This is a genomic window from Amorphus suaedae, assembly GCF_053629675.1.
Window position 1 is genome coordinate 569955 of the sequence record NZ_JBRJIT010000002.1, and the last position, 903469, is coordinate 1473423.

The window sequence follows — 903469 nt, forward strand, 5'->3', positions numbered from 1 at the left end:
GCTGGAATCGGTCAGCGCCGCGATGCGGATCGCCAGGTCGTAGCCGTCGGCGACGATGTCGACGAACTCGTCGCTGAGGACGAGGTTGATCTGCAGGTCGCGGTGGGCCTCGATGAAGCGGCCGAGATGCGGGGCGATGTGCATCCGCCCGAACGAGGTGGGGGCGCTGACCTTGAGCGTCCCGCGCGCCATGGTGGAGCGGCGGGTGACGAAGGCCTCGGCCTCCTCGATCGACGCCAGGATGGCGACCACGTGCTCGTAGTAGCCCTGGCCGGCCTCGGTGAGGGCGAGCTGTCGCGTGGTGCGCTGGAGCAGGCGCGTGCCGAGCCGGGTTTCCAGCCGGCGGATGCGCTTGGAGATCACCGCGGGCGACAGCCCCATTTCCCGACCGGCGGCCGACATCGACCCGGCGCCCACCACCCGGGCGAATATTTCCATGTCTGTGATGTCGCTCATCGAGTGGTATCAGTAGGCAACAGGAGGGATCGGCCGGGCGAAGGGCGAACATCTGGCTCGGTTGATGGAGCGAGAATCACGCAATTTGAGGTAGATTTGAGACGGTGCGCAGTAGCACGCCCGCAGCGATCTGCCCAACGAATTGCAGGCACCCTCCGGTCGCGGGGGACAGGGAACGGGGCGGGCCGCGCAAGACGGCAACCCCAGGGGAGGAGCCGATGAGTGGTCTGGCCATGCCGCGCCCGAGCGAGGCGACGCTCCAGCGGCGCGCGGCGATCGTCGCGGCGCTCCGGGAGATCGTCCCCGACGAGGGAGTGATCGCCGACGACCTGGAGATGCGCGCCTACGAATCCGACGGGCTCACCGCCTATCGCCAGATGCCGCTGGTGGTGGTGCTGCCGGAGACCGTCGAGCAGGTCAGCCGGATTCTCGCCTATTGCCACGCGCATGACGTGAAAGTGGTGCCGCGCGGCGCCGGCACGTCGCTTTCGGGGGGCGCGCTGCCGCTCGCCGACGGCGTGCTTCTTTCGATGATGAAGTTCAACCGGGTTCTCGACGTCGACTTCGACGCCCGCACCGCGACGGTCCAGCCGGGCGTCACCAACCTCGCGGTGACCCAGGCCGTGCAGCACCGCGGCTTCTACTACGCCCCCGATCCGTCCTCGCAGATCGCCTGCTCGATCGGCGGCAACGTGGCGGAGAACTCCGGCGGCGTGCATTGCCTCAAGTACGGGCTCACCACCAACAACGTGCTGGGCCTGGAGATGGTGCTGATCACCGGCGAGGTGATCCGCCTGGGCGGCAAGCATCTCGACAGCGGCGGCTACGACATGCTCGCCATGATGGTCGGGTCGGAGGGGCTGCTGGCCGTGGTCACCGAGGTGACGGTGCGGATCCTGCGGGCGCCGGAGACGGCCCGCGCGCTGCTCATCGGTTTCCACAGCAGCGAAGCGGCCGGGGCCTGCGTGGCGGAGATCATCGCGGCCGGGATCATCCCGGCGGGAATGGAGATGATGGACCGGCCCGCCATCCTCGCGGCGGAGGATTTCGTCCACGCGGGCTATCCCCGGGAGGCGGAGGCCCTGTTGATCGTCGAGCTTGATGGTCCCGGGGTCGAAGTTGATCATCTCATCTCGGATATAGAAGGCCGTGCCCGAAACAACAGCGCATTCCACATCCGGATTTCATCTTCCGAGGAGGAGCGAGCAAAGTTCTGGGCCGGCCGAAAAGCAGCCTTCCCGGCTGTCGGTCGTGTCTCCCCCGACTACTATTGTATGGATGGAACCATTCCCCGCAAGTCGCTTCCGCTCGTTCTGCGCCGGATGCGCGAGTTATCCGACGAATATGGCCTTCGGGTCGCCAACGTATTTCATGCCGGAGACGGGAATCTTCATCCGCTGATTCTTTACGATGCCAACAAAGAAGGGGAACTAGAGCGCGCCGAAGCATTCGGAAGCGCCATTCTGACCTTGTGCGTCGAGGTCGGCGGATGCCTGACGGGCGAGCACGGCGTCGGCGTTGAAAAGCGCGACCTGATGCCGACGATGTTCACCGAGGACGACCTGAAGCAGCAGCAGCGGGTGAAGTGCGCCTTCGACGAGAAGCATCTTCTCAACCCCGGCAAGGTGTTTCCGGTGCTGCACCGGTGCGCCGAACTCGGACGGATGCACGTCCACGCCGGCGCGCTGCCGTTTCCCGACATTCCCCGGTTCTGAGGACGGCATGAGCGAACGGCTGAAACCTGCGACCGCGGACGAGGTGCGCGACTGCGTCGCCTGGGCGGTGTCGGCGCGCGAGCCGCTGGAGGTGGTGGGCCTCGGCACCAAGCGCGCCATTGGCCGGCCGGTGCAGTCCGGCCACACCCTCGACCTGTCGGGGCTGGACGGGATCGTCGCCTACGAGCCGGAGGAGCTCGTGCTGACGGTGCGGGCGGGGACGTCGCTCGCCACCGTGGAGGCGGCGCTCGCGGACGGCGGGCAGGAATTCGCGTTCGAGCCGATCGACTATTCGGTGCTGCTCGGAACCGGCGCCGGGCCGGGGACCGTGGGCGGCATGCTGGCGGCGAACCTCGCCGGACCGCGCCGGATCAAGGCGGGCGCGGCGCGCGACCATATCCTCGGCCTTCATGCGGTGTCGGGCCGGGGCGAAATCTTCAAGGCCGGCGGGCGGGTGGTGAAGAACGTCACCGGCTACGACCTGGCGCGCGGGCTCGCCGGCTCCTGGGGCACGCTGGCGGTGTCGACGGAGCTGACCTTCAAGGTGCTGCCGCGCGGCGAGACGACGGCCACCGTGTGCGTCGCCGGTCTCGACGACGCCGCCGCCCTCAAGGCGATGGCGGCGGCGCTCGGCTCGTCCTGCGACGTGTCCGGGGCCGCCCATCTGCCGGCGGGCGTCGCCGGGTCGGTCGGCGAGGGAGACACGGCGGGGGCGTCGGTCACCGCCCTGCGGCTGGAGGGCTTCGCGCCCTCGGTCCGGGCGAGGACCGAGGCGCTCCGTGCGCTGCTGGACGGGCTCGGTCCGCTCGAGACGCTTGATCCGGACCGATCGCACGCCTTCTGGCGCGACGTGCGCGACTGCCGGCCCTTCGCCAACGGATCCGCGCAGGCGGTGTGGCGGGTGTCGGTCGCGCCGACCGCCGGCGCCGCCGTCGTCGCGGCGCTGTCGGCGATCCGGCCGCTGAGGGCCTTCTACGACTGGGGCGGCGGGCTGGTGTGGCTCGAGACGGCCGCCGAGGGCGATGCCGGCGCGGCCGAGCTGCGGCGGACGATCGCGGCGCACGGCGGCGGACACGCGACGCTGATCCGGGCGGGGTCGGCGCTGCGCGCGTCGGTGCCGGTGTTCGAGCCGGAGGCGCCGGGCCTGGCCGCGCTGTCGCGGCGCCTGAAGGCGCAGTTCGATCCGGAGGCCGTGCTCAACCCCGGGAGGATGCTCATCGGGCTTTGATCGCGGAGCGAGATGGGCGAAGGTCGGGCGGACGGAACCGGCGGCCGGCTGGAAGCGGCCGCAGAGTGAAGGGGAGCGACTTGATGAGTGATCCTATCGTGTCGGGCGGACCGGCGGAGCCGGGCATCTTCGATCCGGGCCGGGCCAACGTGCAGCTGGTCTATGGCCTGTATCTGGCGAGCTTCGTCACCGGGATCACCGCGGTCATCGGGGTGATCCTTGCCCACATGAATCGCGGCAAGGCCACCGGCTGGGTCGAGAGCCACTACGTCTATGCGATCCGCACCTTCTGGATCGGCATCCTCTACGGGGTGATCGCCGCGGTGCTGGCGATCGTCGTCATCGGCGTGTTCATCGGGCTCGCCGCCGCGGTGTGGTTCATCGTGCGCTGCGTGAAGGGCCTGATCGCCGCGGGCAACCGCGAGGCCATCGCCAACCCCACGACCTGGTGGATCTGAACAGTCCGTAGCCGGCGCCCGGACGGCGGGGGCAGCGTGGAAGAGCCGAGATGCAGACGCATTTTTCCCTGGCCCAGCTCGCCGACCCCGCCACCGCGCACTCCGAGCAGATCCTGCGCAAGTGCGTGCATTGTGGGTTCTGCACCGCCACCTGTCCGACCTTCCTGCTGCTCGGCGACGAACTCGACAGCCCGCGCGGCCGCATCTACCTGATCAAGGACATGCTGGAGGCCGGCCGGCCTGCGACGCAGCAGGTGGTCAAGCACATCGACCGCTGCCTGTCGTGCCTCTCGTGCATGACGACGTGCCCGTCCAGCGTGAACTACATGCACCTGGTCGACCACGCGCGGGCCTACATCGAGGACACCTACGCGCGTCCCTGGCACGACCGGATGCTGCGGCGGATGCTGGCGGCGATCCTGCCCTATCCCGAGCGCTTCCGCTGGGCGATGCGGCTGTCGGCGCTGGGCCGCCCGCTCGCGCCATTGCTGACCAAGGGGCCGGCCGCGCGGCTGGGCGCGATGCTGCGGCTCGCACCCGCCTCGGTACCGCCGGCCGAGCGGCCGGCCCGTCCGCACGTGGTGGCGGCATCGGGACCGCGCCGCAAGCGCGTCGCGCTGATGACCGGCTGCGTCCAGTCGGTGATCGCTCCGGACATCAACGCGGCCGCGATCCGGCTGCTCGCCCGCGCCGGCGTGGAGGTGGTGCTGCCCAAGGGGGAGGGCTGCTGCGGCGCGCTGGTCCACCACATGGGCCGCGAGGACGACGCCCGCGCCGCCGCCCGAGCCAACATCGACGCCTGGTGGCACGAGATCGCGCACGAAGGGCTGGACGCCATCGCGATCACCGCGTCGGGCTGCGGCACCACGGTGAAGGACTACGCCCACCTGCTCGCCGAAGATCCGGACTACGCGGAGCGGGCCAATGAGGTCGCGGCGCGCGCGCGGGACATTTCCGAGGTGCTGGCCGGTCTCGACCTCGGGCCGCCGGAGCGGCGGAGCGGGGCCCTGGTCGCCTACCATTCGGCGTGCTCGATGCAGCACGGCCAGCAGATCAAGACCGAGCCCCGGGCGCTTCTGGCGGGCGCCGGCTTCCAGGTGACGGAGGTGCCGGAGGGGCACATCTGCTGCGGCTCGGCCGGCGTCTACAACATTCTCCAGCCGGACCTCGCCGGCCGGCTCAAGCAGCGCAAGGTGGCCAACATCGACCGCACCGGCGCCGACCTGGTGGCGACCGGCAACATCGGCTGCATCACCCAGATCGCATCGGGCGGCGCGCGGCCGATCCTGCACACGGTGGAACTCCTCGACTGGGTGTATGGCGGTCCGCTGCCCCGCGCGCTCGCCGGGCGGGCCGAGCGCCTGAAGGAAGCGGATCCGACGCCGGGGCTGGTCGAGGGCGCCGATCCGACGCGCCAGGGCGTCGACGTCATCGCCACGCCCTGAAGGCGGGTTAGATCGCGCCAGGGCCCAGCTTCAGGACCATCGACCGACCCATGCGCGCCGCCGTCGTCCTTCTCGTTCTTCTCGCCGTGTCGGCCGCGGCCGGCCGGGCGGCGCCTGCCATCGCCGCGCCGGACGACCGCGACCGGCTGGTGCGGGTCGACGACGGTCTGACGCCGGCTACCGGCGCCGACGAGCCGGAGGCCGCGGCCGCCGAGGACGACGACCCGGCGGCCGAACTCGCGGCCCTGTGCGATCTCCTGGTCACGGCGGCGGACACCCATGCGGTCCCGCCGGAATTCTTCATCCGGCTGATCTGGAAGGAGAGCCGGTTCAATCCCAACGCGCTGAGCCCGAAAGGCGCCCAGGGCATCGCCCAGTTCATGCCGGGCACGGCGCGCGCCCGGGGGCTCAAGAAGCCGTTCGACCCGGCCGAGGCGCTGCCGGCGTCGGCGGCGTTCCTGAAGGCGCTGTTCGACAGGTTCGGCCACTGGGGGCTGGCGGCGATGGCCTACAACGCCGGCGAGACCCGGGTCGACGGCTACCTCGGCGGCGGGTTCCTGCCCTACGAGACCCGCGACTACGTCTACGCCATCACCGGCCGGTCGGCGGAGTTCTGGCGGGCGCGGCGGGCCCGCGAGATCGAGCGCGCGGCGCGCGAGGAGACGCTCAATCCGCATCCGCCGTCCGACCCGGTCGCGCCCGCCGTGGCGAAGCCCGACGACCCGCCGCCGGCGGAAGGCGGGGGGATCGTGCGCGTGGCCTTTGCCGGCGGGGTGGTGCCCCACGCGGGAGCGGCGGCGGAGATCGACGATCTCGAACCCGTGCTGCCGCCGCGTCCGCGCCCGGAGGACCTGGAGGGCCGACCGGTCGATTGCACGGCGCTGGTGACCACCCTCGGCAAGGCCCGCACATCGCCGCGGCCGCCGGGGGGAGGCGGCTGGGCGCCGTGGGGTGCGCAGCTTGCCGGCCACATGAACCCGTCGGTCGCCATGCGCCAGTTCGAGCGCGTCCGGGGGCGCATGCCGGGCGACCTGCGCGGCACGCCGCCGGTGGTGATCGCCAAGCGGATCCCCGGCATGGGGCGTCGGGCGGTGCACGCCGTGCAGCTCGGCGCCTCGTCGCGATCGGGCGCGCAGGCGCTCTGCCGACGCATCGGCGCGGCCGGCGTGCCGTGCGTGGTGGTGCGCAACTGAGCGGCTCCCGGGCGCGCCCGCAGCGGGATTGACACCTCCGGCGCGGGCAAGTAACGATCTCTGCAATCGATTGCATTTCGGGTTGCGAATTGTCGAGAATGGACATCCGCGGCCTTGCGCGCCCCGCTCCCGCGGGTCGACACTCGCCAGATGGGCCGACCAGAGCCCGAGCGTATCGGAGGAGACCATGACCAACATCATCACCCCGGCCCGTGGCGCCGGCATCGATTCCCTCGATCCGCACTGGAACTGGAAGCGGGCGATCCCGTCGCCCGGCCACACGAGCGTGGACTTCGAACGCCGCGTCGACTTCGACCGGCTGCGCGACTACCGGCTGACCCGGGCGCGCCAGGCGCTCAAGGAGTCCGGCTGCGGCGCGCTGCTGCTCTTCGACGTCAACAACATCCGCTACGTGTCGGGCACCAAGATCGGCGAGTGGGAGCGCGACAAGCTCTGCCGCTTCGCGCTGCTGGCCGGCGACAACGACCCGATCGTCTGGGACTTCGGCTCCGCCGCCGTGCATCACAAGATGTATTGCGACTGGTTCCCGGAGGACAACTGGCGCGCCGGCGTGCTCGGCATGCGCGGCACCATCCCGCCGTCGTTCGGCCTGATGAAGATGCACTCGGAGGAGATCATGGATCTCCTGCGCCAGGCGGGCGTGGCCGACCAGCCGGTGGGCGTCGACCTCGCCGAGACGGCGATGATGTTCGCGCTGCAGGAAGCCGGCATGAAGATCGTCGACGGCCAGCAGATCATGCTCGGCGCGCGCGAGATCAAGAACATCGACGAGATCGTGCTCCTGAACCAGGCGGCCGCCATGGTCGATGGCGTCTACCACATGATCTACGAGGAGCTAAAGCCGGGCGTCCGCGAGAACGACATCGTCGCGAAGGCCAACAAGATGCTCTACGAGATGGGTTCGGACGACGTCGAGGCGATCAACGCGATCTCCGGCGAGCGCTGCAACCCGCACCCGCACAACTTCACCGACCGTCTGCTGCGCCCGGGCGACCAGGCCTTCTTCGACATCCTGCAGTCCTACCAGGGCTACCGGACCTGCTACTACCGGACCTTCAACGTGGGCCGGGCGACGGACGTCCAGTACGACGCCTACAAGAAGTGCCGCGAGTGGCTCGACAAGGCCATCGCGATGATCAAGCCGGGCGTGTCGACCGACAAGGTCGCCGAGGTGTGGCCGAAGGCCGAGGAGTTCGGCTTCCCGAGCGAACTCGCCGCGTTCGGCCTGCAGTTCGGCCACGGTCTCGGCCTGGCGCTGCACGAGCGGCCGATCATCTCCCGCCTCGTCTCCCTGGAGAATCCCATGGAGATCAAGACGGGCATGGTGTTCGCGCTGGAGACCTACTGCCCGGCGACCGACGGCTTCTCCGCCGCGCGCATCGAGGAAGAGGTGGTGGTCACCGACACCGGCTGCCGCGTGATCACCCACTTCCCGTCCGAAGAGCTGCCGATCGCCAACCGCTACTGAGCGCGATCATCCGCAAAGAGAGGGAGGATCCGTGGTGAACGCACGGACCAGACGTTCGGCCAAGTCCGCGCCAGCGGCGGCCAGGAACGACGACATCGGCGAGGACGTGCGCCTCGCCCTTTACCGAAGCCAGGTGGAGATCCGCGACTGCGAGCAGCGGGCCTACGATCTCTTCCTGCAGAACCTGGTGAAGGGCACCAGCCATCTGGCGCTCGGCCAGGAGGCGATCGCCGCCGGCTTCGCCACCGCCATGAAGCCGGGCGACAAGAGCCTGTGCACCTACCGCGGCCATCACCACACGCTGGCCCGCGGCGTGCCCATGGAGAAGATGCTCGGCGAGCTGATGCAGCGCGACAACGGGCTGATGCGCGGCAAGGGCGGCTCGATGCACCTCGGCTCCGAGGAGCACGGAGTGCTCGGCTCCTACGCCATCATCGGCGCGCACCTGCCAATCGCCTGCGGCTCGGCGCTCCGCGCCCAGTACAACGGCGACGACGACGTGACCGTCTGCTTCTTCGGTGACGGCACCACCAACATCGGCGCCTTCCACGAGGCGCTGAACTTCGCCGTCGTGTGGAAGCTGCCGGTGGTCTTCGTGTGCGAGAACAATCTCTACATGGAGTACACGCCGATCGGCGACGTGACGGCGGTGGAACACCCCGCCGCCGACCGGGCGGCGGCCTACGGCCTGCCGTCGATCATCGTCGACGGCAACGACGCCGACGCGGTCTACCGGGTGGCCCAGGAGGCGTACGCCAAGGCGCGCGCCGGCGATGGCCCCTCGCTGATCGAGTGCAAGACCTACCGCCACTCCGGCCACTCGCGCGCCGACCCGGCCAAGTACCGGCCGGAAGGCGAGCTGGAGAAGTGGAAGGAGCACGATCCGATCAAGCTCTACCGGAAGCGCCTGCTCGAGTTCGGCGTGTCGGAAGACCAGATCAAGGCGATCGAGGCGGAATCCAAGGCGAAGGTCGAGGAGGCCACGGAGCTCTGCAAGGCGGCGCCGTTGCCGCCGGAAGAGATCCTGTTCACCGATGTATACGCGGATGGGAAGTGGTCATGGCGGAACTGACATATCGCGACGCGGTCGCGCGCGGCATCGCCCAGGAACTCGAACGGGACGACAGCGTCATCTTCTTCGGCGAGGATGTCGCCAAGGCGGGCGGCGTGTTCAAGGCGACCGTCGGGCTCTACGAGAAGTTCGGCCCGAAGCGGGTGCGTGACTGCCCGATCTCCGAGCAGGCCATCCTCGGCGCGGCCATGGGCGCGGCGATGACCGGCATGCGGCCGATCGCCGAGATCATGTTCTCCGACTTCATGGCGGTCTGCTTCGACTACGTGGCGAACGAGTTCCCGAAGGTGCGCTACATGTCGGCCGGCCAGTTCGGTTGCCCGCTGGTGGTGCGCACCGCCAACGGGGCGGGCTCGCGCTTCGGGGCGCAGCATTCCCAGTCGATCGAGAACTGGGCGATGATGATCCCCGGCCTGAAGGTGGTGGCGCCGTCGACGCCGGTGGACGTGGTCGGGCTTCTGGCCGCGGCCGTGCGCGATCCGGACCCGGTGATCTTCTTCGAGCACAAGTCGCTCTACGCCACCAAGGGCGAGGTGCCCGACGGCGAGATCATCGACACGCTCGGAACGGCGAAGATCGTCCGGCCCGGCAAGGACGCGACGATCCTGGCGCTGGCGCTGATGGTGCCGCGGGCGCTCGCCGCGGCCGAGGAGCTGGCCGAGAAGCACGGCATCGACGCGGAGGTCATCGACCTGCGCTCGCTGGTGCCGCTCGACACCCAGACGATCCTCGCCTCGGTGGAGAAGACCGGCCGGCTGTTCACGGTGGAGGAAAATCCGCGGCTGTGCGGATGGGGCGCGGAAATCGCCTCGATCGTCGCCGACGAGGCCTTCTGGGATCTCGACGGCCCGATCGTGCGCATCACCACGCCGCACATTCCGCTGCCGGCGGCCGACAATCTCGAGGACATCGTTCTGCCGACGGTGCCGCGTATCGTCGAGACGGTTCGCACCTCGCTCGGCTGAGCGGGGCGGGGCGACGGGGCAGCAGCATCGGATCCGCCCGGCCATGACCGGCCTTGGGCCGGCACCGGCGGATCGAACAAGGGAGGATATCCCGTGGACAAGAACCTGATGGTCGACGTGCCGACCGACATGTACATCGGCGGCACCTGGCGCGAGGCCTCCGACGGCAACCGCTTCGACGTCTACAACCCGGCCACCGAGACGGTGATCGCGTCGGTCGCCAGCGGCACCGTCGAGGATGCCAAGGCGGCGGTCGACGCCGCCGATGCGGCATTCGCCGACTGGGCCGGCCGCAAGCCGCGCGAGCGCGCCGAGATCCTGCGCCGCGCCTTCGATCTGATCATGGCCGACAAGGACCGGCTCGCCCGGCTGATCACGCTGGAGAACGGCAAGGCGCTGCCGGATTCCCAGAGCGAGATTGCCTACGCCGCGGAGTTCTTCCGCTGGTACGCCGAGGAGGCCGTGCGCAACATCGGCGACGTGATGCGCTCGCCGACCACCGGCGCCCGGATCCTCGTCCACCACAAGCCGGCCGGCATCGGCGTGCTGGTGACGCCGTGGAACTATCCGGCCGCCATGGGCACCCGCAAGATCGGTCCGGCGCTCGCCGCCGGCTGCCCGGTCATCATCAAGCCGGCGTCGGAAACGCCGCTGACGATGCTGGCGCTGATGCCGATCCTGGAGGAGGCGGGCGTTCCCAAGGGCGTCGTCAACGTGCTGCCGTCGCGCCGCTCCGGCGCCGTCGCCGACGCCATGCTGGGCGATCCGCGGGTGCGCGTCGTGTCGTTCACCGGCTCCACCGAGGTCGGCCGCACGCTGCTCGAGAGCGCAGCCCGCAACATCGTCAATCCGGCGATGGAGCTCGGCGGCAACGCGCCGTTCATCGTCCGCCAGGACGCCGACATCGACGCCGCCGTCGAGGGCGCGATCCTCGCCAAGATGCGCAATCTCGGCGAGGCCTGCACCGCGGCCAACCGCTTCCTCGTCCATGACGACGTGTTCGACGAGTTCGCGGAGAAGCTCACCGCGAAGATGGGCGCCATGAAGATGGGCAACGGGCTGGAGGACGGTGTCGTCGTCGGCTCGCTGGTCAACAAGTCGACGCTGGAGAAGGTCGTGTCGCTGGTCGAGGACGCCACCTCGAAGGGCGCCAAGGCGACGACCGGCGGCAAGGCGCTGGGCGGCACGGGATACTTCTATCCGCCGACCGTGCTGACCGACGTCAGCGACGACGCGGACCTGCTGAAGGAAGAGATCTTCGGGCCGGTGGCGGCGCTGCAGCGCTACTCCGACGACGAGGACCTGGTCCGGCGCGCCAACGACACCGAGTACGGCCTCGTCGCCTACCTGTTCACCCGCGACGTGCCCAGGGGCCTTGCGCTCGCCGAGCGGCTGGACTTCGGCATGGTCGGCCTCAACCGCGGCCTGGTCTCCGATCCGGCCGCGCCGTTCGGCGGCATGAAGCAGTCGGGCATCGGCCGCGAGGGCGGCCACGAAGGGCTGATGGAGTTCCTCGAGACCCAGTACGTCTCGCTGGAATGGTGAGCCCAAGAAGACCAAGGACCGGGAGTTCGCCATGGATGTCTTGATGCCCCAGATCGGCGAGACGGTGACCGAGGGCACCATCTCGACCTGGTTCAAATCGGTCGGCGACCAGGTGGCGCCCGGCGACAACCTGTTCGAGATCGAGACCGACAAGGTCGCGATGGAGGTCCAGGCGACCGAGGGCGGCGTGCTGCTGGCGATCCACGTGGGCGACGGCGAGACCGCGCCGGTCGGCGCCGTGCTCGGCGTGATCGGCGAGGCGGGCACCAAGGTGGAGGCGCCGGCCAAGAAGGCCGAGGCTCCCGCCAAGGAGGAGAAGAAGGTCGAGGCGAAGGCCGAACCGGAGGCGAAGCCCGTGCCGGCCGCGGCGAAGTCATCCAACGGCGCGACCCCGCCCAAGCGGAGCGCGCCGACCGGCCCGGCCGAGGAGCGGCTCGATCCGTTCCGCCCGGTGCGGGCGCCGGAGGCCTCCTACGGGCCGGTCGACGGTCCCGACGGCGTGAAGCTCACGCCGCTGGCGCGCCGGCTGATCCAGCAGAACGGCATCGACCTGTCGGCCATCGCCGGCCGTGCCCAGGGCAAGCGCATCTCCAAGAAGGACGTGCTGGCCGCGATGGAGCAGGGCGTCGGCAAGGCGCAGGGCTCGCGCGGCGCGGAGGCGCGCGGACCGGCGCCGGTGCAGGCGCCTCCGGTCTCCCGCCAGGAGGGCGACGAGGTGGTGGCGTTCAACCGCATCCGCCGGACGACCGCCAAGGCGCTGGGTGGGGTGTGGCAGTCGATGCCGCACGTCAGCCAGGGCATCGAGATCGACTTCACCGCCGTCGACAAGGCGCGCAAGGCCGCCAAGGCCTCCTTCACGGAGCGCCATGGCATCTCGCTGACCTTCCTGCCGTTCCTGGCGCGCGCCGTCGCGCTGGCGCTGGCGGACTTCCCGAAGGTGAACGCCGCCTATTCCGACGAAGGGCTGATCGTGCGCCGCTCGATCAATCTCGGCATCGCCATCGATCTGTCCCACGACGGCCTCGTGGTGCCGGTGCTGCGCAACGTCGACGACCTGTCGCTCACCGGGCTGGCGCGCCAGCTCGACCGGCTGGTGAAGCGGGCGCGCGCCGGCGAGCTCGGCGCCGACGACTTCGACGGCGCCACCTACGCCATCACCAACAACGGCTCGTTCGGCACCACCTTCACGACGCCGATCATCAACCCGGGCAACGCGGCCATCCTGTCGATGGACGCGATCGCCAAGAAGCCGGTGGTGATGACGGTCGACGGGTTCGACGTCATCGTGCCGCGGCCGGTTGGCATGCTGGTGCAGAGCTTCGACCACCGGGCCTTCGACGGCGCCTATTCCGCGGCCTACCTGTCGCGGCTGAAGGAGCTTCTCGAAGAGCGCGACTGGTCGGCGGAACTCGGATAGGACCCGCGAGATGGCCGGCACCGGAGAGTTCGACGTCGTCGTCGCGGGTGCCGGCCACAACAGCCTGATCACGGCCGCCTATCTCGCCAAGGCGGGGCTTTCCTGCCTGGTGCTGGAGGGACGCGACGCCGTCGGCGGCAACACCGCCACCGACGAGGTGACGCTGCCCGGCTTCCGCCACGACACCTGCTCCACCGCCCACAACCTGATCCAGTCGAGCCCGATCCTGCGGGATCACGAGCTGCCGCTCGCCGACTACGGGCTCACCTACATCCTGCCCGACCCGGTCGTGCACATGCCGTTTCCCGACGGCAGCTCCATCACCCAGTGGCGCGACATAGAGCGCACCGCGGCGGAGTTCGCGCGGTTCTCCGAAAGCGACGCCGCCGCCTACCGTCGGCTGATCGCCGACTACGCGGAGGTGGCGCCGGTCTTCTCCGCGGCGAGCTACACGCCGATCGGCTTCGGCCCGTCGCTGGCCGAGCGCCTCGCCGACCATCCGGACGGGGCGGTCTGGCAGCGGCGCATCGCGCTGTCGGCCTGGGACATCATCCGGGGCAGTTTCGAGCACGAGCGTTCGCGCGCCTTCCTGCTCTGGATGGCGATGATGACGATGGTGCCGCCCGAGCAGGCGATGTCGGGGCGGCTCGCCTATTCGCTGGTGGCGGGGCGCCAGAAGTGGAGCTGGACGCTGCCGGAGGGCGGGTCCGCGGCGCTGCCCGACGCGCTCGCCCGCTACATCGAGGCGAACGGCGGCGCGATCCGCACCGGGTCGTGGGTGAAGCGGTTGATTGTCGAGGGCGGCCGCTGCGTCGGGGTGGAATGCGCCGACGGGTCGGTGCACCGGGCGCGCAAGGCCGTCGTCTCGACGATCCACGTCAAGGACCTGGTCGGCATGGCGGCCGAGGAGGCCTGGCCGCGCCCCTTCAAGGAGGCGGTCGACAGCTGGCAGAGCGGCATCGCCATGTTCGCCGCGCACTATGCGACCCGCGCGCCGCTCGCGTTCGACGTGCACGGGGAGACCCTCACGCCGTCGGCCGTCGGCATCATGCCGAGCGTCGACCGGGCGCTGCAGGTCGGATCCGACGTGGCGCGGGGGAGGGTGAACCTCGACGACCCGCCGCTGCTGGTGATGTGCTCCACCAGCGTCGATCCTTCGCGCGCGCCGGCGGGCCACCACACGGTCAAGGTCGTCGGCTTCCACCCGTACGACATCGAGGGCGGGGCGGCGCGCTGGGACGGGATCAAGGAAGAGGTGGCGGCCACCAATCTGCGGCAACTGCAGCGGTTCGTGCCGGGACTGACCGACGAGACGATCCTCGCCCACCACGTGAAGAGCCCGCTCGACCTGGAACGCCTCAACCCGCACAACTGGCACGGCTCCTGCCACGGCGGCGCGCAGATCCCGGCGCAGGCGGGCGCGCTCAGGCCAGCGGCGGGCTGGGCCCAGCACCGCATGCCCATCCCGGGCCTCTACCAGACCGGCGCCACCACACATCCCGGCGGCTCGGTCTCCGGCGGCCCGGGCCGCAACGCCGCCATGGTGCTGCTGTCGGATCTGGGGGTCGCGTTCCCGGCCGGGCGCTAAGCGGCCGGTCCGCGCCGGAAAATCCGCGTCCGCCGCGCGGAGATTTGAAAAAATCTGTCGCCTTTTGTTCGAGATGGCCCGATAGCATTCGCATAATCCCGATTTTCGGGATTGGGGCGGTTCGGCCTCGCGCATCATGCGAGGTGGTTCGGGAGATCTCAATGACAGACGGCTTCACCGGCGGGTGTGCCTGCGGCGACGTGCGCTACGCGTGCAGCGAGGCGCCGCGGCTCGTCGGCCACTGCCACTGCGAGGATTGTCGGCGCTCCAGCGGCACTGGCCACACCACCCATGTGATCGTCGATGAAGCCGCGTTTCAGCTCACCGGGGTGGTCTCCACCTTCGAGCGGGTGGGCGACAGCGGCGAGGCGGTGACGCGCAGCTTCTGCCCGCGCTGCGGCTCGCCGATCCATGCGCGCTATGCCGTCCGCGAGGGACTGGTGCACATCCGCGCCTCCAGCGTCGACGACGCGTCGCTGCTGGCGCCGGGCCTGATCGTCTACGCGAGCCGGCAGCTTGAGTGGGACGTGATGGATCCGTCGCTCCCCGCCTTCCCGGAAATGGCCTCCGACAGCGCCCGCGCCCTTCTGGAGGCGTGAGCGGATAGCCGTGGGGCCGTTGCCCCGACCGGCCGCGCCGACCGCAGGACCGTCCTCCCGTCGCGATGTCGGACGGCGAGGCAGCACCCCCGGGCGCCTGGACCTGCTAGCCCTCGATGTCGCTGCTTCTCAGGCCCGCGCCCGTTCCCTCCTCGACGGGAGGCAGGGCGGGACGCGCTCCGCCGCGCGCCACGAAGGCCTCGGTGCGGGGCGTGGCCGGCGGCGCCACGGTGCTGCCGCGCGGCACCAGCTCCACGTCCAGCACCTCGTGCACTGCCGGAAGCGAGGCGCGATCGGCGCCGAGGCGCTCCAGGATGATCTGCCCCGCCCGGCGGCCGGCCTCGTAGGTCTGGATGCGCACGGTGGTGAGCGGCGGCGTCAGGAGATCGGTGAACGGCATGTCGTTGTAGCCGGTGACCGACACGTCCTCCGGCACCCTCAGCCCGCGGCTCGCCAGCGCCCGCATGGCGCCGATCGCCAGCCGGTCGTTGGCGGTGATCACGGCGGTGAAGGGAATGCCGCGGTCGATCAGGTCGAGGCAGGCGTCCTGGCCCTCGTCCTCGTTGAAGGCGCTGGCGAAGGCGATCAGGTCGCGCCAGTGGCGCAGCCGGTGCTTCTTGGCGGCGCGGCAGAAGCCGTAATAGCGGAACAGGCCCGTCGACAGGCGCTGCGGGCCGGCGAGGTGGGCGATGGTGCGGTGGCCGAGGTCGACGACATGCTGGACGGCGAGCGCGATGCCGCCGGTCTCGTCGTTAACAACGTAGGACACCCGCTCGTCGTCGATCATCCGGTTCACGGTGACCACCGGCGCGCCGTCCTGCATGACCTGCACGATGGCGTCGTCCTGGCGCTGGGCGCTGGCGAGGATCAGGCCGTCGACGCCGCGCGCGCGCATCACGTCGATGAGGGCGCGCTCCTTCGCCGGATCGCTGTCGGTGTTGGCGATGATCGCCACGTAGCCCTGCTCGGCGAGGGTGTCCTCGATGCCGCGCAGGATCGGCGGGAAGATCATGTTGGTGATGTCGGGCACCAGCACGCCGATGGTCATCGACTGCTGGGTGCGGAGGCTGGAGGCGATCGAGTTCGGCCGGTACTGGAGCTCGTTGGCAATGCGGGTGATGCGCTCGGCCAGCGAATCGGTGATCAGGTGGCGCGACTTCGGATCGAGCGCGCGCGAGACGGTCGAGGCGTGCACCCCGGCCGCGGCGGCCACATCCTTCAGTTTCACCCTGACTTTCGCCATCGTCCGTCCTCGCCTCCGTCGCGCGGCGACGCATCGTTGACACGACCATCATGAATAGCACGGCGGCCGCCGCTGCGGAATCGCGCGGAAAACGATTTCGGCAAGGGGTTGCCGCGCATGCGAAGGCCATGGGGCGGCCGGATGCGGTTGCAATCCCGCTCCCGATATGGCACCCATATGCAAACGATTGCATAACCGGCCCGCCGACGTTTGCACCCTGCTGCGACGGCAAGCCGGCAAACGGTTTCGGACGTCCGGACAAGCCGGCGGCCGCGCCGGGGCAACGAGGAGGAAACGATGGGGCTGGAGGCGAAGGCGCGGGCGCGCGCCAGGCTTTCGAAGGCGTGGCGGGGCTCGCAGGGCCCGGCCGCTCCCCGCCCGTCGGTGCGCCGCTCCCCGCTGCCCGCAACCCGCACACACCAACATCCCGCGAAAGGACCCGCTCATGATGGACAATAAGCATTCGCTCGGCTGGATCGGCATGGGCCGGATGGGCTACCCGATGGCGGAACGGCTGTTGAAGGCCGGCAATTCCGTCCACATCTGGAACCGCACCCGCTCGAAGGCCGAACCGCTGGCCCAGAAGGGGGCGACCCTCGTCGACCGCCCGGCCGATCTCGCCGGGGTGGATGTGCTGTTCACCATGGTCTCCACCGGCGCCGACCTCGAGCACGTCTATTTCGGCCCGGACGGGGTCGTTTCCGGCGCCAACGGCAAGCTGCCGAAGATCTTCGTCGACTGCTCGTCGATCGCCCTGGAGGAATCGGAAGACATCCGCGCCCGGCTCGCCGAGCACGGCTCCCAGTTCGTCGCGGCACCGGTGTCCGGCAACGGCAAGTGCGTGAAGGCGGGCAAGCTGAGCGTCGTGGCGTCCGGGCCCGAGGACGCCTTCACGGCGGTGAAGCCCTATCTCGACGCGCTGGCCGGCCGCGGCGTCTCCTACGTCGGCGACGGCGAGCTCGCCCGCATCTGCAAGATCGCCCACAACGTCATGCTCGGCGTGGTCATCCAGAACCTCATCGAGATCACGCTGCTGGCCGAGAAGGCCGGCGTGCCGCGCCACGCCTTCCTCGACTTCATGAACAACAGCGTGATGGGGTCGGTGTTCACCCGCTACAAGTCGAACGCGCTGGTCAACCTGGACTGGACGACGACGTTCACGCCCTACCTGCTGCGCAAGGACCTCGACCTGGGCCTGGCTTCGGGCCGCGAGCTGGGCGTGCCGATGCCGGTGACGGTGGCGACCCGCGAGGCGCTGCAGAACCACTTCGGCATGGCGCACCTGAAGGGCGATGCCGAAGCCTATCTCGCCAAGGACTTCACCACGCTGCTCGAAACCCATGCTCAGTACGCGGGCATGACGCTGGAGAGCGAGAACGTTCCGGTGCCGACCGGCCTCGAGGTCGAGGAAGGCAAGGGCTGATACGCCCGTCCGCGCGATTGCGCGCGGGATCCTGAAACGGCCCGGGGCACCGATGGGCGCCCCGGGCTGTCTCGTGATTTGGGGGTGGATCGCGGTTCTCAGCCCTCGATGAAGGCAAGCACGTCCCTGTTGAAGCGGTCGGCCTCGATCTGCGCGAGGCCGTGGGAGCTCCCCTCGTAGATCTTCAGTTCGGCGCCTTCGACGATCCGGGCCGCCTTCAGCGCCGACGCCGCGATGGGGACGATCTGGTCGTCGTCACCATGAACCAGCAGGGTCGGCCGGTCGAACTTCTTCAGATCCTCGGTGTAGTCGACCTCCGAGAACTCGTGGATGCAGTCGTACTGGCCCTTGATGCCGCCCTGCATCCCCATCCGCCAGAAGCTGTGGCGCAGGCCGTCGTTCTCCTCCACGCCGTCCCGGTTGAAGCCGTAGAACGGCGTCGTCAGACCCAGATAGAAGTTCGAGCGGTCGAGGGCGGTGCCCTTGCGGATTCCGTCGAAGGCGTCGATCGGCGTGCCTTCCGGGTTGCCCTCGGTCTTCAGCATCAACGGGGGCACCGCGCCGACGAGCACGACCTTGGCGACGCGCGCCGTTCCGTGCCGGCCGATGTAGCGGGCGACCTCGCCGCCGCCGGTCGAGTGGCCGATCATGATCATGTCGGTGAGGTCGAGATGCTCGATCAGCTCGGCCAGATCGTCGGCGTACTGATCCATCGTGTTGCCGTCCCACGGCTGCGCCGAGCGGCCGTGGCCGCGGCGGTCGTGGGCGATGACCCGGTAGCCGTTCTGGCCGAAGAACAGCATCTGCGCGTCCCAGGCATCGCCGCTCAGCGGCCATCCGTGGGAAAAGACGATCGGCTGACCGGCTCCCCAATCCCGGAAGAAGATTTCTGTGCCGTCGCTGGTGGTGAACGTTGCCATCGAAAGTCTCCATGTCTGGCCGTCCGGGATCATCCCGGGACCGGCGGATCGGTTCGTCCGAAGGGTGCTGTGACGGTGCGAAAGCGGGCCGTGGGCGCCGTTTCGAGCCGTGTTCTGCTCGGTGTCCATTTTGCATCGTGCGCGATTGAATCGAGCACGATTTTCTATATGCGGAGTCCGACGCGGAAGTCAAGCGCTTGCGATCTCATCGTGCACGATCTAAATTAAAGGGGCAAAGTGGAGACGATATCCGGATGACCCAGCCAACAGCCCTTCCGCAGACCCCCGACGTCGGGGACCTGCTCTGCTTCTCGATCTACTCCGCCCAGCACGCCTTCAATCAGGTCTACCGGCCGCTGCTCGAGCGGCTCGGGCTGACCTATCCGCAGTACCTGGTCATGATGGCGCTCTGGTCGGAGGACGGTCGGACCGTGAAGGAGCTGGGGAGCGCGCTTCGTCTGGAATCCAACACGCTCACCCCCCTTCTGAAGAGACTGGAAGGGCAGGGCTACGTCACGCGCACCCGCGACCCGAAGGACGAGCGACAGGTGCGCGTCCGCCTCACCGAAGAGGGGCGGGCGATGAGGGCGCCGGCGGCGGACGTGCCGCCATGCGTGTTCGATGCGGTGGGGATGGACGAGGCGGAGATGGCCGATCTGGTCAGGAAGATCTCGGCCTTGCGCGACCGGCTTGCGGACCGCGCCGGCGGTTAGTGCCCTCTTTCGGTCAGGTGGCATGGCCCGCGCGTTCAGCAACGGCTCCAGATGCAATCCCCTGAGCAACCGCTCTCCGTCCAGATCGCATCGATCCGAACGGGAGCTGTTGTGGCGGATCGCCTGAGCCGCGCGGCTGGTCAACCGTCGACGGGTTGGTCAGGCGCTGCGCTGCCGCTCCTCGCGCAGGCTGGCGAGGTGGGGATATTTCTCGGTGAGCAGCGAGCCCGGATAGTAGGTGACGCGGAACGCCGGATGGGCGCGGATGGCGTCGAGCCAGGTCGCGACATTCGGCCGGTCGGCCCAGTATCCGTGCAGGTTGATGTCGTCCATCCGCACGATCACCGGCATCAGCGAGATGTCGGCGAGGCTGATCTTCTCGCCGAGGAAGAAGGGTCCGCCGCTCTCGGAAATCCAGCTGTCCATGCGGGCGATGGTGCGGGCCAGCCGGTCCATCGCCGAGGCCATTTCCTCTTCCGGGAAGCCCGTCCGGCCCATCTTCAGGAGGAACTCCTTGCGCAGCGGCTTGGAGTTCGCCAGGGCCAGAAAGTCCTCCTCGCTCATCTGCTGGAAGTGCGGCAGGAAGGCGAGGTTGTAGGACGGCACCCGGATCGCCGGCGCCGGGATCTCGTCGATGTAGCGCAGCATCGAGCGCATCTTCGCGCGCTCGACCGGGTCTTCCGGCGTGAAGGCGCGGATGTCCGGCACCACCTCGTCGAGATATTCCATGATCACGGCGGAATCGATCACCGTCCGGCCGTCGTGGACGAGGCTGGGAACGACGCCGTTGGGGTTGATCGCCAGGTACTCGGGCTTCAGCTGGTCGCCGGAGAAGAGGTCGAGCTTGTGCTCCTCGAACGGCGTCTGCTTGGCGTTGAGCACGAACCGGACGCGCTGGCTGCAGGTCGACTGCGGGGCGTTGTAGAGAACGAAGTCGGTCATGCGTGGTCCTCAATCCCAATCCAGGAAGCGGGGCAGCCGGCCCTTCTGGGCAAGCGTGCCGACGACGCCGAGCGGAAAATACAGAAGCACCAGCACCATGATGAGGCCGGTGGCGAGGATGTTGATCTCGCTGGCGCCCATGGTGGCGGCGAAGAACTCGTTGAAGAGGACGATCAGCACGGCGCCGAGGATGGGCCCCGCCACCGTGCCCTTGCCGCCGATGATGCACATGAGGACCATGTAGGCGGCGACGAGGATGATCAGGAAGATGTTGGGCCGGAGGTAGGTGAGGTACTCGCCCCACACCGCGCCCGCCATGCCCACGAAGAAGGCCGACATGGCGAAGGCGGCGACCTTGTAGGCGGCGGTATTGATCCCGGCGCTTTCGGCCTTCACTTCGTCCTGGGAAATGGCGCGCAGGCCCAGCCCGAACTTCGAGTGCTTGATCTTGTAGCTGGCGACGACCGCCAGCACGGCGATCACCAGCATGGCGTAGTAATAGGGGACCTTGGCCCATCGCACGTCGAGGTCGGTGACGGGGAGCGTCACGCCGTTGGCGCCGCCGACGTAGCCCCAGTTGTCGAACAGGATGCGCACGATCATCAGCAGCGCGATCGACGAGATGATGAAGGTCGGCCCCCGCATCCGGAGCGTGATCATGCCGACGAGGACGCCGACCGCGGCCGCGACCAGGCCGGCCAGCGGCGCGGTGATCAGCGTGCTGACGCCCATCTTGGCGAGGATCATGCCGGAGACGTAGCCGCCGATGCAGTAGAACACGTTGTGGCCGAGCGACACGTAGCCCGTGTAGCCGCCGAGGATGTTCCAGCTCGCCGCCATGGCCACGTACATGAGCGTGTAGAGCGCCATGTGGAGATAGTAGTTGTTGTTGCCGACGAGCTGCATCGCGGGGAGCGCGATCAGCACGATGAGGAGGCCCGCGGCGAAGATCCACGACCGCCCCCGCGCGCCCGACCGGGTCAGGCCCGCGTTGTAGGCGCTTCGGGCCGTCAGAACGTCGGCGACGGCATCCGGGTTGCGGTTGGTCGTGTCAGACATGTTCGGGCTTCTCTCCGAAGAGACCTTGCGGCCGGACCAGAAGGATGGCGAAGAGCGCGACGAAGAAGGTCATGGTCGACCAGGTCGCGCCGGCGTAGGCGCCGACGAAGGCCGAGACCACCGCCAGCAGGAAGGCGGCGATCACCGTTCCCTGGACGGACCCCATGCCGCCGAGCACCACCAGCGACATCAGGATGGCGATCCATTCCCAGTGCTTGGCCGGGAAGAACGAGAACACGAATGACACCAGCGAGCCCGCCGCACCGGCGAGCCCCACGCCGATGCCGAACGAGATCAGCGAGACGAAGTTGACGTTGACGCCGAGGAGCTCCGCCGCAGCCCGGTTCTGGGCGGTGGCGCGGATCGCGTAGCCGAGGCGCGTGTAGCGCAGGAAGGCGATGAGCCCGAGGATGATGGCGATGGAGATGATGCCGGCGAAGAGCTGGCCCTTGGGAATGAAGATCTCGCCGAAAAAGAAGGCGTCGGTGGCATAGCCGGGCGAGGTCACCCGCTGGGTGTTGGCGAACATCGTGCCGAGCGCCCCGTCGACCACCATCGCCACCGCGAAGGTGAGCAGCACGGTCATCTCGGAGTACTTGGCGCTGCGCGCCTCCTTCTCGAAGACGAGCTTGTAGAGAATGATGCCGATCACGAAGAGCGCGGCGGCCGAGATCGGCAGCGACAGGATCGGATCGATGCCGAACAGCGTGAAGCACCAGTAGGAGATGAACGCGCCAGCGATGATCAGCGACGGGTGGGCGAGATTGACGATCCGCATGACGCCGAACACCAGCGACAGCCCGCACGCCATCAGCGCGTAGACGCCGCCGAGGCAGAGGCCGAGGATCAGGATCTGGAGAGTGTGTCCCATGTGCTGCTCCTCAGGCCGCCGCCGTGGTGTGGCCGCCGAGATAGAGTTCCTGGATCCGCGGATCGGTGAGGATCTCCCTGGCCGGCCCCTCGAACAGGGTGCGGCCGAGGTCGAGCACCACGCCCCAGTCGGAATTCTTCAGCCCCATCATGGCGTTCTGCTCGACGAGGAGGATCGTGGCGCCCTCGTCGCGCAGCATCTTCATGATGTCGAACATCTCCTGGACGATCTTCGGCGCCAGCCCGAGCGACGGCTCGTCCAGCATCACGATCTTCGGCCGCAGCAGCATCGCGCGGGCCATCGACAGGGTCTGCTGCTGGCCGCCGGACATGGTGCCGGCGTGCTGGTCGGCGCGTTCCTTCAGGATCGGGAAGCGCTCGAGCACCTCGTCGATGCGCCGCTGCAGTTCGGCGCGGTCGTTGAGGATGAAGCCGCCCATGCGCAGGTTCTCGCGCACGCTCATCTTGGGGAACAGTGCGCGCTCCTGGGGCACGAAGGCGATGCCCCGGCGCAGCACCTGGTCGGGCCGCAGGCCGGTGATGGACTCGCCCTCGAAGGTGATCTCGCCCTGGCGCGGCTTCAGGATGCCGACGATCGCCTTCAGGAGCGTCGACTTGCCGGCGCCGTTGGGGCCGATGATGCAGTGGATCTTGCCCGGCTCGACCGTCAGGTCGCTGCCGTTGAGGATGGCGGGGCCGGAGCCGTAGCCGGCAACGACACCGCTGACGCGCAGGAGCTCAGCCATGGGCCGTCTCCACCGTCGCGTCGTCGATCGACGTCGAGGCGCCGAGATAGGCCTCCAGCACCTCCGGGTTCGACTTGATCGCTTCCGGCGGGCCGTCGGCTATTACGCGCCCCTGGGCCATCACCACGATGTGCTCGCACAGGCTCATCACCAGTTCCATGTTGTGTTCGACGATGAGGATCGTCAGCCCGCGGGAATGCAGGGCCCGGATGTGGTCGACGATGTCTTCCAGCAGGCGCGGATTGACGCCGCCGGCCGGCTCGTCGAGGAGGATGATCTTGGGGTCGGACATCAGCAGCGCCGCGAAGTCCATCAGCTTGCGCTGGCCGTAGGAGAGGTTCCGCGCCTGTTCGTAGGCGATGCGGGTGATGCCCAGGAATTCGAGGATCTCTTCGGCCTTGGCGCGCTCGGCGGCGCTGATCGACGGACCGGCGAGACGGCGCAGGCCGTGGCTCGGAACCTGGACGCAGAGATTTTCGAGAACCGTCAGGTCTTCCAGGCTGCGGGTGATCTGGAACGTGCGCGACAGGCCGAGACGGGTGACCTGGTGCGGCTTCAGATGGTCGATGCGTTTGCCTTCCAGCCAGACCTCGCCGGACGTCGGCTGCATGGTCCGGCTGATGCAGTTGAAGGCGGTGGTCTTGCCGGCGCCGTTGGGCCCGATCAGCGCGGAAATCGACCCTTCCGCGATCTCGAAGCTGCATTGGTCGACGGCCCGGATGCCACCGAAATGCTTGCAGAGCCCTTCCACGCGCAACATGAACCTGATCTCTCCCGCTCGATATGCGTGCCTGCGGCCGGGATACGGCCGGGCAGGACGGTGACGGCTCCGTCCGAGCCTGGATGGTGAGGCGGATGCGTCGGCCGGCGTGCGGCTTCGCCACGGGCCTCGCACCCGCATGCGGCGTCTCCGGCGTGGCCGACCCGCCCTGCCACCTTCGCGGAAGGCGGGGCGGGTCGGTGCTGTCAGCCGGCGGTGGCTACCAATTCGGCTTCGGGTAGATGAGGTCGGAGACGCCCTCGAACTCGCCCGTCGGGTAGACGAACTTCAGCGCGCCGTCCTGCCACTGTGCGACCAGCAGCTTGCGGTCGACCGGCAGTCCGTTCTCGTGCCAGGAGAACGGGCCGAGCACCGTGCGCACCGGGTCTTCCTTGGTGCGGGCGTAGAGCCATTCGCCGAGCTTGGCGTTGTCGGTGCTCTCCGCGCCGCGCATAGCCTGCTCCATGCCTTCGCAGACGGCGAACGGGATGGCGGAGTCCTCGTCCGGCTTGTTGCCGTACTTCGCCTCGAACGCGGCCTGGAAGTCCTGGTTGGAGAGCTCCTCGCCGGCCAGCAGGCCGATGAACGGCACGTCCTCGTGCCAGGAGGTGTGCACCATCACGCCGTTGGTGGAGTCGCCGACGCCTTCCTTGAACTCGGCCTGGGTGCCCTGGCTCAGATAGAGCATCTTCGGCTCGGCCCGGACGGTCTTCAGGGCGCGGGTGAGCTGCACGGCCTCTTCCGCCGAGGCGGTCAGGCCGACCACGAGATCCGCATTGGCGTTCTTGATGGAGTTGGCGAGGTTGAGCCAGTCGGAGAAGCCTTCCTCCGGCCACTTCTCGGTGTAGACCACGTCGATGTCGGCATCAGCCAGGTAACCCGGCGCGAGGTCGGCGATGACGCCGCCGCCCGGATCGGTGACCTTCTGGCCGAGCAGGCCGGCCGCGATCGCGTTGGCGAAGAAGTCGTCGGCGTGAACGATTGCAACCGTCTTCGGCCGCTCGCCCTCGGGGATCCGGTCCTCGATGACGCCCTTCATGGCCTCACCGAAATATTCGGCGGCGTTCTGCTGGAAGTAGAACAGGTTCTTGTGGCCCTGGGTGTAGATCCGGAGCGCGCCGCCGGCCGGCACCGGATGAACCATGCCGTTCTTGGCGAGAACCGCCGAGATCGGGAAGGTCAGCTTGGAGGAGAAGGTGCCGAAGACCAGGTCGACGTCGTCGACGTTGATGAAGCGCTCGTATTGGGAGAGCGCGGTGCCGATGTCGGAGCGGTTGTCGGAGATGATCAGCTCGAGCGGCCGGCCGAGAACGCCGCCCTTCTCGTTGATCATGTCGACGCAGAGCATGTAGCCCTTCTCGTGCTTTTCGCCGCTGACCGAGAAGTTTCCGGTCAACGGAAGCGACGCGCCGATCTTGATCGGGTCGGCCGCCTGGGCGGCAACCGAGAATCCGAGCGCCGCCATGGCGCACAGCGTGATCGTTCTAATCACTGGACGTTCCTCCCCTGGGTGTTGGTGGCTTTTGGCTGCCACGCAATCGATTGCATAAATGCTGCGACGTTCGCACCCTGCCGTCAAGACCTAACTGGCTGGACGCTTGATTTACCGCGTTGGCGACGGGGGATCGCAGGTCAACGGCACTAGAGACCGCAGTGAGGATTGCTGGAAACCCTAAAAGTTGTGGGCACTTGACGCGGAACAGGGGCTCGATTACCGGAAATGGGAGATGAGGTGCAAACGTTTGCATACGTAAATCAGGGGCCGCGCCGCATCGACCGGCGCGGGAAAGGGACGATGCAACGCGATCCCGTCGTGCAATCCGCCATCGATCACTGGGCGCCGCGCTTCGTGGCCAACGGCGTGCCGCTCTCCGATTTCGAGGAGGTGGCGGCCGCGGTCGAGCGCTGGGACGACTGGTGCCGGCTGTGGAGCGCGCGCGGCGATCGCCATGCCGCGCTGGGTGCCGCCGCCCTTGCCGACGGCCGCCGCCTTTCCGCCGGCGAGCACCTCTCCACGTCCGCCGCCTGCTATCACTTCGGCAAGTTCCTGTTCGTCCATCGCCCGGACGAGATGCGCGCCGCGCACGCGAAAGCGGTCGCCTGCCGCACCGAGGCGCTGCCGCTGCTGCGCCCGCCCGGCGAGCGCCTGGAGATTCCGTTCGACGGCGGCGTGCTCGCCGGCAACCTGCGCCGGCCGCCGGGGGTGGATCGTCCGCCGCTGGTGCTGATGGCGATGGGGCTCGATTCCGCCAAGGAGGAGATGGATAGCAACGAGGCGGTGTTTCTCGATCGCGGCATGGCGACCTTCGCCTTCGACGGGCCGGGGCAGGGGGAGGCCGAGTACGACCTGCCGATCTGCCCGGACTACGAGCGGCCGGTCGGCGCGATCCTCGACGTCCTCTGCGCACGATCCGACATCGATGCCGGCCGGATCGGCATCTGGGGCGTCAGCTTCGGCGGCTACTACGCGCCGCGCGCCGCCGCCTTCGACGACCGTCTCCGCGCCTGCGTCTCGCTGTCGGGGCCGTTCGACTGGGCGGACATCTTCGACAGCATCCCGGGGCTGACCCGCCGGGCCTTCGTCGCCCGCGCCCATGCGGCGAACGACGAGGAAGCCCGCGCGGTCGCCGCGCGGGTGAGCCTCGCCGAGGCGGCGCCGCGGCTCACCTGTCCGCTTTACATCGTCGTCGGCGGCCAGGACAGGATCGTGCCGCCGGAGCACGGCGAACGGCTCGCCCGGCTGGCCGTTGGGCCGGTCACGCTCAACCGCATCGAGGACGGCAACCACGTCGCCAACAACCGCGCCTTTGCCTACCGCACCCAGGCCGCGGACTGGATGGCGCACCATTTGGGGCTCGCATATGTCTGAGAACTCCGGACGTCTCGTCGAAGTAACCGGCCACTGGCTGCCGCGCATGGAGGTGGCGGGCATTCCCTCCGCCACCGCGCGCGGCGTCATCGAGCGCACGGGCACCTGGGAGCGCTGGTGCGCCACCTGGGTCGCCGAGGGAGATCGCCACCGCGACCTGGGGGCGGCGGCGGAAGCGGCCGGGCACCCCGTGACCGCCGGCGAGGCCTATGCCCGCGCGTCGCTGTTCTACCACTTCGCCAACTTCATGTTCTTCGACGACCTCGACCAGAAGGCGCGCGCCAACGCCGCCAAGGTCGAGGTGTTCCGCCGCGCCGCGCCGCTGCTGGCGCCGCCGTCGGCCAGGGCGGAGATCCCGTTCGAGGGCGGCCACCTGTACGGCTATCTGCGGCGGCCGGGGCTGGGGGAGGTCGGGGCCGTGCTGCTGATCCCGGGCTCGGATTCCACCAAGGAGGAGTTTCCGGCGCTGGAGGAGGCGTTCCTGAAGCGCGGCCTCGCCACCTTCTCGCTCGACGGGCCGGGGCAGGGGGAGGGCCGCTCGGCCGGCCCGCTGCGCGCCGACATCGCGAGTGCGGTCGAGGCGGCGCTTGCCTATCTCGACGGCGTCGGCATCGACCGCGAGAAGGTGGTGCTGGTCGGCATGGCCTTCGGCGGCCATCTGGCGCTCAGGGCCGCCGCCGCGCTCCCGGGTCTGGCGGGCGTCGTCTCCATCAACGGCTTCCACGATCTGGGTGCGATGATCGGGTCGTTCCCCTCGGTCTATCGCGACAACATGGGCTTCGCGCTGGAGGGCGGCAGCGAGGCCGAGACGATCGAACGGGCGCGGGCCTTCACGCTCGACGGCGCCACGCCGCCCGACTGCCCGATGCTGCTGTTCCATGGCGGGCTCGACCGGATCTTCCCGCCGGCGGAAGCGGAGAAGACCAGGGCCTGGGCCGGGGACCGTGCCGAGGTGCGGATCCTCGCGGACGGCAACCACGTGTGCAACAACGTGCCGTGGGCGTATCGGCCGGCCACCGCCGACTGGGCGCGGGCCGCGATCCTGGCGCGATGAGACGGGGCCGGATCGATCAGGGCTCGCGCGACGTGACGGGAGGCGCGCGGCGGCCATTGCCAACGGCGCCGCGCCTTCGTATCTAAGACACAGACATCAAGAGTTGGGGGACGCCCAACGCCAACCTGCCGATCCGGGCAAGGTGGCACCCTGCGAGGGGGATGTGGCCGAGCTGGCAATCAAGCGGATCAGGCCACGAGCGTCGTCCCGCCATGGAGCTGCGACGCACGGTGCCCATCAAGATTCCCGATACCCTTCCCGCACGCAGCACGCTCGAAGCCGAGGGCGTGATGGTCATGAGTGAGGCCGACGCGGTCCGCCAGGACATCCGGCCGATGCGGATCGGACTGCTCAACCTGATGCCCAACAAGGTCTCCACCGAGACCCAGCTCGCCCGGCTCCTCGGCGCGACGCCGCTGCAGATCGAGCTGACCCTGGTGCGCATCACCGACCACATCGCGCAGAACACGCCGGTCGATCACATGGAGGCGTTCTACCGGCCGTGGGCCGACGTCGCCGACGAGCGCTTCGACGGGTTCGTGATCACCGGCGCGCCGGTGGAGCGGCTGGCCTACGAGGAGGTGCGCTACTGGCGCGAGCTGCAGCAGATCTTCGACTGGACGCAGACCAACGTCCACCGGACGCTCAACATCTGCTGGGCGGCGCAGGCGGCGCTGCACCATTTCTACGGCGTGCCGAAGCACGAACTGCCGGCAAAGGCGTTCGGGGTGTTCAGCCAGCGCAACCTGGTGCCGTCGTCGCCGTTCCTGCGCGGCTTCTCCGACGATTTCGCCATCCCCGTGTCGCGCTGGACGGAGGTGCGCAAGAGCGACCTGCCCGAGGGCAAGGGGCTGCGCGTGCTGGCGGAGAGCGAGGAGAGCGGCCTCTGCCTGCTGGAGGATCCCGAGCGGCGGGCCCTGCACATGTTCAACCACGTGGAATACGACACCAACACGCTGGCCGACGAGTACGCGCGCGACGGGCGGGGGACGCTGCCGGTCGCCTATTTCCCGGACGACGACCCGACCCGGCGACCGGAGAACCGCTGGCGCAGCCATGCGCACCTTCTGTTCGGCAACTGGATCAACGTGATCTACCAGACCACCCCGTTCGACATCGCCGCGATCGGCTCGGCCGCGGATTTCGGCCAGACGGGCTGAGCGGAGGCGCCGCCGCTCCAAATGAAAAGGCCGCGCTTCCGGAGAAGCGCGGCCTATCTCAAACCGTTGTCCGCTCGGTCGCCGCCGTCAGGCGACGGCGCGGGCCAGGGCGCAGCGCGACCAGAGGCTTTCCAGCGCGTTGACCAGATGGTCGATGTCGGCATCGGTGTGCAGCGGCGACGGCGTGATGCGCAGGCGCTCGGTGCCCTTGGCGACCGTCGGATAGTTGATCGGCTGCACGTAGACGCCGTAGCTGTCGAGCAGGATGTCGCTGATCCACTTGCACTTGACCGGATCGCCGACCATCACCGGCACGATGTGGCTCTCGTTCGGCATGTAGGGGATGCCGATGGCGTCGAGCCGCTGACGCACCTTGCGGACGTTGGACTGGTGCCGGTCGCGCTCGACCTGGCTCGTCTTCAGGTGACGGATCGACGCCGCGGCGCCCGCCGCCACGTGGGGCGGCAGCGCGGTGGTGAAGATGAAGCCCGAGGCGAACGAGCGGATGAAGTCGCAGAGCGCGGTGGAGCCGGCGATGTAGCCGCCGACGACGCCGAACGCCTTGCCGAGGGTGCCCTCGATCAGCGTCAGCCGGTCCATCAGGCCTTCGCGCTCGGCGATGCCGCCGCCGCGCGGGCCGTAGAGGCCGACCGCGTGAACCTCGTCCAGATAGGTCATGGCGCCGTGGGCGTCGGCCACGTCGCAGATTTCCTTGATCGGCGCGATGTCGCCGTCCATCGAGTAGACGGACTCGAAGGCGACCAGCTTCGGCCGGCCCGGCTCGATCAGCGACAGCCGGCGGTCGAGATCCTCGGGGCTGTTGTGCTTGAAGATCTGGCGGTCGGCGCGGCTGTGGCGGATGCCCTCGATCATCGAGGCATGGTTCTGCTCGTCGGAGAGCACCACGCAGCCGGGAAGCTTGGAGGCAAGCGTCGTGAGGCTCGCCCAGTTCGACACGTAGCCGGAGGTGAACAGCAGCGCCGCTTCCTTGCCGTGCAGATCGGCAAGCTCGCGCTCCAGCAGCACGTGGTAGTGGTTCGTGCCGGAAATGTTGCGGGTGCCGCCGGCGCCGGCGCCGCAGCGATCGATCGCCTCGTGCATGGCGTCGAGAACGGTCGGGTTCTGCCCCATGCCCAGATAGTCGTTGGAGCACCAGACGGTGACGTCCGAGGTGCCCTCGCCATCGTGGCGGGTGGCGCGGGGGAAGCTGCCGTTCTGCCGCTCCAGGTCGGCGAACACGCGGTAGTTGCCTTCACCCATCAGGGCGCCGAGCTGGTCCCGGAAGAAACCTTCGTAATCCATCATTACCTCGATCGGTCGAGCCGGCGCATATCGGCTGCCGGACCCGCTTCGTCCAGAGTGGAGCGCTAGCCCCTCTGTCTTATTGGGAGGCGACGGCCTCCTTCAATTGCGGGCAAACCCCATCCGTAAAGTCCCGGACGCCGCGGGCGTCGGAACGTTCGGCGGACGCGATGGCTGCGCAACCGGCGCGGGCACGCCCGCAGGCATGCTCATGCACCTTTTATTTAGAAGGAATCCAGCGGCGATTTGCAAACCGGAATGTCGCTGCGTCGGTTGGCCACAGCCAACCGACGGCGCCGGGTGCGGCCGATTATTCGCCGGTGAAGCTCGGCCGGCGCTTCTCGAAGAACGCCGCCATTCCCTCATGCTGGTCCTTGCTGGCGAACAGCACCTGCAGCGACTTGCGCTCCAGCGCCAGCCCCGCCTCCAGCGACGCATTCTCCGAATGCAGGATGGCTTCCTTGGTGGCGGCGATCGCCAGCGGCGGCAGGCCGGAGATCAGCCGGGCCATGCCCAGCGCCGTCTCGAACACCTCCGCATCGGCGACCACCTGGCTCACCAGGCCGATCTGGAAGGCCTCCTGGGCGGAGATCGGCTTGCCGAGCAGGCAGATGCGCATCGCGTGATACTTGCCCACGGCGCGGGTGAGGCGCTGGGTGCCGCCGGCGCCCGGCATGATGCCGACGCGCACCTCGGGCTGGCCGAGCTGGGCGCTTTCGCCCGCCACGATGATGTCGGCCATCATCGCGAGCTCCAGCCCGCCGCCGAGCGCGAAGCCGTTGACGGCGGCGATCACCGGCTGCGGCGTGGCCGACACCGCGCCCCACAGGCGCTCGACGCGGCGGCGCGCGATCTCCACCGGATCGGCGTCGATGAATTCCTTCAGGTCGGCGCCGGCGGCGAACGATTCGTCGTTGCCGGTCAGCACGATCGCCCGCACACTGGTATCGTCCGAAAGCGCGGTGAAGGCCTCCGCCAGCGCCCGGCGGGTCGCCATGTTCAGCGCGTTGCGGGCCTTCGGCCGGTTCAGGCGGACGACGGCGACCCCGTCCTCGGGACGTTCGATCAGAACCGGTGCCTCAGTCTCGCTCATCGGGGTCTCCTTCGGTCGCAGGGTCTTGGCTGCGCGCGAAGCTACCCGGTTTGGCCACGGGGTCCAGAGCAAACCGCGCGCGGCGCGCAGTTCGACGCGCGCCCTTCACGTTCGCCGAAAATCGGATAGGAAGGCATCCGCACAGACATCACACGCGAGGAAAGCAAATGCGCGACGTCACGGATCCCGAGTACACCGTCGGCATCGTCGGGGCCGGCGTGATGGGCCAGGGCATCGCCCAGGTGACGCTGGCGGGCGGCATGCGGGCGATCGTCTTCGACGCCAAGGACGGCGCCGCCGAAGCCGGCCGGGCCGAGGTCATCAAGCGCATCGACCGGCTGGTGGAGAAGGGCCAGCTGACCGCCGAGGCCGCCTCGACCCAGAAGGAGCGGCTGTCGGTCGCCGCCAGCCTCTCCGACTTCGCCGGCTGCGACACCGTCGTCGAGGCCGTGGTGGAGAAGCTCGAGGTGAAGCGCCAGATCTTCGGCGACCTGGAGGGCATCGTCGCCGAGGACGCGATCCTCGCCACCAACACCTCCTCGCTGCCGATCGCCTCGATCGCGCGCACCTGCCGCCTTCCCGGCCGGGTCGCCGGCATGCACTTCTTCAACCCGGTACCGCTGATGCGGCTGGTGGAGATCATCGAGGGGCCGGCGACGGACCCGGCGGTGGCGCGCCGGCTGGCGCAGCTCGGCGAGCGCATGGGCCGCACGCCGGTCGCGGTGAAGGATTCGCCCGGCTTCCTGGTGAACCTGGGCGGCCGCGCCTACTACACCGAGGCGCTGCGGCTGGTCGACGAAGGGGTCGCCAGCCCCTCCCAGATCGATGCGATCCTCACCGACTGCTGCGGCTTCCGGATGGGACCGTTCGCGCTCATGGACCTCACCGGCATGGACGTGAACTATCCCGTGTCGATGATCGTCTACGAGGGCTTCCTCAACGACCGGCGGCTGGCGACGACGCCGCGCCACAAGCTGCTCTACGAGGCGGGCCGCCTCGGACGGAAGACCAAGGCCGGTCATTTCGACTACGACGAGGCCGGCAAGATCACCACGCCGAGCGATGCCGACTACGCCCCCTCGGGGGCAGCGGCCACCAAGGTGGTCTGTGCCGAATTCCCCGACGAGCCGGACGTGCTGTCGGCGTTCTGCAAGGCGATCGGGGTGGAGATCCTGGAGGACGACGACGGCGAGAGCCCGATCCTCGGCTATCCGCTCGGCGACGACGCGACGACCTATGCGCTGGAGCTCGGCGTCGATCCGAAGCGGCTGGTGGCGGTGGACCTGTCGGCCGACACCACGAAGCGCGTGACCCTGATGACGGCACCCGGCGCCGAGCCGGCGCATCTCGACGCGGTCGCCGCGGCGGTGGTGGGATCCGGCCGCGTGGTGACGGCGATCAAGGACTCGCCCGGCTTCGTGGCGCTGCGCATGCGGGCCTGTGTCGCCAACCTCGGCTGCGCCATCGCCGAGGCGGGGCTCGCCACGCCGTCGGACATCGACCTCGCCCTCAAGCTCGGCCTCAACTATCCGATGGGGCCGCTGGAAATGGCCGAGGAGCTCGGGCTGGAGACGACGCTCATCGTGATGGAGCTGCTGCAGGAGATCACCGGCGACGACCGCTACCGGCCGTCGCTGTGGCTCCGCCGGCGCGCCCTGCTGGGCCTGCCGATCCACACGCCGGCCTGAGGGGGCCTTTCCCCTCACGCCGAGTTCGCTTGCGCTCACCGGCTCCGGGAGGGCGGCCTGACCGGCCGGCGCCCGGTCGCGCGCTGCTGAAAGGCGTCCTGGCTTCAGTGCTGCACGCGCTCCGGGCGGCGGGCGACCGCCGTCCCGGCCAGATCCAGCAGGATCTCCGCCGCTTCGTCGGCGCCGGTGAGCGCGGGCGGGGCCGGCGGCGTCTCGGCCATCAGGGCGCGGATGGTGCGGGCCGCGTCGTCGGGCCCGGTCGCCTTGGGGATTTCCACTGCCAGCCCGTGGCGGCGCGCCCAGTCGTTGAGGGCCGGCGTCTCCGGCCAGCCCGGCCGCTCCACGTGCACCAGCCGCACCCGGTTGGCGATCGCCTCGACGAAGGTCCCGTAGCCGGGCTTGGCGATGAGGATCGCGCACGAGGCGACGAGGTCGATGTGGGAAATCCCCGCCGCCAGGATTGGCGCGGCATCGAAGATCCAGCCGATCTCCTCCGGCAGCGCGGTCAGGAACTTGGCGTCCACCGACGTCGTCCATCCGCCCCAGGTCACCAGCCCGAGCGGCATGTCCGGCGCGAACCCCAGCACCCTGCGCACCTCGGCGCCGCGCGCGCGGCCGAGCGACCCGATCGGGCCGATGGCGGTCTGGTTGGCATGCGGGCGCATCGGCATCGACGGGGCCGGCATCAGGAAGGCGTCGGCGCCGGCGTAGGCGTCGTCTAGGAGGGCGATGGCGTCCTCGCCGACGGTTCCCTCCGGGACCGCGTCGCGCAGCAAGTCGGCCCAGTTCAGCGAGCAGAGCGCCACCGTCGGCACGCCCTTGCGGCGGCCGGCCACCAGCCCCGGCGCGGCGATGTTGGCGTAGATCAGGTCGGGCCTGACACGGTCGATGGCCGCCTCGCTGTCGGCGACGGAGGCTTCGAAGCGGGCCGGAAAGTCCCGGTAGCCGGCGGCGGTCGCGGCGAAATCGATCCGGTCGGGCGCGGACATGGCCAGCGCCGGATCGAGCGGCCCGGGAAGCCGGGCGCCCGGGCCGTCCCAGAAGCGCGCGAGGTCGTGCGCCGCAATGTCGGTGCGCAGGACAACGTCCAGATCCGCGTCGCGGGCGGCCAGCGCCGCGAGCACGCGGGAGGTCTGCATCATGTGGCCGAACCCATGGCACGACACGTCGGCGAGAAGGCGCATGCATCAATCCTGTGCGGGGGAGAGGCGGCGCTCCCCCTTCTTATCGGTGCGGGGATCGGGTAAGCCTCGGATTCGAAAAGAACGAACGATAAGGCAGACTTCCGTGAGTTTGGACGACCAGCGCCGGGATCAGCTCATCTCCGAGCGCATCCTGGAAAGCATGCGCGACGGGGTCGTGACGATCGACCTGACGGGCCGCATCATCACGTTCAATGCGGCCGCGGGCCGGATCCTCTGCAAACGCCCCGACGAGGTGGTCGGCAAGTCGTTCGGCGAGATCTTCCTCGCCGAGGAGACCTTCGACGACTTCAACGAGGTGGTGTTCAAGGCGGTCTACGAGGCCGAAACGACCCATTCCACCGAAATCGCGCTTTCGGTGGAAGGGCGCAAGCTCAACCTGTTCGTCTCCTCCAGCTTTCTCACCGTCCACGACGAGAGCGGCGAGGAAGAGCGCTACGGCGTCGTGGTGGTGTTCTCCGACATCACCGAGGAGCGCAAGCGGCGCAAGATCAAGCGGCTGTTCGGCGAATACATCGATCCGCGCATCGTCGACCGGATCCTGGCGCGCGGGGAGCTCGACCAGACCGCCAGCCGCCGCGACCGGATGACGATCTCCTTCGTCGACATGCGCGACTTCACCGGCTGGAGCGAGCGCCTCGAGGCCGACTGGCTGATCGACCTTCTGAACCGCTTTCTCGCCGCCATGGCCCAGCCGATCGCCGCCAACGGCGGCATCACCGACAAGTACATCGGCGATGCGGTCATGGCCTGCTGGGGCGCGCCGTTCACCGATGCCGACACCCAGGCGATCGACGCCTGCAACGCGGCGCTCGGCCAGATCGCCGCGCTCTCCGGCCTGCGCAAGGATCTCGCCGAGGCGGGGTTCCCGACCCCGGAGCGCATCAATGCGGTGGTGGGCGTCGCCACCGGCGAGGTCATCGCCGGCGACGTCGGACCCGAGGCGAGCCGGAACTACACGGTAATCGGCAACGCCGTGAATCTCTCCGCCCGCCTGCAGGAGGCGGCGAAGGTCCTCGGCCATCCGATCATCGTCTCCCAGGAGACGGCGATGCGTGCCGGCGACGGCTTCGTGTTCCGCGAACTGGAGCGCATCGTGCCGCGGGGCAGCCGCTCCGCCGAGAACGTCTACGCGCTGCTGGGCCGCGCCGACGCGGTCGACGAGGCAGCGCGGGCGGTGGCGACGCTGCATGAAAAGGGCCTCGCGGCCATGTATGCGCGGGACTGGGCGGCCGCGGCCGCCTGCTTCGCGGACTGCCTCGCCCGCGATCCCGATGATGCCTCCGCCGCGATCCAGGCGCAGCGCGTCGCCCACTACGCCGACTGCCCGCCCCCGGAGGACTGGGACGGGGTCTGGACCAAGCCGGGCATCGTGCCCTCCGTCGACACGCCGAAGTAGCGCAGCGTCAGGCAGGTGATGTCGTCGGCCTGGTCGGCGCCGCGCTCGAAGTCGCGGAGCGCGGCCAGGACGACCGGCCCCAGCCCGTCGACGTCGGTGGTGCTGGCCTTCTGGTCGAGCAGCGGTTCCAGCCGGCCTTCGCCATAGGCCTCGCCGTCGATGTCGAAGGCCTCGGTCACGCCGTCGGTGAACATGAACACCGTGTCGCCGGCCTCCAGCGTGATGGACGCCTCCCGGTAGACGTGATCCTCCACGACGGCGAGCGCCGGATCCCCGGTGCTCTCGAGCGGCGTCAGCCCGCTGCGGCCGCGGTGGATCAGGTAGGGCGGGTTGTGTCCGCAGTTGGCGTAGGTGAAGACGCCGGTCTGCAGGTCGAGCACGCCGTAGAAGAGCGTCACGAACATCATCTGGTCGTTGTCGGCCGCCATGAACTGGTTGACCTGGGTGACCGAGGCGGCGGGCGAGTTGGTGAACAGCGCGGTCGCCTTCACCAGCGTCCGGGTGATCGCCATGAACAGCGCCGCCGGCACGCCCTTGCCCGACACGTCGGCGACCGCGATGCCGAGGCGCCGGTCGTCGATCATGAAGTAGTCGAAGAAGTCGCCGCCGACCTCCTTGGCCGTTTCCATGATGCCGTCGATGGCGAAGGACGAGTGGGGCGGCAGCGGGTGGGGCAGGAAGGACTGCTGCAGCTCGCGCGCGATCTCCAGCTCCTGTTCCAGGCCGGCCAGCCGCGCGCGGGTGATGATCGCTTCCTGCAGTTCCTTGACGAGGCCGGTGAGGCGGGTGTGCTGGTCGGAAATCCGCGCCGACATGCGCTGCAGCACGGTCGACAGCACGTTGAGCTGGTCGTCGGTGGGCTGCTTGCCGGGCAGCGTCGGCTCCTGCTTGCGCCGCACCGCCGCCTGCAGGTCGTCGATGATCTCGGCGCGGCCGTCGGCTTCGAGCGTTTCGGCAAGCCGCTCCAGCTGGCGCCGGATGACGCGCTCCTGCCGCCGGCGCTGGCGCTCGACCTGCTGCTGCTGTTCCTGCAGCGCGATGGTGTTGCGTCGAAACACCGAGACCGCCTCCGAGATCTTCCGGATCTCGCCGCTGCCGGTGTCGTCCAGCATCTCGTTGACGTTGCCCTTCGAGAGTCCGTCGAGCACCGAGATGGCGTGCTCCAGCGGCTTGAAGGCGTGTCGCATGTAGAAGTAGAGCGCGATGATCACCAGGACGGTGAAGCTCGCCACGCCGATCAGGCCGGCCCGCTCCAGCTTCTGACCCGTCTCCAGGATCTCCGTGGAATCCCTGAGCGTCACCAGCGTGCCGATGGTGCCGCCGGCCATGTCGGGCACCGGCACGCCGGTCGCCAGCAGCAGCCGGTCGCCGGAGCGGACCACCTGGGCGTCGGCGGTGCGCGGCGGAATGCGCGGATCGACCTCGCGCCACAGCAGGGGCGCGGTGCCCTCCACCAGCCGGCCGCGCAGCGAGACGAGATAGCTCGGTTCGCCGATGGTGCCGGTGAAGTGGCCGAGCGCCCGGTTGGCGTCGCTGGCGACGACCACGATCGCGGAGATCCTGTCGTCGTGGAACACCGGCGCCGCCGAGGCCACGACATAGCGGTCGGGATCGGCCTGGCGCAGGCCGCCCAGATGCGTGCGGTTGGCGAGGATCGTCCGGATCGCGGTGGCATCCAGCAGCGACCGTTCGTCGATGGTGGGGGCGTTCGAATAGAGCAGCTGGCCGGAGAGCGTGACGACCTGGATGTCGTCGGCCTTCTCGGGCGGGATCTCGACGCCGGCCACCGCGGTCGCGATCTCGTCACGGGTGAGATCGTCGGAGCTGGCAAGGGCCGAGGCGATTTCCATCGCCACCGACCTGAGGTCGTCCGCCTCTTCGGCGACGAGGCTTTCCCATAGCGAGCGCTGGCCCTCGATGGCGATGCGGGCGAGCCGCTCCTGCTCGAACTGGGAGCGGGCGTAGCCGACCGCCACCAGGCCGGCGATGACCAGCAGGAAAGCGATCGAGAGGAAGAGGGTGATGCGGGTGCGCAGCAACATCGCTCAGGCCCCCTTTCCGGGGCTGGAGACACGCTGGGACGGTGGCCGTCGCCCCGACGACCAGACGAACAACGCGACCACCAGCACCGTGGCGCACGATGCCGTCAGGAGGAGAGGTTGGATGCCGGTCAGGTAGCAGATCCCTTCGATCGCTCCCGCCGCCAGCAGCCCGGCGGTCAGCGCGGTTGCCGTCGGCAGCGTGAAGGCGCGGGCGCCGAGGCTCGCCCCGACGAGACCGAAGCCGAGACCGGCGAGCACCGAGACGGCCACCGGCGGCACGCCCGCGACGGTGGCGAGCCAGACGGCCGCGGCCGCCAGGACGGCGCCGGCCAGGACCGGCAGCCGGATCGACAGCCACCAGGGCAGCGCCATCGCCGCCGCGGCGAGGCCGAAGTGCATGGAGAGGCCCACATAGTTCTCGCGCATCATGTGGCCCGACAGGTGCACCTCCAGCCAGGTCGTCAGGGCAAGCACTGCCACCAGCGCCGCCCCGAGCTCGGCGAGCGACGGGGCGCGCCAGGTGAAGGCCGCCCGGCTGGTCGGGCGGACCGGCTGGAACAGGCCGACGGCGGCGAGGAAGGCGATCGCGCCGCCGATCACCAGGAAGCCGTTGCGCCGGCCGAAGATCTCGGCGATCAGGCCGCCGAGGATCGGTCCGACACCCCAGGCGCAGAGGAGAAGCAGCGCGCCCCGCCACGGCAGGCGGCGTACGCCGCCCTCGCGGACCAGCAGGCTCCAGACCGCCAGCGAGAGGCCGAAGCCGACGGCGACGCGGGCGCCGGCGAACGGCAGAGTTTCGTGGATCGTGAACGTCACCGCGGTCCCGGCGGCGGCGATCAGAAGGCCGAGCACGGTGCCGGCCCGCGGCAGGTGGACCGCGACGGCGTAGGCGGCCAGCACCCCGAGCAGCCGGCCCAGCGCGTCGCCGCTCAGCGCCAGGCCGATGGCGACGTCGGCGAGCGGATCGGTGCCGATACGGTCGGCGGCGAAGGCGGCCACGAGGGGGCGGGCCGCCTCGATCAGGCTGACCACCGGCAGGATCAGCCAGCCGCTCCACCCGACCTGCCGCGCCGGCTGGTTGAGGTGGTCGAAGCGATAGGTCGAGAGCGGCTTCAGCGCCGCTTCGACGCGGCTGGTGAAGGCATGGGTGACGTCGACGGCCCGGATCTCCTCTGCCAGGGCGGCGGCGTTGCGCGCCTGCCGGCGGACCGGCGTGGTCAGCCGTGCGGCGGCCCGTCCGAGCGGCAGCAGGGGGCTGTGGTCCGGCGGCGGGCTGTAGTTGCCGAAGCCGCCGCGGCCGACCGCCCGGCTCGATCCGACGAAGCGGGCGCGGGGCAGGTCGAGCATTTCCAGCCGGTAGAGGCGCATCCAGACGGCCGCGAACAGGCCGGCGAGAATACTCGCGGCGATCGCGGCGGAGACCAGCCGCATGCGGACGGTCCGGGCGACGACGTAGGAAGCGTCGATCTCGATCCGTCCGATCGTCGTGTCGTTGAGGTCGATAGGAACGGCCACCGAGCTCTGGAACGGCTGATCCGGCCACCGGCTGCGCTGGAACAGCACCTTGCCGTCCGGATCGGTCACGGCGATGCCGTCGATCTCCGGGTTGGCCATGATCACGTCGTCCAGATAGCCGTCGACCGAATAGAGGTCGGGCAACGGAATCCCCAGCCCGACGGCGCGCGACACCAGCCCGCCGATCGAGTGGCCGATGGACGCGACCACATCGTCGGACGCGTTCTTGAGGCCGGTCCGGTCGAGGCGCGCGCCGGTCGCCAGCATCAGCGTGCCGACGCCTGCCACCATCAGGGCGACGAGGAGGCCGAGCGTTCCCGCCCAGAGAGTCGATTGCCGTGAGCCGCTTGTCGGGCGTGCCATCAGATCTCGCCGTCGATTTGCCGGAGGGTTTCCACGCAGGTGTCGATCTCGTGCCGGGCGTGAGCGACCGTCGACAGGGCGAGGGGTAGGGCCATGGTCGCGGGATCCGCGTCGGCGTTCAGCTCGCCGTGCCTGTCCACCTGTCTGGCGAGGCGGCGGAAGTGCCGGGCCATGCCCGTGCCGGTGGCGATGGCCAGAATCAGGGCGAGCACGAGCCCGCCGAGAAGGTAGGGCGAGGAGCTCAGGAGGATGCCGGGAAGAAGGTGTCCGGCCGGGGGCTGGACCGAATCATCGAGGATCAGGGTGATCCAGCCGGCCGTCTGGCCGAAGTCGTTTTCGATCGACGTGCCGATGACGACCGTTCCGAGATGGTCGACCCGCCATGGCCGGCCGGCCTGCCGATCCTCGATGGCCTGCTCCCAGGCCGGCGGGATCGGCTCGCCGACGGCGCCGCGGTCGGTCGAATAGAGGGCGATCCCGGTCGGGCTCAGGACCTCGATGGCCAGCAGGTCGCTGTTGTTGGCGACCGTCTGCTCGAGGATGCGCTCGATCGGCTGCAACTCGCTGAGCGGCAGGCCCAGGCTGAGATTCCGCTCGATGGTCTGGTCCAGGTCGGCCAGCACGAAGCCGATCTGCGCATCGACGAGATCCGCCTCGCCGCGCTCCAGCACCCGCGTCATCGAGGTCACGAGCAGGATCAGGGCGAGCGCTGACGCCGTCAGCAGGATCACGCTGAAAGGTCTGGAAACGCTCATCGGAGAACCGTGCCTTTTTGGCCTGACGGGCGTGATCGTAGTCGGGTGTGCCTGCCGATGACAGCGACATTCCCCGCCGTCACGCAGTGGTGGCGGCCGGAGAATTGTGGTACCCGACGCGTCAATAGTCGCATTCTGCGAACAGATCTACGCGTACGGGGCGATCACGGGAAGAAGGCCAGCATGCGGCGACTCGCATTCGTCTTGATGGTGGCTTTGACGCCCGTCGTTCTGGCCGCCGTGGCGCTCGGCGCCTATCTCAACTACGGCAGCATTCGCCAGAGCTACCTCGACATGGTCGGATCGCGGCTGGAGACCGTCGCCCGGCGGATCGGCTCCGACGCGGAGGCCGCCCTTTCCATCGGCATTCCCCTTGCCGGACAGGCCACGTTGCCCCGCCTGCTGCAGCGCGAGCGCGAGGCCGATCCGATTCTCCTGTCCATCGACGTCACCGACACCTCGGGGGCGATCCTCTATTCCAGCGATCCCGAGCGGGTGGGCAAGCGGGAGACGGCCGATTCGGCCGTGTCCGAAGACCGCTTCGCGGAGATCGAGAACGCCTTCGCGACCTCCGCCGGCACCGTCGCCGTGCGCGCCTCGCGCGCTGCCCTGAACCAGGAACTCGACACGCTCGCCGAGAGCATCCAGCGCACCGCGCTGATCGCGATGGTGGCCGCGCTGGTTGGATCGTTCGCAGCCGTGCTGCTCGGCCTCCGGGTGCTGTGGACGCGCGTGTCGCGCACCGCCCAGACGACCGATGGCGCGGTCGTCCCGCGCGAGACGGTGGCGACGTTCCGCATGGTCGACGAGGCGCATCGCGCCATCGCCCGGCAACTGGCAGGCGCCGAGCGCGCGCCGGAGACGCTCTCATGATCCGGCGTTTCGACGTCATCATCCTTGGACTGGTGACCGCGGTTCTGATCGCGGCGCTGGGGGCGATTTCCTGGCAGTCGATTCGTGGCGCCGAGCGTCTGCTGCTCCCCGCTCTCGACAGCAAGGCCGACGTGGTGGCCCGGTCGCTCGCCGGTCTCGTCGGCGAGGCGCTGGAACTGGGCATCGGCCTCGACGATCTCGTCGGCGCCGACGAGGTCCTGGGCGACGCGCTGAAGGAGAATCCGCAGTTTGCCTTCGCGGCCATCGCGGCGCCCGACGGGCGCGTGGTGGCGCTCTCCTCGCAGGGCCCCGACAACGTCGCCGGCCGGGCCGACGTGGCGCAGCTTTCGGACGAGATGCGCACCGTCTCGCTGCCGGTGACCGCCGACGGGCGCACGGTCGCGACGATCCTCGTGGGCATTCCGAACGCCGTCGCCGAAACGCTGCTGCAGCGGCTGTGGCTCGACATCGCGGTGCTGCTGCTGGTGTCGCTGCTGGTCACGCTCGAGCTTCTGTCGTTCGCCTTCACGATCTCCTCGGCCACGCTGCTGCGCGGGCTGGCGCGCCGGCTCGATGCCCTCGTCAAGCACGACTTCCGGCCGCACGCCGCGCTCGGCGGGGCCGGGCCACTCGCCGAAGAGGTCGAGAACGTCGATCAGGAGATCGCGCGCGTGCGCGCCGAGCATGCGCGCCTGACCGCCGAGGCGACGGCCAAGGGGGACGAGGATGCCCTGGCCGACCTCGAGGTAATCGCCCGGCGCTACCACCTGGCCACCGAACGCACCGACCCGCCGGTCAGCCTCCTGGCCGTCCGCGCCCCGGTCTTCCTGTTCTTCTTCGCCGAGGAGCTGACGCGGTCGTTCCTGCCCAACTACATCAAGGGCCTGGCCGAGCCGATCGCCGGCCTGTCGATCGAGATGGTGATCTCGCTGCCGATCGTCCTGTTCATGGCGATCGTGGCGATCGCGCAGCCGACCCTCAACGGCGTGACCGAGCGCTACGGGCGCGGGCGCTCGCTGCGCGTCGGCGCGCTGCTGGCGCTGGTCGGGTTCGTCGGCACCGCCTACGCCGGCGACATGCTGCAGCTGATCCTGTTCCGGTCGCTGACCGCGATCGGGCTGGCGACGGTGTTCGTCTCGGCACAGGGCTATATCGTCGACCGCACCGGCGCGGTGAACCGCGCCCGCGGCATCGGCCTGTTCGTGTCCGGCATCATGGTCGCCATGCTCTGCGGTCCGCCCATCGGCGGCATCGTGGCGGCGCGGCTCGGCCCGAGCGCAGCGTTCCTGGTCTCCGCCGGGCTGTGCCTTGCGGCCTATCTCTGCGCCAGCGCGGCGCTGCCGAGCGACCGGCCGCGGCCGGAAAACCTCTCGCCGGCGCTGCGGCTGTCCCAGGTGGGCGCGGTGCTGAGGCGGCCCATCATGCTGCTGCTGCTGGTCGGCTGCGCGCTGCCGGCCAAGATGCTGCTGATCGGCTTCTGCTTCTACTACCTGCCGCTGTCGCTCTCCTCCGCGGGCTTCGATTCGGCCACCATCGGCCGTGTCCTGATGCTCTACGGGCTCGCCATGGTGATCATCATCCCGCTGATCTCCCGCCTCAGCGACGATGTCGGGCGGCGCGGCTTCTTCGTGGTGCTGGGGGCGCTGCTGTCCGGGTTCGCGGTCGCCCAGCTTTATCTGTGGCCCGAGCCGTGGGGCGCCGCCATCGCGGTCCTGCAGATCGGCATCGCCCAGGGCCTGTCGACGACGCCGCAGTCGGCGCTGGTGGGCGAACTCGGCGGGCGCTTCGTGCCGGATCTTTCCCAGGGCGGGCTCTATGGCGTATTCCGGTTGATCGAGCGCGCGGGAACCGCGATCGGGCCGGCGGCGATGGCCTTCGTCTGGGGCGCCTATGGGGCCGAGGCGGCCGTGCTCGGAATGGGGCTGCTGGTCGCGCTTGGCGGGCTTCTGTTCGCGATCGCCGCCATCGCCTCCAGCGGCGGGGCCGAGGCGTCGGCCACCACGAGCTGATTTTGCGTTCTCGCGATGCGGCGTGATCGCCGTGTCGCAAGAATGCGCCATGACCGGCAACGCCGCCGGTCGCGGGTTGACCATGCCGGGCCGACCGTGGCGTGCGGATCGAGACGATCCGGACGCACGCGACTGCTCCAGGAGGGGGACGAGAGCGATGACCAGCCGGGATCTCACGCGGCGCGGCCTTCTGGCGGGCGCCGGGGCCGTGGCGCTGTCCGCCGGCCCGCTCTCCGGGCTTGCCTCGGCGCAGGACGCGGTCAAGCGCGACAAGCCCTTCCGCATCTACCAGATCACCTATCGCGGCCCTACCGACGTCGAGCGCGGCTTCGCCGACTATCTCTCCCAGCGCGGCATTCCGGTGGAGATCATCGCGCGCAACGCCGACCTGGACCCGTCGCGGGTGGCGGGGTTCGTGGAGGAGATCAAGCGGCTGAAGCCTGACCTCGTCTACACCTGGGGCACGCCGGTCACCATCGCCACGTACGGCAAGGACACCGACGTGGACCCGGCCAAGTACATCACCGAGATCCCGGGCGTCTTCACCATGGTGTCGACCCCGGTGGGCGCGGGCGTCGTGCCGAGCCTCGCCTCGTCCGACCGCAACATCACCGGCACCTCGCATGTCGTGCCGCCGGAGCCGCAGATCCGGGCGATGCAGTCCTACCGGCCGTTCAAGAGCCTCGGCGTCCTCTACACGACGACCGAGCAGAACTCGATCGTCATCGTCTCGTCGCTGCGCGAGATCGCGGCGCGGATGGGCTTCCGGCTGGTGGAGCGCACGTTCCCGGTGGGCGATGACGGCAAGCCCCACGCGGACACCGCCGGCGAGCTCGTGCGCCAACTGCACGAAGACGGCGCGGAATGGCTCTACTACCTGCCGGACACGTTCCTCTCCACCAACATCGACAAGGTGGCGCCGGTCGCCACGAGCCTCGGGCTGCCGGGCTTCTCGGCGACCGAGCTGCTCAAGAACGACGCGCTGGTCAGCCTCATCAGCCGCTATTATTCGCTGGGGCAGCTCACCGCCTACAAGGCCGAGCAGATCCTGGTCGAGGGTGTCGCCCCGGAGGCGATCCCCATCGAGACGCTCAAGCGCTTCTCGCTGATCATCAACATGCCGCTGGCACGCGAGCTGAAGCTCTATCCGCCACTGGCGATGCTGAACTACGCCGAAGTCATCACCGGCTGAGGGTCGGATTTCGCACTTTCGGGCACTTCCCGTTCGTCAGGCGCGAACCTGACGGGAAACGCTCCAGCCATTTGAGGATGCCGCATGGCCGCCGTCGCGTCGCTTGACGCCCCCATCGAAACGGTCTCGCTCGGCCTGGACGACATTCCCGCGATCGACGCGCTGTTCCGGGCGACGGTCGCCGCCGTTTCCGATCCGGCCGCCGTCCGGCCCGACGAACCCTCCTTCTTCGAAGGGGTGCTGGAGCATGGCGGAGAGATCATCGGGCTCACCATGGGTGGAGCGCTGATCGCCTACGGCGTGCTGCGGCCGGAGTTCGAGGACCAGCACGACCGCGATGGCCTGGCGCGGTTCGTCAGCCCCGACGCGCCGCTGTTCGTGGTCGACGGCTCGGCCGTCCATCCGTCGTGCTGGTCGCGGTCGCTGCAGCGCGTGCTCATCCGCGAGCGGATCGACCGCGCGGTGCGCCAGGGCGCGCGCACGGTGATCGCCAAGGTCTCGCCGGCCAACCTGCCGAGCACCCGCAATCTCCTGAAGGAGGATTTCCGGATCGTCGCGCGGGTGCGCAAGCCCTATGGCTGGCGCTACGTCCACCAGCGCGCGGCGGTGGACTACCCGCCGACGCCGGACGTGCCGGAGATCTGGCAGATGGCGGCCGATGTCGATGGTGCACAGGCGCTGTTCGACGCCGGCTACGGCGCCGTCCGCTTCCGCATGGGCGTGCAGCCGGAGCCCGAGCTGGGATTCGTCAAGATCGACGCCTGACGCCGGGCCGCCCGGCAGACGCGGCGCGGCACGGGCCCGAAGCACAGACCAGCCGGATCGGAACGACACGTCGACGGCTTCGGAACCGGAGGCAGGGGCCGGAAGCCGATCGGCGAACCCGTAGGTTGGGGGAACGTCTCGAAGCGCCGCGCGGGCGGACCGGGATCAGCCGCGGGTCGCGGCCACGGCCTCTTCGCGGGTGTCGTGGACGGGGAACAGCGAGATGAAGCCGGAGATCTCGAAGACGTCGCGGATGGTCGGGCCGAGCTGGCAGAGCGCCAGGACGCCGCCGGTGGCCTTCACCTTCTTGCCGGCGATCAGCACCACGCGCAGCCCGGCGCTGGAGATGTATTCCAGCTCGCCGAAGTCCAGCACGAGGCGCGTCTTGCCGTCCTGGATCTTCTGAAGAACCTGAGACTCGAACGCCTTGGCGTTGGCGCTGTCGACCCGGCCCACGGGGGCCAGCACGACGACGTCGCCGTCTTCTTCTTCGGTCACGTTGAGGGTGGTCAATGCGTCTCCTCCTTCAGGGGCGGCGTGTCGTCGGCAATGCTGAAGCGCACGACATTGGTGTTCCCGACACGGGTGTAGGTCAATTCGCGGGTGAACTTGCGGCTGAGGAACACCCCGAGGCCGCCGATGTCGCGGTCCTCCAGCGGGGCGTTGACGTCGGGATCGGGCAGGCCGGTGGGATCGAACTCGGGCCCGGAATCGATCACCTCGCCGGTGACGAGATCGTCTTCCCGGGCGAGCCGCAGCGTGATCGGGTCGCCCTCGGCGCCGCCGTAGCCGTGGTTGACGATGTTGGTCAGCAGCTCTTCCAGCACGAGCGTCAGGATGAAGTTCGTGCGCGGCGACAGTTCGTGCGCCTCGCAGAACGCCTCAATGTCGGGCTCGACCGACATGACGGCATCGATCGACGCTTCCAGTCTCACATCGATCGCTTTTGGCATCCGTCCCGAACTCGACGCGGGGCCGTGTCGAGGACACCTGTCGTCCCCGCCGGCACATCTCGAGCGACCGTACCAACAATCAATCGCAACACCAAGCCAATCGGCAAGGGGGCCGCGATCGCGCCGGGGACGACCGCTCGCCGAAACGTGAGTGAACCCCGGGGGATGGATGTGGTTGGGATAGGCGAGCACTTCGCAGCCGGGCCGTCCGGGCGCCTCTCGCTGGACAGGCGGGATGAAGTGCGGTCTCGTTCGTGGAAAGCCAACAGTCGGTCAGGGCGTCATGTCGCAAGCACTCAGGGCGGGCCTCGCGCGGCTCGATACCACCACGCGGATCACCCTCGCCGTGCTGGCGCTGGCCTCCGGCGTCTACACCTATCTGGGGGTCCGCGACCTCCTGGAGGGGGAGGGACTGCCGGTGTTCTTCGCCGCGGTGGTCTATTCCACCGCCGTGTCCGTCGGCATCTACGCGTTCTGGTCCTATCTGCTGTTCTTCCTGCCTCACGTGCGCAGCTGGAAGGATCGGCGGACGCTGTCGGTCGCACTGGTGCTCGGCTGTGCGATGATCGTCGCCATGTCGTCGTGGCTGAACGCGGCGGCGCTCGCCGGCGGCGCCGCGCTGGAGCAGCACCTCGCCACCACCGCGGAGGAATACCAGCACCGTCTCGATGCGGCCCATTCCAACGCGCTCGCCGCGCAGGGGCTGCTGCCGGACATCGAGCTCGCCTCTTCGCGCTTCCGGCGGCTGGCTGAGGAGGAGGAGGCCGGCGGCGCGCTCACCGGCACGTCAGGCTCCGGCACCGTGGTGCAGCTCCTGCGGCAGATGGCGTCGGATCTGGAAAGCCTCGCCAACGAGGTGCGGGCATCCCGCGACGTGGTCGACCAGCTCTACAAGGACGGCGGCGAAAACCTCGCCGCCATGCGCACCATCGTCTCGGCCCAGGGGCCGGTGGAGGAGCGCTCCAACGCGTTCGGCGAGGAAGCGGTGGCGCTCGCCGGCGTGATCGCCAGCCTGCAGCAGACCTCGATCGCCCCGGCGGTGAAGCGCGCCGCCGACGATCTTGCCGCCACCTTCGTCGCGCCCGCCGCTGGGGGCAATTCCGCCGATCTGGCGGCGCGCCAGAGCGAGGTGGTCGGACGCGTCCAGGATGCGGTCGAGGCCCAGGCGAACGCGCTTTCGGCGGCGGCCGAGCAGATTCTCGACCGCGAGCCCGTCCAGCCGCTGCGCTTCACCGCCCTGTCGACGCCGGAGGCCGTCGTCCGCTACGCGCGCGACTTCCTGCCGAGCTGGGCCGGCGCCATTTCCATCGATCTCCTGCCGGCGGTGATGATCCTGATCCTCGCCGGCGTGCAGTCGGCGATCCGTCGCGAGGAGGGCGACGAGCTGGAGGAGCACTCGATGACGGCGCACGAGCTCATGCGCGCCATGCGCATCTACCACCGCATGCGCGACGAGGAACGCGAGATCGAGGCTGGCGTGCCGGAAGACGGGCGGCCCGGGGAGGGCGGTCCTGGCGAGCGCGATCACCCGCCGCACGTGACGCGGCTGGCCGATGCCGGTCCCCGGCGCACCGCCCCGCCCGGAGACTAGGAGATGGCGAAGCGACGTCCGCCCTCCGACACCGAGCTGCCCGCCGAGCGCCCGGAGCGGCCCCGCCGGCTGCAGGCGATCGAGGACGGGGTCCTGAAGCTCGTGTTCGCGGTGCTGCTCGTTGGCACCGCGGTGGTGCTCGGCGCCGACGCGCGCCCGGGCATCGAGGCCGCGCGCGAGAGCCTGCCGGAGACGCTGTCGCCGCTGCGCACCGGGCCGATCCCGATGCCGCCGCCGACGCCGGGCGACCAGGTCCGGCGCTACAGCCCCACCGGCGTTCCGGCGCTGCCCGGAGACGGGCCGGGGGCGCTCCCCGGGCATGTCGGGCCGCCTGGCGCGGACGCGCTGGTGCAGGCGATGGAATTCCGGCGCGGGACCGAAGGCCGGGCGAGCGCCGTCGGCCGCATCGATGTCGGCACGGCGGCCGCCTTCGACGACTTCCTGAACACCCAGGGCGACGAACTGACCGTGCTCGTGCTGCATTCGCCGGGCGGTTCGGTGCGCGACGCGATCGCCATGTCCCGCGCGCTCCGCAAGAAGGGGATCGCCACGGAGGTGCCGACCAACGGCTACTGCGCCTCCTCCTGCCCGCTGGTGTTTGCCGGCGGTGTGCGGCGCACGGTCGGCGAACCGGCATGGCTCGGCGTCCACCAGGTGTTCACCGTGGGCGACGAGACCGGCACGGTCTCCGATGGTCTCGCCGGCGGACAGCGGATCAGCGCGGAAGTGCTGGCGCTGCTCGTCGACATGGACATCGATGCGGCCGCCTGGATCCCGGCCATGCGCACGCGCAAGGATGAGCTCTACGTCTACACGCGGAAGGAGCTGGAGGCGTTCGGGTGGGTGGCGGAGGGGGAGGAGACCGAAGCCGCTGCGGCGGGCGGATGAATCGATCCTCTCGACGTTTCCATGATGCGACAGCTAATCGCCGATCCGGGGTCGATCGCTTCGTATCACAGCGTGAGACTTCGTCCTTGAATCGCAGACGTATCATATTATGATACCTAAGGCGGGACGGCCGCATGATCGCATCGTTCAAGGGCAAGTGGATCGAGGCGGTCGCTGCCGGCAGGTCTCCGAAGGGCTTTCCGGCTGATCTGGTGAGAGCAGCCCAAAGGAAGCTTTTTGTCCTTCAACATGCCGCCAACTTGAATGACCTCCGTTCACCGCCCGGAAATCGGCTCGAAGCCTTGAGCGGGAACAGGGCCGGGCAGCATTCGATACGGATCAATGATCAGTTCCGCATCTGCTTCCGCTGGATCGATGGGGATGCCCATGACGTCGAAATCACGGACTATCATTGAGGAGGAGGCGTCTATGCTTCCGGTTACTCCTCCCATTCACCCGGGCGAAATCCTGCGCGAGGAATTTCTGGCGCCACTCGGGCTCAAGCCCTACACGCTGGCGAAGAAGCTGCATGTCCCTCGCACGCGCATCGAACGTCTGACCGCTGAAAAGACGCCCGTGACGCCAGACACGGCGCTTCGGCTGGCCAGATTCTTCGGGACCACGCCGCGCTTCTGGCTGGGCATGCAGGCGACATACGATCTCGCGATCGCAGGAGAGGCGAAGCGGGCAGAGATCGATGCGATCGATCCGCTGGGCCAGGCGGCCTGAGGCTTCCTACCGCGCCAGGCCCCGCATGGCCTCGTCGAGGCCGTCGAGGGTGAGCGGGTACATCCGGTCGCCGATCAGCTGGCGGATCAGCTGGATCGACATGGTGTACTGCCAGTGGGTCTCAGGCACCGGGTTGATCCAGGCAAGGCCCGGATAGGTGCGCACCAGACGTTCCAGCCAGACCTGGCCGGATTCCTCGTTCCAGTGCTCCACCGAGCCGCCCGGCATGGTCACCTCGTAGGGGCTCATGGAGGCGTCGCCGACCACCACCACCTTGGAATCGGCCGGATAGGTGTGCAGCAGGTCCCATGTCGGGATGCGCTCGGCGTGGCGGCGCCGGTTGTCGGTCCACACGCCCTCGTAGAGGCAGTTGTGGAAGTAGAAGTGGTCGAGCGACTTGAACTCCATGCGCGCCGCCGAGAACAGCTCCTCGCAGACCCGGATGTGGTCGTCCATCGAGCCGCCGACGTCGAGGAACAGCAGCACCTTCACCGCGTTGCGGCGTTCGGGCCGCATCTGGATGTCGAGGAAGCCCTTTTCCGCCGTCGCCCGGATCGTGTCGTCGAGGGCGAGTTCCTCCGCGGCCCCCGTGCGGGCGAAGCGGCGCAGGCGCCGGAGCGCGATCTTGATGGTGCGCGTGCCGATCTCGACGGTGTGGTCGTAGTCCTTGAAGTCGCGCCGGTCCCAGACCTTCACCGCGCGGCGGTGGCGGCTCTTGTCCTGGCCGATGCGCACGCCTTCCGGGTTGTACCCGTAGGCGCCGAACGGCGAGGTGCCGGCGGTGCCGATCCACTTGGACCCGCCCTGGTGACGGCCCTGCTGTTCGGCGAGCCGCTCCTTCAGCGTCTCCATCAGCTTCTCGAAGCCGCCCAGCGCCTCGATCTCGGCCTTCTCCTCTTCGGTGAGGAATTTTTCCGCAAGCTTGCGGATCCACTCCTCCGGGATCTCCGCCTCGACCGCGTCGCCGACCGTCTCGATCCCCTTGAAGGTCTGCGAGAACACCCGGTCGAAGCGGTCGATGTTGGTCTCGTCCTTCACCAGCAGCGCGCGCGACAGATAGTAGAAGTCCTCCACCCGCTTGCAGGCGAGATCCGCCTCCAGCGCCTCCATCAGGGTGAGGTACTCGCGCAGCGACACCGGCACGCCGGCGCGTTTCAGGTCGTGGAAGAAGGTCAGGAACATCGACGCTCTCGACGGATGGGGAGGTGGCGCCAGCCTACACCACCCGGACGCCGATGGCACGAACGGCTGAAAAGGGTCGGGGAGCGGTCGGGGCTCAGGCGAGGGCGAGCTTCATGCCCTCGTGGCTCGCCTCGAAACCGAGCCGTTCGTAGAAGCGGTGGGCGTCGTTGCGCTGCTTGTCGGTGGTGAGCTGGACGAGGCCGCAGCCGCGCTCCCGGCAGCGCTCGATCGCCCACCCGACCAGGGCACCGCCGAGGCCGGTGCCCCGCTCCGACGCGGCGATGCGCACCGCCTCGATCTGGCCACGCCACATGCCGAGGCGCGACAGGCCGGGGATGAAGGTGAGCTGCAGGCAGCCGACGATCGCGCCGTCCCGCTCCGCCACCAGCAGAAGCTGGTTGGGGTCGCGGTCGAGCGCCGCGAAGGCATCGCGATAGCGCGGGTCGAGCGGAAGCCCCGGCTTTTCGCGGCCACGGCCGAGCCCGTCGTCGGCGAGCAGCGCGACGATCGCGGCGATGTCGGCCTCGCGGGCGGGGCGGAAGACCGGGTCGCTCATCGCTTGGCCTTCGCCTCGTCGCCGGAGCCGGAGGATCCGAGCTCGGAGACGATGTCGCTGACGCGCGGCCGGCGGGTGGACACGAACGGCAGGGGCCGGCAGACGTCGATGGCGGCCAGTCCCAGGCGGGCGGTCATCAGGCCGTTGACGACGCCCTCGCCGAGGCGGGTGGACAGGCGGGACACCACCGATCCGCCGACGACCTCGTGCAGAATGGAATCGCCCGCCGCCATGCCGCCGGTAACCGCAAGGTGCTGGATCGTGTGGCGGGCCAGCCGCAGGAAGCCGAGTGTGCCCGGCCGGCCCGAATAAAGGGCGGCCAGCCGGCGCATCAGCCGGAACGCCTCGATCGCGACGTAGAGGATGTCGACGAGCGCGCGCGGCGACAGCGCCGTGACGACGGAGACGCGCTTGGCCGAGGCGATCACCAGGGCGCGGGCCTGGGCGTCGATGGGGCTCAGGATCTCGCGTTCGGCGAGCCCGATCAGGTCGCGGCCGTCGATGATCTCGTCCATGTGGCCGGCGAGGGCGGTGCGGCCGCGTGCCGTCGAGGGACGGGTCGAATAGAGCGTGACCAGGGACCGGCAGACGCGCAGGGCGGTCTCCCGGTCGTCGGTGTCGGCCGCCTTCTGCCCGTCGACCCGCAGATGCTCGATCTTGGTGATGCGGCGGAGCGCGATCGCCTCCTTGATCACCAGGCCGAGCGCACCGACCGCCGCCATCGCCGCGAGCGCGACGGCGACCCAGCCGAGCCAGGGCGCGCGGGCGAACAGATCGGCGATCAGGCGGTCTATCGCGAAGCCGACGCCGAGGCTGACGAGGCCGCCGAGGCCGATGGTGAACAGGCTCCCGAGCGACCAGCCGCGCCGCGGCGCGGCCGCCGGGTCGTCGCGGGGGATCAGGTCGCCCTTGCTGGCGATCTCCTCGAAGCCGGTCTCCGGATCGGCCTCGAACGGCGGCGGGGCGGAGGCGACCTCCACGTCTTCGACGCGGAACGCGGTGGGACGGCGGGGGCCGGTCATGCCAGACGGTCTCCGATGAGGAACTGCAGGACCCGGTCCAGCCGGATGTGGGGAAGCGACAGGGTGGTGCCGCTGGCGGTCGTCTCCAGCCGTGGCGGGCGGAAGCGCAGGAAGGCGAGGGCGCCGGCGCCGCCGGTCTCCGTGCGCAGCACCGAGCGCGGGTCGGAGGGCAGGTCGCCCGGAAACAGCGCGATCTCGGTGTTGCCGTCGTAGACGGTGCCGTCGACGCGCTCGCCGGGCAGCGGCGTGCCGACGATCGCCGGCAACTGCTCCAGGCCCTGGCGGACCCGGCCCTCGCGGGTGGCGCGCACGGCGGCGATGGCCGCCACGTCGACCTCGGCGCCGGCGAAGGCGGCGCGGCTGGTGGCGCTCTCCACCAGGGTCGCCAGGATCGCCTCCAGCTTGTCGTGATCGGTGTGGTGGATGTGGTCGGCCTTGGTGGCGGCGAACATCAGCCGGTCGACGCGGCGGTCGACCAGGCGGGTCAGCCACGACAGCCGGCCGGGCCGGAAGCAGGCGAGCACTTCCGACAGCGTCGACTGCAGGGCGCGGACCGCCTCGGGGCCGGCGTTCAGCGCCGCCAGCACGTCGACGAGGACGATCTGCCGGTCGAGGCGGGCGAAGTGATTGCGGAAGAACGGCCGGACCACATGGGATTTGTAGGCCTCGTAGCGGCGCTCCATCATCGTCCACAGCGCGTCGCGCGCGACCTCGCCCGACGGCGGATCCAGCGGCGCGAAGGTGAGGGCGGGCGAGCCTTCCAGATCGCCCGGCATCAGGAAGCGCCCCGGCGGGAAGGTCAGCGGCGTGGTGGAATCCTCGCGCACCGCTCGCAGGTAACCGGTGAAGGCTTCGGCGAGCGTGCGGGCGGTCGCCTCGTCGGCCGGCTTGCCGGCATCGAGGCCCTGCAGCGCGGCGAGCCAGGGGGCGGCGCTCGCCGCGTGGAACGGCCGGCGCGCCTCGGACAAGGATTCCCGCGCCCAGGTCCGGTAGTCCTTGGCAAGCAGCGGCAGGTCGAGCAGCCATTCGCCCGGATAGTCGACCAGGTCGAGATGCAGGCGTCCCGGCCCGAGATTGCGCGACAGGAACGATGCGGACTCGTATTCGATGGTCACCCGCAGCTCGGCGATCCGATGGGTGGAGTCCGGCCAGATGCGGTCGTCGATGAGGGCACGGACATGGTCCTCGTAGGCGAAGCGCGGCACCGCGTCGTCGGGCTGCGGCTCGAGATGGGCGCGCGACAGCCGTCCCTGCGCATAAGGGGCGAACACCGGCAGCCGGCCGCCGTGGACGAGGTTGTGGACGAGCGACGTCAGGAAGACGGTCTTGCCGGAGCGGGCGAGGCCGGTCACGCCGAGCCGGAGGCTCGGGGACACCAGTCCGCCGGTGCGGCTTGCCAGCGTCTCGATCGCGAGCCGGGCATCGTCGGTCAGGGTGGTGAGCTTCATGCGCGGTGCGGGGCGCCCTCTTGAAGGATGTCGGGTCGGCCGATGGCCGGGCGGGAACGCGGAGCCGGCGGGATGGGAATGCCGCAAGCGCCCGGCGAAACAGTGACCCCAACATGGGCATTCGCGCCGCCGGGTGGAAGATCCTCTCAGACCATGTCTCGCGGCAGCCATTTACAGAACGCACGCAGCGTGTCAGTTGCTCGTCCGCGATCTGTTGTCTAAATCCGGATGAGCGACGTCTTCCGGGGCTTCCGCGCAGCAGGTTCGGATCCGATCATGTCGATGCGCGCCGGGTGGCGCGATTTTGCGGTCGGCAAAGCCGTCAACACTTCAACTCAACCTGTCGCCGAGCGGCGCGCCAGGTCTGGGCCGGCCCGGTTTTCGCTCGCCCGGCAACCCCTTTTCTCTCCCCTACCAGCGTCCGCATTGTCGCCGAAGGCAGTCAAGTAACAGTCCATGGAAGCGCGCACTCATCCACGCCAGAGCGACCGAATCCGGGCGCTGTATTCCTACGAAATTCTCGATACCGACCGGGAGAAGGACTTCGACGACATCGCCAAGCTGGCCGCGGAGACCTGCGGGGTGCCGATCGCGCTCGTCACCTTCGTCGACGTCGACCGGCAGTGGTTCAAGGCGGAGACCGGCCTCGGCGCCAGCGAGACGCCGCTGTCGTCGTCGATCTGCTCCCACGTTCTCCTGGAAGACGAGTTCGTCGAGATCCCCGACACGCTCGAGGATCCACGGACGCGCGACAACCCGCTGTGTTGCGGTGACCCGGGGCTGCGCTTCTACGCGGGCGCGCTTCTGAAGACGGAAGAAGGCCTGCCGCTCGGGACGCTGTGCATCCTCGACTACCAGCCGAACGGCCTCAATCCGCTGCAGCGGGACACGCTGCGCGTGCTCGCCCGCCAGGTGATGGTGCAGCTGGAAATGCGCAAGGCGCTGAGCGCCGCCCGGGTGCTGCGCCAGGAGGTCGATCACCGCGTCAAGAACTCGCTGCACTCGCTGTCGGCGCTGATCCGGCTCCTGGACCGCCAGGCGAAGTCGGAGGAGACCCACACGGCGCTGTCGACCATCCACTCGCGCATCGAGGCCGTCGCCTCCCTGCACGCCGAACTCTACCGCACCGACGCGGGGCCGGTCGTGAACCTCGCCCGCTACTGCGCCAACCTCGGCGAGCACCTGACCACGGTCGCGCCGCCGAACGTGACGCTCGAACTCGACGCGGAGCCCATCGACGTCTCGTCCCGGCAGGCGGTTGCCGTCGGCACGCTGATGAACGAATTCGTCGCCAACTCCTTCAAGCACGCCTTTCCCGACCACCGGGCCGGCATCGTGCGGATCTCCGTATCGGCCGCCGACAAGGGGCGGTCCGTCCGCCTGGTCTGCCGGGACGACGGCGTGGGGCTGAAGGAGGAAGACGCGAGCGAACGGGGCGGTATCGGGATGAAGATCGCCCAGGTGATCTGTTCGGAGCTGCAGTGCGAGCTGAACGTGAATTCCTCGGCAGGCGGACTGGCGGTCTGGCTGCAGTTCGAGAAAGAGCCGACTTACGGATAGCGGCCCGGTTTCCAGCGCCGCCGCTCCCTCGCGCCCGCCTGCGGCAAACCGGATTTCGCTTCGTCCCAAATCGCTCTAGAAGCGGGTGCGAGCCTCGATTTTCCGCTGGAGTTCGGCCGGTGCTTCTCGATTATCTTCCCTATGCGATTGCCCTGGCCATCGCCGCCGCGATCCCGGGTCCCGGCATCGCGGCGACCGTCGGCAAGGCCCTGGGCTCCGGATTTCGCCCGGCGTTCTACTTCATGAATGGCCTGGTGCTCGGCGACCTCACCTACCTGACCTTCGCGGTCCTGGGGCTGGCCGCGATCGCCGATCTCTTCGGCGAGGTGTTCGTCGTGGTCCGGCTCGCGGGCGCGGCCTACCTCGCCTATCTCGCCTGGACGTTCTGGCGGGCGGGGATCGATCCGGAGCGCGTTCACGCGCGCCAGGGGGCCGGCTTCTGGCCGTCGTTTCTGTCGGGCTTCACCATCACACTCGGCAATCCGAAGACGATCATCTTCTACATGGCGCTGCTGCCGACGGTGGTGGACCTGCATTCGGTGACGCCCCAGTCCTATGGCGTGCTGGCGGTGGTCACCGTGCTGGTGCTGTACGTCGTGGTGATTCCCTACATCGTGCTGGCCACCCGGGCCCGGGCGATGCTGCGCAACCCGCGTGCCCTGAAGGTGATGAACCGCAGCGCCGCGGCCGCTATGGCCGGCGCGGCGGCGGTGATCGTCGCGCGGCACTGACGCCCTCGCCACTTTACAGCTCGGGCGATGCGAGCCGCCCGAAGTGAAGGAGGGGCCTACTTCTTGCCGCGCTTGCCGGATTCGCCGTCGAGATCCCGCGGGCGGACGAACGAGACGAGCTGGCCGCTGTCGGGCTCCAGCAGCGCCCAGTCGGCAATGTCGACGTCGATCACCGCCAGCGCGCCGGTGGGGAACTGGGACTCCAGGCCGCCGACGAGGGTGTCGTCGCCATCGCCGACCAGGTCGGCGGCACACTCCTGGATGCCCGGGTTGTGGCCGATTACCAGCAGATTCTCGCCGGCGCCGTGGACGCGGATGATGCCGAGCACGTCCTCCGCCTCGGCGTCGTAGAGCTCGTCGAGCAGCGTGACCCCCAGCGGTTCGGCAAAGTGCGGGACGCAGGCCGCCAGCGTTTCGCGCGTCCGCTGGGCCGTCGAGCAGAGCACGTGGTTCGGGATGCAGCCGTTGCCGGCCATCCACGCGGCCATGATCGGCGCCGCCGCCCGGCCACGCGCATTCAGCGGGCGATCGAAGTCGCGGAGCGCCTGATCGGTCCACGACGACTTGGCGTGGCGCAGAAGCATGAGGCGGCGCATGGCGGGTTCTCCTGTCGACGGGCTCCCTCGGCCCGGCCGAGCTTCGCGCTCCAGAGGCTTTCCGATCAGGCGGTTACACCTGACCGAGACGGCATGGCCCCAGCTCTAGCGCCCCTCGCGCCGGGCCATGAAGGCGAGCCGCTCGAAGAGATGGACGTCCTGCTCGTTCTTGAGGAGGGCGCCGTGAAGCGGCGGAATGAGCTTCTTCTGGTCGCGCTCGCGCAGCACCGTCTCGTCGATGTCCTCGTTGAGCAGCAGCTTCAGCCAGTCGAGGAGCTCGGAGGTGGACGGCTTCTTCTTCAGGCCCGGAAGCTCGCGGACCTGGAAGAAGATCCCCAGCGCCTCGCGGAGCAGCCGCTGCTTGATGCCGGGGAAGTGGACCTCGACGATCTCGGCCATGGTCTCCGGATCGGGGAAGCGGATGTAGTGAAAGAAGCAGCGGCGCAGGAAGGCGTCCGGCAGGTCCTTCTCGTTGTTGGAGGTGATGATGACGATGGGCCGCTGGCTGGCCCTGATGGTCTCGCCGGTCTCGTAGACGAAGAACTCCATGCGATCGAGTTCCTGCAGGAGATCGTTCGGAAACTCGATGTCGGCCTTGTCGATCTCGTCGATCAGCAGGACCGGTCTCTGCTCGGCCGCGAACGCTTCCCACAGCTTGCCGCGCCGGATGTAGTTGGCGATGTCGGAGACCCGCGGATCGCCGAGCTGGCTGTCGCGCAGCCGGGAGACCGCGTCGTACTCGTAGAGGCCCTGGTGTGCCTTGGTGGTCGACTTGATGTGCCACTCCAGCATCGGGACCTTCAGGCCGCGGGCGATCTCGTGGGCCAGCACGGTCTTGCCGGTGCCGGGCTCGCCCTTCACCAGAAGCGGCCGCTCCAGCGTGATGGCGGCGTTGACGGCCACCTGCAGGTCCTCGGTCGCGACATAGTCCGCTGAGCCTTCAAATCGCATGGGGGTCCTCGTGGTCGGTCGGTCGGGAGGGCAATCCGGAAACGGGGTGGCCGGGACGGGGGCATCCGTCCCCGACCTCTTGCCAGGCGCCTTCGGCGGGCGGGAGGTCCCACGAATATACGATCGAACCGGTCCCGCAAAGCAGGCGGAACGGCCTTCCGGGGTTGCCCGGGTAGCTGACTGTGAGTCCTGCACCCTTATGGCGTTGTCCCGCCCGAAGGCCGCCGCTATAAAGGCGCCGCTTTCAACCCGAGTGCCGAGGACCTTTTATGGCGGTTGAGATCGACGCAGACTACCGACCCTCGGAGGACGAGCCGTTCATGAACGAACGGCAGCGGGGGTACTTCCGCAAGAAACTGATGGTCTGGAAGGAGGATATCCTTCGCGAGGCCAAAGAGACGCTCGAGCAACTCCAGGAGGATTCGAGCAACCACCCCGACATTGCCGACCGGGCATCGTCGGAGACCGACCGGGCCATCGAGCTCAGGGCACGGGACAGGCAGCGCAAGCTAATCGCGAAGATCGATTCGGCGCTGCAGCGCATCGACGACGGCAGCTACGGCTACTGCGAGGAGACCGGCGAGCCGATCTCCCTGAAGCGTCTCGATGCACGCCCCATCGCCACCCTGTCCATCGAGGCCCAGGAACAGCACGAACGTCGCGAACGCATCTATCGGGACGACTAGGGCATTTTCCGTTCAGGCCTGTTCCAGCTGAACGAAAAGGAATTGCTCACGGGTTCGGTGTGAAGCCATCAGCCGTCGAGCGGGCGCACTGCCCATCGGAGTGAGAGGGCTCGAACCGACTGGAAGGACCGGGAACCGGGGCCAGGCTGGCCGACAGGGTGATCCGCGTGTCTTCAAAAATGCCGGTACCGCTTCGCGGGAGCCGGCTTTTTTTTTGGCCTGAGCCGCGCGCCCGCGATGGCGCGCAGCACTGATGAAACCCCGGCGCGCGGGCCGGAGGCACCCGGCCGCGCCAGGCTCTATCGGTCGCCGACGCCGCGCAGGAGCCGGGCCATCTCGTCGTCGAGGTCGAGGTTGTCGTCGGCCTTGGCGTCGTCGCCATCCTTGGCGGTGGTGTCGGGTTGCGACGTCGGAGCCGGGGTCGTGTGCGCGTCGGTCGATCCGGCTGCGGGCGGGGTGTCCGTCGCATCCGGTGCCGGCGTCGCATCGGCCGCGGCATCCGCACCCGTGGCAGGGGCGGCGGCTGGCTTCGGCTCGGACGCCGCAGGCGGCTGCGCGGCGAGCGGCTGGGGCACGAAGGGGCGGGTGTTCGGTCGCGCTTCGGCCGGCGGAGCGCTCCGGGCGGGCTGCGGCGCGGCGGATGCCTCGTCCTCGGCGGTCCGCAGCGGCGGCCGCGCGGGCTGGACGGGCCGGGCCGGCTGAGGCGGCTGGCCCGGCGCCGCGGCGGGGCGGACCGGCTGCGCCGTGCGGGCCGCTGGGGAGGCCTCGGTGGCGGTGGAAACGCTGGTCGGGCGCCAGCGGCGGGGTTCGGCGCCCTCTGCCGGTGTTGCCGGGCGGGGACGGGGGGCAGGCTGCTGCACCGGGGTCCGTGCGGCGGGAGCGGGACCCGAGCCGGCCATGGCGCCGCCGTTGCCGGCGGGGCGCGCGACGGGCACGGGGCGTACCGGAGACGGCTGGATCTCCGGTGCGGGCGAGGGCGCCTCGAACTCGGTTGCGGCGATGTCGGCCTCATCCTCGTCGCCGGACGCCTTGCGGACGCGGGTGGACCGTCCTGCAATGTCCGCGGCGGCGTTGCGGATGATGTTCTCCTCGACCACCACGTCCACCGGACCGCCGATCAGCAGCAGATGCTCGACGTGGTCGCGGCGCACCAGCACCAGCTGGCGGCGATGGTCGATGTCGGTGGTGTCCATGACCGCCAGCCGCGGTTGCCGATTGCGCTTGGCGCGGCCGAGGCGGCCGGAGGTGAGGCCGCGCACGAAGGCGATGATGGCCCAGACGATCGCGAAGAAGATCACTGCGGTGAAGACGAAGAGCACGCCACGGGCAAAGCCCGGGTCGATACCGAAGGTCGTCGCGAGCCAGGTCGCCATTCATTCCCCCAAGTTGCAAATCACAGAGCATCCCGGGCCCGCAACCGGCGGTCCGGATCGAAGTGGCTTGTCGCGCGTCGGCGGCCGCAATGCCCGCCGTTGGTGGTCACCGACCATATCCGGACAGACACTATCCGGTTAAGCAAATAAGCGCACGGTCCGACCTCCCGCGACGTTCCGGCAGTCTGGACGCACGGGATTGCGCTCCCGATGCGCGATCCGGGCCCCGCCGCGACCTCAGGCATCCTTCCCTCTGGTTGCCACAATCTCCCGTGAACGCTTCAACGGCAGACTGGCTCAGGTGATTCGCTGCGCAGAGATCCGGTGCGACCGGCCGTGACGCGACATAGAGACTTCGCCCCGAAGCCCTGTCTTGTCATTAGGCGCCAGCGCCTGACGGACCAGGGCTCAGGCGGATTAGGGAGACGAGGGCGCGTGGTGGATATCCGATCGGCCGGGGAACAGGGCGACACCTTTCGCGACGGCGCTGCGCGCGGTGGCGCCACGCTCGTCTTCGCGGCCGCGGTCCTGGCGGTCGCCGCGGCGGTCGGCGGTGGGGTTTTGCTGCTCTCCGACGGCACGGTCGCGGCCGCTCCGCTGGCCGGCGTCGGTGCGCTCGTGGCGGGTGTCGCCATCGCCGCCGTTGCCGGGCTGCGCCAGCGCTCGGTGCGGGCCGGTCATCTTGGCGCCGGCGCGCTGGTCGATGCGCTCGCCGCCCCGGCCCTGCTGACCACCCCCGCCGGCGTGCCGCTGCATGCCAACGCGGCCTATGCCGACCTCAACCGTTCGCTTGGCTTCGCGCGCCTCGCCTCGCCGCTGCGCTGGGCCGCCTCCGACGCTGAGGCGGCGGCAGCGCTCTATGCCGGGCTGAAACGCGCGCGCAGCGGCGAAGCCTCCGGCGCCGCGATCCCGCTCGCCCTGTCCGCAGGCCCCGGCGCCGCCGAGCTGCGCCTCGATCCGGTGCGCGACGGCGACGGTGCGGTAGTGGCCCTTCTCTTCGTGATCGGTGCGCCGCAGGCCGCGGTCGTGGACGCGCCCGTGGCCGCCCCGGCCGCTGCGCCGGCCTCGGCGCCCGTCGATGGCGCGCTGTTCGCCCGGATCTTCGAGACGATGCCCGTCGCCGTCGCCCTGGTCACCGGTGAGGGGGCCGTCGACGAGGCGACGCCGCGCTTCTGGCGGCTTCTGGCGCGGGGCGGCGATGCGCAGTCGCCGCTGGCCGAGATGATTGCCGAGCCCGACCGGGACGCGGTCGCGGACGCGATCGCGCGCGGCGCTTCCGGCGAGGCGCAGCCGGCGCCCATCGACGTGACGCTCGCCGGCGAGCCGCCGCGCGATGTGCGGCTCTATGTGGCGCCCTTCCCCGAGGACCGTGGTCCGGCGGGCCGGGCGATCCTCTACGCCGTCGACACCACCGAACAGCGCGCGCTGGAGATGCAGTTCGCTCAGAGCCAGAAGATGCAGGCCGTCGGACAGCTGGCCGGCGGGGTGGCGCACGACTTCAACAACATCCTCACCGCGATCATCGGATTCTCCGACCTGCTGCTGATGAACCACCGGCCGACCGATCCGTCGTTCGCCGACATCATGAACATCAAGCAGAACGCCAACCGCGCGGCCGGGCTGGTGAAGCAGCTGCTGGCGTTCTCGCGGCGGCAGACGCTGCGCCCGAGCCGGCTGCGGCTGACCGACGTGCTCGCCGACCTCTCGGTGATGCTCGACCGGCTGCTCGGCGAGAAGGTGCCGCTCACCGTCGTGCACGGCCGCGACCTGTGGCCCGTGCTGGCCGACCAGAGCCAGTTCGAGCAGGTGATCACCAACCTTGCCGTCAACGCCCGCGACGCGATGACCGACGGCGGGCAGCTGATCATCCGCACCTCCAACGTGCCGGCGGCGGAGATGGCGCGCCATACCGACGAGGGCACGGCGGGCGCCGATCACGTGCTCATCGAGGTGGTCGACACCGGCACCGGCATTCCGCCGGACGTGCTGGAGAAGATCTTCGAGCCGTTCTTCTCCACCAAGGAGGTCGGGCGCGGGACCGGGCTCGGGCTGTCGACGGTCTACGGCATCGTCAAGCAGACCGGAGGTGCCATCGTCGTCGACAGCCGGGTGGGCGAGGGCACCACCTTCAAGGTGTTCCTGCCGCGCGCCGGCGAGGTCGTGCCGAAGCTCGTCGCGCCGATGCCGGCCGAGGGCGAGGCCGCGACCACGGCCGCCCTCGAGGCGCTGGAGGAGGACGCGCCCGCCGAGGCGCCCGCGCCGCCGGCCAAGCCCGCGCCGGCCGAGGATCTCACCGGCAGCGCGACGATCCTGCTGGTGGAGGACGAGGATACGATCCGCGCCTTCGCCACGCGCGCGCTGTCGGCGCGCGGCTATCGCATCCACGAGGCGGCGACTGGCGAGGACGCGCTGGCGATCGCCCGCGAACTGGATGGCGAGATCGACCTCCTGGTCTCCGACGTGGTGATGCCGGAGATGGACGGCCCGACGCTGGCCATCGAGCTGAGGGCGATGGCGCCGGACATCCCGATCATCTTCATGTCGGGTTACGCGGAGGACGTGTTCTCCCGCGCGCTGCCCGACGAGCTGGAGTTCGCGTTCCTGCCGAAGCCGTTCTCGCTGAAGGCGCTCGCAACGGCCGTGAAGGATGCGCTGGAGCCCGCCGAGGGATCGAAGTCGTAGCGCCTGCCGCGCCGGCGGGTCGGAGGATTCCGACCGCAGATCTCAACGGGCGGGGCGCGCCGAAAGCTGCCGGTTTCCGGGCGGGTCACGCGGTGTTCGGCCGCCTGTACCACTCCCAGCCACCTTTCCGACCGGACTTGCGTCGATAGAGCGCCTCGTCGGCGCGCTTCAGAAGTTCCCGCAACTGGGCGCCATCGTGAGGGTAGAGGCTGGCGCCAATACTCGCGCCGAGCGTGATGGCGTGGCCCTGTATGTCCATTGGCTCGGAGATCGCGGAGAAAATCTGCCGGCAGACATGATCGACGCGATCGATGTCGTGAAGGTCCGGCATGAGAACCACGAACTCGTCGCCGCCGAGACGACAGAGCACTTCTTTGCCCCCCAAGGTCTTTTTGAGACGGCCGGCCGTTGCAACAAGGATATCGTCGCCGACGGCGTGCCCGAAGCGGTCGTTGACCGACTTGAAGCCATCCAGATCGATCAGAAGAAGCACGGTCGTTTGCGCGGAAGCGGGCGGCTCGGCCGTCAGCCGGTCCCAGTGTTGCTGCAGCATGCGCCGGTTCGCCAGGCCGGTGAGGGGGTCTTCCTGCGCGAAGCGCCGCAGGGTGTTCTCGGCAATGATCCGATCGGTGATGTCATGGAACACCGCGATGCCGATGCCCATCTCCTGCAGGATGATGCCTCGGTGCTCGACGGTTCGAATGGTCTGATCCGCGCAAAGGATCTGGACCTCGAAAGCATCGATCTCCGAAATTCCCTCTGCCGACTCCTGCCAGAGCTTGCGCCAGCGGAAGATCGCCTCCTGCCTGTCCCGTTCGCGGGGATAGAACCTGTCGATCCATTCGGTGACGGTTCGAAAGTCGGATTGCGTATGGCCGAACGCCTTCGTGAAGGCGGCGTTCACGAAGCGGATCTCGCCATCGTCCAGCGTCGCCCAGGAAAGCGGAACGGGCAGGGCATCGAGGACGACGCGGAGGCTTTGTTCGTCCAGGTGCGCCGCATTTGCCGCGCGTTCCAAGTATTCCTTCACGCGACCCTCTTCATGCCGGACGTTCCTCGCGGCCGTATCGTCTCTTATCGAGACGCGTTCTTGTGTTCTTAAAATGCCGAAGCGCTCAGCACTTGGGAAATGGGTTCGGAGGCAAAGCGTTCAATTCTTGGAGCGGATCCGCCCAATGTGGCGGTCCGCCCGAGGCGCGCTGGCCTGGTTCGATCATGTCCGGTCGCCGAATGCAGGCGCATGGTCGGACAAGCGGCAGTCGGACGCGCAGATCGTGTCAGTCGGGGTTGGCCCGGGTCCGCGCAGCCGCCATATTCAGTGGTATACAGCCGTTGGCGGCGTCGAGCCGCACGACATCGTTCGCGCCCGCTCGCCTTGCGCCCCGTCCTGCCGACCGGATCAGACGCCGGCGCGGGGCGCGGCATGACAGGCGCGGCTCCGGCACAGGAGAGACAGATGGACGATCCCCTGAAGATTGCAGAGACATGGCGCGAGGAAGGGCATCAGGTTGCGCTGGCGACCGTGATGGACACCTGGGGCTCGGCGCCCCGGCCGACCGGCAGCCACCTTGTCATCGACGACGAGGGCCGGTTCGAGGGATCCGTCTCGGGCGGCTGCGTGGAGGGCGCGGTGGTCGCCGAGGCGATGGACGTGATCGCGACCGGCAAGCCGCAGATGCTGGAGTTCGGCGTGGCCGACGAGACCGCCTGGGAGGTGGGCCTGTCATGCGGCGGCACCATCCGCGTCTACGTCGAGAAGGTGAATTGAGGCCGCAATGGAACTCGCGCTCCTGAAGGAACTGAATGCCGAGCGGGCGGCCCGCCGCGCCGCCATCCTGGTGACCGACCTCGATACCGGCGACCAGCGGCTGGTGAAGGAGGCCGACGACCTGTCGGGCGATCCGCTGGCCGAAACGCTGGCGGCCCGGTTCCGCTCCGGCAAGTCCGGGCGCATCGATGCCGAGAACGGACATTCCGTCTTCCTGACCGTCAGCGTGCCGCCGGCGCGCATCCTGATCATCGGCGCCGTGCACATCTCCCAGGCGCTGGCGCCGATGGCGCAGCTCGCCGGCTTCGACGTGACCATCGTCGATCCGCGCACGGCGTTCGCGACGCCGGAGCGGTTCGAGGGCGTCCGCCTGCTGGCCGAATGGCCCCAGGACGTGCTGCCTGGGATCGCGCTCGACCCTTACACCGCGGTGGCCGCGCTGACCCACGATCCGAAGATCGACGATCCGGCGCTGCAGGCGGCGTTGGAGGCGGGCTGCTTCTACGTGGGGGCGCTCGGCAGCCGCAAGACCCACGGCAAGCGGCGCGACCGCCTGCTGGGGCTCGGCCTCAGCGAGGCGGCGCTCGACCGTGTCGCCGCGCCGATCGGCCTTGCCATCGGCGCGTCGAGCCCGGCGGAGATCGCCGTCGCCGTGCTGGCGCAGATCATCGAGGCGCTCAGGACCCGACCGGCCCGGGAGCAGGCGGGGCTGGCGGCGTGAAGTTCGGCGCGGTCGCGCTCGACGCAGCGGCGGGGGCGGTCCTCGCCCACACGGTGCGGCTTTCCTCCGGCGCCCTCAAGAAGGGAACCGTACTCGACGGGCCGGCGCTCGCCCGCCTGAAGGAGGACGGGCTCACCAAGGTGGTGGCGGCTGTCCTCGACCCCGGCGACATCGGCGAGGACGACGCGGCCGCCCGGCTGGCCGGGCGCATCGCCGGACCGACAGTGCGCGCCGATCCCGCCTTTACCGGACGGGCGAACCTGTTCGCCGAGGTGGCCGGCGTGCTGGTGGTCGACCGGGATGCCGTGAACCGTCTCAACCGGATCGACCCCTCGGTGACGCTGGCCACCCTGCCGGCGTTCGAGGCGGTGGAGGCCGGCCGCATGGTGGCGACTGCGAAGATCATCCCGTTCGCGGTGTCGGCCGAGGTGATGGCGCAGGCGATGGCGGTGCTGGAGGCGGCGCAGGTCATGTCGGTGGCCCCGTTCCAGCCGATGAAGGTGGGGGTGGTCTCGACGCTGCTTCCGGGCCTGAAACCCACCATCGTCGACAAGACACTCGCCGTGCTGGCCGACCGGCTGGCGCCGGCGGGGGCCGAAGTGGTCGCGGAGGAGCGGGTGCCGCACGAGGCGGACGCGCTGGCGGCGGCGCTCGGCCGTGTGTCGGGCGCCGGAGCCGACCTCCTGATCGTGTTCGGTGCCTCGGCGGTCGTCGACCGCCACGACGTGATCCCGGCGGCGGTCGAGGCGGCCGGCGGCACCGTCGAGCATTTCGGGATGCCGGTCGATCCCGGCAACCTGCTGCTGCTCGGCCGGCTCGACGGCAAGCGGGTGATCGGTGCTCCCGGCTGCGCCCGCAGCCCCAAGGAGAACGGCTTCGACTGGATCCTGCACCGGACGCTGGCCGGCCTGGAGGTCACCCGAGACGACATCGTCGACCTCGGCGTCGGCGGCCTTTTGATGGAAATCGTGTCGCGCCCGCAGCCGCGCGCCGAGCCGGTTGTCGAACGCGAGGCCGACAGCGGTCCGGTCGCGGCCGTGGTGCTCGCCGCCGGCCGCTCGTCCCGGATGGGCAGTCCGAAGATGCTCGCCACGGTCGACGGCGTGCCGCTGGTGCGCCGGGCGGCGGAGACGGCGCTCGCCAGCCGTGCCGACCGTGTGGTCGTCGTCACCGGCCATCGGGCCTCCGACGTGGCCGAGGCGCTCGACGGCCTCGACGTCACCTGCGTGAACAATCCGGACTTCGCCGATGGCCTGTCGACATCGCTTTCTGCGGGACTCGCGGCGCTCGACGACGACGTGGCGGCGGCGGTGGTGCTGCTCGGCGACATGCCGATGATCGAGGCCCCGATGATCGACCGCCTGATCGACGCCTTCGATCCGGCCGCCGGCGCGCTGATCGTGGTGCCTACCCATGGCGGCCGGCGCGGCAACCCGGTGCTGTGGTCGCGGCGCTTCTTCCCGGAGCTCATGGCGGTTGCCGGCGACAAGGGCGGCCGGGAGATCCTGGCCGACTATCCGGACGCCATTGCCGAGGTCGAACTCGGCGAGGCAGCCGCGGTCGACATCGACACGCCGGAGGCGCTGCGCGAGATTGGCGGCAGGCAGGCCGAGTAGGCTGACCCGGAAGGGGGCGCCGATCAGGTGAAAGCACCTGATCGGACTCGGTTCCGGCGGTGGGGGACGCGCATGAGCATCGAGGCGGTGACACTGGCGGCGTTCGGCGTGCTGCTGTTCGCCCTGGTGGGAGACAGGCTCGGCCGCTCGCCGCTCAGCCCGCCGATGGTGTTCATCCTGTTTGGCGCGGCCATCGGCCCGCTGCTGCTCGGCGTCGTCGAGATTGATCCGGACAGCGGCTCGGTGCGCCTGGTTGCCGAGCTGACGCTGATCCTGGTGCTGTTCTCCGATGCGTCGCGCATCCGGATCACCGAGTTCGACCGCTATCACGCGCTGCCCGTGCGCACGCTCGGGATCGGCATGCCGCTGACCATCGCGGCCGGCACGCTGGTGGGCGTGCTGCTGTTTCCCGACCTCACGGTGTTCGAGGCGGCGCTGCTGGCGGCCGTGCTGGCGCCCACCGACGCGGCGCTGTCGCAACCGGTGATGACCGATGCCTCGGTGCCGCCGCGCGTCCAGCAGGCGACCAACGTGGAAAGCGGCCTCAACGACGGCCTGGCGCTGCCGGCGGTGCTGTTCTTCATCGCCTGCGTGGGGGCGGAGGGGAACATCCTCAACGGGGACGGGCGCGGGGTCGGCGGCTGGATGATGTTCGCGGCCGGCCAGATCGGCTTCGGTGCCGTCATTGGCGGGGCGGCCGGCTGCGGCGCGGCGATGGCGATGCGCCAGCTGACGGCGCGCGGCATCGAGGCCGAGCCCTACGAGGGGATCGGCGTGCTGGCCACGGCGATCCTCGCCTACGGCGCGGCGGACATGATCGGCGGCAACGGGTTCATCTCGGCGTTCGTGGCGGGGCTGGCTTTCGGCAACACGCTCGGGCGACCGGCGAAGTTTCTCTACGGATTCATGGAGACCGAAGGCCGGCTCCTGATGCTGCTCACGTTCCTCGTGCTGGGGGTGGTGCTGCTGCCTGACGCGGTCGCCCGGTTCCATCCGTCGATGCTGGTCTATGGGCTCCTGAGCCTGACCGCGATCCGCATGGTGCCGGTGGCGATCGCGCTCATCGGCACCGACGTGCGGTGGCCGACGCGGCTGTTCATCGGCTGGTTCGGGCCGCGCGGCATCGCCTCGATCCTGTTCGCGCTGCTGATCGTCGAGCGGGAGGACATCACCCGCGGCTCCACCATCATGGCCGTCACCGTGGTGACGGTGGTGCTCAGCGCCTTCCTGCACGGCATCAGCGCCCCGGTGCTGTCGGCGCGCTATGGGGCGTGGGCGCGGCGGATGGGGGACGCGGCGGAGAGGGAGCCAGTCGCGGAGTTTCGCAAGCCGCAGCGGCTGCGTCGAAGGCGGCTTCGGGCCGGCCGGGACGACGGAAACGGACGCCCGTGATGGCGGACGCACGCTGCGCGGCTCAAGGCGGCGCCGACAAGGGCTGGCGGAGCGAATAATTCGACCTATATATCAAGCGGTTGTGGTGTCCTTTGATGTGCCCTTCCAAGCCCTTATAAGAGGGCTCACTCTTCTCTTGATTCGGACGGCACGCTCTTGGTGACGGAACCCACCCACCCCGATTACCCGAACGATTACGGCGCCGATTCCATCAAGGTCCTCAGGGGCCTGGATGCGGTGCGCAAGCGCCCGGGAATGTACATCGGCGACACCGACGACGGCTCCGGCCTCCACCACATGGTCTACGAGGTCGTGGACAACGCGATCGACGAGGCGCTGGCGGGTTACGCGGACACCGTGTTCGCGCGGCTGAACCCGGACGGATCGGTGACGGTGTCCGACAACGGGCGCGGCATCCCGACGGACCTGCATTCGGAAGAGGGCGTGTCGGCGGCCGAGGTCATCATGACCCAGCTGCATGCCGGCGGTAAATTCGACCAGAATTCCTACAAGGTTTCCGGCGGCCTGCATGGCGTCGGCGTGTCGGTGGTGAACGCGCTGTCGAGCGAGCTCGACCTGCGCATCTGGCGCAACGGCAAAGAGCACTTCATGCGGTTCGCGCACGGCGTCGCCGTGTCGCCGCTCGAGGTGGTCGGCGATTCCGGCGGCCGCACCGGCACCGAGGTCCGCTTCCTGCCGTCGACCGACACCTTCACCCAGGTGGAGTTCGACTTCCAGATCCTGGAGCGGCGCCTGCGCGAGCTCGCCTTCCTGAATTCCGGCGTGAAGATCACCCTCGTCGACGAGCGCGGTGTCGAGCGCAAGGAAGAGGTGATGATGTACGACGGCGGGCTGGAGGCGTTCGTGCGCTGGCTCGACCGCACCAAGCAGCCGATCCTGCCGGTTCCGGTGGCGACCAGCGGCGAGCGCGACGGCGTCGTCGTCGAGGCCGCCATGTGGTGGAACGAGTCCTACCACGAGAACGTCCTCTGCTTCACCAACAACATCCCCCAGCGCGACGGCGGCACCCACCTCGCCGGCTTCCGCGCCGCGCTGACCCGGCAGCTGACGTCCTATGCGGACCGGCACGGCATCGGCAAGCGCGAGAAGGTGACGCTCACCGGCGACGATTGCCGCGAAGGCCTGACCTGCGTTCTGTCGGTGAAGGTGCCGGATCCGAAGTTCTCGTCCCAGACCAAGGACAAGCTGGTGTCCTCCGAGGTGCGCCCGGTGGTGGAGAACGTTCTCAACTCCGCGATCGGCACCTGGCTGGAAGAAAACCCCAACGAAGCCCGCCTGATCGCCTCCAAGGTCGTCGAGGCGGCGTCGGCGCGCGAGGCGGCCCGCAAGGCGCGCGAGCTGACGCGGCGCAAGGGCGCGCTCGACATCGCCTCGCTGCCGGGCAAGCTGGCGGACTGCCAGGAACGCGATCCCGCGAAGTCGGAAATCTTCCTGGTCGAGGGTGACTCCGCAGGCGGCTCGGCCAAGCAGGGCCGGCACCGGAACTACCAGGCGGTGCTGCCGCTGCGCGGCAAGATCCTCAACGTGGAGCGCGCGCGCTTCGACCGGATGCTGTCGTCCAACGAGATCGGCACGCTGATCACGGCGCTCGGCACCGGCATCGGCCGGGAGGAATTCAACCCGGACAAGCTGCGCTACCACAAGATCATCATCATGACGGACGCCGACGTCGACGGCGCCCATATCCGCACGCTGCTGCTGACCTTCTTCTTCCGGCAGATGCCGCAGCTCATCGAGCGCGGGCACATCTACATCGCCCAGCCGCCGCTCTACAAGGTTCGGCGCGGCTCGTCGGAGCAGTACCTGAAGGACGACGAGGCGCTGGAGGACTATCTCACCTCCACCGGTCTCGACGACACCACGCTGACGCTCGCCTCCGGCGAAGTGCGCGCCGGGCCGGACCTGCGCGCGGTGGTGGAGAAGGCCCGCACGGTGCGCACCATCGTCGACGGGCTGAACTCGCGCTATCCCCGCGACATCGTCGAGCAGGCGGCGATCGCCGGCGCGCTCAACGACGCCATCCTCCACGACGCCGAGAAGGCCGCCGAGGCCGCCGCCTACATCGCGCGGCGCCTGGACATCCTGGCGGAGGACTGGGAGCAGGGCTGGGAAGGCCGCGCCGACGAGGACGGCAGCCTGCGCTTCGAGCGGACCGTGCGCGGCGTGCGCGAGAAGGCGGTGATCGATGCCGCCCTGATCGCCTCGTCCGACGCCCGCAAGCTCGACAGCCTGGCCGCCGGCCTGAAGGAAGTCTACGGCAAGGCCGCGACCCTGACCCGCAAGGACAAATCGACGGCCATCCGCGGTCCGCGGGCGCTCATTGAGGCGGTCTACGAGGTCGGACGCAAGGGCATCGCCATGCAGCGCTACAAGGGGCTGGGCGAGATGAACGCCGACCAGCTCTGGGAAACCACCCTCGACCCGGACGCCCGTTCGCTGCTGCAGGTGCGCATTTCCGAGGCCGACGACGCCGACGACGTGTTCTCCCGCCTGATGGGCGACGCGGTCGAACCGCGCCGCGAGTTCATCCAGGACAACGCGCTGCAGGTGGAAAACCTGGACGTTTAGAATGCCGTTCGTTCTGACGGGATCGGAACGGCGATCCAAGTTCGATTGTTAGCATCGGCCCCGAAGCCTCGCTTGGCTTCGGGGCCGATTCTTTGGGCGGGCGGTCTTTAGAGCTGACGTCTTTCAATCAGGTTGCTGTTCTGATCGAGCCAGATTCGTGCCGAGAGCCTCGTTGACGAGGCGGTGGACGGCATCGGGAGCCGGCGGCGTCGGGCTGAACAGGACCCGATAGATGATCGGCGCCACGAGCCGGGTGCCGATGCGGCTTCCCGCTTGAAGTGGGCCGCATCGCTGAGATCAAGGTGTTCCATGGTTCAGTCTCCAACCGAAGCAGGCCACCCGGCTTCAATCGCGTTGCACGCCGCCACGTTGGTAGCCTTTCTGGCCGCGTCGAGCGTCCCGTCTCCGCTGTATCGCCTCTATCAGGATGCCTTTGGCTTCTCGCCGTTGGTTCTCACCCTCGTCTTCGCCATTTACCCGCTTGCGCTGCTGGTGGCGCTGGTCCTGGTCGGGCCGATTTCCGATCACCTCGGCCGGCGGCCGGTGATCCTGGCTGCGCTGGCGCTGAACCTCGTCGCCATGGCGCTGTTCCTCGCGGCGGGAAGCGCGGGCTGGCTGCTGGCCGCGCGCATCGTGCAGGGCGTGGCAACGGGCATCGCGGCGGCGACGATCGGCGCGACCCTGCTCGACATCGATCGGGAGGCGGGAGGGCTCGCCAATTCCGTCGCGCCGATGATGGGAATGGGTATCGGCGCCCTCGTGTCGTCGCTGCTGGTCCGGTATGCGCCGGAGCCTCTCCACCTGGGCTTCGTGCTCCTCACCGCGGTCTTCGTGGTCCAGGCCGTGCGCACGTGGCTTTCACCCGAGACGCTCACGGAACGCCTGCCGGGCCGATTGCGGATCCGGCCACGCATCATCGTGCCCGTCCGAGCGCGGCCGGCGCTTCTCGCCGTGGCCCCGCTTCTTGTCGCGATCTGGGCGCTTGGCGGCTTCTACCTGTCGCTGATGCCCTCTCTCATCGTGACGATCGCGGGCGCCAACGCGGACTGGATGGGGGGTGCCGCGGTGTTCGCGCTCACCTTCAGCGGCGCGGGGGCGGTGATGGTCATGCGCGGCCGCTCGGCGCGTCTGTCGTTGCTCGCGGGAGCCGGGGCGCTGATACTCGGGGTGGGAGCTGTGGTGCTGGGTGTCGACGTTGCCAGTGCGGTGCTGCTTCTGGCGGGCTCGGCGCTTGCCGGCATCGGATTCGGGGTCGGCTTCCTGGGGGCGATCCGCAGCGTGATGCCGCTGGCCGCCGCCGACGAGCGCGCTGGTCTGATGTCGGCGTTCTACGTGATCTGCTACCTTGCGAACTCCCTGCCGGCGCTGGCCGCCGGCTATGCGACCGGCCTCGTCGGCATGGTGCCGACGGCGAACGGATTTGCCGTGGCGATCGTGGTGCTGGCACTCCTCGGGGTCGTGCGGCTGCGCTAAGGCGCCGGACGGTCCGTATGGAATCAGGACCGCGTTTCACGCGCTAGCGGGGCAGCCCCGCACTTTCGGTGCGCACGGACTTTCGTCATCCGGAGGGCCTCCGCGCGGATTGCGCGGGGGCCCTTCTGCATTTGGCGCATGCCCCTTGCGCTCGAGGCTATCTTGTAACATATGAAGTTACATGAAGCTCGACAGTCGCCTCTCCTCCGTCCTGCACGTCCTCCTGCACATGGCGGAGAAGAACACCCCCGCGACGTCGGAGGTGCTTTCCCATCACCTTGGCACCAACCCGGTGGTGGTCCGCCGGACCATGGCGAACCTCCGCGAGGCGGGGCTGGTCGCTTCCGGCAGGGGCAGGGGGGGGGGCTGGACCCTCAGCCGCCCGCTCGCGGAGATCACGCTGAAGGACGTCTACGACGCCCTGGGCGCTCCGCCGCTGTTCGCCTTCGGCAACCGCACCGAGGACCCGCAGTGCCTGGTGGAGCAGGCGGTGAACGCGCAGATCGCCGGCGCCATGAGCGAGGCCGAGGCCCGTCTGCTTGCCCGCCTGTCCGCCGTCACGCTGGCCGACCTCGACCGGGATTTCCGGGCGCGGCTCGATGCCCATCCAGAGTGGAAGACCCACCATGCGAAATCCTGATGTCATCGTCGTCGGCGGCAGCTTCGCCGGCCTGTCGGCAGCCCTCACCCTCGGTCGCGCCCGGCTGGACGTGCTGGTCGTCGATGCCGGCCTTCCGCGCAACCGCTACGCCTCTGCCTCGCACGGCTTTCTCGGGGCCGACGGCGACAACCCGGCGGCGATCCTCGAGCGCGCCCGCGCGCAGCTCGCGCCTTACAGCGGCGTGCGGATGCGCGCCGGCGAGGCGGTATCGGCGCGCCGCGATGGCGCGGAGTTTGTCGTCGAGTTGGCCGACGGCGAAAGCGTGCGGGCCGTGCGGCTGGTGCTGGCCACCGGCGTGACCGACATCCTGCCCGACGTGCCGGGCCTCGCCGCGCGCTGGGGCGAGAGCGTCATTCACTGCCCGTTCTGCCATGGCTACGAGTTCGGCGGCGGGCCGCTCGGCGTGCTGGCTTCGCGACCGGTGTCGCTGATGCAGGCGCGGATCATCCCGCAATGGGGGCCGACGACGCTGTTCGTCAACGGCGCGGTGGAGATCGGCGCCGAAGACCGAGCGGACCTGCAGGCCCGAGGCGTGTCGCTGGAGGAAACGCCGGTCGCCGCGCTGGAGGGCAAGGGGCAGACCGTCGAGGCGGTGCGGCTCGCGGACGGACGCGCGGTTCCGGTGGTCGGGCTCTACGTGGCCCCGGAGCTGGCGATGACCAGTGGGCTCGCCACGGACCTCGGATGCGCGACCGACGAAACGCCGCTCGGCCGGTTCGTGACCGTCGGCGAGGACAGGCAGACCAGTGTCCCGGGCGTCTACGCGGTCGGCGACATGGCGCGCATGCAGCACGCGGTGACGCTCGCCGTGGCCGACGGCTTCATCGCGGCCACCTCGATCGTGCATTCCCGGATGTTCGGCTGAGCGGACACGCACGCTTCGGCGAGCGCCGAAGCGTCGGTCCTCCTTCCGCGCTACACTGTTCCCCAACGCGAACGGGGAACCTGCGGATGTCGACCCATGCCGCCTTTGCGGAAATTGCAGCGCTCGCCGGCGATCCGGCGCGGGCTTCGATGCTGCACGCGCTGATGGACGGCCGGGCGCTGACGGCGAGCGAGCTCGCGAGCGTGGCCGGCGTGACGCCGCAAACGGCCAGCGGACATCTTGCCCGCATGACCGAGGCCGGGCTGCTGTCGGTCGAGAAGCAGGGGCGCCACCGCTATTTCCGGCTCGCCTCGGCAATGGTGGCGCAGATGGTGGAAAGCCTGATGCAGGTCGCCTCGGCGCTCCAGCCACCGCGGCGGGCCGTGGTCACCGGGCCGCGTGATCGGGCGCTCCGGACCGCGCGCACCTGCTACGACCACATCGCCGGTCAGCTGGGGGTGGCGCTGGCCGACGCGCTGGTGGCGGGCGGTTACGCCGAGCTCGGTCCGGACGCTGGCGAGGTGACCGAACGAGGCTTCGCCTTCCTGGCCAGGGTGCGCATCGAACTCGGGGGCAAGCCCGGCGGGCGGACGTCCGGCCGGGTGCTCTGCCGACCGTGCCTCGACTGGAGCGAGCGCCGGCCGCATCTGGCCGGAAAGCTCGGCGCCGCCCTGTGCGCCCGCAGCCTGGAGGCAGGCTGGATCCGACGCGGCGAGACCGCCCGCGTGCTCGCCATCACCCCCACCGGCCGGACCGCCTTCCGGGAGGTTTTCGGCGCCGTGCTGGACTGAGGCGGCGGAGGCTATGCGGGCAGGGGTCCCTACAGCGCCTTCCGCATCCGGTAGTTGGTGAGCCGGACGCCGCGGCGTTCCACGCTCTGCTCGGCAATGAGGCTCCAGCCCTGCCGCTCGAAGAACGGCCGCGCCGCCTTGCTGGCCTGGGTGGTCATCTCCTGCGCACCCAGCGCACGCGCCTTGGCTTCGACCGCCTCGTGCAGTCGCCAGCCGACGCCCGAACCCGCCGCCGACGGCAGCACGAACGCCAGATCCACGTAGCCTTCCGCGTCGATGGTCATGAAGCCGATCGGTTCGCCGTCGCGCTCGGCGACGAAGCCCGTCAGCCCGCCAACGCGATGGCGCCAGGCGTCGAGGTCGACCGTCGGCCCGGCCCAGGCCATCCGCTGGGCGAAGGAGTAGTGGTCCCGGGTCCCTTCATGCACCGCGCAGAAGAAGATCCGGGCGAGGTGGTCGGCATCGCCGGGATCCAGCGGACGGATTGTCGGGTCGCACATCGGCATGGGCCCGCCGGATTGGGACTTCGGCCAAGGTTCGGCCGGCGTCAGCCCTGGAGAAACGGGTTGGACTTGCGCTCGTGCCCGATCGTCGTCGCCTGGCCGTGGCCGGGCAGGACGATGGTCTCGTCGGGCAGCGGCAGCAGCTTCGTCTTGATACCGGAGATCAGCGCGTCATGGTCGCCGTAGGGGAAGTCGGTGCGGCCGATCGAGCCGGCGAACAGCACGTCGCCGCCGATGACGATTTCCTGCGTCGAGAACACGAACGAGACGTGGCCGGGCGAATGGCCGGGGATGTGGAGCACCGAGAAGCGGCAGTCGCCGATGGTGACCTCGTCGCCCTCGTCGAGCCAGCGGCCGGGCGTGACCGGACGACCCGGAATGCCCATCCGCGCGCCGTGGGCCTCCAGGTCGTCGAGCAGGAACTTGTCGGCGACGTGGGGCCCTTCGATGGGAAGGCCGAGATCTTCCGACAGCTCGGCTGCTCCCGCCGCGTGATCGATGTGGCCGTGGGTCAGCAGGATCTTCTCGGGAGTGGCCCCGCTCTCCTCGATGGCCGCCTTGATGCGGTCGAGGTCGCCGCCCGGATCGATGATCGCCGCGCGGTTGGTCGCCGTGCAGCAGGCAATCGAGCAATTCTGTTGAAACGGCGTGACCGGAACGATCAGGAACTTGAGGGGGGAAGCCATGACGGGATGCAGAACCTTTCAAACGGGAGCACGAGATCTTGCTATCGGTTTGCACTCGACAGCACAACGCCGACGGGTGCTCTGATCCCGCTTGAGTCCCTAGCAAAACGGCGGCAATGTAGAGACGTGGCGCCTCGAAATGAAATGTGAGGTGTTCTCGGACGTTTGGTTAAGACGTGTCACCCGGAGGGGGGTGGGCCTGGCTTTCCCGATGTTTCCGAGATCGGACCGGTCTCGGTCCGTTGCATCGCGTTCGGGATTGACCATCGGGAGAGGGACTTCGCATGCGCCAGAATGGCACGATGAAATTCTTCAACACGACGCGCGGGTTTGGCTTCATCACACCTGACCAGGGCGGCAAGGACGTGTTCGTCCACATCACGGCCCTTGAACGCGCCGGGCTTCAGGCCCTCGACGAGGGGACCAAGGTCTCGTTCGAGGTCGAGAACGACCGCCGTGGCCGCGGTCCGCAGGCCGTCAACATCCAGCTGGCCTGATCGACGGGCACACGAGCTGGCAACCGGTGGGCCGTCCAGAAGTCCCGCCGCAGGCTTTGACGCCTGCAATGACCTGACGCCGTCGGCCCACCGGCGGCGTTTTTCGTTGGGCGCCGCTACCTGCCGGCCACCCCGATTTGCCCTTTCGCAGATATCGTTCCTCTTGTGACTGTCGTCACTTCGGTTTGCGGGTGGATCATCCATCTTATCATCATCGGGTCACGCGGAAGATGAGCGGAAGCGGCCCGGTCCAGAGAGAAGAGGGAGATTAGCCATGAATCGGACAGTTCGTAATACTTCGTGCGCCGCCGTCGTTACTGCAACGCTTGCCGCCGCTTTCATCGCCGTTCCGGTGAGCGGGGCCGAGGCCGGGCACAGGCACTATCACGGCGGACATGCCGCGGCCGCGGGCGTGATCGGCTTCGCCACCGGCGCGATCGTCGCCGGCGCGCTCAGCCAGCCGCGCACCGTCACCGTCTACGAGGAGCCGGTCTACTATGGCGGCCGCCCGCGTCCGTGGACGCCGTCCTGGTACGCCTACTGCAGCGACCGCTATCGGTCGTTCAATCCGGAGACCGGCACCTTCGTCGGGTACGATGGACGCGCGCACTTCTGTCGCTGACCGGTGAGCGCGGGCGCAACCCAACGACCGACCACCACATCGACCGACCGTCGTCCGCTTTCCGGAAGCCTCCGGGAGGCGGCGGCGGTCGCGGCGTTTCGGCGCTGCCGGCCCGCTTGATCGGCGAACGAAAGCCGGTCTTCCTTGGGGCTCGATGGATCGGGCGCGAAAGGGACAGGCCGATGGCGGACTATGCGACGCGGCTCGATCGCGTTTCCGGCGGCGACGCGCAACTTGTGTTCCTGGGCGAGATCCGCACGCCGTGGACCGACCGGGCCACGTGCCCGAAGAACGGCGCCGAGAGCACGGCCACCGGCCGGATCGTGCTCAAGCCGCACTATCGCGCGGGGCTCGCGTCGCTGCAGACGGTGAGCCACGTCATCGTTCTGACCTGGCTCGACCGGTCAACCCGCGACGTGATCGCCCTGGTGCCGCCGACCGACGTCGCGCGCCACGGGGTGTTCGCGACCCGCGCGCCGGACCGGCCCAACCCGATCGGACTGACCGTGTCGGAGGTGGTCGAGGTCCACGAGGACGGGCTGACGGTCGCTGGTGTCGACGTCCTGGACGGCACGCCGGTGATCGACATCAAGCCCTATTTCGCCTCCACCGACGCCCGTCCCGAGGCGGTGGTCGGCTGGCACGCCCAGCGGGCGAAGCCGCTGCCGCCGCACAAGGCTTGACCGGCGTCGCCGAACCGTTGCTCTCTTTCGGCACGATCGAACGAAACGATCATGTCCGTGTCGCGGGGGATACATGCACGACATCGAGATCATTGGATTTGCGCCTTCGGTCTACGTGCGCGCGGTCCGGCTGGCCTGTGAGGAAAAGGGCATCTCCTACAGCCTGCGACAGACGCCGCCTCACGAGGGCGAGGCTGTGGAGTTGCATCCGTTCGGCAAGATCCCGGTGTTGCGTCACGGTGACTTCGTGCTGTGCGAGTCGCGGGCGATCGCCGGCTATCTCGACGACGTTTTCGAAGGCCCGCGGCTGTTTCCGGACGATCCGGTGCTGAAAGCGCGCACGGAGGAATGGATTTCGTTCGTCAACACGACGATCGATCCGACGATGATCCGCCGCTACTACGTGGAACTGATGCTGCCGACCGGCGCCGGAGGGGCTCCCAACAGGGCGCTCATCGACTCGCTGCTCCCGGCGATGGAACGGCAGGTCGGCGTGATCGACCGGGCGCTGGATCCCACCGGCTGGCTTGTCGGGGGCCGCATGACGTACGCGGACCTGAACCTCTACCCCGTGCTGGTCTATCTGCGCGCCAGTCCCGACGGCCGGCCGCTCGTGGAGCGGGCCCCGGCGGTCTCGGCGTTCATGAACCGGATGGATGAGCGCGACAGCGTGAAGACCGTCTGCGCCTGACGCCTCCGCTCGCCGCTTCGGCGCCTGAGGATCCCGCGCGGACGACCGGGGACTACCGGACGTCCGCGCAGATGTCACTTCTCACCTGCCGCGCCGGTGCGAATGGCTCCGGCGCGTGGCGTCTCGCGCCGTGACTAGCGCGTGAGGCGCTTGTACTTCACCCGGCGCGGAACGATGGCGTCCGGCCCGAGGCGGCGCTTCTTGTCCTCCTCGTAGTCGGCGAAGTTGCCCTCGAACCACTCGACGTGGCTGTCGCCCTCGAAGGAGAGGATGTGTGTGGCCAGCCGGTCGAGGAAGAAGCGGTCATGCGAGATGACCACGGCGCAGCCGGCGAAATCCTCCAGCGCCTCTTCCAGGGCGGCCAGCGTCTCGGTGTCGAGATCGTTTGTCGGTTCGTCGAGCATCAGCACGTTGGCGCCCGACTTCAGCATCTTGGCCAGATGCACGCGGTTGCGCTGGCCGCCGGACAGGTTTCCGACCTTCTGCTGCTGATCGCCGCCCTTGAAGTTGAAGGCGCCGACATAGGCGCGGCTGTTCACCTCGCGCTTGCCCAGCACGATGATGTCGTGGCCGCCGGAGATTTCCTCCCAGACGTTCTTGTTGGCGTCGAGCGAGTCGCGCGACTGGTCGACGTAGCCGAGCTTGACCGTTTCGCCGATGGAGATGGTGCCCTGATCGGGCTTCTCCTGGCCGGCGATCATCCGGAACAGCGTGGTCTTGCCGGCGCCGTTGGCGCCGATCACGCCGACGATGCCGCCAGGCGGCAGCTTGAAGGTCAGATCGTCGATCAGCAGCCGCTCGCCGTAGCCCTTCGACAGGTGCTCGAAATCGATGACGGTGTCGCCGAGGCGCGGTCCGGGCGGGATGGCGATCTGGGCCGAGCCCATCATCCGGTCCTCGTTGCGCTGCAGCAGTTCGTCATAGGCGCGGATACGGGCCTTCGACTTGGCCTGACGGGCCTTCGGGCTCGACGAAATCCACTCCCGCTCCCGTTCGATCGCGCGCTGGCGGGATTCGTCCTCGCGGCTTTCCTGGGCCATCCGCTTGGATTTCTTTTCCAGGTAGGCCGTGTAGTTGCCCTCGTAGGGAATGCCGCGGCCGCGATCGAGCTCGAGGATCCAGCCAGTCACGTTGTCGAGGAAGTACCTGTCATGGGTGACGATCAGGATCGCGCCCGGATATTCGCGCAGATGGTTTTCCAGCCAGGCGACGGTCTCGGCGTCGAGATGGTTGGTCGGTTCGTCGAGGAGCAGCAGGTCGGGCTGGTCAAGCAGCAGCCGGCAGAGCGCAACGCGGCGCTTCTCGCCGCCCGAGAGCTTGGAGACGTCGGCTTCGTCGGGCGGGCAGCGCAGCGCGTCCATCGCCTGGTCGACCTGGCTGTCGAGGTCCCAGAGGTTCTGGCTGTCGATCTCGTCCTGGAGCTTCGCCATCTCGTCGGCGGTCTCGTCGGTGTAGTTCATGGCGAGTTCGTTGTAGCGGTCGAGGATCGCCTGCTTCGCGGCGACACCGTCCATGACGTTCTCGCGGACCGACCGGTTCTCGTCGAGCTGCGGCTCCTGGGCGAGGTAGCCGACGCGGGCACCTTCCGCGACCCAGCCCTCGCCGGTGTACTCGGTGTCGATGCCGGCCATGACGCGCAGGAGCGTCGACTTGCCCGAACCGTTGGGGCCGAGAACGCCGATCTTGGCGTCCGGGTAGAACGACAGGTGGATGCCGTCCAGAACCTTCTTGCCGCCAGCGTACGACTTCGTAAGGCCCTGCATATGATAGATGAATTGGCGTGCCATGGAGATCCTGTAGGGGAGGTTTCGGCCCGGTCGGGGCGTTGGGACAGATCGACGACGAGCCGCGTCGGCGCATTCCCGTCGAACTGCCCGAAAGGGGCGATTGGCTGACTGGCTCCGTTGCGTGCGGCAGCGGACCGGCTCTTGCAGCGTGTTCTACGCGAGCGGCGGGTTTGCTTCAATTGTGTCGGACGATCCGCATGCGCAAGGTGGGCGAGGTCCGGACCGACGGCGCGTCGCCATCTCCTAGAGCCGGATCGGCACCCCGATCTCCAGCGTGCGCCGGGGCGGCAGGCAGAAGTGGTCGGCGGCGCGTTCGTTGAACCGCGCCAGGATCGCGAACATCGCGGCGAGGACGTCCCCCGGCGTGCGGATCCGGTCGGGCGAGACCGGCCGCTCGAAGCCCACGACGTAGACCACCTCGTCGGTGTCGATCCGCTGGGACTTCAGCGTCGGCCCGAGGATCGCGGGCAGGTTCACCGACTGCATGTAGCCCACGGTGACGGCGAGGCGCAGCACGCCACCGTGCATCACGTCGACCTTCACGCGGTCGTCGCCGGCGACGCGCGGCCGGCCGACCACCGAGACCGAAACCACGATGGCGTGGGTGAAGGTGGTGCCCAGCAGACGGTCGAGGAGGACCAGGGTGGTGGGCGTGACCGAGCCGGCGCGGCGGGTGAGGAAGACGACCGGCTTGGTGAGGTTGGCCTCCTCCTTCTCCTCCTTGATGGCGAACTGGGCGAGCGGCACCGTATTCGGGGTGAGCCACTCCCCGGTGCGCCGCAGGCCGACCCGCCAGGCGGCCATGACCAGCAGTGCGAAGGCGGCCAGCGACAGCGGCAGCCAGCCGCCGCTCTCGATCTTGCCGAGGTTGGCGGCGAAGAACACGAGGTCGACCGTCAGCAGCGCCAGCGCCACGGCCCATGCGACGCGGGCCGGCCACACCTTTCGGCGGATCAGCGCGGCGGCATAAAGCACCGTGGTGGTGATCATCGCCGCGGCGACGGCGAGCCCATAGGCGCCGGCCAGCGCCGAGGACGACCCGAACCCGATCACCACCAGGATGGACAGCGTGCCGAGGACGAAGTTCACCGCCGGAATGTAGATGTGGCTCTCGTGCTCGGCGGCCGTGTGGATCGTTCGGAGCGGTACCAGGTAGCCGATCTCCATCGCCTGGCGGGCGATGCTCATCACGCCGGTGATGACCGCCTGGGAGGCGATCACCGTCGCCGCGGTGGCGAGCAGCACCAGCGGCAGCCGCAGGCCCTCCGGGGCGAGCAGATAGAACGGATTGTCGATGGACGACGGGGTGTCGAGGATCAGCGCGCCCTGGCCGTAATAGTTGAGCAGGAGGCCGGGCATGGCGACGAAGTACCAGGCGCGGGCGATGGCCCGGCGGCCGAACTGCCCGAGGTCGGCGTAGAGCGCCTCGCCGCCGGTGATGGCCAGGAACACGGCCGACAGGACGACGAGGCCGCGCAGCGGATCGGCGAGGATCAGCATCGCACCGTAATGCGGCGAGAGCGCCTTCAGGATGCCCGGGTGCGCGAAGATGCCGATCGCGCCGAGAATGCCGAGCACGACGAACCACACCAGCATCACCGGGCCGAACAGCACCCCGATCCGGTGGGTGCCGGCGCGCTGGGCGATGAACAGGACCGCGAGCACGACGACGGTGATCGGCACCACGTAGGGCTCCAGGGCGGGAGCCGCGAGCTTCAGGCCCTCGAACGCCGAGAGCACCGAGATCGCCGGCGTGATGATGCCGTCGCCGAACAGCATGGCGGCGCCCACAAGGGCCGCGCACAGGAGCGCGATGCCCCATCGGCGTGGATTGGCGTGCACGCCCAGCAGGGTGGCCAGCGCCAGGATCCCGCCTTCGCCCTCGTTGTCGATGCGCAGCACCAGGCCGACATACTTGACCGCGATGGCGAAGATGATCGCCCAGGTGACCAGCGACAGGACGCCGGTGACGGCAAAGTCGGGGGGAAGGTGACCCGCGGCGAGGACCGCTTCGCGGAGCGAATAGAGGGGGCTGGTGCCGATGTCGCCGAAGACGATGCCGAGCGCGCCCACCACCAGCAGCGATGCGCGGGATTTTCCCTCGGCCGGGGCCGCCGTATCCGTCATGCGCCGCGCATCGTCCGCGAGATCTCCGCCCGTGGGGATGAGGATGGCTCGGGCCGAAACGCGCCTATTACGGTACGCCCGCCCCCACCTTCGTTCTTACCGAAACACGGGCGGGTCGCAACGCGAAATGCGGGCGCGCGATACTTATGTCGGAGATGTCACTCGACGATCGCGTCCTGCGCATAGCCCTGCAGATAGAGGAGGGCCGTCAGGTCGCCGTGGTCGATGCGGGCGTCGGCCGCTTCCGCGACCTTCGGCTTGGCGTGGAAGGCGATGCCGAGGCCGGCGCCGTCGAGCATGGCGAGGTCGTTGGCGCCGTCGCCCACGGCAAGCGTGTCGGCCCGGGCGATGCCGCGTTCGGCGATCAGCTCCTCAAGGCGGCTGCGCTTGGCGTCGCGGCCGAGTATCGGCTCCCCGACCGTGCCGGCGAGCAGGCCGTCCGACACGTGGAGGGTGTTCGACCGGTCCTCATCCATGCCGAGCCGCTCGCGCACGGCGCCGGTGAAGGCGGTGAAGCCGCCGGAGACGAGGGCGGCATAGGCGCCGTTGGCCTTCATGGTCTGCACCAGCGCGCGCGCACCCGGGGTCAGGGTGATGCGTTCGGCCAGAACCTTGTCGATGACCGATTCCGGCAGACCCTTCAGCAGGCCGACGCGCTCCTTCAGGGCCGGCTCGAAGTCGATCTCGCCCCGCATGGCGCGTTCGGTGATCGCCGCGATCTTCGGTTTCAGTCCAAGCTCGTCGGCCAGTTCGTCGATGCACTCCTGACCGATCAGGGTCGAGTCCATGTCGGCGATCAGCAGCTTCTTGCGGCGGGCGAGCGGCGCCTGCACCACCACGTCGATGGGTCGGCCTTCGAGCGCGGCGCGCAGCCGCTCCTGCCAGACGCGGGCGCCGTCACTGGACGAGTCGACAAACGCGAGGTCGACCGCCACGTTGTCGGCGAGCACGGCCAGGTCCGCATGGGGAACCAGCCGATGGGCCGCGGCGATCGCGGCGGTGTCGACGGCAGGTTCGGCCGGGGCGGCAATGAGGGTTGCGACGAGGTCCATCGTGAAGCGGATCACAGATCTGGCAGGGGAAGGGCGGGCGATCTTGATAGCCGGGCCGACCGCCAGCGGCAAGTCGGCGCTGGCGCTGGCGCTGGCCGAGGAGACCGGCGGGGCGGTGGTGAATGCCGATTCCATGCAGGTCTACCGGGAGCTTGAGATCCTGTCGGCACGCCCCGGGCCGGAGGAGACGGCGCGCGCCCCGCACCTGCTCTATGGCCACGTTCCGATGGTGGAGCCCTATTCCGTCGCCCGCTGGCTCGCCGAGGTGACCGAGGTGCTGGCCGACCTCGACCGCACCGGCCGTATGCCGATCGTGGTCGGCGGAACGGGGCTCTATTTCACCGCGCTGACGGAAGGGCTGTCGGAGGTGCCGGAGATCCCCGAGGACATCCGGACGCACTGGCGGGCGCGTGGGCGGGAGGAAGGTGGCGCGGCGATGCACGCCGAGCTGCGCGAGCGTGATCCGGTGATGGCGGAGCGGCTCCGGCCGTCGGATGCACAGCGGATCGTGCGGGCGCTCGAGGTGCGGGAGGCGACGGGCCGGTCGCTGGCCGACTGGCAGGCCGACACCCCTCCGCCGATTCTGCCGGCGGCCGATTGCCGGCGGCTGGTGCTGGCGCCGGAGCGCGGCCGGCTGAGGGAGCGGATCGCCCGCCGCTTCGAGGCGATGCTGGACGTAGGCGCGCGCGCCGAGGCGCAGCGGATCGCGGCGCTGCGCCTCGACGCAGCGTTGCCGGCCATGAAGGCCATCGGGCTGGCGCCGCTGATTGCCCACACCATCGGGCTCGTCACGCTGGAAGATGCCAGGGCACGCGCCTTTGCCGATACCGCGCGCTACGCCAAGCGCCAGGAGACCTGGTTCCGCAACCGGTTCCCCGACTGGGAGCGGCTGGACCCGGACGAAACTTTCGCAAAGCCTGCCGGCTGATGGCTTCCTGAAACTTTCCGCTTGACCGCGCCCCGGACCCTTTCTACCGTGCCGCCCAACGCAATCTCCGGGGTTTCCATGAAACGCTCGCTTCTCGTAATTCGCACGCGCATCGCCAGGACGGGGTAACTCCCCGGCCGCGATTGGTGGTGCGCGTGATCCAAGGGCCCTCGGGGCCCTTTTTTATTTTCCGGCAATGGCCGTGGTCGGCGGCCCTCGACAAGCCCGACCGAAGACACTTGGAGGATGACATGCAGCGGGAGATGACGGGCGCCGAGATGGTCGTTCAGGCGATGATCGATCACGGGGTCGACAAGATCTTCGGCTATCCGGGCGGCGCCGTGTTGCCGATCTACGACGAGATCTTTCAGCAGTCGGAGGTCGACCACATCCTGGTGCGCCACGAGCAGGGCGCCGGCCATGCGGCGGAGGGCTATGCGCGCTCCACCGGCAAGCCGGGCGTCTGCCTGGTGACCTCCGGTCCCGGCGCGACCAACGCGGTTACCCCGCTCACCGACGCGCTGATGGATTCCATCCCGATGGTCTGCATCAGCGGCCAGGTCGCGACGCACCTGATCGGCAACGACGCCTTCCAGGAGTGCGACACCGTCGGCATCACCCGGCCGTGCACCAAGCACAACTGGCTGGTGAAGCGGATCGAGGACCTGCCGCGCATCCTGCACGAAGCCTTCTACGTCGCCACCACGGGCCGTCCGGGCCCGGTGGTCGTCGACATCCCGAAGGACATCCAGCTGGCGCGCGGCACCTACACCGGCCCGCACAACATCGTCCACAAGACCTACCAGCCGCGGATCAAGGGCGACCTCGATCACATCCGCGCGGCGGTCGACCTGATGGCGACGGCCCGCCGGCCGATCTTCTACACCGGCGGCGGCGTCATCAACTCCGGTCCGCAGGCGAGCCAGCTGTTGCGCGAACTGGTCAAGCTGACGGGCTTCCCGGTCACCTCGACGCTGATGGGGCTGGGTGCGTTCCCGGCCAGCCATCCGAACTGGCTCGGCATGCTGGGCATGCACGGCACCTACGAGGCGAACTTCGCCATGCACGGGTGCGACGTGATGATCTGCGTCGGCGCGCGCTTCGACGACCGGATCACCGGCCGCATCGACGCGTTCGCTCCGACCGCCAAGATCATCCACATCGACATCGACCCGTCGTCGATCAACAAGATCGTCCAGGCCGACATTCCGATCGTCGGCGACGTCGCGCACGTGCTGGAGGACATGATCCGGCTGTGGAAGGCCGCGGCCGTGACGCCCGACAAGAAGGCCGAGAAGGCCTGGTGGGACCAGATCGCGGAATGGCGGGCGAAGGACTGCCTGGCCTATCGGACGCGGCCGGACGTGATCATGCCGCAGCAGGCGATCCATGCCCTCTACGACGCGACCCACGACAAGGACGTCTACATCACCACCGAGGTCGGCCAGCACCAGATGTGGGCGGCGCAGCTCTTCAAGTTCGAGGAGCCGAACCGCTGGATGACGTCTGGCGGCCTCGGCACGATGGGCTACGGCCTGCCGGCCGCCGTCGGCGTCCAGGTCGCGCATCCCGACAGCCTGGTCATCGACATCGCCGGCGACGCCTCGGTGCTGATGACCATTCAGGAGATGTCGACGGCGGTCCAGCACGACCTGCCGATCAAGATCTTCATCCTGAACAACCAGTACATGGGCATGGTGCGCCAGTGGCAGCAGCTGCTGCACGGCAACCGGCTGTCGCACTCCTACACCGACGCGCTGCCGGACTTCGTCAAGCTCGCCGAGGCCTATGGCTGCGTCGGGCTGAGGGCGGAGAAGCCGGGCGACCTCGACGGCGCGATCCAGGAGATGATCAACGTGAAGCGGCCGGTGCTGTTCGACTGCCGCGTGGCCAACCTCGCCAACTGCTTCCCGATGATCCCGTCGGGCCGTGCCCACAACGAGATCCTGCTGGGGGCCGAGTCCGACGACGTGGAGGCGGAAGCGCTGGAAAACGCCATCGATGCGGAGGGCGCCGCGCTCGTCTGAGGACGGGCGCCGCCCAGAGTGGGGATTGGAGCCCGCGCTCCAGATCGAGAAGTCGAGCAGTGCCAGCCGTTCAGGTCGCGTCGATCCGGACGGCGGATGCTCCAGACGACGGACAATCGAGATGCTTATGAAACCGATCCAGCCTGCCCGTGCCCCCGATCCGGTCGAGCGCCACACGCTGTCGATCCTCGTCGACAACGAGCCCGGCGTCCTTGCCCGGGTCATCGGCCTGTTCTCCGGCCGCGGCTACAACATCGACACGCTGACGGTCTCGGAGACCGAGCACGAGCGCCAGGTGTCGCGGATCACCATCGTGACCACCGGCACTCCCAACGTGATCGACCAGATCAAGCACCAGCTGGAGCGGCTGGTGCCGGTCCACCGGGTCGCCGACCTGACGGTCGAGGGCGAGGCCATCGAGTGCGAGCTGGCGCTGGTCAAGGTGGCCGGCCGCGGCGAGGCGCGGGTGGAGGCGCTGCGGCTCGCCCAGGCGTTCGACGCGCGCACCGTGGACGCGACGCTGGAGTCGTTCATCTTCCAGCTCACCGGCTCCACCGCCGAGATCGACCGCTTCATCGGCCTGATGACGTCGATCGGCCTGGTGGAAGTCTCGCGCACCGGCATCGCCGCCATCAGCCGCGGCCCCAAGGGGATGTGAGGGGGAGCCTGAGGGCTCCCCTTTTTCCCGGCAGCCGGCGATCCCCGTGGGGGCTATTCCGGCACCCACGCCGCCGCGATCTCGCGGATCGGATCGTCGGCGTAGCGCGCCGCTGCGTCGGCCACGCGCTCGCCCGCGACCTCCAGGTCCGAGCGGATGGCCGCGAGCGGAACCAGCACGAAGGCGCGGTTCAGAAGTTCCTTGTGGGGGATGATCAAGTCGGGCTCGCCGATCTCGCGATCGCCGTAGGTCAGGATGTCGATGTCGATCACCCGCGGCCCCCAGCGGAAGGTCCGGGTGCGGCCGAGTTCGGTCTCGATGGCCTTGCAGGCGTCCAGCAGCGCGTGCGGCGACAGGGTCGTGGTGCCGGCGGCGCACGCGTTGACGAACCAGTCCTGCGCCTCGAACCCCCAAGGCGGCGTCGTGAAGAACGGCGAGGCGACCTCCAGCCGGATGCCGTCGGCCCGGTGCAGGAGGTCGAGGGCGGCCCGCACGGTCGCCAGCGCGTCGCCGACGTTGGCGCCGAGCCCGAAGGTGACGGCGACCGCGCTCATCGGGCGGCGCGGGCGCGCCGGATCGACAGGCCGATGGTGTCGAAGATGCCGGCCACCGGCGCCGACGGCTTTCGGATCTCGATCTCGACCGCATGAAGGCGCGGATAGTCCGCCAGCAGACGCTCCGCGATGGTTTCCCCGAGCGCCTCGATCAGCTTGAAGCGCTGGTTCTCGGCGATGTCGCGGACGGTCTGGAAGACCGAGCCGTAGCAGACGGTGCGGGAGTAGTCGTCGGTTCGGCCCGCCTCGCTGGTGTCGAGTTCGAGCACCAGGTCGATGTCGAAGCGCTGGCCGAGCTCGGCCTCCGCCGCGTGCAGGCCGTGGCGGGCGAACACGGCGATGCCGCGGATGAACAGTCGGTCGGAACGGTCAGACACGGGCGATCGCCTCCACGAGGGTGCGGGCGGCGACGTGTTCGGCGACGTCGTGGACCCGGATGATGTCGGCGCCGGCGGCAAGCGCCAGCGTGTCGAGAACCACGCTGCCGATCAACCGGTCGCCGACCTCGGTGCCGAGGAGCTTGCCGATCATCGACTTGCGCGACAGGCCGATGAGAACCGGATAGCCGAGCGCCTTGATCCGATCGACCCCCTTGATGAGGGCGAGGTTCTGCTCGAGCGTCTTGCCGAAGCCGATGCCCGGGTCGAGCACGATGCGCGTGTCGGAGAGCCCGGCGCGGCGGGCGATCTCGATGCTCTTGCCGAAGAAGCGCTCCAGGTCGGCGAAGATGTCGATGGACCCGTCGGCGGCGTCGCGGTTGTGCATGATGATGGTCTCGACGTCGAAGGCGGCGGCGACGGCGGCGATCTCGGGATCGAGCTGCAGCCCCCAGACGTCGTTGACGATCGAGGCGCCGGCGGCAAGCGCCCGTTCGGCGACGACCGCCTTTGAGGTGTCGATCGACAGCGGCAGCTCCAGCCGCGACCTGAGCGCGCGGATCGCCGGAATGACGCGGGCGAGTTCGGTTTCCGCGTCGATCCTGGCGTGGCCCGGACGGGTGGATTCGCCCCCGATGTCGATGATGTCGGCGCCTTCGTCGGCCATCGTGACGGCATGCTCGACCGCGTCGTTCAGGCGGTCGTACTGGCCGCCGTCGGAGAAGGAGTCCGGGGTGACGTTCAGGATGCCCATGATGCGGGGGCGAACGCGCAGGGGCGCCTGGGACGCGCCGAAGAGGGTCGTGACGGTCATGGACGGTTCATGGGTGAGAGCATGGGGGTCTGGCAGCCTCCCTCGGCGAAAAGGGATGGCTGGACGTACAATCGCCCCGCGTCAAGAAAGTTCGGCGCCGGCTCCCTCCCGGGTGGCCGCGCGGGGCCAATCGTGCAAACTCGCAGCGAATTTCAGATAGGGCACGAATCGCGAAGTCTCATGGAGTGGTCGCAACAACAGGAAGCTGCGCTGGCGGCCGTGAGCCGATGGATGAAGCGCGGTGATACCCAGGTCTTCCGCCTGTTCGGCTATGCCGGCACGGGCAAGACGACGCTTGCGAAGGAGCTGGCGGAGGGCGTCGACGGCGACGTCCTGTTCGCCGCCTTCACCGGCAAGGCGGCGCAGGTGCTGCGCGAGAAGGGCTGCGAGAGCGCCCGCACGATCCATTCGCTCATCTATCGTCCACGCGGCGAGAGCACCGAAGATGATGACGGCCAGCGCTCGCCGACCTTCTCGCTGAACCGGCAGAGCGCGGTCGCCAAGGCGGCGCTGGTGGTCATCGACGAATGCTCGATGGTGGACGAGGCCCTCGGCAAGGACCTTCTGTCCTTCAACACGCCGATCCTGGTGCTCGGCGATCCGGGCCAGTTGCCGCCGGTGGCCGGCGGCGGCTTCTTCACCGATGCCGAGCCCGACTTCATGCTGACCGAGGTGCACCGCCAGGCGCGCGACAACCCGATCATCGACCTCGCCATGCGGGTGCGCGAAGGCAGCCCGATAGAGTTCGGGCGCTATGGCGAGAGCTCGGTGATCGGCCGCGCCGACGTGGACCAGGAGATGGTGCTGGCGGCCGATCAGGTGCTGGTCGGCACCAACCGGACCCGGCGCCTCTACAACGGCCGCCTGCGGCAGCTCAAGGGCTTCACGGACGTGCTGCCGGAGACCGGCGACAAGCTCGTCTGCCTGCGCAACAACACCGAGAAGGGCCTGCTCAACGGCGGCCTCTGGTCGGTTTCGTCGGTATCGCGCAAGCCGGGCCAGTCGGTACAGATGCTGGTGAAGGCCGAGGACGCGGGGCCGCGACCGCCGGTCGCGAAGATCAAGGTGCTGAAGCAGGCGTTCCAGGAAGGGCCGGAATCGATCCCCTGGCAGCTTCGCAGGGGCACCGACATGTTCGACTACGGCTACGCGCTGACCGTGCACAAGTCGCAGGGCTCCCAGTGGGATGACGTCGTGCTGTTCGACGAGAGTTTCGCCTTCAAGGAGCATCGCGATCGATGGCTCTATACGGCGATCACCCGTGCGGCGAAGCGCCTGACCCTCGTGAAGTCCTGATTCCGGGGATTTTCCCCTCTACGCACCATTTGCATTCGCCCGCAGGAGCGCTACAACGCCCACGCTGTCGTTCGGCCGACGGTCGTCAGAAGGGCCGGGCCATTCGCTGCCCACCCGGTTCGACAGGCACATTCAAGGAGAACACTACGGTCATGCGCGTGTATTATGATCGGGATGCCGACCTCAATCTCATCAAGGGCAAGAAGATTGCCATCGTCGGTTACGGCAGCCAGGGTCACGCCCATGCGCTGAACCTGCGGGATTCCGGCTGCGGCGAAGTAGCCGTTGCGCTGCGCGAAGGCTCGTCCTCCGCGCGCAAGGCCGAAGCCGAAGGCTTCAAGGTGATGTCCGTTGCCGACGCGGCCAAGTGGGCCGACGTGGTGATGATGCTGACGCCGGACGAGCTCCAGGCCGACATCTACAACGAGCACCTCGCGCCCAACATGAAGGAGGGCGCCGCCCTTCTGTTCGCGCACGGTCTCAACGTGCACTTCAACCTGATCGAGCCGCGCGCCGACCTCGACGTCCTGATGGTCGCGCCGAAGGGCCCGGGCCATACGGTGCGCTCGGAGTATCAGCGCGGCGGCGGCGTGCCCTGCCTGATCGCCATCGCCCAGGACGCGTCGGGCAACGCTCACGACATCGGCCTGTCCTACGCCTCGGGCGTCGGCGGCGGCCGCGCCGGCATCATCGAGACCTCGTTCCGCGAGGAATGCGAGACCGACCTGTTCGGCGAGCAGGTGGTGCTGTGCGGTGGACTGGTCGAGCTGATCCGAGCCGGTTTCGAGACGCTCGTCGAGGCGGGCTACGCCCCCGAGATGGCGTATTTCGAGTGCCTGCACGAAGTGAAGCTGATCGTTGACCTCATCTACGAGGGCGGCATCGCCAACATGAACTACTCCATCTCCAACACGGCCGAGTACGGCGAGTACGTGACCGGCCCGCGCATCGTGACGCCTGAGACGAAGGCGGAGATGAAGCGCGTCCTGGAGGACATCCAGTCGGGCACCTTCACCCGCAACTGGATGCTGGAGAACAAGGTCAACCAGACCTCGTTCAAGGCGACCCGCGCCCGCAACAACGCCCACCAGATCGAAGAGGTCGGTGCGAAGCTCCGCGACATGATGCCGTGGATCCGCGAAAAGGCGCTGGTGGACAAGGAAAAGAACTAGACCGCTTCCGGTCTGGTCCGAACCTTCGACATCGACGACGATCGCTGCCCCGGGGTGAAACCGCTCCGGGGCAGTTCCATGTCTGGCTGACGAATGATCGGGATCGGGCTCGGCGAGGGACACCATGGACGGCGGTGACGACGGCCTTGCGCTCCGGCCGCTTCGAAGGATCGCGATCGGCTACCGCGAGCAGACCCCGTCGTTCGCGAGCGAGCGGCGGCCCGAGATCGAAGCGCGGTGGCGGACCGCGGTGGCCGGCAATCCGGCGCTGTTCAACGGGACGGTCCTGCTCTTCGAAGACGTCGCGGTCGACGGCGATACGCTGACGGGCACCGGGGTTCCCATCGACTACGCGGGCTTCTCCGCGTTCAAGGCATGGGGCGGCCCGGAACCGCGCCTGATGAACCTCTTCGGCGCCGCCGCGATCGTTTCGGCCGACGGGCACCTGCTGCTCGGCCAGATGGCGTCGTCGACCGACGATCCCGGCATGGTGAAGCTTGCGGGCGGGACACCGGATCGCTCCGACGTCGTCGCCGGGCGTGTGGACATTCTGGGCTCGATTGCGCGCGAGCTGGCTGAGGAAACCGGTTTGAGCGCCGACGAAGCGCGCGCCGACGAGGTGCTGCTGGCCCACTTCGACTTTCCCTCCTGTGCGATCATGCAGGTGCTGCGGTTCCCCGCATCGACCGATGACCTGCTGACGCGGATCGCTGCGCATCTCGCGGCATTCGAAGATCCCGAACTCTCCGCCATTGCCGTGGCGAGGACACGATCGGATGACGTTGTGCTAGGCTCGCCCGGCTACACACGCGCGATTGCCCGTTACCTGCTGCCGGCCTGACCGGACGGCTCCCAGACATCGAGAGAGGCTTCGATGGATCGACGTTACGCCGTCCTGGACGTCTTCACCGACACGCAGCTGGCCGGCAATCCGCTCGCCATCGTGCGGGACGCCGAGGGGCTGGACGACGCCGCGATGCAGGCGATCGCCCGTGAGTTCAACCTGTCGGAGACGGTGTTCGTTCTTCCGCCAGACAATCCGGCGCATACGGCGAAGGTCCGCATCTTCACGCCGGGCCGGGAACTGCCGTTCGCGGGACACCCGACCGTGGGCACCGCGATCCATCTCGGTGCCGAGCGGTTCGACAAGGAGCACTCCGACGACGTCGATGTGATGGTCGTCCTGGAGGAAAAGGTGGGGCCCGTGCGCTGCGGCGTGATGATGCGCGCCAACGGAATCCCCTATGCCGAGTTCGATCTGCCGGTGCTGCCGAAGGTCGCCGACTCGGTGCCCGACGTGGCTGCCGTCGCGGAGGCGCTCGGACTGGCCCAGCACGAAATCGGCTTCGGTCATTATCCGCTGGCGATCGCCGATGCCGGCGTCCCGTTCGTGATCGTGCCGGTGAACGGGCTGGACGCGGCGCGACGCGCGGCGCCGAGCCCGGAACGCTGGTCGCGGGTGTTTCCCAATGGCGGCGGTCTCGACATCTACGTCTTCACCGCCGAGGTCGAGCGCCCGGACGCGACGTTCCATGCACGGATGTTCGCGCCGACCATGGGGATCGCCGAAGACCCGGCGACCGGTGCGGCCGCGGCCGCCTTTGCCGGTGTCCTGCACCGGTATGGCCAGCTGAGCGACGGCAGCCATTCCTACCGGATCGAACAGGGTGTCGAGATGGGGCGGCCGTCGCTTATCGATCTCGAGATCGATGTCGCCGGTGGTGACCTCCACGCCGCCCGGATCGGCGGCAGCGCGGTGGTGGTCGCCGAGGGGACGCTGAAGGTCTGAGCGGAAGCGGGCCGCGGCCGGTCGCCGCGGCGGGCGGGTACGGGTTCCGGATCGCGGAAATGCTACTCGGCTGGCGCCTGTGCGGTGGACGACGGGACCGGAAACACCTGATCGTAGGCCCAGTTGAACAAGAACGCGTAGACCAGGTAGAACGCCGCGAACGACACGTCCATCACGAAGGCCTGGACCAGCGAGATCGCCAGATACCAGGCGATGAACGGCAGAAGCACGACCAGCAGGCCGCCTTCGAACAGGAGCGCGTGGACGATCCGCACGCCGAGCGTCTTGTGGACGCCGCCGCGCAGCCGCAGCATCGCGTGGTCGAAGATCAGATTGTAGACGTAGTTCCAGGCCGTCGCGATGGTGGCGCTGATCAGGCTGACCATGCCGATGTCGGTGATCGGCTTGTCGAATAGCACGGCTCCGGCGGGGATCACGATCGCAAGCGCGATCACCTCGAAGCTGATGGCGTGGCGGATGCGGTCGAACGTGGTGCGCATGGGGCTCCCCATCACATTTCGGGTCGTCCCGAACAGAATGCCGGTTGGGGGAGGTCGTCCTCGCCGTCCGGGCCAGACATGGGTATCCGACCAAGAATAATTGACAGTCAATCGACGGCGGAGCAGCACCCCGCGGGTCGGTTCAGGGGCGAGCGCGGTGCATGGCGTCTTGAACCGTACGCGGACGGGACGCTCGATGACCAAGCGCGCGCCGACGTGTCTGGAGACGCCGCATCGCGCGGACGCGTGCGGAGTGCTCCAGACAACGGCGCGAGAGCGGTTCCGTGTCGCCCGGAACCGATGCTCGCTTAAGACTGGCGTAGAAAGCAGCCGGGCACCCGGCGGGCAAGCGACATCCGCTTTTCCGGGGATGCCGGGAGCACTTCCCGTTCAGACCGACACGATCCGAACCGCGCGGAATTGCTCGAGGGCCTGAAGCCGCAACCCGGTCCTGTCGACCAGGTGGACCACCTGGTCGGCAAAAGGGATTTAGCGGCGGGCCGTCGCGGCCACCTTGGCACGCGGCTTGGCGATCAGGCCTTCGCGCTGCGCCTGCTTGCGGGCGAGCTTGCGGGACCGGCGCACGGCTTCGTTTTCCTTGCGGACCCTCTTCTCCGAGGGCTTCTCGTAGGCCCGGCGACGCTTCAGCTCGCGGAAGATACCTTCACGCTGCAGCTTCCGCTTCAGAACCTTGAGGGCCTGGTCGACATTGTTCTCACGGACTTCGACTTGCAGGGGAACTCTCCTTTCAGGCGTTCGGATGGGTGCTGGTTCGGCGCCCTGCGAGCAATTTCTACGGAGCGGGTGATTCACCCGATCGGAAAAAGCCCCAGGTGGGCGTCAGACGCGACACGTCCGGTGGCAAACAAAAAAAGGCCCGGCCGGCTGGCCGGGCCTTTCAAAACCCGACAGCCGTATTAGGCGTTCGAGAGGTTCGTCGCGGCAGACTTGCCCGAGCGACGGTCCGGCTCGACGTCGTAGTTGACGCGCTGGCCTTCTTCGAGCGGCGGCATGCCGGCGCGCTCAACGGCAGTGGCGTGAACGAACACGTCCGGGCCACCTTCGGCCGGCGTGATGAAGCCGAAGCCACGAGTGTGATTGAAAAACTTAACGGTACCAGTAGCCATGTCGGCCTCCATTAGACAAAACGCAAAGATGCGTTCCCCTGCGCAACCATCGCGCAGGAACTTACCCGAATTCAGCTTTAACTTGGGTAGGCCGTTTTGAGCCAACACAGCAAGGCAGCGTGAAATCGCGACAAACGGTATATGAGCCTGTTCCGGCCGCTGGTCAATGCCGAAGGGCCATCAGATGGCGTTCTAGTGCAGCCATAGGCTGTCGAGGCGCACTCAATACGCCAGAACAGGGCCCGTAGAGATTGTCAGGGATCGGGCGCGCGGAGCGATTTGCTCCGCCGACATTTGACGAAAGCCCGCGGGTGCGGGAAGGTCCAGAACGGGTACAGTGTACAGGGCGATCGATGGGACCGGAACTGGATTTTGCGAGTTTCGCCAAGGCCGGTTCGGCAATCGCGCAGATGGCTGAAAAGCTGGAACTGTCGACCTCCGAGACGAGCCGCGCGCTGACGGCGCTGATGCCGGCCTTCGCCGTCGCCTACCAGCGCGCTTCGGCCGATCCGGAACGCTTCAAGACCGCCATCCAGAACGCCATGCCCGTCGGCAGTTTCGACGACGATCGCGAACAGCTGACCCGGGCCTTCTTCGGGCAGGACGAACTGGCGCGTGCCGTGATCGATCAGGCAGCCCGGTCGAGCGGCCTCGGATCCGACGTCGTGCGGACTTTGTTTCCGGCGGTGGCCGCCGATTTCGCAACCTCCCTGTCGCGCCGCAACGACCTCGGCACGGCGGGCGACCTGCTGATCGCGTTCTTCCGAGGCTATGCCCGGGGGCGATCGGGGGGCAACGGGCCGGTCACTTTCAATCCCTGGCTCGACGCGATGGCGGCATTCACCGACGGCTTCATGCGGGCCCAGGACGATTCGGGGCCGACGGTCGCCGCCAACACGGGCGCCATGCTCGAGGCACAGGCGAACGCGGCCTCCGCGATGGGCTTCCCCGACGTGACGACGTACCAGCGGATGTTCGATCAGTTCGCGGGCGCGGCCCTCAATGGTGACAAGCGCGGTCGGACCTAGCTGGAGCACGTCGCCTGCTCGGGGTTCGAAACAGGTTCCCGCATTGGCATCGCCCGGAGACGTCTCAAGCGACGATCCGGCGGCCGAGGACAGCGACGCAAGCGGCCTCCGTGACGGTGCCGAGGGAGCCTGAAAGCGCATCACGGCCGACGCGCAGGCATCGGCCGTGATGGCAGTGTTCGTGCGGGAGAGCCCTGACCCTCAGGCAAGGGTCCTGGATCTGCTCAGGCGCAGGCCGCGTAGTCCGAGGCGGTGTCGTCTTCCTTCACCGCGGCCGCACGCGCGGCCGCCTTGGCGTGAAGTTCGGAGCGCTCGGCCGCACGGCGCGAGACTGCCCGTATCCGCAGGAGCGAGCTCGGATCCTGGCCAGCCGGCGCCTGGAGTGCCCAGCGCACGTCGTCGCGGGTGACGCCGATGTCGCGCAGCATCCGGTCGTCGGCATCGATGAGAGTTCGCAGCGAACGGCGGCCGCGATACGCCCGTACCATCGCGGAGAGGGTTTTGCCGACGCGTGCGGCCATGCCCATCCGGTGATCGTTCCGCGCTTCGATTTCTGCGCTTATGCTGCTCTCACTCGACATTGTCCTTTTCCTTTTCGTCCCCTGTCGCTGCCCGTGATGAACCTCATCCGACGGCGACCCCGCGGTCCCGGCACACTCGCCCGGATACCGCCAAAACTGCTTCGGGCGTTTCCGAAGCATGCCAACTGCAACTCAGGGTGTTCTTGAAATGATCCGATTGCATGCATCAGTCCAGCGAATATATGTTATGCAATGGATCAATTACTTTGATGGTAGCGCCTATGAGCGGTCTCCTCGATCTCGACCAGCTGCGCACCTTCCTGGCGATCGCCGAAACCGGCAGTTTCACGCGCGCCGCGGAGGTCGTTCACAAGACCCAGTCCGCGGTGTCCATGCAGATGCGCCGGCTGGAGGAGCGGATCGGCAAGCCGATCTTCAGCCGTGACGGCCGTCAGTCGCGCCTGACCGAGGAGGGCGAGCGGCTGCTGCATTACGCCCATCGCCTGATCAAGCTGAACGACGAGACGCTGTCGTCCTTCGACGACACCGAGCTTGCCGGCCGCGTCCGGCTCGGAACCCCCGACGACTATGCCGATCGGTTCCTCCCGGAGATCCTGGCGCGGTTCTCCCGCTCCAATCCCCGCTCGGAAGTGACCGTCGTCTGCGCGCCCACGCCGATCCTCGTCGAAGCGATGCGGACGCGGGAACTCGACGTGGCGATCGTCACCCACGTCCCCGACCGCCGGCCGGGGCTTGGCGAGATCATCCGCCGCGAACCGCTCTTGTGGGTGTCTTCGGCCCGCCACAGCATCCACGAGGAGGATCCGCTCCCCCTGGCGCTGGGCCGTCCCACCTGCGACTGGCGCGGGGCGGCGATCGCCGCGCTGGAGAGCGTGGGCCGACATCACAAGGTGCTGTTTGCCAGCTGGAACTCGGCCGGCGTCGGCGCGGCGGTGATCGCCGGTCTTGCGGTGTCGGTCCTGCCGGAATCAGCCGTGCGACCAGGCATGCGGGTCCTCTCGGACGCCGAAGGCTTCCCGCGCCTACCGATGTGCGAGATTGCGCTGGCGCGCTCCTGGCACGACCGCTCGCCGCTGATCGATGCCCTGGCGGGCCACATCGTTTCATCCCTCGACAACCTTGCCGTGCCGGAAGTGGCGATGGCGTAGTCGGCCTCCCGCCGCTCCGCCGTCAGTTTCGCCAGCGCGCGCGCCGGGTCGCCGCTGAAACGCGGGTCGCGCACGGCGTCGATATCGGCCCGCGCGAGACCCAGGTCCTGCAGGAGGTGGTCGGGCAGGTCGCCGAGCCGCAGGGCACCGGAGCGATGCCGGCGGCGGCTGAGCCACTTCAAGGGACGCGTCACCCGCGCCCATGCATCACGCACCGCCCACAACTTCGCGGCGCTGTCTTCCACGCTCATCTCGATCGAAAGTCGCATGACGATTCTCCATGCGTTTTCTGTTTCTCATCGTGATTGAGCATGTGACATTTGCTATTGATCGCACAAACGAATGTTTTTAATATAACGCATCGTGAAACGCGATTGATTGAAGAGGGCGATATGCGAAGCCTCGATCCCGATCTCCTGCGGACCTTCATGGCGGTGGCCGATGCGCCCAGCTTCGCCGAAGCCGGCCTGCGCCTGAACAAGACCCAGTCGACCGTCAGCGTGCAGATGCGCCGACTGGAAGAAATTCTGGAAACGAACCTGTTCGAGAAGCGCGGTCGCCGAAGCGTGCTGACCAGCGCCGGCCAGGAACTCCTCGACTATGCGGTGCGCATCGTCCGGCTGAACGACGAGGCGGTGGGCCGCTTCGTGCGCCCGGAAATGAGCGGACGGATCCGCATCGGTTGCCCCGACGACTACGCCGAGTGCTATCTGCCGGAGATTTTCGGGCGGTTCGCCCGATCCTATCCGACCGTCGAGATCTCGCTGGAGTGCCAGTCCAGCGAGACGCTGATCGGGCGGGTGGAGGAGGGGTCCCTCGACATCGCTCTGCTGACGCTCGCCAAGCCCAACATCCGGGCGCGCGTGGTCTATCGCGAGCAGTTGCAGTGGATCACGGGGACCTGCTGCGAGCCGGAAAGTCAGTCTCCGCTGCCGCTGGCCGTCTTCGAGCCGGGCTGTGCCTGGCGCATGCTGACGCTGCAGGCGGTGGACGGGGCGGGGATCGACTATCGCATCGCCTATTCCGGGACAAACGCCGCGGCGCTGACGATGGTGGTCCGCGAGGGGCTCGCCGTGGCGGCGATCCCGCTCAGGATGGTGGGCGAAGAAGGCTTCCGGGTGCTGGGGCGCGCGGATGGAATGCCGCCGCTGGGATCGTTCGACATCGGGCTGATGAAGGGGGCGGAAGGCAACCCCATCGTCGATGCCTTCTACGACCATGTCCTCGAATGCTTCGGGCGCATGGAGACGATGGCGGCGGCCTGATCTCGTCCAGTTGCCGCCCGAGCGACGGACCCATCAATCAGGGCAGGGTGAAACGGCGCCATCGAGGAGGTCCTCGATGAACAGGCTGAGCAGCTGCGCCCGGCTCGAGACCTCGGCCTTGGCGTAGACCCGCGTCAGCTGGGCGCGCACCGTGCCGCTCGCCGCGTTCCGGATTGCGGCGATCTCCGCGACGTCGAATCCCTTGAGGGCGAGCATGGCGACCTCGGCTTCGCCCGGGGTAAGGCCCCACCGGTCGAAACGTGTTGCGATCAGTTCGGCAAAGGCGCCCGAGGCCGCCGATGCGGCAGCCTCGGCACGCCGGTTGCGTTCCAGGGTGCGCCGCATCTCCAACCCGCCGAACACGACCCCGACCGCGAGCGCGAGTGACACGGCCGCTTCGAAGACGGAATGGATATCCAGGCCCGCCCGGCCGAAGTCGCCGGCAACGTCGGCGATGAAGAACACCGCGCAGAGGGACTGCAGGACGATCAGTCCGGCGAGAACGGAGACGCGTCCCCCGCCGGACCCTGGTGGCGCGGCCACGCTCACGCGTCGTGTCGGGCGGGACGGCGGCCGGTGACCATCTGACGTGCCAGATTGGTGCGCGAAAGATAGGATTCCACCGCAACCCCGCCGATGTGAAGCGCGGCGAGAATGAGGATCAGGTTGGCGGCGATCTCGTGGATCTCCGCCACGAGGCTCTCCTCTTTCGCGCCGCGCTCGCCCTCGCCGTCGTCGTCGTCATCCCGGTCGCCGTCGCTGTCGGCGGTCGTCGCCTGGGAGAGGGTCTGCTCCTGGGAGGGCGCTTCGGCCGGCGGCAGCGGCGGTGGCCCCGCCATGACGATGCCGGTGACGATGATGACGGCGAGCATGCTCCACAGGGCATATACCATCAGCGATCCAAGCGGATTGTGGGAACGGTAGGAACGCACCCGGCCGGCGGCAAGATCGGCGGCATGGGAGCGGGCCCCCGACGCCGACGGCAGGAAGGACGAAAAGCGCGCTTCGGCGGGGCCGACGAAGCCCCAGACGACGCGCAGCAGCAGCATCGCCAGCGCGATGTAACCGATCCAGATGTGCAGCACCGAGCCGCCGTCGTCGATCAGTCCGTTCAGCAGAATGGCCAGCGCGACCACCCAATGGGTGATGCGGACGATGGGGTCCCAGATCCGTTCGGAATGCAGCTCGGCTTCGGCCATGGCAGACTTCCTCGGTTTCCGCCGGCCTCGGACAATCGCGATATCCGAGCGGCGTGGTTGCAGCCGGGCAGGGCTATTCCCCACCTCGGGCCACCACCTGCGCATCTACGCCGGCACGCTGCGATGCGAGCGCGGCTTATCAGCCCCCGAATGAGCGCGCGCTTACGAGGGTATGGCGCGTGAAGACCGGGGTCAGTAGATTGGAACGGCTATAAGGAGTATGCCCTACGCGGTGGGTTTTGCCACTGCGGGATTGGCCGAGCCATGCCAGGCCGGGGCGTATCCGGCGGCGAGCACGGCGATGGTCGAGGGCGGCGTCAGGGCATAGGCAAGCCCCGCGCCCGGACGCGGTCGTTCCGCGGCGTACCCGCTCCCGGACCACTTCAGGAGCCGGTCGCCCCTGACCGCCCACGCCTGCCAGATCGCGCCGGGATCGTCGGGGTCCGCTTCCGGCTTCGGAAGCGCGATCATCGTCCCGTCGGGGAGATCCGGAATGGGCTCCAGGAAATGGGGGCGCATGCCCAGGGGCGTTCGCTCGCGGTGGAGAATGCGGTCGATGTCGCCGGCCCGGGGCAAGCGGGGCAGCTCGTGCGCGCGCGCCCAAAGGTCCGCGAAGGAACGGGCGGCATCCCGCCGGCACTGGTAGCAGGGGCGATGGCCCGCAGTGAGCGCCGTCACCTCGTCGAGGAAGAACAGCTCGGTGTAGCCACGTCCCATCACCTCGCGCCTGCGGTCGCCGTAATGGAGATCGCACGTGATCCAGGCGCGAGAGGCCCATCGGCGCCCAGAGAGCAGCTTCGTCTCGGGATCGTGAAGCCGTCCGCCGCGGTTCCCCATCAGAAGCCCGCGCGCGGAAATCGCAACGATTTCGCCAAAGGGCGTGACGCGGTTCTGAAGGGGCATGGCGAGATGTCTCATAGTGCACACAATGCGCACTATGAGCTTAACAATATCCTAAGAATGCTGCCGTTTGGCGGGGTAACCCCTTGAAAACAAGGGATAGCCTGCCGCGGGTCAGATCGTCGAGGCCATGCGGGGCTGCTGGTTCTGGAGCACCACGACCTTCGTCCCGTTGGGGACCCGTTCGTAGAGGTCGATGATGTCCTCGTTCATGAGGCGGATGCAGCCCGACGACACGGCCCGGCCAATCGAGCTCTCCTGCGACGTGCCGTGCAGGCGGAACAGCGTGTCGCGGTTGCCCTGGTAGAGGTAGAGCGCGCGGGCGCCCAGCGGGTTGGTCGGTCCACCCGGCATCCCGCCCGCATATTTCGCGGCTTCCGGCTGGCGCGCGATCATCTCGGCGGGCGGCGTCCACGTCGGCCACCTCGCCTTGCGCTTGATCGTGGCGGTTCCGGACCAGGCCATCCCCTCACGACCGACGCCGATGCCGTAGCGGATCGCCGTGCCATCGTTGCCGACGAGATAGAGGAAACGGTTGGTGGTATCGACGACGATCGTTCCCGGCTCGTAGCCCACGGGCGCGCGCGTCAGCTGGCGGCGGTAGGCGACGGGAATGGCGTTGATGTCGGTGGGCGCAACGGCGAATGGCTCTGGCTTGGAGGGCGTCAGCGCCGGAACCGGCTGGTATCCGAGTGGCCGAGCCGTCGGCGCGGACATGCAGCCGGACAGGGACGCGGCACCCGCAAGGGCCCCGAGCGCAAACATTCGCCGTGTGAGCATTCACCAACCTCCAGAACGCGAAAACGATTATCGTCAATGGCATAATGGTTGGTGAGGCGAAAGGTTCGGTCCGATCACCGAATGCTGATCGGCGATCGTCCGCAGGTGCGCGTTCGACGCGAGGGGCTCCGGTCAGCGGCGGGCGGTGACGCGCTCGCCGATGGTGCACAGATCGCCCCCGTCGTTGGCGCCGGGCGCCGACGCCGTCGTGACAAGGGAGCCCGGCTCCGGCTCGGTGCCGACGACTTCGAGAACCATCTTGCGGCGGATGGCGGCCGCAAAGTCCTGGCGCGTCCGGATCGGGATCTGGAAGGACCCGACCCCGCCGATGACGCACTCGCTGTAATAGGCTTCCAGGTCCTCGACCACGGACCAGCGCTTGCCGTGTTCGTCGAGGATGATGGGCAGGCCGTTGATGGTGACACCGCGCGCAATGGCGAGCTCCCGCGCCTGGGTCACCGGACGGCCATGGTCGTTTGGCCCGTCCCCGGACACGTCGATGACGCGTCGCAATCCGTCGAAGGCGTTGCTGTCGATGCGGTCGACCGCGAACATCACCGCCTCGGAGATCGAGGTGCGCGTTTCGCCCCGGATCGGGGCGTCGTCGAGGGCCTTGGCGAAGGCTTCGGCGGACGCTTCGTCATGGATCAGCTGCCAGTCGATCAGCACCCGCTCGTCGCCGGCGGTGCCCCATTCCACATAGGTGAGTGCGATGCGGCCGATGAAACCGGACTGGACCGCCATCAGAAACTCCGGCGATCGGATCGCCTCTACATAGCCCCGGCGCTGAATGACCTGCTCCGCCATCGCCATGGACCGCGACACGTCTACGGCGAGCACCAGCTCGACATCGACCTCCTCGCCGGCATGGGCAGGCAGCGCGAAGGCGAGCGAGGAGAGGATGCAGGCGAGGGATAGCCCCGCGCAGCGGCGTCGCAGATTGCACCTCATACCCATCCCCTCTCAGGTCATGCGCACTCAATGCGCTAGATGAGCATGATTCGGTGGTCTTGCCAAAGGATAAGCGCACGCTGTGCGTTCACATGCGCGTGCGCACCTGGTGCGTATTCCGTTCCTGACGGTCGCGCGCGCAAAGGTGCCCGCGCGGGCACATGCCTTGGCTGGAAAGGTTGACTGCGCGCAGGAGGCGGGCCGGCGCTTGGGGGAGGTCGGGCGTCAGCCGACGACGATCACGTGCAGCGCGCGGGGACCATGGGCGCCGAGGAGCAGCGTCTGCTCGATGTCGGCGGACCGCGACGGCCCGGTGATGAAGTTCACCGTGCGCGGAAGCGCGTTGCCGAAGCGGCCTCGCATGGCCGCGAGCACCGCTTCCATGTCGCCGGCGATGCTGTCGGCGTCGACGAGGATGATCGCTTCTTCGGGGAGAAACGACACGGTGGTTGGGTTGTCGGCGCCGGAGAGCGCCACCGAGGTGCCGGTCTCGGCAATGCCGGCAAAGGCGTAGACGACGCCTGCGGTGTCGCCGTCCTCCGAGGGGCCGAGGCGCACCTGCAGCGACGGCGCGCGATCCCAGTCCATCTCGTCGAAGCGCTGATCGTTGCCGCGGCGGATCGCCGGGGGGAGGTCGCGGGACTGCAGTCGGCGTGCGAGGGCGGCGGGAACGTCGGCCCGGGACGCAACGCGATCGGTGGAGCCGGAGACGGCTTCGACCATGCTGCGGAAGAGGGCGATCCGTTCCTCGCCACCGAGCTGGCCGCGAGCCGGGATGGTGTGGTGGCCATGGGACGACAGGCGCTCGGCAACCGCCCGTCGCCGCGCCTCGTCGTGATTGGGATCGACGTCGAGCGCGCGCTGGATCTTGCCGATGATGTGCTCGCGCGCCTTCACGTGCGGGTCCTCGCCTTCCATTCGGCCATGAACGTCCGGGGAGCCGGAGCGGGCAGATCGCGGTGTCGGGTCCAGCCGCCGGCAAACGGCAGGCGGGAGAGGCGCCCGCGCGTTCCCCCGGCGAGGGACAGCGTGCGGGCGGCGAGGCGGGTGAGCAACCGGTACGCCTTCGGGCGACGGGCGAAGAACGCCCATGCGCCGAGCCCGTATCGCGCGGCGCGGGGCTGCAGGTGGCGGGCGAACTCGTCCTCGCGCCAGTGGCGCATCAGTTTGGGCAGGGGGATGCGGACCGGGCACACGCTTTCGCAGCGGCCGCAGAAGGTCGAGGCATTGGGCAGTTGCCCGGCCTCCTCGACGCCGACGAGGGAGGGGGTGAGCACCGCCCCCATCGGTCCCGGATAGACCCAGCCGTACGTGTGACCGCCGACCGCCTGATAGACCGGGCAATGGTTCATGCAGGCGCCGCAGCGGATGCAGCGCAGCATCTCCTGGAAGTCGGTGCCGATCATGCCCGAGCGGCCGTTGTCGACGAGGACGACGTGGAAGCCTTCGGGGCCGTCCGGGTCGCCCTCCCGGCGCGGGCCGGTGGCGAGCGTCGTGTAGACCGACATGTCCTGGCCGGTTGCGGAGCGCGCCAGTACCCGCAGCAGCGTGGCCGCATCCTCGAGCGTCGGCACGATCTTTTCGATGGAGGCCACGACGACGTGCGCGCGGGGCAGCGTCATCGTCAGGTCGCCGTTGCCCTCGTTGGTGACGACGACGATCGATCCGGTCTCCGCCACCAGGAAGTTCGCGCCGGTCACGCCGACATCGGCCGACAGGAACTTCTGCCGCAGGATCGTCCGCGCCTCGCCAAGCAGCGCCGACGGCTCCAGAAGGTCCCGCTCCTGCGGCAGATGCTTGTGGACGCGGCGGAAGTCGGCCTCGATCTGGTCGCGGTTGAGATGGATCGCCGGCGCGATGATATGGCTCGGCGCCTCGTCGCGGATCTGCAGGATGTATTCGCCGAGATCGGTCTCGAAGGGCTCGATGCCCTTCTTCTTCAGATAGCGGTTGAGCTCGATCTCCTCGCTCACCATGGACTTGCCCTTGGTGACCGTCTTCGCCTCGTACTCGCGGCAGATGTCGAGGACGGCGCGGCGCGCGTCGTAGGCGGTCTCGGCAAAGTGCACCGTGCCGCCCAGCGCCTCGACCTTTTCGCAGAACGCCTCGAGATAGAGGTCGAGGTGCGCGATCGTGTGGTCCTTGATGGCGCGCGCCTCGTCGCGCAGCGCGTCGAACTCCGGCAGGGCATCGGCGGCGCGCCGCCGCTTCTGGACGAAGCCATCGCTGATGTTGCCCAGCGCGCGCTGCAACTGCGCGTCGTTCAGGGCGCGGGTGGCGTTTTCCTTGAAGGCCGGGGAGGTGACGTCCATGTGCTACCCCTTCCTGGCCGCGGCGATCGCCGGTGCGTCGGCCATCCCCGCCAGCACCTCGGCGACATGGCGGACGGCGACCGGCGATCCCTCGCGCGCCAGCTTGCCGGCGATGTTCATCAGGCAGCCGAGATCGCCGGCCAGAACCGTCTGCGCCCCCGAGGCGGCGATGGCGGCGCACTTGCGGCCGGCCATCTCGTTGGAAATGTCGGGATACTTGACGCAGAAGGTGCCGCCGAAGCCGCAGCAGACTTCGGCGTCCTCCATCTCGGTGAGGCCGAGACCGGCGACCGAGGCGAGCAGCTTGCGCGGCTGGGCCTTGATGGAAAGCTCGCGCAGGCCCGAACAGGAGTCGTGATAGGTGACGGCCCCGTCGAAGCGGGCATCAACCGTTTCCACGCCGAGCACGTCGACGAGGAAGCTCACCAGTTCGAAGGTGCGCGCCGACAGCGCCTCGGCGCGGCCGTGCCACTCCGGGTCCTGGGCGAACAGGTCGGTGTAGTGCCGGGAGATCATGCCGCCGCACGAGCCGGACGGGGCCACCACGTAGTCGAAGCCCTCGAACGCGGCGATGACCTGGCGGGCGATCGCCGCCGTCGAGGCCCGGTCGCCGGAATTGAAGGCCGGCTGACCACAGCAGGTCTGGACGTCCGGCACCTCGACGATGCAGCCGGCGTCTTCGAGCAGCTTCACCGTGGCAAAGCCCACGGTCGGCCGGAAAAGGTCGACGAGGCAGGTGACGAACAGGCCGACCCGAAGCGGCTCGGGCGAGTTCTGGGTCGTGACGGGGTCGGTCATTCCGAGTGTCCACCGGCGGGAGTTGAGTCGGTCTTCGCGATTTCCGGGCCGCGGCGCCGGGCGGGTTCGGACTTGCCCCGGCCGCCTAGCGCGGCTTTCCGGGCAGCGGGTTTCGGGTTGAGCCGCGACAGCCGGCGCTCGGCGACCTCTTCCCAGGCGCCGACGCGCTGGATTTCGCGCAGGGTTCCCTCAACGTAGCTGATGTGGCCGCGCGCCGCGAGACGGGCGGCGTCCGGGTCGCCGGACATGATGGCGGAGTAGATGGCGCGGTGCTGCTCGAGCAGCCGGTCGCGCGCCTCGGCGCTCTGGTAAAGGCGCGCGCGGCTGAAGAACACGCCGTCGGCCAGCAGCCGGTAACAGCCGCGCAGCGTGTGCAGCAGCACGATGTTGTGGGCGGCTTCGCCGATGGCGTGATGAAACTCGACGTCGATTTCCGCCTCTTGCTCGAAGGCGCCGTTCTCGTGGGCGGCCTGCATGCTTTCGATGAGGTGGGTGAGGATCTCGCGGTCCGCGGTGGTGGCGCGTGCGGCGGCGAGCGCCGAGGTCACCTGCTCGATCTCGCAGCGAAAGTCGAGATAGTCGAACACGGCGGACGGATGGCGTCCGAACAGCCGCACGATCGGCTCGGAGAACACCGTCCCGATGACGTCGGCCACGAAGGTCCCGCCGCCATGGCGCGCGATGATCAGGTCGCGCTCCTCCAGCGTCTTCAGGGCCTGGCGGAGGATCGGCCGGGAAACGTCGAGCGTCTTGGCGAGGTCGCGCTCGGACGGCAGCCGGTCTCCGGTCCTCAGCACGCCCTGGAGGATCAGCTCTTCGATCTGGTGAACGATCGCGTCCGCGGTGCGGTTGTGCACGATCCGGTCGAATACCATGGCCGTTTGCGGTTCTTGTTCTTGGGCCGGCGCACGCGGACGATCCGCTCCAGCCCGGGCTCCCTCAGACCCCGAAGTATGCGGTCCGGACGAGAGAGGTCAACGATCTTGTCCATTGAAACGCAGCGACCCTTGGCATTTCGGGGGCGCGCCTCAAGCGCTGCGGCGGGAACTGCCACACGCAGGAGGCGCGGTTGGAAAACCGGCGCTTCCGCACAAAACGTTCGTGATTTCCGCTGGTTGGCGAGGCGGCCGATGCAAGGCGCTTCCTGGAGTTCGGCGGGGTTCCGGAATGCGCGTGTCCCGCTTCCCGATACAGCGCTTGACTCCGGTGGTCGGTCCGGCGAACCATTCCAGCCAGGGTTGCGATGGGGGTGATACACCCTTGCGTTGCTCCGGGGGAGACGGCGGCACGAGGCGGGACCAACCTGCCCGGCAGTCACGTCGGCGGCCCCCAAAGAAAAGCAAAAAAGACATTCCAAGGGAGAGAAGCAGCATGCACGTTGCAAAGAGAGTTCGAGGTGCGGGCGCATTTGCGTTCGCCGCCGCCGTCGGGGTTGGCGGGGTTCTCGCCGCCGCGACCGCAGCCGATGCGGCAGAGCGGGTCCGCTGGCCGATGCCCATGTCGTTCGCATCGACGCTGACGGCGCTCGGCGACACGGCGCCGTGGGTCGCCGACCAGATCGACAAGATGAGCGACGGCAAGATCAAGCTTGAGGTGTTCGAGCCGGGCAAGCTGGTGCCGGCGCTCGAGATCTTCGACGCCGTCTCGGAAGGCAAGGTGGAGTCCGGCTACGCCTGGATGGGCTACGAGCAGGGCAAGGTCCCGGCCTCGGCGCTGTTCGGCGCGCGGCCGTTCGGGCTGGAGCCAGACCAGTACGCCGCCTGGATGTATTTCGGCGGCGGCGATGAGCTCGTGAAGGAGCTCTACAAGCCCCACAACGTCTATCCGATCTTCTGCGGCACCATCGCACCGGAGGCGGCCGGCTGGTTCACCTTCGAGATCAAGAGTCTCGATCAGGTGAAGGGGCTGAAGTTCCGCGCCGCCGGCCTCGGCGGCAAGGTGATGGAGAAAGTCGGCGCCTCGGTCACGGTGCTGCCCGGCGGCGAGCTCTACCAGGCGCTCGAAAAGGGCGTTCTCGACGGCACCGAGTTCTCGCTGCCGACCGTCGACGAGCAGCTCGGCTTCTACAAGGTCGCCAAGTTCTACCACCTGCCCGGCTGGCATCAGCCGTCGACGAGCCAGTACCTCTACGTGAACCTCGACGCCTGGAACGGGCTCGACGGGACACAGCAGGCGATCATCGAGACGGCCTGCGTGGCCGGCGTTGCGCACGCGATCGCCAAGGCCGAGGCGCTGCAGGGCGCGGTGCTCAACCGCTTCCAGAGCGAACTCGGCGTGACCGCCGTGCGGCTTCCGGACGACGTGCTCGAGGCCCTGCAGGTCGCGTCCGAGGAGGTCTTCGCGGAAGAGTCGGCCAAGGACGAGATGTTCAAGAAGGTCTACGAGTCCCAGCTTGCCTTCCAGAAGGAAAACAAGGGCTGGCATGAGATGGGCTACCTGCCGCGCGACTGGCCGGTCGAGCCGGCGGCCAACTAGCGCCTCACAGCTCCGGGCCTCCTGCGCCCGCACGGGTGCGGGAGGCTCTCCCCTTCTTGTCGATCAACGTTCTGCCGCCGGGTGACCTGCCTGTCGGCCGGTTGATCTCGCCGGGATACGCCTCGTGAGCGACGAACACGACCGCATTCTCCAGGCGGTGGCGGCTGCCGAGCACGGCTCGGTGGCCATCCCGCTGCCCGAAACCCGCCTCTCGCGGGTTCTCGACGCCGCCGTCAACTTCATCGGCCGCACGATCTCGTGGCTTTGGGTGATCCTGATCGCGATCATCCTGGTCAACGTCATCCTGCGCTACGTCTTCAACGAAGGCTTGATCATCTTCGAGGAGCTGCAATGGCACGTCTACGCCATCGGCTTCATGATCGGGCTGTCGTTCGCGGTCGTCGCGGACCGCCACGTCCGTGTCGACGTGCTCGCCGAGCGGAGGAGCGTCCGCTGGCGCGCCTGGGTCGAGCTTTTCGGACTGCTCCTGTTCCTGCTGCCGTTCTCGATCCTCATGGCCATCGAGGCGGTGCCGTTCGTCATGCGAGCCTGGGACATGAGCGAGGTGTCGGTCGCGCCGGGTGGGCTCAGTCACCGCTGGGCGCTCAAGTCCGTCATCGTCATCGCCTTCGCGCTGATCGCCGTTGCCGCGTTTTCCCGGCTGTCGCGGGTCACGTCGTACCTGTTCCGCTTTCCACGCCCGCTGGACCCGCGCGATCCCTAGCCCCTGGCTGGAGACGCGCCGCCCGAGGCACGAGAGGCGCCATGGAATCCTACGAAATCATCGTTGTCTGCCTGCTGGGGTCGTTCATCGTCCTGCTCATGACGGGGTTTCCGATCGCGTGGATCCTGGCGGGCCTCGCGCTCACCTTCACTCTGATCGGCATTGCCGGCCCCGAATATTTCGACATCGACACCTACTTCCTCGACTCCTGGTCCGACTTCGCGATCGTCGTGAACCGAACCTGGAACCTGATGGAAAACTGGGTGCTCACGGCGCTGCCCATGTTCATCTTCATGGGGCTGATGCTGGAGCGGTCGGGGCTCGCGGAATCCCTGATGAAGAACTTCGTGCAGGTGTTTGGCCGGTTCCGCGGCGGTCTCGCCATCGCGGCGATCCTGATCGGCATCCTGTTCGCCGCTTCCACCGGTATCGTGGGCGCATCGGTGGTGCTGCTCACCGTGCTGGCCATGCCGATCATGCTGGAGCAGGGCTATTCCAAGAGCCTGGCGGCCGGTGTGCTGGCCTCGTCCGGCACGCTGGGAATCCTCATTCCGCCCTCGATTATGCTGGTGATCATGGCCGACCAGCTGTCGCTGTCGGTGGGCGATCTGTTCCTCGGCGCGGTGATGCCGGGGCTGATCCTCGGCATCCTCTACATCGTCTACGTGCTGATCGTCGCCGCGGTGAACCCGAAGGCGGCGCCGGCGCCGACCCATCTGGAGCCGCTCACCTTCTCCGTCATCATCCGCACGCTCGTCTCGGTGCTGCCGCCGCTGATCCTGATCTTCGCGGTCCTGGGGACGATCTTCTTCGGCGTCGCCACTCCGACGGAGGCGGCCGGCATCGGTGCCTTCGGGGCGATCGTCCTGGCGCTGGTCAACGGGCGGCTGACGATGAAGGTGCTGCGCGAGGTGAGCACCGAGACGACCTACACCACCGCGTTCATCTTCGGCATATTCCTGGGGGCCACCGCCTTCGCCCTGGTCATGCGCTCGCTCGGCGGCGACCAGTTCATCGAGCACATCCTGTCGTCGCTGCCGTTCGGCGCCAACGGCATCGTCATCTTCGTGCTCGTGCTGGCGTTCCTGATGGGCTTCTTCCTGGACTGGCTGGAGATCACGCTGATCTTCCTGCCGCTGATGGCGCCGGTCATCATCGGCCTTGGCTTCGATCCGGTCTGGTTCACGGTGATGTTCGCCGTCGCGTTGCAGACGTCGTTCCTGACACCGCCGGTCGGCTTCTCGCTGTTCTACCTGAAGGGCGCGGCGCCGCCGGAGGTGACGACGATCGACGTCTACAAGGGCGTGATCCCGTTCGTGATCCTGCAGCTCGTTGCGCTGGGGCTGGTGTTCGCGTTCCCGCAGATCGTGCTGTGGCTGCCGGCCCAGGCCTACTGACCGGTCGGCTTCGGCCGCACGCCCATCCGCAGCCGGACCTCCGCCGGCACGCCGTACTCGTCCATGAAGGACTTGGTGCGCCGCAGGCCCATCAGTTCGCGCTGGACCACGATGTGCCAGAGCGCCTCGCCGGCCGCGGCGACGATCGGATCGCGTTCGGAGGGGACCGCATCCGGGGTCCGCTCGTCGAACGCCGCCAGCGCCGCGAGGCGCTTTTCCAAGACCTGCAGAAGGCGGCCATGGGTGCCCGCCATCTCGCCCCGGATCTCGTGGTCGAGCGCCTCCTCGAATGCCGTCATCTGCGGCTTGGGGGCGAACGCCTTGGGCGGACGGACGGACATTGGCGGGCTTTCGGCTGACGGACTTTGGATCTCGTGCCCAAAGTGTGGGACCGCCCGGCGCCGCGCAAGGGTGCCGCATCGCCGCGCACGTGGCGAGGGGGGGTGCCGTTGATGGATTTCTCATTCTTCGACCCTATGCTTCTGCGCGGACGTCATGGAATGCGGCGCACCGACAGGGGAATTTCAAATGCGGACCTATCTGCCGGCCTTTCTCGGCCTCGTCGGCGCACTGACGCTGACCGCGGAACCCGTCCAGGCGAGCTTCGCCTCGTGCGTGTCGGGCCTGAAACAGGCCGCCGTGCGCGCCGGCATCAGCCCGCAGCTGGCCGCGCGCGCCCTCGACGGGGCGAAGCCGGACGAAAAGGTCGTGCGCTTTTCCGGGTCTCAGCCGGAATTCCAGACGCCGATCTGGGACTACATGGCCTTCCTCGTCGACGAGCAGCGGGTGCGCGACGGCCAGGAGATGCTGCGCAAGTACGACCGCGTCCTGCGCCAGGTCGAGAAGACCTACGGCGTCGACCGTCACGTCGTGGTCGCGGTGTGGGGCGTGGAAACCGACTACGGCCAGACGGTGGGCGAGTTCTTCCTGCCCCATGCGCTAGCCAATCTCTCCTGCCAGGGGGGGCGGCGCGCCGACTTCTGGCGCGGCGAGATGATCGCCGCCCTGTCGCTGGTGCAGAGCGGCGACCTGGAGCTGGACGAACTGGTGGGCTCGTGGGCGGGCGCCTTCGGCCAGACGCAGTTCATTCCGTCGACCTACAAGCGTCTGGCGGTCGATTTCGATGGTGATGGGAGGCGCGACCTCGTCCGCTCGGTGCCCGACGCGCTGGGATCGACGGCGAACTTCCTGCGCAGTGCCGGCTGGCAGCCGGGCGAACCGTGGATGATCGAGGTGAAGGTCCCGGCCAGCTACTCCGGTCCTTCGGGACGCACGCGCACGGCATCGCTGTCCACCTGGGCGTCGCGCGGTGTGGTGCGCGCCGACGGATCGGCGATCTCCGGCGGCGGCTCGGCGGGGTTGCTGCTTCCGGCCGGCCCCACCGGGCCGGGGTTCCTGGTGTTCCGGAACTTCAACGCGATCTACTCCTACAATCTCGCCGAATCCTATGCGCTGGCCATCTCCCATCTGGCCGACCGCATCGCCGGCTATCCGGCGTTCCGGACGCCATGGCCGACCGACGATCCGGGACTGTCGCGCGCCGAACGCCTGCAGCTTCAGAAACTTCTGAACGCCAAGGGTTTCAACGCCGGCACGCCGGACGGTAAGGTCGGGCCCTCGACGCAGGCGGCGATCGCCCGGGCCGAGGCGCATTACGGGATGGAACAGACCGGGCGGGCCGGACGCAAGATCTACCAGGCGCTCGGAGGCCAGGGAAAGACCGGCTCCGGCTTCAGGATGCCCGCGTTCCTCCGGCCGCTCACAGGACAAAAGGATTGACGATGAAGATCAAACGCGCGGGCTCGGAACCGTCCAAGGTGCCGTCGGCCGATTATTTCACCGGCACCGTCTGGCAGGATCCGATCGCCAACGTTCCCGAGCCGGGGCGTGTCCGGGCGTTGCTCGTCACGTTTGCGCCGGGTGCGCGCACCAACTGGCATACGCATCCTTACGGGCAGACCCTGTTCGTTGCCTCCGGCGTGGGCCGCTGCCAGTCCGATGGAGGACCGGTGCGGGTCATCCGGCCGGGCGATTCCATCTTCTTCGAGCCCGGAGAGCGGCACTGGCATGGTGCCGCTCCGGACGCCGGCATGAGCCACATCGCCATCCAGGAGGCAAAGGACGGCGAGACGGCGTACTGGGAAGAGCCGGTCTCTGACGCCGACTATGGCGCCGCGCCGCAGGACTGACCTCAGCCTGGCCCGCGCGTGGTGATCCCTGCGCGGGCGGGGAGGATGCCTTTCGGGTATCCATCGGGCGTCGGCCGGGCGCCACGTCCGGATCTGAAGTGTGACGGGGGCTGAAGATATGGCGACGGCGACGGTGACGCCGCGTGAGCGCAACCGCGCGCTGGCGCTGGGCAGCCTCGGGGGCGGCCTCGAATTCTACGACTTCGTCATCTACGCGGTGTTCGCGGATACGATCGGCCTGGTGTTCTTTCCCGGTGGCGATGCCCGGGCGCGGCTGCTGGCGGCCTTCGCGGTGTTTGCCGCCGGCTATCTCGTTCGGCCGATCGGGGGCATCCTGTTTTCCCACTACGGGGATCGCTATGGCCGCAAGGCGATGTTGCGGCTGTCGATCTTCGGCATGGCGGGCGCCACCATCCTGATGGCGCTGCTGCCCGGCCACGCGGCGTGGGGCGTGACCGCCACGGCGATCTTCGTGGGTCTGCGGCTGGTCCAGGGGCTCTGCCTCGGGGGAGAGATTCCCGGCGCGATGACGCTGATCACCGAGACGATGCCGCATCGGCGGGGCCTCGCGTGCGGGATCCTGTTCCTGATGATCAATGTCGGGTTGGTGCTGGCCCAGGCGGTCCAATGGACCGTCCTGCAGACCATGTCGCCCGGCGAGGTCACCTCGGTCGGCTGGCGTATCGCCTTCCTCGTCGGCGGCGGCATCGCCCTTGCCGGCTTCTTCCTGCGGCAACTGCTCGTGGAAAGCCCTGCCTTCGCGGCGCTGGACAAGCAAATCCACGCGCTGCCGATCGCCACCCTCGTCAGGGACCATCCGCGCGCGATCCTGAGCGGGCTCCTGGTCACGAGCCTCGGCGCGGCGACCGTGTCGCTCCTCTATCTGTTCATGAACAGCTATCTGACCCAGTTCCTCAAATACGGAACGACCACGGCCGCGAGCGCCGGGCTGGTCGGCATCGTGCTGTTCTCGCTCCCGATGCCGCTGGCGGGCCATGTCGCCGACCGCTTTGGCCTGAAATGGCCGAGCGTCGTTGCCGCACTGCTGCTCGCCGCGGCCGCCATCCCGATCTACCAGTGGATTGCGTCCGGCGAGACCGGCGCACTGCCCGCGCTGGCGGTGATCTCCGTCATCGCCGCGTTCGCCTGGGGCATGGGGCCGGCGGTGCTCACGGCGATCTTCCCCACCGACGTGCGCTATACGGGGATCGCGTTCGTCTACAATCTCGGCTTTGCCGTCATCGGCGGGCTGACCCCGGTGACCGCGACCTACCTCATCGGATCGACCGGCAGCGTGATGCCGCCCGCCTATCTCCTGGCAGCCTTTTCCGTGCTCGGTGCGATCGGTGCGCTGACAGCCCGCATTCTGGCGGTGCCTGTCGGCCGGCGCTGAGGCGCGTTGCGGCTCCAGTCGCATACGCCCGTGGTCCGGTCCATCTGGTCGTCTGGAGATTCAGCTTGCACTGCGCTTCTCGTTTCACTTTCGTGAACGATGGATCAGGCGAGCACAGGAGAAACGGGTTGGATACGCTGTCTCGGATGTCTGCCTACGTGTCGGTGGTCGATGCGGGGGGCTTCTCGGCCGCCGGCCGCAAGGAGGGGCGCTCCAAGGCGATCCTCTCAAAGTACGTGGCGGAGCTTGAGGACCGGCTGGGGGCGCGGCTGCTCAACCGGACGACGCGCACGTTGTCGCTGACGGAGGCCGGGCAGGCCTACTACCGCGAGGCGGTGGAGATCCTGCAGCGCATCGCCGAGCTGGAGGCCTCGGTCCAGGACACGCACCTGGAGGTGCGCGGCGTGTTGCGGGTGGCGGGGCCGCGCACGCTGGGCGAGGGACCGATCATGTCCGCGATCATGGCCTTCGTGCGTGATTCCTCGCAGATCAAGCTGGACCTTCATCTGGAGGACCGGTTCGTCGACCTGGTCGAGGAGGGGTTCGACGTCGCGGTGCGGGTGTCCGAACTTGCCGATTCCAGCCTGATCGCGCGCCGGCTGGCCCCGTTGCGCATGGTGGTCGCGGCGAGCCCGGGCCGGATCGCCGCGAGCGGGCGCCCGGCTCATCCAGGCGAACTGTCGGACCTTCCGTGCGTCATCGACAGCAACGCCCGCTGGCGGGCGAACTGGGGTTTCGTGGTCGACGGCGCGCGCCAGACCGTGCCGGTGAAGGGCAGGGTGGAGGCCAACAGCCCGATGGCGGTGAAGATGGCCGCGCTGGAAGGGATCGGCTACGCGATGCTGCCCTATGCGGTGGCCCGCGAAGACATTCTGAGCGGAGCGCTGGAAATCGTGCTGGACGATTTCGCGTGCGACGGGGCGGCGATCTATGCCGTCTATCCGCACCGCCGGCATCTTTCCGCCAAGGTCCGGGCGTTCGTCGATCACCTCGCGACCTGGTTCGCGGAACCCGCGAACCTCGAGGCAATCGGCGGGTAGCAGCTGTCCCGACGGCGCGCGTCAGGCGGCCTTGCGCGCCGACGCCCGGTCGAGGCGCGTCCGCGCCATGTCGTCGGCGATCTCCCCGGTCGGCCGCTTCTCGCGGTCTGCGCGGGCAAAGATCGCGCTGAGCGTCTTTCCGATCGCAGCGACGTGGTCGAGCACGATGTCGTCGGACCCACCCGGCCGGGCCAGCGCGATCGAGATCACCCCGCCGGCATTGATGGCGTAATCCGGCGCATAGAGGATGCCGCGCTCGACGAGACGGCGGCCGTCCTCCTCAGTTGCCAGCTGGTTGTTCGCGGCACCGGCGACGATCGGCGCGCCAAGGGCGGGGATCGTCGTCTCGTTCAGCCCGGCGCCGAGCGCACACGGGGCGAAGACGTCGGCCTCGATCCGATAGGCCTCGTCCGGATCGACTGCGCGCGCGCTGAACGCTTCCTGCGCCTTTCGGACGGTGTCCGCGTTGAGATCGGCGACGACAAGCTCGGCGCCGTCGCCGGACAGGCGTCTCGCGAGATCCCATCCGACGTGGCCGAGGCCCTGGATGACCACGCGTCGCCCGGCCAGATCACTCGAACCTGTGCGATGGGCCAGGGCCGCCCTGATGCCGTGATAAATGCCCAGCGCCGTATACGGGGACGGGTCGCCTAGGCCGGTCGCGGCGGTGCCGCGCGCATGGGCCGTCTCCCGGGCGGCCTGCTCGATGTCGTCGGTCGAGATGCCGACATCCTCCGCCGTGATGTAGCGGCCGCCGAGCGCCTCGACGTAACGGCCGAACGCCCGCATGAGCGCCGGTGTCTTGCCGCTTCGGGAGTCCCCGATGATGACGGCCTTGCCTCCGCCGAGGTCCAGGCCGGCGAGCGCGTTCTTGTAGGTCATCCCGCGCGACAGGCGCAGGGCATCGGTCAACGCCTCGGCTGGACTGGCGTAGTCCCACATCCGGCAGCCGCCCAGCGCCGGGCCGAGCCGCGTGTCGTGGATCGCGATGATGGCCTTCAGCCCGCTCGCCGCGTCCCGGCAGAACACCACCTGTTCGTGATCGTCGAAGGCCGGGTCGTCGAATACCGCGCCGGTTGTCTCGTGCGCGCCCATACCGTTTACTCCCTGTTCTGGTGCGGGCTTCTCCAATGCGGATTATTTTGGTTCGGGAAGGCGGGATTTCATGATCGATTCCCCGTTCCCTCGGGCCAACTTCGAGAAAATGGTCCGCACTTTGCCTCTATTGAGGAAGACAATTCCCCCTTTCCATCCCCGCACCCCGGCGGGGTCTTTCTCCCGCCACGGTCCGCGCTAGAAAGAGGGCAGATTGCGAGACCCCGCCCGAGGACAACGCCGCATGCGTATGGCCGTTCCCCGTCTGATTGCAGGACTGCTGATGGTCGTCGCCTTCGCAGAGCGCGCCGACGCGCACCCGCATGTCTTCGTGGAGGCCAAGAGCGAGCTCGATTTCGACGACACGGGAAAGCTGACCGGCGTGCAGCACGCCTGGCGTTTCGATGGCCCGTTCTCGGCCTTTGCCGTGCAGGGTCTCGACGCCAACGGCGATGGCGAGCTGTCCCATGACGAGCTCCGTGAGCTCGCGCAGGTCAACGTCGACTCGCTCAAGGAGTACAGCAACTTTACCTGGCTCACCCGCGACGGGGTGCAATTGCCGTTCGGAGAGGCCAAGGACTACTGGCTGGACTATAGCGGCGGCCGGCTGACCCTGTTCTTCGTGCTGCCGCTGATGGAGCCGGTCGCTGTCGCCGGCACGAGCGTCACCGTCGATGTCTACGACCCGGAATATTTCGTAGCCTTCGAGATGGTGAAGGACGAACCGTTCGGGCTGGTAAACGCACCTGCGGGCTGCACGATGGCCGTCCAGCTTGCCGGCGAACTCGATCCGCTCACGGCGGCGCAGCTCGCGACCATTCCGGCCGACCAGCGTCAGGTGCCCGACACCTTCCAGCAGGCGATCGACGACCTCGCCAACACGGCGCTGGTGACATGCCCGTGAGCGTTGGTGGACGTCGCGCGGCCGAAGCCACGCTGGTCGCAGGCCTCGTGCTGGTGGCTTTGCTGGGCCCCGCCATGGCGGCCGGCGGCCCCTTTGGCGTCGGCGCGCCTGAGCCGACCGCTGCTCCGATGTCCGGTCCGCTCGGCCCGGTCTTTGCCTGGATCGCCGCGTGGCAGACGAGCTTCTACCGGCTGCTGACGGACTCGATCGCCGAAATGAAGGCGAGCGGCGCGGCGCCGTGGCTGCTCATCGCGCTCTCCTTCGGCTACGGCGTCTTTCATGCTGTCGGGCCGGGCCACGGCAAGGCGGTGATCTCCTCCTACATGATGGCCAACGAGGCAACGGCGAAACGCGCGCTCGGACTGTCGTTCGCAGCCTCCGCCGTGCAGGCGACCACCGCCGTCGTGCTGGTCCTGGTGGGGGCGCTGGTGCTCAACGTGTCGAGCATCGCCCTGTCGCGATCGGTCGAGACCATCGAAGTCGTCGCCTACGCCCTCGTCACCCTGCTCGGCGCCGTCCTGGTCTGGCGCAAGGTCATCGGGCCGCTCGTCGGTCGCCGTCGCAGGGCAGGCCCTGCCGCGGTATCAGGGCCGCTGTCGGCGGCGGTGGCGGCCGAGATGCCGGCTGACGTGCCGCACCGGGGACACGATCATTCTCATTCTCATTCGCACCACCACCACCACGGCGATGCGGAAGCCTGCGGCTGCGGCCATGTGCACGCGCTCGATCCGGCCACGGTCGCGCAGGCCGGCACGGTGCGCGAGATGGTCGCGGCCGTGCTCTCCATCGGGCTGCGCCCCTGTACCGGTGCGGTGATCGTGCTGGTCTTCGCGCTTGCCCAGGAGCTTCCCATGGCCGGCATCGTATCGGCCTATGCGATGGGGCTCGGCACCGCGGTGACGGTATCGGTGCTGGCGCTGGCCGCGGTCGGCGCCAAGGGGCTCGCCATCCGGCTTTCCGGGCCGGACTCGCGGCTTGCCGCGCGCGTGCACGCCGGGATCGAGGGGGTGGCGGCGGTCATGGTGCTGGCGCTCGGCGCGCTGCTTCTTGGGGCCACCCTTTCCGCGGCCTGATCCGGTGCGGCCGCGACCGCGTTAGGGCCGGGTTAACCAGCCCTCTTAGGCGGATGTTTGCCCGCGCGCGGTCTCCTGCGGGCATGAGCACATGTATCCCGATCAACTGGAAGACCTGCGCCCGGGCCGTTGTCGTGCTCGCGGCCGTCGCCGCGATCGCCGCCGGCTGCTCGCGCGGACCCCAATACGGTGAGAAGCGGGAGGCGTGGCGGTCCATCGCCGAGCGCAACTGCATCAAGGCCGGCCGGGTCACCCCGTCGGCCTATGTGGAAGAGCGCCCGCGCATCCGCGTCGGTGCCTGCGGGGCCGACCATCCGTTCAAGGTGTCGGCCGCCGAGGACGGAACGGTGGGCCTGTCGCCGTCGGCGACCCTTGCCTGTCCGATGATCCCGGCCGTCGACAACTGGCTCGCGAAGTCCGTCCAGCCGATGGCCAACGCGCTGTTCGGCTCGCCCGTCACCGAGGTGCGCGTGGCGGCGTCCTACGGATGCCGCACGCGCAACAGCAAGCGCGGCGCCCGGCTGTCGGAGCACTCCTTCGCGAATGCCCTCGACATCTCCTCGTTCCAACTCGCCGACGGGCGGACCATCACGGTGAAGGACGGCTGGAAGAGCGACAGCTCCGACGCGATCTTCCTGCGCACGGTGCACGGCGACGCCTGCAAGGAGTTCACGACGGTGATCGGGCCGGACGGCGACCGCCACCACACCGATCATCTCCATCTGGACCTGGCCCGGCACAACAAGGACGGCAGCTACCACTACTGTGAGTAGCCAGGCCTGTGCGAGGTCCGGCCGGTCGCCGGGGCTGCCGGCCTGTGGTCAGGCGGCGGCCTGGAGCAGCGGGTAGCCTTCCTCGACCAGGTAGGGGCCACCGCCCATCGAGGCGCGCGACGAGAACAGCACGAAGCGCGATGCGGTGAACGTCGGGACCTGGAAGTCGCCCCTCAGCGACAGCCAGGTGGCGACCTCGCGTGCCGAGGAGCCTTTCACCCGCGCGATGGTGACGTGCGGGGTGAACTTGCGCCCTTCGGGCGGCAGGCCGATGCGCTGCAGCAGCCGCTCCTGTTCCGCCTGAAGCTCCAGCAGGGCCGGGTTCGGCTCGACGCGCGCCCAGATCGAATGCGGCTTGCGGGAGCCGAAGGCGCCGAGGCCGGAGAGGCGGATGTTGACCTCGGTGCGCCGGACGTTGTCGAGCATCGCCGCGACCTCGTCGGCCGTGCGGTCGTCGATGTCGCCGATGAAGCGGAGGGTGATGTGGTAGTTCGCGGCGTCGATCCAGCGCGCGGATCGTAGACCCCCGCGCAGCTGCGAAAGCCTCATGCGGACGTCCGGCGGGATTTCAAGCCCCGTGAACAAGCGTGGCATGGGTGAAAATCTCCCCCGCTTGTGGTCGCGGCGCCGACTGATTCGACGCCTGCACCAAGTGTTGAGGACAGTGCGTCCGAGCGCAAGACGTGCGGGCGTTCCCGCACAGCAGCGTGCGGAAGATGCGGGACCTATGCATCACGGGCGACGAAGGCGTCCACCGATCTGTGGTGACGGTGGTGGGTGCCTGCACGCGCTGGTCGCGGGGGCAGGTCGCGCACAAAAAAGGCGCGGCCGTTGGGCCGCGCCTTTCGCATGAAGTGTCAGGTCGGAAATTGCGGGATCAGTTCCGGTTTCCGAACAGCTGCAGCAGCATCATGAACAGGTTGATGAAGTCGAGGTACAGGCGCAGCGCGCCCATGATCGCCTTCTTGCCGGAGACGGAGCTGTCGTCGCCCGCGTAGTACATCTCCTTGATCTGCTGCGTGTCGTAGGCGGTGAGGCCCGCGAACACGAGCACGCCGATCACCGAGATGGCGAACTGCATGGCGCTCGAGGCGATGAAGATGTTCACCACCGAGGCGATGATGATGCCGATCAGGCCCATGAACAGGAAGGAGCCCCAACCGGAGAGGTCCTTCTTGGTCGTATAGCCATAGAGGCTGAGGGCGCCGAACGACGCGGCGGTGATGAAGAACACCCGCGCGACCGACTGGCCGGTGAAGACCAGGAAGATCGAGGAGAGCGACAGGCCCATCAGGGCGGCAAACACCCAGAACGCCAGCTGCGCCGACGCAACGCTCATGTGCTGGACGCGGAAGCTCAGGAAGAACACCATCCCGAGCGGCGCGAGCATAACCAGCCATTTCAGCGGTGAGGCGTAAAGCGCGACGCCGAAGCTCGTCAGGTACATGCCCTGGCCGATCTGTGCGACCTGGCCCCCGGTCATCTGAGCAGCGGACCCGGCATCGCCGGTGATCGCGAGGTAAGCGGTTCCCAGTGCCACGAGACCAGTCACGAGCAGGCCTACAGCCATCAGGTTGTAGACTTTGAGCATGTAGGCCCGAAGGCCCTGGTCAATGACGCCGGCCTCGGCGCGGCCGGCGGCGTAGCCCTGAGACCGCGCGTAAGCATTCCGGTCGAAGGTCGACATCCAATTCCTCTCCACGTCTTCGAATACGAGGGGAGGGCAGCGGCCCGTCATCGGAACACTCCCCCCCTCCATGGCGAATATGGTTGGCGGGCATTCCGACGACAAGACGCAAAACGTCACGCCAGAAGGTTATTCGGGGCCGATTGGGCCCCGAATGACGCGGTCGTGATCAGGCGGCCCGCGCGAGGTTGCGCAGGACGTAGTGCAGGATGCCGCCGTTGACGAAGTAGTCGAGCTCGTCGGCCGTATCGATCCGGCACAGCAGCGGCACCTCGATGGTCTCGCCGCTGGACTTGGTGATGTGGGCCGTCAGCACCGCGCGCGGCTTCAGACCGCCGGCCAGGCCGGTGATCGAAACGGTCTCGTCGCCTGTCAGCCCCAGGCTCTTCCAGCCGTCGCCCTCCTTGTTGAAGACCAGCGGGAGGACGCCCATGCCGACCAGGTTCGAGCGGTGGATGCGCTCGAAGGATTCGGCGATGACGGCGCGCACGCCCAGGAGGCGCGTGCCCTTTGCCGCCCAGTCGCGCGACGAGCCGGTGCCGTATTCCTTGCCGGCGAGCACGACCAGCGGCACATCCTCCTCGGCGTAGCGCATCGCGGCGTCGTAGATCGCCAGCTGGTCGCCCGACGGATGGTGGATCGTCACGCCGCCTTCGACGCCCGGCACCATCTGGTTCTTGATGCGGATGTTGGCGAAGGTGCCGCGCATCATGACTTCGTGGTTGCCGCGGCGCGAGCCGTAGGAGTTGAAGTCGATGGTCTCGACGCCGTGCTCCGACAGGTAGCGACCGGCGGGCGAGTCCTTCTTGATCGAACCGGCCGGCGAGATGTGGTCGGTGGTGATGGAATCGCCGAACAGGCCCAGCACGCGGGCGTTCTCGATGTCCTTGACCGCATCCGGGGTCATCGACATGCCCTCGAAGTAGGGCGGGTTCTGAACGTAGGTGGACTTGCCGTTCCAGGCGTAGGTGAGCGATCCGCCCTCCACCTTGATCGACTGCCAGTGCTCGTCGCCCTTGAAGACGTCGCCGTAGCGATCGGCGAACATCTCGGCGTTGATGTCGGTGCGGACGATGTCGGCGATCTCCTTGGAGGACGGCCAGATGTCCTTCAGGTAGACCGGGTTGCCGTTCTTGTCGGTGCCGAGCGCGTCCTTGGTGATGTCGACGAGCAGCGAGCCGGCGATGGCATAGGCCACCACAAGCGGCGGGGAGGCGAGGTAGTTCGCCCGCACGTCCGGGTTCACGCGGCCTTCGAAGTTGCGGTTGCCCGACAGCACCGAGCAGGCCACCAGGTCGCCGTCGGCGACGGCCTTGGAGATTTCCTCCGGCAGCGGACCGGAGTTGCCGATGCAGGTCGTGCAGCCGTAGCCGACGAGGTTGAAGCCGAGCTTGTCGAGGTCGTCCTGCAGGTTCGCCTTGGCGAGGTAGTCGGTGACGATCTTCGACCCCGGGGCGAGGGAGGTCTTCACCCACGGCTTCACCGTCAGGCCCTTGGCGACCGCGTTGCGGGCGACCAGGCCGGCGGCGACCATCACGCTCGGGTTCGAGGTGTTGGTGCACGAGGTGATGGCGGCGATGACAACGTCGCCGTGGCCGAGATCATGGTCGCGGCCCGGAACCGGCACGCGCTTGCCGATCTCCTCGGCCTTGTTCCATTCGGTACCCATGGCGGTGCCGAAGGCGGACTTGGCGTCGGTCAGCGTGACGCGGTCCTGCGGACGCTTCGGTCCGGCGATCGACGGCACGACGTCGCCGAGGTCGAGGCCGAGCGTGTCGGTGAACACCGGATCCGGGGTGTCGTTGGTGCGGAACATGCCCTGGGCCTTGGCGTAGGCCTCGACGAGCTCGACGCGGCCCGGATCGCGACCGGTGGAGCGCAGGTAGTTCAGGGTCTCGTCGTCGATCGGGAAGAAGCCGCAGGTCGCGCCGTATTCCGGCGCCATGTTGGCGATGGTGGCGCGGTCCTCGAGGCTCATGGAGGAGAGGCCCGGGCCGTAGAACTCCACGAACTTGCCGACGACGCCCTTCTTGCGAAGCATCTGGGTGACCGTGAGCACCAGGTCGGTGGCGGTCACGCCCTCGTTGAGGGTGCCGGTCAGCTTGAAGCCGATGACTTCGGGGATGAGCATGGAGATCGGCTGGCCGAGCATGGCGGCCTCGGCCTCGATGCCGCCCACGCCCCAGCCGAGAACGGCGAGGCCGTTGATCATCGTGGTGTGCGAATCGGTACCGACAAGCGAGTCCGGATAGGCGATCTCTTCGTCACCGTCCTTGCGCGACCAGACCGTCTGGCCGAGATATTCCAGGTTCACCTGGTGGCAGATGCCGGTTCCGGGCGGGACCACGCGGAAATTGTCGAAGCCGCCCTGGCCCCACTTCAGGAACTCGTAGCGCTCGTTGTTGCGCTCGTATTCGCGGTCGACGTTGGTCTCGAAGGCCATCGCGTTGCCGAAGGCGTCGACCATGACGGAGTGGTCGATGACCAGATCGACCGGCACCAGCGGGTTGATCTTCGTCGGGTCGGTGCCGAGGGCCTTGGCGGCGTCGCGCATGGCGGCGAGGTCGACCACCGCGGGCACGCCGGTGAAGTCCTGCATCAGCACGCGGGTCGGGCGGAAGGCGATCTCGCGGGACGACCGCTTTTCCTTCAGCCAGCCGGGCATCGCCTTGATGTCGTCGGCGCTGACGGTCCGGCCGTCCTCATAGCGCAGCAGGTTCTCGAGAAGCACCTTCAGCGAGAAGGGCAGCTTCTCGACGTCGTCCAGCCCGCCCTTCGCGGCGTCCGGCAGGCTGTAATAGACGTAGCTGCGGTTGCCGACCTTGAGGTCTTTGCGGGATTTGAAGCTGTCGAGAGAGGAAGCGGTCACTGGACTTACCTTCGGTTTGCGGTTTGTCGGTCGCGGTCGCATCACATGACGCGCGCTGCCGTCGCGGAAAGAAAAAGCGCCGACCGATGGACCGGCCCGGAGGGGCGATCGGAGGCGCACTCGGGTCGGCAGCGCCGAAGTTGGGAAGGCGCCGACCGCCAGTTGCCTGCCGTATAACCAATTTTGTAGACCGGTTCTAGATCGCCAAGCGTTGCAGACGCCGCCACGACGGGGGCATTGTCCGTCCACGATGGCCTCCTGACCCTCTGACCGGGACTTCAGACATTTCCGCGAGCCCCACATTTGCGCCGATCGAGCGGCTCGAAATCCGCGACCTCGCCGTCGATCGCGGCGGCAGGCGGGTGCTGTCCGATGTGTCCGGTTCGGTCGCGGCGGGAACCGGCATCGCGGTCACCGGCCCCAACGGCACCGGCAAGTCGACGCTGCTGCGCGTGCTCGCCGGGCTGTTGAAGCCGGCCGAGGGATCGGTCGAGCTGGTCGGCGCAGACCCGGAGGTGCCGGCCACTGCGCACGTCCACTATGTCGGTCACCTGGACGCGGTGAAGACCCAGGAGACCGTGGGCGCCAACATGGCGTTCTGGGCCCGCTGGCTCGGCGGCGATGCCGATCCCGATCTTCTCGAGGATGCGCTCGCCGCCTTCGGTCTCGATCATCTCTTCGATCTGCCGGCCCTCTTCCTCTCCGCCGGCCAGCGCCGACGCCTGGCGCTTGCGCGCCTCCTGTCCGCGCCGCGCGCCGTCTGGCTGCTCGACGAGCCGACGGTTGCCCTCGACGCCCGCTCCGAAAGCCGGTTCGCCAGCGTGATGGAGACGCATCTGGACGCCGGAGGCATCATCGTGGCGGCGACCCACAGCCCGCTCGCCGTGGCACGGCTGGCGCCGTTTCCGATCGCCGCGGAGAGGCCGTGATGCGCGCGCTCGCCGCCCTGTTCGCCCGCGACGTCCGGCTGTCGGTGAAGGCCGGCGGTGGCGCGCCGATGGGCGTGCTCTTCTTCCTCGCCGTGGTCACCCTGATGCCGTTCTCGATCGGCCCGGACCTGCCGCTGCTCGCCCGCATCGGACCGGCCGTCCTGTGGATCGGCGCCCTGCTGGCGACGCTTCTCGGACTCGACCGGATGTTCCAGGTCGATCAGGAGGACGGCACCATCGACGTGCTGCTGACCGGCGGCCATGCGCTGGAACTCGTCGTGCTGGTGAAGGCGGCGGCTCATTGGGTCGCCACCAGCCTGCCGCTGGTGATCGCCGCCCCGTTCATGGGGCTGCTCCTGAACATGGATGCGACCGCGATAGGCGCCGTGACGCTGACGCTGATGATCGGCACGCCGGCGCTCACCCTGATCGGTACCATCGGCGCCGCGCTGACCGTCTCGCTCCGGCGCGGCGGGGTGCTGATCGCGATCCTGGTGCTGCCGCTGGCGGTGCCGACGCTGGTGTTCGGGGTCGGGACGGTGCTTGGCGCGGTCACCGACCCGGCGCCGTTCCTGTCGCCGCTCCTGATCCTCGCGGCCATCTCGCTGGTGGCCGGGGTGATCGGCCCGATCGCCGCGGCGGCGGCGTTGCGCCAGTCGGAGGGCTGATAGGTGTGTCCCGCGGCAAGCCACGCTGGCGAAAGATCGCAAGCATGTGACGGTACGGCGCTTGCGCCGCGATCCGGCACCGGCAAAGTGTCATCCGTGTTTCGGCGGACTTGACGCCAACCGGGCAAAGTCGCACCTGCTGCGCTGAATCTAACCGAGAGATGAAGTTGGCCAACGTTTCCGCCACCTCCCAGTCGACCCTGCAGTCGCTCGCCAATCCGACCCGGTTCGTGGCGATCGTCGACGGCGTCCTGCCGTGGCTCCTGGGTGTCACCCTCGTCCTCTTCGCCGTCGGCCTTCCGCTGGCCTTCTTCATGGCGCCGGCAGACTACCAGCAGGGCCAGACCATCCGGATCATGTTCGTGCACGTGCCGGCCGCCTGGATCGGCATGTTCTGCTACGTCGTGATGGCGTCGGCGGCGCTGGGCAGCCTCGTCTGGAAGCATCCGTTGGGCGACGTTGCGGCGCGCGCGGCCGCTCCGATCGGCGCGGCGTTCACGCTCATCTGCCTGGTCACCGGCTCGCTGTGGGGCCGGCCAATGTGGGGCGCGTGGTGGGTGTGGGATGCTCGGCTGACGTCGATGCTCGTGCTGTTCCTCATGTATCTCGGCCTGATCGCGCTCTGGCACACCATCGAGGACCCGATCCGCGCCGGCCGCGTCGCCGCCATCCTGATCCTGGTGGGGGTGATCAACATCCCGATCATCAAGTTCTCGGTCGACTGGTGGTACACGCTCCATCAGCCGGCAAGCGTCTTCCGCTTCGACGGTCCGACGATCTACGTCACCATGCTGATCCCGCTTCTGGTCATGGCGGTGGCGTTCATGGGGCTGTTCGGCGTGCTGCACCTCATCGCCATGAAGAACGAGATCCTGCGCCGGCGCATTCGTGCGATCGGCATGCGCGCGGCCTACGAGGGCCGTCGGGGAGAGGGCTGATGGCCGGCGTCGATCATCTCGGCTTCATCGTCGCGGCCTACGCGGTGACCATCATCGTTCTGGCGGTCCTGATCGTCTGGATCGTCTGGGACGGCCGCCGCCTCAGGCGCCAGCTTGCCCGCCTCGAAGAACGCGGCTATGGCGGCCGCCGCCGCAAGCCGGAGACGTCGTCATGACATCGGTGGAAGAGAACGGCGGGACGCCCGCCGGGCGGGTGGAGACGCGCGATGAACCCGGCGCGCCCAAGCCGACGCGGCTGTGGGTGGTGCTGTTGCCGCTGGTGCTGTTTCTGGCCCTGGCGGGCGTGTTCCTGATGCAGCTCGTCTCGGGCGGCGACCCTTCCAGGATACCCTCGGCCCTGATCGACAAGCCGGCGCCGCAGACGGCGCTGCCGCCGCTGGCCGGCCTCGCGGTCGACGGTGCGCCGGTCCCCGGCCTCGACCCCGCCGACTTCGCCGGCAAGGTCACGATCGTCAACGTCTTCGCATCCTGGTGCGCCCCCTGCCGGGTCGAGCACCCGCTCCTGATGCAGCTCAAGGCGGAAAGCGGCGCCCGCATGGTGGGCATCGACTACAAGGACCAGCCGGAGAACGCGCTGCGCTTTCTCGGTACCTTCGGCCTGCCTTTTGATGCCGTCGGGGTGGACGCCGACGGCCGAGCGGCCATCGAATGGGGTGTCTACGGCGTGCCGGAGACCTTCATCGTCGGGCCGGATGGCCGGATCCGCTACAAGTTCGTCGGCCCGTTGACCGAGGAGGCGATCGCCGGCCCGTTCGGCGAGGCGCTCGCCGCGGCCCGCGCGGACGCATCCTGACGGGGCGGATGCCACGGCCGGTTGATCTTTTGCCGCGTCCGCCGTCATTCTGCGCGCCATGAGCGATACCGAGCCGAAGCCCGATTTCCGCTACCTCACGCCCCACGGGGAAGACCGCGAGCGCGCGGTCTGCACCCATTGCGGGTTCGTGTCCTACGAGAACCCGAAGATCGTGGCCGGTTCGGTGGTGCGCGCCGAAGGCAAGATCCTGCTGTGCCGTCGCGCGATCCATCCGCGCAAGGGCTTCTGGACGATCCCGGCGGGCTATCTCGAACTCAACGAGTCGCCCGAGGAAGGCGCCCGCCGCGAGGCCAGCGAAGAAGCCTGCGCCGACATCCGGCTCACCTCGCTGCTCGCCGTCTATACGATCCACCGTCTGTCGCAGGTGCAGATCATCTACCGGGCGGACTTGGAGGGCTCGTTCGCGGCCGGTCCGGAAAGCCTGGAGGTCGCGCTGGTCGACTGGGATGACATTCCCTGGAGCGAGATCGCCTTCCCCTCGGTGACCTGGGCGCTGCATCACGACCGGCACGTCCTGCAGGGCGCGGCGCAGCCCCCGTTCGCCAACCCGGACGGGGCGACCGGAGACCTCGCGTCGTTCGTCGCCAGCCTCGGCGGATCGGATGCGGGAGCTTAAGCCTTGTTGGAAAAGGACCTTTTGTTTCAGACGGATAACGTATGTGCGGTCGGATATGAAATCCGGACGTGGTCGGTGTGATTTGACCTCGCGTCACCCGACCGTGACTCGCTATTGAGCGGCTCCATCCGTAGGCTGCCGGGATCGAAGCGGCTGCGGTGATGCCCTTCCGGCAAGCAGACCCAGACGGGAAACCAACTCACATGGTCGGACGCAAAGCGGTGCTGTTCCTCGGCCTCGCCCTGATGGCCTTCGGCCTTCCGGCAAAGGCCGACGATGGGGCTTCGAAAGGGCCGGCCGTGGTGGAGCTGTTCACCAGCCAGGGCTGCGCCTCCTGCCCGCCTGCCGACAAGCTCCTGGGTCGGCTGCTCGCCGACAGGAACGTGATCGCGCTCACCTATCCGGTGACCCTGTGGGATTATCTCGGCTGGCCCGACACGCTCGCGAGCCGTGAAAACACCGAGCGTCAGTTCGCCTATGCGCAGGCGCGCGGCGACAGCGCCGTCTACACGCCGCAGGTGGTCGTGAATGGCCGCGAGGACGTGGTTGGAAACAACGAAAGGGCCGTGCGCCACGAGATTGACGGCCAGACCGCGCAAGGGCTGGCACCGTCCGTCCGGGTTGGCCTGGAGCGCAACGGCTCTGTGCTGGAACTGCGGATCGGCGCGGCAAAGCCGGGTGCGCCGAAAGCCTCGGCGACCATCTGGCTCGGGTCGATCACGCCCGAGGTCAAGGTCGACATCGGCCGTGGCGAGAACTCCGGCCGCTCCATCGTCTACCACAATGTCGTGCGCTCGCTGCGGGCGGTCGGCATGTGGAAGGGCGATCCGGTGTCGATCGACATGCCCGTCGACGAGATCAGCCGGGATGGCGGATCGGCGTGCGTGGTGCTGGTCCAGCTCAACGCACCGGCCGGGCCGGGCGCCATCATCGGCGCGGCGACCGCGAGCTGGCCGGCGCCGGTCGCCAACGCGAGGGTCACGCGCTGATCCTGCTCCGTTCGAGGCTCGATCAGGCGGAGAAGCCACCGCTCGCGAGATAGGCCTTCTCGGCCTCAGTCGTCTCGCGTCCCAGCACATCGTTGCGGTGAGGGAAGCGGCCGAACCGGCGCACCGCGTCGAAGTGGATCAGCGCGTAGTAGTAGGTGTCCTGGACGCCGGCCGCCCGATAGAGGTCGAGCGAGCGTTCCTGCATTTCCAAGTCCTCCGAGTGCATGAACGGCAGGTAGAAGAACCCCCGAGCCGGCATCGGGTAGGCCTTGTCGCAGCCGCGCGCCAACGCGCGCTGCGCCACCGCCAGGGCCTTGGCATCGGTCGCAAACGCGCGTGCCGAGCCACGGTGCAGGTTGCGCGGGAGCTGATCGAGCAGCAGAAGCAGGGCGAGGGTGGTGACGGTGGTCGCCTCCCATCCATCGAGCTCGCCGCGTGCGGCGCGTTCGTGCAGGTCGCGGAACTGCTCGCAGGCGGCGTCGAAAGACGCTTCGCCGCTGTACCAGGACGAAGGTCCGGCCGCCCACCAGAAATCCAGGAGCGTGAGCGCCTCCTGCGGCAGGTCTTCTTCCGTCATCGGCAGATCTCCATGGGTATGCGTTCATTCGGGAGCCGGCCGCCCAGGTGGACGATCCCGATCGGCGACGCGCGATCCTGAATGAGGTCGTAGATTCGGCCCCGTCCGGAGCGGAGTGCCCGGACGAAACGCGGCCTGGTCAGAGGCGCAGGGCGCCCGTCTGGACGCGACTATAGAGGTCGGGGTCGATGCGCACAAAGCCGCGTGTGGCCGGGTCGGCGACGAACAGCGGATCGTCGACGCGCGACGGGTCGTAGCCGTCGTCGACCAGATCGATCTTCCGCTGCTTCAGAGTGCTGGTGGTCTCCAGCGTCTGGCGGAATCGCAGGAACAGCGGCCGCGCATAGTCCGGCAGCAGGTCGGCCAGCCGCGCGGGCAGGCTGGCGAGGGCGAAGGTATCGTCGACGACCAGGGCGGCCATCCCGGCACGGCCGTCCCGCCCCGGGATCTCCACGCCGTAGACGGTGGCCTCCTGCACGCCCGGGATCGAGCCGAGGATCTGCGCGACCTCCGTCGTGGACACGTTCTCGCCCTTCCAGCGGAAGGTGTCGCCCACCCGGTCGACGAAATAGAAGTAGCCGAGCGCGTCGCGGCGAACGAGATCGCCGGTTCGGAACCAGCGGTCGCCCCGGCGGAACACGTCGCTGGCGATCTTGCGGGAGGTCTCCGCGGCGTCGGCGTAGCCGTCGAACCGCTGGCTCGGCTTGTTGGGATCGTCGAGGATCTCGCCGATCATCTCGCCGGCCTCGTCCGGCTCGCATCGAATGCAGAAGCCGTCCGGACCCCGCTCCGGACGTCGGGTGAGGGGATCGAAACGGACGACTTCGATGGAGAAGATCGATTTCGCCCAGCCGGGAATGCGGCCGATCGCGCCCACCTTGCCGTCGAAGTTGAAGAGCACCGCATTGCCCTCGGTGGCGGCGTACCATTCGAGGATTCGCGGGATCGCGAACCGTGCCTGGAAGGCTTCCCAGATGTCCGCGCCGAGGCCGTTGCCGTCGACGATGCGCAGCCGGTGCGCGCGCTCCTTCGGGTGCGCCGGCGCGTTGAGCAGGTAGCGGCAGAGTTCGCCGATATACTGGAAAACGGTGCAGCCGTTGTCGGTCACGTCGTCCCAGAAGTGGGCGTTGGAGAACCGCTCCGCGATGAACACCGAGCCGCCGACTGTCAGGGTAATGCCGACGCCCAGCACCCCGCCGGCCGAGTGATAGAGCGGCAGGCAGATGTAGATCCGGTCGCTCGGGCGCGCATCCACGGCGGCGGAGAACCCGTTCATGATCGCCTGGACGCGGTAGTGGTTGAGGTTGGCCGCCTTCGGCAGGCCGGTGGTGCCACTCGTGTAGATGTAGAGACAGCGATCGTTGATGGTCAGCGGCGTGTGCTCGGCGGGCTCGAGCGGGGCTCCGGAGAGGGCGTCAAGGGCCGTGCCGAGCGGCTTGCCGGCGGCCTCGTCCACCGAGCCGTCGGCCAGGATCCAGACGTCCGGCGGGCTCTCGACGAGACCGTCGGCGGTCCGGTAGGCCTCCAGCAGCGCCTCGTCGACGATGGCCAGCTTCGGCTCGACGATCGCCAGCGAGTGGGCGAGCGCATCGTGGCGCAGATGGGTGTTGATGAGCGCCGTGACGCCGCCGGCCCTGGCGACGCCCAGCCAGACCGCGAGGTACTCGGGGCGATTGGGCATGAATAGCGCGACGCAGTCGCCCTTGGTGATCCCCCGGGCCCGCGCCCAGCGGGCGTATCGGTTGGCGCGCGCGTCGAAGGCCGCAAAGGTGTAGCTCTCGGCATTCGACAGGAGGGCCGGACGATCGGGGAAGCGCCGTGCAAGCTCCTCGACATGGTCGCACCATGTCCTGTCCGGCGTGCGGGCGATCGGCTTCACGCGCCGCAGCGCCCTGAGCGCGCCCGTGAGATAGGCCCATTCGCTGCGCAGTCGAGCGAGCATTGGCGTTTCCTGCCGCCGGCTGCGCTTTCGAGCGCGCTTGGTATGCCGTGCGGTCGTTCCCTCGAGCCCCTCTCGACCGGACGGTGACATCCGGACGATCGCGACAGGCTCTATCCCTGCCGCCGACTATGGCAGACGATCAGGATGTGGGAAGGCGAATTCGGTTTGACGCCGGGCACGTCCTCGTGTGGTGGTGGGGCCATGAGCACGCACGCACCTATCTCCGACGCAGCCGGAATGCCGCCCGCTTCGGGCGAAACCGCGCTCGACCTCAGAGGCCTGAACTGCCCGCTGCCGGTGCTCCGCCTTGCCAAGGCGCTGAGGGGAGCCGGGCAGGGCGCGCGCTTCCGGGTGGCCGCGACCGATCCGCTTTCAAAGCTCGACATCCCGCACTTCTGCCGCAGCAATGGCCACGCCGTGCTGGAGAGCCGCGAGAGTGACGGGGTGTTCCATTTTCTGATCGAGGCGGGAGCCGAAGCGGCCAGGGCCGACCCCATCTGACCGCTACCGTCCCCGAACGCCCGGGATCGAGAGGGGATTGTCGAGGAGCGCGGCGGCGTCCGGCGTGTCGATCGCCGGCTTGCCGGTGAAGGCGTCGAACAGCGACCGCACGAAGCCTTCGGGCAATCCGTCGACGATGAAGACCAGGCGGGAGGTGCGGCTCGCGTCCGGCCATTCCGGCAGCCGCACCGGCGGGTGCAGCACGTGCTGGACCGCGTGCAGCACAAGGGGCCGCTCCGGATCGTCGGCAAGCTGCACGATGCCCTTCACCCGCAGCAGGCTCGGCCCGTGGCTCGCCACCAGCAGGTCGAGGAACATGTCGAGGGCGCGCACCTCGATCGGCCGATCGGTCTCCAGCGTGAACGCGCGCACCCTGTCGGAATGTCGGTTCACCGGGTGCGCATGCGCGTGGTGGTGATCGGCATGGCCCTCGTCGTGCGCGTGATCAGCGGGCTCCTCGGCCTCGCCGAACCACCTGGCCACGTTCACCGCGCGGGTTTGCTCGTCGTAGAGCCCAGCGCCCAGCAGCGCCGGCACCGCGGCCTCTCCCTTGGCGGCATCCAGAATGCGCGCCAGCGGGTTGATGGCGCGGAGGCGCGCGCGCAGCGCATCCACGGCCGGATCGCCATCCGGCACGAGGTCGGTCTTGGTGAGCACGATCCGATCGGCGACGCCGACCTGGGCGAGGGCCTCCTCGTGCGCGTCCAGGGTGGCCATGCCGTTGACGGCGTCCACGAGGGTGACGACGCCATCGAGCCGGAACCGCTGGACGAGATAGGGGTGCAGCATCACGGCGTGGAGGATCGGGCCGGGGTGGGCCAGCCCCGTCGTTTCGATCACCACCCGCGACAGCTTCTCCAGCCGTCCGTTGTCGAGACGGCGCAGGAAATCCTCCAGCGTCGAGACCAGTTCGCCGCGAACCGTGCAGCACAGGCAGCCGGACGACAGCTCGATCACGTCGTCGGCGATGTTGGCCACCAGCAGGTGATCGAGGGGAATGTCCCCGAACTCGTTGACGATCACGCCGGCCTGCGCGAGCTCCGGGGCAGCCAGAAGGCGGTTGAGCAGTGTGGTCTTGCCGGCTCCGAGAAAGCCTGTGATCACGGTCAGCGGAATGGGCTGCAGGCGCTCTGATCTGGGGGCCGGCGTGGTCACCGCGAAACTGTCCTTCAGGGGCGAAGCGCTCTGGTCCGCGCGGGTGATGCGGGTTGGCTCTGGCACGGACGTCGGAGGCCGCCTCCTGGCGAGGCGGCGGCTCGCGGGCCGGGTCGCTAGTCGGCCGGCTTCGGCCGCGGGAACCAGGACACGGCCAGCTCGCCCGGCTGGGCGGGGACCGGATCGGAAAGACGCTCCGGTCCATTGTCCGCGGCGGACGCTCTGGAAACCAGCGCCAGCGAGTTGGACGCAGGCGGGGTCTCGGCGGTCTCGGTGGTCTCGACCGGCGCGCTGTCGGAACGCCGGATGCTGGCCGCGATCGCCATCACCTCGGCCGGGTCGATCCGGTCGGCGGAGACCATCACTGAGAACAGCGGCCGAGGCCGGGGAACCGGGATCGATGCGGCGGAGACGGTTTCCAGCTCGCCGCTCTCCTCGTCCAGGGCGACCTGCGGGCCGGTGGCGCCGCCCATGAAGATCTCCGTCGGCGGCGCAACGGTCAGGTCGTTGCGCAGATAGGAGATCACTTGGCCGCCCGAACTGCTCAGCAGCACCGGCTGCTTGCCGCCGGGCAGAAGCTTGGCGAACGGGTCGCGGCTGTTGGCGGCGTAGGCGTTCGCCACCTCGTCCTCGTCGAGTTCGTCGTAGGCGACGATATTGGAGCGGTCCGAATAAGCCGTCTTCGGGCGCTTCCCGCCACAGACGATCGGCCTCAGGTCGACGGGCGTTCCGGCGGTCACTGAGGCCTTGCGCAGGTCGTCGAGGCTCTTGCGGTTGCCCGACAGGAAGCCGGTGCGGGTGCGGAAGCCGACTTCCAGCAGCTTGGCGGTTTCCTCGTTGCGTTCGCGCGACGTGTAGCCGCCCAGCACGATGGCCGCGATCTCCCGCCCGCCGCGCTTCGCCGTGGCCGCAAGGTTGAAGCCGGACGCGCAGATGAAGCCGGTCTTCATGCCGGTCGTGCCGGGGAAGTGGGCAACGAGATAGTTGTGGTTCTTGTAGATGTGGCTGCCGAGCTTCAGCGCGGTGATCTGGAAGAGATCGTCGTACTGGGGAAACTCCTTGCGGATCTGGGTGACCAGGATCGCCAGGTCGCGCGCCGACGACACGTGGTTCTTGTCCGGCAGGCCGTGGGGATTGGAGTAGTTCGACTGGGTCATGCCGATCCGGCGCGCTTCCCGATTCATGGCGCGCACGAAGTCGGCTTCGGACCCGGAAACGGCTTCGCCGAGGGCCACGGCGACGTCGTTGGCCGACTTGACCATCAGGATCTTCAGCGCGGTGTCGACGGTGATGACGCTGCCGACCGGAAAGCCCATCTTGCTCGGCGGCGCGCGCAGCGATTCCGCCGAGATCACCACCGGCGACTTCAGCGTGATCCGGCCTTCCTTGATCGCCCTGAAGGTCACGTACACCGTCATCAGCTTGGTCAGCGAGGCGGGATACCAGGGCTTGGTGGAATTGTGCTCGTCGAGGATCGCGCCGGTGTTCACGTCGAAGACGAGGTAGGATCCGATATCTGCGCGCGCGGGTCCGGCAACGGCGGCGCTGACGAGAAACACCAGCGCGGCGAGCTTGCGAATCCGGCTCAACAAAGCTACGCGGTCAGGCAAGAGTCTGCTCCTCGAGCATGAGGGGTCGCGAGCGTGCGCAAGGCCAAGGCCGTCATAGCCGATGACGCTTCTGGACGCAAAGTATCCATCAAGTCTGCGGAAAACGGCAGCCCAACCCGAGCCATGAATTCCGCGCCGATATGGCAAAAGGAGGGCGGGCCATGACCGCGACCCGCGAAACGATCGAGACGAAACTGACCGCGGCGCTTCAGCCGAGCGAGATCGAGATCGTCGACGAGTCGCATCTGCATGCCGGCCACAGCGGCTGGCGCGAGGGCGGCGAGACCCATTTCCGGGTGCGCGTGGTGTCGGAGGCGTTCGCCGGAAAGAGCCGTGTCGAGCGCCACCGGATGGTCAACGCCCTGCTGGCCGACGAGCTTGCCGGCGGCGTCCACGCGCTTGCCTTGAAGACCCTCGCTCCCGGCGAATAGGGAGCGGCTCGAGGGACGGTTCCGGCGCATTCGGGTGCGTCTCGGCTAGCCTGAGCGGTGCCGGCGGCGGTCGCGTACATGGTCCGCGAGCAGGCGCGGAAGCGTCACGATGATGCGGCCGTAGCGCGGCGCCAGACGGCGTGGCTCCTGCAGGGTCCGCCACGCCCATTCCAGTCCCGACACCTGCATCCAGCGCGGTGCGCGCTGGACATCGCCGGAGAGGAAGTCGAGGCCGGCGCCGATGCAGATGGCCACGCCGCAGTCGAGCCTGTCCCGGAAATTCGCCGACCAGATCTCCTGGGTGGGAGGGCCGAGCGCGACGAACAGGATGTCGGGGCGAGCCCGCGCCACGATATGCGCTGCCTCTGCCTGGGCCTCCGGGTTGGATCGGAACCCGAAGGGAGGGGAGTGGCGTCCGGCGACCCGAAGCCCCGGCGCGATTTCCGCGAGGGAGGCTTCGGCACGCGCGAGCCGGTCCTCCGTGGAGCCGAGCAGGAAGACGCTCAGCCCCTCCCGAACCGCGGCGTGGCACAGCGGGACGATCAGTTCGGAACCGGAAATGCGACCGGGCAGCGGGTCGCCCGACAGCTTGGCGAGCCAGACGAACGGCATGCCGTCCCCGACGACCAGGTCCGCGTCGGCATAGGCCCTCCGGAAGGCCGCGTCCGACCTGAGCTTCATCACGTGGTCGAGGTTGCAGGTGAAGACGAGCCGGGCCGGCCGCTCGCGCGCCCATCCGGCGATGCGCGCGATTGCGGCGTCGAAGTCGATCGCGGCGACGTCGATCCCGAACAGTCGGACGGTCCTGGCCTGATGCATGTCGATCCGGGGCGAATGTGAAGTCCGGGGATGGCGATCGGTCTTGTGCCGGATATCCGCCCGAAATGTATAGTTAATACATTGCTGTCATGAACGGGAATGTGCCGCGTCGGCCGCCGTTCGGAAGGGCGGCCAGAGTGTTCCGTCCCGAGGTGCGCGGGACCCGCAGGATCGCAGATGGACGAAACATCCGACATCCGGCGAGGATCTCGCCCGGCTGCCGAGCGTTCGAGTGAGAACGAGGGGGTGCTCACCAACCCCTTGCTCTGGTTCGCCCGCATCCTGCGTCAGCGGCTCTGGCTCATCGTTGCCATCGTCATCCTCGGCACCGGCGCCAGCGTGGCGCTTGCGCTGTCGCTTGCGCCGAAGTTCCAGGCGTCGGCGATCGTCGAGATCGACCCGCGCTCCGAGCAGGTGCTTGCGGCATCCGACCAGAACCGGAACGCCGTTCCCTCCGACATCGTCACCGAGACGGAAGTCCAGGTGATCGGCTCGCAGGCGATCCTGTCGCAGACGATCTCCAACCTGAATCTGGAATATTACCCGGCGATCAATCCCGCGCTGGGGACGCGCACCGGCCTGCTGTCGCGCATTCTCTCGACGGCGGACGAGACGGAGCCGACGGACCGCGACGAGCTCGCCACGCTGATGGTCCGCGCGCTCCGCGAGAACCTGACGGTGTCGCGCGTCGGCCAGTCGAACGTGATCCGCGTGACGTTCGAATCGAAATCGCCGAAGCTGTCCGCCGAGGTCGCGAACGGCATCGTCGACGTCTACCTCCAGGACGAGATCGCGCGGTCGCGCGATCTGTCCCGCGACGCGCTCGGCCTCTTGGGCGAACGGGTCGCGAACCTGAGGCTTGAGGTCGATCGCCGCGAGCAGGCGGTGGAAGACTGGCGGCGCGAGTCAGGCATCGCCGACGGCGTCTCCTCCACCGTGCTGCGCGAGCGCATCACCCAGCTCGGCGCCGAGCTGAGCCGCGCGCAGGGTGCCCTGGCCGAAGCGCGTGCCGTAAGCCAGAACGCCAACCGGAACGTCAGCGGCGACGGCAGCGATCCGGAGGTCGTCGCCTCGCCCCTGATCCAGAGCCTGTCGGAGCGCGCGGCGAACCAGGAACAGGAGCTGTCGCGCCTCAATGCGCTCTACCAGCCCTCGCACCCGAGGGTGATCGCGGCGCGCGCCGCGCTGGACTCGCTGCAGTCGGCCATCGCGACCGAGACGCGGAAGATCTCCTCCAGCCTCGGACGCAGCGAGGAGATCCAGTCGGAGCGCGTGAAGGAGCTCGAAGCCAATGCCGAGGGCCTGCGCGACGAGCTGTCGCGCCAGCGCGAGGCGGAAATCCGCCTGCGAGGCCTGGAGCAGGAGGCGGAGGCCTCGCGCGGCGTCTACGAATCGTTCCTGGAGCGCCAGAGCCAGTTGCAGAACCAGATGGGGCTGGAGCGCGCCCGGGCGCGCATTGTCGCAAGGGCGACGCCGCCGCTGGAACCGAGCGGGCCGAACCGCAAGCTGATCGTCGCCGGCGGGCTGGTGGCGTCGTCGTTCCTGGCGGTGGCGCTGGCCGTGCTACTGGCCCAGTTCCAGCCGAGCCTTGTCGTTGCGGAAGACGTCGAGGATGTGCTCGGCGTGCCGCCGCTTGCCGAGGTGCCGAAGCTCACCGGGGTCGATCACGAGCCGTTCGCGCTGGTCGAGCGGGTGGTGGAGGCCCCAGACGGCATGCTGGCCGAGGCGATCCGAGCGTTGCGGGTCTCGCTGCTGATCGGGCGCGGGCAGGAGCGGGCGACCACGGTGATGGTCGCCTCCGGCGAGGACGGCGACGGCAAGACCACCATCGCGGCCTCGCTCGCCCGGGCAGCCGCTCTGTCGGGCGATCGCGTCCTGCTGATCGACTGCGATCTCGACCGGCCGACCGTCCACACCCTGTTCGGTGGCCATGACAACGTCGGCATCGCCAACGTGCTCCTCGACAAGGCCGACAGCGAGCGCGCGATCCAGATCGACCGCGCATCGCCGGCGCTGTACCTGGCCTGCGGGCTCACCGCCTCCGGCACCAAGGAGATCTACCGGTCGCTGAACTGGGAAGACCTGCTGTCGCTGCTCTCCGACCACCTGGACCTGATCATCCTGGACACGCCCTCGCTGGCGCGCGTTCCGGACGCGCGGTTCCTGGCGGGCGTGGTCGATGCGACGCTGGTGGTGGCGCGCGCGCGGAAGACCACCCGTGAAGGCCTGCGGGAGACGGTCCGCCTCTGCCAGATCCCGGGCGGAACGGCGGAGACGGCCATCATCCTGAACGCCGTCGAGACGAGCGAGCGGTTCCGCCTGGGCGGCCGCGAGGCGTGATCGGAGCGGCATTGCCCCGACCCGGACGTATCTGACCGTCGTCAATTCCCTCCAGCCGGCCGCATCCCGCCACCGGGGCCCAGAAGGGTCGCCGGGGTCGGTGTTTACCCGGCGCTAACGTTAATGCGCGATAGATCGCAGTCGTGCCACCAGCGCGCTGGACTGCCCCGAATGGGGTGGCCGCGGCGCGCGGCGGGCGCGGGAGCGGCCATTGCGGCGACCACGGCGTGGGCGGCGACACGCGGTGCGCTCCGAGTGGAGTGAGTTCGGTTCGTTGAAGAAACTTGCCCTGGCGATGATCGGCGTGCTTGCGGTGAGCGGCTGCGGACAGATGTCTGCGAGCCGGCAATCCGCCACGGGCTGCGTCCAGCCGACGGCGAGCCACTCGCCCCGGGTCATGCCGTGCTCCGGATCGCTCGCGCCGGTCGCCAGCCAGCCCGTCCCCATCGTTCCCAACGCCTATGTCGACCCCGGGATCGTGACCGGCTTTCGCCCCTGGAACGAGGGTGTGGCCGCGGACTTCCGGTTCGTCATCGGCGACGAGGTCACCATCAATCTGCCCTTCTACGAGGAAGAGAGCGCGACCACCCAGGTGGCGCCCGACGGCCGCATCTATCTCAGCCTGATCGGCAGCGTCATCGCGCAGGGCCGGACACCGAAGGAGCTCGAGCAGGAGCTTGAGGAGCGCTACCGCAAGTATCTGCGCTTCCCGACCGTCGGCGTCGTGCCGAAGAGCTTCGGATCGCGCCAGGTGTTCGTCGGAGGCGAGGTGGAACGCCCGGGCGCGCTCTCCCTTCCAGGGCCGCTCGGCGTCATGGAATCCGTCATCATGGCGGGTGGCCTGAAGGACACGGCCGGCCTGCGCAAGATCGTGCTGATCCGCCGCAGCCCCGAGGGTCCGCCGATGATGCGGATCGTCGACCTCGACCAGTTCACCGACAGCGCGGCCCCGGCCGAAAACGTGATACTGCAGCCGTATGACATCGTATTCGTGCCGCGCTCGACGATTGCCGAAGTGAACCTCTGGGTCGACCAGTTCATCAACAAGACCGTGCCGTTCAGCCGAGGCTTCAGCTACACGATCCAGAAGACGATCTACTGATGACGCCGCCAGGAACGCCCGCCGATCCTCATGCAGCCGACCACGTCAGGGCCGGCGAAGAGGCGTCGGCCGCGGAGGTTGGCGCGAACACTCCGGAGACGCGGGCCGAAGAGACCAGCACCGCGGAAGCGGAGCTGGACCGCGTCCGCCAGGAACTCGAGGCGATCGATGCCTCGCGCGGCTCCGGGTTCATCGGATCGCTGATGGGCGCCCTGGGCGCGCGGTCAGGGGCCAGATCGCCACGCGAGCCGGGCACCGCCACGCGACCGGATCCAGCTCCTCCCACGCCGGCCGCAAACGCCGCGCCGGAAGATCTGGCGCCTCCTCCTCCCACGGACCCTGGGCGTGGCGTCGATCCCGTGTCGCCCGTTCCTGAGCGGTCGGCCTGGGCCGGCTCGCCGCGCGTCGAGGATGCCGCCAGCCGCAGGCTCGCCTACCGGCTTGCAACCCCCGCCCGCTTCGAGACGGAGGGCGAGAGCTTCCGCACGCTCGACTGGTCGCTCGGCGGCTTCGCCCTTCCCGCCGGGTCTGGCGGCTTCAGGCCGGGCCAGCGCGCCAGCGGAACCTTCACCGTCTTCCTCGACCAGTTCGTGGTCTCCACCGAAGTCAGGGCCGAGGTGGTCTATGCGGACGCCCGGCGGCTCGGCTTCCGCTTCACCGATCTGAGCAACGCGCAGATCCGCATGCTCCGCTCGCTCGCCGGCGCCCTGCTGTCCGGGCAGGTGCCGCTGACGATCGGCATCGGGGAAGGCGCCCGCAGGCACCGGACCCATCAGGCGCGTGGCCTGGGACGCGGCCGCCCGCCCCGCTTCGTGCGGCTGTTCTCCAGCCTGCTGAACGGTGCGATGGTGCTCGTGGTGCTGGGGATCGGCATGTTCATGTTCTTCACCCCGATCGAGCCTAGCTTCACGGCGGAGACCGGTGCGGTGGCGGCACCACAGATCACGGTGGCCGCGCCGGCCGGAGGGGCCGTCGCGGGCGTCGTGTCGAAGAAGGGGGACGAGGTGGTGCCCGGCACACGGCTCGCGTCGATCGAGTCCACCGCCGGGGACCGCATTGCGCTCGAAAGCCCCTGCTACTGCGTCATCTACGCGATCGCGGAGGCTGGCAGCAGCGTTGCCGCCGGCGCGCCGGTGGTCCAGCTCTACGCGTCGACGGTCGTCCCGACGGTGCAGGCGGTGTTTTCCAGCGAGCGGGCGGATGAGCTCGGTCCCGGACGGATGGTCGAGATCCGGCTTCCCTACTCGGGACGAACGGTCACCGGGCGCATCGAGCGGGTGACGACCGGCCTTGAAGCGAACTGGATCGGCGTGCCGGTGACGCTCGCCAATGGGCCGGGGCGCCTCGTCGCCTGGATCGAGCCCACTCCGCCGCTGCCGCCAACCGCGATCGGCGAACCTGTCGTCGTCACCTTCCAGCCGTCGACCGGCCTGTGAGGGACGTCGTGCGAGCGGCCGCTGGCCCCGGCCGCGGGAACCGTCCATGACCGGCTGGTTCATCGACAGCAGCTTGAACTTCCTGCCGCACATCGTCTGCGGCATCGCGGCCCTTCTGACGATTGTGGCTTTGGTGCTGCGCCGACGGTCGCCGCTGGTCGTGGCCGCGGCGCTCGTCGTCTGCCTGGGCGTCGGGCTCGCCCTCTACAAGGCAACGCTCACGGCGCCGGGCACGACCGGTGGGCTAAGGGTGATGACGGCGAACCTGCTGTTCTCCAACACCGACGTGCCTGCCTTCGTGCTGAGCGTGCGCGCGAACGATCCCGACCTGCTGGTGGTGCAGGAGCGCGTGCCCTTCTGGACGGATGCCATCGACCGGACGCTGGGGGCCGAGTATGCGCTCATCGCATCCAGCCCCGCGAACACCACCAACATGTATCTGCGCAAGGCGCGCCAGACATGTCCGGTGCCCGAGCTGCGCACGCCGATTGCGGAGAATGCCGCGCTCGGCTGCGTGGTGATCGATGGCCTGGCGGTGCTGGTGCTCGGCGTGCATGCGCCGCGGGCGAAAGACGAACAGGCGGGGGTCGAGCGCAGCACCTCGCTTGCGGCCTATCGGGCGACGCTGGGCGAGGCCCAGATGCCACGCATCGTGGCCGGCGACTTCAATGCCTCTCCGCTCGCGCCCAGCATGGCCGACTTCATGCGGCAGACCGCCGTCGCCATGCCGGCCGAAGGTGGCGTATGGTTTTCAGCGTCCTGGCCGGCGGTGGCGCCGGCGGTTGGCGTGCGGATCGATCATGTCCTGGTCAGCCGCGAAATGGCGGCCCAGCTCGTCGCTGTCGGGCCGCCGATCGGGTCGGATCATCTGCCGGTGACGGTGGACGTGTCGCTGCGACCGCGCTGAGGCGATAGGACAGGGTCTGGAGGCCGTCTTTCGGGGCCGTGGGAAGAGCGGTTCTCTAGAGCCGCCAGCGGCGGTGCAACCAGAGCCATTGCTCGGGGTGTTCGCGCACCCAGCCCTCCACGACGTCGTTCACGAAGGCCATGGTGCCCTCGACGTCGATCTCTCCCTCGCCGTCGCGGGGCAGGTCGAGCGGGCCCTTCAGCTCCATGTAGAACCGCCCGTTCGGCTTGCGCACCGAGCGGGCCGCGTAGACGTTGCATTCGTGGCGGCGGACGAGCTTGGCGAGCAGCGGGTTGGTCTTCGCCGGCCGGCCGAAGAAGGGCAGCGTCAGGCCGCGCCCGAAGCGCTGGTCGACGAGGATGCCCACGTGTCCGCCCCGGGCCAGGATGCCGTCCAGCGCGGCCACCGCCCCCGGCTGCGAGGGAACCAGCCCGCCCATGGTTCCGCCGCGCACCACGTCCAGCTCGCGGGCGAGCCGGGCGTTGTTCAGCGGCCGGAAAAGCACGGAGACATCCAGACCAAAGGTCGCCGCGCAGACCGGCAGCAGCTCCCAGTTCGCCAGATGCGCGGTGAAGACCACGCACGGCGTCTTGGAATCGCGGATCTCGAGGAACTGCTCGATGCCGCTGACCTCGAAGTGGCCGGCCGTCGGGTTGTGGAAGTCGAAGTCGAAGATCTTGTCGAGGAACATGAACTCGGTGGCGGTGCGGCCGAGATTGTCCCACACGCCGTTGAGGATCTGCCGCCGTTCCCGGGCCGACTTCTCCGGATAGGCCGCTTCCAGGTTCTCGCGGCCAACCTTGTCGACGGGCAACAGCGGGCCGATGGTGCGCGACGCCCAGCCGCCGAAATTGACGGCGGCGCGCGCCGGCAGCAGCCGGATGAGGCGCACGAACGCCACGACGATCTTGGCGAAGATCCAGTCCGCGGCTTGCAGGGCGCGGGCCGTGAGGACGCGCTTGGAAATCACCGCCTCAGCCCAGCGTCATGACGATCTTGCCGAACACCTTTCGGCTCTCGAGGCGGGCAAGGCCCTCCTCGATCTGGTCCAGGGTGATCGACGTGTCGATCACCGGCAGGATGCCTTCGGACATCTTGGCCAGTCCCTCGGCGACGTTCTGGATGGTGCATCCGAACGATCCGAAGATCCGGTACTGCTGCTGGAACAGCTGCATCAGATTGATCTCGGCGGTGATGCCGGTGGTCGAGCCGCAGGTGACGAGCCGGCCGCCGCGCTTCAGCGAGAACAGGCTGCCCTGCCAGGTGTCGACGCCGGTGTGCTCGAACACCACGTCGACGCCGCGCTTGCGGGTGAGCTTGCGCACCACGCCCTCGAAGCGCTCGGTGTTGTAGTTGATGACGTGGTCGGCGCCGAGTTCGCGGGCCTTCTCGGCCTTCTCGTCGCTGCCCACCGTGGTGATGACGGTTGCGCCTATCGCCTTGGCCATGCGGATCGCCGCGGTGCCGATGCCGGAGCCGCCGGCCTGGATCAGCACGGTCTCGCCCTCCTCCAGCTTGGCGTTGTCGAACAGCATGTGCTGCACGGTGCCAAAGGTGATGGAGGCGCAGGCGGCGTCGACCATGGTGACGTTGTCGGGCACCGGCACGCACAGGCGCGCCTTGGTGACCATGCGCTCGCGGGCGAAGCCGTCGAGGTGGAAGCCGTGGATGCCGCCGACGTTTTCGCACAGGTTGTCGCGGCCCGCGCGGCAGGCCTTGCATTCGCCGCAGGTCTGCGCGCCGTAGATGGCGACCTTCTGGCCGGGCGCGAGGTCGGTGACGCCCGGGCCGACCTGGACCACGGTTCCGGCCGCCTCGGCGCCGACGACCAGCGGCAGCTTGCGGCGCGCGAACGCCATGCCGCGCCAGCCCCAGACGTCGATGTGGTTCAGCGCCACCGCGCCGATCTCGATCAGGACCTCGCCTTCGCCCGGCGCGTCCGGCTCGGGCATGTCGACGATCTTGAGATTGCGGTCGCTGACGAGCTGAAGGGCGCGCATCGTGGGCATGTATCCGTTTGGTCTTGGGACGGTGGTCAGGGCCGCCGGTTGATCAGGTTCGCCGACAGCCCGCCGTCGATGGTCAGGACAGAGCCGGTCATGTAACCGGCAAGCGGCGAAAGCACAAACCGGACGAGATGGGCGATCTCTTCCGGCTGGGCGAGACGGCCCGCGGGGATCTGCCGCTCCATCTTCTCCCGGTAGGGGAGATAGGGCTCGATCAGCCGCGTCTCGACGAAGCCGGGGGCGATGTAGTTCACCGTCACGCCCTTGCGGGCAATCTCCACGGCGAGCGTGCGCACGTAGCCTAGGAGGGCGCCCTTGGTGGCGGCGTAGGTGGCGTTGCCGGACACGCCGTAGGTGGCGGTGATCGATCCGGTGGCGACGATCCGGCCCTGCTTCGCCCGCACCATCGGTCGCATCGCGGCGGCGGCGAGCCGCATGAAGCCGAGCGCGTTGATCTCCATCAGCTCCGCGGCGCGGTCGGGATCGATGCTCGCGGCCAGTCGGTCGTAGGACTGGCCGGCGTTGTAGACGAGGCCGTAGGTCGCCTCGTTCTCCTCGATGACCGCGGCCAGCGCCGCCACCGATGTGCGGTTGCCGGTGTCGACTTCGCGCACTTCGAAATCCGCGGACGGATGGGCGGCGCGCAGCTCGGCGAGAACGTCGGCGACTTCGCCGTCGGGCGTGCGCGAGGTCAGCGTGATGTCGAAGCCGTCGGCGGCCAGTGCCCGGGCGATCGCCGCTCCGATGCCGCGGCTCGCACCGATGACGTAGACCCGCTTGCCCGCCCCCGGAGACGCTGCGTCGGTCATCGCGCGCCGGCCCGTCAGAACGGCTCGGCCGCCAGCAGCAGCGAGACGTTCTGTCCGCCGAACCCGAACGAGTTCGACATCACCGTGCGGATCGGCACGTCGCGGGCGACGTTCGGGACCAGGTCGAGGGGGATCGTCGGATCGGGCTCTTCCAGGTTGATGGTCGGCGGCAGCCGGCCGGTCTTCAGCGACAGCACCGAGAACACCGCCTCGACGGCGCCGGCGGCGGTGATGGTGTGGCCGATCATCGACTTGTTGGACGACACCGGGATGGACGGCAGCGCATCCTCGAACACGGCTGCAAGCGCCAGATACTCCATCTTGTCGTTCTCCGGCGTGGCCGTGCCGTGAGCGTTGACGTAGTCGATGTCCTCGATGGTCATGTCCGCGTCCTTGAGGGCCTCGCGGAACACGCCGATGATCGACGAACCGTCGGGCTTGGAGCGGGTGCGGTGGAAGTCGTCGGCGCGCTCGCCGATGCCCGAGACGATCGCCAGCACCTCGGCGCCGCGGGCGCGCGCGCTCTCCAGGCTCTCCAGCACGAACGCGCCGCCGCCTTCGGCCACGACGAAGCCGTCGCGGTTCTTGGCGAACGGCTTGGAGGCCTTCTCCGGCGGATCGTTCTGGGTGGAGAGCGCCGACAGCAGCGAGAAGCGCACCACCGTTTCCGGATGCACCGATCCGTCGGCGGCCAGGCACAGGGCCGCATCGCAGTCGCCGCGGCGGATCGCCTCGACGCCGAGCTGGATCGCGGTGGCGCCCGAGGCGCAGGCGGTCGTCAGCGAGATCGGGGCGCCCTGGGTGCCGAAGCGGTCGGCGACGCGCTCCTCCACGCCGGCGAAGGAAAAGGCGCGGTGCATGCCGACCCAGTCGCCGTGGCGCACGCCGTCCAGCATGCGCTTCCAGCCTTCGCCGCTCTGGCCGGCCTCGTAGAGCGCCAGACGGTGCTTCCATTCCAGCTCGACCGGCGGCACGGCGATGAACAGCGGCCCGGGAAAGCTGCCCGAGGTCGGCAGGCCGGCCTGGGCAAGCGCTTCCTCGCCCGCCAGCACGGCGAGCTTCTCCGTCAGCGCCGGGGCGCAGAGGTCGTCGAGGTCGAGAAAGTCGATGGTGCCGGCGACGGTGGTCCGCAGGCCCTCGGTGGGGAAGCGGGTGATGCGCTTGAGGCCGGACTTACCGCCGGTCAGCGCGGCCCAGTTGTCGTCCTTGCCCTGGCCGAGCGAGGTGACGACGCCGAGGCCCGTGACGGCGACGATCGGGCGGCCCTTGTGATCGCGAGTGGCGCTGCTCATGGTCTCATTCCGATCTGGATCATGTCCGGGTCGGTCGGGAGCGGTCCGGACCGGCCATGATCGAGCGAGTGATCCGTCGTCTTCTCCGGCTCGCCGGACGTCGCTGCCCGGCCGGAAAAGACTGTAGCGGGTTCCTGCGGCGAAGGACGGCCGGTCAGGACTCCGAACCCAGAATGGTCAGGCTCTCGCCGCGCCAGGAGCCCCATCCGGTGACGGCGACGGTGGCCGGAGCCTCGGTTGCCGCCGTCTCGACGTCGCTGTCTGCGAACGGCGGATAGAACGTCCCGGCCGCGAGGGCGGCGGCGGCCAGCGCGACGCCGGCCGGCATCTGCGCTTCCATGCCGTGGCCCATCAGCGAGCCGATGCCGCGCACGTAGGTCGGCCGCGCGGCCGACATCGTGTCGATCATCTGCCGCTCCAGCTGCAGCGCATCGGGCACGCCGCTGGTTCCGGAGAGCAGCCCGAGCGGGGCGCTGCCAACGGCCGTATTCAGTCGCTCGACCTGGCGGGCGATGCGCGCCTCGTAGCGCTCCGAGCCGTCGCGGGCGCCGCGGTCGGTGACGATGTCGTCGATGCGGGCATAGATCCTGGCGCCACGCGCCTCGGCGTGCTCCCGGCTCTCGATCACCAGGAAGGCGCCCATCGAGCCTGGAACCATGCCGCCGTCCTGGCCGGTACGGTGCCAGACGTCCGGCACGTCGTCGCCCGTCCAAAGCCCGCCCGACATGGCGAGGAAGACCATCATGTCGTAACGCGCCGCGTTGTAGGCGCCGCCGACGAGGAAGAGATCGTTCTGGCCGGCGCGGATCTGCCGCCAGGCCGTCTCGATGGCCATCGCGCCGCCGAGCTCCTCGCCCATGAAGGTGCGGGACGAACCGGTGACGTGGTGGACGATGGAAATGTTGCCGGCCAGCAGATTGGACAGCTGCGCCAGGAACAGGGTCGGCCGCAGGTCGGACATCAGCCGGTCGTTCACGAAGGCGCCCGGATCCGCCGCCTGGCGCCAGCCCTCGACGATGTCACCGTCGACGGTGGCATCGCGCTCGCCGCCGCCGGCGGCGACGATGAGGTTCATGCGCTCGAGAAACTCGGTCTCGCCCGCAAGCCCGGCGTCGGTGAGCGCCAGCCCGGCCGCATAGGTGCCGTAGCGCTGCCAGTTTTCCATCTGGCGCTGGTCGCCGCGGCGGGGGATCTGGGTCGACAGGTCGACTTCGACCAGCGGATGGACCGGATAGGGGGCATAGGTCTCGGTGTCGAGCTGCGGCTTCGGCCGCTCGGAGCCGCTCAGAATTTGGGTGTGTGCCTCGATCCCGTCGGCGAGGGGCGAGACGAGTCCGATGCCCGTGATGACGGCGTCGCGCGGATCCCCGGCCATGGTCAGCTCACGCTCCCGGTCAGTCCGATCGCCTCGGCCTGGCTCCGCATCATCGCCTCGAACGCGGGCGTCGGAAACGCCATCGTCTTGAAGGTCAGCGTGGCGTCGCACACCCGCTTGCCGTCGACGGCGATCTGCGCGGTGGTCACCGAAAAGCCCGACCCGTCGTGGGCGAGCGTGGCGGTGATCGTCAGGGCTGTTCCCGGCTCGATGAAGGTCCTGAGCTTGCCCTGCTTCACTCCGGCGAGGAAGGGCATGCGCGTGAACCCGTTGTGAGCCAGGACGAGATAGCCGGACGCTTGGGCCATCGTCTCGATCAGCAGCACGCCGGGCACCAGCGGGTAGCCCGGGAAGTGCCCTTCGAAGACCGTGCTTTCCATCGGCACGGTCGACCGGGCTTCGATCTGATTCGCAGCCCCGTCATAGGCGGTGACCGCGTCGATCATCTGGAAATATTCGAGGCGCATGAACCTGGCTCAGCCCTTGGCTGCGACCAGCTCGTCGATGCGTGCGCAGAGGTTCTTCAGGACGAAGTAGTCCTCGGCGGCGGCGTTGCCGCTGTTGACCTCTTCGGTCCAGGATTCGAGCGGAATCTTGATGCCGAACTGCTTGTCGATCGCGAACACGATGTCGAGAAAATCGAGGCTGTCGATGCCCAGATCGTCGATGGCATGACTTTCCGGCGTGATGGTCTCGCGCGGCAGCTCGCACGTCTCGGAAATGATGTCCGCGACTTTGTCGAAGGTCGAATCCATCGAACGCACAACTCCTTGCTGTGATCAGGCGGGGTAGGCCGCCCGGACGAAACCGATCGACCGGAGGCACCCGCTGCCTCTCGCGGCCACTTCAGCGGGGTCGAGCGGCGGATCGGCGGGAAACGGATCGCAATGGGCAATCACGGCCGAACCGGGACGGGGGACTGGAGGCCCACGTACGGCGCGACCGGGACGCGTCATTATTGGTCGCGTTCCATAGCACAAGTCACGTGCGATGGAACACCATATGCGGCCGGCTGGTGCACCGTCTGCGATGCGCCCGCCGGCAGGTGCTTCTAATGCTGGCTCAGGCCGGCGAACAGCGTCGGCATGTCGAGCGGCCTGAAGCCGTAGTGGGAAAGCCAGCGCACGTCCGCCTCGAAGAAGGCGCGCAGGTCCGGCATTCCGTATTTCAGCATCGCGAGACGGTCGATTCCCATGCCCCAGGCGAAACCCTGGTAGCGGTCGGGATCGAGCCCGCAGTTCCTCAGGACGTTCGGGTGGACCATGCCGCAGCCCAGGATCTCCAGCCAGTCGTCGCCCTCGCCGAAGCGGATCTCGCTGCCGGTGCGGCGGCAGCGGATGTCCACCTCCATCGACGGCTCGGTGAACGGGAAGAACGACGGGCGGAAGCGCATCTGGGCGTTGTCGACCTCGAAGAACGCCTTGCAGAATTCTTCCAGGATCCACTTCAGCTGGCCGATGTTGGCATTCTCGTCGATCACCAGCCCCTCGACCTGATGGAACATCGGGGTGTGGGTCTGGTCCGAATCGCAGCGATAGGTCCGCCCCGGTACGATGATGCGGATCGGCGGCTCCACCGATTCCATCGTGCGGATCTGCACCGGCGAGGTGTGGGTGCGCAGCACCAGCCGGGAGCCGTCCTGCTTCTCGTTGAAGAAGAAGGTGTCGTGCATGTCCCGGGCGGGGTGGCCCTCGGGGAAGTTGAGGGCGGTGAAGTTGTAATAGTCGGTCTCGATGTCCGGACCTTCGGCGACCGCGAAGCCGAGGTCCGCGAAGATCGCGGTCAGCTCGTCCATCACCTGGGTCACTGGATGGATCCGGCCGGTCTCGATCGGCGCCGGGCGCACCGGCAGCGTCACATCGACGGTCTCGGCGGCGAGGCGCGCGGTGAGGGCGGCGTCCTGCAGGTGGGCGCGTCGCAGGCCGACCGCCTCGGCGATGCGGGTCTTGAGCCCGTTGACCGCCGGGCCGACCACGCGGCGGGTGTCGGGATCGAGCTTGCCGAGCTCCTTCAGCCGTTCGGAGACCACCCCCTTCTTGCCGAGGGCATGGATCCGGACCTCCTCTAGGTCCGCGTCGGTCTCGCTCGCCGCGATGCGGGCCGTGAGATCGGCTTCGAGCGCGACCAGGTCCTCGGGCATTGTCTCGGGTGCGGTATCGGTCATCGTCAGTCCTTGTCGGCGCCGAATCGGGCAGGCGTGCGGCACGGTCGCAGGTGGGTGCGCGGGCATGCGGAAACCAGGCTTCCGACCTCGCTCATCCCGACCATGGGCCCGAGCTATAGAAATCGCGGACGCATTCTGCAATGCGAACGCGCGCGAAACCGTCGGCGGCCCTATCGTGTCGGCAGTCTGGACCCGCCGGATCCAAGCCTCTTCGCCCCTGGAGTGACCATGCCGTCATCGACGCCATCCGACCCTCCGGCAGCCGTGGGCTCGCCCATCGCGCGGGGACGCCGGCTCAGGCTCTGGGTGGAACTCGTGCTTCTTTTCGTCGTCGCGCCGCCGCTGGTCTTCCTCGTCGCCCGCGCGCTGGAGGTCCGCGTCTTCGTGGTCATGGCCGCGGTGCTGCCGATTTTCGTCGTGCTGCTGATCGGAGACCGCACATTCTCCTGGCGGGCGACGTTCGCCGGCCGGCTGCGGGCGCGCGACTTCGCCGAGGTGGTGGTGCTGTTCGTGCCGGTGGCGGCGCTGACCGCCTTGTTCGTGCACTGGTTTCTGCCGGGGCGCTTCCTGGCGTTGCCGCGCTACCGGCCGGACCTGTGGCTCACCATCATGATCTTCTATCCGCTGGCGTCCGCCGCCAGCCAGGAGCTGATCTACCGGGTGCTCTTCTTTCACCGCTACGGCGTGCTCTTCGCCGGCCACGGCGGTGCGATGATCGCCACCAACGCGGTGCTGTTCGGCGCGGCGCACATCCTGTTCGGCAACTGGATCGCCATCGTGCTGACCAGCATCGGCGGCGTCCTGTTCGCCTGGCGGTACGCGCGGACGCGGTCCTTCTGGCCGGTCTGGCTGGAGCACAGCCTCTACGGGAATCTCATCTTCACGGTCGGCCTTGGCCGCTATCTCTATTCCGGTGCGTGAGGGGAGGGCCGGCGAGGAACTTTCCCGATGCTTGTGCGTCCTTCACCCAGCAACAACCTCTGCAACCGGTCCCCGACCTCAAGGGGATGGGTCGGCGACACGGGAAGGGTCATGCGGCCGGAAATCCAGGGAATCGTCGAAACCGTCCTCTACACCGATGACATCGAGACCACGGCCCAGTTCTACGCCGACGTACTGGGGCTGGAACTGGTGGCCGAGCATGAGGGAATGCGGGTCTTCAAGGCCGGCACGGCCCAGAACCTCCTGCTGTTCGACCGTCGTGGCGCGGAGACGGACAAGGACATGCCCGGAGGGCTCGTTCCGGGCCACCGGTGCGACGGACCGGGCCACATCGCCTTTCACATCACCATCGCCGACTACGACGGCTGGGTGGAGGCGCTCACCGCGAACGGGGTGCTCATCGCCAGCGAGGTCAAATGGCCGGGCGGCGGGCGCAGCCTCTATCTCGATGATCCCGCCGACAACGTCGTGGAACTCGCCACCCCGGGCCTCTGGCCGAATTTCTAGATCGCGCCGGCCCTTAGCTGAAGGGACGCGGCGCAGCCGCGCAGAACGCGAAAAGCCCGGCCGCGGTGGCGGCCAGGCTCGGGAGAGATCGCGTCGTCTGATGGAGAGCGAGAAGGGCCGGAGCCCTACTGCACCTCGGCCGGGAGCGCGGCGCGGGCCTTGTCCAGGATGGCCTTGAAGGCCTCCGGCTCGCTGTAGGCGAGGTGGGCGAGCACCTTGCGGTCGATCTCGATACCGGCCTTGTTCAGCCCGTCGATCAGCCGGCCGTAGGTCAGGCCATGCTCGCGGGACGCAGCGTTGATGCGCTGGATCCAGAGCGAGCGGAACTCCCGCTTGCGGACCTTGCGGTCGCGGTAGGCGTACTGGGCGGCCTTCTCGACCGCGGCGCGCGCCGTGCGGATCGTGTTCTTGCGCCGGCCGTAATAGCCTTTGGCGGCCTTCAGAACCTTTTTGTGCCGGGCGTGGGCAACCACGCCACGCTTAACGCGTGCCATCGTTCGATCTCCAAATGTCGTCGGACCGGAGCCGGGGCGTCTATGCGCCCGCGGACGAGGGGCCGATCCGTGTCGTCTAGCGTCTTAACCGTCCGTCGCCCCGTAAGGCGCCGGTGAATCCCGTCGAGGGTCAGCCGTAGGGCATGAACTTCTTGACGACCTTCGCATCCTGATCGCAGAGCACCGTGGTGCCACGCGCATTGCGGATGAACTTCTTCGTCCGCTTGATCATGCCGTGGCGCTTGCCGGCCTGCGCAACCTTCACCCGACCGGTGGCGGTGAGCTTGAAGCGCTTCTTGGCGCCCGACTTGGTCTTCAGCTTGGGCATCTTCGGTGACCCTTGAGTTCAGCGGTTCAAAACAGGTCTGGGAGCGTCCCAGGAAACTTGTGACTGCATGCGGCGGCCGGATCGATCGGCGATCCCCCGTCTCATGCGCTTGGCCCGGACCGACGGTTGGCCATCCCCCTGCCGATTGCCCCGGCAGCGGATGGACGGCACCGAAATCCAGGCCGATGTATCCTCCGAACGCGGGCAGTGCGACGGCCGGTTCGTCCAGGACCTGCAGGCAGAGCCTGCGTCGAGCACACCCATGTGTCGGGCACGCTGATACCGAGCGCTGACGTGCCCTCCATTCCGCGGAAAATCAAGGTCCCATGGAAGGCGGGCAATCTGCCGTCGCGCTCAGGCGAGGATCCCGGGACGGGCCGGTCCGCCCGTTCGGAAGCCGCACGATATAGCCGCGCCTGCGATGGATTGCAAGGAAGGCCGATGCAGGAATTCGGCGGCCTTTCCGGAATTCTCCGCGCGCGATCGCGCGCCGGGGCCCGATGTGCGCCTGCACTTCTTATAAGGGCGGCGTTGAGCGAAGGCACGCGGAGATTTAGGCTGATAGCGCAATCGTTATGAAGGTCATCAGGTTCCGTGCTTCCGAACGCCATCAAGCTCCGTCATCTCCAGTGCTTCATCGAGGTGGCGCGCGAACGCAGCGTCACGCGGGCGGCGGAGAACCTGGCCACGGTCCAGCCGGCCCTGTCGCGCACCCTGCGCGAGCTGGAGGACGAACTCGGCAAGAAGCTCTTCGAGCGCACGCGCGACGGGCTGATTCTCACCGAAGCCGGCGAGACGCTCTATCGCTATGCCTTCGGCGGCATGCAGCAGGTGTCCGAGGGGCTGGCCCGTGCGGCGGGCGCCGGGCCGGGCGAGGTCATCACCATCGGCGTGCTGCCGAACGTGAGCAGGCGCGTGCTGCCGGAAAGCGTGGCGCGCTTCAAGGATCAGCACCCCGATACGGTGGTTCGCGTGGTGACCGGCACCAACATCGACCTTCTGACCAAGCTGCAGGCCGGACGGCTCGATTTCGTGCTCGGGCGCATGTCGGATCCGGACACCATGAAGGGGCTCACGTTCGAGCACCTGTTCTACGAATCGATCGTCTTCAGTGCCCGCGCCGGCCACCCGCTCGCGGGCGCAAAGGTCGTCTCCCTGGCCGAGGTCGACGCCTTCCCCGTCATCATCCCGATTCCGGAAACGATCATCCGCTCCGAGCTCGACCGGTTCATGGTGTCGAACGGCTTTCCGGAGTTCTCCAACGTCATCGAGACGGTCTCGTTCGAGTTCGCGCGGCCCTATCTGCTGGCCAACGAGGCGGTGGCGGCGCTGCCGCGCGGGGCCGTGCGCCCCGAGCTCGAAAGCGGGCAGCTGGTCGAACTCGCGGTGCCCTGCGACGATCTGAAGGGGCCGGTCGGGATGACCTTCCTGCCGGGACATCCGCTCGGATCGCGCACCGAGCGGTTGCTGGGCATCATCCGGGACGGCGCACTGCGCCGCGGGGCCATATAGCGAAATTGGTATAGTGCCAGCAGCTTCGTCATTTTACTGGCCGGCGGACCGCTCCTACTCTTCCCCAAACACCAACTCAAAAAAGTGAGGGAGAGAGACATGCACGGATTGGTTCGAATGGCCCTGGCCGCGGCCTGCGTCGCGGCGGTTTCGGGACCGGCGCTGGCGGAGACCTACAGCATCGAAGGCGCGGGGGCCTCGTCCCTCACCGGCATCGTGCCGCAGACGCTTGCCCAGTACACCGCCAAGGAAGGCATCGACCTCCAGGTCGTGCTCGGCCAGACGCTGACCAAGTCGGCCCTCAAGACGGCCGCCAAGCAACTGGATCTTGCCGTCGTTCCTCCGCCGGCCTTCGCCGCCATGAAGAAAGGCGTCGGCCCGTATGCCGGCCAGGCCGACCAGGCCAAGAAGCTATCGGAGAACGTCCGCGTCCTGTTCGGCTTTCCCGGCGGCACCTTCCACACCATCGTGTGGGCCGACAGCGGCATCGAGGGCTGGGACGGCATCAAGGGCAAGCGCGTCTACATCGGCCCGCCGGCCGGCGCCGCCGGTCCGCAGATCGTCAACATGGTCAAGGTCGCTTCGGGCCTTGAAGAGGGCAAGGACTACGAGGGCATCAAGGCGCCTTGGGGCGCGGCCCAGCAGTCCTTCCAGGACGGCCAGTTCGACGTCTACATCGCCGCCGCCGCCGTCGGCCAGCAGTCCCTCAACGAGCTGAGCCTGCAGCGCGAGATCCGGATCCTCGGCATCCCCAAGGATATCGTCGCCTCCGACGCCTGGACGACCTACCTGGAGAATTACGCGGTGGATACCGCGGACATTCCGGCCGGCACCTATTCCGGCCAGGCGAACGGCACCCAAGATCTGCAGACCGCCGTCACGACCATGATGGTTGCCACCAACACCGACCTCCCCGACGAGGCCGCCTACAAGATCACCAAGGCCTACTGGGACAATCTGGCGGAGATGAAGGCCGGCAACGCGCTGCTGCGGTCCATCGATGCGTCGCGTCCGTTCGCCGGGGTGAATGCGCCACTGCATCCGGGCGCGCTTCGCTACTACCGCGAAGCCGGCGTCGAGGTTCCCGACCGGCTGATCGCGAAATAGGCGGATCCCGTCGATCGGGCCGCCTCGCGCCTGATCGCGATCCTACAGCGCCACAGGGCCGCGCCGCGCGCGCGGCCCCTTTCCCGACATCGGACCGGAGATACGGATGACCGGATCGCGTGTTTCGGCGACGAGCCGGACCCTCGACGCGGCGCTCGTGGCGGGCGGGCTGTTCATCGCCCTCATCGGCATGGCCAACGTGCTGCCCAGCTACGGCATGCTGCCGCGCATCGGACCGTTCCCCGTCGAATGGTTCCGCCCGCTGTTCTTCTTCGCCTGCATCGCGGGCGTGGTCATCGCGCATCTGGCCGGCCGGACCCGGGACGGACGGGCGCGCGTCCCGGAGCTCCTTTTCTATGCGGCGTTCCTCGCCGCGACCGCCTGGGTTTCCTACGAGTATTTCGTGCTCGGCCAGATCATGGCCGACTCGGTCGTCTTCTTCACCACCCGCGAGGCGGTGATCGCCACAGTTGCCGCCGCACTGGCGCTGTGGGCCTGCCTCATCGTCTGGGGCGGGCCGATCGCCGCGCTCGGCCTGGTGGCCTTCGCCTATCTCGCCACCGGCCAGTACTGGCCGGGCTTCCTGCAGACGGTCCCCGCCAACATCGCCGAGCTGATCGCTCAGAACATCTGGTTCGATTCCGATCAGGGCATCCTCGGCTCGATCATGGGCATCGTGCTGTCCACGGTGCTGCCCTTCATCATCCTCGGTGCCATTCTCGAGGGCTGCGGTGCTGGCCAGTCGATGATCCGCATCTCGTTCTCGCTGATGCGCAAGTTCCGCGGCGGCCCGGCCTACGCGGCGATCGCCGCCTCGGCACTGTTCGGAACGGTGTCCGGCAGCGCCGTCGCCAACGTGGTTGGCACCGGGGTCGTCACCATCCCGATGATCCGCAAACGCGGCTTCAACCCCAACTTCGCCGGTGCGGTCGAGGCGGCGGCGTCCACCGGCGGGCAGATCCTGCCGCCGATCATGGGAGCCGCAGCGCTGGTCATGGCCGACTATGTCGGCGTCAGCTACCTGACCGTCGTCATCGCCGTGCTGGTGCCGGCGATCGCCTACTACGCCAGCCTCTGCCTCTCGGTCTATTTCGAGGCGAACCGGGCAGGCGTGGAAGCCGGCGAGGAAGAGGAGATCCCGGTCGCCGGCCAGGACTGGCTCAACCTGATCCTGGTGTTCGCGCCGATCGGAATGATCGTCTGGCTGCTGGTCGGCGCTCTGTCGCCCGCCGGCGCGTCGATCGCGGCCATCTTCCTGCTGATCCCGCTCAGCTTCATCAACCCGGATATCCGGCGCAGGCCCTGGCGGCTGCTCGGCGCGCTGAGCCGGGGCGGCATCACCGTCGCCCAGCTGGTGACCGCCATCGCGGTGGTCGGCATCGTCGTCTCGACGCTGTCCGCGACGGGCATTCCGACGAAGTTCGCGGTGCTGCTGGCCGGGGCGAGTGAAACCTCGCTCCTCGCCGCGCTGCTGATCGCGGCGTCGGGCTGCATCGTGCTCGGCATGGGCATGCCGACCCTGCCGGCCTACATCGCCATCGTCGCCATCATGGGTCCGACGCTGCAGCGGTTCGGGCTGGAGCCGCTGACGGTCCACATGTTCGTCTTCTTCTTCGGGGTAGCCTCGGTGATCACCCCGCCGGTGGCGATCGCGGCCTACGCGGCGGCGGCCATATCCGGCGGCAAGCCCATCGCGACGGCCATCGAAAGCTCCCGCATCGGGGCGATGATCTTCATCATCCCGTTCGCCTTCGCCTTCAATCCGATCCTCCTGGTGGTCGATCCGGCGGGGGCCAACTTCGCGGTTGTGCCGTTCCTGCTCGCCATCGGCCGGCTGGCGATTGCGCTCTATCTCTGTTCCAGCGGCTTCGGCGGCTTCGACCGGGCGCGGCTTGGCGTTCTCGACCGTGCGGCCCGCCTCGCCGCGGCCTTCCTGCTGCTCGCGCCGGATCCCTACTGGAACCTCGTCGGCCTCGTCGTCGGGTGCGCCGCGGTCGCCCGGCATTTCTGGCTCGCCCGAGCCCACCCCCGAAAGGACATGTCAAAACCCATGAAGCAGGCCGAGGTCTCCTGATGCCCCAGATCAAGAACATCCTCTTCATCATGTTCGATCAGCTGCGGTTCGACTATCTCGGCTGCGCGGGCCACCCGCATCTGAAGACGCCCCACATCGACCGCTTCGCCGAGAAGGCGGTCCGCTTCGACCGCGCCTACGTGCAGTCGCCGATCTGCGGCTCGTCGCGGATGAGCTTCTACACCGGCCGCTACGTCCACAGTCACGGCGCCCAGCGGAACAACTTTCCCCTCAAGGTCGGCGAGCACACGCTCGGCGATCACCTGCGGTCCAACGGCATGGACGCCTGGCTCGTCGGCAAGACCCACATGCAGGCCGATGCGAAGGGGCTGGAGCGGCTGGGGATCGCGCCCGATTCGGTGATCGGCGCGCGGCTGTCGGAATGCGGGTTCGACGTGGTGGTGCGCGACGACGGCCTGTGGGGGGAGGGGCCGGACGGCTTCTACGATTCCCGCCGCTCGCCCTACAACGAGTACCTGAAGCAGAAGGGGTATCCGGCCGAGAACCCGTGGAACGTCTTCGCCAACGCCGGCATCGACGCGGAGGGCGACATCGCGTCCGGCTGGCTGATGCAGAATGCCGACATGCCGGCCAACGTGCGCGAGGAGGATTCCGAGACGCCGTGGCTCACCTCCGAGTGCATCCGCTTCCTGGAGGAGCGCAAGGACGACGAGCGGCCGTGGCTCTGCCACCTTTCCTACATCAAGCCGCACTGGCCCTACATCGTGCCGGCGCCCTACCACGACATGTACGGGCCGGAGCACGTGCCGGGCGTGGTCAAGGATGCCCGGGAGAAGGCCGATCCGCACCCCGTCTACGGCGCCTACATGGACACGCTGATCGCGAAGAGCTTCTCGCGCGACGAGGTCCGCGAAAAGGTGATTCCCGCCTACATGGGCCTGATCGCCCAGTGCGACGACCAGATGGGACGGCTGTTCGCCTACCTGGAGGAGAGCGGGCGGATGGAGGACACGATGATCGTGCTCACCTCTGACCACGGCGACTATCTCGGCGACCACTGGCTGGGCGAAAAGAACTTCTTCCACGAGTGCGCGGTGAAGATCCCGATGATCGTCTACGATCCCTCGGCCGCCGCTGATGCCACCCGCGGCACCACCTCCGATGCGCTCGTCGAGGCGATCGACCTCGCCGCCACGTTCGTCGAGGCGACCGGCGCGGAGGTGCCGAACCACATCATTGAGGGGCGGTCGCTCCTGCCGATCCTGCACGGCGAGACGCCGGACGACTGGCGCGAGGCGGTGATCTGCGAGTTCGACTATTCGACGACGCCGATGGCCGCGAAGCTCGGCGTCGCCCACGAGGACGCACGGCTCTTCATGGTCTTCGACGGGCACTACAAGCTCGTGCATGCCGAGGGCGGCTTCCGGCCGATGCTGTTCGATCTGAAGACCGATCCGAACGAGTTCACCGACCTCGGCACGAGCGCGGAGCATCGGCCCATCATCGACGGTCTCTACGTGCGGCTCGGCGCCTGGGCCCGGCGGCTCTCCCAGCGCACGGCGCTGTCGGACTGCGAGGTCGCGGCGATGTCCGGCAAGACCGCGCGCCTCGGCGTGCTGCTCGGCGTCTACGACGGATCCGAGGTCCCCGACGAGTTGCTGGCGCCACTGCGCGGTCAGGCCCCGGCAAGCTACGTCGGCGACTGATGGGACGGCCACAGTCACTTGGATACGCAAAGTGAAGGGTGTGCATCGAAGACGAATTGACGTGCCCGTGGCAGTGGCAGAAACGTAGGGGTGCTGGCTCGCTCCGTCGGCACGCACGTGCCCCGGAGCCTACTCCGGGCAGGTGGAAACACCCGGCCCACGGAAGTCGGCACCGGATTCGAACTGGTCGAGCTCATCCTTGTCGTTCAGGTCGATGCGATCTGACGGGGAACGCTCTTGGAGCTTGAGGTCAAATCATGTCGCGTATCGCAGCCGTCTCCGCCGTTTTCCTGAGCTTCGCCCTTCTGAGCACCAGCGCCCTGGCCCTCGATCCCGGCCCGGGCGTGGGTCGTCCGGGACCGGGCGTGCGCCCCGGCGTGGGTGCCCCGGGCGCCGGTGCGCCGGGCGTTGGCGTCCGTCCTGGCGTGGGCGTTGGTGCGCCCGGTGTGGGCGTTGCCCCCGGCACGCCGGTGACCCGCTCGATCGCTCGCCTTCCCGGCGGGTGTGCCAGCGTCCGCTACCGCGGCTACAACGCCTATCATTGCGGCGGCGTCTATTACCGTCCGGTGGTCCAGAACAACACCACCGTCTACGTCGTCATCGACTGATCCGCCTGAGCGCACCCCGTCCGGATCGGTCCGGTCCGGACGGGAGATGCGCGCTCACTCCTTCGGCAGGCGAAAGGCGACCAGCGCGTCGCCGAGCCGCTTGCGCAGCAGCGAACTGCCGCCCGCCGCGATCACCAGATACTGCCGGCCGTCGCGCTCGGAGACGAAGGTCATCGGCGTGGCGGCGCCGTCGAACGGGATCTCGTGCTCCCAGACGAGCTCTCCCGTCCAGGCGTTGAACGCGCGGATCTTTGAATCCATCGTCGCGGCGATGAAGACGAGCCCGGTCGCCGTGGCGATGGGCCCGCCGATGTTCGGGCTGCCCCATTTCGCCGGTCCCGTCAGGCCGAACGCCAGCGGCACCTCGCCGAGCGGCACCTGCCAGCGCGTCGCGCCGGTGTCGATGTCGACGGCGGTAAGCTGGCCCCACGGCGGCGCGTTGCAGGGGATGCCGAGCGGCGACAGCAGCACGCCCCGGCGCATCATGTAGGGCGCCCCCTTCTGGCGGCCGAGCTCGCCGGTCCCCGCCGGATCGCCGTCCGCCGGAATCAGCCGCACCCACTGGACGAGATTCATCACGTTGCCGATCACCAGCCGCCGGACCGGGTCGAATGCGACGCCGCCCCAGTTCGAGCCGCCGCCGTAGAACGGCATCTGGATCGAGCCGCGCACGCTCGGCGGGGTGAACAGGCCGTCGGCGCGGTAACGCTCGGCCTCCCGCCGGCACCATTCCCGGTCGATGGGGGTGATGCCCCAGGCATCGCGCGGGGCGAAGCCCTGCGTGGCGATCGGCTTCGGCAGCACCGGCACCGGCTGGGTCGGCGAAGTGTGTTCGCCGGGAACGTCGGTCTGCGGCACCGCCTGCTCGCGGGTCTCGAACCGGAAGGCGCCGCTGTCGCGGTCGAGCATGAACAGCTGGCCGGTCTTGGTCGCCTGCACGATGGTCGGATAGCGCGTGCCGTCCTCGATCTGGTCGGCGACGACCGGCTGCGCGGGAAGGTCCGTGTCGAACAGGTCGTGGTGGGTGAGCTGGCGCACCCACAGCTCGGAGCCGGAGCGGGCGTCCAGCGCCACCACCGCGTTGGTGCCGGCGAGGTTCGGCGACCGGTCGCCGCCCCAGTAGTCCGGGCTCGGCGATGTGGTCGGCACGAACAGCGTCGCCAATTCCGGATCGAGCGACAGCGGCGCCCAGGCGTTCGCGGCTCCCGATTTCGCGCGGTAGAGGTCCGGGATCGGATTCCACGCCCACTTCTGTTCGCCGGTCCGCACGTCGAAGGCGCGCACCACGCCATCCGGCATGTCGACGGCCTGGTTGTCGCCGATGGCGGTGCCGACGATCGCCAGATCCTGGAAGATCGCCGGCGGGGAGGTGACGTTGACCACGCCGGTCCCCAGCCGCGGATAGTCCTCGTTCAGGTTGATGACGCCGCCGGTGCCGAAATCCGGGCAGAGCGTGCCGGTGGCCGCGTCGAGCGCCAGCAGGCGGCCGTCGAGCACCGGGGCGATGATACGCCGCTCGCAGGGGCCGTCGGCGCCGCTCGCCCAGTAGCTGACTCCGCGGCAGATCAGCGAGTGCTGCTGATCGTAGTCGCGCGGCAGCGGCGGATCCGGCTCGAACGACCAGAGCGCGCGCCCGGTCTCCGCCTCCACCGCGATGACGCGGTTGTAGGGCGTGCAGACGTAGAGCCGGCCATCCGCATATATCGGGTTGGCCTCGAAGGTGGTGGCGCGGGTGCCGTCGCCGCCCTGGGAGAAGTCGCCGGTGCGGAAGGTCCAGGCGACCTCGAGACGCCCCACGTTGTCGGGGGTGATCTGGGTCGCCGCGGAATACTGCCCGCCGCCGGGGGCGCCGCCATAGGTCGACCAGTCCTGGGCCGGCGCCTGCGGTGCTGCAATCAGCCCGCCTGCCAGCGACACCGCGAAGAGGTGGCGGACCGGGCTCACCGGAACCGGTCCCGTCGCGCGCGCCGCGCGGCGGCGGCAGCGGCCAGCGCCGTCACGAAGCCGATGAAGGCCGTGCCGGTGGCCAGCACCGCCGCCATCACGGCCGGTCCCATCGCCACGTTGTCGAACACGCCGTAGACCATCATCGACGTCATCGCGACGCCAAACACGAACCAGAGAAGGAAGCCGATCGCGCAGACGACGAGCATCATCGCCCCCGCGCGCCGGTCGCTTGTGATCCGCCCATCGTTTCCCCCACGTGGTCATGTCCGGTCGGCCCGGACCCATAGTGACAGGTCCGGCGGTGGAGGTGTCAACGCCGGCCATCTCGCTATCGGGGGAGGTCCGCGCCCGTCGCGGCCTCGGCGATGCCCGCGAACACAGCGTCCAGTTCCGCGGCGAGTGCCGCAAGGTCCGCTCCGCCTTCGTCGGCATAGGGGGCGAACACGAAGCTCGGCGTCTTGTAGGAGAGGGTCGCCGTGCCGTCGGCGTTCTCGGTCAGGTAGAAGCGGATCGGCGCCTCGATGCCGGCGGCGACGTTCGCCGCCAGCATGCGCCGGGCGTAGTCGTTGCGGTAGACGCCGATCACTCGATTGCCGGGAATGGTGATGCCCTGGCCCTTCGCGCCGTCCGACGCGCTGGCCTGCGTGACCAGCCCCATCTTGGCATCGGTCACGGCGGTTCGGGTGCGCTCCACAAGGTCGTCGAAGCGCCTGTCGGTGTCGATCACCACCCAGCCCTGGCGCGGGGCGATGCCGGGGTCGGCGGCGTTGGCGGCAAGCGCCGTGGCGATCATCGCGGCAACGGCGAGGCCGCAGGCGGCAGCGAAGGGTCGGGTCATGGTGCTCTTCTTGTCGGTCGGGCCGGCACCGGCGGGTCGATGCCGAGGCCGGCGCGCGCGTAGGTTCCGGCGGTGGAGCCGAGGAAGCCGAAGACCAGCCATCCCCAGCCGTGCAGGCTGCCCGAGACGATGCCGCCGACGAGGCCGCCGATGTTGCAGCCGAAGGCGAGGCGGGCGCCGTAGCCCATCATCAGGCCGCCGGCGAGCGCGGTGGCGATGTCGCGCGGCGCGATCCTGAGCGTCGGCGCGAACCGTCCGGCAAGGCCCGCCGCCAGCATCGCGCCGGCGATGACCGCGAAATCCATCACCGAGGTCGCGTCGGCGAACACCGAACGCTCCACCGCGTCCATCTGGCCCGACCAGTAGGGCCACGTCTCGATGGGCACGCCGAGTGCGTGGGCGATCTTGCCGCCCCACAGGGTGAAGCCCGAGGTGATGCCCCACGGCCGGCCCAGAACGAGGAAGGTCGAGATGCCGACGCCGGCGAGCGCCAGCGCTCCGACGGTCGTGGACCACGGCCCGGACAGCACGAACCCCATGGGGCGCGACGGGTGCTTGGGGCCGGGCCGTTCCCGCAGCAGGGTCGCGCCGGAGATCGCCGCGAGCGCCGCCGCGGTCGCAAGGAAGGCCGGAAGCGGCCCCCACAGGGTCACCAGGCTGATGGCGGGAAACGCCGGCAGCGCGTGCCAGGCGGACAGGTGGGCGGTCGCCAGAAACGAGCCGGCGACGAAGGCCGCCAGCGTGATCAGCATCCGCGTGGAGCCGCCGCCGACGGCAAACAGCGTGCCGGACCCGCAGCCCGCGCCGAACTGCATGCCGAGGCCGAACAGGAAGGCGCCGATGGCGGTCGCCACGCCGAACGGGAACACGTAGCCCGACGCCGGCAGGCCGACGGCGGTGCCGTAAGCGAGCAGCGGAAACGACACCGCGGCGGTGGCGACGATCATGAGCGCCTGGGCGCGAACGCCCTCGCCGCGCCGGTCGCGGACGACGAAGCGCCATGAGGACGCGAACCCGAAGGCTGCGTGATAGAGCGCAACGCCGGCTGCGCCTCCAATGGCGGCCGCGGCGGCAAGCCGCCATCCGCCCGCGAGCGCGCCGGCCACTGCGATGAGACACAGGGCCGCCAAGGCCGCGAGCACCGCGGGGCCGCGGCCGGCATCCCGGGTGAGCGTGGTGCTGGGTGTCACGGCGATGTCCCCCGCACGCAGGCGCGAAGAGATGCCTGCGGTTGCGTCGCCCACGGTGATACCAGCCCGACCGCGTTCGCGGTGCTCAACAGCGCGTGACGGCCACGCGAGGGGAGGAGGCGCTGCGGCGCGCCTGGGTGCTCGCCCGGCGCGCGCTCCCACGGCTGAAAATGTTGCCGATGACAACGATCTTGCTTGCCGCGAAAGAGGTCGTTCGGTAAACTTCTGATTGCGCCGACCCGCCGTTGACGGGTGCGATGCCCGCCGGGTCACCGAAGACCGCGGCGCGCGTTCGGGCAGCTTCAGTTCACAACCACATTGACGCCGGCCAACCGGGGAGGGGGCTTCCATGGCAAAATATCGCGATCGCCTGCCGCAGCTGGAGGGCGGGCTGTTTCTGACCGACGGCGGGATCGAGACGACGCTTATCTTTCACGATGGCTTCGATCTGCCCTTTTTCGCAGTGTTTCCGCTGCTGACGGAGGAGGCCGGCAGGGCGGCCGTCGCCGACTATTTCCGCAGGCATGCGTCCATCGCGAAGCAGTCGGGAACGGGTTTCATCCTCGAAAGCGCGACCTGGCGTGCCAGCCCCGACTGGGCGGCGAAGCTTGGCTGGACCATCGGCGATCTGGAGGCTGCCAACCGTGCGGCGATCGGGATGCTGCAGGATCTGCGCGCGGAGTTCGAGGCCGAGGACACCCCCGTCGTGGTCAGCGGCTGCATCGGTCCCCGCGGCGACGGCTACGATCCGGGACGGATCATGCAGCCGGCGGACGCCGAGGCCTATCACGCCCCGCAGATCATGACCTATGCCGAGGCGGGGGCCGACATGGTGACGGCCATCACCATGACGAACGTCAACGAGGCGATCGGTGTGGCCAATGCCGCGCGGTCGGCCGGGATGCCGGTGGCGATTTCCTTCACGGTGGAGACCGACGGTACGCTTCCTTCCGGCGAGCCGCTGGGAGACGCGATCGCGGCCGTCGACGCGGCGACCGGCAATGCGCCCGCCTACTACATGATCAACTGCGCCCATCCCGATCATTTCGCCGACGTGCTCGATGGCGCATGGGTGGAGCGCATCAGGGGCATCCGCGCCAATGCCTCCCGCATGAGCCACGCCGAACTCGACGAGGCGGAGGCGCTCGACGCGGGCGACCCGGCCGAACTCGGCGCCCTCTACCGGCAGCTGCGCGAGCGGTTTCCCCAGATCAACGTCCTCGGAGGCTGCTGCGGAACCGACCATCGCCACATCCGGGCGATCTCCGACGCCTGCCATCGCGCGGCCTGATCGGAGCGTCCGGCGCGCGGTCTCCTGAAGGGCTCGCCGTATTCGCAGCCTGCGCCGCCCGCCGCGCAGGCTGCAGCCGTGCGCGCCGGGCCGCGCCTGGCGGGCCATCACCGATCTTCAGTTGAGCGTCTGGCCATCTGCGCGCAAAGCGGAGTGGACAGGGGACGCTCATCTCGGCGCTTGTTGTGAGGCGGCGCGATTACGGTCCTGCCGCCCGGATTGCAGCGATGCGGCGCCAATGCTAGCATTTCTGCGAACATAAAGTTCAAATTCGAACAGGAGGCGGGTTGATGGATTTCACCAGGCGCAGTTTCATGCAGTCGGCCGTTGGCGGGGCCGTGCTTCTGTCGTTCCCGCTCGGCGCGCGGGCGGCGACGACGTTCAACTTCATCACCCCGTTCTCGTTCTCGCTGGCCTTCGCGCCGGTGCTCTATGCCGCCGCTGCCGGCTACTACAAGGCGGAAGGGCTGGAGATGAACATCCAGTCCGGCAAGGGCGCCGCGCTCGCCGCCCAGATGACCATCGCCAAGCAGATGGATTCCGGCCGCACCGGCGGCACCAACTACATCGTCTCCCGGGTCAACAACGACGCCCCGCTGACGGCGATCGCCACCATCGCCCAGCTGTCGCCCTTCTTCCTCATCTCGTCGAGCGCCGATCCTGTGAAGGCGGTCGCCGACGTCGAGGGCCGCACCGTCGGCATGGCGAGCCTCGGCGGATCGATGGAAGCCACCCTCGACCTGATGCTGACCGGCGCCGACGTCTCGCCCGACACCGTGAACAAGGTGAAGGTCGCGGATTCGGCCGCCTCCTACGCCCTGATCGAGGCGGGCCGCGCGGGTGCCTTCATCGGCAACACCTCCTCGATGGTCACCGCCAGCTCGAGCCGCGACGACGTCGTGGCGATCCCGATGGACGACGGGATGCCCGGTCAGGTCTACGTGGCGCGCCCCGACGAGGTCGAGGCCCATCCCGACAAGTTCGTCGCCTTCCTCAAGGCGACCCACAAGTCGGCGCTGGAGATCGTCGAGGCCGACGACTTGACGCCGATCCTCAAGACCATCGGCGACGCATTTGACGTCAACGGCCTGTCGAACATCGAAACGGCCCAGAAGGACCTGCGCGCCAATTCCGAGAACTGGGCCTCCAAGGGCAACGACAACATCCTGCGCAACGTGCCTTCGGTCTGGGAGCACGCCGCCGCGACGCTGTTCAAGACCGGGCTGATCGACAAGGAGGTCGCGGCCACGGACCTCTACACCAACGACCTGCTCGATCAGGCCCTGAAGGGATGATCCAGGAGGACGTTGCCGACATTCGCCTGCTGGGTGTCGGCAAGACGTTCGGCGAAGGCGAGGGGGCGGTCCAGGCGATCGGACACGCCACCCTCGACATGCCGCGCGGCGACTTCGTATCGCTGCTCGGGCCCTCGGGCTGCGGCAAGACCACGCTGCTGCGCATCATCGCCGGGCTGGAAAGCCCGTCCGAGGGCGAGGTCATCGTGCGCGGCCGCCCGGTCTGGACCGACGGCCGGCGCTCCGCCGAGGCGACCCGGCCGGTGGCGATGATGTTCCAGGAAGCGCGCCTGTTTCCCTGGTTCACCGTCGCCGAGAACGTCGCCCTGCCGTTGCGTCTGCAGGGCGTCGGCAAGGCCGAGCGCCTGGAGCGAGCCCACGTCCTCTGCGAAACCGTCGGCCTCAAGGGCTTCGAGGGCGTGCGGCCGTCGTCGCTGTCGGGCGGCATGCGCCAGCGCGCCTCGCTGGCCCGTGCGCTGGTCACCCAGCCGCAGGTGCTGCTCCTCGACGAGCCGTTCGGCGCGCTCGACGCCATGACCCGCGACACCCTCAACCTCGAGCTGATGTCGGTCTGCGCGAAGGCGCAGGTGACGACCATCCTCGTCACCCATTCCATCAACGAGGCGGCGTTCCTGTCCGACCGCGTCGTGGTGCTGGCCGCCCGCCCGGCGCGCATCACCGAGGTTGTCGAAATCCCCTTCGCGCGGCCGCGCACGCTCGACCTGCAGCAGACGCCGGAGTTCCAGGACATGCTGACCCATCTCAGGTCCGGCCTGACGGGGGCGCACTGATGCGCAACGAACGCTTTCTGAAGATCGCGCTGCCGACCGCCACCGTCGTCGGGTTCCTGGTCCTCTGGACGCTCTACGTGCGGATGGCGGACGTGTCGGCGTTCATCCTCCCCACCCCGCTCGAGATCGTCACGGCGTTCGTCGCGCTGGTCGGCGAGGCGAAGGTCTGGCACCACGCCTGGGTCACCGTCATCGAGGCCGTGTCCGGGTTCGTCATCGCGGTGACGCTGGGGATCGTCCTCGGCCTGGCGCTGGCGCGCCTGCGCATGCTGGAGTGGGCGGTGAAGCCGTTCATCGTCTGCTTCCAACTTATCCCGAAGATCGCGCTCGCGCCGCTGTTCATCCTATGGTTCGGCTTCGGCCTGGAATCCAAGATCGTGATCGCGGCGGCGCTGTCCTTCTTTCCGGTGTTCTCCAATGCGCTGATCGCGTTCCGCTCGATCGAGCCGGGCGACCTCGACGTCTTCACCATGCTGCAGGCGCGGCCGGCGCAACGGTTCCTGTTCCTGGACCTGCCAACGGCCCTGCCGGTCATTCTCGCGGGCTGCGAGGTCGCGGTGGTGATGTCGATGATCGGGGCGATCGTCGGCGAGTTCATCGGCGGCAACGAGGGCCTCGGCTACCTGGCGGTCGCCATGCTGCAGGAGCTCCGGGTGCCCGATCTCTTCGCGGTGATCGTGCTGCTCACGCTGATCGGACTGTCGCTCTACACGGTCATCTCCAGCCTGCGCGGTTGGCTGACGCCGTGGCACGCCTCGGTCGCCAAGCCGGGCTGAACCGGCCCCGGCCGCGCGTCTTTTGCCCGCCGGGCGGCGGTGGTAGATTCCGCCGTCGGCACAAGGGGGCAGGCATGCGCGCGACCGGTTTCGTGTCCCGGGTTCTCGCGGGGATCATCGTGGCTTCTGGTCCGGCCGCGGCGGCGGCCGACGGCTGTGACGTCGCTGCCCTGTCGCGCGCGATGGAGGCGACGACCGCGGCGTCGTTCGGGATGAGCCACCAGACCGCGAGCAAGGAAGAGATCCTCGCGGGCATCGAGAAATTCGAGAACAGCCAGGAGCAGCCGGCGACGTTCGTCCGGAATTTCCAGACGAAGTTTCCCCAGTGCTCGGACGCCGAGTCCCTCTAGGTGATGGACGCCGCCTTCGACGGGATCCGGCGCGAACTCCAGTAGATTGCGCAGGTCCGGAAAGACCGGCAGAGGCGGACCGGCAAGGGCCGCGACCGATCGCATTACAGGTGCTGACCCAGAATGTCGCGCAGGCGTCGGCGCTCCCACGGCGAGGAAATCTGGCGTGTCTCGACGGTGGCGGGGTAGATGCGGTCGCCCTCGGGGGACGCATCGAAGTGAAAGACGCGCTTCGCGCCGATCACCAGCGAGTCCGAGCTGTGCGCCGCCACGACGATCAGCTCGAACGACGTGAAGACCTCGGCGGGATGATCGTCCCGGTTTGGCAGGTCGGTCGTCTCGCGCGTGCGGCGGACGAGGTCGCCAAGGGTGCCGATATCCTTGTAGTCGCCCTGACAGAGCGGCCCCTGGTTCGTTGCGCCGGCCCCGCTGGGCTGGTCGGCGTCCTCGTCGAGGTCTTCCACGTCGGTGACGGCCATCATCCAGCTTCGGTCCCGGGTCTTCAGCACCGCGAGAATGCTCTGCAGGTAGATCGGCTCCTTGCTCATGTTGCTGATAAGGCAGTGAGCCTTCATGCCGACGCCGGCCGCGCGGTTGATCAGGATGCGCGGCTTTCGCTGACGCAGATAGGCCATCAGGATCAGGTGCAGGTAGACGAACCACACCAGCAGCATCGTCAGGTTGGTGATGACGTTCAGGGCCGTGCTGTGTGCTGCGATCCACTCGAGCATGAAGGTCTCGTCGCTCCTTGGGCGGTGTTCCGAGGCCGACGTAACGCGCGTTCCGCGCAATGGTTCGCCGGCTGATCTGCGCGGACCCCGCCCTATTCCGGCCGGATCAGCGCCGTGACCAGCACCAGCGCGATACCGACGAGGACGAGCTTCCAGGCGTCGGCGCGTTTGCGGAAGCCGGGGAGACCGAACGGACGGATCGCCTGGGCGATCATCGCCAGCACGATCAGGACGGTGACGATCTTCGTCATGAGGACGGTCGTCCCGGCGCGTCGAAGCGCCCCGAGGGGCGGGCGCAACTGCGGATTGCGTCGGCGGGTTCAACCGGACACCATGGGCCGGCGACCCCCGATCTCCGTTCCGTCTTCCCGGGAGCTTCCATGCTGTTCGACACCTCGCTTGCTGAGACAGATCCGTTGCGCCAGCGCCTGCGCGCGGACATTCGCGCGGACGAGACGAAGATCGCCCGCCGTCTGATCGATGCCGCGACCCTCCCGGCGGATCAGGTCGACCGCATCTCCGAGCAGGCGCGCGCGCTGGTGCGCGGCGTGCGGTCCGGCCGGGTGGGACGCGGCGGCATCGATGCCTTCATGCACGAATACGAGCTGTCCTCAAAGGAGGGCGTCGTTCTGATGTGCCTCGCCGAGGCGATGCTGCGGGTGCCGGACTCCCACACGCTGGACCGGCTGATCGAGGACAAGATCGGCACGGCGGAGTGGGAGAACCACCTCGGCAAGTCGGATTCCTTCTTCGTCAACGCCTCCACCTGGGGGCTGATGCTGACGGGCCGGGTCGCCCGGCTCGACGACAACGAGGGCCGCGACGCGCGCGCCGTCCTCGGCCGGCTGATCCACCGCGCCGGCGAGCCCGTCATCCGCCGCGCGGTGCGCGAGGCGATGCGCATTCTCGGCCGGCAGTTCGTCATGGGCCGCACCATCAAGGAGGCGCTGTCCAACGCCCGCGAGGCGGAGGAGGACGGCTACCGCCACTCCTACGACATGCTCGGCGAGGCGGCGCGCACCATGGCCGACGCCGACCGCTACTGCGAGGCCTACGCCAACGCCATCCGCGCCATCGGCAAGGCGAGCAAGGGCCGCTCCGGGACCGAGGCGCCGGGGATCTCGGTCAAGCTGTCGGCGCTGCACCCGCGCTACGAGTTCGCCAAGCGCGACCGGGTGATGGCCGAGCTGGTGCCGCGGCTGGCCGACCTCGCCGTGATGGCGAAGGAGGCCGACATCGGCTTCACCGTGGATGCCGAGGAGGCCGACCGGCTCGACCTCTCCCTCGACGTCGTCGAGGCGGTGGCCATGGACGCCCGGCTGAAGGGCTGGGACGGCTACGGGCTCGCCATCCAGGCCTACCAGAAGCGCTGCCTGGCGCTCATCGACTGGCTGGAGGGCCTCGCCAAACGCGCCGACCGCCGGCTCTGCGTGCGCCTGGTCAAGGGCGCCTACTGGGACAGCGAGATCAAGTGGGCCCAGGAGCGCGGGCTCGACGGCTACCCGGTGTTCACCCGCAAGGTGCTGACCGACGTCTCCTACATCGCCTGCGCCCGCAAGCTGCTGGCGGCGGGGAGCGCCTTCTACCCGCAGTTCGCCACCCACAACGCCCACACCGTGGCGACCATCCTGGAGCTTGCCGGCAACCGCACCGACTTCGAGTTCCAGCGGCTGCACGGCATGGGCGGCGCGCTCTACGAGCAGATCGTCGGCAAGGACGCGATGGACCGGCCGTGCCGTATCTACGCGCCCGTCGGCACCCACGAGGACCTGCTCGCCTACCTCGTCCGCCGGCTCCTGGAAAACGGCGCCAACTCCTCGTTCGTCAACCGCATCCAGGACGAGAAGCTGCCGATCGACGCCATCGTCGCCGATCCCGTCGCCCAGGCCCGCGGGCTGGTTTCCTACCCGAACCCCAACATTCCGCTGCCGGCGAACCTCTACGGCGAGACCCGGCGCAACTCGCGGGGCCTCGACCTGACCGATCCCGCCACGCTGGCGCCGGTGGCCGAGGCGATGGAGGCGCACGCCGCCACGCCGTGGCACGGCCGGCCGTGCATCGGCGGCGTGCTGGAAGAGGGCGAGGCGCGCGACGTGGTCGACCCCGCCGACCACAGCCGGGTGATCGGAACCGTGGTGGACGCCACGCCGGAGCTCGCCGAGAACGCGCTGGAGCGGGCGCACCGCGCCTTCCCGGCGTGGAACGCGACACCGGCCGGGCGCCGCGCCGAGGTGCTCGAGAAGGCGGCCGACCTCTACGAGGCCAACCTTGCCGACCTGTGCGCGCTCTGCGTGCGCGAGGCCGGCAAGACGATGGCCGACGCGCTGGCGGAAGTGCGCGAGGCGGTGGATTTCCTGCGCTACTACGCGCACCGCGCGCGCCTCGACTTTGCCGAGGCCGAGGCGCTGCCCGGACCGACCGGCGAACGCGACGAATACTGGCTCGCCGGCCGCGGGGTCTTCCTGTGCATCTCGCCGTGGAATTTCCCCTTGGCGATTTTCACCGGCCAGGTGTCGGCGGCGCTCGCCGCCGGCAACGCCGTGCTCGCCAAGCCGGCCGAACAGACGCCGCTGGTCGCCGCCCGCGCGGTGGAACTGCTCCACCTGGCCGGCATCCCGGTGGAGGCGCTGCACCTGCTGCCGGGCGACGGGGCTGCGATCGGCGGCGCGCTGCTGCCCGACACCCGCGTCTCCGGCGTGGCCTTCACCGGCTCGGTCGACACCGCCCACATCATCAATCGGGCGTTGGCGGCCCGCGACGGGGCGATCGTGCCGCTGATCGCCGAGACCGGCGGCCAGAACGCCATGATCGTCGATTCCACCGCGCTGCCCGAGCAGGTGGTGGTCGACCTCTGCGCTTCCGCCTTCCAGTCGGCCGGACAGCGCTGCTCGGCCGCCCGCGTGCTGTTCGTGCAGGAGGACGTGGCCGAGCGCACCATCCGCATGCTGAAGGGCGCCATGGCGGAGCTCTCCGTCGGCGATCCGTCGGAGCTCGCCACCGACATCGGCCCGGTGATCGACCGTGAGGCCAAGGACGCCCTCGACGCCCACATCGCCCGCATGGAGGCCGAGGCGAAGCTGATCGCCCGCGCCCCCGCCACGCCGGCCATGGAGCGCGGCACCTTCGTCGCCCCCGTCGCCTTCGAGATCGCCTCGCTGGACATGCTGAAGAAGGAGGTGTTCGGGCCGGTGCTGCACGTGATCCGCTACAAGGCCGAGCGGCTCGACCAGGTGATGGACGCCATCAACGCCACCGGCTTCGGCCTCACCATGGGCCTGCACACCCGCATCGACACCACGGTGGAATGGCTGCGCCGGCGCAGCCACGCCGGCAATCTCTACGTCAACCGCAACATGATCGGCGCGGTGGTCGGCGTGCAGCCGTTCGGCGGCGAGGGGCTGTCGGGCACCGGGCCGAAGGCCGGCGGGCCGCGCTACCTCCCCCGCTTCGCTGCGGAACGGGTGATCTCCATCAACACCACGGCCGCCGGCGGCAACGCCTCGCTGATGAGCGTCGGCGACGACCTGCCGGGGTAGATCGTCCCGCCCTCACGCGGGTCGGTGCGCGTACCGCTTCGCGGGCCGCCTCAGCGCGCCACGATTTCCGGCCCCATCAGGGCGTTCGGGATCGCCGTGGACAGGAACGGCGCGTAGGTGACGATGATCAGGAACACGAAGAGCACGGCGACGAACGGGGCCGCGGCCCTGACCACCTGGACCAGGCTCATCCCCGTGATGCCGGAGGTCACGAACAGGTTCAGCCCGATCGGCGGGGTGATCATGCCGATCTCCATGTTCACCACCATGATGATGCCGAGATGGATCGGGTCGATGCCCAGCTCCATGGCGATCGGGAACACCACCGGTGCGACGATCAGGAGCAGGCCCGACGGCTCCATGAACTGGCCGCCGATCAGAAGCAGGATGTTGATGGCGATCAGGAAGGTAAACCAGTTGAAGCCGTAGCTCAGCAGAAGCTCGGTGATCGCATCGGGAATGCGCTCCGACGTCAGGGTATGGGCGAACAGGAGCGCGTTGACGATGATGAACATCAGCATCACCGTTGTCTTCGAAGCATCGACCATCACCTTGCGCGTGTCCTGATGGACCAGCGCCGGGAAGAAGCCGAGGCCGATGGCCTTCAGGTTGCGCCCCCAGATCGAAAGCCCCCGGACGAGTGAGCCCGGCACGGCCGCGATCCCGCCTTCGCCGCGCCAGAGCGGGTAGGCGATCAGGATCAGGACGACGCCCGCGAGGCCCACCACGGCGCGAAGGCCGATCGTCGTCTCTCCAGCCTCGCCCATGGCGAAGAAGGAGAGAATGAGCCACACGAACAGGAAGCCCACCGCGTAGACCATGGCCTTGAATCCGATGCGCTCGCGTCGGTCGCGGTGCGGCAGGATCCACGGGACGCCCTTGAGCGGGCCCATGTCGCGGTAGACGAAGAGGGCAATGAAGGCGGAGTAGACGGCGGCGACTGCGGCGGCCTCGGTGGGAGTGAACACGCCTCCATAGATGCCGCCGAGGATGATGACGATGAGGAAGACGCCCCATCCGGCCTCCTTGCCGCCCTCGATGATCTCGCGAAAGCCCTTCCACTCCTCCGCCGGCAGGTTGCGCCAGCGCGCAACGATGTAGATGGCGATCATCAGCATCAGTCCCGCGACGAGGCCGGGCAGAATCCCCGCCAGGAACATGCGCCCGACGGAGACGTTCACGGCGGCGGCGTAGACCACCATCACGATCGACGGCGGGATCAGGATGCCGAGCGTGCCGGCGTTTGCGATCACGCCGGCGGCGAACTCCTTCGAGTAGCCGACCTGGCGCATCCCGGCGATGGCGATCGTGCCGATCGCAACGACCGTGGCCGGCGACGAGCCGGACAGGGCGGCAAACAGCATGCAGGCCAGCACCGAAGCCATCGCCAGGCCGCCCCGCAAATGGCCGATGGTGGCGATCGCCAGGCGTATGATGCGGCGCGCGACCCCGCCGGTCGACATGAAGGCCGACGCCAGGATGAAGAAGGGGATGGCGAGCAGCGTGTAGTTCTGGCTGGCGGTGAAGAGCTGCAGCGCCACCGAACTCATCGAATCGTTGGAGTGGAGCGCGATGGTCAGAACCGACGCCAGCCCGAGCGAGATCGCCACAGGCACGCCCAGGAACAGGAGCGCGAAGAGAACGATGAAGAGAAAGAGCGTTTCCATGGCCGGCTCAGTCCCGGACCGCGTTGCGGTTTTCCGCGACGAGGTCTTCCGCCTCGTGCCCGGCGACGATCAGCTCGCGCCGGCCCTGGGCGATCTGCACCATGGCCTGGAGCGAGCGGAACGCGAGCAGCGCCAGCCCGACCGGCAGCATCAGATAGGCGACCCAGCGCTGGACGCGGTCCTGCAGCCCGAAGGCCTCCTGCATCCAGAGCGGATAGCGCAGCTCGTCGAGGCCGGTGCCGCGATCGTACATGAAGGTCCAGTAGCCGATGGCGCCGCTCTGGCGCCAGTTGGTCGAGACGTCGGCGCCGAGCCACGCGAGCCAGCCGGAATACAGCAGCAGCATCGCGTAGACGAAGGTCGCGAACGCGCCGAACAGCGCGGCGGCCTTGAACAGGCGGCGGGGAAAGCTCCGGATGATGGCGTCGACCCCGAGGTGGATACCGGTCTTCACGCCATAGGACATGCCGAACAGGATCAGCCAGGCAAACAGGATGCGCGTGGCCTCCAGGGCGCCCTGCCAGCCGGAGTTGAAGCCGTAGCGGGCGATCACCTGGACGAAGGAAATCAAGGTGATCGCCGCCATCAGGATGGCGATGACGTTTTCCTCGAAGCGGTCGACGGAAACGGGGAACCTTCGTTCGGCCAGGAACAGAACGACCACGATCACCAGCAGCGTGATCGTCATGCCCATCAGTTCCATCGGGTCTCTCCCAGCTTCCCCGGTACGATGTGAAGGTCGCGGCCGGCCCGATCGGACGGGCCGGCCGCTGAAGCGGCCTCTGCCGCCTGTCTAGTTGGTCGCGCTGTAGGACGCCGCCGTCTTGATGACGTCGGCGCCGATGTCGCCTTCGAACTGCTGCCAAACCGGCTTCATCACCGAGACCCAGGCTTCACGCTGCTCCGGCGAGAGCTCGCGGATGGTCGACTTGGCGTCGACGATCGACTGGCGGCAGCCGGTCTCCTGCTCGGCGACCTGCTGGTTGGCCTGCTTCAGCGTGTCGGTCAGGATCTGGAGGAACTGGCTGCGCGTCTCGTCGTCCAGCGAGTCTAGGAACTCCTGGCTGGTGATCACGCCGTAGGCCAGCAGCTGGTGGTTGGTCTCGGTGATGCCGTCCTGCACCTCGAAGAACTTCTGGGTGTAGATGTTGCACCAGGAGTTCTCCTGTCCGTCGACGACGCCGGTCTGCAGCGCGCCGTAGACCTCCTTGAATGCGAGCTTCTGGGCGGAGGCGTGCAGCGCCTCGATCATGGCGACGGCGACGTCGGAGGTCTGCACGCGGAACTTCAGGCCGGAGGCGTCCTCGGGCTTGATCAGCGGCTTGTTGGCGGAGAATTGCTTGAGCCCCGACGCGATGTAGCCGAGCCCGACATAGCCCTCGTTCTCGAGCGAGGCGAGCAGGCCGCGGGCGTCCTCCGAGGCCATGTAGGCGTTGGCCGCGTCGATGGAGGAGAACAGGAACGGCAGGTCGAACAGGCGGAGCTTCTTGGTGTAGGCCTCGAACTTGGACAGCGACGGCGCCGCGAGCTGGACGTCGCCGAGCAGCATGGCCTCCATGACTTTGTCGTCGTCGTAGAGGGTGGAGTTCGGGAACACCTCCATGCAGGCCTTGCCCTCCATCTGCTCGTTGATGTTCTTGGCGAGCAGGCGGGCGGCGTCGCCCTTCGGATGGCCGCTGTCGGCCACCACGTGGCTGAACTTGATGACGGTCTCGCCGCTGTCGCAGCCGGCCGGATCGGCATGGGCCGCACCGAACGAAAGCGCGAGCGCCACGACGTAGGCGGATGCAGCCAGGATCGTCTTCTTCATGAGTATCTCTCCCTCTGTCTGACGGCCCGCGTGCGGACCGTCCGGTGATGGCATTCGGCCGGCCAGCCGGCCGGCGCGTCGACATCGATTTTGGGACCGTTGGCCGCTGGCTCGCCCGCAGAGCTTCATCGTCTCTTTTGCCGGCGTCGCGGCGCGATGTCTCCCGCCATCGCGATGGTCGAGTGTGCGCGAGGGACGGTCCGGTGGCAACCGGAGATAAGGAGCCGCCGCGGAGCCTTGTTTCCGCTCGCGCGAACTCCCTTGGGCCCGCGTTGTTTCCATCCTCCGCTCATCCCCGGACCAGATCGATGAGCCGGGCGCCGGGCGTCCAGTGGGCGGCGCGCCAGCCGGCCTTGCGGGCGCCCTCGACGTTCTCCGGCGTGTCGTCGACCAGCAGCAGGGCGCTGGGTGCGGTGCCGGCGCGAAGCGCGGCGGCGTCGAAGAAGGCGCGGTCGGGCTTGCGGGCGCCGACGGCGGCCGAATGGACCATCCCGTCGACGTGGTCGGCGAGCGCCAGCCGGGTCATCAGGTGCTCGGCGCGCAGGTTCTCCTGGTTGGTGGCGAGCAGCACGCGCACGCCGTCGCGCCTGAGCGCCGCGCAGTCGGCCAGCACGGCCGCGTCCACGTGGCTCTCGCGGCTGAGCCAGTAGTCGACGAAGCGCTGGGGGGTGACGTCGGGGGCGAGCTCCGGCAGGCACGCGGCGAGCGCCTCCATCAGCGGCCGGCGGCCGGTCACCACGTCGTCCCAGTGCGGCACGAAGAAGCGGGCGCGCAGCGCCTCCAGCCGGATGCCGAGATCCTGCTCGATGTCGGCGGCCCACGTCCGCCCGCCTGAGGGCCGGTCGTGCACCACCACCCCGTCGACGTCCAGCATCAGGCACTCGATCACGTCCCGGCTCCCCGTTTGGCGCGCTGTTTCCCCGGCCCCCCTTCTAGAGGCCCCGGGACGCGCGGGGAACCGGGGAGGCGGGCGTCGGGCGGCGCCGGCCGGCCCCCGGCGGTTGTCTCCAGAAAAGCCGGGTGCGATGCTGGGCGCGGGGCATCGGGGCGCGTCTGGCGGGAGTTTCGGCCGGGCCGCTCCGATCGAATGCCGGGCGGCGTCCGGGGAGGGGTTGCCGATGCTGCGTCATGTCATCCTGCTGGCCGCGCTCTGCCTGCCGGTCTCCGCCGGGGCGGCGGAACCGGCGTGCACCGGGTCCGAGAGCGTCGCCGACAGCTTCACCTGCCTCTATTCGATCTTTCCGCGCGGGGCCGGGACGGACTCCATCGGCGCCGCGCTCGCCGACCAGTTCTCCGCCACCGAGACCAGCTTCGACGGGCCGCTGGTGATCGTGAACGGCTACGGCATCTTCGTCTACGACGGCGCGGGCGCCGACGCCGGCACGCTGCTCGACCACGTGCTGACGCGGAGCAACCAGGACAGCGGCTTCGTACAGATGACCGCGCTCTCCCATGTCGGCCCGGCGATCGCCTACCTGGCGGCGCTGTCGGAGGAGGGCGCCGCCAGCTACCCGGCGCTGCGCGACACGCTGCTGGCGCGCGTGCGGGCGACCCGCACGGCGATCGCCGACGATCCCGGCTGGCTCGCCGCCCTCGACGTGCCGGCCTGGACGCCCCACGCCGACGCCATCGCCGCGATGGTCGACTACGGCCTGTGGATGGCCGGCGACTACCTGGTCAAGGTGCGCGACGGCACGGTGGCGTTCACCCAGGCCTCCGTCGGCAGCGACTTCTACGACGGCGGCCTCGACGGCTACGCGGTGCCCTTCGACAACGTCATGATCGCCACCTTCATGCTGGTCGACCTGGACAGCTCCGCCGAGGTCCGGGACCTGGTGGCGAGGCTGGACGACACCGTGGATTTCTCGAAGGCACGCGTGGTGGTGCACATGGAGATCGGCACCAACTACGGCGCCGGCCTGACGCCCGCCACCAACCAGCTCGTGCACGCGCTCCAGGTGCTGAGCGACGGCGCGATCGGCCCGGCGAACGTCCTGATCGCGCCCTACGCGAGCGCCCCCTGCCAGCCGGCCGGAGCCGGCGAATGCCCGCTGGAGACCTTCACCGCCGCAGCACTTCCGCCGGCCGTCTACGCCTACTATTCGACCCGCGTCTGGTCCGGCATCTACGACCGCACCCAGATCGCCCGCGCCGCCTTCACCGGCATCGCCGCGATCCCGCAGCTGGCGCCGGCGCCGATCCCCGGCGACTACGGGGTGACGGCGGCCGACGACATCGACGGCTTCATGCAGCGGCTGCGCAACTCGCTCCTGGAGAAGACCGAGCTGCTCTCCAACGCGGTCGGCTTCTGGATGCCCGACGAGCTGCGCGCCAAGGGCTGGGACGCCGCCGGCGTCGACATCCCCGGCCTCACCACCGGCTTCCCCGCCGGCGTCGACGCCTACCCGACCGACCTGCCGGCGATCCCGGAGTAGGGGGGAGGGTTGGGTTTTGGTTCGCTCACGTCGAGTGTGAGGGGTTTGATTCGCTTACGCCGAGTGCGCTGCAGTTTTGGTTCGCTCACGCCGAGCGAGCTTTGCTCGCCGGCTGCGCGGGCGCGCCCTGACCGGGCGGCGCGCGGTCGCGCGCTGGTGGGAGATGTCCGGCTGGGCTTTGGCTGTTGGCCCGGGTGCCAGCCTCAATCTCCGCTCACTCCCGCGGAGGCGGGAGTCCAGGGCGGATAACGCGGCGGCTGCGGTCGCGCCCTCGGCTTGGTCCCCTCACGCCGAATGCGCTTGCGCGCATCGGCTCCGGGTGGGCGCCCTGACCGGGCGGCGCGCAGTCGCGCGCTGGTGGGAGGGATGCGGAGAGGTTGAGGGACGGCTCCCGCCGCCGGCTCCTTGCTCCGTCCTGATCTTCGGAGACGGCGCCCGCTTCATTCTCCGCTCATTCCAGCGAAGGCTGGAATCCAGATACGGCGGACGTTCGGGGCGACAGCACAGGAGGATGCGCGCAGCAACCCGCCGCGCGCCTCATCCCACATCTCCGCCTGCAGCAGCCTCTGCAACTGGATTCCAGCCTTCGCTGGAATGAGCGGAGTGTGGGTTATCCCGGACACCCGCCTCAATCTCCGCTCACTCCCGCGGAGGCGGGAGTCCAGGGCGAAATACTCGTCGGCTGCGGCCTGTGGCCCTGGATTCCCGCCTTCGCGGGAATGAGCGGAGTGTGGGGTTGGCTTGGAGGGCAACATGCGGGGTCCATCCGGACCGCACCCACCAGCGCGCGGATTGGTCCCCTCACGCCGAGTGCGCTGGCGCGCACCGGCTCCGGGAGGGCGGCCTCCGGCCGGCCGACGGTCGTCGGCTGGTTGGTGTGGTCCGGATGGGCCGGAGGCTGTCCGGCGAAAACGTCGCCGAGGCCTCCCCGTATCATTCCCACCAGCGCGCGACCGCGCGCCGGCTGAGCAAAGCCAGGAAAAGTGCGAACCGGTTTTCCGTCCGGCTTTGCGCTGGAAACAGTCAGGCCGCCCACCCGGAGCCGGTGCGCGCAAGCGCACTCGGCGTGAGGGGCATAAACCACCCCCAACCACAAACACCTTCATCCCCGCGCCGTCTCCGGCCGGGCGTGTTCGGAAAGGGGATCGGTGGGGCGCGAAACGGCGGCCATCCGATTGGTATTTGTTGCGGTCGCCTTTCGGCGCCCCACCCTGGCGTTTGCACCGATGCAGCCACCCTTCTCCCAAGGGCGGAAAGGAGTAGGACCTTCCCACCCCTCCACCGGGTGGCGGACGCGCGCGCAGTCGCGTGCACCTCTACTAAGGGGGTTCGCGAGAACCGCGTCTTCGAGGCCATGCGCGGCGTTTGTCGCCTCCTGTCCCGGCGGACACCACTCGCCATCGGCACACCGAGCCTGCCCGTTCGTTACACGCGCGCGCGCCCGGCCGTCAGGCCCTCAACCCACGTGGCGGTCGGTCCGGCACGGCTCCCAGCGGGTCAAGCGACAAGGGGAGGATACGGGAGGATTGGAAGGCGGGGATAAGGTGGGTGAGGACGCAGCGGCAAAAGCCGTAAATTTAATTTACGATTGTATTAAGATTTCAGAATCCTCTAATAATTTCTTCGCTTTGTCGAAGTATATTTTTGTAAAAGCTTGTTCGTTTTGAAGCCAACTTGCAACTGTGTAGCGAATAACAGGATGGGGGCTCCCCTGGGTCCGTTTTTGAAAGTGGCCACTCGAATCCTTTCTTTTTTCCCTTTCGAATATTTCTCGGAACCGAAATGGTGAAATGCCGATAAACGGAGAAAACTGAACCTTTTTTGAACAGGATTTCTGAGACCCAATGGATATTGCATCTCTATGCAATTCCTCTGTGTAGCTTTTTGGGTATGGCTCAATATATATTACACGCTTTATACCAGCCGAAATTATGTGTTTGGCGCATATGTGGCACGGAAATGTTGTGCAATATAGTGTGCATCCGTCGGTGCTGCGGCCGAGTCTCGCGGAATCAGAGATCGCCGACATCTCAGCATGTACGACTCTACCGAACTCAATTAAGTCCATTAAATGCGCTTCGCGTAAAGACGTGCCCTTTTTTGCTGCTTCACTAAGGACATAAGACACTAAATCTTCTTCAGACTTCTCTGATTCAATGAATTTGCCAGACTTAAGTCGACGCACTATGTCAGCAAGTATCGCTCTCTTTATTCGCTCATTTTCGTCTCTGCCATTTTTGTAGTCTCGCGCGTCGCCTTCATCAGATTCCCAGTACGCCCCGCCTCCTGCTGCCGGAACCTCATTGCAGCCAAGGCTTACAATATCATTCTGTTCTGTAAAAATTGCCGCACCTACTTGGCGGGAAAGATCAAGAGAGCGAAGCGCAGCCGACTTGGCGATATACATTCCATATTCGTCACGTGTGGGGCTGACTTCATTTGATCCGAAAAGTGCAGAAAGAAAACGATGCAAATTTCGTTTTGCCCCCTCGATGTCATCAATATTTATAAATAAATCGGCCAGAGGAAAGGCGTCTCTAAGGCGCTGACCGGACGGTATGCCTTCTTCGTCTTCATCACGCTTTAATAAGTCATGCGCGGCCTGCTCGTGTTCCGTGCCGGGTCTAGAGATAGCATTATCAGAAGAGATTCTCTCTGTAAGCTGTCGTATGCGCTTGTCTTTTTCAGAATATATTGATATCAATACAAATAATCGCCCATATACCTGCCTAAGGGCAACTATTTCTTCTGTCCGTTTAAATTGATCGAATATATATGCATGTCTTGGTAAATATGAGTCGGCAGATTGCTTTGCTGACCGGCGAAAAGATCTAACCGCAGCGCAGCACATCATTGATAGTACGCTGGGCTCATCAAAAAGCCTTCGAAGTTCGTTCGCGTATTTAATATAGCTGTCGTATCTCTTGTCGAGGGGCTTCTCTACTAATTTGAGGGTGGGGATTTCAACTGCCTGCATCAACTGAGTCACTTTAAAATACTCAGTTCGGTAGCCGAAACCCATAAGGGTATTTTTAAGGAGATCGGCGACAATTGGGTTGTCTGTTCCAATGGGAGAACAGAGGCCGAACACGAGTTCAGGGGCTTCAAGGGTCTTCAGCATCGACGATCAACTTTTAGAAAAGGGGATCTCGGAGGCTCCGTCCACGTTTGGACACATGGTATGATTCGCCCCAGAATCAGATGGGAGAGAGACCATGAATTCGCTGCATCGAAACTGGCTTGCAGTTGAACTCGAGTCCATCGACGAGGAGATTGAAGACTGGGGGGATGGATTGAAAGAGTCATTTCGCTCGCTGTTCCCCCAGCAGGAACGTTTGGTCGGCCAGCGGCAGGAATGTGATTCCGCAGGTGCTCAAAAAACTGGACATAGGCCGCAATCTTAAAGCAACCGCGACCGGAGCGCCAACGCCCCAAGTTGCCATTTGGCGTCGCCTTTTTAAAGCGGGCGACTGGCGTCGGCCTGACCGTATGTGCTGAGCGAGTGCAGACCGCAGAGACTAGGTCTGCCTTTCTTCGCCGTTGGATGCATTTCCCCCTACCGCTCCCGCTTCGGCAGAGGCCCCCGGCGCTTCGGCTTCTCCGTCCGGCCCACCGTCATCTCGTCCAGCGTGTTCTTGCGCGCGCGGGTCTTCGGCTCGCCGTCGCCGCTCGATCCCGCCGAGCCTGAGCCGGCGCGGCCGGCGGAGCCGGGGCGGGACTTGATGGTGCCGGGGTCGTCGGCGTAGGCGAGGGCTGCCTCGTTCAGCCGCTTGATCTCGTCGCGGATGCGGGCGGCCTCCTCGAACTCCAGGTTCGCGGCGGCGTCGCGCATGCGCTTTTCCAGGTCCTGGACGGTGGCTTCCAGGTTGTGGCCGATGCGCGCGCCGTCCTCGGCCATGCCGGTGTCGATGCGGACGTGGTCGCGCTCGTAGACCGAATCCAGAATGTCGCCGATGGAGCGCTTCACCGATTCCGGCGTGATGCCGTGCTCGGCGTTGTAGGCGAGCTGCTTCTCGCGCCGGCGCCCGGTCTCCGACAGCGCCCGCTCCATGGAGCCGGTGGTGCGGTCGGCGTAGAGCACGACGCGGCCGTCGACGTTGCGCGCGGCGCGGCCGATGGTCTGGATCAGCGAGGTTTCCGAGCGCAGGAAGCCTTCCTTGTCGGCGTCCAGGATGGCGACCAGCGCGCATTCGGGGATGTCGAGGCCCTCGCGCAACAGGTTGATGCCCACCAGCACGTCGAAGGCGCCCAGCCGCAGGTCGCGGATGATCTCGATGCGCTCCAGCGTGTCGATGTCGGAGTGCATGTAGCGCACCCGCACGCCGTGCTCGTGGAGGTATTCGGTCAGGTCCTCGGCCATCCGCTTGGTGAGCACGGTGACCAGCGAGCGATAACCCTTCAGCGCCACCTCGCGCACCTCGCCGAGCAGGTCGTCGACCTGGTGGCGGGCCGGGCGGATCTCCACCGGCGGATCGATCAGCCCGGTGGGGCGGATGACCTGCTCGACGAAGACGCCGCCGGACTGGTCCATCTCCCACGAGCCGGGGGTGGCGGAGACGGCCACCGACTGCGGCCGCATGGCGTCCCACTCCTCGAAGCGCAGCGGCCGGTTGTCCATGCACGACGGCAGCCGGAAGCCGAACTCGGCCAGCGTCGCCTTGCGCCGAAAGTCGCCCCGGTACATGCCGCCGATCTGCGGAATGGTGACGTGGCTCTCGTCGACGAAGACGAGGGCGTTGTCGGGGAGATACTCGAACAGCGTCGGCGGCGGCTCGCCCGGCTGGCGGCCGGTGAGGTAGCGCGAATAGTTCTCGATGCCCGGGCAGGAGCCGGTGGCCTCCATCATCTCCAGGTCGAAGCGGGTGCGCTGCTCCAGCCGCTGGGCCTCCAGCAGGCGGCCGGCGTCGTTGAGCTCGGCCAGGCGGGCGCGCAGCTCGGCCTTGATGGCCTTGGTGGCCTGGTTGAGGGTCGGCTTCGGCGTCACGTAGTGGGAGTTGGCGTAGACCTTCACGAACTCCAGCTCGTCGGTCTTGTGGCCGGTGAGCGGGTCGAACTCGGTGATCGATTCCACCTCGTCGCCGAACAGCGAGACGCGCCAGCCGCGGTCCTCGTAATGGGCGGGGAAGATCTCGATGGTGTCGCCGCGCACCCGGAAGGTGCCGCGGATGAAGTTGACGTCCGAGCGCTTGTACTGCAGCGCCACCAGGTCGGCGAGGAGCTGGCGCTGGTCGACGCGGTCGCCCACCTGGATGGCGAAGGTCATCGCCGTGTAGGTCTCCACCGAGCCGATGCCGTAGATGCAGGACACGCTGGCGACGATGATGACGTCGTCGCGCTCCAGGAGGGCGCGGGTGGCGGAGTGGCGCATCCGGTCGATCTGCTCGTTGATCGACGATTCCTTCTCGATGTAGGTGTCGGTACGGGCGACGTAGGCCTCCGGCTGGTAGTAGTCGTAGTAGGAGACGAAATACTCGACCGCGTTCTCCGGGAAGAAGCTCTTGAACTCGCCGTAGAGCTGCGCCGCCAGCGTCTTGTTGGGGGCGAGGATGAGGGCCGGGCGCTGGGTCGCCTCGATCACCTTGGCGGCGGTGTAGGTCTTGCCCGAGCCGGTGACGCCGAGCAGCACCTGCATGCGCTCCTGGTCGTTGACGCCGGCCACCAGCTCGGCGATGGCGGTGGGCTGGTCGCCCTTCGGCTCGTACTCGGAATGGATGACGAACGGCCGGCCGCCCTCCGACTTCTCCGGCCGGGGCGGGCGATGCGGCACCCAGGTGCCGTCGCGGAACTCCGGCCGGCCCTCCTGGATGAGCTGCTCCAGCGCCGCCACGGTCTTGGTCACGGCGGAATCCGGCAGCGCCTCGGCGTCCTCCAGGTCGATGTCCAGCCCGGCGACGGGGTTGAGCCCGCCGGCGGCGCGCTCCTTGGCCGTGGCCCGGCCGCCGGTGGAGGTGCCGCGCGCCGTCTTGCCGCCGGTGTCGGGCTTCTTCGGCGCCGGCTTCTTCGGTTTCGCCTTGGCGGTGTCGCGGGCCTTCGCCTTGGCGGGCGCCGGCTCGGGCGCGTCGGCGAATGGCGGGGCCTCGCTGTCGGCCTGGTCCTCGATCTGGCGGGCCCAGTCGCTCACCGGACCGGTGAGCGGGGTGCCCGAATCGAAGCCGGCCTGCGGCGCCTCGCCGAAGCCGGGGGCGCGCGCGTCGTCGTCGCGCGGGCCGGTGTCTGCGGGGCGCGGGGCGGATCGTCGGGAAGGCGGGGAGCTGTCGGCCATGGCCCGAATATGGGCCGGACGGCGCGGCGAGGAAAGGGGTGAATCGTGAACGTGGCGCGACGCGGGCCGGGCGGCCCGGTCGGGTGGGGGCCGGACGCTATTTGACCGGCAGCGTCTCGCGCACCTGGGTGCCGCAGGCGTCGACGATGGCGTTGACGCGGTCCTGGTCGGTGGAGTTGAGGCTCTGGGTGATGGTGCGCTCCCACAGCCCCGCCTGGTCGATGTTGTCGGCCGCGCACGAGCAGATCGCCTGGCATTCCTGCTGGGCGCCGAGCAGCGGCGCGCACTGGCGCTCGCAGGCGTCGAGGAAGCTGGCGCGGTCGGCCGGGTTCACCGTGTGCTGGGGCGGGAAGCCGAGGGCGAGGAGCCCCAGCAGGCCGAGCAGGATCGGCTGGTGGGCGAGGTAGATCCACAGCGACTGGCGGCCCGACCAGGCGACCCCGCGGCTCACCCGGTCGCGGGCATGCCAGCCGGCCCACGCCTCGCGGGAGCGCAGCATCAGCGCGATGCGCGCCAGCGCCACGCCGGCATTGGCGCAGCCGACCCACGGGAACACCGGCACGTAGTCGTTGGCGGGCGGCGGCGGCAGGGTGCCGAGGCCCACCCACGCCAGCCAGGCGGCGTTGAAGACGTCGGCGCGGAAGACGTGGGGCAGGGCGAAGAACGCCGCCGAGAGCACGATCGGCACGACCAGCGGCGCGCGCACCGTCGGCAGTGCCAGCAGGCTCGCCGCCGCGATGCAGTGCAGGATGCCGAAATAGATCCACGCCTCGGGGAACAGCAGGTAGGTGCCGACCGACACCGCGATGGCGGCGACGACGACCAGCGCCAGGCGGTTGAGGAAGCCGCGCCAGCGGATGCCGTTCCGGTGGGCGAGCACCAGGCTGACCCCGACCAGCACGATGAAGCTGCCGGCGATCAGGTGGGCGAACCAGCGCCAGCCGGTGCCGGTTTCCACCGGCCAGTCGACGAAGGTGTAGAAGCTGAGGTCCCACGAGAAGTGATAGACGACCATCGCAGCGATGGCGATGCCGCGCAGGACATCGACGAGATCGATGCGGGACGACGGACGGGCGGGCACGGAACTCATGGGGTCCTGATACGCCCGCGACACGGGTGGCGTCCAGATGCAATGGCGCCACGGTGGCCGGCGGGCGGGCTACAGGCGTTCGCCGGGCAGTTCGCTGGCCTGCTTCATCCAGCGCGAGAGCTGCGCCTCGTCGATCTCGTCCTCCTCGCGGATGTCGAGATAGCGCACGCTCTCCTGTTTCGACGCGCCGGGCGGCACGGGATCGAGCGACGTGCCCCGGAAAAACGTCACCTTCACGTACCTGTCGAAGCAGTGGAAGGCGGTGAACCAGCCCTCGCCGGGAAGGCCGTAGAAGGGCGTGTTCCACTTGACCGCCTTGACGACGCCCGGGACGGCGGCGGCGATGACCCGGTCCAGGACGACGCCGACCCGGTTCTTCCATCCGGGCATGGCGGCGATATAGGCCTGCACCGGCGCGTCGCCGTCGCCCTTCGGGATCTGCGGGTTGCCGCCCGCGAGGAGTTTCGGTGTGGGCATGGCGAGGCCTCTGCCGCGGCCCTGCCGGAGGGCCGCCGCGTCCGGGGACGCTAGTAGGTCCAGGCGTCGGCCTTGGCGACCAGGAAGTCGCGGAAGGCGCGGACGCGGGCGGTGGTCTTCAGCTCGGCCGGGTATACGAAATAGGTCTGGTAGCTCGGCAGCGTCTCCTCGGGCAGCAGCCGCACCAGGCCGGAATCCGGCTCGATCAGGTAGTCCGGCAGCAGCGCCACGCCGACGCCGCGGTTCACCGCGCGCTTGATGGCGACGACGTTGTCGATCTTCAGGATCGGCTTGCGCGGCTGGTCGGAGCCGCGGCCGGCCGTCTCCAGCCAGTTCAGCTCGCGCAGATAGGTCGGGCCGGTCTCGCCGAAGGTGACGATCCGGTGCTTGTCCAGATCCTCCAGCGATTCCAGCGCGCCGAAGCGCTTGATGTAGCTGGGCGCGGCGTAGAGGTGGAGGTGGACGGTGAACAGCCGGCGCTGGATGAGGTCCGGCTGCACGGGCTGGCGCAGCCGGATGGCGACGTCCGCCTCGCGCATGTTCAGGTTCAGCTCGTCGTCCTGCAGGATGAGGTGCAGCTGCACCTCCGGATAGAGGTCGACGAACTCGTTGATGCGCGCCGCCAGCCACGACGAGCCGAGGCCGACGGTGGTGGTCACGCGCAGCACGCCGGTGGGCAGGTCGCGGGAATCGGTCAGCCGCGCCTGCACGGCGTCGAGCTTCATCACCACCTCGCGGGCGGTGCGGAACAGGTGCTCGCCCTGCTCGGTGAGGACGAGGCCGCGCGCGTGGCGGTGGAACAGCGGAACGCCGAGCTCCTGCTCCAGCGCCGACACCTGCCGGCTCACCGCCGACTGGCTCATGTTGAGCGCTTCACCCGCGTGGGTGAAGCTGCCCGCCTGGGCCGCCGCGTGAAAGACCTTGAGCTTGTCCCAGTCCATCCAACCCTGCTGCCGCCGCCCCTGGCGATCGTCCCCGGATCACGCCGGCGCGGATCCGTCCGGACCCGGCCAGTCATCGTGATCGTCCATTCAGCCTGCGCGGGACAGGGACGGAAACGGTGCGCCGCCTTTCCCCATGCCGCTCGGGTCAACGCGACCCGTTCGTGGCGCAGCCGGCTGTCGCCGGCCTTGCATCAGGCGGCCTCGGCCGCGTCCGTCGCGTGTTCCGCCAGGAAGCGCTCCGCCTCGAGCGCCGCCATGCAGCCCATTCCGGCGGCGGTCACCGCCTGCCGGTAGATGTCGTCGGTCACGTCGCCGGCCGCGAAGACGCCGGCGATGTTGGTCTCGGTGGAATCCGGCGCGGTCCAGATGTAGCCGGACGGCTTCAGCTTGAGCTGGTCCTTGAACACCTCGGTCGCCGGCTGGTGGCCGATGGCGACGAAGATGCCGTCGACGGACAGCTCGCGCGTCTCGCCGGTCTTGACGTTCTTCAGGCGCGCGCCGGTGACCGTCGGCGGCGTGCCGCCGCCCAGCACCTCGTCGAGCGCGGTGTCCCAGATCACCTCGATCTTCGGATGGGCGAACAGCCGGTCCTGCAGGATCTTCTCGGCGCGCAGGTGGTCGCGACGGTGGATCAGCGTCACCTTGCTGGCGTGGTTGGTGAGGTAGAGCGCCTCCTCGACCGCGGTGTTGCCGCCGCCGATCACCAGCACTTCCTTGCCGCGGTAGAAGAAGCCGTCGCAGGTGGCGCAGGCCGAAACGCCGAAGCCCTTGAACAGGGTCTCGGAGTCCAGCCCCAGCCACTTCGCCTGGGCGCCGGTGGCCACCACCAGCGCGTCGCAGGTGTAGACCGTGCCGGAATCGCTCTGCAGCGTGAACGGGCGCTTGGAGAGGTCGGCCGAGGTGATCAGGTCGTGGACGATGCGGGTGCCGACGTGCTCGGCCTGCTCGCGCATCTGCTCCATCAGCCAGGGTCCCTGGATTACGTCGGCGAAGCCCGGATAGTTTTCCACGTCGGTCGTGATGGTCATCTGGCCGCCGGGCTGGATGCCCGCGACGATCACCGGCTCGAGCATCGCCCGCGCCGCGTAGATGGCGGCGGTGTAGCCGGCCGGGCCGGACCCGACGATCAGAAGCTTCGTGTGGAGCGCGTCACCCATCGCCCAGTCTCCCTGTCAAAAGCGGAAGGCGCGTCGCAAGCGTCCCTCTGAACGCCGTTCGCCTCCCTGCCGCGGCTCCCATATGGGGGTCGCGGTGCAAAACCGCCCGAACGATGGCGGCTGGAATGGCCGTCGCCGCATCCGACCGTGCCGGAGGCACGGAGCGGCTCCAAGCCGTTGTCGCGTCGCGCGTCCGCGCGGCGGGCCGGTGTGGCTCCGCCCGGAAGCGCCCTGGAGCATCTCCAGCCCGGACCGAGGCGATCCGGGCGAGACGAGCGTGCCCGAGGCATCGACCCCGGAGCCGTTTCCTGTCGATCCGGTGATGCCACCTGATCGGCCGGAAAAGGCTTCCATGTCAAGGCGCCGCGGGCCGGCGCGCCGGCCCCGTACACCCTCATGTCGCCATCCCCGCGCGAACCGCCTCGGCGACCATCCCGGTCGCGTCGAGGGGCGCGTAGTCGGCGCCGGGAAGCGTGCCGTCGAACCAGCGCATCGCGCCGTGCGCGACCATCGCCTCGTGAAAGCGGCGGAACTTGGCCCGTCCGCCCGGCAGCGGCCAGGCCAGGATCGGCTTCCCCGTGAACGCGGCTTCGCCGATCATGTTCACCGAATCACACGTCACGATGAACGCGTCGGCACAACCGTAAATGCCCATCAGCGGATTGTCGCCATCGCCGCGCCACAAGAAATGAGGGGTTGCGGCGAGCGCCGCGGCGAGCGCCGCGACGTTGGCCTCGCCGGTGCGGCGCGACGGGGTGATGACGAGGCTGACGCCGTGGCGGGCGGCGAAGGCGGCCAGCGCCGCGCCGAGGGCGGCGGCGTCCGGTTCGTCGAGCCGGTAGCTGCCGCTGGTGCCGCCGACCAGCACGCCGACCCAGGGCCGGGGCAGGTCGGGCAGGCGGGCCCGAAGCGCGCTCGCGGCGGCCGCCAGCCCGTCGGCGGTGAGGCGGTTGGGGCTGGTGACCGACCGGATCACGTTGGGGCCGGAGATGCGGTCGTGGCTGTTGGCCCAGACCAGATCGAACGCGCCGGCGTCGGTGCGCGGCGCCTGCAGCACGGCGACGAACGGGCGCGGCGCGGGGCGGGCGGCGATGGCGCGGGCGAGCGGGATCGCCTGCCGGCCCGAGGCCAGCACCAGCTCGGCGTCGGTGGCGACGAGGGCGCTGAGGTGCGGCGCGACCGGGCCGTGGGGCGCCAGCCAGGACCAGGGCGGACGCAGGGTGACGCGCTCGATGACGGGGGTGGCGCCGAGGCGTTCGGCGACGCCGATGCACTGGACCTCGTGGCCCATCTTGCCGGCGGGGACGATGACGAGGGTCCGCGGCGCGCTCATCGGGCGGGACCACGCGCCGAGGCGTCTTGCGGTGGCGCGCTCTGTCGGGTTGATGGGTGTGGGACACACAACGGAATCGAAGGCGAAACGGGATGAACGTGCGGCTCGACGCGGTCGACTGGAAAATCCTGAGGGAGCTTCAGGACGACGGCCGCATGACCAACGTGGAACTGGCCCGCCGGGTCGGCATCACCGCGCCGCCCTGCCTGCGCCGGGTCAGGGCGCTGGAGGAGGCCGGCGTCATCCGCGCCTACCGGGCAGTGCTCGACGAGCACACGCTGGGGTTCGACGTCTCCGCCTTCGCGATGGTCAGCCTGCACCACCAGGGAGAGGCCGACCTGCGCGCCTTCGAGGCGCAGATCGCCGGCTGGGACATCGTCCGCACCGCCTGGCTGATGTCCGGCGACATCGACTTCATCCTGGAGTGCGTGGCGCCGACCCTGTCCGCCTTTCACGTTTTCGTGCTCGATCATCTGGTGGCTGTGGAAAACGTCGACACGGTGCGCACGGCGCTCACCATCCGGGAAGCCAAGCGCGCGCCGCGCATTCCCATCGACTGACCGGGCCGCGCCGGCCCGGACGGCCTACTGCTCCTTGGTGCTGTTGGGCACCAGCAGGACGCGGACGCGGGAATTGGACAGCACCTTGGCGTTGCCGGTGTCCAGGTTCACGATCAGCTTGTCGCCGTTCACCACGTTGGGCCCCTGGGTCAGGGTGACGTTGCCGACCAGCTCCATGATGTTGGTCTTCATGTCGACGTTGCCGGTGTCGCCGGTCGCCGTCTGGTCGTCGCTGGTGACGACCACGCCGCCGATGGCCTCCAGGCTCGAGATCTGCTGGCCGCCGCCGCCCAGGCCCGAGCTCTTCGGCTGGTCCGCCGGCGCCGGCTTGGCGGCGCCCTCGGCCTTCTGGCCGGCCTGCCCGCCGCCGTCGTAGTGGACGATCAGCTTGGCGGCGCGCAGCTTCGAGGCTCCCTGGATGACGATCACGTTGCCGTCGAAGATGGCGATGCCTTCCTGGTCGCGGACCTCCAGCTGGTCGGACTCGATGTTGATCGGGTCGTCGGACTCGCCGCCGAGGCCGGAAAAGCCGGTCTCGAAGGTCTGCGCGCCGGCCGTTGCCGTGGCGGCCGCGAAGAGCAGGGCGGAGAGCAGAAAGGTCATGCGGGGAAAGGTCATCACTGGCTTTCTGGTTTCCCGTGGATCGTCGTGTGCACGTTGCCGACGAAGCGGACGACCTTGCCCTCGTCCAGGATCTTCACGGCGTCGGCGGTGAGATCGAAGGTCTTCGAGACGATCTTAACCGCGTCGTCGCTGACCATCGAGCTGTTCTTGAAGTCGATGCGCGCGGTGGAGAGATCCGCCCGGTAGCCGTCGGTGGTGGTCAGCACGATGCCGTCGGAGAGGGTCATCCACTCCTCGTCGGTGTCGAAGACGCCGCTCCTGCTGTTCACCTCGACGGTCTGGTCGTCGCCGAGGTTGAGCGTCGCCAGCAGGTCGGTGAGGGAGATCCGCGAGGTGTCGGAGAAGCTCTGCACCGCCTTGGCGGCGCTCACCTTGTAGGCGCGGCCGTCGTTCAGCCGGCCGGCGAGGTTGGGGTCGTTCATGACCAGCCCCTCGCTGGTGACGTCGATGTTGCCGATGGAGTTGAGCGGCACCAGCGACTTCAGGAGTGCCGACCCGAACAGCACGATGACGATGGCCACCCCGCTCAGCGGCAGCAGCACGCGCAGCGTCTTCACGAGCCGCGTGTGACGGCGCGCCGACGACCGTGCCCGCCGCTGGTGCGCGGCGGTGCTCGGCTCCCCGACGGCTCCCGTTCCGGTGTGGCTGAGGCTCATCGTCTCTTTCGGCGTTGTGGTCCCCGTGGCGGCAGGACGGGACGGACGGTCGCTCCCGGCGGCGCGGGCCGTCAGGAGTGGGCGAAGATATCGTCGTCGGCAAACCCGGCAAGGTCGAGGCGGACCCGGGTCGGCAGGAAATCGAAGCACTTCTGCGCGATCTCAGTGCGGCCCTCGCGGGCGAGCATGGTGTCGAGGCGCTCGCGCAGCCGGTGCAGGTAGAGCACGTCGGAGGCGGCATAGGCCATCTGCGCCTCAGACAGCGTCGCCGCGCCCCAGTCCGAACTCTGCTGCTGCTTGGAGATGTCGACCTCCGCGAGCTCGCGCGCAAGGTCCTTCAGGCCGTGGCGGTCGGTATAGGTGCGCACCAGCCGCGAGGCGATCTTGGTGCAGTACACCGGCTCCGGCATCACCCCGAAGGTCTTGTAGAGGATGCCGAGGTCGAAGCGGGCGAAGTGGAACAGCTTCACCACCGACGGGTCGGCGAGCAGCGCGGTGAGGTTGGGCGCGCTGTCCTGTCCCTGGGCGATCTTCACCAGCTCGGCGTTGCCGTCGCCGGTGGAGAGCTGGACGACGCACAGGCGGTCGCGGAACGGGTTCAGGCCCATCGTCTCGGTGTCGATCGCGACGCTGCGGATGTCGCCCATCGGCTCGGGAAGATCGCGGTCGTGGAGGCGGACGGTCATGACGTGCAACGGGTCCTTCGGATGTGATCCGCCGGGGCCGCGGGGCGGCCGGACGGCGGGGGCCCGCACGGGGCGGGGGAAACGTCCGTCTTGGTTAGTCTACCGGTCGGTCCGGATCAATCCGGACGCCGGATCCGGGCGCCCGACCGGGCGCCGGGGCGAGGGCCGGATGGAGGGGACGGCGGGTTCCTCGTTTCCTCCGCCCGCCCGGGCCTGTATCAAGGCATCAGACGCCCCCCGCCGGATGCCCGGCCGATCTGACGAGGACCCATGCCCGAGACGTCTGCGACCCGAACCCGCCTGCGCGCGCTCTATGCCGACGCCGTGACCATGGTGCGCGCCCGCGTGGGCTGGACCGAGTTCGTCCTGCTCGGGGCGCTGTTCGTGGCGGCCGCCGGCCTGTGGGGCTTCGCGGCGATCGTCGACGAGGTGCTGGAGGGCGACGTCCACGAGTTCGACCAGACGATCATGCTGGCGCTGCGCTCGCCCCTCGACACCGCCGACCCGATCGGGCCGCCGGCGCTCGAAATGGCGATGCGCGACATCACCGCGCTCGGCGGCTTCACGGTGATCACCCTGATCGGGATGATCGTCGTCGGTTATCTCGTCATCCTGCGGCGCTGGCCCTCGGTGATCCTGGTGCTGGTCTCGCTGATCGGCGGCACGATCCTCAACACGGTGCTGAAGAACGCCTTCGCCCGGCCGCGCCCGGACCTGGTGGCGCACCTGGTCGACGTCCACACCGCCAGCATGCCGAGCGGCCACGCGATGATCTCCGCCGTGACCTACCTGACCATCGGCGCGCTTCTGGCGCGCGTCCAGCCGAGCCGGGTGCTCAAGGTCTACACGGTGCTGGTGTCGGTCACGCTGGTGCTGGTCATCGGCCTCAGCCGCGTCTATCTCGGCGTCCACTGGCCCACCGACGTGCTGTCCGGCTGGTGCCTCGGGGCGGCGTGGGCGATGACCTGCTGGCTGGCCGCCCAGGGGGCGAGCCTTTATCTCGGCGGCGCCCAGCGCCTCCCGTTCTCCGCCGAGACACCGGTCGGGCGGACCGATACCGCCGACCGCCGCGTGCCGGACGCGCCCGCCACGGCCGACCGCTGAGGGATCCGGCGGCCGCGCCGCCGGACCAGAAGACGGGCAGCCGCGCCCGTTTTATTTGCACCGCAATCGATTGCAGGCGCGGCGCCGAGATGGGATGCTGGCGGCGTTGCGCGGCGTCGCGCGCGGATTTTCAACGGAGTTGCCATCGATGTCAGAGAGAGCCCCGGCGTATCGCCGTTCGCCCACCAATCCCTCGATCGGAGAGATCCACACCGAGCCGGACCGCGTCGCCGACATGCCGTACGCGCCGGCGATCCGCGTGGAATCGCCGGGCGATCTCCTGTTCATCTCCGGGGCGACGCCGTCGCCGCTCTATCACAAGCATCCGCACGACTGGAGCGAGCACGACCACCCCAACGACATCCGCGAGCAGACCCGGCTCGCCATGTCGACGATCCAGATGCTGCTCGAGCATCAGGGGCTGACGTGGACCGACGTGGTCAAGTTCACCAAGTACCTGACCGACATGCGCGAGATCGAGGTGATGAGCAAGACGATGGCGGAGTTCCTGGGCGACTGGTCGCCGGCGAGCACCACCGTCTGCGTCAACCAGCTGTCGACGCCGGGCGCCCGCATCGAGATCGACGCCATCGCGGTGTTCCCGAAGAAGTAGCGCGCGATCCGGGCCGCGCGGTTCCCCGGGAACGGCGCGGCCCCGCCTCTCGACCCGGCCGGCCCGCTCAGAGCAGCGCGAGGCTGATCGCCGGGAACGCCATCAGCACGATGGTCACCAGGATCATGGCGACGACGAACGGGATGCAGCCGGCGAAGATCTCCGTCAGCGAGGCGGTGCCCGGTGGCAGCGTCCCGCGCACCACGTAGGCCGCGAGCCCGAAGGGCGGTGTCAGCAGCCCGATCTCCACCGCGATCGTCGTGACCACGCCGAACCAGACCAGATCTCCGTCGAGCGCGACGACGACCGGCAGCATCAGCGGCAGCACCACCAGCATGATGGACACGGAGTCCAGGAACATGCCCAGCACGATCAGGATCAGCAGGTAGATCGCCAGGAAGGCCGTCAGGCTGAGGTCGGCGGCGACGATCCACCCGGCGACGCTCTGGGGGATGGTGGTGAGCGTCAGCATGCGGCTGTAGAGGTTCGCCGCGATGATCAGGAACAGAATGGCGGCGGAGATCTCGGCGGCCTCCAGCAGCACCTGGCGCAGCTTCCGCCAACTGAGTTCGCGCCGCGCCAGCGCGATCAGGAAGCCGCCGGCAGCCCCCACCGCGCCCGATTCCGTCGGCGTGAAATAGCCGGCGTAGATGCCGCCGACGACCACCACGATCAGCGACAGGATCGGCAGCAGCTTCAGCGTGAAGTCGCGCAGCGACACGCCTTCCAGGTCGTCGGCCGGCCGCGTGCGCCCGACCTGTCCGGGCATCAGCCAGGCCATCGCCAGGATGGTGAGGCTGAAGGTGCCGGCGAGCAGCAGGCCGGGCAGGATCGCCGCGGTGAACAGCTTGCCGACCGACACCTCGGCGATCAGGCCGTAGACGATCAGCAGCAGGCTGGGCGGGATCAGCATGCCCAGCACCGACGAACCGGCGACGACGCCGACGGAGAAGCGGCGGGTGTAGCCGTGGGCGATCATCTGGGGCGTGGCCACCCGGGTGAACACGGCGGCCGAGGCGATCGACGAGCCGGTGATGGCGGCGAAGATGGCGTTGGCGAACACGGTGGCGACCCCCAGCCCGCCGCGGATCCGGCGCAGCAGCCCGGCCGCCACCGCGAAGGCGTCGCGGCCGACGTTGGCGATGTCGACGAACAGCCCCATCAGGATGAACAGGGGGATCACCCCGAACCCGTAGGAGTTGATCGAGCCGGTGGAGGCGAGCGCCAGCGAGCGGTCGGCGACCAGCAGGTTGTGGCGCACCAGCCAGATGCCGAGGAAGGAGAGCAGGATGAGGGCGGTGGCGATGTGCAGCCCGGTCAGCACCAGGAACAGCATGCCGGCGAGCGCCACGAAGCCGAGCTGGATGGGCGGCAGGTCGCCGGTGATGGCGAACGCCGCGCCGCCGCCGACGATGACCATAAAGCCGAGCACCAGCAGCGTGCCCGTGACCGGCTCGGGCGTGCGCCTCCGGCCGGCCGCGCTGGCGGCGGCGACCAGCGTCAGCACCGCGAACTGCAGCGTCGCCAGGCACGCGCCGAGGAAGATGGTGCCGAAAAACGGCCAGGTGGGCGCCGTGAAGGTGCCGACGGAGCCGAAGAAGTCGTCGTTGACCCACGAGCGCACGACCCGCGGCCAGAGCCCTTCGGCGACCTTGTAGAAGACCCAGGTGCCGGCGAAGTTGAACAGCGTGTCGAACAGCGCGCCGGCGCGCGGATAGCGCTGCTCGATCTTCTCGAAGATGAAGTCGGCGCGCAGGAACCGGCCGGTGCGGATCGACAGCGAGATCGCCAGGAAGACGCAGCTCGGCACCGAATAGGCGACGATCTCGGCGACGCCCATGATCGGGCGGTTGGCGAAGCTGCGCGACAGGACGTCGGCGCACACCAGGATCATCATGGCGAAGATCCACAGCGAGCTTACCGTGGCGAAGACCATGGCCGCGGCGCCGACCAGGCGCTGGCACCGGCCGAGCAGGCGCCCGGCAAGGGTGTCGGGCAGCGGCTCGCCGGCCGGGCTCGAAGCGCCGGGGACCGGGGCCTCTTGGGTACTGGACACGTGGCTGGGCTCCGTTTGCCGTCCGGTCGATGGGCGGAGGGAAGGCGGGGCGCGCGGGCCGGTGGCCCGGCGGCGGCCGTTTCCCTTTCGGGCTCGGGCGACCGCGCGCGAACGCGGGGTCGGGGGCGAAAGCGGCCCCGGAGGCAAGTGCTCCGGGGCCGTTTCCGGTCAGGCCGATGGCCCGACCGGCGCGGGTGTCGGAACCGCTCCGCTCTAGAGTTCCTTGTCCCAGTCGCGCAGCGGCGTGGCGCCGCCGGCGCGCATGGCGTCCATGTAGGTGGTCAGGATCTCGGTGCCCGGCAGGCCCTTCTCCTCGACGGTGGCGACCCAGGTCTTGGACAGGTCGCCGAGGCTGTCCACCCACTGCTTGCGGTCCTCCGCCGGCAGTTCGACGATGATCGCGCCCTGTTCCGCCATCTTCTTCATCGACCCCTCGTAGCGTGCCGCCACCTGTTCGGCGTGGACGGTGCTGTACTCGCGGCCGAGCTCGGCGAGCACGGTCTTCACGTCCTCGGGCAGGCTCTCCCAGGTGTCCTTGTTGACGGCGAGGCCGCCGATGGTGGTGACCCCCATGTCGACGAGGGTGATGTGCGGGGCCACCTCATGCAGCTTCAGCGAGAAGGCGCCGGTCGGGATGATGATCGCGCCGTCGGCGACGCCGGTCTGGATCTGCTGGTAGAAGGTCGGCAGTCCGCCGGCCACCGGCACCGCGCCGGTGCCCTCCAGCCACGGCCCGAGCGACGAGGCGCCGACGATGCGCTTGCCCTCGAGGTCCGAGAGGCTCTCGATCGGGAACTTGGTGAACAGGTGATAGGTGTCCGACACCGTGGCGCCGAGGAAGACGAGGTTGTAGCGGTCCCACTCCTCCTTCATCTCCGGGATGGTGTCGTTGAGCTCGTTCATCACGTTCACGGAAAGCACCGTGTCGCTGGTGACGAACGGCGTGGCGAACATGATGTTCTGGAGCGGCATCTTTGCCGGCTCCCACAACGACCCCACCCAGCCCATGTCGGTGAGCCCGTCCTGGACGGCCTCGAGCGTGTCGTTGAAGTCGTAAAGCGCCCCCCCGAACGCCTCCGTCCACTCGATCCGGTAGTCCGAGCCCATCTGCTCGAGGCGCGCGTTGGCGTTGTCGACGACGTGCGTCTTCAACGCGCCGACCCACGCGACGGCGGTCGGATGACTGGACGACATGGTGAGCCGAACGGTTTCCGTGGCGGACGCCTGGCCCGCGAAGGCGAGACCGGCGGCCAGTGCGACTGAGGCGCAGAATGTCTTCATGTATCCCCTCCATGCGATGACGGAGGGAAGCCTATGCAAACGATTGCGTGTGCGCAAGATGTGCAGCTTGGGCAGATGCCCAGTTATGCGCCATCGACACTGTGGGAAACGGAAGGGAGGGGAGGGAAGGGGGATCGGCTGATCCGGCAGGCCTGAGCGCGCCGGGAGGGGGCGCCGCGATTCGCCCGCCGCGGTCGCCGGCCGAGACGGTGGGCCGGGCGCCGGGAATTGGCTGGTCGCGGGCGGCGGACGCCGGGAAGGCGTCCGCCGCGCCGTGAGGCGTTCTAGAGGATGAACCGGCTGAGGTCGGTGTTCTTGGCCAGTTCGCCGAGGTTGGTGTTCACGTAGTCCGCGTCGATGGTCACCGTGTCGCCGGCCCGGTCGGAGGCGGTGAACGAGATGTCGTCCAGCACCCGCTCGATCACGGTCTGCAGGCGGCGGGCGCCGATGTTCTCCACCGTCGCGTTGATGTCCACCGCGATTGCGGCGATCGCGTCGATGGCGTCGTCGGTGAACACCAGGTTCACGTCCTCGGTCTTCATCAGCGCGATCGACTGGCGGATCAGGCTCGCCTCGGTCTCCGTCAGGATGGCGCGGAAGTCTTCCTTGGTGAGCGGCTTCAGCTCGACGCGGATCGGCAGGCGGCCCTGCAGCTCGGGCAGCAGATCCGACGGGCTCGACACGTGGAACGCGCCGGAGGCGACGAACAGCACGTGGTCGGACTTCACCGGCCCGTGCTTGGTCTGCACCGTGGTGCCTTCCACCAGCGGCAGCAGGTCGCGCTGCACGCCTTCGCGGGAGACGTCGCCGGAGCGGCCGCCGCGGGCGGTGATCTTGTCGATCTCGTCGAGGAAGACGATGCCGTTGTTCTGGACCTGGGAGATCGCCTCCTGGACCAGGCTTTCGTCGTCGATCAGCCGGTCGGACTCCTCGTTGATGAGGACCTCGTAGGATTCCTTGACCGTCGTCTTGCGGGTCTTCTTGACGTTGCCGAACGCCTTGCCGAGCACGTCGGAGAGGTTCATCACGCCGATGTTGCCCTGCATGCCCGGCACGTCGAAGTTCGGCATCGACGGGGCCTGCACCACCTCGATCTCGATCTCCTTGTCGTCGAGCTCGCCGGCCCGGAGCCGCTTGCGGAAGCTGTCGCGGGTGGCGGGGCTGGCGTTCTTGCCGACGAGCGAATCGAGCACGCGCTCCTCCGCCGCCAGATGCGCGGTCGCCCGCACGTCCTTGCGGCGCCGCTCGCGCACCTGGGTGATGCCGATCTCCACGAGGTCGCGGATGATCGATTCCACGTCACGGCCGACGTAGCCGACCTCGGTGAACTTGGTGGCCTCGACCTTGATGAACGGCGCGTTGGCGAGCTTGGCGAGCCGGCGGGCGATTTCCGTCTTGCCGACGCCCGTGGGGCCGATCATCAGGATGTTCTTCGGCATCACCTCGTCGCGGATGTCGTCGTCGAGCTGCTGCCGGCGCCAGCGGTTGCGCAGCGCGATGGAGACCGCGCGCTTGGCCGCGTGCTGGCCGATGATGAAGCGGTCCAGCTCCGACACGATCTCGCGCGGCGAGAAGTTGGTGAGGGGCGTGAACTCGCGGCGTTCGGAGCCCCACTGCCGGTCGGGCTCGGACGGTTCCTTGACGTCGGAAGAGGAAAATTCGGTCATGGCGGACTTTCGAAAAGTCGGGGAAGGGCGCGGGGGCGTTGCGGTCCGGCCGTGCGGCCGTCGCGATCAGGCGCCCTTGGTGAGCCGCTCCACGGTGAGATGGCCGTTGGTGTAGACGCAGATGTCGCCGGCGATGCCCATGGCGCGGCGGGCGATCTCCTCGGCGTCCATGTCGGTGTCCATCAGGGCGCGGGCCGCGGCGAGCGCGTAGAGGCCGCCGGACCCGATGCCGACGACGCCGTGCTCGGGCTCCAGCACGTCACCGTTGCCGGTGAGCACCAGGGTGGTGTCGCGGTCGGCGACGATCATCATCGCTTCGAGGCGGCGCAGGTAGCGGTCGGTGCGCCAGTCCTTGGCGAGCTCGACGCAGGCGCGCATCAGCTGGCCGCGATACTGCTCGAGCTTCTGCTCGAGGCGTTCCAGCAGGGTGAAGGCATCGGCGGTGGCACCCGCGAAGCCGGCGATCACGGCGCCGTCGCCGAGGGGGCGGACCTTGCGGGCGTTGTTCTTCATCACGGTCTGGCCGAACGAGACCTGGCCGTCGCCGGCAATCACCACCGCATCGCCCTTGCGCACGCCGAGAATGGTCGTGCCATGCCAGCCAATGGGATCGGGGGAGGACGTCATAAGCACCTCGATTGAACGAACACGCGGCGCCTGACGGGCCGCGGAGGGTCGGTGGGTCGAGGGAGATGTAAGTTTCCGGACGCCGATTGCAATTCCGCTCGACCGCGGGGCTCAGGCGGCGAGCGTGGAGGCGGCGCCGTTGGCGTCGACGACGCGGCGGTATAGCCAGACGCGGGCCGGCGGCACGTTGCGCACGACCCAGGAGGTGCGGGTGACGCCGTAGCGGCCGTGCACCTCGGGAACCGGCGGCACCAGCGCGTAGGAGAACTGGATGAACGGCGCGCCGGGGCTCATCAGCTCCAGCGCGTCCTCGATCAGCTTCTGGCGCATTTCGAGCGGCCGGGTGAACAGCGGCAGGCTCGAGACGACGCCAGCCAGCGAACCGGCGATCGGCTGGCCGATGGCCTCGGCCATGGCGTAAGCGTCGCCCTGGATCACGGTGGCGCGCGGAAAGCGCTCCTCCAGCAGCTTGCAGAAGTCGGCGCTGTACTCGATGAGCACCAGCCGCGACTCGTCGATGCCGCGCTTGACCAGCGCGTCGGTGACGACGCCGGTGCCGGGTCCGAGCTCGACGATCGGGCCCGGGCAGTCCGCGTCGACGAAGCTCGCCATCAGCCGCGACAGGGCGGCGCCCGACGGCGCCACCGCGCCGGTGGTCAAAGGTCGCTCGACCCAGGCGCGCAGGAAGCGGACTTCATCGACGAAGCGGTCGGAGAACCTGCGGGCGTGGGTTCGGGCAATGGCGAGCATGAGAAGCCTTCACGTTACAGTCGGCGGGGCCGGACAGACGCCTGATCCGAGGCGATTTTGCGGCAGACGCGTCTGAGCCTCGCGGCCAGACCCTAGCTTCCCAGGCCTTCGAGGAAATCCTTCACCCGGGAAAAGAAACCATGCGATTCAGGATGATTATCCTGAGATGCTTCTTCTTCAAAGGCCTCCAGGAGCTCCCGCTGCCTTTTCGTCAGATTGCGTGGCGTCTCGACGACAACCTGAATGTACATGTCGCCGTACTGGGAACTGCGGATGACCGGCATGCCCTTCGACTTCAGGCGGAACTGGCGGCCGGTCTGGGTGCCTTCCGGCACCTTCACCCGCGTCTTCTCGCCCGACACCGTCGGCACCTCGAAGTCGCCGCCCAGCGCCGCCTTGGTCAGCGAGATCGGCACCCGGCAGAAGATGTCGGCGCCCTCGCGCTGGAAGAAGGCGTGCGGCTTGATCGACAGGAAGATGTAGAGGTCGCCCGAGGGACCGCCCATCACGCCGGCCTCGCCCTCGCCGGCGAGCCGGATGCGGGTGCCGTCCTCGATGCCGGCCGGAATGTTGACCGACAGGTTGCGGTCCTGGGAGATGCGGCCCTCGCCGGAGCAGACCTCGCAGGGGTCGGTGATGATCGAGCCGCGGCCCTGGCAGGTCGGGCAGGCGCGCTCCAGGGTGAAGAAGCCCTGGGTCGCCCGGACGCGGCCGGCGCCCTTGCAGGTCTGGCAGGTGGTGGGGGAGGTGCCGGGCTTGGCGCCGGAGCCGGCGCAGGTCACGCAGCTCACCGAGGTGGGAACCTCGATCTCGACGGTCTTGCCGGTGAACGATTCCTCCAGCGAGATTTCCAGGTTGTAGCGCAGGTCGGCGCCGCGCTCGCGCCCGCCGCCGCTCGGCCGGCGCTGGCCCATCCCGAAGAACTCGTCGAAGATGTCGGACATGGCGGAGGCGAAGTCGCCGCCGAAACCGGCCGGTCCGCCGCCACCACCCATGCCGTTCTCGAAGGCGGCGTGGCCGAAGCGGTCGTAGGCGGCGCGCCGCTGCTGGTCCTTCAGGACCTCGTAGGCCTCGCTGACTTCCTTGAACTTGGCCTCAGCTTCGGCATTTCCCGGATTGCGGTCGGGATGAAACTGCATCGCGAGCTTGCGATAGGCGCCCTTCAACTCGGTATCGGTCACCTGGGCGTGGACGCCAAGAACCTCGTAGTAGTCGCGCTTGGACATCGGATGCGGCGCTCTGCTTGCAATAATCCGAGCGTCCCTGGTCGGCGCCTTGCCGGCGATCTCCCGCGCGATGGCGGATCGTCCGGCATGTGCGTCGCCTCACGACCGCCTTCGGGTCAGGGCGAAAACCAGGGGCAGGCTCGTTTGAAACACGGTTCATACGAAAGATGCGGCGCACATGGTGCGCCGCATCTGGTTGCCTCGGGCGGGCGCCGTTACGCGCTCCGCTTCTGATCGTCGTCCTTGACCTCTTCGAAGTCGGCGTCGACCACGTCGTCCTGCGCCTGGCCGGTCTCGGCGTCGTCGGCCGGGGCTTCCGCCTGCTCCTTGTAGAGGCTCTCGCCGAGCTTCATGGAGGCCTGGGCGAGCGACTGGCTCTTCGCCTCGATCGCCGACAGGTCGTCACCGGCAAGCGCGGTCTTCAGATCCTCGATGGCCGCCTCGACGGTCGACTTGTCGGCGTCGGCGAGCTTGTCGCCGTTCTCCGACAGCATCTTCTCCGTCGAGTGGACGAGGGCTTCGCCCTGGTTGCGGGCTTCCACGAGGGCGCGACGCTTCTTGTCGTCCTCGGCGTGGCTTTCCGCGTCCTTGACCATGTTCTGGATCTCGTCGTCGGAGAGACCACCGGAGGCCTGGATGCGGATCTGCTGTTCCTTGCCGGTGCCCTTGTCCTTCGCCGAGACGTTGACGATGCCGTTGGCGTCGATGTCGAAGGCGACCTCGACCTGCGGCACGCCGCGCGGCGCCGGAGGAATGCCGACGAGGTCGAACTGGCCGAGCATCTTGTTGTCGGCGGCCATTTCGCGCTCGCCCTGGAAGACGCGGATGGTCACCGCGGTCTGTCCGTCCTCGGCGGTCGAGAAGGTCTGCGACTTCTTGGTCGGGATCGTCGTGTTGCGGTCGATCAGGCGAGTGAACACGCCACCCAGCGTCTCGATGCCCAGCGACAGCGGGGTCACGTCGAGCAGCAGCACGTCCTTCACGTCGCCCTGCAGCACGCCGGCCTGGATCGCGGCGCCGATGGCGACGACCTCGTCCGGGTTCACGCCCTTGTGGGGCTCCTTGCCGAAGAACTGCTTCACGACTTCCTGGATCTTCGGCATGCGGGTCATGCCGCCGACGAGAACCACCTCGTCGATCTGGCCGGCCTGCATCTCGGCGTCCTTGAGGGCGGCGCGGCAGGGCTCGATCGTGCGCTGCACGAGATCGTCGACCAGGCTCTCGAACTTGGAGCGCGACAGCTTCATCGTCATGTGCTTCGGCCCGGAGGCGTCGGCGGTGATGAACGGCAGGTTGATCTCGGTCTGCTGGGCGGACGACAGCTCGATCTTGGCCTTCTCGGCGGCCTCTTTCAGGCGCTGCAGGGCCAGCTTGTCCTTGCGCAGGTCGATGCCCTGTTCCTTCTGGAACTCGGCCGCGAAGTAGTCGACCAGGCGCATGTCGAAGTCTTCGCCGCCGAGGAAGGTGTCACCGTTGGTGGCCTTCACCTCGAAGACGCCGTCGCCGATCTCCAGCACCGACACGTCGAAGGTGCCGCCGCCGAGGTCGTACACGGCGATCGTCTTGCCCTCGGTCTTGTCGAGGCCGTAGGAGAGCGCCGCCGCGGTCGGCTCGTTGATGATGCGCAGCACTTCCAGGCCGGCGATCTTGCCGGCGTCCTTGGTGGCCTGACGCTGGGAATCGTTGAAGTAGGCGGGAACCGTGATGACCGCCTGCGTGACCTCGGCGCCGAGATACGACTCGGCCGTCTCCTTCATCTTCTGCAGGATGAAGGCGGAGATCTGCGACGGGGAATATTCCTTGCCGTCCACCTCGACCCAGGCATCGCCGTTGTCGGCGCGCACGATCTTGTAGGGGACGAGGCCCTTGTCCTTCGACACCATCGGATCGTCGAAGCGCCGTCCGATGAGGCGCTTTACGGCGAAGAGGGTGCGCTCGGGGTTGGTCACTGCCTGGCGCTTCGCCGGCTGGCCGACAAGGCGTTCGCCCTCGTCGGTGAATGCGACCATCGACGGGGTCGTCCGCACGCCCTCGGCGTTCTCGATGACCTTCGCCTGCTTGCCTTCCATCACCGCGACACACGAGTTGGTGGTGCCGAGGTCGATGCCGATGACCTTGCTCATTCTCTCAATCTCTCCTTCTGGCAGACCGTTCGGACCCGGGGACGGCGTCCGACGAAGCCGACGTGAAGCCGGCCGGCCCCCTAACGTTACGAACGCATACGGATTCATCCTGGCGCCGATGGGCCAGGACGCTGCGAGCTATATAAGAAGGGCTCAAATAGCCCGCAAGCCGCCGGCGGTAGAACAAGAGGTATGAACGGCCCCTTGTTCGCAGACAATGTGCGCGGACAAACGGGATCGCGACGCCTGGTTCCACCCGACATCCTGCCCCTGTTCGCAGGCGGCAGGATCGGTGTAGGGAAGGGCGATGGCAATAGACCTTCTTCCCGAACGCTTCGACGCCGCCGCCCAGCGCGCGCTGCTCGGCGAGATCGAGACCGTCGTGCGCGCCGCGCCGTGGTACGTGCCGCGCATGCCGCGCACCGGCAAGGCGTTTTCGGTGCGCATGACCAACTGCGGACCGCTGGGCTGGGTGTCCGACGTCGACGGCTACCGCTACCAGCCGCTGCATCCGGCGACCGGCCGGCCGTGGCCGCCGATCCCGCAGGCGCTGCTGGACCTGTGGGAGGCCGTCGCCGGCGTCGACGCGCCGCCGGAGGCCTGCCTCGTCAACCTCTACGACGCCAAGGCGCGGATGGGCCTGCACCAGGACCGCGACGAGCAGACGTTCGACGCGCCGGTGGTGTCGGTGTCGCTGGGCGACACCGCCGTCTTCCGCATCGGCGGCACGACGCGCAAGGGCCCGACCCGCTCGGTGCGCCTCGCCTCCGGCGACGTCGTCGTGTTCGGCGGCGACGACCGGCTGGCCTTTCACGGCATCGACCGGATCATCGGCGGCTCGTCGACGCTGATGCCCGACGGCGGCCGCATCAACCTGACGCTCCGCCGGGTCACCCCCGTCGCACCGCCTCCGGCCGCGTCCTAGCCCATCAGCCTCGGGAGCCCGAGGGCGATGATCGGGAAGGCCAGCAGCAGGATCATCCGCACGACATCGGCGAGGATGAACGGCATCACGCCCTTGAAGATCGTGCCGATGGGCACGTCGGGCAGCACCGTCTTGAGGACGAACACGTTGAGCCCGACCGGCGGCGTGATCAGCGAGATCTCCGTCATGATCACCACGACGATGCCGAACCAGATCAGGTCGTAGCCGAGCGCATCCATCATCGGCGCGAAGATCGGCACCGTGAGGAGGACCATCGACAGGCTCTCCAGCACCATGCCGAGCAGCAGGTAGACGACCAGCACGCCGATCAGGACCACGAAGGGCGCGACGTCCTGGCGGGCGGCGAACGAGGTGAGGTCGTCCGGCAGGCCGGCGATGTTCACGTAGTTGGCGAACACGATCGCGCCGATCAGCAGCGCGAACATCATGGTGGTGGTAGACGCGGTCTCCGCCAGGATGTCGCGCATGACGCGCAGCGTCAGCGTGCGCCGGAAGAGGGCGATCAGGAAGGCGCCGAAGGCGCCGACGCCGGCCGCCTCGGTGGCGGTGAAGATGCCGACGTAGATGCCGCCGATCACCAGCACGAACAGGCCGAGGATGCCGAGCACGCCGCGCGTCGCGCGCAGCTTCTCCGCCATGTCGACCTTCGGGCCGGGCGGGCCCTTCTCTGGATGGATGGCGCAGACCACCCGCACCGCGGCCATGTAGCTGAGGATGCCGATCACGCCCGGCACGATGCCGGCGATGAACAGCTTGCCGATGTCCTGCTGGGTGGTGACGCCGTAGATCACCAGGATGACGCTCGGCGGGATCAGGATGCCAAGGGTGCCGCCGGCGGCGATGACGCCCGAGGCGAGGCTGTCGTCGTAGTTGTACTTGCGCATCTGGGGCAGCGCGACCTTGCCCATGGTGGCGGCGGTGGCGAGCGACGAGCCGCAGACGGCGGAAAAGCCGCCGCAGGCGACCGCGGTCGCCATGGCGAGGCCGCCGGGTCTGGCGCCCAGCCAGGCATGACAGGCCGCGTAGAGCTCGTCCGACAGCCCGGCGCGGGTGACGAAGTTGCCCATCAGGATGAACAGCGGCACCACCGACAGCGAGTAGGAGAGGCTGGTGTCGTAGAGCGACTGCCCGACGATCGCCATGCCGCCCTGGACGCCGATGATCAGCGACAGGCCGACGGCGCCCACGAGGCCCATGGCGACCGCGATCGGCACGCCCGCGAACAGGAGGACGAGAAGGGCGACGAGCCCCGGTACCCAGGCATCCATCGGGACTATGTCTCCGCTTCGCTGCTGCGTTCGAACACCGCGATCACCGCCACGACGGTTGCCGCGGCGGACAGCGCGGCCGCAGCGAAGGCGACCGGCGCAAGGGGAATTCTGAGGAGGACGGTGGTGTCACCGTAGGCGGAGAGTTCCACCGCCTTGCCGTAGAGCAGCCAGGTGGCGAAGCCCATGGAGATCGCGGTCAGGATGCGTGCGAACAGGCGAAGGATCGGCGTCAGGAAGGGCGGCGCGCGGTCGTAGAACAGCAGCACGCTCACGTGCTCGCCGCGCGCGGTGACGATCGGCAGGCCGACGAAGACGATGAGCATCAGCATGATTTCCGTCGCCTCGAAGGCGCCGGGAACCGGGGCGGTGAAGACGTAGCGGCCGATGACGTCGACGGTGGTGAGGATCATCATCGTGAACAGCAGGACGCCCGCGATGACGTGGAGGAGGGCCGCGCAGGCGGCGGGCAAGCGCGCCGCCCAGGGGCGGCGCGCTGCAGGGGAATGAAGCGAGGTCTTCGCGTTCACTTGCTTTCCTTGGCGACTTCTTCCTTGAGCATCTTCAAGGCGGCTTCGCCGTCGACGTTCTTCGCCTTGGCGGCGTCGAGGAAGATGGAGTCGACCCCGTCGAGCTTCTCGTGCAGCGAGCTCATGAAGGCGTCGTCGGCCTTGATGATCTTGATGCCTTCCGATTCCATCTTCTTGGTGCCGGCGGTGTCGGCGTTGTCCCAGGCCTGGCCCGCGATGCGCGCCAGCGCCTCGCCGGAGACGCCGTCGATGGCCTTCTGGTCCTCGGCCGACAGGCTGTCCCACGTCTTCTGGTTCATGATGATGAAGAAGCTCGTGGCGTAGAGGCCGCCGTCGACGGAGGTGCCGTTCTTGATGACCGAGTCGATCTTGAAGAAGGGCACGGATTCCGCCGGGAACAGGATGCCGTCGGCGACGCCGTTGGACAGGATCTCGTAGACCTGCGGCGACGGCGCGGAGACCGGCACGATGCCGAGGCGCTCGGCCACGACGTTGGCGAGGCCGCCGCCGACGCGGTACTTGGAGCCCTCGAGCTGGGCAGCCGAGGTGACCGGGTCCTTGGTGGTGAAGATCATGCCCGGGCCGTGGGTGAACAGCGTGACGAGATGCACGCCCTCGTGCTCGTTTGCGGCCTTCAGGTACTTCTCGTAGACGCGCCAGTAGGCGACCGACAGCGCTTCGGCGGTGTTCGACTGGAACGGCAGCTCGACGATGGTCGTCAGCCCGAAGCGATTCGGCGTGTAGCCGTGCACGCCGTAGGCGACGTCGGCGGCGCCGTTGCGGATGAGGTCGTACTGGGCCGGCGGCTTGCCGATCGGCGCCTGCATCACCTCGACGGTCACGCGGCCGTCGGTGACCTCGCTCACCTTCTCGCCCCACGGCTTGATGATGTCGGTGACCAGCGGGTGTCCCGGCGGGAGCCAGTTCGATACGCGCAGCACGGTTTCAGCGTGCGCCTGGCCGATCACGGCGGTCAGGCACAGGGTAGCCGCGACGGCGCCAACCTTCAGTCGGGTGGCAAAGACGGACATTCTGGAAGTCTCCTCTGGCCGGTTGCGTCTCGTGTTTGCGTGTGCCGCTTGCAATGCCTGCGCCAGTTTCGAGGAACCTCGACCGGTCCCCGCTCCTCACGATGGCGCGCCAGCATGGGGCTTCACAACGGAGATATTTCAAACCTAAAATGTTCTCCGTGTCGACCGGCGCACGCACTCTGTGGCAAATTGTTTGAGCAGATGCGGCAGCGCACAAAAAATAAACAGGCACGCTTCCGGCTGCGACGAGGGGAACTGAGCGACATGAAACGATTGACCGGGCGCCCGCCGGGCGCCGCCACGCCGCATGGCCCGTGCGCCGCGCACTCCGTCCCTGGATGGCAAGCGCCGCGCGTCGCGCGCCACCGGATGTGAGGGGTGGCGCCAGCCGTCCCTAGATCCGTCCCGGATCCGGAGGCCTTCCCGAAACGGCCCGGTTCTTGGATGGATGCGGCCGGTCCGCCGGATGCCCGCAGCTTACTCCGTACCAGCGAGGTCTGCCTTTCGTGTCGATGACTCTTTTCGCCGTTCAGCTGCTGAACGGTCTGCAGCTCGGCGTGTTGCTGTTCCTGATCGCGGCGGGGCTCACGCTCGTGTTCGGCGTGATGGACTTCGTCAACCTCGCCCACGGCGTCCAGTACATGGTCGGTGCCTACCTGGCTGTGGTGTTCACCGGCCTGGTGGGCAACTTCTTCCTGGCGCTGGTGCTGGCCATGGGAGCGGCCCTGCTGATCGGGCTGCTGCTCGAGGTGGTGATCTACAGACGGCTCTATGATCGGGACCACCTCGACCAGGTGCTCGCCACCTTCGGCGTCATCCTGTTCCTCAACGAGCTGGCGCGGGTGCTGTTCGGCCCGTCGCCGCTGACGGTGGCCGTGCCGGAATCGCTCTCCGGCGCCATCGTGCTGATGGACGGGCTGCTCTATCCGGTCTACCGGATCGCCCTCATCGTCGCCGGCCTGCTGGTCGCCATCGGGCTCTGGCTTCTGGTCACCCGCACCCGCATCGGCATGCTGGTGCGCGCCGGCGCCACCAACGCCCGGATGGTCTCGGCGCTGGGCGTCAACATCCGCCAGCTGTTCATGATGGTGTTCGGCTTCGGCGTGATGCTGGCGGGCTTCGCCGGCTTCATGGCGGCGCCGATCCTGTCGGTCGAGCCGGGCATGGGCGACAGCCTGCTCATCCTGGCCTTCGTGGTCATCGTCATCGGCGGCATCGGCTCCATCCGCGGCGCCTTCTTCGCGGCGCTGATCGTCGGCCTCGTCGACACCCTCGGCCGCAGCTTCATGACCGACATCGCCAAGCTGGTGATGCCGCCGGCGGCGGCGACCGACGCCGGACCGGCGGTCGCGTCGATGCTGATCTACATCCTGATGGCTGCGGTCCTGTTCTTCCGGCCGACCGGCCTGTTTCCGGCGAAAGGACAGTAGGCGAGATGGCCGAAACCGCCCCCGCTTCCGCCCCCGCGCCGGCCGCCACCGCCGCGGCGCCGCCCCGACCGAGCCGCCTTCTCGGCGGCGTCTGGATCCCGATCGTCGTGTTCGCCGCGCTGGCGGCGCTGCCGGCGCTGTCGATCGCGCTGGACGATTCCTTCCTCACCCTCTTCGTCATCCGGGTGATGATCTTCGCCATCGCCGCGGTCAGCCTCGACCTGATCCTCGGCTACGGCGCGCTGATCAGCTTCGGCCACGCCGCCTTCCTGGGGATCGGCGCCTACGGCGTGGGCATCCTGGCCGCCGAAGGGACCTACAACGGCTTCATCGCGGTGCCGGTGGCGCTGCTCGCCGCCGGGCTGTTCGCGCTGGTCACCGGCGCCATCTCGCTGAAGACCCGCGGCGTCTACTTCATCATGATCACGCTCGCCTTCGCCCAGATGGCCTACTACACCACCACCAGCCTGTCGGCCTACGGCGGCGACGACGGCCTGACCATCTGGCGGCGGACCGAGTTCTTCGGCGTCGGCGTCCTCGACGACCGCACGACCTTCTACTACGTCACCTTCGGCTGCCTGCTCGGCGCCTACCTGCTCTGCCGGATGGTCGTCGCCTCGCGGTTCGGCCGGGTGCTGACGGGGGCGAAGCAGAGTGAGATCCGGCTGCAGGCCGTCGGCATCGATCCCTACCGCTACCGGCTCGTCGCCTACGTGATCTCCGCCATGCTGTGCGCGCTGGCCGGCGTGCTGCTCGCCAACCAGACCGAGTTCGTCAGCCCCGCCTACATGGGCTGGCACCGCTCGGGCGACCTGATCGTCATGGTGGTGCTCGGCGGCATCGGCACGCTGCACGGCGCCATCATCGGCGCCGCCGCCTACCTCCTGCTGGAGGAGTTCCTGCAGGACTTCACCGAGCACTGGCGGCTGATCTTCGGACCGATCCTGGTGCTGGTGGTGCTGTTCGGCCACGGCGGCATCGTCCGCCTGCTGACGGGAGGGCGCAAGGATGGCTGAACCTCTCCTGCGGCTGGAGCGGCTGTCGAAGAACTTCGGCGCGCTCCGGGTCACCAACGAGCTGTCGCTCGACATCCTCCCCGGCGAGGTGCACGCGATCATCGGCCCGAACGGCGCCGGCAAGACCACGCTGATCAGCCAGATCTCCGGCGGGCTCGCCCCCGATGCCGGCCGCATCGTCTTCGACGGACGCGACGTCACCGCGCTGTCGATGGCCGAGCGGGCCCGGCGCGGCCTGGCGCGCTCGTTCCAGATCACCACCATCCTCCCGGACTTCACGGTGCTCGACAACGTCGCGCTCGCCGTGCAGGCCCGGGAGAGCCACTCGTTCCGCTTCATCCGCTCGGTCGCCCGCGACCGGGCGCTGGCGGAGAAGGCCTACGCCCACCTGCAGACCGTCGGCCTCGCCGACCGGGCGGGCCTGCGGTCGGGCAGCCTGTCCCACGGCGAGAAGCGCAGCCTGGAGCTCGCCATCGCGCTGGCGACCGGACCCAAGCTGCTGCTCCTCGACGAGCCGATGGCGGGCACCGGGCGGGAGGAGACCGAACGGCTGGTGGAGGTGCTGAGGCGCCTCTCGGCCGACTACACGATGATCCTCGTGGAGCACGACATGGACGCCGTCTTCGCGCTCGCCGACCGGATCTCGGTGCTGGTCTATGGCGAGGTGATCGCCACCGACGTGCCGGAGGCGATCCGCGTCAACGACAAGGTCCGCCAGGCCTATCTCGGCGAGGAGGCGTGATGGACGCGGCGGTGACCACTCCGATGCTGGCCGTGGAGGGGCTCGAAGCCTCCTACGGCGACAGCCAGGTGCTGTTCGGCATCGACTTCGGGCTCGATGCCGGCGAGGCGGTGACGCTGCTCGGTCGCAACGGCATGGGCAAGACCACCACCATCAACACGATCATGGGGCTGGTGCCGACGCGCGCCGGGCGCGTCGCCTTCGCCGGCGCCGATCTCACCGGCCAGCCGGCCTACCGGATCGCCCAGGCGGGCCTCGGGCTGGTGCCGGAGGGCCGTCAGATCTTCCCGACACTGTCGGTGGAGGAGAACCTGATCGCCACTGCGGCCAACCGCTTCGGCGGCACGCCGCGCTGGACGCTGAAGGAGGTCTACGCCTTCTTCCCGCGCCTCGCCGAGCGCCGGTCCAACTCGGGCAAGCAGCTCTCGGGCGGCGAGCAGCAGATGCTGGCCATCGGCCGCGCGCTGATGACCAACCCGAAGCTGGTGATCCTCGACGAGGCGACCGAGGGGCTGGCGCCGCTGATCCGCGAGGAGATCTGGACGGTGCTGGTCAAGCTCAAGGCGGAAGGCCAGTCGATCCTCATCGTCGACAAGAACATCGACGCGCTGTCGCGCTTCGCCGACCGCCACGTGGTCATCGAGAAGGGCAAGGTCGTGTGGACCGGCACCTCCGCCGAACTCGCCGCCGACCCCACCGTCAAGCAGCGCTACCTCTCGGTCTAGCCACGTCCCGGCCTGGCCGGAGCGTCACAACCGATCGAGGCCGGCGCGCTCGTGTCCTGATCCGGCGATCCAATCGGCCGGGCGCGGCCGCCCCGTGGCGGACCTCCGGGCGCGACGTCCGCTGGAGGGCAGGGCGCGGCCAGGATGCGACGGGCGGGGTCCCGTTTCCCGGCCCCGCCGCCTCATGCCCTCCGAGCTCATGCCGACCGTCGCAGCAAAGGTGTTGCCAGCGGGCCGTTCCGATGCCTAATGTGACGTATGATTCATGTCTCATGTCATCGGCTGGAAACGTGATCGTGGCGGCGAAGCCCAGACCCAAGACGGCCCGCGGCGAGGCGACCCGGCGCGCGATCCTCGTCGCCGCCGAGAAGGTCATCGGCACGATCGGCTACAACGACGCCTCGATCGCCGAGATCACCCGGCTCGCCGGCGTCGCCCAAGGCACATTCTACATCTACTTCAAGGGCAAGGAGGAGGTGTTCCGCTCCCTCGTGCTGGAGATGGGGCGACGGCTGCGCGGCGTCCTCAGCGAGGCGATCGAGGCGAGCCCCGACCGGCTGGCGGCGGAGCGCGAGGGCCTGCGCGCCTTCCTCACCTTCGTGTCCGCCCATCCGGAACTCTACCGCATCGTCCAGGAGGCGCTGTTCGTCGATCCCGATGCCTACCGCACCTATTTCCAGACCTTCGCCGACGCCTACCGCGAGGGCCTGCAGGCGGCGGAAGCGGCGGGCGAGATCCGGCCGGGCGACACCGACGTCCGCGCCTGGGCGCTGATGGGCATGGCCAAGACGCTCGGCGAGCGCGCGGTGATCTGGGGCAACGACCAGCCCATCGACGAGGTGGTCGCCGCCGCCCACGACCTGATCGTCAACGGGCTGGGGCGGGACTGACATGGCGCTGGTCCGCACCCACTGGCAGGAGAGGGTCGCGACCGTCGTTCTCGACCGGCCGGACCGCCACAACGCGCTGACGCCGGGGCTGCTCGACGACCTCTGCGCGGCGCTCGGCGAGGTGGCGGAGGGCGCCGCCCGGGCCGTGGTCCTGACCGGCGCCGGCCGGAGCTTCTCCACCGGCGGCGACGTGGCCGGGTTTCTCGGCGTCGCCGACGATCCCGACGCGCTGGCCGACTACGCCGGCCGCACCGTCGGCGCGCTGCATGCCGCGATCCTGGCGCTGCTTTCGCTGCCGATGCCGGTGATCGCGCGGGTGAACGGGCCGGTGACCGGCGGATCGGTCGGGCTGGTGCTCGCCGCCGATCTGGTGGCGATGGCCGACGAGGCCTTCCTGCAGCCCTTCTACTCCGAGGTGGGGTTCTCGCCGGACGGTGGCTGGACGGCGCTGCTGCCCGACCGGATCGGGGCTGCGAAGGCGCTGGAGATCCAGTTCCTCAACCGCCGGATCGGCGCGGCCGACGCGCGGGCGCTCGGGCTCGCGACCGCCATCGCGCCGGCCGAAGGCCTGGACGCCATCGTCGCCGATTGGATCGCGGCGCTCGCGGACAAGTCTGAGGCGAGCCTCTCCGCCACCCGCGGCCTCGTCTGGGATGCGGCGCGCCGCGCCCGCGTCGCCGACCGGCTGGCGGCGGAGGAGCGGTCGTTCGGCAACCTGATCGCGTCGGCGGAGACGTCGGCGCGCATGACCGCATTCACGAACCGGCGGCGAAGCACCGCCGGTCGCGCCTGAGGGAACCGCTTTCGGAGCGAGGGGGAGGACCTTGGATTTCGTCACCGACATGTCGGCCAAGCGGGCCGAGCTCACCCCCGACCGGTTCGCGTTCGTCGACGCGCACCACGGCGGCGCCATCAGCTTCGCCGGCCTCAACGCCCGCGCCGACCGGCTCGGCGAGGCGCTGGCGGGGCTTGGCATGGCGCCGGGCGACCGCATCGCCGTGGTCTGTCTCAACCGCGCCGACTTCTTCGTCCTGCTGTTCGCCTGCCTGAAGGCGGAGCTGATCCTGGTGCCGCTGAACTGGCGCCAGCCGCCGGCCGAGGCCGGCCCGGTGCTGCGCCGCTCGGGCGCGCGGCTCCTGTTTCACGACGCCGCCTCCGCGCCGCTCGCCGAGGCCATCGCCGCGGACGTCGGCGTCGCGCGGGTCGCCATGGATCCCGGCGGCGGCGCCGACCACGACATGAAGGCGCTGGTCTGCGGCGCCTCCGGCCGTCCGTACGGCCCTGGCCGCCGGCGCGCCGGCGACGTCTGGTACCTGCTGTTCACCTCGGGCACGACCGGCGAGCCGAAGGCGGTCATCTACACCTTCGGCATGGCCTGGGCGAACGCCGTCAACTACGGCCAGCCGTCGGAGCTGTCGGCCGACGACATCTCCATCAACTTCCTGCCGCTCTTCCACACCGCCGGCATCAACCTGCCGACGCTGCCGCTGTTCCTCGCCGGCGGGCTCAGCCACGTGCTGCCGAAGTTCGAGCCGGACGCGGTGCTCGACCTGATCGATGCCGGCGCGCTCACCCACTTCTTCGGCGTCCCGGCGATCTACCAGGCGATCAGCCTGTCGCCGCGCTTCGAAACGCTGTCGTTCGACAAGGTCCGCTTCTGGGGCTGCGGCGGCGCGCCGCTGTCGGCCGCCCTCATCCGCCACTTCGCCGATCGCGGCGTCGCGGTCTGCAACGGCATGGGCATGACGGAGACCGGCCCGACCCTGTTCCTGATGGACCGCGCCCACGCCGCCTCCAAGATCGGCTCGGTCGGCAAGGCGCAGATCCTCGCCGAGGCGCGCATCGTCGATCAGCGCGAAAACCCGATCGTCGGCGAGGGCGAGGGGGAGCTGCAGGTGCGCGGGCCCGGCGTCACGCCCGGCTACTTCGAGGACCGCGAGGCCACCGCGCGGGCCTTCACCGAGGACGGCTGGCTGCGCAGCGGCGACGTCGCCCGGCGCGACGCCGACGGCTACGTCTACATCGTCGACCGCATCAAGGACATGTACATCTCCGGCGGTGAGAACGTCTATCCGGCCGAGGTCGAGCGGGTCCTCTCGTGCCACGCGGACGTGCTGGAAGCCATCGTCGTCGGCGTCGAGGATGCCACCTGGGGCGAGGTCGGCCATGCCTTCCTGCTGCCGCGTCCGGGCCGCGCCATCGAGCCCGACGCGCTCAGGGCGTGGTGCCGCGAGCGGCTCGCCGCCTACAAGGTCCCGAAGCACGTCAGCGTCGTCGACGAGTTCCCCCGGACCGCCGCCGGCAAGGTCCAGAAGCACATCCTCAGGAAGGGATCGGCATGAGCGCGGCCGCGACATCAGATGGCGTGGTGGCGGGCTGGACGCCCACCCAGGACGCATTCGACCGGTTCGCGTCGCTGTCGGGCGACGACAACCCCATCCACGTCGATCCGGCCTTCTCCGCCCGCACCCGCTTCGGCCGAACGGTGTCGCACGGGATGCTGATCTACTCCCGCGTCTGGGCGCTGATCCGCGGCCGCTGGCCCGACGCCCGCCACGCCGGCCAGACGCTGATGTTTCCCAACCCCGCCTTCGCCGGCGAGCCGCTGACGATCCGGATCGTGCCGGAGGCCGACGGCCTTGCCGTGACGGTTGCCCGCGACGCCGACGGCGAGATCGTCCTGCAGGGTACCTGCGCGCTCGCCCCGGAGGCCGCATGATCGAGATCGGCCAGACCGCGACCACCAGCCGGACCTACCGGCGCGCCGACGGCGTGGCGTTCGCGCGGCTGTCGGGAGCGGAGGACATGGTCGTCGACGCGGTGCCCGAGCCGCTGATCGGCGCGCTGTTCTCCTATCTCCTCGGGGTCGAATTGCCGGGCTCCGGCACCAATTACCTCAAGCAGGAGATGACGTTCCTGCGGCCCGCCCCGTTCGACGAGGCGCTCACGGCCTCCGTCGAGGTCACCCGGGTGCGGCCCGACAAGCACCTGGTCGACCTCGCCACCGTCTGCCGGGACGCGTCCGGCGCGGAGGTCTGCCGGGGCCGCGCGCTGGTTCTGGTGAAGGATGTCGGCGCCTGAGGCAAAGCGTTTCCAGGCGAAGTGGGCACCGGTTCGCCGTCCGGAAACGCGGTCAGGACAACGGGAGGTCGGCCCGGGTCGGCCTTCAGCCGTCGGAGGCGAACCGCCGCAGCATCGCCGCGAACGCCTCCGGCTCCTCCAGGTGCGGCGAATGGCCGGAGGCGGCGAACGTCTCGATGCGGGCGTCCGGGATGGCGTCGGCCTGGAAGCGGGCGACGTCGGCACCGTAGATCCGGCTCTTCGCCCCGTGGGCGATCACCGTCGGCATCGTCAGGGTGGCGAGCAGCGGCCGGAAGTCCTGGGCGGCGAGCGACGTCCACATGGCGGTCATCGCGGCCGGGTCGTCGCGGCGGATGTCGGCGAGGAGCGCCGCGATCGCCGGGTCCTTCGGCGTCACCCCGTCGGCGAACATGTTGCGCGTCAGGGCGGCGGCGTAGGCCGACCAGTCGGTGCGCATCAGGCGCAGCGCGAGCGCGTTGCGGGCGGCGTCGAAGCCGCCCGAGATGCCGAGCCGCCAGCCGTCGTCGTTGAGGATCTTCGCCGTCATGTCGAGGACCACGAGGCCGCCGATGCGCGCCGCCCCGTGGCGCTCGAGCATCGAATAGGCGACGTGCGCCCCCATCGACCAGCCGACCAGGACGACGTCGGAGAGGCCGCGCGCGGCGAGCAGGCCGGCGCAGGCGTCGGCCGCCGCCTCGATGGTGAGCGCCGGGCCGGCCATCCCCGTTCCGCCGTGCCCCGGCAGGTCCGGGGCGAGGCCGTGGAAGGCGTCGGAAAGCGCCGCCATCTGGGCGTCGAAGAAGCCGCCGTGGCAGCTCCAGCCGTGCAGGAACAGGATCGGCCGCCCGCTCCCCGCTTCGCGCACGTGCAGGCCGTCGGACCGGTTGCTCACCCGGCGCGCCCGCGCAGGCGGCCGACGATGCCGGTCGGGAAGAAGTAGACCGAGAGGATGAACAGCACGCCGAGCCACAGCAGCCAGCGGGCCGGATCGAGCAGGTCGGGCACCAGCGGCAGCGCGGCGGTGGCGTCCGAGGCCGCCCCCATCAGCGTCTGCAGATAGGTCTGGGCGAGGATGAACAGCGTCGCGCCGATCACCGCGCCGTACATGGTCCCCATGCCGCCGATCACCACCATCAGCAGGATGTCGATCATGATCTCGAACGACAGCGTCGTCGCCGGCCCGGTGTAGCGCAGCCACACCGCGATCAGCACGCCGGCGAGCGCCGCCATGGCGGCCGACAGCACGGTGGCGGCGGTGCGGTAGAAGACCACGCGGTAGCCGATCGCCTCGGCGCGGAAGGCGTTCTCGCGGACCGCCTGGAGGACGCGCCCGAACGGCGAGTTCACCATCCTGAGCATGACCAGGAACAGCACCGTGGAGGAGACGAAGACGAAGTAGTAGAGCAGCAGCTTGCCGTCGAGGCGCACGCCGAACAGCCGTCCGTCCATCAGCTTGGTGGCCGGCTTGAAGATGGAAGGGATGGCGTAGTTGAGCCCATCCTCGCCGCCGGTGAGGCCCGAGGTCTGGGAGACCAGCACGGCGAAGGCGCTCGCCACCGCCAGCGTCACCATGGCGAAGAAAATCGCCTTCACCCGGAGCGAGAACAGCCCGATCAGCAGCGCCAGCAGCATCGCGACCGCGACGCCCGCCAGCCCGCCGAGGAGGATCGCGCCGAAGCTCGGGCCCATGGCGGAGATGGCGATCGCCACCCCGTAGGCGCCGATGCCGAAGAACATCGTGTGGGCGAACGAGACGATGCCGGTGTAGCCCAGCAGCAGGTCGTAGCTCGCCACCAGCACGATGAAGATGCAGATGCGCGCCGCCGTCTCCACCGAGCGCGTGCCGGGGAACAGGAACGGCGCGAAGGCGAGGCAGAGGAAGATCGCCAGCAGTACGATCGAGAGCACGATGTTGCCGGGTTTGTCGCCGGACAGAAGCCGCGTGATCATCGGGCGCCCCTCACTTCGCCTTCACCACGGGGAACAGCCCCTGCGGACGCCACATCAGGACCGCCATCATCAGGACGATCGTCGAGACCAGCGCGAACTTCGGCACCAGGAACGCCGCGTAGTTGGAGAGCAGCCCCACCAGCATGGCGCCGATGAAGCAGCCGCCCACCGACCCGAGGCCGCCGATGATCACCACGATGAACACCAGCACCATGATCTCCGAGCCCATGTGGGCGGTGATGGTCTGCTGGTAGAGCCCCCACATCACGCCGCCGAGGCCGGCGAGCGCCGAGCCGACCATGAACACGCCGAGGAAGAGCCGGCGGATCCGGTAGCCGAGCGCCTCCACCATCTCGCCGTTCTCCACGCCGGCGCGCACCAGAAGGCCGATCTTGGTGCGGTTGAGCACGAAGGTCATCGCAAGGAACAGCGCGACGCCGATCACCACGGCCAGCAGCCGGTACTTCTCGATCAGCGCGTTGCCGAGGATGAACGACCCCTGCAGCGATTCCGGCCGCGAGATGTGCAGCGCGTCGGGGCCCCACACCACGTAGATGAGCTGCTGGGCGATGATCAGCCCGCCCATGGTCACCAGGATCTGCTTCAGGTGGCTGCCGTAGACGGGCTTCACGATGACCCGCTCGAAGCCGTAGCCGATCAGCGCGGTGGCGGCCATGGCGATCAGGATGGCGATCAGCACGGCGGCCAGGTTGAGCAGCACCGAGGGGTCTGAGGTCCAGCCGGCGAGCCAGCCGAGCACCGAGAAGCCGACGAAGGCGCCGACGGTGACGAACGCGCCGTGGCCGAAGTTGATGACGTCCATCAGCCCGAACACCAGCGTCAGGCCGGAGGCCATGATGAAGATCATCATGCCCATGGCGAGGCCGGCGACGGTGAGCGTCAGCCAGGTCGACGGGCTGCCCATGGCGACGAGGCCGAGGAGGGCGAGCACCGGCACCAGCGCCAGCGGCGCGTGCTTCCTCGCCCGGTCCCGCAGGCTCGGTCGCTCGATGGTGGGGCGGATCGCGGCGTCGCTCACTGGTGCGCCTCCAGGCTGAGACCCATCAGGCGCTCCTGCAGCACGCGGTCGGCGGCGAGGCCCGCCATCTCGCCGGTGTGCAGGATGCGGCCGTCGTCCATGACCGACACGGTGTCGCCGACCCGGCTGGCGAGCGAGAAGTTCTGCTCCACCAGCAGGATCGTCGTGTCGGTCTCCTTCAGGTCGGTGAGCGCCTTGCGCACCGAGCGGATGATCGCCGGCGCCAGCCCCTTGGTCGGCTCGTCGATGAGGATCAGCCGGCGCGGCTCGATGATCGCCCGGCCGATCGACAGCATCTGCTTCTGGCCGCCGGAGAGATTGCCGGCCGGCATGTCCCAGAAGGTCTTCAGCGGCGGGAACAGTTCGAACAGCCAGTCCAGGCGGGCGGCGTCCATCGGCCCGGAGGTGGCGGCGAGGTAGACGTTCTCGCGCACCGTCAGGTCGGAGAAGATGCCCATGCTTTCCGGCACGTAGGCGATGCCCAGCCGGGCGATGTCGGGGGTGGCGAGCGCGGTGATGTCGCGGCCGTCGAAGCGAATGGTGCCGGCCGAGGCCCGCCACAGCCCCATGATGGTGCGCAGCGTGGTCGTCTTGCCGGCGCCGTTGCGGCCGAGCAGCATGGAGACGCCGCCGGCCGGCACCTGGAAGGTGACGCCCTGGAGGATGTGGTACTGGGCGATGTGGGTGTGGACGCCGTCGAGCGTCAGCAGGGCCTCAGGCATCCTCCTCCTCCACGCCCAGATAGGCCTGCTGGACGATCGGCGAGGCGATCACCTCGGCCGGGTCGCCGTCGGCGACGAGCTGGCCGTTGTGCAGCACCAGGATGCGGTCGGCGAGCGAGCGGATGACGTCCATCTTGTGCTCCACCAGCAGGATGGTGCGGCGGGCGTCGGCCTTCATGGCGGTGATCAGGTCGAGGATCACCGGCACCTCGTCGACGCTCATGCCGGCGGTCGGCTCGTCGAACATCATCACGTCCGGGTCGAGCGCGATCAAAAGCGCCACCTCCAGCTTGCGCTGGTTGCCGTGGGAGAGGGTGGCGACGGTCTGATCGGCGACGGTGTCGAGCCGCACCTGGGCGAGCACGTGGTCGGCCTTCTCCAGAAGCTCGGTGTGGCTGTCGGCCATGGAAAACAGGTCGAAGCCGCGGTTCGCCTTCGCCTGGATGACGAGGCGGACGTTCTCGCGCACGGTGAGATCGGGAAACAGGTTCGTCAGCTGGAAGGCGCGGCCGATGCCGCGCCGCGTCCGGGCGGCGACGCCGAGGCGGGTGATGTCCTCGCCGTTCAGCAGCACCTGGCCGCGGGTGGCGGCGAGCTGGCCGGAAATCAGGTTGAAGTAGGTCGTCTTGCCGGCGCCGTTCGGGCCGACGATCGCCGTCAGCGTGCCGCGCGCGAAGGCGGCCGAAACGGCGTTGACGGCGACGTGGCCGCCGAAGCGGATCGTCAGGTCGCGGGTCTCGAGGACCGGGTGTTCGCTCATCTCGGGGGCGCCGATCGACGGAGGGATGGAGCGGTCACCGGGCGATGCGGACACCGCCCGGTGACGTCGGATGGACCGGACCTCAGTTGCGGACCGGAATGTCCATGTCCTCGATCTTCAGCTCCTTCACGAGCACCGGGATGCCCCAGGCGACGTCGTCCTTCACCTCGATCTTGAAGTGGTACATGGACTGCAGCGCCTGGTGGTCCTCCTTGCGGAAGATCATCGTGCCCTTGGGCGTGTCGAACTCCATGCCCTCCATCGCCGCGATCAGGTCGTCGGATTCGGTGGAGCCGCCGGAGGCCTTGATGGCCGCCACGATGGCCATGCCGGCCGCCATGCCGCCGGCGGTGAAGAAGTCCGGCGGCTGGCCGTAGCGCGCCTGATGTTCCTTCACGAGCCAGTCGTTCATCGGGTTCTTCGGGATCTCGTAGTAATAGTAGGTGGCGCCTTCCATCCCCGGCAGGTCCTTGTAGGCCGCCATCGCTGCCAGGATGTTGCCGCCGGTGGCGATCTCGATGTCGAAGCGCTCCGGCGCCATCGCCTTGATCTTGCCGATCGGGTTGTTGCCGCCGGCCCAGATGACGAACAGGAACTTGCGGCCCTCCTCGTCCTTCATCGCGTCGAAGATGCGCTGGGCCGAGGCCGTGAAATCCTGGGTGTCGGTGGGCACGTATTCCTCGAACACCAGCTCGGCGCCGGTGCCCTCGAGCGCGTCCTTGAACGCGGCGACGCCGTCGCGGCCGAAGGCGTAGTCCTGGGCCAGCGTCGCGATCTTGACGTTCTCGCCGCCCAGCGCGACGGCGTTGGCGATCGCGTCCTGGGAGGAGTTGCGGCCGGTGCGGAAGATGTAGCGGTTCCAGTTGGCGCCGGTGATGGAGTCGGCGACCGCCGGCTCGACGATCAGCACCTTCTCGTATTCCTGGGCGACCGGCAGCATGGCGAGCGCCACGCCGGAGGAGACCGGCCCGACGGCGATGTCGGCGTCGTCGTCGCCGTAGGCCTCGGCCAGCGCGGCCTTGCCGACGTCCGGCTTGCCCTGGGTGTCCTTCTCGATGACCTCGATCTTGCGGCCGTCGATCTCCATGGAGCCGTCGGTGGCGTATTCGAGGCCCATCATCAGGCCGATGTGGGACTGCTTGCCGTAGGCCTCGAGCGCGCCGGTCTTGCCGTAGACGTGGGCGATCGTCACGGGATCGGACTGCGCCGAGACCTGTGCCGTGGTGAAGACCAGTGCTGCCGCGGCGGCGGCTGCGATCAGGCGTTTCATCTGGAACCCTCCCTGGTGACTGTCCTTCGGCGTCCCGATCCTTGAAGCACGGGACACCCGGTAACGGACCAACCGGTCGGGCAGGACACACGTCATATCCGCGTCGCCGGTTTTCTCATTATGACGCATGATTCATGTTTCATGTCAATCGACGCGCGGCGCCCGGTCAGGCGCGTCCGGGCGCATCATGGGGCGCGGTGACGGCAGTCCGATGAAGGCCGTTCGGGCCGGGCCATCGGCCGGGTCGCGGGCTCATGCGGGGAGGCCGGGGCACGAGCTGCGCCGGAACGAAAAACGGCGGCGCAAGAGGCGCCGCCGTCGGGTCGGAGAGGGGCCGGCCGCCTGGGGCCGGGCCGATCGGTCGCGTGCTAGAGGTCGGCGTCCGGCTGCTTCGACGGATGCGCGTCGGCGAAGGCCGGCAGCGCCTCGCACGCCGCGTGCACGTCGCGCACCCGCGGCATGTTGGCGAGGTCGACGCCGAAGCGCTCGGCCGAGAACACCTGCGGCACGAGGCAGATGTCGGCGAGCGTCGGCGTGTCGCCGAAGCAGAACGGGCCGTCGTTGTCCTCGCGGGCGAGCAGCGCCTCGCAGGCCGCGAGGCCGTCGCCGATCCAGCGCTGGCACCAGGCGTCCGCACCCGCCTGGTCCTGGCCGAGCTCGCTCTTCAGGTAGGCGAGCACGCGCAGGTTCTGCAGCGGGTGGATCTCGCAGGCGATCACCTGGGAGAAGGCGCGGATCTTGGCGCGCATCTCCGCGTCGCCGGGCAGCAGCTTCGGCTCGGGCCGGGTCTCGTCCAGCCACTCGATGATGGCGAGCGACTGGGTGAGCACCGTGTCGCCGTCGACCAGCGTCGGCACCAGCCCCTGCGGGTTGAGCGTGCGGTAGTCGTCCGCCTTCTGCTCGCCCTTGCGCAGGTGGACGGGACGGAAGTCCACCTCGACGCCCTTCAGGTTGAAGGCGATGCGGCAGCGGTAGGCCGACGAACTGCGGAAATATCCGTAGAACGTCATCATTCGGCGTCACCGATCGTCAGGCTGATCGGGGCGAGGCCGTCGATGCCGCCGTTCAGCACGTCGCCCGCCACCACCGGGCCGACGCCGGCCGGCGTGCCGGTGTAGATCAGGTCGCCCGGGATCAGGTGATAGTAGCCCGACAGGTGGCTGATGATCTCCGGCACGTTCCAGATCAGCTCGGTCAGCTTGGCGTCCTGCTTGGTCTCGTCGTTGACCGTCAGCCAGATGCGCTGGCGGCCGATCTCGCCGAAATCGGCGGCCTTGGTCATCTCGCCGATGATGGCCGACTTCTCGAACGCCTTGCCGAAGTCCCACGGGCGGCCCTTCTCGCGGGCGGCGAGCTGCAGGTCGCGGCGGGTCATGTCGAGGCCGGCGGCGTAGCCGTAGACGGCGTCAATGGCAGCCTTGGTGTCGACCTTGAACACCGGCTTCCCGATCGCCACCACCAGCTCCATCTCGTAGTGGAAGTTCTCGGTGCCGGGCGGGTAGGGGATGGTCGCGCCGGTGTGGACGATCGCGCTCGCCGGCTTGGTGAAATAGAAGGGCGCCTCGCGGTCGACCTCGAAGCCCATCTCGGCGGCGTGGGCGGCGTAGTTGCGGCCGACGCAGAAGATCCGGTGGACGGGGTAGGCCGAGGCCTCGCCCTTGACGGGGACAGCCGGGGTGGTCGGGACGTCGAACAGCATTGCGGTCTCCTCGTTTGCCGCCCGGGTCCGGATCTCGGCGGAGCCGGGTGCGGGCCGGGCGGCTTGAACACGTGAACAGATGGGCGGTTCGTCCTCGCCTAAATGCGTCATTTCGGCGGAAACGGAAACCGGGAACGTGATCCCCGGTCGCGGGCGGGCAGGGCGTGGCCGGTGGCAGGGGCCGTCAGGGGCGGGCGAGCGCCTGCCGGTCGATCTTGCCGGTGCCGGTCTTCGGCAGCTCGGCGACATACTCGACGATGCGCGGGTACTTGTAGGCGATCAGCACCTGCTTGACGTGGTCCTGCAGCAGGCGCGTCTCCTCCGGGGTGCCCGCGTAACCGTCGCGCAGCGCCACCACGGCGCGCAGCGTCATCCGCCGGTCCTCCAGCTCGTGCGCCAGCACCGCGCATTCCTGCACGTGCGGATGCTCGTTCAGGCAGCGCTCCACCTCCAGCGGCCACACCCACTGTCCGGACACCTTGATCAGGTCGTCGGCGCGGCCCTGGAAGAAGTAGAAGCCGTCCTCCTCCACGAAGCGGTCGCCGGTGTAGATCCAGTCGCCGCGCATGGTGGTCTCGGTGGTCTCGGGCCGGTTCCAGTAGAGCGGCGCGGAGGAATTGCCGCGCACCCACATGACGCCCTCCTGGCCCGGTCCGACATCGTTTCCGTCGGGATCGCGCAGCACCACCTCGTAGCCCGGCACGCGCTTGCCGGCCGAGCCGAGGCGCTGCTCCTCCGCGGTGTTGGAGAGGTAGACGTGCAGCATCTCGGTGGAGCCGAGGCCTTCCACCGGCCCCTTGCCGGTGAGCCCCTTCCAGGTGTTGAACACGTCGGCCGACAGGATCTCGGCGGCCGACACCGACAGCCGGATCGACGACAGGTCGCGCCTGGCGATGCTGTCGGCGCGCGCCAGCGCCGTGTAGAGCGTCGGCAGCCCGAACAGCACGGTGGGCCTGAACGCCTCGACCACGTCCAGCACCCGCTCCGCCTCCGGCCGGCCGGGCATCAGCACCGCCGTTGCGCCGACCGAGAAGGGGAAGGTGAAGGCGTTGCCGAAGCCGTAGGCGAAGAACACCTTGGGGATGGAGAAGCAGACGTCGCCGGGCGCGAGCTTCAGGATCGCCTCGGCGTAGGAGGCCTGGGTGTAGGCCATGTCGTGGTGGAGATGGACGATCCCCTTCGGCCGCCCGGTGGAGCCGGACGAGTACATCCAGAACGCCATGTCGTCCGGCCCGGTGTCGGCGGCGGCGAGCGTCTCCGGCTGGCCGGCGAGGAACGCGTCGGCGTGCTCGAAGCCGTCGGCGAGCGCCCCCGATCCGTTGACGACGACGGTGCGCTCCAGCCCGTTTGCCCGCATCTCCGGGTCGTCGAACAGCGCGCCGAGCGCCGCCTCGCAGAGCGCGATGCGGGCGCCAGTGTCGGCGACGAAGAAGCGCAGCAGGTCGGGCGTCGCCTGGGTGTTCAGGAGCACCGGCACGAAGCCGGCGCGCACCGCGCCGAAGAAGGCCGCCGGATAGGCCGGCGTGTCGTCGAGGAAGAACACGATGCGCTCGCCGCGCGCGAGCCCGGCCGCCGCGAACGCGTTGCCCCAGCGCGCCGCCTCGGCGCAGAGCGCCCGATAGGTCAGCGTGCCGGCCGGCCCGGTGACGGCGACGGCATCGGGCTTGCGGTCGAGGTTGTCGAACAGGGTGGCGCTGCAGTTCGGGTGGTCGGCGCGCACAAAGCCGATCTCGCGGTCGCCGTCGGTCTCGCCGACCGGATCGACGATCGCCGCCTCCGCCCTGCCGGCCGGTCCGGACGCGCGGCCGGCATCGATGGCCGCCATGAAGCCCGGCGAGGCCTTGCGCAGCCGCTCCAGGTCCACCCGGCCGGAGCGGGTGATGTAGGAGAACGCGAAGTCGAGGGGATCGAGTTGCATCCACTCCGGGAAGCGGTCGTACCAGAGCGCCGAGGTGTTGGCGGCGTCGACGATCTTTTTGGCGATCGGCGGCCGGGTCGCCTGGTAGGCGGAGAGCGCCGCGTCGACGCTCTCTTCCTCGCGCAGCGCGCGGACCAGCGCGATGGCGTCCTCCATGGCGAGCCGGGTGCCGGAGCCGATGGAATAGTGCGCGGTGTGGACCGCATCGCCCATGAGCGCCCGGTTGCCCGACACCCAGTTTTCGCACCAGAGCCGCGGAAAGCGCCGCCAGATGGAGTTGTTGGCGACCAGCTTGTGGCCCTTCAGCGTCTCGGCGAACACCTCTTCGCAGATCTGCGCGGTGGCCGCCTCGTCGAGATCGGCGAAGCCGTAGGCGTCGAAGGTCGCCGCGTCGCATTCGACGATGAACGTGCTCATGCCGGGCGCGTAGCGATAGTGGTGGGCGTTCATCGTGCCGCGTTCGGTGGCGCGGAAGGTCTGGGTCAGCGTCTCGAAGGGCAGCGTCGTCCCGAACCACGCAAACCGGTTGCTGAAATGCTCGATCGACGGCTTGAACGCCGCCTCGTCGGACGCGCGCACCAGCGAATTCAGCCCGTCGGCGCCGATGATCAGGTCCGCCTGCAGGTCGTCGACATTCTCGAGCCGATGGCCGAAGCCGAGGTCGACGCCCGCGTCGCGGGCGCGCGCCTGCAGGAGCTTCAGCAGCTCCAGCCGGCCGATCGCGGAAAAGCCGACGCCGTCGATGACGACCGTCTCGCCCTTGTGGACGAGGGTCATGTTCTGCCAGCGCTCCATCTCGGGCGTGATCAGCGCATGGGTCTCGGGATCGTCGGCCTTCAGGAAGTCGAGCGCCTGGGCGGAGAACACCACGCCGAAGCCGAACGTCGCATCGGCCGGGTTCTGCTCGGTGACCCGGACGCGGGCCTCCGGAAAGGCTTGCTTGAGCAGGATGCCGACATAGAGTCCGGCCGGCCCGCCACCCAGAATTTCCACGTGCCCAAGCGATGTCACCCTGATCCTCCCCGATGCCTTGTTGTCCCGCGGCATTCGGGTGGACCATAGTTTCCAGTTGCATATGATGCAATTGGTTCCGATAGATGAAATTTGCAGGAAGAGACCGTCGATGTTCCAGACGTCCCACACCATCCGCTTCGGGGACTGCGATCCGGCCGGAATCGTCTACTACCCCAACTATCTGCGCTGGTTCGACGGCACCTTCCACGCGCTCGTCCGCAGCCGCGGGCGCGGCCACGGCGATCTCTGCGCCGAGCTCGGCGTGGTCGGCATGGGGCTGATGGAGGTGGGCGCCAAGTTCCGCTCGCCGGCCACCGACGGCGACGCGCTGACCATCACGGTGGAGCCCGCCGAGTGGACCGACCGCGCGGTCCGCTTCGCCTATCAGGGCCACGTGGACGACCGGCTGGTGCTCGACGGCTTCGAGGTGCGCGGCCTGTTCGTGCGCAACGGCGACCGGCTGAAGCTGGCGTCGGTGGCGCCGCTGAAGGCCTATCTCGCCCTTCCGGCGGTGGCGTGAGGGCAGGGGCGGCGATGGCAAGGTCCGTTCAGGGACGCGACGCGACCGGCGACGGCGCAGGGGAGGCCTCCGGCGGCATCCAGTCGCTGGACGCCGCGCTCCGGGTGCTCGTCGCCATGGGCCGCCTCGACGGCCCGGTCGGCCTGACCGAGCTCGCCCGCGCCTGCGACATGCCGGTGCCCAAGGTGCACCGCTACCTGGCCTCCTTCCTCCACGCCGGCCTGGTCCGCCAGACGGGGCGGTCGGGCAAGTACGACCTCGGCGCCACCGCCATCGAGCTCGGGCTTGCCGCCCTGCACCGGCACGACTTCTTCAACTGGGCCGCCGACGATCTCGCCGGGCTCGCCGCCGAAACCGGCCGCACCGCGCTGCTGGTGGTCTGGGGCAACGCCGGGCCGACGGTTGTGCGCTGGGAGCGGGCGACCACCTTCATCGTCACGGCGCTCGGGCTCGGCACCACCATGCCGCTGCTGTCGTCGGCGAGCGGGCGCATCTTCCTTGCCTACCTGCCCGACACGGTGCTGGCGGCCCAGCTGCGGCGCGAGCTGCGCCGGGTGCAGGGCCGGCCCGAGCTGGTCCCCGACATGACCCCCGACGCCAAAGGCGCGAAGGCGCTGGCGGAAAAGGTGCGGGCGGCCGGCCACGCCACCATCGACGGGCGCTACATTCCCGGCCTCGTCGCCTCCGCCGCGCCGATCCTGGACTGGCAGGGCCAGGCGCAGGCCGCCGTCACCCTCATCGGCACCAACCCCGACGACATCGCGCCCGGCTCGCCGGTGATCGAGGCGCTGACGGCGTTCTGCCGCCGCCATTCGGTGGACAGGGCGCCGTAGCGCGCGGGCGTCGCCCGTACCTGGGATGTCGCGGCCGCGATGGATCGTCCGGGAATGGCGCTGCCCCTTTAACGTGTTAAGAGGCAGGGGTCCGGATCCGGCGCCTTCGGGTCGCCGCCCCGCGCCTGCGTCCTTCATGGGAAACCGCCGATGTCCGCTCCCCAACGGCCCAGCGTCAACGTCAAGCTCCGCAGCTTCTCGCGCTCGCTGCCCATGTCGCTGCTGCTCGCCCGCGAGGCGGTGATGAACCGGTTCCGCTCGTCGCTGCATCTCTTCAACATCACCGAGCAGCAGTGGCGGGTGCTGCGGGCCCTCAACGCCGTGTCGGAGATCGAGGTCACCGATCTCGCCAACGCCACCTCCCTGCTGGCGCCGTCGCTGTCGCGCATCCTGCGCGACCTGGAGGCCCGCAAGCTGGTCATCCGCCGGCGCGCCCCCGACGACCAGCGCCGCGCGCTGATCTCCATCAGCCCCTCCGGCCTGACGCTCATCGACGCGGTCGCGCCCTATTCCGAGGAGATCTACGCCGAGGTCACCAACGCCTTCGGGCCGGAGAAGATGGAGACGCTGCAGGCGCTGCTGAAGGACCTGACGGAAACCCTGAACGCGCTGCCGCCAACGACCTACCAGGGCGGCGAGCTCACCGACGCCCTCAGCGAGATCGTCGGCGAGCCCCACCGCCGGCGGCCGCGCGCGCCGCGCTGATCGCCTGCCGCCGACCGCGTCGGTGCTGGGCGGTTGACAGGGCGGGGGCATGTAGTTCACACGTTAATTAATCACCGGAAGAGGCGCCGCATGCCCCATATCTCGTTCGAATATTCCGCCAATCTCGATGGCGACCTCGACATGCCGGGCTTCTGCGAGACGCTGCGCGCCGCGGCGGTGGCCACCGGCGTGTTCGAGCCCGCCGGCATCCGCGTCCGCGCCGTGCGCTGTGCCGACTACCTCATCGCCGACGGCCATCCGGACAACGCCTTCATCGACCTCTCCGTGCGGCTGCGCGGCGGCCGGCCGCTCGACATGCGCAAGGCCGCGACCCAGGCGATCTTCGACGCGGCGGAGGCCTTCCTCGCCGATCTCTTCGTCCGCCGGCCGTTCGCCCTGTCCATGGAGATGCGCGACATCGACCCGGACCTGGCTCCGAAGGCGAGCTCGATCCGCGATCACATGAAACGGCGCCAGGACAGCCAGGCCGCCGGCTAGGCCGGGCCGGGCCGCGGCGCATCGGAAACATCGGGAATCCCATGGCAACTCTGAACGACAACCTGGCGAAGGCCGAAACCTACCTCGCCCGCTTCCGGGACGGCGTCGTCCTGAACCAGATCGGCGGCGAGGCGGTTGCGGCCGCCGATGGCGCCACCTTCGACGTGATCTCGCCGGTCGACCTCAAGACCATCGCAACCGTCGCCCGCGGCGGCGCCGCCGACGTGGACCGCGCCGCGAAGGCCGCGAAGGCCGCGTTCCCCGAATGGGCGGCGATGCCCGGCAAGGAGCGCAAGAAGCTCCTGCACAAGGTGGCCGACGCCATCGTCGCGCGCGCCGAGGAGATCGCCCTCGTCGAGTGCATGGACACCGGCCAGGCCCACCGCTTCATGTCGAAGGCGGCGCTGCGCGGGGCGGAGAACTTCCGCTTCTATGCCGACCGGGCGCCGGAGGCGCGCGACGGCCAGGCGCTCACCACCGAGGGCCAGTTCAACTACACCACCCGCGTTCCGCTCGGCCCCGTCGGGGTCATCACCCCGTGGAACACGCCGTTCATGCTGTCGACCTGGAAGATCGCCCCGGCGCTCGCCGCCGGCTGCACGGTCGTCCACAAGCCGGCGGAGCTGTCGCCGCTCAGCGCGCGCCTGCTGGTCGAGATCGCGGAGGAGGCCGGCCTGCCGAAGGGCGTGTGGAACACCGTCAACGGCTTCGGCGAGGACGCCGGCCGCGCGCTCACCGAGCATCCCGCCATCCGGGCGATCGCCTTCGTCGGCGAATCCGCCACCGGTTCGGCGATCATGGCCCAGGCGGCGCCGACCCTGAAGCGCGTGCACTTCGAGCTCGGCGGCAAGAACCCGGTGATCGTGTTCAAGGACGCCGATCTCGACCGCGCGGCGGAAGCCGCCGTCTTCATGATCTATTCGCTGAACGGCGAGCGCTGCACGTCCTCCAGCCGGCTCCTGGTGGAGGCGGACATCTACGACGCCTTCACGGCGAAGATCGCGGAGAAGGCGCGCGGCATCAAGATCGGCCACCCGCTCGATCCGGAGACGGTCGTGGGCCCGCTCATCCACCCCGAGCACCAGAAGAAGGTCGTCTCCTATCTGGAGCTGGCGCGCGAGGAGGGCGCCACGGTGGCGCTCGGCGGCGGCACCGCCGACGGGCCGGGCGGTGGCTGCTACGTCGCGCCGACGCTGTTCACCGGCGCCCGCCCCGAGATGCGCATCGCCCAGGAGGAGATCTTCGGGCCGGTGCTCACCGCCATCCCGTTCAGGGACGAGGCCGAGGCGCTGGAGATCGCCAACGGCGTCGCCTACGGCCTCGCCGGCTACGTCTGGACCAGCGATGTCGGCCGCGCCTTCCGCGTCTCCAACGCGCTGGACGCCGGCATGATCTGGGTGAACTCGGAAAACGTGCGCCATCTGCCGTCGCCGTTCGGCGGCATGAAGGCCTCCGGCATCGGCCGCGACGGCGGCGACTACTCGTTCGACTTCTACATGGAGACGAAGAACATCGCCTTCGCCACCACCGAGCACCGGATCCCGAAGCTCGGCGGCTAGAGCATCGGACCCGAAAGTGGGATCCGGTTTGCGGAAAGGTCCGATGCTGACTTAAGGCGCCCGCGCCCGCCGATTGCGCTGGGTCAAATCCCGCGCCGGCCGCGGCTGCACAGTGGCGGATCCAACAGGGGGAGCGGCCGGCCGGAGAGGGCGGCCGCCTCCAGCAAGAGACAAGGATGCCGACCCCGCGAAGGCCCAGGCCGCGCGGGAGGCATGGGAGGGACTGAGATGCCGATACCTGCCCCGAACCTCTATCCGCCGTTCAACATCGTGCGGCTCAGCCACGTGGAACTGGCGGTCACCGATCTGGAGGCCTCGCGCGCCTTCTACGTCGACACGCTCGGTCTCCAGGTGACCGACGAGGACGACGAGACGCTCTACCTGCGCGCCATGGAAGAGCGCGGCCACCACTGCCTGGTGCTGCGCAAGGGGCCGGAGCCGGTGGCCAACGCGCTCGGCTTCAAGCTGTTCGACGAGCCGGACCTCGACAAGGCCGAGCGCTTCTTCATCGAGCGTGGCCGGCCGCTGGAATGGATCGATCGCCCGTTCCAGTCGCGCACCATGCGCACCAGCTGCCCGCAGGGCATCCCGCTGGAATTCTACACCCGCATGGACCGGCTGCCGCCGATCCACCAGCAGTACAAGCTCTATCGCGGCGTGAAGCCGCTGCGCATCGACCACTTCAACTGCTTCTCGCCGGACGTCGACGAGGCGGTCGAATTCTACAACGACATCGGCTTCCGGGTGACCGAGTACACCGAGGACGAGGTCACCAAGCGCCTGTGGGCCGCCTGGACCCACCGCAAGGGCGGCGTCCACGACATCGCGTTCACCAACGGCAGCGGCCCGCGCCTCCACCACATCGCCTTCTGGGTGCCGACGCCGCTCAACATCATCGATCTCCTCGACCTGATGTCGACCACCGGCTACGTGAAGAACATCGAGCGCGGCCCCGGCCGGCACGGCATCTCCAACGCCTTCTTCCTCTATGTCCGCGACCCCGACGGCCACCGGGTGGAGATCTACTGTTCCGACTACCAGACCGTCGATCCGGATCTGGAACCGATCAGGTGGGACCTCAAGGACCCGCAGCGCCAGACGCTGTGGGGCGCCGCCGCGCCCCGGTCGTGGTTCGAGGAGGGAACCGTGTTCGCCGATACCCCCGTGGTCCCCGCGCGCCTCGACGCCCAGCCGATCATCGCCCCATGAGCGAGATCCAGCCCAGGCTCGCGGCCTTCTCCGCGGACGGCAAGGAGCGCTTCGGGCTCGTCCGCGCCGACGGTGTCGTCGACCTCTCGTCGCGCACCACGTTGCCGACGCTGCGCGAGGCGATCGAGGTCGGTGCGCTTGCCGCGCTCGCCGAGGACGGCGCCGGCCTGCCGGTCGACTTCGCCGAGGCGGACATCGTCTACCGGATCCCGATCCCGGCGCCGGAGAAGATCATCTGCGTCGGCGTGAACTTTCCCGACCGCAACGCCGAGTACAAGGACGGCCAGGAGGCGCCGCCGAACCCGTCGCTGTTCCCGCGCTTCCCGCGCAGCTTCGTCGGCCACGGCCAGCCGATCGTCCGGCCCACCGTCTCGAAGCAGCTCGACTACGAGGGCGAGATCGTCGTGGTCATCGGCAAGGCCGGGCGCCACATCGCCGAGCGGGATGCCCTCGACCACATCGCGGCGCTGTCGCTCTGCAACGAGGGCAGCGTCCGCGACTGGCTGCGCCACGCCAAGTTCAACGTCACCCAGGGCAAGAACTTCGACGCCTCGGGCGCCATCGGCCCGTGGCTGGTGCCCTACACCGACGAGAGCCAGATCGCCGACATCTCCCTCACCACCCGGGTGAACGGCGAGGTCCGCCAGCAGGACCGCACCAGCCGGATGATCTTCTCGTTCCGCCGGCTGATCTCCTACATCTCCACCTTCACCACCCTGGTCCCCGGCGACGTCCTCGTCACCGGCACGCCGACCGGCGCCGGCGCCCGCTTCGACCCGCCGCGCTGGCTGGTGCCGGGCGACGTCATCGAGGTGGAGGCCGACGGCATCGGGATCCTGCGCAACGGCGTCGTCGACGAGGCGGTGGCCGGCTGAGGCCCGCCCCGTCGCCGGTCGATCCGACGACCCTCGCCGGCGTCCCGGACCGCGACCGAGCGGCAAAGAGAGATCATCCTCTCCGCATCGCGGCCGCCCCCGCCGGGCGGCCGGCAAACAGAGGATTCTCCGGGCCTTCCGCGTTGACCTCGCCCGGCCGGGCGGCGATCCTCGACCGGTGCCGTCGCCCGGGCCACCGCCCGCGCCGGCCACGCCGGGCGGTGTCGCGCCGCACGGCGGACGCATCCATCGCCCCCAGGCCCGGAGACCCGATTTGAGCCTGTCGCTCGCCGACATCCTGGCCGCGCGCCACCGCATCGCCGGCACCGCCGTGCGCACGCCGCTGGTGCCGTCGCCGCACCTGTCGGCGCTCGCCGGCCACGATTTTCTCCTGAAGCTGGAGATCGGTCAGCCCACCGGCGCCTTCAAGCTGCGGGGCGCCGCCAACGCCGTCTTCGGCCTGCCGGCCGACACCCCGGGCGTCACCTGCTGCTCCACCGGCAACCACGGCCGCGGCGTCGCGTTCGCGGCGCGCGAGCGCGGCCTGCGCGCCGTCGTCTGCATGTCGTCGCTGGTGCCGCAGGCGAAGATCGACGGCATCAAGGCGCTCGGCGCCGAGGTGCGCATCGTCGGCCGCAGCCAGGACGAGGCCCAGGTCGAAAGCCGCCGCCTGTGCGCCGAAGAGGGGCTGGTGGAGATCCCGCCCTTCGACGACGCCCGCGTCGTCGCCGGCCAGGGCACCATCGGGCTCGAACTGATGGAGGACCGGCCGGACCTCGACATGGTGCTGGTGCCGCTGTCGGGCGGCGGGCTTGCCGCCGGCATCGCCTTCGCCGTCAAGACGATCAGCCCGGCCACCCGCGTGATCGGCATCTCCATGGACCGCGGCGCGGCCATGCACGCGTCGCTCCGCGCCGGCCGTCCGGTGGCGGTGGAGGAGGTGGCGAGCCTCGCCGACTCGCTCGGCGGCGGCATCGGGCTCGACAACGCCCTCACCTTCGACCTCTGCCGCGCCCACCTCGACGATACGATCCTCGTCACCGAGGCCGAGATCTACCGCGCCATGCAGACGCTCTATTACGAGGACCGGCTTGTCGCCGAGGGCGCCTGCGTGGTCGGCATCGCCGCGCTCCAGTCCGGCCGGCTGCCGACGCCCGCCGGCCCGCTCGCCACCATCATCACCGGCCGCAGCGTCGACATGGACGTCTTCACCCGCATCGTGACCGGCCAGGACGTGGCGCTCGGCGACCTGACGATCGAGGGAACCCCCTATGCCCCATGACATCGCGATCGTCACCGAGGCGGAGCTGCGCGCCGCCGTCGGCCTCGACATGACCGCCGTGGAGACCGTCGAGGCGGCGTTCGCGGCCCTTGCCTCCGGCACCGTGATCATGCCGCCGATCCTGTCGATGGCGATCCCGGAGGCGAACGGCGAGGTCGACGTGAAGACCGCCTACATCCCCGGCTTCGACGGCTTCGCCATCAAGGTCAGCCCCGGCTTCTTCGACAATCCGAAGCTCGGCCTGCCCAGCCTCAACGGGCTGATGATCCTGTTCTCGGCCAAGACCGGCCTCGTCGAGGCGCTGTTCCTCGACAACGGCTACCTGACCGACGTGCGCACCGCCGCCGCCGGCGCGGTCGCCGCCAGGCACCTCGCCCCGAAGACGGTGACCACCGCCGGGGTGATGGGCACCGGCGTCCAGGCCCGCCTGCAGGTGGAAGCGGCGCATCTGGTCCGCCCGTTCACGGAGGTGCTGGTCTGGGGCCGCGATCAGGCCAGGGCCGAGGCGTGCGCCGCCGACATCGCGGCAAAGCTCGGCGTCGCGGCGCGCGCCGAGACGGACCCCGAGCGACTGGTCGCCGAAAGCCAGCTGGTGATCACCACCACGCCGGCCCGCGAGCCGGTGCTCAAGGCCGCGTGGCTGCACCCCGGCCTGCACGTCACCGCCATGGGCTCCGACCAGCACGAGAAGAACGAGATCGACCCGAAGGCGCTCGCCGCCGCCGACCTCTACGTCTGCGACCGGGTCAGCCAGTGCGCGGCGCTGGGCGAGCTGCGCTCGGCGCTTGCGGCCGGCGTCTGGCGCGGCGGCACCCCGCCGGAGCTCGGCGCGGTGGTGGCCCGCCAGGTCCCGGGCCGGATGGGCGACGACGACGTCACCATCTGCGACCTCACCGGCACCGGCGCCCAGGACACCGCCATCGCGACGCTGGCCCGAAAGGTGTGCGCCGCGCGCGGCGCCGGATCCAGCATGACCGTCTGAGCCCGTGGCGGCCGTCTTTCGGTAAGTGGCGCTTCCGTCCGGATCCGCGCCGCCCTATGGTGCCGGCATGTTGCTGATCGTTGGAACCGTCCGTCTTCCCGCCGAGAACCTCGCCGATGCGCGCCCCGTCATGAAACGGATGGTCGACGCGAGCCGGGCCGAGGAGGGCTGCGTGGATTACGGCTACGCCGAGGATCTCTTCGAGCCGGGCCTCATCCACATCAAGGAGCTGTGGACCGACCAGGCCGCCCTCGATCGTCATTTCGCCTCCGACCACATCGCCCAGTGGCGCGCCACGTGGCCGACGCTCGGGATCGGCGATCGCAACCTCCGGGTCTACGACGTCGGCGAGCCGCGCCAGACCTGAGCGTCGCGCGCGGCGCCCGGCTCAGGCCGCGAGCTTGCGGCCCAGCCGCTCCAGCATGTCCAGGCAGAGCTGAAGCTGGTCGAGGGCGACGAACTCGTCGGGCTTGTGGGCCTGCTCGATGGAGCCCGGGCCGCACACCACGGTGGGGATGCCCGCCTTCTGGAACAGCCCCGCCTCGGTGCCGAACGACACCACGTCGACCGAGTTTCCGCCGGTCAGCTCGCGCACCAGCCGCAGCGCCTCCGAATGGGGCACCGGCTCCAGCCCGTCGACCTCGCCGATGGTGTGGGTGACGACGCCCGCCTCCGGGTGCCGGCCGCGCATCTCCGGCACGATCTCGCCGTCCACGTAGGCGTGGATCCGCTCGAGGGCGAAGGCCGCGTCGCCGCCGGTCACCGGCCGCATCTCCCATTCCACCTCGCAGGCGTCGGGGATCACGTTGCGCGCGGTGCCGCCGCGGATCACCCCCGGCTGCAGCGTCGTCCAGGGCGGCACGAAGACGCTGCCCGCCGGCGCCCGCGCCCGCAGCGCCTCGCCGGTCTCGGCGAGCTTGGCCAGAAAGCGCGCGGCGTATTCGATGGCGTTGACGCCCCGGTCGGGCTCCGAGGCGTGGCCGGGGATGCCGGTGAAGGCGGTGGTGTACTCGTAGCAGCCCTTGTGGCCCTCGATGATCCGCATCGAGGTCGGCTCGCCGATGATGCAGGTGGCGGGCTTCACGTCCCAGTCGGCCAGCGCTGCCATCAGCGCCCGCGCCCCGAAGCAGCCGACCTCCTCGTCGTAGGTGAAGGCGAGGTGCACCGGCCGGGCGAGCCGCGCCCCGGCGAAGGCCGGCGCCATCGCCAGCGCGCAGGCGATGAAGCCCTTCATGTCGCAGGTGCCGCGGCCGTAGATCAGCCCGTCGCGCTCCACCGCGGTGAACGGGTCGTCGGTCCACTCGCCGTCGGCCGGCACCACGTCCGTGTGCCCCGACAGCACCACGCCGCCGGGCACGTCCGGGCCGATGGTGGCGAACAGGTTCGCCTTGGTGCCGGTCTCGTCGAGGGTGGTCCGGGTGTGGATCCCGAGCGCGTCCAGCGCCGCCCCCGCGTAGGCGATCAGCTCCAGGTTCCCGGCCGCCGAAACGGTCGGGAACGCGATCAGGTCGGAGAGGATGCGGCGGGTGTCGTCCAGCATCGGCGGGTCAATCCTTGACGAAGATCTCGCGGGGGTAGCTGGCGAGGCATTCCGCCGGGCCATCCTCCTTGATGAGGATGCTCTCCGTGATCTCCAGGCCCCAGTCGTCCATCCACAGCCCCGGCATGAAGTGGAAGGTCATGCCGGGCTCCAGGATCGTCTCGTCGCTGTCGCGGAACGAGATCGTCCGCTCGCCCCAGTCGGGCGGATAGGAGAGGCCGATCGGGTAGCCGCAGCGCGCGGTGCGCTCGATGTCGTGGCGTTTCAGCACGCCGGCCAGCGCGTTCGCCACGTCGCAGGCCCGGTTGCCGGCGCGCGCCTTCTCGATGCCGGCTTCCAGCCCCTCGATCAGCGCGGACTCGGCGTCGCGGATGTTCGGCGGCGGCGTGCCCAGGAACACCGTCCGGCACAGCGGCGCGTGGTAGCGCCAGTAGCAGCCGGCGATCTCGAAGAAGGTGCCTTCGCCGGCCTTGAAGGGTCGGTCGTCCCAGGTCAGGTGCGGGGCGGCGGCATCGGTGCCCGACGGCAGCAGCGGCGCGATCGCCGGATAGTCGCCGCCGAACTTGGCGCCGTCGGCCTCGGCCGCGCCCTCGATGCCGACCCGGTAGATCTCGGCGACGAGCTCGTTCTTCGGCAGCCCCACCTCGATCTTGTCCATGGCGGCGCGCATCATGCGCTCCACGATGCGCGCCGCGCGGCGCATGAAGACGATCTCGGCCGGCGACTTGCGGCCGCGCTTCCAGTTGACCAGCCCGGTGGCGTCGACACCCTTGGCGTCGGGCAGGATCTTGTTGAGCGCCAGGTAGGCGGCGGCGGAGAAGTAGTAGTTCTCCAGCTCCAGCCCGATCCGCCCGCGGGAGAGGCCCCGCTCGGCCAGCACGCCGCCCAGGTGGTCCATCGGATGGCGGTCGTTCGACTGAATGTAGATCTCCGGATAGCCGATGATGCGGTCGTCGCTCATGTAGACGCGGCGCCGGGCCCCGTTGGCGTCCTGCTTGCGGCCCCACCAGATGGGATCCTGGTCGTGGAAGACCAGCACCGCCTGGTGCACGTAGAAGCTCCAGCCGTCGTAGCCGGTCAGCCACGCCATGTTCGACGGGTCGACGACGACGAGCACGTCGATGCCGAGCTCGGCCATCGCGTCGCGCGTCTTCTGCAGGCGGTTGGAATATTCCTCGCGGCTGAACGGAAGCGTCACGCCATCAGGCATTCTTCGAAGCTCCTCTGGTGCCCGATCTGGGCAATCGGGGGTGCGAAATCGCGGTCCACGGGTTGGCGGCGCGCCGCCGTCGCGCTGCGCGGTGTTTGGTGGCAGGCATGCCGTCCGGCCGGAGCGGGCGCTAGCCGGGTGACAGCGCGAACAGTCCGCCGGCCCCGCCCGGATCGGCCGTCAGGCCGGCGAGGTGGCGCATCATCCAGAAGCCCGCCTGATTGGCGGTGACCACCGGCTTGCCGAGGCGCGCCTCGATCTCGGCGACGACGTCCAGGGCGGGCAGGGCGGTGCAGGAGAGGAACACCGCGTCGGCCGCCGACACGTCGGCCTGCAGCGTCGCGTCGATCAGGCTCTCCGGCGACATGCGCGCCATCACCCGGTCGTCCTCCAGCCCGAAGCAGAGGGCGCTGGTGATCTCGATGCCGTGGGAGCCGAAATAGGAGATCATCGGCAGCGCGGTCGCCTCGATGTAGGGCGTCACCAGCGCGACCCGGCGCGCCGACATCGCGGCGAAGGCGAGGCGCGCGGCGCGGGTCGGCGTGACCACCGGAACGCCGGGCTGGGCCAGGCCGATGGTCCGGTCCAGCGTCTCGTCGCCCATCACCGCCGATGCCGAGGTGCAGGCGTAGTAGATCGCGGCGAGCGGCGTCCCCGGCGTCAGCAGCGCCGCCCCGGTGGCGAGCCGCGGCTCCATGTCCCGCAGGTTCTCCGGCGTGGTCGGGTTGTCGAAGGCGACCCGGGCGGCGTGCACCGCCACCTCGCCGGCCGGCAGCAGGCGGGCCGCGTCGATCTCGCTCCGGAGGTCGGTCGCCAGCAGCAGCAGGCCCACCCGCGTCAGCGCGGTGGCCGGCAGCAGGGTGACGCTGTCGCTGGGCAGGATCCTCGGGGTGACGCCGCGGGCAAGCATGTGGAAGCCTCCGATCCCGTCCGCGTCAGACCACCATGACCGGACAACTCGCCAGTCCGGTCACCTTGTGGGAAACGCTGCCCAGGAGATACCCCTCGATGGAGCCGAGGCCGCGGCTGCCCATCACGATCAGGTCGACCTCGTGCTCGGCCGCGAAGGCGACGATGCCGCGGGCGGGCTGTCCTGCCTTCACGAAGGCGCGCGGGGTGATACCCGCATCCACGGCAAGCCGCTTTGCGTAGTCGGCGACGTCGCTCGCATGGCCGCGCATGATGTCGTCCATGTTGCCGGGGGTCTCCGGACGGACCATCGAGAACGACGCCTCCAGCAGGCTGTGATGGCGGTAGATCGTCAGCAGGATCAATTCCGCGCTGCACAGCTTGGCCAGCTCGATCGCCTTGTAGAGGGCCCGCTCGCCGCCCTTCGAGCCGTCGTAGGGAACCAGGATACGTCGGAACATCGTCGTCCCCGTCACTTGTTGAAGGCGAGATCGCGCAGGAAGAGGGCGATCTGCGGGAAGAAGATGAGCGCGACGGACACGCCGAGCAGGATGATGATGAACGGCGGCGTGCCGCGGATGACCTCGATGTAGGGCCGCTTGAACACCGCGATCGCCGTGAAGATGTCGCAGCCGAACGGCGGCGTTGCCGAACCGATCGCCACCTGCAGCGTGATGACGATGCCGACGAGGACCGGGTCGAGGCCGACCGACTGCACCACCGGAGTGAAGATCGGCACCAGCACCAGGATCACGACGATCGGGTCGACGAACATGCAGCCGATGAAGAAGGCGATCGAGATGACGAACAGCACGCCGATCGGGCCCATGTCGGCCACGCCCACCGACGACAGGATCTCCTGGGGGATCTGCGCGAACGAGATGACCCACGAGAACGCGGCACCCGCCGCCACCAGGATGAACACCACGGCGGTGATCAGCCCGGTCGACTTGGCGGTCTCGTAGAGCGCCTTCATGTCGATGGAGCGGAAGACGACCATCTCCAGCAGCAGCGCGTAGAACACGCACGCGGCGGCCGCCTCGGTCGGCGAGAAGATGCCGCCGTAGATGCCGCCGATGATGATCGCCGGGAAGCCCAGCGGCCAGAGCGCGCGCTGGGTTGCCCGGGCGCGCTCGCCCCAGGTGGCCTTCGGCTCGGTCGGCACGTTGTTGCGGTAGGCGTAGATGACGCTGTAGGCGGAGAACAGCACCAGGATCAGCAGGCCCGGGCCGACGCCGGCGATGAACAGCTCGGAGATCGAGGTGTTGGAGACGACGCCGTAGATGATCATGCCGATGGACGGCGGGATCAGGAAGGCGATGTCGGAGGCGTTGACGATCAGCGCCAGCACGAAGCTGTCCTTGTAGCCGGCCTTCAGCATGCGCGGGCGCAGCGGCGAGCCGATTGCCACCACGGTCGCCTGGGTGGAGCCGGAGACGGCGCCGAACATGGTGCAGGCGGCGGCGGTGGAGACCGCCAGCCCGCCCTTCACGTGGCCGACGAAGGTCATCACCAGGTCGATCAGCCGGTTGGCCGACTGGCCGCGCGTCATGATGTCGGCGGCGAAGATGAACATCGGCACGGCGATCAGCGAGGCGGGCCGGATGCCGGCGAGCATCTGCTGGATCATCGTCTCCATCTGCCCCATCCCGCCGAACAGCGTGAAGAAGCCGATGAAGGCGCCGATGATGAGGGGGATCATCATCGGGAAGCCGAGCAGCAGGAGCACGATCATCACGGAGAAGATGGTGGTGGCCATGGCGGTTCTCCTCAGACCTCGACTTCGTCGTCGTCGTACCCTTCCAGGACATTCGTGGAGAGGTAGATGTCGCGTTCGAGGAGGTTCTTGGCCGCGGTCAGCGCGTACTGCGCGCCGGTCATGAAGAAGCCGACCGGCACCCAAAGGTAGATCCACCACACCGGTATCTGCAGCGCCGGCAGCAGCCGGCCGCGCCCGGCCTGGGTGAGGATGTAGCCGATGGCGTAGTAGCAGAGCCCGAACATGAACACGGCGGTGACCAGCGAGATCACCACCATCAGCGCCTTGCGCAGGTGCGGGGGCAGCTCGTCGTAGATCGCCGACATGCGGATGTGGCGGCCGTGCCGCGCCGCGTAGCTGATGCCCGCGAAGGTGATCAGGATGATGAGGATGCGGTTGAGCTCCTCGGAGAAGAAGATGCTCTGCTGGAAGACGAAGCGGCCGATCACGTTGGAGATCGTGTTGGCCGCCATCAGCAGCACGCCGCCGGCCAGCACCACCGCCTCGACGCGGCTGATGGTGAAGTCGATGGTTCCGAGAAAGCCCGGCAGCGACGACTTGTAGTCGCCGAATTCGGCCTGGTCGGTCGAGCTCGTGGCGGTCTTGCCGCGCTCGTCGGGTGTCGCGTCTGGGGTCTCGGTCACCGCATCGATCCCGGGCTGTGCAGGAAAAGGGAGGTCCGGCCGCCCGCCGCCACCGCGTGCCGCCCGGCTCGTGGCGAGCCGGGCGAGGAGGGGTGCGGGCGGCCGGGAGAATGCGGGACTACTGGTCCTGGCCGGCGGCCTTCAGGTCCGCCTTCATCTGCTCCAGGATCTTCTTGCCGCTGTCGCCGGTCATGTTGACGAACGCGGCTTCCACGTCGTCCGAGGTCTCCATGAACGGCTTGCGCTCGTCGTCGGAGAGGATGTTGATCTCCATCGACGGCTTGGCTTCCTTGATCTTCTTCAGCGCTTCTTCCTGCAGGTCCTTCTGGTAGTCCAGGATGTAGCTGAAGGCCGCTTCGGTGGCGTTGTTGATGACCGTCTGGTCCTCCTCCGGCAGGCCGTCGAAGAAGTCCTTGTTGGCCATGACGGCGGTGGTGAAGTTGTTGTGGCCGATGCAGGTGACGACGTCGGTCACCTCATACATCTTGGTCGATTCCAGGAAGAACCCCGGGTTCTCCTGGCCCTGGATGATGCCGGTCTGCAGCGCGCCGTAGACCTCGCCCCACGGCAGCGGCGTCGGCGTTGCGCCGAACGCCTTGTAGCTCTCCACCAGAAGCGGGTTGGTCATCACCCGGAACTTGACGTCCTGCAGGTCCTTCGGGCTGTGCACCGGCTTCTGGGTGGTCATGCAGACCTCGCCCTCCGGGAACATCGTCAAAAGCTCCAGGCCCTGCTCGGCGTAGAGCGGCGGGAACATCTCGTGGATGGCCTTGGAGTTGCGGAAGAACGCCTCCAGCGTGGCCTCGTCCTGGGGCAGCAGGTAGGGGACGAAGAACACCTGCGCTTCCGGGATCAGCGCGCCGGTGAAGCCCGGCGACTGGTCGACGAACTGCAGGATGCCGGCCTGGGCCTGCTCCATGATGTCGGCCGATTCGCCGAGCGTGCCGAACGGGAACAGCTGGATGGTGTGGTCGGAGTTGGCCTCGACCTCCTCCTTGAACTTCTGGGCGAACTTGCCCTGCACCTCGTCCATCGCCTCCTCGAAGGCGTAGCGCCAGGTGGCGGCGTTGGCGGTTCCGGCCGCGCCGATCAACAGGGCGCCGGCGGCAACCGCCGCAATGGTTCGTGTCCGTCGCATGGTCATGTCGCTTCTTCCTTCCGCGGTTGGGAGGTCGTGTTCGTTGCTCGGATCGGTGCAGCCTCCCGCCGCCGCGATCCGCGCCGGCAGGCGCGGTGCACGCGGCGGATCCGGGGGCTGGTCGCCATCGTCGATGGTCCGGCACGGGCGCCGGTCGAGACGCGCCCCCGCGCCGTCAGACCCAACGCCCCTAGAGTTGAACCATGACAAAGCCACGTCAATCTATTTCTTACTCATGACAATGAATTGCCTCAAATCTCGTCATTGACCCGCGCGCGCGGGTCGGCGTCGCCCACCGATTGACCGGTTGCGGATCGTTCGAGCGGCAGTTGCGGAAATCAGAGGGTGAGGAGCGCCGGCTCGGGCCTGGTGCGCACCAGCCGGGCGATCACTTCCAGGCCGCGCGCCATGCCGGCCTCGCTGGAGCAGCCGAGGCAGATGCGGATGCCCGGCGCATGGGCCGGCCGGTCCACGGCGAACGCCGCGCCGGCCGCCACCGCCACGCCCTCGCTGCGGGCGTGGGCGACGAAGGCGTCCTCGTTCCACGGCTCCGGCAGCGGCAGCCAGACGTGCATGCCGTTGGGGCTGCTGCGCGGCGAAAACGGCCCCAGCGCCTCGGCGACCATCCGGTTGCGCCGCGACAGCGCGTCCATCTGCCAGGCGAGCAGCTCGTCGGCGGTGCCGTCCTTCAGCCAGCGGGTGCCGATCTCCGCCATCAGCGGCGTTGCCATCCAGCTGGTCACCATGTGCCGGTTGGCGCTGGCCGACACCTGCGTCTCCGGCGACACCAGCCAGCCGTAGCGCAGCCCCGGCAGCAGCGGCTTCGTCAGGCTGGTGAAGTAGAAGGTGCGCTCCGGTGCCAGCGCCGCGATGGGGGCGGGCCGCTGCGGCTGGATCGGCCCCCACGCGTCGTCCTCGACGATCGCCACGTCGTGGCGGCGGGCGATCTCCACCAGCGCGCGGCGGCGGGCGAGCCCCATGGTCGTCGCCTGCGGGTTCAGCCCCGTCGGCATGACGAACAGCACCCGCGCCCGGCGCGTCCGGCAGGCCGCCTCGAACGCCTCCGGCACGATGCCCTGGTCGTCGGTTGCAAGGCCCGCGAGCCCGAGCTCGAGATAGCTGCACAGCGCCTTCAGCGTGTGGTGGGTCAGGTCCTCCGACACCACCAGGTCGCCGGGCCGGGCGGCGGTCATCAGCGCCACCGTCATCGCCGAGGTGTTGCCGTTGGTGGGCAGCACCTGGGCGCGGTGCGCCTCGACGCCGCAGCGCTTCAGCCAGTCCAGCGCCGCCTCGCTGTGGGACATGAGCGTGGCGCGCGGCCGGAACGAGAACAGCACGTCGGAGGACACGTCCTTCGACATCTGCGCCAGCGTCGCGCGCATGCGCTTTTCGTGGATCTCGCCGGTCACCGGCGTCAGCATGGAAAAGTCGATGACCTCGTCGCCGTCGCCGATTCGGTGCCACGGCGTGCGCGTGTCGGTGGCCGCGGCGCGCACGAAGGTGCCCCGTCCGACCATGCCGGCGATGGCGCCCAGCCGGTCCAGCTCCTCGTAGGCGCGGCTCACCGTCTGCACGCTGATCCCCAGCGTTTCGGCCAGATCGCGGTGGGTGGGCAGCCGGTCGCCCTGCTGGACCTCGCCGGACTTGATGGCCTCGATCAGGCTCTCGGCGAGCGACCGGTAGACCGGCCGCTTGAGGGTCGCGGGGTTGGGAGGCCACATTGTCATGAGACTATCCTGCATGACATGGCTAGATTGACAAGATTTCCTGCCTTCCAGAGCGGTGCCGAATGAGCGCGATCCCCCTCGACGACCGAGACCTGCAGATCCTGTCGATCCTCAGCCGCGAAGGCCGGATCTCCAAGGTGGACCTGGCGCGCCGGGTCAATCTCTCGGCGACGCCGTGCTGGGAGCGCCTGCGCCGGCTGGAGAAATCGGGCTTCATCCGCGGCTACCGGGCCGACGTGGTGCTCGCCAAGGTGGCGCCGCACGTGGTGGTGTTCGTCGTCGCCGAGCTGGAAAACCATCGGGCGGAGAGCTTCCAGTCGTTCGAGCGGGCGGTCGGGCGCTACGACGAGATCGTCTTCTGCTGGGCGATCGGCGGCGGCTTCGACTACCTCCTGCAGATCGTCACCCGCGACATCGACAGCTACCAGCGCCTGGTCGACGCGCTGCTGGCCGCCGAGCTCGGGCTGAAGCGTTATTTCACCTACATCGTCACCAAGGAGGTGAAGGCCGGCCCCGCGCCGCTGGCCGAGCTGCTGGAGGCCCATCGCCAGGCGATCTGACGGCGCGCCGGGCAAACTTCAGACGATTCCTCTGCCAGCGCCGTCCCGAACAGAAATTCCCTCCGCGCCGGTTCGCTACCCTCGGGCTCTCGACTTGACCGGGAACCGCTCCAGGGAGGCGTCCGATGATTGCGACCGACACCATCCGCGACACCGTCATGGGCGACCTCGCCGACCGGGTGCTGGCGCGCAGCTTCTCCTACGTCGACGGCCGCTGGGTCGGCGCCCGCACCGGCGACACGCTGGAGGTGACCAACCCCGCCGACGGCCGCATCGTCGCCGAGGTGGCGCGGCTGTCGGCCGACGACGCGCGCGCCGCCGTCGCCGCCGCCGACAAGTGCTTCCGCGACTGGTCGCATTCGCTGCCCCAGGCGCGCACCCGGCTGCTGCGGCGCTGGTTCGACCTGATCGTCGCCCACCGCGAAGACCTCGCCCGCATCATGACCGTCGAGCAGGGCAAGCCGATCTCCGAGGCGCGCGGCGAGATCGACTACGCCGCCGCGTTCGTGGAGTTCTACGCCGAGGAGGCGAAACGCCCCAACATCGAGGGCGTCACCTCGCATCTGGCCGACGCCGAGGTGGAGCTGTGGCGCGAGCCGGTCGGCGTCGCCGCCCTGGTGACGCCGTGGAACTTTCCCTGCGCGATGATCACCCGCAAGGCCGCCGCGGCGATCGCCGCCGGCTGCACGGTGGTCGTCCATCCCTCCGCCGAAACGCCGCTGTCGGCGCTGGCGCTCGCCGAGCTCGCCGACCGCGCTGGCTTCCCGGCCGGCCTGTTCAACGTGGTGACCGGCCACGCCCCGGAGATCGTTGGCGCCTGGACGGCGGATGCCCGCGTGCGGGCGCTGTCGTTCACCGGCTCCACCGAGATCGGCCGGCTTCTCTACCGCCAGTCGGCCGACACGGTGAAGCGCCTGGTGCTCGAACTCGGCGGCCACGCGCCGTTCATCGTGTTCGCCGATGCCGATCTCGACCTCGCCGTCGACGAGGCCATCAAGGCGAAGTTCGCCACCACCGGCCAGGACTGCCTCGGCGCCAACCGCTTCCTGGTGGAACGGCCGGTCTACGACGCATTCTGCCGGCGCTTCGCCGAGCGCACCGCAGCGCTGACCCTCGGTCCGGGGCTGGACGATCCCGATCTCGGGCCGCTGATGAACGCCCGCGCCGTCGCCAAGCAGGAGGAGCACGTCGCCGACGCCCTGGCGCGCGGCGCGACGCTGCTCGCCGGCGGCAAACGCTCGCCCCTCGGCGATCTCTTTTACGAGCCGACGGTGCTCACCGACGTGCCGCTGGATGCGCGGATCTTCCATGAGGAGACGTTCGGCCCGGTCGCGGCGATCGCGCCGTTCACCGGCGAGGCCGAGGCGATCCGTATCGCCAACGACACCGAGTACGGCCTCGTCGCCTACCTGCACACCCAGGATCCGCGCCGCATCTACCGCGCCAGCCGGGCGCTGCAGTTCGGCATGGTCGCCGTCAACCGCACCAAGGTCACCGGCGCGCCGATCCCGTTCGGCGGGATGAAGCAGTCCGGCATCGGCCGCGAGGGCGCCCGCCACGGCCTCGAGGCCTTCACCGACATCAAGTACGTCTGCCGCAACTGGGCCTGAACCGGGAAGGGAGACCGCCATGAACGTCCTGTTCGTCTACTGCCACCCCGAGCGGAAATCGTACAACGGGGGCCTGGTGGACGTCGGGGTCGAGCTCTTCCAGGGGCGCGGCGACACCGTCGAGGTCTCCGATCTCTACGGCGAAGGCTTCGATCCGGTCGAGAAGCGGGAGAACTATGCCCATCCGCTCGACGCCGAGGTGTTCATGCCGCTTGCCGAACAGCGCAACGCGTTCAAGACGAAGACGCTGCCTGCGGACGTCGAGCGCGAGATCGCCCGGCTGGAACGCGCCGACCTGGTGATCTTCCAGTTCCCGGTCTGGTGGCATTCGGTGCCGGCCATGCTGAAGGGATGGTTCGACCGGGTGTTCGTCAGCGGCGGGCTCTACTCCAGCAGGATGCGCTACGACCAGGGCTATTTCCGCGGCAAGCGGGCGCTTTGCTCGGTGACGTCGGGCGCGCCGGGGGAGAGTTTCGTGGAAGGCGGGCGCGGCGGTTCCCTCGACCAGATCCTCTGGTCGACGAACTATTCGCTTCACTACATGGGCTTCTCCGTGCTCCGCCCCCACGCGAGCTTCGGCATCCAGGGCCACGGCTATTCCTATGCGAGCCCGGACGATTTCCGCCGCCAGCTCGAAGCCTCCAAGACCGACTTCGCCACCCGCCTGGCCGGCCTCGACCGGGAGGCGCCGATGCGCTTCCCCGGCTGGGACGATTGGGACAGCGCGGGCCGGCCGCTTCCGGACACATCTCACGCGAAAAGGGACATGCCATGCTGACCAACGACAAGCTCGCCGAATGGGATCGCGAGACCTTCTTCCACCCCTCGACCCATCTCGCCCAGCACGCGCGCGGCGAAACCCCGACGCGCATCATCACCGGCGGCAAGGGCGTCTACATCGAGGATCGTGACGGCCGGAAGCTGCTCGACGCCTTCGCCGGGCTCTACTGCGTCAACGTCGGCTACGGGCGGCCGGAAATCGCCGAGGCGATCGCCGAGCAGGCGCGCGAGCTCGCCTACTACCACGCCTATGTCGGCCACGGCACGGAAGCCTCCATCACGCTCGCCAAGATGGTGCTCGACCGGGCGCCGTCGCACATGTCGAAGGTCTATTTCGGCCTCTCCGGCTCCGACGCCAACGAGACCAACGTCAAGCTCGTCTGGTACTACAACAACGTGCTTGGCCGGCCGGAGAAGAAGAAGATCATCTCGCGCTGGCGCGGCTATCACGGCTCGGGCCTGATGACCGGCTCGCTCACCGGGCTGGAGCTCTTCCACAAGAAGTTCGACCTGCCGCTCTCCCAGGTGATCCACACCGAGGCGCCGTATTATTTCCGCCGCGCCGACACCTCCATGAGCGAGGCGCAGTTCGTCGCCTACTGCGCGTCCGAGCTGGAGGCGCTGATCGCCCGCGAGGGCGCCGACACCATCGCCGCCTTCATCGGCGAGCCGGCGCTCGGCACCGGCGGGCTGGTGCCGCCGCCGGCCGGCTACTGGGAGGCGATCCAGGCCGTGCTGAACAAGCACGACATCCTGCTGATCGCCGACGAGGTCGTGACCGGCTTCGGGCGTCTGGGCTCGATGTTCGGCTCCGAGCACTACGGCATCAAGCCGGACATCATCACCATCGCCAAGGGCCTCACCTCGGCCTACGCGCCGCTGTCGGGCTCCATCGTCTCCGACAAGGTGTGGAAGGTTCTGGAGAAGGGCACCGACGAGTTCGGCGTGATCGGCCACGGCTGGACCTATTCCGCCCATCCGATCGGGGCGGCGGCCGGCGTCGCCAACCTGAACCTCATCGACGAGCTGGGGCTGGTGAAGAACGCCGGCGAGACCGGCGCCTACCTGAAGAAGGTGCTGACGGAGGCCGTCGGCGACCACGTCCACGTCGGCGAGGTCCGGGGCGAGGGGCTGCTGATCGCGGTCGAGTTCGTGAAGGACCGCGACAGCCGCACCTACTTCGACGCCGCGGAAAAAGTCTCCGCCCGCATCACCCAGGCGCTGCTCGGCGAGAACGTGATCGCCCGCGCCATGCCCCAGGGCGACATCATCGGCTTCGCGCCGCCGCTCTGCCTCAGCCGCGACGAGGCCGACCTGATCGCCGCCAAGCTGAAGACCGCCGTCGACGCCGTCTTCCCCTGAACGACGGCCTCGCCAGCCAGACAAAGCCCCCCGGCCAGGCCCGCGACTGGCCGGGGGGGCGCGTGGCGGCCCGATGGAGCCGGTGGGTGATCTCGGTCGGCGGCTGGCCGGCGCGGTTGAAGCCGTCCCCCTCCGCAGAGGTCAGTCGGGGTCTGCCGGCCCATTCGGCGCGCCCGCGGTCAGGTCATCCGCGAACCTGCGCATGAGGCGTACGAGGTCGTCGATGTCCTGCTGGTCCCAACTGGCGAAGATCGCGCGGCCCATCCGTTCCCGCGCGCCATCGACCAGGTCGGTCATGGCTTTTCCCTTCGGTGTGATGGCCGCCTCGCGAACCCGGCGGTCGGCGGAACTCCCGTGGCGCTCGACCAGCCCGAGGCTTTCCAGCTTCGCGACCTGGCGGCTCACCGTGGTGTAGTCGCGCCCGACGCGATCGGCCATCTCCACCACGCCGATCGGCCCGAACCTCTCGATACCCACCAGCAGCGGAAACAGGGCGCGGTCGAGCGAAATGCCCGCTTCGCGAACCATGCCCTCATCGCGCTGCGGGCGGTTCATGACGCTGACGATGTCGATCAGCGCGCCGTGCAGCTGGCGAATCTGATCGCCAATATGTGTATTTTGCACTTTCTTTCTTGACGCCATTCGTCCCTCCTATTATGTGCATATTACACATATGGAGATGGAAGATGACAGAGCAAATTGCAGCCGACGTGCTGATTTGCGGTGCGGGAGCGGCTGGCCTGACGCTGGCGATCGACCTGGCGCGCCGGGGTGTTTCCTTCCGGCTGATCGAGAAGATGGATCAGCCTTTCCGGGGGTCGCGCGGCAAGGGTATCCAGCCACGCACGCAGGAGGTCTTCGAGGATCTCGGCATTCTCGACCGCATCGTCGCGGCAGGTGGGACCTATCCCAGGCAGCGTGAGTATCTCGACGACGGGCGTTTTACCGATACCGATGTCGTGGAGCACGAAGAGCCGACGCCCGCGGAACCGTATCATCTGCCTCTGATGGTCCCTCAGTTCCTGACCGAAGCGGCGATGCGCGAGCGCTTGCTGGAACTCGGGCATCGGCCGGAATTCGGCTGTGAACTGGTCGGCTTCGAGGAGAATGATGACGGTGTGGTCGCGCAGGTGGCCGGCAAGGGCAGCGAGGAGGCCATCCGCGTGCGGTGGCTCGTTGGCGCCGATGGCGGGCGCAGCTTCGTCCGCCACGTGCTCGATATCGGCTTTCCGGGCAAGACGCTCGGCGTCCGCGCCATCGTTGCCGATGCAACGCTGACCGGCCTCGGTCGGGACGTCTGGCATCGTTTCGCCGAAGGCGAGATGGACCGGCAGATCTCATTTTGCCCGCTTGCCGGAACGGACATGTTCCAGATTCAGGGGGCGGTCCCGCTCGAAGGCGATGTCGACCTCTCCGCTGAGGGACTGACCGCGCTGGTGGCGGAGCGCACCGGACGCGACGACATCCGCATCCAGTCTGTGTCCTGGGCGTCCGCCTTCGCCATGAATGCCCGGCTTGCCGAACGCTATCGTGTCGGACGCGTGTTCCTCGTGGGCGATGCCGCGCACACGCATCCGCCGACCGGGGGGCAGGGCCTCAACACCAGCGTGCAGGACGCATACAATCTGGGCTGGAAGCTGGCGGCTGTCTCCACCGGTGCCCCCGACGCGTTGCTCGACAGCTACGAGGAAGAGCGCCGTCCCGTCGCCGCCGCCATGCTCGGTCTCGCCACCAGGCTGCTCGATGCTCATAAGCGTGGCGAGATGCGGCGCGGTCGCGAAGTGCATCAGCTCGATGTCGGTTATCCAGAGTCCTCGCTTGCGCTGGAAAAGCCCGCGCAACAGGGACTGCTCGCGGGCGACCGTGCTCCCGACGCACCGGTCCTCGGCGCCGCCGGTCAGCCCACACGGCTGTTCGAGCTCTTCAGAGGTCCCCATTGGACCCTCATCGGCTTCGACGTGGATCGCGCAAGCGTGTCGCCGAGACCGGGATTGCACATCCACACGTTCGGCCGGCGCGGCGACATCATCGACGCTGATGAACACTTCGGTGCGGCCTACGCCTTGCCGCCGGGCAACTGGGTGCTGGTGCGGCCTGACGGCTATGTCGGGGCCATCGTCTCGTCAGACCATGTCGATGAGCTCGACCGCTATCTCGAAGGTGTCGGCCTTGGCGCGGAGCACGCGGACCATGGCTAGATCTCTCTCCCTGCGGACCTGGTCGACACCGCTGACGATCGGCGCCTTCATCCTGATGGCCGTCACCGGCGTCCTCATGTTCTTCGAATGGAACCCCGGCCTCGTCACCGTGGTCCATCAATGGTTCTCATGGATTTTCCTGCTCGGGACCGGTGGGCACATCGCCGCCAACTTTCGCCCGTTCAGGAAGCATCTCGGCTCAACCTGGGGCAGATCCAGTGTGACGGTGTGCGCGCTCGTCTTGGTCGGATCCGTCTTCTCATGGGGGCTGATCACAGGACCTCAGCTCGAACGGCCCATCGAGGAAGCTCTGGTCGATGCCCCGCTGGTCGCATTGGCGGGCACGATCCGTACCGATCCCGACGCCCTCCTGGGGCGACTGAAGGCCCGCGGCATTCCCGCGACCAGTCAGCAATCCATTCGCGAACTGTCGATCGCGCACGGTGTGGGCGAAAATGAGCTTCTCGGCATGGTTTTCCTGCCGGAATGAGGCGGCAGCGAATGGCGTGCGGGATCAGGCGCTCTTAGCCCAGCCGGTCCCGCAGCGCCCCGCCGTCCTTTCGGGAGTCCGAAACCCGGACCAGCAGCCCCGGGTCGGGGGAGAAGCGGCCGTGCAGCGGCAGCACCGCCGCGCCGAGCACGCGGGCCATCGGCCCGATGGAGCCGGTGGTGATCTCGGTCGGCGCCAGGCCGGCGCGGTTGAAGCCGTCCAGCGCCGCGGTCAGCCGGTCGACCATCGCGTCGCGCCACGGCGGCGGCAGCAGCCCGTCGATCACCACCCGCTGGAAGTCGATGATGCTCAGCGCCGAGACCACGCCGCGCGACAGGTCCGGGATCGCCGCGTCGGCCCAGGCCTCGAAGACGGCGCGGGCGCCCTCGGTCGCGTCCTGGGTCAGCGCCAGCGACGGCTCGATGCCCGCCGCGCTCAGTGCCCGCTCCAGCTTGATGACGGAGGCGCTGTGGATGAGCTGTTCCGGCGGCGCGCCGCCGCCCGAGGGGCCGACCGGCATGGAGCCGACGGCGCCGGCGTTGAGCTGGGCGCCCGGATAGAGCTTGCCGTCGATCACCACGCCGCCGCCGATGAAGGTGCCGAGATAGATGTAGAGCGCGCTTGGCCGGTCGATCGCCCGCCCGCAGATCATTTCGGCGGCGCAGGCGGCGGTGGCGTCGTTGTGCAGCGAGGTTTCGAGCCCGGTGGCCTCTGCGAGCGCGCCGGCCACGTCCGCGCCGCGCCAGCCGTCGAGCGCGCCGGGGGCGAGGCCCAGCTCCTTCGACCAGGCGTAGATCTCGCCGGGCATGGCGATGCCGAGCCCGACCACCCGGGCGCGCACCGACGCCGGCGCCCGCTCCATCAGGCGCCTCGCCTGGGAGATCGCCGAGGAGATCGTGCGCTCGGGCAGGGGGGCGTCGTAGCTTTCGCTGCTGGAGCCGATCACCTCGCCGAGCAGGTTGACGAGGATCGCCTCGGTGCTGCGGCGGCCGATCTTCACGCCGAGCGAGAACGCACCCTGCGGGTTCGGCGCGATCGGGGTCGAGGGCTGGCCGACCTGGCCACGCACCTTGTCCCGCTTCACCAGCAGGCCTTCGGTCAGCAGCTTGTTGACGATGACGGAGGCGGCCTGGCCGCTGAGGCCGGTCTCGCGCGCGATCTCGGCCTTGGAGAGCGCGCCGGCGCGCAGCAGCGCATCCATGATGAGCCGCTCGTTGTAGGCACGAAGGCCGCTGGTGTCCCCACCCCGCATGCGCGTTTGCCCCTGGACCGCGTTGCCATCCGACGTTGCGTTCGGACGGCGAAAGAGCGAGCCTGTTCTCTCCTCGGCGCCTTGTCGTCTCATCGAAAGGGTCGACGACCGTATGCACCACCGGTTCCGGCACCGCAACCTGGGCCGCCGCCGCGGGGCGGCGCCGGTCGAGGCAGTCAGGGGCCGGCCCCGCGGGAACCGTTTGGCGAAGTCTAGCGGAAAGGGAGTTATAAAACCAATCTGATTTAATTATTGACGATCGGTCCGGGCTGTGGCTGGCTTCGCGCTCGTGCGCAGCGGCGCGCGGGCGGCAGCGCTGTCGAAGCGCAGGTTGACGCGCACGGTTCGCGCAAGTTGCGCGCACGGATCGCGCAGCCGGTGCGCACCGCGGGGCGCGCCATCCGCGCCGCGCGTCGCGCGCGGATTCGCGCAGGAACGCGCAAAATCGCGCAAAATCGCGCAGCGAAAAACGCGCAGAATCGCGCGCAGGAACGACACCGAACGCGCGCACCAGACGCGCGCCAACGACATAAGAAGAGAGAGTGCACGTGGGAGGAATGTTCGTCGTCTGCGGCGAGGCGCTGTGGGATCTGTTCGCGCGGGAGGGCGGGGCCAGCCTCTCCTTCGACGCGCGCGTCGGCGGTTCGCCCTTCAACGTGGCCGTCGGCCTGGCCCGGCTCGACCAGCCCGCTGGGCTGCTGACCGGCCTCTCCACCGACCGGCTCGGCGAGCGGCTTTTCCGGGCGCTCGAGGCCGAGGGCGTCGACACCTCCTTCCTGGTTCGGGTGGGGCGGCCGACCACCCTCAGCCTGGTCGACCTCGGCCCGGACGGGTCGCCGGCCTATGCCTTCTACGGCGATCACGCCGCCGACCGGACCATCGCCCCGGCCGATCTTCCGGCGCTCGGCGACGACGTCTGGGGCCTGCACGTCGGCTCCTTCTCGCTGGTCGCCGAGCCCGTCGGCTCTAGCTTTCTTGAGCTCGTGGGCGGCGCGGCGGGCCGGCGGCTGGTCACGCTCGACCCCAACGTGCGCCTGACGGCGGAGCCGGATCTCGACCTGTGGCGGGAGCGGATTGCCGCCTTCGTCCGCCTCGCCGACCTCGTCAAGGTCAGCCAGGAAGACCTCGATCTTCTCTATCCCGGCCGCGCCGCCGAGGCGGTCGCCGGCGACTGGCGGGCGGCGGGCGCCGCCCTCGTCATCGTCACCCGCGGCCGCGAGGGCGCCGACGCCTACGGCCCGTTCGGCCGCGTCTCCGAGCCCGGCCGCCCCGTCGCCGTGGCCGACACCGTCGGCGCCGGCGACAGCTTCATGGCCGCCGCGATCGCCCGCCTCGCCGAGACCGGCACCCGCTCGCGCGCGGCGCTTTCGGCCCTCGGCTCGGACGAGGTCCGCGCGCTCCTCGGCTTCGCCTCGGACGCGGCGGCGATCACCTGCGGCCGCCGTGGCGCCGACCTCCCGCGCCGGCCCGAGCTCAGCCCCCTCGGCGCCGTCACCTGATGCTCCGCGAGGCCGGGGATTACTTCAGGCCGGAGGCTTCCGGAGCGAGGGGGCGGGGATAAAGGCAGCGGGGTTCCCCGGCTGGTCGGGGGTGCTCAGGCGGCAAAGTTATTCCCGTTCGGCGGCGCTTCGGCCGGCGCGTGGCCGGGCGGAGAGGGGAGAGCTGCGCCTAATTGAAAAATCAAAGTGATTTAATTATTGACAGCCCTCGGGGCGGATGATGTAGTTTTCGGACGCATCGGTTTCGAACCGGAGTTGAACGGCCGACCGCGCTGGCGGGGCCGTGTTGCGCTCAGGACGAAGCGCCGGCATCCTTGGGTTGTCCGGCCGAGAACAACAGCGTGGCGCCCATGACAGCCGCGCGGCATTGGGAGGAAAGCATGAGCTATCCAGCATGGCTGGTCGGCGCCGCATCCGTGTTGGCCCTGACCGCGGCAGCGAACGCCGAGACGATCACGATCGCCACCGTGAACAACGGCGACATGATCCGGATGCAGAAGCTGACCGACGACTTCACCAAGGATCATCCCGACATCGACCTGGAGTGGGTGACGCTCGAGGAGAACACCCTGCGCCAGCGGGTGACCCAGGACATCGCCACCAAGGGCGGCCAGTTCGACGTCATCACCATCGGCAACTACGAGGTGCCGATCTGGGCCAAGCAGGACTGGCTGACGGCGCTGAAGGACATGCCGGAAGGCTATGACGCCCCGGACATCCTGCCGGCGATCGCGGGCGGCCTGTCGGTCGACGGCACGCTCTACGCCGCGCCGTTCTACGGCGAGTCGGCGATGGTGATGTACCGCACCGATCTCGCCGAGAAGGCCGGCGTGACCATTTCGGACCAGCCGACCTGGACCGACATCATGGCGGCCGCCAAGGCGATGACCGACAAGGACAACGAGATCTACGGCATCTGCCTGCGCGGCAAGGCCGGCTGGGGCGAGAACATGGCCTTCATCACGGCCATGTCGAACTCCTACGGCGCGCGCTGGTTCGACATGGACTGGAAGCCGCAGTTCGACAGCCCGGAATGGAAGGCGGCGCTCACCGACTATCTGGACATGATGAACAATTACGGGCCTCCGGGCGCGTCCTCCAACGGCTTCAACGAGAACTTGGCGCTGTTCCAGCAGGGCAAGTGCGGCATGTGGATCGACGCCACGGTCGCCGCCTCCTTCGTCACCGACAAGGACGACTCCACCGTCGCCGACAAGGTCGGCTTCGCGCAGTTCCCGAACAAGGACGGCGTCGACAACCACGGCAACTGGCTGTGGTCGTGGAACCTCGCCATCCCGACCTCGACGGACTCCCCGGAAGCGGCGAAGGAGTTCGTGGCCTGGGCCACCTCCAAGCACTACACCGACCTGGTCGCCGCGAAGGAAGGCTGGGCCGCGGCGCCTCCCGGCACGCGCACCTCGCTCTACGAGAACCCCAAGTACCAGGAAGCCGCGCCGTTCGCGAAGATGACGCTGGAATCCATCAACGCCGTCGACACCCAGAAGCCGTCGGTGCAGGAGATTCCGTACACGGGCGCCCAGTTCGTCGCGATCCCCGAGTTCCAGGGCATCGGAACCGCCGTGGGCCAGATGTTCTCCGCCGCGCTGGCGGGCCAGATGAACGCCGACCAGGCGCTCCAGAACGCCCAGAACGTGACCAGTCGCGAGATGATGAAGGCCGGCTACCCGAAATAGGGTAGGTCTTCCTCCCACCGGGCGCTCTCTCCGCGGGGGCGCCCGGACCCCTTTTCCCCATTCCGCGCGCAGGCCGCTCGCCTGCCCAAGCTGGAGTGTCGGCCATGGCAACGGCTCATTCGCGTTCCGCCGCGCGGTTGATGATTTCGCCGGCCGTGCTCCTGCTTCTCGGATGGATGGCGATCCCGCTGTCCATGACGATCTACTTCTCGTTCCAGCGCTACAACCTGCTGATGCCGGGCACGAACGCGTGGATCGGCTTCCTCAACTACCGCTACTTCCTCACTGATCCGGCCTTCTTCGGCGCCCTGACGAACACGCTGCTGCTCGTCGGTGGCGTGCTGGCGATCACCATCGTCGGCGGCATCCTGCTGGCGATCCTGCTCGACCAGCCGATGTGGGGGCAGGGGATCGTCCGGATCCTGGTGATTGCGCCGTTCTTCGTCATGCCGACCGTTTCGGCGCTGGTCTGGAAGAACATGTTCATGAACCCCGTCAACGGGCTGTTCGCGAACATCGCCAAGGCGCTCGGCCTGCAGCCGTTCGATTTCCTCGCGGAGGCGCCGCTCGCCTCGATCATCCTGATCGTCGCCTGGCAGTGGCTGCCGTTCGCGACCCTGATTCTGCTGACGGCGCTGCAGTCCCTCGACAGCGAACAGCTGGAGGCGGCGGAGATGGACGGCGCGAGCCCGGTCAGCCGCTTCTTCCACATCATGCTGCCGCACCTCGCCCGGGCGATCACCGTGGTGGTGCTGATCCAGACGATCTTCCTGCTGTCGATCTTCGCGGAAATCCTGGTGACCACCAACGGCGGCCCGGGCTACGCGACCACCAACATCACCTATCTCGTCTACGCCCAGTCGCTCCTTCAGTTCGACGTGGGCGGCGGGTCGGCCGGCGGCGTCGTGGCCGTCATCCTCGCCAACATCGTCGCGATCTTCCTGATGCGGATGATCGGCAAGAACCTCGACATCTAGAGGCAGGGGAGAACGACCATGGCCAGGACCGTCTCGTCGCGCCGCAAGCTGGGGGTGACGATCGTCGCGTGGGCGATCGGCTTCCTGATCTTCTTCCCCGTTCTCTGGACGGTGCTGACCAGCTTCAAGACCGAGGCGGAGGCGATCGCGTCGCCGCCGTCGTTCCTGTTCTTCAACTGGACACTGGAGAACTACGCCGAGGTTCAGCAGCGCTCCGACTATTTCCGCCACTTCTGGAATTCGGTGGTGATCTCGCTCGGCTCGACGGTGCTCGGGCTGGCCATCGCGATCCCGGCCGCCTGGTCGATGGCCTTCGTGCCGGGCCGGCGGACCAAGGACGTGCTGATGTGGATGCTGTCCACCAAGATGCTGCCGCCGGTGGGCGTGCTGATCCCGATCTACCTGATCTTCCGCGACCTCGGGCTTCTCGACACCGTCTTCGGCCTGGTGATCGTGCTGATGCTGATCAACCTGCCGATCATCATCTGGATGCTGTTCACCTATTTCCGCGAGATCCCCGGCGAGATCCTGGAGGCGGCGCGCATGGACGGCGCCGGCCTCAAGGCCGAGATCATTCACGTGCTGACGCCGATGGCGGTGCCGGGCATCGCCTCGACGCTGCTGCTCAACATCATCCTCGCCTGGAACGAGGCGTTCTGGACGCTGAACCTGACGGCGGCCAAGGCCGCGCCGCTGACCGCCTTCATCGCCAGCTACTCCAGTCCGGAGGGGCTCTTCTACGCCAAGCTCTCCGCCGCCTCGACCATGGCCATCGCGCCGATCCTGATCCTCGGCTGGTTCAGCCAGAAGCAGCTCGTGCGCGGCCTGACCTTCGGCGCCGTCAAATAAGGGACCTCGAACAATGGGGCACATCTCGCTCAGGCAGATCACCAAGAGCTTCGGCGAGACCGAGGTCATCCGGCCGCTGGATCTGGAGATCGAGGACGGGGAGTTCATCGTCTTCGTCGGGCCGTCCGGCTGCGGCAAGTCCACCCTGCTGCGTCTGATCGCCGGGCTCGAGGACGTCACCTCCGGCACCATCGAGATCGACGGCCGCAACGCGACCGAGGTGCCGCCGGCCAAGCGCGGACTGGCGATGGTGTTCCAGTCCTACGCGCTCTATCCGCACATGAGCGTGCGCAAGAACATCGCGTTTCCGCTGAAGATGGCCGGCATCGAGAAAGCGGAGATCGACCGCAAGGTCGAGGACGCCGCGCGGATCCTCAACCTCACCGACTACCTCCACCGCCGGCCGGGGCAGCTTTCGGGCGGCCAGCGCCAGCGCGTCGCCATCGGCCGCGCCATCGTGCGCGAACCCGCCGCGTTCCTGTTCGACGAGCCGCTGTCGAACCTCGACGCGGCGCTGCGGGTCAACATGCGCCTGGAGATCTCCGAGCTGCACAACAGCCTTGAGACGACGATGATCTACGTCACCCACGACCAGATCGAGGCGATGACCATGGCCGACCGGATCGTCGTCCTGCACGCCGGCCGGATCGAGCAGGTGGGCACGCCGCTGGAGCTCTACTCCTCGCCGCGCAACGTCTTCGTCGCGGGCTTCATCGGTTCGCCGAAGATGAACTTCATCGAGGGGCCGGAAGCGGCCAGGCACGATGCCCACACGCTCGGCATCCGTCCCGAGCACATGGCGCTGTCCACCACCGACGGCGCCTGGAAGGGCAGGGTGAGCGTATCCGAACATCTCGGCTCCGACACCTTCCTCCATGTGCAGACGGAGAGCGTCGGCACCCTGACGGCCCGGGCCGACGGCGAGTTTCCCGTCCGGCATGGCGACACGGTCTGGCTGACCCCCCAGGAGGACAAGCTGCACCGGTTCGACGCGAAGGGGCTGACGCTCGCATGAGACGGCTGGACGGAAAGTCCGCGATGATCACCGGGGCGGCGCGCGGCATCGGCCGGGCGTTCGCCGAGGCCTACGTGCGCGAGGGAGCGACCGTCGCCATCGCCGACATCGACCTGGACCGGGCGCGTGCGACGGCGCGCGAGATCGGCGAGGCCGCCTACGCCGTTTCCCTCGACGTGACCGACCAGGGCTCCATCGATGCGGCGGTCGCGGCCGTCGTCGCCCATGCCGGCCGCATCGACATCCTCATCAACAACGCGGCGCTGTTCGATCTCGCGCCGATCGTCGAGATCACCCGTGAGAGCTTCGACCGCCTGTTCGCCATCAACGTTGCCGGCACGCTCTTCACCCTGCAGGCGGTGGCGCGGCAGATGATCGAGCAGGGCGAGGGCGGGCGCATCATCAACATGGCGAGCCAGGCCGGCCGGCGCGGCGAGGCCCTCGTCGGGGTCTACTGCGCCACCAAGGCGGCGGTGATCAGCCTGACCCAGTCGGCCGGCCTCGACCTCATCCGGCACGGCATCAACGTCAACGCGATTGCCCCTGGCGTCGTCGACGGCGAGCACTGGGACGGCGTCGATGCGCACTTCGCCAGATACGAGAACCGGCCCCTCGGCGAGAAGAAGCGGCTCGTCGGCGAGGCGGTGCCGTACGGACGCATGGGCCGCGCCGAAGACCTGACCGGCATGGCGGTCTTCCTCGCCTCCGCCGAGGCGGACTATATCGTCGCCCAGACCTACAACGTCGATGGCGGCAACTGGATGAGCTGAGGCACGCGCGTGCCCGGCGACCACAAGGACCGAAGATGACCACACGGCTTTCCGCCGCAGCACTTCCCTCGCTCGCCGGGGCGGTCGCCGTTCCGGCCTATGACCGGGCGGCGCTTTCCGCCGGAATCGTGCATTTCGGCGTCGGTAACTTCCATCGGGCGCACCAGGCGGTCTATCTCGACGCGCTGTTCGCCACCGGCCGCGACCATGACTGGGCCATCTGCGGCGCCGGCGTGATGCCGGGCGACGCGGCGATGCGCGGGGCGCTGGAGGGGCAGGACTGGCTCACCACGGTGGTGGAGCAGTCCGCGGAGACGAGCAGCGCCCGCGTGACCGGCCCGATGATCGACATGCTGCCCGTCGGCGACGCCGAGGCGATCGTCGCGAAGCTCGCCGATCCGGCGATCCGCATCGTGTCGCTGACCGTCACCGAAGGCGGCTACTTCGTCGATGCCGCCGGCCGCTTCGATCCGGTCCATCCCGCCATCGTTGCCGACGGGGCCGCCCCGGACGCGCCGAAGACGGTGTTCGGGCTGATCGCCGCCGGCCTGAAGCGCCGCAAGGCGGCTGGCCTTGCGCCCTTCACCGTCATGTCCTGCGACAACATCCCCCACAACGGCATCGTCGCCCGCAACGCGGTGGCGGGCGTGGCGCGGCTGTCGGATCCCGCCTTCGCCGACTGGATCGCGGCGACCGTCGCCTTCCCCAACGGGATGGTCGACCGCATCACCCCGGCCACCGGCGAGCGCGAGCGCGAGATGCTGGCGCGCGACTTCGGCATCGACGATGCCTGGCCCGTCTTCTGCGAGGACTTCTCCCAATGGGTGCTGGAGGACCGGTTTCCGGCCGGCCGGCCCGCGCTCGAGGACGTCGGGGTCCAGTTCGTGCCGGACGTGACCCCGTTCGAGATCATGAAGATCCGCATCCTCAATGGCGGCCACGCGGTGATCGCCTACCCGGCGGGTCTCCTCGACATCCATTTCGTGCACGAGGCGATGGAGCATCCGCTGGTCGCGGCCTTTCTGGAGACGATCGAGCGCGACGAGATCATGCCCGTCGTGCCGCCGGTGCCGGACACCGATCTCGACTGGTATTTCGGCGAGATCAAGCGGCGCTTCGCCAATCCGAAGATCGGCGACACCGTGCGCCGGCTCTGCCTCGACGGCTCCAACCGGCAGCCGAAGTTCATCGTCCCCACCATCGCCGACCGCCTGAAGGCGGGTGGGACCGTGACCGGGCTCGCGCTGGAATCGGCGCTCTGGTGCCGCTACTGCTTTGGCGAGACCGAAAGCGGCGCCGTGATCGAGCCCAACGACCCGAACTGGGACCGGCTGGTGGCGCTCGCCCGCCTCGCGAAGACCGATCCCGACGCGTGGCTCGCCATGGAGGACGTCTACGGCGAGGTCGGCCGGGCGGAGCCGTTCCGCAAGGCCTTCGCCCATGCGCTCGGCGCGCTCTGGGCGGACGGGACGGAAGCGGTCCTCACGCGCTATATCGACGGACGCCTCTAGATCTCAGGGTCAATCATGTTTCTCGGGATCGATCTCGGCACGTCGGGGGTGAAGGCGCTCCTGATCGACGACCGCCAGGCCGTCGTCGCCTCGGCGCAGGCGCCGCTTGCCGTGTCGCGGCCGCATCCGGGCTGGAGCGAGCAGGATCCGGCCGACTGGATCGCCGCCACGGAAACCGCCATCGAGGCGCTGCTCGCCTCCCATGGCGACCGGCTGGCGGCGGTGCGCGGCATCGGCCTGTCGGGCCAGATGCACGGCGCGACGCTGCTCGATGCGGCGGGCCGGCCGCTCCGGCCGTGCATCCTTTGGAACGACACCCGCAGCCACGCCGAGGCGGCGCGCCTCGATGCCGATCCGCGCTTTCGCGCCCTCTCCGGCAACATCGTCTTTCCGGGTTTCACCGCGCCGAAGCTCGTCTGGGTGCGCGCCCACGAGCCCGAGGTCTTCGCGGCGACGGCGAAGGTGCTCCTGCCCAAGGATTTCCTGCGGCTCTGGCTCACCGGCGACCATGTCGGCGAGATGTCGGACGCGGCGGGCACAAGCTGGCTCGACACCGGGGCGCGGGCCTGGTCGCCCGACCTGCTTGAGGCGAGCGGGATGCGCCTGGACCAGATGCCGCGGCTGGTGGAGGGCACCGAGCCGTCGGGCACCCTCAGGGCCGAGCTGGCGGCGCGCTGGGGGATGACGCGCTCGGTGGTGGTGGCCGGCGGCGCCGGCGACAACGCCGCCTCCGCCGTGGGCGTCGGGACGGTCGAGGCCGGATCGGCCTTCGTGTCGCTGGGCACGTCCGGCGTGCTGTTCGCGGCCACCGAATCCTACCTGCCGAGCCCGGAGACGGCCGTGCACAGCTTCTGCCACGCGCTGCCCGGCAAGTGGCACCAGATGGGCGTGATCCTCTCGGCCACCGCCTCGCTCGACTGGTTCGCCGGCATCTCCGGCACCACCTCGGCGGCGCTGCTCGGCGAGATCGACGACAAGCCCGCCGGGCCGGGCAGCCTCACCTTCCTGCCGTATCTGTCGGGCGAGCGTACGCCCCACAACGACGCCGCCATCCGCGGCGCCTTCGTCGGGCTTGCCCACGAGCACGACCGGCCGGCGATGACCCGCGCCGTGCTGGAAGGCGTGGTGTTCGCGCTGCGCGATTGCCTGGAGGCTATGCGGGCGGCCGGCGCGCGGCCCGAGCGGGTGACCGCCGTCGGCGGCGGCACGCGCGCGCCCGCCTGGACGAACCTCATCGCCACCGTGCTCGGCATTCCGGTCGACATTCCGGCCGAGGGCGATTTCGGCGCGGCCTTCGGTGCCGCCCGCCTCGGCCTCATCGCCGCGACCGGCGCCGATCCGGCGGCCGTCTGCACGCCGCCCCGGATCGCCCACACCGCCGAACCGCGCCTGCCGCTGGCCGCCGCCTACGACGAGGCCTACGCCCGCTACCGGGCGCTTTACCCGGCGATCGCCGCCCTCGCCTGAAGGTGCCGCCAGCCGACCAGGATCGTTCCGAGCACGGCGCCGAAGACATCGACCATCACGGCCCCCTCGAAGGCGCCGCCCGGGATCAGCAGGCAGATGCCGGCGACGACGAAGGCGAGCCGCAGGGCGAGCGGCAGCGGGCCCCCGAAATGGCCGATGACGCCGGCCGACACCAGCCAGACGCCGGCCAGCGCCGTCGTCGCGGCGAGCGCCACCTGCAGCGGCGAGCCGATCAGGAGCAGGCTGGGGGCGGCGACGAACAGGAACGGCACCAGGAACGCCGGCCAGGCGAGCTTGGTCGCCTCCAGCGCGGTGCGCATGGGGTTGGAGCCAGCGAGCCCGGCGGCCGCGAAGGCCGCGATCGCCACCGGCGGGGTGACCATCGACATCATGCCGAAGTAGAGCACGAACAGGTGCGCGGCGATCGGCTGGATCCCGAGCTTCACCAGCGCCGGCGCGACCAGCGTGGCGAGCAGCACGTAGACGCCGACGGTGGGCATGCCCATGCCCAGCACGATGGAGACTACGGCGGCGATCAGCAGCAGGAGGACGATGCTGTTCTGGCCCACCTGGGTCAGGAGCAGCGTCAGGTTGAAGCTGAGCCCCGACTGGTTCAGCACGCCGATGATGATGCCGGCCGCGGCCGAGATCAGCACCACGCCGAGCGAGACCACGCCGGTTTCCGCCAAGCCCTTCAGGATGGCGCTCGGGTGCATCCGCGCGCCGGCATAGCCCACCGCGAAGGCGAGCAGGATCAGCACGGCGGTCGACCAGAGGGCGGCCTCCTCGACCCGCACGTGCAGCCAGAACAGCCCGCCGAGCAGGACCGCGAACGGGATCGGGAAGAACCAGCCGGAGCGGAAGGCCGGACCGGCGGCCGGGATCTCGGATGCCGGCAGCGCGGTGATGCCGAGGCGGGCGGCGAACAGGTCGGCCTGGATGAACAGCGCCGCGTAATAGAGGACGGCCGGCAGCAGCGCGGCGAGCGCCACGTCGGCGTAGGGCACCTGCAGGAACTCCGCCATCAGGAAGGCCGCGGCGCCCATGATCGGCGGCATCAGCTGGCCGCCGGTGGAGGCGACGGCCTCGACCGCGCCCGCCGTCTGGGAGGAATAGCCGCCGCGCCGCATCAGCGGGATCGTGACCACGCCCGTCGAGACGACGTTGGAGACGGCGCTTCCCGAGATCGAGCCCATCAGCCCCGAGGCGACGATGGCGATCTTCGACGAGCCGCCGCGGAAACGGCCCATCAGCGCCATGGAAAGCTTGGTGAAATAGGTCGAGCCGCCGGCATGGGTCAGCATCATGCCGAAGAACACGAAGGCGACCACCACGGTCGCCGCGATCATCAGCGGAGTGCCCAGGATGCCGTTCGGGTCGAGGGAGACCTGCGAGACCAGCCGTTCCGGCGAGATGGCGCGGCCCTGGAGGGGCGCCGGAATGAAGTTGCCCCAGAGCCCGTAGGCGACGAACGCGACGGTGATGCCGGTGAGCACCCCGCCCGCCGTGCGCCGCAGCCCTTCCAGCAGCAGGATCACGAACAGCGCGCCGGGAACGAGCGCGACGCTCGGGTCGTAGGCCGCTTCGTCGACGAGCCAGGCGTATCGGACCGCGATGTAGAGGGGCACGGCGAAGCCCAGCGCGGCGATGACCAGGTCGTACCAGCGCGGCAGGGGCGCGGATGTGCCCGCGTCCTTAGGCGATGCCTTCAGGGGGTGGGTCAGGAAGGCCAGCGCCAGCGCGATCGCCAGGATCGCCGCCAGGAACTGCTCGTCGTAGAGCGAAAGGCCGAGTTCGCGCTGCAGCCCCAGGATGAAGGCGAACGACAACGCCGGCAGCGCCAGCGACAGGGTCGTCCGGAGAACCGTGATCGCGCGGGCGTAGAGGGGGCTGGCCATGGTCGTGTCGCGCTCGCCGGGGGCTGGTCGGGCTGGTGGGTCAGTGGGCCGTGCGCCCGAAGGCGAGGCGGGAAGGCGGCGCTCCTCGGCCGCCTTCCCTTCCGTCGTGTCCGGGCCGCCGGTGGCCTAGTTCATCAGGCCGGCTTCCTTGAAGAACTTCTCCGCGCCGGGATGGTAGGGCGCGTCGAGGGGCACGTAGATCCGCTTGGGATCCCAGCGCTTGAAGATGCCGTGGGCCTCCCCCAGCGCGTCGGGATGCTCGTAGAGCGCCTTCACGGCCTCGTAGACGGTCTCGTCGGGCACGTCCTTGCCGACCAGCAGGGTGTACTCGTAGCCGAGCAGCGTCACCGGCTCCTTCACGCCGGCGTTGGCGGGCGAGGGCTTCACGACGGTGAAGTATGAGCCGGGGGCGACCTTCTGCATGGCCTTTTCGCCGTCCGGGATCGGCTTGATGCCGAGGAAGCGCACGCCGACGTCGGCGTCGGCCTGGCGGATGACGCCGGAGCCCGGCGCGGCGTAGGCACCGGCCACGCGGTCGGCGGTCAGGAGGTCGACGGCCTTGGCGAAGTTCGGCACGGACACGGCCTCGAAGTCGGCCACCGTCATGCCTTCCGCGGCGAGCGACGCTTTCAGGCACATCTCGACGAACTTCTGGGCGCTGTAGTCGGTCGGGAAGGGCTTGCCCTTCATGTCGGAGGCCGACTGGTAGGGCGAGTCCTCGCGCACCAGCGTGCCGACGCTGAACGGCATCAGCACCGCCGCGACGCGGAGGTTCTCGAGCGGCCGTCCCTCGAAGTTGCCGGTGCCGGTGACGGCGTAGACCGTTTCCACCGTGTTGGAGGTGGCGAACTCCATCTCGCCGTTGTTCACCTGGGGCAGCACCACGTTCGAGCCGCCGGTCGGGACCGCGGTCGCGGCCACGGCCGAGTTCTGGGTGATGACGTTGGCGGTGGCCGCGGCGATCGCATAGCCGAGGGCGCCTTGGGGAAGCGTGCCGATGGCCACCTGCTGGGCCTGGGCGGAGACGCCGAGTGTCAGCGACAGCGCCGCCGTGGCAAGTCCGGTGATGAGCGTTCTGCGCATTGTGTGCTCCGTTCCTCTGGTCTGGTTGGTGTGGTTCTTATTGGTTGGTCTCGTCTGTTTCGCCGCTCGGGGCCGCGTCAGGTGCCGTGTGCCCGCGCGGGCCGCTGTGCGCTTTCGCGCGCGGTCGTGCGCGCAAGCGCGTCGAGGATCGCGGCGTGGACGGGGCTGTGCGCGTCGGCGATGGCCGCGCACATCTCGAAATGGTTCAGCCCGGGCACCAGGCGCGCGCCTGCCAACCGGCCGGCGGCCTCGAGCGCGGCGGCGAAGGACTCGCCCTGGCGGATGAAATCGGGCGACTCGTGTTCTCCCCAGAGTACCCAGGTCGGGCAGGGGATGCGCGCGGCGTGGCGCGGCGCGCTGAGCCGGTCCGCTTCCTCGGAGTCGAGCTCAATGTAGGTCCGCCGCGCGCTGACAAGGACGGCCTCCAGATCGTAGGCGCCGCTGATGCAGACCAGCGCCTTCACCACGTCCGCCGGCAGGCCGTAGGCCGACCAGTCGAGCGTCGCGAGCACCGCCGCCAGGTGCGCCCCGGAGGAGTGGCCCGACAGGATGATCTTGTCTGGATCGCCGCCGAAGCCTTCGGCGTGCGCATGGACGAAGGCGACGGCCCGCGCCAGCTGGTCAACCATCCGGGGCATACGGACGGCGGGCAGGAGGTCGAAGTCGGGCACCACGAACTGCATGCCGGAGGCGACCATGGAGCGGGCGAGCAGCGCGCCGTCGTCCTTCGACTGGCTGCGCCAGGCGCCGCCGTGGACGTGGATGTGGACGGGGCAGCCGGTCCCGGTGCCGGCGTAGACATCGAGGCGCTCCGAGGGGGAGTCGCCATAGGCGCGTTCGGCATAATGGGGAACGCCGGCACGCGCGGGGGCGACGGCGTCGCGCCAGACGGCGAGAAGGTCTTCCACGTTCCGAGCCCAGACCCGTTGGTCATAGGCGCGGTCGAGTTCTTCCTGGGTGTAGTCGAGGAAGACGGTCTTCCGCACGATGCACTGCCTCCCGGCCGGCTCCGAGCGACGCCGATTTCGGCCATCGCATCGATCGATGCGGGAAAGGCTAGAGCAGGTGGCCGGAGCCGGCCATTGCATTAGGGGCCCTTTGTTATAACTTTTCGGAATGGAGCTGAACCACAGAGAGCTTGCCGTCTTCTTGAGCATCCTGCGTCTCGGCAGCATCAACTCGGCTGCCCAGTCGCTGGGGATGACCCAGCCGGCGCTGAGCCGGTCGCTGAAGCGGCTGGAGACGCGGCTGGGCGTGCCGCTGTTCGTCCGCCATTCGCAGGGGATGCAGCCGACCCGCTTCGGCGAGGTGCTGCGGGGCTATTCGGAGCAGCTGGAGTTCGAGACGGAGCGGGTGGTCGAGGAAATCCGGCTCCTCGCCGGCGCCGCGACAGGGCTGGTGCGCATCGGCGTGGTGCCGAGCGCGGCGGTGAGCATCCTCCCGCGGGCCCTCGGCCGGGCGCTCTCGGTCTCGCCGGGAATCCAGGTGCGGGTGATGGAGGGGCTCGGCGAGCAGATGATGGCGGCGGTGATGCGCGGTGAGGTCGATTTCGCCGTCGTCGGCCAGCCCCAGGAGCTCTCGGACGGATCGCTGCTGGTCACGCCGCTGGGCGAGGAGGAGGTCTGCGCGGCGGCCCGGAGCGGCCACCCGCTGCTGGCGCGCAACAACGTCACCGTCGCCGAACTGGCGGAGTGGCGCTGGGTGCTGCCGGAGAAGGGGAACGTCAACCGCCACGGGTTCCGGGCCATGTTCCAGAGCGCCGGGCTGGAACCGCCGAAGGAGACGATGGCGAGCAATTCCGCCCAGGCGCTCAAGGCCGTGCTGCTGTCGGGCGACTACCTCACCATGCTGACGCGGTCGCTGTTCGCGCTGGAGGAGGCCCAGGGCCTGATCCGCGCTTTGCCCATGCGGGAGGCCCGGTGGCGCCGGCGGCTGGCGATCGTCCGCCGGCCGAGCGGGCAGATGCTGCCGGCCACCCGGCTGCTGCTGCGCGAACTCATCGCCGATGCCGAGGAGGCGGGCGCCGCCTGACCGGTGCGGCGATCTGCTGCGGGTGGATCGGCCAGCCTCGAGACTTTGTCGCATGTCGTGCCGGCGTTCGCTCGCCTAGATCGATGCCCAGCCTGCGGCCGCCCCGGGGCGGCCGGCTCCTGCGACGATATCGAGGGAATGCCTCATGCTGCGTCTCGCCTACTCCGTCCCCCTTTTCGGCTGGCTGCTGCGCGATGCCGTCCAGGGGCCGCCGTCGTCGCGCGGATGGTTCGTCGCCAACCTCGCGATGATCTGGTTCCTGGCGATCGTGTTTCTCGGCTATCCGGCGTTCATCTGGCCGGTCCTATTCGCGGCCGCCGCCATGCTGACGGGCATCGTCGCGCTGACCACCCTGCGCTAGCCGGCCCCATCCGGCCGTATTTGGCGCCTGACGCGCAGGGATGGACGCGGCCTCCCATCATGCCTCACAATCGCAAGTGCGGTTTCGCATCACGACGGGAGATGGGGGAGGCGCGGGTCCGATGGAAATTCGGCAGATGCACTACTTCGTGGCGCTCTATGAGGAGCGCTCGGTCACGCGCGCCGCGCGCCGCCTGAACGTCGTGCAGCCCGCCGTCTCGATGCAGCTCTCGAAGCTCGAGGAGGAATTCGGCCAGCCGCTGTTCCGCCGGCTGCCGAAGGGGATGACGCCGACCCATGCCGGCGACCAGGCCTACCGGCTGTTCGTCCCCATCCTGCGCGACATCCAGAACGCCACCCAGCAGCTGACCGGCGGGGCGGGGGAGATTTCCGGCTCGCTGGCCGTGGGGGTCATCGCCTCGGTGAGCAGCAGCGCCCTGTCGGCGTGCATCGCGAGCTTCCACGCGCGCCACCCGAAGGTGAACGTGCGGGCCACCGGCGGGTTCACCGTCGAGCTGCTCGACATGGTCACCCGCGGTCAGCTCGATTTCGCGCTGATCAACCTCACCGACCGGCGCACGCACCTGCCCTCCATCGACATGCTGGAGGAGGAGCTGTTCCTGATCGCCGGGCCGGATACGCCGGTGCCGAACGGCGGGCCGGTCGCAGCCTCCGACATCGCCGCGATGGACCTGGTGATCCCATCGCGCCGCCACGGACTACGGGTAATCATCGACGATGCCGTGGGGAGCGCGGGGGTCGAGCTCCTGCCGCGCATGGAGTTCGACGAACTGAACACGATCGAGGACTTCGTCATCGGGACGCGGTTCGTCACGATCCTGCCGCGCATCGCGGTGCAGCGGTCCCTGCGCGCCGGAACGCTGGTCAGCTACCCGATCCGGCCGGCGATCACCCGCAAGATCGTCTGCGCCTATTCGCCCCGCCGTCCGCTGAGCCAGACGGCGGAGCTGCTGATCGAGGAGTTTCGCCGGGAGATGACGAAGCTCCCTCTGGCCCCGGACGGACACGCGTGACCGCCAAGCGGTCACGCGCCCGTTCCGGTGGTTCCCGGCCGCACCCGCCTGTCAGATCAGCTTCTCGAGCGTGATCGGCAGGTCGCGCACGCGCTTTCCGGTCGCGTGGTAGACCGCGTTGGCGATGGCCGCCGCGACGCCGACGATGGAGAGTTCGCCCACCGCCTTGCCGCCGAGCGGCGTCGCGTCGTAGTCCGGCTCGCCGACCGAGATCGTCCGGATCTCCGGGATGTCGGCGTTGGTCGGGATCAGGTAGTCGCCGAAGTTGGCGTTGAGGATCCGGCCGTTGCGCGGGTCGGTCAGGCCCTCCTCGAGCAACGCCATGCCGATCCCCATGATGATGCCGCCCTTGAACTGGCTGTCGGCCAGCTTCGGGTTGTAGAGCCGGCCGGCATCGACCGCCGTCACCACCCTCGACACCCGCACCGTCCCGAAGTCCTCGTCCACCTTCACCTCGAAGAAGTGGGCGCAGAAGGAATGGCGCGAGTGCTTCAGGTTGTCGCCGCGCTCCATCCCGGCCATCGTCGTGAAGAACTGCAGGCGTTCCTCCGGCGTGCGCTCGCCTTCCGGCAGCGTGTCCCGGTTCACCTCCAGCACGTCGCGGCCGACGGCGGCGAGCAGCTCCGAGATCGGGATCGCCTCGCCGCGCGACGCGCCGATCCGCCCGTCGGCGATCTCCAGGGTGTTCGCCGCGTTGTTGAGCGGCGAGGCGGGATGGGTGAGGCCGAGCGCGATCAGCTCGTCGCGGGTCGCCAGCGCCGCCTTGTGCACGGCGGCGGTCATCAGGTTCGCCAGCTGCGATCCGCCGGCCACCGGCGCCCGGGGCAGGCTGGAATCGCCGAGCTTCACCTCGACGCTCTCCATCGGCACGCCGAGCGCGTCGGCCGCCGTCTGGGCGAGGATGGTGTAGGTGCCGGTGCCCATGTCGATGGAGCTCGACAGCACCTCCACCTTGCCGTCGGCCCGCACTCGGATCGTCGCCTCGCCGGGGCTCGAGTAGACCGGATGGGTGCCGACCGCCATGCCCCACCCGACGAGATGCCGGCCGTCGCGCATGGAGCGGGGCGTCGGATCGCGGCGGGACCAGCCGAACGCCTCGGCGCCGGCGTCGTAGCAGGCGAGCAGGCGGCGCGACGACCAGGGCTTGCCGGTCTCGAAGTCGTGGTCGGGCTCGTTGCGCCGCCGGAGCTCGAGCGGGTCCATGTCGAGGGCGACGGCCAGCTCGTCCATGGCGCTTTCCAGCGCGAAGGCGCTCGGGTTCTTGCCCGGAGCCCGGAAGGCGCCCGGCATGACCGTGTGCACCGGCGCGATCCGCTGGGTGGAGCGGAAGTTCGGCGCGGCGTACATCATCGAGGTGACGACGCCGAGGGTCTCCACGAACGCCTTCTCCAGCGCCGTCTCGTTGGTGCCGTCATGGTCGATGCCGATGATGGTGCCGTCCGCTTCGGCGGCGATCCGGACCGTCTGGCTGGTCGCCGGCCGGGCGCCGAAGGCGGTGAAGTGCTGGGAGCGGCCGATGGTGAGCTTCACCGGACGGCCGGTCATCTTGGCGGCCGCCGCGGCGGCGATGGAATGCGGCAGCACGAAGCCCTTGGAGCCGAAGCCGCCGCCCACGTAGGGCGACACCACCCGGACGTTCTCGAACGGGATCTCGAAGGCGCGGGCGAACCAGTTCGCGGTGCCGTCCACCCACTGGGTCGCCTCGTAGATGGTCACCCGGTCGTCGGCCTCCCAGTCGATGATCAGGCCGTGCGGCTCGATGGCCATATGGTATTCGCGCGGCGTCTCGTAGGTCGCCTCCACGGTGACGGGGGCGTCGGCCATGGCCTGGTCGGGATCGCCCCAGCCCTTCGCCATCATGTCGATGACGTGGGTCTCGGTGCCCTCGGCGGCGAAGGTCGCCCGCACGGGGGCCTCTTCGTAGGTGACGCGCAGAAGCGCGGCCGCGGCGCGCGCCTGCTCCAGGGTCTCGGCGACGACGGCAGCGACCAGCTCGCCGTTGTGGGTGATGCGGGTGGAGAACGGCGACTCGTACTCCGTCTTGGGCTGGTTGCCCCAGTAGTCGGCGAGGGCTTTGACCTTTGGCGCATTGTCGGCGTCGATCACCAGCCGCACGCCGGGGCTCGCCTCCGCCGCGCCGCGATCGATCGCCACCACCCGTCCGGCGCCGATCGTCGACTGGACCAGCACGCAGTGGAGGGTGCCGGCCAGCCGGTGCTCCAGCGCGTAGGTGGCCTTGCCGCTGACCTTGGCGGTGCCGTCGGTGCGGGCATGGGTCCGCCCCAGCGGGCCGGACTTGGCTGCGCCGTCGGAGGCGTCGCCGTATTTCTCTCGGGGTTCGTGAAGGGTCATGCCAGGCCTCCCGCTTGCAGGATGGCACGCGCGACGACGCGCGGTGCGAGGTCGATCTTGTACTTGTTGCCATCGTGGGCGACCGCGTCGTCGACGCAGCGCCGGCTTGCCGCCACGATGCGGTCTTCCTCGAAGGGCTGGCCGCGCAGGGCGTCCTCGACGGCGCGGGCGCGCCATGGCCGGGTGGCCACGCCGCCGAGCGCGATGCGGATGTCCTCGATGGTGCGGCCGTCCGCCTCAAGGGTGACGCCGACGGCGGCGCTCGCGGCGGCGAACTCGTAGGACTGGCGGTCGCGGACCTTCAGGTAGGTCGAGGTCCGCGCGGCGCGCGAGGCCGGCAGGGTGATCCGCGTGATCACCTCGCCCGGCGCCAGCACGGTCTCCCGCTCGGGCGTCGTGCCCGGGACGAGAAAGAAGTCCTCGGCCGCGATGCTGCGCTCCGTGGTGTGGATCTCGGCGTCGAAGGCGACGAGCGCCACGGCAAGGTCGCCCGGGTAGGTGGCGATGCACGCCTCGCTGGTGCCGAGGATCGCGTGGTTGCGGGCGAGCCCCTCGATCGCCGAGCATCCGGAGCCGGGCGCGCGCTTGTTGCAGGCGGGGAAGGCCGCCGGATCGCGGAAATAGGAGCAGCGGGTGCGCTGCATCAGGTTGCCGCCGATGGTCGCCATGTTGCGGAGCTGCGGCGAGGCGGCGAGCGCGAGCGACTGGGCGACCGCGGGGAAATATTCGCGGATGCCGGCATCCTCGGCGACCCGGCCCATCCGGGCGAGCGCCCCGATGGAGGCGCCGGTCTCGTCGACACGGATCTCGTCGAGGCCGGAAAGGCCGGTGATGTCGACCACCGCCTCGGGCGCCACGACGTCGATCTTGGCGAGGTCGAGGAGGGTCGTCCCGCCGGCGAGCAGGGCATGGCCGGGCAGGGCGGCCGCGGCGCGGGCGGCGTCCAGCGACGGGGCGCGGGAATAGGTGAACGGGGTCATCGGGATCCCTCCGCGGCCTGGCGCACGGCGCTGACGATGTGGGGGTAGGCGCCGCAGCGGCAGAGGTTTCCGGACATGTACTCGCGGATCTCGTCGTCGCTGCCGGCGTGGCCTTCCTTGATGCAGGAGACGGCGGACATGATCTGCCCCGGGGTGCAGTAGCCGCACTGGAAGGCGTCCTGCTCGATGAAGGCCGCCTGGACGGGGTGAAGCCGACCGTCGGTGCCCGACAGGCCCTCGATGGTGGTGATGTCGCGGCCTTCGGCCTGGGCGGCGAGCGTCATGCAGGCGAGCACGCGCTCGCCGTCGACATGGACCGTGCAGGCGCCGCACTGGCCCTGGTCGCAGCCCTTCTTGGTTCCTGTGAGGCCGATCCGCTCGCGCAGCGCGTCCAGCAGGGTGACGCGCGGATCGATGTCGAGGGTGTGCATGTTGCCGTTGACGTGGAGGTCGATGCGAAGTGTGGGGTCGGTCATCTTCGATCCTCATAGGGGAGGTCTGCGCGTCCGGGCGGGTCCGGGGGAAGGGGAGGCGGTCGGACGTGACAGCGCGGGCGCGCGATGCGATAAGCTGACTGGAGGCGGACTTTAAACGGAGGCGCCTCCGCTTACATATCTGGAAAGCCGACCGCCGCGTTTCAAGACCGCGCGGCCGACGGAGTGTGGAATTGTTCGAGAAGCCCAACGGTCCGTCCCGCGGAGCCAGCGGACCGGCCAAGCCGAAGGGCATGCGGGCCGACGCCCGCCGCAACCGCGAAAAGCTGGTGGAAGTGGCCGCGGCCGCCTTCTCCGAGCACGGCGTGCAGACGTCGCTGGAGGACATCGCCCGCACGGCCGGGGTCGGCATCGGCACGCTGTACCGTCATTTTCCGACGCGCGAACACCTGGTCGAGGCGGTCTACCGGCGCGAGGTCGACGGGCTCTGCCAGGCGGCCGACGTGCTCGCCACCGAACTCGCGCCCGACAAGGCGCTTGAGGAGTGGCTGCGCCAGATGGTTGCCTACGCCGCGACCAAGCGCGGGATGATGGACAGCCTGCGCATCCTGTTCGACACGGGCTCGGAGATCTTCAAGGACTCGCCCAGCCGGATTTCCGGCGCGCTGCAGCGCCTGTTGGCGTCCGCCTCGGAGGCGGGCCTGATCCGCCGGGACGTGGAGAGCGCCGACATCCTGCAGGCGATGTCCGGCATCTATTCCGCGCCCGACACGCCCGACTGGAAGGCGCGGTCGCTGCGGCTGGTCTCGCTGCTGATGGACGGGCTGCGCAGCGGCGCCCCGAACGCCGGCGACCGCAAGGCCTGAACCGGTCCCCTGACATTCCAAAGAAAATCCCGCCGTCGGGGACGGCGGGATGGGTTCGAACCATCCGGGTGTCGCCACCCGGCAGGCGCGGGACCTACTCTTCCTTCAGGCCGATCGACATCGCGCCGTCTTCGGCCCCGTGATACTTGTAGGGCAGGAACTTGCCCGACATGGTGATGCGCACGCGGTCGCCCTTGGCGTCCGGCTGGCGCTCCATCTCCAGGTCGAAGTCGATCGCCGACATGATGCCGTCGCCGAACTCCTCGTGGATGTACTCCTTCATGGTCGGGCCGAAGACGAGCATCGCCTCGTAGAAGCGGTAGAGCGTCGGATCGGTCGGAGGCGTCACGCTGCCCTCGCCGCGCATCGGCACCTCGTTCAGGAGCTTCTCCTCCGACTTCGTGAGCCCGAACAGCTTGGCGGCCTTGGCGGCCTGGGGCTTCGGCAGCTTCATGTTGCCGAGCAGCGCGCACATGATGAACAGCTGGGTGTAGCCGCCGATCTCGTCGGCGATGGCCTTCCAGCTGAGGTCGTTGTCGCGCTTGTAGTCCAGGATCTTCTCGGTCAGGTCGGCACGTTTCATCTGGGTCTGCTTCCTCGGTTGGGCTTCGGATCGTCCCCGGGCGGGCGCGGGGCCGGGCCGTTGGGGGAGGTGGCTGTGGTCAACGGTGCCGCAGCGCCCGCGGGCGCTGCGGTTTCACTTGCCCGCCGTCGCGGAGCGGCTGGCGGACGGGTGAAAGGGGGTGGCGAGCGGCGGTTCGGCGGCGGCGAGCGGATCGACGACCGGCACCGACCGGGGGTCCCAGTCGAGGCCGGCGGCGATCTCGTCGCGGAACGTCGCGGAACGGCTCACCAGGAAGTCCATCAGATGGTTGCGCAGCGGGTAGTAGCCCGGCAGGCGGTGCATCTGGTTGCGGTCGCGGTCGCGCGGCAGGGAGTTCTGGACGATCTCGGCGATCTTCGCCTCCGGGCCGTTGGTCATCAGCACGATCTTGTCGGCGAGGTAGATGGCCTCGTCGACGTCGTGGGTGATCATCAGGACCGTCTGGTCGGTGGTGAGGCAGATCCGCCGCACCTCGTCCTGGAGCGTGCCGCGCGTCAGCGCGTCGAGGGCCGAGAACGGCTCGTCCATCAGCAGCGTCTTCGGCTCGATGGAGAGCGCCCGGGCGATGCCCACCCGCTGCTTCATGCCGCCCGACAGCTGGGCCGGCCGCTTGTGCTCGGCGCCCGACAGGCCGACGAGCTCGATGAAGCGCATGGCGTGCTCGCGCACCTTCGCCTTCGGCCAGTCGCGGTGACGCGCCGCCACCGCGTAGGCGACGTTGCCGAGGACGGTGAGCCACGGCAGCAGCGCGTGGCCCTGGAAGATCACGGCGCGGTCGAGGGACGGGCCGTCGATCTCCTTGCCGGCGGCGATGACGACGCCTTCGCTCGGGGCGTCGAGGCCGGCGAGGATGTTGAGGACGGTCGTCTTGCCGCAGCCGGAATGGCCGATGATGCAGACGAACTCGCCCTGGTCGATGGGCAGCCAGAAGTCTTCGAAGATGGTGACCGGGGCGCCGCCCTTCTGGGGGTAGCGCTTGGCGATGCCTTCGATCGAGATGAGTCTTGTGGTCATGGAGGGCCTGGGCTCCGGCGACGGCGCTGTGCGCCTCGTTTCAAGGGTCAGGAGCGCGCTCATTCGGGGAACGTCACCATGCGGGTGGCGGCCGCCAGCATCTGGTCGAGGGCCATGCCCACGACGCCGATGCTGAGGATCGCCACGATCACGTTCACGATCGACAGGTTGTTCCACTCGTTCCAGACGAAGTAGCCGATGCCGGTTCCGCCCACGAGCATCTCGGCCGCGACGATCACCAGCCAGGCGATGCCGATGGAGATGCGCATTCCGGTCAGGATGGTGGGGGCGGCTGCGGGCAGGATGACCGTGAAGGCCCGCTTCCATGCCGGCACCTCGAGGGTGCGGGCGACATTCAGCCATTCACGCCGGACGTTGGCGACGCCGAACGCGGTGTTCAGCAGCATCGGCCAGATCGAGCAGATGAAGATCACGAAGATGGCGGACGAGTTGGAGTCCTTGATCGTGTAGAGGGCAAGCGGCATCCAGGCGAGCGGCGAGATCGGCTTCAGGATCTGGATGAACGGGTCGAGGGCTCGCGAGATGAGCTCCGACATGCCGATCAGGAAGCCGAGCGGGATCGCGATGAGCACCGCCAGGCCGTAGCCCAGCAGCACGCGCGCGATGGAGTAGCCGAGCTGGATGCCGATCCCCTTGTCGTTGGGCCCGGCGTCGTAGAACGGATTGGTGATGTGCTTCCACAGCTCCTCGCCGACCTCGACGGGCCCCGGCATCGCCGAGGCCCCCTGGGTGACCTGCGCACCCATCAGGGCGGCATATTCCGGATCGAGCCCGGTGGCGCCTTCGCCCGAGCGGGTGGCAGCGTGCCACCCGACCAGGAAGACGACGAGGATCGCGATCGACAGGAGCAGCGGCTTGAGCCGTTCGGCGCGGGCCATGGCGTCAGGTCCGCTTGATGGCGAAGGACTGGATGTAGCCCTCCGGATCGCTCGGATCGAACGGCTTGCCCATCACCGAGAACGTCTCGGTGTTCGACGCCGGCGGCGTCATGCCGACTTCCTTCATCAGCTTCGCCGCGTCGGTCGCCAGATAGACCTTCTGGGCGATCGCCGGGTAGTCGATGTCGCCGGACACCTGACCCCAGCGCTTCATCTGGCTCATGATCCAGATGGCGAAGGACTCGTAGGGGAACGGCTGGAAGTCGATTCGCTCGGGATCCTTCTTCACGTTGCCGAGGCCGTCGGCGTAGGTGCCGGTCAGCACCTGCTCCACCACCGTGACCGGCTGGTTGAGGTAGTTGGCCGGCGCGATCGCCGCGGCGATCTCCTTGCGGTTGGCCTGGTTGCTGGCATAGGCGGTCGCGTCGATGATCGCCTTCAGGAGCGCCGCGTAGGTGTTCGGCATCTCGGTGACGAACTTCTCCGACGCGGCGAAGGCGCAGCACGGGTGGCCGTCCCAGATCTCCTTTGACAGAAGGTGGATGAAGCCGACGCCGTCATAGACCGCGCGCTGGTTCACCGGATCGGGCGCCAGGAAGCCGTCGAGGTTGTCGGCGCGCAGGTTGGCGACCATCTCCGGCGGCGGCACGACGCGGATCTGCACGTCGGTGTCGGGGTCGATGCCGTGCTCGGCCAGGTAGTAGCGCAGCAGGTAGGCGTGCATGGAGTATTCGAACGGGACGGCGAACTTGAAGCCCTTCCAGTCCTTCGGGTCGCGCCGGTCCTTGTGCTTCATGGCCAGCGTGATCGCCTGGCCGTTGATGTTCTCCACCGCCGGCATCGTGTAGGGGATCGGGTTGGAGCCGACGCCCATGGTGATGGCGATCGGCATCGGCGACAGCATGTGGGCGGCGTCGTATTCGCCGTTCAGCGTCTTGTCGCGCACCACCGCCCAGCCGGCGGTCTTCACCACGTCCACGTCGAGGCCGTACTTCTCGTAGAAGCCCATCGGCTTGGCCATGATGATCGGTGTCGCGCAGGTGATCGGGATGAAGCCGACCGAGAGCTTCGACTTCTCCAGCGGCCCCGACGCGGCGAGCGCCTCGGTGATCTGACCGATCGGGAGGAACTGGGAGAGGGCGGCGGCGGCGGTGGAAGCGCCGACGGTGCGCAGGAAGGCGCGGCGCGAGTGCTCCTGCGGGAACAGTGCGTGCATCAGACCGCCCTCGACGGCCCGGCGCAGGCGCCGCTCCTCGTCGGCCGCGACCTCGCTCGCCTCGGCCCTGAGGTCGGCGTCGTGCGCGCTCTGGCTGGTGTGTTTGCCGCAGGAGCACGCGGCGGACCGCGTGCGAGGATCAAACGGGTTGTCGAACGTGCTCATTCAGGTCCCTCCGCTCAGCGTTCGTGCTGCAACTGCGAAGGACATTGCACCCGCTGTGCCAGTTGCGCTGCGATTGCGAAAAGGCCCGGAAACCGGTGTTTTCCGGCGTAATGTCCGCGTGAATTTGCTACGAAGTTTCGTGGATAACGAATTTTCGTAGGAACTCTCTACGAAGTTTCGTAGGCTGCGCCGATGACCATGCGCGACGACGTCCGTTTCGAGTTTGCACCGGCCGAATGGTGGCAGCGGGCCTCGCTGCCGATGCTGGTGATCGACCCCTCCACCGATGCGACGGTGTGGGCGAACGGCCAGGCCGCGCGCTTCTTCGGCCTTGACCTGGGCGCGCTCCTCGATCAGCGGTTCAGCCGGCTGCATCCGGGCCAGCTGCCGGCGCTGATCGTGTTTTCCGAGGCGGTGATGACGCTCGGGAGCTACTGGACGCGCGAGCTCACGCCCCAGCACGCCGCCGACCAGAAGCTGCGGGTGGAGTACCGCGGCGACCGGATCGACGCGGAGGGCGGCAAGCGGCTGCTGCTCCTGACGGTCATCGACCTGGTCGAGCAGGAGCGCCACACCACCGACGCCGAGGCGAACCGCTTCTGGACCAGTGGCATCGCCGAGTGGCAGCGGGTGGAGCGGCTGTTCCGCGACATCGAGCGCGAGAACCAGCTCATCCTCAAGGCGGCCGGCGAGGGGATCTACGGCGTTAACGCCGACGGGGTCACGACGTTCGTCAATCCGGCCGCCGAGGCGATGCTGGGCTGGACGTCGGAGGAGCTGGTCGGGCGCGACATGCATGCCCTCGTCCATCACCACCACGCCGACGGCCGCCCCTATCTCAACAAGGACTGCCCGATCTACGCGGCGTTCCGCGACGGCGCGGTGCACACGGTCGGCGACGAGGTGTTCTGGCGCAAGGACGGGCGGCCGATCCCGATCGAGTACACCTCGACGCCGATCCGCGACCGCGGCGTCGTCATCGGCGCGGTGATCGTGTTCCGCGACGTGACCACCCGCAAGGAGGCCGAGGAGAAGCTGCGCAAGGCGCTGGTCGAGGTGGAGCGGCTGCGCGAGCGGCTGGAGCGCGAGAACGCCTACCTGCAGGAAGAGATCAAGATCGGCGTCAACGACCGCGGCATCATCGGCCGCAGCCAGGCGGTGGAGACGCTGCGCCGCCAGATCGAGCTGGTCGCCGACACCGACGCGACGGTCCTGGTGGTGGGCGAGTCGGGCACCGGCAAGGAGCTGATCGCCCGCGCCATCCACGATGCCGGCGCGCGCAGCGGTCGCCCGCTGATCCGCGTCAACTGCGCCGCGATCCCGCGCGACCTGTTCGAGAGCGAGTTCTTCGGCCATGTGCGCGGGGCCTTCACCGGCGCGCTGCGCGACCGGGTCGGCCGCTTCGAACTCGCCGACGGCGGCACGCTGTTCCTCGACGAGGTGGGCGAGATCCCGCTGGAGCTGCAGGGCAAGCTGCTGCGGGTCCTGCAGGAAAGCCAGTTCGAGCGGGTCGGCGAGGAGCGCACGCGCAACGTCGACGTCCGCATCATCGCCGCCACCAACCGCGACCTGCGCGCCGAGATCGCCGCCGGCCGCTTCCGCGAGGACCTCTATTTCCGGCTGAACGTGTTCCCGATCCAGTCGGCGCCGCTGCGCGAGCGAAAGGAGGACATCCCGCTGCTGGTCAACCACTTCCTCACCGATCCTGGCCGCAAGGGGCGGGCGAAGGAGGTCCGGGTCAGCAAGGCCGACATCGAGCGCCTGCAGACCTACGACTGGCCCGGCAACGTGCGCGAGCTGCAGAACATCCTGGAGCGCGCGGTGATCCTGGCCCGCGGCGACCGGCTGTCCATCGATCTTCCGGTCCACCGGAACGCCGAGGCGCAGCCGGTATCGGCGCCGCGCCTCATCCGCACCGAGGAGGACCGCCGCCGCGCCGAGCGCGACGACATCTCGGCGGCGCTGCGGATCGCCAAGGGCCGGGTGTTCGGGGCCGGCGGCGCGGCGGAGATCCTCGGCGTCAAGCCGACGACGCTCGCCTCCCGCCTGAAGAAGCTCGGGATCTCGCTGGACGCCTTCAAGTAGGTCGCGCATCGCGGCCGTTCCCCGCGCCGATCAGGAGGCCGCGGCCAGAGGCAGGCCGTCGCCGGCGGCGAGCGCGCGGCGGGCCAGCATGTGGGCGCGCGGCTGGTTCACCGCGTCGACGCAGACGGGGCTGCCGTGCCGCAGGTAGGTGACCGCGAAGCCCGCGTACGTCGGCGCGCCGTCGATGACCACGTCGGTGTAGCCGGCCGACAGCCCGACGATCTGCAGTTTCACGTGATACTGGTCCGACCAGAACCACGGCAGCGGATCGTAGGCGACCGGCTGGCCGAGCATCGCCTGCGCGGCGGCCTTGCCCTGGTCGATGGCGTTCTGGACGCTCTCCAGCCGGATCAGCCGGCCGTAGCGCTCCGACGGAAACGCCGCGCAGTCGCCGGCCGCGAAGACGTCCGGCGCCGACGTGCGGCAGGCCGTGTCCACCAGGATCCCGTTGTCGACGGCGAGGCCCGCCGCCTCAGCCAGTTCGGTGACCGGTTCGGCACCGACCGCGATCAGCACCGCGTCGCAGGCAATCCGCGAGCCGTCGCCGAGCTCCACCGCCTCGACCCGGTCGGTGCCGGCGATGCGGGTCGGCATCGTCGGGGCGCGGATGTCGACGCCGTGGTCGCGGTGGAGGGCCTCGAAGAAGGTCGAGATCTCCCGGCAGACCACCCGCCGCAGGATGCGCTCGGCGCACTCCAGGACGGTGATCTCGTAGCCAGCCACGCGCAGCGCGGCGGCCACCTCCAGCCCGATGTAGCCGGCGCCGATAATGGAGATGCGCATGCCGGGCGACAGGTTCGACGCGATCCACTCCACGTCGGCGAGTTCGCGCAGGGTGAACACGCCGGGAAGGTCGATGCCGGGGAGCGGGATGCGCTTGGCGCGAGTGCCGGTGGCGAGCAACAGCCGGTCGTAGGCAAGCGTCTCGCCGTCCGCGAGCGCGATCCGGTGGCCGGCCGGATCGAGGGCGGCGACGGTCTGGCCGAAGCGCGTTTCGATCCGCTGCTCCTCGAAGAACCGGTCGGGCTTCAGCATCAGCCGGTCGCGGCTCATCTCGCCCTTCAGGAAGGCCTTCGACAGCGGCGGGCGCTGGTAGGGCGCGTGCGGCTCGGCGCCGACCAGCACGAGGTCGCCGTCGTAGCCGGAGGTGCGCAGGGTCTCGACGGCCTTGAGGCCGCACTGGCCGGCACCGACCACGACGATGGGGGCGTCTGTCATCGGAGTCCTATCCGTTGGCGGTTTGATGGAGGCGCCAGGCAAGGGCTTCGAGCCGGTCCTGGCCGAAGAAGATCTCGTCGCCGACGAGGTAGCTGGGCGACCCGAACACGCCGGCCTCGATGGCCTCCCGGGTGCAGGCCGCGAAGGCGTCGGCGATGTCGGGTTCGGCGGCGCGCGCCAGAAGGGCGTCCGCGTCCAGATCCAGGCCGGCCGCGATGTCGCGAAGCGTCGCCGGATCGGAGATGTCGCGCTCCTCGGCGTAGATGGCCCGGAGAATGGCGAAGGAGAGCGGGTGAGGCGCGGGCCCCATCGCCTCCGCCGCCAGGATCAGGCGGGCTGCCGGCTCGGACGGGACCGGCCAGTGCCGGGGCCGGGGATTGATCGGCAGTCCGGCGCGCTCGGCCTCGCGGGCAAGGTCGTGGAGCCGGTAGGCTAGGCGCGCGGGATGCTGGGCCGCGGGCGGCGTTGTGCCGCCCGCCTTGAACACCTTCGCAATGTCCATCGGCCGGAAGCGGACGACCGCCCCGGCCCGGTCCGCGATCTCCATGAGCCGGGGCTCGCCGAGGTAGGCGAACCCCGAAATGGGCGCATAGAAATAGCGGATCTCGAGGGTCATGCCGCCGGCTTCACTCGGCCGCCGCGGTGAGCGCCGGCTCGAAGGGCAGGCCCTCCTCGATCGGCAGGGCCGGATCGCGCGACCACTCGTTCCACGAGCCGAAGTAGATCGACACGTCGGTGATGCCGGCTTCGGCGAGCGCCACGAAGGTGTTGGAGGCCCGCGCGCCCTTGAAGCAGTAGACGATCACCTTGTCGCCCGGCTTGATGCCGACGGTGGCGAACTCGGCCTTCAGCTCGTCCGGCGACTTGAACACCTGGCCGGCCGGCGAGGGTTTCATCACCCGGTACCACTCGATCCACACGGCGCCCGGAAGCCGGCCCTTGCGGGGGCAGAAGTCCTTGCCGTAGGGCGACGAGCTCTCGCCGATCCACTCGTCGACGTCTCGCACGTCGAGCAGCACCACGCCGGGATCGCCGAGGGCGGCCTTCACGTCGTTGACGTCGGCGATCAGCGAGAAGGACGCCTCGTCGACGGGGAAGGCGGCCGGGGCGACGGAGGGCACCTCGGTCGTCATCGGCAGGCCGGCGGCCTCCCAGGCGGAGACGCCGCCGTGCAGGATCGCGGCCTCCGGGTAGCCCAGATATTTCAGCAGGAAGTAGCCGCGGCACGACTGGCCGAAGCCGGAGGCCATGGACTGTTCGCACAGCACGGCGGTTTCCTTGCCGGACAGCCCGGCGCCGCCGAAGGCCGCCGCGAACTTGTCGGTCAGCTCCTTCATGCCTTCCGGCGTGGAGGTGGCGAGGTAGGTGAAGATGTCATGCAGGTTGACGGCACCGGGGATGTGCCCGGCGGCATAGGCGTCAGGGCTGCGCGTGTCGATCACGACGACCCCGCCGGCGGCCTGCATGGCCTGGAGTTCTTCTGGAGAAACAAGCGTCTTGGACATGGTCGGTTTCCTTGCAAGAGCGTTTCTGGCTTCGTCCACTCGCAGGCGTTCGGTCCCTGTCGTCCGGCCCTTTCCTTGGGCGAAGGGCCTGGACATCCGCCGCTCCCGTGGCGCGGGCCGGCGGATGGCAAAAACGCACAGGCAACAGGGCGTCGGCCGGAGCCGGCGCCGCAAAGCGGGGTCAGGCCGCGCCGAGGTCGGCGAGCATCTTGCGGAGCTGCTTGGTGGCGGGCGTGACGATGGCGCAGAAGTAGGCCTCGCGCAGGCGCCGCTGGGCCGCCCCGTCGGCGACGTAGCCGCGGGCGCCGCAATGGAGCATCGCGTTGTGGGCGGCGGCCACCGCGAGGTCGCCGGCTTGGAGCCGCGCGCGGATGACGGAGATCAGGTAGTCCTTGCCCGTGTCGTACGGCGTCGCGCAGAGCTCGGCGATCGCCGCTTCCATGGCCGCGAGCTTCTCCAGGAAGTCCTCCGGCTGGTCGGGCAGGTAGGCGTTCACGTGGCCGAGCGGCGCGCGCACCTGGAGCATCAGGTCGGCGCACGAGCGGATCATGCCCGTGGTCATGCCCGACTGGAGCAGGATGAACCCGGCGCGGATCCTCGGCAGGTAGTCGTCGATGGGGTCGGCGAGCACCCGGGCGTCAGGGATGAAGGCCTTGCGGAACTGCACGCCGAAGGTGCGGGTGCCCTCCAGCGCGACGAAGTGGTCGTTCTGGACGATCTTCACGCCCTCGTCGGCGCAGCCGGCCACCGCCATCACGCGCTTGTCGCCCTCGCCCGGCACGGCGAACACGATGCCGAGGAAATGGTCGGGGCCGAGGTTGGAGACCCAGGGAAGGGCGCCGGTGACCAGGTAGCCGCCGTCGACGCGCTCGGCCCTGAGCTTCAGCTTCTCGATCCCGTAGAAGCTCTTCATCGGGTTCGACAGGCCGGTGCCGCCGAGGATCGCGCCGGACGCGACGCCCTCGCCGAGCTCGGCCTTCAGCGCCGCGTTGCCGGAGTTGTAGATGTACCAGCCGAGCGCGTCCTGGCACCACATGCAGAACGAGGTGGAGAGGCACTGCTCGCCGGCGATCGCCATCGCCTCGATGGAGGACAGGAGGTCCGGCTCGGGGCCGTCGAGGCCGGGAAGGTGGCTGCGGTAGGCGCCGGCCGCCCCGAGCGCCCGCATCACGCCTTCCGGATAGAGCCCGTCCCGGTCGATCGCCTGGACGAGGGGCGACAGCTCGGTGCGGGCGATGTCGCGCACCGATGCCGGGACGCCGGCGTCGTCCGTCATGACCGGCGTTTCCAGGATGGCCGTCGAAACCTGCTGTAGGGACATGGGTGAGCCTCCGGCTTGTCGGAACGGGCGCCGCGCCGGACGATCCGGCGCGGCGGTCCTCATCGGGATCAGGCGGACGTCGCCACCATGTTCACCGGCCGCTTGAAGGTGTTGAACACCGGCGACCAGTTGCAGACGTGCTCGATCAGCGCGTCGATCTCGTCCTGCGGGCAATCGGCGTCCATGTGGACGGTGATGCGCACGTCGGTGAAGCCGACCGGCTTCTCGGTGACGTCGCCCGTGCCCCACACGGCGGTGATGTTGAGGTCGCCCTCCAGCTCGACTTCCAGCGAGTTGATGGTGATGCCGCGATGGATGGCGTTGGCGTGCAGGCCGACGGCGACGCACGAGCCGAGCGCGGCGAGCGAGGCCTCCGACGGGTTCGGCGCGGTGTCGTCGCCCAGCAGGCCCGGCGGCTCGTCGACGATGTAGGGCTCCAGGTCGCGGATGTAGTTGGCGTGACGGAAGCGGCCCTCGGCCACCGTCTTGCACTTCAGCGTCTTGACGGCCTTGGGGTCGGCCTTGCCCTTGGCGATGAGGTCCTCCAGCCCGGTCTTGTCGATCGGGGCGAGGCAGCCGGTGAGGGCGGTTGCGGGCTGTGACATGGTCGTCTCCTTTTCTGGGTTGGTTGGCCGGGGTCGTCTCAGCGCGCCCGCACCCAGTTCAGCCGGCGGATGGCGAGCTGAAGCAGGCTGTCGAGCGTGAATCCGATGATCCCGATGACGATGACGGTGGCGGCGAGACGGTCGTATTCGAGCGTGTCGCGGGCGTCGTTGATGGCGTAGCCGAGGCCGGAGGTGACGCCGAGATATTCGGCCGGCACCAGCACGATCCAGGCGACGCCGAGGGCGAGGCGGATGCCGGTCAGGATGTCCTGGGAGATGGCCGGCAGGATGATGGTGAACAGCATGTGCCAGGGCCGCGCGCCGAGGTTGCGGGCGACCTTGAACCAGGCCGGGTCGATCCGCTTCAGGCCGGCGGCCGTGGAGAACAGGATCGGCCAGACGGCGGCGACGGAGATCAGGAACACGATGGCGCCGTCCCAGGTGGCGTAGGCCATGATGGCGATCGGCATCCACGACAGCGGGCTGATCATGCGCAGGAACTGGAACGGCACGTTGGTGAGCTTGCGCACGGGTTCGAACCAGCCCACCGCCAGCCCCATCGGCACGCCCAGGCAGATTGCCCAGGCGAGCCCGCCGCCGACCCGGTAGAGGCTCGGGACGCTCATGTCCCGGACCTCGCCGTCGCCGATCATCTGCACCAGCCGGGCGAAGGCCGGGCCGGGGGCGAAGTCGGCGAAGGCGAACAGCCGCGGATCGTTGCGCACGAGCCAGGCGCCCACCCACCACAGCGCGAGCAGCAGCACGATGCCGGCAAGCGCGTAGGCGATGCCTTCGCCGGCCTTCGCCAACCGCTCGGCCGATGCGGGCTCGCGCATCGACAGGGGAACGGCATTCTCCGCCATGTCGCCTGAGATCGTCACAGCTGAAGGACCTCCTCGCGGACGAACGGGTCGGCCTTGTTCACTGACGGGTCGTTCAGCCATTCCGGATGGGCGTTCAGGGCGGCCTTCACGTAGTCGTAGTTGACCAGGTCGTTGGACACGAACTCGGGGTCGAGATTGGCCAGGAAGGTGGTGTCGCCGCCGACCAGCGTGTCGTTCATGGCGTCGACGATCAGCTTGGTCGCCGACGGATAGGGATAGCCGTTGAAGTCGATGCGGTTGATGTCCCAGTCGGCGTGCTTGATCGCGCCGCTGTCGATGTAGGCGGGATCCTCGGCGTAGTGGGTCATCGCCCGCTCGACGATCGGCGCCGGCATCGGCAGGTAGCCCTCGCCGTCCTTCGACATCAGCAGCGCCGCCTCGGCGCGGTTCTGGGAGGCGTAGATCTGGGCGCGCACCAGCGCGTTCATCACCTTCTGGGTCCACTCCGGCTTTTCCGTCGTGGCCGCCTCGTGCATGCAGATCACGCAGCACGGGTGGTTCTTCCAGATGTCGCCGGTGAAGCGCAGCACCCGGCCGCCGGCCTTCATCTCGCCCATGGCGTTGAACGGCTCGGCGACGATGTAGGCGTCGATCTTGCGCGACGCGAGGGCGGCCGGCATCTCCGGCGGCGGCAGGATCTGCAGGTTGCACTCGTTGTCGGCGAGCGGATCGGTGGCCGAGCGGATGACCGGCGTCACCCCGGACTGCTTCAGCGCGTACTGGAGCACGATGTTGTGCATCGAGTACCAGAACGGCACCGCCACCTGCTTGCCGCCGAGCTGGGAGAAGTCCTGGATGCCGGTGTGGCCGCCGACCACCAGCGCCGAGCCGTTGGTGTGGGCCCAGGCCATCAGCTTGACCGGGAAGTTGTTGTTGTAGCGCATCCACACCGGGATGGGCTTCAGGAGGTGGACGACGTTGAACTTGTTGGCGGCGAAGCCTTCCACCAGCGGCGACCAGCCACGGATGAGCGTCGGGCGCTCCGCCTTCAGGCCCTCGTCCTCGAAGTAGCCCATGCCGTGGGCGACCAGCAGCGCGGTGGCGTCGGTGATCGGCAGGTAGCCGATCCGCACCACGTCGTCGTCCTGGGCGAAGGCCGGCCGGCTCATCCCGGCGGTGAGCGAGCCCATCAGGGCGGCGAGGCCGCCGGCGGCCAGCATGTCCAGCGTCTGGCGCCGGGTGACGCCGCCGCTGACGTGGTCGTGGTGGCAGCCGCAGGCCCGGTGCGTGTCGTCCTCGTGGTCGCCCATAAATGTCCCCTCTCGTTGCATGTGATCGCCGGTCAGACCCGGGCTCGGTTGCCGTGCGCCGCGTGGTCGGGGCGCAGGATGTCCGGGTCGCCGCCGAGGCGTTCCACGTCGGCCATGGCGAGCCCGGCGGCGTCCTCGTAGGCGCGCACCAGCTCGGCCCGCGCGCTGGCGAACTCGGCGGTGTTGGGAAGGCGTTCGCCCGGGATCGGGATGGCGATCTCGGCGGAGATCTCGCCGGGGTGCGCGGTCAGCACCAGCGCCCGGTCGGCCATCATCACCGCCTCCTGGATGTCGTGGGACACCAGGATCAGCGTGATGCCCATTTCCGAGGCGATGCGGCGGATGTCGCGCTGCAGCGAGTGGCGGGTGAAGGCATCCAGCGCCGACAGCGGCTCGTCGAGCAGGAGCACGTGCGGATTGGGGGCCAGCGAGCGGGCCAGCGCCACGCGCTGCTGCTGGCCGCCGGACAGGTCCTGGACGTTGCGCTTGGCGAGCCCGCCGAGCTCGACCAGCTCCAGCATCTCCGGCACGCGGGTGGGGATTTCGCTGGAGCGGCCGGAGAAGCGCAGGCCGAGCGAGACGTTCTGCTCCACCGTCATCCACGGATAGAGGCTCGGCGCCTGGAACATCATCACCCAGTCGGGCGACGGAGCGGCCACGGTCTTCCCGTCGATGAGCACGCGGCCCTGGCCCGGGGCGATCAGGCCGCAAAGGATCTGCAGGAGGGTGGACTTGCCGCAGCCCGACCGGCCGACCAGCACCAGCGCCTCGCCCGGCTCCACCTCGAAGGCGATGTCGCGGATGGCGAGCGGCCCGCCCCGCTTGTAGGCGTGGCTGACGTGGTCGACCTGGATGTGTGCGCCGCGCAGCGACATGCCGCTCACTCCCCGAATGCAGCCCGCCGTGTGGCCTGGCTGGTGTTAGAAACAAACCGGTCTGTTTCCAAAAGGGCAATATCAAAAATTGTGCCACTCTGCCCAAGAAGCGGCCTGCGCGTTGATTCAAAAACGGAATTTCTGGTTTATCCCGTCGCTGCGTGGTTCGGCGGAGGTCCTCCGATGTGCACAAAGAATGCGCGTTCGCCCAATCGCGCGCCTCTTGATGCGCTGTCAGGGCGGCTGGCGTGCCGCCCTGACAGCGGGCACGCCCCGCCCGGATTGCCGAATCTGCGCCGGGGGCGTATGAGGAAACAGATCGTTCCGTAGCGGGTGGACGTCGAGCGGCCGCGTGTCCGGTGCCTCGCGCGTCCCCCTTAGCGGTCCTTCGAGCGAAGGTCGCCTGCCGGTGCGGCGGGCTGGATCAGGGGAATTGCGTCGTGAAGTGCCACCATCTGCCGGGGCGGCGAGGCCGGAATGTCTGAGGCGGGCGGCTTCGAGCCGCGCTTCGGCACCACCCCCAGGGACAAGCTCCTGGAGGCCGCCTCCGTCCTGTTCTGCCGCGACGGCATCACCGCCACCGGCGTCGACCGCATCGTCGAGGCGGCGGGCACGGCGAAAACCACCCTCTACAAGTGCTTCGGCTCCAAGGAAAAGCTGGTCGAGGCGGTGCTGGAGATCGAGGGCGAGGCGTGGCGCGGCTGGTTCGTCGCCGAGGTGAACCGCGCCCGCGGCGGGCCCCGGCGCAAGCTGGAGCGCATCTTCAAGGTGCTGGAGACCTGGTTCGCCGCGCCGCGCTTCTACGGCTGCCCGTTCATCAACGCCGTCGGCGAGGGCGCCAAGACCGACGACCGGATGCGCGAGATGGCGCTCGCCCACAAGACCGTCGTCCTCGACGAGATCCGGCGGCTGGCCCGCGAGGCGGGGGCCGCCGACCCGGAGGGCCTGACCCACCAGGCGGCCATGCTCATCGACGGGGCCATCGTCACGGCGATGATCACCAAGGATCCGACGGTGGCGCGGGTGGCGGGCAAGGCGTTCGCGACGCTGCTCGCCGAATCGCTGTCGGATGCGGCTTCGGCGGCCGCCTGAGGCCCTGGATCGGCCGCCATCGGCCCCGTATCCGGCGGTGGCGGGCATCCGGTCAAGAGGGCCTGACGCCGTCGCGTCATGATTGACAATTCGTTAGCTTTCTGCGTTCTGATCCGGTTGAAATTTAACGAATATTTGCCAAACTCCCATTACGATTTTTATATTGGAACCATCTTGGTTCTGACGCGTTGCCGCTGCAGTGCCGCTGTTGCTGCTTGGCGTAAAACAATTGAGTGGCAACGAATTTTTGAGGTAGGTGACTCTGGAGCCAGCGCTGGCCGGTCGGCGAGTTTTGCCGAGCGGTAGGGCGGTTCCCCGACAGATCGCAATCGATCCGGACGGGACCATATGCTCACGGCGTTGAAGATGGGCTTTGATCGGCCGTCGATACTTGTCGGCGACGGCGGGGTTCCAGGCTTCCGGTGGAGGTTTGTATGCGGGTTCTGATTGTCGAGGACGAATGGCTTGTCGCCGAGGATCTCGAGTACGAGATCTCCGAGGCGGGCTATGAGGTCACTGGTATTGCCCGGACGATGGCCGAGGCACTTTCAGAGGCAAATGCTTCCCGACCCGACATCGCCGTCATGGACGTGCGCCTCGCCGGCGGCGACTGCGGCGTGGACGTCGCCCGCAAGCTCAAGACGGAGTTCGACGTCCGCTGCATCTTCGCCAGCGGCACCCTTTCCGACAAGATCGAGACGATCCGCGAGTTCGATCCCGAGCCGCTCGGCCTGCTCACCAAGCCGGTCCAGCGCAACGACCTCCTGAAGGCGCTCAGCAAGGCGGAAATGTCTCTCGGCAACGACAATGCCGAGCCGATGGTGCCCATGCGCGCCACCGCCGAGCCGCAGGTCGACTGATCCCGCTCCGGCGTCCCGTCGCCGCGACCCGTCACATCAGGCCATAGGCCAAGAACGGGGTGGGTTCCTGCCATCCCGTCCACAAACTCTCGCTGCCCGGTGCGCACCGGGCGCGACCGGCCTAAGCCCACCCCCTCACCGATAGACGTAGATCGGGCTCGTCCAGGCACGGGTGCCGTCTTCCTGCGTCACCCGCACGTAGATCGGGTTGTCGCCGGCGGGCTCCAGCGCGATCGTGCGCGAGGTCGCGAAGCTCCGGTGCGGGTTCGTCTGCGGCAGCCGGAACGCCGTGACGAACCGCGGCAGGTCCCCCGACGCATCGAAGACCGTGTCCTCCAGGCCGATGTCGGCGACCGGAAGCTCGAAGGAGACGAGCGGCGTCTGGACCTTCAGCACGCCGGCCGAGGCATTCTCCAGCACCACGTCGAACCCGCCGAAGTTGCCCGTCGTGAGCGCCTTCCAGGACAGGCCGTCGGTGCCGTCGCGGTCGAGCGTCTTGTCGCGGTTGAGGAAATTCACCGGGCGCGCCGAGACGATGGCGTTGCCGTCGAAGCGGGCGTTCCCGTCCCAGATGACCTCGCGGAAGCGGCCGCGATACTCCGCGCCCTCCCAAAGCACCCGGATCCGCGGGCCGAGATCGGCCTTATCGTAGGGCCGCACCGTCTCCACCAGCGTGCGGCCGTTGAAGATGTCGATCCGCTCGATCGGCGAGTTGGACGAGACGGCGACGTCGAGCTCGAACGCGCCTTCCGGCAGATGAACGATGTCGCCCATCAGCGCGTCGGTGGCCGGGCGTCCCTCGGAGGCAGTGAACAGCTTCGGATCGTCGTGGTAGAGCGTGCCGCCCGCCGGGAATCGCCCCTTCAGATCGACGATGATGCGCCCGCCGGACCCGCCCGTCGTGCCGTAGTGGTGACGCTTGCGCAGCGCGTCCAGAAGTGCGGGCCGCGACAGCTCCTCCATCAGGTAGCAGGAGAGCCCGCCGATGGCGCCGAACTTGCCCGCACCCGGATAGCTCGCCCCCGGGCGGCCCTTGTGGCCGTCGGAGTTGGTGACGACGCCGACCCGGTAGCCGAGGTCGAGCGCGTCGTGCAGCAGCCATTCGAACGTGCCCCAGGAGGAATGCACCTCCACGGAGCGCTCGAACCGCCCGTCGTGGGCATAGCCGATGTCGGCGTAGCGGCCGCCACAGTGGGCGAAGCACACCACGTCGCTCTCGCCCTCGCGGGCGAACGCCTCGAACAGGTCGTTGGCCGTCAGACAGTCGGTGTCGGCGGTCGAGCGGTCCTCGATCAGCGCATGGGACGAGCGGCGGATGGTCCGGCCTTCGGTCGGGAAATAGACGTTGCGGTCGCCGCCCAGCGAGGTGTTGCCCGACCACTCGTAGCCGGGCAGGGCGACGAACCGGCCGGGCTCGTCGAAGCGCTCGGTGATGCGGTTGAGCTCGGCCCAGAAGGCGTCGGAGATCTGGAAGTCGTTGCCCTGGTGGCCGCAGGCGTCGACGAAGGCGCGGTCGCGGGCGAATGCGAAATAGGCCTCGGCGCTGCCGGTGCCGATGGTTTCCTCCGACTGGCCGTGCAGGTCGGCCCAGAAGTGGACGAGCGGCGTGTCCTCGACGATCAGCGGGTTGGTCTCGGCGACGACCGCGCCGGCGGCGTCGCGCAGCACGACGGAGACCTCGGCCGGGGCCGCAACCGACAGGCCGTCGATCTCGGTGGCGAAGGCGCCCGGGGTCAGCTCGACGGTAGCCGGAAGTCCCTCGATCGGCCCGGTGGCCTCGATCGACAGGGTGGTCGCGCACTGGTCGGACGGGTTGCCCCAGCGGTCCTCGCCCTTCACCTTCAGCGCGAACGTTTCGCCGGGCCGCCGCCGCGTCGGCAGCACCGCCACGTAGCGCTCCGGCTTGCCGGGCACGATGGCGATCATCGGCTGTTCCGGCAGCGGCTGGAAGTTGAAGGTCGCGATCGGGTCGGCCAGCACCCGGAACTCGAACGTGTCCTCGCAGAAGGTCTGCAGGCGCATGCCCGGGCCGCCGTGGTCGGTGACGCCGAAGCGGACGGTGATGGTCTCGCCCTCCTTCAGGTAGCCGCGCACGACCTTGATCCACAGGGTGCGATCCCAGGGGCGCACGTTGGCCTTGGGGTCCCAGCGGACCTGCAGGACGGCGCCGTTGGAGGCCTCCACCGTGCAGTAGTTGGCGCCGGCCGGATCGTCGAACTGGGGCGTGCTCTGGTCGGAGGCGAAGCGGAAGCAGATGCGCAGGCTGCCGGAATCGTCGATCCCGAAGATGCCGGCCGTGTAGGTGAGCGTGAACGAGGCGTGCGAGCCGGCTTCGAAGCGCCCGGTCGGCGAGATCTCGGCGCGGCCGAGCTGGCTGGTCGGGATGGCGTGGCGGATGACGCCGCTGTCCATGTCTTCCCAGGGACGGGCGGCCTGCGGCCCGGATGCGCAGCGGTCGGTCATACGGTCAATCCTCGGAGTTTCACGCGGTAAAGGGGTGGCGCGCGCGGCGCGGGCCGCGCGGCGTCGGTCAGCCGATCAGGCGCACCAGGAAGGTGGAGATCGGCGGCACGAAGGTGATCAGCAGCAGGTCGATCACCAGCACCAGGATGTACGGCCAGATCGCCACGACGATCCGCTCGATGGACACCTTGGTGATGGCGGAGGCGATGAACAGGTCGACGCCCAGCGGCGGGGTGACGGTGCCGATCGACAGGTTCACCGCCACGATGATCCCGAACAGGACGGGGTCGACGCCGAAGCTCATGGCCGCCGGGTAGAGGATCGAGGTGAAGATGACGATCGCCGCCGCCGCGTTCATCAGGCAGCCGACGAACAGCAGGAACAGGTTCACGAACAGCAGGTAGACGAACTGGCTGCCGGCGGTGTCGGCCAGCATCGCCGAGATCGACTGGGGAATCTGGTTGATGGTGATCAACCAGGCGAACACGCCGGCGGCGTTCATGATGAACATCACCACCGCCGACGAGATCACCGCGCGCCCGAAGGCGCGGTAGAGGCCGGAAAGCGTCAGCTCCCCGAACATCAGGCCGACGATGAGCCCGTAGGCGACGGCGACGACGGCCGCCTCGGTGGGGGTGAACACGCCGCCGTAGATGCCCGACAGAATGATCACCGGCATCAGCAGCGGCCGGAAGGCGGCCTTGAAGGTGCGGCCGATCTCGCCGATGCCCTTGAAGGGCTCCGTGTCGATGGCCTCGCGGCGGGCCAGCACGTAGTTGAGCAGCAGCAGGCTGATGCAGATCAGGATGCCCGGCCCGATGCCGGCGATGAACAGGTCGGCGATGGAGACGCCGGTGACGACGCCGTAGAGGATCAGCAGGATCGACGGCGGGATGATCATGCCGGTGACGCCGGCCGCCGCGATGGTCGCCGCGGTGTAGGAGGGCCGGTAGCCCTTCTCCGCCATCGGCTCGTTCATGACGCCGCCGATCGCCGCCACCGTGGCGGCGTTGGAGCCCGACAGCGCCGCGAAGAAGCTGGAGGAGAGCACGGCGACGGCGCCGAGCCCGCCGCGGAAATGGCCCACCAGCGCGCCGGCGAACTCCACCAGCCGCCGCGACATCCCCCCGGTCGACATGATCTCGCCCGCCAGGATGAAGAACGGGATCGCAAGCAACGGGAACGAGTTGTTGGTCGACACCATCCGCTGGACGACGATCTCCAGGCTGATGCCGCTCAGCCACAGCCCGACCAGGCTGGCGAGCCCGAGCGCCACGGCGATGGACGTGCGGATGGCCATCAGTCCCAAAAGCACGAGAAACACGGCGGCGGTGGTCATAGGCGGGGTGTCCTTGCGAAGCGGCGGGCCGGGCTGACGTCAGTTGCCGATGGTGCTCAGCTCGTCGGCCGGCGCGGTGCGCTGCCAGACGAGGACCTCGAGCGAATAGACCAGCAGGAAGACGGCGCTGACGGGCACGGCGGCGTAGACCCACGCCATGGAGACCTCCAGCGCCGGCGAGATCTGCGGCCCGACGCGCATGGTCAGCTCGGTGCCCTTGACGATCAGCACGACGAAGAAGAACGCGCTGGCGAGCGTCGCCAGCATCACGAGGCCCCGCTTCACCAGCGCCGGCGTGTACTCGACCAGCACGCCGATGGCGGCGTGGGCGTTTCTGCGCAGCGCCACCGCCGACCCCAGGAAGATCAGCCAGATGAACAGGTAGCGGATCAGCTCGTCGGGGAAGGCGAGCGAGCTGTCGAGCAGGAAGCGGAACACCACGGTGGCGATGCCCAGCACGACCATCACGGCGAACATGGCGATGCACACCGCCATCAGGACGGTCTCGCTGACGTCGAGACACTTGCGGACCATCGTCATCGCTCACCTCGGCTGGGAAGGGTGGGGGCCGAGGCCCCCCGTTCGCTGCTCATGTCTTGCCGGTTCCCTCGTCGCCCGCGGTCGCCTCGGCCGGCGTGTTGGCGCGGATCTGGTCGGTCACGACCTCGATCAGCGACGGGAAGGAGGCGCGGTCCGGATAGGTCTCGGCGCGCCAGATGCCCGAGCGTTTCAGCGACTTGGAGCAGTGGAAGTAGACCTCGCGCACGGTGATGCGCACGACGGCGGAGGCCGGGCGGCCGCGGTCGGCGAACGAGGCGCAGAGCTCGGCGTCGTGGACGATCTCGGCGGTGCCGTTCACCCGCAGCGTCTCCTCGAAGCCGGGGACGAAGAAGATCGTGCCCACGCCGGGCGAGGCCAGGATGTTGGTCAGCGTGTCGAGCCGGTTGTTGCCCGGCAGGTCGGGGATCAGCAGCGTCTCGTCGTCGGCCACCCGCACGAAGCCCGGCTCGCCGCCGCGCGGCGACACGTCGACGTGGGTGCCGCCGTCGGTCGAGGCCAGCACGATGAACGGCGACAGGGCGATCCAGCGGCGGCAGTAGTCGTCGAGGCGCGGAATGCACTTCTGGCGCACGAACTCGCGCGGCTCTTCGTAGACCTCGCGGAGCTCCGCGGGCGTGGCGATGGTCGTGCGGGGCGGCTGTGTCGTCATGAGACCCGTGTCCTTGTCAGAGATTCGTCGATCTCCGCCACAATCGGTCTGGATGCGTCGTCGGGAAAGCGGGTTCTGGTCCGATCGGGGTGCGGCAAGGGTGTCATCGTCGATCGGGAAGACCGCCGCCGGGGATCGCCCGGCGGCGGGTTGTCCCGGAGGGCCTGGCCTACTTGGCGTCGACGGCGCTCTGGATCAGCTCGGCGCCGAGCTTCTCCTGATAGGTCTCCCAGACCGGCTTCATGGCGTCCTGGAAGGCCTTGCTCTGGTCGGGCGTCAGCCGGGTCACGACCATGCCGCCGGCTTCCATCTCGGCCAGGAACTCGCCCTCCTGGTCGTTCAGCGCCTTGCGCTCCCAGTCCTGGGTCTCGATCGCGGTCTCGGCGAAGAGCTCCTTCACGTTGTCCGGCAGCTCCTTCCACATCTTGTCGTCGGCGAGGAACATGATGCCGGCCCACTGGTGGTGGGAGAGCGTGATGTTCTTCTGCACCTTGTCGAAGCCGAACGCCTTCACGTTGCCGACCGGGTTGTCCTGGCCGTCGACGGTGCCCTGCTGGAGCGCGGTGAACACCTCCGACAGCGCCATCGGCGTCGGGTTGGCGCCGAGCGCCTTGAAGGTCGCGACGTTGAGCGGGTTGTTCACCACGCGGAACTTGATGCCCTTCATGTCGTCGGGCATCTCCACCTTGGTGTCGCGGGTGGTGATGGTGCGGAAGCCGCTCTCGTACATGGCGAGCGTGCGGATGCCGATCTTGTCGAGCATGTCGGCGTAGAGCTTCTGACCGACCGGGCCGTCGGCGACCGCGTAGGCGTGCTCCTTGTCGCGGAACAGGAACGGCAGATAGAAGATGTCGAGCGGCTCGTAGAAGCTGGCGACGTTGGTGGTCGGCACCAGCGCGAAGTCGACGGCGCCGATCTGCATCGCCTCGACCAGGTCGCGCGACGAGCCGATGGTCGAGTTCGGGAACACCGCGATCTTGATCTTGCCGCCGCTCTTCTCGGCGATGATGTCGGCGAACTTCTGCGCGCCCTTCGCCAGCGGATGCTCCTCGTTGTAGGGATGGCCGAACTTCAGATCGAGCTCCGGCATGTCCTGGGCGAGGGCGGGCGGCACGGCGGCCGAGGCGATCAGGGCCGCGGCCGCGAGGCCGGCGGCCTTCAGGCCGATGCCGCGCAGCGGGCGAAGGGGGGATGCGAATGCCATGGTGCGATCCTTGTCTCTGGTGGTGGAGCCCCCGGTGATCCGGGGGCCGTCGGTCCGGCGGGTTCGGTGGCGCCCGCTCTCGTGAGGCTGTGCCAGGCGGAAGATCCGCCTGATCGGGTCGAGGGCCGCCGTGTCGGTCATCGGCCGCGCTTCTGGGCGGCGTCGGCGAACGGCGCGGAGCCCAGGTCGAGCACCCGGTCGCTCGGCGGCACGAACACGCGCTGCCAGCTGAGCGGCGTGTCGCGGTAGCTGAGGCCGCAGATCGTCCAGACCATGCCGTACTGGCCGGCCGGCTGGTGGATCAGCCGGGTCACCCGGGGCGGCAGCGGCTCGCAGACGATGGTCTGGCGGATGTTGAGGGTGGGGGCGTTGAAGCGCTCGGCCAGCATGTCGCGGATCGACACCCCGTCGAGCGTCGGCTTCTTCATCGCCGCCAGCTCCGCGAAGCGGTGCTCCTGCAGGTAGACCTCGCTGAAGACCTCGAATTCCTTGTTCACCGACACCAGCCGGTGGATGCGCACGAAGGTGTCGGTGGGGTCCTGCAGGAAGTCCTTCCAGGGACCCGTGTCCCGCGTCACCTCGACGCCGATGATGTTGAAGTAGACCGGCAGGATCTGCGTGCCGCCCTCGGCCATGAAGCGGAAGTGGCGCAGGTGCCGCTCGGGCGCGCGGGCGCCGGAGACGAACGTCCCGCGCCCGTGGTGGCGTTCGACGACCCCCATCTCCACCAGGTTCCTGAGCGCCCGCTGCACGGTTCCGAGGCTCGTGGCGGTCTCGCCGGCCAGCTGTTCCTCGGAGGGAAGCTGTTCGCCGGGCCGCCAGCGGCCGCTCTCGATGTCGCTGAGAAGCTGCTCGGCGATCAGCCGATGCTTGGACTTGCGGCCGGCGTGGGCGCCCGCCGTGCGGCCGTCACCGTGCGTCTCGCTCACGAGATCCCGTCTCCCATCCGCAAAGTCCTCCAATGGACTGTCGGGGGAGAGCGTATTTAGCCCGGAAACGCGCGTCAACTCCTATAGAGGACACTGTGCACAATCCGCGCACATCGCCTAAAAGGCGTGCAGGCGCGCGCCGCCGGCCGGTCGATTCTGATGACGGGGTGGGCAGGCCGGGGATGACCGGGGCAGGGCCGGACGGGACCGGCGGGCGGTCAGGCCTGGCCGGCCATCCGGCCGGGCGCCAGGTCGCCGGCGGTCTGGGCGTCGGCGGCCTGGGCGTCGGCCTCCCGCGCGGCGGCCCGCCAGTCGGCGCCCGCCACGCAGACCCGGTTGCGCCCGGTCCGCTTGGATTCGTAGAGCGCCCCGTCGGCGGCGGACACGAGCTCGTCGATGGACACCGGGAAGTCGTCGCTGGAGCTCACGCCCAGGCTGACCGTCACCGCCACCGTCTGCTCCCCGTTTCGCACCGGTGCCTTCTCGATCATCTGCCGGATGCGGTCGGCCAGCGCCCTGGCGGCCTCCGGCTCGGTGTGGGGCATCAGCACGGCGAATTCCTCGCCGCCGATCCGCGCCGGCAGGTCGGACAGCCGGCAGCTGTCGTTCAGGATCCTGCCGATGCCGGCGATCACCATGTCGCCGACCTTGTGGCCGTAGCGGTCGTTGATCGACTTGAAGTGGTCGATGTCGACCAAGAGGATGCAGAAGGGAACCTTGTAGCGGTCCTGGCGCTGCCATTCCTCGGCAAGCCGCGCGTAGAAGGCGCGCCGGTTCGGCAGTCCGCTGAGTTCGTCGGTCACCGCCTGCCGCTTCACCTCCGCCTCGAACGCCACGCGTTCGTTCTCCTGCAGCATGATGAGCCCGAGCATGAGCACGCCGATGATCTGGGCAAGGCTGATCGGCAGCATCACCGCGCCGACGTAGACCTCCAGGATGGCTGGCGGCAGCAGCAGCGCGCCGATGGAGGTGAAGGGCGAAAGAGCCGCCATCAGCACAAGCGAGCGGAAGGTGGCCGGCTTCCCCTTGTGGCGAAACAGGAGGTAGCCGAGCAGGCCGAGGATGCCGCTGATCAGGATCATCGCCACGCCCGGAATGGCACCGGCGCCTCCGAGCGTGAGCCGCGTCGCCGCGGCGATGACCACCGCGATCAGCACCGAGACCGGACCGCCGAACAGCCCGGAGAGCAGGATCATCGTCGCGCGGGAATCGATGATGAAGCCGTTGGCGAAGTGGATCGGATTGAGCATCGTCAGCATCGCGCCGATGCCGCACAGCAGCCCGACGAAGAGCGCGTGGGGAATACCGGGAAACTGGCGCGGGACGAGGCCGTAGAGAACCGCGAGGAAGGCAAGCAGGCCCACATTCTCGAACAGAACGACGCTGATTTCGAGCAAGGGCTGCTCCTTCCGTCCGGTATCGCAGTTGATGACGTGTTCTTTGCTGCGATCAGGCGGTCACGTGAAAGTAGGACCCCGTTGCAATCTCAAGTCAACCGGAGGTCTGCTGGCGATGGAGGGCTCGACGCGACGTGGCGGGAGCCCGTGAGGCACGCTGCGTCACCATCCTTGCGCGAGCCTTGCCTGCGGGGAGCGATCTCACGTAGCGGCCGGGCCGCCGTCGGATCGATGCGTCCGCAGACTGCGGCGCGCTCCAGTCTTTTCCCCCGCCGCGCCATGCTCTAGGAAACCCGCATGACAAACGACGCCGTGATCATCGTGGGCGCCGGCCATGCCGGCGCGGAACTGGCCCACGCCCTCCGCAAGGAGGGGTTCGAGGGGCGCGTCGTGCTGGTTTCCGACGAGCCGCACGTGCCCTACCAGAAGCCGCCGCTGTCGAAGGATTTCCTGAAGGGCGACGGCGTCAACCCGCTGCTCCTGAAGGCCGAGGCGCTGTACGGCAAGCTCGGCATCGAGCTGCTGCTCGGCCGCAGTGTCACCGACATCGACCGGGAGGCCCGGGCCGTCCACCTCGACGACGGCACACGGCTCGACTACGGCCACCTCGTGCTGGCCACCGGCGCGCGCAACCGCCGCCTGCCGCTGCCCGGCCTCGACGACCCGGCGGTGATGGAACTGCGCGGGCTCGACCACTGCCGCGCGATCCTGTCGCGCGCGCCCGGCCTGGAGCACGTGGCGGTCGTCGGCGCCGGCTTCATCGGGTTGGAGATCGCCGCCTTCCTCCGCGAGAAGGGCAAGGCCGTCGACGTGATCGAACTCGCCGACCGGGTGATGGCGCGCGCCGTGTCGGAGCCGGTCTCGGCCTGGTTCCGGGCGCTGCACGAGGGCATGGGCACGACCATCCACCTGAAGACCGGCGTCACCGCCATCGTCCACGAGGCGGGCGGCGTGCGCGTCGAGCTGTCGGACGGGCGCAGCCTGGCCGCCGGCGCCGTCCTGCTGGCGGCGGGCGTGGTGCCGAACGTCGAGCTCGCCCAGGCCGCGGGCCTGGAGATCGCCGACGGCATCGTCGTCGACGAGATGCTGCTCACCTCCGACCCGTCGATCTCGGCGCTGGGCGACTGCGCGGCCTTCCCGTGCGTCCACGGCGAGGGGCGGGTGCGGCTGGAATCGGTGCAGAACGCCAACGACCAGGCCCGCGCCATCGCCCGGCGGCTGACCGGCCATCCCGCGCCCTACACGAACCTGCCGTGGTTCTGGAGCCATCAGGGCCCGGCGCGGCTGCAGATTGCCGGGCTGTCGTCGGGTTACGATCAGACGGTGCTGCGCGGCGACCCGGCGGCGGACAAGTTCTCGGTGTTCCTCTACCGCAAGGGCCGGCTGATCGCGGTGGAATCGGTCAACGCGCCGGCCGATCACCTCGCCGCCCGCCGGCTTCTCGACAAGGGCATCACCGTGCCGCCCGACGTCGCCGCCGACCCGGAAGCCGACCTCAAGGCGCTGGCCGTCTAGGACCGCGCGTGGACGGCGCCGACTCCGCTGGCGAAGGGGCCCCCGGCGTCCCGCCAGCCAGCGCGCCGCACAGCCGTATTACGGTAGTACGGTGATCGACAGCGACGGACGATCGCGGTAGTCTTCCTCCCGCGAGGCGTCCGGCCGGCGATCGGAAACGAGAGCGCCCGCGGAGGAAACACGCCCGGCCCGGCCGGGCGGGCGCGGTTGCCCGGCGCCGCGCCCCGAGAGGGGACCGCCATGCTCGAGCTTTACAATTTCTCCCAGTCGACCTGCAGCCTGAAGGTGCGCATCGCGCTGGAGGAGAAGGGTCTCGACTGGGTCGACAAGCGCCTCGTCTCCAAGGACCACGACCATCTCTCCGACTGGTACCTGAAGCTCAATCCCAACGGCGTCGTCCCGACGCTGCTGCATGACGGGCGCCCGGTGATCGAGTCCTCGGTCATCATGCAGTACATCGACCAGATCGCCCCCGAGCCGCCGCTGATGCCCGCCGACCCGTACGATCAGGCGACGGTGCGCGCCTGGCTCGTCTACGTGGATCTCGTCACCACGCCGGCGTCGCGCTTTCCGTCGTTCCAGTACGGCGGGCTGCGCATCAAGTTCCAGGCGCTGAGCCAGGAGGAGTTCGACGAGAAGACCAACAAGCGGCCGGTGAAGTCGGGCTTCTACAAGAAGATGAGCAAGGAGGACGGCTTCCCGCCCGACGTGATGGACGCGGCGTTCCGCGACCTGCGCGCCACCGTGGAGCGGATGGAGGCCATGCTGGCTGCCTCCGGCGGACCCTGGCTGATGGGAAAGCAGTTCACCATCGCCGACATCGCGGTCGCGCCGCTCATCGACCGCAACGAGGACATCGGCTTCGAGGTGCTGTGGGAGGACGGGTGCCCGCGCGTCACCGAGTGGCTCGCCGGGGTGCAGGCGCGGCCGGCGTTCCGGCGCGCCTACTATCACGGCTGCCGGCTGTCGGAGATCTATCCGGAGCTGAAGCTCGGCCGCGGCGCCCATCGCCACGTGCTCGATCCGGCGGCGGGCGTTCCGGCCTGAGACGGGCGGGCCTCAGCCGGCCCACGCCAGCCACAGGAAGTTCGCGCCGCCGATCAACGCGAACAGGTCGATGAGGACGCTGTGGGTGCCGGGCGCCATCCGGCGCAGGAAGGTCCGGCCGATCCAGTTGCCCGGGATCATGACGACCCCCACGGCCAGCCCCAGCAGCACGTAGTCGCTGGTCAGGAGGTCGGCGCCGCCGAAGGCGGTGATCCGGGCCATGTTCGTCGTCAGCGAGATGACCGCCATCGTCGCGACGAAGGCTTCCTTGGTGAGCCCGGCGCCCAGCATGAACGGGGTGAGCAGCATCGCCGAGCCGATCGAGGCGCCGGCGAGCGTCCCGTAGGCCGCCCCGACGCCGGCGAGCGTGCGGCGGGACGCCTCGATCTTGCGCGCCCGCGCCCAGTGGCGCAGCGGGATGGAGCTCAGGATGATGATGCCCAGCACCAGCGCGACGTAGTCGACCGGCAATACGGCGTAGATCACGCCGCCGATCAGGATCATCGGGATCGCCGGCAGCATGATCGCCAGGAACACGCGCCGGTCGAAGTCGGAGACGTTCATCAGGCTGCGCGCGCCGTGGCTGACGACGAGGGCGATGCTCATCACCGGCACCACCGGACGGACGCCGATCAGCAGCGACAGCGCGGCGGTCATCAGGAACCCGCCGGCCACGCCCACGGTGCCGTGGATCGTCGAGGTCACCAGCGCCGCCAGCGCGATCGCCGCCAGCGTCCAGGGGCCGAACTCGTGGGCCATTGCCACAAACGCGTTCATGACATCGTGTCCGTTCCGACAGAGGGCAGGGGCCAAAAAAGAGGCCGCCTCCGAAGAGGCGGCCGCAGGCACGCGTGTCCGTTGCGGTCTTGCGCCGCTACTGGATCTTCGACACCGCGTCCTTGAACATCGGCGTCAGGTCCTTGCCGGCCGCGAACACGCGGTCGACGTTTTCCTTCTGGGCTGCGGCCGAGTTGTAGCCGACCGGCAGGCCCTTCTCCTTCATCTCCGTCAGCGTCGCCGGGTCGGTCAGGGTCTTCTCGATGGCGGCGCGCAGTTCCTTGGCGGCTTCCGGGTCCATGTCCGGCGGGCCGAAGAAGCCGCGTCCCAGCACCAGGATCGAGCTGATGGCCTCCATCTTGGCCTTCAGCGCCGGATCCTCGATCAGCTCCAGCGCGGTGGGCACGTCCGGGGCGCCGTCGAATCGCTCGAAGGTGGTGGTCAGCACGGCGTACTTGTCGCCCGCCTCGACGGCCGGGGCCGACTGGGTCCAGGTGGTCATGTGCCCGTCGGCGTCGCCCCGGATGACGGCCAGCGAGGTGTCGGCGTCGCCCTCGTAGCCGGTGACGATCTTGAGGTCGTAGCCGAGCGCATCGGCGAGCACGACCATCGTGTAGAAGTCCTCGTCGGTGCCCTGGGAGGCGAACACGAACGGCCGGTCGAGCTTGCGCACGTCCTCGATCGTCTTCAGCCCCGACGGCTTGCCGGTGAACATCAGCCGCGCGTCGGCCTGCAGGCGGCCGAGATAGGTGAAGTCGGTGGCGTTGAACTGCACGCCCGGGCTTTCCGCCAGCTGGGCGACCAGCAGCGTCGGCACGTTGGTGAGCGCGAAGGTCATGCCGTCCGGCTTCGACTCCCACAGGATGTTCGAGCCCTTCAGGCCGCCGCCGCCCTGGTGGTTGACCACGCGGACGTTGCGGGCGCCGAGGTTCTCCGCGATGTGCGGCGCCAGCGTGTGGGCGTACTGGGACATCAGGCCGGCCGGCGAGTTCGGCACGATCAGGGTGACGTCCTTGCCCTCGTAGACCGGTCCGGCGAGCGCGCCGGTGATCGAGGTCCCGATCACGAGCGCTGCCGCGGCGAGGCCCGCCACGGCGGATTTGGCTTTCATAGGCATGTTTCCCTCCCGATTTTTCATGGTTTTCTCCCTTCAGTGCGCGTTCTGCGTCTTGGGTCCCGGCGCGGGGGGGCGGGCGGCGCGGGCCGGCCGCGGTCCCCGGATCACCAGAGGCCGAAACCGAGGTCGAAGAGGCCCTGCTTCATGTCGATCCGCAGCCAGGCGTAGAACAGCCCGTACACGAACAGCGTGAACAGGGCCGACACCGCGAAGGCGCGGAGGACGCCGAAGTGGCCGGTAATGGTCAGGTAGCCGAAGGTGAAGACGAACATCGTCGGGATCGGGCCGATCAGGAAGAACAGCCCGATCGCGCAGGCCACGACGGCGAGCGAGAGCAGCTCGCGGGCGAAGCTGCCCGGCCGCGGCCCCCGGGTCTCTCCGGGCTCGACGTACTGCTTGCGCTTGGCCTCCGCCAGGTCGGTGCGCAGGTGGTCTGGCAGGCCCTCCTCGTCGCCGGTCGCCCGCCGCGAGATCAGCTCCATCAGGTCGACCTGCATCGTCGCCTCCGAGCGGACGTTCTGCAGGATGATCTGGGCCGCCATCAGCACGAAGCCGATGCCGGCGATGATGGTCGGCACCATGCGGGCCCGCGCGCCGTAGGTCGAGGTCTCGACCAGGATCGCGGCGAACAGCAGCAGGATCAGGCCCGCGACGATGTTCTCCTGGGTGCGGCGGCTCATGACGCGCTCCCGTGGCTGGCGTGCGCGATCTTCTTCAGCTCCTTGTCGCGTTTCCAGTTCTTGTAGAAGGGCCAGACGGTCGTCAGGATGATCAGGAACAGCATCGCCAGCGCGACCGGGCGCTTGAAGATGAACCAGTCGCCGTAGAGCGAGACGGAGATGTGCAGGTTGCGCTCGATGAGGACGGCGAGAACCATGCCGATGACGAAGTTGGCCCGCGAGTAGCGGTACTTGTCCATCACGTAGCCGACGATGCCGAACACCCCGGCGACGATGACGTCGGAGACCTCGCGGCGGTCGGAGTAGGCGCCGATCACGCACACCGCCAGCACCAGCGGGATGATGACGTTGGGGTTGAGGGTGGGGACCCGGGCGAGCAGCGGCGTCAGCGCGATGGCGAAGATGCCGGTGACGATGCTGGCGATCGCGACGATCCACACCAGCGTGTAGACGAGGTCGAGGTTCTGGGTGAGCATCTGCGGCCCGGGCACGACGCCGAGGCCGACGAAGGCGATCAGCAGGATCGCCATGCCCTCGCCGCCGGGAATGCCGAGCGCCAGCGTCGGCAGCAGGCCGCCGCCCTCGTTGGCGCCGAGCGAGGCGTCCGGCGCGATCACCCCCTCCACGTTGCCCTTGCCGAAGGTCTCCGGATGCTTGGAGGTGCGCAGCGCCTGGGCGTAGGTGGCGATCGAGCCGACGCTCTGGCCGATGCCCGGCAGCACGCCGATCCACAGCCCGAGCAGGCTGGAGCGGATCACCAGCCCCCAGTGGCGGCAGGCGTCGCCGACGCCCTGCCAGACGCTGCTGTTCTCCGCGGTCACCGTCCGCTCGATCAGCGCGCCGCCCTTCACCATCAGCTTCATCATCTCGGAGATCGCGAACAGGCCGATCATGGCGACCGGGAACGAGATCCCGTCCATCAGCGTGACGCTGCCGAAGGTGAAGCGCGGGGTGGCGGTAACGACGTCCATGCCGATGAAGGCGGTCAGCACGCCGAGGCAGGCGGCCGTCATGCCCTTCAGCAGCGAGCCTTCCGAGAAGGTCGCGATGATGGTGAGCCCCCACAGCGCCAGCATCAGGTACTCGGCCGGGCCGAGGGCCATCATCACCGGACGGGTGATCGGGATGGAAATGGCGAGGAACACCGCGCCGAAGACGCCGCCCAGCAGCGCCGCCATGGCGGAGGCGCCGAGCGCGCGGCTCGCCTCGCCGCGCTGGGTCATCGGGTAGCCGTCGAAGATCAGCGCGACGCTCTTGGCGGCGCCGGGCACCCGGAACAGGATGCTGGTGGCCGAGGAGCCCCAGATCGTGGCGATGTGCGCCCCGATCAGCAGCGACATGGCGGCCGCGAAGTCCATCCCCCAGGTGAACGGCAGCAGCAGGGCCATGGCGACGATCCCGCCCAGTCCGGGCAGCAGACCGATGACAATGCCGTAGACGATGCCCACTATGGTGAACAGCACCACGGTCGGCGTGCCGAGCGCAACGAGACCGGCCCATGCGGCATCGAGCATTCTGTACCCTCCCCTGCACCGCGCGGTGCTGCGCGGTCGAACGCTTGGTTTGGTCCGGTCGGCGATGCGGCCGGGGGCCCTTTTACGGGCTTCATTCTGCAAACGTTCGCAGTACCGTATTACGGTAGTACGTTCCAAGTCAATCAACGCCGCGCGGCGGCCGTCCTGCCCGGATTCCCTGATGTTTCCGGGCTTTCGCGGCAGCGCGCAAACCAAAACGCCCGCCGGAGGTGTCCGGCGGGCGCTGCTTTCAGGGCTGGCTGGGAGGAGGGGGAAGGCGTCAGTCCAGGCAGGTGGCCAGGTTGTCGGCGAGCCGGGTCAGCAGCGCCGGATAGAGCCCCGGTCCGGGCTCCAGATCGAGGCCAAGCGGGTCGAGCGTCGCCACCCGCGCGTCGGTGCCCTCGACGATGGTGGCGACCAGCGTCGGCTGGAACTGCGGCTCGGTGAACACGCACACCGCGCCCAGCCGTCGGATGGTGTCGCGGATCTCGGAGACGCGCGCCGGTCCGGGCTTGGAGGCGTCGCTCAGCGACACCGCGCCGGCCGCCTCGATGTCGAAGCGGTTCTCGAAGTAGTGGTAGCCGTCGTGGAACACCACGAACGGCGCGCCGCGCACCGGCGCGAGCTTGGTCTCGAGGTGGGTCTTCAGCTCGTCGAGCTCGCGGGCGCCGTCGGCGGCGTTGCGGCGGTAGGCGTCGGCGTTGGCCGGGTCGGCCTTCGCCAGCTCCCCGGCGATCGCGGCGAGCCAGACCTTGCCGTTGTCGGGGTCGAGCCAGGCGTGCGGGTCGGTGCCGTGGTGGTCGTGCTCCTCCGCCGCATCGTGATGATCTTCGCCTTCGGCCTCCGCGTGGCCCTCCTCGGCGTGGTCATCGTGGCCTTCCTCGGCATGGGCGTCGTGCGCGTCCCCGTCGTGGTGATGCGCCTCGAAGGTCGCGCCTTCGCGGAACGCCAGATGGGTCGTGCCGGGCGTCTCCAGCAGCTCCACCACCTCCGCCTTGGTGCCCAGCGTGTCGATCGCCCGGTCGAGCCAGGGCGTCAGCTCCGGCCCCACCCAGAACACCACGTCGGCGTCGGCGAGGGCGGCGGCCTCGGACGGGCGCATGGCGTAGCCGTGCGGCGAGGCGCCCGGCGGCAGGATCTGGGTCGGCTCGCCGACGCCCGCCATCACGCGGGCGACGAGGGATTGCACCGGCGAGATGTCGGTGACCACGTTGGGCTCGGCCAAGGCGGGCGCGCTCAGGGCTGCGGTCGCCACGGCGCCGACCACGGCCGCCTGGATGCCCAGTCGTGAAAGTCGCATGCGTCGGTCCTCTCTTGATGGCGGTCGACCGCCGGCTTGCCGGTCCCGCCGATCGAATGTAACAATATAACATAACGTATGCCTCCGCCCTCCCGCCCTTGTCCAGTCCCCTCCCGCACATTTCGATCGCCTCCGCGTGGACCGTTTGCCCGCAATGTGGGATCAGAGGCGGCCAGGAGGTGACGGACGCGGGTGCGGCCGGCCGACAGACGGAGAGTGCATGGGCCTGATCGAGGCGATCGGAATGGGTATCGATCTCGGCGGCAGGGAGATCCTGCGGTCGATCGATTTCTCCATCGAGCCGGGCGAGATCGTCACCGTGGTCGGCCCCAACGGGTCGGGCAAGTCGACGTTCGTGCGGGCGCTGGTGGGCGCGATCGCGCCGACGCGCGGCATCGTCCGGCGCCAGCCCGGTCTGGTGGTCGGCTACGTGCCGCAGCGCCTCTCCCTCGACGCGACGATGCCGATCACCGTCGCCCGGTTCCTCAATCTCCCGGTCCGCCGGCGCGCCGCCGATGTCGCCCACATGCTGGAGCACGTGGGCGTCACCGGGCTGGAAGGGCGGCAGATGAGCGCGCTTTCCGGCGGCCAGTTCCAGCGGGTGCTGCTCGCCCGCGCGCTTCTGTCGAAGCCGCAGATCCTGATTCTCGACGAACCCACCCAGAGCCTCGACCAGCCGGGCACCGCCGCCTTCTACCGGCTCGTGGAGATGGTCCGCCAGGAGATCGGCTGCGCGGTGCTGATGGTCAGCCACGACCTGCACGTGGTGATGAGCGCCTCCGACCGCGTGCTGTGCATCAACGGCCACATCTGCTGCGAGGGCACGCCGCTGGTGGTGTCGGCGGCGCCGGAGTACCGGGCGCTGTTCGGCACCGGCACCCACGGGGCGTTCGCCCTCTATCAGCACCAGCACGACCACGACCACACCCACACCCACGCCGACAGCGAGGAAACGGGCACCCATGCTGGATGATTTCCTGGTGCGCGCGGGGCTTGCCGGCGTCGGGCTGGCCGTGGCGGCGGGGCCGCTCGGCTGCTTCGTGGTCTGGCGGCGGATGGCCTATTTCGGCGATGCCACGGCCCACGCGGCGATCCTCGGCGTGGCGCTCTCCTTCGCCTTCTCTGTCTCGGTCTTCGCGGGGGTGCTGGTCGTCGCGATCGCCATGGCGCTGGCGGTCTCCGGGCTCGCCGGCCGCACCTTCCAGATGGATACGCTGCTCGGCGTGGCCGCCCACGGCGCGCTCGCCGTCGGCCTCGTCGCCTTCGCGCTCACGGCGCGTCCCGGCCTCGACCTCGAAGCCTATCTCTTCGGCGAGATCCTGGCGGTGGGAAAGGCGGACCTGGCGGTGATCTGGGCGGGGTCGCTGGCGGTGCTGGCGCTGGTCGGCTGGCGCTGGTCGGCGCTGCTCACCTCCACCCTCGACCAGGACCTCGCCTCGGCGAGCGGGCTCAACCCGCGCCGCGAGCAGCTGATCCTGACGGTGGCGCTGGCGCTGCTGGTGGCGGTGGCGATCAAGGTGGTGGGCGCGCTGCTGATCACCGCGATGCTGATCATTCCGGCCGCCGCCGCCCGACCCTTTTCCCGCACGCCCGAGGTGATGGCGGTGCTGGCCGGCGCCATCGGCGGGCTCGCGGCGCTCGGCGGGCTCTACGCCTCCTACGTCTGGGATACGCCCACCGGCCCGACCATCGTCACGGCGGCGCTGGCGATGTTCTTCGTCTCCGGCATGGCGACGCTCGTGCGCGGCCGGGATCACTCGTGACACCCGTTGCGGGCGGCGCCGGGGGTTCCGCGCGCCTGCCGTCGTTCTTTGAAAAACCGGTCGCGGCGCACCGTGACCCGACCTGAAAGGTGAGGGACCTGGAATGACCCGGATTGCCATCCTCGACGACTATCAGCGCGTTGCCCTCGACCTTGCCGACTGGTCCTGCCTGTCGGAGGCGGAGATCACCGTCTTCGACCGCCACATCGAGGACGAGGCCGCGCTCGCCGCCGCGCTGCAGCCCTTCGAGGTGATCGCCATCATGCGCGAACGCACGCCGTTTCCGCGCTCGCTGTTCGCCCGTCTGCCGGCGCTGAAGCTGCTGGTCACGTCGGGCATGAAGAACGCCGCGGTCGACCTGGAGGCGGCGCGCGAGCACGGCGTCGCCGTCTGCGGAACCGCGTCGTCCGGCCATGCGACGGCCGAACTCTCCTTCCTGATGATCCTGTCGCTCGCCCGGAAGCTCCCCGAGCAGATGGCGTCGATGCGCGAGGGCGGCTGGCAGGTGGGGCTCGGCCGCGACCTGCGCGGGACCCGGCTCGGGCTGCTCGGCATGGGCCGGCTCGGCACCGAGATGGCGAAGTTCGGTACCGCGTTCGGGATGGACGTGGTGGGGTGGAGCCAGAACCTGACGCCCGCGGCGGCCGAGGCAGCTGGCGCGCGCTACGTGGAAAAGGCCGAGCTCTTCGAGACGTCCGATTTCGTCAGCGTGCACCTGCGCCTCTCGGATCGCACGCAGGGGATCGTCGGGCGCGACGACATCGCCCGCATGAAGCCGGATGCCTGCCTGATCAACACCTCGCGCGGCGGCCTCGTCGACAACGACGCGCTGGTGGCCGCGTTGCGGGAGGGCCGTCTCGGCGGAGCGGCGCTCGACGTCTACGACCACGAACCGCTGCCGGCCGACGACCCGCTCCGCTCGGTGCCGGGACTGCTGCTGACGCCGCACATCGGCTACGTCACCCGCGAATCCTACGAGGTCTTCTATCCCGAGACCGTCGAGGCGATCCGCGCCTGGCTCGACGGCACGCCGGTGCGCGTGCTGGCCTGACCCCGTCGGGTCGATTTTCAACCCGATTTTTTCGGACTGGGTGATGGGATCGCCGATCGGTGGACCGATCTGATGCGGCCGGCAACGAGTTGCCTAGGCTCGCTCCGGCAAATGCGTGGCGCACCCTCACTGCTGCCCATGATCATTGTGACCGGCGATCGATCGTAGATTAGATCGGCTGGCTAGCGACAAGGAACGGGGTCAGTCCATGTGCCAGCCTGCTGCGAGAATAAGCACAGTCGCCGAGCTCGCATTTGGGGCGTTCCGTAGACTTGATAGTTCTGGCTGCTACCTCCCGTCATGAAGAGGTGCCAAGCGGTGAGAATGGCATAAGGCGGAGCATAGGTTGCGGCAAACCGATCAGCGTCTCTTTCGTTTATCGCAGGATGAACCCCGTGCTGAAATGGATGGCCCAGAGCAACGTGGCCATGCTCGTGGAATTTAAAGAAGACACACGCCGCTCCTATCTGGCTGCAAATAAACGGGTTGAAGATGATGACCGCGCCTGTCGGCGACGCCGAGTTGGGGAAAACTGCGGCGATATCATTAATCCCGAGATTTGGAATCTCGGGCGTAGCGGTCTGCGCGGACGCGGAGATCGAAAAAAGACAAGCGAAAAAGCCGATAAGAATTCTCATTTCCCTTCCCCCAAAACTGCCCGTTCGGAGTACATCGCAAAGCAATCAATAATGCAAACTTAAGTTGCAGAATGTCCGAGGGGGTTGTGGGATGGCAAACAAGAGGCCGAAGGCGGGGGATATAAGTTGCCTGAGGCAAGGTTCATTGCCTTGGCCAATTTGAGCGACTTAGCGAACAAGGGATACTCGCTTGCAGCTCATCAGGATCACAGTCCACGCCAAAAAGGGCGTTTGGCCGAGCCCTTCAAATGCCCCTCAAGGGGGTCTTGAGGCCTGAGAAGTTGCTTCCAATCAATCTTCCAGGCCTCTGCCAATCAAGCTTGCGCGCTACAGGTAGCCTGGCCTGATCATCGGGGCTTGCTTTAGCCCGGCTGGTCGGTCTTCCGCGCTTCCCACTTGAGGGTCGCGCAGGGGGCCGTCATCGTCCACTCCAGCCCGTCGGGCAGATAGTCGAGGGTGACGGTCGCGGCGAAGGCCGCCATCAGTTGGCGTTCGATCACCGTGGTGCCGAACCCCTTGCGGCTCGGCGCCACGACCGGCGGGCCGCCGCTCTCGCGCCAGCGGATGGTCAGCCACGGGTCGCCGGTGGTGGGCGAGGGCGCCTCGCTCCACTCCACCAGCACCTTGCCGTGCGGCACCGACCAGGCGCCGTACTTCACCGCGTTGGTCGCCAGTTCGTGCAGCGCCATGCCGACGTTCTGGACCGCTTCCGGGCGCAGCGGGAAGTTGTCGCCGCGCGCCTCGAGCCGGTCTTCGGTGTCGATGAAGTTCTCCAGGTGGCTGTTGACCAGCTGCGGTATCGACACCCGCGTCCAGTTCTCCGCCGTCAGCAGGTCGATCGACCGCGCGAGGCCCTGCAGCCGTCCGCTGACGGCGACCTGGAATTCCTGCAGCGTGTCGCTCTGGCGCGCCGTCTGGCGCAGCATCGCCTGGATCACGCTGAGGAGGTTCTTGGTCCTGTGGGCCAGCTCGCGCATCACGAAGTGGATGCGGTCTTCCGCCTCGGCCCGGTCGAACGAGGCCTCCGACAGTGCGATCGAGACCATGTCCGCCTCGGTGATGCGGGTGGAGATCGGCGAGACGATCTCGCCCTTGCCGAGCTGCTCGGCCATGTCGGCGATCGAGACGATCGAATTGCGCATCTGGCGGCCCAGGAAGAAGGCCGCCCCGATGGCGATCATCACCAGGATGAGGCCGCCGAGGATCAGCAGCCGCCAGGTGGAGACCAGCGATGCCTGGGCGGTGTTGACCGGGCCGGCGATCACCACGCTCCACGACCACCCCGGCACGCGGGCATAGCCGGCCATCATGCCGGTGTCGGTGGCCTCGGACCCGATTATGCCGCTGTAGCCGGTGATCTGCGAGACGAGGCGCGGGTCGTACGTCTCGCCGGAGGCGGTGCCGTCGCTCGACAGGATGATCCGGCCGGCCCCGTCGATGAGCGTCGCCGACCAGCCGGGCGGCAGGCCCTCCGGCTTGATGAGCCGGCTGAGCGTTTCCACGTTCTGCGTCAGGATCAGCGCCGCGCCGCGTTCGGCCAGTTCCTCCGGCAGCGGCATCGTGACGTTGAACACCCAGTGCCCGCCGGTCCTGCCGAAGAAGACGTCGGACACCTCGATGGTGTTGGAATTGAGCGCCGACTTGAGCGAGTCGATGTCGGACATCCGTCCAAGCTCGGTCCCGTAGGGAACCCGCGTGTTCAACCGCTGCTGGCCGTCGCTGTCGGCGAGGATGAGGAACATGGAGCTCGACCGGAGCACCGACTGGGTCCGGTTGTGGAATGTCTCCAGATCGCCGCCGGCGAGCTCCTGGGCGGTCGCCAGCAGGCGCAGCGTGACCGACATGTCATGGAGCTGGCGATCGACGGCCGCCGACAGCGCCTGGGAGTCCCGCACGGTCCGCCGTTCCAGCGCCACCCGCTCGCTGCCCTCCAGCTGGTCGAGCAGGATCACCACGAAGGCGAGCATCGGGAGGGCGACGGCCACGACCATGGCGATCAGGTAGAAACCGATCGTTGCCGTCGGCATTCTGCGGAATACGCGCTTCACGTCAGTTCCGCTCTGCTTAGAGTGCCGAAAGGGCCGGGTGAATAGGATTGGAAACGTCCCCAGTTCCGACGCGCAGACGATGCTCGAAGCGGGCTGGCGCAAGGTCCGAGCAGGCGTCGCCGCGGATCGGAACGTCGACGGCAGGCGAGCGCAACTCTATCATCTGCGACAAGGTCGGATACCTCGGATTTCGTGCAATAAACTATGACATAGACGCGGGATGGGGCTCGGATGTGGCGGCCGCGTCCCGTCGCGCGAGATGCGCCACGAGCCGGTCCACCTCGCCCCGCCGGTCGGCTCCCGCGGTGAAGATCGCGGTCAGGGTTCCGCCGCCGTCCGAGGCCGCCGGAGGCGCCACGTCGCGCACCCGCCGGGCGATCGCCGGCGCCGGATCGATCCAGCTCACCGGCCACGGCGCCACCTCCGCGAAGGGCGCAAGAAGCAGGGGATAATGGGTGCAGCCGAGCACGACGGTGTCGGTGCGTCGGCCGGCGACGTCGACGAAGCAGCCGCCGATCTCCGCCAGCACCGCCGCCGGATCGATCTCGGCGCCGCGGCCGTAGGCCTCGGCGATCGCGGCCAGGCCCGGCGAGCCGACCAGCGTCACCTGGGCGTTGCCGGCGAAGCGGGCGATCAGGTCGCGGGTGTACTCCCGCCGCACCGTGCCCGGGGTGGCGAGCACGCTGACGAGGCCCGTCGTGGTCCGTTCGGCGGCCGGCTTGATGGCCGGCACGGTGCCGACCACCGGGATCGAGAGCCTGGCCCTCAGCGCCGGCAGCGCGGCGGTGGAGGCGGTGTTGCAGGCGATGACGGCGCAGCGGGCGCCGCATTGCGCGGCCGCGTCGGCGACCAGCCCGGCGATCCGGTCGGCCAGCGCCGCCTCGTCGTCCCAGTCGCCGTAGGGAAAGCCGGCGTCGTCGACCAGGTAGACGATGTCCTCGCCCGGCATCAGGTCGGTGATGGCGGTCAGCACGGTGGTGCCGCCGAGCCCGGAATCGAAGACGAGGATCGGCGCGCTCATCCCCGGTCCGCCGGCTTGTCGGCCGAGGGCGTGGCGTCGGTCGCCTCGCGCTCCGGCCCGTGGCCCTCGACGACGGCCGGGATCGGGCGGCCGCGCCGGCCTTCCAGGTGGCCGATAACGCCGCGCAGCAGCCGCACCTGGGTGACGCCGAGGCGGGCGTCCTGCAAGAGCGTGCGGATGTTGCGCACCATGACGGGCCGCATCTCCGGCGGCCGGAAGTAGCCGGTCGGCTCCAGCGCCGCCTCCAGGTGCTCGAACAGGCCGATCAGGTCGGCCTTCGACGCCTGCGGCGCGGTCTCCGGCGTGGCGAACGGCAGCGAGCCCTTGGTCTCCTGGCGCCGCCATTCGTAGGAGAACAGCAGCACCGCCTGGGCGATGTTGAGCGAGGCGAAGCGCGGATCGACGGGGTAGGTCAGGATGGCGTCGGCCAGCGCCACCTCCTCGTTGTTGAGGCCCCAGCGCTCGCGCCCGAACAGCACGCCCGAGGTCGTGCCGGCGGGGGAGCCGAGCAGCCGGCCGGCGGCCTCCTCCGGCCCCAGCACCTCCTTCGGGAAGCCGCGCGCCCGCGCCGTGGTGGCGAGCACGAAGGTCAGGTCGGCGATCGCCGCCTCGGTGGTCTCGAACACCCGCACCTTCTCGATCACGTGCACCGCGCCGGACGCCGCCGCCACCGCCTTCTCGCTCGGCCAGCCGTCGCGCGGCGCCACCAGGCGGAGGTCGTCTAGGCCGAAGTTCGCCATGGCGCGGGCGGCCGTGCCGATGTTCTCGCCGAGCTGCGGCTCGACGAGGATGATGGCGGGCGCGGGGTTCGTCGAGGCGGGCAGGGTCATATCGGAAACCGGTCGTGGGCAGCGGATCGAAGGTCAATGCGCATGCGTGTGATGGATCGAGACGATGGCGCGGGAGAGGCGCCGGCGGCGATTCGAGGGGGATTTGCGTGCTGCTATGCACCTAACGGGGCGGCGGCGGAAGCACCCGGTTGCGCGCGTCATCCTGCCCGAAAGGGGGGCTTCGGAGGCTCAAAACTCCAGCTTTTCTGCCGATTGATGAATACCGATGCAGGCAATGCATGTCTGTTATGCACCCTTGCGACTTGTTTGTGCAGCGCGAGGGAGCCACTTTCAGGCTCAGCTGATGGATGAAACGGGCCGCGTTCTCCTCCCTGTGGCCCGCCGATGATGGCAGCTGTTTCCCCTCTGGAAGGTGACGCGCGATTTCTTGTCGCGCGGAACTGCCGGGCTCCCTCGGGAGCCCGGCGTTTCTTTTTTCGGGGGTGCGAAACGGCGATGCGCCGGCCCGCTTTGGGCTCAGAGCGCCGCCCAGGCCACCAGCAGGATCACGCAGACGATCGCCGTCATCTCCATGCGCAGCCGCGCGTACCAGTTCGGCGCGTGGTCCCGCAGCGCCATCCAGATGTCGAACAGCCCCTGCAGCAGGAACGCGATGGCCAGCACCATCAGCGCGACCTTCGACGCGAACAGGATGGCGATCCAGCCCACCACCGCCGGGACGATCGAGAACAGCAGCTCCCGGTCGCGCGCGCGCGCGTCGTGCGCCGACAGGGCGAGGCCCCAGTGCACGCCGCCCAGGAACGACAGGATGACGGCCGAGTAGCCCTTCAGCGCGCCGGAGACGAAGTCGCCCGACAGCCCGCCGACGTTGCCGACCCACAGAAGGACGGCGCCGGCGATGAACGGGATGGCGCCCGCCAGCGACAGCGTCCTGGCGAGGTTCGGGACCCCGCGCGGCGCCGGCACGCGGCCGGTGTTCGGTGATGTCGCCATGCGCTCCTCCCCGTTCGCTCCCGGCGCGGCCGTCCGCCGCCGCCGTCAGTCCCTCCGGAAAACGACCCCGCCCAGCCAGCCGGCGAAGATGGCGATCAGCACCACCACGACGCCGTAAAGCAGCGAATCCTCCTGGGCGAACACGTACATGCGCTGCTCGAAGCCGCTCTTCGCCACCACCAGGTCCAGCGACGTGGAGGCAAGATACGCCTGATCGGCGAACAGGTAGACCTGCACGGTGTAGAGCCCGTCGGGCACCGCCGCCGGGAAGCTCGCCGTGGTGCGGAAGAAGTTCGGCGTCAGGAAGGTGACGGCGTCCTCGCGCTCCACGTAGAGGCCCTGCTGCCGCTTCAGCTCGACCAGCGCCTCGCGGAACGGCTCGCGGGCGCCGATGCTGCCGCGCGGCTTGCCGCCGTGCCCGACGTAGAGCAGGCCCAGCTTGAGGGCGCGCGCCAGCACGGGCGGGGCGATCTCGTGGAGGTTCTCCGTCGACTGCACGGCGTAGAAGGAGGGCACGTCGGTGAAGCGCTGGGCGTTGCCGGAGATCCAGATGCCGGCCACGCGCTCCTTCTTGCGCAGCACCACGTCGTCGGCCGGGCCGGCGATGGTCACGGCCACCTGGTAGCCGCCGCGGCGCGCGATCGTCTGGGCGTCGCGCTCGATGACGCCGAACACGCTGATCTCCGCGCCGGCGAAGTTCGAGCTGATCTCCACCCGCGGCGCCGACAGCGAGGCGACCAGCGTCTCCGCCGCCGCCGGCTTGTTGCAGAGGCAGGCGAGCAGCAGCGTCAGCCCCAGTCCGGCGATGTGCCGGATCCGCTCTGCCGTTTGCCCGATCTGTCCTGCCGCTTCCATTCCGGCCTCACCCGCCTGAAAGGATCGTCATGGAGTAGAGATGATCCGGCGTGACCGCGAGGTTGACAAGGAACCGGATGCCGACGCCGAGGACCAGCAGGCCGAGCAGGGCGCGCAGGTGCTCGCCGCGCAGCTTCAGCCCGAACGAGGCGCCGAACTGGGCGCCGATGACGCCGCCCACCATCAGGAACAGCGCCAGCACGATGTCCACCGACTTGGTGTTGGTCGCGTGCAGCACCGTCGCCACCGCCATGGTGCCGAGGATCTGCAGCAGCGAGGTGCCGATGACGATGTTGGTCGGCACGCGCAGGATGTAGATCAGCGCCGGCACCATGATGAAGCCGCCGCCGATGCCGAGCAGCGTGCCCAGGAAGCCGATGCTGCCGCCGATGACGATCACCGGGATGATGCTGATGTAGAGCCGCGACGCCCGGAACCGGACCTTCAATGGCAGCTTGTGGACCCAGTTGTGGTGGCCCGAGCGCCGCCCGGTCGGCAGCGTGCGTCCCAGCTTCCGCGCCTTGCGCGCCTTCAGGATGGCGCCCACCGCCTCGGTCAGCATCAGCGTGCCGATGGAGCCCAGGAAGATCGTGTAGGAAAGGCTGATCACCAGGTCGAGCTGGCCGAGCCGCTCGAGGATCGCGAACAGCCAGGCGCCCACCGCCGCGCCCACCGAGCCGGCGCCGAACAGACACAAGGCCAGCTTCACGTCGATCAGGCGTTTTCGCCAGTACGACAGTGCGCCGGACGCCGACGATGCCACGATCTGCGGCGTCACGGTGGCCACCGCAACGGGATGGGGAATTCCGGAGAAGATCAGCAGCGGCGTCAGCAGAAAACCGCCTCCGACGCCGAACAGTCCCGAGATGAAGCCGACGGCCGCGCCCATCCCGAGCACCGTGAACACGTTCACGGGCAATTCCGCGATGGGGAGGTAAATCTCCATAGATTTCGCAGCGTTAACCGTTGGGACGGTAAATTAGGAAGGGCTAATGGACGTCGACGTGTGCAGTTAAGCCCCCGGCGTGCAAGCGTTGTCAATGCCTGACGGGCAGTTTTGCGCGAACCGCCGCGATTCGAAAGGGCGAAGCCGCGACGGAGGCGGCTTTAGCCCTGGTTTTCGCCGCGGTGGCGCGACTGCCGGCGGTAGCGCTCGAGGATCGCCTCGCGCTCCGACATGGCGTGTCCCTGCGACGGCTGCTGGTCCGGTGCGACCGGTCCGCGCGGGGCGGACGGCACCGCATGGACCGCCGGCCGGGGCACGGCGTCGGCGGCCGGATGCCGTGGGGCGGTCGGAACGCTGACTGCGGGCGCCTGCGGCCGCGGCGCGCCGAGGCGGGCCTCCAGCCGGTCGAGGGCCCCGGTCAGCGCCGTCATGGCGCGCAGGTTGCCCTCGTGGGTTTCCACCCGTCGCGCCAGCTCCTGGATGTGGTGCTCGATGGCGGCCAGGCGCTTGTTGGTGTCCGCGCCGCCGGCAACGCGGTGCGCGACGGTGGAGATCATCGCGCAGAGCGAGGCGTACTGGTCGGCGGTGGTGGCCTCCAGCCGCGCGATCCGGGCCTCGATGGCCTCCATCGGCGCGGTGACCGGGCCAAGGTCCGCCTGCGGCGCCTGCGCCGCGATGTCGGCGAGCCGCCCGTCGATGCGGTCGAACCGCTCCGCCAGCGTGGCGAACCGGCTGGGAAGATCCTGGTCTTCCAGGCGGCCGAGGCGGTCGACCAGCGCGTCGATGCGTCGACCGGTGGCGGTGGCGAGCTCTTCGGCCCGGTTGGCCGCGTCCACCGCAAGCCGGCGGTCGGCCTCCGCTTCCATCCGGGCGCGCAGGGCGTCTTCGTCGGCAGGGGCGGCCAATGTGGCGTCGGTCGCGTCGCTCGTGTCGGAGGCGTCGGCGGGGGTCGCGGTGTCGGCCTCGAAGGGATCTTCGGCTGCGAGATGCGCGTCGAGGGCGGCCAGAAGGCTTTCGTTCGACACGTCCCGGGCGGCGGCATCGTCCGCGGCCCACGTCTCGATTTCTTCCTCGACCTCGATCTCGTCGATGGAGACGGGCTCGGGGTCCGGTGCCACCTCGGCCAGCTCGATGTCCGGGCCGTACGCGCTGGCGTCCGGCGTGTCCGTCTCGTCGTCGGTCAGCCAGTCACCGTTCTCGAACTGCGCCAGCATCGCCTTCGCGAAGGCATCGGAGCTGTCGAGCGGCTTGCGCGCAGGGGCGGGCGCCTCGGCAGGCGTCTCCGCGGGCACGGCCTCGGCCATCGACCGGGCGCGCAGGGCGGCGAGCCGCTGGCGCAGCGAGGCGGTGCCGGACGCGGGGGCCTCCGCCGGCTGGGCGGCTTCGGCCGTCTCCCGGGCAGCCGGCGCCTTCGGCCAGTCGTCATGGGTCATCGGGCGCGTGCGCAGCGGCGCGGCCGTCTCATCCCCGTCGAAGGCGTCCGACGGCGCTTCGGCGTCAGCGGGCGCGCTGTCGACGCTGAAGTCGCGCCAGTCGGCATCCCATTTGGACTGTCCCCGATCGGTGGTCCGTGGCGGCGCGGCGTTCGGCTGGGGAACGGGCCGGGCCTGCGGCCGCGCGGCCTCGGAGGCCGGCGCCGGCCTCGAGCCGGTGGCGGGATCGGGACGGGCCTGCCGGAACTCCGCGATGCGACGGGCAACCTCGCGGAAATCGGCCCCTTCGGCGAACGAGAGGTCGTCGGAAGGGCGCGCGCCGGCGGGATCGGTCGGGCGCGTGGCCGCGCGAGCCGGTTTGGAAGGAGAATTGGGGGAGGTCATCCAGTCCCGCGAATCGAGGGCCGACACAAGACGATCGACCGTGGCCGCGATGTCATCGGAGTCACGATCGAGCGAACCCGCCGCAAGCCACTTGCGGGCGTTCTCGCTTCGGAGGCGGTTGTCGCCCTTCGGGGCGGGTCCGGTCAAGCGCTCGTCTTCGCCTCGGGGCAGCGGCGCGCGACGCGGCGGCGCGTCCGTCTTCGAACCCGCCTTGGGGCGCAATTCGGACGCCAGGCGGGTGAGTTTCGGAACGCGGCTGAGTGCGGACATCGGGTGCGGCTCCGGCGAAACGGGACCGCCAGACGCGGCGCAAATGCGTCGCCGGGCGGCCATCGGGCTTTCACCGAATTTCGGCGCGTCATGGTTAACACCCGGTGAAGGCGGTCCATCAAATCGTGCCGATCCTCTCCCGCCGCGTGCAGTCGGGGCTTGACGCCGCGCCCAGCGGGTCCAACCTCCTCCGCAAGAATGTCGCCGGTCACAGGCGGCAGAGGGAGAACCGCCCATGCCGATCTACAAAGCGCCCGTCGCGGACGCGCTGTTCCTGGCGACCGACGTCTTCCGCCTTGGCGATCACGCCGACCTGTCCGGTTTCGAGGATGTCGGCGGCGACACGCTGGAAGCGATCCTGGACGAGGCGGCGAAGCTCGCCGAGGAGGTGCTCGCGCCCCTCAACCGCACCGGCGACGTGGAAGGGTGCACCCGCCATCAGGACGGGTCGGTCGAGACGCCGGACGGCTTCAAGGACGCATACGCCAGGTTCGCGGACGGGGGATGGATCGGCGTTGCCGGCGATCCCGCCTACGGCGGCCAGGGCCTGCCGTTCGTGGTGGCCGCGCTCGCCAACGAGTTCTTCTCCTCCGCCAACATGGCGCTCGCCATGTATCCGGGCCTGACCCAGGGCGCCATCACGGCGATCACCCTGCACGGGTCCGACGCCCAAAAGGACCTCTATCTGCCGAAGCTTATGTCCGGCGAATGGTCGGGGACGATGAACCTGACCGAGCCCCAGTGCGGCACCGACCTCGGCCTGGTGCGCACCAAGGCGGTCCCCGCCGGCGACGGCAGCTACCGGATTTCCGGCACCAAGATCTTCATTTCCGCCGGCGAGCACGACCTGACCGACAACATCGTGCACCTGGTGCTTGCCCGCATCGAGGGCGCGCCGGAAGGCACCAAGGGCATCTCGCTGTTCGTGGTGCCGAAGGTGCTGCCGGAGGGCGAGGGGCTCGGCGCGCGCAACGGCGTCACCTGCGGGTCCATCGAGAGCAAGATGGGCATCCACGGCAACGCCACCTGCACGATGATCTACGAGGACGCCGTCGGCTGGCTGGTGTCGGAGGAGAACAAGGGCCTGCGCGCCATGTTCACGATGATGAACGAGGCGCGCGTCGGGGTCGGCGTGCAGGGGCTGGCGCTCGGCGAAGTCGCCGCCCAGGCCGCCGGGGCCTATGCCCGCGACCGCCGCCAGGGCCGGGCGCTGAGCGGCGCGGCCGAGCCCGGGGCGCCGGCCGATCCGATCATCGTCCACCCCGACATCCGGCGCACGCTGATGCGCGCGCGGGCGTTCACCGAGGGCGCGCGCGCCTTCGTCATGTGGGTGGCGCTCGCCAGCGACATCGCCCACCGCTCCGCCGACGCGGCCGCCCGGCAGGCGGCCGACGACCGGCTCGCGCTGCTCACCCCGATCCTGAAGGCGGTGCTCACCGATCAGGGCTTCGAGACGGCGGTGGCGAGCCAGCAGGTCTACGGCGGCCACGGCTACATCGCCGAGAACGGCGTCGAGCAGTTCGTGCGCGATGCGCGGATCGCGATGATCTACGAGGGCGCGAACGGCATCCAGGCGCTGGATCTCGTCGGGCGCAAGCTGCCGCGCGATGGCGGCCGGGCGGTGACCGCGTTCCTCGGCGAGGCGCGCCAGCTGGTGGCCGAGTGCGAGGGCGAGGCGGACCTGGCCGCGCTCGCCGCCGGTCTGTCGAAGGGGCTCGACGACCTGCAGGGCGCCACCATGTGGTTCGTCGGCAACGCCATGGCGAAGCCCGACAACGCCGGCGCCGGCGCCACCGACTACCTGCACCTGTTCGGGCTGGTGGTGTTCGGCACGCTGTGGCTGAGGATGGCGCGGGCGGCGTTGGCGCGCCGCGCCGACGGCACGGCGACGCCCGCCACCGACGCGAAGCTCGTCACCGCCCGCTTCTTCATGGAGCACATGCTGCCGGAGACCGCCCTGCGCCGGGCGCGGGTGGAGGCGGGCGCCGACACCGTGATGGCGTTGCCGGCCGACGCGTTCTGACGCATCGTTGGCAAAACCCGCCGGCGCATCCGTGCCTGAGAACGGGTGGCGCAGGGTTCGGGACACGCGCTTTGGGAGCGGGACATGAGTGATGCGTTCATCTACGACCACGTCCGCACGCCACGCGGCAAGGGCAAGGTCGACGGCTCCCTGCACGAGGTGCCCGCGGTCCGGCTGGCCGCCGGCACGCTGACGGCGCTGCGCGAGCGCAACGGGCTCGACACGGCGCTGGTCGAGGATGTCATCCTCGGCTGCGTGGATCCGATCGGCGAGGCGGGCGGCGACATCGCCCGTGCCGCCGTGTTCGTCGCCGGCTACGGCGAGAGCGTGCCCGGCGTGCAGATCAACCGCTTCTGCGCCTCCGGCCTCGACGCGGTGAACTTCGGCGCCGCCCAGGTGATGAGCGGCCAGCACCGGATGGTGGTCGCCGGCGGCGTGGAATCCATGAGCCGGATCGGCATCGGCGCCTCCGGCGGCGCCTGGCCGGTCGATCCGCAGGTGGCGCTGCCCTCCTACTTCATGCCCCAGGGCGTCTCCGCCGATCTCATCGCCACCAAGTACGGCTTCTCCCGCGACGACGTCGACGCCTACGCGGTGGAGAGCCAGAAGCGCGCGGCGCGGGCCTGGGAGGAGGGCCGGTTCGCGCGCTCCGTCGTGCCGGTCGTCGACGTCAACGGCCTGCCGATCCTGGAGCGCGACGAGCACATGCGGCCGGGGACCGACATGCAGGCGCTGGCGGCGCTGCAGCCGTCCTTCGAGATGATGGGCGAGCTCGGCGGCTTCGATGCGGTCGGCATCCAGGCCCACCCCGAGGTCGAGGCGATCCGCCACGTCCACCACGCCGGCAACTCGTCCGGCATCGTCGACGGCGCCGCGGCCGTCCTCATCGGCGACGCGGAGACCGGTGCCGCGGCGGGCCTCACGCCGCGCGCCCGCATCCGCGCCTTCGCCTCCATCGGCTCCGATCCGGCGCTGATGCTGACGGGCCCGGAGAAGGTCACCGCCAAGCTGCTGGCACGCGCCGGCATGGCGATCTCCGACATCGACCTCGTGGAGATCAACGAGGCGTTCTCCTCCGTCGTGCTGCGCTTCCAGCAGGTATTCGACCTCGATCCCGACATCGTCAACGTCAACGGCGGCGCCATCGCCATGGGCCATCCGCTGGGCGCCACCGGCGCGATGCTGCTCGGCACCGTGCTCGACGAGCTGGAGCGGCGCGACCTTTCAACGGCCCTCGTCACCCTGTGCATCGGTGCCGGCATGGGCACCGCCGCCGTGATCGAGAGGGTCTGACCATGAGCGACGCAACGCTTCCCGAAGCCGCCGGCTTTTCCCTCACCGTCGAGGACGGCATCGCGGTCCTGGTCTGGGACATGCCCGGCCGGTCGATGAACGTCTTCACCATGGAGGCGCTGGATGCGCTCGGCGCCCTCGTCGACGATCTCGCGGCGCGCGACGACGTCACCGGCGTCGTCGTCACCTCGGGCAAGGCCTCCTTCTCCGGCGGCGCCGACCTGACGGTGCTGCAGACGCTGCTCGGCGGCTATCACGCCCTCGTCGCCGAGGGCGATGCCGGCCAGGCGAACGCGCGGCTCCTGGAGGAGTCCAGCCGGATGTCGCGGATCTACCGGCGGCTGGAGACCTGCGGCAAGCCGTGGGTCTGCGCCCTCAACGGCACCGCGGCCGGCGGCGCCACCGAGCTGGCGCTCGCCTGCCACCGGCGCATCGCCGCCGACGACGAGGCGATCCGCATCTCGCTGCCGGAGGTGAAGGTCGGCCTGTTCCCGGGCGCCGGCGGCACCCAGCGCGTCATGCGGCTGGCCGAGCCCCAGGGCGGCCTCCAGTTCCTGCTGCAGGGCCGCGAGCTGTCGCCGCGCCAGGCCAAGGGCCTCGGCCTGATCGACGAGATCGTGCCCGCCGGCGAGCTCCTGGCGCGCGCTAAGGCGGCGCTCGCCGAGGGCGTCGACCCGAAGAAGCCGTGGGACAGGTCCGGCTTCAGGCCGCCCCTCGGCCGCATCTACTCGCCCCAGGGCATGCAGCTCTTCTCCGCCGCCAACGCCATCTATCGCCGCGAGACCTACGACAACTACCCGGCGGCCCGCGCCATCCTGCAGTCGGTCTACGAGGGGCTGCTGTTGCCCATCGACCAGGCGCTCAGGGTCGAATCCCGCTGGTTCGCCCACGTGCTGACGACGCGCGAGGCGGCGGTGATGATCCGCTCGCTTTTCGTCTCCATGCAGGAACTGAAGAAGGGCGCCCGCCGGCCCGACGTGGCGAAGAGCCGGCTCTCCACCGTCGGCGTCGTCGGCGCCGGCTTCATGGGCGCTGGCATCGCCTCCGTCGCCGCCCAGGCAGGGCTCTCGGTGGTGCTGATCGACCAGGATCTCGCCGCCGCCGAACGCGCCAGGGCGAAGATCGGCGAGGGGCTGGCCGACCGCGTGAAGAAGGGCCGCATGACCCAGGCGGAGGCCGAGGCGGTGCTGGCGCGGATCGCGCCGTCGGCCGACATGGCGGCGCTCGCGCCGGCCGATCTCGTCGTCGAGGCGGTGTTCGAGGACCGCGGCGTCAAGCGCCAGGTGATCGAGGCGGCGGGGGCGGTGCTCTCCGAGACCGCGGTGCTGGCCTCCAACACCTCGACGCTGCCGATCACGTCGCTGGCCAAGGACGCGGCGCGCCCCGACCGCTTCATCGGCCTGCACTTCTTCTCGCCGGTGGAGCGGATGATGCTGGTCGAGGTGATCGTCGGCGAGGAGACCGGGCCGGAGGCGCTCGCCGTCGCCCTCGACTTCGTCAAGGCGATCCGCAAGACGCCCATCGTCGTCAACGATTCCCGCGGCTTCTACGTCAACCGCTGCGTCATCCGCTATCTGACCGAAGCCCACCTGATGCTGATGGAGGGGGTGCCGGCGCCGATGATCGAGACGGTCGCCCGCATGGCCGGCATGCCGGTCGGGCCGCTGGCGCTCACCGACGAGGTGGCGATCGATCTCGTCCACCGCATCCTCAAGGCGTCGAAGGCGGACCTCGGCGACGGCGCCGTCGATCCCGCCCAGGACCGGCTGATCTCGGCGATGGTGGAGACCCACGGCCGGCTCGGCCGCAAGAACGGCAAGGGCTTCTACGACTATCTGGACGGCGGCAAGAAGCGGCTCTGGCCCGACCTCGGCACCATCACGGGGCCGTCCGTCCCCGCCGACGACATCTCCGTCGAGACGCTGAAGACGCGGCTGCTGGCGATCCAGGCGCTGGAGGCGATCCGCTGCCTGGAGGAGGGAGTGGTCACCGACGTGCGCGAGGCCGACGTCGGCTCGATCCTCGGCTACGGCTTCGCGCCGTTCACCGGCGGCACGCTGTCCTACGTGGACGGGATTGGCGCGGGGGCGTTTCTTGAGGAGTGCCGCGACCTGGAGGCGACGTTCGGGGAGCGTTTCGCGGCGCCGGCCCTTCTGGTGGAAATGGCCGAGAAGGGCGAGACCTTCTACGGACGCTTCGCCCCGCCGGCCGACCGCGCCGCCTGAGCAGGCGTTCGGAGCCGGTCCGTCTGGACGACGCCCGTCAGCCGGCGATCGCGTCGGCCGGCTCGAGCCCGAGCAGGATGCGGATCGGCCGGAACGAGCGCCGGTGATGGATGGTCGGGCCGAACGAGGCGAGCGCCTCCTGGTGGTGCCGGGTGCCGTAGCCCTTGTGCCGCTCGAAGCCGTAGTCCGGGAAGGACAGCGCCATGTGCTGCATGAGCCGGTCGCGGGTCACCTTGGCGACGATCGAGGCGGCGGCGATGGCGGCGGACTTGGCGTCCCCGTCGACGATCGCCTCGCCCTCGCAGGCAAGCCCCTTCGGCACGTCCTTGCCGTCGATGAGGGCGAGCCGCGGCCGCTCGCACAGCCCCGCCACCGCGCGGGTCATCGCCCACAGGGTGGCGCCGCGGATGTTCATGGCGTCGATGCGGCTGCAGGAGGCCACCACCACCGACACGTCGGCGCGGGCGACGATCTGGGCGTAGAGCTCGTGGCGCGCCTCGGCCGACAGCACCTTGGAATCGGCGACGCCCGCGACGCTCACGCCGCTCGGAAAGGTCACCGCGGCGGCGACGACCGGCCCGGCCCACGGGCCGCGCCCGGCCTCGTCGACGCCGCACACCGGGCCGCCGGCGCGCCTGCGGGCGGCGCGGTCGAAGGCGGGGTTCGGATAGATCGACGGGGTCCTGGACGGGGCGGCGGCGGGCATCGCTTCCAACGGGGCTGATTCGCGGGTGACCCCTATCCTGCCCGTCTTGGCCGGCGGCGAAAACCCGCCCCCGCCTTATCGCAATCCGCCCCTCGACAGGCGGCGCGCCCGTGCCCGCCGATCGCGGCTGCCCGTCAGAACAGGCTGAGCTGGCGTCCGTCGCCGAGCGGCCGCACGAACAGGTCGGTGCGCAGCCGCGCCTTCGAGGTGTTCAGCCTGTTGCGCTTCGCCGCGAGCTCGAAGCGGCGGCCGAGGGTCCAGGCGTAGGGGCCTTCGCCCTTCATCCGCTTGCCGAAGGTGGCGTCGTAGTCCTTGCCGCCGCGCATCGCCCGCAGGATCGACAGCACCCGCCGGTAGCGGTCGGGATAGTGCCGCAGCAGCCAGTCCTTGAAGACGTCGGACACCTCCAGCGGCAGGCGCAGCAGCACGTAGCCGGCCTCCCGGGCGCCGGCCGCCGACACGCGCTCCAGGATCGTCTCGATCTCCGCGTCGTTGAGGGCGGGGATCACCGGGGCGACCATCACGCTGGTCGGGATGCCGGCGGCGGCGAGCTGCTCGATGGTGTCGAGGCGCTTCTGGGGCGTGGCGGCGCGGGGCTCCATCGCCCGCGCCAGCTTGCGGTCGAGCGTGGTGACCGAGATCGCCACCTTGACCAGCCCGCGCTCGGCCATCCGCTGCAGGATGTCGATGTCGCGCAGCACCAGCGCCGACTTGGTGACGATGCCGACGGGATGGTTGGTGCGCTCCAGCACCTCCAGGATTTCCCGGGTGATCTTGTAGTCGCGCTCGATCGGCTGGTACGGGTCGGTGTTGGTGCCGAGCGCGATGGTCTTCGGCTGATAGCGCGGGTTGGACAGCTCGCGTTCCAGCACGGCCGCGGCCCCCGGCTTGGCGGTCAGCCGCGTCTCGAAGTCCAGCCCCGGCGACAGCCCCATGTAGGCGTGGGAGGGCCGGGCGAAGCAGTAGACGCAGCCGTGCTCGCAGCCCCGGTAGGGGTTGATGGAGCGGTCGAAGCCGATGTCGGGCGACTCGTTGCGGGTGATCACGGTGCGCGGCGTCTCCAGCCGGACCTCGGTCTTCAGGGCCGGCAGCTCGCCGAGCCCTTCCCAGCCGTCGTCGACCGTCTCGATCGCCGTCCTTTCGAACCGGCCGGCCGGATTGACCGCCGCTCCGCGGCCGCGCCGGCGATGTTCGTCGAGGCGCGCGCCGAACGGCGCCGGCTGGCCGGTCTCGTCGATGAGCGGCGGCGGCGCCGCGCGGTCCGAGGTCAGAGGCTGTCGCAAAGGGGCATTCATGACGCCACCTCTCCGGTTGGGTCGCGGCGGCTCGGAAGACCGGGTGAGGCGGCCGAGGCGCGGCGCGACTGTGTTTGATCTCGTTTTGTTCTCATGTTCCGTTCGGCCCGTCACGCACATGCCGGGCAGGGGGAACGTGGGAGCCGGTCAGGAACAATACAAGAACAAACGCGCCGCGCAAGGCAAATGTTCCGCCTCAGGCGCCAGGGGCCACGCGTCGCTGGCCGTCTCTTCGGCAATGTGCGCGACGTGAATGCAGGCATGCGCAATTTTTGGACGCAACGCGCTCGCCTTGTGCGCCGCAACATGCTATGCACTAGGAATGCTGAGCGTCATTGTTCCGACACATAATAACGAATTCGCGCTCGCCCGCTGCCTTGCGGCCCTCGTTCCCGGCGCCGTCGAAGGCGTGGTTGCCGAGGTGATCGTCGCTGACCGGCAGTCCGAAGACGGCACCGGCAAGGTCGCCGACGCGGCGGGGTGCCGCCTGATCAGCCTCGACGAACCACGGGACGAGCGGGTCGCCGCGGCGCTGGCCGCCGTCGAGCGCGGCCGCTGGGTTCTCGTGCTGGAGCCGACCGTGGCGCTGGAGCCGGGCTGGCAGCGCGAGGTGTCGGCGTTCGTCGATGCTGCGGAGCGCTCGGGCAGCGCGAGCGAGCGCACCGCGGTCTTCCGCTTCGCCTTCGACGAGTTCGTCCGCCCGCGCCGCATCTCCCAGGCCGTGGTCTCGCTGCGGTCGCACATTCTCGGCCTGCCGGTGCCGGAGCAGGGGCTGCTCGCCACCCGCACCGCCCTGGCGAAGGCGCTCGACGACGAGCGCCATGCGCCGTCGCTGGACGCGGCCATCTCCTGGCGCCGCCTCTGCGTGCTCCGCTCCCGGGCCCTCGTTCACCCCTGAGCGGCCTTCCTCCCGCCTGACCTCCTCCTGCCGCACCATCCGCCGCCGGCGCGCCCGCGCGCGATGCGCCGGCGTGGCTCGTCCGCAACCGGCGATCCTCAGGCCGAGCGGCCCGCGCCCTCCCGGGCGCCGCGGCGCATGGTCTCCGACAGGCGCGGCATGATCTCCACGAAGTTGCAGGGCGTGTGGCGATAGTCGAACTGGGCCTTCAGGATGTGGTCCCAGGCATCCCGGCATGCCCCCGGCGATCCCGGCAGCACGAACACGAAGGTCGCGTTGATCAGGCCGGCGGTGGCGCGCGACTGGATCGTCGAGGTGCCGATGGTGTCGGCGGAGATCCGGTGAAACAGCGCCGAGAATCCATCCATGTGCTTGTCGAACATGGGGCTCACGGCTTCCGGCGTGACGTCGCGCCCGGTGAAGCCCGTGCCGCCGGTCGTGATCACCGCGTCGATCGCCGGATCGGTCGTCCATTTGCGCACGTGCCCCCGGATGGCGGCGATGTCGTCGCTGCAGATCGCGCGGTCGGCGAGCCAGTGGCCCGAATCCGCGATGCGCCCGGCCAGCGTGTCGCCGGACCGATCGTTTTCGGCCGTCCGCGTGTCGGAAACCGTGAGAACGGCGATGGACACGGGGATGAAGGTTCGTGTCTCGTCGAGATGGGGCATGGTCGGATCTCCAAACGAAGAACTATCATGGCGACCATGACGATTGGCGTGGCTGTCCACAAGCGCGCCGGGGTGGGGGAAAGTGCGTCGTGACTGATGCGTTGGATTTGTACTGTGAGCGCACCGGCACCAGCTTCTGGGCGGAACCGCTCAACGCCGTCAGCAACGTCGTTTTCATCTTCGCCGCGATTCTCATCGTCCGCGAATGGAGCCGCAACCGGCACGACTGGCCGATTCTGGGCCTCGCCCTTCTGACGGCGGCGATCGGAATCGGCTCGTTTCTCTTCCACACGGTGGCCACCCAATGGGCCGCGATCGCCGACACCGCCCCGATCGCGCTGTTTATCCTCTGCTATTTCTTCCTGGCCATGCGCCGCTTCGTGCGGCTGTCCATCGTCCGTGCCCTGGCGGCGACGGCGGTCTATGTGGCCGCCAGCGTCGCCGTGGTTCCGTTCCTCTCCCTCATCTTCGGCGGATCGGCCGCCTACCTTCCGGCGCTGTTCGCGCTGGTGGGCGTCGGGGCGTTTCTGGCGAGCCGCGGCGATCCCCATGCCCCGGGCCTGCTGGTGGCCGGTGCGCTGTTCGCCGCGTCGGTGTCGTTCCGGGTGATCGACGAGCCGATTTGCGCCGCCTTCCCGATCGGCACGCATTTCATCTGGCACTTTCTCAACGCGACCGTGCTCTATGTCGTCATGGACACGGCCCTCGACCGACCCACCCTCCGCCGTTCCGTTTGAACAGGCCGCGTCATTTGGGCTAGGTCAGTCGCGACGGGCGATCACGCGGGTCCGCCGCCGGGCAGGGCCCGAGGCCGTATGGAGCACACATGTCGCAGATGAAGCCGACGAGCGAGACACTGGACGAGGCGGCGCTGAAGTATCACCGCCTGCCGCGCCCGGGAAAGTTCGAGATCCAGCCGATCAAGCCGCTCGGCACCCAGCGCGACCTGTCGCTCGCCTATTCGCCCGGCGTGGCGGCCCCGTGCCTGGAGATCGCCAAGGACCCGACGGCGGCGCTCGACTACACCTCGCGCGGCAACCTCGTCGCCGTCATCTCCAACGGCACCGCCGTGCTCGGGCTCGGCGCCATCGGCGCGCTCGCCGGCAAGCCGGTGATGGAGGGCAAGGCGGTCCTCTTCAAGAAGTTCGCCAACATCGACGTCTTCGACATCGAGGTCGAAGAGCGCGACATCGACAAGTTCTGCGACGTGGTCGCCGCCATCGAGCCGACCTTCGGCGGCATCAACCTCGAGGACATCCGCGGCCCGGACTGCTTCGAGATCGAGGACAAGCTGAAGGCCCGGATGAAGATCCCGGTCTTCCACGACGACCAGCACGGCACCGCCATCATCGTCGCCGCCGCCACGACCAACGGCCTGGCGCTGGCCGGCAAGAAGATCGAGGACGTGAAGATCGTCTGCTCGGGCGCCGGCGCCGCGGCGCTCGCCTGCCTCAACCTCCTGGTCTCGCTCGGCGCCGACCGGCGCAACATCTGGGTCTGCGACATCGACGGCGTCGTCTACGAGGGCCGCGAGGCGAGCATGGACCGCTGGAAGGCCGTCTATGCCCAGCCGACGGACAAGCGCACCCTCGACGAGGTCATCGACGGCGCCGACATGTTCCTCGGCCTGTCGGTCGGCGGCATCCTGAAGCCGGAGATGGTGGCGCGCATGGGCGACCAGCCGCTGGTGCTGGCGCTCGCCAACCCGACCCCGGAGATCATGCCGGAGCTCGCCCGCGCGGCGCGGCCCGACGCGATGATCTGCACCGGCCGGTCCGATTTCCCGAACCAGGTCAACAACGTCCTCTGCTTCCCCTACCTCTTCCGTGGCGCCCTCGACGTGGGCGCGACGGCCATCAACGAGGAGATGAAGCGCGCCGCCGTGCGTGCCATCGCCGACCTCGCCAAGGAGGAGCCGTCGGAAGTCGTCGCCAAGGCCTATGGCGGCGAGACCCGCATCTTCGGGCGCGACTACCTGATCCCGTCGCCGTTCGATCCGCGGCTGATCCTGCGGATCGCGCCGGCGGTCGCCCGGGCGGCCATGGAAACGGGCGTCGCGGTGCGGCCGATCGAGGACTTCGATGCCTACAACGACCGGCTGACGCGCTTCGTCTTCAAGACCGGCGTTCTCATGAAGCCGCTGTTCGCCGAGGCGAAGACGCGCAAGCAGCGCATCATCTACGCCGAGGGCGAGGACGAGCGGGTGCTGCGCGCCGCCCAGATCATCAAGGAGGAGGGGCTCGCCGAGCCGATCCTCATCGGCCGGCCGAAGGTGATCGAATCCCGCGCCGAGCGGCACGGCCTGAAGCTGCGCCCGGGCGAGACCATCGAGGTCATCAATCCCGAGGACGATCCGCGCTTCCGCGACTATTCCGATCTCTACTTCAGCCTGGTCGGCCGCCACGGGGTGACGCCGGACGCCGCCCGCACCGCGGTGCGCTCCAACACCACGGTCATCGGCGCGCTCGCGGTGAAGCGGGGCGAGGCCGACGCGCTGATCTGCGGCCTGGAGGGGCGCTTCGACGACTATCTCACCCACGTCCAGGGCATCATCGGCTGCTCGCCGGGCGTCCACGCCTTCGCGGCGCTGTCGATCCTGATCGGCCAGACCGGCACCTATTTCCTGGTCGACACTGCCGTCACCGACGATCCGAGCGCGGCGGAGATCGCCGAGATGACCCGGCTGGCCGCACGCCAGGTCCGCCGCTTCGGCACGACGCCGAAGGCGGCGCTGCTGTCCCACTCCAACTTCGGCTCCCGCGACAGCGCCTCCGCCCGCAAGATGCGCGAGGCCGCCGAGATCCTCTGGCGCACGGTGCCGGATCTCGAGGTCGACGGCGAAATGAACGGCGAGGACGCGCTGTCCGAACTGGTGCGGGGCCGCTCCATGCCCACCAGCAAGCTCACCGGCGAGGCGAACCTCCTGGTATTCCCGAACCTCGATTCGGCGAACATCGCCATGACGCTCCTGAAGGAGATGACCCAGGCGCTGCACATCGGCCCGCTGCTGCTGGGCGCCGCCCAGCCGGCCTACATCGTCTCGCGCTCGACGACGGCGCGGGGCGTCGTCAACATGACGGCGGTGGCGGCGGTGGAAGCGGCCAGCCGGTCGGAGACCGTCGTCGCGGCGACGGCGGCGACGTGAGAGCCGCGCGCCGCACGGACTGACCTGCGCGCGCCACGCTGGTCGCGCGCAGAATCGCGCAGAAAAGCGCAGCAACGCGCAGGCCTATCGGGCGCTGCGCGCGCTCAGGCGACGCCGGAGCGCAGCAGGTCGTGCAGGTGGATGATGCCCACCGGGCGCGCGCCCTCGACCACGAAAAGCGCGGTGATCTGCGAGGCGTTGAGGCGCTCCAGGACGGTGCCCGCGAGCTCGCCCGGCTCGGCCGTCTTCGGGCCGCGGCTCATGACGTCGTCGACGCTCTTTTCCAGCAAATCCGGGCCGAGATTGCGGCGCAGGTCGCCGTCGGTGATGATGCCGATCAGGTGGCCGACGTCGTTGGTGATGCCCAGCGTGCCGAAGCCCTTGCCGGTCATCAGCACGATCGCCTCGCTCATCGTCGTTCCCGACGCCGCCAGCGGCACGTTGGCGCCCTGGTGCATGACGTCGCGCACGTGCTGCAGCCGGGCCCCCAGCTTGCCGCCCGGGTGGAACACCTTGAAGTCCTGGGCGGTGAAGCCGCGCGCCTCCAGCAGCGCCACGGCGAGTGCGTCGCCGAGCGCCAGCATGAGCAGCGTCGAGGTGGTCGGCGCGAGGCCGTGCGGGCAGGCCTCGGCCACCTTCGGCAGTTCCAGCGACACGGTGGCGGCGCGGCCGAGCGCCGAGCGCCGGCTCGACGTCATCGCGATGATCGGCACGCGGAAGCGCCGCGCGTAGGCGACGATGGTCGCGAATTCCTTGGTCTCGCCGGACCACGACAGCGCGATGATGACGTCTTCCTCGGTGATCATCCCGAGGTCGCCGTGGCTCGCCTCCGCCGCATGGACGAAATGGGCGGGCGTGCCGGTCGAGGCGAGGGTGGCGGAGATCTTCGAGCCGATGTGGCCGCTCTTGCCGACGCCGGTGACGATGACGCGGCCCTTGCCGGCGCGGATCGTCTCGATCGCCTTCACGAAGTCGGCGCCGAGGCCGTTGCCGATCGCGGCCTTGAGGCTGGCCAGCCCCTCGATCTCCGTGTCCAGCGTGCGCGTCGCCGAAGCAAGCCAGTCGGTGGCATTCGTGCTCGACGGGGCGGTCGTGGAGGATGCGGGAGCCGGGGTCGTCATGGGCCTGTCGGTATCTTTCGCAAAGGGTGGCTGCCGATGGCCACTCATAGTCCCGCCAGCGGCGCGAATAAAGGGCACTTGCCCGATGGTCCCCGCCAAAGCCGGCGACACGATGTCGGCCGCCGGTCGTCCCGAAGCGGCGGAGGCCACGCTTTCTTAACCCTGTTGTGGTTACCAGATCACTGGCTCTATCCGGCGCGACACCCCTGGTCCGCGACGGTTCGGGCCCCACTTACCAGCCCCGGGAGCGTTTCGCGGCCGGAGCGGAGTGGAACGCGACAGAGCGGTTCCCGTTGAGATCGCAGCGATCCGGATGGGAGGGCGCGCTTGAGGGTTTGACTCCGAAGCCGTTTCGCATCGGTCGGTGGACCGTCCGGAAACGGGCTTTCAATACGTATCCCGCTGCATTTGCCGCAAGGAGCGAGGATCGCTCGTCGCGGCGGATGCGACAGACAGCAGCAAGCCGGTTCGACGAGGAAACGCCATGGCGATCAGATCCGCTCGATTTTCTGGACACCCGGTCCTGGCCGCGGCCGGCACGCTGCTGCTGGCCAGCCTGACGCTGGCCGCGCCCGCCGCCGCGTCCTTCCAGTCCTGCGTCCAGTCGATGTGGCCGGCGGCCCGCTCGGCCGGCGTGTCGCAGGCGACCTTCACCCAGGCCACCTCCCGGCTGACGGCGGATCCGGACACCGTCCGGCTGATGAGCAAGCAGTCGGAATTCGTGAAGCCGATCTGGGACTATCTCGATTCCGCCGTCTCCTCCTCGCGCATCTCCACCGGCCGGGAGATGCGCCAGAAGTACGCCACCCAGCTTGCCGCCATCGAGCGGCGCTACGGCGTGGAGTCGCAGGTGGTGCTGTCCGTCTGGGGCGTGGAGACCAGCTACGGCAGCTACATGGGCAAGCACAACGCGATCCGCGCGCTGGCGACGCTCGCCTGCGATGCGCCCGACCGGCGCGACTACTGGCGCACGGAGTTCGTGACGGCGCTGCAGATCGTGCAGGCGGGCCACGTGTCGGCGGCGAACATGGAAAGCTCCTGGGCCGGCGCCATGGGCCACACCCAGTTCATGCCGTCGAGCTGGCGCCAGCATTCCGCCGACTACGAAGGCGACGGCAAGAACGACATCTGGACGAACGTGCCCGACGCGCTGGCGTCGACCGCCAAGTATCTCCACGACTTCGGCTGGGAGACCGGCAAGACCTGGGGCTATGAGGTCGACCTGCCGCGCGGCTTCGACTATTCGCTCGCCGACGAGGAAACCTGGCGCACGCTGTCGCAGTGGCGCCGGATGGGCATCACGCGCACGCGCGGCCGCGAGTTTCCGCGCGGCAGCGACAAGGCGTTCCTGCTGCTGCCGGCGGGCGCCAACGGCCCGGCCTTCCTGATGCTGAAGAACTTCGAGGTCATCAAGCGCTACAACAACGCGACGTCGTACGCGCTCGCCGTCGGCCATCTCGCCGACCGCATCATCGGCGCCGGGCCGATCGAGAAGTCGTGGCCGCGCAACGATCCGCCGCTGTCGCGCGACCAGGTCCGCCAGATGCAGACGCTGCTGTCGTCCAAGGGCTTCTCCACCGGCGGCGTCGACGGCAAGATCGGTCCGATGACCCGCTCCGCCATCCGCGACTACCAGAAGCGGAACCGCCAGGTCGCCGACGGCTACGCCTCCGCCAGCCTGCTGCAGGAACTGCAGCGGTAGGGGGTGCGGCGGGGCAGTCGGCGAGGGCGCTCGTCAGCAGATGCTTGCGCCCTGGCTTTCAGGCAGCGCTTCGATGGGCGTCATCGCGGCCATCAGTTGACGCTCGGCGTCGTCCAGCTGTCGATCGACCGGGCCGGGGCCCTCGGCCAGGACCTTCTTTCTGAACGTGTCCCAGTCGAAGTGATGCCCGGGGTCCGACCGTCGCTGGGGGTCGAGCTTGGCGTGTGAGACAACGTCGATCAGGTTCGGATATTTCGCCCAGCAGTAGCGTACGATCTCGGCGGTCATATCCAGCTGCCACATCGAAAAGGCATCGGTCGGCTTGATCGAATTGACGACCTCGATGCCGAGCGACCAGTGGTTCACATGGGTCTGCCCGCCGTTGATGTCGTCGTGCGAGACGGCATTCCGCACATGCCATGCCGCCTTCGTCTCCGGAATGCAGGCCCAGCAGAACTTGCCGTGGGCAGCTTCGTCCTCATCCGGGACGAGCCAATGGAAACTCGCCGCGCCATCCCTGATGACGGACACAGCGCCTTCGGATGACGAGCCGGCAGTGGCATGGATCACGATCGCGCGGATCCCCTCGATCGGATCGACGGACCGGATCGTGCTCGTTCCCCAATAATCCCGAATGCCGGGGTACCATCGCTCGTTGAGCGGGAAGGGGTCCGGACGTCGGTTGCGCGGGAGCTTGAAGTGGTAGGTCTTGGGCTCGGCCATCTGACATTCTCCTGGGCGGGAACGAATGGGCGCGGCCGAGGAGGCCCCTCAACCGCTCGCGACACGCGATCAGGAAAACACAACCAAAAGAAAAACGAAATAATTAAATGCTCGCAAAAAGTGCATAAGCAGTCGAGCGGAACGTACCCTGTCCACACCGTGCGGGGTGAATCGCGGGGTCGGAATCCCAGGTCGGAAATGTCGGATGCCCGCAGTGCTCGCGGACGACTGTGCGATGCCTGTCTACCTCTCCGCCAGCGCGAGCTTCGCGCCCAGCCCGACGAAGGCGGCGGCGAAGGTTCGGCGCATCCAGGTCATGACGCGCGGACGGCTGATGACATGGTTTCGGAGTGCTGCGGCGAACACGCCGTAGACGACGAAGACCGCAAAGGTCAGGCCCATGAAGACGCCGCTCATCTCCAGCATGCGGGCAAGCGCGTGCGGCTCGCCGGGCGTCACGAACTGGGGCAGGAACGCGAAGAAGAAGATCGAGAGCTTCGGGTTCAGCACGTTGATCAGGATCGCCTGGACGATGGTGCGCCGGGCCGAGCGCGGTGCGACCTCGGTCTCCACCCTGAGCGCACCCGTCTCCTTCAGCGTCTGCCACGCCATGAACAGCAGATAGGCGACGCCTAGATATTTCAGCGTCTGGAAGGCGAGCGCGCTGGTGTGGAGGAGGGCGGCCAGCCCCGTAATCGCGGCCGCCATGTGGGGGATGATCCCGAGCGTGCAGCCAAACGCCGCAATGATGCTGGCCTTGGTCCCGCGCGACAGCCCGGCGGCCAGCGTGAACAGAACGCCGGTGCCCGGGGCCACGACGACGATGAGGGTGGTGATCAGGAAATCGAGGCTCATCCCGGTCGGCTCCAAAGCACGTTGCAGGCAGAAGGGGACTCGGGTCCCCAACGGGAAACGCGACAACACGAAAGCCCGCAGCCGGCCTCTCGGACGCGAGGCGGGAGCGGTTGCCGCGGCGGCGCGGTTCGCGATCCGCGTGGCTGATCGGCGGATCATTCCACCGGGACGCCGTCCGGTCCAGCGCCTGGCGGCACATCGCGCGTCCGTCTGCTAGCTTTCAGCAGGGCAGGACGCGGAGGGACCCATGCCGACGGCGCATTACGATGGAACGGACGTCTCCTACCGGGTCGACGGATCGGGCCCCGGGCTGGTGCTGGTCCACGGCACCGGCGGCAACGGAGAGCTGAATTTCGGCCAGCTGGTGCCCCGGCTCGCGCAGCGCTTCACGGTGGTCCGACCGGACTATTCCGGCTCCGGAGAGACGGCCGATCCCGGCGGCGCCCTGACCACGGGGCGGCTGGCGGCGGACGTGATGGCGGCCGCGGATGCCGCCGGGCTGGAGCGCTTCGACATCGCCGGGTTCTCGCTCGGAGCCCCGGTCGCCATCGAACTCGCCGCCCGGCATCCTGAGCGCGTCCGTCGGATGGTGCTGCTGGCGGGGTTCGCCCGGGCGGACGACGCGCGCATGCAGCTCCAGTTCCGCCTCTGGCGCGATCTGGCGAGCCGCGACCCGGGCCTTCAGACCCGGCTTCAATGGTTGACCGGATACAGCCCCGCCTTCGTCGCCGGGCTAGCGCCCGAGGCGGTGGAGGAGGCGATCGCGACGGCGGTGCGCATCCGCCGCTGGGACGGCTTCGTCCGCCAGGTGGAGCTCGATCTCGTCCTCGACGTGCGCGAAGCGGCGCGGGCGATCCGCTGTCCGACGCTCTCCATCGGCTGCCGGCTCGACCACATCGTGCCGCCGGCACATGCCCGGGAACTGGTGGACCTCATTCCCGGCGCGCGCTATGCGGAGATCGAGAGCGGTCACGTTGCCCCGGTCGAGCAGCCCGACGCGGTCCTCGAACTGCTGGAAGCGTTCCTCGACGGATGACGGTTGCAGCCGCTCCCCCGCATACGAAAACGGCGCCCCGACCGTCTGGCCGGGGCGCCGCATCGTCGAGGCCGGATGCGCCGGGTCAGAGCTTGACGCAGACGTTCCGGAGCTCGGTGTAGAATTCCAGGGAGTGGACGCCACCCTCGCGGCCGATGCCGGAGCTCTTGGAGCCGCCGAAAGCCGTGCGCAGGTCGCGCAGGAACCAGCAGTTCACCCAGGTGATGCCGGCATCCACCTGCTTGGCGACGCGGTGGGCGCGCGACAGATCCTGGGTCCAGATGGAGGTGGCGAGCCCGTAGGGGCTGGCGTTGGCGAGCGCGATCGCCTCCTCCTCGGTGTCGAACGGGGTGAGGTGGGCGCACGGGCCGAAGATCTCGTCGGTGATCACGGCAGAGGATTCCGGCAGGCCGGTCCAGACCGTCGGCTCGACCCAGTAGCCGTTCTCGAAGCCCGGAACGGTCGGCTTGCCGCCGCCGGCCAGCACCGTCGCCCCCTCGGCCTTCGCCTTCTCGTAGTAGGAGAGCACCTTGCGCTGGTGTTCGGCGGAGATGGTCGGGCCCATGTTCGTCGTCTTGGCGAACGGATCGCCGAACGCGTAGCCCCTGGCGGTCTCGGCGAGCGCTTCCGCAACCCTGTCGAAGATGCCGCGCTGGACGTAGACACGTTCGGTGCCGAGGCAGACCTGGCCGGTGTTGGCGAAGCAGGAGCGGCCGAGGCCCTCGATGGTCTTGGCGAGATCGGCGTCGTCGAAGACGAGGGCCGGGTTCTTGCCGCCGAGTTCCAGCGACACCGGGCGCACGCCCCTGGAGGCCGCCGCCATGATCGCCTCGCCGGTCTTCGTCTCGCCGGTGAAGGTGATGGCGTCGACACCCGGGTGGGTGGTCAGGAACTCGCCGGCGCTGCCGGGGCCGAAGCCGTGCACCACGTTGTAGACGCCTTCCGGAATGCCGACGGCGTTCATGACCTCGCCCAGCAGCGTCGCAGTCGATGGCGTCTCTTCCGACGGCTTCACCACGACGGTGTTGCCGCAAGCGAGCGCCGGGGCGACCTTCCAGGTCATCAGAAGCAGCGGCAGGTTCCACGGGCAGACGACGCCGATGACGCCGCGCGGCATCCGGAGCGCGTAGTTGAGCGCGCCGGCGCCGTCGGGCGTCGCCATCTCGAAGGTCTCGGTGCCGATGGTGGTGATCTGGTCGGCGAAGACCGCGAAGTTGGCCGCGCCGCGCGGAATGTCGACGTGGCTGGCCAGCGAGGCCGGCTTGCCAGTGTCGCGGATCTCGGCGGCCAGGAACTCGTCGAAGCGGGCGGTGATGCCATCCACGAGCTTGCGCAGCAGCGTCACCCGCTCCGGCACGCTCATCCGGCCCCACGGACCGTTGAGCGCCTTGCGGGCGGCGCCGACGGCGCGGTCCACGTCGTCGGCGGTCGCTTCCGTGACCAGCGAGACGACCTCGCCGGTGGCCGGATAGCGGTTCTCGAAGGTGCTGCCGCCGCCGTCGACGAACTGGCCGCCGATGAAGTTGGGCACGCGGGGCAGGCTGGCGGTCGCCGTTCCGGCGGCAGGGCGGGGGGCTTCGTTCATCAGGTCAGCTCCGGGTCGGCGAAGGTGAGGTGTTCCCACATGCGTTCGAAGATCAGGCCGGCCTTGGTGGCGCGGGCCCTGGCGGCCTCAAGCGTGATGGTGGGGGCGGTGTCGGCGAGCCCGGCCTTCAGGGCCTCCAGCTCGACGCGGCAGCAGTCTTCCAGGTACCAGGCGAGGACGACGGCCTCGATCAGGCTCTCGCCCGCGGTGACGGCACCGTTGCCGCGCATGAGCACGCCGGCGTTGGTGCCCATCGTCTCGACGACGCCGCGGGCCTTCTCGTCGTCGCGGATGAGTTGGATGTCGTTCCACAGCGGCGCGCCGGGCGCGAAGTAGGTGCCGAAGCCGTGCCGTGGCTTCGGCGAGCGGGCAAGCGCCGCCAGCGCCATCACGTTCGGCCCCATGAAGCGCACGACGCCGCCGGCCTCCGGCCGGTTGCGGTAGATGTGCTGATGGATGCGCACCTCGCCGAGCACGCCCTCCGGCAGCGGCCCGTCGACCGGCACGCGGGTGCACGCCTCGCCGACCTCTATAAGGCCCATCGGCCGTGCCGGGCAGACCAGGAAGCTGTCTGCGTCGAGCCGCGCGGAGCAGTGGCCGTAGGCATGGACGAGGCCGTGGCGGCCCAGCGCGCGGGAAGCGACGCGGACGAGCCGGGCCGCTTCGGTTTCGGTTGTCATCGTGTGCTGTCTCACCTGTCGTTCGGAACAATCAGTCGCCGAAGGCGGCGATGCGCGGCTTGGCGCCCCACTGGCAGAAGCCGACGGGCTCGAAGGCGAACTGCCGGTCGCGCCACATGGGCTCGTCGTGGATCTCGCAGACGCCGGTGGAATATTCGAAGGTCATCCCGTCGGGGCCGGAGAAGTAGAGGAACTGGGCCGACGAGGTCGGATGCCGGCCGGGACCGAAGGTGATGTTGATCTGGCGGTCCCGCAGCAAGTTGAGGGAGCGCTGGATGTCGTCGGTCGCTTCCACCTGGTGGTTGATGTGCTGGATGCCGGGCTTGTGGAACGGGAACAGCGCGATCGAGTGGTGGATCGCGCCGAGCCGCATCAGCGGCGCATCGCCGATCCGGTCGGAGACGCGGGCGTTGCAGACGGTGGTCCAGAACTTCTCGTCGCGGGCGGCGTCCGTGGTGCACAGCCCGACGTGGCTGAAGCCGGTGATGCCGGCGTCGCGGGTGCCGTGATAGCGCTGGGCCGACTGGTCCGGCCGCACCACCAGCTCGATCCCGTTGCCGGTCGGGTCGGTGAAGCGGATGAACTCGCGGACGTGGCGGACCGCGCATTCCTCCGCCGTGCCGGCGTGGACCGGGTGGCCGAGCCGTTCCAGGGTCGCGGCTGCGGCCTGCAGCTCGGAGGTGCCCGCCACTTCGAAGGCGGTGACCTGCTCGTCGGGATCGCCGTCGAAATAGCAGAGCGTGTGGGAGCGGCTGTCCGACTTGAAGTGGACCGACCCGCGCTGGCGCTCGGCCACTTCGAGGCCGAGGATGTTCACGGCAAACCACTCCGCGCCTTCGATGTCGCGGGTGCCGAGGCGGCAGTAGACGACGTCCTTGAGCTCGATCATCGGAAATCCTCCTTGGATCTCTGCATCGGCCGCGCCGTTGGGGCCGCGGTTCGATCGGTTGCTTGCGTCCGGCACTCCGCCGCCGGCGGAGCCGTCCGGGCGGCGGACCTAAAGGTTGTCTCCCAGAAACTCCGGCTGGGTGGTCGGGGATCCCCAGGCGCAATGGGACGACGGCGCGGCGGGGAACTGCCGGGGAACGCGGCCGTCCAGCGCGGCGCCGCGATCCATCTCGGTCGAATATGAGAACAGGAGCCCGGCGGGGCCACGGGTGGTGACGAACTTCTTGCCCGAGGTCGGCTGGCGGCCGGGGCCGTGCACGATCGGCAGCTGCAGGCCCTGGAAGAAGTAGAAGTTCTGCATCACGTTGTTCATGCCCTCCACGGCGAAGTCGATGCCGAGGAGGCCGTCGTTAGCGGAGGGATAGAGAACGATGCGGTGGTGGGCATCGTCGAGGCGCAGGAAGGCCGCGTCGCCGGCCCAGTCGGAAACCGCAAGCCCGACGGCGCGGGTCCAGAAGGCTTCGTTGGCGGCGATGTCGCGGCAGGCGAGGGACACCGACGACAGCTCGACGATGCCGGCATCGCGCGGTCCGTGGTACCGCCATCCCGAGGTCAGCGGCCGCCAGACGAACTCCACGACGGTGCCGTTCGGGGCGCGGGTGGCGATGCCGCGCTTGATCTTGCGGGCGGCGCAGTCGGCGTCGTCGAGAGAGTGGACCGGGAAACCGGCGCCCTCCAGGCGACCGGCGACGGTCGCGAGATCCGCCTCGTTGGCGACGGTCAGGGCGATGGCGTTTTCGTCGCCGGCCTCGGTGAAGCAGACGGAATAGCCGCGGGCATCGGAGCGGAAATAGGCGCGGCCGTTGTCGGCGCCCGCCGGCTCAAGCCCGAGGGTGTCGCGCGCGAAGGCAGCCGGCGCGGCCAGCCCGTCGACCGCGACGCGGACATAGCGCAGGTCCCGAAAAGTCACCGTCTCCGACATCCCCGTCCTCCCGAGATTGCTTGGCATTGGGCGGCCGCACACCGGGTGCGCGGCCGCCGGTCGACCGATCAGTTCTTGATCTTGTCCGCTTCCGCCTCGAGCTCGACGAGCATCGGGGACTTCTCGCGCCACGTCACGTACCACTCGTCGATGGCAGGTCCGAAGAAGGCGCGGTCGACGGTGATCACCGGCACGTCGGTGCCCTTCAGCTTCGCCAGGTAGTCCGCATCGATGCCTTCGTAGGAGGCGACCAGCTCGTCGAGGTACTTGTCGAAGGCGGCTTCGATCTTGGCACGGTCACCGGCCTCGATCTGCTGCCAGCTCCGCCCGGAGGCAACCGCGATCATCGGGAACATCATGTGGTTGGATTCGATGATGGTGCCAGCGTGATCGTAGTACTTGGAGTTCCAGGTGCCTTCGAAGTCGATCTGCATGCCGTCCACCTGGCCGTTGGCGAAGGCGTCGTAGAGCGCCGGCAGCGGCATCGGGGTCGGCGCGGCGCCGAGCTTCTTCCAGAAGTCGAGTTCCGGGGCGAACGGGATGGTGCGGATCTTCTTGCCGACCAGGTCGTCGACCGTCTCGACCTTGTCGGCCATGACGATCTCGCGCATGCCGGCCATGCCGTAGCCGAGGCCCACCAGGCCGAACTGGTCCACCTGGTCGAGGAGCTTGTTGGCCGTCTCGCCCTGCAGCAGCTTCCGCGCACCGGCGACGTCGTCGACGATGTAGGGGGCGAGGAAGATGCCGTAGTTCGGGTCGCGGTTGGCGAACTCGCCGAGCGTCAGGAAGGCGAAGTCGAGTGCGCCGGTCTGCATCTGCTGCAGCATCTGCGCCTCGTTGCCGAGCTGCCCGCTCGGGAAGATCAGGATGTTGACGCGGCCGTCGGTCTCTTCGTTCAGAGCCTTCGACATCTCCGTCGCGGTGATGGTCCACTGGTGCGACGGCGGCGTGATCAGGCCGAGCCGGTAATCCTTGGCCGAGGCCGGCACGCCGGCCGCGAGAAGGGCGGCGGCCGCGACGACGGGCGCGAGGGTGAGACGACGCTTCATGAGTTTCCTCCGTTGGGGCAGGGTCGCGAAGACGGACCCTTGTTGGTTTTCAGGCAGTCGATCAGGTCGAGCATGACGCGGTCGCGCTCGGCGCCGATGTCGGCGGGGCTGCGTCCGGCGGCCACCTCGGTCATTCCCTCGACCAGGATCGCGCGGGTGCGGGCGTCCAGGGTCGGCGTGCCAAGGCTCGCCCACCAGCGCTCCACGTCGTCGCCGAGGTCGTCGAGAAATTTCGGCAATCCGGCGGGGCCGCCGGCGAGGTGGAAGATCGTCGTGGGGCCGACCACGGCCCAGCGCGCGCCCAGGCCGTCGGTCACCGCCCGCTCCACGTCCTGCACCGAGGCGATTCCCTCGCTGGCGATGTGGACGGCCTCGCGCCACAGCGCCGCCTGCAGCCGGTTGACGAGATGGCCGGGCGCCTCGCGGCGCACGGTGAGCACCACCTTGCCGAGGTTGTCGTAGAAGGCGGCCACGCTGCCGAGCACGTGCGGGGCGGTCTGTGCGCCGGCGCAGATCTCCACGGTCGGCATCAGATAGGGCGGGTTGCACGGATGCCCGAGCACCATGCGCTCGGGGTGGACCATGCCGTCCTGAAGCTCGGAGACCGACAGGCCGGAGGAGCTCGTGGCGATGATCGTGTCGGCCCCGATGCAGGCTTCCAGCTCGGCCAGCGCGGTGCGCTTGAGCGCCATCCGTTCCGGCAGCGCCTCCTGCACGAAGTCGGGCTGGAACGGCAGCGCGGCGCAGGTCGCGACCCGGGTCGGCGGGGAAGCCCCGGCGACGTGCTGGCCCAGGCGGTCGAGCACCGGGAGGGCCGCTGACCACGTCGCGGCGAGGCGTTCGCTCACGGCGGCGTCGGGATCGATCACGACCGTCTCGTGGCCCGCCGCGGCGAACATCACCGCCCATCCGCAGCCGATGGTGCCGCCGCCGAGCACGGCGATGCGCTGGGTCGCGGTCATCCGAGCAGCGCCTTCAGTCCGATGGTGAGCGGGGGAAACAGCGACAGCAGGACGATGACGACGGCGGAGGCGAGGAAGAACGGGATGATCAGCCAGGCGATCCGTTCCGCCCGGACCCCGCCCATCAAGGCGGCGGTGAACAGCCCGGTGCCGACAGGCGGCGTCAGAAGCCCGAGGGTGAGGTTGAGGCAGACGATGACGCCGAACTGGAACGGGTCGATGCCGTAAGTGTCGATCGCCACCGGAAGCAGGACCGGCACCACGAGGATGATCGCCGGGATCGGGTCGGTGATCATGCCGAGGAGCAGCAGCAGCACGTTGAGGAGCAGGAGGAAGACCAGAGGCGACTGGGTGAGGGAGGCCAGCCAGGCCGCGACCAGCGCCGGCAGGTTCTCGAACGTGATGACCCAGGAGAACACCTGGGCCGCGGCGATCAGGAACAGCACGATCGCCGAGCTGCGCGCGGCGCGCACGAAGCTCGGGAACAGGTCCCTCACGCTCATGTCGCGGTAGATGAACAGCCCGATCAGCATCGCCATCAGGGTGGCGATCGCGGCGGCCTCGGTGGGCGTCGCGATGCCGCCGAGGATCGTGCCGATGATGATGGCGGGGATGAGCAGCGCCGGAAGCGCGTCGCGCAGCGCCAGCACGCGGCCCTTCAGGCTCATCGCCTCGGTCGTCGGGAAGGCGTGCTTGTGGCCGAGCCAGGCGATGACGACGATGAAGGCGCCGAACAGCAGGAAGCCGGGCACCACACCGGCGATGAAGAGGTCGCCGATCGGGATCTGGGCGATCACCCCGAAGATGATGAACATCATCGAGGGCGGGATGATCGGCGCGAGCACGCTGCTGGCGGCGGTGATGGCGACCGAGACGTCGCGCGGGTAGCCGGCGCGCTCCATCTCCGGCACGGCCATCTTCGACATGATGGTGATCTGGGCGACGGCGGAGCCGAGGATCGACGCCATGAACATGTTGGCGACGAGGTTCACGTAGGCGAGGCCGCCCTTGATGCGGCCGAGCAGCGCCAGCGACAGCATCATCAGCCGCCGGCCGATGCCGCCGGAGTTCATGATCTCGCCCAGCAGGATGAAGAGCGGCAGCGCGAGCAGGCCGTAGTTCTCCAGCCCGCCGAACATCTGCTGGGCGTAGGACTGCAGCAGCACCGTGTTGCCGCTGGCCATGATGTAGATCATCGCAGTTGCGGCCAGCGCGAAGGCGATCGGAAAGCCGATGCCGATGAGGGTGACGAAGGAGCCGGCGACGAACATCAGGCGGTCTCCTGCAGGACGGTGATGCTGTTGGCCAGGTTGCGCGCCGCATGGATGAGCATGGTCACGCACGCGTAGGGCATCACCAGCCAGAACCAGACCTTGCGCATGCCGATGGTCGTGGTCGGCTCGGTGTAGATGAAGTTGAAGGTCGCCTTGGAGAAGGCGCGCAGCGTCTCCGAGGCCATCACCGTCAGCGGGTCGAACCAGCGCCAGACGATGAGCCCGAGAGCGACGACGAAGGCGAGGACGAGCGTGTCGACGACGATCTGCAGGATGGCGCGCCGCTTCGGCGGCAGCGCATCGGGCAGGAGGCTCACCGCGATGTGCTCGCGCCGCGGAAGCCCCGCCGAGCTGCCGAGGAAGGCCGCCCAGATCATCGCGTAGATGGCGAGTTCGTCGATCCAGATGACCGGCGTTCCGAAGGCGCGGGTGCCCGCGTTGACGATCAGCAGGCAGAAGATGATGGCGACCAGCAGGCCCGCCAGCCAGGAATCGATCGCGGCGATCGCATCGCTGACGCGTGTGAGCCAGCCGGTCCGCACCGGCGAAAGCGTGGCCTTGTGGCCGGCGTCGACGTCACTCAAAGCGTCGGCCATGCCATCGCACCCGCAACCCCGTTCATCCCCATGCCGCGTTCTCCCTGTTCGTCTTCGCGCCTTCAGCGAGCGGCTTCGTTGTGAAAAATATCAAAATTATTCGACTGTCAATTTGATTATCGAGATTGCGGGTGCTCGTTCGTCTCTCTAGAAATATCGTAGAATGTGGGATCTGATTGCTGGATGTCGGCTCACAAGGCGCTGCGCTCGGCGCTCCCGGGAGCCGACTGGGATCGCGCCGGCACATGGCTGAGCGGCGCGCGAGAACGGACGCAGAATGATCGATACGCTGGCCAACGGCCGCTACGAAGGGCCTGAGAAGACGCTGGCCGAACGGGCGTATCGGCGCATTCGCGAAGACATCGTCGCCGGCGATCTGCAGCCGGGCCTGAAGCTCAAGATACAGATGCTGCAGGAGCGCTACGGCCTCGGGGCCGGTCCGTTGCGTGAGGCGCTGGCGAAGCTGTCGAGCGACCAGCTTGTCGAGCTGGAAGGCCAGCGCGGCTGCCGCGTAGCGATGATGTCGGTGAAGGATGCGCGCGAGATCGGAGACCTCCGGAAGGTGCTGGAGGCCCAGGCGCTTGCGCTGTCGATTCCGGCCGGCAACGAGGCGTGGGAAACCAACCTGATCACGGCATATCACCGACTCGAACAGATCGAGCGTCGGTTGAACCAGGGCATCGACGAGCTTCCCGAGTGGGAACTTCGAAACAACCAGTTCCATACCGCGCTGGTCGCGGCGTGCGACTCACGCTGGCTGCAATGGATGCGCCAGCTGATGTTCGACCAGCACGAGCGCTACCGGCGTCTGTCGCGGATGAAGACGATGATGACCCGGGACATCAACGAGGAGCACAAGGCGCTCTTCGAGGCGGCGATGGACCGCGACGTGGACAAGGCCGTTGCCGTGATCGGTGTGCACGTGCAGCGCACGACGGACGCGGTTCTCAGGGCGCTGGCGGATCAGCCCGCCTGAGCGGCAGGGCGGGCGTGAGGCCCGCGCGGCGGAGGGCTCGCGGCGCCTTGCCGGACTGTCGAGGTTCCCGTGGACCCGATCGGAAAGGCTCTAGACCGAGCGGATATCCACCGTGGCATTCGCGTCCTGGCGAACCCCGAACAGATCGGCATCGATCTCTTCCTGGGTGATCTCGATGCTGAAGTTGTTCAGTTCGGCCATGGTCGCCTTGAAGGACGCGATCTCGCTCTTCACCGCGGCGATGAGTGTGGTCATGAACACCAGACCGGCCGTGCTGCGCAGCGACTTGTTCTCCACCGTCGTGATGTACGCGCCGCTTTTCACAACTGCGGCGGTCGATGCGCTGACGGCGTTCTTGGTTTCCTGGCCGCGCAGCTTGATCGCCCAGGTGTCGAAGGACGGATAGACGCCGATCGGAACGTCCAGCAGCGAGCCGAGCACGACGGTGTTGGCGTTGCCGTTGGACTTTTCCTGGTTGCCCCAGATCTCCTCGAAGCCGGTCGAGATGTTCTTCTTGTAGCCGGAGGCCGGGCAGATGATGTTGATGTTTCCCGTGGCGGAGTCGGTGAGGAATTCGAACGCCGTGTCGATTTTCGCCTGACCTGCGGGGACGGTGGGAACGGCGGAGTTCTCCTCGATCAGCTTGCCGGACTGAAGATAGAGGCTCCTGGAGGTGATGCTCAGCGCATCCGCCGCCTCGATCGAAAAGGCGCCTTTCTTCACCGTGATGTCGACGCTCTTGTCCGTCTCGACGTAACCGTCCTTGCCGGCCGTGAGGGTGAAGCTGCCCGTCGTCGTCATCAGGACGCCGTGGCTCGTCTTCTTGTCGCCGGTGAAATTGCCGGGGAAGACGGTCTCGTCGGACACGTAGGACCCGAGCCGCAGATAGCCGGCGGATTTGCCCTTGCCCGCCGCAACGTCCACGCGAAGCGTCTTGCCCATGTTCCAACCTTCCTGACGATCCGCGCGCCGTCCGGCGGCGCCGTTGTCACCTTGAGCCCGTCCGTTCGAAGCGACCCGAACAGGCCCGCTCGGGAGCCTCACCCTGGCCCACGTCTCGCCGGCCGGGGTGCGGACCTGGTCGCAAGCCCTATGTCGAGTTGCGGACGCCCATGCTTGAGGACAGCGTTTTCGATTTCACGCCCGCCATCCGCAGGCGCACGGAGCCACCCTCCGACTTATTGCCGAGGGTCTGCTGGGAAGTCTTCGTCATGCTCTTGTACTGGAAGATCGCGCCGACTCCGGCGGTGCACCCGATGAGGAAGCCTTTCATCCCCGTGTTTTCCTTCTTGTAGAGGACGATTTCGTTCTTGCCGTAACAGAACGTCGCGTCGTTCACCGTGATCTTCGAGTCGTGAAGGCGAAACGCGCTGCGCAGTCCGACCATCGCACCGGTGTTCAGGCCGGTGACGATCTTTCCCTGCATCCCGATGACGATGGAATTCACGAAGCCGAGATTGAACTGGAGGACGTTGGAGCCGAACGTCGAGGTCGTCTTGTTCTTGACGGCGACGTCCACCCCGGCGGTGAACCTGCTCATTCCGTCCGAGTTCACGATGATCTTGTCCGAGGCATTGAGCACCAGCGTCCCGGTCGGGGCCGTCTTGCCGCTCGTCGCGTCGGTGACGGCGTTCAGCGCAACACTCGAGCCCTTGAGGGTGCCGGACTCGCCGCTGAAGGTGGTGGTGGTGTGGGTGAAGCCGTTCGCGTCGGTGTACCTGCTGACGGTCTTGTCGCCTTCCAGCACATCGATCTTCAGGTGCTTGTCCGTGTCGGTCGCGAAATCGCCGATGTGAAGGGTGGCGTCGCCCTGGAGCTCGACCTCGATCGCCTTGTCGGTCTTGAGATACCAGTCGCCGGACGTCGCCATGAGGATGCCGTCCGATGCGCTGAAGGTGCCGGTGTATTGCGATGGCTTCAGCGTGTCTTCGTCGGGCAGGTAGTTGCCGAGGCGCAGATAGGCGGTCGTCTTGCCGCCGTCCTCGGTCCACTTCCGCATGCTGCTCATCGTCGGTCTCCGTGCGGGCGCCTGCGTGGGGGGATCAGTTGGACGAGATGGGGGCGGATTCGACAGACACGACGTTGTTCTCGCTGACCGCCCCGCTTTGCGAGGAGTTCAGCACCGACTGGTCGACCACGACCATGTCTTCCTCGTCTTCCGCCACGATCGTGTTCGCCGCGGAGGCCTTGAAGGGCAGGAACAGCGCGGTCATGAAGGCCCGCACGCCGAAGTTCTCGGTCTTGTTGAGGGCGCCGGCGCCCCGCACGACGACGGCCGCGAAGTCGCCGATCGTGAACTTGTGGTCGAAGATGCCGGGTTCCCACCGGAGGAACGCCGTGATCTCGCTGTTGTTGATCAGGCTGATCGCGTTCTTCCCGCCCATCGTGAACAGGGTCTGGGTCGCGTAGTTGGCCGAACCCTTGTCCTGGGTACTGATCTTGAGATTCTGGTTCACGACGTAGACCAGCCGCTGGCAGGTGACCTCGATGCCTGTGACGGCTTCCAGCGTGACGTCGCCGCTGGCGGCAAGCGAGATGTTGTTGTCGCCGGTCTTCGGCGACTTCGATGCGGCGACCCCGACTGTCATCGCGCGCAGGCTGGTCTCGCCGGCGTCGGTGATGGTGATGGTCTTGTTGCCCTTCACCGACATGCCGTTGCCCGCCTCGATGTAGACCGCCCCGGCCACGTCGGTGACGTAGTTGGCGGACGTCGTCAGGTAGACGCCGTCGCCGGCGGTGAGCGAGCCGGTCTTTTCCGCGGCCTCGGTGGCCTGGTAGCCGCCGAGCCGCAGATAGCCGAGAGGTGCTGCGCCTGAACCTGGTACCGAGGCGACATGGGCGGGAAGGGGCATCGGGCAACTCCTGGTCGTGGCAGAGTCCGGTCGGTCGACTGTTTCAGGCCATGGATTCCGGAGTGCGGAAGGCGGTCTGTACCAGGTGGGCGTCGTGCAGGTCCGCTCCGACGAGCTTAGCGAGAGAGAAGTCCGCCTGATAGGCGTTGGCATTCCGCAGGCAGGCAAACGACAGGTTCGCCTTGCGGAACTGAACCCCCATCAGGTTTGCGCCGGAGAAGTCGCTTTCCCGGAAGTCGGCGCGCATCAACAGCGAGTCGCGCAGCGACGCGAGCCGGAAATCGCTGTGGCGGACCTCGGACATCATGAAGTTGCAGGACCTGAGATCGGCGCGCAGGAAACAGCTGCGGAACAGGTCGGCCGTCATCCAGCTCGACTTTAAGGCGTGGACCGCGAAGAAGCTGGCGTGCTGCATCGACGGCTCGCCGATGAAGCCGCTCTCGCGGATGGTCGCCTTGTCGAAGATGGCCTCGTCGAGCGGCAGCTTGATGAAGCCGACCTTGAGCAGGTGGGCGCCCTTGAAGCGAACGCCCACGGCACTGCCCTCGAGGAACGAGGTCTTGAAGAGGTGCGCCTTCTTGAAGCGCGCCCTGTCGAAGATGCATCGCATGAAGGTGCATTCGGACAGATGGGCGCCGTTGAACGAGACGCCCGCGAAGCTCTGGTTGGCCACCGTCCAGCGCACCAGCGTGGTGCCCTCCAGGTCCACGTCGTCCAGGGTGGCCAGCATCAGGTGCGGACGCTCGATCCGGGCCTTGGCGAAGTTCGCGCCGTTCATCCTGGCCGAGGCGAGGTTCGCATCGATCAGCTCGGCGCCGTGGAAGTCCGCGCCCTTCAGATTGGCGCCGGTGAACGCCGTGCGATGGGCCTTCACGCCGGCAAGCTTCGCGCCCTCGAGGTTGGCGGCGTCGAGCATCGTCCCGGTGAGATCGGCGCCCGACAGGTCGGCGCCGGCCAGGTCGGCTCCGGCCAGGTCGCGGCCGGCCAGGTCGTGGATGCCGATCTCGTCCAGGATCAGCCTTCCGAGACGCCTGGCGCTGTCCGCATCCAGCGGCGGCTGCGGCTCGATCGGCTCCAGCGACACGAGCCGGAGCTTTCGGTTCCCCTCGATGGCGAGGGGCTCCATCAGATCGAACATCGCCGTGAACTCGCGCACCATCGCCTCCGGATCGGCGGGCGCGCTCGAGGCCGCGTGGGCCGAGATTTCCGACAGGAGGGCGTCGAAGCCTTCGCCCGGGACGTCCGACTTGAGGATCGGCAGGATCTCACCGAGCTTCGCCTCCGAGGTGGCGAGCTGCTGGCGCGCGGCGCTGACCGTCGCCGGGTCGCTGCCTTCGGCTTCCATCATTGCCAGCATGCCGGAGATCGTTTCCGGCCCGACGACTTCGCGGACCTCCGACAGCATGTCCGACAGGTCTGCCGCGTCCAGTCGCGCGGCGGCCTCCTGAACCTGCTTGCGGGCCTCGAAGAAGGGCTTCGCCTCCGGCAGGTCGAGCGCCCGGGCGCGGGCCCGCGCGAACCGGTCCTCGGACGACCCGCCGAGCGCGTCGGCGTTGTCGTAGATCTTGCCGGAGAGCAGGTCCCTGGCGGCCGCCGCCGCGGCGTGGACTTCGGCCTGCTGCTCGGCAGGGCGATCGGCGAGGGTCGGCATCTGCTCGATCAACTGGTCGAGCTGGCTCATCACCGCGGCACGGTCGACCTCCTCGATCTGGATGTCGCCCAGGGCGCCGGCGTAAGCGGGGTCGGCCTTGATGTCCGGCGCGATGTCGGCGAGCGAGGGCAGGGCGTCGAGAGCGGCCATCCCGCTCTTGGCGATCATGTCGCGGCGGAGTTCCTCCATCTCCACCATCACCGTGTCCGCGAACTTCTTCTGCTCGGCGAGGTCGTCGAGCATTTCGGCGAAGTCGGCCTCGCCGCGTTCGATCTCATCCTTGGTCGGGATCGCGACGGGAGGGATCTTGGGAAGCGGAAGCGTCGGGATCATCGCCTCCGGCAATCCCTGCTCCTCGAGCTGCTTGCGGATCTGGAAAGCCTGGGCTTCCGAGAAGGCCTGCATCCTCCGTTCGAAATCCTGCAGCTTGCGGACCCGCCGCGCCTCCCGGATGGCCGGGTCGATCGGCGGCGAGAGCTGGTGGTCGGCCAGCAGGTACTTGGCTTTCTCGGTGGGGTGGCGGCGCAGGCGATAGACTTCGGCGTAGTGGTCCGCTTCGCGGGGCGGATCCTCCAGGCGCTCGTAAGCGATCATCACGTCCGCGACGTCGTCGCCCTCGATGTCCTCGACCAGGCAGGAGCCGCGAAAGGCGACGAGCCCCTTGTTGACGGACCCGAAGATCCACACCGTGTCGAGCTTCATCGCCAGTTCCTGCAGGCCCCGGGGCTCCGAGGTGCGCTGGATGAAGGCCCGGGCGCGGATGCCGGGAAGCCGCGAGGTCACCTTCGGATGAGTGGACGACATGCCCGACACGCGGATCGGCTCGTCGCCACGGAAGTAGCCGTCGAGCTGCTGGTCCGCCGGCGCCGTCAGGAAGTAGCGCGTATCGAAATCCGCGGGGTAGCCGGGGAAGTGCGTCTTCATGTAGGCGCGATTGTAGGTGCCGAGATGCCGCTTCCGCCGCGGCGCGTCGGGCGGGTAGGGGCCGAACCAGGCCGGCGGCGGCGCGTCGTCGATGTCCAGGATGGGGCGTGACGGATCCTCGAGATTGGGAAGCGACGCCTTGTGGCCGGCTTCGAAGAGCTGGCGCGCGCCCGACCCGCGGCCGACCGGGTTCGCCTCGACATCCTCGCCGCCGAACGCAAGCTGCGGCACCAGCGGGATGGCCTTGAACTTCATCGGGTCGGAGAACACCGGTCCATGGTCGCCCCGCACCCAGGCCCTGTTGCCGATGGCCAGAACGGTCTTGGTGATCGGGCCGACGGTGACGCTGACGAGCTGCTTGTCGACCGGGTGACCACCTGGCGGAATGGCGCTGCCGCCGACGATGACTTCGCCGTTCGGCTTGGGTGTTCCGAGGTCGAGGATCGAACCGGGCGGAAGCTGCGCGGCTGCGGTCGGCCAGAGGCCCATTTCGGTGAGGAGGTAGTCGGGCTCGAGGAGGTCGAAGAATCCCAGCGCGGTGACGGTGAAGATCGCGCCGCCTTCGTGGGGCGTGCACCGGGTGAGAATGCCAAGCCGCATGGGCTTGATGATGCCGGGCACGGCGTCAGGCTCGCGAGGTCAAGACTGACGCGCACGGTGCCGCCGGCATCATCCGGAAGCCCGTCAGTCCTGTTTCGTCCATCCTTCTGCCCCCCGGTCAGAATTGTCGGCTTGCGCCTTCTAAGCCTAGGCGTGCAGGGACGACAAGGGAATGACACAAGGTGGGAAACGGCGATGACACCGCGGAATCTCGTTCCGGGGCGCACTGCAGCCGGTGCGGCATGCGGACCGGCTGCCTGCCCTGGCCGTCGTCATTGCGCATCCGGCGCATTGCCAGAAGGCATCGAGACTTGCGGTGAGGGCAACATGGGGGGTGCCGTTTCGGCGGTTTGTTGGGTTCGCGTTTATCATTTTCACGTTTCCCCTTCGATGGCCCCTCGCAATGCCTGATGCGACGCCCTACGACTGAGCCGAGGCTGGGAGGGAATGGATCGATGCTTGTCTTGAACCCACGCGCAGCTCGCGGCCACATCCTTGCCGGTGCGGCCGCGCTCGGGGCGGTGCTCCTGTCGGCGACGCCATCGCTCGCGGACTGGTCGCTGACGTCCGATGGGAATGGCGGCTACACGCTGACGGGCGCGGCGGATCGCGCGGACACCCTCCAGGCCCAGTGTGGCCCCGGCGGAAAGCTGTCGTTCTCGTATATTCAGTCGGGAAACTGGGAAGCGGTGCTCGGCACGATCCCGATGACGCTGTGGACCAGCACCGACAGCGGCCCCAAGCACACGATGAACGTGACCGCTCGCCAGTTCGGTGAGAAGGGTGTCGCCTACACCAACGACAGCGATATCGCCGCGATCTACATCGCGCTCCAGGACATGCGCAACGCGCTCGTGACCATCCATCTGGGCGTCGATGCGCAGAGCTACGGGGTTTCCTGGACCGACACCGCCTCGGCCAAGGATTCCACCGAGACCACGCGCACCTTCGCGCGCAAGTGCGGGATCAACATCGACAAGCCACCGGCCGCCGCCCCCGCCACTGCGGCGGCGCCCGCAGCATCCGGACCCGGCGGGGCAAAGTTGCCGCCGCCGGATCTTTCGCCTGCAAACCTGCGCTGATGGTTTCGTAAATGAAAAGTTGCGGTTCCGAAGCGTTTTGGAAGGTTACATTTCGCTAATTTGTCACGGCAGTCGGTTTTAACGATACTTGAGTTAAAAGGGGCTGCCGCCTCGCCGGCCTGGCGGCAATCGTATTGGGGAGCTGATCGTGTCTGCTTGGCGCGACCAATTTGAAGACCCGCGCGTCGCGATCGGCGTCGACGCGATATCCCCTGACGCTCCTGCCGGAGCGCCGGTGCGGGACGGGGAATCCTTTGCCGCGCTCGAGGACGAGTTCCGCAAGCTCGAGACCGAGGGGCCGTCCGCGGTCCATTGGCCGGCGGTGCGGGACCGGGCGCTGGCGGTTCTCCGGCAGGAGGGCAAGGACCTGCTGCCCGCCTGCTGGCTCGCCTATGCGCTGTTCCGCTCCGAGGGGTTTTCCGGCCTGGCCACGGGTCTGCTGATCCTCGACGGGATGTGCACGACCTATTGGGACGAGATGCAGCCGCCGCCGGCCCGTGCCCGCGGACGCGCCGGGGTGTTCGACTGGCTGGCGGAGCGCCTCGGTCCGCTTGTCGAGAAGGAGACGCCGGGTCCGTCGGACGATGTCGCGGTGGTGACGGCGTTCGAGGCGGCTGAGTCCATCGCGCAAACGCTCGACGAGAAGCTCGCTCTCGAAACCACCATCGCGGTTCTGGTGCGCGCGCTTCGCACTCTGGCGACGACGGCGCGCGGCCGGCTCGAGGCAGCGGCCGCCGAACGGGAACGTGCGTCGGCCGCGGCGGAGCAGGCCGCCAGCGCGAGCGATGGCGGCACCGATGCCGGCGCGCCCGGCACGGACGCCGCCGCGCAGACGCCGCCCGCAGGCAGCCCGTCCACGGCTCCGGCGCAGGCGAGCGCCCCGCCGGCATCGACGCCGGCTCCTGCCGCCCCCTCGGGAGGCAGCGCTGGCGCCGTACCGTCCGTCGATTTTTCCTCCGGCGACATCGGCCGGGCGGTTTCGCAGCTCGCGGACGCCATGCGCCAGGTCGCGCGGATGCTGCGCCAGGCGAGCATCGCCGACGCGCGGTCCTATTCGCTGGCACGCACGGCGATCTGGAGCCGCGTCGCGGAGCTGCCCGAAGTCGAGAACGGCCGGACGGGCCTGCCGGCGCCGGACGGCGACTCCATCTCGTTTCTGGAGCAGACGTTTGCTGCCGGAGGTTACGCGGCGGTGGTGGAGCAGGCCGAGGAGATGCAGTCCGACAGCCCGTTCTGGCTGACCGCGAGCCGCTGGTCGGCAACCGCGCTGCGCAAGCTCGGCCCCGACCACGAGGCGGCCGCCGCCGCGGTGGAGGGGCAGACGGCGGTGTTCATCAGCCGGTTCGCCGACCTCTCGTCCATGAGCTTTTCGGACGGGACGCCGTTCGTCGACGCCGACACGCTGAACTGGCTGCAGGCCACCCGATCGGGCGGCTCCGGCGGGGGCGACCCGACCGCCGAGGGCGTGTCGCGCGCCCGGGCCCTGCTGGCGGGCGGCAAGGGCGGCGAGGCGATGGGCCTGCTGGCGAGCGAAGCCAGCAAGGCCCCGTCGGGCCGGGACCGGTTCTCCTGGCAGCTCGCCCAGGCGACGCTTTGCCTGGACGCGGGGCGCATCGCCGATGCGGTGGCCCTGACCGATCACCTCATTGCGCGGTCTCGCGCGGTTGATCTCGCCGACTGGGATCCGGGCCTGGTGGCGATGGCGGCGGAAACGCGGCTCAGGGCGCTCCAGCACGAGGGCGCGACGACAATCTTCGCCGAGGATGACCTCGCCCGGCGGAGGGGGCAGGCGCGCGTCGATCTCGTTCAGGTCGACGCGGCCCGGGCATTCGGGGTCGGAGTTTGATTTCTGTAGGACTTGAAGCAGGATAGCAGGCTAGACAGGTCGGGAAGCCGTGGCGCCCGGCGAGAAGGGGAAGCTGAGAAATGTCTAAGGAATCTTCGGTTGCACCTAAGGAACGCGTCAACATCCGCTACAAGCCGGCAACCGGCAATGCGCGGGAGGAGATCGAGCTGCCGCTCAAGCTCCTCATGCTCGGCGACTACACGCTGAAGGCGGACGAGACCGCGATCGAGGATCGGAAGCTGTCCGACATCAACAAGGACAACTTCAACGACGTCATGCGCAGCCATGACCTGAACCTCGACATGAACGTCGACAACAAGCTGGAGGACCCGGCCGAAGGCGCCGAGCCGGAGCAGATGCCCGTCTCGCTGAAGTTCGAGACGCTGAAGGATTTCGAGCCCGAGAACGTCGCCCGCCAGGTGCCGGAGCTCAACCGCCTGCTGGAACTTCGCGAGGCGCTGGTCGCGCTGAAGGGGCCGCTCGGCAACGTGCCGGCCTTCCGCAAGATGATCCAGGGGATGCTCGACGATTCCGACCAGCGCGAGAAGCTGCTGTCGGAACTCACGGCGGTGACCGAGGCGAAGCGCGGAGACGGTGGCGGGTCGCAGGACTGACCGTACGGCGGGCCATGCGGCAGGCCCGACGGCCTGCTGCCTTCCCGTTCAACGCCTCGGCGCCGGCCGCCTGACGCCGGCTCGTGACAGACCGGACCCACGGTCCGCGACAAGTAACATCGCCCGATGGGCGTAACCAGGTAATCGAGGGCTTCAAGCCATGGCCGAATCCGAACTCCAGAAGTCGCAGGGCGCGACAACCGAAGAGACGACCGACGGATCTCTGCTGGACCAGATCCTGCAAGAGACCCGGATGGCGCCCGAGGACGACGGTTACGACGTCGCCAAGCAGGGCGTTGCCGCGCTCATCGCCGAGCTGATGAAGCCGAGCCGCGCCGACGAGAAGGTCAACAACTCAGCCGTCGACCAGATGATCGCGGAAATCGACCGCAAGATGTCGGCCCAGCTGAACGCCATCATGCACGAGGAGAATTTCCAGAAGCTGGAATCGGCGTGGCGCGGGCTGAAGTTCGTCGTCGACCGGACCGACTTCCGCCAGAACATCAAGATCGAGATGCTGAATGCCTCGAAGGAGGACCTCCTCACCGACTTCGAGGACGCCCCCGAGACGGTGAAGGCCGGTCTCTACAAGCATGTCTACACGGCCGAATACGGCCAGTTCGGCGGACAGCCGTTCGGTGCGGTCATCACCAACTACGACTTCGGTCCTGGTCCGCAGGACGTGAAGCTGATGCAGTACACCGCGGCCGTCGGCGCCATGTCGCATGCCCCGGTGATCGGTGCGGTCGCGCCGCAGATGTTCGGCGTCGACAAGTTCGAGGAACTGCCGAACCTGAAGGACCTGGAATCGATCTTCGAGGGTCCGAAGTACGCCAAGTGGAAGAGCTTCCGGGAATCGGAGGACTCGCGCTACTTCGGCCTGACCCTGCCGCGCTTCCTGCTGCGTCTTCCCTACGGCCGCGAGACGGTGCCGGTGAAGAGCTTCGACTTCGAGGAGGATCCGGCCGGCGAGACCGAGAACTACCTGTGGGGCAACACGTCCTACGCGTTCGCCACCCGTCTCACCGACTCCTTCGCCAAGTACCGCTGGTGCCCGAACATCATCGGCCCGCAGTCCGGTGGCGCCGTCGAGGATCTGCCGCTCCACAACTTCGAATCCATGGGGCAGCTGCAGACCAAGATCCCGACCGAGGTGCTTGTCTCCGACCGGCGCGAGTACGAGCTCGCCGAGCAGGGCTTCATCTCGCTCACCATGCGCAAGGGCAGCGACAACGCCGCCTTCTTCTCCGCGAACTCGGTGCAGAAGCCGAAATACTTCGGAACGACCTCCGAGGGCCGCGACGCTGAGACCAACTACAAGCTCGGCACGCAGCTTCCCTACATGTTCGTGGTGTCGCGCCTCGCGCACTACGTGAAGGTGCTCCAGCGCGAGAACATCGGCAGCTGGAAGGACCGCAACGAGCTGCAGCAGGAGCTGTCGACGTGGCTCCGCCAGTACGTGTCGGACCAGGAGAACCCGTCGGCCGAAGTCCGCTCGCGGCGTCCGCTGAAGAAGGCCGACATCGTGGTGGAGGACGTCGAGGGCGAGCCGGGCTGGTACCGGGTGAACATGGCGATCCAGCCGCACTTCAAGTACATGGGCGCCGACTTCACCCTCTCGCTGCACGGCAAGCTCGACAAGAGCTGACCGGACGCCGGATCGGACCGGACGGCCGCCTTTCGGCGGGCGGGTCCCGGGCCGATCCAGCGCATGACACCAGCGCCGTCGGGGAGATCCGGCGGCGCGCTTCGCCGGACGGGTCAGAGTAATGCGTTATGAACTCACCCTTCTCGAACGTTTGGACGCCGCCCAGGCCGGGCGGGCGATTTCGCGCGGCAATCCCGACCCGTCCGCCGTCGCCGAAAGCGTGATGTCGAACCTGCTCCGCGTGCTGAACGCCCGCGAAGGCTGCTGCGAGACGCGGCCGGACTTCGGCGTTCCGGACTTCAACTCCTTCATCGGCCTCTATCCCGATGCACTTCCCGCCATTGCGCGTACCGTGCGCGAACAGATCGAGATGTTCGAGCCGCGCCTGACCGACGTGGACGTCAATTTCGTGCCGAACCCCGATCAGCCGCTGGCGCTGAACTTCCACATCGAGGCGCAGCTCGTGATCGACGGGTCGCGGCGGAAGGTGTCGTTCGAGACGGTGTTCTCCGACGACGGCCGCGTCGTGGTGCGCCGATGAACGGGAGCCGCGTCCGATGAGCATCAACCGCTATTACGAGGACGAGCTCAGCTATCTGCGGGAGCTCGGCGAGCAGTTCGCGCGGGCCAACCCGAAGCTTGCGTCCTTCCTGGGCCGGGAATCCGACGACCCGGACGTGGAGCGGATGCTGGAGGCGTTCGCCTTCCTGACCGGTCGGCTGCGGCAGCGGCTCGACGACGAACTGCCCGAACTGGCGACCAACCTCCTGCAGCTCGTCAATCCGCAGCTGCTGAAGCCGATCCCGCCGATGACGATGATCAGCTTCCGGCCGAAGCCGGGTGCGGGGACGGAACGGCTGGAGGTGCCGCGCAACACGACGATCGCCTCGCAGTCGGTCAAGGGCAGCGAATGCCTGTTCACCACCCGCTATCCGGTGTCGGTGGTGCCGCTCGAGGTCGAGGACGTCGGGCTCGAGAACCGGACGACCTCCGCAACCCTCTCCGCGACGCTGAAGTTCACCGATGCGATCCCGGCCGAGGAACTGGCCAGGGCGCCGCTGCGGCTGCATTTCGCCAGCGAGCGCGAGCCGATCGTCGGGCGCACCCTGCTGCTGTGGATGCTGCAGTATCTGCGCGAGGTGCGCGTGCAGGTGGGCAGCCGCGCGGCGGTGAAGCTGACGCCCGACGTCGTGAAGCCGGTCGGGTTCGGGCAGGGCGACGACGTCATTCCGTATTCCCTGAACACCTTCTGGGGCTTCCGGGTGCTGCAGGAATATCTGCTGTTCCCCTCGAAGTTCCTCTTCGTCGACCTGGACTGGGCCCGCGCGCTGCCCGAGGAATTCTCCGAAGACAGCGACGAGAAGATCGTCGTGACCTTCTTGTTCGCCCGGCCGCTCCCCGACCAGGTGCGCGTCACGTCCCGGCATCTGGAGCTCAACGCCACGCCGGCGGTGAACCTGTTCCGCACCGATGCCATGCCGATCCTCGTCGATCCGCGGCGCACCGAATACCGGGTGCGCCCGCCGCGCCCCGACCAGTCGGTGCACGGCATCTGCCAGGTGTCGGGCTATGTGCAGGGTCAGAGCGGACGGGTGATCTACCATCCCTTCGAGAGCTTCCGGCACGACCACGGCAATCGGGACGACTCCCGCTACTACTATCGGGCCTTCCCGCAGCCTTCGACGCTCTCCAACGGCATCGATCTCAGCATCTCGTTCGTCAACGGGCGCGAGGAGTTCGTCAGCCCGAGGGCGGAGACGATCACGCTGCGCATCGATGCGACCAACGGCGGTGTCGCCCACCTGCTGCCGATCGGGTCTGTCACCCAGGCGACGTCCGATACGCCGGGCAGCGTCAGCTTCCGCAACATCTCCACCGTCACCCACGAGGTCGCGCCGCCGCTGACCGACGGGATCCAGTGGCGGCTGGTGTCCAGCCTCGCGCGCAACTTCGGATCGCTCCTGTCGGTGGAAGCGCTGCGCGCGGTCATCGACGCCTATGATTTCCGCGCGGCCTACGACGTGGCCGAGCGCCAGCAACTCGACAATCTCCTCTCCGCCATCTCCGCGGTGGATGTGGAGCCGTTCGACCTGTTCCTCGACGGGCGTCCGGTGCGCAGCCGCCGGATCGTCCTGAAGATCAGCGAGAACGCAATCGGCGGAGAAGGCGAACTCTTTCTGTTCGGATCGGTGATGAACGTGCTGTTCGCGGCCTACTCGGCCGTCAACAGCCATCACCAGCTCCGGGTCGTCGGCATAGACAGCAACGCGGTGTACGAATGGGCGCCCAGGATCGGGGAAGCGAGTCCGCAGTGAGCGGCGCCGCTCTCGCGGCGCTGGCGGACTACGGATTCAACAATGCTGTGTCCCGGCTGCAGTCGCAGCTGGACGTGGAAGGCATCGGCGGCGTCGCGCAGCGGCCCGACGCCGAACGCTTGCGTTTCCGCGCCGCCCGCTCGCTCGGCTTTCCCGCCCGCGAGGTCGCGGAAGTGCGCGAGGCGCCGGACGGCAGCGGCCTCGTGGAATTGAGGGTGAACTTTCTCGGGCTCTACGGCCCGTCGTCGCCGCTGCCGCCGATCTATACCGAACGGATCGTCCAGTCCGACGTCGACGATTCCGTCCTCGAGGACTTCCTCGACTTCTTCAACCATCGCCTGATCTCGCTCTACCGCCGCATCTGGGCACGCTGGCGCTATCATCTGCGCTATCGGCACGGTGGCGGTGATCCGATTTCGGCCCGGCTGCTCAGCCTCTATGGCGCCCCCACGGTCAAGGGCCAGCGGCGCGCCGATCCGGAATCGGCCCTCTTGCTGCCGCAGCTCGGGCTGCTGGCGCTCTACAGCCGCTCTTCCGACGTGGTCGCCAGCATCCTGACGCATCACTTCAAGGTGCCCATCGAGGTGCGCGAATTCGCGACGCGCGAAGTGCGGATCTCGCCCCAGGACCGCGGCCGCCTCGGGGCGTCCATGACGCTGGGCAAGAACATGATCGTCGGATCGTCGGTGCGCGACAGCCTGGGCAAGTTCCGCGTGCGCGTCGGGCCGCTGTCGATGCCGCTCTTCAAGCAGTTCCTGCCGAGCGGCGAAAACCATGCGCGCCTGCGGCGTCTGATTGAGCTGACGCTGAAGGATCCCCTGGAGTGGGACGTCGAACTGCTGCTCGAGGACAACCAGGCTTCCGGTTCCAGGCTCGGGCGCGCGCAGCTCGGATGGACGGGCTGGCTCGGCAGTGTCGAGGGCGCGCCTGAACCCGTTCTGGTGGCGGGCGAGCACCATTCTCTGGTCGCCAACGCGCCACAGCCGGGGGACGCTGAACCGCAAGGCGGGAGGCAAGCCGCATGAAACTCACCCTCTCCATCCGGTCCGGCCAGGTCGGCGGGCTGAAGCGCGGCCTCGAGCACACATTCGACGAAGCGGGCGGCGTGATCGGCCGGAACGCCGCGTGCGACTGGCAGATCGAGGACGCGACCCGGACGCTGTCCGGCCGTCACGCCACGATCAGCTTCCGCGACGGGCATTTCTACATCACCGACACCAGCACGAATGGCGTGTTCGTCGGCGGGGCTTCCGAACCGCTCGGGCGGAACCGGTCCGCCGAGATCACCCCCGGGATGAGGCTGAACTTCGGGGACTACGGCGTGGTCGCCACACTCCAGGACGACGGCCGGGCGGCGGACAGCCGGGTGGCGCCGCGGATGTCGATCGCGCCCGAGGTCTCGCCCCGCGGACTGAGCACGGATCCGCTCGACATGCTGGGGACGGGGACCGAGCACGAGGCGCTTTCGCTCACCGAACGCTCCCGCTCGACCGCCTTCCAGCCAACGCCCAGGCGCGCAGGCGGAGGCAGCCGCACCGGCAGGGACGACACGCTCGGATCCTTCTTCCGGTCGACCGCACCGCAGCGCAAGGACGACCCGTTCGCGGACCTCGGCACGTCCTCCACGACCACTTCGCGCGGCTCCGGCGGCGGGCGGGTCGGAACCGACTGGCTGGGTGCGGACACCGCCTACGACCGCGCCGACAGCGCCACGCACGTGCCGGTGCAGCCGCCGGTGGCGCCGGAGCGGCCGGTTCCGCCGGCGCGCGACATCGGCAGCCAGCTCAGTGATGCCCTGGCAAGCGAACTGGACGAACCCTTCCAGGAGCCCGTCCGTCCGTCGGTGCGGCAGAGGCCGCGGGATGCAACCGAGATCACCTCCTACGCGAATCAACCACTGCCCCAGCCCGTGCCCGGCGGCGACGAGGCAGGAGAGGCCGCGCTCCCCCACGACCTGTCGTGGGAGGATCTTCTCGGGTCGGGCGGGGCTTCGCCGGCTCCCTCATCGGGCGACTTCATCGCTCCGATGAGCCCGGCCGGCCCGGGCCAGACGGCCGTGCCGCCGCTGCCGCCGATGGAGGACCTGCTCGGGCCGCCGGGGGCGTCGTCGGCTGCCACATCGGTGCCTCCCCAGCCGGTTGCGCGCGACCGGACGACCGTGCCGTCCGCCCGCACGACCGTGCCGCCGGAGCCGGACGCCGGCGCGGGCCGTCGCTCGCGGCGCGCGCCGGGCAACAATCTGCTGTCCGATCTGGTGACCCCGGCAACCGGCGCGGGCGTCGGCCTCGGCTCGTCACCCCCGGCCGGGGGCTCCCTCGATCCGGTGTCTGTGCTGCGCGAGCGCGCAAGCCATCGGGCGGCCGTGACCCAGTACGCCGCCGAGCCTGCTGCGCCCGCCCCGGCACCAGCAGCCTCTGCGCCTGCGGCCCCTGCCGCCAGCGGAGCGTCCTACGATGCCGTCCTTGCGGCCGCCGGGATCGATCCGGCGTCGGTGCCGGAGGGCGATCGCGAGGCGGTGGCCTGCGAGATCGGGCGAACCGCCAGGGCGGCCGCATCGGGGCTGGTCGACGTGCTGGCGGCCCGGCGCCTCTTCAAGGAGGAGTTCCGGCTCGACCGCACCCGCATCCAGCCGGAGAAGAACAACCCGTTCAAGTTCTACAAGACTGGCGAGGAAGCGCTCGGCAAGGCGGCTGCCAGCGGCGAGGCCGGCTTCCAGTCGCTCAGCGCGGGCATGAAGGAGGGGTTCACCGAACTCAAGGCGCACGAACTCGCCTCCGTCACCGCGATGCAGGAAGCGATCGCTACGGTGCTCGCCAAGCTGGACCCCGCCTCGATCCAGGCCGAGGACGCCGCCGGCGGTTTCTTTGGACGCGGTGACGGAAAAGCGCTCTGGGAGCGGTATAAGGACCTTCATGCGGGGCTCGCCCAGGATCCGGAGGCGACGTCGCGAAAGATCGTTTCCGAGCAGTTCCTGCGTGCCTACGAAAAGACGCTTGCCACACTACGAGCCAAGGATCGGCCCTGATGACTGAGACGTTGCTAGCCCGCCCATTTTCTTCCGTCGTCGCGGCGCTCGCTCTGGCGCTCGTCGTTTCGGGCTGCGGCGGAGGCGGGCTCTTCAAGAAGGCTCCGACGGCCCTCGACATTACGATTTCGGCCAATGCGTCGCTGAATCCGAACGCCGATGACGAGTCGTCCCCGGTCGTCGTCCGGGTCTACGAGCTCAAGTCCGTTTCCGCCTTCAACCAGGCCGAGTTCTTCCAGCTCTACGACGACGACACCAAGACGATCGGTGCCGATCTGGTTGCCAAGGAGGAGTACGAGATCGCGCCGGGCACGACGAAGAAGATCAAGAAGACGACGCCGGACGAGACCGCCTACATCGCCGTGCTCGCCGGGTTCCGCGACATCGACTCCGCGACATGGCGTGCCTCGGCCCCGCTGGTGAAGAACAAGGAGAACATCGTCACCATCGAGCTCACCAGCTTGGCCGTCACCCTGACGGCCAAGGAGAAGAAGGCGCTCGGGGTATTCTGATGAACCTACGACCGCCCCATGGAGTTGAATGCCGGCCGCCGGCCGGTGGTGCACGCAGGCATTCCCAAACCGTCGTACACGACGAGGCACGCTGTTAGATGTCACTGACGAGCAGAACGCTTTGGTTCGAGGGGATGTTCATGTCCCCGCAGCACTTCCAGCAGCATGACCGCTGGGTGGAGCGGCTCGTGGACGAGCGGGCCTCCGGGCTGTCGCCCGCCGGCTGGGGGCTCAGGAACATCGCCATCGACAAGCAGGCCCTCGCCATGGGCCGCATCGTCGTGACGAGCCTGCGCGCGATCCTCCCGGACGGCACCGTCCTCAGGGCGCCGGAAGACGTGGCGCTGCCGCCGGCCAAGAAGGTCTCCACCGGCGACGCGGGCATGCCGGTCAAGCTGGTGCTGCCGCTGCGGGCGGGGGATGGCGTCGAACTTGGCCGGTCGACCGAGTTCGAGCGGATGGTCGCGAGCGAAGTCGAGACGCGCGACGCGACCGGCCCGGACCGGCCCGCCGTCCGCATCACCGTCGGGGTGCCGAACGTGCGGATTGCCATCGGCAGTGCCGCCGTCGAGGACTGTTGCGAACTGCCGGTCGCGCGGATCCACAGCGTCGAGCCCGGCGGGGCGGTCGAACTCGACCGGTCGTTCATGGGGCCGTGCCTCGACATCCACGCCGTGCCGGCGATCCTGGAAGCGGCGCGCGAGACGCACCGGCTGCTGAGCCAGCGCGGCTCCTATCTGGCGGAGCGCGCGGGCCCTACCCAGAGCGATGCCGATACCGCCGGGCTGCTCGACATCATCCTCCTCAGCGTCATCAACCGGCAGGAGCTGCTGTTCCAGCACCTCGCCCAGATGCCGGGAACGCATCCCGAGGCGCTCTACCGCGCGATGATCTCGGTGGTGGCGGAACTGACGGCGTTCCTCGGCCAGGTGCGCCGGCCGGACGAGATCCCGCCGTACATTCACGAGACCCCCGAGGCGGTCTTCCCGCCGCTGCTGGCGCGGGTGCAGCAGCTGCTCGCCAGCGTGACGGAGCGCAAGGCGATCCGCATCCCGCTGGAGCAGAAGAACTACGGCATCTGGATCGGCCAGATCGGCGACCGGTCGATTTTCACCGGCTGCCGGCTCATCCTCGTCGCCACGGCGAGCGTGCAGAGCGAGAACATGAGCCGCGAATTCCCGGTGCGCACCAAGGTCGGGCCGGTCGAACAGATCCGCGATCTCGTCAACCTGCAGCTTCCGGGCATCTCGCTCCGGCCGGTCAACGTGGTCCCGCGCGAGCTGCCGGTGCTGCGCAACGGCTTCTACTTTGAGCTCGACCAGTCCGCGGAGCTGTGGGCCCGACTGAAGAATTCGGCGGCTTTCGCCTTCCACGTCAGCGGCGACTATCCGGACCTGCACATGGAATTCTGGGCGGTGAGGACTTCGTGAGGGCGGCGGGACCGACCGCGTGAGGCATGAGGGGGGCAGCGGCGGCTGACCCGGACGGGAGAAGCCGCCAGGCTGCGGGAGCGATGACAGACACGAGCGACGACGATCCGACGATCCTCCAGCCGGGCGGCCATGGCAGCGCGAAGGTGAGCCCGCGCGCGCGCACCAGCCTGAAGGACCTGGTCGACGGCGAGGACGACGACGACGCGACGCTGCGCAGCGACCGCGCGGGAGACGACGACTCCACCGTTGCCATGCCCCGTCCGCGCGAGACCGGCGCCGAGCTATCGTCCGGCACCGACGGAACCTCCGACGGCGCCGGCTATGACATGCTCCTTCGACGGCAGCCGCAGCGGCCGGACGAGATCCTGCTGGTCTGCGCCGAACCGCTGCTGGTGCTCGCGGCCGAACTCCGCAACGCCGTCGAGTTCGCCGACATCGATGCGCTGCGGCGCCGCATCTCGCTTGAGATCGCGCGGTTCGAGGAGCGTTCCGCCAAGGCGGGCGCCTCGGCGGGCGAGATCACCGCGGGGCGCTATGTCCTGTGCTCGCTGCTCGACGAAACGGTGCTGACCACGCCATGGGGCAGCCGCTCGACCTGGAGCAAGCAGAGCCTGCTCAGCGAGTATCACGGCGAGACCTGGGGCGGCGAGAAGGTGTTCCAGCTCCTGGAGCGCATCCTCGACCAGCCGAAGAAGTACATCGCGGTGCTGCGCCTGATCGATGCCTGCCTGCTGCTCGGCTTCGAGGGGCGCTACAGGGTCATCGAGGGCGGGCGCGATCAGCTGGAGAACGTGCGCACCCGGCTGGGCCGGCAGCTGCGCGAGTATCTCCCGGCGCCGCCGTCCGAACTCGCCTCGACGGTGCAGGCGAAGAAGAAGAAGCGCTCGATCCGCTCGTTCGTGCCGCTCTGGGTCGCGTTCACGGCGAGCGGCGTGCTGCTCGTCCTTCTCTATGTGTTTTTCCAGCTCCGGCTGCACGAGGATCTCGATCCGACGCTGAGTGCAATCCAGGCTTTGCAGAATTCGGTGAGGTAGGGCTGCGATGCTGGGTGCGCTAATCCGCGAACTGTTCAAGCTGCGAACGCTCGTCTTCCTGTTCGGGCTGGTGGCGCTTTCGCTCGTCATCTGGTTCTTCGGGCCGCAGTTCTCGCTGATGGGCGGGCATCCGCTCGCCTCGCGCGGCGCGCGCCTCGGCGTGATCGTCGGCCTGATCCTCGTTCTCCTGCTGATCGCGTTCGTCCGGTTCCTGCTGATCCGGCGGGCCAACTCCCGGCTGATCAAGAACCTCATCGAATCCGACGAGCTGGCCTCGCTCGCAACCTCCGACCGCGACGAGGAACTGGAGATCATCCGCGAGCGCTTCCAGCACGCCCTGGAGGTGCTGAAGGAATCGACCATCGGCCGCCACAAGGGCGGCAGCTTCCTCTACGAGCTTCCCTGGTACGTGCTGGTCGGCGCGCCCGGCACCGGCAAGACGACGATCCTGAGCAACTCCGGCCTGGAATTCCCCCTGTCCGACCGGTTCGGATCGGAAGCGGTTCAGGGGTTCGGCGGCACCCGCCACTGCGACTGGTGGTTCACCGACAAGGCGGTGCTGATCGATACCGCCGGCCGGTACACCACCCAGGACGTGAACCGCGACACCGACCGGGCGGCCTGGCTCGGCTTCCTCGACATCCTGCGGTCGCATCGCCGCCGTCGGCCCATCAACGGCGCGCTGCTGCTGGTGAGCGCGGCGGACCTCCTCAATCGCAACGAAACCGAACGTCGGATGTTCGCCGACACGCTGCGGCGCCGCCTGCAGGAACTGGTCAAGGCGTTCGAGGTCAGCGTTCCGGTCTACCTGCTGATCACCAAGGCCGACCTGATCTCGGGTTTCAGCGAGTTCTTCGAGGACTTCCGCGAAGACGAGCGCGAGCAGGTGTTCGGCGTGACGCTGCCGGCCGACACCTCGCCGGTGCAGGTGCCGCTCGAGGTGGATCACCGGCTGACCGAGCTGTTCGCCCGGGTCGAGGCGCTGGCTCCGGACCGGCTGCACGCGGAGCGCGACGTCGAGCGCCGGGCGCGCATCTTCCTGTTCCCGCGCGAGCTTGCGGCCTTCCAGGGCCTGATGACGTCGTTCGTGCGCGATGTCTTCCGCACGAGCCGCTACGAGAAGACGCCGCTGCTGCGCGGCGTGTATCTGACCAGCGGCACCCAGGAAGGCACGCCGATCGACCGCCTGCTCGGCGCCTTCAGCCGCCGGTTCGGCCTGGCGCCCGGGCAGATCGTTCCCTATTCCGGGCGCGGCAAGGCCTTCTTCATCCACCGGCTCCTGACCGACATCGTCTTCCAGGAATCCGACCTGATCGGCACCAACCGCCGGCTGGAGACGTCGCTCGCGCTGCGCTACGGCTTCGGCTACGCCGCCGCCATCCTGCTGTTCGTCCTGTTCGCCGGCCTGTGGGCCAAGGTGATGGACCACAGCAACGACCAGATCGCCGCCGTCGCGAACGAGCTGAAGACGACGGAAGCGGTGATCAAGGGGGTGGGGCCTAAGCCCACCTACGACCAGATCCTGCCGACCCTGAATTCCATCTCGCGGCTGGAGGACGCCGCCGAGGAGCCGGGCGCGCTGCCCCTCGTCGGTGGCTTTGGCCTCGACGCCAACGCCACGCTCGGGCCGGCCACCACCAAGCTCTACGATACGGTGCTGTCCAAGTTCCTGCTGCCGGTGGTCGCCGATCGTCTCGCCGCGCGCGTCGCGATCCTGACCCAGAGCGAGAACGAGGCCGACATGCCGGCGCTGCGCCAGTCGCTGCAGGCCTACATGATGCTCAACGATCCGAAGCGGTTCGACGCCAACTACCTTCTCGACACGCTGAAGACGGAGTCCCAACGCCTCTATCCGTTGCAGCCCGACCAGCAGGCGGCGCTCAATTCGCAATTCTCCGCGCTCGTGGCGGAGCTTCCGCAGCCGGTCAGCTTCAACCAGGGCATCGTCAGCGCGGCCCAACGCCGGCTGGCCACCGTGCCGCAGACCGACGAGATCTACGCCTCCCTCCTGCGCAAGGCCGATGCCGACCCGACGCTGCAGCCGGTGGTTCTCACCAGCATCATCGGCACGACCGCGCTGACCACGGATCCGTCCAGGATCAGGGCCAAGCAGCCGATCCTGCAGATCCCGGGGCTCTACACCCGCGACGGCTTCTACAAGTTCTTCCTCGCCCAGGCGCCGAACATCGTGAACGACTCGCTGAGCCAGGACTGGATCGCCGGCCGGGCGCAGCCCCAGAGCCCGACCTACCAGTCGGTGATGCAGAATCTGGTGAAGCAGTACGTCGCCAACTACATCTCGATCTGGCAGGACGCCATCGACCAGGTGGCCGTCGTCGACTTCGATTCCGTCCAGCGGGCGCAGCAGGTCCTGAAGGTGCTCGCGGCCCCCGACACGCCGCTGATCGCCCTCGCCAAGGCCGTCGAGACGAACACCCAGCTGCCGATTCCCGGAAGTTCCTCCAGCGCCAACGCCAGTGGCGATGCGGCCGGCGGAGCGGCAGCGGGCGCGGCGGGGACGTCGGCGGGTGGCACCGGCGGTGGCAATGCGGTGGCATCGGCGGCCAAGGGTGTCGCCGGCAAGGCGGTCGGCGCGGCGGCCCAGCAGGCGTTCGGCAATATGGCCTGGCCGGGCGACCAGATCGCCCTGCCGTTCCAGCCCGTGGTGGCCCTGCTCGGAACGCCCTCGGCCAGCGGCGCCGCTCCGGCGGCGCCCGCGGGCGGGACGACGCTTCCGCAGGTGCAGCAGCTGATCGGCTCCGTCTTCGGCGACATCGACTCGATCGCCGCGGCGCCGGACCCGGGCGCGGCGGCGCTGCAGTACGTCTCCAAGCGCGCCAGCAGTCCGTCCCAGGACGCGCTCAGCCAGCTCAGGACAACGTCGGCGACGCTGCCGGCCCCGTTCGGCTCGATCATGGGCGACATTTCCGTCCAGTCCTGGCGGGTCCTGATCGGGCTCGCCTACCAGAACGTCAACGCGAACTGGCAGCAGCAGGTGATCCCGTCCTGCAATTCGCTGCTCGACAACCGGTTCCCGATGACCAACTCGACGAACGAGGTCACGCTGGCCGACTTCACCGAGATGTTCCGTCAGGGCGGCACGATCGACCAGTTCTTCACCAAGTTCGTGCAGCCGTTCGTCAAGCAGCAGGGGACACAGCTGGTCGCGGCGAGCTTCGACGGTCAGACGATGGGCTTCTCCGACCAGACCCTCGACATGTTCCAGCGGGCGGCGCAGATCCGGAGCGCCTTCTTCAGCGGTGGGGCGACCCTCGGCGTGAAGTTCTCCATCACCCCGTCGTTCCTCTCTCCCGACACGCTGCGTTCGGTGTTCACCCTCGACGGTACGTCGGTCACCTATCGGCACGGGCCTCCCCGCACCACCGACCTGACATGGCCGAACCGGGGCGATGCCAGCACGGCCTCGGTGATCATCACGCTGGTCGAAGGCGGGACCGTGAAGGAGGAGCGTTCGGGCGCCTGGGCGCTGTTCCGGCTGCTCTACACCACGGGCATGCAGCGCACCGGGTCGTCGGGCCAGTACACCTTCTCCGTCGCCAACAAGAGCGGCGCGCGGGCTGACTACACGGTCCAGGCGAGCTCGGTGGTCAATCCGCTGGCGCCCAGCGTGATCCAGGGTTTCCAGTGCCCGGGGCAACTATGACGGGCGGGATTTACGGCAAGTTGCCGTCCGCCGCCGATTTCTGCCGGCAGCGGCTCCCGAACACCTTCGTGGAGCCGTGGGACAAGTGGCTCCAGCAGTCTCTCTCGAGCGCGCGGGACAAGCTCGGCGATGGCTGGGCACGCTCGTATCTCTCGAGCCCGGTCTGGTGCTTCGCCATCGATCCCGGCGTCATCTCGGAGGTCGGCTGGACCGGGGTGATCGCGACCTCGGTGGATTCCACCGGGCGGTACTATCCGCTGACGCTGGCGGTGTCGGTGGAACAGCTTCTGCCCTGCCAGACCTTGGCGCTGCATCTGCAGGTGCCACTGCGCGAGCTCGAGGCGACCGCCCTGTCGATGATCGAAGGCACCTCGTCGATGCACGACGCCCTGATGCTGATCGACCGGATCTCTTCCGGGCTCGAAGCCCTCGACATGCTGGGGGAGGAGCCGTCCGTGTTCCTCAACACCTACGGCGGCGAACTCGGCACCATGCAGACCAATCCGCTGTTTCCGCCGGTGAGCGAACTGCGGCGGTCGGGGTTCAGCGGCTACTCGCCGGCGCCGCGCCCGGCCAATGCCAGCGTCTGGTGGCACTACGGCTGGCCGGGCCGCTCCCCCGAGGCGGTAAAGACCAGGGGGCTGCCGGCCGCGGCCATGTTCGGCTCGTTCCTTGACGGGCGCTGGAAAGAGCATGGCTGGAGCCGGTGACGTTCCCGCGATCCCCGCGATGGTGGTGGCCGCCGCGAGCCGCTGTGGCGCCCGCCGGGACGTCAACGAGGACGCCTTCCTGGCGTTGACCGAGCGCGGCCTGTTCTGTGTCGCCGACGGCATGGGCGGCCACGCCGACGGCCAGCTCGCCAGCCTGTCCGTCGCCCGGATCCTGGACCGGATGGTCGCGGTGGGCCCGCTCGAGGACCGGGTGGCGAGCGTCGAGCGCAGCCTGCACCGCATCAACAAGGCGCTCCGCAACGAGGCCGCGAAAGGCGGGCTCGCCTCCATCATCGGTGCGACCGTCGTCGCGCTGGTGCTCGATGCGGACTATGCCGTGTGCGTGTGGGCGGGCGATTCCCGGTGCTATCTCCTGCGCGACGGCCACCTGTTCCAGATGACACGGGACCACGGCGGGGCGTACGCCCCCGACCAGCGGCGGACCAACGTCGTCACCCGCGCCATCGGCAGCGGCGAGGTCCTCGAGCTCGACCGCGTGGTCGTCGAAGTGGAGGCCGGGGACAGCTTCCTGTTGTGTTCCGACGGGGTAAGCGACTATCTCAGCGCGGACGACATTCTCGCCCACCTGACGGGCCCGGTGCAGACCGCGGCGGACGACCTGGTTGCCGCGGCGGCCGCGGCGGGCTCGCGCGACGACGTGACGGCGGTGCTGGTGCGGGTGGACGGGGCGATGTGATCGGATGGGGAAGCATGACGGGCGACGATCCATGGCAGGGCAGGGCGCATGCGGAGGAGGCGAAGGCCGGCCGCGATGAGGCCGCGTGCCGGTGCGTGGGACGGACTGTCCTGGCGCCCCGCGGGCTCGGATGAGCGACAAGAGCCCCCCGGCCAAACCACTGCCGCTGCCTCTCGGAACGATGCTGCGCGAGCGCTATGAGCTGATCTCGGTGCTTGGCCGCGGTGGAATGAGCACGGTCTACAGCGCACTGGACCACTTCCGTCTGCGCGCCGCCTCCCAGGTGCCGTTGGTGGCGATCAAGCTGCTCAACGACGATCCGACGATCAACGCGGAGATGCGCGAGCTGATGCACCGCGAGGCGCGGCGGATGCAGGAGTTCGTGCATCCGGCCATCGCCCGGGTCTACGACTGGGACGAGGATGCCGGCCGCTCGTTCATCATCATGGAGCAGCTGGAGGGCCAGACGCTCAGCCGCATGCTGCGCAAGCGCGGCACCGATCCGGTCTCCCGGGTGACCCGCAACCGCATCATCGCCGACATCGGGTCCGCGCTCGACTACGCCCACGAGCGGGGCGTGGTCCACACCGACGTGAAGCCCGGCAACATCTTCGTCACGACGTCGGGGGCGGCGAAACTGCTCGATTTCGGGGTGTCCTATGCCAACGAGGCGGTCGATCTCAGCGACGAGGACGACCGGCCGACGATTGCCTATTTCGGTCACGTGGGCGCACTGACGCCGTCCTACGCGTCGCTCGAGATGCTGCTCGGAATGGTGCCGGCCCCGGCCGACGACGTCTATTCGCTGGCGGTGGTCGCCTACATGCTCGTCGCCGGAAAGCACCCGTTCGATCACAAGTCGGTCCGCTGGGCCATCGCCAACGGCAAGGTGCCCGAACGGCCGGCCGGTCTCGGCGCCCGGCAATGGCGCGCGCTCAGCCAGGCCCTCGCCTTCGAGCGCAACGAACGGACCCCCGAGGTCCGGGAGTTCGTCGATGCGTTCACCGCCGTGACCTGGTGGGAGCGGTTGCGCGGCTAGGGTGCGGCGTGCCCGGGGGCAAGCGCGACCGCCCCCCACGCTGACACTGCAGAAGGACCGCCGCTGTTTTCGCTGCTGTCATCCAAAACCGGGTACAATGCCCGACGATCGCCGCGCCCGTTGCCAGGACTGGAAACCATGAAGGACCTTTCGGAAAGCCTCGGTCGTCTGCGCGAGCTCTCCCAGAAGGTCGCCCATGGCGACTACGACGTCTTCGAGGACATCGCCGCGCTCACCACCACGGACGGAGCGCCGGAGGTCCAGGAGCTCGCCGAGGCGTTCGGCATGATGGTCGTGCGGATCGAGGCGCGCGAGTTCCACCTCTCCGGTGTCATCGACGACCTCACCGAAGCGCGGCGGAGGCTCGAGGATGCCCGCCAGCGGCTGGAACGGGAGAACGGGACGCTGCGCGCGGAAGTCAGCGAACTGCGCATCCATGTCGACCGCGAGAAAAAGGATCGCGAAGTCGAAACGATCGCCGAAAGCGATTATTTCAAGGATCTTCAGAAACGGGCACGGTCCATGCGTGCCCGGCACTCGAACGATTGAAACCACCCGGGTTGCCGCCGGAGGTCGCCACGCGCGCCCGCCCGACGCGGACCGCCCCGAAGGGTCCACAGGGGACAGCGAAGGCCGTGCACACACGGACAGTCTCGATCCACTCCTACCGGGGTGGCACCGGCAAATCCAACATCACCGCCAACGTCGCCGCCGGGCTGGCGCGGCGCGGCAAGCGCGTCTGCATCGTCGATACCGACATCCAGTCGCCGGGGATCCACGCCCTCTTCGATGTCGATCCGCGGACCCTGCGCTACACCCTGAACGACTATCTCTGGGGACGCTGCAAGGTGGAGGAGGCGGCGGTGGACGTGACCGCCGCGATCGACGAGGAGGCCGAGATCGGTGGCCGGCCGCCGGTCTCCGGATCGGTCTATCTGATCCCTTCCAGCCTGCGGGCGGGCGAGATCGCGCGTATCATCCGCGAAGGCTACGACGTCAACGCGCTGAACGACGGGTTCCGCGACATCTGCGGCGCGCTCGATCTCGACTATCTGCTGATCGACACGCATCCGGGCGTGAACGAGGAGACGCTGCTCTCCATCGCGATCTCGGACTGCCTGTTCATCGTGCTCAGGCCGGACGTGCAGGACTATCAGGGAACCGCCGTGGCGCTGGAGCTGGCCCGCCGGCTGGAAGTGCCGCAGCTCTTCCTGGTCGTGAACAAGGCGATCTCCTCGCTGGACTTCAACGAGGTCGCCAACCGGGTGTTCGCCACCTACAAGTCCCCGGTCGCGGCCGTCCTGCCGTTGTCGGAGGATCTGATCCTGCTGGGCAGCGACGGCATTGTCTGCGAACGCCATCCGCAGAACGCTTTCTCCCTCGGCGTCGAGAAGATCCTCGACCGGATCGAAGAGATGGAAGCGGTCGACTAGGGCAGCCGGGGGCAGCCGCCCCGCGGTCCCGCGCCGTCGCGTTCAGCAGCGGCATCAGGCCGGGCGGGATATGGCCGGCGGTGGGCCCGCCGTCCTCAGCGTCGGAACCAGCCGCGGCGGCCGCCATCGAGCCGCTCGACGAAATCGGGGACGGTCGCGATCCGCTCGGTGGGCTCGAACGCCAGTCCGCGGAGGATGGTGTCCATCACGCGACGGTCGACGTTCGGGATCGGTTGTGGCGTGCGGCCCCGGTCGCGCATCTCCAGCGCCGTGCCGTCGTCGAAGGGGTGGTGACCCGCCAGCGTCTCGTAGAGCACGCAGGCCATCGAGAAGACATCCGCCGAGGTCGATCGGAGGAGGCGCTCCATGACCTCGGGTGCCGCATAGCGCCCAGTGAACGAGGAGAGCTGGTCCACGTCGAAGACCGGCAGCGTCGAGGCGGAGGCAATCCCGAAGTCGACGAGCTTGGTGGTCCCGTCCTCCATCACGAAGATGTTCGAGGGCTTCACGTCGCAGTGGAGGATGCTCTTCTCGTGCGCGAACGCGAGCCCGGTGAACGCTCCGTCGAGCACCTTGCGGGCTTCGGCAAAGCCCATCGGGATCGGGCGGTCGTCGATCACCGCATCCAGCGCCTGCCCGCGGAGCAGTTCCATGACGATGAAGGCATCCGATCCGTCGCGGTCGAAGTCGTGGACCTGGACGATGTTCGGGTGGGCCAGCGTCTGCGCCTTGCGGGCCTCCGCCTCCAGGGTGCGGAAGGCCCGGGAGTCCTGGCTGAAGGTCCGGTCCAGCACCTTGATCGCGACGTAGGGGCGTCCTTCGCCGGCCTCGAGCCGGCGCCTGTCGACCGCCGCGTAGACGGTGCCCATGGCGCCGCCGCCGATCTCGCGGTCGAGCACGAAGCGGTCCTTGAGGAGGGTTCCGACGCCCGCGCGGGCCGCGGCAGCGGCGCGGAACCGACCGCCTCTGCCGGTTCCGGTGCCGCTCGTTTCGGAGACGAAGGCCGTCTTGCGCATGCGGGCGCCGACGAAGGCGGACATGAAGTGATCGAGGTCGGTGTCGTCCTTGCGCTCGCTGGCACGATCGCTCCCGCGCAGGGATTTGTACTCCTCCACCAGCGCCTGCAGGACGACATCGTCCACGCGGTCGTCGATGGCGGAGCGGGAGGCCGGTGTCCCGGGCACGACGGTGTCGCTGCGGCGGACGGTATCCTCGTCGTCGCTGTACGACGCGTCGTCCGGGTCCGCTGTCCGGCCGTTGCTCGCCACCTCGTCCATGATCATCGAGACGAGATCGTTGGGGAGCCGACCGACCGCCTGGTATTCGCCGAGGACCGCGCCGAGCGACGTCCGGTCGGCCTCTCCCGCCGCGATTGCCGAGCGCAGGCCCGACACGAGGCGCGCGTAGGAAAGGCGTCCGGCAAGGAACGCGTCGACATGCGTGCGATGCGACCCGTCTTTTCCCGCGGTCATGTTCCTGCCGACCCCCACTCGCCCGGTCGATCCGGCGCGATCACGTACGCCGTATTGTTAGGCGATTAGAAGGGTGAAGTCAGTTCGGCCTTGTGGCTCGTCTTGTCGTAGATGCAGATCATGGAATCGGTGCCGGCATCCGTCTTCACCTCGACGATCGCCGCGCCGTAGCTCTCCGACCCGAACGGATTGACCTTCACCGAGACCTTGCCCGGGTCCTGGACGAGGTCGGTACAGGTCTCCTCGACATCCTTGCGGAACTCGGCCCACGCATCGTCGCTCGACGCGAGGGCGGGGGACGCAACCGCGACGAGGGCAAGAAGTCCGATCAGGGCGCGCATCGTTGGTGCTCCTCTTTCCGCAGCCGCCTTCATCTGGTGGGAGAACGCCGCTCCGTCCAGATCCGTTCGATGCGAGCCGGGAAAGAGGTTACGACCGCCCGCTGCGGGCAAAGCGGTTCTTCAGCGCCATGACCCGGCCGTACGATGCGGCGATCGAGCGGAGGAAGTCCGGATCCCTGGCGGCTTCCGCCGCGACGGCCGCCGCGACCTTTTGCGGGAAGTCCGGGCCGGTCGAGGAGTCGCCGGAGACGACGATCAGGTCGCTGTCGGCCTTCAGGGCGGCGATCACGGCGTCCGTCGCCGACATGCGGTTGCGGATCGCGTGCATGATCAGGTCGTCGGTCATCACCACGCCGTTGAAGCACAGCTCCGAGCGCAGCATCCCCTCGATGATGTCCGGCGAGATTGACGCGGGCAGGGTTGTGCCGGTGCCGTGGCGGTCGAGGCGCAGATGGCCGACCATGATGATGTCGACGAGGCCCGCATCGATCAGCTCGCGGTAGGGCACGAGCTCGGCCTCACTCCAGGTGCGCGTGATGTCGACGGCGCCGTCGTGGCTGTCGCTCGCCGACGACCCGTGCCCGGGAAAGTGCTTGAGCGTCGGAGCGACGCCTGCGGCCCGGTGGGCGGTGACGAAGGCCTCGTCGTAGGCCGCGACCGTGCGCGGATCGGACGCGTAGGCGCGTCCGGCCTTGGCGATCACCGGGTTGTTCGGGTTGACGGCAACGTCGGCGATCGGCGCCAGGTTGACGTTGAAGCCCCAGGCCTTCAGCGCCTGCGCCATCTTGGCGTAGATCGCGTGGGCCTTTTCGGGGCTGTTGTCGCGGGCGACGGCTTCGGCGGACGGGGTCGCCGGGAAACCGATCTTGGCGGGCAGGCGCGAGACAAGCCCGCCTTCCTGGTCGATCATGATGAGCGGCGGCGGGGTGCCCGCCGAGGCAAAGCTGGCCGTCAGGGCCTTCACGTCGGCGGCGGAGCCGATGTTGTGGCGCAGGAACAGGACGCCTCCGACGCGGCCTTCGGCGATCTCGGTCCGCACTGCCGTTGCCGACGCGCTGGCCGGCGTCTTGCCGGTGAACCCGACCACCAGCAGCTGGCCGACCATCTCCTCGACGGACACACCGGCCGGCGCGGGCGTGCTCCGGGGCGCGCAGCTCCGGTCGGCGGCCGCCGCTGTCTGGACAGGGGCGGGCTCGCTGCTTGCGGCGACGCAGGCTCCGGTGGCAAGGGCAAAAAACGCCACGCAGGCGGAACGGAAAAACGGCATGGAGGCTCCCTGGCAAACGGGTCGGGATACGTCTGCCGCAGGGATTCCGCCGTCTCGGATCGGGCGATTGCAGCCGGATCGATCCGGCGGCCAAGAACGAATCAAGGCGCGTGCAGACGGGCGCTGCCCCCGTTCCTGCCCGTTTCGCCGGGCAGGATCAACTTCGGTGCACCGGGCGGATGCGCGTTGTCCGCCGCCCGGATGAGCTCCTGGGGGCCTATTCCGCCGCCTGCCGCTTCTCGCTCGTGTAGTCGTGCTTCGGCCGGGCCTTCAGCTTCAGCTCCTTCAACTCCTCGCGCTCGCGCTGCGCGTTGCGCAGGTCCGCCTCGTAGCCGGGGAAGTACTGCCGCGGGCAGAAGGTGCCGGTGAAGCCGTAGTCCGCCGACGCCTGCATGGCGATGGACGGATGGGTGAGGTGCGGGCGGCCAATGGCCACCAGGTCGGCGCGTCCAGCCGCCAGGATCGTGTTCACCTGGTCGGCCGAGGTGATGTTGCCGACAGCGATGGTCTTCACCTTCGCCTCGTTGCGGATCTGCTCGGCGAACGGCGTCTGGAACATGCGGCCGAAGATCGGCTTGGCGTCCGGCACCGTCTGGCCGGTGGAGACGTCCATCAGGTCGGCGCCGTGCTCGCTGAAGGCCCGGGCAATCTCGACGGAATCGTCGCCGGTGATGCCGCCTTCCTTCCAGTCGGTCGCCGACAGGCGCACCGACATCGGCTTCTCGGCCGGCCAAGCCTCGCGGACGGCGTCGAACACTTCCAGCGGATAGCGCAGCCGGTTCTCCAGCGACCCGCCGTACTCGTCGGTGCGGGTGTTGGTCAGCGGCGACAGGAAGGTCGCCAGCAGGTAGCCGTGGGCGCAGTGCAGCTCCAGCATGTCAAATCCGGCGCGGCTGACCCGTTCGGCCGCCGCCACGAACTGCGCCTTGATCGCGTCCATGTCGTCCCGCGTCATCTCGCGCGGAACCGGGCTGTGCTTGAAATAGGGGATCGGGGAGGGGGCGATGACGTCCCATCCGCCGTGTTCCAGCGGCTGGTCCATGCCTTCCCACATCAGCCGGGTCGAGCCCTTGCGGCCCGAGTGGCCGATCTGCATGGCGATCTTCGAGCCGGAGTTCTTGTGCACGAAATCGACGATGCGGGCCCAGGCGGCCTCCTGCTCGTCGGTGTAGATGCCGGCGCACCCCGGCGTGATCCGGCCGGTGTCCGACACGCAGGTCATCTCGGTGTAGACGAGGCCGGCACCCCCCATGGCGCGCGCGCCGTAGTGGACCAGGTGGAAGTCCTGCGGCATGCCGTCGACGGCGGAGTAGGTGTCCATCGGCGAGACCACCAGCCGGTTCGGGACGACCATGTCGCGCACCTTGAGCGGGTGGAACATCGGGGGCGGCGGGTTGTCGAGGTCGACATCGAACCCTTCGGCCGCCACCTGTTCCGCGAACATCTTGTCGACGGCCCGGACGAACGCTTCCTCGCGCAGTTCCAGGTTGTCGTAGGTGATCGCCTTCGACCGCGTCATCAGTCCGAACGCGAACTGCACGGGGTCCATGTCCCAGAACCGCTCCAGGTGCTCGAACCAGACCAGCGACACGTCGGCGGAGTGCTGGATCTTCTCGACGGCTTCGCGACGCCCGGTCTCGAACGCGGCCAGCGCCGCATCCACCGACTTGTGCGCGCGGAACGCCTCGTAGAGCGCGACGGCATCCTCCATGGCGAGCTTGGTGCCCGAGCCGATGGAGAAGTGCGCGGTCGACTTGGCGTCGCCGACCAGGACGACGTTGTCCTTGGTCCAGCGCTTGTTGCGGATCATCGGGAAGTTGCGCCACATGGAGCGGTTGATGATCAGCGGATGCCCGTCGAGCGCCTTGGCGAACACGCCCTCCAGGAAGCGGGCCGACTGGGTCTCGTCCATCTTGTCGAGACCGGCGCGCACGAAGGTCTCCGGATCGGTCTCCATCACCCAGGTCGAGAGGCCCGGCTCGTACTGGTAGGCGTGGGCGATGAAGATGCCCGCGTCGGTTTCCTCGAAGAAGAAGGTGAAGGCGTCGAGCGGCTTGGTGGATCCCATCCACGAGAACTTGTTCGGCCGCAGGTCCACCTCGGGCTGGAAGTGGTCGCGCCATTTCTCGCGCACGATGGAGTTGATGCCGTCGGCGGCGACCACCAGGTCCGATTCGCGCATCAGCGCCTCGACGTCGGTCACCTCGGTCTGGAACAGGATCTCGACGCCGAGCTGCTCGGCGCGCTCGTGCAGCAGCATGAGCAGCTGCTTGCGCGAACATCCGCAGAAACCGTTGCCGCCAATGGTGAACACCGTCCCCTTGAAGTGGGTCTCGATGTCGTCCCAGTAGGCGAAATGGTCGGTGATCGAGCGGTAGCTCTCGAAATCGTACTTCTGGAAGGTCTGCAGCGTTTCGTCGGAAAAGACGACGCCGAAGCCAAACGTGTCATCGGGCCGGTTGCGCTCGAAGACGGTGATCTGCGTCGACGGGTCGGCCTTTTTCATCAGGATCGAAAAATAAAGGCCGGCGGGACCGCCGCCCATCACTGAAATCTTCATGTCTCAACTCCCGGACAGGGGTGGCGGGGGGCGCCCGACGCGTCCCTTGTGCGTCTGTAGGAGATATTTTAAGCTTGAAACAAATTCCGCTGCAAGCGATGAAAAGACGCAGCCTTCCTGACATTCCTTCCTCGGCGCGGGCGAGCGCCACGGGTTTCCCGACGGACGGTAACAGGTAGCGCCGCTGAGAAAAGGACGAGGCAGAGCGTGGACGAGGCTTCAGGCGGGCGGCACGTCATGATTACGGGCGGCGGAACGGGCATCGGCGCGGCCATCGCCTCGCTGCTGAAGTCCGACGGGTCGCGGATCTCGCTTCTCGGCCGCCGCAGGGACGCGCTGGACGAAACCGCGGAGGCCATTGGCGGCGCCACGGTCGTGCCCGCCGACGTCACCGATTCTGAGGCCGTCGACGTGGCCTTCGCCGCCGCGGTCGAGGCCAACGGCCCGGTCGACATTCTCGTCAACTCCGCCGGTATCGCCATCACGGCGCCCTTCCTGAAGACGGACATCGACGTCCTGCGCAAGATCTGGCGGGTGAACGTCGAGGGCGCCTTCACCTGCACCCAGGCGGCGCTGCCGCCGATGCTGAAGGCCGGGTTCGGCCGCGTGGTCAACGTCGCGTCGACGGCCGGTCTCAAGGGCTATGCGTACACCTCCGCCTACACCATGTCGAAGCACGCGGTGATCGGGATGACCCGGTCGCTGGCGCTGGAGACGGCCGGGCGGGGCGTGACCGTCAACGCCGTGTGCCCGGGCTTCACCGACACCGACCTGACGGCCGACAGCGTCGACAAGATCATGGCCACGACCGGCCGCAGCGCCGACGAGGCGCGCGCGGCGCTGGCCCAGACCAATCCGCTGAAGCGCCTGATCCGCCCGGAAGAGGTCGCCGATGCCGTGCGCTGGCTCGTCGGGCCGGCGGCCGGCGCGATCACCGGCCAGTCGATCATCGTTGCCGGCGGAGAGATCATGTGATGCCGGAGGGATCGGCGATCGCCCTGGATGCCGAAACGCGCGCGCTCGAGCGCCCGCGCGACCACACCCGCGAACTGCGGCTGTGGCTGCGGCTGCTCACCTGCACCAACATGATCGAGAGCGAGATCCGCCGCCGGCTGCGCGAGCGCTTCGACGTCACCCTGCCGCGCTTCGATCTGATGGCCCAGCTCGACAAGGCGCCCGACGGGCTCAGCCTCGGCGAGATCTCGCGGCGGATGATGGTCTCCAACGGCAACGTCACCGGGCTCGTGGAACGCCTCGCGGAGGACGGGCTCGTGGAGCGCCGCGCCTCCGACACCGACCGCCGGTCGACGTTCGTCCGGCTGACCGATGCCGGCCATGCCGCCTTCGCGGAAATGGCCGCCGAACACGCCGAATGGATCGGCGACCTCTTCACCGACCTGTCGCCGGAGCACATCGAAGGGCTCCTGGACCACCTGGCAAAGACCAAGGCTTCGGTCGACAGCCATTCGAACAAGGGAGAACCGAGCCGGTGAGCGACCGTTTCCAGATCACGCTGCCGCTGTCGGACTTTACGCCGCAGCATTTCCTTCTGTCGGTCGACGGCCCCGTTGCCACGATCACGCTCAACCGTCCGGAGCGGAAGAACCCGCTCACCTTCGAAAGCTACGCCGAGCTGCGCGACACCTTCCGCGCGCTTGCCCACGAAACCCAGGTGAAGACCATCGTCGTCACCGGCGCCGGGGGCAACTTCTGCTCGGGCGGCGACGTGTTCGAGATCATCGAGCCGCTCTTGTCGCGCGACATGGTGGGCCTGCTCGACTTCACCCAGATGACCGGCGACCTCGTCAAGGCGATGCGCGCCTGCCCGCAGCCGATCGTCGCCGCCATCGACGGTGTCTGCGTCGGCGCCGGCGCGATCATCGCCATGGCCTCCGACGTGCGCTTCGGCACCGAGAATTCGAAGGTGGCGTTCCTGTTCACCAAGGTAGGGCTCGCCGGCTGCGACATGGGCGCCTGCGGGATCCTGCCCCGCATCATCGGCTTCGGCCGTGCCGCGGAGCTCCTCTACACCGGCCGCGTCATGCGCGGTCCGGAGGCCGAGCGATGGGGCTTCTTCAACCGGCTGGTCGCCTCCGAGGATGTGCTCACCGAGGCCCAGGCCTTCGCGGCCGAGCTCACGCGCGGCCCGACGTTCGCCCACGGCATCACCAAGAAGATGATGCACATGGAGTGGGACATGTCGGTGGACCAGGCGATCGATTCCGAAGCGATGGCCCAGGCCGTCTGCATGCAGACCGAGGACTACCGGCGCGCCTTCGAGGCCTTCGCGGCCAAGAAGACGCCCGTGTTCGAGGGGAACTGATCCGTGGCGGACACCTCCTTTCTCGACTGGCCGTTCTTCGAGGACTCCCACCGCGCGTTCGCGCAGGAGCTCGACCGCTGGGCGGGGCAGCACGTCTCCGGCCTCGTCGACCACCACGACGTGGACGGCTCCTGCCGTCGGCTGGTGAAGGCACTGGGCGAGGCGGGGTTCCTGCGCCACGTCGTTGTGGCACCCCACGGCGGGGCCGCCGACAAGATCGACGTCCGCACCCTGTGCATCGCCCGCGAGACCCTCGGCCGCCACCACGCGCTGGCCGATTTCGCCTTCGCCATGCAGGGGCTCGGCACCGGCTCCATCAGCCTGTTCGGCAGCGACGAGCAGAAGGCGCGCTTCCTGCCGAAGGTCGCGGCCGGCGAGGCGATCGCCGCCTTCGCGCTGACTGAACCCGAGGCGGGCTCGGACGTGGCGTCGCTCGTCACCGTCGCCGAGCCGGACGGGGAGGGCAACTTCCGCATTTCCGGCGAGAAGACCTGGATCTCCAACGGCGGGATCGCCGATCAGTACGTGGTGTTCGCGCGTACCGGCGAGGCGCCCGGCGCCCGGGGCCTCTCGGCCTTCGTGGTCGAGGCCGACCGGCCCGGCTTCTCCGTCGCCGAGCGCATCGACGTGATCGCGCCCCACCCGCTGGGCCGGCTCGCGTTCGACAACGTGGTCGTGCCGGCGTCCCACCGGCTGGGCAATGGCGGCGAGGGCTTCAAGATCGCCATGGCGACGCTGGACGTCTTCCGCTCCACCGTGGGGGCGGCGGCACTCGGCTTCGCCCGCTCCGCCCTGGACGAGGGACTCGATCGGGCCCGCAAGCGCCACCTGTTCGGGGCGCCGCTGTCGGAGCTGCAGATGACGCAAGGCGCGCTCGCCGACATGGCGCTCGACGTCGATGCGGCGGCGCTGCTCGTCTACCGGGCGGCGTGGACCAAGGACCGGGGGGCCGCGCGCATCACCCGCGAGGCATCGATGGCGAAGCTCTATGCCACCGAGGCCGCCCAGCGGGTGATCGACGCCGCGGTGCAGATCCATGGCGGCGACGGCGTCCGGGTGGGCACGCGCGTCGAAGAGCTCTACCGCGACATCCGCGCGCTCCGGATCTACGAGGGCGCCAGCGAAGTCCAGAAAGTGATCATCGCCCGGCAGGCGCTGGCGGCCCGCGAGGCCGAGGAGGCCGCGGGCGCCTGACGCCGGTGCGCCGGCACGCTTCAAGGGCGGCTCCAGATCGCCCGGATCAACAGGGAAAACCAAGACCTTCAGAGACAGAGGACTTGATCGATGGGTACCGAATCCGCGCACGTTGACACGTTCGCCGCAGACAATCTCCCGCCCCGCGACCTCTGGCCGGAGTTCCCGAACCTCGAGAAGCTCGGCTATCCGGAGCGGATGAACTGTGCCGTCGAGCTGATCGACAAGCATGTGAGCGAGGGCAGGGGCGACCGCGTGGCCCTGATCGGCTCCGGCGTGACGTGGACCTATGCCGAGCTGCAGAAGGTGGTCGACAAGATCGCCCACGTGCTCGTCGACCGCTACGGCCTGGTGCCGGGCAACCGGGTGCTGCTCCGCTCGGCCAACAACCCGATGATGACGGCGGTCTACTTCGCCATCATCAAGGCCGGCGGGATCGTCGTCGCGTCCATGCCGCTGCTGCGCGCCAAGGAGCTCTCCTATCTGGTCGAGAAGCCGGAACTGAGCCTGGCGGTCTGCGACAGCAAGCTCTCCGAGGAGATGGAGAAGACCCGGAAGGTCGCTCCGCGCCTCACCGACATCGTCTACTTCGGCACCGACGCGCCGGACGGGCTCGAGGCGCAGATGGCCGCCTACGACGCACCGTTCACGGCCTGCGACACGGCGACCGACGACGTGTGCCTGATCGGCTTTACGTCCGGAACGACGGGCCAGCCCAAGGGCACCATGCACTTCCATCGCGACATGCTCGCGATCTGCGACTGCTATTCGCGCGAGGTGCTGCGGCCGGAGCCGGACGATCGCTTCGTCGGGTCGCCGCCGCTGGCCTTCACCTTCGGCCTCGGCGGGCTGGTGCTGTTCCCGTTCCGCGTCGGCGCGGCGGCGATCCTGCTGGAGCGCGCCGGTCCCGACGACCTCCTGGAGGCGATCGCGAAGCAGCGGGCGACGATCGTCTTCACCGCACCGACCGCCTACCGGGCGATGCTGTCGAAGCTCGATCACGCCGACATCTCCAGCCTGCGCAAGTGCGTGTCGGCCGGCGAGGCGCTTCCGAAGCCCACCTGGGACGCCTGGTACGAGAAGACCGGCATCAAGATCCTCGACGGCATCGGCGGCACCGAGATGCTGCACATCTTCATCGCCGCCCGCGAGGAGGAGATCCGTCCCGGCGCCACCGGCAAGCCGGTGCCGCTCTACGAGGCGATGGTGATCGATGAAGCCGGCAATCCGTGCCCTCCCGGCGTCGCCGGCCGTCTGGCGGTGCGCGGCCCGACCGGCTGCCGCTACCTCGCCGACGACCGCCAGACCGTCTACGTGCAGAACGGCTGGAACATCACCGGCGACACCTACGAGGTCGATGAGGACGGCTACTTCTGGTACAAGGCGCGCTCCGACGACATGATCATCTCGGCCGGCTACAACATCGCCGGGCCGGAAGTGGAGAGCACGCTGCTCGCCCATCCGGCGGTGGCCGAATGCGGCGTTGTCGGCGCTCCGGATCCCGACCGGGGCCACATCGTGAAGGCCTACGTGGTGCTGGCTCCCGGCGTGACCGGCGATGCGGCGCTGGTCAAGGAACTGCAGGACTACGTGAAGGCCGAGAACGCTCCCTACAAGTATCCGAGGGCGATCGAATTTGTCGCCACCCTGCCGCGGACCGAAACGGGCAAGCTGCAGCGGTTCCAGCTGCGGCAGATCGCCGAAGCCGCTCCCACGTCCGCGACCACCTGAAGAGACGGAGGTTTTCCGTGAGTCATCTCGATGTCGACGGCGACCGGCCGAAGATGCCGTCGCCCCGCCTGCCGTCCCCGCTTTCCGCCGTCCAGCCGAAGGGATGGGCCGAGCCGCGAGGCTACGCCAACGGCATGATCGGCGAGGGCAGGGTGCTGTTCGTCGGCGGCCAGATCGGCTGGGACGTGGACGGGACCTTCCCGGCGGACTTCCTCGGGCAGGTGCGTCAGGCGCTCGCCAACATCGTCGCGGTGCTGGAAGCGGCCGGTGGCGGCCCCGAGCATGTCGGCCGGCTGACCTGGTACGTCACCGACATCGAGGCCTATCGCGCGTCGCTGAAGGAACTGGGGCCGGTGTACCGCGCCGTCATGGGCAAGCACTTCCCGGCGATGGCGCTGGTGCAGGTGGTCTCGCTGGTCGAGGAACAGGCCATGGTGGAGATCGAGGCCACCGCGGTTCTTCCCGCCGCCGGCGCATAGATCCGGGACCGACACGCCGGCGACGCCGCATCGGCCTGGAGGTCGAAGGGCGCGCCGGCGGCGATCGAGCAGACCGCGGCTCCAGATCGCGACACAAAAAAAGACCGCCCCATCAAGGGGCGGCTTGAAGGTGTCAGACTTGGAGGCGTCAAAGACAAAGTGGTCGAAACCAATGTAGTCCAGCAGGCTGGATGTCGGTAGTTATCGTTTGTTAACCTTAATACAGGGTTAACGGCCGGGGCTGCCTGCCGGTCAAGACGATGGGGAGGGGCCTTGGGCACCTACGTTCTGGTTCACGGAGCATGGCACACCGGCGATCTGTTCGAGGACGTTGCCGCTCCCATTCGCGCCGCCGGCCACGAGGTGCACACGCCGACCATCGCCGGAAACCGGCCGGGCGACAGCAAGGCGATCGGGCTCGCCGAAGCCATCGGATCCATCGTTGACTATCTCGCCGAGAACGATCTGACCGATGTGGTGCTGATGGGGCATTCCTACGGGGGGATGGTCATCACCGGTGTCGCCGACGCCGTGCCGGAGCGCCTGCGCCGGCTGGTCTACTGGAACGCGTTCGTGCCGAACGACGGCGAGTGCCTCAACGACCTGGTGCCGCCCCACTACGTGGCGCTGTTCGACGCCATCAGCGGGCAGAGCGCCGACAACAGCGTCATGCTGTCGTATCCGATCTGGCGGGAAGCGTTCATCAACGATGCCGACGAGGCGCTGGCGAAGTCGTCCTATGCGCAGCTCAACGCGCATCCCTATGCGACCTTCACCGACAAGATCTCCCTGAAGTCCAATCCCGCCGAGATGCAGGTGGCGAAGTCCTACATCAACTGCCAGGAGGACGCCGCGCTTCCCCAGAGCCTCGGCTGGCATCCGCGCCTGTCGGAAAAGCTCGGGCTCTTCCGTCTCGTCCTGTCGCCGGGCAGCCACGAGCTGTGCTTCACCAACCCGGCGCTGCTGGCCGAGAAGATCATGATCGCCGGGCGCGACTGAGGCTGGCTGCTGTGACCGCGGCGGCGCGCGTCAGCTCTTGAACAGGCTGTCGGCGGCGGCGCGGGTGGCCGTCTTCGCCGCAACGACGCGGTCGATCCGGAGGATCTCCTCCTCCAGCGCGGCGCGCCGTTCGGCGAGGTCCTCCAGCGACTGCGCGGAGAGGTCCTCACCGACCACGATCAGAGTGCTCGGCGTCAGGCGGTCGTCATCGCTGTGGATTGTCATGCTTCGCCCCTCCCTCCGTCGGTGTCAGGCCCGCGGCGGAACGCGGCGCCCGACGATCCGCGGCGGCCGACATCCTGCGGTCGGGCTGTGTCCCATCTCCGCTCAGGCTAGATCAAAATGATCTGTGGGGAAATCCTGCGCGGGCGAAAGCCTTTGTCCGCCAATGTGCTGGCATCCCGCACAGGCCGGATTCCGGGCGTCGTGGCGGACCGGCGCGGGTGGACGATGCGTTGTCAGTCGCGGGCCCGAAGCTGTATGAAGTGCCGGTCCCGTGGCGCCACGAAAGCGAGCATGAGCATGAACGTTCCCGAGAGAATGACGGCGATCGCGATCCCGGAGCCAGGCGGTCCGGAGGTGCTGGTTCCCGAGATCGTGCCGGTGATCGGGCCAGCGGCCGACGAGGTTCTGATCCGTGTCGAGGCCGCCGGCGTCAACCGGCCGGACGTGTTTCAGCGCATGGGCAGCTATCCGCCCCCGAAGGGCGTGACGCCAATCCCGGGGCTGGAGGTCGCCGGGACCATCGCGGCGGTCGGACCCGACGTGACCGGCCACGAGGTCGGCGATCGCGTGATGGCGCTGGTGCCGGGCGGCGGCTACGCCGAATACTGCCTTGCGGCGGCGCCCAACGTCCTGCCGATTCCGGTGGGCCTGTCGATGGTCGAAGCCGGCGCCATCCCGGAAACCTACTTCACCGTCTGGTCGAACGTCTTCGATCGGGGCGGCCTCAAGTCCGGCGAGCGCTTCCTGGTCCACGGCGGAACCTCGGGCATCGGCACGACGGCGATCCAGCTCGCCAAGGCGTTCGGCGCGTTCGTCATCACCACGGCCGGCTCCGACGACAAGCTCGCTGCCTGCCGATCGCTCGGCGCGGATGCGACGATCAACTATCGCACCACCGACTTCGTGACCGTGGTGAAGGAGGTGACCGACGGCCATGGCGCCGATCTGATCCTCGACATGGTCGGCGGCAGCTATGTGGAGCGCAACTGGGCGGCCGCCGCCATCGAGGGCCGGATCGTCCAGATCGCGGTCCTGGAGGGGGTGAGCGAACAGGTCGATTTCCGGCGCCTGATGATGAAGCGGCTGACCCACACGGGCTCGACGCTTCGCGCCCGGGACGTGGCCTTCAAGGCCGACGTCGCCGCTTCGCTGAGGGCCAACGTCTGGCCGCTCCTGTCGGAAGGCAAGGCGAAGCCGGTGATCGATTCCACCTTCCCCCTCGCCGACGCCGCCGCGGCGCACCGGCGGATGGAAAGCTCCGGCCATGTGGGCAAGATCGTGCTCACCGTCGGCGACGCCCACAAGGCCTAGGCGCGGCACGCCCAGGCGGCCCGGGACCGCACGGTCCCGGCCGCGTCCGGTTGCAGCGCGTCCGCACGCACGGTTTGCGTTGGGCGGCGTGGAGGGCTATATCTCCACCCACACTCCCCTACATTCGGTGGAAGAGGGCTTTCGCGGCGCAGGCCGGGGGAGCGAACAGGAGGATATTATATGGCGTTCGGGCAAAATGCTCCGCTCATGCCCAAGGCGACCGCGGTCTGGCTGGTCGACAACACGTCGCTGTCCTTCGAGCAGATCGCCGCGTTCTGCAAGCTGCACCCGCTTGAAGTAAAGGCGATCGCCGACGGCGACGCGGCACAGGGCATCAAGGGCCTCGATCCGATCCAGACCGGCCAGCTCACGCGCGAAGAGATCGACCGCGCCGAGAAGGATCCGGCCCACAAGCTGGACCTTGCCATCTCGAAGGTTCGGGTTCCGGAGACCAAGAAGCGTGCGCCGCGCTACACGCCGGTGTCCAAGCGCCAGGATCGGCCGAATGCCATCCTCTGGCTGCTGCGCAATCATCCGGAAGTGAAGGATGCCCAGATCATCCGGCTGGTCGGCACGACGAAGTCGACCATCCAGGCGATCCGTGACCGCTCCCACTGGAACTCCCAGAACCTGCAGCCGGCCGATCCGGTGACCCTTGGCCTGTGCACCCAGATCGAACTCGATCTGGAAGTCGACAAGGCGTCCGTCGGCCTCGCCCCTGCGGCCGACGACCAGGTCGAGCCGGCCACGCTGCTGTCGGTCGACGATTCGCTGTCGGCATCGCCCTACGAGGCCGAACGCGCGGAGCGCGCGGAGAACGCCAAGGTCGATCCGGAGTCCCTCTTCGCGGGCCTGCGCGCCTGGAAGAAGGGCGAGCGGCACGACGAGGACGAGGATGACGTGGTCGTGCCGCCGGCACCGGCCGCCGCCGAGACGGTCATCGAGACCGCCGAAGCCGAAGACACGCCGATCGTGGACGATGTCTCCGAGGACGTGGCCGAGGATGCGTCGGAAGACGAGGTCGCCGACGAGGCGATGGACGAGACCGACGACGAAAGCGCCGAGAAGCGCTGAGCCCTGCTGCGGCGGCGCGGATCGCGCCGCCGCCCTTGGACGACCGGCCGGAGGCAAACGCCCGGCCGATGCGCCGGCATCAGCGTGCCGGCAGGACCGCACGATCTTTCATCAGGGATGTCGAAGCCTGAAGGTGTCCGGAGCTGTTCCGCGTCTGTCGGAATGGGGACGAGACTCCGTGGGGCAGCTCCGTCGCGTCAAAGGGCGGCGAAGCGGCAACCGCCTCGCCGGAAGCGCGTCAGTCGAACAGGCTCGATACGGATTCCTCGAGCGCGGTCCGGCTGATCGCCTCGCCGATCAGCGGTGCGATGGAGACGGCGCGGATGTTGCCGGCGGCCTTCACGGCCTCGGTCGGCTCGATGGAGTCGCTGATCACCAGCTCCTTCAGCTGCGAGCCCGCGATCCGCGCGACGGCCCCGCCGGACAGCACGCCGTGGGTGATGTAGGCGGCGACGCTGGTCGCCCCCTGGGCCAGCAGCGCATCGGCGGCGTTGCACAGCGTGCCGCCGGAATCGACGATATCGTCGACCAGGATGCAGTCACGGCCCTCCGGCGAGCCGATCACGTTCATCACCTCGGACTCGCCCGGCCGTTCGCGCCGCTTGTCGACGATGGCCAGCGGCGCATCGATGCGCTTGGCGAGCGCGCGGGCGCGCACGACGCCGCCCACGTCCGGCGACACCACCATGATGTTGCCGAGCTCGTAGCGCTCCTTGATGTCGCGGGTCATCACCGGCGCCGCGAACAGGTTGTCGGTCGGGATGTCGAAGAAGCCCTGGATCTGGCCGGCGTGCAGGTCGAGGGTCAGCACCCGGTCGGCGCCGGCCTGGACGATCATGTTGGCGACGAGCTTCGCGGAGATCGGGGTGCGCGGCCCGGCTTTGCGGTCCTGGCGGGCATAGCCGTAGTAGGGAAGCACCGCCGTGATCCGCCGGGCGGACGCGCGCCGCAGCGCGTCGGTGAGGATCAGCAGTTCCATCAGATGGTCGTTGGCGGGATAGCTCGTCGACTGGATGACGAACACGTCCTCGCCGCGGACGTTCTCCTGGATCTCGACGAAGACTTCCTGGTCCGCGAACCGGCGAACCAGGCACTTGGTGAGGGGAACGTCGAGGTAAACGCCTATCTGCTCGGCGAGCGAGCGATTCGAGTTCCCCGTCACGAGCTTCATGATGCCTGGCCCTTGTTGCGGTCGAGAATGCCGCCGGGTGCGTCTTGGTCGTCCGGCCCGCCGATCGACGGACTAACTAGCAATGCGGCCGACGCGCGGCAACACGCCCGCGCGAGAGTCCGGTGCGTCGCGGTCCGGTGGCGCATGAGGTGCGCCCCGTTTGCAACAGAAGCAGGGCGCAGAGGGGGCTTCCCGCCGGCCGGTCCGGTCCCGCGCGCGTCGCGAGCGGCCACTGGCGCCGAATCGGCTTCGCCTACTGACCGCCGCCGCCCAGCCACACATCCAGCTGGAAGATGACGTCGGTGGCGATCTGCGTGAGCTGCGCGGTGGCGATGCCCGACCACGGATCGCCCGAGGAGATGCCGGCCTGACGTTCGCCGGAGATGCGGTGCAGACGCTTGCCCGAGGCGTTGAATACATCGAACACGTAGACGACGTTGGCGCCGTTGTCGGAGCTGACGGCGGAAAGGAAGCCCTTCACGCGGTAGGTCGCGGGCGCGCCGACGCGCTGCACGAGCTTGATCCCGTTGGCTTCCGCCTGCACCGCGATTTCCTGGGCGAGGGAATCGGCGATGTTGCCCGGCATGCCCGTGAACGGCTCGAATGCGACCGTGGTGGTGGCCTTGGAGATCGGCGCGATGCCCGTCTTGTTGGCGCCGCCGAGATTGGCCACCCCGGACAGTCCCGAAGAGCCGCAGCCCGCCACCGCGAGGCCCAGCGCGGCGACCGCGCAGAACGTCAGCAAGCGAAAGCGGTTCGGGTGGGCGCGCGCGGGGTCTGCCATGGAATCGGGCTCCTCGGTCGACGGGATCGTTGCCTGCAGCCGTCCCGGTCCGGATCGCGGCAATCCGGACGACGGGAGGCGGCTCGGGGATATGGTCGGGCGTCCTTTCTGGATCGGCCGCATGAGCCAATCGGCCGGAAAGGGCTCCCCGTTGTCTAGCGGCGGCGCCGGCGGAGGTCCAGCGCCGCCACGTGGATATTGCGGCCGGAGCGCCCGGAACCCGCCGGCGTCAGCATTATTTGGAGACCAGTTCGATGGGCATCTTGGAAAGCGGCTCCGGCGAGTCGTCGGTGGTGATGTAGCTGCGGCCGAGGGTCATCGCGGTGCCCGTCTCGCTGTCCATCAGGATCATGTGGGCGAACAGCACCATGTTGGGCCGGATCGCCGTCATGTTGCCGCGATAGAACATCGGCGGGTCCATCCACGACGGCGCGAACTTGGCGCCCAGCGAATAGCCGCAGGCGTTCATGCGCGCCGACTGGAGCCCGGCGCCGTCGAGCACTTTGGCGTGGGCGTCGAACACGTCGCTGAAGGTGCTGCCGGGCTGCATCGCGCCCTCGACGCGGGCGAGCGCGGACGAAGCCGCGTCGTAGAGTTCAAGGTGGCGGTCGGTGGGCTGTCCGATGGTGACGGTCGCCATCATCGCCGAGTGATAGTGGCGAAAGGCGCCGGCGAACTCGAGCGTCAGCTGGTCGCGGTCCGAAAGCGTCCTCCGGCCCGACTTGTAGCGGCAGAGCAGCGCGTCCTCGCCGGATCCGATGACGAAGCCGTTGCCGGGATAGTCGCCGCCGCCTTCCAGCACCGCCGACTGCATCGCCGCCAGGATCTTGCCCTCGTCGGCGCCCGGCCGGATTTCCGCGAGCCCGGCCTCCCACGCCGCGTCGCAGAGCTTCGCCGCGGTGCGGACATAGGCGATTTCCGCGGGGCTCTTGATCGAGCGCAGCGTCGGCACGAGGTCGGAGGCGTCCTGCGCGGTGGCGAACGACTGCAGCGCCTCGTCCAGCACCTTGCCGTGGGCGGCGGTCAGTCCGTGGGTGTTGGTCTCCACGCCGATCTTCGAACCCAGCAGGTCAAGGTCGAACAAGATCTCCTTCACCCGCCGGGTCCGGTTCACGCCGCTTTCGTCGGCCCAGATGCGGATGTCCTCGATCAGCGAGGTGTGCTGGGCCTGGCGCAGGTCGGGCAGTCGCGTCAGCAGGACGAAATCGCCGTTCTTGGTCAGCACCAGGCACTGGAAGAAGCAGAATCCGAAGGTGTCGTATCCCGTCAGCCAGTAGTGGCTCTCCGGCGCGAACAGAAGCAGCGCGTCGAGGCCACGCTGCTTCATTTCAGCAAGCACGCTCTCCTTGCGCCGGGCGTACTCTTCGCGGTCGAAGGCCAATGCCATGGGGTCTGTCCGTCGTTGTGGCGGGAAGGGTGGCAAACTCAGCGCTGGGCAATCGCGATGGCGGAAATCAGCCGGCCGTAGTCCGGCTCGTTGTGGTGCTGCGAGCGCCGGTACGAGTAGAAGCGCCGCGGATCGCGATAGGTGCAGTGGTCGAGCCGCGCAGCGGTCCCCACGCCGGCGGCGGCCAGACGCTCTTCAATGTAGCGGGGAAGATCGAACATTGCATGCCCTGGAGTGGCCGACGGCTCGAAGTAGGTCCGGTTGTCGAGCGACTGGTCCAGGAAGCGCTCGATGAAGTCCGGTCCGACCTCGTAGGAGCGCTGGGAAATCGTCGGGCCGACGACGGCGACGACCCTGCCGCGCTCGGCGCCGAGGGCCTCCATCGCCTCGAGCGTCGCCTCCAGCACGCCGCCGAAGGCGCCGCGCCACCCGGCATGGGTCGCGCCGATCACCTGCGCTTGCGGGTCGGCCAGCAGCACCGGGCCGCAGTCCGCCGTGGCGACGCCGATGGCGAGCCCGGGCGTGGCGGTGACCACCGCATCGCCTTTCGGCCGTTCCCCCTCCGCCCAGGGGCCGTCGACGGTGAGCGCGGTGGCCGAATGGATCTGGTAGGGCGTCACCAGCCGGTCGGCGTCGACGCCGAGCTGCTCGGCCACGCGGTTGCGGTTTTCCACCACGCTGGCGCGGTCGTCGCGCGAACCGAGGCCGACATTGAGGCTCGCATAGATGCCTTCCGACACGCCGCCCTCGCGGGTGAAGAAGCCGTGGCGGATGCCGTCGATGTCTGCGAGCTCGCGGGCGGTGATCATGGGGTGACGGCTGTCCTCGATGTGTCGACCGGTGCCGCCTGACGATGTCCGGGGGCGCGGGTCCGGGTGCGATTTCGCAGCATATGTCGGGTGGCGTAAAGAGGCTTTGGCGGGCCTCAGGCGGAGTGGGGAGACGAGGGAACCGGTTTTCTGCCCGCATCCCGCTCCAGCCAAAACCGGATCTAGGCCGATCCGGAAGCGAACGGAGGCGGTAGCAGTCCCGGCGGGGTGACCGCCAGCACCTTGAAGAGCTCGCCCATCTGGTCCGCGCCGGCGAGCCGCCCGACGTCTGCCTCGATCGATCGGAATGCCGCCTCGTCCTTGCCCGCCGCGAGCCGTTGGGCGCGTTCCACCAGGCCGAGGCCGAGCAGGAAGGCGCCCTGGGTAATCGGGCCGTGGATTGCGGCACCCGCCCGTTTCGCCGCCGCCGCGAGCGCCGCGAAATTGACGTGCGCCGTCAGGTCCGCCGCTCCCGGCTCGGCGAGCGGGTCGGCGAACGCATGGGCCCGCATCGCCTGCAGCGTGTCGCCGGTCCCGGCTGCCGCATACCCGTAGTCGATCGCCAGCAAGGCGCCGCCGTCCCGCGCTATCCGCGATGCGAGGCCCGTCATGATGGCGTCGCCGACGGGCTGCACCTCCAGGATCGTTCCTTCCGGTTGTGTCTCGAAGGCCGCGAGGGCGGCGGCCGGCAGTGTCCCCGGTCCGACCCCGAAGGCGAGGCGGCCGTCGGCGTCGATGCCGACCATCCGTTCGCCCCATCCTGCGCGCGTCCGGACGAACTGCCGGATCGGCAGTGCGTCGAAGAACTCGTTGGCGATCACCAGCGCCGGCCCTTCCGGAACGTCCTCGACACGGTCGTGCCAGGCGAGCGGGCAGGGAGCGTCGGCGAGCCGCTCGGCCTGCGCCGCCCGCAGCACGGGGCTCGTCTCCACCAGATCGACGCGGATGGCCGAGAGGAACGCCGGACGGAGGGCGGCGACCCTGAGGATGTCTGCCATCAGGGTCCCGAGTCCCGGCCCGAGCTCAACCAGGCGGACCGGGGCGGGGGCGCCCGCCGCGTCCCAGACCGCGAGCAGCCAGGCGCCGATCAGCTCCCCGAAGATCTGCGAGACCTCCGGCGCGGTCACGAAGTCGCCGGCAGATCCGAACGGAATACGGGTGGTGTAGTAGCCGTCGTGAGGATCGCCCAGGCATCGCGCCATGTAGTCGGCCACGGTGATCGGGCCGGTTTCGGCGATCTCGGCGGTAAGCCGGGCGGCGAGCGGCGTGGTCATCGCGGCGGCGTGGGCGCCTCGTCGCCGGCGCGGGGGCGGGACAGCGCGCGCCAGATCGCCCAGGCGCCCACGACGATCATCGGGATCGAAAGCGCCATGCCCATGGTCAGGCCGCCGGGCAGGAAGCCGATCTGGGCGTCCGGCATGCGGAACTGTTCGCCGAACGTCCGGGCGATGCCGTAGCCGACCGCGAAGAGACCGGCGTTGAGGCCGGGGCGTCTCAGCGAGCGGAACGCCGAGGTGGCCACCAGCAGGACCAGGAACAGCACGATGCCTTCCAGGCACGCCTCGTAAAGCTGGCTCGGATGGCGCGGCTCGGGACCGGCGCCAGGAAAGACCATCGCCCACGCGGCGTCTGACGGGCGACCCCACAGCTCGCCGTTGATGAAGTTGGCGATGCGTCCGAAGAACAGCCCGATGGGGGTGGCCGCGGCCACGATGTCGAACAGCGTCCAGATGGCGAGGCCCCGGCGCCAGGCAAACAGTAGCATGGCTACGACCACGCCGAGGAAGCCGCCGTGGAACGACATGCCGCCCTGCCAGATCTCGAAGATCTCGGCCGGATGCGCGGAATAATAGGGGAAATTGTAGAACAGCACGAAGCCGAGGCGGCCGCCGAGCACGATGCCGATCGTTGCCCACAGGACGAAGTCGTCGATCTCGACGGTGATCGGGCGCGGCAGCCCGCCCCACAGCCGGTCGGTGGTCACCAGCCGGCGGATGTACCACCAGCCCAGCAGGATCCCGGCGATGTAGGCGAGCGCGTACCAGCGGAGCGCGAACGGGCCGAACTCTACGAGGACCGGGTCGATCGCCGGATACGGGATCACGAAGACGGGCATGGCGATCGTCCGTGTCGAAGGGCGAGGGGCGGGCCGGCGCCGACGCGGCGCGGCTGTTGTCCGCGCGGACCTTGGCCAGAGGCCCGCACGCGCGTCAAGACGGCGGTCCGACCTTGTTCCTTTTCCGTCGCGTCCCCATAGTCAGATGATTCCGACACGCGTTTCAGGCAACAAGGTGCGCCATGACCCAGGGATCCAATCGGTTCTTCGACGACTTTTCCAAGCTGGCCACCGACGCGGGCGCCGTGGCCCAATCGTTCCGACGCGAGGCGGAAACCGCGGTGCGGGCCCAGGCGGAACGCTTTCTCTCCGACATGGACATCGTCCAGCGGGACGAGCACGAAGCGGTGAAGCACATGGCGGCCGCTGCGCGCGACGAGGTCGATGCGCTGCACACGAAGATCGCCGCGCTGGAAGCCCGCATCGCGACGCTGGAGGCGAGAGCGGGATCGGCCACGTCCTCTCCCGACACTGGTGCCGACGGTCCCTCCACACCCGACGCGTGAGCGGGTCGCCGGGCGGCGTTTGCGTCGATATACTCGGATGCGAAAGAGATTCGCGTGTCGCGCGCTTGCGCCTTGAACGACGCGAGCTGACCGCACCGCCGCCGACGAACCCTGTTTGCGCCCCTGCCGGGAGGCTGCATCTGCCTTCGTCTCCCCCGCCACGGCACCCGCGAGGATCGGTCATGACGTTCATGGACATTGAGTTGGAGCGCGCAAGCAATCCGGTCGACCAGATCGAGCACATCGCCGTCTCCAACGACTGGCTGTTCGACCGCTCCGGCGACGATGAAATCACCATCTCCATCGCCGGTCACTGGTGCGACTACCACGTCTCCTTCACCTGGATGGACGAGTTCGAGGCGCTGCACCTGGCGGCGGCCTTCGACCTCAAGGTCAACGAGCCGCGCTACACCGAGGTCGTCCGCCTGCTGGCGCTGGTCAACGAGCGCATGTGGATGGGGCACTTCGACCTGTGGAGCAAGGAAGGGGTGGTGATCTTCCGCCACGCCCAGCTGCTCGCCGGCGACGCCATGCCGACCTCCGCGCAGATCGAGGGCCTGCTCGCCCATGCGATCGAGATGTGCGAGCGCCACTACCAGGCGTTCCAGTTCGTGGTCTGGGCCGGCAAGTCGGCCGGCGAGGCCCTGGACACGGCGCTGTTCGAGACCGCGGGCGAGGCATGACCGACACGAAGCTGCGGCCGATCGTTCTGGTCGGCGCGGGCAAGATGGGCGGCGCGATGCTCGCCGGCTGGTCCCGCACGCCCCCTGAAGCGCCCGTCATCGTCGTCGATCCGGCCGTCTCCGACGAGGTCGCCGCCATCGCCGCGCAGATGGGGGCGACGCTTGCCTCCACGCCACCCGCAGAGACCCTGGCCGGCGTGCTCATCGTCGCGGTCAAGCCGCAGATGATGGGCGATGTGCTGCCGGCCCTGGCCGCCATGCGCGACGGCGAGACCGCCGTCGTGTCGGTGGCCGCCGGCATCACCATCGCGACGCTGGAGGCGGCCCTTGGCGCCGGCCCGGTGGTCCGCACCATCCCCAACACCCCCGCCCAGATCGGTCGTGGCGTCACCGTCGCCGTCGCCAACAGCGCCGTCACCGAGGCCCAGAAGCAGGCGGCGACCGAGCTTCTCGGTGCGATCGGAATGGTCGAGTGGGTCGACGACGAGGCGCTGATCGACGCTGCCACCGCCGTCTCGGGCTCCGGTCCGGCCTATGTGTTCCATGTGGTCGAGTGCATGGCGGAAGCCGGCCGGCGCGTCGGCCTTCCCGACGATCTCGCCATGCGGATCGCCCGGGGCACCGTAGCCGGCGCCGGGGCACTCTTGGATTCCACAGAGACCGATGCCGGAACCCTGCGGCAGAACGTCACCTCTCCGGGTGGCACGACGGCGGCGGCGCTTGCCGTGCTGATGGAAGACGAGGCGATGCAGTCGCTGTTCGCCGATGCCATCGCGGCCGCCAACAAGCGGGCCCGCGAACTGGGGAGCTGACGCGGGGCGAGGGAAGGGCGCAGCGGATTTCCGCGCGCATCCGGTCTGAACCTGCGCGGGCGCTGCGGCCTTCCGCCCGAGGCCCGAGTTGGATTTTCCGGCGCGCTCCCTATGTCAGGAAAGCGGCGCCCTTCCTGCGCATTCGTTTGCGACTTTCCCCGCGCCGCGATTGATCGGAGCCGTCCCATGGTCACCAAACGCCAGCGTCAGTCCGTCATCTCCGCCTTCCTCGGCCTGCTGTCGGAAAAGAGCTTTGCCGAGATCGGGCTGGACGAGATCGCGGAACGGTCCTCCATGTCGCTCGCCGACCTGCGGGGCGCGTTCGACGGCAAGCTTGCCATCTACGAGGCGTTCGTCCGCGACGTCGACGAGGCGGTTCTCGCCGCCGACGTGTCGGACATGTCCGACGAACCGCCGCGCGAGCGTCTGTTCGATGTGCTCATGCGCCGGCTCGACGCGCTGGCGCCCCACCGCGCGGCGCTGCGCGGCATCGCCCGGTCGGCACGCCAGGACCCGCTTCTTGCGGCCAATCTCAACCGCATCGCCCTGACCTCCCAGCGCTGGATGCTCACGGCTGCGGGTATCCGCTTCGAAGGGCTTCTCGGCGCCGCCGTGACCCAGGGGCTGGTGGTGTCGTTCACCCGGGTGCTGCGGGTCTTCCTCGCCGAGGAGGATCCCGGCATGCCGCGCACCATGGCGGCGCTGGATCGCGAGTTGCGGCGGGCCCAGAGCTCCTTCGAGCGGCTGGAGCGCGTGGGCCGGCTGTTCCGCCGCCCCGGCAGGCAGTCGCGGCCGCAGCCGCGCCCGGCGGCGCATCCCGTCGATGCCGCCGAAGAGGCCGCCTGACGCGCAGAACTTTGCGCCGGTGCCATGATCGGTTAGGGGAGGGCGTCTGAGGTTCCGGCCGGTCGCCGGAACGATCCACCGGAGAACCCCATGAGCGCACCCGAGGCCCCGGCCGACACCATCGGCATTGAGGATTTCCTGAAGGTCGACATCCGCGTCGGCACCATCGTCGAGGCGGGTCCGTTTCCCGAGGCCCGCAAGCCGGCGCTGAAGCTGATGATCGATTTCGGTGAAGAGATCGGGATCAAGAAGTCGTCCGCCCAGATCACCGAGCATTACGCGCCGGCCGACCTCGTCGGCAGGCAGGTGATGGCGGTGGTGAACTTCCCGCCCCGCCAGATCGGGCCCCTCCGCTCGGAAGTGCTGACGCTCGGCTTTCCCGATTCGGCCGGCTACGTGGTGCTCGCCGCGGTGGACAAGATCGTCCCCAACGGCAGCCGTCTGTTCTGAGCCACCTGCCGGCGCTTACGCCGGCAGGTGCACCCGGGCCCTGAGGCCGCCGAGCGGCGCCTGGGTCAGGAGCACGTCTCCGCCATGCCCGCGGATGGCGTCGCGGGCAATCGACAGGCCGAGCCCCGTGCCGCCCAGATCCTGGTTGCGCGCGGTGTCGAGCCGGAAGAACGGCCGGAACACCTCCTCGCGCGATTCCAGGGGAATGCCCGGTCCGTCATCGTCGATGGTGATCGTCACCCAGCCTTCGTTGTTGCGGGTGGAGATCTCGACGGTCTTGCCGTAGCGCGCCGCGTTGACGATCAGGTTGTGCAGGCCGCGCCGCAGCGTGTTGGGCTTCGCCTCGATCTCGCGGTCGCCGCTGAAGGTCACCTCCGTGGCCGCGCCGCGGCGGCGCGCCTCGCTGGCCAGGTTCTCCATCATGTCGGCGAGGTCGATGGTCTCCGACGCCTCCTCGATGTCGGTGCGGGCGAAGGCCATGTAGTCCTCCAGCATCGCCTGCATCGCATCGACGTCCTTCTTCAGCGCTTCGGTCTCCGGCCCCTCGCCGAAGAAGGCGAGTTCCAGCTTGAAGCGGGTGAGGATCGTCCTGAGGTCGTGCGAGACGCCGGCCAGCATGGCCGTGCGCTGCTCCATCTGCCGCTCGATGCGCCGTCGCATCTCGATGAAGGCGCGCGAGGCCTGACGCACCTCCGTCGCGCCGCGCGGCCGGAAGCCCTCGATGGGCCGGCCGCGGCCGAAGCTCTCGGCGGCATCCGCAAGCCGCTGGATGGGCCGGATCTGGTTGCGCAGGAAGAGCGCCGCGATGGAGAGCAGCACCACCGAGGTTCCTGCCATCCACACCAGGGTGATGTGGGAGTTGGTGGCATAGGCCTGGCTGCGCCGCACGATCGCCTTGAACACCCCGGCGCTCAGCTTGATCTGGATCTCGACGAACTTCTCCTGGTCGACGATGTCGAGGGAGAACGGCTTGCCGACCCGGTCGCGGATCGAGCCGGAGAGGGTGCGGTCGAGCAGCGAGAAGAACGGCTTGGGCATCGGCGGCGGCAGCTTGCCGTCCGGATCGAGGGTGGCGGAGACGAACAGCGAGCGGGCGGCCGTCGCGACGATCGACTGGGCGTCGGCGGGCGTCGGTGCCCGGTCGATCAGCTGCACGATGGTGGCGATTTCCGCGGCGGTCGTGTCGGACAGCCGGCTGGTGACGTTCTGCCAGTGCCGGTCCATGAACACGAACGCCACCACCGACTGCAGCAGCACCATCGGAATGATGATGATGAGCAGCGAGCGCGGAAACAGCCGGCGCGGCATCTGGCGGCGCAGCCAGCGGCCGACCGGTGGCGGCAGGCCCCCGGATCGGAGCACCCTCTGCCAGAGCGGCCGCTCCGGAGCGGGCGATGTGTCGTCGAGCGTGGCCATATCGGCGGTTCGGAACTCCCTGCGGTCGACCTGCATCATGCGCAACTAATATAGGCGAATTGAAAGCGCAATTTCTGCGCCCCGCCGGCCCCGGTCAGTCGCGGGGATCGGCCATCAGCCGGTAGCCGATGCCGCGGATCGTCTGCAGATAGCGCGGGTTGGCCGGATCTTCCTCGATCTTCCGGCGCAGCCGGTTGATCTGCACGTCGACGGTGCGCTCGCTCATCTTCGTTTCGTCGGTGATCAGCAGATGCCGCGCGATGGTCTCGCCGGGCTGCTCGGAAAACGTCTTGAGCAGCGTGCGCTCGCGGTCGGTGAGGCGGACGACGGCCGGCCCGTTGCGGAGCTCCTCCCGCTCGATGTCGAACACGAAGGCGCCAAAGCTCACGGCCGAATGCCACTGGGTCTTGGTGCCGCCACGCCGCTTGAGCGCCCGGGCGATGCGCAGCGCCAGCTCGCGCGGCTCGAACGGCTTGGTGAGATAGTCGTCGGCCCCGAGCTCAAAGCCGTTGATACGGTCGTCGCTCTCGCCGCGCGCCGTCAGCATGATCACCGGCAGTTCGGTGGCGCCCAGCGTCGTGCGCATCAGGTCGAAGCCGGTCTCGCCGGGCATCATGACGTCGAGGATGACGAGATCGAAGGCGAAGGTCTGCAGCTTGCGGCGCGCCTCCGCGGCGTCGGCGGCCTCGCTCACCCGGTAGCCCTCGCCGGCCAGGTAGCGGTGCAGCAGGCTGCGGATGCGGTTGTCGTCGTCGACGATGAGAAGGTGGGCGGCGTCGTCCTTGGGCGTGACCGGAGTGTTCATCGATCGTCTCGCTTGCCGGTCAGGTGGGCGACCGCGCTGCGCTCGTCCGCGTCGACGAGCCCGGAGAGGAACCGCCGCGCGAAATCCGCCGCGTCGGGTCCGAGGTCGGCCAGCGCGCCGCGGATGCGCTGGTCCTGGATCGTCGCCAGCCGGGTTGCGAGCGCCTGGCCCTTGTCGGTCGTGTAGAGCAGCCGCTGGCGCTTGTCGGCGGAGCCCTGGCGCTGCTCGATGAAGTCCTTGTCCACCAGCTCCTTCAGCACGCGCCCGAGGCTCTGCTTGGTGATCTTCAGGATAGCCAGAAGTTCGGCGACGCGGATGCCCGGATTGCGGTCGACGAAATGGACCACACGGTGATGCGCGCGCCAGAAGCCGAACTCCGCCAGCACGGAGTCGGCCTCGCCCACAAAGTCGCGGTAGGCGAAGAACAGCAGCTCGATGAGCTCGTAGCGGATTTCGTCCGATACGGGCGGATCGTCGGCCGAAGCGGCCGCTGCGCGGTTGCGATCGAAGGAATGCGAAATTATGTCAGCCATATTGACATATCGGGTTTGCGATTGTTACGAGAAGAGGTGTCTTGACGAAACAATCCTTCATGCGTCCCATCCTTGTCGATGGATGCCCGAAGGCGTTCAATCCCGCCCTGAATGGCGGCGACCATAGCGAGGTTCGCTTCGTCAGGCAAAACCGACACATCTCGGCCCACTTGTGGGCGAAGATACCGTGCCGGATGGCAAAAGAACCAGAAGCAAGAAGGAGATGTCCGTCATGGCCGGCATCGCATTCGATCAGCGCGACGGTCTGATCTGGTACAACGGCGAATTCATTCCCTGGGCCGATGCGAAGATCCACGTGCTCACCCACGGGCTCCACTACGGCAGCTGCGTGTTCGAGGGCGTGCGCGCCTACGGCGGCGAGATCTTCCGTCTGGAAGACCACACCGACCGGCTGATCCGCTCGGGCGACATGCTCGGCTTCAAGATTCCCTATTCGGCCGAGCAGCTCAACGAAGCTCAGCGCGACCTCCTGCGCCGCATGAACCTCGTGGACGCCTATCTCCGCCCGGTCGCCTGGCGCGGCAGCGAGATGATGGGCGTCTCCGCCCAGTCGAACTCGATCAACGTGGCGGTCGCCGCCTGGGAGTGGCCGAGCTACTTCGACCCGGCCGAGCGCCTGCGCGGGATCCGTCTCGATCATGCCATCTACCGCCGGCCCGATCCGAAGACGGCTCCGTCGAAGGCCAAGGCCGCCGGCCTCTACATGATCTGCACGCTCTCCAAGCACGCGGCCGAAGCCAAGGGCTACGCCGACGCGCTGATGCTCGACTGGCGTGGGCACGTCGCCGAGACGACCGGCGCCAACGTGTTCTTCGTGAAGGACGGCGTCATCCACACGCCGGACCCGGACTGCTTCCTCGCCGGCATCACCCGTGACACCGTCATCGGGCTCGCCAAGAAGCGCGGCATCGAGGTGGTCGAGCGGACGATCCTGCCGGAGGAACTGGACGGCTTCGAGCAGTGCTTCCTCACCGGCACGGCCGCTGAGGTCACCCCGGTGTCGGAGATCGGCGAGCACCGCTTCGTGGTCGGCGACATCACCCGCCAGCTGATGAACGACTACCTGGCCGAGGTGCAGCCCAAGGCCGTCGCGGCGCCCCTCGCCGCCGCCGGCTGAGCACAGGCCGGCTGGCCGGCCTGCCTCCGAAACACGAAAGCCCGCGGCCATCCGGCCGCGGGCTTTTTCGTATGTGCTCGGGGAGGGCGGCTTGCCGCCCTTTCAGCGCGTCAGCCGGCGATGACGGGGGGCTTGCCGGTGTCGAGGCGGCGGATGCCGGCCTTCGCCGTTTCCATGCCCGGCTCGATCGTGAGCGCCCGGCTGAAGGCGGCGCGCGCCTTGTTGCGGTCGCCCTTGGCTTCCAGCGCCAGGCCCCGGTTGGCCCACGCCTCGGCGTAGTTCCGGTTGAGGGCGAGCGCCTGGTTGAAGTCGTCCAGCGCGGAGTCGATGTCGTTGACGGCGAGGTAGGAGACGCCGCGGCCGTTGTAGGGCTCGGGATTGTTGGGCCCCAGGCCGATCGCGGTGGCGAAGTCCTCGATGGCGCGCTGGTGCTGCCCCTGCGCCTGAAAGATCAGGCCGCGGTTGTGGAAGGCGCGGGCATCGAAGGAATCGACGCGGATCGCGGTATTGAAGTCCTGCAGGGCGCGGTCGTAGTTGCCGTTCTGGCGGAACAGGTTGCCGCGGCCGATCAGGGCAACGTCGTAGTTCGGCTCGATCGCCAGCGCGGAATCGTAGTCGGCGAGGGCGTTGTTGAGCTCGCCCATGCGCCGGTAGACGAGTGCCCGGTTGGCGTAGGCCTGATAATAGCGCGGGTTCAGCTGGATCGCGGCGTTGAAGTCTTCCAGCGCCGCGCGGTTGTCGCCGGCCTGACCGTGGGCCGTTCCTCGGATGTTGTAGGCGGTCGGGTCCTGCGGGTTGGCTTGCACGACCGTCGTCAGCGACTGGATGTTGACCGCCGAGCCGGCACGCGGATCGATCACGCCCGTGGAACTGCCGCCGCCGGACGACTGGCACGCGGCCAGGCCGAGGGCCGCTCCGGCCAGGATAAGTCCCCGTCCGGCGAGGCCAACACTCCTAAGAGTGGATGACGCGGTGGCGCGTCTTGTCCATCCCATTGCCGAAACGCCTTGTCACGTGAGAAGGCGGAGGAAACCCTCCGCCGGGTCCGGCCGCTGCTGGACGGCCGGGGGTCCTGAAAGGACTATCGCTTCGCGCCGGGAAGCAGACCTTCGCGCTGGGCCTGCTTGCGGGCCAGCTTGCGGGAGCGGCGGATGGCCTCGGCCTTCTCGCGCGCACGTTTTTCCGACGGCTTTTCGTAGTGGTCGCGCATCTTCATCTCGCGGAAGATGCCCTCGCGCTGCATCTTCTTCTTGAGAACCTTGAGCGCTTGTTCGACGTTGTTGTCACGAACGATAATCTGCACGTATCTGCCCTGTTTCCGTCTACGCTGACCCTCCCGACTGGCCGTTCAGGCTGCGTGCGGGCAGGGTGATCGTCTTCCAAATACGTGAGCAACGGCCGCGCAGGAGCACGGATTTGCTCTCGGGTCGGACGCATTGGCCCGTCCACGGCCGCGTGCCCCGTTGTCCGAGGCACAAAAAACAAGATCGCGAACCCCGTATCGGAATCGCGACCGACGTCGGCGTCCAGCCGACAGGATGGGTTTGGTATCAGATCGCCGGTCCGCTGTCCACGCTCCCGGGCGGGCGGATCACCCGCGCGGGGGCGATTTCAGCCGGTTCACGTGGCCCATCTTGCGACCGGGGCGCGCCTCGTGCTTGCCGTAGAGATGCAGCCGCGCGCCGGGCTCGGCGAGAAGCTCCGCCCAGCGGTCGGCGTCGGCCCCGATCAGGTTCTCCATCTCCACGTCGGCGTGGCGGACCGGGTCGGCGACCGGCCACCCGGCGACCGCGCGCACGTGGTTGTCGAACTGGGAGGCGGCGGTGGCGTCCTCGCTCCAGTGGCCCGAGTTGTGCACCCGCGGCGCGATCTCGTTGGCGATCAGGGTCTCATCCGCGCCGTCGCCGATGACGAACAATTCAACGGTCAGCACGCCCACGTGGTCGAGCGCCTCGGCGACGCGCAGGCCCAGCGCGCGGGCGGCTTCCGCGGTCCTCGCCGAAATGCCGGCCGGTACCCGGCTGAACTTCAGGATGTGGTTCTCGTGGGCGTTCTCGGCGATGTCGTAGGTCACCGCGTCGCCGGCCGCGCCGCGTGCCACGATCACCGAGCACTCGATCCGGAACGGCACCCGCGCCTCCAGAACGGCCGGCGCACCGCCGATCTCCCGCCAGGCCCGCGCCGCGTCGGAGGCGTCGGACACCGTGGTCTGGCCCTTGCCGTCGTAGCCGAAGCGGCGGGTCTTCAGGATCGCGGGCGCGCCGAGTTCTGCCAGCGCCGGCGCGATGTCGGCCTCCGCATCGATGCGGCGGAAATCGGCGATCGGCACGCCGGCCTCCGCCAGGAACGTCTTCTCGCTCAGCCGGTCCTGGGAGACCGAGAGCGAGCGCGTGCCGGGCCGGATTTGCACCAGGGGCGACAGCACCGCCAGCGTCTCCGCCGGAACGTTCTCGAATTCGTAGGTGACCACGTCCACGGCGGCGCCGAATGCCTCCAGGGCGTCGACATCGGCGTAGTCGGCGATGGTCGCGGCCTTCGCCACCCGGAAGGCCGGGCTGTCGGGGTCGGGGCAGAAGATGTGGCAGTCGAGGCCGAAGCGGGCGGCCGCCAGCGCGATCATGCGGCCAAGCTGGCCGCCGCCGAGAATGCCGATGGTGTCGCCCGGGGCGAGCGTGCGCGCCGCGTGTGCCTCACTCATCGCGGGTCGGGACCTCGGCGACCGCGGCGCTCTGGTCGGCGCGCCATTCTTCCAGCCGTTCGTCCAGCTCGGGATCCGACAGCGCCAGCACCGAGGCGGCGAGCAGGGCGGCGTTGACCGCGCCGGCCCGGCCGATCGCCAGCGTGCCGACGGGAACCCCGGCCGGCATCTGCACGATCGACAGCAGGCTGTCCTCGCCGGAGAGCGCGCGGCTTTCCACCGGCACGCCGAAGACCGGCAGGGTGGTCAGCGCGGCCGTCATGCCCGGCAGGTGCGCGGCGCCGCCCGCACCGGCGATGATCACCTTCACGCCGCGGCCCTTGGCGTCCCGGGCGAAGGCGAACATCCGCTCCGGGGTACGGTGGGCGGAGACGATGCGCGCGTCGTAGCCGACGCCCAGCGCCTCCAGCGTCTCGACGCAATGGCGCATCGTGGCCCAGTCGGATTGACTGCCCATGATGATCGCGACCGGCGGCGTTGCGGATGCCATGGAGGACGGGCTCCTCTGGTGTGGTCGAGCGGGCGGCGGAGGCGCCGTCACGAAAAGGCGGCAGGAGCATCATGCCCTGCGGGAAGCGCGCGATTTAGCGAAGGCGGGCGTCATAAGCAAGGTGCGCGGCCCACCCGAACCATTCCGACCAAAGACCGAAAGCGGGTGCGGGGCGCGGAGTCCGGGGTTCGTGATCGGGTATCCGGACCGACCCGTGAGGGCGATCGGAGGGGAAACGATCAGGCGATGATGTCGGGGTAGAGCATGTCCTCGATCTGGTAGATCCGGTCCTTGAGCTGCAGCTTGCGCTTCTTCAGGCGCTGGATCTGGATCTGGTCGCCGATGCCCTGCAGGTTCATCGCCGCGATCGCCGCGTCGAGGTCCTGATGCTCGATCTTCAGGCGCATCAGTTCCTGCCGTGCAGCCTCGGCTTCCTCGTCACTCATGGTCGACAAACTCCCGCCGACGGCCCCCACATTCAAACGCCCGTGCGGCAAGGCCGCGCGGGCGCTGGCCTCGCTTGTACCACGAAAAACCCCCGTCTTGGGAGCCGTCGCGGTGCCCCGCCGGGGATGCATGTCAGTTTGGAGCAGATTCTTCTCCGGCTACCCTTCCATCGCCCGATTTGGTGCCCAAGTCTAAGAGACAGGCCACGCTGGTCTGTGTCACACTTCGACAGTCGACAACGCTCTTTCGGGAGGCAAACGATGACGATGGAATCGCATGTGGCCGAACTCGAACGCCGCCATGCCGCGCTGGAATCCGAATTGCACACCGCAATGATGCAGCCCGCCACCGACGACCTCACAGTCGCATCCATCAAGCGTCGCAAACTTGCTCTCAAGGACGAGATCAACCGGCTCCGAGCGGGCGACGGCCCCGTCTACGCCCAGGCGTAGGCGCGCGGCCTTCCACCCAAACGGAGCTTGCGGTCGATCCGCCTGTTCACGACAGATCGGACCAATCCCCGCACCACCGGCCCATCGGTGTCGCCGTCGACGACGGCGGCGCCGTGGCGAGTAGCACGTGCCAGACCGGCAAGGGTCCCTGCTCGGGATCTCCGCGGCGGTCGCTCCCGCCTGCATTGCCGATCGGCCGGTGATCGTGCGTCAAACCCGTGCGATGGCGTCCCAGCGGGGCGCGGCCTGAGCCGTTCGCTCAGGTGAGTCCAACGATGCCGTCGCCCATCAGCTTCAGCCCCACCAGGAACACCACCACGTAGAGGATCTTGTAGAAGGTTTCCTGCGGGACGATCTTCACGAGCCAGACGCCGAACAGCGTCGCCAGCACGGCGACCGGCAGCAGCGCTGCCGAGGTCCACAGGTTGGCCGCGGAAAACTGCCCGAGCAGGAAGTAGGGCACGAGCTTCACGGTGTTGAGCGTGAAGAAGAAGATCACTCCGGTGCCCGCGAAGATGCGTTTATCCAGCCCCAGCGGGATCGTGTACATCTGGTACGGCGGTCCGCCGGCGTGGCTGATGAAGCTGGTGAAGCCGGCCGCGAGCCCCCACACCGATCCCTTGACGAAGCTGTGCTCGGCCTTGCGCGGCGCGGCGCGGACCAGGAACCGCTTGCGCCAGTGGTCGAGCGAGAACGCCACCGCGACCACGCCGATGATCAGCAGCACCAGCGCCTCGTCGACGGTGGTGGCCATCAGGTAGCCGACGGCGAGCCCGGCCAGCGCCCCCGGCAGCGTCATCAGCAGCACCTTGCGGTCGTAGACGCCCCAGTAGGAGGCGACCGCGATGAAATCCATCAGGATCAGGATCGGCAGCATGATCCCGGCCGCCTGGATCGGCGAGATCGCCAGCGCCATGAGCGGCACGCCGAGGATCGCGATGGACCCGCCGAAGCCGCCCTTGGAAATGCCCACGAAGATGACCGCCGGAATGGCGGCGAGATAGAAGAAGGGATCGGTGATCATCGGGCCTGCGACGCGGGCGTGAGGGAAGCGGCGGGCCGGAAACGCCGCCGCAATTGATCTGTGGCAAGGCGGACCGGCAACGAACCGTGTCACCGGCGAGTGGGATGCACTGGAGCGACCGGCGAATGTCCGGAAGTCCTTGTCAGCGGGACAAGGTCTAACCCATTCTCCGAGGTCGCGGAACGTTTCCGGGGAGGAAAAGCCATGACAAAAAACGGCTATCGCGACGTCTACGAAAGCTGGCGCGCCGACCCCGAAGGGTTCTGGCTCCGGGCGGCCGACGCCATCGACTGGATCCGGCCGCCGGAGACCGCATTCGACGCGTCGCTCGGCACCTACGGCCGCTGGTTCCCCGACGGCACCTGCAACACCTGCTACAACTGCGTCGACCGCCACGTGACGCGCGGGCGCCCCGGCCAGGCGGCGATCATCTACGATTCCCCGGTCACCGGCAGCAAGCGCACCATCACCTACGCCGAGCTGCTGCGCGACATCGAGGCGACCGCCGCGGTGCTGATGGACCAGGGCGTGGAGAAGGGCGACCGGGTCATCATCTACATGCCGATGATCCCCGAGGCGGTGGTGGCGATGCTCGCCTGCGCCCGCCTCGGCGCCATCCACTCGGTGGTGTTCGGTGGATTCGCGGCCCACGAACTGGCCACCCGCATCAACGACTGCACGCCGAAGCTGATCGTCTGCGCCTCGTGCGGCATCGAGCCCGGGCGGGTGGTCGAGTACAAGCCGCTCGTCGATGCGGCGATCGCCGAGGCGCGCCACAAGCCCGAGCGCGTCCTCGTGCACCAGCGCGAGGTCCATCGCGCCACCCTCGACAAGCCGGGCGACCTCGACCTCACCGCGCTGGTCGAGGCGGCGGAGACCGCCGGGCGCACCGTCCCCTGCGTGGCGGTCGCCGCAACCGATCCGCTCTACATCCTCTACACCTCCGGCACGACCGGCCAGCCGAAGGGCGTGGTCCGCGACACCGGCGGCCACATGGTGGCGCTCGCCTGGTCGATGAAGAACGTCTACGGCGTCGAGCCGGGCGAGGTGTACTGGGCCGCCTCGGACGTCGGCTGGGTGGTCGGCCATTCCTACATCGTCTACGCGCCGCTGCTGTTCGGCTGCACCACCGTGATCTACGAGGGCAAGCCCGTGGGCACCCCCGATGCCGGCGCCTTCTGGCGGGTCATCTCCGACCACCGGGTGGCGGTGCTGTTCACCGCGCCAACGGCGCTCCGGGCCATCAAGAAGGAGGACCCGGAAGCGAAGCTGGTGGCCGACTACGATCTGTCGGGCTTCCGCACGCTGTTTCTCGCCGGCGAGCGCGCCGACCCCGACACCATCCAGTGGGCCGGCCAGGCGCTCGGCGTGCCGGTGATCGATCACTGGTGGCAGACGGAAACCGGCTGGGCGGTTGCGGCCAACCCGATGGGCATCGAGCCGCTGCCGGTCAAGCTCGGCTCTCCAACGGTGGCCATGCCCGGCTACGATGTGAAGGTCGTCGATACCGACGGCCAGCCGGTGCCGGCCGGCACGCTCGGCAACATCGTGGTCACGCTGCCGCTGCCGCCCGGCTGCCTGGTGACGCTGTGGGGCGACGAGGCGCGCTTCCGCCGCGCCTACTTCGAGGCCTTCCCCGGCAGCTACCAGACCTCCGACGCCGGCTATGTCGACGAGGACGGCTACGTCTTCATCATGTCGCGCACCGACGACATCATCAACGTCGCCGGCCACCGCCTGTCGACCGGGGCGATGGAGGAGGTGCTGTCCGGCCATCCCGCCGTCGCCGAGTGCGCGGTCATCGGCGTCACCGACAGCCTGAAGGGTCAGGTGCCCTGCGGCTTCGTCGTGCTGAAGTCGGGGATCACCCAGAGCCGCGAGGAGATCGAGCGCGAACTGGTCCAGCGGGTGCGCGACCAGATCGGCCCGGTCGCCGCCCTGAAGCTGGTCATCACGGTGGAGCGGTTGCCGAAGACGCGGTCGGGCAAGATCCTGCGCGCCACCATGCGCTCGCTGGCGGAAGGCGCCGACTACAAGATGCCGGCCACCATCGACGATCCGGCGATCCTCGACGAAATCGAGGCGGCGATCCGGGGGCGGGGCGTCGGACGCGCGTCCGGCGGCTGACGCGGCCGCGGCGGCCATTGAACATGGTGCGGGCATGAGGCACCGTGCGGGCTCGCACAGCCGCCCGGACCGGGGAACACGGGACGGGTCAGCTGGCTTGTAGCAATCGGCCGGCTCGCTCTGCCGCGGGATCTCCCGCGCACGCGCACCGGTCCCGCGTCAGAGCGACTTCCCGCCGGGCGGATACCGCCCTGCGGCCGGAGGCGCTCCAGATCAAACAGGGACGGCTCCAGCCATGCTGCTCGACAAGAAGGTCGCGATCGTCACCGGCGGCGCGCGCGGGATCGGCTACGCCGTCGCGCGCAGGTTTCTCGCCGAAGGGGCCCGTGTCGTTCTGGCCGACGTGGAGGACGAGGCGGCGGATGCCGCCGCCGCCGAGCTGAAGTCCATGGGCGAGGTCGTGGCGGTTGCCTGCGACGTCGGCGAGCGCCTCGACGTGCGCAACCTGATCGCCGAGACGATCGATGCCTTCGGGCGGATCGACGTGCTGGTGAACAACGCTGGCATCGTCTTCGGAGCCGATTTCCTAGACGTCGAGGAGGAGGATTTCGACCGGGTGCTGCGGGTCAACCTGAAGGGCTCGTTCCTGGTCGCCCAGGCGGTGGCCCGCCAGATGGTCGAGCAGATCGAGGCGGGTGGGCCTCCCGGCTCTATCGTCAACATGTCCAGCATCAACGCCGTCGTGGCACTGCCCGACCAGGTCCCCTATTCGATCTCGAAGGGCGGCATCAACCAGCTCACGAAGGTCGCCGCGCTGGCGCTCGCGCCCTACGGCATCCGCGTCAACGCCGTCGGTCCCGGCTCGATCATGACCGAGATGCTGGAGAAAGTCGTCGACCAGGACGACGCCCGCGACCGCATCCTGGCGCGCACTCCCCTCGGCCGCATCGGCGATCCGTCGGAAATCGCCGCGGTGGTGGCCTTCCTCGCCTCCGACCAGGCCAGCTACATCACCGGCCAGACCGTCTACGCCGACGGCGGCCGCCTGCCGCTCGCCTATACCGTGCCGACGGAGGAATAGGCCCGCCTACTTCTTGTCGAGGTCGTGGATGCCGGTCCAGCCCGCGGGCGCCGGTCGCCCGGCGTGGTCGGCAAGCCGGGTGCGGTAGATGTGGATGATCGTGGCGAACACGCCGGCGCTGTCGGCGCTTTCCAGGTCGCCAAGGGCTGCGGCCGCGTCGCCGAACGCTCCCGCCCGATAGGCTTCGGTCAGCCGGCCGGCCGCCGCCTTCAGGCCCAGGAACCCCGGCGCGCGGGCGACCTCCGCATCTCCGAGCACGGCGAACAGGCTGAGCGGCACGGTCTTGCCCTTCACCCGCACCCGGTCGAACTCGATCAGCGCGAAGTCGGGCACCGCCTGAGCGGTCCGCTCGCCGACGATGATGGGCACGCCGTAGGCCTTTGTCTGTCCCTCGAGGCGCGAGGCGACGTTCACGTCGTCGCCGATCACCGAATAGTCGAAGCGCCGTTCCGAGCCGAGATTGCCGACGCAGCAGGCACCCGTGTTGAGCCCGATGCCGATCGCCACCGGCGGATAGCCGTGCTCCGCGGCGTTGAAGCCGTCGATCGCCCGCAGCATGGCAAGGGCGGCCTGGCAGGCGTGGCGGGCATGGTCGGCGTCGTCCAGCGGGGCGTTCCAGAACGCCATCACCGCGTCGCCGATATATTTGTCGATGGTGCCGCGGTTGGCGAGGATCGTGTCGGTGAGCGGCGTCAGGAACGCGTTGACGAAGGCCGTCAGCCGCTCCGCGTCCATGCCTTCCGACACGGTGGTGAAGCCGCGCATGTCGGTGAACAGGATCGTCATGTCCTTGATCTCGCCGCCGAGCCGCAGCCGGTCCGGGTCGCGGGCGAGTTCCTCGACAAGGCCCGGCGCCACGTAGCGGCCGAAGGCGGAGCGGATCTCGCGGCGGCCGCGCTCCTCGCGGAAGGCGACATAGCCGACCGTGGCGAACAGTACCGCCGCGGCCGAGATCGCGGGGAACGTCGGGTCGAGGAGCAACCCGTCGGCACTGTAGGCGAACCAGCTCGCGCCGCACCAGCCGGCGATGCCCAGCACGCCGACGGAAGAGCTCACCCGCACGGGCAGGTAGGCCGCCGACAGCGCGATGACGACGGCGAGAAGGACGAAGGCCACCGTCTCCAGCCCGCTCGCCCAGTCGGGCCGCTGCAGCCGCGTGCCCGACAGGATGTGCTCCAGCAGCTGGGCATGAATCTCGACGCCTGGCACGGCCGCTTCGAGGGGCGTCGCGCGCAGGTCGAGAAGGCCCGGGGCGGTGGCGCCTACGAGCACGATGCGGCCGGCCACGGCGGCCGGGTCGAAGCTGCCGTCGACGATGGCGCCGGCCGACAGGTAGCGCGCGTCGGTCGATGCCGAATAATGGATCCGGACCGCGCCGGCCGCGTCGGTGGGGACGGTGAGGGCGCCGATCCGCACGGCGTTGACGCCCGTCGGCTCGCCGAACGCCGTTTCGCCGCTGGCGTTGGAAGCCCGCACGACATAGGTCGAGGCGCCTTGCGCCACGCGGAGCGCCTCGGCCGCCAGCCCAGGCACCATGGTCTCGCCCATGACGAACAGCAGCGGCACCGAGCGGATGATCTGGTCGCGGTCCGGGATCCAGTTCATCGCGCCAAGTCCTGAAGCGCTCGCCTCAAGCGCGGCCAGCGGCGCGGTGACCGCCGGGAAATGCGGCAGGAAGGGTTTCGGGTCGTCGCCGGCGCTGGCGAAGCCGCTCTTCGCCGGAACGTCCGCTTCCTTCGGCGCGGCATTGGTCAGGATGAGGCCCAGCACCGCCGGCACCCCGGCCAGCGTCTCCGCGAGCACGCGGTCGCTGTCGCCTTCGGCCGGTAGACCCCGCAGCAGCTGGTCGCGCGCGGCGCTCTCCGGCATCCGCTTCAGCACGGTGGCGGCGCTCGTCCGGTCCGGTTCCGAGAGCGCCAGGTCGAACGCCACGGCGGCGGCGCCGGCCTCGGTCAGCCGCGCCGCGATCTCGGCCAGGCGGGTGCGCGGCCACGGCCACTGGCCGATGGAATCGAGCGAGGCCTCGTCGATGGCAACGATGCGCACCGGCAGGTCCGGATCGTAGGGGCGGGGGGCGAGGCGCTGGTACTCGTCGAACGCGAGGTTGCGCAGGTGGGAGAGCAGCGACGGATCGGCGACGCGGACCGATAGCGCGCCGGCCATGATCGCCAATGCTACCAGCGCGACCGCGATCCGCGCGCGCCGGTCCGTTCGCCTCAGGCGTCTGCGCCGGGGCGCGCTCTCCATGAGCTAGAACCGCCCGACCAGCCGGCCCATCACGAGGTGCGCGTCGAACTCGCGCGCGGCGTCGTTGGAGGTCTGGACCTGATAGACGTAGTCCACCTGCAGGTCGACGCTGTCGGTCAGGAGGTTCGTGAAAGCGATGTTGGCGCCCGGCGCGAAATAGGTGTCCTCCCGATCGTCGCCACCCGCCGTCGGCGCGTCGGAGAACCAGCGCTGGTAGAGCCCCATGCCGACGCCCACCGTCGCCCAGTCGGTCACCGAGACGCGGTAATCGACGCGGCCGCCGATCTCCCAGTAGCGTCCGGCCTCGAACCGCGTCGGCAGGAACGGCGTCGGCACCGAGCCGACATCCGACCAGCGCACCCGCGGCCGCACGAACAGCGCATCTGAGCCGAACAGCAGGGCGGGGAACGAGAAGCGTCCCTCCAGGTCCACCACCGGGCCGGTGTCCGACGACCAGTCCTCGCCGTAGTCGCGGTAGACGGCTGCGAGCCTGAGCGCCTGCACCGCGCCCTGGAAGCGGCCCTCGAGCTCCAGTCCGCCGCCGATCTCCCCGTAGAGGTCGGTGCCGTCGAGCCAGCGATAGCCGGCGATGGCGATCGGCCGCGCGGCGAAGCGGCTCGCGACCGGGATCAGCGGGCCGACGGAGCCCAGCACGTAGCCGGTGTTCATGGAGCTGGTGCGATCGTAGAGCACGCCGCCGGCGGCGAATTCGGAGCGCCAGCGCCACCAGCCGAGCGGCCGCTCGTCGCGGAAGCGGGCGTCGATCAGGCCGAACACGCTGTCCGGTCGGCTGGTGGTGTCGGGCCGCTGCAGCGGATTGGAGTTGTAACCGACGCCCGTCGACAGGGTGATGTTGGTCCAGGACGGCTCGATCGCCCGGCGGATGCGGACGAGCCCCTCGCGGGCCGCCTGGTTGCCCGGATCGTTGAGCAGCACGCGCTCGTAGGTGGCCAGCGCCTTGCGCTTTTCGCCCCGCCGCTCGGCGGCGCGCGCGTAGGCAAGGTTCGCTTCGGTGTCGGTGGGGTTGGCGAGGATCTGCCGGAACAGGGCGCCCATCTCGTCCGGCTCGCCGGCCGGTGCCGCCGCGAGCGCCGGGCCGAGGCCGCCGAGGAACGCCAGCGCCAAAGCAACGCGACCGACTATCTCACCAAATCGACGCTGCATCGGCGTTTCTGTTCCCCATGGACGAGACCGGTAAGATCGTCGCTTTCACGGAACGGGTTGAACGCGGAAAGATTACTGACTTTCCGGCTGCCGCACACCCCGCAACGAAGCAGCGCGGGCAAAAAAAGACTCAACGCGTGACGATAATCACACGACTTTCGCATGCGACGTTGCAATATTGGACCAGATCGAGGCCGGTCGAGGCCATCGGCGGCCGTGAACCGCCTGCCCGCCGGGTCTTCGCCACGACGAGGAGCGCTGCCGCGATGCGTGATCCCAGCCGACTGTCGGGACGACTGCACGGATGTGCCCTGGCGCTGGCCATGTCGTTGGCGGCATCGGGGGCCGGACGGGCGCTTGCCGACGACGGGATCGGCGTCGCCTCCACGGTGGTGCGCGACGTCAGCGGCAACGCTGGCGGCCGCAACCGAACGCTGGCGGTGGGTGACGGCGTCTTTCGCGACGAGACCATCACCACCGGCAGCAAGTCCAACACCCAGGTCCTGTTCCTCGACGAGACCAGCCTCAACATCGGCCCGAGCTCGGCGGTCGTGCTCGACCGCTTCGTCTATGCCGGCGGCGGGCGCGCCAGCGAGGTCACCGTCGAGATCGCCCGCGGCGCGCTGCGCTTCGTGTCCGGCTCGTCGCGGCCGCAGTCCTACACCATCAAGACCCCCGTCGCGACGATCGGCGTGCGCGGGACCATCCTCGATATCTTCGTGCGGCCGCGCTACGTCGTGGTCCTCTTGGAGGAGGGCGCCACCGACGTCTGCTCGTCGCAGGGATGCGTCGGCATCGTGCGCCCCGGCACCTATCTGCTGATCCAGGCCGGCGGTCGGATCGACGGTCCGCGGCGCTGGGACGGCAGCCTGCGGCGCATCATCGGGCCGGTGTCGTTCCCGCTTTACGGCTGGCACCTGCAGCTCGACGACCTGCCGCGCTACGTCCAGGACCCGTCGCGTGACAACGTCGACCAGCTCAACCGGCGCGACGCGATCGAGAGCTACGAGCCGCCGCAGCCCGCGCCCGAACCGGTCGTGGAGCCGACGCCCGAGCCCACGCCGGAACCGACCCCGGAGCCCACGCCGGAGCCCACCCCGACGCCGCCGCCGGTGATCGACGTCCAGCCGGTTCCTGCGCCGACGCCGACGCCGACCGTGCCGGAAACGCCGATCAATCCGAACACGCCCGGCACGCCGCCGACCACGCCGGGGACGGCGCCCACCACCGGCATCTGACGGCCGCGCCCGCGGCGGCCGAAGGTCGCTGCGGCGGTCGTCAGATGCCCGACTGGATTGCTCTTTCCGCATCCGGGCGCCATGTTCTGGTGACAACATGGGTTGGCGGACGGTGCGCACGCCTCGATGGGAGCGGTCCGGTCGAGGCTGCGGGGTTCGCCGGCCATCCAGGAAACGTCGAGGGCCTTGTCCGTTCGGGTGGCCACACCGTCCGCTCGGGCAGGCTGTCAGTATCAGCAGGTGAGCATCCTCCCGCGCCGGTTCGCTGCGGGGGCGGGGCTCCAGGAGTGACGTGCATGTGTTCAGCAATCGTGGGCTGGGCCCACTCGAAGTTCGGCAAGCTCGAGGGCGAGACCGTCGAAAGCCTCGTGGTCCAGGTCGCCACCCAGGCGATGGCGGATGCGGGGGTCGAGCCCCGTGACGTGGACGAGATCGTGCTCGGCCATTTCAACGCCGGCTTCTCGCCCCAGGATTTCACCGCCTCGCTGGTGCTTCAGGCCCATCCCGATCTGCGCTTCAAGCCGACCACCCGCGTCGAGAATGCCTGCGCCACCGGCTCCGGCGCCGTCCATCAGGGGCTGAAGTCGATCGCCGCGAAGGCGGCGCGCATCGTGCTCGTCGTCGGCGTCGAGCAGATGACCAGGACGCCCGGCCCGGAGATCGGCCAGAACCTGCTGAAGGCCTCCTACCTGCCGGAGGACGGCGATACGCCGGCCGGCTTCGCCGGCGTGTTCGGCAAGATTGCTGACCTCTATTTCCAGCGCTACGGCGACCAGTCGGACGCGCTGGCGAAGATCGCTTCCAAGAACCACAAGAACGGCGTCGCCAATCCCTTTGCCCAGATGCGCAAGGATCTCGGCTACGACTTCTGCCGCGCCGAGAGCGAGAAGAACCCGTTCGTCGCCGGCCCGCTGAAGCGCACCGACTGCTCGCTCGTCTCCGACGGCGCGGCGGCGCTGGTGCTCGCCGATTCGACCACCGCGCTCGGCATGAAGAAGGCCGTCGCCTTCCGCGGCGGCGCCCACGTGCAGGACTTCCTGCCCATGTCGAAGCGCGACATCGTCAAGTTCGAGGGTTGCGCGGAGGCCTGGAAGCGGGCGCTCGGCGGCGCCAACCTCACCCTCGACGATCTCTCCTTCGTGGAGACCCACGACTGCTTCACCATCGCCGAGCTGATCGAGTACGAGGCGATGGGGCTGGCGCCGGAAGGCCAGGGCGCGCGCGTCCTGGAAGAGGGCACCACCTACATGGACGGCCGGCTGCCGGTGAACCCGTCGGGCGGCCTCAAGGCAAAGGGTCATCCGATCGGCGCCACCGGCGTGTCGATGCACGTGGTCACCGCCATGCAGCTCGCCGGCGAGGCCGGCGACATGCAGGTGAAGGGCGCCGAGACCGCCGGCATCTTCAACATGGGCGGCGCGGCGGTCGCCAACTACGTGTCTATTCTTCAGGCCCTGAAGTAGGCGCCTCGGGCTCCGGGGGCCGGGCGGCGGGTGCCGTCGTCAGCCCCCGCGCCCGGTAGGCCTCCGGCAGCCGGGCTGAAAGCTCGGCCCGCGTCAGCGCGTGATCCAGCCGCTGGCGCCAGTTCGGCCACTCGCGGTCGGTGCCGGGCACGTTGACCGGATCGGTCTCGGTGGCCAGGTCGGTGGTCTGCAGCAGCACCAGGTCGGACGGGCATTCCTCCAGGAACGTGTGCACCGCATCCACCAGCGCCGTGAGGGCCGCCGCGGCGGGGGCGGTGTCGTCGGCGTCCGGCAGGCCGGCCGTCGCGATGCCGGCGTGGGCAAGGGCGGTCAGCAGGGCCTCCCGCTCGCCACGGCGCCCGGTGTGCGCCGCTTCCGGGTCGGAAATCCGCCCGAGCCCGGTCGCGATGTCGAGGTCCCGCCCGCACCACCAGCCGGCGATGGTCGGCAGATCGTGGGTCGCGGCGCACGTCGCCGCCCGCGCCTTGTAGCCGGCCGGCGGGCTGAAGCCGCCGCCGATCTCGCGCTCGAAGAACACCACCCGCGTCGACAGCACCTCCGCCTCGGCCAGGCGTTCGCTCAGTCCCTCCTGGACGGTTCCCAGGTCCTCGCCGACCACGCCGCAGCGGTGCCGGTGGCTCGCCAGCGACAGCGCCGCGAGCTGCTCGTCGAGCGGGTAGCCGACATAGGCGCCGTCGGCGGCCGGGGCTCCCTCCGGCACGCAGTAGAGCCGGGACAGTCCCATCACGTGGTCGAGCCGCAGCAGGCCGGCGTGCAGCATGTTCGCCGAAAGCAGCGCCGAGAACGGCCGGTGGCCGACGTCGCGCATCCGGTGGGGGATCGGCGGGCGGGCCGCCCAGACCTGGCCTTCGGCCGAGAACGGATCCGGCGGCGCGCCGATCGACACCCGGTCGGCGAAATGGTCCTGCTCCGCCCATGTCTCGGCGCCGTCGGGCGCGCTTCCCACCGCGAGATCCCGGTAGATACCGATCGACAGCCCGGCGTCCGACGCGTGCCGGGCGGCGGCCTCGAACTGGCGTTCGGCCTGCCATTGCAGCCAGCAGTGGAACAGCACGCGGCCGGGATTTTGCGACTGGATCTCGCCGATGCCGGCGGCGTTCGGCCGCCGCAGGTGCGATGGCCAGCGCATCCATGGCACGCCGGCCCGGTCCTCCGCGATCACCTGGTAGGTGGCAAACGAGATCAGGGGCCGCCCGCGCCGGGTCAGGAACGCCTCGAAGGCGCGCCGCTGCTCGTCGTCCGTCGGGCGGTGGCGGAAGCGGTCGAATGCGGCTTCCAGCGCGGTGCGCTTTGCTGCCCACACGGCCGGGTAGTCGATCAGCCGGGTGTGCGGCCGCTCTGGCCGCGCCTCGGAGGGCAGGTCGGCCAGGGCGTCGAGGTCCAGGTAGATCGGATCCAGGAAGCGCCGGTCGGACGGGTGATAGGGGCTCGCCCGTTCGCGGTCGCCGGGAAACAGCATGTGCAGCGGGTTGATGCCGACGGCCGCCGCCCCCAGCGCGCCGGCGTCGGCGCCGAGCCGGGCAAGGGTGGTGAAGTCGCCGACACCCTGGTCGCCGTCGCGGCGCAGGCTGTAGAGGTTCGCCTGCAGCCCGAACCGACGTCCTCCTTCCAGCGCCGGCGGCCGGTAGCACGCGCGCGGCGTCACGATCAGGCGGGCAGTGGCTTCCCGCTCCTCGCGCTCGTCGAGGCGGATCCGGTGGTCGCCGAAGGGCAGCTTCGGCAGCCGCACCAGCGTGCGCCGCACGGTGCCGCCGTCGGGCGCGGTGATCTCGTCCTGGGGCGCGTCGAGGGGGATCGGCACGATCTCCTCGGCCCCGTCTTCCAGCCGCAGGTGCAGCGCGCGGGGCGGCCGTCCGCTCGCGTCGCGGGGAATGGCGACGATCCCCCGCGTGCCTGGTTCGGCCACCACCAGTGGCGGCAGCGGGCGCCGTGCGCCGGCGCGTGACAGCACGGCGAGGCTGGCGTGGGCCGCCTCGTTGGTGGAGGCCGGCAGTCCCATGGCGTCGAGCAGCGCCAGGCGTGTTTCCGGGCTCACCACGTGGCGGTCGCCGACGACGCCGAACCATTCCGGCGCGATGCCGGCCGCTTCGGACAGCCGGTCGAGAACCCGGGGTTCCGCCGCCCGCGCGCCCGAGGAGAGCGTCCGCCCGCCGCGTTCGGCGGCCTCGACCACGATCGCCGCGCTCCGGCCGGAAAGGGTGAAGCTGACGCCCTCCAGATCGCGGGCCGCGATCCGGTCGGCGGCGTCGGTGTCGACCACCAGGCGCCAGCCGTGGCCGTCGCGGGGCGGCGGCAGGGTGGCGGTCAGTGCCGCGTCCCCGGCGTTGAAGGCGATCGCCACGCGGTCGCCGCCGCTGGCGCCGCCGGTCGCGGCATAGGCGATCGCCACGAGGCTGCGGGTCGCCGGGTTCTCCCAGTCGCCCTGTTCCATGGCGTGGCCGGCGACGGTGCGCCATTCGATGTCGGGCAGGCCGCGCTCGTCGACCGCATGGCCGCTCAGATAGGCGTCGGTCCTCAGCGCCGGATGGCGACGTCGCAGGTCGGAGAGCTTGCTCACGAGGGCGATCCGGGCCGCGTCGGCGTCTGTCCAGTCGATCCATGCGGTCTCGTTGTCCTGGGCGTAGGCGTTGTTGTTGCCGTGCTGGGTCCGGCCCAGCTCGTCGCCCATCGACAGCATCGGAAGCCCGCGCGAAACGAACAGCGTCACCAGCAGGTTGGCGACGTCGCGGTCGCGCGCGGCGATCACGTCGGGGTCGTCGCTCGGCCCTTCGATGCCGTGGTTCCAGGAGTAGTTGGCGCCGTGGCCGTCCCGGTTGCCCTCGCCGTTGGCGTGGTTGTGCTTGTGGGCATAGGCAGCGATGTCGGCCAGCGGGAAGCCGTCGTGGGCGGCGATGAAGTTGACGCTCGCCGATGGCGGCCGCCGGGCGTCGGCGAAGATGTCGGCCGAACCGGTCAAGCGGGTGGCCAGGTCGCCGACGATGCCGTCCTCGCCGCGCCAGAAGCGCCGCACGGTGTCGCGGTATCGGTCGTTCCACTCCGACCAGCGCGGCGGCATCGCACCCAGCCGGTGGCCGCCCGGGCCGATGTCCCATGGCTCGGCGATCATCTTCAGGCCGCGCAGGATGGGGTCCTGCTCGATCGCCTGGAACAGCGGTGCCTCGGGGTCGAAGCCGCTCATGCGGCGGCCGAGCGTGGTGGCGAGATCGAAGCGGAAGCCGTCGACGCCCGCCGCGATCGCCCAGTAGCGCATGGCGTCCATGGCGAGCCGCAGCGGCGCCGGCCGGTCCAGAGCCACGGTGTTGCCGCAGCCGGTGTCGTTGACGTAGAGCGCCTGGTCGTGCGGATCGAGGCGGTAGAAGCCTGCGTTATCGAGGCCGCGGAACGACAGCGTGGCGCCCCGCTCGTCGCTCTCGCCGGTGTGGTTCAGCACGATGTCGAGGATGACCTCGATGCCGGCGGCGTGCAGCGCCGCAACTGCCTTGCGCACGTCGTCGATGCCGCCGGGCGCCAGTCGCGGGTCCGGCGCCATGAACGCCATGGTGTTGTAACCCCAGTAGTCGGTCAGCCCGAGCGCCGGCAGGTGGCGCTCGTCGATCCACGCCATGATGGGCATCAGTTCCACGGTGGTGACGCCGAGCCCGGTGAGGTGGTCGATGGCAGCCGGGTGGGCAAGTGCGGCGATGGTGCCGCGCTGCGCCTCGGGGATCGCCGGGTGGGTGCGGGTGAAGCCCTTCACGTGCAGTTCGTAGACGAGCGGCGGCTTCTCCAGACGGTTCACGGCGAACGGACGCGGCGTCGCGCGGATCGGCGCCGTGGCGATCGCCTTCGGTACGAGGTCGGCGGTGTCGCGCGGATCGAGGCTGCCGTCCTCCGCCGTCCCGCACAGCGAGGGATCGTGGACGAAGGGCCGGTCGAGGGCGCGCGCATAGGGGTCGACCAGCAGCTTCGCGGGATTGAAGCGCAGGCCGCGTTCCGGCGCGTAGGGGCCGTAGGCGCGCAGGCCGTAGCGGGTACCGGCGCCGGGGCCTTTCAGGAAGCCGTGGTGGATGCCGGCCCGGCGCGCCGGCAGGATGGCGGACCCCACCTGCGCCTGTCCGTCGGCATCGAACAGCACGATCTCGATGGCCTCCGCGTCCGGCGCGACGACCGCCACGTTCAGTCCGCCGGGCTCGACGGTGACGCCCAGCGGCTCGGGCTTGCCGGGATGCACGGTGAAGGAAACGGTCATGTCGATGGGGCTGCCGAGGAGGAAAGGAGTGTGCGGTAGAGGTCGGCGTAGGCGCGTGCGGGCGCGCCCCAGCCGACATCGGTGCGGATGGCGTTCGACTGCATCCTGCGCCACACATGGGGCAGACGATACAGCTCGCAAGTGCGCGCAAGGGCCTGCTCGAACGTCTCCCGGCCGACCGGGGAGAACAGCACGCCGGTGCCGATGCCGGCCTGGCGCGCCATTTCGTTGGTGTCGATGATGGTGTCGCTCAGGCCGCCGACGCGCGCCGCGACCGGGATCGCCCCGTAGCGTAGCGCGCAGAGCTGGGTGAGCCCGCACGGCTCGAACCGCGACGGGATCAGCAGGGCGTCGGCGCCCGCCTGGATCTGGTGGGCGAGCGCCTCGTCGTAGCCGAGCTGGACGCCGATGCGGTCGGGGTGGCGTTCGGCGGCGGCGCGGAACGCCTGCTCGATCGCCGGATCGCCGGAGCCGAGCACCACGAGGTCGGCGTCGAGGGCCAGGAGCGTCGGCAGCGCCTCGGCGAGAAGGTCGAGGCCCTTCTGCCAGGTCAGCCGGCTGACCACCCCGAACAGCGGCCTCCGGCTCTCCGGATCCAGTCCGAAGCGCGTCAGCAGCTCCGGCTTGTTCGGTGCCCTTCGGGCGAGCGTCGTCCTTCCGAAGCGCGAGGCGAGCGTGGCGTCGGTCTCCGGATTCCAGACCGTCAGGTCGATGCCGTTGAGGATGCCGGTCACGTCGCGGCCGCGGGCCTGGATCAGCCCTTCCAGCCCCATCCCGAACTCCGCCGTGCGGATCTCGCGGGCATAGGTCGGCGACACCGTGGTCACCCGGTCGGCGAGCCGCACCGCCGACTTCAGGTAGCCGATCGAGCCGTAGTACTCGACGCCCTCCATGCCGTAGGCCTCCGGCGGAAGCGCCAGGGCGCCGAGGATCTCGCGCGGCATCTGGCCCTGGAAGGCGATGTTGTGGATCGTGGCGACCGACGGCGGCGACGGCCGATCTGAAAAGTGCAGGTAGGCCGGCACCAGTCCCGCCTGCCAGTCGTGGCAGTGGACGACATCGGGCCGGTATCCCTCGATGGCGCCGTGTGCGATCAGCGCGGCCGCGCGCGCAAGCGCGCCGAAGCGCACGCCGTTGTCGGGCCAGTCGCCGCCGCCGGGCTGCGCGTAGGGTCCGCCGGGCCGGTCGAAGAACTGCGGCACGTCGAGCACCAGCAGGTCGAGCCCGCTCGCGGTGGCGGACAGGACCCGCGCGCCGGCGCCGAAGGTGGCCGCGAGGTCGAGCACCGTCTCGGCGCCGTCGAGCGCATCCATCACCGCCCTGTAGCCGGGCACCAGGGTGCGCGCCGCCACGTTCTCTTCCGCCAGCGCCGCCGGAAGGGCGCCGACCACGTCGGCGAGCCCGCCGGTCTTGATCAGCGGAAAGATCTCCGAGGCCACCGCCAGCAGCCGCAGCGGCGGGCCGGCGGGAGCGTCGTCCGGACGTGCGCCCTCCTGCGCAACCTTCCGGGTGGAGGCTGGCTTGCGGGAGCGGGCCGGGGCGGGGCGGGGCGCCTTAGCTGCCGAGGGCATCGATCATCGGCTGTGTGATCAGGCAGATACCGCGATCGGTGCGGCGAAAGCGGCGGGCGTCCGCTTCCGGGTCTTCGCCGACGATGAGCCCGTCGGGGATCTTCACCCCGCGGTCGACCACGCACCGGTCGATGCGGGCGCCTTCGCCGACGTCGACCTCCGGCAGCACCACGGAGAACGAGACGCTGGCGAAGGAGTGGACGTGGCAGTGGGACGACAGCAGCGAGCGCTGCACCATGCCGCCGGAGACGATGCAGCCGCCGGCCACCAGCGAGGAGATCGCGGTGCCCCGGCGCTCGCCGGCGTCGTGCACGAACTTGGCCGGCGCGGTGAGCTCCGAATAGGTCCAGATCGGCCAGTCGCGGTCGAACAGGTCGAGCTCTGGCACGATCTCGGTCAGGTCGATGTTGGCTTCCCAGTAGGCGTCGATGGTGCCGACGTCGCGCCAGTAGGCCGAGCGTTCGGCGCCCGAGCGCACGCAGCTCGCCTCGAAGCGGTGGGCCCAGGTGTTTCCGTCGGCGACCAGCTTGGGGATGATGTCCTTGCCGAAGTCGTGACCCGAGGTCGGGTCGGCCGCGTCGGCCCTGAGCTGCTCGAACAGGAACTCGCGGGTGAACACGTAGATGCCCATCGAGGCGAGCGACCGCCCGGGCTGCCCCGGGATCTCCGGCGGGTCGGCCGGCTTCTCCACGAACGACACCACCCGGTCCTTGTCGTCGACGTGCATGATGCCGAACGCCGAGCCCTCGGTGGTCGGGATCTCGACGCAGCCGACGGTCACGTCGGCGCCGAGGTCGACGTGCTGGGCGAGCATCAGCTCGTAGTCCATCTTGTAGACGTGATCGCCGGCCAGGATGATCAGGTATTCGGGCGCATAGGACTCGATGATGTCGAGGTTCTGGTAGACCGCGTCGGCGGTGCCGGCGTACCAGCGATCCTCGGCGACGCGCTGGCTGGCGGGCAGGATGTCGAAGCCCTCGTTGCGCTCCGGCCGGAAGAAGTTCCAGCCGCGGTTCATGTGGCGGATCAGGCTGTGGGCCTTGTACTGGGTGGCCACCGCGATGCGGCGCACGCCGGAATTCACCGCGTTGGAGAGCGCGAAGTCGATGATGCGGGTCTTGCCGCCGAAATAGACAGCCGGCTTCGCCCGCCGGTCGGTCAGTTCGAGCAGGCGACTGCCGCGACCGCCGGCCAGCACATATGCCATTGCGGAACGCGCGAGGGGCGCATTGTCGCGCTGAGAGGCCATCGTCGGATCCTTCAAGACTGGCCGTCCGCGTCTGTTGCGCGGGCGGCGCGATTCGCTGGCATCCTCGCGCCGGCGGCGCGTCCCCGAAAGTAAAAATGATGGCAGCCCGGCAGGTTGCGCGCAAACGGCATGCCGGGTTCGGATCAAATACCGCAGCTGTGTCGTCGCGGTGACAGCCCCGCCGGGCCGCCGCCTCAGTCGGTGATGACGGGCTTGGCGTTCCAGATCTCGCTGGCGTACTCGCGGATGGTCCGGTCGGCCGAGAACCACGCCATGTGCGCGGTGTTGAGCACCGACTTGCGCCACCAGAGCGCCGGGTCCTTCCACTCGTTGCCGACGTGGACCTGCATCGCACGGTAGGCCTCGAAGTCGGCGTTGACCATGAAGTAATCGTGGTGGGTCAGCGCGTTGACCAGCTCGCGGTAGCGGTCCGGCTGGTCCGGCGAGAAGACGCCCGTGTTGATCTGGTCGAGGGCCTCCTGCAGGTGGCGGGAGGCGGCGATGGTGTCCACCATGCTCAGGCCCTGGGTGCGGCGCTCGGCCACCTCCTCGGCGGTCATGCCGAAGATGTAGATGTTCTCCGGCCCCACGTGATCGCGGATTTCCACGTTGGCGCCGTCCAGGGTGCCGATGGTCAGCGCGCCGTTGAGGGCGAACTTCATGTTGCCCGTGCCGGACGCCTCCATGCCCGCCGTCGAGATCTGCTCGGAGAGGTCGGTGGCGGGGATGATCGTCTCCGCCAGGCTGACGTTGTAGTTCTCCAGGAACACGATCTTCAGCTTGCCGCGCACGGTCGGATCGGCATTGACCATCTTCGCCACGTCGCAGGCGAGCTTGATGACCAGCTTGGCGACGTCGTAGCTGGCGGCGGCCTTGCCGGCGAAGATCTTCACCCGCGGACGCCAGTCGTGCATCGGGTTCGAGCGGATCGCGTCGTAGAGCGCCACCGCGTCGAGGATGTTCATCAGCTGGCGCTTGTACTCGTGGATGCGCTTGATGTGCACGTCGAACAGCGCGTCCGGATCGAGGGTGATGCCGACCCGCTCCTTCACCAGCGCCGACAGCGCCACCTTGTTCTGGCGCCGGATCAGGGCCGCCTGTTCGCGGAAGCCCGCGTCGTCGGCGAACGGCACCAGGTCGATGAGGGCTTCGTGCTCGTCGAGGAAGCGGTCGCCGATGGCGTCGCGGATCAGCCGGGTGAGGCCCGGGTTCGACTGGAACAGCCAGCGCCGGAAGGTGATGCCGTTGGTCTTGTTGACGATGCGATCCGGGTAGAGCCGGTTGAGCCCGTGGAAGATCGTCTTGCCGACGAGGTCGGTGTGCAGGGCCGAAACGCCGTTGATCTTGTGGGATCCGACGAACGCCAGGTTGCCCATGCGCACGGCCCGCCCGTTGGCCTCGGAAATCAGCGAGGCCTCGCCCAGCAGCGCGCCGTCGTCGCCGAAGGTCGCCCGAATGTGGTCGAGCTCGAAGGCGTTGATCAGGTAGATGATCTGCATGTGCCGGGGCAGCATCCGCTCCATGAGCGGCACGGGCCAGGTCTCGAGCGCCTCCGGCAGCAGGGTGTGGTTGGTGTAGGAGAGCGTCGCGCGGGTGATGTCCCAGGCCTCGGCCCACGGGACCTGGTGGACGTCGACGAGCAGCCGCATCAGTTCGACCACGGCGATTGCCGGGTGGGTGTCGTTCATCTGGATCGCCGCGTGGTCGGCGAGCTTGTCCAGCGGCAGGCCCTGCTGGACGTGGCGCCGGATGAGGTCCTGCAGCGAGGCGGAGGTGAAGAAGAACTCCTGGCGCAGCCGCAGTTCCTGGCCGGCCGGTGTTGAGTCGGAGGGGTAGAGGACCTTGGAGATCGATTCCGCCTTGGCGCGCGCCGACAGGGCGCCCACGTGGTCGCCGCGGTTGAACTCCTCCAGGCTGATCGGGTCGACCGAGCGGGCCGCCCACAGGCGCAGGGTGGCCACGTAGTCGCCGCGCCATCCGACGATCGGGTTGTCGTAGGCGACGGCGCGCACCGTCTCCGCCGGCTTCCAGGTCCGGGCGCCCAGGTGATGGGCGTCGTGCGGCGCCTCCACCGTGCCGCCGAAGCCGATCTCGTAAGTCACCTCGGGCCGCTTGAACTCCCACGGCGATCCATTGGCGAGCCAGTCCTCGGGCAGCTCGCGCTGGAACCCGTCGGGCAGCGCCTGGCGGAACAGGCCGTGGTCGTAGCGGATGCCGTAGCCGAAGCCTGCGATGCCCAGCGAGGCCATGCTCTCCACGAAACACGCGGCGAGGCGGCCGAGACCGCCGTTGCCCAGCGCCGCATCCGGTTCGAGCTTGCGAACGGTATCCAGATTGGTGCCGAGGGTTTCGAGCGCGCCAGCGATCGCGTCGGCGTAGCCGAGATTGTAGGCCGCCTCGTAGAGCTGGCGGCCGATCAGGAACTCGAGCGACAGATAGTAGACGCGCTTCGCCGACTGCTTGTAGGTCGCCCGGGTGGCCGGGATCCAGCTGTCGACGATCCGGTCGCGCACGGCCAGCGCGGTGGCCATGTACCAGTCGTGCGGCTCGGCGTGCTCCGGGTCCTTGCCGACCTGGTAGACGAGCTTGGCGATGATGCGGATCTGCCAGAATTCCGCGCGGTGCGGATCGTCGCCGGCGCGGCGCTGCGGCGGCGTTTCGGTCTCCGTGCCGGAAGCGGCGGACGGGGTGGTGTCGGTCGAAAGGTCTGTCATGGGGACTCGAATGATTGCATCCGCGGGGCGCGGAGTCTTCGAAGCGGTCAGGGTCGGACGTGGCGGTGTACCGGCGCCCGTCGCGAACGAGCAAACCCGGTCGCGCCCGGCGTCCGGGTCGGTTTCGAAGGAATCTATTGTGACCGCAAGCCGCGCCGGAAGCTAGTTCGCTGGCTCGATTTCCCGAAGAGATGCCTCCGGAATGGCGGATATCGCGCGGGATGGCCGATCCAGGGGCGGGGGTGTCGGCCTGGAATGGTCCACGGCCGCGCTTCGTCGGCGATCCGGCGGGAACGGACGTGCGTACTTCCGGGATCACCAAAGCGGCGTGAGGACGCGCCGCCAGCAAGGAGGACGCTCATGCGCTTTCGCCCCTTCGCACTCGCCTGCGCCATCCTGTTGGCGGCGACCGCCGTCGGCGCTGCCAGCGAAGAGGCGGCCTGGCGCGCCTTGCGGAACGATGGTGTCGCGGTGATGCGCCACGCCCGCGCGCCGGGAACCGGCGACCCCGCGACCTTCCAGCTCTCGGTGTGCGCCACCCAGCGCAATCTCTCCGCCGAGGGGCGCGCCCAGGCGGAGGCCATCGGCGCCCGCTTCCGGGCGGAGAACATCGAGGTCGGCGCGGTTTTGCATTCGCGCTGGTGCCGTGCCCGGGACACCGCAGAGCTGGCCTTTCCGGGGCAGGCCGAACCGGAGCCGGCGCTGGATTCCTTCTTTCAGGATCGCGCCTCGAAAGATGCGCAGACCGCGGCGCTCCGCCGGATCGTGGCCCAGTGGCGCGGGCCAGGGGCACTCGTTCTCGTCTCCCATCAGGTCAACGTGACGGCGCTCACCGGGGTCTTCCCGCGCGAGGGCGAGGCGGTGGTGTTGAAGCCGGAACCCGGCGGGTTCGAAGTGGTCGGCCGGCTGCGTCTCTGAGCGTTTGGCGCGCGCCACCCGGGCGGTGCAGGCCATGAGCCGGGGCCGGCTCGACCGGTCGGGCCGACCGTCGTTGTTGGCCCGAAGAGCAGCCTCGAGGGGGTCGGCGCGATTTTAACGAGCGATGGTCGTGATTTTGCCAGATGCGCGCACTACCTATCCAAGAGTCGAACGTGGAGCTCACCGACGGGTCGCACAGGGAAGCGGCCCGGAACCCTTGAGGGAGGGACGTCATGGTGGATCATCTGGAACGGCAGACATCCGTCGGCGCCGAGGCGGCCAACGCCTGGCCGGTGAAGGCGAGCTACCTGCGCGCGCTCACCGATCTCGGGATGTCCGATGCCCAGATCGCGCGCTACTTCAAGGTATCCGCAGCGAAGGTCTCAACGCTTCGAAGCTCTCTGCAGGACAGGTCCTGATCCCGGTGGGGTTTGGGCGTATCCGGATGCGGACACGTCGCTTGCGGCGGACGGCAGCGTCCCGGTGCGGGTCTCTGACAGCCCGATTTTGATTTTTTCGCTTGATTTGGAAACGATCATTTCCTAATTGAGCGCCATGCAGGTTGCAAAGTCCTCCGATAACCGCCGTGGTCCCGGCCGCCCCCGCGCCTTCGATGTCGACGCCGCGCTGGATGCCGCGTTGCTCGTCTTTCGCGAGCGCGGCTACCACGGCACGTCGATGGCCGAACTCTGCGGGGCGATGAAGCTCACGCCGGGCAGCATCTACAAGGCCTTCGCCGACAAGCGCGCGGTCTTTCTTGCCGCGTTCGACCGCTACAAGGCGGTGCGCGACAAGGAGATCCGCGCTGCCATCGCGGCGGAGGGGTCGGGCTTTGCCAAGCTGCGAGGCCTGCTGCACTCGTATGCCGACCTGTCCCACGACGCGGAAGGTCGGCGCGGCTGCCTGGTGACGGGCAGCGCCGTCGAGATTGCCGCGTTCGATCCGCAGATGGCCGAAAAGGTCGCCGCCGCACTGGCGCGGATCGAGACGCTTCTGAGGGAACTGATCCGGGAAGGGGTTGCTGACGGGTCGATCGGCTCTTCCGTCGACGTGGACGCCGCCGCCGCGCATCTGCTGTGCGTGCTGCAGGGGTTCCGCGTCGTCGGCAAGGTCGGCCGGGACCGTGCCCGCATGATGGCCGCGGCGGACCAGGCGTTGCTGGCGCTGCCCCGGCCGTGAGCTGACCGGACTGCCGATTTTCTCGAGCCATGGCTTTCCGAGGTGGGAAAGCTGCGGTCTTCCGACTGGAGATTCCCTTGGAACACGCCACGCATCCGTCTGCCGCCGGGCAGGAAACCCCTGCCTTTCCGGGCTGGCTGACGCTCCTGCTCGCCGCGACCTGCGGCCTCGTCGCCGCCAACATCTACTATTCGCAGCCGCTGGTCGGCGTGATCAGTTCGTCGCTGGGCATGCGGCCGGAGCTTGCCGGCCTGATCGTGTCGCTGACCCAGGTCGGTTACGGTATCGGCCTGTTCTTCGTCGTGCCGCTCGCCGACCTCCTGGAAAACCGACGGCTGGTGGTGACGCTGCTGCTTGCGGCGATCGCCGCGCTGGTCGCCGCCGCAGTGTCGACGGCCGCCGCGCCGTTCCTGGTCTCGGCGCTGCTGATCGGCATCGCCTCCGTCTCGGTGCAGGTGCTGGTGCCCTATTCGGCCCACCTGGCGCCGGCAGCGCAGCAGGGGCGCGTCGTCGGCACCATCATGAGCGGCCTGATGTTCGGCATCATGCTTGCCCGGCCGGTCGCGAGCTTCATCACCAGCGTGATCTCCTGGCACGCCGTCTTCCTGTTCTCCGCGATCGTGCTTGCGTGTCTCGTCGTCGTGCTGCGGATCGTCCTGCCCCCGCGCCACCCGGAGGCGAAGATCGGCTACGGCCGGCTTCTGGCCTCCATGGGCGGGCTGATCCTGCGCACACCCGAACTGCAGCGCCGCGCCCTCTACCAGGCGTGCATGTTCGGGGCGTTCAGCCTGTTCTGGACGACTGTTCCGCTGCTCCTGACCGATGTCTTCCACCTGACCCAGGCGGGCATCGCCCTGTTCGCGCTGGCGGGCGTGGCCGGTGTCGTCGCGGCGCCGATCGCCGGGCGGGTTGCCGACCACGGCCTCGTCCGCGCCGCGACCTGCGTGGCGCTCGTCCTGGGCATTGCGGCGGCTTTCCTGGCCTACGAAGGCGCCACCGGCACCACCCTCGGGCTCGCCGTCCTCGTCGCCGCCGCGATCCTGATCGACTTCGGCATGACCGCGACCATGGTGCTCGGCCAGCGGGTGATCTTTTCGCTGCGACCGGAAATCCGGGGTCGGCTCAACGGCCTCTACATGACGGCCTTTTTCCTCAGCGGCGCGGTGTTCGCGGGGCTGGGCGCCTGGACCTATGCGGTGGGCGGGTGGGGGCTCGCCATGCTGGTGGCCGGCATCCTGCCGGCCGTGGCGCTGGCCGGGCTCGCCCTCCTGGAAGGGCGCACCGCCAGGGCGGCGGCCGCGACGGAGCCCTGCTGACACGTGCTGACCGGCCGGATCCGGCCGGTCAGGCACTTCCGATGAGAATGCCCACCGCGAACACCAGCGCGCCGCCCAGCACGATCTGCACGGAGGCGCGCATGAACGGCGTTTCCATGTACTTCCAGCGGATCCACGCGATCGCCCACAGCTCGAAGAACACCACGACGATCGCGATCGCGGTGGCGGTCCAGAAGTGGGGGATCAGGTAGGGCAGCGCGTGGCCGAGGCCGCCGAGGGTGGTCATCAGGCCGCAGGCGATGCCCCGCTGCACCGGCGCGCCGCGCCCGGTGATCACGCCGTCGTCGGACAGCGCCTCCGTCAGCCCCATCGAGATCCCGGAACCGACTGCCGCCGCCAGTCCCACCAGGAAGGTGGAGAAGGGGTCCTGGGTGGCGAACGCCGCGGCGAACACCGGCGCCAGCGTCGACACCGATCCGTCCATCAGGCCGGCGAGGCCGGGCTGCACGTAGGTCAGCACGAACCGGCGGTGGGCGACGGCGTTCTCGGTGTCGCGGGCGGACGGGGTGAGGTTCTTCTCGGCGAGCTGGCCCGCCCGACCGACGTGATCGGTCTCGGCTGCGGCGAGCTCGGTCAGGAGCGCCTTCACGTCCGGATCGGTCGCCCGTCCGGCGGCGGCGATGTAGAAGTTGCGGGCATCCACCTCCATCATCTCGGCTTCGGCACGGACCCGCTCCAAGCCGAGATTTTCCACCAGCCAAACCGGCCGGCGCGCGTAGTAGCCCGCCACGTCGGAGCGCCGGATCGGCAGGATCACGTCGCCGAAGCGCTTGTGATAGAGCTCGACGAGGCGCCGGTGATGCTCCTTTTCCTCCGCCGCCATGCCGTCGAACACCGCGGCCGAGGCGGCGAACTCGTCGCGCAGATGCTCCGCGAACGTCTGGTAGATCTGCCGGTCCTCCTCCTCGGAGGAAATCGCCAGCGCGAGGATCTCGCGCTCCGAAAGCTCGCTGAAACGGCGGCGGTTGGAAAAGCCGGGGATCATGGTCGGATCGGTCCTGTCTGGTGGAACAGCTGACGCGGCCGTTCCGGCGTCGCCTCATAGTCTGGAATAATTCTGAACTATGAAGCTAACGCAACAGAACCGGCGCGCAAGGGCAGTTCCGGCGGAAACCGATCCCGAGCGCGGACGGATCAGCGCTGGGCGAGCGTCGTCGGCCGGGCCCGCCAGGGCGGCGAGACCCGGTGGCCGAGCCAAAGGATCGTGCAGTCGCCGGCCTTTTCGATGAGGCCGGTGCCCGACACCACCGTGTTGCCGTAGAAGCGGGCCTGGGCGTCCATGAAGTCGGTGGGGGAGTAGGCGACCCGGGGCACGTCGGCGCAGTAGCCGCCGATGAAGAAGCCGCTGTCGGAGCCCGTGACCACGGTGTCGCAGCTGTCGTCGAACTGACGGCACTCGCTCTGGGCGGCGGCTCGCGCCTCGGCCTCCGAGCGGGCCGCGATCATCCAGCTGCGCCCCTTGGCGCCGACGGCCATGGCCGAATAGCCCCACGGCGTCTCGTTCTGGACCTGGCCCGGAGCGTTGGTGGGATACATCGCCCGGGGCTCAGGAATCGCCGGTTTCTGGGAATACTGGGCCGCGACGTTGTCCAGCCCGCCGCCCAGCAACAGGGCAGCGCAGATCATCACCACACGCTTCATGAGAGTCTCCAGTCGTCGTCCCCCAGCCATCGGGGCCGCCCGCCTGGCGGCAGCCCCGTCCCGCGCCGCCGATCCGGCCGCGCGGGCGGCGGATACTAGCGATCCCTTAGCCGGCTCGGCAAGAATTTGTTAACCACTTGCGGGGTTGTGCGCTGCGCGTAAGGCTGCGCGCGGGCGCTCTGAGGGGTGCGCGTTTTTGCGCTTTCCTGCGCGTTTTTGCGCGAAAGCGGTGCGCGCGCCGCGCGCGGCCGCCCGGTCAGGTGCCGGCGGCGGGATCGGACCTTTTGAACCGGTGCCGAAGCGGTGCGAGCACCATGATCAGGCTCAGGACGAGGATGCCGATGCAGATCGGACGTTCCAGCAGGATCATCGGGCTGCCGTCGCCGAGGCTGAGGGTCTCGCGCAACCGGTTCTCGATGATCGGGCCGATGACGACGCCCATCACCAGCGCCACCAGCGGCCAACCGAGCCGCAGCAGGATGTAGCCGGCGACGCCGGCCGCCAGCGCCACGCCGCAGTCGAAGAAGCGGGTGTTGACCGCGTAGATGCCGACCATGGAGAGGGCGATGACGCCGACCGCGATGATCTCCTTGGGCACCTTCACGATGAGGGCGAAGGGGCGGAGCCAGATGGCCAGCACGGCGAAGGATACGAGGTTGATGAGCAGCATCGACCAGTAGAGCGTCGAGATCAGCACCGGCTCCTTGATGAGGAGGAGCGGGCCTGGGTAGATGCCGTTGAGGGTGAAGACCCCGAGCAGCAGGGCGCTCAGCGCCTCGCCGGGGATGCCGAGCGTCAGCAGCGGGATGAGGGCGCCGGCGGGCACGGCGTTGTTGCCGGCCTCCGCGGCGATGCAGCCCTCCGGCGTGCCCCGGCCGAACTCCTCCGGGTGCGGCGAGCGGCGCTTGGCGACGTCGTAGGCGACGAACGAGGCGAGCACCGAGCCCGGGCCCGGCAGCAGGCCGATGAAGGTGCCGATGACGCCGGAGCGGATGAGGGTGCGCCAGTAGCGCATGACCTTGACGATCTGGCTGAAGTCGAGGCTGCCGCGGCTGAGGTTGAGCCGGTCGGTCTTGAGGATGCCCTGTTCGAGCAGCAGCAGCGCCTGGCCGACGCCGAACAGGCCGAGGACCACGGCGACGAGGTCGAGGCCGTTCTGCATTTCCCAGATGCCGAAGGTGAAGCGCGGGCTGAGGGTCGGCCCGTCGATGCCCACCGTCGACAGCCAGAAGCCGAGACCGATCAGCAGCACCGCCTGGCCGAGCTTCTCCCGAAACGAGACGGTGACGAGCAGGATGCCGAACACCGCGACGGCCAGGAATTCCGGCGGGCCGAAGCTGGCGGCGACCCGGGAGAGCAGCGGCGCCAGCAGCACCAGGATGACGATGGAGACGAGCCCGCCGCCGAGCGATCCGACCAGGGCGGCCGACAGCGCGGTCTGCGCCTCGCCGCGCTCCGTCAGCGGAAATCCGTCGAAGCTGGTGACGATGGAGGAGGGGACGCCCGGCACCCGGATCAGTACGGCCGGCACCGCGCCGCCGAAATAGCCGCCGCAGAACACGCCGAGCAGCAGCGACAGCGCCACGTCGGGGGCGAGCTGGAAGGTGAACGGCAGCAGCACCACCATGCCGACCAGCGGCCCAAGGCCCGGCAGCACGCCGACGATGATGCCGATCACCGAGCCGATCACCAGCGCGACGAGGTTGTCCGGCGTGAAGGCGGCGAGGAAGCCTGCGGAAATGATGTCCACGCGTCAGCCTCCGGCGAGCGCCGACCACAGGGCCGGGGTCGGGAACCAGATGTCGAGGGCCGTCACGAAGGCGAGGTGGAGGACCGCGGTGGTGCCGACCGCCGCGACCACGGCGCGCAGCGGCCGCCGGGGATTGGTGACGAGCAGCCCCGCCAGCATGAAGGCGAAGGTCGCCGCGTCGAGCCCGGCCCAGGCGATCGCCGGGGTGTAGAGGCAGGCGAGCGCGAACAGCGCGATCGCCCGGCCCGGCACGCCGCGCCCGTCGACGTGCCAGCTCCGCCCGTGGGCGGTGACGAGGCGGACCATCGACGGCAGCGCGCCGGCGACGGTGATCGCCAGCGCGATCAGCGGAAAGATCAGCGGCCCCTTGTAGAACGGGTCGGGGCCGGAGCTGTCGACCAGCGAGGGCGCCGCGGCCAGCACGCCGGCCGCGGCCACTCCCACGACGGCGGCAACCATGTCGGACGTGCGGGAGGGGCGGGCGCCGGCGGCGTCCGCTTCCGTGTCTGCGGTGTCGGTCATGGCTGCCGGTCTCGTGGCGCTACTGGATGATGCCGAGGTTCTTCATGATCCCGCCGAACTCGGCGAGCTCCTGGTCCATGCGGGTGCGGGCCTCTTCCGGGCCGGTCTTCATGCCGACGACGCCGACGTTCTCGATCACCGTCTGCACCGTCGGGTTCTGCATGGCGGTGAAGAAGGCGTCGGAGAGCCTGGCGACGATGTCCGGATCGGTGCCCTTCGGCACGAAGGCGCCGAACCAGATGGAGTAGGCATCGCCGAAGCCCTGCTCGGCCACCGTCGGCACGTCCGGGTAGTTCGGCAGGCGCTCCGGCAGCATGGCGGCCAGAAGCTTCATCTTGCCGGCGTCGAGATAGTCCTTCAGGCCCGGCGTGGAGAGGGTGATGACGTCGGCGTCGCCCTGCACGACCAGCAGCGCGTTGAGTTTGTCGTAAGCCGTTTCCTTCCACTTGAAGCCACCCACGTCGGCGGCCTTCATGGCGATCAGCGTCGGCACCGCGCCGAGGCCCCAGTGGGCGAGGCGGACGTCGTGGTCCTTGGCGTATTCGGCCAGTTCCTCAAGGCTGTCGTAGGGGGCGTCGGCGCGCGCGGCGAGGGTGAACGGGCTCGCCCAGACCAGCCCGAGGGGCTGCAGGTCCTGGTTCTTGTAGGGCGTCTTGCCGCGGATCACCTGGGTGATCATCGGGCCGATGGAGATGAGGCCGATGGTGTAGCCGTCGGGCCGCGAGCGTGCGAGCTCGGCGGTCGCCAGCACGGCGCCGCCGCCGGGCTTGTTGACCACCTTCACCGGCACGCCCAGCTCCTCCGACATCACCGGGGCGATGGCGGTGGCGACCAGCGTCGACGGATCGTTCGGCGCCGGCCACGGGATCATGATCTGGATCGGCTTGTCGGGCCATTCGGCGGCGGCCGCACCGGTCATCAGGGCGAGGGCGGCAAGCGCGCCCAGAACGGTTCTGGCTTTCATGGTCGGTGTCCTCCCGTTGGTCAGGTGCCCCTCTTCGGGGACTTTCTCTTGGCGGTGGTGGTGTCTGGCGCCTCCGCCTCGGCGCGGCGGATCATGTGCGGCTGCAGCTTGTCGAGGAGGCGGATGAAGGTCTCGGTCTCCGCCGCCGTCAGCGCGGCGAGGATGCGGTCGTTGCCCCTCAGCGCCTTGTCCAGCAGCACGTCGTGCAGCTCACGGCCGGACGGCGTCAGGCTGAGGCGGCTGACCCGCTGGTCGCCGACGTCGCCCTGGCTCTCCACGAAGCCGCGGTCGACCAGCGCTTTCACGAGGCGGCTGAGCTGTCCCTTGTCGAGCTGGAGGCCGTGCACCACGTCGCCGAACTTCACCGGCTCGAGCGCCGCGATGATGCCCAGCACACGCCATTCGCGCAGGCTCACACCGTGCTCCGCCTTGAGCCAGCCCTGGCCCACCCGGTCGTTGGCGGCGGCCAGCATGGCGACGCGAAAGGCCAGCAGATCCCGGATGTCCGAAATCTCCGGATGGTTTCCCCCCGCCCGTGCGAGGCGCTTTCCGGCGGCCGCGTCCAACGCTATTCCTCTCCCGACCCCGCGGGCCTCGATGACCCTGCTTGTTGCGAGCATGCTTGACGAGCTTGTTGTCTTTGTCAACTAATCGGGGGAAGTCTGCGGCACCAAGGAGGATGCATGACCGGTCGACGCAACGTGCTCTGGATCATGTGCGACCAGCTGCGCCACGACTATCTGGGCTGCGCCGGTCATCCGACCATCAAGACGCCGAACATCGATGCGCTTGCGGCGCGCGGCGTGCGGTTCGCCAACACGTTCGTGCAGTCGCCGATCTGCGGCCCGTCGCGGATGAGCTTCTACACCGGCCGCTACGTCCACTCCCACGGCTCGACCTGGAACGGCGTGCCGCTTCGGGCCGGCGAGCCGACGCTGGGCGACCACCTGCGCGCGGAGGGCGTGCAGACGGTGCTGGTCGGCAAGACCCACATGAAGGCCGACCTGGAAGGCATGATGCGGCTCGGCATCGACCCGAAGACCGAGATCGGCGTGCGGATCTCCGAATGCGGCTTCGAGCCCTACGAGCGCGACGACGGCCTGCACCCCTACGGCCCCTACGACCCGGAGCCGCGCTACGACAGCTACCTGCGCGACAAGGGCTACGAGGGCGAGAACCCCTGGGAGGACTGGGCGAACTCGGCCGAGGACGCCGACGGAACCATCCTGTCGGGCTGGCTGCTCTCCCACGCCGACAAGCCGGCGCGCATCGAGGAGCCGGATTCCGAGACGCCCTACATGACCGACCGGGCGATGGACTTCATCCGCGAGGCGAAGTCCGACGACCGGCCGTGGTGCCTGCACCTCTCCTACATCAAGCCGCACTGGCCCTACATCGCGCCGGCGCCCTATCACGACATGTACGGGCCGGACGACGTGGTGCCGCCGATCCGCTCGGAGGAGGAGCGCCGGGACCCCCATCCGGTCTACGGGTCATACATGCAGGAGCGCGTCAGCCGGGCGTTCTCCCGCGACGAGGTGCGCGCGCGCGTGATCCCCGCCTACATGGGCCTGATCACCCAGATCGACGACCATGTCGGTCGGCTGATGGCCTTCCTGGAGGAGGAGGGGCTGGCCGACGACACCCTGATCGTCTTCACCGCCGACCATGGCGACTATCTCGGCGACCACTGGCTCGGCGAGAAGGAGCTCTTCCACGACATGTCGGTGAAGATCCCGCTGATCGTGGTGGACCCGTCGCCAGCGGCCGACGCGACCCGGGGCACCGTCAGCGAGGCGATCGTCGAGGCGATCGACCTGGCGCCGACCTTCCTGGAGCTGTTCGGCGGCAAGCCGAAGCCGCACGTGCTGGAGGGCCGCTCGCTGATGCCGCTGCTGCACGGCGAGACGCCGGCCTGGCGCGGCCACGCCATCAGCGAATGCGACTACGCCATGCGCCGCGCCCGCACCGACCACGGCCAGTCCGTCGCCGATTCGCGCATGTTCATGGTGTTCGACGGGCGCTGGAAATACGTCCACGCCGACGGCTTCCGGCCGATGCTCCACGACCTTGAGACGGATCCGGAGGAGTTCGTCGACCTGGGCGCCGATCCGGCCTTCGAGGCGGAGCGGGCGCGGCTAGAAGAGGCGCTCGGCAAGTGGAGCCGGCGGCTGCACGGCCGCATCACCATGGCCGACGACGCCATCGCCGCCCGCACCGGCGGCGAACTGCGGGCCGGCATCCTGATCGGCTACTGGGACGAGGAGGAGGTGGCGGCCGCCAAGCTGGAGCAGGGCGACGGCCCGCCGATGAGCTGAGCGGAACCGCTCAGTCGGGCGTGACCTTGCCCGAGCGCAGCTTCTTCACGGCGCCGCGCTTGGTCTTGGTGTCGACCCGGCGCCGCTTGGCCGCCTTCGACGGCTTGGTCTTCACCCGGAACGCCTGGCGCACCGAGGCCTCGCGCAGCAGCTCGACCAGCCGTTCGACGGCGTCGGCGCGGTTGAGCTCCTGGGTGCGGTGGCGCATCGCCTGGATGACGATGACGCCGTCCTTGGTGAGCCGGCTGCCGGCCAGCCGCTCGGCCTTGGCGCGCACGTAGCCCGGCAGCGACGGCGAGTGGCGGATGTCGAAGCGCAGCTGCACGGCGCTCGACACCTTGTTGACGTTCTGCCCGCCAGGGCCGGCCGCGCGCACGAACGCCACCTCGATTTCCGCCGGGTCGATGGCGATGTGGTCGGTGATTGCGATCATCGTGCCGATACGCTGCTGGTGTCGCCGGCGAGGCCGGCAACGGGACCCCCACGGCTATCAGGCCGGGGGCCGGGGTCAAGATGCGCGGGGGCCTGCGCCTGGGGCCGGACGCAGAACGACCCGCCGGGTGGCCCCGGCGGGTCGTGGATTTCTGAAGCCGCGAGCGGCGCTATTCGGCGGCGCGGGTGTCCGACAGGTCGCCGCCATCGTCCGGGGTGTCCGGGCCGGACGGCGGGGCAAGGAAGTCGGCGCCGATCGGGCCCTCGTCGGACGCATCCGCGCCGACGGCGGGCACCTGGTTCTCCGCCGGGGCACCGAAGGTGATGACGAAGGCGGAGTCCGGTCCCACGTCGATCGCCATGTGGTCGAGGTTCTCCTCGTCGGTCATCCGGTTGAGGATTTCCGTGGCGATCGCCGGCCGGAGCGTGCGGTTGATGATGTGGTCGATGTTGCGGGCGCCGGTCTCCACCTCGGTGCAGCGGGCCGCGATCAGGTTGGCCACGGCGTCGGTGTAGCTGAGGTCGATCTTCTGGCTCTCGCGCAGCTGGCGCACCAGCTTGTTGAGCTTGAGCCGGACGATGCCGACCAGCGGCGAGCCGACGAGCGGATAGAACGGCACGATCTGCATGCGGGCGAGCAGCGCCGGCTTGAAGTGGCGCGACAGCTCCGGCCGGATCGCCTCCACCAGCTCGTCCACCGACGGCTTCACCTCGGCGACGCCCATCTGGGTGAGGGTGTCGGTGGCGAGGTTGGAGGTCAGGATGACGATGGTGTTCTTGAAGTCGATGACGCGGCCTTCGCCGTCCGACAGCGTGCCCTTGTCGAACACCTGGTAGAACAGGTTCATCACCTCCAGGTCGGCCTTCTCCACCTCGTCGAGGAGCACCACCGAGTAGGGGCGCTGGCGCACCGCCTCGGTGAGGATGCCGCCCTCGCCGTAGCCGACGTAGCCGGGGGGCGAGCCGACGAGCTTGGAGAGCGTGTGCTTCTCCTGGAACTCCGACATGTTGATGGAGGTGAGGAAGCGCTCGCCGCCGAACAGCACGTCGGCAACCGCGGTCGCGAGCTCGGTCTTGCCGACGCCCGACGGGCCGACCAGCAGGAACACGCCCATCGGCTGGCCGGGGTTGTTGAGGCCGGCCTTGGCGGCGCGGACGCCCTCGTCGATGGCGCCGATCGCCTGGTCCTGGCCGATGACGCGCTCCTTGAGGCGGTCGGCGAGGGTGAGGATCGCGGCGGACTCGTCGCGCACCATCCGGCCGACCGGGATGCCGGTCCAGTCGGAGATGACCTGGCCGACGACGTCCGGGGAGACCTCGTAGGTGAGCAGCGGGTCGTGGCCCTGGACCGCGGCGAGGTCGGCGATGCGCGCCTTCAGTCGCTCGATGTGCTCGCGGCGCTCGTCGGCGGAGAGCGGCGCATCGGCATCGGCCGGGGCGGCGGCGTCGGTTGCTGCCTCCGGCGGGGTGTCGCCGGTCGACTCGGTCGCCTTGGTCTCTTCCAGCAGCTTCTTCTCAGCCTCCTCGACGGAACCGCCGATGCCCAGCGATTCGCGCAGCGACAGGATCTCCTCGATGAGGCCGCGCTCCTTTTCCCAGCGCTCGGTCAGCGCGGCCGCCTCGTCGCGCAGGCGGGCGATGTCGGCCTCCAGCTCGGGGACCAGCTCGGCGTCAGTGCCGATGTAGGACGCCTCGTCGCGCTGCACGGCGGAGAGGGCGCGGGTGAGCTCCTCGATGCGCCGCTCGGTGCCGTCGAGGCGGGCGGGCTTGGAGGAGATCGACAGCTTCACCCGGGCCGAGGCGGTGTCGAGCACGTCGACGGCCTTGTCGGGGAGCTGGCGGCCGGAGAGGTAGCGCGCCGACAGCCGGGCTGCGGCGACGACGGCGTCGTCGCGCACGTACACGCCGTGGCTCTTCTCGTAGATGTTGCGCAGGCCGCGGATGATGGTGACGGCCTGGTCGGGGGTCGGCTCGTCGAGCTTGACCAGCTGGAAGCGGCGGGCGAGCGCCGCGTCCTTCTCGAAGTATTTCTTGTATTCGCTCCAGGTGGTGGCGGCGATCGTCTTCAGCTCGCCGCGCGCCAAGGCGGGCTTGAGCAGGTTCGCCGCGTCGGAGCCGCCGGCCGAACCGCCGGCGCCGATCATCATGTGCGCCTCGTCGATGAACAGCACGATCGGCTTGGTGGAGGCCTTCACCTCGTCGATGATGCCCTTCAGGCGGTTCTCGAACTCGCCCTTCACGCCGGCGCCGGCCTGCAGCATGCCGAGGTCGAGGCCGACCAGCTCGACGTCCTTCAAAAAGGCGGGCACGTCGCCGTTGGCGATCTTCAGGGCGAGGCCCTCGACGACGGCGGTCTTGCCGACGCCGGGCTCGCCGACGCAGATCGGGTTGTTCTTCCGCCGGCGGCCGAGGATGTCGATCATCTGCTGGATCTCGCGATCGCGGCAGAAGACCGGGTCGATGCGGCCGGCGCGGGCCTGGTCGGTGAAGTTGATGGCGAAGCGGCCGAGGGCGCTGTCCTCGGAGATGCCGGACTTGGCGGCGGCGGCCGCGCTGGCGGGGGTGCTGCCGGGCTGGGAGGAGGCCTGGGTCGACAGGCTGCCGGCGGTCTCCTCGGAGGCGCCGGTGAGCTCGTGGAAGCGGCGCTTGGCCTCGCGGGCGGCGATCGGCTCGATCAGCGGATACCAGTCGGCGCCGCCGTAGCGGCCGGGGGTCTGCAGCAGCGCGATCAGCAGCGCGCCGGAGCGGATCTCGCCGAGATTGAGCTCGACGGAGGAGACCAGCCAGCCGTCGGTGAGGAGCTCGATGAGCAGCGGGGCGAACACCGGCCGGCCCGAATTGCCGCTGCGCAGCTGCTCGACGGAGCGCTGCAGCGCGCGGCGCAGGGTGGCGGGATCGATGTCGAAGCCGCGCAGCATCGCCTGCACGTCGCGATTCTCGTCGTCGACCATGACCAGCAGCAGGTGATCGATGGTGACTTCGTAGTGGGAACTGGAAACGCACAGGCCGGAGGCCGTCTCGAGACTGCGCTTCGTGTACGGGTTGAGCCGCGCGAAGAGCGCTTTCAGATCGAGCTGCATGGTGATGGTCCTCCCCCGAAGGTACGAAAGCCTAACATGAAAACCGCCCGCGCGATGGCTCGCGCGAGCGGATTGTCGTCTCGGTCACTGATGATCCGCGAGAGACAGGATCAGGAACCCTGGTTCTTGTTCACGCTCGCCTGGACCGAAGACTTCAGGGCCTCGTGGTCGGCGGTCTCGAAGGTGAACTGGATCAGGAGGATTTCCTGGACCTCACGCTGCATGCCCGGGGTCGTGCCGGTCATCAGGTCTTCCGGCGTGGAGCCGAACATGGACTTGAAGCCGGTGATGACGCCGTTCTTGTAGGTGTGCTTGTAGTGGTTGTCCTTGCCACCTTCCTTCTTGAGGCGGTAGCGCTCGATGGTGACCTCGCTCAGCTGCTCGCCGGTGTCGAAGAGGTCGCGGACCGAGGACTCCAGGGCGGTGCCGCCGAGGACCGCGACTTCCACCGGGATGTAGACCGGGGTACCGGTCACCTGGCCGGACGTGCCGCGCTCGATCTGGGCCTCTTCCTTGTACCACAGGACGGTGGCCTTGCCCTTGTAAGCGTCGACGGCATGCGTCTCGTCGCTGTCCGAGGTATTGGCCTTGCTCGTGACGTCCCCCTTGGAGGAGCCCTTCATCGTCATGAAGAAATTCTGTTGCATTTTAGTTCTCCATTCCAACCATGATCGCCAGCAGGTGATCGTCACTTAGTATAGGAGATCGACTGTGACAACGCGCCAACAGGGTTCCGGATTCTAAAATTTTTGCAATGAAGGTTCATTCGAAATGAACTTCATTACATTAACGGGAGCCGGGGCTGGGGCAGCGGGTACTTTCGCGGTCTCTAATGCTTAGCGTAAAAGTCCGGTTTTGCTGGCCGTCCGCGAAGACGTGCGGGGCCAATGGGCAGATATGGAGGGGGCGATGAAATACGCCGTCACGGAAATGCAGCTCGACGTCAAAGGTCTGGAGCTGGCAGACCTTGAGATCCTGTCGTTCGTCGGCGCTGAAAAAATCTCGGCGCCCTTCCAGTATACCGTCAAGTTCCTGACGAGTACGGACCCGATCAAGCAGACGCTGGCCGGCAAGCAGGTGAGCTTCCAGTACGGGGTGGATGGGCTGCTGGACCGCATGGAGCCGGCCTACGTGCACGGCTTCATCAGCAGCTACAACGTCCTCGGGCTCTCGCTGTCGCGCAAGTACATCGTCCAGATCGTCATCGTGCCGCGGCTGTCGCGTCTCTCCTACAGCGGCCAGCGCCAGGTGTCCGGCACCACCTCGCCGATCAAGCTGCACGAGCTCGCCAAGGCGATGCTCGATCCGGCGACGTTCAAGAAGAACACCTCGACCGCGGCCCAGTTCGCCGACGAGCAGCCGATCGACTGCGACGTGCCGAGCGACATCGTCTCGACGGAGAGCAACTTCGTCCTCCAGTATTACGAGAGCGATCTCGACTTCTTCCGGCGGATCCTGGAGCAGGAAGGCATCTTCTTCTTCATCACCAACGACGATACCAAGGACACGGTCAACTTCGGAGACAAGAACCAGGTCTTCAAGAAGATCGACGGGAAGATCCCGTTCGTGCCGGACAACGTGCCGAACGCCCCGCAGACCGAACACATCCGCAGCATCAACATGCAGAGTTCCTTCGTCGAGAAGGAAGCCTACGTGCGCGACTACAACTACGACAAGGCGGACCAGAGCAGCCAGTTCCTGCGCAGCCACGCGGTCGATTCCAACGGCGAAGGGGCGACGGTCACCTACGACGTTCACTTCGAGACGACGTCGGACGGCGACCGCTACGCGCAGATCAGCGCCGAGCGGACGCTGACCTGGCAGATCCAGTACAACATGGGCAGCAACTCGACGCGGCTGCGGCCGGGCATCCTGTTCGATATCGACACCGACGAGCGCAAGCTGTCGGGCTACAACCAGCGCTTTCTCGTGGTGAAGTCGAACACCAACTTCTCGCAGGCGTCGGAGGACGTCCCGGGATCGTCGGCCGCGCCGTTCACCAATTCACTCATCTGCCTGGCACTTCCGGCGGACGCCCCGACGGTGCGCCCGTTCATCTCCCAGCAGAAGCCGCGCGTGCAGGGCGTGCTGAACGCGGTCATCGACAACGACTCCAGCGGCTCCGTCGCCAAGGTCGGCGCCAACGGCACCTACCGCATCCGGCTGATCGAGGAAGAAAGCACGACGACGCGCCTGCCGGCCGGCAAGGCCAGCGCCGACGTGCGGCAGAACCAGCCGTTCGGCGGCGGTGGCGGCACCGGCCTGCAGTTCCCGCTCTATAAGGGGACGGAAGTGCTGCTCGCCTTCGTGGAGGGCGACCCGGACCGGCCGGTGATCGTCGGCACGGTGGCGAACTCGGAGAACAAGTCGGTGCTCGAGGGCATCGACAGCTCCCTGAGCATCAACAAGACGAACGTGATCCGCACCAGCTCGGGCATCACCATCGAGCTGATCGACGGCTAGACCGGACGCTCCGGGCGGGCTTGATTTCGAGCCCGTCCCGGGGAGACTGCCTTCACAGTTACGGCCCCTCCGGCAGCGCGCCGGCGGGCCGCCGCAAGCAAGGAAAGAGCCGCCGATGGTCCAGTCCGTCTGGCATCCGCCGGAACAGGAAACCGACGCGTTCACCGCGGCCGTCCTCGACGCCATCCGCTACCGGCTTCCCCACCATTTCGCCGCGCGCAGCACCGAAGCGATCCAGCTTGGCGAGGACCGCAGCACGCTGCCCGACGGCACGCCGGTGGTGGTGCGGGCGGCGGCGCAGTATTCCCAGGGCGACGAATGGTACGGCCGCCCGACGCTGCGCTACGAGATCGGCGGAAACGCCGCGCGGCGGGAGGCGGCGCGCGCCTTCACCGGCCACGCGATCGTCGATGTGGAGACCCAGGCGTTCCTGGAGCTGACCATCGAGTTCCGCTCCACCGGCGACGTGCGCCGCTGAGCGCCGACGCTCAGCCGGCCGCCGTCGCGTCTGCGGACGCCGCCAGCACCCCCGACAGCGCCTGCTCGACGCTGTCGGCCGAGGTCTCCCACGCGGTGCCTGGCGCCCGCTCCACCGGACGGATCGAGTTGTACCAGATCGAGGACCCGGCCTCGTCGGTGCGCCAGTACCAGAGCTGACGCTTCGGGATCACCGCGACGCCCGGCTTGCCGAGCGCCCCGGCCACGTGGATGGGAAGGCCGTCGATGCCGACCACCGCATCGAGGGCCGAGACCGCCGCGATGAGATCGTCGAGGGCCTGGATGTGCAGGCCGGCGTCGATCGCCTCGGGCATCACCGAGAGCTGCACGCGGTTCTGGTCCCAGACGAGCGAGATGGGCGTGCCGCCGGTGCGGGCGAGCAGGGCGCGCATTTCCTCCACCCGCGGCCCGGGCCTGTAGGCCGCCCAGGTGAACCCGATCCACGGCTTCGGCATCGCCTCCAGGGCCTGCCGCCACATGGCAGCCTTCTCGGGGGCGGGGACGAGGTAGGGCGGGCTGCCGAGGAGATCGGCATCGGACAGGCCCGCGCGCGCCGGGAGCGCCAGCAGCGGCACCTTCTCGGCCGCCTCCAGCCACGCCTGCGTGTCCTTCTCGGTCCGCCGTCCCCCGTCGCCGGCGGTCTCGGGATGGGTGATGCAGGTGGCGAGCGGGGCGAGGAACGACGGCGCCAGCACGCGGACCGTCGCGCCCCGGGCCCGCGCCAGCGGGATGGCGCGCAGCAGCGTCACGGCCTCCAGGACCGGCAGCGAATCGGTGAGCTGGACGAGGATCTGCGCCCCCGCGACATCGGTGGACTCCGTGGCCGGCCAGACCTCGGCGTGACGGCCGAGCGTCATCAGGGCATGGCGCTCGATCCGCCGGCCGTGCGCCGCGCCGGGGACGTTGCGCAGCAGCTCGCGCGCCGCGGCGAGGGCCTGCTCGGGCCGGCCGGCCCGGTGCAGCAGCAGCGTCATGGTCTCCAGCAGGGCCGGGTCGTCGCGCCGCTCCTTGAGCATCCGCGCCAGGCCGGCGAGCGCCTGGTCGGCGGCGCCGCCCGCCAGCTCCAGCGAGGCGAGGCGGCAGTGAAGCAGGACCGCGTGCGGGTGCAGGATGAGGGAGTGCCTCACGAGGCCGAGGGCGCGCGCGATGTCGCCGGTCTCCTCCAGGGCGCCGGCCAGCACCGAGACGAAGCCCGGGTTGACCGGCTCGGCGAGCTGCGCCCGCTCGGCGTGCTCCAGCGCCTCCTTCGGCCGGCCGGTGGTGCCGTAGAGGGTGGCCAGGTTGGCGTGCGCCTCGGGGGAGTCCGGGGCCAGCTCGGCGGCCCGGTGATAGCAGGAAATCGCCTTGGGCAGATCGCCGCGCAGGGTGTGGAGGCCGCCGAGCGCGATCAGGACCGGCACGGAGTCGGGTTCCAGCGCGTGCGCCTTCTCGATCAGCGGCACGCTCTCGTCGTGGCGGTCGAGGGCGACCAGCGTCTCGGCCATGCCGAGCAGCGTATCGACGCGGTCCGGCTCCAGAGCGTTGGCCGCCTCCAGGCAGGCGAGGGCATTGGCCGGCTCGCCGCGCGCCCGGTAGACGACCGACAGGTTGCGGTAGGGATCGGCGTTCTTCGGGTCGAGGGTCGTTGCCCGCCCCAGGAATTCGAAGGCCTCGTCGACGAGGCCGCGCTGGAGCAGCACCGCGCCGAGACCCGCCATGGCCCGCGCGCTGCGCGGATCCTGCTGCAGCACGTCGCGGAAGATCGCCTCCGCCGCTTCCGGCCGGTTCTGGGCAAGATGGCTGCTGGCGGCGGCAAGGCGGTCGTCGACCGTCGGCATCATGATGGCTCTTCCCGCCGAGGGCGGTTCCCGGTTGCGTGGCGCGGTCGACCGCGGCTCGTGTGCGATGTGAGGGCGACGCCGGAGGCCGGGGCCGGCAGGAGGCCGGCCGCCTATCCGACGGTGACGCGCTTGCCGTCCATGCGCAGGTCCTCCTCGGCGACCAGCACGGTGGTGTAGGACGACTGGGTAAGCACCCCGGTGACCTTCAGCGACATGGTGCCGACGAACTGGTTGTCGGTGTTGTCGATGATCTCGATGCGCTCGAGCGCCTTGGTGACGATGCGCTCGGCCATGGTCTCCTGGGAGCGCGTGTTGGTCTGGGTGCGGCCATAGACCTGGCGCAGCGTCTCGCCGGTCATGGTCAGCGTTCCGGCCATCAGATCGGCGGTGGTCGCGCTCACGGCGACGCTGCCGGCCGACACCGCGTAGGCGCCGGGCGTCTCCACCGCGACGCTCTGGCCGCGCAGGCGCAGCGCGCCGTCGGGATTGGAGACGACGGTGTCGGGGGCCGCGCCCTCGGCCCGCGAGAGGATGTGCAGGATCGTGCCCCGGCCGTCTTCCTCCACGAGATAGAGCACCCGGTCGCCGGCCTGCGGCTCGACCAGGCAGCTTACCGCGCGCCTGGCCAGGATCGGGCCGCGATCGGTCTCAAGCCGGAACCGCGCCTTGTGGATCGCGCCGACTTCGCCATGAGCCATCACCGCCTCGCCGCGCGCGGCCTGGATCTCGGTGGTCGCCTCGCTGACTTCGGCGACGAGGGTGGTTCCGGGGCTGCTGGTCTGCATGGTCTGCTTCCTGAAGGCTGGGCCACCGGTCGGACCGGTGGGCGGATCTCAGTACCGCCCTGTCGCGACAGGCGTCTGTCGGCGGCGGCGCCTCACTACGTGTTGAGCTGCGGGGAGGCGTTCATCTCGTTCGACGCGCCGAAGAGATCGGACATGATATCCTCCTCGGTGATATCGAAGGAGATATTGCTGAAGTCGATGGCGAAGGTGTCGGTCACGAGATTGCTGAGCCGGGTCTTGAGCGCGCTCGCGCCCGTCTTGATGGCATGCAGCTTCGTCTTGATCTGGTGCATCTCGAGTTCGGCGCCCGTCGAGCTCGACGAGATCACCGCCGCGGTCGAGGCGTTTCCCGTAAAGACTGTCAGGGATCCGCGTATAAAACAGTAATACGTGTCATAGTTGAAGTTAAAGATCATCGGAATTTCGATGGTCTCCAGCGTCTTGATCGCCATTTCGGTCTGGCTTTCTTCTTTCTGGTCTCCGTATATCTCGTGCCAGCCGCCGCGCATCGTGCAGGAATAACCGCCTTCTTCACAGTAGACCTTCACGTCCGCGCCGTAAGAGTGGACCTGGACGTCGGCCGTCGTCGTCATCGTCGCGCCGGCGGATTCGACGTCGGGGACATCGGAGTTCGCGGTCACGGGCGACCCGGCCTGCAGGAAGAGCGAATGCGCGGTGAGGGTGAAATTGCTGGTCGCCTCCATGGTCAGGTTGCCGGAGGAGACGTTGATGTCCACCGTCTTCTGGGCCTGGGCGAACAACGGCTTGCCGGAGACGAGCGCGAATTCGCCCTTGGTGGTCATGAGGACGCCGGTCGAGGTCGTCTTGTCGCCCGTATAGTTCAACGGAAACCCGTCGTCGCCGGACATGTACGAGCCAAGGCGCAGTTCCGCCTGCTGGGAAGCGGTCTGCCCCGGAACCGTCATGCGATAGGTGCTGGCCATTGCGCGTCTCCGATGAGGATGGTGTCCGCGATCGCGGGCGGCTACATGGTGTTGCTGACGCCGACGCTGGACCCGACCGAATTGGACTGGACGCCGACCATCTTGTTGACGAGCTTGCCGCCGGTGACGCCGTTTCGCAGGCTTTCCTGTTTGACCTCGGCGAGCTCCTCCTCCTGCATCAGGACGCCGATCAGACCGAACACGTTCTTCATGTACGCCCCGAAGCCCTTGTTCTCGTTCGCGGCAAAGGCGATTTCGTTCGTCATCAGGCTGTATCCGGTTTTCAGGATGGACGTTTCGGAGGTGTAGATCGCGACCGAGGACCTGAGGCCGACCATCACGAAGATGTCGAAGCCTGCCGTGATGTCCAGGGACATGTACAGGACGATCGACTGGGACATGCCGTGGGTGATGGTCTTGCTCTGGGTCTGTGTGGTCGATTCCGTCTCGTTCGAGATGTAGACGTCGCCATCCGATTCAAACCTGGTGTCGCCACCGGAATAGATGGTGATCATTTCGCCGGCATAGAGCATGAGCTCTCCGTCGGCGGGTGCCTGCGCCTCGTCCGCCGTCGCAACCGCGTTGAGGGCGACGCCCGCCCCCTTGACCGTCGCGTAGGCGCCGCTGCCGGTCACATCCATCTTGAGGTTGACGTCGGTGTCCTTGTCGAACGCACCGATGACGACGGCCGCCGTGTCCTTCGGCTCGATCTGGATGGCCTGATCGGCGTTCAGATAGTGGTCGCCGGTCGTGGTCATGAAGAAGCCGGCCGACGAGGAGAACGACCCCGGATACTGGGACGGCTTGAGCCCGGCCTCGGGCGGCTCATAGGCACCGAGTCTCAGGTGCGCGACGAGTTTGCCGTCGGTATCGTAGGTCGTTGCGTTCCAGCTCGACATGGTGGCACCCGTCCTTCGCAGAATCCTCTGCAGCCGCTCCGGTCAAATACTGCTGCTCATCGTGCGGGCACGGACCCGGACGGCGTTGGCGTGGTTCACGGCGCCGTCCTCGTTGGCGTTGATGTCGGTATCGTTCGCGACGACGACCGCGTTCTGGTTCGAGGTCGCCTGCACGTTCGCCTTCGCCTCGGAGAACGGAACGAGGAGGCCGACGAGGAACGCGCGCATTCCGTGGTTCTCGTTCTTGTACAGCTCCCCCGTGAACTCGATGCCCGTGGCCTCGATGGAGAAGACCGCAAAGGTGTGGTCTGCAACGAGCGGCTCCAGCCCCACCGTTGCGATGTTGATGTCGGCCATCGCATTGATCTCGACGGTGCCGTTCATGATCACGCTGATCTCGCCCTGAGCGATTTCGACGCCACCTTTTTCGGTTGCCGCGCTGAAGTGCTCGTGCACGACGTAGACGAGATTGTTGCAGTTGATGGAGAAGTCGCCGTCGGACTTGAGGGTCACGTCACCCGGCGCCTCCAGGTTGATCCCGTTGCCCGATGTGATCGGCGTCTCCTGGGCGGCGAACGAGACCGTCGCGGCGCGCACGCTGGTCTCGCCCGCGTCGATGATCGATATCGTCTTGCCGCCCTGGACGTTCATCCCGTCGCCGGCATGGATGTAGGTGCCGCCGTCGACGTTCGTCGTCGCGCAGGAGCTGGTCATCAGATAGATGCCGTCGCTCACCGGGATCGACTTGGAGATCCAGGCGTCTTCCAGCGACTGATAGGCGCCAAGCCGCAGCGCGCCGGTCGCGCTCGTCGCATCGGCGGCGGTCGGCACGACGATCTGCAGCACCGATGGGGTCGAAGAGTCGGTCATGACGGTCTCGCGTGGGCCTGGGCTGGTTCCGTCAAAGCGGCATCAGCAGCATCTGCTTGATCTGGCTCGGCGCCAGCTCGGCACCGATGCCGCTCGGCGGCGTGCCGTTCGGCAGGCTGACGTTGAGCATCGAGTTGGCGGGCATGAAGTCGAGGAAGTAGGTGACCTTGAAGGTCGCGTGCCGGTTCATCATCAGCATCTGGCCGTTGGTGACGCCCGGGCCGATGTCGCCGACGCTGATGGTGGTGGTGCCGAGCTCGTTCTTCGCCGGCATGCAGCAGACGAAGTTGGTGACCTGGGTCGGCACGTCGGTCGCCGCGGTGCCGGTGTTCACCGTCGGCAGCACGACGATGCCGACGAGGTCGACGGACGCGTTGATGTTCATGCCCGTCGGGCTGGTCGCGCAGGTGAAGATCATGTCAGCCCCTCATGTCGTCTCGCCGCCGACGGTCAGTCGGCGAGCTTGACCTTAAACGGATTGTAGCGCTCGGCGACCGCGCGATGCGGATCCGTGCCTTTGACCGTTCCCGTCGAGCCCGTGCTGAATGTGCTGTCGAGCTCCACCATGTGCAACGAAGTTTGCTGAAATTTAACCTGGCGCAGCGAGGCGCCCTCGACGCGCGCGTTGGCGAAGTTGGCGTTGGAAAGGTCGGCGCCGTCGAAGGCGGCGGCGCGGATGTCGGCCCCCTCGAACTGGGCGATCGGCAGCTGGCAGTCCTGGAACGAGGCGCGGTGCAGGACCGCGCCGGAGAAGTTCGCCATGTCGAGCCTGCTGCCGGTGAAGTCCGCCTCGCGCAGGTCGGCGCCGTTGAAGATCGCCTTGGAACCCTGGATGCTGCCGAGGTTGGCCTTGCGCAGGCTGGACTCCATGAAGATCGAGTTGGCGAGGTTGGCGCCGCGCAGGTCGACCCCGTCGAGGTTGGCCTTCATGATCGTGCAGTTTTCCAGCGTCTGCCCGGCGAAGGTGTGGCCACGGAAGTCGCCGTCGATGATCAGCACCTGCTGGAAGCGGGTGTGGGTGAGGTCGGCGGTGCGCAGGTCCGCCTCGGTCAGGAACACCATGTGCAGGACGGCGGTCTTGAAGATCACCTCCGACAGGTCCGACTGCAGCATCGCGACGGTTTCGAGCTGCGCCGCCTCGAAGCTGGCGCCGGTCAGCGGCGAGCGGGCGAAGGCGCAGCGCAGCATCTCGGTCTCGCCGAAGTCGGCCCGCATGAAGGTGGTGCCGGCGGACTGGCAGTCGGTGAGCGTGGCGCCCCGGAAGTCGGCCTCGTTCATGTCCGAGCTCACCTGCGTGAAGCGGGTCAGCTTCATGCCCTCGAACCGGCTGCGCGGCGCGTCGCACATGGTGAACCCGGCCTCGTCGAGCCGGGCGTCCCGGAAGTCGGCCTCGCTCAGGTCGCAGTCGATGAACTTCGCCCCGGTCAGGTCCTGACCCGCGAAGTCGGTGCCGCCGAGATCCTTGGTGACGATGGGGAGGTCGTGCGCGAGATATTCGCGCATCTCCTCAAGAGACAGTTTCTGGCGCGCGAAAGGCGGTCTGGACGAGGTGGGCATGGTGCAGGTCCGTTCCCAGGAGCTTGGCGAGGGAGAAATCGGCGGCATAGGCGTTGGCATGGCGCAGCGAGGCGAACGACAGGTCGGCCTTGCGCAGCATCGCGCCGGTCAGGTCGACGCCGAAGAAGTCGCATTCGCGAAAGTCGGCGCGCAGCATCAGGGTGTTGTGAAGCACCGCGAGCCGGAAGTCGCAGCGGCGCGCGTCGGCCATCATCAGGTTGCACTCCTTCAGGCTGGCCTTAAGGAAGCAGGCTTCCTGGATGTTCGCGGCCATCCAGCTCGACTTGACGGCCGTGACGCCGGCGAAGTTGGACCGCTCCATCGCGATGTCGCCGATGAAGCCGCTGCTCAGCATCCTCGCGCCCTCGAAGCTGACGCGATCGAGCGGAACCTTGATGAAGCCGGTCTTTTCCAGATCGGCGCCGTCGAAATGCGCGCCGCGCGCCGAGCCCTCGATGAAGATGCTCTTGAACAGCCGCGCCGAGCGGAAACTAGCGCGGTCGAGATCACAGCGGATGAACGTCGACAGGCTCACCGTCGCCTGATCGAAGACGACACCGCGCAGCGACACGTTGGCGATCGTCCAGCGGGCAAGCTCGGCAGACGCGAGGATGGCGCCCGACAGCGACGTCTCCATCAGGTTCGGCTTTTCGATCCGCGCGCCGGTGAAGTCGGCGCGGTCGAGGATCGCCCCGGCGAAGTTGGTGTCCTTGATGTCGGCGCCCGCCAAACGCGCGCCCTCGAGGTTTGCGCCGCAAAGCACGGTGCCATGGGCGCGCACACCGGAGAGGTTCGCACCCTTCAGATTGGCTCCGTCCAGCATGGTGCCGCTGAGATCGACCCCCGACAGGTCGGCGCCCGCAAGGTCGGCACCGGCAAGGTCGCGTCCGGCAAGATTGGCAACCCCGATCTCGTCCAGGATGAGGGCGCCGAGCCGCTTCGCCGTGGCGGCGTTCAAAGGCGGCATCGGTTCAATCGCCTTCGGCAGGGCGAGCCGTGCCTTGCGCCCGCCCTCGATGACCATCGGCTCCATCAGGTCGAAGATGGCTTCGATCTGACGAAGGATCTCCTTTGGGTCGCCGTTCGGCCGGTCGTTGGCGAAATCGGCCATGGAACTGATGAAGGCATCGAACCCTTCGCCGGGTGTGTCTGTGGCCAGTGACGGCAGCATCTTCGCGAGCTTTTGCTCGGCGTCGGCCAGCTTCTCACGTCCCGCCGCGGCCTCATCGGGGTCAATGACGCTGCTGTCCACATTGTCGAGCGCGCTCGAGAGCTTACCGGGCCCGACCATCGCCTGGGCCTGTTCCAGCATCGCCGACAGCCCCATGGAATCCATGCGTGCGGCGGCATCCGCCATCTGCCTGCGCGCGTCGGCGAAGGGTTTCGCCTCGGGCAGGTCGAGGGCGCGGGCGCGGGCCTTCGTAAACTGCTCCTCGTCGGTGACCGCCAGAAAGGAGAGATCCTCGAACGCCTCGCCGGACAGGAGGGCTTTTGCCTTGGAGACCGCGTCGCGAGATGCCTGCTGCTTCTCGGGCGGGGTGCCGGCCATCGCCGCCATCTCGTCGGGCAGGGCCTCCATCCTGGCGGCGATGGCGTCGCGGTCGATCGGCGGGAGATCGAGGTGGCCAAGCGCTCCGGCGTAGGCGGGGTCGGCGACGATGTCCGGCTTGAAGTCGTAGATGGTCGGGAGGCCTTTCGGCGCCTTGAAGCCGCCGGCTGCCTCCTGCGCCTGCCGCAGCTCTTCGAGCTCGACCAGCAGCGTGTCGGCGAACTTCTTCTGCTCCTCAAGATCGTCGAGCATCTCGGCGAAGTCCGCTTCGCCGCGTTCCACCTCCTCCTCGGTCGGGATGGCGATCGGCGGGAGCTTCGGCATCTCGATCTTCGGAAGCAGCGCCGGCGGCAGGTCGTGATCCTCGAACTGCTTGCGGATGCTGAATGCCTGGGCGGCCTCGAATTTCGCGATCCGGGCGTTGAAGGCGTCGATCTTGCTGGCGCGCCGCCTTGCCTTGATGGCCGGATCGATCGCCGGCGAAAGCTGGTAGTCGGCGAGCAGATACTTGATCTTCTCGTCCGGGTCGCGGCGCAGGCGGTAGACCTCGGCGTAGTGGGCCACGTCGCGCGGCGGATCGGAGAGGCGCTCGTAGGCGATCATCACGTAGGAGATGTCGTCGCCCTCGATGTCCTCGGACTGGATCGAGCCGCGGAACGCCACCAGCCCCTTGGTCACCGACCCGAAGATCCAGACGGTGTCGAGGTGCATGTGCAGCTCGTGGAAGCCCTGGGGCGCCGACTTGCGGTGGACGAAGGCGCGCGCGCGGATGCCCGGCAGGCGCGAGTCCACCCTCGGATGGCTGGACGACATCCCCGACACGTGGATCGGCTCGTCGCCCCGGAAGAAGCCCTTGATCTGCTGGTTGGCCGGCGCGGTCAGGAAGTAGCGCGTGTCGAAGTCGGCCGGGTACCCGGGGAAATGGGTCTTCATGTACTTGCGGTCGTAGGTCCCGATGTACCGCTGGCGCCACGGGGCGTCGGGCGGGTAGGGGCCGAACCACGCCGGATGCGGCGTGTCGTCGATCTCCAGGATCGGGTGGGCCGGGTCCTCCAGGTTGGGGAGCGGCGCCTTGTAGCCGCCCTCGTAGAGCCCGCGCGCGCCGACGCCGCGTCCGACCGGGTTCTCCGCGAAGCCCGCGCCGCCGAAGGCAAGCTGAGGCACCAGCGGCATGTGGGTGAACGGCACGGGATCGCTGTAGACGGGGCCGTGGTCGCCGCGCGTCCACACCCGGTTGCCGATGGCCACGACGCGCTTGGCGACGGGTCCGACGCGGACCTCGACGAGCTGCTTGTCGACGGCGTGGCCGCCGGGCGGGATGGCGCTGCCGGCGACGATGACCTCGCCGTTGGGCTTGGGTGCCCCGAGGTCCAGCACCGAGCCGGGCGGCAGCTGGTCGGCGGCGGTCGGCCAGAGGCCGGTTTCCATCAGCAGGTAGTCGGGTTCGAGCAGGTCGAACAGGCCGAGCGCCGTGACGGTGAAGATCGAACCGCCTTCGTGCGGGGTGCACTTCGTCAGGATGCCGAGCCGCATCGGCTTGATGATCCCGGCCATCCGGTCAGCTCCCAGGGCGGGACGGGCGCCGGCGACTCCCGCCACGGGACAGGCCCGGAAGCAGGACAGTCGGGCGGGCCGTTCCGCGTCGTTGCAGTCGATGCGAACCGTACGGGGCACGCTCCGGCAGCGGGCAATGCGTCGCTACATCCTGCCATCTCGCCATCGACTTAGCCCATTTTCAACTGGATCAGGATGAAGGTTTGGACAGGTTGGCCGGCGGCGGCGTCGACGCGCCGGCGGACGAGGGTCCCGTCGTGGCGGCCTTCTTCGGCGCCGGACCTGTCGCCTCGGTGCCGTACTGGCCGGATTCCAGGCCCTGGATGGAGATCGGCGCGCCGGTGGCGATCGGATCGCCGTCGGCGTCCTTCGGGGCCGGCTGGGGAAGGCCGGGGCCGGTGGTGTCGGTCGCCACCGTCACCGGCAGCTTTCCGGCGACCATGAACTCCAGCACGATCGGGAAGGTGCCGCCGTCCTTGAAGGTTTCGCTGACGCGCTCGAAGCGCAGGAAGTAGCCGCTGGTGGACATTTCGACCGAGCCGCCGGCCGGGATGTCGATGCCCTGCACGGTCCGCTGGATCGGGTTGCCCTCGATCACGTAGGTCCGCTGCATCTGGACGGGTCCGGATTTGGGCGAGGAGACGCGCAGCAGCCGGTCGGCGGTGCCGCCCTTGTTGCGGATGCGCATGAGCGCGAACGCCGTCCGGGAGCCCTTGGGGGCCTTGGCGCTCCTGGATGCCCTGGTGCTCGTGGAGGCCTTGGCCGGCGGGGTGCCGGTGGCCGGCGTGGCGGCCTTCGGGGCCGTCGAGGACGTCGACGGGGCGGCCTTTGCCGGCGCGGGCTCGGGATAGATGTAGGGACGGTCGACTTCGATGGAGGCGGGCTTGAAGCTGTCCTTCTTGCTGCCGCAGCCGGTCAGGAGCAGCGCGGCCAGGCAGGCCGCCATGCAGGCCGTCATCGACGTGCGGTTCATCCTGCCCTCCCGTGCCGGCGGCGCCCGTCGACCGAGACCTGTGCCCGGATCGCGACGGACGCACCCCCTCGTCGCCCGCCTCCCTTCTACACGGCGCCGGGGCCGGCTCAACAGTCCGCAATGCGGATGAGAGGTCCCGGACGCCGAAAAAAAAGTGGGGCGGCCGCGCAAGCCGCAACCGCCGCGATGCGGGTCGGCGTCACTCCCCAGGCGTGGCCGCCTCGATCTTGCGGGTGAGGGCATCGCGCCATTCGATCGCGGTGTCGCGGCTCATGGCGAGGTCGACCAGATTGCCCTGCCGGTCGGTCAGCTCCATGTGCACCGTGCCGGCTGGCGAGGTGGCGGCTTCGACCGCGGCGACCTGGAACTTGCCCTCGAGGGCGGCGGGGACGCCGAAGGAGACGCGCAGGTCCTGGGATTCCAGGAGGGCGGCCTGCAGCAGGTTGGCGAGCGCGTCGACCTTGCCCGGCGTCATCATGAAGCCGTGCTGGCTGTCGTCCGACAGCTTGATGATCGCCACGAAGCGGCCGTCGGGCGTGTGGCCGCCCCCCAGGATGTCGGCGATCTCGAACGCGTCGACGCTCATCTCTTCGTCTTCGGCCATGAAGTCCTCCCTGATGTCTGAACGGTGTTCGGCGGTCGGTTGGCGCTCGGCGGGCGCCGGAACGCGCAGCGACAACGCCAGGCCGGGCGCCGGACGCGCGTGTGTCGCCTCCGAGGGGGCGGCGACGTCGGCCGTGTCGGCTGCGTCGGCAGCGTCGGTCGTCGCCTCCATGTGGACGCGGCCGTCGGGGCCGCGCGTGCGGCAGGTGCCGGGCCGGTCGGGGTCTGCGGCGACGGTCAGCGACGGGCCGGCGATCGCCGGCGACAGGCCGCGATAGGCGAAGCGGGCGGGCGGTCGTCCGGCCCGCGCGGCGGCGAAGTTCAACAGCAGCGTCGCCTGGATCGGGCCATGCACGACGAGGCCGTCGTAGCCCTCCACCCGGGTCGCGTAGGGCAGGTCGTAGTGGATGCGATGGCCGTTGAAGGTGAGGGCGGAGTAGCGGAACAGGAGCGTCGGCGAGGTCTCCACCGTCCATGCCGCAGGGTCGTCCGCCGGCGGCGTGGCCGGGGCGGGGCGCGGTGCGGCAGCCGGGCGGTCGCCCAGATAGACGATGTCGTGGCGTTCCCGCACGGCGAGGCCGCGGTCGGTCAGGTAGACGTGGTCGACGGCGACGAACCAGAGCTCGCCGGAGCGGCCCTCCTTGCGGGTGACGTCGGCGATGGTGGTGACGCGGCGCACCCGGTCGCCGATGCGCAGGTGATCGACCGTCTCGACGGTGCCGCCGGCCCACATGCGCCGGGGCTGAGGCACCGGCGGCAGGTCGCGCGACAGGGCCGGGTGGCCGTCACGGCCCAGCGCGTCCATCGGCGCGATGGCGGGCGACAGGCACCAGTGGATGCCGAGCGGCGCCGCGCCGTCGGGCACGTCGGCCAGGTGCGGCGCGAAGACCGCCCGGAAGCTGGCATCGAGGCGGTCGGTGACGACGTCCTCGCTCTCGCTCGTCCGGCCGATCCAGTCGGCGAAGGGCCTGTCGCCGGGTCCGGTCACGCGGCGCTCCGGGCGGCGCCGGTCGGGGCCGCCGCGAACAGGCCGAGGCCAGCGACCGGGCGGTCGTCCGGCAGCGCCAGGATGGCGGCGACGAGGCTGTCGGCGGCCGCGGGGGCCATGCCGCCGTCGACCATCAGGGCGCGGGCCTTGGCGGCGATCTCGGCGGGCGAGAGCGGGTTGCCGGGGTCGCCCTTCGCGTCGTGGCGCACGGCGGACAGCGTGCGGCCGTCGGTGGTGGTGAGGCGGAGCTCGGCGCCCCAGGCGTCGGGGTAGGCGGCGTCGATCTCGGGGGAGAGGGCGACGGTGACGGCGGCGCGGGTGTCGGCGAGCCGGGCGCGGGCCGGGCCGTCGAAGCTTGCCGGCGTCACGGCGCCGTCGGCGAGCGCCGCGGCGACGCAGTGCTGGAGCGAGAAGCGGGCGCCGTAGGGCTCGGTCGGATCCGGACGGTCGCAGACGTCGAGGGCGGCCTGGTAGGTGGCGACGGCGACCGAGGCGACGGCGGCGCCGGCGAGCTGGTCGTGGAGCGCGAGGGCGGCGTCGATGGCCGGATGGGTGTGGCGGCAGCAGGGCCAGGGCTTGATGGAGGTGGCGGTCAGCGCCCACGGGCGGCCGGGATCGGCGGTGACGGCGGTGGGCACCGGATCGGCGCAGAGGCCGGCGAAGAAGCCCTTCTCGCCCTCCAGGATCGCCTCGGGCCCGGTGAAGCCCTCCCGGGCCAGCAGGGCCGCGAGGACGCCGGATTCCGCGGCGCGGGCGGTGTGCAGGTGCTTGCTCATGGCGCCGGTGGCAAGGAACTCCCAGAGGCCCGACGACTGGGTGCCGGCGTTGCCGAGCGCCCAGACCATCCGGTCCTCGTCGAGGCAGAGAAGCCGGCCGGCGGCCATGGCGGCGCCGAACGGGCCGCAGGTGGAGGTGTTGTGCCAGACCCGGTAGTGGGCGCGGCCGACCGCCATGCCGACCCGGCAGCAGGCCTCGTAGCCGGCGAGCACCGCGGCGAGGAAGGCGCGGCCGCCGAGGCCGTCGCGCTCGGCGATCGCCCAGGCGGCGGGGATGACCACCGAGCCCGGATGGGTGACGGACTCGCGGTGGAGGTCGTCCATCTCGAGGATGTGGGCGAGGCCGCCGAAGTGGAAGGCGCGGCGGGCGGTGTCGGCGGTCCCGGGCGGCGCGACGGCGGTCAGCATGCGGGCGGGGTCGGAGGTGCTGGCGCCGAGCGCGCAGGCGGCGGTGTCGAGCACGAACAGGGCGGCGGATGCGAGGTCGGCGTCGGTGACCGGCTTCGCATCGATCAGGCGGACGAGATCCCGTGTGAGGCTCATGACGCGTCCCTACCTCTGCCGCGGGCGGCGGGGTGACTGCGTGCGATCCTCGCGCCTCGGGCGGGGCGCCGCAACCCCCTCGGCGCCGGCGTGGGGATCGACGTCATCGCAGCGGCCGGAATCCACCGGCAGGGTGCGCCCCGAGGGCAAGGCTCAGGCGCGCTGGCCGTAATAGAGGCCGACGACGTGCTGGGCCTCGGCGAAGAACAGCCAGCGCGAGGCGGCGATGCCGACGAGGTGCGCCAGGACGGCGACGAGCAGCAGCGGCCAGACGCCCGGCACGGCGAGCGCCAGCGCCAGCGCGCCGAGCGGCACGACGAAGCCGAGGGCGAGCGCCAGCTTGCGCAGCGCGTTGGCGCGCTTGCGGCCGATCCGGAACACCATCTCCTTCATCAGGTAGTTGGGCGAGGTGTGCGGCGCCTCCAGCAGGCGGACCCGGCCGATGCCGGGCAGGCCGATGGCGGTTTCCGGGGTGGAGCCGTCGGCGTCGAGACGGGTGTCGCGCGCCTTGCGGCTCCAGAAGAGCCAGACGACGGCGGCGACGAGCACCGCGACGGCGGCGAGCCAGACCGGGAGGGGGCCGGCGGGGCCGGAGAGCGGGGCGAGAGCGGCGGCCATCAGCGCGCCGCCGGCGAGCCCGACCGCCACGAACATGTGCGGGGTGGGCGGCTTCGACCAGCGCGGCACCGCCTTCAGCGAGCCGTAGATCATCGAGGTGCAGACGATGCAGATGATGGCGAGCACCGTGGACGCGACGCCGAGCAGCGGCGAGCGGATGCCGAAGACCACCCACAGCAGCGCGTAGAGGCCGAACAGGGTGAGCGTCGCGATCGAGGCGACGCCTTCCCGCGACAGCCACGACGACCGCCACTGGGAGAGCGCCCGCCAGGCGCGCTGGGGATTGCCGAGGTGCCAGAGCGAGGCGAGGAGGCCGACGCAGGCGAAGCCCAGCGCGAAGCCGCAGCCCAACAGCGCGAACCAGAAGCCGTCCGGCCCGATGCCGAGGCCGAGCCAGGCCATCAGCCCGAAGCCGATGCCGGACAGCGTGGTGAAGACGATGATCGAGGGGGCGGGATGCATCTAGTTCAAACGCTCCAGCGCGCGGTCGAGCCAGCCGAGGAAGCCGGTCGTCTCCGGCTCGGCGAGCGCGATCAGGTCGATGGATTCCGGCGCGTCGATGTCGGCCTTGGGGCGCGGCGGCAGATAGCGGTTGACCGGCTTGGTGCCCTGCTCGGGCATCAGCTCGACGCCGCCGCGCGCCGCCACCAGCAGCGACACCTCGGAGGTCGGGTCGGCGAGGTCGCCGAAGTGGCGGGCGTTGGCCGGGCAGGTGCGCACGCAGGACGGCACGCGGTCGATCTCGGGGATGTTGTCGTTGTAGATGCGGTCGACGCAGAGCGTGCACTTCTTCATGACGCCGGCGTCGGCGTCCATCTCGCGGGCGCCGTAGGGGCAGGCCCAGGCGCACAGCCCGCAGCCGATGCAGGCGTCCTCGTTGACCAGCACGATGCCGTCGGCGGCGCGCTTGTAGCTGGCGCCTGTCGGGCAGACGGTCACGCAGGGGGCGTCGTCGCAGTGCAGGCACGACTTCGGGAAATGCACGATCTGGGCGTTCGCGGCGCCGCCACCATGCCCGCCGCAGCCGCGGCTTTCCGCCGGAGTCACCTCGAAGGTGTGGATGCGGTTGAGGAAGGTGCCGGAGGGCGCTGCGCCGTAAGGGTCCTGATCGGACAGCGCGGCACCGTAGCCGCCGGTGTTCCATTCCTTGCAGGCGACCACGCAGGCGTGGCAGCCGACGCAGGTGTCGAGATCGATGACGAGGCCGAGCTTCTTCTCGGTGGTCTCAGGAAGCGTGGTCATGACCATTCCTCCCCGTAGGCGAGATCGTCCGGGCCGACGCCGACGGGCGACTCCTGGGCGGGCAGATGCGGCTCGGACCAGGGACCCGGCTCGGCCTTCTCGATCTTCACGCGCAGGTCGTACCAGGCGGCCTGGCCGGTGATCGGATCGGAGTTCGACCAGCGCTGGCCGTCGCCGCGCGGCGGCAGCAGCTCGTGGATCAGGTGGTTGAGCAGGAAGCCCTTGGTGGCCTCCGGCGCGTCCTTGTCGAGGGCCCAGGCGCCGGAGCGCTTGCCGATGGCGTTCCAGGTCCACACGGTGTGGGAATTGACGGCGTCCATGCGCATGACGGGCACCTTGATGCGGCCGTGGTGGGACGTGAGCCACGCCCAGTCGCCGTCGTGGAGATCGTGGGCCTCGCAGATGGGACCGGGCACGTAGAGCGGGTTGTGGCCGTGGATCTGCCGCAGCCAGGCGTTCTGCGAGCCCCAGGAGTGATACATCGCCGCCGGCCGCTGGGTCAGCGCGTGGATCGGGAAGCCGTCGACGAGGGCGCCCTCGAACGGCGGATACCAGTGGGGCAGCGGATCGAAGGTCTCGCGGATCTGGGCGCGCAGGTGCTCCGGCGGCTGGCGGTCGCCGAAGCCGTTGGCGGCCAGGCGGAACTTGGCTAGCGGCTCGGAATAGATCTGGAAGACGTAAGGCTGGGGCGCGTCGAACAGGCCCATGCCGACCGCCCAGTCCTGGTAAGCCTTGTTGAACGGCTTGAAGAACTGCGCCTCCTCGGGAATGTGCGCGGTGTAGAAGCCGCCGTTCTCGATGTAGCGCTGCAGTTGCTCCGGGTTGGGCGCGCCGCGGCCGGGCCGGTCGTCGTCGTTGCGCCAGCCGGCGAGCGGGCCGATGCCCGGACGGCGCTGGTGGTTGACGATGTAGTCGGCGTAGTCGCGGTAGGCGGCGGTGCCGTCGTCCTTGACGAAGCCCGGCAGCTTGAGGCGCGCGCCGAGATCGATCAGCGCCGACTGGAAGCCGCGGACGTCGCGGTCGGGCTCGACCACCGGCCAGCGGATCGCGTCGGCGGCGGCGTCCGGCTCGGAGATCGGCCGGTCGAGCAGCGAGATGCAGTCGTGGCGCTCCAGGTAGGTCGTATCCGGCAGGATCAGGTCGGCATAGGCGACCATCTCGGAGGAGTAGGCGTCCGAGTAGATGATCTTCGGGATGACGTAGGAGCCGTCCTCGTTCTGGGCCGACAGCATCTCCATGGTGCCGCGGGTGTTCATCGACGAGTTCCAGGCCATGTTGGCCATGTACATGAACAAGACGTCGATGCCGTAGGGATCGCGCGCGTGGGCGTTGGCGATCACCATGTGCATCATGCCGTGGGCCGACATCGGCGCGTCCCAGGTGAACGCCTTGTCGATGCGGATCGGGTTGCCGTCGTCGTCGATGGCCAGGTGCTCCGGCCCCATCGGATAGCCGAGATGCGGGCCGTCGAGGGGCGCGCCGGGGGTGACCTTCGAATGCGGCTTGGGGTGGGATTCCACCGGCTTCGGGTAGGGCGGCTTGAAGCGGAAGCCGCCGGGCGTCTCCACCGAGCCGATGATGAGCTGCAGCACGTGCAGCGCCCGGCAGGTCTGGAAGCCGTTGGAGTGGGCCGAGATGCCGCGCATGGCGTGGAAGGAGACCGGCCGGCCGACCATGGTCTCGTGGCGGACGCCGCGCATGTCGGTCCACGGCTGGTCGATCACCACCTCTTCCTTGAAGGCCGCGTGGGCGATCTCGGCGGCAAGCCGGCGGATGGTGTCGCCGCTGATGCCGCAGGCCTCGGCCACCGCGTCCGGGGCACTGTCCGCGCTCATGGCCTTCTCGGCGAGGAGCTCGAACACCGGGCGGGCGGTGCGACCGTCGGGGAGCGTCACCAGGCCCTTCAGCTCGGGCGCCACGTCGGCGTCGCTGGAGGGACGCACGGCGCCGGTCTTGCGGTCGAGGACGAGGGGCGTGCCGTCGGCGTCGCGGGCGAACAGGCCCTCGGTCTCCGTGCCCTTGTCGACGATCACCAGCCAGGGGGCGTTGGTGTAGCGGATCAGGTAGTCGACATCGACGTTGCCGGTGCGGATCAGCTCGTGGGTCAGCGCCTGGATGAACAGGCCGTCGGTGCCCGGCGTGATGCCGACCCATTCGTCGGCGATGGCGTTGTAGCCGGTGCGGACCGGGTTCACGCCGACGATCTTGGCGCCGTTGCGCTTGAGTTCGGCGAGGCCGAGCTTGATGGGGTTGGAATCATGGTCCTCGGCGACGCCGAAGATCATGAAATAGCGCGAGCGCTGCCAGTCCGGGGAGCCGAACTCCCAGAACGCGCCGCCCAGCGTGTAGATGCCGGCGGCCGCCATGTTGACCGAGCAGAAGCCGCCGTGGGCGGCGTAGTTGGGGGTGCCGAACTGCTGCGCCCACCAGGAGGTGAGCGACTGGCTCTGGTCGCGGCCGGTGAAGAAGGCGAGCTTCTTCGGGTCGGTGTCGCGGATCGGGCCGAGCCACTCGACCGCCGTCGACATCGCCTCTTCCCAGGAGATTTCCTTGAACTGGCCGGAGCCGCGCGGGCCGGAGCGGATCATCGGGGCGCGCAGGCGGGCCGGCGAATAGTGCTGCATGATGCCGGCGGAGCCCTTGGCGCACAGCACGCCGCGGTTGACCGGATGGTCCCGGTTGCCCTCGATGTAGCGGACCTTGTCGTCGCGCATGTGCACGTTGATGCCGCACCGGCAGGCGCACATGTAGCAGGTGGTCTTGCGGATCTCGTCGGAGACCTTGGGCGACAGGGCAATCTTCGGTTCGACCGACATGGAACTCCATTCGGCTGGGCCGGCGGGGAGGCGCCCGGAAGCGGTCCCACGATGCGGCCAGCCACCTGATGACTCCGGCGCGTTCTAGAATATGTCCAGACAGAACCGTTCGATCCAACGCATAATCCTTGTCTGTTTGATCGATTTTGTTTCTATAGGACCATGACCCTCGACCAGCTGAAGATCTTCGTCGCCGTCGCCGAGCGCGGCCACGTGACCCGCGCGGCGGAGAGCCTGCGGATGACCCAGTCGGCGGTGTCGGCGGCGATCGCGGCGCTGGAGCGGCGCTACGGCACGGCGCTGTTCGACCGGCTGGGGCGGCGCATCGAGCTCACCGAGGCGGGCAGCCGGTTCCTCCCCGAGGCGCGGGCGGTGCTGGAGCGGGCGGCGACGGCGCGGGCCGTTCTGGAGGACCTGTCCGGGCTGACGGTGGGATCGCTGTCGGTGGCGGCGAGCCAGACCATCGCCACCCACTGGCTGCCGCGCCGGCTGGCGAGCTTCCACACGGCCTATCCGGGCGTGCGGCTCGACGTGCGGATCGGCAACACGCGGCAGGTGGAGACGGCGGTGGCGGAGGGGGCGGTCGACCTCGGCCTCGTCGAGGGCGAGACCCGCCACCGGACGCTGGTGCGGATGCCGGTGGACGTCGACCGGCTGGTGCTGGTGGTAGCGGCCGGACAGCCGGCGCCGCCGCGGCTGGCCAACGGGCGGCTCGACCTTGAGGCAATCCCCTGGGTGATCCGCGAGGCGGGTTCCGGCACCCGCGAGATCTTCGAGGCGTTCGCCCGCGACGAGGGCTTCGACCCGGACCGGCTCAGGGTGTTCCTGGTGCTGCCGTCGAACGAGGCGGTGCGCGAGGCCGTGGAGGCAGGCGCCGGGGCGACGATCATCTCCGGCCACGTGGTCGCCCGCGACATCGCCGAAGGGCGGCTGACGGCGATCCCCGTGGATCTGCCGGCGCGCGAATTCGCGCTGGTGCGCCACCGCGACCGCTACCAGAGCGCGGCCCAGTCGGCGCTGATCGCCGAGCTGTCGGCGGGCGAGGGGGAGGAGGGGGCGGACGCCGCCGCCGGGCCTACTGGAGCAGGCGCGGCAGGAACAACGTGATCGCCGGGAAGGCGATCAGCAGCGCCACGCGGACGATCTCCGAGGCGAAGAACGGCATCACGCCCTTGAACGTCTCGCGCATGGGCACCTCGCGGGCGAGCGAGTTGATGATGAAGACGTTCAGCCCCACAGGTGGTGTTATCAGCCCCAGCTCCACCGTCACCAGGATGATCACGCCGAACCAGATCTTCGTCTCCTCCGGGCCGAGGCCGAAGTCGAGGCCGGCGACCACCGGCCAGAAGAACGGGATCGCCAGGATCACCATGGAGAGCGAATCCATCAGGCAGCCGAAGATCAGGAAGACGACGATGATCAGGAGCAGGATGGAGAGCGGCGCCAGCCCGCTGGTCTGCAGGAACTCGGCCGCCGCCTGGGGCACGCCGGCCCGCGCCATGAAGATCTTCAGGAGCTCCGCGCCGAGCAGGATCAGGAAGATCATGCCGCTCATGCGCGCGGTTTCCAGCAGCGAGGCGACGAAGCCGCTCCAGTTGAGCTTGCCGCGCACCACGCCGTAGATCGCCACCAGGAACACGCCGATCGCGGCGGCGGGCGTCGGGTTGTAGATGCCGGCGTAGATGCCGCCGATGACGATGCCGAAGATCACCAGCACCGGCAGCAGGCCGAGCGTCGCCGACCAGAGTTCGGCGCGGCTGACGCGTTCGCCCTCCGGCCCGGCGTCGGGCACCAGGCGCACGTAGACGGCGATGGTGAGGATGAACATCAGCATCGCCAGGATGCCCGGGATCAGGGCGGCGGCGAACATCGTGACGATGTTGGTCTCGACGATGATGGCGTAGACGATGAGTACCACCGACGGCGGGATCAGGATGCCGAGGGTGCCGCCGGCGGCGATGGTGCCGGTGGCCAGTGACGGCTTGTACTTGTAGCGCTTGAGTTCGGGCAGGGCGACGGTGCCCATGGTGGACGCGGTCGCGGTGGACGAGCCGCTGAGCGCGCCGAAGCCGGCGCAGGCGGCGACCGCCGACATCGCCACGCCGCCGCGAAAGCGGCCGAGCCAGGCGTTGGCGCCGCGGAACAGGTCGCGCGACAGCCCGGTGCGCCCGGCCAGTCCACCCATCAGGATGAACATCGGCAGCACGGAGAGGTCGTAGTTGGAGAACTGCGAGTAGGCGAGGTCCTTCAGCTGGTTGAGAAGGATCGCGTGGCCGGACTGCATGATGATCCCGCCGATGCCCACCAGGATCATGGTGTAGGCGATCGGAACGCGGATCGCGATCAGGCCGAGAAGGACGACAAGGCCGAGGAGGCCGAGGGCGAGGCTATCCATTGTCTCTCCGGCAAGCCTACTCGGCCGTCTCCAGGGGGTGGGGCTCGACGAACTGCGGACGGCCGCGCATGACGCGGATGCCGTCGATCGTGGTCACGAGCGCGGCGAGGAAGAGCAGCCCAAGGGAGACGAGGATGGGCGGAAACGCGGTCCACAGCGGCAGCTTGAGGACCGGCGTGGTTTCCACGTAGCGCATGTAGCTGCCCATCCCGAGCCACATCTGGCGGAACAGGAGCACCGCGAAGGCGAGCGCGAACAGGGAGGAGAAGACGCTCATCGCGGCCTTCTTTCCGTCGCTCATGCCCTCGGTGAAGATGTCGACCGTCACGTTGGCGCCAACTAGCTGGCAGTAGGGCAGGAACATGAAGATCACCACGGCGATCACATGCTTCATCAGCTCGTAGTCGGCCGGGAACGGGACGCCGAGGAAGAGGTTCGACAGCGCGCTGAACGCCGTCATCACGGCCAGCGCCGAGGCGACCAGGCCGCCGAGCACGGCCCAGACCGTGATGACGCCGGCAAGGCCGCGCACGGCCTTCGCCGCCGGGGTGTCGGGACGCGGCCCGGAGGCCGCGTCCATCTGGGTGTCGTTCGGGCTCAAGCGGCCAGGCTCACGACTTGTTCTCGGCCATCGAGGCCCGGGCGGCCTCGACGAGCGCCTTGGAATCGAAGTCGGTGTGCTCGGCCGCCCACTGGTCGACCACCGGGCCGAGCGCGTCGTTGAACGTCGCCATCTGCTCCTCGGTGAGGACGATGTGCTCGTTGCCGGCATCAATGGCGATCTGGATGCCCTTGTCGTCGGAGTTGCGCCAGATCTCGGCGACCTTCTTCAGCCACGCCTCGTCGGAGTTCTTGTCGAACACCGCCTTGATGTCGTCGGGCAGTGCGTCCCACTTGTCGCGGTTCATCGACACCTGGAAGGTCGTGGTGCCGAAGCGGTTCCTGTCCGGCCCCTCGATCTGGTACTTGGTGACGTCCTGCAGCTTGAGCGCCGGGATGATCTCCCACGGGATCAGCGCGCCGTCGACGGCGCTGGTGGCGAGCGCCTGGGGCAGGTCGGGCACCGGCATGGTCACCGGGGTGGCGCCCATCGCCTTGACGACGGCGTTGCCGGTCGGGCCGGGCACGCGGAGCTTCTTGCCCTGGGTGTCGGCGACCGAGTGCACCGGCTCGTTGGCCATGTGGATCGCCTGGCCGGCGTGCACGTGGTTGAACAGCACGTGGACCGGCTCGTACTCGGGCGCCAGGTACTCGTCGAACATCTCGCGCATGGCGAGGTTCGTCGCGGCGATGTCGTTGGTGAAGACGGTCGGCAGCTCGAACACCTCCGAGCGCGGGAAGAGGCCCGGCGTGTAGCCGTTCACCGTCCAGACGATGTCGACGACGCCGTCGGCGACCTGGCGGAACAGCTGCGGCGGCGCGCCGCCCAGCGACATCGACGGATAGATCTCGATCTTCACCCGGCCGCCGGAGTCCGTCTCGATGGCCTGCGCCCAGGGCTCCAGCATCTGGGTCTGGGCCGGCGATTTCGGGCCGAGGAAGTGGTGCAGCTTCAGGGTGTACTCGGCGTCGGCCGCAAAGGCGGTGCCGCGCAGCACCGCCGGCGCGGCCAGGACGCCCGCCGAAGCGAGCAGAAACTCACGTCTTCCGATGGTCATTGTCGCGTTCCTCCGTGGCGTCGCCCCGCTTCGTTGTCGGGACCGGTGCCGGCGTGTTGCAGGCCCGCCGGCGGTTGTCTGGTATCGTCTGGTTGTCTCGGCCCGATCCTAGGCATTCTGCCGGATGAGGTCCAGATTAGTTTTAGTCCCAACGAGTTTGTCGGTCCCTCCCTGTCCGGCGAGAGCAGCCGGACAGGGAGGAGTGTGCGCCGTTTCGATCAGAACGGGTAGTGCTGGCCGGCGTCCTCGACGGTGATCCAGCGCAGCTCGGTGAACTCGGCGACGCCCGCCTTGCCGCCGAAGCGGCCGTAGCCGCTGGCCTTGACGCCGCCGAACGGCATCTGCGCCTCGTCGCCGACGGTCGGGCCGTTGATGTGGCAGATGCCGGACTCGATGCGCCGGGCGACGCCCATGGCGCGCTGGACGTCCTTGCCGAACACCGCGGCCGACAGGCCGTACTCGGTGTCGTTGGCGACCTTCACCGCCTCGTCGACGCCGCTCACCCGGATGACGCAGACCACCGGGCCGAACGACTCCTCGCCGTAGAGGCGCATGTCGGGGGTGACCTTGTCGACGACGGTCGCCGGCATGATGGTGCTGTCCGTCGCGCCGCCGGTGACGACCTCGGCGCCCTTCGCCACCGCGTCCTTGATCAGCGCGTCGACCTTCTCGATGGTGTCGCGGTTGACCACCGAGCCGAGCACCACGTGGCCGCTCGGATCGCCGTAGGGCAGTGCGCCGGCCTTGGCGGCGAAGCGCTGGACGAACTCGTCGGCCACCTTGTCGTCGACGACGATCTTCTCGGTCGACATGCAGATCTGGCCCTGGTTCATGAACGCGCCGAAGGCGGCCGCGTTGACCGCGCCCTCGATGTCGGCGTCGTCGAGGATGACCAGCGGCGCCTTGCCGCCGAGCTCCAGCAGCACCGGCTTCAGGTACTTGGCGGCCTCGCCGGCGATGATCTTGCCGACGCGGGTGGAGCCGGTGAAGTTGATGCGCTTCACCTTCGGGTGGGCGATCAGCGCGGAGACGACTTCCGGCGCGTCCTCGGCGGAATGGGTGACGACGTTCACCACGCCCTTGGGAAGGCCGGAGTCGGTGAGGACCTTGCCGATGAGCCGGTGGGTGGCCGGGCACATCTCGGAGGCCTTGAGGACGACGGTGTTGCCGCAGGCGATCGGCAGCGCCAGCGCGCGCACGGCCAGGATCACCGGGGCGTTCCAGGGGGCCATGCCGACGAGCACGCCGACCGGCTGGCGGATCGCCATGGACAGCGTGCCGGGCTTGTCGGAGGGGATGATCTCGCCGGTGATCTGGGTGGTCATGGACGCCGCCTCGCGCAGCATGTTGGCCGCGAGCATGACGTTGAAGCCGATCCACGGGCCGGTGGCGCCGGTCTCCGCCATGGCGACCTTGATGAACTCCTCGGTGTGGGCGTCCATCGCGTCGGCCGCCTTGTTGAGGATCTTGCGGCGCGCGCCCGGACCCATCTCCGACCACTCGGGGAAGGCGGCGGCGGCGGCCTCGACGGCCTTGTCCACGTCGGCCGGCTTGGCCGCCGGCGCGCGGGTCGCCACGTCGCCCGACACCGGGTTGCGGCGCTCGAACAGGGCGTCGTCGGTGGCGGGCGTGTCGGCGCCGCCGATGAGCATGGTGATGTCCATGGGGTTTGCTCCTTCTTGAACGATGCGCCTGTGTCCGGCGCGGGAGTAGGTGATGTCTGTGGATGCGGGCTTGGCGCGGGATCGGGACGCGGGGACGACCGGTCGTTCGACCGCCCTCCGCGCGCGCCCGGGGACTAGGCGCTCATGCAGCCGTCGGCCGTCAGCCTCGAGCCGGTCGTGACGCGCGACAGCTCCGAGGCGCGGCATGGGAGGGAACGGGTCACTTCCCCGGCCGTTCCATGGCGGCCGGGCGGACGCATTGCGCCGGGCCGGACGCCGCGCGGCCCGCGGGCTCTGGCGATGCCGCGCATCCGGCCGATCGGGGAATGCAGGAAACGGCGCGCGGCGGAGGGCCCGACGCTCCCCGCTCCGCCGGTGATCGGGCAGGCCCTGTCGGTCAGCAGTGGCACGATGGTCGATCCTCCCGACGTCACCCGGGAACCGTTCAACCGGTCCTCCGGCAGGCGCGCCACAGCGGTCGAGGGCGCCCAATTCTAGTTTGCACTCAAACATTATCCGGGCATAAACTCAAGGTCGAAAGCGGACCGGACACTGCCCGCGCCGAACGGCGGGCCGGTAGATAGCGCGCCCGGAATGCAAGGAAATGCCGCCGGGCTCGGCGTCCTGTGCGTGGGGCAGGACAGCGCCCGGTGCCGGGTATTGGCCGCCCGGCTGCGGGGTCAACCGCCGCCGTGTCCGCTGCGACGGATCGCCGGTGGAGCCGCGGCTTCTCGAAGATACCTACCTGGCTGCATCGGCCTGACACCCTTTCGCCGCACGCCCATGCGTGAGAAAGGCATGGAGCCGGTCCGCCGACGCGCGCGTCGCGTCCGGGGCCAGCCTCGTCGTGCAAAGGGAAGGGTCGTTCAGTGATCGGATCGAAAACCAGGACGCGTCGGCGATGCGCGAACGCGCGGGCGGCGCTGGCGTGCGCCGTGCTGGTCGGCTTCGCGTCGTCCGCCGCCGCGCAGGACCAGGACCTCGGCTTCCTCGGGCGCTACACGCTGGAGCCCGACTGCGGGGGCGAGGCGGTCCGCATCCAGGACGACCGGCTGGTGGTGGCCGACCTGGTCTGCAAGGTGGAGGACATCGACACCGAGACCAACGGCACGTTCGAGCTGTCGCTGTCGGGCTGCATCCAGGACGGCACGCCGAGCAAGGGCAACTCGGTGTTCGGCTACCAGCAGGGCGGCAACGCCGTCGCCCTGTCGTTCTGGGGACCGATCATCCCGGTCTTCCGCTGCGAGCGGTAGATCGCTTCCCGTTCAGATCGACGCGGCCTGAACGGCGCAAGTGCTCAAGCCTGGACGGGAGCGCTCCGGACGGCTGACCGACCGGAGGCCCGGCGGGCCGGCTCAGACGGGCGCGAGCCAGACGTCGAGGACGGCGGAGCGCTTCTCGTCACGCACCACGGCGAGGGCCTCGGCGACGGCGGCGTCGAGGTCTTCCGGACGGTCCACCTTGCGCGCCCAGGCGCCGCCCGAGGCGGCGGCGATGTCGGCATAGGCCGGCGGCGGGTCGAACGACAGGTCAAGGTCGTTGGCCCTGGACACGTAGCCGTCCGGATGGACCGAGAGCGCGGAGAAGCGCGGCGCCTTCCAGCCCCCGTTGTTGTAGACGACCTGCAGGAAGGGCGTCTGGTACTTGCCAGCCATCCAGTGGACCGTCGAGGGGATGGAGAACATGTAGCAGCCGTCGCCGGACAGGGCGACGACGGTCTTCTCCGGCGCGGCGAGCTTGGTGCCGATCGCCGCGCCGCCGTTCCAGCCGAGCGAGCCGCCGCCGCTGGCGAAATAGGACCCCGGCCGCGTCATCCGCATGTGGTTGGCGATCACCGTGTAGTTGGTGATGCCCTCCGAGAGCACGATGGTGTTGTCCGGATCGATGTGGCGGCGCACCGTCGCGGTCAGGAATTCCGGCGTGATCAGGCCTTCCGACTGGACCTCGAGCGCCTCGATCCCGGCCCGGCGCTTCTCGCTGGCCGCCGCATAGTGCTTGCTGCGCGCCCTGACCGCCTTCGCGTCCGGGGCGCGCGCGTCGAGCGCCGCGTTCAGCTGGGCGAGCGCCGTCTGCGCGTCGGCGCGCACGGATTCCTCCGCGCCGATGTACCAGAGCGGCATGTTCTCCTTCAGCGGATCCACGTCGATGTGGACCACCGGCGTGCCGGGGGCGGGCTTGTTGTGCGACGGGATCCACGGCACGTCGCTGTCGACCACCAGCACGAAGTCGGCCTCGGCCAGCGCCTCGTCCTGGTACGGCTCGTTCCACTGATTGCCCAGATAGAGCGGGTGGTCGTGCGGAATGTTGAGGGCGCTCGGCACGGATTCGTGCACGCCCATGCCGACGCGCTCGCAGAAGCGCACGAGCTCGGGCACGGCGTCCGGGTTACGGCCGGCGTATGAGGTCACCAGCAGCGGGCGCTTCGCCTTCTCGACGTGGTCAAGGATGCGGTCGATGGCGCCGGCGGTGAGCGCGCCCGGATCGACCGGACGCCAGTGCCGGGGCTCGATGGTCACCGGGTTGGCGATGTCGGCCTCCATCACCTCGCGGGCGCCCATCAGGTAGACAGGGCCCTTCGGGTCGGTGGAGGTGAACTGCAGGGCGCGGTGCACGACCTGCTTGATGTTCTCGCCGGTGCGGATCTCGGCGTCGTACTTGGTGTAGCCGCGGATGATCCCGCGCTGGTCGTGGACGTCCTGGATCCACTGGATGAACTCGTTGCGGCTGCCCTTCATCTCGCCGTCCTGGGTGAAGGGCGAGGCGCCGGCGAAGATCAGCATCGGCACGTGGCCGCGCGCGGCGTTGTGGACGGCGCCGGCCAGCGCCTGGGTGCCGCATTCCACGTGCACCAGCACGAGCTGCGGCTGGCCGGTCACCTGGGCGAAGCCGTGGGCGGCGCTCATGCCGACCATCTCGTTCGGCGCGGTGACCACCTGCGGGATCTTCCGGCCGTTGGCGCGCGCCTCGGCGATCGCCTCCAGCAGCGCCGGGTGGTCGCTGCCGAAGTTGGCGAAGATGTAGGTGATCCCGGCCTCGTTCAGGGCCTCGAGGAAGGCTGTGCTTGTCGTGTACATGATGAAATCCGGCGTTCCTCAGTCGAGCACGGTTACAATCCGGCGCAACAGCCGGATGAGCTCGTCTTTCTTGTCCCCGACGATCGCGTCGAGTTCCTTGTCGTGGGCCGCCGCGCAGGCCGCCAGGTGCGACAGCCGTTCCTCGCCCTCCTCCGTGAGGAAGAGGGCGTAGCTGCGCTTGTCGGTCGGAATGGTGCCGCGGCGGATGAGCCCGTCGCGCAGCAGGTCGCGCAGCACGGGGGTGATGGTGGACTTGTCCCGTCCGCAGCCGCGGCTGAGCGCGATCGGCGTGATTCCGGGATTGTGATGGATGATGTTGAGGACGGCAAACCAGCCCGGCCGCAGGTCGGCCTCGCCGGTGTGGCGCTTGAACGCCTTGAACGAGGCGTTCTGGGCAAGGCGCAGGTGAAAGCCGGTGGCGTGTTCGAGCGGACCCAGATTGGGGCGCCCGTCGTCGTCGGGCTCCGGCGCGGTCCCGGCGGTCGGCTTTGACTTTGCCCGGTTTTCCATCGTCTTTTTGTTCTCCCGAGCGCCGTTTGCAGAAAGCCTGCAGCCTCCGTGAGGCGCTTCAAGTGCGCGTTCAAGCTATAGGCCAAGCTCTCGAGGGCTGCAACTAGTTTTAGATCAAACTATCAGTGGGCCGGGCCGCGCCGCGGGAGGATGTGGTCAGCCTGGCGCAAGCTTCGGGGAAGACGATACCTGCGGTCGGCGCATATCCTGCCCATCGAGCCATTTATGGATTTCCATTTGCCGGAGCAGGACGAAGTAACGGGGATGCCGGCTTTCCGCCCTCATTCCGGGTCAGGCTGCCGGACACGATCACGCCGACGCCAGGCCGAATCTGTCTGACGTCGTCGCGATCCGGCGCGGGTCGTGACCGGCCCGTGCATTCGTCGGCGCGCGCGGCGATGATCGCCGCCGGGGAGGCGAGGGGATGCAGTTTTCGTTTTCGACGCTGCCGCGCGAGGCAGCGGGCGATTTCCTGATGATGGCGCAGCGGGCGGAGGCGGCGGGGATCGACCGTCTCTGGATCCCCGACGGCGCGCAGACTCCGGAACCGTTCGTGCTGACCGGCGCGATCGCGGCCGCGACCTCGTGCATCGGGATCGGCATCGGCGTCGCGGATCCGGCCGTGCGCCATCCGCTGCAGATCGCCCGCAGCGCGGCCGCGCTCGCCGATCTCCGCCAGGACGGCATCATGGTGGGGCTGGGCTCGGGCTCCGCCCGCGCCCGCTCGGCCATCGGCGCCTCGCACGACGACCCGGCGCTGACCATGCGCAGCGCGGTGCTGGCGATCAAGGCGCTCGTCGCCGGCGAGACCGTCAGCATGGAGGCGCCGACGTTCCGCCTCGACCGGGCCCGGCTGCGCCGGCTGCCGCCGCACCCCGTCGAGCTGTTCGTCACCGCCCGGGACACCGACACGATCCGGCTGGCGGGGGAGGTTGCCGACGGCGTGATCGTCGACGGCGCGGCGACGGCCGACGCGATCTCGGCCATTCGCGCGCTGATCGGCGAGGCCCGTCCGGCGGGCGCTCCCCGACCGCGCATCGTCGCCTGGAACCTGGTCATCTGCGCCGACGACACGCCCGCCGTCTACGCCTCGCTCCGCCGCAACCTGGGCCGAACCATCGCCGACCTGAGCGACGACTTCGCGGCGCTCCACGGGCTCGACCCCGAGCTGGTGGCGGCCGTGCGCGTCGCCGTCGCGGCGGAGGATCGGGCGCGGCTGGCCGACCTCCTCACCGAAGCCGTGATCAACCGGCTGGTCATCGTCGGAGGACCGGAGGACTGCGCCGCGCGGCTCTTGGCGCTGGAGGCGGCCGGCCTCGACATGCTCGCCGTCCGGCCGTGCCTCGACATGGCGGCGTGGCTCGACTTCGACGACATGGTGCATCGGATCTGGGGAACGCTGTCGGCGCGCCGCGGCGCGCGCCGTCCGATGGCGGCGCCCGAGACGGAGGACTGACCGCCGCGGACGGCCTGCATGGGCCGGGGGCTAGCGGATCGAGAAGGTCATCGGCACGGTAAACGACATGCTGCTCGTGCCGATCTCCTTGGGGATCGGCGGGACCCGCGCCCGCCTGACCGCGTCCATCGCCGCCTGGTCGAGAGCCTGATTGCCCGAGCTGCGGGCGAGCCGGGCTCCGGTGATGCCGCCGCCGGCGCCGATGGTGAAGCTGACGCGGACGGTGCCTTCGGCGGGGCGCGCGCGCGCCGGATAGCGCTTCTGGCGTTCGATCGCCCGCCGCACCTGCACCTGGTAGGTGTTGTTCGCCGCCGCGGCCGCCGCGCGCGAGGTCGCCTGGCGCGCCTGGGGGGCGGGCTTGCCCTGGCGGCTTTCGGTCGGCCGGGCCGTCTCCTTGCGCGCCGCCGTCCGGCGCTCGGCGCGCTCGCGCGCCTCTTCCTGCCTCTTCTCCTCGGCCTGCCGGCGCGCTTCCGCCCGCCGCGCCTCGGCACGACGCTCGGCCTCCCGCTCCTCGGCGGCGATCCGCGCGCGCTCCTTCTCGAGCACCGCGCGCATCTCCTCGGTGGGCTCGGGACGCGGCGCGGGGAGCTCGAACGCCTGCGCCTGCTTCTGCTCGAAGACCTCGGCGGTCGCCAGCGGTTCCGGCCCGGGCTTCGGCTCCGGCGCCGGCGGGACGGTGGCCACCACGGTGTCGCTCGGCTCGTCGGCGGGCGCCGCCTCGACCGGTGCCTCGGGGGCGGCGGCCGCCTCGGAGAGTTCCGGTTCGATCTCGGGGTCGGCGACCGGCTGCGAGGGCGCCTCGGCCACTTCGGGCTCGACCGGGCTGGGCGTCTCGACGGTTTCGGGCTCGGGCGGGTCCGGCTCGACAGGGGTCTCCGGAGGCGCTGCCTGCTCGACCGGCTTCTGCGGCTCGGGGGCCGGTTCGGCGACAGGCTCGGCCACCTGCTCCTCGACGGGCTCTTCGACAGCCTCAGGCTCGGGCTGGACCGGCTCGGCGACCTCTTCGGGTTCGGGCTCGGGAAGCGGGTCCGCGACCTCTTCCGGGGCGGGCTCGGGCTCGGGGAGCGGCTCGGCAACCGCCTCCTCGACGGGGTCCTCGATCTCCTCCGGCTCGACCGGCTGCGGGGTCTCGACGCGTTCCTCGGCCTCCGGATCCGGCTCCGCCTCGACCGGCGGGTCGACCGCCAGCGTCTCGTCCGTTGCCTCTTCCGCGCCCGGCTCCTCGATCGTCTCCGGCGGAACCTCGAGCGGCGTCGCGGCGGAGGCGCCCGCGGTGGAGACGACGTCGGAGGCGTCCGGGGCCGGCTCGTCGAGGGATTCGATCGGCGGCAGGTCGACGAGGATCGCCGGCTCCATCGCCGCCACCTCGGGCGCGTCGAGGCGGGTCGACAGCGCGGCGAGCGCCAGCGCGGAGGTCGCCGTGAGCACGACCGCGAAGCAGGTCACCCAACCGAGCGCGCGCGCGGCCGAGTGGCTGCCGGTGTCGTGCGCCGGAGGACGGGGAGGGCCGGCCCGCGCCATGTCACTCCTGCCCGGCGGCCGCCGGCGGGGCGTCGCCCGGCCTGTCGCCCGGTTCGATGGAATCGAGGCCGACGAGCGCGATCTTCAGGTAGCCGGCGCTCCGCAACGTGTTCATCGCGCCGATCACGTCCTCGTAGCGCAGCATCCGGTCGGCGCGCAGGAAGATGCGGACCTCGCGGTCGCCCTCGGTGGCGGCGTCGAGACGGGTCGCCAGCGCGTCCGCGGAGATCGGGTCGTTGCCGAGATAGAGCGAGCGGTCCTCGCGCAGGGTGAGGATGACCGGCTTGTCGGGGCGCGGCGTCTTCTCGGCGTTGGAGGTCGGCAGGTCGACGCCCACGTCGACCGTGGAAAGCGGCGCCGCCACCATGAAGATGATGAGCAGCACCAGCATCACGTCGATGAACGGCGTGACGTTGATCTCGTGGCTTTCCTGCAGCTCGTCGCCGTCGGTCGGGCGGATCGCCATGGCGCGTGCCTCCTATTCGGCCGCGACGGCGAAGGCGCTCGACGGCGCGCGATCGAGATCGCGGCCGAGCAGCCGGAGAATGGCGGCCGACGCATCGCCGAGGAGGGCGCGATAGGCGGCGATCCGGCGCGAGAAGTGGTTGTAGATCACCACCGCCGGAATGGCGGCCACCAGGCCGAGGGCGGTGGCGAGCAGCGCCTCGGCGATGCCGGGCGCGACGACGGCGAGGTTCGTGGTCTGCGCCTCTGAGATGCCGATGAAGGCGTTCATGATGCCCCAGACGGTGCCGAACAGGCCGACGAAGGGGGCCGTCGAGCCGATCGTGGCGAGCACGCCGGTGCCCTGGGTGATGCGCCGGGCGGCGGCGGCCTCCAGTCGCACGAGCCGGCTCTCCGCCCGCTCCTTGATACCGGGGGCGGCCAGGCCCTCCGACTGGTGCAGTTCTTCCTCGGCGGCGGCGAGCAGGCGGGCCACGGTGCCGCGTTCGCCGACCTGCCGGCGGGCGTCCGCGAGCGTGCGGGCGGCGGCGACATGCCCGAGCGCGCGGCGCGTGCGGGCGAGGGCGCCGGCGAGCTCCAGCGTCTTGAAGAGGCAGACGGTCCACGTGACGAGAAAGGCGACAACCAGCCCGACCATCACGGCCTTCACCACGATGTCGGCCGCCAGGAACATGCCGATGGGGCTCAGATCGTGCGGCAGCTCTCCGCCGGAGAACAGCCCTTCCGCCTGAGATAGCAGTGTCGCGTCCATGAGCCTTCAGACCTTGTGCGTGTCGAAACCGGAGCCGGCCGCCGGCGGGCAGGGGCGTCCCTGACCGGGGCGGCCGGATCATTGGAAAAAAAGCGGCGCCGGCGGAGGGTCAGGGTCTCCGCCGGCACACGTCCGCCCCCGCCGGCCCGGATCGTGGAGGCGATCCGGCGGCCGGCGAAAGCAAGGGAACGACGGTCAGGCGCCGACGCGCGGCGCCACCGTCTGCAGGACCTCGAAGCCCTCGAACTCGGGATGCCCGAGATAGAGGGACTTGCGGTCGCCGGCGGTCTTGTGGGCGTCCCGGAACGACTGGGAGCGCGTCCAGGCCTCGAAGGCCTCGCGGGATTCCCAGACCGTATGCGAGGAGTAGAGCACGTGATCCTCGCGCTCGGGGCCCTTCAGGAGGTGAAACTCGACGAAGCCCGGCTCCTGGTCGAGATGGACTTCGCGTCCGAGCCAGACCTGTTCGAAGGCGGCCGCCTCCTCCGGCAAGACCTTGAAGCGGTTCATCGCGATAAACATTATTTAAGAATCCTTCTAATAAGTCCGGGATGACTTGTTGAGGTTGCCGCCGAGGCGCAAGTCAAGGGTAAGCTTAGCGTTCAGGCCCGGAGCAGCTTCCGCATCCAGGAACGGCTGATAATACGTGTCGAAGACGTTGTCGATATTGAGACCGACCGAGAGGCGGTCGTCCACATCGTATTTGGCGTAGAGGTCGAGCACCGCGTAGGCGTCCGACTCGAGGCCGGGCGAGACGTCCTCCTGGTCGGAGACGAGGCTGAGGCGGCCGCCGGCGGTCAGCTTCTGCGACAGCGCGCGGAAGCCGCCCGACAGGATCAGTCGGTCCGGCGGGATGGTGTCGAGGTCGTTGCCCGTCTCCGCGTCGGTGCCGCGCGAGATGGTTCCGGACAGGCCGGCGAACCAGCGCCCGGCGTCGTAGTCGATGCCGGCCTCGAAGCCCCAGAGATTGGCCTGGCTGATGTTCTCGTACTGGTAGCAGAAGGGCGGGCTGGAGCACGCGGCGCCCGGCCGACGGGAGTACGGCACCACCACCGCGCCGATGTAGTCGTCGACCTGGTTGTAGTAGCCGAGCACCCGGGCGCGGATGCGGTCGCCGTCGCGGATCACGTCGTCGAAGCGGAAGTTCACGCCGCCTTCCAGGTTGTGGGCCGTCTCGGCCCGCAGGTCGGCGTTGGGCAGGAACTCGAACGGCGGGGCGCCGCCGACGGGCGGGTGGGTGCCGGTCCAGGTGGTCTCGGTGAGCGACGGAGCGCGGTAGGCCTCGGCGAACGTTCCGAAGACGGTGATCCACTCGACCGGGGTCAGGCCGACCGTGATGCGCGGCGAGAGATGGTCGCCGGAGCTCGTGGTGCCCTGTCCGTCGAGGTCGTAGGCGTCGTAGCGCAGCGCCCCGATGATATCGAGGATGCCGACGGTCATCTGGTCCTGGATGTAGGTGCCGTAGACGTTGCGCTCGCCGGGCGGGGTGAACTCGTCGCCGCTGGAGAACGGATCCGGGTCGCCGGTCTTCACCTGGTCGCGGAAGGCGTCGGCACCGTAGGTGATGGCGTGGTGGGTCTGGCCGAGAACGACGCGCGAGGTGTTGAAGACGTCGACGCCGGTCGTCTCGATCTTGAACTCGCGCTCCGACCCGAGGCTCGGCCGCGGGAAGTAGTTGGCCACGTCGACGATGGTCTGATCGGTGGTGGTGGAGGTGTAGTAGACCTGGGCCGACAGGTCGAAGAACCGGTCCTCCGGCCGCTGGTAGCGGTACTTCAGGCGGTAGGTCTCGGTGGTCGTGTCGGTGTCGTAGACCGTGTCGTCGCCCTGGTCGTAGGTGGCGTTGTAGAGGATGCCGGTGGCGGTGATCTCGTGGCCGTCGGCGGGCCGGGCGCGCGCCTCGAACAGGCCGCTCTTGAGGTCGTAGCCGGAGTTGACGATCTCGTTGCCGGCGCCGTCGGTGTAGTCGCCGTAGCTGGCCCAGGTGCCGGCGGCGACGGCGTCGAAGGCCTGGCCGACGCGGGCGGCCACCTCGGCATGGCCGTTCACGCCGGTGCTGTTGGTCTCGTAGCGGCCCTTCAGGCGACCGGCGACGGTCTCGCCCGGCTTGAGCACGTCGTCGGCGGTGAGGGTGCGGAAGTCGACGACGCCGCCGATGGCGCCCGACCCGTAGATGGTCGACACCGGGCCCCGGGTCACGTCCACCGCGCGGATCATCTCCGGGTCGATGTAGAACATGCCGTTGGCGTTGTGGCCCGAACGCTGGAAGTTCTGCCGGGCGCCGTCGATCATCACGTTGACGCGGCCGAAGTCCTGCAGGCCGCGGATGTTGATGGCGGTCGCCGGATCGTCGGCGTTCTCGTCGGTCCATACGCCCGGAAGCGTGTCGAGGACATCGGACACGCGGCTCGGCGCGAATTCGGTTTCAAGCGTATCCCGGTCGACCACGGTCGAGCCGGACAGGGCGTCGTACGGCGCCGTCTCGGTCCGGGTCGCCGTGGTGGTGGTGACGGTGATCGTATCCAGGACGATCGCGTCCTGCGCATGCGCAAGTCCCGTCATCACGAATACGGATGCGGAGGCAAGGAGCGCGCTCCTCGTAAGCCCGAGTGCCATCGGCCAGCCCTTCTGCTGAAGTGGTCTTTTTTCCATCCGGCTGGCTGGCTTGAGCGCTGGTTCGCGATTGCTGGCTTGCCCGTCTGCAGTTGCAAATCGTTCCGAACTGCAACGCGTTGCGGACCGTATGAATATGGACTAAGTGAGTCAACAATTAGCCCGCGCACAGATTGCGGTTGTGGCAAAATGTGTCGAAGAAGCAACAACTTGGAAGGGTTCCATAGTGCCAGATCGGTGGTCCAGCGACAGCGGCGACGAAGCGGTGCGCCCCATGGCCGGGTCCGCGCCCGCGAGCCGGGGTGCACCGCCGAAGTGGCGCGTCGAGGAGCTCTGCGGAGAGGGCGGCGAGGCGCTCATCGAGCTCGATGGCGACGTCTACCGGCTGCGGATCACCGCGCGCCGGCGCCTGATCCTGACGAAGTAGCGAGTGCGGTGAAGCGATGACCGAACGACCGAGGACTTCCGCCAAGACCATCTCCCGGCGTGGCGCGATGCCGGCAGCCGTCGCTGGGCTCGCCGCGCTGGCGATGCTCGCGGGTCAGGCGCCCGCCCGGGCCGGGGAGGTGACGACGCTTCCCGCCTGCGCGGCCCCCGGGGACGGCGCGCTCGACACCGGCCGGATCGTCGCCATCGGCGGCGCGATCACCGAAATCCTCTACGATCTCGGCCTGGACGGGAAGATCGTCGCGGTCGACACCACCAGCACGTTCCCGCCGGCCGCGCTGGCCGAGAAGCCCAACGTCGGCTACATGCGCGCGCTCTCCGCCGAGGGGGTGCTGTCGATGTCGCCGAGCCTGCTGCTGGTCTCGGAGGCGGCCGGCCCCCAGGACGCGATCGACGTCCTGAAGCGGGCATCGGTGCCATTCGTCACGGTGTCGGACGAGGCCTCGGCCGCCGCCGTGTCCGACCGCATCCGCTTCCTGGGGCAGGTCGTCTGCCGCGAGGCGGAGGCCGGGCGCCTGGCCGCCTCGGTCGACGCGGGCTTCGACGACCTCGCGCGCCTGAGGGAGCAGATCCGCACGCCGAAGCGCGTGCTGTTCGTGATGTCGATGCAGAGCGGGCGCCCGCTGGTCGCCGGCGCCGACACGGCGGCCGACGCCATCATCGCGCTCGCCGGCGCCGAGAACGCCGCGGGCGGGATCGAGGGCTACAAGCCGATCAGCGACGAGGCGGTGCTGGAAGCGGCGCCCGACGCGCTGCTGATGATGGAAAGCACGGCCGCGCACAGCGCCGACATTCTCTCCGAGCCGGCGTTCCGCCTGACGCCCGCCGCCGAGGCGGGCAACGTCATCCGCATGGAAGGCCAGTTCCTGCTCGGGTTCGGGCCGCGCACGCCGGTGGCGGCGATGGAGCTGGCGCGGACGCTCTATCCCGATCTCGCCGGCGACGCGGCGGGACCTCGTCCGTGACGGCCGTGGCGACGGAGCGCCTGCCGGCCGCGCTCCCGCGCCGGCGGCGTCCGTCGGGCGGGCTGGTGATCGGCGGCGCGGCGGTGGTGCTGGCCGCCACCGTCGTGCTGTCGCTCTCGCTCGGCGCCACCGGGATTTCGCTGGATGCCCTGCCACGGGTGCTGGCCGCAGTTTGGAACGGCCACGAAGCGGCGACGCCGGCCGAGATCCGCGAGCGGCTGGTGCTGCTGGAGATCCGCCTGCCGCGCACCGTGCTGGGGCTGCTGGTCGGCGGCGCGCTGGCGGTGTCGGGGGCGGTGATGCAGGGCCTGTTCCGCAACCCGCTCGCCGATCCCGGCCTGATCGGCGTTTCCAGCGCCGCGGCTCTGGCGGCGGTCTCGGTGATCGCGCTGGGCAACGGGCTGCTGGCGCCGGTGGTGGCACTGCTGGGCGACTTCGCGGTTCCCGCCTGCGCCTTCGTCGGCGGCCTGCTGGCGACCGCTGTGCTCTACCGGCTGGCGACGCGGGGCGGCTACACGTCGATCGCGACGCTGCTGCTCGCCGGAATCGCGGTGGGCGCGCTGACCCAGGCGCTCGTCGGCATCATCATCTTCGGCAGCGACGACCGGGCGCTGCGCGACCTGAACTTCTGGATGCTGGGCAGCATCGGCGGGGCCTCGTGGCCGAAGATCGCCGCGACGCTGCCGTTCCTGCTGGCGACGACCCTGGCGATCCCCTACCTGACCCGCGTCCTCAACGCCTTCCTGCTCGGCGAGGAGGAGGCCGGCCACCTGGGCGTGTCGACCGAGACGGCGAAGCGCATCGCCATGGTGGCGGTCGCCTGCGCGGTGGGGGCGGCGGTGGCCGTCTCCGGCGTGATCGGCTTCGTCGGCATCGTGGTGCCCCACGTCATCCGCCTCGTCATCGGACCGGACCACCGCTACGTGCTGCCGGGAAGCGCGCTGCTGGGCGGGGCGCTGCTGCTCCTGGCCGATTCGGTGGCGCGGGTGATCGTGGCGCCGGCGGAACTGCCCATCGGCATCCTCACGGCGCTCATCGGCGCGCCGTTCTTCATCTGGCTGCTGGTGCGCCGGCGGGGCGGGCTCGGGTGACGCCATGCTGAAGGCAGAGACGATCGGCGTCCGCCGCGGCGGCCGCTGGCTGGTGGAGAACGTCTCGCTCGACGTTGCGCCGGGCGACCGGATCGCGATCCTCGGGCCGAACGGTGCCGGCAAGTCGACGCTACTGAAGGTGCTCACGGGCGAGACCGCGGCCGATACCGGCCGCGTGCTGCTCGACGGCGCCGACCTGGCGTCGATCCCGAGGTCGGCCCTGGCGCGCCGGCGGGCGGTGCTGCCCCAGGCCTCGGTGCTGACGTTTCCGTTCATGGTGCGCGAGGTGGCGGCGCTGGGCCTCACGGTGCCGGCGTTTCCGCTCGATCGCGGCGCGCAGGCACGCCTCGTCGACCGCGCCCTGTCGGCGGTGGGGCTCTCCGACCTCGCCGAGGCGACCTTCGACACGCTGTCGGGCGGCGAGAAGCAACGCGCCCAGCTGGCGCGGGTGCTGTGCCAGCTGTGGGCCTGCGAGATCCAGGGGCCGATGCCGATCCTGTTCCTCGATGAGCCGACGGCGAGCCAGGACCTGGCCCAGCAGCTGGCGATCCTGCAGGTGGCCTCCGATCACGCGCGGCGCGGCGGCGCGGTGGTGGCGATCCTGCACGACATCAACCTGGCCGCCGCCTGGGCGGACCGGCTCCTGGTGCTTTCGAGGGGACACCTCTACGCCGAGGGGGCGCCGCAGGACGTCGTGACGGCGAGGATGCTGGCGGACGTGTTCCGGGTGGGGTTGTCGCCGGGGGCGCTGCCCGATGGGAAGGTGCCGTTCGTGCTGCCTCAGACGGCGGTGCGCTTGGACGACGCGGAAGTGGTGGCGTCGTCGGTCTGAGGCTGCACCAGCGAGACGGACTGGCCGTCGATGAAATCGGTGAGCAGGTGACTGTCGAGGTGGGTGAGGAAGGCCTCCCACGCGCCGTCCATCAGCGGCATGATTCCGTCGGTGGTGGTGTCGCGGGTCTCGAACGATTCGAGGGCGCGCACCGCCGCGCCGATCGAGATCTCGGATGGCTCGCATGCCAGACGCACGCCGCCGCTCCGCCCGCGCACCGTGGCGACGAGGTTGGTCTTCGTCAGAAGGTTGACGAGCTTGAAGGCATAGGCCTCGGGAATCCCGGCGAGCCTTGCGATCTCGGTGATCGGCGTCAGGTCGGGATGATGGCGGCCGCACCAGACGAGAATGCGAATGGCGTTGTTGGTCTGTTGTGAAAGTCGCATGAGGGCCTTCGCGCGTGTCGCAGCCATGAGTCTAGTCGATCAAAGGCGTCCGGTCGACAACGCAGCCGAAAGACTTTGCATTGGAGCCGGGGAATATCCGGCCGCGGCCCCGATGGGCAGCGGCCGGACACCCGTCCGGCACGGCGCGCGTCAGCTCTCGAGGGTGGCGTCGAGGCTGATGTCGGCCTTGATGACCTTGGAAAGTGGGCAATTTTCCTTCGCCGCCTTCGCAAGCTTCTGGAAGGTGGCGTCGTCCGCGCCGGGAATTTTCGCCTTCAGGGTCAGCTGCACCGCGGTGATGGCGAAGCCGCCGTCGACCTGGTCGAGGGATACCTTGGCGGTCGTCTGCATCTCGTCGGCGGTGAGCCCGGCCTCGCCGAGGACGAGGGAAAGCGCCATCGTGAAGCAGCCGGCATGGGCGGCGCCCAGGAGTTCCTCCGGATTCGTGCCCGGCTCGCCTTCGAATCGCGTCTTGAAGCCGTAGGGCTGGTCCTTCAGCGCGCCACTCTGGGTGGAGATCGACCCGCGGCCGTCCTTGAGGCCGCCGGACCACTTGGCTGAAGCCGTGCGATTGATCGTCATGGAGATGCCTTTCGTGTCGGGGGGCGGATTTGCCACCCATTGAGGCTAGATGTCGTCTCCGCCGCCACCTTCAATGGCGGCCGGTCAGGAACGGTGGTCAGCGCATCTCGAGGTCGTAGTGGAACCCGTCGGTGGCGCAGAGGCTCATGCGCCACTCCACCGGGTCGCCGAGCACCGAGAATGCCAGCCGCTCGATGGCCAGCACCGGCGCGCCTTCGGCCAGGTGCAGCCGGGCCGCGGCGTCCCGGTCGACGGAGACGGCCTTCAGCCTTTCCGAAGCCCGGGCGATGCTCACCCCGTAGTCGTGGGCGAACAGGCCGTAGAGGTTGTTCGGCAGGTCCTTGCGCGTCTCCAGGCCCGGAAAGCGGGCGGCCGGCAGGCTGAGGCGCTCGGCGATGACTGGGCGGCCGCCGAGGCTGCGGGTGCGCTGGATGCGGACGACACCGTCGCCGGCCGCAAGCGCCAGGCGCTCGGTCTCCTCCGCGCTCGCCTTCTCGATGCGGACCGATTCGACCTCGCTTTCGGGAAACACGTGGCTGCCGTCGTCGCCGGTGAGGCGGAAGAAGTGGAACAGCACGCGTTCGTCGTCCTGCTGGGCGACGAAGGTGCCGCGACCCTGGCGCCGGACGATGAGGTTTTCCGCCGCCATGGCATCCAGCGCCTTGCGGACGGTGCCCTGGCTGACGGCCAGCGAGCCGGCCAGCTCCTGTTCGCTCGGCAGCATCGCGCCGGGCGCCCAGACGCCCTCCGAGAGCCGGCGCGTCAGGATATCGCGCACCTGCTTGTAGAGCGGGCGGAAGCCCGGCGGGTCCTCGGAAACCGGCAGTTCCGCGACGGCCGATCCGGCTTTCGCAGCCCCCTTCATGAATCTCTCTCCGGACGCCATTGACAACCGCTCTCGTATCTTATGTCTTATATAAGACCTGCTGAAGCAGGCTATACCATATTACGGGGAGTTGAAACGGGATGAGCGTTCCGCACCTCCTGGTGCATGACAAGGCCGACAACGTCGGCGTTGTGGTCATCGAGGATCTCAAAGCCGGGACCGACATGCTGTGTGTCGTGACCGAGGACAATTCGGACTTCCACCTCACGGCGAAACACGACGTGCCGATCGGCCACAAGATCGCGCTCAAGGCGCTCAAGGCCGGCGACACGGCGACCAAATATGGTCAGGACATCGGGAAGATCGTGCAGGACGTCGAAGAAGGCGGTCACGTCCACGTGCACAATCTGAAGACGAAGCGCTGGTAGGGAGGCGAGTTCGATGGCAACCGCATACGACGAGCTTACCTTTCAGGGCTACCGCCGCGAGAACGGCCGCGTCGGCGTCCGCAATCACGTGGTCATCCTGCCGGTGGACGACATCTCGAACGCCGCCTGCGAGGCGGTGGCGAACAACATCAAGGGCACGCTGGCGCTGCCGCACGCCTACGGGCGGCTGCAGTTCGGCGAGGACCTGGACCTGCATTTCCGCACGATGATCGGCACCGGCGCCAACCCGAACGTGGCCGCCGTGGTGGTCATCGGCATCGAGCCGGGCTGGACCCAGGTGATCGCCGACGGCATCGCCAAGACCGGCAAGCCGGTGGCGGCGTTCTCGATCGAGCAGAACGGCGACCTGAAGACGATCATGAACGCCTCCCGCGCGGCGAAGGACTTCGTCCACTGGGCGACCGAGCTGCAGCGTGAGACGTGCTCCGTTTCCGATCTGTGGATCTCGACCAAGTGCGGCGAGTCCGACACGACGACCGGTCTCGGCTCCTGCCCGACGGTCGGCAACATGTACGACAAGCTGATGCCGCACGGCATCTACGGCTGCTTCGGCGAGACCTCGGAGCTGACCGGCGCGGAGCATCTGTGCGAGGCGCGCGCGGCAAATCCTGAAGCGGCGAAGAAGTTCAAGGCCACCTGGCAGGCCTACATGGACGACGTGATCGAGCCGTTCAAGACGAGCGACCTGTCGGAATCCCAGCCGACCAAGGGCAACATCGAGGGTGGCCTGACCACCATCGAGGAGAAGGCCCTCGGCAATCTGGAGAAGATCGGCCGGGAGTGCAGCTACATCGACGTCCTGGAGCCGGCCGAGGCGCCGGCCAAGGGTCCCGGCCTCTACTTCATGGACACCTCCTCGGCCGCCGCCGAGTGCGTGACCCTGATGGGGGCGGCCGGCTACGTGGTGCACACCTTCCCGACCGGGCAGGGCAACGTCATCGGCAACCCGATCGTGCCGGTGATCAAGATCACCGCCAACCCGCGTACCATCCGCACCATGTCCGAGCACGTCGACGTCGACGTGTCGGGGGTCCTGCGCCGCGAGATGACCATCTCCGACGCCGGCGACTCGCTCATCGACATGGTCGTGCGGACGTCCAACGGACGCTCGACGGCGGCGGAGGCCCTCGGCCACCGCGAGTTCGTCATGACCAAGCTCTATCGGAGCGCCTGATCGACCATCACGCCCGGGCCGGCAACGGCCCGGGCGCTTTGCTGTTGCCGTACGGCAATCCTGTTGCCACCCTAGCGGGTAGCCGCGATAGGCATATTCCCCAAAAAGGGGCAACAAAGGCACACCCTTCGGCGAACCGCCGCGAGGGGCACGCTAAGAACACGTCCACATCAATCGTCTCTGGGAGGAGCTATCATGAAGAATTCACGTCGCCTGCTCGGGGCCGGCCTCGCGCTGGCCTTCCTTGCCGGTGCCTCGGGCATGGCCCAGGCCCAGGATTTCCCCGACAAGGCCGTCGACTACGTCATCCCGTTCGGTCCGGGCGGTGAGTCCGACATTTCGGCGCGCCTGCAGCAGCCCTTCTTCAAGGACATGTTCGGCCAGGATCTGGTCGTCTCCTACAAGCCCGGCGGCGGCGGCGCCGTGGGCTGGTCGCAGCTCAACTCCTACAACGGCGACGGCTACACGATCATGGGTATCAACCTGCCGCATATCGTGATCCAGCCGGCCCAGAAGGACGTCGGCTACACCACCGACGACGTCGTCGGCATCTACTGGTTCCACTACACGCCGGACGCGATCGTCGTGCCCGCCGACAGCGACTTCAAGACGCTGCAGGACCTGATCGACTACGCCAAGGAAAACCCCGGCCAGGTCACCTTCTCCGGCTCCGGCAAGGGCACCGCGAACCATCTCGCGTCCGTGCGCTTCGACGACATGGCGGGTATCAAGACCACCTACGTGCCGTTCAAGGGCACCGGCGCCGCGGTGACCGCGATGCTCGGCGACCAGGTCAAGGCCGAATGGGGCTACACCACCGTGGGCGCCCAGCAGGGCGACAAGGTGCGCATGCTGGCGGTTGCCATGGACAAGCGCCACCCGTCGTTCCCGGACGTGCCGACTTTCAAGGAACTCGGCTTCGACCTCGTCGGCGGCGCCTATCGCGGCATCGCCGTGCCGAAGTCCACGCCGGAAGAGCTGCGCCAGAAGTGGTCGGACATGATCGGCGAGATCAACGCCGATCCCAAGTTCCAGCAGCAGATGCTCGACGGCGGCTTCGCGCTGATGGACGTGCCCTACAAGGACGTGCCCGCCTTCATGAAGGCGCGCGAGGACGAGTACGTGAAGGCCGGCAAGTCGGCCGGCATTCTCAACTAGGTACCCGCTCGACCCTGTAAGGGCCTCCCGGCGGCGGCTCGCCGCTGCCGGGAGGATCCGGTCCCCAACCCGACCGGGTCCCGCGACCGGCCCGGGCATCCGTGCCCCCGCCCTGACGCTTCCGCTTTTCAGATCGATCATCGTCGCCGCGCCGGGCACCGCCCGCAGCGCCGGCACGATCCAGGAACGAGGCCGCGATGCTCGGAGAGCACCTGGCGCAGGCGCTGACGCTGACCAACGTGCTGCTGGCACTGGGCGGCGTTGCAGCCGGGACGATCATCGGGTCGATCCCGGGACTGACCGCGACGATGGCGGTCGCGGTCCTGGTACCGCTGACGTTCACCATGCCCCCCGCATCCGCGCTCATCCTGCTGGGCGCGATCTATACCGGCGCCATCTACGGCGGCGCCTATTCGGCGATCCTGCTGAACACCCCCGGCACGCCGTCGGCGATCGGCACCACCTTCGACGGGTACCCGATGGCCAAGCGCGGCGACGGCGACCTGGCGGTCACGCTCGCGTGCCTGGCCAGCGTGGTCGGCGGCCTGGTCGGCGCGCTGTTCCTGCTGACGCTGTCGCCGCCGCTGTCGGAAGTGGCGCTCGCCTTCGGGCCGGTGGAGTATTTCTGGCTGGCGATCTTCGGGCTGTCGCTGATCGCGGCGCTGTCGGAGGGGGCGCTCGCCAAGGGGCTCATCGGCGCCTGCTTCGGGCTGCTGCTTTCCTGCGTCGGCGTCGCCGAGATCAGCGCCGACGTGCGGCTGACCTTCGGCAGCCAGACGATGATCGGCGGCATCGAGGTGGTCTCGGCGCTGATCGGCCTCTACTGCATTCCCGTGCTGATCGATCTCGTCGCCACCCCCGACCGCCACCTGAAGGTCGAGGCGGAGCAGCGCGGCTTCCGGCTGACGGACGCCATGCCGATCGTCTGGCGCGAGAAGATCAACCTGGTGCGCAGCTCCATCATCGGCACCGTCGTCGGCATCCTTCCAGGTGCCGGCGGATCGGTCGCCGGCCTGGTCGCTTACGCCGAGGCCCGCCGGTCGGCGAGGCCCGGCCAGAAGTACGGCAGCGGCGAGCCGGGCGGCATCATCGCAACGGAATCGGCCAACAACGCCACCGTCGGCGGCGGTCTGATCCCGACCCTGGTGCTCGGCATTCCCGGCACGCCGCCGGACGCGGTCATCCTCGGCGCGCTGCTGGTGCAGGGCGTGCGCACCGGCCCGCAGCTGTTCGAGACCCAGAGCTCGATCGTCTACACCTTCATCTACGGCCTGTTCCTGGCGACGCTTCTGATGCTGCCCGTCGGGCTGTTGATCGGCCGCTACGCCTACAAGACCGTGGTGACGCTGCCGAAGGCGCTGCTGGTGCCGTCGGTCGCCTTCATGACGATCATCGGCTCCTACGCGATCCGCAACTCCGTCTCCGACGTGATCGTCATGATCTCGCTCGGCTCGATCGGCTGGGTGCTGGGCCGGGTGGGCATCGCCGCCTCGCCGATCGTGCTGGGCATCATCCTGGGGCCGATCGCGGAGCAGGGCTTCGTGCAGGCGTGGACGATCGGATCGGCGACCGGCGACCTGTGGAGCATGTTCTTCGGCCGACCGATCTCGCTCGGCATCATCCTGTTCACGCTGTTCTCGCTGTTCCTGCCGCTGCTGCAGGGCCGGGCCGCGCGCCGGAGGGCGAAAAATGCAGACTGACGCACCCCAGACCAATTCCCGCGACATCGGCGGCATGGCCGCCGCCGCGGTGTTCATCGTGGTCGGTGTCATCGCGCTCTACGACACCACCGGCTACGCCGACATCGATTCCGCGGTGTTTCCGCGGGCGGTGGCGAGCGGCCTGGTGCTCTCCTCGCTCGGCTACCTGATCTACGCGCTGGTGCGGGGGCCGCGCACGCTGCGGGAGAAGGGCGGCTCGACCCCGCGCCGGGTGGCGCTCGTCGCCGTCATGCTGCTCTCGGTGATCGCCATGCCATGGATCGGCTTCCTGGCATCGGGGATCATCGCCTTCCTCTGCCTGATTGTCGTCGCCATGCACGATCCGTGGACGCCGCGGACGATGATCCTCTATCCGGTCATCGGCATCGTCATCGTCGGCGGCTTCTTCGCGCTCTTCCGCTACGGCCTGCAGGTGCCGCTGCCGGAAGCACGCCTCTTCTGAACCAGCAACTCATCGGGCAGGCTTATGCGTATTGTGGACATCCGCGAGCGGACGGCGTCGATCGAATCGGCGATCTCCAACGCGTACATCAGCTTCGACAAGATGACCGTCAGCGTGGTCGCGGTGATCACCGACCAGATGCTGGACGGCAAGCCGCTCGTCGGCTTCGGCTTCTCCTCCAACGGCCGCTACGCCCAGGGCGGCATCCTGCGCGAGCGGTTCATTCCGCGCATCATGGAGGCGGCGCCGGAGAGCCTGCTCGACGAGACCGGTTCGAACCTCGACGCGATCAAGGTGTCCCGCACGGCGCTGACCAACGAGAAGCCGGGCGGCCACGGTGACCGGGCGGTTGCCGCCGGTGCCCTCGACATGGCCGTGTGGGACGTGGTGGCCAAGCAGGCCGGGCAGCCGCTGTGGCGCCTGCTCGCCGACCGCTACTCTGGCGGCAAGGCCGACGAGACGGTGATGGTCTATCCGGGCGGCGGCTACTACTACCCCGGCAAGGGGCTGGACGCGCTGCAGGACGAGATGCGTGGCTACCAGGATGCCGGCTATTCGATCGTCAAGATGAAGATCGGCGGCGCGCCGCTCGCCGACGACCTGAAGCGGATCGAGGCGGTGCTCGAGGTGGTCGGCGGCGGCCACAACCTGGCGGTCGACGCCAACGGCCGGTTCGACCTGGAGACGGCGCTCGCCTACGGCAAGGGCGTCGCCCCCTATGGCCTGTTCTGGTACGAGGAGGCCGGCGATCCGCTCGACTTCGCGCTGAACGCCGCGCTTTCCGAGCACTATCCGGGCCCCATCGCCACCGGCGAGAACCTGTTCTCCCACCAGGACCTGCGCAACCTGCTGCGCTACGGCGGCATGCGGCCGGACCGCGACTGGATCCAGCTCGACCCGGCGCTCTCCTACGGCCTGTCGGAGTATCTGAACGTGCTCGACGTGGTCGACCAGATGGGCTGGTCGCGGCGGCGCTTCATCCCACACGGCGGCCACCAGTTCGCCCTCAACATGGCCGCCGGCCTCGGGCTCGGCGGATCGGAGTCCTATCCCGGCGTGTTCCATCCGTTCGGCGGCTTCGCCGACGACAGCGAGATCCGCGACGGCCGCGCCACCCTGCACGACACGCCGGGCATCGGCATCGAGCTGAAGCGCGTCCTCCATGCCCATCTGCGCGACATTCTGGAGATCGACTGATCATGGCCGACGTCGTCATTACCGAGTTCATGGACACGCCCGCCGTGGACCTTCTGCGCAAGCGCGTGTCCGTCCATCACGACCCGTCGCTGGCCGACCGGCAGGCGGAGATCCCCGCACTGCTCGCCGATGCGCGGGCGATCATCGTGCGCAACCGCACCCAGGTGACGGCGGAGATGCTGGCCGCAGCGCCGAAGCTGGAGGCGGTCGGCCGCCTCGGCGTCGGCCTCGACAACATCGACACCGAAGCCTGCAAGGCGCGCGGCGTGAAGGTGTTCCCGGCGACCGGGGCCAACGCGGTCGCGGTGGCCGAATACGTGATGGCCACGGCGCTCGTGCTGGTGCGCGGCTCCTACACCTCGACCGAGCGCCTCGTCGCCGGGGAATGGCCGCGGGCTGAGCTCGTCGGCGGCGAACTCTACGGACGCACGATGGGGCTGGTCGGCTTCGGCGGCATCGCCCGCGAAGTGGCGGTCCGCGCCAAGGCGTTCGGCATGGTGGTCGCCGCATTCGACCCGTTCGTGGCGGAGAGCGACCCGGCCTGGCAGGGGACCGAGCGGGTGGCGGCGCTCGACGAGCTGGCGGCGCGCGCCGACGTCGTCAGCCTGCACATCCCGCTCTCCGATGCGACGCGCAACCTGTTCGGGGAAAAGACCATCACGGCGATGAAGGACACGGCGATCCTGATCAACACCGCCCGTGGCGGCGTCGTCGACGAGCCGGCCCTGGCCGCCGCCCTGAAGGACGGCCGGCTTGCCGGCGCGGCGCTGGACGTGTTCGCCGGCGAGCCACTCGACGCGGCCAAGGGCGGCGTCTTCGCCGGCTGCCCGAACCTGATCCTGACGCCGCACATCGCCGGCGTCACCGACGAGGCGAACGTGCGGGTGAGCTGGATGACCGCCGAAAGCGTGCTGAAGGCACTGGAGACCGGCCGATGAGCGACACCACCGTCAGCCTCGAAGTGGCCCGCGCCTACGTCGCCCGCGTCCTCGAGGCGCATCGCACCAGCGCGGACAACGCCGCCCTGGTGGCGGATGCGCTGGTGATGGCGGAAGCCGACGGGCTGAAGGGCCACGGCCTTTCGCGCCTCGACAGCTATTCCGCCCAGGCGGCATCCGGCAAGGTCGACGGCCAGGCGACGCCGACGGTAGATCACCGGGCGGCCGCGGCGATCGCCGTCGACGGCGCCAACGGCTTCGCCTATCCGGCGATCGACGTGGCGCTGACCGAACTCGAGGCGCTGACGCCGAAGACCGGCGTGGCGGCCGCCGGCATTCGCCGCTCGCACCACTGCGGCGCGGCGGGGCACCACGTGGAGCGGCTCGCCCGCTACGGGCTGGTCGGGCTGATGTTCGCCAACACGCCCGAGGCGATCGCGCCATGGGGCGGGTCGAAGCCGCTGTTCGGCACCAACCCGATCGCCTTCGCGGTGCCGGTCGAGGGCGCCGAGCCGCTGGTGGTCGACCTGTCGCTGTCGAAGGTGGCGCGCGGCAACATCATGAAGGCGAAGCAGGAGGGCAAGCCGATCCCGGAGGGCTGGGCGCTCGGCCCGGACGGCGCGCCGACCACCGATCCGGAGGCGGCGCTGAAGGGCACCATGGTCGCCATGGGCGATGCCAAGGGCGCGGCGCTGGCGCTGGTCGTGGAAATCCTCGCCGCCGGCCTCACCGGCGCGAACTTCGCGAGCGAGGCGACCAACTTCTTCGATGCGGAGGGCGCGCCTCCCGGCACCGGGCAGCTGATCCTGGCGTTCTCGCCGCCGGCGTTCGGCGGCGACGGGTTTGCCCGGCGCATGGCCGCGCTCGCCGGCATGATCGAGGGCCAGGAGGGCGCCCGGCTTCCCGGCCGCCGCCGCTTCGCCAACCGCGAAAAGGCCCGGCGCGACGGGATCGCGCTGCCGGCCGCGATGATCGCCAAGTTCGGCGCCGTCTGACGCCGGACGGCGCGCCAAGCGGTTCCGCCGCAGTGGCGGAGCGCAGGGCGTCTCGTGGTCCGATCGGCTGTGGCCACCCGATCGAACGCGCCTCTAGTGCGCCATGAACACCGGCATCGGCGATTCGGCGATCAGGTAGCGCGTGGCGCCGCCGAAGATCATCTGCCGCAGCCGGCTCTGGGTGTAGGCCCCCTTGACGAGCAGGTCGCAGCCGAAGGCCTTCGCCTCGGCCAGGATCGTCTCGCCGGAGCGGATCTTGCCGTCGGGCAGGAGCTTCAGCTCGGAGGCGATGCCGTTCTCCGCCAGCCGCCGCTGGATCCGCTCTCCGCCGGGGCGATGGCCGAGCCCGCCGTCGTCGGCGAACACCACCGCGCGGCTCGCGAGCCGCATCAGCGGCTTGGCGAAGGCGATGGTGCGGGCGGTCTCGCTCGATCCGTTCCAGACGATCCCGACCGTCGCGCCGAACGCCTCCACCGGCGCCTGCGGCACCACCATGATGGGTCCGCCGCTGTCGAACAGGGCGGCCTCCAGCGAGGTGATCGAACTGCCCGCCGCCTTGGCGCTGGGCTGGCCGACGAGGGTGAGATCGAAGGCCCGGCCGAACGACCCGAGAAATTCGTCGCCGCTCGCCGGTTCCGTGTGCCAGCGGAAGCGCGCGCCGCTGCCGACCGGGGCGCCGGGCATCTCGGCCCGGGCGAGGCCGGCCTCGGCCATCACCCGGTCGAACAGCGCATGGGCCTCGGTTTCCGACCGCTGGTCGTCCCAGTCCGGATCGGTGACGATGGCGACGCTCGCCGGGTCCCATCCGATCGCGGCGATGTGCGGCCGGCGCAGCGCGAAGCCGGTGACCACCGCATCGAACTTCACCGCCATCTTGGCCGCGAGTGAGAGAAGCCGGCCGCTGGCATCGTGCGGCTCGACGGGTACCAGGATGGTTTTCATGCGCTCTCCCCGAAACTGGATGCCCGACTGGCGCATTTCGGAGCCGAATGGAACTGCGGGACGTTCCCAATCTGCAAAATCGTCATAGAGTTGGACCCATGTTGGGCGGCGTGGTGGAACAATCCGCTCCACCCGTGCTCTAAAGCGCCTCTCTTCGTCGACCCTGCCTGCATTTTTCCCCTCAGAATTTTTCGAAAGTCCCGCCTGCGATGTCCACGTCCGAGCACGAATCCCCCTCCGAAGCCGGACCCCCGCAGCGTAGCGGCTTTTTGACGGTGTTTCCCTCGATCATTCTGCCGATCTTTCTCGCGGTGGTCGATCAGACAATCGTGGCGACCGCGCTGCCGGCCATCGCGACCTCGTTCGGCGAGGTCGACCGGCTGTCCTGGGTGGTGGTTTCCTATCTGGTGGCGGCGACGATCGCCGCGCCGGTCTACGGCCGCCTCGGCGACGTTCTCGGCCGCCGGCGCCTGATGTTCGTGGCGCTGGCGGTCTACATCGTCGCCTCCATCGTCTGTGCGCTATCCATCTCCATCGAGATGCTGACCTTCGGCCGCATCCTGCAGGGGATCGGTGGCGGCGGCCTGATGACGCTGTCGCAGGCGCTCGTCGGCGAGACGGTCACGCCGCGCGAGCGCGCCCGCTACCAGGGCTACATCGCCACCGTCGCGGTGACGTCGAGCACCTTCGGGCCGGTCGCGGGCGGCGTCCTGACCGAGCATTTCGGCTGGCAGTCGGTGTTCCTGATCAACCTGCCGCTCGGCGCGCTCGCGGTTCTGCTGGCGCTGAAGCTGCCGAAACGTCCGGGGTCCGGCGAATCGTTCCGCTTCGACGGGATGGGGCTGTTCTGGTTCGCCGCCTTCATCAGCTGCGTGCTGATCATGCTGGAACAGGTGCAGGGCCTGTTCGTCGGCCAGTGGTTCTGGCAGGCGGTGCTTCTGGCCGCCGCCATCGCCTCGGTGGTGTTCCTGTTCCGGCGCGAGCGGCGCGCCTCCTCGCCGCTGCTGCCGCTGCCGCTGATGGGCAACCCGGCGGTCTGGCGCTGCGACGCGCTGGCGGCGTGCCATGGCGGCATGCTGGTGGCGCTGATCACCTACCTGCCGTTCTTCTACCGGGTCGCCCACGGCGCGTCGGCGGCGGAGACGGGCCTGCTGCTGCTGCCGCTGACCGCCGGCATCGGCCTCGGCTCGCTGGTCACCGGACGGATCGTCGGCCGCACGGGCATGACCGCGATCTTCCCGTCCTGCGGGCTGACGGTGGCCGTCGCGATCCTGATCTTCATCTCCTTCGCCGCGCCGCATCTCGGCACCAACCAGATCGCCGTGGTGTTCGGCTTCCTGGCCCTCAGCATGGGCACGGTGATGGGCGTGGTGCAGCTGACGGTGCAGCTCGGCGCCGGCGCCAAGCAGCTCGGCGCGGGGGCGGCGACCGTGCAGTTCTCGCGCTCGCTGGGGGCGGCGGTGGGCACGGCGCTGGTGGGCGTCGTGCTGTTCACCTCCCTCGCCCTGACCAATGCGGAGGCGGCGGCGGCGTTCGCGAGCCTCGTCCAGGCGGGCCCCGAGGCGCTGGCGAACCTGCCGGGGCCGCAGCAGGCGGCGATCCGCGACGGGCTGGACCTGGCCTTCCGCAACGCCTTCCTGTGCATCGCCTGCTTCGGGACGATCGCCATGTACCTCGCCTGGACGCTGCCGCTGCGCCGGATCTGAGGCGCGCGCCGGACAGGGGGGACTGCCGGGCAGGCCTATCCACGACCGAGGCGGAAGAGCCGATGCGCCAGCGACCGCAGCGCCCGCCCGTGCAGGCCGTGGGCGCGATGGACGACGGCGCGGTGTCGGGGATCGTGAAGCCAGAAGTAGCCGAGCATGACCGCCTCCGGCGGGTCGACCGTGGACGTCGTTATCCCGTGTTGCGCTCGAAGCGCTGGATGCGCCGCGTGCCGGTCCACGGATCTGCATCGGTTTCGGAGACCAGGCGGAAGCCGTGCCGCTCATAGAGGGCGCGCGCGGCGTCCAGCCCGGCGAAGGTGGTCAGATAGGTCCGGGCGTAGCCACGGTCGTCGACGAAGCGCATCGCGCGCTCCATCAGCCGTTTGCCGAGTCCGCTGCCGCGCGCCGGGGACGCGACGACGAACCACCGCACCCGCGCGCCCTCGCCGGCGGCGTCCAGCCCGTCCACGGTGATCGTGCCGATGAGCGTTCCCGAGGCGTCGAAAGCGGTGAGGAAGAGGTCGCGGCCGGCGTCGAACCGGGCGATGAACGCGCCGAGCTCGCAGGCAAGCGTCGCCTCGAATGGAGCCCCGAAGGTCCAGTGCGGACCGTAGTAGTCCATGTGGAGGGCGAGGGCGGCGCCGATCGCCCCCGGGCGGTAGCCGTCGAAAACGACCGCGTCGGTCATATCGGATCCTCCGGGTGCGAATCGGCCTCCGCTGCCGCGATCGCGATGGCGGCGAGCCGGCCGGCAAAGGCGTCGGTCAGGCTGTCCGGGTCCATCGCCAGCCGCTTCCAGACCACCGCCACGACGATTTCGTTGGCAACCGCGGCGGAGCCCCGGATCTCTCCGTGCGCGACGGCCGTCTCGACGATCGCGCCCACCAGGTCGGCGCGGCCGAGCACCAGCCCCTCGGCCACCGCCTCGCGCGTCGTCGGGTCCGCCGGCGAGGCGCCGACGAGGCCGGCGAGGATCGCGCCGGCCGGCGTCTCCCGGTAGAGGCGGAACAGCTGCCGCAGCATCGCCGTCAGCCGGTCGATAGCCGGGCCGGCGGCGGGGGCCGTCAGCGCCTCGCGGCTGACGATGTCCGTGTAGACCTCGACGTAGAGGGCCGCCTTGGTGGGCCACCAGCGATAGATCGTCTGCTTGCCGGCGCCCGCGGCGGCCGCAACGGCCTCGATGGTGGTCGCGGCGTAGCCGTCGCGGACGACGCACGCCGTCGCCGCATCGAGGATCCTGCGGTGTCTGGCCGTCGAGCGGCGGGGACGGGGGGCGGCGGCTTCGCTCATGCCAGCGATCTTAAACGAGACGATACGTCTCGTCTAGATTCGCTAGGGTGAGCAGTACCTCTTGCTGGGACTGGCTCAGTGGCGGGCCTAAGGAGGGGAGGTCGGGATTGGCGGCGCCGGGCGAATGGGCCGGCCGGAAGATTTCCCCAATCGAGCCTTTGAACGCGCCCATTTTGTTGCGAGTGTACCGGCATGGACGACAAAGAGGCCAAACGGGTGAAATCCTCGGGGCGCGCCAGGCGCGCATTGATCTGGACGGTGATCGCCTGGCCGCTGGTGGTGGGGCTGATGGTGCTCGCCGACCAGGGCGCGGACTGGAACAACCCGGTCGTGCGGGTGGTCGCGATCCTGGCGCTGCCGGCGATCTTCCTGCTGCGGCTGGGCTTGGATCCGCTGTTCCGCAGGCGCGAGCCGGAGGTCCCCGAAGACCGGTTTCCGCCGGCCGATCCCCTGCCGTGACGGGAGCCGGCGGCCGGCCGCGTTCACACGATGCGGGGTGAATTTCGATTTATCGCGCCTCTGTCGCGGGCCGTGCGCTGGGAAGATTCGTCCGTCGTGGGACCGGGACGCGCGGCTCCGCCGCCTGCAAATGCGTCACCTTCTGTCTAGATTTCAGGCTTGGCGATCCAAGCGTGCGCAGCCCCGCCATTCCGATGTGGCAGGGGCCGAATTTTCGTTGCAATATCGAAATTCGCCGACCTATCCTCCCGCGCTGATCCGTCGGTGCGTGCCGACATTTGAGGGAGACGGACATGGCTAGACTTGCTGCGACGCTTTTGGCCACGGCGCTTCTGGCCGGGAGCGCGGCCGCTGCCGAGCCCCTGAAGCTGGGCTTCGTGGCGCCGATGTCGGGCGCCCAGGCCGAGTACGGCCTGCAGATGATGAACGGCATGAAGACCTACATGGCGCAGCACGGCGACACGGTCGACGGCCGCAAGGTCGAGATCGTCGTCAAGGACAGTGGCGGACCGAACCCCGACGTCGCCAAGCGCCTGACCCAGGAGCTCATCGTCCGCGACAAGGTCGACTTCCTCGTCGGCTACGGGTTCAGCCCGAACGCCTTCGCCGCGGCGCCGCTGGCGACGGAATCGAAGACGCCGATGATCATCTTCAACGCGGCGACGTCGAGCATCCCGACCAAGTCGCCCTACATCGCGCGGGTCTCCATGACCCTGGCGCAGCATGCCTTCGGCATCGCCAAGTGGGCGAACCAGCAGGACATCAAGACCGTCTACACCCTCTACGCCGACTACGCGCCGGGCCGCGACGCCAACACCCAGTTCACCAAGATCTTCAAGGCCGGCGGCGGCGAGATCGTCGGCGAGATCGCCGTGCCGCTCTCCAGCCCGGACTTCGGGCCCTACATGCAGCGCATCAAGGACGCCAAGCCGGATGCGATCTTCATGTGGTTCCCGTCCGGCGAACTGGCCAACACGATGCTGAAGGCCTACCGGGCCCGCGGCCTCGACACCGACGGCATCAAGGCGCTCGGCACCAGCGACCTCGTCGACGACAACTCGCTGGATTCGATGGGCGACGACGCGGTCGGGCTGGTCACGGCGGCGCACTACTCGGCCGCCCACGACAGCGAGCTCAACAAGCAGTTCGTCGACACCTACAACGAGGTGTCCGGCGGCAAGCCGCGCCCGAACTTCATGGCGGTGGCGGCCTATGACGGCCTCGCGGCGATCTACAAGGCGACCGAGGAGCTGGGCGGCGACGTCTCCGACGGCGAGAAGGTGATGAAGCTGCTGACCGGCATGAAGTTCGAGAGCCCGCGCGGGCCGATCGAGATCAGCGCCGACGACCGCGACATCGTCCAGAACATCTACATCCGCGAGACCAAGAACACGCCCGACGGCCTCTACAACGTCGAGTTCGAGACGATGCCGATGGTGGTCGATCCCGGCAAGGAATAGGCGAGGGGGAGCGACGCGGACCGTCCCTCCGGCGAGGGGCGGCCCGCGTCGCCCGAACTGCGAAGAAGAAGCGCGACAGCGAAGCGGCTATGGTTGGCCGCCTCCAACGGCTCGGATCTGAGAAAGGCCGCACGTAATGGGAATTGTCGTCTTTGACGGCCTGGCATTCGGCGCGCTCCTGTTCCTGATCAGCGTCGGCCTGTCGGTGACGATGGGCCTGATGAACTTCGTCAATCTCGCCCATGGCACGTTCGCGATGGTCGGCGGCTATACGGCCGCCGTGGTGATGAACACCTACGGCTTCGGGTTTCCGGCGGGCCTCGCGGTGGGCTTCCTCGCGGGGGCTGCGACCGGTGCGGTGATCGAGTTCCTGTTCGTGCGGCGGCTCTACCGGGCCCACCCGCTGGAGCAGGTGCTGTTCACCATCGGGCTCGTCTTCGCCTCGATCGCGGCCACGACCTACGTCTTCGGCCCGACGATGCAGGCCTTCCAGATGCCGGACTATCTCGCCGGCAACTTCACCGCCTTCGGCGCCGAGCTCAGTCGCTACCGGCTGTTCCTGATTGTCGTGGGCGGCATCGTCGTCCTCGGGCTGGTGGCCGGGCTGAACCGCACCCGCTTCGGCGCCATGATCCGCGCCGCTGTGGACAACCAGCGGGTCGCCCAGGGCAGCGGCATCAACGTGGATCGCCTGTTCCTGTTGACCTTCACGCTCGGCTGCGGGCTGGCCGGCTTCGGCGGCGCGCTCAGCCTCGGCATGCTGACGCTCAACCCGGTCTTTCCGCTGAAGTACATGGTCTACTTCCTGATGGTCGTCTGCGTCGGCGGCGCCGGCACGATCACCGGCCCGTTCCTGGCGGCCCTGCTGGTGGGCGTTGGCGACGTGGCGGGCAAGTACTACGTGCCCCAGACCGGCGGCTTCCTCATCTACCTGTTGATGCTGGCGCTGCTGCTCGCGCGCCCGAACGGCATCATCGCGAAGAAGGGCGCGCGCTGATGGCCGTCCATATTCCCCGCCGCGGTCTGGTCGCGCTCGAAGTCCTGTTCTGGCTGGCGCTGGCGGCGACGTTCTTCGTGTTTCCCGACCGGCTCTATCTGCTGACCCAGATCCTCATCGCCGCGCTGTTCGCGCTCTCGCTCGACATCGCGCTCGGCTACGCCGGCATTCTGACGCTGGGCCACGCCGTCTTCTTCGGAATGGGGGCCTACGGGGCGGGCATCCTCGCCAAGTCCGGCTGGGCCGAGCCGGTCAGCGGGCTGGCGCTGGCGTTCGTCGTGTGCGGCCTGGTCGCCTACGTGCTGAGCTACCTGATCGTGCGCGCGGCGGAGCTGACCCAGCTGATGGTGACCATCGCGGTCGGCGCCATCTTCGCCGAGGTGGCCAACCAGGCGACCTCCATCACCGGTGGCTCCGACGGCCTGCAGGGAATCTCCATGTGGCCGATCTTCGGCGTGTTCCACTTCGATCTCTGGGGCAAGACGGCGTTCATCTACGCCTTCGCGGTGGTGGTGCTGCTGTTCCTCGTCGTGCGGCGGCTGCTGCAGTCGCCCTACGGGCTGGCGCTGAAGGGCATCCACGGCAACCGCAAGCGCATGTACGCGCTCGGCTCGCCCGTCGAGGGTCGGCTGCGGTTCGCCTATGCGGCCTCCGCGGCGCTGGCCGGCGTCGCCGGCGCGCTGCTCACCCAGACCACCGAGTTCGTCGGTCTCGACACCCTGAGCATCGACCGCTCCGCCATGGTGCTCATCATCCTGGTGCTCGGCGGCACCGGCCGGCTCTACGGCGGCATCGTCGGCGCGCTGGTCTACATGGTCGTCCACGACTTCTTCGCCGACCTCAGCCCCGCCTACTGGATGTTCTGGCTCGGCCTGTTCCTGATGGCCGTCGTCATGACCGGCGCGGGCGGCATCCTCGGCGGCCTGTCGCGCCTCGTTCGGACGGACCGGTCATGAGCAGCGTTGCGGCCCTTTCCGTTTCCGGCCTGACCGTCGCCTTCGGCGGCATCGTCGCGGTCAACGGCGTGACGCTCGACCTGCCGGTCGGCGCCCGCCATGCGCTGATCGGCCCGAACGGCGCCGGCAAGACCACCTTCGTCAATCTGTTGACGGGCACCCTGAAGCCGACCGCAGGTACGATCCGCATCGGCGCGAAGGACGTGACCCGGCTCGACACGCGCGCCCGCACGAAGCTCGGGCTGACGCGCACCTTCCAGATCAACACGCTGTTTCCCCACCTGACGCCGCTGGAAGCGGTGTCGCTGGCGATCGCCGAGCGCGACGATCTCGCCGGCATCTGGTGGAAGCGGCTCGGCGGGTTCGGCGAGGTCGCCGACGAGGCGGAAGCGCTGCTGGCGCGGCTCCGGCTCATCGAGCATGCGCGGGTGCCGACCGGAGAACTCGCCTACGGCAAGCAGCGCCTGCTGGAGATCGCGCTGGCGCTGGCCGCCAAGCCCCGCATCCTGCTGCTCGACGAACCGGCGGCCGGCATCCCGGCCGGCGAGAGCCGCGAGGTGTTCGAGGTGGTGGACGCGCTGCCGGACGACATCAGCGTGCTGTTCATCGAGCACGACATGCAGCTCGTCTTCCGCTTCGCCCGCCGCATCGTCGTGCTGACCTCCGGCGCGGTCCTCGCCGAGGGCACGCCTGACGAGATCCGGCGCAACGACGACGTCCGTGCCGCCTACCTCGGAGGCACCCATGTCTGATCTCCTGCGCCTCGACGGCGTTACCGCCGGCTACGGCGACGGCATCGTCCTCGACGAGGTCTCCCTGACGATCCGGCCGGGCGAGAGCCTTGCCGTGCTCGGCCGCAACGGCGTCGGCAAGTCGACGCTGCTCGAGACGATCATGGGCAACACCCGCCTGCGCGGCGGCAGCCTGCACCTCGACGGCGTGGACATCACGCGCCTGCCGCCGCACGCCCGCGTGCGCGCCGGCCTCGGCTGGGTGCCCCAGGAGCGCGAGGTGTTCCCGTCGCTGACGGTGGAAGAGCACATGACGGTGATCGCCACCCGTGGCCCGTGGACGCTGAAGCGGGTCTACGGGCTGTTCCCGCGCCTCGAGGAGCGCCGGCGCAACTACGGCAACCAGCTTTCCGGCGGCGAGCAGCAGATGCTGGCGATCGCCCGGGCGCTGATGACCAATCCCCGGCTGCTGCTTCTCGACGAGCCGATGGAGGGCCTGGCACCCATCGTGGTCGATGAACTCTCCCAGCGCGTCGTGGCGCTGTCGCGGGACGAGGGCCTGACCTGCGTGGTGGTCGAGCAGCACCCGATCGTCGCGCTGGCGCTGAGCCACGACGCGGTGATCCTGGAGCGCGGGCAGATCGTCCACAGCGCGCGCTCGCGCGACCTCGCCGAAGACCACGAGACGCTCGACCGGCTGCTCGGCGTCGGAAACGAACCCGCCGATCCGGCGCCGGTTGAGGGAGCCGGCGCGGGGACGGCGCGAAGCTGACCGAAGCTGCCGGATCGCAGGCACGCGCCCGGCATCGGAACACGACAACACAAGGGGAAGAGGAACCAGCGATGAAGCACATGAGAAGACTGATCGCGACCACCGCCGCCATGGTGCTGCTCGGCACCGGCGCGGGCCTTGCCGCGGACACCGTGAAGGTCGGTCTCGTCGGCGAGATGTCCGGCCCGTTCGCCGAGTTCGGCGCCCAGTTCAAGGGCGGCGTGGAGGCCTTTCAGGCGATCAACGGCACCGAGGCCGGCGGCAAGCAGGTCGAAGTCATCATCAAGGACGTCGGCGGCCCGAACCCGGACGTGGCCAAGCGCATGGCCCAGGAGTTCGTGGTGCGCGACAAGATCGACGTGCTCACCGGCTTCGGCTTCACGCCCAACGCCGCCGCCGTCGCCCCGATCGCCACCGAGGCGAAGGTGCCGATGGTCGTGATGAACGCCGCCGCCGGCGGCCTCACCAAGGCATCGGACTACATGGTGCGGGTGTCCTTCAGCCTGCCCACCCTGGTGCCGCCGATGGCCCAGTGGCTCGTCGACAACGACTTCAAGAAGGCCTACGTCATCGTCGGCGACTACCGGCCCGGCCACGACACCGAGGCGGCCTTCCTCGAGGCGTTCCCGAAGGCCGGCGGCGAGGTGGTCGGCAACGTCCGCACGCCGCTGATGACGGTCGACTTCGCCCCCTACATGCAGAAGATCAAGGACGCCAAGCCTGACGTCATCTTCGCCTTCGTCAACGCCGGCGACGTGATGGCCGGTCTCATGAAGGCGTACCGGGAGAAGGGGCTGGAGGAAGCCGGCATCAAGCTCGTCGGCACCGGCGACATCACCTTCGAGCCGTCGATGCCGGCGGTGGGCGACGCGGCCGACGGTGTGGTCACGTCCTACCCGTATTCCATGGAGCACCCGTCCGACCTCAACAAGGAGTTCGTCGCGGCCTTCAAGAAGGCGGCCGGCGCCGATGCCATGCCGTCGATCATGGCCGTCAGCGGCTACGACGCGATGGCGCTGATCTACGCCGCCCTCGACAAGACCGGCGGCGACGCCGACGGCACGGCGCTGGTCGAGGCGATGAAGGGGATGGAATGGGAGAGCCCGCGCGGCCCGATCTCCATCGATCCGGAGACCCGCGACATCGTCCAGAACATCTATCTGCGCAAGGTCGAGAAGGTCGGCGACCACTACGGCAACGTCGAGTTCGAGACCTTCGAGCCTGCGAAATAACGCAGTCCCGATCCCAGGCGACGGCCCGGGTGCGTTCGCGCCCGGGCACGGAGGAAGAGATGCCCAAAGAGATCATCCAGTCGAAGAACGCGCCGGTCACCGGCTTCACCGACCAGACCAAGCCGTCGCCGCTCGCCCAGGCGATCCGCGCCGGCGACTTCATCTACGTGTCGGGGCAGGGGCCGCTGGACCCGGAGACCAAGCAGGTCGTGTCCGCCGACATTCGCGAGCAGACGCTGCGCACCCTCGACAACCTGAAGAGCGTCCTCGAGGCGGGTGGCGCGACCATGGCGCAGGTCATCAACATGCGCGTCTGCCTGCGCGACGTCGCCGATTTCCCAGCCTTCAACGAGGTGTTCCGCGACTTCATGGACGGCGAGAAGGTGACCCGCACCTGCATCGGCGGCACGCCGCACCGTACCGGGGTCAACGTCGAGATCGACTGCGTCGCCTATCTGGGCTGACGCTCAACTGATTGAATCCTGAGCCGTTGCTTGTCGATCAGACGATTTCGCCTGATCGGAGAAGGCTCTAAGCGGCGCCGCGAAGGGCCCGCGCAACAGGGAAGAGAGACCGATGTACTACCAGCGCTCATTGTCCGTCGCGCCGGTCGTCCAGCTCGAGGACGCGGTGAAGGAGCTGTCGGAAACCGGCAAGCGCGTGAAGGTGCTGTGGCAGGAGCCCGACGCGCTGACCTTCGTCGCCCGCGGCCGCGAATACCGCAGCGAATTCCACATCAATCCGTCCGACGAGATCATGTACATGATCCGCGGCCAGATGAACCTGCACATCCGCAAGGAGGACGGCAGCGAGGAGATCGTGGTGGTGCCGGAAGGCGGGCTGAATTTCACCCCCGCCGGCATGCCGCACTCCCCGCGCTTTCCCCCGGACGCCTTCCTGCTGGTCTCCGAGCGCATCCGCCGTGAGGGCGAGGCCGATCGCTTCCAGTGGTACTGCCCGAGCTGCGACGCGCTGCTGCACGAGGAGACCTTCACCGTCTCCGACTACCGCGCGGACCCGGTCTCCAAGGCCTATGCGAACTTCTTCGACAGCGAGGAAAACCGCACCTGCGACAAGTGCGGCAACACCATGCCGCGTCCCGACGGCGTCTGACGCCTCCGTTCCGCGCGGCGCCGTCCGCCGGCGCCGCGCCGCTATTCTGTTTGCGTTTCCAGCCGAGGCCCGTCCATGCGTCAATCCGGACCGCTCGAACCCGACCGGATCCTCCACAACGCGAAGATCGTGACGGCCGATGCCACCTTCACGATCGTCTCCGCGCTCGCCATCAAGGGGGAGCGGATCGTCGCGACCGGCGCGGATGACGAGGTGCTGGCGCTGGCCGGGCCGGAGACGATCGTCGAGGATCTCGGCGGCGCCACCGTGCTGCCCGGCCTGATCGACACCCACGTGCACGTCGAGGAGGCCGGTCTCCTCAAGCACACGGTCGACTTCCGGGGCGTCCACACCGTCGACGAGGCGCTGGCGCGGCTGAAGGCGTTCGTCGATGGCCGCGCGCCCGGCGAATGGGTGATGGGCCAGCTCTGGCACCCGCAGTCGCAGCTTGCCGAGAAGCGGTTTCTCACCCGTGCCGAGCTCGACGCCGTCGCCCCAGACAACCCGCTCTACCTGCCGGTCGGCCACTTCTCGATGCTGAACTCGCTGTCGCTGGCCGCCGCCGGCGTCACCCGCGACACGCCCGATCCCGAAGGCGGCACCATCCACCGCGACGCCGACGGCGAGCCGTCCGGCGTGCTGGAGGAGGCGGCCGAGCGCATGGTGATCGCCGCGTTCCCGGGATGGAGCCCGGAGGCGCGCCGCCAGCAGCTGGTCGACGCCCAGGAGCATCTCAATTCCTGCGGCCTGACGTCGGCCATCAGCGCCGCCGTCAATCCGCAGGACGTGCGCCACTACAATTCCATCCGGCTTGCCGGCGAGCAGACGCTGCGCCTGAGCCTGATGTTCGCGCCGACCGGCGACCTCAATCCCGCCATGACGGCCGAGGAGTGGGAGCGCTTCTTCGCGCTCACCGGCGCCACCTCCGACTTCGGCGACACGTGGCTCAGCCTCTCCGGCGTCAAGCTGCAGGTCGACGGCGGCATGACGCTGCGCACCGCGGCCATGCGCGATCCCTATCCGGACGATCCGAACTATCACGGCACCTGGGTGATCGAGCCGCGCCGCCTGGACCACCTGGTCGCCGTCGCCAACCGCAACGACTGGCGCGTCGGCATCCACGCCGTGGGCGATGCGGCCATCGACGCCGTGCTCGACGCCTACGAGGCCGCCGACGCCGAGCGCTCCATCCTGGAGCGCCGCTTCATCGTCATCCACGGCAGCCTGATGCAGCCCGACCAGATGGACCGGGCGAAGCGGCTGGGCGTGCGCGTCGACGCGCAGCCCACCTTCCTGTGGACCAAGGCGGCCGCCGTCGCGCGCTTCCTCGGCAAGGAAACCGCCGACCGGGCGGTGCCTATGCGCAGCCTCATCGACCGGATGGGCCTGGATCTGCTGGGCGCCGGCACCGACTACGGCATCAACGACCTCGACCCCTTCATCAACATCGCCTTCATGGTGACCCGGCGGGATGCGGGCGGCGACGTCTACGGGGCGGGGGAGGCGATCACCCGCGAGGAGGCGATCCGGCTCTATACGAGTGCTGCCGCCCGCTACGCCTTCCAGGAGCACCGCACGGGCTCGCTGGAGCCTGGCAAGCTCGCCGATCTGGTGGTGCTTTCCGACGACATCCTCACGGTGCCGGACGCGGCGCTTCACACGGTCCGGGCCGTGCGCACCATGGTCGGCGGCCGCACGGTGTTCGAGGGCTGAGGCCGACCGCCGGGGCGTTCGCTGCCGGCCGGCCGCTCCGTCAGGCCTTCCGGGGGGCGAGCACGAAGTCCGCCTCGATCTCCCAGAAGTCGTCGCCGCGGAATTCGTATTCCCTGGCGCGGTCGGGATCGTGGACCCGCTGGAAGTCGGCGAGCAGGCTCTGCTTCACCCCGAACACCGCGTCGGACTCGATGTACTGGTCGTCCGGGTCGAAGATGTGGGTCGTCAGCGTCTGGAAGCCGTCGGCCTTGATGATGTAGTGCAGGTGCGCCGGCCGGTAGGGGTGGCGGCCGAGCGCGCCGAGCAGCTGGCCCACCGGCCCGTCGTCCGGGATCGGGTAGTAGCGCGGCTTCACCGCGCGGAACCAGTAGCGGCCGTCGGCGCCGGTGCGGAACACGCCGCGCAGGTTGAAATCCGGCTGCAGGCCCTTCTGCTGGACGTCGTAGAAGCCCTCGTCGTTGGCCTGCCAGACGTCGAGCACCGCGCCCTCCACCGGCTTTCCCTCCAGGTCGAGGATGCGGCCGGAGACGACCATGTCCTCGCCCTTGGCGTCGAGGCAGATGTTGGCGCCCATCGGCAGCTGGGGCGCGTCGGCGACGTGGAACGGCCCCAGCACGGTGCTTTCGGACGCCCCCGACGGCTTGCGGTTGTCGATGGCGTCGACCAGCATCGAGACGCCGAGCACGTCCGACAGCAGGATGAACTCCTGCCGCCACTCGTTGCACATCTGGCCGGTGCGGGTGAGGAACATGATCGCCTCGAACCACTCCTCCTGGGTCGGCTCGATCTCCTTCACCGCCTCGTGCAGCTTGCGCGTGACGACCTCCATGATCTCCTTCAGCCGCGCGTCCTTCGCGTTGGCGTTGCGGCCGGTCACGACCTCGACGGAATCCTCTTCCGTGAAGAAGCCCTTCTCGTGTGCGTCCATGACGGTTCTCCCCAAGCTCACGTGTTCTGTCAGGTCTGCGGACGGGTGCCGTTCCAGGCATCCTGTAGCAGGACGCGGATGGACTGGCGGTCGATCGGCCGCGGGTTCCAGTAGGCGTTGCGGACGGCGATGTCGGCGGCGCGGTCGAGATCGGCCTCGCTGAGCCCGAGATCGCGCAGCTTCAGCGGCGCGCCGATCGCCTTGGCGAAGTCGTAGAGCGCCTGGCCGGGCGAGCCGCCGAACACGTCCGACACGGGCTGTAGCTGGTCCGGCACCGCGGCGGAGTTGAAGCCCACCGTGTGCGGCAGCATGATCGCGTGGGTGGCGGCATGGGGCGTGTCGAAGGAGCCGCCGAGCGTGTGGCAGATCTTGTGGTGCAGCGCCATGCCGACGGCGCCGAGCACCGTGCCGCACAGCCAGGCGCCGTAGAGGGCGTCGCCGCGCGCCTCGACGTCGGCGGGCGCGCGCACCAGCACCGGCAGGGCCGCCTGCATCGCCCGCAGGCCTTCGGCCGCCATCATCGTGGTGATCGGATTGCGGTCGCGGGCGTAGAGGCCCTCGGCGGCATGGGCCATGGCGTTGAGGGCGCTGGTCACGCTCATGTCGACCGGCAGGCCGAGCGTCAGCAGCGGGTCGTAGATCACCACCTCCGGCAGCACGCGCGGATCCTTCAGCGTGGTCTTCTCGCCATGCTCGGTCTGGCCGAGGATCGGCGTCACCTCCGAGCCGGCGTAGGTGGTGGGCACGACGATCTGCGGCAGGTTGGTGCGGTAGGCGATGGCCTTGCCGAGCCCGGTGGTGGAGCCGCCGCCGAGCGCGACCAGACAGTCGGCGCCGACATCGTCCACGGCAGCCAGCGCCCGCTCAGTCACCTCCACCGGGGTGTGCATGGCCGCGCCGTCGAACACGCCGACGGCCTGGCGGCCCAGGCGCTCGGCGAGTGCCGCGCCGTCGGCCGCCTGGGCCGGCGTCACGAGCACCAGCGCCCGGCTGCAGCCGAGTGTCTCGATCCATTCGCCGACGGTGGCGCTCGCGCCCTCGCCGAAGACGATCCGGTTGGGCGTGCCGCTGTAGCGGAAACTGGGGGTCACGGTCGCTCCTTGGTCGCTCGGGGTTCGGCGGGTGGGCACGGGGCGGGTCGGCCCCGCGCCTGAATCCAGCCGGATCGGCCCGCCGCGCCGCCGGACACTGGCACGGTCGGCGGCATCCTAACAGCCGCCGCCTTGCGATTGATGATTTCAGCGCGGATCAATATACCGGATCGTTATGAAACTAGACGAACGTCATCTCGTCCAGCTGGCGGCGGTGATCCAGGCCGGCGGCGTCACCGAGGGCGCAGCGCTGCTCGGCCTGTCCCAGCCGGCGGTCTCGCGCACGCTGTCGATGCTGGAGAAGCGCATCGGCGAGCCGCTGTTCGTGAAGGGCAGGCGGCCGCTGCTGCCGACGCCGCTCGGCCGGGCGCTGGCCGAGCACGGCCAGACCATGCTGACGGCGTCGCGCAAGGCGTCGGAGATGGTGGAGAGCTTCCGGAAGGGCGGCTCGGGGGTGGTGCGCGTCGCCGGCACCCCGTTCTTCATGGACGGGCTGATCTCCGGCCTCATCGCCGACTTCCAGAACGCCCATCCGGACGTGCGGATCGACCAGACCTACGGCTATTTCCCGGCGCTCCGGGCGGCGCTCTCGGCCGACCGGATCGACCTCGCCATCTGCCCCATCGACCTGCTCGACGAGGGCTCCGGGCTGGAGTTCGGCGCGCTGCTGCCGGGCCGCAACGTGGTGGCGTGCGGCGCCACGCATCCGCTTCTCATGAAGCGCAGGCCGGACCCGCGCGCGCTCCTCGACTATCCGTGGATCGCGCCGCCGCCCGACAGCCCGCTGCTCGCCGACCTCACCAGCCTGATCCTGTCGTTGGGCGAGGCCGAGCCGAAGATCCGCTACACCGGCAGCTCGCTGATCGGCGTCCTCAACGTCATGAAGGCGACCAACGCGCTGACGATCCTGCCCCGCAGCGTGGTGTTCGCACTCCGGGGGGACCGCGCGGTGACGGCGCTGCCGGTCACCGTGCCGCATCCGGAGCGCGCGCTCGGCCTGCTGCGCGGCGCGGGGGCGGCGTCGTCGCCGGCCGTGGAGCGCTTCGCCCGCCACATCCACGCCCGCACCGCCGCCCTCCGCGACGAAATGGACCGCCACGACAAGGCGGCCGCGCGGGGACGCTGAGCATCGATGGCCCTGGCGGGTGGCGCCGGGCGAAAATCAGTCATTGCGAAAAGCAGGGTCTCAGCATCGATGCGATCGCCGCCACGGCGGCGGCCGCTCCATTTTCGGGTCCGTTGGATTTCGAAGGAAATGTCCGGAGAAAATGGAGCGGGCGATGGGATTCGAACCCACGACCCCAACCTTGGCAAGGTTGTGCTCTACCCCTGAGCTACGCCCGCAAACGCCGCCCGCCCGAAGGCGTTGGCGTCACTGAGGCTGTCGATATGGCGGATTGGGCGGTGGAATGCAACACCCTTTCAATCGCCTGTGGGAAATTCGTCGGGGAGAACCCGGAGCGGCCACGCCGCTCGCCGCTCCGGCCGATGACCGGGCGCAAACCCCCAGAGAATTCGGGGGCTAGGCAGGATTTTCACCGTGTTGTTATCTGCAATCGATAGCAAAACCTTCGGTCGCTGAAAGGGGCGGCCGGGGCTGGACGAGGGTCCTTGCGCGCCGCCGCGTCCGGTGGGCGCCGCGAGGCCGGATCAGGGCGGGACGGGCATGGGCGTGGGGTGGAACGGGGTCTCTCGCGCGGCGGTCCTCGCCGCGGGTCTCGGTCTTGCGGCGGGCAACGCGGCCCTCGCCCAGAGCGATGCGTCCGACGGCGGCTTCTTCGGTTGCGGCGGACAAGCCAATCCCTGCGGCTACCAGAACCTGCTGTCGCAGTTCACGGCCTACAAGAACGGCCCGGTCAGCCAGGGCAGCGTGCTGCAGGAAAACCTCAGCCTCGTCGAGAACGTCTTCCTGACGCCGAGTTTCGGAGCCGTCGCCACCAGCATGACGGCGGGCGAGTTCCGCGACCTTGCCGCGATCAATTCCCAGCTGCCCTACGGACCTGCTGTGCCGGGGACGCCGGACACGAATTCAACGTACTTCTACGTGCCGGTGTTCAACGTCTGGAACATGGCCGACTGGACCATCTCCGCGTCGGGCGGGGGCACGCCCAGCGAGAGCTTCAACGTCGGCGACCTGATCACGCCCGGAGCCGGCGCCGGACCCGACAGCTACTACGTCCTCCTTAACAGCCTGGATGCCATCAGCGCAGGCGCGGCGAAGACCTACTATGCTAACGTGTCGAACGCCTATTCCAATTACCCGCGCCCCGGCGGGGGCTCCTGGCCGGACACAATCGCCGACCCGCGGCCGTTCCTCACCTCCATGACCATCCACAACAACCGCTGGACCCAGTTGACCGGAGCCAATGCGGTGCCATCGCCCTATGCGATCTCGATCCAGCGCGACAGCTATCCGAGCTTTTCCGACACTTCGACGCAGCACGGAACCCTGCAGTCCGGGCCGGAGGCTCAGGATTGGGGCGCCTATGTCCACAGCGCGGCCTTTCCGAGCGGCCACAGCACGTTGGGAACCCAGATCGGGGTGGGCTCCGCGGTCGTGGCGCCACGCTACTTCAAGGACGTGGTGATGGCCGGCGCCGAGTTCGGACGCAGCCGAAACATCTTCGGAGTTCACTATCCGCTCGACGTCATCGGCGGCCGGATGATCGGAACCTTCAACGTTGCCTATGCCATCGCGACGCTCGGCGGGGCGTCCGGCGTCGGCGGCGCCAACGGCTTCGGGCTGCTGCCGACCCAGTTCCAGCAGGCGAACGCCGATCTGGGGGTGACGCTCGGCGGCGATGCGGGCTTCCTCAACGAATCCCCCTATGCGGATGCGTGCAGCGGCGATCTCGCCGGCTGCATCACCTCCGGCGCCATCCCGTCGGCCCAGACCTTCCGCGATCTGCGCACCCAGTACGTGAACCTCGCGACCTACAGCGACGTGCCCAACGGCAACGGCGGCACCGGCTTCACGCCCGGCGCGACCGCCGGCCGCGTAATGGGGTCGACGGCCGCCGAGCAGGCGACACTGGCCGTGGCCGCGCCGCTGCTGGCCACCCGCTTCCCCTATCTCGACGCGGGCCAGCGGGCGGAGGTGCTGCGCACCACGGCGCTCGCCTCGGGCGGCCCGCTTGACAACGGCTCCGGATGGGACCGGATCAACCTCTTCGCCGCCGCCGACGGCTACGGCAGCTTCGCCTCCACGGTTTCCGTGACGATGGATGCCTCCCAGGGGGGCTTCAACGCGTTCGACGTGTGGGCGAACGACATCTCGGGCGCGGGCGGCCTCGCCAAGCTCGGCTCGGGCACGCTGGTGCTCGCCGGCGACAGCACCTACTCGGGCGGCACCACGGTCTCCGGCGGCACGCTCGGGCTGTCGGGAAGCCTGACGGGCGCGGTGACGGTCGCCGCCGGCGCGACCTTCTACAACGCCGGAACCGTGACGGCGCTTGCCGGCACAGAGGTCTCCAACGCCGGCACGCTCACCAACGACGGGACGATCGCCAGCGCCGTCGTCAACACCGGCCTCGTCTCCGGCAACGGCACGATCACCGGCGCGCTCACCAACTCCGGCACGCTCTCGCCGGGCCATTCGGTCGGCACCCTCACGGTCAACGGTCCGGTCTCCTTCCTTCCCGGATCCACCTACGTGGCCGAGATGGAGCCCGGCGGCGTCAGCGACCTGATCGCCGCGACGGGCAAGGTGACGATTTCCGGCGGCACGCTTCAGCTGGTCGCCGCGCCCGGTCTCGCCTTCGGCTTCGACACCATGACGCTGCTGACGGCCGGGGGAGGGGTGACGGGCGCCTTCGACAGCGTCTCCGATCCGTTCGCCGACGAGTATCCCTATCTGGACGTGACGCTCGTCTACACGCCGTCGGGCGTGACGGTGGAGAGCGTCCGCAGCAGCGTCGACTTCCGTACCTATGCGCTGACCCCCAACCAGGTCGCGGTCGCCACCGCGCTCGATTCGCTGCCGGCGACGGCGCCCATCGTGGAGGAGGTCGCCGCGCTCAACGCCGCGACGACGCCGGCGGCCCTGGACCAGCTTTCCGGCGAGGCCTACGCCACGACCGCGTCCTGGATGATCGAGGACAGCAAGTTCGTGCGCGATGCGGCGCTGGCCCGTATCCGCGGCGCCTTCGACCGGGTCGCCCCGCCCGCCATGAGCGTGCTGGCTTACGGCGAGACGGGTGCGGCGGCGGTGGCCACCGCGGCACAGGCGCCGTTCGCCGCCTGGGGACAGGGCTTCGGCTCGTGGGCGAACGAGGACGGCGACAGCAACGTGGCGTCCGCCGACCGCACCATCGGCGGCTTCGCGGTCGGCATCGATCGCGCCGTCGGCGGTGCCTCGCGTCTCGGCGTGCTTGCCGGCTACTCCCAGTCGAGCGTCGAGGTCGGTGGGCGCAATTCGTCCGCCGACGTGGAGACCGCGTCGGTCGGCGCGTACGGCGCGACACGGCTGGGCGGCTTCACCCTCTCCGGCGGCGGTGCCTACGCCTGGCACGCCACCGACATGGACCGCTCGGTCGCCTTCACCGGTTTCACCGATTCGCTGTCGTCGGACTATGACGCCTACAGCGTCCAGCTGTTCGCCGAGGCGGCCTACGGCATCGGCCTTGGCCGGGTGCGGCTGGAGCCGTTCGCCGGCGTCGCGTACGTCCACCTCGACACCGACGGCTTCACCGAGACGGGCGGCGCGGCGGCGCTCACCAGCCCGGGCTGGACCGACGACACCACCTTCACCACCGTCGGCCTGCGCGGCGCGACGGATGTGCGGATCTCGTCGCTGGCCGCACGGCTGTCGGGCGGCATCGGCTGGCGCCACGCCTTCGGCGACGTCGACACGCAGGTGCCGCTGGCGTTCGCGAGCGGCGGCTCGGTGTTCGGCGTCGCGGGGCAGGCGATCGCCGAGGACGCGCTGGTGCTGGACGCCGGGCTGGATGTCGCCGTGGGCACGCGCGCGACCCTCGGCCTCAGCTATGCCGGCCAGATCGCCGACGGCGTCAGCGACCAGGGTCTGCGCGGCAGCTTCACGCTGCGCTTCTAGAGCGAGCCCCGGCTACCGTGGCTTGAAGCGGCGGCCCTGCAGCGACATGGCGAATCGCGTCGGTGTGCGCGCGAAGGCGGCGAGCCCCTCCAGCGCCGGCCGGTCGTGGGTGACCAGCCAGGTCGGGATGGTCCGCATGATGGCCTCGTGCGGCGCCTTCGCCTCGAACGCCGAGCGGAAATGGCCGTCGGACAGGAAGCGCATGATCTTCGGGCCGATGCCGCCGGCGATATAGACGCCGCCGTGGGCGAGGAAGATGAGCGCGAGGTCGCCGGAGAAGCGGCCGAGATAGGTGCAGAACAGGCGCATCGCCTGCAGCGCGGCCGGATCGCCGGCGAGCGCCAGTTCGCTCACGTGTTCCGGGGTGGCGTGATCCGGCGTCAGGCCGCCGGCCGCGCAGACCCCCCGGTAGAGACGCACGATGCCGGCGCCGGAGAGCAGCGTCTCAGTGGTGATGCGCCCGTGGAAGCGCTCGAAGTGCGGCCACAGCGCGAAGTCCTCGTCGGTCTCCGGGCCGAGCGCCACGTGGCCGCCTTCGCCGGGGATCGGCGTCAGCCGTCCGGCGGCCGAAACCAGCGAGGCGACGCCGAGCCCGGTGCCGGGCCCGATCACCACCCGCGGCGCGTGCTCGCGCGGTTCGCCGCCGCCGAGCCGGACCAGGTTCGACTCGTCGAGCGACGGGAGGGCGAGCGCCAGCGCCTCGAAGTCGTTGATGACGACGACGTCGCGGAAGCCGAACGTCTCGATCATCGCTTCTGGCTCGATGGTCCATTCGGCGTTGGTGAGCTTGATCGGCGGCAGGTCCACCGGCCCCGCGATGGCCATCACGATGGACTTGGGCAGCAGCGAGGTGTGGGCGAGAACGGCCTGCTCGATCGCCGCGACCGGGGTCGGATAGTCCGACGTCGTGACGGTCGGGAAGTGCTTCAGGTCCCCGTAGGCGTCCGGAATCATGGCGAACCGGGCGTTGGTCCCGCCGATGTCGGCAATCAGGATGGGGAAGGCGAGCGGCTCGTTGTCACCGTGCTGTCGCGCCATGTGCATTCCTTGAATCTGCGTGGGTCGATCGAAGGGACAACGCACGAGGGCAGGACCGGGTCGCGCGAAAGGGCGAGATTTCGAGGCCGTCGTGCCGCACGGGTTGCGACCCGCCCCATTTGGCCGTGCCCGGGCGCCCCGGTCAACGTGCTTGAACAAAAGAGAAGATTGGCGTTGGCGTGGCGCGGGGGAGACCACGATATGTAAGCGGTGGCAACCTTTCCAGGAATGTTCAGTCCCTCATGGCCATCCCGTCGAATCGCGCGTCCCACATCCGGCTGACCTCCCATCCCGGCGCCGGCGCGCCCGTGCGCTTTCCCATCCGCTGGGGCGCGCCGACCGCGGCCGAGCGCGGCCCGGTCGTCGGATCGGTCACCCGGCCGTCCGACCGCAATGTCATCGGCGCCCACGGCGGCGCCTATTCGCTCTACCGCGCGCTGGCGGTGTCGGCCGGTGCGCTGAATCCGCTCCAGCGGCCGGATCTCGCCAACACGTCGCCGGTGGCCGACATCCCGGTCAACGACGCCTGGCGCGACCCGGCGGCGATCGTGGCGCTCGATCCGTGGGGCCATCTGGTCGGCGAGGCGTTCGGCGACCTGATCGCCGAGGGGGTGGACATCCGCCCGACCATCGCCGTCACCCGCTCCAGGCTGCACATGGCGGAAATCGCCAACGCCATCGCCGCCGGCCGGCTGACGCCCGACGGCACGGTCCTGCGCGCCGGAGGCGAGGTGGCGGTCACCAAGATCGCCATCGACCCCGTCTGGTATCTCCCGGGCATCGCGTCGCGCTTCGACGTGGCCGAGAGCGCGCTCCGCCGCGTGCTCTTCGAGCAGACCGGCGGCATGTACCCGGAACTGGTCACCCGGCCGGACCTGCACGTCTTCCTGCCGCCGATCGGCGGGGCGACGGTCTACATCTTCGGCGATCCGGCGGGGCTCGGCGATCCGCGGCGCGCCGTCACCTGCCGGGTGCACGACGAGTGCAACGGATCCGACGTGTTCGGCTCCGACATCTGCACCTGCCGGCCCTATCTCCTGCACGGCATCGAGGAATGCATCCTCGGCGCCCAGGCCGGCGGGACCGGCCTCGTCGTCTACAACCGCAAGGAGGGGCGGGCGCTCGGCGAGGTCACCAAGTTCCTCGTCTACAACGCCCGCAAGCGCACCGGCGACACCGCGGAAGCCTACTTCGAGCGGACCGAATGCGTGGCCGGCGTCCAGGACGCGCGCTTCCAGGAACTTATGCCCGATGTTTTCCACTGGCTGGGCGTCACCCGCATCGACCGGTTCGTCTCGATGTCGAATATGAAGTACGACGCGATGATCAAGGCCGGCGTAGCGATCGGCGAGCGGGTGCCCATCCCGGAGGATCGGGTGCCCGCCGATGCCCACGTCGAGATCGAGGCGAAGAAGGCGGCCGGCTACTACACGCCGGAGCCTGCGAAGGCGGACGGCGGGCTCGCCGCGGTTCGCGGACGGGGGATCGATGACGTCTGAACGAGAGGCCTACGCCGCGCTCATGCGCGCCGATGCGGTGCGCGCCGGAGCGGCCCGGATCTTCGCGCTGGCGGAAGAGGGCGCGCTGCCGGGGTTCACCCTGCATCTCGATCGGCTCGGCGAGGCGGCGGACCGGGTCGTGGCGGTTACGAAGGCGCGCTATCCGGATCTCTCGGTGCCGCTGCATTCCCGCTGGCGCCATTTCGAGACCGGCGGCCTTGACCGCTGGGGCATGCTGGCCGCCGCCCGCGAGTTCGCTGATCCGCGGCAGGCGGCGCGCGCCGCCGGCGATCTGGCGGTGGTGAGCGTGCTGCTGGATGCGGGCGCCGGGCCCGCCTGGCGTTACCGGGAAGAGCTCACCGGGGAGACGCACGCCCGCTCGGAGGGCCTCGCCATCGCGTCGCTGGCGATGTTTGCCGCCGGCCTGTTCTCCGGCGTGCCGGCCGACCCGCTGCGCGCCGACGCCGTCGTGCTGGCGCGGCTGACCGAGGAGGAGCTGGCGAGCGGCATGCAGGCGGGGCCGGACAATCCCATCGTCGGGCTTGCGGGCCGCACCCAGCTTCTGGCGCGGCTCGCCCACGTCATGGAGAACCGGCGCGATCTCTTCGCCATCGAGGACGATCCCCGGCCCGGCGGTCTGATCGACGCCCTCGTCGCCGAGGCGCGCGACGAGATGCTGCCGGCCGCGACCATCCTCGACGTCATCCTCGATGCGCTGACCCCGGTGTTTCCCGGCCGGCTCGAGCTCATGGGGATGCCGCTCGGAGACACCTGGCCGCATCCGTCGCTGGCCGACGGGACGGTGGGGTCCGACCTCGTGGCTTTCCACAAGCTGTCCACATGGCTGGCGCTGTCGCTGATCGAACCGCTCGACCTCGCCGGCGTCACGGTGACCGACCTCGACGGGCTTCCCGGCCTGGCGGAATACCGCAACGGGGGCCTGTTTCTCGACACCGGCGTGCTGCAGCTGAAGGACCCGGCCGACGCGGAGCGCGAGCACGCCGTCGACAGCCCGCTCGTCGTCGGCTGGCGGGGGATGACGGTGGCGCTGCTGGACCGGCTGGCGGATGCGGTGCGCGAGCGGCTCGACATCGGCGCGGCGGCGTTCCCGCTTGCCTGCTTGCTGGAGGGCGGGAGCTGGGCGGCCGGCCGTGCGATCGCCTACGAGCGGCGCGCCGACGGCAGCCCACCGTTGCGGGTCGCAAGCGACGGCACCGTCTTCTGATCCATCTTCCTCAACGCGCGGCGGGAGCAAGGGCAACATGCAGGGCGTGACGGTGGTCGACCATCCGCTGGTGCGGCACAAGCTGACCCTTCTGCGCCGGAAGGAAACCTCGACCGCGGGCTTCCGCCGGCTGGTGCGCGAGCTCGCCATGCTGCTCTGCTACGAGACCACCCGCGACCTGCCGCTGGAGGATGTGGAGATCGAGACGCCGGTGACCACGATGATGTCGCCGGTGCTGGCGGGAAAGAAGCTGGTGTTCGCGCCCATCCTGCGCGCCGGGACCGGCCTCCTCGATGGCATGCTCGAACTGGTGCCGTCGGCGCGCGTCGCCCACATCGGGCTCTACCGCGATCCCGATACGCGCCAGGCGGTCGAGTATTATTTCAAGGCGCCCGAGGGCATCGCAGAGCGCCTGACCATCGTCATCGACCCGATGCTGGCGACCGGTCATTCGGCCATCGCCGCCGTCGACCGACTGAAGGAAGCCGGTGCCGGCGAGATCCGGTTCGTCTGCCTGCTGGCGGCGCCGGAGGGGGTGACGGCGCTGCGCGATCACCATCCCGACGTGCCCATCTTCACGGCGGCCATCGACGACGGCCTGAACGCCGAGGCCTTCATCTATCCCGGTCTCGGCGATGCCGGCGACCGGCTGTTCGGCACGAAATAGACGGCAGCCCGACGCACGATCGGGGCGTCCCGCGATTCCCCTCCGTTCGAAAATGCTCTAGAGCATGGGGCGTCCGGATCGTGACGATCCGAACGCCAAGGAATTGCTCAGGTATCTGGATCTGGAACCAGGTCTTGTCGTCCGGGTGCACACCCGGCCGGAAAAGGTCCCAGACCGGTCGAGAGGAAATGCTCGAAGTATCGTCCGGCCCGGTCCCGTCTCTCGGACGCGGGATCGTCGGGCCCGGACCGATGATGTTCAGGCATCCGCAAGGCGCCGGCCGGCGCGACCGGGTGCTTCAGGAGGACCCACCGCATGTTTCCCACGCCGAAGCCGCAGCTGACGCCGAACACCTACGCCTATGAATCCGAACCGATGGTCAAGGCGACCGGCTTTCGCGAGTACGACGCCCGCTGGATCTTCGGCGAGGAGATCAATGTCATGGGCGTCCAGGCGCTCGGCATGGGCATCGGCACGCTCCTGAAGGAGATGGGCAAGCCCCAGGAGATCGTCACCGGCCACGATTTCCGGTCCTATTCGTCCTCCATCAAGATGGCGCTGGTGTCCGGCCTGATGGCCGCCGGCTGCAAGGTCCACGACATCGGCCTGGCCGTCACCCCGATGGCCTATTTCGCCCAGTTCGAACTCGACGTGCCGGCGGTCGCCATGGTGACCGCGTCCCACAACGAGAACGGCTGGACGGGCGTGAAGATGGGCGCCGACCGCCCGCGCACCTTCGGCCCCGACGAGATGGGGCGCCTGAAGGAGATCGTGCTGTCGGCCGCGTTCGACCTGTCGGGGGGCGGCTCCTACGAGTTCGTCGAGGGCTTCGCCCAGCGCTACATGGACGACCTCGTCCAGAACCGGAAGATCAAGCGTCCGCTGAAGGTGGTCGCCGCCTGCGGGAACGGCACCGCCGGCGCGTTCGCGCCGGACGTGCTGGCGCGCCTCGGCGTGGAGGTGGTCCCGCTCGACACCGAGCTCGACTTCACCTTCCCGAAATACAACCCGAATCCGGAAGACCTGGAGATGCTCCACGCCATCCGCGACGCGGTGCTGGAGCACAAGGCCGATGTCGGCTTCGGCTTCGACGGCGACGGGGACCGCTGCGGCGTCATCGACGAGAAGGGCCAGGAGATCTACGCCGACGTGGTCGGCGTGATGCTCGCCCGCGACCTCTCCAAGCTGCATCCGAACGCGACCTTCGTGGCCGACGTGAAGTCGACCGGCCTCTATCAGACCGATCCGGTGCTGAAGGAGAACGGCGCCCACATCGACTACTGGAAGACGGGCCACTCGCACATCAAGCGCCGCGTCACCGAGCTGAAGGCGATCGCCGGCTTCGAGAAGTCCGGCCACTTCTTCTTCAATCCGCCGGTCGGGCGCGGCTACGACGACGGCCTGATCTCGGCCATCGCCATCATGGAAATGCTCGACCGCAATCCGTCGAAGTCCATGTCGGACCTGCGCGGCGAGCTTCAGAAGACCTGGCAGACGCCGACCATGTCGCCGCACTGCGACGACGAAACCAAGTACGGCGTCGTCGACAAGGTGGTGAAGCGCTTCAAGGACATGAAGGCGGCGGGCGAGACCGTTGCCGGGCACGGGATCGAGGACCTGATCACCGTCAACGGCGTCCGCGTCGTCTCCGACGACGGCACCTGGGGCCTGGTCCGCGCGTCCTCCAACAAGCCGGAACTCGTGGTCGTCATCGAGAGCCCGGTGTCGGAAGCGCGGATGCGCGAGATGTTCAAGGCCGTCGACGGCGTGCTGCGGGAAAACCCGGAAGTCGGCGCCTACAACCAGACGATCTGAACCGGCATTGAGGCAGTGCCGGCAGATGCCCGGCGCTGCCTGACGGATCTGGCGGGGGAGGCGCGGGGCCGCGCCGCTCGGGGTGTGCCCGCCGAAGGTGTCAGCCGGTTGGCCGGCTGGCGATCAGGTAGCGGTAGGCGAAGTCGGCGACGATCACGCCGTCCTGATTGCGGATGCGGCAGTTGAGGCGCGCGAAGCCGCGGCCGGGCTTCGAGGCCGAGCGCTTGAGATCGCTCCACCAGGCGTCGATGGTCAGCCGGTCGCCGGCCATCACCGGGTTCGAGAACGACACGGAATCGAGCCCCAGTCCCGACACCACCACCAGACCCTTCTGACCGTCCACCACCAGCCGCGTGCAGGCCGCGAGCGTGTGGATGCCCGAGGCCACGAGGCCGCCGAAGATCGAGGCCTTCGCCGCGTCGGGATCGATGTGGAAGGGCTGCGGATCGTAGGCGGTGCCGAAGGCGATGATGTCGGCCTCGCTCAGCGTGACCGAAAGCGACGGCAGGTGCTCGCCTTCTTCGAGGTCCTCGAAGTAGCGCCGGGCGGCGTGCTCACGATCTGCCGCGTCGTCCAAGCGCGTGGACGCTTCGCCTGCCGCCATCTGGAACTCCCTGAACGCATTGTCGCCCGCGACCGGAAACGGCGGGTGGTTCATCAAGTCGTAGCATTACCGGCAAAAGGCGATCCACTCTTTCGTCGGATGGGCCGGCAAGACGCGGGGATCGTTGGCCTTTCCGGACTGTCCCGTCCGATCGGACGGCGCCGGCGGCGCGGTTCCCCACAAACGATGCGGCCCCGCGCCCGGTTCGTCGGGCAGCGGGGCCGCAATGCTTACGGAGACATCCCGAACGACGAAAAGCGCGGCTCTCGGGGAGCCGCGCCTTTCAGTCGCGTCTTAGGAGCGGGCCGTCAGCCAGTGCCAGGCACCACGGGTGGTGCTGACGATGCGGCTGGGGCTCCGGGGCTCATCGTGCTTCTGCGACCGGACATAGAGAGCGCGGCCGAGGACGAGTTCATTCAACATGGTGGCCTCCGTTTATTGTCTGTTGTGCCTGAGCACTAATATGCACCTTGTGCGCCCGATTTCAAGAAAAAAGTGCAACGGGTGCGTTTCTGAGGCGCGCGCGGCGGGATTCCTGAGAAAATACAGGCAATGAGTGCATCTTCGCCCTCCGGGAGAGCCGAGAAGCCGCTCCCATTCAAGGCTGTATCGGCCGCCGGGCTTGCACCGGGCTCACCCCCCGTTGAACCGCGGTTCGTCTGGCTCCCCGATAATTCGCCGCAATTCACTTAGAAGAAATTAACCCTGCAGCCTGATTCGCCGGGTCCGGATGCAGTCTCGGGGGTCGGGTTAACGCTTGCGCAAGGGGCCGATCCCCATGGTCCTGCTTGTGAGGCAGTCGTCACGAGTGAGCCAGAAGAGATCGGCGTGGCGGAATACAAGCGAACAAGCGGGAGTAGGGTCATGCGGACCCAAGTCAAACAGTTGAACCCGATGGGACGGGTTGGAAGTTCCGGAGAGCTTGGGCTCGTCGCGGCACTTCTGGCTTCGGCCATCGCCGTCGCGCTGATGGCGGTCGGCGGTCCGATCGTGGGTCTGGTGGGCTGGATATTCGGGGCGGGAATCTGACCGCTCCGTGAGAATTGACGGCGGCGGGCCTTCCGCCGCCGGTTGCGAAAGGGCTCTCCCTTTCGGTCGTCCGACAAGCTGCTAAAAGGACTCCGGATGACCTGCCGCCCGCACCGGGCGCGCCAGGTGCCCGGATCGCCAGGGAGTGCAGAAGTTGGACGCGTGTCTCGTCGAGACCTCGGCTGAAGCCGGGGCTATTCCCATCTACGCCGCCACCGCCGCCAATGCCGACAGCATCGTCGAGGGCCTTGCCCCGCCGATGAAGGACTGGGCGCGCGCCAACGGCTTTGCCGGCAAGGCCGCCAGCGTGCTGGCGCTTCCCGGCCCGGACGGGGGAATCGGCGCGGCCCTTCTGGGCCTCGGGGCCGGCGAGGCGGATCCGTTCGCCGCCGCGGCCCTCCACAAGCTTCCCGCCGGGACCTACCGCCTCGAGAGCGGCTTCGACGATCCGGCCCAGGCCGTGCTCGGCTTCGCGCTGTCGGCCTATCGCTACGAGCGCTATGTCGCCTCGAAGGAGAAGCCCGTCCGCCTCGTCGTGCCCGCGTCGGTTGATGGGGCCGATGTCGACCGCATGGTCGCCGCCGCGCGGCTGACCCGCGACCTGGTCAACGCGCCCGCCAACGAGCTCGGACCGGCCGAGGTCGCCGCGGCGGTGCGCCGGGTCGGCGAACGCTACGGCGCTACCGTGACCGTCATCGAGGGCAAGGCGCTGGAGGAGGGCTTCCCGCTGATCCACGCGGTGGGTGCCGCGAGCCCGCGCGCGCCGCGCCTGGTCGACCTCAAGTGGGGGCCGGAGGACGCGCCGAAGGTGACGCTGGTGGGCAAGGGCGTGGTGTTCGACACCGGCGGGCTCGACATCAAGCCTGCGAGCGCCATGCTGCTCATGAAGAAGGACATGGGCGGCGCGGCGCATGCCCTCGGCCTTGCCCAGATGATTATGGATGCCGCGCTGCCGGTCCGGCTGCGGCTGCTGATCCCGACGGTGGAGAACGCCATTTCCGGCAACGCCTTCCGTCCGGGCGACGTGTTCAAGAGCCGCAAGGGCCTCTCCGTCGAGATCGGCAACACCGACGCCGAGGGCCGCCTGATCCTCGCCGATGCGCTGGCGCTCGCCGACGAGGAGGCGCCGGAGCTGATGATCGACTTCGCCACGCTGACCGGCGCCGCTCGCGTCGCGCTCGGGCCGGAGCTGCCGGCGCTGTTCACCGCCGACGACGCGCTGGCGGAGGCGATCGCCCGCCACGGCGCGGCGGTCAACGATCCGAGCTGGCGGCTGCCGCTGTGGCCCGGCTACCGGTCGTGGCTGAAGTCGGACATCGCCGACATCAACCACATCACCACCCAGCCGCTCGCCGGCGCGATCACCGCCGCGCTGTTCCTGGAGCGCTTCGTGGAGAAGGCCGGCTCCTGGGCCCACCTCGACATCTACGCCTGGTCCCAGAGCGACCGGCCCGGCCATCCGAAGGGGGCGGCGGCCCAGGTCATCCGGGCGCTCTATGCGCTTCTCAAGGAGCGGGCCGGAGCCACCCGATGAGCACCGAAACCCTGGACCGCCGCCTGAACGCCACCCGCCCGGACCTCGCCGACGCCCGCCTTCGGGACCAGGTGAGCGCCGAGCGGTTCGTGGACGGCACGCTGCGCCGGGTAAGCGCGGCGATCGCCCCGATGCGGCGCGAACCACGCGCCGACGGACCTCTCGACACCGAGGCGCTGGCGGGCGACCTGGTGCGCGTCTTCGAGGAGACCGCCGAGGGCTGGGCCTGGTGCCAGCGGGAGGAGGACGGCTACGTCGGCTACATGCCGGTGGAGGATCTGGGGGACCCCGATCCCGCGCCGACCCATCGGGTCACCGTCCCGTCGACCTTCCTGTTCCCGGGGCCGGACCTGAAGCTGCCGCCGCGCGCGACGCTGCCGATGGGCGCGTCGGTCGCGGTCGGCGGCCCCGAGATCCGCGGCGGCCTGACCTACGCCAAGCTCGCCACCGGCGGGGCGGTCGTCGCCAAGCACCTGGCGCCGCTCGGCGAGACCGCGCCCGACTGGGTCGCGGTCGCCGAAACCTTCCTCGGAACGCCCTATCTCTGGGGCGGCACGACGCGGGCCGGCATCGACTGTTCGGGGCTGATGCAGATCGCCTGCCGGATGGCGGGCATCGCCGCGCCCCGGGATTCCGACATGCAGGAGGCCGGGCTCGGCACGGCCGTGGAGGACAAGGGGCTGGCGCGTGGCGACCTTCTGTTCTGGCCCGGCCACGTCGGCGTCATGATCGACGGCGGCCAGCTGCTGCACGCCAACGGCTTCCACATGATGACGGTCATCGAGCCGGTGGACGAGGCGCGTGAGCGCATCGCCACCAGCGTGGGCCCGGTCCGCACCGTCCGGCGCATCCTGCCGGCTTCCTAGCTCGCAGGGGGCTGCAGGCGCCGACGTTTGGCGTTCCGCTCAGTAGCCCCGGACGCGGTCGACGACGTTCTGGAGCGGCTCGCCGCGCTCGAACGCCGCGATCTGGGCCCGGACGCCCCGGCAGATGGCGGCCGGATTGCTCTCGGCTGCGACGTGCGGGGTGATCACCACGTCCGGACGGTCCCAGAGCGGGCTCGTCGCCGGGAGCGGTTCGGTCTCGAACACATCGAGGGAGGCGCCCTTCAGGGTGCCGTCCTCCAGCGCCGCCAGGATGTCGGTCTCGACCTGCAGGCCGCCCCGCCCGGCGTTGATCAGCACCGGTCCGCCGAGCGCGCCGTCGCGGGCGAGCCGGGCAAACAGCGCGGCGTCGAGAAGGCCGCGCGTTTCCGGCGTCAGCGGCAGCAGCACAACCAGGATGTCGGTGCGCGCCAGGAAGCCGTCGAGCGCCGCGGCGCCGGAGACGACCTCGATCCCCTCGACGCTCTTCGCCGAGCGATTCCAGCCGGTGACCTGGTAGCCGAGCCGCTGCAGCACGGCGGCGGCGTCGGAGCCGAGCACCCCCATGCCCATCACGCCGACCCGGAGCTCGGTCGCCGCCGGGAAGTTCTCCGACCGCCATTCGTGCGCCCGTTGACGCGCCTGGAAGCGCAGCGCGCCGCGATGGTGGGTCAGCACCTGCAGCACCACCCATTCCGTCATCCGCCCCGTCATGTCGGGATCGACGGCGCGCACGATCGGCCGGTCGGGCAGCGAGCTGTCGGCCAGCAGCGCGTCGACGCCGGCGCCGAGGTTGAAGATGACGTCGAGATTGGGAAGCCCGGCCAGCAGGTCGCGTGGCGGCTGCCAGACGACCGCGTACCGGATGTCCGCCGGGTCGTAGGGGTCGGTGCCGTGAACGACGACCCGGCGACCGTCCGCGACGGCTTCCAGGTGGCGGCGCCACGGTTCGGGCGTGAAGCCCCGGGCTGCGAAGAGAATGCTCATGGCGATCAGGTGCCCGAGCCGGGCGCCGAGATCAAGCGCGCGTACGGAGGAGTGGCCGCCGGTCAGGCCTCGCCGGCCATCGGCATGGGGGAGGCGGGCCGGCCGGCGGCGTCCGGCTCGATGTCCAGCGCCTCGATCCGGCCGCCGCGCTTGGCCACCTTCTCCGCGGAGATGACGATCTGCTCGACGTCCCGCTGGGCCTGGCCGAAGTGCTGCTGCAGCTTCATCACCCGCTCGGTCATGCGGTCCACGTCGTCCATCAGGTGGCCGACCTCGGCACGGATCACGTGCGCCTCCTCGCGGATGCGGGCGTCGCGGATGACGGTGACAACCACCTGGATCGCAAGCTGCAGCAGCGTCGGCGACAGGATCACCACCCGGGCCCGGTAGGCGCGCTGGATGACGTCGGGAAAGCGGTCGTGGATCTGGCCGAACAGCGATTCCGACGGCACGAACACGAAGGCGATGTCCTGGGTTTCGCCCGGCACCAGATACTTCTTCCGCACGTCGTCGATGTGCTTGATGAGGTCGCGGCGCGCGCCCTGCTGGGCTTCCTTCAGGGCGGCATCGGTGTCGGCCGCCTCGATCCGCGCGAACGCCTCGAGCGGAAACTTCGCGTCGATGCACAGCACCGGCGCGCCGTTCGGCAGCCGGATCGTGCAGTCGGGGCGCACCCCGGTCGACAGCGTCGGCTGGAACGAGAAGGCGCCCTCCGGCAGTCCGTCGCGGATGATCGCCTCCATCCGCGCCTGGCCGAAGGCGCCGCGGCTCTGCTTGTCGGCGAAGATCCGCTCCAGCTGCGATACCTGGTCGGAAAGCCCCGACATGGTGCGCTGGGCGCGGTCGATGACGGCCAGCCGTTCGTGCAGCTGGCGCAGCGTCTCGTGGGTCGCGTTCGACGACTGCGACATCGAGGTGCCGAGCCGGTGGCCCATGCCGTCGAGGCGCTCCGACACGGCCCGCGTCAGCTCCGACTGGCGGCTGCCGAACACTTCCGCCACGGTCTGCAGCCGGCCCGACGTTTCCGCCTGCATGCGGACGATCTGGGCCATCTGGGCTTCCATCGCGCGTGCCGCCTCGGTGTCGCCGGAGCCCCCCTTGCGGGCGGAAAGGCGGAGGACCGCGACCAGCAGGATGACGATCACCACCGCCGCGGCGCCCAGCAGCGCCTCGGTCTGGGTCACCGCGTGGCCTTGAAACACGAAGATCGGATCCGACATTCCCGGAGGATAGCTGATTCGCGGTTTGTTCCGCCGATGCTTGCCCGGGGCGTGCAGGCAGTCGGGGAATGCGGCCGTGCGAGCCGCCGATCCGTTGACCGAAAGCGTTGCAGACAATAAATCGGCATGATGTCCAAACGATCGATCCTTCTGATACCGGACCCCACCCTCCGCAAGGTCGCCGCTCCGGTCGGCGCGGTGGATGACGGCGTGCGCGCCCTCATCGACGACATGCTGGAGACCATGTACGCCGCGCCGGGCATCGGCCTGGCGGCGCCGCAGATCGGCGTGCTCGACCGCGTCATCGTCTGCGACGTGGGGGGCGAAGACGACGAGGAGGAGCGGCGGCCGATGGCGCTGGTCAACCCGGAGATCGTCTGGAGCTCCGATGAGCTGCGCGTTCATCAGGAAGGCTGCCTCTCGATCCCGGAATACTACGAGGACGTGGAGCGGCCGGCCGAGGTCGCCGTGCGCTTCCTCGATCGCAACGGCGATCCTCGGGAGATTAAGGCGGGCGGTATCCTCGCCACCTGTCTCCAGCACGAGATCGACCACCTGAACGGCGTTCTGTTCATCGACTATCTGTCGCGCCTGAAGCGTGACCGGGTGACCAAGAAGTTCGTCAAGCAGGCCCGCCAGGCCGCCACCGAGAAAGCCTGATCCTTGCCGCCGCGCCCCGCGGCGGCGGTCACAGCACGGGATATCCGATGCCGCTCAGGCTCGTCTTCATGGGCACGCCCGATTTCGCCGTGCCGGCGCTCACCGAGATCGTCGGCCAGGGCCACGACGTGGCTGCGGTCTACACCCGCGCGCCGGCCCGCGCCGGCCGGGGCATGGAGGCGCGCAAGTCGCCGGTGCACGAGACGGCCGAGCGCTTCGGCCTGCCGGTGCTCACGCCCTCGACCCTGAAGGGCGAGGAAGCGGCGGCGGCGTTCGCGAGCCACGGCGCCGACGCGGCGATCGTGATCGCCTACGGGATGATCCTGCCGCGCTCGATCCTGGAGATCCCCGAAGCCGGCTGCTTCAACGTCCACGCCTCGATCCTGCCGCGCTGGCGCGGTGCGGCCCCCATCCAGCGCGCGATCATGGCCGGCGACAGGGAGACCGGCGTTGCCGTCATGCGGATGGAAGCCGGCCTCGACACCGGCCCGGTCTGCATGATCGAGAAGGTGGCGATCGGCGACGACATGACGGCTTCCGACCTGCACGACGTGCTGGCCCGCCTGGGCGCGGACCTGATGGTGCGCGCGCTGGGCGCCATCGAGCGCGGGACGCTCGACGCGGTGCCCCAGAGCGAGGAGGGCGTCACCTACGCCGACAAGATCGCCAAGGAAGAAGCCCGCATCCACTGGTCGCGACCGGCGTCCGAGGTCCACAATCACATCCGCGGCCTGTCGCCGTTTCCAGGGGCGTGGTGCGAGGTCGACGTGGGCGGAAAGACCGAGCGCATGAAGGTCCTGCGCAGCCGCCGCGAGGAGGGGACCGGTGCCCCCGGATCGGTGCTCGATGCCGAAGGGCTGGTGGCCTGCGGCGAGGGCGCGGTGCGGCTGGTGCAGGTGCAGCGTGCCGGCAAGGCGCCGATGGCCGCCGACGAGGTCTTCCGCGGCCTGCGGCTGGCGCCCGGGGCCGCGCTTCTCTGAGCAATTTCGGGGCGCAGGAAAGCGCCCTTTCGGTTGTCCGTCCGACACCGGATCGCAAGAATGGCCGGCCATGCCACTCTAGGCTGATTGCCCGGGAGTGGCGTCATGCGCCGGTCGCCCGCAGTTGAAAGCACGTGTCGGATGCCCCGCTACAAGCTGACCATCGAATATGACGGCGGCCCCTTCGTTGGCTGGCAGCGCCAGGCCGAGGGGCTCTCCGTTCAGGGCCGGCTGGAGGAGGCGATAAGCGCGTTCGCTAGCGAAACCGTCACCATCGGCGGGGCGGGCCGCACGGATTCTGGCGTCCATGCCCTCGGCCAGGTCGCCCACGTGGACCTCGCGAAGGAATGGCCCGGCGACACCGTCCGCGACGCCACCAACGCGCACCTGCGTCCGGATCCGGTTGCGGTGGTCGCGGCCGAGCGGGTGGCCGACGACTTCGATGCCCGCTTCTCGGCGACGGCCCGGCACTATCTCTACCGCATCGTCAACCGCCGGGCGCCGCTCACCGTGGATGCCGGGCTTGCCTGGCAGGTGTCGGCTCCCCTCGACGCCGAGGCCATGCACGCTGGCGCCCAGCGCCTCCTCGGCCATCACGACTTCACCACCTTCCGCTCCACCCACTGCCAGTCGGCCAGCCCGGTCAAGACTCTGGACCGGCTCGACGTCATGCGGGCCGCCGACGAGATCACCGTGATGGCGTCGGCCCGGTCGTTCCTGCACAACCAGGTGCGGTCGCTGGTGGGCTCGCTGGTTCAGGTGGGGACGGGCAAATGGCGGCCGGCCGACCTGGAAGCCGCGCTCAAGGCCGCCGACCGCACCCGCTGCGGCCCCGTCGCGCCGCCCGACGGGCTGTATCTGATGCGCGTGGATTATTGAGGGCTTCGTCGCGCGCGCCGCGGCGCTTGCTTCCGGCTCCGCGCTGAGAGCGGTGGGTGGAGACGGCCAGGCGGGCGGCCGGAACAGCTCGGCTTGGCCGGACTACTCCCGGTCGTAGTCGCCGAGCATGTGGCCGTTCATGCCGCAATAGTCCTGCTCGATCGCCCGGTTCGCCTCGGTGTCGTCGACGGTCGCAATGTCCTTGGCGAAGGTCACGGTCATATTCTCGTCGCCGACGGAAAAACGGTGCGCGCCGATCGGCTTCGCGACGCCCGAGTACGTACACACCCAGCGCACGTTGCCGCCCGAAACCGCCACGATGCGCAGCTTGGGGCCCAGGTCGCGCACGAAGAGCGCAACGTCGCCCATCGCGTAGTCGCCGTCCTCGGGGCTCGAGCGACCCTCGATCTCGGCGATCCGGGACCGGTAGGCCGACGCCATGCACGCCGCGTCCGCGCAGGCATCGCGCGTCTTGATCCAGTCGCGCTGGCTCTTCTTGAGGAGCGCAACCAGCGCGTCGTCGAAGTCGATGCGGCCCATCAGGTCGCGATAGGCGGTGCCGAGGTCGCCGTCGAGCCCGGAGAGGGTGGCATCACCGCAGATCGTCTTTTCCGTGCGGCTAGCGGCCTTGGCGCAGTCGAAGCTCGCGGCCTGGACCGCGGCAGGCATCGTCGCCATCAGGGCGGCGGCGAGCAATCCGATGCGAAACAAGTGACCCATCTGGGGTGTTTCCCGTTCATTGGACCGTGCCGGTCCCGGGCCGGCGGTCCTTGTCACAACCTGGAAAGCATCCTATCCGGTCGGTGAAGCGGCGGGCTATGTCATATGCTGCCCGCGCACCCCGTGGGGGGCTCATTTTCTGCAGGAGGAACGGCACCTCGATGTCCGGCTACGAGAAACCTGCGCTCTACGATCTGGTGCGCACCATCCCCGACTATCCGAAGCCCGGGATCCAGTTCCGCGACATCACCACGCTGATCGCCGATCCGATCGGACTGCGGACCGCCGTGGACGGGCTGCTCTGGCCCTATCTGCGCGAGCCGGTGGACATCGTCGTGGGGATCGAGGCGCGGGGCTTCATCCTCGGCGGCGCGGTGGCCCACGAACTCGGTCGCGGCTTCGTGCCGATCCGCAAGAAGGGCAAGCTGCCTGGCAAGACGATCGGTCAGGACTACACGTTGGAATACGGCGTCGACACCATCGAGATCCATGCCGACGCGATCGCACCCGGACAGCGGGTGCTGGTCATCGACGACCTGATCGCCACTGGTGGCACGGCCGACGCGGCGATCGAGCTGTTACGGCGCTCCGGCGCGGAGATCGTCGGCGCGGCCTTCGTCATCGACCTGCCGGCGCTCGGCGGCTCGCAGAAGCTCCGCGAGAAGGGGCTCGTCGTCCACACGCTGATGTCGTTCGAGGGAGACTGAGGGAGGCGGCCCACCCGCCGGACCCCGCCCCGAAAATGGGGCGGCCGGCACGGCCCCCCAGCCTCATGTGCCGGCCGCCGGCCCCGCCGCGTCACTGACACCGACTGGAGCCGGTATCGGTCGCGCGGGACACGGTGCGCCTGCGGCCCGATCCGCCAGCCGAGTGGCTGTCAGCGGGAGCCCGCAGGGCGGCGCGACCTTAGCCGCCAACCGTTGACGAAAGCACCCCCGGAAACCCGCAGAGCGCCCGCGCCGTCGGTGCCTCACGTGGCGAGGTGGTGCAGCACGATGCCCGACGTCGTTGCCACATTCAGCGAATCGAAGCGTTCGGACATCGGGATGCGCACGGTGGTCATGCGGCCGAGCACGTCGGCCGGCAGCCCGGGGCCTTCCGCACCGAGGAACACCGCCGCCCTCGCCGGCGCGGGCAGGGCGGACAGCGTCCTATCGCCGGCGGGTGTGAGCGCCAGCGGCTCGATGTCGGCGTTCCGCAGCCCGTCGAGCAGTTCCGACGTGTCGGCGAAGCGGGCGAACGGCACCATCAGGCTGCCACCGACGGAGACGCGGATGGCCTTGCGGTAGAACGGATCGCAAGAGGTGGGGTCGAGCAGCACGGCATCGGCACCGAAGGCAGCCGCGTTGCGGAAGATGCCGCCGACGTTGTCGTGGTTGGCCAGCCCGACCAGCACCGCGATCCGTGCCTTCTGTCCGGCCAGCGGCAGCAACGCGCGCCAGTCGGGAAGGGGACCCCGGTGGCCGTGGGCCAGCATCCCCCGATGCAGCGGAAAGCCGGCGACGGCGTCCATCACGGTCCGGTTCGCTGTGTAGACCGGAAAGTCGGGGGCGGTGCCGGCAAGCAGCCGCCGCGCCGCGTCTATCCGGTTTTCGGCGACGAGCATCGAGCGGGGGCGGTAGGGCGAGCGCTTGAGGAGGACATCCAGCACAACCGCGCCTTCGGCTATGAAGCTCTCCTCGCGGCCGACGAGATCTCGCTCGCGGATGTCGCGATAGGCCGCGATCCGCGGATCCTCCGGATCCTCGATCCGGAGGAAGTCCGGAAAGGAGTCGGCCCCTGCCGCCACGTCGGTCATCACCGCGCCGTTTCGAGCTCTTCCTTCAGGATCTCGAGCTCCAGCCAGCGCTCCTCGGCGGCGTTGCGATCCGCCGCCTTGGCAGCCAGCTCGTCGGTCGCCTTCTGGAAGGCGTCCGGGTTCTTGGTGAACAGCGCGGGATCGGCGAGCTTCGCCTGCAGGGCCGCCATCTCGGCATCCAGCGCGTCGATCTTGCCCGGCAGCGTTTCCAGGTCGTGCTTGTCGCGGAAAGAGAGCTTGCCGCGCTTTTCGGCGCGCGCGCCCTTGCCCTTGTCGGCGCCCCCGCGCTTCGAGCTGCCCGTCGTCTCGTCTGAGGCCTCGCCCGAGCGTGCGCCGCGCTGGGACAGCATGTCGGTGTAGCCGCCCGCATACTCGACCCATTTGCCGTCGCCTTCGGAGGCCAGCACCGAGGTCACAGTGCGGTCGAGGAAGTCGCGGTCATGGCTGACCAGCAGCACGGTGCCGGAATAGTCGGCGATCAGCTCCGCCAGCAGGTCGAGGGTTTCCAGGTCCAGATCGTTGGTCGGCTCGTCGAGGATCATGACGTTGGACGGCCGGGCGAAGGCGAGCGCCAGCATCAGGCGGCCCCGCTCGCCGCCGGAGAGCGCCGAAACCGGCGAGCGCGCCTGCTCGGGGAGGAACAGGAAGTCCTTCAGGTAGCCGGCGACATGGCGGGGCGTGCCGCCCACCATGATGGTGTCGCTGGAGCCGCCGGTCAGCGTCTTCCACAGGGTCTCGGTGGGATCGAGGGCCGCCCGGCGCTGGTCGAGCGAGACGAGCTCGATCTGGGTGCCGATGCGCACCTCTCCCTCGTCGGGGGCGAGGTTGCCGGTGAGCAGGTTGATCAGCGTGGTCTTGCCGGCGCCGTTGGGGCCGACGATGCCGAGCCGGTCGCCGCGATTGATCTTGATGGTGAGGTCGCTGACGATCGGCCGGCCGCCATAGGCCTTGGAGATCCCTTCCGCCGCGACGACACGCTTGCCCGAGGAGCCCGCCTCGCTGGCCGCCATGGTGACGTTGCCGACGGCGCGGCGCAGGTTCTGCCGCTCCTCGCGCATGGAATGCAGCGCGCGCAGGCGGCCCATGTTGCGCTTGCGCCGGGCGGTCACGCCGTAGCGCAGCCATTCGTTTTCCTGGGCGATCCGCTGGTCCAGGCGGGAGCGTTCCTTCTCCTCCGCCGCGATCACCTCGTCGCGCCAGTCCTCGAAGTGCGCGAAGCCTCGATCGAGATGGCGGGTGGTGCCGCGGTCGAGCCAGGTGGTCGAGCCGGACAGCGCTTCCAGAAACCGCCGGTCATGGCTGATCAGCACCAGCGCGCCGCGGCGCGCCTTCAGGGTGGCCTCCAGCCATTCGATGGCAGGAAGGTCCAGATGGTTGGTGGGCTCGTCGAGGAGCAGCACGTCGGGTTCCGGCGCCAGCGCGCGGGCGAGCGCGGCCCGGCGCGCCTCGCCGCCGGACAGCCGGCCGGGCTCCTCGTCACCGGTCAGGCCGAGCGCCTCCAGCAGGATCTGGCCGGAATGGCTCGCATCGCCGGGCGCCAGGCCGTCGTCGACGTAGTCGCGCACGGTGGCGAACCCGCTGAGGTCGGGCTCCTGGACGAGGTAGCGGATGGTGGCGCCCGGCTGCACGAAGCGCCGGCCGGAATCGGCTTCGACGATGCCTGCCGCGATCTTCAGGAGCGTCGACTTGCCCGAGCCGTTTCGGCCGACCAGGCACAGCCGCTCCTGTGGCCCGAGCGTCATTTCGGCGCCGTCGAGCAGGGTCGTGCGACCGAAGGTCAGGTGGATGTCCTGAAGCGTCAGGATCGGAGGCTGGGCCATAAATCGGAAACTCGGGATCTGACGGCGTGGTTCGGACGGCAGAGATAAACGCCGGGCAGGCCGGAAACAACGGGGCGTGGCGAAATGAGACGGTTCGCTCGTCGCGATCGAACGTTTCAGCCACGCGCCATCTTCGTCCGGGTTAACCGGCCATTAACCATGTTGGCGCGACCCTGTCAGTCGAGTTGAGCCGGATCCCGGGTCGGCACCGGGGTACAACTGGAGGGACGGGGCATGACGGTCTACGCGGTCTACTACGGATCGAACGCGGCGCGATCGAGCGCCTTCGACGCCGAGCTCGGCGAGCGCTTCGGCGACACCTACCGGGTCAGCGACGACTTCTGGCTCATCGACACCGCGCGCGAATCCGACACCATCTACGGCAGCCTGCGCGCCTCGGTCGGCCAGGGCGACCGGCTGTTCATCGCCGAGATCACCCGCGATTTCTTCCCCTGGCTGTCCCAGAGCGCGCTCGGCTGGCTGTTCTCGCCCCAGCGGTCCTGGAAGGGGCGCTACGTGGCGCGCGACGTCGCCGAACGGATCTACGCCGCCGCAGCCTGAGCGCGTCGGCCCACGCCCCATCTGACGGTCTTCGAACGGCCCCGGCGGATCCCGTCGGGGCCGTTCTGCGTTCGGGCGCGACGCAGGCCGGAGGAGGGGGTAAGTTTCCGCACCAACAAGCAGAACAAGGGAGGAGCAAGCATGGCCGGACTGGTGATGAGCCTGATCGAGACCACGCTCGACGACGCGGGCGGCGAAGCGGTACTGCCCGCCGTCGCGCACCGCATGATCTACGTTGCCTCGGGGGAGGTCACCGCCACAGATCGTCGCGACATCCGCCGCCTGGGCGAGAATGCGGGTGCCTATGCGCAGGGTGAGCTGACGCTGCGCGCCGAGGCGCCGTCGCGGGTCTGGTCCTGGCAGTTGTCGCCGCAGGCGGCCGATCCTTCCGCGCTTGCCGGCTCCCATCTGAAGCTCGAGCGTCCGCTGGACGACATCGCGGTGCCTGGGCGCTACGTCATGCGCCTCGACCGCGTCGACTTCCCGCCGGGCGCGGTGGCCCACACCCATGTCCATCCCGGCCCGGGCATCCGCGTCGTGAAGAGCGGCGAGATCGAGATCCGCCAGACCGGCGAGAGCCACCGCTACGGGGCCGACGAGGCCTGGTTCGAGCGCGGGCCCGATCCCGTCCTTGCTCCGACGACCGAGCGCGAGCCGACCACCTTCATCCGCTGCATGGTGCTGCCGACCGACTGCCGGGGGCGCAACACCATCACCTACGTCGATCCGGCCGATGCGGACCGCCCCAAGCTGCAGCGCTACTTCCGCTTCATCGACACGCTGATCGAAGTGTGAGCAAGCCCGGAGCGCGCGGCTCTCCGGGTTCGGCGATCTACGCCAGGTAGCCGATGATGATGCTCGATTCCACCAGCACCCGGCCGCCGCGCACCAGGTCCAGCTCGACCGAGGTCCACGGCAGGCCCGTCTCGTGCATCACGAGACGGGCCTTGATGGAACGGACCGACGTCCCCGCGTGAGAGAGCGTCAGCATGGCGGTCTCCGGGTGTCTTGCGGAGCGACGGGTCCGAAGATCAGAAGTCGACGCGATCTCCGCCCTTCAGCGCCAGCATCTCGCGGGCCTCGTCGGGCGTCGCGATTTCGTGGCCGAGGTCCTCGATGATGCGGCGGATCTTGGTGACCTGCTCGGCGTTGGAGGCGGCCATCTGGCCGCGCCCGAGGAACAGCGAGTCCTCCAGTCCGACCCTGACGTTGCCGCCGAGCTGCACGGCGGTGGTCGCGAGCGGCATCTGCGCCGCACCCGCGCCCAGCACCGACCATTGGTAGTTGTCGCCGAACAGCCGGTCGGCGGTGCGCTTCATGAACACCAGATTGTCCACCTCCGCACCGATGCCGCCGAGGATGCCGAGCACGAACTGCAGGAAGATCGGCGCCTGGAACAGGCCCGTGTCCATGCCGAATTTCAGATTGTAGAGGTGGCCGACGTCGTAGCACTCGTGCTCGAACTTGATGCCTTTCGGTCCGAGCGTGTTCGCCACCTGGGCAATGTCGCGGAAGGTGTTGCGGAAGATGTAGGTGTCGGATTCGGCGACGTAGTCCTTCTCCCAGTCGAACTTCCAGCTGTCGTAGCGCTTGGCCAGCGGATGGAAGGAGAAGTTGATCGAGCCCATGTTGAGCGAGCACATCTCCGGCGAGAAGCGGTTGGCCGGCGCGATTCGCTCCTCGATGGTGGTCTTCAGGCTGCCGCCGGTAGAGATGTTGATGACCGCGTCGGTGGACTGCTTGATCACCGGCAGGAAGCGCTCGAAGTCCTCGGTGCTGATGGAGACGGCGCCGTTCGCCGGGTTTCGGGCGTGCAGGTGCAGGATCGCCGCGCCGGCCTCGGCGGCGTCGATCGCCTGCCGCGCGATGTCCTCGGCGGTGTAGGGCAAGGCATCCGACATGGTCGGCGTGTGGATCGCGCCGGTGATGGCGCAGGTGATGATCGTCTTCGGACGCCCGCGGGCCATGAAAGTCTCCTGGGTTAGGATTGTCGGGTGATGACGCGGCGCCGGAGCGGGAAGATCTCCAGGCCGAAGCGGTCGGCGAGATAGCCCCACACGCCGCGCCGCGCGAACAGCATGATGAGAATGGCGAGAGCGCCGAGAGCAATCAGGTAGACCGCACCATAGTCGGCGAGCGTCTCGCGCAAAACGAAGAAGATGAGCGTGCCGACGATCGGCCCCTCGATGCGGCCGACGCCGCCGATGACCGCGATGAAGATGACGAACGCCGTCCAGTCGTTCACCGAGAACGCCGCCTCCGGCGAGATGCGCAGCTTGGTGAGGAAGACCAGCGCGCCGATCATCGCGGCCCCGGCGGCGGCCACCACGTAGACCAGCAGCTTCACCCGCCCGATGCGCACGCCGAGGCTGGCCGAGGCCCGTTCGCTGTCGCGGATCGCGGTCAGCGCCAGTCCCAGCCGCGAGCGCAGCAGCAGGTAGATCAGACCCACGATCGCGGTGACGAGCGCCAGCGCCGCCCAGTAGGTGACGGCCTCGCGCGCGTCGCGGCCGTCGGCGATGGAGCGCACCACGTCCACCGGCAGCGACGATCCCGATCCGCCGCCCAGCGCGGAGATCTGGGCGAATCCGAGCCGGGCCACCTCGGCCAGCACCCAGGACCCGATGGCGAAGTAGGCGCCGCGCAGCCGGAACAGCAGGAAGGCCGCCGGCACCGCGGCGATCGCCGCGACCACGCCGGCAAGCGGGATCGCCAGCAGCGGATTGACGCCGACGAAGATCGCCAGCGCGAACAGGACGTAGCCGCCGAGGCCGACGAAGGCATGCTGGCCCACCGACACCAGCCCCGCATAGCCGGCCAGCAGGTTCCAAAGGCTGGCGAGCCCGATATAGGCGTAGATCTCGATCAGCAGCCGCAGGTCGGCGCGGCCGGCCCACCACGGCGCGGCCGCCAGCGCGGCGAGCGCCAGCAGAAGGACGAGGCCGGCACCCTGGCTGAAGCGGCTGGCGCGCTGGACGGTGATCGCCATGTCAGTCGTCCATCCGCGGCATCAGGCCCTGGGGCCGGAGCGCCAGGATCACGAGGAAGGTGAGATGGCCGGCGAGCAGCTGCCAGCCGGGGTCGATCTGGGCGCCGATCGTCTGGGCGACGCCGAGGATGATGCCGCCGAGCAGCGTGCCCCAGATGTTGCCGAGCCCGCCGATGATCACCGCCTCGAAGCCGTAGATGAGGCGCGCCGGACCACTCGCCGGATCGAAGTTCGCCCGCATCGCCAGGAACACGCCGGCGACCGCCACCACGGCCAGCGACAGGGCCATGGCGCCGGCATAGACCTTGCGGTTGTCGAGCCCCATGACCTGGGCGATCTCGGCGTCGTCGGAGACCGCCCGGAAGGCCCGGCCAAGCGCGGTCCTGTAGAAGACGACCTGCAGCCCACCGACGGCGGCCACGGCGGTCGCGAACATCAGCAGCGGCAGCACGCCCAGCGAGATGTCCGGGGTGAGGTGGATCGAGGCGGTCTCCAGGGCGCCGGCATAGAGCTTCTGGCTGTCCGCCGAGTAGACGGTCAGCAGCACGTTCTGGAGGATGACGGAGAGCCCGAACGTCACCATCAGCGGCGGTAGGATGTCGCGGCCGAGCGTGCGGTTGAGCACGTAGCGCTGCAGGGCGTAGCCGAACGCCGCCATCAGCGGGATGGTGACGACCAGGCTCAGCAGCGGGTGGATCCCCAGCACATCCACCACGCTCAGCGCCAGGAACGCCGCCAGCACGATCAGGTCGCCGTGGGCGATGTTGACGAGGCGCATGACGCCGAAGATCAGGCTCAGCCCCGCCGCGAACAGGCCGTAGAGCCCGCCCAGCATGATGCCCTGGAGAATGGCGTTGGCCCACTCCATCAGGCCGTCTCCAGCCCGAAGTAGGCGGCGTTGATCGCCTCGCGCCCGAGTGCTCCGGGGGCGCCTTCCAGTGCCACGCGGCCTTCCTGCAGGCAGTAGACCCGGTCGGCGACCGCCATGGCTTGGGAGATGTCCTGCTCCACCAGGATGATCGCCGTCTCGGCCTCCCGCACGGCGCCGAGGCTCTGGTAGATGTCCTTGACGATGACCGGCGCGAGGCCCAGCGACGCCTCGTCGATGAGCAGGATGTCGGGGTTGGCCATCAGCGCGCGGCCGATCGCCACCATCTGGCGCTGGCCGCCGGAGAGCTGTTCGGCCGGGTTGGCACGGCGCTCCTTCAGCACCGGAAACAGCGCGGTGACGGTCTCCAGCGTCCACCGCCCGGGGCGGTTCAACCGGCCGCCGATGACCAGATTCTCCTCCACCGACAGCGAGCGGAACAGGCGCCGGCCCTCGGGAACCAGCACGACGCCCTTTGCCGCCATCTCGTAGGCCGGCCGGTCGCCGACCGACTCGCCGCGCAGGTGGATCGCGTCGGCGCGGTTCGGCATCAGGCCCATGATCGACTTCATCAGGGTCGACTTGCCGGCCCCGTTGGCGCCGATGATGGCGACCGTCTCACCGGCGGCGAGTCGGAAATCGACGCCGAACAGCGCCTGGAAGTCGCCGTAGAATGCGTCGAGCGCGTGGGTCTCCAGAAGCTCAGGCATCGGGGTCGGCGCCCATGTAGATCTCCTGCACCGTCTTCGACGCCATCACGGCCCGTGGCTCGCCCTCGCCGACGAGGCGGCCCTGGTCGAGCACGATCAGCCGGTCGACGACCGCCAGCAGCGCGTGCACGACGTGTTCGATCCAGACGATGGAGACGCCCGAGGCGCGGATCTCGCCGATGGCGGCGATCAGCGCCCGGCACTCGCCTTCGGTCAGCCCGCCGGCGATCTCGTCGAGCAGCAGCAGCCGCGGCTTGGCGGCGAGCGCCCGGGCAAGCTCCAGCCGCTTGCGCTCCAGAAGCGTCAGCGATCCGGCGAGCGCGTTGACCTTGGCGTCCAGCCCGGCGAGCACAAGCGCCTCCCAGGCCTGGGTCTCCGGATCGGCGCTGACCGTCTCCGACCCGAAGAAGGCGCCCACCAGCAGGTTTTCGAACACCGTCATGCCCTCGAAGGGCTGCGGCACCTGGAAGGTGCGGACGATGCCTCGTCGGCAGCGCGCCGTCGCCGGCAGCGCGGTCACGTCGCGGCCCTCGAACGACACCCGTCCGGAATCGGCGGGCAGGGCGCCGGCGACCAGGTTGAACATGGTCGTCTTGCCGGCGCCGTTGGGCCCGATCACGCCCAGCGCCTCGCCGTCGGCGACCTCGAACGTGAGGTCTTCCGCGACGACGAGCGCGCCGAAGCGCTTGCATACGCCCTGAACCTCGAGAAGCGCCATGGACCGGTGCCTTCGCCTGCGCGGCCGCCTACGACAGCAGCTTCAGCTTGCCGCCGGTGGGGATCTCCGGCGCGGTCTCGTTCGTGGTGATGACGAGGTCGGCCTTGTCGCCGTCCTTGCGCCACTGGCCGGCGACCAGCGGGGTCTTGGAGACGTTCCGGACCGGCTGGCCGCTCCAGTTCACCGGGCCGACGATGGTGGCGAGGTCGGTGGAGGTGATCGCCTCGAGGATCGCGTCCGGGGAGGTGTCCTCCGACCGCTTCAGGACGTCGAAGGCCACCTCGAACAGCGCGTGCTTGAAGCCGATCGGCTGGGTCCAGGGCCGGCCGGTGCCGTCGGTATAGGCGGCGCAGAGCTCTCCGGCGGTCTGGTTGGTGAGCGAGGAGGAGAACGGATGGTGCGGCGACCACCAGATCTCCGAGGACAGTCCGTCGCCGCGGGCGCCGAGGCTGTCGATCACCGAGGGAAACAGCAGTGCCTTGCCAACGGTCACGACCTTCGGCTGGAAGCCCTGCTGCGCCGCCTGCGACCAGAAGGTCGCGAAGTCAGGCGGGATCATGTTGCCGGTGATGATCTGGCAGTCGGCCTCCTTGAAGGCGGAGATCTGCGCCGTGAAGTCGTCGGAGAGCGGCTGATAGCGGCCCGGATCGGTGAGGGTGTAGCCGGCCTCCTTCAGCGCTGGGGGAAACCCGAACACCGGGTCGGCCCAGGCGTTGCCGTCGGCGTCATTGGGGAACAGCCCGCCGATCCGCTTCTCCACACCCGATCCGTTCCACAGGTCCAGGAAGGCGGCGATCACGTCCTCCAGCCCCCAGAAGAAATGGTAGGTCCAGTCGAAGCCGGTCTTCGGGTCGCCGTTGCGGCCGAAGAAATAGGGCTGCCACGGGCAGTCGGTGGTGATGCAGGGCACCTCGTTGATCTCCGCCTGGTCGGCCACCGGGTTGGTGGTGTCCGGCGTCGAGGCGGCCATGATCAGGTCGACCTCGTCGGAGAGGATCAGGTCGGCCGCCACTTCGGCCGCGCGGTTCGGGTTGGACTGGCTGTCCTTGACGATGATCTCGATGGCGACCTTCTCGCCGCCCCGGTCGAGCATGCCGCCGGTCGTCTTCCTGATGCCGTCGAGCACGAACTGGTCGGCCTCGGCGAACGCGGCGAGGGGACCGGTCTGCGGGCTCACGAGCCCGATCTTGATCGGCCTGCCGGCCGCGAAGGCGCGGCCCGGCCGCCAGATGGCCGGCATGGCGAGGGCCGAGGCGCCGGCGCCGATGAAATGGCGACGGTTGATCTGGAATTTGCGGGTCATGGCGTTCCTCCCTGAGATCGTTGTCTCTGGCCCCGGCGTCTTGGCGCGCCTCGGGGCCCCGGTCAGTCGTCGAGGATCGTGTCGAGCCTCTTCAGGTGCGTGGCGACGCGGGCACGCACGGCGTCCGCCTCCTCCTTCGTCCAGCGACGGAAGCCTTCGCCGGACTTCATGCCGAGCTTGCCCTCGGCCACGAGCTTTTGCAGGTAGGGTGACGGCCCGGGCCGGCTGTCGATGTCCGGCAGCACGATCTCGTGGACGGCGAGCGCCAGGTCGGTGCCGACGAGATCGGCGTTCTCCAGGGGGCCGAGCACCGCGAGCCTCCGCCCGAAGCTCTCCTTGATGACCGTGTCGACCGCCTCGGCGTCGCAGATGCCGTTCTCCACGAGGCTGACCGCCTCGCGCCACAGCGCGTGCTGCAGCCGGTTGCCGATGAAGCCCGGAACATCCTTCTCGACCCGCACCGGCCGCTTGCCGACCTCGGTGAGAAGCTCCATCACGGCATCCATGGCCGTCTCGTCGGCCCACTCGGTGCGGATCACCTCGACGAGCGGGATCATGTGCGGCGGGTTCCACCAGTGGGTGCCGAGCGCACGGCCCTTGCGGGAAAGCCCGCCCATGATGGTGGTGATCGGGATGACGGACGTGTTGGAGCAGAACAGGCAGTCCGGCCGGGCCACCGCCTCGACGTCCGCGAAGATCGCCTGCTTGAGGGCCGGCTTCTCCGGCGCCGCCTCGAACACGCAATCGGCGTCGGCCACGGCCTCGGCGAGGTCGGCGGTCGCCGAGAGGCGCGACAGCGCCGCCTCGATCTCGCCGGCCTCGCAACCGAGCGCCGCCATGGAGGCGCGCACCCGGTCGGGCAGGCTGTCCCGCGTCGCCGCATCGGGATCCTGGACGACGACGCTCCGTCCCGACTTCGCAAAGGTCAGCGCGATGCCGTGGCCCATGAGGCCGGCACCGATGACCGCCATCCTGTCCAGCATCTTGCTATCCTGCCGTGTAGCCGCCGTCGGCGTAGAGGATGTGCCCGGTATAGAAGTCGGACGCCTTGGAGGCCAGGAACAGCAGCGGCCCGGCCAGATCCTCCGGCTCGCCGAGCCGGCCCTTCGGCACGCGGCTGAGGAAGCCGCTGCGCACCGTTTCGGCGGCCGGCGTATCCTCGAACATCCAGGCCGTCAGCGGCGACCGGAAGACCGTCGGGGCGATCGCGTTGACCGTGATGCCGGTGGGGCCGAGCTCGCAGCCGAGCGCCTTGGTCATGCCGTCGACGGCCGCCTTGGAGGCGCAGTAGGCGGTGTAGCCGGCCGGGTGGCCGAGCAGACCGCGCGCCGACGACACCAGCACGATCTTGCCGCCCGTCCCCTGCGCCTTCATCTGCTTCGTCGCGGCGCGCGCCAGCAGCCACGACTGGGTGACGTTGGCGTCCATCACGTCGGTGAACGTCGACGGATCCATCTCGTCGATCTTGGCGACCTTGTTCATGCCCGAGGCCACCACGAGGATGTCGAGGGCTCCGTGGGCGTCGACCGCCGCCTTCACCATCGCCTCCGCGGCGGCCTCGTCGTTCGGCCGCGCATTGGCGGTGGCGACGTCGGCGCCGAGGTCGCGACAGATGCAGGCGATCTCGTCGAGCGCCTCGGCGTTTCCGGCCGCCAGCGTCAACTTGCAGCCGGCGCCGGCCAAAACCCGTGCGGCCACCTGGCCGAACGCACCGGAGGCGCCCGCGATCAGGGCCGACTTGCCGGCGACGTCGAACAGCGACAGCGGCGTATCGATCGCGCTCATCGTTTGCCCCCGGGGTAGGGCATCACCACCAGCATGGTGCAGGTGTCGTTGGAGTTGTTGACGATGCGCCGCTCGACGTTCGGGCCGATGGTGATGGAATCCATCGATCCCAGCACCACCGTTTCGCCCTCCGCCTCGACGGTCATCTCGCCGTCCAGCACCACATAGACCTTCTCCAGCGGCGTGGCGTCCGGCCCGGCGCCGCCGCCGGGCAGGAAGTGCGAGCAGCCGACCCAGAAATTCTCCGGGCCGCCGTCCTCGAAACCCTGCAGCCGCAGCCCGCGCATGTCGAAGTGGTTCGGGGCCTCGTAGGGCTTGGTGTCGTGGAAGCGCTTGACGAGCATCAGAAGCTCTCCCCGGCTTCGATGCGGTAGCCCTGACCCTTGTCGATCATCGCCACCAGCCGGATGATGCAGCCGTCGCCGCGATCCCAGTTCCACGGGAAGAAGGCGAAGGTCACGCGCTTGCCGGTCACCGCGTCGAGGTCGCCGCCGACATTCTCGATGCCCAGGATGCCGGCCCGGAACAGCTTGCCGTGCACCGGCTCCCATTCGGGGAAGGCCTCGTCCCAAGCGATGCCGCCGGACCACTCCTTGTATTCCTCCGCGAGGTGCGGAAGCAGCGGGCCGTTGCGGTGCGGGCCGATTGCGGTCGCCAGCGGATGGTCGTTGGCCTGGGTGTCGTGGCCGACCACCTTCACGCCCTTCTCGATCATCCAGTCGGCGGCCGACGGCACGAGGCCCGGGCAGTAGGCGAAGTAGTCGCCGTCCTCGTAGACCTTGTGCCAGCCGGTGTTGATGATCAGCACGTCGTTCTTGCGGATGGCGTGGCCGCAGGCCTTTTCCAGGTCGTCGGCGGTGATCTGCTCCCACTTCTTCTTCGGGATCGAGACCACCAGGCCGGAGCCGAAGAAGTGCGGCAGCGGCACCTCGTCGATGAACGGGGTGCCCTGGACGACGTGGGCCGGCGCATCGATGTGGGTGGTCACGTGCATGGTGGTCGTCAGCGTCTGGGAGAGGACGCCCGACTTCGCCATGTAGTGCATCCGTTCGATCTGGACGTCGCGGAAATAGGGCCAGTTGGGGCACTGGAAACCGTAGCGGTGGCTGAGGTTGTAGAACTCCAGCCCCATGTCGTTGTCGGTGTTCGCCTGGAACTCGATTCCGCGCACGGTGATCGACATGGACAACCCTCCCTGTATGTATCGTTATTTGAGACAGAAAGGTGCGGCTGGCAGTCGGGGGTGTCAATATGATCGACGCCGGCTCTGCCGGTGAGGTTGCTGGCTTTTCCTAACCGATTGAAAAGATTAAGGTGGGGAAGCGGCCGTTCGGAGATTGGCGTCCTCCCCACGACAGCCGCCCCAAGATTCAATGTATTGCATCACGATACACAGGTGCCCGGTGCTTGATCCCGACTCCCCGTCTTCCCCCCGCGAGGCGGGCATCCAGTCCATCGCCCGGGCGGCCGCCGTGCTGCGCGCGCTGGAGCGCTCGCCGACGGGCATGAGCCTCGGCGAGATCGCCGCGGCGCTCGATCTTCCGCGCTCGACCATCCAGCGCATCGTCGACGCCCTGAAGGACGAGGGATTTCTCATCCGGGCCTCGCCGCGCGGCGGTGTCCGGCTCGGTCCGATGCTGCTGCGTCTCGCCGGTCTCGCCGAGCACGCCTCGGCCAAGCGCATCCGCCCGCTGATCGCCGATCTTTCCCACCGGCTGCGCGAGACGGTCGACGTCTCGACGCTGCAGGGCGGGGCGGCGGTGTTCGTCGACCAGGCGACCGGGCGCCAGCGCCTCGTCGCCCAGTCGGCGATCGGCGAGCGCTTTCCGCTGTCGGTGACGGCGCCGGGGAAGGCGCTGCTGGCGCTCCTCGATCCGGCCCATGCCCGGGCGGCGCTGGGGCGTAGCCTGAAGGAATTTCCGTCCTGGCCGCTCGACGACGCCGAGGCCTTCTGGGCGGAAATCGAGACCTGCCGCGCCCGCGGGTATGCCTATGACGAGGAAAGCCATTCGCCCGGCATTGCAGCGGTTGGCGTTGCGTTCATGGATCCCGACGGGCTGCCGCTGATGATCTCGGTGCCGAGCCCGGCCCAGCGCTTCCGCAACAACCGCGAGCGCTTCGCCCGCGACCTGCTGCGCACCAAGCGCGAGGCGGAACGGTTGCTGAAGCGCGACCGCGAGGGGTAGGGGCGCCGCCACGGGCCCACGCCCGCCCGCCCTCCCGCCAACGTCGCGCCAGCCGCACATTCTTCATCGCGCCAAGAAGCCACCTCCGTCGGTCCGTTTGAACGACCCGCGAAAATCCGCTTGCGCACCGATCAAAACGATATATCTTTCGATGCATCGAAAGGAGATATCTTATGCATCAGTATTACGACATGGACGACGCCTGCTCCTGGGGACCCGGATGGGCCCGTGGCATGGCGGGCGGACGCGGCCACGGCGAGCGGGACGGCCGTCGCGGCCCACGCGGGCGCCACGCGTCCGATGACGAGCGTGGCTTCTTCGGGCGCGGCATGGGGCGCGGTGGCCGTGGCGGCGGGCGGGTGTTCGGTCCGGGCGAATTGCGCCTGGTGCTGCTCGCCCTTCTCGCCAAGACGCCGACCAACGGCTACGGCCTGATCTCGGAGATCGAGGGCCGGTTCGGCGGTGCCTATGCGCCGAGCCCGGGGGCCGTCTACCCGACCCTCACGCTTCTCGAGGAAAGCGGCCAGATCCGCGCCGTCGACGATGTCGGCCAGAAGCGGATCTACGAGGTCACCGAGGAGGGCGCCGCCTACCTGGACGAGAACCGCGATACCGTCGACGCGGTGATGACCCGCATGGCGGTCTCCGCCAGGGCCATGGCCGGCGGCAAGGCGCCGCGCTCGGTGCACGAGGCGGTCCACACGCTGATGGCGGCTGTCCGCTTCCACAGCCGCGGCTGGGACGGCGCCGAAGCCGATCGGGTCCGCCTGATCCTCGAGCGCGCCGCCCGCGACATCAGCGAGGGGTGAGCGCCGCGCTCATCCCTCCGTCAGCGCGGCGACGGCCAGGATCCACCCGGCGGTGACCACGACGGAGACGATCCCGATCGGGAGCACCGCCCGGGTGAACTCGGTGAACGTCAGCGACGGGCCGCCCAGCCGGTCCGCATGCTGCACGACGATGACGTTGCTGGCGGCAGAGATGATGAAGACGTTGCCGGCCAGCGTCGAGATCGCCGCCAGCATGATCAGGGTGGCGGTCTCCCCCGTCGGCGACAGCTTCAGGTACATGTCGACCAGCGGCACGTTGGAGAACGCCTGGCTTCCGAGGAAGCTGACCGCGGCGGCGACCAGCGGCTCGCCGAGCTCCGCGCGAACCCCGCCGAGGAGCGCCTGCAGCGCGCCGGACTCCACCAGCGCGCCGGTGACCACGAACATCGCCACGAAGAAGACGAGCGTCGGCCAGTCGGCGTCGAGCAGCACCGTCAGCCGGTGCCGGCAGAACAGATAGGTCGGCACCGCCGACACGCAGGCGATCAGCCCGAGCGGCAGCGACGGTCCGGCGCCGAGGGCGCCGACGAGGCTGTCGAGCACCACCAGCGCCGCAAGCAGGATCGCCGAGGCGACCGCCGGCCACGTCCGTTCGTCGCTGGCCATGCGGGTCGCCGCCGCGGCCGCGGCCGTGTCCGTCGACGGCTTCACCCTCCGCGCGAGCCACCACACCGACAGCGCCAGCAGCGCCAGTGTCGGCACGGCCAGCCAGGCGATGAAGGTGAAGAGCGGCGCCTCCAGCCGGCCGCTCGTCGCCACCAGCAGGTTCTGCGGATTGCCGATGGGCGTTGCCATCGAGCCGATGGTGACGGCGACGCACAGGCCGATGAGCAGGGGCTTGGCGTCGATGCGCGCGTTCGCGGCAAGGACGAAGGCGATGGGGGTGCCGATGATCGCCGCGGCGTCGTTGGTCAGCACCATCGAGATGCCGGCGAAGGTGAAGACGAACGCCGCGATCAGGCGGGCGGGGGAGCGGTGGCGGGCGAGCCGGCCGGCGATCGCGTGCGACACCCCGGAATGATAGAGCCCCGCGCCGATGGAGAAGACGGCGAACAGATAGGCGATGACGTTCCAGTCGATGGCGGCGAGCGCGGCCTTCGGGGCGATCTCCCCGGTGACGAGGAGCACAAGCGCGCCGGCCAGCATGATGTGCCAGATCTTCAGCCAGCCGGGCAGCCACTCGCGCGCGGCGATCAGCGCGAAGATGGCGGCGGATACGGGAAGGCTGAGCGACATGCGGGCCTCGGAAGGCGGGGCGGGCGGGGTGCGCCCCGACGCGTCCCGGTGGCGCGATGACCCGGCGGGGGCTGGAGCATCCTTGCCGATTGAATCGAAACTGTCACACAGAGTTGCTAGGCGTCAGTGTCCCTTTCCACCTCTGTGACCGAACCGGAATCGACCGCCATGAAGAAGCTTCTCCTCGCGGCTGCCGTGCTGGCCGCCGTTGCCGGCCCCGCGCTTGCCCAGGACGTGTCCGGCAAGCTGGTGCTTTACACCTCGCAGCCGAACGAGGACGCCCAGGCGACCGTCGACGCCTTCAAGGCGAAGTATCCGGACGTCGACGTCGAGTGGTATCGCGACGGCACCACCAAGGTGATGGCCAAGCTCGCCGCCGAGTTCGAGGCTGGCCAGCCACAGCCTGACCTGCTGCTCATCGCCGACACCGTGACGATGGAGAGCCTGAAGCAGGAGGACCGCCTGCTCGCCGCGCCGGAGATCGACGTCTCCGCCTACGACCCGGCGATCATGGACAAGGACCACACCTACTTCTCGACCAAGCTCATCACCACCGGCATCGTCTACAACACCGGCGCGGAGATGAAGCCCCAGTCCTGGAAGGACCTGCTGAAGCCGGAGGCGAAGGACAAGATCGCCATGCCGTCGCCGCTCACCTCGGGCGCCGCGACCATCCACATGGTGGCGCTCACCAGCAATCCGGACCTCGGCTGGGACTACTATCGCGGTCTCGCCGAGCAGGGCGCCAACCCCCAGGGCGGCAACGGCGGCGTCTACAAGGCGGTCGCCGGCGGCGAGAAGCTGTACGGCTTCGTGGTCGACTACCTGCCCATCCGCGCAAAGAAGGACGGCGCGCCGGTGGCCTTCGTGTTCCCGACCGAGGGCGTGTCCGCGGTGACCGAGCCGGTGGCCATCCTGAAGACGGCGAAGAACCCGGAAGCCGCCAAGGCGTTCGTGTCGTTCCTGCTGTCGGAAGAGGGTCAGGAACTCGCCGCAAAGCAGGGCTATCTGCCGGCGCTCGACACCGTCGAGGCTCCCGAGGGCTTCCCGTCCCGCGACGCCATCAAGCTGATGGACTTCGATCCGGCCCAGGCGCTCAAGGACGACACGGCGAACAAGATGAAGTTCGAAGAGATCTTCGGAGGCTGACCCCGTCTTGACGGCCGCACGCATCACCCGCTTCCGGAGCGGCGAGGGGACGACCCTCGCCGCTCTGGCGTTTCTGGTCACCGTGGTGTGCGGGGTGCCGCTGCTCCTCCTGTTCAAGGTGGGGCTGGCGCCCGAAGGCGTCCCGTCGCTGGCGCCGCTGGTCGAGGCGCTTCAAAGCCGCTCCGTCCTGTCCGCGCTGTGGAACTCGCTGGAATCGAGCCTTCTGTCGGCGGCGCTCGCCACGGTGGTCGGCACCGCGCTGGCGCTGGTGATCGGTCTCACCAACGTGCGCCGGAAGGGTCCGCTGGTCTTCCTCATCCTGCTGCCGATGATGATCCCGCCCCACGTGACCGCCATCGCTTGGATCCAGGCGCTCGGCCCGGCGAGCCCGGTGCTGCGCTGGATCGGGCTGGCGCCCGAGCTCGGCTCCACCCATCCGATTTATTCGCGCGGCGGGCTCGTCTCGCTGCTGGCGATCCAGCACATGCCGCTGGTGTTCCTGGTGGTGCGCGCCAGCCTCCGGAGCTTCCCGCGCGAGCTTTCCGATGCCGCGCGCATCTGCGGGTCCGGGGCGTTCCGGCTGCTCGCCCGGATCACCCTGCCGCTGCTGGCGCCGGCGCTGGTCGCCGGCTTCTCGCTCGCCTTCGTCGCGGCCTTGGGCAACTTCGGCATCAACGCGCTGATCGGCATCCCCGCCCGCTACACGACGCTGCCGGTGCTGATCTGGCGGCGGCTGTCGAGCTACGGGCCGGACGTGCTGGCAAGCGTCGCGGTGATCTCGGTCATCCTCGCGGTCGTGGCGCTGGCCGTCGGCGGGCTGCAGCTCCTGGTCCAGCGGCGGATGCGCTCGGCCCTCGTCGGCCCACCACAGGCGCCGCTGGCGATCGACCTCGGCCGCGGCCGTCTCGTCGCCGAGGCCGGACTTTGGGCGGTGGTCGCGGCGACGCTGGTGCTGCCGTCGGTGTCGCTGGTCGCCACCGCGCTGGTGAAGACCTACGGCCTGCCGCTGTCGCTTGCCACCTTCACCCTCGACAACTTCGCCGAGGTGCTGCTGCGCCAGGAGGTCACGCTCCGGGCGTTCGCCAACTCTACCGGCATCGCCACGGCGGCCGCCCTGCTGATTTCCCTTATCGCCATCGGCCTCGGCTACTTCCTGTCGCTGCGCAAGGGGCGCGCGCGCAAGGTGGCCGGCGTGCTCGCCAACCAGGCCAACATCGCCTTCGCCGTGCCGGGCCTCGTCATCTCCATCGCCTTCATCCTGGCGTTCATCCGCCCGGTGCCCGGCCTGGGCGTCAGCCTCTACGGCACCCTGTGGATCATCCTGATCGCCTATCTGGCGGCGTTCCTGGCGATCGGGCTGAACCCGGTGGCGGCCGCCTACGGCCAGATCGACGGCAGCCTCGACGATGCCGCGCGGGTCAGCGGCGCCCGCTTCGGGCGGCGGCTGGCGACCATCTTCACGCCGCTGGTGGCGCCGGCGGCCGCGTCGGGCGCGATCCTCGTCTTTCTCACCGCCTACAACGAGGTGACGGTGTCGGCGCTGCTCTGGTCCGCCGGCCACGAGACCATCGGGACGGTGATCTTCAACTACGAGGACGGCGGCTACACCACGCTCGCCGCCGCCATGGCCGCCATCACCGTGGTGGCGACGATCCTCATCATGACGGCCATGAACGCGCTCGGGCGTTTCGCGCCGCGCGGCACCATCCCCTGGCGCGACTAGGCCGCGAGCAGGCCGCCCGCTCCGGTCGCCGGAAGCAGCCAGGCATTGGCGATGCGCACATGGATGCGCTCGCCCGGCGCGGCCTTGTGGGAGAGGTTGAGGATCAGCGGCTCGTCGAGGCCGGCGACCGCGGCGTGGGTTTCCCAGAAGCCGCCGCGGTAGGTCGCGCGCTCCACCGTCGCTTCCAGGCCGTCCTCGGCGGAAGCGGCCACCGCGTCGTCCGGGCGCACCATCAGCCGGACCGCTCCCTCGACCGTACCGGCAGCGGCCGGGATGTCGAGCGTCCTGCCGGCGATCTCGGCACGGGCGCGTCCGCCTGAAAGTCCCGTCACCCTGGCATCGACGATGGCGCTGCGCCCGATGAAGCGGGCGACCCGCTCGTCGGCCGGCCGGCGGTACACCGTCTCCGGGCTCGCCGCCTGCAGGATGCGGCCCTGCCACATGATCGCGAGCCGGTCGGCCAGCGCCATCGCTTCGCGCTGGTCGTGGGTGATGTAGAGGGTGGTGGCGTCGCTGGAGGCGTGAAAGCGGGCGAGCTCTTCCTCCATCGCGTGACGCAGATGGGGATCGAGGTTCGCCAGCGGCTCGTCCATCAGGATCGTGTCGGCGCGCTGGGCAAGGCAGCGGGCGAGCGCCACCCGCTGGCGCTGGCCGCCGGAGAGTTCCGCCGGCCGGCGGTCGGCGAACGGCAGCAGTTCCACGGTGGCGAGGCATGCTTCCGTGCGTCGCTCGCGGGTCGCCCGATCGACGCCCTCGGTGCGGATCGGGAAGGCGACGTTCTCGGCCACGGTCATGTGCGGCCACAGGGCGTACGACTGGAACACGACGCCGACGCTGCGATCCTCGGGGGGCAGGTTCAGCCCGGGGCCGGCCACCGGCCGCCCGGCGATGGCGACCTCTCCGGCATCGAGCGTCTCCAGCCCGGCGATGAGCCGCAGCAGCGTCGATTTTCCGCAGCCCGACGGGCCGAGGACGACGAAGAACTCGCCAGGGGCGATGTCCAGGGTGACGCCGTTCACCGCGGTGTCGGCGCCGAAGGATTTGCGGATGTCTCTGAGCGTGATCGACATGGGCGGACACAGCCTCGGGCGGGCGCGTTCGTCAAGCGTCAAGACGCATCCGGGCGTGCGGCGGAGCGCCACCGTGGCGGCGTGATGCTCCAGAGCAACGCGGGACGGGATGCGCGGCGGCCCGGTGCCGCCCGCATCCCGTCCGTCAGCTCCGATGCCTCAGAGGATCTGGCCCAGGTTGGCCTCGACCGCCTTGGGATCGGAGGCGAGGCCCGCCGCGATCTCCTTGGCGAAGTCGCCCGGATAGAGGTCGTCCTTCTCGCCCGCCTCGACGTCGTCGAGGATCTCCTTCACCGCGTCGAGCGGCGCCGTCTTCGGCGGCGGGAAGTCGGCGGTCATGCGGGTGTCGATGGTGCCGGGCATGACGCCGATGACGCGGGTGCCCTGGCCCTTCAACTCGGCGCGCAGCGCCTGGGTCAGCGACAGCGCGGCGGCCTTGGAGGCGCAGAGCGACCCCATCAGCGGCAGGCTCACGCGGGACAGGATCGACAGCATGTTGACCAGCACCCCGCCGCCGTTCGCCGCCAGCACGGGCGCGAAGGCGCGCGCCATGGAGAGCGTGCCGAAATAGTTCACCTCCATCTCCTCCCGCGCGATCAGCAGGTCCGGCGCGCGGAAATAGGACGTGTTGTGGTTCACGCCGGCGTTGTTGATGAGGAGCGTCACGTCGCTCGCCTGCTTCGCGGCCGCTTCGACCGCCGCCGGATCGGTCACGTCGAGCGCGATCGGCACCACCGGCCCGTCGAAGGCGGGCAGCGCATCGGGATTGCGCGCCGCCGCGTAGACCTTCGCCGCCCCCCGGGCGACCAGCTCGTTGACGTAGCAGGCGCCGATGCCGCCGTTGGCACCGGTAACGAGGGCGACTTGCCCCTTGATCGAGTAGCTCATCGGAAGGTCCTCTTGGTGTGGGTGCGGGGGAATGGCTGCGGGAGTATCGGCGCTCGGCGCGGTGGTGCCCAGCCAGTCGGGATCGATCTCCGGCAGCGGCACGGCGTCGAGGAGGGCGCGGGTGTAGTCGGCCTCGGGCGCGGCGAAGACATCGGCGCACGGGCCTTCCTCGACGACCTTGCCCCGGTAAAGCACCACCAGCCGGTCGCAGAGCGCGCGCACCACCGACAGGTCGTGGCTGATGAACACCAGCGTCAGCCCCATCCGGGCCCGAAGCTCCTTGAGGAGGATCAGGATCTGCGCCTGGGTCGACACGTCGAGGCCCGACACGATCTCGTCGGCGACGATGAAATCGGGCTCCAGCGCGATCGCCCGGGCGATGCCGACCCGCTGGCGCTGCCCGCCGGACAGCTCGTGCGGAAAGCGGTCGACGAACGCCTGGGGCAGGCCGACGAGGTCCAGCAGTCGCGCCGCGGTGTCCCGTCGAGTCCGCTCGGGGAAGGGGACGCCGAACGCCTCGAACGGCCGCGTCAGGATGGTCGACAGCCGGAGCCGCGGATTGAGCGACGACATCGGGTCCTGGAAGATCATCTGCATCTTCGGCCGGAGCGGCCGCAGCGTGTCTTCGCCGGCCCGGGCGATGTCTGTCCCGGCGAAGCTCAGCGTGCCGGCCGACACCGGCAGCAGCCGGATCAGGGCGCGTCCGAGCGTCGTCTTGCCGGATCCGGATTCGCCGACCAGCCCGACGGCATCCCCCTTCGCCACGTTGAGGTCGACGCCGTCGACGATGGTGGTGGTGGGCGGCGGGCCGAAGACCCGGGCGCGGCTGCGGTCAGGCAGCGCGACGGTCAGGCCGCGCGCGGCGACGAGCGCCGGGGGCTTCAGCGGAACGACGGTCATCGCACGCCTCCCGCCCGGCGCGCGTCCCAGGCCGCGGCCTCCTGCCAGAGCGAGCCGGCGAGCTCCGCCGGCACCGGCGACAGCACGTCGGCCGGCCGGTCGAAGCGGGGCGTCGCGGCCAGCAGCGCCCGGGTGTAGGGGTGGATGGGGCGCTCGATCACGTCGGCGCAGGCACCCTGTTCCAGAACCCGCCCGGCGTGCAGCACCGTGACCCGGTCGCAGACCTTGGCGACGACGCCCAGATCGTGGGTCACGAACAGCACGGCCGCCTTGTGGCGGGTCTGCAGGTCGCGCAGCAGCGCCAGGATCTGCCGCTGCACGGTCACGTCGAGGGCGGTGGTGGGCTCGTCGGCGATGATCAGCCGCGGCGTCGTGGAGAAGGCCATGGCGATCAGCACCCGCTGGCGCATGCCACCGGAGAGCTCGTGCGGATAGCGCTCCAGAACCGCCGCCGCGTCGCGGATGGCGACCTCCTCCAGACCCGCCAGGGCCCGTGCCCGCGCCTCGGTGCGCGACAGGCCGAGGTGGCGCGTCAGCGGCGCCGTCATCTGCACGCCGATCCGCCGGACCGGGTTCAGCGCCGTCATCGGATCCTGGGGGATGAGCGCGATCTTCTCCGCCAGCAGGCGGCGGCGCTGCGCCTCCGCCATGGTGGGCAGGTCGACGCCGTCGAACATAACGTACCCCTGGGCGATCCGCGCGGCGCGCGGCAGCAGCCCCAGCACCGCCTTGCCGATGGTCGACTTGCCGGCGCCGGATTCGCCCACCAGGCCGTGCACCTCGCCCGGAGCCACCGTCAGCGACACGTCGCGCAGCACCGGCTGCCGCGCGATGGTGACGACGAGGTTCTCGACCCTGAGAAGTGGGGCACTCATCGGCGGTTCACCGGGTCGATGGTCTGGCGCAGGCCGTCGCCCATCAGGTTGAAGCCCAGCACCGCGACGACGATGCAGCAGATCGGCACGCCCAGCAGCCACGGGGTCTGGTAGACGACCTGCCGGCCCTCGGCGATCATGCCGCCCCAGGTCGGGAAATCGGTCGACACCGAAAGCCCGACGAAGGACAGGATCGCCTCGACGACGATGGCGATGCCCATCTCCACCGAGAGCAGCGTGATGACCAGCGGCATCACGTTCGGCAGCACCTCCTTCCAGAGGATGTTGGGGCCGGACAGGCCGAGCGTCTTCGCCGAGGCCACGTACTCCATCTCGCGCTCGACCATGGTCTCGGAGCGCACCACCCGGGCGAACCGCGTCCAGTCGACGACGACGATGGCGACGATCACCGACGACAGCCCGGCGCCCAGCACGGCCGCCAGCACGATCGCCAGCAGCACCGGCGGAAACGCCATCCACACCTCGATCAGCCGGGAGACGAGCTGGTCGACCCAGCCGCCGAAGTAGCCGGCGAGGAGGCCGAGCAGCGAGCCGATCGCCGCCGCGAGCATCGCCGCGACGAAGGCGACGGTGAGCGCGATGCGCGTGGCGAAGATCAGCCGCGAGAGGATGTCGCGGCCGAGGCTGTCGGTACCCAGCAGGTAACCGGGCTCGCCGCCCGACAGCCACGACGGCGGCAGCATGGACAGCATCAGGTCCTGTTCGAGCGGGTTGTGGGGCGCCAGCAGGGGCGCGAAAACGGCGACCAGGATCAGCGCGGCAATGACGACCGCCCCGACCACCAGCCGGGGATCAAGCGGATGGGAGGGCCGGCGCTCCGCGGCGCCGGCGGCGGGGTTTGCCGGATCAGCCACGACGCAGCCTCGGGTTCAGGAAGGTGACGAGGATGTCGATCGCGAGGTTGATCGCGATGAACAGGACCGCGAACGTCAGCACGATCCCCTGGATGAGCGGCAGGTCGCGGTTGATGACCGCGTCGACGGCCATGTTGCCGATCCCCTCGTAGGAGAAGATCCGCTCGATGAGGACGGTGCCGCCGACCAGGAAGGTGAACTGAACGCCGGTCAGCGTGACGGTCGGGATCGCGGCGTTGGGCAGCGCCTCGTCAAGCAGCACGGTGCGCCGCGAAAAGCCGCGCGCCCGCGCCATCTGGGCGTAGTCGGCGCTTTCGGCCACGGCCAGCGAGGCCTTGAGCACCCGCGCGATGATCGCCGCCAGCGGCAGCGCCAGCGCCACCGCCGGCATCAGCATGTGGGACAGGAGCACGACGGCGATGGTGAACTGGCCGGTGACGAGCGCCTCGATCAGGTAGAACTGGGTGGCGAAGTCCGTCGACAGGCGCGGGTCTATGCGGCCGGAGATCGGCAGCACCGGATAGACGACGCCGAGCAGCAGGATGAAGATCAGCCCCCACAGGAAGTCGGGGATCGCGACCACCACGCCGATGATCCCGTCGACGATCCACTCGCCGGGCCCGCGCCGATAGAAGGCGCCGGTGAGCGCCAGCGCGGCGCCGAGGGCGACGGCGATCAGGGTGGCGAGGGCGACGAGTTCCAGCGTCGCGGGCAGCCGGCCGAGGATCAGCGTGCCGACGTTCTGGCGCAGGCTGATCGAGGTGCCGAGGTGACCGGTGACGAGGTCGCCGAACCACGCGGCCAGCTGCACCACGATCGACTTGTCGAGGCCGTAGGCGGCGCGCAGCCGGTCGATGTCGTCGGCGCTGGCGCCCGGCGGGATCATCATGGCGATGGGATCGCCGGGAACCACGCGCAGGAGCACGAACACGACGATGGCGACACCGACGAGGGTCGGCGGCACCAGCAGCAGGCGGCGAAGGAGGGCGGTGCGGCCCATGCGTCAGGAACCCCCAGGCGTACTGATGGAGCCGAGAGCCTTTCCCGTCCGGGACCGGTCGACCGGAACCGGACGGGACTGCTCAAGGATTTGAAGCGCCGGCCGCTTCCCGCCGACCCGGTGTCGCCACCCGATCCGAAACGGAGACCGGCGCGCGTGCCCGCCCGCCGGCCGACCGCCGAAGGCACGAGGGTGACCGCGGCCGGCGTCGGGCGCGCCGCGAGAACCGGCCCCCCGCATCATCTGCGCGGGGCTGCCGGCCGTGGTTTTCCCCGCCGTCAGCCTTCCGGCGTCATCTTCTGCGGCAGCAGCATGCCGTTCGCCTGGGGAACCACCGCCACCTTGTCGGTGTGGATGATCGGCTGGACGTACTGCAGGAGCGGGATGACGGCGCCTTGGTCGGCGATCAGCTTGTCGACCTTCTTCCACCCCTCGATGCGCTTGGCCTCGTCCTTCTCCGCCCACAGCGGCGCGATGGCGTCGAACACCTCCTGGCCGTCCCAGACCGAGTGCGGCGAGGGGCCGAACATGGCGTGGCCGGTCGACGTCGCCGGATCGCCGATGGCATTGCCCCAGTTGTAGAAGGCCGCCTCGGCCAGCTCGTCGCGGGCCCGCAGCTCGTAGTGCTTGGCGATCTCGTAGACCTCGATGGTGGCCTCGATGCCGACCTTGCGCCACATGCCGACGATGGCCTGGACCATCTCGTAGTCCTTCGGCTTGAAGCCGCGGGTCGTCTGGATGGTGAACTTGACCGGCTTGTCCGGCGAGTAGCCGCTCTTGGCCAGCAGTTCCTTGGCCTGCTCCGGGTCGTACGGCACCTTGATGGAGGGGTCGTAGGCGTCGTACTCGGGCGTCTGAAGCGTGTCGAGCGGCACGCCATAGCCGCGCAGCAGCCGGTCGACGATCGCCTTCTTGTCGATCGACATGGCGGCGGCCCGGCGGACGTTCTCGTCGAGCATCACACCGGTATCGTTGATGAAGATCATCGCGATATCGGAGATCGGGATGGTCTCGCCGACGATGCCGGGCTTGTCCTTCAGCCGGTCGAACTCCTCATAGGGAATTTCCAGCGTCACGTCGGCGGCACCGGACTCGATCTCCGCCACGCGGCTGGTCGCATCCGGCACGAACTTGAAGATGACCGTCTCGAAGGCCGGCTTGCCGCCCCAGTAGTCGGGGTTCGCCTTGAGGCGCAGGAAGGCGTTGCGCTCGAAGGTGTCGACCATGTACGGGCCGGAGCCGATCGGCTTCGCCTCGAAGCCGTCGGCGCCGACTTCCTCGTAGTACTTCTTCGGCAGCACGTATCCGGTCAGGAACGCCATCCACTTGACGAGGTCCGGCTGATACTCCTTCACGTCGGCGGTGATGGTGTTGCCGTCGATCTGGAAGTTGCCGATCTTCGACCAGACGAACTGGATCGGGTTGCCGGTGTCGGGATTGCCCGCGCGCTCAAGCGACCAGACCACGTCCTCGGGGGTGACCTTGTCGCCGTTGTGCCAGACCGCGCCGTCGCGGACGGTCAGCATGATCTTCGTCTTGTCGTCGTTGTATTCCCACTTCGTCAGCAGACCCGGCTCGAAGGAGAGGTCCGGCGCCTGGGCGATGTAGGGATCGAACACCGCCTGGTAGATGGTCTGGATCGTCGGGTTCACCGCCGACGCGCCGACGGTCGGGTCGAACGACGGCAGGTTCACGTTGTAGGCGATGGTGACGGTCTTGCCGGCCTCCTGGGCCACCACGCGGGCGATGCCGTGCGGCAGGACGAGGGTGGCGGCACCCGCACCTGTCAACTGCAGGAGAGTGCGGCGGGAGAAGGATGGTCCGTTCATGGCGGCCTCGCGTCGATGAAGGCGATCTGGATGGATTATGCTTGGCAGTCCGGATGCGGTCGTTGCCGCATCCGGGTCGTGTCGAAGCGCCGGCGTTCCCCGTGCCGGCGCCCTGGAACGGCGATCAGGCCGGGGCGCTGGAGGCCCAGTTCTTCATGAGCGTGTTCGACGGCAGGCTCTCGTGGACCAGCTTGTCGGCGGTCTCCTTGCCGGCGACCGGCAGCCCGGTCGGATCGAGCACGCCGATCTGCACCAGCACCGAAGCCTGGTCCCAGTAGATGTGCTCGTTGTAGAGCTTGTCGCCGCGGAAGCGGATGATCCCGACCAGCGGGATTTCCACGTATTTGCCGGTCGGCGGAATGCCAGGCAGCATCCAGTCGATCTCGATGTCGTGGGTGAAGCAGAACAGCATCTCGTCCACGACCCGGTCGGCGCCGACGGTGCGCGAGATCGGGATCAGCTTGGTGTCGGCCGGCGTCTTCGGGATGAAGTGGTTCTTGTAGAACCGGTGCAGGTCCTTGTAGCCGACGCCGCCGGTCATCGTCGGGATGTGGTTGACGTAGGGCTCGGCCACCATCGTCGACATGGTGAGATCCACGTCGCGGGTCGCGAACTCGTATTCGGTGTGCTTGTCCCACAGGGTCGACAGGTCGTAGTGCGGACCCATCACCTTGCGGAACAGCGCGATCGAGCGCGAGTGCGCCATCAGCGAGGCGGGCTTGTTGAAGGACTCCCGCTCCACCGCGGCGAACGCGTGGTCGCAACCCGGATAGACGTAGAACTCGACGTCGTCGCGGTCGGCGAAGGTGGCCATGATCTGGTTGCGGGCTTCCTCCGGCGCGAACTTGTCGAGTTCGGCGAAGTGGAACACCATCGGGCAGGTGGCGTCCTTCGCCTCGTCCAGCGCCTGCTCGAGGCCGACGCCGTAGTAGCAGACGGCGCAGTCCACATCGGTGCGCGCCGCCGTCAGGTAGGCGAGCTTGCCGCCCAGGCAGAAGCCCAGCGCGCCGACCTTGCCGGCCTGCTCGGGGCGCTCCCGCAGCACCTTGAGCGCGTCGGCGGTGTCGCGGATCGACTGGTCGACGTCGAATTTCTGGAAGTAACCAAAGGCCTTGCCGAAATCTTCCTCGCCGTAGCCGAGCTCGATGTGCGGCTCGAAGCGCCAGAAGAGGTCGGGCACGAGGACCACGTAGCCTTCCTCGGCGTAGTAGTCGGCGACGTCGCGCATGGTGCTGTTGACGCCGAAAATCTCCTGCAGAAGGATGATTCCCGGGCCGAAACCGGCCTCGGGCACGGCGAGATATCCCTGAAAGCTCTTTCCGTCCGAAGACGGAATGTCGATCCACGTGCCGGCCATGTTTCCCCTCGATGTCTGGCGGTGACGATCCCGGTGCGAGAGACGCGGGACTTTTGATCGAATTCAAAATAGAATTTGCCGTTAAAAATCACATATGGCAATGGGTGAGACGCGTCGGAGTTGGACAATGGTCGCTACCAGGAAGAAAGTCGGGGGGCATGAGGATGCAGGCGGCGAGCCCGGGGGCTGGCATCTCGCCCGCACGCCGGAAGAACGCCGTCTCGCCGACCTCGAGTTCGCGCTCGAGCGGGTGGCCCAGGCCTACTATCGCTGGAAGGGCGTGTGCTTTGCCGAGGTCGCGGAGCTTGCCATCTCCGGCGACGACGTGGCCGTCCTGAACATGGTGCGCTTCGAGGACCGGCCGAAACGGCTGTCGGAGATCGGTCGCCTGCTCAACCGCACCGACGTGCCGAACCTGCAGTACGCCATGCGAAAGTTCGTGAAGGCGGAACTGGTCGAGACGGTCGGCGGCGGCTCCCGGCGCGACATGCGTTATCAGGTGACCGATGCGGGCCTTGAGGTGACCGAGGCCTACGCGGCGTTGCGCCGCGACGTGCTGCTGCCGCTGGTGGGCGCGCTCGGCGCCGACGGGCAGGATTCGGTGGCACTGGCCGGCGCGCTCGACAGCCTCACGCTCACCTACGGCAGCGCCGCCCAGCTCGCGCCCATCAAGAAATAGCCGGCTTCTCCGGCGAGCATGGCGCGCGATGGATGAGGATCTCCTGGTCCGGATCAGCCGAGCGATTGCCGCGCGCGCTCCGGGACCGTTTCATTTCTCGGAAGTCTACGGCCCGGGCTGGGATCGGCTCTATGTCGGCGACAAGGTGAAGCTGGGCAGGGACTTCATGCGCGCCGTGGACAACGGCCGATTTCCGCGCGTCGTCGATACCGGCCGCAAGGCAGGCGGCGGCCGGCTTTATCTTCTGAAGGGCGCGTAGAGCCACTTCCGATCAGAAAAGTCCTATGTCAGATCGGCGCGTCCAGGAACGCGCGGACAACGGCGACCGTGGCGTCGGGCTGCTCTTCCATGAGCCAGTGGCCGGAGTTCGGGATCACCGCCTCCTGGACGTTTGTCGCGGCGTATCGCATGACCACCGCCATCGTCGGACCGAACGACTGCTCTCCGCCGATGGCCAGCACGGGCATGGTCAGCTTGCCGCGCGCTTCGAGAACGGCGGCGTCGTCGAGCGCGTCCTGATCGAACGCGGCGAACTGGGCAAAGCCGGAGTGCATCGCGCCGGGGAGTGCGTAGAGGGCGGCGTAGTGCTCTCTCGACGCTTCGTCGAACTTGGCCGGGTCGGCGGAGAATTCGTTCCAGAAGCGGTCGAGGTAGATCCGCTCCCGGCCGGCGACCAGTCGCTCCATGTCGGGCCCTCCGAACCGGAAATGCCACAGCAGCGGGTTCTTCAGGATCTCCTCCCACGGGCCGACGCCAGGGAGCGGCGCGTCCATCACGACGAACCGGATCACTCGGTCGGGATGGTTGGCGGCGAAGGCGAAGCCGACCATGTTGCCGATGTCGTGGGTGACCAGATCGGCCTGCTGGATCCCGAGGGCGTCCATGATCGCCGCCACGTCCTCGCCCTGGGTCTTCTTGTCGTAGCCGCCGGCGGGGTGGGACGACAGGCCGAGGCCCCGCAGGTCCGGCACCACCACCGTGTGGTCGCGCGCCAGATCCGCCGCCAGCGGCCCCCACATGTCGCCGGTTTCTCCGTAGCCGTGCAGCAGCACGACCGCGGGTCCGCTACCGCCGACACGGACATGGAAGGTGGCGCCGTTGGCGGGAATCTCCTGCACGGCGAACGTGGAGGGAAACGGGACCACGGCCGCCCGAGCCGGCGCAGCGGTGGCCGACAGCGTCAAGGCGAATGCTATGGCGGAGGCGGAAAGGAAGCGTGGAATGGATGTCACGGCGTCGATCCTTCGTACGGGGAAAGCGCGGGGAGACACATCACCCACGGCGACCACCGTGACGCGGTGAACGGCTGTTGGAGTCCGGGAATACGCCAAGTGCGAGGGCCGTAGGCACTCCGCGCCGGACCCTAAACAGGGGCCGGTTCTGGAGCAGATCTTCTGGATCGCGCATTGGTAGAGCGGGATGGTGAGCTCAACTAAATGGCGGAATTGTGCCGACGGCGGGCGAGCCGGCAGAGCGACGCGACCAGCGCGATGTTGACGAGCGGGGCGAGGCTGGCTGCCCACGGAGCCCAGGCCTCCGGCAGCCCGTCCAGGAGCAGGTTCCAGGGCAGTCCCAGCAGGATCACGTAGATCCCGGAGAGCGCGTCGGGCGGGTTTCCGAACAGGCCGAACGTTCCGACGGCGAGAAACGCGAGCGCGAACGCGTAGAGGATCGCCAGCCCGCCGACCGTCAGCCTGCACACTACCCGCCCGGCCGTCGTCCTGCCGGTCATTGTGCGCCTCTCCGGGCGTACCCGGTTCTCAAGCCGCGATCGCTGCCCGGGTGCTGGTGATCGCCAGCGCCGCCCGGCCGGCTTCGCGGCCCTTTTCCACGAAGTGGGCCTTGAAGATGCCGACGTGGTGGGGCGTTTCCTGGAAGTGGTGCGGGGTGAGCGACACCGAGAGGACGGGCACGCCCGTCTCCAGCCCCGCCTGCATCAGCCCGGTGACGACGGCCTGGGCGACGAAGTCGTGCCGGTAGATGCCGCCGTCGACGACGAGGGCGGCGCAGGCAACCGCCGCGTAGCGGCCGGTGCGGGCGAGGTCGCGGGCGAGCAGCGGCATCTCGAACGCGCCCGGCACGTCGAAGACGTCCACGTCGGCGGCCGGTACCACCTCGCGGAACCCTTCCAGGGCCTGGTCGACGATGTCGGAATGCCAGTTGGCTTTGATGAAGGCGTAGCGGGTGGGCGTCATGTGAACTCCTTTCGCGACGACACGTCACCCAAGGCGATCACATGCGGACCTGGCCGGTGGAAGCGCTCTCGAAACCCGCGCGGCGCGCGGACATCGTGAACGGTCCCGGGCTTCGGGGCCGCATCCGCGACGCGGGATGGGGGCGACCCGACCGGCAGACCACACGTTCTCTTCCATCCGGACTATGACCGTCGGTTCAGGAATCGCACCTGATCTGCTGACCCCTGCGGGGGACCGGAACCGGCAGGTGGAAGCCCGTCGTCGCGGTCCTCGCAGGGCGCTCGCGGACTTGCATCGCTGCTTACCGCCGGTGGGGAGTTTCACCCCGCCCTGAGAACGGCGCGAGTATTGCCGGTCCGGCGCCGTTCGGCAATCGCTTTGCGCGTGACGCGGCGATCGTCACGCCGCCGGGCGCCGCAGCTCCACGTCCCAGGCGTGATAGCCGTAGACCCAGTCGGCGTTGCCCTGCTTCTTCATCCATTCGTTGGCGAGCGACGAGCGCTGGATCTCCGCGGTCCGTGCCATCCGCGCCTGCTCGTAGGTGACGAGCGCGGCCGGAACGCCCTCGGAGGAGACCCCGTCGAGGCTGCGGGCGAGCACGATCGCGTCCTCGATGGCCATGCAGGCGCCCTGGGCCATGAACGGCACCATCGGGTGGGCGGCGTCGCCGAGCAGCGTGATCGCGCCGGACGACCAGTGGGCCAGCGGCTCGCGGATGTGCAGCGCCGAGCTGGTCACCTCGTCGAGGGCGGAAAGCAGTCCCTGCGCCTCCGGATGGAAGTCCTTGTAGGCGGTGCGCAGCGCCGCCAGGTCGCCGGGGATCGTCCAGCCTTCCTCGGTCCAGTCGGTGCGCGGCGTGGTGGAGAACACGAAGATCTCCTCGCCGCGGGTAAGCGGGAAGGTGACGATCTGGTATTCGGGCGAGGGGCCCCACCACTTGGTGAAGGCGTCGAGGTTGGGCAGGTCGCCGGCGCGGGAGCGGGGGAACACGCCGCGGTGGGAGACCAGGCCCGTGAAGGCCGGGTCGTCGGCGCCGAACAGCGCGTGGCGCACCACCGAATGGATGCCGTCGGCGCCGATCACCACGTCGAAGTCGCGGCTGCTGCCGTCGGCGAAGGCGATCGTGGCGCCCTGGCCGGTGCGGGTCACGGCGGCCACCTTGCTGGCGAAGGTGATGACGTCGGCGCCGAGCTGTTCGGTGAGGAGGGTCAGAAGGTCGGCCCGGTGCATGGTGAGCTGCGGGGCGCCGTAGCGCTCCTCGGCGGCGGAGCTCAGCGGCAGCCGGGAGGTTTCCTCGCCGGTGTCCCACATGCGGCTGATGCGGAAAGTGGGGCGCGCCGCCGTCACCCGGGCCGCGTCGCCGACACCCAGCCCGTCGAGGGCGTGGACGGCGTTGGGCGTCAGGTTGATGTCGGCGCCGACGCGGCCGAAGCGCGCCGTCTGCTCGAAGATCGAAACGTCGTGGCCGAGGCGCCTGAGCGCGATGCCGGCGCACAATCCGCCGACGCCGCCGCCGCAAATCCCGATGCGAAGCCCCGCCATGCCCGTCCCCTTTGCGGTAGATCAATATTGAACACTATGTTCATTTTGCCACTCCCGCCAGGACGGGTCAACCGCTCCCCGCGAACCAGGGGCGCATGCCCGGCCGTCGCCCTTCAAGCCCGCATCCGCCGTTCCGACGCGCCTCGGTCAGTCCCTGCGACTTGTTCGGCTGTTCACAAAATGACATAGTGTTCAGTATATGAACGATCGGAGGGCCCCTTCCGGTCGATCCCGCGTTCGGGAATCGCGCCGCATGCGCCGGCCACTCCCGGTTCTTCGATTTCCTTATCCGGCCGCGTCCGCCGCCGGTCTCTGGGCGAACCCGATGGACACTTCCGACGACCGGCACGCGCACGAGGCAACCGGCGCCGCGACCTATTCGGTCCCGCCGGTCCAGCGCGCGCTGGCGCTGCTTCGCTACGTCGCCGCCGGCAACCGCTGCCGCAATGTTTCCAAGGCGGCCAAGGAACTGGGGATCAACCGCACCACCTTCATCCGGCTCATCGCGACGCTGCAGGCGGAACGGCTGGTGGAGGAGATCGACGACGGCGGCGGCTACCGCCTCGGTCCAGGCTTCCTGGCGCTCGCCGCCGACGCGCTGAACGCGCGCGACGTGGTCCAGCTCGCCCGTCCGGTGCTGGCCGGCCTCGTCCGCGATCTCGGCCTGTCGGCCCATTTTGCCGTGCTGGACGGCCGCGAGATCGTCTATCTCGCCCGCCAGTCGCCCAACGCCCAGCTCGTCTCCAACGTCCGCGAGGGCACCCGGCTGCCGGCTCATGCCACCACCATGGGCCGCATCCTGCTCGCGCAGCTGTCCCCGGCCGAGCTGGCCGCGCTTTATTCCGAGGCCGATCTGGCCTCCTTCACATCGAAGACCGCGACCACGCTGGAGGCCCTCACGGCCCAGCTCGACAGCGACCGGGCGCTCGGCATCGCCCGCAGCGTCGCCAATTTCGAACTCGGGATCGGATCGTGCGCCTGCGCGGTGTTCGACCATCACGGCCGGCCGGCCGGCGCCGTCAACGTCAGCGGTCCGGACGCGGCCTTCGCGCCCCGCAACGGTCGGGTCGCCGAGATCGAGGCGGGGCTGCGTGCCGCGGCGGAGGCGATCAGCGCCTCGCTCGGCTACCGTCCCGACCGACCGGTGACTGGAGCTGCCTCCGCCCCGACGAGGACGCAGGATCGGCAACGGGTCGCGACTGACTCGCTGCGTTGAGCGGTTGAGAGACTGCCCCGCGCGGAAGACCCTCCAGGCTGATAATCGTCCCGTGCTTCCGGGCGGCGTCAGGCCGTGCGGGCCGCGCGCTTGGCGTGGGGATCGGCGTGCCAGCCGAGCAGGGTGGAGACCCGCTCCGCCGTCCGCGTGATGGCCGCGGCGAGGCCCCCGTCCAGTTCGGCGACGTTCTCGGGCGTGGCCGCCGCCGAGAGGTTGATCGCCGCCACCACCCGTCCCGTCATGTCGCGCACCGGTGCGGCGATGCTGGCGATGCCCGCCTCGAAGTCGCCGACGTGGGACACGTGCGCGCGGCCGCGGTCGTCGCGCCACTGGGCGAGCACCCCCGAGAGGGTCTGCGGGCTGGCGTTGCCGGTCTCCTTCGCCTCCGAGCGGTAGAGCGAGACCAGCGTCGGCTCGTCGAGGTCGGCCAGCAGCACGCGCCCCATGGTGGTGCTGCGGGCGGGCAGCCGCGAGCCCACCTGGACGATGCTCGACAGCCGGTGCGGGGCGGGCAGGCGCAGCACGTACAGCACCGAGGTGCCGTCGAGCACGCCCATGTGCGCCGACCATTCGGTCTCCGCGCGCAGGCGCTCCAGCTCGGGGAAGGCCACCTCCACCAGCTCCCGGGTCGCCAGGTAGCCATAGCCAAGCCGCAGCACCGCCGGTCCGAGCGCGTAGGTCTGGGTGCGCTTGTCGTGCAGCAGGCAGCCCATGTGGGAGAGCGTGTAGACGGTGCGGAAGGCGGCCGACCGGCTGGTGCCCAGCAGCTCCGCGATCTCGCTGAGACTGAGGTTCGGCCGTTCCGGGGTGAACGCCTTCAGCGCCTGCAGGCCGCGGACCAGTCCCGGCACGATGTAGCGGTCCTTTGCCTCGTCGATGTCGGTCGGGTCGCCGAGGGTGGGTTGGGCGTCGTCCACGGTTTCGTCGGCTGAGGCGGGAGCGGAGCTTTCGGAGCGGGTCATCACGGTCTCATGTTTTGCATGTAAAACACGATATGGCATGCAAAACGCACCGGCGCTAGTCTCTCCTCAAGTCATCGAGGTCAGGACCGAGGAGGATCCCCATGAACATCCAGACCGTCACCCCGTCGTCGGATCTCAAGGCGCGGATGCACGCCCAGGTCGGCCGCTTCGTCGACAAGTCGTTCGACTGGGACGCCTTTCCCAGCAACCGCGGCTTCGCGGATCTCGCCCGCGCCCAGATGCGCTACATCGGCGCTGGCGGTTCGCCGAAGGTCGGCGACACCACGACCCTGAAGCCCGACCACTTCACCGTCAGCCTGATCTACAAGGAGCCGGGCAAGTACGCGGCCTGCCACTCCCACGAGATCGAGGAATCCTTCCTGATCATCGACGGCGCGCTGATCGTCGGCTGGGAGAAGGATGGCGAGGTCGTCGAGGTCCGCCTCGGCCCGAAGGACATGATCCTGAACGCCCGCGAGATCGGCCATGGCTTCCGCAACGACGGCGTCGAGCCGGTCCTGATGTCGATCTCCGTCGACGTCGGCAAGCCGCTGCCGCCGGTCTACCACTACCACCCGAAGGAGCACCCGGCGGAGCTCGCCCGCTCGTTCGGCGCCGAGCCCGGCAAGACGCTGCCGTTCGACCGCAACGGCGCCCATCCGCTGCAGCAGCTGATGGCCCAGTACGTGGTGCGCCACAACGAGCTGGAGACCCACTGGGAAGACGCCGGCTTCACCCGCAAGGTCTACGTCGGGCCGGGCGGCGTCGATCACGACACCTGCCGCAAGGAAATGCTGGGCGTGCCGTCCGGTGTCGGCGTCAAGCCGTTCACCCGGGAGGTCGAGGACGCCTTCCTGGTGCTTGAGGGCTCGCTGACGGTGGGCTGGGAAGAGAACGGCAAGACCGTCGAGGTCGAACTCGGCCCGCGCGATCTCCTGAAGACGCCGGCCGGCCAGCCCCACTGGTTCCGCAACAACAGCGCCGGCGCGGCCACCGTCTGGTACATCGTCGGCGACGCCAAGCCGGAGACGGTCGTCTACGAGAAGGCCTGATCGGCCCGACAGCCCGCCGCGCATTCCGCCGGCCGCGTTGCCCCGAGCCCTCAGCCTCCCGATCCAGTCACCTTGATTGGGTCGGGAGCGGGTCCGTGGCGGCGCGGCCGGCGGCGTTTCCGGTGATGCTCAGGGCGCGTAGCCCAGCCGGTCGGAGATGTCGCGCGCCGTCGCCTTGACCGCCTCGCCGATGCGCTCGCGGGCCTCGTCGCCCTGCTTGAAGATCCGGTCCGGCCCGGACACGTTGATCGCCGCCACGGGCCGGCCGCGGTGGTCGAAAACGGCGCACGCGCACGAGCCGATCCCTTCCTCGAAGTTGGCAGCACTCCAGGCGATGCCGGCGGCGCGGTCGGCCGCGATCTGCGCCGTGAGCGCCTCGAAGCTGGTGGCCGTCTTGTCGGAGTAGCCGGGCATCGGCTCGCCCTCGTAGAGTGCGCGCACTTCGGCCTCGGGCAGGTGGGCGAGCAGGATACGGCCCATGGTGGTCGCGTGGGCGGGCAGGCGGGTGCCCTGGCGCACGTTCGACACCAGCTGCGCGTTCGGCGATTCCCGCACCAGGTAGACCACGTCGTGGCCGTCGAGCACGCCCAGGTGCGCCGACAGGCCGGTCTTTTCGGCAAGGGCGGCAAGGCGCGGCCGGCCGATCTGGATCACGTCGCGGCCGTTCATGGATTCGGTTGCCAGCCCGATCAGCCCGAGCCCCAGCCGGAAGCCGGTGTTCTCGTCGCGCTCCTCGATCATCCGCTCTTCCCGCAGGGTGTGCAGGAGCCGGATCAGGGTGGTCCGGTTGATGCCGAGTTCCTTGGCGGATTTGGAGATGTTCGCGCAGGTGTTGCCGGCGCCGATGTACTTCAGCACGGCGATGGCGCGGCGCACCGGCGGCACCTCGTAGGCGGTCACCTTCTCTTGCTCCATCGATCCCCTCTTGCGCCGTCACCAACCCCGAGGTGTAGCGTCCCCGCTGGTCGAGGAAAAGTGGGGAGAGGAGCGGGCCCGCGAAGGTCGCCGGGCCGCGGCAGGGTGAGCGCCGGTTGCCTCAGGCGTCGGAACCGGCGAACAACGCCTCCGCCTCGGCGATCCGCGCGTCGGCCCAGTCCATCGCCACGTCCTCGGCGAGGTCCGGCCCGGAGGCGTCGTGGGTGATGCGCTCGCCCACCTTGGTCGCGCCGTACGAGGCGAGCAGTTCCTCCATCCGCTTGGAGCCGTGGTTGAAGGTGTCCGCGTATTCGCTGTCGCCCATGCCGAACACGGCGAACCGGATGGCGGAAAGGTCGGGGCTCGCCGCCTCGATTGCCTCGGCGAACGGCTGGGCGGAGGCGGGCAGCTCGCCGTCGCCATAGGTCGAGCAGACGACGATGTAGAAGCGGCCGGCGTCGAACGAGGACGGGTCGAAGTCCGACAGGTTGGACAGCTCCACGTCGTGGCTGCCCTCCAGATGCGACTGGATGTCCTCGGAGAGCATCTCCGCGTTGCCGGTCTCGGTGCCGTAGAGGATGGTGATGTCCATCGTCATGTCTCCAGTTGTCTCTTGGCGGCTGCGAGCATGTCCTCCACCCGCGTCAGCTTGCGCCGGGTGCGACCTTCGGGAGTGCCCGCGGTCTCGGCGGCGTCGATGCGCAGCCAGCCTTCATAGTCGGTGACGGTGTCGAAGCGCGCGCGCAACGCGGTCGCACCCGGCTTGCCGCCGGCCGGCGGTGCCGCGTCCAGGTCGGCGGCGATACGCTTGGCAAGTGCCTGGGCGTCGGCGCGGTTTTCCGGGATGGTGCCGCGCGGTCCGCGCTTGAACCAGCCGGCAAGGTAGAGGCCCGGCTCGATGGCGCCGGCTTCGGCGTCCGCGGCGCGGGCGATCAGTCCGTCGCGGTCCATGGCGCGGTCGTCGGCAAAGCCGATGGCGGTGATCAGGCTGTCGCAGGCGAGCACCAGTTCGCCGCTGCCGCCGGCCCGGTGGAAGTGCGCTTCGCGCACGCGTCCGTCGTTGCCGGTGGCCTGCTCGGGCACCCAGCCGAAGCGGAACGTCACCGTCTTCGCGGCGTCCGCCGCGCCGTGGCCGTCGATTTCGCGCAGCGCGGCGAGGCGCTTGTCCTCGCCCTCGGCCGGCGCGTCCAGGTCCTCCACGACGATCCGCACGCCGGCGAGCTTGCCGAGCTCGCGGATCATCACCGGATCGAACTTCGCCTCGGCCGCCGGGGAGCGGCCGATGATGTCGATGGTCCGGATGCCGCAGTCGGCAAGCCGCGCCGTGTGATGGTCGGCGAAGTCGGAGCCGTGGAACTCGTCCGCCTGCTTGGCCAGGATGCGCAGGATGTCGATGGCGACGTTGCCGTTGCCGACGATCACGACCTTCTCGCCAAGCGCCGGCACGACGCCGGCATCGTCGGGATGGTCGTTCCAGTGACGGGTGAGGGTGCCGGCGCGGTGGACGCCTTCCAGCTCCTCGCCGGGGATGCCGAGGGTCCGGTCGGCGGAGAGGCCGGTGGCGAGCACCACGACGTCGTAGAGCGCGCGCAGCTCCGCCAGCGTCAGGTCGGCGCCGTGCTCCGGATCGCCGATCCGGAGATTGCCGACGAAGCCGACGCCCTCGCGCTCGAACAGCCGCGCGAACTGGCGCACCACCGCCTTGGTGCCCTGGTGGTCGGGCGCCACGCCGTAGCGCACCAGCCCGTAGGGCACCGGCAGGCGGTCGATCAGGTCGATCGTGAGATCGTCGCGCAGCTTGCCGAGCGCCTGGGCGAGATAGCACCCGGACGGTCCGGCGCCGACGATGGCGATCTGCAGTGTCACGAACGCATCCTTTCCGCCGAAGTGAAACGGCTCAGTTGAAGACGAACCCGTTGTTCACCGGCAGCGTCTGGCCGGTCAGCGTCAGCGCCTCGGTCGACAGCAGGAACGAGATCGTGCCCGTCACGTCCTCGGCCGACTGCGGCCCCGGCACAGCGCGGCCATCCTGGTAAAGCTTGTGGCGCTGCTCCGGCACGTACTCAGTCGAGGGCGTCGTCAGGATCCCCGGCGCCACCACGGTCACGCCGATCCGGTCGGGGCCGAGTTCGCGCGCCATGGAGCGGGTCATGGAGATCACCGCCCCCTTGCTCGCGGTGTAGGGCATCAGGTTCGGGGCGCCCCACAGCGCCGTGTCGGAGGCGAGGTTGACCACCCGACCGCTGCCGGAGGCCGCCAGCAACGGCGTCAGCGCGCGGGTCATCAGCCATGTGCCGCGCACGTTCACCCGCATCACCGCGTCCCAGGTGTCGATGGTGACGTCGCGGAAGCCGACGCCGCCGATGCCGGTGGCGATGGCGCCGTTGTTGACGAGCCCGTGGATGTGGTCGCGCGCGCCGGCGAGCGTCGCCGCGAAGCGGTCGATGGAGGCGGGGTCGCCCAGATCGAGGGCGTGGACCTCGCAGGAATGTCCGCCCTCCGCGACCGCGTCGGCCGTCTGGGCGCAGCGCGCCTCGTCCAGGTCGGCGAGGATCAGGGTGGCGCCCTTGCGCGCGCAGTCGAGCGAGACCGCGCGGCCAAGCCCGCCGCCCGCGCCGGTCACCACGATGATGCGTCCTTCCAGGATCATGCGTGCTCCGCTTCCGTCTGCCAGTTCGCTGTCCGTCACCATGGTCAGGCGAGCCTCGCCCAGGGCAGGGGCTCGTTGCCCAGCCCGTGATAGACCGCCTTCTGGCGCTGGTAGGCGCGCAGGCCCTGCCGGCCCTTCTCGCGCCCGATGCCGCTCGCGTCGTCGCCGCCGAACGGCGTCGAGATCGAGAACTGCTTGTAGGTGTTGATCCAGACCGTGCCGGCGTCGATGGCGCGCGCCAGCCGCCACGCCCGGGGGAAATCCTTCGTCCAGATGCCGCAGGCCAGCCCATAGTCGTTGTCGTTCGACTGGGCGATCACGTCGGCCTCGTCCTCGAACGGCAGCACCACCAGCACCGGTCCGAAGATCTCCTCCCGGCAGGTGCGGCTCTGGTTGCTGAGCCCGGCGATGATCGTCGGCTTCAGGTAGGCGCCGGCGTCGTAGTCCGCACCCGTCGGCCGCTCGCCGCCGGTGAGGACCGTCCCGCCTTCCTCGCGGGCGAGCGCGATGTAGGCCTCCACCGCCTCGCGGTGCTCGAAGCCCACCAGGGGGGCGACCTGCGTCGCCGGATCGAAGGGCGAGCCCACCACCAGCCGCTCGGTGGCGGCCACCAGCCGTTTCACGAAGCCATCGTAGATCGCGCGTTCGACGAACAGACGGGAGCCGGCGATGCACGACTGCCCGCTGGAGGAGAAGATGCCGAACAGCACGCCCGCCACCGCCTGGTCGATGTCGGCGTCGGAGAACACGATGGTCGGCGACTTGCCGCCCAGCTCCAGCGAGATCGGCATCAGCTTGCGGCCGGCCTGCTCGCCGATACGGCGGCCGGTGTCGGTGCCGCCGGTGAACGAGATGCGGCCGATCGCCGGGTGCTCCACCAGCAGGTTGCCGATCTCCCGGCCGGAGCCCGGAAGCACGGAGAACAGGCCTTCCGGCAGGCCCGCTTCTTCCACGATGCGCGCCAGTTCCAGCGACACCAGCGGCGACCAGCTGGAGGGCTTCAGCAGCACGGCGTTGCCCGCGGCGAGCGCCGGGGCGACCTTCTGGGCGTCCGAGGCGATCGGCGAGTTCCACGGCGTGATCGCGCCGACCAGCCCGATCGGCTCATGCACCGACATGGTCAGGTAGGCGCCGCGCCGGGTCGTCAGGTCCTCGTCGGAGGTCTCCAGAACGGCGGCGAAATAGCGGAACGTGCCGGCCGCCGACATCGCCAGCGCGGTGGTCTCGCCGCGCGTCTTGCCAGTGTCGCGGGTCTGGACGAACGAGATCCGGTCGATGTTCTTCTCGATGCCGTCGGCGATCCGCGTCAGGTAGCGTGCCCGCTCGTGGGGCAGCAGGTCGCGCCACGCCGGGTCGGCCTGGGCCGCCTTGGCGCGCGCGATGGCGCGCTCGCCGTCCTCGCGCGAGGCGCCGGCCAGGCGGCGGTTCAGGGAGCCGTCGTGGGAGAAGGTCGAGACGATCTCCGCGCCGGAACCGGTCTCCCATTTGCCGCCGACGAACAGGCGGCCGTCGGGCAGGTCGTAGGTCGCGTCAGACATCGTCATTCCTCAAATCGCGATCGGCGCGACGCGGTTCAGCACCTCGCGCGCCACGCTGTAGACGGTCGAGACCGACGTCTTCGGATTGTCCGGCGAAGCCTTGCCCTCGAGCCGGATGGTGAAGTTCACCGACGCCGAACGCACTTCGTATTCGTGGATGTTGCCGGTCGCGGCCGGGTCGGCGATCAGCCGCACCCGGGTCTGCTCGAAGCCGACGCCGGCGAGCGCCAGCGTGGCCGCGACGTTGGCGTTCTTCGGATAGTCGGTGGCTGCCTTGCGGGCGTTGCCGGTGAAGAACACGGTCTCGGTCGCGAGCCCGTCGAGATCGACCAGGGTTTCGGCCGGGGTCCCGCGCCATGCCTCGGGCGGCTTGCGACCGGTGTAGATCACCTCCTCGATGCCGGCGATCTTCGCCGCCGCAAGCGCGTCGATGCCGCCGATCGCGCCGGGGATGAGCACCGCCCGGCACTTGCCGGTCGCCGCCGCATCGGCGATCGCGTCAGAGGTCGCCGCGTCGGCGAGCGCGCCGATGGACACGATCACCGTCTCGCAGCCGGCGCGCAGCACCTGCGGCACCACCTCGCGCACGACTTCGTGGACGGCGCACTCGATGGTCAGGTCGGGATCGGTGGCGAGGAAGCCCTCCACCGTGTCGTGGAAGCTGACGGCGTCGGCCAGCACCGAGGCCTTTGCGCCGAGGGCGGCTTCGGCGGCGCCCGCCGCCCCCGCCTGCGTCAGGATGGCCACCGCCTCGAAACGGGCCCGCCCGTCACGGGCGAGCACGTCGAGGAGGGCGGCGGCGATGTTGCCGTAGCCGATGATGCCGAGGCGTTGCATGGCCATGGGTCAGTTCGCCTTTCCGGCGGCACCCGCCGGCGGTCCCGCGAAGGCCTCGGCGAACGGGCCGATGGCGACCATGTCGACTTCCAGCACCACTGGCCCGGCGACCTTCATCGCCGCGTCGAAGGCGTCCGGGAACGCCTCGATGGTGTCGATGCGGACATGCGGCATGTCGATGGCGTCGCACAGCTTGGCGAAGTTCGGGGTCTTCAGCGCCGAATAGTGCCGGCGGCCGCCATACTGAGCGTCCTGGATGTTCTGGATCACCCCGTAGGCGGCGTCGTTCATCAGCAGGTAGACGACGTTCGCGCTTTCGTCGACGGCGGTGATCAGCTCGGCCATGCCGAGCATCGCGCCGCCGTCGCCGAGCAGCGTCACGGCCTTGGCGTCGGGCGAGGCGAGTGCCGCGCCAATGCCCATGGCGATGCCCTGGCCGATGCCGCCGCCGGCGGCGTGGACGCCGAGGTTGGGGGCGGCCACGGTCACGTAGCGGTTGCCGAAGGTCGAGTTGGAGATCGTCACGTCGCGCACCCAGGGATGGCGGCCGGCCTGCACCCGACCGAGCAGGTGGTCGGCGACGATCTGGTAGGGGCCCAGCCGCTCGCGCAGCGCGCCTTCCGCGCGGGCCCGCGCCGAGGCGATGTCGTGGGGCATTGTCGGGTCGGTGTCGAGCTTCGCCGGCAGACGCTCCAGGAGGCGCGCCAGCGTGTCGGCGGCGTCGCCGTGCAGGAACTGCTCGACGGGGTAGTTCTTGCCGCAGCGCTCCGCGTCGGCGTCGATCTGGACGAGCTGGCGCGGCAACGGCAGCTTGTTGTCGCGGGTCTCGTTGCCGCGCAGCTTGGAGCCGACGACGATCATCAGGTCGGAGCTGGCGTAGATCTCCTCCGCCTCGCGCGTCATGTTGAAGGCGCCGAGGCTGGCGGCGTTGTCCTCGGGCACGACGCCGCGGCCGGTGGTGCTGGTCACCGCGCCGAAGCCGCGGGCGACGAGCTCGGTGGCCTCTGCCTCCGCGCCGCGCGCGCCGCCGCCGAGCCACAGCAGCGGCCGCCGGGCGGTCTTCACCCGCTCGGCCAGCTCGTCGAGGGCAGCGTCGGAGGCGAGCGGCCGCACGATCACCGGCGGATAGGCCCGCGCGGTGGTCGCCGGCGCCATGCGCTGCACGTCCACCGGCACCTCGATGCTCACCGGCCCGGTCGGCGCGCTCAGCGCCGCGGAGCAGGCAGCCGACAGCGTGCCGATCACCGAGGCCGCGTCCCAGATGCGGAAATAGTCCTTGGAGATGCCCTTCAGCATCTCCGGCTGCTTCGGCACGTCGTGGATCGGCGCGCGGTCGCGGTCGGCGTGGGAAAGATCGACCTGGGTGGTGATGTGCAGGATCGGCGATCCCGCCGTCAGCGCTTCCGCCTGGCCGCCGGCCGCGTTGCCGGCCGCCGTTCCGGTCGACGTGAGCACCACGCCCAGCCCGCCGGACACGCGCGCATAGGCGTCCGCCATGTTCATGGCGCCGGCCTCGCCGCGCGCCGGCACGAAGCGGATCCGCCCCTGCTCGGCAATGCCGTCGAGGATCGGCATGTTGTGGATGGAGATGACACCGAACACCGTGGTGACGCCCATCTCGGCGAGCGCGCGCGCGATCTGGCCACCGACGGTGTCCGGAAGGGTGTCGAGCGCCGGCTCGTCAAACGAAACGCGAGATGCCGCCTGAGATCTCAAGGTGTGCTCCTGTGATGTACGAGGCGGCGGGCGAGGCGAGGAAGGCGAGCGCACGCGCGGCCTCCTGCGCCTGGCCGAGCCGGCCGAGCGGGATGTTCTTCTTGGTGGCGAGGTCGGCGAACCACGCTTCGCGGGACTGGGACTGGTCGTCCCGGGCCTCGAAGCGGCGCTGCCACTGGTTGGAATCGACGAGGCCGACGAGGATCGAGTTCACCCGGATCTTGGGGGCGAGCTCGACGCTGAGCGACTTCAGGAGGTTCTGGATGCCGGCCCGTGCCGAGGAGGTGCAGACCATGTGCGGCTCGGGCTGGTGGGCCAGCAGCGAGTTGACCGCCACGATGGCGCCGTGGCCGTTCGCCTTCAGCGGCTCGGTGAAGGCGCGGATCGGATGGATCTGGCTGAAATATTTCAGCTCCAGCTCTTCCCGCCACGCCTCGTCGGTGGTCGAAGCAAAGGTTGAGGTCCGTCCCTGGCCGGCGTTGTTGATCAGGATGTCGACCCCGCCGAAGCGCGCCAGCACGCGGCCCGCGAAGCCGCCGAAGGCCTCAGGATCGAGCACCGACACCGCCTCGGCGAGGATGCGTTCCTCGCCGAAGGAGGCAACGAGGTCGGCCTTCGCCGCCTCCAGCCGCTCCGCGCCGCGCGCGCAGAAGGCCACGTTGCAGCCTTCCTCCAGAAGCAGCCGCACGGTGGCGAGCCCGATGCCGGAGCTGCCGCCGGTGACCACGGCGGTCTTGCCGTTGAGGCCGAGATCCATGCCCTCAGCCCTGCTTCAGCGCGCGGAAACCCGGGTCTGGGCGGCCCATCATCACGGCGCGCTGGGCAGGCGTCGGCGGTCCGGCGGTCATCCAGCGGTCCATGGAATCCGGATCGCTGCGCGACCACACCTTCGGCTCGTGGGTGGCCTCGTCGATCTGCTCCAGCTCGGAGGTGAACTCGATGACGAAGCCCGACGGCGAGACGAAATAGGCGAACGGGTTGTTGCCCGGGCCGTGGCGGCCGGGGCCCCAGCTCGGCACCTGGCCCTTCTGCTTCATCCGGCCGATGCCGCGCATGAAGGAGTCGATGTTCGGCATCTCGAAGGCGACGTGGTTGACGCTCGCATAGGGCGCCCGCACCAGCGCGATCGAGTGGTGGTCCTTGCTGCAGCGCAGGAACACCATCTGGTCGGCCGAATAGTCGCTGACCCGGAAGCCCAGCGTCTCGCAGTACCAGTCGCGCACGCCCTCCATGTCGGGCGTGTTGAGGACCACGTGGGACACCTTGCGGGGCAGGGCGAACTGGTCCTCGGAGGCCTTCATCTCCAGATCGGTGGTGAAGCGCAGGCGGCGGAAGTCGGGGTCCAGGATCTCGAACCCGTAACCGCCGATCGCGTCCTCGAACGGCGCCGGAGCGGCGACCGCGGTGGCGCCGCGCTCGACGGCCTGCAGGTAGAAGGCGTCCATCGCGGCGCGGTCGGGCATGCCGAAGTGGATGTACTCGATGCCGAAGGTGTCGCTGTCCTTGAGGCCGTAGAGGAAGGGCTCCGAGCCGGTGCCCGCCATGTAGGCGACGCCGTCGCCGCGCTTGGCGAGCGACAGTCCCCAGGAGTCCACGTAGAAGTCCACCGTCGCGGTCATCGCCGGCGCGCGCATCATGATCCCGCGCAGGTGTCCGGCTCTCAATGGCTCAGTCATCGTCACCTCCTGTGTCCCCCGCGGCTGGCGCAAGGGCCTGTCCGTCCGGGCGCGGGCACCCGGTCGATACGTTTCAGCTCGTTACCCGGACCCGGGTTTCCGCGGCGGCAAGCGCGCTCGCGATCACGGATGCGAACGCCGCCGGCTGCTCCAGATAGACCGCGTGCCCCGCGTCGGCGATCTGGTGATAGTCGACCTCGTCGGCGCCGTTCGACGACCGTGCCTCGATCGCCGCCAGCGTCTGCGCTTCCGGCGTCACGACGTCGCCCTCGGCCCAGATGAACGTCGTCGGAACGCTGACCTCCGCCAGGCTCTCGGCGAGCCGCCCGGACGAAAGCATCCGCACCGCCTGGCCGTAGCCGGGCATCGTGACGGCGCCCATCGCCGCCTCGACGGCCGCGACCGCCTCCGGCCGCCCCTTCGGGTCGTGGACCAGCCGCGCCGCCCGGGTCCGAGCGAACTCCGGTCCGCCCAGCTCCTCCAGGGCGTCGATACGCGCCTGGGTCTTCTCCGGCAGCGTGTCGCCGACGCGCACGCCGTAGCCGGCGGCGCATTCCGACAGCACCAGTCCGCTCAGCCGGTCGCCGTGGCGCATGGCGAAGCGCGCCGCGATCAGTGTGCCCAGCGAGTGGCCGACCAGCAGCACCTGGTCCAGCCCGAGGGCGTCGAAGAGGCGGAGCAGGGCGGTGGCGTAGGCTTCCTCGGTGGGCCATTCCTCGGCGAGAGGGGCGGAGGCGTCGTAGCCGGGCGCGTTCCAGAAGATCAGGTCGAGGTCGGCGTGAAGATGCGGGATCAGCGGCAGGAACGATGCGCCCCGCGAGCCGATGCCGTGCAGGAACACCACCGCGGCGCCGGCCGCCGACCGGCGCAGGAAGGAAATCCCGGCTGACGTCGCCAGCGCGACGCCCGGAGTGTCGATGTTCGCGTTCTGCTCGGCCATCACGACATCCTCCCGTCTGGCGCTCGGCGAAGTGTTCGTTATTGAACGTTATGTTCAAAAACAGATTACGCTTGGCCGCCTGGCGTGTCAACGAAATGCAGGCGCATGTCCTCATCGATCGTCGGAACCGACCGCGGCCCCAAGGGACCGCGGCGACCGGTCAGCCGTCGTCGCGGTCGAGGTAGTGGAGAACCCGCTTCTCGATGCCCGCCACGGCGAAGTAGAGGATGATGCCGATCACCGTCAGCAGTCCGATGGCGTTGAACACCATGGCGGTGTTCGCCTGGCCTTCGCCGTAGGTGATCAGGAAGCCGAGACCGGTGTTGCCGCCGACCAGTTCGCCGACGGTCACGCCGATCACGGCCAGCGTCGCACCGATGCGGAGGCCGGCGAACAGCGACGGCATCGACGACGGGAACTCGATCTTCCAGAAGATCTTCAGCCGCGACATGTTGTAGACGCGCGCCAGGTTGATGAGGTCGCGATCGACCGTCTTCATCGACTGCAGCACGTTGACCAGGATCGGGAAGAACACGATCAGCACGGTCACCAGCAGCTTCGGCAGCGCGTTGTAGCCGAACCACATGATGAACAGCGGCGCAAACGCCACCTTCGGCGCGATCTGCAGCGCCAGGATGTAGGGCGACAGCACCCGTTCCCACAGCTTCGACAGGCCCAGCAGGTAGCCGAAGGCCGCGCCGAGCGCGCTGCCGAGCACGAAGCCGATGATCGACGTCACGGTCGTCGACAGGAAATTCTTGCCCAGCTCCTCCTGCTGCACCATGCGGAAGAATTCGCTGAGGCACTCCGAGAAGGTCGGGATGATGTATTTCGGGACGTCGAACAGCGGCGGGAGGAACTCCCACGCGGCGATGACCACGATCCCCACGGCGATCATGATGGCGAGCTCGGGCCCGGCCGTGGATGACCTGGGAACGGCGCGTCGCAGGAGGCTTGCCATCTTGAACCTTCCGTGTCCGGACGCGCCCCCGAAGCCGGGGGCGCGCGTTGCATCGATGGTGGAGTGGTCGGTCAATCGACGAACTCGTTGGTGTAGAGGTCGTCGAGCGGCGGCGCGGTGGTGATGATGCCGGCCTGGAGGTAGAAGTCCTCGACGGCCTTCACGCGCTCCGGATCGAACTTGCCCAGGTCCTTCATGTCGTCGACCGAGTAGACGAGGTCCGTGTAGCGCTTCATGACTTCGGTCAGGAACGCTTCCTTGCCGGAGAACTGCGGGACCTTCTCGGCCAGCAGCTTGGCGGAACCTTCCGGATCCTCCATCACGTCACGCAGGCCGTGCAGGGTCGCCTGCACGAAGCCGCGCACCAGCTCCGGCTTGTTCTTGATGGTGTCGTCGGACGACAGGATCGCCTGGGCCATCGCCGGGAACATGTCGTTGATCGGCAGGATGGTCAGGTCGACGCCGGCGCCTTCGATCGAGGCGGCCCAGTCGGGCGTGCCGGAGATCGCGTCGAGGTCGCCGGAGATCATCAGCTGGACCATGCCGGCCGGGCCGACGGCCTGGATGTCGACGTCTTCCTTGGACAGGCCGGCCGACTGCAGCGCCGCGAGCAGGTTGTAGTAGGTGGTGTCCTGGAAGGCCATGACACCGATCTTCTTGCCCTTCAGCGAGGCCATGTCGGTGGCGCCCGCATCATTCCGGATGACGATCTGCGTCAGCGCCTTGCCGCCCAGCAGCGCCACGCCCTTCACCGGCAGGCCGTTGGCGCGCACGATGATCGGCGTGTCGCCGATGCCGCCGCCGAGGTCGGCGTTGCCCACCGCAACCTGCTTGGCGACGTCCGCGCCGCCCTTGCCGATGCGGAAGTCGACGTCGAGGCCGGCGTCGGCGTAGTAGCCCTTCGCCTTGGCCACCTGGAACGGCGTGAACGCCGGCAGGAAGTCGGGGGCCGGGAACAGGTAGACCATCTTCTCGGCCGCCATGGCGCCGCTGGTCATCATCGCGGACACGGCCGCGACGGTGACGGCCCGCCGCATGGTCCGGGCAAAGCGTTCGAATGTCATGTCAATCGTCCTTCCTCTGGGGCCGCTTCACGCGGCTTGATCTTCCAAGTGCAGGGTATCGAACAGGCGTTTGACGTAGTCGCGCGTCCCGCTCTCCATCGAGCGGGCCATCGGGTCGTCCCGATGCGGCAGTTCGATCGCGAACTCGTCGACCACGGTGCCCGGCCGGCCGGACAGCACCACGACGCGGTCCGACATGATGACGGCCTCCTGCAGGTCGTGGGTGATGAGCAGGCAGGTGACGCCGGTCTCCGCGATGGTCGTCGAGAAGCTCTTCTGCAGGACCACCTTGGTCTGCGCGTCGAGGGCGGAGAACGGCTCGTCGAGCAGCACGATCTCCGGGTCGATCGCCAGCGTCCGGGCGAGCGCGGCGCGCTGGCGCATGCCGCCGGAAAGCTGGTGGGGATAGTGGAAGGCGAAGTCGGCCAGCCGCACGCGCTGCAGCTCCGACAGCGCCCGCTCGCGGCGTTCCTTGCGCGTCATCGGCTTCTCCTCAAGGCCGAACTCGACGTTGGAGACGATGTTGCGCCAGGGCAGAAGCAGGTCCTTCTGCAGCATGAAGCCGACGTCGGACCGGGTGGAGCGCACCGGCTCGTTGTTGATCAGCACCTGTCCTTCGGTCGGGCCGTAGAGGCCGGACACCATGTTGAGGATGGTGCTCTTGCCGCAGCCCGAAGGCCCGACGACCGCGACCAGCTCTCCGGGCTTCACGGAGAACGACATGCCGGTCACCGCGGTGACCTGGTGGCCGGTCTTCCGGTCCGGGAAGACCTTGGTGATGTCTCTGAGCTCGAGGCTTGATGTCATCGCGAACCGTTGGGGTTGGAGGCCAAGGGGAGGCGTGGGGCGGGCATCAGCTCCACAGGTATCCGTAGGAGTGAATCTGTCCGATCAGCGAGGTCAGTCCGTCGCCGCCGGTGGCGGCTTCGGCGATGCGGGTGCCGCGCAGCCAGGTGCGTCCGTGCACTTCCATGCCGGCGGCGTTGCAGCGCCCCTTGAAGCGGGTCGCGTTGCACCAGAAGCCGCCCATGATCTCCGCGCCCTCCAGCGAGGCGGGGCCGTTCAGCGTCGTGCGGTCCATCGACAGGTTGCTGAGCACCTGGATGCGGTCCAGGAACGCCGCCTGCTCGAAGACCGCCCGGTCGAGCACCAGCGTGCCGCGGAACTCGGAGCGGGAGAAGCTGGCGTCCCGGCCGAAGCTGCTGCCGTCGAAGCGCGCGTCGTGCCAGAACTCCGCTCCCGAGAAGTCCGCTCCCGCCTCGAACGTGCAGTTTCGGAACCAGGCCAGTCCCCGAAAGCGCGCGCCGCTGGCGTTCACCGGGCCGCGGAAAACCGAGCCGGTGAAGTCGACGCTGGTGACGTCCAGGCCCGCCAGGCTCAGCGGCTCGTCGATGACGCGGCCGGTCAGGTCCTCGGCGGCGCCCGCCACGAACGGCGCGCGCAGCAGGTCGATGATGCTGTCGGTGGCTGCGAGCGTCATCGCGGCTGCATCGGCTCCCGCTCAGGCCGACTTCTGGTCGATGGCGGCGTCCTGCGCCTTCAGGTGTTCCTTGGCCTTGCGCACCATCATCTGGCGCAGCCGGGAGACGCCGATGTCGTGCTGGTAGAGCATCTCGCGCTTGCGGGCGTCTTCCGGGATCGATTCCAGCATGACCCGGTCCTGCTCCAGCACGAACCAGTGCCGTTCCTCCAGGAAGGCGCGATACAGGAACCGCCAGGATTCCGCGGCCAGACCCTGCACCTGGCGGCAGCGCCAGAAGAACGAGTGGTGGGTGTGCTCGTCGATGGCGACGGCGAATCCGATGATGCGGAACGGACCGCCCGGGCCGGCGCCGTTCGGGTAGGGGATGTCGAGACGGAAGAACATCGAGCCCGGCTCGACCACGACCTCGGTGGCATCGAGGTTCACGCCCTTCTGGGCGACGCGCTCGATGACGAAGCCGGTGTCGGTGCGCTCCAGGCGCATGGTGTCCTGCTTGGCGCCGTAGGCCAGCGTGAAGCTGTCGGTGTGCAGGTAGCTGGCGTGCATCGGATCGGCGGCGTTGTCGAGGGACAGCCGGTAGCTGCAGTCCCAGCGCACCATGCACGGGAAGGCTTCCCACTCGCCGTTGACGAACTCTTCCGGCGGGTTGAAGGCCGGGGCCTCCGGCTGGTCGGCGCTTGGCAGGTAGATGAACACCGCGTCGGCGCACTCGGCGGTCTCGTAGCTCTTCAGCGGGCGGCGGCCTTCCAGCGCGCACTCGGGCATCGCCGGAACGCGGACGATGGTGCCGCTGCCGTCGACCGACACGCCGTGATAGCGGCAGGCGACGTTGCCGTCCTGGACGACGCCGAGCGACAGCTTGGCCCCCCGGTGGGGGCAGAAATCCTCGATGCAGTGCACCTTGCCGTCGCCGTCACGCCAGAGAACCAGGTTCTCGCCGGCGATCTTGGTGCCGAACGGCTTGCCCGCCTTTACCTGCACCGACTTGCAGATCGGAGCCCAGAGGCCGCGAAGGCCCCGGTTGATGTAGTCGTCGACGGCGTCGCGGCCTGAAACGGTGGCAGTCATGGCTCTCATCCCCGGTTCGTGGGTGCGGGTGTCAGGCGCCGATCCCGTGCTCGGCGTGGGCGGCATCGTGGGACGCGTTGATCGCCTTCAGTTCCGCTTCGAACGAGGCGAGGGTCCAGGCGCCGCTGTCGCCGGAGGGACGCTTGGTGCCCTTTTCGTTGAGTTCGGCGACGACGGCTTCGAAATCGTGGACGCCGCGCGCATAGATGTCTTCGAGGTCGGCGGCGAGGGCGGATTCCGCTTCGGTCATCGGCCGTCCGCGTGACTGGTGGCTGAGGGCGGGATCTTGCATCGGATGCCTCCGGACACGGTGTTCGCGAGTGTGTTCATATAAGAACGATGCGTTCGTCATTTGCCATAGTGGCGCAAGATTGGTATCCAGGCAACATCTTTTCCAAACAAGCCGATCGGCGGAAAGTGGGACTTTATGGGCGGACAGATCATGCTCACCGTCTTCCTCAGGCACGACCAGTCGCAAAATCTCGAGGAGATCCAGGATCACCTCGGCGACCAGGAGTGGTGGACGGGCTTTCCCCCCGAAGGCGTCGAGATCCTCTCATGGAACGTGGTGATGGGCATCGGCCAGATCGTCACGCTGCGGATGCCGCCGGACCTGCTGCCCAAGGTGAACGTGGAACTGGAACGCCGGGCCTGGGGCGTGTTCTCCACCGAGTTCTTCCCGACCTACGACTTCGTGCCGGTCCGCGAGCGCCTGACGCGCGAGTGGAAGGCGAAGACGGGGAAGTAGCGCCCATGGCCGCCGACTTCCGATACGTGAGCGCGCCGGACGTTCCGCCGCCGCCGCCGGGGGTGTTCTCCAACGCGGTCGTGGCCGACAACGTCGTCTACGTCTCCGGCATGCACGCCGGCGGCCCCGACGGCATCGTCGGCGGCGCGTCGATGCTGGAGCAGACCCGAGAGGCGTTGCGCCGTGCCGTGTCGCTGGTCACCGCCGCCGGCGGTTCGGCCGATCGCATCGTCAAGCTGACGATCTACGTCACCGACATGGGCCGGCGCGCCGAGGTGAGCGTCGCGCGCAAGGAGGTCTTCACCACCCACCTCCCGGCCTCGACGTTCCTGCAGGTGTCCGGCTTCATCCAGGACGGCCTGCTTGTCGAGGTGGACGCCATCGCGCATCTCTGATCGGAGCCCTCGGCCACTGAGCCGAGGCCTTGCCCGGCGCCGCTGAAATGCGCGCCGGGCGGGCGCTTCCGCGTTGCCTGGCCCCGTCATTCCTGCTTTCCTCCCCGCGTCGATCCCGTCGACCGCAGGGCGCCGGCCTCGACCCACCGTTTGCCATCGCCCCAGGCGCGCACAGCGAGGTTCCCCCATGCGCAGCGAGATCACCGGTTCGACGCTCCCCGTCCTGACCATCACCCTGGAGGGCGGCGAGACGATCCTCGCCGAGCCCGATCGGCTGTCGTGGATGACGGCCAACATCGCCATGCACACCACCACCGCGACCGGCGGGGCCGGCGGCCTGTTCGGCGCGCTCGGCCGGGCGGTGGCCGGCGGCGGCCTGTTCATGACCGAATTCACGGCCGAGCGGAGCGAGGGCTTCGTTGCATTCGCCGCCACCGTCCCCGGCAACATCGTCCAGACCCAGGTCCGCGAGGGCCATGGCTACCTGATCCACCGCCACGGCTTCCTGGCCGGCAGCCAGAGCCTGTCGCTGTCGATCGGCGTGCAGCAGTCGCTCGGGTCCGGCCTGTTCGGCGGCAACGGCTTCATCCTGCAGAAGCTGTCGGGCTCCGGCGCGGCCTTCGTCGAACTCGGTGGCGAGATCGTCAGCTACGACCTTGAGGCGGGGCAGGAGCTTCTCGTCCATCCGGCTCACGTCGGCATGTTCGAGGAGAACGTCTCCTTCGAGATCACCACCGTGCGCGGCGTGAAGAACATGCTGTTCGGCGGCGACGGGCTGTTTCTCGTCCGACTGCGGGGACCGGGCAAGGTCTGGCTGCAGTCGCTCACGCCGGTGAAGCTCGCCCACGCGCTGCGTCCCTATCTGCCGTCGGGGGAGCATCACTGACGGCGCGGAGCCCGCGCGCTCAGGCCTTCATCTTGGCGAGCACCCAGGCGACGGCGCCGAGGCCGATGCTGCCGATCCCGAAGCCGATCCCGAGCCCCCACGGGATGCCCGGATAGCCGGCGTACCAGTGGCCGATAAGGCCACCGGCCACGCCCAGGATCAGCGGCGCGAGACATCCGATGGCGATCATCAGGCTGTCCCGCCGAGCGGGGCGGGCCGGCCGAGATGGTAGCCCTGGGCGGCGCCGACACGAAGCCGGCGCAGGCAGGCGAGCTCCGCCGCGGTCTCCACGCCTTCGGCGATGATGGAGCTTCCCGTCTCCGCCGCGAAGCCGACCAGGGCCCCGATCATCGCCTGGCGCACCGGGTCGGTGTCGATGTCGCGGGTCAGGCTCATGTCGAACTTGATCATGTCCGGCTCGAGCCGGAAAATGTGCCGCAGGCTGGAGTAGCCGGCGCCCGCGTCGTCGACCGCGATGCGCATCCCGCGCGCGCGGAGCGGCGCCAGGGCGGCGCGGATGGCGTCGTAGTCGGAGATCAGGATGTGCTCGGTGATCTCCACCACGATCCGGTCGGCCGGCAGGTCCCGCAGGACCGCGTCGAGCTGTGGCGAAAGCACCGTCGTTGGCGAGACGTTGATGGCCAGGAAGGCCCCGTCCGGCAGCGCCGGCAACATGGCCGTCGCGGCGCCGATCGCGGCCATCTCGAACGCCTCGCGGCGGTCCACCTCCTCGGCCTCGGCGAACCACAGGTCGGGCGTGCGCAGCGGTTCCGCCGAAATCCGGCACAGCGCCTCGTAGCCGACCGTGCGGTCGTTCTGGATGTCGACCACCGGCTGGTAGACCATGGTGAACAGGCCGTCCTCCAGAACGGCCTCGATCCGCGCCAGCTTCTCGCGCGTCTTCTGCTCGGCCCCGACCTCGCGCTCGATCTCGAAGGCGGCGAGTTCGGCGAACGCGGTCATCATCTTGTGGTCGCGCGCGTTCAGCGACGGGTCGGGATGGAAGCTCAGGCAGCAGAACATGCCGTAGCAGGTGCCGTCGGACAGGCGGATCGGCACGCTCAGGTGCGCGCCGATGGGCACCGCCCCGGTGATCGGCAGGGTCGCCGCGAACGCGTTGGCCGACGTGTCGGGAATGAGTTCGGGCAGGGTGCCCGCCAGGATGTGGCGGCAGTAGACGTCATCGAGCGACTTGGAATCGCCGACCTTGATCAGGTCGTCCAGGCCGGGCGCGTCCACCTCGCGGAACACCGAACGGTCGCCGACGAATTCCGAAACGTAGGCGACATCCATCCCGAGGTGCTTGCGGATCACCTCCAGCGAGCGGCCAACGGACTCGCTGCGGGGGACCGTCCTGTCCGCATCGGCGGTGAACAGGTTGACCATGCTCCGGGCGAGCGGCGTTTGGGTTGCGCCAGCTTCTGCCAAACTCGTCCCTCGTCGTTAAGGCTGCCAGGCCGCCAGGATTCCGGGGCTGACCGCATTTCGGTGCATGTGGCCGCGGACCCGCGGTCCCTTCCGCCGGGTCATCGGGAAGGGTGGGCAATGTCCCCACCTTCAGCGAAAGGTCGTCCCGGTCGACCGGGGCCCCGCATTCCCGCCGTCTCCCACATTGTGGGGTTTGGAGCGGTGAAAGCCAATGACCGAAACGCTGAGCTGCGCCACCGGCTGTCGCCCGCGATTCCCGGATGGTGCGGACGCATTCGGGGATCCGCCTCTTATCTTTCGGCCCACGCACGTCCATATACCGAACACCGATATAAGGGATCCGGATGTCTGCCCGGCGTGTATCTTCCACGCCTTTCGTCGCCCCCGCGCGGTCACGCGGATGAACGCGCGGCAGACCGGCATGGACCGCATCGTTCCGCGCCCTTGCGTACCCGGACCAGAACCGTCCGGACTTCCGAGTGAACGTCGAGCAGGGTCTCATCGTCCGGGTCGATCCGACCGGCACGCGAAATGCTCTGGCCTGTCCCGGGGAGGGACCCATGGCTGACCCAAGGTCCAGACCGCCCACCGTCGCTGCCCCGCCACCCCTATGGTCTGCCGAGCGCGTCTCGCGGGAGCACCTCAGGTTCGCGGCGCCGTTTCCCGTCGAGGGTCCGCTGCGCCAGTGCCCGGCCGGAACCTACGAGGTGGAGACCGTGGAAGAGCTGATAGACGGACTGTCGTTCCCGGCCTACCGCGTGGTGTCGACCGCGCTCGTCCTGCCGGTCGCGAACGGATCGGCCCGCTCCTGCCAGATGATGCCGGTGGACCCCGCGATCGTGCGCGCTGCCCGCGAAGGCGCCCCCGACGCCGGCGCGATCTGAACCGGCAGCCCCTTATGGCGCCGATGCACGGCGCTGCATCTGCCGGCCAATGACACAGACGACGCGATGATCGGCCTGCCCGTCCGCCCCCGCTGACGCCTGCGGCAACCGGCACCGCCAACAACAAAGAGAACCGATATGGCCCTGAATTTCGTGAACCCCAGCCGCAACTACGACGAGCGACGCCGGCTCATCTGCTTCGTCGGACACGACGGCATGATGGAGATCCCGTTCCTGCTCGAGGTGAACGCGCTGCCGTCCATCGAGCCCGTGGCGTCGACCTCCGAGGAGGATCTCCTGCAGGCGTTCGACACGGCGCGCAGCACCATCGAGTCGGTGGCGCGCGAATGCTATTCGCATCGCCGCCAGCGCGAATACGTTCTCACCCCCAAGGACTTCCGCTAGATCGCTTCGCTGCGAAGCGGGGTCCGGTTCTTCACAGCGTCCCGACCGGCTAGAGGCGCTTCTGGAGTTCGGAGAAGCCCATCTGCCCGAGCATGGTCGCCTGGCGCTCGCCATCGACGCCTTCGGCGGTGATTTCGATGTCCATCTCGCGGCCCATGTGCAGGATCGCCCGAACGATGGCGGCCGATCTTGGATCCGTGCTCAGGCTCGCGATGAAGCTTTCGTCGATCTTGAGCCGGTCGAACGCAAAGGCACGCAACCGCGCAATCGATGAGGTGCCTGCGCCGAAGTGGTCGAGGGCAAGGCGCGCGCCGAGGCTCTTGAGCTCGCCAAGGACGCTGCCCACGTCCCGTTCGTCGCCGACGAGGGCGGTCTCGGGAATCTCCAGCTCCAGCCGCCCTCCGGGAAAGCCGCTCTTCTCCAGCGCGGCCGCCACTGTCTCCGCCAGACTGCCGTAGGCGAACTGCACCGGCGAGACGTTCACGCAAAGGCGCAGGTTCGAATCCCAGGTCGTGGCAGTCGTGCAGGCCGCGTCGAACATCCAGGCGCTGATCTCCTGGATCAGCCCTTTCTGCTCCGCCATCGGCATGAGTTCGTCGAACGTGATCGCCCCGCGACGCGGGTGATTCCATGTAGCCAGCGCCTCGTAGGCCCGGATGCTGCCGTCCGCCCCCTGCAGCGGCGCATAGGTGAGCGAGAACTGATCCCCCGCCAGCGCTTCCGGCAGGTCGTTGGATAGATCCGCAGCCGTCGATTCCGGAGTGCCGCGCCCAGGCCGGTCGCCGGCCCCCGTCCCCAAAAATCCGTGGCCGCCGGTCCCCTTCACGCGGTAGAGCGCGGCATCGGCTTGGGCGAACAGGGCCTCGCCATCCTTCCCGTCCTCCGGAAACATCGCGAAGCCGATCGAGGCGGACACGGCGAATATGTCGGTTCCCCGCACGATCGGCTGTTCGAGCGCGTGCAGCAGCCTCTGCGCGAGCGCGGCGGGCCCGCCGGGTTGCGCCGCTCCCGCCTGGACGACGCAGAACTCGTCTCCGCCCAGGCGCGCAATGGTGTCGACGACCCGCACGTGGCTCTTGAGGCGCTGGGCCACCACCCGCAGGACATCGTCGCCTGCGGCATGGCCATGGGTGTCGTTGATGGTCTTGAAGCCGTCCAGATCGAGCAGCATCAGGCCGACGTGGCCGCCCGTCCGGCGGCCGAGGTCGATCGCCTCCGCCAGTCGCTCGTTGAACTCGGCCCGGTTGGATATTCCGGTGAGGGTGTCATGCGACGCGAGATATCGGGCCCGCGCCTCCGCTTCACGGATGCGCGTCACGTCGGAAACGCTGGCGATGATGAAGGGCTTCTCGCCGTCCTCTGTCCGCAGGTGAAGCAGTCTCTTGCGGGTGATGACGATGTGCTGCGCCCCGGCGGCGTCGGTCACCACTTCCTCGTTCTCGTTCGGCTCGCCGGTCTCGAACACCTGGTTGTCGATCTTCTGGAAGACCGCCATCTGCTCCTCGGGCAGGTCGCCGATGGTGTTGAGCACCTCTTCGCGGGTGACGCGTGCGAAGTCGCAGAAGGCGTCGTTGGCCATGACGAGGCGGTGGTCGCGACCGATGAGAAACACCGGAGCGGGAACCCCGTTCAGGATCGTCTGCAGGGTCTCGATGGTCGGCAGGATGGGGGATCTGGACAGCATCGCGATTTATACTCTTGGGCCATTCGTCTGTGCCGATCCCCAGTTAGATGGGACGGTCGGAAGCCTTCTGGCACATAAAATGGGTGGCAGGGGCACGTGGCGCTCGCGGTGGGCAGCGCCGGCTGCAGATCAGCGAGAACGGCCGAACAATCGCCGCTGCTGGGGACCCGTTCCATTGGCGGCTTGACCCGGTCCACAGCCGGAGTCACCTCTCGGGGACTGCTCCCCCTGGTCGGGCCCGCCGGCGCGATGCGCATGCCCCCAAGAACGATGCCGAACGGCACAGCCAAGAGCAATTCCCATTGATCGACGCTCTCCCGGACTTGCTGCCTCTGCTGATCGTGATCGCGGGTGCCTTCGCGGCCGGGTTCATTTCTGGCCTGGCCGGGTTTGGCACCGCGCTGATCGCCTCGGGGTTCTGGTTCCACGCCCTGCCGGCGTCCATGGTGCCGCCGCTGGTCGTGCTGGTCGCGGTCGCGTCCCAGCTGATGAGTTTCAGCAGCGTGCGGAAGTCGTTCGACTGGCGGCGTGTCACGCCCTTCCTGATCGGTGGCGCGGTCGGGGTGCCGCTTGGCGTGCTGGCGCTCTCCTACACGTCTCCCGCGGTCCTGCGGCCTTCCGTCGGCATCTTTCTCTGCGTCTATGCGCTGCTCCAGCTGCTGGGCCTTTCCAGGCTCCGCATTTCGCCGACGGTGAACCGGCTCCATGACGGCGTGGTGGGTGTCGGCGGCGGCATGCTCGGCGGCTTTGCCGGGCTTTCGGGGCCGCTGCCGCTGATCTGGCTCCAGCTGAAGGGCGGCCGCAGCGACATGCAGCGCGCCATCTATCAGCCCTTCAACCTGGTGGTGCTCGCCTTCGCGGGCGTCGCCATGACCGTCGCCGGCCAGCTCACCGGCGACGTCTGGATGATCGCCGCCGTTTGCCTGCCGGCCGTCCTCCTCGGAACGTACATCGGGACGCGCGTCTACCATGGCGTGAGCGAGCAGCGCTTCCGTGTCGTGGTGCTGGTCCTGCTCCTGGTGTCGGGGCTGGTGCTGGTGGGCCAGGCCGCCCTGGAATAGCGACCGATCCCCGCGAGGCGCGTCGGGCGGTCGATGGCGCGGGCGGCTCGCCAAATTGCTTGGTCAGCGACCGGGCCGCGGAACGCGCGCGGACGCAGAAACTCCAGACAACCTCAGGTAATCGACCCTCTTTGTGCCCTTAGGCAAAATATCGTCCAACCGAAAGATTTTCGGTATGCGAAAAAACTTTCTACTTGCGAAAGCTCTGTTCCTTGTCAGAGACTAGGGGCAAGCGCCGGGCAGGGGAGCCATCCCCGCGGGCGCATCGAGACGCGGACTGCCCCCGGGCGGGCCTCGAACCTCGAACAACAAGAAGCGGCGACTGGTTCGAAACGGGCCGGTGAGTCGACGACGCATTTGTCCCACCCCTCGTCCGTCCGGGACGCGAGGCGGCGGCAGTCAGCAACGGGAGAGAAATGTGAACACCTCAGCACAACATGTGGGTCGCGGACTTCGGCTTGCCGGCGCGGCGCTCCTCGTCGGAGCGACCGTGGGCTTCGGCGCAACCGCCGCGTTCGCCCAGGACACCGTCCAGATCGGTCTCGCCACCAAGACGTGGTTCCCGACCGTCGTCGCCCAGACGGCCGCCGACCAGGGCTTCTTCAAGGACGAAGGCATCGACGCCGAGCTCACCGTCTACCAGAGCGGCGCGGAGACGGTGACGGCCATGGTCGCCGGCGCGGCCGACGTGATCGGTTCGTCGTCGAGCGTGACCGCCTCCAGCCAGGCGAAGGGCGTCGACACCAAGCTCATCGGCCTGCTCGGCGCCGGCAACTATGGCTGGCAGCTGCTGGTCACGCCGGATTCGCCGATCAAGGATGCCAAGGATCTCGAGGGCAAGAAGGTCGGCATCACCACCGCCGGCTCGCTGTCCGACATGCTGGCCCGCTGGACCAAGTCCGAGAAGGGCGTGAATTTCGAGAGCATCCCGCTCGGCGGCGGCGGCCTTGTGCCGAACCTTCTGTCCGGCAACGTCGACGCGGCGGTGGTCTATTCGCCGCTCAGCTACGACGTGGTGATGAAGGGTGACGCCAAGTCGCTGCTCGACTACGGCACGGCGATCCCGGAACACCTGAACTCGGGCTGGGCCGCGCTCAACTCCTTCATCAAGGACGATCCGGAGCTGACCCAGAAGACGATGAACGCGCTCTATCGCGGCGTCGCCTACCTGCAGGACAACAAGGACGCGGCGGTCAAGATCATCGCCGACCTGAACAACATCCCGCCGGAAGTGGCCGAGATGGAGTGGGAAAACGTCTTCCTGAAGCTCTCGCGCACCGGCGAGATGACCCAGCAGGAAGCCGACACCGCCATGGAGATCAACCAGCTCACCGGCATCGAGAACCTGCCGGAAGCGAGCAAGATCTGGGTGGGTGACTTCACCCCGGTGAAGGTGACCGAGAAGAAATGACCGCGGCCTCCGCTGGCGGCAAAGGGGCGGGCGCGTTGCCCGCCCCCGTTGCCCGTCTCCTCATCGTGGTGGCCATCGTGGCGCTGTGGCAGTTCGCCCCCGCGCTCGGCCTGGTCGATCCCCGCCTGCTGCCGCCGCCGGTCGACGTCGTCACGATGCTCGTCCAGCTCCTCGGCGAATCCGATTTCCGCGTCCACATCGCCACGACGCTGAGCGAGACCGCCGTCGCCTTCCTGATCGCGGTGCCGGTCGGCTTCATGCTGTCGGTGCTGATCGGCGAGAGCCCCTATCTGTCGGCCGTGTTCAAGCCGCTGGTGTTCTTCATCTTCAGCATTCCGAAGTCGATCTTCCTGCCGCTGTTCATCTTCGGCTTCGGCATCTCCTTCCAGCAGAAGGTGGCCTTCGGTGTCTTCTCGACGATCTTCATCGTCATGATGATCGCCTTCGCCGCGCTGGAGAGCGTGCGCGCCGACTTGATCCGCGTGGCGCGCTCCTACGGGGCGACGCGCTCGCAGATGATCGTCCGCGTCTACCTGCCCTGCATGACCCCGGTGCTGCTCGAGGCCATCCGCGTGGCCATGATCTTCAACTTCACCGGCGTCCTGCTCGCGGAGATGTACGCGTCGCGCAAGGGGCTCGGAAACGTCATCGAACAATGGGGACAGGGCTTCCAGCTCGACCGCCTGCTGGCGACCATCGTCCTCGTCGCCGTGATCGCCATTGCCTTCAACGAGGCGATCCGCGCGCTCGAAGCAAGGAGCGAACATTGGAGGGTGTAGCCATGGCCGCTCAGGCTGCTCATGCCGGGTCCGCCGCCGCGGCGGACGAGAGCGGCGTCGTCGAGGTGTCCGGCGTCAGCCACGTCTACGAGACGGCCAAGGGCCCGACCGAGGCGCTGCGCGACATCTCGTTCCGCGTCGAGACCGGGCGCTTCGTCTCCATCGTGGGTCCGAGCGGCTGCGGAAAGTCGTCGCTCTTGATGATGGTGGCCGGCCTCATCCGCCCGACCCAGGGCGAGATCAAGGCCGGTGGTCGCCCGCTCACCGAGCCCGACCCGAGCCGCATCGGCGTCGTCTTCCAGGATGCCAGCCTCTACCCGTGGCTGACGGCCCGGCAGAACGTCGAGTTCCCGCTGTCGCTGCGCCACGTCGATAAGAAGATCCGGCGCGAGCGCTCCGACGAGGCGCTCGATCTCGTCGGCCTGAAGGGGTTCGAGGACCGCCACCCCCACGAGCTGTCGGGCGGCATGAAGCAGCGCGTCGCGCTCGCCCGCGGCCTGGTGCAGGATCCGCCGATCCTGCTGATGGACGAGCCGTTCGCGGCGCTGGACGAGCAGACCCGTCTCTCCATGGGCGACGAGGTCCTGCGCATCTGGGAGCGCACCCACAAGACGATCCTGTTCGTCACCCACGGCCTGAGCGAGGCGATCCACCTCTCCGACGAGGTGCTGGTGATGACCTCGCGCCCCGGCCAGCTCGTCGACCGCGTCGACGTCGACCTGCCGCGTCCGCGCACCTTCGAGACCCTCGGCGGGCGGCGCTTCGAGGAGCTGCGCGACCGCATCTGGCAGAGGATCAAGTCGTGAGCGCCGCCTCCCGGTCCCTGCCGTCGCCCGCCCTGGTGCGCGGCGCGATCGTCGTCGCCTTCCTCCTCGTCTGGGAGATACTGCCGCGCGCCGGGCTGGTGCCCGCGCTGTTCCTGCCGCCGCTCACCGTCACGCTCTGGACGCTGGTCACCGAGGCGCCGATCTTTGCCTCGGCCCTCCTGGTCACCCTGCAGGAGGTGGCGATCGCCATGATCTTCGCCTGCGGCGGCGGCGTGCTGGTCGGCCTCGCGGTCGGCAGCGCCGCGTCGGCGCGGCAGATCGCCCTGCCGATCTTCTCGGGCCTGTTCGCCGTGCCGCTCGTCATTCTCTATCCGCTGTTCACGGCGTGGTTCGGCATCGGCACGGAATCTAAGATCGTCTTCGCCAGCGTCTACGGCTTCCTGCCGACGATGCTCGGGGCCGCCGCCGGAGCCCAGACCGTCGACCGCCAGTTCCTCGTGGTGGCCCGCTCCATGGGCGCGACGACGGCCCAGCGCCTGCTGCGCGTCTACCTGCCGGCCACCATGCCCACCGTGCTGGCGGCCTTCCGGCTCGGCGGCGCGCTCGCCATCGTCGGCGTCGTGGTAGCGGAGATGCTCACCTCCACCGCCGGCATCGGCTTCCTGATCTCCATGTACCGCACGATGCTCGACAGCCCCCGCGTCTATGCCGCGGTGATTCTGGTGCTGCTGCTCGCCATCGCCTTCGACGGGCTGGTGCAGCTTCTGGAGCGGCGCCTCGGCATCACCGAGACGGCGCCGCGCAGGGCGCCCGGCGGCGGCGCGCCGGTGCGCGGCTGATCGGCGGCGGCATGGCGAAACGCATCACCCTCAGCTTCGACAACGGCCCGGATCCGGAGACGACGCCGGTCGTCCTCGACATCCTCGCCCGCCGGGGCATCAGGACGACCTTCTTCGTGATCGGCGAGAAGCTGCGCGACCCGGCCCGCCACGCCCTGGCCGCGCGCGCCCACGCCGAGGGCCACTGGATCGGCAACCACACCTTCCACCATCTCGCCCCGCTCGGCGCCAGCCAGTTCTCCCGGGCGGCGGAATGGGAGATCGGGCGGACCCAGGAGCTGATCGGCGAACTCGCCCATCCCGACCGGGTGTTCCGGCCGTTCGGCTCCGGCGGCGTCCTCGACGACGCGCTGCTCAGCCCCGCCGCCGTCGACTATCTCTGCCGCGAGGGCTTCAGCTGCGTCCTGTGGAACGTCATCCCTCGCGACTGGGAGGATCCGGAAGGCTGGGTGCCGCGCGCCCTGGAGATGTGCGCCGCGGAAGACTGGCCGCTGGTGGTCATCCACGATCTCGCGACGACCGCCATGGACCGGCTGGAGGCGTTCCTCGACGGCCTGGAGGCCGCTGGCTACGCGATCGTGCAGGAGTTTCCGCCCGACTGCGTGCCCATCGTGCGCGGCAAGGTCGTCGCCGACATCTCCGCCATCGTCCGCACCCAGCCGGCCGCCTGACGCCTCAGGCAAGCCCGCGCAGGAAGTCCGCCAGGTCGGCGTCGAAGCGCTCCGGCGCCTCCCAGAACGGGGCGTGGCCGATCCCCTCGTAGACCAGGTGGCGCGCGCCCTTCACCGTTCGCGCGGTGTAGGCGCCGGTCGCCGCGGTGACCACCTCGTCGCGCTCTCCGTGCAGCACCAGCGTCGGCACCCGGATCGTCTCCAGCGTGGCCTCGTACTCGGCCGGCCGGCCGCCGAGCCCGACGCGCACCTCCAGCGGCGTCGCGGCGGAGACGGCGAGCATGACGTCCAGCTCGTCCTGCGGCGGCGGCGCGGCGAAGCACTGCCGCACGAAATCGCGGGTCGCCAGGGCATGGATGCCGAGTTCCGGCGCGGCCATCGCCCGCATCGCCGGGCCAGCCGCACCGGGCACCCAGGGCGCCATGGTGGTCGTCGCGCAGACGAACGCGAGGCCGGAGATGCGGTCGTCGCCGAAGGCGGTCAGGTAGTCGAGGGCGATACGTCCCGCGTACGACCATGCCACGATCGCCGGACGGTCGAGCCCGAGTTGCCGGATCACGGCGTCGACCTCGTCGGCCCAGCGCCGCGGATCGCGGTAGAAGGCGGGGTCGAGCGGCTTGTCGGAGCCGCCATGGCCGCGGTTGTCGTAGGTGACGAGGCGGAACGCGTCGGCCAGCGGGCCGCTGACCTGCTTCAGCCAGGAAAGGTGCGCCTGGGCGAAGCCGTGGATGAACAGCACGTCGCGCCCGGAGCCCTCGCGCCGCCAGTCCTGGGCGGCGATCCGGACGCCGTCCGGGGTGGTGACGGTGACCGCCCGGTAGCGCAGCTCCCGTCCGAGCAGTTCGTACCGCGTTTCGCCTTCCGCCATCGCCTTACTCACCTTATCTGGCCGGTTGATGATCGTCCGCGTCGATGGCGTGCAGCACATCGCGCACCGTCGCGCGGCCGATCCCGCGCGATCCGACGGCCTCGCCGACGTCCATCTCCGCAGTACCACGAGACGCTGCCCGGCAGACCGCTGTTTCGATGCCCAGGTGCCCGCGACGGGGAGGGCAGCACGGGCGAGGCCCATGCACCGCTCGCGCTCGAGTCGGAAGGACTTGGCGTCCGAAGACGAAGCGCGCCCCGACAAGCATGATCTGCCTGTCATGATGTATCCGGAATTCCGGCGCATTTCTGCCAAAACTCAGCGAAGGATTAAAGGCGTTTACTTGAAGAGACCGAAAGTCCCTGCGCGGGAATTCTTCTGACAAATCGGTGAGAGCGAAGGGATGGACGGTCCGCGACGGATCGGATAGCAGTTCTCTCATGTCGAATCGAGGAATCATGACAGGGTCCACCGCCAGGCTGCTTGCCGCAGCGCTGGTGTGCCTCTCTGTCCTGTTCTCGCATTCCGCCAGCGCCGGGCGAATGGATGGGCCCGCTGTGGCCGCCGAAGCGATTTCGGGCGCTTCCGAAGTGATGTCGGACCATCACGGACATGCCCCGCAGGCGAATTTCCAGCTTCCTTCCGATCATGAACACTCCTCCAAGATGATGGATGGAAAGTGTTCGATGGACTGTCACTCGGTCTTTGTCAGTTCCAGCGGCAATCGAGTGACCCATCCGGCGCCGGCATGGAAAACCCTGCCGGCTGAAACGCCTGTTCTGACAGGCGGATTGACCCCCTCCGACTATAGACCTCCCAGGGCCTGATGCTCTTGGCTGCCCACGGGTAGCCAAAAGGGGAAGCGGCGCGATCACGCGCGCGCATTCCGTGAGAGAGCTCCGCTCGTCGCGCGCCTTTGCGCGATGAAAGAGCGGACCCGGCATCTCTGCACCTTCGACGGGCGTTGGCACGCAACCCGTGTCGCCGTCGGGTGCCATCATCGGGCTTCGGATGCTTCGTATCTTCAACGTCGGCATGTTCGGCGTGCTGGTAGCAGGTTGCGCTGCCACCACGCCCTGGGGACTTCCCCAGACCTCACTCGCAGAGACCCCCGACAACCCGGCGGTTGGTGTGCGGACGGCCGCATACCAGTCGGTCATCGGCGGTTACACGGCACGCGTTCCAGAAAGTCCGCGCAGCTTCAAGGACACCGCTGTCGATCTCAGTCCGCCGGCTTCTTCGTCGGCGTCGCCGGATAGCCACCGGGCGGGTCAGCCGCCTTCGGTGGAAGAAGGCGGTTCGCGATGAAGCGGGCGTTTCGTTCGGTCGGAGCGGCCGTATTCCTTCCGCTGTTCATCGCCGGGTGCGTCGGCGCCCGCGACTTCAGCGATACGAAGTCCGGCTTCTCCGCGGTTGGCGAGAAGGCAGGCCAGACGCTCGGCAAGAGGACGGTGTGGATCCAGGATCGAGCCGAGGCCGCGCAGGTCAGCGGGCAGGTGCGGGATCTGCTCTCGGCGAAATACGTGGATGCCGACGCGGCCGTTCAGGTCGCGCTCCTCAACAACAAGAGCCTTCAGGCGGCGTATGCCGAAATCGGGATGTCGGTCGCCGATCTCTGGCAGGAGAGCATCCCCGAAAACCCCACCCTCGCGGTGAGCTATATGGGGATCGGCGGCCTCCGGACGTTGGAGGGCGTGATCGCGTCGAACCTCGTTTGGCTGCTCACGCGCGAGCGCCGGCTCGAGATCGCGGAGGTCCGGCTTCTTCAGGCCCGTCTGAGAGCCTACGAGGCGACCTTGGCGCTCGCGACCGAGGCGCGGGTTGCCTGGATCGAGGCCGTCTCCGCCTGGGAGAAGGTCGCCTACCTGAACCGCGCCAGGATCGCGGCGGATGCCGCGGCGGAGCTGGCGGCCGAGCTGGGTCGCACGGGGGCCTATCCGAAGATAGAGCAGGCCCGCGAGCAGGCGTTCTACTCGGAACTGACAGCCCAGGCCGCGGAGGCGCGGCTCGAAGCCCAGCTGGCGAAAGAAAAGCTCGTGCGCGTCATGGGCCTGTGGGGCCCTCAGCTCGACTTCGAGGTGCCCAATTCGCTGCCCGCGATGCCGGGAAAGCCTGTCCGAAGAGATGCCATCGAGGCGGAGGCTCTGCGCAACCGCGTGGATCTCCAGGTGGCCCGGCTCGAGCTAGACGGTCTGGCCAAGTCATACGGCCTCACCAGGGCGACACGCTATGTATCCGACCTCGAACTCGCGGCCGGCCCTGAAATAGAACAGGAAGTTGAGGAAGGTGAGGACGGCGTCGAGAAGCGCTCCAACGAGCTGACCGCGATCGTCGAAGTCAGCCTCGAAATTCCGATCTTCGACAGCGGCCAGGCGCGCCTGAGAAAGGCGGAGTTCGCCTACCTCAAGGCGGCGAATATCTACGCGGCCAAGTCGGTGGAAGTGAGGTCCGAGGCCCGTTCTGCTTACAGGGCATATCGGTCCAGATACGACATCGCCAGGCACTATAGATCAAGCGTCGTGCCGCTGCGCGTGAACATAGAAAAAGAAGCACTGCTTACTTACAACGGAATGATCACGTCGACATTCGATCTTCTCGCGGACACGCGTTCGAAGCTGAACGCCATCATTCTTTCGGTCAACGCGAAGAGAGAATTCTACCTGGCGGAAGCGGGACTGACCGCCGCGGTCTACGGCGGTGGAGAAGTCGAGTCCGGAGGCGGGGCCGATCAGGCCGCTGCCGGTGGCGATGATGACTGACCTCAAGGGAGTCTCTGGAATGTTTTCAAGACGACAGTTCATGGGGGCCGGGCTGGTTCTGGCTGGCAGCACCGCCTGGTCCAGGTCATCGACCGCGGCCCTTCCCGAGGCGCCGGTCATGGAGAGCGCGGCCACGCAGCCTCCCCTCCGGCCGTCGTCCGGGCCGGACTACAATCCGGTCGTCACGCTGAACGGGTGGTCGCTGCCGTTCCGGATGAACAACGGCGTGAAGGAGTTCCACCTCATCGCCGAGCCCGTCGAGCGTGAGATGGGGGAGGGCATGACGGCCTACCTCTGGGGATACAACGGGCAGGCGCCCGGGCCGACCATCGAGTGCGTCGAAGGCGACAGGCTCCGCATCTTCGTCTCGAACCGGTTGCGCGAGCATACGACGGTCCATTGGCACGGGCTGATCCTTCCGAACGGAATGGATGGGGTCACCGGGCTCACGCAGCCCGGCATTCCGCCCGGCAAGACCTTTGTCTACGAGTTCGACGCCGTGAAGAGCGGTACTTTCATGTACCACCCGCACGGTGACGAGATGGTTCAGATGGCGATGGGGATGATGGGGATGTTCATCATCCATCCGAAGGATCCGAACTTCATGCCCGTCGACCGTGATTTCGTGTTCCTTCTCTCCGCCTATGACATCGACCCCGGCTCGTACATGCCGAAAGTCATGGAGATGACGGACTTTAATCTTTGGGCGATCAACAGCCGCGTGTTCCCGGACGTCGCGCCGCTGGTTGCCGCAAAGGATGACCGCGTCAGGGTGCGGGTGGGCAATCTGACGATGACCAATCACCCGATCCACATGCACGGCTATGACTTCGAGGTGACCTGCACCGACGGGGGATGGGTGAGGCCGGAGGCCCGCTGGCCGGAGGTGACCATCGATATCCCGGTCGGCGCAATGCGCGCCTACGAGTTCGACGCCGTCCACCCGGGCGATTGGGCGCTGCACTGCCACAAGTCCCATCACACCATGAATGCCATGGGGCACGACATTCCCACTCCGATGGGGGCGGACAAGGCCAAGGTCGCCCGGATGATCCGGCTCGTGCAGCCCGACTACATGCCGATGGGCGAGACGGGGATGGCGGAGATGGCGGAGATGTCCATGCCTCTGCCCGACAACACGATCCCCATGATGGCCGGTTGGGGTCAGTTCGGCGCGCTGGAAATGGGTGGGATGTTCACGGTGATGAAGGTCCGGGAAGGGCTCGCCGCGGACGACTATTCCGATCCGGGCGACTATCAGCACCCGCCGGGTACCGTCGCCTACGAATGGACGGGCCAGCTCCCCGATGCCGCACGGGCACCCGATCCGGCCGGCCCGCAGGATCCCATCCAATCTACCTCCGGTAGCGCGCACGACAGCGCCACCGGGGAAGGTCACTCCGGACGCTGATTGCCGGAGTTCGACGCACCAGCAATGCAAACCAAATGAGGAATTCTATGACAATCAAAGTCTTGGCAGTTTGCGCAATGGCCGTGGCGATCGCTTCCACTCCAGCCCTGGCGGCCGGGAAGCATGCCGGAGGCCATGACGATGAGATGGCGATCGGAAAGCCGGGCGCCGCCGCCGACGCCACGCGGACGATCCGTGTCCGCATGGACGAAACGGATAGCGGCATGATGATCTTCGAGCCTTCGAAGATCGAGATTCAGAAGGGCGAAACGATCCGCTTCGAAGTGACGAACGCGGGCGAGCTCGAGCACGAGTTCGTCATGGACGCGCCGGATGCGAACGAGAAGCACAAGGCGGTCATGGCGCGATTTCCCGAAATGGAGCACGCCGATCCCAACGCCATCAGGCTGACGCCCGGAGCGGACGGAGAGATCGTGTGGACGTTCACCGAGGCGGGCACGTTCGAATTCGCCTGCCTCATCCCCGGTCACTACGAGAGCGGGATGCACGGCCCGCTCGTCGTGACCACTCCGTGAGAAAGGGCGCTGAAATGAAAACCATCGGGCGCATGATTGCCGTCGCCGCGTTTCTCGGACTGACGGTCTCTGCCGGCGTTGCGGCGGAGTACACGAAAGGTGTCGTCCAGAAGGTCGACGCCAAGCTCAACAAGCTCACCATAAAGCACGAGGAGCTCAAGAACCTCGACATGCCGGCGATGACGATGGTCTTCGTGGTCGCTGACCCCGGCATGATCGCCGAAGTCCAGGAGGGCGACGCCGTCGAATTCGTCGTGGAGCGCCTCCGGGGCAAGCTGACCATCGTTGAACTCAAGTAACCGCGCGCTGTCCGGCCCCACCGGCCGGGCAGCCCGCTTGCCGCGCGGGCGACGGCCATACGCGCCGGCAGATGCCGAACCTGCGGCGACGGTGAACCGATGGGCAAGCTGTGCGGGGGAGGGCAGGGCGGGAACCTGCTGTGTAATGGTCGGAGTGGCAGGATTTGAACCTGCGACCCCCTCGTCCCGAACGAGGTGCGCTACCAGGCTGCGCTACACTCCGACAGTGGGCGGTCTTATAACCACCACACCCGGACGCCGCAAGCCATCAGACGCCGCTCGCCCACCACTTTCCAACAGGGTTTCGAAACCGGCCGCCGCCGGCCGCGCCGGGCGGGCATTCCCGCCCCCTGCGGCGCCCCGGCCGCGACATCGTGGACTGGCTTTTTGGCGGCGGGCGATCTATCCCGCCCGGGTGAGGCCGTTCGCAGTCCGGCCGGCGAACGGAACGGGGAATGGCCGGAACCGGTTTTTCGTCGGCAATCCGCTCGATCGGCGGGATGAGGAAAAGTGGGGACCGGTTTTCCGCCCGCATCCCGCTCGATGAATGAGCGCTCGAGGAGCATGCCCGTGCCAGCCCTGACCCATGACCGACGCTTCGATCCGCGCCACGGCGAGCCGGTCGAGGTCGCGCCCGGCATCGTGCGGATCACCGCGGCCAACGCCAGCCTGATGACCTTCCACGGCACCAACACATACCTGATCGGCGACGACACCGTCGCGGTCGTCGATCCGGGCCCGGCGCTGGACGCCCACGTGGACGCCATCGTGAGCGCGATCGCCGGCCGGCCGGTCAGCCACATCCTGGTGACCCACACCCACGGCGACCATTCGCTGGCGGTGCCGGCGCTCAAGCGCGCCACCGGCGCGCCGACCGTGGGCGAGGGGCCGCACCGCGCCTCGCGCGTGCTCCGGGCCGGCGAGGTGAACCCGCTCGACGCCGCCGGCGACACTGCCTTCCGCCCCGACATCGCGGTCGCCCACGGCGACGTCCTCACCGCCGGCGGCCGGCCGGTCGAGGTGGTCGCCACCCCCGGCCACACCGCCAACCACGTGGCGTTCGCGCTGCCCGATTCGGGCCTGCTGTTCTCCGGCGACCACGTGATGGTCTGGGCGACCTCGGTGGTGGCGCCGCCCGATGGCGCCATGGCCGACTACATGGCCTCCCTCGACGTGCTGCTGGGGCGCGCCGACACCCGCTACCTGCCGGGCCATGGCGGCGCGGTGGAGGATCCGGCGGCCTATGTCTCGGCGCTCAAGGGCCATCGCCTGCGCCGGGAGGAGGCGATCGTGCGGGCGCTCGGCGAAGGCCCGCGCACCATCCCGCAGATGGTCCGGCAGATCTACGTGGCGCTGGACCCGGCGCTGCACACCGCCGCCGGCCTGTCGCTGCTCGCCCACCTGGAGGACCTGGTCGCCCGCGGCACAGTCAGCGCCGATCCCCAGCTGTCCTTCGACGCCACCTACACCCTGGTCGGCCCCTGGAGCCCGGAGGATCACCTGCGGGATTGAGGGTGTCTGGTGTCCCTCACGCCGCTGCGCTGGCGCGCATCGGCTCCGCGAGGGCGGCCTCCGGCCGGCGCGCGGTCGCGCGCTGGCGGGAGGCGTCCCGCATGGCCATGTGGGTTTGCTCCGGTGCCAACCCCAGCCTCCGCTCATCCCCGCGAAGGCGGGGATCCAGGGCCCAGATCGCAGCCCCTACCGTTCCGCGCCCTCCGTCACCCCCGGCAGGCGGTAGCCGGCGAACTGCTCGCGCAGCGTCGTCTTCTTGATCTTGCCGGTGGCGGTGTGGGGGATTTCCTCCACCACCACCATGTCGTCGGGCAGCCAGAACCGCGCCACCTTGTCGCGCATGAACGCGGTGAGCGAGTCCTTGTCCGGCGTCCGCCCCGGCTTCGGCACGACCACCAGCAGCGGCCGCTCGCCCCAGGTCGGGTGGGCGACGCCGATCACCGCCGCCTCCGCCACGTCCGGGTGGCCGACTGCGATGTTCTCCAGCTCGATGGAGGAGATCCATTCGCCGCCCGACTTGATCACGTCCTTGGAGCGGTCGGTGATCTGCATGTAGCCGTCGGGGTCGATGTGGGCGACGTCGCCGGTGTCGAAGAACCCCTCCTCGTCGAGGATGTCGCCCCCGGCGCCCTTGTAGTATTCCCGCGCCACCGCCGGCCCGCGCACCTTCAGCCGGCCGAAGGTCTTGCCGTCCCAGGGCAGTTCGCGGCCGGCGTCGTCGGTGATCTTCATCTCCACGGTGACCGGCGGGTAGCCCTGCTTCTCCTGCAGGTCGAGCCTCTCCTCACCCGACAGGTGGTCGGTCTCCGGCTTCAGCGAGCAGACGGTGCCGAGCGGGCTCATCTCGGTCATCCCCCAGGCGTGCACCACGGTGACGCCGTAGCGCTCCTGGAACGCCTCCGTCATGGCGCGCGGGCAGGCCGAGCCGCCGATCACCACGCGGTTGAGGTCGGGGAGCCGGGTGCCGGTCTCGTCCAGATGGTGCAGCAGCATCAGCCAGACGGTCGGCACCGCCGCCGTCATGCTGACCCTGTAGGTGGTGAGCAGCTCGGCGATCGACCTGCCGTCCATCAGCGCGCCCGGCATCACCATGCCGGTGCCGTTCAGCGGCCCGGAGAAGGCCAGCGACCAGCCGTTGGCGTGGAACATCGGGACCACCGGCATCACCACGTCCCGGCAGCCGACGTTCAGCATGTCCACCGCCGACATGGAGAAGGCGTGCAGCATGTTGGAGCGGTGGGAGTAGAGCACCCCCTTCGGGTCGCCCGTCGTCCCCGACGTGTAGCAGAGCCCCGCCGCCGTCCCTTCCTCGAAGTCGGCCCAGGCGAAGTCGTCGTCCGCCTCCGCCAGCCACTCCTCGTAAGCGACCGCGTTCTTCAGCGACGTCTCCGGCATGTGCGCCGCGTCGGTCAGCACGATCACCCGCTCGATGGTGGCGAGCTCGTGGGCGATCGCCTCCAGGATCGGCACGAAGGTGAGGTCGACGAAGATCAGCCGGTCCCCGGCGTCGTTGATCAGCCAGGCGATCTGCTCGCGGAACAGACGCGGGTTGACGGTGTGGTAGATGGCGCCGATGCCGAGCAGCCCGTACCAGACCTCCAGGTGCCGGTCGGTGTTCCAGGCCATGGTCGCCACCCGGTCGCCGAGCCGGATGCCGGCGCGGTCGAGCCGCTTGGCCAGCCGCAGCGCGCGGGTGCGCAGGTCCCGGTAGGTGGTGGTGCGCATCGGCCCCTCGATGGAGCGCGTCACGATCTCGCGGCCGCCGTGGATGGTGGCGGCGTAGTCGATGATCTTGTGGCAGAGGAGCGGCCACTCCTGCATCAGGCCCTGCATGCGGTTCCTCCCGGGAAGCGACTGGTTACGCGGCGCTCTGCGGCGCCTTTTCCCCGAGTAAGGGCCATGCGGAAGGGGGTGTAAAGTGGGGGGTCTCTGTGTCGCACACGCCGAATGCGCTGTCGCGCATCGGCTCCGCGAGGGCGGCCTCCGGCCGGCCCGCGGTCGCGGGCTGGTTGGCGGGATGGGAAAGGCCGGCGGGAGTTTGACCGCGGCCCTACCCACAACTCCGCTCATTCCCGCGAAGGCGGGAATCCAGGGCGGCAGCCTCCGGAGTCTGCTCCACCCACACCGCAGAAGCCTCAAAGGACACCCCCACCAGCGCGCGACCGCGCGCCGCCCGGTCAGGGCGCCCTCGCGGAGCCGATGCGCGCAGCGCATTCGGCGTGAGGGGCAAACAAACCCGCGCGGACCACACCCAACCCCAGGCTGTACAGCGCGCGGCCCCGCGCTATGCTTCGGACAATGCGCGGGAATCGCGCGCGCATGCATCACCTGGGGGGAACCGCATGCCGACAGAGACGTCCGCCACCGACGCGCCGCCGGCGGACCGCCCGCCGGCGATCCGCACCATCGCCATGCCGGCCGACACCAACCCGGCGGGCGACATCTTCGGCGGCTGGCTGATGTCGCAGATGGATCTGGCGGCCGGCAACGTCGCCGCCCGGCGGGCGCAGGGGCGCTGCGCCACCATTTCCGTCGACGCGCTGACCTTCCTGTCGCCGGTGCACGTGGGCGACGAGGTCAGCCTCTACGCCGACATCGTCCACGAGGGCCGCTCGTCGCTGGGCATCCACGTCGAAGCCTGGCGCCGCCCCCGCGACGGCGAAGGCTGCGTGAAGGTCACGGAGGCGAAGTTCACCTTCGTGGCGATCGGCGCGGACGGGAAGTCCCGGCCGCTGCCGTGAGGGCGAACCCAGGAACTCTAAACTCCAGCGTCCGTTGTTCCGACAAAGGGCTTGCTAGCTCCTATAAGCCAGTTCTATCTTTGTTCCTTGGAGGTGCCTCGCTGATTGATTCAGCGCGGCCCAATCGAGATGCGCAATGTTGATATATAGACGAACTAGCATCCTAGAGTCGAATGCCCAAACACTGGTAAATACGGTTAATTGTGTTGGGGTAATGGGGAAGGGGTTAGCTCGATCGTTCAAAAAGCGAGAGCCTCGGATGTTTGCTGCTTATCAGCGCATCTGTGAAAACAAGCTTCTCGAGCCAGGTAAATTGTGGCTTTGGAGAGAGTCGCCGAATTGGGTTCTCAATTTTCCAACGAAGGTACACTGGCGCAACCCATCACGCCTCGAGTGGATTGAAGCGGGGTTGAAGAAATTTGCGTCCGCTTATGAGGGGCAGGGAATCACCGAAATTTCCTTTCCTCGGCTCGGATGCGGGAATGGGAATCTTGAGTGGAACGATGTTCGCCCGTTAATGGAGGAATATCTCGGGTCACTCCCGATAAAGGTCTATATTCATGATTTTTCAAAAGACATAGGTCTTCCTGAGCATCTTGAGAATATTGCCCATGGTATTCTCAGTGAGAGGACTCGTGAAAATTCCTTTGGAGGGTTTCTTCGTGTATTGAAGGATGTCGTGAGCTTGGCGGGGGGGCAATTAATTGAGATCGACAGTAAGAAGCCTTTTTCAGCTTCGATTACTCCGTCACAAGGGTTGAAGATTGAGGTCGGCTCGCGAAAGTGGGATTTCGACGAGGAGGCGCTTCGCGGGGTTTGGCTGCAGCTTCAGTCTGGAATCGTTACTTGTGAGCGAGCCGGCTGGACCGAACGTGAGGTCGGTCCACAATTGCTTTCGATTCTAAGTCTGATGCCTAATATTCGTCCCATAGAAATTCAAAGGCGTGGCTCTGCGAACCCAGAAATTGCTGTAGAGCTTAGGCCAGACCGGTACGATGCGTCACTGGTCTCCTCTCATTCGCCGCAGAGTGGCCTAGGATGGCATTAAGTGCCAAATTTGTCACAGAGCACATTGCGCACTGGCAAGACGAGCTTGACCAGCCGGCATATCCCTATCGCAGACAGTGGCCAAGTCGCCTGTTTCATCACGCCCCTTTGGAGAATGCAGTTTCCATTCTCAATTCGGGAATGCTTCGCTCTCGCAATGATCCGAGCAACATACGTCAGATTGATGTGGCGGCGCAGGAGGTAATTAATTCCCGGGACCATGCACATGATCGTGTGCGGCTTTACTTTCGTCCAAAAACGCCGACCCAATTTCATATTGAGGGTATTCGGAAACAGGGCGAATCTCACTTTGGAGAAACGGCGCATGCGCCGATTCTTGTAATGTTGATTCTTGATGCCCAAAGTGTTCTGACGCTTCCTGACGTAAAATTCTGTGACCGAAATATGCAGAGCTACGGTTCTGTTCCTGGAGGTGATGAAGCCTATTTCAAGAATATTCCATTTGATAAGGTGTATCATGAAGGCCCAACGGGCGGAGACCAGTCCATCACGGCGCACCGATGTGCGGAGGTTCTTCCAAGTTCACCTCTTGATCTCTCGCAGTGCCTAGAGGCTGTCTGGTTGCGATCTGAGCCCGAGCGAGAAACGCTTCTGCATCAACTCGGCGGTGCTGGCCGTAAATGGGCATCAAAGTGCCAAGTATCGGAGGCTTTAAAGGTCTTTGAGAAGCGATATAGCTTTGTCACTTATATCGGAATTAGGTCTAACGGGATTGTTTTTTCTTTAAATCCAAGATTTGATAATAAAAAAGTTTCATTTTCCGTTGAGGTGTTTACAGTGGAAGGGGTCAGGGTGGTCCGTTTTTTGAATTCAAGTATTTCAGCAACTCCAAAAAATAAGCGCCGATGGATCTTTAGACATGAATTTTCTGAAGGTCGTTATCGGGTTATAGCTCGAATAGAGGGGCATTTAGCATTCGACTCGACGCTGACATTGGGGCCGGAGCTGTTTTAGCCAGCCAGTACATTTTTGTTCCCTCAACCCATCCTTAACCCTTCTCGGCTATCCGGGAGTATCGGGCTCATGCACGGGCGTGGGGCCGGTGGGATCCGGCGGGTCCGGGGGTGTAACAAAGCGATGCCATTCGTGAGGTGGCAAAGCGTGCCTCGCGAAAGCTTCGACCCGGATGCTGCCGCAATTGGACACGAAGCCGGGGTCAGCGCGCGGTTGTTCCTTAAGGCCCAGAGGGGGCCGGACGCGCGGACATCGTTGAGGATGAGAGACGGACAGATGGCCAGCACCCAAAGCGCCCACAAAGGCGCCGCCAAGCCGAACCTTTGCGACCACTACAAGCCGGTTGGCATCCAGGCGATCTCCGCCGCCACCGTCTGCCGCGCCCCGAAGCCCGCGCCGAAGAGCAGCTGGGTAAAATAGGGTAGGTTTTTTGCGCTCACGCCGCGTGCGCTGACGCGCACCGGCTGCGCGGTTTTTTGGCCCTCACGCCGAATGCGCTGACGCGCATCGGCTCCGGGAGGGCGGCCTCCGGCCGGCCCGCGGTCGCGGGCTGGTTGGTGCGGTCCGGATGGGCCTTGCATGTTGCCCTCCGCGTCAGCCCCTTTACTCCGCTCATCCCCGCGAAAGCGGGGATCCATAGGGCTTCAGACTGTAGAGTTGTTTTTTGCCCCTCACGCCGCGTGCGCTGGCGCGCACCGGCTCCGGGAGGGCGGCCTGACCGGCCGGCCCGCGGTCGCGGGCTGGTTGATGCAGTCCGGATGGGCCTTGCATGTTGCCCTCCGCGCCAGCCCCCTTACTCCGCTCATCCCCGCGAAAGCGGGGATCCATAGGGCCCATCTGCAGGCGCTGGCGGTATGACGTGTTCCGCCAACCGTCCGCAAATCTCCGCTCATTCCAGCGAAGGCTGGAATCCAGCTGCGGCGGCCGCCCCATGCCTCGGGGTGGGAGGCGGCGCTTCACCTGTCCCACCGGCTGATCTGAACCCGGCCGCCGCCCGTCGTGTGGCCCTGGATCCCCGCTTTCGCGGGGATGAGCGGAGGTTGGGGTTGGGCCGGGATAAACCCCACACCCCACAAACTCACACCTAACAGGACACCTCTCACCAGCGCGCGACCGCGCGCCGGCCGGAGGCCGCCCTCGCGGAGCCGATGCGCGCAGCGCATTCGGCGTGAGCGGACCCTAAACAGCCCGCGCAGCGCATTCGGCGTGAGGGGAATACAAACAAGGCTGAGCTCTGAAGCCCCGGATCCCCGCCTTCGCGGGGATGAGCGGAGGTTGGGGCTGGCTCCCGGGATAAACCCCAAACCATCAAACCTTCACACTTCTCCCGCTTGACCCCGCGCCCCGTGCGCCGTTCACTCCGCCGGCCCGGACCTCCCGCCGCAGGGGGCGGTGGAGGGGGGCGCGTCGGGAGTGGATCTTGCTCAGCTATTTCGTACCGGAGGCCTCGGCGCTCACCCGCCACGACGGCCAGGAGCACAAGGGCCCGCTGCCGCGCGGCGCCACCTGGGTCGATCTGGAGAACCCGACGGTGGCCGACATCGCGCGGGTGGAGGCGATGGTCGGCGTGGCGCTGCCGACGCGCCAGCAGATGGAGGAGATCGAGAGCTCCAGCCGCTTCTACCAGGAGGACGAGGCGCTGTTCATGACGGCGATGCTGGTGCGCGTGGTGGAGAGCGGCCAGCCGGCGATTTCGCCGGTCACCTTCATCCTGCGCAAGAACCGGCTGGTCACCATCCGCTTCGAGGGGCCGCGCGCCTTCGGCATCGTCGCCGCCAAGGTGCAGCGCGCCCATGCCTCGTGCCAGTCGGGCGGCGACGTGCTGTTCGAGCTTCTGAACACCGCCGTCGACCGCACCGCCGACATCCAGGAGGTGGTGGCCTCCAGGCTGGAGGAGATCGCCCGCACGATCTTCGAGACCGGGGTGCGCGACCGGCGCGGCGACCCGGACGTCAACGACGCCATCAAGTCCATCGGCCGGCTCGGCATTCTCACCCTGCGCATCCAGGACAGCCTGATGAGCCTGGAGCGGATGACCGCCTTCCTCAGCCACCATCTCACCGTCGGCGGGCTCAACGCCGAGGTCGACGGCGCCAAGATCGACACGCTGCAGCGCGACGTGCGGTCGCTGACGGAGCACGCCGACGCGCTGGATTCCAAGGCGAACTTCCTGCTCGACGCGACGCTCGGCCTGGTCAGCCTGCACCAGAACCAGATCGCCAAGATCTTCTCGGTGATGGCGGTGCTGTTCCTGCCGCCGACGCTGATCGCCTCGGCCTACGGCATGAACTTCGTCGACATGCCGGCCCTCAACTGGTCGCTCGGCTTCCCCCTCTCGCTGCTCCTCATGGTCTCCTCCGCGCTCGCCTCCTGGGCGGTCTTCCGCTGGCGAAGGTGGCTGTAGGGTTCGGGTGGGCGGCCTGTAGTTTGGTCCGCTCACGCGAGCTCGCTTCGCTCGCCGCTGCGCGGGCGCGGCCTGACCGGCCGGCGCGCGGTCGCGCGCTGGTTGGCGGGATGCGGTGAGGCTGAGGGTGTTTGGTGTAAGGTAGGCGCCCCATCCTCCGCTCATTCCAGCGAAGGCTGGAATCCAGTCTTTCTTCTTGGCAGAGCAAAGGAGATCGAGGGGTGGAGGAGGTGATCCGAAGATGGCCTTCTACGTCTATCTGCTGGCGAGCCGCCGCAACGGAACGCTCTATCTCGGCATGACAGACGACCTCGCCCGCCGCATCAGCGAGCACCGCGAAAAGCTGAAGCCAGGCTTCAGCCAGCGCTACGGCGTCAGCCATCTTGTCTGGTACGAAAGTCACGACAGCCGAGAGGCAGCCTTCGTGCGGGAACGCCAGATGAAGGCCTGGAAGCGTGAGTGGAAGATCCGTCTGGTCGAAGAGCAGAATCCGGATTGGATCGATCTCTACGAGACGCTGTTCTAGCGGCGGACCACTCCGCCTTTCCGAGCATTCTCGCCGACGTTGACATCCATGGGACCTCGGCGGTCCGCTCCGTGCTTTCCCTTCACTCCGCTCATTCCAGCGAAGGCTGGAATCCAGTTGCTGAGGCTGCCGCAGGCGGCGATGTGGGATGAGGTGCGCGGTGCGTTGCTGCGCGCATCCTCCTGCGCTGCGGGTCCGATCTTTCGCTGTATCTGGATTCCAGCCTTCGCTGGAATGAGCGGAGTTTGAAGCAGGCTCCGCGGAGCCACAGCCCGGTCGCCCCACGCACCCACCCAAACCCTCTCAGCACACCTCCCACCAGCGGGCGACCGCCCGCCGGCCGGTCAGGCCGCCCACCCGGAGCCGGTGCGCGCAAGCGCACTCGGCGTGAGGGAAATAAAATATTCAGCGCACTCGGCGTGAGCGGTAAACAACCATCCCCTCAGGGATAAAGCCTTGCCTTCTCCCAGGCGTCCCCGGGCCCCGACCGTCGGTAGACGATGCGCTCGTGCAGGCGGAACGGGCGGTCGTGCCAGAACTCGATGGCGAGCGGGCTGACGCGGAAGCCCGACCAGTAGGGCGGGCGGGGGATCTCGCCGACGCCGAAGCGGGCGGTGGCGCGCGCCACGGCGGTTTCCAGCGCGAAGCGGCCGTCCATCTCGCGCGACTGCTGGGAGGCCCAGGCGCCGATGCGGCTGCCGCGCGGGCGGGAGGCGAAGTAGGCGTCGGCCTCGGCGTCCGACACGGTGGTCACGGTGCCGCGGATGCGCACCTGGCGGCGCAGGCTCTTCCAGTGGAACAGCAGCGCGGCGCGGCCGGAGGCGGTGAGCTCGGTGCCCTTGGCGCTCTCGAAGTTGGTGTAGAAGACGAACCCGTCGGCGTCGTGGCCCTTCAGCAGCACCATGCGCACGTTGGGCATGCCGTCGGGGTCGACGCTCGCCACCGCCATCGCGGTGGGGTCGTTGGGTTCGCGGGCGGTGGCGTCGGCCAGCCAGTCGGCGAACAGGGCGAACGGATCCTCGGCCTCGGAGAAGTCACCCGCCGTTAACGGTTGGGTGGGCACAGTGTCGAAATCGGTCATGAGGACGGCTCCGTGTACGCTCGGGACAACTGCCCCCGTTATATCGCGCCGCCGCGCAGGCGCCATCCGGCCTGGATGGCGTTGCTCGCCTCCTGCGTCGTGCTTGGCGGCTGCGGGATCATGGGTCCGCGCGGCGAGGCGATGTTCGCGGCCAACGAGCCCACCGGCTCGGCCGAGGCCACCGAGGCGCTCGCCGAATCGTCGGGGCTGAAGCGGGGCGATCTCGCGGCCCTCGCGATGGCGCTCGGGCGCGATGCCGCCGGACCGGACGATGCCGAGGCGCGCGTCTGGGACAACCCGGCCCAGGGCACCGGCGGCCGGCTCATCGACGTCGCCGACGTGCCGGGCCCGGACGGCCATCTCTGCCGCACCTTCAAGACCACCGTGAACGCGCCGGGCGGGCTGTCGCTGCTCACCGGCATCGGCTGCCGCCGTCCCGACGGCGAATGGGCCATCGACGGCGTCGCCACCGGCCCGGGCGCCTCGCAGGGCTGAGCGGTCGGCTGGCGGAGAGCGGGGATATCGCCTATATCTGGCGTGACTTGCGGAGCGGCCGGCAGGCGGCGCGCTCTTTGCATCGACCCATTCAGTTCCGAACAGATCCGACGCACCGATGAAAGATCCGTATCACGTCTTGGGGCTGTCCAAGACGGCGAGCGAGGCCGAAATCAAGGCGGCCTATCGCCGGCTTGCGAAGACCTATCATCCCGATCACAACGCCGATGATCCGCGCGCCAAGGAGCGGTTCGCCGAGGTGGGCTCGGCCTACGAGATCCTCGGCGACAAGGACAAGCGCGCCCGCTACGACCGCGGCGAGATCGATGCCGACGGGCGGCCGAAGGGCCATGCCTTCTCCGGCGCCGGCGGCGGCTTCGACCCGTTCGGCGGCGGGGGCGGCGGCTTTGGCGGCCGGGCCCGCAGCGCCCGCTTCGGCGGCGGCGGCCCGGACATCGACGACATCCTGCGCGACTTCATGGGCGGTTTCGGCGGTGCCCGTGGCGCCGGGCCCGGGGCGGGTCCCGGTGCCGGCGCGGGCGCGGGGCGCACGTGGAAGTCGCCCCAGGAGCCAGGCCGCGACGCCGAGGCGACGGTGGTCGTCAACCTGGAAGACCTGGTGCGCGGCGACAAGGTCCGCGCCGACCTGCCGACCGGCAAGAGCGTGGCGATCTCGGTGCCGCCGGGGGTGACCTCGGGCCAGCAGGTGCGCCTGCGCGGCCAGGGTTTCCCGAACCCGACCGGCTCGGCCGCCGGCGACGCCATCGTCACCATCAAGCTCGCCGCCCATCCGCTGTTCACGGTGGCGGGCAGCGATCTCCGGCTCGACCTGCCGGTGGCGCTCTACGAGGCGGTGCTGGGGGCCAAGGTCCGGGCGCCGACGCTGGAGGCCGCGGTCGACCTCACCATCCCGCCCAACACCAGCGGCGGCAAGGTGCTGCGGCTGCGCGGCAAGGGCCTGCCGAAGGCGCTCGGCGGGCGCGGCGATCTCCTCATCACCATCCGCATCGCGCTGCCGGAAGAGGGCGATTCCGACCTGGAAGACCTGATGCGCAAGTGGCGCGAGTGGTCGCCCTACGATCCCCGCCGCGACCTGAAGTAGAGCTCCTGCCCGCTCGCCGGTACGGGCGGGCGACGGGCCTCCGTGTCGCCCGCAAGCGTCCGGGGCCGCACCGCCCCGCGCCGGTGGGCGTGGCGGGCGAGCGCCTCGGCGGTCTCCACGACCAGATCCACCAGGTGGGACGGACGGACGCCGGGCGCGAGCCTCGGCGGCGGCACGTGGACGAACACCACCGGCGGTCGGGGTGCCTGCCGGGCCGCCCAGTCGAGCGCGGTGAGGTAGCCCGCGTTGCACAGGTAGCGTCCCGGATCGTCGGACAGCGAAACGCGCAGATTCGCGCGATTTAGCGCAGATTTGAGGCGCTGCGCGTCCACTTCCGTCCTGCGCACCGACCCGTGCGGATAAGCCGTTGATCCCGTTTTCAGTTTCGCCCCTGCCGCGTCGCGGAGGGCAGCGTCGGCGTGCGGGTGCGCGATGCGCTCGATGCGCGCGCCGCGCGCGCGTCCCGCAACCCCGGTCATGACCACCACGTCCGGTCGGTGAGCGGCGAGGATCTCCGGCAGGCGCGCCAGCATCGCCCATTCGGTCGGCAGGATCTCGGTGGCGACGGTCAGCGGCATGCGCCCCCGCTTGAGCCGCCTCGCGGCCGCGGCAACGAGCGTGCTCGTGGGGTTCACCGGCATGCCCGGGAACGGCCCGAAGCCGGTCAGCAGCACCCGCACGGGTCGGGCCGGCCGGGCGTGCGCGATCGGCTTGTTCTGGCCGAGGGCGTTTCTGGGTTGCTTCATCTCACCTGGGCGGTCGGCGGTCTCGTGGGCGCGCCGCGACGTCCGGACCGCTCAGCGATCGGAAACATCCACCGGTCGGGACGTGGCCCCGGCGGCGCTCTTGCCGACGATGTAGCCGAAGGTCAGCGCCGGGCCAAGCGTGATGCCTGCGCCCGGGTAGGATCCCGCCATGATCGAGTTCATGTCGTTGCCGCAGGCGTAGAGGCCCGGGATCGCCTCGCCAGCGGTCGACAGGACACGGCCTTGCGGGTCGGTGGCGAGGCCCATGGTCGTGCCGATGTCGCCCGGAAACAGCTGGATCGCATAATAGGGCCCCTGGTCGAGGGGCCTGAGGCACGGGTTCGGCCGGTTGTCCGGGTCGCCCAGATAGGCCTGGTAGGCGGTGGAGCCCTTGCCGAAGGCGCTGTCCACGCCTGTGGCGGCCTCGCTGTTGAACCGGTCGATTGTCTCGACGAACGTCGCCTCCGGCACGCCGATGGCGCTGGCCAGTGCCGCGGGCGTGCGGCCGGTCTTGAGATAGCCGGAGCGGACGTGCGCCTTGAACGGCGCCGGGAACGGCCGCACGGCGCCCAGGCCGTATCGCCGCAGCGCGCGGTGATCGCAGATCAGCCAGACGGTCTTGAGGTCGCCCGCGATCATCGCCGAGACGAAGTCGTGATAGGAGACCGCCTCGCTCACGAAGCGCCTGCCTTCGGGCGTCACCGCGATCACGCCGGGCTTGGCGCGGTCGAGGAAGAGGTGCGGGAAGGGGCGGGGTCTGTCCTTACCCGGGATGAGCGACACGGGCGCCCAGAAGGCGGCGTGCTTGTTGGATGTCTCGAACCTCGCCCCGATCGCCTGTGCCGCGGCGATGGCGCCGCCGGTGGCCGGCTCCGGCGACATGGAGTAGTGCGCCGAGCCGTTGGCGACGTGGGGCATCACCTCCGGACGCAGGCTGGCATTGGCGGGGAAGCCGCCGGTCGCCAGCACCACGCCGGTCCGCGCGCTGACCTGGCGGCCGTCGCCGAGGACCGCGCCGACGACCCGCCCGTCCTCGGTGACGAGCCGCTCCAGCGGGGAGGAGGTGAAGATCGGGATGCCGGCCCGGATCGTCGACGCGGCCATGCGCCCGGCGATCGCCTGTCCGAGCACCAGCCGCGTCCCGCGGTCGTGGGAGAGGCGATCCTTCAGATGCCGCGCCAGCAGTCGCGCCGCGTGCACGGCGGACTTCGGGCTCCGGGTCATCTTCATGAAGTGGCCGATGTCGAAGCGGTTCAGCATCATCCCGCCGAAGACGGTGAACTCGGGGATCGGCCGCTTGAGGCGGGCGAACTCCGGTCCCAGCTCGTCGCCGTCGAAGGTCAGGGCGTCGAGCACGCGCCCGCCCAGCGCGGCGCCCGGCTGGTCGGAGTGATAGTCGGGCGAGAAGGCGCGGTGCTCGAACTGCAGCTCCGTGTTGGCCTCCATGAAGCTGACCATTTCCGGCCCGGCCTCGAGGAAGGCGTTCACCAGATCCGCATTGAGCAGATTGCCCGTCTCGCCGGCGATGTAGCGCAGCGCGTCGTCGCGGCTGTCCGTCATGCCCGCTTCGCGCATCTTGGGATTGTCGGGGATCCAGATCGCGCCGCCGGAGACCGCGGTCGATCCGCCGAAATGGCTGTCCTTCTCGAAGATCGCCACCGACAGGCCGGCGTGCTGTGCCGTCAGTGCGGCCGCCATGCCGGCGGCGCCGGAGCCGAAGACGATCAGGTCGTAGGTCGCGGCGGGCTGGTTTGCCGAGGACGTCACAGGGAGGTCTCCTCACGGGGATAGCGGCCCATGGCCCAGCCGCCGTCGATGCGCAGCGTCTCGCCGGTGATGAAGCCGGCCTCGTCGCCGGCCAGGAAGGCGATGGCGCGCGCCACGTCTTCGGGCTTGCCGACACGGCGCAGCGGCGCCTGCTCGATAAAGATCTGGTGCCGCCATTTCTCCGTGCGGATCCGCTCCGCCGTCAGCGGCGTCTCGATCAGGCCCGGCGCCACCGCGTTCACGCGGATGCCGTACGGGCCGTAGTCGGTCGCGAGCTGGCGGGTGAGCGAGGCGACGGCACCCTTCGACGCCGAATAGCCGGGACTCTTGGTGGCGCCGATCTCGGCGAAGATCGAGGCGACGTTGACGATCGCCCCGCCGGTGGTCCGCATCCGTCCAACTGCGAACCGCGACAGCCGGAACAGCGAGATCACGTTGATCTCGAAGAACCGTCGCAGCGCCGCGTCGTCCGTCCGCTCGATGACGTCGCCGCCGCCCACGCCGGCGTTGTTCACGAGCACGTCGAGGCCCAGACCACGGTCGTCGAGGAAGCCGGACACGGTTGTCTCAAGGCCGGGATCGGTCACGTCCTGGACGAGGGAGAATACGTCTCCGGCGGCATCGCCGGCGAGACGCTCCAGACCGTCGCCGTCCTGGTCGACGGCCACCACGCGCATCCCGCGCGCCGCCAGGAGCAGGGCCGTCGCTCGGCCGATGCCGGAGGCGGCGCCGGTGACCAACGCAGTCGTGTCTTGCACTGTCATCGGGGGGTCAGATTCCGAGTGAGCCGCCAAGCGACCGCCCGCCGTCGACGAGGAGCACCTGGCCGGTGATGAAGCGGGCCTTGCCGGACGCGAGGAAGCCAACGGCCTCGGCGATGTCCTCCGGCGTGCCGAGCGTGCCGCCGGGCTGCATGGATCGGAGGGCGTCGAGATTGGTGTCGGAGCGGGCGCGCAGCATCTCCGTCTCGATCACGCCGGGCGCGACCGCGTTGACCGTGATGCCACGGTCCGCGAGCTCCAGCGCGAGGGACCTGGTGAACCCGGCAACGGCCGCCTTCGACGAGGCGTAGTGGATGTACTGCTTCGCACCGAGCATGGCGCGCGAGGCGATGTTCACGATGGCGCCGCCCGGCTGCATGCGCATCGCCGCGAGCTGGCAGAGCCGGAACATGGCGATGAGGTTGACCTCGTACATGCGGCGGAAGTCGTCGGCCGTCAGTGTGTCGAACGGCTTCACGTCGAAGATGCCGGCGTTGTTGACGAGCCGCCGGATCGCGCCTGCGCGCTCCACAAGCGCTGCGATCGCCGCCTCGTCGGTGATGTCGACGACCTCGGGTTCGGCACTGCCGCCGCCGCTGCGGATCAGCGCGGCCGTCTCCCCGGCGCGCTCGGCGGAAAGGTCCGCGACGACAACGTGATCGCCGCGCGCCGCCAGGCACTGGCAGATGGCGCGGCCGATGCCGGCGCCGCCGCCGGTGACGATGGAGAGAGGTGCGTCCGTCATGAAGGGGCTCGCAAAAGAGGCGAGGGGGCGGTGGCCCGCCCCCTCGGGATGACGATCAGTCGCCGAAGCTCTTGAGATCGAGCTTGCCGTAGATGTCGGAGCGGATGAGCTCGGCCACGGCTTCCGGGTCGGTCCGGTCGATCTTCGTGAGCTTCTCCTTCCAGGCCTTCTGAGCGGCGAGGAAGGCATCGATCACCGCGCTCGGATCCTTGATGCTGCGGGTCTCGACCGACTTCTGCGGCAGATCCTCGATGAAGTTCGACTGGAACGTCTCGAGCGCCTTTGTCAGCTCCGGCGATGGCTCAATGATCTCCAGGCCGCGCTCGCGCGAGCCCTTGATGGCGGCGTCCACATCCGCGGCATAGGTGATCTGGCCACGGGCGATGCCGAGTGCCATGTGGTCGAGCAGCGTCTGGCGCCGCTCTTCCGAGAGGCCCTGCCAGAAGCTGGGATTCATGACGTAGGTCGCGCCCATCACGACGCCCATCGGCAGCGTGGTGACGCTCTTGGCCACTTCCCAGAACTTGTTGCCCTTATCGAGGTTGGTCGGGTCGGACATGGTGCAGTCGAGCGAGCCGCGGCTCAGGCCCGAATAGACGTCGCCGATCGGCACGGAGACCGGTACGCCGCCGAGGCTTTCCACCCACTGGGTCTGGGCGCCGCCGGCGGTGCGGATCTTCTTGCCCTTGGCGTCTTCCGGCACACGGATCGGCTGCATGCAGATGAAGTTGTAAACCGGCGTGGCGTAGCCGCCGATGAAAATGCCGCCGTTCTCGTTCCATTCGCCATGGACCGCCTCGTTCTCGATCCCGATCTCGGTGTAGGCCAGCGCCGCGGCGAGCGCGTCGTCGGAGGTGAAGACGAGGTCGTTCAGGACGTTGTTGAGCGGCAGCTCGGACGGCGAGTAGCCGGGATAGACGATGCCGAGCTGGGCGACGTTGTCGCGGATACCCTGCATGGTCGACTTGGCCGGCACCAGCGAGCCGCTCGAGTAGACCTCGAAGGCGATGTCGCCGTTGGTGTCCTTTGCGATGTCTTCGGCGAAGCGCTGATAGGGCTGCTCGTTGATGATGTGCACCGGCGTGAGCCAGTTGGTGGCGATGAAGGTCTCCGCTGCTGCGGGCGCTATGGTCAGGCTGGTCAGTGCCAGGCCTGTGAGAAGTCGTTTCATTTCAAATCCTCCCTTTGTTTTTTCCGCCGGTTCCCGACGGATTCGTTGGCGGCTGCTAGTTCGCGATGCCGGGCAGCCAGAGCGTGATCACCGGAAAGGCGACCAGAAGGGTGATGGTGAAGGCGTCCGCCAGGATGAACCACGACACCCCGCGGAAGATGGTGCCGAGCGGCATGCTGGGGCCAAGGCTGGAGCGGATGACGTAGACGTTCATGCCCACCGGCGGCGTGATCAGCCCCGTTTCGAGCAGCTTGATCGCCAGCACGCCGAACCAGATCAGGTTGATGTTCAGCTCGTGCAGCAGCGGCGACAGGACCGGCATGGTCAGCAGAATGATGGAGATGCTTTCCAGGAAGCACCCGAGCACGATGAAGAGCAGGCAGATCAGGATGATCACCAAGGTGGTATCCAGCCCGGCGAGTTGCCCGGTGATCCAGACCGGCAGCGTGGAGAGCGCAATGAAGCGCGAGAACAGCGCGGCCGACACGACAATGATGAAGATCGCGGATGTGCTGATCGCGGTGTCGATCAACGCAGCGCGGAGCATCCGGACGCTCAGCGTGCGGCGGGCGAGCGCAATGAAGCAGGCAAGAAACGCGCCCACCGCGCCGGCTTCGGTCGCGGTGAATATGCCGGAAAAGATGCCGCCCAGGACGCCTGCGATGAGGATCGGAAGCGGCCAGGTCTTCTTGAGGAGCTCAAGCTTCTCGCGCCCGCTCGTCTTGGTGGTGTCGGTCGGGGCAAGCGCGGGATTGACCGTGCAGCGCACCGTGATCATCAGGGCGAAGACGATGCCGGAGAGGATGCCGGGAACGAGGGCCGCGATGAACAGCGTGTTGATCGACACGTCCATCATCAGCCCGTAGATGATCAGGAGCACGCTCGGCGGAATGAGGGAGCCCAGGGTTCCCGCGGCAGCCACCGAGCCCGAGGCGAGCGAGGGCGCATAGCCCGCCTTCAACATCTCCGGGATGGCGATCCGCGAGAACGCCGCAGCCGTCGCCACGCTCGATCCGCTCGCCGAGGCAAACAGCGCGCTCGACGCGACGCTCGCCGTGGCGAGCCCGCCGGGCAGGCGGTTGAGGAACACGCGGGCGGCGTTGAACAGGCCGGAGCTCAGGCCGGCGCCGGAGGCGATGTAGCCCATCAGCAGGAACATCGGCACGGCGGACAGATTCCAGTCGCCGATCATCTCGTAGGGGATGGCCTTGGCGATGCCGATCGCCGGCATCGCACCCATCATCAGGTAGATTCCGGCAAAGGACGTGAGCCCCATGGCGATGCCGATGGGGATGCGGAAGCCGATCGCCACCAGCGTGACGACGATCCCCAGCATGCCGATATCGAGACGATCCATCGGTGATCTCCTCAGGCCGGATCGGCAGGGACGTCGTCGGGAACGTAGGCCCCCTTCGCAATCTCGATGAGACGGAGCAGCATCACCACGCCGGCCAGCGCAAGCCCGATGGGCAGGAGGAACTTCGTCGGCCACACGACGACGCGCCAGGTGCCTTCCACGACCTCGCCGATCTGCCACGCCTTGATCGCCGGCGCCCACGACAACCAGGCGAGCCCGCCATAGAAGACGGCGGACAGCGCGGTCGCGATGAACAGGCAGATCCGCCGGCCGAGTCCCGGGAGCAGGTCGTAGAGGATCTCGACCATGATCGAGCCTTCGCGGATCTCGACCCAGGCGAGCGGCAGGAACACCGCGGACACCATGTAGTAGCTGGCGACGACCTCGGCGGTGCCGGGGATGGGGCTGTTGAACACGTACTTGCCGATCACGTCGGCGGTGACGTGCAGCATCATCAGTCCCAGCGCGAGCGCCGCGATGATGGCCAGCAGATGCGATACGTGCTGCGCGAACCGGCTCATCACTGCATCCTGTAGCCGCCGTTCACGTCGATGACGGCGCCGGTGACGTAGGCGCTGTCGGGGCCGGCGAGATAGGACACGGCGCCGGCCACGTCCTCCGGCGTTCCGATCCGCGCCAGCGGGATCGACTTCGCGATCTCCCCGTCGTCGGCCGGGTCGAGCGACATTCGCAGCATCGGCGCGTCGATGAGCCCCGGAGCGACGGCGTTGACCGCCACGCCGAGGGGAGCTCCCTCGCGCGCGGCCGCCTTGGTGAGGCCGAGGATGGCGCTCTTGCTGGCGATGTAGGCAGAGCTGGAGCGGTAGCCGCCGAGCTGGGCGGCGACCGAGCCGAAGGTGATGAAGCGGGCGCCGGGAAGCGGGGTCCGCCGGCGGGCGCGGAAATACTCGCGGATCAGGAGGAAGGTGCCGGTGCTGTTGACGCGCTGGGTCGTCTCCCACTCCAGCGCGGACGTCTCGGTGATCGGGCGGCGGGATCCGGTCTCGTCGAGGATGAGCACGCCGGCGGCCGCGACGACGACGGCGATCGGGCCGTGATCGGCCTCGGCCGCGGCGAACACCGTCGCGACGGCCGTCTCGTCGGCGACGTCGAGGGCCATCGCGGCATGCGGTTCACCGGCGAGGCCTTCCGTCACCGCGTTCGCCGTGTCGGCGGAAAGGTCGGTCGCGACAACCTTGAAACCGTCGCGGGCGAGCCGCTCGCAGACCGCCTTTCCGATGCCGCCACCGGCGCCGGTCACGAGCGCAACCTTGGTCGTCATGCGTTTCCCCACGTCTGTTCTTGTGTAAATTTTGGATCCAATAACCGGCGAATGTCAACTATGATGACCTTATTATAGGGATTATGGATACATTGTTGGCCGATCGCCCTTGTGCAGCGGATTGCGCATGGGCATGGTCCGCGTCCAGTGGCGGGGAGGATCCGATGACAGAGAAGGGGGGAACCGTCGCGGAATCGGCGACAGCGATTCTGCGCGAGATGATCCGGTCCGGCGAATTGCACCCGGGGGCGCGCGTGCACCAGGATCAATTGTCGGAACTGCTGGGGCTGTCGCGCACGCCGCTGCGCACGGCCATGGCGACCCTCGCGCGCGACGGGCTGCTCGATTACGAGACCAACCGCGGCTACCGCGTGAAGCAGTTCTCGGTCGAGAACATCCGCAGCGTGTTCGAGATCCGCTCGGTGCTGGAGGCGCAGGGGTGCCGGGCCGCCGCCCGCAACGGCATGCCGCCGGCCCTGCTCGACCGGATGGACGCGCTGGTACGCCAGGGCGACGAGTTGCTGTCGGTCGGCGCGCTGGAGCCGGACCGCCTGCCGCCGTACCGGAAGATGAACGTCGACTTCCACAACTGCATCCTGGAGGCGGCGCAGAACCCGTTCCTCAAGGACTTCGTGGACCGGACCCACAACGTGCCGATGGTCTCCGACCGGGTGATCCTGTGGGACGACTTCGAGGTTATCCACCGCTCCCATGACGACCATCACCGGATGGCGCGGGCGCTGCGGCGCGGCGACGGCGAGCGCGCCGCCCTGGTGATGTACGAGCACGTCGCCTACGCGGGCGAACTGCTCATCGCGCGCCTGGAGGCCGATCCCGATGCGGCCTTCAAGCTGCTCGCCACCGGGACGGCCTCGTCCCTGTGAACCCTTGCCACCACAAGACCGCGATCGATCAGAGGAAACGACCATGACGCTTCGCCTGTACTTCTCCCCGGCCTCGCCGTTCGTCCGCAAGGTGATGGTCTGCGCGCACGAGAAGAAGGTCGCTGACCGGGTCGAGAAGCTGCCGTCGCAGGCCTGGCCGGTGAAACGCGACCAGACCATCGTGCGGGACAATCCGTCGGGCCAGGTCCCGACCGCGCTGCTGGACGACGGCACCCCGCTCTTCGACAGCCGCGTCATCTGCGCCTACGTCGACACGATGTCGGAGGAGGGGTGCCTCTATCCGGCTTCCGGGGACGAGCGCTTCCGCGTCATGACCCTCGAGGCGCTGGCGGACTCCATCCTCGGCGCGGCGCTGCTCTGCCGCTACGAGACCGTGCTCAGGCCCGAGGAACTGCGCTGGAACCTCTGGTCCGACAGCCAGATGGAAAAGATCGACAGCGGCCTGGACGACCTGGAGACGCGCCGGATCGGACAGCTCGCGACCGGCGCCGCCGATGCCGGCAGCATCGCGGTCGCCTGCGCGCTGGGCTATCTGGACTTCCGCTTCGCCAACAAGGACTGGCGGTCCGGACACCCCCGCCTCGCGGCCTGGTTCGCCGAGTTCGCGGAGCGACCGTCGATGCGGGACACCATGCCGAGCTGAGATCGGCCCGGGGGCGTCGCAGCCCCGGTCGCGTCAGGCGGACAGCGCCTCCTGCACGAAGCACACCGACGTGGTGGCGCTGCCGCCGATGTTGAGGGTGGCGGCGCGCCGGGCGCCGTCCACCTGGCAAGCGCCGGCGGCCCCGGTCACCTGCCGGTGCGCGTCGAGCAGCATGCGGACGCCGGTGGCGCCGACGGGATGACCGAGCCCGATCAGTCCACCACTCGGGTTGACCGGCAGTGATCCCGTGGCCGCGATGGTGCCGTCCTCGACCGCGCGCCACGCCTCTCCCGGCGCGGTGATGCCGAAATGGTCGATCGCCATGTACTCGGTGATGGTGAAGCAGTCGTGGGTCTCGATGAGGTCCAGCTCCCGCGGCGAGGAAATGCCGGCGCGCCGGTAGGCATCCTCGATCGCCGCGCGCAGGTGCGGGAAGACGTGCCCCCGTCCATCGGCCTCGGCGAACTTGTCCTGGAGCCGCATGGTCGCGGTGCGGTGCCCCCAGCCGGCGATGCGCGACAGCGCGCCGTCGCCGCCGGTGCGTCGCGCGTGGGCCTCGGCGGCACGCCGGGAGGCGAGGAAGACCACGGCCGCGCCGTCGCTCACCTGGCCGCAGTCCTGCCGCCGGACCGGCCCCTCGATGACCGGGTTCTCCTGGTCGTCGGCGCGGAACGCGTTCTCGCCGAAGCGCCAGTTGCGCGTCTGCGCGTCCGGGTTGCGGCTGGCGTTGGCGTAGTTGATCTCGGCGATCCGCATCAGGTGGGCATAGTCGAGCCCGTAGCGCTCGGCGTAGGTCTCCATCAGCTGGCCGAACATGTAGGGCCAGACGAATCGCGCCGCCTGCGCCTCGCGGCCGCGCCAGCAAGCGGCGCCAAGGTGCCCGGCCGCCATGTCGCCGGGAACGTTGCGCATGCACTCCACGCCGACCACGCAGGCGATGTCGTAGCGCCCGGCCTCGATCTCGGCGGCAGCGGCCAGCAGCGCGATGCTGCCCGAAGCGCAGGCGGCTTCGTGGCGGGAGGCGGGGAGGCCGGAAAAGGCCGGATCGAGGGAGGCGAAGATGCCGCCTAGCTGCCCCTGGCCGCAGAAGAGTTCGGCGGCGAAGTTGCCGACGTGGGCGGTGTCCACCATGTCGGGCGCCAGCTCGGTGCGCTCCAGCGCGCCGCCGACGGCATCGGCCATCATGTCGGCGATGTCGAGCCCTTCCCGCGACCAGCTGCGGGCGAAGTCGGTCTGGTAGCCACCAAGAACATAGACGTCGCTCGAACCCATGGTGACCTCTCCTTGCGCCGTCAGGCGGACCGTTGCGTCTGTTTGCCGAGCTCCGCCTCGACCACCTCACGCAGGATCGCGCGCTGCACCTTGGCGAGCGGGTTGCGGGGCAGCGCATCCACGATGACGAGCCGCTCCGGCCACTTGAACGCCGCGAGCCCCTCACGCTCGCAGTACGCCACGATCGAGGCGAGCGTCACCGTCCGGCCGGGCATCGGCACCACGACGGCGCAGACGCGTTCGCCGAGCCGGTCGTCGAAGTAGGCGGTGGCCGCCCCTTCGGCGACGTCCGGGTGGGCGGCCAGGAGGGCATCGATCTCCGCCGGGGCGATCTTCATCCCGCCCCGCACGATCAGTTCCTTGGAGCGGCCGACGAAACGGATGTAGCGGGCGTCCGCCCCGTCGCCGACGATCTCGAAGAGGTCGCCCGTCCGGAAGAAGCCGTCCGCGTCGAACATCGACCGGTCGTAACCGTCCGGCGAATAGTAGCCCGGAAACACCGACGGGCCGGCGATCCGCATCTCGCCGGCCTTGCCGGCCGCGGTGACGGGCTCGCCCGTTTCCGGGTCCACGAGCTTGAAACGGCATCCGTTGGCGCTGCGTTCGTGGTCGTTCCAGGACGTGTCGCCGCTGCGCGGAAACAGCCGGGAACGGATCACCGGATCGGGGACGGCGGCCCGGCTGGATGCCAGCTGGATGCCTTCGTTCGATCCGAAGATGTTGGTGACCGAGATGTCGAAGCGCTGCTCGAAGGCGGCGACGTGGGACGGGTCCGGCGGGGCCGAGCCGGTGCCCACCGCCCGCACAAGCGCCAGCGCCCGGGCGACCCGGTCGTCGGTGTCGCGCTGCAGGATGCTGGCGAGCAGGGCGGGAGCGACGATGGTGAAGCGGACCCGCTCGGCGACGATCTGGTCGAGAAAGACATCGAAATCGAACGGATGGTGCAGCACCAGCGTCCCGCCGATGCGGATCCACGGCATCATCAGCCCGCCGATCGAGGCGGCGTTGACGAAGGGGAAGGGCACCAGGAGCGCATCGCCCTCTTCGAGCCTGGACGCCTCGGATGCGCTCGCCGAGCTGCACAGCCAGTTGCTGTGGGTCTTGGGCACCGCCTTCGGCTGCCCCTCGGTGCCGGAGGTCCAGCAGATCGAGAAGAGGCTGTCGGGGTCGCCGTTGCGGCCGGCCAGCGGCGTTCCGGTGCCGGCCATCGCGGTGGCGAGGTCCCGGGCACCGTCCGGCAGTCCGGCGCCGGAGGCATACAGGATGCCGTCGAAGTCCGTGCCGGACAGGAACTGCTCCGCCAGCCGGGTCTTGCCGAACCGGGTGACGGTGCAGAAGGCGCGCGGCGCCACCAGGCGGACGATCGCGGCCAGCTCGCGCGACCGGTACTGCACCGGAACCGGGCTGACGATCGCGCCGATGCTCGCCGCCGCGAGATAGACCACCGTGAGCTCGTGGATGTTGGGCATCTGCGCGAGGACGATGTCGCCGCTGCCGATCCCGTCGGCGCGAAATGTCTCGGCGAGCCCGTCCACCGCGCGCAGCATTTCGGCGTAGGTGAGGCGTTGCTGCTGCCCGTCGGTCAGCGCCGACCGGTTGGCCGGGTCGACCACGGCGGTCCGGTCCGGGGTCGCCAGCGCGTTCCGCTCGAACAGCACCGGGATCGAGTCGGCGCCCCACAGGCCGGCCTTGCGATAGTCCGAGATGGTTTGCGCGGAGTAAGGCCCCATCAGCCGGCGCTCGCGGCGACGCCACCGGCGAAATGGGTGGTGCGGACGGTGTCCTGGTATTCCCGTTCGAGACGTTCGACGACCGTCGCGGTGGGCTCGATGGCGGCGATCGAACCGATGCCCTGTCCGGCCGCCCAGATGCCCTTCCACGGCTTCACCTCGGCGCCTTCCAGGCCGGTGAAGTTCATGCGCGCGGTCTGGGTGGCGATCACCGCCGGGTCGAGCCCCTGGGCGATGATGCTGGGTTTCAGCATGCTTGCGCGGGCGCCGGTGAAGGCCTTGGTGACCATGAGGTCGTCGGCGGTCGAGGCGACGATCATCTGCTGGTGGCCTTCGTCGGCGCGGCTTTCGGTGGTGGGGATGAAGCGCGTCCCGATATAGGCGAAGTCGGCGCCCATGACCTCGGCGGCCGCCACAGCGCGACCGGTGCCGATGCCGCCGGCAAGCGCGATGTAGCCGTCGAAGAAGGCGCGGACCTCCTCGACGAAGACGTAGTTGCAGAGTTCACCGGTGTGACCGCCCGCGCCCGCGCAGACCAGCACGAGGCCGTCGGCGCCGGCGGCGGCCGCCTTGCGGGCGTAGAACAGGTTGTTGACGTCGGCGAACACCAGCCCGCCGTAGGAGTGCACGACCTCGATCGCCGGGGCGGGGCTGCCGAGCGCGGTGATGACGATGGGCGGCCGGTACTTCTCCACCAGTGCGAGGTCCAGTGGCAGGCGCGGATTGGTGCTGTGGGTGACGAGGTTGAGCGCCCAGGGCGCGACCGGCCACGCACCGTCCGACGATGCATCGCCAAGTTCCGTGGTGATGGTGGCGAGCCAGTCGTCGAGTTCCTCGACGGTGCGCACGTTCGGCGCGGGAAACGAGCCGACGATGCCGGCCCGGCAGGCGGCGATGACGAGTTCCGGCCCCGACACGAGGAACATGGGGGCCGCGAAGACCGGCAGCCGCAGGTCGCGCAGCCGCGCGCGGGGTTCGGTGTCACTCAGCATGAACTTCCACTCCGCTGCGGCAGGTCACGGTGCTCAGGATCGAGGTGATCGCGTCCGCCAGCAAGGCGGGGGCCTCAAGCGGCAGCATGTGGCCGGCTTCGGGCGCGATCGTGAGGGGGGCGCCGCGGACGAGGTCGGCCATCTCCCGCGCCTTGTCCGGCGAAATCACCTTGTCGGCTGCTCCGGCCACCACGGCGACTGGGCAGGAGAGGCGCGCAAGAACGTCGCGGTTGTCGCTCCGGGCGGCGGTGGCCGCCTGGTGCCGGGCGAAGGTGTCCAGACCGACCTCTTCGGCCATCGCCACGATGCGCGCGACCATGGAGGGGTCTTCGCTTGCGGACGGGCCGAGCAGATAGCGCGCCAGCCCCTTGGCGAAGCGCGTCATGCCGGCCGATCGGGCCTGTTCCACGGCTGACTGCCGGCCGATCTTCTGCTGGTCGGTATCGGCGGCAGCGCTCGTCGCGGCGAGGACCAGCCCGGCGACGCGCTGCGGTGCCGCACTGAGGATCTCCAGCGCCACGTAGCCGCCCATGGAGAACCCGACGAGGACGAACCTGTCGGGAAATCCGGGGAGCAGGGTGGCAGCGATCCGCTCGATGCTGTCGAGGTCCGGAAGGTCGGGTGCGACCATCGGAACGTCGACATGCCGAGCCACGGGACCCCAGACATCCGGGGTGCACAGCAGGCCGGGAAGGCAAACCAGGCCGACGGTCATCAGGTCTCCTTGGGCCGTTTTCGGCGGGCCGTGCGGGCGCCTGGCGCCGGCCGGGGATTATTGTTGCTAAACTAGACCAATAAAAAATCTGCTTCAAGCTGGCACGATCGACGGCCGGCAATTTCCCTCTAAGTGCATGAAATGACGGAGGAGAGGCGCCCGAATCCGCGCCCGTTCGCCGATTTCCTTGGATTGATGTCTGGCCAGTCACAACCAAAAGGCGCCGCGGCGGGCAGGCGCGATCGCCGATATTCGGGGGTGGTTTGGTCTGCGTGGACCACAATTAGCCGATTGACACCCGCGTCAAACGAATTAAGTCTAGTTACGAAACTTATGGAGGCGGGAATGCTGAAGGGTGAATGGGCTCACGCGGGCCACGACAATCACGATCTCCCGATCTCGAAGCTCAACGTGCGTCTGATGGCGCCCGATGGCGCGCCGCCGCCGGACGCGCCGGACTGGATCTGGGGCTACGATCATCCGTATCTCCACGGCCTGTTCGCGCCCACCGACCGCGAGTACGACGCCGACGATCTCGAGGTCGAGGGGGAGCTCCCCGCGGATCTCTACGGCGCCTACGTGATGAACGGCCCGTCCCAGCGCTTCACCCCGGCCAACCGCTACCACTACTACGATGGCGACGCGCAGCTCCGCGCCATCTACTTCCGCGACGGCAAGGCGTCGTTCCGCCAGCGCTACATTCGGAACGAGGCCTTCGTGGTCGAGGACATCGCCGGCAAGGCGATCTGGCCCGGCATCGCGGGTCCCTACAATTTCCGGCTGCCGGGCTCGCCCATCAAGGACGTCTCCAACACTGACGTGATCTTCTACGCGGGCCGGCTGCTGTCGCTCTGGCACATGGCGGGCGATCCGTACGAGATCGATCCGCTGACGCTCGAAACGCGCGGCAAGGAGACCTTCGGCGGCCAGCTTGCCCACACGCTGTCGGCCCACTCCAAGGTCGATCCGTGGACCGGCGAGCTCTACTTTTTCAGCTACGGCGACAAGCCCCCCTACATGCGCTACGGCGTCGGCGACGCGAACGGCAACCTGATCCACGACGTGCCGATCGACATTCCCGGCCCCCGGTCGCCGCACGATCTCGGCCTGACCGAGAACTACGCGATCCTGCACGACCTGCCGTTCTTCCATGACGTCGAGATCCTGCGGCAGCACGGCAAGCGGATGGTCCGCTTCCACCCGGACATCCCGGCGCGCTTCGGCATCATTCCCCGCCGGGGCCAGTCGTCCGAGATCCGCTGGTTCGAGGCGGAGCCCTGCTACATCCTGCACCTCGTCAACTGCTGGGAAGAGGGCGAGTGGGTGCATCAGGTCGGCTGCCGCCAGGCCGATCCGGGCTACGAGCGCGACCAGAAGGACGGCAAGCTCGGCTCGATGATGGCCCAGCGCCGCCGCATCCACGTGCTCTATCGCTGGTCGTTCAACATGCGCACCGGCGAGGTCCGCGAGGGACCGATCGACGACCTGAACACCGAGTTCCCGACGGCGAACCACAACTTCCTGGGCCGCAAGTCGCGCATCTCCTTCAACCAGGTCATCCCGCTGGCGCAGGATGGATCGACCGTCGGCCAGTGCCAGACCTTCGACGGCATCGTCCGCTACGATCTCGACACCGGGGCCAGCCAGCGCTTCGACTACGGCGACGGCGTCTACGGCAACGAGGCGCCGATCGCACCGCGCAAGGGCGCGACGAAGGACACGCCGGAGGAGGCGGCCTACGCGGTCACCTTCACCACCGACACCAACGACTGGAGCTCCGAGTGCCTGGTCTTCGACGCCGCTGACATCAGCGACGGCCCCATCGCGCGGGTGAAGATCCCGCACCGGATCTCCGCCGGCTTCCACACGACCTGGGTGCCGGGCGAAGACATCTTCGAGTGACGGTGACCGGGGCGGACGATCGGGGCGGGGAGCCGGCCGGCGGGCCGCTCGCCGGCATCCGGGTGCTCGATTTCGGCCAGTTCATCGCCGGGCCGCTGTGCGTGGCGCTGCTCGGCGATCTCGGCGCCGACGTCGTCCGCATCGAGCGGCCGCAGGGATCGGCCGACCGCACGGTGCAGCCGCTGGCGGCCGATCTGCCGGGCGGGGCGGTCTATCTCCACGTCAACCGCAACAAGCGCTCGCTGGCGCTGGATCCGTTCGACCCGGCATCCCGTCCCGCGCTCGATGCGCTGATCGCCGGAGCCGACGTGGTGGTGGCCAACCTGCCGCCGCCGACGCGCGCCGCGATGGGGCTCGACTTCGAGCGCCTGAACGCCCTCAATCCGCGTCTGGTGCTGGTCACCTGCAGCGCGTTCGGAACTGGCACCGGGCTCGCCGACTTGCCGGGCTTCGACGGCATCGGGCAGGCCGTCTCCGGCGCCATGCACATGAGCGGCGAGGACGGTAACCCCCGGAAATCCTACGTGCATTTCGTCGATCACATGACCGCGGCGATGTCGGCGTTTTCCACGCTGGCGGCGCTGCGGGAGCGCGACCGGACGGGCGAGGGCGCCCACGTGGAGACCTCGCTCGCCGGCAATGCGCTGTTCATGATGGCGGGCAATCTCATCGAGGAATCGCACCTGGCGCTGGGCCGGGAAGGGACCGGAAACCGGGCCCAGCTGGCCGCGCCCGCCAACACCTACGCCACCCTCGACGGCCACATCCTGGTGCAGGTGATCGGCAACGGGATGTTCCGCCGCTCCGCCCGCCTGCTGGGGCGCGAGGCGTGGATCGACGACCCGCGCTACGGCAGCGACGAGGCGCGCGGCGATGCCTATCCCGAGCTCGATGCGGCCATGGCCGCGTGGTGCGCGGCGCACACGACGGCCGCGTGCGTCGACCTCCTGCGCGCAGCGCTGATCCCCGTGGCGCCTGTACTTTCGCCCCGTGAGGCGCTGGAAAGCGCAGACATCGCGGGCGAGTGCGTCTGGGGTGCGCACGACTGCGCGAATCTGCGCGATTCTGCGCGTTTGAGCCTCCAGCAGCCGGTGACCTACTCCGGCCGCCCCGTTCAGGTGCGCAGCGCCGCGCCGCAGCTCGGAGCGCACAGCATCGCGGTGCTGGAAGAGGCCGGTCTTGATCGCGGGACGATCGACCGGCTATTGAGCGACGGCCTGCTCTTCGACGGTTCCGCCGAAGCCGGGTGAGGAGATACGGCAACAGGCGATGAGCGACAGCGGTCAGATCCAGGCAAGCTCGCTGGTCCGCGCGCTCAATGTCGTCGGCGACGCCTGGACGGTGCTTCTCCTGAAGGAGGCGTTCCTCGGCGTCCGACGCTTCAACGAGTTCCAGGAGAGCCTCGGCATCCCGCGCCAGACCCTGGCGATCCGGCTGGCGGCGCTTGCCGACCACCACATCCTCTACAAGAAGCCGGTGCTGCACCGGACCATCGTCCAGGAATACCGGCTGACCCCGAAGGGGCTGGATCTCTACGACTTCATCATCTCCGTCTGGGCCTGGCACAAGCGCTGGGACATCGGCACCCATTTCCTGCCCGGCGACCTGCTGCACAAGCCGTGCGGGCACCTGCTGGACGTGCGGCTGGTCTGCCGCGAGTGCGGCGACCCGGTCACCCGCGCCGAGATCCGGACGGAGCCGGGCGAGGGCAGCGGCTTCGATCCGAAGCCGGCCGCCCGCCACTCGCGGATGAACGACGCGGCGTTCTCGAAATCCACCGGCGTCGAGCCCTCCCGCATGGTGGCCACCACGGTGGTGGGGGACCGCTGGAGCAACCTGGTGCTCGACGCGATCTTCCGGGGCGTCAACTCGTTCCAGGCGATCAAGAACGAGCTGGAGATCGCCTCCAACATCCTGTCGTCGCGCCTGAAGAAGCTGACCGAGCTCGGGCTGATCGATTCCTCCAGCGAGGGCCGGCGGATCGACTACCACGTGACGGAACGGGGCGAGGGGCTGTTCGACGTCTTCCTCAGCCTGACCGGCTGGGGCGACCGGTGGCTGTCGGGCAGCAGCGGCGTGCCGCAGGTGCTGGTGCACCGCTGCGAGAACGTGCTGGACGCCCGCTACGTCTGCGCCCACTGCGGCATGACGGTCCGCGCCTGGGAGGTCGACCTGCCACGGAAGGCCGAGGGCGAGCCGCGGGCCTGACCGACCTGCCGACCCCTAAGGGAAGCGGCCGATCGATCGGAAGCCCCGCCGGGCTGAGGGCGGGGCTTGGTCGTGCGGTCAGGAGGCCGCCTTGAGGGCCTTGGCGGGGGTGGAGGTCGCCCGGTACTCGTCGGCCGGCATCAGCGTGCGGCCGAGCGCCTCGGCCATCTGGCGCACGGTGCGGAACGTCTCGGCGTTGCTTTCGATGAGGTCGTCGCGGTGCGGCCACTTCCAGACCGTGTCCTCCATGCCGACCCGCACGTGCAGCCCCATGATCAGCGCCAGGTTGGCGAGATAGAGCCCGCCACGGCCGCCGGCGCACACGACGATCCGCGCCTCGGGGTCGACGTGGCGGATCAGGCGGACCATGCGCTGCAGGCCGTCGATCATCGTCTCGGTGCTCCACATGGGCGAGCAGCCGGGCAGGCCCGGCAGCACCAGCCAGGTGAGGCCGCCGCCGAGCAGGCCGGGCTCGATGAGGAAGCGGCGGGCATTGTCGACGTCGCCGTCGGTGTAGACGGCGAGCTGCGGCGTCATGCCGGCCTCCAGCACCAGCCGGGTCTTCTCGATGATGGCGTGGGGCGGCTTCACGAACAGGTTGTCGCCGAGGATCACGGCGGTGGTGTTGACCGGAACGGCATCGACGAGGCGCGTCTTCAGCATCGCCTCGAGCTCGGCGCTCTCGGCGTCGTTGACGGCGACCAGGCAGGCATCGAACGCCACGTGCGGATGGCGGGCGCGCAGCTCGCCGAGGATCTCTGAGAACAGCCCGGTGTCGAGCACGTTGAAGCCGCGCTGGTCGCGGGCGTGCACGTGGATGATCTGGGCGCCCTCGGCGATGCACTCCTCGGCCGAGGCGATGATCTCCCCGGCGGTGATCGGCTGGGCGGGGTTCTCCGCCTTGGTGAAGAAGGCGCCGTTGATGGCGGTGGAGATGATGGCCTTTTCCGGCACGTCCCAGCGCGGCATCTGGTGCGCCGAGGTGAACGCCGAGCGGTCGGCGCTCATCACCTGGGGAAAGCCGTAAGGCCGCCAGTATGTGTTGAGCTTCTCCCGCTCGGTCCATTTGGCCACGCGGTCCATGTTGATGCCGGACGTGTCGCTCTTGGGCATGGTTTCACCTCTGTTTCGCGCGCCAATGAAAGGGGGAAAGCCGTTCCCGACGGCCTGTCCGGAGCCTAGCATCGGCGCATTGGTTTCACAACTAGACTATCTATTGCGACCGTTCAGATGCACCGGATTTCCGCCGTCCTGTCGGGCATTCGGGGCGGTGAGCGTGGGTTTTACGGATGCATCGGCCGGCCGTCCCCGATCTCTGAATCATGCAGCGTTGCCCAATCGAACCGCTGACTGGCTCGCAGCCGGTGCGTGCCGGTTGGGTGTGTCGGCCGGGTCGGCGACCGTCTCAGCGCGCCAGATCGAGCACGTTGGGCAGCCACAGCGCGATGATCGGGAACAGGATCAGGATCAGCAGGCGGACGAGATCGGCGGCCAGGAACGGCATGATTCCGCGGAAGATCGTCGACAGGCTGACGTTGGGCACCATGGCCTTCATGACGAAGACGTTCATGCCGATGGGCGGCGTGATCATGCCGATCTCGATCACCATCACGTTGATGACGCCCCACCAGATCGGGTCGTAGCCGAGGCTGAGGATCAGCGGGAAGACGAACGGCAGCGTGATGATCATCGACGAGATGGTGTCGAAGATGGAGCCGAGGATCAGGTAGAGGACCATCAGCAGGAAAATGATCAGCAGCGGCGAGAGGCCGGAGTGGCTGATGCCGGAGACCAGCATTTCCGGGAGCTGCGAGAGGGTGATGGCGTAGGTGAAGATCGAGGCGCCGATGACGATGATGTAGATCATCGAGGTGGTGGCGGCGGTCTCGCTGAGGACGTTCCAGAACTCCTGCAGGCTGAGCTTGCGGCGCGCCAGCGCGATGACGAAGGCGAGTGCCGCGCCGACGGCCGCCGATTCGGTGACCGAGAACACGCCGGCGTAGATGCCGCCGGTGACGGTGACCATGAGGGCGATCGCCGCCCATCCGTCGAGCACGATCTTCAGCCGGTCGCGCATGCTGGTGCGGTCGCCGGCCGGCCCGGCTTCGGGATAGACGAGGACGTAGAGGCGCACGGCGACGGCGTGCAGCGTCACCGCCAGCACGGCCGGCAGCAGGGCGGCGACGAACAGCGTCAGCACGAACTGCTCGGTGAGCACCGCGTAGAGCACGAAGATGATCGACGGCGGGATCAGCATCCCGAGGGTTCCGCCGGCGGCGATCGAGCCGGTGGCCAGCGTTTCGGCGTAGCGGCGCTTGATCATTTCGCCCAGCGCGACCCGGGTCATCGTGGCGGTGGTGGCGACCGAGGATCCGCAGATGGCACCGAAGCCGGCGCAGCCGCCGATGGTGGCCATGGCGAGGCCGCCGCGCACGTGGCCGACGAACGCGTAGGCGATCCGGTAGAGATCGGCAGACAGGCCGCCCGCCGTCGCGAACCCTCCCATCAGCAGGAAGAGCGGCACGATGGCGAGGTCGGCGCTGGCGAGCTTGCCGACCGTTTCGGTGCCGAACAGGGACACGGCGGCGCTGAAATTGCGCAGCAGCCCGAAGGTGACGAGGCCCGAGAGGCCCATCGACACGCCGATCGGCACATGCAGCGCGATCAGCACGAACATCAGACCGAGGCCGAGCAGCCCGATCACTTCGCTATCCATGATCGTGGCCCTGGCTGGTCGGTCGCGCGGCGCCGGACGGGATGCGCGCGATGTCGCTGAGGGTCACGACCGCCTGGAGCGGTACGCACAACGCGAAGAAGACGGTGGCGGCCCACCAGATGGGGCCGACGGGAATGCGCAGCAGGAAGGTGGTTTCGCCAGACTGGGTCACCTCGCCGGCGTAGACGCCCATCTGCCAGGTGATCAGCACGAACATGAGGGTGGTGGCGAGGGCGGCGAAGGCATCGAGGGCAGCCGAGGCATGGGGCCCGAGCAGCGCGCCGAGAAAGCGGATCTGGATCTGCCGGCGCTCGAACAGGCCGGCGGAGAAGCAGGCGGAAATCACCACGATGATGGCGAGCTTGCTGACATCGTCGATGCCGGCCAGCGGCGCGCCGAGCAGCCAGCGGGCCAGGATGTCGGCAACGGTGAGGACCGCGACCAGAAGCAGCCCGCCGATCCCGACGATGCCGCTGGCCCGCGACACGCGCGAAAGCCGACTTTCAAGTTCATCGAACATGTGGGGCCACTGATCTGGGACACACTCGGGACCGGAACCACGCCGGCGTGGCGCGATTCCGGCCGGTTGTCAGACGCGCTGTCAGTTGGCGCGCATCTTGGTGAGGATGGCCTCGTAGGATTCCAGCCCGTCCGGGCCGTTCTTGGCGACGATCTCGTCGCGAACGGGCTTGGTGAGTTCGCGGATCTTGGCGATCTCCTCGTCGCTCGGCTCGATGACGGTCTGGCCCGGCTTCGCCTCGGTGCGGGCAATGGCCTCCGCCTCGAACTTGGCGAAGCTGTCGCCCTGGAGTTTCACCAGCCGGTCGCCGCTCTCGTCGATGGCCTTCTTGGCCTCCGGCGGGAGCTGTTCGTAGACGTCCTTGTTGATGGCGACGACGAACGGCAGCACGCCGAGGCGGGCGTTGTAGTGGTTGTCGGTGACTTCCATGACCTTGAAGGAATCGGCCACGGACCAGTCGGCGACCGCGCCGTCGAGCAGGCCGCGGTTGATGTTTTCCGCCATCTCCGTCGGGCTCATCGCCTGGGGCACGGCGCCGAGCGAGGTGAGCACCGCGGTCTGCACCGGGCCGGCGGCGCGGATCTTGAGGCCTTTCAGGTCGTCCACCGTCTTCACGTCGGCGGTGGAATGCACGGCGTAGGGCGCGGAGGTGTAGATCGACACGACCTTGAAGTCGTCGAGGCCCTTGATCTTGCCGTCCTGGAAGAGCTGCCAGGCGGCGCCGCTCGCCTCGGCGGAGCTGCGCGCCAGGCCCGGAAGCTCGAACATGTCGAAGTCGGCGTAGACGCCCGGATAGTAGCTGGGGACCATGATCGTCAGGTCGGCGACGCCGTCCTTCAGGAGCTTCGGCTGGGCGGCCGGGCTGCGGCCGAGCGTGCCGCCGGCGTAGAGCTTGATGGTGGTGTCGCCGCCGGCGTTCTGGTTGAACCACTCGATCCAGGGCTCGAGCACTTCCTTGACCGTGGTCGAGGTGGGCGACACGAATGTCGCGAAGGCGAGCTCCTTGGCGTGGGCCGCGGCGGTGCTGCAGGCGAGCGCCAGGGCGACGAAGGCGGTGTGCCGAAGTTTCATATGGGGTCTCCCTCCCGAGCTTTTGGCCGCGTGTTGGTCCGGGCGGCTGACGCGCCCGGAGCGGCATTCGTTTTATAATCAGACCTTAGATCTGGCCGTCTAGTTATGCAAGTGGATGTCGGCGCGCGGCGCCCCTTCGCATAGGTGAGGCCTTGCGCGGCGGGCAAGTCGCTGCGCGAACGGCGACTTTCCGGCCGGCGAGGGGGCGGTGGCGCGTCGGCGCCTCCTCCGTGGCCCGGCCGGCTTGACGCCCAACCGTCATATTCCTAATATCGGAAAAAACCGATAATCGGAATAAGAGGGGAAATGCCGGAAGCAAAGAACCAGCTTCAGACGCTGCAGCGCGCGTTCGACGTCGTCCGGGCCGTCTCGGATGCCGGGCGGCCGCTGTCGACGTCGGAGATCGCCGAGGCGATCGGCACCGGCACGACCATCGCCCACCGGATCGTGCGGTCGCTGGAAGCGAACGGCTACCTCGAACGTGACGCGGAAAAGCGCTACCGGCGCCCGTCCAGCGGCGGCATGACCCGCACGCTGCACGAGGGCCTGCGGCTGTTGCAGGAGGTATCCGCGTCGGGCGCCACCGGCATCGGCACGGCGGCGCTCGCCGCCCGCATGGGGCTCACCGAGGGGCAGGCCGCCTCGGCGCTGACGGAGCTGTCCGAGGCCGGCATGGTCGAGGCGCGCAGCGATGGCGCGTGGGCGATCTCGCCCGGCATCCTCGCCTATGCACGCCCAGTGCTCAGCCAGAACGCCCAGCTCGCCGCGCTCAGGCCGCTGATGCGCGACCTCGCCGACCGCTACGAGGAGACGGTGACCTGGTTCCGCCGCTCCGGCTGGAACCAGGTGGTGGTCGACGTACTGCCGTGCACCCGCCCGGTCCGCTACGTGCTCGATCCCGGCGTCCGCTTTCCGCTCTATGTCGGCGCGGCCGGCAAGGCGCAGCTGGCGCAGCTGCCGGGCGACGAGGTCGACGCCTACCTCTCCAATCTCTCGCCGAAGCTGTTCACCCGCTTCGAGGTCGACCTGCAGGCGCTGCGGCAGGAGCTGGTGACCATCCGCTCGCGCGGCTACGCGCTCTCCATCGGCGAGCGCGTCGAGGGTGCTGCGGCGGTCGCGGTTCCCGTCTTCACGCTGGAGGGCGAGGTCGCCGGCGTGCTCGGCGTGATGATGCCCATCTTCCGCACCTCGCCGGCGCAGCTGGCCGCGATCGGCGACGACCTGGTCGCCCGCACGCGCGGCATCCTCTCCGGCGGAGACACATCCTCGATGACAGGCAGGACTGCATGATCCGGGACACCGAGAAACTCGACTCGCTTCTGGCCGACGTGCACGCCTGGGTGCGCGAGGTCGCCCATCCGAACGAGGACCGGGTGGCAAAGGACGACCGGATCCCGGACGAGATCGTCGCCGACATGGCGGCGCGCGGCTTCTTCGGCTGGTCGATCCCGGAGGAATATGGCGGGCTGGGCCTGACCACCGAGGAGCTGATCCTCGGCGCGCTGGAGCTCTCCCAGTGCGCGGTCGCCTACCGGGCGCGCGTCGGCACCAACACCGGCATCGGCTCCGAGGCGCTGGTGGCCGATGGCACCGAGGAGCAGAAGCGCCGCTTCCTGCCGCGGCTGGCGAGCGGGGCGGCGACGGGCTGCCTGGCGCTGACGGAGCCGAACGCCGGCTCGGACGCCTCGGCCATCGAGACCACGGCGCGCCGCGACGGCGACGCCTACGTGCTCGACGGCATGAAGTGCTACATCACCAATGCGCCGATCGCCGACCTCTTCACCGTCTTCGCCCGCACCGACCCGGCAAGCACCGGGGCGCGGGGCGTCAGCGCCTTCATCGTCGAGCGCGGCACGCCGGGGCTCGCCACCAGCGACGGCTACCAGATGATGGGCCAGTCGGGCTCGCCGGTGGGCGAGGTGACGTTCGAGGGATGCCGGGTGCCGGCGGAGAACCTCATCGGCGGCGTCGAGGGGCTCGGCTTCAAGACCGCCATGAAGGTGCTCAACAAGCAGCGCATCCACCTGGCGGCGCTGTGCACCGGGCCGGCGATCCGCATGTTCGACCTGGCGATGGAACATGCCCGGACGCGCAAGCAGTCGGGCCAGCCGATCATCGACTTCCAGCTCGTCAGCGCGCTGCTCGCCGACTGCCAGACCGAGATCCATGCGGCGCGGGCGCTGATCCTGGAGACGGCGCGGGCCCGCGACGCGGGCCGCGACATCGCGCTGGAGGCCTCCATCTGCAAGTACTTCGCCTCGGAGATGTGCGGCCGGGTCGCCGACCGCGCCGTGCAGGTGTTCGGCGGCGCCGGCTACGTCGCCAACCACAGCCCCATCGAGCGCTACTACCGCGACGTGCGGCTGTTCCGGATCTACGAGGGCACCAGCCAGATCCACCAGATGAACATCGTCAAGCAGACGCTGCGGCGGGCCGGCGCATGAGCGCGGAGGCGGTCGCCATGGAAGCGGACGCGGGGACCGGCGCGGAGCGGGGCTTCGACCTCGACCGCCTGTTCCGGCCGCGTGCCATCGCGGTGGTCGGCGCGACGGAGACGCCGGGCGCGGTCGGCAGCCAGGTGATCGAGAACCTGATCCATCACGGCTTCGGCGGCACGGTGCTGCCCATCAACCCGAAGTACGAGACCGTGCACGGCTTCGCCTGCTATCCGGACATCGCGGCGCTGCCGGAGGTGCCGGATCTCGTCGCCATCGCGGTGCCGGCGGCGCACGTGGCGGGCGTCGTCGCGGCGGCCGGGCGCAGGGGCATCCCGTTCGCGGTGGTGTTCGCGTCGGGGTTCGCGGAGACGGGGGAGGCGGGCATCCGGCTGCAGGCCGAGCTCGCGGCGGCGGCGCGGGACGCCGGCATCCGGCTGATCGGGCCGAACTGCCAGGGCATCATGAACATCGCCGACCGCATCCACGTCGGCTTCGGTCCGCCCTACCGGCTCACCTACAAGCCCGGCGCCGTCGGCGTCGTCTCCCAGTCCGGCGCGTTCGGCAACTCGCTGGTGATGGGCATGAGCGACGAGGGCATCGGCATGCGCCGCTACGCCTCGACGGGCAACGAGGTAGACACCAACGCGCTCGATCTGATTGACGGCATGCTCGACGACCCCGAGATCCGCGTCATCGCCGGCTACATCGAAGGGTTCCGGGACGCGGTGCCGCTGCGCCGGATCGCCGCCAAGGCGGTGGCGCGCAACGTGCCGGTCGTGGTGTGGAAGGTCGGGAACTCCAAGGCGGGCGCCCACGCGGCCGCCTCCCACACCGCCAACCTCGCCGGCGACCCCCGCTTCTACCGCGCCGCCTTCGATCAGCTCGGCATCGTCAGCGCCGGCGACGTGGGCGACATGGCCGACTGCATCCGCGCGCTCGCGCCGAAGCGCTGGGCGAGCGGGCCGCGCGTCGGCATCGTGACGATTTCCGGCGGCGCCGGCGTCGCCATGGCCGATCGGGCCGAGGAGCTGGGGCTCTCCATCGAGCCGTTCGCCGAGGCGACGCTCGCCGACCTGCGCACCCGGCTGCCGGCCTTTGCCTCGGTCGCCAATCCCCTCGACGTCACCGCCGGCGCGCTCACCGACCCGGACTCGGTGCGCGAGGCGCTGGAGGCGGTGGTGGCCGATCCGGGCGTCGACATGCTGGCGGTGGCGCTCGCCGCGACGGCGGGGCAGGCGGCGGTGACGATGACGGCGGCGCTCGCGGCGCTCGCCAAGCGGGTGTCGACGCCGATCGTCGTCGCCTGGAATGCCGCGCGCGCCGACAACCAGGCCGCCTTCGACACCCTGGCGGCGGCCGACATCCCGGTGTTCGCGACGCCCGGCCGGGCGATCCGCGGGCTGTCGGCCATCGCCCGCTTCGGCGCCGCCGTGACCGCGGAGGGGCTGGATCTGGCGCTGCCGGAGGGGGTGCGTGGCCCGGCCGGCGCGGCGCGCACGCTCAACGAGATGGACTCCAAGGCCGAGCTCGCCGGGACCGGCATCGTCGCGCCGGGGGAGGCGGTGGCGGAAACCGCCGACGCGGCCGTTGCGGCGGCGCGCGCGCTGGGCATGCCGGTGGTGATGAAGCTCCTGTCGGAGACCATCGTCCACAAGTCCGACATCGGCGGCGTGCGGCTCAACCTTTCCTCCGACGACGCCGTCCGCGACGCCTTCGCGGCGATCGCCGCAGCGGGCCGAACGGCCGAGCCCGGCGTGGAACCGCGGGTGCTGGTGCAGCAGCAGGTCGCCGCCGGGGTCGAGGTGATCCTCGGCGCCCGGGTCGACGACGTCTTCGGGCCGATGGTGATGGTCGGCGCCGGCGGCATCCTCGCCGAGGTGATCTCCGACGTGTCGTTCCGGCTCGCGCCGATCGACACGGACGAGGCGCGCCGGATGATCGCGGAGACAAAGGTGGCGCGCATCCTCGCCGGCATCCGGGGGCGCCCGCGCGGCGACGTCGACGCGCTCGCCGAGGCCATCGCCGGGCTGTCGCGCCGGATCGCGGCGGCGGACGGGCGGCTGCGCGAGATCGAGATCAATCCGCTTTTCGTCCAGGCGGATAGGGAGGGCGTCGTCGCCGGCGACTGCGTGGCGCACGTCGCCGCGCCGGCCCCGGCGTCCTCGCCGGACCGTCCATGACGACCGCACACGACACCAAGCCTGAAGAAGGCGGGACGACAACCCGCCGGACGAACGAACCTGAAATGGGAAGGAGACACCCCGTGAAGCATCTATCCAGCCGCCTTGCCGCCGTCGTCCTGTCGGCGACCATCCTCGCTCCGGCCGCCGTGTTCGCGGCCGAGTATCCGGCGCGCCCGGTGACGGTCATCGTGCCGTTCCCGGCCGGCGGCAGCACCGACACCATGGCGCGCGCGGCCGCCCGCGAGTTCGAGGAGATCCTCGGCACCAACATGCCGGTGACCAACGTCGGCGGTGGCGCCGGCACGGTGGGGACGGCCCAGCTCGCCCGCTCGCGGCCCGACGGCTACACCATCGGGGTGGTCCCGGCGGCGCCGCTGATCAACCAGCCGCACATGCGCGAGACGCCGTATTCGATCGAGGACTTCGACTACATCTGCCAGCTGTTCTACAGCCCGCAGGCGCTGGCGGTGAAGCCGGACTCGCCGTTCAAGAGCCTGAAGGACGTCGTCGACTACGCCCGCGCCCATCCGGGCGAGCTGAGCTACGGTTCGCCGGGACCGGGATCGCTGCCGCACCTGGCGATGGAGAAGTTCCTCCAGGACACCGACATCCAGATCAAGCACGTGCCGTTCCAGGGTGACGGCCCGGGCGTGACGGCGCTGCTGGGCGGTCACGTCGACCTCTACATGGCGATCATCTCCAACGTCTCGAAGAACGACCTCGACGCCGTCGCCGTCTTCGCCGACGAGCGCGTGGACGCGGCGCCGGACGTGCCGACGTCGGTCGAGCAGGGCTTCCCGACCACCGCTTCCTGGTGGGGCGGCGTGTTCGCGCCGAAGGGCATTCCGACGGACGCCAAGGCGAAGCTGGTCGACGCCTGCAAGCAGACCTCGGAGAACGAGCGCTTCATCGAGACGCTCGCCAGCCTCGGCACGCTCGTGCAGTTCCGCGACAGCGAAGGCGTCAAGCAGGCCGTCGAGGAGGGCAGCGCCACCAACGGCGAGATCATCCAGCGGGTCCTGAAGTAGCGGCCCGCCGGCGAGGATGAAGCCCATGCCCATGCCACGGTGCATGTCGGATCTGGTTGGCGGAGGCGTCCTTCTCGGCGCTTCCGCCGTCCTCTACGCCCAGACCGTGGGCAAGGGCTTCGCGCACGCCGAAATCGCCCGCGATCCCGTCTGGTACCCGCGGCTGATCCTGGTCCTGCTGGCGGCGGCCTCGATCGGGCTGATCGTGCGGGGGCTGGCCGGACGCGCGGACAACGGAGGCAGTACCCCCGTCTGGGGGCGCTTCCTCGCGGTGGCGGCGGTGGTGTCGGCCTATTTCCTGCTGTTCGACGTGGCGGGGTTCCTGATTGCCAGCGTCGTCTTCCTGCCGGCGATGACGGTGCTGCTCGGCTACCGGCGACCGCTGGTCATCGGGCTGGTCACCGTCATCTTCGTCGGCCTGGTCTGGTATTGTTTCGCGGAGATCTTCGTCATCCGGCCGCCCGGTTTCGGCCTCGACGAACTCTTCGCCTGGTTGTGAGGCGGGCCTGACATGGACAGCATCCTCCAGGCGCTCCAGACCATCGCCACCCCGTCGATCCTGTTCTTCATGATCGCGGGCACGGGTGCCGGCATCGTCATCGGCGCCATGCCCGGCCTCGGCTCGGTGCTGGCGATCACGCTGGCGCTGCCGCTCACCTTCGTGCTCGGGCCGGAGGCCAGCATCATGCTGCTGCTCGGCCTCTACTGCGGGTCGGTCTACGGCGGCTCGATCTCGGCGATCCTGATCAACACGCCGGGTACGCCCCAGGCGGCGGCGACGCTGTTCGACGGCTACCCGATGATGAAGAAGGGCAGAGGCGGGCTGGCGCTCGGCTGGTCGACGACCGCCTCCCTCATCGGCGGGCTCCTGTCCACCGTCGTGCTGATCGCCGCGGCACCGCTGCTGGCGCGCCTCGGGCTGAAGTTCGGTCCTGTGGAGTATTTCGCGCTCGGCCTGTTCGCGCTCACCTGCGTCATCTCGGTCGCCAACGAGGACCTGCTCAGGGGCGGAGCCGCCTGCTTCCTCGGCCTGATCGCCGCCACCATCGGCCAGGATCCGCTGACCGGCGACCTGCGCCTGCATTTCCAGTCGTTCGAGCTGTCGGCCGGCATCGGGCTGGTGCCGTTCCTAGTCGGGCTGTTCGCGCTGTCGGAGGTGTTCTGGCGGGTGTCGGAGCGCCACGACGGGGTTGCCGCCGACCTGCCGCGCAGCGGCTTCGAGTTTCCGGCGGTGCGCGAGCTCGGCCAGCGCTGGAAGGTGCTGTTCAAGTCGTCGATGATCGGCACCTGGACGGGGATCCTGCCCGGTATCGGCGCCACCGCGGCGTCGATGATCAGCTACGCCGAGGCCAAGCGCACCTCGCCCAACCGCGACAAGTTCGGCACCGGCGAGCCCGACGGGATCATCGCCTCGGAAGCCGCCAACAACGCGGTCACCTCCGGGGCGCTGGTGCCGACCCTGTCGCTGGGCATCCCGGGCGACCCGATCACCGCGGTGATGCTCGGCGCGCTGGTCATCCAGGGCGTCACGCCGGGGCCGCGGCTGTTCGTCGAGAACGCCGACCTGGTCACCTTCATCTTCGTGGCGCTGTTCTTCGTGAACGTCGCCATGTACGTGCTCGGCGTGCTGCTCTGCCCGGTGTTCTCGCGCATCCTCAGGATGCCGGAGCCGCTGCTTCTGTCGGCGGTGGTGGTGCTGATCGCCATCGGCACCTTCACGGTCAACTACAACCCGTTCGACCTGGTGGTGGCGCTGGCGGCGGGCCTCGCCGGCTTCCTGTTGCGGCTCGGGCGGTTTCCGCTCGCCCCCATCGTCATCGGCTTCGTGCTGGGGCCGATGATCGAGCAGAGCTTCCGGCAGGGCATGATCCTGCAGGACGGCAATTTCCTGTCCTTCTTCACCCAGCCGATCGCCCTCGTCCTCTTCGTCATGACCGCGCTGTTCGTCGGATGGCCGATCTATCGCGGCATGCGGGACCGGCGGGCGCGCGCGCAGATCGAGAATTCCTGAGCCGTTCCGCTTGTCCGGGTCGCGTCGATCCGGGCGGGACGGGCTCCAGCAACGGATGAAAGCCATGAAGGCATACCGCATCGAGGAAACGGCCGAGGGGCCGCGCGGCAGCATCGTCGATCTGTCGCTCGACGACATCGACCAGGGCGACGTGGTCATCCGCACCCGCTACGCCGGCATCAACTACAAGGACGCGCTGGCCGGCACTGGCAAGGCGCCGATCATCCGCCGCTATCCGTGCGTCGGCGGCATCGAGGCGGTGGGCCAGGTGGAGACGAGCGCCAGCCCGGCCTACAAGGCGGGCGACTGGGTGATCGCCCATGGACGCGGCGTCGGCGTCAGCCACGACGGCGGATTCGCGGAGAAGGTGCGCGTGCCGGCCAACTGGCTGGTGCGCCTGCCGGACGGCCTGTCGCCCCGCGAGGCGGCGGTGCTGGGCGTTGCCGGCCACTCCGCGGCCCTCGCCGTCCACAAGATGGAGGCCGCCGGCCTGACCCCCGACCTCGGCCCGGTCGCCGTGACCGGCGCCACCGGCGGCGTCGGCTCGCTGGCGGTCGCGATGCTGGCGAAGCGCGGCTTCACCGTTACCGCCGTTACCTCCAAGACCGACCAGGAGGGCTTCCTGCGCGGCCTCGGCGCCTCCGACGTCCGCTCGCCGCCACGCGAGCCGAGCCGCAAGCCGCTGGAGGGGGCCGAATGGGCCGGCGCCGTGGACACCGCCGGCGGGCCGCAGCTGGAATGGCTGCTGCGCACGGCGGCGGTGCAGGGCATCGTCACCAGCATCGGCAACGCCGCCGGCATCGCGCTCAACACCACCGTGCTGCCGTTCATCCTGCGCGGCGTCACGCTGATCGGCATCAACTCCGACACGCCGATGCCGCTGCGCCAGACGATCTGGGACCGGCTTGCCGGCGACCTGAAGCCGGCCGACCTCGACGGCCTCGGCCGCGAGATCGGGCTGGAGGACCTGCCGGGCTACATGGACGAGATGATCGCCTCGAAGATCCACGGGCGGACCCTCGTCGCCTTCCCGGAGTAGGCGGGTGCGCGCGACCAACCCGTCGGACAGCGCCGACAGCCCCGTGGTGCGGCGCGAGCGGCGCGGCGGCATCCTCGTCGTGACGCTCGACGATGCCGGCTCCCGCAACGCGATCGGGCCGGACGTCAATCCGACCCTCACGCATGTCCTCGCCCGTGCCGGGAACGACCCGGCGGTGCGGGTGGTCGTGCTCACCGGGGCCAACGGCTATTTCTCGGCCGGCGGCAACATGCGGGCGCTCAGGCGCACGGTGGAGATGAGCCCGGCGGAGCGGGTCGAGGTAACCGACCGGCTGGCGGCGATGATCCGCACCGTGGTGGGGTTGCCGAAGCCGGTCATCGCGGCGGTGGAGGGCGGGGCGGCCGGCATCGGCTTCGCGCTGGCGCTCGCCTGCGACCTGGTCGTGGCGACCCGCGATGCCCGCTTCGCCGCGGCGCAAGTCCGTCTGGGCCTGACCCCGGACGGAGGCATCACGCGGTTCCTGCACGACGCGATGCCACGCCAGCTGGCGAACGAAGTCTGCATGCTGGGCCAGCCGATCGCGGCGGAGCGGCTCCACGCCTTCGGCCTCGTCACGCGGCTGGTCGACGGCGGCGAGGCGCTCGCCACCGCCTTCGACATGGCCGAGACGCTGGCCGCCGGCCCGACGCGGGCGATCGGGCGGATCAAGCGGCTCATGGCGGCCACCGCATCGGCGAGCCTGGAAGACTGCCTGGAGCTGGAGGCGGACGCCATCAACGCCGCGCGCGCCGATCCGGAAGCCGCCGAGGGCATCGCCGCCTTCATGGAGAAGCGCCGGCCGGCGTTCTGAGGAACCCCGTCGCCCTCAGGCGACCTGCAGGTCGATCCCGGCCTGGCCCAGGGCCTCGCCCAGCGAACCGCCCGGACGCTGGTCGCAGACGATGCCGGCGAAGGCGTCGAGCGGCGCGACGGTCGCCACCAGATGGCGGTCGAACTTGGAGTGGTCGATCAGCAGGAAGGTCTCGCGGGACTGGGCGATCATCCGGCGCTTGATGGCGACGGCCGCGCGGTTGGCGTCCGAGATGCCCTGGGGGGCGAGGCCGCTGGCGCCGATGAAGGCGCGGTTGGCGTTGTAGCGCGACAGGAAATCCAGCGTTTCCGGGCCGTAGACCGCGGCCTCCAGGTGCAGGAAGTCGCCGGGGCAGAGGATGATCTGGATCGAGGCGTTGGAGCCCAGCGTGGCGGCGATGGCGACGCTGTTGGTGAGCACCGTGAGGTCCTCGCCGATGGCCGCCAGCGCGTGCGCGAACTGGTGGGTCGTCGACCCGGCGTCGATCATCAGCACCTCGCCCGGCCGCACCATGGCGGCGGCGCGCTGGCCGATGCGGGTTCGCTCGTCGATGTAGGCCTGGTTGCGCTCGCTGAAGGGCGCCTGCGCGCCCATGGGGATGGCCGAGGCGCCGCCGTAGGCCCGGCTGATCAGGCCTTCGCTGCTGAGCGCCTCCACGTCGCGGCGCACCGTCTCGGTGGAGACGCCGAAGCTTGCCGCCAGCTCGGAGATGCGGACGTGGGGGTGGCGTTCGAGCTCGCGGAGGATGCGCTCGCGGCGCGCCGCCTTGCCGAGGCGCGGCATCAGGCCCCCTTCGCCCGCAGGATCGCCGCCGCCACCGCCGCGAAGCCCTGCCCACCGGCCTCCGCGGTCAGCCATTTGGGCTGCGCCGGCGAGCGGTGGGCGAAGTCGGCGAAGTTGGCGACCGCGATGCTGTTGGCGAAATAGCCGAACATCGGCGCATCGTTCGGGCTGTCGCCGACGAAGGCGATGCGGTCTCCCGCGCTATCCATGTCGACGCCATATCGCTCCGCCAGCAGCCGGCGGGTCATCACCAGCTTGTCGTAGTGGCCGAACCAGCCATTGACATGGATGGATGACACTTTCGCGACCGCGCCGGCGGCCTCGAAGCAGGCCACGATGGCGTCGATTTCCGCCTCGTCGAGGCGGGCGCCGTCCTCGGCGAAGTCGATGGCGAGGTCGGCCTCGCGGAACGGCTGGTCGGCGGAGATGCGGGCGCGCGGGACGCGCGCCAGGATGGTGGCGGCGAGGCCGTCGAGCCGGGCGCGGTCGGAGCGCCGCTCCGCGTCGGGCTTGTGGAACACCCGGGTCATGCCGCCGGCGGGCTCGCAGGCGAAATAGAAGGCGCCGTTCTCGCCGACGACCGCGTCCACCGGCCAGAGCCGGGCGATCAGGTCGCACCAGCCGGCCGGGCGGCCGGTGATCGGGATGACCCTGAGGCCGGCCCGCTGCAGCGTCTCCAGCGCTTCGTAGGCCACCGCCGGCAGCCGGCCGTCGGTGGTCAGCGTGTCGTCGATGTCGGTGAGCACGAAGTCGAGGGCGCGGAGCCGCGCGGCGTCCATCTCGGCGAAGGGGCGGGGGGCGAGGCTCGCCGCCACCGCCGCGGCGGCAGGAATGTCGCGTGTCGTCACGTGTCTCTCCCGTGCGTCGTTCTTGTCGTTGTGTGAGTAATCCCACAAACTTGGAGGAAGTCGCAACTTTTTTGCGCAAAATATGTTGCGAAGTCCCACAAACATTCGCTACGGTTGCACCAGCTGACGGGCGGGCAACGTCCACGATGGAAAACAGGCCGAGCAACGGCCTGGAGCGGAGGAAACCGATGAAAGCCGAGACACTCGACACCCGAATTGCGCGCGCGCTCGCCGGCACGGCCCTTGGCCTTGCGACCGCGTTCGCCATCGCCGCCCCGGCGGCTGCCCAGGACGCGGCCTGCGCCCAGCGCGGCGACCTCGACCAGATGTACTGCGACGCCAACGGCGACCTGGTCGCCGACACGCCGACCGATCCGAGCAAGCTGCTCGACCCCGACACGCTGGTGTTCGCCTACACCCCGGTCGAGGATCCGGCGATCTACGCCGACATCTGGGAGCCGTTCATCGAGCATCTGGAGGAGGTGACGGGCAAGAAGGTGCAGTTCTTCGCCGTGCAGTCGAATTCGGCCGAGGTCGAGGCGATGCGCTCCGGCCGCCTGCACATCGCCGGCTTCTCGACCGGCCCGACGCCGTTCGCCGTCAACCTCGCCGGCGCCGTGCCGTTCGCCATCATGGGCTCCGAGGACGGCACCTTCGGCTACAAGCTGCAGGTCTACACCCGCAAGGATTCCGGCATCAACGAGATGACCGACCTGAAGGGCAAGCGCGTCGCGCACACCTCGCCGACGTCGAACTCCGGCAACCTGGCGCCGCGCGCGCTGTTCCCGAAGCTCGGCGTGACGCCGGACAAGGACTACGAGGTGACCTACTCGGGCTCCCACGACCAGTCGATGCTGGGCGTGGTGGCGGGCGACTATGACGCCGCGCCGGTGGCCTCCGAGGTGGTCGACCGCATGGCCGAGCGCGATCTCTACGATCCGGAAGAGGTGAAGATCGTCTGGGAATCCCAGCCGTTCCCGACGACGTCCTACACCTACGCCTACAACCTCGACCCGGCGCTGGCGGAGAAGATCAAGGAAGCCTTCTTCAGCTTCGACTTCAAGGGCACCGCGCTCGGCGAGGAGTTCGACGGCGTCAGCAAGTTCGTGCCGGTGACCTACCAGAAGGACTGGTCGGTGATCCGCGACATCCAGGAAGCCAACGGCGTCGAGTACACGCCGCAGGGCCTGGCCAAGGAATAATCAAGAACAGCCCGACGGACGCGGCGTGAGCGCCGCGTCCGCACGGCCTCGGAGTGCTTGCCGATGTTGAAGATCTCGAAGCTCGTGAAGCGCTACGGGAACGGGGACCCCGTCCTCAAGGAACTCGATCTCGAAGTGCCGGGCGAAAGCGTGGTCTCCATCATCGGGGCCTCCGGCGCCGGCAAGAGCACGCTTCTGCGCTGCATCAACCGCCTCGTCGAGCCGACGTCCGGCACCATCGAGCTGAACGGCGTCGAACTCACCAGCCTGCGCGGCCGCGACCTGCGCATGGCGCGCCGCCGCATCGGCATGATCTTCCAGAGCTTCAACCTCGTCGACCGGCTGACGGTGATGGAGAACGTCCAGTCGGGCCGCCTCGGCTACCTGCCGCTGTGGCGCGCCGCGTTCCGCCGCTATCCGCGCGAGGACATCCGCCGCGCCTACGAGCTGATGGAACGCGTCGGCATCGCCCACTACGCCAACAAGCGCGCCGACGAGCTCTCCGGCGGCGAGCGCCAGCGCGTCGGCGTGGTGCGCGCGCTGATGCAGAACCCGGAAATCCTGCTCGCCGACGAGCCGACCGCGTCGCTCGACCCGAAGACGTCGGAGCAGATCATGGAGCTGCTGCGGGCGCTGTCGCGCGAGTACGCGCTGCCCGTGCTGATCAACATCCACAACGTGGCCGAGGCCAAGCAGTATACCGACCGCATCGTCGGCATGCGCTACGGTCGCATCATGTTCGACGACGTGCCCGCCGCCCTCGACGCCGACGCCATGGAGCAGATCTATGCCGGCGTGCCGGCGGAGGAGCGCGGCGAGGGCGCCGGTCCCGCGCCGGCGATGGCGGCCGCGCTATGAGCGCCACCCCCGACACCTGGCGCAAGCCGCCGCTGATCGCCAACCCGGTGCTGCGCTACGGGCTGCTGCTGGCGGTCGTCATCTACGTCGCCTGGGCGGTCTCGATCATGCCGTTCGACTGGGACCGCGTGGCGCAGGGCCTGACCCGCGCGCAGCGCATCTTCGCCGGTGCCTTCCCGCCCAGCTTCGCGCGCAGCGGCCTGCTCATCGACGGCTTCCTGGAAAGCCTGAAGATCGCCATCCTCTCCACCGTCGGCGGCGTGCTGATGTCGATCCCGATCGCCTTCATGGCGGCGAAGAATCTGGCGCCCTGGCCGATCTTCATGCTCGGGCGCGGCATCATCATCGTGTCGCGCAGCTTCCACCCGGTGATCGTCGCCATCATCTTCGTGAAGGCGGTGGGCTTCGGTCCGTTCGCCGGCGTGCTGACGCTGATCGTCTACTCCATCGGCTTCGTGGCGAAGATGCTCGCCGAGCGGATCGAGGAGATCGACCGTGGCCAGGTCGAGGCGATGCGCTCGGTGGGCGCGCGCTACCTGCCGACGCTGATCTACGGGGTGTTTCCCCAGATCATGCCGCGGCTGATCGGCCTGGCGATCTACCAGCTCGACAGCAACCTGCGCGCCTCCGCCGTGGTCGGCATCGTCGGCGCGGGCGGCATCGGCGCGACGCTCGCCAACGCGTTCGGCCGCTACGACTACGATTTCGCGCTCGCCATCACCATCGTCATCGTCGCGGTCATCCTCGTCAGCGAGGGCATCAGCGGCCAGATCAGGAAACGGGTATGGTAAGCCTCGACACCACTCCCGAGGACTGGGCCCGCTACACGCCGCGCCAGCGGATGCAGCGCTTCGCCATCTTCCTGTTCTGCGTGGCCGCCGTCGTCTGGTCGCTCGCCTCGATCGACGTGATCTGGGCGTGGGTCTGGGGCGCGCCCGCGCAGATGGGCGACCTGCTCGGCCGGATGATCCCGCCCGACACGCGCAACCTCGGCACCATCCTGTGGGTGCTGGTGGAGACGGTGAACATCGCGACGCTCGCCACCGCCGTCGCGGTCATCCTGTCGCTGCCGGTGGCCTACATCGCCGCCCAGAACACGACGCCCAACGCCGCCACGCTTTGGCTCGGCCGGTTCATCCTGGTCTCCAGCCGCTCGGTGAACACAATCATCTGGGCGCTGCTGTTCGTGGCGATCTTCGGCCCGGGCATCGTCGCCGGCATCGTGGCCATCATGTTCCGCTCGATCGGCTTCATCGGGAAGCTGCTCGGCGAGGCCATCGAGGAGATCGACCGCCGCCCGGTGGAGGCGCTGGAAGCCACGGGCGCGTCACGTTTCAAGGTTATCCTCTACGCCATCGTGCCCCAGGTGATGCCGACCTTCTGGGCGGTCAGCATCCTGCGCTGGGACATCAACCTGCGTGAATCGACCGTTCTCGGCCTCGTCGGCGCAGGCGGCATCGGCATCATCCTCCAGGGCGCGATCGACACCTTCAACTGGCCCGAGGCCGCCACGGTTCTGCTCGCCATCCTGGCCCTCGTCGTCCTTGGCGAAATCATCTCCGCGTTCCTGCGCAAGCGCATCATCTGACGATATCCGGCAGTCATGACGGCCTCACCCCCACGCCCGAACGCTGACTTCGACATCCTCGTCATCGGCGGAGGCATCAACGGCTGCGGCATCGCGCGCGACGCCGCCGGCCGCGGCTGGAAGGTGCTGCTGTGCGAGATGAACGATCTCGCCAGCGGGACCTCGTCCTGGTCGACCAAGCTGATCCACGGCGGGCTGCGCTATCTCGAGTACTACGAGTTCCGGCTGGTCCGCGAAGCGCTGATGGAGCGCGAGGTGCTGTGGTCGATGGCGCCGCACATCATCCGGCCGCTGCGCTTCGTGCTGCCCCACCACGACGGGCTGCGGCCGAGCTGGCTGCTGCGCCTTGGCCTGTTCCTCTACGACCATCTGGGTGGCCGGAAGAAGCTGCCGGCGACGCGGACGCTCGACCTTCGCCAGGATGCCGCCGGCCGTCCGCTGAAGGGCGACTACGCCAAGGGCTTCGAGTATTCCGACTGCTGGGTGGACGACGCCCGGCTCGTGGTGCTGAACGCGCGCTCGGCGCAGGAGAAGGGCGCCGACATCCGCACGCGCACCCGGGTGACCGGGCTGGAACGGCGGGACGGGGTCTGGGCGGTCGAGCTCCTGAACGCCGCCGGCGCGACGGAAACCGTCACCGCGCGGCTGGTGGTGAATGCCGGCGGGCCGTGGGTGGACCGGGTGATCGCGTCGGCTTCCCACGCGGAATCCCACAACGTCCGCCTCGTGCAGGGCAGCCACATCGTCGTGCCGAAGCTCTACGGCCACGACCGCTGCTACATCTTCCAGAACGCCGACGGGCGGATCATCTTCGCCATCCCCTACGAGGGGGAATTCACGCTGATCGGCACCACCGACCGCGACTATTCGGGCGATCCGTCGAAGGTTGCGATCACGCCCGAGGAAACCGCCTACCTCTGCGCGGCGGCGAGCGAGTACTTCACCCGTACCATCACCCCGGACGACGTGGTCTGGACCTACTCCGGCGTGCGGCCGCTGTTCGACGACGGGGCAAGCGAGGCGCAGGCGGCGACCCGCGACTACGTGCTGAAGGTGGACGGCGGCGACGGCACCCCGCCGCTGATCAACATCTTCGGCGGCAAGATCACCACCTACCGCCGGCTGGCGGAATCGGCGCTGGAGAAGGTCGACGAGGCGCTGGGCGAGGCGCGCGGCAAGCCGTGGACGGCGGGCGCCACGCTTCCCGGCGGCGATTTCCCGGTCGAGGGGTACGAGGCGCTGGTCGACGCGATCCACCAGGCGCACGTAGCACTGCCGCGTCCGCTCGTGGCGCGGCTGGTGCGCGCCTACGGCACCGACACCCGCGAGATCCTGCAGGGCGTGCAGACGCCGGCCGATCTCGGCCGCGACTTCGGCGCCGGCCTGACCGAGCGCGAGGTCGACTGGCTGCGCGCTAAGGAATGGGCCGTCACCGCCGACGACATCGCGTGGCGCCGCTCCAAGCTCGGGCTGCACATGACGGCGGACGAGCTCTCCGGCCTCAGGGCGGCCCTCGGCGAGGACGTGCCCGTCCAGGCCGCCTCCGCCCCCTGAGCCGATACCCCGCGGACGACCGACGGACGCGATGCTCGAGGCGACGCGATCGCGTCCCGCTCGGGATGCTTCTGTCCGGACCGGATTTGCTTTAGTCACGGAGATGGCGGCGGCCGTGCCGCTCCCGACCAGCCGGCGCGCGGGCTCACGAGAGATCCGCAGAAGACCGGCGGCGGGGATCCGGGAGGACCTTCATGGATTTCACGATTCCGTCCGACGTCGAGGACCTGAGGCGCCGCATCGCCGACTTCGTCGCCGAGGAGCTGCTTCCGCTGGAAGCGCAGCCCGACGCCTACGACGCGCACGGCAACATCGCCCACGGCCCCCTGGAAGCGTGCCGCGCCAAGGCGCGCGCGGCGGGGCTCTGGACGCTGCAGCTCAGCCGGGAGGAGGGCGGCCACGGCCTCAACCGGCAGGCGATGGCGGTCTGCTACGAGGAGATGAACCGGTCGATCTTCGGCCCCGTGGTGTTCAACTCCGCCGCGCCCGACGACGGCAACATGATGATGCTGGACCGGCTCGGCACCCCCGAGCAGAAGGCGACCTGGCTGCGGCCGATCGCCGACGGCTCGGTGCGCTCGGCCTTCGCCATGACCGAACCGCACCCGGGCGGCGGATCCGATCCCGCGATGATCCGCACCCGCGCCGAACGGGTCGGCGACCGCTACGTGGTGACCGGCCGCAAATGGTTCATCACGGGGGCCGAGGAGGCCGCCCACTTCACCCTGATCGCCCGCACCTCCGACGATCCGCGCCACGGCCTGACGGCGTTCCTGTTCCACCGCGACCAGCCGGGCTGGCACATCGTCCGGCGCATCGGGATCATGGGCCCGGAGGAGCACGGCGGCCATTGCGAGATCGTGTTCGACAGGCTGGAGATCCCGTCCGAGAACGTGCTCGTCGGCGAGGGCAAGGGCCTGAAGGTCACCCAGACCCGGCTGGGACCGGCCCGGCTCACCCACTGCATGCGCTGGCTCGGCCTGTCGAAGCGCTGCGTGGAGATCGCCCGCGACTACGCCGGCCGCCGCGAGGGCTTCGGGGTGCGGCTCGCCGACCGGGAATCGGTGCAGCTGATGCTCGGCGATCTCGCGATGCAGATCGAGGTCGGCCGCCTGCTGGTGATGAAGGCCGCCTGGGAGCTGGACCAGGGCCGCTTCGCCCGCAAGCAGATCTCCATGGCGAAGGTCCATGTCGCCAACCTGCTGCACAAGGCGGCCGACACGGGCATCCAGATCAACGGCGCGCGCGGCTATTCCACCGACACGCCGCTGGAGTGGATCTACCGCTACGCGCGCCAGGCCCGGCTGGTCGACGGCGCCGACGAGGTGCACAAGATGGTCCTCAACCGGAACCTCGAGGCCGAGGAGACCGGCTTCTGGGCGTGGGACGTGCAGGAATGACGCAACCACCCATGGCACCGGCGGACGGCGCGCCGGAGTTCGACCAAGCGGTGCTGAAGGCGTTCCTCGATGCCCGCCTCGGCGCGGCCGACACGATGCGGCTGGAGCGGATCGGCGGCGGCCAGTCCAACCCGACCTTCTTCCTCGACCACGGCGCGCGGCGGATGGTGCTGCGCAAGAAGCCGGCCGGCGAGATCCTCAAGGGCGCGCACGCGATCGAGCGGGAATACCGGGTCCTGCAGGCACTGTTTCCGACCGACGTTCCGGTTCCCGAGCCGATCCTGATCCACGAGGATCCGGACCTCATCGGCACGCCGTTCTACCTGATGGCGCGCGTCGACGGCCGGGTGTTCTCCGACTGCGCGCTCCCCGGGCTGGAGCCGGCCGAGCGGCAGGCGATCTACATGGCGATGGCGCGGACCATGGCCCGCATGCACGCCCTCGATCCGGAGGCCGTGGGGCTCGGCGACTTCGGCCGGCCGGGCAACTATTTCGCGCGCCAGGTGTCGCGCTGGACGCGGCAGCTCGACGGCTCCTCGCAGGCGAAGAGCCCGGAGTTCGAGCGGCTGGCCGACTGGCTCGCCGACAACATGCCGGCCGACGACGGCCGCGCGTCGCTGGCGCACGGCGACTATCGCCTCGGCAACCTTTTGTTCCACGAGACCGAGCCGCGGGTCGTCGCGATCCTCGACTGGGAGCTGTCGACCATCGGCCATCCGCTCGCCGATCTCGGCTTCTGCTGCATCCCGTGGGTGACGTCGCCCGACGAGTACGGCGGCCTGCTCGGCCTCGACATCGCGGCGCTGGGCATCCCGTCGCTGGATGCCTTCGTCGCCGGCTACATGGACGAGGCCGGCGACATGCCGCCGCTGGAGCCGTTCCACGTGGCGTTCGCGCTGTTCCGTTTCGCGGTGATCTTCGTGGGCATCGCCGACCGGGCGCTGGCGGGCACTGCGGCGGGCGCCAACGCCGCGGCGCTGGCGCCGCTGGCGCAGCGCTTCGCGGTGCGCGCGCTGGAGGTCATCGGCCAGGACGGCGGACCCGTCCTCAGCCGGCGCGGCGGCTGAAGGCCGACCAGGCGCGCTCCAGCCGGTCGAGGTTGTCGGCGGTGTAGGCGGCGAAGTCGAAGTCCACCTCCGAGCGCAGCTCCGACACCATGCTCCACAGCGTCTCGCGCAACAGCGAGGCGGTCTTCATGGCGGCGAAGCTCCGCCGCAGGGCGTCGTCCGGCGCTGCCTCGAAATAGAGTCCCAGCAGCTCGTCGTCCCGGGCGTCGTCGAACTGGCTGTTGGAGGAGAGGCCGCCGAGATCGAACAGCGGCGAGTTGAAGCCCGCGTAGTCCCAGTCGATCAGCCAGAGCCGCTCGCCGTCGTCGATGAGGTTCGCCGGCAGCAGGTCGTTGTGGCCGAAGCCCATCTCGATGGCGCCGACGGCGGCCTCCAGCACGTCGCATCGCTCCAACAGGTCGGGGAGGAGGGCCGCGTGGCGGCTGCCGCCGTCGCTGAGGACGCGGGCGTAGTGGCGGCAGATGTGGAAGACCCAGAACACCAGCGCGGGGGCCGCCACCTGGCGCGCCATGTCGCGGTGGCAGCGCCGCAGCAGCGGCACGATGCGGCGCAGCATGGCGGGGTCGCGGATGTCGGCCTCGCCCAGCGTCCGGCCCTCGATGAAATCGAGCACCAGCACGCCCGGTTCCGCGTGCACCACCGCCGGCGAGATGCCGAGTTCGGCCGCGGCGCGGGACGCCGCCAGCTCGTTGAAGCGCATGACGCCGTGGACGGGAATGTCCTCGCCGACGCGCACGAAGCAGCGGCGGCCGGCGTCCTCGACCAGGAAGTTGGTGTTGGTGATCCCGCCGGTAACCGGCTGGGGATCGACGGGCCCTCTCCAGATGTCGAGCCGTGCGGCGCGCGCCGATGCGCTCGGTGCGTCAGCCATGGGTCCTCCTCATGCCTTGTCGCGGTTCCGGGCGGCGAACCGGGGGATCCCGCCCGGAAACCCTAGTCGATCTGAAGCTGGCGCTTGCGCGCTTCCGCCCAGGCGCCGATCAGCCGGTCGGCGATCATCGCGATGAACGCCACGCACAGGCCCGCCACCACGCCCTGGCCGATGTCGGCGCGGGTGAGCGCGATGTAGACCTCCTGGCCGAGATCGTTGGTGCCGACGAGGGCGGTGATCACCAGCATCGACAGCGCCATCATGATGGTCTGGTTGAGGCCCAGCATCAGCTCCGGCATGGCGAGCGGCAGCTGCACCTTCCAGAGCAGCTGCGACGGCGTGCAGCCGGACATGGTGCCGGCCTCGATGATGCTGGGCCGCACCTTGCGGATGCCGTGGTCGGCGTAGCGCACCGCCGGGGCCAGCGCGTAGAGCACGATGGCGATCATCGCGGAGAAGTCGCCGACGGCGAACAGCATCACCACCGGGATCAGGTAGACGAAGCTCGGCAGCGTTTGCAGCGTGTCGATGGTGTTGCGGGCGATCCGCCGGATGCCGGGATGGCGGGCCGACAGGATGCCGACCGGGATGCCGATGGCGCTGGCGATGATCACCGACAGGCCGCAGAGATAGACGGAGATCATCGCCTTCTCCCAGTTGCCGGTGAGCGCGATGAAGGCGGCCATCAGCGAGACGGTGAGGGCGAGGCGGAGGCCGCCGAGGCGCAGGCCGGCGACCGCCAGGATGCCCATGACGCCGAGCCAAGGGGCGTCCACCAGGAACCGCTTCAGCGGCACCAGCACGTAGATCAGCAGGAACGACTTGATGGCGTCCAGGTAGTCGTAGAGGTGGACGTTGATCAGCCGGACGACCTCGTCCCAGAACGGGCCGGTGTCGATGACCATCGACGTCGGATAGAGCGCGATCGACGGCGCCAGCGCGGCGGTGAGGAAGCCGGCGAACACCAGCCCGAAGAAGACCACCGCGGTGGCGTGGCGGACGAAGAAGTTCTTGTCCATCTCCACGTGCAGCGGCTGCTTCTGGCGGGTGACGAAGGCCTGGCTCAGCCGGTCCAGCGAGATGGCGAGCAGGGTGATGGCGAGGCCCGCCTCCAGCCCGTCGCCGATGGCGAGCCGGCGCAGCGAGGTGAGCACGTCGCGGCCGAGGCCGCCGGCGCCGATCATCGAGGCGATGATCACCATGTTGAGGGAGAGCATGATGACCTGGTTGACGCCCACCATCAGGCTGGGGCGCGCCGTCGGCAGCAGGATGCGCCACAGCATCTGCCGCGCCGTGCAGCCGGTCATGTTGCCGAACTCGACGATCTCCGGCGCCACGCCGCGCAGCGCCAGCATGGTGACCCGCACCATCGGCGGCATCGCGTAGATGATCGTCGCGATCATCGCCGAGACAGGGCCGAAGCCGAACAGGAACAGCACCGGCACCAGGTAGGCGAACACCGGCACCGTCTGCATCAGGTCCAGCACGGGCCGGATGATCCGGGCGAAGCGCTCGTGGCGGTGGGCGAGGATGCCGAGCGAGGTGCCGATGACGACGCCGAGCGGCACCGCCACCAGGATCGACGACAGGGTGATCATCGCACTCGCCCACTGCCCGAAGACGGCGAGGTAGAGGAAGCAGAGGAAGGTGAGGATCGCCAGCGGGCGTCCGCCGAAACGCCAGCCGAGCCAGGTGACGGCGGCGACGACGGCGAACCACGGCACCGGCGGGAACAGGATCTTGCCGTCGCCGATCGGCAGGTGCCAGCCCTTCGACAGCACCGCGATGCAGGCCTGCAGCGGCAGGCCCAGCACCCAGGCGATGCCCCGGGTCAGCTCCTTGAAGGTGAACAGGCCGAAGGAGAGATCGTTGACCAGCCAGTCCATGGCCGACGAGATCCAGCCCTTCAGCGGCAGCACGAAGAAGTCGGCCGGGTCGCCGAGCCAGGCGACGTGGGGGGCGGCCAGCCACAGGACCACCAGCAGGGCGATCGCCCCGCTCCAGATCAGCCAGCCGGGCACCGCCCGCGCGGTGGGCTGGTCGTGCGCGGTTGCCAGGCTCATGCCGATTCCGCCAGCAGGGTGATGACGGCGTCCCGCTCGACCTGGCCGACCCTCTCGCCGCGCCGGTTGACCACGGCGAACGGCTTGCCGGTCTCGATCAGCCGGGCGGCGAAGCTGGAGATGCGGTCGCCGGGCCTGATCTCGCCGCCGTAGTCGGCGCCGTCGGAGGGGGCGGTCATGATGGCGCGCGCCGACAGCACCTTGGAGCGCGCCACGTCGCGGGTGAACTCCTCCACGTACGGCGTCGCCGGCCGCACGACGAGATCCTCGGGCGTGCCGACCTGGACGATCTCGCCCTGGTTCATGATGGCGATGCGGTCGGCGAGGCGGATCGCCTCGTCGAAATCGTGGGTGATGAAGACGATGGACTTGTGCAGCAGCCGCTGCAGCCGCAGGAACTCGTCCTGCATCTCGCGGCGGATCAGCGGGTCCAGCGCCGAGAACGGCTCGTCGAGGAACCACAGCTCCGGCTCGGTGGCGAGCGAGCGGGCGATGCCGACGCGCTGCTGCTGGCCGCCCGACAGGCCGCGCGGAAAGTCCAGCTCGCGGCCGCCGAGGCCGACGAGCTCGATGACCTCCATCGCGCGCTTCTCGCGCGTCGCGCGGTCGATCCCCTGGATCTCCAGCGGGAAGGTCACGTTGCCGAGCACGGTGAGATGGGGCAGCAGCGCGAAGTGCTGGAACACCATCCCCATCTTGTGCCGGCGGATGTCGATGAGCTCCTTCTGGGAGCAGGCGAGGAGGTCGCGGCCCTCGAAGACGAGTTCCCCGGCCGTCGGCTGCAAGAGCAGCGACAGGCAGCGGATGATCGTCGACTTGCCCGACCCGGACAGTCCCATGATGACGAAGATCTCGCCGTCGTTGACGTCGAGGGTGGCGTCGCGAACGGCGGGGGTGAGGCCTGCGGCGTCGAGGTCCTTGGTGGTCGGCCGGCCGCCGGTGCGTTCGAGCAGACGCTTGCCCTCGCGGTTGCCGTCTTCCCCGAAGATCTTCCAGAGCCCCCGGCAGGAGAGCTTGACGCTGCGCTCGTCGTCGGAATCCGACGCCAGCGGCTGCGGTGCGGAACCGGAAGGCGGGGTGGCGATGGCTTCGGACATAGATCCTGATGCGATTTGTGGACGGGAGGAACCGGTGGTCAGGCGGCACGCGCCGGGCGCGAAGCGGTGGCGGGCCTGGCCCGATACGTCAGATCAGGCCGCCGGCATGGTGCCCGGGCCTGATCTGGAAGCGCTCTGGCGGGCGGGGCGCACCTGCGTCCCGCCCGGTGGAAGGGGATCAGTTCTTGGGGATCCAGCTCTTCCAGGTGTCCTGATGGTTCTCGAGCCACTCGGAGACCACCATGTCGAGGGGCATGCCTTCGACGTCGACCTTGCCGATCATGTCACCCATGTCGTCGTTGGTCATGGTGAAGTTGCGGATGGCCTCGTAGGCGGCCGGCCACTCCTTCTCACCGCCGGCCCAGCCGACAGCCTTGATCCAGCCGTGCGGCTTGCCGCAGTCGTAGGCCTTGTCCGGATTGGTGCCCCACTTCGGATCGTTGTAGCAGGCGTCCTCGTATTCCGGGAACTGGATCCACTCGCCCTCGAACTCGATCGGGGCCCAGTGCGGGGCGTAGATCCAGGTCAGGATCGGCTTCTTGCGCTGGTAAGCGGACTTCAGCTCGGCGAGCAGCGCCGCGTCGGTGCCGGCGTGAATGACCTCGTAGTTGAGGCCGAGCGCCTCGATGCGCTCCTCGTCATGGCCGCCCCAGGTCACCGGGCCACCCAGATACCGGCCCTTCGGGCTCGTCTCGGGTGACGCGAACAGCTCGGCGCAGTCGTTCAGCGCCTTCCAGTCCGGCAGGCCCGGGCAGTCTTCCTTGAGATAGGCCGGGAACCACCATTCTTCCTTGGCTTCCATGCCGGTCTCGCCGAGGTCGACCGTGTTGCCGGTCTTCAGCGAGGCTTCCAGCGCGTCCTTGCCGGTCGTCTCCCAGATCTCCATGGCAACGTCGAGGTCGCCGCTTTCGAGACCCGCGAACTGGGCAAGGTAGTCGGCCTGCACGTACTCGACGTTGTAGCCCATCTCCTCCAGGACGCTGCCCATCACCTTCGTGGTGATCTCCTGGCCGGTCCAGTCGTTGATGGTCATCTTGATGGGTTCGTCGGATTCCGGAACGCCCTGGGCGAAGGCGCCCCCGGCAGCGGTGGCGAGCATGGTCGCCCCGAGCAGAAGGCGGGCGCTGGTCTTCGTGACGGCGTGTTGGCTGATCATCGCATGTTTCCCCTTGCGGTGTGGTGTCCAGGGTGGCCGCCGGAGCAGAGGCACCGGCGTCCTTGGGCGCTCCACGGCCACCGCCCGATGTGCGCGGGGCGGCCAGAAACGAACCCGAGGCGCGTTCGGACCGGCCCCCGAGAGGACCTGCCCGTACCCGCCAAACTCGAAATTCCCCATCATCTTGCGGCGCAAAAACCACAACTGTCAACCGAAAGGCCACAAAAAGCCACAAATGTGCCGTTCAAGCAGACTGGGGAACGTGACAATTGCTGGGGTTTGGCCGATGTCCGATCGCACTGTGGACGACCAGGTTGGGTGGACGTCGGGAGACAGCCACGCGAGGAGCAGATCGTTGCACAAGACCGCTCGCTACAGCGCGATCATGCGCGCGCTCGAGGGTTCGGGTTCCTGCACCGTTGCCGACCTGACGCGCCGGCTCGGGGTGTCGGACGAGACCGTGCGCCGGGACATCAAGGCGCTGGCGGCGCGCGGGCTGGTGGAGCGCGTTCACGGCGCGGTGCTGCTGCCGGAACGCAGCGGCGAGGCCGAATTCGACAAGCGGATGGCGCTGAACGCCGCCGCCAAGACGGCGATCGCCCAGCGGGTGCTCGACGAGATCGAGGACGGCGACGCGCTGATGATCGACAACGGCGCCACCACCGCCTACGTGGCCCGCGCGCTGCTCGCCCGTCGCGACCTGTTCGTCATCACCAACGGAACCGACATCGCCCGCACGCTGGTGCGCGGCAAGGGCAACCGGGTGCATCTGGCCGGCGGCGAGATTCGCGCCAGCGACAACGCGGCGTTCGGCGAGACGACCATCCAGTTCATCCGCAACTTCCGGGCCCGCTACGCGATCCTGTCGATCGGCGCCGTCCACCCCGAGGGCGGTTTCATGGACTTCCATCTCCAGGAGGCGGAACTGGCGCGGGCGATGATCGCCCAGTCGTCGCAGTCGATGGTGGTCGCCGACCACACCAAGTTCCGCAACCAGGCTCCGGTCAGCGTCTGCGGGCTCGACGGAATCGGCACGCTGGTCTGCGACCTGCCGCCGCCGGAGCCGCTCGCCCAGGCGCTTGCCCACCACGAAACCCGCGTGCTCAGCGTCGAGAGCGAGCCGCAGGAAGACCCCTCGGACGCCGAATTCGCGTGATGTCGGTCCGGTTGCCGCACGCCTGCCGGCGCGCGGCGATGCGATGCCTCAGCCCTTGCGGACGGCTTCCAGGTGCCGGGCGAAGTCGTCGCTGGCCATGAGCGCCTTGCAGCGGTCGAAGCGGCCCACGGAATAGGCCCAGAAGTCCTCGGCCGGGTTGTCGTCGGCGTGCTGGATCAGCCCCCACAGCGTCCACAACAGGTCGCACATGGCCTTGTAGACGACCATCCGGCCGAAGGTCGCGGCATCGACCGGCCCGCCGCAGTAGGCCTCCATCATCTCCCGGTCGTGCTCGGGCGTGAACCCGGCCTCGACGGAGAGGTCGCCCAGGTCCCACAGCGGATCGTTCATGCCGGAATATTCCCAGTCGACGATCCACATGCGCTCGCCGGTGTCGAGGAAGTTCTCGCACAGCGGGTCGCAGTGGCAGGGGGCGAGATCGGCCGGATGGGCATCCAGCGCCGTGCGCACCGCCTCGGCCTCCTTCACCACGTCGTGGTAGCCGTCGGGCAGCTGCGCCTTCTTCTCCTCCAGGATCTTCAGGTAGCCGTCGATCATCGAGAACAGCTCGAAGCGGAACTCGAAGGTCTGGCCGCTGGTGTGCAGCTTTCGGAAGGCATGGGCGGCGCGGGCCGGGGCGCCGGGCGTGGTGACGAACCGCTCCGGCGACATGGTGGGCGCGTCGATGTAGTCGGCGAGCATCAGCCCGGTGTCGGCATCGAAGTGGACCACCTCCGGCGACACGCCGGCGCGGGCCGCGGCGACCGCGTTGTGCGCCTCGACCTTGCGGTCGATGTAGCTCTCGGTCCCGGCGCCGGGAATCCGGAGCAGGTAGGTGCTGTCGCCGCGGGTGACCTTGAAGACGACGTTCGTCAGGCCGCCAAGACGCTCGATCGCGACATCGTCGTCCGCGATGGTCTCGAAGCCCGGAACCTGCCGGAGGCGGGCAAGGGCGTTCTGGGTGTCCATTCGCGCATCTCCATGATTGCGGGCCGGCGCGGAGCCGGCCCCGGATGGTCATCAGACTGTTGGAATTGGTTGGATATCTGTCTATTAGGACGTGGATATCCGTCAAACTTCCAAAAATACCCACAAAGAGGTATCATCGCCGCAACCCACCTTTCAAGCGCATGTCCGGCGGGCGCCATGGCGTGCCCGCAGACCGCGCACCATCCGGAGCGTCAAGAAGAGAGTTTTCATGAGCAACGATCCCGCCAAGAGCCTCGACGTCGTCTATTCCGCCGAAAGCACCGCGGACGTGGCCAAGAAGTACGACGACTGGGCCAAGCGCTACGACACGGAGATGGCGACGCTGGGCTACCGCCATCCCAACATCTGCCTGGCCATGCTGACCCGCCACCTGCCGCGCGGCGAGGGGCCGATCCTGGACGCTGGCGCCGGCACCGGCCTGCTCGGCGAGTGGATGGACATCGTCGGCTACAAGCAGGCCGAGGCCCTGGATATCTCCGAGGGCATGCTGGAGGTGGCGCGCGCCAAGAACGTCTATTCGGCGTTCCATGTCGCCGCGCTGGGCGAGACCCTTCCGATGGCCGACGACACCTATGCGGCGATCGTCGCGGCCGGCGTGTTCACCGTCGGGCATGTGGGCGAGGAGGGCTTCCCCGAGCTCATCCGCATCACCCGGCCCGGCGGGCTGATCATCGTGACCATCAAGGACACGCTCTACAACGAGGGCCTCGGCGACTATCTGAAGGCGCAGCAGTCCAAGGGCGTCTGGACGATCGTCGAGGAGACCCCGTCCTACGTGTCGATGCCGGGCCGTCCGGACACGGTGCCGAGCCGTGCGGTCGTGCTGAGGGTTCTCTGAGCGCCGCGCCGCGCGCGCCGATTTCGATCTCGGACTGCCCATGAAAGTCCCGGGACGGCGGCCGCGCCGTCCCGGGACTTTTTGCGTCCGGATCATGGCTCAAGGGTCTGAGCCGGAAGGCAGTTCCGATCGATCAGGTGTTTCCACCTGAGGCGTCGGGCCACGCATCGAGCCGGTCGAGCAGGGCTTCGAGCCGGTCGATGCCGGGGATGACGTAGTCGGCCTCGGCGGCGAGTTCATCTTCGCTTGCCGTGCCGGTGAGCACGCCGATGCACAGGCCGCAGCCGGCCGCCCGGCCCATGTGGATGTCGTGCAGGTTGTCGCCGACGACCGCGACCTCGGCGGGCTGGATCCCCGCGCGCTCGCAGAACGCCAGCACCATGCCCGGCTGGGGCTTGCCGCCGTGGCCGCTGTCGTAGCCGGCGACGAAGAAGTCCTGTCCGCCGAGCCCGACCGACTGCAGCGTCGCCCGCGCGCCCGCCGCGCTGTCGCTCGTGGCGACGCCCAGCGTGATCCCGCGCGCCACCAGCCGGGCGAACAGGGCGGCGAGGTCGGTGACGGGCACCGAGCCTTCGGCGCCTTCCGTGAAGATCGCGTCGAGGCCCGTCACCAGCGCCGGGTGGGCGTGGGGCGCGCCGGCCGCGACCCATGCCTCGGCGATCTCGCCGGTGTGGCCGGCCGCCAGCAGGCTTCCGCCGCCGACGACGTTGGCGTCGGGGTCGTGCCCGCCGAGGGCGAGCAGCCGGCGGGCGAGCTCCGGATCGCCGGCCGCGGCATACTCGGCGGCGCGGATGTTGATGGGCACCCAGGTGCGGGCATAGTCGATGAGCGTTCCGTCCTTGTCGAAGACGATTCCCTTGATCTGCACGGTTCTCCTCGCGTTTGCGGCGATCCGGGACCGGGCCGCCGCCCGGGGTTTGGGCCGCCGGGCGCGCCGTTGCAAGGGCCGCCGGGGCATTTGACGGCCGCGCCGGCCGGCCGATGGGCGCGGTTGCGTCAGGTCGGGCCCATGCGGGCGTGGACGGAATGGGGCACCTGGTATTGGGAGCGGAAGTAGTCTCGGAACAGCCGCATCGCCGGCGTGAGCTGGGCGCCCTTGCGCCAGCCGAGGCCCACGTCCATCGACGGCACCGGCTGGTTCGGGATGATCGTCTCGATGCGCTTACCCTCCAGCGACCACGGCCGGTAGACCATGTCGGAGAGGATGGCGATGCCCTGGCCGTTGGCGACGATGGAGCGCACCGCCTCAATGGACGAGGTGCGCAGCCGGATCTGCGGCTGGTGCTCGGTGGCGCTCCAGTAGCGCAGCGCCGTATGGGCCGCCTCGTCGACGGTGAGCATGATGTAGGATTCCTCGGCGATCTCCCGGAAGCCGACGGTCTCCATCTGCAGGAAGCGGTGGCCCGACGGCACCCAGAGCCGCCGCTGCGAGCTGATCAGCTGCTCGGTTGCCACCTCCGGGTTGTCGACGTTGGAGGTGAGCAGCACCGCCATGTCGAAGCGGTTGGTGATGAGCCCGTCCTCGACCATTTCGCGGGTCAGCTCGTAGAGGCGGATGGTCAGGTTCGGGTAGCGGCGCTCCAGCCGTTCCAGGTGCTGGGGCAGGAAGTAGCCGATCACCGTGTAGGTGGCGGCGACCGAGATGGTGCCGGAAATCTCCTCGTGCTCGCTGCCGGAATGCAGCGCCTCCTCGACGGTGGCGAGCAGCCGGTAGGCGGCGTCCAGGAAGCGGCGCCCGGCCTGGGTCAGCTCCATGCCCTGGGCGGTGCGCACGAACAGGCGGGTGTCCATCTCCGCCTCCAGTTCCTTGATCGCCGTGGTGATCGTCGACTGGGAGATCGACAGCTCCATCGCGGCCCGGGACACCTGGCCGAGTTCGGCCGTCGCCACGAAATACTTCACCTGCCGAAAGTTCATGCGCGCCTGCCCTGTCTTCGATCACCGATAATGCATGTTCGGAAATGCCGATAATGCATTTGGCCATTCCGTCGGAGATACCCGGGCATTCTGAAAGGTTCGCGCCGCCGCTGCAACGGATGTGCACTGCAAAAATCGAAGATGTAGATGATCGTATTTCGAAAAAACGAATTTGATAACGGCTTCGGCATGCGAAACCATTGGGCAATCGTTCAAAGGCCAGACCGGTCCTCAAGGGCGGGAGCAGGGAGGCTCAGACGTGCCACGAAGTGTCGTCGACCTGAATTGCGATCTCGGAGAGTCCTTCGGCCAATGGGCCAACGCGGAGGCCTCCGACGAAGAGCTGATGGACCTGATCACCTCGGCGAACATCGCCACGGGCTTCCACGCCGGTGATCCCACCATCATGAACGCCGTCGTGCAGGGCGCCGTCGCCCGCGGCATCGGCATCGGGGCGCACCCGGCCTATCACGACCTGCAGGGCTTCGGCCGGCGCCGGATCGACGCCAAGCCGGAGGAGCTCGTCAACGACGTGCTCTACCAGATGGGCGCGCTGCGCGAGTTCACCCGCCGCCACGGCGGCAGCCTGCAGCACGTGAAGCCGCACGGCGCGCTCTACATGGAAGCCGCCCGCAACGCCGAGCTGTCGGGGCTGCTGGTTGAGGCGCTGCAGCGCTCCAGCCCCAACACCGCGATCTTCTGCATGGGCGCCGCCGAGACCTACCGGGTCGCCAAGGCCGCCGGCCACCCCGTCGTCCGCGAGTTCTATTCCGACCGCGACTACGACGAGACCGGCACCATCGTGTTCACCCGCCGCATGCGCGTCCTCGACCCGAAGGAAGTGGCCGAGCGCTGCGTCCGCGCCTGCCAGACCGGCAAGGTGAAGACCGCGTCGGGCACCGACATCGACATCGAGTTCGAGTCCATCTGCTTCCATTCCGACACGCCGGGGGCGCTCGCCATCGGCACCGCGATCCGCGACGCCCTCATCGACAACGGAATCCGGATCATGCCGGCCGCGGAGGTTATGGCCGCCGCCGCCTGAACCGTGCCCCGTCGCAACCCTTTCGGAGGACATTCCATGGCTGACATTCGTTCCCCCATTCCCGGCACCTTCTACCGCCGTCCGTCGCCCGACGAGCCGGCCTACAAGGAGGTCGGCGACACGGTTGCGGCGGGCGACGTGGTCGGCCTCGTGGAGGTGATGAAGTCCTTCATCGAGGTGAAGGCGGAAACCGCCGGCACCATCACCGCCTTCAAGGCGGAGAACGAAGAGCCGATCACGGCCGGGGCCGTGGTGGCCGAGCTGGACGGCTGATCCGATGGCCATCCGGCGGCTGTTCGTGGCCAATCGCGGCGAGATCGCGGTCCGCATCGTGCGCGCGGCCCAGGCGCTCGGGATCGAGGCCGTCCAGGCCTATTCCGAGGCCGACGCCGACATGCTGGCGGTCCGGATCGCCGACAAGTCGGTCTGCGTCGGGCCGCCCCAGGCCGCGAAGTCCTACCTGAACGGCGAGGCGCTGATCGCCGCCGCGAAGGAGGCCGGCTGCGATGCCGTCCATCCGGGCTACGGGTTCCTCTCCGAAAACGCCGCCTTCGCCGACGCGGTCGAGGCCGCCGGGCTGATCTTCGTCGGGCCGTCCGGCAAGACCATCGCGCGGATGGGCGACAAGGCGGCGGCGCGCGAAGCCGCGAAGGCGGCGGGCGTGCCGGTGGTGCCGGGATCCGACGGGCTGGTCGCCGACGAGGCGGCGGCCATCGCGGCGGCCGCAACGGTCGGCTACCCGGTGATGGTCAAGGCTGCCGCCGGTGGTGGCGGCCGCGGCATCCGCATCGCCGCCGACGAGGACGAGCTCAAGCGCATCGCGCCCCAGGCGCGGGCCGAGGCCAAGGCGGCCTTCGGCGACGGAAGTCTCTACCTGGAACGCGTCGTCACCGCACCGCGCCACATCGAGGTGCAGATCCTCGGCGACGGCAGCAACGCGGTCCACTGCTTCGAGCGCGAATGCTCGCTGCAGCGCCGGCGCCAGAAAGTCTGGGAGGAGGCGCCCGCCGCCTGCCTCGACGCGGAGACCCGCGCGCGCATCTGCGAGGCGGCCGCCGAGCTCGCCCGCAGCGTCGGCTACCGGGGCGCCGGCACGGTGGAGTTTCTCTACGACGAGGCGGCCGGCGAGTTCTTCTTCATCGAGATGAACACCCGCATCCAGGTCGAGCATCCCGTCACCGAGATGGTCACCGGCCTCGATCTGGTCGCCTGGATGCTTCGGATCGCCGGCGGCGAGCCGCTGACGCTCTCCCAGGACGACATCAAGCTCGACGGCCACGCCATCGAGGTGCGGATCAACGCCGAGGACCCGTCGATGCAGTTCATGCCGTCGCCGGGCGTGGTGGAGGCGCTGAAGGTGCCGGCCTCCGACGCGGTGCGCTTCGACACCATGCTCTACGAGGGCTACGCGATCCCGCCCTTCTACGACTCGCTGCTGGGCAAGCTGATCGTCCACGCGCCGACGCGCGACGCCGCGATCGACGCGATGGCGGCCGCCCTCGACGAACTGACCATCGTCGGACCGAAGACCACTATCGCCCTGCACAAGGCGCTGGCGCGCGACCCGGAGGTTCGGGCGGGCAAGGTGCACACCCAGTTCCTCGAGCCCTGGCTCGAAGCCGCGCCGCTTGCGGCCGAATGACCGAGACGCACGTGGAGGACCTATGAAGACACGCTATTCGTTTGGAGGGGACGAGCACATCTTCGTCGAAATGGACGAGGAAATGTCGCTCGCGGCCTTCTTCATGGCCCTGTCGATCTGCAACGCGATCCGCGATGCCGACATTGACGGCGTCACCGAGATCTGTCCGGCCAACGCCGGCTTCCAGGTCAAGTTCGACCCGGACCGCATCAAGCCCGAGGCGATGATGGCGGAGATCAAGGCGCTGGAATCCCATGCGGAATCCGCTGAGAAGCGGATCGCCACGCGCATCGTCGAGTTCCCGGTCTACTATCAGGATCCGTGGACACACGAGACGCTGATGCGCTTCCGCGACCGGCATCAGGACCCGTCGGGCACGGATCTCGAGTACGCCGCCCGCATCAACGGCTTCGACAGCGTCGAGGCGTTCATCGAGGCCCATCACGCCGCGCCCTGGTTCGTCACCATGGTCGGCTTCGTCTCGGGCCTGCCGTTCCTCTTCCAGCTGGTGGAGCGCGAGAAGCAGCTCGAGGTGCCGAAGTACGTGCGGCCCCGGACGGACACGCCGAAGCAGACGGTCGGTTACGGCGGCTGCTTCTCCGCCATCTACTCGGTGCGCGGCGCCGGCGGCTACCAGATGTTCGGCATCACGCCGCTCCCGATCTTCGATCCGAAGCAGGAGACCAGCTACCTCAAGGACTTCATGGTCTTCTTCAAGCCGGGCGACATCGTGAAGTTCTCGCCGATCGGCCGCGAGGAATACGACAGCATCCTGGCCGACGTGCAGGCGAACCGCTTCACCCCGAAGATCCGCGAAGTCGAGTTCGATCTTGCCGCGTTCGAGGCCGACCCCGAAGGAACCAACGCCAAGCTGATGGGGGCGCTCAATGTCGGTTAAAGTCGTCAACCCGGGCCTGTTCACCACCATCCAGGACCTCGGCCGGCCGGGCTATTTCCATCTCGGCATCCCGATGTCCGGCGGCATGGACCGCTACGCGCTCAGCGCCGCCAATCTGCTGGTCGGCAACGACGAGGGTGCGGCGGTTCTCGAAAGCGCCTTCATGGGCCCGACGCTGGAGTTCGAGTCCGATGCGACGGTCGCCGTCACCGGCGGCGAGATCCCGCCGAAGGTCGACGGCGAGGAGCGCGAGTGCTGGACCTCCTTCAAGGTGAAGGCCGGGCAGGTGGTCTCCTTCGACTATCTGCGCCGGGGCGCGCGCGCCTACATCGCGATTTCCGGCGGCATCGCCACGCCGACCTACCTGGGCAGCCGGTCCACCTACCTGATCGGTGCGCTCGGCGGCGTCGAAGGCCGGGCCGTGGGCATCGGCGACATGCTGCCGCTGGGCGAGGGGAAAACCGTCGCCGAAGGCCGTTCGGTGCCCGAACACCTGCGCCGCCTGCCGGGCAATCCGGCCGAGCTCAGGGCGCTGCCCGGCCTCTACTGGCGTCTGATCACCGAGGAGGCCGGCCGCAACTTCTTCGAGGACGAGTGGAAGGTCGCGCCCGAGGCCGACCGCATGGGCGTGCGCTTCCGCGGCGGCCGCCCGCTCTCCTTCAAGGAGCGCAAGCAGCCCTTCGGGGCGGGCTCCGACCCCTCCAACATCGTCGACGGCTGCTACAGCTACGGCTCCATCCAGGTGCCCGGCGGCACCGAGCCGATCGTGCTCCACCGCGACGCCGTCTCGGGCGGTGGCTACTTCACCCTCGGCGCGGTGATCTCGGCCGACATGGACCTGATCGGCCAGCTGCAGCCGCACACCCCGACGCGCTTCGTCAGCGTAACCATGGACGAAGCCTTGGCGGCGCGCGCCGACCGCGCCCGTCTGTACCAGGAGCTGAAGACCCAGCTCGCCTGACCCAAAGAAGAGCAATCAAGCCGACCGGAGAACCGACATGATGATGAAACGGATGACTTCCGTCCTGCTGCTCGGAGCCGCCTTCGCGACCCCGGCACTCGCAGCGGACAGCTGGTACCCCTACGATGCCCAGGAGGTCGTGCCGGCCTTCTCGACCGACGGGACGACGAAGGACGTCACCTACGAGGCGCTCGACAAGGCCGAGAAGCCTTGGAACATCTGCGTTTCCTTCCCGCACATGAAGGATGCCTACTGGCTCGGCGTCGACTACGGCGTGGTGGAAGAGGCCAAGCGGCTGGGCGTGAAGCTCAACGTGGTGGAAGCCGGCGGCTACACCGAGCTCAACAACCAGATCAACCAGATCGAGGACTGCGCGTCCGGCGGCGCCCAGGCGGTGATCATCGGCGCGATCTCCTACGACGGCCTCAACAACGTCGTCGGCGAGCTGAAGAGCAAGAACATCCCGGTGGTCGACGTGATCAACGGCATGTCGTCGCCCGACCTGGCGGCCAAGTCGCTGGTGTCGTTCTACACGATGGGTTCGGAGGCGGGTAAGTACCTCGCCGCCAAGCACCCGAAGGGCAGCGACCCGGTGAAGGTCGGCTGGTTCCCCGGACCGGCAGGCGCCGGCTGGGTCGAAGCGGCCAACACGGGCTTCACCGAGGCCGTGAAGGACTCGGCGATCGAGATGCTCGAGCCGCGCTACGGCGACACCGGCAAGGAAGCCCAGCAGCGCCTCGTCGAGGACGTGCTGCAGGCCGACCCGGACGTGAAGTACATCGCCGGCACGGCGGTGACCGCCGAAGCCGCCCAGGGGCTCCTGCGCGAGCGCGGCCTGATGGGCAAGGTCGGGATCGTGTCCTTCTACATGACTCCGGGCGTCTACGAGGGCATCAAGCGCGGCTTCATCGAGGCGGCTCCGGCCGACTCCATGGTCATCCAGGGCCGCATCGCGGTCGACCAGGCCGTCCGCATCCTCGAGGGCAAGGACTACATCAAGCACGTCGGTCCGAAGATCTTCGTGGTCGACCAGAAGAACATCGGCGACGTGCCGCGGGAGAACATCCTGCCGCCCGAGGGCTTCAGCCCGGTGTTCTCGGTCGACTAGCACCGACCGCATCCGGCCGGGGGCGGGCGCTCCGCCCCCGGTCTCTCCCGACTGCCTTCCTTGACCGGCCTCCCTCTCAAGCGGGATCGTGGACGATGACCGAGGCTTCCGACGGGGTTCTGATCAGGGCGCGCGGGCTGACCAAGCGCTATCCCGGCGTGGTCGCCCTGGACGCGGTCGACTTCGAGCTGCGCGCCGGCGAGGTGCACGTCCTGTTCGGCGAGAACGGCGCCGGCAAGTCCACCCTCATTTCCATCGTCGCCGGGGCCTCCACGCCGAGCGACGGCGTTCTCGAGGTGCGCGGCGAGCCCGTGCAGTTCCGCAGCGTCGCCGACGCGCGCGACAAGGGCATCTCCGCCGTATTCCAGGAATTCTCGCTGGTGCCGACCATGTCGGTGGCCGAGAACATCTTCCTCGGCGACGAGCCCGGCCGCGGCCCGTTCACCGACATCGGCGCCATGCGCCGCCGGGCCAGGGAGATCTTCGCCGAGCTGGACTTCCATATCGACCCGCGCGCCATGGTGGCGCGCCTCAGCCGCGCCCAGCAGCAGATGGTCGAGATCGCCAAGGCGGTCCATTCCGACCTGTCGATCCTGATCCTGGACGAGCCCACCGCCTCGCTCACCAATCACGAGGTCGACCACCTGTTCCGGGTGATCGCCAAGATGAAGGCGCGCGGCGTCGGCATCATCTACATCTCCCACCGCATCCAGGAATTCGCCCGCATCGCCGAGCGGGTCACGGTGCTGCGCGACGGCGCCAAGATCGGCACCGTGGACATCGCCGACTCCACCGAGGACCAGCTCGTGGAGATGATGACGGGCCGCGCCATTGCCGAGATCTATCCGGTCATCCCGCACCGGCCGGCCGCCCCCGTGCTCCAGGTGCGCGACCTGCGCGCCGTCGGCCTCGCGGGCGTCAGCTTCGACGTCCGCCCCGGCGAGGTGCTGGGCGTCGCCGGCCTCGTGGGCTCGGGCAAGTCGCGCTGCTTCCGCGCGCTGATGGGGCTGGCACCGGTGCTGGGCGGCTCGGTGCATCTCAACGGTGAGGACGTGACCGGCCACAGCACCCGCCGGATGATGCGCGCCGGCGTCTACTACCTGACGGCCGACCGCAAGGCCGAGGGCCTGCAGATGGCGTTCACGGTGCGCAACAACCTCGCCGAGGGCGTGCTGCCGGGCACGCGGTCCGCGTTCGGCCTGCTGCCGTGGGGGCGGATCGGCAAGCGGGTGGAGACGATCGCCGACCAGGTCGGGCTGCCCGAGGCCTATCGCGGCCGGCTCGCGGCACAGCTTTCCGGCGGCAACCAGCAGAAGACGCTGTTCGGACGCGGCCTCGGCCAGGACTACGACATCTACATTCTCGACGAGCCGACGGTCGGCGTCGACATGGGCGCGCGCTCGGAGATCTACCGGCTGATGCGCGACCTCACCGACGCCGGCAAGGCGGTCATCGCCATTTCGTCCGACCTGCCGGAAGCCATGAACCTCGCCCACCGCCTGCTGGTGTTCTCCAAGGGGCGGATCGCGGCGGAGCTGAGCGGCGACGACATCAACGAAGCGAGCGTGCTCGCGCACTTCTTCGACGACGAGGGGAAAGCCGCATGAGCGATACCGTATCTGCCGAGACGCCGGGGACGGGCCGGTCCGGGATCATGGCGTTCCTGCGCTCGGTCTTCCTGCGGCTGGGCGTGCTGCCCTTCTTCCTGGTCATCGCCATCGTGACCTTCTCGCTGCTGTCGGACCGCTTCCTGGCGGTCGGCAACTTCATGAACGTGTTCCGCCAGTCGGTGTATCTGCTGCTGGTTTCCATGGGCCAGATGCTGGTGCTGCTGACCGGCGGCTTCGACCTCTCCGTCGGTGCGGTGATCGCGCTCACCTCGGTCACCGCCGCCATGGCGATGGTGGCGGTCGCCGGCATGTTTCCGGACGCGGTCTGGCTGGTGATCCTGATCGGCTGCCTGGTCGGGTTCGCGGCGGCCGGCGTGGTCGGGCTGGTCAACGGCATCGGCGTCGCCCACTTCGGCGTCTCGCCGTTCATCATGACGCTGGGCGTCGGCTCGGTGGTCACCGGCATCTCGCTGTTCCTCACCGGCGGCGTGCCGGTCTCGGGCATCCCCTACGCCTTCGGCAACTTCTTCGGCTTCGGCCGCGTGTTCGGGATCCCGGTGCCGGTGCTCGTCGCCATCGTCGTCATCGCGGCCATGTGGGTGCTGATGGCCCGCACCCGCGTCGGCGCCCACATCTACGCCGTCGGCGGCAACGAGAAGGCCGCGAAGCTGTCGGCCATCAACACCCGCGGCACGCTGATCATGGCCTACGGCACGTGCGCGCTGATCGCCTCGCTGACGGGGCTCCTGCTGACGGCGCGGGTGGAAAGCGGCGAGGCCAACCTCGGCGGCTCCACGGCGCTGGAATCCATCGCCGCCTGCGTCATCGCCGGCGTGTCGCTGCGCGGCGGCATCGGCCGGGTGGAGAACGTCGTGCTCGGCGCGATCTTCATCACGCTCGCCCAGAACGGCATGAACCTCGCCCAGGTCAGCTCCTACATGCAGATGGTGCTGCTCGGCGGCGTGCTGATCCTGGCGGTCGTCTTCGACCAGATCCGCTACCGGATGATGATGGGCCGGACCTGATGCCCGCCCTGGAGGACGTCCGCCTGCACGTCGCGACCTCGCTGGACGACGCCGTGGCGGTGCTGGCCGCCAACGGCGGGGACGCGGTGCCCATGGCGGGGGCGACGTGGATCATGCGGGCGCCGCTGCGCGCCGAGGCGCTCCATCCGCTCTACGTGGCGCTCGGACGGGTCGCGGACCTGCGCGGCGTGGCGGTCGGCGAGGCGGAGATCGCCATCGGCGCCTGCGTGACCCACGCCGAACTGGCCGCTGCCCTTGCCCCGCTCGCCGACTGCCGCGGGCTGGCGAAGGCCGCCGGCGCGTCCGCCAATCCGGCGGTCCGCTCCGTCGCCACCGTTGGCGGCAACCTCGCTTCGGCCGACTTCGCCGCCGCCGACCTGGTGCCCGCGCTGCTCGCCGCCGATGCGGCCGTGGAGATCGCCGGTCCCTCCGGCCGCGAACGCATGCCGCTGGCGCGGTATCTGGAGGCGCGCGCCGGGCTTGAAGCCGGCCGGATCGTGGCCAAGGTGATCGTGCCGCGCGCCGAGCGCCGGAGCGCCCATGCGCGCCTGCCGCTGCGGGTGGCCGGCGACTATCCGGTCGCCATCGTCAGCCTGTCGGTGGCGCTGGGCGCGGACGGCACCATCGCCGATGCCCGCGTGGCGGTCGGTTCGGTCGAGCCGGTCGCCCGCCGCTGGGGCGCGCTGGAGGCCGCGCTCGCCGGCCAACCGCTCGATGCGGAGGCCGCGGGGCGGCTTGCAGCCGGATGCACCGATGGCTTCGAAGGGCGCGACGGCGTCGAGGCCTCCGGCGCCTACCGCGTGCGCGTGCTGCCGGCGCTGGTGCGCCGGGCGGTCGCCGCGCTGAAAGACCCGATCTGAACCCGTCCCTCGCCAACGGAGGCAGAACCGTGCGTATCGTCGTCAATGGAGAGGAACGGCCGGTGGCGGTGCCGCCGATGACCCCGCTCGCCGATGTGCTCAGGGACACGTTGTTCCTGACCGGCGCCAAGGTCGCGTGCGGGGAGGGCTTCTGCGGCGCCTGCACGGTGCTGGTGGACGACACGCCGATGGTGTCCTGCCTGGTGCCCGTCGGACTGATGGAGGGGCGGTCGATCCGCACGGTGGAGTCGCTCGCCGGACCGGCCGGGGACCTGTCGCCGCTGCAGGCGGCGATGGAGAGCCACGACGCGGTCCAGTGCGGCATGTGCTTTCCCGGCATCCTGATGAGCCTGACGGGCCTGTTCGAGGAGCGGCCCGAGGCGTCGCGCGACGAGATCCGCTCGGCGCTTGCCGGCAACATCTGCCGCTGCACCGGCTACGAGCGCATCGTCGAGGCGGCGCTGTCGGTGGTCCAGGCGCCGGACGCGGCAGGGGAGATCGCCCGATGAACGCACCGGTGATCGGATCCGACCTGCCGCGCCGCGACGCGCGCGACAAGCTGCGCGGCCGCACGCGCTACACCATCGACCGGGCCGGCGCCGGCATGCTGCACGCGAGCGTCCGCCGCGCCGATGTCGCCTCGGCGCGCATCGTCTCCATCGATGTCAGCGCCGCCCGCGCCATGCCCGGGGTCCGCGCGATCGTCACCGCCGAGGACGCGCCCGGCCGCTACGGGCTGGGCATTGCCGACCATCCCCTGTTCGCCGTCGACCGGGTGCGCTTCCACGGCGAGCCGCTGGCCGCCGTCGCCGCCGACACGCTGGCCCAGGCCCGCGCCGCGGCGGCGGCGATCGTGGTGGAGCTGGAGCCGCTGCCGGCGGCGATCACCATGGCCGAGGCGCTGGCGCCGGGCGCCCCCGAGGTGCACCCGGACTGGCGGGACTACGAGATCCTGTTTCCCGGCGGCAAGCGGGCCGGCAACGTCGCCTGGGAGGCGACCGTGGTGCGCGGCGACACCGAGGCGGCGTTCGCCCGCGACGACGTCACCGTGGTGGAGAGCACGTTCCGCATCGGCCGGCAGAACCAGACGCCGCTGGAGCCGCGCGCCTGCGTCGCCTCCTTCGAGGACGGCCGCTTCCACATCGAAACGTCCACCCAGGTCCCGTGGGCGGTGCGCGATACCACCGCGCGGCTGCTCGGGATCCGACCGTCCGACGTGCGGGTGACGGTACCGGCCGTCGGCGGCGGCTTCGGGCTGAAGTTCGAGTTCGCGCTGGAGCCGTTCGCGGCGCTGCTCAGCCGCGCGGCCGGGCGTCCGGTCCGGCTGGTCAACACGCGGCAGGAGGAAATGCAGACGGCACTCTGCCGCGAGAACGCCGAGATCCTGATCCGATCGGCGATCACCCCGGACGGCGAGATCGCCGGCCGCGAGGCCGTCGTGCTGATGGACTGCGGCGCCTATGGCGGCGAGACGCCGTTCCTGACCACCATGACCGCTCATACGCTGGGCGGAAACTACCGGCTCGGCTCGGTCAAGCTGCTCTCCAGCGCCGTCTACACCAACACGGCCCCGACCGGCGCCTTCCGCGCCTGCAACGGCACGTACAACACCTTCGCGCTGGAGCGGCACACCGACGAGATCTGCGCCGCCATCGGCATGGACCCGATGGAGTTCCGCCGCCGGAACGTCATCGGCGACCGCTCGCTCGGCTCGACCGGCCAGGTGTTCGAGGGCGACGTGCTGGGGCCGATGCTCGATCGGATGGCCGAGCTGAAGGCCTCGAAGCCGTCGCGCATGGAGGCGGCGGACGGGCGCCTCTACGGCCGCGCGACGGTGGTCGGTACCTGGTTCGTCTTCGTCGGGCCGTCGGCCGCGACCGTCAACCTCAACCCAGACGGCACCGCGACGCTGGTTACCTCCGGCGTCGAGATCGGGTCGGGATCGATGATGCAGTCGCTTCCGCAGATCATCGCCGACCAGCTCGGGCTGCAGCCTGGCGACGTCACCATCCGCGCAGCGGACACCGACGCTGCCGGCTACGACGTGGGCGTCGGCGGCGGCCGGCAGACGGTCTCGCTGGGGGTGGCCGGCACGGCCGCCAGCGCGGAGGTGAAGAAGAAGATGCTGCAGGTCGCCGCGGACATGCTGGAAGCGGACCCGTCGGACCTGGAGCTCGCCGACGGTCACGTCTCCATTGTCGGTGTGCCCGACCAGAAGGTCACCATCGCCGACGTCGCGGCGCGTGCCCAAGTGACGACCGGACCGATTTCCGGCAGCGGGGCGTTCACCAGCCCCGGCACTGCGGCCATGCCGGGCTGCGCCGCCGGCCACATGATCGAGGCGCTCGACATGCCGGTGTTCGCCGTCCACGACTGCGAACTCGCCGTGGACCCGGACACCGGGCACGTGGAGATCCTCAGCTACACGGTGGTCCAGGACGTCGGAAAGGCGATCAATCCGCGCGCCATCTTCGGCCAGATCCAGGGCGGCGTGGTCCAGGGGCTGGGCTACGCGCTCCACGAGGACGTCACCATCGATGCCGACGGGCGGATCCTTCAGCAGGGCTTCGAGACCTACCGGGTGCCGCTAGCCCAGGACGTCGTGCCGGTGGATATCTGCCTGCACGAGGGGGCGCCGTCGATCGGCCCGCTGGGCGCCAAGGGGGCCGGCGAGGTACCGATCCTCAACGTCGCGGCGGCTGTTGCCTGCGCCGTCGCCAACGCGACCGGACGCACCGTGCGGCAGATTCCGTTGACGCCGCCGCGGGTGCTCGATCTTGTCGACGGGGTGGGGGTGTCGGAGCCGCCGCTCGAGCACATCGCCCGGCGCTGGTCCGACAACCTGCTCCCGGCTTCTGCCTGATCGCGAAAGGCTCTAGCGTAGGCGATATCGCCCGATCCCCAGTCGCTCCAGGAGCGCTGCATGCAAGACGATCTCCAGGCCGTTGCGTCCGTACTGGCCCCCTTCGGCCGGTTGCGGGCGGCGATCAACTTCGGAAATCCGGTGCTGGCCCAGCGGAATGCGGACACCGGCGAGGCGGGCGGGGTGTCGGTGGCGCTCGCGCAGGAACTGGCGCGTCGGCTCGACCTGTCGCTTGACCTGGTGCCGTTCGAGCGGGCCGGCGAGGTCGCCACGACCGCGACCGCCGACCTCTGGGACGTGTGCTTTCTGGCCATCGATCCGAAGCGGGCGGACACCATCGCGTTCGCCGCGCCCTACGTGATCATCGAGGGCGTCTACGTGGTCCCGGACGCATCGACGTTGCGCGAGGTCGAGGACGTCGACAGGCCGGGCGTGCGGGTGCTGGTTGGCAAAGACAGCGCCTACGATCTGTTCCTGACCCGGCATCTGCAAGCCGCGACGATCCTGCGCGAGGTTGGCCAAACCGCCCTCGTGGCGGCGTTCGAGCGGGGCGACGCGGAGGTGCTCGCCGGAGTGCGCCAGCCGATGCAGCAGCTCGTCGACCGGTCTCAAGGCCTGCGGATGCTTCCCGACCGCTTCATGGCCATTGAACAGGCGATGGGCACGCCGACGGGCCGAACCATCGCGACCGCCTATCTGCGCGGTTTCGTGCGGGAGATGATCGTCTCCGGCTTCGTGGCGGATGCGCTGGCGGCCACCGGCAAGGCCGATGTCAGCGTGGCACCCGCGCCGATCTAGACGCGGTTCCGGAATCGGAGAGGCACCAGCAGGATCGGAAACCCGCGCGACCCGTCGTGCCGCAGAGCAGGACCCGTACGGGTCTCAGTCCAGGCGGACCACGGTAAGCCGGTAGCAGGGGTGCTGGTAGTCGTGCTTGGGCTGCACCGCGCGGTGGCGGCGGAGTTCGGAGAAGAACGTCTCGCCCGCCTGCGCGCCGGTGAGCGGGGTGTCCGTCTCGCCATGCCAGTTCACCACCACGCAGTCGCCGCCCGGCACGGTGTCGCGCGCCACGAAGACCGCCAGTTCGGCGATTTCCGCAGCCGAGAGGAAATAGAGGATCTCGGAGAGCACCACGAGGTCGTAGCGGCCGTCGGGCCAGTCGTGCGGCACCTCGCCGGCAACCGCGCTCGCCCCTGGCAGGCCACCCAGGCGCTCCGTGGCTGCCTCGACCGCGGTCGTGGACACGTCCAGGCCGAGATAGCGGGTGGTCCGGCCCGCCAGCTTCTCGCCGAGCACGGCGATGGAACAGCCGATTTCCACGATGCTCCGGTAACGCTCGCGCGGCAGCGCGGCGAGCGTCATGCGGTACTTGTCCTGCTCGTAGAAGCTGGTCTCGTAGTCCCAGGGGTCGAGGTTGGTGCGGTAGAGCGTTTCGAAGACCTCCTTGCGCTCGCTCATGATGCCTTCTCCCGGATGAAGAGTTCCGCCGCCTCGACGAAATGGTGCTGCAGGGCGGGGTCCATGGTGAACCCGTCGGGATCGTCGTCGATCATGTCGGTCATCTGGGACCGGTGGGCCGCCACCGCGCGCGCCTTCGCCGGCCGCTGGGCGACGGTGTCGATCCGCAGCAGCTCGCCGTCGGTCGGCAGGTCGCCGGGCGCGACCGCGGCGAAGCGTCCCCAGATCGGATAGCTGAACAGGGCGAGCCCCGGCCGTGCCGCCGCCAGCGCCCGCGCGATGCGGGCGGTCGCCTCGTGGTCGCAATGGGGGTCGTGGACCCAGGCGGACCAGACGGCGGTGGCGCCGATGTCGTCGACGATCCGGGCGAGTTGCTCGACCAGCGACGCCGCGCCGGCACCGTCTCCGGGCAGTTCGCAGTCGGGCACCCCGAGCCAGACCATCGCATCGGCCGAACCCGTGAGGGTCTCGACGCTGCTGGCGGCCTCGTCCCGGCGCAGGGAGGCCAGGCGGTCCGGGCCGAAGCTCGCCGAATTGGGGTGCGAACGGCGGCCGTCGGTCATCACCGCCACCACAACCCGGTGCCCGGCATCGAGGGCACGCTGGATTGCCCCGCCGCAGCCGAGCGCCTCGTCGTCCGGGTGCGGGGCAAGCACCAGGACCGCGCCGGAGCCGGTCAGGTCCTCGATGTCGGCCCACGGCGCCGTGGCGGCGAGGTCGAGAAGGGGGCCACGCACGACCGTCACCACATCTCTCCGAGGGGCATGGTGCTGCCCGCGACGGCCTCGGCGGCCTTGGCGCGCTTGCCGTCCAGGTTCGCCTGCCGGAGGAAGAAGGTCAGGTCGCGGCGGATGCGCTCCACCGGATGTCCCGCAAAGAACGAGGCCGCGCCGATCAGCCGGTCGACGGTCTCTATGGCAGAGAGGCAGGCCCGCTCGATGGCCTCGCGGGCGAGCAGGACGTAGCCAACCTCGTGCGCTCCCGCGCCCTTCGCCTCGACGCGGGCGGCCGCGGACTCCACCCAGAGCCGGCCGGTTTCGCAGGCGGTCGCCAGTTCGGCGAGCCGGGTCGCGGTGAGCGGATCGCCGGCGAACCCGCCGTCGACGGCGTGCCGGCGTGCCGTCTCGGCAAGCGCCTCCATGCCGCCGACGTGGAGCGCCGCGTAGCGCCAGACACCGCCCTCGAAGTGCGGTTCGCGGGCATAGTCGCCGGGACGGCCGAGCAGCGCGTCGGCGTCGACAACCATCCCCTCGAAGCGGAACGTCCCGGACAGGGTGGCCTTCATGCCGCTGGTCGTCCAGGACGCGGCGTCCATGCGCTCCGCGCCGGAGGCCTCCACCAGCAGCAACTGCGCCCCGTCGCGGGTGCGCGCCGAAACGATGACCGGAGAGACGAGGCCGAGCCCGGAGGCAAACCGCTTGGTGCCCCGAAGCACGAGCCTGTCGCCGTGGGAGGAAAACGAGAAGGGCGGATCCCCGTCGGCGCCCCAGACGCCGAGGAGGGCACCAGCGGAGATCGCGGCTTCCACCGACGCGCGCTGCTCCGGCGTGGCGTAGAGCGCGATCAGACGGTGCGCGTTCAGATGCCCCTCCACCAGCCGGCCGACGGCAAGGTTGGCGCGACCGATCCGGCGCAGCAGCGTCACGATCTGGCCGACCACCGCCGGACCGGGTGAAGGGTCCGCATAGGCCGCGAGCGTCTCGAACAGGCCGGCGCCGCGCAGCGCCGCGATCGACCGACCGAGATCCTCGTCGCCGGCATCGGCCGCCGCGGCGCGGCGGGCTACCTCCGCGAGCGCGTCCGCCAGTGCTCCCTCGTCGGGGCGGGGCGGCGGGGGGGCGCGTTTCACGAGCGCGATCATGTCACCCATTGGCCACCACCTGGTCGCATGTCCGCGTGATCCACCGCTCCGCGTCGCCGGCGGTCAGCGGGATTTCGCCGCCGGCCCGCAGCGAGGCGACGAGGGCGCGCATCGCCGGAAGTTCGTCCGCCACCTGGGCCAGGCTGAGACGCCTGCGGGCAAGGCGCGGGCTCTCCGCCTCGACGATCGCCCACGCCTCGCCGAAGAAGCGCGTGCGGCCGAACGGATCGTCGGCAGGGTCAAGGTCGAGGGCGGACAGGATGTCCGCGCGCAGGTGCGCGGGGCCGTCGGCCACCGCGCGCAGCCGGCCGCGCGCCCAGGCCCGCAGCGCCGCCCGGGCGGCGGGCTCGACCAGATCGTCGGAGGGCGCGTCGTCACCGCGCAGCCGCTCCGCCAGGGTTTCCGCCATGCCGCCGGTCGCGCGCCCGGTCAGCCGGAACGACGTGGTGACCCGGGCCGCGGCGGAGCAGACGACGCGCCAGTCGCGGGCGTCGGCGGCGGCGACGAAGGCGCGATCCTCGCCGTTGGGCAGCGCCGGCATGCCGCCGGTGTCACGGTAGACGGCCTGCCGGAAGGCGAGGCTGGCGCCGCCGGCGCACCGGTGGGGGGGGAACGGATCGTGGGGGCGTGTGTCGAGCCGGGCACCGAGTTCGATGGTGTGGGTGACGTATTCGCTCTCCGAGAGGTAGCCCCGGCCCATCCGCGCCAGGATCGGGGCGGCCTCGTCGGGATCCACGTCGATGGCGCCGCAGACGACGTCTGCCCCGACATCGATGGCGGCAAGCGTCGCGCCGACCCAGTCGAGGCCCACAAGGGTGTCGGCATCGGTGGTCAGCAGCGCGCCGTGCGGATCCACATGTGCGGCGGCGAGGTCCAGCGCGAGGCGCCGGGCGGTGCCGGCGTTGGCCATGGTGTCCGGCAGGGCGACCTCGAGCACCAGGTGGGCGACGCCGCTGTCGGCGAGCATGGCGGTGGCACGCGCTGCGGTCTTGTCGGTGGAATTGTTGACGAGAACGACGATCCCGCCCGGCCGGCCGCTCGCCCGCATGGAGGCAAGGACCGAGGCGAGGCAGGCGCCGATCCGGCGTTCCTCCTGGCGCGCCGGGATGGCGATCGCGTAGCCGCAGCTCTCCGACCACGCGGAACTCGCCGGCGGGCCGAGCGTCCGCGAGCCGACGAAGATCGGATGGTCGAGAAGCGCGATCGCCTCGGGATACGGGGTGGGACGGCAGACCGCGTTCATGCGGAGTGGTGCCGGGTATCGAGGACGGGGAAAGGGTCGCCGGACGGGTCCGCGAGGCGGACGTCCGGGCGAGCGGGTAGGGGTCTCGGGGTAAGCATGCGCGATCAGGTGTCCGCCGGGATGGTGGCCCGCCGCCGGCCGCGCGATGCGGCCGTCCGGCTGGGTCTGCGGCGATACAACTTCGGCTGGGTCGCTTTGTTCCGGACCCCGTCAGGTGGTCCTGGGCCGGCGCACGGGGTGACGGAATTGCACATCGTCCCCGGGGGATGGGGTGACAGCCGGCGGATGCCTTCGGGCGCCCCGCTCAGAACAGCGAGAAATACTCGCTCTGCTCCCATTCCGAGACGGTCATCAGATAGCGGTCCCACTCGGCGCGCTTGATGGTGGCGAGATAGCGCACGACGTCGTCGCCCAGCGCGCCGCGGTAGAAGGCGCTCGCCTCGAACCGCTCGATGGCGGCGATCAGGCTCTTCGGTAGCGCCCGGGCATCGCTGGTGTAGGGGTTCTCGACCGGGGCGGGCGCGGCGAGCCCGCCCGTCACCCCGTCCAGGCCACAGAGGATCTGGGAGGCGAAGAACAGGTAGGGATTGGCAGTGGGCTCCGCGACGCGGTTCTCGATCCGGCTGGCCTTGTCGCCGGGCGCCATCAGCGCGCGGATCATCGCGCCCTTGTTGTCGCGGCCCCACTGCACCCGGTCCGGCGCCAAAAGGTTCGGCTGGTAGCGCTTGTAGCCGTTCACGGTCGGCGTGGTGAGCAGGCAGGTCTCCTCGGCGTGGGCGAGAAGCCCTGCGATCCAGCCGCTGGCGGTGGGCGACAGGGTGCCGTCGTCGGCCGGGACGAACAGGTTGTCGCCGGTCGCCGTGTCGACGACGGACTGGTGGAGATGCCAGCCGCTGGGGACGGCGTTGTCGAGCTTCGGCCGGCACATGAAGGTGGCGTGCAGCCCCTTGCGGCGGCAGACCTCCTTCACCATCGAGCGGAAGGTGACCATGGCGTCGGCGTGGGCGAGCGGCGCGGCCGGCTCGAAGGTGAACTCGAACTGGCTCGGCCCGAACTCCGCCTCCATGGAGCGCACCGGCAGGTCGAGGCCCTGGGCGGCACGGCGGAGGTCGTCCATGACGTCCTCCAGGATGTCGTAGCGGGATTCCGTCAGGTACTGGTAGCCGTGGGACAGCAGGCTGGTGGCCGGCGGCGCCGCCGGGATGCCGCTGTCGGAGTGGGCGAGGCGGGGATCCTCGAGCTTGAGGACGTAGAACTCCACCTCCAGCCCGCAGACGAGGGCCTTGCCGGTATCGGCCAGCTTCGCCACCGCCTTCTTCAGGATCGAGCGCGAGCAGAACGGCAGCGGCGCGCCGTCCTTGTAGACCACGTCGCAGAGGATCGAGGCGGAGTGGGGCGACCAGGGCAGCACCCGGAAGGTGGTCGGATCGGGCACCATCGTCACGTCGCCGGCGCCGGTCAGCGTGCCGGCCCCGAAGCCGATGTCGTCGGCCCACACCGGGAAGACCGTGCGGTGGGAGGTGTCCTTGAGGAGCAGGGTGGAGGTGATCGGCACGCCGTTGCGGAAGGCGGAGGCGAGCCCGGAGGCGACGATCGCCTTGCCGCGCAGCACGCCGTGCTGGTCGACGAAGGCGAAGCGGATGGTTTCCAGCCCGCGCCGCTCGACCTCGTCGAGGACGTGGCGCGCGGCGTCGAAGCCGGCCGCGTCGAGGAGGCCGCACCGTCCCACCAGTCCGTCTTCCAGCGTGACCTTGCCGGACTTCGACATGCGCATTCCTCAATGATTGGCGTGGGCGATAGCTGATCGCGGTCGGGGACCGGCGGACGTCCGGACCTGCACCGCACCGATCCGGGTACCGAGGGACGGGGATTGCGGACGACCTGTGCTGGCCGCCCGCATCCCGTTCAGCATGGTGACTAGAGCGCCGCGCTCCAGTCGCAGGCGGCGCGGCGGCTGGCCTCGGCCTGCAGCCACACTTCCTCCCACTCGTCGGTGAGGCCGATGGCGTCGATGGAGGCCGGCCCCCGGATCGCCTCGATGTCGCCCTCGCCGTACATGGGCAGGCCGGAGAGCTCGCCCGCCTTCACCTTCTTGATGGCGTCGAGGAGGCGGCGCCGGTTGCGGCTGATGCCCACGTCGGTGCGGCCGAGATGCTCCTGGGTCCGGTCCTGCAGGCGGCCCATGGATTCCACCGCCCACTGGTCGTGGACGTTGATGTCGAGGCCCATGCCAGTATAGGTCAGGCTCTCCTGCTCGTCAGGGTTGTAGCCGTAGTTGTTGCGCTTGTTCTTCAGCGGCGCGTAGTCCGGCAGCCGGTGTTCCTTGAGCCGCTGCTCGCGCATCAGGTGCTTGTCCACCGGTTTCCCGAAGCTGGTGAACATGGCGTACCAGTAACAGGTCTCGTCATCGATCGGCACGTGCCACTGGGTGATGGTCATCTCGTTGGACATCGGGATGCAGATCGTCTCGGGGAAGATCTGGTTGGTCACCCGCACGTGGCTGCGGCCGCCGTCCATGTGGCGCAGCGCGATGAGACGAAGGCCGAACTCGGTCTCCTCCACCTTGATCTCCGGGCGCGGATATTCGCGCAGGAGCTGGGTCATCGGGATGTCGGTGTTGGCCGCCTTGTCGCGGAACTGCTTGCCGTAACCCTCGTTCGGGTCCTCGTCCTGGAGGAAGCGGTGCAGGAACGAGGCGTGGGCGGGATCGATGCCGACCTCCATCGCCTGCAGCCAGTTGCACTCCCACAGGCCCTTGAAGGCAAAGACGTGGGTGTCGGGGGCGGCGAAACAGTCGAACTGCGGGAACGCCGGCGGCTCGCCTTCGCCCATGAAGGCGAAGATGATGCCGTTCTTCTCCACCACCGGATACGAAACGGTGCGGATGTTCTTGTACATCTGGCTGCCTTCCGGCTCGCCCGGCTGCTCGACGCACTGGCCGGTCTTGTCGAAGTGCCAGCCGTGGAAGGGGCAGCGCAGCCCGTTGTCCTCGCGCCGGCCGAAGCACAGGTCGACGCCCCGGTGGGGGCAGCGGCGTCCGATGAGGCCGAGCTCGCCGGAGTTGTCGCGGAAGAGGACCAGTTCCTCGCCGAGCAGCGTCACCGGCACGACCGGACGGGCCGACACCAGCTCCTCGGCGAGCGCCGCCGGCTGCCAGTACTGCCGCAGCACCGCGCCCGCGCCGGTGCCGGGGCCGACATGGCTCAGCAACTCGTTCTGCTCTTGGCTCATCATGGCGCGGCACTCCCTTTCAACGCATCACGGCGGCCCGGCGGGTGGGCCGTCCGCATTCCTCGACCCCGGTCCGGCGCGTCCGGTGCCGCGCCCACTCTGGGACCATTCCGAAGAATGCAAACTACGCCGGGATGGAGGGCCGGCGAAACCGATTTTGCAAGGGATCGTGGATTTTTTGATGACGCGCGCCAGCACTCCGCTGTTCCAGAAAAGGCTTCTGTTACAGGCGTTTAAACCCCGTCTGGCGCGCGGATCGGCAGAGCTTGCCTGCAACTTCATCTGCACAATCGAAGCGGATGAGGGAGTCATAGCTCTTTCCGCACATTCCGGGCGACGGGTTCCGGTCCGGTTCCGGCGTTCTCCGTGTGCCAATCCTTCCTACACAGCATCACGCCGAGGGGCTTTCGTCGCGCCTGGTTGTACCGGAAGAGCTTTTCCATCCGAGCGCGCCGGAAGCGGTGCGGGTCTCAATCTTCTGATCGATCTACCGGCTGCCTGTGCAGCCTTTATTTGCACGCTATCGAAGGCAGTCGGAACCGGATAGCGTGACTGCAAATGCGCGGGGCCGATCCGCGCCGATAATGCGCGATCATTTCGCGCCAACCACGGGCGGAACGCATGAAAATCAGGTCGACTTCGCGGGCAGCGTCCCGCACGCGGCGCGGCACGCTCGTAGCCGTCGGCGTCGGTCTCGGCGTCGGGGCACCCGCGGTTCAGGCCGCCGACGTGATCGTCTCGGTGCCGACGTCCTTCCAGACCCTGAATTTCGGAACCAACGGCACGTTCCTCACCGGCATCCGCGGCGACAACATCGTCGGCAACTACACCATTCCGTCGAGCGGCCAGACCGGCGGTCTCCTGTACAACATGACGAGCCAGACCTGGTCGCCCTTTCCGCAGGCAACCGATAACGGCTCGAACTTCCCCGGCGCCGTGGGCTCCTCGCCCTACGGGCCGAATTTCGGCAACCCGGACGGCATCCTGCGGGTGGTCGGCAGCTACAAGACGGCGGCTTCCAACCCCTACGACCTCAGCTACCTGTACGACGGCGCGGCGGCACCGGGACAGCAACTGACGACGCTGGTCTATCCGACCTCCGGCACGCTCTTCACCATCGCGCACTCGACGTTCGGCAACCAGCTGGTCGGCAACTACGACACCCGCCTCGCGACCGGTAACGCCTTCATCTACAACATCGATACCGGCACCTACACGACCAACAACGTTCCCGGCGCCATCAGCACCACGGCCTATGGCATCTACGGCGACAAGATCGCCGGCGGCTACGGCGAGCTGAACGTCGACGGCGTGCTTCATGCCGCCCACGGCTACATCTACGACCAGACCACCGGCACCTACACGACCTACGACCACCCGGGCGCCGTCGCGACCCACTTCGAGGGGATCACCGGCGCCGGCCGCTCCGGCGAGTACAACCTGGTCGCCAACTGGGTGACCGCCAACGGCGTGGTGCATCCGGCGGTGATGCATGTCGATGCCCTGGGCATCGCGACCTGGTACGAGATCAACATTCCGGGCGCGGTCGTGTCGTCCAATTCCGCCTATGGCGACAACGTCGTCGGCATCTATATCGATTCGACGGGCATCAACGGTTACCTCGCCACGATCCCGGGCATCTACAACCCGATCCGCAATGCCGCCACGCTGACCTCCAGCGCCACCGACACGGCGGTCCTCAGCGGCCGCAAGGGCGACGACATCATCAACACCGGAACCGTCCAGGTGAGCGGCAACGGCGGCATCGGCATCCGCGGCGAAACCTACGGCGTGCTGATCAACAAGGGCACCGTCACGGCGTCGGGCATCGCCGGCGCGGCGGTGGACATGCACGGCCTGTACGGCACCCTCCTGAACTACGGAACGCTGCAGGCGACCCCGGTCGCCGATGCCCTGCGCACCGGCGCCGACGCCGTCGGCTCGGTGATCGTCAACACCGGCGTCATCGACGGCCGGATCGCGGCGACGGCCGGGCCGCGCAAGCGGTTCGAGAACAGCGGCTGGATCGGCGTGACCGGTACGGGCGTTCCGATCACGCACCTCTTCAGCGGCACCTTCGTTCAGACGGCGGCCGGCACCTACGCGGCGCGCGTGACCGACGCGGGCCACGATGCGTTCGAGATCACCGGCACGGCGCGGCTTGCCGGTACGATGGAGGCCAACTTCCAGACCTCGAACATCGCGCCGAGCTACACCGTCCTGAAGGCGACCCAGGGGGTCAGCGGCGCGTTCGACACGCTGGCGGTCAGCGGCCTGCCGGCCCTCTACGGCACGACGCTCGCCTACGCGCCGACCCAGGTGAGCCTGAACGTCGCCGCCAACCTCGCCGGCCAGCCCGGCACCACGCCGAACCAGCAGGCGGTCGGCGCGGTGATCGACAACGTCGTCAACACCACAAGCGGGCCTTATCTAACCAGCCTTCCGGGGGATCTTTCCGCCTTCTACGACCTGACCTCCGGCGAGCTCTCGGGCGCGCTCAACGCGCTGACGGGCGAGGCCCATGCCAGCACCCAGTCGGTGATGATCGGCGACAGCCAGTACAGCCGCCAGTCGCTGCTGTCGCGGCTGCGGCAGGGCGCCTATGCGAACCGGGCGGGTCCGACGAGCGCGCTCGCCTATGGCGGTCCGGCCCTGGCGTACGCCGCCCCGGCCACCCCGTCCGCATCGGCCGCGCCGTTCCCGACCGACACGCCGGTCGCGTCCCCTTCGGCCTTCAACGGCACGGTCTGGGCCCAGGCCTACGGCGGCTGGGCCAGCTATGACGGCGGCTCCACCAACGCCGACGTCGACTCCAGCATCGGCGGCTTCATCGCCGGCGTGGACATGAGCGTCGCCAACTGGATCTTCGGCGCGGCGGGCGGCTACAGCCAGTCGAACTCCGACATCGACTCGCTGGCGAGCTCCGCCGACGTGAACAGCGCCCTCATCGCCCTCTATGCCGGCACCAGCGCCGGCCCGGTGAACCTGCGCTTCGGTGCCAGCTACGCCTTCAACCAGATCGAGACCTCGCGCTCGCTGGCCTTCCGCGGACACTCCGGCCAGGCCGACGCCAGCTACGACGGCGGCACCGCGCAGGTGTTCGCCGAGGCGGGCTACGGCTTCGCCATGCAGCAGGTGGCGCTCGAGCCCTTCGTCGGGCTCTCCTACGTCAACGTGAACACCGACGGCTTCACCGAGACCGGGGCGGCCAACGGCCTGTCTGGCGCGTCGAGCTCGTCCGGCGTCGGCTACTCGTCGGTCGGCCTGCGCGTGGCGACGACGATGGCGCTGTCGGGCGGCATGGCCCTGAAGCCGCACGCCTCGGTGGCCTGGCAGTATGCCTTCGGCGACACCACGCCGGAGACGCAGATGGCGCTCCTGAGCGTCCCCGGCTCGAACTTCACGGTGGCCGGCGTGCCGCTGGCGGAGAACACCGCGCTCATCGAGGTCGGCACCGATCTCGCCATCAACGAGCGCGCGAGCCTCGGCGCCTCCTATGTCGGCCAGTTCGGCGACAGCGTGGCCGTCAACGCGGTGCAGGCGAAGTTCTCCTGGCGCTTCTAAGCGTCCGCTTCGCAGAAACAGACCCTTCCGGTCGGTTGCAGAGCAGCCGACCGGAGGTCACACGAAATGCGGGGAACATCCGGCACGGCAAGCGCGGTGGGACGGCGGAAGCCCGTCGACCATCCGTGCTTCCGTCCAGGCCATTCGGCCTCGCGCTGGTCCCGCAATTCCGCTTGCGGGCCGATCAGGCGGCGCCGTCCTTGCGGGCAGGATCGAAGAACGCCGCAATCCGGGCCGCGGCGGCGTCCGGGTCGGCGGCGATGGCGCGGTAGAGGTCGGCGATGCCGTTGTAGATGGCGGTGCCAGCCTCCGACGTGCCGGTGAAGGCGCCGATCTCCCGCATCTCCGCATCCCACCGGTAGGCCTTGGGCGGCATCTGCGGCACCTGACGGGCGAGCCAGGCGAGGAGCTCCGGCTGGCTGTCGGCGAATTCCGCCTGCAAGGCGTCGGCGACGCCGCCGCGCTCCGCCGCCAGGATCATCGCGGTGCCGATGGCGGTCAGTCCCTTGGTGACGCCGGCATAGGACATCTTCATGGCCGACGCGGTGCCGATGCCGCCGTCCATGGGCGTGATGCGCAGGCCGAACGCCGTGAGCCGCGCGAAGGCCTCCACATCTGCCGGTTCACCGGAGGCGTAGAAGACCGGGCCTTTGCCGCCCGGCTTCGGCGGGCCGCCGATGATCCCGGCATCGACCACGCGCACGCCGGCAGCCGTCACGATCTCCGCGATCTCGCCCATGGTGGCGGGCGACACGGCGTTGCAGTCGACGAACAGGGGTCTGCGCGGGTTGGCGCCGAGCGCCGGCGCGAGCTTGCTGGCGAGCGCGACGGCGTCTCCCGGCGGCAGGATCGACAGCACGAGATCGGCGTCGGTGAGGGCGTCCCAGGCGACGGCGGTCATTCCGGCGGCTTCGGCCCGCCGGGCGGTCGCCTCGGAGCGTCCGTCGAGGCAGGTGGTCACGCGGGCGCCGTTGTCGACGAGCCGGCGCGCGACGCCGCTGCCCATCATGCCGGGCGCGACGATGGCGATGTCGGGGGCGGTCATGGTCACCTCATCGGGTTGGGGGCGCGCGTCCGGCCGTTGCCGGTCGCGGCGGGCACCCGCGGAGCTGTCTACCACATCCGGCCGCGTTCGACCGCCGTCCGACCGGGAACGGCCGCGGGATTTGCGTCAGCCGGCCCGGCGGGCCTCGAGGCGCTCGTGCTCGATGTCGGGCAGCAGCGCCGCGAGGATGCCGATCGCGGGCAGGAACGCGCAGACCTCGTAGACGAACTGGATGCTGGTGCGATCGGCCAGCACGCCCATCAGGGCGGCGCCGATGCCGCCGATACCAAAGGCGAGGCCGAAGAACAGGCCCGACACCATGCCGACCCGGCCCGGCATCAGCTCCTGGGCGTAGACCACCATGGCGGAGAAGGCCGAGGCGATCACCATGCCGATGACGACGCTGAGGCCGATGGTCAGCGGCAGGCCGGCGTAGGGCAGGACCAGCGTGAACGGCAGCACGCCGAAGATGGAGACGCGGATCACCGTCTTGCGGCCGATCCTGTCGCCCACCGGACCGCCGATCAGCGTGCCGACCGCCACCGAGGCGAGGAAGACGAACAGGTAGATCTGGGCCTGTCCCTCGGCGAGCTGGAAGCGCTGCATGAGGAAGAAGACGTAGTAGCTGGTGAAGCTCGCCAGATAGAACCACTTCGACACCAGCAGGCTGATGAGGATGGTCATCGCACGGCGCACCTCGCGCGGCGGCAGATGGCTGCGGTCGACGGGGGTGCCGCGCGGCCGGCGCCGGGCATGGCCGGTGCGGGAATACCAGCGCCCGAGGCCGGTGAGCACGACCATGCCGGCAAGCGCCGCGAGCGCGAACCAGGCGATGCTGCGCTGGCCGTGCGGCAGCACGAAGAAGGCGACCATCAGCGGCCCGAGCGACGTGCCGACGTTGCCGCCGACCTGGAACAGCGACTGGGCGAGCCCGTGGGCGCCGCCGGAGGCGAGGCGGGCCAGCCGCGAGGCTTCCGGATGGAAGATCGACGAGCCGATGCCGAGCAGCACCGCCCCGGCCAGAAGCATCGCGTAGGAATGGGCGTAGGCCAGCATCATCAGTCCGGCGAACGACGACCCCATGCCGAAGGGCAGGGAATAGGGCATCGGCCGGCGGTCGGTGTAGAGCCCGACCAGCGGCTGCAGCATCGACCCGGTCGCCTGGTAGGTGAGCGTCAGCAGGCCGATCTGCCCGAAGCTCAGGTCGAAATTGCCCTTGAAGATGGGGTAGGCGGCCAGAAAGACCGACTGCATCGTGTCGTTGAGCATGTGGCAGAAGCCGGCGGCGGTGAGAACCGCAAACGCCGTCGGCGTGGTCGCGGGCCGATCGATGGTGATTTCGCTCATGAGGGCGTCTTCCCTGTCCCGCCGGCGTTGGCCGCCGCGTGGCGCATTGTTCGTCCGGCCGGGGCGCGATTCCACGCCGCGGAACCGGCGTCCCGGTGACGCCATCATGCGATCTGGACGGCGGCCCGCCACCCGCATAGGGTCAATCTCTTACGAGAGTGGGCCATGATGATCGAAGGCGAGCTGCGCCAGTCCTATCGGGAAGTGCCGCGACCGGTGGTGGCGCTCGGGGTCGACTATCCGGACGGCAACGTGATCGCGGCGCACTACCACAACCGCGACCAGCTCCTCTACGGGTCGACGGGCGCGGTGATGGTGGCGACGCCGGAGGGCGCCTGGATGATGCCGCCCCAGCGCGGCATGTGGATCCCGGCCGGCACCGTCCACGAGGTGCAGATGCTCGGCGACGTGCGCATGCGCAGCCTCTATCTGGAGCCGGGCGCGGTGGCGGGGATGCCGGATCGCTGCCAGGTGGTGGGGATTTCGGCGCTGATGCGCGGGCTTCTCGCCGATGCCGTGACGATCCCCGACATCTATGACGTGGACGGCCGCGACGGGGCGCTGATGGCGCTGATCCTGCACGAGATCCGCCTGCTGCCGCCGCTGCCGCTGTCGTTGCCGCTGCCGTTGGACGGCGCGCTGGCGCGCCGATGCCGGGCGTTCCTGGCCGATCCGACGCCCCACGACACCATCGACGACTGGAGCGACGCGCTCGGCGTCTCGCGTCGCACGTTCACCCGCCAGTTCCGGCGCGAGACGGGGCTGAGCTTCGTCGTCTGGCGCCAGCAGGCGTGCCTGATGGCGGCGCTGCCGAGGCTGGCGGCGGGACAGCCGGTGACCACCGTGGCGCTCGACCTGGGTTACGACAACCCGGCGGCGTTCACCGCGATGTTCCGGCGGATGTTGGGCGCCTCGCCCCGCGCCTATTTCGAGCGTCGCTGATCGGGAAGGGGGAGCCGATGCGATCGTTCGGAGAGACGCCATGAGGATCGCGGTCATCGCCGACATCCACGGCAACCTGCCGGCGCTGGAGGCGGTGCTCGCCGATCTCGCCGGCCGCGGCGCGGCGGATCTGCTCGTCAATCTCGGCGACTGCGCCTCGGGTCCGCTGTGGCCGCGCGAGACGATGGACCGGCTCGCCACCCTCGACGCGGTCACCGTGCGCGGAAATCATGATCGGCAGGTGGCGACGCTGGCGCCGGACCGCATGAACGCCTCCGATCGCTTCACCGTCGAGGCCATCTCGTCCCGGCAGCGATCCTGGCTCGGGGCGCTGCCGCCTCAGGCCACGATCGCCGACGGGATCGTGGCCATGCATGCGTCTCCCGCGTCCGACACCCTCTACCTGCTGGAGCGGATCGAGCATGGTGAGCTGGTGCGCGACCGGCATGACGCGATCGCGGCGCGCCTGGGCGCGGCTGGCGCGGCCCGCATCGTGCTGACCGGGCACAGCCATCGGCCGGACCTGGTGGCGATCGAGGGCGGGGCGACCATCGTCAATCCGGGGTCGGTCGGCTGCCCGGCCTATGACGATGACGACCCGCCGCATGTCTCCGAAAGCGGATCGCCCCACGCGCGCTACGTGATCGTCACGCCGGATGCGGGTGGTGGTCTTCCATCGGTGCTTTTTTTGGCCGTCGCCTACGACCACGAAGAGGCGGCACGACGCGCCGGGGCGTCCGGGCGACCCGAGTGGGCGGTTGCGCTCAGGACAGGGTTTGCCGTTCGGCCGCAGCCCGAAGCGGGCAGGTCGTGACCCGTTTCCCGGCCGAGCCCTGATCCGCGTTCCGGGAGACGGCATGAGGGGCTGGCATCGACGGGGCTTCTGTCGAACTCAGGGGGAGACGTGTTGCCCGTTGCCGTCGCCGCCGGGACGCGCGGCCGTCATCGGACAACGCACGAAGCCGGTGCCGGACCGGGAGAGGAGAGATCCGATCGGCGCCGGGAGCTCCGCCTCGCAGAAGACGGTGGTGACCTGGTCGATGCGGCCGCCGTGCACGTGGGCGGCGCGGCCGAACTTGGAGGCGTCGAGCACCAGGAAGGAGCGGCGGCAGTTCTCCAGCATGGTCTGACGGGCCCGCACCTCGTCCTGGGTGAAGTCCAGCAGCGAGCCGTCCTCGTCGACGCCGCCGACGCCGAACACCGCCACATCGACCTTGTAGGCGGCGAAGAACGCCTCCGAGCCGCCGCACACGTCGAGGTCGTTGGTGCGGACGGTGCCCCCGGCGATCGCCACCTCGAAGCTGGTGTTGCGGGCGATGGTGAGCGCGATCGGCAGGTTGTTGGTGACGATCTTCATGCGCTGGCGGGTCAGAAGCGCCTCGGCCACCAGCTGGGGCGTCGTTCCGATCCCGAACGAGATCGAGCTGCCGTCGGGAATGTGGCGGGCGACCTCACGGGCGATGGCAAGCTTGGCGTGCCTGTTCTGCACCTGGCGGTCGTGGAAGGTGGCGTTGCCCCTCAGTGCCGCTGGCACGACGCCGCCGTGGCGCCGGCGCGCCGCCCCCTGTTCGCACAGGCCGTTGATGTCGCGACGGATCGTCTGGGTGGTGACGTCGAACCGGGCGGCCAGTTCCTCGACGCTGACGAAGTCGCGTTCCTTCAGCATTTCGGTGATCGCTGACTGCCGGGCTTCGGCGTTGCCGGTGATGCTCATACGAAAATAGCCCCTCCGTTCGCAAAAACGGCAATAGCCCCGGGATATGACACCTGAGCGACACGCCCTCCATGGCCATACGCGCCATGGGCGGGTATCGTCTGCGCGTGCTCAGCATTTCGCAAAATGAAAATGCAAGGCCGGGGAGGGCGACATGAATGTTCATATGAACGTCATGCAGACGACACGAGACCGTTACTGAACGCCTCTACTCAGCCGGCTATTGGAGAGGAGGCGTCGATGACGCGTGAGCGTGAAGAGCGGAACTCGTTGCGGGCCTGGACGGGTGCGAATGCGCCGCGGTCCGCCCATGCCGCTGTTCGATGCGCGGACGCCCTCGGTCTTGTGGACGGGCGGGCATGACCGCAGCCGCTCCGTTCATCCGCCTAACCGGGCTGACCCGCGCCTTCACGGCCAAGTCGGGCGTGCACGATCTCTCCGTCGATATCGCCAGGGGCGCCTTCGTCGTGCTGCTCGGCCCGTCGGGTTGCGGCAAGTCGACGACGCTGCGGCTCATCGCCGGGCTCGAGGCCCCCGATGCGGGCCGCGTCGAGATCGACGGGCGCGACGTGACCGACCTGCCGCCATCCGAGCGTGGCCTGTCGATGGTGTTCCAGTCCTATGCGCTGTTTCCCCATCTGACGGTGGCCGAGAACATCGTCTTCGGACTGAAGGTGCGCGGCGTCTCGCGAACCGAGCGCGCCGCGCAGCTTGCCGAAGCGCTGCGTCTGGTCGGACTGGAAGGCCTGGAGGATCGCAAGCCGTCGCGCCTGTCGGGCGGCCAGCGCCAGCGAGTGGCGCTCGCCCGCGCCGTGGTCGCCGGCCATCCGCTGTGCCTGATGGACGAGCCGCTCTCCAACCTCGACGCCAAGCTTCGCCATTCGGTGCGCCAGGAAATCCGCGATCTGCAGCAGCGGCTCGGGATCACCGTCGTCTACGTCACCCACGACCAGACCGAGGCCATGAGCATGGCCGACGTGGTGATCCTGATGCGCGACGGGAAGATCGAGCAGATGGCGAGCCCGGCGGAGATCTATGCGCGCCCGGCGACCGCGTTCACGGCGAGCTTCGTGGGCTCCCCGCCCATGTCGATCCTGCCAATCGCGATCCTGCCCGAGGCCGAACGCCCCGCCGCCCACCGGTCCGGCGACGCGATGTTCGGGGTGCGCGGCGAGGACATCGCGTTCGTGGCGCCCGGAGAAGGCCGTCTCGATGCCGAAGTGGTGTCCCACGAGTTCCTGGGCGCGGAGACGTTCGTGACCGTGCGCACCGGCGCCGGCGACACGCTCACCGCCCGCATTCCCCGACGCTGCGAGCTGGCAGCCGGCGCCGCCGTCGGGCTTACCTGGCCCGCCGAGGCCATGCACTGTTTCGACCGCGCGACCGGCCGACGGCTCGCCGACGCGCGTCCCCCCAGATCGCCCGGCATCGACGCACCGACCGCCGGTCGAGATCGCCTGCCATCCCAGCAAGGAGAGCCTTCCCGATGAACAAGCTCCTGACCAGTCTCATGGTCGCCACTGCGCTCACCGCCACCGCCCTTCCGGCGTCGGCCGAGCAGACCAAGCTGACCATGTACTATCCGATCGCCGTGGGCGGTGCGCTCACCAAGGTCGTCGACGGCATGATCGAAGGGTTCGAGAAGGAGAACCCGGACATCGACGTCGAGGCGATCTACGCCGGCAACTACGACGACACCCGCATCCGCGCCCTGTCGGCGATCAAGAGCGGCGACGCCCCGCAGCTCTCGGTGCTGTTCTCCATCGATGCCTACGACCTGATCGAGCAGGACCTGATCGTCCCGTTCGACGACGTGGTGAAGGGCGAAGAGGGCCAGAAGTGGCTCAACAGCTTCTATCCGGCGCTGATGAAGAACGGCCAGATCGACGGCAAAACCTGGGGCATCCCGTTCCAGCGCTCGACCATCGTGATGTACTACAACAAGGACATGTTCAAGGAGGCCGGCCTCGATCCGAACGCGCCGCCGAAGACCTGGGACGAACTGGTGACCGACGCCAAGGCGCTCACCAAGGACGGCCGCTGGGGCATCATGGTGCCGTCGACCGGCTACCCCTACTGGATGTTCCAGTGCTTCGCGATCCAGAACGGCAAGGAGCTCATGAACTCCGAGGGCACCGAGACCTACTTCACCGATCCGAAGGTGGTCGAGGCGCTTGAGTTCTGGCGCGGGCTCGCCACCGACGCCAAGGTGATGCCGGAAGGCACCGTCGAGTGGGGCACGCTGCGCCAGGCCTTCCTGCAGGGCCAGACGGCGATGATGTGGCACTCCACCGGCAACCTGAGCGCCGTGAAGAACGAAGCGACCTTCGACTTCGGCGTCGCCATGCTGCCGGCCAACGTGCAGCCGGGATCGCCGACCGGCGGCGGCAACTTCTACCTCTTCAAGGGCTCCGACGAGGCCGAGCAGCAGGCTGCCCTGAAGCTGGTGCAGTACATGACCGCGCCTGACCGCGCCGCCGAATGGTCGATCGCCACCGGCTACGTGGGCGTCAGCCCGGCCTCCTACGAGACCGAAGCGCTGAAGACCTACACCAAGGACTTCCCGGCGGCGCTGGTCGCCCGCGACCAGCTCGAAGTCGCGATCCCGGAGTTCTCGACCTACGAGACCGCCCGGGTCCGCGAAGCGCTGAACAACGCCATCCAGGCGACCCTCACCGGCTCCAAGAGCGCCGAAGAGGCCCTGGGCGAGGCGCAGGCGACCTCGGAACGGCTGCTGAAGCCCTTCCAGTAAGCCTCGACAGGCACCCGACACAACCGGCCGGAGGCGGTACGCGCCCCCGGCCGGCCTTTTCGTTTCAACAGCGCGGCGGATTGCGACCATGGCGAGCGACGAACGACGGCGGATATCGCTCTACGCGCTGATGCTGCTGTCGCCGGCGCTCATCCTCCTGACGATGTTCGCGTTCGCGCCGACGGTGATGACGCTCTGGTCGAGCCTGTTCTCGCGCGGCACCACGCGGCGCCCCTCCGTCTTCGTCGACGTCCAGAACTATGCCGATCTCGCCGCCGACCCGGTGTTCTGGCAGGTGGTCGGCAACAATCTCCTCTACGCGGGCGTCACCGTCCCGGTGTCGATCGCCATCGCGCTCGGCATGGCGCTGTGGGCGGACGCGAAGATGCCGGCCCGCGGCTTCGTGCGCGTCGCATATTTCACGCCGACCATGCTTCCGATGATCGCCGCGGCGAACCTTTGGCTGTTCTTCTACACGCCTGGCTTCGGACTTCTGGACCGGATCGGTGGGCTGTTTGGCTTTGGCTCTGTCAACTGGCTCGGCCAACCCGAGACCGCGCTGTGGGCGATCATGGCGGTGACGATCTGGAAGGAGGCCGGCTTCTTCATGATCTTCTATCTCGCCGCCCTGCAGACCATCCCGCCGGAGCTGAAGGAGGCGGCGCGCATCGAGGGCGCCAGCCGGTGGACCTACACCCGCCGGATCGTGCTGCCGCTTCTGATGCCGACGACGCTCTTCGTGCTCGTCAACGCGCTGATCAACTCGGTGCGGCTCATCGATCACCTGTTCATCCTCACCAAGGGCGGGCCGGACAACGCCTCCAAGCTCATCCTCTACTGGATCTGGGAGATGGCGTTCTCGTATTTCGACGCGCCCCACGCGGCCGCGATGACCGTCCTCGTGCTGGTGGTGCTGGGCATCGTCGCGTCCATCCAGTTCGGCGTGATCGACCGGAGGGCGCACTACCGATGATGACTCTGCCCCCCATGCGCGAAACCGGCGCCGCCCACGCAGGCGGCGCCGATCGTTGTCCTCGCGCGAATGGCTCAGTCGGAACCGAACGCCACGAAGGAGAACCCGCCATCGGTCGGGTTGCCGTGCACGTCCGTGACCAGCACCTCGCAGGTGTTTGCGGCCATGATGTTGAGGCCGATCGTGTGGCCGGGCCCCCACGGCGTCGCCTGGGCGCCGGAAGACGCCGAGAAGCCGGGCGCGTAGTTCACGAGGTACATGCCTTTTCCCTTGTGGTCGCAGGAGGCGATGTTCTGCGGGCCGTTCAGGGATCCGTTCTCGCTAACCGTTGCGGAGGCAATTGCCTGTCCCATGGTGATCTCCTTTCAATCCAACCGATTGCCAGAGGAAATTTCGAACGCCAAAGACGCAACTCATACGAGATTAACATTAGTAATAATCAACCAATAATTGCAAACACAATGACGTGCAACGGCTCGCGGTCGTGGGGACGGGAGGGCGAAGGCCGATGAGCGCTTCCGCAGATGCAGCGTTGCTCACCGATCGGAAGCGGACGCGGGCACGGCCCCGCATCAGCCTCGATGCCGTCGGCGCCATCGTCCTGGCGGTGGTCTGGATCTCGCCGCTGCTGTTCGCCGCCTGGGCGGCTTTTCATTCCGCCACGGCGGCCGTATCGCTCGATCCCACGGCGCCGTGGACGCTGCAGAATTTTCGCACCGTGTGGGCGAGCGCACCGTGGCTCGGCTACTTCCTCAACACGGTGCAGCTCGTGAGCCTGGTGCTGGCCGGGCAGTTCCTGCTGTGCACGCTGGCCGGCTTCGCGTTTGCCCGGTTCGAGTTCCCGGGCCGCGACATCCTGTTCGTGCTCGTGCTGCTGCAGCTGTTCATCCTGCCCGAGGTGCTGATCGTCGAGAACTACGCCATCGTCTCCAGCCTGGGACTGTTCGACACCACGCTCGGCATGGGCCTGCCCTACATGGCGAGCGCCTTCGGCATCTTCCTGCTGCGCCAGGCGTTCAAGTCGGTCCCGCGCGAGCTCGAGGATGCGGCGCGCGTGGAAGGATGCTCGTGGATGGGCGTGCTGTGGCGGGTCTACGTGCCGGTCGCCCGGCCGACCTATCTGGCCTACGGGCTGGTGTCGGTGGCGACCCACTGGAACAACTTCCTGTGGCCGCTGATCATCACCAACTCGGCCGAGGTCCGGCCGCTCACGGTGGGGCTGTCGCTGTTCGGGGCGCCGGAAAGCGGCGTCGACATCTCCGTCATCAGCGCCGCGACCCTGATGGTGATCGCGCCGCTGCTGGTGGCCTTCCTGATCTTCCAGCGCCAGTTCCTGCAGGCGTTCCTCACCGCCGGCATCAAGTGACGCGGCTGTCCGCCGAGGCCGGCAGCGTCTACCGCTTGCAGAACCGGTAGAGCGTGCAGGGCTGGCGCAGCTCGAAGCCGCCGTCGACGGACGTCGAGACCCGGGCGAAGCGATCGGCCACCGCCGCCACCACCTCGGGCTGCCGGGCGCGCTCGGCACGGGCGGCGTCAACCTCCACCGCGTCGCGGATCATTGCGTCGTGGGAGGCGTGGATGCGGGCGATCTCGTAGGACACGGTTTCCTCCAGCACGAACGGGGCCGGCGGCGCGGCCAGCAGCGCCTGGGACCGGGTCCGGACCTCCGTCTCGTCCTCGATGGGGGCGAGGACCTCGCTCATCGGTCCGGTCGGCAGCGGTTCGATGGCGATCAGCGTTCCGTCCGGGGCGAGGACGCGGGCTGCCTCGGCGAGGACGGCCGTCTGCAGGCCGGCCGGCACGTGGTGGAAGCTGAACACGAAGCACGCGCAGTCGAACGATCCGTCGGCGAACGGCAGCGTCCGTCCGTCGCCGAGCGCCAGGCGTTTGCGATCGATGCCGGCGGCGGCGGCGCGATTGAGGGTCTCCTGGGTGACCTCCATGCCGGTCGCGTCGGCGCCGCCCGCGAGCAGCTGCTTCAGGAACGCGCCGGATCCGCAGCCGATGTCGAGGATCTTGCGGCCGGCCACCGGAACCAGGCTGGCGAGCCTGGCGAAATGGGTTTCGGCCGGTGACGGCGGGGTGGCGGCTGCGTCCATCTGGTCTCTCCCGGGTGTGACCGAAGTTCCTGTCGGTGGCCCGTTTCTGAACGATGGCGTGGAGGTCGGCAATGCCCGCGTGGTTACCGGGATGACGAACCGGCACGGGTGCGTCATGCTTCGGCCCAGGCGGCCAGGCCGCCGGTACCCCGACGCAGAAGCAGGGCGGCACAATGGATTTTACCTACAGCGAGGAACAGGCGGCGATCCGCGACATGGCGGCGGGTTTCGCCGCCGACGAACTGGCGCCGCACGCGGTCGGCTGGGACCGCGACAAGATCTTCCCCGTCGAGACCCTGCGCAAGGCCGCGGCCCTCGGCATGGGAGGGATCTACGTGGGCGAGGACGTCGGCGGGTCCGGCCTGTCGCGCCTGGAGGCCGCGCTGATCTTCGAGGCGCTGTCGACGGGATGTCCGTCGGTGGCCGCCTACCTGTCGATCCACAACATGTCGGCCTGGATGATCGACCGTTTCGGCTCGGACGCCCAGCGTCACGCCTTCCTGCCCGATCTCTGCACAATGACGACGATGGCGAGCTACTGCCTGACGGAGCCCGGCTCCGGCTCGGATGCGGCGGCGTTGAAGACGCGCGCGGTCCGCGATGGCGATGCCTACGTGCTCGAGGGCCAGAAGCAGTTCATCTCGGGGGCGGGAGCGAGCGACGTCTACGTGGTCATGGTGCGCACTGGCGCCGACGGGCCGAAGGGGATCTCCACCCTGGTCGTTCCGCGCGACACGCCCGGCATGAGCTTCGGCGCCAACGAGGCGAAGATGGGCTGGAACGCCCAGCCGACGCGCGCGGTGATCTTCGAGGGAGCGCGGGTGCCGGTCGAAAACCGGCTCGGCGAGGAGGGCGACGGCTTCAAGATCGCCATGGCCGGCCTCGACGGAGGACGCCTCAACATCGCCGCCTGCTCGCTGGGCGGGGCCCAGGCGGCGCTCGACAGGACGGTCGGCTACATGGCCGAGCGCTCGGCCTTCGGCAAGGAACTCCGGGATTTCCAGGCGTTGCAGTTCAAGGTGGCCGACATGGCGACCGAGCTGGAGGCGGCGCGGACCTTCCTGTGGCGCGCGGCGGCGGCGCTCGATGCGAAGGCGCCGGACGCGACAAGGCTGTGCGCCATGGCCAAGCGCTTCGTCACCGACGTCGGCTTCGAGGTGGCGAACCAGGCGCTGCAGCTCCACGGCGGCTACGGCTACCTGTCGGAATACGGGCTGGAGAAGATCGTCCGCGACCTGCGGGTCCACCAGATCCTGGAAGGCACCAACGAGATCATGCGGATGATCGTCGCGCGCGACATCCTCGGCGTGCGCTGACGCGCCTGGCGCGTGCGCGGGGACGCCGCCTCAGAGCGTGAGGTCGGCGATTGCCGTCATCTCGATCCGCATGCCCGGCGCGACCAGCCCGGCAACGACGAGGCTGGCGCGATTGGGGTAGGGCGGCGCGAAGAAGCGCGCGTAGACCCGGTCGACGGGCGCCATGTCGGCCACATCGAGCAGGAAGATCTGCACCTGGACCACCTGGTCGAGCCGGCCGCCGACCTCCGCGAGCGTCTTCTCAAGATTGGCGATGGTGAGCTCCGCCTGCTCCTCGATCGAGCCCTGGAGAATGGTGCCGTCGTCCTGCACCGGGCCATGGGTCGCGTAGAGCATGTCGCGGGCGCGGATCGCCCAGGAGAACGGCTGGCCGGGGGTCGGCAGGCCGCCGGTCACGTGGTGCTTCATCGCGTTTCCTCCCTCATCCGGGCGAGATCCCGGTACCAGCCGTGCGCCGGATCGATGAGCGCCAGGTGGGTGCCGAAGTGGTCGGTGTCTTCGAGGCGGGTCCGGTGCGGGAGTCCGAGGGCCGTCAGGCGTTCCGCGGCCTCGGCGTTCGACCGTCGCACCCGCTCGCTGTCGCGCAGGCCCCAGGTGAGGAGCAGCGGCATGGCGAGCCGGTCGAGCCACAGGAGCGGGCTTGCCTCCGCATCCTGGTCCGGCGAGGCGAGCACCATCTCGTAGACCCGAGCCTCGAGACTGTCCGGAGCAGGGGCCTCGGACCTCAGGTCGAGGATGCCGCTGATCGGCAGGCAGCCATGAAACGCGCTGTCGGGCAGGTCGTGGGGCGCCCGGAGGTCGGGACGAAGCGCGATCTGGGTGGCGACGTGGCCGCCGGCCGAGTGCCCGGCGAGGAACAGCCGGTCCGGGTCGCCGCCGAACGCCGCAATCCGCCGCCGGATGGCGGCGAGCGCCGTCATGGCGTCGTGGATGAACTGCGGATAGCGGACGCCCGGCGCCAGCCGGTGGGTCGGTGCGACCAGGATGGCGCCCTGCGCGGTGATCCCGGGGGCCATCAGCCCGTTGAACTCCCGGTAGCCGTTGGTCCAGCCGCCCCCGTGGAAGACCACGATCACGTCGCGGCCGCTGCCCGGTTCGGCGGGCGTGAACACGTCGAAGAGCTGCCAGGAGGCCGGGCCGAAGCGCTGGTTGCGGTGGGCGACCACCCCCGGCCAGTCGCCGGCGGACGCGGCGAGGGCCTGGGCGGCGTAGAGCTTTGCCGCATGGAACGGCAGCTCCGGCTGCGGCTCCAGCGTGAAGAAGGGATGGGTCATGACGGGTACTGGATGCTGTGACGGCGGGGCGACCTGTCACCATCGACAAGGCGCCACCGACCGGCGATGAACCCCGCGTCCGGCGACGCGGGGCAGGCGATGGTGCAGCGGCTGCGCCCGCCGGTGCCGGTCGCGAAGGCGGCTTTGGTGTCCGTCATCGCACGCTCAGGAATAGCCGAAGAGGCGGGGGAGGAAGAGCGTGATGCCGGGGAAGATCACCAGCAGCGCCAGCAGGACGATGAGCGCGAGGAAGAAGGGCACGATGGCGCGGAAGATGCGCTGGAGGGGCACGCCGGTGAGGGAGGCAAGCACGAACAGCACGAGCCCGTAGGGAGGCGTGATCAGCCCGATCATGAAGTTGATGATCAGCACGACCCCGAAATAGGTGAGGTCGATCCCCAGGGCCTTTGCCGTCGGCAGCAGGAGGGGAACGATCACCAGCAGGATGACGGAGCCGTCGAGGAAACAGCCGACGATCAGCAGCAGCGCATTCACCGCCAGCATGAACTGGAGATGCCCAAGCTGCATGTGGTTGATCAGGCTCGCGAGGGCCTCGGCGAGCCCCTCGTTGGCAATCGCGTAGTTGACCACGAAGGCGCTGGCGATGAGCAGCATGGTCGACGCCGTCTGGCGGACCGAGTCCCGAAACGAGGTGCCGACCTGTCCGAGCGAGAGGCTGCGTAGCAACAGGCTGCCCATGATGATCGCCCAGAGCGCCGCGACGGCCGCGGCCTCGGTGGGCGAGAACCAGCCCGACCAGATGCCGCCGAGCAAGAGCACGGGCAGGGTCATGGGCAGCCCGGCGCGTCCAAGCCGGGGAAGCGCCTCGGCCAGCGGAACCGCCTTGCCCGGGGGCAGGTCGTGGCGGCTGGCGACGGCCCAGACCGTCAGCATGACGGTGATGCCCATCAGCAGGCCGGGCACGATGCCGGCGAGGAAGAGGGCGCCGACCGAGGCTCCCGACAGCATCGCGTAGATCACCAGCGGGATGGACGGCGGGATGACCGAGGCGGTGACCGACGCGGCCGCCGCCACGGCCACGGCGAGCTCGCCGGGGAAGCGGCCGATCTGGCGCATCATACGGATCGACACGATGCCGGGGCCGGCGGCGTCGGTGACGGCGGAGCCGCTCATCGACGAGAAGATGAGGCTGACGAGGACGGTGACGTGGCCGGTGCCGCCCCTGAGCCGCCCCATCAGCGTGTCGGCCGCGTCCCACAGCCGTTCGGAGATGCCTGATGCGTTCATGACGTTGGCGGCGAGGATGAACATCGGGATCGCCACCAGCACGTAGAGGCCGGTCATCTGCCCCATCACCTGGCCGGCGAGCAGGCCCACGTCCTGGCCGGTGGCGAGGAAGTAGGCGGCGCCGGCGGCAAACATCGCCAGCGCCAGCGGTAGCCGCAGGACGGCGCCGGCGACGAAGACGGCGAGCAGGACGTAGAGGCCGGGCGTCATAGGCTTTCCTCGGACCGGCCGTCGAGCTCGGCAAGGGCGCGCCGCCAGTCGCCGAACAGCAGGCGCGCGATCAGCACCAGAAGCCGCAGCGATATGGCGATCAGGAAGACGACGAAGATCGAATAGACCCGGTCGAGCGGGATCGTCAGCATGTCGGTGGTGGAGATGTGCATGAACAGCACGTAGTCGACGATGCCGTAGATCGAGGCGCCGATCACGCCGACGAAGCCGATCGCGCCCAGCAGCACCATGAGGCGCCGGCCGGCGGGCGGGACCAGTCGGTAGACGACGTCGAAGGAAATGAACTCTGACCAGTCGAGCACGAAGGCGCCGGCCCAGAACACAAGCCAGGTGGTCAGCAGCGTGACCGCCTCGTCGACCCAGCGGACGGGCTGGTCGGCCAGATAGCGCATGCCCACGCCATAGATGAACAGCGCGAACGTCGCGATCATTGCTGCGGTGGCAAGCAGGCTGGCGGCCTGCCTGAGCCGGCTGGCGACGCGTGGCAGGGGGGAAAGGATCATGGGCTGGGCCTTCCGGCGGCCGGGATGCGGGACATGTCGGGGCCGGCCGGTTCCGATCCCGCGGATCCGAACCGGCCGGGCGTCACGCACGTCCCGCCATCGGGGGATGACGAGCCGCTAGTTCGCGGCTTCGATCTTGTCGGCGAGGCCGGGCTTCCACTTCTCGGTGATGCCCTTGCTGTTGTATTCGGCCCAGACGGCCTTGCGGAACAGCTCGGTGTCGACCGGGGTGATGGTCATGCCCGCGGCCTTGAAGGCATCGACGGCGTCCTTCTCGGAAGCCAGCGTCTCGGCGATCTCGGTATCGGCGGCCTCGCGCGTCAGCGTGCGCAGCGTCTTCTGCTGCTCTGGCGTCAGCCCGTCGTAGGCCTTCTTGGAAATCGCGAAGAAGACCGGCTGGACGAGGTGGTCGGTCTGCACGAGTTGCTTGGTCACCTCGTCGAACTTCCAGTCGCGGGTCAGGTTGGTCGGATTGTCCTGGCCGTCGATCGCGCCGGTCTTCAGCGCCAGGTAGACCTCGGTGATCGGCATCGACACCGGATTGGCGCCGAGCGCGTCGGCGAGCAGCTGGAAGGCGGGTCCGGGCGGCATCCGCAGCTTCACGCCGGCCAGGTCCTCGGGCTTGGCGACCTCGTGGACGCTGGCGAGGTTGAGGGTGCGGGTGCCGAGATAGCCGGTGTCGAGAATGATGACGCTCGTCTTGTCCTCGACGTCCTTGGCGAATTCCGCGCCGATGTCGCCGCGGAAGACCTCGATCATCTGGGCCGCGTCCTTGAACAGGTAAGCGGCGCCAAACACACCGTACTCGGGCAGCTGCTGCTCGATCTCGAAGGTGATCGGCGAGGACATCTCGAGGTTGCCGCGCTGCAGGGCGGGGAACTCGGTGCCCTGCTTGAACAGCGAGCCGGAGTGGTGAACCGTGAACTTCACGTCGTCCGGATAGGTCTCGTTCATCCCATCGGCGATGTGCTGGAAGGCGCGGGTCAGCGGGGAGTCGCCCGGCCCGGCGGTGGAGATGCGGACTTCGCTGGCGGCTTGGCCGGGCAGTACGGCGCCGAGGCTGCAGGCCAGGGCGAGTGCTGGAAGGAGGAGGCGGCGGGTCATCAGATGTTTCTCCGTGTCGGGTGGGCCTGCTGGGTCCGGAGGCCAGGCGGCGCCTGCGACATCCGGGCTGGGCCACGCCGTCGCGGGTCGGTTATCGTTTACATAGAATGAGTGTTGTTTTATAAAATCTGCAAGTCAATATGAAATGGGCCGATGACGACCGAACCCCTCACAGCCTACGAACTCCTGCGTCGCGAGATCCTGAGCAGCGCGCTCGCGCCCGGCGAGCGGCTGCGCGTCTCGGAGCTGAGCGCGCGCTATGACCTGGGCCTGACGCCGGTGCGCGAAGCGCTCATGCGGCTCGCCTCGGAGGGGCTCGTGCAGAACGAGGCCAACCGGGGGGCGCGGGTGAGCGCCACCACGGTGGAGGAACTGCACGACCTGATGCGGACCCGCCGCGAAATCGAGCGCTGCTGCCTGGAACGCGCGATCGCGCGCGGCGATGCGGAGTGGGAGGCGGAGATCCTGCGGAGCTTCCACCTCTTGAGCCGGGCGGCACTGCCGGCCGACCGGGAGGACCATGCGGCGGCCACCAAATGGGAGGTGCTTCACCGCAAGTTCCACCTGGCGTTGGTGTCGGCCTGCGATTCGCCCTGGCTGCTCAAGTTCTGGCAGACGCTGACCGACCATTCGGAGCGCTATCGGAACCTGAGGGTGCTCACCTACCGCCAGATCGGCTTCGACGCGCGCAGCATGAACGGCGAGCACGAGGCCATCGCGCAGGCCGTTCTTGCCCGCGATACCGAGCAGGCGGTCGCGCTGATGAACGCGCACCTGACCCATACGGAGCTGGCGGTGGAGAAATTGCTTTCGGCGCAGGACGCTCAGTCGGAAGCAGTGAGCTGACGCCCAGCCCGGTCACATGATGCCCGTTGCGCCCTTCGGACCGTGCGCGTGAACGCGTCGTGTGCGCGCGATCACTGGGCGGTGCGGGTGCGCAGCAGCATGGCGGCGAGCTCGGTGCGGTTGCGGGCACCGGCGCGGCGGCACAGGTTGGTGACGTGTTCCTTCACCGTCTGGTCGGAGATGCCCATTTCCCGGGCGATCGTCTTGTTGGTCTGTCCCATGCACAGGAGCCGCGCCACCTGCGCCGAGCGCGGCGGCAGATCCATGGAGAGACAGGTGTCGCGGCACACGGCCGGCAGCGCGCCGGACGCGTAGGTCCGCGGCGCGGACCGATCGTCGGTGACGACCGGATGGTCGTCGAGGTCGCCGCTGCGCGCCAGCGCGGTCAGCGCGATCGACGAGGCCCGGCACAGGAGCGCCATCTGCTGCTTCATGCGGTCGGAGTAGGGGGCGTCCCGGTCGCCGTTCGCCGTGTAGAAGACGCCGACGATGGCGTCCTCGCAGCGCAGCGGCCCGCACATGTTGTGGCCGAACCCCCACGAATGCAGAAGCTCGTACGACTCGCTTCTCGACCAGGACAGCGGCCCGAAGAACGAGGCGCCGTCCACGACCTGCCCGGTGCTGCGAATGCAGTCGATGATGGGATCCGACTTCGCCATGCCGCGGCTGTAGTCGTCCAGGAAGCCCCTTGGCGTGTGGTAGCTGTAGAGAAGCCGTGGCTCGTCGGCGACCAGATAAAGCCCGACCGTGGGGGAGCCGCTCAAACGCACGATCGCGCGCCGGCACGCTTCGCCCAGCCCCTCCAGGGAGCGGCTTTCGGCGATCGTCATGAGGCTGTCCGCGAGCAGGCCCGCAGTCGCCGTGTCACGATAGTCTCGAACCCCCGGCATCATCCCCTCCCGAGTAGCAGTCCGAACAGGCCTCCCCTCGCTCCCCAGCGCGCGAAAGTCTGAGTTGAGCGTCCCCCGGAAGGTTTCTTGGATCAGGCGGCGACACCTGATCGACAATCGATGCGCCGGAAGAACTTCATCCTGCGGCCGACATGAAAGTCTGGCCAAGCGATCTTTGCGGTCAAGCCCGAATTGTTCGCAGACCTAGCTCATGGAATGAACTGGGCGCAGTTCCCATCAGATTAGTCGGCTTTCCGCAAGCGCCGCAGCCCCCCATGCGGGGGGATTGCCGATCCGGGCGCGGCCGCCCGAGCATTCCCGGCACTGGAGACCTGGAAAGCGCCGCCGCCTTACTTGGCCGAAGCGCTGGACAGGCGGGCAAAAAACAGCGCGCCGCGCCGGATTGCACCGTTTTCCGCCTTCCGAGCCGCGCGCGGCCACGCCGACCGCGCGGTCGGCGCACGATCCGATTGTTCTGGAGGACCCCACGCGATGAGTTTGTCCCTGGCCACCGCCATTCCGCACGCAGCGCCCGATGCGGCCGAGCTGCACGCGCGCCTCGACGCCCTGCTGCCGCTGATCGAGGCCAAGGCCGACGAGGCGGAAAAGCTCGGCCACATGACCGACGAGGTGGTCGCGGCGCTGCGCGAGGCCGGCATCTACACGATGCTGTTCCCGAAGGAGGTTGGCGGTTCCGAACTCTCGCACTTCGAGGCCATGAAGATCGTGGAGCGGCTCTCCTATGCCCATGCTTCGGCGGGGTGGTGCTCCATCGTCAACAACATGGAGGGCACCACCATGGCCCTCTACATCGAGGACGCGGGCATCGCCGAGGTCTTCAAGGACGGCGTCGACATCACCATCGCGGGCAACGGCGTGCCGCGCGGGTTCGCCCGCCCGGTGGACGGCGGCTACATGATCAAGGGCAAGTGGGCCTACGCCAGCGCGGTCCAGCACGCCGAATGGATCCATACCGGCTGCTTCATCACCGACGATGAAGGCCAGATGGTCATGCAGCCCAACGGCCAGCCGAAGATCGTCATCTGCCATCATCCGCGCTCGACGATCGAGCTGCTCGGCAACTGGGACGTGCTCGGGCTCCGGGCGACCGGCAGCTACGACTACAAGCCGGCCGACGCCGAAGAGATCTTCGTGCCGACGCACATGACCTACGACTTCGACATCGGTGCGCCCCGCCGCGGCGGTTCGCAGGGGGTGCTCGGGCTCGCCGGCTACAGCGCCTGGGCGCACACGAGCTGGGCGATCGGAGTGGGCCGGCGCGTTCTCGACGAGCTGGTGAAGGTGATCGTCCAGCGCTCCGATCCGTTCGGCAAGTCGGCCGAGAGCGCCAGCTTCAAGTTCCAGTTCGCCCAGGCCGAGGCCCGCTTCCGGGCGGCGCGCGCGCTGACCTACGAGACGTGGCGCGGCATTTCGGAGACCTGCGCGGGAGGCGACGCGCCCTCCCAGGAACAGATGACCATGGCGAAGCTGACGCTGCGCCACGTCCACGACGTGATCTCCGAGGTCGGCACCTTCGCCCATCGCGCGGCGCGCGGCGCGTCGCTGCACAACACGCCGATGCAGCGCTTCTACCGCGACATCCACGCCGGCACGCAGCACATCCTGCTGGCCGACCAGATCGTCGAGGAATGCGGTCGGGCGCTGATGGGCATCCCCGATCCGGACGCCCAGTGGACCGTCTTCGGCGTCGCCGGGTGATCCCGATGGGCGGGCGCGAGCAGTCGGTCGGCGGTGCGGGTCGGGTGGTCGCGTTCTGCGGCACGAGCTGGCGGCCGGCCAAGGCGCGGCTGCTGGTCGAGGCGGTGGCACAGGAGCTCTTAAGTCGCCACGCGGTGGAAACGGCGACGCTCGATCTGGTCGACGTGGGACCGGGCATCGCCACCTTCACCCGCGCGGGTCTCAGCGCGGACGCGCTTCGGGTGATCGAGGCGATCGAATGCGCCGATGCGCTGATCATCGGCAGCCCGGTCTTCCAGGGCTCCTATCCGGGCCTGTTCAAGCACGTGTTCGACCTGATCGCCCCGGGGGCGCTCAAGACCCGCCCGGTACTGCTCACCGCGCGCGGCGGCGGGCTCCGCCACTCGCTGATGGTCGAGCACCAGCTCCGCCCGCTGTTCGGCTTCTTCGAGGGCTCCACGGTCTCGACCGCCGTCTACGCCGGCGCGGTCGACTTCGTCGACGGTCGGCTGGAGACGCCGGCCGTGCATGCGCGCATCGCCGATGCCGTCGACCAGTTCGCCGCGCTGCTGACCCGCCGCCACGCGGCGGCCGCCTGAGCCGGGCGCGGCACCCGCCGCGGCCGCCGCCATCACCGGACCGATCCACGACAGGGGGACTTTCCAGGCATGACCGCCACCGCAACGCGACCCGGCCTCGACCTGACCGGCTTCACCCAGGCCGAGCACGACATCAACGGCGTCAGGACGGTGGTCCTGTCGATCGGCGAGGGGCCGGTGCTGGTCTTTCTCCACGGCACCGGCACCTTCACCGGCTTCGAGGCGGCGCGGGAGTGGGCGACCTCGCACACGGTGCTGATTCCCTTCCATCCCGGTTTCGGACTTTCCGGTGACGGCGAGGGCCTCGACACCATCGAGGACTACGTCCTGCACTACATGGACCTGTTCGACCGGCTTGGCCTCGATACGCTCGATCTGGCGGGATTTTCGCTGGGGGCCTGGATCGCGGCCGAGTTCGCCGTGCGCCAGCCGGAGCGGGTGCGTCGCCTGGTGCTGATCGGGCCGGCGGGTCTCGTCGACGAGGAAGTGCCGGCGCCGGATCTGTTCCAGATCGCGCCGCCGGAACTGCCTTCCTATCTCGCCCACGATCCGGCGGCGGCGCTGCGCTATTTCCCGTCCGAACCGGACCCCGACTTCGATGCCGCGCTCGGCCGCGAGATCGGGTCGCTCGCCAAGCTCGTCGCCGCCAATCCCCAGGGCAACCCCAAGCTCTCCCGCTGGCTCCATCGCCTGACGATGCCGGCGCTCCTGCTGTGGGGGGCGGCAGACCGGCTGCGGCCGACTGGCCAGAGCAAGACGTGGCTGCGGCTTCTCCCCGATGTCCGCCTCGAGCTGGTGGAGGCGACGGGCCACCTCGTCCTGGAGGAGACGCCCGCCTCCGCCTCCATCGTCACAGATTTCCTTGCCGGCTGACCCGACCTTCTTCCCTGAAAGGACCACCCACAATGATCGACATGCCACCCGGCATCACCGACGCGGCGAACGCCTACGACGAGGCCGTCTGGGACATCCTCGGCCAGACCTACACGCTGAAGCAGGTCTCCACGTCGTCGATGGCCTGGCACGCCAAGTTCCCGCCCGGAACCTTCGTCCCGCCGCATGTCCATCCGACCCAGGACGAATTCATCTACGTGCTGAGCGGTCGCTACGACCTGTGGCTGGACGGCAAGGACTTCACGGCGACGGCGGGCGATCTCGTGCGCATGCCGATGGGCATCCCGCACGGCATCTTCAACAAGTCCGACGCGGACGCGACCAGCCTGTTCTGGGTCGCCCCGACCCGCTCGCTGCGGGAACTCTTCGAGCGCATCCACAACGTCCCCGATCCGGCCGAAGTCGTGCGCATCGCCGCCGAGCACGAGGTGGATTTCCTGCCGCCGCCGGCCTGAGGCGGCGAGGGGAGCCGGACGTCAACCAGACAATGATGAGGGGTCATACGATGAACTGGGAAAGCCTTTCCGACGCCGACAGGGCGCGGATCAAACGCTGGCAGGTAGGGATGCTCTTGCTCGCCCTCGTCTGCGAAATCTTCCTCGCGGCCGACTGGTACGCCTTTGCCGCGGTCGTGCCGTTCATTTCCGAGACGCTGTCGCTCGATCCGGCACAGGCGGGGCTCGCCCAGGGCATCTTCGCGCTCACCTACGGCATCGGAATGGTGGTCTGGGCGCCGTTCAGCCGGACCGTCTCGGCGCGCACCCTGCTGCTGATCGGTCTCGCCGGCACGGGGCTGGGGATGGTCCTGCAGGTGTTCGTGCAGAACTACACGCAGTTGCTGCTCCTACGCCTCGCCATCGGTTTCTTCGACGCGGCGATCTTCCTCGGCAACATGAAGCTGATCTTCGACTGGTTTCCGCAGCGCCGGCGCGGCGCCATCGTCGGCATGATCCTGGCCGCCTACAGCCTCGCGATCACGCTGGACTTCGCGCTCGGCATCCCGCTGACGATCGCGGTGGGCTGGCGCACTTTCTTCGCGGTGCTGGCGATCGGAACGCTGATCGTGGCGGTGATCGACATGATCGCGGTCAGGGCAGGGCCGGCGGCCATCGGGTACACCGGCTTCCGCTGGGAGGATGAACCGCCCGTCGCGCACCTGCCGGTACGCGAAGTGTTCCGCTCCAAGTGGATCGCGGTCGGCGGCTTCGGCATCGCCGCCTGCACCTTCGCCATCGCCGGCACCGCCACCTGGGTGGTGCCGACCTTCATCACAGTGCAGAACATGCCCGTCGAGTCGGCGGCGCTGATCGGCACGCTGATGGGGCTCTCGCAGGTGGTGTTCCTGGTGATCGGCGGCTACATGGCCGACAATCTCGGCAAGACCTTCATGATCAAGCTCACGGCGTTCCTGGCTCTGCTGACGGCGATCATGTTCCTGTCGAGCACGCTCTATCCGCTGCCGTTCGGCGCTCTTGTGCTCTACGCGGCCCTGAGCGGACTGGCGGTGCTGGGCGGCGGCGCGATCTTCTCCCTGATGAGCGAGAAGTACCACGACAGCCTGGCGACGGCGGCCGTGGGCTACGCGGAGGTGTTCGGCATCCTGTCGAGCTTCGCCTCGCCCTGGCTGATGGGCGCCCTTATCAAGAGCTCGAGCGGGTTCACCGGCGCTTTCATCGCGTTCGCGGTGATCGAGGCGCTGTTCCTGGTGGTGCTGCTGGTGCTGGCCCGGGAAACCCGGTCCAACGCGTTCGCCGCACAGCCGGCCGAGTAGGCGACCTCCGACAGGGGCCGTCCCGGAGCGCCAAGCGCCCCGGGGCGGCCCGGCATGTTCTTCCCGCGTGGCCTTGCGCCGTCGCGCGTCAGACTGTCCGGTCGGCCGCCCGGACCGGCTCGCGGAAGCCGAGGTTGGCCGAGATCTTCCGGGCTGCCTCGCGCAGATGCTGGAGCTGTTCGTTGGTGGGCGTCTCGCCGATGAACTGGATCGAATCGGTCATCGCGATCGAGCCGGCATATTTGCCGAACGCATCGAAGATCGGGGCGGCGAGGGCGTTGAGCCCGATCATCGCCTCGTTCGGCGCAACCGCCCAGCCGTGGCTGCGCACGGCGGCGATCTCCTCGCGGAAGCGGACGGGATCGGTGATCGTGTAGGGCGTGATCATGCCGAGCCCTTCCGCGGTGACCTGCTCCAGCAGTTCCGGCGCCCCGAAGGCGAGGGTGATCTTGCCCTGGGCGCTGCCGTTGAAGGTCAAGAGCGAGCCCGGCTTGACCGCGATCTCGATGTTGGAGCGGCTGGGCATGATCAGCAGGATGCGGTTGCCCTCCTTCTCCGGCAGGCTGATCGCCACCGCGTGCCCGAGCGCGTCGCGCAGCTCGCGCGCGATGTCCCGGGCGGCGGTGGCCAGCTCGAAGCTTTCGCTGACCGCCTGGCCGAGCGCCATCAGGCGCGCGCTGATGCCGTAGCGCTCGGTGTCGTCATTGCGGATCAGGTAGCCCGCGGAAACCAGCGTCTGGAGATGGCGGTGGATGCGGCTCTTGTTGGTGTCGAAGTGGCGGGCAAGCTCCGTCACGCCGACCGAGGTCTGGCACTGGGCGACGTACTCCAGGATGTGAAGGGCGAATTCGACTGCCTGGATGCCTGATGGTCGCGTCATCTCTCACTTCCGACTGGGCGGTCCGCCCGATCGCGGTGATCCCGGTCCTGGCGACCGGAAATCATCGCGATCAATCTTCCTGTGTCCGAGCCGGATACGGGCGGCTCAGTTCGCGGTGCTTTCGCCCGGCATGGGATACTCGTCGGCATTCAGCACCCACCCCGGCTGCCGCGAGAAGTCGTCACGCGGCGGGGAGAAGATGTCGACAAGCTGGTTGAGCCCCTGGTCCATGCCGCGGGAGGTGTGGATGGCCGGCGGAGGGATGACCGTCAGCGAGGGCGACCCGCACCGGGCGTGCTGGTCCTCGCGCCATGTGCTGAGATCGGTCGTCCACGGCCAGCGCAGATGATGCGTATACGACCCCTCCAGCGCAAGCGAGCCCTGTTCGAAGTCGTCGTGGTGGTGGGGTGACAGCTTCGTCGTGTCGCGCGGGCCGTCCTGGGGATCGAGGTAGTTCACCATCAGCGTCGTGCAGCGGAAGATCCGCCCGAACCGACCCTTCGTCTGCGGCACGTCGAGGCTGTAGACCCGGACCTTGTAGCCGCCGCGCGGCTCGGGCCACGGCTCGAAGGGCGGAATGTTCGGATGCGGCTCGGCATAGGAGGCGGCGTTCGAGCACAGCGCGTTCAGGTCCTCCGACTGGGTCGAGAAGATCCGCACCGCGCGGCCGCCATCCGGCAGCTCGATCCGGCTGTCGCCGGGCGGCAGGATAACCAGCGAGAAGCCCGGAACGTCGTGGGTCGTTCCGCCGGCCGACACGTACGCCGAGGTGCCCCGGTCGGGCAGCAGGAGGACGTACTCGTCGATCTGGTCGTGCCGCTCCAGTACGGCTCCCGCCTGCGCTTCCGTGTGCGCCACCAGGAAGTTCTGGCCGCGGGTGATCCACGTCTTCGTCGCCCCGTCCTCAAGCTGCGGCGCGGTCTCGTAGAAGAGGCCGAAGTCCGCGCCCACGAAGGCTTTCGGGGCCGGTTTGGCCGCGCTGGCGGCAAGGCGCGCGCGCGGGTCCGTTTGGTCGTACATCGAAAGACCTCCCTTTCGTGATGTGATGCCAGTGTTCTGTCAGAGAGAACGTATGCGCTAAAAATGAGATGCGATGGGCGGTGCCTGTCAAGCGCAATCTGGAAGGTTTTTGTTCGGGAATGGCGCTTGACAGCCGAGATGTCCCGTCAAACAATCGATAAATAATAATACTGTTCTGCAGAACAAAACACAGGGAGGGTGCCAATGCCAACTCGTCGAGAGGTTCTCGCCGCCTCGGGTGCGGCCGCCTTTGCACTGGCGATGCCGAGCATCGCCAAGGCGTCGCCGATCAAGATGCGCCTCGCGCATGCGGCCAATGAAATCCACCCCGGCCACATCGCGGCCGTGGAGTTCAAGAAGGCCCTGGAAGGGCTTCTGCCGGGTCAGGTCGAGGTCACGATCTTCCCCAACCGCCAGCTGGGCGACGACAAGCAGAATCTCGAGTCCGCGATGACGGGGACCAACGAGCTGGTGGGCGCGAGCGGCGTTCTCTATCCGCTCGTCACCGGACGTCCGGCGCTCGACGCCTATCAGCTTCCGTTCCTGATCAAGGACTACGAACAGTTCGGGAAGCTCGCCACGGGCGAGATCGGCCAGAAGATCCTCGACGACCTGGCGCCGGCCGGCCTGATCGGCCTGCAGACGACCGACATCGGACAGCGCAACTTCGCCAGCGTCTCCAAGCCGGTCCGCAAGGTCGACGACTTCGCCGGCCTGAAGACCCGCATCGTACCGGTTCCGTTGCACAAGCAGATCTGGGAGACGATCGGCGTCGCGCCGGTCGGGTTGCCTTACGGCGAGGTGTACGGCGCGCTGGAGACCGGCGTCATCGACGCCTGCGAGATCAACGTCTCCTCGATGCTCGGCGAGAATCTCTGGGAGGTCGCCAAGCATTTCACGCTGACCGGCCACTACCCCTGGCACAACGTCATCGCCGCCAACAAGGCGTTCTTCGACGGGCTGCCGCCGGAGGTGCAGGAGGCCATGCGCAAGGCCGGGCGCGACTCCATCATCCCGACGCTGAACTACACCAAGACCCAGGACTACGAGGGTCGCGACGAGCTGCGGGCGAAGGGCGTCGAGATCTACGAGCTCGAGGACCTGCCGGCAATGAAGGAGCGGGTGGCGCCGCTGATCGCCCAGTGGAGCGAGAAGTCACCGCTGATCGCCGAGTTCGTGGTCGCCGCACGGGCCAACTCCTGATCGTCGTCCGGCGGGCGCAGGCTGCTGCGCCCGCCATGTCCACGGCAACGCCTCTCTCAGGGATCAAGGTCGCATGAACGCGATGCCGGCCCGGATCGGGCCTCTGGCACGGATCTACGGCGCCTACGCGCGCCTGATCAATGTCCTCGCGGGCACGTCGATGGCGGTGGTGGTCGTCATCATGGCCGTCCAGGTCGTCGCCCGCTACGTGTTCAATGCGTCGCTGATCTGGGCCGAGGAACTCTGCCGCTACATCCTGGTCTGGCAGACCTTCCTGTTCATCGGCATGGCCTATCAGCGGGGCGAACTGATCGCGGTCGACGTCGTGCCTCTGATGCTCAGGCCGAGCTGGCGCCTGGCGCTGAAGATCGTGGTGAGCATCCCGATCCTGATCTTCCTCTGGCTGATGATGGTCAACGGCTACATCTACGCCGCGCGGTTCCAGAACCAGGGACTGCCGGCCATCGACTTCATCTGGATGTCGATCACCGGCCACGGCATCCACATCTCGGTCTTCTGGGTCTACGTGTCGGTGGCGGTTGGCAGCGCGCTTCTGGGGCTGCACATCATCGGTGCGATCGTGGTGGATGCGCTGACGCTGCGGGGCGACCGGAGCGACCAGAGTGACCAGAGCGACCAAACTGCGCCGACGGTGACCGGGGGAGCTCTGTAGCGCGATGGGCGGTTTCTTCGGCGTCTTCTTCGTGCTGCTCGCCACCGGTGTGCCGATCGCGCTGGCGCTCGGCGTCGGCGGAATGGGGTACCTGTTCCTCAGCGGCAATGGCGCGGTCCTGCTGGCGCTTCCGCAGCGGATGATGGCCGGCGTCGACCAGTTCATCCTGCTGACGATCCCGCTGTTTCTCCTCGCCGGCATGCTGATGAACGTCGGCGGCATCACCGACCGCATCGTCGAGTTCGCCCGCGCCATGGTCGGCCATCGGCGCGGCGGCCTCTCGTCGGTCACGGTGCTGTCGGCCGGCTTCTTCGCCGGCATCTCCGGCAGCGCGACTGCCGAGGCGTCGGCGCTGGGGTCGATCCTCATTCCGACCATGGCCCGCCAGGGCATTCCGAAGGCCTATGCGGCGGCGCTCGTCGGCGTGAGCTCCATCATGGGACCGATCATCCCGCCGAGCATCACCATGATCATCTTCGGGGTGCTGTCGGGGGTGTCGATCGGCCAGCTCTTCATCGCGGGCGTCATGCCGGGGATCCTGCTGGCGCTCGGCCTTCTGATCTACGCCGGCTGGCGGGCCCGCCGCGACGGCTTCCCGATCACCGACAAGATGGGCTGGGCCGACCGGCGCCGGGCGACGGTGCGCACGCTGCCGGCGCTGATCCTGCCGCTCATCATCGTGGTCGGCATCAAGGCCGGCGTATTCACCCCCACCGAGGCGGCCGCCGTCGCCGTGGTCTACGCCCTGATCATCGGCTTCGCGTATCGCGACCTGACGATCCCGCGCGTCTGGCAGTCGCTGGTCGCGACCTGCTTCGTCAGCGCGTCGATCCTGTTCATCACCGCGATGGCCAGCATCGTCTCGTTCGTCTTCACGCTGGAACAGGTGCCGTCCGAGATCGCCTCGCTGGTGCTGAGCATCACCGACGAGCCGCTGCTCGTGCTGCTGCTCCTGAACCTTGTCCTTCTCGTCCTCGGCATGTTCCTCGAGCCGATCTCGATCCTGATCCTGACCATGCCGATCCTCATGAAGTTCATGACAATCATCGGCATGGAGCCGGTCCAGTTCGGCACCATGGTCGTCCTCAACGTGGTGATCGGCATGGCGACGCCGCCCGTCGGCATCCTGCTGTTCATCGTCTGCGCCACGTCCGGGGAATCGCTGTCGGCGGTGTCCCGGGAGGCGATCCCGCTCATCCTGATCTGCCTGGCGGTGCTGGCTCTCGTCGCGCTGGTTCCGCAGATCTCGCTGTTCCTGCCGCACGCGTTCATGCCGATGCACTGACGCGCCCGGGACCTCACGACGCACACCAACGGAAGGCTTTCGATGACGACCCAGACCACACGCCCGCGCAGCGGCTTTCGCGAGCTCTTCGGCTCCCGCCAGCATCTCGTCGGCACCTTCGTGAAGACGCCGGACGCGCATCCGGTGGAAATCCTCGGCGACGTGGGATTCGATTTCGTCGTGATCGACGAGGAGCACGCGCCCTGGGACCGCGTCACCATCGATCATGCCCTGCTCGCCGCGCGTGCAAGCGGCACCGCCGGCGTCGTTCGGATCTCCGAGCCGACGGCGGCGCGGGTGCTTTCCGTCCTGGATGACGGGGCCTCGGGCATCCTGGTGCCCCACGTCTCGTCCGCCGCGAAGGCGCGCGACATGGCGGCGGCCTGCCGCTACCGCGGCGGCAAGCGCGGGTTCTCCAACACCAACCGCGCCGGCCGCTACGGCCAGACGGGGATGAAGGAGCACATCGCGGCGTCCGACGCGTCCGTCGCCTTCATCGCGATGATCGAGGATCCGGAGGCGCTCGACGAGATCGACGCGATTTTGGCGGTGGACGGTCTCGACGGCGTGTTCATCGGGCGCGGCGATCTCACCGTCGCCTACGGCGCGGAATCCATGGCAGCCCCCGAGGTGGAAAACGCCTGCACCCGCATCTGCGAGGCGGCGGGCAGGGCCGGCAAGGCGGTCGCCGTCATGGTGCCGGGTGCCGACGAGGCCCGGCGGTTTCAGGCGATGGGCGCCTCGGCGTTCATCGTGAGTTCCGACCAGGGCTTCATGCACCAGGCGGCGAGCCGGGCCTATGCGGATCTGGCGGCCGTCGGCGCGCCCAAGGACAAATAGAGGATCAACGGTCATGGCCGATACCACCACCGAGTACCCCACCATCGTGCCGCTTGCGGACATGTCCGACGATCGCGCCGCCGAAGTCGCCGACCTGCTGGTCGGAGCGGTCGATCTGCACTGTCACTCCGGCCCGGCGGCGATGCCGCGCATCCTCGACCACGTCGACGCGTTTCGCCAGGCGGAGGAGGCGGGCTTCCGGGCGCTTCTCTACAAGGACCACTATTATTTGGGCATGCCCCACTGCGCCGTGCTGAAGGCCATCTATCCGGAGTCCAGGGTCGAGCTGTTCTCCGGCGTCGCCCTCAACAGTGCCTCCGGCGGCCTCAATCCGCATGCCGTCGACCACGCCATCAAGCTCGGAGGAAAGATCGTCTGGATGCCGACCTTCGCGGCCCAGAACCACATCCGCTCCTATCAGTCCCAGAGCTTCCCGAAGACGGCGCGGACCATGCTGCCGCCGATTCCGCTGACGGTGCTCGACGCCAACGGCGAGCTGGTGGACGAGGCGAAGCAGATCCTCGACCTGATCGCCGAGGCCGACATCATTCTGGCCGGCGGCCACCTCCACGCCAGCGAACTGGTGGTGCTGTTCGAGGAGGCGGGCCGGCGCGGGGTCCGCAAGATGATGGTGAACCATCCGACCTACGTGATCGGCTGTTCCGACGACGACATCCGCCAGCTGGTTGCGCTGGGGGCCTACATGGAACACTCGATCTGCATGTTCGTGCCGGGCCGGGCGAAGATCCACGAACCCCAGGATCTGGTGCATCTGGTGGAGGTGGCCGGGGTAGACCGGACGGTGCTCGGCTCCGACCTCGGGCTCACCCAGGCGCCGCTGCCGGTCGACGGCTACCGGTGGATCGTCTCCGAACTCCTGGATCTGCAGGTGTCGAAGGCCGACATCCGCAAGTTGGTGTCGACAAACGCCTCGAAGCTGCTGAACCTCGATTCCTGAACGGGAACACCCGGAGCTTGGAAGGGAGACGCGCCTTGTCGCGAAAAGTCATCATCACCTGCGCCGTCACCGGCTCGATCCACACGCCGTCGATGTCGCCGCACCTGCCGGTCACCGCCGAGGAGATCGCCGATGCGGCGATCGGGGCGGCGGAGGCGGGGGCCGCGGTCGTGCACCTGCACGCGCGCGATCCGGAGACGGGCATGCCGGATCAGTCGCCGGAACGGTTCGAGCCGTTCCTGCGGGTGATCAAGCAGCGATCCGACGTCGTCGTGAACATCACCACCGGCGGCGCGCCGACCATGTCGGTGGAAGAGCGGCTGCGGCCGGTGGCGATGTTCAAGCCGGAGATCGCGTCCCTGAACATGGGATCGATGAATTTCGGGCTGTATCCGATGCTCGCCCGCTTCAAGGACTTCAAGACCGAATGGGAGCGGCCGTACCTGGAAGGCTCGAAGGACCGGATCTTCAAGAACACCTTCCAGGACATCGAGAACATCCTGACGACCTGCGCCGACAACGGCACCCGCTTCGAGATCGAGTGCTACGACATCGGCCATCTCTATACGCTCGCCCACTTCGTCGAGCGGGGCCTGGTGAAGCCGCCCTTCTTCGTGCAGAGCGTGTTCGGGATCCTGGGCGGCATCGGCACCCATCCGGAAGACGTGATGCACATGCGGCGCACCGCCGACCGGCTGTTCGGCGACGGCTACCGCTGGTCGGTGCTCGGCGCCGGGCGCCAGCAGATGTCCATCGCCGCCATGGCCGCCTCGATGGGCGGCAACGTGCGCGTCGGGCTTGAGGACAATCTCTGGATCGGCCCGGGCAAGCTCGCCACCTCCAACGCCGAGCAGGTGACCAAGGCGCGCGGCATCATCGAGGGCCTCGGCCTGGAGATCGCGACGCCCGAGGAGGCCCGGGAGATCCTCCAGCTCAAGGGCGCCGACAAGGTGGCGTTCTGATGGAGGCGCCCGGCCCGCAGCAGCGGAACGTCCTGATCGTCCATGCCCATCCGGAGCCGACGTCGTTCAACGCCGCGCTGACGGATCGGGCACGGCGGACGCTCGAGCGGGCCGGCCACGAGGTGACCGTGTCGGACCTCTACGCCGAGGGCTTCGATCCGGTCGCCGGCCGGCACGACTTCACCTCCGTCGCCGACCCGGCGCGCTTCCACTACCAGGGCGAGCAGGCCCATGCCGCGCGGCTGAACGCGTTTTCGCCCGAGCTCGCGCGCGAGCAGGCGCGCGTGGCCGCCGCGGATCTGGTGATTCTGCAGTTCCCGCTGTGGTGGGGCGGGGTGCCGGCCATCCTGAAGGGCTGGTTCGAGCGGGTCCTGGCGTATGGGTTCGCCTATGTGGACGGCGCCCGCTTCGACGCCGGACTGTTCCGGGGCCGGCGTGCCATGTGCTCGCTCACCACGGGCGGAACCGCCGCGCGGTTCGGCCCGGACGCCGTCTACGGCGAGGTCGACCGGGTGCTGTGGCAGGTCCAGCACCTGACGCTGGAATACATGGGCTACGAGGTGGAGGAGCCGTTCATCGCCTACGGCACGCCGCGCGCCGGCGATGCGGAACGGGCGGGCTATCTCGACGCCCTGGAAGCCCGGGTGCTGGAGATGGCGGCGAAGCCGATCGACCGCGGCCTCAAGGTGGACAATCCGCTGGATCTCGTCCCCGACAACGCATGGGCCAAGGCCCGCTAGATCGTCTTTGAAGGTGGGAGCGACGATGGACGGCAACAGACAGTTCAGCGGCAAGGCCGTGCTGGTGACCGGCGGTTCGCGCGGGATCGGGGCGGCGATCGCCCGCCGGTTCGGCGCGCTCGGGGCGGATGTGGCGGTGATCTACCGCTCGAACGCGGACGAGGCGGGGAAGGTCGTGGACGACCTCACGTCCGCCGGCGGACGCGCCGTCGCGATCCAGGCCGACGTCGCAAAGCCCGCCGATGTCGCGCGAATGGTCGAGGAGGCGACGGCCTTCCTCGGTCGGCTCGACATCGTCGTGAACGCGGCCGGTGTGAGCCCGTACCTGCCGCTCGGCGAGATCGACGAGCAGCACTACAGGGACATCTTCGACGTTCACGTGCTGGGCTCGATCATGGTGACGCAGGAAGCCGCGCGGGTGCTGCCCGAGGGCGGCAGCATCGTGCACTTCTCGTCGCGCCTCGCGACGGCGCCGCTGCCGAAGGGCGTGGTTTACTCCGCCTCCAAGGCCGCCGTGTCGACACTGGTGCACGGGTTCGCCAAGGAACTCGGGCCGAAGCGGATCACCATCAACGCGGTGGCGCCCGGCGTGATCGAGACCGACATGACCGAAGCCGCGATCCGCGAGCGGGGCGAGGCGATCGTCGCCGGCACGCCGCTCGGCCGGATCGGTCAGCCCGACGACATCGTCGGCATCGTGACCTTCCTCGCCTCCGACGAAGCCCGCTGGATCACCGGGCGCACGATCCTCGCCGACGGCGGCTTCAACTGAGCCACGCCGCCGGTTGCGCGGAGGATGATCAGGATTTGGCTGGATAGTCGGTGGCGACCCCGACGTCCGCCCAGCGGTCGACCTCGTCGAGGACCGCCGCGAGCTTGGCGCGGACCCGCTCGGTGCCGTTCGCGCCGAGCACGAAATGCAGCGGCGGATCGTCCGACAGCACGGCGTCGATGATGGCCGCCGCCGCGCGCTGCGGGTCACCCGGCTGGTTGCCGGCGCGGCCGGTGACCATGGCGATGCGCGCACCCGCCGTCTCTTCGTAATCCGAGATGCGGTTGGCGGATCGGACGCTGGAGCGCCCCGCCCAGTCGGTGCGGAAGGGGCCGGGTGCCACCGCCGTTACCCGGATGCCGAGCGGTGTCACCTCCTGTGCAAGGGCCTCCGAGAAGCCTTCGACGGCGAACTTGGTGGCATTGTAGTAGCCGACACCGGCCGAGCCGATCATTCCGCCCACCGAGGTGATGTTCACGATCCGCCCGCTCCGGCGGGCCCGCATGCCCGGCAGGACCGCGCGCGTCAGGTCGAAGAGGCCGAACACGTTCGCCTCGAACATGGCGCGGACGGCGTCGTCCTCGCCTTCCTCGATGGCCGAGAAGTATCCGTAGCCGGCGTTGTTCACCAGAACGTCGATGTCACCGAAGCGCTCGTTCGCGGCGGCGAGCGCGGCGCGGACCTCAACCGGATCCGTGACGTCGAGGCGGAGGGTGAGGGCGGACTGCGGAAAGTCGGTGGTGAACGCCGACAGGGTCTCCGGATCGCGGGCGGTGGCGACAACCCGATGGCCGCCCACGAGCGCCTCGGTGGCGATCGCACGGCCGAGGCCGGTCGAGCAGCCGGTGATGAACCAGGTTCGGGAGTCCTTGGTCGATGTCATGGCGGTCCGGGCCTCCTTCTGAGGGCGCCCAGGGGGCGCGGATGGAGCCGGATCGGGCACGGCTCGTGGGCATTGGGCGGCATCTCCTGTCGCGGGGCCGATGCCACCCGACAGGAGAAATCGTCTAGGCGCGCAGGGTTCCCTCGGCGATCAGCCGGTCGAGATGCGTGGTCACGTCGCCGGCGATGCGGGCACGACTCCGCTCGCTGCCGCCGCCGGCGATGTGGCTGGAGATCAGCACGTTCGGGCAGCGCCAGAGCGGATCGTCGCCGGGCAATGGTTCCGGGGTGGTCACGTCCAGCGCCGCGCCGCCGATCGTGCCGGCCTGCAGCGCTTCAACGAGCGCGGTCTGGTCCACCACCCCGCCACGCGCCACGTTGACGAGGATCGCGTCGGACCGCATGGCGGCGAACTCGGCCGCGCCGAACAGGTGCTCGGTCTCCGCCGTCTGCGGCATTGCGAGCACCACCACCCCGGCGCCGGGCAGGATCTCGTGCAGCCGGTCGGGGGTGACGATCCTGTCGGCGAGTGGATCGGCGGTGCCCGACCTGCGGACGCCGACGATCTCGGCTCCGAACGGCCTGAGCCGGGCGGCGATCTCCCGGCCGACGTTGCCGAAGCCGACGATCGCGACGGTCTCGCCTTCCAGGGTGGCGAGCCGCTGCATGACGCTGCGGTCCCAGCGCGCTTCGCGGGTGGAGGCGAGCATGTCCGGCACCCGGCGCAGCAGCGCGAGGATCAGCGTCAGGGCGTGTTCGGCAACGGTGGGCGACACGCCGAGGCTCGGGCCGGTCACGACGACGCCCTCCGGCAGCCCGGCGGCGTCGAAGCCTTCCTTGCCGGCGGTCACGAAATGCATCCAGCGCACGGTGCCACCCCGGGCGATGGCATCGGCAACCTGCCGGGCCTCGGCTTCCGGCGCGTCCGCCAGCACCAGCGCCGACGCGCCGGGCAGCGCGGCGAGGAAGTCATCGAGGCTCTCCGCAACGGTGAGCTCGACGTCCGGCCGCGCCGTCAAGCCGTCGGTGATCAGCTTGCGGGCAAGCGGGATCCGGGCCCAGTAGACAATCCGCATGATGTTCTCCCTTTCCCTCGCCCCGGCGGGTCAGTCGGCGGTCCAGCCGCCGTCGACCACGATGGATGTGCCGGTCACTAATCCCGAGGCGTCGCTCGCCAGATAGACGAGGGCGCCCATGACGTCTTCCAGACGGCCGATGCGGCCGAGCTTGATCCTTGCGAGGACGTCGGCCTTGAACGCCGCATTCTCGAAGAACGGCCTGGTCATCGGCGTCTCGATGAAGGTCGGGCCGATCGTGTTGATGCGGATGCCGTGGGGCGCCAGGTCAACGGCGGCGGCCTTGGTGAAGCCCTCGATGCCGTGCTTGGTCGCGCAATAGAGGGTCCGGTTGGCGCCGCCGACATGACCCATCTGCGAGGATATGGTGACGATCGAGCCACGGCGGCTCTCGGCGATCATCCGCCGGACGACCGCCTGGGTGGTGAAGATCGCGGCCTTGAGGTTGAGCCCCTCGATCGCGTCGTAGTCGTCCTCGGTGATTTCCGTCAATGGCTTCGGCCGGTTGGTGCCGGCATTGTTCACGAGCACGTCGAAGGCGGGCAGGGCATCGACGGCCGCGCGGGTTGCGGCGATGTCGGTGACGTCCAGAACGAGCGCCTCGGCCGATCCGCCTTCGGCGCGCACGCGGTCCGCCGCCGCCTCAATCTCGTCCCGCGAGCGCGCGGCCAGCACGACGTGCGCGCCCGCCTGGGCGAGGGCCGCCGAGAACGCCAGTCCCAGCCCGCGACCCGCTCCCGTCACCAGCGCCCGGCGTCCGTCGAGACGGAACGAGGGCGTGCGCGGCAGCGCGGATCCGGCGTCGTCGCTCATTCCGCCGCCCCGGCATAGGGCACGTTCCTGCCGCCGTACCGGCGCACCCGGACGTTCGCCTGCTCGGCGTGCCCGGAGAAGCCTTCCAGCATGCAGAGGCGCGAGCACACTTCGCCGATGCGGGCGGAGGCCTCGTCGGTGAGCACCTTCTGGTAGGTGCAGGTCTTCATGAACTTGCCGACCCACAGTCCGCCGGTGTAGCGCGCCGCACCGAGCGTCGGCAGGGTGTGGTTGGTGCCGATCACCTTGTCGCCGTAGGCGACGTTGGTGCGGGGCCCGAGGAACAGGGCGCCGTAGTTGCGCATGCGGGCGAGGAAGACGTCCGGATCCCGGGTCATCACCTGCACGTGCTCGGACGCGATGCGGTCGGCCTCCGACACCATCTCGTCGACCGTGTCGCAGACGATTACCTGGCCGTAGTCCTCCCACGCCTTGCGGGCGATCTCGCGGGTCGGGAGGATGTCCAGGAGGCGTTCGACCTCGTCCATGGTCGCGCGGGCGAGCCGCTCGCTGTCGGTGAGGAGCACGGCCGGTGAGTTGGGCCCATGCTCGGCCTGGCCAAGGAGGTCAGTCGCGCAGATTTCGGCGTCGACGCTCTCGTCGGCGATGATCAGGGTCTCGGTGGGGCCGGCCAGCAGGTCGATCCCGACGCGGCCGAAGAGCTGGCGTTTGGCCTCCGCGACGAAGGCGTTGCCGGGACCCACGAGGAAGTCGACGGGGGCGATCGTTTCGGTGCCGAGCGCCATCGCCGCGATCGCCTGGATGCCCCCGAGCAGGTAGATCTCGTCGGCGCCGGCCATGGCCATCGCCGCGACGACGGCCGGTGCTGGCTTGCCCTGGAACGGTGGCGTCATGGCGATCACCCGCTCGACGCCGGCCACCTTTGCCGTGAGCACGCCCATGTGGGCGGAGGCGACGAGCGGATATTTGCCGCCCGGCACGTAGCAGCCGACGCTCTGCATCGGGATGTTCTTGTGGCCGAGGATGACGCCCGGGAGGGTTTCCACCTCCACGTCCTGAAGCGCGCCCTTCTGGATCTCGGCGAAATTCCGGATCTGCGCCTGGGCGAACTTCAGGTCTTCGAGATCGCGCGGCGGGACCGCGGCGATGCATGCCTCGATCTCCTCGGCGCTCAGCCGGAACGTCTCCGGCGACCAGGAATCGAACTTTTCCGACAGCTCCCGGACCGCCGCGTCGCCGCGCTCTGCGATGTCGGCGAGGATCGTCTCGACCGTCGCCTTGGTGCGCGCAGCATCGGCGGCGGAGGCCTCCGGCGTCCGGCCGGACTTGAGGACGCGGATCATCGGGCCGCCCCCTCGCGTGCCGAAGCCGGGGCAACTTCGCCATCGGGCTGCGCCTCGTCCGGAATGTAGTTGCGCCAGTTGCCCGGGATGCGCGGCATCTGCATGAACGTCTTGTGCTGGTCGGCGGCGCGGCCGATCAGGTCGCGCGCATCGAGGCCCTTGTCCTCGAGGAAGGCGGTGAGTTCGGCGAGCGCGCGCTCCAGCAGCTCGAAGCCGTAAACCATCACGGGCGAGGCGATCTCCACGGCGCTCGCCCCCGACAGCATCATCCGCGCCACGTCGCGCCCCGACTGGGCGCCGTTGATGCCGATCAGCGGCTTGTCCGGTCCGATGGCCTTGCGGGTCATCGCCAGCCAGTGGCAGGTGATCGGCAGGTTCCAGTAGCCGCCGATGCCGAGGCTGGTGCCGAACAGCGGCTCCATCGTCTCCAGGTCCGGGATGAAGCCGAGCAGGCGGCCGGCCATGATGGTCGCGCTGCCGCCGGCGTCGAAGGCCGACTGCGCCAGCATGGGGACGCGCTCGCTCTGGCCCGTCGTCTTCACCCAGACGGGGATCGAGACCGCGCCGGCAACCGCGGCAACCTGCTCGGCGAGCCGGTCGGGAGACAGCTCCGTCGACACGTTGCCCTTCGCGGTCTGGCTGGCATAGGGCGTCCCGACGTTGAATTCCATGACGCGCAGGCCGGCCGCCTCGATCGCCTTGGCCATCTCGACGGCCGCGTCGAGCTGGCCGAGGATGATGCTGGGAACCACGTAGGCATCCATCGCCTTCGCCTCGGCATCCAGGCGACGCGTCTGATCCAGCCATTCCTCGAAGGAGAACGGCGACAGCCCCGACCGGCACGCGACCGTCGCGGTGCGCGGCGCCGAGGGATTCCACGGCACGCGCTCCCAGTTCTCGTCGAGCAGCGTGTATTCCGCGCGCTCCATCTGGTCCTTGCCGGCCTCGACCTCGTTGACCGACTTGACGACGACCGCACCGACCCCGCTTTGGAGCGCCCGGCGGACGCCGGTCTCGAAGGTCAGGTGCTCGGCCGATCCTGCGATGATCGGGTTCTTCAGCTCTACGTTGCCGATGCGCGTCGACAGATCGATCGCCATGTCTGCTTCCACCCCAAGTGATTGTTGTTTTGCTGTGTCGTCTCGAAGCGACCGGCTGTTGCGGGCGCTTCGCGGTGGCCCGGGCAGGATCCGCGCCGATGTTGCGCCGCGTGTCCGGGCGGCCAGCCGGTCGCCCTATCCGGCTTGCGCCTTCCGGCTCCAGGGCACGATGCCGCGCCCGAGGTTGTGGGAGATCGCCTGCGCCATCTCGCGCGCGGCGTCGATGAGGTCCTGCGGCGGGTCGCGGGGCAGGAACTGGATCGATCCGACGAGCGCGACCGCGGCGACGAATTCGTCGTGGAGGCCGAAGACCGGGGCGGCCAGCGCATTGATGCCCAGCAGAGCCTCTTCCGGCGCCACGGCGTAGCCGTTCTCGAAGGCCGCCTGGACTTCCGCCCGCAACTGCTCGGGATCGGTGATGGTGAACGGGGTCAGCGGCTTCAGCTCTTCGCGCAGGATGCGCGGGAGCAGCGGGGAGGGGCCGTGGGCGAGCATGACCTTGCCCTGCGCGGAGGAATGGAAGGCGAGCTCGCTGCCGCGCCGGACCCCGATCTCGATCTTGTGGGAGGCGATCGATGTGGAGAGCACCAGCGCGCCGTTCGCCGTCGGCGTGGTCAGCACGGTGGTGATGGAGGTGGCGTCGCGGAACTCCCGCATCGGCCCGTCGGCGGCGCCGGCGAGATCGTTGAGGGGCGGCGCCAGGCGTCCGATGAGCGACGCCTTCACGCCCAGATGATAGCGGGCGCTCACCGGCTCCTGCGCGATGTAGCCGCGCGCGACCAGACCCTGCAGGTGGCGGAAGATCGCGCCCTTCGACAGGCCGACCCGCGCCGCGATCTGCGTCACGCCGAGCGGCTCCTCCGCGAAGGCGATGGTTTCGAGAACGAGCAGCGTCGTCTGTGCCGCGCGGACACCCTGCTCACCCTGGTCGTCTCCCATGAACCTGCAATCCCTGTTGTTCGCGATGACGGTACGAGGTTTCAAAAATTCAGTCAAACGCCATGTCGATGTCTGGATGGCGCATCACAAAGGATGCGGTGAGTGCCCATGGTTCTCCCGGAAAGCTTGCCGAATGCCGCACTGCGGGATGGCGTCGCGGTGCTGCCCACCTGGGCAATTGACAGGATCGTGAACCGTCCATACGCTGATTGAAAACAAGGTTCTCGACAATGGAACACTAGGGAGGGTTCACCATGAAGATCCTGTTGAAGACGGCGCTCGTCTGCGGGGCGGTCGCCGTCGCGCTGACTTCGGCGCAGGCCGCCGACGTTTCGCTCCGGCTGGGGCTGTCGTCGTTCAAGCCGCACCCGTTCAACGACGCCGCCGATCGCTTCGCCGCGAAGGTCGACGAGCTGTCGAACGGCTCGATGGAGATCCAGATCTTCCCCGACCGCCAGCTCGGCGGCGTCAAGGAACTGACGGAGGGTGTTCGCTTCGGGACCGTCGACATGACGATCAATTCGTCGTCGGCGATGGCGGATCAGATCCCCGGCATCAACGCGCTGCAGTTCCCCTTCCTGGTGAACGGCTACTCCGAGTTCGCCGATCTGGTGGTGACGCCGGAGGCGCAGGCGCTCTACGAGGGCCTCGGCAAGAGCGGCGCGATCGCGCTGACGATCTACGAAGGCGGCCAGCGCCACTTCCTCACGATCGACAAGCCGGTCACCACCATGGACGATTTCAAGGGCCTCAAGACGCGGGTGGCGCCGGTCCGGCTGCACCTCGACGTGTTCAAGGCACTCGGCACCAACCCGACCCCGATGGCGTACGGCGAGGTCTATACCGGCCTCGAGACCCACGCCCTCGATGCGGTGGAGACCAACATCTCGTCCATCGCGGCTGAGAAGTACTCCGAAGTCGCGAAGAACGTGCTCCTCACCGGCCACTACTTCTGGCCGGGTCTGCTGATGATCAACAAGGTCAAGTACGACAGCCTGACGCCGGAACAGCAGGAGATCCTGCACAAGGCGGCGCTGGAGACGGTCAAGCCGCAGATCCAGGCGCTCGACGAGTACGACAATGAACTGATGAAGAAGCTCGAGGACGAAGCCGGCGTGAAGTTCGTCGAGCCGAGCCCGGAGATGCGTCAGCAGATGATCGATGCCGTGCAGCCGGTCTACGAGGCCTACATGGGCGCCGATCCGACCATCGCGCCGTTCGTCGCGAAGGCGAAGGCGATCGGCCAGAAGGCCGACTGAACTCAGGCCGTCCGGGCGCGCCGTTCTTCCTTGGCGCGCCCGCCCTTTTTCCGATTTCCCTCCGCCGTCGAGAAGCCGCCAGTCGCGGCGCTTCCGCGGCTCGTCCCGGAGATGGTCCGATGGGTACGGCGAGGCGCATTGCCGCCCTCTACATCGCGCTGATGGAAGCGCTCGGGATGTTCGTCATCGCGGCGATCTCCGTCGTGGCGATCCTGCAGGTGTTCTTCCGATACGTGGTCGGGGCGTCGCTGTTCTGGTCCGAGGAACTGATGCTCTTCATGATGGCCTGGAGCGCATTCGCGCTGGCGGGCCTCGCCTATTCCCGGGGCGAAATGCTCGGCCTGACCCTCGTCGTGGATGCGCTGCCGCGCTGGCCGCGGCTGATCGCCACCGGGTTCGTCCGCCTCGTCATCATCGGCTTCCTGCTGGTCGTCGCCTGGTATGGCTTCGACTTCGCCTGGCGCACCCGCTTCGACTACGCCACCGCGCTGCGCGTGCCGATGGTCTGGATCCACCTGTGCGTGCCGGTCGGCTGCGTGCTGATGGCGCTCCACGTGGTCGCGTCCTTCTTCGTCGGCGAGGGCGATGCCCCCCACGAAGGCATCAATGAGGGCATGATTTGACCGCGCTTCTCATCACCTTCGTGGTGCTCCTCATCCTCGGAGCACCGATCGTCTTCGTCATCGGCGTCTCGATGTTCGCCTATTTCATCGCCACCGGGCAGTTCCAGTTCCTGCTCGTGCTGCCCCAGCGCATGTTCGCCGGAACCGACCAGTTCGTGCTCCTGGCGATCCCGCTGTTCATCCTCGCCGGCAACCTGATGGAGGTCGGCGGGCTGACCACCCGGCTGCTGAACTTCGCGAACGTGCTGGTCGGTCGGTTCCGGGGCGGCGTCTCGCTGACCGCGATCTGGTCGAGCCTGCTGTTCGGCGGCGTCAGCGGATCGGCGGCGGCGGACGCGGCCGCCCTCGGCTCGGTGCTGATCCCCGAGATGAAGCGCCAGGGCTACCAGACCAGCTACGCGGCGGCGCTGATGAGCATGAGCTCGATCATGGCGCCGCTGATCCCGCCTTCGATCGCGATGGTCATCTTCGGGGCGCTGTCGAGCACGTCGATCGCCAGGCTGTTCGTCGGCGGCATCGTGCCGGGGTTCCTGCTCGCCATCGGGCTGACGGTCTACGCGTCGTGGATCGCCCGGCGGCGCAACTACCCGCGCTTTCCCGCCCCGACCTTCGGCGCCTTCGTCAAGGCGTCGGTCGATGTGCTGCCGGTCCTGGTGCTGCCGCTGATCATCGTGGTCGGCATTCGCGGCGGCGTCTTCACGCCGACGGAGGCGGCCGCCGTCGCGGTGATGTACGCGCTGCTGGCCGCCGGGATCTTCTACCGCGACCTCGGCTGGCGGCACGTCCGCAAGGCGCTCCTCAACACGGCGGTACTGTCGTCGGCGATCTTCATGCTGGTCGCCATGGCCAACATCGCCTCGTTCATCTTCGCGATGGAGAGGGTGCCCCAGCACGTCGTCGAGGGGCTGTTCGCCATCAGCGAGAACCCGATCGTCGTGATCATCATGGTCAACATCGTGCTCCTGTTCCTGGGCATGGTGCTCGACGCGGCCGCGATCCTGATCCTCACGGTGCCGGCTCTCGTCGGCATCGGCCAGGTGCTGGGCATGGACCCGGTCCATCTCGGCGTGATGGTGGTCTTCAACGTGCTGATCGGCTTCGTCACGCCGCCGGTGGGCCTCTGCCTCTTCATCGTGTCCAGCATCGCCAAGATCGGCGTCGACAAGGTCTCGATCCAGGCGCTGCCGATGCTGCTGATCGCCGTCGGCGTCCTGATGCTCATCACCTTCGTTCCCGAAATCGTCCTGTTCCTGCCCAACCTCATCGTCGAGTAGCGGGCGGAGCTGTCACGCCGCGGCGCGCCGTGGAGCGCCACAGTTGAGAGTCTGTGCACATGTCTGACACCGAGAGTTCCGCCGCCACCGACCGCGAGGCGCTGATCACCGAACTGCTGAAGGGCGCCGTCGACCTGCACTGCCACAGCGGGCCGTCCGTCATGCCGCGCGGCATCGATCACATCGAGGCCATGAAGGAGGCCGCCGAGGCCGGCATGAAGGCTGTCCTCGTCAAGGACCACTTCTATTCCGCGACGCCGGTGACGGAGCTCCTCAACCGGCAGTTCGGCCATCTCGGCGTGCAGATGCTCTCCGGGGTTCCGCTCAACAACACCACCGGCGACTTCAATCCCCACGCGGTCGACCACGGCATCAAGCTCGGCGCGCGGCTGGTCTGGATGCCGACCTTCTCCTCCGCCAACCACATCCGCCATCACCACGGCGATGACCACTTCGACACGAAGTTTCCCCAGACCGTCCAGGATGTGCTGGCCCCGCGACCGCTCACCGTGCTGGACGACGCCGGCGCGGTGAAGGACGAGGTGAAGGTCATCCTCGACATGATCGCCGCCTACGATCTGGTCCTGTCGGGCGGCCACCTGCACGTCACCGAGATCCTCAAGCTGTTCGAGGTGGCCAAGGCGCACGGCGTGAAGCGGCTGCTCGTCAATCACCCGACTTTCGTCGTCGACGCGACGCTGGAAGACGTGGCGACGCTCGCCGGCATGGGCGCCTACATCGAGCATTCGGTCTGCATGTGGGCGCCGGGCTCGTGCTTCCTCTTCTACGAGCCGGAGTTTCTCGACCAGCTCATCAAGGCGGCCGGAGTCGACAGGACGATCCTCGGTTCCGACCTCGGCCAGGAAGGCAATCCGAGCCCGGTTGTCGGCTTCCGCTCGGTGATCGGCATCTGTCTCGATCTCGGCTACAGCCCCGAGGATGTGCGCAAGATGATCGCGACCAATCCCTGCGATCTCGCCGGCATCGTGTAGGCTGGCGAGGGGCCGGTCCCGGACGCTGGCTCGATGGGGAGAGGCGCATGACGAGACTTCAGGGAAACGCGCCGGCCATCGTCTACCACCGCTTTGGCGGACCGGATGTCCTCGAACACGCGATGTTCCCCATCCCCGTGCCGGCGCGGGGCGAGGTCCTGCTGCGCCACACGGCCATCAGCGTCAACTTCTCCGACGTGAACGCGCGCCGCGGTGGCTTCTACCGAAGCGGCCCGGAGGCGATGCCGGTCATTCCGGGCAACGAGGCGGTGGGCGAGGTCGTCGCGCTCGGCGACGGGGTGAACGGGTTCCGCCGCGGCGACAAGGTCGCCTATGTCGGGATGGGCGGCGCTTTCTTCGCCGATACGGGCGCCTACGCGTGCTATCGCGCCGTACCGGCTGGCCGGCTGATTCCGCTGCCGGCGGGGCTGAGCGACGTCGACGTGGCAGCCATCCTCATGAAGGGCCTCACGGCGTCGTCGGCGATCCACCGCTTTCATCGGCCCGCCCCGGGGGAAACCGTCCTCGTCCACGCAGCGGCAAGCGGCGTCGGGCTCATCCTGTGCCAGTGGGCGAAGCACTGCGGCGCGCGGGTGCTCGGCACCGTCGGCACGCCGGAGAAGGCACGGATCGCGGTGGCGCACGGCTGCGACGAGACGATCCTTTACCGCGAAACCGACTTCGTCGCCGAAGTACGCCGGATCTGTCCGGACGGGGTAGCGGCGGTCTATGACGGGGTCGGTAAGGACACCGTCCTCGGCTCGCTGGATTGCCTGAGGCCATTCGGCAAGCTGGTGAGCTACGGCAACGCCTCGGGCCCGCCGCCGGCGGTGGACTTGCTGGCCCTCGCCGCGAAGGGGTCGCTTTCGGTGGGACGGCTGGCGATGGGTGATCACATCCGCGCGCCCCAGGACTATCAGGGGATGGCGTCGGAGCTGCTGGGGCTGTGCCTTCGGGGCGTGATCCGGCCCCATGTGGACGCGGTGATGCCGCTCTCCGCGGCGGCAGACGCCCACCGGCGTCTGGAAAGCGGCGCGCACGCCGGCGCGATCGTGCTGGTGCCCGATCCTGCCTCCGAATGAGCGGGCCCTGGACGTTCCGATTGAACGCGGCCATCCAATGCGGCCAAGCTGTATCCGTTCCCGCCGGTCGATTGGACGAGGGTTTCCCGACGATGATGTCCGCGTTTCTTTCCCTGTTCGGTCGCCGGCCGGTGGCAGCACCCGCACAGGCTTCGCCGGTCGACAGTGTCGTCGGCACCTGGGTGGTGACGGCGCCGGACGCGCCGTTCCCGCATCACGTGTTCGTCTTCAACGGGGACGGCACCATGCAGCAGGCCAACCCCGATGCCGGAAACGCCCTGACCAGCGACAGCGACGGCAAGGGCATCTGGGCCCGCCGGGGCGACGGGGTCGTCGGGAAATTCGTGGAGTTCACGGCCGACCGCGCAACCCACCGGCTGGTCAGCCGCGGCGAGGTGTCGTTCGAGATCGAGGTCGCGGGCGACACGTTGAGCGGGACCGCGACGGCCCGTTTCTACGATGAAGATGGCGCGCTGCTCAAAGGGCCGCTGCCGACCTCGCTCAAGGGAACGCGCCTGACGCTTCCCTGAGGAGGGGACGCTTTCGCGTCACGCCCCGATCTCGAGCACCGTCTTGCCGCGCGCATGGCCGCCTTCGGAATGGACCTGTGCCGCGGCGAAATCCGAGAACGGCATGACGTGTTCGACAACGGTGCGGATCCGTCCCTCCGCGACGAGGGCGACCAGGGCGGCGAGGGCCTCCGGATCGGGCTGCACCATCGGCTTGACCACGCGCACACCGAATTCCGCGCCGCGATCCTCGTAGGGTTCGGCGCTGAGGCAGACCATCGTGCCGCCCTTCTTCATGACCGAATAGCTGCGGCGGTGGACGTCGCCACCCACCGTGTCGAAGACGACGTCGATGTCGGTGAGCTGGTCTTCGAAGGCGCCCTGGTCGTAGGCGATCGCTTCGCTGGCGCCGAGGGCGCGCACGAAGTCGGCGTTGCGAGCCGAGCAGGTACCCGCCACCCAGGCGCCGCGCGCGTGGGCGATCTGGACGCCGAGGGATCCCACGCCGCCCGCCGCCGCGTGTACGAGCACCCGCATGTCCGGCCCGACCTCTGCGGTGGCCACCAGCGGGATCCAGGCGCTCAGTCCGGCAAGCGGCAGGGAGGCGGCGTCGGCGAACGACAGCGAATCCGGGATCGGCACCGCGAATTCTGCCGGCAGCACGATCTGCTCCGCCCAGGTGCCGACGCCGCGACCGGCCAGGAAGCAGACGCGCTCACCGACGCGCCCGGCATCGACGCCGTCGCCCACGGCGGCGATCACGCCGGCACCGTCGCGCCCGGTGATGGCCGGAAACGCGGTCGGCATCACGGCGCTCATCGCGCCGGAGCGGACCTTCCAGTCGATCGGGTTCACGCTGACCGCCCGCACGCCGACGACGACCTCGCCGGGCCCGGGCGTGGGCGCCTCGATGCGGTCGGCGGAGAGGACGTCGGCGGAGCCGTACTCGGCGAAGCGGATGGCGGTGATCTCGGTCATCGGTGTCCCGTGCTTTCCTTGCTGCGAGAGCGGTCCTGGTTCAGGCCCTTGCGATCTGAACGAAGACCGGCTCCAGGTCCTCGGCGGTCTGCGGGCTCGGCAACGTCGCGCCCTGTGGTCGCCAGACCGTTAGTCACCTCGTGGCGGCATCCCGCAGATGCGCGATCAGCGCCTGGACCGCAATGGGGTAGCCTTCCGGTCCGAGACCGATCACGCAACCGGTCACGACCGCGGCGAGCGGCGCATGATGGCGAAAGGGCTCGCGCTTGAACACGTTGCTGACGTGCACCTGGATGGCCGGTTTGCCGACCGCTGCCAGCGCGTCGAGGATGCCGATGGAGGTGTAGGACAGGCTGCCGGCGTTGATGACGATGCCGTCGGCGCTCGTCCGCGCGTCCTGGATCCAGTCGATCAGGGCGCCTTCGTGATTGGACTGGTGAAAGTCGAGGCTGGCGCCGAGCCCGGCCGCGGTCTCGCGGCACCGCTCGGCGATGTCGGCGAGGGTGAGCGTGCCGTAGGGGCCAGCCGGGTCGAGCCCGTAGAGGTTGGTATTGGGACCGTTCAGAACGGTGATGCGCAGCGGCGTTGAATCCATCGGCACTCTTTCGGGGGTCGGTGCGCTCATGCGGCCCGTTCGAACGGGCGGGTGGCGGCCATGGACGGGCGTTCGTCGAAGGCGGAGAACCAGTCGGCCGCGCGCGGCCGTCCGTCGCGCCAGGAAAGCTCGGGGTAGCGGAAGTCCAGGTAGCCGAGGGCGCATCCGATGGTGATGACGCCGATCGTCGGCTCCACCGGCAGGCTCGGCACGAGCGCTTCGATGCGGTCCAGCGCGCCACGGATCTTCGCAAGCTGGGCGTCGGTCCAGCCGGCCCAGCGGGCCTCTTCGGGCCGCATCAGCTTCTCGTAGCGCGCCGCGATGGCGGCATCGAGCAGCCCGTCGCCGAGCGCCTGCTGGGTCAGCGCCGTCCAGCGGGCGTCGCCCGATGGAAACAGGTTGGGCGCGTTGCCGCGGGCGGCCAGATACTCGCAGATCACCCGGCTGTCGTAGAGCACGGTCCCGTCGTCGAGGATGAGCGCCGGGATCTTGCCGAGAGGGTTGTGATCGACGAGCGCAGGATCGCGCTGCAGCGGGCTGGCGGCGTTGAACTCGATCTCGATTGCGTCCTCTAGGCCGGCCTCATGGGCGACGGCCATGACCTTGCGGACGAACGGCGAGGTCGGCGCGTGCAGCAGTCTCATGGCTGCTGGTCCTCCGCGCCGATGGCCGCGAGACCGGCCCGGGCGACTTCCACATCCTGCGCCCCGGTGCCCGAGCCCACGCCAATGCCGCCGACGCACACGCCGTCGAGGACGATCGGCAGGCCGCCTTCCAGGTTGGTCAGGCGCTGGCCGGCGGCCAGCGAGAGCTTGATCTCGTCGGCCGGATTCAGCCGGGAGGTCGGCTGGCTGTGGGAGGCGGCGGTGACCGCCTTCGACATCGAGGTTTCGCGGGACAGCAGGCGGGCGCCATCCATGCGGACGAACGCCAGAAGGTTGCCGCCGTCGTCCACGATGGAGATGTTCTGGGGCACGCCGAGTGCTTCCGCCTTGGCGACGGCGCCGGCGAGCATCCGAAGCGCGCCGACGTGGGTGAGCTTGAGAAAGGAACGGGTCACGGACATCGCCTGCCTCACGCGTCGCCGGGAACGCCGTAGGACGGCGCGGTGGAGGGATCGAGCGCGCGCGTCACGTACGCGTCCATCTGATCCTTCCAGAGGGTCCAGAGCGCTTCCAGTTCCGCCATGACGTCGCCGTCCGACCAGTCGATCCGCAGGTCCGCCACCGGCCAGGCGACGGTATCGACGATCAGCATGCCGACCGAATGGACCGGACCTTCCTCGCCGCCGGCCGCGACCGCCGCCTGCATGGCGGCCACCAGACGGTCGCCGATATGGGCATCGGGCATCGAGCGGAAGCGGTCGACCATCGCCCGGGGCACCTCGGGCGAGGCGAGCAGGTTGCCGGCCGCCGCCACGTCGGGTTCGACGACGATGCGGTGGACGCCGAGCGTCTTCGCGCCGGAATGCTGGGCGGCGGTGCCGCCGGCGCCGAGGATCACCACCTGCCGATAGTCGAAATGCGGCGCCTCGGCTTCGAAGCGGGCGAGCACCTCGGCCGGGGCAAGGCCCTCTGCCAGCAGGTCCAACCCCTTCGGACCAAGCGTCGGGTCGGTGATGTTCTGGGTCGCCACCACGCCGACTCCGGCGCGGGCATGGGCACAGCGCGCGGCAACCGCCGGCGACGACGATGACACCGCGATGCCGAACATGCCGGTGCGCGCGCAGCGGGCGGAGATGGAAAAGGTCACGTCGGCCTCCTGATCAGGCGTCGGGGATGACGGCCGTCACCTCGATCTCGACGACCCATTCCGGGCGGGCGAGGGCTTCCACGACGAGGCCCGTGGAGCACGGGAAGACACCCGCCAGCCACTTGCCCATCTCCTGGTAGACGGCCTCGCGGTAGCGGATGTCCGTCAGGTAAACGACGATGCGGCAGATGTGGGCGAGCTCGCTGCCCGCCTCTTCCAGCAGCATCTTGATGTTCTCCATCGCCTTGGCGGTCTGCAGCCCCGCGTCGCCCGGATGCAGGCTTTCGCGGGTGTCGAGATCCTGCGCCACCTGTCCGCGCAGGAACACCGTCGTGCCGCGGGCGACGACCGCCTGGGAGAGGTCGTTGTTCAGCTTCTGCTCCGGATAGGTGTCCTTCGTGTTGAAGGGGCGGATGCGGGTGTGCGTCGGCATGGAAGACGTGTCTCCTGAGGGCGTGTGGATCAGTTTGCGGGCAACGGGTCGGCCAGACGGGCGGCAAGGCGGGTCATCATCGCTCCGGCCTCGGCGAGCTCGTCGAGGCCGATCCATTCGTCGGCCTTGTGGGCGCGGCCGATGTCGCCGGGACCGCAGACGACGGTCGGGATGCCTGCCTCGGAATAGAGGCCGGCCTCGGTGCCGAACGACAGCGTGATCGGGGCATCGCTCCGCCCGCACAGCTGCGAAACGAGACGCACGGCGGGGCTGTCGGCCGGCGTGTCCAGGCCGGGATAGCGGCTGAGATGATCGACCGCGATGCCCGTGCCGTCCGTGTTGGCGGCAAGGGCGGTCCGCGCCGCGTCGATCAGCGCCTCGATCCGCGCATCCAGGGCGCTCGCGTCGGTGCCGGGCAGGATGCGTGCCTCGAACTCCATCACCGCATGATCGGGGACGAAGTTGAGGGCGTTGCCGCCGTGGAGCGAGCCGACGTGGACACTGGTCCAGGGCGGCGTGAACGCATCGTCGGTTTCGGCGCGCAGGTCGCGGCCGAGTGCCGCCAGCGCCGCCGCGAGTTCGGCGGCCGACTGCACCGCGTTCGCCGCAAGATGGGGGAGGGCGGAATGACCGCCGCGCCCGGTGAACGTCAGCCGCTGGGCGAGCTTGCCCTTGTGGGAGCGCGCGACGCGCAGGCCCGTGGGCTCGCCGACGATGCAGAGCGCCGGCGGCACCGGCAGGGCCGCCGTCGCGGCGACGAGGTCGGGGGCGCCGAGGCAGCCGAGCTCCTCGTCATAGGACAGGCAGATGTGGACGGGGGTGGCCGATGCGGAGGCCTTGAACAGCGGGACGTGGGCCAGCACCGAGGCCACGAAGCCCTTCATGTCGGTGGCGCCGCGGCCGTAGATGCGCCCGTCGCGGATCTCGGCCCGGAACGGATCGCTCGACCAGGCCTGGCCGTCGACCGGAACCACGTCGGTGTGGGCGGAGAGCGCGACGCCCGGCCGGTCCGCCGGGCCGATGGTGGCGAGGATGGACGCCTTGTCGCCGGCCGCGTTGGCGATCCGGCGGACCTCGACGCCTTCCGCCTCGAGCAGCGCAGCGATGTGGTCGACGACATCGAGGTTCGACCGCGCGCTCACGGTCGGGAAGGCGATGAGATCGCGCAGGATCGAGACCGTGCGGTCCGGCGACGGCGCCCCCGCATCATCGGGGCCGGCGGACGGGGCAGGCGTCGTCGCGGCGGGGCTGCGCACGCTCATCGGGTCACGCGACCTCCAGCCGGCGGTAGTCGCCGTCCGAGTAGAGCAGCGGCTCCTCGCCCTGGATCTCCACCGCAACCACTTCGCCCGCAATGATGCGGTGCGAGCCGAAATCGAAGACCTCGGCAAGCCGGCAGTCGAGGCAGCACAGGGCGCCCGCCAGGTGCGGGGAGCCGGTGACGAGGGCGCTCCATTCGCCGGCGGCGAAGCGATCCTCCCGCAGCTCCGGGATCAGTCCGGCGAAGCTGCTGGCCACCCGTTGCTGGCCCTGGGCCAGGATGTTCGCCGCGAACACGCCATTGGCGATCAGGGTCGGCAGCGATCGGTTTTCCCGATGCAGGCAGAACAGGACGGATGGCGGCTCCAGCGACAGCGAGCACAGGCTGGAGACGGTGACGCCGACGCGGCCATGCGCCCCGTCGCTGGTGACCACCGTGACGCCGGAGGCGATCCGGCGCATCGCCCCGCGAAACCGCTCCGGCAGGACGGTGCTCATCCGGCCGATCCCGTCACCTTGTCGGAAAGGCCTGCCACCTTGCGCACGAAGTCCAGCGGCCCCGCGAAGTCGAAGGCGTTGTAGACGGCGTTCAGGTGGTTGAAGTGCGGGGCCTGGGCGAACTGCACGAAGGTGAGCCGGTGGCCGGCGTAGTCGGAGTTCAGCAGGTCGCGGGCGAACGCCAGCAGCTTGCGGCGGTCCTCCGCCTCCCACTCCTTGTTGAGCGAGTAGAACTTCTCGAGCCAGGGGCCGGTCTCCGTGCCCTCGAACGACGCGGCGTTCGGCGTCACGCAGATCTGGCCGCCGCAGAGCTCGCGGGCGATGTGCATCATCGCCGGCAGGTTGGCGCAGGCATGGACGCGGCCGGCGTAGAGCAGCGACTGGTTCGGCATCAGCAGCCCGCCGGGGCTGGTTTCGGCGGTGGCGATGGAGGCGGTGAGGTGGGCGTTGATGCCCTCCCGGTAGCAGACCAGGTCGGCGAGCTTCTCGCGGACCGCCTGCAGCTTGTCTAGGCCGGTCTGGCGGGCGTTCCACATGGCCGCGCCGATCATCATGTCGGCCACGTACAGGAGCCGGTGCACGTACGGGAACGCGGAGTAGCGGTGCAGCGTGGCGCGCACGAACTGGGCCGCCTTGGTGTGCTGGTAGAAGAACACGTTCTCCCAGGGGATCAGCACGTTGTCGAAGATCACCAGCGATTCGATCTCGTCGAACCGGTTGGCGAGGGGATAGTCGCGCGGGTCGGTGCGCCCGGCGAAGGACGATCGGCAGATCTGCTTCACGCCCGGCGCGCCCATGTCGACGATGCCGCCGACGGCGTAGTCGGAGAGCTTCTCGTTGGTCCACGCGCCAACGGTCGGCTTCAGGAAGGCCTGGTCGGCATAGGCGGCGGCCGTCTCGTACTTGGCGCCGCGGATGACGATGCCGGCATCGGTCTCCTTCACGACGTGGACCATCATGTCGGGGTCCTGGTCCTGGGGCGGCAGCGAGCGGTCGCCCTTCGGATCGGTGTTGGCCGAAATGTGGAAGATGTCGTTGTCGAGGATCGACTGGACGTGCCGGTCGACGTTGTCGGCGAAGCGGGGATCGAACTCGGCCAGCACGTCGCGCCCGTCGATGAGCGACCAGACCTCGCCGATGGTCTCGTCGCCGACGCGGGTGACCACGCCGCCGATGTCCTTCATCACCAGGTCGACGGCATCGATCTTGTCGGTCCAGTCGCGCTTCTCGCGCGGCGGCTTGTGGAAGATCGTGTTGCGCCGGTTGTCGTCCAGATAGGTGAGCTGGTCCTGATAGCGAGCCTCGTGGGCCATGTCGTACATGCGGGCACGGACGTCCACGATCGGCTTGAATGCCGGATGCGTGGTGACATCCTTCACCCGCTCGCCGTCCATCCAGATCTCGCGACCGTCCTGAAGTCCCGCTCGATAGTCTTCGCCCGTACGGATCATGCGCCTACCTCTTCGCTGTCCGCTGATATTGCGTTGCGAAGATGGATCGTTAAAACATTTTCATACGTTGCTTTGGACCGGAAAAACCGATGCATATCTCGCTCCGCACCCTGCGCTACGTCGTGGCCGCCGCCGATTTCGGCAATCAGACCGATGCGGCGAAGCATCTGAACGTGTCCCAGTCCTCGATCTCTGCGGCCATCGCCCAGTTCGAGGCAGAGTGCGGGGTACAGCTCTTCGTGCGCCATCACGCCAAGGGGGTGTCGACGACGATCGCCGGCACGCGCATCGTCAACGAAGCGCGCATGCTGCTGAGCCACGCGCGCAATTTCGCGCAGAACGCGCGGGCGATGGCCGACGAGGTGCGCGGCGAGATCGCGGTGGGCTGCTTCTGGACGATCGCGACCCATTTCATGCCGGGCCTGCTGTCCACCTTCGCCGAGACCCACCCCGGCGTGACCGTGGGGCTCGACGAGGGCGACCACCAGCAGATCCTCGATGGCATCATCTCCGGCCGCACCGAACTCGCGATCTCCTACGAGCTGTCGCGGCCGGAGGAGATCGTGGCCGAGCAGCTGGCCGAGCTGCCGCCGTGCGCGGTGCTCCATTGCGACCATCCGCTCGCGCAGCGCGACAGCATCAGCCTGTCGGAGCTGCGCAACGAGCCCTTCATCCTGCTCGATCTGCCCCATTCGCGGGACTACTTCATGCGGCTGTTCCGGTCGGTCGGGGTCACGCCGCACATTGCCTTCCGCTCCAAGGCGTACGAGCTGACGCGCGGGCTGGTCGGGCACGGGCGCGGCTACACCATCCAGAACATCCAGCCGAAGACCCAGGTGACCCACGACGGCGGCCGCGTCGCCGTGCTGCCGATCACCGACGTGCTCGAGCCGGTGCGCGTGGTGAGCCTGAAGCTGCGCCGGCAGGCGCCGCGACCGGTCGTGGATGTCTTCGAACGCCATCTCAAGGCGTGCTTCTCGCCCGGCGGCATCCTCGCCCCCGGAACGCTGACGCCCAACGCGCCGCTGCGCTGACGCGGTGTCCGACGGCCCTTTCGGGCCGCGGCGAAGGCGCCCGGTACGCCAGTATCTCGGCTCTTGGGCTGCATTGGGAAAGCCGATCCTAGACGCCAGTTAAAACTATTTTTCCTGTCAACGACACTCATGCCAAATTTTGGGCCATGAGTATTATTTCATCATCCGCTTGTGGCATGGTGCGTCGCACAACGGCGGCCCGAACGGACGTTCGTGTCGGATCCGCCAGCGTTTCTGCGAGGACCGATACGCCATGAGCGGAGATGCGCTCGTCTTCTACAGTCTTGTCGACGATGCGGCCGCCTGGCGCGACGCGCTGCACAAAGAGCTTCCCGATCTGGACGTGCGGGTCGATCCCGACGTGGGGGATCCGACGGACATTGGCTACGCGCTGGTGTGGTTGCCGCCGAAAGGCTTCTTCCAGCGGTTTCCCAACCTGAAGCTCGTCACCAATCTCGGCGCAGGCGTCGATGCGCTTGTGCGGCGCGACGACCTGGTCCCGGTGAAATTCTCGCGGCTGTCGGACACCGGCATGGTCGAGATGATGTCGAGCTACGTCGTCTACGCCGTCACCCGCTATGCCCGCGACATGCACGTCTTCGAGCGCGCCAAGCTCCGGGGCGAGTGGGAGTACGTGCATCCGCGCCCGCTGTCGGAGATCAAGGTGGGGGTCCTCGGCCTCGGCGAACTCGGCGCGCCCGCGGCCGCCGCGCTGGCTCGGATGGGCTATGCGGTCTCGGGCTGGTCGCGGACGGAAAAGTCGATCGACGGCGTTCGCTCGCTCACCGGCCGGACAGGCCTGGAGACGATCCTCTCGGAGAGCGAGATCCTCGTCAGCCTGCTGCCCCTGACGACCGACTCGCGCGCCCTGCTGGGCGCCGCGGAACTGGCGCTGATGCCGAAGGGGGCGAAGTTCATCAACGTGTCGCGCGCGGCCGTGGTCGACGAGGACGCGCTGATCGCGGCGCTGACCAGCGGCGCCATCGCCGAAGCGACGCTGGACGTCTTCAACGTCGAGCCGCTGCCGTCGGACCATCCGTTCTGGACGATGGGCAACGTGTTCATCACGCCGCACATGGCCAGCATCACCGTTCCGGCGCTCGCCGCGCACGACGTCGCGGAAAGCATCCGGCGCGTGCGGGCGGGCCGGCCGCCGTTGCACGAGATCGATCCCGTCCGCGGCTACTGACGCGGGCCGGAAGATGAGGACCGGGCGGTGGTGGGCCGTCCGGAAGAGGAGGTGGACTCATGAAGAAGTTGGCATTCGCCATCGGCGCCCTGGCGCTGATGGCCACGACGGCGCACGCCCAGGATCCCCTGGTGATCAGCACCTGGGGCGGCAACTGGAAGGAAGGGGTGAAGATCGTCGGTGACGAATTCACCAAGCGGACCGGCGTCGAGGTCGAATACATCACCGGCGGTACTCTGGACCGCCTGGCAAAGGCGAAGGTCGCCCGGGACAATCCCGAGTCCGACCTGATCAACACCACGGCCCACGTCGGTTATCTCTACTACGCCGACGGGCTGATGGAGAAGCTCGACTACGAAAAGATCCCGAACGCCGCCAAGCTGTATCCGATGGCCAAGCGCTCGGACTACACGGTCGCCGACTATGTCTACGTCTACACCCCGGCGTTCCTTCCCGAAGCGATGCCCGAGGGTTTCGAGCTCGATTCCTGGGAAGTGCTCTGGGACGAGTCCATGAAGGGCAAGCTCGGCCTTCCTGACTTCGACCCCAGCCACATCATCATCGCGGCGACCAAGCTCGCCGGCGTGAAGCCGGAGGAATGGGACAAGGTGAAGGACAAGCTCCTCGCCCTGAAGCCGAACATCAAGGCGTTCTACCAGTCCGACGCGACCAGCCAGAACCTGATGCGCACCGGCGAAACGCCGGTCCAGGTCCTGCTTAACATCAACGGCTACCACCTCGAGAAGCTCGGTGTGCCGGTGAAGATCGTGGTGCCGAAGGAAGGCGCCGTGGTCGGCATCGACGTGTGGGGCATCAATGCCGGGTCGAAGAAGAAGGAGCTTGCGCAGAAGTTCCTCGACATCGCCCTGGAGCCGGAGATGCTCGCCAAGCTGTGCAACTTCCACAAGTGCTCGCCGATGAGCCCGGACGCCAAGCTTGATCCGGAAATCGCGAGCCTTCCCGGCATCTTCACCAGCGCCGATCAGATCGAGAAGGAAGCCATCGTTCTCGACGACAAGACCTACGCCACGCTGCTCCCGCAGTGGAAGGTGTGGTTCACCGAGAACATGATGAACTAGACGGCACTTCCCGCTCAAACTCCCGGCCGGCCGCGTCCCGCGCGCCGGCCGGCCTTGCGAAGAGACCGATGACCAGCACGCGACGCCCCTTCTTCGTCACCTTTCTCGCACCCGCGGTGCTCACGGCCGTCATCCTGGTCGCGGCGCTGTTCGAGGTGATGCAGTACAGCGTGCGCGAATACATCCCGGGTTCGCTGAACGTCGGTGGCCTGACGCTCGACAATTTCGTGCGCATCAACAAGCCCATCTACTGGGGCGCCTTGATCAACACCTTCTACATGAGCCTGCTCACGGCGCTTTACTCGCTCGTGCTGAGCTATCCGGTCGCCTTCGCCCTGGTGCGCACCGAGCGGGACTGGGTGCGCTCGATCCTGATCGCGCTGTCCATCACGCCGCTCTTCACGGGCGAAATCGTGCGGACCTACTCGTGGATGCTGATGCTCGGCTCCGATGGCTTCGTGAACAGCCTGCTGCAGGGGCTGTCGCTGACCGATGCGCCGCTGCAGATCATGTACACGCGCTTCGGCGTGGTCATCGCGCTGGTCCAGTTCTCCATGCCGGTGATGATCATCCTGCTCGCCACGGCGATTTCCCATGTGGACCGCGACCTGGAAAAGGCGGCCGCCAACCTCGGCGCGCCGCCGCTGACGGTGTTCTGGAAGGTCACGCTGCCGCTGACGGCGCCGGGTGTGCTGTCCGGCGTGGTGGTGGTCTTCGCCTGGACGATGAGCGCGTTCTCCACGCCCCAGTTCATCGGTGGGGGCAAGATCCTGATGATCTCCAATCTCGCCTACCTGCAGGGGTTTTCGACCCTCAACCTGCCGTTCGCGGCAACCCTCAGCCTGATTGCGCTGGTGGCGGCGCTGGGCAGCCTGGCGCTGGTGAAATCCATGACCGGGCGGCTCGAGAAGCGCCTGGCGATCAACTGAGAGGCTCCTGATGAGATCGTTCGCCTTCTGGAGCCTGGTCGTCGCCATCCTCGTCTACATGACGCTGCCGACGATCGTCGTCCTGATGACCTCGGTCAATCCGACCGAGATCCTGGCCTTTCCGCCGGAGGGCGTCTCGTTCCGCTGGTACGAGAAGGCGCTCACCTACCGGGACTTCCAGATGGCGTTCAAGAACGGCCTGATCGTCACGGGCTGCGCCTCCACGCTGGCGCTGCTCGTTGGCTCCGCTTTCGCCTGGCTCGTTCATCGCTACACGTTCAGCGGACGGGGCCTGCTGGAGGCGGTGCTCTGGTCGCCGCTCATCATTCCGCACTTCACGCTCGGCTTCGGCTTCCTGCTGCTCGGCGGCGTCCTCGGCCTGACCCAGGGCTACGTGATGATCGTGCTCGCCCACATGATGCTGGTGATGCCGTTCGTCACCCGCGCGGTCTACGTGAGCCTGGCCAACGTCGACCCGAACCTCGCCCGCGCCGCCGCCAGTCTCGGGGCTTCTCCCTTCAAGGTCCTGACCCGCATCGAGCTGCCGCTGGTGCTGCCGGGCATGGCCGGCGGCTGGCTGATCGCGGCGGTGATCTCGCTCACCGAGTTCACCGCGTCGCTGTACGTGACGGGCAGCCGGACACAGACGCTGCCGGTGGCGATGTACAACTACATCCGCGAGTACGCCGATCCGACGGTGTCGGCCATCTCGGCGATGCTCATCATCGCGACCACGCTCATCATGTTCTTCGCCGACAGGGTGTTCGGCCTGCGCCGCGTCCTGGCCATCGACAGCCACTGAGGCTGTGACCGATGCCGCCGCTTTCCCGTTTCAGCCCCATTCGCCGCGAGCCATGATGTCGCAAGATCTGCCGGACACTCCGACCACCCCGCGCGAGCCGCATGCGGTCCAGCTCTATCGTGTCCGCAAGGACTACGGCGGGGCGATCGGCGTCCATGACCTGTCGCTGACCATCGAGAAGGGGGAGTTCGTGACCCTCCTCGGTCCGTCCGGCTGCGGGAAGTCCACGCTGCTTGGCATGATCGCAGGCTTCATCACGCCGACGGCCGGCAAGATCGTCGTCGGCGGCGTCGATCTGACCGACGTGGAGCCCTACAAGCGGGACATCGGCATGGTGTTCCAGAACTACGCCCTGTTTCCGCACGTCAACGTCTTCGACAACATCGCCTTCGGCCTGCGAATGCGCAAACTGCCAAAGGCGGAGATCGAGCAGCGAACCCGGCGCGGCATCGAGATGATGAAGCTCGACGGGCTGGAGCATCGCCGGGTGCGGGAGCTTTCCGGCGGCCAGCAGCAGCGTGTGGCGCTGGCCCGCGCGGTGGTGATCCAGCCGAAAGTGCTGCTGCTCGACGAGCCGCTGTCGGCCCTCGACAAGAACCTGCGCGCCCAGATGCAGATCGAACTGTCCGAACTGCACCGCAACACCGGTCTCACCACGATCTTCGTCACCCACGACCAGGGCGAGGCGCTCAGCCTCTCCGACCGCATCGTGGTGATGAACAAGGGCGAGGTGCAGCAGGTGGCATCGCCGATCGACCTCTACAACACGCCTGCGAACGGCTTCGTGGCGTCGTTCATCGGCGAGATCAACGCGTTGCCAGATGCGCGCTACGAGATCGACGGCGCCGAGGCCGCGCTGTCGTTCCCCGGCATCGGCCGGCTCGGCGCCTCACGCCGCGCGGAATGGACATTCGCGCATGGAGCGGCAGTCCGGACGTTCCTGCGGCCCGAACAGGTGCTGCCGGTCACGGCCGCGACGCCGGCCGGCAACCGGGTGGACGGCGTGGTGACGAACCACATCTACCAGGGCTCGCACACCATCACCCGGGTCGAGGTTCCGGGCATCGGCCTGGTGCAGACGCGCGTCACCGGCTCGGAGATCGTCTCCACCCACCCGGTCGGCGCGCCGATCACGCTGCACTTCGACCTGGACGAGGCGATCCTGCTGCCTGCCGGCTGACGGATCTTCCGGTCCGTCGATCAGCTTCCGAGTTTCGGGCGCGGCGCCTTGCGGAATTGGGCGAGCGCGTCGGTCGTGGCGAGCCGCAGCGCTTCCGCGTCGCTGGCGAGGATGGTGAACTGCGCCCCGAGCGCCCGCCATTTTGCGCCGACGGTCTCGTTGATCGAGAAGGCCCCGCCGGCGCATTCGGCCGACCTGGCATCCGACAGGATCTTCGCGACGGCCTCGGTGTGGCGCGCTCCGACGTTCGGGAATTCGCCGAGGGAGAGGGCGAGATCGCCGGTCCCGATGAAGATCAGGTCGACGCCGTCGACCGCGGCGATCTCGGCCGCGGCTTCCAGGCCCGCGACCGTTTCGATCATCACGCCCACGAACGGCGGATCCTTCTGGTCGGCCGCAAAGTGCGCCGGGAAGTCGAAGAGGGGGCGGATGCCGCCGGCCGAGCGGATGCCGTGGGGCGGGTAGCGCGTGGCCGCGACGGCGGCGCGGGCCGTCTCGACGTCGTCCACCATGGGGACGATGACGCCCGCCGCGCCCGCCTCCAGCGCCACCGCGATGTCCTCCGTGCGGGACGACAGCGTTCGCACCAGCGGGATGGTTCGCGGGGAGACCGCGATGATCGCGCTTTCCAGCCGGTCCCGGGTCCACAGGCCGTGCTGGAGGTCGAAGACGGCTGCGTCCGGGCGACTGTGGGTCATCGCCTCGGCCGCCGCGGGCGAACCGAGTGCCAGCCACACGGCTCCGATGGGATCGCCGGCGTCGAGGCGGGCCCGGAGGCCCGCCGCAGCGGTGGGTTCTGTCCTGGCTCGTTTCATGGGGCTCGCTTCTTCTTGGCCGTCGTGTCCGGGGGGCCGGCGGAACGAGGCCGGCTCCGGTTCGGGAATGGTGCGGGACCGGCGTGACGCGCGTCGCGCGGGAAAGCGGGCGTCGCGTCGAAATGGTCGATGAACGAGGTCAGCGCTGAGGCGATGAAGGCTTCCATCGCGGCGGCCGCGGCCGGACCGGCGTTCGCCTGCAGCGCGTCGGCGAGCCTGCGGAGCCCCAGGAGGGCATCGCGGCGCGCCTCCGCGTCGTTCAGGGTCGTGCGGCGTACCAGCGCCACCTGATCGTCGAAGCGCCGGAGCGTTTCGCGCAGGCGCCGGTTCGGAACGCGTTCCAGCCAGGCCGCGCGGAAGTCGACGTTGGCGCCGGCGAAGGCGGCAAAGTCCCCGGTTTCGGCGGCAGCCTCGACCTGCGCCAGCGCGGCGGCGATGGCCTTCCGCCCGTCGGCGTCGAGGGACACGGCCACATCCCGGACAGCGGCCGGCTCCAGCAGGCGGCGGATGGCGAAGATCTCCTCCACATCGTCCACCGAAAGGCGGGGGACGGTGAAGCCGCCCTCGTGGGTCTCGACCAGCCCGTCGGCGGCGAGCCGCAGCAGCGCCTCGCGCACCGGCGTGCGGGACACCGTCAGCAGCGGCGCCAGGGACGCATCGATCAGCCGCTCGCCCGGCTCGAAGCTGCGCGCGCGCAGCATCGAGCGCAGGCGGAGATAGACCTGCTCTCCGAGCGGAACGGCGCGCTCTACCGGCGCCACCGTCCGCATCTGGCGACCCTGGTTGCCCGCGACCATCGCAATCCCCTGACGGCGCCTCCGACCACTTCCAGCCGCGCCGTACACTGTATACGGTGTTTGGTATGGTTGGCTTCGTCAAGGAGTTTTCATGACCGGCAGCGCGGCAATGATTCCCGACGCACCCGGACGCGGCGGAGTTCATCCACCGTTGCCTGAGGCGGATTTCGACGTCTTGTGCGCGGACATCGCGGCCGCCATCGGGGCGGACGGCATCGGCCGCGATCCCGATCTCCTGCAGAAGCACGCGTCGGACTGGAGCGGCGTCGTCCTGTCGCAACCGCGCGCGGTGGTCCGTCCGCGCACGACGGAGGCGGTTGCCGCGGTGCTGCGCCTCTGCAACGCCGCCGGCCAGACGGTGGTCGTCCAGGGTGGCCTGACGGGGCTTGCCGGGGGCGCGACGGCGGGGCGCGGCGAACTGGCGCTGTCGCTGGAGCGGATGGCGGCGATCTCGGCCGTCGACCGGACGGCCGGCACCATCACCGCGGAGGCCGGTGCGACGCTCGGAAACGTCCAGGAGGCGGCCGTTGCCGAAGACCTCTTCTACGCGGTCGACCTAGGGGCGCGGGGAACCGCGGCGATCGGCGGCACCATCGCCACCAATGCCGGCGGCATCCGCGTCCTGCGCTATGGGATGACCCGCGAGCAGGTGCTGGGCCTGGAGGTGGTGCTGGCCGACGGCACGGTGCTCTCGGACATGAGCGGCATCGTGAAGAACAACACCGGCATCGACCTCAAGCAGCTCTTCATCGGCAGCGAGGGCACGCTCGGCGTGGTGACGCGCGCCGTCCTGAAGCTGCACCCCCTGTTCAAGGCCAGGGCGACGGCCTGGGCGAATGTCGCGGACGCCGCCGCGCTGCCGCTGCTGCTCGCCGAGGCGCGCGACCGGCTGGGCGGATCGCTGGGCGCGTTCGAGCCGATGTGGCTGGACTATCTGCAGACCGTGGAGCGCCGGATGCCGCGATTCCGGCTGCCGCTGCCGGCGGAGGGCGCGGCGCTGATCGTCGAATGCCTCGGCGCCGACCAGGCCACCGAGCGGGAGCGGCTGGAGGCGTTCCTCGCCGACATGATCGAGGCGGGTCATCTGACCGACGCCGTGCTGGCCGACACCATCGACCAGGAACGGCGGATCTGGGCGGTCCGCGACGAGGTGCCGGCGGACTATCCGGTGGCCTTCGCCCAGATCGTTCCCTTCGACGTCTCGATCCCGACCGCCCGCATGAGCGCTGCGGTGGACGAGATCCGCAGCGGCATCAAGGCGATGCTGCCGGACGCCGATCTCCTGTTCTACGGCCATCTTGGCGATGCGAACCTGCACGTCGTCATCGGTCTGCAGGCCGCGCTGCCGTCGCAGGAAAAGCTGGCCGCCGAGCGCGTCGTCTACGACCTCGTGCGCGCGCTGGGCGGCTCGGTCTCGGCGGAACACGGCATCGGCCGGCTCAAGCGCCCGTGGCTTGGCCACACCCGCTCGGCCGCGGAGATCGCGACGATGCGGCGCCTGAAGGCGGCGCTCGACCCGAACGGCATCCTCAATCCCGGACGCGCCTTCGCCGAGTGACGGCGGTTCAGCGCTTCAGCACGATCCCCGCAGCCTCGCGGTCCCAGGTGCCTTCGCCGTGGCCCTGTTCGCGCAGCTTGTACTTCTGGATCTTGCCGCTCTCGGTCCGTGGCAGTTCGTCGGCGAACGCGATGAACCGCGGGATCGCGAAGTAGGACATCTTGCCCTCGCAGAAATGCACGATCTCTGCCTCGCTGACGTGGGCGCCTTCCTTCAGGACGAGGGTGGCCATCACCTCGTCCTCGGCGAGATCGGATTTCACCGGAAACACCGCCGCCAGCGAGACCGCGGGGTGGCTGGTGAGCACCTGCTCGACCTCGTAGGAGGAAATGTTCTCGCCGCGTCGTCGGATGGCGTCCTTCATGCGATCGACGAAGCGATAGAAACCGTCGGCGTCGCGCACGACGCGGTCGCCGGTGTGGAGCCAGAGGTTGCGCCAGGTCTCCACGGTCTTGTCCGGCATGCCGAAATAGCCTGTGGCGATCGAGAATGGTTCGTCGCCCCGAAGAATCAGTTCGCCGGGTTCGCCGTCCGGAAGCTCGTTGTCGTCGTCATCGACCACCCGCGCCTGGAAGCCGTCGATCAGCCGCCCCATCCAGCCGGGCTTGCGGCTGTCTGGCGTCGAGGCGATCACGGCGTTCGATTCCGTCGTGCCGAAGCCGTCGAGCAGCACGATCTTGGTGCGCTCCGTGAACGGCGCGTGGAAGTTCTCCGGCACGCCGGGCGCCAGCGCCACACGCACGGAGTGGGCACTTTCGACCGCCGACGCCGCGCGCGACAGCAGCATCGGCACCATCGCGCCGAGAAGATAGGTGACCGTCGCCCCCGAACGCGCCAGTGCCGGCCAGAACTCGGTCACGGAGAAGCGGCGCTCCACCACCTGCGTCGCGCCGTGCAGCAGCGCCTGGAAGAAGCAGTTCAGCGCGTTGGTGTGAAACAGCGGCAGAGGGGTGTGCAGGACGTCGCCCTCGACCACCCGGAGCTGCCTCCCGGTGTAGAGCGCCCACCAGAAGAACTGCGCGTGCGGGCAGCAGACCCCCTTCGACAGGCCGGTCGTGCCGGAGGTGTAGAGGATCGTCAGGAGGTCGCCCGGTTTGCTCTCCGCGGCCTCGACCTCGCCGGTCGGTTCGGGCAGTGGCTCCAGGGGCGGTGCGCCTTCGAGGGGGCTCGGAGGGGCACCCGGACCGACCGCCCAGATGCGCTCGACGGGCAGATCGGAGAAGTCGACCGTTTCCAGCGCGCCGAAGAAGGTGTCCTGGACCACCAGGATCTTCGCGCCGCTGTTGGCCAGGATGTGGTGCAGCTGGAACCCGCGCGAAGCGGTGTTGATGGGCACGGACACCGCGCCCAGCCAGGCAAGGCCCAGAAACAGTCGGACGAATTCTGGACAGTTGCCGCAGATCAGCGCCACGCGGTCGCCGCGTCCGACGCCGGCGGAGGCGAACAGCGCGGCAAACCGTCTGGCCTCGGTGAGCGCTTCGCCGAATGCGATCGTGTCGTCGTCGCATTTGAACAGGGAGCGGGTGCCGTAGCGCTCGGCCTGGCGGCGCAGCATCTGCGGCACCGTCCGCGTCTCAGGCGGGAAGGCGGCGGCCAGATCGAGCGACGGAGCGGAGTTCGTCATGGGTGAGGGCACTCACTGGTTGGCGACGAGCGCAAGGACGCGGAGCGGGCTGCCGGATCCCTGCTTGATCTTCAGGGGCGCGGCGAAGACCACGGCACCGGTTGGCGGAAGCTGGTCGAGATGGGCGAGGCACTGGAGCCCGTAGCGGCCCGCGCCGTGGAGGTAGAAATGGGCCGGGAAGGGCGGCACGAAATGCTGGCCCTGGCCGGCGTCGGTCCCGATCGTCTCGGTGCCGAAGCCGCGGATGCCCCGCTCTTCCACCAGCCACTTCATGACCGCTGCGTCCGGCCCGGGCGTGTGGGCGCCGTCTTCCCGGAGGTTGGCATAGGCCCGCCCGCGGCGCTTCGACCAGTCGGTGCGCAGGAAGACCCACTGACCGGCTTCGATGCGGCCATGGTCGGCCTCCCAGGCCTCGACGCGCGGGATGGTCAGCAGGAAGTCCGGGTCTTCGGCCGTTTCCGACGAGCAGTCGATCACGCAGACTGGCGCCATGAAGTGGGCCGGCGGAATGGTGTCGACCGAATTGTTGGGGAGGTCGCGGCCGGAGATCCAATGGATCGGGGCATCGAAATGGGTGCCGCAGTGCTCGCCCATGGAGAAGTTGTTCCAGTAGCACATGGCGCCCCGGTCGTCGTACCGGGAGATCTCCTCGAGCCGGAACGGGGTGCACTGGCCGAGCTCCGGAGGCAGCACGATGGTGGGGAAGTCGGGGGACAGCGTTTCGGTGAGGTCGACGACGCGGATCGCGCCGGACGCGATCGCGGCGGCGAACGAGAGGAGATCCGGAGCGCTCATGTCGGTGGTCCCGCTCATTCCTGTCCAAGCTCCCGTTCCAGCGCCTTCGGATCGGCGGCCAGCCGGTCCCGGATGTCCATCGCCACGTCGCCGACGAAGACGTCCTCGAGCCCCCGTCCGAGGGCGTCGATGACGGCCCGCGCGATCGCAGCAGGCGCCACCTTGGGCGGCGGAACGGTCTGGAACCATTCGGTGTCGGTCGGGCCGGTGAAGACGTTGAGGACCTTCACCCCGCCCGGGCGCAGCTCGGCGCGCAGGCTCTGGGAGGCGGACAGGCAGGCTGCCTCGACCGCCGAGAACGCGCCGTAGGCGGGCCAGTTGGTCAGCGCATAGGCGGAGAGGATGTTGACGAAGGCAGTGGCCGATTTCACGCCGTCGGCGCCGCGAGCCCGCATCACCGGGCCGAAGGCCTGGGCAAGGCGCAGGAGGCCGAGATAGCGCGTTTCCAGCTCCTCGCGCGCCATGGTCAGGTCCGGCCGGTCGAGAAGGCCGCCCGGGCGGGTGTGCTCGGCGGTGTTGATGAGGATGTCGACCCGGTGGGCGTCCTGCTTGGCCCATTCTTCGACGGACTCGGACTCCGCCACATCCAGCGGGACGATGGCCACCCGTTCGATCGCGCGCAGGGCATCCTCGCCGGCATAGGGCTTCCACGGTGCGGTGATCCCGACGAACACGATTTCTGCGCCGGCTTCCGCGCACGCCTTCGCCACCGCCTGGCCGATCGGGTTGCGGCCGTCGGTCACGAGCACGCGGCGGAACTTGGGATGGCAGGTCATTTCCCGGAGCGCGGGATCGTCCTCCATGTTCGGGGTCTCCTGTTCCGGCATCGCCATCATCACGGCGGCGCCGCTGCGGTCGAGCTTGAGGTCGAGGCGCGTCCGCGCGCCCTCGGCAAGGTCGCCGTGCAGGTGCGCCACCACCATCGGGCCGGCGTCGAGGGCGACGATCCCGGTGCGCCAGGGCGCGCGCTCGCGGAAATAGACGTCGGCGGGAACGCGGATCGTGGTCTCCGCCAGCAGCGTGCCCATCGGGTCCGCGTCGCGATACGGCAGGCGGGCCGACAGGCACTTCGGACACGCGTCCCGGGGCGGATAGACGGTCGCACCGCAGTCCGTGCATGTCTGCAGTGCGAAGCGGCCCTGGGCGGCGGCCGAGACGAGGCCGAGGGCGGTGCGGCTGCGCAACCCTTGCGGCGAGGTGGGCGCGCGCGTGCGATCGAGCGGGCTCTTGCGTCCGGGGCGCTGCAGTGGCTCGGTCATGACGCCCTCGCCAGCAGGGCCGCGCCAGAGGCGAGCCCGCGGTCGTAGTTGATGATGCCGAAGCCCGAGACGAGGCCCACCCGCGCGTTGGGAACGGGCACGCCCAACGCCTCGCCGGTCAGTTGGCGCAGCGCTTCGACGAGGCCGAGATAGCCACCCGCCGCTCCGGCCTGGCCGACCGAGAGCTGGCCGCCCGACGTGTTGTGCGGAAAGCTCCCGTCGTTGGTCAGGCCGTGATCGCGGACGAAGGCCGGCCCCTCTCCCTTCGCGCAGAAGCCGAGATCCTCGAACTGCATCATCGAGATGACCGGGTAGTCGTCGTAGGTCTCGAGGAAGTCGACGGCGTCGGGCCCAATGCCCGCCATGGCCCAGAAATCGTCGATGTCCGCTGCCCAGCCGCCGCGGATCTGGATGGGGTCGTCCGGGAAGGAATTGTGGCGTTCGATCGTGGAGAGGAGCCGAACGGTCTTCAGGCCGAGGGCCGCGGCCGTCTCGGTTCGCATCACGAGAAAGGCGTCTGCCCCGGCGCACGGCATCACGCAGTCGAACAGATGGATGGGGTCGGAGATCGGACGCGCCCTCATGTAGGCGTCGAGGGTGAGCGGCTTCTTCATGAGGGCGTGGGGAAAGGAGAGGGCGTTGTCGCGCTGAGCGACGCAGATCTTGCCGAAGTCCTCCCGGGTCGCTCCGAAGCGGTTCATGTAGTTCCGGGTGATCAGGGCGAAACTGGCGTTCGCCCCGCCCGCGCCATAGGGATAGACGGCGTCCTGAGCGAAGCGCGAAAAGCGCTCCAGCGTCTCGCGGTGGGAATCCACCGTATTGGTGTCCCCGGCCACGCAGGCGACGATGTCGGCGTCTCCGGCCTGGACCGCCCGCGCGGCGCGACGGAGCGCCACGACGCCGGACGCCCCGCCGAGCGGCACGTGGTCGAGCCAGCGGGGGGAAAGGCCGAAATGCTGGGTCAGCCCGACCGCCGTGTCGGGGCCGACGGTGAAGCTCGATACGGACAGGCCGTCGATGTCACCGGGCTCGAGTCCGGCGCGGCCGACGAGGGCGTGCAGCGCGCGGCCGATCCACCATTGGGCACTTTCGATCGAATAGCGCTCGTAGGGCACGGTCACTGGAACGCAGACGGCGACATCATCGTATCCCGTGCGCGTGCCGGCGCTGCGGCGGGGTATCCGGCTGCTCATGGGCGCGGTCCGGCCGGAAATGCGGTCATGCGCATGCGTCCTTCACCCGGCACCCTTCCAGTTCATCGAACCGGCCGTCCACATAGACGAGCGGATTGACGTCGCCCCGCCAGAGCTCGATCGCCTTCACACGGCCGACGAAGATCGTGTGGGACTCCACGTCAAGCGTCTCCCTGATCTCGCAGTCGAAGCTCGCCAGCGCGTCGACCAGGGCGGGCGCACCGGTCGCAAGTGTCGTCCACTCGCGGCCCTCGAACCGGGAGTCGCGGTCGATCGGTGTGCTGAACCGGCGGGCCAGCGCGGCGTCGGAGCTGGCCAGCAGATTGACGCAGAAGAAGCCTGCCGTGCGGATCGCGGCGTGGCAGGAGGCGGAGCGGTTCACGCAGACGAGGAGGGCCGGCGGATCGGCCGAGACCGAGCAGACCGACGTGGCGACCATGCCGTGGCGCGCGTGGGCGTCGTGGGTGGTCACGATGGACACGCCCGCCGCGAGGCGCCGCATGCCGTGTTTGAAGAGCTCGGTTTCGGGCGTCACTGGTAGCTGCCCCGAAAGAACAGGAGCGGGTCCCCGTCGCGGCCCGCATAGTCGACCAGACGACCGATGGCGATGACGGCGCCGTGGCGCTCGATGGTTTCCTCCAGGGTGCAGTCGAAGACGCCGACGGCATCGGCGAGGACGGGCGCTCCCGTGGCCATGGTCGCCCAGCGGCCGGCCTCGAAACGGTCGGCGCCATGCACATCGGTCCTGCCGCCGAAGGTGTCCGCCAGCGCCGCGTCGCCCTTCTTCAGGTAGTTCACCGCGAAGTGGCCCGCGTCGCGAATGGCCGCAAGCGTCGAGGTTCGCAGGTCGATGCCGACCGTGAGGGTGGGCGGGTCGGCGGCGAGATGGGCCACCGACAGGGCGAGGAAGCCGCTCGGACCGTCGGCGCCCTGCGCCGTCACCACTGCAACGGCCGACGGCTTTACCCCCAGCGCCTTCCAGAAGGTCCTGGCGTCGATGGCCTGCCCGCCCAGTCCTGGCCCTTGATCCGTCACAGCCGAGCCTCGTCCATGCGTCTGGTTTGGGTTCCGAACCGTGCCGGACGGCTGCTTGACGCGCCGCCGCCAGCCGGTAATATCCCAAAAAGTATACTGTCGACAGTCGACGGTGCAACCACTATCGGATCGGCCCGACCATGGCTTCCCCAGCTCTTGCGGAACTGCGGCGCGCACCCGCCCTTGCGGATCAGATCTATCTGCGGGTGCGGTTCCAGCTGCGGGCGGGGACCTTTGCGCCAGGCGAGCGGCTCGTGGAGTCGGCGCTGGCCCAGGAATTGTCGGTTTCGCGGTCGCCGGTGCGCGAGGCGCTGTCCCGGCTGACGGCCGACGGGCTGCTCGAAAGCGGCGGCAACGGCTTCCAGGTCGTCATGCCGACGCTGCAGGACATGGCCGAGATCTTCGACATGCGCCGGCTGCTCGAGCCCACCGCCGCGCGCAGGGTCGCGCGCACCACCGATCGCGCACTCACGGCTGCGCTTTTTCGCGCGTTTTTGCGCACGCGCACTGCGCACGCCGACGGTGACTTCCCCGAGTTCCTCGCGGCCAACTACGACTTCCGCGCGGCCTGGGTGGAGCGGGTTCCGAACCAGCGCCTCGCCGGTTCGATCCTCCGCTTCGACGACCAGGCCGGATTCGTCCGCCGCAGCACGCTCGTTCATGCGCATGCCCGCGACGAGGTGATCGCGCTCCTCGAGCGCTACCTCGATGCCTTCGAGCGGCGGGACGAGGACGCGGCGGCGGAGGTCACCGAGGCCTTCATCGAGGGCGCCGAACGCCACTACCGCGACGTCTGCGGTCCAACCGACTGACCCCCACCGGCAAGCGCAGGTACCACCATGACCCCGACCAATCCGATGCACGGGCCGAACAAGTTCAAGCTCGGCGTCTTCTCCATGAACGCCGATGGCGGGCTGGCGCTCACCAAGGTGCCCGAGCGGTGGCCCGCCAAGTGGTCCGAGATCGTCGAGGCCACCCAGATGGCGGACCGGGCGGGGCTGGAGTTCGTGCTGCCGATCGCCCGCTGGAAGGGGTTCGGGGGCGAGCTCAACAGCCGCGAGTGGAGCTTCGAGACCTTCACCTTCGCGGCCGGGCTGGCGGCCGCGACCGAGAACATCGCGGTGTTCTCGACGGTGCACGTGCCGATGGTGCACCCGGTCTTCGCCGCCAAGGCGCTGACGACCGTCGACCACATCTCCAACGGCCGGGCCGGGCTCAACATCGTCTGCGGCTGGAACCCGGAGGAGTTCGGCATGTTCGGCCTGCCGATGATCGACAACCGCTACGACCAGGGGCTCGAATGGTTCGAAATCGTGCGGCGGATCTACACGTCGGAGGAGCCGTTCGACTATGACGGGGAATTCTACAAGCTGACGGGCGTCTCCGGAAAGCCGCGGCCGATCCAGATGCCGCGCCCGGTGACCCTCAACGCCGCCTTCTCGCCGCCCGGGCGCGAGTTCGCCGCCAAGGCGGCCGACTTCCTGTTCACGACGTTCACCGAGATCGAGCAGGGCCGCGGCCACGTCGAGGACATGACGAAGCGCGGGGCGGCGGAAGGCCGCGAGGTCGGCGTCTTCACCACCTGCGCGGTGGTCTGCCGGCCGAGCCAGGCCGAGGCGGAGGACTATTTCGAGCACTACGCCGTGACGATGGAGGATACCGCCAGCGTCGACCACTACATGGCGCAGAAGCAGAAATTCTCCGGGTCCCACGACGAAGAGGCCTACCGGCTGCACCGCAAGCGCTTCGTCGGCGGCGGCGGCGGATACCCGCTGGTCGGCACCCCCGAGCACATCGCCTCGGAAATGGCGAAGATGAGCGAGGTCGGCTTCGCCGGCACCGCCCTGTCGTTCGTCAACTACAAGGACGAGCTGCCGTACTTCAACGAGACGGTGCTTCCGCTGCTGCGCGAGGCGGGCCTCCGGGTGACCTGACGACGTCACGCCCCGATCCCGATCCTGTCCGCCGCGCGGTCCCCGGTCTCGGCCTGGGGTGTCCAGACGGCGGTCGGGTCGTCCGGTGGCACGGCGGCGAGCAGCGTGCGGGTGTAGGGATGGGCGGGGGCGCTGAAGACCTCCTCCGTCACGCCGCTCTCGACGGCCTCGCCCCGGTACATGACCAGGACCCGGTCGCAGAGGTAGCGGACCACCGACAGGTCGTGGGAGATCAGCAGCATCGAGAAGCCGCGCTGACGCCGGAGCGCCAGCAGCAGGTTCAGGAGCTGGGCCTGCACCGACACGTCCAGGCCTGACACGATCTCGTCGGCGACCAGGATGTTCGGCGCGACGCAGAGCGCCCGGGCGATGTTCACGCGCTGGCGCTGGCCGCCGGAAAGCTGGGTCGGAAAGCGTGTCGCCGCCTCCGGCGGCAGGCCGATCTCCAGGAGGAGCGCTTCGGCCCGCGCGAGGCGCGTCTTCCAGTCGCGCTCGCCGGCCGCTTCCATGGCCTGGGTGACGATGCTGCCGACCCGTCGCCGCGGATTGAGCGCCGACTGCGGATCCTGGAACACCATCTGCACGTGGCCGCGCTGGTGGGCCCGGGAGGCGGTTGTGAAGTCGGCGACCTCGCGCCCCTCGATGACCAGCGAGCCGTCGCTCGGACGCTCCAGCCCGCACAGCATCCGGGCGACGGTGCTCTTGCCGCTGCCGCTCTCGCCGACGATGCCGATGAACTCGTTGCGGTGCAGGGCGAAGCTCATCTCCTTGACGGCGTCGACCGTGCTGCGCCGAAACAGGCCGCCGTTGGTGACGAACGTCTTGGAGAGGCCCGTCGCGGTGAGCAGCGGCGTGCCGAACTCCGGCGTCTCCACCGGCGCGGGCGGCGGCGGGGCGATCGCGGCGGTGGTCTCGCTGCGGATGCAGGCGGCGACCTGACGCTCGGCGACGGTCACGAACGGCGGCATCGCCTCCAGGCAGGCATCGACGACGCTGGGGCAGCGCGGCGCGAACAGGCAGCCGGAAATGTCCTTGAGGGTGCTGAGGCCGGGCATCCGCTCGGGCAGCGAATAGAGGCCGCGACGGGGACCGCTCATGGCCGGATTGGAGAGCTGGAGGCAGCGCGTGTAGGGGTGCGCGGGCTGCGCGAACACCTGGCGCGCCGGCCCGTATTCCGCCGGCCGTCCGGCATACAGCACCATGATGTCGTCGCAGATCTGGGCGGCGAGCTGCAGGTCGTGGGTGATGAAGATGACCGCCGTGCCGTCGCGCTCCTGCATCTCGGCGATGAGCTTGACCACGCGGGCCTGGATCGTCACGTCGAGGGCGGTGGTCGGCTCGTCGGCGACCAGCAGCTTCGGCCGGCTGGCGAAGGCCATGGCGATCAGGACGCGCTGGCACATGCCGCCGGAGAGCTGGTGCGGGTACTTGCCCAGAAGCTCCGCCGGCCGGTCCAGGTGGACTTCGTCGAGCATATGTATGGCGCGTTCGCGCCTGACCCGGGCGTTGCCGACCTTCAGGCGGGCGAGGTGCTCGTCGATCTGCCGGCCGATGGTGAGCACCGGGTTGAGACCCGACAGCGGCTCCTGCGGCACGAAGGCGATCTCGCGCCCGAGCATCTGGCGGCGGTTCGCCTCGGGCATGCGCACGAGGTCCTGGCCGTCGAACTGAAGCTCGCCGCGGGTGCAGGAGAAGCCGTTGGGCAGGAGCTGCGCCACGGCGCGGCCGATCATCGACTTGCCGGCGCCGGATTCGCCGACGAGGCCGAGGATCTTTCCGGCCGGCAGCGAGAAGTTCAGCTCCTGGATGACCGGGACGTGCGCACCGGAAATGGTGGCGCTCACGGCGAGGTCCCTGGCGATCAGCATGTCCATGAGGTCAGACCCGCTGGGTGACGGCGACGCGCACGTCGAGCGTCCGGCGCAGGCCGTCGCCGAGCATGTTGAAGCCGAACACCGCGAAGAAGATGGCGAGGATGGGGAAAAACAGACCCCATGGGGAATCGTAGATGTACTGGCGGGCGTCGGCGATCATCTGGCCCCAGGCCGGCGTCTCGGCGCTGACCGACAGGCCGACGAACGAGAGGATCGCCTCGACGATGACGGCGATGCCCATTTCCAGGCTGATCAGGGTGATCAGCAGGGGCAGGCTCGCCGGAATGATCTCGCGGGTGATGGTGCGCCAGTGGGAGAAGCCGACGAGGCGCGCCGCCGAGACGTAGTCGCGCTGGGCCGTCACCAGCACCTCGCTGCGAATGACCCGGCAGAAACGGGTCCAGTCGACCACGATGATGGCCAGGATGACGTTGCGCAGGCCGACGCCGAGCCCGACCATCAGGATGAGCGAGAGGATGACCGGCGGAAACGACATCCAGACGTCCACCGCGCGCCCGATCACGGAGTCGACGCGACCGCCGAAATAGCCGGCGATGTAGGCGAGCGTCGCGCCGATCACCATCGCCCCGAAGGACGCCAGGACCGCCACAAGCATGGCGACGCGGGCCCCGTAGATGAGGCGCGAAAGCACGTCGCGCCCGAGGCTGTCGGTGCCGAGCAGGTGCGCCGGATCACCGCCCGGCAGCCACGCCGGCGGCAGGAACATGGCGATGAGGTCCTGATGGTTGGGATCGTAGGGGGCGAGCACCGGCGCGAAGATCGCGCAGATCAGGATGACCAAGACGATCGACAGGCCGGTCAGCACGCGCGCCGACCGCATCCAGCGGGGGAGGATCCTGAGCATCAGCGGACCCTCAGCTTCGGGTTGAGCACGAGGTAGAGGCTGTCCACCACCGTGTTGATCACCAGCACCACCACGCAGTAGGCGAGCCCGACCGCCTGGATGATCGGCAGGTCGGCGTTGCGCACCGCATCGACCATCAGGTTGCCGAGGCCGGGGTAGGAGTAGATCACCTCCACCAGCAGCGTGCCGCCGAACAGGAAGCCGAACTGCACGCCCATCAGGCTGAGGGTGGGCAGGATGGCGTTCTTCAGGGCGTGCCGCACCAGGATCCGGCGCTCCGACAGGCCGCGCAGCCGGGCCAGGTGGATGTAGTCCTCCTGGTAGACGTCGAGCAGGCTGGAGCGCAGCACCCGCATGATCGGCGGCGCGAATGCGATGCCCAGCGCGAAGCAGGGCAGGATCATGTGCCGGATCGCGCTCCAGAAGATGTCGAGGCGGCCGTGCAGCAGCGCATCGATCAGCAGGAAGCCGGTACCGCCCGGCAACTGCATGCTGGAGTCGATGCGGCCGGTGAATGGCAGCACGTTGAGGGCGACGCCAAAGATCAGAATGAAGAACAGCGCCCAGAGGAACTCGGGGATCGACAGCAGCATGATCGATCCGACGTCGGCCACCGGCTCGGCATAGGTGCCGCGCACGTGAAACAGGAACAGGCCGCCGGTGATGCCGAGCACCGAGGCGATGATCATCGAGAAGACGGCGAGCTCGAGGGTCGCGGGAAGGGTGCTGCCGATGAGGCCGACCACCCCGCGCCGGAAATGGATCGAGGTGCCGAAGTCGCCGTGGATCACGTGATCGAGCCAGATCAGGTATTGCTGGGGCAGCGGCAGGTCGAGGCCCATTTCCCGCCGCATGTCCTCGATTTCCGCGAGCGTCGCGTTCGGCGGCAGCGACATGGCCGCCGGGTCGACCGGCAGCACATGCAGCACGAAGAACAGGAGCACGGAGACGATCAGCAGGATCAGCACCGACAGAGCAAGGCGTCGGCCGATCAGCGGAAGAATGGATGCGATCATTGGGACTTACCCGCCATCGCGGCGGCTCCGGACGACCGGGGTCGAACGGGGCACATGCGCCGCGACGGCTACGAGGACACCGGTGGGCGGAGCGACCCTGGGGGTCAGCTCCATTTCATCGTGTTGGCGAGCACCCAGCCGTTGGCGTACTTGAGGTAGCTGAGGTCCTTCTTGCGGACGAGCGTCTGGACGCTCTGCAGGACGGGGATCGTCGCACCGGTCTCGACCGCGAACACCTCGAACTCCTGGTAGCCCTTGATGCGCTTGTCGTAGTTCGTCTCGGTGAAGAGCTTGTCGATCTTCTCGCCGAGTTCCGGCTTCTTGAAGGCGGAGAACGGCATGTTCGGGTTCAGCAGATAACCCGCGAAGATCTCCGGATCGCCGGTGGCGTTGTCCCAGCTGTAGAGCGTCGCGTCGGGCAGCTTGCCGCCGCGGTTGAGCTCGAAATACTTGGAGTACTCGATGGTCTCCAGCTCGGCGTCGATGCCGACGGCCTTCCACATCTGCTGGATGGCGCGGGCGACGTCGTAGTCGCTGGGGAAGTGGCCGTTGGTGGTGCCGAAGGTGATCTTCGCCGGCTTGTCCGGGCCGTAGCCGGATTTCGCCAGGAGTTCCTTGGCCTTCTCCGGATCGAAGGGGAAGGTGAAGTCCTCCACGTAGCCCGGGGTGCCGGGCGGGACCGGAAGTGCCAGCGGAACCGCGGCGCCGCCATAGAAGGCCTTCGAGAGCGCCTCCTTGTTGATGGCGTGGTTGGCGGCCAGGCGCACGTTGTCGTCGGCGAAGCCCTGGTCGGCGCGGCACTGGACGAGGATGACGCGGGTGATCGGATTGATCTCGCCGGTAAGGCCGGCCTCGCTCTCGTAGCGTTTGATGTCGCGGACCGGCACGTTGACGGTCAGGTCGACCTGGCCCGACTGGATCGCCGCGCCGCGGGCCGACGGGTCCTTGATGACCTCGAAGATCACCCGCTTGATGGCCGGCTTCGGGCCCCAGAACTCGTCGAAGCGCTCCATCACGCTGCGGGCGTTGAGCTGATAGTCCACCAGCTTGTAGGGGCCGGTGCCGATCGGCTTCTTGGCGAACTCGTCCTCGCCGACTTTCTCCATGTAGGCCTTCGGCACGACGTAGCTGCCGAGGAAGGCGAGCCACTGGGGGGCTGTCGTGGACGGCTTGGCGAACTTCATCACCGCCTTGGTGGGAGATTCGATCTCCACGTCGGTGAGGTTGCGCCAGGAATTCTTGATGTCGAGCGGGAGCTTGGTGATCTCCTTGCGCTCGAGGAAGGTAAATCGGAAGTCCGCCGTCGTCATCTTGTCGCCGTTGTGGAACAGGACGTCGTCGCGGAGTTCGATCGCGAGGCTGAGGCCGTCCTCGGCCATCTCCCACTTGGAGATGAGGTTGGGGATCAGCTTCAGGTCGGGTGCCTGGGTGAGCGGCTGGCTGAAGACCTGCTTGAAGAGCGGCTGCGCATCCGGCGAGAAGCGCAGGTTCGGGTCCCAGCTCGGGACATCGCTCGGCCAGCCGATGGTGACGGAGTCGGTCTCGGCGGCGAGGACCTTGAGGCTGCTGCCGAGCATGCTCGCGCCGGCAGCGCCGATCCCCATCATCTGCAGCAGCGTGCGGCGTTGGATCTCGAAAGCCATCTGAACCCCTCTAGATGTGATTGTCGAGTTGCATCGGGTGGTTGCGGTGCCCGCCAGCCACCAAGCCCAAAGCGCGATCCGGAGCCGCGCAGCCTCCCTGCGACGCGGCGGACCGAAACCGGGTCCGACCGGTGTCCCGCAATTGCCGGACGGTGCCCAAAAAACTCCCCCGGAGCGGCCGTTCGACGATTGAAGCGTAAACAGTATACTGTTTACGCGCAACTGCCTTAAGTGCCTCCGAATGAAGAATTTTCATGCACCGGCTGCCTGCTGCTGCGGCAGCCGTGCTCAACCGAAATAGCGTTTGCGCTCCATGGGATAGTGGGTGTTGGCGCCGCTGAAGCTGGGGAAGGTCCGGTAGTGATCGCGCAATTCCTCGCGCACCGGCGAGGCCATGGCGCCGTTGAAGGCGTCGATGTCGTCGAAGGCGACCTCGTTGCCGACGAGGTAGTCGGGGTCGGCGAGGCCGCCCGCGCCGCGCAGGCCGGCGACCGGCAGGTAGCAGAGGATCGCGCGGATGCCCGGCAGGCGCGCCTGCGTGGAGGGGTGGGTGGCGATGTAGTTGTCGATGAAGGCGGCCTCGTCCTCGGCCGGGCGGTGGTAGCGCACGACGTAGGAGAAGGGGGCGGCGAGCGGGGCGGGCTCGGGGTCGTCGCCGACCGGGTAGAGGCGCTGCTCGAAGGCGGCTCCGGAGGCGGCGATGCCGGCCGGGAGCGGGGAGAGCGCCGCGGCGATGGCGCCGCTTCGAAGCGCTTCGGCGAGGGCCTCCTGGCTCTCGAAGGCGAGCATCAGCAGCATCGCCGGCCCGTGGACGTCGTTGTTGTAGGGATCGCGGGAGGAGCCGGAGGCGGGGGTGTAGACGTCCAGATGCCGGAGCCCGGGCAGGGCTGCGATGGCGCCGGAGGGGCCCGACGCGAGCCAGCTTGCCAGCTGCCCGCCGGCTTCGGTTGCGCCGGTCAGCGCGACCTCGTATGTCCAACTCATCGATGTTTCTCCAGGTTTCGGATTCTCAGCCGGACGCTTCCGGCGCGACTTCCATCGATCGACGTCTGTCTCCGGGAGCGCCGAAAGACGGCGCGCCGGCTTGGCGCCCGGACCAGACGGGGTAGTATTGGTGCGCTGCACGCGGGAGATTGAGGGTGACGACTGAGGACAGGACGGAGCGCGGACCGCTGCCGCCACGGCAGACCAGCCTGCGGCAGCAGATCCGCGAATCGATCCGGCGCCGCATCCAGCATGGCGAGATCGGGTCCGACGAGCGGCTGGTCGACGTGGACATCGCCAACCGTCTCGGCGTGTCGCGCATGCCGGTGCGCGAGGCGCTGCTGGAGCTGGTGAGCGAGGGCTACCTGGTCGGCACCACCCGCGGCTTCGTGCTGCCGAAGCTGTCGCTGAAGGACGTCGCCGACATCTTCGAGATCCGCAAGCTCCTGGAGCCCCGGGCGGCCGCCAACGCGGCGCGGCACCTGTCGCCGGAGGCCGAGGCGACGCTGTGCGAGGCGTTCGAGCGCGCCAAGACCGCCTACGCGGTGCGCGACGCCGACGAGCTCGGCCTCGCCAACATGCAGTTCCGCCAGACCTGGCTGGACGCGGAGCCGAACTGGCGGCTGGCCTCGACGATCTCGCGCTTCGCCGACCAGGTGCAGACGGTCCGCCTCGGCACGCTCTATCTGCCGGTCACCCAGGACACCGTGATCGCCGGGCTTGCCAAGCTGACCGACGGCTTCGTCAACCGCGATCCGGAGGCGGTGGGGGCCGTGATGACGGTCTTCATCCACGATGCGGAGAAGCTCTATTTCTCCGAGCGGGCGAAGGAAACGGCCACCCGCGAGACCGGCAAGGCGCGCCTGGCCACCTGAGCGCATCACCGCCGCCGCGGCTCTCGCGGCCCGGTCGCGGGCGTCTCGGCAGGGACGGCGCTGCGCATGCTCGGGCTCCAACTCCGCACGTGGGCGGGGCGACGGATGGGGAAAGCCAATCCGTATACTGTTTCATGATGCAAATTGGATTTTGAAAAACAAGCGGGTTTGCGGGCTGCCCTCGCGCGCCCCGAAAGCCCGTCCTGATCCCCGCGTGCGACCGCGGGTTGCGCCAGGGTGCGATTGTCCACACTGACAACGATCTCGTGACGCGTTACAACCATATCGTCCGGCCGGCGCTTTGGCGGTAGGATGGCGGGCTACTGGCTGGAACGAGGGGTTTTGGCGTATGGACGATTCGCGCCCGAAGGACGGGATCGGCGGTGTCGACGGAGATATCCGCGACCTGTTCTCCTACAACCTGCAACGGCTGGCGGGCGTGTCGACCCGCATCGCGCTGCTGGCGATCAAGCCGCGCTTCGATCTCAACATGCACGACTGGCGGGCGATCGCGGTGCTGGATTTCCTCGGCGCCGCACCCCTGCAGGTGCTGGCCCAGCGGGCCGGCGTCCAGAAAAGCCAGATGAGCCGCACCGCCGCGGCGCTGGAGGCGCGCGGGCTGATCACCCGCAAGGACAACCCGCGCGACAAGCGTTCGACGCTGCTCACGCTGACCGAGGACGGCAAGCGGATCGCGGCGGAGGTGCTGGCCGTCTCCCACGAGCGCAACCGGCGGATGCTCGCCTACCTGGACCAGTCGGAGCGCGAGCAGCTGATGGCGCTGATGGAGAAGGTGACGCTCGGCTCGCTGGAATTCCTCTCCGAACTCAAGGGCGTGTCCGACGAGGACGACGTGCAGACGCCCGAGCCGCGCACCCTGTTCGAGACCGAGGTGCTGTGAGCGCCCGGGCCGCCGTCCAAATGACCCGATACCGGCGCCACCGAGTTCGTTGACATCGTTACCTTTATTGGTAGCATGATCATCAATAATGATCCTGTGACAATAAAAGGGGGAGACGATGAACCATCCGAACAGGCGGACTCTCGTTCGTGGCGCGGCGCTGGCCGCCGCGGGCGTTCTTCTGGCGGTCGCCGCGATCGGCACGGCCGGCACCGCGGCCGCCCAGGCGACCTATCCCGACAAGCCGATCGAGCTCCTGATCCCGTTCTCCGCCGGCGGCGCCAACGACCAGGTGGCGCGTGCGCTCGCCGCCCGGCTGGAGCCGGTGCTGGGGCAGCCGGTGGTGCCGATCAACCGCACCGGCGCGGGCGGCTACGTCGCCGCCCAGTCGATCGTCTCCGGCCGGCCCGACGGCTACACGCTGGCGCACGAGTCGCTCGGCACCTTCATCCTGACGTCGCTGTTCAAGAAGCAGGCGATCGATCCGCAGACCGACGTGCGCTACGTCGCCCAGATGGCGCAGCTGGCGTCGGCGATCGCGGTGTCCTCCAAGAGCCCCTACAAGACCCTGGACGACCTTTTGACGGCGATGCGCGAACGCCCGGGCGAGCTGAGCTGGGGCCACACCGGGCGCGGCGGCTTTCACCACGTCAACGGCACCAGCCTGATGCAGGCGACGGGCGTCGAGGCGGTGGACATTCCGTTCCAGGGTTCCTCGGCGTCGGTTGCGGCGCTGCTCGGCGGCCACATCGACATGGCCGTGCTGTCGACCTCGAACTATCTCGGCTTCAAGGACGAGCTGCGCTTCCTCGCCTTCATCAGCGAGGACCGCGACGCGGTGCTTCCCGACGTGCCGACGGTCGGCGACCTGGGCATCGACATGGTGATGGTCGAGACGCCATCGGTGATCATCGTCAACAAGGACACGCCCGACGACGTCGTCGCGACGCTGCAGGACGCGATCGAGAAGGTGGTGGCCGAGCCGGACTATCAGGAGGCGCTGCGCAAGATGGGTGTGACCCCGCAGTTCGCCACCGGCGAGCAGGTGGTCCAGCGCATCAGCAAGAACATCGACGGCTGGCGGAAGATCATCGAGGCGACCAAGGAGACCGCGCAGTAGCGGAGGCGGTCGCCTCGCGGGGGCGGGCCACATGACCCTGCCGGCATCGATCGCGGCCCTCGAGGTCTTCGAGGTCACGCTCGCCTATCGCGCCCCGGTGGTCTGGACCACCGGCGGCGCCGAGGCGTCGGCGGACTATCTCGTCCTGCGCGTTGTCGGCGACGACGGCGTTGCGGGAGCGGCGGAGGTGGTCTGCAAGCCGGCCTGGAACGGGATGACACCCGGCGTCCTCGCCAAGGCCATTGTCGAGATCGCGTGGCCGGCGATCCGCGCCAAGGGGTTTCCGGACGCCGGCGCCGGCGCGCGCCTCGGCCGGTCGATCCGCGATGTCGGCGCGCTGGCGACGGTGCTCGACAACGCCTGCCGGGACCTGTTCGCGGCGCGCGGCGGCGCGGCCCGCACGACGCCGTTGCGGCCGGTACCTACGGCCGCGCTTTTGACGCGTGACGCCCCGGCGCGGATGGCGGAGGCGGCGCGCGAGGCGGTGGACGGGCAGGGCCATCGCAGCCTGAAGGTCAAGCTGGGCCAGGGGCTCGACGAAGATGCCGGGGTCCTGGGCGCGGTGCGGTCCGCTGTCGGCCCGGACGTCCTCCTGACCGGCGACGCGAACGGTGCCTATGGCGAGGAATCGCTCGATGCGCTGATGGCGATCGCCGCCGACACGGGGCTCGCGTTCCTGGAGGACCCGTGCCCGATCCAGCCGCTGGCGCGCTGGCGGGACCGGCTTTCCGGCGCGCCCGTGCCGATCCTGCTTGACCGCCATTGCACCTCGTCCGTCGGGGCGGAGGCGTGGTTCGAACTGGGGGCGACCCACGTGGCGGCAAAGCCGGGACGGATCGGCCTGAGCGAGGCGGAAGGCGTGGTCGGTGCGGCCGCGCGGGCCGCCGGGCACGTCTGCCTCGGCATGTTCGGCGAGAGCGCGGCGGGCGTCGTCACCCAGATGCGGTTGGCGGCGGACTGGGTGGACGGGCCCGTGCTGGCGACCGCCGAGCTCGGCTTCCACCAGGGTCTCGCCGACACCTATCTCGCCCGGCCGATCGCCTTTTCCGACGGCTGCTTCCTGCCGCCGGAAGCGGCTTCCCTGGCGGAGCTGGTCGACTGGGAAAAGCTCGCGGCGCTTTCGGCCCGGCGGCACGTGGTGACGGAGTAGGGCATGGATCTCTGTGAGTGGGACGCGAAGGGGCTGCTTCGCGCGCATGGTCTGCCGGTGCTCCCTGGCCGGCTGATGCGCTTCGATGGTGCGTCGCCCGCCGTGCCGGACCGGCCGCTCGTCGCCAAGGCGCAGGTGCTGTCCGGCGGGCGCGGCAAGGCCGGCCTCGTCCGGATGGCGGAGGCCGGGGACATCGGCCCGGCGCTGGCCATCGCCGCGGCGCTCGAAGAGCGGGGCCTGCCGGCCGCGGTGATGCTGGAGGAGCGCGCCGACATCGCCGCCGAACTTTACCTCGCGCTGGCGATCGACGACGTGCTGGGCGGGCCGGTGCTGCTGTTCTCCTGCGACGGCGGCGTCGACGTGGAGGCGGGCGGTGGCGTGTCGCGGCTGCCGCTTCCGCCCGGCCGGCCCCTGCGGGCGCACGAGACGGTGCCGTTCCTGCGCGCGGCCGGGGCGCCCGCCGGCGCGCTCGGGCGCATCGCGCAGGTCGCCGCCGACCTCCATCGCCTGATGGTGTCGGAGGATTGCACCCTCGTGGAGATCAACCCGCTGGCCGTCACGCCGCACGACCGGCTGATCGCCCTCGACGCGAAGATCGTGCTGGACGACAGCGCGCTTCACCGGCACCCGGCCGACCGCTTCGCGCTGTCGCAGAGCCTCGCCGACGCGGCGCTGACCGCCGACGAGCGGCGCGCCCGCGACCAGGGGTTCGCGTACGTGGAGATGCCGGGCGACGTGGTGCTGATCTCGGCCGGGGCCGGGCTCGGGATGATGTGCGCCGACCTGCTCGCCGACGCCGGCTTCCGGGCCGCGACCTTCTTCGAGAATGCCGCGGGCGCGCGCGGCGACACCACAGAGGCGCGCCTCGACCTCGCGTGGCGCCGCGCCGAAGCGCCGGACATCGCTGCGATCGTCTTCTACCAGGTGCTGTCGACCCGCGACCTTGCCCCGCGCGTCGAGGCGCTGCTCTCCCGGCTGGCGGCCTCGCCGCCGCCGAAACCGTTCTATTTCGGTCTCAGCGCCAGCTTCGTCGCCGAGCGGACCATGACGGCGGCGGAGGCGCGGCGACGGATCCGCGAGGCCGGCTATCCGGCCGAGGAAGACCCCGAGGCGCTGATCGCGGTGATGGCGGCCGACCGGGCCGCAGGCCGCCTTGCGGAGGCGGTCTGATGGCGATCCTGCTTCAGCGCGACAGCCGCGTGATCGTCCAGAACGCCCATTCGGCCTATGCCCGCGGGATGATCCCGCTGATGCGCGACGCGGGGACGCGGATCGTCGGCGGCGTGGCGCCCGGCCACGGCGGGACCGTGGCGCACGGCATGACGCTGTTCGACACCGTCGCCGAGGCGCGGGCAGCCACCGGGGCGGACGTCTCGGTCATCTATTCGCCGCCGTTCGCCGTCGCCGACGCCATCGTCGAGGCGGCCGAGGCCGGCCTGTCGCTCGCGGTCGCGGCGGCGGAATACGCCCCGGTGCACGATGTCGCCGCGGCGCTGGCGCGCGCCCGCGACGCCGGGCTGTGGGTCGTCGGTCCCAATTCGCTCGGGCTGCTGTCGCCCGGCATCGGCATGCTCTGCGGGCTTCCGCCGGCGTTTGGCCGGCCGGGCCGGGTGGGCCTGGTGTCGCGCAGCGGCACCCTGTCGCTCCTGATGCTGCGGACGCTGAGTGCGGCCGGCATCGGCCAGAGCACGGCCGTTTCGATGGGCGGGGACAGCATCATCGGGCGCCGGCCGGCCGAGTACGTCCGGGCCTTCGAGGCCGATCCGGATACCGACGCCGTGGTGGTGATCGGCGAGATCGGCGGGGGCAAGGAGGCGGAGCTCGCCGACGCCCTGGCGGATATCTCCAAGCCGGTCGTCGTCCTGATCGCCGGCCGCAGCGCGCCCGAGGGGCGCCGGCTTGGTCACGCGGGGGCGCTGGTCGGCGGCGCGACGGAGACGGCGGCCGCGAAGATGGCGCGCCTCGAGGCGGCCGGCGCGCGCGTCTGCCGCTCGCCCTCCGAGGTGGTGGCGGCGCTCGCCGCGCTGCCCGTCGGGATGACGGCGTGAAGGGATACGGGGAGGGGGCATGACCCGGGACTGGCAGGATATCCTGGGCGGCGGGTTGCTCGTCGCCGGCGGCGTCTTCGTCGCGCTCTACGCCTTCGGCCACTACGACATCGGAACGGTCCGGCGGATGGGGCCGGGCATGTTTCCCATGGGCGCGGGCGTGCTGCTGGCGATCCTCGGCGCCGTGGTCGGCGGGCCCGCCGTGTTCCGGGCCTCCAGCGGCCCGAGCGAACTGCACCTGCGCGCCGCCTTCCCGGTGGTGGCGGGCATCGCCGCCTTCGCGCTCGCCATCGATCCGCTCGGCCTGATCCCGGCGGTGGTCCTGCTGGTCGCCGTCGCGTCGTTCGCCGTGCCGCAGCCGCGGCTCTGGCAGATCCCGCTGGTGGCCGCGGTGCTCTGCGCCGTCGCCTACCTCCTGTTCGTGGTGGCGCTGAACCTGCCGCTCACCCTCATCGGGTGGCCACTCTGATGGACATTCTCGCCAACCTCGCCATCGGCATCGAGACCGCCTTCGAGCCGGCGAACCTGTTCTACTGCTTCGTCGGCGTGTTCCTCGGCACGCTGATCGGCGTGCTGCCCGGCATCGGCCCGCTGACGGCGATCTCGATGCTCCTGCCGCTGACCTTCCATTTCGGCCCGACGACGGCGCTGATCATGCTCGCCGGCATCTGGTACGGCACCGCCTACGGCGGCAGCACGGCGGCGATCCTGCTCAACATCCCGGGCACCACGTCCAGCGCGGTCACCTGCCTCGACGGCCATCCGATGTCGCGCCAGGGCAGGGGCGGCGTGGCGCTGCTGATGACCACGGTGGCGTCGTTCGTCGGCGGCTCGATCTCGATCGTCATCCTGATGATCTTCGCTCCGGCGATCGCCCGCTACGCGCTGCAGTTCGGCTCGGCGGAGTATTTCTCGCTGATGGTTCTGGGGCTGGTCGCCGCCTCCGCCGTCACCGACGGGTCGGCCGCCAAGGGGCTGGCGATGGTGGTGCTCGGCATCGTCTTCGGCACCGTCGGCATCGACATCTACAGCGGCGAGACGCGGTTCGACTTCGGCTTCCTGGAGCTCGCCAACGGCATCAGCCTGATCGCGCTGGCGATGGGCATGTTCGGCGTTTCCGAGGTGATCGTCAGCGCCCGGACGATCGGCGGGCGGTCCATCGACCGGTCCAGCGTGACCTTTCGGGCGATGCGACCGACGCGCGACGATCTCGCCCGCTCGTGGCGGCCGATCCTGCGCGGCACCGGCATCGGCTCGTTCTTCGGGACGCTGCCCGGCACCGGGCCGTCGATCGCCTCCTTCATGTCGTACGCGCTGGAAAAGCGGATCTCCCGCGAGCCCGGGCGCTTCGGCAACGGCGCGATCGAGGGCGTGGTGGCGCCGGAAGCCGCCAACAACGCCGCCGACCAGACGGCGTTCATCCCGACGCTGGCGCTGGGCATTCCCGGCAGCGCGACGATGGCGCTGATGCTGGGGGCACTCACCATCAACGGCATCGCGCCGGGGCCGACGCTGATGACCGACCAGCCGGAGCTGTTCTGGGGGCTGGTGATGAGCTTCTGGGTCGGCAACATCCTGCTGCTGGTGCTCAACATCCCGATGATCGGGCTGTGGGTGCGGCTGCTGCTGGTGCCCTACCGGCTGCTGGTGCCGGCGATCCTGATGTTCATCTGCATCGGGACGTACAGCGTGAACTCCAGCGCCTTCGACGTGTGGGTGGTGCTGGCCTTCGGGCTGCTGGGCTACCTGATGCGGCTGCTGCGCTTTCCGGCGGCGCCGCTGCTCCTGGGCTTCGTGCTCGGCCCGATGATGGAGGAGCACTTCCGCCGCGCCATGCTGCTCTCGCGCGGCGATTTCCTCACCTTCTTCGAGCGCCCGATCAGCGCGGTGGTGATGACGCTGGCGCTGCTGCTGCTGGTCTGGGGGCTGGTCTCGGCGCTCAGGGTGCGCCGCCGCGGCGCCGTCGAGGACGTGTGAACGGGGCTGCGCGAATTTGTCACGATGGCGACTAGATCGTTGACTATGTGAACTAAGATCTGCATAGCTGCAACCAACGAGCGCCGGCCGGTCCACCGTGCCGAGCGGCGACGGACCAGGGAGAGGACATGGGCCCGGACGTGATCCTGTGCGAATGCTTCGCCCGCGACGGCCTGCAGCACGAGACCGTGTTCGTGCCGACGGCGGAGAAGGTCGCGCTGATCGAGGGCTTCGCCGAGGCGGGCTTTCCGCGCGTCGAGGCCACCAGCTACAGCCATCCGGAGCGGGTGCCCGCCTTCCGCGACGCGAGCGAGGTGCTGGCGCGGCTCACCCGCAGGCAAGGCGTCTGGTACAAGGCGACCTGCCCGAACGAGCGGGCCGTCGTGCGCGCCGCCGCCGACTTCGACGCCGGGCGCGGGGCCAACGAGGTCAGCCTGCTGGTCTCGGCCACCGAATCCCACACCCAGCGCAACCTGCGCGCCAGCCGCGACGAGCAGTGGCGCCGCGTCGAGGCGATGGTCGCCGCCGCCGGCGACCGGTTCCGGCTGGTGGGCGTGATCTCGGTGGCGCTCGGCTGCCCGTTCGAGGGGCCGGTCGATCCCGGCCGGGTGGCCGAGGACGCCGCCCGCTTCCGGGCGCTGGGCGTCAAGCTGATCACCGTCGGCGACACCATCGGGACGGGCACGCCGAAGACGACCCGGCGGCTCTTCGACCGCCTCGTCTCCGATTTCTCCGACATGATCTTCGTCGGTCATTTCCACAACACCCGGGGCACCGCGCTCCTCAACTGCATGGCCGCGCTCGACGCCGGCGCGACCCACCTCGACAGCGCCATCGGCGGCGTCGGCGGGCACCCGGCGGAGATCGAATACGGCACCGGCATCACCGGCAACGTCGCGACGGAGGACCTGGTCGCGCTGCTGGAGGCCGAGGGGGTTTCGACCGGCATCGACCTCGACCGGATGATGCGGCTTTCGGAGCGCTGCGAGGCGCTTCTCGGACGCCGGCTCTACAGCATGGTGGCACGGGCCGGCCTGGAAGCCGCCCCGCAGGAAAAGGTGGTGAATGTCTGACGCCCACGCCGACGATCTCGTCCTGGTCGAGGACCGCGGCGCCGTCCGCATCCTGACGCTCAACCGGCCGGACAAGCTGAACGCGCTGAACACCGCGCTGACCCAGGCGCTGGTGGACGCGTTCCATGCGGCCGACGCGGACGACCGCGTGCGGGCGATCGTGCTGGCCGGGGCGGGCAGGGGCTTCTGCGCCGGCGCCGACCTCGCCGAGTTCAAGGACCTGACGCCGGCCAACCAGCACCTGGTGCTGAAGCGCGCCGACCTCACCTGCCGCCTGCAGTCGATGATGCAGGGGCTCGGCAAGCCGGTGGTCTCCGCCGCTCATGGGGCGACGGTGGGCGGCGGCGCCGGGCTCGCCATCGGCTGCGACATGATGGTGGCGGGCGAGACGCTGAAGTTCGGCTACCCGGAGCTGAAGCACTCCATCGTGCCGGCGCTGGTGATGACGGGCCTGCAGCGCAGCCTTGGCCGCAAGGCGGCGTTCGAGATGGTGAGCCTCGGCCGGCTGATCGGGGCGCAGGAGGCGGTCGCGATGGGGCTCGCCAACCGCGTCGCCGCCGATCCGCTGGCGGCCGCGCTGGAGATCGCCGAGGCGTGGGCGAAGGCGAGCCCGCTGGCGATGGCGGCGGTGAAGCAGCTCTTCTACCGCGTCGCCGACCTTCCCTACGACGCGGCGATGGCGGCGGGCCGCGACGTGAACGCGATCATGCGCGGCTTCCGGGAGGCGCCGGAATGAAGCCGCTGGCGGGCACCCGCGTCCTCGACTTCTCCCGCGTCCTGGCCGGACCGATGGCGACCCAGATCCTGGCCGAGCTCGGCGCCGAGGTGATCAAGGTCGAGCGGCCGGGCTCGGGCGACGAGAGCCGCTCCTACGAGCCGAAGTTTCCGGGCGGGGAGAGCGGCTACTACTTCGCCTTCAACCGCGCCAAGCGCTCGATCACCCTCGATCTGAAGAACGCCCGGGGCCGCGACATTGCGCGGAGGCTGGCCGGCAAGGCGGACGTGCTGGTGGAGAATTTCCTGCCCGGCGCGATGGACCGGATGGGGCTCGGCTACGCGGCGCTGTCGGCCGAGAACCCGCGGCTCGTTTACGTGTCGAACACCGGCTTCGGCCAGTCCGGCCCGTACCGCGACCGCAACGGCTACGACACGATCTTCCAGGCGCTCTCCGGCGTGATGGACCTGACCGGCCATCCAGACGGGCCGCCGGCCAAGGTCGGGGTCCCGTTCGCCGACCTGACCTCGGGCCTGTGGATCGCGATGGCCGCGATGACCGGGCTCCTCGGCCGGGCGAACACCGGCAAGGGCGCCCACGTCGACGTCGCCATGATGGACGTGCAGGTGAGCCTGCTCACCATCGCCGCCGCCCGCTATTTCGCGCTGGGCGAGACGCCGCACCGCACCGGCACCGAGCATCCCGGGCGGGTGCCGAGCGCCGCGTTCCAGTGCCGCGACGGCGGCTGGCTGCACATTTCCGGCAGCGACCAGCACTGGGCGCGCATCTGCAAGGTGCTCGGTCTCGATGACCTCGCCGCCGACCGGGCGCTCGACGACAACGCCGTTCGCGTCGCCCAGCGCGAACGGGTGATGGCCGCCATGCGCTCCGCCGTCGCCGCCCAGGACAGGACCCCGCTCGCCGAGGCGCTGCGCGCGGCGGGCGTTCCGGCCGGCGAGGTGAACAGCGTCTCCGAAAGCATCGAGGACCCGCACATCCAGGCGCGCGGCGTGGTCGGCAGTTTCGACCATCCGGTGGAGGGCAGCGTGCGCGCGCTGCGCACGCCGCTGCGTTTCGAGGGGCTCGACGATCCCGAGATCGGGACGCCGCCCGGCCTCGGCGCCGACACCGACGCGATCCTCAGCGAAGAGCTCGGCCTCGGCGCCGGCGAGATCGCCGAACTCCGGCAAGAGGGAGCGATCTGATGGCCGACAGCACCTTCGTCCGCGTCGAGCGCGACGGCGCCGTCGCAAGCGTCGTCCTCGCCCGTGCCGAGGCGCGCAACGCGCTCAATCTCGCCATGTGCCACGGCCTGACCGAAGCCTTCGAGGCGCTGTCGGCCGATCCCGAGGTGCGCGTCGTGCTGATGCGGGCGGAAGGCCCGGTCTTCTGCGCCGGCGCCGACCTGAAGGAGCGCACCGGCCGCGACGAAGCGTGGGTGCTGAGCCGGCGGCACGCGTCCTTCCACGCCTACGAGACGATCGGGCGCTGCGCCAAGCCGGTGGTGGCGGTGGTGCAGGGACCCGTCGTCGGGTCGGGCGGCGAAATCGCCATGAGCTGCGACTTCGTGGTGGCCTCGACCGCCGCGACGTTCCGGTTTCCCGAACCGCAGTGGGGCACCGTCGGCGCGACCCAGCGCCTGCAGCGGGTGATCGGTCGCAGCCGCGCCAAGGAACTCCTGTTCACCGGGCGCACCATGGGCGTCGACGAGGCGTACGGGCTCGGCCTCGTGGCGCGGGTGGTGGAGCCGGACGCGCTGGAGGCGACGGCCCGCGAGATCGCCGCGCAGATCGCCGCCGCGCCGCCGCTCGCGATGGCACTGACCAAGGAGTGCGTGGATCTCGGATCGGAAACCGATCTGGAGAGCGGCATCCGGATCGAGCTCAAGGCCATCGAGCGCAACCTCGCCGAAAGCGACTGGCGGAGCGGCATCGCCGACTTCGCCGACAGCATCGGCAAGAAGGCGGCCGGGGAGTAGGGCGATGGACATCGACCGCGCCTGTCCCACCACCGTTGCCGCCGCGCTGGCCCGTGCCGCCGCGATCGTGCCGGACGTCGAAGCGATCGTGGCGCCGGACGGCCGGATGACCTACCGCGACCTCGCCGACGAGGTGGCGCGCCTGAGCGGCGCCATGACGGCGCTCGGCATCCGAAAGGGCGACCACGTCGGCCTGTGCCTCGGCAACAGCTGCCGCTGGGTGGCGCTGTTCCTGGCGGCGGGCACCATCGGCGCCGTCACCGTGCCGATGAACACCCGCTTCCGCGCGCCGGAAATGGCGTACGCGCTGAAGCAGTCGCGGGTCTCGACGCTGTTTCTGGCCGACCGGTTCCTGAAGGTGGACTTCGTGGCGATGCTGCGCGAGATCGCGCCGGCGATCGATGCGGGACTGCCCGGCGACGACCTGCCGGACCTGAAGCGGCTGGTGGTGATCGGCGACGACGTGCCGGCGGCCGGCATCGGCTTCGAGGCGTTCCGCGACCTACGCAGCGAGGAGGATCCGGCGCCGGTCGGCCCCGACGACCTGCTGCTGATCCAGTACACCTCGGGCACCACGTCCTTCCCGAAGGGGGTGATGCTGACCCACCGCAACATGCTGGGGAACGCGTTCGTCTCCGGCGGCCGGATGGGCTTCCGGCTCGCCGACCGCTTCCACAGCGCCCGGCCGTTCTTCCACGTCGCCGGGTCGACGCTGTCGGTGCTCTCGGCGCTCCAGCACGGCGTCACCCTCGTCTCCATGGAGCGGTTCGAGCCGGCCGAGGCGCTGAGGTTGCTGGAGGAGGAGCGCTGTACGCACTTCTCCGGCAACGACACCATGGCGCTGATGCTGCTGAACCATCCGGACCGCCGGCAGCGCAAGCTGGTGCTCCGCGGCGCCTGGGTGGCGGCCTCGGCCGAGATCGTCCGCCGGGTGATCTCCGAGCTGGGGGCGGCCGAGGCGGTGGTCGGGTACGGCCTGTCGGAGGCCTCGCCCAACATCGCCCAGTCGTGCTGGTGGGAGAGCGAGGAGATCCGCGCGTCGGGCCGGATGCGCCCGCAGCCCGGCCTGGAGGTCGAGATCCGCGACCCGGAGACGGGCGAGACCCTGCCGGCGGATGCCCGCGGCGAGATCCGGGTGCGCGGCTGGAGCGTCATGCGCGGCTATTTCGACAAGCCCGACGAGACGGCGGCGGCGCTTGCCGCCGACGGCTGGCTCTCCACCGGCGATCTCGGCCGCATCGGCGCCGACGGGCGGCTGGAGTTCCTCGGACGGGTCAAGGACATCATCCGTGTCGGCGGCGAGAACGTCTCGCCGGCGGAGGTCGAGGACATCCTGCACAAGCACCCGAAGGTGCGCCTCGCGCAGGTGGTGGGCGTGGCCGACCCGCGGCTGATCGAGGTGCCGGTGGCCTTCCTGGTCGCCAACGAGGGCTGCGAGATCGAGGAAGGCGAGATGATCGCCTGGGCGCGCCGCGAGATGGCCGGCTTCAAGGTGCCCCGCCGGATCTGGGTCGTGCCGGATTTCGAGGCGATCGGCATGACGGCGAGTTCCAAGGTTCAGAAGTCGAAGCTGGCGCAGCACGCAGCAAGCCTCCTCGAGGCAGAGCAGGCGGTGGCGTCATGAGGATCGAAACGGCCCTTACCAGGCGCCTGGGGATCGACCTGCCCATCGTACAGGCCGGGATGTCGTGGGCGTCGTCCTGCGCGGCGCTGCCGCTGGCCGTCTCCAGGGCCGGCGGCCTCGGGGTGATCGCGGCCGGGCCCATGTACGAGGACGCGCTCGTCCGGGCGATCGACGACGTGCGCGCCGGGACCGACCGACCGTTCGCCGTGAACATGCCGCTCTATCGGCAGGGGGCGGAGCGGGTGCTCGACCTTCTCGCGGAGGCGCGGGTGCCGGTGCTAGTCGCCTCCCAGGGCGGGCCGAAGAAATATCTCGATCGCTTCAAGGCGCTAGGCACGGTGTGCATCCATGTCGTCGCCAGCGTCGAGCACGCCGTCAAGGCGGCGGCCGCCGGGGTCGACGCCCTGGTTGTCGTCGGCGGCGAGGCGGGGGGGCATCCGCCGCCGGATCTCGTGTCGACCCTGGTGCTAGCGCGCGCCGTGGTGAAGGCGGTCGCCGACGTTCCGGTGATCGCCTCCGGCGGGTTCGCCGATGGCGCCGGACTTGCCGCCGCGCTCTCGCTGGGGGCGGGGGCGGCCAACTTCGGCACCCGCTTCATCGCGACGCCGGAAGCGACCGTCAGCGACGCCTACAAGCGGATGATCGTGGAGGCCGGTCCGTCGGCGACCCGCACCGTCGGCCGCGACGTCGGCATGATCCGGGCGCTCGCCAACGAGTTCACCGACGCCATGCAGGCGCTGGAACTCTCCGGCGCGGACGTCGCCACCCGCAAGGACCGATTCCAGCAGAGCTCGCTGAAGATGGCTGCGCTGGATGGCGACGTCGCCACCGGCAAGGTCGAGGCGGGCCAGTCGGCCGGCCTCGTCGACGAGATCGCGCCGGCGGGGGAGGTCGTGCGGCGGATCGCCGAGGAATACCTCGCCGTCGTCCGCGGCCTGCCGCTGCCCGTCGACGCGCACGTGTGAGTTTGCGCCGGACGGCTCTGTCCGCCCGGCGAACTACGGTGACCCCGGCCCACCCAGAACTGGCCAGGCCCCAAGAATCCGTCGGGAGGACACACAATGTCATTGAAGCTTGATCGCAGAACCTTTCTGGGAGCGTCAGCAGCCCTTGCGGGCACGTCGATCGTTCCGTTCCGGGCGTTCGCCGATGTCCCGAAAACCATGCAGTGGACGGCGGCCGACGTCGGCTCGAGCGGCTACATCGAGGCGACCGCCATCGCCAACGCGCTGATCGAGAAGTTCGGCACGCGCATCCGCATCGTTCCGTCGGGAACCTCGATCGGCCGCATGATGCAGCTCAAGCAGGGCCGCGTGAACATGGGCTTCCTCGCCAACGAGTGCTTCTTCGCGACGGAGGCGATCTACGACTTCTCCACCCGCGAATGGGGACCGCAGGACCTGCGCGCCCTGATGGGCCGCGAGGCGCTGTTCGGCATCGTCACGGCCAAGGACGCCGGCATCAAGACGATCGCCGACCTCAAGGGGCGGCGCGTCGCCAAGATCCAGGCGCACCCCTCCACCAACTTCAAGATCGAGGGTGAGCTGGCCTTTGCCGGCCTGACCTGGGACGACGTCGACGCGATCGAGGTGCCCGGCTACAGCGCCGGCATCCAGGCGGTGATCGACGGCAACGTGGACGCCGCCGGCGCGGTGGTGGGCGCGAGCCTGCTGCGCGAACTGGAGGCGAGCCCGCGCGGCATCCACTGGCCGCCGGTGCCGGCCGACGACGCCGAGGGCTGGGACCGGATGAACGCGGTGGCCCCGCTGTTCGCCCCGTCGACCATGACGAACGGGCCCGGCGCGTCGCCTGAGAACCCGGTGCCGATGGTCGCCTACCGCTACCCGATCCTGTCGGTCTACGCCGACCGCAGCGCCGACGAGGTCTACGAGCTGACCAAGGCGATCGCCTCGACCTACGACCTCTACAAGAAGTCGGCGCCGGTGATGGCGGGATACGACGTCAACCAGGCCGGGCACCCGCCCTTCGACGCGCCGGTCCACGAGGGCGCCCAGCGCTACTACGAGGAAATCGGCATCTGGACCGACAAGGACCAGGCCTGGAACGAGAAGCGGCTCGCCCGCCTGGAGAAGGTCAAGAAGGCCTGGGAGACGGCGACCGAAGAGGCCGACGAGAAGAACGTCCCCGACGCCAAGTGGCCGGAGTTCTGGGACGCGTACCGCAAGGCCAACCTCGGCTGATCGATCCGACGGGTGGGCGGCAGCCTCCGCCGCCCGCCCGTCATCCTGCCGTCCCGTCCCCGCCGCCCGCCGATCGGCCGCCGCGCGGGGACTTTCCCCCTGTCGCGGAACGCGTGTCATGACCGGCGCTGTCGAAATGGATCCCGTTGCCACCTCCAACCGCGGCCGCGCCGCCCGGTGGGCGGTGGGCATCCTGACGCTCGCCTCGCTGGCGCTGGTGGTGAACCAGGTGTTCCTGATCCGCGCGTTCGGCTTCCAGCTGATCTCGACCGGGTACTATTACGCGCTGATCGGCTCGTTCCTGTGCATCGTGTTCCTGCTGTTTCCCGCAAGGGAGGCGGACGCCAACCGGATGCCGTTCTACGACGTCGTCCTCGCGGTGGCGGTGCTGGCGTGCGGTCTCTACTTCGCCAGCCAGGCGGAATCGATCATCAGCCGGGGCTGGGACTTCGTCGCGCCGCCGCTGCCGACCGCCATGGCCTGCGTGCTGTTCATCCTCGTGCTGGAGGCGCTGCGGCGCACCAGCGGGCTGACGCTGTTCATCCTCTGCACCTTCTTCGGAGTCTTCCCGATCTTCGCCGACCACATGCCCGGCATCCTCTGGGGCACCCAGTATTCGGTGCTTGAGGCGGTCCGCGCCCACGTGATGGGGGTGGGATCGATCGTCGGCATCCCGATCGGCGTCGTCAGCGACCTGCTCATCGGCTACCTGGTGTTCGGGGCGACGCTGACGGCGACCGGCGGCGGACGCTTCTTCATGGACTTCGCCAGCGCGCTGCTCGGCGGCGCGCGCGGCGGCCCGGCGAAGGTGTCGATCATCTCGTCGGCGCTGTTCGGCAGCCTGTCCGGCAGCGTGATCTCGAACGTCATCTCGACGGGCTCGTTCACCATCCCGACCATGCGGCGCTGCGGCTATCCGGCCTCCTATGCCGCCGCGATCGAGAGCTGCGCCTCCACCGGCGGGACGATCATGCCGCCGGTGATGGGGGCGGCCGGCTTCATCATGGCGTCGTTCCTGAACATTCCCTACTCGACGGTCGTCTCGGCGGCGCTGGTCCCCGCGGTGCTGTTCTATGCGGCGCTGCTGCTGCAGGTGGACGCCTACGCCGCCAAGAAAGGCCTTGCCGGGCTGCCGAAGGACCAGCTGCCGTCGCTCTGGCCGACGCTTCGGGACGGCTGGCCGCACCTGGGCGGGCTCATCCTGCTGGTGGTGCTGATCCTGTTCTTCCACATGGAGCGCACCGCGCCGTTCATCTCGGCGGGGCTGATGGCGCTGGTGGCGATCCTCAAGGAGCCGCGGCAGGTGTTCGCCACCCTGGAGCGGATCGTCTTCGAGAGCGGGCGCAGCGCGGCCTACCTGTTCGGCATCCTCGCCGGTATCGGGCTGATCGTCGGTGCGCTGTCGATCACCGGCGTCGGGTCGTCGGTCTCGCGCGAGCTGATCTTCCACGCCGGCGGAAACACCGCCCTGCTGCTGATCTTCGGGGCGATCACCAGCTTCGTCCTCGGCATGGGGATGACGGCGTCGGCCTGCTACATCTTCCTCGCGATCATCCTCGGCCCGGCGCTGACCGGCCAGGGGCTCGACGAGATCGGCAGCCACCTGTTCATCCTCTACTGGGGGATGCTCTCCTACATCACCCCGCCGGTGGCGCTTGCCGCCGTGACGGCGGCGGTGATCGCCGGCTCCAACAGCCTGGAGACGGGCATCAAGGCGATGCGGCTGGGCAGCATCCTGTTCGTCCTGCCGTTCGCCTTCGTCCTGAACCCGGCGCTGATCCTGCGCGGCGAGCCGGTGGAGGTGGTGATGGCGGTCGCCACCGCGACCTTGGCGATCTGGCTGATCTCCTGCGCCTTCGAGGGGTACCTGCACTATTTCGGCCGGCTGACCGCGGTGCTGCGCATCGCGGTCGGCGTTGCCGGCGCGCTGATGCTGATCCCGGAGGGGCGCAGCGACGTGGTCGGGCTGGTGATCGCGCTGGCGGTGTTCGGGTACGGCTACGGGTTCAAGGCGGCGCCGCGGCTGGCCGGCCAGGCCAGGCCGGAATGAAGATCGCGGCCTTTTCGGTCGAGCCTTCGGCGTTCGACAACCTGGACCCGGACTGGCGCTACGGCACCGCCCATGTGCCGCGCCTGGAAGGCGTGTTCGTGGCGCTCCGGGCCGAGGACGGCACGGTGGGGGAGGGCTACTCGCCGGTGCTCGGCCACCTCGGCGTGAACCGCGACGCGCTCGCCGCGTCGTGCGGGCGCCTCGCTGCGGCCTGCCTCGGTCGCGAAGCCGTCGCCTACCGGGTGACCGCGACGCTGCTCGCGCGCGAGCGCGGCGTGTCCGGTCCGGCGCTCGCCGCCGTGGAGATGGCGCTCATCGACCTCGCCGCGCGGATGCACGGCGTGCCGGTGGCGGTGCTCCTGGGCGGGCGCTTCCGCGACCGCGTGCCGGTGGTCCGCATCGTGCCGATCAAGGCGCCGGCGGCGATGGCCGATACCGCCGGGGCGCTGGTTGCGGAGGGCTACCGGGCGGTGAAGCTGAAGGCGGCGGGGCGGCTCGACGAGGACATCGAGCGGGTGGCGGCGGTGCGGGAGCGCGTCGGGGCGGCCGTGGAGATCTACATCGATCCGAACCAGGCCTACGATCTCGACGGCGCCGTCCGTTTCTGCGCGGCCGCCGCCGACCTCGGGGTCGCGCGCGTCGAGCAGCCGGTGCCCGCGTCCGACCGGGAGACGATGGCGCGGCTCGCGGCCGCCGTGCGGCTGCCGCTGGTGGAGGCCGACGAGAGGCTGTTCGGGGTGGGCGATCTCGCCGATGTTTTGGCGCGCAAGGCGGCGCACGGCATCTGCCTGAAGTTCGCGCGCTCGGGCGGCATCCTGCCGACGCTCGCGATGGTGGAGATGGCGCGCGCCCACGGCGTCGCCGTGCGGATGGGCACGGCCTTCGGCGGACCTCTGGTGTCGCTCGCCGGCGCGCAGGTGGCGGCCAGCATCGCGACCCTCGATGGCTTCGCCGAGATCGCCGAGTTCGCGCACTTTTCCGACACGGCCCATGCGCCGCCGAGCGTCGAGGACGGGTGCCTGGTGCTCGACGATGCGCCCGGGTTCGGGCATGTGCGCCGCACCCGATGGCAGGCGGACTGGCGGTCGGCCTGAACCCTGCCGGCCTACCTTCGTTGGGAATTCGGCAGCCGCGCCCTCTGGAAATGCGGATGGCAAAACTCTAAAGTTCGGTTGAACGACCTTTTGTTCAGCCGGCCCCTGTGGCGGCCGGGTCTACGCGGGAGAAATCATGTCGGTGACGGATGCGGTGCGCCACGACGGCCTGACGTTCAGGTGCCAGGTGGATGGAGAGGCCGGGGAGTGGATCGTCTTCTCCAATTCGATCGTCACCGATTTCTCGATCTGGGACAGCCAGGTCGAGGCGCTGAAGGACCGGTACCGCATCCTGCGCTACGACCAGCGCGGCCATGGCGGCACCGACGTGCCGCCGGGGCCGTGCACCTTCGACCAGCTGGGCGGTGACGCGCGCGCGCTGATGGACCATTTCGGCGTCGACCGCTGCACCTTCGTCGGGCTGTCGATGGGCGTGCCGACGACGCTCAGCGTCTATGCCAGCCAGCCGGAGCGGATCCGGCGCCTCGTCCTTTGCGACGGGCAGGCGGCGACCGCGGCAACGGGCGCGGCGACCTGGGAAGAGCGGATCGTCCACGCCGAGACCGAGGGCATGGAAGCCGTGGCCGACGCCACCGTGGCGCGCTGGTTCGCCCCGGCCTTCGCCGAGAAGGGCGGCGCGGACCGCGTCCGGCGCGGCATCGCGGCGATGCAGGCGGCAGGCTTCGTCGCCTGCGCGCGCGCACTTCAGAACTATCAGTTCGCCCATGTGCTGGAGACGATCGCGGTGCCGACGCTGCTGATCGCCGGCGCCAACGACGGGGGGATGCCGGCCGGGATGCGGAAGCTGTCGGAGCGGATCGCGGGATCGCGGTTCGTGGAGATCCCGGATGCCGGACACATCCCGAACGTCGAGAACGCCGCCGCCTTCAACCGCGCGCTGATGGCGTTTCTGGCGGAGACGGCGGACGCGAAATAGGCGTCCCAACGCACGAGGCGGTTTGCAAAGGTTATTAGTCTAGCCTATAAGCGGAAATGGCCGGAAAGAAGGGACCCGAACATCCCCACGGCCGAACGACGTACCGGTGAATGGCGGAAGCTGTCCGGCTCCGTCGAAGGAGGAAGCACCATGAGACGTTTCGCAGCCGCTGCCGTCGGGCTGGCCCTTGTCGGTTCCCTCGGAGCCGCCCAAGCCCAGACGTTTCCGGATCATCCGATCACCATCGTGAACCCGTATTCCGCGGGCGGCCCGGCCGACCTGATCGCCCGCACCGTGGGCGAGAAGGTGTCGCAGATCCTCGGCCAGCCGGTGGTGGTGGAAAACCGCCCGGGCGCGGCCACGGCGATTGCGGCCAGCACCGTCGCGCAGGCCGATCCGGATGGCTACACGCTGCTGATCGCGGGCTCGCCGACCCATGTCGTGACCCCGGCGATCCAGAAGGTGAACTACAAGGGCATCGAGGACTTCGAGCCGGTCGCCATGGTGGCGATCGTTCCGAACGTACTTGTCGTGTCCGCCAAGTCCGACACCAAGACCCTCGACGATCTCGTCAAGAAGGCGAAGAGCGGCGACGGCGTGGTGAGCTTCGCCTCGGTCGGCGTCGGCAGCCTGCCGCATCTGGCGGCCGTCTTCTTCCAGCAGTCCAGCGATGCGACGCTCACGCACATTCCCTACGGGGGTGCGGCGCCGGCCGTCGTCGACGTGCTGGCCGGCAACGTCGACATGGCGTTCCTGAACGCGCCGCCGCTGATGCCCTACATCGAGGACGGCGAACTGATCCCGCTGGGCGTCGCCTCGTCGAAGCGCAGCGCCAAGCTTCCCGACCTGCCGACCATGGAGGAGCAGGGCTTCCAGGGGTTCGAGATGAGCACCTGGTACGGCATCTCCGCGCCGGCCGGCACGCCGAAGGACGTGGTCGCCAAGCTCGACGCGGCCATCAAGGAAGCCGTCACCTCGCCGGACGTCGCCGAGAAGCTGACGAGCCGCGGCGCGGAGGTCTTCTACATGCCGTCCGACGAGTTCGCGGCCTACCTCGCCAAGGACTCCGAGCGCATGCTGGGCCTGATCGACAAGGCCGGTCTCAAGTCGAACTGAGCAGCAGCGCGGCGCCGCCCAAGGCGCCGCGCCCCCTTCCTTGTTCAGGACAGTCCGCCATGAAGCAGACGATCGCACAGAAGATCGTCGCGCGCGCAGCCGGCCGCGACAGCGTCGAGCCGGGCGAGTACGTCGACGTCACCCCCGACTGCACCGTCTGCCAGGAAATCGCCTGGCCCGCCCGCAAGGCGGTGATCGACAGGTCCGGCGCCACCAGCCTGGCCCGGCCGGACAAGGTGGTGATGGTCGTGGACCACACCACGTCTGCCGGAATGGGCACGGCCTACTACAAGGCCCACAGGGAAATGCGTGACTTCGCCGCGAAGCACGGGGCCCATTTCTACGGTCCGGGCAGCGGCCTGCGCCACCAGGTACTGATCGAAGACGGGTTCGCGCGTCCGGGCACGCTCGTTTTCTCCGACGAGCCGAACATCGCGTCGATCGGGGTGGTGGGCGCCCTCAACATCCCGATGTCCTCGGAGGTGGTGGTCACCCAGATCTTCGAGACGAACTGGATGATGGTGCCGCGCTCCGTGCGATTCACGCTAACCGGGCGGCTCCGCGACGGGGTGCTCGCCCGCGATCTCGCCCAGACTATCATCCGCGACTTCGCCGAGACCGACACGCTCACCCAGTCCTGCATCGAGTATGCGGGCGAGGGGGTCGCGAGCCTCTCCCTCGACGAGCGGCAGTCGATCCTCGCCTGCTCGTACCATGCCGGCGCCGACACGGCGCTGATGCCGGTCGATGCGCTCGCCCTGGAATATGCCCGGGGCCGGGCCAACGGACAGCCGTTCGAGGTCTTCGAGAGCGACGAGGGCGCCGAGTACGCCTTCGAGGCCAGCTACGACCTCGGCGCGCTGTCGCCGATGGTGACGTTGCCGCCGGAGCTGCACAACGTGGTGCCGGTGGAGGATGCCGCGGGCGTGAAGGTCGACCAGGCGGCGATCGGTTCCTGCGCCAACGGCCGCCTCGACGACCTGCGCGTCGCGGCCTCGCTGCTGCGCGGCCACCGGATCGCGCCCCACGTGACCTTCTACATCACGCCCGGCAGCCGGGAGATCTATGCGGCGGCCGCGCGCGAAGGGCTGCTGGAGATCTTCGCGGAAGCGGGGGCGACGGTGCTGGCGCCGGGCTGCACCACCTGCTGGGGCTACGAGGGCTTCCTCAACCCCGGCGAGGTCCAGATTTCGACGCACCAGATGAACTATCACGGCCGCAACGGCAGCCGTGAGTCGTCCTCCTACCTCTCAAGTCCCTACGTGGTCACCGCATCGGCGCTTGCCGGGCGGATCGCCGATCCGCGGCCGATGCTGGCGGAGGTGGCGGCATGAGCCGGATCGAGGGACGCGTCTGGAAGTTCGGCGACAACATCAGCGCCGACGACGGGATCATCCAGTATTCGCAGGTGCCCGACCTCGGCACCTTCGACATTCCGGCGCTGAAGGCGATGTGCTTCACGACGCTGATGCCGGACTTCCCCGAGCGGGTACAGAAGGGCGACGTGATCGTGGCCGGCCGCAACTTCGGCCACCACAGCCACCCGCACGCCTGCGTCGCCATGCGCGAATCCGGCATTGCGGCGGTGCTGGCCGAAAGCACCGATTCCGCGTTCATCCGCAAGGCACTGAATGTCGGCCTGCCGCTGATCACCTGCCCGGGCGTGAGCGGCCTTGCTGCGACCGGCGACCGGGTGGAGGCCGACCTGACGGCGGGCACGGTCAGGAACGTCGACACCGGCGAGACGCTTGCCTTCCGGCCCTGGGCGCCGCGCATGATCGATATCTGGCGCGCCGGCGGCCTGGGGCCCGCCCTGAAGGAACGGCTGCACACGGAGGCTTCGGCGTGAAGGTCGGCGACGTCGATGCGAGCGTGCGGACCAACGTGCTGGAGACGATCTTCGTCGTCGCCATGTTCGCGTTCGGGGCCTACATGGCGCTGGAGGGCGTGGAGTACGGGGTCGGGGCCATCAACCGCATGGGCCCCGGCTTCTTCCCGGCGGCGCTCGGCGTCCTCCTGATGGTCTTCGCAGTCCTGCTGGCGCCGGAGGCGCTGCGCTCGGGATCCCAACCGATCTCCTTCCCCATGCGGCCGCTCGTCATGATCGGCCTGGGGCTCGTCGCCTTCGCCGTTCTCGTCGTGTCGGCCGGGCTGGTCCCGGCAACGCTCGTCCTGGTGTTCGTCAGCGCCTTCGCCGAGGTCGGGATGCGGCCGCGCCGGGCGCTGCTGACGGCGCTGGGCGCGGCGATCCTCGGCTATCTCGTCTTCATCGTCGGCCTCAGGCTGACCATCGACCCGTTCTGGTGGTGACCCCGTGGATTTCTTCTCCAACGTCGTTCTCGGTTTCGAACGGGCGGTGTCGCTGGACGCGCTGTTCTTCTGCTTCGTCGGGGTGACGATCGGCACCTTCGTCGGCGTGCTGCCGGGCGTCGGCGCCATCGCGGCGGTGGCGCTGTGCCTGCCGATGACCTTCTACCTCGACCCGACGGTCGCGCTGATCATGCTGGCCGGCATCTTCTACGGCGCCCAGTACGGCAGCTCGACCGCGTCGATCCTGCTCAACGTGCCGGGGACGGTGACGGCGGCGGTCACCTGCCTCGACGGCTATCCGATGACCAAGCAGGGCAAGGCGGGCATCGCGCTGTTCGTGACCACCATCACCTCGTTCGTCGGCGGCTCGCTGGCGATCATCGGGATGATGCTGTTCACGCCGCTGATCGCGAGCTTCGCGCTGCGCTTTTCCTCCGCCGAGTACTTCATGATCATGCTCCTGGGGCTGATCGTGGCGTCGACGATCTCGCGCGGCTCGCCGCTCAAGGGGCTGGCGATGGTGGTGGTCGGGCTCGGCCTCGGCATGATCGGGACCGACATCAACACCGGCACCTACCGCTTCACCTTCGGCAGCATGGAGATGGCCGACGGGCTGAGCCTGGTGGCGGTCGCCATGGGGCTGTTCGGCGTCGCCGAGATCCTCGGCAGCGTGAACGGCCGGCCGGCCGAGCACTTCGATGCCAAGAGCGTCAGCCTGCGGTCGATGATTCCGTCGCGCAAGGACATGAAGATGGTGGTCATGCCGACCCTGCGCGGCACCGCCATCGGCGCGGTGATCGGCGCGCTGCCGGGCTCGGGCGCGACGATCGCGACCTTCATGTCCTATGCGGTGGAGAAGCGGGTGGCGAAGGATCCCTCGCGCTTCGGCAAGGGCGCCATCGAGGGCATCGCCGCGCCGGAGGCCGCCAACAACGCGGCGGTGCAGGCGGCGTTCATCCCGACGCTGAGCCTGGGCATTCCCGGCGACGCGCTGATGGCCTTCCTGCTCGGCGCCATGATGATCCACGGCATCGTGCCGGGCCCGCGCTTCATCATCGAGCAGCCGGAGATGTTCTGGGGGCTGATCGCCAGCTTCTGGATCGGCAACATCATGCTGCTGGTCCTCAACATTCCGCTGATCGGGGTGTGGGTGCGTCTGCTGGCGATCCCCTACAACGTGCTCTATCCGCTGATGCTGTTCTTCGTCTGCATCGGCGTCTACTCGATCAGCTACAAGATCCTCGACGTCTACACGGTCATCGTCTTCGGCTTCGTCGGCTACGTGATGCAGCGCCTGTCCTACCCGGCGGCGCCGCTGCTGCTGGGCTTCATCCTCGGCCCGATGATGGAGCAGCATTTCAAGCGCGCGCTGCTGATGTCGCGGGGGAGTTTCTCGATCTTCTGGGAGCGGCCGATCAGCGCCGTGCTGCTGGCGATGACGGTGGCCGTGCTGATCCTCTCGATCCGCGTCATCGTGCGCGAAATGCGGGCGGCTCCCGCCATCAAGGAGCAGGACGCGACATGAGCAAGCCCCCGGTTCTCGTCGTCGCGCCGATCCCGCCGGAGCTGGAGCGGCGCCTCTCGGCGAGCTTCACGCTCGATCGCGCCTCGGGCACGGCGGACCGGAGCCACCGGGTCGCGGTGACGACCAGCGTCGCCGGCGCCGACGCCGCGCTGATGGCATCGCTGCCGAACCTGGAGCTGATCGCCTGCAACGGCGCCGGGCTGGAGCAGATCGACGTGGAGGAGGCGGCGCGCCGCGGGATCGAGGTGTGCAACACCCCCGACGCGGTGACCGAGGACACGGCGGACTTCGCGCTCGGCCTCATGTATGCGACCTCGCGCCGGATCGCCGAGGGAGACCGGTTCGTGCGGGCCGGCCGCTGGGGCAAGGAGCGGATGTCGCCGTCCCGGCGGCTCTACTCGCGCCGGCTCGGCATCGTCGGGCTCGGCCGCATCGGCTCGGCGATCGCCCGGCGCGCGGCCGCGATCGGCATGGACGTCTCCTACACCGCCACCGGTGCGAAGGACGTTCCGTACGCCTTCGCGCCGACGGTGAAGGAACTGGCCACCCGGGTGGACGTGCTGGTGCTGAGCTGCAGCGGCGGGCCGTCCACCTACCGGATCGTCGACCGCGAGGTGCTCGAGGCGCTCGGCCCTGACGGCATCCTCATCAACGTGTCGCGCGGCAGCGTCGTCGACGAGGAGGCGCTGCTGGACGCGCTTGCCGCCGGCACGATCGCCGCGGCGGGACTCGACGTCTTCGAGACCGAGCCGGCGATCGACCCGCGGTTCCTGGAGCTGTCGAACGTGGTGCTGCAGCCCCACTACGCGGCGGTGACGCAGGAAACCCGCGAGGACATCGCCACCACGCTGCACGATGCGATCCAGCGCGTCCTCAACGACCGCTGAGCGGTCGCCGGACGGCGGACGGCCCGGCCGGCGGGAGGGGCGCCCGGCGGCCTCAGCCCGGCAGGCCGAGCACCGCCTTGGCGACGACGTTGCGCATGATCTCGCTCGATCCGCCGAAGATCGTCGTCGGCCGCGCCATGATGTAGGTGCCCGCCGCGTGCAGGCGCGGATCGCCGTCCAGCGGGTCGATGTCGCCGGACGTCTCGCCGGCGATCTCCAGCATCTCCTCGGAGATCCGCTGGTAGAGCTCGCTCTGGAAGATCTTCATGGTCGACACGTCGGCGCCGATCTCCTCGCCGCGCCGGAGCTTCTCGACGTAGGTCTCGAAGAGGGCGGTGAGGTCGTGGAGATCCAGCGCGAGGCGGGTGTAGCGGTCGCGGAAGGCGGCATCCTCCCAGACCCCCATGCGCTCCGCGAGCAGGCGCAGGCGGGTGAGGGCGTTGCCGGAAAGGCGGGGCGCGCCGATGAAGACGCGCTCGTGCCCGAGCAGCGCCTTGGCGAGCGACCAGCCGCCGTTCACCTCGCCGACCAGATGGTCCTTCGGGACGCGCACGTCGTCGAAGAAGACCTCGCTGAACTCGTCGTGGCGGTCGAGGTTCTCGATCGGGCGGACGGAGACGCCCTTGGCGTCCATCGGCACCAGCAGGAACGAGATGCCGGCCTGCTTCTTCACCGTCCGGTCGGTACGGGCGAGGATGAAGATCCAGTTGGCGTCGCCGCCGAGCGTCGTCCAGGTCTTCTGGCCGTTGATCACCCAGTCGTCGCCTTCCAGCACGGCCTCGGTGCGCACGGCGGCCAGGTCCGAGCCGGCGTTGGGCTCGCTGTAGCCCTGCGCCCAGATGTGCTCGCCGGAGAGGATCTTCGGCAGGAAGAAGGCCTTCTGGGCGTCGCTGCCGTAGCGGATGAGCAGCGGGCCCAGCATGGCGATGCCGAGATCGTTGACCCGCGCGCAGCCGTGGCGCTCGAACTCCTCGATCATGATGAGCTGCTTCGTCGCCGACAGCCCGAGCCCACCGTAGGCGCGCGGCCACGCGGGGCACAGCCAGCCCTTCTTCGACAGCGCCAGATACCAGGGCTTGCTCTCGACGAAATGCAGGCGCCGCTGGGAGTAGCGCGGGATGTCGGGGTAGCTCTCCTCGGCGAACCGGCGCACCCGGGCGCGAAAGTCGTCGTCGGAGAGCGCGTTCAGGTCCTCGCGCTCGTTGGGCTCGATGAAGACGTCCATGGCGCGTTCCTCGCTCTCTCAGCCGGCCATCTGTGGGGAGGCGGCCGAAAAGCGGCTGCGGTGCACGGCGGCGGAGCCGAAGAGGTTGCCGGCCGTCATCGCCTTGCGGACGTAGAGGCTGATGTCGCTCTCGTCGGTGTAGCCGATGGCGCCGTGCATCTGGACGGCTTCCTTGACCGCGAGGAAGGCGGTGTCCGTCACCCGGGCCTTGGCGGCGGAGACCGCCGCGGCCCTGGCAGGGGCCTCGGCGCCGCCGTCGATGGCGCTGGCCGCCGCCGCCACGGAAGCGCGGGCGAGCTCGATCTGGATCTTCAGGTCGACGGCGCGGTGCTGGAGCGCCTGGAAGCTGCCGATGGGCCGGTCGAACTGCTTGCGGATCTTCAGGTAGTCGACGGTCATGGCGAACACCCGCTCGGCGAGGCCGAAGAGATAGGCGGCGCTTGCGAGGCAGGCCTCGTCGAGGGCCGCGTCGACATCGGGACGGGCGACCGGCTCGGCGGGCACGCCGTCGAGGTGAAGGGTGCCGATGGTGCCGCCGTCCTGGCCGCGTTGCGCCTCGATCCGGACGCCGTCGGCCCCCGCCTCGACGAGGCAGATGCCGTCGGCGGTGGCGACCGCGAAGAGGTCGGCCGCGTCGGCGCCCGCGATGAAGCGCTTGCAGCCGGAGAGCCGGCCATCGGTGCGGGTGACGCCGGAGCGCCAGTCCAGGCGCGACGGGGCGTCCTGCCAGGCCGCGAGCAGCAGCCGTTCGCCCGACGCGACATCTGCGGGCAGCGCGTCGCCGAGCAGCCGCCAGCCGAGGGCGGCCGGGATCAGCGGTTCGGGCACCAGGCCGGCGCCCAGCGTCTCGGCCAGCGCGCAGTAGTCCGCCATCGCGAGCCCCAGCCCGCCCGCGTCCTCGGGCAGCCGCAGGGCGAGCCACCCCATCTCGACCATGGTGGCGTAGACCGACCTGTCGAAGCCCGGGCCATCGAACCGCGCGCGCCGGATCCGCGTCAGCGAGCCATCCTCGCGGACGACCGCGCCGGCGCTTTCCCGGATCATCCGGATGGTATCGGAGAGAGTGTCCAAGGGGTTGCCCGACTTGATAAAATCAAAAGGCTAGACTAATGATGTAATGCGGCGTGTCAATCGGCGTCGGGGCGGTTACGAGGGGCGCCGCGCGCCTTTTCGCCGTCGCCCGCAGGCCCGTGAACGCATCAATCGGAACACGTGAGGACGAAGCGCAGCCCATGGCCCTGACCGTCGAGAAAAGCGACCGGATCGCCCGCGTCACCCTGGACCGTCCGCCGGTCAACGCGATCACCCTCGATATCTATGCGGAGATCGGCGACGTCTTCGAGAGCGCCGCCGAGTGGACCGACGTGAACTGCATCGTGTTCACCGGTGCCGGCAGCCGCGCCTTCTGCGCCGGGCTCGACCTGCACGAATTCCTCGCCGCGACGGTCGACGAGGACCCGAAGCGGGCTGCGGTCATCCGCCGGACGTTCACCGCCGTGCGCACCGCGGCCGTCCCGGTGATCGCCGCCGTGAACGGCCCGGCGCTCGGGGCGGGATGCGTGCTCGCCTCGCTCTGCGACGTCCGGATCGCGGCGGAGAACGCCACCTTCGGGCTGCCGGAGATCAACGTCGGCCGGTGCGGCGGCGCCGCCCATCTCGGCCGGCTCATTCCCCAGGGTGCGCTGCGGCGCATGTTCTTCACCGGCAAGCCCATCGACGCGGCCGAAGCGTTCCGCATCGGGCTCGTCGACGAGGTGGTGCCGCTGGACGGACTGATGGACGCGGCCGAGCGCCTCGCCGGCGTCATCGCCGCGAAGGCGCCGCTCGGGCTCCGGCTCGGCAAGCAGGCGATGAACGAGGTCGAATTCATGCCCGTCGACGAGGGCTATGCGCGCGAGCAGCAGTACAGCACGCGGCTGATGGCGACCGAGGATGCGCGCGAGGCGACCCGCGCGGTGGTCGAGAAGCGCCCGCCGGTTTTCCAGGGGCGCTGACACGGATTTGGGCCGGCCGGGATGGCCGATAGCTGGCGGGACCGGGCATGAGCGCTGACGCAAGCCTTTCCTGGACTGAACCCCCGAAGAAGCGGTCGGTCTTCTCCGGCCTGCGGCGGGATGCGCGCACCCCGCTGTCGCTGGCGATCCTCGCCATCCTGCTGCTGCTGGTGCTGCCGCCGATCGTCATGCTGGCGCGCAGCTCGATCGCCGAGCTGGGGCCGGGCGGCGTCGTCACCGGCTGGACGCTCGACCACTTCCAGAAGCTGCTGGCGGACCGGCACCTGGCCGCGTCATTCCTGAATTCGGTCATCTTCGCGGCCGGCAGCGCGGTCGTGTCGTTCCTGGTCGGCGGCGTCATCGCCTGGGTCGTGGAGCGCACCAACGCGCCGTGCAAGATGCTCGCCTACGTGACGGCGATCGTCTCCATGGGGACGCCGTACATTCTCTACGTGGTGGCGTGGCTGTTCCTGCTCGGCAACGTCGGGCCCTTCAACACGGTCTACCGGCAGCTCACCGGCGCGACGGAGCCGCTGATCAACGCCAACTCGATGGTGGGCATGGTGCTGATCGAGGGGTTCCTCTGGTCGCCGCTGGTCTTCCTGATGCTGTCGTCGACCTTCCGCGCGGCCAACGCCGACATGGAGGAGGCGGCCCGGATGAGCGGGGCGAGCGTCTTCCAGACGGTGCGCCGGGTGTCTCTGCCGCTCGCCATGCCAGCGGTGCTGGCGCTCGGCATGTTCGTCTTCATCCGCGCCATCGAAGCCTTCGAGGTGCCGCTGCTGGTGGGCATGCCGGGCGGGATCGACGTGCTCACCACCGACGTCTACGAGAGCACCCAGCAGATGCCGCCGGATCTCGGCCACTCGTCGGCCTTCGCGATGATCCTGCTGGTGCTTGTGGCGATCCTGTTCACCTTCTACGGGCGGCTGGCCCGGAACGCCGACCGCTACCAGAGCATCACCGGCAAGGCGTATCGCCCGCGCCTGTTCGATCTCGGCGCCTACAAGTACCTGGCCGGCGCGCTGATCGTGGCGGAGTTCGTCATCGTGCTGCTGCTGCCGATCCTGGCGCTCGTCTGGCTGTCGCTGCTGCCGTACATGAGCGGCATCGCGCTGCGGATGGTGCCGTTCCTCAACCTCGACAACTACCGGGTCGTTCTCGGCGAGACCTACTATCTCAACCTGGCGATCAACACCGTGCTGGTTTCGGCGGGTGCGGCCACGTTCGTCGTGCTCCTGAGCGCGCTGTCGGGATGGATCGCGGCGCGGCGGGGGCCGTTCTCGTGGGCCATCGACCAGCTGTCGACGATCCCGCTGATCTTCCCGGGCATCGTCATGAGCGTGGCGATGATGCAGATCTATCTGCGGCTGCCGCTGCCGATCTACGGATCGCTGTGGGCCATCATGATCGCGTACCTCATCCGCTACATGCCGTACGGCATGCGCTATTCCTACTCGGGCGTCCTGCAGATCCACCGCGAGCTGGAGGAGGCGGCCACGGTCTCCGGCGCGCCGCTGTCGGCGATGCTGCGCCGGGTGATCGCGCCGCTGCTGTCGCCGGCGCTGCTGTCGGCGTGGATCTTCATCTTCCTCATCTGCTCCAAGGAGCTGTCCGTCGCCGTCCTGCTGGCGGGACCGCGCTCCCAGGTGATCGCGGTCGCGATGCTGGACCTCTGGGTCAACGGCCAGGGCGGCGAGCTCGCGGCCTTCGGTCTGGTCTGGACCATGGTGATGATGACGCTCGCCTTTGGCTTCTTCCTGCTCGCCCGCAACCGCGGGGCCGAGGCTTTCGGATGAGCAGGCGAGTACCTATCATGTCGGTGGACACAGACGACCGGAGAACGGAAAGCAACAGCCCCTAATGGACGCCCAGGACAAGAAATCGGCCGTCGACTTCAGCCGGAGTGCGATCTCCCGCTACATCCAGCTCGCGACCCTGTTCCGCCGCCGCATCGAATCGGGCCAGTGGCCGCTGGGCAGCCAGATCCCGACGGTGGAGGAACTGGCGGCGGAGTGCGGGGTGGCGCGGGCGACCATCCGGCAGGCGCTCGACCAGCTCGAGGACGAACGCCTGATCGAGCGCTTCCGGGCGAAGGGGACGTTCGTGCGGGCGCGCCCGCAGGAGGAGCTCTGGTGCGCCGTCGGCACCGACTGGTCGGGCCTGCTGCGACCGAGCCAGGGAGCGACGATCGAGGTTCTGTTCGACCGCCCTGAGGTCGTCCTGAAGAACGTGGCCTACCAGCTCGGCGAACTCGCGCCCAGCTACCGCCAGCTCCATCGTCGCCACTGGCGCCACGACAGTCCGTTCCTGCTCACGGACGTCTACATCGACGAGCGGCTGCGCGACCGGATCACCCAGGAAGACATCGAGACCAAGACCGCGCTGCGGCTGATCCACGACGTCATGGGGACGGGCATCGTCGATGCCCAGCAGACGCTGACCATCGGGACGGCCGACGTCGAGACGGCCCAGACGCTGATGATGCCGCTGAACGGCCCGGTCGCCTTCGTGCACCGCCGGGCCGTGGACGCGAACGGGACGCTCGTCTTCATCGCCGAGGGCATCTACCGCGGCGACGTCGTGCGGTTCGACATCAAGCTCAAGTAGCGCCTGCTGTCCCGCCCGCAGCTCTGTCAACACGGGAAGACGCGGGGCAGGGCGGGCCTGCCCCGGTCGTCGCTCAGTCCTTGAGGGTGCCGGCCCACTTGGCGATCGCGTCGGCGACCTCCTTAGGCTTCTCCGCCGGCAGGGCGTGGCTCGCCCCTTCGATCACCACCACGGTGACGCGGTCGCCGAACTCCTCGGCCAGCTCGTTCCGGGAGGCGGCCGGACGGAACGGATCCTCCCCCGCCTGGAGATCGAGGATCGGCTTGCCGCCAGCATCCCACCAGCTGCTCTGCTCGGTCTGCTTGCGAGCGGCGCGCTGGCTGCGGGTGACGTCGGCATGCCAGCCTTCCAGCCATGGGCGCGGGTCGCTGCCCGGCGCGAAGAATGCCGTACGCAGGCCCTGCAGCCGCTGCTCCTCCGTCGAGGCCGGATCGTTGATCATGGTGATGGCGTCGGAGAGTTCCTTCGGCCATTTCCGCGCGCCGGCGGCGACCAGGACCACGCCGCGCACCATCTCGGGGTGGTCGGCGGCGACGGTGCGGGCGATCCAGTTGCCGTAGGCGTGGCCGGCGACGATGGCGGGACCGCCGCCCTCGTTGTGGATGACGGCGGCGACGTCGTTGCCGAAGTCGTGGAAGCTGACGTCCTCCATCGGCCCGACGCTCTCGCCGATGCCGCGCGGCTCCGGACGCAGGACGCGGAAGCCCCGGCCGGCGAGGTCCGATGCGAGATCGTCGAACTCCGCGTTGCCGCGTCCCGTCGAGGCGATGAACAGGACAATGGGCCCTTCGCCCTGGGCGTAGTAGGCGATGGTGGCGTCGCCGTTGGCGACCGTTTTCAACTCCGCGTCCTGGGCGACCGCGGCGGCCATCATGGCGGCCCCGGCGGCGAGACCGGAGAGAAGCCCGAGCGTCGTCTTCCTTGACATGAAATTCATCCTCCCTGTTTCCCACCACCGCCAACAGCGGATAGTATGGATCATTAGCTTTTTGATTGGGGAGCGCCGGGATCGGCGTGCGGCCGCGCTCGGTCTCCCTTATAAGTGATAAGACTAGGTTATAGACATTTTTGGGCCGGGCGGCTACTGTCGCCATCGCCCGGCCAATGCGAAAAAAGATGTCCGCAAACAATGAAACTCCACTGGTCGCCCCGCTCTCCCTTCGTCCGCAAGGTGATGATCGTCCTGCACGAGACGGGGCTTGCCGACCGGGTGGAGTGCGTTCGCAACGTGGTCGCCTTCTCCGCCCCGCCGAATGAGGAGGTGCTGAAGGACAACCCGCTGGGCAAGATCCCGACGCTGGTGCTCGACGACGGAACGGCGCTCTTCGATTCCCGCGTGATCTGCGAATATCTCGACACGCTGCACGACGGCGCCAGGCTGTTTCCGGCCGGCGGCAACGAGCGGTTCCGGCAGCTTCGCTGGCTGTCGCTCGGGGACGGGCTGACCGACGTGCTGCTGCTCTCGCGCACCGAGCGCACCCGGCCGGACGGGGCGTGGGACGTGCACCTGTCCGCCTTCGAGCGGAAGATCCGCGCCTGTTTCGCCCAGCTCGAAAAGGAGGCGGATGCGCTTGCGTCCGTTCCGCTCGGCATCGGCCAGATCGCGGTCGAATGCGCGCTCGGCCAGATGGATTTCCGCTACCGGGGCAGCGGATGGGAAGCCGCCCATCCGAAGCTCGCCGCGTGGCACCGGACGATGCTGGACCGGCCTTCCGTGGCGGCGACGGCCGTTCGGGACGACCCGAACCCCGTTCCCGGCTTCGGGGCCGGCGAGAACTCCGACTCCCCCTTCGTGTTCGAGGCGGCCTGAGATGGCCGGCCCGCTTTCCCATGTCCGCGTGCTCGACCTCTCCCGCATCATGGCGGGGCCGTGGTCTGGCCAGATCCTGGCGGACCTCGGCGCCGACGTCATCAAGGTGGAGCGAGCCGGCGTCGGCGATGACACGCGTGGGTGGGGTCCGCCCTATCTCAAGGGCGAGGACGGCGCCGACACGGCGGAGTCCGGCTATTACCTGTCGGTCAACCGCGGCAAGCGCTCGATCGAACTCGACCTCGCGTCGCCGGAAGGCCAGGCGGTGGTGCGCGACATCGCGGCGCGCTCCGACATCGTGCTGGAGAACTTCAAGGCCGGCACGCTGGCCCGCTACGGCCTCGCCTTCGAGGACCTGAAGGCCGTCAATCCGGGCATCATCTACTGCTCCATCACTGGCTTCGGCTCCACCGGCCCGCGCCGCGACCAGGCCGCCTACGACTTCATGATCCAGGCGATGGGCGGGCTGATGAGCGTCACCGGCGAGCGCGACGACGCGCCGGGCGGCGGGCCGCAGAAGGTCGGCGTGCCGATCGTCGACATCATGACCGGCATGTACGCGACGATCGCCGTGCTGGCGGCGCTGGCGCGCCGGAACGAGACCGGCGAGGGCGAGCAGATCGACATCGCCATGCTCGACGTCTCGGTCGGCTTTCTCGCCAACCAGGCGATGAACTACCTGGTTTCCGGGACGACGCCGACGCGCAAGGGCAACAAGCACCCGAACATCCAGCCGCAGGACGTCTTCCCGGTGAAGGACGGCCACATCGTGCTCGCTGTCGGCAACGACGATCAGTTTCGCCGCTTCTGTGAGGCGATCGGCCGGACCGACTGGGCCGACGATCCGCGCTTTGCGACCAACAAGGACCGGGTGCGCAACCTCGACACGCTGCACCCGATGATCGGCGAACGGCTGGCGGAGGAACCCCTCGACCACTGGATCGAGGCGTTCGGCAGCCGCGGCGTGCCGTGCGGGCCGATCAACACGATTCCCCGGGTGCTCGACGACCCGCAGGTGAAGCATCGCGAGATGCTGCGGATGCTGCCGCATCCGCTGGCCGGCGAGGTGCCGCAGATCGTGAGCCCGATGAAATTCGCCAACGCGGCGCTCGCCTTCGACCGGCCGCCGCCGCTGCTGGGCGAGCACACCAAGGCAATCCTCGCCGAGCTCTACGGACCCGAAGACGCCGGACCCTCCGATGCGTAGAGGCGATGCCCGACCCGAGACGATGAACGGATGGAGACCTGAACGGTGAGCACGCCGCGTATCCCGTTTCCAACACCCGAGAGCATGTCGGACGCGCAGCGCGCCGTCTTCGACGCGGTCGTCAGCGGCCCGCGCGGCACCGTGGTGGGGCCGCTGCGCGCGGCCCTGCACAGCCCGGAGCTGGCCGACCGCTGGTCGAAGCTTGGCGAGTTCATCCGCTACAAGACGATGCTGCCGGCCAAGCTGAACGAGCTGGCGATCCTGGTCACGGCACGGCGCTGGAACAGCGAGCTGGAGTGGGTCGTTCATTCCGAAGCGGCGCGCGCCGCGGGGCTGGAGGAGGAGCTGATCCAGGACCTGCTGCACGGTCGCCCGCCGCACATCGCGGACGGCGACACGGCGGCGATCTACGAGTTCGCCCGCCAGATCCAGCTGAACGGCCAGGTGGATGACGCAGCGTACGAGGCGGTCCGCTCCCGCTGGCAGGAGCGCGGCGTGGTCGAGCTGACCGCGGTCATCGGCTACTACACGATGGTGTCGATGACGCTGAACGCCCACCGGATCCCGCTGCCGGACGGGATGCAGCCGGACCTGCACGCCGAGGGCGAGACGAGCACGACGCTGACGGCGATCCCCATGGCCAGGACGCAGGGCGTCCAGTAACGGATGGGGGCGGCCTGCCGCGCGGGCGGGCCGGACCGACAGCGGACACATCAAGGCGGACGGGAGACGCAGCTTTTGCACTACGACCCAAGGACCGGCGAGCACGGTCTTGCCCACAATCCCTTCACGTCCCTGGTCGTGCCGCGGCCGATCGGCTGGATCTCGACCGTCAGCCGCAAGGGCGTGGTGAACATCGCGCCCTACAGCTTCTTCAACGCGGTGTCGGGCAAGCCGCCGATGATCATGTTCTCCAGCGACTCCCGCAAGCATTCGCAGACGAATGCCGAGGAGACCGGCGAGTTCGTGTTCAATCTGGCGACCTACGACCTGCGCACCGAGATGAACCAGACGTCGGCGGTGGTGCCGGAGGATGTCAGCGAGGCCGAACTCGCCGGGCTCGAGCTCGCCCCATCGCTCGCCGTGACGCCGCCGCGTGTGAAGCGGTCGCCGGTGGCGCTGGAATGCAAGTACGTCCAGACGATCCGCCTGAAGGGGATCGACGGCGAGGAGTTCCCGGGCTCGATGGTGCTGGGCCAGGTGGTCAGCATCTACATCGACGATGCGGTGATCGAGGACGGCATGGTCGACATCACCCGGATCCGGCCGCTCGCCCGCATGGGCTACCTCGACTACGCCTGCGTGGACGAGGTGTTCGAGATGCGGCGGCCCGGTTGACCTTAGACAGAGGGGGCTGGCAGGTGTTTGGGAGGCACTGGCCATGACCATTGATCACGAGCAGATCAGCCGGCTGAGCCGCGATCTCTATTCGTGGGCGCTGCGCAAGGTTCCCGACGACACCAAGGCCGCGCTGGAGCGGGCGCGGGACGCGGAGACCGAGGACACGCCACGGCAGACGCTCGGCCTGATGCTGGCGAGCGCCCGCAAGGCGGAGTCGGGCGACACGTTCGTCTGCTCCGATTCCGGCGTGCCGGTGTACTTCGTGCGGATCGGCACCAAGGCCGACTGGGACGTCGACATCAAGGCGGCGATCCGCGAGGGGTTCGACATCCTCGTCGACACCATCGATCCGCCGCTCCTCAAGCACGTCACCAATCCGCTGACGCTGGAGCGCGGCTACGCCGGCAAGGACATGCCGATCGTCACCTTCGACCTGATCGGCGGGGCGGACTACATCGAGATCGTCTGCTCGCCGAAGGCGCTCGGCTCCGGACGCTGGGCGGCGATGGAGCTGTTCACGCTGCCGACGCTGGAGACCATCGAGGCGTACATTCTCGACGTGGCGATCAAGGCCGGCTCCCAGCACTGCCCGCCGGTGGTGATGGGCGTCGGCATCGGCGGCACCTTCGACTACTGCGCCAAGATGGCGAAGGAGGCGACGCTGCGCCCGATCGGGTCGGTGAACCCGGATCCGGCGGTTGCGGCCATGGAGGAACGCCTGCGCGACGCCGTCAACGCGCTGGGCTTCGGGCCGATGGGCACGGGCGGCGACACCACGGTGCTGGCGGTGCACGCCAACTACGCCGCCGGCCATGGCTTCACGCCGGTCGCCGTCTGCTTCAACTGCTGGATCAACCGGCGGAGCCGGGCGCGCATCTACAGCGACGGCACCGTCGAACGGCTGGAATAGGGGAGGCGGACGATGGCGTCGCCGAAGTCCTACCGACTGCCGCTGAGCGCCGAGGATGCGCTGTCGCTGAAGCTGGGCGACATGATCACCCTGGACGGGCAGATCGTCGTGACGGCCGGCCTGCCCACCCATCACCGGATCCTGGACACCATCCGGGCCGGCGACGAGCCGCCCGCCGACATGCACGAGGCGGCCTTCTTCCATCTCGGAAGCTACAGCCGGGAGACGGAGGACGGGTTCGAGATCCTCTACATGAACCCGACCACCAGCACCCGCTTCAGCCCGATCATGCCGGAGATCATCCGGCACTTCCGCCTGCGCTGCGTCGGCGGCAAGGGTGGCCTGGACTCCGCGTGCGCGCAGGCGCTGAAGGAGGTCGGCGGGGTCTACCTGTCCTTCCTTGGCGGCGGCGCGCCGCTGATCTCCCAGGCGGTCGGAAAGGTGGTCTCCGTGGGCTGGGGCGACCTGATCTCGCACTACCGGCTGGTGACGCTGGAGGTCACCTCGCTCGGGCCGCTGACGGTCGCGATCGATGCGCACGGAAACAGCCTCTACGACACGCTGGCGGACGCCGCCACCTCGCGCAGGGCCGGGATTCTGGAGCAGTTGGCGAAGGCCCGGAAGGCCGCGGCGGACGCCGGCGACGGGGCCTGATCCGGCGATCGAGATGAATTGACACGCCGAAACAAAGGATAATAAGCTAGCCTATAAGGTCAAATTGGCAGAACAAGGCCGGCGTCCAAGGGGCGACCGGTCGGCGGAACTCCGGGAGGACACTTCACCATGCGATTTGCACCCCTATTGCGCGCGGCCGTACTCGGTGCGGCACTCGGCGCGGTTTCCACGCAGGCGTTCGCCATCGATCCCGCCGTCGTCGAGGCGGCGAAGAAGGAGGGCGAGGTCGTCTGGTACTCGGGCATGATCGTGAACCAGATCGTGCGCCCGATCTCCGAGGCTTTCGAGAAGAAATACCCGGGCATCAAGGTCAACGCGGCGCGGCACGTGCCGTCCGAAGTCGTGCTGAAGGTGCAGAGCGAGGCCCAGGCGGGACGGGCGCAGGCCGACGTCTTCGACGGATCGACGGCGGTCTTTCCGCTGATGGAGGCGGGGCTCGTCGAGCCTTACAAGCCCGAGGCGGCCGCCGACTTCTCCGCCGACAACAAGGATCCGGACGGCTACTGGACCGCGGCGAACCTCTATTTCCTCGTTCCGGCCGTCAACACGACGCTGGTCGACAAGGCCGACTATCCCGATACGCTGGACAAGCTTCTCGACCCGCGCTGGAAGGGCAAGATCGCCTGGACGTCGGATCCGACCATGCTGGGCGGGCCGGGGTTCATCTACATGGTCCTGCAGACCATGGGCGAGGAGAAGGGCAAGGCCTATCTGGAGAAGCTCGCCGCCCAGGACATCGTCAACGTGCCGGCCAGCCAGCGCGTCGTTCTCGACAAGGTGATCTCGGGCGAGTTCCCGATCGGCCTGATGACCTTCAACCACCACAGCGTCATCAGCCAGAAGAAGGGCGCACCCGTCGAATGGGTGAAGCTCGAGCCGGTGATCGAGGCGATCAACCCGCTCGGCATCGTCAAGGACGCGCCCCATCCGAACGCCGCCAAGCTGCTCGTCGAGTTCATCCTCTCCGAGGAGGGGCAGAAGGTGATGCAGGAGGCGCTCTATATTCCGGCCAATCCGAACGTGACGGCTGCCGAGCCGACGCTGAAGCCGGAGCAGGGCGGCTTCAAGGCCTTCGTGATCTCGCCGAGCGCGACGGCCAAGGATCTGAAGCCGATGGTCGCCATCTACGACGAGCTCTTCAAGTAGCTCGCGCCGCGCATTCCCGGCCCGTGCCGATGGCGGCACGGGCCACGTCTCCTGACCTGCGGTGCCGCCCGATGTCCGATTCCACTGCGCTGCGCATCGACTCGCTGACGAAGGTGTTCCAGGAAACCCACGGCGGTCCCGCCGGCGGCATCCGCGACGCGACGTTCGATCTGCCGGACGGCACCTTCTTCACCCTTCTGGGACCCAGCGGCTGCGGCAAGACGACGACGCTGCGCTGCATCGCGGGGCTCGAGTTTCCGGACTCCGGCGCGATCCGGGTGGGCGACCGCACCTTCTACGATTCCGCCACCGGGACCTGGCTGCCGATGAACCGGCGCGCCATCGGGATGGTCTTCCAGTCCTACGCCATCTGGCCGCACATGACGGTCTTCGAGAACGTGGCGTTTCCGCTGCGGGTGTCGAAAGACCGAAAGTTCACCCGCGCCGAGATCGACGAACTGGTGCACGCCGCCCTGCGCACCGTCAGCCTCGACGGCTTTGCCTCGCGGCCGTCGACCCGGCTGTCCGGCGGCCAGCAGCAGCGCGTCGCGCTCGCCCGCGCCATCGTGCGCAAGCCGCGCCTGCTGCTCCTCGACGAGCCGCTCAGCAACCTCGACGCCTCGCTGCGCGAGGAAATGCGCAACGAGCTGAAGAACCTGCAGCAGCAGATCGGCGTGACCACCATCTACGTGACGCACGATCAGGCCGAGGCCCTGGAGATGTCGGACCAGATCGCGATCATCGACAAGGGCCGGGTCGTGCAGTTGGGCGATCCCCGGGAGATCTACTTCCGGCCGAAGAACGCCTTCGTCGCCGGGTTCGTGGGATCCACGAACCTGCTCGAGGCGACGCCGGTTTCGGGCGCCGCGAACGGGCCAGGGATCACGGTGCGGATCGCGAGCGGCGAAACGATCCGGTGCGCGGCGGATACGACGCTCGCGCCGGGCGGACCGATCGCCGTGTCGGTGCGCCCCGAGATCATCATGCTCAATCCGGCCACCGCCCCGCTCGCGGACGGGCACAACCGCATCACCGGTGCGGTCGCCGTCGCCGGCTTCCTGGGCAGCCTCAACCGCTACACCGTCCAGGCCGGCGACGCGAAGCTGCAGGCGAGCACCAGTCCGGACGTGCGCTACCCGATTGGCGAGGCGGTCGCGCTGGACTTCCCCGTCGAGAGCACGCTCGCCATCCCGCTCTAGCTGTCCCGAACCCAGGAGGGCCTGATGCCGGGCTGTCTCTCGCATGTGCGCGTTCTCGACCTGAGCCGCGTGTTCGCCGGGCCATGGGCCACGCAGATCCTCGCCGACTTCGGGGCCGAGGTGATCAAGGTCGAACACCCGAAGGGCGGCGACGACATCCGGCACATGGGCCTTCATCGCACCGACGAGGCCGGCGCGGACGTCGGGGAGACGTCCTCGTTCCTCGCCATGAACCGGGGCAAGCGCTCGGTCGCCATCGACCTCAAGTCGGAGGCGGGACAGGACCTCGTGCGCCGGCTCGCCGCCGAGGCGGACGTGGTGGTGGAGAACTTCAAGACCGGCACGCTGGAGCGCTACGGGCTCGGCTACGACGATCTGAAGGCGGTCAATCCGGGCCTCGTCTACTGCTCCATCACGGGGTTCGGGCAGACGGGACCGCGAAAGGAGCTGCCGGGCTACGATCCGCTGTTCCAGGCGATGAGCGGGCTGATGAGCATCACCGGCGTGGCCGACGGCGAGCCCGGCGCGGGTCCGAACCTCGTCGGCTTCAGCGTCTCCGACATCATCGCTGGATTCTACGCGACGATCGCCATCCTGGGCGCGCTGGCCCACCGCGACCACGGCGGCGAGGGGCAGCATATCGACCTCGCGCTGTTCGATGCCCAGGTCGCGGCCCTCTCTCACGTCGGGATGAACTACCTGGTGTCCGGCAAGATGCCGATCCGCGCCGGCGCCGCCTCCCAGGTTACCTGCCCGTGGCAGGCGTTCGGCTGCGCCGACATGGACCTGATGATCGCGGTGGGCAACGACCGCCAGTTCGCCAAGCTTTGCGACGCGCTGGGGCTCGAAGGGGTCGCGGAGGATCCGCGCTTCCGCACCAACCGCGACCGGATGGCCCACAAGTCCGAGCTCATTCCCATGCTCGCCGAGCGGTTCGCGGCGAGAACCGCGGCGGAGTGGGAAGCGCTCCTCACCACGGCCGGCATTCCCAACGCCCCGATCAACAACTTCGAGCAGGCGCTCGCCGATCCGCAGCTCCGATACCGGGAGATGCTGGTCGAGATGGACCATCCGCGCACCGGGTCGGTGACCCTGTTCGCGAACCCGATCAAGTTCTCCGCGACGCCGGTGTCCTACCAGCGCATTCCGCCGCGGCTCGGCGCCGATACCGCTGAGGTGCTCGAAGCCGTGCTGGGGATGGAGCCCGGTCAGGTCGAGGAGCTCACCCGGGATGGGGTCGTGAGCGTCGGGACCGCGGATCGAGCGCCCGGCGGCGACTGACGGCGCGCCGATGCGGTGGCGTCACCGGCCGGGCTCTGATGCTTCGGCGGCGATGCGCTCGCGGATGGCGCCGCCGCCCACGACGATGTCGCGCTGGATCGCCTCCGCGGCGGCCTTGCCGTCCTTCTTCTTCAGCGCGTCCAGCACGTCATAGTGGGTGTCGATCATGGTGCGGCCCCCGCTTTCGTAGACCGCGGCGATGATCGGCCCCATGCGCAGCCAGAGGCGGTTCAGCACGCTCTTCAGCGTCGGCATCGCGGCGATGTCGGTGAGGGCGAAATGGAAGATCTGGTTGCACTCGGTCGCCTGAGCGAACCGCCCGTCGCGGATCGCCGCCTCGTTCTCAGCAAGCAGGCGGGTGACGTGCTCGATGTCCGCGGCGGTCGCCTTCTCCGCCGCCTTCATGGCGGCGAGCGCCTCGAGGCTGAGGCGGATTTCGCGGATTTCCTGGTACTCGTCCGACGTCAGCATCGGCACGCGGATGTCGCGGGCGCTCTTCATGACGAGGGCGCGGTCGTGGACGAGGCGCAGCACGGCGTCGCGGACGGGCGTCACGCTCGTGCCGAGGAGGTCCGCCAGGGCGCGGATGCGGACCGGGTCGCCCGGCTTGAAGTGGCCCTTCGTCAGGCCGTCGCAGATGGCGAGGTAGACCGTGTTGCCGAGGGTTTCATGCGACCGCACGCGGTCGATCGCGTCGGCTCCCCCGTCGAGGCCGGTTCTGGAGGCGTCGCTCGTGCTCCACATGGATCCCTACTGTTCCTCCCTGCGACGGTCCGGGCGCCGTTTCGCCGCATATCGGTCGAAGTTGCCTCGCGGCGAAACGGCGAAGCGGCCGCCGCACGCATCGTGGCAATGCCGATGCCCGGCGTCGACCACCGAATGCGCCGTGCCGGAGACGGCGGTCGTGCCGCCGCACCGGAGTAACTCTTTTCCGCCCCCACAAGGTGCGACCTAAACGGTCCGGTGATCCGATCGAGGTAGACAACACCGACCGCGAACAACGTATCATGCCCGCGCAAGGGCCGGCGCCGGCCGGACCATCGTCATCGCCTGCACCATGCGCACCGGTCCGCAGCGGACGGCCGCCGGAGGTGGAGGGGTGCCGGTTCGCACTGATCGCGGGTCGTCACGCCGCCGCCTGATGGATGGCGGTATCCGATTCGCATTCGAGGAACACCGAGGTCGACATGGCCGATACCGATACCCCACGCACGCTGCTTCTGACGGGAGCAAGCCGCGGCATTGGGCATGCCACGGTTCAGTATTTCTCCATGCGCGGGTGGCGCGTCATCACCTGCTCGCGTCATCCCTTCCCCGAGGGCTGTCCCTGGCCCGGCGGCCGCGAAAACCACATCCAGCTCGACCTCGCGGATCCGAAGAGCACGATCGCCGCCGTGGCGCAGATCCGGGAGCAGCTGGCCGACGGCAAGCTGCAGGCGCTCGTCAACAATGCGGGCATTTCGCCCAAGGGACCGGCGGGCGAGCGGATGAACACGTTCACCACCGACCTCGCCGACTGGGGGCGGGTGTTCCACGTCAACTTCTTCGCGACGGTGGTGCTGGCGCGCGAACTGAAGGACGAGCTCATCGCCGCGAAGGGCTCCATCGTCAACGTGACGTCGATCGCGGGAAGCCGGGTGCACCCGTTCGCGGGGGCGGCCTACTCGACCTCGAAGGCGGCGCTCGCGGCGCTCACCCGGGAGCTCGCCCATGACTTCGGTCCGTATGGCGTGCGCGTGAACGCGATCGCGCCGGGCGAGGTGGAAACCGGCATCCTGAGCCCGGGGACGGACAAGATCGTCGAGACGCTGCCGATGCGCCGTCTCGGGCTTCCGAAGGAAGTCGCTTCGACGATCTACTTCCTCTGCTCCGGCGAGAGCAGCTATGTCACCGGCACGGAAATCGAGATCAACGGCGGCCAGCACGTCTAGCGGCCCGCCGATCGTGCCGGTCGGATCTCGCTGCGTCCGAGGGCAGGCGGAAGAGGAGACGTTCGGTTGCTTGCACTGGTAATCGGCGGTGGCGTCGTCGGGCTCGCGGTCGCCCGCGCCCTGGCATTGCGGGGCCACGAGGTGCTCGTTGCCGAAGCGACGGGCGGGATCGGCAACGGCATCTCGTCGCGCAACAGCGAAGTGGTGCATGGCGGCATGTACTACCCGGAAGGGTCGCTCAAGGCGGTCCACTGCGTGCGCGGTCGCAGCCTGCTGAAAGCTTATTGCGGCGAACGCCGGCTGCCGTATGCGCAGCCTGGCAAGCTGATCGTCGCGAGCGGGTCGGCCGACGTCCAGCGGCTCCGGGATCTCCAGGAACTGGGGACACGCAACGGCGTCGAGGGGCTGCGCCTCTTATCCGGCGCGGAGGCGCGGGCGATGGAACCGGAGCTTGCCGGCGAGGCGGCGCTCTGGTCGCCGGAGACGGGCATCCTCGACACCCATGCGCTCATGCTGTCGTTCCTCGGCGACATCGAGGATGCCGGCGGCGCGATCGCGTTCCAGACGTCGGTGGAGCGGCTCGAGCCGGATCCGGCCGGCGGCTGGCGCGTGCATCTCGCCGGCGAGGCCGATGGACCGCTGGCGTTCGATGCGGTCGTCAATGCGGCCGGGCTGGGCGCGATGGCGCTCGCCGGTGCGACGGAGGGCTATCCGCATGAGCGGGTGCCGGAGCTTCGCTACGCCAAGGGCAACTATTTCGCCTACCCGGGACGGCCGGTGTTTTCCAGGCTGATCTATCCGGTGCCCGTCGATGGCGGCCTCGGCATCCATCTGACGCTCGACCTCGCCGGGCGCATGCGCTTCGGCCCCGACGTCGAATGGGTGGATCGGCCGGGATACGACGTGGATCCGACCCGGGCCGAGAGCTTCTACGCGTCGATCCGCCAGTACTGGCCGCGGCTGCCCGACGGCGGGCTGGTGCCGGACTACGCCGGGGTGAGGCCGAAGCTGACGGGACCCGGAGGCGGCTTCACCGACTTCCTCATCGACGGGCCAGCCGACCACGGGATGGCGGGCCTCGTCCACCTGTTCGGCATCGAGAGCCCCGGCATCACGTCGTCGATGTCGCTGGCGGAGGACGTCGCTGTCCGCATCGAGGTGGCCTGAGGCCACGGCGCGGAAATCTGATCGACGAAAATCATAATTCAGTATTTTTATCGATGGAATGTTGACAGCGGGTGGGCAAGGTTTGACACTCCCCAAAAATCGGGGAGGACAACATGCAGAAGCTTTTCACATCCGCTCTCGTCGCCGGCGCGCTCGCGCTGGGGGCGTTCGGCCAGCCGGCGCAGGCCCAGGAAGAACTGCGCATCGGCACCGCCAGCCTGGGCGGCGCCTTCTATCCGGTCGGGCAGGGCATCGCGAACCTGGTGACCGAGCACGTCGACGGCGTTTCGATGGTACCGGTGGTGACCCAGGGCGCGGTGGAGAACCCGCGCCTCGTCGCCAGCGGCGAAGCCGATCTCGGCATCACCAACGCCAATCTCCTGTATCTCGCCACCAAGGGAGAGGCTCCCTACCGCGAGACGCTGGAGATCGCGCCGCTCGGCGCGCTGCACCCGAGCATCCTGCACATCGTCACGCTCGACGGATCGCCGATCGAGACGTTCGCCGACCTGAAGGGAAAGCGGCTTGCGGTCGGGCCGGCCGGGGGAGGGACGCTCAGCTTTCTCACCCGCCTGCTGGAAGTCTACGGCATGTCCACAGGCGACATCACGCCGAGCTTCCTGTCCTATGCCGACGGCTTCAGCCAGCTCTCGGACGGCAACGTCGATGCGGCGCTCGCGCTGTCGGGCTATCCGACGTCCGCCGTCATGCAGACGCAGGCGACGAACAAGCTGAAGTTCGTCAAGATCGCCGACGACAAGCTCGCCGAGATGCTCGAGAAGTACCCGTACTACTCGCAGGTCGACCTGCCGAAGGACGTCTACAACCTCGACGAGGACGCCGTCGTGCTGGGCGTGAACAACGTCCTGATCGCGCCGCTGTCGATGCACGATGACCGCGCCTATGCCATCACCAAGGCGGTCTACGGCCACCTCGACGCGTTCGGCGAGGAGAACGCCAACGCCAAGCAGATCAAAGCGTCGGACTCCCTGAAGCTGGCGGTGCCGCTGCACCCCGGCGCGCAGCGCTACTTCGACGAGAGCAAATAGTCTCCCTCCGGCATCGGGGTTTTCGATGGGGTCTGCGTTCCTGCGCGCGAACGCGATGGCGGTCCGATGGGTCGCCATCGCGCTGGGCGTCTTCCACCTGCTCAACGTCGGCGGCGTCCTCGTGCTTTCGACGATGCAGATCCGTCTCGTTCACCTGGGTGCGGTGCTGGTGCTGCTCTACGCCACCACTCCGGCGTTCGAGCCGCGCGATCCTCGAGCGCGGGGGGCAGGCGTCTGGATCGACGTCGCGGTCCGGGCGCTCTTCGTCGCCGCCGCCATCGGCTGTAGCGCCTACCTGCTGTCGCGCTGGCAAGCGATCGCCTTTTCAGGCGGCATGACGACCACCCTCGACGCCTGGGTGGGGCTCGCCGTCATCCTGCTGGTCCTGGAGGGCGCGCGCCGGCGGGTGGGGCTGGCGCTCGCGCTGATCACGGCGGTCTTCTTCGTCTATCCCTTCGTCAGCCCCTATCTGCCCGGACTCCTGCACGGTCGCGGCTACGGCGTCGACCGCGTGGCCACCTTCCTGACCACCACGACGGAAGGCGTCTACGGCATCCCGCTCGGGGTTTCGGCCACCTACATCGTGATGTTCACGATCTTCGGCGCCTTCCTCTCGGTGTTCGGGGCGGGGGACTTCTTCTTTGCGCTCTCCCACCGCTTCACACGGTCGATGCGCGCCGCCTCCGCCAAGACGGCGGTCATCTTCTCCGCGCTGCTGGGCATGATCTCCGGCTCGGCCGCCGGCAACGTCGCGGTGACCGGCACGCTGACCATCCCGATGATGAAGCGGGAGGGCTATCTTCCCCATCAGGCGGGCGCGATCGAGGCGGTGGTCTCCACCGGCGGCCAGATCATGCCGCCGGTCATGGGGGCGGCGGCCTTCATCATGGCCGAGATTATCGGCATGCCGTATGCGGACGTGATGCAGGCAGCGCTCATCCCGGCGCTGCTGTTCTTCCTGTCCATCCTGCTCATCGTGCATCTGCAGGCGATGAAGCTCGGCATCGGCCGCGCCTCCGACGGCGGCGGCGAGGTGTCGGTGGAGACGGGCCGGTCGCTGTTCGTCTCCGGCATTCCCTATGTCGTGCCGTTCGCCACGCTGGTGGGGCTGATGGTCAACGGCTACTCGCCGTTCAAGGCGTCGTTCGCCGCGCTGGGCCTCCTCCTGGTGCTCTGCGCCATCATGCATCGGCCGTCGCCGGGCGACTTTCTGCGACGGACGCTGAGCGCCCTCGAGCAGGGCGTCATCGCCGTTGTTCCGATCGCCGTCGCCTGTGCGGCCGCCGGCATCATCTCCGGCACGCTCGCCATGTCAGGCCTGGGGTCGAAGATCTCCTCGCTCATCGTCGCCGCCTCGGCGGGCGTTCCGGTCCTTGCCCTGGTGCTGACCATGCTGGTCGCCGTGGTTCTCGGCATGGGGCTGCCGACCACCGCCGCCTATCTGATCCTGGCGACTGTGGTCGCGCCGGCGCTGGTGAAAATGGGTGTGCCGCTTTTGACCGCGCACATGTTCGTCTTCTTCTATGGGTGCATCTCGACGATCACGCCACCCGTGGCGCTCGCGTCATACGTTGCCGCGAGCATCGCCAACTCGAGCATCTCGAAGGTCAGCTGGACGGCCTTCCGCTACGGGCTGACGAGCTACATCCTGCCGTTCATGTTCTTCTTCGGTCCGGCGCTCCTGATGCAGGGTACGGCCGGACAGATCGCCCTGGCGGTGGCGAGCGGCGTCATCAGCGTGTTCTGCTTTGCCGCCGGCATCGTCGGATGGCTGCGGCGTCCGCTCGGACCCGCGCCGCGTGGCTTGCTGATGGTGGCCGGGCTGCTGCTGCTCTACCAGACGCTGGCGACGGATCTCATCGGTCTGGCGATGCTCGCGGGACTCTGGGTCTTCCTGCGGCCTACGCCAGCGGTCGCCCGGGTCTGAGCGGTCGCTCCATGCAGCTGTCGGAACGGAGGGCAGCCAACCGGTCAGCGGGGCTGGTCGGGACGGTGGGGCGGCGTCATTCCGCCGGAGGAAGGCGGTCCCGCACGTAGTCGGCCGTTGCCGAATAGTGCTCGTGGAGCAGCTTCACCGCCTTGTCGGTGTCGCGGGCGAGCGCCGCCTTGGCGATGGCGTCGTGCTCGTCGCCGACGTTGCGACCGGGATAGGCGAACGGCCCGGCGATGTTCCGGTAGCGGATGTTCTGGTCGTAGAGCTGGTCGCAGATGCGGAGGGCGATGGGCGACTGGCAGCCCTGGATCAGCGCCATGTGGAAGAGCTTGTGCTTCTCCTCCCACTCCACGTTGGGTTCGAAGCTGTCGGCCCGCGTCGATCGGGGCGACTGGCCCAGCCGGAAGTTGGTGCTGAGCACAGCGTCTTCCCAGGCCGGATCGGCGATGGCGATGGATTCCGCGAGCGCGCGACCCTCGACCCAGAGGCGCACCCGCAGGAGATCGAGGAATTCCTCCCGGCTGACGCGGGAGACGCGGAAGCCGCGCCCTTCGATCCGGTTGACCAGCCGGTCCGACGCAAGGTGGCTGAGCGCCTCGCGGATCGGGCTGGCCCCCGTGTTGTAGGCCTTGGTGAGCTCCTGGATCTTCAGCTTCAATCCCGGAGGCAACGTGCCCTCGATGATGTCCTGCCGGAGCTGCGCGTAGGCCCGCCGGGTCAAGGATTCGGCGGTTGATTCCACCTGCGCCATCAAGTCTCTCCGTTGGTCGAACTCGGACCGCCATCCTAGATCACCATGGTTTCAGGTCGAGCGGCCTGAAACCATAGGGCGATCGGTTCAGATCATTCCGACGGCGCTTCCGTTCGGCAATACGGGCTGGGGCCCGGCCGGAATGCTCTAGCCGCGCTTCGCCACCGCATCCACCAGAATGAACGCGATCGTGCACGTCTCCGTCCCGCGATTGGACCATGCATGGTTGGTGCCGCGCTGGATTAGGACGTCGCCCGCCTTCAGGTGGACCTCTCCCTCGTCGAGCAGCATGGTGATCTCGCCGGTGAGAATGATGGCGTAGTCGACGGAATCGGTCCGGTGCATGAAGGGATGGCGCGCATTCTCCACGATGTTGTGGGAAGCGCCCATCTCGCCGAATGCCGCACGTCCGTCGAGGGTCTTCAGAACCTCCGGATCCTCCGGCTCGAACACGCCGATCCGGCAGATCGTCCCGTTCTTCGGCGGATGCAGCACGAAGTTGCCCGTCAGCGATTCCTCGGCGCCGTCGTATTCGGCGGGGGCGTCGTCGGTCTGCCAGAGATTGACGAGCGCGACACCGGGGCGGTTCGGACGCTGCAGGATTTCCGTTGCCTCCTCGTCGGAGATCACGACGGCCTTGCCGCTCTCGTCGTGACCCGTGACGACCCGCCGAATGCCCTTCATGCCAGTTCCTCCAAATGTCGTGTTCGTATCGATCGCGATGGGCGGCGGGGCGGCTAAACCCAGCCTCGGATCAATTCTGTCGATAAAAATAGATCAGTCAACATAACATCGATTGACTGACGGGCTTTGCCAACTTTATCGTTCGGCGACTGAAGTTGCCAAGCCATAAGGAACGCGTGCGCATGCGATGGACGGTTATCAGGAAGAGCGACGGGACCACGGGCGTCGCCGTGGTGGAGGGCGATGCGATCGTCGATCTGTCCGCTGCAGACGCCATGTTCGCGGGCGATCTCATGCCGGTGATCGAGGCCGGTGCTTCCGCGGTCGATGTTGCCCGCAAGGCGATGGGAAGCGCGCCGCGTCTCCCCCTCGATGCGGAGCGCGCGCTCCCCGTCGCGCGTCCGTCGAAGATCTTCTGCCTGGGGCTGAACTACGTCGATCACGCCAAGGAGGGCGGCTACGACGTTCCGGACTATCCGGCGCTGTTCACGCGCACCATCGGCTCGGTCGTGCCGCATGCCATTCCGCTGGTGCGTCCCCTGTGTTCGGAGCGCTTCGACTACGAGGCCGAGTTCATGGCGGTGATCGGCAAGGGTGGCCGGCACATCTCCGAGGCTGACGCGCTGGACCACGTCTTCGGCTACACGCTGTTCAACGACGGCTCCATTCGCGACTACCAGCGCAAGACCACCCAGTGGACGCCGGGCAAGAATTTCGACCGGTCGGGCTCGGTCGGGCCCGATGTGCTGACGCCCGACGAGCTTCCGGCGGGCTGTGTCGGGCTGCGCATCCAGTCGCGCCTGAACGGCGGGATCCTGCAGGACGCAAACACCGACGACATGATCTTCAGCGTCGCCCAGACGATCGCGGCCATTTCCGAATTCTGCGAACTCGAACCGGGCGACCTGATCGCGATGGGGACGCCGCCAGGCGTCGGCCACGCCCGCACGCCGCCCGTCTGGATGAAGGCGGGCGACACCATCGAGATCGAGGTCGAGAAGCTCGGCGTGCTGTCCAACGCCATCGTCGACGAGGTGCGCTGACGGGCGAAGCGACGCGCGCGAGATCTGCCCGCCCTGCGGCATCGCTGACCCGGACCCGGTCCGGCGGGGTTGCGGCAGGAGCGGTTGCCTATCGGTGAGGAAAAGCCGGCAGACCAAGACCGGCAGAGCATGTCCCGATCCCCGGAGCGATCCCGGACGGAACGGCTCAAGGTGTTGAATCCGGAGCCATTTCTCGATCGGGCGTCGTCGTCCGGTCGACCTGGCTCCAGGGCGATAGACCATCAGAACAACGCAAGGGAGGACGTCATGAAATACGTTGGATTGGGGAGCGCCATCTGCGCCGCCGCCATGCTCGCGTCGGTGCAGGCGAGGGCGCAGACGGACGAGGCCACGCTGGACGAGGTCCGCGCCAGCATGCAGACCGCCATGGACTGGCGGGATCTCAAGCTCGACAACTACAATGCCCCCGAGATCACCTACGACGGCGATCCCATCACCATCAACTTCTCCAGCCACCTGCCCGAACTGTCGGCCCAGGCGAAGTTCCTGAAGAGCTCGTTCGTGGTCCTAGAGAAGATGTCCGACGGCAAGCTGAAGGTATCGCCGCGCTGGTCGGCGACGGTCCATTCGGTGAGCGAGGGCTTTGACGCGAACCGGTCGGGCATCACCGACATGGCTGCCTGCTTCACCTTTCTCAACATCACCAGCTTTCCGCTGACCAAGGCGCTGTCGCTGCCGGGCCTGTTCCCCAACGCGGGGACGCTGTCGCTGGTGGGCGAGGAACTGGCCGACAAGTATTTCCGGCCCGAGTTCGAGCGCCAGGGCGTCTACATCCAGGGCATCACGGGCAGCGCGCGCTTCAACATCTTCTCCAACAAGCCGATCAAGACCCTGGAGGACCTGCAGGGCCTGAAGATCCGCTCCGGCACCGGCGTGAACCAGGACGTGTTCGAGGCGCTTGGCGCGACGCCGGTCTCCCTGAGCTCGGCGGACTTCTTCTCCGCCCTGCAGCGCGGCCTGATCGATGCCGTGTTCACCTCGGACGCGGCCGCCAAGGCGTTCCGCATCAACGAGGCAGCCTCGCAGCACACCGACACGCCGATCAACCACATGCCGCTGGAATTCTGCATGAACCAGCGCAAGTACGCGTCCCTGCCGGCGGACCTGAAGGAGGTATTCTACCGCTGGTCGCGCCAGAAGAGCCAGGCGGACAGCCAGATCTCGTTCACGCTCGCCTCCGCCGAGGCGCGCAAGTACTTCCTCGACGAGGGGATGACCTACAACGAGATCGACCCTGCCGAATTCAAGCGCTGGCAGGAGAAGTACGATCCGGTCATCAAGGCCTACATCGAGGAAGGCGAGGCGAAGGGCCTGCCGACGCGCCAGCTCGTCGCGGACATCCGCGCCGCGGTGGAGAAGTACGGCAAGATGAACCGGTCGCAGTTGATGATGGAAACCATCAACAACCCGGCCTCCGGCGTGGCGCCCCAGTAGCGCGCCCCGAACGGTCGACGCGTACCGATGCCGGCGCCCCGAGCGGCGCCGGCAACCTCTCTTTCCAACGATAGCGGGAACGAAGATGTCAGCGGTTGCCCGTGCCCTCCGGGTGCTTGCCACGCTTCTGCATGGGATCGGCGCCTATCTCCTGCTGCCAGCGCTGGTCTGCCTGGTGACCCTCGATGTGGTGTTGCGCTACGTCTTCAATGCGCCGCTGATCGGCGGGCTGGAAGGCGCGCAGTACCTGCTGCTGCTCTTCTTCGTCTGCGGGATGCTGGAGTCGTTCCGCACGGGCGCCCACATCCGCGCCGACATCCTCGCGGGCGTCCTGCCGCCGGCCGCCAAGCGGGCGGTCGCCCTGGTGATGTGCGCCTCGCTGGTGCTGGTGTTCGGGCTGCTCGCCAAGAAGGCGGTCGACGAGATCCCCTTCCTCTATTCGCTGCCGCAGATGACCCCCGAGCTGCACCTGCGCGTCTGGGTCTTCTACGCCGTGATCGCCGTGATCGCGGTCCTGGTGGCGCTCTATGCGGTCGTCGCCGCGACCGAGATCGTGCGCGGCCGCCGCGCCGAGGTCGCCGAAGAAGGCGAAGGGGAGTGGGGCTGATGCTCGCCGGACCGCTCGCCATCGGCCTCGTCGCGATCGCGGCGCTTCTGGGCCTCATCATCCTCGGCCTGCCGATCGCGGTGGCGCTGCTCCTGATCGGAACCGTGGGGCTGCTCGCCGTCGGCGGCACGATCTACGCCGAGACGCAGCTTCTCCTCAATCTGCTCGACCAGGGCACCAACTTCTCGCTGCTGGCGATCCCGCTCTACATCCTGATGGGCAACCTGGTGTTCCGCACGGGGCTCGCGGGCGACCTCTACGGCTGCGTCTATCGCTGGATCGGCCGGCTGCCCGGCGGTCTGGCCGTCGCCTCGGTCATCGCGGCGGCCGGCTTCGGCGCGGTCTCCGGCGGCAGCGCGGGGGCCGTCGCCACGCTGGGCCCCATGTGCATGCCGGAAATGCGGGCGTTCCGCTACCAGGGCGGCCTCTCCGCCGCCTCGATCGCGGCGGCCGGCACGCTCGGGATCCTGATCCCGCCGAGCATCTTCATGATCGCCTACGGCATCTGGACCGAGACCTCCATCGGCGCGCTGTTCATGGCCGGCATCGTCCCCGGCCTGCTGATCGCGGGCGCCTTCTCGCTGATGATCGTGGTGCGCTGCTGGCTGAAGCCGGAGCTGGGGCCCGTCGGCGAGGCGTTCACGCTGCGCGAAAAACTGGCGAGCCTCGTCAGGCTGCTGCCGGTGCTGCTGATCTTCGGCCTGATCATCGGCGGCATCTACGGGGGCGTGTTCGATCCGACGGAATCGGCGGCGATCGGCGTCGTCGGCACGCTGGTGATCGCGCTGGTGATGGGGCGCCTGTCGCTGCCGGTGCTGAAGTCGGCGCTGTCGGGCGCCATGCACACCTCGATGATGATCTTCATGATCCTGCTCGGCGGGCATGTGATCAGCCGCTTCCTGGTGCTGACCAACATCACCACCAGCCTGGTCGACTGGATCGCCGGCATGGGCCTCGGGGTCTACGGCCTGCTGCTGATGTTCACCCTCATGTACATCGTGCTGGGCATGATGCTCGACATCTGGGCGATGCTGATCCTGACGATCCCGTTCGTGTTCCCGGTGGCGATGGCCGCCGGCATCGATCCGGTCTGGTTCGGCGTCTACATCATCATCATGTGCGAGCTGGCGGCCATCACCCCGCCGGTCGGGCTCAACGTCTACATCATCTCGCGCTCGGCGCCGGAAGTTCCGCTGGGCGCGATCTTCCGAGGCATCGTCCCCTTCTTCCTGGTGACGCTCGCCTGTCTCGTCCTGTTCACCGTGGTGCCGGATCTCGTCCTCTGGCTGCCCGAGCAGGCCTTCGGCCGATGAGGAGGGGATGACCATGTCCGGCACCCGTTCGAGCCTGTCCGTCTGCATCTTCGCCAACGCCGGAACGGTGCCGCTGGAGATCGCCGCGCGCCGCGGCTTCTTCGCGGAAGAGGGGCTTTCGGTGGAGATCGTCTCGACGCCGAGCTCGGTCCATCAGATGACCGGGCTGGTCGAGGGGCGGTACGACATCGCTGCCACGGCCGTGGACAACGTCGTCGCCTACGCCGAGGGCGTCTCGCCGGTGGAGGGACTGGCGCCGGTCGATCTCGTCGTCTTCCTCGGCAGCGCCACCTACCGGCTGCCGTTCGTCGCGCGCCCCGAGGTCGGCGGCTTCGCGGAGCTCCGCGGCAAGACGATCGCCGTCGACGCCCTCTCCACCGGCTTCGCCTTCCTGCTGCGCGGGATGCTGGAGGACAACGGGCTGCCGCCGGGCAGCTACGATTTCCAGTCGTTCGGAGCGCCGCAGCAGCGCTGGGAGGCGATCCGGGACGGGAAGGCGGTCGCCGCCCTGCTCAACGATCATTTCGCGGCGATCGCCCGGGAGCACGGCTTCCACGTTCTGGAGTCCGAGCCGGATCCCTGGGTGGGTTATCAGGGAAACGCCTTCTGCGCCCGTCGCGATCGCTTCGACGGCGACCCGGAGACGATCGGCGCCTTCACCCGCGCCTTCCTGCGCGGGGTGGCCGCCACGCTGGACCCGGCGAACCGGCACGAGGTGGCCGACGCCCTGGTGGCGCATCTGCCCGGCCTGACGGCCGAGCGCGCGGCAGGCGTTGCGGCGGCCCTCCAGGCGCCCGGCTCGATCATCAGCCCCGACATGCCGGTCAGCGTGTCTGGACTTGCCAAGGTGCTCGACCTGCGCAGCCGCTACGGCGACGTCTGCCTGCCAACCGACCCGCGCAAATACCTGGATCTCCGCTTCGGGACCGAGATCGCCTGACGGACAAGAAGGATCACAACGAGATGGACGTGAAGGAAACGGTCGAGGAAACGCCGGCGCTGGTCTTCCACAAGGACGTGCCGATCGGCATGCGCGACGGCATCGTGCTGCGCGCCAACGTCTACCGGCCGCGCGAGCCGGGCCGCTACCCGGTGGTGCTGGCGCACGGCGTCTACGGCAAGGACGTGCATTTCCGGGACGGCTTCAAGCCGCAGTGGGAGATCCTGAACCGGATCTACCCGGGCCTGACCAAGGACGGCTCCACCGGCCGCTTCCTGCGCTGGGAGACCGCGGATCCCGAGCGCTGGGTGCCGGACGGCTACGTGCTGGTCTCCGTCGACGGGCGCGGCAGCGGCAAGTCGGAGGGCTATCTCGATCCGTTCTCCGCCGTCGAGACGATGGACCACTACGAGCTGATCGAGTGGGCCGGCGTGCAGGACTGGTCGACCGGCAAGGTCGGCCTGCTCGGCGTGTCCTACTTCGCCATGAAGCAATGGCAGGTGGCGGCGCTGCGTCCGCCGCATCTGGCCGCCATCGTGCCGTGGGAGGGCTCCTCCGACCTCTACCGCGAGATGGCCCGGCACGGCGGCATTCTGAGCAACTCCTTCACGGAAGGGTGGCTGCCCCGCCAGGTGCTGGTGAACCAGCACGGCAACGGCGACAGCCCGCTGCGCGACCCCGACACGGGCGAGCGCACCACGGGTCCGACGCGCGAGCCGGGCATCCTGGCGGGCAGCATCGCGCCGTTCATGGAGGAGCTCAGGGCGCACGCGCTCGACGATGCCTGGTACGAGCAGCGCTGCGGCCGCCTGGAGGCCATCGACGTGCCGATCCTCTCGGCCGGCAACTGGGGCGGGCCGGCGCTGCATCTGCGCGGCAACGTCGAGGGCTTCCTGCGCGCCGGGTCGACGCGGAAGTGGCTCTCCATGCACATCGGCACCCACTACGAGAGCTTCTACCTTCCCGAGTACGTCGCCATGCAGAAGCGGTTCTTCGACCGCTTCCTGAAGGACATCGACAACGGCTTCGACAAGGAGCCGCCGATCCGCGTGGTGATCCGGCGACCGGACGACAAGCGGGAGGTGCGCACCGACACGGCCTGGCCGCTGCCGGCGACCGACTGGACGCGGCTTCACCTCGATGCGGGCAGCGAGAGGCTGTCGTTCGAGGCGGCATCGGGCGAAGCGTCGGCTGCCTTCGACGCCGGCGACGGCGAGGTGACCTTCCGCACCGCGCCCTTCGAGACGGAGACCGAGTTCACCGGACCCGTGGCGCTCAAGCTGTTCGCCGCGTCGACCACCACCGACCTCGACCTGTTCGTCACGATCCGGCTGTTCGATCCGGAGGGCAGGGAGGTCCGCTTCGTCGGTGCCCACGAGGAGGTGCCCATGGCGCGCGGCTGGCTGCGCGCGTCGCAGCGCCGCCTCGATACCGGGAAGAGCCTACCCTACCGGCCGTATCTGACGCACGACCGGGTTGAGAAGCTGACGCCGGGCGAGGTCACCGAGCTCGACGTGGAGATCTGGCCGACCAGCATCGTCTGTCCGCCCGGCTACGTGCTCGCGCTGACCGTCGCGGGCCGCGACTTCCAGTACGAGACCAAGAGCCGGCTGTCGCACGACGACCCGTCGGATCGGCCGGCCGGCGAGTTCACCGGACGCACCACGCTCCACACGGGCGGCGACCGCGAGTCCTACCTGCTGATGCCGCTGCAGCCTCGTTAGGCGTTTCCGACCCCGCGGCTGGCGCGGACTTCGCGCCGGCCAGACTCCGGATCCGATGGGCGCGACAGCGCCGGTCGTTTCATCGGGAGGATCCGCCAGACAGGGCGGGCAGGCTCGATTTTCTGTCGCAACAGAGGCGGTATCCCGACCCACGATCCCTTGCGATCGGGCGGGAGCCTGTTGACACTTCAGATTTCGTGAAATATTTCACGAAATGGAAATCTGGAGCATCTGAATGACGCACCTCGAGCCTGCCCGGCGCCTGCGTATCGCCGTCGACATCGGTGGCACCTTCACCGACCTCGCCGCCTTCGACGAAGTGGGGAAGGCCCTCTATTTCGGAAAGTCGCTGTCGACCTACGGGGACCTCGTCCGGGGAATTGCGTCGACAATTGCCGAGGCAGGCATCGATCCGAGCCAGGGGACGCTGTTCCTGCATGGCTCGACGATCGTCATCAACGCGCTGCTGGAACGAACCGGCGCCAAGACGGCCCTGCTGATCACGGAAGGGTTCCGGGACATCTACGAGATCGGGCGCATCAACCGCCCGGACGCCTACAATCTCTACTTCAAGAAGCATCAGCCGCTCGTCGAACGCGTCGACCGGCACGAGATCTCCGAGCGGCTTCTGTCCGACGGTTCCGAGCGGAGGCCGCTGGACGAAGCGCAGGTGCGCGCGCTGGCCGAGCGCCTGAACGCGGAGGGCATCGAGTCTGTCGCGATCATCCTCCTTCATTCCTATGCGAACGATGCGCACGAGCGGCGGGTGGCCGAGATCGTCCGCGAGGCGATGCCCGACGCGTTCGTCTCGGTGTCGACCGAGCTCAGCCAGGAATACAGGGAGTTCGAGCGGGCCTCGACCGTGGTCGCGAACGCCTACGTGGGTCCGAAGGTCGCGAGCTATCTGGGCGAGCTCGAGGACCACCTTTCCGGCAGCGGATTCGGTGGCAAGTTCTTCGCCGTTCAGTCGACGGGCGGTCTGTTTCCGGTCGCCGACGCGCGCAAGCGCTGCGTCAACATGCTGGAGTCCGGGCCGGCCTCGGGAGTGATCGGCGTCAAGGCCGTGGCGCGGCATCTGCAGCTCGACAATGCCATCGCCTTCGACATGGGCGGCACCACGGCGAAGGCCGGTCTCATCCGTAACGGCGAGCCGCTGACGACGAGCGCCGCCCGCATCGGTGCCTACGGGAGCGACCTTCCGATCCAGTTGCCGACCATCGACATCTTCGAGGTGGGCACCGGCGGGGGATCGATCGCCCGGCTGGAGACGATGAACGCGCTCCGCGTCGGACCGCGCAGCGCGGGATCCATGCCAGGTCCGGCGTGCTACGGGCGAGGGGGCGAGGAGCCGACGGTCACCGACGCCAACCTCGTGCTGGGCCGGCTCGATGCCGACCACTTCCTCGGCGGTGACATGCGCCTTGATCCGGGCGCGGCGGTCGAGGCGATCCGCAGCCGCATCGCCGAGCCGCTCGGCATCGGCGTCGAGGAGGCCGCGGAAGGCATCCTCCAGATCGCCGCGACGTCCATGTCCTACGCAGTGAAGGGCGTCACCACCGAACGCGGGCTCGACGCGGGCGACTTCGCCATGTTGGTCTATGGCGGCGCGGGGCCGCTTCACGCTTCGGCGGTCGCCCGCGAACTCGGCACGCGGCGGGTCATCATCCCCTATTCGCCGGGCCATTTCTCTGCCTACGGCATGCTCTTCGGCGACCTGCGATACGATTTCGTCCGCTCCGTGTTCACGGCGTTGACGCCGGAGACCATCGCGACGCTGAGCGACAGGTTCCGCGAGCTCGAGGCCCAGGGCCGGGAGGCCATCGAGAAGGCGGGCAGCGGGGCCGTCGAGATCACCCTCAAGCGGTCGGCCGACATGCGCTACCGCGGCCAGGAACATGCCGTCACCGTCGACCTGCCGATGGCGGAGGCCGGCAACGGTCAGGGGTTCGACATGGCAGCGATCAAGGCCGCCTTCGACGAGGAACACTTCCAGCGCTACGGCACCAGCGCGCCGCGCGAGAAGGCCGAAATCGTCTCTCTCCGGGTGACCGCCCACGGCAAGATGCTGGAGCCGGAGATGCGCTGGATCGATCCGGCCGACCGGGTGAAGCCGGAACCTGACCGGATGAAGGAGGTCCATTTCGGGGCGGCGGGCTTCCTCGATACCGCAGTCTACAAGCGCGACGCGCTACGCCCCGGCTTCGAGACGATGGGGCCCGCGCTGGTTGAGGAACACGCGTCGACGACGGTCATTTGGCCGGGCGATCGGCTGCGGGTCGACGGATACGGCAATCTCGACATCGACGTGGGAGCGATCCGATGAACGTTCAGACCCGGACCACCGCCGCCGACATCGATCCCGTTCTGGTCGAGATCGTCCGCAACGGGATCCTCTCCTTGACCGAGGAGATGAAGATCAACCTGATGCGGACCGCCTACAACATGATCATCTACGAGGCCCTCGACTTCACGGTCGGCCTCTATTCGGTGACCGGCGAGACCATCTCGATCGGGCTGGGGCTGCCCAGCTTCGTGCGCGGCATGTCGGAGACGGTGAAGGCCAAGATCGCTCACTTCGGCCTGGAGAACATCCATCCGGGCGACGTGCTGGTGACGAACGATGCCTACATCACCGGCAGCCATCTCAACCACATCACCCTGACCAAGCCGGTCTACAGCGGCGGTCGGATCGTCGCCTTCACCTGCTGCATGGCCCACTGGATCGACATCGGGGGCACCAAGGGCGACATCACCAGCGACATCTTCTCCGAGGGCATCCAGGTCCCGATCACCAAGTACATCTCGGGCGGCGAGGTGAACCAGCTGCTGGTGGATTTCCTGCGCATGAACGTGCGCATGCCGGACCTCTCGATCGGCGACCTGCGCGCCGGCCTGTCGGCCGTCGAGACCGGCGAGAAGCGCATGAACGAAATGATCGCGCGCTACGGCGAGACCGAAGTTCTCGCGGCCATCGACGCCATCATGGATCACAGCGACCAGACGGCGCGCGCCCGCGCGGCGCTGATCCCGGACGGGGTCTACGAGGCGGAAAGCTTCATGGACGACGACGGGCTTTCCAAGGGCAAGCCGATCCCGATCCGGGTCAAGGTTATCGTCAAGAGCGGCAAGGTGACCGTGGACCTGTCGGGTGTCAGCCCGCAGGTGCAGGGCTACTACAATTCCGCCGGCGGGACCGGCATCGCCTGCGCCCAGGTGGCCTACAAGTGCCTGACCACGCCCGACGTCTATCCGGTCAACGACGGAGCGTTCCGCAGCCTCGAGGTCATCTGCCCGGAAGGCACGGTGGTGAGCGCCAGGCGGCCCGCCGCCATGCGCTGGTGGATGGCCATTCCGATGACGGTGGTCGACACGATCATCAAGGCGCTCGCGCCGGCCCTGCCGCTGCAGGCGGCCGGTGGTCACCATGCGGATCTGGCGGTGATCGAGGTGCGTGGGATCAATCCGGCGACCGGAGAGTTCTTCGTCGCCGCCATCGGTCCGACCGGAGGCGGGTGGGGAGCGAAGGCGACGGAGGACGGACATCCGGTCACCGTCTGCAGCAACGATGGCGACACCCACAACAGCCCCTCCGAACGGATCGAGGCGAAGTATCCGCTCCTGGTGGAACGCTACTGCCTGCGCGAGGACAGCGGCGGGGCGGGGACGTTCCGGGGCGGACTGGGTGCTGAAATCGTGGTCGAGGCGCTCGCTCCGGTGGAGGTCAGCACGCCCGTCGAACGGACCCGCTGCCGGCCCTGGGGCATCGAGGGCGGGTTCGACGGAATGGCGAACAACGTCGCGCTCTACCGCAACGGCGTATGGGAGAAGCTCGACAGCGGCAAGGTGGCCAACGTGCGCCTGGAGGCCGGCGACAAGATCAAGGTCGAAACCGGGGGAGGCGGCGGCTACGGCCCCCCTGAGGCGCGCGATCCGGCGGCCATCGAGCGCGATCTCAGGAACGGTTACATGAGTCTCGACCATGCACGCGCCGCTTACGGCTATCGGGGGTAGGGCTTTGGAATCCCCGGGCTATCCAGCTAGTCTCGGCCGCATGAGCGAGACCACATCTTCACTTGCCCCCGTTCGCGGCAGGCCGCGCGCCACCCGAAGCGAGCCGGAAGGCATCGTCGCGCTCGAGGTCGGCCTGGATATCCTACGGGCGGTCTACGAGGGGGGCGGCTCGGTCAGCCTGTCCGACCTTTCACGGATTTCGGGCGAGAAGCCGAACAAGCTGCATCGCTACCTGGTCAGCCTCCGCGAGCGGGGCTATCTCGTCCAGTCGGAGGAAACCGGACACTACGATCTCGGCCCGGAATCGCATCGGCTGGGGATGGCCGCGCTGCGCCGCTACGACCCGATCATCGGCGTTCGCAATGCGCTGGCGAACATCCGAAACGCGACCGGCAACCAGATCCATCTCTACGTGTGGACGCCCGTCGGACCGACGCTGGTCGCCTCCGAGCAGGGAACCCACTATTTCCCGTTCACCGTGAAGCTCGGGTCGGCCCTGCCGCTCCTGTCGTCGGCGACCGGCCGGGTGTTCCTGGCCTTCATGCCGCGGGCGAAATGCGAGCGCCTGCTTCGGGAGGAGATCCGCGTCAACGAGGTCGAGGGCATCAAGATCGACATGGAGGCGATCGAGGCCGAGCTCGCGACCATTCGCGCCTCCGAGATCTACTGGAGTACGCAGGCCATCGTTTCAAGCACGGCCGCGATGATGCCGCTCTTCGACGAAAGTGGAGAATTGGCCTGCTGCGTGACCTCGATCATTCCTCGCGGCATCCGCAGGCCGGAGGTCGAACAGGCCGTGACGAAAGCATTCCTTTCGGCGCGCGAGCGCCTGCCTCTGCATGGCCCGCCGGGCTAACTCACTTCCACTGCTGCACATCCTCCGGGTTTGACCCCCATTTCGGCTGCCAAAGCTTGAGAGATCGTTGACTAGAAACAATGCGTGAAATATTTCACGAAAAATCGCCCAGCAACGCAGAATAGGCTCTTCGATGAAGTTGGTCTCGATACGACAAGGCGATCAGGCGGAAGCGGGTCTTCTCCTGGGCGATGAGGTGCTTTCGCTCGGCAGGGCGCAATCCGACTGCGAGGAAATCAGAGGGCTTCCCGCGACAGTCATGGGGATCGTCCAGGCCGGCAAGGACGCGCTCGCAAGCCTCGGAAAGCTGATTTCGCGATTGGAGAGCGACGGGGAGCTCAAGGATCGGCTGCGCCGGTCAGGAGCGCTGGTGCCTTCGGATCAATGCCGCCTGGCGGCGCCCATTCCCGTTCCTGGCACGCTCTACGCGGCGGGAATGAACTACCGCGACCATCTGGTGGAGATGAAGACGCCGGTCCCGACGGAACCGTTCGTCTTCATCAAGGGTGTGGCTTCGGTGGCGGGGCCCGGCGACGACATCGTGCGTCCCGAAGGCCACGGGGACATGGTGGACTGGGAAGGCGAGCTCGCCGTCGTGATCGGCAGGGAGTGCCACAAGGTCGCCGAGGGCGATGCGCTCGACTGCGTGGCCGGCTACATGGCCTCCAACGACGTTTCGGCGCGGGACTGGGTCGCCGCCGTCCAGGCCACGCCGGGCGTGTTCGAGCCGATCATGAACTGGGACAGGAACGTGCTGGGGAAGGGGTTCCCGACCTTCTGTCCGCTCGGGCCGGCGCTGGTGACAGCGGACGAGATTCCCGATCCGCAGGACCTGAAGCTGGAAACGCGCATCGACGGCGAGACCGTCCAGTCCAGCCACACCGGCAACATGGTGTTCCCGATCGCGCGCCTGATCGCCCATCTCTCCTACTGGCTGGTCCTGCGCCCTGGCGACGTCATCCTGACCGGCACCCCCGCCGGGGTCGGCGTCGGGCGCAACCCGAAGCGGTTCCTGCAGCCGGGCCAGATCGTCGAGGTCGAAATCGAACGCATCGGGAAGATCGTCAACACCGTCGTCTGAGTGCAGCGACGGCGGAAACAGCCGTACCCAAAAAACAAAACCGGGAGGAATACCAATCATGTCGAACGGATTGTCCAGGAACCGCGCCGCCCTGCGTGGCGGTCTCCTTGCCCTTGCCACCGGTCTCGCACTTGCCGGCCTCGCCGCCGCGGCCCAGGCCGAACCGGTGAAGCTCGTCTTCGCGACGGGCATTCCGCCGCAGAGCCCGATCGTCAAGGACGTGATGGAACCGTGGGCGGCCGAAGCCAATGCGGCCAGCGAGGGCGAGTACGAGATCGAGGTCGTCAACGGCTTCGCGCTCGCCAACAACACGAACATGATCGACCGCGTCAAAGCGGGCGTCGTGGACATCGGATTTGCCCTGCACGGGGCGAGCGGGCTGCCGTTCGACAAGACCATGGTCGTCAGCCTGCCGCTGATCGTCACCGATCCCGTGCAGGCCTCGAACGCGCTGTGGAAGCTTTACGCGGACGGCGTGATTTCCGACGAGTATCCCGGCGTGAAGGTCATCGGGCTCGTCGCCCTGCCGATCCAGGGGATCAGCTCGAGCAAGCCCATTGAAAGCCTCGACGACATCGCCGGGATGAAGATCCGGGCCGTGGACAAGGTCGCCGCCGACGCCGTGTCGGCGCTGGGGGCGTCGCCGATCGCGCTGCCGACCAACGAGGTCTACCAGTCGCTGGACCGAGGGGTGGTGGATGGCGCCGTCGTCAACTGGCTGATGGTCGGCGCGTTCAACGTGGGCGAGGTGGCCCAGTACCACCAGCGCGGCGTGCCGCTGGGCGCAGTGCCCTCCTTCTTCATCATGAACGAAGCCTCCTACGCGAAGCTGTCGCCCAAGGGCCGGGAGATCTTCGACAAGCACATCGGCGCGTATCTCTCCAGATATGCCGGCGAGGGGCAGGCCGCGCTCGCCGGGAAGATCGAGAAGGGGCTGGAGTCGAAGAGCGATCAGCACATCGTCGAGCTCAGCGCCGACCAGCGGAAGAAGTGGGAGGAAAAGCTGCAGCCGGTCATCGACCAGTGGGTCGAGCGCACGCCGAACGGCGCCGAGGTCCTCGCCGATTTCCAGCAGGCCTCCGGCTCCAAGTGACGTGAGCGGCGCCCACGAGGGACAGCATCGGACCATGACCGCGCAAAGCACCTTCATCGAACGCGGACCGTCGGTTCAGCTTGATGCGTTCTCTCGTCGGGCGACCCAGTACATGGCGATGGCCGGCGTCCTCGGGATGCTGGCCATCGCCATCCTCACGACGGTCGACATCGTCGTGTTCCGTTATCTTCTGAACGCGCCGATCCCAGGGTCGAACGAGATCCTCAGCACCGTCTTCGCCGTCGCCGTGGCGGCCGTACTGCCCTCCGGTCTTGCCCAGAAGGGGATGCTGGAGGTCGACATCCTCGCCGGCTCCCTCGGCGACCGGCGTTCCGCCTGGCTGCGCGTCGTCACCGGCGCCGTGTTCGCGGTGGCGCTCGCCGTGGTCGCCTGGCAGGTGGTCGTCTACGCTCAGGAGGCGTATGCCAGCGGTCGCCAGACGGTCATCCTGCAGTGGAAGACCTGGCCCTTCCTGGCCGTCATCGCCGCCATCTTCGTCGTCTGCGTGCCGGTCCAGGTCGTGTCGGTCTCGCGCTCCGTCGCGCGGCTCATGAGCGGGGCCGACGAGGGGGCCGCCGGCCTGCGTCTCGCCGCATTCTGGGCGGCGATGGCGGTGGCCGTCGGGATCGGCTGGTATCTGCTGGATCACTACGGCGGCAGCATGCGCGCATCGGCCGCGATGCTGTCCATCGTGATCTTCGTTGCCCTGTGGCTGCTCGTCGCCGGGCTCACCCCGGTCGCACTGGCGCTGCTGTTCAGCGGTTTCGTCGGAACGGCGCTCGTCATGGGCATCCCGATCGCCCTCAACATCGTCGGTTCGGAGACCACGGCGCTCGTCACCAGCGGCGAGCTGGCCGTTCTGCCCCTCTTCCTGATCATGGGGGGCCTGGCGACGGCCAGCGGCATGGCGAACGACCTCTTTCGCCTTGCCGCCGCGATCTTCGGGTTTCAGCGGGGCGGCCTGGCGCTGGCGACGATCGGCGGCGCCGCGGGTTTCGGCGCGCTCACCGGTTCGTCACTGGCAACGGTCGCGACCATTGGCCGGGCGGCACTGCCCGAGATGGAGGCGCGCGGCTATTCCAGGAGCCTCTCGACAGGATGCATTGCGGCCGGCGGTTGCCTGGGCCAGATCATTCCGCCGTCGACGGCGGCGGTCCTCTACGCGATCCTCGTCGAGCAGTCGATCGGCATGCTCTACATAGCCCTGCTGGTTCCGGCGCTTCTGTCGATCGTCTTCTATCTCGGCTCCACGTGGGCGATCATCCGGCTGCGCCCGGACTCCGCGCCCGGCCGCGTGCCCTTCGATTCACGGGAACTGGTGCACGCGCTCTGGCGCAGCGTCAGCGCCTTCATCATGTTCGGCGCGGTCATCGGCGGCATCTTCACCGGGGTGTTCACCGCGACGGAAGCGGCGGCCGTCGGCGTGCTGATCGCGTTTCTGGTCGCGCTCTTCCGCGGCAAGCTGCGCGCCAGCACGATCCAGGAGCTGATCGTCGAGACGACGCAGGCGACCGCCATGCTCTATTTCGTGCTGATCGGCGCGAACGTCTTTTCGTTCTTCATCGGGGCCGCCGGTCTGCCCGGGATGCTGACCCAGTCGCTTCTCGATTCCGGGCTGGCGCCGCTTGCCATCATCGCGCTGCTGGCGATCGCCTACCTGCTTCTCGGCAGCGTCATGGACGCCTTCACCATCCTGTTGGTCACCGCACCGATCGTCTCCGGCATGATCGCGACGCTCGGCTACGATCTTCTGTGGTGGGGGGTGGTCATGGTGGTGGTCATCGAGATCGGGGTGATCTCGCCGCCGTTCGGCATGAATCTCTTCGTGATGAAGAGTGTCGCCAAGGACATCTCCCTGATGACGATCTACCGCGGAGTGCTTCCGTTCGTCTTCGCGGACATCGTCAAGCTGGCGCTGCTGGTGCTTTTTCCGGCCCTCAGCCTCTGGCTCCCGCTCATGGCCATGCGCAACTGACGCAGCCGCGGCGAGGGCGGGTGGAATCGGGCTGCCGGCGGTGCCACGCGTCCGCATCGTGACGGGCGGCAGGCAAGCCCCCAAATGCGTGCCGGCGAACGCTTCCCTGGCGTTCAGATCGACCGGGCGCTGGCCCGGTCTTCGGCTGCGTCGCGCTGCAGCGCCTCCCGGAGTGCATCGCTTTCCGGCTCCATGCCGGTGAACAGCCTGAAGGCGTCGATCCCCTGGTGGAAGAACAGCTCGTAGCCGCTCAGAACCGCGAGGCCGGACGACTTCGCCGAGCAGAGGAACTCGGTGTCGAGGGGCGTGTAGACCGCATCGAAGGCCCACCCCGACCGGGGCATGAGGGCCCTCGGCATCGCGCTGCCCGGATGGCCGGTCATGCCGAGAGGCGTGCAATTGACCAGTCCGTCGGCGCCGTCCATGGCCTCTTCCATGGTGGCGACGGCCTCCAGCGGGGTGCCCGGTGCCGCGGCCGAGAAGAGGCGCACCAGCCGCTCCGCCTTCGCCGTGTCGCGATCGAAGACGGCGATTGCCGAGGCGCCGAGTTCCGCGAGCGCGAACGCGATGGCCTTGCCAACGCCGCCAGCGCCCGCCATCGCCACCCGTCCGGGAGGGCGGCGGCCGAATGCGGCAGCAAAGGCGCTCTGAAACCCGCTGTAATCCGTGTTATGGCCGATTGGCGGCTCCGCGAAGAGGACGGTGTTGCAGGCGCCGAGGCGGCGCACCGCCGGCTCTTCCACGACGACCCGGTCGAAGGCGCGTTCCTTGTACGGATAGGTGACGTTGACGCCGCGGTAGCCCGTGTCGCGGCACCGCTCGAACAGCTCGTCGAACGTCGCTCCCTGCTCGGCAGGGACCAGCAGATCGTAGCTCACGTCGAGCCCGCAGATCGCGCCCGCAAGGCGATGCAACGCCGGCGACCGCGATTGGCGGATGTTGTCGCCGATCAGACCGAGCCTGATCCTCTGCATTCTCACTGCCTCTGTGTCGACGATCGCCCGGACGAACGGGGCCAAGCGTCCGCATCTCCCCGAACCATATAGGTCAGGGCGTTCACTTCAACCGTTATACGAAGAATCATATGAGGAAATTTAGTTCGTAGGAGTTTGCTTCTCATCCCGGCGGCGAAACCGAGCCGAGCGGGATGCCGCTAAGTCGGGCGCGCATTGGCGCGAAGTGGCGCACGGGACGGGCCCGGGCCCCTCGGTGTCCGAGCACGGTGGACCGTCCAAACATTGGGGGATCAGGCGATTGGGCGAGGGGGCCGCGCGGTGGGCCAACCGGTAAGGGGGCTAGCCGGGGCGTTCAGCTGATCGCTGTGTTGGCCAGGGCGTGGTCGACGCCGCCGTTGATATGCCGCTCCAGCACCTGCCGGGCCTTTGCCGCATCGCGGGCCAGGGCGGACTCCAGCAGCGTCTTGTGTTCCTCGGCGGCGATGTCGCCGCGGTAGCTGAGCGCGATCATCTGGTAGCGCAGATACTTGTCGAAGACGCCGGCATGGGTGTCCATGAGCACGGCCGAGCCGCAGGCCGAAATCAAAGCCTGATGGAACTCCCAGTCGTAACGCTTCCAGGTCTCCGTCTGGCTCATGTCGCCCGCCTTCATGCGCGCCTCCATGCTGGCCAGCTTGTGGTGGGCGGACACGAGGCGTCCCTCCCACTCCATGTCGCCGGCGGCGATGGACTGTTCGAGGGCGTGGGATTCCAGCAGCAGCCGCAGCCCGGCTATCTCCTTCAGGTTTTCAGCGGAGACCGGCGTTACCTCGAACCCGCGTTGTCCCTCGGCGAGGACGAGGCCCTCGGAGCTCAGCCGGTTGAGAATTTCGCGGAGGGTGCTGACGCTGGCGCCGTACTCCTGCTTGAGCCGGTCGAGCCGCAGACGCTGACCCGCGGCGAGGCGTCCGAAGATGATGTCGGTGCGGATCCGATGATACGCACTTTCTCCGATGGACGACGCTGTTCCGACCTGATCAAGCAATGGAGTGAACCTCTGACGGAAGCCATTTTATCGGTTGGCATCTTTACCGAGATCGCCCTCATTTCTCAAGCCGCGTGCGTCCTGCGCCGTCGGGCGCGGGGGCAGCCTCGCATGTCTGTCGCGCCCATCAACGGCTAGCCGAGAGGGCCCCGAAGTCGATCATACGAAATCATAAATCTCATAGGAAATCAGATTCACCTATTGATGGCCGATCCATCCAGTGCGATGGTTCCCCATGCGGTGCATGCCCATCCGCACGCGCTCAAGAACACATTGCCAGAGGGAGAACCCCATGACGCGTCACTTCACCCGTCGCTCCGCGTTGGCCGCCGGCATTGCCGCCGCCGTCACCGCGACTGCGTTTTCGAGCTTCTCGGTGCAGGCTCAGGACAAGCCGAACCTGCGCTTTTCCGCCGTCTTCTCCGAGAACGACATTCGCGCCGACATGATGAAGAAGTTCGGGGAGAGCATCTCCGACGGCTTCGTCCTGCAGCCGTATTACGGCGGCACGCTCTTCAAGCAGGGCACCGAGCTGGTGGCCCTCCAGCGCGGCAACCTGGAGATGGGCAACGTCGCTCCCCAGGACATCGCCAAGCAGATCCCCGAATGGTCGATCCTCACCTCGGCCTACCTGTTCCGCGACGCCGACCATCTGAAGACGTTCTTCGCCAGCGATGCCGGCAAGGAAATGAAGGGGATGGCCGAGGACAAGCTCGGCATCCATATTCTCGGCCCGACCTATTTCGGCACGCGCCAGGTCGGCCTGAAGGTCGACAAGCAGATCGAGACGCCGGAGGACATGTCCGGCATCAAGCTGCGCATGCCGGGCGGCGAGGCGTGGCAGTTCCTCGGCTCGGCGCTTGGGGCGAACCCCACCCCGATGGCCTATGCGGAGGTCTACACCGGCCTTCAGACCGGCGCGATCGACGGTCAGGACAACCCGCTGCCGAACGTCAAGAACATGAAGTTCTACGAGGTCATGTCGCAGATCGTGCTGACCTCGCACCTGGTCGGATACGACCTCCTCGTCGTCTCCAAGAAGGTGTGGGACGCGATGTCGCCTGAGGAGCAGGAGAAGTTCCAGGCCGCCGCCGACGAGGCGATCGGGTGGAGCACCGAGCAGCACCTGAACCAGGAGAAGGAGCTGGCCTCCTTCATGGAAGAGCAGGGCCTCAAGCTCTACAAGCCGAACGTCGACGCCTTCCGCACCTACGCGCAGGACAAGTACAAGAACTCCGACCTCGCGAAGGACTGGCCCGAGGGCATGCTCGACAAGATCAACGCCCTTTAGGACTGTTTCGGCGGGGCGGTCGCAGGACCAGCCCCGCCGATCCTCATGCTTGCGGGCGCGCCACGCGTCCTTCGTCCATGACGTGACAGCTTGAGACCGCCGGTGAGATCCACACGCACAACAGCTCTCGCGGAATGGCTGCGTCGCAGGGCCGAGAACGTCGCCGTCTGCCTGCTGGCGGTCATGTTCCTGGCCTTCATCGCACAGATCGTCTTCCGCTACGTCCTCAACTGGCCGATCGGCTGGCCCTCCGAGGTCACCGTGGCGACCTGGCTCTGGCTGGTGCTGTGGGGGGCGGCCTTCGTCGTGCGCGAGGACGAGGAGATCCGGTTCGATCTCGTCTATGGCGCGGTGCCGGGCATGATCCGCAGCATCATGACGGTCGTTTCCGGTCTCGCCCTGCTGGTTCTCTACATCGTCTCGCTGCCGGCGGTGATCGACTACGTGACGTTCATGAAAGTGGAGAGCACGACCTATCTCCACATCCGGCTCGACTGGCTCTACTTCATCTACGTGATCTTCGCTGCGGCGATCATCGTTCGCTACGCCTGGATCGTCGGCGACACGCTCCTCAACGGTGACCGGACGACGCGGCAGCGAGAGCGCGACGCGGGGAGCTCGGGGCTGTGATGATCGACCCGTTCGTCGCGGCTGTCCTCGCGATCGTCCTGCTCAGCCTGCTCGGCCTGCCGATCGGGCACGCGATGATCGCCGCCTCCATTCTCTATCTCTATCTGGCGGGGCTGGATCTCGGCACGGTGGCCGAACAGATCCTCAACGGCATGTACTCGAGCTACATCCTGCTTGCCGTGCCGCTGTTCATCCTGGCCGCCGAGCTGATGAACACCGGCTCGATGACCGAGCGGCTGCTCAATTTCTGCAACGCGCTCGTCGGCCGCTTCCGTGGCGGGCTCGCCCAGGTCAACATCGTCCAGAGCATCATCTTCGCCGGAATGTCGGGGTCGGCCATCGCCGATGCCGCCGGAACCGGCCGGATGATGCAGAAGATGATGACCCACGAGGGACGCTACACGCCGAGCTTCGCCGCCGCCCTGACGGCGGCCTCGGCGGTCATCGGCCCGATCATCCCGCCGTCGATCCCGGTCATCCTCTACGCGCTCGTGAGCGACGTCTCGATCGGCTACCTGTTCCTTGGCGGGGTCGTGCCGGGGCTTCTGATGGGGCTCGCGCAGATGGGCATCGTCGCGGTGATCGCGCGCCGTCGCGCGTTTCCCGTCGAAGCGCCGGTTCCCATGCGCGAGCTCCCGAAGATCACGTTTCGGGCTTTCCCCGCCCTGATGATGCCGGCCGTTCTCCTCGGCGGGATCTACAGCGGCGTGACAACGCCCACCGAGGCGGCGGCGGTGGCCGCGGCGTACGCCTATCTGATCTCGGTCTTCTTCTATCGCACGGTCACGCTGGAGAGCACCTACCGGTCGCTCCTGTCGAGTGCGCGGATCACCGCCTCGATCGGCATGCTCATCGCCGGCGCCCTGGTCTTCAACTACGTCGTCACCATCGAGAACATCCCGCGCACGATCAGCCAGGCGCTCACCGCCTACGAGCTGTCGCCGTGGATGTTCCTGCTGCTGGTCAACGTGATCCTGCTTGCGCTCGGCTGCCTGCTGGAGGGGACGACGATCCTGCTGGTCATCGTGCCGGTGTTCCTCCCCACCGCGCAGGCGCTCGGCATCGACCCCGTCCACTTCGGCATCGTCGCCGTCGTCAACATCATGATCGGGCTGATCACGCCGCCCTATGGCCTGCTCCTGTTCGTCATGACGACCATCGCGCGACAACCGCTCAAAGCCATCGTGCGCGACATCACACCCTTCCTGCTGGCGATGCTGGTGATGCTGATGGTGATCACGTTCGTGCCCGACCTCGTGCTCTGGCTGCCGCGCCTGTTCGGCTACCAGGGCTGAGGCGCCACCCCAACCGCATCGCGCCTGAAACCGAGAGAGACCGATGAAGCCGATTTACGTCCTCAACGGACCCAACCTGAACCGGCTCGGTCTGCGCGAGCCGGAGATCTACGGCACCACGACGCTGGCCGAGGTCGAGGCGATGTGCCGCGAGGCGGCCGGCGAGACCGGCCTCGTCTTCCGCCAGTCGAACCGCGAGTACGAACTCATCGAGTGGATCCACGAGGCGATCGACGAGGGATCGGCCATCGTCATCAATCCGGCGGCGTTCACCTTCACCTCGATCGCGCTGCTCGATGCTCTCAAGATGTTTCCCGGCCCGCTGATCGAACTGCACATCTCCAACATCCACCGGCGCGAGGCGATCTATCACAACTCGCTCGTCTCGACCGTCGCCACGGCGGTGATCGCCGGTCTCGGTGCCCGGGGCTATCCGGCGGCCGTCCGCGAGGCGCTGGCGCTGGCGGCGAGCCGCGCCGGATCCTGATGCCGGGCGCCCAGGAGGGGACACCCCGATGAAGACATCGATCGCCACCGTCTCGATCAGCGGCGACCTGCGCGAGAAGCTCGCCGCGATTGCCGCGGCGCGGTTCGACGGCGTCGAGATCTTCGAGGCCGACTTTCTCGCGTTCGACGGGTCGCCGGCGGAAGTGGGACGGATGGTCCGCGACCACGGCCTCGAGATCACCATGTTCCAGCCCTTCCGCGACTTCGAGGGGATGCCGGAGCCGCAGCGTGCGCGCAGCTTCGAGCGGGCCGAACGCAAGTTCGATCTGATGCAGGAGCTTGGCACCGACCTCATGCTGGTCTGCTCCAACGTGTCGGCCCAGTCGCTCGGGGGCATCGACCGGCTCGCCGACGACTTCCGCGAACTGGGCGCGCGCGCCGCGCGTCGCGGGCTGCGCATCGGTTACGAGGCGCTCGCCTGGGGCCGGCACATCAACGACCACCGCGATGCCTGGGAGGTGGTGCGCCGAGCCGACCACCCCAGCGTCGGCCTCGTGCTCGATTCCTTCCACACGCTGGCCCGCAAGCTCGACGTGGACTCCATCCGCGCCATTCCGGGCGACCGGATCTTCATCGTCCAGCTGGCCGATGCACCGCTGATCGACATGGACCTGCTCTACTGGAGCCGGCATTTCCGCAACATGCCGGGCGAGGGCGACCTCGACGTCACCGGCTTCATGCGTGCCGTGGCCGCCACCGGCTACTCCGGCCCGTTGTCGCTGGAGATCTTCAACGACCAGTTCCGGGGAGGCTCGCCGAAATCCATCGCGATCGACGGCCACCGCTCGCTGATCGCCCTGATGGATCAGGTGAAGCGCAGCGAGCCGCAGGTCGCGATCGACGTGCCGGACATGCCCGACCGCGTCGCCGTCGACGGCGTGGCGTTCGTGGAATTCGCGGTGTCCGACCGGGAGAGCGACGAGCTGGACCGGCTGCTGCGCGCCATGGGCTTCTCGGCTGCCGGCAGGCACCGGAGCAAGGAGGTGACGCTTTACCGGCAGGGCGACATCAACATTCTCGTCAACACGGAGAAGGAGGGGCTCGCCCACTCGTCCTATGTCGTGCATGGCGCCAGTGCCTACGCGGTGTGCCTGCGGGTCGAGGACGCGCAGGCCACTCTGGAGCGCGCCCGTGCGCTCGGGGCGACGCCGTTCGAGCAGCAGGGCGAGCCGGAGGAACTGAATATCCCGGCGATCCGGGGCGTCGGCGGCGGGGTGATCTTCTTCATCGACGGCAAGAGCGATCTCGGCCGGATCTGGGAGATCGATTTCGACCTCTCCGACGATGCGACACGCGCGGGTGTGGGGCTGGCCGCCATCGATCACATCGCCCAGACCATGACCTACGAGGAGATGCTCACCTGGATTCTCTTCTACACGTCGATCTTCCGGACGCGGAAGCTTCCGATGGTCGACGTGGTCGATCCCGGCGGCCTGGTGCGCAGCCAGGTGATCGAGAGCGGTGACGGCTGCCTGCGGCTGACGTTGAACGGCGCGGAGAACCGCAAGACGCTCGCCGGCCGCTTCATCGCCGAAAGCTTCGGCTCGAGCGTCCAGCATCTCGCCTTCTCGACCCCTGACATCTTCGCAACCGCAGAGGCCCTGGAGGCGTCGGGCTTCCGGACGCTGCCGATCTCCGCCAACTACTACGACGACCTGGTTGCCCGCTTCGCGCTCGATCCGTCGCTGATGGAGCGCCTGCGTGCCCTGAACATCCTCTACGACCGCGACGACAACGGTGAGTTCTTCCAGCTCTACAGCCCGAACTACGGCGAGGGCTTCTTCTTCGAGATCGTCGAGCGGCGGGGCGGCTATGCCGGGTACGGCGCGCCCAATGCCCCCTTCCGGATCGCCGCCCAGAAGCGGTCCATGGACCGCCACGCCCGCGACGGCCTTGCGATCTAGGGCGCTCACGCCGGCGGGGTCGCTGGCCCGGCCCCAACGCCTGCTTCGATCAGCGCTCGGCTGAAGGATCCAGCGCGATCAGGTGGCGGACTTCAGGCGCTACCGCGCCGCGGTGGAACACCGTCGCCTCGGCCTGGAGATCGGCGGCGGCGCGCGAGACACGGCGGTGCTGGCGAAGGTGTTCGGCCCAGGACGACACGAAGAACCATTCGACCACCTTCCCGGGGGCTGCCGGATCCTCCGATACGCCCCAGGCATAGGCCCCGTCGCGGCGGCGCTGGGACGACAGCCGTGTCAGCGCCCGCACGAAGTCAGCGACGTCGTCCGGGGCAATCTCGTATGTGATCGTGATCAGCACCGGTCCCCGATCGTCGGACGGCGCTGTGACGACGGACGGTTCCGGCCAGTGGCTCGACGGAGACAGGTCGTCCTCGCCGGATGGGAGCGCCGCCCGATAGACGATCAGGGCGGTGACCGCGAGCCCCGCTGCCGCGATCAGCAATGCGACCGGGACGCTGCTTGCCTCACCGACGAGGCCCCAGCCGAGCGATCCGGCTGCCATCGCGCCATTGAACACCGTGAGATACACGGCGAGGCCGCGCCCGCGCACCCAGTCCGGAAGGATCGACTGCATGGTGGCGTTGAGGGTCACGAGGACCGTGATCCAGGCCATGCCCAGCACGAACGTCGCCGCCAGCGCCACGGCCTTGGCGCCGGTGAGGGCGAGCAGCATGCAGCACAGGGCGGTGACCAGCGACGCGGCCAGCACCAGCCGGTCCTGACCGAGGCGCGCGCGCAGGCGGGGCAACAGCAGCGCACCGGCGATGGCGCCGAGCCCGATCGAGCCGAGCATGACGCCGTAGAAGCCCGGGCCGCCGGCGAGTTCCCGCCGCGCGACGAGGGGCAGAAGCGCCCACACGGCACTGCCGAACAGGAAGAACACCGCGGCACGCCAGAGGAGCCGGTGCATCTCGCGGCTGGCGATGGTGTAGCGCAGTCCGGCCCTGAGGGCCCCGTGGAACCGCTCGTGGAGCGTGTCGTCCTTCTGCGCCGGTCGTTTCCACCAGAGGAGGGCGCCGATAACGACGAAGTAGGTCAGAACGTCGATCCCGTAGGTCGCGGCGGCTCCCAGCATGGCGAGCGCGAAGCCGCCGAGCGCGGGGCCGAGCGCGCGCGCGATGTTGATCCCCAGCGAGTTCAGCGCCACGGCGCTCTTCAGGTCCGGCCGCGGCACCAGTTCCGGCACGACCGCCTGCCAGGCGGGCATGGTGAGCGCGGCTCCGACGCCGCCGAGAAAGGTCAGCAGCACGAGGCTGGAGACAGACAGCGCCGACAGCGAGGCCAGGGTGGCGAGCGAGAACGAGACGCAGGCGAGCCCAATCTGGACGGCGATCAGGAAACGCCGGCGGTCGAGGATGTCGGAGAGAACGCCCGACGGAATGGCGAGCAGAAAGATCGGCAGCGTCCCGGCCGCCTGTATCAGGCCGACGGCCGCCGGAGACGGAGTGAGCCCGCTGACGATCCACTGGCTCGCCACGTCACGGACAAAGGTTCCCATGTTGCCGAGGACGGTAGCCGTCCACAGGATGGCGAAGACCTGATGCCGGAATGGCGCGAAGGCGCCCGGGACTGGAGCACCGGCGGGCTTTGGCGGCTGGTCAGCGGGGCTCGTGTTCATCGATCGCGACCCCGGCTCGTGTGGATCGCCGCCAGCGCCAGCCCACCGACGATCGCCACATGTTCGAAAAAGGTTGCGGCCTGGCGCACGCGGTCGGGTCCCGCTGCGGCCCAGAACGGATGGGCGAGCAGGGTCGCGAGGATCGTGAACACGGACAGGATGCCAGCCCCCAGCCAGCACCAGCGCCGTGTCAGGAGTAGAGCTGCGCCGCCGAGTTGGGTGACGATGACGGCGGCGGCGAAGAGCGGGGCGGGCTGCAGCCCGAAGTGGCTCATTTCGGCAGCGGCGCCGGGAAGATCGAAGAGCTTGATCAGGCCGCTGACGAGAAAGGGCGAGGCGAGGGCCAGTCTGACCGCCGTCGAAATGCCCGGCAGGTCGGCGAGCCGTTCAAGGGCGCGCGGTGCGGCAAGGCTCGTCATCTGACGATACTCCTGTTTCAGAATGCCCAGCACGAGCAGCCGAGCGCTCCCCAGAACGCCGTCTCGTCGGACGCGGGAATGTCGCTCGCCCATGCCCCGGCGTGGGCATGGCCGTGGACGCCGCAGGCGCTGGCGCATCCGCAGTCCGCGGACGACAGGATGGCGTGCTGCGCGGGGTTGCCGGCTTCGCGCGCCTGATATCCGCCGTAGCTGCGGACCGGCGACCAGTCGGGCATGGGCGGGGGAAGGTCGGGGGCGAGGGGCTTGAACTCGGCGTCGCCATGGACCGGCCGGCCGCCGAGAAGTGTCAGCACCGAGGTGATGTCCTGGATGCCCTCTTCAGGCACCGCGAAATAGTCGGACGACAGCACGGCCAGATCGGCGAGCTGGCCAGTCTTGATCTGTCCCTTCTTTCCGATCTCGGACGAGAACCATGTGTTGGCCTCGGTCCAGAGGCGGAGCGCGTCCTCGCGGTCGAGGCGGTTGGCCGCGGGATAAAGCGTCATGCCGCCGAGCGTCTTGCCGGTGACCAGCCAGGAGAGCGAGACCCACGGATTGAAGGACGCCACGCGGGTGGCATCGGTGCCGGCGCCGACGGGCAGGCCGGCCTCCATCATGCGGCGGACGGGAGGCGTGTGCTCCGCGGCGCGGCTGCCGTAGCGCGCGGCGAAATATTCGCCCTGATAGGCCATGCGGTGCTGGATCGCGATGCCGCCGCCGAGCGCCGCGATGCGATCGATATTGCGCGCGTCGATCGTCTCCGCATGGTCGATGAACCAGTGCAGGCCATCGAAGGGGATATCGCGATTGACCGCCTCAAAGACGTCGAGCGCGCGGGTGATCGTCTCGTTGTAGGTCGCGTGCAGACGCCAGGGCCAGCGGTGTTCGGCGAGGAGCCGGACCACCGGCTCGAGGTCGCCTTCCATGGACGGCGGCATGTCCGGCCGCTCGACGCGGAAGTCCTCGAAGTCGGCGGCGGTGTAGACGAGCATTTCGCCGGCGCCGTTGTGCCGGTAGGTATCGTCGCCCTGGCCCGGCGCGACCTGGCCGGCCCAGCTTGCGAAGTCGGCGAGCTCCTCCTTCGGCTTCTGGGTGAACAGGTTGTAGGCGATGCGCACGGTGAGGTGTCCCGCCGCGTGCAGCTCCTCGATGATGGCGTAGTCGTCCGGGTAGTTCTGGAAGCCTCCGCCGGCGTCGATCACGCTCGTGACGCCGAGGCGGTTCACCTCGCGCATGAAGTGCCGGGACGAGTTCTTCTGGTAGTCGGGCGGCAGCTTCGGACCCTTGGCGAGCGTCGCGTAGAGGATGGTCGCGTTCGGCTTGGCGACCAGCATTCCCAGCGGGTTGCCGCGCCCGTCGCGGACGATCTCGCCGCCGACCGGGTCCGGCGTGTCCTTGGTGTAGCCGACGGCGCGAAGCGCTGCGGCGTTGAGGAGCGCCCGGTCGTAGAGATGCAGGATGAAGACCGGCGTGTCGGCGGCGGCCGCGTTGATTTCCTCGAGGGTCGGCAGCCGCTTCTCCGCGAACTGATGCTCGGTGAACCCGCCCACGACGCGCACCCACTGCGGCGGGGGCGTGCGGGCCACCTGGTCCTTCAGCATGCGCATCGCGTCAGCGAGCGATCGCACCCCGTCCCAGCGGAGCTCCATGTTGAAGTTCAGCCCGCCCCGGATGATGTGCATGTGGCTGTCGATCAGCCCGGGGATCACGCGTCGCCCGCCGAGATCGACGATCTCGGCATCCGCTCCGGCGAGCTCGCGCACCGCGCGTTCGGACCCGACGGCGAGAAAGCGACCCTCCCGGATCGCCACGGCCTCCGCCTTGGGACATTGGCGGTCCAGCGTGGTGACCTTGCCGTTGAGGAGGATCATGTCTGCAGAGGTCATTTGCAGGTTCCGGGAAATGAGGATCAGGACAGGGAGGGCAGGGTGGCGCGTGACCGGCGCCACCCAAGGTCAAGCCGGGTCGCTCTTCTGGCTTCTGTCGCCGGGCAGCCGGCCCATCACGTGGTCGGCGCAGCCGGTCCGGACGTAGTCGATGACCGGAACGCCTTCCCAAAGCCGCTTGGCGATCGGCAACGCCTGTTCGCCCAGCAGGATGCCCAGGAGGCCGATCAGCGCGATGGCCGGCGGCGCGGGAGACCGCACCCCCATGAGGCTGTAGACGAGGCCGACAACGAGGCCCGCGCCGAGGGAAAGGAGGTACGGCTTCACGAGGCCTCTCCGCCGTTCGGGTCTCTATTCGGCGGCAACGTTCGTCTCGTGGCCGCCCTCGGACGCCCCGAACATCGAGCGGGCGTAAAGGATGCCGAGCCCGTAGGCGCCGGCGTTGGTCTTCGCGATGCCCGTGGTCAGGTCGTAGGTGTCTGCACGGCCCCAGTCGCGCTGAAGCTCCAGCAGGTACTGGACCGAGGTCATCGGCTGGGCGCCTGCCTGCACCATCCGGTCCACCGCGCGTTCGTGGGCCTCCGCCGAGACATCTCCGCATGCGTCGGCGATCACGAAGACCTCGAAGCCCTGGTCGATCGCGGAGAGCGCCGGGCCGACGATGCAGACGGAGGTCCACAGGCCGGCCAGAACGATGCGGCTGTTGCCGATCTCGTTGACCGCCGCGATCACCGCTTCGTCCTCCCAGCAGTTCATCGTGGTGCGGTCGAGCATCGCCTGGTTGGGGAACGGCCGGGTCACCTCGTCGAACATCGGGCCCGAGAAGCTCTTCTCGGCAACGGTGGTGAGGATCGTCGGGACACCGAAGCCGGCAGCTGCCTGGGAGACGAGACCGGCATTGTTGCGCAGGAGCACCGGATCGATCGACTTGGTGGCGAATGCCATCTGCGACTGGAAGTCGATCATGACGAGCGTGTGGTCGCCCGGGGTTAGCAAGAGGGCGCCGGGGGTGGTGTTCGCGGTCGGCATGGAGCGGCTCCTAGGAGTGTTGGATGGGGGTTGAACGTGATGCGGTGAGGCGGTCGCCCGGCTGCGGGAGGCGGGGCGTTATCGCGTGGGCCGCTCGAAGGTCTCGAGCAGCTTCACCAGCGCGCCCGCGGTCAGCGGCTTGGGCAGATAGGCGCGGACGCCGGCGGCCAGAGCCTGCGCCCGCATCCCGTCGCTCGGGAACGCGGTGACGATGATGGTCGGCACGACAATGCCGCCGGCCAAGAGTTCGCGGTGCAGGTCCAGCCCGGTCAGGACGGGCATGCGCATGTCGGTGATGAGGCAATCGATCTGCCGCAGCAGCACGTGCTCGTGAAGAAGGTCCGATGCACATTGGAACTCCAGAGGCTCGTGGCCCAACGCTCTCAGCAGCCCGGTGATGGCTTCTCTGGCAAAGCCGTCATTGTCGACCACCGCGATCAGCAACCTGCGACCCTCCCGTTCCGCCGCGCCGGCTCCCAAGTCGGGCCGGGCGATCGGCAGGACGGATCCACCTGTCATCGGCAAGGGTGCGGAAGAAGGGGGGCTGGAGGCAATTGGACCTTGGCCCAGTGGAGCTACGCCCCGGGGCTATTCCGCGATATCGCGTCGGCGGTCCGGATCAGCTCGGCGATCGAGCGCGCGCGCATCTTGCGCATGACCTGGGCACGATGGACCTTGACGGTCACCACGCTCAGTTCCAGCCGCGCGGCGATCTCCTTGTTGAGGCGCCCTTCGGCCACGTAGGCCAGGACGTCGCGTTCGCGGGGCGTGAGGGACTCGTACCTGTCCACCAGTTCGCGGAGCCGCCCCGTCTCCTCGCGACGCTTGCTGTCGATGAGAAGCCCCCGGCACACGGCGTCCAGCAGGTCCTGGTCGCGGAACGGCTTCGTCAGGAACTCGATCGCGCCGCGCTTCATCGCCTCGACCGACATGGGAATGTCGCCATGGCCGGTGATGAAGACGATCGGGGGCAAGCCGGCTCTGGACGAAAGCACGCGCTGCAGTTCCAGCCCGCTCTGGCCCGGCAATCGTACGTCGAGAACCAGGCACGTGGGGACGTCGGGCAGGTCGGCTTCCAGGAACGCCGTTGCGGAGGAGAAGGCACGGAGCGGCTGGTCTACCGAGCGGAACAGGTTCGACAGCGACTCCTGCACCGCAAGATCGTCGTCGACGAGAACGACGAGGGTCTCCTCTGGGGTCATGGGTGCCGCTGCTCCGTCTGGTTTTGCCCCTCTGCGGGTAGACTGAACTTGAAGATGGCGCCGCCCGCAATGCCCGGCTCGGTCCAGATGCGCCCGCCGTGCGACTCCACGATCGACCGGCACAGCATCAACCCCATACCGAGCCCGTCCGACTTGCTCGTGACGAAGGCCTCGAAGATATCGCGGGACTCGCCGATACCGGGCCCGGAATCCGCGACGGCAACCAGAACCTGCCCGGGTTCGAGCGGTCCTGTCGTCACGCTGACGACGCGCCGGCGCTCGACCCTGGCCATGGCCTCGATCGCATTCGTCAGCAGGTTGGCGAGCACCTGCTCGAGCTGAAGCCTGTTGGCGGGAACCAGGGGTAGGTCCGGATCGAGATCGAGCTCCAGATGGGCGGCGGCAAGCTTCACGTCGCGCTGCAGGTCCCGTGCCACTCCCGCCACGACGGAATTGAGGTCGACAGGTCGGCGTTCGTCCGCGCCTTTTCGAAAGATCGAGCAGATGGCCGCCACGATGTGACCCGCCCTGTGGCCCTCGCGGACGATGCGTTCGAACGATGCGATCGCCTCGCCGAGATCCGGGCGATCGCGCTCGAGCCAGCGCAGGCCGGCATCGGCGTTCGTCACCATGCTCGCCAGGGGCTGGTTCACCTCGTGAGCGATGGACGCCGACAGCGCCTCCATGCTGGCGAGACGCGCCTCGCGGGCCCGGCGCTCCGTCGCGGTGGCGCGCACCAGCCGCGCATAGAGGGCCGTCATCTCCGACAGCAGCACGAAGAGGACGACGCTCGCGGAAACGAGCCCGAAGATCCGTCCCGCCCACCAGCCGAGGCTGAGGCGGCTGCCGGCGCTGACGTAGGACAGCATCACCACCTCGAGCAGAACGGTGGCGATGGCAACCGCGAGCCAGAGGTCGAGGACGGAGTCGCCCCGTCGCCAGAGAAGATAGAGCGCTGCGGCATAGAGGACGACCGCCGCGAGCGGGATGTACCGCCAGGCGGGAGAGGGTTGCCGGGCGTCCTGCATGAGGTGCGGCAGCAGGCTGTCGGCCGTGGTCGCGAGGAGGCCGAGCGCGCACGCTGCCAGCACCGATCCGGCCACGCTGGCGATGATCGCGGGGCCGGTGCGCCGGACGGAGACGCCGCCCGACCGGTCGTGCAGAAGAAGGTAGACGATGACGAAGGACGGCCACGCGAGCCGGCGTACGGCCGCGATCGTCGCCGTGCCCTGCAGGCCGGCGTCGAAGAGGCCGTCGGGCGCAAGGGCGCCGGGGAAGGTGAGCGCCCACGGGATGATGGTGAGCGAGAGGACCAGATACCCCGTCGCGAGCGACAGGATGCCGGCCGAGGCGGTGACCGAAAACAGGGCGAACAGCAGCACCGCCGTGATCAGGTCGTTGACGAACATCGCCGTCGCGTACGCCGCCAGGAACGGCGCTGATCCCGGCAGTGCTACTTGCGAGACCGGGGCGACGACCGCCGCCGCCAACGCCAGGCCGACGACAAGCGCCAGCGCGAAGGCCTTCTGCCTCCGGCCCGGCGGCGAGCGCGATACCAGGAACGCCTGGTCGCGGTCGTTCGACGGCGTGGTCCGCCAGTTCGCCATGCCTGCTCACCAGATGCGGCCTTCGTCGGCCGGATTATACCGAAGGCTAGACTGCACCCTGCCGAAGTCTTGCGCGCCGATGCCAAGGGGCAGGATGCAGGGAGGTTGCTCCTGACTTAGACCGGAAGGGACTGCAACGGAGCGTCGACGATGACCGATCACATCACGTTCAGCAACGTCAACCGCCGGACGGTTCTGGCGGCAACGGGGATCGCCTTCGCGGGGCTGGCCATCGGCGGCGCCGCAGTTGCCCAGCCCGCGCCCGCCACACCAGGAGACAGTTCAATGGACACCGTGACCACCAAGGACGGCGTGACCCTGTTCTACAAGGACTGGGGCCCGCGCGACGCGCAGCCTCTCGTGTTCAGCCACGGCTGGCCACTCTCGTCCGACGACTGGGACGCCCAGATGATGTTCTTCCTGAACAACGGCTTCCGCGTCATCGCACACGACCGCCGCGGTCACGGCCGGTCGACCCAGGTGGCGGACGGCCACGACATGGACCATTACGCCGACGACCTGGCCGCGCTGACCGAAGCGCTTGATCTGAGGAACGCCGTTCACATCGGTCACTCGACCGGCGGCGGCGAAGTGATCCACTACATCGCCCGCCACGGTGAAGCTCGCGTGTCGAAGGCGGTCATCATTTCCGCCGTCCCTCCGATCATGGTGAAGACCGAGGCCAATCCGGGCGGACTGCCGATCGAGGTGTTCGACGGCTTCCGCGCGCAGGTCGCGTTGAACCGTGCCCAGTTCTACCAGGATATCGCCGCCGGACCCTTCTATGGGTTCAATCGGCCCGATCGGGCGCCCCAGCCGGGCGTCATCGCGAACTGGTGGCGGCAGGGCATGATGGGCGGCGCCAAGGCCCACTACGACGGCATCGCGGCGTTCTCGCAAACCGACTTCACCGAGGACCTGAAAAAGATCCAGGTCCCGGTTCTCGTGATGCACGGGGACGACGACCAGATCGTGCCCTATGCCGATTCCGCGCCGCTTTCGGCGAAGCTTCTCCCCAACGGGACGCTGAAGACCTACGAGGGCTTCCCGCACGGGATGCCGACGACGGAAGCGGAGACGATCAACGCGGACATCCTTGCCTTCCTGAAGGGCTAGCGCTCCCTTCGCCGGTCGCGCGCGGGTTCACGCCGCGCGCGACCTCGTCGAGGTTCGCCGACGCCGTGCGGATCACCCCATCCGCCCCATCAGGTTGACCATGACCCAGATCCCGGGCATCCCGTCCAGCGCGTCCCTTCCGTGCTCAGGCGACGATCCGCACCGGCGTGCCCTTGTAGGCGGGGGTCTGGGAATTCTTCTCGTGATAGCCGAGCGGCACCAGAGGATTGAGCTCGGGATAGTAACCGGCGACGCAGCGCGGCGGCAGGTCGTAGGGCGTGACGGTCAACCCGTCGACCCGTCGGTCGACTCCATCCTCGACCGCGCAGACGAGCGCGACCTTCTGGCCTTTCGCAAGACCGAGCCGCTCCATCTCGTCGGTATTGATCAGCAGGATCTCCCGGCTTCCCTCCAGGCCGCGCAGGCGGTCCGAGAACGCGTAGATCGTGGTGTTGAACTGATCGTTCGAGCGCAGCGTGACGAGGGTCATCACGCCCTCGCCGGACGGTTCCTGTCCCAGCGCCGACAGCGTCGTGGGCGTGGTGAACTGCGCCTTGCCGCTCTCGGTGTTCCACGTCCGGTCGCGCGCCGGATTGCCGCGATAGAAGCCGCCTGGCTCGAACATCCGCGCGTTGAAGTCCGCGAAGTCGTCCGGGTAGGTGGCCGCGATCAGGTCGCGGATCAGGCCGTAGTCGCCCGTCCAGTCGTCCCATTTCAGCCTGGGATTGGCGGGCAGGGTGGCCTTCGCGATGGCCGCCACGATCGCCACCTCCGACCGGACGTTCTCGCCTGGCGGATCGGCAGGTCCGATCGAGCCGGAGACGTGGGAAAGGGAATCCTCCATCGAGACCGCCTGCTGGCCGCTCGACTGCATGTCCTTGTCGGTCCGGCCGAGGCAGGGAAGGAGGAAGGCCCGCTGCCCCGGCGTCAGGTGCGAGCGGTTCGGCTTGGTCGCGATGTTCACGGTCAGGCGCAGGCTGGGCCAGGCCTTTTCCATGCGCTCGCGATCGGGGAGGGCGCGAACGAGATTGCCGCCGAGCGAGATCAGCGCCTTGACCCGGCCGTCCAGGATGGCCTCGCATGCGTGAACCGCGTTCAGTCCGTCCTCGGTCGGCGGGTCGATGTCGAACAGCTCCCGCAGCTTGTCGGCCGGCATGTGCGCGCTCTTCTCGCCGACACCGACCGTCCGCTGCCCCTGCACGTTGGAATGACCGCGCACCGGGGAAATCCCGGCTCCCGGCCGGCCCATGTTGCCGCGCATCAGCAGGAGGTTGCACAGCATGCCGAGGTTGAGCCAGCCGTTGACGTGCTGGGTCAGCCCCATGCCGTAGATCCCGATGGCCTTGTCCGCCGCCAGATAGATCTCTCCGGCTTCCTCGATCATGGCGCGCGTCAGTCCGGAGTGGGCCTCGATGTCCGACCACGAAACGTTGCGGACGGCCTCCACCATCTCTTCGTAGCCAGTGGTCTCGCTCGCGATGAAGCCGCGGTCGATCACCGTTCCAGGGGCCGCGTCTTCCGCCGCCAGCACGCACTTGATGAGCCCCGCCAGCACCGCGATGTCGCCGCCGGGGCGAACCTGGAAATAGCGGTGCGAGATGCTGGTCGGGCTTCCGACCGTCATCTGGACGATGTCCTGGGGGTCGACGAACTCGATCAATCCGCGTTCGCGCAGCGGGTTGAAGGTGACGATCCGGCAGCCGCGATCGACGGCGGATTTCAGCACATGCAGGAAGCGGGGGCTGTTGGTGCCGGTGTTCTGGCCGAAGAAGAAAATCGTGTCGCAGTGCTCGAAGTCTTCGAGCGTGCAGGTGCCGACCGGCGTTCCGATGAACGACTTCAGGTTCACCGAGGTCGTTTCGTGGCACATGTTGGACGACTGCGGCAGGTTCTGGTGCCCGAAGGCCCGGGCGAACAGCGCATAGAGGTACGAGGCCTCCAGCCCAGCGTGTCCGGAGGCGTAGAACACCGATTGCTCCGGCGGCAGCGCGCGCAGTTCGCTCGCGATTTCCGAGATGGCGTCGTCCCAGGACACGGGCAGGTAGCGGTCGCTCTCGGGGTCGTAGCGCAGCGGGTCGGTCAGGCGGCCGCTCTTCTCCAGATCGTGGTCGTGGAGGGTCCGCAGTTCGGACACGGTGTGCGCCTGGAAGAACTCGGCGTCGGCGCGGCGGGAGTCCACCTCCCAGAACGTCGCCTTGGCGCCGTTCTCGCAGAACTCCGCGGTGTGTGGCTTGGCGGGCTTGGCCCAGGCGCAGGCGCTGCACATCATCCCGCCCGGCTTGTTCTGCTTGGCGAGAATGCGCAGCGCGACCGAGGAACTGGCCTCCCCGAAGATCCGGGAGACGCCCTTCAGCGATCCCCATCCGCCGGCGGCGCTGTCATAGAACGGCGTGTCTGGATCCTGATCGGTCGGGCTGTGAGCGGGGCGGCGGGGTTCTTCGCTCATCATAACCTCCATGCGGACGGGTTGGGGAACGCCGCCTATACGTGCGGGTTCCGGCAAGTTCGCCGATAGGGAGGCTCTGCGACGTTTCGCCCGGGACGGCCCTGTTGTCGCCGGTGGCGCCCCCGCGGATTACCGCCGCGGGGGCAAATCATGGCTTGAAGCGCGTCGACGATATCCACCTGCCGACCGGAGCCGAAGTCGCCGGGGCGCGATCGACACCCCTCCGGGGTGAGGCGAAGAGGCCGGTCCGTGTCGTCGCCCAGGCGCTTGCAATGCAGGCGCTGCCAGATCGACCTCGTGGAGGGACAGGAAGACGTACGTGGTGAGACCGCTAAAGCGGGGCCGGACGCTGCCGACGAGCTCGATCGCGCGAAACGAAACGGCGTCGAGAAAGTTGGAGGCCACCGAAACCTTGCGCACCGTTCGACGGCGGTCGGTGGCGGATGGGGTGGGATTCGAACCCACGAGACAGTTTCCCGCCTACACGCTTTCCAAGCGTGCGCCTTCGACCACTCGGCCACCCATCCAGCGCTCTCGCGACGCGGCGGAAGACGTCGGCGCATTCCACGCCGGATCCCGGATCCGCATCTCGTTCGATCGACGTGTCCCAAGGCGCCGCAATGGCGGCCAACACCATCCTCGATCGAAGGAGAGTGCAGGGTCTAGCCGATCCGCAGGCGGGCGTTCAAGAGCAAAGACGCGTGAAATGCACGTTCGCCCACGAGAACCGCGTCGAAGGTGCCCGCCGGTGATCCGATCCGCCGTCCCGCGCGTGAAAGAAAGGCGTCCAGCTGGTCGCCCGGACGCGCCGGCCCATGTGTGTTTGCCGGTTGCCCGGTGGAAGGTGCTGTCAGCGGGCCACGAGCAGTGCGCGCAGACCCGGAGCCATCGTCGGAACGCGTCTCCCGATAAGGGCGACGCTGGACGGGCCTGGTCCGATCGGCGACAACACGCCTCGCATCGCGGCGATGCGCGTGGCCCGCGGCCAATGGCGCGGAGGTGGGGCGATGGGGCAGACCCCTCTCGCGCCGACGGCCGGGGAGGCGCGGGGGCCCTTGGAAAGGGCACGCGGTGGAAAGGATCCGATGCGCACGCTTCTGTGGATAGTCAGCCTGCCGCTGCGGCTTCTCGGCTGGGGGCTCTTCCTCGCCGGCCTCGCCGCCGGTGCCTACGATGTCTTCCACAGCGTCCAGATCGGCCACAACGACTCCACGTCGCTCGGAGAGTGGTGGTATGCCCTGAGCCCGGGGAGCCTGAACCTCTCCCAGGCGGTTGTTCAGCGTTATATCAGCCCGGCGCTGTGGGATCCGTACATCCAGGGCCTGCTGATTGCCCCGGGCTGGGCGGTGCTCAGCGTGCTCGGCATCGTGGTACTGGTGCTTGCGCGGGTGCTCTGGCGCCCCAGATAGGAAGTGAGATTCGGGGGATGCCGGTCCGACCGGCGATCCCCACCTTCGCGGGCCGCATCGCCATCGCTTCAACGAACGAGGTCAATCCATGTCGCTCCTGAACATGCTGTCGAAGAAGCTGTCGCTGCCCTCCAGCTCCGAGGCCATCCCCGGCCGTCCGGATCCGATACCGACGGCGAAGCTGCATGCCGTCAACGGCAATCCTCTCAAGGGGCCGTATCCCGACGGCACCGAGACGGCGGTGTTCGCGCTCGGCTGCTTCTGGGGCGCCGAGCGCCTGTTCTGGCAGCTCGAGGGCGTCTGGGTGACCGCGGTCGGCTACATCGGCGGCCCGACGCCGAACCCGACCTACAACGAGGTGTGCAGCGGACAGACCGGCCACACCGAAGGGGTGAAGGTCGTCTACGACCCGGCGGTGATCTCGTTCGAGGAGCTGCTGAAGGCCTTCTGGGAAGGCCACGACCCGACCCAGGGCATGCGCCAGGGCAACGACGTCGGCACCCAGTACCGGTCGGCGATCTTCACCAGCACCGAGGCCCAGCTCGCCGCCGCCGAGGCTTCGAAGGCCGCCTACGGCAAGGCGCTGGCGGCCCGCGGGTTCCCCCCGGTCACCACCGAGATCAACGCCGACGCACCGTTCTATTTCGCCGAGGACTATCATCAGCAATATCTGCACAAGGTCCCGCATGGCTATTGCGGTCTTGGTGGAACCGGTGTGAGTTGCCCGACGGGGCTCGGCCTCGGCGCGCCGGCCTCCTGACCGCCGGGGCGCGCCGTCCGGGCCGGGGAAGGGCGCGTACCGTATGCCGGGAGTACTGGTGAAGTCGGACGATGTGGGGCGCGACCTCAAGCGTCTCCTGGTGGCGGATCTCGCGGACGCCATCGCCGCCCTCTGCGACGATCGTCTCGCGCGCGAGGCGCGGGTTCATACCGCCCGGAGGAAGCTCAAGCACGCCCGCTCGGTCCTGCGCATCCTGAAGCCGCATCTCGGCGGCGACTACGACCGACGTCGCGGCGAACTGCGCGATGCCGCGGCGGCGCTCTCCGGAACACGTGATCTCGACGTCATGGCCGCCACCGCCACCGGCCTGTCGGAGCATGCTCCGGGCAAGCTGAAGCCGGTCATCGGAGACATCGCCCTCGGCGTCGCGCGCGAGGCGGAGGCGGCCCACTCCACGGAAACGCCGGTCGATCACGTCGTCGAACGCCTGCGCTCGGCCCAGGCCGAAGCGGAAGCGCTCGGCGACCCCGAAGACGGAGCGGCGCTGTTCCGGGGCGAACTGGAACGGGCCTACAAGGCCGCCCGGAAGGCGATGGCGGCGGCGCGCGCGGGGGAAGGCGAGCACCCGTTCCACGAGTGGCGCAAGCGCGTGAAGCACCATTTCCATCTGAGCCGCATGGCGAAGGGGGCCGGCAAGGCGACGACGAAGAAGGTTGTCGCGGATCTCGATGCCCTCGGCGAGCTTCTCGGGCTCGAGCACGACCATGCGGTGCTTGCCGCGCGCCTGCTCGACGACCCGCTGCTCGCCGGCGACGGACGCTCGGCCGACCGCATCCACGAGGTCATCGACGCGCGCCGGGCCAAGCTGCAGAAGAAGGCATTCCGGCTCGGCGCGAAGCTCTATGCCGACAAGCCGAAGGCCTTCCGCGACCGCATCCGTCTGGATTGAGTGGGGGCGCCGGCTCAGCCGGTGAGGCGGGCCCGGGCCTCGCTGCGGTTGCCGGTGGCCGGAATCAGCGCGCCGACCTTTCCCAGGCCGAACGGGGGCATGCCGGAATACAGCGTCTCATACTGGCCGGCCCGGACCACAAACGTCTCGTGCCAGATGCCGACGTCGCCGCGGCTGGTCTTCATGCGACGGTTGAAGGCCGTCCAGGCCGGAAAATGTGCGGCATCGGTCGCGCGGGCATAGGCCTCCAGATGGTCGAAGCTTCGCCAATACTGGACGATCGTGCCGGGGCCGGCACCGGATCGCCCGAGGAAGCCCGTTTCCGCGGCGGGAAGGCGGTGGAGTTCGGCCATCATCCGCATCATGGCTCGGACCACGGGCAACCATTTGTGGATCTTCCACGGCTTGTTGACGCGCAGGCCGATCAGGAAGACGACGAAATCGCCATCGATCTGGGCGGTCATGCGTTCATCGATCACGGTGCCCACAGGTCTTGTCCCAACGGGAGCCGGATCCGCCCGGGCGCGATGCCATGGTCGGAAGAGCGGCTCCAGGCTTCGCTCCACATGTCTACGTCCGGCGCGGTCGACCGGTTCACGGCCCGGGACCCTCTGGTCGTCTCAGGGAGCGTCCTTCGCGAAGCCTCGCCTAGTCGGCCAGCAGCACGGCGCGGCAGGCGGCGGGCAGGTCGGCCAGCATCGTTTCCTTCGGCTCCGCGGGGGTGCCCGGCTTCGGCTTGTAGGGCGCGTCGGTGAACCACCAGGCGAGCTCGGAGCCGCAACCGGAGCCGGCGGGCGGCGGGGACTGGTCGCGGCAGCTCTTGTCGCCGGCCGGGCAGGTCAGCCGGACGTGCAGGTGATCCTTGTGTCCGTACCAGGGCCGAATGCGCCGCAGCCAGGTTTCCGCGCCGCGATCGGTCGCCGCCCACTCGCAGAGCGCCCGCTTGATGCCGGGACTGACGAAGATGCGCGCGACGTCGGGGTCGGACGCGGCACGCTTGAGCAGGCGGTTGTGGGCGTCGGTCCAGATGGCGGGGTCGACCTCGAAGGCGCCCGCCATGGTCACCTCGATCGCGCTGATTTCCTCGCGTTCGTCGGCCGAAAGCGCGTGGTCGGGCATCGGCAGGAACCAGATGTCGGCGTCGAGGCCGATCTGGTGGCTGGCGTGGCCGGTTATCATCGGGCCGCCGCGCGGTTGCGACATGTCGCCGACCAGCAGGCCGTTCCAGCCAAGTGCCGGCGCGTCGCCGGCAAGCCGCTCCAGATAGTCGACGAGCTTCGGGTGACCCCAGTTGCGGTTGCGCGACAGCCGCATCACCTGCCAGTCGGGACCGTCGACCGGCAGCGTGACGGCGCCGGCCAGGCAGCCGCGCGCATAGGATCCGATGGACCGGGTCGGCGCCGGGGAGGGGGCGGTCCGCGCGCCGAACAGGAAGCGCGCCGGCTGGGAGAGGTCGGGCGGGGGCGCCGCGTAATCCTCGGGCACGGCGGGCTTCGCCTCTGGCGTCGGGATCGCGACGGCCGCCGGATCGGCGATCGCCGCCGCTGGCGAAGCATCTGGCTCAGCCGCGGAGGGCTGGGCCTCGGTCGCGCTGGCCGCGACGGTGCTCACCAGGAGCAGGAGGCCGGCTGCACACAGGCGGCGTATCGCGGGCGTGGCCATCGTCCGGTCTCCGGCGGGATTGCGGTTCGCGCGAGCGACTATGGCCGAGTCGCCCTTCGGCGGTCGAGGCGGTGCCATGGCGCAGGCCGGGTGCGCCTGCGTGCCCGACGAAGCCGAGCCCGGACGGGAAACACATCTACTCAAGAGATGTTATAAAGTTACGGTATGGGTTTCGATTAAGATTTGCTTTGCGCATCCACGCATTTGCCGGATTTTTTGTGATGTTCTGAGCGCGCGCGCAATAAAAATCGGGTATCCGGCCTTGAGATCGGCGCGGCGATCCCGTAGAGCATGGCGCATCGGGCACGGGCCCGCCGCAAGGGCAGCGGAAGTCTCGGGCCGATTGCCCCGGAGCCTTGCCGGACCGGACGGTACCAGCAACTTTGAAGCGGCTCCCGAAAGGGGCAGAAGCGCCGAAAGGATACCATGGCAGCGCACGATCACGGTCACGGCCATTCCCACGGCCACTCGCACAGCCATGCGTCGGAAAACGAGCGCGCCACGCTGATCGCGGCGGTGCTCACGGGCGGCTTCATGATTGCCGAGGCGGCGGGCGGCATCATCGCCAACTCGCTGACGCTGCTGGCCGACGCCGCCCACATGATGACGGATTCCGTCGCGCTGTTCCTGGCGTGGTGGGCGTTCCGCCAGCTGCGCAAGCCGGCGACGCCGGAGCTCACCTTCGGCCATCACCGGATGCCGGTGCTGATCGCCTTCGCCAACGCCATCGTCCTGCTGCTGCTGACCGTCTGGATCTTCATCGAGGCCGTCGGGCGCATCGCCGCCCCGGAACCGGTGGCTTCAATTCCGCTGCTCATCGTCGCCTGGCTCGGCCTTCTGGTGAACATCGCCGCCTTCCTCGTGCTCTCGGGCGGCAACAAGGAGAGCCTCAACATCCGGGCCGCCGTCCTGCACGTGCTGTCGGACCTGCTCGGATCGGTGGCGGCGATCATCGCCGGCGGCGTCATCCTGTTCTACGGCTGGACGATGATCGACCCGATCCTGTCGATCCTGGTCGGACTGCTGATCCTGCGCACGACGATCCGGCTGATGCGCGAATCCGCCCACATCCTGCTCGAAGGGGCGCCGCGCGGCGTCGAGCCCGCCGCCATCGCCGCCGATCTCACGGCCAGCGTGCCGGGGGTGGAGAAGATCCACCACGTGCATCTGTGGTCGCTGTCGGAGGAGAAGGTGCTGGTCACGCTGCACGCGGTCGTGTCCCAGGATACCGACGCCGCGATGGCCGCGGCGGGGATCCGTGCGCGCCTGGCGGACGAGTTCGGCGTCGGCCACGCCACCGTCGAGCTGGAAGCGCCGGGGCGCGAGACCGTCGCCGAGGCGGCGGTCTGCACCGCCGACCCCGTTCCCGGACACGGCCACGCCCACTGACCCGATCGGTCGGCTGCTCCGGACGGGCCGCGTCCGCAGGATCAGGCGAAGCTGGCGGTCGGCGCGTTCGCCCGGAAGTCCGAGACGATGCGGCGGCCGGACGCGATGAGGCGCTCAGCGGTCTCGCCGAGGCCGTCGACGAGCAGCTTGCCGTCGCGCTTCATCACCTGCCCGTTCACCAGCACCGTGTCGACGTTGCCGGGGTTCGCGTAGCAGACGACCGCGTTGGCCGGGTCCTGCACGCCGATCATGTTCATGTCGTCGGCGCGCAGCAGGACGATGTCCGCCTTCTTGCCCGGCGACAGCGAGCCGACCCTGTCCTCCAGCCGGAAGGCGCGGGCGCCGCCCATGGTCGCCCATCCGAGCGCCTGCTTCACCGTAACCGGGATCGGATGCGGGCGCTCGCCGCTGACCGCCTTCATGCGGAGGCTGGTCAGGTGCCGTTCGGTCTGCAGCGAAATCCGGGTGACGGCGAACATGTCGGCGGCGAAAGCGCTCTCGACGTCCGACCCCAGCGCGATCGGCCCGCCCATGGCCAGCAGCCGCCCCGACAGCGGGTCCGTGTAGCACATCTGCATTTCGACCTCGGCCGTGACCGCGAAGCTGGCGCCGTTGTCGACGAGCCGCGTCAGGTCGGCATCGGTCATCTCGTTGCCGTGGACGACGTTGAAGCGGCGGTCGATCAGGCCCTCGGCCTCGGCGCGCTTGTAGCCGTCCGGCGCGTTCATCAGCGCCTGGGAGTGGTGCATGGAGGTGACGAGATCGAACTCGCGCCCGAGCCGCAGGTCCTCCAAAAGCACCTCCTCGGTGCCGATCTGCGGTCCCAGGATCGCCAGCCCCATGGTGACCAGCGCGTCGTCGCTGGCGAGGCGGCCCTTGCGCAGACGCTCCACCTCGCCGCGGGGCATGGGGATCTCGGTATAGGGCCGCTGGCCTGGCTTCGGATCCGGCTTCGGCGAGCCGTGCAGGAACACGGCGCGGATCCCGGCTTCCAGGAGCCCGTCGACGGCGGCGTCGGTGTGATCGGGGGTGGGGTTGTTGTGGTGCCAGTCGACGAGGGTGGTGACGCCCGCGTTGAGCTGGTTCAGCGCGCCCATAAAATTGGCGAGATAGATGTCCTCGGGCGTGAAGAAGCCGGCGAGCCCGGCATGCATGGCGCGGAAGTAGTTGGTGCCCGTCCAGTCGCTGCCGAGCCCGCGCAGGCCCGTCTGCCAGGTGTGGATGTGGGCGTTGACGAAGCCCGGCATGACGATGCGGTCGTGCGCCTCGATGACGGTGGCGCCCGCCGGCGCGTCGAGGTCCGGCCCCACCGCGCTGATGACGTCGTCCTCGATGAGGATGTCGGCCCGGGTGAAGTCGCCGAGCTCGGTATCCATGGTGACCACCTGGCCACCCTTGATGAGTGTGAAGGCCATCGTGCCTGCCTCGTCGGTCGAAAGGGTTACAGGAACACGGTGCTGATCGCCGGAACCAGCACCAGGAGAATGGTCACCAGCACCATGGTGATGACGAACGGGGCCGCGCCCGTGAAGATGTCGGACAGCGACACGAACCCCGGTGGAAGCGAGCCCTTCACCACGAACACGCTCAGGCCGAATGGCGGTGTCAGCAGCCCGATCTCGATGGCGATCACGGTGACGATGCCGAACCAGATGAGGTCGCCGCCGAGCGCGGCCACCACCGGCAGGGCCATCGGCAGCATGATCAGCATGATCGACACGGAATCGAGGATCATGCCGAGCAGCACCACGACGGCCAGATAGAGCAGCATGAAACCCAGGAGGCTGACGTCGAGCGAGGCGATGAATTCCGTCATCTGCATCGGGATCGTCGTGAGCGTCAGCATCCGGCCGTAGAGGTTGGCCGCGATGATCAGGAACAGCAGCCCCGCGGTGATGTAGCCGGTCTCCAGCGCCAGCGACCTCAACACCTTCCAGTTCAGTTTGCGGCGGGCGAGGCCCACGACCACCGCCCCGAAGGCGCCGGCGGCGCCGGCTTCCGTCGGTGCGAACACGCCGCCGTAGATGCCGCCCATCACCACGAACACGATGAACACCACCGGCAGCAGCCGGCCGGCGATCCCGGACGCGGACATCGCCTCGTATTCCGCCAGCGGCGCCGCCTCTCCGGTGAACTCGGGGAAGAAGCGCGCGAGCACCAGGATGAGCGCCGAGAACGCGCAGGCGAGCAGGATGCCCGGCACGATCGCCGCGATGAACAGCGAGCCGATCGAGACCTCCGCCAGAAGGCCGTAGATGATCAGCAGCAGGCTCGGCGGGATCAGCATGCCGAGCACCGACGACCCGGCGACGGTGCCGACGGCGAAGCGGCGGGTGTGGCCGGTCTCCAGCATCGGCGGCACGGCGATCCGGCTGAACACCGCGGCCGACGCGATCGAGGAGCCGGTGATCGAGGCGAACACCGCGTTGGCGGCGACGGTGGCGATGCCGAGGCCGCCACGCACCCGCCGCAGCGCCAGCACGGCCACCTGGAAGGCGTCGCGGCCGACGTCGGCCTTGTCGAGGATCAGCCCCATCAGCACGAACAGCGGCACCACGCCGAACTCGAACGACTTGATGGCGCCACTGGCGGCGATCCCCAGGGCGTTGTCGGCCACGACGATGTTGTTGCGCGCCAGCCAGACGCCAATGAACGACATGGCCAGAAGCGCGAAGGCGATCGGCATGCCGCAGGTGACCAGCAGCAGAAGCCCGAGGAAGCAGGCGATGCCCAGCGTCACCCGGTCGAGCCCGCCGTAGCCGAACAGCAAGACCGCGCCCAGGACGAACGCGAACACGATGATCAGCGGAATGACGTTGGGGCCAATGTCGTCGCGGCCGAGCCGGATCGCGTCGCGCAGCGACAGCCCCATGCGTCGCACCACCTCGAACAGGGCAACCGCGGCGCCGAGCGCCACCGCCGCCTTGAACGGCCACAGCGCCATCTGGTAGGCGCCCACCGCCCCGTCGAACTCGCCGGACACGTAGGCGTCGATGAAGTCCTCCAGCAGGTAGGCGAACATCCGGTAGAACAGGAAGGCGGCCGTGGCGAAGAACAGCGTGTTGAGGACGGCGGCCACCATCGGCCGGTAGGTCGTCAGCGGTGCCAGGATGAATTCCACCCCGATCAGCCGTTCGTTCCGGATCGTGGCGCCGAGCTGCAGGAAGACGCAGGCGACGATGCCGTTCGCAACGAAGTCGGTGACCCCGTAGACTGGCCGGTTGAACAGGAACCGCAGCGCGATGTCGGCGCAGATGGCCAGCATCATCACCACGATGGTGGTGGACGCGACGACCGAGAGGGCAAGCGGAACGTAACCCGTCAGCCGGTCGAGCCGGGACGTGGTCGGGGTGGTCTCCGGATGGCCGGCAGCGGGCATGGACGACTCACGTGATGGGAGGGAGCAGGGGGCGGACTTCGCCGAGGCCGAAAGTCGGTCGCCCCTGCCACCGGGCAGGGGCGGGTCGGGCTCAGACGTTGGCGGACCAGTCGCGCAGCGGTTCGCCGCCGACGGAGCGCAGCGTTTCCATGAACTCGATCATGATCCGCCGGGCGGGCACGCCCTTCGCCTCGTTGGTGTCCACCCAGATCTTGCCCAGGTCGGGCAGGCGGTTGACCCATTCGACGCGCTGTTCCTCGGGCATCACCGAAACGGTGGCGCCTTCCGCCGCGAACTTCTGGAAGACCTGGCCTTCGCGCTCCTCGATCAGGCGAGCGTTCTCCAGCGAGTATTCCCGGCCGAGCTCGGCGATCACCTGCTGGACGTCATCCGGCAGGGCATCGAAGGTGTCGGCGTTGACGCCGAAGCCGCCGAAGGTGAGGGGGCCGGTGTCGACGCGCGTCACGAAGGGCGCCACCTCATGCAGCTTCAGCGGATAGGCGCCGGTGGCGATCAGGATGGTGCCGTCGCCCACGCCGGTCTGCAACTGCGAGTACATCGCGGGAATGCCGGTGTTGATCAGGGTCGCGCCGAGCGGCTCGACCCACGGCGCGCACACGGGCACGCCCAGCAGCTTCATGCCTTCCAGGTCGGCCAGCGTGTTGACCGGCTTCTTGGTGAACAGGTGATAGCCGTCGGAGACGCAGGAACCGAAGTAGGCGACGTTCTGGTCCTTCCACTCCTTCTTCATGGCGTCTTCGGTGTCGTTGAGCGTGTTCATCACCTCGATCGCCTGGCTCACCTTCGATGTGGCGAACGGGGTCGAGTACATGATGTTCTGCAGCGGCAGGGTGGAGGGCTCCCAGAGCGCGCCGATCCAGCCCATGTCGGTCAGCTGCTGGCTGACCGCCTCCAGCGTGTCGTTGAAGTTGTAGAGGGTGCCGCCGAACGCCTCGGTCCAGTCGATCCGGTAGTTGCTGCCGCGCTCCTCGAGCAGCGCGTTCGACTTGTCGACGACGATCGTCTTCAGCGGCGTCACCCACGGGATCACAGTGGGGTGACTCGACGAGATGGTCAGCTGGATGGTTTCCGTCGCCGCCAGCGCCCTGCGACCGAAGGTCAGCGGGGCGGCGGCCGTTGCGGTGATCATGCCGGCGAGCATGGTCCGCCGATCGATTGTCAGCATGGCGCGTTCTCCCTGGAGCCGCCGTTGCCCGGATCACCGCGATCGGAGGTCAGGCGACGGCTCGACTTGTTGATTCCGGAGCCGTGATCTCTCGTCCCGGCGTTTGCCGGCATGCGAGGGAGGTTCCGGGTTCGGGCGGGTCATGCGATGGCCCGCCGCTGCGCCCTCTTCCGGGGCTGCAAGGCTATCGAGCGGACAAGCTAGCGGGGTCGCACTCGAAATGCAATCGATTGCAGCGGCGCTGCGTCGTTCTGTTTCGGCGCCTTTTTCCCGCTCGTCCAACAAGGCCCATTGCGACCTGCGAAGGGTACCGGAGCACCCCCGGCGGGCGATCAGACCATGGTGCTGATGCTCTTGCGGAACTGAGTCAGCGAGATCGCGAACAGGATCGCGCCGATCGCCGCCAGCGACAGCAACTGCGGCCAGACGACACTGAAGCCGGCGCCGCGGAACAGGACCGCCTGGGCCAATAGAACGAAATGGGTGTTGGGCGACGCCAGCATGATGACCTGGACGAACTCCGGCATGCTTTCCCGCGGCGTCATGGCGCCGGAGAGCATCTGCATCGGCAACAGGACCAGCACGAACAGGAGCCCGAACTGCGGCATCGAGCGGGCAATCGTTCCAAGCAGGATCCCGAGTGCCGTGGTGGCGAAGATCTCCAGCGCCGCGCCGAACAGGAACAGCATGATGGACCCGTGCAGCGGGACCTTGAGGAGCGTGTGGATCACCAGGGCGAGCGACAAGCCGGTCGCGACCAGCACGACCAGACCCATCGACCAGATCTTGCTCGTCATGATCTCCAGTGGCGTCACCGGCATGACCAGAAGATGCTCGATGGTGCCGTGCTCGCGCTCGCGAATGAGGGCGGCTCCGGTAAGCACGATGGCAAGCAGCGTGACGTTGTTGATCAGCTCCATGACGGAGCCGAACCAGGTCTTGTTCAGTTCGGGATTGAAGCGCGAGCGCGGCACCAGCGCGATCGAGACCTCGGATCCGTCGCGGTAGCGGTTCACGAACTCCGCCACTTCGTCGGAGATGATCTGGTTGACGTAGCTGGTCCCGGTGAAGGCCTGGCTCATTCGGGTGGCGTCCACGTTGAGCTGTACCGCCGGCTGCCGGCCGGCGAGCACGTCGGCCTGGAAGTCCACCGGAATATCGAGCGCGAAGGTGTCGAGCCCGGCGTCCATGCGCGCGTCCATCTCGCGGTGGTCGATCAGTTTGGGCTGCACGAAGTAGGGCGGATAGAACGCATCAACGAGGCGCTGGGAGAGGGCGGAGCGGTCCTCGTCGACGATCGCGATCGGGGCACGGTTCAGGCTGTCCGGCTCGGCGCTCGCTCCGGCATATACGGCCAGCGTGAAGGCATAGAGGATCAGGATCATCATGGTCCGGTCGCGCGCCAGCGACCGGATTTCCTTGATGCCGAGCTGGATGACGTTGGAAAGCCGCATGGCGTCAGCGCTCCTGCTTCTTCAGGAGGACGGAGGTCAGGAGAAGGAGCACCGGCACCGACGCGGAGAGGATGGCGAACGACGTGTGAAGGTCGGAGAAGCCGAGCGCCTTGGAGAAGGTGCCGCGCGCGATCGTCAGGAAATGGGCGGTCGGGTAGACCTCGCCGACCACGCGCCCGAAGCCCTCAAGCGACGAAACCGGGTCGGTCAGTCCGGAGAAGCTGATTGCCGGCAGCGTGGTGAGGATCGCGGTACCGAAGATCGCCGCGATCTGGCTGCTGGTGAAGGTGGAGATGAACAGACCGACGGAGGTGGATGAGAAGCAGTAGATCAGCGCGCCGAGCAGGAGCGTGAGGAAGCTGCCCTTGAGCGGCACGTCGAAGACCGTCACGGCGGCTGCCACCAGGATCAGGAAGCTCAGCATCGATACCGCGACATAGGGGATCTGCTTGCCGATCAGGAATTCCAGCCGCGTCGTCGGCGTCACGTAGAAGTTGACGATCGAGCCGAGCTCCTTCTCGCGCACCACGCTCAGGGCGGCGAGCATCGCCGGGATCATCATCAGCAGGATGGGGATCACCGCCGGCACCATCGCGACCAGGCTCTTGACGTCCGGGTTGTAGCGGTAGCGGATTTCAACGCTCGCCGGCTGGGCGACAGCGGCGGCCTGTCCCCGCTCGCGGGCCTTCTTCAAAAGCCAGGTGGCGTGCATGCCCTCGACATAGCCGAGGATCGTCTCCGCCCGCGTCGGCATCGCGCCGTCGATCCAGGCGCCGATCTCGACCGGTCGTCCGCGCGCGAGGTCGCGAGCGAAGCCGGGCGGAATCTCGATGGCCACGCCGAGCTCGCCCTCGCGCATGCGCCGGTCGAGCTCCTCGTAGCTCGTCAGCGGATCCTGCTCGACGAAATAGCGCGAGCCGGTGAGGTTCTGGGCGTAGTCTCGGCTGAGCGTGGTGTCGTCGCGATCGATCACCGCGACCGTGAGATTCTCCACGTCGAGGCTGATGCCGTAGCCCATCACGAACATCAGGATCAGACTACCGAGGAGCGCCAGCGTCAGTCGGACCGGATCGCGCCGGAGCTCCAGCGCCTCCCGTGCGGAGTAGCTCAACATGCGCCGGGGATCGAACCAGCGCCGCCATCCAGCGCCACCCGCGCTCTGCTGGGGGCTCGTTTCCAGCGGCTCGCCTATGACCGACTGGGCCTCCTCCACCTCGCCGCCCTCCACGGCCTCCATCAGGTAGTCGATGAAGGCGTCTTCCAGGCTCGCCGCGCCGCGGTGCTCAACGATTGCGGCCGGCGTGTCGGACACCAGGACGTGGCCGGCATGCATGAGCGAGATGCGGTCGCAGCGCTCCGCCTCGTTCATGAAATGGGTGGAGATGAAGATCGTCACCCGGTCGTTGCGTGACAGGTCGGACAGCAGTTGCCAGAAGCTGTCGCGCGCGATGGGATCGACGCCGGAGGTCGGCTCGTCGAGGATCAGCATCTCCGGCTTGTGGATCATCGCAACCGCGAGCGACAGGCGCTGGCGCAGGCCGAGCGGCAGCGAGTCCGGAAGCGCGTCTGCGACGTTGATGAGATCGAAGCGCTCGCTCATCTCCCTGACGCGCGGAGCGATCTCGTCGCGGGAGACCTGGAACAGGCGCGCGTGCAGCTCCAGGTTCTGCCGTACGGTCAGCTCGGTGTAGAGCGAGAAGGCCTGCGACATGTAGCCGACGCGCCTGCGGGTCTCCAGGTCGTTCGGGTCTACCTCGTGCCCGAACAGCCGCGCCCAGCCTTCGCTCGGCGGCAGCAGGCCGGTCAGCATCTTCATGGTGGTGGTCTTGCCGCAGCCGTTCGATCCGAGGAACCCGAAGATCTCGCCGCGCTCGATCGCAAGGCTTACATGATCCACCGCGGTGAAGGCGCCGAAGCGCTTGGTCAGTCCCGCCGCCTCGATCGCCAGCCCGTCGCCGTCGGCGCGCGGCGGGATCGTCACCTCCCGATGCGCGGCCTGGATCTCGGCCGGAAGCAGCGCGATGAAGGCCGCCTCCAGGGTGGCGCGGCCGGTGCGCGCCAGCAGCTCCCCGGTGGTTCCGGTCGCCAGAACCCGCCCGGCGTCCATGGCGACCAGCCAGTCGAACGACGCCGCCTCTTCCATGTAGGCCGTCGCGACGATGACGCTCATCCCCGGCCGCCCGGTGCGCAGTGTCCGGATGAGATCCCAGAATTGCCGGCGCGACAGCGGGTCGACGCCGGTGGTCGGCTCGTCGAGGATGAGCAGGTCCGGATCGTGGATCAGCGCACAGCAGAGCCCCAGCTTCTGCTTCATGCCGCCCGAAAGCTTGCCCGCCGGCCGGTCGATGAAGGGCCGCAGCCCCGTCGCCCGGGTGAGCTCGTCGATCCGACGGTCGCGTTCGGCCCGAGCGTGACCGAACAGCCGCCCGAAGAACTCCAGGTTCTCGCGCACCGACAGCGTCGGATACAGGTTCTTGCCCAGCCCCTGGGGCATGTAGGCGATGCGCGGAATCACCGCGTCGCGCGCGGCGGTCCGGCCCATGTCCGCGCCCAGCACCATGACGGTTCCGGCCTGGATCGCGCGCGCGCCGGCGATCAGCGACAGGAGGCTGGATTTGCCGACCCCGTCGGGGCCGATGAAGCCGACCATCCGGCCGGCGGGGATGTCGAGGCTGACGGCGTCGAGCGCCAGCGTCTTTCCGTAGCGCTGCGACACGTCGGAAAGCCGCGCCACCGACCCGGCGGCCGGACCGTCGTCTCCGTCACGGGCCGCCGTCGGGGTCATTGCGGCAGCTTCACCTGCAGGTCGTCCGGCCATTCGGCGCCGGAGTCGATCTTCACGTAGGCGACGCCAGGCACACCGGTCTTGACGATGTTCAGGTACCTGCGCAGCAGCTCCGGCGCGATCCGCGCCTTCACCCGGAACATCAGCTTCAGCCGTTCTTCCTGGGTCTCGACGGTCTTCGGCGTGAACTGGGCGACATCGGCGACGTAGGAGATCGTGGCCGGCACGACATATTCCGGCGCGGCGTCGAAGATCAGCCGTGCCTCCGAGCCCACGTGCAGGCGGCCCGCGGCGGCCGTCGGCAGGAAGAAGTTCATGTAGACGTCGGTCAGGTCGACCATGTTCAGCACGGTGCCGCCGGCGGCGACCACCTCGCCGGGCTGGGCGACGCGGTACTGCACCCGTCCGTCGCGCGGCGAGCGCAGGGCGGAATCCTCGATTTCGGTGTCGATGCGCTCGATCTGCGCCTTGATCGCCTCCACGGCGGCCTCGGCCGACACGATCTGCGACTTCGACTGGGAGATGGCGGCCTCCGACGCGGCGACCTGAGCGTTAGCGGCGGCCAGCGCCGCGCGGGCGCCCTCGAAGTCCGCCTGGTCGTCGTCGAGCGTCTGCAGCGAGGTGGTGCCGCGCTCGGTCAGCCGCTCGGTCCGGTCGAGGCGCTTGCGGGCGGCGTTGACCTCCGCCGTGCGCTGGGCGACGACGGCATCGGCGGCTTCCCGCTCCGACGTGCGCTGCTTGACCAATTCCGTGGCCGTCTCGATGGCGATGTTGGCGCGCCGGAGCTCGGCTTCCGCCTCGCGCCGCTGGGCGCGCAGCGTCGCCGTGTCCATCTGCACGAGCAACTGGCCGGCCGTGACCGGATCGCCCTCGTCGACGAGCACGCTCTCGATGCGCCCGGCGACCTTGCTGGCGATGTCGATGGAGACCGCCTCGATCCGGCCGTTGCTGGACGCGAAGCCCGGCGGCAGCGTCTCGTTGCGCAACGACATCCAGACGAAGGCCGCTGCTCCCGCCAGCACCGCGACGACGAGGAGCCGGAGCCACCATGCGCGGGCGCTGTTCTGCATGATCGGGTCAATCCTCTCCGGGGGGGCAGGCGGGAGGGCGGTGTGAAGCGCCATCCGCCTTCTGAAGTCTCCTCCCGCAGGGCGCTTGCCACATTGCGCTGCATCAAAGCCTCGCCCGCTGGCTGGCTCTGCGCCCTCCCAAGGCCGTGAGCCGCGCCGTCGATATGGTCGAAAGACGGCGCGCGTCCACTGAATGATCTTGTTCGGCGCAAATTCGCGACAGAATTCAAGAATACCAAAGAATAATCGAAGAACGAGGCGCTTTGTAAGCCGCCTTTTGGAGGTTTGTATGAAAGTTATCTTGGCTTCCGCCGCTGCTCTGGCGCTGTCGACATCGTTTGGTCTGGCGCAGACGGCCGCGCCACAGGACGGAGCGGCCCGTTCGACCCCGACGTGTCAGCAGGCGCTGCCGCAGATCGAGAGTCTGATCGGCCAGGCGGACAACGCCGGTCTGGAGACGACCACCGCGAAGTCCCACCTCGACCAGGCCCGCGAGGCCAGGAGCGCCGGACAGGAGCAGCAGTGCATCGAGGCGCTGGTGATGGCGCAGAACGACGTGCTGGAGAAAGCCAACAGCCAGCGCCAGACGCCGCCGACCCCCAACTGACCGGTCTCGCCGGTCGAGGCTGCCTCGTTCGGACTGCTTCGGTCTGGACGGGGAGCCTGGCCGGCCTCGGGGCTCCCGGCGGCAATCGGTGCCGGATTCGATGCGGGCCGTCTCCGCGGTGTCAGGCTATGCCCCGGTATATGCGCCGGCCCGCCTCAGCAGGGACCGACGATCCGGCTGACGGAAAGTTGCGGAATGCCGGTCTTCGGGTGCGGGCCGAAGGAGCCCTCGACGACGAGGCACGATCCGTCGCGCCAGGCGGCGTCGACCGCTGCGCGGTCGGCCGGCGATCCGAGCAGGTTGGGCAGGTCGACCGATCCGTCCTCGTCGGCGAACAGCAGCGTGTGACGGATCTTGGCGGGGGTCTCGTCCTTGCCGTGCGGGATCCAGATCCCGCGGCGCGGGCAGGGCGATGACGCGCACTCGATGCCGGTCGTGCCCACCGCGTAGCGCGCCGCCTCGCCGTCGGTCTTGTCGGTCGCCTGCGCCGCAAGCGGCACCAGTCCGATCCCCGTCGCCAGAACGGCTGCAAATACGACCGATGTCCGGATCGCCGCCTGGCGATCCGCGCAGGTCCCCCACCCACTCATGATCTCACCCTTGTCTCCGTCAGCAGCGCGTCGTCGCCGCAGCAGCGTAGCCGGCTTCGACCGGAATCCGCTGCGGCGACGACAACCTAGAGCCTTTACCGGCCGGGTGGCTACCCCGTCGGTGCTGCGCCGCACACCCTGAGCATCAGGCCGGCCGGGTCGGCGGGGGCCGCGTTGCCGGCCCACGCGACGAACTCGTCGGGTCGCACCAGCACGAGCTTCGCCTCGTACCGGTCTGGCTCGCCCCCCGCTACGTCACGGACCACCTTCAGCGGAACGCCGGCGGCACGCGCGGCCGACTCCATCGAGGCGACCGACGCATCGTCGGCTCCGAAGGCGAGCAGCGTGAAGCCGTCGCCCAGTGCCTCCGAAACGTTGCCTCCGGTGGACAGCGCGGCCGGGGCCAGATGATGGCCTGGCCGCGCGGTGAAGGTGTGCTTGCCCACTGACGAGGTGTCGTCGCCGTCCGCCCCTGTGACCACGGGAGAGGCGCCGTAGTGGGGTTCGAACGCGTTCACCTCGCTCTGGGCGCCCGAGCCGCGCTTGGTCCACTCCCGCTCGAAGGCCTCCCGGTCGACCGCCGGATCGTAGGTGTCCAGGAAGTCGCGGTCCGTGAAGATGGCCTTCTCGATGAAGTCACCCGCGGTGGACGCAAACGTCGGCCGCCGCTCCAGGTCGTAGGAACCGAGCAGCGCGTCGCCGCCCCATCCCTGCAGCACGGCGGCCAGCTTCCAGCCGAGGTTGCGCGCGTCTTCCAGTCCGGAGTTCACGCCGTAGCCGCCATAGGGCGGGTGGCTGTGGGCCGCGTCGCCGGCCACGAAGATGCGGCCGTTGCGGTAGCTGTCCGCCAGCGAGAAGCGCAGGTCCCAGAAGCCAATGTGGTCGTACTCGACAGCAAACTCCGCCCCCGCCGCCCGGTGCAGATAGGCGGTGAAGTCGAAGTTGTCCTTGGTGGTGTCGGCAGGCACCGGCGCGTGGAAGAACCACGTGGTCCCCAGGTCCACCCGGCCGAAGAACAGCCAGTAGCCCTTCAGGTCCGGGTGCAGGACGTTGTAGAACGACTTGCCCGGATAGCGCTTCAGGAGCTCGTGCAGCTCTGTCGAGCGGAACACCAGCAGCACCATCAGCCGGTCGTGGTCCGACCGGGTCTGGGTGATGCCGCCGGTTTCCCGCACCACCGACTTGGCGCCGTCGCAGCCGACCGCATAGCGGGCGCGGATGGTCCGCGTCCCGTCGCCCTGGCGCTCGGTCAGCGACACCTCGACGCCGTCGGCGTCCTGGCGCACGTCGTCGGCCCGGTAGCCGTAGATGACCTCGACGCTCGGTAGTTCCGCCACCCGTTTCCGGAGCACCGCCTCGGTCTGGTACTGGGGCAGGCGCTCGTTGTCGGCGTGGTAGAACGGCCGCACCAGCTCCCGCTGCAGCCAGTCGTGGGTGTAGTCGGAGATCAGCGTGCGGTAGGTGGTCAGTCCGCCGATCCCGTAGTCGGACCGCACGGTGCGTGCGGCCCTGACTTCGTCCTCGATGCCCCAGGCCTGGAAATGCTCCATGGTCCGTTGGGTCAGGTTCTGTCCCTTCGGCACCGGCTGCAGCTCGGGGTAGCGCTCCACCACGATGGTGCGAACGCCCCGCTGGCCGAGGTCGATGGCGAGCCCGATTCCCACCGGGCCGCCTCCGACGATGACGACGTCTGCGTCGAACGTCTCCGTGCTCACGCCGGCGCCTTCAGACCGAGGAGCCGTACGGCGTTGTCCTGGTAGATCTTCCGCTTCAGCGCTTCGTCTTCCAGGCTGTCGATGATGGCGATGGTCTGGCGGATGTAGAGCGGGCCGCCTTCCGGATCGAACGGCGCGTCGGAGGCGAACAGCACGTGCTCGTCGCCGAAGAACTCGACCGCATGTTCGATGGCCTTCTTGGAGCCGAACGTCGCCGTGTCGGCGTAGAAGTCCTTGAAGTACTCGAGGTGCGGCCGTTCCAGCGTCTTCAGCACGGCGCCGAGGTCACGGTCGGTCGTGCGCTTGCCCATCTGGTCCCAGCCGGCGCCGACACGGCCCTCGAAGAACGGGATCATGCCGCCGGCATGGTGGGTGATCAGCTTCAGGCCCGGGCAGCGGTCGAACAGACCCGAGAACACCATCCGCGCCATCGCCGCGGAGGTCTCGTAGGGCCAGCCGAACGTCCACCAGATTTCGTATTCCGAGCGGTCCTCGGTCTTGTAGTCCGGGAAATCCTGGGCGCGCAGCGGATGCATCCACACCGGCTTCCCGACCTCGGCCATGTAGGCGAAGAACGGCTCGAACTCCGGCAGGTCGAGCGGCTTGCCGTTGACGTTGGTGTAGATCTGCATGCCGACGGCGCCGAGATCCTCGACGGCGCGGCGGCACTCGTCGACGCAGGCCTGGCCGCTGGTCAGCGAGGCGGTGCCGATGAAGCCCGGGAAGCGGTCCGGATGATCGCGGCAGAGCTCGGCCATGGAATCGGAGCCGATCTTGGTCAGCTCGAGTGCCTTCGCCGGGTCGGCGATCGCCTCGGGGGCGGGGGCGGCCAGCGACAGGATCTGCTGGTAGTCCTCGCCGAACATGTCCATCACCTCGAAGCGGCGGTCGAGGTTGGTCATCATCGGGACGCGGCCGGAACGGGCGGTGATCGCCTGCATCTCGCCGGTCGCCTTGATCAGCTCGTCGAAATAGCGCTTCGGCCAGATGTGGTTGTAGACGTCGATCTTCTTCACGCGATGGGTCCTTCTTACTCGGAAAGGGATGAGGAGGGGAAAGGGTCTATTCGGCCGCCTCGAGGTGGCGGCGGGAGGCGAGCCGGGCGCCGATGCGGGCCGCGGTCAGGGCGATCTCGCGTCCCATGGCGGCGGGCTCGTGCGGGGCGAACTGGCGGTCGGAGAGCGTCAGGCACAGGCTGCCGATAGGCGTCGGCCCGGCCCCGAAGATCGGTGCCGCCGTGCCCACCACGCCGGGCTGCACCTCGCCGCGCGAGACGATGTAGCCGTCCTTGCGGATGGCCCGGTAGCGCGCCAACACGGCCTCCAGGTCTGCGCCGAAGCCGATCTGCCGGTAGTCGTCGAGGCGCGGCTCGATCAGCGGCAGGAGTTGGCGACGGGGCAGGTGGGCGAGGATCACGTGGGAGGTGGCGCCGCGCCCGACCGGCATCGGCCGGCCGCGCGGAAAGCTCGACACCACGTCCTCCGACAGGCTCACGGAATTGATGCAGAGCACGCGGTCGCGGTACCAGCGCGAGACGAACGCGGTGCCGGGAAAGCGGGTGGCCAGCGCCTGGATCTCGGCGTCGCTTTCCGGCACCAGCGGGTCGGCGCGGCGCAGCAGGTAGTCGAGCTCCACCACCCGCGGCCCCACCGTGTAGGTCGACTGGTCGACGCTGGCGATCAGGCCGGCGCCCTTCAGCGTCTTCAGGTAGCGGTAGAGCGTCGGGCGCGAGTAGCCGAGCTGGGCGGCGAGCTCCGCCGGCGTCCATTCCGGACGGGCCTCGTCGAACAGGCCGAGGATGTCGAGCATCCGCTCCAGGCTGCTGCTTTCGCTCATCCGGCCGCCTCCGGCGCCGACCGGACCCGCGCGCCGTAAAGCGAGAACGCCATCAGCGCGAGGCCGATCACGACGCCGACGATGTCGGTGTAGAGCGCCCCGTCGAACGCGCCGGACGGCACCAGCGCCAGCAGGCCGGACGCGGCGAACAGCAGCCGCATGCCGGCCGACAGCCGCGCCATGAAGTAGCCGGCCAGCGCCGCCGAGACCAGCCAGACGCCGAGCGCGGCGGTGACCACGGCGAGCACGACTTCGGCCGGGCTGCCGATCAGGATCAGGGCGGGCGAGAAGACGAACAGGAACGGCACCACGTAGGCCGCCCAGCCGAATTTCACCGCCGCGACGCCCGTGCGCATCGGATCGGCCTCGGCGATGGACGCCGCTGCGAACGCGGCGAGCGCGATCGGCGGCGTGATCATCGACATCATGCCGAAGTAGAGCACGAACAGGTGCGCCGCGATCGGCTCGATGCCCACCTCGACCATCGCCGGGGCCACCAGCGCCGCCAGCAGCACGTAGACGCCCAGCGTCGGCAGGCCCATCCCCAGCACGATGCAGATGAGCGCCGAGAGCACCAGCAGCAGGATCGCGCTGCCGCCGCCGATCTGGACCAGCCCGTAGGTCAGGTTGAACGACAGCCCGGAGATGTTGAGGACGCCGATCACCATGCCGGCCGCGGCCGAGATGACGATGATCTCCACAACGCTCTCGCCGGTGGTGACGAACGCCCGGGCAATGGCGCCGATGGAGGCCCGCGACCCGTCGTAGCCGAACAGGAACGCGGTCAGGATCACCGCGCCTGAGCCGAGGATTGCCGCCCGCTCGGGCTGCCAGTTCATGCCGAAGAGGGCGTAGATCAGAAGCGCGAACGCGAAGGCAAAGTGCAGGCCGCCGATCACGGTGCGCCGTGTCGGCATCTCGTCGTCGGGGGCTGCCTCGATGCCCAGACGCGCGGCTTCCAGGTCGGCCTGGATGAACAGCGCGCCGTAATAGAGCAGCGCCGGGATCAGCGCGGCGAGCACGACGTCGGAGTAGGGGATCTGCAGGAACTCGGCCATCAGGAAGGCCGCAGCGCCCATCACCGGTGGCATCAACTGGCCGCCGGTGGAGGCGACTGACTCGATGGCGGCGGCCTTGTGGCCGGGATAGCCGCTGCGTTTGATCATCGGGATGGTGACGACGCCGGTGGCCACGACGTTGGCGACGGCCGAGCCCGAAATCGACCCGAACAGCGCCGACGCGGCGACGGCGATCTTCATCGGTCCGCCGCGCAGCTTGCCCATCGACAGCAGCGCGGCATCGGTGAAGAAGCGCGAGCCGCCGGTCACGTTCAGCAGGCTGCCGAAGAAGATGAACGCGGTGACGACGGTCGCCGCGACGGCGATCGGGATGCCGAGGATGCCGTTGGAATCGTAGCCCATGTATCCCGACAGCTTCTGCCAGTCGGAGGCGCGCCCGGCGAGCCGCCCCGGCAGGGCGTCGCCCCACAGCGCGTAGGCCAGGAAGACCGCGATGATGATGACCAGCGCCCAGCCGGTGGTGCGGCGCACGGCCTCCAGCGACAGCAGGATGAGGATGGCGCCGGGCACGTAGGCCTCCGGCGGCCGGAAGAAGATCTGGTTGACGATCTGCGGGTAGACGACCGCGACGTAGAGGCCGGCGCCGAGGCCCAGGAGCGCCAGCAGCGCGTCATACCAGGCCAGGCCACCGGTGCGCTTCTGGCGCTTCGGGGTCGTCAGGAGAATGGCGAGCGACAGCGCCAGCGCCAGGATCAGCGCCAGGAACTGCTGCGGATAGAATGACATGCCGACCATGCGCGGCACGCCCAGCGACCAGGCGCCGGCGATCAGCGTGACGGCGGCGGCGAGGGCCGTGGCGACCGGTCGCCACAGTCCAAACGGGAGCCCGGAATCGGGCTCCCGAACCAGGGTTTCGGACATCCGGTGCTACTCTTTCCAGATGCCGACTTCTTTGTAGAACTTGATCGCGCCCGGATGGTACTGGCCCGGCGCAACGTCGCCGACCATGTGCTTGGCCGGGTCGAACCGCTTGAACGGCGGGAACGTCTCGCCGAGCAGCTTCTGGCTCTCGTAGATCGCCTTGGTCATCTTGTAGACGGCGTCGTCGGAGACTTCCGCGTTGGTGAAGATCGCCTGCGGGTACTCCATGTAGGTGCCCGGCTCGAGCACGCCCGGATAGGCCGGTCCGGGATTGATGGTCACGATGCTGGCGGTCTTCCAGTGCTTGCGGATCTCCGCCAGCGCTTCCGGCGTGTCGGGGACCGTCAGCGCCCGGATGCCGCCGACCGAGGCGTCGGCCTCGCGCACCTTGCCGGCGCCGTGGGAGAAGATGAAGCCGACCGCGTCACCCGCCATGAAGGCGTCGGCACCGCCGACCACGCTCGGCACCTGCACCGGCTGTACGTCGTCCCGGGTCATGCCGGCGGTCGCGTACATGGCGTCCAGGTGCGGCAGGATGGTATTCTGGGCGGTGTAGCCGTCGACCATCGGCTTGCCCTTGAGGTCGGCGATCGTCTTGATGTCGGAGTCCTTGCGGACGAAGATCGCTTCCTCGAGCGGCATGATCAGCCCGACGATGCGCAGGTCGGGATTGGCGCGGCCGTTGAACCACTCCGTGCCCTGGTAGGCGTAGAGGAATTCCTCCAGGTTGCAGACGCCGAACTCCATCTCGTTGGCGCCCACCAGAGGCAGGTACTGGTTCGGGCTGGTGGCCGGCTGGATGGTGGTGTTGAGGCCCGCCTCGTTGGCGGCCTTGGCCACGGCGGAGCCGATGCCGTGGTAGAGCGACCCCGGATTGGAGGTCGCCATGCCCACCGTCTGGGCGCTGGCCGCGCCGGTGAACGCCAGTCCGGCCGACAGGGCGACGGACGCAATTATCCTGTTGATCATGTTGGTGTTTCCTCCCGTGTGCGTCGGTTCGTGCCGACGATCTCGTGGTTTGGCAGTGAGTCACTTTATCACAGTGTGAGATTTCGGCCAGAGTTTGGCAACGATTTTCCGTCGGCGAGGCGCAGCATCGCGCGTTGCACGACGGTTGCCTTGGATCTCAGGAACTCTCCCGGGCGCGCCTTCGCCAGGCCGCAGCGGTCAGAAAGGCCGCATGGCTCCACGCGAGGTCCTTCGCCGAGGCCGGCCGTCCGTCGGTGCGGTCGAACTGTTCCGCCAGCGCCCCGTCGGCCGGCGCAAACGCCCTTGCCGTTGCAAGGAAGGCATCGCCCCGCGCCAGGAAGGCGGCGGCCAGGGCGGCCGGGTCTTCATCGCATCCACCGTCCGCCGCGACGGAGGCCGGCCGTCCCAACACGCCCGCGACGAAGCCCCGGTTCGCCTGGATCACCTCCAGCCGGGCGCCGGTGCGAATCGTAGCCGCGATCCGGAAGTGGAACTCGGCCGCGGCGAAGGTCGAGAAATAGAACGCGCCGCCGGACACGTAGACGTCGCCAGGATAGCGGCCCATGGCCGGGGCGACGGCGCCCGGTCCGGTGCGGTTGATGGCGTAGGTGGCCGCGAAATGCGCCTCCAGCCGGGCGAGCGTGCCGTGCATGGCGGGATCGAGCAGCGAGGCCGGCCCCTCCGTGCGCCCGGCGTGGAGCACGCCCAGCACGGTCGCGATGTCCAGCGCCTTTTCCTCGCTGATGCCGCGGCCCGGCAGGCGCCCGCGCAGCCACTCGCCACCGTCGGCGCGATAGGCCGGCAGCCGCGCCTCCACGGTGGCCGCCGCGGCCGCGCAGCGCGCCGCCAGCGGTCCATCGTCCAGGCGCGTCGGACCCTCCGCCAGGGCGGCCGCGATGACGAGGTCGTTGTAGAGATGGCGCCCGAACTCCTCCTCCCAGATGTCGAAGCTCTCCTCGGCCGCGCCGTCCGCCAGCAGCGCGAGGTCGGACGCGATCAGCCGCCGCATGGCAGGCCGGTCGTCGGGATCGGCGCCGTCCCACCAGCGCGACAGGGCGAGCACGCGCAGCGCCGGCCCGTCCCACTGGGGCCGACTCCAGCGGGTCACGTCGAGCCGCCCGTCCGCCTCGACGCGGGCCTCCAGCACCACGGTCCGGCCGTCGACGGCATCGAGTTCGGTGCGTGGCCGCAGATAGCGCCGGAACGCGGGCTCCACGTCGGGCGGCAGCGCCGTCGTCCGTCCGTCAATCCCGGAAAGGTCGGTGTTGAAGCGCACGAAGGCCGAGACGGCGGTCCTGGCGGCCGTGAGCGCGCCGGTGTCCTCGGCGTCGATCCGGAGCGCCTCCATCACCGTCGCGGAATCCCGGAACCAGTGGAAGAAGTAGTCCGGGTCCGGGTCGTAGTGGGCGGAGAGGGGGCAGGCGAGCACGGAGCCCGGCTTCGGCCGGACCGCGAACCCGAAGCCGACGCGTTCGTGGACCAGATCGGTGCGCGAGAGCGCCGCGGCCATCCGCATCCGCGACGCTTCCGTCTGGCGGTCGATCCAGGCGTCGAGGCCGTCGTCCATGCTCGGGTCTCCTCCGTCCGGCCCGTCAGGCGCCCGGCGCGAGATGCGGGCTCCGGAAGCCGAGGCGGCCGAGCCCGGCGCGCACGTCGGGATCGGCCATCAACAGCCGCCACAGCAGGCCGCTCCGATGGTTCTCGATCATCGCCACGATCGGTCCCTGGTCGATGGCGAGATAGGTGTCGGCCACCCAGCCCCGATCCTCGCAGAAGGCGTCGACGAAGCCGTAGCGGCCCCAGGTCTCGGGCTTCTCGCGCAGGAAATGCCGCGCGGCCTTCATCCCCAGGTCCGGGGTGTACGGCATGCTCGACAGCGCCGCTGTCGGCGAGATGGTGCCCGTGTCGACGTCTGGCGCATGCGCGACATATCCGTCCGGGTCGTCGCTCGCCGTCAGCCCCCAGCACGCGTCGCTGTAGCCCTTGTGGCCGCCCGGGTTCTCCCGGCACCATGCGTGATTGATGCGGGTGTGGGCGACGTTCTCGGCGAAGTAGTCGGCATGGCGGTCGGCGAGCCCGTGCGGGTCGAGGCCGCAGAAGGAATAGTGGGCGAAGAACAGCGGCCCGCCATAGGATGGGCCCAGCGGCAGTTCGATGTCGAAGTAGGTCTGTCCGTTCCGGAAGGCGGGGCCGCTCGCGAAGCCCTGGTGATAGGCCTCCGGCGGGATGGGATGGGTGGGCGAGGCGGCGGCCAGCACGTAGGCGATCAGGCATTCGTTCCAGCCGCGGATCTCGTGGCGGATCTGAAATCCGTGGTTCGGGCTCCAGTGCCAAAGCAGCACGTTGCCGCCGTCGAGGTGCCAGTCCCACTCGACCGCCTCCCAGATCGCGGTGATGCGCGCGCGCAGGCGCACCTCGGCAGCATCAGCCCGGTCGAAGTAGGCGCGCGCGATCAGCAGGCCCTGCACCAGCAGCGCCGTCTCGACCAGATCGCCGCCGTCGTCGAGCTCGGAGAAGGGGATCGTCGCGCCGCTCCGCCCATGCATGAAATGCGGATACATGCCGTGGTGGCGGGTGCCTCGTTCCAGCGCCTCCAGCATCGTCGACAGCCGGTCGCGCGCCTGGTCGCGGCTGATCCAGCCGCGTTCCGCGGCAACGACGATCGCCATGGCGGCAAAGCCGGAGCCGCCGATGGCGACGAGATCGTCGTCGGCGTCCGGCTCGCGGCTGTTGCGGCAACGGTCCCGGGCAAGCCCGCTCGACGACTCCGCGCCCTCCCAGAAGAAGCCGAAGGTCGCCCGCTGGATGGCGTCCAGCAGCGCCTCGTCGGGCAGGGCCGGATCGGGGCGAGGGGTGGTCGCGGTTCCGCTCATCGGGCGGCCGCGATCGCGCCGCCTTTCGGCGCGGCCTTGGCGAGCGTTTCCGGGCTGGTGGAGAAGCGCTTGCCGGCCGGGTCGTGGACCAGCCGAAGGGTGCGCTGGAAGAAGCCCTCCGCGTCGGTGCGTCCGATGTTGAGGATGCCGGCGTCGGGCAGGTCGGACTGGATCGCGTCGAGGATCTGCTTGCTGCCGCGCTCCTGCAGGCCGCCGAGCGCCTGGTCGATGACGATCCATTTCGGCCGGTGCAGCAGCATTCTCGCAAACGCGATGCATTGCAGCTCCTCGTGGGGCAGCTCCCGGTCCCAGCGCGACCGTCGGTCGAGCTGGGAGGCCATCCGCTCCAGCCCCACCTTCTCGAGCGCGGCCGCCATCTTGGCGTCGTCGTAGGCGCTCGTCGCCGCCGGATAGGCGAGGACGGCACGCAGGGTGTCGGGCGGCATGTAGGGATGGCGCGGCATGAAGGCGATCTCGTCGCCGGCCGGCAGCGCGATCTGGCCGGAGCCGATCGGCCACAGCCCTGCCAGCGCGCGGAACAGGAAATGACCGCCGAAACCGGAGTCGCCGGTCACCTGGACATGGTCGCCCGGCCGCAACTCCAGGCGGGGCGGATCGAGCATGATGGCGCCGGCGGGCGTCGCCACCTTCAGGTTCTCGATCACCATCATCGGCTGCTCGGTGACGACGAACTGGATCCGCTCCACGTCGGCCGTCTCGACCACGTCCATGGTCATCACCGCCTCGCGGAACACGGCGACGCGGCCGAAGGTCGCCCGCCAGTCGGCGATGGTGGAGAAGTTGTCGACCGACCAGCGCAGCGCCTGCTGCACCTGGTTGAAGGCGCCCACCACCATCATCAGCTGGCCGAACGACAGGTCGCCGCCGAAGTAGCCCGGCGCGGCCACCAGGATCGGCGCGATCAGCGTGAACCAGCCGTAGCCGGCGGTGACCCAGGTCAGGTTGGTCTGCGCCGTCACGATCCGCCGCATCATCCGCAGCACGTCGGCGAGCTCGCTGTTGAGGCGAACCCGCTCGTCGCTCTCGCCGCGCGACAGCGTCACGTCGTCGATGTTCTCGTTGAGGCGCACCAGCCCGAACCGCAGTTCCGCCTCCTGGGCGTAGCGCTCGGCGTTGAGCGAAAACAGCGGCCGGCCGACGAGGTAGCTCACCAGCGAGGCGGTGCCGGCATAGAACAGCGCGCACCAGACCATGTAGCCGGGGACGCCGAACGTCTCGCCGCGCACGGTGAACATGACGTCGGCCGAGAGCACCCACAGCACCCCGATGAAGCTCAGCAGCAGGATCGTCGCCTGGAACAGGCCGACACCGAGGTCCGTCGACAGCTCCGTCAGGTGCCGCGCGTCCTCGTGGATGCGCTGGTCGGGATTCTCGCCGATCCGTCCGGCGCCGGACAGGCGGAAGGCGCGACCGGGCTTCAGCCACTGGTCGAGCAGTTCGTGGACGAGGCCCTCGCGCAGCTTCAGCTTCATCATCTGGTTCAGCCAGTTCTGCGACACGTTGAGCACCAGCAGCGCGCTTACGATCACCGCGAACACGATCAGCTGCTGCAGGAACTCGCTGAGGTCGCGGCGCTGCAGGGCGTCGTAGAAGGGCTGGTTCCAGGCGTTGAGCCGAACCTGGCCGTAGGCCGTCAACAGGACCACGCCGACCAGCCCGCCGGTGATCCACAGCACGCTGTTACGCGTCGGCGAGGCGCGGAACGAGGTGTACATCGACCGGACCAGCGCCATGACGCCAGGCAGGGCGGGTTCGGGTTCGCCGTCGTGCGATGGGGGCTGCTCCAGGCTGGCGGGGGCGTCTGTCATCGATCCGGGTTCCGACGTGTCGTGGTTGCGCAAGCGGGATCGGGAAAAACGGGGGGCACCGGCTTTCCGCCTGCATTCCGCTCCAACGTGTCGCGATCTAGACCCGAGCGGCCGATGGCTCGCAAGCGGTTTGACACCGGCCCCGGCGCGGCCGAAGGCTTGGCGTGCCGAGTGGCTTCCCGGGAGTGAAACGTGGCCCGCATCGACGCGCTGATGTCCGAGATGACGCTGACCGAGAAGATCGGCCAGCTGGTGATGGTGACGGCGGGCACTCCCGTGACCGGCCCGGTCGCCGCCGGCGATCCGACCTCGGGCGTGCGCGACGGGCGCATCGGCAGCCTGCTCAATCTTTGGGGCGCCGACGAGACGGCCGCCATGCAGAGAATCGCCGTCGAGGAAAGCCGTCTCGGCATCCCGCTGTTCTTCGGCTTCGACGTCGTCCACGGCCATCGCACGGTGTTTCCGATCCCGCTTGGCGAGGCGGCTGCGTTCGACCCGGACCTGTGGGAGGCGACCGCCCGCACCGCCGCCGAGGAGGCGGCCGCCGACGGAATCGATCTCACCTTCGCGCCGATGATCGACGTGGCGCGCGACCCCCGCTGGGGGCGGATCGCCGAAGGGCCGGGCGAGGATCCGCTGGTCGCCTCCCGCATGGCCGTTGCCAAGGTGCGCGGCTTCCAGGGGGCCGCGCTTGCCGATCCGCGCAGCATCGCCGCGACGGCCAAGCACTTCGCCGCCTACGGCGCTCCCGCCGCCGGCCGCGACTATGCTTCCGTCGACATCTCCGAGCGCACCCTGCGCGACGTCTACCTGCCGCCGTTCGCGGCGGCCGTCCGGGCCGGCGCCGCCGCGATCATGCCGGCCTTCAACGACATCGCCGGCATGCCCATGACCGCCCACGTGCCGCTGCTGCGCGACTGGCTGCGCGGCGAGCTCGGCTTCGAGGGCGTGCTGATCAGCGACTACAACGCCATCGCCGAACTCCTGAACCATGGCATTGCGGCGGACCTTGCCGAGGCGGCGGCGCTCGCCCTCGCCGCAGGCGTCGACATCGACATGATGAGCCCGGCCTTCGAGCAGGGCCTGCCGGAGGCATTGGAGCGCGGCCTCGCCGCCCTCGCCGACATCGACGCCGCCGTCCGCCGGGTGCTGACGCTGAAGGAACGGCTCGGCCTGTTCGAGGCTCCGACCGGCCGCCAGCAGGCCGCCGGGGCCGGCGTCGCCTCGGCGCGCCGGGAGCGCGCCCGCGAGGCGGCCCGCCGCTCCATCGTGCTGTTGAAGAACGACGGCGGCGTGCTGCCGGTGCCGCCCGGCTTAACCCGGATCGTGGTCGCAGGGCCGCTGGCCGAGGCGCGCGCCGAGATGGTCGGCCCCTGGTGGGGTGCCGGCGACCGAGCCACCCCCGTCACCATCGTCGAGGGCCTGCGCGCGGCGCTGCCGCAGGCGCGCATCGACACCGTCGCGACCGACACGGACGCGATCGCGAATTTCACCTCCCTCGACCTCCAGGCGGCCGACCTCGTGGTGCTCTGCCTCGGCGAGACGGCAGCGATGAGCGGCGAGGCGGCCAGCCGCGCCGACCCCGGCATTCCCGAAGCCCAACGGGCGTTGGCCGAGGCGGTGCTCGCCTCTGGGCGGCCGGTGGTGGTGCTGCTCTCCTCCGGCCGGCCGCTGATTGCGCCATGGCTGTTCGAACGGGCGCCCTGCGTGCTGGCGACGTGGTTCCTCGGCCATCAGGCGGGCCACGCCATCGCCGATGTCCTCACCGGCCACGCCGACGCGACGGGTCGGCTGCCGGTGACGTGGCCACGCGCGGTCGGCCAGATCCCGATCCATGCCGGCGAACGCCCCTCGGGCCGGCCCTTCAACGCCGACGACCATTACACCAGCAAGTATCTGGATCTCCCGGTGACGCCGCAGTTCGCCTTCGGCCACGGCCTGTCGTTCGCGGCGATCGAGATCGCCGCGGTCGAGGTGGGAGACCCGGGACGTGCCGGCGGCGACTCCTGGACCTTCCGGCCGGGGGAGGCGGTCGACATCCTGGTGCGGCTGGAAAACCGCGGCGCGCGCGGCGGCGAGGAGACGGTGTTCGTGTTCCTGCGCGATCCGGTTGCGAGCGTCGCGCGGCCGTTGCTGGAGCTGAAGGATTTCGCCAGGATCGGGCTGGCGCCGGGAGATCGCGGCGTCCTGCGCTTCCGGCTGGAGGCCGACGCCTTCGCCTTCCTGGGCCAGGACCTCACGCCACGGACCGAGCCGGGCTCCTTCGAGATCGCGGTCGGTCGTTCGGCCGATCCGGCCAGCCTCCACCGCACCAGGATCGAGCTGATCGGGTAGGGCGTTGTAGGCGGACTACCGCGTCCCGGCGAGCCGCGCCTTGATCGCCTCGGCGATGGCGCGGGCGTCGCGGATCAGATCGGCCCGGCCGCGCGTGGCGTCGGCAGAGGCGGGATCGCCCAGATAGCCGTCGGGCGTCACCCGCCTGGCGTGGTCGTGGCCCTTGCGCCATTCGGCGAGGTCGTCGGCCGTCAGGTTGGTCGGCGGCAGCGCCGCGATCTTCTCGTCGCGCACGACCTCCGGGTTGAGCGCCAGCATCAGGGAGGTTTCCCAGTCGCCGGCATGGACGTCGGCGTACGGGCCGGCTGGTGCGGGCGCCGGCTCGGGCAGGGTCGCCAGCGCGTGCGGGTCCCCGGGATCCGCCCCGATGCGCGCGAACAGGCCGGGGTCGGCGACGAACGCGGCCTGGATGCCGTCGGCGCGGGAGCTCCTGGTCACCCCCTCCAGCACCGCCTTGTTGTGCAGGGCGTCGCCATGACCGGAAACGCAGAAGAGGCGGCGGATTCCATCGCCGCCGAGGCTGTCGATCACGTCGCACATGAGCCCGACCATGATCTCCGGCCGCACCCGGAAGGACGCCGGGAAGCTCGCCGAGACGTGATTCACGCCCCAGTAGAACGGCGGCACGATCAGCGCCTCGATCCCGTCCGCGGCGAGCAGGGCCTTCACCAGGCGCAGCCGGGCGGAGGGGATGTAGATGTCGGTGCCGGTCGGCAGATGCGGGCCGTGCTGCTCGACGACGCCGAAGGCCCACAGCGCGATGGCGCCGCGCCCGATCGCGTCCACCACCTCGCCGGAGGTCATTTCGGCGATGGTGTCCTTCAGGATCGGCTCGCCGGGTGCGAATGACGGATCGATGGCGGAGGAAGGGTCGGACATGGAGAAGGTCTCTGAAGGATGCCTGGTCGGCTCGAGCGGACCTCGAACGTGATCCGCTCGGTGAAATCGCGATCCGTGCGAGTCTCGCACCGGCTCGGCCGCTCGGGAGACGGAAAAGGTCTGGGCGCTCGCCCGCAACGGTGTGGCGACCGTGCCCAGAAATCCATATTTTCACAAGCCGGAAGGCGAATTCTGCACGGTTTGCGTGTAGAAAAATGTCGTTCTTTGCGCCAAAATCGATATCTTGGAGGCTGGACGGCCGGAGCCGGTCCGATTTTCGGGGTTCACCGCCGCGCCGGGGCGCCATCGGCCGGCGTCCTTATGGGCATTCTGGAGCAATACCGATTCTTGCAGTATGGTCCGGCCGATGGTGGCCGGATCGAGTGACATCGACCGGTGGAGGATTGCGCGCGTCGGGATCGGCGCAGAGCTGTCCCCGATGGTCGGTGGCGATCAGGTGACCCTCCTTTCCGCATGGCCGCGGGGGCAGGATCCATGGACGCGCACCGTCCGACACTGCTGATGACGGAGGATCCGCTGAGCGAGACGCAGAAACTGAGGGCGCGGCCGGATCTCGGGTCCGGCGCCGATGCCTTCGCCACCCAGTCCGAAGCCGCGCACGCGATGATCCGCGAGGACATCCTGTCGGGCAAGTTCGAGCCCGGCCGCAAGCTGCTGCTCGACCACCTGCGGACCACCTACGGCTTCGGGTCGAGCCCGCTGCGCGAGGCGCTGTCGCGGCTGGCCGCCGACCGGCTCGTCACCGCCAAGGGCCAGAAGGGCTACTGGGTGGCGGCGATCTCGCCGGACGAATTCAACGACATCACCGACATGCGGCTGTTCCTGGAGCCGCAAGCGCTGGAGCGCTCCATCGAGCGGGCGACGCTGGACTGGGAAAGCGGCGTGGTGGCGGCGTTCCACCGCCTGTCGCGGGTCGAGGTCACCCTCGACGTCAACCCGATGGAGCTGTCGGGCGAATGGGAGCGCGAGAACCGCGCCTTCCACCTGGCGCTCATCGAGAACTGCGGGTCGCCCTGGCTCTTGCGCTTCGTGATGGTGCTGGCCGAGCAGTCGGAGCGCTACCGCCGCCAGGCCGTCGCCCGCCAGGCGGTGCCGAAGGAGACGCTCCTGCGCGAGCACAAGGCGATCTTCGACGCCGCTATCGAGCGCAACGCCGGCCTCGCCTCGGAACTCCTCAAGGTCCACATCAAGAACTCCGGGCGCAGTCTCGCCAGGGCGCTGTTCCCCTCCGCCGAGGGCTGAGGGGCGTCTTCCGGCCGGTTTGTCCCCGGGGTACAGGCACGGGGATAAATGCGCCGTTGGAATCTGGTAGATTTTGCAAATATCGATTTTCTGAAATAAATTGGACGGAGTGAACGGCGGCGTGCCGCGATCCGTCCGCGAGTCGCGCGTGGATCCGACGCCGCCAAAAATTGGCAAACGGGACATGAACCGGTGACGGATCCGCATCGCATCGACGTCCAGCATCACATCCTGCCGCCGGACTACGTGCGGGCGGTCGGCGCGCCGGCCATCGCCGGCATGATCGTTTCCGGCCGCTGCCCGGAGTGGTCGCCGTCGGTCTCGATCGACGCGATGGACCGCAACGGCATCGCCACCGCGGTCACCTCGCTGTCCGCGCCTGGCCTGCCGTTCGCGGCGGAGGCGGACGTCGTCGCCATGGCGCGCGCCTGCAACGAGTACGTCGCCCGCATGCAGCAGGACTTCCCCGGCCGCTTCGGCAACTTCGCCACGCTGCCGCTGCCCTATGTCGACGCGACGCTTGCCGAGATCGCTTACGCCTTCGACACGCTCCACGCCGACGGCGTCTGCATCCTGACGAGCTACGGCACCACCTATCCGGGCGATGCGGCGCTGGCGCCGGTGCTGGACGAACTCAACCGCCGCAAGGCGGTGGTCCACGTGCACCCGACGGAATCGGTCGACGCGAACCTCCTGGGACTTCCCGCCGCGACGCTGGAATTTCCGTTCGAGACGACCCGCGCGGTGGCCAACCTGCTTTTCACCGGCAGCTTCACGCGCTGCCGGGACATCCGCTTCATCTTCTCGCACGCCGGCGGCGCGGTGCCGTTCCTGGCGGAGCGGATGGGGCGGCTGGAGCGCCGGCCCGACTACCGCAAGTTCGTGCCCGACGGGGTGATCGCCGAGCTGCAGCGCCACTATTACGACGTGGCGCTGTCGGCGAACCGCTTCGCCTTCTCCGCGCTGCTGGAGCTGGTCGGCACCGACCACGTGCTGTTCGCGAGCGACTTTCCCTTCGCCGCCGAGGACACCATGACGAGCACCATCGCCGGCCTCGCCGGCCTCGAACTCGGCGCCGCCGACCTTGCCGCCATCGAGCGCGACAACGCGCTGGCGCTGATGCCGGGTCTGCAGGCCGCCCGCGAACTGATCTAGACCCCGTCGCTCCCGGCCGGCTCCGGCCGGCGCCGCAACCGCCAACCCGCAGGAGGCCCCAAATGTCGGACGTTCTGGAGAGTGTCGAGGCGCGGCTCGCGCCCACCCGGTCGGCGGTGATCGTCATCGACATGCAGAACGATTTCTGCGCCGAGGGCGGCTACGTGGAAACGGTGGTCGGCCGCGACGCCGGCCCGTGCCGGGCGGTGGCCGAACCCATCGCGGCGCTGGTCGCCGATGCCCGCGCGGCGGGCGTGCCCGTCATCTGGGTGCGGGCCGACTACGAGCCCTCCAAGCTTCCGTCCGGAATGCTCGCCAAGCAGCGCGAGCGGTCCACCAGCGTGTGCTGCGCGCCGGGCAGCTGGGGCTACGAGTTCTACGGTCTCGCGCCCGGTCCCGAAGACCCGCTGTTCGACAAGCACTGCTATTCCGCCTTCGTGGGCACCGAGCTGGAGGCCTACCTGCGCAACCGGGGGATCGAGACGCTGGTGTTCGCCGGCGTGCAGACCAACGTCTGCGTGGAGACGAGCTTCCGCGATGCGGTCTGCCGGGGCTTCTACGGCGTGCTCGCCGTCGACTGCGTCGCCTCTCACGCGCCGCCGCTGCACGATGCCACCATCGCCAACATCGGCTTCCTGTTCGGCGACGTGCTGCCCCGCGAGGCGATCGCCGGGCACTGGAAGGGCTGAGGCGGGAAGACTCAGCGCGGAGGTGCGGGAAAGCTACGGTCAGGAAGGACGAAGACGGGTGATGACGGCGACGGTCGCCGCTTGTCGGGCCCGGATGTCTTTCCGTATCCCGTTCTCCGCTCATCCCCGCGAAAGCGGGGATCCATAGGGCGGGACCAAGGGGCGCTTTTCGTTCAGATGGGCACGGTCTCCGGCCTGGTCGGGCGCCCCGGAGAGCAGCGCGTCCGCACCGGATTTCATCCTGCCGTGTCTGCTGCAGCTCCCCATGGATCCCCGCTTTCGCGGGGATGAGCGGAGCAAAAATATCTGCCGCGGAGCAAGTTCAGACGGGTGGGGGGCGTTGAGCGGCTTGTCGCGGGGCTATCTCCGGAGAGGGCAAGCTTGTTGGGCCTCGGGCTTGAGCCAAACACGCCGTTCATTCCCGCGAAAGCGGGAATCCATGGGGCCTAGACTGGGGGCCCATGTGGTGCTGATGGACATGGTGTCGGGTCTGGCCGGGCGCCACGGAGAGCAGCGCGTCCACGCTCTGGTTTCATGCCGCCGCTTCTGGCGCTTCTTCCTTTGAATTTCCGCTTTCGCAGAAGCTTCATCGTCGCGGCGCGCCGCATGCACGCGAAAATGGTGAACTTTACTTCCTAGAAGTGCGGCGCCCCGTTCATCGGGGAAATGTGGTGATATTATAGGGGTTTATTGGTGTAACGAAAATTTCTAAGCTCCCGCAGAGATTGTCAGCAATGCGTTGGTGGGGGGTGATATGGGGCCTTTGGAGATTGGTCTGTTAATTTGGATGCTGTTGCCGGTACTGTTTTTTGTGCTCCTTCTCTTTCTGCGCAGGCGGCTCAAGCGTGTCAGAGCTGATCTGGCAAATGTTAGCCAAGAGGCTGAGGCCATGAAGGCTCGGTTCTCACCGGTAATTTCATTGGAAGATGAAATATCACGACTGCTCATTGAAGAAGCTGAGGCGCAAGCGAATATTTTAAGTATTCAGTCAATATATTCAGAGAAGAGAGCAGTTCTAAGCAATTTGGAGCGCCGGGTAGCTATCTACGACGAGCGACTTTCCTTTGCGGAACTCGGCCTTTATGAGCCGCATTTCGATTTCGGAGACAGTGAGGCCTACAAGAGAAGAATTGCGGAAGGTCGCGACCGACAGAAGGCAATGGTCGCTGCAAAAACGGCTACGCTTTGTCCGAGTGATTGGACTGTCGACGGAAGCCGCTCAAAAGGCCAAACAATGGTGAACCGCCAGATGCGGCTGACGATGAGGGCATTCAACAACGAGTGTGATGCAGCCATTGCCAATGCGCGTTGGAATAATGTGGTCGCTATGGAAAAGCGGATTCTTAATGCTGCCAAGGCGATCGACAGCAGCAACTCCTCGATGAAGCTGACGATTAATGAAGAGTACGTGGCGCTTAAGCTAGACGAACTTCATCTCACACACGAATACCGTGAGCAGCAGAAGATCGAGAAGGAGGAACGTGCCGAGCTTGCTCGAGCCGAGCGAGAGGAGAAGAAGCTTCTCGCGGAGGCGGAAGCCGCTGAAAGAGAGGAGCAAAAGTACCAGGCGCTTCTTGATAAAGCCCGCAATGAGGTTGTCGGTGGGAATGTAACTTCCTCGATGCAAGCTAGGATCGCCGAACTGGAGGCCGCCCTGGCTGCGGCGCACGATGCGAGCGAGAGGGCCCGATCGATGGCGGAGATGACCAGATGCGGGTATGTCTACATCATCTCAAATATTGGTTCATTTGGTGAAGATGTAGTCAAAATTGGCCTGACAAGGAGGCTTGATCCCGATGATCGCGTTAGGGAGCTTGGAGATGCAAGCGTACCATTCTCTTTTGATACTCACGCGATGATATATTCAGATGAAGCGCCCGCCTTGGAGGCCGCTTTGCATAGAAATTTTGCTGATAGAAGAATTAATATTGCGAATATGCGGAAAGAATTTTTTCGAGTTTCTCTTGAGGAAGTTGAGGAAGCCGTTGCGCGGTTGGCGCCACAAGCTTCATTCTTTAAGGATAGGGAAGCGCAGGAATGGCAAGAAACACTGGCGCGGCGGAATACTCTTCTGCAGGGTCTGCAGTTGAAACCTGAGGCGTTTCCCCACGCGATTTGACCGGATACGGAAAAGCCCGCGCAGCGTTGCGCGGGCTTTTCTGTTTGGCACAGGGAAGGGGACTTCCGAGCGGGCAGGGGCTCAGGCGAACTGTTCCCAGACGGCGGCGCCGACGCCGCAGCGCATTTCGGCGCTGGGGACGTAGAAGGTGGGGCGGCCCCGGGCGCCGCCGGCGGCGGCCATCGCCACCATCCAGGCCAGCAGTTCCGTGGTGCCGCCGCCGCCGGCGGCGTTCATCCGCTCGACCGTCGCCTCGCGGCAGATCCTGTCGGCATCGCTCTCGGAGATCAGGTCGAGGAACCAGCGGTCGAAGGTGTCGTCCATGGTGAAGTAGCGCGGGCCGCCCGGCTCGTGGGAGAGGCCGCCGGTGGCGATCAGCGCCACGCGGAGGTCGGCGGGGAGTTCCTCGCGCACGATGCGGCGCAGCGTCCGCCCGAAGGCGACGCATTCCTCCGGCGTCGGCACCGGCGGGTTGATGCAGTTCATGTGGATCGGGACGATCGGCACGTCGTAGCCGAGGTACCAGAGCGGCACCGACCAGTTGTCGTCGAACAGCAGGCCGGAGCCCTTGTCGATGTTGTGGCCCTCGGCGCTGGCAATCGCATGGATCTTGGCGGCGACGTCGGGGCGGCCCTTCACGTGGTAGCCGGGCTGCTTCAGCCAGGCCTTGAAGAACTCGGCCGGGCCGTTCCACTCCGCCGCCTCGTCGACGCGCCAGTGGGGCGGGTTCTTGAGCGGCAGGTTGAGGAGGTGGTCGTTGGCCACCCCGATGATCACGTCGGGCCTGGCGTCCTTCATGATCTGGCCGAGCTCGCCGTAGCCGGCCTGGATCGCGTCCTGCTCCTCCTGGGGGCAGGAGTCCAGCCAGCCGGTCACGCCGGGGGCGTGGGCCATGCCCATGATCGAGACGAATTCGGCCATGTCGTTTCCTCCTCAAACGGTCCCGGACAGGCCGCGCCCGCCCGTGCGGGCAGGCGGCAATGGCGCCGGGAGCCTCGGCCGGCCGGCCCGGCGGAAACCGGGCGGCGGGCTCAGGGGTGCTATTTCTTCTGGTGCTCGACGATCTGGTCGCCGAACGACTTCCGGTAGGCCTCGGCGGCGGCGCTCTTGCTGGTGTTGCGCGCCCCGCCGTGGAACAGCCGGGTGATCTGCGGCAGGAAATAGGGGTGCACACCGAGTTCGCCGAGGCGGCGGACGTCGATGTCGCGGAACGCCTGCTTCTCCGGCTCGCTGAGGCCGTACGCCTCCATCAGCTCCTCGCAGCGCTCCGGGAAGTGCGGCCAGACCGCATTGTCCCGGCGGACCTCGAAGACCATCCGGTTGGAAGGCAGGTCGGGATCGAATTCGTTGGCCATGACGGTACCTCCTTGCCTGCAGGGATCATGTCACCAGAAATTCGATTGTCAAAGAGAAAAACGATTTTTTGAAGCGTTCGACGGTGCGCGCGGATGCTGCGCGCGCGCAGCCGAAAGCCCTGCGCGATTCTGCGCGTTTCCGCGCGAATTTGCGCGCGGCCGAAAAACGCGCGCGCATCGGCCCGCGCGCACCCGTGCGCAGCGGGGATAGCGCTCGAAAAGGCGGTCGCGGGCGCGGGGATTACTCCGCGCGCACGCCCATGATGCGGTCGAGCCGGGACTCGTCCTCGAGCAGCACCCGCGAGGGGCCGTCGTAGACGATCTCGCCGTTGCGCAGGCCGACGGCGCGGGCGGCGAAGGAGAGGGCGCGGTGGACGTTCTGCTCCACCAGCAGGAGCGTCAGGCCCTGCTCGGCGACGATCCGGCGGAGCGCCACATAGAGCTCGTCGACGATGACGGGGGCGAGGCCCTCGGAGGGCTCGTCCATCAGCAGCAGCGACGGGTCGCACATGAGCGCCCGGGCGATCGACAGCATCTGCTGTTCGCCGCCGGACAGCCGGGCGCCGAGGTTCTGCCGCCGCTCCTTCAGGCGCGGGAAGAGGGCGTAGGCCTTCTCCACGCTCCAGCCGCCGTCGCGGGCGGCGACCCGGAGGTTCTCCTCCACCGTGAGGGTGGGGAACACCTCGCGCTCCTGGGGCACCAGGCCGATGCCGAGGCGGCTGCGGGCGACGCGGCTCTCGCCGGTGATCGGGCGCCCGGACAGGCTGACCTCGCCGGCGTGAACGCGGGTGCGGCCGGCGATGGTGGAGATGAGCGTGGTCTTGCCCATGCCGTTGCGGCCGATGATGCCGACGGTCTCGCCGGGGGCGACCTCCAGGGTCAGGTCGACGAGGATCTTCAGCTCGCCGTAGCCGGCGGTGACGGAGGCGAGCGCCAGCGACGCGGCGGTGCGGGCCGGGGCGCGGGTCTCTGCGGCGGCGGCGGTCATTCGGCGCTCCCGAGATAGATGCGCTTCACCTCCGGGTCGGCGGCGATCTCGTCGGGCGTGCCGCGGCGCAGGACGGCGCCCTCGACCAGCACCAGGATCTCGCGGGCGAAGCGGAACACCAGGTCCATGTCGTGCTCCACCAGGATGATGGCGATGTCGTCGGGCAACTGGTCGACGGTGCGCTGGACGACCTCGGCCTCGCGGTGGGGGATGCCGGCGGCCGGCTCGTCGAGGAGCAGCACCTTCGGCTCCAGCGCCAGCGCCAGGCCGAGCTCCACCAGGCGCTGGCGGCCGTAGGGCAGGTCGGAGATCCGTTCGCCGGCGACGTCGGTGAGCGACACGATCTCCAGGATCCGGTCGACCTCGGCGCAGACGTCGGCGCGCGACCACGCCGGCCGCCAGAGGACGGCGGCGCCGCCCATCCGCTCCGACACGGCGACGAAGATGTTCTCGAACACCGTCATCGCCCGGAACAGCGAGGTGATCTGGTAGGTGCGGCCGAGGCCGGCGCGGACCCGCTGGTGCGGCTTCAGCGCGAGCAGGTTGCGGCCGCCGAGGGTGGCGGCGCCGCTGTCGGGCTTCAGGACCCCGGTGAGCAGGTTGATGAGGGTGGTCTTGCCGGCGCCATTGGGGCCGATCAGCGCCAGCCGCTCGCCGCGGGCGAGATCGAAGGAGATGTTGCGGGCCACCCGGATGGCGCCGAACGACAGGCAGAGGTCGCGGACCTGGAGGACCGGCGGCTCGGCGGCGGCGGCGGGCGCGGGGGCGGCGGGGTGCGCGAGCGTCGTCATTTGCCGCGCCTCCCCGCTAGGCCGAGCCGGGCGGCGGTCCGGTCGATCAGGCTGACGGCGCCGCCCTGGGCGAACAGCGCCACCAGCACCAGCAGCAGGCCGAGCCAGAAGTACCAGTATTGCGGGGCGAGCTTGGCGAACACGTCCTGGAAGACGACGTAGACGATGGCGCCGATGAAGGCGCCGTAGAGCCGGCCGAGCCCGCCGATGATGACCACGGTGAGGGCGGTGGCCGACACGTGGAAGGCGAACACCTCCATGGACACGAACTCGCTGGTCTGGGTCTGCAGGCCGCCGGCGACGCCGGCGACGAAGCCGCCGATGGCGTAGATGGCGAGCAGCCGCTGGAACACCGGCGTGCCGAGCGCCCGCATCCGCACCGCATTCTCGCGCAGGCCGCGCATCATCACCCCGAACGGCGAGGTGACGATGAGGCGGAGCGCCAGGTGGATGACGAACAGCACGCAGACGGAATAGACGAAGCCGGTGCGGCCCCACAGGTCGAACTTGTAGATGCCGAGGAGCTTGTCCATGTCGATGCCGCGCAGGCCATCGAAGCCGCCGGTGACGCCCTGGAAGGTGTTGGCGAGTTTGTAGAGGATGGCGGCGACGATGATGGTCATGGCGAGCACGGTGAGCTCGCCGCCGCGCAGCGCGATGAAGCCGGTGACGTAGGCCATGGCGGCGCCGACGAGGCCGGCGACGATCAGCCCGGTGATGGGCTCCGCCCAGCCGAAATAGACCGGCAGGAAGCCCGCCATGTAGGCGCCGGCGCCCGACAGCGCCGCCTGGCCGAGCGAGTTGATGCCGGCGAAGCCGAGGATGAAGTCGATCGACAGGGCGAGGATGATCATGTTGACCACCGCCATGCCGAGATGCAGCTGCTTGCCCATCAGGAGATAGAAGGCGATCGCCGCCAGGTAGACGGGGATCAAGAGCCAGATCGGGCCTTCGACCTGGGTGAACTTCGCGCGCGGGGCGGATCCGGTCGCCATCGTCAATGCTCCACGGTCGAGAACAGCCCGGACGGGCGCCAGAACAGCACGGCGAAGGCCACCAGGTAGATCAGGAAGGCGCCCGACTGGGGCAGCAGGAACTTGCCGGCGTTGTCGATGATGCCGATCAGCAGCGAGGCGGCGAAGGCGCCGCGGATCGAGCCCATGCCGCCGACGATGACGACGAGCAGCACCAGCACCAGGTAGTCGAGGGCGTAGGTGGGCGAGAGGCCGAAGATCTCGATGGAGAGCGCCCCGCCGACGGCGGCGAGCGCCGAGCCGACGCCGAACAGCGCAGAGAACAGCAGCGGCACGTTGATGCCGATGTTTTCCGCCATGGCGCGGTTCGACACCGCGGCGCGGACCCGGGCGCCGACCAGCGTGCGGTCGAGGACGAACCACAGCATCAGCGCCAGCGCGACGCCGAAGCCGACCACCATGGTGCGGTAGACCGGGAAGCTCATCGAGCCGACGGCGAAGCGGCCCTGCAGCCAGTCCGGGATGCGGATGCCGGCGCTGAGCGGGCCGAAGGCGTATGTCGCCGCGGCGATGGAGATGAACACGATGCCGATGGTGAGCAGCACCTGGAGCAGCGGGCTCGCGCCGTAGAAGCGGCGGAACAGCACCGCCTCCATGCCGGCGCCGAGCACCAGGAAGACGAGCGCGATCAGCGCCAGCGCGGGCAGGAAGGGGATGCCGAGATCGCCGGCGAGCACCACCAGCAGGTAGCCGCCGCCCATGGCGAAGGCGCCGTGGGCGAGGTTCACGAAGTTCATCACCCCCATCGTGATCGACAGGCCGATGGTGATCGTGAACAGCAGCATCCCGTAGGCGATGCCGTCGAAGGCGATGGAGAGGAAGAGGTTCGTCATGAACCGGTCGCCGCCTGAAGTCTGCCGCGGCCGGGCGAGGGCCGGACCGGCGCGAGAGGAAAACGCTGACCTGGACGCGGACGCGGCCCCGGCATCGGCGGCGACGGCCGCCGGGCGGGACCCGCATCGCGGGACGGGCGGCGGGCGCGGACGATCCCGCCCGCCGCCGCGCCGGTCACTTCGTGGAGTGAAGTTCCTTCCAGGGATCCTTCACGTCCGGCAGGGTGTCGACGAGCTTCTCCACCAGCTTGCCGTCGTCGTTCTTGACGATGGTGAGGATGTACTGGTTCTCGATGATGTCGCGGGTTTCGGGATCGATGGTGATCGGGCCGCGGGCGCTGTCGTAGGTCCAGCCCTTCAGCGCCTCGACGAAGCTTTCGCCGTCGAAGTCGCCGTCGGTCTTCTCGATGGCGGCGGCGATCGCCGCCATGCCGTCATAGGCCTGCACGGCGAAGGCATCGACCGGCGTGTCCGGATAGGCGGCGGTCCAGGCCTTCAGGAACTTGGCGTTGGCGTCGCCGGGCACGGCGGCGGAGTAGTGGAAGGCGATGATCGCGTCCTCGATGCCCTCGCCCATCTTGTCGAGTTCCGACGGCGGCGCGATGTCGCCGGGGCCGATCAGCTTCACGGAGTCCTTCAGGCCGAGGTTCACGTAGGTTTTCACGAACGACGTGGAGTAGGGGCCCGACGGCATGAAGGCGTAGACGCCGTCGGCGCCCGACGCCTTGATGCGCTGCAGGAAGGGCGTGAAGTCCGGCGTCTGCGGGAACGGCAGCGGGATCTGGTCGACGATCTCGCCGCCGGCCTTCTCGAACCCCTCGGCGAACGCCTGGTTGGCGTCCTTGCCGGGCGCGTAGTCGGCGAACACGGTGGCGATCTTGCGCAGGCCGAGCTTGTCGTAGGCGTAGGCGCCGAGCGGGTAGGACGACTGCCACATGGTGCGGCTGACGCGCACCGCGTAGGGCGAGGCCTCGGTGATGGAGGCGGTGGCGGCGTTGAAGATCACCACCGGCACCTCGGCCTCGTTGGCGACGTCGAGCACCGCGAAGGCGTTGTTGGACCACTGGATCCCCATGATCACGTCGACGCCGTCCTGGACAACCAGCTCCTGGGCCAGGCGCTTGGCGACTTCCGGGTTCGGGCCGGTGTCGTCGCGCTCGATGATCTCGACCTCGTGGTCGCCGAAGGCGTCCGGGTTTTCCTTGAGGAACAGGTCGACGCCCTTCTTGGCGTAGTCGCCGGAAAACGCGGCGGGACCGGAAAAGGTGGAGATGAAGCCGATCTTGATGGGATCGGCCTGGGCGGCGCTGGCAACGAGCACGGCGCCGAGCGCGGCCGCGACTGGGGAAATCTTCATGGTGGTCCTCCGGAATGCGGCGTCTTCGCCTGCAAAGATGGCTGGACCAGAAAAAAGCAGAAAAACGAATTTGTCAAAGAAATCCATTTTCGGGATTTGCGGTAGTCCCGTGGTTTTTGCGGCGATGGCGCGGGGGAGGGTTTCGGATTTTCGATTTTTTGGGGGTGCTGGTGGGTGCGGCGGTTTCATTGTCCGCTCGTGCTGGATCGCTCGCGTTGGGGGTTGTGCATACCCGGCCGGAGCTCCATCGAGCACCGTCACGGCCGGCAGCCCGTTTCCGGGTGTTGTCCGGAGAGTGAGCATTTGGGTCCCGCGGGGCGGTCAAACACTCCGCTCATTCCCGCGAAAGCGGGAATCCAGGGCCGTGGGACTCAGAGCAGGCTGTCGTTGAGATCGCGCCAGGTGGGATTGATCGCCTCGATCAACTCGAGTTTCCAGCGGCGGCGCCACTTCTTGATCTGTCGTTCGCGGAGGAACGCCGCCTCGCGGGTATCGTGAACCTCGTACCAGACAAGCCCGGCGATCCCGTAGGTGCTGGTGAAGCCGGGCCGGACCTTCTCGCGGTGCTCGTAGATGCGGCGGGCGAGGTCGTCGGTCATGCCGGTATAGAGCGTCCCGTTCGGCCCGCTGGCGAGGATGTAGACGTAGAAGGCCATCGGGATGGGTCCGCTGCCGCACCGGTGCATGGCATTCTACAACGGGTCCCGGAGCGGGTGGCCCTGGATTCCCGCTTACGCGGGAATGAGCGGAGGATGGGGAGAGGCCGGAGCAACACCGACCTGCGCCTCGCCCGCTACTTCGGAATGTCGGAGGGGTTCTTCCTCGGCCTGCAGACCGACTTCGACCCGATGCAGCGGCGGCGGGCGATCGAGGCGGAGCTGGCGGGGATCACGCCGAGGGCGGCGTGAGGAAATTGATCCTAGGAAAAAAATCCTTGACAGCGTGACGCTGGTTCGGTAGGGTTCAGGCATCGTCGGAGAGTTGCGGCCGGGGGACGGCGGCGCGGGACCGGCGTTTCAGGACATTTGGGTGAGGCCGGATTTACGGCCCTGGATTCCCGCCTTCGCGGGAATGAGCGGCGTTTTGGCATGCGTTTGCATGCCCGGCGGGCTCCCTATGGATCCCCGCTTTCGCGGGGATGAGCGGAGGTTAGGGCCGGCACTTCCGATTGCTCGACGGGCGCGCTTCGGCGCGCCTTTTTTGGTTTCGCAGGCACGGGACAGGACGCGATGGACGAGCGCTCTCGCCGTTTCGGTCAGGACTGGACGGCGGCGCGCGCCGCGTTCGAGGCGGGCGAGGGGTCGCTGCGCGAGATCGGCGACCGCTTCGGCATGACGGAGTCCGGCATCCGCGGCCGCGCGCTGCGGGAGGGCTGGGACCGGCGGCTTCGGCCGGCGAGGGCGGTTGGGGTGCCCGGCCACCAGGACGCCGGCGGGGCTCAGGTTTGCGTGCCGCAGATGCCGCGGTCCGGGGCACTGGATTCCAGCCTCCGCTGGAATGAGCGGAGTTTGGGAGAGGCGTCGGGGACATACCTGGACGCTGCCGATGAGCACCCATCAGCGCGCGACGGCGCGCCGGCCGGAGGCCGCCCACCCGGAGGCGTCGAGCGCAGCGAGATCGGCGTGATGGGCGAGAGTGAGCACCCGCCAGCGCGCGACGGCGCGCCGGCCGGAGGCCGCCCGCCCGGAGCCGTCGAGCGCAGCGAGATCGGCGGGAGGGGAGAGAGACCCGCCCTGGATCCCCGCTTTCGCGGAGATGAGCGGAGTTTGGGGGAGGCGCCGGGAACATACCCGGACTCTGCCGATGTGCACCCACCAGCGCGCGACGGCGCGCCGGCCGGAGGCCGCCCGCCCGGAGCCGTCGAGCGCAGCGAGATCGGCGTGAGGGGAGAGAGTGAGCACCCGCCAGCGGGCGACGGCGCGCCGGCCGGAGGCCGCCCTCCCGGAGCCGGTGCGCGAAGCGCATCCGGCGTGAGGGGATCCAAACCCCCGCTCGCGACCCGTCCGCGTGGACGGGAGCTGAGGCGGACGCCGTCGGATCGGGCGGCGATGATCGCGCGGCTGTACCGGGTGTTCGAGGCCCGGATCGCCGCCATCGAGGCGCGGTTCGACCCGGACGCCACCGACGACGCGGAACGCGACACCAAGGTGCTGGCGGCGCTGGCGCGCACCCTGGACATCCTGCTTGCCCTCGACCGAAAGGCGCAGGCCGACGGCGGAGAGGCGGCGCATGCCGAACGGATCGACATCGATACCCTCAGACAGGACCTTGCGGGCCGCCTTGATCGCCTCGCTCGACGGGCTCGACCCTGAGGGGCGGGCCGAGTTTCTGGCCGAACTGCCCCACGAGACGCTGGCGTGGCTGGCGCGCGAGTGGACGTTCGTCGCCCGCGACGAGCAGCTGCCGCCGGAGGGCGACTGGACCGTCTGGCTGATCCTCGGCGGCCGCGGCGCGGGGAAGACGCGGGCCGGGGCCGAATGGGTGAAGGGCATGGCGCTGGGCAAGGACGGCTTCGCCCGTGCCCCCGTCGGCCGCATCGCGCTGGTGGGCGAGAACCTGATCGACGCGCGCGCCGTGATGATCGAGGGCGTGTCGGGGCTGCTGTCGGTGCATTCGGCCGACGAACGGCCGCTCTGGCAGCCCTCGCGGCGGCGGCTGGAATGGAAGAACGGCGCGGTGGCGGAGCTGTTTTCTGCCGACGATCCGGAGAGCCTGCGCGGGCCGCAGTTCGGCGCCGCCTGGGCCGACGAGCTGGCCAAGTGGCGGCAGGCGGAGGAGGCGTGGGACATGCTGCAGTTCGCGCTGCGCCTCGGCGAGCGGCCGCGCCAGGCGGTCACCACGACGCCGCGGCCGATCCCGCTTCTGACCCGGCTGATGGAGGCGCCGGCGACCGCCGTGGCGCGGATGCCGACCCGCGACAACGCCGCCAACCTGGCGCCCGGCTTTCTCGACCGGGTGGTCGGGCGCTACCGTGGCACGCGGCTCGGCCGGCAGGAGCTGGAAGGCGAGATCCTGGCCGACCGGGAGGACGCGCTGTGGAGCCGGGCGACGGTGGAGCGGGCGCGGGTCGACGCCGCGCCGGCGCTCACCCGCATCGTGGTGGCGGTGGACCCGCCGGCCTCGGGCGGGCGGGCCTCGGTGTGCGGCATCGTCGCGGCCGGGATCGGCGCCGACGGCATCGGCTACGTGCTGGCCGACGACACGCTGTCGGCGGCGGCGCCCGACGTGTGGGCGGCGCGGGCGATCGCCACCTACCGGCGCTTCAAGGCCGACGCGCTGGTGGCCGAGGTGAACCAGGGCGGCGACATGGTGGCGGCGGTGCTGCGCCAGGTCGACGGCTCGGTGCCGGTGACTAACGTGCGGGCGCACCGGGGCAAGTGGCTGCGCGCCGAGCCGGTGGCGACGCTCTACGCCCAGGGCCGGGTGCGCCATGCCGGCGCGTTCCCCGAGCTGGAGGACGAGCTCTGCGGCTTCGGGCCCGACGGCACCGCGAACGGCCGCTCGCCGGACCGGCTCGACGCGCTGGTCTGGGCAATCACCGCGCTGATGCTTGCGCCCCAGAGCCGGCCGGCGATCCGGCGGGTGTGAGGGGGATGGGTTTGGTTTTGTCCGCTCACGCGAGCGAGCTTCGCTCGCCGCTGCGCCGGCCGGTCAGGCCGCGCCCCGTGCAGCGGCGAGCGAAGCTCGCTCGCGTGAACGGACCGAAATCAGGCCGCCCTCCCGGAGCCGGTGAGCGGAGCGCATCCGGCGTGAGGGGATCAACAACACAATGACAGGCGCTGCGGTCCGCCGCCCTGGATCCCCGCTTTCGCGGGGATGAGCGGGGATTCGGGCGGGGGGGCGGAGAACCCTGCGTCACGACCATTCCTCGTTTCAACACAGGACCCTCACATGCTGATCGATCGCTTCTTCAGGCGGGCGGGCGGAGCGGCCGCGCCCGAGGCGAAGGCCTCGCGGACCGGGCCGGTGATCGCCGTGTCGACCCTCGGCCGGCCGGTGTGGACGCCGCGCGATTACGGGGCGCTTGCCCGGGAGGGCTTCGGGCGCAACCCAGTGGTCTACCGCTGCGTGCGAATGATCGCGGAGGCGGCCGCCAGCGTGCCGATCCTGCTTTATCGCGGCGAGGCCGAGATCGAGCGCCACCCGCTCACCGACCTGCTGGCCCGGCCGAACGGAGGCCAGGCGGGGACGGGGCTGCTGGAGGCCGTTTACGGGCACCTGCTGGTGGCCGGCAACGCCTATCTGGAGGCCGTCAGCGTGGAGGGGCGGGTGCGCGAGCTGTTCGCGCTGCGGCCCGACCGGATGCGCGTGCTGCCGGGGCCCTCGGGCTGGCCGGAGGCGTTCGAGTACACCGTCGGCGGCCGCTCGGTGCGGTTTGCCCAGGGCGGCGAGGGGCTGCCGCCGATCCTGCACCTGACGCTGTTCCATCCGCTCAACGACCACTACGGCTTCGCGCCCATCGAGGCGGCGCAGACGAGCCTCGACATCCACAACGCCGCCGGCGCCTGGAACAAGGCGCTGCTCGACAACGCGGCGCGGCCCTCCGGCGCGCTGGTCTATTCCGGCGGCGACGGCACGCTGACGGCCGACCAGTTCGAGCGGCTGAAGAACGAGCTGGAGGAGGGCTACCAGGGCGCGCGCAACGCCGGGCGGCCGCTGCTGCTGGAGGGCGGGCTCGACTGGCGGGCGATGGCGCTCACCCCGAAGGACATGGACTTCATCGAGGCGAAGAACCAGGCGGCGCGGGAGATCGCGCTCGCCTTCGGGGTGCCGCCGATGCTGCTGGGCATCCCCGGCGACAACACCTACGCGAACTACCAGGAGGCCAACCGGGCGCTCTGGCGCCAGACGGTGCTGCCGCTGGTGGGGCGCACGCTGGAGGCGCTGGGCGGCTGGCTCGGCCCGGCGTTCGGCGATGGGCTGATGCTTGCCTGCGACGCCGACCGGATCGAGGCGCTGGCCTCCGAGCGCGAGGCGCTGTGGCGGCGGCTGGAGGCGGCGTCGTTCCTGAGCGAGGACGAGAAGCGGGCGGCGGTCGGCTACTCGCCCCGGGCGGATGCCGCGCCTCCGGAGGGATGAGGTGGACCCGGTCACCCAGTCGGTCGTCGAGCGCGGCGACCTCGCGCACCTGGCGCTGTTCCTGTGGGCGAGCTCGGCGAGCGCGCTGGCGGTGTGGGCGCTGCGCGAGCTGGCGGCGTCGAACCGGCGGTTCAACGACTTCGTCAACGAGATCGCCCGGCTGACGTCGATCTTCCGGGAGCGGGGTTAGGGGAGGGTTTTGGTCGGCTCACGCCGGATGCGCTCACGCGCATCGGCTCCGCGAGGGCGGCCTCCGGCCGGCGCGCGGTCGCGCGCTGGTGGGAGAGATGCGGCGTGGCGGAGGTTGGTCAGTTCCGGACCACCTATCACCCGCTCATTCCAGCGAAGGCTGGAATCCAGATACGGCGGAAAACCGGGGCGACCTGGTGAGAGGATGGATGGGGTGGCGGCAACGGGCCTTTTCCCGCTCCCGGCTCGCGGCAGACTCAGCAACTGGATTCCAGCCTTCGCTGGAATGAGCGGAGTTTTGGGGGTCGGCTTTTTGTATCCGTCATCCCGCTGAGGTTTGCCGACAGGCCCCATGGATCCCCGCTTTCGCGGGGATGAACGGAGACTGGGGCCGGCGCAGGTGCGCGTGGGCTAGGCCTCGCCGGACTGCACCCACCAGCGCGCGACCGCGCGCCGGCCGGTCAGGCCGCCCACCCGGAGCCGGTGCGCGGAGCGCATCCGGCGTGAGGGGACCAATAAAACTGCAACAGGCGCTGCGGTTTGCCGCCCTGGATCCCCGCTTCCGCGGGGATGAGCGGAGTTTGAGGGCGCTCCGCGCGACACACGCGAGCCCTGTCCGGACTGCACCCACCAGCGCGCGACCGCGCGCCGGCCGGTCAGGCCGCGCCCCGTGCAGCGGCGCGCGAAGCGCGCTCGCGTGAGCGGACCAAACCAGGCCGCCCTCCCGGAGCCGGTGCGCGCAGCGCACTCGGCGCGAGGGGAACAGAAAAACCGACACAGCCTCCGAGGCTGCGGCCTGCGGCCCTGGATCCCCGCTTTCGCGGGGATGAGCGGAGATTTGGGCTCTTCTGGAGACAGCACATGCAGAGGCACAGCAAGGGTTCGGCGGGTCTCACCGCCGACCACAGGGGTGTGTTTGCCGAGTTCGTGGCGGAGGTGGCGCGGCTGATCGGGCGGTCGTCCGGAAGCCGGTCCGGCCGGGGGCCGCGCATCGTGGAGGTGGGCCGATGAAAAAGGCCTGGGATCGGGCGGACGGGGTCGACCGCGATGCGCTGGGTGACCGCGAGGCGGCCGAGACGAAGGCGGCAACGACGGTGGACAGGGGCGCCTTCGCTGCGCCGTCCGGTACCGCGCTGGAGGTGAAATTTTCCCCGGCGCCGCAACCGACGGTGTCCATGGACGGGTCGTTCTCCGGCTACGCGACGCTGTTCGGCCGGGCCGATCTGTCGGGCGACGTGGTGGCGCCGGGGGCGTTTGCGGCGGCGCTTTCGGCCAAGGGGGCGGGGGCGGTGAAGCTGCTCTACCAGCACGACCCGGCGGAGCCCATCGGCCGCTGGCTGACGATCGCCGAGGACGCGCGCGGCCTGTTCGTGCGCGGCCGGCTGACCACCGAGACGACCCGGGCCCGCGAAGTGCGCGCGCTGATGCGAGAGGGCGTGCTGGACGGGCTCTCCATCGGCTTCAGGACGGTGCGCGCCCGCACCGACCGGGCGACCGGCCACCGGATCCTCATGGAGGTCGACCTCTGGGAGATCTCCATCGTGACCTTCCCGATGCTGCCCGAGGCGCGGGCCCGGGCGGCGAAGGCCGCGGCGGTCTCCATCGCCACCGACCGGGCGCGGCTCGCCGCCGGCTTCCGGCAGGCCGCCCGCCTCATCCGCTCCGGCTGACCGCCGGGCGCCCCAATCGACCCTTGCGCGCACGCCCCCTGCGGCCGGATCCGGGCCGCGGCCGGGCGGACGCGCCCCTTTCGTCATCCCGTTCCATCCAAGCGAGGACAGCAGAATGACCGGATTGCATGATCACGCCGTCGAGACCAAGGCGGCCGCCACCGACGGGGAACTCGGCGCCGCGTTCTCCGACTTCATGGGGGCGTTCGAGGTCTTCAAGGAGACCAACGACCGCCGCCTCGGTGACCTGGAGAAGCGCTCCAGCGCCGACGTGGTGACGCTGGAGAAGCTCGACCGGGTCGACCAGGCGCTGGACGCCCACAAGGCCCGCGTCGACGAGCTCGTGCTGAAGGCGCGCCGCCCGGCGATCGGCGGCGACGCTTCGGCGTTCCGCAACGGCGTGACGCTGGAGCACAAGGCGGCGTTCGAGGCCTATGTGCGGGGCGGCCGCGACCACGACCTGAAGGCGCTGGAGACGAAGGCGCTGACGGCCGCCTCCGACGACGCCGGCTACCTGGTGCCGGAGGAGGTGGACCGCGAGATCGGCCGCCGGTTGGCGCAGATCTCGCCGATCCGCGCCATCTCCGGCGTGCGGCAGATCTCCGGCACCGGCTACAAGAAGCCGTTCGCCACCTCCGGCCCGGCGGCGGGCTGGGTCGGCGAGACCGACGCCCGGCCGGAGACGGCGGCGCCGGTACTGAAGGAACTCGTGTTCCCGACCATGGAGCTCTACGCCATGCCGGCGGCCACCGCGACGCTGCTCGACGACGCGGCGATCGACATCGGCCAGTGGCTGGCGGAGGAGATCGACCAGGCGTTCGCCGAGCAGGAGGGGGCGGCCTTCGTGGCCGGCGACGGCGACAAGAAGCCGACCGGGTTCCTGAGCTATCCCACCGTCTCCGAGAGCGCCTGGGCCTGGGAGAAGATCGGCTACCTCGCCACCGGCGTCGACGCGGCGTTCCCGGCCGCCGACCCGGGCGACGTGCTCATCGACCTCGTCTACGCGCTGAAGGCCGGCTACCGCCAGAACGCCAGCTTCGTCATGAACCGGCGGACCCAGGCGGCGGTGCGGCGGATGAAGGACGGCGACGACACCTATCTGTGGCAGCCGCCGGCGGTGCCGGGCGGGACGGCCTCGCTGATGAACTTCGCCGTGGTCGAGGCGGAGGACATGCCGGACATGGCGGCCGATGCCATGGCGATCGCCTTCGGCGACTTCCGCCGCGGCTACCTGATCGTCGACCGGATGGGGGTGCGGGTGCTGCGCGATCCCTATTCCGCCAAGCCCTACATCCTCTTCTACACCACCAAGCGCGTCGGCGGCGGCGTCCAGGACTTCGACGCCATCAAGCTGCTGAAGTTCGGCGCGAGCTGAGCCGCGCTCAGGAATGTCCACCGCACTCCGCTCACTCCCGCGAAGGCGGGAGTCCAAGGCGGCACGCTCCGAAGCTGCGGCCCCTGGCCCTGGATCCCCGCCTTCGCGGGGATGAGCGGAGTTGGGGGGCGCTTTGGAGACCCACGGCAGGCCTGTCCGTACCTCACCCACCAGCGCGCGACCGCGCGCCGGCCGGAGGCCGCCCTCCCGGAGCCGTCGAGCGCAGCGAGATCGGCGTGAGGGGACCAAACCAGGCCGCCCTCGCGGAGCCGCGAGCGGACCAAACCGGCGTGAGCGTCAAAAACTCAACCGATCTCCCCCGCGCCACCTGGCCCGGCTTCACCCGAAGCCGGGCCTTCTTTTTCCGGAGGGACCATGACAGCCATCCTGACCGAGCCGCCCGCGCTGGAGCCGGTGACGCTGGCCGCCGCCCGAGCGCATCTGCGCGTCGACGGGGCCGAGGAGGACGCGACGATCGTCGACCTGATCGCCGCCGCCCGCCGGCACGTGGAGGCGGCCACCGGCCGGGCGCTGCTGGAACAGGGCTGGCGGATCGTCCGCGACGACGTGCGGCCGGCCGGCATCGTGCGGCTGGAACCGGCGCCGGTGATGTCCGTCGACGCGGTGAGCCTGCGCGGCGCCGACGGCACCGCGAGCGTGCTGCCGCCCGACGCCTACATGGTCGACCTCGTCTCGTCGCGGCTGCGCATCCTGCCGGGGGCGCGGCCGGCGCTGTCGGCCTCTCAGGTGGAGATCGACATCACCGCCGGCTACGGCACCGAGCCCGCCCACGTGCCCGAGCCGCTGCGCCAGGCGGTGCTGATGCTGGTGGCGCACTGGTTCGCCCACCGGGAGGCGGCGCTCGCCGCCGTGCCGGAGCCGCTGGGACTGGGCGTCGACAGCCTGATCCGGCCGTACCGGCTGACGAGGGTGTCATGAGCGCGGACCTGCCCATCGGCGCGCTCGACCGGCGCGTCCGGATCGAGGCGCCGCTCAGCACGGCCGACGGCGCCGGCGGGGCGACGGTGGTGTGGGCGGCGGTTGCCACCGTGTGGGCGAAGGTGGAGGCGCTTGCGGCGGCCGAGCGCGACCGCTCCGGCCGCCTCGATGGCGTCGCCACGCACCGGGTGACGATCCGCGCGCGGGACGGGGTCGCGAGCGGCCAGCGGCTGGTGCTCGGCGGGCGGTCGCTCGCCGTGCTGGCGACGCGGCCGGCCGGGCGGGGCGACCGCTATCTGGTGCTCGAGGCCGAAGAGGAGGGACGCTGATGGACGCGGGGATTGCGCTGCAGGCGGCCATTCATGCCGCCCTCGTCGGCGACGCGGAGCTGGTGGGGCTGCTCGGCGGGGCGCGCGTGCACGACCGCGCGCCGCGCGGCGCCGCGCATCCGTTCGCGGCGTTCGGCGAGGCGAGCGAGCGGCCGATCGACGGCGACCTGCCGCCGCTCAAGGAGCACCGGCTGGCGTTGGAGATCCATTCCACGGCGCAGGGCCGCGCCGAGGCGGCGGCGATCGCCGCGCGCATCGAGGCGGTATTGTCCGGGGCGGCGCTGTCGCTGGAGGGGCACCGGCTGGTGTCGCTGCGCCTTACCGACCGCGCGGTGCGCGAGGCGCGCGACCGGAAGTCGGTGGTGGCGACGTTGCGGTTCCGGGCGGTGACGGAGGTGGCGCAGTAGGGGCTTTCCGGTCCGGTGCTTTGGGTGACGGGGAGGCCTAGTTGGGTTTCGCTGGTGCTCGTCGTGCGGCCCTGGACTCCCGCCTTCGCGGGAGTGAGCGGAGTTTGTGGCAGAGGCGGGAGAGCCATACACCCGCTCATTCCAGCGAAGGCTGGAATCCAGGTGCTGAGCTTGCTGCGGGCCGCAGGGCTGGATGTGGTGCGGGGCGGCGGGCCGCGCGCGTCCTCTGGCGTCCTGGCCCGGTTCGACGGTCGGATCTGGATTCCAGCCTTCGCTGGAATGAGCGGAGGTTGGGGCCGGGTTTGGGGACACGTCATTCCGTCTGGACCTGCGGGCAGGCCCTATGGATCCCCGCTTTCGCGGGGATGAGCGGAGTTTGGGGCGCGGCGCTTCGCACCCATCATCCTGTCGTGACGGTGGGAGATTCACCCTCTATCGTGCGGGCAGAGACGGTGATTGCCCGAGGGAGCGAGACGGATGAAGACGAGGACGATGCTGGCTGCGCTGGTGGCCTGTGGGCTGGCGCAGGGGGCTGCGGCGGCGGATTTCGACGGCGAGTGGGACGCGCTCAGCAACACGGCGACGTCGATCACCGGCAACATCGAGATCTCCGCGAAGACCATCCAGTTCCAGAACGGCACCAAGCTGGGCATCGCGCCGGCCGGTTCGGCCAAGGGCAACTGGGGCGGCCAGAGCGCCTCGGTGGAGGGCGAGATCTTCAAGCTCGCGCCGCCGGCCGATCCGGAGCTCCTGAACGGCAACAAGTTCTGCGGCATGCCGGGCAACCCGGCGACCTTCGTCGTGCTGACGCCGCTGGACGGCGGGCTGAGCCTGATCGTCTACACCGGCAACGAGACGCCGACGCCGAACTCCGACCTCTGCGCGATCTACAACTACGCCAGGTAGGGGCGTGACGGCCTGAAGGCTGGGGCGGGCGGGCTACGCGCGTCCGCTCGCGTCCTGGTCTGGATCGACGGCCATAGCTGGATTCCAGCCGTCGCTGGAATGAGCGGAGTTTGGGGTAGGTCGGCGGATTCCGTCATCCCGCTGAGGTTTGCCGAGAGGCCCTATGGATCCCCGCTTTCGCGGGGATGAGCGGAGATAAAGGCGGGCGCCGCGTGACACACGGCGTGCCTGTCCGGACCCACCCACCAGCGCGCGACCGCGCGCCGGCCGGTCAGGCCGCGCCCGGTGCAGCGGCGAGCGGACCAAACCAGGCCGCCTCCCGGAGCCGGGGCGCGTGAGCGCATCCGGCGTGAGGGAAACAAAGAAACTGCAACAGGCTCTGCGGTTTGTGGCCCTGGATCCCCGCTTTCGCGGGGATGAGCGGAGATTGGGCGGGGGCCGGGTGACACATGCGGACCCTATCCGGACCGCACCCGCCAGCGCGCGACCGCGCGCCGGCCGGAGGCCGCGCCCGCGCAGCGGCGCGCAAAGCGCGCTCGCGTGAGCGGACCAAACCAGGCCCGGGGCTGAGGCCGGGGCAGACGTGACCGACCAGGGATCGACGCGATCGCCGGGTGCCCGAGGGCGCCGGGGCGGTCGCGCGCGTCCGGACCCCCGGACGAACCGACGCATTCACCAGACAGGGAGGCGCAGATGGGCGCACAGCGGGGCAGGGACCTCGTGCTCCGGCTCGACGAGAGCGGGGCGGGGTCGTTCGTGACGGTCGCGGGGCTGCGCGCCCGGCGGCTGTCGTTCAACGCCGACACGGTGGACGTCACCGACACAGAGTCGGCCGGGCGCTGGCGCGAGCTCCTCGACGGGGCCGGCGTGCGGCGCGCCAGCCTGTCGGGATCCGGCATCTTCAAGGACGCTGCCTCGGACGCCGCGGCGCGCGCCATCTTCTTCGCCGGCGCGATCCGCAGCTGGCAGCTGGTGATTCCCGATTTCGGCACCGTCTCCGGGCTGTTCCAGCTGACCGGGCTCGACTACGCCGGCAACCACGACGGCGAGGTCACCTACGAGATCTCGCTGGAATCGGCCGGCGAGCTCGCGTTCCAGGCGGCATGAGCATGGCGAACCGGCATCGCGGCGAGATCGCCGCCGTCCTCGACGGGCGGCGCTTCACCCTCTGCCTGACGCTCGGCGCGCTGGCGGAACTGGAGGCGGCGTTCCAGGCCGACGACCTGGTCGGGCTGGCGGAACGGTTCGGCTCGGGCCGGCTGAAGGCCCGGGACGCGGTCAAGGTGATCGGGGCGGGGCTGCGCGGCGCCGGCCATCCGGTCGAGGACGACGAGGTGGCATCGATGACCACCCACGGCGGGGCGGCGGGCTTCGCCGCCATCGTCACCGATCTGCTGACCGCCACCTTCGGCGGGGAGGCGGAGGGGGACGACGCGGACCCTGGCTAGAGCCGTTCGGCCTTCCAGAAGAAGGCGGAACGGCTCAGAGCCGTTGTCTTGTCGCGTTTCCGGACGGCGAACCGGTTCCCACTTCGCCTGGAAACGCTTCGGCGCCGTTCGGCCTTCGCGCGGAAGGCGGAACGGCTGAAGACCCTCGTCCGGTGGCGTTTCCCTGGACCGAGGCGATGCGCTTCGGGCTGGGCCGGCTCGGGCTCGCGCCGGCCGCCTTCTGGGCCATGAGCCTGCCGGAACTGATGGCGGCGCTGCCGCCTGCCGGCGCGGCGGCGGGCGAGACCCGCCGGCTGCGCGCCCTGATCATCCGCGACGACCAACGCTGAAGGAGCGACCATGGCGACCGATCCCAACGATCCCGGCGCGGGCTTCGACGCGGCCGCGCTGGAGGCGGCGGTGGCGCGCACCTCCGCTGACCTGGAGCGCGCCGCGGAGCGCTTCTCCACCACCGTCGTCGGCGGGCTGAAGCAGGCTGTGCTCGAGGGCAAGCGCCTCGACGGCGTGCTGGCGGCGGCGGCGCGCAGCATTTCCGCCTCGGTGCTGAAGGCGGCGCTGAAGCCGCTGGGCGAGACGCTGCTCGGCGATCTCGGCGGGCTCGGCACGTCGCTGCTGTCGGGGGCGGCCGCCGGTGCGGTGAAGACGGCGGGCAACCTGCTGCCGTTCGCCGACGGCGGGGTGATCGGCGCGCCGACGACGTTTCCGCTGGCCGGCGGCCGGACCGGGCTTGCCGGCGAGGCGGGGCCGGAGGCGATCCTGCCGCTTTCGCGCGGACCGGACGGACGGCTCGGCGTGTCGGCAGGCGGCGGTGCGCCGGTGCAGGTGACGATGACGGTGACGACGCCCGACGCCGAGAGCTTCCGGCGGTCGGAGGCGCAGGTGACGGCGATGCTGGCCCGCGCGGTGGGGCGCGGGCGGCGGGGGAGCTGAGGGGGCTTCCGTCTCCGATGCTGCGGCATGGGGCCCTGGATCCCCGCCTTCGCGGGAATGAGCGGAGATTGGGGCGGGGGCGGAGAGAACCGGCCTCCGGCCGGTCCGGCGCACACCCGCCAGCGCGCGACCGCGCGCCGGCCGGAGGCCGCCCACCCGGAGCCGGGGCGCGCGAGCGCATCCGGCGTGAGGGGACCAAGAACCGCGACAGGCTCCGGGGATTGCCGCCCTGGATTCCCGCTTTCGCGGGAATGAGCGGAGTTTGGGGTGGGGGGCGGGGAGAACCGGCCTCCGTCTCGTCCGGACAGCACCAGCCAGCGCGCGACCGCGCGCCGGCCGGAGGCCGCGCCCGCGCAGCGGCGCGCGAAGCGCGCTCGCGTGAGCGGACCAGCAACCTGCGCTCGCGTGAGCGAAAAACAGGATCAGAGCCAATGACAACGGCCTTTCACGAGGTGCTGTTTCCGCTTGCCGTGGCATTCGGGGCGAGCGCGGGGCCGGAGCGGCGGACCGAGATCGTCGTGCTCGGTTCCGGTCACGAGGAGCGCAACGCGCGCTGGGCGGATTCCCGGCGGCGCTACGATGCGGGCTCGGGCGTGCGCTCCCTCGACGACCTGCACGCGGTGGCGGCCTTCTTCGAGGAGCGGCGCGGCCGGCTGACCGGGTTTCGCTACCGCGATCCGGTCGATCATCGGTCCGGGCCGCCGAGCGCCGCGCCGACGCCGCTGGACCAGCATATCGGCACCGGGGACGGAGCGACGGCCACGTTCCAGCTGACCAAGACCTATGGCGGCGCGCACGCGCCCTGGGTGCGGCGGATCGACAAGCCGGTGGCCGACAGCGTGCGGGTGGCCGTCGGCGGGGTCGAGCAGGCGGTCGGCGCGCAGGTCATCGTGGACGGCGCGACGGGGGTGGTGACGTTCCAGCCCGGACATGTGCCGGGCATCGGGGCGGCGGTGACGGCGGGCTTCCTGTTCGACGTGCCGGTGCGGTTCGACACCGACCGGCTGGAGATCTCGCTGACGGCGTTTGCCGCCGGCGCGCTGCCGTCCGTTCCGATCGTGGAGATCCGGCTGTGAAGACGCTTCCCGAAGGACTCGCGGCGCATCTCGCCGGCGGCACCACCACGCTCTGCCGCTGCTGGCGGCTGACGCGGGGCGACGGCGCGGTGCTGGGCTTCACCGACCACGACCGGGACCTCGTCTTCGACGGCGTGGTGCATTCGGCCGAGGGCGGGCTGGCGGCGAGTTCCGACGTTGCCGCCAGCGGGCTCGCCGTCGGCGGCTTCGAGATCGAGGGGGCGCTGACCGACACGCGGCTGGCGGCCGGCGACCTGGAGGGCGGCGTCTACGACGGCGCGGCGGTGGAGCTGTGGCTGGTCAACTGGGCGGCGTCGGACGAGCGGGTGCGGCTGCGCCGGGGCACCATCGGCGAGGTGACGCGGGCGGACGGGGCGTTCCGGGCGGAGGTGCGCGGGCCGACCGTCGACCTCGATATCGTGTCCGGCCGGCTGTTCCAGCCGCGCTGCGACGCGGATCTGGGCGACGGCCGCTGCGGCGTCGACCTCGGCGATCCGGCGTACCGGCTGGAGGCGGAGGTGACCAGCGTGCACGGCCGCGCGGCGCTCTCGGTGAGCGGGCTCGAGGGCTTCGCCGACGGCTGGTTCGCCCATGGGCGGCTCGCCTTCACCAGCGGCGCCAACGCGGGGCGGGCGGCGGAGATCAAGGCGCACAGCAACGCGACGTGGCGGATAGAGCTGTGGCAGCCGATGGCGGCCGACATCGCGACCGGCGACCACGTCGTGCTGACGGCCGGCTGCGACAAGCGCTTTGCCACCTGCACCGAGCGGTTCGCCAACGCGCTGAACTTCCGCGGCTTCCCGCACATGCCGGGCAACGACGCGGCGCTGTCGTCGGCCTCGGCCGGCGGCGACAACGACGGCGGGAGGCTGGCGTGAGCGTGACGCGCGCGGAGATCGTGGCGGCGGCGGAAGGCTGGCGCGGCACGTCCTATCGCCATCAGGGCTCGCTCAAGGGCGTGGGGTGCGACTGCCTGGGCCTGGTGCGCGGCGTCTGGCGGGAAACCATCGGGCCGGAGCCCGAGCCGGTGCCGGTCTACACGCCCGACTGGGCCGAGGCCGGCGGCGAGGAGGCGCTGGCGGCGGCGGGCTTCCGGCACCTGGTGCCGGTGGCGCCCGAGGCACGGCGGCCGGGCGACCTGCTGCTGTTTCGCTGGCGCATGGGGGTGCCGGCCAAGCACGTGGGCATCCTGGCGACGCCCGACCGCTTCCTGCACGCCTACGACGCGGCCGGCGGGGTGGTGGCGAGCCCGCTGTCGCCCTGGTGGACGCGCCGGCTCGCCTTCGTCTTCGCCTTTCCGGGAGTGCGCGACTGATGGGAACGCTGGTCCTCTCCACCGCCGGCCAGGCCGTCGGCGGCCTGTTCGGGCCGGTCGGCGCGCTCGTCGGCCGCGCCGCGGGCGCGCTCGCCGGCGCGGTTGCCGACGACGCGCTGTTCGGCGGCTCGAAGGCGTCGACGCCGACGGGAAAGCTCGACGACCTGGGCGTTCAGGCCTCGACGGAAGGCACGCCGATCCCGCGCGTCTACGGCCGGATGCGGCTGTCGGGCACGGTGATCTGGGCCACCCGCTTCGAGGAGACGGTGGTGGTGGAGGAGAGCGCCGGCGGCAAGGGCGGGGCGCAGCCGGAAAATTCGTCGTACGCCTATTTCGCCAGCTTCGCCGTCGGGGTCTGCGAGGGGCCGGTCGCCCGCATCGGCCGGATCTGGGCCGACGGCAAGCTCATCGACCGGGAGGCGGTGACGCACCGCGTCCATCTCGGCGCCGCGGACCAGATGCCCGATCCGCTGATCGAGGCGAAGCAGGGCACCGCGCCGGCCTATCGCGGCCTCGCCTACGTGGTGTTCGAGCGGATGCCGGTCGGGCCCTACGGCAACCGGCTGCCGCAGCTCTCCTTCGAGGTGATCCGCGTGGTCGACCGGCTGGAGGGGATGCTGCGGGCGGTGACGCTGATCCCCGGCGCGACCGAGTTCGGCTATGCGCCCGACGAGGTGCGGCGCACCCTCGGCCCGGGACGCGGCGTCAGCGACAACCGGCACGTGACGACGGCGGGCTCCGACCTGGAGGCGTCGCTGGACGAGCTGCAGGCACTGTGCCCGCGGCTGGAGCGGGTGTCGCTGGTGGTGGCGTGGTTCGGCGACGACCTGCGCGCCGGCCACTGCCGCATCGAGCCGAAGGTGGAGGACGCCACCCGCGAGACCACCGGCGCGACCTGGCGGGTGAGCGGGCTGGAGCGCGGCGAGGCGCGGCTGACCTCGCGCATCGAGGACCGGCCGGCCTACGGCGGCACGCCGTCGGACGCGAGCGTTATCGCGGCGATCCAGCACCTCAGGGCGCGCGGGCTGAAGGTCGTGTTCTACCCGTTCGTGCTGATGGACATTCCGGCCGGCAACGGCCTGCCGGACCCCTACGGCGAGGCGGAGCAGGCGCCGCACCCCTGGCGCGGGCGGATCAGCGTGCACCCGGCGCCGGGCCAGCCGGGCTCGCCGGACAAGACGGGGGCAGCGGCCGAGCAGGCGGCGGCGATCCTGGGCGCGGCGGGGCCGGGCGACTTTACGGCGGCGGACGGCGGGATCGCCTATTCAGGGCCGGACGAGTGGTCGCTGCGCCGGATGATCCTGCATTACGCGCACCTGTGCGAAGCAGCCGGCGGCGTCGATGCGTTCCTGATCGGGTCGGAGCTGCGCGGGCTCACCTGGACGCGCTCGGATCCGGGCACCTATCCGTTCGTGGCTGGCCTCTGCGACCTCGCCGACGACGTGCGCGGCGTGCTCCGGGCGGAGACGAAGATCTCCTACGCGGCGGACTGGTCGGAATATTTCGGGCATCAGCCGGCCGACGGCACCGGCGACGTCCACTTCCACCTCGATCCGCTGTGGGCGCGGTCGGCGATCGATTTCGTCGGCATCGACGTCTACTGGCCGCTGTCGGACTGGCGCGACGGCGACCACCTGGACGCCGCCGACGCGGCCGGGCCGACCGATCTCGCCTATCTCGCCGGCAACCTGGCGGGCGGCGAGGGCTTCGACTGGTTTTATGCGAACGCCGCGGACCGGACGGCCCAGACGCGCACGCCGATCACCGACGGCGCCGCGGGCAAGCCCTGGGTGTTCCGCTACAAGGACCTGGCCGGCTGGTGGGGCAACGCCCACCACGACCGGCCGGGGGGCGTCGAGGCCGGCGCGCCGACCGCCTGGAGCGCGGGCATGAAGCCGGTGTGGTTCACCGAGGTGGGCTGCCCGGCGATCGACCGCGGCGCCAACCAGCCGAACGTCTTCTACGATCCGAAGTCGTCGGAATCCTTCTTTCCATACTTCTCCTCCGGCGGCCGCGACGATGCCGTCCAGCGGCGCTATCTGGAGGCGATCGCGGCCGGCTTCGATCCGGAGTTCGGATCGGACGCGACGGTGAACCCGCCGCACCCGGGCGAGGGCTGGCGGATGGTGGCGGCCGACGGGATCCACGCCTGGACCTGGGACGCGCGGCCGTTCCCGGCCTTTCCCCAGCGCGAGGACGCCTGGTCGGACGGGCCGAACTGGCAGCGCGGCCACTGGCTGAACGGCCGGCTGGGCGGGACCAGCCTCGCCGGCCTGGTGCGGGCGCTGTTTTCCGACTGGGGCCTTCCCGATCCCGAGATCGTCGGGCTGGACACGGTGATCGACGGGATCGCCATCGAGGCGCCGGCGACGCTGCGCACGGTGCTGTCGCCGCTTGGCGAGGCGTTCGGCTTCGTCGGCATCGACGCCGGGACGCACGTGCGCTTCGCCGACCGGGGCGGGCGGCTCACCGCCACCATCGCCGAGGACGATCTGGTCGACACCTTCGGCGCCGAGGGCGTGCTTGCCTCGGTGGTGCGCGAGCAGGCGAGCGAGCTGCCCATCGAGCTGCGGCTCTCCTACCGCGACACGCTGAAGGACTTTTCCGCCTCCACCGCCTTCTCCCGGCGGCTGGTGGGCGCGAGCCGGCAGGTGGCCGACCTCGCGCTGCCGGCCGCGCTCTGGGACGGGCTGGCGGGGCAGGCGGCGGAGCGGCGGCTGCACGCGCGCTGGGCGGAGCGGACGCGGCTGTCGTTCGGGCTGCCGCCGAGCCGGGTGGCGCTGGAGCCTGGCGACGTGGTCGAACTCGCCACCCGCGCCGGGCCGCGCACGGTCACGCTGGAGGAAATCGAGGACGCCGGCCACCGGCAGGTGGAGGCGCGCAGCCACGAGGCGGCCGTGTTCCGGCCGGCTGCCGCCGTCGGCGTCGGCCGGACGCCAGCGCCGGCGGCGAGCTACGGCCCGCCGCACGTGGTGTTCCTGGACCTGCCGCGCCTCGTCGACGGCGACGACCATCGGCCCAGGGTGGCGGTGTTCGCGGCACCGTGGCCGGGGGCGGAGACGGTGTGGCGGACCGCCAGCGGGGCGAGCTTCGAGGCGGTCGCGACGGTGGCGGCGCCGGCGACGATGGGCACGCTGGCGGCGCCGCTGGGCGCGGGACCCCTCGGCCGCTGGGACCGGGGAAACACGGTGCTCGTCGACCTGGCGGGCGGCAGCCTGGCGAGCCGGGCCGAGGCCGACGTGTTCGCCGGTGCCAACGCGCTGGCGGTGCGCTCGGCGGCCGGGACCTGGGAGGTGCTGCAGTTCGCGGTGGCCGAGCTGGTGGCGGAGCGGCGCTACCGGCTGAGCCGGCTGCTGCGCGGCCAGCTCGGCACCGAGGACGCGATGGCGGCGGGCCATGCGGCCGGAACCGCGGCGGTGCTGCTGACGCCGGCGGTGACGACGGTGCCGCTGGACCGCAGCGCCGTCGGGCTGGCGCGGACCTACCGCATCGGCCCTCCGTCCGGCGGGATCGCGGGAGCGGCGGTGGTGGAGACCGTCTTCGCCGGCACGGGCAGGGGCCTCGCGCCGCTGAGCCCGGTGCATCCCCGCGCGCGGCGGACGGAGGACGGACGGGTCGTCCTGTCGTGGATCCGCCGGACGCGGGTGGGCGGCGACGACTGGACCGGCGAGGACGTGCCGCTGGGCGAGACGGTGGAGCGCTACCGGCTGGAGATCCTGGCGGGCGGGGCGGCGGTGCGGACCGTGGAGGTCGGCACGCCGGGCTTCGTCTACGAGGTGGCGGACCAGATGGCCGATTTCGGCGGGTTGCCGGCGGCGCTGGAGGTGCGCATCGCCCAGGTGGCGATCGGGACGGGAGCGGGGATCGCCCGCACGGCGACGTTCAATTTCTGATTGACGGGGCGCTGTGAGGCCGGCAGGCCGAAGAGGCGATCGGGCGGCGCTGTATCGCCGCGCCGGGCGATGTCACGCCGTCATTAGGCCAGGCCGAATACCGGTGGATTGTCTTGATGAAGCGCCCATCTGGGCGGAAGCGCCGAGGCGATATCTTGAGATCAAGTGGGTGAAGTCTCGATTTCGCGTTCGCAGTCCGAGTGTCCAAGATCTTCTAGTGGTAGATTTTCTTGGCGCGACCCTTGTGCTTCTTCTCGAGGCTCAGCCACATGAAGTCCTGGTTGGAAATCCAGATGAAATACCAGCGCCCCAGCCTCACCATCGGGACTTCGCGCTTGCGCTCATAGCTCTGCAGCCACCCGCGCGTCTTGATCTTCAGCGTGCCGCCAATAAGTCCGACCTGATAATGTGGCAAAGTCGTCCCCCGCCTTGTCGTCCGATAATCGTCGCACGCAGAAACATACAAGATCGAATCGATCAGGTTTTACCAAGTTGCATGGTGCGGCGCAAACTGTTTGCACGCCCCAGTAGTCCCCCCGACGGCATCGGCATCGCGTGAAACCCCAGGGTTTCCGGTGCGGACCGTCCGTCGGCGCCACCCACCGCACCAGCGACACGCTGTCGCGGCCGATGCCGTGGATTGCAACGATGCGAGGGCTCAGAGCCGAGGTGCGCTCGGCAACGCCCGCCGACGAGGCTTGTGCCTGATCATCGTCATCGTTCGCGGTTTCGGGACTGCGAAGTCCAGAATGGAATCGCCGACCTAAAATTGCAACGGCTAACTATGCCGCGCGCGACACCGACGGGGCCTTTCGCCGGAATCAGGCTGGAAACCGGCCGATTCCGGATCCCGGCCCGAACCGCATTTCTCCACACATTCAGGACACTGCGATGACAATGACCCTGAAGTCGCGCGACCGCGCGGCGCTTGCGGGCGTGCACCCGGATCTCGTACGGATCGTCGAGCGGGCGGCCGAGCTCTCACCCGTTCCGTTTCGTGTGTTCGAGGGGGTGCGGAGCGTCGAGCGGCAGCGCGAGAACGTTCGCCGCGGCGTTTCGAAGACCATGAACTCCCGGCACATCCGGGCGGCGAACGACGTCGGCCACGCGGTCGACCTGGTGCTGGCCTTCGACGTGGACCGCGACGGCGACATCGACGGCGCGGATCTGTGGGCAAGCCCGGCGTCTCCGCAGGGCGCTGATGCTTGGCGGCGGCTGGAAACGGCGGTGAAGGCGGCCGCGCGGGAGCTGGGCGTGCCGGTCGAATGGGGCGGCGACTGGCGCTCCTTCAAGGACTATCCGCACTGGCAGCTGCCCTGGGGCGCCTATCCGCCCGACCGGCCGGTGGCGGCCGCGCCGCCCCGCCCCGACACCGGCGCTGGGGACGGGGACGACGCGGCGGTGCTCAGGGCCTATCAGGCGAAGCTGCGCCGGCTCGGCTACGCGGTGCCCGTCAACGGACGCCTCGACGACCGCACCGGCTTCGTGCTGCGTGTCGCCCAGCGCCAGAACGGGCTGGCGGCCGACGGCATCCTCGGACCGCGCACCCGCACCGCCATCGACGCGATGATCGCCGCCCGCGCCCGCGGGGAGGCGGCGGGCGCCGGCCTTGCCGTGGCCGACACGGAGGAGGTGGCGGCCGCCGGGCCGGCCACCGAGGAGAGCGACCAGCAGGCCGCCGCGAAGCAGGCGCTGGCTGTGGGCGGCGGCGGGGCGCTGGCGGGCGCGGGGCTCGCCGGCCAGGGGATCGAGCAGGCGGTGGAGGCGGCGCGCCAGGGGCAGGCGATCTTCACCCCGGGCACGCTGGTGCATGCCGCGTTCGGTCTCGCCGTCGCCGGGCTGCTGGGGTTGCAGGCCTACCGCACGATGAAGCGGGCGGGCGCGCTGCCGCGCTGGCTGGGAGGGGCGGCGTGATCGCCGCCGCGATGGCGGCCGCGGCCCTGGCGGGCCGGATCCCATGGAAGGTGTGTGCCGCCACCGCGCTGCTGCTCGCCGGCTGGTGGGCGGTGGACCGCGCCTACGACCGGGGCCGGGCCGACTGCGCGGCCGCCGCGAGCCGGGCCATCGCCGCGGAGCGGATGCGCCAGGCCCTGGCCAACGCCGAGGCGCTGCGGGCGGGGGCCGAGATCGCCACCGCGCTCGCCGACGAGAACGACCGGCTGAAGAGCCTTGTTGCGGAGATTGCCGATGAAAGCCGTGACCTGCCTGACGGCGGTGCTTGCGGGATCGATCCTGACCGGCTGCGCCTCCTCGACCGGATCGGCGGTGAGGCCGAGCCTCGCGGAGCCGCCGGCGAGCCTCACCCGTGAGTGCGACGACCCGGTGCGCCTGTCCGCCGCGACCGATGCGGGGGCGGCCGCCTCGCAGGCCGCCGTCGTGGAACTGTGGGCGCGGGACCGGGCCGCGCTGGTGACCTGCAAGCGGCGGCACCAGGGGCTGCGGACGTTCTATGGCGTGCGGGATGCGGGGCTGCGCGGCTAGTGGCGAAAAGGCCCCGGGCAGGCCCTGCCTCTCGCCAACGCAAAACGGGCGGGGAAGACCCCGCCCGTTCCGTCGTTCGTCCGGATCGGCGTGCGCTACTGCGCCGGACCCAGGTTGATGAGCTGCACCCGGCGATTGACCTCGCTGTACGGGTTGGCCGGATCGCGGAGATCCTCTTCGCCGAGCCCGACGGGGATCAGCATGTTCGCCGGGACGTAGAAGGTGGTGGTCAGCGCCTCGACGATGGCGTTGGCGCGGCGCTGGCTGAGGTCGAGGTTGTACTCGCGCTTGCCCTTGGCATCGGTGTGACCGATCACGAGGAACTGGTCGCCGCCGAGAAAGACGGTGTGCAGGGCGTCGGCGATGAGACCCAGCGACTCGTAGGATTCCGGACGAATGCGGTCGGAATCGAAGTCGAAGGTAATCTCGACGATGAACTGCCGCAGCTTGGCGAGCTGGGACTCGATCGGCAGATCGGTCGTCGAATCGTCGCCGGGATGCAGGCGGATGTTGTCGAGGGCCTGCTGGCGGATCTCGTCGGCGGTGATCTGAAGCCGGGCCCGCTCGACGTTCTGCAGGTTGTTGATGATTTCATTGCGCGTGAGCGCGGTCTGGGCGGACGCGGGCAGCGACAGAAGCGCCAGGGCGGCCGCAGCGAGGATCAGTCTCTTCATGGGATCTACTCGGCTCGTTGTCGGGTCTGGCGGGCTCAGCGATAGCCGGCGTCGGTGATGGCCTGGTTGCACGCCTTGCCGACGGAGCGTTCCGCCTTCAGAAGGCAGCGAAGCTCGGGCACCTTGCCGGCCAGCGTCTGCGTCGGGGTGCTCCCGTGGACGTTGCAGAGCTGGGCGGAATCCCGGGCGCAGACCTGGAAGACGACCTGCTGGGCCTCGTGGCGCTTCCGGATGAGCTCGTAGACGCGGACGTAGTCCGCCTTGCACTGGGGCGAGACCTTGGCGGCGTTGGCGTCCAGGCACTTCTGGATGCCGAAGTTGCCGATGTTCGCCTTCGGGCAGAACTTGTTGATGTCGGCGCCGCAGCTGTCGGCGAGGATCTTAATGGCACCGGCATAACCGATGGTCTGCGCGGACGCCTGGTGGGCGGACGCAAACAGGCCGACGAACGCGGTCAGGGCCGCTGCGGCAAGCAGTCTCGAAATGGACATTCTGTCCTCCCGGTCGAAATGATTACGAACGAGGCCGGGCCGACGCTTTCAGCCAGCCCCCCATCGGCCAAGAAACCGATTTGGGGCCACGATTTCAACAAAAACCGGCGCGGGTTTGCCTAATTCGTCATGTTCTCGACGAAGAATGGCCAGATTTCATTCCCCGGGACACGCCGTTGCACCGTCCGGCCCGCACAAACGCGGTCCGAACGTCTCTTCCGGGAGGGCATGGGGGTCGGTTGGCGGGCCTATCGGGGCCGACGCGGGCGGGGCGAGCGACGGCCTGTCGACGCCCAGAAGGCAAGGCGGGGAGGAGGCCTCACCGCTCCGGTTCGTCGCCGCGCATGCTGAGGAACTCGTTCAGGCCGGACAGCGATTCGATGCGGCTGGCGAACACCTTCATCACCACCAGCAGCGGCACCGCGATCAGCACCCCGATGAAGCCCCAGATGAAGCCCCAGAAGGCCACGGCCAGCAGCACCGCCACCGTGTTGATCTGCAGCCTGCGGCCGACCAGCAGCGGCGTGATGAACTGACCCTCGACGCTGGTGCAGATGAGATAGATCAGCGGCGCCAGGATCGCGTGGCCGAGCGTCGGGAACGAGATCAGCGCGATGAGCGCCGTGACGCCGATGCCGATGATCGCGCCCAGGTAGGGCACGAAGTTGAGCAGCATCGCGGCGACGCCCCAGAGGATCGGGTTGGGCATGCCGATGGCGAACATGCCGGCGGCGATCACCGCGCCGAGGCCGGCGTTGATGATGGAGATGGTGAACAGGTAGGTGGAGATCGACCGCTCGATCTCCTTGGCAATCGCGAGCCCGTGCTTCTTGTCGGTGAGCGTTGGCAGCACCCGGACCAGCTTTTCCTGCAGCATGTCCCCCGACGACAGCAAGAACATCAGCAGGATGAGGGTGAGGCCGGCGCCGGCGAACACCTGCGAGGCGCTGCTGGCGGCGGTGTCGAGCAGGCCCGGATCGCGGATCACGACCTCCTGGGCGCCCCCGGATGCGGGCTGCTTGATGGCGTCATTGATCTGTTCCTGCGCCTTCTGGACGTCCTCGACGGACTTGCGCAGGTTGCGGAGCTTGAAGCTGATCTCCGAGCGCATCTGCGGCACCGCGCTGATCCACTCCGACACCGGTGCGCTGAGCGTGTAGGCGGCGCCGCCCAGGCCGATCGCCAGAACCAGCCCCAGCGTCACCGCCGTCACGCCCTCCGGGATGCCGCGTCGCCTGAGCGCGCGGACGATCGGCAGCAGCACCAGCGCGAACAGGAAGGCGAGGGTGACGGGCAGGATCAGTCCCTTACCGAAGTAAAGGACACCCACGATCATGATCAGGAAGATCCCGATGACGGAGGTCTTCATGCGCTCACACTGATTTGGGCGGTCAGGCTGGCGCCCGCGCCGTCAACTTGTTGACTCCGGGGCGCTTCTTGTCGATCCGCTCGCGCGGACAGATCGGAGGCGGCTCCGGCTCGAAAAGCCGATCTCGTCAGTGGGCCGGGGGCGCTCATCAAGATCTGCATATGCCAAACGCACAGACGCGCTCGAAGATGCAGAAAATCTTCGCGGCCACCAAGAAATATCGCGGCGGGCGCGCTAAGCGGCGAACGGTTTGCCGGCGTCAGATCTCGTCGGTGGTCTTGCGGGAGGCGCGCGGCTTGGCGGCGGACTTGCCCGCGCTCGCCGCCGGCCGTTTCGCGGGGGCCGGTTTTTTGGCGGCGGCGGCCTTGCCGGCCGGCTTGCCCTTGGCGGCCGGGGCCGGCCTGGAGGCGGGAGCGGCCTTGCGGGAGGGGACTGGGTTCGGCATGTCCGCCGGTTCGGTCTCGCCGGGCTTCTCCGCATCCGGATCCACGGTCCAGTCGGCCTCCGGCTCCTCGGCG

At 68.8% G+C, this 903469-nt stretch carries 842 protein-coding genes, 3 tRNA genes, 3 pseudogenes and 2 riboswitches (2 of these 850 only partly in view); of the genes and pseudogenes, 432 read left to right on the forward strand and 416 right to left on the reverse strand.

The features are described 5' to 3' along the window. Nucleotides 1–456, reverse strand: partial view of a LysR family transcriptional regulator gene (locus AB7M35_RS16355; protein WP_453961427.1) — the 5' end (the start) only. It extends 489 nt beyond the left edge of the window; the window shows 456 of its 945 coding nt (coding positions 1–456); it begins with the start codon at nt 454–456; its stop codon lies beyond the left edge, outside the window. A 218-nt stretch (nt 457–674) separates the two neighbouring features. Between AB7M35_RS16355 and AB7M35_RS16360 the strand changes: the two genes are divergently transcribed. The 12 genes from AB7M35_RS16360 to AB7M35_RS16415 all read left to right on the forward strand — a co-directional run bounded on the left by AB7M35_RS16360 (nt 675) and on the right by AB7M35_RS16415 (nt 15170). Then, nucleotides 675–2171, forward strand: a complete 1497-nt coding sequence (locus AB7M35_RS16360) for an FAD-linked oxidase C-terminal domain-containing protein (RefSeq protein WP_453961428.1) — start codon at nt 675–677, stop codon at nt 2169–2171. A gap of 7 nt (nt 2172–2178) precedes the next feature. Then, nucleotides 2179–3399 (forward strand): glycolate oxidase subunit GlcE, encoded by a 1221-nt coding sequence (gene glcE / locus AB7M35_RS16365; protein ID WP_453961429.1) that lies wholly within the window; start codon nt 2179–2181, stop codon nt 3397–3399. A gap of 83 nt (nt 3400–3482) precedes the next feature. After that, complete coding sequence (locus tag AB7M35_RS16370) at nt 3483–3857, forward strand: DUF4870 family protein (protein WP_453961430.1); 375 nt, start codon at nt 3483–3485, stop codon at nt 3855–3857. A 50-nt stretch (nt 3858–3907) separates the two neighbouring features. Next, entirely contained in the window at nt 3908–5302 is a 1395-nt protein-coding gene (gene glcF, locus AB7M35_RS16375; protein WP_453961431.1) for a glycolate oxidase subunit GlcF, read from the forward strand. Nucleotides 5303–5352: 50 nt separating this feature from the next. After that, nucleotides 5353–6495: a lytic transglycosylase domain-containing protein gene (locus AB7M35_RS16380; protein ID WP_453961432.1), complete on the forward strand. Its 1143-nt coding sequence runs from the start codon at nt 5353–5355 to the stop codon at nt 6493–6495. A gap of 187 nt (nt 6496–6682) precedes the next feature. Beyond that, nucleotides 6683–7984, forward strand: coding sequence for a M24 family metallopeptidase (locus tag AB7M35_RS16385; protein ID WP_453961433.1), 1302 nt, complete (start codon nt 6683–6685; stop codon nt 7982–7984). A 34-nt stretch (nt 7985–8018) separates the two neighbouring features. Next, on the forward strand, nt 8019–9056 hold the full coding sequence (locus AB7M35_RS16390; protein WP_453961434.1) for a thiamine pyrophosphate-dependent dehydrogenase E1 component subunit alpha: 1038 nt from the start codon (nt 8019–8021) through the stop codon (nt 9054–9056). Further along, a complete protein-coding gene (locus tag AB7M35_RS16395) occupies nt 9044–10021 on the forward strand; it encodes an alpha-ketoacid dehydrogenase subunit beta (protein WP_453961435.1) in 978 nt (325 codons plus the stop codon). The genes AB7M35_RS16390 and AB7M35_RS16395 overlap by 13 nt, the downstream gene beginning before the upstream one ends. Before the next feature lie 93 nt (nt 10022–10114). Then, the gene (locus AB7M35_RS16400) at nt 10115–11566 is read left to right on the forward strand and encodes an NAD-dependent succinate-semialdehyde dehydrogenase (RefSeq protein ID WP_453961436.1); all 1452 of its coding nucleotides are present in this window, start codon (nt 10115–10117) and stop codon (nt 11564–11566) included. A 31-nt stretch (nt 11567–11597) separates the two neighbouring features. Further along, nucleotides 11598–12983, forward strand: coding sequence for a dihydrolipoamide acetyltransferase family protein (locus AB7M35_RS16405; RefSeq protein WP_453961437.1), 1386 nt, complete (start codon nt 11598–11600; stop codon nt 12981–12983). Nucleotides 12984–12993: 10 nt separating this feature from the next. Continuing rightward, a complete protein-coding gene (locus AB7M35_RS16410; protein ID WP_453961438.1) occupies nt 12994–14571 on the forward strand; it encodes a phytoene desaturase family protein in 1578 nt (525 codons plus the stop codon). 161 nt (nt 14572–14732) lie between these two features. Further along, nucleotides 14733–15170: a GFA family protein gene (locus AB7M35_RS16415; RefSeq protein ID WP_453961439.1), complete on the forward strand. Its 438-nt coding sequence runs from the start codon at nt 14733–14735 to the stop codon at nt 15168–15170. Between the two features lie 106 nt (nt 15171–15276). Here the strand turns inward: AB7M35_RS16415 and AB7M35_RS16420 are convergent, their stop codons facing one another. Beyond that, nucleotides 15277–16413, reverse strand: coding sequence for a LacI family DNA-binding transcriptional regulator (locus AB7M35_RS16420; protein WP_453961440.1), 1137 nt, complete (start codon nt 16411–16413; stop codon nt 15277–15279). A 448-nt stretch (nt 16414–16861) separates the two neighbouring features. On the opposite strand from AB7M35_RS16420, the gene AB7M35_RS16425 reads away from it, so the two are divergent. After that, nucleotides 16862–17836 (forward strand): NAD(P)-dependent oxidoreductase, encoded by a 975-nt coding sequence (locus AB7M35_RS16425; protein WP_453962555.1) that lies wholly within the window; start codon nt 16862–16864, stop codon nt 17834–17836. Between the two features lie 98 nt (nt 17837–17934). Here the strand turns inward: AB7M35_RS16425 and AB7M35_RS16430 are convergent, their stop codons facing one another. After that, nucleotides 17935–18756, reverse strand: a complete 822-nt coding sequence (locus AB7M35_RS16430; RefSeq protein WP_453961441.1) for an alpha/beta fold hydrolase — start codon at nt 18754–18756, stop codon at nt 17935–17937. Nucleotides 18757–19010: 254 nt separating this feature from the next. Between AB7M35_RS16430 and AB7M35_RS16435 the strand changes: the two genes are divergently transcribed. Further along, on the forward strand, nt 19011–19469 hold the full coding sequence (locus tag AB7M35_RS16435) for a MarR family winged helix-turn-helix transcriptional regulator (protein WP_453961442.1): 459 nt from the start codon (nt 19011–19013) through the stop codon (nt 19467–19469). Between the two features lie 159 nt (nt 19470–19628). Here the strand turns inward: AB7M35_RS16435 and AB7M35_RS16440 are convergent, their stop codons facing one another. From AB7M35_RS16440 to AB7M35_RS16465, 6 genes are all read right to left on the reverse strand, one after another. Continuing rightward, a complete protein-coding gene (locus tag AB7M35_RS16440; RefSeq protein WP_453961443.1) occupies nt 19629–20411 on the reverse strand; it encodes a glutathione S-transferase family protein in 783 nt (260 codons plus the stop codon). A gap of 9 nt (nt 20412–20420) precedes the next feature. Continuing rightward, complete coding sequence (locus tag AB7M35_RS16445; protein WP_453961444.1) at nt 20421–21470, reverse strand: branched-chain amino acid ABC transporter permease; 1050 nt, start codon at nt 21468–21470, stop codon at nt 20421–20423. Beyond that, nucleotides 21463–22341: a branched-chain amino acid ABC transporter permease gene (locus AB7M35_RS16450; protein ID WP_453961445.1), complete on the reverse strand. Its 879-nt coding sequence runs from the start codon at nt 22339–22341 to the stop codon at nt 21463–21465. Before AB7M35_RS16450 ends, AB7M35_RS16445 begins: the two co-directional genes overlap by 8 nt. A 10-nt stretch (nt 22342–22351) precedes the next feature. Beyond that, nucleotides 22352–23086: an ABC transporter ATP-binding protein gene (locus AB7M35_RS16455; RefSeq protein ID WP_453961446.1), complete on the reverse strand. Its 735-nt coding sequence runs from the start codon at nt 23084–23086 to the stop codon at nt 22352–22354. Continuing rightward, nucleotides 23079–23846 carry an ABC transporter ATP-binding protein gene (locus tag AB7M35_RS16460; RefSeq protein WP_453961447.1) on the reverse strand — a complete coding sequence of 256 codons (768 nt, stop codon included), beginning with the start codon at nt 23844–23846 and terminating at the stop codon, nt 23079–23081. Before AB7M35_RS16460 ends, AB7M35_RS16455 begins: the two co-directional genes overlap by 8 nt. Nucleotides 23847–24066: 220 nt before the next feature. Beyond that, nucleotides 24067–25338, reverse strand: a complete 1272-nt coding sequence (locus AB7M35_RS16465) for an amino acid ABC transporter substrate-binding protein (protein ID WP_453961448.1) — start codon at nt 25336–25338, stop codon at nt 24067–24069. A gap of 303 nt (nt 25339–25641) precedes the next feature. On the opposite strand from AB7M35_RS16465, the gene AB7M35_RS16470 reads away from it, so the two are divergent. The 3 genes from AB7M35_RS16470 (at nt 25642) to AB7M35_RS16480 (ending at nt 28929) form a co-directional block, all read left to right on the forward strand. Then, nucleotides 25642–26715, forward strand: a complete 1074-nt coding sequence (locus tag AB7M35_RS16470; RefSeq protein ID WP_453961449.1) for an alpha/beta hydrolase family protein — start codon at nt 25642–25644, stop codon at nt 26713–26715. Then, nucleotides 26708–27769 carry an alpha/beta hydrolase family protein gene (locus AB7M35_RS16475; RefSeq protein WP_453961450.1) on the forward strand — a complete coding sequence of 354 codons (1062 nt, stop codon included), beginning with the start codon at nt 26708–26710 and terminating at the stop codon, nt 27767–27769. Before AB7M35_RS16470 ends, AB7M35_RS16475 begins: the two co-directional genes overlap by 8 nt. A gap of 88 nt (nt 27770–27857) precedes the next feature. Next, nucleotides 27858–27962, forward strand: a riboswitch (SAM-I-IV-variant riboswitch). A gap of 37 nt (nt 27963–27999) precedes the next feature. Continuing rightward, entirely contained in the window at nt 28000–28929 is a 930-nt protein-coding gene (locus AB7M35_RS16480) for a homoserine O-succinyltransferase (protein WP_453962556.1), read from the forward strand. An 87-nt stretch (nt 28930–29016) separates the two neighbouring features. On the opposite strand, the gene hemA is transcribed toward AB7M35_RS16480, so the two are convergent. Further along, entirely contained in the window at nt 29017–30231 is a 1215-nt protein-coding gene (hemA, locus tag AB7M35_RS16485) for a 5-aminolevulinate synthase (RefSeq protein WP_453961451.1), read from the reverse strand. A gap of 310 nt (nt 30232–30541) precedes the next feature. Continuing rightward, the gene (locus AB7M35_RS16490; protein WP_453961452.1) at nt 30542–31324 is read right to left on the reverse strand and encodes an enoyl-CoA hydratase-related protein; all 783 of its coding nucleotides are present in this window, start codon (nt 31322–31324) and stop codon (nt 30542–30544) included. A gap of 167 nt (nt 31325–31491) precedes the next feature. Between AB7M35_RS16490 and AB7M35_RS16495 the strand changes: the two genes are divergently transcribed. Continuing rightward, nucleotides 31492–33012: a 3-hydroxyacyl-CoA dehydrogenase gene (locus AB7M35_RS16495; protein ID WP_453961453.1), complete on the forward strand. Its 1521-nt coding sequence runs from the start codon at nt 31492–31494 to the stop codon at nt 33010–33012. Between the two features lie 104 nt (nt 33013–33116). Here the strand turns inward: AB7M35_RS16495 and AB7M35_RS16500 are convergent, their stop codons facing one another. Continuing rightward, complete coding sequence (locus tag AB7M35_RS16500) at nt 33117–34196, reverse strand: hypothetical protein (protein ID WP_453961454.1); 1080 nt, start codon at nt 34194–34196, stop codon at nt 33117–33119. A 103-nt stretch (nt 34197–34299) separates the two neighbouring features. On the opposite strand from AB7M35_RS16500, the gene AB7M35_RS16505 reads away from it, so the two are divergent. Then, the gene (locus AB7M35_RS16505; RefSeq protein ID WP_453961455.1) at nt 34300–35613 is read left to right on the forward strand and encodes an adenylate/guanylate cyclase domain-containing protein; all 1314 of its coding nucleotides are present in this window, start codon (nt 34300–34302) and stop codon (nt 35611–35613) included. Here the strand turns inward: AB7M35_RS16505 and AB7M35_RS16510 are convergent. From AB7M35_RS16510 to AB7M35_RS16520, 3 genes are read right to left on the reverse strand one after another with little or no spacing between them, the layout of a single operon-like run. Next, on the reverse strand, nt 35529–37655 hold the full coding sequence (locus AB7M35_RS16510; RefSeq protein ID WP_453961456.1) for a PP2C family protein-serine/threonine phosphatase: 2127 nt from the start codon (nt 37653–37655) through the stop codon (nt 35529–35531). The genes AB7M35_RS16505 and AB7M35_RS16510 overlap by 85 nt on opposite strands. A 3-nt stretch (nt 37656–37658) precedes the next feature. After that, complete coding sequence (locus AB7M35_RS16515; protein ID WP_453961457.1) at nt 37659–39533, reverse strand: hypothetical protein; 1875 nt, start codon at nt 39531–39533, stop codon at nt 37659–37661. Further along, on the reverse strand, nt 39533–40288 hold the full coding sequence (locus AB7M35_RS16520; protein ID WP_453961458.1) for a hypothetical protein: 756 nt from the start codon (nt 40286–40288) through the stop codon (nt 39533–39535). Before AB7M35_RS16520 ends, AB7M35_RS16515 begins: the two co-directional genes overlap by 1 nt. Before the next feature lie 183 nt (nt 40289–40471). Here AB7M35_RS16520 and AB7M35_RS16525 point away from each other — a divergent pair, with 183 nt between their 5' ends. From AB7M35_RS16525 to AB7M35_RS16540, 4 genes are all read left to right on the forward strand, one after another. After that, entirely contained in the window at nt 40472–41161 is a 690-nt protein-coding gene (locus AB7M35_RS16525) for a hypothetical protein (RefSeq protein WP_453961459.1), read from the forward strand. Beyond that, a complete protein-coding gene (locus AB7M35_RS16530) occupies nt 41158–43170 on the forward strand; it encodes an MFS transporter (protein ID WP_453961460.1) in 2013 nt (670 codons plus the stop codon). The genes AB7M35_RS16525 and AB7M35_RS16530 overlap by 4 nt, the downstream gene beginning before the upstream one ends. 157 nt (nt 43171–43327) lie before the next feature. Next, nucleotides 43328–44362, forward strand: a complete 1035-nt coding sequence (locus tag AB7M35_RS16535; RefSeq protein WP_453961461.1) for an ABC transporter substrate-binding protein — start codon at nt 43328–43330, stop codon at nt 44360–44362. Between the two features lie 84 nt (nt 44363–44446). Next, nucleotides 44447–45127, forward strand: a complete 681-nt coding sequence (locus AB7M35_RS16540; protein WP_453961462.1) for an N-acetyltransferase family protein — start codon at nt 44447–44449, stop codon at nt 45125–45127. 165 nt (nt 45128–45292) lie between these two features. Here AB7M35_RS16540 and AB7M35_RS16545 read toward each other — a convergent pair whose 3' ends face one another. Both AB7M35_RS16545 and AB7M35_RS16550 read right to left on the reverse strand, forming a co-directional pair. Beyond that, nucleotides 45293–45640 carry an STAS domain-containing protein gene (locus tag AB7M35_RS16545; protein ID WP_453961463.1) on the reverse strand — a complete coding sequence of 116 codons (348 nt, stop codon included), beginning with the start codon at nt 45638–45640 and terminating at the stop codon, nt 45293–45295. Then, nucleotides 45637–46080 carry an ATP-binding protein gene (locus AB7M35_RS16550; RefSeq protein ID WP_453961464.1) on the reverse strand — a complete coding sequence of 148 codons (444 nt, stop codon included), beginning with the start codon at nt 46078–46080 and terminating at the stop codon, nt 45637–45639. The genes AB7M35_RS16545 and AB7M35_RS16550 overlap by 4 nt, the downstream gene beginning before the upstream one ends. A gap of 283 nt (nt 46081–46363) precedes the next feature. Here AB7M35_RS16550 and AB7M35_RS16555 point away from each other — a divergent pair, with 283 nt between their 5' ends. From AB7M35_RS16555 to AB7M35_RS16570, 4 genes are all read left to right on the forward strand, one after another. After that, entirely contained in the window at nt 46364–47671 is a 1308-nt protein-coding gene (locus AB7M35_RS16555; RefSeq protein ID WP_453961465.1) for a hypothetical protein, read from the forward strand. 3 nt (nt 47672–47674) lie between these two features. After that, complete coding sequence (locus AB7M35_RS16560; protein ID WP_453961466.1) at nt 47675–48559, forward strand: hypothetical protein; 885 nt, start codon at nt 47675–47677, stop codon at nt 48557–48559. Between the two features lie 134 nt (nt 48560–48693). After that, nucleotides 48694–48975 carry a type II toxin-antitoxin system RelE/ParE family toxin gene (locus AB7M35_RS16565; protein ID WP_453961467.1) on the forward strand — a complete coding sequence of 94 codons (282 nt, stop codon included), beginning with the start codon at nt 48694–48696 and terminating at the stop codon, nt 48973–48975. A 13-nt stretch (nt 48976–48988) separates the two neighbouring features. Beyond that, entirely contained in the window at nt 48989–49288 is a 300-nt protein-coding gene (locus AB7M35_RS16570) for a HigA family addiction module antitoxin (protein WP_453961468.1), read from the forward strand. A 6-nt stretch (nt 49289–49294) separates the two neighbouring features. Here AB7M35_RS16570 and AB7M35_RS16575 read toward each other — a convergent pair whose 3' ends face one another. From AB7M35_RS16575 to AB7M35_RS16590, 4 genes are all read right to left on the reverse strand, one after another. After that, the gene (locus AB7M35_RS16575) at nt 49295–50470 is read right to left on the reverse strand and encodes a vWA domain-containing protein (RefSeq protein WP_453961469.1); all 1176 of its coding nucleotides are present in this window, start codon (nt 50468–50470) and stop codon (nt 49295–49297) included. 94 nt (nt 50471–50564) lie between these two features. Then, the gene (locus tag AB7M35_RS16580; protein WP_453961470.1) at nt 50565–51026 is read right to left on the reverse strand and encodes an N-acetyltransferase family protein; all 462 of its coding nucleotides are present in this window, start codon (nt 51024–51026) and stop codon (nt 50565–50567) included. After that, nucleotides 51023–52048 (reverse strand): YcjF family protein, encoded by a 1026-nt coding sequence (locus AB7M35_RS16585; protein WP_453961471.1) that lies wholly within the window; start codon nt 52046–52048, stop codon nt 51023–51025. Before AB7M35_RS16585 ends, AB7M35_RS16580 begins: the two co-directional genes overlap by 4 nt. Next, on the reverse strand, nt 52045–53496 hold the full coding sequence (locus tag AB7M35_RS16590; protein ID WP_453961472.1) for a YcjX family protein: 1452 nt from the start codon (nt 53494–53496) through the stop codon (nt 52045–52047). Before AB7M35_RS16590 ends, AB7M35_RS16585 begins: the two co-directional genes overlap by 4 nt. Nucleotides 53497–53952: 456 nt before the next feature. Here AB7M35_RS16590 and AB7M35_RS16595 point away from each other — a divergent pair, with 456 nt between their 5' ends. After that, the gene (locus AB7M35_RS16595; protein ID WP_453961473.1) at nt 53953–55056 is read left to right on the forward strand and encodes a histidine kinase dimerization/phosphoacceptor domain -containing protein; all 1104 of its coding nucleotides are present in this window, start codon (nt 53953–53955) and stop codon (nt 55054–55056) included. Nucleotides 55057–55175: 119 nt separating this feature from the next. Beyond that, nucleotides 55176–55787, forward strand: coding sequence for a LysE family translocator (locus AB7M35_RS16600; RefSeq protein ID WP_453961474.1), 612 nt, complete (start codon nt 55176–55178; stop codon nt 55785–55787). Between the two features lie 56 nt (nt 55788–55843). Here AB7M35_RS16600 and AB7M35_RS16605 read toward each other — a convergent pair whose 3' ends face one another. Both AB7M35_RS16605 and AB7M35_RS16610 read right to left on the reverse strand, forming a co-directional pair. Continuing rightward, nucleotides 55844–56383 (reverse strand): SixA phosphatase family protein, encoded by a 540-nt coding sequence (locus AB7M35_RS16605; RefSeq protein WP_453961475.1) that lies wholly within the window; start codon nt 56381–56383, stop codon nt 55844–55846. Between the two features lie 105 nt (nt 56384–56488). Then, nucleotides 56489–57334, reverse strand: coding sequence for an AAA family ATPase (locus AB7M35_RS16610; RefSeq protein WP_453961476.1), 846 nt, complete (start codon nt 57332–57334; stop codon nt 56489–56491). A 269-nt stretch (nt 57335–57603) separates the two neighbouring features. Between AB7M35_RS16610 and dksA the strand changes: the two genes are divergently transcribed. Next, on the forward strand, nt 57604–58020 hold the full coding sequence (dksA, locus tag AB7M35_RS16615; RefSeq protein ID WP_453961477.1) for an RNA polymerase-binding protein DksA: 417 nt from the start codon (nt 57604–57606) through the stop codon (nt 58018–58020). Between the two features lie 299 nt (nt 58021–58319). Here the strand turns inward: dksA and AB7M35_RS16620 are convergent, their stop codons facing one another. After that, nucleotides 58320–59393, reverse strand: coding sequence for a hypothetical protein (locus AB7M35_RS16620; RefSeq protein WP_453961478.1), 1074 nt, complete (start codon nt 59391–59393; stop codon nt 58320–58322). A 1089-nt stretch (nt 59394–60482) separates the two neighbouring features. Between AB7M35_RS16620 and AB7M35_RS16625 the strand changes: the two are divergent. After that, nucleotides 60483–62075, forward strand: a pseudogene (locus AB7M35_RS16625) (ATP-binding protein); the annotation flags it as partial. An 85-nt stretch (nt 62076–62160) separates the two neighbouring features. Here AB7M35_RS16625 and AB7M35_RS16630 read toward each other — a convergent pair. Then, entirely contained in the window at nt 62161–63105 is a 945-nt protein-coding gene (locus tag AB7M35_RS16630; protein ID WP_453961479.1) for a diguanylate cyclase domain-containing protein, read from the reverse strand. 426 nt (nt 63106–63531) lie between these two features. On the opposite strand from AB7M35_RS16630, the gene AB7M35_RS16635 reads away from it, so the two are divergent. The 9 genes from AB7M35_RS16635 (at nt 63532) to AB7M35_RS16675 (ending at nt 73951) form a co-directional block, all read left to right on the forward strand. Then, complete coding sequence (locus AB7M35_RS16635) at nt 63532–63843, forward strand: XdhC family protein (protein ID WP_453961480.1); 312 nt, start codon at nt 63532–63534, stop codon at nt 63841–63843. 7 nt (nt 63844–63850) lie between these two features. Continuing rightward, nucleotides 63851–64564, forward strand: a complete 714-nt coding sequence (locus AB7M35_RS16640) for an XdhC family protein (protein ID WP_453961481.1) — start codon at nt 63851–63853, stop codon at nt 64562–64564. Then, nucleotides 64561–66180 carry an NTP transferase domain-containing protein gene (locus AB7M35_RS16645; protein WP_453961482.1) on the forward strand — a complete coding sequence of 540 codons (1620 nt, stop codon included), beginning with the start codon at nt 64561–64563 and terminating at the stop codon, nt 66178–66180. Before AB7M35_RS16640 ends, AB7M35_RS16645 begins: the two co-directional genes overlap by 4 nt. A gap of 72 nt (nt 66181–66252) precedes the next feature. Then, the gene (locus tag AB7M35_RS16650) at nt 66253–67572 is read left to right on the forward strand and encodes a cation:proton antiporter (protein WP_453961483.1); all 1320 of its coding nucleotides are present in this window, start codon (nt 66253–66255) and stop codon (nt 67570–67572) included. Between the two features lie 159 nt (nt 67573–67731). Continuing rightward, nucleotides 67732–70161, forward strand: coding sequence for a DNA topoisomerase (ATP-hydrolyzing) subunit B (gene gyrB / locus AB7M35_RS16655; protein ID WP_453962557.1), 2430 nt, complete (start codon nt 67732–67734; stop codon nt 70159–70161). Nucleotides 70162–70470: 309 nt separating this feature from the next. Further along, a complete protein-coding gene (locus tag AB7M35_RS16660; protein ID WP_453962558.1) occupies nt 70471–71634 on the forward strand; it encodes an MFS transporter in 1164 nt (387 codons plus the stop codon). Nucleotides 71635–71815: 181 nt separating this feature from the next. After that, a complete protein-coding gene (locus tag AB7M35_RS16665; protein ID WP_453961484.1) occupies nt 71816–72274 on the forward strand; it encodes an Rrf2 family transcriptional regulator in 459 nt (152 codons plus the stop codon). After that, the gene (locus AB7M35_RS16670; protein ID WP_453961485.1) at nt 72261–73160 is read left to right on the forward strand and encodes an NAD(P)/FAD-dependent oxidoreductase; all 900 of its coding nucleotides are present in this window, start codon (nt 72261–72263) and stop codon (nt 73158–73160) included. The genes AB7M35_RS16665 and AB7M35_RS16670 overlap by 14 nt, the downstream gene beginning before the upstream one ends. Nucleotides 73161–73246: 86 nt before the next feature. Next, nucleotides 73247–73951: an ArsR/SmtB family transcription factor gene (locus AB7M35_RS16675; RefSeq protein ID WP_453961486.1), complete on the forward strand. Its 705-nt coding sequence runs from the start codon at nt 73247–73249 to the stop codon at nt 73949–73951. A 29-nt stretch (nt 73952–73980) separates the two neighbouring features. Here the strand turns inward: AB7M35_RS16675 and AB7M35_RS16680 are convergent, their stop codons facing one another. Further along, nucleotides 73981–74451 carry a GNAT family N-acetyltransferase gene (locus AB7M35_RS16680; protein ID WP_453961487.1) on the reverse strand — a complete coding sequence of 157 codons (471 nt, stop codon included), beginning with the start codon at nt 74449–74451 and terminating at the stop codon, nt 73981–73983. A 47-nt stretch (nt 74452–74498) separates the two neighbouring features. After that, complete coding sequence (locus AB7M35_RS16685; protein ID WP_453961488.1) at nt 74499–75140, reverse strand: MBL fold metallo-hydrolase; 642 nt, start codon at nt 75138–75140, stop codon at nt 74499–74501. A 284-nt stretch (nt 75141–75424) separates the two neighbouring features. On the opposite strand from AB7M35_RS16685, the gene AB7M35_RS16690 reads away from it, so the two are divergent. From AB7M35_RS16690 to AB7M35_RS16705, 4 genes are all read left to right on the forward strand, one after another. Then, a complete protein-coding gene (locus AB7M35_RS16690; RefSeq protein WP_453961489.1) occupies nt 75425–75637 on the forward strand; it encodes a cold-shock protein in 213 nt (70 codons plus the stop codon). Nucleotides 75638–75911: 274 nt separating this feature from the next. Further along, nucleotides 75912–76259 carry a BA14K family protein gene (locus AB7M35_RS16695; RefSeq protein ID WP_453961490.1) on the forward strand — a complete coding sequence of 116 codons (348 nt, stop codon included), beginning with the start codon at nt 75912–75914 and terminating at the stop codon, nt 76257–76259. 182 nt (nt 76260–76441) lie between these two features. Beyond that, nucleotides 76442–76942 carry a tRNA (N6-threonylcarbamoyladenosine(37)-N6)-methyltransferase TrmO gene (gene tsaA / locus AB7M35_RS16700; RefSeq protein WP_453961491.1) on the forward strand — a complete coding sequence of 167 codons (501 nt, stop codon included), beginning with the start codon at nt 76442–76444 and terminating at the stop codon, nt 76940–76942. A 73-nt stretch (nt 76943–77015) separates the two neighbouring features. Further along, nucleotides 77016–77633: a glutathione S-transferase family protein gene (locus AB7M35_RS16705; protein WP_453961492.1), complete on the forward strand. Its 618-nt coding sequence runs from the start codon at nt 77016–77018 to the stop codon at nt 77631–77633. Between the two features lie 134 nt (nt 77634–77767). Here the strand turns inward: AB7M35_RS16705 and ettA are convergent, their stop codons facing one another. The 3 genes from ettA to serB form a co-directional block, all read right to left on the reverse strand. Continuing rightward, nucleotides 77768–79420, reverse strand: coding sequence for an energy-dependent translational throttle protein EttA (gene ettA / locus AB7M35_RS16710; protein WP_453961493.1), 1653 nt, complete (start codon nt 79418–79420; stop codon nt 77768–77770). A gap of 243 nt (nt 79421–79663) precedes the next feature. After that, a complete protein-coding gene (locus AB7M35_RS16715) occupies nt 79664–81547 on the reverse strand; it encodes a KUP/HAK/KT family potassium transporter (protein WP_453961494.1) in 1884 nt (627 codons plus the stop codon). A gap of 158 nt (nt 81548–81705) precedes the next feature. Continuing rightward, nucleotides 81706–82599, reverse strand: a complete 894-nt coding sequence (gene serB, locus AB7M35_RS16720) for a phosphoserine phosphatase SerB (RefSeq protein ID WP_453961495.1) — start codon at nt 82597–82599, stop codon at nt 81706–81708. Between the two features lies 1 nt (nt 82600). Here serB and miaA point away from each other — a divergent pair, with 1 nt between their 5' ends. From miaA to ilvN, 3 genes are all read left to right on the forward strand, one after another. Next, nucleotides 82601–83527: a tRNA (adenosine(37)-N6)-dimethylallyltransferase MiaA gene (gene miaA / locus AB7M35_RS16725; protein WP_453961496.1), complete on the forward strand. Its 927-nt coding sequence runs from the start codon at nt 82601–82603 to the stop codon at nt 83525–83527. 251 nt (nt 83528–83778) lie between these two features. Next, entirely contained in the window at nt 83779–85554 is a 1776-nt protein-coding gene (locus AB7M35_RS16730; protein WP_453961497.1) for an acetolactate synthase 3 large subunit, read from the forward strand. Between the two features lie 121 nt (nt 85555–85675). After that, the gene (gene ilvN, locus AB7M35_RS16735; RefSeq protein WP_453961498.1) at nt 85676–86212 is read left to right on the forward strand and encodes an acetolactate synthase small subunit; all 537 of its coding nucleotides are present in this window, start codon (nt 85676–85678) and stop codon (nt 86210–86212) included. A 53-nt stretch (nt 86213–86265) separates the two neighbouring features. On the opposite strand, the gene folK is transcribed toward ilvN, so the two are convergent. The 3 genes from folK to folP are packed head-to-tail and all read right to left on the reverse strand — an operon-like array spanning nt 86266 to nt 87957. Further along, nucleotides 86266–86766, reverse strand: coding sequence for a 2-amino-4-hydroxy-6-hydroxymethyldihydropteridine diphosphokinase (gene folK, locus AB7M35_RS16740; protein ID WP_453961499.1), 501 nt, complete (start codon nt 86764–86766; stop codon nt 86266–86268). Then, a complete protein-coding gene (folB, locus tag AB7M35_RS16745) occupies nt 86763–87143 on the reverse strand; it encodes a dihydroneopterin aldolase (RefSeq protein ID WP_453961500.1) in 381 nt (126 codons plus the stop codon). Before folB ends, folK begins: the two co-directional genes overlap by 4 nt. Next, nucleotides 87136–87957, reverse strand: coding sequence for a dihydropteroate synthase (folP, locus tag AB7M35_RS16750; protein WP_453961501.1), 822 nt, complete (start codon nt 87955–87957; stop codon nt 87136–87138). Before folP ends, folB begins: the two co-directional genes overlap by 8 nt. A 180-nt stretch (nt 87958–88137) precedes the next feature. On the opposite strand from folP, the gene AB7M35_RS16755 reads away from it, so the two are divergent. From AB7M35_RS16755 to AB7M35_RS16770, 4 genes are all read left to right on the forward strand, one after another. Next, the gene (locus AB7M35_RS16755) at nt 88138–89253 is read left to right on the forward strand and encodes an ATP-dependent DNA helicase (RefSeq protein ID WP_453961502.1); all 1116 of its coding nucleotides are present in this window, start codon (nt 88138–88140) and stop codon (nt 89251–89253) included. 152 nt (nt 89254–89405) lie between these two features. Further along, on the forward strand, nt 89406–90425 hold the full coding sequence (ilvC, locus tag AB7M35_RS16760; protein WP_453961503.1) for a ketol-acid reductoisomerase: 1020 nt from the start codon (nt 89406–89408) through the stop codon (nt 90423–90425). Between the two features lie 124 nt (nt 90426–90549). Next, complete coding sequence (locus AB7M35_RS16765; protein WP_453961504.1) at nt 90550–91266, forward strand: NUDIX hydrolase; 717 nt, start codon at nt 90550–90552, stop codon at nt 91264–91266. 33 nt (nt 91267–91299) lie between these two features. Continuing rightward, complete coding sequence (locus AB7M35_RS16770; RefSeq protein WP_453961505.1) at nt 91300–92214, forward strand: PhzF family phenazine biosynthesis protein; 915 nt, start codon at nt 91300–91302, stop codon at nt 92212–92214. A 62-nt stretch (nt 92215–92276) separates the two neighbouring features. Here AB7M35_RS16770 and AB7M35_RS16775 read toward each other — a convergent pair whose 3' ends face one another. From AB7M35_RS16775 to AB7M35_RS16785, 3 genes and pseudogenes are all read right to left on the reverse strand, one after another. Next, entirely contained in the window at nt 92277–92714 is a 438-nt protein-coding gene (locus AB7M35_RS16775) for a PACE efflux transporter (protein WP_453961506.1), read from the reverse strand. Nucleotides 92715–93341: 627 nt separating this feature from the next. Further along, nucleotides 93342–93527: pseudogene (gene rpsU, locus AB7M35_RS16780) on the reverse strand (30S ribosomal protein S21); the annotation flags it as partial. Between the two features lie 104 nt (nt 93528–93631). Next, the gene (locus tag AB7M35_RS16785; protein WP_453961507.1) at nt 93632–93841 is read right to left on the reverse strand and encodes a cold-shock protein; all 210 of its coding nucleotides are present in this window, start codon (nt 93839–93841) and stop codon (nt 93632–93634) included. Nucleotides 93842–94092: 251 nt separating this feature from the next. Here AB7M35_RS16785 and AB7M35_RS16790 point away from each other — a divergent pair, with 251 nt between their 5' ends. Further along, complete coding sequence (locus tag AB7M35_RS16790) at nt 94093–94869, forward strand: hypothetical protein (RefSeq protein WP_453961508.1); 777 nt, start codon at nt 94093–94095, stop codon at nt 94867–94869. A 224-nt stretch (nt 94870–95093) separates the two neighbouring features. On the opposite strand, the gene AB7M35_RS16795 is transcribed toward AB7M35_RS16790, so the two are convergent. Further along, the gene (locus AB7M35_RS16795; protein ID WP_453961509.1) at nt 95094–95396 is read right to left on the reverse strand and encodes a DUF1127 domain-containing protein; all 303 of its coding nucleotides are present in this window, start codon (nt 95394–95396) and stop codon (nt 95094–95096) included. A 275-nt stretch (nt 95397–95671) separates the two neighbouring features. Between AB7M35_RS16795 and AB7M35_RS16800 the strand changes: the two genes are divergently transcribed. Beyond that, a complete protein-coding gene (locus AB7M35_RS16800; protein WP_453961510.1) occupies nt 95672–96559 on the forward strand; it encodes a LysR substrate-binding domain-containing protein in 888 nt (295 codons plus the stop codon). 392 nt (nt 96560–96951) lie between these two features. Then, nucleotides 96952–97824 (forward strand): LysR substrate-binding domain-containing protein, encoded by an 873-nt coding sequence (locus AB7M35_RS16805; protein ID WP_453961511.1) that lies wholly within the window; start codon nt 96952–96954, stop codon nt 97822–97824. Between the two features lie 33 nt (nt 97825–97857). Here AB7M35_RS16805 and AB7M35_RS16810 read toward each other — a convergent pair whose 3' ends face one another. The 9 genes from AB7M35_RS16810 to AB7M35_RS16850 all read right to left on the reverse strand — a co-directional run bounded on the left by AB7M35_RS16810 (nt 97858) and on the right by AB7M35_RS16850 (nt 105639). Next, nucleotides 97858–98373: a helix-turn-helix transcriptional regulator gene (locus AB7M35_RS16810; protein ID WP_453961512.1), complete on the reverse strand. Its 516-nt coding sequence runs from the start codon at nt 98371–98373 to the stop codon at nt 97858–97860. Further along, the gene (locus AB7M35_RS16815) at nt 98370–99023 is read right to left on the reverse strand and encodes a cytochrome b/b6 domain-containing protein (protein WP_453961513.1); all 654 of its coding nucleotides are present in this window, start codon (nt 99021–99023) and stop codon (nt 98370–98372) included. The genes AB7M35_RS16810 and AB7M35_RS16815 overlap by 4 nt, the downstream gene beginning before the upstream one ends. Before the next feature lie 225 nt (nt 99024–99248). Then, nucleotides 99249–99740 (reverse strand): hypothetical protein, encoded by a 492-nt coding sequence (locus tag AB7M35_RS16820; protein ID WP_453961514.1) that lies wholly within the window; start codon nt 99738–99740, stop codon nt 99249–99251. A gap of 297 nt (nt 99741–100037) precedes the next feature. Then, complete coding sequence (locus tag AB7M35_RS16825; protein ID WP_453961515.1) at nt 100038–100703, reverse strand: L,D-transpeptidase; 666 nt, start codon at nt 100701–100703, stop codon at nt 100038–100040. A gap of 132 nt (nt 100704–100835) precedes the next feature. Next, nucleotides 100836–101654: a DUF1194 domain-containing protein gene (locus AB7M35_RS16830; RefSeq protein ID WP_453961516.1), complete on the reverse strand. Its 819-nt coding sequence runs from the start codon at nt 101652–101654 to the stop codon at nt 100836–100838. A 225-nt stretch (nt 101655–101879) separates the two neighbouring features. Further along, nucleotides 101880–102572, reverse strand: a complete 693-nt coding sequence (locus tag AB7M35_RS16835) for a LutC/YkgG family protein (RefSeq protein WP_453961517.1) — start codon at nt 102570–102572, stop codon at nt 101880–101882. Further along, entirely contained in the window at nt 102548–103966 is a 1419-nt protein-coding gene (locus AB7M35_RS16840; RefSeq protein WP_453961518.1) for a LutB/LldF family L-lactate oxidation iron-sulfur protein, read from the reverse strand. Before AB7M35_RS16840 ends, AB7M35_RS16835 begins: the two co-directional genes overlap by 25 nt. A gap of 3 nt (nt 103967–103969) precedes the next feature. After that, complete coding sequence (locus AB7M35_RS16845) at nt 103970–104764, reverse strand: (Fe-S)-binding protein (RefSeq protein WP_453961519.1); 795 nt, start codon at nt 104762–104764, stop codon at nt 103970–103972. Further along, the gene (locus AB7M35_RS16850) at nt 104761–105639 is read right to left on the reverse strand and encodes an FCD domain-containing protein (RefSeq protein WP_453961520.1); all 879 of its coding nucleotides are present in this window, start codon (nt 105637–105639) and stop codon (nt 104761–104763) included. Before AB7M35_RS16850 ends, AB7M35_RS16845 begins: the two co-directional genes overlap by 4 nt. A 496-nt stretch (nt 105640–106135) precedes the next feature. On the opposite strand from AB7M35_RS16850, the gene AB7M35_RS16855 reads away from it, so the two are divergent. The 3 genes from AB7M35_RS16855 to AB7M35_RS16865 all read left to right on the forward strand — a co-directional run bounded on the left by AB7M35_RS16855 (nt 106136) and on the right by AB7M35_RS16865 (nt 109360). After that, nucleotides 106136–107239, forward strand: coding sequence for a TRAP transporter substrate-binding protein (locus AB7M35_RS16855; RefSeq protein ID WP_453961521.1), 1104 nt, complete (start codon nt 106136–106138; stop codon nt 107237–107239). 124 nt (nt 107240–107363) lie between these two features. After that, nucleotides 107364–107963 (forward strand): TRAP transporter small permease subunit, encoded by a 600-nt coding sequence (locus tag AB7M35_RS16860; RefSeq protein ID WP_453961522.1) that lies wholly within the window; start codon nt 107364–107366, stop codon nt 107961–107963. Between the two features lie 41 nt (nt 107964–108004). Next, a complete protein-coding gene (locus AB7M35_RS16865) occupies nt 108005–109360 on the forward strand; it encodes a TRAP transporter large permease (RefSeq protein WP_453961523.1) in 1356 nt (451 codons plus the stop codon). On the opposite strand, the gene AB7M35_RS16870 is transcribed toward AB7M35_RS16865, so the two are convergent. Then, the gene (locus AB7M35_RS16870; RefSeq protein ID WP_453961524.1) at nt 109354–109701 is read right to left on the reverse strand and encodes a DUF6665 family protein; all 348 of its coding nucleotides are present in this window, start codon (nt 109699–109701) and stop codon (nt 109354–109356) included. The genes AB7M35_RS16865 and AB7M35_RS16870 overlap by 7 nt on opposite strands. 187 nt (nt 109702–109888) lie before the next feature. On the opposite strand from AB7M35_RS16870, the gene AB7M35_RS16875 reads away from it, so the two are divergent. The 4 genes from AB7M35_RS16875 (at nt 109889) to AB7M35_RS16890 (ending at nt 113982) form a co-directional block, all read left to right on the forward strand. Next, nucleotides 109889–111139, forward strand: a complete 1251-nt coding sequence (locus AB7M35_RS16875) for a lytic murein transglycosylase (protein ID WP_453961525.1) — start codon at nt 109889–109891, stop codon at nt 111137–111139. A gap of 2 nt (nt 111140–111141) precedes the next feature. Further along, complete coding sequence (locus tag AB7M35_RS16880) at nt 111142–111549, forward strand: (R)-mandelonitrile lyase (RefSeq protein ID WP_453961526.1); 408 nt, start codon at nt 111142–111144, stop codon at nt 111547–111549. A 118-nt stretch (nt 111550–111667) separates the two neighbouring features. Continuing rightward, nucleotides 111668–112942, forward strand: a complete 1275-nt coding sequence (locus AB7M35_RS16885) for an MFS transporter (protein ID WP_453961527.1) — start codon at nt 111668–111670, stop codon at nt 112940–112942. Between the two features lie 128 nt (nt 112943–113070). Further along, a complete protein-coding gene (locus AB7M35_RS16890) occupies nt 113071–113982 on the forward strand; it encodes a LysR family transcriptional regulator (protein WP_453961528.1) in 912 nt (303 codons plus the stop codon). Between the two features lie 21 nt (nt 113983–114003). On the opposite strand, the gene AB7M35_RS16895 is transcribed toward AB7M35_RS16890, so the two are convergent. Further along, nucleotides 114004–115077, reverse strand: coding sequence for a Glu/Leu/Phe/Val family dehydrogenase (locus AB7M35_RS16895; RefSeq protein ID WP_453961529.1), 1074 nt, complete (start codon nt 115075–115077; stop codon nt 114004–114006). A gap of 244 nt (nt 115078–115321) precedes the next feature. Here AB7M35_RS16895 and AB7M35_RS16900 point away from each other — a divergent pair, with 244 nt between their 5' ends. The 3 genes from AB7M35_RS16900 (at nt 115322) to AB7M35_RS16910 (ending at nt 117827) form a co-directional block, all read left to right on the forward strand. Further along, entirely contained in the window at nt 115322–115981 is a 660-nt protein-coding gene (locus AB7M35_RS16900; RefSeq protein WP_453961530.1) for a DUF1007 family protein, read from the forward strand. Beyond that, nucleotides 115978–117054 carry a nickel/cobalt transporter gene (locus AB7M35_RS16905; RefSeq protein ID WP_453961531.1) on the forward strand — a complete coding sequence of 359 codons (1077 nt, stop codon included), beginning with the start codon at nt 115978–115980 and terminating at the stop codon, nt 117052–117054. The genes AB7M35_RS16900 and AB7M35_RS16905 overlap by 4 nt, the downstream gene beginning before the upstream one ends. 83 nt (nt 117055–117137) lie before the next feature. Beyond that, on the forward strand, nt 117138–117827 hold the full coding sequence (locus tag AB7M35_RS16910) for an extensin-like domain-containing protein (protein ID WP_453961532.1): 690 nt from the start codon (nt 117138–117140) through the stop codon (nt 117825–117827). 48 nt (nt 117828–117875) lie between these two features. Here AB7M35_RS16910 and thpR read toward each other — a convergent pair whose 3' ends face one another. The 3 genes from thpR to acnA form a co-directional block, all read right to left on the reverse strand. Next, complete coding sequence (thpR, locus tag AB7M35_RS16915; protein ID WP_453961533.1) at nt 117876–118421, reverse strand: RNA 2',3'-cyclic phosphodiesterase; 546 nt, start codon at nt 118419–118421, stop codon at nt 117876–117878. A 283-nt stretch (nt 118422–118704) separates the two neighbouring features. Then, complete coding sequence (locus AB7M35_RS16920) at nt 118705–119514, reverse strand: Bax inhibitor-1/YccA family protein (protein WP_453961534.1); 810 nt, start codon at nt 119512–119514, stop codon at nt 118705–118707. Nucleotides 119515–119683: 169 nt separating this feature from the next. Beyond that, nucleotides 119684–122383, reverse strand: a complete 2700-nt coding sequence (gene acnA / locus AB7M35_RS16925; RefSeq protein WP_453961535.1) for an aconitate hydratase AcnA — start codon at nt 122381–122383, stop codon at nt 119684–119686. Between the two features lie 326 nt (nt 122384–122709). Here acnA and ccmA point away from each other — a divergent pair, with 326 nt between their 5' ends. From ccmA to AB7M35_RS16960, 7 genes are all read left to right on the forward strand, one after another. Next, on the forward strand, nt 122710–123312 hold the full coding sequence (gene ccmA, locus AB7M35_RS16930) for a heme ABC exporter ATP-binding protein CcmA (RefSeq protein ID WP_453962559.1): 603 nt from the start codon (nt 122710–122712) through the stop codon (nt 123310–123312). Next, nucleotides 123312–123980 (forward strand): heme exporter protein CcmB, encoded by a 669-nt coding sequence (gene ccmB, locus AB7M35_RS16935; protein WP_453961536.1) that lies wholly within the window; start codon nt 123312–123314, stop codon nt 123978–123980. Before ccmA ends, ccmB begins: the two co-directional genes overlap by 1 nt. A 167-nt stretch (nt 123981–124147) precedes the next feature. Beyond that, nucleotides 124148–124918: a heme ABC transporter permease gene (locus AB7M35_RS16940; protein WP_453961537.1), complete on the forward strand. Its 771-nt coding sequence runs from the start codon at nt 124148–124150 to the stop codon at nt 124916–124918. Next, a complete protein-coding gene (gene ccmD, locus AB7M35_RS16945) occupies nt 124918–125094 on the forward strand; it encodes a heme exporter protein CcmD (RefSeq protein WP_453961538.1) in 177 nt (58 codons plus the stop codon). The genes AB7M35_RS16940 and ccmD overlap by 1 nt, the downstream gene beginning before the upstream one ends. Next, the gene (locus AB7M35_RS16950) at nt 125091–125732 is read left to right on the forward strand and encodes a DsbE family thiol:disulfide interchange protein (protein ID WP_453961539.1); all 642 of its coding nucleotides are present in this window, start codon (nt 125091–125093) and stop codon (nt 125730–125732) included. The genes ccmD and AB7M35_RS16950 overlap by 4 nt, the downstream gene beginning before the upstream one ends. 58 nt (nt 125733–125790) lie before the next feature. Continuing rightward, nucleotides 125791–126369 carry an NUDIX domain-containing protein gene (locus AB7M35_RS16955; protein WP_453961540.1) on the forward strand — a complete coding sequence of 193 codons (579 nt, stop codon included), beginning with the start codon at nt 125791–125793 and terminating at the stop codon, nt 126367–126369. Nucleotides 126370–126590: 221 nt separating this feature from the next. Then, nucleotides 126591–127358 (forward strand): DUF1223 domain-containing protein, encoded by a 768-nt coding sequence (locus AB7M35_RS16960; protein WP_453961541.1) that lies wholly within the window; start codon nt 126591–126593, stop codon nt 127356–127358. A gap of 22 nt (nt 127359–127380) precedes the next feature. Here AB7M35_RS16960 and AB7M35_RS16965 read toward each other — a convergent pair whose 3' ends face one another. Beyond that, a complete protein-coding gene (locus AB7M35_RS16965) occupies nt 127381–127935 on the reverse strand; it encodes a DUF924 family protein (RefSeq protein ID WP_453961542.1) in 555 nt (184 codons plus the stop codon). A gap of 139 nt (nt 127936–128074) precedes the next feature. Then, nucleotides 128075–129967 carry a long-chain-acyl-CoA synthetase gene (locus tag AB7M35_RS16970; protein ID WP_453961543.1) on the reverse strand — a complete coding sequence of 631 codons (1893 nt, stop codon included), beginning with the start codon at nt 129965–129967 and terminating at the stop codon, nt 128075–128077. 111 nt (nt 129968–130078) lie between these two features. Between AB7M35_RS16970 and AB7M35_RS16975 the strand changes: the two genes are divergently transcribed. Beyond that, on the forward strand, nt 130079–130378 hold the full coding sequence (locus tag AB7M35_RS16975; protein WP_453961544.1) for a sulfurtransferase TusA family protein: 300 nt from the start codon (nt 130079–130081) through the stop codon (nt 130376–130378). A gap of 3 nt (nt 130379–130381) precedes the next feature. Here AB7M35_RS16975 and AB7M35_RS16980 read toward each other — a convergent pair whose 3' ends face one another. Further along, nucleotides 130382–131533 (reverse strand): CobW family GTP-binding protein, encoded by a 1152-nt coding sequence (locus tag AB7M35_RS16980; protein ID WP_453961545.1) that lies wholly within the window; start codon nt 131531–131533, stop codon nt 130382–130384. A gap of 116 nt (nt 131534–131649) precedes the next feature. Further along, on the reverse strand, nt 131650–133143 hold the full coding sequence (locus AB7M35_RS16985) for a D-alanyl-D-alanine carboxypeptidase family protein (RefSeq protein ID WP_453961546.1): 1494 nt from the start codon (nt 133141–133143) through the stop codon (nt 131650–131652). 161 nt (nt 133144–133304) lie between these two features. Here AB7M35_RS16985 and AB7M35_RS16990 point away from each other — a divergent pair, with 161 nt between their 5' ends. Continuing rightward, entirely contained in the window at nt 133305–133574 is a 270-nt protein-coding gene (locus tag AB7M35_RS16990; protein WP_453961547.1) for a BolA family protein, read from the forward strand. A 45-nt stretch (nt 133575–133619) separates the two neighbouring features. Here the strand turns inward: AB7M35_RS16990 and AB7M35_RS16995 are convergent, their stop codons facing one another. Continuing rightward, nucleotides 133620–134393 (reverse strand): WecB/TagA/CpsF family glycosyltransferase, encoded by a 774-nt coding sequence (locus AB7M35_RS16995; RefSeq protein ID WP_453961548.1) that lies wholly within the window; start codon nt 134391–134393, stop codon nt 133620–133622. A 177-nt stretch (nt 134394–134570) separates the two neighbouring features. Between AB7M35_RS16995 and AB7M35_RS17000 the strand changes: the two genes are divergently transcribed. From AB7M35_RS17000 to AB7M35_RS17015, 4 genes are all read left to right on the forward strand, one after another. After that, the gene (locus AB7M35_RS17000; RefSeq protein ID WP_453961549.1) at nt 134571–136733 is read left to right on the forward strand and encodes a GumC family protein; all 2163 of its coding nucleotides are present in this window, start codon (nt 134571–134573) and stop codon (nt 136731–136733) included. Nucleotides 136734–137007: 274 nt separating this feature from the next. After that, complete coding sequence (locus AB7M35_RS17005) at nt 137008–137835, forward strand: polysaccharide biosynthesis/export family protein (protein ID WP_453961550.1); 828 nt, start codon at nt 137008–137010, stop codon at nt 137833–137835. A 359-nt stretch (nt 137836–138194) separates the two neighbouring features. After that, nucleotides 138195–139271 (forward strand): PilZ domain-containing protein, encoded by a 1077-nt coding sequence (locus AB7M35_RS17010; RefSeq protein ID WP_453961551.1) that lies wholly within the window; start codon nt 138195–138197, stop codon nt 139269–139271. 46 nt (nt 139272–139317) lie between these two features. Next, the gene (locus tag AB7M35_RS17015) at nt 139318–140178 is read left to right on the forward strand and encodes an endonuclease/exonuclease/phosphatase family protein (RefSeq protein ID WP_453961552.1); all 861 of its coding nucleotides are present in this window, start codon (nt 139318–139320) and stop codon (nt 140176–140178) included. Nucleotides 140179–140233: 55 nt separating this feature from the next. Here the strand turns inward: AB7M35_RS17015 and AB7M35_RS17020 are convergent, their stop codons facing one another. The 8 genes from AB7M35_RS17020 to pheS all read right to left on the reverse strand — a co-directional run bounded on the left by AB7M35_RS17020 (nt 140234) and on the right by pheS (nt 147824). Next, nucleotides 140234–141148: a lipid A biosynthesis lauroyl acyltransferase gene (locus AB7M35_RS17020; protein WP_453961553.1), complete on the reverse strand. Its 915-nt coding sequence runs from the start codon at nt 141146–141148 to the stop codon at nt 140234–140236. 4 nt (nt 141149–141152) lie between these two features. Continuing rightward, nucleotides 141153–142178, reverse strand: a complete 1026-nt coding sequence (locus AB7M35_RS17025) for a zinc-binding dehydrogenase (RefSeq protein WP_453961554.1) — start codon at nt 142176–142178, stop codon at nt 141153–141155. 35 nt (nt 142179–142213) lie between these two features. Further along, on the reverse strand, nt 142214–142993 hold the full coding sequence (locus tag AB7M35_RS17030) for an SDR family NAD(P)-dependent oxidoreductase (RefSeq protein ID WP_453961555.1): 780 nt from the start codon (nt 142991–142993) through the stop codon (nt 142214–142216). Between the two features lie 14 nt (nt 142994–143007). Beyond that, nucleotides 143008–144285 (reverse strand): beta-ketoacyl-ACP synthase, encoded by a 1278-nt coding sequence (locus AB7M35_RS17035; protein WP_453961556.1) that lies wholly within the window; start codon nt 144283–144285, stop codon nt 143008–143010. 154 nt (nt 144286–144439) lie between these two features. Next, nucleotides 144440–145660 (reverse strand): beta-ketoacyl-ACP synthase, encoded by a 1221-nt coding sequence (locus AB7M35_RS17040; protein WP_453961557.1) that lies wholly within the window; start codon nt 145658–145660, stop codon nt 144440–144442. 2 nt (nt 145661–145662) lie between these two features. Then, complete coding sequence (locus tag AB7M35_RS17045; RefSeq protein ID WP_453961558.1) at nt 145663–146127, reverse strand: 3-hydroxyacyl-ACP dehydratase FabZ family protein; 465 nt, start codon at nt 146125–146127, stop codon at nt 145663–145665. Nucleotides 146128–146136: 9 nt separating this feature from the next. Beyond that, nucleotides 146137–146415, reverse strand: coding sequence for an acyl carrier protein (locus AB7M35_RS17050; protein WP_453961559.1), 279 nt, complete (start codon nt 146413–146415; stop codon nt 146137–146139). 296 nt (nt 146416–146711) lie between these two features. Then, nucleotides 146712–147824 (reverse strand): phenylalanine--tRNA ligase subunit alpha, encoded by a 1113-nt coding sequence (gene pheS, locus AB7M35_RS17055; protein ID WP_453961560.1) that lies wholly within the window; start codon nt 147822–147824, stop codon nt 146712–146714. Nucleotides 147825–148139: 315 nt separating this feature from the next. On the opposite strand from pheS, the gene AB7M35_RS17060 reads away from it, so the two are divergent. Continuing rightward, a complete protein-coding gene (locus AB7M35_RS17060) occupies nt 148140–148745 on the forward strand; it encodes a CPBP family intramembrane glutamic endopeptidase (RefSeq protein ID WP_453961561.1) in 606 nt (201 codons plus the stop codon). A 111-nt stretch (nt 148746–148856) separates the two neighbouring features. Next, complete coding sequence (locus tag AB7M35_RS17065) at nt 148857–149273, forward strand: VOC family protein (RefSeq protein ID WP_453961562.1); 417 nt, start codon at nt 148857–148859, stop codon at nt 149271–149273. Between the two features lie 125 nt (nt 149274–149398). Here the strand turns inward: AB7M35_RS17065 and rplT are convergent, their stop codons facing one another. Continuing rightward, complete coding sequence (rplT, locus tag AB7M35_RS17070; protein ID WP_453961563.1) at nt 149399–149767, reverse strand: 50S ribosomal protein L20; 369 nt, start codon at nt 149765–149767, stop codon at nt 149399–149401. A 130-nt stretch (nt 149768–149897) separates the two neighbouring features. Then, complete coding sequence (rpmI, locus tag AB7M35_RS17075) at nt 149898–150095, reverse strand: 50S ribosomal protein L35 (RefSeq protein WP_453961564.1); 198 nt, start codon at nt 150093–150095, stop codon at nt 149898–149900. A gap of 594 nt (nt 150096–150689) precedes the next feature. Here rpmI and AB7M35_RS17080 point away from each other — a divergent pair. The 5 genes from AB7M35_RS17080 (at nt 150690) to AB7M35_RS17100 (ending at nt 157063) form a co-directional block, all read left to right on the forward strand. Next, a complete protein-coding gene (locus AB7M35_RS17080) occupies nt 150690–151607 on the forward strand; it encodes a LysR substrate-binding domain-containing protein (RefSeq protein ID WP_453961565.1) in 918 nt (305 codons plus the stop codon). 117 nt (nt 151608–151724) lie between these two features. After that, nucleotides 151725–152714: a TAXI family TRAP transporter solute-binding subunit gene (locus AB7M35_RS17085; RefSeq protein ID WP_453961566.1), complete on the forward strand. Its 990-nt coding sequence runs from the start codon at nt 151725–151727 to the stop codon at nt 152712–152714. Between the two features lie 106 nt (nt 152715–152820). Continuing rightward, nucleotides 152821–154788: a TRAP transporter permease gene (locus AB7M35_RS17090; protein WP_453961567.1), complete on the forward strand. Its 1968-nt coding sequence runs from the start codon at nt 152821–152823 to the stop codon at nt 154786–154788. Continuing rightward, entirely contained in the window at nt 154788–156455 is a 1668-nt protein-coding gene (locus AB7M35_RS17095; RefSeq protein WP_453961568.1) for a sulfatase-like hydrolase/transferase, read from the forward strand. The genes AB7M35_RS17090 and AB7M35_RS17095 overlap by 1 nt, the downstream gene beginning before the upstream one ends. A gap of 257 nt (nt 156456–156712) precedes the next feature. Next, nucleotides 156713–157063 (forward strand): hypothetical protein, encoded by a 351-nt coding sequence (locus AB7M35_RS17100; RefSeq protein ID WP_453961569.1) that lies wholly within the window; start codon nt 156713–156715, stop codon nt 157061–157063. Nucleotides 157064–157117: 54 nt separating this feature from the next. Here AB7M35_RS17100 and AB7M35_RS17105 read toward each other — a convergent pair whose 3' ends face one another. The 4 genes from AB7M35_RS17105 to AB7M35_RS17120 form a co-directional block, all read right to left on the reverse strand. Continuing rightward, nucleotides 157118–159007 (reverse strand): pyrroloquinoline quinone-dependent dehydrogenase, encoded by a 1890-nt coding sequence (locus tag AB7M35_RS17105; protein ID WP_453961570.1) that lies wholly within the window; start codon nt 159005–159007, stop codon nt 157118–157120. Beyond that, entirely contained in the window at nt 159004–159216 is a 213-nt protein-coding gene (locus tag AB7M35_RS17110; RefSeq protein WP_453961571.1) for a hypothetical protein, read from the reverse strand. The genes AB7M35_RS17105 and AB7M35_RS17110 overlap by 4 nt, the downstream gene beginning before the upstream one ends. Before the next feature lie 122 nt (nt 159217–159338). Then, complete coding sequence (locus AB7M35_RS17115; RefSeq protein ID WP_453961572.1) at nt 159339–159848, reverse strand: DUF302 domain-containing protein; 510 nt, start codon at nt 159846–159848, stop codon at nt 159339–159341. Continuing rightward, complete coding sequence (locus AB7M35_RS17120; RefSeq protein ID WP_453961573.1) at nt 159845–161038, reverse strand: YeeE/YedE family protein; 1194 nt, start codon at nt 161036–161038, stop codon at nt 159845–159847. The genes AB7M35_RS17115 and AB7M35_RS17120 overlap by 4 nt, the downstream gene beginning before the upstream one ends. Nucleotides 161039–161387: 349 nt before the next feature. On the opposite strand from AB7M35_RS17120, the gene AB7M35_RS17125 reads away from it, so the two are divergent. The 5 genes from AB7M35_RS17125 to AB7M35_RS17145 all read left to right on the forward strand — a co-directional run bounded on the left by AB7M35_RS17125 (nt 161388) and on the right by AB7M35_RS17145 (nt 165541). Continuing rightward, a complete protein-coding gene (locus tag AB7M35_RS17125) occupies nt 161388–162329 on the forward strand; it encodes a homocysteine S-methyltransferase family protein (RefSeq protein WP_453961574.1) in 942 nt (313 codons plus the stop codon). 290 nt (nt 162330–162619) lie between these two features. Next, complete coding sequence (locus tag AB7M35_RS17130; protein WP_453961575.1) at nt 162620–163624, forward strand: ABC transporter substrate-binding protein; 1005 nt, start codon at nt 162620–162622, stop codon at nt 163622–163624. Continuing rightward, nucleotides 163621–164415: an ABC transporter ATP-binding protein gene (locus tag AB7M35_RS17135; protein WP_453961576.1), complete on the forward strand. Its 795-nt coding sequence runs from the start codon at nt 163621–163623 to the stop codon at nt 164413–164415. The genes AB7M35_RS17130 and AB7M35_RS17135 overlap by 4 nt, the downstream gene beginning before the upstream one ends. After that, nucleotides 164415–165191, forward strand: coding sequence for an ABC transporter permease (locus AB7M35_RS17140; RefSeq protein WP_453961577.1), 777 nt, complete (start codon nt 164415–164417; stop codon nt 165189–165191). The genes AB7M35_RS17135 and AB7M35_RS17140 overlap by 1 nt, the downstream gene beginning before the upstream one ends. A 74-nt stretch (nt 165192–165265) precedes the next feature. Then, complete coding sequence (locus tag AB7M35_RS17145) at nt 165266–165541, forward strand: hypothetical protein (RefSeq protein ID WP_453961578.1); 276 nt, start codon at nt 165266–165268, stop codon at nt 165539–165541. A gap of 104 nt (nt 165542–165645) precedes the next feature. On the opposite strand, the gene AB7M35_RS17150 is transcribed toward AB7M35_RS17145, so the two are convergent. Both AB7M35_RS17150 and AB7M35_RS17155 read right to left on the reverse strand, forming a co-directional pair. Next, entirely contained in the window at nt 165646–166272 is a 627-nt protein-coding gene (locus AB7M35_RS17150; RefSeq protein ID WP_453961579.1) for a hypothetical protein, read from the reverse strand. Nucleotides 166273–166364: 92 nt separating this feature from the next. Continuing rightward, nucleotides 166365–166523: a hypothetical protein gene (locus AB7M35_RS17155; protein WP_453961580.1), complete on the reverse strand. Its 159-nt coding sequence runs from the start codon at nt 166521–166523 to the stop codon at nt 166365–166367. Nucleotides 166524–166652: 129 nt separating this feature from the next. Between AB7M35_RS17155 and putA the strand changes: the two genes are divergently transcribed. Then, nucleotides 166653–169808 (forward strand): bifunctional proline dehydrogenase/L-glutamate gamma-semialdehyde dehydrogenase PutA, encoded by a 3156-nt coding sequence (gene putA, locus AB7M35_RS17160; protein WP_453961581.1) that lies wholly within the window; start codon nt 166653–166655, stop codon nt 169806–169808. A 50-nt stretch (nt 169809–169858) separates the two neighbouring features. Here putA and AB7M35_RS17165 read toward each other — a convergent pair whose 3' ends face one another. The 4 genes from AB7M35_RS17165 to AB7M35_RS17180 all read right to left on the reverse strand — a co-directional run bounded on the left by AB7M35_RS17165 (nt 169859) and on the right by AB7M35_RS17180 (nt 174174). Then, nucleotides 169859–171475 (reverse strand): TRAP transporter large permease, encoded by a 1617-nt coding sequence (locus AB7M35_RS17165; protein ID WP_453961582.1) that lies wholly within the window; start codon nt 171473–171475, stop codon nt 169859–169861. Nucleotides 171476–171482: 7 nt separating this feature from the next. Next, complete coding sequence (locus tag AB7M35_RS17170) at nt 171483–172178, reverse strand: TRAP transporter small permease (protein ID WP_453961583.1); 696 nt, start codon at nt 172176–172178, stop codon at nt 171483–171485. Nucleotides 172179–172268: 90 nt separating this feature from the next. After that, nucleotides 172269–173285: a DctP family TRAP transporter solute-binding subunit gene (locus AB7M35_RS17175; RefSeq protein WP_453961584.1), complete on the reverse strand. Its 1017-nt coding sequence runs from the start codon at nt 173283–173285 to the stop codon at nt 172269–172271. Between the two features lie 289 nt (nt 173286–173574). After that, nucleotides 173575–174174, reverse strand: coding sequence for an HAD-IA family hydrolase (locus AB7M35_RS17180; protein ID WP_453961585.1), 600 nt, complete (start codon nt 174172–174174; stop codon nt 173575–173577). Nucleotides 174175–174403: 229 nt separating this feature from the next. Here AB7M35_RS17180 and AB7M35_RS17185 point away from each other — a divergent pair, with 229 nt between their 5' ends. Beyond that, nucleotides 174404–175720, forward strand: a complete 1317-nt coding sequence (locus tag AB7M35_RS17185) for a DUF5624 domain-containing protein (RefSeq protein ID WP_453961586.1) — start codon at nt 174404–174406, stop codon at nt 175718–175720. Nucleotides 175721–177302: 1582 nt separating this feature from the next. Here AB7M35_RS17185 and AB7M35_RS17190 read toward each other — a convergent pair. Beyond that, the gene (locus tag AB7M35_RS17190) at nt 177303–178841 is read right to left on the reverse strand and encodes an anti-phage dCTP deaminase (RefSeq protein ID WP_453961587.1); all 1539 of its coding nucleotides are present in this window, start codon (nt 178839–178841) and stop codon (nt 177303–177305) included. A 94-nt stretch (nt 178842–178935) separates the two neighbouring features. Here AB7M35_RS17190 and AB7M35_RS17195 point away from each other — a divergent pair, with 94 nt between their 5' ends. Beyond that, complete coding sequence (locus AB7M35_RS17195; RefSeq protein WP_453961588.1) at nt 178936–179124, forward strand: hypothetical protein; 189 nt, start codon at nt 178936–178938, stop codon at nt 179122–179124. 152 nt (nt 179125–179276) lie between these two features. Here AB7M35_RS17195 and uvrB read toward each other — a convergent pair whose 3' ends face one another. From uvrB to AB7M35_RS17225, 6 genes are all read right to left on the reverse strand, one after another. Beyond that, the gene (gene uvrB / locus AB7M35_RS17200) at nt 179277–181982 is read right to left on the reverse strand and encodes an excinuclease ABC subunit UvrB (RefSeq protein ID WP_453961589.1); all 2706 of its coding nucleotides are present in this window, start codon (nt 181980–181982) and stop codon (nt 179277–179279) included. A 97-nt stretch (nt 181983–182079) separates the two neighbouring features. Continuing rightward, the gene (locus tag AB7M35_RS17205; RefSeq protein WP_453961590.1) at nt 182080–183072 is read right to left on the reverse strand and encodes a heparan-alpha-glucosaminide N-acetyltransferase; all 993 of its coding nucleotides are present in this window, start codon (nt 183070–183072) and stop codon (nt 182080–182082) included. Between the two features lie 69 nt (nt 183073–183141). Then, nucleotides 183142–183549, reverse strand: coding sequence for a DUF1801 domain-containing protein (locus AB7M35_RS17210; RefSeq protein ID WP_453961591.1), 408 nt, complete (start codon nt 183547–183549; stop codon nt 183142–183144). A gap of 50 nt (nt 183550–183599) precedes the next feature. Next, nucleotides 183600–184490, reverse strand: coding sequence for a LysR family transcriptional regulator (locus AB7M35_RS17215; protein WP_453961592.1), 891 nt, complete (start codon nt 184488–184490; stop codon nt 183600–183602). Between the two features lie 194 nt (nt 184491–184684). Beyond that, nucleotides 184685–185650 (reverse strand): thioredoxin-disulfide reductase, encoded by a 966-nt coding sequence (gene trxB, locus AB7M35_RS17220; protein ID WP_453961593.1) that lies wholly within the window; start codon nt 185648–185650, stop codon nt 184685–184687. 394 nt (nt 185651–186044) lie between these two features. After that, nucleotides 186045–186983: a mitochondrial fission ELM1 family protein gene (locus AB7M35_RS17225; RefSeq protein ID WP_453961594.1), complete on the reverse strand. Its 939-nt coding sequence runs from the start codon at nt 186981–186983 to the stop codon at nt 186045–186047. Nucleotides 186984–187075: 92 nt separating this feature from the next. Here AB7M35_RS17225 and AB7M35_RS17230 point away from each other — a divergent pair, with 92 nt between their 5' ends. Then, nucleotides 187076–187543: an Lrp/AsnC family transcriptional regulator gene (locus AB7M35_RS17230; RefSeq protein ID WP_453961595.1), complete on the forward strand. Its 468-nt coding sequence runs from the start codon at nt 187076–187078 to the stop codon at nt 187541–187543. A gap of 24 nt (nt 187544–187567) precedes the next feature. Here AB7M35_RS17230 and AB7M35_RS17235 read toward each other — a convergent pair whose 3' ends face one another. From AB7M35_RS17235 to AB7M35_RS17245, 3 genes are all read right to left on the reverse strand, one after another. After that, nucleotides 187568–188161 carry an LptA/OstA family protein gene (locus AB7M35_RS17235; RefSeq protein ID WP_453961596.1) on the reverse strand — a complete coding sequence of 198 codons (594 nt, stop codon included), beginning with the start codon at nt 188159–188161 and terminating at the stop codon, nt 187568–187570. Then, on the reverse strand, nt 188161–188823 hold the full coding sequence (lptC, locus tag AB7M35_RS17240; protein WP_453961597.1) for an LPS export ABC transporter periplasmic protein LptC: 663 nt from the start codon (nt 188821–188823) through the stop codon (nt 188161–188163). The genes AB7M35_RS17235 and lptC overlap by 1 nt, the downstream gene beginning before the upstream one ends. Nucleotides 188824–188894: 71 nt before the next feature. Then, on the reverse strand, nt 188895–189509 hold the full coding sequence (locus tag AB7M35_RS17245) for a ribonuclease D (protein ID WP_453961598.1): 615 nt from the start codon (nt 189507–189509) through the stop codon (nt 188895–188897). 270 nt (nt 189510–189779) lie between these two features. On the opposite strand from AB7M35_RS17245, the gene AB7M35_RS17250 reads away from it, so the two are divergent. Next, entirely contained in the window at nt 189780–190613 is an 834-nt protein-coding gene (locus tag AB7M35_RS17250) for a phosphatase PAP2 family protein (protein WP_453961599.1), read from the forward strand. Nucleotides 190614–190761: 148 nt separating this feature from the next. Beyond that, nucleotides 190762–191226, forward strand: coding sequence for a RidA family protein (locus AB7M35_RS17255; RefSeq protein ID WP_453961600.1), 465 nt, complete (start codon nt 190762–190764; stop codon nt 191224–191226). 67 nt (nt 191227–191293) lie between these two features. Here AB7M35_RS17255 and AB7M35_RS17260 read toward each other — a convergent pair whose 3' ends face one another. The 7 genes from AB7M35_RS17260 to dnaK all read right to left on the reverse strand — a co-directional run bounded on the left by AB7M35_RS17260 (nt 191294) and on the right by dnaK (nt 200956). Further along, on the reverse strand, nt 191294–193282 hold the full coding sequence (locus tag AB7M35_RS17260) for a TRAP transporter large permease subunit (RefSeq protein WP_453961601.1): 1989 nt from the start codon (nt 193280–193282) through the stop codon (nt 191294–191296). Between the two features lie 213 nt (nt 193283–193495). Next, nucleotides 193496–194563 carry a C4-dicarboxylate TRAP transporter substrate-binding protein gene (locus tag AB7M35_RS17265; RefSeq protein WP_453961602.1) on the reverse strand — a complete coding sequence of 356 codons (1068 nt, stop codon included), beginning with the start codon at nt 194561–194563 and terminating at the stop codon, nt 193496–193498. Nucleotides 194564–194847: 284 nt separating this feature from the next. Continuing rightward, complete coding sequence (hslU, locus tag AB7M35_RS17270; protein ID WP_453961603.1) at nt 194848–196230, reverse strand: ATP-dependent protease ATPase subunit HslU; 1383 nt, start codon at nt 196228–196230, stop codon at nt 194848–194850. A gap of 66 nt (nt 196231–196296) precedes the next feature. Then, nucleotides 196297–196857: an ATP-dependent protease subunit HslV gene (gene hslV / locus AB7M35_RS17275; protein WP_453961604.1), complete on the reverse strand. Its 561-nt coding sequence runs from the start codon at nt 196855–196857 to the stop codon at nt 196297–196299. Nucleotides 196858–196968: 111 nt separating this feature from the next. Further along, nucleotides 196969–197607, reverse strand: a complete 639-nt coding sequence (locus AB7M35_RS17280; protein WP_453961605.1) for a class I SAM-dependent methyltransferase — start codon at nt 197605–197607, stop codon at nt 196969–196971. 92 nt (nt 197608–197699) lie between these two features. After that, nucleotides 197700–198833 (reverse strand): molecular chaperone DnaJ, encoded by a 1134-nt coding sequence (gene dnaJ / locus AB7M35_RS17285; RefSeq protein ID WP_453961606.1) that lies wholly within the window; start codon nt 198831–198833, stop codon nt 197700–197702. Between the two features lie 215 nt (nt 198834–199048). Continuing rightward, the gene (gene dnaK / locus AB7M35_RS17290; protein WP_453961607.1) at nt 199049–200956 is read right to left on the reverse strand and encodes a molecular chaperone DnaK; all 1908 of its coding nucleotides are present in this window, start codon (nt 200954–200956) and stop codon (nt 199049–199051) included. Nucleotides 200957–201263: 307 nt separating this feature from the next. On the opposite strand from dnaK, the gene AB7M35_RS17295 reads away from it, so the two are divergent. Further along, nucleotides 201264–201881, forward strand: coding sequence for an alpha-ketoglutarate-dependent dioxygenase AlkB family protein (locus AB7M35_RS17295; RefSeq protein ID WP_453961608.1), 618 nt, complete (start codon nt 201264–201266; stop codon nt 201879–201881). Here AB7M35_RS17295 and AB7M35_RS17300 read toward each other — a convergent pair. The 3 genes from AB7M35_RS17300 to AB7M35_RS17310 are packed head-to-tail and all read right to left on the reverse strand — an operon-like array spanning nt 201878 to nt 204731. Further along, nucleotides 201878–203170 carry a TRAP transporter large permease gene (locus AB7M35_RS17300; RefSeq protein ID WP_453961610.1) on the reverse strand — a complete coding sequence of 431 codons (1293 nt, stop codon included), beginning with the start codon at nt 203168–203170 and terminating at the stop codon, nt 201878–201880. The two genes, AB7M35_RS17295 and AB7M35_RS17300, sit on opposite strands and share 4 nt — an antisense overlap. Before the next feature lie 5 nt (nt 203171–203175). Next, nucleotides 203176–203700: a TRAP transporter small permease gene (locus tag AB7M35_RS17305; RefSeq protein ID WP_453961611.1), complete on the reverse strand. Its 525-nt coding sequence runs from the start codon at nt 203698–203700 to the stop codon at nt 203176–203178. Beyond that, the gene (locus tag AB7M35_RS17310; RefSeq protein ID WP_453961612.1) at nt 203697–204731 is read right to left on the reverse strand and encodes a TRAP transporter substrate-binding protein; all 1035 of its coding nucleotides are present in this window, start codon (nt 204729–204731) and stop codon (nt 203697–203699) included. Before AB7M35_RS17310 ends, AB7M35_RS17305 begins: the two co-directional genes overlap by 4 nt. Nucleotides 204732–205243: 512 nt before the next feature. On the opposite strand from AB7M35_RS17310, the gene AB7M35_RS17315 reads away from it, so the two are divergent. The 9 genes from AB7M35_RS17315 to AB7M35_RS17355 all read left to right on the forward strand — a co-directional run bounded on the left by AB7M35_RS17315 (nt 205244) and on the right by AB7M35_RS17355 (nt 212615). Beyond that, a complete protein-coding gene (locus AB7M35_RS17315) occupies nt 205244–206161 on the forward strand; it encodes a branched-chain amino acid ABC transporter permease (RefSeq protein ID WP_453962560.1) in 918 nt (305 codons plus the stop codon). 5 nt (nt 206162–206166) lie between these two features. Further along, the gene (locus AB7M35_RS17320) at nt 206167–207177 is read left to right on the forward strand and encodes a branched-chain amino acid ABC transporter permease (protein ID WP_453961613.1); all 1011 of its coding nucleotides are present in this window, start codon (nt 206167–206169) and stop codon (nt 207175–207177) included. After that, nucleotides 207170–207919 carry an ABC transporter ATP-binding protein gene (locus AB7M35_RS17325; RefSeq protein ID WP_453961615.1) on the forward strand — a complete coding sequence of 250 codons (750 nt, stop codon included), beginning with the start codon at nt 207170–207172 and terminating at the stop codon, nt 207917–207919. Before AB7M35_RS17320 ends, AB7M35_RS17325 begins: the two co-directional genes overlap by 8 nt. A 23-nt stretch (nt 207920–207942) precedes the next feature. Then, a complete protein-coding gene (locus AB7M35_RS17330; protein WP_453962561.1) occupies nt 207943–208644 on the forward strand; it encodes an ABC transporter ATP-binding protein in 702 nt (233 codons plus the stop codon). A 272-nt stretch (nt 208645–208916) separates the two neighbouring features. Further along, a complete protein-coding gene (locus tag AB7M35_RS17335; RefSeq protein ID WP_453961616.1) occupies nt 208917–209534 on the forward strand; it encodes a TetR/AcrR family transcriptional regulator in 618 nt (205 codons plus the stop codon). Nucleotide 209535: 1 nt separating this feature from the next. Beyond that, the gene (locus tag AB7M35_RS17340) at nt 209536–210327 is read left to right on the forward strand and encodes an enoyl-CoA hydratase/isomerase family protein (RefSeq protein ID WP_453961617.1); all 792 of its coding nucleotides are present in this window, start codon (nt 209536–209538) and stop codon (nt 210325–210327) included. A 31-nt stretch (nt 210328–210358) separates the two neighbouring features. Further along, nucleotides 210359–211876, forward strand: a complete 1518-nt coding sequence (locus AB7M35_RS17345; protein ID WP_453961618.1) for an AMP-binding protein — start codon at nt 210359–210361, stop codon at nt 211874–211876. Further along, nucleotides 211873–212253 carry a MaoC family dehydratase gene (locus tag AB7M35_RS17350; RefSeq protein WP_453961619.1) on the forward strand — a complete coding sequence of 127 codons (381 nt, stop codon included), beginning with the start codon at nt 211873–211875 and terminating at the stop codon, nt 212251–212253. The genes AB7M35_RS17345 and AB7M35_RS17350 overlap by 4 nt, the downstream gene beginning before the upstream one ends. Then, on the forward strand, nt 212250–212615 hold the full coding sequence (locus AB7M35_RS17355) for a phosphate acetyltransferase (protein ID WP_453961620.1): 366 nt from the start codon (nt 212250–212252) through the stop codon (nt 212613–212615). Before AB7M35_RS17350 ends, AB7M35_RS17355 begins: the two co-directional genes overlap by 4 nt. An 85-nt stretch (nt 212616–212700) precedes the next feature. Here the strand turns inward: AB7M35_RS17355 and AB7M35_RS17360 are convergent, their stop codons facing one another. The 9 genes from AB7M35_RS17360 to AB7M35_RS17400 all read right to left on the reverse strand — a co-directional run bounded on the left by AB7M35_RS17360 (nt 212701) and on the right by AB7M35_RS17400 (nt 222984). Continuing rightward, entirely contained in the window at nt 212701–213507 is an 807-nt protein-coding gene (locus AB7M35_RS17360; RefSeq protein WP_453961621.1) for an alpha/beta fold hydrolase, read from the reverse strand. Further along, nucleotides 213504–214565, reverse strand: coding sequence for a branched-chain amino acid ABC transporter permease (locus AB7M35_RS17365; protein WP_453961622.1), 1062 nt, complete (start codon nt 214563–214565; stop codon nt 213504–213506). Before AB7M35_RS17365 ends, AB7M35_RS17360 begins: the two co-directional genes overlap by 4 nt. A 10-nt stretch (nt 214566–214575) precedes the next feature. Beyond that, nucleotides 214576–215604 carry a branched-chain amino acid ABC transporter permease gene (locus tag AB7M35_RS17370; protein WP_453961623.1) on the reverse strand — a complete coding sequence of 343 codons (1029 nt, stop codon included), beginning with the start codon at nt 215602–215604 and terminating at the stop codon, nt 214576–214578. Continuing rightward, on the reverse strand, nt 215601–216326 hold the full coding sequence (locus AB7M35_RS17375) for an ABC transporter ATP-binding protein (protein ID WP_453961624.1): 726 nt from the start codon (nt 216324–216326) through the stop codon (nt 215601–215603). Before AB7M35_RS17375 ends, AB7M35_RS17370 begins: the two co-directional genes overlap by 4 nt. Beyond that, nucleotides 216319–217086 carry an ABC transporter ATP-binding protein gene (locus tag AB7M35_RS17380; RefSeq protein ID WP_453961625.1) on the reverse strand — a complete coding sequence of 256 codons (768 nt, stop codon included), beginning with the start codon at nt 217084–217086 and terminating at the stop codon, nt 216319–216321. The genes AB7M35_RS17375 and AB7M35_RS17380 overlap by 8 nt, the downstream gene beginning before the upstream one ends. 82 nt (nt 217087–217168) lie before the next feature. Beyond that, nucleotides 217169–218356 (reverse strand): substrate-binding domain-containing protein, encoded by a 1188-nt coding sequence (locus AB7M35_RS17385; protein ID WP_453961626.1) that lies wholly within the window; start codon nt 218354–218356, stop codon nt 217169–217171. Between the two features lie 368 nt (nt 218357–218724). Further along, nucleotides 218725–219366: a maleylacetoacetate isomerase gene (maiA, locus tag AB7M35_RS17390; RefSeq protein WP_453961627.1), complete on the reverse strand. Its 642-nt coding sequence runs from the start codon at nt 219364–219366 to the stop codon at nt 218725–218727. Continuing rightward, nucleotides 219366–220055, reverse strand: coding sequence for a fumarylacetoacetate hydrolase family protein (locus tag AB7M35_RS17395; RefSeq protein WP_453961628.1), 690 nt, complete (start codon nt 220053–220055; stop codon nt 219366–219368). Before AB7M35_RS17395 ends, maiA begins: the two co-directional genes overlap by 1 nt. Nucleotides 220056–220239: 184 nt before the next feature. Continuing rightward, on the reverse strand, nt 220240–222984 hold the full coding sequence (locus AB7M35_RS17400; RefSeq protein WP_453961629.1) for a benzoate-CoA ligase family protein: 2745 nt from the start codon (nt 222982–222984) through the stop codon (nt 220240–220242). Nucleotides 222985–223096: 112 nt separating this feature from the next. Between AB7M35_RS17400 and AB7M35_RS17405 the strand changes: the two genes are divergently transcribed. The 10 genes from AB7M35_RS17405 (at nt 223097) to AB7M35_RS17450 (ending at nt 231817) form a co-directional block, all read left to right on the forward strand. Beyond that, the gene (locus AB7M35_RS17405; protein ID WP_453961630.1) at nt 223097–223507 is read left to right on the forward strand and encodes an acyl-CoA thioesterase; all 411 of its coding nucleotides are present in this window, start codon (nt 223097–223099) and stop codon (nt 223505–223507) included. A gap of 14 nt (nt 223508–223521) precedes the next feature. Beyond that, complete coding sequence (locus AB7M35_RS17410) at nt 223522–224340, forward strand: IclR family transcriptional regulator (RefSeq protein ID WP_453961631.1); 819 nt, start codon at nt 223522–223524, stop codon at nt 224338–224340. Between the two features lie 150 nt (nt 224341–224490). Further along, the gene (hpaR, locus tag AB7M35_RS17415) at nt 224491–225045 is read left to right on the forward strand and encodes a homoprotocatechuate degradation operon regulator HpaR (protein ID WP_453961633.1); all 555 of its coding nucleotides are present in this window, start codon (nt 224491–224493) and stop codon (nt 225043–225045) included. A 90-nt stretch (nt 225046–225135) separates the two neighbouring features. Continuing rightward, nucleotides 225136–225543 (forward strand): 5-carboxymethyl-2-hydroxymuconate Delta-isomerase, encoded by a 408-nt coding sequence (locus AB7M35_RS17420; RefSeq protein ID WP_453961634.1) that lies wholly within the window; start codon nt 225136–225138, stop codon nt 225541–225543. Between the two features lie 41 nt (nt 225544–225584). After that, the gene (hpaE, locus tag AB7M35_RS17425) at nt 225585–227102 is read left to right on the forward strand and encodes a 5-carboxymethyl-2-hydroxymuconate semialdehyde dehydrogenase (RefSeq protein ID WP_453961637.1); all 1518 of its coding nucleotides are present in this window, start codon (nt 225585–225587) and stop codon (nt 227100–227102) included. A gap of 228 nt (nt 227103–227330) precedes the next feature. Beyond that, a complete protein-coding gene (hpaD, locus tag AB7M35_RS17430) occupies nt 227331–228311 on the forward strand; it encodes a 3,4-dihydroxyphenylacetate 2,3-dioxygenase (RefSeq protein ID WP_453961639.1) in 981 nt (326 codons plus the stop codon). Further along, on the forward strand, nt 228308–229186 hold the full coding sequence (locus AB7M35_RS17435; protein WP_453961641.1) for a fumarylacetoacetate hydrolase family protein: 879 nt from the start codon (nt 228308–228310) through the stop codon (nt 229184–229186). The genes hpaD and AB7M35_RS17435 overlap by 4 nt, the downstream gene beginning before the upstream one ends. Before the next feature lie 274 nt (nt 229187–229460). Continuing rightward, nucleotides 229461–230468, forward strand: coding sequence for a hydroxyectoine utilization dehydratase EutB (gene eutB, locus AB7M35_RS17440; RefSeq protein WP_453961643.1), 1008 nt, complete (start codon nt 229461–229463; stop codon nt 230466–230468). Continuing rightward, nucleotides 230458–231450 carry a cyclodeaminase gene (locus AB7M35_RS17445; protein ID WP_453961644.1) on the forward strand — a complete coding sequence of 331 codons (993 nt, stop codon included), beginning with the start codon at nt 230458–230460 and terminating at the stop codon, nt 231448–231450. Before eutB ends, AB7M35_RS17445 begins: the two co-directional genes overlap by 11 nt. 67 nt (nt 231451–231517) lie before the next feature. Next, entirely contained in the window at nt 231518–231817 is a 300-nt protein-coding gene (locus AB7M35_RS17450; RefSeq protein ID WP_453961647.1) for a putative quinol monooxygenase, read from the forward strand. A gap of 21 nt (nt 231818–231838) precedes the next feature. On the opposite strand, the gene argE (AB7M35_RS17455) is transcribed toward AB7M35_RS17450, so the two are convergent. From argE (AB7M35_RS17455) to ehuR, 8 genes are all read right to left on the reverse strand, one after another. Continuing rightward, nucleotides 231839–232990, reverse strand: a complete 1152-nt coding sequence (gene argE / locus AB7M35_RS17455; protein WP_453961649.1) for an acetylornithine deacetylase — start codon at nt 232988–232990, stop codon at nt 231839–231841. Nucleotides 232991–232997: 7 nt separating this feature from the next. Next, nucleotides 232998–234200, reverse strand: a complete 1203-nt coding sequence (gene doeA / locus AB7M35_RS17460; protein ID WP_453961650.1) for an ectoine hydrolase DoeA — start codon at nt 234198–234200, stop codon at nt 232998–233000. Nucleotides 234201–234330: 130 nt separating this feature from the next. After that, the gene (locus AB7M35_RS17465) at nt 234331–235110 is read right to left on the reverse strand and encodes an aspartate racemase/maleate isomerase family protein (RefSeq protein ID WP_453961652.1); all 780 of its coding nucleotides are present in this window, start codon (nt 235108–235110) and stop codon (nt 234331–234333) included. A gap of 25 nt (nt 235111–235135) precedes the next feature. Continuing rightward, complete coding sequence (locus tag AB7M35_RS17470) at nt 235136–235570, reverse strand: universal stress protein (protein ID WP_453961653.1); 435 nt, start codon at nt 235568–235570, stop codon at nt 235136–235138. 11 nt (nt 235571–235581) lie between these two features. Beyond that, nucleotides 235582–236868, reverse strand: coding sequence for a TRAP transporter large permease (locus AB7M35_RS17475; RefSeq protein ID WP_453961654.1), 1287 nt, complete (start codon nt 236866–236868; stop codon nt 235582–235584). Nucleotides 236869–236879: 11 nt separating this feature from the next. Continuing rightward, nucleotides 236880–237512 (reverse strand): TRAP transporter small permease, encoded by a 633-nt coding sequence (locus AB7M35_RS17480; RefSeq protein WP_453961656.1) that lies wholly within the window; start codon nt 237510–237512, stop codon nt 236880–236882. Between the two features lie 118 nt (nt 237513–237630). Beyond that, on the reverse strand, nt 237631–238656 hold the full coding sequence (locus AB7M35_RS17485) for a TRAP transporter substrate-binding protein (RefSeq protein WP_453961658.1): 1026 nt from the start codon (nt 238654–238656) through the stop codon (nt 237631–237633). 332 nt (nt 238657–238988) lie between these two features. Then, a complete protein-coding gene (gene ehuR, locus AB7M35_RS17490; RefSeq protein WP_453961660.1) occupies nt 238989–240377 on the reverse strand; it encodes a MocR-like ectoine utilization transcription factor EhuR in 1389 nt (462 codons plus the stop codon). A 62-nt stretch (nt 240378–240439) separates the two neighbouring features. Here ehuR and AB7M35_RS17495 point away from each other — a divergent pair, with 62 nt between their 5' ends. The 4 genes from AB7M35_RS17495 (at nt 240440) to AB7M35_RS17510 (ending at nt 244689) form a co-directional block, all read left to right on the forward strand. Then, nucleotides 240440–240937 (forward strand): Lrp/AsnC family transcriptional regulator, encoded by a 498-nt coding sequence (locus AB7M35_RS17495; RefSeq protein ID WP_453961662.1) that lies wholly within the window; start codon nt 240440–240442, stop codon nt 240935–240937. A 125-nt stretch (nt 240938–241062) separates the two neighbouring features. Next, on the forward strand, nt 241063–242547 hold the full coding sequence (locus AB7M35_RS17500) for an NAD-dependent succinate-semialdehyde dehydrogenase (protein WP_453961663.1): 1485 nt from the start codon (nt 241063–241065) through the stop codon (nt 242545–242547). 19 nt (nt 242548–242566) lie between these two features. Then, nucleotides 242567–243325 (forward strand): NAD(P)H-dependent oxidoreductase, encoded by a 759-nt coding sequence (locus AB7M35_RS17505; protein WP_453961665.1) that lies wholly within the window; start codon nt 242567–242569, stop codon nt 243323–243325. Next, a complete protein-coding gene (locus tag AB7M35_RS17510; protein ID WP_453961666.1) occupies nt 243319–244689 on the forward strand; it encodes an aminotransferase in 1371 nt (456 codons plus the stop codon). The genes AB7M35_RS17505 and AB7M35_RS17510 overlap by 7 nt, the downstream gene beginning before the upstream one ends. Nucleotides 244690–244830: 141 nt before the next feature. Here the strand turns inward: AB7M35_RS17510 and AB7M35_RS17515 are convergent, their stop codons facing one another. Beyond that, nucleotides 244831–245331 (reverse strand): MarR family winged helix-turn-helix transcriptional regulator, encoded by a 501-nt coding sequence (locus AB7M35_RS17515; RefSeq protein WP_453961667.1) that lies wholly within the window; start codon nt 245329–245331, stop codon nt 244831–244833. A 44-nt stretch (nt 245332–245375) separates the two neighbouring features. Here AB7M35_RS17515 and AB7M35_RS17520 point away from each other — a divergent pair, with 44 nt between their 5' ends. Beyond that, nucleotides 245376–246887 carry an FAD-dependent oxidoreductase gene (locus AB7M35_RS17520; RefSeq protein ID WP_453961669.1) on the forward strand — a complete coding sequence of 504 codons (1512 nt, stop codon included), beginning with the start codon at nt 245376–245378 and terminating at the stop codon, nt 246885–246887. Next, nucleotides 246880–247377, forward strand: coding sequence for a DUF4405 domain-containing protein (locus AB7M35_RS17525; RefSeq protein WP_453961670.1), 498 nt, complete (start codon nt 246880–246882; stop codon nt 247375–247377). The genes AB7M35_RS17520 and AB7M35_RS17525 overlap by 8 nt, the downstream gene beginning before the upstream one ends. A 34-nt stretch (nt 247378–247411) precedes the next feature. Here AB7M35_RS17525 and AB7M35_RS17530 read toward each other — a convergent pair whose 3' ends face one another. Both AB7M35_RS17530 and AB7M35_RS17535 read right to left on the reverse strand, forming a co-directional pair. Continuing rightward, nucleotides 247412–248629: an ROK family transcriptional regulator gene (locus AB7M35_RS17530; RefSeq protein WP_453961672.1), complete on the reverse strand. Its 1218-nt coding sequence runs from the start codon at nt 248627–248629 to the stop codon at nt 247412–247414. 249 nt (nt 248630–248878) lie between these two features. Next, nucleotides 248879–249127, reverse strand: coding sequence for a hypothetical protein (locus tag AB7M35_RS17535; protein WP_453961674.1), 249 nt, complete (start codon nt 249125–249127; stop codon nt 248879–248881). Nucleotides 249128–249186: 59 nt separating this feature from the next. Between AB7M35_RS17535 and AB7M35_RS17540 the strand changes: the two genes are divergently transcribed. The 8 genes from AB7M35_RS17540 to xylB all read left to right on the forward strand — a co-directional run bounded on the left by AB7M35_RS17540 (nt 249187) and on the right by xylB (nt 258411). Then, nucleotides 249187–250128 carry a carbohydrate kinase family protein gene (locus AB7M35_RS17540; protein WP_453961676.1) on the forward strand — a complete coding sequence of 314 codons (942 nt, stop codon included), beginning with the start codon at nt 249187–249189 and terminating at the stop codon, nt 250126–250128. Nucleotides 250129–250508: 380 nt separating this feature from the next. Beyond that, nucleotides 250509–251822, forward strand: a complete 1314-nt coding sequence (locus AB7M35_RS17545; RefSeq protein ID WP_453961677.1) for an ABC transporter substrate-binding protein — start codon at nt 250509–250511, stop codon at nt 251820–251822. Nucleotides 251823–251926: 104 nt separating this feature from the next. Beyond that, entirely contained in the window at nt 251927–252799 is an 873-nt protein-coding gene (locus AB7M35_RS17550) for a carbohydrate ABC transporter permease (RefSeq protein ID WP_453961679.1), read from the forward strand. Between the two features lie 18 nt (nt 252800–252817). Next, a complete protein-coding gene (locus AB7M35_RS17555; RefSeq protein ID WP_453961681.1) occupies nt 252818–253648 on the forward strand; it encodes a carbohydrate ABC transporter permease in 831 nt (276 codons plus the stop codon). A gap of 13 nt (nt 253649–253661) precedes the next feature. Further along, nucleotides 253662–254663 carry an ABC transporter ATP-binding protein gene (locus AB7M35_RS17560; RefSeq protein ID WP_453961683.1) on the forward strand — a complete coding sequence of 334 codons (1002 nt, stop codon included), beginning with the start codon at nt 253662–253664 and terminating at the stop codon, nt 254661–254663. After that, nucleotides 254660–255433: an L-iditol 2-dehydrogenase gene (locus tag AB7M35_RS17565; RefSeq protein ID WP_453961684.1), complete on the forward strand. Its 774-nt coding sequence runs from the start codon at nt 254660–254662 to the stop codon at nt 255431–255433. The genes AB7M35_RS17560 and AB7M35_RS17565 overlap by 4 nt, the downstream gene beginning before the upstream one ends. A 35-nt stretch (nt 255434–255468) precedes the next feature. Beyond that, nucleotides 255469–256944, forward strand: coding sequence for a mannitol dehydrogenase family protein (locus AB7M35_RS17570; RefSeq protein WP_453961685.1), 1476 nt, complete (start codon nt 255469–255471; stop codon nt 256942–256944). A gap of 15 nt (nt 256945–256959) precedes the next feature. Next, nucleotides 256960–258411 carry a xylulokinase gene (gene xylB / locus AB7M35_RS17575; RefSeq protein WP_453961686.1) on the forward strand — a complete coding sequence of 484 codons (1452 nt, stop codon included), beginning with the start codon at nt 256960–256962 and terminating at the stop codon, nt 258409–258411. Here xylB and AB7M35_RS17580 read toward each other — a convergent pair. The 3 genes from AB7M35_RS17580 to AB7M35_RS17590 form a co-directional block, all read right to left on the reverse strand. Further along, entirely contained in the window at nt 258384–260309 is a 1926-nt protein-coding gene (locus AB7M35_RS17580; protein ID WP_453961687.1) for a TRAP transporter permease, read from the reverse strand. The two genes, xylB and AB7M35_RS17580, sit on opposite strands and share 28 nt — an antisense overlap. 126 nt (nt 260310–260435) lie before the next feature. Next, nucleotides 260436–261392 carry a TAXI family TRAP transporter solute-binding subunit gene (locus tag AB7M35_RS17585; RefSeq protein ID WP_453961688.1) on the reverse strand — a complete coding sequence of 319 codons (957 nt, stop codon included), beginning with the start codon at nt 261390–261392 and terminating at the stop codon, nt 260436–260438. A 77-nt stretch (nt 261393–261469) separates the two neighbouring features. Further along, entirely contained in the window at nt 261470–262378 is a 909-nt protein-coding gene (locus AB7M35_RS17590) for an alpha/beta hydrolase (protein WP_453961689.1), read from the reverse strand. Nucleotides 262379–262508: 130 nt separating this feature from the next. Between AB7M35_RS17590 and AB7M35_RS17595 the strand changes: the two genes are divergently transcribed. The 3 genes from AB7M35_RS17595 (at nt 262509) to AB7M35_RS17605 (ending at nt 264817) form a co-directional block, all read left to right on the forward strand. Continuing rightward, nucleotides 262509–263423 (forward strand): LysR family transcriptional regulator, encoded by a 915-nt coding sequence (locus AB7M35_RS17595; RefSeq protein WP_453961690.1) that lies wholly within the window; start codon nt 262509–262511, stop codon nt 263421–263423. A 145-nt stretch (nt 263424–263568) separates the two neighbouring features. Further along, a complete protein-coding gene (locus tag AB7M35_RS17600) occupies nt 263569–263784 on the forward strand; it encodes a hypothetical protein (protein WP_453961691.1) in 216 nt (71 codons plus the stop codon). A gap of 121 nt (nt 263785–263905) precedes the next feature. Then, the gene (locus AB7M35_RS17605) at nt 263906–264817 is read left to right on the forward strand and encodes a LysR family transcriptional regulator (RefSeq protein WP_453961692.1); all 912 of its coding nucleotides are present in this window, start codon (nt 263906–263908) and stop codon (nt 264815–264817) included. Between the two features lie 51 nt (nt 264818–264868). On the opposite strand, the gene AB7M35_RS17610 is transcribed toward AB7M35_RS17605, so the two are convergent. The 3 genes from AB7M35_RS17610 to AB7M35_RS17620 are packed head-to-tail and all read right to left on the reverse strand — an operon-like array spanning nt 264869 to nt 268625. Then, a complete protein-coding gene (locus AB7M35_RS17610; protein WP_453961693.1) occupies nt 264869–267169 on the reverse strand; it encodes a xanthine dehydrogenase family protein molybdopterin-binding subunit in 2301 nt (766 codons plus the stop codon). After that, nucleotides 267166–268149 (reverse strand): FAD binding domain-containing protein, encoded by a 984-nt coding sequence (locus AB7M35_RS17615; protein ID WP_453961695.1) that lies wholly within the window; start codon nt 268147–268149, stop codon nt 267166–267168. Before AB7M35_RS17615 ends, AB7M35_RS17610 begins: the two co-directional genes overlap by 4 nt. Next, the gene (locus AB7M35_RS17620; RefSeq protein WP_453961696.1) at nt 268146–268625 is read right to left on the reverse strand and encodes a (2Fe-2S)-binding protein; all 480 of its coding nucleotides are present in this window, start codon (nt 268623–268625) and stop codon (nt 268146–268148) included. Before AB7M35_RS17620 ends, AB7M35_RS17615 begins: the two co-directional genes overlap by 4 nt. Nucleotides 268626–268816: 191 nt before the next feature. Here AB7M35_RS17620 and AB7M35_RS17625 point away from each other — a divergent pair, with 191 nt between their 5' ends. Next, nucleotides 268817–269449, forward strand: coding sequence for a TetR/AcrR family transcriptional regulator (locus tag AB7M35_RS17625; protein ID WP_453961698.1), 633 nt, complete (start codon nt 268817–268819; stop codon nt 269447–269449). Nucleotides 269450–269543: 94 nt separating this feature from the next. Here AB7M35_RS17625 and cynS read toward each other — a convergent pair whose 3' ends face one another. The 4 genes from cynS to AB7M35_RS17645 form a co-directional block, all read right to left on the reverse strand. After that, nucleotides 269544–270032 carry a cyanase gene (gene cynS, locus AB7M35_RS17630; protein WP_453961700.1) on the reverse strand — a complete coding sequence of 163 codons (489 nt, stop codon included), beginning with the start codon at nt 270030–270032 and terminating at the stop codon, nt 269544–269546. Nucleotides 270033–270146: 114 nt separating this feature from the next. After that, complete coding sequence (locus tag AB7M35_RS17635) at nt 270147–271130, reverse strand: ABC transporter ATP-binding protein (protein ID WP_453961702.1); 984 nt, start codon at nt 271128–271130, stop codon at nt 270147–270149. After that, nucleotides 271127–271966, reverse strand: coding sequence for a nitrate ABC transporter permease (gene ntrB / locus AB7M35_RS17640; protein WP_453961703.1), 840 nt, complete (start codon nt 271964–271966; stop codon nt 271127–271129). Before ntrB ends, AB7M35_RS17635 begins: the two co-directional genes overlap by 4 nt. 4 nt (nt 271967–271970) lie before the next feature. Further along, the gene (locus AB7M35_RS17645; RefSeq protein ID WP_453961704.1) at nt 271971–273347 is read right to left on the reverse strand and encodes a CmpA/NrtA family ABC transporter substrate-binding protein; all 1377 of its coding nucleotides are present in this window, start codon (nt 273345–273347) and stop codon (nt 271971–271973) included. Between the two features lie 198 nt (nt 273348–273545). On the opposite strand from AB7M35_RS17645, the gene AB7M35_RS17650 reads away from it, so the two are divergent. Continuing rightward, entirely contained in the window at nt 273546–275432 is a 1887-nt protein-coding gene (locus tag AB7M35_RS17650; RefSeq protein WP_453962562.1) for a sigma 54-interacting transcriptional regulator, read from the forward strand. Nucleotides 275433–275462: 30 nt separating this feature from the next. Here the strand turns inward: AB7M35_RS17650 and AB7M35_RS17655 are convergent, their stop codons facing one another. The 8 genes from AB7M35_RS17655 to AB7M35_RS17690 form a co-directional block, all read right to left on the reverse strand. Next, nucleotides 275463–276650 (reverse strand): NAD(P)/FAD-dependent oxidoreductase, encoded by a 1188-nt coding sequence (locus AB7M35_RS17655; RefSeq protein WP_453961706.1) that lies wholly within the window; start codon nt 276648–276650, stop codon nt 275463–275465. A gap of 7 nt (nt 276651–276657) precedes the next feature. Then, nucleotides 276658–277266, reverse strand: a complete 609-nt coding sequence (locus tag AB7M35_RS17660; protein WP_453961708.1) for a DsbA family protein — start codon at nt 277264–277266, stop codon at nt 276658–276660. A 10-nt stretch (nt 277267–277276) separates the two neighbouring features. Next, entirely contained in the window at nt 277277–278155 is an 879-nt protein-coding gene (locus AB7M35_RS17665) for a sulfurtransferase (protein ID WP_453961710.1), read from the reverse strand. 181 nt (nt 278156–278336) lie between these two features. Then, on the reverse strand, nt 278337–279476 hold the full coding sequence (locus tag AB7M35_RS17670) for an acyl-CoA dehydrogenase family protein (RefSeq protein WP_453961712.1): 1140 nt from the start codon (nt 279474–279476) through the stop codon (nt 278337–278339). Nucleotides 279477–279544: 68 nt separating this feature from the next. Beyond that, the gene (locus AB7M35_RS17675; RefSeq protein WP_453961713.1) at nt 279545–280081 is read right to left on the reverse strand and encodes an OsmC family protein; all 537 of its coding nucleotides are present in this window, start codon (nt 280079–280081) and stop codon (nt 279545–279547) included. 38 nt (nt 280082–280119) lie between these two features. Beyond that, nucleotides 280120–280956 carry an ABC transporter permease gene (locus AB7M35_RS17680; RefSeq protein ID WP_453962563.1) on the reverse strand — a complete coding sequence of 279 codons (837 nt, stop codon included), beginning with the start codon at nt 280954–280956 and terminating at the stop codon, nt 280120–280122. A 2-nt stretch (nt 280957–280958) separates the two neighbouring features. Continuing rightward, nucleotides 280959–282215 carry an ABC transporter substrate-binding protein gene (locus tag AB7M35_RS17685; RefSeq protein WP_453961716.1) on the reverse strand — a complete coding sequence of 419 codons (1257 nt, stop codon included), beginning with the start codon at nt 282213–282215 and terminating at the stop codon, nt 280959–280961. Between the two features lie 32 nt (nt 282216–282247). Continuing rightward, nucleotides 282248–283090: an ABC transporter ATP-binding protein gene (locus tag AB7M35_RS17690; protein WP_453961717.1), complete on the reverse strand. Its 843-nt coding sequence runs from the start codon at nt 283088–283090 to the stop codon at nt 282248–282250. 477 nt (nt 283091–283567) lie between these two features. Between AB7M35_RS17690 and AB7M35_RS17695 the strand changes: the two genes are divergently transcribed. Together AB7M35_RS17695 and AB7M35_RS17700 are read left to right on the forward strand one after the other, a co-directional pair. Beyond that, nucleotides 283568–284182, forward strand: coding sequence for a TetR/AcrR family transcriptional regulator (locus AB7M35_RS17695; RefSeq protein WP_453961719.1), 615 nt, complete (start codon nt 283568–283570; stop codon nt 284180–284182). A 434-nt stretch (nt 284183–284616) separates the two neighbouring features. Then, nucleotides 284617–285042 carry a response regulator gene (locus AB7M35_RS17700; RefSeq protein WP_453961721.1) on the forward strand — a complete coding sequence of 142 codons (426 nt, stop codon included), beginning with the start codon at nt 284617–284619 and terminating at the stop codon, nt 285040–285042. Between the two features lie 135 nt (nt 285043–285177). Here the strand turns inward: AB7M35_RS17700 and AB7M35_RS17705 are convergent, their stop codons facing one another. The 7 genes from AB7M35_RS17705 to AB7M35_RS17735 all read right to left on the reverse strand — a co-directional run bounded on the left by AB7M35_RS17705 (nt 285178) and on the right by AB7M35_RS17735 (nt 293584). Continuing rightward, entirely contained in the window at nt 285178–287505 is a 2328-nt protein-coding gene (locus AB7M35_RS17705) for a DUF3604 domain-containing protein (RefSeq protein ID WP_453961723.1), read from the reverse strand. Between the two features lie 67 nt (nt 287506–287572). After that, the gene (locus tag AB7M35_RS17710) at nt 287573–288844 is read right to left on the reverse strand and encodes a TRAP transporter large permease (RefSeq protein WP_453961725.1); all 1272 of its coding nucleotides are present in this window, start codon (nt 288842–288844) and stop codon (nt 287573–287575) included. Nucleotides 288845–288883: 39 nt separating this feature from the next. Continuing rightward, nucleotides 288884–289384, reverse strand: a complete 501-nt coding sequence (locus AB7M35_RS17715; protein WP_453961726.1) for a TRAP transporter small permease — start codon at nt 289382–289384, stop codon at nt 288884–288886. Nucleotides 289385–289433: 49 nt separating this feature from the next. Next, nucleotides 289434–290054 carry an MSMEG_1061 family FMN-dependent PPOX-type flavoprotein gene (locus AB7M35_RS17720; RefSeq protein ID WP_453961728.1) on the reverse strand — a complete coding sequence of 207 codons (621 nt, stop codon included), beginning with the start codon at nt 290052–290054 and terminating at the stop codon, nt 289434–289436. A 169-nt stretch (nt 290055–290223) separates the two neighbouring features. After that, nucleotides 290224–291258 carry a TRAP transporter substrate-binding protein gene (locus AB7M35_RS17725; RefSeq protein ID WP_453961730.1) on the reverse strand — a complete coding sequence of 345 codons (1035 nt, stop codon included), beginning with the start codon at nt 291256–291258 and terminating at the stop codon, nt 290224–290226. 137 nt (nt 291259–291395) lie between these two features. Then, nucleotides 291396–292187, reverse strand: a complete 792-nt coding sequence (locus AB7M35_RS17730) for a GntR family transcriptional regulator (protein WP_453961732.1) — start codon at nt 292185–292187, stop codon at nt 291396–291398. A gap of 218 nt (nt 292188–292405) precedes the next feature. Then, complete coding sequence (locus AB7M35_RS17735; RefSeq protein ID WP_453961734.1) at nt 292406–293584, reverse strand: GGDEF domain-containing protein; 1179 nt, start codon at nt 293582–293584, stop codon at nt 292406–292408. 297 nt (nt 293585–293881) lie between these two features. On the opposite strand from AB7M35_RS17735, the gene AB7M35_RS17740 reads away from it, so the two are divergent. After that, complete coding sequence (locus AB7M35_RS17740) at nt 293882–295099, forward strand: NAD(P)/FAD-dependent oxidoreductase (protein ID WP_453961736.1); 1218 nt, start codon at nt 293882–293884, stop codon at nt 295097–295099. 240 nt (nt 295100–295339) lie between these two features. Continuing rightward, a complete protein-coding gene (locus AB7M35_RS17745; protein WP_453961738.1) occupies nt 295340–296146 on the forward strand; it encodes a glutathione S-transferase family protein in 807 nt (268 codons plus the stop codon). Between the two features lie 12 nt (nt 296147–296158). Here the strand turns inward: AB7M35_RS17745 and AB7M35_RS17750 are convergent, their stop codons facing one another. The 5 genes from AB7M35_RS17750 to AB7M35_RS17770 all read right to left on the reverse strand — a co-directional run bounded on the left by AB7M35_RS17750 (nt 296159) and on the right by AB7M35_RS17770 (nt 301534). Next, the gene (locus tag AB7M35_RS17750) at nt 296159–296923 is read right to left on the reverse strand and encodes a TSUP family transporter (RefSeq protein ID WP_453961740.1); all 765 of its coding nucleotides are present in this window, start codon (nt 296921–296923) and stop codon (nt 296159–296161) included. A gap of 97 nt (nt 296924–297020) precedes the next feature. Then, nucleotides 297021–298034, reverse strand: a complete 1014-nt coding sequence (locus AB7M35_RS17755) for a tripartite tricarboxylate transporter substrate-binding protein (RefSeq protein ID WP_453961741.1) — start codon at nt 298032–298034, stop codon at nt 297021–297023. 110 nt (nt 298035–298144) lie between these two features. Next, nucleotides 298145–298720 carry a tripartite tricarboxylate transporter TctB family protein gene (locus tag AB7M35_RS17760; protein ID WP_453961742.1) on the reverse strand — a complete coding sequence of 192 codons (576 nt, stop codon included), beginning with the start codon at nt 298718–298720 and terminating at the stop codon, nt 298145–298147. Continuing rightward, on the reverse strand, nt 298717–300234 hold the full coding sequence (locus AB7M35_RS17765) for a tripartite tricarboxylate transporter permease (RefSeq protein WP_453961743.1): 1518 nt from the start codon (nt 300232–300234) through the stop codon (nt 298717–298719). Before AB7M35_RS17765 ends, AB7M35_RS17760 begins: the two co-directional genes overlap by 4 nt. A gap of 280 nt (nt 300235–300514) precedes the next feature. Next, nucleotides 300515–301534, reverse strand: a complete 1020-nt coding sequence (locus AB7M35_RS17770) for a zinc ABC transporter substrate-binding protein (protein WP_453961746.1) — start codon at nt 301532–301534, stop codon at nt 300515–300517. A 220-nt stretch (nt 301535–301754) separates the two neighbouring features. Between AB7M35_RS17770 and AB7M35_RS17775 the strand changes: the two genes are divergently transcribed. From AB7M35_RS17775 to AB7M35_RS17790, 4 genes are all read left to right on the forward strand, one after another. Further along, on the forward strand, nt 301755–302507 hold the full coding sequence (locus tag AB7M35_RS17775; protein ID WP_453961747.1) for an ATP-binding cassette domain-containing protein: 753 nt from the start codon (nt 301755–301757) through the stop codon (nt 302505–302507). Further along, on the forward strand, nt 302497–303297 hold the full coding sequence (locus AB7M35_RS17780) for an iron chelate uptake ABC transporter family permease subunit (RefSeq protein ID WP_453961749.1): 801 nt from the start codon (nt 302497–302499) through the stop codon (nt 303295–303297). Before AB7M35_RS17775 ends, AB7M35_RS17780 begins: the two co-directional genes overlap by 11 nt. A gap of 103 nt (nt 303298–303400) precedes the next feature. Then, nucleotides 303401–304348 carry a D-2-hydroxyacid dehydrogenase family protein gene (locus tag AB7M35_RS17785; protein ID WP_453961751.1) on the forward strand — a complete coding sequence of 316 codons (948 nt, stop codon included), beginning with the start codon at nt 303401–303403 and terminating at the stop codon, nt 304346–304348. 395 nt (nt 304349–304743) lie between these two features. Next, nucleotides 304744–305049 (forward strand): hypothetical protein, encoded by a 306-nt coding sequence (locus AB7M35_RS17790; protein ID WP_453961752.1) that lies wholly within the window; start codon nt 304744–304746, stop codon nt 305047–305049. Nucleotides 305050–305348: 299 nt separating this feature from the next. Here the strand turns inward: AB7M35_RS17790 and AB7M35_RS17795 are convergent, their stop codons facing one another. The 7 genes from AB7M35_RS17795 to AB7M35_RS17825 form a co-directional block, all read right to left on the reverse strand. Then, on the reverse strand, nt 305349–307034 hold the full coding sequence (locus AB7M35_RS17795; RefSeq protein ID WP_453961754.1) for a sensor histidine kinase: 1686 nt from the start codon (nt 307032–307034) through the stop codon (nt 305349–305351). A gap of 202 nt (nt 307035–307236) precedes the next feature. Further along, complete coding sequence (gene murI / locus AB7M35_RS17800; protein WP_453961755.1) at nt 307237–308055, reverse strand: glutamate racemase; 819 nt, start codon at nt 308053–308055, stop codon at nt 307237–307239. Beyond that, nucleotides 308052–308885, reverse strand: coding sequence for an RNA methyltransferase (locus tag AB7M35_RS17805; RefSeq protein ID WP_453961756.1), 834 nt, complete (start codon nt 308883–308885; stop codon nt 308052–308054). The genes murI and AB7M35_RS17805 overlap by 4 nt, the downstream gene beginning before the upstream one ends. Before the next feature lie 477 nt (nt 308886–309362). Then, nucleotides 309363–309839 (reverse strand): DUF3429 domain-containing protein, encoded by a 477-nt coding sequence (locus AB7M35_RS17810; protein ID WP_453961757.1) that lies wholly within the window; start codon nt 309837–309839, stop codon nt 309363–309365. 45 nt (nt 309840–309884) lie between these two features. Beyond that, the gene (locus AB7M35_RS17815) at nt 309885–310694 is read right to left on the reverse strand and encodes a TIGR02186 family protein (protein WP_453961758.1); all 810 of its coding nucleotides are present in this window, start codon (nt 310692–310694) and stop codon (nt 309885–309887) included. A gap of 7 nt (nt 310695–310701) precedes the next feature. After that, nucleotides 310702–311640 carry a sulfite exporter TauE/SafE family protein gene (locus AB7M35_RS17820; RefSeq protein ID WP_453961759.1) on the reverse strand — a complete coding sequence of 313 codons (939 nt, stop codon included), beginning with the start codon at nt 311638–311640 and terminating at the stop codon, nt 310702–310704. 161 nt (nt 311641–311801) lie between these two features. Continuing rightward, nucleotides 311802–313604, reverse strand: a complete 1803-nt coding sequence (locus AB7M35_RS17825; RefSeq protein ID WP_453961760.1) for a hypothetical protein — start codon at nt 313602–313604, stop codon at nt 311802–311804. Nucleotides 313605–313962: 358 nt separating this feature from the next. Here AB7M35_RS17825 and AB7M35_RS17830 point away from each other — a divergent pair, with 358 nt between their 5' ends. The 3 genes from AB7M35_RS17830 to AB7M35_RS17840 all read left to right on the forward strand — a co-directional run bounded on the left by AB7M35_RS17830 (nt 313963) and on the right by AB7M35_RS17840 (nt 319268). Beyond that, a complete protein-coding gene (locus AB7M35_RS17830; protein ID WP_453961761.1) occupies nt 313963–315750 on the forward strand; it encodes an acyl-CoA dehydrogenase C-terminal domain-containing protein in 1788 nt (595 codons plus the stop codon). Nucleotides 315751–315834: 84 nt separating this feature from the next. Beyond that, on the forward strand, nt 315835–317043 hold the full coding sequence (locus AB7M35_RS17835; protein ID WP_453961762.1) for an acetyl-CoA C-acetyltransferase: 1209 nt from the start codon (nt 315835–315837) through the stop codon (nt 317041–317043). 2 nt (nt 317044–317045) lie between these two features. Continuing rightward, complete coding sequence (locus AB7M35_RS17840; protein WP_453961763.1) at nt 317046–319268, forward strand: 3-hydroxyacyl-CoA dehydrogenase NAD-binding domain-containing protein; 2223 nt, start codon at nt 317046–317048, stop codon at nt 319266–319268. Between the two features lie 37 nt (nt 319269–319305). Here AB7M35_RS17840 and AB7M35_RS17845 read toward each other — a convergent pair whose 3' ends face one another. Both AB7M35_RS17845 and AB7M35_RS17850 read right to left on the reverse strand, forming a co-directional pair. After that, nucleotides 319306–319974 (reverse strand): ribonuclease HII, encoded by a 669-nt coding sequence (locus AB7M35_RS17845; RefSeq protein ID WP_453962564.1) that lies wholly within the window; start codon nt 319972–319974, stop codon nt 319306–319308. Nucleotides 319975–320108: 134 nt separating this feature from the next. Continuing rightward, nucleotides 320109–321269, reverse strand: coding sequence for a PA0069 family radical SAM protein (locus tag AB7M35_RS17850; RefSeq protein ID WP_453961764.1), 1161 nt, complete (start codon nt 321267–321269; stop codon nt 320109–320111). A gap of 322 nt (nt 321270–321591) precedes the next feature. On the opposite strand from AB7M35_RS17850, the gene AB7M35_RS17855 reads away from it, so the two are divergent. Beyond that, nucleotides 321592–322167: a glycosyltransferase gene (locus AB7M35_RS17855; RefSeq protein WP_453961765.1), complete on the forward strand. Its 576-nt coding sequence runs from the start codon at nt 321592–321594 to the stop codon at nt 322165–322167. Between the two features lie 98 nt (nt 322168–322265). Here AB7M35_RS17855 and moaB read toward each other — a convergent pair whose 3' ends face one another. Further along, on the reverse strand, nt 322266–322835 hold the full coding sequence (moaB, locus tag AB7M35_RS17860) for a molybdenum cofactor biosynthesis protein B (protein ID WP_453961766.1): 570 nt from the start codon (nt 322833–322835) through the stop codon (nt 322266–322268). Between moaB and AB7M35_RS17865 the strand changes: the two genes are divergently transcribed. Beyond that, on the forward strand, nt 322814–323572 hold the full coding sequence (locus AB7M35_RS17865) for a ceramidase domain-containing protein (RefSeq protein WP_453961767.1): 759 nt from the start codon (nt 322814–322816) through the stop codon (nt 323570–323572). The two genes, moaB and AB7M35_RS17865, sit on opposite strands and share 22 nt — an antisense overlap. 89 nt (nt 323573–323661) lie before the next feature. Beyond that, nucleotides 323662–325980: an NADP-dependent malic enzyme gene (locus AB7M35_RS17870; RefSeq protein WP_453961768.1), complete on the forward strand. Its 2319-nt coding sequence runs from the start codon at nt 323662–323664 to the stop codon at nt 325978–325980. A 104-nt stretch (nt 325981–326084) separates the two neighbouring features. On the opposite strand, the gene AB7M35_RS17875 is transcribed toward AB7M35_RS17870, so the two are convergent. Continuing rightward, nucleotides 326085–327101: a KpsF/GutQ family sugar-phosphate isomerase gene (locus tag AB7M35_RS17875; RefSeq protein WP_453961769.1), complete on the reverse strand. Its 1017-nt coding sequence runs from the start codon at nt 327099–327101 to the stop codon at nt 326085–326087. Between the two features lie 484 nt (nt 327102–327585). Between AB7M35_RS17875 and AB7M35_RS17880 the strand changes: the two genes are divergently transcribed. Further along, on the forward strand, nt 327586–328803 hold the full coding sequence (locus AB7M35_RS17880) for a lytic murein transglycosylase (RefSeq protein WP_453961770.1): 1218 nt from the start codon (nt 327586–327588) through the stop codon (nt 328801–328803). Nucleotides 328804–328836: 33 nt separating this feature from the next. Here the strand turns inward: AB7M35_RS17880 and AB7M35_RS17885 are convergent, their stop codons facing one another. Continuing rightward, nucleotides 328837–329526, reverse strand: a complete 690-nt coding sequence (locus tag AB7M35_RS17885; protein WP_453961771.1) for an N-acetylmuramoyl-L-alanine amidase — start codon at nt 329524–329526, stop codon at nt 328837–328839. 243 nt (nt 329527–329769) lie between these two features. Beyond that, nucleotides 329770–330381, reverse strand: coding sequence for a LysE family translocator (locus AB7M35_RS17890; RefSeq protein ID WP_453961773.1), 612 nt, complete (start codon nt 330379–330381; stop codon nt 329770–329772). 247 nt (nt 330382–330628) lie between these two features. Between AB7M35_RS17890 and AB7M35_RS17895 the strand changes: the two genes are divergently transcribed. After that, complete coding sequence (locus AB7M35_RS17895) at nt 330629–331417, forward strand: alpha/beta fold hydrolase (RefSeq protein ID WP_453961774.1); 789 nt, start codon at nt 330629–330631, stop codon at nt 331415–331417. An 85-nt stretch (nt 331418–331502) separates the two neighbouring features. On the opposite strand, the gene AB7M35_RS17900 is transcribed toward AB7M35_RS17895, so the two are convergent. From AB7M35_RS17900 to AB7M35_RS17935, 8 genes are all read right to left on the reverse strand, one after another. After that, the gene (locus tag AB7M35_RS17900) at nt 331503–333002 is read right to left on the reverse strand and encodes a 2-hydroxymuconic semialdehyde dehydrogenase (protein WP_453961775.1); all 1500 of its coding nucleotides are present in this window, start codon (nt 333000–333002) and stop codon (nt 331503–331505) included. Then, a complete protein-coding gene (locus AB7M35_RS17905) occupies nt 333002–333682 on the reverse strand; it encodes a class II aldolase/adducin family protein (RefSeq protein ID WP_453961776.1) in 681 nt (226 codons plus the stop codon). The genes AB7M35_RS17900 and AB7M35_RS17905 overlap by 1 nt, the downstream gene beginning before the upstream one ends. A gap of 31 nt (nt 333683–333713) precedes the next feature. Next, nucleotides 333714–334571 carry a VOC family protein gene (locus AB7M35_RS17910; protein ID WP_453961778.1) on the reverse strand — a complete coding sequence of 286 codons (858 nt, stop codon included), beginning with the start codon at nt 334569–334571 and terminating at the stop codon, nt 333714–333716. Nucleotides 334572–334679: 108 nt separating this feature from the next. After that, nucleotides 334680–335552: a VOC family protein gene (locus tag AB7M35_RS17915; RefSeq protein ID WP_453961779.1), complete on the reverse strand. Its 873-nt coding sequence runs from the start codon at nt 335550–335552 to the stop codon at nt 334680–334682. Nucleotides 335553–335620: 68 nt separating this feature from the next. Beyond that, entirely contained in the window at nt 335621–336601 is a 981-nt protein-coding gene (locus AB7M35_RS17920) for a TRAP transporter substrate-binding protein (RefSeq protein WP_453961780.1), read from the reverse strand. Further along, entirely contained in the window at nt 336598–337563 is a 966-nt protein-coding gene (locus AB7M35_RS17925) for a 3-hydroxyacyl-CoA dehydrogenase family protein (protein WP_453961781.1), read from the reverse strand. The genes AB7M35_RS17920 and AB7M35_RS17925 overlap by 4 nt, the downstream gene beginning before the upstream one ends. Then, nucleotides 337560–338834, reverse strand: coding sequence for a TRAP transporter large permease (locus tag AB7M35_RS17930; protein WP_453961782.1), 1275 nt, complete (start codon nt 338832–338834; stop codon nt 337560–337562). The genes AB7M35_RS17925 and AB7M35_RS17930 overlap by 4 nt, the downstream gene beginning before the upstream one ends. Further along, nucleotides 338834–339433 carry a TRAP transporter small permease gene (locus AB7M35_RS17935; RefSeq protein ID WP_453961783.1) on the reverse strand — a complete coding sequence of 200 codons (600 nt, stop codon included), beginning with the start codon at nt 339431–339433 and terminating at the stop codon, nt 338834–338836. The genes AB7M35_RS17930 and AB7M35_RS17935 overlap by 1 nt, the downstream gene beginning before the upstream one ends. Before the next feature lie 277 nt (nt 339434–339710). Here AB7M35_RS17935 and AB7M35_RS17940 point away from each other — a divergent pair, with 277 nt between their 5' ends. Beyond that, entirely contained in the window at nt 339711–340409 is a 699-nt protein-coding gene (locus AB7M35_RS17940; protein WP_453961784.1) for a GntR family transcriptional regulator, read from the forward strand. A gap of 90 nt (nt 340410–340499) precedes the next feature. On the opposite strand, the gene AB7M35_RS17945 is transcribed toward AB7M35_RS17940, so the two are convergent. The 4 genes from AB7M35_RS17945 to AB7M35_RS17960 form a co-directional block, all read right to left on the reverse strand. Then, nucleotides 340500–341351 (reverse strand): hypothetical protein, encoded by an 852-nt coding sequence (locus AB7M35_RS17945; RefSeq protein WP_453961785.1) that lies wholly within the window; start codon nt 341349–341351, stop codon nt 340500–340502. Nucleotides 341352–341499: 148 nt separating this feature from the next. Then, nucleotides 341500–342417, reverse strand: a complete 918-nt coding sequence (locus AB7M35_RS17950; protein WP_453961786.1) for a hypothetical protein — start codon at nt 342415–342417, stop codon at nt 341500–341502. 34 nt (nt 342418–342451) lie between these two features. Next, on the reverse strand, nt 342452–343261 hold the full coding sequence (locus AB7M35_RS17955) for a hypothetical protein (RefSeq protein ID WP_453961787.1): 810 nt from the start codon (nt 343259–343261) through the stop codon (nt 342452–342454). 43 nt (nt 343262–343304) lie between these two features. Then, the gene (locus AB7M35_RS17960) at nt 343305–346457 is read right to left on the reverse strand and encodes a DUF2169 family type VI secretion system accessory protein (RefSeq protein ID WP_453961788.1); all 3153 of its coding nucleotides are present in this window, start codon (nt 346455–346457) and stop codon (nt 343305–343307) included. A 434-nt stretch (nt 346458–346891) separates the two neighbouring features. Here AB7M35_RS17960 and AB7M35_RS17965 point away from each other — a divergent pair, with 434 nt between their 5' ends. From AB7M35_RS17965 to AB7M35_RS18045, 17 genes are all read left to right on the forward strand, one after another. Continuing rightward, nucleotides 346892–347518 carry a hypothetical protein gene (locus tag AB7M35_RS17965; protein WP_453961789.1) on the forward strand — a complete coding sequence of 209 codons (627 nt, stop codon included), beginning with the start codon at nt 346892–346894 and terminating at the stop codon, nt 347516–347518. 148 nt (nt 347519–347666) lie between these two features. Next, the gene (locus tag AB7M35_RS17970) at nt 347667–349364 is read left to right on the forward strand and encodes a TssA family type VI secretion system protein (RefSeq protein ID WP_453961790.1); all 1698 of its coding nucleotides are present in this window, start codon (nt 347667–347669) and stop codon (nt 349362–349364) included. Between the two features lie 80 nt (nt 349365–349444). Further along, the gene (gene tssB, locus AB7M35_RS17975) at nt 349445–349978 is read left to right on the forward strand and encodes a type VI secretion system contractile sheath small subunit (RefSeq protein ID WP_453961791.1); all 534 of its coding nucleotides are present in this window, start codon (nt 349445–349447) and stop codon (nt 349976–349978) included. Nucleotides 349979–350138: 160 nt separating this feature from the next. After that, nucleotides 350139–351626 (forward strand): type VI secretion system contractile sheath large subunit, encoded by a 1488-nt coding sequence (gene tssC, locus AB7M35_RS17980; RefSeq protein WP_453961792.1) that lies wholly within the window; start codon nt 350139–350141, stop codon nt 351624–351626. A 121-nt stretch (nt 351627–351747) separates the two neighbouring features. Then, entirely contained in the window at nt 351748–352167 is a 420-nt protein-coding gene (gene tssE / locus AB7M35_RS17985; protein WP_453961793.1) for a type VI secretion system baseplate subunit TssE, read from the forward strand. A 16-nt stretch (nt 352168–352183) separates the two neighbouring features. Beyond that, nucleotides 352184–353941, forward strand: a complete 1758-nt coding sequence (gene tssF / locus AB7M35_RS17990) for a type VI secretion system baseplate subunit TssF (protein WP_453961794.1) — start codon at nt 352184–352186, stop codon at nt 353939–353941. Continuing rightward, nucleotides 353938–354966: a type VI secretion system baseplate subunit TssG gene (gene tssG, locus AB7M35_RS17995; RefSeq protein WP_453961795.1), complete on the forward strand. Its 1029-nt coding sequence runs from the start codon at nt 353938–353940 to the stop codon at nt 354964–354966. Before tssF ends, tssG begins: the two co-directional genes overlap by 4 nt. Next, nucleotides 354963–356966, forward strand: coding sequence for a type VI secretion system-associated FHA domain protein TagH (gene tagH / locus AB7M35_RS18000; protein ID WP_453961796.1), 2004 nt, complete (start codon nt 354963–354965; stop codon nt 356964–356966). Before tssG ends, tagH begins: the two co-directional genes overlap by 4 nt. After that, nucleotides 356966–357478: a type VI secretion system lipoprotein TssJ gene (gene tssJ, locus AB7M35_RS18005; RefSeq protein ID WP_453961797.1), complete on the forward strand. Its 513-nt coding sequence runs from the start codon at nt 356966–356968 to the stop codon at nt 357476–357478. The genes tagH and tssJ overlap by 1 nt, the downstream gene beginning before the upstream one ends. A gap of 98 nt (nt 357479–357576) precedes the next feature. Further along, complete coding sequence (tssK, locus tag AB7M35_RS18010; RefSeq protein ID WP_453961798.1) at nt 357577–358908, forward strand: type VI secretion system baseplate subunit TssK; 1332 nt, start codon at nt 357577–357579, stop codon at nt 358906–358908. Nucleotides 358909–358991: 83 nt separating this feature from the next. Then, nucleotides 358992–359945 (forward strand): type IVB secretion system protein IcmH/DotU, encoded by a 954-nt coding sequence (gene icmH, locus AB7M35_RS18015; RefSeq protein WP_453961799.1) that lies wholly within the window; start codon nt 358992–358994, stop codon nt 359943–359945. A gap of 7 nt (nt 359946–359952) precedes the next feature. Beyond that, nucleotides 359953–363609: a type VI secretion system membrane subunit TssM gene (tssM, locus tag AB7M35_RS18020; protein ID WP_453961800.1), complete on the forward strand. Its 3657-nt coding sequence runs from the start codon at nt 359953–359955 to the stop codon at nt 363607–363609. Beyond that, the gene (gene tagF / locus AB7M35_RS18025; RefSeq protein WP_453961801.1) at nt 363606–364319 is read left to right on the forward strand and encodes a type VI secretion system-associated protein TagF; all 714 of its coding nucleotides are present in this window, start codon (nt 363606–363608) and stop codon (nt 364317–364319) included. The genes tssM and tagF overlap by 4 nt, the downstream gene beginning before the upstream one ends. Further along, nucleotides 364303–365016: a PP2C family protein-serine/threonine phosphatase gene (locus tag AB7M35_RS18030; RefSeq protein WP_453961802.1), complete on the forward strand. Its 714-nt coding sequence runs from the start codon at nt 364303–364305 to the stop codon at nt 365014–365016. Before tagF ends, AB7M35_RS18030 begins: the two co-directional genes overlap by 17 nt. Nucleotides 365017–365146: 130 nt before the next feature. Further along, on the forward strand, nt 365147–366055 hold the full coding sequence (locus AB7M35_RS18035) for a serine/threonine-protein kinase (protein WP_453961803.1): 909 nt from the start codon (nt 365147–365149) through the stop codon (nt 366053–366055). A gap of 138 nt (nt 366056–366193) precedes the next feature. Continuing rightward, nucleotides 366194–366604 (forward strand): hypothetical protein, encoded by a 411-nt coding sequence (locus tag AB7M35_RS18040; protein ID WP_453961804.1) that lies wholly within the window; start codon nt 366194–366196, stop codon nt 366602–366604. A gap of 86 nt (nt 366605–366690) precedes the next feature. Further along, nucleotides 366691–367488: a MinD/ParA family ATP-binding protein gene (locus tag AB7M35_RS18045; RefSeq protein WP_453961805.1), complete on the forward strand. Its 798-nt coding sequence runs from the start codon at nt 366691–366693 to the stop codon at nt 367486–367488. A gap of 95 nt (nt 367489–367583) precedes the next feature. On the opposite strand, the gene AB7M35_RS18050 is transcribed toward AB7M35_RS18045, so the two are convergent. From AB7M35_RS18050 to AB7M35_RS18065, 4 genes are all read right to left on the reverse strand, one after another. After that, nucleotides 367584–368960 (reverse strand): serine/threonine-protein kinase, encoded by a 1377-nt coding sequence (locus tag AB7M35_RS18050; protein ID WP_453961806.1) that lies wholly within the window; start codon nt 368958–368960, stop codon nt 367584–367586. A 65-nt stretch (nt 368961–369025) separates the two neighbouring features. Next, on the reverse strand, nt 369026–369301 hold the full coding sequence (locus AB7M35_RS18055; protein WP_453961807.1) for a hypothetical protein: 276 nt from the start codon (nt 369299–369301) through the stop codon (nt 369026–369028). A gap of 88 nt (nt 369302–369389) precedes the next feature. Beyond that, nucleotides 369390–370568 (reverse strand): glycoside hydrolase family 3 N-terminal domain-containing protein, encoded by a 1179-nt coding sequence (locus tag AB7M35_RS18060; RefSeq protein WP_453961808.1) that lies wholly within the window; start codon nt 370566–370568, stop codon nt 369390–369392. 217 nt (nt 370569–370785) lie between these two features. Beyond that, nucleotides 370786–373128: a bifunctional salicylyl-CoA 5-hydroxylase/oxidoreductase gene (locus AB7M35_RS18065; RefSeq protein WP_453961809.1), complete on the reverse strand. Its 2343-nt coding sequence runs from the start codon at nt 373126–373128 to the stop codon at nt 370786–370788. A gap of 237 nt (nt 373129–373365) precedes the next feature. Here AB7M35_RS18065 and AB7M35_RS18070 point away from each other — a divergent pair, with 237 nt between their 5' ends. The 7 genes from AB7M35_RS18070 (at nt 373366) to AB7M35_RS18100 (ending at nt 379854) form a co-directional block, all read left to right on the forward strand. After that, entirely contained in the window at nt 373366–374103 is a 738-nt protein-coding gene (locus AB7M35_RS18070) for an SDR family NAD(P)-dependent oxidoreductase (protein ID WP_453962565.1), read from the forward strand. Further along, nucleotides 374103–374621, forward strand: a complete 519-nt coding sequence (locus AB7M35_RS18075; RefSeq protein WP_453961810.1) for a MarR family winged helix-turn-helix transcriptional regulator — start codon at nt 374103–374105, stop codon at nt 374619–374621. The genes AB7M35_RS18070 and AB7M35_RS18075 overlap by 1 nt, the downstream gene beginning before the upstream one ends. After that, nucleotides 374618–375451, forward strand: coding sequence for an enoyl-CoA hydratase family protein (locus AB7M35_RS18080; protein WP_453961811.1), 834 nt, complete (start codon nt 374618–374620; stop codon nt 375449–375451). Before AB7M35_RS18075 ends, AB7M35_RS18080 begins: the two co-directional genes overlap by 4 nt. Before the next feature lie 3 nt (nt 375452–375454). Next, on the forward strand, nt 375455–376645 hold the full coding sequence (locus AB7M35_RS18085; protein ID WP_453961812.1) for an acyl-CoA dehydrogenase family protein: 1191 nt from the start codon (nt 375455–375457) through the stop codon (nt 376643–376645). A 90-nt stretch (nt 376646–376735) separates the two neighbouring features. After that, nucleotides 376736–378376, forward strand: a complete 1641-nt coding sequence (locus AB7M35_RS18090) for an AMP-binding protein (protein WP_453961813.1) — start codon at nt 376736–376738, stop codon at nt 378374–378376. Nucleotides 378377–378429: 53 nt separating this feature from the next. After that, nucleotides 378430–378855 (forward strand): RidA family protein, encoded by a 426-nt coding sequence (locus AB7M35_RS18095; protein WP_453962566.1) that lies wholly within the window; start codon nt 378430–378432, stop codon nt 378853–378855. Between the two features lie 273 nt (nt 378856–379128). Then, on the forward strand, nt 379129–379854 hold the full coding sequence (locus tag AB7M35_RS18100; RefSeq protein ID WP_453961814.1) for an alpha/beta fold hydrolase: 726 nt from the start codon (nt 379129–379131) through the stop codon (nt 379852–379854). A gap of 30 nt (nt 379855–379884) precedes the next feature. On the opposite strand, the gene AB7M35_RS18105 is transcribed toward AB7M35_RS18100, so the two are convergent. After that, entirely contained in the window at nt 379885–380079 is a 195-nt protein-coding gene (locus tag AB7M35_RS18105; RefSeq protein WP_453961815.1) for a DUF1192 family protein, read from the reverse strand. A gap of 291 nt (nt 380080–380370) precedes the next feature. Between AB7M35_RS18105 and AB7M35_RS18110 the strand changes: the two genes are divergently transcribed. Next, the gene (locus AB7M35_RS18110; RefSeq protein WP_453961816.1) at nt 380371–381390 is read left to right on the forward strand and encodes an NAD(P)H-quinone oxidoreductase; all 1020 of its coding nucleotides are present in this window, start codon (nt 380371–380373) and stop codon (nt 381388–381390) included. Between the two features lie 180 nt (nt 381391–381570). Continuing rightward, nucleotides 381571–382101: pseudogene (locus AB7M35_RS18115) on the forward strand (DUF1013 domain-containing protein); the annotation flags it as partial. Between the two features lie 601 nt (nt 382102–382702). On the opposite strand, the gene AB7M35_RS18120 reads toward AB7M35_RS18115, so the two are convergent. The 6 genes from AB7M35_RS18120 to lgt form a co-directional block, all read right to left on the reverse strand. Then, nucleotides 382703–383635 (reverse strand): ribose-phosphate pyrophosphokinase, encoded by a 933-nt coding sequence (locus tag AB7M35_RS18120; RefSeq protein WP_453961817.1) that lies wholly within the window; start codon nt 383633–383635, stop codon nt 382703–382705. Between the two features lie 253 nt (nt 383636–383888). Next, the gene (locus AB7M35_RS18125; RefSeq protein ID WP_453961818.1) at nt 383889–384419 is read right to left on the reverse strand and encodes a hypothetical protein; all 531 of its coding nucleotides are present in this window, start codon (nt 384417–384419) and stop codon (nt 383889–383891) included. A 235-nt stretch (nt 384420–384654) separates the two neighbouring features. After that, nucleotides 384655–385806, reverse strand: coding sequence for a M24 family metallopeptidase (locus AB7M35_RS18130; protein WP_453961819.1), 1152 nt, complete (start codon nt 385804–385806; stop codon nt 384655–384657). Between the two features lie 38 nt (nt 385807–385844). Then, nucleotides 385845–386615, reverse strand: coding sequence for a peptidoglycan editing factor PgeF (pgeF, locus tag AB7M35_RS18135; RefSeq protein WP_453961820.1), 771 nt, complete (start codon nt 386613–386615; stop codon nt 385845–385847). A 182-nt stretch (nt 386616–386797) separates the two neighbouring features. Continuing rightward, complete coding sequence (locus tag AB7M35_RS18140) at nt 386798–387889, reverse strand: class I SAM-dependent methyltransferase (RefSeq protein WP_453961821.1); 1092 nt, start codon at nt 387887–387889, stop codon at nt 386798–386800. Further along, on the reverse strand, nt 387886–388731 hold the full coding sequence (gene lgt / locus AB7M35_RS18145) for a prolipoprotein diacylglyceryl transferase (protein WP_453961822.1): 846 nt from the start codon (nt 388729–388731) through the stop codon (nt 387886–387888). Before lgt ends, AB7M35_RS18140 begins: the two co-directional genes overlap by 4 nt. A 182-nt stretch (nt 388732–388913) precedes the next feature. Here lgt and AB7M35_RS18150 point away from each other — a divergent pair, with 182 nt between their 5' ends. From AB7M35_RS18150 to AB7M35_RS18170, 5 genes are all read left to right on the forward strand, one after another. Beyond that, nucleotides 388914–389237: an accessory factor UbiK family protein gene (locus AB7M35_RS18150; protein ID WP_453961823.1), complete on the forward strand. Its 324-nt coding sequence runs from the start codon at nt 388914–388916 to the stop codon at nt 389235–389237. Between the two features lie 182 nt (nt 389238–389419). Continuing rightward, nucleotides 389420–389920 (forward strand): YbjN domain-containing protein, encoded by a 501-nt coding sequence (locus AB7M35_RS18155; protein ID WP_453961824.1) that lies wholly within the window; start codon nt 389420–389422, stop codon nt 389918–389920. Next, on the forward strand, nt 389917–390732 hold the full coding sequence (gene proC, locus AB7M35_RS18160) for a pyrroline-5-carboxylate reductase (RefSeq protein WP_453961825.1): 816 nt from the start codon (nt 389917–389919) through the stop codon (nt 390730–390732). The genes AB7M35_RS18155 and proC overlap by 4 nt, the downstream gene beginning before the upstream one ends. Before the next feature lie 186 nt (nt 390733–390918). Continuing rightward, nucleotides 390919–391578 (forward strand): TetR/AcrR family transcriptional regulator, encoded by a 660-nt coding sequence (locus AB7M35_RS18165; RefSeq protein ID WP_453961827.1) that lies wholly within the window; start codon nt 390919–390921, stop codon nt 391576–391578. 90 nt (nt 391579–391668) lie between these two features. Continuing rightward, nucleotides 391669–392028, forward strand: coding sequence for a tRNA-binding protein (locus tag AB7M35_RS18170; protein ID WP_453961828.1), 360 nt, complete (start codon nt 391669–391671; stop codon nt 392026–392028). Between the two features lie 15 nt (nt 392029–392043). Here AB7M35_RS18170 and AB7M35_RS18175 read toward each other — a convergent pair whose 3' ends face one another. From AB7M35_RS18175 to AB7M35_RS18185, 3 genes are all read right to left on the reverse strand, one after another. Further along, on the reverse strand, nt 392044–393444 hold the full coding sequence (locus AB7M35_RS18175) for an ATP-binding protein (protein ID WP_453961829.1): 1401 nt from the start codon (nt 393442–393444) through the stop codon (nt 392044–392046). 94 nt (nt 393445–393538) lie between these two features. Then, nucleotides 393539–394249 (reverse strand): response regulator, encoded by a 711-nt coding sequence (locus AB7M35_RS18180; RefSeq protein ID WP_453961830.1) that lies wholly within the window; start codon nt 394247–394249, stop codon nt 393539–393541. Beyond that, the gene (locus tag AB7M35_RS18185; protein ID WP_453961831.1) at nt 394246–394782 is read right to left on the reverse strand and encodes a MarR family winged helix-turn-helix transcriptional regulator; all 537 of its coding nucleotides are present in this window, start codon (nt 394780–394782) and stop codon (nt 394246–394248) included. The genes AB7M35_RS18180 and AB7M35_RS18185 overlap by 4 nt, the downstream gene beginning before the upstream one ends. A gap of 232 nt (nt 394783–395014) precedes the next feature. On the opposite strand from AB7M35_RS18185, the gene AB7M35_RS18190 reads away from it, so the two are divergent. Then, nucleotides 395015–395920, forward strand: a complete 906-nt coding sequence (locus tag AB7M35_RS18190) for a branched-chain amino acid aminotransferase (RefSeq protein WP_453961832.1) — start codon at nt 395015–395017, stop codon at nt 395918–395920. A 110-nt stretch (nt 395921–396030) separates the two neighbouring features. Here AB7M35_RS18190 and AB7M35_RS18195 read toward each other — a convergent pair whose 3' ends face one another. The 5 genes from AB7M35_RS18195 to AB7M35_RS18215 form a co-directional block, all read right to left on the reverse strand. Then, the gene (locus AB7M35_RS18195; RefSeq protein WP_453961833.1) at nt 396031–396780 is read right to left on the reverse strand and encodes a tetratricopeptide repeat protein; all 750 of its coding nucleotides are present in this window, start codon (nt 396778–396780) and stop codon (nt 396031–396033) included. 221 nt (nt 396781–397001) lie between these two features. Then, nucleotides 397002–397223: a 30S ribosomal protein S21 gene (gene rpsU / locus AB7M35_RS18200; RefSeq protein WP_453961834.1), complete on the reverse strand. Its 222-nt coding sequence runs from the start codon at nt 397221–397223 to the stop codon at nt 397002–397004. Nucleotides 397224–397511: 288 nt separating this feature from the next. Beyond that, on the reverse strand, nt 397512–398618 hold the full coding sequence (locus tag AB7M35_RS18205; protein WP_453961835.1) for a 5-(carboxyamino)imidazole ribonucleotide synthase: 1107 nt from the start codon (nt 398616–398618) through the stop codon (nt 397512–397514). Continuing rightward, nucleotides 398611–399108 (reverse strand): 5-(carboxyamino)imidazole ribonucleotide mutase, encoded by a 498-nt coding sequence (purE, locus tag AB7M35_RS18210; RefSeq protein ID WP_453961836.1) that lies wholly within the window; start codon nt 399106–399108, stop codon nt 398611–398613. The genes AB7M35_RS18205 and purE overlap by 8 nt, the downstream gene beginning before the upstream one ends. Nucleotides 399109–399347: 239 nt before the next feature. Further along, nucleotides 399348–399554, reverse strand: a complete 207-nt coding sequence (locus AB7M35_RS18215; protein ID WP_453961837.1) for a YdcH family protein — start codon at nt 399552–399554, stop codon at nt 399348–399350. A gap of 261 nt (nt 399555–399815) precedes the next feature. Between AB7M35_RS18215 and AB7M35_RS18220 the strand changes: the two genes are divergently transcribed. After that, on the forward strand, nt 399816–400007 hold the full coding sequence (locus AB7M35_RS18220; protein WP_453961838.1) for a YdcH family protein: 192 nt from the start codon (nt 399816–399818) through the stop codon (nt 400005–400007). Between the two features lie 259 nt (nt 400008–400266). On the opposite strand, the gene AB7M35_RS18225 is transcribed toward AB7M35_RS18220, so the two are convergent. Further along, nucleotides 400267–401031: a sulfite exporter TauE/SafE family protein gene (locus AB7M35_RS18225; protein WP_453961839.1), complete on the reverse strand. Its 765-nt coding sequence runs from the start codon at nt 401029–401031 to the stop codon at nt 400267–400269. A 99-nt stretch (nt 401032–401130) separates the two neighbouring features. Between AB7M35_RS18225 and AB7M35_RS18230 the strand changes: the two genes are divergently transcribed. After that, on the forward strand, nt 401131–403158 hold the full coding sequence (locus tag AB7M35_RS18230) for a propionyl-CoA synthetase (protein WP_453961840.1): 2028 nt from the start codon (nt 401131–401133) through the stop codon (nt 403156–403158). Nucleotides 403159–403393: 235 nt separating this feature from the next. Beyond that, nucleotides 403394–404179 carry an SDR family NAD(P)-dependent oxidoreductase gene (locus tag AB7M35_RS18235; protein WP_453961841.1) on the forward strand — a complete coding sequence of 262 codons (786 nt, stop codon included), beginning with the start codon at nt 403394–403396 and terminating at the stop codon, nt 404177–404179. A 6-nt stretch (nt 404180–404185) separates the two neighbouring features. On the opposite strand, the gene AB7M35_RS18240 is transcribed toward AB7M35_RS18235, so the two are convergent. Continuing rightward, nucleotides 404186–406342 (reverse strand): CHASE2 domain-containing protein, encoded by a 2157-nt coding sequence (locus AB7M35_RS18240; RefSeq protein ID WP_453961842.1) that lies wholly within the window; start codon nt 406340–406342, stop codon nt 404186–404188. A gap of 87 nt (nt 406343–406429) precedes the next feature. Next, nucleotides 406430–407590, reverse strand: a complete 1161-nt coding sequence (locus AB7M35_RS18245) for a tetratricopeptide repeat protein (RefSeq protein WP_453961843.1) — start codon at nt 407588–407590, stop codon at nt 406430–406432. A 266-nt stretch (nt 407591–407856) separates the two neighbouring features. On the opposite strand from AB7M35_RS18245, the gene AB7M35_RS18250 reads away from it, so the two are divergent. Both AB7M35_RS18250 and AB7M35_RS18255 read left to right on the forward strand, forming a co-directional pair. Further along, nucleotides 407857–408828: a FecR family protein gene (locus AB7M35_RS18250; protein ID WP_453961844.1), complete on the forward strand. Its 972-nt coding sequence runs from the start codon at nt 407857–407859 to the stop codon at nt 408826–408828. 296 nt (nt 408829–409124) lie between these two features. Next, complete coding sequence (locus AB7M35_RS18255; RefSeq protein ID WP_453961845.1) at nt 409125–410291, forward strand: acetyl-CoA acetyltransferase; 1167 nt, start codon at nt 409125–409127, stop codon at nt 410289–410291. On the opposite strand, the gene glgX is transcribed toward AB7M35_RS18255, so the two are convergent. The 4 genes from glgX to AB7M35_RS18275 all read right to left on the reverse strand — a co-directional run bounded on the left by glgX (nt 410269) and on the right by AB7M35_RS18275 (nt 420074). After that, entirely contained in the window at nt 410269–414540 is a 4272-nt protein-coding gene (glgX, locus tag AB7M35_RS18260) for a glycogen debranching protein GlgX (RefSeq protein ID WP_453961846.1), read from the reverse strand. The two genes, AB7M35_RS18255 and glgX, sit on opposite strands and share 23 nt — an antisense overlap. Continuing rightward, complete coding sequence (glgA, locus tag AB7M35_RS18265) at nt 414537–416111, reverse strand: glycogen synthase GlgA (protein WP_453961847.1); 1575 nt, start codon at nt 416109–416111, stop codon at nt 414537–414539. The genes glgX and glgA overlap by 4 nt, the downstream gene beginning before the upstream one ends. Continuing rightward, the gene (gene glgC, locus AB7M35_RS18270) at nt 416095–417360 is read right to left on the reverse strand and encodes a glucose-1-phosphate adenylyltransferase (protein ID WP_453961848.1); all 1266 of its coding nucleotides are present in this window, start codon (nt 417358–417360) and stop codon (nt 416095–416097) included. The genes glgA and glgC overlap by 17 nt, the downstream gene beginning before the upstream one ends. Nucleotides 417361–417554: 194 nt before the next feature. Then, complete coding sequence (locus AB7M35_RS18275; protein WP_453961849.1) at nt 417555–420074, reverse strand: glycogen/starch/alpha-glucan phosphorylase; 2520 nt, start codon at nt 420072–420074, stop codon at nt 417555–417557. A 360-nt stretch (nt 420075–420434) separates the two neighbouring features. On the opposite strand from AB7M35_RS18275, the gene AB7M35_RS18280 reads away from it, so the two are divergent. The 4 genes from AB7M35_RS18280 (at nt 420435) to AB7M35_RS18295 (ending at nt 423487) form a co-directional block, all read left to right on the forward strand. Beyond that, nucleotides 420435–420992 (forward strand): histidine phosphatase family protein, encoded by a 558-nt coding sequence (locus tag AB7M35_RS18280; RefSeq protein WP_453961850.1) that lies wholly within the window; start codon nt 420435–420437, stop codon nt 420990–420992. Nucleotides 420993–421225: 233 nt separating this feature from the next. Further along, nucleotides 421226–421411, forward strand: coding sequence for a hypothetical protein (locus tag AB7M35_RS18285; RefSeq protein ID WP_453961851.1), 186 nt, complete (start codon nt 421226–421228; stop codon nt 421409–421411). Nucleotides 421412–421547: 136 nt separating this feature from the next. Further along, a complete protein-coding gene (locus AB7M35_RS18290) occupies nt 421548–422171 on the forward strand; it encodes a TetR/AcrR family transcriptional regulator (protein WP_453962567.1) in 624 nt (207 codons plus the stop codon). A 29-nt stretch (nt 422172–422200) separates the two neighbouring features. After that, a complete protein-coding gene (locus AB7M35_RS18295) occupies nt 422201–423487 on the forward strand; it encodes an MFS transporter (protein WP_453961852.1) in 1287 nt (428 codons plus the stop codon). 28 nt (nt 423488–423515) lie between these two features. Here the strand turns inward: AB7M35_RS18295 and mbfA are convergent, their stop codons facing one another. The 6 genes from mbfA to AB7M35_RS18325 all read right to left on the reverse strand — a co-directional run bounded on the left by mbfA (nt 423516) and on the right by AB7M35_RS18325 (nt 428951). Beyond that, nucleotides 423516–424493 carry an iron exporter MbfA gene (gene mbfA / locus AB7M35_RS18300; RefSeq protein ID WP_453961853.1) on the reverse strand — a complete coding sequence of 326 codons (978 nt, stop codon included), beginning with the start codon at nt 424491–424493 and terminating at the stop codon, nt 423516–423518. A gap of 149 nt (nt 424494–424642) precedes the next feature. Continuing rightward, nucleotides 424643–425149 carry a hypothetical protein gene (locus tag AB7M35_RS18305; protein WP_453961854.1) on the reverse strand — a complete coding sequence of 169 codons (507 nt, stop codon included), beginning with the start codon at nt 425147–425149 and terminating at the stop codon, nt 424643–424645. Nucleotides 425150–425405: 256 nt separating this feature from the next. Further along, complete coding sequence (locus AB7M35_RS18310) at nt 425406–426899, reverse strand: tripartite tricarboxylate transporter permease (RefSeq protein ID WP_453961855.1); 1494 nt, start codon at nt 426897–426899, stop codon at nt 425406–425408. 3 nt (nt 426900–426902) lie between these two features. Then, entirely contained in the window at nt 426903–427421 is a 519-nt protein-coding gene (locus AB7M35_RS18315; protein ID WP_453961856.1) for a tripartite tricarboxylate transporter TctB family protein, read from the reverse strand. Between the two features lie 19 nt (nt 427422–427440). Then, on the reverse strand, nt 427441–428385 hold the full coding sequence (locus tag AB7M35_RS18320; protein WP_453961857.1) for a tripartite tricarboxylate transporter substrate binding protein: 945 nt from the start codon (nt 428383–428385) through the stop codon (nt 427441–427443). A 20-nt stretch (nt 428386–428405) separates the two neighbouring features. Further along, on the reverse strand, nt 428406–428951 hold the full coding sequence (locus tag AB7M35_RS18325; RefSeq protein ID WP_453961858.1) for a MarR family winged helix-turn-helix transcriptional regulator: 546 nt from the start codon (nt 428949–428951) through the stop codon (nt 428406–428408). Between the two features lie 117 nt (nt 428952–429068). Between AB7M35_RS18325 and AB7M35_RS18330 the strand changes: the two genes are divergently transcribed. Beyond that, nucleotides 429069–430703 (forward strand): alkaline phosphatase family protein, encoded by a 1635-nt coding sequence (locus AB7M35_RS18330; RefSeq protein ID WP_453961859.1) that lies wholly within the window; start codon nt 429069–429071, stop codon nt 430701–430703. A 10-nt stretch (nt 430704–430713) separates the two neighbouring features. On the opposite strand, the gene arfB is transcribed toward AB7M35_RS18330, so the two are convergent. The 3 genes from arfB to AB7M35_RS18345 form a co-directional block, all read right to left on the reverse strand. Further along, entirely contained in the window at nt 430714–431136 is a 423-nt protein-coding gene (gene arfB / locus AB7M35_RS18335) for an alternative ribosome rescue aminoacyl-tRNA hydrolase ArfB (RefSeq protein WP_453961860.1), read from the reverse strand. Between the two features lie 169 nt (nt 431137–431305). Further along, nucleotides 431306–434215 carry a type VI secretion system ATPase TssH gene (tssH, locus tag AB7M35_RS18340; RefSeq protein ID WP_453961861.1) on the reverse strand — a complete coding sequence of 970 codons (2910 nt, stop codon included), beginning with the start codon at nt 434213–434215 and terminating at the stop codon, nt 431306–431308. A gap of 110 nt (nt 434216–434325) precedes the next feature. Next, nucleotides 434326–434862 (reverse strand): hypothetical protein, encoded by a 537-nt coding sequence (locus AB7M35_RS18345; protein WP_453961862.1) that lies wholly within the window; start codon nt 434860–434862, stop codon nt 434326–434328. 262 nt (nt 434863–435124) lie between these two features. Here AB7M35_RS18345 and AB7M35_RS18350 point away from each other — a divergent pair, with 262 nt between their 5' ends. Both AB7M35_RS18350 and AB7M35_RS18355 read left to right on the forward strand, forming a co-directional pair. Continuing rightward, nucleotides 435125–436678 (forward strand): type VI secretion system Vgr family protein, encoded by a 1554-nt coding sequence (locus AB7M35_RS18350; protein WP_453961863.1) that lies wholly within the window; start codon nt 435125–435127, stop codon nt 436676–436678. 115 nt (nt 436679–436793) lie between these two features. Next, nucleotides 436794–437156, forward strand: coding sequence for a hypothetical protein (locus tag AB7M35_RS18355; RefSeq protein ID WP_453961864.1), 363 nt, complete (start codon nt 436794–436796; stop codon nt 437154–437156). A 10-nt stretch (nt 437157–437166) separates the two neighbouring features. On the opposite strand, the gene AB7M35_RS18360 is transcribed toward AB7M35_RS18355, so the two are convergent. From AB7M35_RS18360 to AB7M35_RS18425, 14 genes are all read right to left on the reverse strand, one after another. After that, complete coding sequence (locus AB7M35_RS18360; protein WP_453961865.1) at nt 437167–438996, reverse strand: tetratricopeptide repeat protein; 1830 nt, start codon at nt 438994–438996, stop codon at nt 437167–437169. A gap of 110 nt (nt 438997–439106) precedes the next feature. After that, a complete protein-coding gene (locus AB7M35_RS18365) occupies nt 439107–439781 on the reverse strand; it encodes a DUF3540 domain-containing protein (protein WP_453961866.1) in 675 nt (224 codons plus the stop codon). 95 nt (nt 439782–439876) lie between these two features. Beyond that, nucleotides 439877–440725, reverse strand: coding sequence for a hypothetical protein (locus tag AB7M35_RS18370; RefSeq protein WP_453961867.1), 849 nt, complete (start codon nt 440723–440725; stop codon nt 439877–439879). A gap of 41 nt (nt 440726–440766) precedes the next feature. Then, on the reverse strand, nt 440767–441624 hold the full coding sequence (locus AB7M35_RS18375) for a hypothetical protein (RefSeq protein WP_453961868.1): 858 nt from the start codon (nt 441622–441624) through the stop codon (nt 440767–440769). Between the two features lie 42 nt (nt 441625–441666). Further along, complete coding sequence (locus AB7M35_RS18380; RefSeq protein ID WP_453961869.1) at nt 441667–442494, reverse strand: hypothetical protein; 828 nt, start codon at nt 442492–442494, stop codon at nt 441667–441669. A gap of 31 nt (nt 442495–442525) precedes the next feature. After that, nucleotides 442526–442912 (reverse strand): hypothetical protein, encoded by a 387-nt coding sequence (locus tag AB7M35_RS18385; protein WP_453961870.1) that lies wholly within the window; start codon nt 442910–442912, stop codon nt 442526–442528. A 32-nt stretch (nt 442913–442944) separates the two neighbouring features. Further along, nucleotides 442945–443997 carry a pentapeptide repeat-containing protein gene (locus AB7M35_RS18390; protein ID WP_453961871.1) on the reverse strand — a complete coding sequence of 351 codons (1053 nt, stop codon included), beginning with the start codon at nt 443995–443997 and terminating at the stop codon, nt 442945–442947. A 4-nt stretch (nt 443998–444001) separates the two neighbouring features. Continuing rightward, nucleotides 444002–447154 (reverse strand): DUF2169 domain-containing protein, encoded by a 3153-nt coding sequence (locus tag AB7M35_RS18395; RefSeq protein WP_453961872.1) that lies wholly within the window; start codon nt 447152–447154, stop codon nt 444002–444004. 190 nt (nt 447155–447344) lie between these two features. Beyond that, the gene (locus AB7M35_RS18400; protein ID WP_453961873.1) at nt 447345–448127 is read right to left on the reverse strand and encodes a copper chaperone PCu(A)C; all 783 of its coding nucleotides are present in this window, start codon (nt 448125–448127) and stop codon (nt 447345–447347) included. Between the two features lie 199 nt (nt 448128–448326). After that, nucleotides 448327–449718: an FAS1-like dehydratase domain-containing protein gene (locus AB7M35_RS18405; protein WP_453961874.1), complete on the reverse strand. Its 1392-nt coding sequence runs from the start codon at nt 449716–449718 to the stop codon at nt 448327–448329. Further along, nucleotides 449715–451037, reverse strand: coding sequence for an MmgE/PrpD family protein (locus AB7M35_RS18410; protein WP_453961875.1), 1323 nt, complete (start codon nt 451035–451037; stop codon nt 449715–449717). The genes AB7M35_RS18405 and AB7M35_RS18410 overlap by 4 nt, the downstream gene beginning before the upstream one ends. 153 nt (nt 451038–451190) lie before the next feature. Next, nucleotides 451191–452117: a dimethyl sulfoxide reductase anchor subunit family protein gene (locus AB7M35_RS18415; protein WP_453961876.1), complete on the reverse strand. Its 927-nt coding sequence runs from the start codon at nt 452115–452117 to the stop codon at nt 451191–451193. Next, nucleotides 452118–452897 (reverse strand): 4Fe-4S dicluster domain-containing protein, encoded by a 780-nt coding sequence (locus AB7M35_RS18420; protein ID WP_453961877.1) that lies wholly within the window; start codon nt 452895–452897, stop codon nt 452118–452120. Then, nucleotides 452894–455713 carry a molybdopterin oxidoreductase family protein gene (locus AB7M35_RS18425; protein WP_453961878.1) on the reverse strand — a complete coding sequence of 940 codons (2820 nt, stop codon included), beginning with the start codon at nt 455711–455713 and terminating at the stop codon, nt 452894–452896. Before AB7M35_RS18425 ends, AB7M35_RS18420 begins: the two co-directional genes overlap by 4 nt. 162 nt (nt 455714–455875) lie before the next feature. Here AB7M35_RS18425 and AB7M35_RS18430 point away from each other — a divergent pair, with 162 nt between their 5' ends. Next, nucleotides 455876–456820, forward strand: coding sequence for a LysR substrate-binding domain-containing protein (locus AB7M35_RS18430; RefSeq protein WP_453961879.1), 945 nt, complete (start codon nt 455876–455878; stop codon nt 456818–456820). Here the strand turns inward: AB7M35_RS18430 and AB7M35_RS18435 are convergent. From AB7M35_RS18435 to AB7M35_RS18450, 4 genes are all read right to left on the reverse strand, one after another. After that, nucleotides 456789–458108, reverse strand: coding sequence for a TRAP transporter large permease (locus AB7M35_RS18435; protein ID WP_453961880.1), 1320 nt, complete (start codon nt 458106–458108; stop codon nt 456789–456791). The two genes, AB7M35_RS18430 and AB7M35_RS18435, sit on opposite strands and share 32 nt — an antisense overlap. 16 nt (nt 458109–458124) lie before the next feature. After that, on the reverse strand, nt 458125–458709 hold the full coding sequence (locus tag AB7M35_RS18440) for a TRAP transporter small permease (protein ID WP_453961881.1): 585 nt from the start codon (nt 458707–458709) through the stop codon (nt 458125–458127). A gap of 10 nt (nt 458710–458719) precedes the next feature. Next, nucleotides 458720–459766 (reverse strand): TRAP transporter substrate-binding protein, encoded by a 1047-nt coding sequence (locus AB7M35_RS18445; RefSeq protein WP_453961883.1) that lies wholly within the window; start codon nt 459764–459766, stop codon nt 458720–458722. A gap of 218 nt (nt 459767–459984) precedes the next feature. Beyond that, a complete protein-coding gene (locus AB7M35_RS18450; RefSeq protein ID WP_453961885.1) occupies nt 459985–461430 on the reverse strand; it encodes an aldehyde dehydrogenase in 1446 nt (481 codons plus the stop codon). 869 nt (nt 461431–462299) lie between these two features. Here AB7M35_RS18450 and AB7M35_RS18455 point away from each other — a divergent pair. Beyond that, the gene (locus AB7M35_RS18455) at nt 462300–462683 is read left to right on the forward strand and encodes a hypothetical protein (RefSeq protein WP_453961886.1); all 384 of its coding nucleotides are present in this window, start codon (nt 462300–462302) and stop codon (nt 462681–462683) included. 102 nt (nt 462684–462785) lie between these two features. Here the strand turns inward: AB7M35_RS18455 and AB7M35_RS18460 are convergent, their stop codons facing one another. Next, nucleotides 462786–464504 (reverse strand): thiamine pyrophosphate-requiring protein, encoded by a 1719-nt coding sequence (locus tag AB7M35_RS18460; RefSeq protein ID WP_453961887.1) that lies wholly within the window; start codon nt 464502–464504, stop codon nt 462786–462788. 18 nt (nt 464505–464522) lie between these two features. Continuing rightward, complete coding sequence (locus tag AB7M35_RS18465; RefSeq protein WP_453961888.1) at nt 464523–465014, reverse strand: MarR family winged helix-turn-helix transcriptional regulator; 492 nt, start codon at nt 465012–465014, stop codon at nt 464523–464525. A gap of 424 nt (nt 465015–465438) precedes the next feature. Here AB7M35_RS18465 and AB7M35_RS18470 point away from each other — a divergent pair, with 424 nt between their 5' ends. After that, nucleotides 465439–466470, forward strand: coding sequence for an LLM class flavin-dependent oxidoreductase (locus tag AB7M35_RS18470; RefSeq protein ID WP_453961889.1), 1032 nt, complete (start codon nt 465439–465441; stop codon nt 466468–466470). Nucleotides 466471–466500: 30 nt separating this feature from the next. Here AB7M35_RS18470 and AB7M35_RS18475 read toward each other — a convergent pair whose 3' ends face one another. The 5 genes from AB7M35_RS18475 to AB7M35_RS18495 all read right to left on the reverse strand — a co-directional run bounded on the left by AB7M35_RS18475 (nt 466501) and on the right by AB7M35_RS18495 (nt 471769). Further along, a complete protein-coding gene (locus AB7M35_RS18475) occupies nt 466501–467991 on the reverse strand; it encodes an energy transducer TonB family protein (protein ID WP_453961890.1) in 1491 nt (496 codons plus the stop codon). A gap of 1 nt (nt 467992) precedes the next feature. Continuing rightward, complete coding sequence (exbD, locus tag AB7M35_RS18480) at nt 467993–468457, reverse strand: TonB system transport protein ExbD (protein WP_453961891.1); 465 nt, start codon at nt 468455–468457, stop codon at nt 467993–467995. Nucleotides 468458–468469: 12 nt separating this feature from the next. Continuing rightward, nucleotides 468470–469207 (reverse strand): tonB-system energizer ExbB, encoded by a 738-nt coding sequence (exbB, locus tag AB7M35_RS18485; RefSeq protein ID WP_453961892.1) that lies wholly within the window; start codon nt 469205–469207, stop codon nt 468470–468472. A 195-nt stretch (nt 469208–469402) separates the two neighbouring features. Then, nucleotides 469403–469729 (reverse strand): antibiotic biosynthesis monooxygenase family protein, encoded by a 327-nt coding sequence (locus tag AB7M35_RS18490; protein WP_453961893.1) that lies wholly within the window; start codon nt 469727–469729, stop codon nt 469403–469405. Nucleotides 469730–469744: 15 nt separating this feature from the next. Further along, complete coding sequence (locus AB7M35_RS18495) at nt 469745–471769, reverse strand: TonB-dependent hemoglobin/transferrin/lactoferrin family receptor (RefSeq protein ID WP_453961894.1); 2025 nt, start codon at nt 471767–471769, stop codon at nt 469745–469747. 325 nt (nt 471770–472094) lie between these two features. Here AB7M35_RS18495 and hemP point away from each other — a divergent pair, with 325 nt between their 5' ends. The 4 genes from hemP to AB7M35_RS18515 are packed head-to-tail and all read left to right on the forward strand — an operon-like array spanning nt 472095 to nt 475155. After that, a complete protein-coding gene (hemP, locus tag AB7M35_RS18500; protein ID WP_453961895.1) occupies nt 472095–472247 on the forward strand; it encodes a hemin uptake protein HemP in 153 nt (50 codons plus the stop codon). Nucleotides 472248–472263: 16 nt separating this feature from the next. Further along, complete coding sequence (locus AB7M35_RS18505; protein ID WP_453961896.1) at nt 472264–473232, forward strand: heme/hemin ABC transporter substrate-binding protein; 969 nt, start codon at nt 472264–472266, stop codon at nt 473230–473232. A 5-nt stretch (nt 473233–473237) separates the two neighbouring features. Next, a complete protein-coding gene (locus AB7M35_RS18510) occupies nt 473238–474323 on the forward strand; it encodes a FecCD family ABC transporter permease (protein ID WP_453962568.1) in 1086 nt (361 codons plus the stop codon). Nucleotides 474324–474327: 4 nt separating this feature from the next. Beyond that, a complete protein-coding gene (locus tag AB7M35_RS18515; protein WP_453961897.1) occupies nt 474328–475155 on the forward strand; it encodes a heme ABC transporter ATP-binding protein in 828 nt (275 codons plus the stop codon). Here AB7M35_RS18515 and AB7M35_RS18520 read toward each other — a convergent pair. From AB7M35_RS18520 to AB7M35_RS18530, 3 genes are all read right to left on the reverse strand, one after another. Continuing rightward, nucleotides 475104–475541 (reverse strand): RrF2 family transcriptional regulator, encoded by a 438-nt coding sequence (locus AB7M35_RS18520; RefSeq protein ID WP_453961898.1) that lies wholly within the window; start codon nt 475539–475541, stop codon nt 475104–475106. The genes AB7M35_RS18515 and AB7M35_RS18520 overlap by 52 nt on opposite strands. A 150-nt stretch (nt 475542–475691) precedes the next feature. Continuing rightward, nucleotides 475692–476123, reverse strand: coding sequence for an OsmC family protein (locus AB7M35_RS18525; RefSeq protein WP_453961899.1), 432 nt, complete (start codon nt 476121–476123; stop codon nt 475692–475694). 97 nt (nt 476124–476220) lie between these two features. Then, nucleotides 476221–476988 (reverse strand): GntR family transcriptional regulator, encoded by a 768-nt coding sequence (locus AB7M35_RS18530; RefSeq protein ID WP_453961900.1) that lies wholly within the window; start codon nt 476986–476988, stop codon nt 476221–476223. A 101-nt stretch (nt 476989–477089) separates the two neighbouring features. Between AB7M35_RS18530 and AB7M35_RS18535 the strand changes: the two genes are divergently transcribed. From AB7M35_RS18535 to AB7M35_RS18570, 8 genes are all read left to right on the forward strand, one after another. Then, entirely contained in the window at nt 477090–477377 is a 288-nt protein-coding gene (locus AB7M35_RS18535) for a UxaA family hydrolase (protein ID WP_453961901.1), read from the forward strand. A gap of 13 nt (nt 477378–477390) precedes the next feature. Continuing rightward, nucleotides 477391–478572 carry a UxaA family hydrolase gene (locus tag AB7M35_RS18540; protein WP_453961902.1) on the forward strand — a complete coding sequence of 394 codons (1182 nt, stop codon included), beginning with the start codon at nt 477391–477393 and terminating at the stop codon, nt 478570–478572. Nucleotides 478573–478767: 195 nt separating this feature from the next. After that, nucleotides 478768–479730 carry a Bug family tripartite tricarboxylate transporter substrate binding protein gene (locus AB7M35_RS18545; protein WP_453961903.1) on the forward strand — a complete coding sequence of 321 codons (963 nt, stop codon included), beginning with the start codon at nt 478768–478770 and terminating at the stop codon, nt 479728–479730. 197 nt (nt 479731–479927) lie between these two features. Further along, entirely contained in the window at nt 479928–481430 is a 1503-nt protein-coding gene (locus AB7M35_RS18550) for a tripartite tricarboxylate transporter permease (RefSeq protein WP_453961904.1), read from the forward strand. Further along, entirely contained in the window at nt 481420–481893 is a 474-nt protein-coding gene (locus AB7M35_RS18555; protein ID WP_453961905.1) for a tripartite tricarboxylate transporter TctB family protein, read from the forward strand. The genes AB7M35_RS18550 and AB7M35_RS18555 overlap by 11 nt, the downstream gene beginning before the upstream one ends. Before the next feature lie 24 nt (nt 481894–481917). Continuing rightward, the gene (locus AB7M35_RS18560) at nt 481918–483090 is read left to right on the forward strand and encodes a mandelate racemase/muconate lactonizing enzyme family protein (protein WP_453961906.1); all 1173 of its coding nucleotides are present in this window, start codon (nt 481918–481920) and stop codon (nt 483088–483090) included. Nucleotides 483091–483092: 2 nt separating this feature from the next. Then, a complete protein-coding gene (locus AB7M35_RS18565) occupies nt 483093–484028 on the forward strand; it encodes a hydroxyacid dehydrogenase (protein WP_453961907.1) in 936 nt (311 codons plus the stop codon). Then, nucleotides 484025–485023, forward strand: coding sequence for an Ldh family oxidoreductase (locus AB7M35_RS18570; protein WP_453961908.1), 999 nt, complete (start codon nt 484025–484027; stop codon nt 485021–485023). Before AB7M35_RS18565 ends, AB7M35_RS18570 begins: the two co-directional genes overlap by 4 nt. 93 nt (nt 485024–485116) lie before the next feature. Here the strand turns inward: AB7M35_RS18570 and AB7M35_RS18575 are convergent, their stop codons facing one another. Next, entirely contained in the window at nt 485117–485965 is an 849-nt protein-coding gene (locus AB7M35_RS18575; RefSeq protein ID WP_453961909.1) for a universal stress protein, read from the reverse strand. 311 nt (nt 485966–486276) lie between these two features. Here AB7M35_RS18575 and AB7M35_RS18580 point away from each other — a divergent pair, with 311 nt between their 5' ends. Then, nucleotides 486277–487671, forward strand: coding sequence for an MFS transporter (locus tag AB7M35_RS18580; RefSeq protein WP_453961910.1), 1395 nt, complete (start codon nt 486277–486279; stop codon nt 487669–487671). A gap of 190 nt (nt 487672–487861) precedes the next feature. Here the strand turns inward: AB7M35_RS18580 and AB7M35_RS18585 are convergent, their stop codons facing one another. Both AB7M35_RS18585 and AB7M35_RS18590 read right to left on the reverse strand, forming a co-directional pair. Then, complete coding sequence (locus tag AB7M35_RS18585) at nt 487862–488359, reverse strand: GNAT family N-acetyltransferase (protein WP_453961911.1); 498 nt, start codon at nt 488357–488359, stop codon at nt 487862–487864. Next, nucleotides 488356–488961: a TetR/AcrR family transcriptional regulator gene (locus AB7M35_RS18590; protein ID WP_453961912.1), complete on the reverse strand. Its 606-nt coding sequence runs from the start codon at nt 488959–488961 to the stop codon at nt 488356–488358. Before AB7M35_RS18590 ends, AB7M35_RS18585 begins: the two co-directional genes overlap by 4 nt. 192 nt (nt 488962–489153) lie before the next feature. On the opposite strand from AB7M35_RS18590, the gene AB7M35_RS18595 reads away from it, so the two are divergent. From AB7M35_RS18595 to AB7M35_RS18640, 10 genes are all read left to right on the forward strand, one after another. After that, complete coding sequence (locus AB7M35_RS18595) at nt 489154–489420, forward strand: hypothetical protein (RefSeq protein ID WP_453961913.1); 267 nt, start codon at nt 489154–489156, stop codon at nt 489418–489420. 293 nt (nt 489421–489713) lie between these two features. After that, the gene (locus tag AB7M35_RS18600; RefSeq protein ID WP_453961914.1) at nt 489714–490880 is read left to right on the forward strand and encodes an ABC transporter substrate-binding protein; all 1167 of its coding nucleotides are present in this window, start codon (nt 489714–489716) and stop codon (nt 490878–490880) included. Nucleotides 490881–491016: 136 nt separating this feature from the next. Continuing rightward, nucleotides 491017–491877: a branched-chain amino acid ABC transporter permease gene (locus AB7M35_RS18605; RefSeq protein WP_453961915.1), complete on the forward strand. Its 861-nt coding sequence runs from the start codon at nt 491017–491019 to the stop codon at nt 491875–491877. Then, nucleotides 491877–492833, forward strand: a complete 957-nt coding sequence (locus tag AB7M35_RS18610) for a branched-chain amino acid ABC transporter permease (RefSeq protein WP_453961916.1) — start codon at nt 491877–491879, stop codon at nt 492831–492833. Before AB7M35_RS18605 ends, AB7M35_RS18610 begins: the two co-directional genes overlap by 1 nt. Then, on the forward strand, nt 492830–493585 hold the full coding sequence (locus tag AB7M35_RS18615) for an ABC transporter ATP-binding protein (RefSeq protein WP_453961917.1): 756 nt from the start codon (nt 492830–492832) through the stop codon (nt 493583–493585). Before AB7M35_RS18610 ends, AB7M35_RS18615 begins: the two co-directional genes overlap by 4 nt. Then, nucleotides 493578–494336: an ABC transporter ATP-binding protein gene (locus AB7M35_RS18620; RefSeq protein ID WP_453961918.1), complete on the forward strand. Its 759-nt coding sequence runs from the start codon at nt 493578–493580 to the stop codon at nt 494334–494336. Before AB7M35_RS18615 ends, AB7M35_RS18620 begins: the two co-directional genes overlap by 8 nt. Nucleotides 494337–494407: 71 nt before the next feature. After that, nucleotides 494408–495568, forward strand: coding sequence for an ABC transporter substrate-binding protein (locus AB7M35_RS18625; RefSeq protein ID WP_453961919.1), 1161 nt, complete (start codon nt 494408–494410; stop codon nt 495566–495568). A gap of 59 nt (nt 495569–495627) precedes the next feature. Then, on the forward strand, nt 495628–496032 hold the full coding sequence (locus AB7M35_RS18630; RefSeq protein WP_453961920.1) for a RidA family protein: 405 nt from the start codon (nt 495628–495630) through the stop codon (nt 496030–496032). A 112-nt stretch (nt 496033–496144) separates the two neighbouring features. Continuing rightward, entirely contained in the window at nt 496145–496681 is a 537-nt protein-coding gene (locus AB7M35_RS18635; RefSeq protein WP_453961921.1) for a 3-hydroxyanthranilate 3,4-dioxygenase, read from the forward strand. A 75-nt stretch (nt 496682–496756) separates the two neighbouring features. Next, complete coding sequence (locus AB7M35_RS18640) at nt 496757–498394, forward strand: amidohydrolase (protein WP_453961922.1); 1638 nt, start codon at nt 496757–496759, stop codon at nt 498392–498394. A 40-nt stretch (nt 498395–498434) separates the two neighbouring features. Here the strand turns inward: AB7M35_RS18640 and AB7M35_RS18645 are convergent, their stop codons facing one another. Further along, nucleotides 498435–499322 (reverse strand): intradiol ring-cleavage dioxygenase, encoded by an 888-nt coding sequence (locus AB7M35_RS18645; RefSeq protein WP_453961923.1) that lies wholly within the window; start codon nt 499320–499322, stop codon nt 498435–498437. Between the two features lie 29 nt (nt 499323–499351). Further along, the gene (locus tag AB7M35_RS18650) at nt 499352–500413 is read right to left on the reverse strand and encodes a maleylacetate reductase (RefSeq protein ID WP_453961924.1); all 1062 of its coding nucleotides are present in this window, start codon (nt 500411–500413) and stop codon (nt 499352–499354) included. Nucleotides 500414–500588: 175 nt separating this feature from the next. On the opposite strand from AB7M35_RS18650, the gene AB7M35_RS18655 reads away from it, so the two are divergent. Further along, nucleotides 500589–501539 (forward strand): LysR family transcriptional regulator, encoded by a 951-nt coding sequence (locus tag AB7M35_RS18655; RefSeq protein ID WP_453961925.1) that lies wholly within the window; start codon nt 500589–500591, stop codon nt 501537–501539. Between the two features lie 143 nt (nt 501540–501682). Here AB7M35_RS18655 and AB7M35_RS18660 read toward each other — a convergent pair. After that, a tRNA-Gly gene (locus AB7M35_RS18660) sits at nt 501683–501757 on the reverse strand. A 328-nt stretch (nt 501758–502085) separates the two neighbouring features. On the opposite strand from AB7M35_RS18660, the gene AB7M35_RS18665 reads away from it, so the two are divergent. After that, on the forward strand, nt 502086–505466 hold the full coding sequence (locus AB7M35_RS18665; RefSeq protein ID WP_453961926.1) for an autotransporter outer membrane beta-barrel domain-containing protein: 3381 nt from the start codon (nt 502086–502088) through the stop codon (nt 505464–505466). A gap of 12 nt (nt 505467–505478) precedes the next feature. On the opposite strand, the gene glk is transcribed toward AB7M35_RS18665, so the two are convergent. Beyond that, nucleotides 505479–506504, reverse strand: coding sequence for a glucokinase (glk, locus tag AB7M35_RS18670; protein WP_453961927.1), 1026 nt, complete (start codon nt 506502–506504; stop codon nt 505479–505481). 242 nt (nt 506505–506746) lie between these two features. Between glk and AB7M35_RS18675 the strand changes: the two genes are divergently transcribed. From AB7M35_RS18675 to AB7M35_RS18690, 4 genes are all read left to right on the forward strand, one after another. Further along, complete coding sequence (locus AB7M35_RS18675; protein WP_453961928.1) at nt 506747–508003, forward strand: GTP cyclohydrolase II; 1257 nt, start codon at nt 506747–506749, stop codon at nt 508001–508003. Beyond that, nucleotides 507993–509228 carry a DUF1688 family protein gene (locus AB7M35_RS18680; RefSeq protein WP_453961929.1) on the forward strand — a complete coding sequence of 412 codons (1236 nt, stop codon included), beginning with the start codon at nt 507993–507995 and terminating at the stop codon, nt 509226–509228. The genes AB7M35_RS18675 and AB7M35_RS18680 overlap by 11 nt, the downstream gene beginning before the upstream one ends. A gap of 37 nt (nt 509229–509265) precedes the next feature. After that, nucleotides 509266–509895, forward strand: coding sequence for a uracil phosphoribosyltransferase (upp, locus tag AB7M35_RS18685; RefSeq protein WP_453961930.1), 630 nt, complete (start codon nt 509266–509268; stop codon nt 509893–509895). 315 nt (nt 509896–510210) lie between these two features. Next, nucleotides 510211–511710, forward strand: a complete 1500-nt coding sequence (locus AB7M35_RS18690; RefSeq protein WP_453961931.1) for a phosphomannomutase/phosphoglucomutase — start codon at nt 510211–510213, stop codon at nt 511708–511710. A gap of 100 nt (nt 511711–511810) precedes the next feature. Here AB7M35_RS18690 and AB7M35_RS18695 read toward each other — a convergent pair whose 3' ends face one another. Together AB7M35_RS18695 and AB7M35_RS18700 are read right to left on the reverse strand one after the other, a co-directional pair. After that, nucleotides 511811–512314, reverse strand: coding sequence for a MaoC/PaaZ C-terminal domain-containing protein (locus AB7M35_RS18695; RefSeq protein ID WP_453961932.1), 504 nt, complete (start codon nt 512312–512314; stop codon nt 511811–511813). Between the two features lie 294 nt (nt 512315–512608). Further along, a complete protein-coding gene (locus tag AB7M35_RS18700) occupies nt 512609–512737 on the reverse strand; it encodes a hypothetical protein (RefSeq protein ID WP_453961933.1) in 129 nt (42 codons plus the stop codon). Between the two features lie 441 nt (nt 512738–513178). Between AB7M35_RS18700 and AB7M35_RS18705 the strand changes: the two genes are divergently transcribed. From AB7M35_RS18705 to AB7M35_RS18715, 3 genes are all read left to right on the forward strand, one after another. Further along, the gene (locus AB7M35_RS18705) at nt 513179–513343 is read left to right on the forward strand and encodes a hypothetical protein (RefSeq protein ID WP_453961934.1); all 165 of its coding nucleotides are present in this window, start codon (nt 513179–513181) and stop codon (nt 513341–513343) included. A gap of 154 nt (nt 513344–513497) precedes the next feature. Continuing rightward, complete coding sequence (locus AB7M35_RS18710) at nt 513498–514877, forward strand: leucyl aminopeptidase family protein (protein WP_453961935.1); 1380 nt, start codon at nt 513498–513500, stop codon at nt 514875–514877. Next, nucleotides 514874–515743 (forward strand): C40 family peptidase, encoded by an 870-nt coding sequence (locus AB7M35_RS18715; RefSeq protein WP_453961936.1) that lies wholly within the window; start codon nt 514874–514876, stop codon nt 515741–515743. The genes AB7M35_RS18710 and AB7M35_RS18715 overlap by 4 nt, the downstream gene beginning before the upstream one ends. A 39-nt stretch (nt 515744–515782) precedes the next feature. Here the strand turns inward: AB7M35_RS18715 and AB7M35_RS18720 are convergent, their stop codons facing one another. Further along, entirely contained in the window at nt 515783–516727 is a 945-nt protein-coding gene (locus AB7M35_RS18720) for a 2-hydroxyacid dehydrogenase (protein WP_453961937.1), read from the reverse strand. Between the two features lie 62 nt (nt 516728–516789). After that, nucleotides 516790–517929 (reverse strand): DNA recombination protein RmuC, encoded by a 1140-nt coding sequence (locus tag AB7M35_RS18725; RefSeq protein WP_453961938.1) that lies wholly within the window; start codon nt 517927–517929, stop codon nt 516790–516792. Between the two features lie 147 nt (nt 517930–518076). On the opposite strand from AB7M35_RS18725, the gene def reads away from it, so the two are divergent. From def to truA, 3 genes are all read left to right on the forward strand, one after another. Then, nucleotides 518077–518607, forward strand: a complete 531-nt coding sequence (gene def / locus AB7M35_RS18730) for a peptide deformylase (protein ID WP_453962569.1) — start codon at nt 518077–518079, stop codon at nt 518605–518607. Between the two features lie 47 nt (nt 518608–518654). After that, nucleotides 518655–519587 carry a methionyl-tRNA formyltransferase gene (gene fmt, locus AB7M35_RS18735; RefSeq protein ID WP_453961939.1) on the forward strand — a complete coding sequence of 311 codons (933 nt, stop codon included), beginning with the start codon at nt 518655–518657 and terminating at the stop codon, nt 519585–519587. A 141-nt stretch (nt 519588–519728) separates the two neighbouring features. Beyond that, nucleotides 519729–520466: a tRNA pseudouridine(38-40) synthase TruA gene (gene truA, locus AB7M35_RS18740; protein WP_453961940.1), complete on the forward strand. Its 738-nt coding sequence runs from the start codon at nt 519729–519731 to the stop codon at nt 520464–520466. A 102-nt stretch (nt 520467–520568) separates the two neighbouring features. Here the strand turns inward: truA and AB7M35_RS18745 are convergent, their stop codons facing one another. Next, on the reverse strand, nt 520569–521186 hold the full coding sequence (locus tag AB7M35_RS18745) for a lysozyme inhibitor LprI family protein (RefSeq protein WP_453961941.1): 618 nt from the start codon (nt 521184–521186) through the stop codon (nt 520569–520571). Nucleotides 521187–521347: 161 nt separating this feature from the next. Between AB7M35_RS18745 and AB7M35_RS18750 the strand changes: the two genes are divergently transcribed. Next, nucleotides 521348–521893, forward strand: coding sequence for an adenine phosphoribosyltransferase (locus AB7M35_RS18750; protein WP_453961942.1), 546 nt, complete (start codon nt 521348–521350; stop codon nt 521891–521893). Nucleotides 521894–522156: 263 nt separating this feature from the next. On the opposite strand, the gene AB7M35_RS18755 is transcribed toward AB7M35_RS18750, so the two are convergent. Together AB7M35_RS18755 and AB7M35_RS18760 are read right to left on the reverse strand one after the other, a co-directional pair. Next, nucleotides 522157–522984, reverse strand: a complete 828-nt coding sequence (locus AB7M35_RS18755; RefSeq protein ID WP_453961943.1) for a TrmH family RNA methyltransferase — start codon at nt 522982–522984, stop codon at nt 522157–522159. After that, nucleotides 522984–524804, reverse strand: a complete 1821-nt coding sequence (locus AB7M35_RS18760) for an ABC-F family ATP-binding cassette domain-containing protein (RefSeq protein ID WP_453961944.1) — start codon at nt 524802–524804, stop codon at nt 522984–522986. Before AB7M35_RS18760 ends, AB7M35_RS18755 begins: the two co-directional genes overlap by 1 nt. Nucleotides 524805–525038: 234 nt before the next feature. Between AB7M35_RS18760 and AB7M35_RS18765 the strand changes: the two genes are divergently transcribed. Both AB7M35_RS18765 and AB7M35_RS18770 read left to right on the forward strand, forming a co-directional pair. Next, nucleotides 525039–525365, forward strand: coding sequence for a hypothetical protein (locus AB7M35_RS18765; protein ID WP_453961945.1), 327 nt, complete (start codon nt 525039–525041; stop codon nt 525363–525365). Between the two features lie 141 nt (nt 525366–525506). Continuing rightward, nucleotides 525507–526160 carry a hypothetical protein gene (locus AB7M35_RS18770; protein WP_453961946.1) on the forward strand — a complete coding sequence of 218 codons (654 nt, stop codon included), beginning with the start codon at nt 525507–525509 and terminating at the stop codon, nt 526158–526160. A 37-nt stretch (nt 526161–526197) separates the two neighbouring features. Here the strand turns inward: AB7M35_RS18770 and AB7M35_RS18775 are convergent, their stop codons facing one another. The 11 genes from AB7M35_RS18775 to AB7M35_RS18825 all read right to left on the reverse strand — a co-directional run bounded on the left by AB7M35_RS18775 (nt 526198) and on the right by AB7M35_RS18825 (nt 534921). Continuing rightward, on the reverse strand, nt 526198–526356 hold the full coding sequence (locus tag AB7M35_RS18775) for a hypothetical protein (protein ID WP_453961947.1): 159 nt from the start codon (nt 526354–526356) through the stop codon (nt 526198–526200). A 40-nt stretch (nt 526357–526396) separates the two neighbouring features. Then, a complete protein-coding gene (locus AB7M35_RS18780; protein WP_453961948.1) occupies nt 526397–527332 on the reverse strand; it encodes a 3-keto-5-aminohexanoate cleavage protein in 936 nt (311 codons plus the stop codon). A 14-nt stretch (nt 527333–527346) separates the two neighbouring features. Further along, a complete protein-coding gene (locus AB7M35_RS18785; RefSeq protein ID WP_453961949.1) occupies nt 527347–528354 on the reverse strand; it encodes a branched-chain amino acid ABC transporter permease in 1008 nt (335 codons plus the stop codon). A gap of 1 nt (nt 528355) precedes the next feature. Then, nucleotides 528356–529222 (reverse strand): branched-chain amino acid ABC transporter permease, encoded by an 867-nt coding sequence (locus tag AB7M35_RS18790; RefSeq protein WP_453961950.1) that lies wholly within the window; start codon nt 529220–529222, stop codon nt 528356–528358. Beyond that, a complete protein-coding gene (locus tag AB7M35_RS18795) occupies nt 529222–529932 on the reverse strand; it encodes an ABC transporter ATP-binding protein (RefSeq protein WP_453961951.1) in 711 nt (236 codons plus the stop codon). The genes AB7M35_RS18790 and AB7M35_RS18795 overlap by 1 nt, the downstream gene beginning before the upstream one ends. Beyond that, the gene (locus tag AB7M35_RS18800; RefSeq protein ID WP_453961952.1) at nt 529925–530650 is read right to left on the reverse strand and encodes an ABC transporter ATP-binding protein; all 726 of its coding nucleotides are present in this window, start codon (nt 530648–530650) and stop codon (nt 529925–529927) included. Before AB7M35_RS18800 ends, AB7M35_RS18795 begins: the two co-directional genes overlap by 8 nt. A 28-nt stretch (nt 530651–530678) precedes the next feature. Further along, nucleotides 530679–531953, reverse strand: a complete 1275-nt coding sequence (locus AB7M35_RS18805; RefSeq protein ID WP_453961953.1) for an ABC transporter substrate-binding protein — start codon at nt 531951–531953, stop codon at nt 530679–530681. Between the two features lie 62 nt (nt 531954–532015). Continuing rightward, on the reverse strand, nt 532016–532936 hold the full coding sequence (locus AB7M35_RS18810) for a 3-hydroxyacyl-CoA dehydrogenase family protein (protein WP_453961954.1): 921 nt from the start codon (nt 532934–532936) through the stop codon (nt 532016–532018). Nucleotides 532937–532940: 4 nt separating this feature from the next. Beyond that, the gene (locus AB7M35_RS18815; protein WP_453961955.1) at nt 532941–533738 is read right to left on the reverse strand and encodes an SDR family NAD(P)-dependent oxidoreductase; all 798 of its coding nucleotides are present in this window, start codon (nt 533736–533738) and stop codon (nt 532941–532943) included. Next, nucleotides 533735–534082: a cupin domain-containing protein gene (locus AB7M35_RS18820; protein WP_453961956.1), complete on the reverse strand. Its 348-nt coding sequence runs from the start codon at nt 534080–534082 to the stop codon at nt 533735–533737. The genes AB7M35_RS18815 and AB7M35_RS18820 overlap by 4 nt, the downstream gene beginning before the upstream one ends. Then, nucleotides 534082–534921: a cyclase family protein gene (locus tag AB7M35_RS18825; protein ID WP_453961957.1), complete on the reverse strand. Its 840-nt coding sequence runs from the start codon at nt 534919–534921 to the stop codon at nt 534082–534084. Before AB7M35_RS18825 ends, AB7M35_RS18820 begins: the two co-directional genes overlap by 1 nt. Before the next feature lie 220 nt (nt 534922–535141). Between AB7M35_RS18825 and AB7M35_RS18830 the strand changes: the two genes are divergently transcribed. Beyond that, on the forward strand, nt 535142–535924 hold the full coding sequence (locus AB7M35_RS18830; RefSeq protein WP_453961958.1) for an IclR family transcriptional regulator: 783 nt from the start codon (nt 535142–535144) through the stop codon (nt 535922–535924). A gap of 173 nt (nt 535925–536097) precedes the next feature. Next, nucleotides 536098–536733: a PadR family transcriptional regulator gene (locus tag AB7M35_RS18835; RefSeq protein WP_453961959.1), complete on the forward strand. Its 636-nt coding sequence runs from the start codon at nt 536098–536100 to the stop codon at nt 536731–536733. A gap of 9 nt (nt 536734–536742) precedes the next feature. Here the strand turns inward: AB7M35_RS18835 and AB7M35_RS18840 are convergent, their stop codons facing one another. Further along, nucleotides 536743–537990 (reverse strand): SLC13 family permease, encoded by a 1248-nt coding sequence (locus AB7M35_RS18840; RefSeq protein WP_453961960.1) that lies wholly within the window; start codon nt 537988–537990, stop codon nt 536743–536745. Between the two features lie 168 nt (nt 537991–538158). Between AB7M35_RS18840 and AB7M35_RS18845 the strand changes: the two genes are divergently transcribed. Together AB7M35_RS18845 and AB7M35_RS18850 are read left to right on the forward strand one after the other, a co-directional pair. Beyond that, nucleotides 538159–539139 carry an ABC transporter substrate-binding protein gene (locus tag AB7M35_RS18845; protein ID WP_453961961.1) on the forward strand — a complete coding sequence of 327 codons (981 nt, stop codon included), beginning with the start codon at nt 538159–538161 and terminating at the stop codon, nt 539137–539139. 7 nt (nt 539140–539146) lie between these two features. Further along, the gene (locus AB7M35_RS18850) at nt 539147–540862 is read left to right on the forward strand and encodes an ABC transporter permease (protein ID WP_453961962.1); all 1716 of its coding nucleotides are present in this window, start codon (nt 539147–539149) and stop codon (nt 540860–540862) included. Here the strand turns inward: AB7M35_RS18850 and AB7M35_RS18855 are convergent. The 7 genes from AB7M35_RS18855 to AB7M35_RS18885 form a co-directional block, all read right to left on the reverse strand. Further along, nucleotides 540859–541932: an ABC transporter ATP-binding protein gene (locus tag AB7M35_RS18855; protein WP_453961963.1), complete on the reverse strand. Its 1074-nt coding sequence runs from the start codon at nt 541930–541932 to the stop codon at nt 540859–540861. The two genes, AB7M35_RS18850 and AB7M35_RS18855, sit on opposite strands and share 4 nt — an antisense overlap. A 159-nt stretch (nt 541933–542091) precedes the next feature. Beyond that, nucleotides 542092–543720 carry an SDR family oxidoreductase gene (locus AB7M35_RS18860; protein ID WP_453961964.1) on the reverse strand — a complete coding sequence of 543 codons (1629 nt, stop codon included), beginning with the start codon at nt 543718–543720 and terminating at the stop codon, nt 542092–542094. Beyond that, entirely contained in the window at nt 543717–544595 is an 879-nt protein-coding gene (locus AB7M35_RS18865; RefSeq protein ID WP_453961965.1) for an ABC transporter ATP-binding protein, read from the reverse strand. Before AB7M35_RS18865 ends, AB7M35_RS18860 begins: the two co-directional genes overlap by 4 nt. Next, nucleotides 544592–545470, reverse strand: a complete 879-nt coding sequence (locus AB7M35_RS18870; protein ID WP_453961966.1) for an ABC transporter permease — start codon at nt 545468–545470, stop codon at nt 544592–544594. Before AB7M35_RS18870 ends, AB7M35_RS18865 begins: the two co-directional genes overlap by 4 nt. After that, nucleotides 545463–546470 carry an ABC transporter permease gene (locus AB7M35_RS18875; RefSeq protein ID WP_453961967.1) on the reverse strand — a complete coding sequence of 336 codons (1008 nt, stop codon included), beginning with the start codon at nt 546468–546470 and terminating at the stop codon, nt 545463–545465. The genes AB7M35_RS18870 and AB7M35_RS18875 overlap by 8 nt, the downstream gene beginning before the upstream one ends. A 278-nt stretch (nt 546471–546748) precedes the next feature. Beyond that, on the reverse strand, nt 546749–548299 hold the full coding sequence (locus AB7M35_RS18880; protein ID WP_453961968.1) for an ABC transporter substrate-binding protein: 1551 nt from the start codon (nt 548297–548299) through the stop codon (nt 546749–546751). Between the two features lie 124 nt (nt 548300–548423). Next, nucleotides 548424–549656, reverse strand: coding sequence for a dienelactone hydrolase family protein (locus AB7M35_RS18885; RefSeq protein WP_453961969.1), 1233 nt, complete (start codon nt 549654–549656; stop codon nt 548424–548426). A gap of 127 nt (nt 549657–549783) precedes the next feature. On the opposite strand from AB7M35_RS18885, the gene AB7M35_RS18890 reads away from it, so the two are divergent. Further along, nucleotides 549784–550335: a winged helix DNA-binding protein gene (locus AB7M35_RS18890; protein ID WP_453961970.1), complete on the forward strand. Its 552-nt coding sequence runs from the start codon at nt 549784–549786 to the stop codon at nt 550333–550335. A gap of 28 nt (nt 550336–550363) precedes the next feature. Next, on the forward strand, nt 550364–550594 hold the full coding sequence (locus tag AB7M35_RS18895; RefSeq protein WP_453961971.1) for a DUF1413 domain-containing protein: 231 nt from the start codon (nt 550364–550366) through the stop codon (nt 550592–550594). A gap of 28 nt (nt 550595–550622) precedes the next feature. Here AB7M35_RS18895 and AB7M35_RS18900 read toward each other — a convergent pair whose 3' ends face one another. The 4 genes from AB7M35_RS18900 to AB7M35_RS18915 form a co-directional block, all read right to left on the reverse strand. Then, complete coding sequence (locus tag AB7M35_RS18900; protein ID WP_453962570.1) at nt 550623–551558, reverse strand: alpha/beta fold hydrolase; 936 nt, start codon at nt 551556–551558, stop codon at nt 550623–550625. A gap of 209 nt (nt 551559–551767) precedes the next feature. Then, nucleotides 551768–552067, reverse strand: a complete 300-nt coding sequence (locus AB7M35_RS18905; RefSeq protein WP_453961972.1) for a hypothetical protein — start codon at nt 552065–552067, stop codon at nt 551768–551770. Between the two features lie 28 nt (nt 552068–552095). Further along, nucleotides 552096–552530 carry a 6,7-dimethyl-8-ribityllumazine synthase gene (locus tag AB7M35_RS18910; RefSeq protein ID WP_453961973.1) on the reverse strand — a complete coding sequence of 145 codons (435 nt, stop codon included), beginning with the start codon at nt 552528–552530 and terminating at the stop codon, nt 552096–552098. Between the two features lie 161 nt (nt 552531–552691). Further along, nucleotides 552692–552872, reverse strand: a riboswitch (FMN riboswitch). A gap of 57 nt (nt 552873–552929) precedes the next feature. Beyond that, nucleotides 552930–554072, reverse strand: coding sequence for an FAD-dependent monooxygenase (locus tag AB7M35_RS18915; RefSeq protein ID WP_453961974.1), 1143 nt, complete (start codon nt 554070–554072; stop codon nt 552930–552932). Nucleotides 554073–554397: 325 nt separating this feature from the next. Here AB7M35_RS18915 and AB7M35_RS18920 point away from each other — a divergent pair, with 325 nt between their 5' ends. After that, nucleotides 554398–555288, forward strand: coding sequence for an IclR family transcriptional regulator (locus AB7M35_RS18920; RefSeq protein WP_453961975.1), 891 nt, complete (start codon nt 554398–554400; stop codon nt 555286–555288). 68 nt (nt 555289–555356) lie between these two features. Here the strand turns inward: AB7M35_RS18920 and AB7M35_RS18925 are convergent, their stop codons facing one another. After that, nucleotides 555357–556250: an IclR family transcriptional regulator gene (locus AB7M35_RS18925; protein WP_453961976.1), complete on the reverse strand. Its 894-nt coding sequence runs from the start codon at nt 556248–556250 to the stop codon at nt 555357–555359. A 101-nt stretch (nt 556251–556351) separates the two neighbouring features. Here AB7M35_RS18925 and AB7M35_RS18930 point away from each other — a divergent pair, with 101 nt between their 5' ends. Further along, the gene (locus tag AB7M35_RS18930) at nt 556352–557302 is read left to right on the forward strand and encodes a cupin domain-containing protein (protein WP_453961978.1); all 951 of its coding nucleotides are present in this window, start codon (nt 556352–556354) and stop codon (nt 557300–557302) included. 129 nt (nt 557303–557431) lie between these two features. Here AB7M35_RS18930 and AB7M35_RS18935 read toward each other — a convergent pair whose 3' ends face one another. From AB7M35_RS18935 to AB7M35_RS19010, 16 genes are all read right to left on the reverse strand, one after another. Next, entirely contained in the window at nt 557432–558217 is a 786-nt protein-coding gene (locus AB7M35_RS18935; protein ID WP_453961979.1) for an IclR family transcriptional regulator, read from the reverse strand. Between the two features lie 121 nt (nt 558218–558338). Next, on the reverse strand, nt 558339–558809 hold the full coding sequence (locus AB7M35_RS18940) for a flavodoxin domain-containing protein (RefSeq protein ID WP_453961980.1): 471 nt from the start codon (nt 558807–558809) through the stop codon (nt 558339–558341). Between the two features lie 2 nt (nt 558810–558811). Next, nucleotides 558812–560083, reverse strand: coding sequence for an FAD-dependent oxidoreductase (locus AB7M35_RS18945; RefSeq protein WP_453961981.1), 1272 nt, complete (start codon nt 560081–560083; stop codon nt 558812–558814). 31 nt (nt 560084–560114) lie between these two features. Further along, entirely contained in the window at nt 560115–560867 is a 753-nt protein-coding gene (locus AB7M35_RS18950) for an SDR family oxidoreductase (RefSeq protein WP_453961982.1), read from the reverse strand. A 44-nt stretch (nt 560868–560911) separates the two neighbouring features. Beyond that, nucleotides 560912–562405: an aldehyde dehydrogenase gene (locus tag AB7M35_RS18955; protein ID WP_453961983.1), complete on the reverse strand. Its 1494-nt coding sequence runs from the start codon at nt 562403–562405 to the stop codon at nt 560912–560914. A 9-nt stretch (nt 562406–562414) separates the two neighbouring features. Continuing rightward, nucleotides 562415–563248 (reverse strand): aspartate dehydrogenase, encoded by an 834-nt coding sequence (locus tag AB7M35_RS18960; protein WP_453961984.1) that lies wholly within the window; start codon nt 563246–563248, stop codon nt 562415–562417. A 3-nt stretch (nt 563249–563251) separates the two neighbouring features. Then, nucleotides 563252–564958 (reverse strand): thiamine pyrophosphate-binding protein, encoded by a 1707-nt coding sequence (locus AB7M35_RS18965; protein WP_453961985.1) that lies wholly within the window; start codon nt 564956–564958, stop codon nt 563252–563254. Continuing rightward, entirely contained in the window at nt 564924–565715 is a 792-nt protein-coding gene (locus tag AB7M35_RS18970; RefSeq protein ID WP_453961986.1) for an SDR family oxidoreductase, read from the reverse strand. Before AB7M35_RS18970 ends, AB7M35_RS18965 begins: the two co-directional genes overlap by 35 nt. Before the next feature lie 4 nt (nt 565716–565719). Beyond that, entirely contained in the window at nt 565720–566634 is a 915-nt protein-coding gene (locus AB7M35_RS18975; protein WP_453961987.1) for a VOC family protein, read from the reverse strand. A gap of 73 nt (nt 566635–566707) precedes the next feature. Continuing rightward, nucleotides 566708–567574 (reverse strand): alpha/beta fold hydrolase, encoded by an 867-nt coding sequence (locus AB7M35_RS18980; RefSeq protein ID WP_453961988.1) that lies wholly within the window; start codon nt 567572–567574, stop codon nt 566708–566710. A gap of 160 nt (nt 567575–567734) precedes the next feature. Next, nucleotides 567735–568535, reverse strand: a complete 801-nt coding sequence (locus AB7M35_RS18985; RefSeq protein WP_453961989.1) for an ABC transporter permease — start codon at nt 568533–568535, stop codon at nt 567735–567737. Between the two features lie 71 nt (nt 568536–568606). After that, nucleotides 568607–569599 (reverse strand): ABC transporter substrate-binding protein, encoded by a 993-nt coding sequence (locus AB7M35_RS18990; RefSeq protein ID WP_453961990.1) that lies wholly within the window; start codon nt 569597–569599, stop codon nt 568607–568609. 27 nt (nt 569600–569626) lie between these two features. Then, the gene (locus AB7M35_RS18995; protein ID WP_453961991.1) at nt 569627–570406 is read right to left on the reverse strand and encodes an ABC transporter ATP-binding protein; all 780 of its coding nucleotides are present in this window, start codon (nt 570404–570406) and stop codon (nt 569627–569629) included. Between the two features lie 46 nt (nt 570407–570452). Next, nucleotides 570453–571079, reverse strand: coding sequence for a pentapeptide repeat-containing protein (locus AB7M35_RS19000; protein WP_453961992.1), 627 nt, complete (start codon nt 571077–571079; stop codon nt 570453–570455). A gap of 21 nt (nt 571080–571100) precedes the next feature. Next, the gene (locus tag AB7M35_RS19005) at nt 571101–572150 is read right to left on the reverse strand and encodes a Rieske 2Fe-2S domain-containing protein (RefSeq protein WP_453961993.1); all 1050 of its coding nucleotides are present in this window, start codon (nt 572148–572150) and stop codon (nt 571101–571103) included. Between the two features lie 31 nt (nt 572151–572181). Beyond that, the gene (locus AB7M35_RS19010) at nt 572182–572502 is read right to left on the reverse strand and encodes a recombinase-like helix-turn-helix domain-containing protein (protein WP_453962571.1); all 321 of its coding nucleotides are present in this window, start codon (nt 572500–572502) and stop codon (nt 572182–572184) included. A gap of 75 nt (nt 572503–572577) precedes the next feature. On the opposite strand from AB7M35_RS19010, the gene AB7M35_RS19015 reads away from it, so the two are divergent. The 3 genes from AB7M35_RS19015 (at nt 572578) to AB7M35_RS19025 (ending at nt 574179) form a co-directional block, all read left to right on the forward strand. After that, entirely contained in the window at nt 572578–572898 is a 321-nt protein-coding gene (locus AB7M35_RS19015; protein WP_453961994.1) for a hypothetical protein, read from the forward strand. Nucleotides 572899–572903: 5 nt separating this feature from the next. Then, on the forward strand, nt 572904–573293 hold the full coding sequence (locus AB7M35_RS19020) for a RidA family protein (protein WP_453961995.1): 390 nt from the start codon (nt 572904–572906) through the stop codon (nt 573291–573293). A gap of 187 nt (nt 573294–573480) precedes the next feature. Next, entirely contained in the window at nt 573481–574179 is a 699-nt protein-coding gene (locus AB7M35_RS19025) for a TIGR00266 family protein (protein WP_453961996.1), read from the forward strand. 19 nt (nt 574180–574198) lie between these two features. Here AB7M35_RS19025 and AB7M35_RS19030 read toward each other — a convergent pair whose 3' ends face one another. Continuing rightward, nucleotides 574199–574369, reverse strand: a complete 171-nt coding sequence (locus AB7M35_RS19030; RefSeq protein WP_453961997.1) for a hypothetical protein — start codon at nt 574367–574369, stop codon at nt 574199–574201. After that, nucleotides 574369–575607 (reverse strand): sensor domain-containing phosphodiesterase, encoded by a 1239-nt coding sequence (locus tag AB7M35_RS19035; protein WP_453961998.1) that lies wholly within the window; start codon nt 575605–575607, stop codon nt 574369–574371. Before AB7M35_RS19035 ends, AB7M35_RS19030 begins: the two co-directional genes overlap by 1 nt. Before the next feature lie 560 nt (nt 575608–576167). Here AB7M35_RS19035 and AB7M35_RS19040 point away from each other — a divergent pair. Then, nucleotides 576168–576491 (forward strand): hypothetical protein, encoded by a 324-nt coding sequence (locus tag AB7M35_RS19040; RefSeq protein ID WP_453961999.1) that lies wholly within the window; start codon nt 576168–576170, stop codon nt 576489–576491. Nucleotides 576492–576629: 138 nt separating this feature from the next. Beyond that, on the forward strand, nt 576630–576896 hold the full coding sequence (locus AB7M35_RS19045) for a DUF1488 domain-containing protein (RefSeq protein ID WP_453962000.1): 267 nt from the start codon (nt 576630–576632) through the stop codon (nt 576894–576896). Nucleotides 576897–576945: 49 nt separating this feature from the next. Here AB7M35_RS19045 and AB7M35_RS19050 read toward each other — a convergent pair whose 3' ends face one another. Next, the gene (locus tag AB7M35_RS19050) at nt 576946–578580 is read right to left on the reverse strand and encodes a sensor domain-containing protein (RefSeq protein ID WP_453962001.1); all 1635 of its coding nucleotides are present in this window, start codon (nt 578578–578580) and stop codon (nt 576946–576948) included. A 302-nt stretch (nt 578581–578882) separates the two neighbouring features. Here AB7M35_RS19050 and AB7M35_RS19055 point away from each other — a divergent pair, with 302 nt between their 5' ends. From AB7M35_RS19055 to AB7M35_RS19080, 6 genes are all read left to right on the forward strand, one after another. Beyond that, nucleotides 578883–579641, forward strand: a complete 759-nt coding sequence (locus AB7M35_RS19055; RefSeq protein ID WP_453962002.1) for a sulfite exporter TauE/SafE family protein — start codon at nt 578883–578885, stop codon at nt 579639–579641. Nucleotides 579642–580059: 418 nt separating this feature from the next. Further along, entirely contained in the window at nt 580060–581052 is a 993-nt protein-coding gene (locus AB7M35_RS19060) for an ABC transporter substrate-binding protein (RefSeq protein WP_453962003.1), read from the forward strand. After that, the gene (locus AB7M35_RS19065) at nt 581049–581831 is read left to right on the forward strand and encodes an ABC transporter permease (RefSeq protein WP_453962004.1); all 783 of its coding nucleotides are present in this window, start codon (nt 581049–581051) and stop codon (nt 581829–581831) included. Before AB7M35_RS19060 ends, AB7M35_RS19065 begins: the two co-directional genes overlap by 4 nt. Before the next feature lie 2 nt (nt 581832–581833). Further along, entirely contained in the window at nt 581834–582637 is an 804-nt protein-coding gene (locus AB7M35_RS19070; RefSeq protein WP_453962005.1) for an ABC transporter ATP-binding protein, read from the forward strand. Next, nucleotides 582634–583437, forward strand: coding sequence for an ABC transporter permease (locus AB7M35_RS19075; protein WP_453962006.1), 804 nt, complete (start codon nt 582634–582636; stop codon nt 583435–583437). The genes AB7M35_RS19070 and AB7M35_RS19075 overlap by 4 nt, the downstream gene beginning before the upstream one ends. A gap of 11 nt (nt 583438–583448) precedes the next feature. Continuing rightward, nucleotides 583449–584108: a polysaccharide deacetylase family protein gene (locus AB7M35_RS19080; protein WP_453962007.1), complete on the forward strand. Its 660-nt coding sequence runs from the start codon at nt 583449–583451 to the stop codon at nt 584106–584108. Nucleotides 584109–584112: 4 nt separating this feature from the next. On the opposite strand, the gene AB7M35_RS19085 is transcribed toward AB7M35_RS19080, so the two are convergent. After that, nucleotides 584113–584976 carry an alpha/beta fold hydrolase gene (locus tag AB7M35_RS19085; RefSeq protein WP_453962008.1) on the reverse strand — a complete coding sequence of 288 codons (864 nt, stop codon included), beginning with the start codon at nt 584974–584976 and terminating at the stop codon, nt 584113–584115. Between the two features lie 458 nt (nt 584977–585434). Between AB7M35_RS19085 and AB7M35_RS19090 the strand changes: the two genes are divergently transcribed. The 6 genes from AB7M35_RS19090 (at nt 585435) to AB7M35_RS19115 (ending at nt 589981) form a co-directional block, all read left to right on the forward strand. After that, complete coding sequence (locus AB7M35_RS19090) at nt 585435–585803, forward strand: hypothetical protein (RefSeq protein ID WP_453962009.1); 369 nt, start codon at nt 585435–585437, stop codon at nt 585801–585803. Nucleotides 585804–585987: 184 nt separating this feature from the next. After that, nucleotides 585988–586284, forward strand: a complete 297-nt coding sequence (locus tag AB7M35_RS19095; protein WP_453962010.1) for a hypothetical protein — start codon at nt 585988–585990, stop codon at nt 586282–586284. Further along, nucleotides 586281–587735 carry a TolC family protein gene (locus AB7M35_RS19100; RefSeq protein ID WP_453962011.1) on the forward strand — a complete coding sequence of 485 codons (1455 nt, stop codon included), beginning with the start codon at nt 586281–586283 and terminating at the stop codon, nt 587733–587735. Before AB7M35_RS19095 ends, AB7M35_RS19100 begins: the two co-directional genes overlap by 4 nt. A 19-nt stretch (nt 587736–587754) precedes the next feature. After that, a complete protein-coding gene (locus AB7M35_RS19105; RefSeq protein ID WP_453962572.1) occupies nt 587755–589146 on the forward strand; it encodes a multicopper oxidase family protein in 1392 nt (463 codons plus the stop codon). 47 nt (nt 589147–589193) lie between these two features. After that, complete coding sequence (locus tag AB7M35_RS19110) at nt 589194–589682, forward strand: cupredoxin domain-containing protein (RefSeq protein ID WP_453962012.1); 489 nt, start codon at nt 589194–589196, stop codon at nt 589680–589682. Between the two features lie 14 nt (nt 589683–589696). Further along, a complete protein-coding gene (locus AB7M35_RS19115; RefSeq protein ID WP_453962013.1) occupies nt 589697–589981 on the forward strand; it encodes a copper-binding protein in 285 nt (94 codons plus the stop codon). A 146-nt stretch (nt 589982–590127) separates the two neighbouring features. On the opposite strand, the gene AB7M35_RS19120 is transcribed toward AB7M35_RS19115, so the two are convergent. Then, nucleotides 590128–590204, reverse strand: a tRNA-Pro gene (locus AB7M35_RS19120). Between the two features lie 341 nt (nt 590205–590545). Here AB7M35_RS19120 and AB7M35_RS19125 point away from each other — a divergent pair. After that, complete coding sequence (locus tag AB7M35_RS19125; RefSeq protein ID WP_453962015.1) at nt 590546–591493, forward strand: MBL fold metallo-hydrolase; 948 nt, start codon at nt 590546–590548, stop codon at nt 591491–591493. A 186-nt stretch (nt 591494–591679) separates the two neighbouring features. Here AB7M35_RS19125 and AB7M35_RS19130 read toward each other — a convergent pair whose 3' ends face one another. Next, nucleotides 591680–593326 (reverse strand): long-chain-fatty-acid--CoA ligase, encoded by a 1647-nt coding sequence (locus AB7M35_RS19130; protein ID WP_453962016.1) that lies wholly within the window; start codon nt 593324–593326, stop codon nt 591680–591682. A gap of 509 nt (nt 593327–593835) precedes the next feature. Here AB7M35_RS19130 and AB7M35_RS19135 point away from each other — a divergent pair. From AB7M35_RS19135 to AB7M35_RS19160, 6 genes are all read left to right on the forward strand, one after another. Then, a complete protein-coding gene (locus tag AB7M35_RS19135) occupies nt 593836–594234 on the forward strand; it encodes an acyl-CoA thioesterase (protein WP_453962017.1) in 399 nt (132 codons plus the stop codon). Between the two features lie 136 nt (nt 594235–594370). Further along, nucleotides 594371–595282, forward strand: coding sequence for a macro domain-containing protein (locus AB7M35_RS19140; protein WP_453962018.1), 912 nt, complete (start codon nt 594371–594373; stop codon nt 595280–595282). Then, on the forward strand, nt 595273–596256 hold the full coding sequence (locus AB7M35_RS19145) for a DarT ssDNA thymidine ADP-ribosyltransferase family protein (RefSeq protein WP_453962019.1): 984 nt from the start codon (nt 595273–595275) through the stop codon (nt 596254–596256). Before AB7M35_RS19140 ends, AB7M35_RS19145 begins: the two co-directional genes overlap by 10 nt. Before the next feature lie 276 nt (nt 596257–596532). Then, nucleotides 596533–596676, forward strand: coding sequence for a hypothetical protein (locus AB7M35_RS19150; RefSeq protein ID WP_453962020.1), 144 nt, complete (start codon nt 596533–596535; stop codon nt 596674–596676). A gap of 1000 nt (nt 596677–597676) precedes the next feature. Further along, on the forward strand, nt 597677–598660 hold the full coding sequence (locus tag AB7M35_RS19155) for a magnesium transporter CorA family protein (protein WP_453962021.1): 984 nt from the start codon (nt 597677–597679) through the stop codon (nt 598658–598660). A 241-nt stretch (nt 598661–598901) separates the two neighbouring features. Next, complete coding sequence (locus AB7M35_RS19160) at nt 598902–599186, forward strand: GIY-YIG nuclease family protein (RefSeq protein ID WP_453962022.1); 285 nt, start codon at nt 598902–598904, stop codon at nt 599184–599186. 442 nt (nt 599187–599628) lie between these two features. On the opposite strand, the gene pdxH is transcribed toward AB7M35_RS19160, so the two are convergent. After that, nucleotides 599629–600249 carry a pyridoxamine 5'-phosphate oxidase gene (pdxH, locus tag AB7M35_RS19165; protein ID WP_453962573.1) on the reverse strand — a complete coding sequence of 207 codons (621 nt, stop codon included), beginning with the start codon at nt 600247–600249 and terminating at the stop codon, nt 599629–599631. Nucleotides 600250–600279: 30 nt separating this feature from the next. Here pdxH and AB7M35_RS19170 point away from each other — a divergent pair, with 30 nt between their 5' ends. Both AB7M35_RS19170 and AB7M35_RS19175 read left to right on the forward strand, forming a co-directional pair. After that, nucleotides 600280–600762: an RT0821/Lpp0805 family surface protein gene (locus AB7M35_RS19170; RefSeq protein ID WP_453962023.1), complete on the forward strand. Its 483-nt coding sequence runs from the start codon at nt 600280–600282 to the stop codon at nt 600760–600762. 118 nt (nt 600763–600880) lie between these two features. Beyond that, nucleotides 600881–601864, forward strand: a complete 984-nt coding sequence (locus AB7M35_RS19175; RefSeq protein ID WP_453962024.1) for a DnaJ C-terminal domain-containing protein — start codon at nt 600881–600883, stop codon at nt 601862–601864. Here AB7M35_RS19175 and AB7M35_RS19180 read toward each other — a convergent pair. Genes AB7M35_RS19180 through AB7M35_RS19215 form a run of 8 tightly spaced genes read right to left on the reverse strand, consistent with a single transcriptional unit; the run spans nt 601837 to nt 609693 of the window. Continuing rightward, nucleotides 601837–602610 carry a pyroglutamyl-peptidase I family protein gene (locus AB7M35_RS19180; RefSeq protein WP_453962025.1) on the reverse strand — a complete coding sequence of 258 codons (774 nt, stop codon included), beginning with the start codon at nt 602608–602610 and terminating at the stop codon, nt 601837–601839. The two genes, AB7M35_RS19175 and AB7M35_RS19180, sit on opposite strands and share 28 nt — an antisense overlap. A 51-nt stretch (nt 602611–602661) precedes the next feature. Then, the gene (locus tag AB7M35_RS19185; protein ID WP_453962026.1) at nt 602662–604377 is read right to left on the reverse strand and encodes an FAD-dependent oxidoreductase; all 1716 of its coding nucleotides are present in this window, start codon (nt 604375–604377) and stop codon (nt 602662–602664) included. Continuing rightward, nucleotides 604374–605141, reverse strand: a complete 768-nt coding sequence (locus AB7M35_RS19190; RefSeq protein WP_453962027.1) for an SDR family NAD(P)-dependent oxidoreductase — start codon at nt 605139–605141, stop codon at nt 604374–604376. Before AB7M35_RS19190 ends, AB7M35_RS19185 begins: the two co-directional genes overlap by 4 nt. A 7-nt stretch (nt 605142–605148) precedes the next feature. Beyond that, complete coding sequence (locus AB7M35_RS19195; protein WP_453962028.1) at nt 605149–605883, reverse strand: SDR family NAD(P)-dependent oxidoreductase; 735 nt, start codon at nt 605881–605883, stop codon at nt 605149–605151. Between the two features lie 55 nt (nt 605884–605938). Further along, nucleotides 605939–607054 (reverse strand): C4-dicarboxylate TRAP transporter substrate-binding protein, encoded by a 1116-nt coding sequence (locus AB7M35_RS19200; protein WP_453962029.1) that lies wholly within the window; start codon nt 607052–607054, stop codon nt 605939–605941. Nucleotides 607055–607109: 55 nt separating this feature from the next. Further along, a complete protein-coding gene (locus AB7M35_RS19205) occupies nt 607110–608411 on the reverse strand; it encodes a TRAP transporter large permease (RefSeq protein ID WP_453962030.1) in 1302 nt (433 codons plus the stop codon). An 11-nt stretch (nt 608412–608422) separates the two neighbouring features. Further along, the gene (locus AB7M35_RS19210; RefSeq protein WP_453962031.1) at nt 608423–608932 is read right to left on the reverse strand and encodes a TRAP transporter small permease subunit; all 510 of its coding nucleotides are present in this window, start codon (nt 608930–608932) and stop codon (nt 608423–608425) included. Continuing rightward, a complete protein-coding gene (locus tag AB7M35_RS19215; protein WP_453962032.1) occupies nt 608932–609693 on the reverse strand; it encodes an SDR family NAD(P)-dependent oxidoreductase in 762 nt (253 codons plus the stop codon). The genes AB7M35_RS19210 and AB7M35_RS19215 overlap by 1 nt, the downstream gene beginning before the upstream one ends. A gap of 164 nt (nt 609694–609857) precedes the next feature. On the opposite strand from AB7M35_RS19215, the gene AB7M35_RS19220 reads away from it, so the two are divergent. Continuing rightward, nucleotides 609858–610577 carry a GntR family transcriptional regulator gene (locus AB7M35_RS19220; protein ID WP_453962033.1) on the forward strand — a complete coding sequence of 240 codons (720 nt, stop codon included), beginning with the start codon at nt 609858–609860 and terminating at the stop codon, nt 610575–610577. Between the two features lie 43 nt (nt 610578–610620). After that, nucleotides 610621–611241 (forward strand): glutathione S-transferase, encoded by a 621-nt coding sequence (locus tag AB7M35_RS19225; protein WP_453962034.1) that lies wholly within the window; start codon nt 610621–610623, stop codon nt 611239–611241. A gap of 33 nt (nt 611242–611274) precedes the next feature. Here the strand turns inward: AB7M35_RS19225 and AB7M35_RS19230 are convergent, their stop codons facing one another. From AB7M35_RS19230 to AB7M35_RS19245, 4 genes are read right to left on the reverse strand one after another with little or no spacing between them, the layout of a single operon-like run. Beyond that, a complete protein-coding gene (locus tag AB7M35_RS19230) occupies nt 611275–612513 on the reverse strand; it encodes an acetyl-CoA acetyltransferase (protein WP_453962035.1) in 1239 nt (412 codons plus the stop codon). Nucleotides 612514–612533: 20 nt separating this feature from the next. Beyond that, entirely contained in the window at nt 612534–614243 is a 1710-nt protein-coding gene (locus AB7M35_RS19235; protein ID WP_453962036.1) for a class I adenylate-forming enzyme family protein, read from the reverse strand. Continuing rightward, entirely contained in the window at nt 614243–615235 is a 993-nt protein-coding gene (locus tag AB7M35_RS19240; protein WP_453962037.1) for an NAD(P)H-dependent flavin oxidoreductase, read from the reverse strand. Before AB7M35_RS19240 ends, AB7M35_RS19235 begins: the two co-directional genes overlap by 1 nt. Then, complete coding sequence (locus AB7M35_RS19245) at nt 615225–615950, reverse strand: alpha/beta fold hydrolase (protein ID WP_453962038.1); 726 nt, start codon at nt 615948–615950, stop codon at nt 615225–615227. Before AB7M35_RS19245 ends, AB7M35_RS19240 begins: the two co-directional genes overlap by 11 nt. A 345-nt stretch (nt 615951–616295) precedes the next feature. On the opposite strand from AB7M35_RS19245, the gene AB7M35_RS19250 reads away from it, so the two are divergent. From AB7M35_RS19250 to AB7M35_RS19260, 3 genes are read left to right on the forward strand one after another with little or no spacing between them, the layout of a single operon-like run. Beyond that, nucleotides 616296–617852: a carotenoid oxygenase family protein gene (locus tag AB7M35_RS19250; protein WP_453962039.1), complete on the forward strand. Its 1557-nt coding sequence runs from the start codon at nt 616296–616298 to the stop codon at nt 617850–617852. After that, nucleotides 617849–619102 carry a CaiB/BaiF CoA transferase family protein gene (locus AB7M35_RS19255; protein ID WP_453962040.1) on the forward strand — a complete coding sequence of 418 codons (1254 nt, stop codon included), beginning with the start codon at nt 617849–617851 and terminating at the stop codon, nt 619100–619102. The genes AB7M35_RS19250 and AB7M35_RS19255 overlap by 4 nt, the downstream gene beginning before the upstream one ends. 19 nt (nt 619103–619121) lie before the next feature. After that, nucleotides 619122–620060, forward strand: coding sequence for a winged helix-turn-helix transcriptional regulator (locus AB7M35_RS19260; RefSeq protein ID WP_453962041.1), 939 nt, complete (start codon nt 619122–619124; stop codon nt 620058–620060). Between the two features lie 78 nt (nt 620061–620138). On the opposite strand, the gene AB7M35_RS19265 is transcribed toward AB7M35_RS19260, so the two are convergent. From AB7M35_RS19265 to AB7M35_RS19280, 4 genes are all read right to left on the reverse strand, one after another. Further along, nucleotides 620139–621173 carry a 3-keto-5-aminohexanoate cleavage protein gene (locus AB7M35_RS19265; RefSeq protein WP_453962042.1) on the reverse strand — a complete coding sequence of 345 codons (1035 nt, stop codon included), beginning with the start codon at nt 621171–621173 and terminating at the stop codon, nt 620139–620141. A 292-nt stretch (nt 621174–621465) separates the two neighbouring features. Beyond that, nucleotides 621466–622776, reverse strand: coding sequence for a TRAP transporter large permease (locus AB7M35_RS19270; RefSeq protein WP_453962043.1), 1311 nt, complete (start codon nt 622774–622776; stop codon nt 621466–621468). Beyond that, complete coding sequence (locus tag AB7M35_RS19275) at nt 622769–623296, reverse strand: TRAP transporter small permease (protein WP_453962044.1); 528 nt, start codon at nt 623294–623296, stop codon at nt 622769–622771. Before AB7M35_RS19275 ends, AB7M35_RS19270 begins: the two co-directional genes overlap by 8 nt. 81 nt (nt 623297–623377) lie before the next feature. Next, entirely contained in the window at nt 623378–624367 is a 990-nt protein-coding gene (locus tag AB7M35_RS19280) for a TRAP transporter substrate-binding protein (RefSeq protein ID WP_453962045.1), read from the reverse strand. A 306-nt stretch (nt 624368–624673) separates the two neighbouring features. Here AB7M35_RS19280 and AB7M35_RS19285 point away from each other — a divergent pair, with 306 nt between their 5' ends. From AB7M35_RS19285 to AB7M35_RS19320, 8 genes are all read left to right on the forward strand, one after another. Continuing rightward, nucleotides 624674–625657 carry an IclR family transcriptional regulator domain-containing protein gene (locus AB7M35_RS19285; RefSeq protein ID WP_453962046.1) on the forward strand — a complete coding sequence of 328 codons (984 nt, stop codon included), beginning with the start codon at nt 624674–624676 and terminating at the stop codon, nt 625655–625657. Next, entirely contained in the window at nt 625654–626811 is a 1158-nt protein-coding gene (locus AB7M35_RS19290) for an acyl-CoA dehydrogenase family protein (RefSeq protein ID WP_453962047.1), read from the forward strand. The genes AB7M35_RS19285 and AB7M35_RS19290 overlap by 4 nt, the downstream gene beginning before the upstream one ends. A 17-nt stretch (nt 626812–626828) precedes the next feature. Next, nucleotides 626829–628985, forward strand: a complete 2157-nt coding sequence (locus AB7M35_RS19295; RefSeq protein WP_453962048.1) for an acetate--CoA ligase family protein — start codon at nt 626829–626831, stop codon at nt 628983–628985. 83 nt (nt 628986–629068) lie between these two features. Next, nucleotides 629069–630016, forward strand: a complete 948-nt coding sequence (locus AB7M35_RS19300; protein WP_453962049.1) for a Bug family tripartite tricarboxylate transporter substrate binding protein — start codon at nt 629069–629071, stop codon at nt 630014–630016. 25 nt (nt 630017–630041) lie between these two features. After that, a complete protein-coding gene (locus AB7M35_RS19305; protein ID WP_453962050.1) occupies nt 630042–630515 on the forward strand; it encodes a tripartite tricarboxylate transporter TctB family protein in 474 nt (157 codons plus the stop codon). Between the two features lie 12 nt (nt 630516–630527). Then, nucleotides 630528–632027 (forward strand): tripartite tricarboxylate transporter permease, encoded by a 1500-nt coding sequence (locus AB7M35_RS19310; protein ID WP_453962051.1) that lies wholly within the window; start codon nt 630528–630530, stop codon nt 632025–632027. A 64-nt stretch (nt 632028–632091) separates the two neighbouring features. Next, the gene (locus AB7M35_RS19315; RefSeq protein ID WP_453962052.1) at nt 632092–633066 is read left to right on the forward strand and encodes a YhdH/YhfP family quinone oxidoreductase; all 975 of its coding nucleotides are present in this window, start codon (nt 632092–632094) and stop codon (nt 633064–633066) included. 4 nt (nt 633067–633070) lie between these two features. After that, nucleotides 633071–633877, forward strand: coding sequence for an oxepin-CoA hydrolase, alternative type (locus AB7M35_RS19320; protein ID WP_453962053.1), 807 nt, complete (start codon nt 633071–633073; stop codon nt 633875–633877). A gap of 15 nt (nt 633878–633892) precedes the next feature. Here the strand turns inward: AB7M35_RS19320 and AB7M35_RS19325 are convergent, their stop codons facing one another. Both AB7M35_RS19325 and AB7M35_RS19330 read right to left on the reverse strand, forming a co-directional pair. Beyond that, entirely contained in the window at nt 633893–634660 is a 768-nt protein-coding gene (locus AB7M35_RS19325; protein WP_453962054.1) for a DeoR/GlpR family DNA-binding transcription regulator, read from the reverse strand. Further along, the gene (locus AB7M35_RS19330) at nt 634660–635439 is read right to left on the reverse strand and encodes an HAD-IIB family hydrolase (protein ID WP_453962574.1); all 780 of its coding nucleotides are present in this window, start codon (nt 635437–635439) and stop codon (nt 634660–634662) included. The genes AB7M35_RS19325 and AB7M35_RS19330 overlap by 1 nt, the downstream gene beginning before the upstream one ends. Before the next feature lie 257 nt (nt 635440–635696). On the opposite strand from AB7M35_RS19330, the gene phnD reads away from it, so the two are divergent. The 7 genes from phnD to AB7M35_RS19365 all read left to right on the forward strand — a co-directional run bounded on the left by phnD (nt 635697) and on the right by AB7M35_RS19365 (nt 643177). After that, nucleotides 635697–636710 (forward strand): phosphate/phosphite/phosphonate ABC transporter substrate-binding protein, encoded by a 1014-nt coding sequence (gene phnD, locus AB7M35_RS19335; RefSeq protein WP_453962055.1) that lies wholly within the window; start codon nt 635697–635699, stop codon nt 636708–636710. A gap of 63 nt (nt 636711–636773) precedes the next feature. After that, nucleotides 636774–637568: a phosphonate ABC transporter ATP-binding protein gene (phnC, locus tag AB7M35_RS19340; RefSeq protein ID WP_453962056.1), complete on the forward strand. Its 795-nt coding sequence runs from the start codon at nt 636774–636776 to the stop codon at nt 637566–637568. Next, entirely contained in the window at nt 637565–638359 is a 795-nt protein-coding gene (gene phnE, locus AB7M35_RS19345; RefSeq protein ID WP_453962057.1) for a phosphonate ABC transporter, permease protein PhnE, read from the forward strand. The genes phnC and phnE (AB7M35_RS19345) overlap by 4 nt, the downstream gene beginning before the upstream one ends. Further along, nucleotides 638353–639156 (forward strand): phosphonate ABC transporter, permease protein PhnE, encoded by an 804-nt coding sequence (gene phnE / locus AB7M35_RS19350; protein WP_453962058.1) that lies wholly within the window; start codon nt 638353–638355, stop codon nt 639154–639156. The genes phnE (AB7M35_RS19345) and phnE (AB7M35_RS19350) overlap by 7 nt, the downstream gene beginning before the upstream one ends. A gap of 15 nt (nt 639157–639171) precedes the next feature. Then, the gene (gene glpD / locus AB7M35_RS19355) at nt 639172–640710 is read left to right on the forward strand and encodes a glycerol-3-phosphate dehydrogenase (RefSeq protein ID WP_453962059.1); all 1539 of its coding nucleotides are present in this window, start codon (nt 639172–639174) and stop codon (nt 640708–640710) included. A 194-nt stretch (nt 640711–640904) separates the two neighbouring features. Then, nucleotides 640905–642110, forward strand: coding sequence for an acyl-CoA dehydrogenase family protein (locus AB7M35_RS19360; RefSeq protein WP_453962060.1), 1206 nt, complete (start codon nt 640905–640907; stop codon nt 642108–642110). Further along, complete coding sequence (locus AB7M35_RS19365) at nt 642107–643177, forward strand: phosphotransferase family protein (RefSeq protein WP_453962061.1); 1071 nt, start codon at nt 642107–642109, stop codon at nt 643175–643177. The genes AB7M35_RS19360 and AB7M35_RS19365 overlap by 4 nt, the downstream gene beginning before the upstream one ends. On the opposite strand, the gene AB7M35_RS19370 is transcribed toward AB7M35_RS19365, so the two are convergent. From AB7M35_RS19370 to AB7M35_RS19385, 4 genes are all read right to left on the reverse strand, one after another. Beyond that, nucleotides 643158–644048, reverse strand: a complete 891-nt coding sequence (locus AB7M35_RS19370; RefSeq protein WP_453962062.1) for a phosphotransferase — start codon at nt 644046–644048, stop codon at nt 643158–643160. The genes AB7M35_RS19365 and AB7M35_RS19370 overlap by 20 nt on opposite strands. 62 nt (nt 644049–644110) lie before the next feature. Beyond that, nucleotides 644111–646111, reverse strand: coding sequence for an ABC transporter permease (locus AB7M35_RS19375; protein ID WP_453962063.1), 2001 nt, complete (start codon nt 646109–646111; stop codon nt 644111–644113). After that, on the reverse strand, nt 646108–647208 hold the full coding sequence (locus tag AB7M35_RS19380; RefSeq protein WP_453962064.1) for a quaternary amine ABC transporter ATP-binding protein: 1101 nt from the start codon (nt 647206–647208) through the stop codon (nt 646108–646110). Before AB7M35_RS19380 ends, AB7M35_RS19375 begins: the two co-directional genes overlap by 4 nt. A 178-nt stretch (nt 647209–647386) precedes the next feature. Further along, a complete protein-coding gene (locus AB7M35_RS19385; protein ID WP_453962065.1) occupies nt 647387–648364 on the reverse strand; it encodes an ABC transporter substrate-binding protein in 978 nt (325 codons plus the stop codon). Between the two features lie 355 nt (nt 648365–648719). Between AB7M35_RS19385 and AB7M35_RS19390 the strand changes: the two genes are divergently transcribed. Continuing rightward, nucleotides 648720–649520, forward strand: a complete 801-nt coding sequence (locus tag AB7M35_RS19390; protein ID WP_453962066.1) for a DeoR/GlpR family DNA-binding transcription regulator — start codon at nt 648720–648722, stop codon at nt 649518–649520. 48 nt (nt 649521–649568) lie between these two features. Here AB7M35_RS19390 and AB7M35_RS19395 read toward each other — a convergent pair whose 3' ends face one another. Then, nucleotides 649569–650489 carry a phosphotransferase gene (locus tag AB7M35_RS19395; RefSeq protein ID WP_453962067.1) on the reverse strand — a complete coding sequence of 307 codons (921 nt, stop codon included), beginning with the start codon at nt 650487–650489 and terminating at the stop codon, nt 649569–649571. A 229-nt stretch (nt 650490–650718) separates the two neighbouring features. On the opposite strand from AB7M35_RS19395, the gene AB7M35_RS19400 reads away from it, so the two are divergent. Next, complete coding sequence (locus AB7M35_RS19400; protein ID WP_453962068.1) at nt 650719–651348, forward strand: class I SAM-dependent DNA methyltransferase; 630 nt, start codon at nt 650719–650721, stop codon at nt 651346–651348. Between the two features lie 133 nt (nt 651349–651481). Here AB7M35_RS19400 and AB7M35_RS19405 read toward each other — a convergent pair whose 3' ends face one another. Continuing rightward, a complete protein-coding gene (locus AB7M35_RS19405) occupies nt 651482–652216 on the reverse strand; it encodes an HAD family hydrolase (RefSeq protein WP_453962069.1) in 735 nt (244 codons plus the stop codon). 128 nt (nt 652217–652344) lie between these two features. Further along, entirely contained in the window at nt 652345–653265 is a 921-nt protein-coding gene (locus AB7M35_RS19410) for a LysR family transcriptional regulator (RefSeq protein ID WP_453962070.1), read from the reverse strand. 259 nt (nt 653266–653524) lie between these two features. Between AB7M35_RS19410 and AB7M35_RS19415 the strand changes: the two genes are divergently transcribed. From AB7M35_RS19415 to AB7M35_RS19470, 12 genes are all read left to right on the forward strand, one after another. After that, on the forward strand, nt 653525–654310 hold the full coding sequence (locus tag AB7M35_RS19415) for a 5-oxoprolinase subunit PxpA (protein WP_453962071.1): 786 nt from the start codon (nt 653525–653527) through the stop codon (nt 654308–654310). A gap of 36 nt (nt 654311–654346) precedes the next feature. Continuing rightward, nucleotides 654347–654583, forward strand: coding sequence for an acetyl-CoA carboxylase (locus tag AB7M35_RS19420; RefSeq protein ID WP_453962072.1), 237 nt, complete (start codon nt 654347–654349; stop codon nt 654581–654583). Between the two features lie 4 nt (nt 654584–654587). Continuing rightward, nucleotides 654588–655952 carry an acetyl-CoA carboxylase biotin carboxylase subunit gene (locus AB7M35_RS19425; RefSeq protein ID WP_453962073.1) on the forward strand — a complete coding sequence of 455 codons (1365 nt, stop codon included), beginning with the start codon at nt 654588–654590 and terminating at the stop codon, nt 655950–655952. A gap of 22 nt (nt 655953–655974) precedes the next feature. Then, on the forward strand, nt 655975–656850 hold the full coding sequence (locus AB7M35_RS19430; RefSeq protein ID WP_453962074.1) for a 5-oxoprolinase subunit B family protein: 876 nt from the start codon (nt 655975–655977) through the stop codon (nt 656848–656850). After that, nucleotides 656840–657811, forward strand: coding sequence for a 5-oxoprolinase subunit C family protein (locus tag AB7M35_RS19435; protein ID WP_453962075.1), 972 nt, complete (start codon nt 656840–656842; stop codon nt 657809–657811). The genes AB7M35_RS19430 and AB7M35_RS19435 overlap by 11 nt, the downstream gene beginning before the upstream one ends. A 43-nt stretch (nt 657812–657854) precedes the next feature. After that, nucleotides 657855–658919, forward strand: coding sequence for a TMAO reductase system periplasmic protein TorT (gene torT, locus AB7M35_RS19440; protein ID WP_453962575.1), 1065 nt, complete (start codon nt 657855–657857; stop codon nt 658917–658919). Nucleotides 658920–659014: 95 nt separating this feature from the next. Continuing rightward, nucleotides 659015–660526, forward strand: coding sequence for a sugar ABC transporter ATP-binding protein (locus AB7M35_RS19445; RefSeq protein WP_453962076.1), 1512 nt, complete (start codon nt 659015–659017; stop codon nt 660524–660526). Continuing rightward, complete coding sequence (locus AB7M35_RS19450) at nt 660523–661554, forward strand: ABC transporter permease (protein WP_453962077.1); 1032 nt, start codon at nt 660523–660525, stop codon at nt 661552–661554. Before AB7M35_RS19445 ends, AB7M35_RS19450 begins: the two co-directional genes overlap by 4 nt. After that, on the forward strand, nt 661554–662414 hold the full coding sequence (locus tag AB7M35_RS19455; protein ID WP_453962078.1) for an FAD binding domain-containing protein: 861 nt from the start codon (nt 661554–661556) through the stop codon (nt 662412–662414). The genes AB7M35_RS19450 and AB7M35_RS19455 overlap by 1 nt, the downstream gene beginning before the upstream one ends. A gap of 29 nt (nt 662415–662443) precedes the next feature. Next, entirely contained in the window at nt 662444–662923 is a 480-nt protein-coding gene (locus tag AB7M35_RS19460) for a (2Fe-2S)-binding protein (protein ID WP_453962079.1), read from the forward strand. Next, nucleotides 662920–665277: a xanthine dehydrogenase family protein molybdopterin-binding subunit gene (locus AB7M35_RS19465; protein ID WP_453962080.1), complete on the forward strand. Its 2358-nt coding sequence runs from the start codon at nt 662920–662922 to the stop codon at nt 665275–665277. The genes AB7M35_RS19460 and AB7M35_RS19465 overlap by 4 nt, the downstream gene beginning before the upstream one ends. 60 nt (nt 665278–665337) lie before the next feature. After that, nucleotides 665338–666075: a transporter substrate-binding domain-containing protein gene (locus AB7M35_RS19470; RefSeq protein WP_453962081.1), complete on the forward strand. Its 738-nt coding sequence runs from the start codon at nt 665338–665340 to the stop codon at nt 666073–666075. A gap of 84 nt (nt 666076–666159) precedes the next feature. Here the strand turns inward: AB7M35_RS19470 and AB7M35_RS19475 are convergent, their stop codons facing one another. The 6 genes from AB7M35_RS19475 to AB7M35_RS19500 form a co-directional block, all read right to left on the reverse strand. Then, nucleotides 666160–666735 (reverse strand): class I SAM-dependent DNA methyltransferase, encoded by a 576-nt coding sequence (locus AB7M35_RS19475; RefSeq protein ID WP_453962082.1) that lies wholly within the window; start codon nt 666733–666735, stop codon nt 666160–666162. Beyond that, nucleotides 666732–667481 carry a PIG-L deacetylase family protein gene (locus AB7M35_RS19480; protein ID WP_453962083.1) on the reverse strand — a complete coding sequence of 250 codons (750 nt, stop codon included), beginning with the start codon at nt 667479–667481 and terminating at the stop codon, nt 666732–666734. The genes AB7M35_RS19475 and AB7M35_RS19480 overlap by 4 nt, the downstream gene beginning before the upstream one ends. Beyond that, nucleotides 667478–668605 carry an acyl-CoA dehydrogenase family protein gene (locus AB7M35_RS19485; RefSeq protein WP_453962084.1) on the reverse strand — a complete coding sequence of 376 codons (1128 nt, stop codon included), beginning with the start codon at nt 668603–668605 and terminating at the stop codon, nt 667478–667480. The genes AB7M35_RS19480 and AB7M35_RS19485 overlap by 4 nt, the downstream gene beginning before the upstream one ends. Then, nucleotides 668598–669839, reverse strand: coding sequence for a glycosyltransferase (locus AB7M35_RS19490; RefSeq protein ID WP_453962085.1), 1242 nt, complete (start codon nt 669837–669839; stop codon nt 668598–668600). The genes AB7M35_RS19485 and AB7M35_RS19490 overlap by 8 nt, the downstream gene beginning before the upstream one ends. Before the next feature lie 304 nt (nt 669840–670143). Further along, nucleotides 670144–671607 (reverse strand): glutamine synthetase family protein, encoded by a 1464-nt coding sequence (locus AB7M35_RS19495; RefSeq protein WP_453962086.1) that lies wholly within the window; start codon nt 671605–671607, stop codon nt 670144–670146. Nucleotides 671608–671756: 149 nt separating this feature from the next. Continuing rightward, nucleotides 671757–673073, reverse strand: a complete 1317-nt coding sequence (locus AB7M35_RS19500; protein WP_453962087.1) for a Rieske 2Fe-2S domain-containing protein — start codon at nt 673071–673073, stop codon at nt 671757–671759. A gap of 618 nt (nt 673074–673691) precedes the next feature. On the opposite strand from AB7M35_RS19500, the gene AB7M35_RS19505 reads away from it, so the two are divergent. Continuing rightward, nucleotides 673692–676634 (forward strand): autotransporter outer membrane beta-barrel domain-containing protein, encoded by a 2943-nt coding sequence (locus tag AB7M35_RS19505; protein ID WP_453962088.1) that lies wholly within the window; start codon nt 673692–673694, stop codon nt 676632–676634. Nucleotides 676635–676818: 184 nt separating this feature from the next. On the opposite strand, the gene AB7M35_RS19510 is transcribed toward AB7M35_RS19505, so the two are convergent. Together AB7M35_RS19510 and AB7M35_RS19515 are read right to left on the reverse strand one after the other, a co-directional pair. Next, nucleotides 676819–677679, reverse strand: a complete 861-nt coding sequence (locus tag AB7M35_RS19510) for a DUF1932 domain-containing protein (protein ID WP_453962089.1) — start codon at nt 677677–677679, stop codon at nt 676819–676821. Nucleotides 677680–677805: 126 nt separating this feature from the next. After that, complete coding sequence (locus AB7M35_RS19515) at nt 677806–679026, reverse strand: MFS transporter (RefSeq protein WP_453962090.1); 1221 nt, start codon at nt 679024–679026, stop codon at nt 677806–677808. 165 nt (nt 679027–679191) lie between these two features. Here AB7M35_RS19515 and AB7M35_RS19520 point away from each other — a divergent pair, with 165 nt between their 5' ends. Continuing rightward, nucleotides 679192–679968 (forward strand): AraC family transcriptional regulator, encoded by a 777-nt coding sequence (locus AB7M35_RS19520; protein ID WP_453962091.1) that lies wholly within the window; start codon nt 679192–679194, stop codon nt 679966–679968. Between the two features lie 40 nt (nt 679969–680008). After that, nucleotides 680009–680782, forward strand: coding sequence for a metallophosphoesterase family protein (locus AB7M35_RS19525; protein WP_453962092.1), 774 nt, complete (start codon nt 680009–680011; stop codon nt 680780–680782). 78 nt (nt 680783–680860) lie between these two features. Here AB7M35_RS19525 and AB7M35_RS19530 read toward each other — a convergent pair whose 3' ends face one another. Continuing rightward, entirely contained in the window at nt 680861–681682 is an 822-nt protein-coding gene (locus AB7M35_RS19530; protein WP_453962093.1) for a DeoR/GlpR family DNA-binding transcription regulator, read from the reverse strand. Nucleotides 681683–682041: 359 nt separating this feature from the next. On the opposite strand from AB7M35_RS19530, the gene AB7M35_RS19535 reads away from it, so the two are divergent. The 3 genes from AB7M35_RS19535 to AB7M35_RS19545 all read left to right on the forward strand — a co-directional run bounded on the left by AB7M35_RS19535 (nt 682042) and on the right by AB7M35_RS19545 (nt 685407). Next, complete coding sequence (locus tag AB7M35_RS19535) at nt 682042–683172, forward strand: ABC transporter ATP-binding protein (protein ID WP_453962094.1); 1131 nt, start codon at nt 682042–682044, stop codon at nt 683170–683172. After that, entirely contained in the window at nt 683169–684434 is a 1266-nt protein-coding gene (locus AB7M35_RS19540) for an ABC transporter substrate-binding protein (RefSeq protein ID WP_453962095.1), read from the forward strand. The genes AB7M35_RS19535 and AB7M35_RS19540 overlap by 4 nt, the downstream gene beginning before the upstream one ends. Before the next feature lie 88 nt (nt 684435–684522). Next, nucleotides 684523–685407 carry a carbohydrate ABC transporter permease gene (locus AB7M35_RS19545; protein WP_453962096.1) on the forward strand — a complete coding sequence of 295 codons (885 nt, stop codon included), beginning with the start codon at nt 684523–684525 and terminating at the stop codon, nt 685405–685407. A gap of 74 nt (nt 685408–685481) precedes the next feature. Here AB7M35_RS19545 and AB7M35_RS19550 read toward each other — a convergent pair whose 3' ends face one another. Continuing rightward, entirely contained in the window at nt 685482–685760 is a 279-nt protein-coding gene (locus AB7M35_RS19550; protein WP_453962097.1) for a hypothetical protein, read from the reverse strand. A 155-nt stretch (nt 685761–685915) separates the two neighbouring features. On the opposite strand from AB7M35_RS19550, the gene AB7M35_RS19555 reads away from it, so the two are divergent. Next, entirely contained in the window at nt 685916–686773 is an 858-nt protein-coding gene (locus AB7M35_RS19555; protein WP_453962098.1) for a carbohydrate ABC transporter permease, read from the forward strand. 28 nt (nt 686774–686801) lie between these two features. Here AB7M35_RS19555 and AB7M35_RS19560 read toward each other — a convergent pair whose 3' ends face one another. Further along, the gene (locus AB7M35_RS19560; protein WP_453962099.1) at nt 686802–687506 is read right to left on the reverse strand and encodes a methyltransferase domain-containing protein; all 705 of its coding nucleotides are present in this window, start codon (nt 687504–687506) and stop codon (nt 686802–686804) included. A 173-nt stretch (nt 687507–687679) separates the two neighbouring features. On the opposite strand from AB7M35_RS19560, the gene AB7M35_RS19565 reads away from it, so the two are divergent. After that, nucleotides 687680–688822 carry an isobutyryl-CoA dehydrogenase gene (locus AB7M35_RS19565; protein ID WP_453962100.1) on the forward strand — a complete coding sequence of 381 codons (1143 nt, stop codon included), beginning with the start codon at nt 687680–687682 and terminating at the stop codon, nt 688820–688822. 30 nt (nt 688823–688852) lie between these two features. Here the strand turns inward: AB7M35_RS19565 and AB7M35_RS19570 are convergent, their stop codons facing one another. The 5 genes from AB7M35_RS19570 to dctP (AB7M35_RS19590) form a co-directional block, all read right to left on the reverse strand. Further along, complete coding sequence (locus AB7M35_RS19570) at nt 688853–689230, reverse strand: RidA family protein (RefSeq protein ID WP_453962101.1); 378 nt, start codon at nt 689228–689230, stop codon at nt 688853–688855. Further along, nucleotides 689227–690096: an alpha/beta hydrolase gene (locus tag AB7M35_RS19575; protein ID WP_453962102.1), complete on the reverse strand. Its 870-nt coding sequence runs from the start codon at nt 690094–690096 to the stop codon at nt 689227–689229. Before AB7M35_RS19575 ends, AB7M35_RS19570 begins: the two co-directional genes overlap by 4 nt. A 165-nt stretch (nt 690097–690261) precedes the next feature. Then, nucleotides 690262–691554, reverse strand: coding sequence for a TRAP transporter large permease (locus AB7M35_RS19580; RefSeq protein ID WP_453962103.1), 1293 nt, complete (start codon nt 691552–691554; stop codon nt 690262–690264). Continuing rightward, a complete protein-coding gene (locus AB7M35_RS19585) occupies nt 691551–692078 on the reverse strand; it encodes a TRAP transporter small permease (RefSeq protein ID WP_453962104.1) in 528 nt (175 codons plus the stop codon). The genes AB7M35_RS19580 and AB7M35_RS19585 overlap by 4 nt, the downstream gene beginning before the upstream one ends. A gap of 117 nt (nt 692079–692195) precedes the next feature. Beyond that, nucleotides 692196–693182: a TRAP transporter substrate-binding protein DctP gene (gene dctP, locus AB7M35_RS19590; RefSeq protein WP_453962105.1), complete on the reverse strand. Its 987-nt coding sequence runs from the start codon at nt 693180–693182 to the stop codon at nt 692196–692198. Between the two features lie 153 nt (nt 693183–693335). Between dctP (AB7M35_RS19590) and AB7M35_RS19595 the strand changes: the two genes are divergently transcribed. Continuing rightward, nucleotides 693336–694028, forward strand: a complete 693-nt coding sequence (locus tag AB7M35_RS19595) for a GntR family transcriptional regulator (RefSeq protein ID WP_453962106.1) — start codon at nt 693336–693338, stop codon at nt 694026–694028. 71 nt (nt 694029–694099) lie between these two features. Here AB7M35_RS19595 and AB7M35_RS19600 read toward each other — a convergent pair whose 3' ends face one another. Then, nucleotides 694100–694918 (reverse strand): LuxR C-terminal-related transcriptional regulator, encoded by an 819-nt coding sequence (locus AB7M35_RS19600; protein WP_453962107.1) that lies wholly within the window; start codon nt 694916–694918, stop codon nt 694100–694102. Between the two features lie 492 nt (nt 694919–695410). Here AB7M35_RS19600 and AB7M35_RS19605 point away from each other — a divergent pair, with 492 nt between their 5' ends. The 5 genes from AB7M35_RS19605 to AB7M35_RS19625 all read left to right on the forward strand — a co-directional run bounded on the left by AB7M35_RS19605 (nt 695411) and on the right by AB7M35_RS19625 (nt 699880). After that, nucleotides 695411–696637, forward strand: coding sequence for an acyl-CoA dehydrogenase family protein (locus AB7M35_RS19605; RefSeq protein ID WP_453962108.1), 1227 nt, complete (start codon nt 695411–695413; stop codon nt 696635–696637). 5 nt (nt 696638–696642) lie between these two features. Next, on the forward strand, nt 696643–697215 hold the full coding sequence (locus AB7M35_RS19610; protein WP_453962109.1) for an NAD(P)H-dependent oxidoreductase: 573 nt from the start codon (nt 696643–696645) through the stop codon (nt 697213–697215). A gap of 69 nt (nt 697216–697284) precedes the next feature. Next, nucleotides 697285–698088: an alpha/beta fold hydrolase gene (locus tag AB7M35_RS19615; RefSeq protein ID WP_453962110.1), complete on the forward strand. Its 804-nt coding sequence runs from the start codon at nt 697285–697287 to the stop codon at nt 698086–698088. Between the two features lie 32 nt (nt 698089–698120). Beyond that, on the forward strand, nt 698121–698564 hold the full coding sequence (locus AB7M35_RS19620) for a cupin domain-containing protein (protein ID WP_453962111.1): 444 nt from the start codon (nt 698121–698123) through the stop codon (nt 698562–698564). 50 nt (nt 698565–698614) lie between these two features. Next, nucleotides 698615–699880: an MFS transporter gene (locus AB7M35_RS19625; RefSeq protein WP_453962112.1), complete on the forward strand. Its 1266-nt coding sequence runs from the start codon at nt 698615–698617 to the stop codon at nt 699878–699880. Between the two features lie 88 nt (nt 699881–699968). Here the strand turns inward: AB7M35_RS19625 and AB7M35_RS19630 are convergent, their stop codons facing one another. After that, nucleotides 699969–700760 (reverse strand): IclR family transcriptional regulator, encoded by a 792-nt coding sequence (locus AB7M35_RS19630; protein ID WP_453962113.1) that lies wholly within the window; start codon nt 700758–700760, stop codon nt 699969–699971. A gap of 105 nt (nt 700761–700865) precedes the next feature. Continuing rightward, nucleotides 700866–701780: a hypothetical protein gene (locus AB7M35_RS19635; protein WP_453962114.1), complete on the reverse strand. Its 915-nt coding sequence runs from the start codon at nt 701778–701780 to the stop codon at nt 700866–700868. 204 nt (nt 701781–701984) lie between these two features. Here AB7M35_RS19635 and AB7M35_RS19640 point away from each other — a divergent pair, with 204 nt between their 5' ends. The 8 genes from AB7M35_RS19640 to AB7M35_RS19675 all read left to right on the forward strand — a co-directional run bounded on the left by AB7M35_RS19640 (nt 701985) and on the right by AB7M35_RS19675 (nt 709213). Further along, on the forward strand, nt 701985–702983 hold the full coding sequence (locus AB7M35_RS19640; protein WP_453962115.1) for a TRAP transporter substrate-binding protein: 999 nt from the start codon (nt 701985–701987) through the stop codon (nt 702981–702983). Nucleotides 702984–703056: 73 nt separating this feature from the next. Then, entirely contained in the window at nt 703057–703656 is a 600-nt protein-coding gene (locus tag AB7M35_RS19645) for a TRAP transporter small permease (protein WP_453962116.1), read from the forward strand. A gap of 4 nt (nt 703657–703660) precedes the next feature. Beyond that, nucleotides 703661–704941 carry a TRAP transporter large permease gene (locus tag AB7M35_RS19650; protein WP_453962117.1) on the forward strand — a complete coding sequence of 427 codons (1281 nt, stop codon included), beginning with the start codon at nt 703661–703663 and terminating at the stop codon, nt 704939–704941. Nucleotides 704942–704983: 42 nt separating this feature from the next. Then, nucleotides 704984–705781, forward strand: coding sequence for an HpcH/HpaI aldolase family protein (locus AB7M35_RS19655; RefSeq protein WP_453962118.1), 798 nt, complete (start codon nt 704984–704986; stop codon nt 705779–705781). A 13-nt stretch (nt 705782–705794) separates the two neighbouring features. Continuing rightward, complete coding sequence (locus AB7M35_RS19660; protein ID WP_453962119.1) at nt 705795–706739, forward strand: DUF6282 family protein; 945 nt, start codon at nt 705795–705797, stop codon at nt 706737–706739. A gap of 35 nt (nt 706740–706774) precedes the next feature. Then, nucleotides 706775–707701, forward strand: a complete 927-nt coding sequence (locus AB7M35_RS19665) for a 3-keto-5-aminohexanoate cleavage protein (protein ID WP_453962120.1) — start codon at nt 706775–706777, stop codon at nt 707699–707701. Next, nucleotides 707701–708441 carry an NAD(P)H-dependent oxidoreductase gene (locus AB7M35_RS19670; protein WP_453962121.1) on the forward strand — a complete coding sequence of 247 codons (741 nt, stop codon included), beginning with the start codon at nt 707701–707703 and terminating at the stop codon, nt 708439–708441. The genes AB7M35_RS19665 and AB7M35_RS19670 overlap by 1 nt, the downstream gene beginning before the upstream one ends. A 25-nt stretch (nt 708442–708466) precedes the next feature. Continuing rightward, on the forward strand, nt 708467–709213 hold the full coding sequence (locus AB7M35_RS19675) for an SDR family NAD(P)-dependent oxidoreductase (RefSeq protein ID WP_453962122.1): 747 nt from the start codon (nt 708467–708469) through the stop codon (nt 709211–709213). Nucleotides 709214–709241: 28 nt separating this feature from the next. Here the strand turns inward: AB7M35_RS19675 and AB7M35_RS19680 are convergent, their stop codons facing one another. The 6 genes from AB7M35_RS19680 to AB7M35_RS19705 form a co-directional block, all read right to left on the reverse strand. Next, entirely contained in the window at nt 709242–710096 is an 855-nt protein-coding gene (locus AB7M35_RS19680; RefSeq protein ID WP_453962123.1) for an oxidoreductase, read from the reverse strand. A 124-nt stretch (nt 710097–710220) separates the two neighbouring features. After that, a complete protein-coding gene (locus AB7M35_RS19685; RefSeq protein ID WP_453962124.1) occupies nt 710221–711171 on the reverse strand; it encodes a D-2-hydroxyacid dehydrogenase in 951 nt (316 codons plus the stop codon). Nucleotides 711172–711201: 30 nt separating this feature from the next. Then, entirely contained in the window at nt 711202–711984 is a 783-nt protein-coding gene (locus AB7M35_RS19690) for an SDR family NAD(P)-dependent oxidoreductase (protein ID WP_453962125.1), read from the reverse strand. Then, a complete protein-coding gene (hisD, locus tag AB7M35_RS19695; protein ID WP_453962126.1) occupies nt 711981–713288 on the reverse strand; it encodes a histidinol dehydrogenase in 1308 nt (435 codons plus the stop codon). Before hisD ends, AB7M35_RS19690 begins: the two co-directional genes overlap by 4 nt. Then, nucleotides 713285–714388 (reverse strand): hypothetical protein, encoded by a 1104-nt coding sequence (locus tag AB7M35_RS19700; protein ID WP_453962127.1) that lies wholly within the window; start codon nt 714386–714388, stop codon nt 713285–713287. Before AB7M35_RS19700 ends, hisD begins: the two co-directional genes overlap by 4 nt. Before the next feature lie 135 nt (nt 714389–714523). Continuing rightward, entirely contained in the window at nt 714524–715327 is an 804-nt protein-coding gene (locus tag AB7M35_RS19705) for an IclR family transcriptional regulator (RefSeq protein WP_453962128.1), read from the reverse strand. Between the two features lie 254 nt (nt 715328–715581). Between AB7M35_RS19705 and AB7M35_RS19710 the strand changes: the two genes are divergently transcribed. The 6 genes from AB7M35_RS19710 to AB7M35_RS19735 all read left to right on the forward strand — a co-directional run bounded on the left by AB7M35_RS19710 (nt 715582) and on the right by AB7M35_RS19735 (nt 721087). Then, the gene (locus tag AB7M35_RS19710; protein WP_453962129.1) at nt 715582–716586 is read left to right on the forward strand and encodes a TRAP transporter substrate-binding protein; all 1005 of its coding nucleotides are present in this window, start codon (nt 715582–715584) and stop codon (nt 716584–716586) included. Nucleotides 716587–716705: 119 nt separating this feature from the next. Then, a complete protein-coding gene (locus tag AB7M35_RS19715) occupies nt 716706–717209 on the forward strand; it encodes a TRAP transporter small permease (protein ID WP_453962130.1) in 504 nt (167 codons plus the stop codon). Then, entirely contained in the window at nt 717206–718483 is a 1278-nt protein-coding gene (locus AB7M35_RS19720) for a TRAP transporter large permease (RefSeq protein WP_453962131.1), read from the forward strand. Before AB7M35_RS19715 ends, AB7M35_RS19720 begins: the two co-directional genes overlap by 4 nt. 59 nt (nt 718484–718542) lie before the next feature. Further along, the gene (locus AB7M35_RS19725) at nt 718543–719475 is read left to right on the forward strand and encodes a DUF6282 family protein (RefSeq protein ID WP_453962132.1); all 933 of its coding nucleotides are present in this window, start codon (nt 718543–718545) and stop codon (nt 719473–719475) included. Nucleotides 719476–719522: 47 nt separating this feature from the next. Then, entirely contained in the window at nt 719523–720557 is a 1035-nt protein-coding gene (locus AB7M35_RS19730) for a quinone oxidoreductase family protein (RefSeq protein ID WP_453962133.1), read from the forward strand. Between the two features lie 20 nt (nt 720558–720577). Beyond that, nucleotides 720578–721087, forward strand: a complete 510-nt coding sequence (locus AB7M35_RS19735; protein WP_453962134.1) for a hypothetical protein — start codon at nt 720578–720580, stop codon at nt 721085–721087. Between the two features lie 18 nt (nt 721088–721105). On the opposite strand, the gene AB7M35_RS19740 is transcribed toward AB7M35_RS19735, so the two are convergent. From AB7M35_RS19740 to AB7M35_RS19780, 9 genes are all read right to left on the reverse strand, one after another. Then, the gene (locus AB7M35_RS19740; RefSeq protein WP_453962135.1) at nt 721106–722044 is read right to left on the reverse strand and encodes an NADP-dependent oxidoreductase; all 939 of its coding nucleotides are present in this window, start codon (nt 722042–722044) and stop codon (nt 721106–721108) included. A gap of 133 nt (nt 722045–722177) precedes the next feature. Beyond that, nucleotides 722178–722639 (reverse strand): type II 3-dehydroquinate dehydratase, encoded by a 462-nt coding sequence (locus AB7M35_RS19745; RefSeq protein WP_453962136.1) that lies wholly within the window; start codon nt 722637–722639, stop codon nt 722178–722180. A 26-nt stretch (nt 722640–722665) separates the two neighbouring features. Further along, on the reverse strand, nt 722666–723283 hold the full coding sequence (locus AB7M35_RS19750; RefSeq protein ID WP_453962137.1) for a glutathione S-transferase: 618 nt from the start codon (nt 723281–723283) through the stop codon (nt 722666–722668). Then, nucleotides 723280–723705: a GlcG/HbpS family heme-binding protein gene (locus AB7M35_RS19755; RefSeq protein WP_453962138.1), complete on the reverse strand. Its 426-nt coding sequence runs from the start codon at nt 723703–723705 to the stop codon at nt 723280–723282. The genes AB7M35_RS19750 and AB7M35_RS19755 overlap by 4 nt, the downstream gene beginning before the upstream one ends. An 8-nt stretch (nt 723706–723713) precedes the next feature. Beyond that, nucleotides 723714–724391, reverse strand: coding sequence for a DUF1028 domain-containing protein (locus AB7M35_RS19760; RefSeq protein ID WP_453962139.1), 678 nt, complete (start codon nt 724389–724391; stop codon nt 723714–723716). Between the two features lie 13 nt (nt 724392–724404). Beyond that, nucleotides 724405–724824 carry a RidA family protein gene (locus tag AB7M35_RS19765; protein ID WP_453962140.1) on the reverse strand — a complete coding sequence of 140 codons (420 nt, stop codon included), beginning with the start codon at nt 724822–724824 and terminating at the stop codon, nt 724405–724407. A gap of 29 nt (nt 724825–724853) precedes the next feature. Then, the gene (argE, locus tag AB7M35_RS19770; protein ID WP_453962141.1) at nt 724854–726086 is read right to left on the reverse strand and encodes an acetylornithine deacetylase; all 1233 of its coding nucleotides are present in this window, start codon (nt 726084–726086) and stop codon (nt 724854–724856) included. Nucleotides 726087–726090: 4 nt separating this feature from the next. Beyond that, the gene (locus AB7M35_RS19775) at nt 726091–726582 is read right to left on the reverse strand and encodes a flavin reductase family protein (RefSeq protein ID WP_453962142.1); all 492 of its coding nucleotides are present in this window, start codon (nt 726580–726582) and stop codon (nt 726091–726093) included. Then, nucleotides 726579–728033: a 4-hydroxyphenylacetate 3-hydroxylase family protein gene (locus AB7M35_RS19780; RefSeq protein WP_453962143.1), complete on the reverse strand. Its 1455-nt coding sequence runs from the start codon at nt 728031–728033 to the stop codon at nt 726579–726581. The genes AB7M35_RS19775 and AB7M35_RS19780 overlap by 4 nt, the downstream gene beginning before the upstream one ends. A gap of 89 nt (nt 728034–728122) precedes the next feature. On the opposite strand from AB7M35_RS19780, the gene AB7M35_RS19785 reads away from it, so the two are divergent. The 6 genes from AB7M35_RS19785 (at nt 728123) to AB7M35_RS19810 (ending at nt 734246) form a co-directional block, all read left to right on the forward strand. Next, nucleotides 728123–729067 (forward strand): LysR family transcriptional regulator, encoded by a 945-nt coding sequence (locus AB7M35_RS19785; protein WP_453962144.1) that lies wholly within the window; start codon nt 728123–728125, stop codon nt 729065–729067. Between the two features lie 253 nt (nt 729068–729320). After that, nucleotides 729321–730256 (forward strand): 2-hydroxyacid dehydrogenase, encoded by a 936-nt coding sequence (locus AB7M35_RS19790; protein WP_453962145.1) that lies wholly within the window; start codon nt 729321–729323, stop codon nt 730254–730256. Nucleotides 730257–730315: 59 nt separating this feature from the next. Further along, nucleotides 730316–731335: an ABC transporter substrate-binding protein gene (locus tag AB7M35_RS19795; protein WP_453962146.1), complete on the forward strand. Its 1020-nt coding sequence runs from the start codon at nt 730316–730318 to the stop codon at nt 731333–731335. Nucleotides 731336–731403: 68 nt separating this feature from the next. Beyond that, a complete protein-coding gene (locus AB7M35_RS19800) occupies nt 731404–732264 on the forward strand; it encodes an ABC transporter permease (protein WP_453962147.1) in 861 nt (286 codons plus the stop codon). 10 nt (nt 732265–732274) lie between these two features. Beyond that, nucleotides 732275–733066, forward strand: coding sequence for an ABC transporter permease (locus AB7M35_RS19805; RefSeq protein ID WP_453962148.1), 792 nt, complete (start codon nt 732275–732277; stop codon nt 733064–733066). A 55-nt stretch (nt 733067–733121) separates the two neighbouring features. Further along, nucleotides 733122–734246 (forward strand): ABC transporter ATP-binding protein, encoded by a 1125-nt coding sequence (locus AB7M35_RS19810; RefSeq protein ID WP_453962149.1) that lies wholly within the window; start codon nt 733122–733124, stop codon nt 734244–734246. Nucleotides 734247–734266: 20 nt separating this feature from the next. On the opposite strand, the gene AB7M35_RS19815 is transcribed toward AB7M35_RS19810, so the two are convergent. Then, on the reverse strand, nt 734267–735061 hold the full coding sequence (locus AB7M35_RS19815; RefSeq protein ID WP_453962150.1) for an HpcH/HpaI aldolase family protein: 795 nt from the start codon (nt 735059–735061) through the stop codon (nt 734267–734269). Beyond that, the gene (locus AB7M35_RS19820) at nt 735058–735858 is read right to left on the reverse strand and encodes a GntR family transcriptional regulator (RefSeq protein ID WP_453962151.1); all 801 of its coding nucleotides are present in this window, start codon (nt 735856–735858) and stop codon (nt 735058–735060) included. The genes AB7M35_RS19815 and AB7M35_RS19820 overlap by 4 nt, the downstream gene beginning before the upstream one ends. A 151-nt stretch (nt 735859–736009) precedes the next feature. Here AB7M35_RS19820 and AB7M35_RS19825 point away from each other — a divergent pair, with 151 nt between their 5' ends. Next, entirely contained in the window at nt 736010–737416 is a 1407-nt protein-coding gene (locus AB7M35_RS19825) for an FAD-binding oxidoreductase (RefSeq protein ID WP_453962152.1), read from the forward strand. Between the two features lie 7 nt (nt 737417–737423). Here AB7M35_RS19825 and AB7M35_RS19830 read toward each other — a convergent pair whose 3' ends face one another. From AB7M35_RS19830 to AB7M35_RS19855, 6 genes are read right to left on the reverse strand one after another with little or no spacing between them, the layout of a single operon-like run. Further along, nucleotides 737424–739040 (reverse strand): ATP-dependent acyl-CoA ligase, encoded by a 1617-nt coding sequence (locus AB7M35_RS19830; protein WP_453962153.1) that lies wholly within the window; start codon nt 739038–739040, stop codon nt 737424–737426. 12 nt (nt 739041–739052) lie between these two features. Then, nucleotides 739053–739853: a cyclase family protein gene (locus tag AB7M35_RS19835; RefSeq protein ID WP_453962154.1), complete on the reverse strand. Its 801-nt coding sequence runs from the start codon at nt 739851–739853 to the stop codon at nt 739053–739055. Then, on the reverse strand, nt 739850–741094 hold the full coding sequence (locus tag AB7M35_RS19840; RefSeq protein ID WP_453962155.1) for an SDR family oxidoreductase: 1245 nt from the start codon (nt 741092–741094) through the stop codon (nt 739850–739852). Before AB7M35_RS19840 ends, AB7M35_RS19835 begins: the two co-directional genes overlap by 4 nt. Continuing rightward, complete coding sequence (locus AB7M35_RS19845) at nt 741091–742287, reverse strand: thiolase family protein (RefSeq protein WP_453962156.1); 1197 nt, start codon at nt 742285–742287, stop codon at nt 741091–741093. The genes AB7M35_RS19840 and AB7M35_RS19845 overlap by 4 nt, the downstream gene beginning before the upstream one ends. A 25-nt stretch (nt 742288–742312) precedes the next feature. Further along, the gene (locus tag AB7M35_RS19850) at nt 742313–742822 is read right to left on the reverse strand and encodes a flavin reductase family protein (protein ID WP_453962157.1); all 510 of its coding nucleotides are present in this window, start codon (nt 742820–742822) and stop codon (nt 742313–742315) included. Next, nucleotides 742819–743322, reverse strand: a complete 504-nt coding sequence (locus AB7M35_RS19855) for a flavin reductase family protein (RefSeq protein WP_453962158.1) — start codon at nt 743320–743322, stop codon at nt 742819–742821. Before AB7M35_RS19855 ends, AB7M35_RS19850 begins: the two co-directional genes overlap by 4 nt. Nucleotides 743323–743462: 140 nt before the next feature. Between AB7M35_RS19855 and AB7M35_RS19860 the strand changes: the two genes are divergently transcribed. Next, complete coding sequence (locus AB7M35_RS19860) at nt 743463–744134, forward strand: GntR family transcriptional regulator (RefSeq protein ID WP_453962159.1); 672 nt, start codon at nt 743463–743465, stop codon at nt 744132–744134. 27 nt (nt 744135–744161) lie between these two features. Beyond that, nucleotides 744162–745256 (forward strand): LLM class flavin-dependent oxidoreductase, encoded by a 1095-nt coding sequence (locus AB7M35_RS19865; protein WP_453962160.1) that lies wholly within the window; start codon nt 744162–744164, stop codon nt 745254–745256. 5 nt (nt 745257–745261) lie between these two features. On the opposite strand, the gene AB7M35_RS19870 is transcribed toward AB7M35_RS19865, so the two are convergent. The 5 genes from AB7M35_RS19870 to AB7M35_RS19890 form a co-directional block, all read right to left on the reverse strand. Beyond that, complete coding sequence (locus AB7M35_RS19870; RefSeq protein WP_453962161.1) at nt 745262–747130, reverse strand: dipeptide ABC transporter ATP-binding protein; 1869 nt, start codon at nt 747128–747130, stop codon at nt 745262–745264. A gap of 4 nt (nt 747131–747134) precedes the next feature. Next, a complete protein-coding gene (locus tag AB7M35_RS19875; RefSeq protein ID WP_453962162.1) occupies nt 747135–747995 on the reverse strand; it encodes an ABC transporter permease in 861 nt (286 codons plus the stop codon). Further along, nucleotides 747995–749011 (reverse strand): ABC transporter permease, encoded by a 1017-nt coding sequence (locus AB7M35_RS19880; RefSeq protein WP_453962163.1) that lies wholly within the window; start codon nt 749009–749011, stop codon nt 747995–747997. The genes AB7M35_RS19875 and AB7M35_RS19880 overlap by 1 nt, the downstream gene beginning before the upstream one ends. A gap of 104 nt (nt 749012–749115) precedes the next feature. Then, the gene (locus AB7M35_RS19885; protein ID WP_453962164.1) at nt 749116–750654 is read right to left on the reverse strand and encodes an ABC transporter substrate-binding protein; all 1539 of its coding nucleotides are present in this window, start codon (nt 750652–750654) and stop codon (nt 749116–749118) included. Nucleotides 750655–750942: 288 nt separating this feature from the next. Beyond that, entirely contained in the window at nt 750943–751638 is a 696-nt protein-coding gene (locus AB7M35_RS19890; RefSeq protein ID WP_453962165.1) for a hypothetical protein, read from the reverse strand. A gap of 155 nt (nt 751639–751793) precedes the next feature. On the opposite strand from AB7M35_RS19890, the gene AB7M35_RS19895 reads away from it, so the two are divergent. The 24 genes from AB7M35_RS19895 to AB7M35_RS20010 all read left to right on the forward strand — a co-directional run bounded on the left by AB7M35_RS19895 (nt 751794) and on the right by AB7M35_RS20010 (nt 777219). After that, the gene (locus AB7M35_RS19895) at nt 751794–752513 is read left to right on the forward strand and encodes a GntR family transcriptional regulator (protein WP_453962166.1); all 720 of its coding nucleotides are present in this window, start codon (nt 751794–751796) and stop codon (nt 752511–752513) included. A gap of 349 nt (nt 752514–752862) precedes the next feature. Beyond that, nucleotides 752863–753414 carry a MarR family winged helix-turn-helix transcriptional regulator gene (locus AB7M35_RS19900; RefSeq protein WP_453962167.1) on the forward strand — a complete coding sequence of 184 codons (552 nt, stop codon included), beginning with the start codon at nt 752863–752865 and terminating at the stop codon, nt 753412–753414. 118 nt (nt 753415–753532) lie between these two features. Further along, the gene (locus AB7M35_RS19905; protein WP_453962168.1) at nt 753533–754534 is read left to right on the forward strand and encodes a tripartite tricarboxylate transporter substrate binding protein; all 1002 of its coding nucleotides are present in this window, start codon (nt 753533–753535) and stop codon (nt 754532–754534) included. Between the two features lie 31 nt (nt 754535–754565). Next, nucleotides 754566–755684: an enolase C-terminal domain-like protein gene (locus AB7M35_RS19910; RefSeq protein ID WP_453962169.1), complete on the forward strand. Its 1119-nt coding sequence runs from the start codon at nt 754566–754568 to the stop codon at nt 755682–755684. 3 nt (nt 755685–755687) lie between these two features. Beyond that, nucleotides 755688–756854: an ATP-grasp domain-containing protein gene (locus AB7M35_RS19915; protein ID WP_453962170.1), complete on the forward strand. Its 1167-nt coding sequence runs from the start codon at nt 755688–755690 to the stop codon at nt 756852–756854. Beyond that, complete coding sequence (locus AB7M35_RS19920; protein WP_453962171.1) at nt 756854–757732, forward strand: succinate--CoA ligase subunit alpha; 879 nt, start codon at nt 756854–756856, stop codon at nt 757730–757732. Before AB7M35_RS19915 ends, AB7M35_RS19920 begins: the two co-directional genes overlap by 1 nt. 19 nt (nt 757733–757751) lie before the next feature. Next, nucleotides 757752–758201 (forward strand): tripartite tricarboxylate transporter TctB family protein, encoded by a 450-nt coding sequence (locus tag AB7M35_RS19925; RefSeq protein ID WP_453962172.1) that lies wholly within the window; start codon nt 757752–757754, stop codon nt 758199–758201. Further along, nucleotides 758201–759709, forward strand: a complete 1509-nt coding sequence (locus AB7M35_RS19930) for a tripartite tricarboxylate transporter permease (protein ID WP_453962173.1) — start codon at nt 758201–758203, stop codon at nt 759707–759709. Before AB7M35_RS19925 ends, AB7M35_RS19930 begins: the two co-directional genes overlap by 1 nt. Before the next feature lie 128 nt (nt 759710–759837). Further along, on the forward strand, nt 759838–760782 hold the full coding sequence (locus tag AB7M35_RS19935; protein WP_453962174.1) for a hydroxymethylglutaryl-CoA lyase: 945 nt from the start codon (nt 759838–759840) through the stop codon (nt 760780–760782). Then, on the forward strand, nt 760775–761518 hold the full coding sequence (locus AB7M35_RS19940; protein ID WP_453962175.1) for an enoyl-CoA hydratase/isomerase family protein: 744 nt from the start codon (nt 760775–760777) through the stop codon (nt 761516–761518). The genes AB7M35_RS19935 and AB7M35_RS19940 overlap by 8 nt, the downstream gene beginning before the upstream one ends. Then, nucleotides 761515–762702, forward strand: coding sequence for a CaiB/BaiF CoA transferase family protein (locus tag AB7M35_RS19945; RefSeq protein ID WP_453962176.1), 1188 nt, complete (start codon nt 761515–761517; stop codon nt 762700–762702). Before AB7M35_RS19940 ends, AB7M35_RS19945 begins: the two co-directional genes overlap by 4 nt. Further along, nucleotides 762702–763475, forward strand: a complete 774-nt coding sequence (locus tag AB7M35_RS19950; protein ID WP_453962177.1) for an enoyl-CoA hydratase/isomerase family protein — start codon at nt 762702–762704, stop codon at nt 763473–763475. Before AB7M35_RS19945 ends, AB7M35_RS19950 begins: the two co-directional genes overlap by 1 nt. A 4-nt stretch (nt 763476–763479) precedes the next feature. Continuing rightward, complete coding sequence (locus tag AB7M35_RS19955; protein ID WP_453962178.1) at nt 763480–765099, forward strand: AMP-binding protein; 1620 nt, start codon at nt 763480–763482, stop codon at nt 765097–765099. Further along, nucleotides 765096–766064: an NAD(P)H-dependent flavin oxidoreductase gene (locus AB7M35_RS19960; protein WP_453962179.1), complete on the forward strand. Its 969-nt coding sequence runs from the start codon at nt 765096–765098 to the stop codon at nt 766062–766064. Before AB7M35_RS19955 ends, AB7M35_RS19960 begins: the two co-directional genes overlap by 4 nt. 96 nt (nt 766065–766160) lie before the next feature. Next, entirely contained in the window at nt 766161–767300 is a 1140-nt protein-coding gene (locus AB7M35_RS19965) for a TAXI family TRAP transporter solute-binding subunit (RefSeq protein ID WP_453962180.1), read from the forward strand. Nucleotides 767301–767418: 118 nt separating this feature from the next. Next, nucleotides 767419–769350, forward strand: a complete 1932-nt coding sequence (locus AB7M35_RS19970; protein ID WP_453962181.1) for a TRAP transporter permease — start codon at nt 767419–767421, stop codon at nt 769348–769350. After that, on the forward strand, nt 769347–770444 hold the full coding sequence (locus AB7M35_RS19975; protein WP_453962182.1) for a mandelate racemase/muconate lactonizing enzyme family protein: 1098 nt from the start codon (nt 769347–769349) through the stop codon (nt 770442–770444). The genes AB7M35_RS19970 and AB7M35_RS19975 overlap by 4 nt, the downstream gene beginning before the upstream one ends. A gap of 136 nt (nt 770445–770580) precedes the next feature. Further along, nucleotides 770581–771381 carry an alpha/beta fold hydrolase gene (locus tag AB7M35_RS19980; protein WP_453962183.1) on the forward strand — a complete coding sequence of 267 codons (801 nt, stop codon included), beginning with the start codon at nt 770581–770583 and terminating at the stop codon, nt 771379–771381. 150 nt (nt 771382–771531) lie between these two features. Further along, nucleotides 771532–772497, forward strand: a complete 966-nt coding sequence (locus AB7M35_RS19985; RefSeq protein WP_453962185.1) for a Bug family tripartite tricarboxylate transporter substrate binding protein — start codon at nt 771532–771534, stop codon at nt 772495–772497. A 59-nt stretch (nt 772498–772556) separates the two neighbouring features. Next, nucleotides 772557–773831: a 3-isopropylmalate dehydratase large subunit gene (locus AB7M35_RS19990; protein ID WP_453962187.1), complete on the forward strand. Its 1275-nt coding sequence runs from the start codon at nt 772557–772559 to the stop codon at nt 773829–773831. Continuing rightward, the gene (locus AB7M35_RS19995) at nt 773828–774346 is read left to right on the forward strand and encodes a LeuD/DmdB family oxidoreductase small subunit (protein WP_453962188.1); all 519 of its coding nucleotides are present in this window, start codon (nt 773828–773830) and stop codon (nt 774344–774346) included. The genes AB7M35_RS19990 and AB7M35_RS19995 overlap by 4 nt, the downstream gene beginning before the upstream one ends. Continuing rightward, nucleotides 774343–774807, forward strand: a complete 465-nt coding sequence (locus tag AB7M35_RS20000) for a tripartite tricarboxylate transporter TctB family protein (protein ID WP_453962190.1) — start codon at nt 774343–774345, stop codon at nt 774805–774807. The genes AB7M35_RS19995 and AB7M35_RS20000 overlap by 4 nt, the downstream gene beginning before the upstream one ends. Nucleotides 774808–774811: 4 nt before the next feature. Continuing rightward, nucleotides 774812–776332 (forward strand): tripartite tricarboxylate transporter permease, encoded by a 1521-nt coding sequence (locus AB7M35_RS20005; RefSeq protein WP_453962191.1) that lies wholly within the window; start codon nt 774812–774814, stop codon nt 776330–776332. After that, entirely contained in the window at nt 776329–777219 is an 891-nt protein-coding gene (locus AB7M35_RS20010) for a 2-hydroxyacid dehydrogenase (RefSeq protein ID WP_453962192.1), read from the forward strand. The genes AB7M35_RS20005 and AB7M35_RS20010 overlap by 4 nt, the downstream gene beginning before the upstream one ends. A 52-nt stretch (nt 777220–777271) precedes the next feature. Here the strand turns inward: AB7M35_RS20010 and AB7M35_RS20015 are convergent, their stop codons facing one another. Both AB7M35_RS20015 and AB7M35_RS20020 read right to left on the reverse strand, forming a co-directional pair. After that, on the reverse strand, nt 777272–778444 hold the full coding sequence (locus tag AB7M35_RS20015) for an acyl-CoA dehydrogenase family protein (protein WP_453962194.1): 1173 nt from the start codon (nt 778442–778444) through the stop codon (nt 777272–777274). A gap of 18 nt (nt 778445–778462) precedes the next feature. After that, nucleotides 778463–779488, reverse strand: a complete 1026-nt coding sequence (locus tag AB7M35_RS20020) for an acyl-CoA dehydrogenase family protein (RefSeq protein ID WP_453962195.1) — start codon at nt 779486–779488, stop codon at nt 778463–778465. A gap of 188 nt (nt 779489–779676) precedes the next feature. Between AB7M35_RS20020 and AB7M35_RS20025 the strand changes: the two genes are divergently transcribed. The 3 genes from AB7M35_RS20025 to AB7M35_RS20035 all read left to right on the forward strand — a co-directional run bounded on the left by AB7M35_RS20025 (nt 779677) and on the right by AB7M35_RS20035 (nt 783048). Further along, the gene (locus AB7M35_RS20025) at nt 779677–780438 is read left to right on the forward strand and encodes an enoyl-CoA hydratase-related protein (RefSeq protein WP_453962196.1); all 762 of its coding nucleotides are present in this window, start codon (nt 779677–779679) and stop codon (nt 780436–780438) included. Nucleotides 780439–780485: 47 nt separating this feature from the next. Next, nucleotides 780486–782237 carry an ABC transporter permease gene (locus tag AB7M35_RS20030; RefSeq protein ID WP_453962198.1) on the forward strand — a complete coding sequence of 584 codons (1752 nt, stop codon included), beginning with the start codon at nt 780486–780488 and terminating at the stop codon, nt 782235–782237. 64 nt (nt 782238–782301) lie between these two features. Further along, the gene (locus AB7M35_RS20035; RefSeq protein ID WP_453962199.1) at nt 782302–783048 is read left to right on the forward strand and encodes a GntR family transcriptional regulator; all 747 of its coding nucleotides are present in this window, start codon (nt 782302–782304) and stop codon (nt 783046–783048) included. A gap of 73 nt (nt 783049–783121) precedes the next feature. On the opposite strand, the gene AB7M35_RS20040 is transcribed toward AB7M35_RS20035, so the two are convergent. Then, nucleotides 783122–783976 carry an alpha/beta fold hydrolase gene (locus AB7M35_RS20040; RefSeq protein WP_453962200.1) on the reverse strand — a complete coding sequence of 285 codons (855 nt, stop codon included), beginning with the start codon at nt 783974–783976 and terminating at the stop codon, nt 783122–783124. 201 nt (nt 783977–784177) lie between these two features. On the opposite strand from AB7M35_RS20040, the gene AB7M35_RS20045 reads away from it, so the two are divergent. The 9 genes from AB7M35_RS20045 (at nt 784178) to AB7M35_RS20085 (ending at nt 792617) form a co-directional block, all read left to right on the forward strand. Further along, on the forward strand, nt 784178–784858 hold the full coding sequence (locus AB7M35_RS20045) for a glutathione S-transferase family protein (protein ID WP_453962202.1): 681 nt from the start codon (nt 784178–784180) through the stop codon (nt 784856–784858). 1 nt (nt 784859) lies between these two features. Beyond that, on the forward strand, nt 784860–786065 hold the full coding sequence (locus AB7M35_RS20050) for a CaiB/BaiF CoA transferase family protein (RefSeq protein WP_453962203.1): 1206 nt from the start codon (nt 784860–784862) through the stop codon (nt 786063–786065). A 45-nt stretch (nt 786066–786110) separates the two neighbouring features. After that, nucleotides 786111–786728 (forward strand): carboxymuconolactone decarboxylase family protein, encoded by a 618-nt coding sequence (locus AB7M35_RS20055; RefSeq protein ID WP_453962204.1) that lies wholly within the window; start codon nt 786111–786113, stop codon nt 786726–786728. Nucleotides 786729–786803: 75 nt separating this feature from the next. Next, the gene (locus AB7M35_RS20060) at nt 786804–787403 is read left to right on the forward strand and encodes a flavin reductase family protein (RefSeq protein WP_453962205.1); all 600 of its coding nucleotides are present in this window, start codon (nt 786804–786806) and stop codon (nt 787401–787403) included. 43 nt (nt 787404–787446) lie between these two features. Then, entirely contained in the window at nt 787447–788316 is an 870-nt protein-coding gene (locus AB7M35_RS20065) for a fumarate hydratase (protein WP_453962206.1), read from the forward strand. A gap of 12 nt (nt 788317–788328) precedes the next feature. After that, nucleotides 788329–788970 (forward strand): fumarate hydratase C-terminal domain-containing protein, encoded by a 642-nt coding sequence (locus AB7M35_RS20070; protein WP_453962208.1) that lies wholly within the window; start codon nt 788329–788331, stop codon nt 788968–788970. 129 nt (nt 788971–789099) lie between these two features. Then, nucleotides 789100–790137: an ABC transporter substrate-binding protein gene (locus AB7M35_RS20075; RefSeq protein ID WP_453962210.1), complete on the forward strand. Its 1038-nt coding sequence runs from the start codon at nt 789100–789102 to the stop codon at nt 790135–790137. 71 nt (nt 790138–790208) lie between these two features. Then, the gene (locus tag AB7M35_RS20080) at nt 790209–791336 is read left to right on the forward strand and encodes an ABC transporter ATP-binding protein (RefSeq protein ID WP_453962211.1); all 1128 of its coding nucleotides are present in this window, start codon (nt 790209–790211) and stop codon (nt 791334–791336) included. A 24-nt stretch (nt 791337–791360) separates the two neighbouring features. Continuing rightward, nucleotides 791361–792617, forward strand: coding sequence for a CaiB/BaiF CoA transferase family protein (locus tag AB7M35_RS20085; protein WP_453962213.1), 1257 nt, complete (start codon nt 791361–791363; stop codon nt 792615–792617). A gap of 21 nt (nt 792618–792638) precedes the next feature. Here the strand turns inward: AB7M35_RS20085 and AB7M35_RS20090 are convergent, their stop codons facing one another. Further along, a complete protein-coding gene (locus AB7M35_RS20090; RefSeq protein ID WP_453962215.1) occupies nt 792639–793361 on the reverse strand; it encodes a GntR family transcriptional regulator in 723 nt (240 codons plus the stop codon). 443 nt (nt 793362–793804) lie between these two features. Between AB7M35_RS20090 and AB7M35_RS20095 the strand changes: the two genes are divergently transcribed. From AB7M35_RS20095 to AB7M35_RS20110, 4 genes are all read left to right on the forward strand, one after another. Next, nucleotides 793805–794548 (forward strand): SDR family NAD(P)-dependent oxidoreductase, encoded by a 744-nt coding sequence (locus tag AB7M35_RS20095; RefSeq protein WP_453962217.1) that lies wholly within the window; start codon nt 793805–793807, stop codon nt 794546–794548. Between the two features lie 66 nt (nt 794549–794614). Then, nucleotides 794615–795715, forward strand: a complete 1101-nt coding sequence (locus tag AB7M35_RS20100; RefSeq protein WP_453962219.1) for an NAD(P)/FAD-dependent oxidoreductase — start codon at nt 794615–794617, stop codon at nt 795713–795715. 113 nt (nt 795716–795828) lie between these two features. Continuing rightward, the gene (locus AB7M35_RS20105; protein WP_453962220.1) at nt 795829–796764 is read left to right on the forward strand and encodes a TAXI family TRAP transporter solute-binding subunit; all 936 of its coding nucleotides are present in this window, start codon (nt 795829–795831) and stop codon (nt 796762–796764) included. Between the two features lie 25 nt (nt 796765–796789). Then, entirely contained in the window at nt 796790–798691 is a 1902-nt protein-coding gene (locus AB7M35_RS20110) for a TRAP transporter permease (RefSeq protein WP_453962221.1), read from the forward strand. Between the two features lie 76 nt (nt 798692–798767). Here AB7M35_RS20110 and AB7M35_RS20115 read toward each other — a convergent pair whose 3' ends face one another. Together AB7M35_RS20115 and AB7M35_RS20120 are read right to left on the reverse strand one after the other, a co-directional pair. Continuing rightward, nucleotides 798768–799448, reverse strand: coding sequence for a GntR family transcriptional regulator (locus AB7M35_RS20115; protein ID WP_453962222.1), 681 nt, complete (start codon nt 799446–799448; stop codon nt 798768–798770). Between the two features lie 147 nt (nt 799449–799595). Further along, the gene (locus AB7M35_RS20120) at nt 799596–800132 is read right to left on the reverse strand and encodes a cupin domain-containing protein (RefSeq protein ID WP_453962223.1); all 537 of its coding nucleotides are present in this window, start codon (nt 800130–800132) and stop codon (nt 799596–799598) included. Between the two features lie 182 nt (nt 800133–800314). On the opposite strand from AB7M35_RS20120, the gene AB7M35_RS20125 reads away from it, so the two are divergent. The 12 genes from AB7M35_RS20125 to AB7M35_RS20180 all read left to right on the forward strand — a co-directional run bounded on the left by AB7M35_RS20125 (nt 800315) and on the right by AB7M35_RS20180 (nt 816230). Next, a complete protein-coding gene (locus AB7M35_RS20125; RefSeq protein WP_453962224.1) occupies nt 800315–801175 on the forward strand; it encodes a fumarylacetoacetate hydrolase family protein in 861 nt (286 codons plus the stop codon). Nucleotides 801176–801442: 267 nt separating this feature from the next. Then, entirely contained in the window at nt 801443–802630 is a 1188-nt protein-coding gene (gene dctP / locus AB7M35_RS20130) for a TRAP transporter substrate-binding protein DctP (protein WP_453962225.1), read from the forward strand. A gap of 85 nt (nt 802631–802715) precedes the next feature. Beyond that, on the forward strand, nt 802716–803237 hold the full coding sequence (locus tag AB7M35_RS20135; RefSeq protein ID WP_453962227.1) for a TRAP transporter small permease: 522 nt from the start codon (nt 802716–802718) through the stop codon (nt 803235–803237). Further along, nucleotides 803237–804550, forward strand: coding sequence for a TRAP transporter large permease (locus tag AB7M35_RS20140; RefSeq protein ID WP_453962228.1), 1314 nt, complete (start codon nt 803237–803239; stop codon nt 804548–804550). Before AB7M35_RS20135 ends, AB7M35_RS20140 begins: the two co-directional genes overlap by 1 nt. Nucleotides 804551–804563: 13 nt before the next feature. Continuing rightward, the gene (locus AB7M35_RS20145) at nt 804564–805490 is read left to right on the forward strand and encodes an ABC transporter substrate-binding protein (protein WP_453962230.1); all 927 of its coding nucleotides are present in this window, start codon (nt 804564–804566) and stop codon (nt 805488–805490) included. 23 nt (nt 805491–805513) lie between these two features. After that, nucleotides 805514–807214, forward strand: a complete 1701-nt coding sequence (locus AB7M35_RS20150) for a CocE/NonD family hydrolase (RefSeq protein ID WP_453962231.1) — start codon at nt 805514–805516, stop codon at nt 807212–807214. Nucleotides 807215–807449: 235 nt separating this feature from the next. Next, a complete protein-coding gene (locus AB7M35_RS20155) occupies nt 807450–809537 on the forward strand; it encodes a hydantoinase/oxoprolinase family protein (protein ID WP_453962232.1) in 2088 nt (695 codons plus the stop codon). Beyond that, nucleotides 809534–811225 carry a hydantoinase B/oxoprolinase family protein gene (locus tag AB7M35_RS20160; protein WP_453962233.1) on the forward strand — a complete coding sequence of 564 codons (1692 nt, stop codon included), beginning with the start codon at nt 809534–809536 and terminating at the stop codon, nt 811223–811225. Before AB7M35_RS20155 ends, AB7M35_RS20160 begins: the two co-directional genes overlap by 4 nt. A 40-nt stretch (nt 811226–811265) precedes the next feature. Next, the gene (locus AB7M35_RS20165) at nt 811266–812081 is read left to right on the forward strand and encodes an IclR family transcriptional regulator (RefSeq protein WP_453962234.1); all 816 of its coding nucleotides are present in this window, start codon (nt 811266–811268) and stop codon (nt 812079–812081) included. Nucleotides 812082–812451: 370 nt separating this feature from the next. After that, complete coding sequence (locus AB7M35_RS20170; RefSeq protein ID WP_453962235.1) at nt 812452–813162, forward strand: fumarylacetoacetate hydrolase family protein; 711 nt, start codon at nt 812452–812454, stop codon at nt 813160–813162. A gap of 58 nt (nt 813163–813220) precedes the next feature. Next, complete coding sequence (locus AB7M35_RS20175) at nt 813221–814255, forward strand: TRAP transporter substrate-binding protein (protein WP_453962237.1); 1035 nt, start codon at nt 813221–813223, stop codon at nt 814253–814255. 34 nt (nt 814256–814289) lie between these two features. Further along, a complete protein-coding gene (locus tag AB7M35_RS20180; RefSeq protein ID WP_453962238.1) occupies nt 814290–816230 on the forward strand; it encodes a TRAP transporter large permease subunit in 1941 nt (646 codons plus the stop codon). A 113-nt stretch (nt 816231–816343) separates the two neighbouring features. Here the strand turns inward: AB7M35_RS20180 and AB7M35_RS20185 are convergent, their stop codons facing one another. Next, nucleotides 816344–817204 (reverse strand): shikimate dehydrogenase family protein, encoded by an 861-nt coding sequence (locus AB7M35_RS20185; protein WP_453962240.1) that lies wholly within the window; start codon nt 817202–817204, stop codon nt 816344–816346. 334 nt (nt 817205–817538) lie between these two features. Then, the gene (locus AB7M35_RS20190) at nt 817539–818210 is read right to left on the reverse strand and encodes a GntR family transcriptional regulator (RefSeq protein WP_453962241.1); all 672 of its coding nucleotides are present in this window, start codon (nt 818208–818210) and stop codon (nt 817539–817541) included. 292 nt (nt 818211–818502) lie between these two features. Here AB7M35_RS20190 and dctP (AB7M35_RS20195) point away from each other — a divergent pair, with 292 nt between their 5' ends. From dctP (AB7M35_RS20195) to AB7M35_RS20215, 5 genes are all read left to right on the forward strand, one after another. Further along, the gene (gene dctP / locus AB7M35_RS20195) at nt 818503–819501 is read left to right on the forward strand and encodes a TRAP transporter substrate-binding protein DctP (protein WP_453962242.1); all 999 of its coding nucleotides are present in this window, start codon (nt 818503–818505) and stop codon (nt 819499–819501) included. A 102-nt stretch (nt 819502–819603) separates the two neighbouring features. Beyond that, nucleotides 819604–820131 (forward strand): TRAP transporter small permease, encoded by a 528-nt coding sequence (locus tag AB7M35_RS20200; protein ID WP_453962244.1) that lies wholly within the window; start codon nt 819604–819606, stop codon nt 820129–820131. After that, nucleotides 820131–821426: a TRAP transporter large permease gene (locus AB7M35_RS20205; RefSeq protein WP_453962245.1), complete on the forward strand. Its 1296-nt coding sequence runs from the start codon at nt 820131–820133 to the stop codon at nt 821424–821426. Before AB7M35_RS20200 ends, AB7M35_RS20205 begins: the two co-directional genes overlap by 1 nt. 43 nt (nt 821427–821469) lie before the next feature. Further along, nucleotides 821470–821913, forward strand: a complete 444-nt coding sequence (locus AB7M35_RS20210) for a type II 3-dehydroquinate dehydratase (protein WP_453962246.1) — start codon at nt 821470–821472, stop codon at nt 821911–821913. Between the two features lie 28 nt (nt 821914–821941). Next, complete coding sequence (locus AB7M35_RS20215) at nt 821942–823837, forward strand: bifunctional sugar phosphate isomerase/epimerase/4-hydroxyphenylpyruvate dioxygenase family protein (RefSeq protein WP_453962247.1); 1896 nt, start codon at nt 821942–821944, stop codon at nt 823835–823837. A gap of 49 nt (nt 823838–823886) precedes the next feature. Here AB7M35_RS20215 and AB7M35_RS20220 read toward each other — a convergent pair whose 3' ends face one another. The 8 genes from AB7M35_RS20220 to AB7M35_RS20255 form a co-directional block, all read right to left on the reverse strand. After that, nucleotides 823887–825515 carry an MFS transporter gene (locus AB7M35_RS20220; protein ID WP_453962248.1) on the reverse strand — a complete coding sequence of 543 codons (1629 nt, stop codon included), beginning with the start codon at nt 825513–825515 and terminating at the stop codon, nt 823887–823889. Continuing rightward, complete coding sequence (locus AB7M35_RS20225; RefSeq protein ID WP_453962249.1) at nt 825512–825967, reverse strand: DoxX family protein; 456 nt, start codon at nt 825965–825967, stop codon at nt 825512–825514. The genes AB7M35_RS20220 and AB7M35_RS20225 overlap by 4 nt, the downstream gene beginning before the upstream one ends. Next, entirely contained in the window at nt 825952–827820 is a 1869-nt protein-coding gene (locus AB7M35_RS20230) for an amidohydrolase (RefSeq protein WP_453962250.1), read from the reverse strand. Before AB7M35_RS20230 ends, AB7M35_RS20225 begins: the two co-directional genes overlap by 16 nt. A 69-nt stretch (nt 827821–827889) precedes the next feature. Next, the gene (locus AB7M35_RS20235; RefSeq protein ID WP_453962251.1) at nt 827890–828147 is read right to left on the reverse strand and encodes a DUF1427 family protein; all 258 of its coding nucleotides are present in this window, start codon (nt 828145–828147) and stop codon (nt 827890–827892) included. Between the two features lie 24 nt (nt 828148–828171). Beyond that, nucleotides 828172–828849: a hydrolase gene (locus tag AB7M35_RS20240; RefSeq protein ID WP_453962252.1), complete on the reverse strand. Its 678-nt coding sequence runs from the start codon at nt 828847–828849 to the stop codon at nt 828172–828174. Nucleotides 828850–828927: 78 nt separating this feature from the next. Continuing rightward, nucleotides 828928–829293, reverse strand: coding sequence for a response regulator (locus AB7M35_RS20245; RefSeq protein WP_453962253.1), 366 nt, complete (start codon nt 829291–829293; stop codon nt 828928–828930). A gap of 131 nt (nt 829294–829424) precedes the next feature. Next, nucleotides 829425–830051, reverse strand: a complete 627-nt coding sequence (locus tag AB7M35_RS20250) for a response regulator transcription factor (RefSeq protein WP_453962254.1) — start codon at nt 830049–830051, stop codon at nt 829425–829427. After that, nucleotides 830048–831658 (reverse strand): MASE4 domain-containing protein, encoded by a 1611-nt coding sequence (locus AB7M35_RS20255; RefSeq protein ID WP_453962255.1) that lies wholly within the window; start codon nt 831656–831658, stop codon nt 830048–830050. The genes AB7M35_RS20250 and AB7M35_RS20255 overlap by 4 nt, the downstream gene beginning before the upstream one ends. A 285-nt stretch (nt 831659–831943) precedes the next feature. On the opposite strand from AB7M35_RS20255, the gene AB7M35_RS20260 reads away from it, so the two are divergent. Further along, the gene (locus AB7M35_RS20260) at nt 831944–832774 is read left to right on the forward strand and encodes an alpha/beta fold hydrolase (RefSeq protein WP_453962576.1); all 831 of its coding nucleotides are present in this window, start codon (nt 831944–831946) and stop codon (nt 832772–832774) included. A 145-nt stretch (nt 832775–832919) separates the two neighbouring features. On the opposite strand, the gene AB7M35_RS20265 is transcribed toward AB7M35_RS20260, so the two are convergent. Together AB7M35_RS20265 and AB7M35_RS20270 are read right to left on the reverse strand one after the other, a co-directional pair. Continuing rightward, a complete protein-coding gene (locus AB7M35_RS20265) occupies nt 832920–835220 on the reverse strand; it encodes an FdhF/YdeP family oxidoreductase (RefSeq protein ID WP_453962256.1) in 2301 nt (766 codons plus the stop codon). 437 nt (nt 835221–835657) lie between these two features. After that, nucleotides 835658–835747 (reverse strand) — tRNA-Ser (locus AB7M35_RS20270). A 558-nt stretch (nt 835748–836305) separates the two neighbouring features. Here AB7M35_RS20270 and AB7M35_RS20275 point away from each other — a divergent pair. From AB7M35_RS20275 to AB7M35_RS20285, 3 genes are all read left to right on the forward strand, one after another. Beyond that, nucleotides 836306–836629 carry a hypothetical protein gene (locus tag AB7M35_RS20275; protein ID WP_453962257.1) on the forward strand — a complete coding sequence of 108 codons (324 nt, stop codon included), beginning with the start codon at nt 836306–836308 and terminating at the stop codon, nt 836627–836629. Nucleotides 836630–836717: 88 nt separating this feature from the next. After that, nucleotides 836718–837389 (forward strand): peptide-methionine (S)-S-oxide reductase MsrA, encoded by a 672-nt coding sequence (gene msrA, locus AB7M35_RS20280; RefSeq protein WP_453962258.1) that lies wholly within the window; start codon nt 836718–836720, stop codon nt 837387–837389. 58 nt (nt 837390–837447) lie between these two features. Further along, nucleotides 837448–838299, forward strand: a complete 852-nt coding sequence (locus AB7M35_RS20285; protein ID WP_453962260.1) for a CHAD domain-containing protein — start codon at nt 837448–837450, stop codon at nt 838297–838299. A gap of 14 nt (nt 838300–838313) precedes the next feature. Here AB7M35_RS20285 and AB7M35_RS20290 read toward each other — a convergent pair whose 3' ends face one another. Continuing rightward, on the reverse strand, nt 838314–838787 hold the full coding sequence (locus AB7M35_RS20290) for a DUF4188 domain-containing protein (protein ID WP_453962261.1): 474 nt from the start codon (nt 838785–838787) through the stop codon (nt 838314–838316). A gap of 160 nt (nt 838788–838947) precedes the next feature. Continuing rightward, a complete protein-coding gene (gene mepA, locus AB7M35_RS20295) occupies nt 838948–839961 on the reverse strand; it encodes a penicillin-insensitive murein endopeptidase (RefSeq protein ID WP_453962263.1) in 1014 nt (337 codons plus the stop codon). Nucleotides 839962–840387: 426 nt separating this feature from the next. Between mepA and AB7M35_RS20300 the strand changes: the two genes are divergently transcribed. Then, nucleotides 840388–841350 carry a cation diffusion facilitator family transporter gene (locus tag AB7M35_RS20300; RefSeq protein WP_453962264.1) on the forward strand — a complete coding sequence of 321 codons (963 nt, stop codon included), beginning with the start codon at nt 840388–840390 and terminating at the stop codon, nt 841348–841350. Between the two features lie 41 nt (nt 841351–841391). Here AB7M35_RS20300 and AB7M35_RS20305 read toward each other — a convergent pair whose 3' ends face one another. From AB7M35_RS20305 to AB7M35_RS20330, 6 genes are all read right to left on the reverse strand, one after another. Continuing rightward, nucleotides 841392–842765 carry an amidohydrolase family protein gene (locus AB7M35_RS20305; protein ID WP_453962267.1) on the reverse strand — a complete coding sequence of 458 codons (1374 nt, stop codon included), beginning with the start codon at nt 842763–842765 and terminating at the stop codon, nt 841392–841394. Between the two features lie 26 nt (nt 842766–842791). Beyond that, nucleotides 842792–844729, reverse strand: a complete 1938-nt coding sequence (locus AB7M35_RS20310; RefSeq protein ID WP_453962269.1) for a TRAP transporter large permease subunit — start codon at nt 844727–844729, stop codon at nt 842792–842794. Nucleotides 844730–844820: 91 nt separating this feature from the next. Continuing rightward, a complete protein-coding gene (locus tag AB7M35_RS20315) occupies nt 844821–845915 on the reverse strand; it encodes a C4-dicarboxylate TRAP transporter substrate-binding protein (RefSeq protein WP_453962270.1) in 1095 nt (364 codons plus the stop codon). A gap of 332 nt (nt 845916–846247) precedes the next feature. Continuing rightward, entirely contained in the window at nt 846248–847369 is a 1122-nt protein-coding gene (locus AB7M35_RS20320) for an ABC transporter permease (protein WP_453962272.1), read from the reverse strand. 4 nt (nt 847370–847373) lie between these two features. Beyond that, complete coding sequence (gene rbbA, locus AB7M35_RS20325) at nt 847374–850154, reverse strand: ribosome-associated ATPase/putative transporter RbbA (RefSeq protein ID WP_453962274.1); 2781 nt, start codon at nt 850152–850154, stop codon at nt 847374–847376. Beyond that, nucleotides 850151–851224, reverse strand: coding sequence for an HlyD family secretion protein (locus tag AB7M35_RS20330; protein ID WP_453962277.1), 1074 nt, complete (start codon nt 851222–851224; stop codon nt 850151–850153). Before AB7M35_RS20330 ends, rbbA begins: the two co-directional genes overlap by 4 nt. A 289-nt stretch (nt 851225–851513) precedes the next feature. Here AB7M35_RS20330 and AB7M35_RS20335 point away from each other — a divergent pair, with 289 nt between their 5' ends. Then, nucleotides 851514–851831 carry a hypothetical protein gene (locus AB7M35_RS20335; protein ID WP_453962279.1) on the forward strand — a complete coding sequence of 106 codons (318 nt, stop codon included), beginning with the start codon at nt 851514–851516 and terminating at the stop codon, nt 851829–851831. Between the two features lie 155 nt (nt 851832–851986). Here AB7M35_RS20335 and AB7M35_RS20340 read toward each other — a convergent pair whose 3' ends face one another. The 9 genes from AB7M35_RS20340 to AB7M35_RS20380 all read right to left on the reverse strand — a co-directional run bounded on the left by AB7M35_RS20340 (nt 851987) and on the right by AB7M35_RS20380 (nt 863583). Further along, nucleotides 851987–852421 (reverse strand): hypothetical protein, encoded by a 435-nt coding sequence (locus AB7M35_RS20340; RefSeq protein WP_453962282.1) that lies wholly within the window; start codon nt 852419–852421, stop codon nt 851987–851989. Nucleotides 852422–852531: 110 nt separating this feature from the next. Next, a complete protein-coding gene (locus AB7M35_RS20345; RefSeq protein WP_453962283.1) occupies nt 852532–854136 on the reverse strand; it encodes an FAD-dependent monooxygenase in 1605 nt (534 codons plus the stop codon). After that, complete coding sequence (locus AB7M35_RS20350) at nt 854133–855152, reverse strand: amidohydrolase family protein (protein WP_453962284.1); 1020 nt, start codon at nt 855150–855152, stop codon at nt 854133–854135. Before AB7M35_RS20350 ends, AB7M35_RS20345 begins: the two co-directional genes overlap by 4 nt. Before the next feature lie 46 nt (nt 855153–855198). Next, nucleotides 855199–855972 (reverse strand): IclR family transcriptional regulator, encoded by a 774-nt coding sequence (locus tag AB7M35_RS20355; protein ID WP_453962286.1) that lies wholly within the window; start codon nt 855970–855972, stop codon nt 855199–855201. After that, nucleotides 855969–857912 (reverse strand): TRAP transporter permease, encoded by a 1944-nt coding sequence (locus AB7M35_RS20360; RefSeq protein WP_453962287.1) that lies wholly within the window; start codon nt 857910–857912, stop codon nt 855969–855971. Before AB7M35_RS20360 ends, AB7M35_RS20355 begins: the two co-directional genes overlap by 4 nt. Nucleotides 857913–857918: 6 nt before the next feature. Further along, a complete protein-coding gene (locus tag AB7M35_RS20365; protein WP_453962288.1) occupies nt 857919–858881 on the reverse strand; it encodes a TAXI family TRAP transporter solute-binding subunit in 963 nt (320 codons plus the stop codon). Between the two features lie 157 nt (nt 858882–859038). Beyond that, nucleotides 859039–860448 (reverse strand): glycoside hydrolase family 15 protein, encoded by a 1410-nt coding sequence (locus AB7M35_RS20370; protein WP_453962289.1) that lies wholly within the window; start codon nt 860446–860448, stop codon nt 859039–859041. A gap of 25 nt (nt 860449–860473) precedes the next feature. Continuing rightward, nucleotides 860474–861754 (reverse strand): glucoamylase family protein, encoded by a 1281-nt coding sequence (locus AB7M35_RS20375; protein ID WP_453962290.1) that lies wholly within the window; start codon nt 861752–861754, stop codon nt 860474–860476. Beyond that, a complete protein-coding gene (locus tag AB7M35_RS20380) occupies nt 861751–863583 on the reverse strand; it encodes an ABC transporter ATP-binding protein/permease (RefSeq protein ID WP_453962291.1) in 1833 nt (610 codons plus the stop codon). The genes AB7M35_RS20375 and AB7M35_RS20380 overlap by 4 nt, the downstream gene beginning before the upstream one ends. Before the next feature lie 192 nt (nt 863584–863775). On the opposite strand from AB7M35_RS20380, the gene AB7M35_RS20385 reads away from it, so the two are divergent. Further along, nucleotides 863776–865917: a glycoside hydrolase family 3 N-terminal domain-containing protein gene (locus AB7M35_RS20385; protein ID WP_453962292.1), complete on the forward strand. Its 2142-nt coding sequence runs from the start codon at nt 863776–863778 to the stop codon at nt 865915–865917. A gap of 15 nt (nt 865918–865932) precedes the next feature. On the opposite strand, the gene AB7M35_RS20390 is transcribed toward AB7M35_RS20385, so the two are convergent. After that, nucleotides 865933–866796 (reverse strand): creatininase family protein, encoded by an 864-nt coding sequence (locus tag AB7M35_RS20390; RefSeq protein ID WP_453962293.1) that lies wholly within the window; start codon nt 866794–866796, stop codon nt 865933–865935. A 495-nt stretch (nt 866797–867291) separates the two neighbouring features. Here AB7M35_RS20390 and AB7M35_RS20395 point away from each other — a divergent pair, with 495 nt between their 5' ends. From AB7M35_RS20395 to AB7M35_RS20410, 4 genes are all read left to right on the forward strand, one after another. Then, nucleotides 867292–868059, forward strand: a complete 768-nt coding sequence (locus tag AB7M35_RS20395) for a GntR family transcriptional regulator (RefSeq protein ID WP_453962294.1) — start codon at nt 867292–867294, stop codon at nt 868057–868059. Nucleotides 868060–868251: 192 nt separating this feature from the next. Beyond that, entirely contained in the window at nt 868252–869214 is a 963-nt protein-coding gene (locus AB7M35_RS20400) for an amidohydrolase family protein (RefSeq protein ID WP_453962295.1), read from the forward strand. Nucleotides 869215–869276: 62 nt separating this feature from the next. Next, nucleotides 869277–869903, forward strand: coding sequence for a cysteine hydrolase family protein (locus AB7M35_RS20405; protein ID WP_453962296.1), 627 nt, complete (start codon nt 869277–869279; stop codon nt 869901–869903). Nucleotides 869904–870657: 754 nt separating this feature from the next. After that, nucleotides 870658–872022, forward strand: coding sequence for a DUF4041 domain-containing protein (locus AB7M35_RS20410; RefSeq protein WP_453962297.1), 1365 nt, complete (start codon nt 870658–870660; stop codon nt 872020–872022). A gap of 81 nt (nt 872023–872103) precedes the next feature. Here the strand turns inward: AB7M35_RS20410 and AB7M35_RS20415 are convergent, their stop codons facing one another. From AB7M35_RS20415 to AB7M35_RS20450, 8 genes are all read right to left on the reverse strand, one after another. After that, nucleotides 872104–872943 carry a DODA-type extradiol aromatic ring-opening family dioxygenase gene (locus tag AB7M35_RS20415; protein WP_453962298.1) on the reverse strand — a complete coding sequence of 280 codons (840 nt, stop codon included), beginning with the start codon at nt 872941–872943 and terminating at the stop codon, nt 872104–872106. 119 nt (nt 872944–873062) lie between these two features. Beyond that, nucleotides 873063–873377: a hypothetical protein gene (locus AB7M35_RS20420; protein WP_453962299.1), complete on the reverse strand. Its 315-nt coding sequence runs from the start codon at nt 873375–873377 to the stop codon at nt 873063–873065. Nucleotides 873378–873618: 241 nt separating this feature from the next. Then, nucleotides 873619–874365: an ABC transporter ATP-binding protein gene (locus AB7M35_RS20425; protein ID WP_453962302.1), complete on the reverse strand. Its 747-nt coding sequence runs from the start codon at nt 874363–874365 to the stop codon at nt 873619–873621. After that, entirely contained in the window at nt 874362–875156 is a 795-nt protein-coding gene (locus AB7M35_RS20430) for an ABC transporter ATP-binding protein (RefSeq protein ID WP_453962303.1), read from the reverse strand. The genes AB7M35_RS20425 and AB7M35_RS20430 overlap by 4 nt, the downstream gene beginning before the upstream one ends. Next, entirely contained in the window at nt 875153–876151 is a 999-nt protein-coding gene (locus tag AB7M35_RS20435) for a branched-chain amino acid ABC transporter permease (RefSeq protein WP_453962305.1), read from the reverse strand. Before AB7M35_RS20435 ends, AB7M35_RS20430 begins: the two co-directional genes overlap by 4 nt. A 2-nt stretch (nt 876152–876153) precedes the next feature. Beyond that, nucleotides 876154–877023 (reverse strand): branched-chain amino acid ABC transporter permease, encoded by an 870-nt coding sequence (locus tag AB7M35_RS20440; RefSeq protein ID WP_453962307.1) that lies wholly within the window; start codon nt 877021–877023, stop codon nt 876154–876156. Between the two features lie 175 nt (nt 877024–877198). Beyond that, nucleotides 877199–878380, reverse strand: coding sequence for an ABC transporter substrate-binding protein (locus AB7M35_RS20445; protein ID WP_453962309.1), 1182 nt, complete (start codon nt 878378–878380; stop codon nt 877199–877201). A gap of 371 nt (nt 878381–878751) precedes the next feature. After that, entirely contained in the window at nt 878752–879036 is a 285-nt protein-coding gene (locus AB7M35_RS20450) for a GIY-YIG nuclease family protein (protein WP_453962311.1), read from the reverse strand. A gap of 96 nt (nt 879037–879132) precedes the next feature. On the opposite strand from AB7M35_RS20450, the gene AB7M35_RS20455 reads away from it, so the two are divergent. From AB7M35_RS20455 to AB7M35_RS20550, 20 genes are all read left to right on the forward strand, one after another. Beyond that, nucleotides 879133–879288, forward strand: coding sequence for a hypothetical protein (locus AB7M35_RS20455; protein WP_453962313.1), 156 nt, complete (start codon nt 879133–879135; stop codon nt 879286–879288). Nucleotides 879289–879609: 321 nt separating this feature from the next. Beyond that, nucleotides 879610–880692, forward strand: a complete 1083-nt coding sequence (locus AB7M35_RS20460; RefSeq protein ID WP_453962314.1) for a hypothetical protein — start codon at nt 879610–879612, stop codon at nt 880690–880692. Next, nucleotides 880661–881968, forward strand: a complete 1308-nt coding sequence (locus AB7M35_RS20465; protein ID WP_453962316.1) for a DNA-packaging protein — start codon at nt 880661–880663, stop codon at nt 881966–881968. Before AB7M35_RS20460 ends, AB7M35_RS20465 begins: the two co-directional genes overlap by 32 nt. Nucleotides 881969–882271: 303 nt before the next feature. Beyond that, nucleotides 882272–883459: a phage portal protein gene (locus tag AB7M35_RS20470; protein WP_453962317.1), complete on the forward strand. Its 1188-nt coding sequence runs from the start codon at nt 882272–882274 to the stop codon at nt 883457–883459. A gap of 1 nt (nt 883460) precedes the next feature. Then, the gene (locus AB7M35_RS20475) at nt 883461–883649 is read left to right on the forward strand and encodes a hypothetical protein (protein WP_453962318.1); all 189 of its coding nucleotides are present in this window, start codon (nt 883461–883463) and stop codon (nt 883647–883649) included. Nucleotides 883650–884509: 860 nt separating this feature from the next. Continuing rightward, nucleotides 884510–884659, forward strand: coding sequence for a hypothetical protein (locus AB7M35_RS20480; RefSeq protein ID WP_453962320.1), 150 nt, complete (start codon nt 884510–884512; stop codon nt 884657–884659). Then, nucleotides 884656–885318, forward strand: a complete 663-nt coding sequence (locus AB7M35_RS20485; RefSeq protein ID WP_453962322.1) for an HK97 family phage prohead protease — start codon at nt 884656–884658, stop codon at nt 885316–885318. The genes AB7M35_RS20480 and AB7M35_RS20485 overlap by 4 nt, the downstream gene beginning before the upstream one ends. Nucleotides 885319–885433: 115 nt before the next feature. After that, nucleotides 885434–886693 (forward strand): phage major capsid protein, encoded by a 1260-nt coding sequence (locus AB7M35_RS20490; protein WP_453962324.1) that lies wholly within the window; start codon nt 885434–885436, stop codon nt 886691–886693. Between the two features lie 375 nt (nt 886694–887068). Further along, complete coding sequence (locus tag AB7M35_RS20495) at nt 887069–887632, forward strand: head-tail connector protein (protein WP_453962325.1); 564 nt, start codon at nt 887069–887071, stop codon at nt 887630–887632. After that, the gene (locus tag AB7M35_RS20500) at nt 887629–887961 is read left to right on the forward strand and encodes a phage head closure protein (protein ID WP_453962326.1); all 333 of its coding nucleotides are present in this window, start codon (nt 887629–887631) and stop codon (nt 887959–887961) included. The genes AB7M35_RS20495 and AB7M35_RS20500 overlap by 4 nt, the downstream gene beginning before the upstream one ends. Continuing rightward, a complete protein-coding gene (locus AB7M35_RS20505; RefSeq protein WP_453962328.1) occupies nt 887961–888368 on the forward strand; it encodes a DUF3168 domain-containing protein in 408 nt (135 codons plus the stop codon). The genes AB7M35_RS20500 and AB7M35_RS20505 overlap by 1 nt, the downstream gene beginning before the upstream one ends. A gap of 477 nt (nt 888369–888845) precedes the next feature. After that, on the forward strand, nt 888846–889274 hold the full coding sequence (locus AB7M35_RS20510; protein WP_453962330.1) for a hypothetical protein: 429 nt from the start codon (nt 888846–888848) through the stop codon (nt 889272–889274). A 693-nt stretch (nt 889275–889967) separates the two neighbouring features. Then, nucleotides 889968–890381, forward strand: a complete 414-nt coding sequence (locus AB7M35_RS20515) for a phage major tail protein, TP901-1 family (RefSeq protein WP_453962331.1) — start codon at nt 889968–889970, stop codon at nt 890379–890381. Then, nucleotides 890378–890722, forward strand: a complete 345-nt coding sequence (locus tag AB7M35_RS20520; RefSeq protein WP_453962332.1) for a gene transfer agent family protein — start codon at nt 890378–890380, stop codon at nt 890720–890722. The genes AB7M35_RS20515 and AB7M35_RS20520 overlap by 4 nt, the downstream gene beginning before the upstream one ends. A 152-nt stretch (nt 890723–890874) precedes the next feature. Beyond that, entirely contained in the window at nt 890875–891051 is a 177-nt protein-coding gene (locus AB7M35_RS20525) for a phage tail assembly chaperone (protein WP_453962333.1), read from the forward strand. Nucleotides 891052–891061: 10 nt separating this feature from the next. Further along, nucleotides 891062–891652 carry a phage tail tape measure protein gene (locus AB7M35_RS20530; RefSeq protein WP_453962335.1) on the forward strand — a complete coding sequence of 197 codons (591 nt, stop codon included), beginning with the start codon at nt 891062–891064 and terminating at the stop codon, nt 891650–891652. A gap of 431 nt (nt 891653–892083) precedes the next feature. Continuing rightward, nucleotides 892084–892728 carry a phage distal tail protein, Rcc01695 family gene (locus tag AB7M35_RS20535; RefSeq protein ID WP_453962336.1) on the forward strand — a complete coding sequence of 215 codons (645 nt, stop codon included), beginning with the start codon at nt 892084–892086 and terminating at the stop codon, nt 892726–892728. Then, the gene (locus AB7M35_RS20540; protein ID WP_453962337.1) at nt 892725–893606 is read left to right on the forward strand and encodes a DUF2163 domain-containing protein; all 882 of its coding nucleotides are present in this window, start codon (nt 892725–892727) and stop codon (nt 893604–893606) included. Before AB7M35_RS20535 ends, AB7M35_RS20540 begins: the two co-directional genes overlap by 4 nt. Then, nucleotides 893603–894043 (forward strand): NlpC/P60 family protein, encoded by a 441-nt coding sequence (locus tag AB7M35_RS20545; RefSeq protein WP_453962339.1) that lies wholly within the window; start codon nt 893603–893605, stop codon nt 894041–894043. The genes AB7M35_RS20540 and AB7M35_RS20545 overlap by 4 nt, the downstream gene beginning before the upstream one ends. Further along, on the forward strand, nt 894043–897936 hold the full coding sequence (locus AB7M35_RS20550; protein WP_453962340.1) for a baseplate multidomain protein megatron: 3894 nt from the start codon (nt 894043–894045) through the stop codon (nt 897934–897936). Before AB7M35_RS20545 ends, AB7M35_RS20550 begins: the two co-directional genes overlap by 1 nt. Nucleotides 897937–898150: 214 nt before the next feature. Here the strand turns inward: AB7M35_RS20550 and AB7M35_RS20555 are convergent, their stop codons facing one another. After that, nucleotides 898151–898351, reverse strand: coding sequence for a hypothetical protein (locus tag AB7M35_RS20555; RefSeq protein ID WP_453962341.1), 201 nt, complete (start codon nt 898349–898351; stop codon nt 898151–898153). A 476-nt stretch (nt 898352–898827) separates the two neighbouring features. Here AB7M35_RS20555 and AB7M35_RS20560 point away from each other — a divergent pair, with 476 nt between their 5' ends. From AB7M35_RS20560 to AB7M35_RS20570, 3 genes are read left to right on the forward strand one after another with little or no spacing between them, the layout of a single operon-like run. Beyond that, entirely contained in the window at nt 898828–899850 is a 1023-nt protein-coding gene (locus tag AB7M35_RS20560) for a peptidoglycan-binding protein (RefSeq protein ID WP_453962342.1), read from the forward strand. Then, a complete protein-coding gene (locus tag AB7M35_RS20565; RefSeq protein ID WP_453962344.1) occupies nt 899847–900245 on the forward strand; it encodes a hypothetical protein in 399 nt (132 codons plus the stop codon). Before AB7M35_RS20560 ends, AB7M35_RS20565 begins: the two co-directional genes overlap by 4 nt. Further along, nucleotides 900202–900417: an anaerobic dehydrogenase gene (locus AB7M35_RS20570; protein ID WP_453962345.1), complete on the forward strand. Its 216-nt coding sequence runs from the start codon at nt 900202–900204 to the stop codon at nt 900415–900417. Before AB7M35_RS20565 ends, AB7M35_RS20570 begins: the two co-directional genes overlap by 44 nt. 95 nt (nt 900418–900512) lie before the next feature. Here AB7M35_RS20570 and AB7M35_RS20575 read toward each other — a convergent pair whose 3' ends face one another. From AB7M35_RS20575 to AB7M35_RS20590, 4 genes are all read right to left on the reverse strand, one after another. Further along, nucleotides 900513–901091: an OmpA family protein gene (locus AB7M35_RS20575; RefSeq protein WP_453962347.1), complete on the reverse strand. Its 579-nt coding sequence runs from the start codon at nt 901089–901091 to the stop codon at nt 900513–900515. A gap of 35 nt (nt 901092–901126) precedes the next feature. Beyond that, on the reverse strand, nt 901127–901582 hold the full coding sequence (locus AB7M35_RS20580; protein WP_453962348.1) for a hypothetical protein: 456 nt from the start codon (nt 901580–901582) through the stop codon (nt 901127–901129). A gap of 319 nt (nt 901583–901901) precedes the next feature. Next, nucleotides 901902–902951, reverse strand: coding sequence for an AI-2E family transporter (locus AB7M35_RS20585; protein WP_453962350.1), 1050 nt, complete (start codon nt 902949–902951; stop codon nt 901902–901904). A gap of 259 nt (nt 902952–903210) precedes the next feature. Further along, on the reverse strand, nt 903211–903469 hold the 3' end of the coding sequence (locus AB7M35_RS20590) for a bactofilin family protein (protein ID WP_453962351.1). The gene runs 443 nt beyond the window's last position; the window shows 259 of its 702 coding nt (coding positions 444–702); its start codon lies off the right edge, out of view; the stop codon is at nt 903211–903213.

What these genes read in the sequence shown, in the direction of transcription:
- AB7M35_RS20035 (WP_453962199.1), top strand. Translation starts at nt 782,302, where the DNA reads ATGGACGCCCAGGACAAGAAATCGGCCGTCGACTTCAGCCGGAGTGCG.
- AB7M35_RS19820 (WP_453962151.1), bottom strand. Translation starts at nt 735,858, where the DNA reads ATGGTCGCGGGCAACCAGGGTCGCCAGATGCGGACGGTGGCGCCGGTA.
- AB7M35_RS17610 (WP_453961693.1), bottom strand. Translation starts at nt 267,169, where the DNA reads ATGACCCTTCACGAACCCCGAGAGAAATACGGCGACGCCTCCGACGGC.
- AB7M35_RS18150 (WP_453961823.1), top strand. Translation starts at nt 388,914, where the DNA reads ATGACCCAGGGATCCAATCGGTTCTTCGACGACTTTTCCAAGCTGGCC.
- AB7M35_RS17550 (WP_453961679.1), top strand. Translation starts at nt 251,927, where the DNA reads ATGGCAACGGCTCATTCGCGTTCCGCCGCGCGGTTGATGATTTCGCCG.
- AB7M35_RS18540 (WP_453961902.1), top strand. Translation starts at nt 477,391, where the DNA reads ATGGCAACCGCATACGACGAGCTTACCTTTCAGGGCTACCGCCGCGAG.
- AB7M35_RS20510 (WP_453962330.1), top strand. Translation starts at nt 888,846, where the DNA reads ATGAAGACGAGGACGATGCTGGCTGCGCTGGTGGCCTGTGGGCTGGCG.
- AB7M35_RS17925 (WP_453961781.1), bottom strand. Translation starts at nt 337,563, where the DNA reads ATGACCGCGACCCAGCGCATCGCCGTGCTCGGCGGCGGCACCATCGGC.
- AB7M35_RS17395 (WP_453961628.1), bottom strand. Translation starts at nt 220,055, where the DNA reads ATGCTGTTCGACGTCCCGACCACCCCGGCTGTCCCCGTCAAGGGCGAG.
- glcE (WP_453961429.1), top strand. Translation starts at nt 2,179, where the DNA reads ATGAGCGAACGGCTGAAACCTGCGACCGCGGACGAGGTGCGCGACTGC.
- AB7M35_RS18060 (WP_453961808.1), bottom strand. Translation starts at nt 370,568, where the DNA reads ATGCCGTTTTTCCGTTCCGCCTGCGTGGCGTTTTTTGCCCTTGCCACC.
- AB7M35_RS17670 (WP_453961712.1), bottom strand. Translation starts at nt 279,476, where the DNA reads ATGTCCCTACAGCAGGTTTCGACGGCCATCCTGGAAACGCCGGTCATG.
- AB7M35_RS18635 (WP_453961921.1), top strand. Translation starts at nt 496,145, where the DNA reads ATGTACTACCAGCGCTCATTGTCCGTCGCGCCGGTCGTCCAGCTCGAG.
- AB7M35_RS18700 (WP_453961933.1), bottom strand. Translation starts at nt 512,737, where the DNA reads ATGTTGAATGAACTCGTCCTCGGCCGCGCTCTCTATGTCCGGTCGCAG.
- AB7M35_RS17780 (WP_453961749.1), top strand. Translation starts at nt 302,497, where the DNA reads ATGCTGGATGATTTCCTGGTGCGCGCGGGGCTTGCCGGCGTCGGGCTG.
- AB7M35_RS17065 (WP_453961562.1), top strand. Translation starts at nt 148,857, where the DNA reads ATGCGGCCGGAAATCCAGGGAATCGTCGAAACCGTCCTCTACACCGAT.
- AB7M35_RS16775 (WP_453961506.1), bottom strand. Translation starts at nt 92,714, where the DNA reads ATGCGCACCACGTTCGACCGCATCCGCCACGCCATCAGCTTCGAGGTG.
- AB7M35_RS18515 (WP_453961897.1), top strand. Translation starts at nt 474,328, where the DNA reads ATGCTGAAGGCAGAGACGATCGGCGTCCGCCGCGGCGGCCGCTGGCTG.
- AB7M35_RS19605 (WP_453962108.1), top strand. Translation starts at nt 695,411, where the DNA reads ATGAGTTTGTCCCTGGCCACCGCCATTCCGCACGCAGCGCCCGATGCG.
- fmt (WP_453961939.1), top strand. Translation starts at nt 518,655, where the DNA reads ATGCCGCTCAGGCTCGTCTTCATGGGCACGCCCGATTTCGCCGTGCCG.
- AB7M35_RS18980 (WP_453961988.1), bottom strand. Translation starts at nt 567,574, where the DNA reads ATGGCCGAGCAGAACGCGAACATCGACACTCCGGGCGTCGCGCTGGCG.
- AB7M35_RS20550 (WP_453962340.1), top strand. Translation starts at nt 894,043, where the DNA reads ATGGGAACGCTGGTCCTCTCCACCGCCGGCCAGGCCGTCGGCGGCCTG.
- AB7M35_RS20515 (WP_453962331.1), top strand. Translation starts at nt 889,968, where the DNA reads ATGGGCGCACAGCGGGGCAGGGACCTCGTGCTCCGGCTCGACGAGAGC.
- AB7M35_RS18690 (WP_453961931.1), top strand. Translation starts at nt 510,211, where the DNA reads ATGTTTCCCACGCCGAAGCCGCAGCTGACGCCGAACACCTACGCCTAT.
- AB7M35_RS18610 (WP_453961916.1), top strand. Translation starts at nt 491,877, where the DNA reads ATGGCCGTCCATATTCCCCGCCGCGGTCTGGTCGCGCTCGAAGTCCTG.
- AB7M35_RS19160 (WP_453962022.1), top strand. Translation starts at nt 598,902, where the DNA reads ATGGCCTTCTACGTCTATCTGCTGGCGAGCCGCCGCAACGGAACGCTC.
- glgC (WP_453961848.1), bottom strand. Translation starts at nt 417,360, where the DNA reads ATGGCCTCTCAGCGCGACAATGCGCCCCTCGCGCGTTCCGCAATGGCA.
- AB7M35_RS20125 (WP_453962224.1), top strand. Translation starts at nt 800,315, where the DNA reads ATGCGATGGACGGTTATCAGGAAGAGCGACGGGACCACGGGCGTCGCC.
- AB7M35_RS20315 (WP_453962270.1), bottom strand. Translation starts at nt 845,915, where the DNA reads ATGCTGACAATCGATCGGCGGACCATGCTCGCCGGCATGATCACCGCA.
- putA (WP_453961581.1), top strand. Translation starts at nt 166,653, where the DNA reads ATGCTGTTCGACACCTCGCTTGCTGAGACAGATCCGTTGCGCCAGCGC.
- AB7M35_RS19235 (WP_453962036.1), bottom strand. Translation starts at nt 614,243, where the DNA reads ATGGGGCCTTACTCCGCGCAAACCATCTCGGACTATCGCAAGGCCGGC.
- AB7M35_RS18090 (WP_453961813.1), top strand. Translation starts at nt 376,736, where the DNA reads ATGGGTACCGAATCCGCGCACGTTGACACGTTCGCCGCAGACAATCTC.
- AB7M35_RS19685 (WP_453962124.1), bottom strand. Translation starts at nt 711,171, where the DNA reads ATGCGGATTGTCTACTGGGCCCGGATCCCGCTTGCCCGCAAGCTGATC.
- AB7M35_RS19905 (WP_453962168.1), top strand. Translation starts at nt 753,533, where the DNA reads ATGAACCATCCGAACAGGCGGACTCTCGTTCGTGGCGCGGCGCTGGCC.
- tagF (WP_453961801.1), top strand. Translation starts at nt 363,606, where the DNA reads ATGACGGGCGGGATTTACGGCAAGTTGCCGTCCGCCGCCGATTTCTGC.
- AB7M35_RS18805 (WP_453961953.1), bottom strand. Translation starts at nt 531,953, where the DNA reads ATGACCCGCAAATTCCAGATCAACCGTCGCCATTTCATCGGCGCCGGC.
- truA (WP_453961940.1), top strand. Translation starts at nt 519,729, where the DNA reads ATGCCCCGCTACAAGCTGACCATCGAATATGACGGCGGCCCCTTCGTT.
- AB7M35_RS17710 (WP_453961725.1), bottom strand. Translation starts at nt 288,844, where the DNA reads ATGACCACCGCCGCCGTGTTTCTCGTGCTTTTGGGACTGATGGCCATC.
- AB7M35_RS18555 (WP_453961905.1), top strand. Translation starts at nt 481,420, where the DNA reads ATGCAGACTGACGCACCCCAGACCAATTCCCGCGACATCGGCGGCATG.
- AB7M35_RS20520 (WP_453962332.1), top strand. Translation starts at nt 890,378, where the DNA reads ATGAGCATGGCGAACCGGCATCGCGGCGAGATCGCCGCCGTCCTCGAC.
- AB7M35_RS20480 (WP_453962320.1), top strand. Translation starts at nt 884,510, where the DNA reads ATGCAGAGGCACAGCAAGGGTTCGGCGGGTCTCACCGCCGACCACAGG.
- AB7M35_RS19270 (WP_453962043.1), bottom strand. Translation starts at nt 622,776, where the DNA reads ATGGATAGCGAAGTGATCGGGCTGCTCGGCCTCGGTCTGATGTTCGTG.
- AB7M35_RS17150 (WP_453961579.1), bottom strand. Translation starts at nt 166,272, where the DNA reads ATGCTCGAGTGGATCGCAGCACACAGCACGGCCCTGAACGTCATCACC.
- AB7M35_RS18240 (WP_453961842.1), bottom strand. Translation starts at nt 406,342, where the DNA reads ATGGCCGGCGCGCTATCGGTCCGCGTCGCCGATCCGTCGCTGCTCTCC.
- AB7M35_RS18930 (WP_453961978.1), top strand. Translation starts at nt 556,352, where the DNA reads ATGAACATCCAGACCGTCACCCCGTCGTCGGATCTCAAGGCGCGGATG.
- AB7M35_RS17715 (WP_453961726.1), bottom strand. Translation starts at nt 289,384, where the DNA reads ATGACGATGGTCCGCAAGTGTCTCGACGTCAGCGAGACCGTCCTGATG.
- AB7M35_RS18680 (WP_453961929.1), top strand. Translation starts at nt 507,993, where the DNA reads ATGACGTCTGAACGAGAGGCCTACGCCGCGCTCATGCGCGCCGATGCG.
- AB7M35_RS17810 (WP_453961757.1), bottom strand. Translation starts at nt 309,839, where the DNA reads ATGGCGACATCACCGAACACCGGCCGCGTGCCGGCGCCGCGCGGGGTC.
- AB7M35_RS19475 (WP_453962082.1), bottom strand. Translation starts at nt 666,735, where the DNA reads ATGAGCGAGCGCAAGGAGGTCTTCGAAACGCTCTACCGCACCAACCTC.
- AB7M35_RS20370 (WP_453962289.1), bottom strand. Translation starts at nt 860,448, where the DNA reads ATGGACGACGGCCTCGACGCCTGGATCGACCGCCAGACGGAAGCGTCG.
- AB7M35_RS16550 (WP_453961464.1), bottom strand. Translation starts at nt 46,080, where the DNA reads ATGCCAAAAGCGATCGATGTGAGACTGGAAGCGTCGATCGATGCCGTC.
- AB7M35_RS19640 (WP_453962115.1), top strand. Translation starts at nt 701,985, where the DNA reads ATGCCAACTCGTCGAGAGGTTCTCGCCGCCTCGGGTGCGGCCGCCTTT.
- AB7M35_RS17435 (WP_453961641.1), top strand. Translation starts at nt 228,308, where the DNA reads ATGAGCGAGATCCAGCCCAGGCTCGCGGCCTTCTCCGCGGACGGCAAG.
- AB7M35_RS17100 (WP_453961569.1), top strand. Translation starts at nt 156,713, where the DNA reads ATGTCGCGTATCGCAGCCGTCTCCGCCGTTTTCCTGAGCTTCGCCCTT.
- AB7M35_RS19175 (WP_453962024.1), top strand. Translation starts at nt 600,881, where the DNA reads ATGAAAGATCCGTATCACGTCTTGGGGCTGTCCAAGACGGCGAGCGAG.
- AB7M35_RS16585 (WP_453961471.1), bottom strand. Translation starts at nt 52,048, where the DNA reads ATGACCGGCCCCCGCCGTCCCACCGCGTTCCGCGTCGAAGACGTGGAG.
- AB7M35_RS20485 (WP_453962322.1), top strand. Translation starts at nt 884,656, where the DNA reads ATGAAAAAGGCCTGGGATCGGGCGGACGGGGTCGACCGCGATGCGCTG.
- AB7M35_RS17155 (WP_453961580.1), bottom strand. Translation starts at nt 166,523, where the DNA reads ATGACGAAGATCGTCACCGTCCTGATCGTGCTGGCGATGATCGCCCAG.
- AB7M35_RS16410 (WP_453961438.1), top strand. Translation starts at nt 12,994, where the DNA reads ATGGCCGGCACCGGAGAGTTCGACGTCGTCGTCGCGGGTGCCGGCCAC.
- AB7M35_RS18205 (WP_453961835.1), bottom strand. Translation starts at nt 398,618, where the DNA reads ATGAGTGAGGCACACGCGGCGCGCACGCTCGCCCCGGGCGACACCATC.
- AB7M35_RS20025 (WP_453962196.1), top strand. Translation starts at nt 779,677, where the DNA reads ATGGCCCTGACCGTCGAGAAAAGCGACCGGATCGCCCGCGTCACCCTG.
- AB7M35_RS17875 (WP_453961769.1), bottom strand. Translation starts at nt 327,101, where the DNA reads ATGACGACCCCGGCTCCCGCATCCTCCACGACCGCCCCGTCGAGCACG.
- AB7M35_RS16845 (WP_453961519.1), bottom strand. Translation starts at nt 104,764, where the DNA reads ATGACCGACCCCGTCACGACCCAGAACTCGCCCGAGCCGCTTCGGGTC.
- AB7M35_RS16470 (WP_453961449.1), top strand. Translation starts at nt 25,642, where the DNA reads ATGCAACGCGATCCCGTCGTGCAATCCGCCATCGATCACTGGGCGCCG.
- AB7M35_RS17725 (WP_453961730.1), bottom strand. Translation starts at nt 291,258, where the DNA reads ATGGCATTCGCATCCCCCCTTCGCCCGCTGCGCGGCATCGGCCTGAAG.
- AB7M35_RS17325 (WP_453961615.1), top strand. Translation starts at nt 207,170, where the DNA reads ATGGCTGAACCTCTCCTGCGGCTGGAGCGGCTGTCGAAGAACTTCGGC.
- AB7M35_RS19755 (WP_453962138.1), bottom strand. Translation starts at nt 723,705, where the DNA reads ATGTCCGTGACCCGTTCCTTTCTCAAGCTCACCCACGTCGGCGCGCTT.
- AB7M35_RS17505 (WP_453961665.1), top strand. Translation starts at nt 242,567, where the DNA reads ATGAACGTCCTGTTCGTCTACTGCCACCCCGAGCGGAAATCGTACAAC.
- AB7M35_RS17850 (WP_453961764.1), bottom strand. Translation starts at nt 321,269, where the DNA reads ATGAATGCCCCTTTGCGACAGCCTCTGACCTCGGACCGCGCGGCGCCG.
- AB7M35_RS19645 (WP_453962116.1), top strand. Translation starts at nt 703,057, where the DNA reads ATGAACGCGATGCCGGCCCGGATCGGGCCTCTGGCACGGATCTACGGC.
- AB7M35_RS17340 (WP_453961617.1), top strand. Translation starts at nt 209,536, where the DNA reads ATGGCGCTGGTCCGCACCCACTGGCAGGAGAGGGTCGCGACCGTCGTT.
- AB7M35_RS19635 (WP_453962114.1), bottom strand. Translation starts at nt 701,780, where the DNA reads ATGTACGACCAAACGGACCCGCGCGCGCGCCTTGCCGCCAGCGCGGCC.
- AB7M35_RS17380 (WP_453961625.1), bottom strand. Translation starts at nt 217,086, where the DNA reads ATGAGCGAACACCCGGTCCTCGAGACCCGCGACCTGACGATCCGCTTC.
- exbD (WP_453961891.1), bottom strand. Translation starts at nt 468,457, where the DNA reads ATGGCGATCCGCCCGACCGACGGCGACGAGCTGCAGGAAAGCCACGAG.
- AB7M35_RS19240 (WP_453962037.1), bottom strand. Translation starts at nt 615,235, where the DNA reads ATGCTGAGTGACACCGAACCCCGCGCGCGGCTGCGCGACCTGCGGCTG.
- AB7M35_RS16635 (WP_453961480.1), top strand. Translation starts at nt 63,532, where the DNA reads ATGGACGATCCCCTGAAGATTGCAGAGACATGGCGCGAGGAAGGGCAT.
- AB7M35_RS16715 (WP_453961494.1), bottom strand. Translation starts at nt 81,547, where the DNA reads ATGACGGATACGGCGGCCCCGGCCGAGGGAAAATCCCGCGCATCGCTG.
- AB7M35_RS20420 (WP_453962299.1), bottom strand. Translation starts at nt 873,377, where the DNA reads ATGGCCAACGAATTCGATCCCGACCTGCCTTCCAACCGGATGGTCTTC.
- AB7M35_RS17195 (WP_453961588.1), top strand. Translation starts at nt 178,936, where the DNA reads ATGAATTCGCTGCATCGAAACTGGCTTGCAGTTGAACTCGAGTCCATC.
- AB7M35_RS18570 (WP_453961908.1), top strand. Translation starts at nt 484,025, where the DNA reads ATGAGCGACACCACCGTCAGCCTCGAAGTGGCCCGCGCCTACGTCGCC.
- AB7M35_RS18995 (WP_453961991.1), bottom strand. Translation starts at nt 570,406, where the DNA reads ATGACATCAAGCCTCGAGCTCAGAGACATCACCAAGGTCTTCCCGGAC.
- AB7M35_RS16965 (WP_453961542.1), bottom strand. Translation starts at nt 127,935, where the DNA reads ATGACGGAAGAAGACCTGCCGCAGGAGGCGCTCACGCTCCTGGATTTC.
- AB7M35_RS19670 (WP_453962121.1), top strand. Translation starts at nt 707,701, where the DNA reads ATGGAGGCGCCCGGCCCGCAGCAGCGGAACGTCCTGATCGTCCATGCC.
- AB7M35_RS19375 (WP_453962063.1), bottom strand. Translation starts at nt 646,111, where the DNA reads ATGAGCCTGGCAACCGCGCACGACCAGCCCACCGCGCGGGCGGTGCCC.
- AB7M35_RS18920 (WP_453961975.1), top strand. Translation starts at nt 554,398, where the DNA reads ATGGACACTTCCGACGACCGGCACGCGCACGAGGCAACCGGCGCCGCG.
- argE (WP_453961649.1), bottom strand. Translation starts at nt 232,990, where the DNA reads ATGCTGGACGACACCCGCCGCATCCTCTCCGACCTGATCGCGTTCCCG.
- AB7M35_RS16805 (WP_453961511.1), top strand. Translation starts at nt 96,952, where the DNA reads ATGCGAAGCCTCGATCCCGATCTCCTGCGGACCTTCATGGCGGTGGCC.
- AB7M35_RS17330 (WP_453962561.1), top strand. Translation starts at nt 207,943, where the DNA reads ATGCTGGCCGTGGAGGGGCTCGAAGCCTCCTACGGCGACAGCCAGGTG.
- AB7M35_RS17595 (WP_453961690.1), top strand. Translation starts at nt 262,509, where the DNA reads ATGGAGCTGAACCACAGAGAGCTTGCCGTCTTCTTGAGCATCCTGCGT.
- tsaA (WP_453961491.1), top strand. Translation starts at nt 76,442, where the DNA reads ATGGCGGACTATGCGACGCGGCTCGATCGCGTTTCCGGCGGCGACGCG.
- AB7M35_RS19520 (WP_453962091.1), top strand. Translation starts at nt 679,192, where the DNA reads ATGATGATCGAAGGCGAGCTGCGCCAGTCCTATCGGGAAGTGCCGCGA.
- AB7M35_RS18935 (WP_453961979.1), bottom strand. Translation starts at nt 558,217, where the DNA reads ATGGAGCAAGAGAAGGTGACCGCCTACGAGGTGCCGCCGGTGCGCCGC.
- AB7M35_RS19835 (WP_453962154.1), bottom strand. Translation starts at nt 739,853, where the DNA reads ATGAGCGGGACCACCGACATGAGCGCTCCGGATCTCCTCTCGTTCGCC.
- AB7M35_RS19540 (WP_453962095.1), top strand. Translation starts at nt 683,169, where the DNA reads ATGAACAAGCTCCTGACCAGTCTCATGGTCGCCACTGCGCTCACCGCC.
- AB7M35_RS19215 (WP_453962032.1), bottom strand. Translation starts at nt 609,693, where the DNA reads ATGACGACCAAGGTTGCGCTCGTGACCGGCGCCGGTGGCGGCATCGGA.
- AB7M35_RS18410 (WP_453961875.1), bottom strand. Translation starts at nt 451,037, where the DNA reads ATGAGCCTCACACGGGATCTCGTCCGCCTGATCGATGCGAAGCCGGTC.
- AB7M35_RS19065 (WP_453962004.1), top strand. Translation starts at nt 581,049, where the DNA reads ATGACCGCGGCCTCCGCTGGCGGCAAAGGGGCGGGCGCGTTGCCCGCC.
- AB7M35_RS19865 (WP_453962160.1), top strand. Translation starts at nt 744,162, where the DNA reads ATGACCCCGACCAATCCGATGCACGGGCCGAACAAGTTCAAGCTCGGC.
- AB7M35_RS19210 (WP_453962031.1), bottom strand. Translation starts at nt 608,932, where the DNA reads ATGAGCCGGTTCGCGCAGCACGTATCGCATCTGCTGGCCATCATCGCG.
- AB7M35_RS18075 (WP_453961810.1), top strand. Translation starts at nt 374,103, where the DNA reads ATGCCGGAGGGATCGGCGATCGCCCTGGATGCCGAAACGCGCGCGCTC.
- AB7M35_RS16685 (WP_453961488.1), bottom strand. Translation starts at nt 75,140, where the DNA reads ATGGCTTCCCCCCTCAAGTTCCTGATCGTTCCGGTCACGCCGTTTCAA.
- AB7M35_RS19380 (WP_453962064.1), bottom strand. Translation starts at nt 647,208, where the DNA reads ATGTCCGAAGCCATCGCCACCCCGCCTTCCGGTTCCGCACCGCAGCCG.
- AB7M35_RS16580 (WP_453961470.1), bottom strand. Translation starts at nt 51,026, where the DNA reads ATGAGCGACCCGGTCTTCCGCCCCGCCCGCGAGGCCGACATCGCCGCG.
- AB7M35_RS18360 (WP_453961865.1), bottom strand. Translation starts at nt 438,996, where the DNA reads ATGATGCCGACGGTCGACGACCGCCTTGCCGCCGCCAGCAGCCATCTT.
- AB7M35_RS16900 (WP_453961530.1), top strand. Translation starts at nt 115,322, where the DNA reads ATGCGTATGGCCGTTCCCCGTCTGATTGCAGGACTGCTGATGGTCGTC.
- AB7M35_RS16680 (WP_453961487.1), bottom strand. Translation starts at nt 74,451, where the DNA reads ATGTGCGACCCGACAATCCGTCCGCTGGATCCCGGCGATGCCGACCAC.
- AB7M35_RS19940 (WP_453962175.1), top strand. Translation starts at nt 760,775, where the DNA reads ATGTCTGACGCCCACGCCGACGATCTCGTCCTGGTCGAGGACCGCGGC.
- AB7M35_RS19125 (WP_453962015.1), top strand. Translation starts at nt 590,546, where the DNA reads ATGCCCGTGCCAGCCCTGACCCATGACCGACGCTTCGATCCGCGCCAC.
- AB7M35_RS19660 (WP_453962119.1), top strand. Translation starts at nt 705,795, where the DNA reads ATGGCCGATACCACCACCGAGTACCCCACCATCGTGCCGCTTGCGGAC.
- AB7M35_RS16990 (WP_453961547.1), top strand. Translation starts at nt 133,305, where the DNA reads ATGACCGCGACCCGCGAAACGATCGAGACGAAACTGACCGCGGCGCTT.
- AB7M35_RS16995 (WP_453961548.1), bottom strand. Translation starts at nt 134,393, where the DNA reads ATGCATCAGGCCAGGACCGTCCGACTGTTCGGGATCGACGTCGCCGCG.
- AB7M35_RS19000 (WP_453961992.1), bottom strand. Translation starts at nt 571,079, where the DNA reads ATGACGCTCGCAGCCACCGACAGCATCATCGACCTGCTGCGCGCGCCG.
- AB7M35_RS17300 (WP_453961610.1), bottom strand. Translation starts at nt 203,170, where the DNA reads ATGGATGCCTGGGTACCGGGGCTCGTCGCCCTTCTCGTCCTCCTGTTC.
- AB7M35_RS17955 (WP_453961787.1), bottom strand. Translation starts at nt 343,261, where the DNA reads ATGCCCCTTCCCGCCCATGTCGCCTCGGTACCAGGTTCAGGCGCAGCA.
- AB7M35_RS18070 (WP_453962565.1), top strand. Translation starts at nt 373,366, where the DNA reads ATGATTACGGGCGGCGGAACGGGCATCGGCGCGGCCATCGCCTCGCTG.
- AB7M35_RS17840 (WP_453961763.1), top strand. Translation starts at nt 317,046, where the DNA reads ATGAGCGACGCAACGCTTCCCGAAGCCGCCGGCTTTTCCCTCACCGTC.
- AB7M35_RS17855 (WP_453961765.1), top strand. Translation starts at nt 321,592, where the DNA reads ATGCTGAGCGTCATTGTTCCGACACATAATAACGAATTCGCGCTCGCC.
- AB7M35_RS19430 (WP_453962074.1), top strand. Translation starts at nt 655,975, where the DNA reads ATGAAGACACGCTATTCGTTTGGAGGGGACGAGCACATCTTCGTCGAA.
- AB7M35_RS19900 (WP_453962167.1), top strand. Translation starts at nt 752,863, where the DNA reads ATGGACGATTCGCGCCCGAAGGACGGGATCGGCGGTGTCGACGGAGAT.
- AB7M35_RS16955 (WP_453961540.1), top strand. Translation starts at nt 125,791, where the DNA reads ATGAGCGATACCGAGCCGAAGCCCGATTTCCGCTACCTCACGCCCCAC.
- AB7M35_RS19980 (WP_453962183.1), top strand. Translation starts at nt 770,581, where the DNA reads ATGTCGGTGACGGATGCGGTGCGCCACGACGGCCTGACGTTCAGGTGC.
- AB7M35_RS17190 (WP_453961587.1), bottom strand. Translation starts at nt 178,841, where the DNA reads ATGCTGAAGACCCTTGAAGCCCCTGAACTCGTGTTCGGCCTCTGTTCT.
- AB7M35_RS16950 (WP_453961539.1), top strand. Translation starts at nt 125,091, where the DNA reads ATGACATCGGTGGAAGAGAACGGCGGGACGCCCGCCGGGCGGGTGGAG.
- phnE (WP_453962058.1), top strand. Translation starts at nt 638,353, where the DNA reads ATGGTAAGCCTCGACACCACTCCCGAGGACTGGGCCCGCTACACGCCG.
- AB7M35_RS16430 (WP_453961441.1), bottom strand. Translation starts at nt 18,756, where the DNA reads ATGGCAACGTTCACCACCAGCGACGGCACAGAAATCTTCTTCCGGGAT.
- AB7M35_RS17495 (WP_453961662.1), top strand. Translation starts at nt 240,440, where the DNA reads ATGAGCGCGATCCCCCTCGACGACCGAGACCTGCAGATCCTGTCGATC.
- AB7M35_RS19870 (WP_453962161.1), bottom strand. Translation starts at nt 747,130, where the DNA reads ATGGACATGCTGATCGCCAGGGACCTCGCCGTGAGCGCCACCATTTCC.
- dctP (WP_453962225.1), top strand. Translation starts at nt 801,443, where the DNA reads ATGAAATACGTTGGATTGGGGAGCGCCATCTGCGCCGCCGCCATGCTC.
- AB7M35_RS17225 (WP_453961594.1), bottom strand. Translation starts at nt 186,983, where the DNA reads ATGAGCGCGCCGCGGACCCTCGTCATCGTCCCCGCCGGCAAGATGGGC.
- AB7M35_RS16525 (WP_453961459.1), top strand. Translation starts at nt 40,472, where the DNA reads ATGCGGCGACTCGCATTCGTCTTGATGGTGGCTTTGACGCCCGTCGTT.
- AB7M35_RS18780 (WP_453961948.1), bottom strand. Translation starts at nt 527,332, where the DNA reads ATGGCCCGCGGGCGTCCGAAGACGATCATCACCTGCGCCATCACCGGC.
- AB7M35_RS18595 (WP_453961913.1), top strand. Translation starts at nt 489,154, where the DNA reads ATGGACGACAAAGAGGCCAAACGGGTGAAATCCTCGGGGCGCGCCAGG.
- AB7M35_RS17605 (WP_453961692.1), top strand. Translation starts at nt 263,906, where the DNA reads ATGGAAATTCGGCAGATGCACTACTTCGTGGCGCTCTATGAGGAGCGC.
- AB7M35_RS19045 (WP_453962000.1), top strand. Translation starts at nt 576,630, where the DNA reads ATGGCCCTGAATTTCGTGAACCCCAGCCGCAACTACGACGAGCGACGC.
- AB7M35_RS17445 (WP_453961644.1), top strand. Translation starts at nt 230,458, where the DNA reads ATGCCCCATGACATCGCGATCGTCACCGAGGCGGAGCTGCGCGCCGCC.
- AB7M35_RS17880 (WP_453961770.1), top strand. Translation starts at nt 327,586, where the DNA reads ATGGCGATCAGATCCGCTCGATTTTCTGGACACCCGGTCCTGGCCGCG.
- AB7M35_RS19095 (WP_453962010.1), top strand. Translation starts at nt 585,988, where the DNA reads ATGCTTCGTATCTTCAACGTCGGCATGTTCGGCGTGCTGGTAGCAGGT.
- AB7M35_RS17525 (WP_453961670.1), top strand. Translation starts at nt 246,880, where the DNA reads ATGGCTAGATCTCTCTCCCTGCGGACCTGGTCGACACCGCTGACGATC.
- rbbA (WP_453962274.1), bottom strand. Translation starts at nt 850,154, where the DNA reads ATGACCCCGACGGCGGCCCGTGACGGAGACGACGGTCCGGCCGCCGGG.
- AB7M35_RS18760 (WP_453961944.1), bottom strand. Translation starts at nt 524,804, where the DNA reads ATGGCCCAGCCTCCGATCCTGACGCTTCAGGACATCCACCTGACCTTC.
- torT (WP_453962575.1), top strand. Translation starts at nt 657,855, where the DNA reads ATGAAACGGATGACTTCCGTCCTGCTGCTCGGAGCCGCCTTCGCGACC.
- AB7M35_RS19565 (WP_453962100.1), top strand. Translation starts at nt 687,680, where the DNA reads ATGGATTTTACCTACAGCGAGGAACAGGCGGCGATCCGCGACATGGCG.
- AB7M35_RS20020 (WP_453962195.1), bottom strand. Translation starts at nt 779,488, where the DNA reads ATGATCCGGGAAAGCGCCGGCGCGGTCGTCCGCGAGGATGGCTCGCTG.
- AB7M35_RS18585 (WP_453961911.1), bottom strand. Translation starts at nt 488,359, where the DNA reads ATGACCGACGCGGTCGTTTTCGACGGCTACCGCCCGGGGGCGATCGGC.
- AB7M35_RS17775 (WP_453961747.1), top strand. Translation starts at nt 301,755, where the DNA reads ATGGGCCTGATCGAGGCGATCGGAATGGGTATCGATCTCGGCGGCAGG.
- folK (WP_453961499.1), bottom strand. Translation starts at nt 86,766, where the DNA reads ATGAGCGCGGTCGCCGTCACCTTCGGGCTCGGCGCCAACGTCGGCGAC.
- xylB (WP_453961686.1), top strand. Translation starts at nt 256,960, where the DNA reads ATGTTTCTCGGGATCGATCTCGGCACGTCGGGGGTGAAGGCGCTCCTG.
- AB7M35_RS17000 (WP_453961549.1), top strand. Translation starts at nt 134,571, where the DNA reads ATGGACGAAACATCCGACATCCGGCGAGGATCTCGCCCGGCTGCCGAG.
- AB7M35_RS19955 (WP_453962178.1), top strand. Translation starts at nt 763,480, where the DNA reads ATGGACATCGACCGCGCCTGTCCCACCACCGTTGCCGCCGCGCTGGCC.
- AB7M35_RS16920 (WP_453961534.1), bottom strand. Translation starts at nt 119,514, where the DNA reads ATGTCGACCTTCGACCGGAATGCTTACGCGCGGTCTCAGGGCTACGCC.
- AB7M35_RS18625 (WP_453961919.1), top strand. Translation starts at nt 494,408, where the DNA reads ATGAAGCACATGAGAAGACTGATCGCGACCACCGCCGCCATGGTGCTG.
- AB7M35_RS18185 (WP_453961831.1), bottom strand. Translation starts at nt 394,782, where the DNA reads ATGGCTGACATAATTTCGCATTCCTTCGATCGCAACCGCGCAGCGGCC.
- AB7M35_RS16620 (WP_453961478.1), bottom strand. Translation starts at nt 59,393, where the DNA reads ATGGCGACCTGGCTCGCGACGACCTTCGGTATCGACCCGGGCTTTGCC.
- AB7M35_RS19930 (WP_453962173.1), top strand. Translation starts at nt 758,201, where the DNA reads ATGGACATTCTCGCCAACCTCGCCATCGGCATCGAGACCGCCTTCGAG.
- AB7M35_RS17645 (WP_453961704.1), bottom strand. Translation starts at nt 273,347, where the DNA reads ATGAGCACGTTCGACAACCCGTTTGATCCTCGCACGCGGTCCGCCGCG.
- AB7M35_RS17750 (WP_453961740.1), bottom strand. Translation starts at nt 296,923, where the DNA reads ATGAACGCGTTTGTGGCAATGGCCCACGAGTTCGGCCCCTGGACGCTG.
- AB7M35_RS17940 (WP_453961784.1), top strand. Translation starts at nt 339,711, where the DNA reads ATGATCGATACGCTGGCCAACGGCCGCTACGAAGGGCCTGAGAAGACG.
- AB7M35_RS18940 (WP_453961980.1), bottom strand. Translation starts at nt 558,809, where the DNA reads ATGGACATCACCATCCTCTACGGCACCGAGACCGGCAACGCGGAGATG.
- AB7M35_RS18800 (WP_453961952.1), bottom strand. Translation starts at nt 530,650, where the DNA reads ATGGCGCTTCTCGAGGTTCAGGGCGTATGCAAGCGCTTCGGCGCGCTC.
- AB7M35_RS17475 (WP_453961654.1), bottom strand. Translation starts at nt 236,868, where the DNA reads ATGGCCACCACCATCTTCTCCGTGATGATCGTGCTCCTGCTGCTCGGC.
- AB7M35_RS19015 (WP_453961994.1), top strand. Translation starts at nt 572,578, where the DNA reads ATGGGCGGACAGATCATGCTCACCGTCTTCCTCAGGCACGACCAGTCG.
- hpaR (WP_453961633.1), top strand. Translation starts at nt 224,491, where the DNA reads ATGTCCGCTCCCCAACGGCCCAGCGTCAACGTCAAGCTCCGCAGCTTC.
- AB7M35_RS18320 (WP_453961857.1), bottom strand. Translation starts at nt 428,385, where the DNA reads ATGAAAGCCAGAACCGTTCTGGGCGCGCTTGCCGCCCTCGCCCTGATG.
- AB7M35_RS18130 (WP_453961819.1), bottom strand. Translation starts at nt 385,806, where the DNA reads ATGGCATTGGCCTTCGACCGCGAAGAGTACGCCCGGCGCAAGGAGAGC.
- AB7M35_RS19455 (WP_453962078.1), top strand. Translation starts at nt 661,554, where the DNA reads ATGCCCGCCCTGGAGGACGTCCGCCTGCACGTCGCGACCTCGCTGGAC.
- AB7M35_RS18615 (WP_453961917.1), top strand. Translation starts at nt 492,830, where the DNA reads ATGAGCAGCGTTGCGGCCCTTTCCGTTTCCGGCCTGACCGTCGCCTTC.
- AB7M35_RS17690 (WP_453961717.1), bottom strand. Translation starts at nt 283,090, where the DNA reads ATGTCGCTGCGCGGCGCACACATCCAGGTCGACCACGTCAGCCACGCC.
- AB7M35_RS20455 (WP_453962313.1), top strand. Translation starts at nt 879,133, where the DNA reads ATGGGGAGAGGCCGGAGCAACACCGACCTGCGCCTCGCCCGCTACTTC.
- AB7M35_RS19950 (WP_453962177.1), top strand. Translation starts at nt 762,702, where the DNA reads ATGGCCGACAGCACCTTCGTCCGCGTCGAGCGCGACGGCGCCGTCGCA.
- rplT (WP_453961563.1), bottom strand. Translation starts at nt 149,767, where the DNA reads ATGGCACGCGTTAAGCGTGGCGTGGTTGCCCACGCCCGGCACAAAAAG.
- AB7M35_RS17230 (WP_453961595.1), top strand. Translation starts at nt 187,076, where the DNA reads ATGAACGTGCGGCTCGACGCGGTCGACTGGAAAATCCTGAGGGAGCTT.
- AB7M35_RS18050 (WP_453961806.1), bottom strand. Translation starts at nt 368,960, where the DNA reads ATGACCGCGGGAAAAGACGGGTCGCATCGCACGCATGTCGACGCGTTC.
- AB7M35_RS16835 (WP_453961517.1), bottom strand. Translation starts at nt 102,572, where the DNA reads ATGGAAGGCGAGGACCCGCACGTGAAGGCGCGCGAGCACATCATCGGC.
- AB7M35_RS18290 (WP_453962567.1), top strand. Translation starts at nt 421,548, where the DNA reads ATGCAGGTTGCAAAGTCCTCCGATAACCGCCGTGGTCCCGGCCGCCCC.
- AB7M35_RS18530 (WP_453961900.1), bottom strand. Translation starts at nt 476,988, where the DNA reads ATGAAGGGGGCTGCGAAAGCCGGATCGGCCGTCGCGGAACTGCCGGTT.
- AB7M35_RS17140 (WP_453961577.1), top strand. Translation starts at nt 164,415, where the DNA reads ATGCGCAACGAACGCTTTCTGAAGATCGCGCTGCCGACCGCCACCGTC.
- AB7M35_RS17615 (WP_453961695.1), bottom strand. Translation starts at nt 268,149, where the DNA reads ATGACCCCGTTCACCTATTCCCGCGCCCCGTCGCTGGACGCCGCCCGC.
- AB7M35_RS17565 (WP_453961684.1), top strand. Translation starts at nt 254,660, where the DNA reads ATGAGACGGCTGGACGGAAAGTCCGCGATGATCACCGGGGCGGCGCGC.
- AB7M35_RS19140 (WP_453962018.1), top strand. Translation starts at nt 594,371, where the DNA reads ATGTTGATATATAGACGAACTAGCATCCTAGAGTCGAATGCCCAAACA.
- tssH (WP_453961861.1), bottom strand. Translation starts at nt 434,215, where the DNA reads ATGCAGCTCGATCTGAAAGCGCTCTTCGCGCGGCTCAACCCGTACACG.
- AB7M35_RS18950 (WP_453961982.1), bottom strand. Translation starts at nt 560,867, where the DNA reads ATGATCCTGGAAGGACGCATCATCGTGGTGACCGGCGCGGGCGGCGGG.
- AB7M35_RS19105 (WP_453962572.1), top strand. Translation starts at nt 587,755, where the DNA reads ATGTTTTCAAGACGACAGTTCATGGGGGCCGGGCTGGTTCTGGCTGGC.
- AB7M35_RS17185 (WP_453961586.1), top strand. Translation starts at nt 174,404, where the DNA reads ATGCTGCGTCATGTCATCCTGCTGGCCGCGCTCTGCCTGCCGGTCTCC.
- AB7M35_RS17830 (WP_453961761.1), top strand. Translation starts at nt 313,963, where the DNA reads ATGCCGATCTACAAAGCGCCCGTCGCGGACGCGCTGTTCCTGGCGACC.
- AB7M35_RS19050 (WP_453962001.1), bottom strand. Translation starts at nt 578,580, where the DNA reads ATGCTGTCCAGATCCCCCATCCTGCCGACCATCGAGACCCTGCAGACG.
- hpaD (WP_453961639.1), top strand. Translation starts at nt 227,331, where the DNA reads ATGCCGATACCTGCCCCGAACCTCTATCCGCCGTTCAACATCGTGCGG.
- AB7M35_RS18295 (WP_453961852.1), top strand. Translation starts at nt 422,201, where the DNA reads ATGGCTTTCCGAGGTGGGAAAGCTGCGGTCTTCCGACTGGAGATTCCC.
- AB7M35_RS19450 (WP_453962077.1), top strand. Translation starts at nt 660,523, where the DNA reads ATGAGCGATACCGTATCTGCCGAGACGCCGGGGACGGGCCGGTCCGGG.
- AB7M35_RS16530 (WP_453961460.1), top strand. Translation starts at nt 41,158, where the DNA reads ATGATCCGGCGTTTCGACGTCATCATCCTTGGACTGGTGACCGCGGTT.
- AB7M35_RS20275 (WP_453962257.1), top strand. Translation starts at nt 836,306, where the DNA reads ATGCGCACGCTTCTGTGGATAGTCAGCCTGCCGCTGCGGCTTCTCGGC.
- AB7M35_RS18910 (WP_453961973.1), bottom strand. Translation starts at nt 552,530, where the DNA reads ATGACGCCCACCCGCTACGCCTTCATCAAAGCCAACTGGCATTCCGAC.
- AB7M35_RS16975 (WP_453961544.1), top strand. Translation starts at nt 130,079, where the DNA reads ATGAGCACGCACGCACCTATCTCCGACGCAGCCGGAATGCCGCCCGCT.
- AB7M35_RS17355 (WP_453961620.1), top strand. Translation starts at nt 212,250, where the DNA reads ATGATCGAGATCGGCCAGACCGCGACCACCAGCCGGACCTACCGGCGC.
- AB7M35_RS16730 (WP_453961497.1), top strand. Translation starts at nt 83,779, where the DNA reads ATGCAGCGGGAGATGACGGGCGCCGAGATGGTCGTTCAGGCGATGATC.
- AB7M35_RS19365 (WP_453962061.1), top strand. Translation starts at nt 642,107, where the DNA reads ATGACGCAACCACCCATGGCACCGGCGGACGGCGCGCCGGAGTTCGAC.
- AB7M35_RS18460 (WP_453961887.1), bottom strand. Translation starts at nt 464,504, where the DNA reads ATGTACACGACAAGCACAGCCTTCCTCGAGGCCCTGAACGAGGCCGGG.
- AB7M35_RS18035 (WP_453961803.1), top strand. Translation starts at nt 365,147, where the DNA reads ATGAGCGACAAGAGCCCCCCGGCCAAACCACTGCCGCTGCCTCTCGGA.
- dksA (WP_453961477.1), top strand. Translation starts at nt 57,604, where the DNA reads ATGGCGGTTGAGATCGACGCAGACTACCGACCCTCGGAGGACGAGCCG.
- AB7M35_RS18275 (WP_453961849.1), bottom strand. Translation starts at nt 420,074, where the DNA reads ATGACAGACCTTTCGACCGACACCACCCCGTCCGCCGCTTCCGGCACG.
- AB7M35_RS20115 (WP_453962222.1), bottom strand. Translation starts at nt 799,448, where the DNA reads ATGGCGCAGGTGGAATCAACCGCCGAATCCTTGACCCGGCGGGCCTAC.
- AB7M35_RS17870 (WP_453961768.1), top strand. Translation starts at nt 323,662, where the DNA reads ATGTCGCAGATGAAGCCGACGAGCGAGACACTGGACGAGGCGGCGCTG.
- AB7M35_RS17465 (WP_453961652.1), bottom strand. Translation starts at nt 235,110, where the DNA reads ATGCTTGCCCGCGGCGTCACCCCGAGGATCCTGCCCAGCGACAGCGTC.
- tssK (WP_453961798.1), top strand. Translation starts at nt 357,577, where the DNA reads ATGTCACTGACGAGCAGAACGCTTTGGTTCGAGGGGATGTTCATGTCC.
- AB7M35_RS19545 (WP_453962096.1), top strand. Translation starts at nt 684,523, where the DNA reads ATGGCGAGCGACGAACGACGGCGGATATCGCTCTACGCGCTGATGCTG.
- AB7M35_RS18420 (WP_453961877.1), bottom strand. Translation starts at nt 452,897, where the DNA reads ATGACCACGCTTCCTGAGACCACCGAGAAGAAGCTCGGCCTCGTCATC.
- AB7M35_RS19030 (WP_453961997.1), bottom strand. Translation starts at nt 574,369, where the DNA reads ATGATCGCCATCGGATGTCTCGCGCCGCTGATCCTGGGCGTGGCCGGT.
- AB7M35_RS18355 (WP_453961864.1), top strand. Translation starts at nt 436,794, where the DNA reads ATGGTCCAGTCCGTCTGGCATCCGCCGGAACAGGAAACCGACGCGTTC.
- AB7M35_RS18520 (WP_453961898.1), bottom strand. Translation starts at nt 475,541, where the DNA reads ATGCGACTTTCACAACAGACCAACAACGCCATTCGCATTCTCGTCTGG.
- ccmB (WP_453961536.1), top strand. Translation starts at nt 123,312, where the DNA reads ATGCGCGCGCTCGCCGCCCTGTTCGCCCGCGACGTCCGGCTGTCGGTG.
- AB7M35_RS20395 (WP_453962294.1), top strand. Translation starts at nt 867,292, where the DNA reads ATGGACGCGCACCGTCCGACACTGCTGATGACGGAGGATCCGCTGAGC.
- AB7M35_RS18375 (WP_453961868.1), bottom strand. Translation starts at nt 441,624, where the DNA reads ATGTCGAGCTGGAACGCAACGACCTACGATACCGACGGCAAACTCGTC.
- AB7M35_RS19910 (WP_453962169.1), top strand. Translation starts at nt 754,566, where the DNA reads ATGACCCTGCCGGCATCGATCGCGGCCCTCGAGGTCTTCGAGGTCACG.
- AB7M35_RS17170 (WP_453961583.1), bottom strand. Translation starts at nt 172,178, where the DNA reads ATGGAACTGATGGGCATGACGATCACGCTGCTGGTGATCGTGGTCGTT.
- AB7M35_RS19800 (WP_453962147.1), top strand. Translation starts at nt 731,404, where the DNA reads ATGACCAGCACGCGACGCCCCTTCTTCGTCACCTTTCTCGCACCCGCG.
- AB7M35_RS18605 (WP_453961915.1), top strand. Translation starts at nt 491,017, where the DNA reads ATGGGAATTGTCGTCTTTGACGGCCTGGCATTCGGCGCGCTCCTGTTC.
- AB7M35_RS16560 (WP_453961466.1), top strand. Translation starts at nt 47,675, where the DNA reads ATGGCGAAGCGACGTCCGCCCTCCGACACCGAGCTGCCCGCCGAGCGC.
- AB7M35_RS17205 (WP_453961590.1), bottom strand. Translation starts at nt 183,072, where the DNA reads ATGAGTTCCGTGCCCGCCCGTCCGTCGTCCCGCATCGATCTCGTCGAT.
- tssC (WP_453961792.1), top strand. Translation starts at nt 350,139, where the DNA reads ATGGCCGAATCCGAACTCCAGAAGTCGCAGGGCGCGACAACCGAAGAG.
- AB7M35_RS20535 (WP_453962336.1), top strand. Translation starts at nt 892,084, where the DNA reads ATGACAACGGCCTTTCACGAGGTGCTGTTTCCGCTTGCCGTGGCATTC.
- AB7M35_RS19555 (WP_453962098.1), top strand. Translation starts at nt 685,916, where the DNA reads ATGAGCGCTTCCGCAGATGCAGCGTTGCTCACCGATCGGAAGCGGACG.
- AB7M35_RS17540 (WP_453961676.1), top strand. Translation starts at nt 249,187, where the DNA reads ATGTTCGTCGTCTGCGGCGAGGCGCTGTGGGATCTGTTCGCGCGGGAG.
- AB7M35_RS16855 (WP_453961521.1), top strand. Translation starts at nt 106,136, where the DNA reads ATGCACGTTGCAAAGAGAGTTCGAGGTGCGGGCGCATTTGCGTTCGCC.
- AB7M35_RS20365 (WP_453962288.1), bottom strand. Translation starts at nt 858,881, where the DNA reads ATGATCAACAGGATAATTGCGTCCGTCGCCCTGTCGGCCGGACTGGCG.
- AB7M35_RS20450 (WP_453962311.1), bottom strand. Translation starts at nt 879,036, where the DNA reads ATGGCCTTCTACGTCTACATCCTCGCCAGCGGGCCGAACGGGACGCTC.
- AB7M35_RS20045 (WP_453962202.1), top strand. Translation starts at nt 784,178, where the DNA reads ATGAAACTCCACTGGTCGCCCCGCTCTCCCTTCGTCCGCAAGGTGATG.
- AB7M35_RS20330 (WP_453962277.1), bottom strand. Translation starts at nt 851,224, where the DNA reads ATGCAGAACAGCGCCCGCGCATGGTGGCTCCGGCTCCTCGTCGTCGCG.
- AB7M35_RS17760 (WP_453961742.1), bottom strand. Translation starts at nt 298,720, where the DNA reads ATGAGCCGCCGCACCCAGGAGAACATCGTCGCGGGCCTGATCCTGCTG.
- AB7M35_RS17885 (WP_453961771.1), bottom strand. Translation starts at nt 329,526, where the DNA reads ATGGCCGAGCCCAAGACCTACCACTTCAAGCTCCCGCGCAACCGACGT.
- AB7M35_RS17660 (WP_453961708.1), bottom strand. Translation starts at nt 277,266, where the DNA reads ATGACCCTCGAGATCCGCTATTTCTATGCGCCCATTTCGGGGTTCGCC.
- AB7M35_RS17035 (WP_453961556.1), bottom strand. Translation starts at nt 144,285, where the DNA reads ATGAGCAGCGCCACTCGCGATCACAAGGGCCGCCCGATCGTCGCCGTC.
- AB7M35_RS16510 (WP_453961456.1), bottom strand. Translation starts at nt 37,655, where the DNA reads ATGTTGCTGCGCACCCGCATCACCCTCTTCCTCTCGATCGCTTTCCTG.
- AB7M35_RS19780 (WP_453962143.1), bottom strand. Translation starts at nt 728,033, where the DNA reads ATGATCCGTACGGGCGAAGACTATCGAGCGGGACTTCAGGACGGTCGC.
- AB7M35_RS17685 (WP_453961716.1), bottom strand. Translation starts at nt 282,215, where the DNA reads ATGGGCGACCACGAGGACGACACGCACCGGGCCTGCGGCTGCCACCAC.
- AB7M35_RS19425 (WP_453962073.1), top strand. Translation starts at nt 654,588, where the DNA reads ATGGCCATCCGGCGGCTGTTCGTGGCCAATCGCGGCGAGATCGCGGTC.
- AB7M35_RS19400 (WP_453962068.1), top strand. Translation starts at nt 650,719, where the DNA reads ATGAGCAACGATCCCGCCAAGAGCCTCGACGTCGTCTATTCCGCCGAA.
- AB7M35_RS18435 (WP_453961880.1), bottom strand. Translation starts at nt 458,108, where the DNA reads ATGGATAGCCTCGCCCTCGGCCTCCTCGGCCTTGTCGTCCTTCTCGGC.
- AB7M35_RS17785 (WP_453961751.1), top strand. Translation starts at nt 303,401, where the DNA reads ATGACCCGGATTGCCATCCTCGACGACTATCAGCGCGTTGCCCTCGAC.
- AB7M35_RS20415 (WP_453962298.1), bottom strand. Translation starts at nt 872,943, where the DNA reads ATGGCCGAATTCGTCTCGATCATGGGCATGGCCCACGCCCCCGGCGTG.
- AB7M35_RS17905 (WP_453961776.1), bottom strand. Translation starts at nt 333,682, where the DNA reads ATGACAACCGAAACCGAAGCGGCCCGGCTCGTCCGCGTCGCTTCCCGC.
- AB7M35_RS16570 (WP_453961468.1), top strand. Translation starts at nt 48,989, where the DNA reads ATGCTTCCGGTTACTCCTCCCATTCACCCGGGCGAAATCCTGCGCGAG.
- AB7M35_RS18985 (WP_453961989.1), bottom strand. Translation starts at nt 568,535, where the DNA reads ATGGCAAGCCTCCTGCGACGCGCCGTTCCCAGGTCATCCACGGCCGGG.
- moaB (WP_453961766.1), bottom strand. Translation starts at nt 322,835, where the DNA reads ATGCCCCATCTCGACGAGACACGAACCTTCATCCCCGTGTCCATCGCC.
- AB7M35_RS17295 (WP_453961608.1), top strand. Translation starts at nt 201,264, where the DNA reads ATGGCAATAGACCTTCTTCCCGAACGCTTCGACGCCGCCGCCCAGCGC.
- AB7M35_RS18590 (WP_453961912.1), bottom strand. Translation starts at nt 488,961, where the DNA reads ATGAGCGAAGCCGCCGCCCCCCGTCCCCGCCGCTCGACGGCCAGACAC.
- AB7M35_RS16885 (WP_453961527.1), top strand. Translation starts at nt 111,668, where the DNA reads ATGGCGACGGCGACGGTGACGCCGCGTGAGCGCAACCGCGCGCTGGCG.
- AB7M35_RS17705 (WP_453961723.1), bottom strand. Translation starts at nt 287,505, where the DNA reads ATGACCGACCGCTGCGCATCCGGGCCGCAGGCCGCCCGTCCCTGGGAA.
- AB7M35_RS20090 (WP_453962215.1), bottom strand. Translation starts at nt 793,361, where the DNA reads ATGTGGAGCACGAGCGACGCCTCCAGAACCGGCCTCGACGGGGGAGCC.
- AB7M35_RS19845 (WP_453962156.1), bottom strand. Translation starts at nt 742,287, where the DNA reads ATGAGCAGCCGGATACCCCGCCGCAGCGCCGGCACGCGCACGGGATAC.
- AB7M35_RS18445 (WP_453961883.1), bottom strand. Translation starts at nt 459,766, where the DNA reads ATGACCATCGGAAGACGTGAGTTTCTGCTCGCTTCGGCGGGCGTCCTG.
- AB7M35_RS16755 (WP_453961502.1), top strand. Translation starts at nt 88,138, where the DNA reads ATGGAGTGGTCGCAACAACAGGAAGCTGCGCTGGCGGCCGTGAGCCGA.
- AB7M35_RS17520 (WP_453961669.1), top strand. Translation starts at nt 245,376, where the DNA reads ATGACAGAGCAAATTGCAGCCGACGTGCTGATTTGCGGTGCGGGAGCG.
- AB7M35_RS17620 (WP_453961696.1), bottom strand. Translation starts at nt 268,625, where the DNA reads ATGACCGACCCCACACTTCGCATCGACCTCCACGTCAACGGCAACATG.
- AB7M35_RS20390 (WP_453962293.1), bottom strand. Translation starts at nt 866,796, where the DNA reads ATGTCCGACCCTTCCTCCGCCATCGATCCGTCATTCGCACCCGGCGAG.
- AB7M35_RS18775 (WP_453961947.1), bottom strand. Translation starts at nt 526,356, where the DNA reads ATGCTGACGCTCTCTCACGCGGGGACGTCGGTCCGTTCCATCAAGGCC.
- AB7M35_RS18315 (WP_453961856.1), bottom strand. Translation starts at nt 427,421, where the DNA reads ATGACCGACACCGCAGACACGGAAGCGGACGCCGCCGGCGCCCGCCCC.
- tssF (WP_453961794.1), top strand. Translation starts at nt 352,184, where the DNA reads ATGAGCATCAACCGCTATTACGAGGACGAGCTCAGCTATCTGCGGGAG.
- AB7M35_RS18400 (WP_453961873.1), bottom strand. Translation starts at nt 448,127, where the DNA reads ATGAACCGCACGTCGATGACGGCCTGCATGGCGGCCTGCCTGGCCGCG.
- AB7M35_RS18365 (WP_453961866.1), bottom strand. Translation starts at nt 439,781, where the DNA reads ATGCAGACCAGCAGCCCCGGAACCACCCTCGTCGCCGAAGTCAGCGAG.
- AB7M35_RS17095 (WP_453961568.1), top strand. Translation starts at nt 154,788, where the DNA reads ATGCCCCAGATCAAGAACATCCTCTTCATCATGTTCGATCAGCTGCGG.
- AB7M35_RS19245 (WP_453962038.1), bottom strand. Translation starts at nt 615,950, where the DNA reads ATGACCGTCGGCCTGGTTTGCCTTCCCGGCCTGCTGTGCACCCCGGAT.
- AB7M35_RS20440 (WP_453962307.1), bottom strand. Translation starts at nt 877,023, where the DNA reads ATGACGAACCTCTTCCTCTCCATCGCCTTCGACGGCATCGCCTACGGG.
- AB7M35_RS18220 (WP_453961838.1), top strand. Translation starts at nt 399,816, where the DNA reads ATGACGATGGAATCGCATGTGGCCGAACTCGAACGCCGCCATGCCGCG.
- AB7M35_RS16595 (WP_453961473.1), top strand. Translation starts at nt 53,953, where the DNA reads ATGGAAGCGCGCACTCATCCACGCCAGAGCGACCGAATCCGGGCGCTG.
- AB7M35_RS18890 (WP_453961970.1), top strand. Translation starts at nt 549,784, where the DNA reads ATGGTCGCTACCAGGAAGAAAGTCGGGGGGCATGAGGATGCAGGCGGC.
- AB7M35_RS17250 (WP_453961599.1), top strand. Translation starts at nt 189,780, where the DNA reads ATGCCCGAGACGTCTGCGACCCGAACCCGCCTGCGCGCGCTCTATGCC.
- AB7M35_RS18155 (WP_453961824.1), top strand. Translation starts at nt 389,420, where the DNA reads ATGACGTTCATGGACATTGAGTTGGAGCGCGCAAGCAATCCGGTCGAC.
- AB7M35_RS20430 (WP_453962303.1), bottom strand. Translation starts at nt 875,156, where the DNA reads ATGACGACGCTCGCGCACCCCGCCGCCCCCGCGCCCGCCGCCGCCGCC.
- AB7M35_RS18475 (WP_453961890.1), bottom strand. Translation starts at nt 467,991, where the DNA reads ATGGCGCGGGCCGGCCCTCCCCGTCCTCCGGCGCACGACACCGGCAGC.
- AB7M35_RS19485 (WP_453962084.1), bottom strand. Translation starts at nt 668,605, where the DNA reads ATGGGTGACATGATCGCGCTCGTGAAACGCGCCCCCCCGCCGCCCCGC.
- AB7M35_RS19860 (WP_453962159.1), top strand. Translation starts at nt 743,463, where the DNA reads ATGGCTTCCCCAGCTCTTGCGGAACTGCGGCGCGCACCCGCCCTTGCG.
- AB7M35_RS20380 (WP_453962291.1), bottom strand. Translation starts at nt 863,583, where the DNA reads ATGACAGACGCCCCCGCCAGCCTGGAGCAGCCCCCATCGCACGACGGC.
- AB7M35_RS19915 (WP_453962170.1), top strand. Translation starts at nt 755,688, where the DNA reads ATGGATCTCTGTGAGTGGGACGCGAAGGGGCTGCTTCGCGCGCATGGT.
- AB7M35_RS18885 (WP_453961969.1), bottom strand. Translation starts at nt 549,656, where the DNA reads ATGGCCGGCACGTGGATCGACATTCCGTCTTCGGACGGAAAGAGCTTT.
- AB7M35_RS18560 (WP_453961906.1), top strand. Translation starts at nt 481,918, where the DNA reads ATGCGTATTGTGGACATCCGCGAGCGGACGGCGTCGATCGAATCGGCG.
- exbB (WP_453961892.1), bottom strand. Translation starts at nt 469,207, where the DNA reads ATGGACGCGACACTGCTATCTCAGGCGGAAGGGCTGTTCTCCGGCGGA.
- AB7M35_RS20470 (WP_453962317.1), top strand. Translation starts at nt 882,272, where the DNA reads ATGCTGATCGATCGCTTCTTCAGGCGGGCGGGCGGAGCGGCCGCGCCC.
- glpD (WP_453962059.1), top strand. Translation starts at nt 639,172, where the DNA reads ATGACGGCCTCACCCCCACGCCCGAACGCTGACTTCGACATCCTCGTC.
- AB7M35_RS19610 (WP_453962109.1), top strand. Translation starts at nt 696,643, where the DNA reads ATGGGCGGGCGCGAGCAGTCGGTCGGCGGTGCGGGTCGGGTGGTCGCG.
- AB7M35_RS19945 (WP_453962176.1), top strand. Translation starts at nt 761,515, where the DNA reads ATGAAGCCGCTGGCGGGCACCCGCGTCCTCGACTTCTCCCGCGTCCTG.
- ilvN (WP_453961498.1), top strand. Translation starts at nt 85,676, where the DNA reads ATGCTTATGAAACCGATCCAGCCTGCCCGTGCCCCCGATCCGGTCGAG.
- AB7M35_RS20410 (WP_453962297.1), top strand. Translation starts at nt 870,658, where the DNA reads ATGGGGCCTTTGGAGATTGGTCTGTTAATTTGGATGCTGTTGCCGGTA.
- AB7M35_RS17765 (WP_453961743.1), bottom strand. Translation starts at nt 300,234, where the DNA reads ATGCTCGATGCCGCATGGGCCGGTCTCGTTGCGCTCGGCACGCCGACC.
- AB7M35_RS18575 (WP_453961909.1), bottom strand. Translation starts at nt 485,965, where the DNA reads ATGAAAACCATCCTGGTACCCGTCGAGCCGCACGATGCCAGCGGCCGG.
- AB7M35_RS18845 (WP_453961961.1), top strand. Translation starts at nt 538,159, where the DNA reads ATGAAGAAGCTTCTCCTCGCGGCTGCCGTGCTGGCCGCCGTTGCCGGC.
- AB7M35_RS18960 (WP_453961984.1), bottom strand. Translation starts at nt 563,248, where the DNA reads ATGGCCATGCAACGCCTCGGCATCATCGGCTACGGCAACATCGCCGCC.
- AB7M35_RS18095 (WP_453962566.1), top strand. Translation starts at nt 378,430, where the DNA reads ATGCCGTCGCCCCGCCTGCCGTCCCCGCTTTCCGCCGTCCAGCCGAAG.
- AB7M35_RS16445 (WP_453961444.1), bottom strand. Translation starts at nt 21,470, where the DNA reads ATGTCTGACACGACCAACCGCAACCCGGATGCCGTCGCCGACGTTCTG.
- AB7M35_RS19985 (WP_453962185.1), top strand. Translation starts at nt 771,532, where the DNA reads ATGAGACGTTTCGCAGCCGCTGCCGTCGGGCTGGCCCTTGTCGGTTCC.
- AB7M35_RS18490 (WP_453961893.1), bottom strand. Translation starts at nt 469,729, where the DNA reads ATGTTTATCGCGATGAACCGCTTCAAGGTCTTGCCGGAGGAGGCGGCC.
- AB7M35_RS18395 (WP_453961872.1), bottom strand. Translation starts at nt 447,154, where the DNA reads ATGGCCGGGATCATCAAGCCGATGCGGCTCGGCATCCTGACGAAGTGC.
- def (WP_453962569.1), top strand. Translation starts at nt 518,077, where the DNA reads ATGTCCAAACGATCGATCCTTCTGATACCGGACCCCACCCTCCGCAAG.
- AB7M35_RS17470 (WP_453961653.1), bottom strand. Translation starts at nt 235,570, where the DNA reads ATGTTCCGACGTATCCTGGTTCCCTACGACGGCTCGAAGGGCGGCGAG.
- AB7M35_RS19470 (WP_453962081.1), top strand. Translation starts at nt 665,338, where the DNA reads ATGCAAGACGATCTCCAGGCCGTTGCGTCCGTACTGGCCCCCTTCGGC.
- AB7M35_RS18190 (WP_453961832.1), top strand. Translation starts at nt 395,015, where the DNA reads ATGGCCGGCATCGCATTCGATCAGCGCGACGGTCTGATCTGGTACAAC.
- AB7M35_RS16840 (WP_453961518.1), bottom strand. Translation starts at nt 103,966, where the DNA reads ATGGACGTCACCTCCCCGGCCTTCAAGGAAAACGCCACCCGCGCCCTG.
- AB7M35_RS18385 (WP_453961870.1), bottom strand. Translation starts at nt 442,912, where the DNA reads ATGATCTTCACCTGCGCGACCAGCCCGACGGGCATGAACATCAACGCG.
- AB7M35_RS19730 (WP_453962133.1), top strand. Translation starts at nt 719,523, where the DNA reads ATGACGAGACTTCAGGGAAACGCGCCGGCCATCGTCTACCACCGCTTT.
- AB7M35_RS20040 (WP_453962200.1), bottom strand. Translation starts at nt 783,976, where the DNA reads ATGTCAAGGAAGACGACGCTCGGGCTTCTCTCCGGTCTCGCCGCCGGG.
- tssE (WP_453961793.1), top strand. Translation starts at nt 351,748, where the DNA reads ATGCGTTATGAACTCACCCTTCTCGAACGTTTGGACGCCGCCCAGGCC.
- AB7M35_RS19585 (WP_453962104.1), bottom strand. Translation starts at nt 692,078, where the DNA reads ATGATCCTTTCCCCCCTGCCACGCGTCGCCAGCCGGCTCAGGCAGGCC.
- phnC (WP_453962056.1), top strand. Translation starts at nt 636,774, where the DNA reads ATGTTGAAGATCTCGAAGCTCGTGAAGCGCTACGGGAACGGGGACCCC.
- AB7M35_RS17560 (WP_453961683.1), top strand. Translation starts at nt 253,662, where the DNA reads ATGGGGCACATCTCGCTCAGGCAGATCACCAAGAGCTTCGGCGAGACC.
- AB7M35_RS17050 (WP_453961559.1), bottom strand. Translation starts at nt 146,415, where the DNA reads ATGGATTCGACCTTCGACAAAGTCGCGGACATCATTTCCGAGACGTGC.
- AB7M35_RS19775 (WP_453962142.1), bottom strand. Translation starts at nt 726,582, where the DNA reads ATGAGCACCGTCCTGCCGGAGCGGTTTCGCGGGGCGATGCGCCGGATC.
- AB7M35_RS17755 (WP_453961741.1), bottom strand. Translation starts at nt 298,034, where the DNA reads ATGAAAGCCAAATCCGCCGTGGCGGGCCTCGCCGCGGCAGCGCTCGTG.
- AB7M35_RS19880 (WP_453962163.1), bottom strand. Translation starts at nt 749,011, where the DNA reads ATGATCGCATCCATTCTTCCGCTGATCGGCCGACGCCTTGCTCTGTCG.
- AB7M35_RS20085 (WP_453962213.1), top strand. Translation starts at nt 791,361, where the DNA reads ATGCCGGGCTGTCTCTCGCATGTGCGCGTTCTCGACCTGAGCCGCGTG.
- AB7M35_RS17385 (WP_453961626.1), bottom strand. Translation starts at nt 218,356, where the DNA reads ATGAAACGCCTGATCGCAGCCGCCGCCGCGGCAGCACTGGTCTTCACC.
- AB7M35_RS16405 (WP_453961437.1), top strand. Translation starts at nt 11,598, where the DNA reads ATGGATGTCTTGATGCCCCAGATCGGCGAGACGGTGACCGAGGGCACC.
- maiA (WP_453961627.1), bottom strand. Translation starts at nt 219,366, where the DNA reads ATGACGTTCTACGGATATTTCCGCAGTTCGTCGGCCTACCGCTGCCGC.
- AB7M35_RS19285 (WP_453962046.1), top strand. Translation starts at nt 624,674, where the DNA reads ATGCCGGAAGCAAAGAACCAGCTTCAGACGCTGCAGCGCGCGTTCGAC.
- AB7M35_RS18655 (WP_453961925.1), top strand. Translation starts at nt 500,589, where the DNA reads ATGAAACTAGACGAACGTCATCTCGTCCAGCTGGCGGCGGTGATCCAG.
- AB7M35_RS19745 (WP_453962136.1), bottom strand. Translation starts at nt 722,639, where the DNA reads ATGGATTCAACGCCGCTGCGCATCACCGTTCTGAACGGTCCCAATACC.
- AB7M35_RS17405 (WP_453961630.1), top strand. Translation starts at nt 223,097, where the DNA reads ATGTTCCAGACGTCCCACACCATCCGCTTCGGGGACTGCGATCCGGCC.
- upp (WP_453961930.1), top strand. Translation starts at nt 509,266, where the DNA reads ATGCAGGGCGTGACGGTGGTCGACCATCCGCTGGTGCGGCACAAGCTG.
- AB7M35_RS19130 (WP_453962016.1), bottom strand. Translation starts at nt 593,326, where the DNA reads ATGCAGGGCCTGATGCAGGAGTGGCCGCTCCTCTGCCACAAGATCATC.
- AB7M35_RS17570 (WP_453961685.1), top strand. Translation starts at nt 255,469, where the DNA reads ATGACCACACGGCTTTCCGCCGCAGCACTTCCCTCGCTCGCCGGGGCG.
- AB7M35_RS18535 (WP_453961901.1), top strand. Translation starts at nt 477,090, where the DNA reads ATGAGCGTTCCGCACCTCCTGGTGCATGACAAGGCCGACAACGTCGGC.
- AB7M35_RS20320 (WP_453962272.1), bottom strand. Translation starts at nt 847,369, where the DNA reads ATGCGGCTTTCCAACGTCATCCAGCTCGGCATCAAGGAAATCCGGTCG.
- AB7M35_RS18880 (WP_453961968.1), bottom strand. Translation starts at nt 548,299, where the DNA reads ATGAACGGACCATCCTTCTCCCGCCGCACTCTCCTGCAGTTGACAGGT.
- AB7M35_RS18630 (WP_453961920.1), top strand. Translation starts at nt 495,628, where the DNA reads ATGCCCAAAGAGATCATCCAGTCGAAGAACGCGCCGGTCACCGGCTTC.
- tssJ (WP_453961797.1), top strand. Translation starts at nt 356,966, where the DNA reads ATGACTGAGACGTTGCTAGCCCGCCCATTTTCTTCCGTCGTCGCGGCG.
- AB7M35_RS19115 (WP_453962013.1), top strand. Translation starts at nt 589,697, where the DNA reads ATGAAAACCATCGGGCGCATGATTGCCGTCGCCGCGTTTCTCGGACTG.
- AB7M35_RS17245 (WP_453961598.1), bottom strand. Translation starts at nt 189,509, where the DNA reads ATGACCGTCCGCCTCCACGACCGCGATCTTCCCGAGCCGATGGGCGAC.
- AB7M35_RS17115 (WP_453961572.1), bottom strand. Translation starts at nt 159,848, where the DNA reads ATGACCCGACCCTTCGCTGCCGCCTGCGGCCTCGCCGTTGCCGCGATG.
- AB7M35_RS19135 (WP_453962017.1), top strand. Translation starts at nt 593,836, where the DNA reads ATGCCGACAGAGACGTCCGCCACCGACGCGCCGCCGGCGGACCGCCCG.
- AB7M35_RS20305 (WP_453962267.1), bottom strand. Translation starts at nt 842,765, where the DNA reads ATGGCCTTCACACTCATCAAGGGTGGCCAGGTGGTCACCATGGATACC.
- AB7M35_RS19710 (WP_453962129.1), top strand. Translation starts at nt 715,582, where the DNA reads ATGAAGATCCTGTTGAAGACGGCGCTCGTCTGCGGGGCGGTCGCCGTC.
- purE (WP_453961836.1), bottom strand. Translation starts at nt 399,108, where the DNA reads ATGGCATCCGCAACGCCGCCGGTCGCGATCATCATGGGCAGTCAATCC.
- AB7M35_RS17500 (WP_453961663.1), top strand. Translation starts at nt 241,063, where the DNA reads ATGATTGCGACCGACACCATCCGCGACACCGTCATGGGCGACCTCGCC.
- thpR (WP_453961533.1), bottom strand. Translation starts at nt 118,421, where the DNA reads ATGCCACGCTTGTTCACGGGGCTTGAAATCCCGCCGGACGTCCGCATG.
- AB7M35_RS20095 (WP_453962217.1), top strand. Translation starts at nt 793,805, where the DNA reads ATGGCCGATACCGATACCCCACGCACGCTGCTTCTGACGGGAGCAAGC.
- AB7M35_RS18350 (WP_453961863.1), top strand. Translation starts at nt 435,125, where the DNA reads ATGAAATACGCCGTCACGGAAATGCAGCTCGACGTCAAAGGTCTGGAG.
- AB7M35_RS17125 (WP_453961574.1), top strand. Translation starts at nt 161,388, where the DNA reads ATGGCAAAATATCGCGATCGCCTGCCGCAGCTGGAGGGCGGGCTGTTT.
- tagH (WP_453961796.1), top strand. Translation starts at nt 354,963, where the DNA reads ATGAAACTCACCCTCTCCATCCGGTCCGGCCAGGTCGGCGGGCTGAAG.
- AB7M35_RS18820 (WP_453961956.1), bottom strand. Translation starts at nt 534,082, where the DNA reads ATGCTCGTCAAGCGCTTCCACGACACCAAGCCCTACGAGGCCCCGAAC.
- AB7M35_RS18860 (WP_453961964.1), bottom strand. Translation starts at nt 543,720, where the DNA reads ATGACCGTCGTTCCGCTGAAGCCCCCGGCGCTCGTCGCCGCGCGCGGC.
- AB7M35_RS20355 (WP_453962286.1), bottom strand. Translation starts at nt 855,972, where the DNA reads ATGAGCGAAAGCAGCAGCCTGGAGCGGATGCTCGACATCCTCGGCCTG.
- AB7M35_RS18165 (WP_453961827.1), top strand. Translation starts at nt 390,919, where the DNA reads ATGGTCACCAAACGCCAGCGTCAGTCCGTCATCTCCGCCTTCCTCGGC.
- AB7M35_RS18550 (WP_453961904.1), top strand. Translation starts at nt 479,928, where the DNA reads ATGCTCGGAGAGCACCTGGCGCAGGCGCTGACGCTGACCAACGTGCTG.
- dctP (WP_453962105.1), bottom strand. Translation starts at nt 693,182, where the DNA reads ATGACCCGCCGCCTCCTCCTTCCAGCACTCGCCCTGGCCTGCAGCCTC.
- AB7M35_RS17350 (WP_453961619.1), top strand. Translation starts at nt 211,873, where the DNA reads ATGAGCGCGGCCGCGACATCAGATGGCGTGGTGGCGGGCTGGACGCCC.
- AB7M35_RS16795 (WP_453961509.1), bottom strand. Translation starts at nt 95,396, where the DNA reads ATGGGCATGGCCGCACGCGTCGGCAAAACCCTCTCCGCGATGGTACGG.
- AB7M35_RS19570 (WP_453962101.1), bottom strand. Translation starts at nt 689,230, where the DNA reads ATGAAGCACCACGTGACCGGCGGCCTGCCGACCCCCGGCCAGCCGTTC.
- AB7M35_RS19680 (WP_453962123.1), bottom strand. Translation starts at nt 710,096, where the DNA reads ATGACATCGACCAAGGACTCCCGAACCTGGTTCATCACCGGCTGCTCG.
- AB7M35_RS20310 (WP_453962269.1), bottom strand. Translation starts at nt 844,729, where the DNA reads ATGCCCGCTGCCGGCCATCCGGAGACCACCCCGACCACGTCCCGGCTC.
- AB7M35_RS16395 (WP_453961435.1), top strand. Translation starts at nt 9,044, where the DNA reads ATGGCGGAACTGACATATCGCGACGCGGTCGCGCGCGGCATCGCCCAG.
- AB7M35_RS16575 (WP_453961469.1), bottom strand. Translation starts at nt 50,470, where the DNA reads ATGTTCCTGACCTTCTTCCACGACCTGAAACGCGCCGGCGTGCCGGTG.
- AB7M35_RS19925 (WP_453962172.1), top strand. Translation starts at nt 757,752, where the DNA reads ATGACCCGGGACTGGCAGGATATCCTGGGCGGCGGGTTGCTCGTCGCC.
- hslU (WP_453961603.1), bottom strand. Translation starts at nt 196,230, where the DNA reads ATGACCGAATTTTCCTCTTCCGACGTCAAGGAACCGTCCGAGCCCGAC.
- AB7M35_RS17675 (WP_453961713.1), bottom strand. Translation starts at nt 280,081, where the DNA reads ATGTCACAGCCCGCAACCGCCCTCACCGGCTGCCTCGCCCCGATCGAC.
- AB7M35_RS18370 (WP_453961867.1), bottom strand. Translation starts at nt 440,725, where the DNA reads ATGGCCAGCACCTATCGCATGACGGTTCCGGGGCAGACCGCTTCCCAG.
- AB7M35_RS19025 (WP_453961996.1), top strand. Translation starts at nt 573,481, where the DNA reads ATGCGCAGCGAGATCACCGGTTCGACGCTCCCCGTCCTGACCATCACC.
- AB7M35_RS20205 (WP_453962245.1), top strand. Translation starts at nt 820,131, where the DNA reads ATGATCGACCCGTTCGTCGCGGCTGTCCTCGCGATCGTCCTGCTCAGC.
- AB7M35_RS19650 (WP_453962117.1), top strand. Translation starts at nt 703,661, where the DNA reads ATGGGCGGTTTCTTCGGCGTCTTCTTCGTGCTGCTCGCCACCGGTGTG.
- AB7M35_RS19295 (WP_453962048.1), top strand. Translation starts at nt 626,829, where the DNA reads ATGGAAGCGGACGCGGGGACCGGCGCGGAGCGGGGCTTCGACCTCGAC.
- AB7M35_RS19935 (WP_453962174.1), top strand. Translation starts at nt 759,838, where the DNA reads ATGGGCCCGGACGTGATCCTGTGCGAATGCTTCGCCCGCGACGGCCTG.
- ilvC (WP_453961503.1), top strand. Translation starts at nt 89,406, where the DNA reads ATGCGCGTGTATTATGATCGGGATGCCGACCTCAATCTCATCAAGGGC.
- AB7M35_RS19595 (WP_453962106.1), top strand. Translation starts at nt 693,336, where the DNA reads ATGACGACCGAACCCCTCACAGCCTACGAACTCCTGCGTCGCGAGATC.
- AB7M35_RS20135 (WP_453962227.1), top strand. Translation starts at nt 802,716, where the DNA reads ATGTCAGCGGTTGCCCGTGCCCTCCGGGTGCTTGCCACGCTTCTGCAT.
- AB7M35_RS19505 (WP_453962088.1), top strand. Translation starts at nt 673,692, where the DNA reads ATGAAAATCAGGTCGACTTCGCGGGCAGCGTCCCGCACGCGGCGCGGC.
- AB7M35_RS17510 (WP_453961666.1), top strand. Translation starts at nt 243,319, where the DNA reads ATGCTGACCAACGACAAGCTCGCCGAATGGGATCGCGAGACCTTCTTC.
- AB7M35_RS17040 (WP_453961557.1), bottom strand. Translation starts at nt 145,660, where the DNA reads ATGGCCGGGGATCCGCGCGACGCCGTCATCACGGGCATCGGACTCGTC.
- rpmI (WP_453961564.1), bottom strand. Translation starts at nt 150,095, where the DNA reads ATGCCCAAGCTGAAGACCAAGTCGGGCGCCAAGAAGCGCTTCAAGCTC.
- glk (WP_453961927.1), bottom strand. Translation starts at nt 506,504, where the DNA reads ATGGCGCGACAGCACGGTGACAACGAGCCGCTCGCCTTCCCCATCCTG.
- AB7M35_RS18345 (WP_453961862.1), bottom strand. Translation starts at nt 434,862, where the DNA reads ATGCAACAGAATTTCTTCATGACGATGAAGGGCTCCTCCAAGGGGGAC.
- AB7M35_RS20260 (WP_453962576.1), top strand. Translation starts at nt 831,944, where the DNA reads ATGGACACCGTGACCACCAAGGACGGCGTGACCCTGTTCTACAAGGAC.
- murI (WP_453961755.1), bottom strand. Translation starts at nt 308,055, where the DNA reads ATGAGCGCGCCGATCCTCGTCTTCGATTCCGGGCTCGGCGGCACCACC.
- AB7M35_RS19445 (WP_453962076.1), top strand. Translation starts at nt 659,015, where the DNA reads ATGACCGAGGCTTCCGACGGGGTTCTGATCAGGGCGCGCGGGCTGACC.
- AB7M35_RS19575 (WP_453962102.1), bottom strand. Translation starts at nt 690,096, where the DNA reads ATGACCCATCCCTTCTTCACGCTGGAGCCGCAGCCGGAGCTGCCGTTC.
- ehuR (WP_453961660.1), bottom strand. Translation starts at nt 240,377, where the DNA reads ATGACAATGTGGCCTCCCAACCCCGCGACCCTCAAGCGGCCGGTCTAC.
- AB7M35_RS17555 (WP_453961681.1), top strand. Translation starts at nt 252,818, where the DNA reads ATGGCCAGGACCGTCTCGTCGCGCCGCAAGCTGGGGGTGACGATCGTC.
- folP (WP_453961501.1), bottom strand. Translation starts at nt 87,957, where the DNA reads ATGACCGTCACGACCCTCTTCGGCGCGTCCCAGGCGCCCCTGCGCGTT.
- AB7M35_RS16690 (WP_453961489.1), top strand. Translation starts at nt 75,425, where the DNA reads ATGCGCCAGAATGGCACGATGAAATTCTTCAACACGACGCGCGGGTTT.
- AB7M35_RS17420 (WP_453961634.1), top strand. Translation starts at nt 225,136, where the DNA reads ATGCCCCATATCTCGTTCGAATATTCCGCCAATCTCGATGGCGACCTC.
- AB7M35_RS19230 (WP_453962035.1), bottom strand. Translation starts at nt 612,513, where the DNA reads ATGGGTTCGAGCGACGTCTATGTTCTTGGTGGCTACCAGACCGACTTC.
- AB7M35_RS18745 (WP_453961941.1), bottom strand. Translation starts at nt 521,186, where the DNA reads ATGGGTCACTTGTTTCGCATCGGATTGCTCGCCGCCGCCCTGATGGCG.
- AB7M35_RS19110 (WP_453962012.1), top strand. Translation starts at nt 589,194, where the DNA reads ATGACAATCAAAGTCTTGGCAGTTTGCGCAATGGCCGTGGCGATCGCT.
- AB7M35_RS19530 (WP_453962093.1), bottom strand. Translation starts at nt 681,682, where the DNA reads ATGAGCATCACCGGCAACGCCGAAGCCCGGCAGTCAGCGATCACCGAA.
- AB7M35_RS18225 (WP_453961839.1), bottom strand. Translation starts at nt 401,031, where the DNA reads ATGATCACCGATCCCTTCTTCTATCTCGCCGCCATTCCGGCGGTCATC.
- AB7M35_RS17210 (WP_453961591.1), bottom strand. Translation starts at nt 183,549, where the DNA reads ATGCCCACACCGAAACTCCTCGCGGGCGGCAACCCGCAGATCCCGAAG.
- AB7M35_RS20120 (WP_453962223.1), bottom strand. Translation starts at nt 800,132, where the DNA reads ATGAAGGGCATTCGGCGGGTCGTCACGGGTCACGACGAGAGCGGCAAG.
- AB7M35_RS19275 (WP_453962044.1), bottom strand. Translation starts at nt 623,296, where the DNA reads ATGTTCGATGAACTTGAAAGTCGGCTTTCGCGCGTGTCGCGGGCCAGC.
- AB7M35_RS18875 (WP_453961967.1), bottom strand. Translation starts at nt 546,470, where the DNA reads ATGGGCCGCACCGCCCTCCTTCGCCGCCTGCTGCTGGTGCCGCCGACC.
- AB7M35_RS20575 (WP_453962347.1), bottom strand. Translation starts at nt 901,091, where the DNA reads ATGAAGAGACTGATCCTCGCTGCGGCCGCCCTGGCGCTTCTGTCGCTG.
- AB7M35_RS17375 (WP_453961624.1), bottom strand. Translation starts at nt 216,326, where the DNA reads ATGCCTGAGGCCCTGCTGACGCTCGACGGCGTCCACACCCACATCGCC.
- AB7M35_RS19920 (WP_453962171.1), top strand. Translation starts at nt 756,854, where the DNA reads ATGGCGATCCTGCTTCAGCGCGACAGCCGCGTGATCGTCCAGAACGCC.
- AB7M35_RS16450 (WP_453961445.1), bottom strand. Translation starts at nt 22,341, where the DNA reads ATGGGACACACTCTCCAGATCCTGATCCTCGGCCTCTGCCTCGGCGGC.
- arfB (WP_453961860.1), bottom strand. Translation starts at nt 431,136, where the DNA reads ATGATCGCAATCACCGACCACATCGCCATCGACCCGGCGGAAATCGAG.
- AB7M35_RS17835 (WP_453961762.1), top strand. Translation starts at nt 315,835, where the DNA reads ATGAGTGATGCGTTCATCTACGACCACGTCCGCACGCCACGCGGCAAG.
- AB7M35_RS19310 (WP_453962051.1), top strand. Translation starts at nt 630,528, where the DNA reads ATGGACAGCATCCTCCAGGCGCTCCAGACCATCGCCACCCCGTCGATC.
- mbfA (WP_453961853.1), bottom strand. Translation starts at nt 424,493, where the DNA reads ATGATCCCCGGCTTTTCCAACCGCCGCCGTTTCAGCGAGCTTTCGGAG.
- AB7M35_RS18110 (WP_453961816.1), top strand. Translation starts at nt 380,371, where the DNA reads ATGAGCATGAACGTTCCCGAGAGAATGACGGCGATCGCGATCCCGGAG.
- AB7M35_RS16650 (WP_453961483.1), top strand. Translation starts at nt 66,253, where the DNA reads ATGAGCATCGAGGCGGTGACACTGGCGGCGTTCGGCGTGCTGCTGTTC.
- AB7M35_RS19675 (WP_453962122.1), top strand. Translation starts at nt 708,467, where the DNA reads ATGGACGGCAACAGACAGTTCAGCGGCAAGGCCGTGCTGGTGACCGGC.
- AB7M35_RS17320 (WP_453961613.1), top strand. Translation starts at nt 206,167, where the DNA reads ATGGCCGAAACCGCCCCCGCTTCCGCCCCCGCGCCGGCCGCCACCGCC.
- AB7M35_RS17175 (WP_453961584.1), bottom strand. Translation starts at nt 173,285, where the DNA reads ATGAAGAAGACGATCCTGGCTGCATCCGCCTACGTCGTGGCGCTCGCG.
- AB7M35_RS19630 (WP_453962113.1), bottom strand. Translation starts at nt 700,760, where the DNA reads ATGACGCGACCATCAGGCATCCAGGCAGTCGAATTCGCCCTTCACATC.
- AB7M35_RS17805 (WP_453961756.1), bottom strand. Translation starts at nt 308,885, where the DNA reads ATGACCCTGCCCGCCTCGACGAACCCCGCGCCCGCCATCATCCTCGTC.
- AB7M35_RS20445 (WP_453962309.1), bottom strand. Translation starts at nt 878,380, where the DNA reads ATGAAGATTTCCCCAGTCGCGGCCGCGCTCGGCGCCGTGCTCGTTGCC.
- AB7M35_RS18600 (WP_453961914.1), top strand. Translation starts at nt 489,714, where the DNA reads ATGGCTAGACTTGCTGCGACGCTTTTGGCCACGGCGCTTCTGGCCGGG.
- AB7M35_RS20250 (WP_453962254.1), bottom strand. Translation starts at nt 830,051, where the DNA reads ATGACCCCAGAGGAGACCCTCGTCGTTCTCGTCGACGACGATCTTGCG.
- dnaK (WP_453961607.1), bottom strand. Translation starts at nt 200,956, where the DNA reads ATGAGCAAGGTCATCGGCATCGACCTCGGCACCACCAACTCGTGTGTC.
- AB7M35_RS20070 (WP_453962208.1), top strand. Translation starts at nt 788,329, where the DNA reads ATGGCGTCGCCGAAGTCCTACCGACTGCCGCTGAGCGCCGAGGATGCG.
- uvrB (WP_453961589.1), bottom strand. Translation starts at nt 181,982, where the DNA reads ATGGCCGACAGCTCCCCGCCTTCCCGACGATCCGCCCCGCGCCCCGCA.
- AB7M35_RS18170 (WP_453961828.1), top strand. Translation starts at nt 391,669, where the DNA reads ATGAGCGCACCCGAGGCCCCGGCCGACACCATCGGCATTGAGGATTTC.
- AB7M35_RS20240 (WP_453962252.1), bottom strand. Translation starts at nt 828,849, where the DNA reads ATGCCGACCGCGAACACCACCCCCGGCGCCCTCTTGCTAACCCCGGGC.
- AB7M35_RS16495 (WP_453961453.1), top strand. Translation starts at nt 31,492, where the DNA reads ATGCGCGACGTCACGGATCCCGAGTACACCGTCGGCATCGTCGGGGCC.
- AB7M35_RS17485 (WP_453961658.1), bottom strand. Translation starts at nt 238,656, where the DNA reads ATGACCATGCGACGGACACGAACCATTGCGGCGGTTGCCGCCGGCGCC.
- icmH (WP_453961799.1), top strand. Translation starts at nt 358,992, where the DNA reads ATGACAGACACGAGCGACGACGATCCGACGATCCTCCAGCCGGGCGGC.
- ntrB (WP_453961703.1), bottom strand. Translation starts at nt 271,966, where the DNA reads ATGGCCCGCGCCGAACGGCTCAAGCCGCTGCTCCTGTCGATCGCGATC.
- AB7M35_RS19515 (WP_453962090.1), bottom strand. Translation starts at nt 679,026, where the DNA reads ATGAGCGAAATCACCATCGATCGGCCCGCGACCACGCCGACGGCGTTT.
- AB7M35_RS18255 (WP_453961845.1), top strand. Translation starts at nt 409,125, where the DNA reads ATGTGTTCAGCAATCGTGGGCTGGGCCCACTCGAAGTTCGGCAAGCTC.
- phnD (WP_453962055.1), top strand. Translation starts at nt 635,697, where the DNA reads ATGAAAGCCGAGACACTCGACACCCGAATTGCGCGCGCGCTCGCCGGC.
- AB7M35_RS16420 (WP_453961440.1), bottom strand. Translation starts at nt 16,413, where the DNA reads ATGGCGAAAGTCAGGGTGAAACTGAAGGATGTGGCCGCCGCGGCCGGG.
- AB7M35_RS19200 (WP_453962029.1), bottom strand. Translation starts at nt 607,054, where the DNA reads ATGAAACGACTTCTCACAGGCCTGGCACTGACCAGCCTGACCATAGCG.
- AB7M35_RS19180 (WP_453962025.1), bottom strand. Translation starts at nt 602,610, where the DNA reads ATGAAGCAACCCAGAAACGCCCTCGGCCAGAACAAGCCGATCGCGCAC.
- AB7M35_RS18065 (WP_453961809.1), bottom strand. Translation starts at nt 373,128, where the DNA reads ATGAAGATTTCAGTGATGGGCGGCGGTCCCGCCGGCCTTTATTTTTCG.
- lptC (WP_453961597.1), bottom strand. Translation starts at nt 188,823, where the DNA reads ATGAGCCTCAGCCACACCGGAACGGGAGCCGTCGGGGAGCCGAGCACC.
- AB7M35_RS19510 (WP_453962089.1), bottom strand. Translation starts at nt 677,679, where the DNA reads ATGACCGCCCCCGACATCGCCATCGTCGCGCCCGGCATGATGGGCAGC.
- AB7M35_RS18865 (WP_453961965.1), bottom strand. Translation starts at nt 544,595, where the DNA reads ATGAGTGCCCCACTTCTCAGGGTCGAGAACCTCGTCGTCACCATCGCG.
- AB7M35_RS19410 (WP_453962070.1), bottom strand. Translation starts at nt 653,265, where the DNA reads ATGAACTTTCGGCAGGTGAAGTATTTCGTGGCGACGGCCGAACTCGGC.
- AB7M35_RS17515 (WP_453961667.1), bottom strand. Translation starts at nt 245,331, where the DNA reads ATGGCGTCAAGAAAGAAAGTGCAAAATACACATATTGGCGATCAGATT.
- AB7M35_RS19090 (WP_453962009.1), top strand. Translation starts at nt 585,435, where the DNA reads ATGACAGGGTCCACCGCCAGGCTGCTTGCCGCAGCGCTGGTGTGCCTC.
- AB7M35_RS18640 (WP_453961922.1), top strand. Translation starts at nt 496,757, where the DNA reads ATGCGTCAATCCGGACCGCTCGAACCCGACCGGATCCTCCACAACGCG.
- AB7M35_RS19995 (WP_453962188.1), top strand. Translation starts at nt 773,828, where the DNA reads ATGAGCCGGATCGAGGGACGCGTCTGGAAGTTCGGCGACAACATCAGC.
- AB7M35_RS17945 (WP_453961785.1), bottom strand. Translation starts at nt 341,351, where the DNA reads ATGGGCAAGACGCTTCGCGTGGACGTTGCGGCGGGCAAGGGCAAATCC.
- AB7M35_RS18105 (WP_453961815.1), bottom strand. Translation starts at nt 380,079, where the DNA reads ATGACAATCCACAGCGATGACGACCGCCTGACGCCGAGCACTCTGATC.
- AB7M35_RS19810 (WP_453962149.1), top strand. Translation starts at nt 733,122, where the DNA reads ATGTCGCAAGATCTGCCGGACACTCCGACCACCCCGCGCGAGCCGCAT.
- AB7M35_RS17450 (WP_453961647.1), top strand. Translation starts at nt 231,518, where the DNA reads ATGTTGCTGATCGTTGGAACCGTCCGTCTTCCCGCCGAGAACCTCGCC.
- AB7M35_RS19890 (WP_453962165.1), bottom strand. Translation starts at nt 751,638, where the DNA reads ATGAGTTGGACATACGAGGTCGCGCTGACCGGCGCAACCGAAGCCGGC.
- mepA (WP_453962263.1), bottom strand. Translation starts at nt 839,961, where the DNA reads ATGGCCACGCCCGCGATACGCCGCCTGTGTGCAGCCGGCCTCCTGCTC.
- AB7M35_RS18695 (WP_453961932.1), bottom strand. Translation starts at nt 512,314, where the DNA reads ATGGCGGCAGGCGAAGCGTCCACGCGCTTGGACGACGCGGCAGATCGT.
- AB7M35_RS16670 (WP_453961485.1), top strand. Translation starts at nt 72,261, where the DNA reads ATGCGAAATCCTGATGTCATCGTCGTCGGCGGCAGCTTCGCCGGCCTG.
- AB7M35_RS16590 (WP_453961472.1), bottom strand. Translation starts at nt 53,496, where the DNA reads ATGAAGCTCACCACCCTGACCGACGATGCCCGGCTCGCGATCGAGACG.
- AB7M35_RS18285 (WP_453961851.1), top strand. Translation starts at nt 421,226, where the DNA reads ATGGTGGATCATCTGGAACGGCAGACATCCGTCGGCGCCGAGGCGGCC.
- AB7M35_RS18495 (WP_453961894.1), bottom strand. Translation starts at nt 471,769, where the DNA reads ATGACGGGACTTGCGCATGCGCAGGACGCGATCGTCCTGGATACGATC.
- AB7M35_RS19190 (WP_453962027.1), bottom strand. Translation starts at nt 605,141, where the DNA reads ATGACAGTGCAAGACACGACTGCGTTGGTCACCGGCGCCGCCTCCGGC.
- AB7M35_RS18815 (WP_453961955.1), bottom strand. Translation starts at nt 533,738, where the DNA reads ATGAGCGCGATCGATACGCCGCTGTCGCTGTTCGACGTCGCCGGCAAG.
- AB7M35_RS17110 (WP_453961571.1), bottom strand. Translation starts at nt 159,216, where the DNA reads ATGCTCGTCGTCTGCGCGATCGGCTTCCTTCTCTGGTTCGTGTTTGGC.
- AB7M35_RS16385 (WP_453961433.1), top strand. Translation starts at nt 6,683, where the DNA reads ATGACCAACATCATCACCCCGGCCCGTGGCGCCGGCATCGATTCCCTC.
- glgX (WP_453961846.1), bottom strand. Translation starts at nt 414,540, where the DNA reads ATGACCGTTTCCTTCACCGTGCATCCCGGCAAGCCCGAGCCGCTGGGC.
- AB7M35_RS18825 (WP_453961957.1), bottom strand. Translation starts at nt 534,921, where the DNA reads ATGTCGATCACCGTGCGCGGAATCGAGTTCCAGGCGAACACCGACAAC.
- AB7M35_RS19385 (WP_453962065.1), bottom strand. Translation starts at nt 648,364, where the DNA reads ATGATCAGCCAACACGCCGTCACGAAGACCAGCGCCCGCCTTCTGCTC.
- AB7M35_RS18840 (WP_453961960.1), bottom strand. Translation starts at nt 537,990, where the DNA reads ATGTCGCTCAGCCTTCCCGTATCCGCCGCCATCTTCGCGCTGATCGCC.
- AB7M35_RS18785 (WP_453961949.1), bottom strand. Translation starts at nt 528,354, where the DNA reads ATGGCGATCACCGTCCAGCGCGCCAGCCGCTTCAGCCAGGGTGCCGGC.
- AB7M35_RS20335 (WP_453962279.1), top strand. Translation starts at nt 851,514, where the DNA reads ATGAAAGTTATCTTGGCTTCCGCCGCTGCTCTGGCGCTGTCGACATCG.
- AB7M35_RS19305 (WP_453962050.1), top strand. Translation starts at nt 630,042, where the DNA reads ATGCCCATGCCACGGTGCATGTCGGATCTGGTTGGCGGAGGCGTCCTT.
- AB7M35_RS16435 (WP_453961442.1), top strand. Translation starts at nt 19,011, where the DNA reads ATGACCCAGCCAACAGCCCTTCCGCAGACCCCCGACGTCGGGGACCTG.
- AB7M35_RS16455 (WP_453961446.1), bottom strand. Translation starts at nt 23,086, where the DNA reads ATGGCTGAGCTCCTGCGCGTCAGCGGTGTCGTTGCCGGCTACGGCTCC.
- AB7M35_RS17935 (WP_453961783.1), bottom strand. Translation starts at nt 339,433, where the DNA reads ATGGCCGACGCTTTGAGTGACGTCGACGCCGGCCACAAGGCCACGCTT.
- hisD (WP_453962126.1), bottom strand. Translation starts at nt 713,288, where the DNA reads ATGATCCGCGTCCTCAAGTCCGGCCGGACGCCGGAGGCCTCCGCCGCC.
- tssM (WP_453961800.1), top strand. Translation starts at nt 359,953, where the DNA reads ATGCTGGGTGCGCTAATCCGCGAACTGTTCAAGCTGCGAACGCTCGTC.
- AB7M35_RS20585 (WP_453962350.1), bottom strand. Translation starts at nt 902,951, where the DNA reads ATGAAGACCTCCGTCATCGGGATCTTCCTGATCATGATCGTGGGTGTC.
- AB7M35_RS20015 (WP_453962194.1), bottom strand. Translation starts at nt 778,444, where the DNA reads ATGGACGTCTTCATCGAGCCCAACGAGCGCGAGGACCTGAACGCGCTC.
- AB7M35_RS19975 (WP_453962182.1), top strand. Translation starts at nt 769,347, where the DNA reads ATGAAGATCGCGGCCTTTTCGGTCGAGCCTTCGGCGTTCGACAACCTG.
- ettA (WP_453961493.1), bottom strand. Translation starts at nt 79,420, where the DNA reads ATGGCACGCCAATTCATCTATCATATGCAGGGCCTTACGAAGTCGTAC.
- AB7M35_RS16910 (WP_453961532.1), top strand. Translation starts at nt 117,138, where the DNA reads ATGAGCACATGTATCCCGATCAACTGGAAGACCTGCGCCCGGGCCGTT.
- AB7M35_RS18055 (WP_453961807.1), bottom strand. Translation starts at nt 369,301, where the DNA reads ATGCGCGCCCTGATCGGACTTCTTGCCCTCGTCGCGGTTGCGTCCCCC.
- AB7M35_RS20530 (WP_453962335.1), top strand. Translation starts at nt 891,062, where the DNA reads ATGGCGACCGATCCCAACGATCCCGGCGCGGGCTTCGACGCGGCCGCG.
- AB7M35_RS19005 (WP_453961993.1), bottom strand. Translation starts at nt 572,150, where the DNA reads ATGACTGCCACCGTTTCAGGCCGCGACGCCGTCGACGACTACATCAAC.
- AB7M35_RS19250 (WP_453962039.1), top strand. Translation starts at nt 616,296, where the DNA reads ATGCTGAAGGGTGAATGGGCTCACGCGGGCCACGACAATCACGATCTC.
- AB7M35_RS19615 (WP_453962110.1), top strand. Translation starts at nt 697,285, where the DNA reads ATGACCGCCACCGCAACGCGACCCGGCCTCGACCTGACCGGCTTCACC.
- AB7M35_RS16425 (WP_453962555.1), top strand. Translation starts at nt 16,862, where the DNA reads ATGGACAATAAGCATTCGCTCGGCTGGATCGGCATGGGCCGGATGGGC.
- pgeF (WP_453961820.1), bottom strand. Translation starts at nt 386,615, where the DNA reads ATGATCACCGCCCGCGAGCTCGCAGACATCGACGGCATCCGCCACGGC.
- AB7M35_RS17165 (WP_453961582.1), bottom strand. Translation starts at nt 171,475, where the DNA reads ATGGAAACGCTCTTTCTCTTCATCGTTCTCTTCGCGCTCCTGTTCCTG.
- AB7M35_RS20180 (WP_453962238.1), top strand. Translation starts at nt 814,290, where the DNA reads ATGACCGCGCAAAGCACCTTCATCGAACGCGGACCGTCGGTTCAGCTT.
- AB7M35_RS16660 (WP_453962558.1), top strand. Translation starts at nt 70,471, where the DNA reads ATGGTTCAGTCTCCAACCGAAGCAGGCCACCCGGCTTCAATCGCGTTG.
- AB7M35_RS17915 (WP_453961779.1), bottom strand. Translation starts at nt 335,552, where the DNA reads ATGTCGGAGACGGTGACTTTTCGGGACCTGCGCTATGTCCGCGTCGCG.
- AB7M35_RS20065 (WP_453962206.1), top strand. Translation starts at nt 787,447, where the DNA reads ATGACCATTGATCACGAGCAGATCAGCCGGCTGAGCCGCGATCTCTAT.
- AB7M35_RS19830 (WP_453962153.1), bottom strand. Translation starts at nt 739,040, where the DNA reads ATGACGAACTCCGCTCCGTCGCTCGATCTGGCCGCCGCCTTCCCGCCT.
- AB7M35_RS18975 (WP_453961987.1), bottom strand. Translation starts at nt 566,634, where the DNA reads ATGACTGAGCCATTGAGAGCCGGACACCTGCGCGGGATCATGATGCGC.
- AB7M35_RS19080 (WP_453962007.1), top strand. Translation starts at nt 583,449, where the DNA reads ATGGCGAAACGCATCACCCTCAGCTTCGACAACGGCCCGGATCCGGAG.
- AB7M35_RS20490 (WP_453962324.1), top strand. Translation starts at nt 885,434, where the DNA reads ATGACCGGATTGCATGATCACGCCGTCGAGACCAAGGCGGCCGCCACC.
- AB7M35_RS16475 (WP_453961450.1), top strand. Translation starts at nt 26,708, where the DNA reads ATGTCTGAGAACTCCGGACGTCTCGTCGAAGTAACCGGCCACTGGCTG.
- AB7M35_RS19435 (WP_453962075.1), top strand. Translation starts at nt 656,840, where the DNA reads ATGTCGGTTAAAGTCGTCAACCCGGGCCTGTTCACCACCATCCAGGAC.
- AB7M35_RS17315 (WP_453962560.1), top strand. Translation starts at nt 205,244, where the DNA reads ATGACTCTTTTCGCCGTTCAGCTGCTGAACGGTCTGCAGCTCGGCGTG.
- AB7M35_RS18855 (WP_453961963.1), bottom strand. Translation starts at nt 541,932, where the DNA reads ATGTCGATCACGCTCAGAGACATCCGCAAATCCTTCGGCGCCGACACC.
- AB7M35_RS19990 (WP_453962187.1), top strand. Translation starts at nt 772,557, where the DNA reads ATGAAGCAGACGATCGCACAGAAGATCGTCGCGCGCGCAGCCGGCCGC.
- proC (WP_453961825.1), top strand. Translation starts at nt 389,917, where the DNA reads ATGACCGACACGAAGCTGCGGCCGATCGTTCTGGTCGGCGCGGGCAAG.
- AB7M35_RS19815 (WP_453962150.1), bottom strand. Translation starts at nt 735,061, where the DNA reads ATGAAACGAGCCAGGACAGAACCCACCGCTGCGGCGGGCCTCCGGGCC.
- AB7M35_RS16605 (WP_453961475.1), bottom strand. Translation starts at nt 56,383, where the DNA reads ATGCGCCGCCTCATGCTTCTGCGCCACGCCAAGTCGTCGTGGACCGAT.
- AB7M35_RS19600 (WP_453962107.1), bottom strand. Translation starts at nt 694,918, where the DNA reads ATGCCGGGGGTTCGAGACTATCGTGACACGGCGACTGCGGGCCTGCTC.
- AB7M35_RS19705 (WP_453962128.1), bottom strand. Translation starts at nt 715,327, where the DNA reads ATGGGAGACGACCAGGGTGAGCAGGGTGTCCGCGCGGCACAGACGACG.
- AB7M35_RS16665 (WP_453961484.1), top strand. Translation starts at nt 71,816, where the DNA reads ATGAAGCTCGACAGTCGCCTCTCCTCCGTCCTGCACGTCCTCCTGCAC.
- AB7M35_RS18765 (WP_453961945.1), top strand. Translation starts at nt 525,039, where the DNA reads ATGACGGTCTACGCGGTCTACTACGGATCGAACGCGGCGCGATCGAGC.
- AB7M35_RS18835 (WP_453961959.1), top strand. Translation starts at nt 536,098, where the DNA reads ATGCATCAGTATTACGACATGGACGACGCCTGCTCCTGGGGACCCGGA.
- AB7M35_RS20155 (WP_453962232.1), top strand. Translation starts at nt 807,450, where the DNA reads ATGACGCACCTCGAGCCTGCCCGGCGCCTGCGTATCGCCGTCGACATC.
- AB7M35_RS19225 (WP_453962034.1), top strand. Translation starts at nt 610,621, where the DNA reads ATGACGCTTCGCCTGTACTTCTCCCCGGCCTCGCCGTTCGTCCGCAAG.
- AB7M35_RS20030 (WP_453962198.1), top strand. Translation starts at nt 780,486, where the DNA reads ATGAGCGCTGACGCAAGCCTTTCCTGGACTGAACCCCCGAAGAAGCGG.
- AB7M35_RS17890 (WP_453961773.1), bottom strand. Translation starts at nt 330,381, where the DNA reads ATGAGCCTCGATTTCCTGATCACCACCCTCATCGTCGTCGTGGCCCCG.
- AB7M35_RS20185 (WP_453962240.1), bottom strand. Translation starts at nt 817,204, where the DNA reads ATGCAGAGGATCAGGCTCGGTCTGATCGGCGACAACATCCGCCAATCG.
- AB7M35_RS16785 (WP_453961507.1), bottom strand. Translation starts at nt 93,841, where the DNA reads ATGGCTACTGGTACCGTTAAGTTTTTCAATCACACTCGTGGCTTCGGC.
- AB7M35_RS20255 (WP_453962255.1), bottom strand. Translation starts at nt 831,658, where the DNA reads ATGGCGAACTGGCGGACCACGCCGTCGAACGACCGCGACCAGGCGTTC.
- doeA (WP_453961650.1), bottom strand. Translation starts at nt 234,200, where the DNA reads ATGCCTGATGGCGTGACGCTTCCGTTCAGCCGCGAGGAATATTCCAAC.
- AB7M35_RS18795 (WP_453961951.1), bottom strand. Translation starts at nt 529,932, where the DNA reads ATGCCTGAGCTTCTGGAGACCCACGCGCTCGACGCATTCTACGGCGAC.
- msrA (WP_453962258.1), top strand. Translation starts at nt 836,718, where the DNA reads ATGTCGCTCCTGAACATGCTGTCGAAGAAGCTGTCGCTGCCCTCCAGC.
- AB7M35_RS20505 (WP_453962328.1), top strand. Translation starts at nt 887,961, where the DNA reads ATGGACGCGGGGATTGCGCTGCAGGCGGCCATTCATGCCGCCCTCGTC.
- AB7M35_RS16820 (WP_453961514.1), bottom strand. Translation starts at nt 99,740, where the DNA reads ATGGGACGTGGCTACACCGAGCTGTTCTTCCTCGACGAGGTGACGGCG.
- AB7M35_RS18675 (WP_453961928.1), top strand. Translation starts at nt 506,747, where the DNA reads ATGGCCATCCCGTCGAATCGCGCGTCCCACATCCGGCTGACCTCCCAT.
- AB7M35_RS16830 (WP_453961516.1), bottom strand. Translation starts at nt 101,654, where the DNA reads ATGAGGTGCAATCTGCGACGCCGCTGCGCGGGGCTATCCCTCGCCTGC.
- AB7M35_RS19790 (WP_453962145.1), top strand. Translation starts at nt 729,321, where the DNA reads ATGAGCGGAGATGCGCTCGTCTTCTACAGTCTTGTCGACGATGCGGCC.
- AB7M35_RS16380 (WP_453961432.1), top strand. Translation starts at nt 5,353, where the DNA reads ATGCGCGCCGCCGTCGTCCTTCTCGTTCTTCTCGCCGTGTCGGCCGCG.
- trxB (WP_453961593.1), bottom strand. Translation starts at nt 185,650, where the DNA reads ATGGGTGACGCGCTCCACACGAAGCTTCTGATCGTCGGGTCCGGCCCG.
- tssB (WP_453961791.1), top strand. Translation starts at nt 349,445, where the DNA reads ATGTCTAAGGAATCTTCGGTTGCACCTAAGGAACGCGTCAACATCCGC.
- AB7M35_RS18970 (WP_453961986.1), bottom strand. Translation starts at nt 565,715, where the DNA reads ATGGATCTCGGCCTCAACGGCAAGACCGCCGTGGTCACCGGCGGCAGC.
- AB7M35_RS19330 (WP_453962574.1), bottom strand. Translation starts at nt 635,439, where the DNA reads ATGGACGCCGCGCGGCTCCGCGCCCTCGACTTCGTGCTCACCGACATC.
- AB7M35_RS17845 (WP_453962564.1), bottom strand. Translation starts at nt 319,974, where the DNA reads ATGCCCGCCGCCGCCCCGTCCAGGACCCCGTCGATCTATCCGAACCCC.
- AB7M35_RS20080 (WP_453962211.1), top strand. Translation starts at nt 790,209, where the DNA reads ATGTCCGATTCCACTGCGCTGCGCATCGACTCGCTGACGAAGGTGTTC.
- AB7M35_RS17930 (WP_453961782.1), bottom strand. Translation starts at nt 338,834, where the DNA reads ATGTTCGTCGCCGGCTCCTTCGTCACCCTCATCGGCATCGGCTTTCCG.
- AB7M35_RS18755 (WP_453961943.1), bottom strand. Translation starts at nt 522,984, where the DNA reads ATGACCGACGTGGCGGCAGGGGCCGACTCCTTTCCGGACTTCCTCCGG.
- AB7M35_RS18280 (WP_453961850.1), top strand. Translation starts at nt 420,435, where the DNA reads ATGCGCTTTCGCCCCTTCGCACTCGCCTGCGCCATCCTGTTGGCGGCG.
- AB7M35_RS17365 (WP_453961622.1), bottom strand. Translation starts at nt 214,565, where the DNA reads ATGATCACGCGGCTTCTGTCCGGCGACAAACCCGGCAACATCGTGCTC.
- AB7M35_RS16770 (WP_453961505.1), top strand. Translation starts at nt 91,300, where the DNA reads ATGGATCGACGTTACGCCGTCCTGGACGTCTTCACCGACACGCAGCTG.
- AB7M35_RS20360 (WP_453962287.1), bottom strand. Translation starts at nt 857,912, where the DNA reads ATGTCCGAAACCCTGGTTCGGGAGCCCGATTCCGGGCTCCCGTTTGGA.
- AB7M35_RS19560 (WP_453962099.1), bottom strand. Translation starts at nt 687,506, where the DNA reads ATGGACGCAGCCGCCACCCCGCCGTCACCGGCCGAAACCCATTTCGCC.
- AB7M35_RS18425 (WP_453961878.1), bottom strand. Translation starts at nt 455,713, where the DNA reads ATGTCGGTCGAACCGAAGATTGCCCTGTCGCCCAAGGTCTCCGACGAG.
- AB7M35_RS17910 (WP_453961778.1), bottom strand. Translation starts at nt 334,571, where the DNA reads ATGATCGAGCTCAAGGACGTCGTCTACTGCCGCCTCGGCACCCGCGAC.
- AB7M35_RS18330 (WP_453961859.1), top strand. Translation starts at nt 429,069, where the DNA reads ATGACCGGTCGACGCAACGTGCTCTGGATCATGTGCGACCAGCTGCGC.
- AB7M35_RS19620 (WP_453962111.1), top strand. Translation starts at nt 698,121, where the DNA reads ATGATCGACATGCCACCCGGCATCACCGACGCGGCGAACGCCTACGAC.
- AB7M35_RS19205 (WP_453962030.1), bottom strand. Translation starts at nt 608,411, where the DNA reads ATGGATCGTCTCGATATCGGCATGCTGGGGATCGTCGTCACGCTGGTG.
- AB7M35_RS16875 (WP_453961525.1), top strand. Translation starts at nt 109,889, where the DNA reads ATGCGGACCTATCTGCCGGCCTTTCTCGGCCTCGTCGGCGCACTGACG.
- AB7M35_RS18565 (WP_453961907.1), top strand. Translation starts at nt 483,093, where the DNA reads ATGGCCGACGTCGTCATTACCGAGTTCATGGACACGCCCGCCGTGGAC.
- AB7M35_RS19040 (WP_453961999.1), top strand. Translation starts at nt 576,168, where the DNA reads ATGGCTGACCCAAGGTCCAGACCGCCCACCGTCGCTGCCCCGCCACCC.
- AB7M35_RS18905 (WP_453961972.1), bottom strand. Translation starts at nt 552,067, where the DNA reads ATGACCGGCAGGACGACGGCCGGGCGGGTAGTGTGCAGGCTGACGGTC.
- AB7M35_RS17585 (WP_453961688.1), bottom strand. Translation starts at nt 261,392, where the DNA reads ATGCGCAGAACGCTCATCACCGGACTTGCCACGGCGGCGCTGTCGCTG.
- AB7M35_RS16800 (WP_453961510.1), top strand. Translation starts at nt 95,672, where the DNA reads ATGAGCGGTCTCCTCGATCTCGACCAGCTGCGCACCTTCCTGGCGATC.
- AB7M35_RS17090 (WP_453961567.1), top strand. Translation starts at nt 152,821, where the DNA reads ATGACCGGATCGCGTGTTTCGGCGACGAGCCGGACCCTCGACGCGGCG.
- AB7M35_RS18990 (WP_453961990.1), bottom strand. Translation starts at nt 569,599, where the DNA reads ATGACATTCGAACGCTTTGCCCGGACCATGCGGCGGGCCGTCACCGTC.
- AB7M35_RS18895 (WP_453961971.1), top strand. Translation starts at nt 550,364, where the DNA reads ATGGATGAGGATCTCCTGGTCCGGATCAGCCGAGCGATTGCCGCGCGC.
- AB7M35_RS17815 (WP_453961758.1), bottom strand. Translation starts at nt 310,694, where the DNA reads ATGGAAGCGGCAGGACAGATCGGGCAAACGGCAGAGCGGATCCGGCAC.
- AB7M35_RS16880 (WP_453961526.1), top strand. Translation starts at nt 111,142, where the DNA reads ATGAAGATCAAACGCGCGGGCTCGGAACCGTCCAAGGTGCCGTCGGCC.
- AB7M35_RS16705 (WP_453961492.1), top strand. Translation starts at nt 77,016, where the DNA reads ATGCACGACATCGAGATCATTGGATTTGCGCCTTCGGTCTACGTGCGC.
- AB7M35_RS19690 (WP_453962125.1), bottom strand. Translation starts at nt 711,984, where the DNA reads ATGAGCGACGACGCCGGATCCGCGCTGCCGCGCACGCCCTCGTTCCGT.
- AB7M35_RS18545 (WP_453961903.1), top strand. Translation starts at nt 478,768, where the DNA reads ATGAAGAATTCACGTCGCCTGCTCGGGGCCGGCCTCGCGCTGGCCTTC.
- AB7M35_RS18120 (WP_453961817.1), bottom strand. Translation starts at nt 383,635, where the DNA reads ATGAAGCTCGTGACGGGGAACTCGAATCGCTCGCTCGCCGAGCAGATA.
- AB7M35_RS20160 (WP_453962233.1), top strand. Translation starts at nt 809,534, where the DNA reads ATGAACGTTCAGACCCGGACCACCGCCGCCGACATCGATCCCGTTCTG.
- hslV (WP_453961604.1), bottom strand. Translation starts at nt 196,857, where the DNA reads ATGACGTCCTCCCCCGATCCCATTGGCTGGCATGGCACGACCATTCTC.
- AB7M35_RS19715 (WP_453962130.1), top strand. Translation starts at nt 716,706, where the DNA reads ATGGGTACGGCGAGGCGCATTGCCGCCCTCTACATCGCGCTGATGGAA.
- cynS (WP_453961700.1), bottom strand. Translation starts at nt 270,032, where the DNA reads ATGAAACGTGCCGACCTGACCGAGAAGATCCTGGACTACAAGCGCGAC.
- glcF (WP_453961431.1), top strand. Translation starts at nt 3,908, where the DNA reads ATGCAGACGCATTTTTCCCTGGCCCAGCTCGCCGACCCCGCCACCGCG.
- AB7M35_RS18125 (WP_453961818.1), bottom strand. Translation starts at nt 384,419, where the DNA reads ATGGCAGACCCCGCGCGCGCCCACCCGAACCGCTTTCGCTTGCTGACG.
- AB7M35_RS19150 (WP_453962020.1), top strand. Translation starts at nt 596,533, where the DNA reads ATGGCCAGCACCCAAAGCGCCCACAAAGGCGCCGCCAAGCCGAACCTT.
- argE (WP_453962141.1), bottom strand. Translation starts at nt 726,086, where the DNA reads ATGAGCGTGCGCAGCCCCGCCGCGACGACGCCTGCCCCGTCCGCCGGC.
- AB7M35_RS16675 (WP_453961486.1), top strand. Translation starts at nt 73,247, where the DNA reads ATGTCGACCCATGCCGCCTTTGCGGAAATTGCAGCGCTCGCCGGCGAT.
- AB7M35_RS17740 (WP_453961736.1), top strand. Translation starts at nt 293,882, where the DNA reads ATGACAAACGACGCCGTGATCATCGTGGGCGCCGGCCATGCCGGCGCG.
- AB7M35_RS19750 (WP_453962137.1), bottom strand. Translation starts at nt 723,283, where the DNA reads ATGAGACTGCTGCACGCGCCGACCTCGCCGTTCGTCCGCAAGGTCATG.
- AB7M35_RS17145 (WP_453961578.1), top strand. Translation starts at nt 165,266, where the DNA reads ATGCGCGCGACCGGTTTCGTGTCCCGGGTTCTCGCGGGGATCATCGTG.
- AB7M35_RS16415 (WP_453961439.1), top strand. Translation starts at nt 14,733, where the DNA reads ATGACAGACGGCTTCACCGGCGGGTGTGCCTGCGGCGACGTGCGCTAC.
- AB7M35_RS19765 (WP_453962140.1), bottom strand. Translation starts at nt 724,824, where the DNA reads ATGCCGACGCACACCCGCATCCGCCCCTTCAACACGAAGGACACCTAT.
- AB7M35_RS20580 (WP_453962348.1), bottom strand. Translation starts at nt 901,582, where the DNA reads ATGTCCATTTCGAGACTGCTTGCCGCAGCGGCCCTGACCGCGTTCGTC.
- AB7M35_RS19490 (WP_453962085.1), bottom strand. Translation starts at nt 669,839, where the DNA reads ATGAACGCGGTCTGCCGTCCCACCCCGTATCCCGAGGCGATCGCGCTT.
- AB7M35_RS16825 (WP_453961515.1), bottom strand. Translation starts at nt 100,703, where the DNA reads ATGCTCACACGGCGAATGTTTGCGCTCGGGGCCCTTGCGGGTGCCGCG.
- AB7M35_RS16555 (WP_453961465.1), top strand. Translation starts at nt 46,364, where the DNA reads ATGTCGCAAGCACTCAGGGCGGGCCTCGCGCGGCTCGATACCACCACG.
- AB7M35_RS19805 (WP_453962148.1), top strand. Translation starts at nt 732,275, where the DNA reads ATGAGATCGTTCGCCTTCTGGAGCCTGGTCGTCGCCATCCTCGTCTAC.
- AB7M35_RS19315 (WP_453962052.1), top strand. Translation starts at nt 632,092, where the DNA reads ATGAAGGCATACCGCATCGAGGAAACGGCCGAGGGGCCGCGCGGCAGC.
- AB7M35_RS16970 (WP_453961543.1), bottom strand. Translation starts at nt 129,967, where the DNA reads ATGTCACCGTCCGGTCGAGAGGGGCTCGAGGGAACGACCGCACGGCAT.
- AB7M35_RS20560 (WP_453962342.1), top strand. Translation starts at nt 898,828, where the DNA reads ATGACAATGACCCTGAAGTCGCGCGACCGCGCGGCGCTTGCGGGCGTG.
- AB7M35_RS19625 (WP_453962112.1), top strand. Translation starts at nt 698,615, where the DNA reads ATGAACTGGGAAAGCCTTTCCGACGCCGACAGGGCGCGGATCAAACGC.
- AB7M35_RS19970 (WP_453962181.1), top strand. Translation starts at nt 767,419, where the DNA reads ATGACCGGCGCTGTCGAAATGGATCCCGTTGCCACCTCCAACCGCGGC.
- AB7M35_RS20145 (WP_453962230.1), top strand. Translation starts at nt 804,564, where the DNA reads ATGTCCGGCACCCGTTCGAGCCTGTCCGTCTGCATCTTCGCCAACGCC.
- AB7M35_RS17410 (WP_453961631.1), top strand. Translation starts at nt 223,522, where the DNA reads ATGGCAAGGTCCGTTCAGGGACGCGACGCGACCGGCGACGGCGCAGGG.
- AB7M35_RS20075 (WP_453962210.1), top strand. Translation starts at nt 789,100, where the DNA reads ATGCGATTTGCACCCCTATTGCGCGCGGCCGTACTCGGTGCGGCACTC.
- AB7M35_RS17235 (WP_453961596.1), bottom strand. Translation starts at nt 188,161, where the DNA reads ATGACCTTTCCCCGCATGACCTTTCTGCTCTCCGCCCTGCTCTTCGCG.
- AB7M35_RS17655 (WP_453961706.1), bottom strand. Translation starts at nt 276,650, where the DNA reads ATGACAGACGCCCCCATCGTCGTGGTCGGTGCCGGCCAGTGCGGCCTC.
- AB7M35_RS20495 (WP_453962325.1), top strand. Translation starts at nt 887,069, where the DNA reads ATGACAGCCATCCTGACCGAGCCGCCCGCGCTGGAGCCGGTGACGCTG.
- AB7M35_RS18770 (WP_453961946.1), top strand. Translation starts at nt 525,507, where the DNA reads ATGGCCGGACTGGTGATGAGCCTGATCGAGACCACGCTCGACGACGCG.
- AB7M35_RS17895 (WP_453961774.1), top strand. Translation starts at nt 330,629, where the DNA reads ATGCCGACGGCGCATTACGATGGAACGGACGTCTCCTACCGGGTCGAC.
- AB7M35_RS19395 (WP_453962067.1), bottom strand. Translation starts at nt 650,489, where the DNA reads ATGGACACCCAGAACGCCCTTGCCCGCCTCCGGCAGGTTCCGGGCTTC.
- AB7M35_RS17280 (WP_453961605.1), bottom strand. Translation starts at nt 197,607, where the DNA reads ATGCTCGCCATTGCCCGAACCCACGCCCGCAGGTTCTCCGACCGCTTC.
- AB7M35_RS19785 (WP_453962144.1), top strand. Translation starts at nt 728,123, where the DNA reads ATGCATATCTCGCTCCGCACCCTGCGCTACGTCGTGGCCGCCGCCGAT.
- AB7M35_RS18180 (WP_453961830.1), bottom strand. Translation starts at nt 394,249, where the DNA reads ATGAACACTCCGGTCACGCCCAAGGACGACGCCGCCCACCTTCTCATC.
- AB7M35_RS18450 (WP_453961885.1), bottom strand. Translation starts at nt 461,430, where the DNA reads ATGGACATCACCATGCTCATCGGCGGCGCCGACACGCCCGCCACCGAC.
- AB7M35_RS16360 (WP_453961428.1), top strand. Translation starts at nt 675, where the DNA reads ATGAGTGGTCTGGCCATGCCGCGCCCGAGCGAGGCGACGCTCCAGCGG.
- AB7M35_RS19260 (WP_453962041.1), top strand. Translation starts at nt 619,122, where the DNA reads ATGAGCGACAGCGGTCAGATCCAGGCAAGCTCGCTGGTCCGCGCGCTC.
- AB7M35_RS19525 (WP_453962092.1), top strand. Translation starts at nt 680,009, where the DNA reads ATGAGGATCGCGGTCATCGCCGACATCCACGGCAACCTGCCGGCGCTG.
- AB7M35_RS20215 (WP_453962247.1), top strand. Translation starts at nt 821,942, where the DNA reads ATGAAGACATCGATCGCCACCGTCTCGATCAGCGGCGACCTGCGCGAG.
- AB7M35_RS19740 (WP_453962135.1), bottom strand. Translation starts at nt 722,044, where the DNA reads ATGACCGAGATCACCGCCATCCGCTTCGCCGAGTACGGCTCCGCCGAC.
- AB7M35_RS19580 (WP_453962103.1), bottom strand. Translation starts at nt 691,554, where the DNA reads ATGACGCCCGGCCTCTACGTCCTGCTCGCCGTCTTCGTCGCCGGCGCC.
- AB7M35_RS17085 (WP_453961566.1), top strand. Translation starts at nt 151,725, where the DNA reads ATGGCCCTGGCCGCGGCCTGCGTCGCGGCGGTTTCGGGACCGGCGCTG.
- AB7M35_RS16815 (WP_453961513.1), bottom strand. Translation starts at nt 99,023, where the DNA reads ATGGCCGAAGCCGAGCTGCATTCCGAACGGATCTGGGACCCCATCGTC.
- AB7M35_RS17310 (WP_453961612.1), bottom strand. Translation starts at nt 204,731, where the DNA reads ATGTCCGTCTTTGCCACCCGACTGAAGGTTGGCGCCGTCGCGGCTACC.
- phnE (WP_453962057.1), top strand. Translation starts at nt 637,565, where the DNA reads ATGAGCGCCACCCCCGACACCTGGCGCAAGCCGCCGCTGATCGCCAAC.
- lgt (WP_453961822.1), bottom strand. Translation starts at nt 388,731, where the DNA reads ATGCCCGTCTTCGTGATCCCGTATCCGGCGATCGACCCGGTCCTCGTA.
- AB7M35_RS18235 (WP_453961841.1), top strand. Translation starts at nt 403,394, where the DNA reads ATGCTGCTCGACAAGAAGGTCGCGATCGTCACCGGCGGCGCGCGCGGG.
- AB7M35_RS19085 (WP_453962008.1), bottom strand. Translation starts at nt 584,976, where the DNA reads ATGGCGGAAGGCGAAACGCGGTACGAACTGCTCGGACGGGAGCTGCGC.
- AB7M35_RS19885 (WP_453962164.1), bottom strand. Translation starts at nt 750,654, where the DNA reads ATGGCTTTCGAGATCCAACGCCGCACGCTGCTGCAGATGATGGGGATC.
- AB7M35_RS17770 (WP_453961746.1), bottom strand. Translation starts at nt 301,534, where the DNA reads ATGCGACTTTCACGACTGGGCATCCAGGCGGCCGTGGTCGGCGCCGTG.
- AB7M35_RS19420 (WP_453962072.1), top strand. Translation starts at nt 654,347, where the DNA reads ATGGCTGACATTCGTTCCCCCATTCCCGGCACCTTCTACCGCCGTCCG.
- hemP (WP_453961895.1), top strand. Translation starts at nt 472,095, where the DNA reads ATGGCCGGGTCCGCGCCCGCGAGCCGGGGTGCACCGCCGAAGTGGCGC.
- AB7M35_RS18810 (WP_453961954.1), bottom strand. Translation starts at nt 532,936, where the DNA reads ATGCTGGACAGGATGGCGGTCATCGGTGCCGGCCTCATGGGCCACGGC.
- AB7M35_RS17580 (WP_453961687.1), bottom strand. Translation starts at nt 260,309, where the DNA reads ATGGCCAGCCCCCTCTACGCCCGCGCGATCACGGTTCTCCGGACGACC.
- AB7M35_RS17650 (WP_453962562.1), top strand. Translation starts at nt 273,546, where the DNA reads ATGCGCGACGACGTCCGTTTCGAGTTTGCACCGGCCGAATGGTGGCAG.
- AB7M35_RS20375 (WP_453962290.1), bottom strand. Translation starts at nt 861,754, where the DNA reads ATGAGCGGAACCGCGACCACCCCTCGCCCCGATCCGGCCCTGCCCGAC.
- AB7M35_RS17335 (WP_453961616.1), top strand. Translation starts at nt 208,917, where the DNA reads ATGTCATCGGCTGGAAACGTGATCGTGGCGGCGAAGCCCAGACCCAAG.
- AB7M35_RS18465 (WP_453961888.1), bottom strand. Translation starts at nt 465,014, where the DNA reads ATGGAAAACCGGGCAAAGTCAAAGCCGACCGCCGGGACCGCGCCGGAG.
- AB7M35_RS19840 (WP_453962155.1), bottom strand. Translation starts at nt 741,094, where the DNA reads ATGACCGAGCCACTGCAGCGCCCCGGACGCAAGAGCCCGCTCGATCGC.
- dnaJ (WP_453961606.1), bottom strand. Translation starts at nt 198,833, where the DNA reads ATGTCCAAGCGCGACTACTACGAGGTTCTTGGCGTCCACGCCCAGGTG.
- AB7M35_RS19020 (WP_453961995.1), top strand. Translation starts at nt 572,904, where the DNA reads ATGGCCGCCGACTTCCGATACGTGAGCGCGCCGGACGTTCCGCCGCCG.
- hemA (WP_453961451.1), bottom strand. Translation starts at nt 30,231, where the DNA reads ATGGATTACGAAGGTTTCTTCCGGGACCAGCTCGGCGCCCTGATGGGT.
- AB7M35_RS18645 (WP_453961923.1), bottom strand. Translation starts at nt 499,322, where the DNA reads ATGGACGCACACGAGAAGGGCTTCTTCACGGAAGAGGATTCCGTCGAG.
- AB7M35_RS18305 (WP_453961854.1), bottom strand. Translation starts at nt 425,149, where the DNA reads ATGAAGCGTGTGGTGATGATCTGCGCTGCCCTGTTGCTGGGCGGCGGG.
- AB7M35_RS17965 (WP_453961789.1), top strand. Translation starts at nt 346,892, where the DNA reads ATGCTTGTCTTGAACCCACGCGCAGCTCGCGGCCACATCCTTGCCGGT.
- AB7M35_RS16540 (WP_453961462.1), top strand. Translation starts at nt 44,447, where the DNA reads ATGGCCGCCGTCGCGTCGCTTGACGCCCCCATCGAAACGGTCTCGCTC.
- AB7M35_RS18140 (WP_453961821.1), bottom strand. Translation starts at nt 387,889, where the DNA reads ATGACCACGCCGCTCGCCGCCCGGCTTACCGCCGAGATCGCCGAAACC.
- AB7M35_RS19655 (WP_453962118.1), top strand. Translation starts at nt 704,984, where the DNA reads ATGACGACCCAGACCACACGCCCGCGCAGCGGCTTTCGCGAGCTCTTC.
- AB7M35_RS20500 (WP_453962326.1), top strand. Translation starts at nt 887,629, where the DNA reads ATGAGCGCGGACCTGCCCATCGGCGCGCTCGACCGGCGCGTCCGGATC.
- AB7M35_RS18215 (WP_453961837.1), bottom strand. Translation starts at nt 399,554, where the DNA reads ATGAGTGACGAGGAAGCCGAGGCTGCACGGCAGGAACTGATGCGCCTG.
- AB7M35_RS18245 (WP_453961843.1), bottom strand. Translation starts at nt 407,590, where the DNA reads ATGCAGCGTCGATTTGGTGAGATAGTCGGTCGCGTTGCTTTGGCGCTG.
- AB7M35_RS20140 (WP_453962228.1), top strand. Translation starts at nt 803,237, where the DNA reads ATGCTCGCCGGACCGCTCGCCATCGGCCTCGTCGCGATCGCGGCGCTT.
- AB7M35_RS17900 (WP_453961775.1), bottom strand. Translation starts at nt 333,002, where the DNA reads ATGAACGAAGCCCCCCGCCCTGCCGCCGGAACGGCGACCGCCAGCCTG.
- AB7M35_RS19220 (WP_453962033.1), top strand. Translation starts at nt 609,858, where the DNA reads ATGACAGAGAAGGGGGGAACCGTCGCGGAATCGGCGACAGCGATTCTG.
- AB7M35_RS17545 (WP_453961677.1), top strand. Translation starts at nt 250,509, where the DNA reads ATGAGCTATCCAGCATGGCTGGTCGGCGCCGCATCCGTGTTGGCCCTG.
- AB7M35_RS18955 (WP_453961983.1), bottom strand. Translation starts at nt 562,405, where the DNA reads ATGTCTGACGCGACCTACGACCTGCCCGACGGCCGCCTGTTCGTCGGC.
- AB7M35_RS17820 (WP_453961759.1), bottom strand. Translation starts at nt 311,640, where the DNA reads ATGGAGATTTACCTCCCCATCGCGGAATTGCCCGTGAACGTGTTCACG.
- AB7M35_RS19100 (WP_453962011.1), top strand. Translation starts at nt 586,281, where the DNA reads ATGAAGCGGGCGTTTCGTTCGGTCGGAGCGGCCGTATTCCTTCCGCTG.
- AB7M35_RS18030 (WP_453961802.1), top strand. Translation starts at nt 364,303, where the DNA reads ATGGCTGGAGCCGGTGACGTTCCCGCGATCCCCGCGATGGTGGTGGCC.
- AB7M35_RS18380 (WP_453961869.1), bottom strand. Translation starts at nt 442,494, where the DNA reads ATGACCGACTCTTCGACCCCATCGGTGCTGCAGATCGTCGTGCCGACC.
- AB7M35_RS20300 (WP_453962264.1), top strand. Translation starts at nt 840,388, where the DNA reads ATGGCAGCGCACGATCACGGTCACGGCCATTCCCACGGCCACTCGCAC.
- AB7M35_RS18470 (WP_453961889.1), top strand. Translation starts at nt 465,439, where the DNA reads ATGCAGTTTTCGTTTTCGACGCTGCCGCGCGAGGCAGCGGGCGATTTC.
- AB7M35_RS19495 (WP_453962086.1), bottom strand. Translation starts at nt 671,607, where the DNA reads ATGTCGAAGTCCGGCAAGGTCACGCTGGAAGACGGACTGGTGGGACGG.
- AB7M35_RS20340 (WP_453962282.1), bottom strand. Translation starts at nt 852,421, where the DNA reads ATGAGTGGGTGGGGGACCTGCGCGGATCGCCAGGCGGCGATCCGGACA.
- AB7M35_RS20150 (WP_453962231.1), top strand. Translation starts at nt 805,514, where the DNA reads ATGGACGTGAAGGAAACGGTCGAGGAAACGCCGGCGCTGGTCTTCCAC.
- AB7M35_RS16865 (WP_453961523.1), top strand. Translation starts at nt 108,005, where the DNA reads ATGGAATCCTACGAAATCATCGTTGTCTGCCTGCTGGGGTCGTTCATC.
- AB7M35_RS18040 (WP_453961804.1), top strand. Translation starts at nt 366,194, where the DNA reads ATGAAGGACCTTTCGGAAAGCCTCGGTCGTCTGCGCGAGCTCTCCCAG.
- AB7M35_RS16440 (WP_453961443.1), bottom strand. Translation starts at nt 20,411, where the DNA reads ATGACCGACTTCGTTCTCTACAACGCCCCGCAGTCGACCTGCAGCCAG.
- AB7M35_RS20435 (WP_453962305.1), bottom strand. Translation starts at nt 876,151, where the DNA reads ATGGCGACCGGATCCGCCCCGCGCGCGAAGTTCACCCAGGTCGAAGGC.
- AB7M35_RS17015 (WP_453961552.1), top strand. Translation starts at nt 139,318, where the DNA reads ATGACCGGCTGGTTCATCGACAGCAGCTTGAACTTCCTGCCGCACATC.
- AB7M35_RS20210 (WP_453962246.1), top strand. Translation starts at nt 821,470, where the DNA reads ATGAAGCCGATTTACGTCCTCAACGGACCCAACCTGAACCGGCTCGGT.
- AB7M35_RS16640 (WP_453961481.1), top strand. Translation starts at nt 63,851, where the DNA reads ATGGAACTCGCGCTCCTGAAGGAACTGAATGCCGAGCGGGCGGCCCGC.
- AB7M35_RS17665 (WP_453961710.1), bottom strand. Translation starts at nt 278,155, where the DNA reads ATGTCCAAGACGCTTGTTTCTCCAGAAGAACTCCAGGCCATGCAGGCC.
- AB7M35_RS17025 (WP_453961554.1), bottom strand. Translation starts at nt 142,178, where the DNA reads ATGCGCGCCCTTCAGCTCGTCAGCGACCGCAATCTCAAGATCGTCGAC.
- ccmD (WP_453961538.1), top strand. Translation starts at nt 124,918, where the DNA reads ATGGCCGGCGTCGATCATCTCGGCTTCATCGTCGCGGCCTACGCGGTG.
- AB7M35_RS16870 (WP_453961524.1), bottom strand. Translation starts at nt 109,701, where the DNA reads ATGTCCGTCCGTCCGCCCAAGGCGTTCGCCCCCAAGCCGCAGATGACG.
- AB7M35_RS17920 (WP_453961780.1), bottom strand. Translation starts at nt 336,601, where the DNA reads ATGAAGCGTCGTCTCACCCTCGCGCCCGTCGTCGCGGCCGCCGCCCTT.
- AB7M35_RS19960 (WP_453962179.1), top strand. Translation starts at nt 765,096, where the DNA reads ATGAGGATCGAAACGGCCCTTACCAGGCGCCTGGGGATCGACCTGCCC.
- AB7M35_RS19725 (WP_453962132.1), top strand. Translation starts at nt 718,543, where the DNA reads ATGTCTGACACCGAGAGTTCCGCCGCCACCGACCGCGAGGCGCTGATC.
- AB7M35_RS16500 (WP_453961454.1), bottom strand. Translation starts at nt 34,196, where the DNA reads ATGCGCCTTCTCGCCGACGTGTCGTGCCATGGGTTCGGCCACATGATG.
- AB7M35_RS20230 (WP_453962250.1), bottom strand. Translation starts at nt 827,820, where the DNA reads ATGACCTCTGCAGACATGATCCTCCTCAACGGCAAGGTCACCACGCTG.
- AB7M35_RS16515 (WP_453961457.1), bottom strand. Translation starts at nt 39,533, where the DNA reads ATGGCACGCCCGACAAGCGGCTCACGGCAATCGACTCTCTGGGCGGGA.
- AB7M35_RS18415 (WP_453961876.1), bottom strand. Translation starts at nt 452,117, where the DNA reads ATGCATCCCGCCCCCTCGATCATCGTCTTCACCACGCTGTCCGGCATC.
- AB7M35_RS19010 (WP_453962571.1), bottom strand. Translation starts at nt 572,502, where the DNA reads ATGACGAACGCATCGTTCTTATATGAACACACTCGCGAACACCGTGTC.
- AB7M35_RS16460 (WP_453961447.1), bottom strand. Translation starts at nt 23,846, where the DNA reads ATGTTGCGCGTGGAAGGGCTCTGCAAGCATTTCGGTGGCATCCGGGCC.
- AB7M35_RS17745 (WP_453961738.1), top strand. Translation starts at nt 295,340, where the DNA reads ATGCTCGAGCTTTACAATTTCTCCCAGTCGACCTGCAGCCTGAAGGTG.
- AB7M35_RS20265 (WP_453962256.1), bottom strand. Translation starts at nt 835,220, where the DNA reads ATGAGCGAAGAACCCCGCCGCCCCGCTCACAGCCCGACCGATCAGGAT.
- AB7M35_RS19070 (WP_453962005.1), top strand. Translation starts at nt 581,834, where the DNA reads ATGGCCGCTCAGGCTGCTCATGCCGGGTCCGCCGCCGCGGCGGACGAG.
- AB7M35_RS20050 (WP_453962203.1), top strand. Translation starts at nt 784,860, where the DNA reads ATGGCCGGCCCGCTTTCCCATGTCCGCGTGCTCGACCTCTCCCGCATC.
- AB7M35_RS16565 (WP_453961467.1), top strand. Translation starts at nt 48,694, where the DNA reads ATGATCGCATCGTTCAAGGGCAAGTGGATCGAGGCGGTCGCTGCCGGC.
- dctP (WP_453962242.1), top strand. Translation starts at nt 818,503, where the DNA reads ATGACGCGTCACTTCACCCGTCGCTCCGCGTTGGCCGCCGGCATTGCC.
- AB7M35_RS17635 (WP_453961702.1), bottom strand. Translation starts at nt 271,130, where the DNA reads ATGAGCGCGCTCCTGACCCTTGAAACGAGGCGCACAGCGCCGTCGCCG.
- AB7M35_RS17255 (WP_453961600.1), top strand. Translation starts at nt 190,762, where the DNA reads ATGTCAGAGAGAGCCCCGGCGTATCGCCGTTCGCCCACCAATCCCTCG.
- AB7M35_RS20110 (WP_453962221.1), top strand. Translation starts at nt 796,790, where the DNA reads ATGGGGTCTGCGTTCCTGCGCGCGAACGCGATGGCGGTCCGATGGGTC.
- AB7M35_RS20405 (WP_453962296.1), top strand. Translation starts at nt 869,277, where the DNA reads ATGTCGGACGTTCTGGAGAGTGTCGAGGCGCGGCTCGCGCCCACCCGG.
- AB7M35_RS18715 (WP_453961936.1), top strand. Translation starts at nt 514,874, where the DNA reads ATGAGCACCGAAACCCTGGACCGCCGCCTGAACGCCACCCGCCCGGAC.
- AB7M35_RS17695 (WP_453961719.1), top strand. Translation starts at nt 283,568, where the DNA reads ATGTCTGAGGCGGGCGGCTTCGAGCCGCGCTTCGGCACCACCCCCAGG.
- AB7M35_RS16610 (WP_453961476.1), bottom strand. Translation starts at nt 57,334, where the DNA reads ATGCGATTTGAAGGCTCAGCGGACTATGTCGCGACCGAGGACCTGCAG.
- AB7M35_RS17600 (WP_453961691.1), top strand. Translation starts at nt 263,569, where the DNA reads ATGCTGCGTCTCGCCTACTCCGTCCCCCTTTTCGGCTGGCTGCTGCGC.
- AB7M35_RS17950 (WP_453961786.1), bottom strand. Translation starts at nt 342,417, where the DNA reads ATGAGCAGCATGCGGAAGTGGACCGAGGACGGCGGCAAGACGACCGCC.
- AB7M35_RS20220 (WP_453962248.1), bottom strand. Translation starts at nt 825,515, where the DNA reads ATGAACACGAGCCCCGCTGACCAGCCGCCAAAGCCCGCCGGTGCTCCA.
- AB7M35_RS20425 (WP_453962302.1), bottom strand. Translation starts at nt 874,365, where the DNA reads ATGACCGCCGCCGCCGCAGAGACCCGCGCCCCGGCCCGCACCGCCGCG.
- AB7M35_RS19360 (WP_453962060.1), top strand. Translation starts at nt 640,905, where the DNA reads ATGGATTTCACGATTCCGTCCGACGTCGAGGACCTGAGGCGCCGCATC.
- AB7M35_RS18620 (WP_453961918.1), top strand. Translation starts at nt 493,578, where the DNA reads ATGTCTGATCTCCTGCGCCTCGACGGCGTTACCGCCGGCTACGGCGAC.
- AB7M35_RS16850 (WP_453961520.1), bottom strand. Translation starts at nt 105,639, where the DNA reads ATGGTATTCGACCGGATCGTGCACAACCGCACCGCGGACGCGATCGTT.
- AB7M35_RS19195 (WP_453962028.1), bottom strand. Translation starts at nt 605,883, where the DNA reads ATGACGGACGCACCTCTCTCCATCGTCACCGGCGGCGGCGCCGGCATC.
- AB7M35_RS18750 (WP_453961942.1), top strand. Translation starts at nt 521,348, where the DNA reads ATGTCCGGCTACGAGAAACCTGCGCTCTACGATCTGGTGCGCACCATC.
- AB7M35_RS19265 (WP_453962042.1), bottom strand. Translation starts at nt 621,173, where the DNA reads ATGCCCAAGAGCGACACGTCCGGCATCAACATGGACCGCGTGGCCAAA.
- AB7M35_RS18525 (WP_453961899.1), bottom strand. Translation starts at nt 476,123, where the DNA reads ATGACGATCAATCGCACGGCTTCAGCCAAGTGGTCCGGCGGCCTCAAG.
- AB7M35_RS18390 (WP_453961871.1), bottom strand. Translation starts at nt 443,997, where the DNA reads ATGCGCGAATATCTCGCGCACGACCTCCCCATCGTCACCAAGGATCTC.
- AB7M35_RS17720 (WP_453961728.1), bottom strand. Translation starts at nt 290,054, where the DNA reads ATGACGACACAGCCGCCCCGCACGACCATCGCCACGCCCGCGGAGCTC.
- AB7M35_RS16695 (WP_453961490.1), top strand. Translation starts at nt 75,912, where the DNA reads ATGAATCGGACAGTTCGTAATACTTCGTGCGCCGCCGTCGTTACTGCA.
- AB7M35_RS18915 (WP_453961974.1), bottom strand. Translation starts at nt 554,072, where the DNA reads ATGGCGGGGCTTCGCATCGGGATTTGCGGCGGCGGCGTCGGCGGATTG.
- AB7M35_RS16535 (WP_453961461.1), top strand. Translation starts at nt 43,328, where the DNA reads ATGACCAGCCGGGATCTCACGCGGCGCGGCCTTCTGGCGGGCGCCGGG.
- AB7M35_RS18925 (WP_453961976.1), bottom strand. Translation starts at nt 556,250, where the DNA reads ATGACCCGCTCCGAAAGCTCCGCTCCCGCCTCAGCCGACGAAACCGTG.
- AB7M35_RS16370 (WP_453961430.1), top strand. Translation starts at nt 3,483, where the DNA reads ATGAGTGATCCTATCGTGTCGGGCGGACCGGCGGAGCCGGGCATCTTC.
- AB7M35_RS19325 (WP_453962054.1), bottom strand. Translation starts at nt 634,660, where the DNA reads ATGCCGCGCCTCGGCAAGGCGGCGCGCCGCGAGCGCATCCTCCGCGAG.
- AB7M35_RS20460 (WP_453962314.1), top strand. Translation starts at nt 879,610, where the DNA reads ATGGACGAGCGCTCTCGCCGTTTCGGTCAGGACTGGACGGCGGCGCGC.
- AB7M35_RS19370 (WP_453962062.1), bottom strand. Translation starts at nt 644,048, where the DNA reads ATGGCTGACGCACCGAGCGCATCGGCGCGCGCCGCACGGCTCGACATC.
- AB7M35_RS17530 (WP_453961672.1), bottom strand. Translation starts at nt 248,629, where the DNA reads ATGCGGGGTGGGGACACCAGCGGCCTTCGTGCCTACAACGAGCGGCTC.
- AB7M35_RS17135 (WP_453961576.1), top strand. Translation starts at nt 163,621, where the DNA reads ATGATCCAGGAGGACGTTGCCGACATTCGCCTGCTGGGTGTCGGCAAG.
- AB7M35_RS17130 (WP_453961575.1), top strand. Translation starts at nt 162,620, where the DNA reads ATGGATTTCACCAGGCGCAGTTTCATGCAGTCGGCCGTTGGCGGGGCC.
- AB7M35_RS20105 (WP_453962220.1), top strand. Translation starts at nt 795,829, where the DNA reads ATGCAGAAGCTTTTCACATCCGCTCTCGTCGCCGGCGCGCTCGCGCTG.
- AB7M35_RS19500 (WP_453962087.1), bottom strand. Translation starts at nt 673,073, where the DNA reads ATGATGAGCCAAGAGCAGAACGAGTTGCTGAGCCATGTCGGCCCCGGC.
- AB7M35_RS19550 (WP_453962097.1), bottom strand. Translation starts at nt 685,760, where the DNA reads ATGGGACAGGCAATTGCCTCCGCAACGGTTAGCGAGAACGGATCCCTG.
- AB7M35_RS17030 (WP_453961555.1), bottom strand. Translation starts at nt 142,993, where the DNA reads ATGACCGACGCAGCGTCTCCGGGGGCGGGCAAGCGGGTCTACGTCATC.
- AB7M35_RS16490 (WP_453961452.1), bottom strand. Translation starts at nt 31,324, where the DNA reads ATGAGCGAGACTGAGGCACCGGTTCTGATCGAACGTCCCGAGGACGGG.
- AB7M35_RS18720 (WP_453961937.1), bottom strand. Translation starts at nt 516,727, where the DNA reads ATGAGCATTCTCTTCGCAGCCCGGGGCTTCACGCCCGAACCGTGGCGC.
- AB7M35_RS20175 (WP_453962237.1), top strand. Translation starts at nt 813,221, where the DNA reads ATGTCGAACGGATTGTCCAGGAACCGCGCCGCCCTGCGTGGCGGTCTC.
- hpaE (WP_453961637.1), top strand. Translation starts at nt 225,585, where the DNA reads ATGGCAACTCTGAACGACAACCTGGCGAAGGCCGAAACCTACCTCGCC.
- AB7M35_RS18250 (WP_453961844.1), top strand. Translation starts at nt 407,857, where the DNA reads ATGCGTGATCCCAGCCGACTGTCGGGACGACTGCACGGATGTGCCCTG.
- AB7M35_RS17265 (WP_453961602.1), bottom strand. Translation starts at nt 194,563, where the DNA reads ATGAAGACATTCTGCGCCTCAGTCGCACTGGCCGCCGGTCTCGCCTTC.
- AB7M35_RS19290 (WP_453962047.1), top strand. Translation starts at nt 625,654, where the DNA reads ATGATCCGGGACACCGAGAAACTCGACTCGCTTCTGGCCGACGTGCAC.
- glgA (WP_453961847.1), bottom strand. Translation starts at nt 416,111, where the DNA reads ATGCCCTCGGCAGCTAAGGCGCCCCGCCCCGCCCCGGCCCGCTCCCGC.
- AB7M35_RS18705 (WP_453961934.1), top strand. Translation starts at nt 513,179, where the DNA reads ATGCGGACCCAAGTCAAACAGTTGAACCCGATGGGACGGGTTGGAAGT.
- AB7M35_RS20165 (WP_453962234.1), top strand. Translation starts at nt 811,266, where the DNA reads ATGAGCGAGACCACATCTTCACTTGCCCCCGTTCGCGGCAGGCCGCGC.
- AB7M35_RS19700 (WP_453962127.1), bottom strand. Translation starts at nt 714,388, where the DNA reads ATGGCGATCGATCTGTCGACGCGCATCGGCAACGTAGAGCTGAAGAAC.
- AB7M35_RS18430 (WP_453961879.1), top strand. Translation starts at nt 455,876, where the DNA reads ATGACCCTCGACCAGCTGAAGATCTTCGTCGCCGTCGCCGAGCGCGGC.
- AB7M35_RS16765 (WP_453961504.1), top strand. Translation starts at nt 90,550, where the DNA reads ATGGACGGCGGTGACGACGGCCTTGCGCTCCGGCCGCTTCGAAGGATC.
- AB7M35_RS19465 (WP_453962080.1), top strand. Translation starts at nt 662,920, where the DNA reads ATGAACGCACCGGTGATCGGATCCGACCTGCCGCGCCGCGACGCGCGC.
- serB (WP_453961495.1), bottom strand. Translation starts at nt 82,599, where the DNA reads ATGGACCTCGTCGCAACCCTCATTGCCGCCCCGGCCGAACCTGCCGTC.
- AB7M35_RS16520 (WP_453961458.1), bottom strand. Translation starts at nt 40,288, where the DNA reads ATGAGCGTTTCCAGACCTTTCAGCGTGATCCTGCTGACGGCGTCAGCG.
- AB7M35_RS19795 (WP_453962146.1), top strand. Translation starts at nt 730,316, where the DNA reads ATGAAGAAGTTGGCATTCGCCATCGGCGCCCTGGCGCTGATGGCCACG.
- AB7M35_RS17215 (WP_453961592.1), bottom strand. Translation starts at nt 184,490, where the DNA reads ATGGACTGGGACAAGCTCAAGGTCTTTCACGCGGCGGCCCAGGCGGGC.
- AB7M35_RS18175 (WP_453961829.1), bottom strand. Translation starts at nt 393,444, where the DNA reads ATGGCCACGCTCGACGACACATCGCCCGCTCCGGAGCGGCCGCTCTGG.
- pheS (WP_453961560.1), bottom strand. Translation starts at nt 147,824, where the DNA reads ATGACCGATACCGCACCCGAGACAATGCCCGAGGACCTGGTCGCGCTC.
- AB7M35_RS19145 (WP_453962019.1), top strand. Translation starts at nt 595,273, where the DNA reads ATGGCATTAAGTGCCAAATTTGTCACAGAGCACATTGCGCACTGGCAA.
- AB7M35_RS18505 (WP_453961896.1), top strand. Translation starts at nt 472,264, where the DNA reads ATGACCGAACGACCGAGGACTTCCGCCAAGACCATCTCCCGGCGTGGC.
- AB7M35_RS17045 (WP_453961558.1), bottom strand. Translation starts at nt 146,127, where the DNA reads ATGCGCCTCGAATATTTCCAGATGATCGACGCGGTCACCGCCTATGAC.
- AB7M35_RS19535 (WP_453962094.1), top strand. Translation starts at nt 682,042, where the DNA reads ATGACCGCAGCCGCTCCGTTCATCCGCCTAACCGGGCTGACCCGCGCC.
- AB7M35_RS16895 (WP_453961529.1), bottom strand. Translation starts at nt 115,077, where the DNA reads ATGGGCGCGCACGAGACAACCGGCGCGGTATTCGACGACCCGGCCTTC.
- AB7M35_RS18790 (WP_453961950.1), bottom strand. Translation starts at nt 529,222, where the DNA reads ATGGAGTGGGCCAACGCCATTCTCCAGGGCATCATGCTGGGCGGGCTC.
- AB7M35_RS19280 (WP_453962045.1), bottom strand. Translation starts at nt 624,367, where the DNA reads ATGAAACTTCGGCACACCGCCTTCGTCGCCCTGGCGCTCGCCTGCAGC.
- AB7M35_RS19965 (WP_453962180.1), top strand. Translation starts at nt 766,161, where the DNA reads ATGTCATTGAAGCTTGATCGCAGAACCTTTCTGGGAGCGTCAGCAGCC.
- AB7M35_RS20010 (WP_453962192.1), top strand. Translation starts at nt 776,329, where the DNA reads ATGAGCAAGCCCCCGGTTCTCGTCGTCGCGCCGATCCCGCCGGAGCTG.
- AB7M35_RS17700 (WP_453961721.1), top strand. Translation starts at nt 284,617, where the DNA reads ATGCGGGTTCTGATTGTCGAGGACGAATGGCTTGTCGCCGAGGATCTC.
- AB7M35_RS19875 (WP_453962162.1), bottom strand. Translation starts at nt 747,995, where the DNA reads ATGCTCAGGATCCTCCCCCGCTGGATGCGGTCGGCGCGCGTGCTGACC.